Raw genomic sequence first — 922,746 nt, 5'->3', positions numbered from 1 at the left:
CATTCGGCTTATTTTCGAAACCCGTATTATCCAACGGCGCTTCAAAACCACGGTCCTGACCGAAGCCACCACGCTCAAAACCGCGCTCTTGACTCTGACCAAAGCCACCACGCTCAAAACCACGATCTTGACCTTGGCTAAAGCCACCCCGATTAAAACCACTGCGATTGGCAAAGCCACGCTCTTCAAAACCACCGGTACTAACAGGGTTACTACCGCGCTCAAAACCACTGCCTTGATAGCCAACAGGTGCGGCGGTTGGCGTCTGTGTAGTGGTACCTGTCGCTGTGCTACTTCTAGGGTTACGGGCTGGAACTACTGTTGAAATAGCATGTTTATATACCATTTGGCTAACAGTATTTTTCAGCAACACCACATATTGGTCAAATGATTCGATTTGACCTTGCAGTTTAATACCATTGACCAAAAAAATAGAAACCGGGATACGATCTTTGCGCAGCGAATTCAAGAACGGATCTTGTAAAGTTTGTCCTTTTGACATGAAGTCTCTCCTAAATATTATATAATTATTTTTAATGCCAATTATTTTAAGTGTTGCTTTAATTATAATGGCTAAGGGCAGATACAATAATAAGTTTTATTTATGAAACGTATCTGAATAAGCGCTCATTCTTGTTAAATGACTCCGCTTTATTGTGAATACGTTGTTAGTGTAAACAACTAAGTAACTACTTGTTTCAAAAGCAAATATATCAACAAACGTTAACTAAACAGTCAATAAAAAAGCAATTTTATCAATATAATTCACACTAGTTTACTATGGTTTAAATTATAACAGTTATCTGTTTTGTATATTGAAATTAATTGTGACTACTTTACTATTTTCTTCTAACTCTTTATTACCGCCTTGTATTTCTAATACCCTTCAAAAACAAACCATTTAGCTTGTCTTTATTAATAACTTCTATAAGACCTTTATATGGGCGCTATTAGAGAAAATTAGTATAAATAATCTCGTACCTGCTCCATCGTGGTGAATGAGTGTAGTATCATCTTATCAGAAGCAGGATTATTCACATCAATAGATGAGGGCCTTATCGTTGATGGGGTTGCTAAAGTATCGGATAACTGCATAACCTTGCGCAGCCACGTGTACTGACGCTTTGCTAGCTGCCTTGTCGCATATAATGCCTTATTTTGCATTTGCTGACAAGCAAGCGCCTGAGTCTGTGTAGCGTGCTCGGACGATTGGATGGGTAACTCGGCTATTCTCTGTGGCTTTTCTTTTTCATTTATCGAAGTATCTATTTCACCAAAAGCCTCATAAAACTGCGCTTTATCCAAATGCGGCTGTTCGAATATCGAATGGTTGATATGGACCAGGTATTCCAATACTTGCCGATAACCAACACAGCGCATAGATGGCAAGTTCGGCGTTAGGGGATACTGCTCAAGCAATCCTATCACTTCATTCACTAGACCTTCATTCCACATGATGTCCAAACGTTGCTCGATACGCTTATGCAACCATGAGCGATCGGGCATCACCGCCAATGCATGCCACTGCTGGTTAGGGCTATGAGCCAACGCCTTTTTTGGCTTTTTTTGCCAGTCACTTATAGGTATATTGGTTTGTAGATAGACTTCAAGTGCTCGAGTAATACGCTGAGTATCAGTCGCATTAAGACGCTGGTGACTTATCGGATCAATTTTACCCAAATAGTCATAAAGTGAACTAATACCTTCCTCTTGCCGCCACTGCTCAACGCGCGCGCGAACACCATCATCACTATCCGGTACTGGAGATAGTCCGTCAAGTAGCGCCATGTAATACATCATGGTGCCACCTACCAGCAAGGGTATTTTTCCATTCTCGTGACAGCTATCAATCAAACGGGCAACATCATTCACAAATTCAGCAACGCTATAGCTCTGCATGGGGTCAATGATATCGACTAAATGGTGCGGATAGCGTGCCAGCTCAGTAGCTGTTGGCTTCGCTGTACCGATATTCATATCGCGATATATCAGCGCCGAATCAACCGAGATTAACTCATAACGTCCCGTATCGTATAACTCATAAGCCAGAGCAGTTTTTCCACTCGCTGTCGGTGCCATCAGACATACGACGCTATTATCCGCTAACTTGGGATTTAGGCTATAAGATGAGCTATCAGACGAAAGTCGCATAGGGTTGCCTTTATCAATTATGTTGTCATTAGCAAAAACGGAGTTTAGCTATTTAGATTGTTACGTGTGCTTATTATATTTTCTTATATCGTTACTGATGTGCTTACTCAGGTCCAGACGACAGCATCAATACAGCCAATCGACTGCTGTTAATAGATTTGATAGCATGCTTAGTGAGTAAGCCTTCAAGATCTGTCTTAAATGCCAAAACATCTTGTGCAGACATTTGAATGCTTAAAGCCGCAAGTTGTTCGTTAACATCACTAGCATGGACAGGCAAACCATTTTTCTGAGCAGCAGCTTTTTGAGCGCCATTTTGCCTAACCGACTCTGAATCAAACAATAGATTCAGCTGCGACTGCCAAACCTCGGCGCTAATAACCGAAAACTTACTTTCACTATAGAACAGTAACCAAGGTAGTATATTATCACCTATGCTTTTCATCACAGCAGAATCGAGCGCTAAACCATCTAAGTGTTTAATAGCATCTAAACAAATAATATCCAAACAATATGGTAAAGGTGCAACTTGTATTAATCTGTCATTTGGAATATGAGCGGTGTTTGTTAAGGATTGAGTGTCAGACGTACTTTCTGATAATTGATAAGACTGCTTAGCTTCGCGTACCTGTCTATCTGGCTTTCTGTTTTGCAGCAACATAGTACTTTCATAAGGTTTTCCCGCCAAATCTGTATTTAATGCTTGCTCGTTTATAGGCGTATTAATAATAGAATTGGCGTTTATGGCATTATTATTTTCTATAAGTGGTGTAGCGTTTTTAGCCATTCTCTCTTTTGCAGAGATGTTTTTAAGCTTTGACTGAATTGCATGACTCAAGTGCGCCATGATGTTGTTAAGTGAGCTGATTTTAATGCGCTGTTTAGAGGGGTGTACATTGATATTGAGCCACTGGGTAGGCAAATCAAAATAAAGTGCATAACCAATGCCTGCCAAATGAGCGCTTTGAGCGAGTTGGCGTAGCTGATTGCTAATTAACGCCTCTTTTACTAGCCTGCCATTTACATAGATTAACTTTGGTAACGCATTCTGAGAATCAGTGATGGGCCATAACCAACCATTAATGCCTGCCTGATCGTTAAAGCTATTACTAGCATACGCTCTAGGTTGGTGAACTAGACTGGTGAGATCTATTGCTATCTCTAACGCCTTATCTGCTAATGATGACCCAGTTGCTTGTTCAAGACGTGATAACGGCAGACGATTAATATGAGCATGGCGACTTTCATTAGCGTCTACAGAACTATTATTTGCAGATCCATTATTTGAATGTATGGAACTTGAAGACAGTGTTAGCCGCTTTTTATTATCATGAAAGAGCGTCAGCGCCACATCTGCTCGCGCCAAAGCCACTTCGCGGACAATCGTTTCAATATGACCAAACTCCGTCGCAATAGATTTCAAGTTGCCACGACGTGCTGGTACATTAAAATATAAATCCTTAACGGTAATGGTCGTACCACGATGATGCACAACCGGTATCAACTTTGGTACACCATCCAGTATACCAGCAACTTGCAACTGACGGCCTATACCAGTGTCATCATGACTGCTGGTTAAGGTCAAACGCGAAACAGCTGCTGTCGCTGCCAACGCCTCACCGCGAAAGCCTAACGTCGTAATACCGTGCAAATTAGCCACATCCGCGACTTTGCTGGTCGCATGGCGGGTAATCGCCATGACCATATCATCGGGATGGATGCCCATACCATTGTCCACCACTTCAATCATACCCATACCGCCTTGAGTAATATGTATCTCAATATCGGTAGCACCAGCATCAAGCGCATTTTCCAGTAGCTCTTTAACCACTGCTGATGGACGCGTCACCACCTCACCTGCTGCCAATTGATTGATAAGCAGTGGTGATAATTTTTTGATACGAGTATTAGAATGATTGTCGGGCATTTGTGGCATTAAGAGGTATCGTTGTTTTGCGTGTTGATAAGTGATGCGGGCGGATGTTTATAACTGACATCGAGTACAGGTATTGGGTGTAAACTAAATCTTAAGAGAAGATAAATCTAAGCCTTGCGCTTGTCCTGCCTTGGATAGTCGCAGCTCAACTTGACGAGCCTCGGCATTTTTGTCACTGCTCTTGTCTTGCGTCATATCGATAAACATAGCAGGTGGCGGTAAGTAGGTGTCTGCGCGGCTAGCCCATTCGATGATAACCAACGCGTTTGGCTCATCCAGATACTCATCAAATCCGATAAAAGACAGCTCTTCTGGATCTTGCAGACGATATAAATCAGCATGATAAACCGGATTTGTTGACCCATCATTTTGCTCGATGCTATAAGGTTCGACCAAGGTATAAGTTGGACTTTTCACTGCACCACTATGACCCAATGCTTGCAACCAATAGCGAGTCAAGGTGGTTTTACCGGCACCCAAATCACCCGCCAGCCAGACACTACCTGATAATGATAAAGTCGCTAGTTGCTCAGCTAACCGCTTAGTGTCCGCCTCTGTATGCAATGTGAGTCTTTTCGAGTGTGAGTCTGGTTTTATGGGGTCATTATTAGACATCAGTCTGTACCTGCATCGTCACTGAAGGATTAATGAAGCTCTCGCCACGAATCAATTTGGCATATAGTTCAGGATCGTGCCACTCAGCACAAACTTGCTCGCTAAACTCAAATTCATCTAAATTAAGTATACCCATTTGCTCGTTGGCCACATCATCTGCAAAACACTGAGCATATCCCGTTGCAGTTTCATGTGCAATCACCGAGTAAACACTAACGTCTGCCTCACCGTTTTGCATTTGCGTTTGCTGCAAAATCTCTTGCGCCCAAAAGAATATGACACGAGAGAACTGCTCTGCTGATGGCGATACTGGCAAACTTATCCATCGTGCACTGAATTTTTTACAGGCAGCAATATATTCAGGGTCGTCTTTGTTCCAAAAGCAAATCGCATGATCAAAGCTATCGATAATGTCTTTGATAGAGGATTTTAATAAGCCAAAATCATAAACCATCTGCCCATGATCTAAGCGCTTAGCTTCAAGGATCAATTCGATCTGATAGCTATGACCATGGATGGAATGTTTGCAGCGCTCAGAGCTACAATTACGCACGATATGCGCATTTTCAAATTTAAAAAGTTTACGGATACGCATAATAATCAACCCAAACAGTAAGCATCTTAGTGCTAAATATGAATATTATAAAAGTTTGCCGCTACTATTTATCGGCTTGTGGCTCATTATAGCAAATCGTGATGTATCCGTAAGTAAGCACTTATTAATAGCAATATTGACTAAATGAATCCACGGCAGCCAACTTCTACTTATGAAACCTATTTATCAAATACCGTTTTGAAAGGCAGCATTAAAAAAAGGTATGCTTGCATCGAATCGTAGGTGAATTGTGCTTGCGCTATCTATTGCGACCCCTTAAGCCTATACTCATTGCAGTACGCACAATTTGCGTCATCAGTATTAACCTAACCTTTGAGTCTGTTTATTCTGGCTTCAAAGGCATTACGGCTTATCTCAAGAGGAAAATACCATGAGTAAAGGTCAAGACAGTAAAAAGAACGTTAAAAAGAAACCGCTATTAACGGCAAAAGAGAAGAAAGCGGCGAAACAATCCAAAAAAGATGACAATGGCAGTATCTTGGGTAAACATTAATATTAAGTACATCAATAAACTAATTGAAAAAATGCCAATCAAGCCTCACGGTTAGATTGGCATTTTTTATGCTAGGCACTGCCTTTATGCTAAGTACTACGTGGCGCAAACATAATAATCGCCATCCCTAACAGTGCAACAGCCGAACCCAATATATCCCACGTGGTTGGCCTGATACCATTCACCGTCCATAACCATAGAATTGCCATCGATATATAGACACCGCCATAAGCGGCATAAACCCGACCGGCTGCGGTAGGATGTAAAGACAATAACCAAACGAAAGCAAGCAAACTTAAGGCGCCAGGAACAAGCAGCCAAATCGACTTACCTTCTCGCAGCCATAAATAAGGCAGATAGCAACCCGCAATCTCTGCCAATGCGGTGAGCGCAAACAGACCAACGGTTTTTAATTCAGTCAAACCAACGGCTCCTCAACGGTGATAAATCCTGTCATATACTGCACGGCATGACCAGAAATAATGACTCTGTCACCGGCGACCGTACAGTCTAAAACCCCGCCGCGACGTGATGCTTGATAAGCGACCAAGTTATTTTTACCTAGACGCTCAGCCCACAATGGTGCGAGCCCCGTATGAACTGAACCAGTTACTGGATCTTCATCGCCCCCATTGGCTGGCCAAAAATAACGTGAAATAAAATCGTATTTTTTATAATCAGCAGATTTAGCCTGACAAGTCACTACCACATTTAATGGCGCAAGCTGTTTAAGCTGTTCGTTATCACGCTCAACCGTCAATACATCAGACTCCGAATCATAGATTACAAAATACGCTTGGGTATTTTTATAGACCTCGACTGGTACGATAGACAACCCTGCTAGCAAACTGCTAGGGATGTCATCGACTCTCTCAGGCTTAGTATTGGGAAAATCCATTTGTATCTTGCCAGCCTCTGTTTGCACGATGGTTAAAATCCCAACGGCTTCAGCAGAAAATTTGATAAATTCTACATTAGGGTTTTTCTTAAATAAGACAAAGGCAGAGGCCAAAGTCGCATGCCCGCAAAACGCAATCTCAGTGAATGGTGAAAACCAGCGGATATGATAAATGCCGTCATCATCAAGAACAATAAAGGCCGTCTCAGATAAATTGTTTTCAAAAGCGATAGATTGCATCAAGTCATCAGACAACCAATTTTCCGTAATAATAACTGCTGCTGAATTGCCTTTAAAAATGATGTCAGTGAAGGCATCGACGACATTGATTTCTAGTTGCATGTTATATTCTCGTTTCTATTTTTATTTTTTATGGTTTTATGGGCAATATCAATCAACAATAAATAGCTTAGCCCCTATCTTCGTTGACGAACGATGCGCAATCGTATGGTCCGCTACTTGATAAGTCATGCCCGCTGTTAAGGTAAAAGTACGACCATCCTTTAACTCTGTGTTCAGCTCGCCTTCAACACAGAATAAAATATGCCCTTTATCGCACCAGTGATCGGCAAGATAGCCTGCAGAATACTCAACCATATGTACATTGATAGTGTTAAATTCACGAGTCTTCCAATACCCTGTGCCAGTTTCACCTTTGACTTCCACTGCTTCTACTGTGGCCCAATCGGTAATCCCAAAAGGTATATTCTTCATTTCCATAAATCATCTCCCTGATTTTATCGTTAATCAATCTATCATAAACATCTTTACTTACTATACCTCAAATCCAACGGCGCACCTTTTTTAGGTATGCGTGATAATGCTTGCTGAACTTTCGTGCCAGCATCCTCTCTTCTGGCTGGATTTGAAAACGTGTCATATAAAGTATGAAAATAGGTAACAACACAAACGCAAGAAAGTGAGACAAATAGAACGCCCAACCTAATAAAATAAGCACCAATCCCACATACATAGGATTGCGAGTATATTTGTAAATACCGCCGGTCACCAAGCTGGATACTTTCTCAAGTGCTTGCGGGTTGGGTGTGGTCTGCGCTTTTTTAAATTGTGTCACGCCCATGATACCACTGCTCAATCCTACAATACCTAAGCCAATGCCCAGCGCAGTTGAGCCGCCGAGCGAAAACTTCAGAGCAGGAGCAATTTTAGATACACCATACATAGCAGCGGCGGTAATAATGACTTGGGCGACAGGGGGTATTTTTAGCTCTAGAGAATTCATAATTAGACCTTATGGATGGTTAAATAATAAATCTGAACTGTTCACTATCGATTATACCTGCTAACTGTTTTTGTTTTAATTTTTCTACTTTTATCTCTTCACTACTTAAACAGTCACAAAGCTATTATGTTTAATTTTTAGATGGCTTTATCATTTATTTATTATTCTTTACTTTCTAATTATGCCACTGTATTTAGACTGTTAACTGGGATTGTTATTTATCAAAATAACGCCATTTATATAAAACTAAAACATATATAAAAATATAATACCTCATAGAGGATTATGCCTTGATGTTGTCTTTAAATTAGGAAACTAGTGTCATGATGCGTATTGGATTGTTCTTATTAACCAACTTAGCGGTGATTGTGGTATTTAGCATCGTGTTTGGTATTTTATCCAGATTTTTTGGGGTTGGTGGCGTACACACGGTAGGTGGGTTAAATTACACCAGTCTTGCCATTATGTGCGGTATATACGGCATGGTTGGTTCGATGGTATCACTATTCATCTCGAAGTGGATGGCCAAAAGATCAACGGGAACGGTGGTTATTGAAGCGCCAAGCAATGCCACCGAAAAATGGCTTGTAGATACGGTCGCCAAACAGGCGCGAGCGGTGAATATTGGAATGCCAGAAGTGGGAATTTTTAATAACTCTCAGCCAAACGCATTTGCAACGGGCTGGAATAAAAACAAAGCGTTGGTTGGCGTGTCATCTGGCTTACTGCAAAGTATGACACCCGATGAAGTGGAAGCGGTGCTTGCTCATGAGATTGGTCATGTAGCAAATGGCGACATGGTCACACTGGCGCTCATTCAAGGTGTGGTAAACGCTTTTGTGATGTTCTTTGCGCGTATTATTGGTAGCTTCGTTGATCGGACTGTTTTTAAGAATACCAGCGATGGCCCAGGTGTTGGTTACTTTGTAACGAGTATGGTGATGGATATTTTGCTTGGATTTTTGGCGTCTGCCATCGTTATGTGGTTCTCTCGCCTACGTGAATTCCGTGCCGATGAGATGGGTGCCAAGCTTGCCAGCAAAGACAAGATGATTAGTGCGCTTGATGCCTTGCGTCCTTCTGAGCAGCGTCCAGACCAAATGCCAGAGAGCATGAAAGCTTTTGCTATTTCATCAGGACAGTCTACAGGCTTTAGTATAGCTAACTTTTTCCGCTCACATCCGACGCTTGATGACCGTATTGCGGCGTTGAGAAATTATAATCCTAGTGATGCGTAATGTATTGATTAGCTTTCATGAACTGCTACAGGCGTAATTTTTAGATTGAATCGACTATCTATGGATTAGCCCCACTAACTCCTCGTAAAATTAATGTAAAAACCCAAAAATAAAAAAGCCCATCTATAAAAGATGAGCTTTTTTATTGCATAAACTTACTGATTAAATATCAAACTCAAGCGCTCTATCGCCTTCGCTATCTTTGATACGCGTTGGCAAACCAATTTTATTCAATAGATTGATAAACGGTTTGGCATCAAGCTCTTCAACGTTAACCATCTTGCCAGCATCCCACTCACCAGTCGCGACCAGTATCGCAGCGGCAACAGGTGGCACGCCTGCGGTATAAGAGATACCTTGGCTACCAACTTCGTTATAAGCATCTTTATGATCTGAGATATTGTAGATAAATACCTCGCTATCAACGCCGTCGATTTTTCCTTTAACCTTATCACCGATGCAGGTCTTACCCGTATAATCTGGCGCAAGCGAGCTTGGATCTGGTAGTACCGCTTTCACCACTTTTAGCGGAATCACTTCTTGTCCTTCAGCAGTCATCACCGGCTGCTCGGACAATAGACCTAGGTTTTTTAGCACAGTGAAGACATTAATATAATGCTCACCAAAACCCATCCAAAAACGAATATTAGGCACATCTAAATTGGCTGATAAGGAATGAATCTCGTCATGACCACTTAAATAGCTATTTTGCACGCCAACAACAGGTAGATCGTCAGTACGCTTCACTTCAAACATCTTGTTCGATTGCCACTTGCTGTCCTGCCAAGAGTAGACAGTACCGGTGAATTCACGGAAGTTAATCTCAGGATCAAAGTTGGTAGCGAAGTATTTACCGTGGCTGCCCGCATTGATATCAATAATATCGACATCAGTCACCGAGCCTGCATCCATCATGTCATAGCCAAGACGCGCATAGGCGTTGACCATACCGGGATCAAATCCTGCACCCAAAATTGCCGTGACATTATTGTCCGCACAGCGCTGTTTACGCTTCCATTCATAATTGTCATACCATGGCGGCGTTTCACAAATCTTGCGAGGATCTTCATGAATAGCAGTATCGATATATGCCACACCAGTCTCAATACAGGCTTCTAATACGGTCATATTCACAAATGCCGAACCGACATTGATCACGATCTGAATACCCGTGTCTTGGATCAGCTGTATCAGCGCTTGGGTATCCAACGCATCAACTTGATGCGTATGTAATACCGCAGGCTGCTTAAAGCTATTTTTTTCTATTACGCTTTGGGCAATGGCATCGCATTTATCTTGAGTACGGGAGGCAATATGAATCTCGCCAAGTACGTCGTTATGCATCGCACATTTATGCGCGACCACTTGGGCGACACCGCCTGCACCAATGATAAGTACATCTTTTTTGCTTGGTTTAGCTTGTTGGTTTGTGTTCAAAGAACAATCCTCCTTTGTGCCCCTGTCGATACCATTGATATTGGCTATGCAAAACAGAAACGAGTGAATGATATGCGTGAATTAAAAAGGAAGACCGAGGAAAACCCACGCACCCGTTAGACAAACCTTACTGCATTTGCCAATGGCAATTATAACAATCTTTACTTACTTTTCGGCAAAAATTACAACATAACTTAGAAAATTCGAGAACAATCCTCATTTCTAGATAGTTGTTTGGCAGTGTCATTTAATAATCCCGAGCATAATAGTGTTATGACAAGCTTTCTTTGTAATCTTGATAATCGAACTCGCGCTGGATATCGATACTGCCATCTAAACGACGGATAACAATCGCTGGCATATTAACGCCGTTAAACCAGTTTTTCTTCACCATGGTATATCCTGCAGCATTGCCAAAGGTCACGGTGTCACCTATTTTTAGATTATTTGGCAAGATATATTCACCAAAGATATCGCCTGCCAAACAAGAACGACCATAGATAATCGTATTATCAGCTGATTTAGCGTTCTCGCTGATGGGTGCGATATTAGTAGGGTCGATATCAAGAGAGGCAATATTAATTAAATCACTATTAACAGCTACTATCGGCGCTGACTCACGGTAAATTAGCAAATCCAGCATATGCGCTTCAATTGATGAATCTACTACAGCTAGGTTTTTTTCATTGTGCATGGTATCTAATACCGTCGTCACCAATGACCCAGCGCCATGAATGCTCGCCTCACCCGGCTCAAGATAGACTTGTACACCATATTTTTCGCTAAAGCCTTTTAATCTCTCAGCAAGTTTTTCTAACGGATAATCAGGCGCAATAAAGTGAATACCACCGCCCAAACTTACCCACTCAAGTTGCGCTAAAATATCACCGAATCTGTTCTCGATATCCGCCAAGCTTGCGCTAAACGCCTCAAAACTATCGTTTTCACAGTTGTTATGAATCATTACCCCGCTAATGTCATTTAATACCGCGGCAATCTTATCTTTATCATGCTCTCCAAGGCGGCTAAAAGGACGCGCAGGATCAGCAATAATAAAAGATGAATTGCTGGTCTTGGGATTTAAACGTAGCCCTACTGGAATATTCTGAGCAGCAGCCTTATCTTTAAAAGCATACAACTGTGAGATAGAGTTAAAGATAATTTTATCCGCATAGCTTAATACTTCGTCGATTTCATCGACGCTATAAGCAACGCTGTATGCATGGGTTTCTTTTTTATCTTCGTTGTTAGCATTATTATTGCCAAAGGTTTCATAACCTAGACGCACTTCATTTAATGAAGACGAGGTTGTACCATGCAAATAGGGTTCCATGACATCAAATACACCCCAAGTCGCAAAACATTTGAGGGCGAGTAAGGCCTTGGCGCCCGACAATTCACATAGACGAGCGATAATCTGCATATTTGCGACAATCGCCGCTTCATCAAGCAAGTAATAAGGTGTTTTCAGGGCGACAGGAGAGATAGCTTGTGTTGATTTCATAAGAGATAACCTAATAGCTTTAACAATATACGGCGATAATAGCTTAATGCTAACGATAGCTTAATGGCGTACTTTGATACAGTTATGACACGTTATCACACATTGTGACAAGGCCAAATGACAGGGCCAAATAAGTGCGCTATAGTAGACTAAATTCATCATAATTAGAATAGCTTATGTCACTCTCAACCGATTATTCCACCTCAAAAAGCCATGTCAATTCATCGCCCCTCGATCCAAAAAGTATAAATTTAGACCATCTCGATTCGGATGCACGTGCCGTATTGGATTTTTGGTTCAATGAAGACAATGAGCCATATTGGTTTGAAAAAAATGAGGACTTTGATAAACAGATAGATGTTAAATTTGGCAAGATTTGGCAAGCAGCAAAACAAGGGGAATGCGTGACTTGGCGAATCGCAAATGCGCCAGCCGATAGCAACAGCTCTCTCACTTCTTTGGCAGGAAGATTGGCAGAAATTATTGTCTTAGATCAATTTTCACGTAATTTATGTCGTGGTCAAGCGGATGCCTTTGCGCAAGACAGCATGGCCGTAGCATTGGCACAAGAAGCTATTGGGCAGCCGCATTTTGATAAACTACCGACGCAGTGGCGTAAATTTATTATCATGCCTTTTATGCATTCTGAATCAGCGATGATTCATAAACGCTACCTACCTCTGTTTGAACAATTAAATGATGCCAACACGTTAGAATTCGAGCATCGCCATAAGGACATTATTGAAAAATTTGGCCGTTACCCACATCGTAATGACATCTTAGATCGTGAATCCACTGACGAAGAAGAAGCTTTCTTGGAGCAGCCGAACTCGTCTTTTTAAGTATTTCTTCAGCTTTAAGACATTCTTACTATTGAACGATGAAATAAAAACCACCTATTTAAAATAAATAGGTGGTTTTTATATTTAAATGATAGCAAATTTTTACTTAGGCTATTCTACTAAAATTTTAACAACCTACCTCTTGTCCTTTTCGGTATGTGCTACGTTTTCGAGCGCTTTTCTAACGGGTGCAAAACTACGTCTATGCGCGGTTAATACTCCATATTTTACGATAGCCTCCATGTGAGCGCGAGTCGGATAGCCTTTATGCTTGGCAATGCCAAATTCAGGATGCTCAGCATCAAGTGCATACATGGTTTTGTCACGGCTTACTTTTGCTAAGATACTGGCTGCGGCAATACTGGTATGACGTGCATCACCTTTCACCCAAGCTTGACAGTCAATTACTGATTCTTTTACACCAAGTTTAGCAAGGATTGCATAATCTAAATCTGGACAGCGATTGCCATCAATCAACACCTCAAACTGCTTTTCATGCACCATATTAAGGTGCTTGGCAACCATCTTGACTAAAACCTCTGAGCATAAACGCATACCTAGCATCGTTGCTTGCAGGATATTTACTTGATCGATGACCGCTGCGGGTATATCAGCGACGATGTGCCCGACTGCATGCTGCTGTACTAATGGATAAAGAAAGTCGCGTTTTTTTTCACTCAGCTGCTTAGAATCCGTCAATATAGATAACGGCGTGCCTCTGAGTGGATGCGCCTCAATCAGCCCTGACCAAGTTGCAGGTAGTATCGCAGCCGCCACATTGACGCTTCCCAACAGAGGTCCACGCCCTGCTTCATCCACACCAATTTGTATAGGTGCTTTTTCGCTCCCTTCATTTATCAGATATTGCGCCAATAGTTCAGCAATATTTAACTGACCAGATAACTGTATCGGTGCCGTCAGTTGAATATACTGTCCTTTAATATCTACTTGCTCAATAAGAAGGTTGATTGGCGTAAAAGGATTTTCGCTGCAGGATGGGTTACTCATAAAATTGTAATGTCTTATTTATTAATAGATTGAAGTGTTGTTCAAACAATATTGGAGCTACTTTACTGATGCTTAGTGAATTTGGGTTTAGTTTACTTAGGTTTAGTGAGCTTGGGATTGATGAATGTCTTGTAAGAACCACTGCTCAATCACGCTATTAGCAGGGTCATGATTGCTCTGTTGTTGTAATAAATGCTTGGTATCAATGAGCGCTTTTAATTGCTCGGCATACGCGCGTGGCTGCAACAGACGCATCACGGTACGACAGATATTATCGCCACTCGCCTGCTCCTGGATAAGCTCTGGCACAATCGCGCTATCTGCCAAAATATTGGGTAAGCCGACATAAGGAACTTTGACCAAACGCTTGGCAATCTGATAAGTCAGCTGATTTAACTGGTAAATCACCACCATTGGACGCTCAAGCAGCATGGCTTCCAGGGTTGCTGTACCCGATGCTAGCATCACCATGTCTGATGCAGCCATCGCATGCTGACTAAACGCAGGCTGGCTTTCATCATAGACCACCACAATCGCTGCTCGCAGTTGCTCTGAGCGCTTATCAATGACATCTTGTACAATATATTGATGATTTTGATCGACCGTTGGAATGATAAAGCAAAGCTTGGGGTCCAATAAAATCAGCTTTTGAATGCCATCGAGCATCAATGGCAAGATGGCGGTAATTTCACCACGTCTGGAGCCTGGCATGACACAGATAAGCTGACTGACATGATCAAAGCGGTCAATGAAAAACTGCTGTAAGCCGTCATTATGCCAGACCAATTCACTACGGCGCTGATTGACGGGTGTCTCTAGCAACGTCTGATCAATAGTGCGTAATAGCGGATGACCGACACAAATCGCTGGATGATTATGACGCTCATAAACTGGCAGCTCAAACGGAAATAGACACAAGACTAAATTGGTTGCCGCTTTAATATTATGAATACGCGACTCACGCCATGCCCAAATAGAGGGACTGACATATTGTACGCAGAACACCCCTTGCGGCTTTAATTTTTTAGCCACTCTTAAATTGAAATCAGGGGCATCGATACCGATAAACCAATCAATATCAGCGGCTTTAAAGGCACTTAATAACTCACGCCGAGCTTTAAGCAAATCGGGCAATTGCGCCATAACTTCCACCAAACCCATCACCGCCAAACGTGATAACGGGAAAATACTTCGCAGCCCTTGCGCTTGCATTTTTGCGCCGCCTACACCGACCCAAATGATATCATCACGTAGGTTATTCATTTGCTGCATAAAGTCTGCACCCAAACTATCCCCTGACACTTCACCAGCGACGATACCTATTACCAATGGCGCAGCCGTTACGTCAGGCCTTTCATCATAAGCATTATAGGCGTCAAGCGCTGACGTCAAATCAGAAGGTTGGTGAGGCATAGCAGAATCTGTCATGACAAGCTCTCAATATAAGTTAGTGCCGCTAAAGTAGCACAGTTAAAATAGTACAAAGAATACAATATAGATATTATAAAATATAGTATATGAAATCGCTTATAAGATGCCCATCAAAAGCTATCTTAGTAGCATTTATAAGACTTAAGCTCAATTTATAAGCTTTAAATATAAGTCTTACATTTGGCTGTTTACAAGTTCATCATACGTGACGGCGCTACAAATAGCCAAATTAGCCAATATTTGCACAGACAAAATCAGCGCTCACTTTAACGCATATTAGGCTTAGCACATCGCTCAGACTTGGCAATGATAACGAAGTTTTAGCCTCAGCATTCCAGTTAGCAGTCAATTAACTGCGCGACTGCCCTTGTCAACCGGCGCTTTTGTCCGCATAATGAAACTCCCTATAAATCAGCTAGACGATATATAATCATGACAACACCAGTTACCCATAATGCAGATATTGACGACGTGAATATTGAAAAATTCATTCCTTTAATCACTCCCGCTGAGCTAAAGTCTGAGCTACCTTTGTCGAAAGACGCCTATAACACGGTTCTAAACGGTCGCAATACCATCCAAAATATCTTAGATGGTAAAGACAAGCGCCTATTTGTGGTTATTGGCCCTTGCTCTATTCATGACATTAAAGCCGCCCACGAATATGCCGATCGCTTAGCCGTATTGGCCAAAGAGATTGAAGACAGCATCTTTGTTGTGATGCGCGTCTATTTTGAAAAGCCGCGTACCACGGTTGGCTGGAAAGGCATGATTAACGACCCTGACATGAACGACAGCTTTGATATCGAAAAAGGTCTGCGTACTGCCCGTAAGCTACTGCTTGATTTGAATGAAAAAGGTCTGCCGTGTGCGACTGAAGCGTTAGACCCGAATACGCCGCAGTACATGCAGGATTTGATTAGCTGGTCAGCGATTGGCGCGCGTACGACTGAAAGCCAAACTCATCGTGAAATGAGCTCGGGCTTATCGTGCCCAGTTGGTTTCAAAAACGGTACCGATGGTGGTATGACGGTTGCTGTGAATGCCATGCAAGCAGTAAAAGAAGGTCATAGCTTCCTCGGCTTATCAGCAGATGGTAAAGTTTCTATCATCAAATCAAAAGGCAACCCTTATGCACACGTAGTACTACGCGGTGGTGATGGCAAGCCTAACTATGATGAAACGGCTGTTGCGCAAGTTGAAAACGAGCTAGCAAAAGGCAAAACCAATAGTAAGATTATGATTGACTCAAGTCATGCCAACTCGGGTAAAGACCCATATCTGCAACCAATGGTCATCCAAAACGTTGCCGAGCAGATTAAAAACGGTAATAAATCTATCATCGGTCTGATGATAGAGAGCCATCTAAAAGGCGGCAATCAAAAGCTGACCGCTGATTTGAGCCAGCTTGAATATGGTAAATCTATCACCGATGGTTGCTTAGATTGGGATAGTACCGTCACTGCCATGCGCAATCTACGTGATATGGTTAAAGACGTATTGCCGAATCGTTAATAACGATTGGTCATAATGAATCCTTATTGACCACTCAATAAAAAGCCCGTTTGACAGATATTGTCAGACGGGCTTTTTTACTTATAAATTACTGCTCTTACGCACTCTCATTTTCCGTACCTAAAACACTGCTTAAGCTTTCAATTACGTGCTTAGAAGTCGCCTGCTTTTGCAGTTCAATCAACTGCTCATACGCCATTTGACGACGTGGTTCAGCTAGTGTATTCCAACGTGCCAGCACTTGTAATAGGCGCGATGCTAACACCGGATTGGCATCATCCAGCTTTTTAATCACAGCAATATAAATATCTAAGCCTTCCGCTGTCCATAAGACCGTTGGCTGCGAGGTAAAGGCACTGATGACCGAGCGTACGCGATTGGGTGTATTCCAATCAAAGTCTTTATGAGCAAGCAAGGATTTAATAGTATCAGGCGTGACCATATCAGCAGATGCTTGCACACTGAACCATAAATCTATGACCAAATCATCATTTTGGAAGCGATTATAAAAGTCCGTCAAATACTCATCAGCGTTTGCCAGTTGATGATTGACCATTACCTTTAAGGCGCCAAAGCGCTCTGTCATACAGCTGGCATTATCATATTGCTGCTGCGCCCATTCAGCTGCATCGGCAATATTGGCGGTCAGTGCCATATCTAACACCACATTACGTAAGGCACGCGTACCACGAGCAGCAGCACTATCTTCATAAGCCTGCATAGGTAGCTGTGTATAAAGCTCAGACCATTGATCTTTTAGTGCCTCTGCCAGCTGCTGATATAAGCTTTCGCGCTGCGCTTTCACCAACTCTGGATCGTAATCTTTATGAATGGCAGATGCCAACTCTGGCGCTGACGGAATATCCAGCAAACGCACCGCCAACATCGCATCAGTAGCAGCCAATTCAGGTAAAGTTTGCGCTACTGCTTGCAAATACACGTCCGGACAGCTTTTCGCGCCGTGTCCTTGGAGTAAAATACGATTGACCAGCATTTGTGTCACTTGCCAGCGATTAAAACCATTGTCCTCATATTTTAGTAAAAATGCCAAATCTTCATCTTGATAATCATAATTGAGCTGTACTGGCGCACTAAAATCACGTAGCAAAGATACCACGGGCTCACTCGCTACATTCTCGAAGGTAAAGGTTTGGCTTGATTGATCGAGCAGCAGCATACGCTCAGTGACGATAGCGCCAGAATCTTTATCAAATAACGCTGTCGCTACTGGAATCGGCAGTGGTTTTGGCGCATCAAAGCCACTGACATGGCGGGTTTGCTGACTCAAAGTAATCGTTAACGTTTGCGTAGCGCTATCATAATCCTGATGACCAGACACCACTGGTGTACCGGGTTGGCTATACCAATCGATAAAGTCTTCAATCTTGCTATCGGTAATACTAAGCGCTGACAAAAAGTCTTCAACCGTGACCGCTTGGCCATCATAACGACGGAAATACTCATCCGTACCTTTACGGAAGTTATCTGGCCCCAAGGTATTGGCAATCATACGGACGATTTCAGCGCCCTTTTCATAAACAGTCGTGGTATAAAAGTTATTAATCTCCACGAAGCTCTCAGGGCGTACAGGGTGCGCCAGTGGTCCTGCGTCCTCAGCAAACTGATGAGCACGCAAGGTCGCTACATCATCGATACGCTGGACGGCACTGGATTGCTGGTCGGCTGAGAACGATTGGTCACGATAAACCGTAAAGCCTTCTTTTAAACACAGCTGAAACCAATCGCGGCACGTGATGCGATTACCCGTCCAGTTATGAAAATACTCATGGGCAATGATGGATTTGACACTAAAGCTACGAGAATCTGTGGTTGTCTCAGGGCTAGATAAGACACAAGCGGTATTGAAAATATTCAGACCCTTATTTTCCATCGCGCCCATATTAAACTGACTAACGGCCACAATCATATAACGGTCTAAATCATAAGCGCGGCCATAATTGACCTCATCCCATTGCATCGAGTCTTTCAAAGCTTGCATACCGACAGCACATTTATCGATATCTTCAGACTTAGCATATAGCTCAAGCATCACCTCACGCCCTTCACTGGTCGTATAGCTGTCAGTCAATACATCCAAACCAGCGATGACGCAAGCAAACAGATAGCTTGGCTTATTGGTTGGGTCTTGCCAAATAGCATAATGACGCTCAGGCGCATCCACAACTTCACCCGCTTCGAGCAAATTACCATTACTCAATAGCGTTGGAAAACGCTTATCGGCTTCCAAGCGTGTGGTAAATATCGCCAGCACATCAGGACGGTCTGGATAAAATGTAATCTTGCGAAAGCCCTCTGGCTCACACTGGCTGACAAACATCGTATCATCACCACTACCAGCGATATATAAGCCTTCGAGCGCCGTATTGGTATGCGGATGGATGCGTACTTGTAGCTGTAATCTTGTATTTTCTGGAGCATCGGTAATGGTTAATTTGCCCTCAGCTTGTGTATAACGATCACTAGCAAGCGGCTCATCATTAAGCTTAATAGATATCAGCTCAAGCGCTTCGCCATACAGTACCAAGTCGCCATCGGCCTGACGCTGCATCATCAAGGTGCTATCTACAATGGCATGGTCATCAAATAGCTTAATATCCAAATCAACGGTTTCGACATCAAAGCTTGGCGCTCTATAATCTTTTAAATAAATTTTGCTTGGGGCATATGGTGGCACATCTGGCATGTCAGGATTGATAATTTGAGCAGCGGTTTCAGTGGTGGACATATGAATTCCTATTGATTTTTATGAGGATTATATTTATAACGGCATTTATAGAAAAAAGGATAATAAATTAAATAGATAATAACTCTTGGCTACATTAATAGTCTAAGCTACATTGACCTAAAGTATGAAATTTCAAGTGCGATGATGAGTAAAAACGTGCTTATCATTTATGCTAACGTAATGGTCATGGCCGGCATTAACAGTTAGCATTTTTATTTATGAACCACTAGCGCTTTCGTCAATCACAGCAGTTAATGATTGGACCTAGTTAATTATTGGATAATCCGTATCAACATGATTTAATAGACTCATTGATAATCTAACCACCAATTAAACGACCTACTTTATGACGACTTATGCCTCAAACATTACTTTACCATTATTAAGTGCTTATATTGACGCACTACTACCTTCATTAGCCATGCCTACCCGTGACGAAGTAAGCGAGCAACTAACCTCTGTCGATAATCATCAGGGTGGAATATTGTGGGTCGTACCAGATAAAAAGGAACGCTTAAACTTACAAGCCCAACTGGCAGATAGTACCGCTATTATACAAAGCAGCTGCTCTGATAGTTTCGATAGTAGCAATGACAATAATGATGGAAACAATGATGAAATGGCAGCGTTGCCTATAGTAACTTTAACCGAGCTTACCCAACAAACGCTGCCTGAACGCTATAAGTTGGCCTGTTTTTGGTTGCCAACCTTATCAGCAGAATTACTGCAACAGTATGTCCCTCTACTCATGCGCTATCGGGACATCTATGCAGCCCATTTACTTATTGTACTTGATGAGGCAATAGACTTGCGCGCTTACGGATTGACGCCATTTGATATTTTGAGCGAACCATCTTTAGAAGAGGATATTACTCATCGAACTACACCCTCTTTATTAATGACATCACCACCCATATCCGCCACACTTTGGCAGTTTAATTTATACGATTATAAGCAATTGCCAAACTGGCTCAATGCTGACTATTGGGCAAACCCTGAGAGTTGGGGTAAGCACCGTTGGTAAAATATCTGATAAATATAGGTAAATTCTCGAATTATTTACAGTAATACTACTTACATAAAGTAACATTTAGTATATGATAGACAGCAATTGCCTAAGTTTTACCAAAAGCAGTTTACAACAACAAATATCATTAAAATTTTAGGAGCTCGTTATGTCAACTAGTTTTTCAAAAATCGCTGCTCTAGCAGTATTATCAAGCGCTGTGGTACTAGCGTCAGGCTGTGCTAACAAACGTGCAACTTCAGAAGTTGTCGTTGCCCCACTAGGTATCCCAGGTGGTCAGGCCGGTTATAACGGCGCAGTTATCGTCGGTAACTCAAATGCTGTTATTGCTGGTGCTGAGAATCTACAAGCAGTTGTATACTTTGCCTTTGATAGCAGTGAAATCACTTCACAAGCGGCTGGCGTATTAAACCAACATGCCAGTCTATTGAGCTCAAACCCAGCTGCCAGTGTTGTGATTGCTGGTCACACTGATGAGCGCGGTAGCCGTGAATACAACATCGCACTAGGTGAGCGCCGTGCCCAAGCCGCACGTGATTATCTTGCAACCCAAGGTGTTGCGGTAAATAACATCCGCGTCATCAGCTATGGTGAAGAGCGTCCTGCTGCTGCTGGTACGACTGAAGAAGCCTATGCACAAAATCGCCGTGCTGAATTGTCTTACTAATCACTTTTAATAAGACTTTATTAGTAGTAATTCCTTAGTATTAAAAAGCCCAACAATATGATTGCTGGGCTTTTTGCATTCTATTACGCTAAGATGAATTTATAAAAACCGTTTAGGTCATGATAATGTTCGACCGTGACCAATCTGAAAACATAAAGAACCCTATCTCTCGATACCCTTAATCCTCTAGTCGTTACTATATATATATAAATGATGCCAACCTTAAATTTACATAATATCCAATACAGTCAACTTGACCCTATGACATGGTGCGCAACGGCTCAGGTAACTGCGCCGTGCCCGCTAGATTCTTTGGACTTATTCAGCAATTCGCCTTTATTATTTAACGTAAACCTATTGAACATCAAAAACTATGAACTATGCCGTATTACATGGCACTATCATATTCCCAACCCATCTCTATCAGCGCGTAAAACTGCTTATCATCAGCGCAAGCAACAACGTGCTGGCGTGAGACTGTTATTACAATCCCTGCTTAACAAGCTCGATATTACCGATAATTTAGATGACGCGAGCTTCCCCTACCGACTTGTTAACAGCCAATATTTTGTGTGTTTTAGTCATACTGGTGCTAGTAGTCAAAACACCCTTACTCAACATGAAGAAGAAAAAAATTTTGATGGATTAGATAATAAAGTTGCAGTTGTTATCAGCTGTCATCGTTCGGTAGGCATCGACATAGAAACTAATAGCGTTGAATGGCGGGTGGCACAGCGATTTTATCATGCTAATGAACTTACTGTCTTACAAGCTCTAAGCATTATGCAACGTGACACTGTTGCTAAGTTATTATGGCAAATAAAAGAGTGTTTTATCAAGATTCATCAGTATAAACTTGCGCAAGGGTTAGGTATGGATTACTCCCATCTCATGACTTGCTTAATAAACAGCATCAAAGAAAAACTGCCTTTGTTGGTATTTGAGGATGATAAAACCAAGTACCATCTTGCCTACTTACCTGAGCAGCAGACAGTGATTGTTTATTAGAAAATATTTAATCAAAACAAAAGATTCTGGCTTTATTTGAGACAAAAAAAACGACCCTTTGCAGGATCGTTTTTTTTACTACTTATCTTCTAACAACAGTCCTTAGACTGTGATTAGCTTAGAAGCGGTAAGTTGCACCAACTTTAACAATTGGCATCCACTCTAACCAATCTTTATCTTCTAGTTCGCCTTCTGCTTTAGAAGCAACTTTGCCCGCAGTAGTAGTAAGCTTAGTACCGTTTGCGTCTATATAGTTAACTACACTATTAGGATCTGTCGCACGTACGGTTGCATCAGTCTTACCCATATAGGCTGCACCAAGCTCACCAAATAAACCGAAGTTGTTAGTGATATTAGGGCGGAAGCCTATAGTCGCATAAGGTGCTAGCTTGTTACGATGTTCCATCGTACCTTTAAGAGTACCTACCTCAGCAGAATTATATTGCTGACCATCAATCTTAAAGAAGCCACCGTCAGCATTAGCTGTTACATCAATATCGTTATCAGGAACGATGATACCAGCACCCATTGTGAACCAGTTACCAGTAGGACGTAATTGTACGCCTAGGTATGGGTTGCTGAAATCAGAATCAACGTCGTAGTTTACATCACCAGCATCAAAGTCACCGCCTAATAGGTCAGCAACATCGCCACCTGCCCAACCAGCTTGTAGTTCAGTTTTCTCGTTTAGAGACCAACCGATGTTAGCGCCATAACCCAAAGTACCAACTTCAGCACTAACAGATGCTGGGTTGATTACTTTAGTAAAGAAACCTTTAGTACCACCAACAACTGCACCAGTCGTGTTACGTACTACACCAGCGTCAGGATTGTATGCATAAGAAACAGGTTCTGCTTCATATGCAACGGCAACAGGTTCTGCTTGATAAGCAACAGCAACTGGCTCAGCTTCGTATACAACTGCGTCATTACCGTCAACAACGATAACTGGCTCAGCTGCTAATGCAGCACTTGATGCTAAAACAGCAGCAGAGATTGCTGTTAATTTAATAAGTTTCATAAAATACTCTCCTAAAGTGTGAAATAACTCGCCCGTAAAAAAATGATAATTTAGCTTTTTTTAAACAACCATTTTGTTGAGCAGATTAAAACAATTTTGGCTCGAAAAGTCACCCCCAAGGATGCGCTTTTTATTTGCCGTTGTGTAAAGATTGCATAGATATTGTAATAATTGCTACACCAACCCGCAAAACTTCGCTTTCCTGTTACACAAAGCTCTCAAAGCAACTGAACAGTATAAACATGAATATTGAATTGCTTAACGCTCATGTAAAGGTATTACAAAACATGTCAGTATGATGACCTACATCAGCACTTAACTCAATTACATTTCTAGAGTTTATTACTACAGTTTGTTGTCATTTGTGAATGAACGTATCTAATCTTACTTAAACATCAGATATTCTATAAACGGTGTATGGAGCATAAATGTGTTTACATATAATGAGATATAAGCTTGTCTGAGCGCTATAATATGCTAAATTAGACTTAATAATAGATTTGTTTTTAGTCCTTATATTTATCGGCTTTTAACTGACTGATTCCATGTTCGTTTGTTCTCTGTTTTATACTTATTCTTTTTATTGAGCCATTTATATGCCTAAAGTATCGTCGATTACCCGTGTGTTAGAGATCATTGAAGCGGTGTCTTATGCTTCTCAACCCCTCTCTCCACTTGAGCTGTCGCAAAAGCTTGATATCCCAAAGCCAACTATCCATCGATTGATTCAAAATCTGGTTGATGAAGGGTTTGTCACAGTTGATATTGGCGGTGGCATTATTCCTGGCAAGCGGGTACGTAATTTGAGCGTTGAGCTTTGGCAACAGCGTCAGTTCTTCAATGAGCGGCAAATAATTTTGCACAAATTGGTTGATGAGATTCAAGAGACTTGTGGTATTGCTATTCCTTATAAAATGGATATGATATATACCAATCGTGCTAAGACCTCGCTACCCTTACAAATTTATCTCCCCGTAGGCGCAAAATCACCGATGTGGTGTACCGCTACTGGCAAGCTTTATTTAAGCCAATTACCGGCTACTAGCCGCGCTAAAATACTGCAAGGACTACCGTTAGATAGATTTACCAAAAATACGATTACCAATGTTGATGCTTTAAATGCTGAGCTTGATCGTATCGCTGAAACAGGTATTGGCATTGATAATGAAGAATTCATCTCTGAGATGGTAGCGGTAGCGGTACCAATATTGGACAAGAAATCGCGCTATCTAGCGTCTTTATACTTGCATGCACCTACGATACGCGTATCGCTAGATGATCTACTGACACATGTACCGCGCTTGCAAGTAGCGGCGCAGGATATTCAAGCATTGGTTTATGAGCTACAAAACTAGAGGCTATATAATCTCAAGCATAAGAGGCATCAAGCCAAAACATTATTAAGCATAAAAAATTAAGCATAAAAAAAGGTCTGCGCCATAATAAGAGCGTAGACCTTTTTTTATGCTTGTTTATAGTGCTATGGAAATAATCTTCCAACATTTGACTAAAGCACTATCATTCAAAATTAATTAACAATTATTAAGTGCTTAGAACTTTAAGACAGTACCGAGCTATCATGACGCGCAATAATACTAGAGAAGTCCTTATCGCCGTTCTCTACTGCATGAGCTTCATAGAGCTCCGTTGCTTTAGCACCCATTGGCGTCTCAACATTGGTATCCTGAGCCGTTTGCATCGCAAGGTTAAGGTCTTTTTGCATCAGTTTACTCATAAATCCGCCCTTATAGCCATTACTAGAAGGAACGTTTTCCATCACTTGCGGATAAGGGTTATAGACTTCTAGCGTCCAGTTACGACCTGAGCTTTGTAGCATAATATCTGATAGCACTTTAGGGTCTAGACCGTTTTTGACACCCAGATTAATTGCTTCTGCCGTACCCGCCATTAAAATACCTAACAGCATATTGTTACAGATTTTTGCAACTTGTCCGGCACCATGGTCGCCTGCATGAAAGATATTTTTTCCCATAATGGCAAGTATTGGCTCAGCTTTGGCAAATGCGTCGTCGCTACCACCAACGATAAAGGTTAAAGTACCAGCGATGGCACCGCCTGTACCACCGGAGACTGGTGCATCTAAGAAGTCGATGCCAAGCTTACTTGCTGCCTCTGCCACCAATCTTGCATCAGCAGCAGCAATGGTACTGCTATCAATAACCAATGTACCTTTAGGCAATACTGCCAGCAAACCATTAGCGCCGCTGTCACCTAAATAGACAGAATGGACGTGCTTACCAGCCGGCAACATGCTAATGATGACCTGAGCGTTGCTTGCAGCATCTTTAGGACTATCAGCCACACTGGCACCTGCTTGCTGCAAGCGCTGGGTCGCATCCGCAGATAAGTCATAAACAGACAGTGTATAACCTGCTTTTAACAAGTTCTCTGCCATCGGTGCGCCCATATTGCCAAGCCCAATAAAGGCTATATTTGGCTTAGCAGTATTGCTATTGGTCGTAACCGTATTCTTTGTTTCTTTATTACTTAAAACTGAACCCGTTGTACCCATCTCATCACTCCTTGATGATCGCTTATGTAGGTATTGCTACATAAGTTATTGCATGATTTATTTAATTGAAATTGTTTGTATTGCTTTATAGATATTTAAAGACGCTTAGCGCACCAACTGACTGCTTAATGCTTCATCACCCAACCAATTATCTAAGGGATGCTCACCTTTAGCATAAGGATTCACAAAATGCTGATGAATGTATGCTTGCCCTTCTGTACTGAGGCAGTCTGTTAATGAACGTGACCATTGTGGATTACGGTCTTTATCAATCAGTAGCGCACGTACGCCTTCTTTGAAATCCGGATTGGCTGCACAGTGTACCGCCACGTTGGTTTCTAAATACAGAACTTGCTCTAGCGATAAGTCAGTGACTTTATGATAAAGCGCATAGGTCAACGCTGCAGTCACTGGGCAGCCATGTCGATAAGTTGCTACGGCTCGCTGCGTCCAACTGTCATTAGCAAAGTCTTCATCTAACTTTGCGATAGCCTCGTCACTTTGTAGCATTGCATCAATGTCACCCAAGCCACCGCTGTTCATCAGCTGCTGGATAGCACTCCAATGCTGTGCAAGCTTACTAGCAGGCAATTTAGCAACTGGTTGCGCTGCCAGTGCGCGGCTCACGATATTATGGGCGCTATTGTTATGACATTGATCTGGGCTACCAGCTGTGGCTTGCCAATCGCTCTGCTTTAGGCGTTGGATGATGGCATCATAATCATCACTGGCGACGGCATACTCTGCCAGATTGGCCAATAATGCGTCACTGCCATTACACATCGCACCCGTTAATCCCAAGAACAAACCTGTTTTAGCTGGCATACGCTGCAAAAACCAACTGCCAGAGGCATCAGGGAACAGTCCAATGGTAATCTCAGGCATCGCAAAACGGGTGCGCTCAGTGACCAGACGATGACTACAACCAGCCATTAGCCCCATACCGCCACCCATAATAATGCCATCACCCCAGAGGATGAGTGGCTTAGGATAAAAGTGCATCTGTCGATAGAGATTGTACTCACTACCGAAAAACTCTGTCGCATAAGGGTTTGGCAGCGGTGCTGTTTCTGACATACTGTCATAGAGTTTACGGATATCACCGCCAGCACAAAAGGCTTTATCCCCTGCCCCTTTTAGCACCAATGCCACTACCTGATCATCACTTTCCCACTGCTCTAGCTGTTGGGATAATAACTGACACATCTCCACACTTAAAGCATTGAGAGATTTTGGTGTATTCAACGTCATTATCCCAATGAGATGACCACAGTCTGTCGTTTCAGTTTGAAACAATACTGGTGCTTCTTGTGCGATTTTTTCTACGGCTTTCTGATTATTGTCATCCGTCGCTGTCATAGCTGCTGTCATAAAAGTGACCTACAAAGATTAAAAGGGAAAATATTAGAATGAAATCTGATGCAATTTTGCCTATTTATTTTGCCAAGTGGGTTTACGTTTCTCTAAGAAGGCTTGCACGCCTTCACGCTGGTCTTTGGTGTCGAATAACTTAACAAAAGCTTCGCGCTCATGGATAAGGTTTTGTGCAGGCGGGGTGTTTCTTGCCGCTTGGATAAGCTGCTTAGAATAAGTGACGGCAACAGGAGACTGCTTAGCGACTTTTTGCGCCAATGCTTGCGCCGCTAATAAACCACCACCTTTTGCCGTGACTTCTTCGACTAAACCAATGCGTAATGCGGTATCAGCATCGACGCGCTCACCGCATAATATCATGCGCTTTGCCCAGCCTTCGCCAACCAACATAGTCAGGTTTTGTGTGCCACCAGCGCACGGCAATAAGCCAACGCCTGTCTCGGGCAATGCCATCTGTGCATGCGCTTCTGCGATACGGATATCACAGGCCAGCGCGCACTCAAGTCCACCACCCATCGCATAACCGTTGATGACCGCGATGCTAACGCCGCGATAGGCTGATAGCGCTTCAAACGCTTCACCAAAAGCGATAGCCATGCTGATGGCACGACCTTTATCACCATCTACAAAATTATTTAAATCTGCACCAGCTGAAAAGAACTTCTCGCCATCGCCATAAATAATTAAGGCATAAACATCATCATTCGCATTGAGGTCAGAAACCAGCTGCTTGAGCGCTGGTAGACTTTCCATCGTCCATGTATGAGCTGGTGGGTTGTTCAATGTCACGGTAGCAGTATGACCGTCAATCGATAATTGAAGATTGGTATAATCCGTCATAAATAATCCTTTATTTTATTTGAAGTTGATACGGCTTCTTAAAAAGTAAAGTTATTAAACAGCCATAGAAAACCATAGCGAAATATAAACAGTAGCATTATAAAATCAACGCAATTGACTCAATGCCTCATCTTGTAGCAGCTGACGCGAGACAATCACGCGCATGATTTCATTGGTGCCTTCTAAAATTTGATGAACACGCAAATCTCGCACATGGCGCTCAAGTGGATACTCATTTAGATAGCCATAGCCACCATGTAGTTGCAGAGCTTCATTAGCGACATCAAAACAAAGATCTGTAGAAAGACGCTTGGCCATAGCACAGTAGGTGGATGCTTGCCCATCATTGTTATCGACTTTATTAGCTGCTAAATACAGCATTTGCCTTGCAGTAATGGTTTGAGTGAGCATATCGGCCAGTTTAAACTGTACTGATTGTAAGCTGGCAATCGCGCTACCAAATTGGCTGCGTTCTTGCACGTAATTGGTTGCTGTTTCTAGTGCAGACTGCGCGGTACCCACTGCACAGATACCGATATTAATACGACCGCCATCTAAACCTTTCATAGCGATACGAAAACCTTGGCCTTCCTCACCTATCAGATTTTCTGCTGGCACTTTGACATCTTTAAAGCTGATGGTGCGTGTTGGCTGCGCTTTCCAGCCCATTTTATGCTCATTTTTCCCATACTCGATACCGGCGCTATCAGCGTCTACTACAAAAGCTGAAATGCCTTTAGGTCCTGCACCACCTGTGCGAGCCATCACTACTAAGACATCGGTCGAGCCTGCGCCTGAAATAAAGGTTTTTTCCCCATTGAGTACGTAATGGTCGCCTTGCTTGTCAGCTTTGGTACGTAACGATGCAGCATCAGAACCGGCGTTCGGCTCAGTTAAGCAATAGCTGCCAAGCCACTCACCGCTGACCATATTGGGCAAATACTTCTTACACAAAGTATCGCTGCCATACTCACCGATCATCCAACCAGCCATATTATGAATACTCATATAGGCAGCAACCGCCGTATCACCCCATGCCAGTTCCTCAAAGACCATAGCAGAGTCTAAGCGTGGTAATCCCAAACCATCATATTCTGGATTGGTATATAGCCCCAAAAAGCCAAGTTCGCCTGATTTTTTAATCACATCGACTGGGAAATGCGAGGTGCGATCCCATTCAGCCGCATTCGGCCTTAGCTCTTTTTGGGCAAACTGTCTGGCAGTTTGGCGAAAGGCAATTTGATCTTCGGTCAGTGAAAAATCCATAGGGTCATCCTTGTGCTTAAAAAGCAAATATGGTGGAGAGAATTTGGTAAAGTGTCAATTTAATGTCACTTATAATAGCGGCGGCATAACGACAATCAAAAAATCATGCATCAGTGTCTAAAAAACATAGTAAGCAAGATTGACGTTACACCGCTAATATAGTGAATTAATGATTAAATTGAAATAGTGGTATTAACCCCGCGGCTCGCCTCATCATCAAACCAGCGCGCCGTGACAGTCTTGGTTTGAGTATAGAATTGCACAGCCTGCTTACCATAAGGACCGAGATCACCAAGTTTACTGGCACGCGAGCCTGAGAATGAGAACATTGGTAGTGGCACAGGAATCGGCAAATTGATACCGATTTGACCCACCTGAATATCTTGTTGGAACTTATGCGCCGCTGCGCCTGACTGAGTGAATATAGCAGTACCATTACCATGTGGATTGGCATTTAGCAGCTCAATCGCTTCATCAAGGTCGGCTGCACGCATGATACACAGTACAGGTCCAAAGATTTCTTCTTTATAAATTTGCATATCCGCAGTGACGTTATCAAAGATAGTAGGTCCTACAAAGTTGCCCTTCTCATAACCTTCAACCGTAATACCGCGACCATCAAGAATCAAACTAGCCCCTTCTTCTACACCAGTACCAATCAAATGCTCAACACGAGCTTTTGCAGCAGGAGAAATCAGCGGACCTAAATCTTTATCATGCTTACCCGCTGATACAACCAAGCCTTCAGCTTTGGCTTTGATATCATCAATCCACTCACCTGCTGCACCTACTAGTACCACGACTGACAGCGCCATACAACGTTGCCCAGCAGCACCAAAGGCAGCACCCGCTAGCTGATTAAGCGTTTGCTCTTTATTGGCATCTGGCAGGATAACACCGTGATTTTTTGCGCCCATCATACACTGAGCGCGTTTGCCCGATTTACTAGCACGCTCATAGACGTGTTTACCGACATTGGTAGAGCCAACAAATGAAACCGCTTTGATGTCTGGGTGATCACAAATAGCATCAACCGTCGCCTTGCCACCATGAACCACGTTTAGTACGCCTTCAGGCACACCCGCTTCAACGGCTAGCTCAACCAAACGCATAGTGACCATAGGATCTTGTTCAGAAGGCTTAAGGATAAAGGTGTTGCCCGTGGCAATCGCCATTGGGAACATCCATAACGGAATCATCGCTGGAAAGTTAAACGGTGTAATGCCTGCGCAGACGCCAAGTGGCTGCCAAATGCTGTAAGTATCAACGCCTGAGGCGACGTTTTCAACGAAATCACCAATCTGCAAGTTAGCAATACCAGCGGCATGCTCAACCACTTCTAAGCCACGAAATACATCACCGCGCGCATCAGCAATCGTTTTGCCTTGCTCGGCCGTTAAGATTTCTGCCAGCTCGTCCATATGTTCACGTATCAATGCTTGATACCTTAAGAAGATACGGGCGCGGGTGGTGATTGGCGTTTTTCGCCAAGTTTGAAAAGCCGTTTGAGCGGCCGCGACTGCTTGGTTAATCTCATCATCGGTGGTTTGCGGAACTTTAGCGATGACTTCCTGCGTGGCAGGATCGGTAATATCAATCCATTCGCTAGTATTAGAATCAACAAATTGACCATTGATGAGCTGCTGAACGTGGTGCATAAGATTTCCTTATCTTGTTTACCGGACTGCCGTGTGACGGTGTCTTCGTGTGCGTAAAAGATGTTAAAAATAATAAGTTTTTAGCAATCAAATATGATTTTAAAATGATTTGTTTCGTATCGTTATTGACTATAACAATAAAACAATTTTAGGGTCAAGCTCTTTATGTTGCTTTTAGCAAAGTTAATGTTAATGTCAGATTTCTTTATCATTACCGGTAAGTTATTGGCGACAATAAAAAAGCCCATGACCATTCATGAGCTTTTTTAGATAAAGGCTATTTTGAAATATACCTAAAAATGTGCTTAGTAATCTTTCATAGATTGTTTAATGGCCTCAATCGCTGTTGGATTATCCAGTGTAGACATATCACCTGTCTCATTACCCTCTGCTAAAGCGCGAATAGCACGGCGTAAGATTTTACCAGATCGCGTCTTTGGTAATGCTTGCGGGAAATAAATCGCCGCTGGCCTTGCAATACCACCAAGCGATTTGACCACCGCGCCAATGACCTGCTGCTCAATGCGGAAGCGGTTTTCTGTCGTTGCCACTTGCTCATGATCTTTGAGCACACAGAAGGCGATGGGCAATTCGCCTTTTAACTCATCTTGGATACCGACGACCGCACACTCCGCCATTTCTGGATGGGTGCTGATAGCCTCTTCAATCTCTTGCGTCCCAATACGATGACCGGCAACGTTAATCACATCATCGGTACGTCCTAATATATAAAAATAGCCGTCTTTGTCACTCACGGCATAGTCTGAGGTCGAGTATTGCTTGCCGTCAAATAAACCAAAATAACTGCTAATAAAGCGCTCGTCATTACGCCATACTGTGGTTAAACAGCCCGGCGGTAAAGGTGCGCGAATCGCTAGCAGACCTTTTTCACCTGCAGCACAAGGCTCGCCTGTCTCTTCATTAATGACATGCGCATCATAGCCATACATGGGATATCCCGGTGAGCCTTGTTTGTGAGGTTTATGATTAAACTTGGGCGTATTACTTAGAATCGGCCAACCCGATTCTGTCTGCCAGTAATGATCTAAAATTGGCACCCCTAAATGCTTAGTCAGCCAATTGGCCGTTGACTCATCAAGTGGCTCACCTGCTAAAAAGAACGACTTGACGCTTGAAACATCATAGCGCGTCATCCAAGTCTCATCTTGTTTTTTGAGCATACGTACACCGGTCGGTGCGGTGAATAAGATATTCACTTTATTGGCTTCGACAATGCGCCACCAGATACCTGGATTTGGGCGATGCGGTAAGCCTTCATACATGATACTGGTCATGCCAGCGAGCAATGGTGCATAAATGGTATAAGAATGCCCAACGGCCCAGCCGATATCTGATATTGCCCAAAACGTCTCGCCCGCCTTGCCATCGTAGATATAATCCATCGACGTCGTCAGTGCCACTGCATGACCGCCCGTATCGCGTTGCACGCCTTTTGGCGTACCAGTGGTACCTGAGGTATAAAGCAAATAAGAGGGCGTGTTAGATTCTAGCCAAACTGGTTCAACAATGGCATTGGCTTCACAGCTGATGTGGCGCTGGGTTGCATAATCCACATCAATAGCTTGCGGCTCAAATGGTAGTACACCGCGATTGACCACTAGCACATGCTCTGGCTTGACCGTTGCTTGCTCGATACCTTGATTCACAAGGCTCTTATAGTTAACGACCTTACCGCCACGTAGGCCGGCATCAACGGTAATCACCATTTTTGCTTCGGCATCATCCATACGAATAGCCAGATTATGCGCGGCAAAGCCACCAAACACCACTGAATGCACCGCACCAATACGAGCGCAGGCTAACATCGCGTAAGCGGCTTCTAGTATCATCGGCATATAGATAATGACGCGATCGCCTTGCTTAATACCGTGACGCTGTAGCACATCTGCGAAATAATTGACTTCTTTATAAAGATCGTTGTAAGTCAGGCGACGCTTGGTATAGTCAGTATAAAACTCAACGTTATTGCCCAAATCTTTAAACGCATCAACCACAGCGGGGAAGGTTTCTATTAATTCTTGATTAATCTCAGATGAGAGCCAGATAAAAGCATCCTGCTCTGCGCGTTCTTTAAGGTGACGATCGACACAGTTATAGCAGAGATTGGTTTCACCGCCGACGTACCATTTGGCAAACGGCAAATTGCTGTCATCAAGAATTTGCTCAGGCTCTTTATGCCAATAAATACGCTTAGCTTGCTCTGCCCAAAACTGCGCTTTATTTTCAATAGAGGAGCGATAAATATCAGCAAAGGTTTGATTGTTAGTTGGCGCTTGAGAGGTTTGGGTTGAAGTTTGGTTGGTCACTGCAGTGGCGGTTTGCTCGCTCATAATAGCTGTCCTTAGCATAAATGATGGGTGATGCGATATATGTATCCGATAATATCATAATATAAGACTGGCTATCCCGGCCAGAACTAAAAAACCGATACGTTATGTATCGGTTTAAAATGTAGCAGAGCGAACGATAAAGGTCAACTATTAAGCACGTAAGCCATTCGATATTTTGCTAGGCGTAAGTATGTTTAAAAGCCGACCACTCCCTAAACCATTACACCTCAGTCTGATTACCATACATCTCACGCATAACTTTTTTGTCATGTTTACCAACAGAGGTTTTAGGTAGCTCATCGACAAACTTAAACTGACTAGGCACACCATATTTAGGAATAATACCGCGCTCTACTGCCTGCTCAGCAATCGCTTTGATGTCATCAGCGCTGGTATCTTGGCAAGCAGGTTTGAGCACAATCAAAGCTAGCGGACGCTCGCCCCACTGCTTATCACGTACGCCAATCACTGACACATCAGCCACCGCTGGATGCAAGGATAAAATCGTCTCAATTTCTAATGATGATATCCACTCGCCACCTGACTTGATGACATCTTTTAGACGATCGGTGATTTTGATATAACCATCAGGTTGGATGTAGGCGATATCTTGGGTATGCATATAGCCATTTTCCCACAGCTCTTTACCCGCATCGTCATTCTTTAGATAGCTCTGCGTTAGCCAAGGGGCACGCAGCACCAACTCGCCCGTATGATCTTTACCGGTACCAACCGATTCATTGTTGGTATTCCATATTTGAGCATCGACCATCAGCACCGGCTTACCAGTCATACAACGGCGAGCAATATCTTCTTCTTCAGACATCTCAGGCTCATCGAGACTAAATTCTGTCAAGCTAATAAGGGGTGCCGTCTCTGACATACCATAGCCAGTATAAACTTCAATACCTTGCGCCAACGCTGCTTTTGCTAGCCCTTCAGTCAGTTTAGAACCACCGATAATCATTTTTAGACCATTAAAACTGGCCTCGCGATCTTGCGCTTCTTTAAGTACCATTTGCAAAATAGTTGGTACGCAATGGGTGATACTGACCTTTTCATTGATAATCAAATCCATCAACACATCGGGCGCATAGCGACCTGGATAGACCTGCTTTAGCCCTACCATAGTGGCTGTAAAAGGGAAGCCCCATGCATGAACGTGGAACATCGGCGTCATTGGCATATAAACATCGCCGTAACTGACGCCTTGCTTGTTGGGAAGCATACCCAATGTCGCCGCCTCTGTGAGGGTATGTAATACCAATTGGCGATGGCTAAAGAACACACCTTTTGGATCGCCGGTCGTGCCTGAAGTATAAAAAGTAGTAGCAATGGTGTTTTCATCAAAATCTGGGAAATCAAATTCGCTATTGGCCGCCTCTAACAATGCCTCATACTCACCTGTAACGCGGTTTTGGTTACCACCGAAGACGCCTTCGTAAGATACCCCATTGTCATCGAGCCAAATAATATGCTCAATGCTGGAGTTTTCAAACTGATAATCTTTCACCAATGGCGCAAATTCAGAATTGAGTAGTAGTACTTTGGGCTTAGCATGATTGATGGTATACAGGATTTTTTCGGGCGACAGACGGATATTAACAGTTTGCAGGATATACTCAGACATTGGTATGGCGAAGTATGATTCTAAGTAGCGATGACTGTCCCAATCCATGACCGCAATCACATCACCCGCATCAAGATTTAAACCTGCTAAGACATTGGCTAAGCGATTGATACGCTGAAACAACTCTTTATAAGTGAAACGCTTTTTATCTGCATACACAACTTCTTGCTCGAGCGATACCGTTTTGGCACGGTTTAACAGTTGCTTGATGATTAGTGGATAATCGTAGGCTGACGGCGCACTATTATAAATATTTGACATAAATTCGACTTCCTTGTGAATGGTTTTAAGGGGGTTTCAATGGTTCTTGTGGGTCTTAGAGAACCTCATAAAAACAGAGCGTTTTTATCGCCTCGTTCACTGTTATTATCGGTATACACGGAGTTATAGGTTGTTATGATTCTTATCGTCCTTCTTAATAAGATGCTGTTGATAATAAGAAAAAACCTAGGCTATGTAAAGCGTGCTTGCGTAAGTAGTATACGACTACAGGTACATTAATTCGCATTTAAATACTTAAATTATTATGCTATGGAAACAGTGTGCTAAAAGATGCGGTATAAAAATAAAAAGGTGTTGTCTTAAAAATTACGGTATCAAAAACTGCATTAATTTGCACGAGCAGTTGTTTTAACCATGCCGATGCTAGCGACTAATAAAGCAAGCATTTGTACAAACAATAATAACCAAACTGTCAGCGACCATTGCCCACGCGCATAAGCGATGCCACATAGCCACGCGCCCATCGTGCCGCCAGCATAATAGCCCATATAATATAAGCCAGAGGCTAATGAACGTCCTTTTTTAACATTGACCGCGATATAGCTGATGGTAGCAGCTTGGGTAATAAAGACGCCGGTGGACATGACAGCAAGCCCTATCACTATCCCCCAAAGCGGCGTTACCAATGTTAGCAGCACCCCGAGCATCGATATAACCACCGCTACCCGAACCGTACGCGCTGAACCAAATCGGCGCAATAACGTCGTCGACAATGGCGTAATAATAACGCCAATTAAATACACGGCAAAAATATTGGCAAGCGCACCCGTGCTTAATGCATAAGGCGTGTCCGCAAGATGCAGATTGATAAAGGTAAAACAGCCTACCAAAGAAAACAGAACGCAAGCACCGAGCAAGCAGGACGTAACGACGTAACGGTTGATTAAATGCTCGCCGAGCGTCTGCATGGCTGAGCGAAAATTGGGATTGGCGACAAAGTGCCGTGAGGATGGCAGCATTTTACCCACCCATAACGCCCCAACAAGCGTCATACCTGCCATCACATAGTATCCGGCCCGCCAACCAATCAGCTCATGCAAGTGCCCAAGTAAAAAACGCCCCATAAAGCCGCCAAGTACCGAACCTGATACATAAAACGACATCAGCTCAGTGACCGCACGTCCCTCAAACTCTTCACCGATATAAGCAATCGTCACCACCGTAATACCCGGTACAGACAATCCCTGCATAAACCGCCACATCCCCATCCAACCAATATCTGGGCTTTGGGCGATTAACGCAGTGGGTATCGCTAAAAACAATAACGCCCCCACGATAAATAATTTGCGCCCCACGGCATCCGAAAGCATGCCCAAAAATGGCGACATAATCGCAATCGCCAATATGGTAGCACCGACAATCATACCTGCCTGTACCTCAGTTGCCGAAAAATCCACCATCAATACCGGCAAAATAGCCTGAATAGAATACACCTGCAAAAAAGCAAACATCCCAATCAAGCCAATCGTGAGCTTCAATATCCAAGAGGGGGCATAAAATGGCACTGGCTTATTGGGTGCTTGCATACGGCGGCTGATGTCGCTGTTATCTTCGCCATTGCCATTGCCATTAATATTGATGTTGTTATCTATACTGTTATTTATATTATTATTCAAAGTAGCACTGACTATATTGGACGCCTTTTTTAGCTGGGGCTATATAGGGCATGGGTGATAGAAATGAAGCGATAGCAGTTGAAATCGCAATAATAGAGCGCATGGCTTACCGTAAAACTATGCGTGATTGATGATTTTATCACACCAAATACCAGACTCAGGTTTCGGTGTGTTATTCGCAGTGCCTTTTATGAAACCAGTTATTTTTAAAGTACTTATGATTAAAGCGCTTATGACTAAAAAGCTATGCTAGGTTTAAAACTCTAGAGGTAACTGATATTTTTGACAGCCAATAGATTACTGCCTACTATTGTTTTACGTTGACTTATCCAATTTATATTTTCATATTATCAACTGTAAAGCAGAAGCTACAGACCAACTTAAGCTCTAAAACAACATAGCCCATAAAAGAAACCATCATATAACAGACCATTTATCATGTTGAACACCCTTTTTTATTTAAGATTAATTACTGCTACAGGCACGCTGATTTTTTCTATGAATGTGGCAGCGGTCACAACAGAACAAATAGTCCCAATTGAAAAGCTAACAATCAAAGAGCTGTCAACCGTCACCCTATCGACCAAAGAAGCCTCAACCACTACATCAAAATGTATCTCTGATAGTGTCATTACTGCGGCTGAGTTGTCAGATACGCGCGATAACGGTCCTTTTGCTGTGGCAAGTAAAGCCGTGCCTCGGCAGCTGGCAAATGGCTTTGGCGGCGGAACCATTCATTATCCAACCAATGCTGGCGACTGTGGCCTGTTAGGCGGCATCGCAGTAATTCCTGGTTACGTGTCTTATGAAGCGTCTATTAAATGGTGGGGTCCGCGTCTGGCATCCTGGGGGTTTGTGGTTATAACTATTGATACCAACTCTATTTATGATGACCCAGATAGCCGAGCAACGCAGTTAAGTGCCGCTCTCGACCATATTCTTAGCGACAGTACGGTGGGTGCTCAGATAGATAACAAACGTTTGGGGGCGATCGGTTGGTCAATGGGCGGTGGTGGTGCGCTGCAGCTAGCGACCAAGCGCAGTAGCGTTCGCGCAATTATTCCGCAAACGCCCTATCATGATAAAGACTATGGCGACATGAATACACCTGCTTTATTTATTACCTGCCAGAACGACCGTATTGCTTCCAATAAGAAATATAGCAGTCCTTTTTATAATGCTGCTGCTGGGCCAAAAATGAAAATTGAGATAAAAAACGGTAGCCACTTTTGTCCAAGCTATCGCTTTAATGAGAAATTACTGAGCAAACCGGGCATTGCTTGGATGCATCGTTACATTAATGGTGATATGCGCTTCGATAAGTTTTTGTGCAATAACGAAAATTATGGCAGCAGCCCTCGTATATCAGCTTACGATTATAAAAATTGTGTATAGCGACCTTTGTTAAATCGCCCCATATTCAGGGCTATTATCTAATGAATCGTTGCTATATTTACCCATTTAGATTGCTTATATCCATTTCATTACAGACTTTGCGCCCTTAAAAAACCATAATCATAAGTCATGGACTATCTATTGCCATTATTAACGATCAAAATACTCAGAAAATAACAATTAGGGGAAAATATCAATGACCGATAAAATACATGATTTGGGCGCAGGGTTTTGGAATATTCGCGGCACATTCCGCTTAGGTGGCGTCATTAATATAGGCACTCAATGCTCGCTTATAAAGTTAGCATCAGGGCGTTTTATTTTTTTGGACAGCTACGAGCTCACGGGTGACGTACGCGATCAGGTAATGATACTAACCAATAATGGGCAAGATGTCGAAGCAGTGCTCAATGTCCACCCCTTTCATACTGTTCACTGTGCACAAATGGCCAAAGACTTTCCGCAAGCGATTTTTTATGGCAGCAGTCGTCATCATAAAAAAATCCCTGCAATACAATGGGCAGACGATTTGGTCGAAAGCGAGGCGGTCGCTGAGCGTTATCCTGAGCTAAAATTCTCTATGTCTGAAGGCATTCACTATATCGCGCCTAATGAGATGATTCATGCAGGCTCGCTACTGGCGTTCCATCCTGCCAGTAAGAGTTTGCACGTTGACGATACTTTTATGAGTCCGCCAACCAAATTACTAGAAGCGGTATTACCTGAGTTATTGCTGCATCCAACGACCAAAAAAGCGCTGAAAAATGAGCCAAACGCTGGCAAGCAATATTGCGATTGGGCGAGTAATTTGGCGCATGACTGGCGCGAGGTACGTAACTTTTGCGCGGCACATTCTTATTTGGTCACATTTAAAGACGGTGAGTTCGAAAAAGCGCTCTTAAAAGCCATTGCAAAAGCCCGCCCTAAACTTGAAAATGATTAGATGCTTTAGAAATTTATAACAAAAAAGGCTGCCGACACTATTACTAGTGGGGCAGCCTTTTTTTAGTAGCTTTATATATAAAGCTTTTATTTTACAAAGCTATTTCTATAAAATAATAACTCCGCAAGCTCTGCTTCATTACTGATAATATCAGCCAATGTATAACGCTCAAGGACGTTAATAAAAGCGGTCAATGCCTCAAAAAACACCTGTTTTAGCTGACAAACAGGACTGATAACACAGCCTGATTTGACCGCCTCGCTTGCTTGTTCATCAATAAGCGTCAAGGATAAATCTTTGCCGATCGCTTTATCCTCATCACCATTAACAGGATTACTAACAGAGCTGTCAGCACCTCTATGAGCATCAGGCTTAGGATTGATTAGTAAGTCGGTCGAAAAACACTCAACCAAATTAAAATCTGGCTCAATCTGTTTAATCAATACTCCCAAATTAATGTCTTTTGGGGCACGAGCCAAGCGGATACCACCGTTCTTGCCACGCACACTATCGATATAGCCAAGTTGCCCTAATTGGTGAATAATTTTGGTCAGATGACTTTTAGAGATATTATAACTATTGGCGATATCACTAATATTCGCCAATAGGTACGGATCAGGCTTAGTCGCCAAATATATTAATGAACGCAGCGCATAATCACTATAGTTGGTCAGTCGCATTGTAAGCGCTCCGATTATTAATGTGGATGTAAACTTTATGTATAACTTGCATTTCAGCCGTTCTAAAACCTTATTAACCGAATAAACCGTCTGGTCTTTGGCGTGCGAGCATCGGTAAATAACTGATACAGAATAGAGCGAAACACGCTATCCAAGCCCCTTGTGCAACCATGATCCATAATAAATAATGACTCATATCAACCAAGGGTAAAAATACCCGACTCACAAATGCCAACACCATGAGCGCAAATATCGCATTAACGATTTTGGGTGGCTGATGGATACTTCGCCCTGTATGACCAAGTGACACGCGCGCCATCATCGCTACCGTCATCATACCAACACCAGCAATCGATAATCCATGTACCGCAATACTATGATTATAGCCTAGCCATGGTTGCAGTGCGTACAAAACAAAGCTCACACACATACCTAAAAACGCGACAAATAATGACCATAACAGCGGTTTTTGCCAAATGCCGCGATGATACCAACCTACTAAGCGTACAATATTGACCACTGCCACGCCAAGCGCACTAATGGTCAGTAAGTATTTATTAGGATAAAACAGATCAAAGATAAAAAAGGCAAAGAAGAACAATAAGCTTGCGATATCTTGTGCTTTATTATTACGCACCGTCACTACTTCTGTCTCGCCTTTAGCGTTTGGCATACTCAGACCACGCTCAATAAAGAACGGCACGACGCGGCGACCGATGGTCAATACCAAGCCAATAATCAGATAAAAACCTAAATAGACGCCTGTTTTAGTTAAATTCATATTGGCGCTGATAATGCCCCAATAGCACAAAGCATTACCCAGCGTCAGTAGTGCAAGCTTGGCTAAAATACCCATTTGTTTATATTGTTTAACTTGTAGCACAGCACGGAAAATCACAAAAGCCATCGAGCCGACAAACAACAAATCAAATACCGCAGCAGCATATAGTAACGCCGCGCCGCTGCCAGCAACCGTAATACCTAAGCCAAATGCCACCCAGCCCAAACGCGCCAGCAACCAACACATAAAAATACCGAGCAGCTTATAGCCGTGTGGCATCATCACGCCGGTCCAGGTCTTCACTGCGGTCAGCAAAAACCCTGCAACGATGGCCAACGCATAGCCATATACCATTTCATGGCCATGCCAATATAACGGATTCAATGTTTGTGCATCGATATCGGTATGTCCGGTAAACACAAATGCCCACAACGCCATGGTTATAATGGCAAAAATTGCCCCTGCACTAAAAAATATCCTAAAGCTCAAGTTGAGTATGGGATGCGGCGAGCTTGGTGGCTTAGTAGGTAAATTAATCGATTGCATAGCAGACTTCTTATAGTAAAAGTTAGAAGGTATGTCTTAAAGATTCATTTTAGATGAATCTTATGAACTATTCAATGTCTTTAGCTTTTAAGTTCGTTTATAAAGTACCGTTATCATTTTTTTATTTACGCAAAATCAATTACTTTTCTGGGGCTGTGAATAACATATCATCAGCCATACGACCAAGAATGGTCTGCACATAAGCATTATGTTTTCCTGAGTTTTTTATGACTTTTGCTTCCTCCGGTCTATAGCCGATGACACTTTGATCGGTGTGGAAATTCCACATATAACCTAATTTACTTTCTGGTCGATGATATAAAGGTCGCAAAACGGTGGTGTAATATCGAACATCCGCTGCTATAGCGTTTCGATTTTCATACACATATCGCGTCTCATCACAGAAATTGGTCGTCACATTCTCCTTATCATTGCGCCGATTTTTCTCATTATAATTTGGGTCTTGTAAGGGTATTTTGAACCATGGCTCTGTGCTTCTAACATTAGGCGTTGGCGTTAACTGCCCATCTTTCTCTTCAATACCGTGACTGTCGTAGCTAGAAAAACACTCAGGGTTTTTATATGGCGAATCGCCATTCTCAATGGTAATAGAATGAGAAACATACGGCATATAATGTCCAATCGTTCTTTTTTTTGCCAAATCAGAGAGCTTTTGCCCGATTAAACGCGCTTTTGGGAATGCTTTCCCAGTCACCCAATCATCTTTTGAGGTTAAATTTATCCAAAAGGGTCGTTGCAGTGTCAAACCAGAGTTAAGCTCAGGACCAGGCATATTTTGATATATTTTATCAAAGGCGTCAGCCCCTATTGCTGAGTTTAATGTCACTAACAATGAACGACTTCCCAGAGGCCAATCTTTAACTGATTTTGCTTGCGCTAAATCGTCGATAAAAGCTCGTGACAACAGTCGTCCACCAAAAGATTTGCCTATGATAAGCGTGTATCCTAAATGAGGACTCTTTTGCACATTACTTACCAAAGAAATAATATCTGAGCGTACTTCTCCTTTTTTACCAATCGTATCCGCAACTTTTGCTCTATTTTGTACCGATAAAATATTGGCTAGAGCATTCTGATGTTTTTTACCATTCCAGCCAATATACACACCGATAACAGTCATCTCTGGATTCTGGAAATTGCGACGAGCGAGTAGATAAGGAAAACTGACTAAATCTGGGCTTGGCTGATCGCTGCTCGCATTATTATTCCAACTATTCACATAAATAACCAAATAAACTGGTTTGTTTGAAGTTGCTATGGCACGCTTAATAACATCGAGCTGCCTAGTGCCCTCAAATTTCTGACCACTCTCAGCATATTCCAAGTAAAGTAAATTGAAGGAGGTATTAGCAATGGTATCTCCCTGTTTTTTCTCTACCTGATCTTCTCGAAAGACTGATACACCATTGACAATCACCATATTGGTAACCGGCTTGATATTGGCATCTAACTCTGTTTTGGCGCAAGAATCTTCTGTAGCGCAGACAACTTTATGATAAGCCTGATCAGGAATAGTCGAACAAGACAATAAGCTCACGCAGCAAAGAGAAATAAATAAGTATCTCATAACCAAGCTCCTTTACTTCTTCGACTAAGCAAAGACCTGTGCCTGTGCCTGTGCCTGTGCCTGTGCCAATAACATCAATAATAAAAAAGTGCTAAGCATTAAATTAGAATCTATAGCAATATTTACACCATTATTTTGAATAGAGTGATTTTGAGCATAATGGTTTTGAAAATGAAGGTAACCAATAAAAATCTACAGCTGAACTCCTGCAATAATAAGTGCAACCACCACTATTATAGTGACGTACTTTCTTACTCTAAAATACTCATTATTAATAATATGCGCTTGATGTAAACCATAATCAATCATTAACATGCTAATAAAGGCAGCGACCAACAGCCAAATAAAACCAGCACTTGATAAAGTCAGAAATCCTAACCACAGTGCAAGCGCGATAATATTACTAAATATAGGTAGCTTGATTGCCCATCTATTGTCATCAGCTAAACTCAGATGATTACCCCAATGCGCGCCTGCCATAAATGACGCTATCACTAAGCCATAAATAGATAGGATATCTGTAGTTTTTCCCAAGACTGGGATAGTATCAATACCTAAAGTAATAAAAATGGCGCAGACACTGAAGGGAATAGTGCCTGCAAAAGTTAAATAAGGACTAGGTTTTTTCATAGTATTCATTTATCTCGTATTAAGGTATCTAATCTAAGGCTTATTATCGCTATTCACTGATTTTATTCCCTTGCCATTTTTTAATAAAGTCACCGTTGGGGTCATACTGTTGTGTTTGTTTTTTAAGATTAAACTGTCTGCACCCTCGTTGATCAGCGCCTACGCCTGCTAAATACTGCCAATTACCCCAGTTACTAGCGACATCATAATCGATAAGATGCTGCTCAAAATAGCTAGCGCCATAACGCCAATCAAGATTCAGCTCATGAATCAGATAACTTGCAACGATTTGCCTGCCTCGATTAGACATATAGCCTGTTGCTTTTAGCTTATGCATACAGGCATTGACGATAGGATATGGCGTTGTACCCGTTTGCCATTGCTCTAAACGTTCGTTATCAATGCAAGTCGTTGGCGCATGCTGACTAATACCGCGGAACCAAAACAGTTTTTGTTGATGTACCATCGCATACCAGTGGAAATACTCGCGCCATAGCAGCTCAAACCATATCCAATAAGTGGAGTCATTTGCGATAACTTGTGCTTCATAAAGCCGTAAGCGATTCAGCAGTATTTTGACCGATAATGTGCCATTCGCTAGCCACGCTGAAAACTTAGTGGAGTGCGTCCAATCGTCCAGTGCATTACGAGTGGTCTTATAAGTGCTCGGTGATTCGGACTCAAAATAGCTATTTAGATGATTGATAGCGCTTGTTTCACCGCCTTGAAATTCAGATGGTTTTGTTTGCTGTGATGAATCATCAGATTGCTGATTTAGTAAATATTGGTGACCATTCAACATGTTATCGGGCATTGATGGCAATGCTTCTGGTGTCTGACAAATCTCAAAGCCACTTTCTGCGGTTAATAAATCATGATGTGCTTCTACTAGCTTACGAAATTGGGTAAAGCTTTTGGGTAGCTCATCCGTTGGCATAGCAGCAAATAAGGTTGCTGTTGACTGGCTGTGCCAATTAATATGCGGGAATTTATGTTGCAACGCCTTATAAACTTGATTTTGATTATAGTCTGCAGTTTGGCTGATACAAATATCAGTGACCGCGTTTTGCTCGATAAGTTGGCACAGCCGTATAAAGGCATCTAACGCTTGGAATGAACCGTTTTGTAATGAATATTCTTTTTCTAAATACAGCAATCTATTGCCAAGGCGTTGTAGTGATTTATCCAAATCAACCAAGCTCTCAACTAAAAACGTCGTGCGTGCCTGCCCCATATCGGCAAACTGATAAGGTGGTTTACTAGCCTGCTCGGCAAGCAAATCTGCCAAGTCTGAGGCATAAACACACAGCAGCCGTCCGTTATTATCACTGGCTATTTCAGCCGCTTTTAGTAAGGTTGCATTATCATTAATACGTAAATCATTATGGAACAGCATCAACACGACTTTTCTGTCCATCAGTGCTTGTGATAACTTAGCTGCTGGATGATTGCCCATAATTATCCCTAATATTTTAATTAGATTTACTTAATAAGTTACCAATAAATAAATATAATACTTTATAATTAAAAATACTATAGATGCCTTGTTAAACAGCAGCCTGTGATATTTATCATTATTCTAAGTATCATGATTGACTATCATTCAAGCGCCTGCTTAAATAGTTTATACCTAGGAGAATGCCATGACTGAAGAACACGCTTCCACTCAAAAGCATAAAATTATCAATAAATTTTTAATCAAGCTTACCCAAGAACAGCCACAAATGTACTATGCCACAACGTCTGAGATTTCTCGCAGCATTTATACGATGATAAAGGAACATACCAACCGCCTAACGGTTGAAGAACAAGCGCTCGTTAGGCATATGACTATTGAAGAGATACAGGGTTTATTGGGCTTTCATCTTAAATAATTACGTTTGAAATTTTTTAAAAGGCCGCCATATAGCGGTCTTTTCATTTATATTGAGAGCGATAATCTATTATTCCCAAAACTGGCCACAACACATTGAAATCTCCATTACGCTCTAAAAAGTTTGACTTATTTATATTGTTATATAATATATTCATAATAACGAATATATCGGAGTAATGGGATTATGCAAAACTGGGCTAAAACGACCTGGTTCTTAATAACGATATGCGCGATATTATTAATAATAGTAACGCTTTTAAGAGTAAGCCATGTTATCTAATATGACTTTGATTTTTAATAGCCTTAAAAATAGCCTCTAGATATCTTTCGTTATCGTATACAAATAAAAAGACCACCCAAAGGCAGTCTTTTTTTATACTAAAAATTTAATCCAATTATTTAAAATGGCTGTTCCTAGAATAGCTGATTTTAAAAAGGATACTCACGTGGCTCATGCTGCACCGAAATCCAATGCAAAGTGGTAAATTCTTCTAATATCCATTCACCATTAAAGCGTCCGATACCAGAGTTTTTCTCGCCACCAAATGGTGCATTACTTTCATCATTGACCGAGATGTCATTGATATGAGTCATGCCCGCTTTGATACCACGCGCAAAACGCAAACCTTTTGCCATATCTTGGGTAAAGACCGCACTCGATAGACCATACATAGAGTCATTGGCAATCGATAGCGCATCGTCTTCATCTTTGGCACGAATGATACCAACCAAGGGGCCAAACACTTCGTTACGTGACAAATCCATCTCACGCGTCACTTCACTAAAGATATGCGGTGGCACGACTTGACCTTTAATCTCACCACTTAATATCATTTTGGCGCCCTCTTCCTGCGCTTTGGCGATTTTTTCTTGCAGCGATTCGACTTGTTTTTTATTAATAATAGGACCAACCGCGGTATCCGCCTTGCTAGGATCACCCACGTTGAGGGTTTTTACATGCGCTAAGAAACGCTCAACGAAATCATCATAAATCTCATCTTCGACAATGATGCGATTGATAGCAATACAAATCTGACCTTGGTGGAGGAATTTACCAAAGGCAGCCGCCTTCACAGCTTGCTCAACATCGGCATCTTTTAGCACCACAAATGGGCTATTACCACCAAGCTCAAGCGCCACTTGCTTGATATAATCGCCACCATTAGCAAGCTCGCCGATACGTTTACCGACTGCAGTTGAGCCGGTAAATGACACTAAGCTTGGAATATCGTGGATGACAATCGCATCGCCTATCTCGCTGCCCGCACCAACCACCACGCTCAGCAAGCCTTTCGGCAGACCCGCCTCTTCAAATATTTTTGCTAATAGCAGACCGCCGGTAATCGGCGTATCACTGGCAGGCTTGAGTACCACAGCATTACCCAGTGCTAACGCAGGCGCGATAGAACGCTGAGTTAAATGTAGGGGAAAGTTCCATGGGCTAATCACTGCAATCACGCCCATCGGTTCACGATAAATAAAATTCTCTTTACCCGGCGTATTAGAAGGACGAATTTCACCATGCACACGGTTAGGGAAACTGGCAGCTTCAAGCGTAATCGCACGCGCACTGCCGAACTCTACCATCGCCTTAATGCGCGTACTGCCCGACTCTTTAATTAGCCAATCGACGATTTCTTCTTGACGCTCATCAAAGATATTGACGACTTTATATAAGACCGCTGCACGCTGGGCGGGTGTTTGCTTCGCCCACTCTGCCTGTGCGTTGGTTGCTGTCTGAAAAGCTTCATCAAGCTGTTTATCGGTTGCTTGCTGAATCTCTACCAAGGTTTCGCCATTAAAAGGATTGGTATCGGTATTGACGCTATCATCTTGACCTTTTTGCCAAGTACCGGCGATATATTGCAAATGAAAATTGCTATAGGCGCTCTGCTGAGTCTTCTTAGTATCGGTTGACATAATTATCCTTATATATTTTATGGTTGTTTTTAAAAGCTGTTTAATCAAAAACATTTATTTAGTTAAAAATATTTGATTATATAATTTGGTTATATAAATAGTCGGCTTGTCTATTGTGCAATAAACATTTGCTATTAAACGTTGATAAAAGGTTTCTTAACAAACGCTACTTGCTAGACGACTGGTCTAATGCTAACATAGTAATCATAAAAACAAGAATCATTTATCACTACGTATTGTTGAAAAAACGTAACGTTTAAAACTATTATTAAAAATAGCACTTTCTATCTAACTGATTATCATTCTATTAAACAACCAAATACAGATCTAAGGAGAACATCCTCTTCATGTCAGCCATTACAACCACTGCTCCATCAGATACCAGAGCGCACCTATTAGCAATAGGCTATCAGCTCATCGCACAAAAAGGCTTCACTGCTGTCGGCATCAAGCAAATACTCGATACTGCGAGTGTGCCCAAAGGCTCTTTTTATCATTATTTTGCGTCAAAAGAAGCCTTTGGTGAAGCCATCATAGAGCATTATTTTGCTAATTATAAAAAGCGCTTAGAGTCGATTGCGGCTGAGGACATTAGTGCGCAACAAAAGATTTATAACTATTTTCAAAACTGGTATGACACCCAGCAGAACGGCTGCGACCATGAAAAATGTTTGGTGGTAAAGCTCAGTGCCGAAGTGGCTGATATCTCAGAAACCATGCGTAAAGCCTTATACGCAGGTTATCAGCAAACTATCAACTGGATTGCTGAGCAAATAAAAGCAGGTTGGGCAGATGGCTCTATACCTCACCCTGATAATATCGCCGCCGAGAGTATGGCTAAGCGTTGGTACTTTGCTTGGTTGGGTGCCAGTTTGGTCGCTAAGATCAGTCAAACCGATACGCCATTAGCAGAAGTATGGCTGATGACCACCTCTCAGCTTGGGCGCTAAACTTTTATTCAGAGCCTTGATTAGTGAATGCTTAGACAGCTAATCAGTAAATGACAATTTTTAGTTATACGATAGTTTTGTAAAATCACTTAAAAAACTACTAGACGACCGGTCTAATTAATGTACAATGCGCACAGATAGCAATTATGCGATGACTCACATTTAATATAAAAAGTTTTAGACACTCCTTAAAAACTCATATTAGAGATCACCTTAATAAAATCACCTCAAAAACTAGGAACGTTATGAATAACTTTCAATATTACAATCCCGTACGTATCGTCTTTGGCGAAGGTCAAATTAAACAGTTATCAGAGCTAGTGCCGACAGATGCGCGCGTGTTAATCACTTATGGTGGTGGTTCAGCGCAGCGTACGGGCACTTTAGATGAAGTTAAAAATGCGCTATCAGCTAATGGTAATCGTGAAGTATTTGAGTTTGGCGGTATTGAAGCCAATCCAGAATTCACCACCTTGTTAAAAGCCGCTGATATGGTCAATGAACATAATATTGACTTCTTATTAGCTGTTGGTGGCGGTTCAGTCATTGATGGCAGTAAATTCGTCGCCCTTATCTCTTCATTAACTGAAGATGGCAGCACAGATGGCACAGTATCTCGTGAAAAAGCGTGGGATGCATTGACCAGTTATTGTAAAAATATCGATTCAGCGATTGATTTAGGCGCGGTATTGACCATTCCAGCGACAGGTTCTGAGATGAATTCTGGCGGCGTGATTAACTATAGCGAACGTCACGCAAAACTACCATTTGGCAACCCACTTGCCTTCCCTAAATTTTCAATTCTAGACCCTACTAAGACTCTAACTTTACCTGAGCGCCAAGTGATGAACGGTGTTGCTGACGCCTTTGTTCACGTCATGGAGCAGTACCTCACCTATCCAGTTAATGCGAAAGTCCAAGATGCCTTTTCTGAGAGCTTATTAAAAATCCTTATCGAAGAAGGTAAAGCGGTCAAAGCCGATCCAGAAAATTTAGAAACGCGTAAAAACATCATGTGGACGGCCACCATGGCATTGAATGGTCTGATTGGTACAGGTGTGCCACAAGATTGGACGACACATATGATTGGTCATGAGCTGACTTCGTTACATGCGATTGACCATGCTCGTACGCTAACGATTGTATTGCCATCAGTGCTGCGTGAGCTTAAAGACAGCAAGAAAGACAAATTGCTTCAGTATGCGCGTAACGTTTGGAACATTACAGATACAGATCTCGACGATGACACCATCATCGAAACTGCTATTGTGCATACTGAGAACTTCTTCCGTGAGCTTGGATTGCCAGTTAGCTTAGAAGATGCTGAGTTAGATAAGTCAGCCATTGACCCTATCATCAAGCAACTTGAAGCACACAAAATGGTGAAATTGGGCGAACATGGTAAAAATGATTTAGACGTATCACGCCGTATTTTAGAACGCGCTGTTACCAGTAAAGCTTAATCGCTATTAATTTTCAAAATAATTTATGGTTATAAATTTTTATCGTCATAACAATCGGTAGCCATCCATATTGGTGTGGCTACTGACTTCAAGAATTTTAAAACTTTAAGAAAACCAATAACTACAACCAATAACTAAAATAAGGAGCTTTAATATGAGCCTTGATAATAATTTTAATGCACAACAAAACCAAACACAAAATCGTCAAATCAGACTGGCCAGCCGTCCTAATGGCGCACCAACCAGCGATGATTTTGAGCTAACCACCAGCGACATCCCAACTCCTAATGACAATCAAATGCTTCTGCGCACAGTTTATATGTCACTTGACCCCTATATGCGCGGACGTATGAGTGCTTCAAAAAGCTATGCTGACCCGCTAGAAGTCGGCGATGTTATGCTAGGCGGGACGGTCGCACAAGTCGTCGAATCTAATATCGATAAATTTGCCGTCGGTGATTTAGTGGTGTCGAATTCAGGCTGGCAGGATTATAGCGTCAGTGATGGCGAAGGCGTGCTAAAGCTTGATAAGAACATGTCCAACCCTTCTTATGGTCTTGGTGTCCTCGGTATGCCAGGCTTTACCGGTTATATGGGTTTGACCGATATTGGCAAACCAAAAAAAGGCGAAACCTTAGTAGTAGCTGCGGCGACTGGTCCTGTGGGCGCAACGGTTGGACAAGTGGGTAATCATTTAGGCTTACGTACTGTCGGTGTCGCAGGCGGTGCTGAAAAATGTGCCTATGCAGTCGAAGAGTTGGGCTTTGATGTCTGTATTGACCATAAAGCCGACGACTTTGCCGAGCAGCTTAAAAATGCTTGCCCAGATGGTATCGATATCTATTATGAAAACGTCGGTGGCAAGGTACTCGATGGCGTATTGCCATTATTAAATGCCCATGCGCGTATTCCAGTTTGTGGCTTGGTTTCTCAATATAACGCAACTGATCTTCCTGATGGCAAAGACCGCCTAGGTATGTTGATGGGTCTTATCCTTAGTCAACGCCTAACCATCAAAGGCTTCATTATCTTTGAAGAATACGGCGATCATTTCCCAGAATTCTTAAAAACGATGGGTGAATGGGTTGAGTCAGGTAAAGTCAAAACCAAAGAGCATATCGTCGATGGCTTAGCACAAGCACCGCAAGCTTTCTTTGACATGCTAGAGGGCAAAAACTTTGGTAAAACGGTTGTTAAGGTGGCAGATGTTCAGTAGTCAATAGACTGCAGCGAATACTCAATTACCTTCAGATAACCACTTAACAACATAATACGTTAAGACAGCTACTGAAAATAATGCCTAAAACGTCAATACTGTTAGCAGCCAGTTTTTAGCAAAGACCGCTTTATCCTGGTCGTTGCATAGCTTTAACAAAGCTGGCTGCGATACACCTGAACTTGGTATTAAAACTTAGCAATCAATACAAATAATAAATAAGGACAATTATGAATATTTTAATGGTACTAACCTCACACGACAAATTGGGTGATACAGGCAAAAAAACCGGTTTTTGGCTAGAAGAATTTGCCGCCCCTTATTATGCTTTCTTGGATGCTGGCGTCAACATTACCCTAGCCTCTCCTGCTGGTGGTCAACCTCCACTAGATCCTAGTAGTGATACGCCAGATGCGCAAACAAAAGATACCAAACGCTTTAAAGAAGACTCTGAAGCTCAAGAGCGTCTTGCAAATACCAAAAAGCTTGCTGAAGTAAAAGCCGAAGATTTTGACTCCGTTTTTTATCCAGGTGGTCACGGTCCATTATGGGACTTAGCAGTTGATAAAAATTCTATTGAATTAATCGAAACCTTTGTTAAGCAAGACAAGCCTATTGCCTTTGTTTGTCACTCTCCTGCTGTACTTAAAAACGTCAAAATTGACGGTGAGTATTTAATCAAAGGCAAAAAAGTCACCGGTTTTAGTAATACTGAAGAAGAAGGCGTTCAGCTTACTGACGTGGTACCTTTCTTATTGGAAGATGCGTTAAAAAACCATGGCGGTCATTACGAAAAAGGCACGGATTGGGAGTCGTATGTCGTTGAAGATGGTCTATTGATTACCGGTCAAAACCCAGCGTCATCAGAAGAAGCGGCTAAACGTTTACTTGCCAAACTACAAAAGCGTCAAGCTTAATATAAAAATATCGCGAAAAGGCTCACATCATGATTCGCTTACATCATCTCAATCAGTCACGCTCAATCCGTACGTTATGGCTATTAGAAGAGTTGGGACAACCCTATGAGCTTATTAGCCATCAGCGTGATACCAAAACGCATCTAGCACCAGACAGTCTAAAAGCAATTCATCCACTTGGTAAATCTCCAGTTATTGAAATGGATGGCGAGCTTTATACAGAATCAGGGGCGATTACTGAGATGCTGATTGAGCGTTTTGCGCCTGAGCGTTTGCGCCCTGCTACTGATAGCGCAGAGTATGGTCATTACTTGCAGTGGATTCACTTTGCTGAAAGCTCGCTCATGTTGCCGTTATTGCTTGAACTGTTTACCAATAAAGCAGGCGTTGTTGATAGTGAATTCTTGACGGGTTATATCAAGCAAGAAAAGCATAAAGTGCTGAGCTACTTAAATGATGAAGTCAAAGACAAGGCATTTATCATCGGCAACAAACTAAGCGGTGCTGACTTTATGCTAGCGTTTGACTTAATCATGCTTGTTAGTCGTGGAGCGTTAGATGACTATATGCATATCAAACAATATGCGCTACAACTGACGAGTATAGATAGCTATCAGCGTGCTATGCGTTTAGAAGCCAATTATGACGACTCCATTAAACGATAAGCCAGATAGTTTTTATTCTCTAATAAAAGACAGCTCTTAAAGAGCTGTTTTTTTATGCCTGATTTATATCTGAATCATCTACTAGAGCTTTAAATACAAAACTTTTGCTCAAGCCAAATATTCATAAAGACATTATCAGGATCAAACTCACGGCGAATCTCTAAAAAGCGATTGAGCTTGGGATACAAGCTTTGTAGCTCCATATGGTTCAGTTTATTCACTTTACCCCAGTGCGGCCGACCCTGCCATTTTTTCATATATTCATATAACCATTTAAATAAGGGCTCACAGTCCATACCTTTATAAACATGAAATGACAATACCGCGCAATCCTCTCCCTGTGTGGGACTGAGCATACCGGTCTCGCCTTTATGTGTGCGCACTTCGATGGGAAAGTGCGAACCTTTATTGTCTTTTAATAAAATATGATTGACCTCCGAGATACACTCATCAAAATCAGATAATTTAATAAAATATTCAGACTCATTAAACTTGACGCCGCGCGGTGTCGGAAACACCTCATAGCTATAGCCTTCACGTTTGGTATTAGGAATAGAGTTTGCGGAGATTTCACTGACTTTTTTGGTCAACGAAGGCTTCATACGTGCCAGCTCGCACAGCACATAAAAAGCGCCGTTGAGGGTGACAGCACTGTCGAAATGATCTTTGAGCTTTTGTGTCCCCGTCATGGCTTTGGGCATTATCACTGATAGTGTCTTTTGCTGAATTTTATTGGTGCCTGGAAATAAGAACCACTCTAGATGACGATGGCTGTGCGCCGTCTCATGAAAACGCGCTAACCCTTCTTCAAAACCTAGTACCTTATTGGCTTCTTTAAGTCCGTATAGGTCGACTACCTTAAGGGTTAATTTGGTGAAAATACCGAGCATACCAAGGCTGGCATGCAAAGCATTACCCAATTCGTCAGTTTTCGGATCGCCGCGATGATGAGTATGTACTTCTCCTTTGCCATCGACCCACTCCCATGTCACCACTTGATTGGCAATGGAGCCTAAAGTTATGCCTGTGCCATGGGTCGCAGTACTAGCAGCACCCGCAATGGTCTGCGCCTGTACATCTCCCATGTTTTCTAACGCCAAACCATACTCTTTAAGTGCCTTGCCGATTTCATATAAATAGGTACCTGCGTATAAAGTGGCAAGCTTAGCGTCTTTATCAACCGAGATAAGACCGCGCATATTATGCAGGCTGACGGCAATTTCTTCAGGTTTAGCGCAACCACTAAAAGAATGCGCCGCGCCGGTGACTCTAACGCGCTTTTTATTTGCCCGTGCATTTTTAACAATATCTTGTAGTTCTGCAACCGATGAAGGCGTGAGCTTTTGCTCAGGCGTAGCACGTTCATAACCGACCCAATTTTGCCATTCATTGCTTCCTTGCCACAGTCTTAATGAAAACATCTTCCCTCTCCTCGGTAAGTTATCATTGTTTGCTGCTTTTCTTCTTTGTTTGTTTTTTTACTTTTTTTTGCAAGCGTTCCATCGCTTACAAAATCGTCGCTTGCAAAGCCATCTGATGTGGATTGAGTAGACTGTCGATAACAAATAAGCTCATTAAAATGTTCACACAGCTCGCCTGCCTTTGCATGACGGCACCAAACTCCGTCACCGAGCTTAAGAATCGAGCTATTTTCATGTTTTTTGGTTTTAGAGATAGCCATAGGCGTTTGTACTTCGCCAAAACCTTCATCGTTTAATAGTGATAAATATTCGGGATAATGTATCACTGGTGCTTTATCTGCGCCTGTCGCACCCGAGGCTATAAATCCACCACCTTGACAAGTAATGACACCTTTTTCAGGCTGACGTGTGACCGGCAGCACAAACCCAGCGGCTGGCTGAAACTCCTTCATGCTATCCATATAATCAAAATAAGCCGGTTTATAGTAAGCGGAACCCACAGTTATCTCGCTAATCTCAGGCTGGCTTGAGGTGAAATCCATACTTCCACTGCCACCACCGTTGACGAGCTTGAGTGTATATCCTTGTTTTTTAAGGTATTCAACTATTGAACGGCGACGTTGGCTGACTTGTTTCTGTGAACGGCTTTTTAATAAGCGAATGGCAGGCGACAATAAGGCCTTGCCCGGTAAGTGCTCTGGCAAACCGGCAATTTGTGCCTCATAACCCATCGCCGCACTGACGTTGATATGTGCGCATTTTTTGATATGCTTCAGTAGTTTTTTAACGTCTTTGATGCTCATCAATGCGGAGCGCTTGGTACCAAAATATAGCTTTGGTAGCGGCATCGACATATTGATATCGAGGCAAATATCAATGATGACATCATGAGCTTTAGCAACTTCATTGAGCATATCGACATGTTCATAGCGATCAACCATCCAAATCATGGTCGCGCCCTGCTTGGTGTATTTCAAGGCTGCAGCAATGCTTGTCGTATCTAAGGTTGGATAAGCACAGAGAATATTATCGAAGCCATTTTCTAATAAATACAATGACTCGTCAGCGCTATAAGACATCAGACCGATAAAGTGAGGAGATTTGTCTTTGATATAGCGGAGAACATCGAGAGAACGAATAGACTTAGTCGCCAAGCGCAACTTAACGGCTTGGGTTTTTTGGTTAACCAGTTGAATATTATAATCAAGCGCGTCCATATCAAGCCACGCACTCGGAGTTTTTGGTGCAATAATGTGGGAAAAATCCATTTTACTTTCCTTGTAACGACCATCAAACACAGCCCTGTGTCCTTTATTAGTCTGTCATTATGACTCTATAAACAGCCATAAATCAGCATCCTAGTCTGAACCGAGTGCATAGTACAGTCAAGCGTCATTTGCATAAAAGAACGACAATTGTTATGTAAATTAGATTGCTTATTTTAAAGTTAAAAGTACTCAAAAAATAGCGCAATATAAGTGTGAGCCGTTTATATTTGTGAGTATGAAAGTAAGCATGTGAGCCTTCGTCTTTTTAAACTAAAAAAGTACACTCGCTAAATAGCCTTGGATTAAAATCATGATAAAATAATACAAACAGTCATAAGACTGTTTTTTGTTTTTTTATATTTGTTAAATTAGGCACTTATTGCTTAAAGGCGGTTGGTTTAATTATTGCTCATTTAGGAGTCATGCTATGTCACTTTATCTTTCTATTGTTATTGTGTGGCGATAAGCAATGAGCAATGAATACCAATTTAAACCACACGAACAACCCTTTATGGTGGGCTCCCCCGCTACCCCTGACCATCCTACACGTCGCAAAGTATTTTATTTGCTGATTGGTATTTTTATTGGCATCACCGCCAGTTTTCAAAATGGCTTACTGGTAGCAAACCTGACACAGATTCAAGGTGAGATGGGTTTGACGCCAGTCGAAGGCGGCTGGATATCGGTCGCCTATAATATGACCAACGCTTGTATTACGGTGCTGCTATACAAAATTCGGCAGCAATTTGGCATGTCTCTCTTTAGTAAAATCACCCTGTTCTTTTTATTGTCCGCTACCAGCTTACAGTGGCTGGTCAGTAGCCACCTATTGGACACGAGCGCTATTATAATTGAGCCTTATTATCTAGAAATTATCGCGCGCGGCTTAAGCGGTATGGTTGCTAGTGCCATGACCGTATTGGCTATTTTTTATTGCCTGCAAGGCATGCCTACCGCCAAACGGATTAGTGGTCTAATTTTAGGTTTTGGCTTAATACAATTTGGTATACCTCTTTCAAGGATTATCTCGCCCTATCTCGCTGTCGACGGACAGCTTGAAACGCTATTTTTATTTGAATTGGGCTTAACGCTGATTTGTTTTGGACTGATTAATATCTTAGAGCTGCCACCCGGTAATACAGAAAAAGTGTTTGAAAAACTTGATTTTTTAAGCTTTGCTTTTTTTGCCAGCGGGCTTGCAGCGTTAGCGGTATTTTTCGTCCAAGGTCGAATCCAGTGGTGGACGACGCCTTGGCTAAGCTATCCGCTTGTCATCGCGATGGTCACTATTAGCATCGCCTTGTGGATTGAAACGCACCGTAGAAACCCAATGTTACAAGTGCGCTGGATGCGTAGCCGCAACATCATCGCTTTTACCATAACCGGCGCTGTGATGCGTATTTTATTGTCTGAGCAAAATGTCGGCGCAGCAGGATTACTGGCCAATTTGGGTTACGGTAACGATCAGCTGATTACCTTTTATGTGGTGATACTGGCCGCCAGCGTTTTGGCATTGGTCATCAGTATCTTTAGCACCAATGCAATGGATTTACGCCGTCCGGTCATCTTCGCCGTCGCGCTGATTGCTGTTGGTGCATGGCTAGATACGGGGGTTTCTCTAAACTCTGCGCCTTATATGTTTTATGTCAGCCAATTTATAATTGCCTTTGCCGCTGTCTATTTTATGGGTCCCATGGTTTTTGAAGGGATGTTTCGCGCTATCGCTAACGGCCCCGCTTATATTATTAGTTTTTCGGTTATTTTTAGCATCTCACAGACTGTTGGCGGCCTCGCGGGGGCGGCGGCAATTCAAGCGTTTACCACTATTCGCACACAGATGCACTATGCCGATATGGTCAGCTCGCTTAACTTAGGTGATCCAGCCTTGATGGGACAAGTTGCAGGCGCACGTCATATACTATCTACTCAAATCACGGATGCAAATCAAGCAAATGTCGCTGCGATGGGACAAGTACTGCAAGGTATTCAGCGGCAAGCAACTGTCGCCGCCTATGCTGATTTATTTTTTCTCGTGGCAAGTATTGCAACCATCACGACGGTTATTTTATTGATTAACTACCTTTATTATCGCTACCATAAACGCAATCCGCTGGCTAAAGAGTTGGCTGCGATTGCAAAAATGCGGGAAGCAAAATAGCCCAACCAATTAGAGCATTTCCTCACTTTAAGAATGGTGCTTAAAATATTAACTCACGCAAAAAACTTATAATGACTATTCAAACTTTAGGAGTGCGGCATGAGCCAAGAAAAATCGGATGAGCTTAACCAAAACCCTCAGACGCCCTCTGACGCGCTAAACAAAAATATCCGTGCAATCGATACAACAGACGACCTTAATACTATAGATGCTGCAAGCCCTCTAAGTGATAAAAAAGCTACAACAAAACCTGAGACTACCTCTGCTAGCATAACTAAGTCGGATAATAATAGTCTCTCAGATAACGATAGTGTTGTTAATGATAACAACCTTACCGATAACGATGAGCCACCTATGCCGCCAAAGGAGACAATTCCTAGCAGCGATGGTTGGTCGCCAAAAAAGAAATCCTATTTAAACTTAGGAATATTAATTGCCTTGATTGTTATTGGCGTGGCGTTAATTTTGTATGCTTGGAAGCTACCGCCTTTTACACCGACTGTGCAGCAAACCAATAATGCGTTTGTTAAAGGGCAAACCACCGTTATCAGTCCGCAAGTATCTGGTTACGTGACTGAGGTGGCGGTTGAGGATTTTGCCAGTGTTAAAAAAGGCGATTTATTAATCAAAATAGATGATCGTAATTTCCAACAGCAGCTTGAGCAAGCGCAGGCAAACATTGAAGTTGCTGTGGCCAACCGCGCTAGTAATGCACAGGATACAGGAACCAGCCAAGCGCAAATAGAAGCACGCGAAGCGGATCTATATAGCGCCAAAGTTAGCGTCGACAGTGCACGTGAAGATGTGAAACGCTATCAAGGCTTAGATGCCATTGGCGCAGTATCAAAAGCAGAAGTAGCCCATATAAAAGCACAACTTGCAAAGGCACAGGCCAACGTTCAACAAGCGGAAGCGAATTTACAAGTTGCCCGTGAGGCAAGCGAAAAGACCAGTGGCAGTCGATCTTCCTTAGATGCCAATATAAAAAATACCGAAGCAGCCGCCAAGCAAGCACAAATTAATTTAGACAACACCATTATTACAGCGCCGGAATCTGGGCAGTTGAGTCAAATCAGTGTCAAAGAGGGGCAATACGTGAGCGCCGGTACCCAGCTGATGTATATCGTACCAAAAGGTATATGGATAATTGCCAACTTTAAAGAAACGCAAGTGGCCAATATGGGCATCGGCGAGCAAGCCACCATTCATGTCGATGCACTTGGCGGCGCCAAGTTCAGTGGTCGTGTCAGTAATATCTCACCAGCGACGGGCAGCGAATTTAGTGCGGGAGCTACGAACCCTGCGACGGGTAACTATATCAAAATCGCACAGCGTATTCCTGTCAGAATTGATTTAGACCAAAACCAACCTAATCTTACCCAGTTACGTCCAGGTATGTCAGTTTCAGTGGATGTCGATACTAAAGCAAGAAATTGAACTAAAAAGCCCCTCTAAATACCTATAGGATTAGGTTTAAAGGGGCTTTTGCTTTATCTGTAAAACCGTGCGTTATCAATGAACAATTCTTAGGGTAATAAGCGTTTGGTTGTCCAGTTTGCCGTGCCTTCTTCGCTACTGGTATCTAGCGTATAAACAATACGGTCGTGCATACGATTAGCGCGACCTTGCCAAAACTCAATTTCCTCAATCGTAATCTCATAACCACCCCAAAAATCAGGAGTGGGTACTGGACTGTCTGTTGGATAATCGGCTTGTAGCTGTGCAAACGTTTGTTCCATCACGGCGCGATTGGCAACTTCGCCACTTTGCGGCTGGCTAACCCACGCGCCCACTTGACTATCATGCGGACGTTTTTGAAAATAAGCCGCAGATTTATTGGCATCGATTTTGGCAATACTGCCGCTGATACGAATTTGACGCTCAAGCTTATGCCAAAAAAACAGTGCTTCGGCATTGGGGTTTTCAGCGATATCTTGGCCCTTCGCGCTTTCATAGTTGGTATAAAAAACGATACCTTTATTGGTAATCTCGCGCATCAAAACAATACGCACGCTAGGCTTATTATCTACCCCACAAGTCGCTAAGCTCATCGCATACGGTTCTTGCACTTGCTCTTCTATTGCCTCATTCATCCAAGCTTTTAACAACTCAAATGGGGATGCGGGGACTGACTGTTGGTCTAGTTGGCCTTTCTCATAGGATAGGCGCTGATCGGTAAAATCCATACTCATGATTGTTTCTCATTATATTCGTAAATACAAACCATACTCGTGAATACTATTAACCCGAGGCTTTTAACCCAAGACCGTTTTGATTTTGTCCGCCAAATCATTTGCCATAACATCACACTCTATCTCATCATCTGATTCCACCATAACTCGAATCATTGGCTCTGTGCCTGATTGACGGATAAGCAAGCGACCACGACCCTCTAAAGTGGCACGGGCTTTATCAAAAGCAGCGACCAATTCTTCATGCTCAAACGGATCTTGCATTTGAGATAGGCGCACATTGACGAGCTTCTGTGGTAATACCTCAAAACCTTCGGTTAAATCACTAAGCGCTTTACCGCTTGCTTGCATCACCGCGAGCACTTGTAAGCCTGCAATGATGGCATCGCCGGTACGGCTTTTATCCAAGCATAAGATATGACCAGAGGGCTCACCGCCTAATATCCAACCATTCGCTTCAAGCTCTTGCATTACATAACGGTCGCCCACTTTTGCACGGGTAAACTCAATATCAGAATCTTTTAGTGCCAACTCTAAGCCCATGTTGCTCATTAGGGTACCAACGACGCCTTTGGCTTTGATTTGACCTTGGGTAGCAAGCACATACAAAATGCCATCACCATCGACCAACTCACCCGCTTCATCGACCATCACGATACGGTCACCATCACCATCTAAAGCAATACCGACATCTGCTTCATATTCGAGTACGGCTTTTTGCAGGCTTTCAGGATGCGTCGAGCCGCACTGTGCATTAATATTGATGCCGTCAGGCTTATTATTAATCGCAATCACATTGGCCCCAAGCTCACGCATAACACGCGGGGCGACACTGTAGCCTGCACCATTGGCACAGTCGACGACGACGGTCAAATGATCTAAATCGTATTGATAAGGGAAGCTACCTTTGCAAAATTCAATATAGCGCCCTTTGGCATCATTGATACGATTGTTTTTACCCAATTGTGCCGGATCAAGAATAGGCATAAGTACATCATTACTATCAGAGGAAGCCATAATAGCTTTTAATTTATCATTAATGGCATTTTGCATCTCATCGGTCAGTTTTTTGCCGTCACCTGAGAATAGTTTGATGCCATTATCATAGTATGGATTGTGTGAGGCAGAAATCACCACACCTGCATCAGCGTTAAAACTACGCGTCAGATGCGCGATAGCAGGCGTTGGTAGCGGTCCTAGCATGTGTACATCGACACCTGCAGCATTAAAGCCCGCTTGCAGAGCCCCTTCAATCACATAACCTGATAGACGCGTATCTTTACCGATGACCACACTGGGTTTACGAGTAGGATTATTGTTATTTTCTATCAGCACCAACCCCGTCACATAGCCTAACTTTAAAATAAAATCAGGGGTAATGGGTAACTCACCAAATTTTCCGCGAATACCATCAGTGCCAAAGTAGCTCATTACTATTCCTCAATGTTAAAAAGTAAAAACCAAACGTGCGCACAGGCTAAGCCGTAGATACGCTTAATCCAATCTTGTATTTTACAAAAAAAACAGCCAACAATAACAAGGCATTGTTGGCTGTTTGTATCTAGAGCTCTCGACAAGACTACTAAGCCGGAATTCTGTGCTTAGGCAACGCTAAAAACACTATTAGTCGACACGGTAGTTAGGGGCTTCTTTGGTAATCTGCACATCATGGACGTGTGATTCTTTCATACCTGCTGAAGTTACTTTAACAAACTGTGGTTTAGTACGCATCTCTTCAATCGTTGCACAACCGGTATAACCCATTGATGAACGCAGACCACCCACCATTTGGTTGACGATACCAGCCACTGGACCTTTATAAGGTACGCGGCCTTCGATGCCTTCTGGCACCAGTTTTTCCACACCATCTTTGGCATCTTGGAAGTAGCGATCTGATGAGCCGTTTTGACCTGACATCGCACCCAAGCTACCCATGCCGCGGTAAGCTTTATAATAGCGACCTTGGAATAGCTCAACTTCACCTGGTGCTTCTTCAGTACCCGCCATCAGTGAACCGACCATGATACATGACGCGCCAGCAGCGATGGCTTTTGCCATATCACCTGAATAGCGAATACCACCATCAGCAATCAGTGGAATACTGTCTTGTAACGCGTTTGCTACGCTATCAATCGCAGAAATTTGTGGCATACCAACACCAGCAATGATACGCGTGGTACAGATAGATCCTGGGCCGATACCTACTTTTACCGCATCTGCACCAGCATCACGTAACGCTTTAGCGGCATCACCAGTGGCAATATTACCGCCGATAACCTGAACGTTTGGAAAGTTCTTTTTAATCCAAGAAACTTTATCAATCACGCCTTTTGAATGACCATGCGCGGTATCAACAACGATGATATCGACATCAGCGGCAATTAAGGCTTCAACACGTGCTTGCGTATCAGCGCCTGTACCAACAGCCGCACCAACTCGTAAACGACCCTGCTCATCTTTACAAGCATTCGGGTTGTTTTCTGCTTTGGCAAAATCGTTGACCGTAATCAGACCGCGCAAACGAAAATCATCATTAATCACAATCACTTTTTCGATACGGTGCTCATGTAACAGTTTTTTGATATTTTCGTTGCTCTCACCTTCTTTTACGGTGACCAACTGCTCTTTTGGCGTCATGATATGGCTGACAGGTAATGATAAATTGGTCTCAAAACGCCAGTCACGGTGAGTCACAATACCAATGACCTTATCCGTTCCTTTCTCAACCACCGGCACACCCGAGATATTATTATCTTGGGTCAATCTTAGTAGCTCACCAATCGTCATCTCTGGATGAACCGTGATAGGATCAACGACAGTACCTGCTTCGAATTTTTTGACGCGGCGTACTTGCATGGCTTGCTTATCAATATCCATACTCTTATGCAAGATACCCAATCCACCAAGCTGTGCCATCGTAATAGCCATTTCAGACTCAGTGACAGTATCCATAGCAGCAGAAATCAGTGGTAAGTTCAGCGTGATACTTTTTGTTAGGCGGGTCGTTAAATCAGCAGCTTTTGGTAGGATTTCAGAATAAGCTGGTAATAATAAAACGTCATCAAAGGTTAAGGCTTCATCGACAATTCGCAACATACAGACCCCTAGTGGTGGTTATTTTGATGGGTGGAAAATGCAGTATCAAGTCGATAAACGAACGTTTCGTCAAAATCAATAGGCTAAAATATAAATGAAGATAAAGCCATCAGATTGCGACAGAACCATGAGCAACAAATACTAAATACCAACATTCGCTCGGCACGTTATCTATTTATCAGTAGTAATAAAACGATTAGTCAGTAGATTTGCTAATACAGCGCCTCTAAACCTCCTAAAGTCTGATTACACGATGCTTAATAACTGAATTATCCCTTAAAAATAACGCCATATTATAACAAATAAGGCAAGCCTACGCATAACATATTTGTCAGCTTATTTTGCTAAGATAGCGGTGCTATTTTTAACCATTACTGGTTTTAACGATCAAACGCTCTGCAGGTAAATAATCTTTTTGTTCTCTATATAAATAGCTTAGCATCTGTTCACGGACTTCACATTCTAATGTCCAAGCATTGATAGGACTATCAGAGGCTTGGCTACAGCGCAGCTTAATGGTGTTTTCTGATACCGATACGGTAAACATCTCAGGCTCCACTTCGCTGTCCCATAGCGCATTGTCTTTCACTAGCTGGATATATTTCTGCCGAATAGCGTCAATATCTGCGCCATAATCGACATATAAATAAATCACCGAGGTTTGATGCGACTCGGTATGCGACCAGTTTTCCACAATCTCAGTGATAAAATGACGCATAGGTACTATCAAGCGGCGTTCATCCCACGTTTTGAGTACCGCATAGGTGTAACCCAAATCTTCAATCGTACACCATTCTTCCTCCATCATCACCGTATCACCGATACGCACAGGCTGGGTAATCGCGACTTGCATCCCTGCAATGATATTACCCAAAATAGGCTGCGCGGCAATACCTATCACTGCACCCGCAATCCCTGCTGAGGTGAGTAATGTCTTACCCAAACCATCAATATTGGTAAATTCACTCAGCCCTATCCAAATACCACCCAAAATCATGACAAAGATAAAGACACGGCGAAAGATAGACACATAAGTGCGACGGCGGCGACCTTTATCAAACTGCTCTTCGCTCAAATTTTCTATTTGCAAATCTTTATAACGATTGGCAAAGAAATTAATCGCTCGAATGCCAAGCCACATGGCACTAAATACCAAGCCAAGCCAAATAATAGGGCGTGTTGACGAGGCCAGCGCATCCAAATAAGGAAAGCCGCCTGACACCAAAGTGTAGACAGACGAAAAACTGATGGTAAAAGTCAAAGGCACGGTCAGCTTATTGACCAAGTCTTCCACCCCGTTGTGATGAACGGTGCCGAGACGATTGCCCTCTTTATCCAGAACATACCAATTGAGGAGCTTACCGGCCGCTTTACTTAATAACCAGCCGACACCCATAGTAAAAGAAAAAAACATGAGTAACGCTAAAAATTCCCAAACGGCAATACCAAAGACTTTTAATTTGGTCCAGTCTGGCAAATAACGCTCAAACTTAGCGGGGTGATACTGCTCGTATAGCTTATCGATATTAGCCACCGTCTGGGCAGAAAATACCCAAAACGGTGCACTATCATCGATGCGCACACGTTCGAGATGTATCGGTACTCTACGCTCACGGTAGTCGATATAGCCCAATTGAATCGAGCGCCTAGGAATACCTTGGATACTATTCGTGCTACCAAGCGGCGGCTCGATCAAACCATCTGGACGATCGGGCAGCTTATCAAACACATATAGCTTTTTTTCGACCAATAAAAAATCAAGTTGCTTGGCAAGGTCTATTGCTTGACTGCTTTGTAACGTCTCATCAATCAAGTTCATATTGAGCGCATAAGCCGCTAAGTCATACTGCTGCTTCATGACTGCTGATTGAAAAAACTCCAAAGTGGCCAGCGGTGTCGATAAATTCGGCGGCTCAGATAAGGGCGGCAAGCCTACATTTAGCTTATTTAACGCATAATAGCCTTCGTTATAATCGCCAGTTAGACCAGAATCACCCTGTAACACGCCTGCCTGTTGCACGGTCTTTTTCTCAAGCGGACTAATCACTTCTTCAGCAATAGCAGAGACGCTAACCCCTTCTCTTTTCAGCTTATCAATCCTTTGTGCCGCATAATCAACGATATTGTCTGGCGTGGCAGTGACGGGCGCAGTTGCTTCATTTTGATTATTAGTAGCAGAACTGGTAGCTGAGTTTTCAAGCGCAGCATTATCAGTACTGACGGCATAAGCAGGCAGATAGATGATACTTAGGATAATAACGGACATGCTGAGAATAAAGTGATATGTGCTTAAGTGCTTCCTAGACCTATTATTGTTAGCCATCTCCATATTCATAGTCTCAATATTTTCAAAATTTCCCACGCCCTTATCTTGCTCAAAGCGCTCAGGTTTTTTGCAAGTCTTAATACTTTCGCACTCATCAAAGCTGGCCTTATGAGCAGCGCCACTATTTCCAACATTTAGAGTTTGGATGTTTTTAACAATCAAAGAAGGATGAGAGTGTTTCATACGATAAAGCTCTGTTGCGCTAAAGATAAAGTTAAGCTAAGGCACTGGGCAAAAAAAAGCCAGCGCTAAGCTGACTTAATTTATGAGTAAAACCATTAATGGATACCATTAGTTAGATGGACGACATGCTTTAAGCGCGGCGCCAAGTCGTACCCGCACGGCTGTCTTCAAGCTCAATACCAGCATTTTTTAACTGCTCGCGTATCTCGTCAGCACGGGCGAAGTTTTTATTGGTTTTGGCATCCGCACGCTCGATAATTAATCCATCAATAGCTGCATCGGTTAAACCGTCTGCTTGCGCCTCACCGATGACCGCTTGCAAAAACTGCTGAACAGGCTGCTGTAAAATATTTAGCGTTTGCGCCAAGGCTTTTAGCTGCTGCGCCAATTGCCATGCATCTTCTACGTCTTCAGCTTTGACTGCTTTATTGATATCACGCGCTAGCCCAAATAACACACTGATTGCTGTTGAGCTATTAAAGTCATCATTCATGGCTTTGATAAAGTCTTGTCCCGCCGCACTGTTATAAGCAGATTTTATCAGTTCATTATTGATGATAAGCGCCTGACCTTTTTGTTGTTCAGCTGCTTTTAAGGCCTGGTACAATCTACTTAGGCTATTATGTGCTTCATTTAAAGCGCTATCGGAGAAGTTTACTTGGCTGCGATAGTGGCTGGATAATAAGAAAAAGCGCAGCGTTTCAGGATGAAAATGCTTGATGACGTCACGAATGGTTGCAAAGTTACCCAAAGATTTGGACATCTTTTCGCCATCGACATTAATAAAGCCAACGTGCATCCAATTACGCGCGTACTCGCAGCCAGTCGCTGCTTCAGATTGTGCTATCTCATTTTCATGATGCGGAAACTGTAAATCATGACCACCGCCATGAATATCAAAGGTATTGCCAAGGCATTTGGTCGACATCGCCGAGCACTCAATATGCCAGCCTGGACGCCCCTGACCCCATGGCGATGCCCATTGTGGCTCCCCAGGTTTTGCCGCTTTCCATAGAACAAAGTCAAACGGATTGCGCTTGTCATTTTCGACATCAACGCGTGAGCCCGCTTGCATATCATCCAAATTACGCTTGGATAATTTACCATAATCAGGGAAGCTATCGACCGCATAATACACATCGCCATTATCACCAGCATAAGCGTAGTCATTGCTGACCAAATTGCCAATCATCTGCTGCATCTCATCGATATAATCGGTCGCACGCGGCTCGGCATCAGGCGATAAGCAGCCAAGTGCAGAGAAATCTTCGTGCATCGCTGTAATAAAACGCTGCGTTAATGCACCAATCTCTTCTCCATTTTCAGCAGCACGGGTGATGATTTTGTCATCAATATCGGTGATGTTACGCACATAATTGACGTCATAACCCAATTGTTTGAGCCAGCGCACCGCCATATCAAAGGCGACCATCATCCGAGCATGACCAATATGACAATAATCATAGACCGTCATCCCGCACACATACATGCCGACTTTGCCCGCCACAAGCGGCTTGAATGACTGCTTGCGTCCAGTAAGTGAATCGTAGATGGCAAGCTGAGACATAGTGTCTGCAAGAGGTGTGGTCATAGTAGAAAAGCCTTTTGATTAAAAGTATAAGAAATAAATGAGCATATCCATACCGCATCCTATAGTCATAAAACGTCTAGCTATAAAAGCTTTAACGTGATTATTATCCTAATAGAGCACAGCAATATAAAACTTAACCCATTATCTTAGCGAAAATGCTCGTAAAATACTACAATGAGCGCACAAGTAAGACTCGCAATGATAAAAAAACACTGACCGTTAAGGACTCAAATATGGGCAATCGTTTAAGCAAAATATACACACGTACCGGAGATGACGGCACCACGGGCATGGCAGATGGCAGCCGAGTAAGTAAAGCAGACAATCTGTTTAGCGTGATGGGTGATATTGATGAGCTCAACTCGCACATTGGTTTGGTACGCGCGCAGTTGACGCAAACCTCGACTGACGCGAATAAAGAAGCCGACTTTGCTCAAGCGTTAGTGATTATTCAGCACTTGTTATTTAATATCGGTGGCGAGCTTGCCATGCCAGAATATGAAGGCGTAAGCGCCCCGCATATTGACTGGTTAGAGCAACAGATTGATGCGATGAATACTACGTTGCCACCGCTGAAAGATTTTATCTTACCGACAGGTTCAGTGCTTGTTAGTCAACTGCATGTGGCTCGTACTGTCTGCCGCCGTGCTGAGCGCCAAGCGGTGCTATTGCAACAGCAGCGCCCAGAAGCCATTCGTCCGACAGCGGTGAGCTTTATCAATCGCTTGTCTGATTGGCTATTTGTCGCAGCCCGTTTTTGCACTAACCCCGAACAGGTCTCTGAAGTCCTATGGGACAGTCAAGTATTACAAAAATTCGCTGATGATAAATAGCGTAAGCTTTGGTACTGCACTATTACCTAAAGACTGACTCCCACAAGCAACAAGCAAAACGCCCGCAACTTATAATAGTTGCGGGCGTTTTTTATTGAAGATAATAAGCTTACGTAGTAATCATCGTTATTTTAAAATCACTACTGACGCTTTATTACCTAATATGTCGCTTCTTTATCTTCAATAATCACCATGTCGATACTTTCATCTTTAGGTACTGACTTAGGTATGGCTGGGGTCGCAGGTGCTGAGGCATTAGGCGTTGCGGCGGCTTGGTTACTGCTCTGAGTGTCGTTACTCTGATTACTGCTGCTTTGATTATTTTGCTTCACAGTTGGTGGCGTAGCAGGTTCAGTTGGGCGTGCAGGGGTCACTGGCGTTACCTGTCTTGGCTGACGAGGTTGGCTGTCGCTGTTGTTTTGTGCAGCTTGGCGGCGACGTTCAGCTTGCTCTGAGGCGCGCTGAGCACGCTGCTCTTCTAGCGCTGACTGAAAGACCGAGCTTGCCACCACTTCTGATACCACTGTAATCAATGCGGGCTGCCCTGCGATACGCGTACGTACTTGACCACCTTGCGTACCAACGACATAGGTAAATGCATCATCAACGAGCATATTGTTATTGATACGGATATTGTCGTTGGCCAAACGAGATTGCAAGCTTGGCTGATTGTTGGCCGCTTGGAGTTGGCTGGCTTGATATAAGTCTTCACTTGGCAACGTCATGCTGACGCTTGCTTGACAAGTTGTCATACCATTGGCATTGGCTGCTTGTAAAACTGCTGCATTCTGTACGTCTATAACGATACCGTCGGTTTTTGCCGTCACCACGCCACTGTTTAGACCAATTTCAGCATCGTTGGCGTAGCTTGCCGCCAGTGTTTGTCCTTGTTGATTGAGCGTATTTTTTAAAGTTGATTTCAGGCGATCTTGTACCATCGGATCATCACAGCTGACCGCAGTAGCAGCAGCGTTCTCACTAACAGCGGTTTCTTCGGTTAGCTCTGCCGTTTCCGTCGTATCTTCTTTTTCTGAACGGTCGCAGCCAGCCAGCGCTAAACTGCATGCGAAGCCAATACCAGCAACCTTATACCATTTGCTCAAACTCTTATTTACTACGCTCATCTTTATTTTGCTCCAATTTACTGATTCGTACCGCCACTGATGGACATTGTTTAACACTCAAAGCGTCACACTCAAGCCGTCACATTAAAATCGTAACAATTAACAGCGATCGTGCAAGTTTTGAAAACCACATTATTATACGGTGTTTGCGTTAAATGGTCATTAGTGTAGCCTATTGATATACAAATAACGTCTAACATTCGGCCTAAAACCGAGGTTTGGTTGCAAAAACGCAACAAATACATAGGTAAATAATTGTGTAAGTTTTTAAATGCTTCAACTTTTAACTCGCTCAACTTTCACCTCACCCAACTTTTAATGTGCCAAAACCAGTGAGTAAATATTTTATTAGACCGATTTTGGCAGAGACGATATGATGGCGATAAAATATTTGATAGTTATTAATGATGATGAATTTTAAAAATACGCTTTTATTAGGGCATCGCGGCGCACGTGGTGAGGCATTAGAAAATACATTAGCAGGTTTTGAGCTTGCGCAAAATCTACAAACTGCTGGCTTGGCAGGTGTGGAGTTCGATGTGCAGCTGAGTGCGGATGGACACTTAGTGGTCTTTCACGATGACAATTTACAACGTATGTGCGCGCAGCAATCCCGTATTGATCAGTTAAGCCTTGCTGAGATTCAACGCTATGTACAGTCTGGTCACAAGATTACGCCGTTAGCGCATATAGCACCTACCTTAGAAGGCTTTACTTATATTGAGCTTGAGATTAAGACACATGAGCGTACGGATTACCGCAAGCTCATCAGAGCATTAATGACGGATCTAATTGACAGCCCACTTGTCAGCCTACCTATCGTGCTAACTAGCTTTGATGTCGAGCTACATGCAGGGCTACAACGCAACCAGCTATTGCAACATATGCCGCGTGGTCTACTGATTCGTACGCCTGAGACCTTACTAACGGCGACTAATACTGCGCTGCAACTTGGTTGTGTTCAACTGGGTATTCACTACCCGCTTCTCAATCCAGCAGTCATTGAACACTGTCATCGCTATGACTTACCGGTGAGCGCATGGACGGTCAATGATAGCGACACGATTGAACAACTGATAGCGTGGCAAGTCGACGTCATTATCACTGACTATCCAACCTATTTACTCACATGCTAAACGGGCTGTTCATTCTGGAGCAACTTTTAGGCGCCTATATATAGGAGCCTATATATAACCACTATCTAATATAAAAACCGTTTACCTCAATGACCAACCCACTTTAAAACCCTACGTATTTGCCTTTGTACTTACACTTTTACCCAATTACTGATAAGTCAGCCATTATTTACGATAATACATCCCATAACTCATACAAGTTATTGTTATTTAGCAATATTTTTCTAGTGTATAACTGTTCACTTTATTCTTCTTTTGAGTTAATATAGAGGCTGAAATTTATATCATTAGGAATATTACATGATTGCTAAAAAAGTAATAGGCTTACCACTTAAAGGCTTGCGTTTTGCTATGAAGTCTGGTGATACGCTTATACAGCATGCTGGCACTCAAGCGCTGCGCGTAAAGACATGGCTTGATACCAGCAAAAGCAAAACTGATCACCCTGCCGACAAGTTCGCTACTATCAACAATGATAAAGATGCGAATGCAGTGGTCAATTATGAGGGCATTGACCCTCTGGAACTTGAATTTCAAAAGTCGCCAATCAACTTGGTTCCAGCGATTTTTCTGATTGCAACGCCTATTGCTGCTGCTGTCATTACGCCGTGGTATTTACTGACCCATCAGGTTAGTGCGCCGGTTTGGGGCGTATTTGGTGCTTTCATGGTATGGACAGGTATTAGTATTACTGCAGGCTATCATCGCCTACTGTCGCATCGGGCTTATAAAGCGCATCCTTTGGTAAAAAACTTCCTATTACTAGGCTCAACTCTTGCTGTTCAAGGTTCCGCCTTTGACTGGGTGTCAGGCCACCGTACGCATCACCGTCATGTTGATGATCGCATGGAAGACCCTTACTCAGCACAGCGCGGGTTTTTCTTTAGTCATATCGGCTGGATGCTACGTAATTATCCTAGTGGTCGCTTTGACTATAAGAACATTCCTGACTTGACCAAAGATAAAGTGCTACAGATTCAGCATAAATATTATGGTCTATGGGTATTGGCAACCAACGTCGCTATGGTTGCGGCTGTTGGCTGGTTGGTTGGTGATGTTTGGGGTACGTTAGTCTTGGCAGGTCTACTGCGTTTGGTACTGACCCATCACTTTACGTTCTTTATCAACTCGCTATGTCACATGTTTGGCACACGTCCTTATACCGATACCAATAGTGCGCGTGATAACTTCTTCCTCGCCATCTTTACTTGGGGTGAAGGTTATCATAATTATCATCACTTCTTCCAATACGACTATCGTAATGGCGTGAAATGGTGGCAATATGACCCAACTAAATGGTTGATTGTTGGCCTATCTAAACTCGGCCTAACGAGCGAATTGCGTACGGTTGATGACACCACCATCAAGCATGCTGAAGTGCAAATGCAGTTCAAAAAAGCCCAACAGCAGATTGATAATGCCACCGCAAGCGGGCATGATATTCCTCATGCGATGAGAAGCTTCCAAGATCGCATCAAGTTTGAATACGATGCCTTTACGCAAACGGTTGAAGAATGGCAAGCGTTAAAAGCCAAAACCATTGAGCTTAAGAAAACAGAATTTGCTGATCGTTTACATGAGGTGGATGAAAAGTTAAGACAGGATTATGCTAAGATTGAGCAAAAAATACTGGCGCACAACAGCAATCTAAAAACTGCGTTTCGCTCTATTGGCCAAAGCCCTAAAGCGGCTTAAGCAGTCATCGTAGATTAATCATTTAATTCCCTTATTGTACGTCTCTCCTGCCCTCTATCTGTAAAGATAGGGGGATTTTTTTTGTGCGCTAGGAGTAGTCCTTATTACAAGAGATGGACATAGTGAAACGCGGCATTATTAAGGCTATGTTATAGTGAGTTATCGTATTTATCATTTGATTTTATATCTTTATTTTTGCATTTTGTTTCTATATTCACTACACATCTAAATTGGAACGGCACTTATGCGCTATCAGAATACTTATGTCAAATTAGACACCCGCCTCTATCATGAGCAGCAGCCGACACCACTAGACAATCCTCGCGCCGGTCATTTTAATAAGCAAGTAGCGCAGCAATTGGGCTGGCTCGATGATGAAGATTTGATGGCACGATGGGTTGAGATATTGAGTGGTCAATACGTGCCAGCCCAGTTCCAGCCGCTATCGATGGCTTATGCCGGTCATCAGTTTGGACAATGGGCGGGACAATTGGGCGATGGACGCGGTTTACTCATGGCACAAGTGATTGATAATAACGACCAATTACAAGATTTGCATTTAAAGGGCATGGGGCTAACTCCTTATTCACGGATGGGCGATGGGCGTGCGGTGTTACGCAGTACAATCCGCGAATATTTATGTGGTCATGCGTTGACCCAGCTGGGCATCCCCTCTTCGAATGCCTTGGGGTTTGTGGTTTCTGATACCAAAGTTCGCCGCGAACGCATGGAAGCTGGGGCAGCATTGATGCGTGTCGCTGACAGTCATATTCGCTTCGGCCATGTTGAATGGATTGCCAGCTTTGCGCCTGACCTGCTTGGCGAATTTACCGATTATATGATTGATACTTACTACCCAGAATGCCGCAATAGCGAAAAACCTGTCTTAGCTTTTTTACAAGCAGTGGTTGAGCGAACGGCGCGTATGATTGCTGACTGGCAGCTGATTGGCTTTGCGCATGGGGTAATGAATACTGACAACTTATCTATTACTGGCAGCACCTTAGACTTTGGTCCGTTTGGCTTTATGGAACGTTTTAATCCCGCTTGGATTAACAATCACTCCGACCATACCGGACGTTATGCTTATCAAAACCAACCGGCCATCGGCCATTGGAACTTAAATATTTGGCTGCCACACTTTATGCGCTTAGACGGTGTGACGCGCGATACTTTGGCTGATTGTCTGGCGCCATATGAGGCGACCTTTATGCAGCATTATCAGCAAGGACTGTGCCGTAAGCTGGGATTGCCGCACGCCAAAGAAAGTTTAACCCTTGCCTTTGAATGGTTGACGTTACTAGAAGACAATTTACTCGACTATACCAATAGTTTCCGAGCCCTATTGGGTTTGGTCGCGCCAAACGAGTATCCTTATGAGCAGCAGCTGCTTACAATAATGACTACTGAGTTTAATAATGAGGCGCTAAACGTCTGGCAAGATTGGTCAACACGTTATTTGGCAGCGCTACAGTCGTTACCTAGCGAGCACTCTATTGATGAGATGCGTAGCGATAATCCGGTTTATGTGTTACGTAATAGTATAGCGCAGCGCGTTATCACGGCCGCTGAACAAGGGCAATTTGATGAGTTAAATCGAGTCTTTGAATTGCTTGCGACCCCTTATACGGTACAAGACATCGCCACCGAACTCGATACGATGCCACCTGCCCCGCATGCGCCGCAAATGCCGATCAGCTGCTCATCTTAATAACATGCTATTAAAATGCTATTCTGTAATGTTTTGAAACATGATGCAATTAGGGTTGATATTTAGCCCTATTATTTGTCATCATCAATCAGCGAAATAATGAATATCATTTTATTATATTACTCGTACTATTGCGCTCAGCTGACTAGGCAGCTAAATGCCAATGATGCTAGAATAGCTATTTTTGCAGCATTGTTGTTTTTACCCTGATGTCTAGCCGCTAATGAAGACTCTTTTAGTATAAAGCTAGCTTCATTGTCATATTTTATGATTTTTAAGGCTTAAGCATTAGTTTTTATCACCATTTACTTTATTCCAATTATCCCAACCATGGCAATTATTATGAATGACGATATCACTTTGAATACGGATACCCCTATCACGGAAAAAGAGCAGTTCGAACAAGCTGCCTTACATTACCATGAGTTTCCACGCCCAGGTAAAATCTCAGTTACGCCTATCAAGCAACTGGCCAACCAACGTGATCTGGCGCTCGCCTATTCACCAGGGGTTGCCGTACCTTGCCTTGAGATTCAAAGAGATCCAGCATTAGCAGCTAAGTATACCGCTCGCAGCAACTTGGTCGGTGTGATTACCAACGGTACTGCTGTACTTGGTTTAGGGAATATTGGTCCATTGGCATCAAAGCCTGTAATGGAAGGTAAAGGGGTACTATTCAAAAAATTCGCTGGTATCGACGTTTTTGATATTGAAATTGCTCAAAATGATCCAGATAAATTCATCGAAGCTGTTGCGTCTTTAGAGCCTACTTTTGGCGGTATTAACCTAGAAGATATCAAAGCCCCTGAATGTTTCAAAATCGAGCGCGAATTGCGTAAACGTATGAACATTCCAGTATTCCACGATGACCAACATGGTACGTCAATCATTGTTGCCGCAGCGATGCTCAATGCCTTGCTCATCACGGGCAAAAAAATCGAAGAAATTAAAGTGGTCTGTTCAGGCGCTGGCGCAGCGGCTATTTCTTGCTTAGATATTATTTGTGCGCTTGGTGTTGATAAAAACAATATCTTGGTATCAGACTCACGCGGCATCATAACGACCAGCCGTGAAAACCTTGATGAGACTAAGCAGCGTTATGCTCGTGACACCACAGCGTCTACCATCGAAGAAGTGATGGACGATGTCGATATGTTCTTAGGGCTATCAATGCCTGGTACATTGACCGAAGATATGGTTCGACGTATGGCAAAAGACCCTATTATTTTTGCCCTAGCCAACCCAACCCCTGAAATCATGCCAGAATTGGCCCATGCGGTGCGTCCAGACGTCATCATGGCAACAGGTCGCTCAGACTATCCAAACCAAGTGAACAACGCGCTATGCTTCCCTTATATCTTCCGCGGTGCGTTAGACGTTGGCGCAACCACGGTTAACGAAGAGATGAAAATTGCTTGTGTAAAAGCAATCGCGGCAATGGCGCATGTTGAAGCGACGCCAATGAGCAACATCAAAAACGTTGAAAGCACACCAAGCTTTGGACGTGATTACCTGATCCCAGGACCGCTGGAGCCAAACCTAATCATTGAGATCGCTTCTGCCGTTGCTAAAGCGGCGATGGATTCTGGTGTAGCAACACTACCGATCACTGATATGAAAGCCTATCGTCAACGCTTGTCTGAATTTGTTTATAACTCAGCGTTTGTCATGAAGCCTATCTTTGCCCGTGCTAAAGCCGATCCAAAGCGTATCGTGTACTGTGAAGGCGAAGACAGCAACGTATTGCTAGCCGTACAAGTGGTGGTCGACGAGCAGTTGGCGTATCCAATCTTGGTGGGTCGTACTGCAGTCATCGAAAAGAACATTGAAAAGTTGGCGCTACGCCTAAAAAATGGGGAAAACATCACGATTGTTAATCAAGATGATGATCCACGTTATAAAGATTACTGGAAAGGCTATTATGAGAAGAATAAACGTAATGGTGTCAGTATCGAGCTTGCTCGCCGCGATGTCCGTCGCAAGACCTCTTTAATTGGTGCGCTGCTGGTTGAGAATGGTGATGCCGATGGTATGATTTGTGGCACATTCAGCTACTATCATCTCCATCTGAAATATGTCAGCAGGGTCATCGGTAAAAAGGAAGGGGTCAGTGATTTTTATGCGATGAACGCTGTGCTAATGCAAGATCGCAATATATTCATTGCTGATACTTATATCCACGAAGATCCAACGGCTGAGCAATTGGCTGAAATGACGGTATTAGCAGCCGATCAATTACGCCGCTTTAGTATTACACCGCGTGTGGCGTTGGTCTCGCATTCTAACTTTGGTACATCAGACCGTGCCAGCGCTGTGAAGATGCGTAAAGTACATCAACTACTAACAGAAATGAATGTCGACTTTGAATTCGATGGTGAAATGCAAGGTGATGCCGCACTTGATGAACATATTCGCGCAAATGACCTGCCATCGAGCAACCTAAAAGGCTCAGCAAATCTGCTAATTTTGCCAACGCTTGATTCAGCAAACATTGCTTTCAACCTACTAAAAACGGCAACTCGCAGTGCGTCTATCGGTCCTATCTTGCTAGGGGCTAGCAAACCAGTTCATATCCTAACCCCATCAGCAACAGCGCGCCGTGTGGTTAATATGACAGCGCTTGCGGTCACTGAAGCTCAAGACCTAGAAAGTGAACAGCAGCTGTAGTCGTTTATACAGCGTATAAATGCATTATTAAGACGGTCTTCTGTTATTTATTTCTAGAAACCGTCTGCTATACTAAAACCAGCCAATACTCATAATCGAGCGTTGGCTGGTTTTTTTTGAGCAAAATACACTGAATAAAGACACGATAAGTAAGCCAATCAACGCTCATCCACCATTTTATCGCTCATCAATGAATACAAAGAGACTATTATGCAAGTGTATCTCGTCGGCGGTGCCGTCCGTGACCAATTGTTAGGTCGTCCTATCAAAGATAAAGACTTTGTCGTCGTCGGCGCGACTGTCGCAGACATGTTGGGTGCAGGTTTTCAACAAGTAGGCGCAGACTTTCCCGTGTTTTTGCACCCTATCAGCCGTGAAGAGTACGCCCTAGCACGTACTGAGCGTAAGCAAGGTCTAGGCTATCAAGGCTTTAGTGTGCATGCGAGCCCTGATGTGACATTACGTGAAGACCTGCAACGCCGCGATTTAACCGTGAATGCTATGGCCATTGAAGTCAAAAGCTTGACCGATGATACGCCAATCAATGGTAAAGTGGTTGATTACTATGGCGGATTGCAAGACATTGACAATAAAATCCTGCGGCATGTCTCAAGCGCTTTTAGTGAAGACCCATTGAGGGTACTGCGAACCGCACGCTTTTATGGACGTTATTACGATTTGGGCTTTCGCATCGCCGATGAAACCTTGCTATTGATGCGCCAATTGGTAGGCTCAGGAGAGCTTGCGCATTTAAGTAGTGAACGCATTTGGCAAGAATCAAGCCGTGCCATGATGCAAGTATCGCCTCAGGTTTATTGGCAGCAGCTTTTTGAGATTGGTGCGCTGATAGAATATTTTGCCCCGCTACATCAAGCTTGGAGCCATGCTCAATACGGCCAAATAAGAGAGATTGTACAAACGGCGTTATATTTCGCTGGTCAAATGCAGTTAAATTTGTCACAGCGCTGGGCTTTATTAATGGCAAGTCTGAACAGTGATTTATTTGCTTTAGAATCTATAGACTTAAATCCAGATATGATGGCGACTGCCGTTAAAGGTATTAATGAGATAGGTAACAGCGCGAAGGTACCAAAAGCACAGACTCAATTTGCTACTTTGTTTGTGCAGCAAGCAAAGAATCTTAGCATCATAAACCAGCTTAACGCCGCTCAGAAAATTGATCTTATCCAAGCCTGTAGCGCCCATAAAGCACCGGAAAAACTCTCGCAGCTCTTGGTCACTGGCCATGTATTACAACTCGCCATACAGCATCGACAAATGATGTTGGCACTGAGTAGCTTTCGTGCAATCGGCATGGATGATATTGATGAAAATCTCAAAGGTCCAGCGATTGGCGAAGCATTACGACAACGTAGAATTGAGCATTTACAAGCACGACATTTCTCGTAAACAAGCTCTTGCAACCAGCATTTTAGATTATAAAAACACCTTTAATATGAACCAAGAATTTAGCTTAAACCAACCAAAAGACACTAATGCCTCAGCGCCAGTCATGCTAGTAACTGGTGGCGCTAAGCGTATCGGTGCGGCTATTGTTCGTGCCGCCCATGAGCAAGGCTACCGTGTCATTATTCATTGCCATCATAGTAAACAAGAAGCCAATGCGTTAGCTGATGCGCTTAATCAAAACCGTCCTGATAGTGTGGTCGTTGTCCTTGCAGATTTGGCGGTTGTTAATAATAGCGAGACGCTACAGCAATTTACTCGCAATATCATGCAAGCATTTGGGCAACTCGATGTCCTAGTACACAACGCCTCACGCTTTTATCCAAGTCCGCTTGGTCATATCAATCTTGATCAGTGGGATGAATTGTTTTTGACTAACGCCAAAGCGCCTTTATTATTGAGCCAAGCGTTATACCCTTATCTACGGACACAACAAGGCTGTATTATTAGCCTACTTGATATCCATGCGCATAATAAACCTTTTGGTCATTATGCTGTCTACAATATGGCAAAGGCGGCGCATAGGATGATGGTGCAGTCACTGGCGCTTGATATGGCGCCTGATGTACGCGTCAACGGCGTCGCTCCTGGCGTTAACATCTTACCAGATGCGGATAGCGACCAAGCACTTGACCAACAGCAGCAAAAAAGTATTGTCGACTCTATTCCTATGCAGCGAATAGGCAAACCTGCTGAGATTGCGCATAGTGTCCTTTATCTTGCACAAGCCAGTTATGTCACTGGTGAGATAATTACGGTAGATGGAGGCCGAAGCCTGACATTGGCTGGCGGTCATATTTGATAGAAAGTAGCACTGCGTAAATATATCTGTATTAGTTCCTATCTTTTACTTGAAAATCTAAAAAAATCAGGTATCATTGTGCGTCTAACGTTAGGGCCCATAGCTCAGTTGGTTAGAGCAGAGGACTCATAATCCTTTGGTCGTAGGTTCAAGTCCTACTGGGCCCACCATATTCAAACTCCTTTAAATCTTCAGATTTAAAGGAGTTTTTTATTGCTTGAATTTTGTGCAAAGACACTGATGTAATTAATTTTTTGATACTATCTTGATACTTTGACCCTTGTAGTAATTAAAGTATGATGACTACTAACGCTATGGTTATATGCTGCTGCATGGGTGATATATGAAAGTTGGCTTATTAATCACTCCTCCCTTATTGCTAGTCACACTTTTGGCCTTGGTATTTTGGTTGCCAATACTAGGTGGCTAAGTGATTATAGTTAGCTGGGTTATCAAAATTTTGAGTATGCTTTGATTTATAATATTTTGGACGGTTTCTGCCTTGAATGATGAGATGATGAACGGTGTTTCTATATTTATTCGCTCATAAAGATATTCGTATGTATCGTAATGGTAGGATAAAACTGGTTAAATTTTCTTCTGAGTAATCGTAATTATGAGCGGTTACTTATCTACTCAAGCACACCGCCAATACTCTATTTTTCAATTATTCAACGTATCACTCTCAATACGACCATCAACCAAATTAATCGTGCGATCACAAGATGCTGACAAGCGCGGATCATGAGTGACCAGCAATACCGCACAATCACGTTCCTGATTGACTTTGCGAAACAGCTCAAATACTTCGCCAGCCGTAACAGTATCCAGATTACCCGTAGGTTCATCAGCCAATAACAAGGCAGGCTGGGTTATCAATGCTCTTGCAATAGCAACACGCTGTTGCTGACCCCCTGAGAGCTCGTTAGGTCTACTGTCAGCGAAGCGCTCTAGACCAACAGCTGCCAGTAGTTCCTGCGCTTTTTGAATAGCGAATTTATCTGGACGACCCTGTGTTAACGTTAGAGGCATCAAGATATTATCTAAGGCGCTAAAAGCTTGAATCAGATGATGGAACTGAAAAACAAAGCCAATACTACTGCCACGTAAAGCGGTGCGACTGCCATCATTCATAGCGCTGGTTGCTTGACCCAATAGATATAGCTCACCGCTAGTTGGCTGATCAAGTAAACCGAGTACATTTAATAAGGTACTTTTGCCCGAACCTGAAGGACCAATCAGTGCTGCAAAGTCATCATTACCAATAGTTAAATCAATACCATGCAGCACTTCAATCTCATTAGGTTGACCGATGTTATAAGATTTTTTTAGTGCCTCTAGACGCAAGACTTCGTGATATTGACTGGACATAGGGGTTGACGTCTTATTAAAAATATTAGCAAAACGATTGTTAAAAGTGTCGTTGGAATCATTATTAGACATAGCGAATAGCCACCACTGGATCAAGTGACGCTGCTCGCCGCGCTGGGATAGCTGCTGCTATAACACCCGTTAACGTTGCTAACGACATAGTCACTAAAATCAAGTTTATAGATATTGGAATCGTAAATATATTGGGTCCGAAGGTATTAAAAGACCATACCAATACATAGCTGACGCCACTACCGACAATCGAGCCTAGCAAGCCAAATACAGCCCCTTGAAATAAGAATATTCGCAATATTTGCTGACGGGTTGCGCCCATTGCTCGTAGGATGCCAATCTCTCGCGTACGCTGAACCACACTGACCGACAACACACTGGCAATGCCAAAAGCCACCGAGATCGCTACAAAGCCTACAATCATATTGCTAGATAGGCTTTGAGCAGTGAGACCATTTAGCAATTGGGCATTGGTTTTTATCCAGCTTTCTGCTTGCAGTGAGGTCAAGCGTCCAACTTGCGCAGCAATCTCCTCCGCTTCAAAGATGTCTTCAACCGTCAAATCAATGACTGTGATACCACCCGGCAAACCAAGTAAGGACTGCGCTTGTTTTAGGTCTAGATAAACGTAGCGCGCATCTAGCTCTCGTACGCCGAGCTCGAATATACCAGCGATATTGACTACAGCGCTGTTGCTACTGAGGTTATTACTGGGACTACTATCACCATCGTCTTGACCAGTATCTAAGCGCAGTTTACTACCGACTTCTACACCCAAATTTTTGGCCAATTCAATGCCAATCAACACATTATCTGCGCCCACTCGCAGCTCGCCACTGATTAAATACTCACTGAGTGGTATGATCTTTTGATAGCGTTCCAGATCAGTACCCACTAGAATTACTGACTCTAGTGCCTCACCACGCCTGACGAAACCAGGCCCAGATACGTTTGGTGATACTGCTTTTAAGATAGGCAGTTGATCTAAAGTATCCGTAATTTGCTGCCAATTATTGATTGAACGCAGACGTTGTAGACGCTTGTCTTCTTGTATCAGTTGTAGCGTATCATCAGCAGGTGACTCTATTAGGTTGACTTCATCTGGCGATACTAAGCGAATATGTGCCTGACTACCTAGGGTACTGTCAATAAGATTGGTCTGTAATCCTTGAATCAATGCAGTAATAAATATAATAACGGCAACACCTATTGCCACTCCCAGAGTAATCATCAGTGACTGTATTCGCCCCTCGCGTAAGAAACTGATGGCAATGTTGGCGTCAATCCAAAGTCTACCGAAAAAAGCCGTCAATTGATTGTCTCCGCTGCTTGGTTCTTATCCTTTACCGCCCTCATCTTATCAGTATTAGCAAAAGGTGCTGCTTGCAGCTTGGTTCTAACTCGTGCGCCATCAGCTAGTGAGGCAGTGGCATCAACTAAAATCTCATCGCCTGCGCTTAAACCTGAGAGCACCTCTGATGCTGACAACCCACGTAATCCTAACCTCACTTGTTGGCGTTGAACTTCACCATCACGCAATAATAATACTTCGGCGCTGTCTTCTTTAACATTGGCTAGTGCATCATTAGAAATGACTAAGGCTTTTGTGCGTTGATCCGTTTCGATATTCACTGATACCGTCATATCTTGACGCAAAAAATCAGGTACAGGATCGACAGATAATCTCACCTCTACCGTACCGCGTTGCGGATCTATACTTGGTGCAATGAAACTAATACGTACTGGGAACGGTTTATTCGGATAGGCATCGGCAATAGCGACAGCTGGTTGCTGCAAAGCCAATCGAGATAAATTACGTTCATCAAGCGGTACTCTTATTTCAGTTTTACCATCGAGGGCAATAGTAAACAAGCTCTGACCTGGTTGTACCAAATCGCCTACCTCGACATTACGGGTCAGAATAGTGCCTGATACTTTGCTACGTACTTGCGCTTTGTTGAGCTGAGCCTGCAATGCTGCGATACGAGCACGTAATAAATCTTCTTCAACACCACCAGAGGAGAGTGCATTCGCTCTCAGTCGTGCATTTTCAAGGTCATTGCGTGCTTGTGCTTGGGCTTGAATCGCCTGCTCCATTTCCTCATCAGAGATGGCCGAGATAGCAGCCAATTCGCGCCTACGCTCGACATTACGGTCAGCTTGCGCCAACGCTACTTCGGCATTAGTCAAATCCACCACTGCTTGTGGACGAGTGCTACTAATCAACTCCGCCAACTCGGCTTCAGCCTGACGCACTTGGGCTGCAACGTCATCGGAGCTCAATACCAACAATAAATCTCCTGCAGCGACTTGTTCGCCTTCTTGCACCAGCCGCTTTAATACGACACCTGATATCTCGCTACCAATATCAGTATTTGATACGGCGACGACCCGTCCAGTCGCTACTACCGTCTGCACCAAAGGCATCGAAGATATTCTATAGCTTGGTAATAGGGGTCCTTGCCACCAACGAAAGGCAAAAAAGCCCGAAACAATGATGAGCAGTAGTGCGCTAACAATAAGTTTATAAGGAATAGCGCGCAACGAGTTTCTCCAGTCCAGATTAGAGAGCTATCTAAGCGTAGCTCCTGCTAAATTTGATCATTATGAAATGTTACCTGAAAGAGTTTATTAAAGTAATAAGTGTTTTAGAGGTAACTATATTAGTTGCTAGTTTTTAGCGGTACTCCTCTATTACCGTTAATGAGCTTCTACTCTAGAAATTTTAATTCCGCTCTGTCACATTTAATGGATAATATCTATCCAAGAAGTTTTTAACACATCGGTCTTTTAATCCCTGACTTAGATGCCGCTGTAAAATTTTATACTGAAGTGATCGGTTCGTACACTATCATGGAGCCGACTGAGATTATCGAGGATGACAGCCCTATTGGTGCAATGTATACCGAGGTTCAAAGCGAAAAAAGGCAAGCTTATCTGCATTAAGTAGTATGATCCTGAACTCATGGCTATACTAGAAGAGAATAAACGTCTGAAACGTGATCTGAAAGTTGCTCAGGAGGAGCGAAACATTCTAAAAGAGGCCACGGCGTACTTCGCGAAACACAGTTGATGCAGTACGTCTTTATCAAGGATAACCAAAAAATATTTAACATCACCTACATGTGTCACTTATTAGATGTTAAGCCATCAAGCTACTACAACTAGATAAATCGCGTTATCAGCAATCAGCTGATTCATCGAAATCAATGTGAGTCGCTAGTCAGGGTGACTCATGGCGAGACTAAGCAGCGCTATGGCTATGAGCGATTGTATGCTTATCTTAAAGGGCAAGGATATACCATCAGTAAATATATAGTTAGACGTATCAAAGAAGAGTATGGCATCAAATGCCGCCGTCATAAGCGCTTTAAAATCACCACTAACTCAGACGATAACAAGTTTGTCTATCCAAACCTACTCGATCAGAAATTTGATACCAATCGCCCTAATGGGGCTCGGGTCAGTGATATTACTTACATATGGACAAGCGAGAGTTGGTTATACTTGGCAGGCGTTAAAGACCTCTACACTAAAGAACTAGTCGGTTACACCACAGGCAAGCGCATAACCGCTGATTTAGTCTGTAAAGCATTGATTATGGCAATTAAGAATAAAAGGCCAAGCCAAGGGCTGATTTTACATTCTGATAGAGGCAGCCAATACTGTAGATATGCATACCACAAGATCATTAAGCGACATCATTTTAAAGGCTCAATGAGTGGTAAAGGTAATTGCTTTGATAATGCGCCAATAGAGAGTTTCTCGGGTGAGGAGCACTGCTCCGCAAGGAAGCATGAACTTGTATACCATCACGACTATAAAACAAGGCTTGAAGCCATCAACGAAATCACACAATATATCGAGCTGGATTATAATGAGGAGCGATTAGCAAAGTACTGCTTTGCAGCGACGCAAGACAAGAGCTATGCTCGCAGTGGGACTAGGATTCAAAAGAGTTTGGGCTATAGATCGCCAAGACCGGTGTGGTTTGATTCTTATCGTCAGGCTGCGTAATCAAAATCTCCCAAGTTCAACTATACGGATTTGACAGCAGGGGTCATAGAGAGTGGGATGAATTTCATAATAGAGAATACATTTACGATTGAATCTATCCAAAACTTAATTACTGCATCTACCGCAGCGCTAGGTTGTGGACTACTCATTGGTCTAGAAAGAGAGCGTAGCAAACAACGTGAAAATCAACACAGCTTTGCAGGTATTAGATCTTTTGCAATTTGCTCTCTATTAGGGGTAATTTGTTTCTCTTTCGGTTCTCTTATGGGACTCGTAGGGGCATTGATAGTAGGTGGTATAAGTATCATCTCTACTCATAAACAAATTGAGGATCCAGGTGTAACCACTGAACTTGCTTTTATACTCACCTATTTTATAGGTGGACTATGTTTATGGCATATTCCTTATGCAGCTGCACTTACAGTAGTCCTTACCTTCCTTCTAGTGACAAAGCATTCAATGCATGGAGTAGCGGTTAAATGGATTACTGAGCGTGAATTCAGAGATGGTATCTTTTTACTTGCTTTACTTTTAATTGCACTTCCTTTAACCCCCAATAGGGATCTTTGGGGTTCAGTACTAAATCCTTATATTATTTTAAAATTATTGATATTGATTTTAGCCATTCAAGCACTGGCACATATGGCAAAGAGGCTTTTACCATCACGCCACGCTATGTTTTTATCTGCTTTAGCGTCAGGATTTATATCTAGTACAGCCACGGTTGCAAGCCTTGGAATAGAAGTTCGTCATGGTCGTGCAGATGCAAAAGAAAATGCTGGAGCTGCCCTTATATCCTGTGTCGCAACATTAGTACAACTTCTTATTATTGTTGCAGGTGTAAGCTTTAGTTGGCTTAAAATTTTATTATTCCCATCTATTATTGCCATGATAGTTTTAATTATTCCTGGAATATGGTTGATGAGAAAAACTCGATCCGAAGAGAAAGCTAAGCTAACTGATACACCTATGTTTAGTTTAAAAGAGGCAGGTATCATTGTAGTCACACTTACTATTATTCAAGTACTTGTTTATGGTTTAAGTTTATGGATGGGTGACGCGGGTCTTATTGCAGGAACCGTACTTAGTTCTATGTTTGAGGTGCATGCAGCAATGGCTGCCGTAGTCATGCAAGGGAACCCAACTAACCCTATTTTATTACTCGCCTTATTACTAGGTTTAGCGACACATGCAATTTCTAAATCAATTAATGCGGCAATTACTGGTGGTTTTCAATACGCACTTGCTTTTGTTCCAATCCAAATTATTCACATGACTGTTTTAATTATCTTGATATATACTATGACGAATAATTAGAAAATTTCTCTCATTTATTGTTGTAATGGACATTTTTCATGCTAATAAAGGGTCTAATGACATAGGCTTATTTAGGTCAGAGCGTTTCTAAAGGTTTAAGGTAAATTACTTCACACCCTCGACTTAGGGTCGAACCCATCGAAAAACTTTGAGATATCATCAACAAGTACACTGAAAGCAACAATCCACAGTTAATAATGTAAATATCAGCAACTTAGCTATCAAGCATGGTACCTACATAGGGACTTGAACCTTCGCTAAGTACACTAAGACTACCTTATTCATTCAAACCATTGATGCTACTAGCCTAAATATCTAAGCGTCCATTTTGAATGAGAATGAGTGGTCACAAAGGGCAGTATTTTCCAATACCTCACTGTATAGTCCATAAAATCACATAACATTTTAAAAAAACTGGTATAGAATCTGTCGATTAATAGTTCAGGAAAAACAAATGTCTCAATTTAAATACCATTTATTAATAGCGGTTGCCACAGTGATCGCCTTAACTGTTGCCGCTATAAGTATAATTGTTATTAATGTTGGCGAAGTATCTGACCCCTATTTAAATGAGAGAATTATTGATAAAAAGAGCTTTGTAGGTGAATGGCCGTTTACAGTTGAAGAAGGCGTGGTCCGATGTGATGTTGTTGGACAATATAAAGCTGTGTCATTCAATGCCTTGGAGGGGTTAATTTATGCCCTTAATGATGCTGCAGAAGTATATTCAAGTAATGATGACTTAAACTGGCGGTCTATCAAAACTGCAAGTATCAAAAGCACTAATGGCAGTATAGATGATGTTATCAAATCAGGCTTAAGCCTGTGTATCGAGTAGTATTTCAGACAATAAAAAACCTACCCATTGAGTAGGCTCTCGGCGCTCATTCATAAACCATAGTCTAACTACTAACTTTCTTATACTGACTTATCTTACCGTTATTACAGACAAACTTACCATTTTGACAATGCCATACACCGCCCATGCTTTTAGAGCAAGGATAGTTTTGAGCATTCGCCTGCATAACTGGCGCCACCATGAACATAGAGATAAGAGGTGCTGACCACATTTTCATAGGCTGCTGCCTTAATAATCGAATAATATAAATTCGAACCATAGCACCCTAAATCACTCCTCTCAACAACAGTTTAACTTATGTTTACTGATGTTTTGGAGCTTTGCCTCAGTCTGTGTTATTCCAACTATCTTAATGGGTACAGCACACAACCAAGCCATGCCACTTGTACAATAAAACATACCGTCCTCAAAAGACACTATATAGGCCGTAAAGTCATTATTGGCTAGATTACTCATAGCCTCTTGATCACAACTATCATCTACCGCACACCATATCTCTTCGTGACCATTTTCTAACATTGCACGAGTCAACTCACTTCCTGTTATTGCTTCATCCATCTAAATAACCCCTAATCATGCAATATAATTATTAACCCAAATAAGCGAGACCACATAAAAAACTCTTTGAATATCTCTAAGAATCCCACTCTTGTAATCGTTAACCCTTGACAATAGAGTGGACTTTATTCTTATATTCTACACTATATATGTATAAAAACGAATATAAAAGACCGTTATTTATAGCTGAAGTATGTGACTGGATTATTAATTAACTGAGACCGCGCTTATTTATAATTTTACATCGTTCTGAGTCAGCAGAGTTTTTTTAATTGGTACAGCATATTTCCATGTACTCTTCTCTTTGCAGTGGAAGCATCCATCTTCAAAAGAAACGATGTGCATCATGAAGGTGCTATCCATATTTTTAATAGTTTTTATAACGTCCTGTTCACTTTCATTGCTTACAGCGCACCAAACCTGTTCATCGCCACGTTCAAGCATTGCTCGCGTTAAATCACTACCTACTAATTCAAAACTCATGTTTATACCTTGACTTTTAAACGTTGATTTTCATAATTGATGATAGCTCTTCTGAATACGCTTCGACACCCGCTATCGTCTATATGTTTGCATAGAGCCTATCACCTGCAGTAATACAACATGACTCAGTTATTCTGTTCAATATATGTTGCACACAGAACTATACACCTAACCTGCAGAGCTATGCTGAAAAAACTGTAGAACCAAACTTGGTAAACTAAGCGTATTAACAGGTGTTTAATATGACTAAGAAAATCAGAACCTACAATGCATCTTTCAAAGCTGAAGCTGTCAAAAAGATAGCCGACAATAACGGCAATGTTTCAGCGACGGCAAAGCAGCTAGGTATAGCCATGCAGACCCTATCTAACTGACAGAACAAAGCGAATGAAGGCAAGCTTGTCGGCACTAAGCAGTATGACCCTGAACTCATAGCCATTATAGAAGAGAATACACGTCTGAAACGTGATCTCAAGGTTGCTCAGGAGGAGCGAGATATTCTAAATGAGGAGGGATAAAGCGAAGCACTGCTTCGCCCCGACGCAAGATGAGAGCTATGCTTGAATGAGGCCACGGCATACTTTGCGAAACACGGTTGATGCAGTACGTCTTTATCATGGATAACCAGAGAATATTTAGCATCACCTGCATGTGCCACGTATTAGATGTTAAGTCATCAAACTATTACAACTGGAAAAATCGCGTTATCAGCAATCAGCTGATTCATCGAAATCAATGTGAGTTGCTAGTTCGCGTGGCTCATGATGAGACTAAGCAGCGCTATGGCTGTGAGCGATTACATGCTCATCTTGCAGAGCAAGGCCATCATATCAGTCAATACATGGTGAGACGAATCAAAGAAGAATACGGCATTCAATGCCGTCGTCACAAACGCTTTAAAGTCACCACCAACTCCAATCATAATAATCTTATTTATCCAAACCTGCTTGATTAGGAGTTTGATGCCTATTGTCCTAACGAGTCGTTGGTTAGTGACATCACTTATATTTGGACTTGCGAGGATTGGCTATACTTGCCAGGTATCAAAGACGTTTATACTAAAGAGCTTGTTGGCTATGCTATCAATAGGCGTATGACCACTGATTTAGTATGTCGTGTACTCAATATGGAAATCAAGAATAAACGACCCGACCAACGGCTGATTGTGCATTACGACAGAGTCAGTCAGTATTGTAGCAATGAGTATCGCAAGATCATTAAGCAGTATCAGTTTAAAGGTTCAATGTCTAGACGGGATAACTGCTTTGACAATGCTCCTATAGGGAGTTTCTCGGGTGAGGAGCACTGCTCCGCAAGGAAGAATGAGCTGGTATATCATCAAAATTATAAAACAAGATTTGAAGCCATTGACGATATCATCAAATATATTGAGCTGGATTATAATGAGGAGCGATTAGCAAAGTATTGCTTTGCAGCGACGCAAGACAAGAGCTATGCTCGCAGTGGGACTAGGATTCAGAAGGGTCTAGGCTATAAAACGCCAAGACAGATGTGGTTTGACTTTTATCGTCAGGCTGCGTAACTAAAATCTCCCAAGTTAATGTCTACGGGATTGACAGCATAGGTAAGTCTTAGAAGTGATTTAGATTAGGGTTATAAAATATAATTTAATAAAAAAACCCTAATGCTACTTTGAACTATAGCATTAGGCTTTTTTATATCTAACTTACAAAATTAAAAAGAAGTACGACGATAGTTGCGATATTCAGGTAACCAGAAATTCGCTTTTAATCGGCGTTGTAGGTTCTCCGCCGTGATAGGTAATGCTAGATTATCTTGAACCGCCTGCAGTGCCACTTCATAGGCTATTTTTTCACTAATCTCTCTAATGACTTTAATAGGCGGTAGTATGGCACCGGGCGCTTTTTCGTACTCCATTGATATATCTGCAAGCGCTTGGCTTGCCGCCATTAACATATTATCGCTGATACCTGTCGCCCGTGCTGCTAGAACACCGAGACCGATACCAGGAAATATATAGCTGTTATTACATTGAGAGACCTCAAAAGACTGTCCGTTAAAAGTGGTATTAGCAAAAGGGCTACCCGTTGCGATAATGGCGCGACCATGGCTCCAATTCGTCACTTCTTGCGGTGTGGCTTCCACACGAGACGTAGGGTTTGAAAGCGGTAGTACAATTGGGTTTTCAGTATTAACACATAAGGATTCAATCACCTCTTGAGTAAACAGCCCTTTTTGTCCGCTTACACCGAACAATACCGTTATTCTTGCTTGTTTAACCACCTGCGCTAAACCCAGTTTTTGACTCTTATCCCAATGTTCAATAGCCGATTGTTTTTGCACGAGCGGTTCTTGAAATTTTTGTAGTTCTGTCATGTTATCAGTGAGCAAGCCATAACGGTCAACCATAAATACTTGGCTACGAGCCTGCGCCTCAGTCAATCCTTCGCGCTGCATTTGGCGAATGATATGCTCAGCAATACCGCAACCCGCTGATCCTGCACCTAAGAATGCTATTCTTTGTTGACTTAGCTTCTGACCCTTATTTAAGCACGCTGCAATCAAAGCACCGACCGAAACCGCAGCCGTCCCTTGAATGTCATCATTAAAGCAGCATAACTGGTCACGATATCTGTTTAATAACGGAGTGGCGTTACCCTGTGCAAAATCTTCAAATTGTAATAACACCTCTGGCCAACGACGCTTAACGGCTTGAATAAATAAATCGACAAATTCATTATATTCATCGCCAGAGATGCGTGGATTCCTCCAACCCATGTACATAGGATCGTCAAGTAACTGTTGGTTATTGGTACCAACATCCAACAAAATAGGTAGACAATAAGCGGGGCTGATGCCACCACAAGCCGTGTACAAAGCCAATTTACCAATGGGAATGCCCATACCGCCAATACCTTGGTCTCCTAGACCCAATATACGTTCACCGTCAGTGACAACGATCACTTTGACATTTTGTTTGGTGGCATTTTGCAGCATATCATCGATTTTATGGCGCTCAGGATATGAGATAAACAAACCACGTTTACGGCGATAAATTTGAGAGAACTTCTCACAAGCTTGACCAACCGTTGGGGTGTAAATGAGCGGCATGACTTCCTCTATATGCTGCTCAATCAAATGATGAAATAAGGTTTCATTGGTATCTTGTATGTTACGCAAGTAAATGTGCTTATCCATGTCACTAGTAAAGGAACGAAGTTGGTGATAAGCGCGTAATGATTGCTCCTCAATCGTCTCAATGTTGTGAGGTAATAGCCCTGTTAAATTAAAGCTATCACGTTCTTCTGATGAGAAGGCACTACCTTTATTCAGTAAAGGGGTCTCTAATAGAGCTGGTCCAGCAATGGGAATATATAAGGGACGCTTGTTTGGCATAATAAAATCTTCTTATTAAGGACGTATGAGTGAAAACTATGCTAGTGGTGCATTATACATAGCATCAGCCTGTACTTAACAATAGATAACAAATCATTTCGAGTGATAAAGGCTCTAAACCTGATTACTTATGCATTTACCTAAAGATAATGTCATTTTTCCTAGAGGTGAATGAATGAGCTAAGCTTAGCTAAAGAAATCATAGGACCTAAACCCCTACATCTTATTTCCTACATTGCATATAAGGGCTAAGTAATACGTTTTCCTAGGTAAAATTATCAATATCTAGGTTTAAGCATCAATCACATTAATAAATGGCATAGACTTCGCATCATGCTCAATTTCTGAGATTAACTCCTCACAGCCCTGTAAAATTATTTCGTGTATAAAAAGCGACTTGCTATTAATAAAATTTATAAATTTTTTTGGTTATTAGGTTTGAGCCGCCTGTTTTCTAAGTTCATGGCGCAGTATTTTACCGACTGTGGATTTGGGTAACTCATCGATAAACTCAACGTGTCTAGGGCATTTATAGCCTGTTAAATCTTCTTTACAAAACTGGAGGACTTCATCCTTAGTCAAGCTTGGATCTGCTTTAACGACAAACACTTTAACAGACTGTCCTTGCAGCTCATCATCTACACCAACGACAGAGCACTCAGCTACTTTTGGATGCCCTTCGATGACATTTTCTACTTCATTCGGATAAACATTAAATCCACTGACGATGATCAGGTCTTTTTTGCGATCAAAGATTCTTATATAGCCTTTGTCATCCATTGTGCCGATATCACCTGTCTTTAAGTAGCCATCAGCAGTGAAGAAGCCCGCATTGTCGATATTGTGATAACTTAAGATGACATTATCGCCTTTGATACAAATCTCACCGACATCCCCTATCTCCAAGACATTTTCATCCTCATCACGAATATTAATATCTATACCTGGTAGTGGCATCCCGATACTGCCGTTAAAGTCTTTATTGGTAAAAGGATTAGCCGTACCCACGCCGATGGTTTCTGACATGCCCCAGCCTTCCAAGATAGGATGACCCGTTGCTTGAAGCCACTTTTTGGCGGTTTCTGGTGTGGCTGCCATACCACCCGCAATAGAGAGTTTTAACTCAGAAAAATCAATCGTTTTAAATTGTGGGTGTGCCAGTAGCGCTTGATACAAAGTATTAACTGCAGGTAAAAGATGGAAGGGACGCGATTTCAACGTTTTGATAAATCCATCAATATCACGGGGATTGGTAATCAATGTCAAATGCTGACCGACTCTCAACCCTAGCATCGAAACCACAAAAGCAAAGATATGATAAAGCGGCAAAGCGACAATGGTATTCATCTGCTTATCGTTGTCTACCCCATCATAAACAGGCTGAAACCATGCCTCAAACTGTGAGGTGGCAATTTCTATGTTGTGGTGGCTGATAACGATACCTTTGGCCTTGCCTGTCGTCCCGCCCGTATAGTTTAATAAAGCCACATCTTTGGCGGCAGCTTGCGGTCGGGTATAACTCATCCTTCTACCCTTTTTTAACACCGACTTGAAATCATGTACTTTATACTGACTATTCGATTTAAGCGAATGGGCTGGAACCGCTTTTTTGACATATCTTGCTGCCAGATCAACGATTTTACCTTTCACCGTGCCTAGCATATCGCCGATATCACTAGTAATGATGGTGTTGACATTGGTGTCCTTGACGATTTTTTCGAGGACGGCGCAAAACGGAGTCAAGATAAAGATGGTTTTGGCATCAGAATCATTAAGTTGGTGTCTAAGCTCACGAGCGGTGTATAGAGGATTGACCAAGGTAAGCACCATACCTGCGCGCAATGCGCCGATGACGATAGGCATATACTGATTAACATTGGGCATCATAATCGCAATCACTGAGCCTTGTTTCAGACTCAGTCCTTGAATCCAAGCAGCGACAAATTTCGACATCTCATCAATTTGAGCGTAGGTATAAGTCACCCCCATATTGGTGATGAACTCATCTTGAGAAAATTTCGTAAAAGAGCTGTCAAATAGTTCTAGTAGCGAGTGGTTGGTCGCAGAGATTTCAGATACGACACCTTTTGGATAATTTTCTACCCAGATCTTTTCCATATTAAACCTTCCTTGGTTTTTGGCGATTGATTTTAAAATAGCGGCCTCAGTATGTCACTTTACTGCCAGCCTGCTGTCGCCCCATACTCATCTTGGTGTGCAAATAAAGGATGCAAGCGTGCTTCCTCTAACGTCAGGACTGGGGTCACGCAAACATCGGCGGACTCAAAAACCTGCTGCCAGTAGGCAAGATTATGGCTGGCAAATTTATCAGCAATTGCTTGCGCTGCTGCTTGACTGTCTTTGGTATTGGGCATCACCCCCATTTGCCAATGCTTAGTTTTGAGCTCAGGTAATTCTAGTACTTCACAAAGCCCCTGCCAGAACTTAAGCTCAAGCGAGCCGATCGCCATATAGCGGTCATCTGACGTCTTGTATAAACGGTAGCAAGGCAATAGACCCCCTAAGAAGTCATACTGCGGTACTGGTTTTTTGCCAGTCATCTGCTCGATAAGCTTACCGGTAGACTTCGGCATAACCATATGGTGGTATAAGCTGTGCGTCATACTGATATTAATGTGACGGCCTTTGCCAGTGGATTTAGCAGCAATAACCGCTGCCAATAGCGCTATCACTGCGGTATCACTACCCCCTGCCAAATCAGCAAACTGGATATTGGGCATGGCTTGCCCGCCCTTTGCTGTCTTTAACTGATCGAGCGCACCACTCATCGCCATAAAGTTGATGTCGTGGCCCGCTTTTTGGCTCCAGTTATGAGTTACCGACTCGCCATCAGCATGACCATAGCCTGTGATAGACACCATAACCAACTTAGGGTTCAGCGCTTGTAGTTCGCTGAAACTTAGGCCCATAGCCTCTAACACCCCAGGTCGAAAGCTATCGAGCATAACATCCGCTTCTTTTACCTGCTCTTTAATAGCATCGATACCTGCCTCATCACGGAAATCTACTTTTTGAGTATCTTTACCATGGTTTAGAGCGGTAAATAATTCACCAAACGCGCGCGCGGGATCGCCTTGTGGCGGCTCAATCTTAACAATTTGAGCGCCAAGGTCTGCCAGCAGCCTGGTCGCAAAGGGACCAGGCAAATTACGAGATAAATCAACTACCTTAATGCCTTGAAGACAGTCAGCCATTTGATCTAGTAATGCACTACTCATCGCTAAACTCCTGACCTTTTTCAGCCATTTCTACTAGAATATTAGCCGGTTCAAAACGCTCACCGTATTTGCTCGCAAGCTCACGACTACGCTCTACAAATTTATCGACGCCTACTGAGTTGATAAACTGTAAGGTACCACCTTGGTTTGGTGCAAATCCCCAACCGAAGATAGAGCCAACGTTAGCATCGGCGACTGAACGTACCACGTTCTCCTCGAAACATTTGGCGGTTTCATTGGCTTGAACGTACAGTAAACGGTCAACTAGATCTTGTTGTGAAGGTTGCTCCTCTTTGGTTGGATAAAGCTCAGTCAGCTCAGGCCATAAGCGTTTTTCACCATTTTCTGGATAGTCATAGAAACCTTTACCTACCTTCTTACCTTCACGTCCTAGTTCATTCACCATTTTTTCAACTACTGGCATGGCAGGATGTGCGGTAAAGTTTTTACCTTCAACTTCTAAAGCACACTTGGTCTGTTGCATAACATGCAGTGACAAACTTAGCGAAACTTCATCCTGAAGCGCTAGTGGCGGCATTGGCATACCCGCTTTTAGACCCGCAACCTCGATGCTACGTGGGTGGATACCTTCGGCCAACATCGCAATACCTTCTGAGACATAGGTACCAAATACGCGAGAGGTATAGAAGCCGCGACTGTCATTGACTACGATTGGGGTCTTAGCGATTTGACCCACATAATCAAAGCCTTTGGCTAAAGTAGCATCATCTGTTTCTTCGCCAACAATAATTTCAACCAACGGCATCTTATCTACTGGTGAGAAGAAATGTAGACCGATGAACTGGTTAGGACGTTTACTGGCTTTAGCCAATTCAGTGATCGGTAGCGTCGAGGTATTAGAAGCATAAACGGCCGTTTCTGGAATAACCGCTTCCGCATTACGAGTACAGGCCGCTTTAATGTCGACGTCCTCGAACACCGCTTCGATAATTAAGTCACAGCCTTCTAAGTCATCATAAGCCGTGGTGGTCTTAATTTTATTTAATAAAGCTTGTTTCTTGTCAGCTGTTGAACGACCACGGCTTATAGCCTTGTCTAACAACTTAGTAGAATAGTTTTTACCTTTTTCAGCGCCTTCAATAGATGTATCTAAAAGCACGACATCCATACCTGCTTTGGCAGAAACATAAGCAATACCTGCGCCCATCATACCGGCACCAAGAATACCTACTTTGCTAACTTTAGAGCGCTCAAATCCTTCAGGACGTGACTGACCCTTCTTAATGTTATTCAGCTGCGTCCAAAGAGTGTTAATCATGTTTTTAGACACATCTGATAAGGCACAAGCCACAAAATAACGCGACTCAATTTTCAGGCCATTATCGATGTCGGTTAAGCAGCCTTCGAACACACTCGATAGAATGTGAGTGATGGCAGGATAGTTGCCATGCGATTTTTGATTGGCCATTGCTGGGGCAATTGAGAAGACCTGAACCACTTTAGGATGTTTGCTATCGCCACCTGGAATTTTAAAACCTTTTTCATCCCAAGGCTGGCTGGCTTTAGGATTGTTGTTGATCCACTCTTTGGCTTTGCTGATAAGCTCTTCGTTGTTTTTGGCCGTATCATGAATAACCCCAATCTCTAAGGCTTGCTGAGGACGAAGCTCTTTGCCTTGAGTCATTAGCTCAAGTGCTTTTTGAATACCTACTAGACGTGGCAGACGCTGAGTACCGCCACCGCCAGGCAATAGACCCAATTTCACTTCTGGCAGACCCAGTTTGGTCTTTGGTGAATCAATAGCAATGCGGTAATGACAGGCCAAAGCCAGTTCTAAACCACCACCCAAAGCGGTACCGGTAATGGCGGCTACTACTGGTTTGCCTGACGTTTCTAGCTTGCGCAGGCTGGTTTTTAAATCTTCTACTAACTCAAACGCTTGTTCCGCAGTTTCAATAGTGGCCAATTGATCGATATCGGCACCCACTACATAGGTTGATTTTCCGGAGGTTAAGATTAACCCTTTTGCTTCTTCATCATTGATAAAGGCGTCAGTTAAGGTGGCAAATGCTTCATTAAAACCTTCGCCAATGACGTTCATTTTACGATCGCTTTGATCGATCGTAACCGTGATAATGCCGTTGTCAGATTCTGCTGAAAAATTGTTTAATTGGTTAATGGTGTTTACGCTGTTGGTACTCATGTTATATCCTTATTTCTAGGCGTATGTTATGTCCGTATCTAGGCTATAAAGAGGTTTAGCCTATATGATTGATAAGTTAAGGCTTAAACCCGCTCAATAATGGTAGCAATACCCATACCCCCTCCAACACACAGGGTAATCATAGCGGTATTCAAATCACGGCGTTCTAACTCGTCTAATACGGTGGCTACTAGCATAGCGCCTGTGGCACCAAGAGGATGACCCATAGCGATAGCGCCGCCATTAACGTTCACTTTATCCAGCGATATACCAAAATCAGCAGCGGTATTCATCGGCACCGCGGCAAAGGCTTCATTAATTTCCCATAAATCAATATCAGCGGCCGTCATACCCGCTTTGTCCAGTGCTTTCTGACAGGCAGGAGTTGGGCCGGTTAACATAATGGTTGGCTCAGAGCCGATCACTGCGGCCATCGTAATCTTAGCGCGTGGCTTCAGACCGGCTTTCTCGCCAGCGGCCTTACTGCCCACAAGACAAAGCGCAGACCCATCAACGATACCTGATGAATTGCCTGCATGGTGAACATGATCAACGCTCTCAATGGTGGTGTATTTATCTAGGATAACGCCATCGAAGCCCATTTTACCGGGCATAGCAAAGGAAGGATTTAATTTGGCTAAGGTTTCAACTGAGGTGTTGGGGCGAATGGTTTCATCTTTATCTAGTAGCAGCATGCCATTGATATCGGTCACAGGAACCACAGATTTGTCGTAATAGCCGTTGTCCCACGCTGCTGCTGCTCTTCTATGCGATTCAGTCGCGAAAGCATCAACATCCGCACGACTAAAACCGCGTAGTGTGGCAATTGTATCAGCACCCACGCCTTGAGGCACAAACTGAACCGCATCGTTTACACGAGGGTCCATATACCAAGCGCCGCCATCCATACCCATCGGCACACGACTCATAGACTCAACGCCACCGGCAACCACCAAATCTTCCATGCCCGACATAACTTTGGTAGCGGCTAGATTGATGCCTTCTAAGCCAGATGCGCAAAAGCGTGATAACGTTACCCCTGCCACACTCTGATGCCAGTCCGCGTCAATAACAGCAATGCGTGCAATGTCAGAGCCTTGTTCACCCACGGGGGTGACACAGCCTAAGATAACGTCATCTACCAAACTGGTGTCTAAATTATGGCGTTGTCGCATCTCTTTTAATAGGGTGCGAACCAGCCATATTGGCGAGGCTTGATGCAGAGAGCCGTCCTTTTTCCCTTTGCCACGAGGAGTGCGAATGGCATCATAGATATAGGCAACTTCAGTCATAAAAAATCCCTTTATTAGTTCTTAAAATAATTTATTTTCGAACTTTTGGTTTACTTTAAAATAGTCGGTTAACTTTAAGATAATGGTTTTGAGCGTAGCTATTGTGGTGACTTGACTTTGATATCAAGTCACCAACGGTTACCTGAGCTGATGATTTACATAAAGCGTGACGCCAACTCCTTCATAATCTCATTAGTACCGCCGTAGATTTTTTGTACGCGAGCATCAGCGTACATACGAGCGATTGGATATTCGGTCATATAGCCGTAACCACCGAATAACTGTAAGCATTCATCCATGACATTGCACTGTTTTTCAGTAACCCAGTATTTTATTAATGACGCTTGCGGTGCGGTTAATTTACCAGCAATCATGGCTTCCACAGCAGAGTCACACAAAGCTTTTACTGCTAGGTAATCGGCTTGAACTTCAGCGAGCTTAAAGCGCGTATTTTGGAACTTCCAAATGGAACGACCAAAGGCTTCACGCTCTTTAACATATTCAAGAGTCAGATCAAGCGCTAGCTTGATAGCACCGCAACCACTTAGCGCAATAATAAGGCGTTCTTGTGGCAGTTCTTGCATCATTTGGATAAAACCAAGTCCTTCCGTACCGCCCAATACGTTCTTTTGTGGCACGCGTACGTTACTAAAGAATAACTCTGAAGTATCTTGGGCAGATAAACCAGTTTTCTTAAGGTTACGGCCACGCTCAAACCCTTCTAAACCATCTGTTTCAACGACGATTAATGAAACGCCCTGTGCACCCTTCTCACGGTCTGTTTTACAAGCTAAAAGGATAAGATTGGCATGCTGGCCGTTAGTGATGAAGGTTTTTGAACCGTTGATGATGTAGTCGTCGCCCTCTTTAATCGCATAAGTTTTGATTGCCTGTAAGTCAGAACCAGTGGTTGGTTCTGTCATCGCGATAGCGGCAACAGATTCGCCCGTGGCCAGTTTAGGTAGCCATGCTTTTTTCTGCTCCTCAGTACCATGCTTTAAGATATACGGTGCAACAATACCTGAATGAACCATACCCCCAAAACCAGATTGGTTGGCCTGTGCCTGCGCTAGTAAAATAGCGGCTTCGTGACCGAAATCACCACCGCCACCGCCATACTCTTCAGGCATTGACGCACATAAAAAGCCCATATTGCCTGCTTCATTCCAAGCTTCACGGTCAATAATGCCGTTTTCACGCCACTGCTCGTCTTTCTCTTCCCAGCTTTTAAACATCTTCAAAGCACTGTCATACACCATGCTATGTTCTTCGGTCATCCAGTTCGAGGTAAAGGCTTCAATACTCATGTTGTCCATCCTTGGTTTAAATTAAAAATATAATTAAATTGATTGTGCTGGAATTAAAGTTTTATTAAGCGTAGTAATTAATGGTAATTTAAATTACCCTTTGTAAAAAAAATTTAAATCCATATAAATACTAACTCGTGACAGATATACTAGGTTATCAAAATACTTTATTCAATCTGTTTAATTTAAATAGTAATATAAGTTACCATAATTATTTTTTGTCAGCTCAACAAAGAAACTCACTCTCACTCAAGCAAAATATATAGGAGTAAATGATCATGACAAGGGTCAGCCCAAAGGACAGCCTTACGACACCTCAGCAATTGGCACCGTTGGCAGATATGCGACCTGCTACCTTAGATAAGATTGAAAAAGCGGTGCGTAAAGTGTTTGCAGGATTCGAGCCTAGTGAAGTGACGATGGCACAAATTGCTAAGTCTGCCAACGTTTCATTGCAAACCCTCTATAAATACTTTGGCGACAAGCAAACCCTGTTTAATACCATTATGGATATTGTGCTTGGTAGATTAGCGGCACGGATCATGGACCACTTACAAGGGATTGATAGCGTGAAAGATCGATTGCGTAAGACACTCTGGGTATGTTTTGATTTTGTTGATAGCCATCCAGATGCAGTGATGGTGCTATCCTCGATATCGGTATCACGCATTCGCAGTATTGCTATTTATGAGAATAAAGAGCTAATTGGTGCATTTTTAGATGTACTAGAAGATGGGCAGAAACGCGGCGTATTAAACGACAGCGTACCACTATATATTCTATTTGATGTATTTATGGGGTTTATCAGTCGTTTAGGCTTGATGCACATTATGCGTCAGAGCCATACACCGATAAATAAAGAGTTTGATGCGCTTTTTGTCATTTTATGGCGCGCAATATCCAAGCCTGAAACAGACACTTGACATACTCTCGCCACTTTCGACAAGCTCAAGTGTGGGATTCTAAAAGCAAACGCTCTTAGGTGACTTTCTCACGAAGGTCACAAGTTTTCTGCATAGAATTGATAAGAAGAATTTCCATTTTTTTAAAAGATTCTGAGTTTGGATTTAATTATAGTTATCGTCTAATCAGCTTAAAATACTGATACATAATGTCATATTTAATCCTTCTCTACTACAGCCCCAAATCTTATCGTACGATACGAAGTAAAAAATCTTGGTCACTTCTATATTTTAAAATGAATATTACGAAACTTAATCGGTGACATACCGGTAAATTTCTTAAACTGCCGACTAAAAGCACTATGATCACTATAGCCACAAGTTAAAGAGATTTGAGTTACTGTCAGCTTAGGGTCTGCCAACAATCGAATAGCATGCTCTAAACGAATCTTCTGTACAAACTGGATTGGCGACATATTAAGCACTGCTTTAAAAGTACGCTCTAGTTGTGATTGGCTGAGATTCGCTAGCGTCGCTAAGTGCACAATAGTAATTTTCTGATCAAGGTTGTTTCGTACATACTCCTCCACACTTGCTAAGCGAGCGTGCTTACGCAATATTCGCTCATTATCTTCGTCGATATCGACCGATATACCCACCATTGCTACAATACATCGTTCTGTATTATATACCGGTAGCTTTTGCGTGATACACCAGCCTAGCTGTCCAGAAGCATAACTATGTAGCTCAAGTCTATCAACAATCTCCCTGCCCTCTTTCAGCACCTTCATATCCTGACTAAGGTAATCTTTGCCTTGAGGCTCTGAAAACACTTGCTCTGAAGTTAGCCCTAAAAGTTCTTTTTTGTCTTTGAAACCACTGCGTTTAATGAGCGTCTTATTCACTAATTGATAACAGGCTTGGCTGTCTTTCACAAAAAATACCGTGTTCGCCATGGTATCGAGCAAAGGCATTAATAATGATACGTTACCAACAAACTCCTGCAAGTTTTTTGGTCGATAAGCCTGTAGCTGTTTTGACAATCCTTTTATCGGCTCTCTTAACGATAGCATTGGCACATTTTCCATATAGCCTCTCTCGGGCTCTACTACTCAGCCCTAAAAATATTATTTTAGCAAACCTTATTCCTATGTCACTTCTATACATAAATAATTTATTAGAAAAATAAAATTTAAACTTATTTTACCTTGAGCTCCCCTAGAACCTAGTGATGATTCAGAACGTTAAGTTAATAGCATAACCTTTATACCGTTATCTCACATTACAACCTATGCAGAAATGCGCATTTATTCATAGAAAAACAACAAGACCTCTTTTACGAAAGGGGTCATTCTATATATACGCACTATCTAATAATAGGTGCCAGAAACGAACCTTAATTCACGGATGAATCGGGAAGTCAACTATGTCTGCTACGCTTTTTAATTTTAAAATCATTGACTCACACACTGGTGGTGAACCCACTCGCATGGTGTACGAAGGCTTCCCAAATCTTAATGGGCACACCATTCAGGAAAAACTGCAAGACTTCAAACAAAACTTCGATCATTTACGCCAGAGCATCATTCTAGAACCTCGTGGCAATGATGTACTTGTTGGAGCTTTACTGTGTGAGCCTACTGACCCTCGCGCCAAGGCTGGCGTTATTTTCTTCAATAATAGTGGCTATTTGGGTATGTGTGGTCATGGCACTATTGGTGTCATTGCCTCACTTGCTTATCAGAAAAAGATTACTCCGGGTGAGCACTATCTTGAGACAACTGTTGGTTTGGTAAAGGCTACTTTGCATGAAGACGGCAGTTGTAGTGTACAAAATGTACCCTCTTATCGCTACCGAAAACAAGTCGAAGTTCAAGTGCCGACTATCGGACTTATTTATGGAGACATTGCTTGGGGAGGCAATTGGTTCTTTTTAGTGAGTGATCATCATCAAGATATCAAGGCCAGCAATGTCCAGTCGCTCACCCAGTTTAGCTTGCAGATTAAATCTGCACTTCATGAAACTGATATTACCGGCGCTAATAATGGGGAAATAGACCATATAGAGCTGTTTAGTCAAAGCGAGCTTGCCAACGCTAATAGCAAAAGCTTCGTTTTATGTCCAGGTGCCGCTTATGACCGCTCTCCTTGTGGGACCGGCACCAGTGCAAAATTAGCTTGTTTGGCAGCGGATGGTCTACTAGCTCCTGGGCAGACTTGGATTCAACAAAGCGTCATTGGCAGTATTTTTAGCGCCAGCTATCAACCTGCTGCAGAGCTTAGCAAAACTCAGTCCACCTCGCATCCCTATCCTGACAATACCATTATCCCTACGATTCGCGGTTATGCCAATATCTGCGCCGAGACTTCGCTAATCGTCCAAGATAGCGACCCGTTTAAATGGGGCATCTCTCTATAGAAGCCTTTGTTCTTTTACAAACCTCTTCTAATAGAAATTTATAACATCTTTTAAGTAGGCACGAGTAACAGTATTAGATCGACCAGGACGCAGCATATTAATAATCACAAGGAAGTGAGAGCAGCATGGGCAATCAAGTATTTGATTTACATATTATTGGTGGAGGTATCATTGGTTTATGTGCTGCAGTTACTCTGCAAGCTCGTGGAGTGCAAGTCGCTATCCTAGAAGCTGATAAAATCGCCCACGGAGCCTCTTATGGCAATGCCGGTCATATCGCTACTGAGCAAGTCTTTCCCATTGCCGATGCCAATATATTGCAGCATGTTCCAGCCATGTTATTCAACCCTGAAGGCCCCCTACGCATAGACTGGCGCTACCTACCACGCTTAATGCCATGGGCTTTTAAGCTGCTATTGAATATGCGCCCAGAACCTTTTGCGCAGAGCCATCAAGCACTCTTAGCTCTCAATAGTCAAAGTCTACAAGCTTGGCAGGATTTTGCAGATAAATGGCAGTTAACATCCTGGATTAAGGTGCAAGGGTCTTTATTAACGGTCGAAAAGAACACTAGCCTGTACGAATTAAAAGCGCATGGCCATCGTCTCAATGACCTTGGAGTGAATAACGAACTGCTCTCTCAATCGGTTCTCTTAGACCTTGAGCCTGGGTTAAAAGATAACCAGTTGGGCGCTTTATTTTTCCCAGAAACCGGACACATCACCAACCTCGAAGCCATGGCTCAGAAATTAACTGATACATTCAGAGAGCTTGGTGGTCGAATCGTTGAAAACTGCCGTGTTCTAGATGCGAAAGTGACGGCCGATGGCATCATTTTAACGACGCCTGACCAAAAAATTAATGCTAAAAAAGTCATGCTAGCGGCAGGCGCGCACTCTAAATTTTTAGCAAAACAGTTGACGGGCGTCTCAGTCCCTCTCGATACGGAACGTGGTTATCATCTCATGCTGCCTAACGAAGCCACACGCTTAACCCTACCCGTTTCAAGTATGGATCGTCGCTTTATCATGACACCAATGGACACCGGGCTACGCTTAGCGGGCACAGTAGAATATGCGGGGCTTGAGGCCCCAGCCAATATGAAGCGGGCGCAAATGCTGCTAAAGCAAGCACAAGCAATGCTAACCACCTCGGTCGATAGCGAAAATAGCACACAGTGGATGGGTTTTAGACCCTCAACCGCCGACTCGCTGCCCATTATCGACAAGTGCGGCTCCGTTTTTTTAAATTTTGGCCACCAGCACCTGGGATTGACCCAAGCCGTCGTCAGTGCCGAGATGATCACGGCTTTATATTTTGGTGAAACTCCCGCTATAGACCCTACTTCTTATCGTTTAAATCGTTTTAAATAATTAAAATTTTACTTCTATGACGATTCATAGAACCCTCACAGTCGCTATTGGCATGCTGCCTACTAACGACTTTTATCATTAAATAAGGATATTTATATGAACATTCATGGCGTTTTAGTCCCTATCGTTACCCCTTTTGATGCCAATGGCGACATTGACACGCAAACTCTAACCACACTAGTCAATGTCTTTATAGAAAAAGGCGTCACCGGTATCGTAGCCTGCGGTACCACTGGTGAATACTATACCTTTTCCCCTAAAGAGCGTGAGCTAGTGCTGAGTACTATCGCTGATGCTGCCAAGGGGAAAATTACTTTAATCGCTGGGATTAATAGCCTTTCGACCGATCACTCCATTGAGCTGGCACATCAAGCAAAAGCTTTGGGCTACGACGGTTTAATGTTATCAGCCAATCCTTATAGCCTTCCAGATCAAAAAGGCATCATCGCTCATTTCGAAAAGGTCGCTGATGCGACAGACCTACCTATCATTATGTACAACTTTCCAGCGCGCGTAGGTGTGAGCATTGAATTTGAAACGGTCGCTCATCTAGCAAAAAATCCAAATATCGTGGGCATTAAAGAAAGTAGTGGCGATTTTAGCCATGCGCTACGCCTGCTACAAGCCAACTTTGACAATTTCGAAGTAGTTTGTGGTTGTGACGATCAACCCGTTGACTTCTTCTTTTGGGGTGCAAAAAGTTGGATCGCAGGTGCGGCCAACGTTTTCCCTGGTGAGCAGGTTGCGCTATTTAAAGCCACACAACAAAGCGATTGGAATCGTGCTAAAGAGCTGATGACTCACATGTACCCTGCGATCCATTCTATGGAGTCTGACAACTATAATCAAAAAGCTAAAGCGGGCTGCATCAACGGTACCATCGATGTTGGATCTGTACGTATACCATTGACCCCCATGTCAGATGAAGATACCAAGTCATTCTTAACTCTATTGTCATAGTTGTTAAGCTGCCTTCGTATCAACAATACCACTTTATATAAAAGGACAATCCAATGAGTATGACCACAGCGCAAGTCTTCGAACTCTCAAAAAAACAACAGCTTTGGGCAGGCCATCTTATAGCTGCTGAGCCCGTCTCAGATGCGACACTGCCCAACCATAGCCCTATCGACAATAACTGTATCGGTAGCCTTGCTCGTGGCAATCGCCAAGATGTCGACCTTGCGGTAGTTGCAGCTCGCAATGCCTTTGATAATGGGGAGTGGCGACGGATGTCGCCTGCAGAGCGCAAAGTTATAATGCAGCGCTGGTGCCAGTTGATGCATGAAAATATTGATGAGCTAGCTGCGTTAGATTGTGTCGATGCAGGCAAGCCCATTACAGAATGCCTCAACACTGATCTACCCGCTACGATTGAGACCTTTGAGTGGTACGCCGAAACTGCCGATAAAGTTTTTGGCAAGGTCGCACCTACCGGCTCTGAAGCATTGGGACTTATCGTACAAGAGCCAATTGGAGTGGTTGGCGCGGTATTGCCGTGGAATTTTCCTGCGCAAATGTACGCGTGGAAAGTCGCGCCAGCGCTAATAACTGGGAATTCGGTCATTGTTAAGCCTGCTGAACTAACTTCATTATCAGCTTATCGTTTGACGCAATTAGCGTATGAAGCCGGTGTGCCAAAAGCCGCCTTACAGCTGATTTGCGGTCTTGGCGAAGAAGTCGGCGCGGCACTCGGTCAGCACATGGATGTCGATATGATCTCTTTCACCGGCTCTACCGAAGTCGGTCGATTATTTTTGCAATATTCTGCGCAAAGCAATCTAAAAGAAGTGGTCTTAGAATGTGGCGGTAAGAGTCCGCAAGTGGTGTTTGCCGACGCCCTTATCAATGAGCAAACCGTCGAGCATATTTTGTCAGCGGCTTTTTGGAATATGAGCGAAAACTGCAGCTGTGGCTCACGATTGATAGTGCACTCTAGCCAAAAGAAAGCTTTATTGAGCCTACTACAAGAAGGTCTCAAGTCATGGAAAGTAGGTCTTCCCTATGACCCTGAAGTCGCTATTGGCCCTATGATCGAAAGGGCGCATTTCGACAAGGTAGTTTCCTACCTTGATACCGCTAAAGCTGAAGGCGCTACTTTGGTTGCAGGCGGTCGTATCCATGAGGAAGTTGGCAGTGGTTGGTATATCGAGCCGACCATTTTCGATAATGTCAGTGCAGACATGACGTTATTCAAGGAAGAAGTCTTTGGTCCGATTCTCGCTATCACCAGCTTTGAAACTGAGGAAGAAGCCATCACGCTTGCTAATCAAAGTAACTATGGCCTAGCCGCTTCTTTTTATACTCAAAATATCCACCGTGCTTTCCGTGTGGCAGCCGCCATTAAAGCAGGTACCGTCTCGATTAATGGCTTTTCAGAAGGAGATATTACGACACCTTTTGGTGGCTACAAACAATCTGGCTTCGGCGGGCGTGACAATGGCCTTGAGGCACTATCTCAATACACCCAAACCAAAACCATCTGGTTGGTAAATTAAACACAGAGGTCTCCAGCACTAAGTTCAGCGTAGCCAAAAACATTACAAGGAAGTAAAGTTATGGAAAACATCATTAATACCATCGTCGGGTATATTTGGAGCGACGCGCTGGTCTATCTTGCGTTAGGCGTCGGTATCTATTTTACTATCATGACCCGCGCTGTGCAGATTCGCTATTTTAAAGAGATGATCAAGCTGTTATTCGATAAGCAAACCTCATCAGCAGGGGTTAGCTCGTTCCAAGCTTTCTGTATGGCCTTATCCGGGCGTATCGGTGTCGGTAATATTGCTGGGGTCGCAACGGCTATAGCAGCCGGTGGACCTGGGGCGGTATTTTGGATGATCGTCATGGGTGTGTTAGGCGGCGCCAGTGCCTTTATTGAATCCACTTTGGCACAGGTGTATAAGCATAAGGTAGACGACCAATATCGAGGTGGCTCACCGTTCTATATTGAAAAAGGTCTCAAGCTGAAGCCTTTTGCTATCGTCGTTGCTGTCGTAACCTGTCTCTCTTATGGTGTGCTAGTGCCTGGGGTTCAGGCAAATACTATTGCTGATTCCTTTAGTACCGCATTTAATATCCCTCCATTCGTGACTGGTATCCTAATTGTCGTACTGCTAGGCATCATCATATTTGGTGGCGTCAAGCGTATCGCTAGTTTCGCTGGCAAAGTGGTTCCGGTTATGGCCATTGGCTACATTGTTATGATGGTCATTGTGTTGGCCTTTAATGCTCACAACATTCCCTCTATGTTTGCGCTCATCTTCAAAAGTGCCTTTGGTATGGATGCTATATTCGGCGGCATGGTCGGTACTGCTATCTCATGGGGCGTACGTCGCGCTGTATTCTCTAATGTCGCGGGAGCTGGCGAAGCTACCTTTAGCTCGGCTGCCGCAGAAGTCTCTCACCCTGCTAAGCAAGGATTGGTACAGAGCTTTTCTATCTACATTGATACCGTGCTCGTTTGTACCGCTACTGCTTTGATGATTCTCTCAACCGGCATGTATAACGTAAGCAGCCCAGAAGGCATAGCGCTGGTCGAAAACATGCCCGGCATTGAGGCAGGTACTGCATTTACGCAAGCAGCTGTATCCACTGTCTTTACACAGTACGGTAGTGGCTTTGTCGCTATTGCTATTTTCCTATTCGCCTTCACTTGTTTGATTGCCTACTACTATATCGCTGAGACTACTTTGGTCTATTTGGATGACAAGTTGCGTTATCCCATCCTTAAGCACTTGCTAAAACTGATCTTTTTAATTGTTTGCTTTTCAGGCAGTGTGCAATCTGTCGGTATGATGTGGGCGCTAGGTGATATTGGCTTTGGCAGTATGTGTTATCTAAACTTTATCGCCATTTTGCTACTCAGCAAAACTGCCCTAAAAGTGCTCAAAGACTACGATGCGCAGATGAAGTTAGGGGTTAATCCTATCTTTGATCCTAGAAAGGCCGGTGTGGATAATGCAGACTTCTGGATAGGCTATAGTGATGAACATGGTCATAAATAATGATCTTACATATTGTTTTAAAGAATAGACTGAGCTATAAATGAGTCTAGCACTACTACTTTACCCAATAATTTAATGAGAAGGTTAAGGATGACTTTAGATAATGACGTATTACGTGAACGTATCAGCTTATTAGGGTCATTCCTAGGCGAGGCGATTTCTCGCCAGACTGGCGAACAAACGCTTAATACCATTGAAACTCTGCGCAAAGGTTTTATTCAACAACGCCGTGAGCCTAATGAGGCACAGAAACAACAGCTCATTGACTTCATTGCCTCCTTAGACAATCAAACCTTGAAAAATGTCATCCGCAGCTTTTCTATTTATTTCTTCTTAGCAAATCTAAGTGAAGAAAACTACTTACGGGAGCAGCGTCAAGCCTTGCGTAGACAATCCGATCAAAGCTGGGAAGGATCGTTTCGTCGTACTCTACTTGAGTGTCGTGAACGCAATATTGAACCTGGCCAAATGCAAGAGCTCATTGAACAACTAAAATTTATCCCAGTATTTACCGCCCATCCTACTGAAGCGCGCCGCCGTACGACCATGAATCTATTGCAGAGTTTGTTTATTCATAGCGATGCCTTAAACAATCTTACTGAACACAGTTTTGCCTACGAGCAAGCGAAAGAAAAAACGGCGCAGACGATTGATTTATTATGGTCATCTGATGAAGTGCGTACGCGTAAGCCTTTAGTTTATGACGAGATAAATAATGGTCTGCATTATTTTAATGCCAGTTTATTTAATGCCATCCCTAAGGTTTACCGTAATATTAAAGACGCCATTGTTGATATCTATCCAGAGCTAACAGACTACCCATTACCTGCCTTTATGAGTTTTGGCTCTTGGATAGGGGGCGACAGAGATGGTAATCCATTTGTCACTCATGACACTACAGAAATGGCCGTATTGATGCATGCTTATACCGTGCTACGTCATTATCAAGTGCTGTTAAAAAAGCTGCGGCGTGAACTTATTCATAGCGATACGATTATTGATATTGCACCAGACGTTTATGCTCGTATAAAAGAGTACGCCACTCTCGATCAAAAAGTGTTTTATTACAATCCTGACGATTACAACAATGAGCCGTACCGAAGGTTGTTATCGATTATTCTTGCCAAAATAAAAGCGACTAATCGCCATATTCAAAGTAAAGGTACAGACCTCGACGCCGCACATTATGCTTACGTCAACCCACAAGAGCTGTTAGAAGATTTACGCATCATTCGAAAAAGTGTCAATACTCATGACAAAGCACATGGCGAAGGGCTATTACTTGATATGATTCGTCTGGTCAAAACTTGCGGCTTTCATTTAGCTGCGCTCGATATTCGTCAAGAATCTTCTTATCATAGCGAAGTGATAGCTGATATTTTTGCCAATGCCTCCAATTTACCAGACTATCGGTCGCTGGGTGAAACCGAGCGCCAAAAGTGGTTAACGCGCTTGCTTGAAAAGCCTGGTACACCGCTCATTTATACCGATAACTTGACTGATAAAGCACGCGAACAATTGGCCTTGATGCACTCTGTGGCAACATTACGTAAACTGGTCGGACAGGATACTTTCGGTAGTTATGTCATTTCGATGACCAATAACGCCAGTCAATTATTAGAAGTGTTGCTACTGATGCGCTTTGCAGGCTTATGCAAGATCAATGATCAAGGGCAGTTATCCGCTGACTTACCCGTTGCACCCTTGTTTGAAACCATCGAAGACCTTAAAAACATCGATAAGATTTTACCTGCTGTCTTGGATAACCCACTCTATCGAGGACTCCTCCAGCACTCAGATAACACACAAGAAATCATGCTGGGTTATTCAGATTCATCAAAAGATGGCGGCATCATTACTTCTGCATGGCAGCTTTATAGCGCGCAGCAAACCATTAACCGTATTGCTGCTGAATATGGTATTAAAACGCGCCTGTTTCATGGTCGTGGCGGTTCTGTCAGTCGTGGCGGTGGCTCAACGCATAAGGCGATCGCTGCGCAGCCCGCTGGTACACTGCATGGGCAAATTAAAGTCACTGAGCAGGGCGAAGTGCTTTATGCCAAATATGCCAACACCGATACCGCTGTATTTGAGCTCACCATGGGCATCACTGGTACCCTCAAAGCGTGCTCAACAAGATTTGTGGTGCAACCGCCTGAATTGCCAAATTATGAAGCGCTGTTTGCGCGTTTAGCAGATGCGGGTGAACAAAGTTATCGTCAGCTGACTGACCATACCGAAGGGTTTTATCAGTTCTACTCACAAGTGACGCCAGTGCAAGAAATCTCTTTATTAAATATCGGCTCACGCCCCGCGCATCGCAACAAAGGTCTGCCCAGTAAAACGACTTTACGGGCAATTCCTTGGGTATTTGGTTGGTCGTTAGCACGCTTTACTTTACCTGCTTGGTACGGCGTAGGTAGTGCTCTTCATAGCGTCAAAGAAGACGAAGACTTGATGAGGGAAATGAACCGCTGTTGGCCATTTTTTAACGTATTTATTAGCAATATTGAAATGGCGTTTACCAAATCTGAGATGAGCATTGCTCAGGCTTATAGCCAGTTATGTGAAGATGAATCATTACGTGAAAAGATTATGCAAGCAGTAATCGATGAACATGAGCTGACCTATGCAGGCTTAAACTCTTTACTTAACCAGACATCCTTATTGGCTAATCAGCAAAACCTTGCCGCTTCCCTTGAATGGCGAAATGCGTATTTAGATCCAATTAACTATATACAAATCGAGCTATTAAAACGTGCCAGACAAAAAGACGCTGCTGGTAATGACGATGATCTTGCCGTTGAAGATCCGTTGATACGTAGTATCAATGCCTTAGCAGCAGGTCTACGCAATACGGGTTAATATATGTTATAGGTTCAAATACTACTCAACCTGCCACATTTCAATTCAGGCTTGTGCGTAGCCCTACGGCAAGCCTTTTCATGAGGTTTTACGAAGTTGCAGAAGACATAGTCGCATGGTAAACACTATAAAATTAACTCATAGTTCAATTAATGCATTATGGATTCCGAGCATAGCACTTATTAACATAATGTAATTATTACCTGTTTCAATTAAATTCCTGCTTTACCTAAAGGCTTTATTTAAAGCCTTTTTCCTTATGCTATACCAATTCACCCACAACTGGTGAATTGAAGTTATCGAAATCCAACTCTAGTGACACTGAAGAATTGCCTTTTAAGACGTCAACGATGTCATGCTCAATCACCGCTAAAACCTCATTGAATTATAGAGGCTTAAACAGGCGGTAAACCTTTATAAGCTTTCTGTAATAAGCCCTCTAGTTCGTCATAATTGTACTCTCGAGGATTATAATAAGGACTGTCACACATAATCCTTGCCACTTCGGCTGGACCAGATTCGGGTAAACCAATATCTTTTAGTGCCAATTCAATACCTAAAGACTCATTTAGACGATAAATTGCCAAACCAACTTCTTCTCGACTACTGACATCTAAAGCCTCTGCCAATTCATCCATGGCTTCAATATCAGCACTGCAGTTGTACTGTACTGAATACGCAAGTGTAATGGCATGTGCTTGCGCATGCGGTAGGTTGAAAGTGCCACCTAAGGTATGACAGATTTTATGGTGAATAGCCATACCAACCGAACCAAGACAAACGCCAGCAAGCCATGCGCCATAAGTTGCCTTTTGACGTGCTGAGATATTGTTGAGATCTTTGACAATCACAGGCAGGGCAGACTTTAGCGCTTTAATAGCCTCAACCGCCATCAGAGTAACGATTGGGTTTTTGTCCTCGGCATATAGGGCTTCTACAGCGTGTGCCATGGCATTCATACCTGAGCAAGCTGATATTTCTGCCGGCAATGTTACACTCAACTTCGGATCATAAATTACTACCTTAGGTAGCACATGAATATCTTTACCAGTGGCTTTTAAATTGTTCTCTGTCAAACCATAAATGCTCGTCATCTCGCTACCCGCATAGGTGGTCGGTATGGCAACGATGGGTAAATGTGTCTGTAGAGCCATTATTTTGGCAAGACCAATGGTAGAGCCACCACCTAAAGCCAGACAACAGTCAATGTCAGTGCTTTTGACAAATTCTACTGCCTTGTTTGCTACGTCTATGGGAACGTGCCTGACAGCATGCGGGTACACGCCTGCACATATCTCTTGTAGCTCTTTTGCCAGTTTACGGCCCACTTCTTCTTGAGCAGATGTCGTAATCACCAATACTTTATGATAACCATGCTGGAGTAAGATATCTTTGGTTTCGGCTGACTTGCCCACTCCAAAATGAACGTCAATTGGTAGGGCTTTGTAACGAAAGTTTTGCATGAAATCATCCCTGAGCGAGTCAATATTAGGAGACTTAGTAGGTGAAGCGTTTGCTTAAATCTGCTCACGTTTATAATCAAAACCTTCTTCATCATAAATTTGGTAAGTCACCGCCAATAGTGTCTTTAGCAACTCTGATTTGTCAAAATGTCTGACACTCATCACAATCGGTGAGGTTAAATGCCCCTCTTCAAATGGAATATAGGTCACTTCTTGACTGCGCAAATGTTCAAGGGTCTTTGGCACGATAGTCAAGCCCTCACCTGCTGCTACCAATCCTAAAGCAATATGCAGTTCACGGACCTCACTGAAGTAGTTGGCTTTTAAGTTACGCGCCTCAAATAAATCTAAGACATAATCAATAAAACTGGGACGCGGTGCTGTTGGATATAACAGTAAATCCTCGTTAGTTAAATCCATCAGACTGACACTGGTGCGCTTCTCCTTTGATAGATAATGCCCAATAGGAACAGCAACAACCAAGCTCTCTTCTCTTAGTAACAACCGCCGAATAGAAGCATCTTCGAATAATAGCCTGCCAAATCCAACGTCTATTTTACCATCTATCAACCCTTGGGTTTGCTGCCATGAGTTCAGCTCATATAGCTTAATCTCTATATTTGGATAAACTTCTCGAAAGCGCGCAATCACTCTTGGCAATATGCCATACAGTATTGAGGATACAAAACCTATAGATAGCGAGTTGTCAAAGTTGCCCTTACGGATGGTCATAGCACGCAGATCATCCGATTTCTTTAATATCTGAATCGCATGATCATAAAAAAATTCTCCTGCCTCGGTAAGCTTTAGCGGACGGTTCTCCCTATCGATTAACGTGACACCTATCTCCTCTTCTAATTGCTTTATCTGTCGACTAAGCGGCGGCTGTGAGATGTATAGACGAGCAGCAGCCTTATTAAAGCTTTTTTCTTCTGCTACTGCCACAAAATATCGTAAATGCCTCAGTTCCATCTTCTCTCATCCTTGATTAGGCTCTAGGTTGTTTTTATAGCCTCTTTCTTCCTAACCTTTATGGTCAGCTCACAATACTATTCATAGTAACCATCTGTATACCTACAGAACATAACATGGTGTAGACCTTATATCAAAATACCTAAAAGGTATTAGAATAAGACCAAATAGGTCTTAGACATGCCAGTATCTAGCATCTATAGTTCTTATTAAGCATAAGGAAGTCACAGCGATTAACTAAGGATAGATATGATTCGTTCAATTAATACCCTACTGGTACCAATACCAACGATTAGAGAACATAAACTTGCCTGCACAGTAATGAGAGAGCAAGTATTGGTATTAGTACATATCCAAACAGAAGATGGGTTTGAAGGTTGGGGCGAAGCAACAACTATCGGTGGTCTAAGCTATGCTGAAGAAAGCCCTCATAGTATTCAGACGAATATCGACACCTACTTTGCACCTCTCCTATTGAAGGAACAGCCTACCAGCACAGCAAAAGCCATGCAGCTGCTAAATCTCCATATCAATGGCAACCGCTTTGCAAAGTGCGCGATTGAAACTGCCCTACTCGATATCGAAGGCAAACGCCTAAACTTACCAGTGAGTGAACTGATTGGTGGGCGCGTTCGTGATCGTATTGAAGTGGCATGGACACTCGCCAGTGGTAATACTGAGACCGATATCAGTGAGGCCAAGCAAATGGTTGAACAAAAGCGCCATCGCATTTTTAAATTAAAAATCGGTAGCAACCCTATTATTGACGATATCGCCCATGTATTGGCCATCAAACAAGCCTTACCTGACTGCCGTATTACAGTCGATGTCAATCAAGCTTGGACAGAGCTTGAAGCGATGAAAGGTATTGCGCTACTCCAAACTGGCGGTATTGATTTAATAGAGCAACCCGTTTCAATGCGTAATAAAGCCGCTCTAAAACGTTTAAAAGAACACTTTGATGTAGCCATTATGGCGGATGAAGTCGTTCAAGACCCTCAGAATGCCTTTCTTTTAGCAGCGGATCATTGTGCTGATGTTTTTGCCGTAAAAATCAATCAAGCTGGCGGACTAAAAGCGGCCTGCTTGATTGGACAAATGGCCCACCTAGCAGGTATAGAGCTGTATGGCGGCACTATGCTTGAAGGGCCTATCGGCACAGCCGCATCAGCACATGTGTTCTCAACCTATCCTAGCTTGAACTTCGACACTGAACTCTTTGGTCCATTGTTATTGACCGAAGATGTCTTAGTGCAGCCGCTTGATTATCAGAACTTTGGCCTAAACGTTCCCACTGGAGCTGGCCTTGGTATCGAAGTGGATAGCGACAAAGTATATCACTATGCAAAAAAAGCTGTCATATCAGCATCAAGCACTCACCACTCATAAATCAGTCAAAAACTAAAAAGGGGATTAGCATGTTATACCACGTAAGAATGGATGTCTTAATACCAACAGATATGGATGCCGACAAGGTCAATGAGCTTAAAGCCACAGAAAAAGCATTATCACAAAAGCTGCAAGAGCAAGGTAAATGGCGTCATATTTGGCGCATAGCAGGTCAATATTCTAACTTCAGTATCTTTGATGTTGAGAGTAATGAAGAGCTACACGACATCATGATGTCGCTACCGCTCTATCCGTACATGAAGGTTGAAGTGACACCATTGTTACGTCATCCATCTTCTGTTCGTAGTGATGACAGCTAAATTAAGCAAATAAAACCTGAGTAAGAATACTCCCTATAGTTATCCCTTAATAAAACAGTCCTCAACAAGGAGAGAGACATGGAACGCAGCCAAATTGAAGCATTAGCCACTCAATTCATCAAAGGAAAAATCGACTTCCCTGAGCAAGTCAATCCACGCGTACAAGAGATTGTCTTACGTATCGTGACCGACCTTATGCAAGCTATTAATGACTTAAAAATCACCGCCGATGAGTATTGGTCTGGGGTTGAGTTTATCGGTGACTTAGGCAAAGAAGCAGGTTTGTTATCGCCGGGTTTGGGTTTTGATCACTTTATGGACTTAATGATTGAAGAAGACCTAAAAGCAGCTGGTCTTGATGGCGGTACGGTACGTACCATCGAAGGCCCACTCTATGTCGCTGGTGCCCCAGAAGAAAAAGGATTTGCGCGTCTAGATGATGGCACTGACCTTGAAAATGGCACGGTACTATTTATGCAAGGCACTGTTTATGGCGAAGATGGTCAGCCTCTGCCAAACGCCAAGGTTGAAGTATGGCATGCCAACAGCTTAGGTAACTATTCTTTCTTTGATGAATCACAATCTCACTTCAACTTGCGTCGTAGCATCATCACGGATGAAAACGGACAATATGCCTTCCGCAGCATCGTGCCATTAGGTTACTCGGTACCGCCAGAAGGAATGACGCAAAAGGTATTGGGCGCGCTAGGACGTCATGGTCATCGACCAGCCCATATTCACTTCTTTGCCAGTGCCGACGGTTATCGCAAATTAACCACACAAATCAACATCGATGGCGATGAGTACCTGTGGGATGACTTCGCTTTTGCAAGCCGCGAAGGGCTGGTACCAGAAGTGACGATGGTTGAAGATGCGGATAAGTTAAAAGAAAAAGAGCTTGATAAGCCTTACGCAAGTATCGACTTTGACTTTCATTTAGTGAAAGACATTGACCAAGCTGTACAAGGCAGTGAAGTAGAACGCCGCCGTGCGCAAGGTTAATGAGCACTCATATTAAATAGTAATAATTCATAACGAATAGCCAATTACGTTTGATACGCCCTCAGTTGTCGTATCAAACGTTAACTTCTAATCTCATTTTACACCGTCATTATACAAGGAAGGCAGCCATGAGCGAGCGTATCAATCTAGTACCTGAAGGATCAGACATCACTATTGATGATTTTTTAGAAGAAAACAGTGAAAAAGGGATTTACCGCCTGCATCGTAGCGCCTTCACCAACGAAGAGCTGTTCGAGCTTGAGATGAAATACATTTTTGAAAACAATTGGGTGTACTTGGCTCATGAATCTCAAGTTCCTGATAACAACGATTATTACACCTCATACATTGGTCGTCAGCCCGTCATTCTTGCCCGCAATAAAGAAGGCGAGCTGCACTGCATGATTAACTCTTGCTCCCACCGCGGCGCGCAGCTATGCCGTCACAAAAAAGGCAATAAAGCCACTTACACTTGCCCGTTTCATGGTTGGACCTTTAACAACTCAGGTAAGCTGCTTAAAGTTAAAGACCCAAGACATGCAGGCTATCCAGAATGCTTTAACAAAGAAGGGTCGCACGACCTAAAACAAGTGAAGATGGCCAATTATAAAGGCTTTATCTTTGCCAGCCTAAATGATGATGTTCAGCCAATTGAAGACTGGCTTGGTGGCTCGACCAAAATCATTGACATGATTGTGAATCAGTCACCAGAAGGCTTAGAGGTTCTACGCGGCACCTCAACCTATACCTTTGACGGCAACTGGAAGCTGCAAGCTGAAAACGGTGCCGATGGCTATCACGTTTCAGCTGTCCATTGGAACTACGCTGCGACCACTGCACGTCGTAAAGAACAAGAAGCCGTCAAAGAAGACAACATCAAGGCCATGAACGCTGGAAAATGGGGACGTCAAGGCGGCGGTTTCTACTCATTTGAAAACGGACACATGCTGTTATGGACACAGTGGGAAAACCCACAGGATCGTCCAAACTATGCTTATCGCGATGATTATGTCGCTAAATACGGTGAAGCAATGGCGGACTGGATGATTGGACGCTCGCGTAACTTATGCCTATATCCAAACGTCTACATCATGGATCAGTTCGGCTCACAAATTCGTATGCTCCGCCCTATCGCGGTTGACAAAACTGAAGTCAGCATCTGGTGTATCGCACCCAAAGGCGAAAGCGATGAGTCACGTGCACGCCGTATCCGTCAGTATGAAGATTTCTTTAACGTTACTGGTATGGCAACACCTGATGACTTAGAAGAGTTCCGCTCATGCCAAGAAGGTTATAACGGTATCAAACTTGAATGGAACGATATGTGCCGAGGCTCCGAGCACTGGATTCAAGGTGCAGATGAAGGCGCTGTCGCTATTGACCTCAAACCTTTAATGAGTGGTGTTAAGACTGAAGATGAAGGGCTATATACCGTCCAACATCGCTACTGGCATGAAGAAATGAAAAAAGCTCTAGAGCAAGAGCAGAAGCTACACGGTGCTAATAGCGACTAATACATTTTTATTATTAATCTGCTATTTATTGTAGAACTGACAAAAAAATAAGGATATCAATCATGAAGAATGCAACTGTTAACATTGAAGACATTAGACAGTTTCTATACCGTGAAGCGCGTTTATTAGACGAGAAAAAATGGGAAGAATGGCTCACTTATTACGATGAAGACTGCCCTTTTTGGATGCCAAGTTGGGATGATGATGGTCAGCTCATAAGCGACCCACAACGAGAAATCTCACTTATTTATTATCCGGACCGCCGTGGTCTTGAAGATCGTATCTTCCGCATCGAGACTGAGCGCTCATCAGCGACCATTCCTGATACTCGTACCACGCACAATTTATCGAATATTGAATTACTCGAAGACAATGACGGTATCGTGACGGTGCGTTTTAACTGGATAAACAAATCCTTTCGCTATCACGAGACCAATACCTATTGGGGTTATTCTCAGTACAAAATAGACATGACACAAGACCAACCAAAAATTTTAGATAAATATGTGGTCTTAAAAGACGACTATGTTCATCAAATCATGGACGTTTATCACGTCTAATCATTATTCACTTATTATTTAGTCACTAGCTTTTAATTAATACGTGTTGAAAAGGGATATTTCTCATGGAATATAATATTGCTCTACAGTTCGAAGACGGCGTCACAGGCTTTATTAAATGTGAAGCAGACGAAACGGTTGCCGAAGCAGCGTATCGTCAAAAATTTAATATCCCTGTGGATTGTCTTGATGGTGCTTGCGGTACTTGCCGTTGCCATTGTGAATCTGGCAGTTACGACATGCACCCTGATATGTATATCGAAGATGCTCTTACAGAAGCTGAGGCTAATGAAGGCTACGTTTTAACCTGTCAGATGATTCCTGAAAGCGACTGTGTGATCAAAGTACCAACCTCTTCTGAAGCCTGTAAAGTTGGTAAATCTACTTTTAAAGGCAAATTACAACAGCTCAATGTTTTGTCTGAGTCTACAATTCACTTTGGTGTCGAGGTCGAAAACCCAGATGCTTTGGTGTTTCTTCCAGGCCAATACGTCAATATCCGTATTCCTAATACTGATGAAACGCGCTCTTACTCGTTTAGCTCAGTGCCAAGTGCCAAGCAAGCTGAGTTTGTCATCCGTAATATTCCTAACGGCAAAATGAGCACTTTTTTATCTGATGCTGCGATCATAGGTCAAGAGATTGATTTTGAAGGTCCATTTGGCAGCTTTTATTTGCGTCCCCTCGTCCGCCCGACGCTATTTCTAGCAGGTGGTACCGGTATTGCACCTTTTTTATCGATGCTAAAAAGTTTAGAAGTGTCTGGTGCTCATCATCCTGTCAGAATGGTCTACGGTGTCACTAATGACGCCGACTTGATAGAGATTGAAAAACTAGAAGAAGTAAAACAAAACCACTCTTGGTTTGACTATTACACCTGTGTAGCGACTGAAGACAGTAGCCATGAGCGTAAAGGCTATGTCACTAGCCATGTGGAAGATGAATGGTTAAATAACGGGGACGCCGATGTTTACTTGTGTGGTCCGTTAGCTATGGTGGATGCTGTGAGTAATTGGTTAGACAGCAGTAATATAAAACCCAGTAATTTTTACTATGAAAAATTCACTCCTAGCGAACAGTAACAGATTATTAGTCTGCGTTAAAAGTTAGTTCTAAATTTAACACAGATTGGCCATCTATATAACGCTGACGCACGATGTGGTAAACGTAATCTGGTTTTAGGAGATAGCAATGAGTAAACGCTTTGATAGTAAGGTATGTATCGTAACCGGTGCCGCACAAGGTATCGGGCGCGGGGTCGCATTACGTTTAGCAAGTGAGGGTGGCAAAATAGTCATGGTAGACTTTTCTCCATTAGTGGAAGAGGTGTTGGCTGAAATCATCGCCAATGGTGGAGAAGCAGTTACCATTCAAGTTGACCTTGAAACGCATCAGGGCGCTAAAGAGGCTATTAATAAGGCATTCGATACTTATGGGCGAATTGATATTTTGGTCAACAATGTCGGCGGCGCAATATGGATGAAACCTTTTACCAGCTTCTCTGAAGCAGAAATTCAAAAGGAAATTAGTCGGTCATTATTTCCAACATTATGGTGCTGTCATGCGGTATTACCAATCATGGTCAAACAGCAGTCAGGCACTATTGTCAATGTATCCTCTATCGCTACTCGCGGTATCAACCGTATACCCTACTCGACGGCAAAAGGTGGTGTCAATGCCATGACAGCGTCACTTGCCTTTGAGTACGCAAACGATGGTATCCGTGTGAATGCCGTGGCAACGGGCGGTACCGAAGCTCCAACTAGAAAAATTCCTCGTAACGCCAATCCTTTAACTGCTGATGAAAAACGTTGGATGGATGCCGTGGTTGACCAGACCATTGATCGCACCTTTATGAAACGCTACGGCACGATAGATGAGCAAGTGAACGCTATCGCTTTTTTAGCATCTGATGAGTCTTCTTATATCACTGGCAGCACGATTCCTGTCGGTGGCGGCGACGAAGGTTAATAGCAATAAATCTGCCAATAAATAGCATAAACCTTAATTTATCATCCTGTGACGAATGCTAATTTGCAAGGAAGCAATATGGCCTCTGTAATCCAAACCTTAAAAAGCGATTGGTCGCTCTCCGCCTCGGTTGCAGGGTTCTTAGCGGTTCTTATTTCTTACGCTGGACCTTTAATTATTTTTTTTCAGGCGGCACAAGCGGCGCAGGTGTCAGAGACGATGATGGCGTCTTGGATTTGGGGAGTTTCTATAGGTGCGGCCGTATCTGGCATTTATCTCTCTATTAAGTACAAGACGCCTATCATCACTGCTTGGTCAGCACCCGGTACAGCGCTATTGGTAACCGTATTCCCAGACATGAGTATTAATGAGGCAATATCCGCTTATATTATCTCAGCCATTGTGATCTTTTTGGTGGGTGCAACGGGTTCTTTTGACAAGATTTTAAAGTGGATTCCAAGCGGTATTGCAGCTGGCATGATGGCTGGCATTTTGTTTCAGTTTGGCCTGGAGTTATTTGTCGCCACTGACACGATGCCCTTAATCGTCTTTAGCATGCTTGGTTGTTACTTATTCGCCAAACGTTTCTCACCGCGCTATACCATGATTTGGGTACTGCTATGCGGCGTCATTTTAAGTGTTCTATTTGGCAAGATGAACCCTGTTGATATGAACTTAGCGATTACCGTACCCACCGTTATCTGGCCTGAATGGACATGGAACGCCACCTTTAACCTTGCTATTCCCCTTATTCTGGTCAGCTTGACGGGGCAATTTTTGCCTGGTATGGCGATCTTAAAGCTCAGTGGCTACGACACACCAGCCAAGCCTATCGTGAGTGTCGCCAGTCTAGCCTCATTAGCCGTTGCTTGTGTCGGTGGTATTACCATTGTATTGGCAGCCATCACTGCCGCTCTTTGTACCGGCAAAGACGCGCATGAACTGAAAGAAAAACGATATATCGCAGGTGTAGCAAACGGTATTTTTTATCTATTAGGTGGTTTATTTGCCAGTAGCATTGTGATGCTATTTAGCCTACTGCCGAAGGAGTTGGTGGCGGCATTGGCAGGTCTTGCGCTGATCGGTGCTATTTCTGCCAATATCACTATCGCTATGAAAGACGATGGTCAAAGAGATGCGGCGTTAATTACCTTTTTGGCAACAGCATCTGGTATGAGTTTCTTGGGTTTAAGTTCTGTATTTTGGGGCATTCTTATCGGCATGATTGCTCATTATATTTTGACAAAGAAACGCTTATTCTCACTTTCTGCTTGATCGATAAGACTCACTAGTATTTCTAGTGACCTCTTACAGTGACACTCATTACAACCAAATTGCCTTAATGGCTTATTAAACGGTTTATTAACAACAATCACAGGCTAACATTATCTAATATTACATTCTCATAGGATATAAATATGATTAACAAAGCAGATAAAAGTATCACTGACGTACTTAGTCAAATCAAAGATGGCGCTACCATTATGATTGGCGGCTTTGGTACAGCGGGTCAACCGGCCGAGCTCATTGATGGTCTTATCGATTTAGGTATCACAGATCTCGTTATTATTAATAATAACGCTGGTAATGGCGATCACGGCCTTGCCAAACTATTAAAAACGGGCGCCGTTCGTAAAATAATCTGCTCTTTTCCACGTCAGTCCGACTCTTGGGTATTTGATGAGCTGTATCATGCTGGCAAAATCGAGCTTGAATTGGTACCACAAGGTAATCTGGCCTGCCGTATTCAAGCAGCCGGTATGGGGCTTGGTGCAGTATATACACCAACAGGCTTTGGTACCTTGCTCGCTGAAGGCAAAGAGACTCGTAATATAGATGGTAAAGACTATGTCTTGGAATATCCGATCAAGGCTGATTTCGCCTTAATTAAAGCCGATAAAGGCGATCGCTGGGGCAATCTGGTCTATCGTAAGTCTGCCCGTAACTTTGGTCCCATCATGGCAATGGCAGCTGACGTGACTATTGCTCAAGTCTCCGAAAAGGTTGATCTGGGTGAGCTTGATCCTGAGCACATTATTACGCCGGGTATCTTTGTGCAGCATGTGGTGCAAGTCCAACCTGAACCTACTAGCACTGCAACGACAGCCACTGTTTAATACTGCCAATTATAAGGATCGTTATTATGAGCCATACTCTACTAACACGTGATCAAATCGCTGAGCGCGCGGCGCAAGATATCCCAGATGGCGCCTATGTCAATTTAGGCATCGGACTACCAACTAAAATTGCCCAATACTTACCTGCTGATAAAGATGTATTTCTGCATTCAGAAAACGGCCTACTGGCTTTTGGGCCACCACCTGCTAAAGGTGAAGAAGACCCTGAGCTGATTAATGCCGGAAAAGAATACGTCACCATGCTAGAGGGCGGTAGCTTCTTTCATCATGGCGACTCTTTTGCCATGATGCGCGGTGGTCATATCGACATTTGCGTATTGGGCGCGTTTCAGGTGGCTGCCAATGGTGACTTGGCCAACTGGAGTACTGGTGCAGAGGATGCAATACCTGCTGTTGGCGGTGCTATGGACTTAGCCGTCGGTGCCAAAAAAGTCTTTGTGATGACCAATCACACGACCAAAACTGGCGACCCTAAAATCGTCAGCGAGCTTACCTATCCTGTGACTGGCAAAAACTGCGTGGATCGAATTTATACTGACCTATGTGTCATCGACGTTACCGACAACGGTCTAAAAGTCATAGAAAAGGTTAATGGCTTAAGCTTTACTGATTTACAAGCATTGACTGGTGCGACGCTAATTGACGCTACTAAATAAAAATAATAAAAAGGACAAGGATGATGACTGATTCAATCACTAGTTTAAATAACGCTTATATTATCGATGCCATTCGTACCCCTTTTGGTCGCTACGGCGGCGGTCTAGCACCAATACGTGCTGACGATTTAGGTGCTATCCCTATCAAGGCGTTAATAGAACGCAATGCTAATGTCGATTGGGTAAAAGTAGATGACGTCATCTATGGCTGCGCCAATCAAAGCGGCGAAGACAATCGCAACGTCGGACGTATGTCGTCATTGCTAGCAGGCTTACCTTATCAAGTGCCTGCCACGACTGTGAACCGCTTATGTGGCTCATCTATGGATGCTTTAGCAATGGCAGCACGCGCTATTAAAGCAGGTGAGGCCAACCTTATTATTGCAGGCGGTGTTGAGAGCATGAGCCGTGCACCATTTGTGATGGGCAAATCGGAAAAGCCATTTGATCGTACTAATAAACTTGAAGATACCACCATGGGTTGGAGATTTATCAATCCAAAACTTGATGAGTTATATGGCACGGAGACCATGCCGCAAACCGCAGAAAATGTCGCAAAGCAATTCAATGTCAATCGTGCTGACCAAGATGCATTTGCGCTACGTAGCCAACAACGTACCGCAGCGGCGCAAGAGGCAGGATTTTTCAAAGACGAGATTACTCCTGTCATCATCCCACAACGTAAAGGTGAGCCTATCATTGTCGATACCGACGAGCACCCTCGTGCTGATACCACGCTTGAGAAGTTGACCAAACTGCGCCCTATCGTCAGCGCAGATGGTACGGTGACGGCCGGCAACGCTTCTGGAATTAATGATGGGGCGGCCGCTTTTTTAGTAGCGTCAGAGCAAGCCGTTAAAGAATTTAATCTCAAGCCACGTGCACGTATCATAGCCTCGACCACGGTAGGCGTTGAGCCACGTATTATGGGCTTTGCACCAGCACCAGCGATGAAAAAGCTACTGGCGCAAACAGGATTATCTCTCGATGAGATGGATGTTATTGAATTAAACGAAGCCTTTGCCGCTCAAGCTCTCGCCTGTACACGCGATTTAGGATTACCTGATGATAGCGTGCGCGTCAATCCTAATGGCGGCGCTATTGCGCTTGGCCATCCACTTGGTGCATCGGGCGCACGTCTTATTCTAACCGCCCTTAATCAACTTGAGTACACGGGTAAGCGTTATGCAATCTGTTCTATGTGTATTGGCGTTGGACAGGGTATCGCGATGATTGTTGAGCGTGTTGATAACGATTAAGCAGCACTATTAATAAATGTAAATCTAACCAAGCACAATTGCTATTTCACTAACATTGCAATGGTTAAAAGGACAATAATTATGCCTGTATTCGACAGCAAAGACGTAACACTAAACTATGCCACTTTTGGTGATAGCAGCAACCCCTCTCTACTATTCTCCAACTCTTTAGGTACCAGCTATCATATGTGGCAGCCACAAATTGATGCTTTGCAAACTGATTATTTTATTATCTGTTACGACACCCGTGGTCATGGTAAGTCTTCCGCACCAACAGGTCCTTATAATTTGGATCAGCTTGGGCAAGATGTGATTGATTTGCTTGATCACCTAAGTATTGATAAAGCATTCTTTTGTGGCATCTCTATGGGTGGAATGACAGGCCAATGGCTGGCTATTCACTACCCTGACCGCTTCTACCAATTGATGTTATGCAACACCGCCGCGAAGATTGGTAACAAGGCCGCATGGGTAGATCGCGCGCAATTGGTACGCGAGCAAGGGTTGGCGCCGATAGCATCGACCGCAGCATCACGTTGGTTCACACCGGGTTTTATCGATAACTATCCTGATGTGGTCGCCGCCTTGTCCAGCACTCTTGCGGATGGCAGTAGCGAGGGCTATGCCAGCTGCTGTGAGGCGTTGTCTATCGCTGATACTAGCGAGCAGTTAAAAAATATCCGCGTGCCTGTCACAGTGCTTTCAGGCTCTGAAGACCCAGTGACGACGGTCGCCGATGGTCAATATATGGTCGACCACATCCCTAACGCTACGCTCGCTACTATCGATGCCTCGCATATCTCAAATATTGAACAGCCTGAAGCATTCAATAAACTCGTGCGACAATATTTGAAACACTAATACTACTATAGCCTTTGTCCAAATATACCCACTGCTATGTGCGATGCTAGTGGTATCTGCGTAATGCTTAGATTGCTCATATGTCTTTTAGATATATGAGCAATCTTTTTTGCCCATCTTTTGAGGGATATCATCTATTAACAATACGCATATTCTTTCTCAAAAAAGATATAACAGATATTCATGGGCTTATTTGATTATCGCAGTATCCTGTAAAGAAAACCTCTGCTTCTATTATCAAGGCTGTCTATCCACTGTTATATTCCTTTACCTTATATAAATTAAAAAATCATACCTTTTAGGTATGAATTGATACTTAGATAGTTTTTGACTTGCTTGCCATAAAACCATAACTTAATAAGCACTTATAAGGATATTACCCATGGAGAAAAACGAATGGAATCGCCAACCTTAAACATCAATAAAGTTATTGATGAAGCCAAATTTGCCCCTTTTCATTGGAAAGTGCTGTTCTGGTGCTTATTAATTATTATCTTTGATGGCTACGATCTTATTATTTATGGTGTGGCTCTACCTTTACTCATGGAAGAGTGGTCATTAACTGCGGTACAAGCAGGCTTCCTTGCCAGCGCGGCACTTTTTGGGATGATGTTTGGCGCCATGATTTTCGGTACTTTATCTGACAAAATCGGACGCAAAAAGACCATCATGATCTGCGTCGGTTTATTCAGTAGCTTTACCTTTTTTGGCGCTTTTGCTAATGGTCCAATGCAGTTTGCAGCTTTGCGCTTCATTGCTGGTCTTGGTATCGGCGGTGTGATGCCAATCTGTGTGGCACTGACTTCAGAATATGCGCCAAAACGCATCCGCAGTACTTTGGTCGCGATTATGTTCAGTGGTTACGCCATAGGTGGCATGGCATCAGCATTATTGGGATCGTTTTTGGTGATAGATTATGGTTGGGAAATTATGTTTTATATTGCAGGGATACCTACTCTGCTATTGCCAATCATCTGGAAAATGCTGCCTGAATCATTGATGTATTTGGTCAAAGAAAAAAGACATGATGAGGCCAAAAAAATCGTCCGTAGACTTTTACCACAACAGACTGTCACCACCTCTACTACCTTAATATTAGATGAGCCTACTAAAGGGGATGATGCGCCTATCAAGGCATTATTCCTAAAAAATCGCGGCTTTACTACCCTGATGTTTTGGGTAGCCTTCTTTATGTGCTTGTTGATGGTATACGCTTTGGCCAGTTGGTTACCGAAGCTGATGATTCAAGCAGGTTACTCACTAGGCGCTAGTATGTTGTTCTTATTTGCGCTCAATATTGGTGGTATGGTTGGGGCTATTGGTGGCGGAGTATTGGCTGACAAATTCCATCTTAAACCTGTTTTGACCATTATGTTTGCTTTAGGTGCGGTGTCGTTGATACTGCTTGGCTACAATAGCCCTCAGGTGGTGCTATATACTCTTATCGCAATCGCTGGAGCCACCACTATCGGCTCCCAAATACTACTCTATACCTTTGTTGCTCAATACTATCCTACTACCGTACGTACGACGGCGATGGGCTGGGCATCAGGTATCGGTCGTATTGGGGCTATCGTAGGACCCATTCTAACTGGTGCGCTACTTACGCTTGAGCTCAGCCATCAAACCAACTTTTTATTTATCGCCATCCCCGGTGTTATCGCTGCGGTTGCTATTTTCCTTGTCAACTTAAGTGCTGCGGTTGATGGCAAAAAAGTTCAAGAAAGATCAGTGATTTTAGATACTTCGGCCGCCTAAGTCTAATATGAGTTTAAATATTTATTCTTAATCATATCTACTAGTTCACATGCATCATTAATTATATTTTTATCATATAAACGTAGCGCTATTTAAAGTAAGTTCATAGCTTAAATTAATATTAAATGCACCACACTTATTAGACATAAGAGGCTTGCAAGCAATTGGAAGCCTTTTTTGTTGGCTAAAAATTAATGAGTAGGACAATAAATCTTATGCTAAATACTTGTGCTAGCCCTCGCTAAATTCATCACGCAACTTATTAATGCCATACTTCAAATAAGTTATTAAAAGCTCAATGTGATGACATGTCTGGGCAAAATTTGTTACCATGACTTTTAGATGCTACGATTTAGGTAATTTCACTTAGGTAACACAGACATGGCTAAAAACGCCCTACAAGAACAACTCTTAAAAGCTGGATTGGTGGATAGCAAAAAAGCCAAAAAAATCAGCAAACAGTCGCAGCATGCTAAGCGTACTGGCGACTTATCAAATCTTGAAGCTAAAAAAGCCTTGGCAGAAGCCCAAGCCAAAAAAATAGAAAAAGACCAAAAGCTCAATCAGGAAAAACAGCAACTTTTAGAAGAAAAAATGCTAAAAGCCAACGTTATTCAGATGATTAAGCAGCACCAAATCACAGAAACACAGGGTGATGTCACCTATCAGTTTATTGACGATGCTAAGATTAAAAAGATTTATATTACCCAGAAGCTATATGATCAAATAGTGGCAGGTCATGTAGTGATTGCGCGCTTGGAAGACGATTACGCGTTACTCCCTCGTCCATTGGCTGACCGTATCAACTCGAAGCTAGAAGGCTTTATGGTGGTATCGAATGACAAGTCAGAGGTTGAGCTAGCAGAAGATGACCCTTACGCCGCTTACGTGATTCCAGATGATTTGATGTGGTAGGCATTTATTATATGGCTAGGCATTAAACCCGAACCCCTGTATAGAACTAAGTCGTCTATGCAGGGGTCTTTATATGATATAAGCATGGAAATATAAAGTAATTAAGAAGGTAGCAAAACATGCTTGCTTTTTTGATAGGCGGATAAACCATCCCTGCCCAATTCGCGACCGATGCCACTTTGCTTAAACCCGCCCCAGCCCGCCTCAGGTAATACGATTTGCTGCTCATTAATCCAAATATGACCAGCCTCTATTTGTAGTGCCATCTCTAATACCGCTGTTTCATCCGCACTAACAATAGTCGCTGCCAAGGCGTATTTGCTGTCATTGGCTAAACGGATTGCCTCGACATTGTCGCTAAAGGTTGCACTTACCAATACCGGTCCAAATATTTCTTCCATCCACAACTGACTGCTCACTGGCACATCAGTATAAATGGTCGGCGTTGCAAAATACCCTTGGCGCTTTAATATCTCGCCCCCTGTTAGACAGTCAAGGTTTTCAGCAGTAGCGATATCCATATATTTTTTGACTTCAGCGAGTTGTTGTTTACTCACCAACGGACCCATTTGTGTGGCAGTATCGAAGCCATCACCTATGTACAAATCTTCTGTTTTAGCTTTCAATCTTTTAAATAATGACTGAGCAATCTCTTGATGGACAAGCAGCCTTGAAGTCGCTGAGCAGATTTGACCCGCGTTGGTAAATATACCACCAATGATCAAATCACAGGCGTATTCAATATCAGCATCTGCGCACACGACGATGGCGGACTTACCACCAAGCTCTAAGCTAATGTCTTTAATGCCTTTTGCCGCTTGAATCATCACTTTTTCGCCGACCAAATTACTGCCGGTAAAAGATACTTTATCAATCCATGGATGGCTAGTCATAGCGGCACCTACTTCGGCACCACCGGGTAAAATATTGACCACCCCTTTTGGCATCTGGATAGCAGATAAGATATTGCCCAGCATCAATTCAGGTAGTAATGTCACCTCAGAGGGTTTTAACAGTACGGTACAGCCAGCAGCCAATGCAGGGGCTAATTTCCAAGCAGTAGTTACCATCGGGAAATTCCATGGGACGATAAGCGCACAAAGACCAACGGGCGCATAGGTCTTTAGCAAGCGTATGCCTGATTCACTAGAGACCTCAGACCATGTCTCTTGCTCTGTAATCAGATTCGCATAATAACGATAACAAGCAATGGCGTCACTGACGTCTATTTTTGCCTCTTCAATGGGCTTACCGTTATTAAATACTGACAACCCAACCAACTTATCGAACTGCTGCTCCATCTCATCCGCAATGGCATTAAGATAATGAGCACGGGTACTAACACTGGTTTGAGACCAAGCCGGATAGGCTTTAGCAGCAGCATCCACTGCCCTATCTACATGAAATTTTGTACTAAGCCTAGTCGTTGCAATCACCTCTCCTAAATTTGGGTCATATAAAGCATGATCGTCTACTGTATCAGAATCAGACGCTTCAATAGTGATCCATTCACCATCTATGTAAGCAGCATTTAACCTCACATCATTTTGCATCGTCTGTTTGGCGATGTCTCGTCTTAAGTCGTTAGAATTATCCATTATTTTTATTACCTCATATTTTAAACACTGTTCATATAACAGCCTTTGCTGCCCATCTATTGTTAAAGAAACATTTATTGATATCTCTTTTTATAATGTATCTTGATGATTTATTTTGCTAAAAAAATAGTCGATTCAACCTGTAATTAGGCAAAACCGACTGCTAACATAGCATTAATCTATGAGCACATTTTTTAATACAAAAGATGCGCCACGGTCGTAATGACCACCAAACTGATAAGCGTACGAAGAATAAAAATCATAAACAGCTCTAGCACATTCAGCTTGATGTTTGATTTTAAAATCAGCGCCCCTACTTCAGACATATAGATAATTTGGGTGATAGAAGCTGCGCCGACGATAAATCTTGTCATCTCACTCTCGATACTTTTACCCACCAGAGCCGGCAAGTACATATCAGCAAAGCCCATAATCATCGCTGGAGCCGCTTCAGCAGCCTCTGGAATCTGCAGCAATTCAAGCAGCGGTACAAGCGGTGACGATAACCAGTTAAATATTGGCGTGTACTCTGCTAAGCCAAGACCGATAGTACCGATAGCAAAAATTACCGGAATCAAGCCAAAATAGATATCAAATAGATTTTTTAGGCTGTGCTTAAAGACATGACCCAAGCTTGGCATAGAGTGCGCGCGTGTGATTGCACGGTTGACCGCCCATTGATAGGTGGTGTACTGAGCAGGAATCTCCTCATCAAGCATGCTCTTACCTGAATGATAGGTATCAGGCTTCATAGACAATGGTGGTAGGCGCGGCATAATAACGGCAGCAATAAAGCCTGTTAAAGCAATGGTCAGATAAAAATATACGAAGTTATTGTCAACGCCGATGGTTTTGGCAACCACATAGGTAAAGGCGATGGAGGTGACCGAAAAAGTCGTCGCGATAATAGCTGCTTCACGCTGACTGTAGTAACTCTTGTCATACTCTTGCATAGTCACAAGCAAACCAATGGATGCAGCGCCAAACCAAGAAGACATGGCATCGACCGCTGAGCGCCCCGGCAACCTGAACAGTTTGACAAATACCTTGCTTGATAACGTACCCAAAAATTCCATCAAACCAAAATCGGTTAAAAACGGCAATGATAAAATGGCAAAGAAAAATAAAGGAATCAAAATCGGTATCAAATCTTCAAAAATGACGCCTCCAGTATTACGATTAATAATAAACTCAGGACCGATTTGTAGGTAAATCATCCAAACAAATAGCGCGCCTAAAAACCGCGCAGCAAGCCAAAACCAACCGACATCAAACAGCTTGGCGCGCATAGAGTCAGCTGGCAGGTTAGGTCTCAAAACTTTGACCGCCAGCGCTCCTACAAAGGAGACCGTAACAATCGCTAATGCAGCATAAACGACGTAACCTCCGATCAATGCTTGCAAGGTATCGGTCAGCACGCCCAATAAAATAGTGACCTTGCCGTCCCATTGAAACGGAATGATAAATAACGCAATACCCAATGCTGAAAACAGTAAGAACTTCCACATTGCGGCACGCCAATGCGCGCCCTGCGGAGTCTCTGACGCGTTAACATGATTGCCTAATATAGGCTGCTGCGATTGATCAATAACATTTGACATCTGATTCCTCCTTGATAGGCGACGATCGCCAATTTTTCCCTTTGGCGCTCTGACCAATGCCCGGATTGAGCGAATTGGTCGGATCTAGTTTTATTAATTATTTCTAGTACAAGTCAATATTCAGCTAAAACAGCAAAACGTTTTACCCATTTCAGTCAAGAATTCATCAGCCTCATCCACTTCATAGATAACAGGCTGCTTACCTATGATGTCTTCTTTTAATGCTGCGAGCAGCTGCTGTTTCGCAGTGATTCTACGATAGCCCGCCCCAAATCCTGCCGCCAGTGGTTCAAAATTCGGTGTTTTAATATTGACCCCAATTAAAGGTAAGCCGCCCTCTTCCATATAACGGCGAATCTCACCATAACCTTGGTTGTTCCATAACAGCACAATCAATGGCAGTTCAAGCTCGGCAGCGCAGATTAACTCTGCAATGGTAAACTGTATGCCACCATCACCAATTAGACTCACAACCGGCGCTTTTGAGCCAATCATGGCACCAATAGCGGCAGGCAAACCATAACCCAAGGTGCCAAATCCCGTCGATGAATTAAACCATAGACGCGTGGCTAATGCTTCAAAGCCAAGGTTGCCGCTATAGACAGGTTGCGTTGAGTCGCCAACGAAAATAACGCCTTCTACTTCATCTCGAATCAGCTGCAATAGTGCGTTTTGACCAGCAAAGGCTGGTGTCATTTCTTCTATTAATGCCTGTTTTACCGTAGCGACACGTGCGAGCCCTTGATGATTCAGCGGTTGACTCTCTAAGCGCGCACATAAACCACTAATAGCCATTTGCGCATCAGATAAGAGCGCAATATCCGCTCTAAAAGGACGCTGCAATTGCTGAGCATCGCAGTCGATACGAATCAGCGTGCCATTGATTTTGAACCCACCATTAAAGAAGACGTCATAATCAGTCTCGCCAAGCTCAGTACCAATCGCCAATACCAAATCCGCCTCGCTAATGACAGCGCGACCAACAGCCAATGACTGATTGCTGCCCAAACTCAGCGGATGAGCAGGCGGCAACAAACCTTTGGCATTGATGGTCAAAAATGTCGGCGCATCCATAAGTTCTGCCAATTTTTGTGCGTCATGATTAACATCAACGCAGCCACCGCCATAGAGCAATACTGGATTTTTTGCGCTTTTTAGCTGCTCAATAATCAAATCCAATTGCGCAGGATGAGGTAGCGGTCTTGTCACTTGCGGTTGCATCAAAATATGATGAACAGATTGGCCTTTTAAAGAAGCATCTAGCTTATTTAGCTTAGGCGGCTTGGCGACATGACTGGCATCGGCGGTAATCACATTAATGGGTAGCTGGATATGTACTGGTCCCGGACGCGCACCATTAAATAAAGCAAAAGCTTCAGCGATGACTTTCGGTAACGACTCAGGCTGCCAGATGGTTTTGCTCATAAGCGCCACTTTACTGACCATGCCTTGCTGATCATGTAACTCATGCAAGTGCCCTTCACCGCTGCCGGTATGATGTACTTTATTGACACTAGATATCACCAGCATCGGGATAGAATCTGCCAATGCTTGCGCCATCGCCGTCATGATATTGGTCATACCAGGGCCGGTGATGATAAAACAAACCCCTACCTTGCCAGACGCGCGGTAATAACCGTCAGCCATAAATCCAGCGCCTTGCTCGTGACGCGGCGTGACATGGCGAATATCGGTATTGGGCAGGCCACGATATAGCTCGACCGTATGCACACCCGGAATACCAAAGACCGTCTCCACACCATAATATTCTAACCATTGTACGAGCAGCTCACCGCAGGTCAGCGATGAAGTAACTGGAGAGGTCATTGGTGAGGCATTTGTCAATGAAGAAGGCTTTTGTAGAGAGTGCGTCATGAGTCAATCATCCTAAAAAATTCAATCGCAATTAAATAAGTCTTTCAATATCAAACCCAAACTGCCCTTTAATTCCTTATAAAGAGCAGTTTGTTATTATAAATTATGCTTAATAAATCGCTTTGACCTTATCGTCATAGCGCACACCCGGTAAGATACATAGCATCTCAAACAGTAAGTTTGCCGCTAGTACTGAGGTGTTGCCAAACGGGTCATACGGCGGTGACACTTCTACTAAATCGCCACCAACCACATCCAGTCCGCGCATACCACGAATGATTTCAATGGCTTGTGTTGACGTTAATCCACCGATTTCAGCAGTGCCCGTACCCGGTGCAAAGGCAGGATCAATGCCATCGATATCGAAACTTAAATAAACTGGGCCATCACCTAACTTTTCGCGCACTTCTGCCATCAGCGGTGTCAGGGATTTATACCAACATTCTTCAGCAGGCACCACCCGAAAGCCTTGCTCGGTTGACCAATCAAACTCTTCAGCGCTGTAACCTGTACCACGTAAGCCAATCTGCACCACACGGTTGCCATCGATAAGGTTTTCTTCAACTGCTCGGCGGAACGGGGTGCCATGGGCTATTTTTTCACCAAACATCTCATCATTAATATCAGCATGTGCATCGATATGCACCATCCCGACAGGACCATGTTTTTTGGCAAGCGCACGTAAGATAGGCAAAGCAATGGTATGGTCGCCGCCCAACGTCAGTGGAATGGCACCATGTTTAACGATTTTTTCTGAATAGAATTTTTCGATGATATCAATGCTTTTTAGCAGATTAAAGGTATTAATAGGTACGTCGCCGATATCAGCAACTTGCAAAGACTCAAAAGGAGCAGCACGCGTGGCGACATTATAAGGGCGAATCATGCGTGATTCATCACGAATCTGGCGTGGTCCTAGTCTAGCACCACTACGGTTAGAGGCACCGATATCTAAAGGGACGCCAACGAATGCGACATCCAGCCCTTCTGCATCCGCCTGAGTTGGCAAGCGCATCATAGATGCAAAGCCGCCAAATCTTGGCATATCGTTGCCGCTTAATGGTTGATTGAATTCCATCATTCACATCCTTGTTTATTATTGCATTTATCAAAACAGACAAATTCCCTATACCTTGGACAATACCTAAATATAGGGATACAGACCATGGTAAAATTTAGAAGTAAACTTCTGATTTTTCGTAGTAACTGAGACTTATGTATAATTCTTAGAAGTTTAAAATTAAAATAAATCTCATAGGCTTAGTAAATACTGAGGCAGCACTCTACATGCTAGATGAATTGATCAAAATAGACATTAAAACCCTGCGTAGCTTTATGGCGATTGTCGAGTGTCAGGGTGTGACAGCGGCACAGTCGCGCTTAAATATCACCCCCTCTGTCATCAGTGGTCATCTGACCCATTTAGAAGACCGTTTGGGGATGACCCTATGTCATCGTGGTCGCGCAGGCTTCAGTCTAACCGAAGACGGTGCAGCAGTTTATGAGGCTTGTTTGAGTTTTAATGAAGCGGTAGCTAGTTTTCAACACCAGTTGCACTATATACGTCAATTAGATTCGGTTCGCGGCGGTCATATTCGCCTATGTTTAACGGATCAGATGCCCACGTTTTTTTATGATGCTTTGCAGCAGTGCTTGGCTACCAGCTATCGCGATAACCCTCTTATTCATTTTTCTATCGATGTGCAAAGTCCTGAGAGTATGTTAGATAAGTTACTTGGCAACGAAAGTGATATCGGCGTTGGCTACTTTGGCAGCTTCCCACCCCTATTAAATTTCCAGCCAGCATTTATCGAAAAGCAAGTCGTCTGCTGCGGACGGACGCATCCTTTATTTGATAGCTCAGACGATTTAAGCTTTGAGAGTTTAGAACAACATTATCCTTGGATAAAACGGGGCTATGTAGTCGATCATAATATCAATCATATCCGCCCAAAGACGTTGAGCGCCACCACTTATCATATGGATGCGACAGCGCAGTTGATTCTTGCCGGTCATCATGTCGGCTATCTACCCTATGATTTTGCTAAGCGTTATGAAGAAACGGGTCTGATGAAAATTTTATTGCCCGAGACGGCAAGTTATGAGGTCAAACATCATTGGGCATATCGCGAAAACCTACATAAGCATGTCGCTGATTTTTTACATCAAATGACGAACCTTTTATAAATAGCAACGATACACAATAACGGCAAATAGCTATACCGCTTTTGGTAGCTCCTCGCGTTTTAAGCCAATCGTTCTTAGCTTGCCTTTATCATCGACTTCTCTGATGACCAACGACCATTCATCATTAATCGAGACTGTATCACCCGATACTGGCGCCATGTCTAAGCTGTCTTTGACATATTCAGCGACCGTTTGCTCCCACATACTTTTTCCGTGATCTTTAGGTTTGGATTTCAGTTTATCTACCAGAGACTCAGAGGTCATCACACCGGTAAAGAATGGCAAGTCGCCAAGTTTGACATTCGGTGATAGTAGCCAATCACCATAAAAATCATCGATGGCTTTAAGGTCTAAGGTCGTGTCATTAAAAATCTTAGCAATCTGACTGGCATGATTACCTCGCATGGCATACCAGACCCTATCGCCAAATTTGAGCTTGGTATTCTCATCGATACTCACGATCTGCTGCCCACGTACCAAGGCAAAAACACTAATCTCATCAGGACTGATGCGATTAGAAATAGCCATCGGATGGCGACCAATCGCAAACGCGCCTGACTTTACTTGAAACTGATATAAAGTAATACTCGCTTTGTCTGACACCCATACCTCATGCTCTTCTTCTGGGTCTTTGTTATTAGGAATACGCACTTTAAATAAATCTGCCATGAAAGGAATGGTAGTGCCTTGCAAAATTAAAGATAAAACCACCACACCAAAGGCGATATCAAACAGCATAAAGGCGTCATCAATGCCTGCCATCACTGGTAAAATTGCAAGGGTAATAGGAACAGCACCACGCAAGCCAACCCAAGAAATAAAGCCAATTTCTCTGTCTTTAAACTTAAAGGGCTTCACGCTGGTATAGACTGCGATAGGGCGGGCAATCAAAATCATAAAGGCAGCAATCGCGACCGAGTAATACCAAACGTTGAGAACGTTTGATGGCGTGACTAATAAGCCCAGCACAACAAACAATACCGCTTGTGACAACCATGCAAAGCTGTCCATCACCCGCATGACATGCTCGGTCGAGCGTACTTTATGGTTTCCTATCAGCACCCCAGTGAGATAAACCGCTAAAAATCCACTTCCGCCGATCAAATTGGTCGCTGCAAACACCGCCAAGCCAGCAGAGAGTATCAAGATGGCATACATGCCTTCTGCCAAGTGTACCTTGGGTAATAATCTCGCCAATAAGTACCCAAACAGTAAGCCCATCCCGAGACCAAAGCTAAGCTGTTGTAACAGCAAGCCTAAAAAGCCAAACACGGTTTGTCCGGCAGGGTCAACATTTAAAGCAATCAACCCTGTCACCAATAGAATAGCTAACGGGTCGTTGGCGCCTGATTCCAGCTCCAAAGTCGCTTGTACACGGTCGTTAAGTTTGACGCCGCCATTACGCAGCAGTGAAAATACTGCTGCCGCATCAGTAGAACCAACGATTGCTGCCATTAATAGGCCAAAACGCCAATCGACATCAAGCAGCCAGGTGACGAATACACCCAGTATCATGACCGTTGCAAGTACACCCCAAGTGGCAAGCGTGATTGCTGGTTTCAGTCCGACTCGGAAAGATTTAAAAGAGGTGCGCAGTCCACCATCTAGCAAAATACAGGCCAACGCCGCCTGCCCGACGAAGTTAGCAATGCCATATTGAGAAAACTCGATACCCAATATACCTTCTTCGCCGGCGAGCATCCCGACGACTAAAAACAATAGCAAAAGAGGAACGCCCAAACGCGCCGATAGCGTACTTGCCATGATGCTGGCAAAAATTAATACTGCTCCTACGAGATACAGGATATTTAAGGTATCCATCTTTTATTAAGCCCTATTTTTATCAGTGATGAAGAGTTGAGTGGTTACGATAGTATTGATTTTGACTTTATTTTACGGCGGATAGCATGACCACATTTCCTTTAAGAATAACATTGATGACCAAAACTATAGAACCTATATTCCAAAAAATCGTCTTACAGTCCTTTATGAATCCTGCTATCTGCTTTTACCAGCTGCTAAAAAGCCACTTTTGCGCTACTGTTCGAGCTGTGGCAAATACTACCCTTTTTTAACTATAACTAAGCTTGAATGTATTGCCATGCAATCACTAAGATAGCCGCTGCAATTGTCCAAGCGACCACGCCCAATAAAAGTGCTTTATATAAGCTGACGTAACTGATGCTAAAAAATACCACAAGAGTATAAATAAGATGCGGTATGACACCCAGCATACTAAAAATCAACGCCACCCTTAAATCAGCAGGACTACGCTCAGTGCCAACGATAAAGTGGCTGATCAAGGTAAAGGTGGGAAACAGCGGTGCCAATGCTGCCAAATAAAAGAAGCGTGTCTGCGCAAAAAGTTGAATCAATAATACCATCAAAGCGCCAATCAGCATTTTTAGCCAAATCATGATGGCCCGTCTCCTATCATCTATTAAGCGCTTAATTTATCATGATAATGAATGCCTAGAGCAAAATGGTCGATAATAAATCATCAGCCCTATCAAAAACTGCTACGCTGAAAAATAACACCATCAACATAAGAAAAGCCCTACTTAGCATGACACCAAATAGGGCTTCTCTTGTTTATAAGCGCTTAATGAATAATTTTAGTGAAAAACCTTATATCTCACTTAGGCTATTTAGGTTTAAGGGCGGCACTGATATCAGCCAATAATGGTGGAATATCATGCTTATCTGCCATCACCTCTAACATCACCAGCTTATCTTTGGTAGCAGCTGCTTTTTTCAACGCCGCTTTTAATTCGCCAGCAGTTTCCACTTTCATAATTAAGCTATTTTCTCCCGTCGCGCCGAAGGCTTTTGGCATCATTTGCCAATCACACTTGGGAATATCATTATAGCGTTGGTTCTCACCATGAATCGCCCGCTCAACGGTATAGCCATCATTATTAATCAGTACAATCACAGGATTAATGCGCTCTTGAATCATTACAGCAATTTCTTGAATGGTTAATAAAGCAGAACCATCACCAATCAATAAGATACTACGCTTGTGCGGTGAAGCAATGGCAGCGCCCAAACTAGCTGGCAAGGTATAACCAATCGAGCCCCACATCGGCTGACCATAAGACGTCACACCTTCTGGTAGACGCACATCACTGATACCAAAATACGCCGTACCTTGGTCAGAAAATACCAGATTTTTATCATCGAGCGCATCAGCAATAATATGCCATAAATCATCTTGGCGGATAGGCTCATCATCTTTGCCATTTTGCTCATGGGGTTTCATCTCTCTACAGAACTGCTTGGGTACGATATTGATACCCGAGGTCATGACTTCATGCAGTGTTTGTAGGGCATCTTTTAGCGCAATCGGGGCAAAGTTCTGACCGCTGATAGACGCACGCTCATAATGTAAATCGACCACCACTTTTTCATCGATGTCTTGGCTAAAGCCTGCGGTAGTGGTATCGGTATATTGCACGCCGATTTTAATTAAACATTCGCAGTTTTCTACCGCGTCTTTAACCACAGGACGCGATGCCACGCCAGCATAAGTACCTGCCCAACGCTCGCTATTTTCATCAAGTAAGGTTTTACCCCATGATAACGTTGTATAAGGAATGTCGGTATCCGCGATTAAGGCTTTCAGCTGACTCTGTAATCCCAAACGATGCACCATCAAGTCTGCCATCAAAGTCGTGGTTTTATTGGGTAAAAATTCTATCAACGCTTGCTTAAAGTCTGCTAGCGCCGCTTGGCTAGTGATGTCTTCTTCACTATCAACAAGCTTGGTCGTCGGCGGATAAATCGGTGTTTTTGCCACATCTGGTGATAGCAATAAATAACCTGGGCGATGCTTTTTAAGAATCAAGCGGATGACACGATCAATCTCAGAGGCAGCGTTATCAGGTGTAATTTGCGCCCGTGCGACGGTCACTGGTTCTACCATTTTTATAAAGTGGTTAAACACCCCATCACCCAATGTATGGTGAATACGGCGTTTTGAATCTTGCAAAGCGGTACTGGGTGCACCTACCACATGTAATACCGGTGCATACTCAGCAAACGAGCCGGCAGTGGCGTTAATCGCCGACAGCTCGCCGACACCAAAGGTTGTCACCATAGCCGCAAAGCCTCGCTCACGTGCATAGCCGTCAGCTGCGTAACCAGCATTTAACTCATTGGTATTACCAACCCAGCGTAATTTATCAGAAGCGATAACATTGTCTAAAAATGTTAAATTAAAATCACCGGGCACACCAAATATTTCAGTCGCACCAGCTTCAGCGATGCGATCGAACAAATAATCAGCGATGGTATATTGTTGACTCATTTTTTATCCTTAATGCTTACGATTATAAGTATTGATAACTATCAATAAGAAGGGAGTTTTTTATAAAATGCACACCAGCTTATTTCTTCCATACAAAGCTTTTGGAATACATATTATAATAAACTGTTATAACATAAATCTAAGACTGGATGACATGCCTGTTTTGCTAACTTTTACTTTTTTTCGTGATAGGTGTTGACATAGAAATAAAACTGCGTATAATACGCCTTCATCAACTGACGATAGTTAATTGATAATTAGCGGGAATAGCTCAGTGGTAGAGCATAACCTTGCCAAGGTTGGGGTCGAGAGTTCGAATCTCTTTTCCCGCTCCAAATACTTAAAAAGCCTCACTTAACAGTGAGGCTTTTTTTTGTCTAATTTTCGGGGGTTGTAGAGAAGTTCTCGAGATATATTTTTGAATATAGTTAAGCTTATCTACTCAGTCAAAAAGCTCATTTTCGGTGCGGTGCCCATTTGGTGCCCAAACCGTGCCCTGCCCTAAAACTGCGTATACGTACCTGACCACAACCTAGCTATTTTTAGTTCAAAAACCATCATGACACCTAACCTAGTGAATTTGGCACTATGCTGATTTTTGAACCCAACCTCAATCCAGCAAAAAACGTGTTTTTTAGAGGCCTAAATTTTCCGAAGTCTATTTCAGATTTATAACATTCAAAATTAATTGTCGCTTAAACGGTGATGACTACAACCTAATATTTAAAAGTAATTAGACCGAATAAAATATGTATCGGCGCTAAGCTTAATGATTTTCAAGACACTTCGAACAACCATCTTAGTAAGCATTCTAACTTTCTTTTGAACCCTCTTCCTCACAAACTTCATCTTCTTCATAGAGGATAATATCGCCGGGTGTGCAATCTAAAAGCTTACAAAGCTCATTTAATGAATCAAAGTCTATTCTAGTGACTTCATTATTGTACATTCGATACAAAGTAGACCTTCCTAGTTTAGACATCCTGTCAGCATCAGCTACACGGATGCCTCTTTGTGCAAATAAAACAGGTAAATTGAGCTTAATCATATATAAAATCCCTAAAGTGATAAAAAAGTGATTGCAAGTGATAATGTTTATAGATAATATGTACTAACTAGTGATAACTAATCATTCACTAATAGTAAATTTATTTCACATGGAGAACTATTATGTCACAGACTTATCTCACTACTCAAGAACTCGCGGATCGTATCAAATACGACGCACGCACTATTCGCAATCAAATGAAGGACACTGTCCTGATTGAGAATATCCATTACATACGCCCTTTTGGCGGTCGCAAGATTTTATATGTATGGGAGCGTATCGAAGAAGATATGTGTAAGCCAGTGATGAGTGCCATCAACGGTATGGCTTTACAGTAAGTTTTATTTAAACAAGGAGTTTAACAATGGCATCAGTAAGAGCAAGGCGTGGCAAATTATTTATAGATTTCACATTTATGAATATTCGTTGCCGTGAGACAACAATCTTCCTTGATACTCCCGCAAACGTTAAAAAATTGACTTTAGTGGCAAAAGAGATAGAGGCAAAAATAACCCTGGGTATCTTCGACTATGGCGCCTATTTTCCAAAGAGTACGCGTTTAAAAGAGATGATGGCACTGGCTGATAGAGCAGAAGCTTGTATCAGTCGTAATCCAACATTTAGGCAGTTTGTCGATATTTGGTATGAGGAGAAGAAGATTGAATGGCGACCGAGCTATCGGCAAAAGACACAGATTATTTTAAATAAGTACTTGTTACCTGAGTTTGGTGGTAAAGCGGTACATGCGATAAAAAAACCAGACTTGCTGACCTTCCGTAGCTCCCTCGCCAAAGTTCGTTACGGTAAAGATGGTCAGTCAAGCCTGTCAGTAGCACGAATCAATCAGATTATGATACTTCTTCGTATGATACTAGAAGAAGCATCAGATCGCCATGAGTTTGAGATGCCTTATAAAAATATTAAGAATCTCAAACAATCTCGTCCTGATGTCAGTCCTTTTACATTAGATGAGGTATGGCTGATTTTAAAGCATGTCCGTGCTGACTATAAGCCCTACTACACCATCCGCTTTTTTACAGGGATGCGTACCAGTGAGATCGATGGACTTAAGTGGGACTGCATTAACTTTGATCGGCGTGAGATCAGTATTAGAGGCGCGTTAGTCAATGGTGAGATGGGTCCAACGAAGACCTTGGGCTCGCAACGTGATATTGCGATGTCGCAGCTGGTATATGACGCACTTCAAGAGCAGAAGGCACGCACCTTTGGTAAGTCAGAGTTTGTTTTTTGCAACTCACAGGGCAATCCGATGGAGTATCGCAATGTGAACAGACGGGTATGGAAACCCACCCTTGCCCTACTCGGCCTCAAACACCGGCGTGCTTATCAAACTCGACACACGGCAGCGACGCTTTGGTTGGCTGCTGGTGAGAACCCTGAGTGGATAGCTCGGCAGATGGGTCACAGTAGTACGGAGATGCTGTTTCGGGTGTATAGCCGTTATGTACCTGATATTACCCGTCAAGATGGCTCAGCGATGGATAACTTGCTGCTTGCGAGTAAGGAGAAGTTAACAGGTGCTTCTGCTAGTAGTGAGCGTGAAGAATCAATCAAGAATGCACAAGCAGACAAGGATACGTCACAATGAAAATCATTAATTATGAAGATCTGTTCGGTGAGCTTAAACGGGATGGTGCGATCAGTGCAGATGCAAACCTTATTGCTAATGCATTAATGCGTGAGCTGTATGTTTCATCGGGTCATAGCCTCGCTCGCTTCTTGGGAGTAAAGCGCTGCTTTGATAACGATATGGCGATGCGTATATGGGTGCAGAAGCGCTTGGATGCTCAGGATGGGTACTTTGTGGAAGATATGGGTAGTAAGCTTCAGAGCGAGCTTTATGAGCTATTACCGCACTCTGACTATGGCGGCTACTGAGGAGAACGTGATGAGTGTAAAGCTTCAGCCGAATATGACGCAGAATGCACGAGACCTAAGAATCTGTGAGGATTACTGGGCATATGATAACGAAAGTGATTATATCGCACATGTAGAAACCGTCTGTGAGAAGTATGATATTAGCGCACAAGTACTATTCGAGACAATCGGTGAGTGTTTTGCTTATTTAGATGATGTGCGATGCGAATACTGTGGTTATGTGTGCCCTTTACAGATACCAGCAGACATTCCGTATATGCGCTCAAAAGACAGTTGGTGCTGTGAGGTATGTGAACATGCTGTATGGCGGGAACATAATCATAGATAAGTCGTTCACAATATTAAAGTCAGGCAGCTTGGGTTGCCTGGCTTTTTCGTGCGCGGCATTTCTCTTAAATACAGTCTAAATTTAGTGTGCCACTACAAGCGTCACTTTCAGCACTCATAGCGCTAGTTTTATATCCTCTTTCAAAACCTCAAATACTTTATTTTTATGTGCTTTTATGGCTTCATAGTTCCATGGTTTATCTTCTAGTGTTGCAATCATCAACTCTAATTTCAAGCTTAACGGAGCCACTTTATTGCGCTGACTCTCTAATATCTCAGCCTTTTGCTTAGGAGTGTCATTACTTAAAGAGGAGTTCTCACTAGAACTCATTAAACATAAATTTCCAAATCCATGTAAGTCAGTTTCAGATAATATCTCATTAACTCTAGAGGTTTGAGGTGAAAAATGCTCTACAGAACTTTTAAAACTAAACCTAAATTTAGTCTTTGTTTCTTGAAGTAACTCAGTGTCTTTCCATAATAAATAGTCTAGGTAGTTAAACGCAAATACTCTTACTTGGCCGTATCTTAAGAGTTTATTAAAGTGTTCAATATTTACTTCATGACTCTGGTCAGCGATATACATAAAATCAGTATATTCTTGAGGCTTCACAGTCAAATAACGATTAACCATAAAGCTTCTACCGAGATTCTCTAGAAATTTTAAATAATTTTCTGCGGTAAATGAGTTTGTATTCTTATTTTGGTTTAACCAATAAAGCACTGCAGACAACCAGTTTTTGCGAGAGTTAGTCGAATAAGATACATGAAAGGCTGAAAGTAACATCGCACAAGACCAGTTTCCATCAGATTTACCAAAACTATTCACATAGCTTGAGCCATTTTTATCGAACTTATACCGTTTCAACGACCAATCTTCTTTGCCACTTGCGCGCTCACGCTTAACAATATACTGATCAAACAAATAACGTAATTTTAGCAATGAAAAAACAAAGCCCTCTACCTTCTTAATGTCTTTTCCTATAAATTTTTCGAATGCATTAATTAAATCTTTATCATCTAAAACAGGAAGGACTTTATCAGACTGTAATTTTATATAGATACGCAATACTTGCATAAGAAAGTTAGGAAAATCAATAACGCTGGTAAATCGCTCCTCTTTACCTTCATCACTATCATCATCACTACTTGTATTTTTATCACCTTGTTTTTCTCGTAATTCTTTACCGGCTTCGAGTGCACTCTTAAGAGAGAATGAAACATTTTTTGAGCCTGAATTATTGCTTTGCACGGTAACCTTATCAGTTAGATCCCCGAATCTTTCCACTAAAAAACTTGCAGAATCTTCACTAAATATAGCTTTCCGCTCATCTACCGTAAAACCCAATTGCACATAACGACTCATGTCTGCACAGGCAAGCCATACCTTCTGAATAACAGCAGTAGCTTGCGTGTCTTCTTGGACGGCAGATAGCAGGCTTGCTTTGACTACTTCATGTTTCTCTAGCTGCTCACCTCTATTGTTCATCACCTCAAAATAGTGCGTTACATCAGTATTTCGAGGTACACAGACGCGTAGTATTTTTACTTTGTTAAGTAAGTAAGTAGCAAATTCGTTTAGCGACTCAGCTTCCTTATCACCAAAGCTCCTAGTGATTACCCGATCTATAGCCTTAAAACCCTCTAATATTGAAGCATTAGTCTTATTGGTGCTGACTGTGCTTATTAATTCAGACAGCTTGCCCGGCGAATCATATGTGGAGGTTTCACCAGAACAAAAAACTTCAAACAGTTTATTCATTGTAAATTCTGATTTTCTTCGGCTCTCAAAGCCAAGATTTACCTTCTCATACCATTCAAAACTCTCAGGTATACGATAATTTAAATAACAAGCTAATAAACTTAATGTGGTAAAGCGTTGCTGACCATCCAGAATTTCAAAGTAGTTTGTTTTCTCATGTACTACCAAGCTACCAATATAGTAAGAAATTGATTTGTCATCTTTTTCTGCAAAATCTTTGATATCATCAACAAGCTGTTGTATTTGAGGCTCGCCCCAATCAAAGTTCCGCTGATACACTGGTATCTTGTATTGCTCCTCACTAAGTAGTTGTCGAATGTTAAGGCTATTCCGATTGTTATTAGTCATTTATTATCTCCATTGCTTGCTGTGATATATAACCAAGCTGCTCAAAAATAGTTTCGATACCTTTTATGTTCGTTCCATTTATTTCTAATATCATAGGCAGTGGCTTATTTAAAAAATCAACGGGCGATAGTGACTGCTGCAAACGCATAAACAAATTATTATGCCTAATGTGTTTTTCTACACTTTCCAAGTAAACACTTGTATTCCGTAAGCGCAATGAATAAGCCCAAATAAATATGTACTCAATTGCTCGTGCTAAGTCTTGCTCACCAAAGCGGTCGTAATAACAGAGAACAAGAGCGTTAAACATGCGGCGAACATACATGTCACCCTGTCGCCACCAGTGACTATACCCGTAACCATCTTTTCTATTATCTATAGTGTGCACAATAGTCAAAGCAGTAGGTCTAGACACCTTGCCATTCTTTGACTTTTGTAATTTTTCTTGCTGATATAAAATATCTTTTAGCCAATTATTATCTTTTTCTTCAATTTCTTTATTTAGTAGCGGATCTAAAAGCGTTTGATAGCAAGCAACCCAATCAAAAAAGCGCCGTCCATTAATTAAGGTTTGGTTAATCTGAAAAGGATATTCCATTATTTGCTGATCAAAGTTACGATGCGCGTGTTGGTTATAATTATCAACTGTCTTATGAATGAGTTTTAGCCCTTGTTGAAAAGGATATGAGCGTGGATAGTACTCACTATTCAAATTAACCCCTTTAAATACATGAATATCAGATTTTGAAAAATATGAACTAGGCTTGCCAAGACTCCACTGACGGATAGGGTATAGATAATTGGAGAACAACAATCTTAAATCCTTTGTATTTTTCTGCTCCCACTCATTCACAACGGATTCTTTTAAACTATCCTCTGACGTAGCAAACTCGCGTAAGTGAAATGCTTTTAGCAAATCATGAGGGCTTAAATCAAGACCACGTGAATTTTGTGAATCGAAAAACTGGAAAGCTTCAGATAGGTCATGCAAGGTTACTTGAACCACTTCGCAATGATTCAGTAAAAAGTCTAATACCTCTGGCGTAAACTCTGGGCTTCTAACATGACGTTCTATAAACGCAAGATTCTTACTTAGGTTTTTTTGAGTTTCACTACAATCAGGAAGATTTATCTCTATTGGAGTGAAGTCATTAAGCTGCTCTTTAAACCTTTCGGAATCCTCAGCTGCCTTTATAAGCAGCAGCAGTGTCAAAGTACGCTGCTGCCCATCAACTAAAGCAACCTGAGTCTGACTTGCTTCTTCATCAGTGTATTGATGTAAAACCACAGTACCTAAACGGTAAGCATTATCCGGGTTATAAACATCACCTAAGTTATGCCCAAGCCTTTTGCACTGGTAGTACAAGTCTGTTAGCAAGTCGATAATGTTATTTTCTGTCCAACGGTAAGGTCGCTGATAGATAGGTATAACTAGCTGTTTATTTGAATATTCTTTTTCAGATAGAAAACTTGAAATCTTTAAAATATTGTAACCTTTATTAATGCTGTTTTCTTCTACCATGAATTTATACCTATTTGATTTTAGTTGTTGTTAGATAGTAAATAAAATATAACTAAATCTCTTATACTTGGTTGAATTATTTCAAAATCTAATAATTTAATGCGCCTGTTTTAAACTTTTACCTACTCTTCAGCATATATCGCCTTTAACCGAAAAGTACTAAGCTCATCAATCATACTTGAGCAGTAATATATAGACACATCATCATTAGATAATAACGCTTCAACAGTTTCTGATATGTAAGAACAGGTTTCCAATGGTGAACTTTGAATGCCACACATTCCAACAAACAAGGCTTTAATATTATGTACTTTTTCAAGTTTATTAATAAGCTTATGTGCAGCCACTTTTATTAAATCTGATTCATATTCACCTGTGGCACTTGCTTGAACGAACTTGAATGAATTGCAAATATCAAATAAACTTTTGATATCTACAACATCTATGCCAATAATAGTACTTGCGGAGTTTATATCAAGCAGTTTAATGACATCGTTTACTTCATCAGGCTGACATCTAATGATGCCCTCTATCATATCTAAGTGCTCATACTCATGATCATTTGTTTGTAAGCCCACTAAAAACCAAGCCTCCGACTTCTTTTTTAGATCTAGTAGCGCCTGCTCACTCCAATCATCATTGATGACAAAACAACCAATACTAGACTTTGGGTAATGATCCATGGCTCGTCGATATAGAACCGCACTAGGTATATCATCTATATGCGAGGCATCAAGCTGATATTTCATGGTTATGCTCACTGATAATTAAGGGATTTTAAGGTAGTCAAAACTATCAAACTTTGACGATATTTTGCGGCAGTAGCGCGCTTGCACAGTCTCTAAGACATTTATCATCTGGCATAATTCGTTTATTGAAGTTTGATCTTCACTAAGGATTACATCCTCTTTTAGAGTCTCGTTCGGTTTTATTCATTCAGCTTGCTGATCATTGATTTGCTTTAACATTCTGATAGAGTTTATATCGTAACTGCCTTCAAAATACTGATCCAAAAGCTCGTTAAAAACACATTTTTTATTAGAGGATGCTAAAGTAAACAACGTAAGCGAAGAGTGTAATTTCAGCGTATCGATTGATCCGAAAATTTCTAAAGCGCTTTTACCAGGATGCAACAATAATAATTCAGCGCACTCTATTAACCGTGCTCCAAGCACATCGTGCTGCAAATACTCTTCTGCTTGCTCTAGACTTTCTATTGCAAAGCGTCGAGCCATTGTGCTGTGTCCCAAGCCTTTCACCTGTGGAAAAATAAACCACATCCAATGCGTACGCTTGTGCCCTTCGGTTAACTCTTTAATAACCGATGGATAAATAGTATTTTGAGCTTGGATAAAATCTTTGAACAAAACTTCATTCATAGTGCTACTCCTATGTATTCCCTTGGAAGTTTAAATCTCTAATTTGCCTGTGTTTCTCAAATGAAATCAGCTAACCAAAGCTCTATAATCAGACAGTCATTATTAGCCTTATTAAATGATATAAGTAAATCACTTTGCATTCATTAATAACTAAGCCTAATCTTCGTACAACTCTAAGGCACTCTGTAGGCGCTCATGAATAACCGCCTTGAGCCCACTTGGCTCTACTACCACTGCCAGCTGCGACATACTCACTAGCCAATCTTGTAGACGCTTAGTATTGGCCACACTGGCGCTGACTTGATTCCAAATATCATCGATAGCAGTAATCTGCTGATCTTGCGACAATGGACGCTCGAACAAGTGCTGACAGGCATATTTTTGCACCTTTAAAACCAATTTCATCTGGGCATTATCTGTGGGCTCTAACTTACCCAGTTCACACAAATACTTTAATGAGAGGCTGTCTCGCTCTACCCAATCAGGGACGGGCTTAGTTGTGACTATTGCCTCAGTGATACGATTGACTGCAAAGCTGCGATGCGCTTTTAGCAGTATCTCATCATCGATATGGTCATCAGTAGGATTAAAACCTGTGAGATAGACCATATTGTCAATAAAGATAAGCCCTTTAGGATAGACGACTCTCTCAATAGGACTATAATTCCATTTATTTTGATAGCTGATTTGAAGTTGCTTATTTTGTAATAAAGCCTGATGAATACTTGCAATCACATCATTATTAAGCGTCGGCGCTTGTACTATACTCGGTAAGGTAATGAGGTAACCTTGCCATTGCCCTAGCTTACTTTGATGGAAACCATCCTTATTCTGTCGGCCTAATTGGGTGAGCTTATCTGTAATACTTTGCTTAAAAGATACTGGTAAATAGTTTGCAGTATATTTATCAAGCATCTCCCAAAAGAACACTGTTTGCTCATTGATGATATCGATACTGAAGCTCGGCTCAATATAAAATCGTGCTGTCTTGCCACTGATATTCTGGCCCCATGCTGGCACTCGGACTAAGGCTTCACTATAAAAAACATCGCTAAAAATTTGGTTTAAAGCAATCAGATCGTTCTCTAAGTTCTTACGCTCGTTAGCGAGATTATCTGGATTATCACCGTACCCAACCATAAGCTCTGTTAATGACATAGCACCAGCTTCACTGCGAGGCAGACATTGATATAAAGCGAATATGCGTGTCGACTTTTTATAGCTGGCGATAGAATGTGTAGGCATATTTGTTACTCTATTATTTAAAGCTAATTTCATTATTAAAATAGACAGTCAATCAAAACGCACTACCATCGCCGTAACATTATCATAAGCATTGCTATCTGAATCATAGATTCATATTTAAGAGTGATTAACCACTGCTGTAAGTCCGTTTCCGCACTAACATTTTGCCACTCAGGACTCGGCACTCAATCGTGAATACCATCCGTACAAACTAATAGACAGTCGCCGCTATCAATATCAATCTTTCGAGACACGCTTTCTGGTGCTTCACTACCTATATAACTATCATGAGTGGTCAATGCAAAGCATTCAATAATGCTCTATAGCAAATTCACTTTAGAACCGACACAGTTCGACTGGGAATAAATTTGTCATAGCCTCTGTGATAGCAGCAAGCCAGAAAAATTTATACCAGTAGCTCCTAACTATTAACATATCGATATTTTGAACCAACTATATAAGCTTCCTGCCATCCATTCTACACTTATAGTCCGCAAATTCTGCTTGGGGACCTTGCTCCTGCGCCTGCTAGTCGATGAGTTCGTTTAGCGAGTTAATCACTACCATCACACCTAAGTCTTCTTGATATCAGTCATCTAAAAAAAGCATCCTGTTGCAGGTTATTAGTAGCATTACCTTGAAAGGTAATTGCGCAGGCTTGTACTGTATGTGGGTTAGCTTTTGAAGGACTATTATTTAAAAAACAGTCATAACGGTAAGCCTATATTTTTATCATAGTAGCTATTATAACGAGCAACCTAGAAAACAATGTTCTAGGCTGGAATATAAAGTCATTTAATTTGAAATGTAAGGTAAGAATCAAATAATATTTAAACTTTTTTTAATTAAAAAATGGCTTGATTAAAAGTGACACTCCTATAGAAGAGGTAGCTTAATAAATATAGACTAGAGTGCGATTGATTTATGAATAATACTTAATACAAATAAGTACTGGGCAACCCATAATGATCTTATAGATATGTAAAAATTTCCCTGTTATATTAGGCTCATGAGTGCTTGAAGTACTCGCTCGTCTATACAAGGAAGCATAGAATGACAGGGATTGAGTTTTATACCAATGGTCATATCATCAGTGAAGCTGACAGCATGCGTCAAAAGCTCGGTACATTAGCGAAGCAGTATCGTGCGACGTCCGCTATTATCGTTACAGACGCTGGAATCACTCAGCTAGGCTATGTCGATATTGCTCAGCAATCATTAGAGGAAGCTGGTGTTAATGTTGTTGTATTCGATAGTGTCGTAGCTGATCCACCTATTGAAATCGTCAATGACGCTATTAAAATTGCCAGAGACAACAGCTGTGACTTGGTTATCGGCTTAGGCGGTGGCAGCTCTATCGATACTGCAAAAATCGTCGCATTACATCCAAACGAATTTGAATCGGTAAACGACATTTTAGATAAAGATGTTAGTGGCTTTAACAAACTACCTTTGTTTGCCATACCGACCACCGCTGGTACAGGTGCAGAAGCCACCTTTGTCTCAGTCATCACAGCAAAAGATGGTAGCAAAAAAGCCATATACACGCCCAAAATCCTGCCTGATGTCGCCATTTTAGATGCGACACTTACTCTTAAGCTACCTCGACATATCACTGCTGCAACCGCTTTAGATGCCATGGTGCACTGTGTTGAAGCGTACACGAGTCGTACTAAAAAGAATCCTATTTCAGATGCGTTGGCTGTCAAAGGCCTACAGATGCTATGGAATAATTTTGAGAAAGTATTAAACCAAGGCGATGATATCGACGCTCGCTCCAACATGCTATTAGGCTCAGCTTTGGCTGGTATAGCTTTCGTGAATTCTTCGGTAGCTGCAGTACACGGGCTTTCCTATCCACTTAGTATCAACTTTCATATCCCGCATGGACATGCCAATGCACTCGTCATGTGCGGTGTCTTTACCTTTAACTTATCAGCAGCAGCCCCCCTTTATGCAGAGCTAGCTCATGCCGTTATGCCCTCTCAGACCTTAGGTATGACAGACTTAGAGGCAGCAAGCTTGTTTATCAAACAATTAAAAATATTTTTAGAGACGAGTGGTCTTAAATATCGCTTAAACGAATTAGATATAACAGACCAAGACATCCCCGCCTTAGCAGACATTGTTATAAATACTTATGCTAGGCTAATCGCGACTAACCCTAAAGATATGACGTTAAATGAGGTGACAGCAATATATGAAGAGATACTCTAAAAAAGAGACTCGCATTATTTAAAACAGTGTTATTTATCAAGGAAGATATCCACTACTAAAGGGAAATAATTATGTCAGAATACAAATTAAACGTGGTCGTCGATGGCTTTCATTACTTAGAAGGTCCTCGCTGGTATAAAGACGCCTTATGGTTTGTCGACTTTTATACCAAAGGCGTTTACCGTGTGGGTGATCAAGGCGTCGCAGAAAAAATTGTCCATATTGAGCAACAGCCCTCTGGTTTGGGCTGGCTACCTGACGGGCGTATGCTGGTCGTTTCAATGAAAGATCGGAAAATCTTACGTTTAGAAAATGATGGCGAGTTGGTCGTACATGCTGATATCTGGAATCACTGTGATGGACATGCTAATGACATGGTCGTTGCCCCTAAGGGCAATGCTTATGTCGGTAATTTTGGCTTTGATTTGATGGGTGGCGCTGATCATAACCATGCGGCTCTTATATTGGTGAAACCTGATGGCCACTCACAGATTGTGGCAGAAGGCTTAGCTTTTCCAAACGGTATGGTCATTTCTGCTGACCAAAAGACGTTGATCGTTAATGAGCTATTTGGCAATAAAATATCACAGTTCGATATTAAAGAAGATGGGACTTTGGGAGAGAAGCGTGACTTTGCAAGCTTCGGAGAATTAGGGGATGAGCCGAATGTAGGCGCGCGCATAGAAAACGCCAGTATCTTACCTGATGGTCTCGCATTAGATAGCGAGGGCGCTGTTTGGATTGCAGATACCTTGAACCAGCGGGCTGTTCGTATTCAAGAAGGCGGGGAAATTTTAGAAGTTGTAGATACCGCACCTGATGGTATTTTTGCAGTGGCTCTTGGTGGACAAGATGGTAAAACCTTGTTCATGTGTGCAGCACCTGATTGGGATGAAGCATCACGTACCGCTGAGACTAAAGGTCGCATGCTATCTACACAGGTTAAAGTTGGTCATGCTGGTACGCCATAGCTAACTTTTATCTGAAGGTGCTCAAAGATATCTTGATGAGTTAGCAGAACTGGGTTTGGAAGGCAGCGCAGTTTACGAGAAGGCCAAAGCAGCTAGCGTAGCTTGTATGGTCTAAAAAAAGCCCATATATTTTGATAGCTTATATAGTGAATATAAGCTTAAAGATTTGCTTATGGATTGCTATAACTATTATTATATAAATGAAGCATTTTGAAAACAAAAAGACAATAACCTAAATCGGAGTAAATAATGATTACCCATGTACCTGATGTGACTTTCAAAACCCGTGTCCGTGATGACTCTGTCGGAGGAGACAACCCATTCAAGTGGTATGACCTAACCACAGATGAGTTATTTGCCAATAAAAAAGTGGTTGTGTTCTCACTACCAGGTGCCTTTACACCCACTTGTTCGACCAGCCATCTACCGCGTTATGAAGAGCTTTACAATGAGTTTAAGTCGTTAGGTGTAGATGAAATCATTTGCATTTCTGTTAATGATGCCTTCGTCATGTACCAATGGGGCCTAAAGCAAAACCGTGAAAACGTTTTCTTGCTTCCTGATGGCAATGGTGAGTTTACTCGTAAAATGGGCATGCTGGTTGATAAGAGTAATCTTGGCTTTGGTATGCGCTCATGGCGTTATTCAATGTATGTCGACAATAAAGCAATCAAAAAAGTGTTTAAGGAATCTGATTTTGGCGACAACTGCCCAATAGACCCGTTTGAAGTATCAGATGCAGACACCATGTTAGCGTATTTGAAAAGTAATGCTTAATCACAATGCTTAAGCATATTGACGCTTGATTGGTATTTTCAGGCGTCGATAGAGGCTCAAGTACTGATATTCAAAAACTGTTGAACTGCGTAGTACTTAAATATAAGGGCTACGCAGTTTTTTTATGGTTTTTTACAAGAATTTCTATCGCTGAGCGGTGCTATTTTTTTGGGGAGGGAGGGGTGATTATAATTGTTAAAAATTCCAGTAACGCTAACAAATGCATTCTCCCTTTGAAAGCTAAATTCTTCCTTGTAATTTAACTTTATTAATTTCTCTACTGCTTGATGAATCCAATCTGAGTATCCAGACGATTAGATCATTAAGTCTCACTCTACAATTTTTTAGCATAGCTCCGTAAAAACTCAAAAGCATTTGACTAACTACGAAAAAAATTAGCTTTTAAATACTTTGATTGGGGCTTAGCTGAATATATCTATACAAGATCGAAGCATTAAAGAATTGCAGGGATAGATAAAACAGCAACGTAATAACCCATGAATTGACACCCAGTATTGAAGGAAAAGTGTTTTGATAAAAGTCCACCTAACAACCCAAGTGATATAACTGTAAATACCCCTATTAACCCTCCTTCCCATATACTGATTACTAGAATCAGGCCGATGAAGGTAGCGATAATCGCTTCATGGCTAATTTTTTTAACTACAAATAGAGCTGCATTTCTAGCGTAGTTCATGGAAAAGGGGTAGGCAATCATAGCGGCAAGTATTACAGACAATATTCCATAGAAAAGGAAATCCATAGGACTAAGTAAGTGATGCAGGTTATTGCCAGCCATCTCTGCAGTCTCAACATTAAAAACAGGAGGCGCATTGAATAAAGGGGCTGCTGGACCAGCAGCAACTGGACTAAGCGGTAAACCAAAAGCGATTAATGGAATTAGTGCTTCTGCAATATAAGTAGACTCAGTCACACCATTCTTAGAAGAAAGCACGGTAGTCAGTCGATGATATGTATTTTTAATACGCGACCCTACGAACTCTCCCAATATAACAGTCATAGCTACAGGGCTAAATACGAAAGTAGCACTAGATATCAATGAAGTTATCACTGTAAATTTAATCTGCGTCCTATCCAAAATTTTGAACGGATTAGGAAAATAACCCTGCCATAACTTCAAATCAGGTGCAATTTGAATCTCGTTTTCCTTTTCTCTAGATTGCGTTTTTCTTCCTATAGGACTCATAACTGTAAATAAGTCAGCTATTAAAGGACCAATAGCAATGGCTAAAAAGTAGGTGACACCAAGTTTAGTATCGTATTGTCCTGTAAAAGCCTTCAGAGCCAGGATAAAAGTTACAAAGGGGATTAATATAAGTACTGAGGCCCATTTACCTTTAGAGAAATAAGCAATTAATATAGCTGCTATTAAAAATATCCATGGCGCAAATTTAGTAATAATATCGCCAAACGGAGCTAGAATTAATGCAAAACCAACGGCTGCAACAACAGCAATAAAAGCAGATATTATCGAGCTTGAAATCATTTTTTTGAGGGCAATATGTGGTATGCCTAACTTTCTTAAGAGATCGGCTTCTTCCAACATTGGAGTCGCCATTGTGTCTCCAGGGATACCTAAGAGCGCCGTTGGTATTGCATGAGTCATATGTTTAGAAACAGCCCCTGCCATCCAAAAGGTAAAAACCGCAGCTGGTGGCGCACCAATTATTATCACCATTAACGTAAGCGGTACCATTGTTGCTGTTTCGTCTGTTCCAGAGACCATGCCAATTAACGAAAAAATAATAGCTCCAGCTACGCCGTACATAAGAGCCGGCCAAAACTGAATCAAAATTTCATGTAACATTACCTTCTTCCTTGAAGTCTGTATCAGTTATTAGTAATAAATATAAATATGCTTGAACTCTATCTTTAGCTAATTACTAAATTACTCTGACGTAAGTGCTTATCAGAAATAAAATCATTTATTCATCATGATTCTTTCTTCACAATTGCTTCAGCTTCCTGAAACACCGGCATCAGTTTTAATAAATCCAGCTCTTCTTTAACTTCAGAAGGTAGGTCATTTACACTAGTATAATTAGGATCATCTCTTATTAGGCCAACAATAAACTCTTTGATATTTTCGCTGTTATCCTCACTACTTGCTATTACTATTCTCGCAGGTTTAAACATCACTGAGCAAATAAAGCCTGATAGCAAGCAGCCTCCTAAACCAATTAGCATCGCATAACCATTTAGAAGAGTTGGGTCTCCAGATAGCGAAGACATATAAAACCTGGCTAATAAAAAAGTGCCTGTACTAACTACGCTACCTATCACTATAGCGAATAGCATTGACCTAAAATTAACCGTATCACCCCATACTTCTACTAAGTTGCTCTCTGAACTTTCCATATTCATGTTCATCCTTGTCACCATATAAAGTTTAGAGTGACTGTCTAGAAGCAAGCATTTAGCTTCGCACTTAAGTCTAGACTGAACTCTTCTTAATTTTCTACATACTGGTATTGCGTAAGCTTGCTAATATTTCCTCAGCCACGTCTATACGTATCTTACCGCCCTGGACTAGTAATTCAGTTACTTTATCGATTTCATCCGTAGTAGCTCCAGCCATCGCGACTATGTTTTTTGCATGTAGTGACATGTGACCTTTTTGAATACCTGTGGTTACTAATGCTTTCATTGCAGCAAAATTTTGGGCAAGGCCAACAGCACAGGTAATTCTAGCCAGTTCATCTGCAGACTCAATACTAAGAATCTCTAAGTTCTGCTGAGCCGTTGGATGTACTTTAGTAGCACCACCAATTAACCCTACTGCCATGGGTAGCTCTAAACTGCCGCATAAATTACCGTCTTTATCGACACTCCAACTAGATAAACTACGATATTGACCAGTCCTGCAAGCGTAAGCATGAGCACCTGCTTCTATCGCACGTGTATCATTGCCTGTAGCTAAGATAACAGCTGATATCCCATTCATGATGCCTTTGTTATGCGTAGCTGCTCGATATGGATCTGAATCTGCAAACCTAAATGCTGATAACATGGCATCTCTAACTTCCTCCCCTCCTATTTCATCGGTATTCCAAGTGGCTCTTGCCATAGATAAACGTTTATCTGCAAGGTTAGATAAAATCCTCATATTGGCTTTAGTACCTGTCAAGCTCTCTAACACTGGCGATAATGCTTCAACCATAGAGTTCACCGCATTTGCACCCATAGCATCGCAAGTATTTACAAGAATATGGACGATGACATTATACTCATGACCATTATCTAAGACTTTTACTTCCATACCTTTGAATCCACCTCCTAACTTAACTAACAGTGGATCTACTTCATTGCATATATTTTTAATCTTGCTCTCATTTTCAAGTATCACTTGCTTAGTAATCACAGGGTTAAGAACATTAATTAACTGAATCTGACCGATCATTATAGGTTCAGATGCATAAGTATAAAAACCTCCTGTATCTCGACATTGTTTAGCAGCATTACAAACAGCAGCAACAACTGAAGACTCTTCAGTTGCCATAGGAACAAGCTTATCTTTACCATCGACTATCATATTAGTGGCAATGCCCACAGGTATATTCATAGTCCCGATTGCATTCTCAACCATATTGTCGACAACTTTGAAGTTAGTATTGCCTGTATCTAGAAAGTGCTCTTGATTGAATGCACTTTTTCCTAAAAAATCAGATATTTTGTCGAGACGCTGCTTGTGTTGCAGCTTGTGAAAACCCGCAAGTCTTGAAGAAGAGGTTAAATTTTTCATAGGGATACGTCCTGTAAAATAATTCCATGAAGAAGGGTTTGATAGGCATTTGATATGCTTTCTGCACCAGACAAAAATTTAGATACGCACCAAAAATGCCTTGGTATAAATCTACCTAACTAAACCTTCAAGTTTCTCGTGGCAATGCCACTTTAGCTAGTTACTATAGAAATACCATGAGTTTAGTCTTACTCCTAGGGTACAGAAATGTTTTTTCACTCGAAACTGTACCCATTTTTATAGCTAGCTGTCGTCCTTGAGAATGAGAATTACGTTTTTTTCAAAAAAAATCGAATAAGGTTCTGGCTATTAATATTGCCTTAGTAGAATAGTTTTATGATATAAAATTAGACAATTTTGCACTATCGCTGAAGGCTATATTTGACTTTGATTTAGTCAGGAGGGTGATATAGAAAGACCTATTGAAACACAGATTAATTGCTAGAAATCTAGTAACGAAGCACCAATTTTATTCTCTATTAAATACCTCCTTCTCAAGAAATCTAACAGTGGTTTGATCTACATAAAACTTATTAATTCTTAATGCGAAGTAGCCGTTTTCTGCAGGAAAGAAAAGGTTTCCCGGAGCAATAAAAATATTATTACTCCTTGCCTGCTTAAGTACTTTTCTATCGTCCATTGGAATACGGAACCATAAGAAATGGCCTCCAGGGTTGTGAGGATAAAGCTCTAAGTCTTCGACTTTACTTAAGTCCTTTATCGAGTCAGCCGACTTCTCGTATGATAGAGTTTTGAATGTTTGTAAATGATTGTTTAAAGTACCGCTACTTATCAAGTGATTAAGAATATTCTCAATTATTGATGATGTATTAATAATCGTTATCATTTTTAAGCGTGTGAGTGACTTTATCAATTTCGTAGATGCGACTATAAAACCACATCCTAATGAGGCTGAGACTGTTTTCGAAAAGCTACTTAAATAAATTACAGGAGAATCTTCACCAAAAAGATAGCTGGCTGCATTATTCCTAATTAACAGAAACGGGTCATCTTCGACAATAAGGACATTATGCGCCATACATACTGACTTAATAGAGTTGATATTTTCTACTGTTAAATCTGTCCCTGTAGGATTGTGAGCAAAGGGCTGTAAGAAGAAAATCTTAGGATTACTCTTTTTAATGATCGTCTCTAAACTATTAACATCTATACCAAACTTAGTTCTTTTTATAGGAATCACATTAACTGGATTTAACTTAAGTTTACTAAATAAAGGGTAGTATCCAGGAGATTCCACTATTACGCTATCTCCTTCATTTAGAAAGTGCCTAATGATCAAATCTAGACTGTGATTAGTCCCATGCGTCATTAATAAATTCTGTGGCGCAACGCTAAGAGAGTGCTTTTTGAGTATTTCGACAATAAATCCTCGAAGCATGCTGTTCCCGGCTGGGTCACCATAGCCATAGTCAAAATATAATGGTTTTTCTCCATAATTTGGATGTCCTAAATAACTATCTAGATTAAGGTTATCCATATATTCTCTAGGGTATCTTCCTTCACCAGGTCGATGGTTATATTCATTGACTAATTGTTGTTCTAGTAAATCGACTCCATTGTAAAAATTAGTTAAATCTAACATAGTGCTATGAGTTTCTTTACTGGATAAATCTTCACTGACGTAAAACCCAGACTTAGGAAGCGCCTTGATCCAACTTTGTTCCAATAAAATATTATAAGCATTCACTATAGTATTTCTTGAAACCTGATATTTCTTTGACATAGCTCGAATTGAAGGTATTTTATCTCCAACCTTCTTTCTACCAGACTTAATGTCATCAATTACTAATAGACATATTTTTTCGAACTTCTTCAATTTTAAACTCCGTTTTTAATAGAGGGCTAATTAAATATCATAGCAAACCTTTATAAGCATATCGCTTAAACCTCCTAATAAGACCAATTAATCAGTTAATAGGCCACTCAGAATAGACTGCTATAATGGAACTACTTATATTAGACTACTAAGCTCCTCATATTTATCAAGGCCAATTATGAACACATACATACTCGACACTGAAACAACCGGACTTGTTGATCCACATATGACTGAGGCCGCCTACTCTATTGTTGATATCATTAATGGCAAGGTGACTGTATTACAAGCGCCAAGAGCGAAGCGTTTTAATCCGCTTAAAGAAATTAGCTTGGGCTCTATGGCGATATCGCACATCTGTGATGAGGATGTGGCGGATGAACAACCTCATACAGATTTTAGACTACCTAACAGTGTTGAGTACTTGATTGGTCACAATATCGATTTTGATATGGCCGTTCTTAAAAATGCTGGCGTTACTCATAGTCCTAATCTGATATGTACCAACGCAATAGCTAACTATCTTCTTCCTACACTTGAGAGCCATAAGCTAGTATCCCTGCTCTATCATTTCCACCGTGATATAGCACGTGCTCAAGCAAGAGATGCTCATGCTGCCATTGCTGATATTTACTTCACTGAGCTGGTGCTTGGTAGTTTGATTGATTTGGCAAATAGCCAAGGTCATGAGATAAGTGATGTAGAGAGCTTATATGAATTTAGTGAAATGGCGCGCGTACCCACGCATATGAGTTTTGGTAAGCATAAAGGTGAGGCTATTGCAGATTTAGCCACTAGTTCTGAGGGTGCTGGCTATCTGAAGTGGCTGGTTAAACAGGATACGGTTGATCCTTATTTGGCTGAAGCTTGTAAAAATGCTTTAGAGCAGTCTGCTTAAATATGTTTACCATCAAGCTAACGCTTTTATTATTCGTCCATTTTACCGACTTATAAGCTCAGTATAATAAAAGCGAAAACCACCGCATTATTTTGTCTGTTGCATCCCTTCATACAATTGACGCCGACGCTCTTGCGACGCTTGATAACGATGAGCTTTCGCCAGCTCAATTTCTTCATGAGTTTGGAACAGAACAGATGGCATTATAAATCCTTCATCCATATTGATCGTATCGACATACATTGCTTTGCCTGTGAGAATTGAGCGCAATACTTTATTGGCATCACTCTCAGGAATATTTTCAATCACAACAATGCATCTATCAACCTCTGCCAACTGTAGCTTAATCATCATTTGGGCATCGTAATAAGATTTAGAATAACCATTACTCACTGCCAGACACCATAATGCTACTAATACTTCAGGGCTGGCGACAAGTATATCAGCCACACCAAACATCTCTTTAGGTATGAGCTGACTAAATGCAAGACCTTTAGGGGCGCTTTGGAATGAAAGTTCAAGAGGATATTTTTTGGTCTCATCACTATCATCTTTGACAGCAATGATGAGCTGTTGGTAGGCATTCCGTATAAAATCAATCTCATGTTCTTTAAGGACGCTTTCAAGTTTACAGCAGTCACTTTCAAAGATCATGAAATTAATATTAGTGGTCGCACGAGGAGGTGCATACTCTGAATATGCAACTGTGCCAATAATCACATATTGAATGTTTTCTTCTGACAAAACATAGATGAGTTGTTTAAATAAATTTTGGAATTTATTCATTCGGTCATCTGATTCGAACAACCTTAAAATTTTTATTGACTCACTCATATCTACCCGCCAATTTTTATATCAGTTATTGTCAGTTGTTACTCATCGTCTTGCACAACTTTTAGTATGATTATCCTTTTTTCTGATCATCACATTAAACCATGTCTCTTTAAAGTCGGCTCTTTTATCGGCCGATAACCAAATACCATATTCAATCACTTGCAGTAGTTTAGAGAAAATGGTTCTCCAGCGTGCTTCATGTCACAAAAGAAACGCTCCTCATCTACTCGCTCTTTTTCTCAATGTTTAAATGACAAGTACATCACGCCTTCGTCAGTCAAGGTATATAACAAGAGGCTGTCCTAGATAACTAGTTCAGTTCCTGTTTAATCCATTGTTTTAGCTGATGTAATTGACGTTTTGGATCACTGTAGTTAAAACACCACTCGCATTCCTTTAAAAACAGATGGAAATGCTCTTTTGGGATGCCATTATATTTACGCATATGTCGCTTTACTTTCTCTCTTATAATAGGGGTTAAAGTATCGTCTCTAGCATTATGCATGATACAGGCATAGACGCTATCTTTGCGCTTAAGCAGTCTAAAAAACAGTAGCTTTGTTACCAGCACCGCGACCCCGTTTGCCTTTCCGTCTGCCGCCAAAGTAGCTCTCATCAACATATTAGATGAGCCTACTTATTAAAACCTACTTAAAAAACACTGTTTCTTTATCAATAATCAAAAAATTAAGCCAAAAAAAGCACACAGCGAGGTCTCTCGTTGTGTGCTTTTTTTGGCTTAGTATTATAAGTTTTATACACTTTGGGTGAATGCTTGACGCACACCCGTTACTCATCATTCACCTTACAAATCAGAGATGAGGAGGGATAAAGCAAAGCACTGCTTTGCTCCGACGCAAGAGAAAATCTAGAATTTTCTGTTCAGGCTATTGTAGCCAGCTGAACAGAATTTACGAAAATGTAAATTCTCTTGCACTCGGACGAAAAAGTGTTTCGTTATTTCCTCGTTCACCTTACAAATTAGAGAGCTTTTCAGACCCAAGAATGGTAAGGCATACCGTTTAGGTAATAAGTCTTAATCCCTTACAAATCAGGGAGCGTTTTAGACTGCACAATAATTATTATTATCAATTAAATCAATAACTTACAACCAAATATCAACCGACAAAAATTGATTTAAAAGTTGATATCTTTTTGAACAATTTTTCGACTGAAATCGGCTAAATAATAACCAGTTGTACGTCTGAAATTTCAAATAGTGACCATTATCTTCGACAGATAGCGTCTGAAACACCCTGACTTTCAGGGAATAACCGATTAAGGTTATCTGCTATATCGTAGTAGATGTTTTGTACAGGTGCAATATCTATCTGACACTATAGACAAGCTTGTGAATTTAAATGTCTCAGGCTACAGTCCGTATAATCACGCTCAGTCAGTACGGGCTAGATTATATTTATTAGGAGCAGTTATGAGCATATATTTGGTCAGTCGTCATCGAGGCGCGGTAGAGTGGATGCAATATATGGGACATCACTACGATCAGCATCTAACGCATCTTGATAATTATGACAATCTGTGCACAGAAGATATCGTCGTAGGATCATTACCAATCAATATCGTGGCGGACTTAGCTGAGTATGGTGTGAGCTATCGACATCTGAGCTTATATATTCCAGAGCATCTGCGAGGTATTGAGCTGACAGCAAATCAGCTGTCTAGTCTCGATGCGAAGCTTGAAGGATATGAGGTAAGACGCATAATTAAGACGCACTTGTAGTCGCTGCTTTTTGATAGCCACTCTCAAATCAAAAAAGCCACTTATTATATAGGTGGCTTTCTTAATTGAATAAAAACTGAGTTATTCTCTAATTTTTAACGCCTGCGTGAGCATAGCTCTTGCCTTGCGCTTCGGGCAAGTGTCTCCCAGACACTTGCTATTCCTCGCTCATCCTTACGAATCAGAGATGAGGAGGGATTAATTACAGCACTGCTTTGCCCCGACGCAAGAGAAAATCTATGATTTTCTGTTCAGAGCATTGTAGCCAACAGGACAGAATTTACGAAAATGTAAATTTTCTTGCACTCGGACGAAACAGTGTTTCGTTACTTTCTCGTTCACCTTAAGAATCAGGGAGCGTTTCAGACAAAAAGCCAGACGCCTACGGAAACATGTACATGTCTTAATCCCTTACAAATCAGGGAGCAGTTCAGACGTCAACCTACAGGTAGATGAGATTGGTGCAAAGTCTTAATCCCTTACAAATCAGGGAGCAGTTCAGACTCATGGACCTTCAGGCTATCATAGATGACTATGAGTCTTAATCCCTTACAAATCAGGGAGCAGTTCAGACAGATAGCTACGAGTCAGAGCTCATTGAGTTCAGTCTTAATCCCTTACAAATCAGGGAGCAGTTCAGACTGTACGTGCAGACGGCTTTCTTAATATCAAGATGTCTTAATCCCTTACAAATCAGGGAGCAGTTCAGACTTCGACCAATGCTTCATTGAGTTCTTCAGTAAAGTCTTAATCCCTTACAAATCAGGGAGCAGTTCAGACAACCGAACATGCTTTGTTAGAGTTGGCTCGTAGTCTTAATCCCTTACAAATCAGGGAGCAGTTCAGACGTCCACTACTGCCATCTTAGAACCCAAACTGTATAGTCTTAATCCCTTACAAATCAGGGAGCAGTTCAGACTGAAGAGAAAGCGTTTGATGAATCATTCTGGAAGTCTTAATCCCTTACAAATCAGGGAGCAGTTCAGACAGCTTGTCAAGCAGATGAGCATTTCGCTCAAGCGTCTTAATCCCTTACAAATCAGGGAGCAGTTCAGACTAACCGCCTTTAGTAATCCAGCACGCATGAATGTCTTAATCCCTTACAAATCAGGGAGCAGTTCAGACTCACTCAAGCTGAGATTGATCAGTTAAACAAAGAGTCTTAATCCCTTACAAATCAGGGAGCAGTTCAGACCTTGGAAAGATGTGGCACCACGTGCACCGGTGGGTCTTAATCCCTTACAAATCAGGGAGCAGTTCAGACATTCTCTAAACCATTACGCTCACCAGATACCTTAGTCTTAATCCCTTACAAATCAGGGAACAGTTCAGACGTTAGAATATCTGGATAACCTACACAGTGTGGTGTCTTAATCCCTTACAAATCAGGGAGCAGTTCAGACTTTGCACGGCAGCGTCGCTCAGCATGACCAGACCGTCTTAATCCCTTACAAATCAGGGAGCAGTTCAGACTATCACTCAAGCAGATATCAATAAGCTTAATGAGTCTTAATCCCTTACAAATCAGGGAGCAGTTCAGACATTACAATATCTACAACTACAATATGGAGAGTTGTCTTAATCCCTTACAAATCAGGGAGCAGTTCAGACTGTACACCAATATTTATTATCAATAAAAACAACAACTTACATTGAGAATATTGGTCGATAAAAGTTGGCTTAAAAGTTGGTGCTTTTTTGACCAACTTTTTACAGCAAATTGTACACATAATAATCAATTTTGCCTAAACTGTTAAATGAACTTACCAAGATGACACTGAATAAAGTCTGAACCGTACCCTAATTATCTGGGAGTAATCGTTTAAGATTACGTTCTATATGGTAGTAGATGTTGCTTAGCAGTGCAATAGGCTTTTATCTGTCTGGGGCAATTACTATATACATCGCTATAGTTACTATAGCCAAGCTTATTATTTTAGCGGATGTTTAATCATTAGGTTAATATTTCACGATTATAGTTGTCTAATTTTTGCTGTAGATTTGATATAGTCTTAAACCTTTAGTTGTCTTTGACATCTCACTTGTATTTGGATTTATACATGCACTTTTATCCTGCGTCATGGTCAGCCACTCTCAACCACCCTCACCTAAAGACCATTCATCTGACGGTGCGCCAAGATGAGCCACTAAAGATGCCTGAACATCCAGGCTCTATGTTGCGTGGTGCCTTTGGAACAGCATTGCGCTCATTGACTTGTATCACTGATATGCCAGAGTGTAAAAAATGTCCATTAAAACACCAGTGTAAATTCCCGCGTATCTTTGAGATGCCCGCATTGCAGTCATCTAGCGTTCAGGCAGTGAATCCTTATGTTATACATATCCCTATAAGCCAAGTCTCTAACCCTTGTGCCGAGCAGCCTCACTATACCCCTCACTCTCATACGACTCATAAGACGTCGAGACCAACACAGCAAGCCACTACTTATAACAAAGGCGATGTCTGGCAATTTGGAATGACACTCATGGGGGCAGCGATTGCTGAAACTCAGTTGATTATCGATGCTTGGAAGCTGGCTTTAGAAACAGGGCTTGGCACTCACGCGCCTTATCGACGCGCGACCCTCGTACAAGCGAGCTGTGAAGGCGATACGCTCTACTCTTTGCAGCGCCTGCCATCGAACAGCGAAAACAACACAACAATTTTAGATAAAAACCTCTTATCTGGTGCGGTGCATGTTGCAAAAAAAACAAAAGCAACAGATGCAGACTGTCAGCTAACCATGCAGTTTTTGACACCGTTTCGCTATCAGCAGAATAACCGAATCGTCTCCCACCCAGACCATCTAGATAGCATCACCTTTATCGCCTCGCTCTATAATCGTATTCGGTTATGTCAGGACAACCATAATCCTAATCAGGCATGGGACATTGGCTACGATTCTTATCATCATTTTAAAGAAGACATTGAATCATTAACCATAGCAGTAGATGTTGCTGCCAATCATGTGCCCCGTCGCTCTAATCGTCAGCAGCGAAAGATGCAACTATATGGCCTACAAGGAGATATACATCTATCGGGTGATGCTCACACGATAGCTCGTCTGATGCCCGCATTACGACTGGGAGAAAAGCTCCATATCGGCAAAAACACCACGATGGGCTTAGGTCAATATCAGCTTATATTAATGCCAACAGTCAGTTAAATCTATCATACACAAGCTTAATGCATGACAAGCTTGTGCTTTTAAACCTAGTACACCCATCTGATGTCTAATAGCGCCAACACAACGGCCTAGAGGACATTACGATGATAGCTACTACAGCATGCGCTACAAAACTAACCGTAACGTCTTCAAATGACGCAGCCAAGCAACTGAGCCTTATCAGTGCTCAGTTGAGTCAGCATTTTTCTAACGATAGCGCATGCGGCGCCATTGATACTTCTAATAAGTCATCCCTGACCCAACTGGCCAGCCTACTTAGCCAACACTGTCATCTTGCCAGCATGACTAGCCTGCTATCTTCTCTAATACAATCACCAGAGCTCCTTGCAAAAATTGCGGCGCGCTCTTACTGGCATGGCAATGGTTTTTTAAAAGTCGTTCTGCTCGACCAAGGTTATAAGCTGCGTTTGCATATCTGGTTTGCCGGCACCTCATGTGAAGAAAACATCCATAGTCATCGCTGGGGCTTTGCTTCACACGTACTCACAGGCTCACTTAAAAGCGAGCTATGGGCAGATGCTGCAAACGATGATTTATCGGTATCTCACTGTGCTTCAAACACACATTCAACCAATAGCCAAGCTCTAACGTTACAGACTAAAGAGTACATCTATACCGCAAAACACCAAAGCGGTCATACCCCTGTTTCAGCCCATAAAAAATACATTGGTACCACTCGCCTAAAAAAGCTGCAGGACATCACACAAACAGCTGGCGCCAGCTATCTCATGACGCCTGATCAATTACATCGCATCAATCACCCTGGGCAGGAGTTGGTCGCCACTATCATCTGTACAGCCCCAACTCAGGTCTTGACCAATCGCTTATTCCCAACCCTTGCTGATCCTAATCTGCAGCCTGCAAACCTGTCCGCTGAAGATCTAAAGCATGCGTTGACTCGCTATCTAAACCATGGCCGCCTTGCCGCATAACAACAAAATCATAAGAACTCGCTAACCTGCAATCTAATGATTGCCACCAGATATAACCAACCATCATCGATAGATGACTATATTGATTAAACCCTTCTTCATTACTGCAACACTCTAATACCTCAATAACAAAGAGAGAAGTTATGACCGACCTGACTCGCACGATGTCTATAGATAATGCACTAATAAAAGCATTGCATTATACCGATCAAATCAAGCCTGCATCACAGGTTACTTTTGATTTGGCGCAACAAGAGCAAAACCTATATCGCTTACGCCAACGGCTACTCGACACATTAAATACTTTATCTCCAGAGCAAGCTTATTTGACGTTGTACGATTGTCTGTTTCGTCATGTCAGTATCGCTCTGCTTACCCAAGGGTATCAGCTCACTGCGCGACAACCACATCAGACGTTACGCCGTATCGTCAGACAAAGTGCTCCTGATACCCAAGTGCAGCAAATGATTGCTCATCGGCATGCGATCAAAAAAACTGCAGGCTCACTTGATTGTGAAAAATCCATTGCCACCTTGACCAAGCTACTTAACGACTATGACATTCGGGATGCACAAGCTTGCCAAACACTATGCCTGTTACCCATACAAAGTATAGTGCGCTCATCGGTATCCAGTTGATGCAACTAGTAGCCATAAAGCCTTACCAAAAGTAATTTTAAAAATAGCGCATAGGAGCGATATATGACCCAATTGACCACGATTTATATGACAGAAACTGGTTTTGATAACCTAAAGGCATTGCTGGCTCGCAAAAAACAAGAGTATGCGGATGTGCGTGATCATCGACAAGTCGCTTTTGAGATGTCTGGTGACGGCTGGCACGATAATCCTGAGTTTAACCGCCAGCAACAGCTAGAGGCTAACCTAAACCATACTGTAAAAGAGTTAACCGAAAGGTTGCAGCACGCTCGTCCAGTCAATATTGATCCTAGTAATCGTCCTACTAACCACGTTGCCATTGGCTCTTTGGTCAGTATCACACGTTGGAATCTGAATAACGATATCAACGATAAGGGCTTAGTGGAAACTTGGGAAATTGTTGGTTTTGACGAAACTGATATTAAAGCAGCAAAGATTGGCTACAACGCACCCTTGGCAAAGTCAATCATCGGACTGCAGGTAGGAGATGTGTCAGAGCAACTCGTGCTTGGTACTCAAGCTTGGGAGATAGAGGTTACTGCTATCCACTCTGGCTCATAACAGAGCCTATAAGCATAGTTCAGTAAATGACAGTGGCTATCAACTTATTGAAAAATACTAAGGGTGAGCATGTATATTGCAATCGAAGGCATAAAAGGCACTGGTAAAAGCACGTTGCTAAAAACGCTCACGCCCTACCTCAAGACATACTGTAACTCAAACCAACAGTGTCTTGCTATATTGCAGCCCACTAAGCCTATTCCTCAGGGCAGTTATCTAGAACATGGTTTTGCACAGCAGCAGAATAATGATACTTATATTAGGGCGCTATATGCTGAACGCTCTAACTATCATGCTGCACGCACTGACTGGAATTCCGATCTAATTATTAGTGATAGAAGCATACTAACAAGTTTAGCTGTCAGGTGGCATGACGCCATTCAGGACAATCTAAGCCCTAGTGAGCACTACCAGCAAGTGCGTAGCCGAGAGTGTCTAATAGCTATACCAGACATCGTCATTCAACTTGATACCCCAAATGCAACCTTATTAGAGCGCTATGCTCAAAGAAATCGCCAATACGGCCGGCATGAGGAAACCATAGCATCTGTCATAGCCATGAAGAACAATTATATTGGTTTATTCAACTGCCTGAATAGCACTCGGGCAACATACTTACTAGATAAGTCTATACATCTATATAGGTACGACACTGCGGTTGTCAGCGCCCAAACTATCTGTCAAGAGATTATGGCTATGATAGAACAATATTTCGCTGAAAATAGTAGTGAATTTTTGTTAAAAATCAGTATAGTCTAATGCACTAATGAGTCCAACACCATGCTAAGCTATAATCTATAAGACATCCAAAAAATCAAAAGGTGCCTAATTGAAAACATTATTCGTAACCGCCACTGCCCAAACCGAAGCCAACTATTATCTTATCTGGCATTTGTTTAAAGAAAACAACACTGATATCAAGAAGATAGTCATCATTAGTACCGAGTTTACTCGTGCCAAAGGTTACGTAGACAACCTAACCAGTGTTTTGACCGCGCTACAAGTTGGCTCTGAAGTGTCGCCAGTAGCTATAGAGGAGCTACATCTCCAAAGCGGTATTGAAGAAAACAATGTAGAGGCCATAAAGGACGTGCTGCTACAGTGGATTGCTCATAACAAAGCGTCGCAAATTATCTTTAATATCACAGGCGGCACCAAGCTTATGAGTATTGCACAAGACCAAATCGCACAAATCAGTAGCCGTTATGACTGTGTCTATCAAAGTCGAGCCAATAACCAGTTGGTCTGGTATAACCGCCCTCCTAGTAAACAATGTTACGATTTAGTACTACCCGAAAACATTGAAGCTCGCCTCAAAGCGCGGGGTTACCAAGCTGTAAGCGCTGAAACCTCATTTTTAGACCTTCCTGCTCAGCAGTATCATTACATCAATCAAATTTATCAGTACATGAAGGCCGATTTTGATAAAGCGCAAAGCTTAGTGTTATTGCTTAATGCTTTGACTGCAGGCCTGATGAAACAGTCTGAGCATAGCTTCCCTCATACTGTCGCGGTGCAAGATAGCAACCTGCTTAAAAAATGTATTACTTGGATGAAACTATTGGCTCAAGCCCCTCAACCATACTTCAGTTATGACAGTGCAGCAGGCACTATCACTTGGGCAGACAAGCAAGCTGTCGAATTCGTCGGTGGAAAATGGTTCGAAGTGCTCACAGGGCTTTGGATTGTTCAGCACTATATCGCACAGCAGCAACAAGTCGATGTACAGATTGGCTTACAGTTCAAAAAGACCAGCGATGGTAATGAAGTCGATGTCGCCTATATCAATTCAGGATACCTACATCTATTTGAATGTAAGACTGTTAATTGGGATAGACAAGACAACCCTACTACTAAGGTCAATGCTGACTTACGTAAATTTGATTCTGTCGGACAGGTTGGTGGTCTTAATACGCATAAATACTTCATTAGCTTATTCGACATCTCTAATCAGTCACTCGCTGTGGCTGAAGATACCGGTATAAAAGTCATCATGGGTAAACAACTACTAGACTTTGGTCGTTACATCGCTTGATAAGTGTATTGCTAAATCTCACAAGCTTGTGAAAATGCCCCTAATATCATGAACAGAGTAAACTTTAAACCATCGAATTTATAGAGAGAAGCTCATGTCACGCAATATCTTATTTTTAGTTACTGGTATGACTCCACAAATCATTACTGAAACCATTTGGGCGCTTGCCTGTGATGAAAACAGCTCAGAAACGTGGTTGCCCGATGAAGTGCATGTATTAAGCACACAAGATGGACTCAACCAAATACGTAAGCGTTTATTTGAAGATGGCGTATTCGAGCAATTTAAGCGTGATTATCCAATCTTGGAAAAAGTCAAATTTGACCCTACTACGCATCTACATGTGATTACTGATCAAAACGGTAAACCATTGATGGATCTAAAAACGCCTGAAGACAATGAGAGATCAGCCGATATTATTTGCGAAAAGATAAAAGATTTTACGAGTATGGATGACACTAGTGTACATGTCTCTATAGCAGGAGGTCGCAAAACGATGGGCTTCTATGCAGGCTACGCTCTATCGCTATATGGACGTGCGCAAGACTCTCTGTCTCATGTATTAGTACAAGCAGAGTTCGAAAAAGCCGTAAATTTCTTTTACCCAACGCCAGAGGAAAGATTAGTATCTGACCGTGATGCGAAAGTAGTTGGTGACGCAAGGGATGCGCAGGTTTGGCTTGCCAAGATTCCATTTGTGAGAATGCGCGACGCAATTTTACCTAAACATCAGTTACGAAAAGAAGATAGCTTTAGCGAGGTAGTACAAAAAATTAATGAGTCATATGAAGATATTACCCTAGAGCTTAACAGTTTTAGTAGAAAAGCTATCGTCAATGGTAAATTTAACATAGATGACTTACCTCCACGAGAATGGGCACTACTAAACTGGTTTGCAGATAGATGCAAAGCAGGCAAAGGTGGCATTATCGCCCCTACCAAAAACATAAACGACAGAAATATTGATAGCCAGCAATTAGGTCATATCAGTCAACTGACTGAAGAGTACCTAGCTTATTACTCTGATCATAAGAATGAGGAAGATATAGACATCAGTGTTGATAAGAAGTTTTTTCAGGGAGCAAAATCTCGATTACAAACTGCTCTTAAAGAATCCTTAGGTATCGAGCTTGCTGCCAAACTCAATATCGACCAAGGCGCAGGGAAAGGCTCTCCCTTTCAACTTCGTATAGCCCCTGAATCAATCATTATAAATAGCATGTCTTAAAAAAAGCGTTGAATATAGCACAAGCTTGCGGTCTCAGTTTTACAGTATAGAACACGATATATTTAATACCATCAAAACCAAATATTAAATACTTGAGGAGAATACCCCATGGCCTTACCTGCTGTTGTTGTTAGTCATACTGTCGCTGTCGCCGCTTTAAAAGAAGGCCTGAGCTTGTGCCAATCGATCATGCAATACCGCTTGGCAACACAGCAAGTCGAGTTGCAACGAGCCGATATGCATAGCAAGGCTAATGCTGTTATGCAACAGCTTGAAAATGAGTATAACGCTAGTATGACTAAGCTAAATACCATTGCTCATGCACATAAGATCACGCTTAAGAATATAAAAAACTTAAGTGCTAATCATATGCAGATGTTTGAAAAAGGGCGTTTGGAGCTTAATCGTTACTTAGAGGTAGTGACATCACCTAACGTATCAGAAGGCATCAAGCAAAGCATGATGACAATCATCTCTCAGCTGTCACAACAGCAATCTGAGCTGGCCAAGGAATACATTAACAATACACGAGCACCTATAGATGCTTTCGTTGTGTTAACAGATGCGCTAAGAGATAACAGTCAGCCCCGGACTTTTACTGACGTTAGTTAATGTCGTCAGTGTCTCAAGTTTGATTATCTAAAATCTGATATTAGCTATGTAGGAGAAGTCTATGTATTGGGTTCTTGGTATCGCTGCCGCAGTTGGTGTTGTTGCTTGGTTAAGTAACGAAGAGCAAAATGCCTGTGCATCTTACAACTTATCCAGCCGCCGACTGTCTGAAGAAACTGCTCAACGCCAGCAGCAAATTGCAGAGCGCCGCGCGAACTACGAGAAGAATCAAGACTTTTATGAGCATATTGAACTGCATCATGCTTCTCATCTAACGGCAGATGCTTTGTATAAAGAGCTTGAGAACCATAAAAAGATCGTCGCTATATTTCGTGCAAAACAGCAGTCTTTTGGTCAATGTATCGGCGAGCTGAAAAAGCAGCGTGATGCAGCGCCTGGTTCTCAAAATCAGGCTATCAGAGAGCATCTGCAGCAAATGCGAGAGCAGTTTAATGAAGCTAAAGAGCAACTTGTACTATTGGCAGAAACCAAAGAACAAAAGCTCCTTGAGATTCGCCAAATAAACCAGTCAACACGTGAGTACAAGCTGTATATACGTGATAACTGCGGACAAAAAGGTCGAGATTGGTATGAGCGTGGGATCGAGCGCGCAAGACTGCGCGCTGCTTAGTATGCAGCACCCTTGCAGTAAAACTATATTTTGTAGAGATCTGAGCATTATCTCTAAGATTATTAGCAATATAACTAATAGGCATTAAACATCAAATAAAGGAGCAGTCAATGAGTCTTAGAGTACCTAACGAAAGTATTGAGGTGCCATCCCTTACTGCTATAGATCCAGTATTAGAGTGGCATAGCTTAAGCTGTGAGCTAGTTACCCCTATGTATGGTGGCGGCGTTAAGTCAGTGGTAGTCGATGAACAAATGCCGATACGAGCCAGTAGTATTCGTGGGCAATTAAGGTTTTGGTGGCGACTGCTTGCCAAAAATAAATGGCAGCTAGGTAGTGATGAAGAAATTCAAAAGCAAGAATTTACCTTATGGGGCGGCATGGGCTCAGGTGATGACGATGGAACAGCTGGTCAGGTTTTCTTAAGAGTTTTTGATGTACCTTCTCCAAACAAAATACGACAGAGCTTAATAGATTATGATGATAGCAGCTTATCGCAATTAAAATATGTACTGTTCCCAGCTTACAACGAGACAGATCCTGCTTTAAATCCTCATAGATTACTCAAACCAGAAATCAGTTGGAAACTAGGCTTTGCCTTTAGTCCTTTATTAGCAAAAGACACTACGAAAAAAGATCAAGTTATTGAAACATTAAGATGGTGGGCAAGCTTTGGCGGGTTAGGCTTTCGTAGTCGCAAAGGGTTAGGATCTGTGCAAGTTAAAGAATCTACAGACTATCCACAGATCGCAGAAATACCTAGTTTAGATGAAATAGCAGAAGCTAATTGTCATTTAATACAGAGAAACCCTACTTCTAGCGCATTGTCAGCACTGCAATCTGCTATTGCTAAGCTAAGCGAATTTAGACAAGCACCTGGCGTAGGTCGTAACCCTGGTCAGCAGAAAAATCGACCTGGCCGCAGCCGTTGGCCTGAACCTGATGCTTTAAGGCGTATTCAAAACACACATCATGAAAATCATGCTCCAGAGCACTTAGCTGGCAATGTATTTCCTAGAGCAGTGTTTGGAATGCCCATTTTATTTCCTTTTGTCGGTCGTGGCGAACCCAGCGGAGATAACACCGTTAGCCCTGCCGAAGGAGAGCGTCTAGCCAGCCCGCTGATATTGCGAGCAGTCTATGCTGGGGAGGATCAAAAAGGGATAACGCAATGGCGCCCATCAGCCCTAGTACTACCATATCAACACATTTTAGATATGAAGGTGACCGTGGGTAGAAATGAATATCCTGTTTGGAAGATTGATGCAGCTGAACATACTCGCCCGATTAGCGAAAACGGTGGACAGGATCCTATGCAGGCTTTTCTGACTTATTTCGCAAAATAAACGTCTCTACTAAATAATTATCATAATACGGAAATACCATGAATCAATACCTAGTTATGCTATCTATAGGGCCCGTACAAAGCATGATTGCCGCTGCTCGTCGCAGTCGTGATTTGTGGAGCGGCTCATGGCTATTATCAGAGCTTGCAAAATCGTGTGCCAAAAGCCTAAAAGAACAAGATGCCACTCTTATTTTCCCATATGTAGAGAATCATTCATTGTTAGAGATGAATAGTGACTTCTCAGTAGGCAACAAGCTACAAGTCGTCATTGAAGCTAATAGTACTGACGAGCTTAGAAGGATTATCACCCAAGCTAAAAAAGCGACCCAAGACCGATTTTTGTATGAAGTAGATGCTGCTTTAAAGCAATTAGATCATGCGAGAGACGACATCCGACAAGATATTTGGGATACGCAAAAAACCAACTATCTTGAGATACAAGCGGCTTGGGCAAAAATTGATACTTCTGACAGTGATGGTTATAAAAACGCCATTCAAAAAGCATCAAGCGCACTAGCTGCTCGTAAAGCAACCCGAGATTTTCCGCCTGCAGCGACAGACCCATACGATGCTACTCGTATGCTACCCAAGTCATCACTTGACGGAGCATATGAGACGATACTTAACAACTCTCACAATAAACTAAAAACAAAAACCCGCACCAAACTGTCCTTGTCAGATTCTGAGCAACTAGACTGTCTCGGTACCATCAAGCGCTTAGGTTTTGCTGATACTGTCGAACAGTTTACCCCTTTTACTCGCGTAACGGCTCATGCTTGGATACAAGAATCATTAATTCAGCACGAAAATTATGAGCAAGTAAAAGCAATTTACAGCCAGCTGGTCAAGCTAGGTGCAGCAACTCGTGTGCGAGGTAATATAGATAGCAGTACTGCTCGAAGCATATATGCAGATTTTGCTTATGATGCCCAATTACTGTATCCATACCGGTTAGATGCTGCTATACAAGAATGGAAGCAGATAGATGACGCAATAGGTGACCAACTAAAGCTACTAAAGCACCAGCTCTTACCTGTTTGGAAAGAATATGGTGAGCCTTATAGCTATGGCGTTATGCTATTAGCAGACGGTGACCGCATGGGCGAGCTATTGGACAAAGCAACAAGCTTACAAGAACATCAAGAAATCACTAAAGCGCTGTCAGACTTTGCAGAAAGCGTGCCTGATACTATGCGTGCCTATAGTGGCCACTGCATCTACGCAGGCGGTGATGATGTACTAGGCTTTGTACCACTAGACCAAGCTTATGATTGTAGCAAACGACTGAGTGATGACTTCAAAGCCAGATTGCTAGACGTTAGCAAAAGCCTTGGCGTTGATAAGTCACCTACCCTATCTGTTGGTTTGGCAGTTTGCCATATTATGACTCCAATGAGTGTAATACGCGATTTGGCAAATCAAGCAGAAAAACATGCCAAAGGCGATCATATCAAAGATGATATTAGCAAACGTCGTAATGCATTGAGTCTTCTGCTTTCTGTACGTTCAGGTAATGATATTCACGTTAGATACCAGTGGGACGACACTACAAGCTTAGAAGCCTTCCAAAAGTGGATAAAAATGTACGTCAATAAAGACATCCCTAGCCGCGTGGCTTATGACATTAGAGACATCCATCTAAGCACGTATCTGATTGCAAAAGATCAAGATGACCTACGACAAGGTATTCGCTCAGCTGAATTAAAGCGCATGCTAAAACAGGCACGTACAGCCACCGGTAATAACATCGAAGGCGAGACTATAAAACAACTAAAATACCGCGGTGTAGATATAGGTTTAGATAAATTGGCTGATGAGCTCATCGTGGCACGTTGGTTTGCAGCCAAAACACAACAAGAACTGGGGAAAGAATAGTAATGACCTTAATGACTAATTACCTTATTGAACCTCTTGCCCCTTTAGTATTTCGATCAGGCAAACCTTTTGGTTCACAAGCATCAGCAGCAGACGTGGTTTTCCCTATGCCATCAGCAGCGGCAGGGCTGATTAGAGCAACGAGCATCAATCAAAAGCAAGCGCAGATTGATGAACACACCGTTGACAACGTCACCAACCAATCCTATCAGCAGGTACTCGCTATCAAATCTACAGGACCTTATTTAGCCAGATTCGATGAGTCACTGCAGCACGTTGAGATACTAGTGCCAGAGCCAGCTGATGCTCTATATTTTGAAGCCAAATCAGACAATAATGAAGCTGAAGAAACCAATGCAAAGATTCAACTGGTTCGACTGGCGCCAAAAGCATTAGACCCTGATTGTGGTAGCGACCTGCCTGATGGTCTATTGCCAGTACAAATGGAAACTCCGATAAAAGGTAAGCCAAAGCCTGGTGTTGCTTATTGGACGCTTGAACATTTAAAAAGGTGGCAAGCTGAGCTTGAAGCTGACAATAAAAACAAGTCCAAACTCACTTTTGACGAGCTACAAAAAGACGGATTAGCACAACTGCCTATCGACCTACGTACTCATGTAGCGATAGACAGCAAGTCAAAGTCCTCTAAGACAGGACAGCTGTTTCAAACCGCCAGTTTTGATTTTGGTTACGCAATAACGGAAGGCAAAGCTACTAACGGCAGATCAGTATGGAAAGACAATCGACTTGGTTTCATTGTGCAAACCGAGCAAAGCCTAGATGAAGATATGGTTACCTTTGGCGGTGAGCGCAGACTGTCTAAGTTTATATCAGTTAATGGTATTGAAGAGTTGTATGATGACAGTAGCGAGGAGCTATTGCGTAAGATTAATGATGCCAAGGGCTTTAGACTGACATTTTTGACGCCTTGTATCTTTGCCAATGGCTATCTACCGTCTTGGTTAGAGGCTTCTACCAAAAAAGGCAGATTACCCAATACTAATATAACCGTCAACCTTAAGGCCTGCGCCATCGATAAGTGGCAGCCCGTTTCAGGGTGGGATTCAATCCTGTGGAAACCAAAGGCGATGCGTAAGGCTATCAGCAGTGGCTCTGTTTATTGGTTTACATTAGACAGCGGGCTTAGTCTGTCTGATTTGGAGCAGATTCTGTATAACGTTTGGTCTGATGATGATCAAGATAAAAATGATGGCTTTGGTAGTGCCATCATTGCTCCTTGGAAAGCAGACTGATAACGACTCATTTAGTCGCTCATCCATATGTAATGACAACAAACCTTTAATGGACATCTAAATAAAATACTAGGGAAAACTTATGCAAACTCAGATCTTTCATCTACAAAACTTATCCGCTTTACATGTCGGTACAGGTCAAGGCGTGGGGGTAGTTGATTTGCCTATTGCCCGCTCTAAATCAACCAACTTACCTCTTGTTCCTGGCTCTGCTATCAAAGGCGTACTACGAGATGAATTGGCGTCACAAGAGTTTTTGCAGCCAAATGACATAAAGACATTGTTTGGTCCTGATACCTCGCTAGAGGACGCCCATGCTGGTGCCATCGCTTTTGGTGATGCAAACTTACTCCTGCTTCCTATTCGCTCATTTGCAGGGACTGTTGCTTACGCTACTTGTCCTTTTATCTTGCGCCAGTATAAGCGTGACAATACTAGCAAGACAGCTGATTTACAGATACCTCAATTATCAGGTAGTGATGACGACACGGTCAGCGCTCGAGTGACTGCAGGCAGCAGCCTAATTGTCAGAGGAACTGACCGCATTGCGTTAGAGGACTTAGACATTCAGGCTTATGATAACGACAGTACACAAAAATGGGCAGATGCCATCACTGAGTCTTTATACCCAGAGAACTCCAAAGATTATGAGGACTGGCGGACACAAGTGGCCAGTCGCTTTGTCATCTTACCAGATGATATTTTTTCTTTCTTAGCAGACACGGCTACTGAAATACGTACCCGTATTCGCATCGACCGTAAGACGCGTACGGTACAGCAAGGTGCTCTCTGGACAGAAGAAAACTTGCCTGCCGACAGCGTGTTTTGGGGTGTGCTTGGTGTCAGTCAATCTCGTAAAAAATCAGATGATCGCAGTGCTCAGGATTTGGCTGACTTATTACCCAAACAAGAGATTAAGATTCAGATAGGGGGTAAGCACACCGTGGGTCGCGGCTTTTGTCGTTTGCTTTTGAACTCTAATAACACTGAAGAGGCGTAATGATGAAAATAAGAACCCATAAATACGCCGAGCTTGCCTATCCTTTGGTACATAAAGTTCAGGGAGATAGCGTAGAGGCTAAATATCGCACGCTGGCACTCACCTTCCCGTCCATGATTATGCAGTCAGGTTTGGCACAAGCTATTGGATTTTTGATGGCAAAGAACAAAGAAGAACACAAAGTATTATTAGAACACATCGCCATACTGTTAAATAAAAAAGACGCCTCTGTGTTACACCACGCCATCCTAAAATCTAGCGTTACTGAGTATCAATTGCTGAGTAGAGAAGCACTTGATGCCAGTGCTTGGCTCAAGCGTTACACCCAAGCTTTATTAGAAAAGCAATCATAAGGGAGTATTGATATGCAGTTAATGAGAAATCACTTAAAGCAGATTTTTCCAAGAGTCAATGACGCTCATGCTGGCCTACTGATGCAACGTGGCTTGACAGATTGGGAAGAAAGTGAAAAATCCATCAAGGCTCAACTAATCAATACGATTGCCAATGTCACAGCGAGCGATTTGTACTTACTCGCATTCAACCGCTGGCTGGATGCCACTCACGAAGATGGCAATGACAACTTTGCGACCGTTACAGCTAAGGTAGATGGCCGATTATTTACTGGTCTCTCTCTCGGTGGTACGCTTGAAACAGGTGCGACCACTCATCATACCTACGGTATGCCCATGCTGGCAGGCTCTTCCATAAAGGGTGCTGTGAGGTCTTATACTGAGCATTTATTTGCTGAACGCAATGAAGACGGCACATTGAAATTTGAAAAATCTGACAATACCAACAAAATCATTATCCAAGAGCAAAAACAACAGATTTTAGATCTTCTATTTGGCGCTGACAACGGTGATGGTGATGATGACAGTCAGGGAGATGCAGGATATCTGATATGGCATGATGCGTGGTGGATACCTATGGTCAATGACCAAGGCAGCTTATTGACCGGCAATGACTACAAGCCTTTCGTTGGCGATGTAGTAACGGTGCATCATCCGAAATACTACAATCGTGAACTTGATGAAGCTTTGAATATGGAAAACCCGGTGCCCAATCAACAGGTTGCCATACAAGGCTCATTTTATTTTGTGATTGAAGGTGAGCAAAAATGGGTGCATTTCGCCAGAGAGCTGCTCAAAGAAACCATCGCAAACGTTGGTCTCGGGTCCAAAGGCTCATCAGGATATGGTTACTTTACGGTTGACGATGCGCTAAGCAATGATATGGCAAAGCGATATGGCAAAGGAGTGTCCATCGATAAGAATAAAGACCCTCTTGCTCCTATTCGCCAAGTGATAAAGTATTTAGACGAAGCTCAACTTATTGACAGCTTGAGTAGTAAAAAGAATAAGTTTTTTGAGTCATTAGCACTCGATAAGGATAATACTGAAGATATCCAGAGCGTGGCACAAGTAGTACTAGATGAGCACTCTGATTTAGTTGCTTCTTGGGCAAGTATAGATGCCAAAAACACTAAAAAAGCTTATAAATTTATTCAAGATAATATACCTAAATAATCTATATCGATTTCTTAGTTGTAAACTTGAGAATATTAATTTAACATACCGATGTCACTATTTTATATAGTGACCCCTAATTATCAGGGCGTTTCGGACATAATCTGACGAAGACTATAGTGATTATTTAACGTTTCAGACGTAGAATTGGTTATTATTTAGTCAATTTTTACTTAAAAATTGATCAAAAAAACACCAACTTTTAAGCAAACTTTTATCGGTTAGTTTATTGGTTGTAAGTTATTGATTTAATTGACAATAAAATTCGTTGTACACGTCTGAAACGCTCCCTGATTTGTAAGGGATTAAGACTGATCTATAGGCATACCACCTATTTGGTCTACAGTCTGAAACGCTCCCTGATTTGTAAGGGATTAAGACTTTACTTTATCTAGCTCTGCTTTAAGCTGAGCCGTCTGAAACGCTCCCTGATTCGTAAGGGATTAAGACTCTTCAGCCCAGGTGTCCAGGTGGACCTCTCCGTCTAAAACGTTGCTTAATTTGTAAGGCGTTGAATACAAAAAACAGAAAACCACCTATCGGTGGTTTTTTGCTTTTAATGCACTGACTGTCACAAGCTTGTCATTTTAATAGTATTAACGCTCTCTCCTCCATAATTGGCTCATCAACCGCCTAGTGGAGAGAGACCGATGATTGCATATAACCAAGCACAAGAAGCCGTACAGAACGTCGCACAGCAAGTTGCTTATGCTGCTGATCAGCTACAGCTCCATGGCTTTGATCGCTATTATAATGCGATGGTTGGTACTTATGTCTCTACAGTATATAAGAGCTTAAACTATCCAGCCTTTGCACATGCAACTAACCGTGCGCAAACACCGCTGACTTCAATAGAGCAAGCAGTGATGTATACGACCTTATATGGCAAAAGCCACTTTAACCGCTTTAATAGCGTTATTACTCAAATCATGAGTAATAATATACGCACGGAGCCAGTCACTAAAACGATTAATTTCGTCGATTATGGCTGCGGGCAGGCTATTGCCAGTTTGGCGCTACTAAGCTATCTCGAACAGTATGTAAACTGCGAAAATTTTACGCTGAACTTTTATCTCGTTGAGCCTTCCCAAACCACACTAGATTTGGCAGTACTATTGGTGACTAAGATGTCCTCACGTATCGCGGCCAATGTCACTATTCATCCGTATCATAAATATTTGGCTGATTTTTTGGAGCATGACCGTGAGACGCTTGCGCCAGCAGACTATTCGATGCATCTGTTTTCTAACGTATTGGACATAGTAGAAGTACAGCAGCAGATACCCAACCTGTGCAACTACCTCCATAGCATCGAAGGCAAACAGATGGTTATTGCTGCAGGTCCACGCTACTCAAGCAACTATCAGGGCTTGCAACAGCTAAAAAAATCATTGAACAATGTGATTGTGAAACAAGATGTGGCTAACTTCTCTGTTGAGAGTGAAATATACTCAATCAGAAACAACCACTGGATTCATTGCTCATCATATGGCGTGATGATGGGACTGTGCTTTAATAATGCCCAGACTGCGGCCAACAAAACTGAGCTGGCCGCTTAATATCAACGCTGTGTTATGACTACATAATACGATTAAGGTATTATCTAGAAAACGCAGCCGCTCTTTGATCATGTCTGTTTGTTTTAATTTGATTCTAATTTATTCGACCTGCTGTCAGTAATCAGTGGTCACACATGCGGAGCGTTACACATGGACTTATTTGACACCTTGATTGCAGACGAGCCAGCACTGGCATTGGCAGGCTTGATTAATGATGGCAAGTTCATGCAGTCTGAGTATCCTGCACACATACACCAAGATGGCAAAGGCGTGGTAATCGATGTGCCAGATGGTAGGCTCTACTATGCGCCGCAATACTTCGATAGTGCACATAGTGATGAGATTATGCACAGCTTATTAGCATGTAAGGGCGTAGATTATGCTACTCACGACTGGCACCAAGAGAATGATATCAATGCGCTACCATTTGAAAACATCCGTTGGCAGCATGATAGTGTGAGTATGTTTGGCAAAACCCATCCTCTACCGCGACTGTCGGCATGGTATGGCGACAACGATAGACCCTATACCTACTCTGGTATCACTTTACAACCCAATCCTTGGAATACGTTACTCTTGCAGTTACGTGCAGCACTAGTGCCCATCTGCAAAAGAGAATTTAATAGCGTATTGCTCAACTGGTATCGTTCAGGAGACGATCATATCAGCTGGCATACTGATGCCGAACCTGAGCTTGGAGAGAACCCGCTAATCGCGTCGGTGAATTTCGGTGCCAGTCGACGGTTTTTGTTGCGCCGTAGAGACGACCACAGTACCAAGCTTGAGATACCACTACAGCACGGCAGTATTCTGGTCATGGCAGGCGCTTTACAGCATCACTGGCAGCATAGTGTACCCAAACAAAAAAAGGTTAAAGACAGCCGAATCAATTTAACCTTTCGTACGATTCATATTTAATGTTTATCAACTTGGTCACTCAGTATGTATGGGTCAACCAAATGAGTGCCGCTGTTATTAGACACAGAAAGTCTATATAACAGTCAGGCAATATTGGGGCATCAAACCATGAGGCAGCGACTTTATATAGTGGGCTACGACATCAGCGACCCAAAGCGCCAATCACTGCTGCGCTATAATATTAAAAGCTATAGTGCGACAGGTCAGAAGTCCGCTTATGAATGTATGCTCTCACTAGACAGCAAGCAGCAACTGACCGATTTTGCGCTGTCAAAAGTCGATTCAGGAGATGCATTTTTTATCATCGAAATAGTCAAGACCTATTGGTCGCAAGTGACTAAAGGCAACCTATCAAAACCTGAAAACACAGCGACAGGTCATTTTTATATTGGCTAAGGATTTGGTATCTGCTTAGGAGGCTAACATGCACAATTAGGAGGCTAACATGCACAATATAGTCATCGATAAAAAAGGCAGCCAACTCTCATGCCAGCGTAATATACTGCTGATTCAACATCAAAGCTTTGCAAAACCCTTAAGCATTCCCCTCTCACAGATCCAAAGCCTAACGATTACCACTCAAGTGGATTTGAGCAGCAACTTACTGACTCGCCTCTCTGAAAACGCCGTCAGTGTCTGTGTCCTGCCCAGTGCTCGCTCTGGTGAAGCGTGTTTTTTGCTGGGTAGCGCTGGCATGCCGGTACAGAACGCCGTGTGCAGCAATACGACGTCATTCATAATGATGAGTCAAGGAGCTACTGGGCATCCATACTGGTGCGCCTCAAGCTGCATCAGCAAGCGACTACCTTGAGAAAACTACAGCACTGTTTACACAATACCAATCCTACTGACCATAGTCATATCTCACAAATAAAGCTTATCGAGATAGATGACTCTATTCAAAAAATCAAGAGCTTACGCGATAAATTCCGCAAGCATTATGTCGCATCAGCGAAAAATCCAAACCAATCCACTAACATCTATAGTGACTATACGCCTCGTTATCAAATACCCAGCCTGATAGGTACTGAGGGTGTCGGTTCAGCGATTTATTTCAAATGCTATCAACAGTTTTTTGCGGATGAATGGCAGTTTCATTCTCGAAATAGAAGACCACCGAGAGACCCTGTCAATGTGGTTTTGTCCTTATCTTATACCTTACTCCAGCACTTATGCCAGCAAGCGATATACAGTGTCGGTTTCGACCCTTATCATGGTCTATTACACAGTCAAAGCTATGGCAGACAGTCTCTGGCCTGTGACTTTGTAGAGCTACAACGCAGTACTATTGATTTTTGGGTGTGGGAGCTATTTGATCAAGCTGTCTTGGATTCGGCAGATTTTAGGATATCTGATGAAACGAGATATCCTTGTGAGCTATTAAAATCAGGGCGCAGTAAATTCTATAAAGCCTTTGCGGCAATCCGCCCAAACTTAACTAAAACTGCACTCAGTCATGCATGGCTCTGGCAAAATCGACTACAGCGCAATCATTGCCATCAAGACACCTCATCAGTACAGCCATCACTGTCGTTTATCAGTCATCATCCTGAAGCGCCACCGCCACCACTCTAAGCTCACAAGTTGCTGGTGTAACGCAGTATTGGTAAACACGTCTGACTATAGATTTGTCAATAAACGGGATTGGTTATGAGAAAAGTCTGTTTTATCATTGCTTATGACATCAGTGAAAAGAATAGGTTGCAACGTTTGCAGCGCTACATTAGCACTCAATTCCTGCAGTTACAGTACTCTGTCTACTATGGCACCATGACACGTAAGCGCATGGACGCTTTTATCGTTTCGATACAAAAGATAATCCATCCTAGCGATGATGATCTGCGTATCTATGAAGTTGAGCCACTTGAGAAATCATTTGTCATTGGCAAGCGTGATGACGATATTATGCTATTTAGCGACATAGGAGAGCTGACATTATAATAATGCTAATCAGATATCATTATATAACCGTATTATGATATTGCACTTATCTCATACATCTATTACTATAAACGAGTGAGCTTAATCTCTCATATCCTAAGCAATTAGGGATGGTTTCAGACACTATCTGACGAAGATATTGGTCATTATTTAAAACTTCAGACGTATAATTGGTTATTATTTAGTCAATTTTCTTTGAAAAATTGGTCAAAAAAACACCAACTTTTTAGCCGATTTTTATCGACTAATTTATTGGTTGTAAGTTATTGATTTTACTAGTAATAAAAATCGTTGTACAGTCTGAAACGCTCCCTGATTCGTAGGGGATTAAGACTAATGCTATCGATAGGTGTACCATCTGCTATCTGTCTGAAACGCTCCCTGATTCGTAAGGGATTAAGACTCATACACATCTAATCTGATATTAGTTTTAATATGTCTGAAACGCTCCCTGATTCGTAAGGGATTAAGACATATTTAACATAAGGATGATCCTTTGATAGATTAGTCTGAAACGCTCCCTGATTCGTAAGGGATTAAGACCTTTGCAGTCTATTGATAACACAAAAGTTGCTAGTCTGAAACGCTCCCTGATTCGTAAGGGATTAAGACTCATAAGACCCATGATGTCAGAAATCATTTGAGTCTGAAACGCTCCCTGATTCGTAAGGGATTAAGACCGCTTCTGTTCAGCCATACCTTGTTGACTGGCTGTCTGAAACGCTCCCTGATTCGTAAGGGATTAAGACGGCTGACACGCTTGCGCCAGCGCAATGTGCTACCGTCTGAAACGCTCCCTGATTCGTAAGGGATTAAGACGTTCTAGTAATTCCATACTAAGCTCTACTGATTCGTCTGAAACGCTCCCTGATTCGTAAGGGATTAAGACATGTTCTTCTAACTTACCTCGTTTGAAGTAAGCTGTCTGAAACGCTCCCTGATTCGTAAGGGATTAAGATCTTTCACCAAGGTATGCCTCCTCCTGCCCTACGTCTGAAACGCTCCCTGATTCTTAAGGGTGAGAAGCGTATAAAAATTGCATGTCAATTTTAGCTTCGCAAGTAAAAATCCTTTAAATAGGATTTTTTGAAGACTAGCTACAATGGTCTGAACAGAAAATCACAGATTTTCTCTTGCGTTGGGGTAAAGCAGTGCTTTGCTTTATCCCTCCTCATCCCTGATTTTCAGGATATTAAGAAAGAGGTCTATTATGTGGGTTATAAACACTTATTAGTCTGAAAAGCTCCCTGATTCGTAAGGGTGAGCGAGGAAATAACGAAACACTGTTCCGTCCGAGTACAAGAGAATTTGCGTTTTCGTAAATTCTGTCCAACTGGCTACGATAGTCTGAACAGAAAGTCCTAGCTTCTTATCAACATTTACAAAAAAGCCGTCTATCAGTTCACACTGATAGACGGCTTTTTTGTTGTGCTCAATGTATGGATTATTCGCAAGCTTGTCGTTTTATGAGATGTCGTACAAAAGAGCTGATAATCAACTCAACGCATCGAATAACCGCCATAAGGATAAGGACTATGAAGAACCAACTTCAGCTTCAGATTGACAGTGCTAGCGAATCTATGAATGGTGGTTTTGTTGACTACTATAAAAACATGGTGAACTACTTTCATCAAAACCATGCTCATAACCTAAGCTATAGTGATTTTTCTAGTCGCACTAATAGAGCGACAAATGCGCTCATCTCAGAAAAAGAAGCCATATTTTATATTGTCGCTTATGGCTGGCAGCATCACCAAAGCATGCAATATCTATTATCTCAAACAATTAACGTTACCAGTGAGCCACAAGAAAAAATCCGTGTGGTAGATTATGGCTGTGGTCAAGGCGTGGCGACATTGGCATTTATGGATTATCTGAAAAAAAAGGGGGTCGCCCAACAAAGCGCGCTTGAAATACACCTGATTGAACCATCCAAAGTCAGTTTGGATATTGCTAAGCTTTTAATTGAGCGACTGGCAAAAGTCTATGGCATGCAAGTGTCTATCCATTGTCAGCAGCGCACACTTGATACAGCACTCATCTCCTTGAATAGTGAATGTACAGAAACCTTTCATCTATTATCTAATGTGATAGATATTCAAACGGTCCAAGCCACCCTACCAAATCTAGCAAAGCAGATGAAGTCTTGTACAGGCAAGAACTTCTTACTCGCTACTTGCCCAAGATATGCCAATGCACAAACTGGCTTTCGCCTATTGCAGCAAGCCATGGGATTTGCTGACAACCTCTATGATGAGTGCTGGGATATGACTTATGAGATGTACCGTGTCATGCAAGCATGCTGGAGCCAACACACCTCTACACAGCGTATGGCCATGATGTCATGGATTAGTCAATAAACATCATCTATTCAACTGTTTTAAGACTATCTGATATCAACTTCTAATAAGGACAAAGCTATGAGAGGCGTAAACAAAGTAATGATTATTGGTCATTTGGGTACTGAACCAGAAGTTCATCAATTCGCTAATGGCAATCGTGTCACTAATATCTCTGTCGCTACCTCAAACCAGTGGACAGATGCTAGTGGCCAATCAAGAGAATCAACAGAATGGCACAGGATTAAGCTATTCAATCGCTTAGGCGAAGTTGCAGCTGAGTACTTAAATAAAGGTAGTAAGGTATATATAGAAGGTAGTTTAAGTACGCGGAAATGGAAAGATGACAATGACTTAGATCGCTACATCACCGAAATCCACGCGAGTAGCATGCAGATGCTTGGTGATAACAGCAGAGCTGAGGCGCAAAAACCAGAAGTCGTCACGCCCATAATAACTCAGAAGTCTTGGCTACCGAAACCAACTGATGACGAGTTGGATGATGATATTCCATTTTGATATGTTTATTTTGATGCTTTACTTAGGCTATTCGATATATTTTAAGCAAGAAACCTGATGGTAAAATTTAAAATACAGTTTTATTAAAGATAAATCGCGTATAACCTTTTGAACTTTAGTCTCACTGCTAACATACAGACAGCCTTGTATTGATACTAAATTAATCTTTATTATCAATACAAGGCTGTTTCTATTTATGACACATGACACATATTTTGCCTTGACCATAAATATCATCCATATCTAATTCAGGCTCACCATCAGGTCTCAGCGGATTAACTTTAATCCGTTTTTTCATTTTGGCAATTCGCTTTTCATGGTCAGCTTTAATCTCAGCAATACGCTCAGGACGACTAAGCTCTTCTAGGGATTCACGCTCAGACCAAGTAAAGGGAGTTTGGTTAGCTAATGCTTCCTTCTCATAAGCCATAGCCTCTTTAAAAGCTTCAGGATGACGCTCCAATAGTCCTACCCATTCTATCTTGCGCTGGAAAAAACAGAAGGTACATCCACTACGCGTACGCCATTCATAATATGATGGCAGGCCTACTCCAGAGTTTTCTAAAATATCCATAACGCCAGGCTTATCAATTCCGTCTTCTCTGAAAGGCAGTTTAATCACTAGCTTTTCATCACTAGAGTCATAACCCGTACGGTATGGCTCATCTGAACGAATAGCGACATATGAGTGTACCTCATAGCCCTCGTCTAAAAAGCCCTGTACCCAGTCTTGAAACGGTTTTAGCTTCATTTTAATTGTACACCAGCGAGCCTGGGGTGATGGCAAGTAATCATTATGCTGGGTTAACCAAAAATCAAAATCTCTATCAGGATTGATATGTTGTACAGGCTTACCTAAGTACCCTTCTAAATAAGAGAGATACTCATACACTTCATCAAGCTCTTTGCCAGTATCGGTAAAGAAGTACTCAATCTCTAAATCTGGGTAATTATCACGCATATAAATAGCCAATGCTGCGCTATCTTTACCGCCTGATATACCCAGTACGTGTTTTATTTTCGACATTTAAGATTCTTCCTTTTCAGCATCTTCTTCATTTAGAGATTCTAAGAGCTTTGCAATGACAGCAATTCTATCATTCATATCGAATTGACTTTCTTTTAGAGAGTTTACAATTTCTTCTACCTTTTTACTGATAGGCTCGATATTTTTAGAAGTAATGTGCGCTTCTCTTACTCGGCTGGTCGTTGAATTAGGAGACTTCGTAATCACCCCGACTTTTTGTCTGTCCGGGCTAGCGTTCACATCGGCGTTGACCTCTGCTTCTAAAAACTGAAACCCATACGTCGCAATACGCTGTTGCGCCTTAATAATATCTTGGTCGATCCATTTCTTAGAAGGCTTATTACCCGCCAACAAACTGATTAAACTTTCGGCATCGTTCATAGAGCCATCGTATTTAACAAGTCTAGCTATAAACGCATCTAACAAATAATCACCGGACTTGCCAAATAACGCTTCTGAACGTTTATTGATTTCAGTATAAGGGTTAACACTGTCTTCTTTTATTTTAAGATAATTCTGTAGTCCCATATTTATCTCAGACACAAGGTCTGGATAAACTTTATCTAACTCTTGTAGACCTTCAATGATTTTTTCTACTTTTGCATCATCGTCATCTGTTGCGTTAAAAAACTTAGGCAAATCATCAAAAAGCAATTGATTAGGATCATTTGCTTTTTTCAAAATATCACGCAGCTGCTTAGTTTTAGGTGATAAAGTATTAGTACGCTGAATCCATGGATGCAAACCATAGAAAATACTGACTAATGCTTGAGCAATAGGTAATGGTTCATCCTCAATCTGAGTATTCAGACGAGCGCCGAACTCTTCTTGCAATCTGTCTCTTAAAACATGTATCCAAGCTTGGACACCCTCTAAGAAAGATACCTCTCTTACACCTACATCAGCAGGGACTTTAATCAGATACTCAGCCAATAAGTATTGCACCGAAGGTTTGTATTCACCATTGATATAATTAGCTAAGTCATTGTGACGCGATAATATATAGGCAATGTATAGGATTTCATGAAGTCCTGCTTTCACGCCATAAGGAGGCGCCTGCCAAGCTTCGTAGATTTCCTTAGCAGTAACTAGATCTCCTTTAGCTTCAGCAATGATGTTATCGGCACACTTCCAAATGGCCTGTAACTGTATATCATCAGGCTTAGAAAAATAATAATTACCCTCGCCATCCGCTTTATGCAAACCATTTTTGACAATAACGGACTCATATACACCCTTCTCAGGTGGGAACTTATCAATGCCTAAGCTTGCCTCTTCACTACGTTCAATCATACGTTTAAGCAATTCACGGATAGCGCCTTTCGCGCTAGGTGAGGGTTTATTACGATTGACCAGCTCATTATTACAGATGAAGTTTTGGGTAACTTGCTTATCGGCGATGGTTGATGCAAGTGCTGAAAGCTTGAATCGATTCAACTGGGTTTCAGGGCTTGCTAAATGTTTGCTATACCATTTCGATGCATTCAAACTCTTATCAAGTAAGGTATTTAAAGCATCTTCTATCTCAACCAAACGCCCTTCTGTCTCTTGCCTTGCAATCTTATCGTTTAGCAATCTTTCTTCATTTTTTAAAATATTACTAAGTGCGATTTTATCTTTTAACATATCGATAATAATCGTATGACTATCTAAGACCGCTACAACTAAGTTATTGAATTGATCAGAGCTGTCTATTTTTTTGCAAATCTCTGTTGCCAACAATACTTCTTCATCATTTTTTGGGATCAATAGGCAGAAATATCCGACTAATGATGCATTTATACCATCTTGCAGACTCGCAAGTACTTCTTCTAATCCATCGTTGACGGGAAGCAACTTAACTTCCATCCAACGTAGGCTACCAGTGAGTTGGTAATGTTTCTTTGCAACGATAGGCTCAAACTGTTCTAGTTGCTCAAATGGCAGCGATTCAAGATCTTGAATCTGCTCTCTCACCGCATCGTTTAAGTTAAAGTCGCTGCCTTCACTTAGCACATAGGACTGTTTAAATTTACTATAAAATATAATTGAAGCAGATTCTAAAGACTTTATAAGTTCATTTAGCTGCTCTTTATTTATACCTAATAATATCTGTAATAGCTCAGGACTCGCATGCACTCCTGTACCATCAGCGAAAATACTAATGAGAGCAATTATTTTAATTAACTTAACGGCCGCCTCATCATCAAGCCCTTCATAACGGTTAACCGCTGTTTGAGACAGCAGCCATTGTTTACTGTACTCAGAGGCAATAATAGCGCTATTTAAATTACTATCTAGATAATCCCAGAACTTATGCGGCTTAAATAAGGCAAACTCTTCTAACTTAGTATTTTTCAGATAATAGCCAAAACCGTTCGGTTCAGAAGACATTAAGAAAGAAAAGATGCTACGCTGATTTTGCCCAAAGTTCTTTTGAGACAACTTGCATAGCAAAATTGCCACAAGCGGATGTAGAGGAAATACATCACTTAATAGCTGGGTTAAACTCTCAGAGTTGGTTTGGCGGTAATTAGCAATATTAGCCACTAGCGACTGAATTTGGGCAGTAAACTCAGCGCTGTCTTTGTGCTTTTCTAACTGTTCATTAGTTATATTGATGACTTGACCAATCAGATAGATCTGCTCTTCAACTGATAATGTAATGGCAAAATCGACAAACCTACCCTGAATCTTCATCCATTCATTATGCGTCTTAGCAGTCGCTTGGCGCGCGTAAGCTGTAAAAGATTGATGCAACATGCCAATTAGAAGTATTTTTCCACTGGTTCTATTCACAAATTCAGCAAGCTGTTGTAGAAAATAAATATCATCTGGACGATGACTCTTAGCCGCACCATCAAACACCTTACCTAGCTCGTCAATAAAAATAATAAGGCGTTGTTGATCATCGATATAGCTATCTAATGCCTCTAAAACATCCTTCGCATCTGCACTTGAGGGTAATCCGAGTGCATTTCTAAATATCTGCTCTGGCGCTATCGTCTGACCTGTTAGGTTAAGCGTTTTCCATTGTTGGCCTTCCGAGTTAAAGTGTCTAACAATAGCAGTCTTATTTTTTTTGCTTAACTTAGAAGATGCGATTTCAACAATATCTTTATCATCATTTACTAGGCCCTGTAGAAATAAAGCTAAACTAGATTTTCCAGATCCAAAAGGGCCTGTCCAAGTAAACGCTGTCTGTCCACCCTTTATATGACTAATCATATTCATTAGAATTTGTTCATAGGAAGCAGTACAGTAAAAGTTACTGATAGGACCTTTGTCGTTGCTATCAGCATAGATATTGATAGACCGCTGAAAATATTGGTTCCGCTCGATGTGGTCAATAAGGTAGTTGTCTAAATTAGGGCTATTATTCATGACTATTTATAACTCTATAATTAATTTATTAAAAATATGGTAATTAAATATTTTTCAGGATCTATTAGTGGCTATAGTCTTCATTTCGCATGTTTTCTACGCATTGCTCAAAAATGGCATCAAGACTACTACCATCAGTTATTTGAAATTGGCGAATCCCAGCAGACTGAGTCCAAGCCAGCGAATATTTAGAGTCTTGTAATTGCTCTGCATAATCTATAATCGCATCTTCATCTAACATGAATACCCGACCTGGAGAGCATTCATCATAAGTGCACATCTCTAGTGACAAGGTATCAGCTGCCCCATTATGAATCCGCCAACAGTTAATTAATCCATAAATGAAAACATGCAGTGTCAAAGAGTTCTTCTCACCTCTTAGCGCTCTAATGTTTTGCTTATTGACACGGGTCAATAGCCCAAGCTCTACTAGCGGACCTTCTAATACATTTTCAAAATCATCAGTCGCTTTACGAGTTTTCGTTGTGTAATTTTGAATCAAGCATTCAATATCTTTTTTTATTGTTGAATCTGAAGGAGCAGATAAACCATGGTCTTTAAAAAACTCTTTTAATAATCTAGAAAATTCTTCGCGGCTTAACTCTGACTTTGTGTTTATATTAAACAGCCAATAATAAGTCATTAAATTAGGGTTTGTGACAAGGCATAAATGCAATAGCCAAATAGTAGAAGGCGACTCTAGATAAGGGTCCAAACCATGATCAGCAAAAATATTTTCAGAGTTATAGAAAGAATTGAGTTGCTTAGTTGCATCTACAATATCGTTTTTCAAAATTTCATCAATTATCGTAGTAGGCCGTGTATTATAATAAGCGCTGTTATCTCTTATAATCATAGCCGTTTGTGTTGACCAAAATCGCATAGCATTCAACATATTTTTACCAACACCAAAATCAGCAATAGCGGTATCTTGAGAAAAAACGTTGTCGATTTCTTCAGCGTCTGGCTGTAGTGCAATTTGATCATGAACTTTTTTTAACCAGCCATATCTTAATGGGAAGGTATCATGGCCTGAAAGAGTTGGTTTTATATTATCTATCAAAGATGCAAAGTAACGCATAATTTTCAATCAATCCATATAATTTATAATAAACTTGCATAGTTGCTTTCTGCATTGGAACAACTCTCCAATGCAGAAGTATATCATGTTACTATCTTCATGTAATGAGATTCTCCTCTTTTCGTCTTATAGACAACCCCATATAAATAAATAATGAAAACATCATGAAAAACATATATTTAGACTATAATTCACATACCCCATGCGATATATCAGTTATTAAAGCTATGCAAGATATATGGTCTCAGCCTGGAAACCCTCATTCAGACGGACACTCTTTTGGGTGGAACAAACAAACATTAGTCAGTGATAGCCTTACCACATTCGCCAATATATATGGCTGCTTTGAGGAAGAACTGTTGTTTACTTCAGGAGCGACTGAAGCCAATAATTTAGCCATCTATTCAGGCATTCCTATTGCCGAAAGAATGAGTCCGCAAGCAGATACTATCCTAACTAGTCACTTAGAACATAAATCTGTTTTGAACCCATTAGAGATAGCTGCTAGTAAACATGGTCTCAAACTACTTTATGTGGACATCAAATCAGACGGTGTTATCGATTTAAAAGATATGCAGACTAAATTTGAGCAAAATAAAGTGTTATGGGTTTCTTGCACGATGACCAATGGCGTTATAGGAACAAACCAGCCTATCTATCAAGTTGCTGAGCTATGCCGGCGTTATAATGCTATGTTACATGTAGATGCCTCACAAGCAGGTTACCTTGATATCATTTGTCATGACTTAGAAGTAGATTTTCTGACACTATCAGCTCATAAAGTATATGGTCCATCGGGTATTGGTTTGTTTTACTCAAAGCACCTACAGCATCCAGAATTTATGCCTATGATTTCTGGGGGTGGTCAACAAGACGGTCTACGCGCGGGAACACTGCCTGTACCTCTAATTGTTGGATTTGCTGAAGCAGCAAGAGTATTAGATGAGTGTAAAGAATCTGAAGCTTTGAGATTGAGAGAGCTGAGAGACACCTTACTAAATGGTTTGAACCAAGCGCTTACGGTCAGAGTATTTGGTGACTTGGATGAACGCCATCCTGGTAACTTATACTTAGCGATAGAGAACATTGATAGCATGCAACTTTTGAACAATGTGCAACCACATATTGCTTTTTCACTTGGATCTGCTTGTGATGGTTTGAATCGTGAATACTCGCCTATCATGAAAGCGATGAGCGTGCCAAAAGAAGTCGCTGAATGTACATTTAGAATTTGCATCGGACGAATGACTACGGTTCAGGATATTCATAAGGCAGTAGAAATACTAATAGCTGAAGCTAAAAGGCTTAGCTGAATTTCTTCTATATCAACCAATTACTTTAAGTTATAACAGAATCATTCTACTAAAAATATAATTGTAAAAAAGCACACAAAAATGCTGTGTGCTTTCCTATTAGAACTGGAAGCTATACTAAATAACTTAAGTTATCTAGTAAAGCATCTAATTTTTTATCATATACACACAAAAAACGAATCAGATTGCTTATCACTGATATAGCTAGTAAAGCCACGCTCTTCTAGAGCAGTAATATCCAATTTTCTTACGACTTCCTTAAACTGCCCTCTTCCATCGTCAACATAACCTGCAAAGAAACACTGACCTTTTTCAAGACTATTCAGCTGTTCAATCCAGTCACTTTTTCTTAGTTCAGGATGTACTTTAGATAATAAATCAGCAAAACTGCTTATTTCTGTAGTTGCAGGTTTAAAAAATAGCTTTGTAGAAGCTTGAAACAATCTATCCTTTTGTTCATTAGTGAAATTACTAACCGTCTGTGTTGCCAAAACCAAACTGATACCGAATTTTCTACCTTCACGAAGAAGCTTATCAATTGGGGAGTCTGCACTATGGTCAAGGTTTTGCATTTCATCTAAAACAATTGTGATGGGCTTATTCTTGTGACCATGTTTTTGTACATATGCCCATAAATCCCACAAAATAAACTCAGTGATGATCCTTTGTAGGTCTTTAGGAATTTGAGTGAGCTGAATAATTTGTACAGCATGTTTATCACGTACTTCATCTTCATACAAGTTAGTAGGTGCAGTATTATCAAAACAATTCATTTTTACTAAGGTACGAATTTTATTGGCAACACTTTCGCCCCGCGTACCTTCTTCTTCTAAGTCCTCAACAAATCCTTCTAAATTATAATTGGGATTAGCTGTTAGCCCAGCTTCAAGTACCTTATCAATAATTGCGACTTGCTGACTTCCAAAGTCTGTATATACAGAGTTTAGAATATTTTTCACTCTAATCGCTACTTGGAAAGGTCTTTCTACAATAATTTTACCCGGAAATATTTCTGTTGAGTAACTTTTAAATGGATTGATGGGCAATGGATCTTGTATGACAAAATACTCTTGCGGCTTACAAACATCTTGATATATAAACTCTGACTGATGCTTCAAAAATCCATCTGTATAATCAATAATAAAAGAAGAAACACCTGCTAATGCTAATTCAGATAACAAGCACTGAATGGCGTACGTTTTCCCTGACCCCGAAGAGCCAAAAATAAGCAAATGACGGTTGCTTAGCTTTTTGTGATTATATTCCCAATAGATTGGAGTTTGTTTTCTTCCTTCTGTACCGATTACTATTTTTCTATCTGCAACAACATCCACAGTCTCTGAAGTCTCTGAAGTCTCTGAAGTCTCTGAAGTCTCTGAAGTCTCTGAAGTCTCTGAAGTCTCTGAAGTCTCTGAAGTCTCTGAAGTCTCTGAAGTCTCTGAAGTCTCTGAAGTCTCTGAAGTCTCTGCTACTTTAACTTGGGTTGTCGACTGAATTAATGTTGGTTCTGTAACAGACATATTATCTAAATTGGAACCATCTTCACCACTCATATCTATAGCTGGCGTTGTCATAATAGGCTTTACGTCATTGTCGCTACTATAGTTTAGACTTATCGTTTCTGTCTTGGAATTCAACAAACCTTCTGAATAAAGATGGTTTAGAATAGTTCTTTCAAAGCTGACCTCTGAGTACTGTCTAACAAAATATTTCTGTGAAGCCTCTTCTAGATTATTAAACTCATCCGTATAGAATTTTTCTATTACTACAGAATCATTGCTATTATCCTCGGTATGACATATCACTACACTGGATGTCCAATGAATTGTAAAGTCACCCTCACTTAATCGTTCAAGTGCAATATTCAATTCTTCGGCTTCTGACTGATTGATGTGCGAGCGTATTACTAAAGCCCTATGCAGCTGTCCCCACCAATATCTTCTATTATAGCCATTATTACTTTTATTACTGTCTTTTGGTGCAAATAGCTTACTTAGGTAATGTATGCTGGCTTCAATTTGATCTTCAGCTTTTTTTACCAAATCTGGCGAGCCAATTTTAGCTTCGACAACATGAGCACTTAATATAGGCTTATTATCTTGATCTAATGTCAGTGATAACTGCAATAAGTCTGCTCTATTATAACTATCTTGTAATTTGAACCAATGTTGGCATGCATCTAAAGGTATCCACTGGCTAATTAGACAATCCTTTGATGGAGGAATTGCTTTGATAGACAACGCATAGCCATACAAATTTCTTACCGCTTCGTTATTTCCTAAAACCGCTTTAATGTTAGCAACACCTGATAAAGATTCATTCAGACGTAATATCTCATCAACTAACTGTAATAATGTCTCTTTATGAAGATAATGCATGATACCGGAAATATGGTTATATATACTTTCCTTAAGCTTCTGTTGGGCGTTATGTGCAGTTGATAAAGTGACATTTAGCTCGCCATAATGACCATAACCAGAACTAAAGCTGACGACTTTATGATTTTCATTATCACCTTTCTGCAGTAAATTATAATCAAAGTATTCATCAATATTGACTACCCACTGCGATATCTGATGTAGAGTTTCAATAAACTCAATATCAGCTTGCTCATATTCCATTTTAGATACTACAAAATACTGCTCATTTTCACTTCGATTGGATACTTCAAGGTTAGCAGTCAAGTTTGCGTGTTTAGATTGGATGGCAATCTGTCGCTGACTAAGGCGTAGTTCACGTAGGTTGTCTTGTTGTTGGATAATAGGTTTTGGATAGTAGATAATTGGAAATATTAAGCTACGATCCTCATTTGACTGCAAGGATATAGTGGCTGCTGGATCAGTTTTACCATAAGTTCTATTTTGTAAAAAGCTAAAATTAAACACCATGTCAAAGCAACCAAGCCCGGTTGCATCTTGCATTTCAAGTATTGAATCTAAGTTTTTCTTAATATGCCCTACCTCAGAGTTAAAATGGCTAATTTTTAACTCTATAACCTTATCCTTTTTAGCAAACTTGTCGACTAAATCTTCTTGCCAATTCTTTAATGTATTTACTGCAGTTAATTTGGATAAGCCAATGGTATAGACAGAAATATGTAATGAATAATGAATGCGATTTAGGTCTTTGATTAGAGAATCCTGACAATACTTTGTCACCCCAGCTAGCAACGAGGGTAGGTTCGTTACATTTGTTGCCAATATACGTAGGCCATCTTTTGCATGAGAGTAGACCTTTTGATAATCATTGAGCGTGTTATAAACAATGCTTTCTTCAGGAGTAATAGCTTGCACATCCTGAGTATCTTCATCATCATCGCTTTCTTTCAGCAAAGCCTGTACAGATAAGTCGATATTATCATCAAGTGGCTTACCAATATAATGCAGCCAACCAAAAGACTTCGCATGAGTACTAATACCCTGTTTTTGTTTTAGCGCAAGGATTGGTGTTTCAATCTCAGACTGAACAAAAACATCATCAATACCATTTTTATTAAATATATAGTTTGAATCACTATAGATATCAGAAACAGCAAAAGTAATAAAATCTATCTGGGCAGAGACTAATTCAAATACTGCTGGATGATAAGCATTAATTAGTACTCCCTCTATTGCATTAAAGCCACTATGACCTAGATTCTCAGTCATAAAGAAACCATAATAGAATTTTTCTTTAATATCTTGTGCAATATAAGCTTCAGATGTCATTATCTCTTCTAATGCGGAGCTATATGCATCTAAAAGTATTTGAGATTGATGTCTGGCAACATATAATCCTTCATCGATAACGCACTCGAGTAAACGTATATAAGTGCTGCTTAAATTTTGAAGTGATAACTGAATACCTTCAGCTTGTGAAAAATCATAATCTTTGAAAATATCAATAACTTTCATATCACTCAAGCCTAGACTTGTTAAGCGACAAGCCTCTTCTTGATTTGAAGCATGGTAAATTGCTTGATAGATTTGTTTATTCATTACTAATATAGGTAAAAGACAGCCTTTATTAGTCTCTATTTTTTGTAGTATTGTTTTTGCGAGTTGAACATGTAACCGCTCGATCTGAAACTCTGATAGCTTCCATTTAAAGAGATATACTTGAGTACTTTCTCCAGTTATCTTTGTTTCAAAAACCACATGTGGATTTGAGGTGGACGAACGATAGGTAGTATCTTCATTAAGTGGTAAAAACTCTACAACACAATTTTCTATCGCTAAATCTAAGTTCCCGATATAACCCTCTATACCACCCAACACTCCTTTCAATACAGACCTAGCCAGCTCATCTTTATTTATATTATTATTTTGAGCATCTTTACTATTGAAATCGTGCTGAAAATGTTTAACTCTAATAGTAATTAGCGAAATACTACGAGATTGATGCTCATTACTAAATCTTTCTAAAGAAAAATTTAAACCTTTACATACCGCCTCAAAGCTATGACAATTAAAAGAAGGTATGCTTGTATTAGAAGAGGCTTCTTCCTTTTCTTCTTTTATATTTAAAGCTTTTAATACAGGCAATAAGTCTGTTTCGATGAGCTTTGACTTACAATCGTTATCTGCATTAAGGATGAAATTTTCTATGTAAGAAAAATAGAGATCAACATCTATTTTAGTACCTGATATATCAGATACTTTAACTTCAGAATTTTCCAGTAAGTATTTTCTAACTTTATCAAGGTCTTTTGTTTTTCTACTACCTTGATTATATAGGCGATGAGAAATAAATTGATGAGCAGCTTTTAAGTATTGATGACCTTTTTTACTCTTAAACAACTTTATATCATTCTCAACACGTAGATAAGGAATACCTAAGTTAGTTAAGCTTGAGAATAAACTGCATAACAGACCATCGTAGTCTTCACTATACTCGTCATTTGAAGAGTAATTCGCTAACCATTCTTCAAGTAGGTCTGCTTTTTGACTCAATGTCAGAGGTACTAGACTATCTATTAACATTAAATAATCGTTTAACTGATTATAATGTTGTTCTCCAAGCGTTAGACCCTCGTTTTCAGCTGTTTCCTTCAACCATTTATTGTAATTACCTTCTAATGAATCCCAAACTTTGTTACTTGTACAAACAAAGAAATCCGCGAGTCCACCTTTATCAGTTGTATGATCAATACCTACTAGTAGAACCAATAGTCTTTCAACGCCCTCATCAATAGTGGTTCTATTACGATACCAAGTTAGCTTATCCTCTTCATCTAGCCATGAATTGAGTCTTAGTCTAGTGAAAGCTTCCATATCATTACTATTTAGTTTCAAAGATTGCCAATGCTTAACTAAGCCATGAGCAACCCTTAGATATGATCCACAAACACTTGCAGGGTATGATGTTGTTATTTTTTCAAAAATTGATAGTGCTTGATTAGGCATTAAGCTTTGAGTGATAATTCTAGTTTCACCAGCATGGATCAATGAATTATCAATAGTATCCTTTAAATAATCAGTATAAGCAGATAAAAACAATTTACTTGAAAGGGTCATAATTATTTCTTCTTTAATCATTTATTTTTTATTTAATAGCTGAGGCTGAGTAATCAGTGATCTGGATAAACTTTAAGGGTTATTAACTATTGAAATAGCATCTGATAGCTCGATTAACAATCCAGACTGCTTCAGACCTTCCTCTACCCAGCTAACATCTATATTAAGTACTGAGTCATCATTACGCTCTAATTGCCAGGCAATAGCCTCTTGAATCTGTTGACCTTCTATAGCAATACCAAAATGGGTATAAATTCTGCTCAAAAAATCATTAAGTTTAATACGTGTGCCACTTTCAATTAGAGAATATACAAACAATCTTATTAGACTAGGTGTTAATACAAAACGTTGTCCCGAACCTTTCTGTGGAATTACTAATCCTATATTTTTTGACATCCTTCTAAATACATCCGAGCTATGTTTATCAACTTGCCTATAATCGCTTGATTTTAGATTTTTCTCTTTGCCAACTGAGCGCATCACTCTATAAACAATTTCTTCAGACTTACTAAAAGAAGATTCGGCCAGTTTCCTTACATTGTCTTTAGTAGTCGCGCTCGGATTGCATACAATCCACGCGTAATTTCCGTGATAGTTTTCAGTTGTGTGATTATTTTGATCAATCTGGGTAGAACGAGCCATGATAGAGCGTAAAACTTGAAGTACACAAAGCTGCTGCAAGAGCTCGATTTTTTCAAGCTTGCTTATTTTAGAGCTTAGTAAATTGAGCATTTCATTAGCGAATAAAAAGCCTTCGATAATATAGCTCTTCGGAATAGTTGCCAAGGTAGCTGAACGATTATCGTTGTCTTCAATATCGTATTCACTTAAGGTGCTTTCTACAAAGTGGCAGATTTCTTCTAATTGATGAGTTTCATCTTTTAATAGCTGTATTAACGCATTCTCAAGCTTCTGCTTTAAATTTGGCAAATTAAATTCTAAATGTTGATAAGCAGCATTTTGTTCAATTTTCTGTAATGTTGATTTAATAGCCATGTCGTTAGTGAATAAAAACGCTATTTGTAAAAATAATGCCTCTCCACCTCGAGCCATGAAATTATGACGGTCTAATTGGAAATCTTCAGCGCTGTCTGACCAAGTTCCATATTCTTTAGAAGAATGTGGCCAGGTTACTTCTCTTCCAAGAAAACTAGGGGTGATTGGCATAAAGCTATAAGTAGACCACGTTCGGTTATTAGCAATACCAACAAAGCCATATAGCAAATTTTGTAGTGTATTTACCAAATTATTTTTTTCAGCATCAGACAGACCTCGCTGAGTTTTAGCTCCTAACTCATCTAAAGCGTCTAAAAAAGATTGTTGATGAATAGGGTGACGCGTATCCAGCTTTGATTGACTAAAAAAACTAAAGAGTTTAAGAGGAAGTCTAGACTTTGGAAAATAATATCTACTATCTTCACTAACATTAAATGAGTTTTCACTTTGATTCATTTTGAGTTCATCAGTAGTTACCTTCTTTTCACTCTTTTTAGAATGAAAGACTAAAAGAAATTCTGATAAATACTCTATAGGAGTTTGGTCAGCTAAGAATCTTCTACCATAGACTTGAATAGCAATATTGGTTTTACTGTCAGCTTTAAAGCTAGCACTAGGAAATTGAATCGCATTAATATCAGTCATTACTACCCTTCCATTCTAATAATCTTGTGATCACCTGATTGTTCGAAATATATTTCTAATTTATTAACACTCTCATCAGACTTCATTCGGACCAAAGTAATTGCATCATCATCAACGTCTTGAGCATAATCAATAAGGCTTAATTTAAAACGTTCTAACTGAGTCTTATAGATAGGGTTTAATGATTCGGTAACATCTCCAATCACAATATTTTCAATGTAATCTAATAGTGGTAAGCTTAAGTCTAAGCGAACATTTTCTGAATCTTTTGATTTTTTTAAGTGTATAAAAGGCAGCTGTTTTTGATTATCGTAATCAATGCGAAAGGAGTTTTTAGCAATACTACAAACCATTAATTGAGCGATTTGAAATACTGAAGAATCTGAACGCTTTAGCGTGATATTGATATTATCCTTATCATCTGAACCCGAATAAAACAAGTTTAATGCTTTCTCACATAGCCTCTTAACTCTTCGGGATTCATCATTAAAACTCTCAGGATTTATTTGCCAATTATTGAATTTATATATGCTAGTAGAACCTAAAAACAGAGACTTTGTATTTTTATTCTCGTTAATACCATACATAAATAGAATTCTACGTAAGGTCGCTTTCTCGTAATGGGATTCGCTTTTCTTATCGTTATTGATATATTCTATAATAATAGACTTTAAAGGCTCCTTGACTAGCTCAAAGTTGCTCTCATCTGTAATAAAGTTCTCAATTTCTATCCCTGTATATTTGCCAGCATGAATTCGAGAAACTAGGTCTATGGCCTTCAAGTCTTTTGCTTTATGCCAAATCCTATTACCAATGTAGCCGAAAAAAGTATCGCTAAACAACAGAGTTTCAGCATTATTTTTAAATGGCATCTCATCATCTGATATGCTCATACCGGCAGTCAAAGAAACACTTAGATGCGCTAACATCTGCCGCAGAGTCATGCGCTTTTCATAATTTAATAAATACAAGTATGTTAAGCGAATACTTTCTTCAACATCTTGATAGTGATTTTTGATAGTGCAATAATTGATACTAATAGGATGAGTGGGATGCTCTTGTATAATTTGCTCCCATTCTGGATGGTTGATAATATTTTTAAAGATATTCAAGGCTACTTCTATATTATTTAACTTAGCAATATTGACAATATAAAATGCTTTTGAGTTTACGTCATCTAGTCTCAAGTTGCTTATATCTTCAATAGCAATATCTTTATCAAGAAACTCTAGTATTTTAGATTCTATTTGATGAGCCTTAAAACTAGAAGTCCAGTTAGTCTTCCTCAAAGAACTGGCTATTGAAGTTAATAAAGGGCCTGTATTACTTACAATCAACCAATTTCCTGATGAGTTAAATGCTTTGCTTAACCAACTTCTTCTATCCTCTAAACTTAGTTCACTCATATCTTTGATTACATTCAATTCATTTTTTTCGAGATATTCATGCTCTTTGAATTGATAGCCTTGTGGATACTCTTCTTTACCTAGCTCTCTCAGTAACTCGAATGCTATTGTAGATTTGCCATCCCCTGCATGACCGGTGAGAATGATGATAGCATCACGATCTTTGGAAATAATGGATTTTAAAGACTCAACAATGGGAAAAGGATGATATATATCTTTAAAGTAAGATGAGTTGGCTTGAGATTCCGCAAGACTGTTTGTACCTGAAGCATTAAGATTGTGAAGCGAATTGATATAATTTATGAGTTCCATGGTGACTACTTAATATATGGTTTTAGAGTTAATTTATGTGCAACTGCTGTTATTTTTAAGTAATTACTCATACTTCTCTTAAAGTTGTTAAGAAAATTGTGAGCAGATGAATCGAATTATAAACTTTTAACTGCTTTGAGTTATGTTAACAAAAAAGAAAGAATATAAAAAAAACCAAGCATTAGCTTTGTTTTTTATACTTACTAAATCTATTTAACATTAAAGAAATAGGCTTACATATCCTCTTAGTACACAGTAATTTGTAGCTTAATCATTTCAACTAAAAATAAATCTTAAGCAGTGATTACGATTACCGACAGTTGTTATGTTACCACTAAAATTAAGATTATCCGTTCGAAAACACTTTTTTCTATAAAATACTTTTATTGTGCTGGTTAGCTAACATTTTGATAAGTATAACCTAGTCCAAGCTATTGTAGAAAATCTCTAGCCTATAACGTTGTAGAGCTACAACGCAATACTATTGATTTTTGGGTTTGGCAATTATTTCATCAGAATATTTTACACTCAATAGATTTTAGTATGGCCGACGATAATAGCTATCCGTGTGAGCTACTAAAGTCTGGACGCAGTAAATTCTATAAAGCCTTTACTGCGTTACGTCCAACCTTAAGTAAAATAGCCCTCAGTCATGAGTGGCTCTAACAAAATCGACTACATCGTTATCCAGAAACCACATTACTACAGCCATCATTATCTTTTGTCAGTCATCACCCTGAAGCGCCACCGCCACTATTTCAAGCTTATGAAACACTGATATAACGCTATACTCTTTACAAACCGGAATACTAATCTATCAATACACTAGATTGTCTATTAAAAAGACCTATTTCATTATTGCTTATGACATCAGCGAAAATAACAGACTGCAACGTTTACAGCGCTTGATTAGCAATCAGTTCTTGCAGCTAAAGTATTCTGTCTACTATGGCCATATGACGACTAAACGCATGGATAGTTTTATAATTGCAATGCAGAATATTATTCATCCTAACGAGGATGACCTGCGTATATATGAAGTTTAGCCACTTGAGAAATCGTTTGTCATCAGTAAACATAATGATGATATTATACTATTTAGTGATATAGGAGAAATGACACTATAATAATGTGCGCCTAACACCCTGATAACATCGCTCTATCATCTTGCACTTATCTGGCACATCCATTATGATTAACCGGTGAGTTTAAAACCCTCACATCCCTAAGCAATTAGAGATGGTTTCAGACGCTATCTGACGAAGATATTGGTCATTATTTAAAATTTTCAGACGCATAATCGGTTATTATTTATACAATTTTCATTGAAAAGTTGATCAAAAAATTATCAACTTTTGTTTTTTAAATTAATGAATTTAAGTCATTGATTTTATTGATAAAAAAATCTTTGTACAGTCTGAAACGCTCCCTAATTCGTAAGGTATTAAGACCGACACGCCGTCATGGTCACTGATCGATTTGGGTCTGAAACGCTCCCTGATTCATAAGGGATTAAGACGTCTTGGCAGATTTGCCAACGGTGCCAAAGATTGTCTGAAACGTTACCTGATTCGTAAGGGATTAAGACACAATGGTAGTTAGCTGTTTGCTAAATTTCCATGTCTGAAACGTTCCCTGACTCGTAAGGGATTAAGACTCCATACGAACAAAGACACCGCACTGAGTAATGTCTGAAACACTCCCTGATTCATGAGGGATTAAGACTCATCAAGTAGCGTGATATCCATTACTAGTTCGGTCTGAAACGTTCCCTGACTCTTAAGGATTTAATCGTAAAAAATCTTTATCAAAAAGCCGTCTATCACTGATAGACGGCTTTTTTGTGTGGCTGAACCTATACATTGTCCGCAAGCTTGTCGTTTTATGAGATGTCATCAAAAAAAGTTGATAATCAGTACATCAAACAACCGCCATAAGGATAATGACTATGTCAAATCAACTTCAGATCCAAATCGATAAAGCTAGCGAATCTATGGATGGTGGCTTTTCCGATTACTATCAAAATATGGTGAACTACTTTCATCAAAACCCTGATCATAACCTCAGCTATAGTGCTTTTTCTCATCGCACTAATAGAGCAACGAATGCTCTTGTCTCTGAAAAAGAAGCCATATTCTATATTGTCGCTTATGGCTGGCAGCATCATCAAAGTATGCAGTATTTATTGTCTCAAACGATCGACGTTACCAGTGAGCCACAAGAAAATATACGCGTGGTGGATTATGGCTGTGGTCAAGGCGTAGCGACATTAGCATTTATGGATTATTTGTCACAAAAAGGGGTTGCACAACAAAGCTCGCTTGAAGTACATCTCATTGAGCCTTCTAAAGTCAGTTTGGACATCGCTAAGCTCTTAATTGAGCGACTAGCAAAAGCATATGGCATGCAGGTGTTTATACATTGTCAGCAGCGCACACTTGATAATGCGCTAATTCCACTAAATAGTGAATGCAAAGAGACCTTTCATCTATTGTCTAATGTCATAGATATAGAGACAGTGCAGGAGACATTACCGAGTCTAGCGAAGCAAATGATGTCTTGTACAGGCAAAAACTTCCTATTTGCCACCTGCCCAAGATACGCCAACGCACAAACGGGTTTTCGCATACTGCGTCAAGAAATGGACTTTGCTGACAATTTTTATGATGAGTGCTGGGATATGACTTATCAGATGTACCGTGTCACACAAGCCTGTTGGAACCAACATACCTCTACCCAGCGTATGGCCATGATGTCATGGGTTAGTAGCTAAATACTGTCTGCCTGACTGTATTAAAAACAAACTTCATCATCAAATCTTAATAAGGGGACAGCCATGAGAGGCGTCAACAAAGTAATCATTATCGGTCACTTAGGTGCTGAGCCAGAAGTTCATCAATTCGCTAATGGTAATCGTGTCACTACCATCTCTGTCGCTACTTCGAGTCAGTGGACAGATGCAGCTGGTCAATCAAAGGAATCAACAGAATGGCATAAAATCAAGCTGTTCAACCGCCTAGGAGAAGTAGCTGCTGAATACTTGAATAAAGCCAGCAAAGTATATATCGAAGGTAGTCTACGTACTCGAAAATGGACAGATAACAATGGTGTAGACCGCTACATTACCGAAATTTATGCGAGTAGCATGCAGATGCTTGGGCATGCCAGCAGAACTGATACGCAAAAGCCAGAAGTTGTTAAACCTATAGCTCAGCATACTAAGCTACCAAAACCGACTGTGATGCCAGATTACCCTATCGATGATGACATTCCATTTTGATGATGTATTTACTTTGATGTATCACTGCACTTTAACTATTTGATAGACTTGAATAAAGAAACACGATGGTAAATTCCAGTCTACCCTTGACACATCAAGCCATAATGAATGAGCCGTAGAGATGAATTTGGTTTTTGTCAGTGACTCAACCCCTCCACTATCAACATCAAGTGCAACACATACCTCATCAATGCAGAGGAATAGTCCCCACCTTTGTTATTTTGTTGTTTAATCGGGCTGATGACAGACAGTGAATAGCCGTTATAAGTATCAATATCCTTAAGCTCACCATGAAAATTAGGTTTATCTTTTTTAAAGCCCTCAATTTCTTTAGTTTTAGCTTTTTCATCTACGAAAGACTTAACTATCCTCTTCTTCTTATCATCAACATAAGACTCTGACTTAATACAGGTGATATTAACTCGCCAGTGCTTACTCGGTAGTATCAGACACATGACATTTAAATACTTATAAAACAGCTTTTTCTGCTGAAACGTAAAGCGCATCTCACTTTTTGATGTATTTACCTTGTCATAAAATACGTTCAGCATTTCTTTGACTTTACGTCTACTCTCTTTGGTTTTATATAGCTCTTCAAGGTTATCAAAACACAAATTAACTAATGCTTTCTCCTGGTGATAATGAAGAGGCGTTGGCGCAATAAGAATATGCTCAGACCTTTGTTTACGTGTTTTTGGGATAAGCTTATTACTTAAACTCCCATCAATGTTTTGTACTAAGCTCACTGCACGCTCATAAACCATCAGTGCATCATCGTATCTAAAGTTTAAACCACTGGCCTCACCTAATAGTTGCCCCTCCTCGATGTCATACAAAAGCTTTTCAACCATTTCACGATTATAATGTCCAAACACTGCCGAATGATGCTTTATTGGTATCTCATCATTACCCTGATTTAATGGTGCTTTACTTACATTAGGGGTGGTTAAAAGCTCCTCATGTTCAATCTTATTATTGATGTATTTTCTGATTTGATTGAGGTTAACAGTATTCGCTCTAGTATCTAAAGCTTTTTTATTGTGTTGCTTTAGGTCCATACGACTGCCACCAATCAACTTATTTACAACACTCAAAGGCAATGTCAACTTAGCCTCTTGCAATTGGTGACTGGCAATGATATCAGCTGTGTGGATGTATGAGCTAAAAGTAGTATTTAAGTCAGCGTGGCCTGCAAACTCCATCAACGCATCCCAATAGTTTGTCGATATCTTGCGTACCTTACCCAAAAACTGATGCTTAATAGCTTCAATTTGCGCTTCGCTGTAATCTGTAAAATGCATGGCAAGTTCTGGCTTGCATCTAATAATTATAGCCATATTTGATATCGCGTTGTGGCGAAAGCTATGTAGCGTCATATCACTATAAGAGGTACTTGCCAGTATCCTTCTCACAGGCTGTTCGATGCTGTGTCTAGACAGAGCTGCTGACTGATACTCTAAAGTGAATAAATAGCGAGAGGACTGCTCTTTTTTTAGCTTAAAAAACCGTTTAAAAACTTCCAATTCATCTATCAAGAGCAACACTGATAAATGAATGCGCCTAGTGCCATCATCTGACTTTAAATCGCGATGCGCGTTGGAGCGAACAATAATGTTATATTCATTAAAACCCTGGTTATCGTATTCAATATCTTTGACTTGAAGTCCAAGTATTTCACCGATGCGCATTCCTGTGCGATATAGCAGTGTTATCACGACATTAAGCACTTGCTGGTTATAATCGCTTAATTCTTCTTGAGCAGAAACACAACTTTGAATAAGTTGATAGACATGGCTAGGGATCAAGTAGCTTGATACAATTTGTGGATCACCCCCACCCTTCAAGTCAATATCAGATGCTTGATAATGCTTTTTTAGCGAGCTATGGAGGGAACATATAATGGTGGTCGTAAACCCTACTCTATTTTGGTTTTTATTTGCAAGAATGTCATTATAAATATAGTGATAATCATGCTTGCTCCAACCTAAAAACTCTGTATCACGAGTACTTGCAATAAAATCATTACCCACATCAGATAAATATCGCTTCAAAGTATTAATCTTATTTCCACTCACAAACAAGTCAACCATCCATTTAACCAGCCGCTCTTGATTTGGATATAAACCTTGGCTAAGTAAAGTCTCTAACTGTTCTCTAACTTTTTTCCTATCACCACTAAGGATGGCTCGTATTTCTTTAACGGCATCAGACTTAAACCTCTCAGCTTTAAAGGGTTTTGAGGAAGTCTCATTGCTCGCCTCAATGACCAACCTGCTAATATGCTCATCGGTTATTATCACTTTAGGCGTTTTAATCGTTTGAAAGTACTGGAGCAAATGCTCCTCTGATACTGAGGTCTGATTTTGTTGACCCACCAGCACTTCTAATAATTGCATATCTAAACGGACTTCAGGCAAAGTTTGCCAATAAATAGGAACAACTTTTAGATACTTTGATTTATAAGTTGATTTAACTGTGAAATTTTCTTTCGTAAACTCACCCAGTCTTTTTATGACTTGATGGTATTTTGGAAAACCCTCTTGTTGCTGACGCTGGGTTTGTATTTTAAGTAACCATAATCGACTGATATCATCAACAAATATCAGCCGAGTTTGATAAACCTCCTCCTTATCTGCATCTATAAGAATAACTTTATTGCCATAGTGTGGTGACAACACCTTAATAGGGATAATAAGTAGGTCATTAAAAACCTGATATATAGACCTATTTTCATCAAGATACTCATAAATTGCTTTGATGACCTTCTCATTGTTGTAACCTGCAAAACTCACCAGTGAAAAGAGGAACCAGGTCACGCAATCTAGCAAGGAAAAGGTATTTTTTTGCTGCCACTTATCGAATGCTTGAGAGACAATGCTTTGAGCGGTAGGTAAATATGAGAAATTATTGAACTCGTTGATGTTTTTTGGGCGTTGAGCGCGAGAAGCAATCACTGGTTTCGGTAATGGTGGTAAGCCGTCATTTTTACGTGAATGATTAACCTTATCGAAAAAACGCAACCGCTCGAATAAAATCGAAGGGATTAACTTTGCTGGAACCGTTGTCTCAATCTCTTTATATATAGCCTCATACAAATTATAAATTTGCTCATCAGCTATGACACCCAATTGACTTTTAGGAATCTCGTTAGTAAAGGCTGTCCAATGCTCTTGGCATAATTCTTTAGTTTGCTGTAGAGCCTTTTTTCTCTTTTCCTGATTTTCGGCTGTCCTTCTTTCGTACCCATATAAAAGCCCTTTCTGGGATTGCTTTGTCATAGGTTCACCTGTTTAAGAGCTAATTTGATTGCTAATAGTTCGTAATCATCTTGATGTAATATTATGTCACCGATACTTAGCGATGAATTTTTACGCCAAGCTTCCTGCCCCATCATTTCATGACCAAATATAGCGAGAATAACCGCTTCATCCACCCCTTGTTCATGCAAAAAACGTTGTCCAACATGACGTGTCCAGTCAGCTTTAAAACGAAAATTATCGCCCAGCTCTCTATTAATAATTGCAGGTCGTAGAGACTGAAAGACACCTTTCTTATCAATGTAGTTCAATAACGGACGTTCAGAGATAAATACTTTATCGATTTCTAATTTTAGCTTAGGGTTTAATCGCCCAAATTTTTTAACGAATTGCTGCAGATAATCTAAGAATTGCTGAACTGCTGCTACCAAAAATGCACAGACAGGGACTAAGCGCTGACTTTCAGCATTTACTCGCTCCTCTTTATCAGAGATCCAAGCTAAACCTATGCCTAAGTGGATTTGATTGAGTTTACCAGGAGCACCTTCAACAGCCCTTATAGAGGTTAACAGTAAGGAGATATGCCAAAGCCATAAATTATAAAGATTAAATTTTTCTATATAGTTAGTAGTAGTTACTATTTTTTGTCGCAGATGATTTATGAAAAGACTCACTATAGGATAATCCGGGCAATTTTGACTGCCTATTGCATCATCGCTTAATCCAACCTCAAGCAGATGATCATTTACCGTAAGGCTATTATTTTGACAACGATCAGTCATTATTTTGATGGCTTTATAATAGACATCTTTCACATCTTTAAGAGAATGTGAGCTATACCATAAATCCGCTCTTTTCTTATTGTTACGCGAGGTAATAATACTGGCTAACTGAGTGGTACTGACCTCATGCACAATAACGGTATACAGCGACTTCTCGATTCTACCTAGACTCAATAGTGGCAACTCTAGCTCACTTTTTAATCCAGCAATAACTTCATTAATCAATAGAGTGTCAGGATGGCCTTTATAGGTTAAGAATATCCCTAACGATTCAGGTAATGGCAGTTTGAATTGCGTTAATTGATTAGCAATCACAGACTCTATGCCTGTTGTTTTAATGCGCAATGGAGTGATGTCGAGATGAATAATAAAGTCATATCGCTTTTTTCGGGTGCTAATATCAATAATCTTCTTCTCATTGTTATCAATATCTTCAGCCAACCTAGTAACTGAATAACCCGTATATAAAGACAACAATAAATAGGCAATCGCGCGTTTTTTTTCCCTATTAGGCTCTTCATTATCAAAAATATTAAATTCTTGCCACAGTTTAGAGCATATGTTTTGAATAGTACTAAGCGGTAAGTTCCGAATATTATTACTAATAAAACGCTCATTTTTATTAGCGTGAGCAAACTTTGCACGCGTTCTACGATATATCTGATTGCTTGAGTATTTCTCAGTCGCTTTTATTGTATTTTGCTTTATAAAGATAAAATCAGGTACAGGGTCATCCAAACGCTCTCGGTTGATATCAACATCATCTTCGATTCTAGAAAAATGAAAGACATCGACTAATTCATCAGTATCATCATCAATATCACTTTGTGCTATGTATTCTGTTTTTGGCTCATCTAGCTTACTTTTTCTAATCTGCTTCCTACCAGAAGATGAGCGAGTGATCTTTGATTTGTTATTATGTGCATAATCAATCGTTCGATATATTTTAATGAATGCTTTGAGCTTAGGATCATTTTTGCTTTCAAGCTTAAGTCGATGATCTTCAAAATTATGATACATACCTTCTAGCGTCTCAGCTTGTAACTCTAGATAGCAAAACTCCCATAGATTATGATTGTAGTTAGCTGGATCGATCCATTTTCTAGCTTCAGTAGTAGTTTCCCTAATACGTCCGGGCAAATCATTCTGGACAAAGTAAATCTGTAGCTGGCAAAGCTTTGCAACCCAAAGCCACTCTGCACTTGGATTATCCATATCAATAACTGGTAAATAACATGTGCTTGCAATGAAAGCGCGAGTCAAATACTCAGGCTTAGTTAACTTACCTTGATAAGAATCTAGTATTTTATTTAGATGTTGTGAAGTAAGAATGATTGGTTTTTCAACCTCCATAATAATGCTCATGAAGTGACTAGAAACCAGGCTTGCTACTGTTAAGAAGAAGGCCTTAACATCATCAGTATAGACGTCTTTAGTATCAGGTATCAGTATTTGCAGTTCTCGATCTAATGTCATTTTGTGCCTCCTGAATTAGACTAGAGAATGAAGGGATTTCGTGAGCCTTTTGATCACGAAATAATTTGAGCTGATAGTTGTATTGGTGACGCTTGACATTTTTAAGATCTAGAGCACGTTGTATAGTTAACAATCCATTAAATAATGCCCATTGCACTTGAGTCGGCATGCTATTTTTTATTGCTTCAAAAACCACAGGGTTTATAGGCTTTAGATTCTTAAATTCACACATAAGATAAAACCAAGCCCGACGCTCAACTTCAGCCTCTGAAATACTAACTTTTCGAATAACGATAGTAGTTTTATCGTCCTGTAAACTCATCAGCTTAAAGTCTTCGAAGAAGAGATTCTTGCCATTTTGAGAGACTACTTCAAGTAAGTGTTTCTTCCCTATTACTGGTCTGGCGATTGGAATATCTATCTCACTACTAAATAGCTCGCAAAATATTTGGTATGGTCTGATAGCAAACTTATGCACCTCAAACCTTTCTGCTGCCTTAATAGTTCTAGGTACACGACTAACCCTAGATTTTGTGTTTTTATCCATATTCATAACCCTTTAGATACTTCAGAACATTAAGCGTAGGAAACATACTCATTGTTGATTATGCAGATTAATTTATTATACAGACGAGAGAGGAGTAGGTGAAAGTAATTCTTGGTTGGTGTCATAATACAACATGAATATGGTGTCTATAAATATATAAACTTAATAAAAATATGCTGTATAATAAATAATTCACAAGAAATAAAAAAGCTAAAGTCCTTTTTTATAAAGGACTTTAGCTTAATATATATTATAACATTTTTGGTCTACGTCATTGCCAAGGTTGGGGTTAAAAAAATTAAAGACCAAGCCCTTAAAATTATCTAAAGTATAATTTGAAGCAATAGTAGGTACTAAATTCACATCATCATACTACCAAAAGTATTTAATATTCGTTTTAAACTATAATTATTCAGTAAACTAATATAGCTCATAGAACTTTCATTGTTGAAGTCATTGTCGACTTTAAGAATCAACAACGATATCAGTAATAGAATCTTGCTTCAAAAAATTAGCCCATGCAACTACAAACTTTTCAAAAATATTTCTTTTGATAGTTGCTTTAAAGTCGTTATTATCTTCATCATATATAGAACTTAAAATTACATTATCACCGTCCACGACAATTTGCCAAGTTTCAGAACTTATATCGAATAATTTAGTGTTCTTATCTTCTAAACTAGTTAGTATGTTTTCTGAAAACTCAATATCTAACTCTGATAAATAGTAGGAAAGCATTCTCATTTCATTACTATTATCTAAAGGGCGACATGATGGTATTAGCCTATCCCAATCTTCATTTTTAAAATAATAAAAAGCTATACTCATAACACCCTTAAATTTATTTTCTATAGAACATAAAACTGCTTTAGGATTAATAATTTAGTTCTATACTATATTTATAGTTTCTTCATATCCTTCCACTGGCTCTTTTTCTAAAAATAATATCCATGCGTCCATAATTTCTTTTAATTCGAGACGATCTACTTCAACCTCTTCATCTTCGTTGTATAAAAAACATATTTTTACCTTATTACTACATATATCGGCACCATATGAATTACTGCTTATATCTGCTTCGCACGTCAAGGAATTTTCTAGGTATGTTGAACATTCTTTCAAATATTTAATGTGCGATTCTAGCGAAGCTCCTCCGTTATCTACCAGATATGATGCAATCAAATCCCCTTTATTATCTTCTATATTATTAGGGCAAATTGTTGCGTTTAAGCTTTCAGAGTCAGGGAATTTAAAATAACAAAACTTGAAATTCATATTGGTTAATCCTTATTGATTATACACTGGATAAACAGTTGTCTTAGGTTTAGTATAACCTTCAACAGCAACTCCAGATGGTGTAAGCCCATACCACATATCTTTTTTAGCTTTTATTGGATCTGGGTGGACAATTCTATTCTTATATGCTCCATCGACCTCAACTTTAACTCTATCTTTTGTCCAACTATTAGGGAACATTGTAGCTTTACCACTATTATTAGTCTTTGGTAAATACTTACCTGGATTATTAGGATCTGAAATTGCTACTTTAGCTTCATATACACCATTTTTATCAGGAGTCTTCGTAATATTAAGTACTTTAATATTCCCAGTTGCAGTCGAGTGTCCTCCAACAACTCCTCTTCTCTTAATTTCAGCATTGAAAATATGTCCATCGAAATCAATTGGTGAGTTGACTTTACCAACGTTTTTACTTGCTTGTTGATTTAGATAGTCGCCGCTTTGTCTATCATTAATTTTGTCATGTCTAGCCTTATCATAGTTTGGATTATTTCTACCAATATTGTTATCGCTAGAAGCAGCTCCTTTCACAGAACTCTGAGAGGGTTTTAAAAGGGGTTTCCCTATCCCAGCGCCTATAAGAATACCTGCTTCAAAGTTCCGCTTAAACTCTGCTAGGTTTGAGCATGCATTAATGTTGTTGCCTGAAGCACAGCTTGAAAGGTCTTTATTGCGTGTAGCGTAAATCAAAACTTGATTATATGCTTCTTGACTTGTACCAGCCTCTTTTAACAGTCCTTTATAATCAACTTGTGAGAACTTTTTCTGCAAGGCAGGTAAACAGTTATTTGGATTGCCGCTTTTTAGACAATTATCAAGGGCAATAGTATTCTTATACACCTCGTCCGCCATGACAGGAATGATGACATCTTTCATATATCTATAATCATCTTTTCTACCGTTTTTAAGACGGTTTCTTTCAATCAATTTTACGAAAGCATCTACTTGACGTTGAGATAAAGCATTATCCTCAACCGCAACCTTACTAGTTTCAGCGGCATTGGCTGCATTAATAGCACTGCCTGTTGTGAGACCAATTCCAGCACCAAGGGCACTAGTAATGGCGCTAACTGTATCTTTCTGTTCAGCAGTTAGTTTTGAAGGGTCAGTAGTCTGATAAAGAAAATGAGATAGTAGTGGTGCTGTGGCTTCTCCTGCACCTGCTGAAATACCACCCGTCAATGCATCGTTACCTGTCGCATAGCTGACAGCGGCACCTAATATACTTTGAGCCAAGATATGAGCAGGACTATTAGTCTCTAATCGATTACCGCCATCAACTTCATTAAATACTTTATTATCTTTAAAATAATCCCCAATTTGATTCGCTACGAATGGACTGGCAGCTTTTGCAACATAACCTACTGCTCCATTGGTGTTTGGTCCATAGATAGCGCCAGAGATACTATCGAAAAGCAATCCTTGAGTTTGCACTTTATTAGCTGCTACAAGCTTTTCATCTCCCTTTTGATCGTCTCCAATCTTATAAGCCGCTTCTGCCTCGTCTCTTAAACCCTGTTCCTTCTTATTAATCTCAGTCTTAACCTTACGACGCTCTTGATCAAAGGCTTGCGTAATCTCCGTCTGCGCCCCAAGCTTCTCATTGACTCTTGTTGCATCAAACACATTGTCAAGTGCGCCTGCATACTCCACTTGGTTGTCGGTGGTGATACCACTGTTGCCTGCGATGCCCGTAATACCCGCTTTGGTGATGCTACTATCACTATCGCTGTCTGTGCCATAACCTAAACCATTAAGACCGCCTTGTGGTTTTTTCTCAGTCATGCCGAGGCTAACACCAACCTGAATAGCATCACCCTCATAGCTACTGGTGTTCTCAATATCTTGGGTTTCAATACCGCCTTTGCTGACGTATTTATTTAAACCCAATTCTAGGGCTTTGTCGGTCGTGGTGATCGCCCCACCTATCAGCGTGGTTTTACCGTCAACGACCAGATCAAAGCCGCCATCCCCTGTGAAGATGCCAGATTGTTCGCCTACTGCCTTGTAGTCAGCGTTGACGTTAGTCTTGCCACCGTTGAGGGAGAGACTAGAACCTGCGCCTTTTAAGTCAACATCAAGGGTAAAGCCCATGTTCTTCTGATTGCTGTCGTGAGTGGCGGTGTCTTGTAAGGACTCTATGTTGACATTGCCGCCAACACTCCCTTGGACTTTACCCGTGTTAATGACGCCGCCTTTGATGTTGACATCATTGCCGATATCTAAAGTTGTGGTGCCGCCGACGTTAATGTTGCTGTTGGCATAAGTCACTGAATCGCTGTTGGCATAGCCTTTAGCGCGGCTGGCGCTGGCGGTGATGCCAGCACTTGCGCCTTGACCTGCATTGGTCGATGCGTAAGCACCAATCGCGGTGCTTGAGCTTTTGTTATCACTACGGGTATTACTGTTCTGTGCCACACCATTGACGTTGAAGTCATTATCCGCTTGGAACAGGGCGTTGCTCATGACGTTAAGGTTACTGCCATTGATGTTAATGGTGCTATCAGTACCACCGCCCGTTGCGATAAGGGCTAAGTTATTGGTAGTAATATTAGACGCTCGGTTCTGCTCCGTATAGCTGCTACTGTTCGATTGGCTCTTTTGGCTGCCAATAGTGGCTTGAGCCCGAGTGTTGCCAAGGCCTTTAAGGCTTTGTGCATTGACACCGCCAGTAAGTAGTCCTTGTGCGGCTTTGTTAGCTTCTTTAGCAAGGGCTTTGACCTTTAGCGCACCAGCAACACCTGCCATGCCTTTCATGCGTGCGCTCTCGGTATTACCGCCAGCATCAACGAGACTGTCGATTGCTTTGGCACTGTCAATCAAACTGTTAGAAACAGAGACGGTCAGACCGCTTTGCTTAAACTTCTGCTCACTTTGATTGGTGTAGACATCTTTGACACTATCGATGTTGATCTCTTTGGCGCCGACAATAGTGTTGCCACGGCTGCTGTTATTAAGGGCGTCATTGATGTCTTTGTCGCTATCAGCGCCCATTCCAGCGACGATATTACTGCCTGTCTGCTGATAAGTGCCGCCTGCGCTGATGATGACGTTGCCGTCGATGGCAGCGACGTTGCTAGCAGTATTGGTCAGTGCGGTTTGAGCCTTAGTGTCGTCGGTTTGTTGCTTACCGATGGTAAAGCCCATGCCGCCATCGGCACCGAATAGCCCTGATTTCTTGGTTTGGCTAAAGGTGCTTTCACTGGATGTGTTTTGTGCGGCTAGAATGTCGATGTCACCGCCTGCGGTGAGACTGGTGCCTTTATCACTGATGGCGTTAGTACCCTTTAGGCTGATGTCTCGACCCGCTTGAATAGCGACTTGGTTGCCTTCTATGTTGCTGGTGATGGCATTATCGCTTTGTAAGTCAAAGCGCTCTTGAGTGGTCTTTTTACTTAAGAAGCCACGGCTGGTCATTTTATTAGCGGTTGAGAACTCAGAGGTAGCACGGCCCTCTTTAAAGGTGACATCGTTTTCGGCATAGATAGAGGTATTACCACTATCGCTGGTCAGCGTTGCTGCGGTTCCTGAGACATTTTTAGCGGCGATATCAAGATCGCCATAGCTTGAGACACGGCTGCCGATATCTTGGCTTTGAGCGTCTATGTAGTAGTTATTAGCATCGCCAATGGCACGGATTTCATTGCCCTTATTGATAGCGTTAAAGGCCACATTGCCTTCTTTAGAGACGATTTGGGTGTTGCCGCCTTGATTATTTAAAATCCCAGCGTTGAAAGTGACATCATTAGTCGCGTTGATCGCCAAAGTAGTGAGCGCTTTACCATTAGCATCCACTTGACCTCGCAGGCCCTCACCAACACCGATTGAGGCTACTTGATCAATGCCTGTGCGTGTCGCGCTACTAGCGCCAAGCTGGTTGTTAGTAGTAAAGGTGGTGCTCGTATTCTCAACACTCTTGGCTTTTAGACCTAAAGTATTGTCAGCAAAGATGCTACCGCCCACGTTGGTTATTTTATTTTCAGCATTTAATCTAGCGTCAGCCGCACTCAGGCGACCGCCATTAGTATTATTAATATTATCAGCATTGATATTGAGCGTTTTCTGAGCAGAGATCAGTCCTTGGTTATCTAGATCACCAGTCAGTCTGAGGTTGACTCTTTCTGCCGCAATGAAGCTACCATCACCTTTAATTGCACCTTGCTTAGTACGAGTATAGACTTTAGGGGCGAGCACAGTCTGCGTGCTGCCATCAGCTAGAGTGACTTGTTGCTGCTCTAGCCAGACGATATCGCTGGTTAAGTTGGCAACTTGATCGGCTGTCAAAGCGATGCCTGGACGCAGATTTAATCTCTGCGCAGTAGTCACTCCAGCATCCATAAGTCCTTGATACTGTGCATCTTGGTTGCTGTAGTTGCCCAAGTAGTAACGACCCGTTAGCATCATGATCTGGTCACGGATATATTGCTGCTCATAATAGCCATCACCTAGACGTTTTTGGGTAATATTAGGGTCAAGCTTGAGACGCTGTAACATATAGTCTGAGGTGAGCCAATTGCGGTAACCGGTAAAGGCAGGATCACTTTCAATTAAATAGTCGTTTTGCTTGTCTGGATTGATATTGTACAAGCTGTTATTGGGTAAAGTAGTAGCTCTGTTGACGCTTCTTATTTCATCGCCAGATGGTGAAGTGGTCACGTTAATAGCCGTATTATTAGTAGGGACGTCTCCTTTTTGTAAATTAGATAAGGCAGAACCACCATCTTTAATTTGGTTATCAACGTTTGGTGCACCTTGTCCTTGCATAGAGAGATCAGCGTACTGCTGCCACTGCGAAACGGGCAATTTAATAGTGGTCTCTTGAGTATCGGTATAAGCTAACTTATCATCGTAGTCTCTTTGATGATAACGTTTAAAGCCACCTCTCCAGCGCGACTTGGTGTACTGACTGGTCCCGTTTTGCACGACCAAAAGCTTACCGTCGCCGTCGATTTGCTCGAGACTTCCCGAGGTTTCATCAAAGTCTATAAGGCCGCCTGCTAATATCTGGCTCTTGTCATTGACTACGTTATCTATATCTAGCGTCATATCACCGCCAGCGATGATTTGCGCAGGTGATGATTCTATTACCACACTTTTTCTTTGCTTTTCAGCAACTTCTATTTGCGTCCAATTTTTAATCTCAATGCGCCCATAACCTGCATTATAAGCACGGATAACATTTTCTAGGGCTTCATAATTTTCACTATCTTGCTCCTCCCATGCGCCAAGCTCAGCTTTAAAAGCTTGCCAAGCTTGGTCATATTCTTTTTGCTGCTGCTCGTACTGCTCATAGGCAGTATTGTAAGCACTACAAGCAGCGCTGGTTGGATCATTACAGCTTTCTTGACCTGCAGGTTTAGTCGGTTCAGTGATACTCGGGGCTTGAGGTGCTTCAACGGTCGGCGGCGTCAGATCAAAGTAGGCCCAAACCTCAGAGTCGTTATCATAATTTAAGGTACAAACGCTATCAGCACCATTGTCACAGCTAGTAGCACTAGGTATTGGTGCTTGGCCGAGCTGGCCGTTATCAAGTTCGTTGTCAGTATCGCTGGCATACTTATAAAGCCCCGCTCTGCTCCAAGACTTCCATTGCAGTTTGTCTATAGGAATCTTACTGGCTGTGCCTCCAGGAATAATAAAAGTCTTATTAACATCACTATTAGCAACGTCTTGTATCTCTGTCTTAAAAGACGCATTTTTATTTAATAGTTTATCAGCCGTTATCGACATATCATTGAAGGCTTCGATACGACCACTAATATTATTGACAGCCTTTGCATTGGCAGTGATAACGCCTTTGTCATCGATAGCCCCGCCGATGGTTAGGTTGCCATTACTTAATATCCAGGCATTATCTTGCGCTTTGCTATAGGTGACATTGCCACTTTGATTATTAATCGTATCAGCAATTAAGGTCATATCACCACGTGAGGCGATGATAGCGCCTTTGTCACTGGAACGATGACCTTGATTATTGATGGTATTGGCTTTGATTAAAACAGTAGTACCATAAATCTTGGCACTATCATTATCGAGGTACTCTGCTTGCAGGCGTAGATCATTAGCATTGATCAACCCTTTATTATGCAAAGTTTTTGTGGCTTGAATATCGACATCATTGCTAACGATTTGGGCGCCAATATCATTAGTGACATTATTAGCTTGTAGAATTAATTTCTCACCCGCTTTAAGCTCAGACTGATTATCGATATTGCCTAACGTTTGAATAGATAGCTGCTTGTTGACCAGTAAATTGTCGCCTGCTTGATGCAAGTAATCTTGCTTAGCCGTGATTGCAGCATTGCCTTGGCTGGCAATCAATCCTTTAGTGTTAGTAACGCTATCAGCGATAATATTAATGTTTTGCTTGCTTCTTAATTCGCCCTGATTATTATTAAGTTTTAAAGTTTGTTCAGGACTACCAATGTTTAAATCAGTTCCACCGTAGATATAACCTTTGGTGTTTTTTAGATCTTTAGTAATAACTAGGTTACTATTGTCACTACTGATATACCCTTCGGTGTTATCTAGCTTCTGCGCAGCAATAGTGATGTCTTGTGCTTGTACACCACCAGTGAATTTTTTATCAACGAGCTGATTGTTATTGTTCACTTCCAACGCTTTGATATTTATCGTTTTATCAGAGAGTAATAAGGCATCTTTACCCGTGTTATTAACGGTATCAAAGGTGATGTTTAGGGCATCTTTACTTGCTATTTTTCCTGAAGCATTTAAAAGCGTGCCACCTGACTTTGTTTGATTCAAATTAATAATGGAATCGGCATACAGATTACCCGCGGTATTATCTATGTTCGACGCTAGTATATCTATCTGCTTAGCTGATATCTCACCACTATTAAGCCTAGCGTCTTGCGCCGCTCTTAGATCAAGGTTGCCATCGGCGTATACCTTACTGTTTTGTAGATTAACACTATTACCTTTTGCCGTTAATTGAATATCATTTGCTTGTAAGGTGGCGCTATCTAACTTCAAGCCACTACCCACCATGGCTAAATTGCCTGTCGCAATGTTTTGACCTTGGTTGTCTTGAGTGCCTTTAGTGGTGATGGTCAAATCATACTTATCGGTAGATAATGCGCCTTGCTGATCTAATCCAGCAATCGTTTTCGAAGTCACATCTTGAGCAATATTATTTGCTTTAATATCTACATGAGTTCCAGCTGCAATCAGCGAGTTATCTAAGTTTTCCAATCGATCTTTGACTGTAAGATTTAATGCTTTGCCGCTACGAATAAGACCACTATCTTGCGAAATAAGCGATCCAGTAGCGATTTCGACCTCTTGCTTAGCACTTATCGCTCCTTGAGTATTATTAGCTTTACCGTCAATCGTTAAATTAGCAGCGTTCTCGGCATATACTTTACCTTTAGTATTATCTAATTGATCACCTTGTACGGCCACACGCTGAGCTTGTATGACACCTTTTGAATTATTAACATTACCTTGGGTCATTAAGGTGATGTCTTTTTGACTGGCTAGTGTACCCGCTGTGTTATCAATACCTTGCTGACTGTCAATATTGAGATTTTGCTGACTGACAATTTGACCTTTGTTATTACTAAACTGCTCAAGCTTCCAATCTGCACCAGTCATCTGTATACGACTGTTATCGTTATTGAGACGATTACTAGCTTGCTGATTGTTGGTGATGAGTTTATCAACGGCTATGCTTGATTTTGCTGTATTATTAATATCGTTAGCTTGTACTGTCGTGTTGCCATTCGCTGTGATCACTGCATTGCTAGTAGCATTAGTTAGCGTATCTGCGGTAATTGAACCGCTAGCAGTCACCGGAGTTAGCGCGGGAATTGAGGGAGCATCGGGACTGGGCGAAGGGTTTGATGGACTCGTATTATCTACCACTTGGTTTTGTGAACCCGTGTTAGCGGTACTAGGTGCAGAATTGACTGTTGGGGCTGTCGTTGTCGGCTGATTATCATAAAGCGCTTGCCCAATGACTGCTTGATCGTTATTAATCAGCTTTTGGGTTTTTACCTCCAAACTTCCTGACCCTGTTTGCTCAATCAAACCACGGTTGTCTAAATCGATAGTCTTTAACTGTAGCTGCCCACTACTGATGGTTCCGGTATTGGTAATGCGCTGTTGAGTGATCGCCTGGGTCTTATCATAACTACTAATAACCCCACTATTAGCTAAAGTAACACTATCAATATCAATATTTTCACGTGAACTTGCAATCGTTCCTGAATTATCAACGCTGAAACCTTTAGTGGCGATATCAACCTTACCTTGATTGGCAATCAGGCTACCCGAGTTGATCAAATTACCATCATTGTCTAATTGTAAGCCACCAGAGCTTGCAATGATGCTACCCGCATTGGTCACACCCATGCCTTTATCGGTACCGATCAGACGGATTTTTCCTGCATACATCGCCCCAAGTGCCGACACATCAAGCGCCACACCGGTTGTAGTGTTGCTAGCATTACTATTCGCTGAAGTGATGACAGTATCTTGAGCATCAGCCTCATAGCTGACTTTATTGCTACCAGTGATGACATCTAAATTCTTAGCGTAGACAGCAGCATTAATCTCAGAAGTCTTTGCTAATATCTGCGTGTAGTCAGAGCCGCTAGTATCTAAACCATCACCATCTATACGAACCTTACCACCTGTCACATCAAAGCCAGTGAGCTTACCTTGATCCATCAAAACATTACCAGTGGTCAATGTCGTACGCGAAGCGTTAATGAATCCGCAACCGGCACAACTGATACCAGCAGGATTGGCAATCACCAGCTCAGCTCGTCCGCCTGCAATTTCTGTGTAGCCGCTCAAGCGACTTGGATCGCTTGAATTGACCTCATTTAGAATAACGCGGGCTTCACCGCGAGCCAGATACGGATTACCCTCAACCCAACCAGCAAGCTGCGTCTGAGCATTGGTGCGACTGTTATTTAAGATAGCACCATCAGCACCCACATCAAACTGACTAAAAACGTTACGTGAGACGCCAGCCGCGCTTGGGGCTTGAATATTGATCTGTGTTGTGCCGTTTGAAGACTTTAGTATTATTGCTTGCTGATTGGCAGCAGCGTTACGATCAGCGACAATACTAGTGGCATCAGCATAAGCGCTATTACTGATATTGACGCTGCTAGCAACGATGGTGGCAAGCCCTAGCACTAGCAATACATGGGAGCGCAGCGTTATAAGCTGACCGCCTTGATAGGTGCTATTTGTTTGAGCAGCCGTTTGTGAAGCACCTGCAATCTGGCTGATTTCACTACCGCCATTAGCAGGATTGCCAGTTTTACCTTGCGAGCGGGCTGACTCCGACACCACCATAAGCATTCCACGGGCTTTGTTAAAGATAACTCGGTAGCACTGTGCGTTCATGGTAATGTCCTTTGAGATATAGGCGTATAACAAATATTGGATAGTTTTAAAGCTAATGTGTTTTAAGAAACTCTTATTTATAAATAAAACGAGTTAGTGATTTGACTGATAGCAACTAATACTGCCAACCCAAGCTAAAGCCTGTCACCCACTCTTTATCACTAAAATTATCGGGCTGGGCTAACGGATAACCGGCAAATAAATCATAGCTGGTTCTAATCGGTGTGACATAGCCTTTAAACCCAACGACTCCACCAACCAGATGATTACCGAGCAGTAAATCATCTTGCGCAGCATTGTCGAGCTTGACATAACCGGCATCAATACCGGCATAAACCGCATGCGGCTTATCTCCTATATAAGCACTAAGCTCTTGTCTTAATAAAGCACCATGATCGCCACTTAAGCTACGCTCACCATCAAAGCCTCGTACACTATAGCGACCACCGATGCTAAAGCGCTCATTGGGTGTCAATGCCTCTGTCGCATATTGTCCTTTAAACGCTGCGTGATAATTAAGCGCTTTATCAGCAAGCTTGATAGGTTGATTGACATCAATGTTGGTTTTGATGATACCGGCACGCGCACTGCCTTCGTTAAACAAAGCTTCAGGCGGACTGATGGCATTAAAGGCAGCGGTACCACGCTGATAGATCACATCGCCTATCCATTGGGTTTTACCAATGATGGTCTCGTAACCAATACCTGCTTTATACCCTGCAGTGCGACGGCGCTGTACTTCAATTTCAGTATCGTCGATAAAGTTGTTTTGCTGCTTGGCATAACCACCCGCTTTTAGGTAGGTTTTACTGTGATTGTCACGGTGGACCAAGTGGCTGACTAACGCTTCCGTATTATAAGACTCACCGCTGTAGACATAATCTTGATTGGCACCGGCAACCGTCTGATCATAGTTATAGCCGCTGTGAGTGAGTGTCAGTTGGGTATTATCAATGGGCAATACATACCCGACGTTATAGCCCCAACTGCCATCATTCTTGTCATTACCACCATCAAGATCATGGTTATAAGACAGATATAATAAATCGTTATGCCAAGTCGGGTTGTCTAGTGAGAGAGTCACATTACCTTGATAGACGCCAGTGCTCTCTTGACCTGAGTCATCAACAGAGGCAGATAAGCGCCAGCGCTTGTCTTGCTGCCACTTGACTTGGATATCACTATAGCCCAGCGTGCTCATACGGCTACTTGGCGCAATGGAGAAGTCTGCATCGGCCGTAGGCACACGCTTAAAGTTCTCAAGCGCTTGTTCGATATCACGAACGTTTAATAAGTCACCGGAGCTCATTGGCATGGCAGGTGCGAAGTTGGCAGGGTTGCCGCCACTATTGAGGCGGCTATCGACATAAATAGGACGACTGGCTTTAATGTCGACCGCCGTTATCTGATCGATACGTCCAGGAATAAGGGTGAGGAACAGATTGCCAGATTTTAGATTTTGGTTTTGTACTAAGACGCGAGTGGTCACGTAACCTTTTTCAATAATTCGGTTCTGAACGTTGGTGACTAGTCTGTTGATATCATTGACGGATAAACAGCTGCCAAGTAAGGAGGACTTACCCATCGTATAGGGCGTCAGTGCAAAGCTGAATTGCTCGCTCAGCTCACCGGTCATATAGATATGATTGATCTCAAAGCAAGGAAGAGAGTCTGGATCAGCACTCTGAGAAGCAGAAGGTGTGATAGAAGATGAAGGCGCAGGTTTGAAGACGTTGGTATCGATCGTGACATTGGGATTAACGAGCTGTTGTTGCTTTAAAGCTTCGCTACGCTGCTCTTGGTATTGCTCAGGCGTGATAGCCTGAGCAGCCATGCTCATCAAAATACTTGCCATACTAATCGATAAAAACCGGCAGGTGTACCCTGCTCTGTTCTGACCAAAAATACTTGTATACATAAGTCCACCATTTTTATAATGGCAAAATTATGCTATTGATAGCAGCTCATTGCAAGCTTTTTTTGCATTGTCTATTAATATCTACTTCATTGTTTTTAATATACTTTTAAGTGCTTACTTTGTATTAAATGGATACTTCTTTATAGGAATAAGCTTATTTATACAAAGCTTGTTTCGGTATGTAGTTGTACTCTCAATAATATGTTTTAGCTTAAGCTATGATAAAAACTAATAGCATTAGTTGAGAAGTTCAGTGAATGGATGTCAGCGGCGTGTTATCTTGAGGTAGACACACAAAGAACGCTGTTAATATTACTCAAAAAGCGTGTCTGTATAATGGGCGGACTTTATAATACTGGTTAAATAGTTTTGGCACTATATCTGTTATTTTACTGTGCGTTATATTTAGCGGATTCTTTTATTTACCATAACGAACGTTATAAGAATAAATAGATTTGCTAATTCAAGGAAAAAATATGAGCTTACTTGATAGTAATGATTTAAAAGAGAAACAGAAGTTAGATAAAGATATGATGATAGAGGATTTGGTAAACGCGCTATTTAGTGATCAGTATTATTACAACACTGATAAGTGGATAGAGTTGCAAAGTGCATTATTAGGAATGATGGCTCGTAACAAGGATTATAGTGCTGTAGCTACTATGATGGAAAGAGCTTCAAAAAGAGAACACTTTCGGCTTATAGAGTTTATCTGCTCCCATCTCAATGAAAAATGGGGTAGGGATCTGTGGGACAGTGTTAAGCCTTTAATCGCATCCAAAGATCGAGATGCTAGGTATAGAGGGGTCTGGTTACATAGTTTTCTAGCTATAGAACTAAGTGATTACTTAAACATTATTAGGTGCTTAGGTGATGAATACCAAGATGTGAGATTAATCGCTTACCATTGGATGGTAGAAAATAGTGAAATAGTTTTTAATATCATGAAAGAGGAAAGCACAAACAAAGAGTTGTCATACTTCTATCAGGCACATCAAGAAACTATCGATATGGATTTTTCTCAAATCTTGGTTTATACAGATCAAGATTATTCTCGGGAATATAAAAAAGCATTACTGTTCATGGCTATATCTAAAAATCTATCTATAGCTAGAATTAAGGAAATGATTGACGTTTTAGACGATCAAGATACATTTGATTATTTTTATAATTATCTTATCGAATGAATAGCATACCCCAAGAAAATCAGCAAAGTCTAAGGATTCGGTTCCCTAGTGAGGACTTGAGTCTTCGGCTGTAGGCTAATGTTATCAAGGATTTTGGTTACTTTATTCATTGTAGTGTACTTCACAGTCTACATATTGAGATGCTTAATGTGATTTGGTCATCTCACTCTAGAGTAGGTAATTGATTAACCGAAATAGCGGAAGGCTTAAAATATGAAAAAATTTATACCTCATTTAAATGCTGATATTATCCCATTAAAAAGTGCCGCAGGCATTGATATTGGATTAAGCTTTGATGAGTTTCTTAAACATGCACCACATAAGCTGGTTGATAATGAGGAATATAACAAGCCATCAAATACTAAAGGCTTATGGTATGTCATACATCACAAAGGTACTAATAGCTTAGGAAAAGAGTTTGATGCTTATGCCTGTCGCTGGAATAATGATGTTGTTTTACAGTTTGATGGAAAACCTACAAAAATTCTTTACGGAATCATAGTTTCAGGCAATTATCAAGGTTCGCTATTTAATGAATTGAGAATTAATGACAGATTAGACAAATTATCTAGTCAGTACGATTTAGGATTTTATGCGGATGGTCATTTTTTAATAGATAAAGAAGATGCAGATATTTATGTACCAATTGAAATTGGTACAGATTATTTAGCCAGCTATGAAGATGTACCTAATCAAATTATTCGATTATTTTATGTGATAATGCATTTTGAAGAACAGATAAAGCATGGTATTACTTGGGATTAATTACACACCTTAATCGGACGGGCAATTTCAATGCCTAAAACTTTCTGACGATTGAACTGATTTTGTAATAACTATAGTTCGGTGCGCTATACAGGCATCGAACTGCTATTGTTAGATACGGGTTTAGTGTATATGGAATCGACAGTATGAATTATTCTCATTAAAATCTATGATTAGACTTATTCAAGTTTGGCGTACGAATTTAGCAGCAAGGGTAATCTCTTAAAATTTTAAACTCTCACTCTATAATCTCTAGTGATGCCCAGCGTACTTTATTAGATAATAAAAACTCTTCATGTTCATAATTCCAAATATAACTTCCTCCGTGTTGCTCCCAGTTTTTTGCTAGTTTTTTAGACAAAAGCTGAATCTCGATATTACTGTCAATCTCAAAAGAAACTTCAAAATAGTCATTAATTTTCCAATAATCAATAATTTCAAGTAAAGATACTTCACCGAACTCATTAATTTGGTATTGCATTTGATTAGCAGTTTTTTCGGCATTCTCTCTGTTTTCACAAGCGAAATATGTTTTGAAAAAAATAATCATTTGTGTGTGACCCTTATATTTAAAGAGACATTAATATGTAGATAGTGTATCAAAAAATATACTGATTGAAATTTCATCAAACGGTTAATCTTGTAGAAACAAAATTAGAAAATATTAATTACACAGCATGCTGAGATAATACGATAGCCTTCATTCGCTTTATTCTGCCAGTTAGATAAGGTTTTTTGCATGGCTATGCCTAACTGCTTTGCAGTCGCTAAGATATTGCCATTCTTCTCTAGAATTTCTTCAGCATAGCTCAATGTCACTTTTGACAAATGCTAAACAGCTTGTTATGATAAAAAAACATCGTGGGTTTAAGGCTACTTCCAGCGCGATGAAAAACAAAGACTGGTAAAACGCACAACTCCTTTTCGCTCTGTAAGGTGACTGTGTCGTTTCAATTTGGCACAGACAGAGCAACAGGAGATTTCTTTATGACTACTTCTAGTCAATTGATTCCAACTTTTATATTTTTTAATGATTTTCCTCATACTCAGCGACTAAGTCTTATGAGCGCTTTCTGCTATTCCGTTTTTTTAAGCAAGCCCTCCAAACAGCTTCATAAACTTTTAACAGTCTCAGTTACTGATAGATCAAGCTATGTTAAGAATATGGCTTACCTTGATTTTATTACTGTGCCCAACGACTTTTAAGTTTGACTCACAGCGATAAAACCTACTAAATATTTGAATGCATTCACCTCATTTAACGATTATTAAAAGGTAACCTTATGACAGCATATAGCGGTAAAACCAACCAAGATGACAACACTACTCGCAATCAAGAGACGGGCGTTGAAGACTGGATGTTAGAGATATGGGACTGGATGGATAACCATAATATGCATTGTGGCCCTGATAGCATTGTCCCTCGTGAGCCTGAGGCATTACGTCAGTTAGAGCGACTTGATTTGGGATATGGAAAATTGACGAGTTATAGCTATATTGATAATAAATCAGTATTACAAAGCGAAAGTGAGTCCACTAAGCCATTGCCAGGCGCTATCGGCAATTTCAAAAACCTAAAATATCTTAGACTGATAGGTTTTGATGAGCTACCAGAAGAGATTGCTCAATTAGATAGCTTAGAGACGCTGGTTTTTATGAAGTGCGCTTTCACTGAGTTCCCGAAGGTATTGTGTAAATTAAAGAATTTTAAAGCGCTTAATATCTTTTCAAAAAGCTTAGAAAGGTTTCCTGATGAGCTCGGCAACTTGTCATCATTGACACACTTTGATATGAGAGGAACGCAGGTTCAGGAGTTACCAGACTCTATTGGCAAGCTAAGCAAGCTCACAAGTATTCAACTATGTGCTAATAGAGATTTAAAGGCCTTGCCTGATAGTATCGGGAATTTAACAAACCTTATAAAACTAAACGTACGTGGTTCTGATTTCACAACCCTGCCAAGCTCGATAGGCAATCTGAATAAACTTAAAAGTCTGGGACTCTATCAAAATGGCCTACAAAGTCTGCCGGATAGTATTGCCAACCTAAGAGCATTGGAACAACTCGATGTTAGTGAGAATCTTCTTGCGGGTGTATCAGAAGCTGTCAGTCAATTTTTGGGTAGTGTGGGTAATAAGACGACTTGATAAAAGTCATGCGAACTACCCCCTTATAGTCGTATTCTCTTAGAATATTGAGTCTCCGACAATCCGGGGGTGGCTCATATATTCTGATATCTTATTATAGTGAATATCAGCTTAAAGATTTGCTTATGGATTGCTATAACCATTATTATATAAACGCAGCATTTTGAAGACAAAAAGACAATAACCTAAATCGGAGTAAATAATGATTACCCATGTACCTGATGTCACTTTCAAAACCCGTGTTCGTGATGACTCTATCGGAGGAGATAACCCATTCAAGTGGTATGACCTAACCACAGATGAGTTATTTGCCAATAAAAAAGTGGTGGTGTTCTCACTGCCAGGTGCCTTTACGCCCACTTGTTCTACCAGCCATCTACCTCGTTACGAAGAGCTTTACCATGAGTTTCAAGCATTAGGCATAGATGAAATAGTTTGCATTTCTGTCAATGATGCCTTCGTCATGTACCAATGGGGCCTAAAGCAAAACCGTGAAAACGTTTTCTTGCTTCCTGATGGCAATGGTGAGTTCACTCGTAAAATGGGCATGCTTGTTGATAAGAGTAATCTTGGCTTTGGTATGCGCTCATGGCGTTATTCAATGTATGTCGACAATAAAGCTATCAAAAAAGTATTTAAAGAACCTGATTTTGGCGACAACTGCCCAATAGACCCGTTTGAAGTATCAGATGCAGACACCATGTTAGAGTATTTGAAAAGTAATGCTTAATCACAATGCTTAAGCATATTGACGCTTGATTGGTATTTTCAGGCGTCGATAGAGGCTCAAATACTGATATTCAAAAACTGTTGAACTGCGTAGTACTTAAATATAAGGGCTACGCAGTTTTTTTATAGTTTTTTACAAGAATTTCTGTCGCTGAGCGGTGTTATTGTTGAGGGTAGTTACATGGCGTTCTAAATATGGTGGCATGGATGCTGCGCTCATGAGTCGCTTAAAAGAGCTTGACGTTGAGAATGCTCGATTAAAGAAGATGTATGCTGATGAATGTCTTAAATCAGACATATTACAGGATGCCATGTCAAAAAAGTGGTAGCGCCCCCTCAGGCACAAAGCGTTGGCTTGTCACTATGTTAAAGAGCATGGCATCAGCATCAGCAGAGCTTGCCTGCTCTTTAATATCAGCATGACTTGCTACTATCATAATTCTGTCGCCTCTGATGAGAATATTCAGATATCGAACTTCCCGATAGAACTGACCACCCAAGATAAGAACTGGGGTTTTGGTTTATGCTTTTTAAGCCTGAGTAATGTACTGAGGCTGCCATACAACCATAAGCGCGTGTATCGCTTTTACCGTGAGCTTGAACTGAGCCTTAGAATCAAACCTAAGCGTCGCATTAAGCTCTCCAAACCACTATCACTCGCTGTACCTGTAAAACCCCAATCAAAGCTCCAACTCCAACTCTTACGTTCTGTAAAGCACTTTAACCACATGCCAACCAAACTTAGTTTTCACTAAATGCGGGGTGAAGAGTTCACCACTGAAGCAGATTTTATCAAATGCTGGTACCATGTCGCCTTTTTTAAATTCACCTATGCTGCCGCCTTTTTTACCTGATGGGCAGGTTGAGTGTTTCTTAGCCAACACATCAAACTGGGCACCTTTTTTAAGCTTGCCAATAATGTCGTCAGCCAGTTCTTTGTCTTTCACTAAAATGTGTAATGCGCTAGCTGTACGAGCCATAATGTAAACCCTTCATAAAATATCGATTATTGCAGCATTATATCATTACTTACTTTGGTTGCTAAACTAACTTGTATGTTCCACTTTATCAAAAGTCATTCTCCACACAAGCGCTATAATTTGGATGAGAATCGATGCCTTTTGAGTGTCGTTGCCACTACCTATCAGTCTATCGTTTTGAGGACCTTGAAGAACCTCGACCTTTTGCAGGGCGCCTGCCATTAGCAGCAGGTTTGCCCTTGCCTCCAATCTTCTTGCCATCATTAAAAGGACGCCAATCTTTACCTTTAGAACCCGCTGGTTTTCTAGCGCCATCCTTGGAGTGTTTAGCATTCCCCTTCGCTGCGCCCGCTGGTTTTGGAGATGCTTTTGCTTTTGACGAATCATCAGTACGAGGTTTTTTTCGTGGCGTATTACGCGATTTCTTAGCCGAAGTATTGTCTTCCGAAGAAGAGCCTTCTATAGATTTCAGTAAAACGGACAACTCTTTTTGAGTTAAATCTCGCCAGTCTCCAACGGGAAGACCCTTAAGACTCACATTCATAATACGTGTGCGCTCAAGCTTTACGACTTCATAGCCAAAATGCTCACACATACGGCGAATTTGGCGGTTTAAACCCTGTACTAGCGTGATGTTAAACACGTTAGGCGACACCTTAGTAACTGGGCATTTTTTCGTCATCTTCCCCAAAATAGGCACGCCACCAGACAAACCCTCAATAAAACTATCCGTTATCGGCTTATTCACCGTCACCACATAATCTTTCTCGTGATTATTACCAGCACGTAAAACCTTATTAACCAGGTCGCCATTACTGGTCAAAAAGATTAAACCCTGAGAGTCTTTATCCAAACGTCCAATCGGAAAAATACGTACGCTATGTCTGACAAAATCAACAATATTGCTTTTCTCGGAGCTTTCCGTGGTGCTCACAATGCCGACTGGCTTATTCAAAGCAATAAAAACGAAATCATCGGCGTCTTTCGGTTCAATAAGCTGGCCGTTAACTTTCACCGTATCTCCAGCAAGCACTTGCGCGCCTACTTGAGCACGCTTGCCATTGACGTACACATTACCTTGTTCAATAAAGCGGTCAGCATCGCGTCGAGAGCAAATACCGCTTTCGCTGATATATTTATTTAAACGAGTCGAAGAAGCGTTAAACATAAAGCACCGTTTTTACCTAATAAAAAGCCTTTCTTGCTAAGAAAAAGCCTATATTGAATGGATCATCACCACCGAGATGGCTCACATTATATAGGAAATTCAGTGCCCATTTCAGTAGAGATGAGCAGAAACCTAGAAACATATCCAGAATCCAAGCTATATTTGTCTTAAAACTCTAAACCTTTATAGAACCAAATATAATCTGTACTATCATAAAAACCGGATATTACTTCAATATAATAAAATCAAAAAAACTGAGCCGACCTATGAATTTTATTAATGTAGAGCCAACATTGTAGAACTAATGGCGAGCCATTATTTTATTTGGTAAGAATACGACCTCTTATAAATTTGCGTTTCCTAAAAGTTTAATCGAGGTCAGTTTAGAGAGAGACTCCGATCTAATTTCACTCGAAGATTTAGCGTTACCTTATGCCATGCATCTCTGCGAGCATTTAAAACACGGTCCAAAACAAAACAATAGAGGCAGTATTGCAAACGGTAAGCTTATAAATGCTTGCTTAGCATTTAATAACAGTCAGATGAGTTGATAAATATCACCAATAAGGAAGGCTTTAAATATGTTTTAAACGCATTCCATGTGAGCAACGATAAAGCGGTGCAAGAACGCTTTTACGATGGTTATTTATTGATGAACGCTGATTTAATAAAGGCATACGCTTAAACGACAACCTATTTAAATTACTTTATGTATTTGATAACTCTGCTGATAATTTAAATCGAGAAACCGAATCACGTTGGAATTTGGTTGAAAAAGTATGGGAGCTAAATCTCAGTAGAAACCTTATTGCCGTCGAATTTGACCAAGAAACTAAACAGTTATTTATCCAAGACAATCAGCATCGTCGAGTTGGCATTACCAGCTCTCGTGGCGCTTTAAATGGTTATCAAAAAAGCCGATACTTTTACTGCTTTAAAGACATTAACATTGCCACTCAGCACGAGATGCTAGCAGATGTTGACCACTTCTTCCCTCATAGACTAAAACCTGAAGTAGCTTCGGCTGGTTGCTGTTGACCTGTCAAGGTCGATGGCGTCTGGAATTTGGTACTCGCTTGCTCTGACTGTAACCGTGGCACAAATGGTAAATTCGCCAAATTGCTTGATATAAAACTGCTAGAAAGATTGCATACTCGCAATGAGTACTTGATTGGCAGTCATCACCCTCTACGCGAAACCTTAATGCTGCAAACGGGTAAAAAATAATGCGCAACGTAAGAAATTTTTAATGCTGCGTTTGATGTTCATCTCATTAGTAATATCAAAAATATTAGTACCGATGAACAAAAATAAGCTACGATACATAAACTGTTGCATCGTAGCTTTTAGAAAATGAATTAATTTTTTTATTTCAGATTGAGCACCAGTCTAGCTATCAAAATCAACACTCTTCCAACAAATTCTCTGTATTACTCACTTTAAAGTCATGATATAAGTCATAAAACACGATCGGGTCTTCAATATTATCGAGCAACTCTCGTTTATTGAGTGCCACAAACGTCGCCAGTGAATAAGCCGCACAATGAACAGATTTCTTAGGATTAAACTCACGATCAGTAAAAGCTTGATATTGCAGGATCTCTTCGTGCAGTTGAGGATTTTGCTTTAGGGCATTGACATACAGCCAATCATAAAATGCGGTTAATGGCTCTAGGCTCCACTCCATGCCAAAATAACTGTAGCCAATCAGCTCACCTGATGTTGTTAAGCGCTCATCTTTTTTGGCCTGTCTTGGCGGGACTGTTAACAAATCAAGATAAGGTCCACCGTTCTCAAACACCTTACTGGCTTGAAAGGCATTTTCGACACTATACGCTTGACCATCATGCTCATTGGTAAGTTTTAAGCTCAATGGACTGAGCGGAAAGCTCAACTTATTACCAGATTTACTCGATAGCTCTAAGACATGGCTAAAGCCATATTTTTTGCGAATGACTTGATGCATATCATTGATGGATTTTATCTTTTGTCTACTTGCAAACCCCACATGCCGCTCAAACCTTACCATGTCTGTTTTGACCAAATTGTCGCTATTGACTCTCGGCATGAATACCGGTCTGTGTTCTACCGCGTTTTGCGTTTGTTCCATAGTGTTCTGTCTTTGTTGCATAACAATATGCCTTATATCAGTGGTCTTGTATCAGTGGTCTTGTATAAATGTTCTTTTATAACGGGTCTTGTGCAATATATTTTGCAGCACTATAACGTAACTCTTCATCGTCGCAGCCATTATTGAATACTACTCTATATCCTTTAATTACCTCGGCAAATGGAATCTTACCCTGCATGATTTTATGATGTGCAGTTATACGCTCACTAATGATATCGAGCTGCTTTTGACGCGTAAATAGCTTTACTTTACTATCTAATGAAATGCGTTTAAATCTGTCCACCGCCATATATGAATTGAATGATGGTCTGAAGTGTTCATTAAATGTGATATCAGCATAAACAATCGGTGTGATGGCATTTAATAAATGACTGGCATCGTGCTCTAAATCTGTTAAAAGTGGTCGGTAGACGGCGGTATCGCTGCCCAACACCATACATAGTTTTTCAACAAATTCCGAGGAAGCATATTTAAAATCGTACGTTTTATTAGTGAGTCCCAACGCAGAACTGGATAGAACGGTTTGCAGTCGCTTGAGGGTTTCGTCTTGAGTTTTAGGATGATTATGATACCCCATTAGTATCAATATTTCATGATGGGATATATTTTTTTTGCTCGATGTGTCTTAGAATGATGAATTGCAGTGTCATTGTCGATAAACTAGAACTAGGCATATAAGGCTCTCCTGTTACTCTGTCTGTGCCAAAATATTCAGCACAGTCGCTTTAACGTTATAGAAAAAAAGGAGTTGTGCGTTTTACCAGTTATTGTTTTTCATCATGCTGGAAGTAGCCTTAAACCCAATACCTCCTTGAATCTTAGCAATTGTAAAAACCTTTATTTAGATGTACTACAATGTAGGGCGACAATTCATGTCGTGTATAATAGTCAAATTTAAAAACATATCTCGATTGAATTGATCGTACTGCTTAAACTAACAATCGTATTAGGCCGGTAAGCGAAGCGATAGATTTCTAAGCTCGGATGCATAAAAGATGATAGCTAAACCACGACCAATGAATCGAATACCCTCGCCTTTTATAACGCTAATGCTCACTCACTAAGCAAACTATCAACGCAGATATGCATCTGTTATATCAACCTTTTATAGACAATCTACCGCCCATACCAAGAGATAAGGCGCTTTTTGTATTGGGAAAATCAATATCATAAACGATAGCCTATAAATCATGAACGACATGTTATGCAGATATCAGATTATTTGGCACCTCTAATATTGCCACACATAAAAAAGACCTCACCTACAAAGTAAGCGAGGCCAAAATTCTCAAAGTTAATTATAAAAACAATAAACCTAAGCCAATTACAACACCGCTGACAATCAGTACGATGACACAAAAACCCATGATATCTTTGGCTTTTAATCCCGCAATTGCCAATGCTGGCAATGCCCAGAACGGCTGAATCATGTTTGTCCATGCATCACCCCATGCAACCGCCATGGCAACTTTCGCAGGGTCACTGCCTAACATCTCTGCCGCTTCCAACATAATCGGCGCTTGTACGGCCCATTGCCCACCACCTGAAGGAACAAAGAAGTTAACAAGTCCAGCACTTAAGAATGCAAAAAGCGGTAGCGTCTCCGCTGTCGAAACGTTGACAAACGCTTCTGACATTACCCCTGCCAAACCAGATACCGTCATCATTCCCATAATGCCTGCATAAAACGGGAATTGAACAATGATACCGCCCGCACCTTTGACGGCTTCTTGAACGGCAATCAAATACTTACGAGGTGTTCCATGAAATATAATTCCAAGGAACAAAAACATGAAGTTGACCAAATCAAGCGTCAAAGCAAAGCCATTTTGTACAAAGTAATAGACGATAAAAGCAACGCCTAATAGGCCAATGACCATTGATAAAATCCAGCTGTTTTCCAAACGCTCTGCTGGTGTCATGTCCGATTTTGCTGGCAGTGCTTCAGCGATTGGATCAACCAGAAGTCTTGGATCGACAGTAACCGTATCTTCCTTTTTTGGCATCATCAGACGGTTTAATAAAGGAACGATGATCACTAATGCCACAACGATGATTAAGTTATAACTGGCAAAAATCGTTGCACTGGTTGGAATAACACCAATTTTATCAACAAACGGATGGCCTTCTGTCGCAATGGATAACGGAATTGATCCAGAGAAGCCTGCATGCCAAATGATAAAACCAGAATAAGCACTGGCAATCAATAAACGATAATCGACATGTTCGACACGCTTTGCCAATTCTTTGGCAAATAACGCCCCAATCACCAACCCAAATCCCCAGTTGATCCAGCTTGCCGCAAGGGATACTAAAGTCACCAAAATAATCGCACTGCCTGGCGATTTTGCCAAGCTTGCCAGTTTCCCCAACCCTTTTTTAAATATTGGGCTACTTGCTAATACAAAACCTGTGACCAACACCAATACCATTTGCATGGAGAATGCGAGTAACGCCCAAAAGCCTTCACCCCAATACGCCACCATCTGTACCGGTGAAGAGTCGGTTAAACCCAAACCCAGTGCAAAAATAACCAAAGTTAAGATAATAACGAATAAAAATGGATCTGGTAAATACTTCTCCATTAAGCTATTCGAAAAACGTGTGATTCCCTTCATTTTACAATTCCTTTTTTTATATAAATTTTTCTGAATGTCTAATGTGACCTCACCCTTACTGCTATTCCAACTTATTTAATACTTCAGCCGTATTAATTATAAAAAGGCTTCCAGATATTTGAAAGCCTTTTGTATTGGACTTGAGCTCTTTATCAAAACTTGGTTGCGAGACGTTAATAAACGGGTATCAAACCCATGGTTATAGCAAAATTGAAATAACCATTATCTTACAGGTAGTGTACCTTCGGCATTAGAAACCACCGCGTCAATTTGTATCAATGCATCCATAGGGATGGCTGATACGCCAAATACTGTTCTGGCAGGCAGCTCACCATCAAAAAATGGGCTATAAATATCATTGACCGTGTCAATATCGCTAATGTCTTTTAGCTGCATGGTTACTTTAACGATATCATCCATTTTATGATCAATACTCTCGACAATGGCTTTGATGTTTTCTAAGCACTGCTTAGTCTGCGCTTTGATATCACCATCGATGAGCTTACCCGTTGCAGGACTGATAGGTAATTGACCCGAAAAGTGATTATAGTGAGAAAAAGCAACTGTCTGCGTGCTTAAGAGATGCTTTGGCGCTTGCTGAGTATTATTGGCTTTAATTACAATGCCATGTCGATCTTCAACGGCTTGTGGCGGTGTGCCGTCTCCATGTGATACTACGGCTTCAATCTGTACTAAAGCACCCATAGGTAGCCCTGAAACCATGGTCACTGTACGCGCTGGTACATAATTGACGGTTCTGGCAATAGCAGTGTCTGGGAAAAAAGTGCTATAAACGTCATCCACGGCTGCACTATCAGCGAGATTGGTGATAAAAATATTGATTTTGACAATGTCATCAACACCGACAGCGATGCTGGCCAAAATTGCCTTAATATTGGTTAAGCACTGCGCCGTCTGCTCTGCTATACCGCCTGCCACTAATTGTCCTGAAGCAGGATCAATGGGTAATTGTGCTGAGACGTTATTATAATGAGAAAAAGCAACCGTCTGGGTAGATAAAGCATCTATTGGCGCGTTATGAGTGTTTTTCGCCACTTTTACAAGCTCGCAAGGTGCTTGCGGATGAGTACCTTCACCATTTGAAAGTAGTGCATCCATTTGTACTAAAGCACCGTCCATAGGAAATTCTGCGACCATCACTACGCTACGTGTCGGCAAATAGTCGCTAAAGAAGGTACGGTAGACAGCATCTACCGCCGTCATATCTGCAATATCTTTTAAAAATACCGTAATCTTAATCACATCATCCATGAGATGATCGGTACTTTCTACAATCGCCTTGATATTGTCCAAGCACTGTTTGGCTTGTGCTGCGATATCAGCGGCGACTAATTTTCCGGTATTTAGATCAATTGGTAATTGCGCTGAGATATTGTTGTAATGAGAAAAAGCAACGCTCTGAGTTGACGTTGAGCTGATCGGCGCACGGTCCGTGTTTCTAGATAATTTGATGATGGTATCATTCATATCGTGATAGTCCCTATTTAATATATTTACTAATGAAGCAGGCATCTAGCCCGCTGTCGTCGCTTTAAGATCTTTAATAGATGCGAAAAGGAATATGAGAAACGAAAAAAACCGTAGGAAGTCCCTACGGCTTCTTAGCTTAATGCGAAAAGATAGAACTTTTTGATTAATACATATTAGCCAGCAGCTAATACTCCACCAATGATAGCAACCACGCCGCCTAATGCACGGGTAATACGATTGTCGGCTTTGAGCATCATGGTACCTAGACCTCGACCGATAAAGGTAATAGCTAAAGTTGCAACAACGAAACCAGCCATATAAAGCAGCAAGCTTGAACCTTGGGTCATTTCAGTACCATGGGCATAACCATGGGCGACCATAAACAGTGCAACCAAAGTTCCACCAACAGCAGTCGGCAGTTTTGTCAATGTAGCGATCAATACACCAACCAACAGTACTGACATCGCGATGCCAGTTTCTATCCCAGCCAAACTAACACCCGCCCAAGCAAGGCCTGCGCCCGCTATCATGCCCCCTACGACAAATAAAGGCGTGCCACGTTTCATCGTGGTATTTTGGCGAATACTCCAAAAACCAATCGCACCCATAGCCAATAAATGGTCAAGACCCATCATCGGATGCAGTAAACCGCTAAGAAAACCATTGCTCACATGTTCGCCGTGGCCAGGATGAGCAATCGCCAAAGTAGCGGTCATCATTAGCCCTACTGTCAGCAGAAATCTAGTCATTTTATTCATCTTTTTCTCCTATTTTTCTTGTTTTCTATTATCTAACTGATTGATTGGTATAGATAATACTTTGAAATACTGTTAACACTTTTAATTATTAAGTGCGAGCAATTAAGCACCTAAGCATTGGCGCTTAGCTTTCCAGGACGACGCTCAGGTAACATGCCTTGCTTTAAAATAAAGCTAATGATTTCTTCTACACCCACACCGTCATACAAGTTGGTGAAGATAAAAGGACGTTCTCCGCGCATTTTTTTCGAGTCACGTTCCATTACATCTAGCGAAGCATGTACATATTCGGCGATATCAATTTTATTAATAATCAGCAGATCCGACTTAGTAATACCTGGGCCACCTTTACGAGGAATTTTGTCACCAGCAGCGACGTCAATGACATACAAGGTCAAATCCGAGAGCTCTGGGCTAAAGGTCGCGGCCAAATTGTCACCGCCAGACTCTACTAACACCAGCTCCAGGTTAGGATGGCGCGTTTGCAAATCATCAATGGCAGCTAAATTCATCGAGGCATCTTCGCGGATAGCCGTATGCGGACAGCCACCCGTTTCTACACCCAAAATACGATCGGCAGGCAAGGCATCGTGTTTTAATAAAAAATCGGCATCTTCACGCGTATAAATATCATTAGTCACCACCGCGATGTCATAGTGATCTTTTAGCGCACTACATAACTGACGTAACAAAGCTGTTTTTCCAGAACCAACCGGACCACCAACGCCTACTCTTAAACAATGTTTCATGGATATTTTCCTTATCTAAAAACGAAGCCTTTAATTTAGCTTCGAAATAATCGTGAATATTGAGTTTCATGCTGAGCACTACCCAGTGCTAAGCCGGGTAAAATCGGACCCAGCTGCTCGTCAGTTAGCGTTAAAGCTTTATCAACTGCCGCCACCAGTTGCGGACGTAAGATCTCGTTCAAACGTTGTGCAGCGGTATGACCGAGTGGCATGGCTTTACAGGCTACCGCCAGCTGATTTTCCAGCCAACTCCAAGCAAATCCCAATAGAGCTTGACGTACAGGTACCTGCCTTTGATGAGCGGTCCATGCAAAAACGGTGACATAACCCGGATCTTTTGGTAGCTCGGCATGACCTAACACTGTTTGTGGCTGCAACTCTAAGCTGTTGAGTAAGCGCATCAATGCTTGACCCAAACGTGTATCTTCATCGCTAAGCTCCGCCGTTTCCCGATTGGCGTGTAACCAGTCATTCCAAAAAGCCAGACCATCACTATCGTTATTGGCCCAACATCTCTGTAAACGTGCTAAGACAGGCAGCTCACACCGCGTCAAACCATCTCCTAATACACCTTCCAACCATTCACCCAGTTGAGTTTCGTTATTGACCCAACCAAGCTCAAACGCACTTTCCAAACCTTGCGACCAAGCAAAAGCACCAATAGGTAATGCAGGGCTAATCAATTGTATCAAGCCCAATAAGGCCAGATCGCTAACCGCATTTGATGGCTCATTAAGGCGCATGGTTATGGCCGTCGTGCTGAGAGTGGTTATGATGCTGAGTCACACTATGTGAATGGTCGTGGTCATGGTCGTGATGATGAGAATGCGCATGCCCATTTGAATGCGAGTGCTCGCGACCAGCCTGCGCATAAGCACCAGACTCTGGGTCGAACGGTGCTTCATGATGCGTCAAGTCTGCTCCCAATAGCACTGCTAGCTCTTCAAGCACATGATCTGGAGGAAAGCGCACCCAATGGCGCCCATCTTCATCGCTACCAAGGGCAAGCGACACATGACGGTTACCTAAGTGGTAGCAAAGTCTGGCTAGTGGTAGACCGCTTTCGATATAAGCGGTAGCTACTGGCTCATCAGCAGCAAGTACCTGAATCACCTCACCGCTATTAGCTTGTAGCAAATCACCATGACGAAGCACAGGGCCTCGATCAAGAAATAGACCCACGTCACGGTCGTTATCACTAACTGCTTTTAGACGGCCACGAATACGTAACTCATAAGGCAAAGTTAAGGTGTCATAAATATCGACCGACGTATTACCATCCATTCTTTTTATTAATTCAAGCATATTATTATCCTTACCAACGATTTAAAACAAATGGCCTAAAACAAATGATAAAGCTGAGCTAACGGTAATTCAGAGAGCGGCTCGCAAGTTAAGAGCACACCGTCTACATGAACTTCATAAGTTTCTGGATCTACCGTGATGTTCGGGCAGTAATCGTTCAGCTTCATGTCTTTTTTGCGCATGCTACGTACGTTTTTACACGCTACAAATCGGCTTTTTAGTCCCAGTTTTTCTTCAAGACCTGTGTTCATGGCGGCTTGGCTAACAAAGGTAACGCGAGTAGCAGACACGGCACGGCCTAACGCGCCAAACATACGACGATAATGTACCGGCTGCGGGGTCGAGATCGCTGCATTAGGATCGCCCATTGCAGCACCAGCAATCATGCCACCTTTTAAAATAATGGACGGCTTAACACCAAAAAACTTAGGACGCCATAGTACGAGGTCTGCCATTTTTCCAATCTCTATCGAGCCCACTTCATGTGATACGCCATGGGTGATGGCAGGGTTGATGGTATATTTGGCAATATAACGTTTCACTCGGAAATTGTCAGTACCACGCGCTTTATCTTCTGGCAGTAGACCACGCTGCAAGCGCATTTTGTGCGCAGTTTGCCACGTACGGCAGACCACTTCACCAATACGGCCCATGGCTTGAGAATCCGATGAAATCATCGAAATCGCGCCAAGATCGTGCAAAATATCTTCTGCAGCAATGGTCTCACGGCGGATACGCGAATCAGCGAATGCCACATCTTCAGGAATATTTGGATCTAAGTGGTGACACTCCATCAGCATGTCGAGATGCTCGTCAACGGTGTTGATGGTATACGGGCGGGTTGGGTTGGTCGATGAGGGTAAAACGTTTGGCTGACCACAAGCGACAATAATGTCTGGGGCGTGACCACCACCAGCACCTTCGGTATGGTACGAATGAATACAGCGATCTTTAAAGGCCTCTAGCGTATCTTTAACAAAGCCTGACTCATTTAAACTATCAGCATGTAGCGCTATCTGAATGTCATAGCGATCAGCAACATCAAGCGCATTACTAATAGTTGCTGGCGTTGCCGCCCAGTCTTCATGGACTTTTAAGCTCATCACACCTGCTTTGACTTGCTCTTCAAGTGCTTCGGGAGTACTGGCACTGCCTTTACCCAAAAATCCGATATTAATAGGTAGGTCATCTACCGCTTGCATCATTTTGCCGATGTGCCATGGACCAGGGGTGTTGGTTGTAGCTATTGAGCCAGTTGCGGGGCCTGTACCGCCGCCAATCATAGTGGTTAAACCACTCATTAACGCCTCATCTACTTGTTGCGGGCAGATATAGTGAACGTGAGTGTCTACCGCACCTGCGGTCAAGATTTGATTTTCACCAGCAATAATTTCAGTACCTGCGCCAATAATAATATCAACATCCGGTTGCGTATCTGGGTTGCCGGCTTTACCAATAGCCGCAATGCGACCGTCTTTTAAGCCAACATCGGCTTTCACGATGCCCCACCAATCAATAATAATCACGTTGGTAATTACAGTATCCATCACTGAGTCTGAACATAACTGGCTTTGACCCATACCATCACGAATCACTTTACCGCCACCGAATACTACCTCTTCACCATAATGAGTGTGGTCTTTTTCAATCTCGATCCAAAGCTCGGTATCACCCAAACGGAGGCGGTCGCCAACGGTCGGGCCATACATATTGGCATAGGCGTCGCGAGATATTTTCATCGTATGTCTCCTGAATCTGAGTTGTCATCTAGCGCACCCATCACCTCACCTCTAAAGCCAAAGATGCGGCGCAATCCGGCATAAGGCAGTAACGATACCTCACGTTTTTGACCCGGCTCAAAGCGCGTGGCGGTGCCGGCTGGAATAGCTAGGCGATGGCCATACGCTTTTTTGCGATCAAAGCTCAGCGCGCTGTTGGTTTCAGCGAAGTGATAATGAGAGCCGACTTGTATAGGACGATCGCCCGTATTGGCCACCTCAATCACAAAGCTGTCGCGGCCTACGCACAGTTCAATATCACCTTTCTTTAATTGATATTCACCCGGAATCATCATGTTCTCCTTAAGCTTTATGCTCTTGTTAGATAATAGGACTGTGAACAGTCACCAGTTTGGTGCCATCGGGAAAAGTGGCTTCGACCTGAATACTCTCAATCATCTCAGGGACGCCTTCCATCACGTCGTCTCGGGTTAAGATTTCGCGACCAGCACTCATCATGTCTGCTACGGTACGTCCTTCGCGCGCGCCTTCCATAATCTCACAGCTTATTAAAGCAATCGCTTCTGGATAGTTTAACTTCAGCCCTTTTGCCTTACGCCGTTCGGCGAGCAGTCCTGCTGTAAATAACATCAACTTGTCTTTATCTCTAGGGGTTAGCTCCATTGTTTGCTCCGTTTTTTATTGCTATTGTTTTTTAAAGCCTTGTGCCAAGCGTGGCATAAGTGAATTTCAAATTTATTAGGTCAACCAAATGCGCGGTATGACGGCTTTGTGACCCGTTAATCTAGGACGCAAAATATCTCGTGCTTGTTGCAATAGATCCCAAGCTTCATTTCGCTCCATGCCCAAATATCGTAGTAAGAGCACACCGCGACGATAGGTCACCGCCCAATGATGGCTGGCAGGGATTTTGTCGCGGAGTTCGGTAATGGTATCAGTAGGATCGTCCAATCCCACTGCCCATAATGTAGCATGTACCGTAGCGCCGCCTTGTCCCCATTTGCCTAAAAAGCGAGGATGGGTTGGGTCAATGACTTGGCGCTCTAACCATAGCGGTTTACCATTTCGGCTGAGCTGAAAACGCTGCTCAATGATGCCGCTGACATAAGGCAGGTCGCTGGCTGGACGGCCAAGTCCAATAATCTCCCAGCCCAAGCATTTAGCCGTTTCAGCCAAATCGATAATCACCGTTTGCTCACCGCGTGAACCATCAAAAGCCAGCGTTTCTTGAGGCAACCATTCAAGCGTGGCGCCGTCTTCGACTTTAAGATGAGTGTGCTGTGCCCAAGCGACACCATTGCTATCGGCTCGATACAGCTTGTTAGCCGCTGGTGTGGTTAGTAAAGCGTGAGCATTTTCAGAAATCGTAACATCGATGGTTAGAGAGTCACCGCTGGCAATACCACCGGGCGGGTGCAAAAGATACACATGGCAGCAGCCATCACGGCCTTCAGGATAAAAGGCTCGCTGTACACGAAGTGGACCATAATGGCGTGCGACATTCATGCGGGTAATGCGAGTATCTGCTTCAGGATAGGCTGCAAACCCAAGAGTTAAGGAGGCTGGCCAGTGACGGCTGGCATCAAAACGATGCCCAGAATCTATAATTGACTGTTGATGCACTGGCATAGAAGATAGAATCGTCATGCGAATGAAAACCTTTTTTATAGGCCCAACGCGACATACATCGCTGAATCGTCAACAAATTGGCTGACGATAGCAAAATGATAAAATACATTCACGCGCGTGGGTGAGGTTAGAGTGACAGTGGCAGCTTAGTAGCTGTCAGCGAATGTCATGAGTTGGGCAGTGACTGCCTAAAAACCATAAAACGAATACTGCAGATAAATTACGATGTAACATCAGGGTAGTAGACACTGCCCTTGGTATGTGTATGAGCTTAATTGCGTTAAATATTGACACCAAAAAGATACTTATCGGTAAACAACCTTACTATTCATCTCTTATAAACCAAAAGTATATAACTGTCAAACTATTAATTTGCTAATTTTTAAAAAAATGCGGTTAATTATCGCTATTTATAGTTGAGCTGCACAGTCAATCGTGTAGAAATTCAATCAGATAAAAATCTAGAGGATGGGATATCTAAAAAAATGAGGCTAATATTTAAAAGGCTTAGCAATCATCAAAGCCTTTATAGGAAGTTTTGGCGAAAATCACCACCTCATCCTCTTCTTGCCACGGCTGGAACTTAGTCATCGATTGTAAAAATAGCGGATGGGAGAGCCAGTCCTGTAGCCATCGCTGTAGATTCGGATAAGGAAGACTGTAAAAAATATCGCGATCGACATGAGCAAATTGACGGACAAAAGGCACAATTCCAATATCAGCAAGCGTCACGCTTTTCCCTAGCAGATAAGGATTTTTAGTCAGGAGTTCCTCTAAAAGCTGTAAAAAGGCTCCCCCTTTTTGTCGATACTCTGTTTGGGTCATCTCGATATGACGGTCGGCGTATTTGTAGCGATCAAGCCAATATTTAAACTCATTGTCGTTTTTATCAATCAGCGCATTCGCTTCAAGCAAAGTCTCTGCATTAATTAATCCTTGCGAATCTCGCTGCGCAAGCGCCCATATCATTATCTCTCTACTCTCTTCAATCACCGTCCCATCCAAAAGCTGTAAAACAGGCACCGTACCTTTGGGGCTAATCGCTAGCATCTGTGGCGGCTTATTTTTCAGCGTTATCTCGCGCAGCTCCACCTGCAGCTCGGCAAACAGTATGCCAAGTCGGGCACGCATGGCATAAGGGCAACGACGAAAAGAGTAAAGACAAGGATAAGAGGAGATCATGAGTATGGTTCGCAGTTTGATTAAAGTTAATAGCCTTATAGGTAAAAGCTATTATTTATTATGAAGGCACGTTTCGATTTTAAAAATGATTGTATTAGCCCCTTTGCTTGCTCATGATAGCAATGCCAGTAGTTGCCTTCAATGGTAGGTTTGATGCTTAAAAAGATAGTGCGTTAAGATCAGTGATGTTAATTAAGTTCACACCATACAAAAAGCCTCACTATCATAAAAAGTAGTAAGACTTGTGTTTAATCTAAAACATTATAAAGGCGGTTTTTTAGAATTATAAGATTATAAAATTAATATTGCTTAGGCTATTAAACACTTTTAGATTTTGGTAAGTCGTACTCGAATCTCTCGACTTCTTTATCTTGCAGTTCAATAATCAAGCGATAGCCTTTTATAGTGCCATCGTACGGTACATTAGCCCCACGCTCTTGATAATGCGTGCGGATACGCTCTTTAATAATGCTTTTACGCGCAGCTTCCTCTAGTTTAGCAAATCCAATTGGCAAATCTACATGAGTCCAAAGTGAAGCGCCCCAACGAGACAACCAATTTGCGTTACCATCAAAATTAAAATCAACATCGGCGTGTAAACGATATTGAGGTTGCGGCTTAGAACCCTGTGCTATCTCATCCTTAATCTGGGCGATATCTTCTGCAAATGGCTCATAAGGCAAATCGAGCACCAAAAATAGCTTGGCTAAAAACTCATCGGCGGTAAAGTATTTATCTCTATAGCTGCCATCAAGGCCAATATGTTTATTAGACAACACATGACGTAAGCGTTCACAGGCAGGCATGGTATGTTTTAAAGGGTAACCCATGGCTTTGACAATATCTTGCGCACGATATTCTAACGTATCTATTTGAGCGATGACGTATTGTGCGAGAGGATGACACGGCTGATAACGGCGAGTATATTTGGATGGATTGCTAGATTGGCTCATGATAGTGAAGACCTTAGATTCCTATAACTCCGACGAAAAATTATAAAATCAGGCACAAATGAGGATGTCGGAGTACAGGCTCATGCGCTTTACCAGGATTGTTTTATATCGTGCTGGAAGTTGCAAGGTTTGTACGCCGCCACCCATTGCAATTATGATAATTTGCAATAGCGAATGGCAATGACAAAACTGTTAAACCCACGATGAAGGACTCAATGATGATAGCACATCAGCTGATAGAAAATAAATACTGATATGTTTACTTATTCTTTAACAGGGCTTTTTGTTTACCCTTAAATACCTGCTTTTTCAGATTGTCTACTCTTCTAGGTTGAGCACGCGCTTCAGTCTTCACCATGATACGTCGCCTCATCCATCCAAACGATAGGGTCTTCACACAAATGTACCAAGTGATACCAAATATCACTGCTACGGGCGATACGGTGATGACCGCCGTCAAAATAATCGACTTCCCAGCTATCAGGCAGATTGACTAAGGTTCGTTTAGCCACCGCCACATCTAAGCTTTCATCGTCGACTTCCACCATGACTCGTACCATCTCAGAGTTTGAGGTCGGAAAAGACAATTTCATATCCGCCACTGCTGGAATACGATCTGCTAAAACCTCACTTGGATAAATACAAGGCGCAATCAATAGCGCCCGCAAGTTATATTTGTGGGCAAAATGATTGGCAAACCAACCACCAAGCGAGTGCCCTGCCAATACTACGCGTGGATACTCATGCATCTTCTCTTGAATTAAAGCGTCATAAATCTCAAATATTTCTACAAAATCATCTCGATAATTGACCGTTTGACAATATTTTGGCTCACGCGTAATACAAGTATATTTACTAGTCTCGCAACTCGAATCGAGACCATGAAAAAATAGTAAGAATGTGTCTTTATTCTCGATAGGAAACATCATAGCTTTCTCCTTTTATTATTGTTTAGACCTATTTTTATTCATTTGCTTTGTCATTTAAACCGATTTTTTATTGGTTATCTGCGCTTGGTATAAACTCAAAATCTCTGCACAAGCTTGCATTGAGATATTTTTTGCAAAGCCTTTATCAAACCAAAAATCGTAAACGGCTTGGACAATAGCTTTTACCGCCTCAGCATCTTTTGGCTTTTGCTCTTTTAATTTGCGCGCAATGTCTTTTGCCTGAATATCAGACTCATTGTAGGGCGCACTCCAGCCCACACAATAGCGATAGAGTACATCATTAATGGCTAATATAAATATGGCGTCAGCCACGTCATACTGTTCGATAAATTGCTCTAACACCCAACAGCGCTCCTCATAAAGTGAAGGCTCTATCGGCATCTCATCACGCTCAGTCACACACTCGCTACTCACCACATGCGAGGGCTTACTAAAATCCTCCCAAAGTAGTGGATAAGACCCGCCAATACCGCCCTTCTCTACTATGTTAAAACGCCAAATACCATAATGCGTATCAACGCCCTTATAAGGCACACTGATAAACCACTGCATCAGCGCATCGCTATCATAAATGATATGAATACTGCCAATACGCACCCCTTGCTTGGGTAAAACGTCCGCGTATAAACGATCCATATCATCGCTATAAAGTTTTACTTTTTCCACGTTTTCAACATTGACATCATTAAGCTTAGCCCTCGCTTCATCTATGTTCCGGCACAGCCTAAACGGCGCGACAAAACTCAGTGTGTCATCGGTATTATTGACAAAATACACATCATCTTCATAATTATTTATTGAAACCGTCTCAAGATAAAATAATGGGCTTTTACGTACGCGCCCTTTCTCATCACTCGCCAGTGCCGTTATTCCAAACAGTTTTGCGCCATGCGACCACTGCATATTGTCTATCCGTTTTTGCTCAAATTGATACGTTAACTTTGTCATCGTCATATCCTTATTATTTTGATTTTAGTTTGCTCGTTGCAGTATTTTTCGTATTTTTTTTCTTGCTTTCTTATTTTTTGGTTTTTGTTAAGCGCAATTTTAAGCCAGCCGAGTCTATTTGCCATTTGGTTAAATGACATCATTAGCTATAAAGTAGAATAAGTTAATTAGTTTGGTTGCATATAAGTTTTATGCTTAGCTGGTTTTTTAGCCGCAGTTTTGCATTATCGTAAAGCTACTTTTTATCGTTATTACTCTTAAAAAATGAAAATTGAAGAGCATTTTTCTATTCAGTGTTTCTGATTATCAATCAATATATTTTTTGGGGCTTAGGTTTGGATTTTTGCAGGCGAAGCGGTTTGGGAATAAACGAAAATAACATTGTTCAAAGGACATTATTAAAAATGCTTGCTAAAGACAACTCAGTTAAGAAGTGAAGCGTTGCGCTCCGAGGGTTAACGGTTTGTCATGTTATTTTTGCCTGACTCAATAACTATAATATAAAACCTGATGAAAATAAAGAGGCTAAAATAAGCCGCGCGACAACTGCTGTCGCTCAATCATTGATTATTAGATTTATCACTAGATTTCTCATTAAATTCACTATTCATTGAACCAATTTATATAAAAAACCCCAATAAGCTGCACGCAACTTATGGGGTTATCTTTTGCCAAATTGTTAATCAAATATCTAAAATCTAGCAAGCCATATACTGGCGTTTGATGAATGAATTAACGTTCTAAATGGAGATACTGCATATGACATTCGTACTGATGCAAAATATCGACCAGCACTTGCTCTTTGGTATAGCCAACTAAGTCATACTCTTGCGAGCCATCACTTAAAAACACCTCAGCACGGTAATAAAACTCGGCCTGCTTACTTGAAGTATTGAGTGTAAAGTTCGGTCTCTCAGCTTTGATTAGATTGACTTCATAAATAAAGTCATCTTCATCACCATGACCGACGCGCAGTTTTACCCCATCTATCTGACCGTCATCTTCATCCATCCCAGCATCTATATCTTTACCGATACTCGCCAGATTTCGGATATCCAATGCCGTCTGAAGACCACCCGCTTTTAGCTCGCTTTCAACCTCAATCATCGCAGGCTTAACCACCGTCTGTAAAAAGCGTTCGACCTGTTTATGACTGGGGAAGCTAACGATACGTTGCAAGCGCGCTTTCCAACCTTTACCACTATCGAGCACGTTTGCCGTGCCAACGGTACTGGCTTTGCGCTTATTGCCCTCCTCTTTTAATGACTTCCACATAGCCATCATGTAAAGCACTAAAATAAGAGAGAACGGCAAACCTGCAATCACAGAGACGGATTGTAGCGAGGCAAAACCACCCGCAAACAATAGACCCAGAGTAATCAAACCTGTAGCTGCCGCCCAAAATAAACGTAACCAAACAGGTGCGTCGGTATCATTGGTCATACCTCTTGAGCTGAGGTTCGCAAGGACTAAAGCGCCTGAGTCAGCGGACGTCACAAAAAATATCAGTCCAATAATCACGCCTGCTAATGAGAAAATATCGCTATAAGGAAAGTATTCAAACAAGGCAAACATACCCATCGCCGCGTCATTAACGGCGATTTCACCAAGTTCGGTGGCGCCATTGGCGACCAAATCTATCGCTGAATTACCAAAGATAGAAAACCATGCAAAGATAAAACCAAGTGGGATAAACATCACACCAAAGACGAACTCTCGCAGGGTACGGCCACGGCTAATACGCGCGATAAATAATCCTACAAAGGGTGCCCAAGCGACCCACCATGCCCAGAAAAATATCGTCCAACCTGACTTCCATTCGGCACCAGCCGTACCATCATAAGCATAGACATCAAAGGTCTTAAAAATAATGGTTTGAAAGTACTGACCAATATTTTGGGTAAAGGTATTGAGCAAGTAAACGGTATTACCTAGCACTAATATTGCCAATAGTAGCAATATTGATGACAGCATATTAAATTCGGATAAACGGCGTACGCCTTTTTCAACACCCGTCATCGCAGAGATAGCCGCAGCAACAACCACCCCTAAGATAATCAGGCTCTGTACCATTTTGCTAGACTCGATACCGAAAACATGAGTCAAGCCCGCATTGGCCTGCAATACCCCAATACCTAAGCTAGTCGCAATTCCCATCAGCGTACAGACGACACCAAAAGTATCAATACCATCACCAAGCCAGCCCTTTATTAAGCGCTCGCCAAAGATAGGTGTCAGTGGTGAACGTAGTGCCAATGGCATGTTTTTACGATAAGCAAAGTACGCCAATGCCATACCGATTAGTGCATAAATACCCCAACCATGAAGACCCCAGTGTAAAAAGGTTTGCGACAGTGCTTCACGCATCGCTTCTGCACTGGCAGGCTCTAAACCAGTATGCGGCGTCAAATAATGCATCAACGGCTCAGAGGCACCAAAGAATAATAAATCAATCCCGATACCCGCGGAAAATAGCATCGCCGCCCATGCTAAAAATGGAAACTGGGCTTTTTCGTGATCTTGCCCAAGCTTGATATCGCCGTATTTAGAAAAACCAACAAACAAGGCGAAAATACTATAAGCAGCTACTACCAGCATGTAATACCAGCCAAAGCTTTCTGATACCCATGCCATACTAGCGCTTAATAATGTCTGACTATAATCTGGAAATACAATCGTCCAGATGATCAATAAAATAGAAATAATAGCTGAACCTAAAAAAACCGTTTTATTTAGAGTCAGGGGTTTCGTCGCATCTTCTGATGGCGAGCTGTACATAAAAGACCTCAATAGGTAAATTAAACAGGGTCTGATATTGCTTTGTCCGTCATAACTTTATGACTGATAGTCACATAAGATATGTATCACCGCATGACGCACAAAGCAGTACCAATAAATAAGATTTGCTATATATAAACTGTTATTAACATAGCAAAGCAAACGCTAAACAGAGGCCGCCTTAAAGGCTCGACCTGCTTAACATAAGCGCTGATAAAAAAGACCTTTACTGTGAAAGGTCGTCTTCTTGAAATGGTCTTATATTATTTATTGTCCAATAGCTTATACCGTTGTTTAGACACTCATTTAGACAGTCTTTTAAACAACAGATTTATAAACGCGCATCGGCTCGGCTCTGAGCGGTGCACCATTTGCAACGTAATAATCTACCGTCGAGCGTGGTAGCTGTATGCCGCGCATCTTATCGACGATTTTTTCGGCGAGCATAATGGTGGTCGCGTTCAGGTTACCACTGATGATATTTGGCATAATCGATGCATCGACGACGCGCAAGCCATCGATACCGTGTACCAGCCCTTCTCCATCAACTACCGAATCATTGCCTTCGCCCATCGCACAGGTACATGACGGATGATAAGCCGTTTCGCTATGGTTACGGACATACTCGTCTAACTGCGCATCGGTCAACAAGTCATCGGTTGGCGCAATGGCGCGACCACGATAAGGGTCAAGCGCTGGCTGATGCATAATCTCACGGGTGATACGCATGGCGGCGCGGAACTCTTGCCAGTCCTGCTCATGCGACATATAGTTAAATAAGATACTCGGATGCGCGCTTGGGTCTTTCGAGGTCAGTTTGACGCGACCGCGACTTGGCGAGCGCAATGAGCCCACATGTGCTTGGAAGCTATGAGATTTCACCGCACTGCGACCATCGTAACGCACTGCTAACGGTAGAAAATGATACTGAATATTAGGATGGGTAAACTTTTCATCGGTACGAATAAAGCCGCCGCCTTCGAACTGATTTGACGCGCCAAGCCCTGTGCCATTAAATAGCCATTCAGCACCAATCGCCGGCTTATTCCACCATTTATTGGCGGGCGCAATCGAGACCGGCAGCTTACATTCATACTGCATATACAGCTCTAAATGGTCTTGTAGATTATTACCGACACCTGGTAAATCTAGAATCTCATTGACTCCCAAATCTTTAAGCCATTGACCAGGACCAATGCCTGAGCGTTGCAATAATTGCGGCGAGGCAATCGCGCCAGAAGATACAATCACTTCACGAGACGCATAGAATTTTTTGGTTTGACCTTGATGTGCGACTTTAACGCCGACAGCACGTTTGCTATCGAACAAAATCACATCAGTCAATGCAGCCGTTAAAATGGTGATATTGCTACGCGGTTTAGCACGGTCAAGATAACCGCGCGCTGTTGATGCGCGGCGACCATTTGGCGTCACAAAACGATCCATTGGCCCAAAGCCTTCTTGCTGATAGCCGTTTAGGTCATCCGTACGTGGATAGCCAGCTTGCACGCCCGCTTCAATCATCGCTTCAAATAGCGGATTGACACCTGGCTTGGAGGTGGTTATTTCAACCGGACCGCCGACGCCATGATAGTCGTTCTCACCAGCGTCACTATTTTCTAGTTTTTTAAAATACGGTAGGCAGTCTGAATAGGTCCAGTCTTCTAAACCTTTGATTTTGGCCCAATCGTCAAAATCCAACGCATTGCCACGGATATAGCACATCCCATTAATCAGTGATGAGCCGCCCAGTCCTTTGCCGCGACCACAGTCCATAATACGGTTGTTCATATACGGCTCGGGATCGGTTTTATAGCCCCAGTTATAAGTGGTTCCTTGTAACGGCATCGCGAGCGCCGCTGGCATCTGTGTGCGAAAGTCTAAGCGATGGTCCGGACGACCCGCCTCTAACAGCAACACCTTAATGTTGGCATCTTCGGTCAAGCGGGTGGCCAGCACATTTCCTGCTGAACCTGCGCCAACGATGATGTAGTCATATTCAGGTGTGGTTGATGTCATAAAACGCTCCATAATATTAAAAAATCCATCATTTGATATCAGTAATGCGGTGTAAAAGGACAAATTATTCCTAATACGCCAACCTTACTGTTTTAAAACTCTTACCATGCAACTGATTAAAATACCGATTCAAACTTACCCAGCTCTACTTGGATAGATTTAGTCTGCGTATAGTGCTCAAGGGCTTCAATGCCATTTTCGCGGCCAATACCTGAATGTTTATAACCGCCAACTGGCATTTGCGCTGCGGACTCACCCCAGGTATTTAACCAGCAAATACCGGCTTCAATCTGCGCAATCACGCGATGCGCGCGGGTTAGGTCTGTAGTCACGACCCCTGCCGCCAAGCCGTATTCGGTATCATTGGCACGGCGAATGACCTCTTCTTCCGTCTCATACGTCAATATTGACATTACTGGACCAAAGATTTCCTCACGTACGATAGTCATATCATCGCTGCAATCTGTAAACACGGTCGGCGCGACAAATGCACCGTTGGCAAGCTCGCCTGTCGTGATACGTTCACCACCCGTTAATAAACGCGCGCCGCCCTCCTTTCCTTGCTGGATATAGCCAAGCACTCTGTCCATATGCGGGAAGCTAACCAGTGGACCCATATTAATATTTTCATCCATCGGATCGCCAAGCTTGATACGCTTGACACGCGCTAAGATAGCTTCTTCAAACTTGGCTTGTAAGGCTTTCGGGATAAAGACGCGTGTGCCATTGGTACAGACCTGACCTGTGCTATAGAAATTCGCCATCATCGCAATATCAGCGGCGGTATCGATGTCCGCATCATCAAATATAATCAGTGGCGACTTACCACCAAGCTCTAAGGTCACGTCTTTAAGAGACGATGATGCCGCACTCGCCATGACTTTTTTACCCGTTGGTACACCACCGGTAAACGATACTTTAGCGATATCAGGATGCTGGGTTAATGCTTCGCCGACTTTATAATCCCCTTGCACAACGTTAAAAACGCCGTCTGGTAAGCCTGCTTCTGTGAAGATTTCTGCCAATTTTAGTGCCGTTAACGGTGTGACTTCTGATGGTTTGAAAATCATCGCATTCCCAGCGGCTAATGCCGGTGCAGCCTTCCACATCGCAATCTGAATCGGATAATTCCATGCACCAATACCTGCGACCACGCCAAGTGGCTCGCGACGGGTATAAACAAAGCTAGTATCACGTAGCGGAATCTGACGACCTTCAAGCATTGGTGCGAGACCCGCATAATATTCAACGACATCAGCACCGGTGACGATATCGACATATTTGGTTTCAGAGAGCGCTTTACCCGTATCTTTGGTTTCGAGCAATGCCAGCACATCATTACGCTCGCGCAATATGGCAACTGCGTTTAATAAAATGCGACTGCGCTCAACCGCTGTCATTGCCGCCCAAACCTTTTGGCCTTTTTGCGCCGCTTTTACCGCCTCATTAATCTGCTCATTAGTTGTTTGCTGAATGGTTGCTAGCACTTCACCCGTCGCTGGATTAATATCTTCAAAAATCGCTAAGGATTCATCGATAGCCAAATAACGACCGTTGATATAAGCGGTTTGTATTTGCTCTAAATCGATGATGTCTTTTAAGTTGTTCAGCTCTGTTTTTGAATCAATATTTGTAGCTGTCATAGGTTCTCCTATCGACGACTGGTAAAGGCTTTATCAAAAGCCAATACCAAATAATGTCGTCATGGGTTAAGTATTTAAAAAAATTTATATCGTCTATTTCTAAAATATTTTCTTTCAGTGTTTCTTTAAGTATTTCTTTGATAAACGCTTGAAGCGACGCATTTAAAGCATTGTTTTTGAATCAAAGGAAAACTAGCGTTTTACTCATGCTCAGGTTGGGTCATTTTTAGCAAACGCTCACGTAATGATTTTTTATCGGATATATTAATGCCGGAAAAATCAGAGAGCCAAATACCATCAGCGACCAGACGCACCATACATAGCGTTTCAGTATTATCAGTTGGTTTATGCTTATCTAATTGCGCATTTGACCACTCAGCCCACAGCTTGCGCAGCTCACTGTCCGCCAGCATCAATACATATAAGGTTGCTTGATTATCAAACTCTTCCTGCCCTTTTTCGCCCAAGCTAATCGTGGCATTGATGTAGGCACGGGTAAACGAACCGTAAGGCACTGGGTCTTTGGCCATCGCCGTATCGACCTCTGTCTCAAACTTTTTCATCGCGTCATGGAATACTTCCAAAATCAAAGCATTCTTGGTAGTGAAATGATGCATCACCCCACCTTTGGTCACGCCAACTGCATCAGCCACCGCTTGAAAGGTAACTTTAGACAACCCTTGCTCTAGCGTGATGCGTGCTGCCTGATCAAGCAGCGCACGACGTACGATTTCTGGCTGTTTTTTACGTTTATAAGCATTTTCTGTTTTCATTTTTATCTCGATGTTAATGCACCAAAGAGTTTGAGGATAAGTTTGTCGCCACTATTGTCGCTTTCTGTGCTACCGATAATTTTGACAATATTCACAATACTAGTGATGGCAACTACCACCGTATAACCAGTCTTTAGTAAATATCTCGCGCCAAGCATTTAAAAAATGATGACTCTTGCAAGCTCGTCATAAGCTCTCATTAGTGATACTAGTACCCAGCTGTGGAGTTTCAGCTTTACGAAAAATATGGATTATTTATTTATCCTAAGCTCAAAAAGCAGTTTTATAAGGATAAAGTAATCTACCATATAAAAGAAACCACACGGTCGGTATTTTATAGAAATAATACAGCAATGTGAAGGGCTAGTATGTATCTGGGTTTTACAGAACACTATTTTAGATAAAATTGTTTTAGAAAATACTATTTTAGAAGATGCTGATTTAGACCACACTGGCTTAGATAATGCCGCATTGTCTAAATATAAAGAGAAGTGAATTTTGAAGTTTTCAATCAAGTAGACTGATGGGGAGTATTAAGTATCAATCTTAGGCTCTGGCAGTATCAATCAGCTATAGTAGAATTGCTTTAAAATCGATACAGTGCGACTGGGATGAATTTTTCGTAGCCTCTGTGATAACAGCAAGCAAGGAAAATTTATACCAGTCGCACATAGCTATAACGTAGCGCTTTTATTTTGAACTGACTATACTATCAACTCAGGTAAATTTTTAACGCCGATACTTGCTGCATCGATAGCACCCGCAATATAACCGGGGAACTGTTCTGACCACTCGCTACCAATACCGGTCAGACTGTTTTCCCATACGCCAGATAGCGCTTTAGACATAGGTGCAGCGGCATGCTGACCATCACTATTAGCGTCGGTAGCGGTTGCCGTAAATGGCTCTTGCGCCCAATCTTTAAGATACTCAGCCTTAGGCGAGTCTGCTTGCTCCCCAAATAAACGCACCAGTTGCGCACGACAATGCGCCTTCAATACTTCTGCGGAGACACTTTGGCGTGCGGCTGCAGGTACACCTATAAAGCCAAATAATGCCCCGCTGCCATCTGCCACCGATGCATCATGAATCTCAACCATTGGTCCTTGTCCGCTGCGTGCTGAGCCTGACAACCCTTGTTCTTGCCAAAACGGACTGTCATAAACAGCAAGGTACTTAGCGTGCGGCGCCATCCAAGTAGCCGTTCCTCGCCACTGTGTCGTGATATTAGCGGGTAAAGCTGGCTCAAAGGTTATGCTTTTTTCTGCCAATCGAGGCGGCAGCGCGAGTAGTACATGCTGCGCTTGCCACTGCTGTTTCTGAAAAACAGCCACTTGCCCAGACTCATATTCGCTAGTGATTTCAATATACTGCCCAGTATTATGCAACTGATGCACTTTTTGATTGGTCAAAATTCGCGTGGCATCTAAACGCTGATAAAGCGCTTCAATCAATGTCGCCATACCACCCTTAAGCCGCATAGACGGCGGCGCACTTTTATAGCCATGTGTACGCATAGCAGACTCATTAGGCGAGCGCTCAACCAGCATATCGCCCTCCTCGAATTGCGCAAAACTCTCTAATTGCAATTCATCAATCAAACGCGCCAACTGCTGCTGATATTCTGGCCAAAACCATGATGGTCCCAAATCAAAACCATTCATTTTATCCGTTATTTGTGCAGTATTTAAATCCGTTGGCCGCACTGTCACAATACGACCACCCAAGGTTGGACGCGCCTCTAAGAGCACATAATCAACGCCTTTTTTCTCTAATAAATAAGCCGCATATAAGCCACTTAAGCCGCCGCCAATAATCGCTACAGATACTGTTTGCATATTATGCTCCTTCCACATCAGCGCCGATGACATGAGACAAATGACCGGTTTTGAGATAAACCGTAACACCTTGCGCGCCTGCTTTTATTTTGGACAGCGCACCTACTGGTAAGCGTATCCAGCTACCGCGAGTATAGGTTTGAGCATTATCAATTATGTCATCATCTATTAACTCGCCGTCTAGCACTAGTATCTCTGCGCCGCCTCTAACTGTGCCGGTAAATAGCGCCTCATTGGCATTTAAGCGCTTTAAGCTGACCTGTTCGCTGGCGTCTGAAAATAAATGACAAACATCACGATTACCTTGTTTCTGCCAATTTGCCGCATCGTTGGTATCGATGGCGACATAACGTGCCTCTTCTGCTGGCATTTGCCAAAGTTTGACAAAAATGACCGCGCCCTCTTTACTATACGGCTGGTGTCCAGAATTTGGCGGATTGCGTAAGTACCAACCCGCTGGATAATCGATATTATCTGCCGAAAAAGTACCCGACAACACCAAAATCTCTTCGCCGCCCGGGTGCAAGTGATGTGGAAAATTAGAATCAGGGGCATAGCGCACGATACTGGTGGCACGGGCTTTTTCTGCGCCGACACGGTCAAGCATGACCCGTTCAACACCATTTTGCGGTGATGACACCCATTGATAGTTTTCGGACGCTAATAAAGCACGGCGGGTAAAATCTGCATTGATAAGCATAGAATGTTTTCCAAAGATAAGGTTTAATACCGTCAATTATCAACTGATTTACATCGGCTGACAAACGAGATAATATTCACTTATCTAAAAGAAAATATTTGTCGCTATGAAAAAAGTTGTGTATTTAAATGCCCTACGTGCCTTGGAAGCGAGCGCCCGTCATCAAAGTTTTTCTGCGGCAGCAGAGGAACTAAACGTGACTCCTGCTGCCGTTGGACAACTGGTTCGTAGTTTGGAGGATTCGGTAGGACTACCGCTGTTTTATCGCAAAACCAGTGGTAAATCGCGCTTAATCCCCACAAAAACAGTCGAGCTGGCATTGCCTCATATTCGGGCGGGCTTAGATAATTTGGCAAAAGGATTGGCGCAGTTACAAGCAGGATCAAATAGCGGCGTGCTCACGGTGACCGTCAGCCCTGCCTTTGCCGCTAAATGGCTGTTGCCGCGTATCGATCGATTCCAAAGCCTACAACCAGATATCGATGTACGGCTTGATACCAGTGCCAAATCGATAGACTTTGCCGTTCAAGACGTGGATATCGGCGTACGCTATGGTGCTGGTTTTTGGGCAGGATTGCTGAGCGAAAAGCTGATGGAAGAGGAGATTTATCCGGTTTGCTCGCCGCAATTATTACAAGGAAAAAGCGCGCTTTATTTGACCCAAGAAACGCTCATTCATGACCGCTCAGTGGATGGTTATATTGGTTTTCCTTCGTGGGATGATTGGCTTGCACAAGCAAGTTTAACCAATGCAGCGCTCACCAAAGTAGATACCTCGCGAGGGATGCAAATCAATAACTCAGCAGCGGTGCTACAAGCGGTCATCAATGGTCATGGTGTTGCGTTGGCGCGTAGTGTGATGGCACATGATGATGTCGCTGCCGGACGTTTGATGCGATTATTTCCTGAGATTACCTTTAGCTCGCCACTGGCTTATTACGTCGTTTATCAAGCGGAATCTGCCAATATGACAAAGCTTAAAGCCTTTCGCGATTGGCTATTTGCAGAAGTGTTGTCCACTCATGAGAACAAATTTATTTAAGTATAGTCAGCTCAATATAAAAAGGTATAGCCGATTCAATTTAGAGAAAAATACTGCCTAAACCTATTCAGCGGTTTAGGCAAAGTTCAGCATTCTTCTCAGAATAGGGCGTGTTCTTATTCCCTACCCAACTTTCCTACCCAATGATTCTCAAGCATTGACCTGCATGATACAAAGTCAGTCCCAGCTCAGTAAAGCCAGACTTGATACTTCCAAAAGAGACTTTTGCCTCTTCTAAAGTCTTAAATGGTAAGGGGATACTGTCTCTATTACCCGTCATTATATAGTCTGCAAAGCACTTACCCATTAGCGTGCCTGTCGTAATGCCGCGACCGTTATAAGCCGTTGCTGTCAGCAAGCCCTCAGCGGGCTCCATGACTCGAAAAATATGATCTTGCGTAAAGCCAAAGCTACCAGTCCATTCATACTGCCACTTAAATGCTGGCAAATCTGGATAATAGCTTTTTTGCACCGCATTGGCCCATGATTGATAAAAGGATTTTGGTTTAAGCTGTGTACCACCCACCGTTCCCAATAATAGGCGATCATCGTCATCACGGCGAAAGCTAGACAAGGCCAAGCGTGTATCCCATGCCCCTGTTTTGTATGGCAAAATCCGATCTGCCGCCTCTCCGCTGAGCGGCTCAGATGCAATCTGATAATAATAAACCAGATAAAATGTCTTTTTAATTTCTGTCCATTCGCCTTCGGTATAAGCGTTGGTTGCAATAATGACGCGCTCAGATTTCACGCGCGCTTTAGAAGTCCTTGCATACCAATAGCCATCCACCTTTTCTAAGGCTTCAACAGCGGAATGCTCATAGATAGTGACGCCAAGATCTTTTGCTACTTTGGCCAATCCTCTGACATAAGCCAGCGGGTTTATGGTACCAGCACGATGATCGAGTAGTGCCTTATTGATATTCTTGGTACCACAATACTCATGGCATTTACTGCCAGTTAATACCTCAATATTCGCACCGCGACGGCTAAGCTGCTCGTATCTAATATCGACATCGACTTCACCTTTAGCGTTATGTGCCATATGGATATTACCGGCTTGAGTGACTTGGGCGTCGATATTATAACGTTTGATTAAATCAAATACTAAGCTTGGCGCTTGTCCGAGGGCTTCAGTTAAACGCTCACCTGCCGCTTCACCTAGCGCAATATTCAAATCATCAGGGCGCGCCCAAGTACCTGCATTGACGAGCCCTACGCTTTTACCAGAGCCACCACTGCCTATCGTATGGCTCTCTAAGAGGATGACTTTGACGCCTTGTTCAGCCAAATGAATCGCAGCCGATAACCCTGTATAACCGCCGCCTATGATACAGATAGTCGCTTCAGTATCGCTACTCATCTGGCTGTAGGTATCGATAAGGGGTGCGGTCATATTCCACAAACATTGCTCTTGCAACATCTCATATTCCTTCTAAATTAACACATTGTCTACAGTGGGAAGCTCGCTTGTGTCTTTATTAATAGTAGGTTCTTCGCGGGGGATAAATTTGTTCAAGACCACCCATAACAAACCAAATAGAGGCGATAACCAGCAAGCAAAAGCGAATGGCGCGTAAGTGAGTGTCGCAATACCTAAGGTTGCGGCGACGAAACTACCGCCCATGTTCCAAGGAATAAGGGGAGATAACAGGGTGCCAGTATCTTCGATAGAACGGGTAAGCGTCGTGCGCTTGTAGCCCATCTCTTGATACTTGTCTTTGAGTAGGCGACCTGGCAACACCAATGTGGTATAGACGTCACCGATGAGGGTACCCACACCGAGCGTGCTAGCATAAGTGGTAATCACTAAACCGAATCTCGATTTCACCATTTTATTGATTTTTGCCATGATGGCTTTGAGCGTACCGTAATGCTCAATGGCACCGACGAATGCTAAGGCAAATATGGTTAAGGTCACAACCCATGTCATCGACATGACACCGCCTTTAGACAGCAGTTGGTCAACGACAGCAAATCCAGTCTTACTGACAAAGCCATTTTGTAGGACGTTAAAGATATCGTGAACGCCCACACCTTGCATAAAGAAAGCGACTAACCCTGCAACCACCACACCTGATAATACCGTTGGAATGGCTGGCATTTTCATCACCGCCGCAATGACAACGACAACAGCAGGCAATAAAGTAATAATACTAAGGTTATAGTTAGCTGCTAGTGAGGCTTGAATGTCTCTGATTGATGTTAAATCGACATTTTCTGCGCCGTAGCCCATCCCAATCCAAGCATAGATAATTAGGGCAGTCACCATGGCAGGTACCGTGGTGGGCAACATACCGCGAATGTGTTCCCAAAGGTCAACACCGGCAGCGGCTGGTGTTAAGTTGGTGGTGTCAGATAATGGAGACATTTTGTCACCAAAAAAAGCGCCAGAAACAATAGCACCGCCTGTTAGTGACGGCGGAATACCTAGTCCTAAACCAATACCCATCATCGCAAGGCCGACCGTGCCGACCGTGCCCCACGAGGTACCCGTTGCGACAGATATAATGGAACAGATAAGACAAACAGAGACTAGGAATGACGAGGGAGAAAAAATGCTAAAGCCATAATATAAAATCGTGGGAACGGTACCAGCGATAATCCAAGCACCGATGAGCATACCAACGCCCATCAAGATGATCATGGCAGGTAGACCGATTTTCACGACCTTTAAGAAACTCTCTTCCATGCCATGCCAGTCACGGCGCCGCAGCTTCATAAACAAGCCAGTAATTAAAATACCGCAAGCCAAAGGAATGTGAGGGGTAAAATCTTTGAATACAAAAAACTGAACCATCAGAATAATGGCAGTCAACACCAGAGGTGCAATATCTAATAAAAAACTAGAAGACGGACCATAGCCATCTTTAGCTTCGTCATAAGGTTTATTATCCATCATAAGACACCTACCTTCCTTAGTAGTGGAAACTACTGCCATAAAAATAACAGTAGTGGAAACAACCAATCCATGGCTGCCGATAATGCTGAAAAGGGGATAAAAAGCCTGTTTTTGAAATCATGAATATTTATTCATCACTTCCGCAGGCTTTATTAATAAAATAAAAATACTTGATAATTGGTTTGTTAATATAGGCTCTGAGCCTACTTAACAAACATCACAACACGTGATTGATAAAGACTATTAAATGACACTATTTATTAGTGACATACCGTTGTTATTAGCCAAAGTTGATGCCTTGCGCGAGTGGTAGCTCGGTTGAGTAGTTGACCGTATTGGTCTGACGACGCATATAGGCTTTCCATGCGTCTGAACCTGATTCACGACCACCGCCGGTTTCTTTTTCGCCGCCGAATGCGCCGCCAATCTCAGCACCACTGGTGCCGATGTTGACGTTGGCGATACCGCAATCACTGCCGCGGTCGCTGAGGAAAGTTTCAGCTTCACGTAAGTCATTGGTAAAGATACAAGACGATAATCCTTGTGGGACATCGTTTTGCATCGCTAGTGCATCGTCAAACTCTTTATAGGGCATGACATATAAAATCGGTGCAAACGTCTCACTACGTGCCACGTCATTTTGCTCATCAAGCTCAACAATCGCAGGGGTCACATAATAAGCATCTGGGAACTTATCCATCAGAACTCGTTCGCCGCCTGTGACTTTACCGCCAGTCTTACGAGCCTTTTCTAACGCCGCTTGCATGTTATTAAAGCTGTCTTCATCAATCAGTGGACCGACCAAATTGCCTTCAAGCGGATGGCCGATGCTCACCGTCTCGTAAGCAGACTTAACGCGCGGTAAGATATCGTCTTTGACCGACTCATGAACAAACAGACGGCGTAAGGTGGTGCAACGCTGACCTGCCGTTCCTACTGCTGAGAATAGAATGCCACGTAGCGCCAAATCTAAATCGGCAGTGGGTGCCAAAATCATGGCGTTATTACCACCAAGCTCGAGCAAACATTTACCAAAACGCTCAGCCACTTTCGGTCCTACTTCTCGGCCCATGCGTGTACTGCCGGTGGCACTGACTAAAGCGATGTCTTTATTTTCAACCAAGGCATTACCGATATCGGTCTTGCCCAATATGATTTGCGATAAATGTGCTGGTGCCTCACCAAATTTTGCCAACGCTTTTTCAAATAATGCTTGGCACGCTAAGGCGACGAGCGGGGTTTTTTCTGAAGGCTTCCAGATGACAGGGTTGCCACAGACGATGGCCAACGCAGTGTTCCAAGACCAAACGGCGACGGGGAAGTTAAAGGCAGAGATGACGCCGATGACACCAAGTGGATGCCATGTCTCACGCATGTGGTGACCCGGGCGTTCTGAGGCGATGGTTAGACCATAAAGCTGACGCGATACGCCCACGGCAAAGTCACAGATATCAATCATTTCTTGGACTTCGCCAAGGCCTTCTTCTTTGATTTTTCCGGCTTCTAATGATACTAAGATACCTAAATCTTCTTTGTGCTCACGCAGGACTTCACCCAACAGACGAATCAACTCACCACGTTTAGGGGCAGGAACGACACGCCATTCTTGAAAAGCTTGTTTGGCATTTTGGATTTTAGTATCGACGTCGGCGACTGTATCTAATGTGACTTTACCGATGACTGAGCCATCAATTGGGGTGGTGACTTCAAAGTCGCCATTTTGATAGTGTGCTTCTTCTACGCCCATTGCAGACATATATTGCTTAATCATAATCAATCCCTTGCATATTGGTATAATGGTTTACTACGTCCTTGACTGACTTATAAAATTACCCTGCTACCTACTAAGTTGCAAAATAATAAATTTCTTGCAGTCATTCCTTTTTGGAATGACGTGCTAATAAGTCGGCTATACGCTAGACATTTCTAGCATAATTTGTTAGATACTAACACTAGACAGGCACTGCTCAAGACTTTGAGCTTGCATCGCTTCATACAATGCCATCTCATCGTGAATAGCTGCTCCCAAATCACGCTCAAAACTTTGTTGGCTTGAGCGACCGTCATATTGGTTTGGCTGCGCCTGTTGTAGGTTTGATTGAAAGATACCGGCGGCACTGACGGGCAAAAAATCCTCATAAACGATAGGTTCAATGCGAAGCACCTCATCATTAATCAGAGCGCTCAGCTTAGCATTAGGCACTTTATTCAAATCATCATTGGTTAAGGTAGCGGCCAATAATGCTTGACCATCTTCAGAATCTAGGGTGCTATCCGTCAACTGGTAATAAAAATACGCCAGCCCTTCATCGTGTAGAGTTTGATAATTATCAGGAAAAGCGGTAAATACTTCGGCTAAAATTTGATTGTACTGAGCCGCATTATCCTCATTTGGGGTAGCGCCAAGCTGGCGGCGAGCTGCAGCCAATAATTCATCATAAAGCGCGCGACCCTTTTGCGTTAATGCCACACCGCGTTGCTCAATCTCTCCAAAGCGCGCGGTATGATACCCTTGCTCATACTCTTCATGGCTAGCGTCTAAGTTATTAGCAACTTTAAAGCCAACCGCTTCTTGTAGCGCCTTAAAACTGGTTTGCCTTAATAATATAGGACACGCTCTACGCGGTGGCCCTTCGATGATGGCTTTTGAGGGTATGCCGCGGGCTTGCATACCATATTGTACGGCATCAATATCCAAGGTTCGAGGCGTTAAATGATTGATATGCGGGCCCTTAAAGCCGACCACATCAGCGACAAGTGGATGCTGATCTAGTAAGCGCTGATAGAGCGCTTTTGCCACCGGCGTTTTATCATGCCAACGAAATGTCTCTAGCGCTTCTTGGACAAACTGCTGTGCTTGCTCAGTGGTCAAGCCACCTTGCGCCTCGAAAATCTTAATTAGCTCAATAACTTCAGTAGTGAATATCTGACGCTGCGCCAATGTGGCCGTGGCTTCTTGTTGTAAGGTCTCATCGGCAATCAAATCTAAACGCAATAACGAGGTAAATACTCGAAAAGGACTTTTATGCAATGCGTGCGAGTCAAGCGCACGAAAGGCTGTTGAGTGGACTGGCACACCAGCAGGTGCTAAATCGTAGTAGCCAACAGGGTACATACCCATCACCGCAAAGAGACGGCGCATCATGCTCAGCTCTGCTGCGGTACCCAGTCGAATCGCCCCGTGGCGCTCCATGCTCAGACGCTCAATCTCGCCCGTATGTAGCAGTTGTGATTTGACATCGGGATGTGAGGTCAACACCTCTGCATTGACATCACTGACCAAATCAACCAAGTCACCGTATAGCGGCACCTCATTTTGGTACATGGCTGACATGGCCATAGAAAAATGATGACGTATATCATCGCTGCAGATAAAATCCTCATCTAGACTGACGCTATTATTTTTCACAAATAAACATCCTTGTAATAGAGTTAATAAATTTTTAGCTTAATAATAAGTATTTTATTTCGAGCATTTGGTTATAACGATGCGCTATCTGTCCTAAGTACTCTTAAATATTCCTAAACATGCCTAAGCATTAAGCGACAGGTAACCCATCAGGAAGCCCGATGAGCACCTCTTTTAGAATATCCAACCCTTCTTTTAGGGTGTCAGGCTCTATAGTGAGAGGTGGCAATAAGCGGATGATATGGCGATATTGCCCACTTGGCATCAGCAGTAGACCACGTTCGCGTGCTTGCACTAATACTTGCGCCATCACACTCGGATGCACATCATGCTCAGGATGACGCAGCTCGATACCGCGCATCGCACCGATACCCGTAAGACCAAACAACCAAGGCGAGATACCTTCTTGTTGCCATTGGCTGATGGTCGTCTGAATTGTCTCTGCATAATGTTTGGCTGACTGCCAAACGTCATCAGCTTCCATGATATCGAGCGTGGCATTGGCAGCGGCGCAGGCGACTGGATTGCCCGAATAAGTGCCGCCTAAGCTGCCTTTGGGTAGACCATTGACCACACTAGCCTTTCCGATGACCGCACCTAAAGGCAAGCCACCTGCGATGCTTTTGCCAAGTAAAATAAGATCAGGCTCAATCCCTAAATGGGTAAAAGCAAATGGCGTGCCAGTACGTCCATAGCCAGATTGGATTTCGTCCATGATAAGTAACATGCCATGCTTATCGCAAAACTTACGTAGATATTGCGCAAAGGTAGGCGACAACAATTGAAAACCGCCCTCCCCTTGTACAGGTTCGACGATAATGGCACCGATATTATCGATATCGGTTTCTACCATAAATAAACGCTGTAGCGCATCAATCGCTTGCTCGTCGCTGATATTGTTATCAGGACTGGGGAAAGGTATGTGATAAACGCCACCTGCCAAAGGCCCGATCCCGCGCTTATAAGGCGCGACCTTACCATTGAGATTGACGGCAGCCAGCGTGCGCCCATGAAAGCCACCATCAAAGGCAATGACACCTGTGCGCCCTGTCTTTAGACGAGCGATTTTTATGGCATTTTCGGTGGCTTCTGCACCGCAGTTAGTCAGCATGCCTGCCAGTTCGCCGTTGATAGGCACCAGCTCACACAATCGAGGCATAAAGGTTTGGTACGGCTGATGTGCTGCCGCATTGTAGGCATAGTGAATGAGCGACTGGGCTTGATGAATGATGGCGTCAACGATGTGAGGGTGACAATGACCAAAGTTTAAAACACCGATACCGCCGACAAAATCGATATAGCTGCGGTCGTTGTCGTCCCAAACTCTGGCATTTTTGCCTTTGATGAGCGTGAGCGGATGCACCATCGTAAAGGCATCGGTCACGTTATAAAGCTTGTCCATGATGAATCTCTATCTCTTCCTTGAGTTAGACTCATTTCAACAAAACATTATTCCAGCAGCAAACGAATAATAGTTGTGGTGGCATTCCTTTTTGTCATTACCAGTAAATTAACTTCCTAAACAAATCCTTTAAAAACAAAAAAACTGCGTATTAATGCAGTTTTTTTGTTTAGCTTATTAAATGTTTACAGCAAACAATATTACAGGATGGAATTCACAAGACCAGTGCTATAGATAAATACTTTAGATCATAAATAAACGTAAGTGACATTATAAAACCAGACCTAACGCCTTTTCACGCTCATCTGAGATTGCTAAATAAGCTGTAATCCATTCTAAAACTGCTTTGACCTTATGTGATTGTCCTGAAGAGATAGGATAAGTCACATAATAGCTGCCGCGACCCTTTGCCGCATAATCCCACGCCATGACTAAAGCGCCTGATTGTAGCTCAGGCTCAACCAAACGTAACGGCACCAAGGCAATGCCATAGCCAAGTAAGGCGGCAGAAATGCAGGCATGAAAAGTCTCAAAGCGTGGACCTACAAAGGTGCCATCGACGCTAATATCTTGTTGCTTAAAGTACTCATACCACGCACTTAAACGCGAACTTATTTGCAATAACACATAGTCATCCAAACAATCAGTACTCAGCGTCTTATCTTGCAAATACTGCGGCTGACAAACAGCAACGCAATATTCATCGAATAATTTTATGGCCTCCATATTGCTCCACATTCCATCACCATATAAAAAAGCAATATCGACATTTTGGTCTTCAGAAAAAAATGGACCTACTAATTCTTTGATATCTAGGTTGATAAGCGGGTATTCTTGACTAAAGCCACTGAGTGCTGGAATCAACCAACGAGCACAAAATGTCGGATGCGAGACGATTTTTAGCAGCTCAGTATTACTGCTATGTGACATCAAATTGGTGGTCGCCACCTCGATATGTTTTAAAATCTCTAAAACTTCAAGATAATATGCCTTGCCAGCAGGGGTCAACGAAATCCGGTGCGGTGTCCGATAAAATAAAGACAGGTTTAACATCTCCTCTAACTGCGCCACTTGCTTACTAATGGCGCTTTGGGTCATGTGCATCTCTTGCGCGGCATTGGTAAAACTCAAATGACGGGCAGCGGTCTCAAAACATTGCAGCGCCGTCGTTGAAGGGTATCTTCTAAAGGCTAATGGTTTATTGGTGTCGGTTTTCATAGATTGTTTTTCTTTTATCCCATCTTAGTAAAATATTAATAACTATTTAAAATCACGTTATCAGGCATTTCTAGCCTATGGCGTCATCATACCTATATTCAAGCTTAAATAGCGATACCTCACCATAAGCACTATGTAACTGACACTGCTACCATTATCGGTTTTACTTAATCATGAATTTGAAAGTCCACTTAATTATTCAGTCGCCAATTTTAAAGACTCTCGTACAAAAAACACCATCAATTCCTGATAAAATAGTAGGGTCTGATGATAGGCTCTGACATACCGCAACTGATTTGCTATCTTGCCCTCCTCTTTTTCATCATTACGACCTATGCCGCCGTTATTCTTAAACTCATGAATTATTTTTCAGCTAACGTTATCTGTTAGCGCCTTCTTTATTTGTATTGGATCATATGAAACATAACCTTGAGGTGAGCTCAGACGCTCGCCGAACTCAGTATTTTCAAGTATTTTTGATGGGCGTCAGCGCCTTTATTATGAATACCACCGAATTTGTCCCCGTTGCTCTATTAAGTGACATCGCCCAAGATTTTTCCATTACCACGGCTGAGACTGGCTGGATGTTGACGCTGTATGCGTGGATTGTCGCGGCCATGTCGTTACCATTGATGCTGCTCACCAGCCGTTTTGAGCGTAAAAGCTTACTCTTAGGCTTGTTTGTGGTTTTTATTGCCAGCCACGCCTTGTCAGTATTCGCATGGAGCTTTGATGTATTGCTTATCAGCCGAGTGGGCATTGCGCTATCACACGCGATATTTTGGTCCATCACCGCCGCAATTGCTATCCGCGTGGCACCAAAAGGTAAAAAGGCGCTAGCACTTAGCGTGCTCGCGACCGGTACTTCATTGGCGATGGTGCTAGGCGTGCCATTAGGGCGCTTAGTCGGCCAATGGTTTGGCTGGCGGGCAACCTTTGGCGGTATTGGCGTGATTGCTTTTATCGTGTTTATTCTACAAGCAAGGTTGTTGCCAATACTGCCGAGTATGTTTGAAGGCTCGTTTAGAAAAATCCCAGAACTGCTCAAAAACCCGTTATTGGTCTGTCTGTATTTACTTATTTTACTGGTCTTTACCGCCCACTACACCGCTTATTCTTATATCGAACCTTTCATGCGGCAGGTTGGTGCTATCAGTGAAAATGCTGCGACTGTTGTGCTACTCTTGTTTGGGGTGGCAGGGATTGCGGGCAGTGTGGTATTCAGCCGCTGGGGTGATCGTTTTAATACCAGATTGATGCTGATATCGATAATATTAATGCTAATCTCTATGCTGGTGCTATTGTTTGCCGTGACCTCCATCTGGGCACTCAGCTTGATTGCGTTACTTTGGGGCGCGGCGCTTATGCTGCTGATTATCTCCATGCAAGCAAAGGTCATCATGGTAGATGTCACAGCACAAGACATGCTGATGTCGATGTTCTCAGGGATTATTAACTTAGGGATTGGTGCAGGTGCGCTATTCGGTGGTTATGCAGTGACGCATATTTCCATATCAAGCGTGGGCTATGTTGGCGCCGCTATCGCTAGTGTGTCGCTGCTATTGATGTTGTTTATGATAAAGCGATTTCCTGAATTAAGCAGAAGACTTGGCTAGCTAAAAATCTGATAGTAAATAAGTATATGAAAAATGCCAGCCACTTAAAGGGGCTGGCATTTTGCTGTTTGGTTTATTAAACAATACTGAATAAGCTGCTTATTTAAAAATCTACTTTACCGCGTAACACTTTGGTTTTACCGCGCTGAGTCTTTGCATCAACGCGTTTACGCTTGGCATTTCTGCTAGGCTTGGTAGGTTGGCGGGTTTTATTGACATAGGTAGCCTTGGTGATAAAGCTTTGCAACCGCTCAAAGGCATCTATTTTATTGCGCTCTTGCGTACGAAATTGCTGAGCTTTAAGCACAAACACGCCTTCTTTGGTGATTCGGCTGTCTTTACTGTCTAATAAACGCTGTTTAATGACATCGCTTAAGCTCGAAGCATGAATATCAAAGCGCAAATGAATCGCAGAGGACACTTTATTAACGTTTTGCCCACCTGCCCCTTGTGCGCGTATGGCGCTAATTTCAACTTCACTGTCATTAAGACTGATATTACTGCTGATAAAAATCATAAAATACTTTTATAAATCATGGATAGATAAGGTTAATGATAAAGCATTCTAAATTAACTCGCTACTTGCCTGCTTAACGGTTCTCAAAAATCCATATTTCTTAACATCTATAATCTGCAATTTATAAGGTAAACCTCATAAATGTTATCGTTTGACGTCACTATGTCTATCCTCTGTCTGTAAAGCGTAAGCCCGTCCAAAAATTCTTTTTTGCCATGCTAGGATGATTTTAAATTACTAAGACATTTTTTGATTAGCTGTCTATTTAACAAGCAAACTTTTTAATAAACAAATTCTTAGCCCATACTTTTAAAACTAAAACTACGAGCTGATAGGAATAAGTCCTTTATGAGCAACAATAATAATAAAACTAAATCTTCTTTTACCACCAACCAAGTCTCAGCTGATAACAGCATTCAGGTCAGAGGCGCGCGGGTGCATAATCTCAAAAATGTCGATGTTGATTTACCGCGCAATGCGTTGGTTGTTTTTACGGGTATATCAGGCTCGGGCAAATCTTCGCTGGCATTTGGTACTCTCTTTGCAGAGTCACAGCATCGCTATCTTGACTCAGTATCGCCTTATGCGCGGCGCTTGATAGACCAAGTTGGCGAGCCTGATGTCGATTCGATAGAAGGCTTGCCACCAGCCGTCGCCCTACAACAACAACGCGGTACGCCATCGGTACGCTCATCGGTTGGTAGCGTGACCACCATCTCAAATGGTCTGCGTATGCTGTACTCGCGAGCGGGCGAATATCCTGTTGGGCAAGACATGCTGTATGCCGATGCCTTTTCGCCAAATACGCCAGAAGGTGCTTGCCCTACTTGCTCAGGTATTGGTCGCGTGTTTGAGGTCACAGAAGATTTGCTCGTGCCCGACAAGACTAAAACCATTCGAGAACGCGCCATTGCTGCATGGCCACCGGCATGGCAAGGGCAAAACCTAAGTCGGATATTGACGACACTTGGCTACGATATCGATAAACCTTGGAACACGTTACCCAAGGAAACCCGCGATTGGATTTTATTTACCAATGAAACCCCAGAAGTGCCGGTGTACCCAGAATACAATCTCGAGCAAGTACGCGAGGCGATTAAAAAAGGTGAAAAGCCCAATTATAAAGGCACCTTTACCAGTGCAAAAAATTTCGTCTTACATTCTTTTGCCACGACCCAAAGTCCGCGTACCAAAAAACGCGTGGCGCAGTTTATGCAAATTTCAGAATGCCCGAGCTGCTATGGTAAAAAACTCAAAAAAGAATCGCTATTGGTTAAATTTGCGGGGCTTGATATTGGTGAACTGTCACAATTAACCTTAACTGAACTGGCGCTAAAAATTCAAGACGCTGCTAATAAAAAACTCAGCAATGATATGCCCGACCGTGAAAAAGCCATCGTTGCCAAGCGTATTTCCAGTGATATTTTATCGCGTGTGCAAGCCTTAACCAGACTTGGGCTAGGTTACTTATCCCTTGAACGCACTACGCCTACCTTATCGCCCGGCGAGTTACAGCGCCTAAGACTTGGCACCCAAATTCGCTCTAAACTATTTGGCGTGGTTTACGTACTCGATGAACCGTCCGCTGGCCTGCACCCTGCCGATACTCAGGCGCTATTAGGCGCTCTAGATGAACTAGTAGCCGCGGGTAATTCATTATTTATTGTTGAGCATGATGTCAGCGTCATTCGCCATGCCGATTGGATAGTCGATGTCGGACCAAAAGCAGGCAGTCATGGCGGTGAAATCATGTATAGCGGCCCTATCGAAGGCTTGCGAGAGATATCTGATTCCTATACTGGACAATATCTTTTCAATCATGATTCCACAGACCATCAATCGAAAAGCCAGCAATTAACAAGCCAGCAGCCAAGACAACCTAATCATTGGCTAAAGCTTGCTAATATCGAGCACAATAATTTACAAGGGTTAGATATCGCATTCCCTTTAGGAGTATTAACAACGGTAACGGGTGTGTCAGGTTCGGGGAAATCAAGTTTGGTCAGTCAAGCGTTGGTTGAACTGGTCTACAATACGCTAGGGCAAAAAACCGTGATTGAAACGCCCACTGATGAAGCGGCTTTACTTGAGCAAGAACAACAAACGCCAATAGGCGGTGAGATAGTCAGTGGTATGGAGCATATAAAACGCTTAGTCACCGTCGACCAAAAAGCCATCGGGCGCACGCCGCGCTCGAATTTGGCGACTTATACTGGACTGTTCGACCATGTGCGCAAATTATTTGCTGCTACCAAAGAAGCAAAAGCGAGGCACTATGATGCTGGACGTTTTTCATTTAACGTTAAAAAAGGACGTTGCCCAAATTGCGAAGGCGTCGGTTTTGTCAGTGTTGAGCTGCTATTTCTGCCGAGTGTTTACTCGCCTTGCCAAGTTTGCCATGGTCAGCGCTACAACGATGAAACCTTAAAAATTAATTATCAAGGTAAAAACATCGCTGAAGTGCTCGATTTAACGGTTGAAGCCGCTTCTGAATTTTTCGTTGATGACGCCCCGATAATGCGCGCATTAGACGCGCTATTAAAAGTTGGGCTTGGCTATCTAAGACTTGGGCAACCAGCGACCGAACTGTCTGGTGGCGAAGCACAGCGCATCAAACTTGCTACCGAACTGCAGCGTACCCAGCGCGGCGATACGCTGTATGTGCTCGATGAACCGACCACTGGTTTACATCCTTCTGATGTCGCGATGCTGATGGCACAATTAAATGGGCTGGTCGCAACCGGTAATACGGTGATTATGGTTGAGCACGATATGCAAGTTGCTAGCAACAGCGATTGGATTATCGATATGGGCCCGGGTGCTGGCGATGAAGGTGGTCTTATTGTCGCAGAAGGTACGCCTAAAGAGGTGGCGAAATCAACAGAGAGTCGCACTGCGCCTTTTTTATTCACTTAGTATTGATATAAAAGACAGTACACTAACTAAAAAATGGAAATATGTAATAAGAAAAACCGCACGATTTTAATATCATGCGGTTTTTCTATGTTAAGTGCTGTCTTTATTTTTCAAACTACTCATTGATAACTAGGCAAGCATACCGCCATCTACAACCACTGTTGCACCCGTGGTATAACTTGAGGCATCAGACACTAGATACAACACTGTGCCAGCCATTTCATCAGGATGGGCAACACGCCCTAACGGAATTGCATGTAGTGCCATTTTTAAGACTTTATCATTGGTAGTCAATGCTGAGGCAAATTTAGTATCCGTCAGACCAGGCAACAAGGCATTGACGCGAATGTTTAATGGACCGCACTCTTTGGCAAAAGCTTTGGTCATGCTGATGACAGCCGCTTTAGTGATTGAATAGATACCTTGCTTATCACCCGCGACCAAGCCATTGACCGATGCGGTATTTAAAATCACCCCGCCGCCCTGCTCGCGCATCATCTTACCCGCAGCCGTCGACATAAAGAAATAACCGCGAATATTGACTTCAACGGTTTTATCAAAAGCAGCTAAGTCAGTATCTAAAATATGACCGTAATAAGGATTTGCTGCGGCGTTATTGACTAAGATATCGATTTGACCAAACTCACTTTTTATATGCTCAAAAATCGCCTCAATCTGCGCCATAACGCCCACATGACAAGCAAATGCACTGGCTCTATGACCGTCAGCGACGATGCTATCCGCCACTGCTTGGCAAGCATCAATCTTACGGCTAGAGACGATGACATGCGCGCCTCTTGAAGCCAATAGACGGGCGATAGATTCGCCAATACCGCGGCTAGCACCCGTCACCAAAGCAATTTTACCGGTTAAATCAAATAAATCTTTCATAGGTGTTCCTTTTATTTTGAATATATTATTTATACATTTTAAATGTGTAGCAGAGCTGAGCAAGGTCACTATCAGCTCTACAAAATTTATTAAATTTTTTAAGAGATTATCGACATTTCCAAAAATTTGAGTAGCAAGGAAAACGAGTGCCAGTACTACAATTCGTAGGCTAAGCGAGTTTGACACCGCTAATCATATTTTTGGGATTGTCATAAAACTATTAAGCCAACATACCGCCATCAAGAGTAAACGCATGACCATTCATAAAGCTGCTTTCATCGCTCGCCAGCCAAGCAATGGCTCCCGATACTTCATCAACTTCACCCAAACGGCGCATTGGACTGGCTTTGATAGTCGCTTGCTGGGCGCGCTCGTCCATTTTTGCCATGGTATTACGCACCATTGGTGTATCGATAAAGCTTGGGCAAACGGCATTAAAGCGGATATTGACTCGAGCATATTCATGAGCAGCAGATTTAGTCAGCCCCATCACGCCATGTTTAGCAGCGCTGTAAGCTGACAGTAATGCCGCAGAACGCAAACCAGCAATCGAGGCAACATTGATCACATGTCCACCGCCATTAGGTGCCATACATGCAACAGCCGCACGCATACAATGCCAAACACCTTTTAAATTAACGGCGATATTGCGATCAAAATCCTCATCGCTAAGCTCATGCATCGGCGCAGGTTGATGGTCGATACCCGCATTATTTATAACGACATCAAGACCACCCAATGTGTCCATTGCAAAGTCAAACAACGCTCGTACTTCATCGCCACTGGTGACATCCACCTTTTTAAAGACGATACTATTGCCAGCGTCTTGGGCTTGCTTAGCAACGGCTGCACCCATCTCTTCGGCTAAATCGCCAATCACCACTTTCGCACCGCGACTGGCTAACAATAGCGCACTGGCAGCACCTATACCAGACGCGCCGCCGGTGATTAAAATGCGTTTACCAGAGACGTCTGATGCAATTCCATTTGTATTCAATGTCATGATTTATCCCTCTACCTTAAGTACCAGTTTGCCGAAGTTTTCACCTTTAAACAGCATCATCAAGGTATCAGGGAACGTCTCGATACCTTCAACGATATGGTCTTTTACTTTAATGTCGCCCGATTGAATCCAGCCAGCAATGTCTTTCATCGCTGTCGGGTATTCTTTAATATTATCAAAGACGACAATGCCTTCCATACGCGCACGATTAACCAACAGTGACAGATAGTTTGATGGACCTTTGACTTCTGTGGTGTTGTTATATTGGCTAATCGCACCGCAAATCACAATACGCGCGTGCAGATTAATTTGTGTCAGCACATCATTTAAAATATCGCCGCCGACGTTGTCAAAATAGACATCGACGCCTTTTGGACAAGTTTCCTTTAACGCTTTTTTTACATTCTCATTCTTATAGTCGATTGCCGCATCAAAACCCAACTCATCTACTAAGAATTTACATTTTTCAGCACCGCCGGCGATACCGACAACACGGCAGCCTTTGGATTTAGCAATCTGACCAACTAAGCCACCGACCGCACCGGCAGCGCCAGAGACGACGACGGTTTCACCTGTTTTTGGCTGCCCCGTTTTTAATAAGCCAAAGTAGCCCGTCATACCCGGCATGCCAAGCACACCCAAGTAATAAGGCAATGGCGCAAGGCTTGGATCGACTTTATGTAATCCAGTACCATCACTGACTGCATAGGACTGCACGCCGTTATGACCTACGACATAATCGCCGATGGCAAACTTTTCATGCTTACTTTCGATGACTTTGCCCACCGTTCCTGCACGCATCACCTCGCCAATCTGTACTGGCGGTATATAAGATTTAGCATCGTTTAGCCAACCACGCATTGCAGGATCCATTGAGATATACTCAATTTTTATCAACAGTTCACCGTCTGTAATAGTCGGCAGTTCCGTCTCGGTATACTCCCACGTATCGGCGCTTGGTTCGCCAACTGGTCTTGCTTTTAAGCGCCACTGCTTATTGATTGTTGTCATTATTTATTCCTTTAAAATTTTATCCGTTATTAATATCGAATATGGTCCAGAATCGCTTAGAACCACTCTGCTTGCATATCGGTACATACGGCATTGTCGTTATTTAACAAAGCAATATCGCGATTTATTAATGGCAATTCCCAATCAATAAAGTATTTTGCTGCTTGTATTTTACCGTGATAGAAGTTTTGCTTTTCAATATCCTGTGTTGCGCTTAATAATTGCTCCGCTTTACTGGCTTGGCGAATCCAAATCCAACTCACCACGATGGAGGCAAAGATATTCATCAATGCTTGCGCGTTGCCAGTCAGCGTTAGTGCTTTTTCCGTTTGCAAGATTTTGCTTAAATGAACCAACACTTCATGCAGATGACCCATATAAGGCATCAATTTACCAGCAAGTTTGGCAGTCTCGGGCGTACTAATGCTTTCTAAATCTCGCGTGATTTCACGTTTCAGAATTTGAATACCAAGACCCTTGTTTTGCCATAACTTACGAAATGACAAATCTAACGCTTGCACGCCATTTGTGCCTTCATGGATAGGATTCAGCCGATTGTCACGCCAAAATTGCTCGGCCTGATATTCACGTGTATAGCCTGCGCCGCCCAATACTTGAATACCCAAATCATTGGCTTTAGGCCCAAATTCAGACGGCCATGCTTTTAACACTGGGGTTAATAAATCCAGCAATTCTGAAAGCTCATTTTTCAATGTAGCCTCTTCACAAGTATTAATACGGTCAATAAGGTTTGAGCCATATAAGCACAGCGAAATACCACCTTCGGTATAGGCTTTTTGCGCCAGTAGCATACGCTTCACATCACCATGATTAATAATTGCCGTTGCCGCATCTTCAGGCTTATTATTAGGCGCGATTCTGCCTTGCATTCTGTCTTTGGCATAATCTAACGAATACTGATAACCTCGATAACCGATCATCGCTGCGCCAAAGCCAACGGCAATGCGCGCTTCGTTCATCATTTTAAACATGTAGCGCAAACCAAAATGCTCTTCGCCGATAAGATAGCCGTGACATTCACCTGCATCACCAAAGCTTAATGCTGTAGAAGTCGCGCCTCTATAGCCAAGCTTATGAATGAGCCCAGTCAAATGCACATCATTGCGCTCACCTACCGATAAATCATCGTTTAAGCGATATTTCGGTACGGCAAATAGCGAGATACCTTTGACGCCACCAGGACCGCCGGGCACTTTAGCTAGTACCAAATGGACGATATTGTCAGACAGTTCGTGATCGCCCGCTGAGATATAAATCTTACTGCCTTTCACACGGTATGACCCGTCTTCTTGTTTCACTGCGATGGTTTTGATGTCAGCAAGTGATGAACCAGCATGCGGCTCTGTTAACGCCATCGTTCCGGTAAATTCACCGGTTAACATACGCGGCATAAAGGCATTTTTAATGTCGTCACTGGCAAAATGTGAGATGACATTAATCGCCGCAGTGGTCAAAAAAGGATAAGCAGTAGTCGATGGATTGGCCGCCATAAAATAGCCTGCCACCGCTGTCATCACTGTTTCGGGCAATTGCATCCCGCCATCTTCAAAACTATAACGACCTGCGATAAAGCCTGATTCACGAAACGCATCAAAGGCGACTTTCACATCGTCTATCATGGTCACTTTTTTACCGTCAAACTGTGGTTCGTTTTTATCCGCGACATGGTTATGCGGTAAGAATAACTGGGTCGCGATTTTATTAGCGGTATCTAATACTGCATCGAAGGTTTCGCGGCTGTGTTCTGCAAACTTCGGATGCTCGGTTAAATGTTCAGCGTCCAATACATCATATAATTGGAACGGTAATTCAAAATCATTGATAAGCGTATCTGCTGCCATAGTATTCTCATTAGCTTATGAAATTTAGTGATGCATTGATATTAATCTAATTTAGCCTATTGCCGTATTGTCATTTATGACATAATTATGGTCAAATAAGACAAGCGTAATTGCATTTAATTAGAAAAACGTAGTTAGAAAATAATATTTTTAAAACGTTTCTAAAGGAAATTACACAACTATGCCCTACTTTAAACCCTTTAAAGTCATCATCGTAGGTTTCGATGGGGTGCTCGGTAGCGTACTGGCAGGGGCGTTGGACCTATTTTCATTTACTGGCGTCAGTTGGCAACGATTTTTAAATGAGGCAGTAGAGCCGAGGTTTAATGTACAAATCGCCAGCCTAGGTGGTGTTGACATCAGATGCAGCAACCGCTTAATCATGCAAGCGCATTGCGATATTAAGGAAGTGACAGAGTGCGATTTATTATTAATCCCAACGATTGGCGATTCAATCGATAAAGTATTGAGCCAAAATAGCGATTTAATTGCTCATATAAAGCGGCTAGCTAACACCAAGGCGGATATTGCCAGCAACTGTAGCGGTGCTTTCTTTTTGGCAAAGGCAGGATTATTGGACAATAAGATAGCCACGACCCATTGGGGCTATGCGAGTAAATTTAAGGCAGACTTCCCACTGGTTGATTTGCAAGAGAACCAATTTGTCACTCACTCAAAAACCCAGTCAAAAGACCAATCAGGCAATATATTTTGTGCAGCGGGCGGTAGTGCCTTTTATGACTTGGGATTATTATTGATAGAGCGTTATTGTGGGCGCGAGATTTCGACTCAAGTTGCAAAAACTCAGATTATTGATAGTAAACGAGGCAATCAGAACAGCTATACCAATGTGACCTTACATAAGCCGCATTCAGACCCGCAGGTCAAGCAAGTGCAAGAGTTTATCGAGGAAAACTTTAAAAATCCTATTCAAGTGAGCACTTTGGCTGCGATGATTAATATCACCCCGCGCACTTTAAACAGACGCTTTCAGTCGTCTGTCGCTATGCGTCCGATCGAATATATTCAAGCGGTCAGAATTGAACAGGCAAAACGTTTATTAGAGTCAGAGAATGTCACGATAAAATCGCTGGCGGAGCAAGTTGGCTACGATGATATCTCATCATTCACTCGGCTTTTTAAGCGTGCCACTGAGCTGACCCCGAAAGAGTATCAAGATAAGTTTTCGCGCTTAGCGATTTAACTTTATAGCAGATGCCTTTTGAAAGTAATAGGTTGCTGCTGTGATATGTTCTCTGCAGACTCTGAAGTGGCGAAGTTACACATCAAGCAAAGAAAATTTATCACAGCAAAAAACTTTATAGACCTAAATTTTATTGCCACAACCCTTCGACATGAATCGCATCAGTTTTAATTGTTGGATAATCCGTAAATGTTAATTGGTAGCCGCCGATTGCATTGGGGCTAATTTGACACGTTGCCCCCAGTGGAAAGCTGTGTTTTTGTCCAATATGACCAAAGCTCATGCCGCTATAAATAGGCAATCCTGTCAGCTTATGCAATTGACGAACCACCGTGGCGACATCATAACGCTTGTCATAACTGTCCTCACCTGTACTCGATAATGCACCAAATACGATTGCTTGCTGACCTTTAAACGCGCCTCCTAGATACAAATCATACAGCATGCGCTCAATACGATAGGCTTGCTCGCCCACATCTTCTAAGAACACAATACCGCCGTCAATACGTGGTAAATACTCACTACCTGCCAGCGCCGATACCACACTCAGATTGCCACCCCAGATAATGCCGGTTAGTGTTTTAGGCTCGCCATTTGTCAAAATACTCGGTAAATTCTGACTGGTTAAAGACGCATCACGTATGCTGATAGCTAGATTAGGATTGGCTAATGCTTGCACAAACTGTCGGCAACTGACTTGGTCGGGTTTGATTTTGCCAAACTCACTATAAAGCATCGGGGCGGAAAGTGAGCTCATGCCTCCTTTTGCGAGTAGCGCGCACTGAATCGCAGTCACATCACTAAAGCCTGCCAGTATCGTGCCCCGCTCCTTCATAATGCGCCCCAGCGTTGACCAATCAACCATCGGTAATAAACGCATGGCGCCATAACCACCTCGTACGCCCAGCAGCAGCTTTGGCGCTTTGATCGCACCCGTAGCGATATTTTGCAAGTCACTGGCTCGCTGCGAATCCGTACCAGCAAAACGTAAATACTGCCGAGTGGTAATCGCAGGATTGTCGACTTTAAAACCTGCACAAGCCAAACGATCTAATGCCAATTGATTGCGCTCGTCACTACCACCGACATTGGAGCTGGCAAAAAGCCGTGTCTCTATACTTGGTGTGATACAACTCGTTTGCACCTGCATTGTTTCGGGTGCTGCTTGTTTTGATGGCAGGCTCTTATCCATCAAAACCGTTGGCAAATCGTCTTTGGTTAATAACGTATTATCTAGCTCAATAGTATTGGATGCTAATGCTTGACTAATGCTTTGGCTCATCAACAACCCCGCCCCTGCACTGATACCGATTTGACGTAAAAACTGGCGACGATTAAGTCCAGAGATGGCTTCACTCGCTGTATGAGCATTTTTACTTTTATCATCTTTTAACAACTGACTTTTAGAAACCATATCTCGCTGCTACCTTATCTTTTTTATTTTGATTTACTTTTTAACCATCTTTCTTTATCTTGACAATTTTGCAACCTATTTACTTAAACACCACAGCAGCATATTGTAGACGCTTTATTGGCTATAAGAGTTGCCTAACCTTTGCCCGTATTTACTTTCTCGCTACTATATACGCTAAAAAAACAATTCAATTAAACCCATCAATAATACGCAATATTGGCACAGGCCACGACTTTGTTGTAGTATGAGAATACCGATTGCGCTTAAATAAGGATAATAATAATGGCTGACAAAGCGACTGATAAGCAAAAAAAAGATGAAATATTGGATGCCGATTTAGAATATCTCATTAATGAGGAAGAAAAACTGCAAGAAAAGCTAAAAGATAGTAGCCATCTTGAGCGCTTCACCAAAGATTTGATGCTTTTTATGAGTTTGCTTAAAGATTACTACAAAGGCAATTATCGCGACATTCCTTACAAAACCATTTCAGCAGGCGTCGTCGGACTGCTTTATACCTTGAACCCGATTGATATCATTCCAGATTTCATCCCTTTTATCGGTCATATAGACGATGCGCTGGTACTCACCTTTTGCTTAAAACTCATTGAAAAGGATTTGCAAAAATATCAAACGTGGAAGACAAGCCAATCAGCTGTCAAAACTGAAACCAATTTAAAGAAAAATGCTTAACTATTTGCAAGTTATATTACTCAAATGAGCATTCTAAAAAGCCACGACCGATAAGTAAGTTATCAGTCGTGGCTTTTTTATCAATCACGAGCCATTTATCTATACAGGTTAATCTGGAACCTCATAGTTGGCTTTTTCTGGATTCAGACCAAACGAATACACAAACGTAGCGACGAGGCTATTCACAATAATAAAGGGTAAATCAACGGCAATATGACCAAGCAAATAGCGGCCGATGAGCCATGAGACAATCAGCATAATAATAAAAAACCCGCCAAGATACGCTAAAATGGCCGGATGTTTAAGATTATAAGGCTGCTCAGGTTTAGGCTGCTTATCGAGCACATAGGTTCTGATTGCCCAACCCGCCGCATAAGAAAACCCGCCCAACACCACATAACTAAAAAAATTCATATTGCCTGACTCTAATGACTTAACTATTTATGAGAAACGATTATTTATAAAGAGGTTTTATAATGAATAATGGTCACTTAATAACTGTTTGCAATTCACTTTTATTAGACCTTTCAGTCTCTATCAAACTCTTCATTTAGCTGCCCGTACCGACATTATCAATGACAATATTGGCATGAGGATTGGCTAAAATATCCGTATTGACGTCGTCACATTCGACACGGTAAATAGTGTTTGCACCTTTATAGATATAAGATAAGTACTCACTATCAAGTAGCGGATCGATATTAGCGTAAACAGGCTTCACATGCGCAAGTACTAACACTCTATCCGGACGACCGATGACGGCATCGACATTATCAGGATCAATAGAGAAAAACGTTGGTATGTCATTATTTGCAATCATCTCTAACGGCTCAGCATCATCCCAAACACGTTTGGCACTTGCTGGCTCTTTCATTTGCATCACCCACGCGCCGCCTTGTTGGCTGACTTTTATCTGGGCAGGCTCGTCATGGCTGACGGTGTAGCAGCCTTCAAATATGGATAAATCTGCTGCCGTTTCAACCTTTTTAGTATCAGCTTGTGTATCACTATTATTACAAGCGCTCAAAAACAGCGCACTACTCGCCGTCATAGCGACCATCAAGGCCGTCAATCTTTTATAAAACACATTTGGGCGTACGGACATCATAGGGTTATCCTGCATTTGGACATGAAAAGCTTATATTGAGCGCATTATTATTGAACATTATCAAACACTGCCATCGCACTACCATTAAAGCTATTTTAACAGAAAACCATCACGTTACTATTATCATCTTTGCTTTTACGATTTTATGCATGGCAGCTGCCCATAGCTGGGATAGATTTGCTATACTCAAACCTAAATTATATCGTGCTAGCCGCTATAAAATAGCACTACCGAAACCTTCCTGCTCCATGTTTATCATCTATTAGGTAAATACGCTTTTATGTCAGATACTCCTACTTCAGCGCTGTCATTTAACACCAACAACGCCATGAATCCGTTGGCCGCAAAACCCAACACGACGGTTGCTTATACAGACGGTGCTTGTAAAGGTAATCCGGGTGCTGGCGGCTGGGGCGCGCACCTGATATTTAGTGATGGATGCACGCAGGATTTGTATGGTGGTGATAAAGAAACCACCAATAATCGCATGGAGCTGATGGGCGCGATACAAGCACTGACCCATACTCCACACGAGCATAATCTCGAGATTTGGACAGATTCAAGCTATGTCAAAAAAGGCATTACCGAATGGATTGACGGTTGGAAAAAAAGGGGCTGGAAAACGGCGAGTAAAAAACCTGTCGCCAACCAAGATCTTTGGCAGCAACTCGATGAGCTGTGCCAACAGCGCGCTGTTGACTGGCATTGGGTCAAAGGTCATGCGGGACACGCGGGCAATGAAAAAGCGGACGAGCTGGCAAATTTAGGCGTGACCTCAAAAAGTGAGATTGTGGCTACGACCAACTTGCAAGATATCGCTAAAAAAAAAGAGCCCATTGTGACCGATAAAACCCAAAGCGCTAGCGATGATTGGCTAAAATTTGATCCATTAGGGTTTGATATGATGGATGATGAGCTTGATGCAGAGTTAGAAAGCCATACAGCAGAAAACAACGTATTAGAAGACGATAGTAAGTATGACAATGTTATAAATAATAATATTTTCGTCGAAGAAAACCGTCATCAATATCAAAACCGACATCAGTATAATGCTAGCGAACCCATGAGAAATACCGATATGCCAGATATAGATACCAATATGGATACTGAAGTAGAAGCTAAAACGGAAGCTCGCATAGAAACTGATACACCAAAATTCGATGGTGATACCAGTCGCGCCAATCCGTATTTTATACCGCTGCTGCCCAAACCTATCCATCGTCATGAATCTGATCGTCAGCTTATTATGGATACCGAGACCACCGGTCTTGATCCACTAAAAGGCGACCGTATTATCGAAGTTGGTATCGTAGAGATGGTCGGGCGTAAATTTACTGGTGAAAAGCTACACGTCTATATCAATCCACAGCGCGGTATGGATGAAGAAGTGATTCGCATTCATGGTATTTCTGAAGCGTTTTTAACCGACAAACCAACCTTCGATCAAGTGGCTCAGGCGCTTTATGACTTTATGGACGGTGCCGAAATCATCGCTCATAATGCGACGTTTGATATGAACTTCTTAAATATGGAGTTTGCCAAAGTGGGCATGCATGACTTTGCTGAGCGCGTACAGGTAACTGACTCGCTGGTTATGGCAAAGCAGCAATATCCAGGGCAGAAAAATACCCTAGATGCCCTTGTTCGCCGTCTAGATGTCGGTAAACAAGACCGTACTTTCCACGGGGCCTTACTTGACTCAGAGATTTTGGCTGAAGTTTATCTGGCAATGACCGGCGGACAAGTCGCCCTTGCCATTGAGGAAGATACCAAAGCCGACGGCGGACAGACAGCCCATGCAACCTTTGCTGATTTGGCCGAGTTATTACTTGAATCGAGCAGCAATGAGAGTGCCAATCAAAGCTGGTATGCGGCGCTTGCAGACGATTATCCTGAGCTTAAAGCTAAAATGTAACTCTCATGTCATTGTAGCTGTCATTAAAACCGTTCTTTTTATCCAAATAACGTCTTATACTGGCAGTTAAGTACGTTAGTCTTTATTATGACAATACACGTTAAAACCTTATTCATATAATTTTTTAACCTATCCTCTAAACCATTACTATTTTCATCAGTACGTCATGGAAAAAAAACAACTATGAACCATTCTACACAAATGAAATTAACTGCCCCAACCTTGAGTGTGACTGATTTTAATCTACCGTCTTTGCATTTATTGCATGATGAAATTAATGTCATCTTAAAAGACACTGAGATTCATTTGGGCGAATTTAATGATGATAATAGCCAAGCGCCTTTGTTGTTAGACTCTATTATTGTGTTAAAACAGCTGTCTTGTATTTTTGAGCTGATTGCTTTGGCAGGTGCAGAAGCGCTCAATAATGCAATCGTGCATGGCTTACAAAAACTTTATGATAGTGGTGACAATAGTAATACTGCTTTAATTATGGACTTGTCAGAAGCCATTATGACGCTTGATCGCTATGTGGAATTTGTCCTACTGACCGAATCGGTAGAGCCGACATTACTACTGCCTATTATTAATAAGCTCAATGCTCACGGGCAAGAGGCACCGATCGCTGCCGATTATTTTTCCACTTTTGGTAGCAGCAGCGTCATCATTGCCAATCCTGAGAACAATTTTCAACCGCTTCACGAGCTTAACCTTGACAGCGACTTACTGACTTACGCTTATCGTAGTGGACTTGGAGTCGCTTTGTTAAATCAAGACGGCAATGTAAGCCAAGAAGAACAGCAAAAATTGGATGCCATGTCTGCAGCTTGCGCCTTGATAGCAGCAAATTCTAATCGCTTGTTTTGGCAAGCAGCAACCGCTGCCGTTGCAGATATCGCCAGTATCTTACCGCTAAACTTAAGCCAAAAACACACGCTTATTTACTTAGAACAGCAGTTCCAAAGCTATCTGCCAGTAATGGACACGCGTTTTGCAGACTTGGTCAGTTTTGCCTGCCAGCGTAATACTGAAGAAGCCAAAATACTGCGTGAACAATATGCTACCAATCAATTAGAGACACCGCAGCTCGAACAAATGGCACGCTTCTTATTTGGTCCAAACCGTGCTTTAACAGACACGTTAAACACGATTATTCAGGCGCAGATTAATACCATTAAAGAAAATGTCGATAGCTACGCACGCGGCGACTCTATCAATCCTGTTGATATGCAAACCTCTCAAATCACCGAGCAGCTTATCGAACTGCGTTCAGCGTTCCAGTTATTGGGTTTAGCAAATGCAGCAAAAAGCCTGAACGCTGCAGCAGATGCCGTGAGCAAATGGCGCGCGCCTACTCCAGAAGATTTTGATCACTTGTTATTGGCATTGATGCACGCTGAAAATGCCACTATCGCTATGGCAGAGATGCATACTCCAGGGGCAATTTACTTACCTTTGAATAATCCACATATCTCATTGCATCAACTTAATACCGCGTATGACACGTTAATACAAGAAAGCCGTACCGCCATTGCCAGTGCCGAACAAGCCATCAATGACTATTTGGCTGAGCCTGAGCGCGATGTATTGAACATTCAAAACATCCCTGAAATGCTGCGTCAAGTAGCAGGTGCGGTACGCTTTTTACAATTACCAACACCTGCCAGCATGCTCAGCCAATTAGCCAGTTATTTGCAGCAGCGTATTAATGCTGGTAGCCGTATCGATGATGGCACCTTGGCTTATATCGCCGATGTCATTATGGCGGTTGATCATCATTTAGATGGTTTTGAGAATAATCGTCCCGTTAGTAAACAGGCGCTAGACGTTGGGCAACAAAGCTTAAGCCAGCTACTTGCTGCTTAATTGCTGGCTGCCTAAATGTTCAGCTGCTTAGCTATCATTTAATTGCTTATTTTCAACAGGCTCATACCGAAGTAGATATGAGTCTGTCTTTGACTGTTTGGAAGTTTGATTTATGACCCACGCCTTTATACTCCATGACGAAACCGTTTTATGTCGTCAAACACCTAATGGCTGGTCGCCTGTACAGATTCAGTTACCAGATTCGGTTAATGATACAGCGTTAAGCACTCATGACATTCATGACACGCAGCCAGCCTATCAAGTTGGCCGAGTGACGCTCCTTGAAAGTTTGGCACCGACTCATTGGTTACCTAACGACGATAGTAGTAGTAATAGCATTGACAATAAAGATGCCCATAGTTTGGTTGAAGCTGAGGCTGCCAATACTTTTACGGCACAAGCTGCCATTGCGATGACTTATGACTATGCAATAACCCATCATATTGACTTGCCTAGAATTTTAGAAAGTCATGATTTAGAAAGCAACACTCTAAAGAATAACGATTTAACAAATAATAATGTTAAAAACAGCAGTCTAAAAACTGATACTTGCGCTTTTATTGCTTATCGTCTGCTTATCACGCAGCTGCCATTCGCCTTATCTGACCAACTTAGTCAAGCCATACAATTGTTGCGTTGGCAAGCAGATACGCAGTTCTGTAGTCGCTGCGCCGCTCCAGTGATGCATGCCTCACGTGGTGAGCGCGCGATGGTTTGCCAAGTTTGCCGTTTACGCCAGTATCCACGTGTGCAGCCGTGTATCATTACCGCCATTACTCGACCCAATCCGCAAACCGGTGAAATGCAAATTTTGTTGGCGCATCATCATCGTTATGGACAGCAAAAAACATCTTCACAAACGTTACAATATGGTTTGATTGCGGGTTTTGTAGAAGTGGGTGAAAGCTTAGAGCATGCGGTGGTACGCGAAGTGGCAGAGGAGGTGAATATCCGCCTTACAGATATTCGCTATGTCAGCAGTCAACCTTGGCCGTTTCCGTCTAATTTGATGCTTGGTTTTCGGGCGGCGCATGCTGGTGGTGACATCGTCATACAAGAAGATGAGCTGTCACATGCCGATTTTTTTGACCTATCAGATTTGCCAAAGATACCGTCAAAAGGCAGCATTGCTTATGCGCTGATTGCACAAATTGCTCATGAACAAGGCATCTCACTTTAATTGATATTTAATTCATAAGGGCAAGATGTCTTTTTATAAATATAGATGTTCTTAATAAATAGCGCTATTACCCTATTTATTTTAATATCAGCACTTAGCACTAGGGCATGTCCTCATTTTAAAAATGGTGATAAAAATGAGATAAATTGCCGTCAAATAAGAAAAATAGCGCAGATAATATCGAGATATTAGCTAGCTAATTGACGCTGTTTGGCAAAATTTAGCCATTTTTAGCCCATTTAGAGGATTATCGATTGAATTGAAGACACGCCCTAATATAAAGGTTTTAAATTAAATGCAAAGTACCATGAGTAAAAACAGCCGTCATATCCGTCTAATCAATCTGCCTATTTTGTTCGATGACTTGAACATAGAGAGCTTGCCCGCCGCAATCCAAGCAAAGATTGCACGTATTGATGCCTGCTTACCGCAAACCCAATGCGGACTTTGTGACCATGCTGATGGCTGCTTGCCATATGCGGTGGCTATTGTTATCGACAAAGAACCTTATAATAAATGTGTGCCCGGTGGTCAGCCGGTGACTGATGCTATCGCGCAAATTATTAATCAAGATGATATCGATGACCAGACAGCGGATTCAACGAGTATTAATAGTAGCCTAGACAATAATCATTTAAATGATCACGCCAACGTTCATATAGATAAGAATATACAACTACTTAGCGCTGAGCCGTCAAAATGGCCAATAGATACCAGCTCGCAGCGTCCGGTAGAAGTGCGTGCGGTTATTCGGGAAGATGATTGTATCGGCTGTACCAAATGTATCCCTGCATGCCCTGTTGATGCCATCGTCGGTACTGGCAAGCACATGCACACCATCTTTACCGACTTATGTACAGGCTGTGAGCTATGTATCGCGCCCTGCCCAGTTGACTGCATCGACTTAGTCACCGTTGAGCGTACCCTTTCGACAGCTGAGCGCACACTTGAACAAGATGACTTGCGCCAGCGTTATCATACGCATCTGAGACGTGTCAGTGAACAGCTGGCTGATAGCAGCAATAGCAAACCTGTGGTCAGCATGGTAGAGGCAAAACTGAATAATGCCGCCAGTCAATCGTTAAACATCAGCGAAGCACAAGCAAAAAACACCATTGCAGCGGCAAAGCTCCGTAGTAAAGTCAAAAGGCTAGAAAAACAGCTTAGCGTACGTTCAAATGACAGTAAACAAGCAGAGCTTGAAGCATTACAAATAGAATTGAGTCAGCTTTAAGCCCATAATCAGCATTTCATTAAACCATCTACCTTGCATCGCTAGCACGCTAAGTGTGCTCAGATATCTTACATCGATTCATCATTAGCATTAATCACCAATAGCCAAAGTAACCGTTAAAATAACAATCACAACAATAGCCATAAAAACAGTAAAAATGCCATGAGTAAAACCGTTAAACATAAAACTGCCGACACCCCGCCATCGAGGCGTATGCCCAATCGTGATGTACGCCCATTCTTTGAGAAATTGGCAGCGACGATTGATGAGCCGGTTACTGAGCTGAATTATAACAGTAATTTTGAGCTACTTATTGCGGTCATATTGTCGGCACAGGCAACAGATGTCAGCGTCAATATTGCCACCAGTCAGCTCTATTCGGTAGCGAACACGCCTGAGTCCATTTTGGCATTAGGGGAAGAAGGACTTAAAGCGTATATTAAGAATATCGGCTTATTCAATGCCAAAGCCAAAAACGTCATCAAAACGTGCCGTGACTTGATTGAAAAGTTTGATAGCACGGTTCCTGATAACCGTACCGACTTAGAGTCTCTAGCGGGCGTCGGACGTAAGACGGCAAATGTGGTTCTAAATACCGCTTTTGGACAACCGACGATGGCGGTCGATACCCATATCTTTCGCGTCGGCAATCGTACTGGACTTGCAACAGGTAAAAACGTCTTAATCGTTGAAAAGAAGCTGGTCGAACGTATACCCGATGACTTTATCGTTGATGCACACCATTATTTGATTCTACATGGACGCTATACTTGTCAGGCTCGCACCCCGAAATGCGGCGCTTGCCCTGTGTACGAAGAATGTATGTTTAAGGATAAAGCCGATTTTTTAGAGCTTTAAAGGCTTTAGAGATTTAAAGACTTTTAGACATTCCCTTTCTAAACACTTTAACTTAGGGAAGCAGAATGCAGACCCTCACCGCACTCGTATTTGATGACTTTGAAACATTAGATTTATTTGGGCCTATTGAGCTATTCGGTAGCCTGCCTGAATATTTTCATATTCAGTTTGCTTCAATGAAAGGTGGTATCATCCATAACCATCATAGTGTTGCCTTACAAACTATCGCAGTAGCAGAGTTAGACCAGCAAACGAATATATTATTGGTCATCGGTGGTAAAGGGACACGTCTACTCATCAATGATAGTCATTTTTTGCAGACCCTTACCATGCTCTCTGATAACGCCGACTGGGTACTCAGTGTCTGTACTGGTAGTGCTTTATTAGCGAAAGCGGGCATCTTAGACAATAAACGAGCCACATCTAATAAGCGTGCTTGGCAATGGGTAACCGAGCAATCAACTGCAGTGCATTGGGTAAAGCAAGCACGCTGGGTCGTAGACGGCAAGTTTTATACCTCTTCAGGCGTCACCGCTGGCATGGATATGGCGCTCGGTTTTATTGCTGATAGACACGGGCGTGATAGCGCAAAAGAAGTTGCTAACTATACAGAATACCGCTGGCAAGAAGACAGTCACCTCGATGACTTCTATAATTGTTAGCCATCATGGCTGACACTAGAGTTTTACCTCAATTCACGGTAAAATATCATAATTTTTTGATTCACTTTTACCTCCCATTTTCCGTTAACATTTAATAATGACTGAGTTTATATATTACAGTCCCTGCAATTAAGCGATCCCACTATGCGCGAATACAACTTATTTACCTCAGAGTCTGTGAGCGAAGGCCATCCTGATAAAATGGCTGACCAAATTTCAGATGCTATCCTTGATGCTATTTTACGTCAAGACCTACATGCTCGTGTAGCGTGTGAAACGCTGGTTAAGACTGGCGCGGTGATACTGGCAGGCGAAGTCACCACGACTGCCAATATCGACGTTGAACGTATCGTGCGTGATACGGTAAACGGCATTGGTTATCATCACTCAGACTTAGGCTTTGATGGCGAGACCTGTGCCGTTATTAATATGCTGGGTAAGCAGTCTCCTGAAATTGCTCAAGGTGTCGATCGTAGCGACCCTGAAGAACAAGGTGCCGGCGACCAAGGCTTAATGTTTGGTTATGCCAGCAATGAGACCGAAGTATTGATGCCAGCGCCGATCGAATATGCGCACCGCTTGATGGAGCGTCAATCTGAGCTGCGCCGTGGCGGTGAGCTGCCTTGGTTACGTCCAGATGCCAAAGCCCAAGTGACCCTTAAATACGACGGTAATAAACCGGTTGCCATTGACGCCGTGGTTTTATCAACGCAGCATGATCCAAGCATCTCGCAAGCAGACCTGCAAGAAGCGGTAATGGAATCTATCATCAAGCAAGTATTGCCAGCAGATTTATTGCATGCCGGTACACGCTATCATATCAATCCAACTGGAAAATTCGTCATTGGCGGTCCGGTCGGTGATGCTGGTCTTACCGGTCGTAAAATTATCGTTGATACTTACGGCGGTATGGCGCGTCATGGTGGCGGTGCATTTAGCGGCAAAGATCCTTCAAAAGTCGATCGCAGCGCTGCTTATGCGGTGCGTTATGTGGCTAAAAACATCGTCGCTGCGGGTATTGCAGATCGCTGTGAGTTACAAGTGAGCTATGCGATTGGGGTTGCTGAACCGACTTCGATTTCAATTAACACTTTTGGTACTAACAAAATCAGTAATGATGAAATCATTAGCTTGATTCGTAAGCATTTTGACCTACGTCCTTATGGTATTACGCGTATGCTGAACTTATTACAGCCGATGTATCAGCAAACCGCAACCTTTGGTCACTTTGGTCGCCAAGGTTCTGAGACTGCCTTTACCTGGGAAAAAACCGACAAAGCAGAAATCTTAAAAGCCGATGCAGGTTTATAATCTGACGCTAGACTCTTTACTATTTTATCCAGTTTTTAGACTGCCGTGATACATTCAAATTTACCTACTATTATTAGGAGTCGCTGATGTCTCAAGACAACATGCCAGACAATGCTCAAAACGACGCTCAAAGCAATATTCAAAATGACGATATTGACGCCGCTCTTGAAATTACCCCTGAAATGCAAGCCTTTTATCAGCGTGCTGATGCCATTATAGGCGTTGCAAACAGTCAACTAGGTCCTGAAGCGCATTCAGGTCAAGTAGGCGCGTCACTGCTTTATGCAGCGGCACGTTATAGCGCGTCAGTTGCTTCTATTGGCTTTGTCAAAGGTGATGACTTCGCCAAAGAAAAAGATGATATCGTTGAGTTTTATACCAAGCAATATCGCCAAATGCTAAGCGATAACTTGACTGACTACGCACAAAATTTTGATAAATATGTTCAGCTTAATAAAGATGATAAACCTGCGCAGTAAGCTGTATAAAATCTGATTGCAGAATTTTATTAAGAAGTAACATAAAGAACCCAAGCCTTATAAGCTTGGGTTCTTTTATCTGTTTTGCACTAGATGACTGGTTACAAATCCTTTACTATCAAATATCTTAATAACAATTGCCTCGATTATTTGCTTTTTATTTAGCACAAATTTCCGATGCAAAATGAATGATTAAAGGTATGTATACATAAAATATAAGGATATTTATTATGAGCACTCTATCTAAACCATGGCTATCTCTATTAAAGCCTTCTACCCTCGCCCTATCACTAATCATAACTTTTACGCTCGGTTTAGCGGGTTGTAACAATATCAGCCCTATGACTGATAGCACACCTACTAAGCCGCCTGCTTCCAATACCAACCAGCCTCCGCAAGGGATTGTTGCGCAGTGTCCAACCTTTGACCCCGAAAAAACCATGTGTACGGCGCAATACGATCCGGTCTGCGTAAAAACACAAGTGGGTTCAGTGATAAGCTATCAGACGGCTGGCAATGCCTGCTCCGCTTGCAGCACACCTGAGGCAATCAGCTATGTGAAAGGTGAATGTTTATAATGGCTGCGCTTATTTTAAAACGGTATCGTTACACACTCATCATTCATTTAATACCGATAAAATAATAAACACCCATAAAAAATCCCAGCTTAAAACTGGGATTTTTATATGATTAGCTATTGGCGTTTTTCAGAAAACCTCATTTTATAGCTATCTAGATAACTACTCATCAGCCTGTTTTATACTGGGTGGGCCGGTTAATAACTCTTCATCGCGGAATTCATTGGCTGAGTTATGCTCGGCTGATTCTTCGGTAATAAACCGCTGCTGATTACGATAAAGTATCAATCTATCACGGCTCAAACCCCGCAGTAATGAATACATCATAATAACAATGACCACGGCAAATGGAAAGCCTGAGACGATAGAGGCGGCTTGTAGCGCACCCAAACCGCCTGCGGCTAATAGCACCGCCGCGATAACCCCTTCTGTACCCGCCCAGAATAACCGCTGGATTTTCGGTGGGTTGGTGTCACCGCCTGAGGTCAGCATATCAATGACAAAACTGGCAGAATCTGATGAGGTGACAAACCAAAGTACAATCATCACCACAATAAGCCCGTTCAGCGCTGCCGTCATTGGATACGACTCCATCAACTTAAAGATAGCGCTACCTGTATCGGCTTTTACCGCTTCCACCAGTCCAGGGCTTGCTATATTTGGGTCAATGGCCGCCATCAATTCCATATGGACTGCTGACCCACCAAAGGCGGTGAACCATAAGAATAAAATAGTGATAGGGATTAATAACACCCCTAAGATAAACTCGCGAATGGTGCGACCACGAGAAATACGAGCAACAAATACCCCAACGAATGGCGACCAGCTAATCCACCATGCCCAGTAAAATACCGTCCATGATGACTGCCAGTTTGCTTCACCTTCATAAGACTCCGTCCACAGCCCAAGCGGGATAATCTGATGCAGATAATTACCAATATTTTCAAAAAAGCTATTAAAAATAAACTGGGTTGGACCCAAAATAATAACAAAGCTTAATAGCACAATGGTGAAGAAAATATTGATGTCACTTAAGCGCTTAATCCCTTTATCTAGTCCCATCAATAGCGACAACCCTGCCAACATCGTGATAAATGCAATCAAGATAATTTGCACCGTGATGTTATTCGGAATACCAAATAAACTCTCAAGCCCTGAGTTTATTTGGAGTACCCCAAGACCTAAGGTAGTCACCACACCAAACATCGTCCCAAATACCGCCAGCGTATCGACGATATGACCCATAGGCCCGTAGATTTTTTTACCAATTAACGGGTATAAGGTTGAGCGAATAGCCAGTGGCAAACCACGGCGGTAATGAAAATACGCCAAAGATAATGCCACCATGCCATAGATTGCCCAGACATGCAGACCATAATGCAAGAACGAGATATTCATCGCCTGCTTAGCAGAAGCAATGCTTTCAGGCTCACCTAATGGAGGCGCCATAAAATGATATAGCGGCTCAGCCGTACCCCAATAAAGCAAGCCAATACCAATACCTGCTGAAAACAGCATGCCAATCCAAGAGACGATATTGTACTCTGGTGACTCGTTTTGGTGACCCAATCTAATATCACCATAGCGGCTAAATATCAGGTAGATACTCATCACCAACGTTAAGTTGACCACCATGATAAAAAACCAACCAAAGCGAATCGATACAAATGCCTTCGCTTGGCCAAACACTTCGGTTGCCAATTCATTAAAAAAGGCACCGAAGATAATAAACGCGAGGATTAAAATCGCTGAGGTTAAAAAAACAGGTTTACTTACCCGTGGAAAAGGGCCCAATCGGCCAACTTTAACGTGATCCATTCAGTCGTCTCAATTTTTTAGGACGCCAACCTTAACAAGATATCTACAAACTATCAAATCGGGTCAGTCATCTGTTACTGGTAGAAATTAAAAAATCCTAAGATAACGATGCATCTTAGGATTTTAAATGATACTGATTACAGTGTTTTTAAGGAGAATAAATCAAAGATATCTGCCTGATTAATTTCACAAAAACAGCTCGATTACTTCTATATGCAGCCTATCAATCACCCTTAGCAATTTTAGGCGGACCTTTTAATAATTCCTCATCAACAAACTCATTGGCCGAATTATGATCAGCTGACTCGTCAGTAATGTAACGCTGCTGGTTACGATATAAGATAAGACGATCGCGACTCATACCACGTAACAGCGCATACATCATCACAAATATGACCAAAGCAAACGGCAATCCTGCCACAATGGCCGCGGCTTGTAATGCGCCTAAACCACCTGCGGCTAATAAAATCGCCGCAATAACGCCCTGCATAATCGCCCAAAATAAACGCTGAATTTTAGGTGGATTGGTATCACCACCAGCGGTCAACATATCGATGACAAAACTAGCAGAATCTGATGACGTGACAAACCAAAGGACAATCATCACCACAATTAATAAGGTGATTGGTTTGGTAAGTGGATAGTATTCAACCAATTTAAAAATGGCACTACCCGTATCAGCTTGCACCGCGGCAACCAATCCTGGGCTGACCAAATCAGGACTGATGGCTGCTAGCAGCTCCATGTGAATTGCAACGCCGCCGAAAGCTGTAAACCAAAAAAACAAAATCGTCATAGGAATAAGCAGCACGCCAAATACAAACTCACGAATGGTACGACCACGACTGATACGCGCAATAAACACGCCAACAAACGGTGACCAGCTGACCCACCATGCCCAATAAAATATCGTCCAAGCACTTTGCCAATCAGTACCACTATAGGCTTCGCTCCAGGTCGATAACGTGACGATGTTTGCCAGATAGTTGCCAATGTTTTCAATAAAGCTGTCAAAGATAAATAATGTCGGACCCAAAATCACCATAAAGGCCAATAGAATACCGGTCAGTCCCATATTGATATCACTGAGGCGCTTAATGCCTTTATCAAGACCTAACATCAGCGAGCCACAAGCTAATGAAGTCACAAAGGCGATGATAATAAACTGTACGGGCAACGTATTAGGAATGCCAAATAAGCCTTCTAGACCCGAGTTAATCTGCATAACCCCGAGACCTAAGGATGTCACAACCCCAAACATCGTCCCAAATACCGCCAAGATATCAACGGTATGTCCCCATTTACCATAAATCTTTTGCCCAAGAATAGGATACAAAGTTGAGCGAATCGATAACGGTAAACCACGGCGAAAATGAAAATACGCTAATGACAATGCAACGACGGTATAAATCGCCCACGCATGCAGACCCCAATGTAAAAACGAGAGATTCATCGCTTGTTTTGCCGACTCTACAGTCTGTGCTTCACCAAACGGCGGTGCCATAAAATGGTATAAAGGTTCTGCGGTTCCCCAATATACCAATCCAATCCCGATACCCGCCGAAAATAACATCGCAATCCATGAAAACAGGGTATATTGCGGTTGTTCCGTCTGCTTACCTAAACGAATATCACCGTAGCGACTGGCGGCAAGATAAATACAGAAAACCAGCGCCACGTTAAATAAAATGATAAATAACCAACGGAATTTTTCGGCAATAAAATCCTGTAAGAAGCTAAAAAGCGCTGCTGCAGTTTCAGAAAATAGCGAGCCAAAAATAATGAAGCCGACAATTAAGATGCCTGACGTAATAAACACAGGTTTATTTACCCTGGGAAATGGGCCGAGCTTACCTACTTTCACTTCATTCATTCGCTGAAACCTCATATCTAAAAAAGGGTACCTTAACAAAGTAACCTTTAATTATCAATTAACTACAAAACAAACCAATAAAGATATTTTTTGCTAACAAGTGGGTTGGCTATTCTCGTATCCTATGGAGGTATTCTTTTTCAGCTTATTTAGCCAGCTATTTACGCGGATAAATAGCTATCTAGGTAACAATCGCAATAGCCTTCCTTCAGCGCCATCTTCTAATAGCCATACCTTTCCATCTACATTCAATACACTACGAATTCGTTCACCCATATCATAGCGATAGCGTTCCGAAGCACCGTTATTTTCATCAAAACTCACCACAATGAGTGCTTTTGATGATAAGCCACTGATTAGCACATTGCCTTGCCATGCTGGGAAATCATTGTATTTACCCGCTTTATAAATACTTATTGAAGAAGGTGATATGACCGGCGTCCACGATATTTTGGGCGCAGCAAAATCAGGGCGCGTATCGTGATCAGGAATATCAGTCCCTGTATAGTTACGGCCATTCGAGACGACTGGCCAGCCATAATTACTGCCTTTTTCAATGAGATTAAATTCATCACCACCCCGTGGACCCATCTCATGCGCCCAAAGCCTACTTTTTTCATCGAACGCCATACCCAGTACATTGCGATGACCAATTGTCCAAAACTGCTTAGCAATATTATTGGTATTTCCCACAAATGGATTGTCCACTGGGATAGAGCCGTCCGCATTGAGCCTGATTATTTTGCCCAAATTGACACTCATGTCTTGCGCTGGGGTTTTTTCTTGACGTTCGCCTGAGCTTATATATAAATACTGCCCGTCGGGTGAGAAGAGCAAGCGATGACTAAAGTGCCCTTTTCCTTTCATTTTTGGCGTTTGCTCCCAAATGGGCGTAACGGCTTGCAAGCTTAGCGTATCAGTATCCAATCCAGTCAATGTAGCCTTGATTACTTTTGCCCCAAATTTATTATCATCAGTATTTTTACCTGCTTCAACGTAGCTGATATATACAGTATTAGACGTGGCAAAATCTGGCGCAAGGATAATATCACCAAGACCACCCTGCCCGCCGTAAGCCACTTTCGGTACGCCAATCACTGCGGTTTTCGCACCGGTGGTGGTATTGAAAACAAATAGCTCGCCTGTCTTTTGGGTCACCAGCAGTTTGGGCGGCTCATTATTAACGGTAGGCAACGCTGTCATTGCCCAAGGTTCATTAAAGGTAGCGACAGACTTGGTTGTAAAGGCAGGTTTTTCCATGCTTGCTATGGATTCGCTGACAGATGCTTTCCCTTCTTTATATTCAGTCAGATCTGCATTGGTATTAACGGCTGAAGGGTTGGAGCAAGCAGAAGCACTAAACAGTAGTGCTGTGATGATTAACGGTAACATTAATGGTCTGCTTGTCTGTTTCTTATCGGTCATCATCATGATGTTATCTCCCTTAATTTTGCAGTTTTCTTATTCTCGTCTAGGTTATTTATACCACAGCCAAAGTATGGCAACGGTAAAATAATTATAGCGCCCAACGCAAAAACCCCTTACTTGCCTGTATAAACAATAGGCAAATAAGGGGCAGTTTTAAGCTTTCCATTAGCTAGAAAATGAAACTAAGTGTACTCAGCTAATGTAACAAACGCTTGATTTAGCTCATTCTAAGCTTATCAAAGGTCAGTTTATCATCGGCACCGACATCGACTTTGATGATATCGCCTGCGACAAAATCACCTGCCAGTAGTTTCAATGACAATGGATTTTCAATCTCTTGCTGGATAGCGCGTTTTAGTGGACGCGCACCATACACAGGATCATAACCAACTGCCACCAGCTTGTTCATCGCATCGGCTGATAACTCGATATCCAACTCACGCTCATGCAAGCGCTGACGCAAGCGATCCAATTGAATCGCAGCAATGCCTGACATCTGCGACATACCCAGTGGATGGAATACTACGATTTCATCAATACGGTTAACGAATTCAGGGCGAAAATGCTGTCCAACCGATTCCATAACCTCAGCTTTAATACTTTCGTAGCTTTCACCAACCATTTCTTGGATTTTGTGCGAACCCAAGTTACTGGTCATGATGATAACGGTGTTTTTGAAGTCCACCACGCGACCTTGCGAATCTGTTAAGCGACCATCGTCCAATACTTGTAGCAAGATATTGAAAACATCAGGGTGCGCTTTTTCAACCTCATCAAACAAAATTACACTATAAGGCTTACGGCGTACGGCCTCAGTTAATGCACCGCCTTCTTCATAACCAACATAACCTGGAGGCGCACCCACCAAACGACTGACGCTATGCTTCTCCATATACTCACTCATGTCGATACGAACGATCGCATCCTCACTATCGAATAAGAAGTTTGCCAATGATTTGGTTAGCTCTGTTTTACCGACACCCGTTGGTCCTAAGAATAAAAACGAACCTGAAGGGCGATTTGGATCCGATAAGCCCGCACGACTACGGCGTACCGCATTGGCGACCGCCTCGACCGCTTCATCTTGACCGATGACACGCTCATGAAGTTTTTCTTCCATCGCTATCATCTTGTCACGCTCGCCTTGCATCATTTTATTCACTGGAATACCAGTCGCAGCCGCCACGACCTCAGCGATTTCATGATCTGTGACTTTATTGCGCAGCAATTTTACAGTGATTGGCTCGCCAGCTTGCTCTTTTTGCTCTGCCGAATCAATCTCGGCAATTTGTTTTTCAAGCTCAGGTATCACACCATATTGTAATCGAGACATCTCTGCATAATCGCCTTCTCGACTGGCTTTCTCTAACTGAATACGTGCTTTATCCAAGTTTTCTTTATGCTGTTTGCTCCCTTCAACTAAAGCTTTCTCAGCCTGCCAAATCTCATTAAGATCCGCGTATTCCTTCTCTAACTCTTCGATCTGAGCATCTAGTATTTTAAGCTCTGCTTGCGCGCCCGCATCCTCTTCATTTTTGAGCACTTCACGCTGCATTTTCAGCTGAATACGGCGACTATCGAGCTTACCTAATGCTTCAGGTTTACTGTCCATCTCCATGCGCAAACGACTTGCCGCTTCATCAATTAGGTCAATCGCTTTATCTGGCAGTTTGCGATCAGTGATATAACGATGGCTCATTCGCGCTGCCGCTATAATCGCGCTATCTTGAATAACGACACCATGGTGCAGCTCATAACGGTCTTTTAGACCACGCAAAATTGCAATGGTATCCTCAACTGTTGGTTCATCGACCAGCACTTTTTGGAAACGACGCTCAAGCGCGGCATCTTTCTCAATATACTGACGATACTCATCTAGAGTCGTCGCACCGACGCAATGTAACTCACCACGTGCTAGCGCAGGTTTTAACATATTACCAGCGTCCATCGCACCATCCGCTTTACCGGCACCGACTAAGGTATGTAGCTCATCGATAAATAGAATGATATTGCCTTCTTGCTTTGATAAGTCGCTGAGTACCGCTTTGAGGCGCTCTTCGAACTCACCACGGAATTTGGCACCCGCAATCAATGAGCCCAAATCTAACGACAATACTTCTTTATGGCGTAGACCTTCTGGCACATCACCACTGATAATTTTCTGTGCTAAGCCCTCAACAATAGCGGTTTTACCAACGCCTGGCTCACCGATGAGTACTGGGTTGTTTTTGGTACGACGTGACAATACCTGAATGGTACGGCGAATCTCTTCGTCACGACCAATCACGGGGTCAAGCTTACCAAGTTCCGCCTGCTCAGTCAGGTTAATGGTATATTTATTCAGCGCATCACGCTGATCTTCAGCATTTTGATTATTCACAGTTTCATCACCACGTAATTGTTCAATCACTGTTTTTAACTTGCTTGCGGTTACGCCAGCGCTCTCAAATATCTTTTTAGTGTCGCCTTGTTCAGCGAGTGCCAACATTACCCATTCAGTGGCGATAAAATCATCGCCTTCTTTTTGTGCTTGACGATCTGCCAAGTTCAAAATTTTAACTGAATTTGGATTTAGATTAACGTCACCAGTTGGCTCGCTAATCGTTGCTTGATTGTCTAACGCTTTTGCCACGCCATTTTTTAGCGCAGGAATAGACCCGCCCGCTTGTTGGCAGATAGATAAGTTAGACTCGTCTTGCAGCAATACGGCAAGCAAATGCACAGGGTCAATACCTGTGTGGTCGCGTCCTAAGGCCAGACTTTGGGCTTCTTGAATAGCTGATTGCAACTTTTGCGTAAATTTTTCGAATCTCATATTTGTGTCCTCTTATAGTTGGTAGTAGCGGCAGCTTTTTATAAGTATTAAATATCACCGCAAGCTTCTCGTTGTTATCTATATAAGGTTTGTTGAGCAACATTTCAATGTCGTTTTAAATATTGTCAATAGTGTTTAGTGACTTACTGGTATTAGTCTTTGTCAATTATAAAACAACAAAGCATAACCTTCGAAAGATAAACCTTACTCGTAACAATGATATTAATCATACCCCATTAATAGTTATACAGATGAATTATTTCAAGGGAATGTATAAAAGAAATAATAGGAAAGTTAGCTATACCCAAACAGAGATAAAAAGGTAGGTTGATCATATAAAGAGAGCGTTGAAAAACAGTAAGAATATGGTGTTTGAGAAATGGCCTTTTAGAAACAGCCAGTTAATACGTCAGACTGTACGTATAGATAGTCAATTCAATATAGACATGACACAGCACGCTTAGAATAAATTTTTTGCCGTCTCTGTCGGAATACGCACAGTCAGCCAAAAAAATTTATACTCGTCTCGCGTCACAACATAACGGCATTTATTTAGGAGCAACTATAAAAACCTTAGAAAGTTACTCAATCCACAATTTCGATAGGGGTGCCAATTTTTACAGCAGCCATGATTTCATCCATCTCATCATTAGTCACTGCGATACAGCCATCGGTCCAATCGCGTTTTTGGTTAACCCATGCAAGATGACCAAAACCATTTTTCTGACCATGAATCATAATATCGCCGCCAGGACTGACGCCTTGTGATTTTGCACGGGCTTTATCCGTAGCATTGGGATAGCTCACATGAATAGAGCGATAGAATTTAGAGTTTTCATTTTTATAATCTAACGTATAGTTGCCTATGGGTGTACGTTTATCGCCTTGTTGCCGCTTATGACCGACAGGACTGCCACCTAATGCAATAGGGTAAGACTTGATAAGGTTATTACCACTCAGCAACTGCAGGGTGCGAGCGGACTTATCGACAAAGACTTTATCGATCATCGTGCTTTCAGGCATAGATTGTTTATTCTCTGAGTGACTCTTAGCATAAGTGATATTACTGGTACTCATAAAAGCAACTAAGCTAAACCCTATCGCGACAAATAACCAACTTGAGTATTTATGAGAATCTAGACGGAAAAATGACATAGCTTTTGCTTCTTATGATGAGTAAATAAAATTATCATCTATAAGATAGCAAAAAACTATGCCAAGCGTTGTGCGAGTTATAGGAATAAAACTCAAAGCTTCGATATTAAATCTCTAATACCCTATTACACCATACGAATCGCACCATCTAAACGAATCACTTCACCATTCAAGTAGGCATTATCAATGATGTGCACAACCAATTTAGCAAACTCATTAGGATTGCCCAAACGTTTAGGATATGGTACTGCAGCCTCTAGTTGCTCACGCGCCTTCTCAGGCAGACTTTGTATCATAGGTGTTGCAAACACACCCGGCGCAATAGTCATCACTCGGATACCATGACGAGTCAGCTCACGTGCTAGCGGCAACATCATGCCAACGACACCAGCTTTAGATGAGGCATAACTGCCTTGTCCGACTTGCCCATCAAAAGCGGCAATAGAAGCCGTATTGATGATGATTCCGTTGTCAGCATTAACTTCGGCGGTTGTGCTAGCAGCCACACGCTTAGCAATACTGGCCGCGACCAAACGTGCGACGTTAAAAGAGCCCACGAGGTTGATATTAACCCCGCGACTAAAAGCCTCAAGGTCCGCTGGATTATTTTCACGATCTAACAATTTTTGTACGACAGCGATACCTGCACAGTTAATGGAACCTTGCAGACCATCGAATGCCTCTTCAGCCATAGCAACAGCCGCTTGAACGTCATCACCACTGGTGACATCACAGCGCACAAAACGAGTGTTGTCGCCCAACTCATCGACCAGTACTTGTCCTGCTGACTCGTTAAGGTCAGCGATGACAACCTTACCACCTTGAGCCACAATAGCTCGCACTACTGACTCACCCAGACCTGACGCGCCGCCAGTAACCAAAAAGCTGCGTTGCTCAATTTGCATAATTATTCCTTTAAATGGTTATTACTAATATCTGTTTTAATAGTCAATTGACACTTTATTCTTACTTAAGCCACAGATAAACTACGCAGCAAAAAGCGCTGAATTTTACCACTTGGCGTTTTTGGTAATGCTGCAACAAACTCAACTTCGCGGGGATAGGCATGGGTCGAAAGACGCTTACGTACCAAGTCTTGAATCTCTTTGGCAATCTCATCAGTTGCTTCGATGCCATCTTTTAGCACCACATAAGATTTAATCGTATGACCACGCACCTCATCTGGTACACCAACCGCTGCTGACTCTGCAACCGATTCATGCTCAAGCACGGTGTTTTCGACATCGGTCGGACCTACCCGGTAGCCTGCCGTAATAATAATATCATCATCACGCCCTGAAAACCAATAACTGCCGTCGCTATGACGCTCGACCACATCGCCTGTCAGATAATAATCATCAGTGAACGCATCTTTTTCATTCCAGCTATAGCCGCGGAAATAAAACGCGGGCGATTGACTGACCACCACTGCCAGTTGTCCTTGCTCGCCATCAGGCAAGATGTTCATATCATCATCTAACACCACCAGTGTATGTCCCGGTAGCGCCATCCCCATCGAACCGACTGGACATTTATGCTCTAACGCATGGTGCTCGCAACATGTCATGCCTGTTTCTGTCTGCCCATATTGATCACAAACTTTACAGTTTAAGTAGGTTTCAACCCAGTTGACCACTTCGGTATTCAAGGTCTCGCCTGCTGAATTGGCACAGCGTAACGATAGCTTGGCATTGGCGTCGCCGTGAGCACTTTCAAACACACCGCTGGATTTCATCATACGAAAAGCAGTTGGTGATGAAGCCAAATTGCTAATCTTATGGCGTACCATAAAATCGCGAGTATTGGCAGCGTCAAAGCCGCACTCGTTAAAGTAAGTCGTGACGCCCATTAATAAAGGTCCAGTAATCGCGTAATATAGTCCATACGCCCAACCGGGATCGGCCATATTCCAGTAGTTATCATCCGCGCGCAAGTCGATTGCGTAGCGCATATAGAGATAAAAAGCCGAGAGTGCACTTAGTGGCACGCTGACGCCTTTTGATTTGCCCACCGTACCCGAGGTAAACATTTGCAAAAATGGCGCATCGGTATCCAGCAATACTGGTTCTAGCGTTTGCGGCTGCGTTGCCATCATTTGTGCATAGTTATCATCACCCCAGCTTTGCGCATCTACCTTACTACCAACCAACACCATTTTGGTTTGCTTAGCCAAGTCGTCAAACTTGCCACGATTTTCTTGATTGGTAAAAACGACCTTGGTATTAGCTTTATCCATTCGATACTTAATCGAATCATAACCAAAGGCAGTAAACAGCGGTTGATAGACCGCTCCAATCCGCCAAGTGGCTAATACAATAGTGAGTAGTTCAGGGGTACGCGGTAGCATCGTTGCTACTTGGTCACCCGCTTGCACGCCATAAGACAGTAATAAATTGGCAACCTGTGCACTTGCCTTGTCCAGTTCAGCAAAGCTCATACGCGTCACATTACCCGCTGTATCTTCATGCACCAGTGCAATATTATCACCGCGACCATCACGCACATGACGACCGCAACACGCCATATAAGCATTCAAACGGTCGTCTAAATGCTCACCAAATATTTCTGTTAATAAGGCATTCATATCAAAGTTATGATAGTAATCGCTGTAGCTCATTGGTGTATGGGTAATATCTTTAACGGAGCTTACAGATGAATGGTTCGAAGAGGAGGTGTTCATAAGCTAATCCTTTAGCAATAGAGAGTCACTGACGCTATCAGTGCTTTATCAGAAGTAAAACAGTCGTATCGTATTAACTATTTTCTCTTATGGTCCGCACATATCAAAGTGCGTATGCTCTATTAGTAACGCATTTTTATATTTATTTCAATACATAACGTATCATTTTTATAATAAATATGATTTTTTGATAAAATTGAATTTATTATATGGCACTTAAAAATCCTAGCAGCGCTTTCTCTTCACAGCTTTGATATTGCTTGGTACGTCCACGACGCGCTTGTTTATAAGGCTCAAAGAATTTCCCTGCTAAAAACTGCTCGATAATAATAGGATTGATATAAGAAGATCGGCACACCGCTGGTGTATTGCCCAGCTCATCAGCAACACTTTTTAGCATATCCGTCACCAGTTGCTGACGCTCTTTACTATCAGGCTCACTGGCTAAAATCACTTTGCCAGATTTGGTTTGTAGCTCATCATAAAGGTAGCTTGCTGCCAACACACTGGCCATCCATGTACGAAAATCTTTTGCACTATATAAATTGCCGCCATAACTTTCACTGTCACACTTATTACCGCAGGTATAGATGCGCAGATAATCATTGATATCAGCACTATCGACGACTTGCTTATCACCATTTTCATCTAAATACTTAAATACTTGATAACCGGGCAGCTCAGAGCAGGCCTGTACAATTTCAATCAAACGCTCATCTTGCAGCTCTATATGATGCTCCTTGGCACTTTTACCGACGAAATCAAATGCCAGTCCAGTATCCGTTTCACTGACATGCTTGCTGCGTAACGTGCTTAAACCATAGCTTTTATTGAGCTTGGCATAGCGACTATTACCAATACGAATTAAGGTCGTTTCTAATAGTTTCACCACTGCTGCCAAAACATTGTCACGCGATAGTGGCGGCGCTTCTAAATCTTTCTCTACTTGCGCACGCAGGTTAGGCAATGCTTCAGCAAAACCTATCATGGCATTAAACTTGGCTTGATCTCGAACGCGATCCCATTCTGAATGATATAAATACTGCTTACGTGCTTTGTCATCACGTCCTGTCGACTGTAAATGCCCTTTGTCATCATGGCATATCCAAACCTCCGACCACATCGGCGGTATCACTAAGGCATCAAAGCGCTGACGCAAGGCTTTATCTTTAACTGTTTTGCCTGTGGCATCTCGATAAGTAAAGCCACGTCCCGAACGCCGACGCCCGTATCCTGGATCGGTATCGCTGACATATCGCAAGTTCGCGAGGCTCGCCAAGTGCTCATAATCATGGCGTATGTCTTGCGTATTGGTTGGTTGATTTGACTTCGCCATAAAAAATACTCATCTGATAATATCGTTGTTTTAGCATAATCAACTGCCCTTATCTTTGCTGTGTATTTGCCATGGACAATGTGTAATCCTGTGTAAAATAAAGGCGATAAAAGCCTTGTGGATTTTGAGCGTTACGACATAATTTAAGATACATTTACTGAAGGCACCGCCAACATGACAAATTCCACCCTTATGAATTCAATCAATGGCTCTTTAAAAATAGCGTCATTATCTGCCGCTGACTATGAGTCTTGGCTCAGCTTATGGCAAAGCTATCTCACTTTTTATGAGAGCAGCTTGCCATTAGAAACGACGAATGCAACGTGGAATAATGTGCTCGATAGCAACGTACCTATTTATGGGTTTGGGGCTTGGTTAGAGGATAAGTTAGTCGGTATCACTCATGTGGTGCTACACCCTAATACTTGGAATAGCACTGAATGTTGCTACTTAGAGGATTTATACGTGGCTGAATCTGTGCGAGGGCACGGTGTAGGACGAGCATTGATTGAGTATGTCTATGAGTTTGCCCGCCAGCAAAAATGCAACCGCGTTTATTGGGTTACTCAAGAAGAAAATACAGCTGCACGCCGCCTCTATGATACGCTTGCGACCAAAACCGATATGATTCAATACCGCAAGGATTTATGATTGATTGCTTGCAATTTTTGATAAATAAATAGATAGATAGGTAGCTGCTTTTTTACAACCTAGTCAATGTAAAAACAAAAAACGCCAAGTATTGAATACTTGGCGTGTTTATAAGTCATATTAATCTAAGCTAAAAAACTATGCACCATAAGTGCATAGATAAGCCGTTTCCACTGCTACTTTTACTTGAAATTTCTGATTGGCTTCAATAGTAAATTGCTCACCAGCATTGAAGGTTTGCCATTCATCACTATCTGGCAGCTTGACCGTCAAAGCACCGCTAACAACTGTCATCGTTTCAAATTCGCTGGTGCCAAATTCGTATTCACCAATCTCCATCACCCCAACAGTGGCAGGCTTGGTAGCGGTTTGAAAGGCAATAGAAGTCACTTTATTATCAAAATAATTATTAACGCTTGGCATAATTTTCCTTAATTGACTGTTGGTTGATATTTTAAAAATTTCTTTATGGCCTAGCTTTACAATCCAGCCTTAAGACTCGCTTCGATAAATTGATCAAGGTCACCATCGAGCACCGCACCCGTGTTAAAGGTTTCAACGCCCGTACGCAAGTCTTTAATACGTGAGTCATCGAGTACGTAAGAGCGAATTTGACTGCCCCAACCAACATCAGACTTACCATCTTCAACCGCTTGCTGGGATTCCATCCGTTTTTGCATCTCAAGCTCGTAAAGCTTGGCGCGCAGCAACTTCATCGCTGTGGCTTTATTACCATGTTGGCTACGCTCGTTTTGACAAGTGACCACAACGCCAGTCGGTTCGTGAGTAATACGCACCGCTGAATCGGTGGTGTTAACGTGCTGACCACCTGCGCCAGATGAACGATAAGTATCAATACGCAAATCAGCTGGATTGATATCAATCTCAATATTATCATCAATCTCAGGCGATACAAAAACGGCGGCGAATGAGGTATGACGACCGTTATTACTGTCAAATGGTGACTTACGGACTAAGCGATGCACGCCAATTTCAGTCCGTAACCAACCAAAGGCATAATCGCCTTTAATTTCAATGGTTGCCGATTTGATACCAGCGACACCGCCAGCAGACACTTCGATAACGTCCACTTTAAAGCCATGCGCTTCTGCCCACCGTGTATACATACGCAGCAGCATCTCTGCCCAATCTTGTGCCTCTGTACCGCCACTGCCTGACTGGATGTCCAAATAGCAATTATTTGGATCCATCTCACCGCTAAACATCCGGCGGAACTCTAAATCAGCAACGCGCTTCTCCGCATCGTCTAGTTCGGCTTGTACATCCGCCAGCAGTGATTCATCTTCCTCCTCAACTGCTAGCTCTAACATCGCCGTGGCATCTGCCAAAGTAGTCTCAAGCGAAACGACGACGTCGATGACACCATCAAGCTGGCTTTTTTCTTTATTAATCTTAGTCGCACGCTCTGGATCATTCCATAGCTCGGGATTTTCTAATTCCAAATTGACTTCTTCTAAGCGTTCTTGCTTGCCATCGAAGTCAAAGATACCTCCGAAGGTCCTGCCCACGCTCAGATAAATCTTTGATTTGTTCTTGGTAAGGATTAATTTCCATAAAGGTTCCTGTTTTTACGATAAATATCTAACGAATACGGCGCTATTTTAAAGGAGATTGATGATAAATAGTTGGCTAATTATGACTACCTTTACCTTTAAGCGCTTCAAACCGCCTGAATTGACCAGTCTTCAACTGCCCAGCGATGTGCGAGCGCATGCGCATGTAGCGCATCATCGGGCGACACACAGATAGCCACATCCGCCCATTCTAGTAATGGAATATCATTTTTAGAATCTGAATAGGCATAGGTTTTATCAAAGATAACGCCCGCTGATTGCTGCTTATCCAGCCATTTATTTAGATGGTAAATTTTACCTTCCTTAAAGTTTGGCTGATCCGTTAGTTTGCCAGTATAGCGCTCGTTTCTTATCTCGAGAGGGGTCGATAAAACATTAGCATCTTCGATACCAAAACGCTTCGCAATGGCAGACACCACAAAGTTATTGGTCGCAGAAATAATCACCACTGCATGACCCTTCTCAACGTGATGACACAGTACCTCCATCGCTTTTGGGCGAATGTGCGGCTCGATTTCACTTTTAATATAATCTTCTCGCAGCTCATGCAACCTATCCATCGGTAGACTGCTTAAGAATTGCGCGACAAACTCATTGTACTCTGTCGCATCAAGCGTACCTTCTATATAGTCTTGATAAAATTTCTGATTGGCGGTGCGATATTCAGCTTCATCGACGAGATCATGCTTAACGATATACTCGCCCCACAGATAATCGCTATCGACATCGAGTAACGTATGGTCTAAATCAAAGAGTGCCAGCTCTTTTGGAGAGTGCATTGCTTGTGTTGCCTGCATAATGGAGCCTTATAGTTTCTTTATTAAAGGAAATCGTTTTTAATATTATTAATGATTAATATAGTGAGTTCAATATAAAGGAGGTACGTTCAAAATAGCGTTAGGTATAATAATAAAACCTGCTTACTGATTTTTTTAGCACTCTACTGTTCACCAAACAAAATTATGTTACCTTGTTTACTTTAATATCTCTTTAGCTTATCTTTAGCCTGCTGAATAATAACCATAGAGAGCTTTATGAAAGCGCCTGATGATAAAACTGCTTTGCCTAATCAACCACGCCGTCCTGCCCGCTCCATCAGAGAAATCAGGCGACGGCAATTAGGCAAAAGCTATCAATCACCTTTAGAACGTCTGCTTTATGCGCTCTTAAATGGTCTGATGTATGGCGTTGGCGGCTTACTTATTGACCTTTCGATTGTTGTTATTCGCTCAATAGCTGGCATAGGTAATGGCGAGATATTCTGGCTATTTACCCCGTTTATGCTAGTTTTGGGGGCGTTAACGGGCTTTATCGTTGGTAAAAGCGCCGGTGCTGAAAGCATTAATGCCTTAAATATCGACGACACTGGTAGTAATAATTACCTTAGTGACTACTCTATACGCCATGATATCTTTCGCGGACTGATTATTGGTATTATTATTTTTGCCATCATTTGGCTTGTCATGATGCTTATGGCATGACCATCATTTGTATAAAAAGCATCATAATGCAAACAACAATATAAATGACATAACATCCATAAAGAGGATTGGTTACTATAAGATCATCCTCTTTTTTGTTATAAAATCCTGCTTACTTATGACTCAACTAATCTGGCATGGCTATTTCCTTTAAGCCAGTTTTAAATTTTTGACAACGCTCCGCATAGTGCATTGCTGATAACTTCAGCATCGCTGCCTGCTCATCTGTTAGTGTCTTAACAACTTTCGCAGGTGCGCCCATGACGAGCGAATTATCAGGAATCTCTTTACCTTCGGTGACCAATGCTTTGGCACCAATGATACAGTTTTTACCAATTTTGGCATTGTTCAATACCACCGCGCCAATACCAATCAAGCTATTATCACCGACTTCACAGCCATGCAGCATCGCTAAATGTCCAATCGTGACATAGTTGCCGATTTTGACTTCAATCCCTGCATCAGTATGAATGACGCTATTTTCCTGAACGTTACTATAATCACCGATATGAATGCGCTCATTATCGCCTCGAATCACCGCACCAAACCACACACTGGCTTGATGACCGAGGTAGACATCGCCTATCACTCGTGCTGTGTCCGCAACCCAGCCATTAAAAGGTACAGCAAACTCTGGCGCTTTGTCTAAATACTGATAAATCATAACGGCTCCTTGTTATATTCATAATTGCAATAAAATATGTTAATAATGAAAACTGGGTATCTCGACTTGCTGTCCATTGTGGCAAAGCCAAAAGGGAAAATCCAGTGCTATTAACGGCGGATGACTAAAGGCACAACTGCAACCTGAAAATCGGCTGGCTATCTGCGTGTATATTGTATATAATGCGCAAAATCTGTGCCTAAGCGAGCGGACATGATGCAAGTTACCTATTCACTATCTAGTGGGTTTTGTAGTTTCCATCAATAATGTCTTCTCGCTTTTTTGTGGAAAAATTTTGGCTCTGGCTCTTTACTATCCTTATTTAGCAGTAGTTAGATAGAGATAAAAACACAGTTTAGAGCAAGGCTTTTACCATAAAACATCATGGCACTCACCAATAATAGCGGAGGCAACCCTTGAATTCATCGACAGAAATACAAGCAATTTTGGCACTAGCAGACGGTACGATTTTTCGCGGTTTGAGCATCGGTAGTCTCGGTCATCGTGTCGGTGAGGTGGTATTTAATACGGCCATGACAGGGTACCAAGAAATCCTAACTGACCCAAGTTATGCGCGTCAGCTGGTCACGCTTACTTATCCGCACATTGGCAATACTGGTACCAACGCTGAAGATGTCGAGTCTGGTAACGGTCATCAAGTGTGGGCTGACGGTCTTATTATCCGCGATGCAACGATGGTCACTTCAAACTTCCGCAACTCTCAATCATTGAGTGATTATCTACAGAGCCATGATACGGTCGCTATTGCTGATATTGATACCCGCCAATTGACCCGCCTACTACGTGATAAAGGTGCTCAAAACGGCTGTATCATGACCGCTTCTAATGGCGAGACTATCAGCCATGATGACGAGCAGCAAGCAATTAAATTGGCGCAAGAATTTGCTGGTATCGAAGGGATGGACTTGGCAAAAGAATGCTGTACACCGACGACGTTTGAGTGGACAGCCGGTAGCTGGGATTTATCAGATACGCTGCTTAACCGCGATGTACCAGGTAGCCATGATAGCGGTACGGGTGGCTTCTTTAAGCATTTGGGTACGCATGTCGAAGCAAAATATAACGTGGTCGCCTATGACTTCGGTAGCAAAACCAATATCCTACGTATGCTTGTTGACCGCGGCTGCCATGTAACCGTCGTACCAGCGCAAACACCTATCGCAGATGTATTAGCAATGAATCCAGACGGAATTTTCTTATCAAACGGCCCTGGCGACCCTGCGGCTTGTGACTATGCTATCGACGCGGTACGTCATATCATTGAAGAAACTGACATTCCAACTTTTGGCATCTGCCTAGGTCATCAGCTGATTGGTCTTGCCAGCGGTGCAAATACCATCAAAATGAAAACCGGTCATCATGGTGCTAACCATCCCGTACAAGATTTGGCCACGGGTACCGTTATGATTACCAGTCAAAACCATGGTTTCGCGGTTGATGAAGACACACTACCTGCCAACGTCAAACCTACTCATCGCTCATTATTCGATGGTACCAACCAAGGGATTGAGCTGACCAATAAGCCAGTCTTTAGCTTCCAAGGTCACCCAGAAGCCAGCCCTGGGCCGCACGATGCCGCGCCACTATTTGATAAGTTTGCAGAGATGATGGCAGCCGCTAAAGCTTAAGTTATCGCTAATTAACTACAAGCAACATATAAGCATAAAGCTTGAATCACAGACAGTGTTTCAAGCTACTCCAGACCAAACACGATAAGCTCTATTGAAAATACAGATTAATCAAAATATCACCCAAACGAAGGTAGCCTTAACTATGCCAAAACGTACCGACATAAAAAGTATTCTTATCATAGGCGCAGGTCCTATCGTCATCGGTCAAGCGTGTGAGTTTGACTATTCAGGCGCGCAGGCGTGTAAAGCACTAAAAGAAGAAGGCTACCGCGTCATATTGGTCAACTCAAACCCTGCGACCATCATGACTGACCCTGCTATGGCTGATGCGACTTATATCGAGCCAATTACATGGCAAACGGTTGAGCAAATTATTGCTAAAGAACGTCCTGACGCTATCTTGCCAACCATGGGCGGACAAACCGCACTAAACTGTGCCTTAGAGCTAGATAAGCATGGTGTATTGACCAAATACAACTGCGAGCTGATTGGTGCAACCAAAGACTCAATCGAGATGGCAGAAGATCGCAACTTATTTGATAAAGCCATGAAGCGTATTGGCCTTGAATGCCCACGCGCTGAAACGGCGGAGACTATGGAAGAAGCCTTTTCGACTCAAGAAAAAATGGGCTATCCATGTATCATTCGTCCATCATTTACAATGGGCGGCTCAGGCGGCGGTATCGCATACAACCGTGATGAATTTATCGAAATTTGTGAGCGCGGTTTTGACTTATCGCCGAACCATCAATTGCTTATCGATGAGTCATTAATCGGTTGGAAAGAATATGAGATGGAAGTGGTTCGCGATAAAAACGACAACTGCATCATCATCTGTGCGATTGAGAACTTTGACCCAATGGGCGTGCATACTGGCGACTCAATCACGGTTGCACCAGCACAAACACTGACCGATAAAGAATACCAAATCATGCGTAATGCTTCATTGGCCGTACTGCGTGAGATTGGTGTTGAAACGGGCGGCTCAAACGTCCAGTTCGGTATCAATCCTGATACTGGTCGCATGGTCGTCATCGAGATGAACCCACGCGTTTCACGCTCATCAGCATTGGCATCAAAAGCCACTGGCTTCCCGATTGCTAAAATCGCTGCCAAACTAGCGATTGGTTACACGCTTGATGAATTGCAAAATGACATTACAGGTGGCAAAACGCCAGCGAGCTTTGAGCCTGCGCTTGATTATGTCGTGACCAAGATTCCACGTTTTAACTTTGAAAAATTTCCACAAGCGGATAACGTGCTATCGACGCAGATGAAATCGGTTGGTGAAGTGATGGCGATTGGTCGTAACTTTCAAGAATCGATGCAAAAAGCGCTGCGCGGCATGGAAACCGGCAATGATGGTTTTGATGAGCAAATTGACTTATCAAAATTGAGCATTGAAAAGGCACGTAGCGAAATTAATAATCGCTTAACTATTCCAACGCCTGAACGCATTTATTATATTGCAGATGCTTTCCGCATTGGCATGAGCGTCGATGAAGTGTTTAACTTAACCAAAATCGACCCATGGTTTTTGGTACAAATTGAAGATATCATCAAAACCGAAGCGCAAGTTAAAGCCTTAGGTTTTGGTGGTTTAACTGAAAAGAACTTACGCGGCTTTAAGCGTAAAGGCTTATCAGATTTGCGTTTGGCGAAACTGCTTGGCGTGTCACAAAAGCAGCTACGCACCAAACGTTGGGATTTAAACGTTTATCCAGTATATAAGCGTGTCGATACCTGTGCCGCAGAATTTGCCACCAGCACTGCTTATATGTACTCCACGTACGACAGTGAATGTGAAGCCAATCCGACTGATAATAAGAAAATTATGGTTATCGGCGGCGGTCCTAACCGTATCGGCCAAGGTATCGAGTTTGACTATTGCTGTGTCCACGCCGCACTTGCCATGCGTGAAGATGGCTATGAGACCATCATGGTCAACTGTAACCCTGAAACGGTTTCGACCGATTATGATACATCTGACCGCCTCTACTTTGAGCCAATTACGCTTGAAGATGTATTAGAGATTGTCCGTATCGAAAACCCTGATGGTGTGATTGTACAGTTCGGTGGTCAAACACCATTGAAACTGGCCCGCGCCCTTGAAGCTGCTGGCGTCAAAATCATTGGTACCAGTCCTGATGCGATTGACCGCGCTGAAGATCGCGAACGCTTCCAACATATGATTCAGCAATTGAATCTTATTCAACCAACCAATGCTTTAGCGACCAGCTTAGAAGATGGTTTGGTCAAAGCAAAAGACGTTGGTTATCCATTAGTAGTACGCCCATCTTACGTACTTGGTGGTCGCGCGATGGAGATTGTCTATAACGAAGATGAGCTCAGACATTACCTACGTACTGCCGTACAAGCCTCAAACGAAGCGCCAGTATTGCTCGATCGCTTCTTAGATGATGCCATTGAAGTCGATGTTGACTGTGTTAGCGACGGTACAGACGTCGTGATTGGCGGTATCATGCAGCATATCGAACAAGCGGGCGTACACTCTGGTGACTCAGCCTGTTCACTGCCGCCTTACTCATTATCTGATGAGCTGTGTAATGTGATGCGCGCGCAAACGGTTGCGATGGCAAAAGAGCTTGGCGTTATCGGTCTGATGAACGTCCAGTTTGCGGTAAAAGGTGAAACGGTTTATATTTTAGAAGTTAACCCACGTGCTGCGCGTACCGTGCCGTTTGTTTCTAAATGTATTGGTACTTCTTTAGCGCAAATCGCAGCTCGCTGTATGGCTGGCACGTCATTGAAAGACCAAGGCTTTACCACAGAAATTGTACCGTCATTTTTTGCCGTCAAAGAAGCGGTATTCCCATTTGCTAAATTCCCTGGTGTTGATCCAATCTTGAGCCCTGAGATGAAATCAACCGGTGAAGTCATGGGCGTTGGTAAAACCTTTGGCGAAGCATTCTACAAAGCAGTTATCGGTAGTAATGAGCGCTTGCCAGGTCTGCCAACTGAGGGCGAAACCAAAACCGTCTTTATCTCTGTACGTGATAGCGATAAAGAACAAGTTGCCCCTATCGCCCGTCAGCTAATCGACTTTGGCTTTGATATCGTTGCGACTGCTGGTACGCAAAAAGTATTGGCAGACAATGGTATTGAGTGCAAACAAATCAATAAGGTCACTGAAGGTCGTCCGCATATCGTCGATGCCTTGAAAAATGGTAAAATCGACCTTATTATCAATACCACTGAGGGCAAACAGGCACAAGAGGATTCATTCTCTATCCGCCGTAGTGCCCTACAAGGTAAAGTGTTTTATGTGACGACCCTAGGGGCGGCAGATGCGGTTTGTAAATCTTATGCCATTGACTTACCATTTGATGTGTATAAGCTACAAGATTTGCATGAACAAGCAAAGACTATTGCTTAGCTCTATTGACTTAGCAGCATAATTTCAGTAGATTAAGCATAATTGCACCGCTTGTTTAAAAGCTGATGCAAAACGTGTTATCGATTTTCATATAACAGTAGTGCTTTAAAAAACGTATTACTTTAAAAAAATAAAGTTTTAAAAAGACAGACCTAAAAAGCATAGTGGCTAAACTGCGACTATGCTTTTTATTACGTAAGGTTAATGTGCATTATCTGTCAGTGTATCGATGCTCACAGATAAGCGCGCGTTTAGTTGTTACGCAGTCTAAACCTCATTCTTTTTATATCTCATACTCATTGCAACAACACTGACACCATCTCACTATTCACTAGGAGTAGGAGATGGTGTGGTTTTATTGGTTTAAGGAAAAAACATGCAACGTTATCCCATGACTCCGCAAGGACATGCGGCTCTAGAAGCCGAATTAAAACAGTTAAAAAGTGTCGACCGTCCACGTATCACCGCTTCTATCGCTGAAGCCCGTGAACACGGCGATTTAAAAGAAAACGCTGAGTATCATGCCGCTCGCGAACAACAAGGTTTTTGTGAAGCGCGTATCCGTGATATCGAAGCCAAACTTGGCGGCGCGCAAGTGATTGACCCTGCGACATTACCTAAAGAAGGTCGTGTGGTATTCGGTGTGACCGTCGTTATTGAAAACATGGACACCGAAGAAGAAAAACAATACAAAATCGTTGGTGATGACGAAGCTGATTTTAAAGCCGGTAAAATCTCCGTTAACTCACCGATCGCTCGTGGCTTGATTGGCAAATCTGAAGGCGACGAAGCGCGTATTGAAACGCCAAAAGGTGTGGTTGAATACGAAATTATGAAAGTGATTTACGATTAATCTCACCCACTTTACAAATATTTTGCTTGGTGTTTTGATAGTTTTATAAGTAGAAAGCTTTTGATAACCATTGCTTTTTATCGCAAATAAGCATGGCGTTAGCATAGCCACTAAATGTAGAAAATAGTACATATCCCCATTACCTGTAGAGCAGCCGTTACACAACGCTGCTTTTCTAGTCAGTTTGTTTTAGCGCATAATTGTTTGGGTATAGATTGCTGAGCCCTGTACTTAATTATAAGCACTTGATGATAAATGCTTCATTATGAGTGCTAGCAACTGACCGAAATAATGATGGAGAGAGAGCGAACGTTGGCTATTATTCGTACTTTTACCCTCGTTATTTGACATTATTTACATGCTCATTTGACGGGGGTTTTTCTTATCTTAGGTTTATTTATTTAAGCCTTTTTTAAGCTTTGTTTTCTGCTACTACATTAGCGGCTTTATTTACTATTACTTTAAAGGAATCTAGTATGACCATGCCTATCAACATGCCAGCGTTAATGAATATGAATAAGAAAGCGCTGATTCAACAAAGCCTCGTTAAAAAAAGCGCAATAACCACTGCCATTTCAACGGTTTTAGCAGGAACCTTACTGACGGTATCTGCAGCCCATGCCGCCACTGAAGTGACCGTTTTACCAGCTGCTGGCGGTAGCACAGCTGTGGTCGAGCAGTATTCTGACGGTAAAACTGCTGTTATCACTGCTACACCTAACAGCATTGGTATGCAAGATGGTATGCCGTTTGCTGTGACTCAGGTGACCAATGTACCGCGTTATACGGTTCGCCAAATTGCTAGCAATGGTGTTAGCAGTACGGTCGTCACGCAAGGTAGCGCCACGGTTACTAGCGTGCCTGTGACCAACCAGATGACCAATCAAACAAGCAGAGTTGATGTCATAGCAGTGCCCACGACTAGCGTGACAGAAGTCTTGCCTGTGACGACAGCTACGCAATTGCCAGTCATCAATGCGCCAACGACAACCGTCGTGACTAACCAACCTGCAACGACGCAAATCGTATCTACCTCTTTAGACGCTCTGCAACTGACTCCAACCTTTAGTACCCCAGGCGTGGTCAATGCACAAACCAAAGTCATGAAAATATTAAAAAATAAAGATGGTCGTGAGATGGCAGTACCAGCCAATCATATTGCTCCTGGTGACGTCATCGAATATCATACCACTTATACCAATACCACCGCGCAGCCTGTCACTGATATCAATGCGATGGTGTCACTACCAAACGGCGTGCAACTGGTATCATTAAACAGTCCACTGCCAACGCTTGCGACTACTGGCGGCGACAGTTATCAGACTATCCAACAAGTTGGTAATACTGTAGTCGTTACGGAAAACTATTCTGGACTTAAATGGAACTTAGTTGACCTTCCTGCCAATGCCCCGCAAACGGTTATTATACGTGCTAAAGTTCAATAATGATGACCTCGTATAGAAACACCCTTTGCTAAATAATTACTCCAAAAGTCCTGCTCATGCAGGGCTTTTTTGTTTGTAGAGAATATAAACGACTAATCATTTTTTGGTAGTAATCTTTCGCTAGTGACTTGTTGCCCTCAAGCGACACTATCTGTCGCATGCTTTTGTAGTTTCATCTATCAATACAAAGACTTACTGCCAATTTTGTTAAAATAGCCTTTCATTAATTCATTGGTAAATACCGCTCATGGCAACCATCAATTATGAACGGCTACAAGGTAAACTCAATATTTTAGCCGATGCGGCAAAATATGATGTTTCTTGCTCGTCTTCCGCGGGTACGCGAAAAAACCAAGGCGGTGGGCTTGGCAATGCTTCAGCAACTGGTATTTGTCACAGCTATACCGAAGATGGTCGCTGCGTCAGCCTGCTTAAAATTCTGCTTACCAATCACTGTATTTATGATTGCGCTTATTGTACGTCACGCAAAAGTAATGATACGCCGCGCGCGGCTTTTAGTGTCGAAGAAGTCGTCGATTTAACCATGCAATTTTATCGCCGTAACTATATCGAAGGGCTGTTTCTCAGCTCGGGTATTTTTAAGAGTGGCGACTATACGATGGAGAGATTGGTCGAGGTTGCCAAGATATTGCGTACCCGTGAGCGTTTTAATGGTTATATTCATTTAAAAACTATTCCCGGCGCGTCAAAAGAATTGTTATTAGAAGCGGGATTGTACGCCGATCGCTTGAGCGTCAATATTGAGATTCCAACTAAATCAGGCTTGGCATTACTTGCACCTGAAAAATCTCATGATCAATTAAAAGCACCGATGGAAACCGTCAGAGAAGAAATCATCACCATTCGTGAGAGCCGTAAAACGCATAAAAAAGCGCCGAAATTTGTGCCAGCAGGTCAGACCAGTCAAATGATCGTTGGCGCGAGCAACGAAACTGATTTGCAAGTGATTCAGCTATCGAATCATTTTTATAAGCAATATGATCTTAAGCGCGTTTACTACTCTGGTTATGTGCCGATGTTGTCTGATAGTCGCTTGCCAGCTATCGGTACGCCTGTGCCGATGATACGTGAAAACCGTCTGTATCAAGCTGATTGGCTGCTGCGTTTTTATGGCTTTGGCGCACATGAAATCGTTGAACCAGACTCGCCATTTCTAGATTTAGACTGCGATCCAAAATTGGCTTGGGCAATCCGCCATCGCGAGCATTTTCCGGTTAATATCCAAACCGCCACTTACGAGATGATTGTGCGTATTCCCGGTATCGGTACCAAAACCGCTAAAAAGATAGTCAAGGCACGCAAGTTTAATCAGTTGACGCTTTATCATTTGAAGAAAATGGGTGCGGCGGTTAATCGCGCCAAATACTTTATCGCAACGACGGGTAAAAACGAACATCTTGCCCATTTAACGCGTGACAACTTCCGTCAATACGTACTGGCACAAACGCAGACCAAATATAAAGATCAACGCAGTGGGCAGTTGGCGCTGTTTTAGTCAGCATGATTTTGATTAGCATGGTTTTAATTACCGCTATTTTAAGTAGGAACATAAATGTCACAACTGATGCAAAGTCATGACTATATTGTCGGTCAATTAACGCCCAGTATTGTGCTTTATGAGCCCAGTTTTGAAGGTTGGCTGAGTGCGGTATTTTATGTCTATGCTAATAAGTTACAGGACGATGAATCCTTACAGCTAATTGCTCAAGACTGCTATGTACCTTCATTAATCTCACAAGCGACCAGTGTTGCAACTGATGAAGACAAAGCTGAACGCGTACTATCAAAGCTTAATCAACTACTAGGTCGCTCAGGTATGCGCAACATCCTTTGGGGGTTCTTATCAGAAAAAGATAATACTGGTACGACCTTATTTCAAGTAATTAAATATGCTATTGACTATCCAAGTCGCCAGATTATGGATGATTTGGGTAATCTTAATGTCTTAGAGTTGGTGCAAACGGTGAAGTCTGTCGGCCGTGAAAAACACCGCATGGAAGCCTTTGTGCGCTTTGAACATACGAATGAAGACATCTACTTTGCGCGCATTGAGCCTGATTTTAATGTCTTACCCTTAATTGGTGAGCATTTTCGTCAGCGTTATCAAGACCAGCATTGGGCGATTTATGATGTGGCGCGTGGTTATGGTATTTATTATGACAAAAGCAAAAGTACGCCCACGCGCCCTGCTTCCCTGCAAACTATCACTGACCTAAATGATGCGGTATTGCGCAATCCTGCTAGTATTCATAGTAAGGATGAGAAGCGCTATCAAAAGTTTTGGCAAGGCTACTTTACCAACGTCAATATCAAAGAGCGTAAAAACCCACGTCTGCATAAGCAGTACCTACCGCAGCGCTATTGGAAATATTTAAGTGAAAAGCAAGTGCTACCAGATGCTGAGCATTTACAAAAACGTCGCTAGTTTGCTAAGGTTGAACATCGTTAAACGATTATTTTTAACCAAAGAATTATAGTAAATCTAGTTCCATCTTTTTATCTTGGTGGTTGAGTTTTCGGCACTTTTAACTGACAATAGCAGCTTGATATCTCATTCGGTGACCAATGCTATTATGAAAGTTATGCGCTTACTGTCGTCTTTAAAGCATGATGAATCCGAGCGCGGTATTTTTCATCTGGGACGCGCTTTGGTTAAAAACGAGCATACTTCTATCATTATCTCCAGCGCTGATGAAGAAAACGACTTGGTCAAACGCCTAAAACGTGATGGCAATATCTATCATCAGCTATATATGAATAAGAAATCTTGGCTGTCACTGCTACAAGTTGCCCCGCTGCGTCGCTTGATTGAAAAATATGATCCTGACGTCATTCATGTGCATTCACGCACACCAGCATGGGTATTACATTTGGCACTGCGCCGTGCGCGTGTTAAACGCCGACCAAAACTGGTCTCTACTATGTATGGTTTTTATCCCATTAATAAATACTCGCAAGCGCTGCTTGATGTCGATACCATTATCACGGTTTCCGATAGTGTGACCGATTATCTAAAAAAAGGCCTGCGCCGTGAGGAGCTAGAACCCAAGGTCATTAAACGCATCTATCGCGGTGTCGATACCCGTCGTTACCCGTATCGACATAACCCTTCTGTTTATTGGCTGCGCCACACTTTTGCTGAATATCCTGAACTTGAACATAAAAAATGGCTGGTTTTTCCGACCATCATTGGCAATGAGTACGGGCAAGAATGGTTGATTGATATTTTGGGAAATCTTAAAGAACAATTTCCCAATATCCATGTCATTATTATGGATGAAGATTACCGCGAGGGTGATGTGGCGCATGAAGACTTTCGCCAACGTAGCAATACGCTTGGGCTTTCTGAGCATATCACCTATGTCGGTAGCAAACGTAATGACATGCGCGAATGGCTGTCAGCTGCCAATATCGTCATGGCGCTTGCCAACGAACCTGAATCGATCGGTATCAATGCCTTACAAGCCATCCATTTAGGTACGCCTGTGATTGGCTGGGATCAAGCAGCGTTTAGCGAGATTTTACAGCCATTATATCCGCAGGGACTGGTGAAAAAGTACAACGCCAAAGCCCTATGTAAAGCAGTGCGCAATCAATTAGAAAGTGTCACTCGTCCTGAGATGACCACCAAATTCACCATGCGCGAAATGATTGACGAAACCCTCGCGGTGTATCAAGATCTGTACCAAGACTCGCTTGCAGCAGAACAAGCGCAGGCGGATGCTGCAGCAGTTAAAAGAATGAGAAAGAGTCTTAAGCCGACGGTAAAGCCTTTTGATAAACCGTCTGAGCGTTTGGTCACTCAAGAGCCTGCTACCCGCATTAATCTTAAAAAGAGTAAAGCAACTGAGCATAATAACCGCCGTATAAATCCTGAAAAGGAAGCGGTAATAAATACTGCTAATGTAACGCTAAAGGATAACAACCTGGCTAATGATTCTTTAAATAGGGATTCTTTAAATAGGGATTCTTTAAATAGTGACACGCTAGATAGTAATCGTCTGTAAAATAATAGGCTCACGACCTATCTTGAGCGAGCTTATGGATTATTAAATGCATGCTATTTATGCACAAAAAAGCCTAACGTCTGACGCTAGGCTTTTTTATTAATCGTAGAACTCATCTTTTATTTGGGTGGATTGTCCTTTAACCATAGCTGATTAACGATTTTTAATTCGCGTAGTTCTTCTGCCATGATAGATTCACTGATACCCGGATATTTTACGATGGCATAACTATATAGACCGATGCCAAGTGCTGTCCAACCAAAGAATATCCACCATTCAATGGCTGTCAGTGCCGATGGCATACCTGGCATATATAGCATGAGCAAACCAAAGCCTAATACGATGGTAAACATGCCGACAATTTTACCCGCGGGTACTCTAAACGGGCGTACCATATCGGGCTCACGGTAGCGCAAGACTAAGAAAGAAATAGCGACACAGGTATAAGCGATGACAATGCCGAAACCACCAGCATCCACAATCCATACCAACATTTTTCGACCAAACAAAGGCGCGAGCGTAGCAAGACCACCAATTAATAAAATCGCATTCGAAGGTGTTTTATATTTTGGATGCAACTTACCTAAAAAGGCTGGCAACATACGTGCTCTGGACATGGCATACAGTAGACGACTACCGCCAATTAAAAAGGCATTCCAGCTGGATAAGATACCAAGCACACCACCAATCACTAGTAAAATGCCCGCCCATTTACCATGCCAGGCATTGGTCATCGCATCAGCCGTGGCTAAGGTTGAGCCTTGTGCTTGAATCAATGGCAAGGTGCGACCGACGCTCCATGCTACGCCGACATACCATATAACCGCAATAATAATAGAGATAATCAAAAACTTACCAATATTAGGACGAGTTAGGTCAATCTCTTCAGCTGCTTGCGGAATAACGTCAAAACCGACAAACATAAAGGGTACCATGACAATCACTGTCATCATGCCGCCAATACCACCGATAAAGGCAGGCGCTTGTACGGCTGTCGACGTCGCAGGATTATAGAGCACTGCGCCAATAAACAATAACGTACCGACGAATAAAATACCCAATACCGCGGTCTTTTGGAACCAAGCACTGACTTCCATACCGCGGATATTGAGCCAAGTGACAATTACTGAGCCGAGCATCCCCACGCCGACCCACGTAGCGTAAACGTCCCAACCAGCAATCGTCCATAGATAGCCTTGGTTATAATTGGGAATAAAGTATTCAACCACCGTAGGCAATGCCACCGCTTCAAAAGCAACAACAGAGAAGTAACCAAATAAAATACTCCATGAACAAATAAAGGAAACTGTGACACCAAGCGCACGATGGGTATAAGTATGCTCGCCCCCAGTCACCGGCATCGATGAGGCCAGCTCAGCATAGTTGACCCCAATCATAATGACGGCTAAACCACCAATCATAAACGCTAACATAGCGCCCCACGTACCAGCAGATAAAATCCAATCCCCTGCCAGAACGACCCAGCCCCAACCAACCATAGCGCCGAATGCTAAGGCAATAATATCAAACATACCTAGCGATTTTTTTAGCTCAGACATAATCTACTCCTTGTCCGTGTTTAATCCATGTGAATCTTTTGCTCATTACACTTATAGTGACACTGTATTTTAGATAACAGGATTTTATGTAACAGGTCATCGCCCCTCATATTTATCTTTCCATACTTCTCGATTGAGAAGCTTGATAATATTTTGATATATCGATAGCAGAGACAACAACGGCGTCTTGACTTGCAAGGCGCCGTTGTAAAACCGCCGCTCAAAGCAGGACTGTCATAATCCTAACCTTGAACATTCATTATGTTAAATCTTAACGCCTTTAAGCAGTCAAAATACCTTTGATGATATCAAGACCTTCTTGTAGCACTTCATCTTCAACCGTTAGCGGCACCATCACGCGAATGGCGTTACCGAACATGCCACAAGAGGCTAATAACAGACCTTGCTCAAATGCTTTGGCTTTTAGGTTGGTAGTCGCTTCAACATCAGGCTTGCCATCACTGTCGATTAATTCAAACGCTAACATCGCGCCTTTATGACGAATATGACCGATGCTGCTTAAATTCAAATCCTTTAAGAAAGCTTCGATTTTGTCGCCAATCTCAACACTACGCTCAAGCAAGTTTTCTTCTTCGATGACTTCCATCACTGCTAAAGCTGCCACACAAGCCAGTGGGTTACCAGAATAAGTACCGCCCAAACCGCCTACTTGCGGCGCATCCATGATGTCAGCGCGGCCGATAACCGCAGAGATAGGATAACCACCCGCCAAGCTCTTAGCGCTGGTCATCAGATCCGGCTCAACGCCCAACTGCTCAGACGCAAATAACGTACCCGTACGGGCAAAACCACACTGTACTTCGTCAAAAATCAGCACAATGCCATGCTCATCGCAAATCTCGCGCAATGCTTTGGCAAACGATGGTGTGACTTGATGGAAACCACCCTCACCCTGTACTGGCTCGATAATCATCGCCGCCACTTCGCTTGGGTCGATATCCGCTTGGAAAATCATCTCAAGGCTATGCAAGGCTTGTGCTTCAGTAACGTTTAACTCTTCTGCTGGGAATAACGCATGGAATACAGGGCCTGGCATCGGACCAAAATTCTTTTTGTATGGCAATACTTTACCCGTCAGGCTCATGCACATCAGCGTGCGACCATGCCAACCGCCAACGAAGGAGATGACACCCGGACGACCGGTTTTCGCACGAGCAATTTTGATACAGTTTTCAACGGCTTCTGCACCAGTGGTTAAAAAGAAGGCTTTTTTCTCACCGCTGATAGGGGCTTTTTGGCAAAGCTTTTCTGCAAGCTCAACATAGCATTCATAGTTAATCATTTGCGCAGCAGTATGGGTAAACTTGTCTAGCTGCTCATGTACACGCTGAGTGATTTTTGGATGGCTGTGACCAGTATTTAGTACTGAGATGCCGCCAACGAAATCGATATAACGATTGCCTTCAATATCCCATACTTCTGAGTTTTTTGCTTTTTCTGCAAAGATAGGAAAAGCCACACCCAGTCCGGTTGGTAATACAGCTTTACGGCGTGCAAGTAGTGATTGATTGGTAGTCATAAGAATATCCTTTTCTTTCTTTTTTACGTAGATGCCAGTGATGTGATGGCGGTTTATAGAGTAAGGTTTAGCAATCTTGGGAATTCATGGAGCTGAATCCCATTGAACGCTGGGTAAAAATCAAACGGTTAAAACATAAAGTAGCTAACTATTAGCTCCAGCTATTAGCTAATATCAGAACACCAGTACTTGGTCACGACATATTCTTCGATGCCGTATTTTGAACCTTCACGGCCAAAGCCCGATTGCTTAACGCCGCCAAATGGTGCAACTTCGGTAGAAATAAGACCGGTATTATGACCGATGATACCGTACTCCAAACCTTCGGTGACGCGCCATGAGCGTGCATAACTGCCGCTGTAGAAGTAAGCGGCCAACCCATAAATAGTATCGTTAGCTTGACGGATGACGTCGGCTTCATCTTTAAAGGTAAAGATAGTAGCGATAGGACCAAAGATTTCTTCGTGGGCGATATCCATATCACTGTTGATATCGGTAATCACCGTTGGGTTATAAGTCAGCTCTGATGCGCCATTGGTGCTGCCACCGGTGATAAGGGTTGCGCCTTTATCTAAAGCGTCTTTTAGCAGTGCTTGCACTTTTTCCAAGGCTTTTTTATTAATTAGCGGACCGATATCGACGCCTTCTTCCATGCCGTTACCGACATTAAGCTCAGCTACTTTTTTCACAAATACGTCTAGGAATTTGTCTTTGATACTGTCCTGCACATAGACACGGTTGGCGCAAACACAAGTTTGACCAGCGTTACGATATTTAGAGGCGATTAAGCCTTCAGCAGCTTTCTCAAGATCGGCATCATCAAAGACGATAAATGGCGCATTACCGCCCAGCTCTAATGACAGTTTTTTGATGGTTGGCGCGCATTGAGCCATCAAGGTACGCCCGACTTCGGTAGAGCCGGTAAATGACAGCTTATGAATGCGCGCATCGCCGGTTAGGATATCGCCGATGACTGATGATTTGCCCGTTACGACTTGGATAACGCCTGCTGGAATGCCCGCTTGCTCAGCCAATGCCACAAGTGCCAAGGCAGAAAATGGCGTTTCGGTTGCAGGTTTGATAATCATAGTACAGCCTGCTGCTAGTGCAGGTGCAGCTTTACGGGTAATCATCGCTGCTGGGAAATTCCAAGGTGTGATAGCCGCGCAAACACCAATAGGCTGTTTTAGGATGACATGACGCAGCTGTGCTTGATTGGCAGGGATGACATCGCCGTAAACACGCTTGCCTTCTTCAGCAAACCAGCGGATAAAGCTATTGGCATAGCCAACTTCCCCGCGTGACTCGGTTAAAGGCTTGCCTTGCTCAGCGGTCATGATGATAGCCAAATCTTCTTTATTAGCATCGATGAGGTCTGCCCACTTTTGTAGCAGCTCAGCGCGCTCTTTTGGTGTTTTGGTGGCCCAAGTGATTTGAGCGTCATGAGAAGCAGCAACCGCATCGTTGATATCATCGGTTGTCAGGCTTGGTACCGTACCGATAACCTCGCCGTTAAAAGGATTGCTGACGTCAATAGTCGCATCATCACTAGCGGCATGCCAGCCATCTTTAATGAAGCACTGCTGTTTAAGTAGGTCTGGGTTTGATAGCTGTAGCGTGTGTGGCAGTTGTGACATGTTGACACTCCTTGTCAATGTTGTTTTGCAGTAGGGTTTGCAGTTTTATAGCTATAAACCACTAACAATATGTAAAAGGTTATGACTTAAATAATCATTGATAACTTGTTACTTGTTCAATATACTGAACATATATTCTATATATGAGACATCATTATAAGAATGATATACGCATATTTGCAACCCCTATTATCAACTTTGTGATGATTTATCACTTTATTTTGATGTTTTTAATTTTACCGACTTTCATAGGTTCCTTATGAGCACTACTGCCGTTCCTGCTTTGGACAAGACTTTTCAGATTTTAGATTTGATAACCGACAGCGCCCAGCCTTTGACGGCGGCTCATATTGCCAAAGAGCTTAACCTGCCGCGCAGCTCAACCCACAACATTTTGCAGAGTCTTTTGGCTAAGCATGTCATTTATAAAGATACTGACAACCGCTTTCATCTAGGTTCATACTTGATGTACTGGGCGGGCAAGTATGAGCAGCAACAAGGCGTCATCCAGTTATTCAAAGACCTTATTGTCCAGTATCCAATACTCCTTCAACATACGGTTACTTTGTCTAAGCTCGACTTGGGTGAAGTGGTATTTTTAGCCTGTCATGAAGCACCTGCTCCGCTTGGCTTCACCTTCCGCGCTGGTGTTCGTGTACCAGCAGTGTTCTCTGCTACAGGCAAAGCGATACTTTCAACCTTGTCTATGGACAGCATAAAATCCATCTACGCCAGCGGCTTCCCTGCACCCATTACCCAACATGGTGTCGATAACTTTATCGATTTATCTACCGAGCTGACCGCTATTCAAAACAGTCGAATCTCCCTTGATAATGGGCAACTGCGCGAAGGTATGTATTGCCTTGGTACTTATATTCGTAATGCGTCAGGCAATGCGGTTGCGGGTATGGCGGTGAGCTTTTTGCAAGCAGAATATGAGTCCAAGCGTGCCGAAGTCAGTGCCGTGCTGATTGAACTAGCCGAGCAAATTGAACAGCGTTTAGGTTTTAAGGCGTAGCATTGAGCATAACGTTGATATTATTCAATACTTGCTACTCATTATCTATGACTAAAAAACAGGCTTAAACAATTCCATCGGCTTTAAGCTTGGCTACCATCTCACTGTCATAGCCCAAATTAGCAAGCGTGCTATCGGTATGTTCGCTCAAGCGCGGTGGCGGCGTACGATAAGTGACCGGTGATGCAGATAATTTAATCGGACTACCAAGCGCTCTTACCGGACTGCCTTGATCGGCAAAATCAACCACCATCTCACGCGCTAGCGCTTGTGGCATCGCCAATGCCTCAGCGATGTTATTAATAGCTCCGCAAGGAATACCTGCCTGATCTAAAACCTCTAACCAATAGGCTCGAGGTCGCTCGGCAAATTTCTTGGTCAATTCATCGCACAGTAACTCACGATTGGCAACTCGTTGTGGGTTGGTCATAAAGCGGCTGTCGTTATGCCAATCAACGCCCAACACAGTACATAGTTTGGCGAACTGACTGTCATTACCACAAGCTAAAATAAAGTGCGCGGCACCCTGTGCGGCAAACACTTGATAAGGCACAATATTAGGATGCTGATTACCGAGTCTTGGCGGGACTTTGTCGGATGCCAAATAATTCATACCGACGTTAGCCAACATCGCAAGCGCGCTATCAAGCAATGCCACATCGACATGCTGCCCAAGTCCCGTATTTTGACGCGCTAATAGAGCGGCTTGAATACCAATGGTCAGCTGCAATCCTGCAAACAAATCAACCACTGCCACGCCCACCTTGTGCGGTTCACCATCGCTTGGACCAGTAATACTCATCAGTCCCGATAACCCTTGAATAATATAGTCATAACCGGGACGCTTGGCGTCTGGACCTGTTTGACCAAAGCCCGTTAATGACGCATAAATTAGGCGCGGATTGTCTTGTTTTAGACTGTCGTAATCTAAGCCGTATTTTTTAAGACCTCCGACCTTAAAGTTTTCAACGACGATATCGCTATCGGCAACAAGCTGCTTGATAATGGTTTGTCCGGCAGGTTTGGTGATATCAACGGTGAGGGATTTTTTATTGCGGTTAATAGTGGCGTAATAAGCGGAGGTATCATCACTGAATTTTGGAGGCGCCCAATGACGCGTCTCATCGCCAATATGCGGACGCTCAACCTTGATGACTTCAGCGCCCAAATCTGCAAGTACTTGGGTACAAGAAGGACCGGCCAATACTCTCGATAAGTCGAGCACCTTAATACCGTGTAATGCGCCTTTTGCCATATCAGTCATAATCTTCCCTTATTATGTAACTTATTCTTTGATAAAGATTTGATAAAAAATTACTATGTATCATTTAGCTTTTGGTATCTTTTCTTCAATGCTTTAAAAAATAGATACTGTTAAATAAATGATGCATAACAACCATGCATAAAAACGATGTATGAAAATTAGAAACGCACGCTACCGTCTATAACAGCTTATTAAAAAGCCAAACAGTAACGTACGTTAATGGTCTAAAAACTAGCCAGCACTTATTACCTAACAACCATTAATTAATAAAACGCTTGAATCCCTGTCTGCGCGCGACCTAAGATGAGCGCGTGAATATCGTGCGTGCCTTCATAAGTATTGACCGCCTCTAAGTTCATCACATGACGGATAATGTGGAACTCATCAGAGATACCATTGCCGCCGTGCATATCACGAGCAATACGTGCAATATCTAACGCTTTACCGCAGTTATTACGTTTAATAAGTGAGATCATCTCAGGAGCGGCATTGTTTTCATCCATCAGTCGACCAACACGTAGCGCTGCTTGCAGACCCAACGTGATTTCTGTTTGCATATTGGCAAGCTTCAACTGTACCAACTGCGTCGCAGCTAGCGGACGACCAAATTGCTTACGGTCTAGCGTATACTGACGGGCAGCTTTCCAGCAGAATTCAGCCGCCCCCATTGCACCCCATGCGATACCATAACGGGCTTTATTTAAGCAACCAAACGGCCCTTTGAGTCCACGGATATCTGGGAAAGCATTGGCTTCAGGCACAAACACTTTGTCCATCACAATCTCACCCGTGACTGAAGCACGCAGTGAAAACTTACCTTCAATCTTCGGCGCTGACAAACCTTTCATGCCTTTGTCTAAAATAAAACCGCGAATTTCATCGGCATCGTCTTTTGCCCAAACGACAAACACATCAGCGATAGGACTGTTGGTAATCCACATCTTATTACCTGTCAGCTCATAACCGCCATCAACCGCACGCGCACGTGTCGACATTGAGGCTGGATCTGACCCTGAATCTGGTTCTGTCAGGCCAAAACAGCCCACATATTCGCCAGTAGCAAGCTTTGGCAGATATCTCTCTCGTTGCTCTTCAGTACCGTACGCCCAGATAGGATGCATGACCAAGCTTGATTGCACGCTCATCGCTGAACGATAACCTGAGTCAACCGCTTCAACTTCCTTGGCAATCAGACCGTAAGCGACACTAGATAAACCGGCACAGCCATAACCTTCAATCGTGACGCCAAGTAAGCCAATCTCACCCATTTGACGCATGATATTACGGTCAAAATTCTCATTGCGATTGGCTTCAACGATGCCAGGCATGAGCTCTTTTTGAAAAAACTGACGGGCGCTGTCCATCACCATGCGTTCTTCATCAGTCAGCTGGTCGCGTAATAAAAACGGATCTTCCCAATCAAAACTTGGACGAGTAGATGTTGCCATGTAGATCTCCTTGATGTCAGTCATCCTGACCGACGAGTAGTGATTAATGAGTAAATTTACTTCATAAGGTATTGACTTGCTAATTCCGCTGTGCGAAACTTAGTTTCATAATTTAAATCTATTAAAACAAAGTTTTACGGCGCTGTAAACCTTTATCAAAGATAAATGAGTGCAAAATGACAAAAAACGTATCGGCAGCCTTACCACTATTGGCTCGAATCAATACAGTCCTTGAACAAAGTAAGGAAGATAACGATAGACAGTTTGTCACTGCCTTAGGCCGTGGACTGACTTTGTTAGCAGCTTTTGAGCATCATGAGCAGCTCAGTCATCAGCAGTTATGTCAGATGACCATACTGCCAAAAGCGACCATCACTCGTCTGATTCATACCTTGATGACGCTTGGATTTTTGCGCATGACGGAGCATGGAAAGTATCAATTGGGCAGTAGCGCGGTGCGATTAAGTGCTACTGCATGGAGTCGTCACGATATGGTCGCGGCAGCTGAGCCACTGTTACGTCAGTTTGCCAGCAGCAATGAGGTGTCGGTAAACTTAGCCACCGAGGTCGAAGGAGAAATGCGCTATCACGCTTGCTGTCGTAGCCCTGCTCGTCTATCGGTCAATTTGCAAGTTGGCTCAGCGGTACCTGTCGCACGAACGGCTATTGGGCGCGCTTTTTATGCGGCTAGCTCGCCAGCGAGACAGGCTTCAATTCGTAATAATTTACAAGAGCACTTATCTACAGAAGATTATAACCATGCGCAGTCTGCTCTATCTGACGCTGCAGAGCATTATAGATTGCATGGCTATACGGTATCAGATGGTGATTTTTCTACGGATATATTGGCAGTAGCCGTTGGGGTATATGATGTTGCGACTGGACAGTATGCTTATTCGCTTAATGCCAGTGTGCCAAGCGCTAACTGGCAAAGCGACGACTATGCAGCGATGATTGTGCCTAAGTTGCAGGCATTGGCTGAGAGGATTGGAAGCGGTGTTTAGAAAGAAACCACTGTAGCTGATTAGGTTGATTAATCAGCCGAACGTATCAAATCTCAAACCACACTTCCTCAAGGATTTGCGCAGTCTACTTCTGTCATTAGGATGATAATAAATAAAGAGCATACTATGCAACCAACCACTCATAACATCATTCAAGACGGCGGAGCCCCGATCAAACTTTGGACCAAGGGGGTTCCTGTCGGTCCAAAAGCGCACGACCAGCTGATCAAAGCCTCGCAGATGCCGTTCATTTATAAATGGTTGGCAGTCATGCCTGATGTCCATGTCGGGATTGGTGCGACTATCGGTACAGTGTTGCCGACTAAAGAGGCGATTATTCCTGCTGCCGTTGGTGTCGATATCGGCTGTGGCATGATGGCGGTACAAACCACCCTGACCGCTGATGACTTACCCGATAACTTGCGCAGTTTACGTATCGAGCTTGAAAGAGCGATTCCGCATGGTCGTAGCAAATCACGTGGTCGCGGCTCTAACCGTGATGTCGGTGCGTGGTTAAACCCTAATGACACGGTGAAAGAAGGTTGGGCAACACTAGTAGATGATTTTAACTATCTAACCCAAAAGCACCCTAAACTTAAAAGCACCAACAATCTAGACCACTTGGGAACGCTGGGCACAGGCAACCATTTTGTAGAAGTATGTCTTGATGAGACCAATCAGGTTTGGATTATGCTGCACTCAGGCTCTCGTGGTGTGGGTAATGCTATCGGACGCTACTTCATTGAGCTGGCGCGAGAAGATATGCGCAAGTGGTTTATAAATTTGCCCGACAAGGACTTGGCATATTTCTCTGAAGGTACTGAACACTTTGATGATTACTGGTTTGCCGTCGGTTGGGCGCAGCGTTTTGCTTTTAAAAACCGTGAAATCATGATGGAAAATGCAATCAAAGCATTGTGCCAGATTATATCTAAACCTTTTGATGCCAAGATAAAAGCAGTGAACTGTCATCATAATTATGTAGCAAAAGAAGAGCACTACGGTGAGGAAGTATTTGTCACTCGTAAAGGCGCGGTACGTGCTCGCGTTGGTGAATACGGTATCATTCCCGGCTCGATGGGCGCCAAATCTTTTATCGTGCGTGGCAAAGGGAACGCAGAGTCATTCCATTCCTGCTCCCATGGCGCGGGTCGCATCATGTCACGTACTGAAGCCAAAAAAACCTTTACGGTAGCAGATCAAATCGCACAAACTGCAGGCGTAGAATGCCGAAAAGACAAAGAAGTCATTGATGAGATACCAGCCGCCTACAAAAATATTGATGAGGTGATGCAAGCGCAAAGTGACTTGGTAGACGTGGTGCATACCTTGCGACAAGTGGTTTGTGTTAAGGGTTAAGAAGCATTAAAATTTAGCGTAAATATTAATAATAAAAGTATGAGAGTAAATAATGAAACTCGCCGAAGCTCTACTGATCCGTAGCGATATGCAAAAGAAGCTCGCCCAAATTAAAGGTCGTATTCGTAGTAACGTCAAAGTTCAAGAAGGCGATATGCCAAACGAAGATCCTAACGCGCTGATGGTTGATGCCAGTCAAATCATTACTGAGCTAGCGACTTTGATTGAACGCATTCACCGTACCAATGCCATTGCAGAGACCGATAAAGGTCAATCGATGTTAGCGCTATTGGTTGAGCGTGAGACGTTAGAGCTGCGTCATAAGCTATTAATTGAGGCGATTGAAGCCACTGATACGGAAGCGGATCGTTATAGCCATCGTGAAATTAAATGGAATATCATGGTCTCAGTCGCAAGCCTACAAAAGCAAGCTGATGACATCGCCATGAAACTACGCAAAATTAATATTGTCATCCAAGCCAATAACTGGCAAATTGATCTTGTTGAATAATCATCTTTTTTTAAACCATTAGCTTTAGAACTCTCTATCCATTTAGACATAAGTGGATAGACTCCCCCTTTGGAACCGACTGGGCGAGTGTCAGACCCCAAACCGCCACAGCAGGGGGTTGAAAGCATACTGTAGTGGCTGCTACGCGTTGCGGGCAAACGCTTTTTTTACACCTTATGCCCCGTACTCGTCACAGCTTACAAGGTACTCTTTAGACCTTACCACCAGACACTGACAGTCGGCTTCCATTTTATTTTTAATATTGTAGAGGTTCTAGTTTATTGTACCCATGCTAAAAAACGTCATTGAGTAATAGCCTCAAGGCCACCATTTAAAGCAGTTTAAGCTTAAAAGCGGTAATTCTAAGGTCATTATTAGCAAGCCGTTACTCAATTAATATGGAGCCGTGATATTATAGGCGTATGATGTACGCCATCAATTTGAGCCCCTGCCTTTATGGTCGGCGCTTAAGTTGATGGCGCTTTGATTTATTTTAATGAGTATCATCCAATCCTTTTATACTGAATAACGAATAGCGGCAAAGTTACGAAATAACTTTCTGCCGCATTTTTAATTCCAATGTTTTACTGTTGAGTATTGTTATGCCCCAATCTCGTACCAATTTAAATCCAGAGCCTAAAACCAGCTCTCCTTATTTAGTCGGCGTATTTTTGCGCTATAGTACCTTTGCTGCCGCGGTTTTACTGTTTTTAGCCGGACTGTTACTGGCGAATTGGTGGCTCATCATTCTTGGCGGCTTCGGTGTGTGCCTGGGGATTTATGATATCACACAGTTAAAGCACGCTATTTTAAGAAACTATCCGGTTGCAGGCCACATTCGCTATGTGCTCGAAGACTTCCGCCCTGAAATTCGCCAATATTTACTGGAAAATGATAAAGAACAAGTACCTTTTTCGCGTCAGCAGCGTGCGTTGGTCTATCAACGTGCTAAAAATGTCAGTGATACCAATGCCTTTGGTACGCTAGACAATTTATACGCCCATGATAAAGAATGGTTTTTACAATCAGCCGTCAGTCAGCCATTAGAAAATAAAGATTTTCGCATCGTTGTCGGTGGTGAGCGTTGTAAGCAGCCGCATGATATGTCGGTATTTAATATCTCAGCAATGAGCTTTGGTAGTTTATCTGCCAATGCCATTATGGCGCTCAACCAAGGCGCGAAGATGGGCGGCTTTACCCATGATACCGGCGAAGGAGCAATCAGCCCTTATCACCGTAAATTTGGTGGTGATTTGATTTGGGAATTAGGTACCGGTTATTTTGGTTGCCGTGATGAGATAGGTAACTTTGATCCGCAGTCCTTTGCCGAAAAAGCCGTTGACCCGCAAGTAAAAATGATTGAGATTAAACTCTCACAAGGCGCAAAGCCAGGTCAAGGCGGCGTCTTGCCCGCCGAAAAAATTACCCAAGAAATCGCTGATACCCGTGAAGTACCGACTGGTCAAGATTGCGTTTCGCCCTCGTCGCATAGCGCTTTTAGCACGCCACGAGAATTGGTTGCTTTTTGGCAGCAGCTGCGTGATTTATCAGGCGGTAAGCCCGTTGGCTTTAAGCTATGTGTGGGGCAGCCGTGGCAATTTATGGCGATTGTGAAAGCCATGATAGAGATGGACAACTATCCGGACTTTATCGTTATTGATGGCGCAGAAGGCGGTACAGGCGCAGCGCCCGTTGAGTTCATGGACAATGTCGGCATGCCGATGGTTGAAGGGTTTATGTTGGTACACAATACCTTGGTTGGCGCTGGTATCCGCGACAAAATTAAGCTTGGCGTCAGCGGCAAGATCGTCTCAGGCTTTGATATCGCTCGCATGATTGCGCTCGGCGCTGATTGGTGTAACTCAGCGCGTGGCTTTATGTTTGCCGTTGGTTGTATTCAATCGCGCTCGTGTCATACCAATACTTGCCCGACGGGTGTTGCTACTCAAGACCCATATCGTCAAAAAGCGCTCGATGTGCCTAGTAAAGCGGAGCGCGTCGCCAGCTTCCATAAAAACACGCTTAAATCACTGGCCAGCATCGTTGGTGCGGTTGGTCTACAGCATCCGAGCCAATTGCAGCCTTATCATATTGCGCGCCGTTTAGATAACGGGCAAATCAAGCTGTTATCGAAGTTCTTTTACTTTGCTGACCAAGGTGCATTGCTTGAGCAAAACGCCCGTGCCGACGTATTTAACCAAATGTGGGTCATGGCAAATCCTGATAGCTTCCTCGCCAATAATGATGCTCTGATTGCTTATAACAAAGACTCGCGCGATCGAGGCAAAGAAACCAGCGCCCCAACAACGCAACAGCCAGAGGCTTTAATAGATATCGTCGATGGAGGCATGTTAATAGGCAACGTCAACAATACTTTTCGCGACCTTCCTATGACAAATGACTAAGTGAAAATGACTAAGTAAATAAGCGACAAAATATTGTAGAATCCTTACCATAAACAAATTCTGTCCACCGGCCAAAAGGCAAGTCATTGATGCCAAGCTCCATTTTCACCTTACCCCACTCTCTTTTGACAGCAGTGCTGGTTGCATTAAGCATCAGCGCCTGTCAGCCAATAGGCGCTGGTAAGTCTGATAACGTTACGGAAAACTGGTCATGTCAGTCGCAAACTGTACCGTTTGCTTATAGCGCTTGTCGTATTGATGGGCAGGCGTTATCAAACCCACGCTATTCTTTACAGCTGTTTTGGCAACAAGCAGATAACAGTGGTAATAATAACCAGCCATTGCTAACTTTCGACAATTTATTAGTGGCATTACCGCCTGAGCAAACGCTGGATTTTGCCATGAACGCGGGTATGTATAATGAAACTTATGCGCCGATTGGCTATACGGTTATTGAAGGTAAAGAGCTACGAGCGTTGAATCTTAAAGCAGGCGGCGGCAACTTTCATTTATTACCCAATGGGGTGATGTGGTGGGATAAGGCTGGCAAGGTGCAGATTACTGAAAGTAACGCTTTAGATAAGCAGCTTAGAAATGGTAAAGCACAGCCTTGGTATGCCACCCAATCAGGCCCTATGCTAGTCATCAACAATGAGATTCATCCGCAGTTCAATCCTGACAGTACCTCTATCAAACTTCGTAATGGCGTTGGTGTTTGCAGCGATGGTAGCCTACAATTTGTTAATAGCGAAGCACCTGTAAGCTTTTATCAGTTTGCCACGCTTTTTAGGAATGACTTAAACTGTCCAAACGCGTTATTTTTAGATGGTGGAATTGCATCGGCACTGTATGCACCGACTATCGATAAGCATGATAAAAAAGAGATGGGCGTTATGATTGGGCTTATTGAAACGAAAAAGTAGAAAGAGAAAAATAGCCGCTATACTTTATAACGGCTATTTTTATGTGCATTTCAATAAAAAATAAAGCAAATGACTCTTACACTTATCCATTAACGCGCCATATAATTGGTCATGTCTTCTATACCATGTAAGGTCATCGGATACATTTTATGATCGAAGAGTTTTTTAATCTCAACGATGGTTTGAGTATATTGCCAATACGCTGGGTTTTCAGGATTAAGCCAAGCGACTTTATCAAAATGCGCGAGCACCCTTTTTAACCAAACAATACCGGCTTCATTGTTCATATACTCAACGCTGCCGCCGACCGTCATCAGCTCATACGGTGACATCGAGGCATCACCGACAAAGATAACGCGGTACTCCCTACCATACTTATTAAGCAATTCAAAGGTCGGCATCGGTGCACTGTGGCGACGATTATTATCCTTCCAGACGTAGTCATATAAACAGTTATGAAAGTAAAAAAACTCTAAGGTTTTAAATTCATTCTTCGCCGCAGAAAACAGTTTTTCTAATGACTCCACGTGAACATCCATACTGCCGCCCACATCAAACAACATCAATACCTTAACGCGATTGCGGCGCTCAGCCTGCATATGAATATCTAGCACGCCTTTCTTTGCTGTACGCTTGATGGTTTCATGAATGTCTAGCTCATCAGCACTGCCGGTACGCGCAAACTGGCGCAAGTTACGTAGCGCCATTTGAATTTGGCGCGTGCCAAGTTGGCTGTCGTCATCGAGATTGCGATATTTACGCTGCTCCCAGACTTTGGCTGCGCTGCGTTTGCGTGATTCACCGCCTACCCGTACGCCCTCTGGATGATCGCCATACGCACCAAACGGTGACGTACCACCAGTACCAACCCATTTACTACCGCCTTGATGACGCTCTGTTTGCTCTTTAAGACGCTCCTCAAGCGCTTTCATCAGCTCCTCTAGCGAGCCATACTTTTTCAGCAAACGGCGCTGCTCTTCGGTCAGATTTTTTGGGTCTAACTTTAAATCCAGCCATTCTTTAGGAATATCCGTCAACTTGGACAACAACTCATCCATATCGAGACTGTCGACACCTTCAAAATAATCCGCCATGGCCCGATCGAACTTATCGAAATGGCGCTCGTCTTTAACCATACAAAGACGAATCAGACGGTACATATCCTCGCGACTGGCAAAAGTAGATAGCTCTGGATTCTCTGGATGCGGCTGCATCATCAGCCCTTGGTCTAACGCAGCATTTAGGTCGAGCAGCTCACGCGTACTAACAGGCACGCCGTAAGTACGTAAGGTATAGAACAATTTGATAAACATAAGATACGTATCACTTATTGGCTGATATGGTTACGATTTGGGCGCTTACCCGAGCTTTCTTGATGACATCACTACGCAAATATAAGCTTAACGACGCATCATGTTAGCAAAGCGCTGCAGCAAGCTCACATCGGCTTCATTTTTAAGCAGCGCACCATATAATGGTGGGATAGATTTTTCACCGCGCAAGTTTTCTTCTAACTCTGCTTGTGCCATGTCATCTGCCAATAACAATGTCAACCAATCAACCAATTCTGACGTTGATGGTGGTTTTTTAATTCCCTGAACATTGCGTAATTTATAAAAGATATCAAGCGCGTCATTGACCAGCTTTTCTTGAATATTAGGAAAATGCACCTCAATAATTTGGCGCATGGTTTCTTCTTCAGGGAAATCAATATAATGAAAGAAACAACGACGCAAAAACGCATCCGGTAGCTCTTTTTCATTGTTTGAAGTTATAATCACGACTGGACGCTGCTCAGCAGTAATGGTCTCGCCGGTCTCATAGACATAAAACGACATTTTATCAAGCTCATGTAGCAAATCATTGGGGAACTCAATATCGGCTTTATCAATCTCATCAATCAATAACACACTGCGCTCTTTACTGGTGAAGGCATCCCACAACTTACCAGGCTTGATATAGTTGCCAATCTCATACACCTTATCATCACCCAACTGTGAATCACGCAAGCGCGATACCGCATCGTATTCGTACAGCCCTTGCTCAGCTTTGGTGGTTGATTTGATATGCCAAGTAATCAGTGGCATACCCAAACTTTCAGCAACCTCTTCTGCCAGCAAGGTCTTACCGGTACCCGGCTCACCTTTAATTAACAGTGGTTTTTGTAGCATCATCGCCGCATTTACTGCCAGTTGTAAATCATCGGTAGCAATATAGCTTTGCGTACCGGTAAAGGTTTTCTTCGATTTATCGGTCGTGGTCGTCATAATTAGGTCTCAGTTATTGTTATAGATTAGGGGATTGAAAGGCAATTTTTGCATGATAAATAATAAATTAGATTAGCATAACCGTGCTGATTGCCCAAATACTCATGCGTTCGCAGTCACTAACAAATATTCTGCTGCGCTTTAATCCCTTATACCTTTAGCCAGCAGTAACTCCTCTCACATGAGAAATGGTTTCACATAAAAAAAGACACGCACTGGTGTCTTTTAAATTTATAAACATCTTATTAATCTGGTTATCTCTGCGCAGGTGAGGTGATTGTTAGTTTTAGGGATTTAGTTTTAAGCATGTACTTTAAAAAACTTATATCACCTTATTATTTATCAGATTTCTCAATATCAGGCTTGTTAGACGAGCTGCTGTTTTTCTTTAAGCTCACTTCAGCGTCAGACTTAGTGGCTAATGGTAACTTAGTCGACTGCTGATTTACATCAGGCTGCTGAGCCAAAGTGGAATTTTCTGCCAAATAATTACCTGTCGTTAGCTGCCTCGTCGCCTGTACATCTTCTGCCGTCCGGCTACGGGCTTTATCTAAGCTGGACTCAAACGCGCCGCGAATCAGCTGCCACATGAAGCCGACGAATAAGCCAACAACCAAGACCACTAATATAGGCAACATATTGGCAATCGCGCCAGCCGTGTCTTTCATCATAATCGCATAAACCACAGCGATACTAGCGGGGGCAATCACGCTAGGGTCACCAAGCGCCGTACCGGGTGCTAATAAAACGGCAAATAGTATCATCCAGCTCATACCGCCCAACGGGCGCGGCAAGACACGAGCAACCAGTACCCAAAGTATCAATACGATAATGACACCACCAAGATACGCATACATCGGTAAGTCCGCGGCTGGTACGTCTTTTACCAGCTGCCCCCACCAAATGGCAATTTCGCCAAGAATGTCACTGATGGCTTCCAAGGGTAAGCTCTGTAAGATACTTTTAAACCAGTCCATACGTGTTTGATTACCTGCGTTTATCACCGGCGACACGTTATGTGTCTAGCGGTAGAGAGTACGTTCTGTCGTACTAAAAATAAGGCCGATTACATAATCGACACGGGCACCTAATAATGCTGCTAGTTTATCACGACTTCCGAATAAAATGCATGCTGGCCACTGCTTAGTAACGTTTTTTAGCAATTGGCGGTTCGCTACTTACCTGCTTATTACCACTTGCCTATCAGTGTCTTCTATAATCGGACACCGTCTTAAATCACCTTGCTATAAAACTCTCTGCAAAAAATGCCCATTAATCATAAATATTGTCTTGTGCTTCACGAGCGCGTAATTCTGCTTGGCGGCGCATAACATCTTGTGGTGGCATTTGTACAAAATACCCTTGCGAGTTTAACTTTGCCAATACTTCTTCTTTATCGACACGAGCAAGCGTTGGCGTGGTTGCCAAGTCTAAATGCATCACAAACTGACTACGCCCTAAGCTTGCACGGAAGTCTTTAGGTAATACGCCAAGCCAGTCTTTAATCTCATCGGTATCATTAGGATAATCAGGACGGGCAATATAAACGTACATGTCGTCGTGTTTAGGAAATTTATAAATATCGCAATGCATAAAGGCACCTATTGAGCATTAAAGATTAGAAATCATCAATTAAAACAGTGAGCAAATGATTTATGTAAAATAGCTTCTATTAAACAATCTATGGAATAATGGTTGCTAGCCTAGCATAATTTGTCACACTTTCCATAGTGGCTTTGCGTAGCAGGCTTTAAAGAGATGGCTTTTGATTGCCTCTGGCTGGCGCAAAAAATCAGCTTGTTTTATCTATTGATTAACCTTAATGTCTCTAAAAAACAGCATTTTAGTTAAATTATTCATTTTAATCCATTCGGTGGCTTGTAAAAAAACCATTAACCTTTCATAATAAAAGCGTTTTTCAGGAGAGAGTCTTGAGCACGATATCGAGTGCACTCATTTAATGAGTTGCATTGATCATTGCGACAGGACCACCGAAGGCGCATACACCCTGCCAATCGCTCAGGTAAAAGGACTGAAAAACACATGTCATGACTGTTTCGCTGTCTACCGTCAATCGCGTGGCACACCCAAACATAAGGCATAACAAATCTGGAGAGCGGTAAGGACGGACGACGCCTTACCCACCGAAGGGGAGAAAATGCGACATCATTGCTACTGTTTTGCAAGCATCTGCTTAAACAAAAAATGATGGTTCGTGTTGAAAATCTCAGGTTACAGGACAGATAGGGCTTTTGCTTAAACCGACGTTCAGCGTCTGTTTGGCTGATTGCGCTATTTTTTCTGTGCTACCCTTGGTTGCAATGCTTGCACCCTGCAATATTGCTTCTCGTTACTATGATAATGCACATCGCTCATTACTCTACCGAGTACAACTGATGTTCACATAAGGATTTGTCATGACTGACACTCAAAACACCAACACCTCAGCCCCTAAACGCACGCCTCTTTACCAGTCTCACGTTGATAGTGATGGCAAACTGGTGGATTTTTCTGGTTGGGAATTACCAATCCATTATGGTTCACAAATCGAAGAACATGAAGCGGTGCGTACCGATGCCGGTATGTTTGATGTCTCACATATGGTTGTCGCCGATGTTAAAGGTAGCGATACCAAAGCATGGCTACAAAAGTTACTGGCCAATGATGTCGATAAACTAAAGATCGTTGGTAAAGCGCTGTATTCAGGTATGCTCAATGAGCAAGGCGGCATCATCGATGATTTAATCGTCTACCTAATGAATGAAGACGCGACCGAATATCGTATCGTCTCAAACGCTGCCACTCGCGATAAAGACATGGCACAATTTGAAAAAGTCGCTGAAGGTTTCGATATCACCATCACCGAGCGCCCAGAGCTTGCCATGATTGCCGTTCAAGGCCCAAATGCCGTTGAAAAGCTAGCGCAAACCAAACCAAGTTGGGCCGATACCTTGGCTGGTCTTAAACCTTTCGTTGGTGCTGACTTGACAGACATCGAAGGCACGGATTGGTTTGTTGCTCGTACGGGCTACACGGGTGAAGATGGTGTCGAAGTGATTATGCATGGCGACGATGCCCCAGCTTTCTTTGAGCAATTAAAAGCCAATGGCGTTAAACCTGCGGGCCTTGGTGCGCGTGATACCTTACGTATGGAAGCGGGCATGAACCTCTATGGTCATGACATGGACGAAGATATCAGTCCTTATGAGTGCAACATGGGCTGGACACTGGCGTTAAAAGACGAGCGTGATTTTATCGGTCGTGAAGCTTTGGTTAGCAAACGTCAGCAGGCAAAAGACGACAACACGGCCATGAAGCAAGTAGGTCTACTACTGACGACACGCGGTGTATTACGTGAAGGCATGACAGTAACCATCAATCAAGGCACGGACAATGAGCAAACTGGCATCATCACCAGTGGCACCTTCTCCCCTAGCCTAAAAAATTCGATTGCCATTGCCCGTGTACCTGCCAGCTTGTCAGATGAGGACAGTGTTCAGGTCGATTTGCGCGGCAAAGGCAAATTTGTTGATGTACGCGTTCTTAAGCTACCGTTTGTCCGTAACGGCAAGCAGCAGTTTGACTCGTAGTCATTATAAATTCTATTATTAGCTTCCACTATTTTTGTAAACCATCCTCTATCACTTAGGAGAGACACCATGAGCAATATCCCAGCAGAACTAAAATACATCGCCAGCCACGAGTGGCTACGCCTAGAAGACGACGGTACTATCACTGTTGGTATCACTGACCATGCTCAAGACCTATTGGGTGACGTGGTATTCGTTGAATTACCAGACGTGGGTGACATCATCGCCGTTGATGACGAAATCTCAGTGGTTGAGTCAGTAAAAGCTGCCTCTGACGTTTATGCGCCTATCTCAGGTGAAGTGATTGCCATCAACGAAGCGCTAGAAGATGACCCAGAAATCATCAACTCTGATCCATATGGCGAAGGTTGGTTCTTCCGAATGAAGCCTGACAACATCGCTGACTATGAAGCACTAATGACGGCTGATGAGTACGAAAACGAGCTGTAATATCAGTTTAATACTCTCATCTAAAAGCGACATTTCAATTAAATATCGCGATTTATAAAATAAAAACAGAATCTATTATCATAGATATCGGCGTCAGCTGGTATCTATAGGCTCTACTTTAAATCATATTTATCAAATATGCAGTGAGTGTTAAAAGCCACATGTAAAAATACTTTGCTATTCACAATTATCATTCAATTTTATTATTCCAACTGCTAGCCAATTTATTCGTATGCATCACTTGTCAGACGCTATTGAAGAGACCCACTCAATACTGACCCAAGTTGATCATTCACTCCACAGCATGGATTCTCATATGACCTCTGATACTGATAAGCAAGCAAATATTGCCACGCCTGACAATACGCCACAGCTACAAGCGTTTCGTGAAGTGGTCGAGTCACGTCGTTCAGTTCGTCGCTTTACCGATACACCGATACCTGATGACGTATTAGCAGACTGTTTGCGTCTGGCCATGCTAGCGCCAAACTCCAGCAATCTGCAGCCGTGGGAGTTTTATGTGATCGATGATGCTGACAAACGCAAACGTGCGGTAAAAAACTGCATGAATCAAAACGCGGCAAAAACCTCAGCGCGCCTAATCGCTGTCGTTGCGCGTACCGATGTCTGGCAGGACCATGCCAAGCAAATATTGCGTGAATACCCTGATACACCCGTACCAAAAAAGGTCAAAGACTACTATACCAAAGTCGTGACCATGGACTTTTTACGTGGTCCTGCCAACGTAGTATCAGCGGCCAAATGGGGTGCAACTCAAGTAGTGAGACGTATAAAAGGTCCGATTAAATCACCCTACTATACCTTTGAAGATACTAAAAACTGGGCAACCAATAATACCGCTCTTGCGGCCGCAAACCTGATGCTCGCACTACGCGCGCACGGCTTTGATAGCTGTCCGATGGGCGGCTTCGATGAGCCTGCCATGAAGCGGCTGTTAAATCTAAGCGACGATCAACATATTATTATGATGATTGGTGCTGGCGAGCGTGCTGATAATGGCGTCTACAACACTCAGTTCCGCTTTAATCAAGAGCAGTTTGTCCATTACGTGTAAAACCGTAAGCCGTTATTTTATTTTATTTTATTTTATTTAAGTGAAACTCTTTATTACTCCCTTAACCAAGGACTGTTATGACTATCTCTCAAAACCCAACGTTTGATACCTTTCAAGGTTTATTCAACGAAGCTGAATTTGTTTATCGTCATATAGGCTCGAATGAGACTAAGCAAGCTGATCTGCTCAGCGCAGTTGGCTATAAAGATATGGCTAGCTTTATTAATGATACCGTGCCTGAGCCAGTGCGCTTGCATAAAGAGCTAGATTTGCCAGTCGCGATGAGTGAGCATGCTGCCCTAGCTAAATTGCGCGCGATGGCAGACGACATCACGGTTAATAAGAGCTATATCGGTCAAGGCTATTCGCCGGTACGTATGCCAGCGGTGATTCAACGTAACGTCCTTGAAAATCCAGGTTGGTATACGGCTTATACGCCATATCAAGCTGAGATTGCCCAAGGTCGCCTTGAAGCCCTGCTCAACTTCCAACAAGTTTGTATCGATCTGACTGGTCTTGAGCTTGCTGGCGCGTCATTACTTGATGAAGCAACGGCCGCAGCAGAAGCCATGGCAATGTCTAAGCGTGTGAGCAAAAGCAAATCAACGCAGTTTTTCGTTGATGACCGTGTCTATCCACAAACCTTAGACGTCATTAACACCCGTGCCAAGTATTTTGGTTGGGAAGTGGTTGTTGGTGATTTTGAAACTGCTAAATCAGGCGACTATTTTGGGGCATTATTCCAATACGTCGGTGTTGAAGGTGATGTGAAAGACTTAACCGACGTTATCGCTGCCGTTAAGAAAAACAAAACTTATGTGAGCGTCGTCAGTGACATCATGAGCTTGGTGTTACTAAAGTCACCAGCTGACATGGGCGCAGACGTGGCATTGGGTAGCACCCAGCGCTTTGGTATTCCAATGGGCTTTGGTGGTCCACATGCCGCTTATTTTGCGTTCTCTGATAAAGCCAAGCGCTCAGCACCTGGTCGTATTATTGGCGTCTCAAGAGATTCGCAAGGCAATACTGCCTTACGTATGGCACTACAAACTCGTGAGCAGCACATCCGCCGCGAAAAAGCCAACTCAAATATCTGTACGTCACAAGTCTTGCTAGCCAACCTAGCCGGTATGTATGCCGTCTATCATGGTCCAAATGGCGTGAAGCGTATTGCTACTCGTATTCATGCCTTTGCTACTGCCTTTGCTGATGTCATTAAAAATGCTGATGATAGCAACTTAAGCGTGGTACATGATCAATTCTTCGATACCGTTGTTATTGATTGCGGTTCAGAGAAATTAGCGACCCAGATTTTTGAAAATGCGGACAATGTTGGCTATAACTTATGGCGTCTAGGCGACAGTAAATTAGGTGTAGCATTTAGTGAAATCAGCGATCAGCACGACTTCAATGTCTTAACTCAGCTATTTGTTAGTAAATCACACGATTTACCTGAAACAGCTCGCGTATCACTCGATAGCGCCCACTTGCGTACCGATGATATCTTGACCCATCCAGTCTTTAACTCACATCATACTGAACATGAAATGTTGCGCTACTTAAAGTCGCTTGAAGACAAAGATTTGGCGATGAACCGTAGCATGATTTCACTTGGCAGCTGTACCATGAAATTGAACGCCACCAGTGAGATGCTGCCGATTACATGGCCTGAATTTGCCAACGTCCATCCTTTTGCACCGCGCGATCAAGTCACGGGCTACATTGCCATGATTGATAGCTTGCAAGAACAGCTTAAAGCCATCACTGGTTTTGATGAAGTGTCTATGCAGCCAAACTCTGGCGCTTCAGGTGAATATGCTGGTCTATTAGCAATCCGTCGTTACCATGAGTCATTGGGCGAGACTGGCCGTGATGTTTGCTTGATTCCAATGTCAGCGCACGGTACCAACCCTGCGACTGCCATGATGATGGGTATGCAAGTGGTCGTGGTCAAAACCGATGACAATGGTAACGTTGATATCGATGACTTAACCGCTAAATGTGAAGAGCATAGCGCCAACCTAGGTGCGTTGATGATTACGTATCCATCGACGCATGGAGTGTTTGAAGAAGGCATCCGTCATATTTGCGATTTGATTCATAAGCATGGCGGTCAAGTCTATATGGACGGCGCCAATATGAATGCGCAGGTAGGCATGATGCAGCCTGCCGATGTCGGTGCCGATGTATTACACATGAACTTGCATAAAACTTTCTGTATCCCTCATGGTGGCGGCGGTCCAGGTATGGGTCCTATTGGTATGAAGGCACACTTGGCACCATTTATGGCCAACCATACCCTAAGTCCGGTACACAATGCGCAAAACGACTGCTCAGCAGTATCGGCAGCCCCTTATGGTTCAGCAAGCATTTTGCCTATCTCATGGATGTATATTGCCATGATGGGCCGTGATGGTCTGCTAAAAGCAACGGAGCTGGCGCTATTAAATGCCAACTATGTGGCCACTCAGCTTAAAGACCACTACCCTGTGCTTTATACAGGCAAAAATGGCCGCGTTGCTCACGAATGTATCATCGATATTCGTCCATTGAAGGAAGAAACTGGCATCACTGAAAGCGATATTGCTAAGCGCTTGATGGATTATGGTTTCCACTCACCAACGATGAGTTTCCCAGTAGCAGGGACCTTGATGATTGAGCCAACTGAATCTGAATCTAAAGAAGAGTTAGATCGCTTTATCAGCGCGCTTCAATCTATCAAAGCCGAGGCTATGAAAGCTAAAGCTGGCGAAGATGGTTGGACGCTAGAAGACAATCCGTTGGTAAATGCACCGCACACCGCTGCTATGGTGACCACTGGCGAATGGACACATCCATACAGCCGTGATACGGCTGCATTCCCACTGCCTTACATTCGTGCCCATAAGTTCTGGCCGAGTGTGGCACGCGTTGATGACGCTTATGGTGATAAGAACCTGATGTGTTCTTGCCCAAGTATCGAAAACTATATGTAATCGTATTTTTCGATAAATCATAAACAGTTTTTTATAAAAAAAACCTCCAAGTCAGCAGCTGATTTGGAGGTTTTTACTTTTTCTACTCTTAGCCACTAACTTAAAAGGCAATGTCATTGGTACTTAAATTACCATTAAGAGACTTATATAATAAAATATCAGTGAAATCACTTTTTTGGATAATAATATGCAACAAACAAACCGCGTCATTCTTATTCACGGTCTGCATCATGCTCCATTTATCATGCGTCCATTAGCTAAACGCTTGCAAGCAGCAGGATTTGATACCCATCAATATGGCTATCGTAGTATGCGTGATGGCATCAAAACCAATAGCGCACGTCTCAATAGCTGGCTAGAAAAGCATCACCATCTTGACCAGCCCATAGATTTAGTCGGTCACAGTTTGGGTGGGCTGATTATTCGTGATTTTGTCAATCAATATCCGAAATGGCAAATAGGACACTGCGTCACGCTCGGTACACCGCATCTAGGCAGCGTTTGTGCAGACTATATTTGGCGCTTAATCCCCGCTGTGGTAGGGCACTCTTATGTCGATGCACTAGATGGGACAGTCGCCCCATTACCGAAACATATTACCCTTGGAGTGATTGCTGGAAATCGCCCTTATGGTATGGGACAGTTAGTTTTGCATCATCATAACCGTAAGCTGCTTAAAGCAGACCTACCGCCATTGAAGCAGCAACTTGTGCATGATGGCACAGTATATGTCGAAGAAACCAAAGTTGAAGCAGCGGTCGATCATATCGTTATGCCAGTCTCGCATACTGGCATGCTGGTCAATAAAAAAGTCGCCAACCAAGTGATATATTTTTTGCAATACGGAAAGTTCAAGCGCTCATCGCCATTGAATGTCAATCGTGATTAAACGCTAGACATTAATTCCCATACCTTGTTGTAGCTCGATTTTATGCGCTGCAATAACAGGAATCAAGGTTTGTATGACCCATTCGCTGCGCCAACCTTTTAACCCTTCTGGTAACTCGCTTAGTTCTTTATCAAAAGCAATCACTTCATATAATTGCCCTAGCCATTTTTTACGCATCAATACACTAGCAGGCACTCCTGTTATTTGCGCTTGCTCATCTATCGCCTGTTGCACCGCTTTTGATAGCACTTTATTTTTTGAGCGATACGGCGGCAATAGACAGTCTGGGTGCTCAGCAGGATGCAGATTTTTTGCTTCTTTGATGACCTTCAGCAGTTCTTCACCATATAGCCGCAACATACTCCGGTGCATCGTGGTTTTATGAGCGAGCTCCCGCATATTGCTTGGCTTTTCAGTGATAATCTCCCGTACTGCTTGTTTTTTTATCACAAAGGTACGCGGCTGATTGGTCGCACGTGCCAGTTCCTCACGCCACGTCGCAACCGCTTGTAGTATCGCCATTTGCTCCGAAGTATAACGATAATCTGCCATCGTTAGATACATTGCGTCGTCTTCAACATGCTGCGCGTCATATAAATCACGGGCATAAAGTTGGCAGTCAGCCCATACATAATCGTATAAACCTTTCTTTTTTAACTCATACTCAAGGCTCAAATAAAGCGCTGGCAAAAACCGCACATCATCAATCGCATATTGCTCTTGCTCATCTGATAGCGGACGCTGTAGCCAATCTGATTGGCTGTGTTCTTTATCGATATGCATATCTAGCTGATCATCAAGCGCCTGCTGATAACCCATTTGCAGCTGGCCCGTTAAATAAGAGAGCGCAATTTGCGTGTCAAAAATATTGGTCAACGGTGGACAACCAGATAATAGATAAAAAATCCCCAAATCTTCACCGCACGCATGCCAAATCGCGACATCTACTTTACGAAGCGCTTCCCAAAAACCCCCTAATTGCAATTGCGGCGCATCTAATAGATAGACATGATCGCCAATATTCAGCTGCACCAGCGCCAAGCGCGGATAATAAGTATCGCGCTTGATAAACTCGGTATCTAAGGCCACACGCCCGCAAGTCGCTAACGCCTGAATCACTTCGTCTAAACCACTTTGCTGCCGTACCCAAGTAATAGCAACCTCATCAGCGATGTCCAATAGTGCATCGATATCTGGTTCGGGCGGTAAATCGGCTGACTTTATCTCAGTACTGATTGAGGGTTTTGATGATTCGTCATCAATATCAATAGCAGCATTGTCTGTGGTATTTGATTGGGTGGAAGCGGTTGAAGCATGGTTAGACACGGGCAGATACCTGCATAAATAAGAGAAAATAAAACGCTAAATCACGTCTTAATAAAATGAGAAACGAAAACAATAAGGGTTACAACAGTAGTAAAGCAATTATAACAATTTCATGAAATAAAGTGGACAAGACTTGGTTTTATAAAAAAATGATAAAAAGGGTGTAGAAAGTCTATAGAAAGGAGCGATTTTGCATGGCTTGCCCAAGGGTCATACTATCAAGGTATTCAAGCTCACCGCCCATCGGTACACCTTGCGCCAAACGCGTCACTTTATTGACATGACGACTGACCGCTTCACTGATAAAGTGGGCGGTAGTCTGCCCTTCGACAGTGGTGCCAGTAGCCAGTATTAACTCCTCAACTGGCTCTTGTTTGACACGCCAGACCAGCTGCTCAATATTTAAATCATCGGCACTAATGCCATCAATCGGTGATAAGTGACCGCCTAACACAAAGTAGCGCCCACGATAGCCCGCGGTTTGCTCGATAGCCATCACGTCTGCTGCGGTTTCGACCACGCATAATAGCCCATCATCACGCCTAGGATCTTGACATAATGGACAAACTGCCTCGTCGCTAAAGCTATGACAACGCTGGCATTCAACGATATCCCTCATCGCCTCATCAAGTGCTTGTGCTAGCGCCATACCTTGCGGACGTTTCTTGGTAAGCAGATGTAACGCCATACGTTGGGCACTTTTCTGCCCCACGCCCGGCAAAATACGCAGCTGTTTGACCAGCTGATCAAATTTGGCTGTCAGCAAAGTGTCTTCCTTTATTTATAAATCGTAGCTATAAAAATGGGGTCGTATCGTGTCGATAACAACCCCATTTTTATTTTTAAAAAGCAGTTTTTCACGCTTAGAAGCTTAAGAGCCAGTTACTTAGAACAGACCTTGCATACCTGGTGGTAGACCCATACCTGATGTCGCGCCAGCCATGGTTTCTTCATATAGCTCATCTGCTTGACGCACCGCATCATTAATAGCAGCAGCGATTAAGTCTTCGATCATATCAGGCTCATCTTCCAATAAGCTTGGATCAATGGTCAAACGCTTAACCACGTGGCGACCTGTCATAGTGACTTTTACCAGACCACTGCCCGCTTCCGCTTGCACTTCTTTATTGGCCAGCTCTTTTTTAGCATTTTCAACGTTTGCTTCCACTTTCTTTTGCATCGTTTGTGCTTGTTGCATCAATGCTTGAATATTCATAGTTGCCTCTTTGTCTTTTATAGTAATGAGTAGTGATTAATAACTACTGATGATTAATAACGTAAATTTCATCGGTTGACGGTGATTATACCTTTATCTTCATAAACTGTCTAAACCACGCGCCAAATCTTTAATGATATCTTCCACATCTTCCAAACCGACCGACAAACGGATGAGACTATCTTTGACACCTGCTTCTGCACGCGCCTCAGCTGTTAGGCGAAAATGAGTGGTGGTCGCCGGATGAGTAATGGTAGTCTTGGCATCGCCCAAATTATTGGTGATAGAGACCATTTGCGTTGAGTCAATCACATGCCAAGCAGCGGCTTGTGCATCACGGCTATCAGAAGCCTGCACTTCAAAACCCATGATAGCACCATAGCCACCTTTCATATGATGTTGATGGGTAGCAAGTTCATGAGCGGGATGATCGCTCAAACCTGGGAAATGCACGGTACTAACATTAGGATGATTGACCAAAAACTCTGCCACTTGATTGGCATTGTGACAGTGCGCTTGCATACGCAATTTAAGCGTCTCAAGCCCTTTGGTAAAGACCCATGCATTAAATGGACTCATACTGATACCGCCTGAACGCACCACCGTAAATGCTTCTTGCATCAGCTTATCACTACCGACCAACGCGCCGCCCAATACTCGACCCTGACCATCTAAGTATTTAGTCGCAGAGTGAATCACCACATCAGCACCTAGGTCTAATGGCCGCTGCAATGCTGGCGTGGCAAAGCAATTATCGACGACCAATAAGATATCATTGGCTTTACATAGCTGACTTAAATATCCAATATCACAAATCTGTGCCAACGGATTACTGGGGCTTTCGCAATAAATTACCTTGGTATTCGACTGAACCGCATTTGCCCAAGCCTCATTATCAAAGCAATCAACATAACTGACTTCAACGCCGAACTTCGTCATATAATTATTAAACAAGCCAATCGATGAGCCAAATAGTTGATTGGCTGCTAGCAAGTGGTCGCCCGCTTTTAAATAGGCTAAGCACATGGTCAAAATCGCACCCATACCTGAAGCCGTCGCAACGGCGCGCTCACCATTTTCAAGCGCTGCTAAACGACGCTCAAAGGTACGCACACTTGGATTGGTATGACGTGAGTAAACGTTGCCTGTCTTATCTCCATTAAAATGTGCGGCTGCATCTGCCGCCGACTCATACACATAAGAGCTGGTGGTAAAAATAGCTTCTGAGTGTTCGCCCTCATCTGTACGATGTTGACCCGCCCGTACGGCGATAGTCTGCATACCATAATCGAGTTCTAAGTTGAGCGCGTCACTGCGCCAGTTAGGGTCTAACTTATTCAAATTTTTATTATCATGCACTTGCGACTGACTCATAATTCTTCCATTGCACTGGTTATTATTAAACATACGGCTTATTTCGATTATAAACAGCATTTATTCGCGTTATCATAGCATGGCAACTTATTCCAAACAGCTGGTTTCAAAGGCGTGCTAATTATTATTTTTGAATACCCTATATTAGGCACTTAGGATGAAAACGTGCTGATACATTTATAAAGATGAGATGCAAGCGCAGGCGATGACTGTACGATAGGTACATCATAACCAAAAAACTCGCCGTATCTAACAAAAATAACGTATTTATAATAGGCACAGATGATGACAACTGTTAAGCTTACCGGCGCTTTTAATATTGCCTTGAGCGATATCATCATACGCCTCATAATCAGTGCTTTCATCGGTAAAAACAGCAAGCAAATATAAGCCCGTTATTCACAAGCGCTTTATTACATTCAGGCTCATTAAGGTGTCTCATTTATGTCGATGTTTAGTATAGAACCAAGCAACTTATCGCTGAGTTTAACGCTGGGACTAACCTTAAGTCTTAGTGGATGTCAGAGTTTGCCAAAGCAGCCGCACTTGCCTGAAAGTCAAGCTTTATCAGCGCGTGTTGACGCTTTATACCAACAAAGCAATGAACCACAAGACAACACTAGTCAAAGCAATAACACTCAAGACAGCAGCCAAAAAAATAGCCCAAATACAAATCCAAAAAGCAACAGTACGGATTTGGTGGCAGCCATCAGTGAACAAAACGAGATTCACCCTGATTTATCCGGTTACCATCCGATTGTGACTGGTGCCAATGCGTTTGCTGCACGCAGTATTTTGACTGGCATGGCCACGCGTAATATCGATGCACAATATTATATTTGGCACGATGACCAAGCCGGACAGCTGATGCTCAAGGACTTATGGAATGCCGCCGAGCGCGGGGTTGTTGTACGATTATTGCTAGATGATTTTAATAACAATGCCAAGTTTGATCAGCATTTATTACGTTTTGCCAGTCACCCCAATATTGCGGTACGTATTATCAATCCATTGATGCACCGTAAATTTCAAACCTTAAATTACGTCACTGGTCTACCGCGTATCAATCGGCGCATGCACAATAAAAGCATGATTTTTGATAAGCAAATCACCATTATTGGTGGGCGTAATATTGGTGATGAATATCTAAGCAACGATAAAAACAGCCAATTTGCGGATTTAGACGTTTTGCTGATTGGTAAAGTCGTTGCTGACATTGACAATAGCTTTGCCAGTTATTGGTCAGCACCCATCTCCTTTGATATCGAAACCCTAGCCACTTTGAATAAAGGCGAGACCACTGATTTCTTAGACGGCTTAGATAAGCTAAAAGAGGATGAGAAAAACGACAGCAGAAGCAGTTTATCAGTGTATAAAACTGCTATCGAAGACTCTTCTATTGATACCGACTTAATCAATAAGCGCGTGCCCTTTCGCTGGACGGACATGCAGTTTTTGAGTGATGACGTCGGTAAATTGACCAAAACTGTCCCAGCGGATACCAATTTGGTCCATCAATTGCGCACTTTGTTAGGCAGCCCAACCAAGCGTCTTACTATTATCTCATCTTACTTCGTACCGACCAAAGACGGTGTCAATACGCTGGTCAAATTGGCTGAAGCGGGCATTGATATCAAGATTTTGACCAACTCTTTTGATGCCACTGATGTGACCGCCGTACATTCTGGCTACAGTCAATGGCGTCCTAACCTGCTGCGTGCAGGGGTAAAAATCTACGAGCTAAAATCAACGGCTTCTGCAGAAAAACGTGAAAATAAACTCTGGAAGGCGAGCAGTCAATCGTCAACCAGCTTGCATGCCAAAACTTTTGCCGTTGATGACTATCAAGTATTCATTGGCTCATACAATGTCGACCCGCGCTCCGCTAACATCAATACGGAGATGGGCGTGATTATCAATGATAATGAGCTAGCCAAACAGTTACATGATGCGCTCAGCGATGACTTGTTGAGCCAAGCTTATGAAGTAAAGTTATTAGAAAATGGTAATTTACAGTGGCATACCGTGGAACGAGGCAAAAAAGTCATTTATGATTCAGAGCCGCGCGTTGATATCAGTGATCATGTTTGGCTGACCATCATGTCATGGTTACCTATTGATTGGTTATTATAAGCGTCAATCCCCTTACCTTTACTTCCTCATCTTTATTAAGTTACCCATATTTAATCACTTGTATTCATAAACGCTTATTTTACAAATTGTATGATAGTGACAGCGACTTGAACGAGATAGGTTAAGTCGCTAATTTAACGCTGAAGTATTTTTTAGTACAAAACATTATCTTTGCGGCAAATCATTAGCCCGTTATCTTGATTTGTCGTTTTTTATTATGGCCAGTTATCTAGATAGTAACCGGCTTCACAACCTCTCCACTATGTGTATGCGTGATATATTATGCCCTCTCGTTCTCAATATGCCTTGATGTCTTCTAAAGATAGAAATGCGATACTGTTTGTTTGCTTTAACAGCGCCGTTGCGTTTTTTGATTTTTTGATTTATTTATATCTTGCAGATATCATAGCAGCCACCTTTTTACCTGCCAATGCTGACGCTACGGTTGCCACTCTGCAAGGGCTTGGGCTTTTTGCAATTGGGTATTTGGCGCGTCCATTTGGCGGCATCATCTTTGGGCGCTTTGGTGATATTAAAGGACGAAAACCTATACTATTAATCAGCATATTGGTGACTGCCGCAAGCTTATTAGCGATGGCATGCTTACCAACACATGCACAATGGGGTCTGGTTGCGCCCACCTTATTTATTGCCCTACGCCTGATACAAGGGATGGCATTCGGCGTTTTTGTACCGCTTGCTTGGGTTTTTGTCTCGGAACATGTACCACGCCAATATTTATCAGTCGCCTGTAGCTATGTGACCGCCAGCTTTTATGTTGGCGTTCTATTCTCCAACGCCTTTTTCCTTTGGCTGACCAACTCCATGACTACTGAGCAATTGGCTGATTACGGTTGGCGTATACCCTTTTTTGTCGCAGCGTTACTGAGCGTTTTACCCTTGTTGGGATGGCGCTGGATAGATGAGTCACCATTTTTTATTGCCATGAAAGAATCAAAACCACGTGATTATGTTGCCAAGCCCTTTACTTTGCTCTTTAAGCACTGTAAACACTCTATCTTTATCGGGTTGGTTCTCACTGTCATTATCGCTAGTATAACGACCGTCATTGTCCTATTATTACCAGATTTAATTGAATTGCGCTTTACTCTTGATAATGACTTGTTTGGATTTTCACACAGTTTGGGCATTGTGTTTATGATTTTTGGCTGTGTGTTCTATGGCATCATATCTAATCATCAAAATTTTGGTAAAGTGTTGGCCATTGGTTCCATCTTATTGATTGTACAGATGCTTGCTTTCTTTTATCATCTGCAAACCAGTGGCGACTATATTCTTATTATGTATGCGCTTTTAGGTTTTTGTGCTGGTATTGTTGGCATGATACCCGCTATTCTTGTGCAACTATTTCCGACCAATGTACGACTAACAGGTATGGCTCTTTGTTATAATCTTTCCTATGGTCTTGTTGGGGTATTGGTTCCTTTCGCGCTCGGTTACGCCACTTTATATGTGAGTTTCTCGCCCGCCTTATACATCGTATTTATCGGATTTATCGGCATCATTATGGGTATCTACTTTTATAATTTGCCCGAATTTAGACAAATTAATGAGGTTATTTAAGAAGTGGCTATTCAATTTAGCCTTACTTTGCTTTGCCATTGATTTTTCTATCCTTTAACCAATATAACCCTAGTGATAAAAAAAGCGCCATGCATCTATAAGTTATGGCGCCTTGTCTACTCTCATTTTAAATATACTTAAAAACGCAGTTAAAAGTATTCATGCTTAATAACGAGGTTTAACCATAATGGTTGATATGACCAACAAACGACTCTCTGTTGCGCCTATGATTGATTGGACGACGACAGATTATCGCTACTTTGCCCGTCTTTTTAACTCACATGTCTATTTATATACTGAGATGATTAGTACGGGCGCGCTGATACATGGCAATCGCGCGCGGCATCTACGCTTTGATGCCCTTGAGCATCCACTTGTGCTACAGCTGGGCGGAGCAGATATTGTTGAGATGACTAAATGTGCTGAATTTGCGCAGCAGCACGGCTATGATGAGGTCAATATTAACGTTGGCTGTCCCTCTGATCGCGTCCAACATAATAAGATTGGTGCTTGCCTAATGGCAGAACCTCATACGGTTGCAGACTTGGTCAAGCACATGCAAGCGGCGGTCGATATTCCAGTAACCGTCAAGCATCGTATTGGAATTGATGATTTTGACAGTTACGAGTTTATGGTAGATTTTGTAGAAAAAGTAGCGGCAGCAGGTTGTACGCGCTTTATTGTGCATGCGCGTACGGCATGGCTACAGGGCTTGAGCCCGAAGCAAAATCGTGAAATACCGCCATTACGCTATGACGATGTGTATCGTTTAAAACAAGACTTTCCAGCGCTTGATATCGAGATTAATGGTGGTATCGAGACCGTCGCTGATATTAAAGCGCATTTGCAGCATATCGATGGGGTGATGATCGGACGGGCATTTTATCATAACCCTTACTTATTGGCAGAAGCCAATAGCTTATGGGGCGAACCCAGCCCTAAGCGCTCAGATATTTTAGCGCAGCTATATCCCTATCTAGAAGAACAAATCGCTAAAGGCGAAGCGTTGCCAACGATGACGCGGCATTATTTAGGGTTATTCCAAGGTTTGATGGGTGCTCGCAAATGGCGACAGGCTTTGAGCGGTAAACCTCAATTGACGATTGACGATATTAAGTACGCAGCGACTGAAGTCTTAGCATTAAACCCAGATGCTTAAAGACAAGCGCCTTGCCTTCTAAGCCGCAAATCGGAAAGCATAAAATAACGGCTGATATGGTGAAAGCGTTCACTATATCAGTCGTTATGTATGTGCATACATCTTTAAGCAACTTGCGCTAAATACTGTCCCATCGCTACCCCATTATTAATAATATGTAGCAACATCGGCAGCACTAGCGAACCTGACTTGATACGCGCGTAGCAAAATATCAAGGCCAATACCACAATGGTACTGATTTCATAAAGACCATACTGCAAGTGAATTACCGCAAAGATTAAGCTGGTTACTAAACTGGCGACTACTGCACCGCGATGCTCTATATAGTCTGCGGCTGAGAATTGCTCTACAATAGCCGACCATAGTAACCCGCGAAAGATAAGCTCCTCATAGATTGGGGCGACAATCACCATCGCAAATACCAATAGCCATACTGAGCTGACAGACTGATACAAAGGATCGACGAAGACCAACGGCGATTTATCAAGCAGGTAAGTTAATGCCTGACTGCCAATCATAAATATCAACAGCAATCCTAGCATACCGACGCCTACCGCCCATGAGAAGGGTTTCAGTGCCAGATACTGCCTAACATTCCCGCCTCTCACACGAATCAACAATACGCTGATTGCTATCAGTAATAGGCAGCCTATGATGATAGAGAAGCTCACCACTGTGCCATCATTACTGCCAAAAAAGAAAATATCCCCTATGGTTGCATTTTTAGCGGCAGGTAATACCAGTTTGCCGGCGATATACACGCCTATCAATTGACTAATAAAAAATGTCACTACCATTCCTATGACCAGTAGCAACGTACCTAAGCGTGAAAATAGCGGTGCACGCTTAGGTTCTATAGTCATAACAGGTGAAGTGGGCGCATCTTTTATCATAAAATCGTCACTCAAAAAGGTGTACTAGCTGCCCACATTATATTTATGATGAGCATTAGCATAAATGATCAGCTTATTTTGGTAACTGCTGTTTGATAAGCTCAAGCACTTGTAGCGCCACAGACTCTGGGTGCTCAAGTGGGAACATATGACCACCTGCATGGGTTTCGTAATCGATATTAAGGCGTGATTTGATTTGCTGCGGAAATCGGCGTTTAAGAAATATACTGTCTTCACCAATGATGAGTGTTACCGGCGGCTTAGGAGCACGGTTTGGGGTCAGCCAATACCATGATGGATTGGTACGAAAAACCTCAACTTCGCTGGCTTTAGGAATGGCCAGTGTTACCTTTCCATCAGCACGCTCATGTAAACCATGCTCGATATAGCCATCAAAACTACGCTCATCGAAATCTTTAAAAAACCCTTTATGACGCAGCTTATCATAGGCATCTTCGCGGCTATCCCAAACATCACGGCGATGCTTAGACACGCCCGCTGGCGACAGTTTATCCATCAAACGATTATTCATTAGCGGTAATCTATCTGCGGTTTTAGCCAAATGCCATAGCAGGCTAACTTTGCCATAAATCCAAGGTGGATCCATCAGCACCGCTTGCGCAAAGATTTCTGGCGCACGGTATAACGCCTGCATAGTACACATCGCACCAAGCGAATGACCGACACCCACCACCTGACTAACGCCATGCTGCTCACAAGTACGTTCCACACTATCAATAATCTGCTGCGTCAGGCTCTTCCAATGATCATCTACTGGATAATCGGGCGTATTACCCAACATTGGAATATATTCAATGGTAAAAAATTCAGCAAGCGCTGCAAAAAACGGTGCATAAACAGTACTTGGCATACCATTAGCATGGGCAAAATGAATGACCGGTTTTTGGGTTATTTTAGATTTGGGTAATGACGCAAAGGTCTGTAAATTAATGGCACTCATGACAGGCTCTCAATAATTTAAATAGTGATTTAAACAGTTATTTGAAATAGTTATTATAATAATCTAAATTTATATACAATTAAGGCTGAGCATAATCATACGCTCAGCCTCAACAATCATACACATTAAATCTAAAATATAAAGTACTTAGCGCATCTGCGCCTCACCCTCTTCTTGCGGCAATACGTCAAGCTTGATACTTGATCCAAGCCCTGCACCTAATTTAACCGCGAAGCGATCCATAAATAAGCTAAAAGGATCAGTCGGGGTATAGTTGACCACGTTATCAAGTTTAAGCTGTTTCTCCAAACTTGCAATACTGCCCTTTTTGTCAGCTAAGCCAAGCTCAATAGACTGCTCGCCTGTCCAAAATAGCCCTGAAAACAGTTTGTTTTGTTCAGGATTTTTCAGACGATCGCCGCGACCTTCTTTTACCGCATTGATAAAGTGCTTATGGGTATTGTTCAACACTTTTTCGACATGCTGCTCTTCATAAGCGGTGAGCGGACGTGACAAGCTTAAAATGTCTTTATACTCGCCTGCTGTAATAGTACGGTCTTCAACGCCAAATTTATCCATTAAGCCTTTGATGTTATAGCTTGGCATGATAACGCCAATCGAACCCACTAAGCTTGATGGGTTGACATAAATCTCATCCGCCGCTGAAGCAATATAATAAGCGCCTGAAGCACCCATATCACCAATCACCGCGTAGAGCTTTTTATCAGGATATTCTTGACGCAAATCCATCATAGTCTGCCAGATTTCATCAGACTGTACGGGTGAGCCACCAGGCGAGTTAATATCAAGCGCCACCGCTTTTGCATTACGGTTTTTAAAGGCACGCGTCAAGGCTTCATTAACATCATAAGCATTGGCAGCATCACCACTACTAATCGTCCCTTGAATTTCAACCACAGCCAAATGCGGCTTACTGGTATCAACGCCATCTAAACTGGCTGGTGTTTTAGTACTGCAACCGCGGCCAAGTGTTAAAAATATCAATAAGATATAACCAAAGGTCAATAGCTTGAAGAAAATACTCCAACGACGAGCGCGACGCTGCTCAACGACACTGGCTAATAACGTATTTTCAAGCAGTCGCCACTCTTGTCCGCTCGGCTGATTTGACTGCTGCATTGGCGTTGGCTGATTTGCCGAGTTGTCAGGACGTTTGTTAGGGTCTGGTGGCCAATTGGGCATATAACTTCCTAAGTCAGAAACAATGTAAAACGATAAAAGAGAGTCTAAAAAGTTTCATAAGTAAAAACCAATATTCTTACTTATATAAGATCTCTGTATAAAGCGGTAATGAACAAGCTGCTAAGTATGCTGCCATTTTACTCATGGTTCAATAGCAGAACTGTGAAATAGCTTGTTATTATAAGGACGACACGCTATAGGAGCGAGAGTATTTTATAAGAACCCTATTATTGAGATAAAGCCTAAGGTTAATCCTTAATACCAGCCTGAAAAGCTAAGGCGGCATCTAATAGCTTATTATCGTAAGTGATTATCTCATGGATTTGTTGCTCACTTATTACATCTTCAGATATATGCGAGGTGCTGTGTCCAAGCCAGGTTGTGCTATTTATGGCATTGTCTAATATGTTGTTTAAGGTATTATTTTTATCCGTTGGTTGGATTGGACAGAGTAATGACCACATTTGCCAAACGCGCGGATGTGTATCGGCATTCAGAATTAAGCGTGACTGAGTGTTTTTAGCTTGATGAGTTGGCAATTGGCTGCTTGATATGAGCGTTTGTACTTTGGTAGGCAATACTTTTAATGGATCAGCAGAATTATAGTTAATGACTTGAATCGGCAATCCACTGTCAATGGCAAGCGTACAATCCCACACGCTGGCATCGTTTATTTTGCTCCAGCCGGTCATCGCACGCAAGGTTAAATCACCATTTGCGAGTTGCCAGATTTTACCTTGTTCACAACGTTGCACGCTGATGGTTGAATAAGTTTTAGCTTGACCAGACAAACTGGCTAATTGATAAGCTCGTTGAAGCTCAGACCAGCGCTCACTACGTCCTGCTTGCCAATACTGAAGCGTTGGGAATCGATCCTTGAGCTGAACCACTGTCATTGTTAGCAGTTCAGAAGTATTGGGTGGCCATGGATTGTTGTTGATAGGCGCAGTCAATGCAGCGCTACTGCTTTGCACCACAATCCCTTCTAAGCGCTTGATGGATAAGTTGCGTAATTGCTGTTCTAGAGTCGCGGAAAGCTTATCCGCCGTTAGCGTACTTGGCATAGTACGAACGCCATAAGGTCTATGATCGGCTAAAAACAACCAGCTGATACTTTTCTTATCCATACTTTTAATGGCTGGGCGTTTATTATCACCCTTAAGCGCATTTTCATTATTGCTCACAGGATATTGCAGCAAAACCGCACTCAAGTATTGGTCGCCAGTTGGTAAGATATACAGAGTCGGTATCATGGTTAATGATTGCTGATTGGCATATACCGTCATAACCAGCAGCGTTAGTGGCGGCAATACCATCCAACGACTGATGAGCCCGCGAGGCAATAACCATGGCAGCAGCATCAGTACTACCATCAGCAAAATAGCCATATTCACTGGCGTATAAAGCCATGCCCCTGAGAATATAGGTAATGCCATCAGCCACGTGATCAGCTCGTGTAAATAAGCAACGATGGCAATCACCAGCGTCCAAATAGCATCTGCTAACGTGGGCAAGATAAGATAGCAAAGCCCCGCTAGTAGATTCAGCGGTACAATCACCCAGCCAAATAAACCAATGGCAAATAGGTTGACGATAAGCCCTAACAGTGAAGCCTTGCCAAACAATAACAAGGTAATGGGCAACAGCGCAATGAATAGCCAAAACTGTAACTTAAACAGTCTTTTAAACCCAATCACCATGCGTTTAAGCATATGCTTGCTTGTATTATCATCATGACTAAAAACCGTTAGCTGGGTGAATTCTGGTTGACTCGAATGTACTGAGCTATCCTCATATTTTAACAATAGCGCCACCGCTATAAAAGACAGCCAATAACCAGCCTGCCACAACACATACGAGTCGAGCCATGCCATCAATACCGCAAGCGCCAATAATATCCGCATGGTACTAATGGGTAGCAGTGTCAGACGCATCAAACCTATCGCTAATAACATCCATGCCGTACGCGCAGCAGGTACATCAAACCCTGTAAATAAGGCATAAATAAAAGCCGCGCTAATCATGACCCACCAGCGCGCTTGCCAGCGCGGGATATGGCGATAAAGAGATGGACAAAAGCGATTCAGCAGTAGGACAGCCAATCCCGCTAACACAATCGCTAAAAATAAAACATGAGTGCCTGAGATAGCAAGCAAGTGGGAAATACCTGCCAACTGATACAAATCTTTGGTATCACGATTGATTAAACTGCGATCGCCGGTCAGTAAACTTAAAGTCACCGCTTTTGCTTGCTGCTCTGCGTTGCTTTGTGCTGCCCAATCTTGATAAAAGTGCTGGCGCAGCTGCCAACGCCCTTGGTCTATAACGATACGCAAACGTTGTAGATAAGATCCATTAGGTTCAAACAACACCGCTGAGTCATCAAACTTAATAGTCGAGGTACTGGTCGCTAGAATATTAGCGACACCATCGATATGCCGCCCTCGCAACCAGCGATAACTATCAAACCCCGTTGGGTTATTCATCGCTTGCTCAGAGCCAGCAAGCGGTGCTAGCGTCAAGGTCATAAACAACTTGTCACCAGGCTGCAAATGATTTAAGTCTATAATCTGTGCTTGCTTAGATAGTTTTTTAGAGAGCTTCTTACGAGATTGCTTATATGGCTTTTTGGGATACGCGTTAAGTAGTATACGATATTGGACACCTTCCAAACTTTCAGAGTCATCTTCTCTCAAATCATTTTGGCTTAAATCATCATTACTATTGCTTAGGCTATTACTCAGTCCTTCTCTATTGTTTGTTGCATAATTTCGCATGAGCTCATCTAAATCCTGCGCTGTCAATTCAGACAATAACGGCGATATTTGACTGATGTTAGCAACCTGCCGATAACCACTATTGCTCGCAACGTCGTAGACACTATCACTGATTCCCTCGATGCTAACTAGTGCCTGCACACGCAGAGGTTGTTTTATTTTGCTGCTTTCGGCCTGTTGATGACTCATTAGAGCGAGCAGCCCACTGCCAGTAATTAGCGCCAACGCTAATCCTGCCAATATTAAATAGCGAAGACACTTAGAAAGTAACGTTAAGGTAGGCGATAAGGTTTTAGCTAACTTTTGAATAGAAGAGTGTTGAGAAACAGGTTTTTTAGCGTTCAAGGGACTGGCAGATGGAATACGACGTTGACTGACGACTATTAAAACAATAGTCAGAATCGTTAATAATAGCGGCAATGTAGCCGCAGCGCTGAGGTCAGCGAACAACGGACTGACAGGCAGCTGCATACTATCAGCAACGGCCAGAACGCCCATCATAACGACGATTACCAAGCTACCAATTAACCAGTACACTAGCGCTCCTTGCTTGATATTCTGTATGATAAATGAAGACTATTTATACCTTATACTAAGAGTAAAGCTGACGACGCATTCGAAGTATTCACAGCATTGAAAAAATCGCTTACTGTTAGCCGCATAATCATCACTGAGCCGTTAAGCGATGGCATTTATTTTACTATTACCCTATACTGAGCAAAGACATTGCGATGATATTTATTCAAGATTATCCATCTGTTTTTCTGATAACACTCTTACCTGTATTTTTTATTAATAATATCACTGCATACCAGCCTATCAGTATGATTGAGCAGGCTGTAGATAACGAGTAAAGGCGATTCTGTGCCAAACAAACGTCTGAAAGACCTACTTCCTACCCCTGAAAAAATCTTAGCCAGTCGCACATTGAAATTGTTTGCGCCGCAACTTGCCGACCCGCGTTTGTGGCATTTTAATCGCCATAGTTTAAATAAAGCGGTTTATATCGGTGTGCTGAGCGCGTTCTTTCCGCTACCAGGACAGATGTTATTGGCATTAATTGGTGCGCTCATTTTTCGTGCCAATGTTCCAATGGCGCTCGGTTTGACGTGGATTACCAATCCGGTGACCAGCTTACCTGTCTTTTATGCCGGCTACTACATCGGTGCAAAGATCCTTGACGTACCGATGATTAGCTTACGGCTGATTGGTAGGATGATTGCTGATTTTAGCTTATGGGCATTATCAGACGGCGCCAACCCTTTTATAACTTATAAAGGCACGGTCTCCCTGACGGCTTTTTGTTTAGGATTAACCATTCTAGCAATCATTAGCAGCATCGTATGCGGTTTAGCATTTAAAGCTATTTGGCGCTATAAGACCGTCACTAGCTGGCAGAAACGTCAGCAAAACTCCTCTGACAAGACCTCTAAGCATTAATAGCTATTATTTATTAATAACTAATCTGCACGTTATCAGAATAGAAAAACGGCTGAGTTTTTATACAACGTTATAACTCGTCTTCACTTTCTTTATGTTCCTTGATAGCATTCAAAACATTATCAGTTAGAGTGGTATCCATCACAAAGACATCTATCACCTTCTCTTCTTTAAGAAGCGTATAGCGCTTGCCCGTCGCACTATCTTGCGCCTTTAAATCGTAATCCGCACCCGCTAAAGTAATCGAGTCAAAAACGGGCGTCAGCAATTCTATTTGCGCCTGCTTATCAATGCTATCAAACAACGTTGGATCCATATAAGGCTGTAATGGCTCATTGCCTTCTTCGATACTACCGAAAGCTTCAATCGGGTTATCATCTTTATTCATATTATCAATCCTTACTCAATGAATAAGGCTGCCCTATACAGCCTTTGTGTTATCTCATTTTTATAAAAAGTCTGACCGTATCATGCTACTGCTTAGTAACGGCATGCATGCAATTTATTAAAAATAGATTGTTAAAGATAAAGGTTTAGTAATCTTCCCAATGCCCATTACGCAATAACAGCTGACGATCAGCAAGCGCCGCCAAACTGCGGTCATGCGTCACCATTAACAGCGCGGTTTGCATGGTACTTTGTAGCTCTGATAACAATCCAAACACGCTTTGGGCATTGTCATAATCCAAGTTACCGGTTGGCTCATCTGCCAAGATAAGCGAAGGCTTGGTTACTAGGGCGCGGGCAATCGCTACACGCTGACGCTCACCGCCTGATAGCTCACCCGGTCTGTGTGCCAAGCGATGCTCTAGACCAACACTGTTTAAAATATCAACAGCTTGTTGGCGCGCTTCTGTGGTCGACATTTTTGGACGCATCAGTAGCGGCATAGCGACGTTTTCAACCGCAGTAAATTCTGCTAACAGATGGTGAAATTGGTAAATAAACCCTAAGTGCTTGTTACGCATCGCGCCGCGCTCAGTTTCATTCATCGTATTTAGCAGCTGTCCGTGTAGCCATACTTCACCACTGGTTGGCGTATCGAGTCCGCCGAGCAAGTGCAATAAGGTACTTTTTCCTGAGCCACTGGTACCAACAATCGCAATGCGCTCACCGGCATTGACAGTCAAATCTAAGCCCGTCAATACTTGGGTGCTCACCGCCCCTTCATCATATATCTTATTAATATTGGTCGCTTTTAAAATCGCAGACATAGCGCTTCCTTTATTGTATTTATCATGGCATTAACGCCTGTAGATTACTCGTAACGTAGCGTTTGAGCAGGCTGAATTTTAGCCGCTCGGCGTGCTGGATAAATGGTCGCCAAAAAGCTCAATACAAATGACGCACTGGTAATCAGCACCACATCGGTCAAACGCAGCTGCGATGGCAGATAGTTGACGAAGTAAGCATCAAATAAGTTCAGACCAAAGCTATTATTGATAAAGCCCAAAATATCACTGACGGTCAGAGCAAAGATAATACCCAGTATCGTACCTGCAATCGTACCGATAAAGCCGATAACCACACCCTGTACCATAAAGACATGGGTAATCAGACGCGGTGAAGCACCAAATGTTTTTAAAATGGCAATATCAGCTTTTTTGTCAGTGACTAGCATCACCAGACTTGAGACAATATTAAAAGCCGCAACTAAAATAATTAAGAACAACAGCAAGCCAACCATGGCTTTTTCCATTTGAATAGCACCAAACAGATTGCCGTGCGTTTGGGTCCAATCGCTAGGATATAATTGCTCAGGGGCTATAGCAGCAGCTTTTTGGGCGGCCATCGGTGCTTTAAAGATATCATGAAGCTTCATACGGATGCCCTGAGCCCCCTCTGGCAGACGCAGTAATTTTGCTGCATCACCCATTGGAATAAACGCCATCAGACTATCTACTTCTGGACTGATGGTAAAGATACCCGTCAAGGTAAAGCGCTTAAAGCGCGGTATCACACCCGCTGGTGATGGCGAAGCTTCTGGTAGCACTAACGTCACTTTATCGCCTAAGCGCAAGCCCAGAGATTGCACCATCTCTTCGCCAAGCACAATACTGAACTCGCCATTTTGCAGCGTATCAATACTGCCTTCTACCATATGCTCGTTGATGATAGAGACGTTCTTTTCGTATTCAGGATCAACACCGGTGACCATAATCCCAGCTACTTGACCGTTGGAGGTCAGCATACCTTGCAGCTGGATAAAAGGCGCAACGGCGGCAACTTCTGGGTCTTCTTTGATTTTATCTGCCACCTGCTTCCAATCACCGATAATCTCGGTCGAAGTGACAGTCGCTTGCGGCACCATACCCAAAATACGAGTCTTTAGCTCACGATCAAAGCCATTCATGACCGATAGCACCGTAATCAATACCGCCACGCCAAGCGTCAGACCAATCATTGAGATCAGCGATATAAAGGAGATAAAACCATTACTACGCTCTGCTCGGGTGTACCGTAAGCCGATAAATAACGCTAAAGGACGAAACATATTCAAACTCTTTATCTTATCTACGTGCGACTTTATTTATGTTGTAAAACCAGATGTGACAAATGCCCCATACTATTGCACTTGTCCCAAAAACATATCAATCGAACACAAAAACAGGGTTTATGACCAGCAAAATGCCACTGTCAAAAGGGAGCTAGTTTGACACAATTTGACTTATATGTGCCAGTCATTAGCGCAAACTGCCGGTATTTTTTAATAAAAATTCAACTTTTAGCATTATTTTTCATGAGGGGCTTGCTATTGGTTGCGTCTATACCTATATATTGTAGGCTAAGGACAATTGTCATTAACCCCTCATTGTTGTTTGTTGACTCTTTACTGACGACATTGCTGGTTATCATAAACCAATCCGCTAACATATTGGATAATGGTCAGCAATCACAGTTTTAGACCCAAACCTCATGGCTGACTTAAGTTTGAGTATATTCATGACCATTAATTATCAATATAAAAATATCCAATCCCCCACCAAAATCACTATATCTGACGAGCAGTCTGCCGGTCACGCCGATCATTGGCGTATTTTGACCGATGATATGAGTCAAGACGTGCCAGAATGGCTCCAAAAGATGATTGAAAAAGCGGCAATGCCAAAGGGTCTCAATAGTAATGTCAGTTCTGCAAAAGACAGTTGCTTACTCTTATCTGAAGACCAGCCTTGTCATATCAATCAGGTGCTCGCGATGAAAGATGGCAAGCCTGAATGTTTTATCAATGCTTACCCTTGTGTCGATAGCCCGTATGGATTGACTTGCAAAATCGAACGCATGATTGTCAATGACAATACCCATGATGCGGTCTTGCGCTTACGTACCGCTGATGGCAGTATCATCTACGCTTTTGACCAACTATATACTGCTAACCGTCATTTATATCAGCAAGATATGGCTTATTATGTGAATTTTAGTGCGTGGGCGCATGAGATTAAGCTTAGCGAACAAAACGAGGTGATTATGGTCGAAGACCAAGAAGCCATTCGCTACCATCGTGCTTTTAACGACATTGTCGCAGCCAATGATGGAAAAATGCCTGATGATTTACAAGAGCAAATCAAAGCATGGCAACCAGAGACCAAAGAGCAAATGGCACCAGTTGAGATTAATTTGGGTCATATGTGTGCCTACCTGTTTGGTGACACCTTAGGACAGGAAGATGAAGCGTGGTGTCAAGGTCAGGTGCTCGGTAAGCAAGAAACTGTATTTAATGGTCAACCCATTATCTTATTTGATGTGGTGGTACTGCGCGAGCAAGATGCTGACCCGTTTGTGATTCGTATTGGCGCGCCTAAAACCTCAACGACTACGGCTATTCAAGTTCATGACTATGTGCAGGCGAATGTCTGGCTACAAGCGGCCATTTATAAAGAAAATCAAAAATCGCAAGCCAGCGCGCAACAATCCAAAGCCAGCTAAGCGGCGCTCGTTTCAAAATAAACCTTGCTTGTAAAGTTTATTTTAACGCCATGTCTGGTTTCAAAACAAAAAGCCCTTAATATCAATTAAGGGCTTTTTTATGCTAAAAAAAATTTGTATAAAAATGAAGAACGGACAATTAAGCCATTGTAGTCATTGACTTAATACGGCTATAAAGCTCTTTTTGCTCAGCGCTTGGGCGCGCGGTTTGTACCGCCATTAATTGTGACATATCGCCTTCAACACGAATCTTACCACCCATAAAGGCACCCATAATTTCATTGGTATCAAAATCGGTGATGATTGATTGCAAGATGCTACGATCAAGCAATAAAGTGGTTGTCGCTGCGTCATTTAAGCCACGATGTAATAAACCATCAGCAAAACTGGCTTCGATATCTTTCTCAGTATCAGATACCTTTAAGTTTACAATCATATTAGCCAATGCTGGTGGTAAATTTAATTCACCAGCTTCCTGACCCATTTTCTCAACTTGCTCAAACCATTCGTCTGTCAAAAAAACTGCCATATTATTATCCTTAATACTTATTTATGGAAAGCTCATATCATTAAAGGCACGAGTCTGACCGCTATTTAAATAATTAAAATAGTTGTTAACTGAGATATACAAACACTCTGTTCGCAACGCTGCTCAGCGCCATTATAAGATGCGACTTGATAATAAGTAAAACCTATTTATGACAACAGTGACGCTATTGTTACAAAACCTTCTTATAAATTTTTTTTAGCAGCTGAGCAGTATATTTTTTCACCCCTAGAATAGTAGGGAAATTGGGTATAAAATAGGTGTGTAACGCTGCAATAATAAGTTGTTTGCGAATGTTTTTACCAAAGAGTTTGTATTTTGGCGCATAGTTCTGATGATATTTGATTAGGTTTGCGTTACAATACCCTTAAACAGAGTCGGGAGTTTTAGCTAAACGTTACGTAAACATGTGTTTTTGTCAGCCGCCGCTAGCATACATCAATGGTGTATAAGCTTCTTATCACCCGTTGAATATCAGTATCTATCTTCGTTCATACTACTTTTAGCAGTAATAATTAAGATACATACTCAGCCTCAATAGATGTTTGATGCTCAAGGAAGGCGTATTTTCTTATCAAACTTGACCGTTTATTAACAATCCTACTATCGACTAGCTGTGAGCGCAGTGCGTTTTTATCGCCGTCCTCTACTCATCAGCGACAGCTGATCACTAGCGAAGGCTTAGCTTGATAGTTAATAACGTAACGGCGATAAGATCAGTCAAAAAATAGCATGTACCGCAATCATTATCTGTTTATAGACCTCTATAATACAGATGCCGCGGAGAGTTAGTTAATTCTGTTGATAATTCGGGCTGTAAAGGAATCATCCAATGAGTTTACAAAACACAGCAGTCGCCCCAGTTGACCGTGAATATGAAATCACTGTCGTAAGATTCTTTACGATAATGGCCGTGATATGGGGCATCGTCGGCATGAGTATTGGTGTGTTCATTGCTTCACAGTTAGCATGGCCAGCACTAAACTTTGACATTCCATGGCTGACATTCAGTCGTCTAAGACCGCTACATACCAACGCGGTTATTTTCGCGTTTGGCGGTTGTGCCTTGTTCGCGACGTCTTACTATATTGTTCAACGTACGTGTAAAACGAGGCTATTTGCCCCTTATTTAGCTTGGTTTACCTTTTGGGGTTGGCAAGCGGTTATTGTATCAGCAGTTATTACCCTTCCTCTAGGTCTGACTTCGACCAAGGAATATGCTGAGCTTGAGTGGCCCATCGATATTTTGATTGCTTTGGTGTGGATCTCTTACGCCATCGTTTTCTTCGGTACGCTCATCAAACGTAAAACCTCACATATTTATGTGGCTAACTGGTTCTTTGCTGCTTTTATTATTACGATTGCACTACTGCATATCGTAAACAGTATGGCTATCCCTGTTAGTGCGTTTAAATCTTACTCATTATTTGGCGGTGCAACCGATGCGATGGTGCAGTGGTGGTACGGGCATAATGCGGTAGGTTTCTACCTAACGGCCGCTTTCCTTGGGATGATGTATTACTTCGTTCCAGTACAGATTGGCCGTCCTATTTATTCTTACCGTTTGTCTATCGTTCACTTTTGGGCATTGATTGCTTCATATATGTGGGCTGGTGGTCACCATTTGCATTATTCAGCGCTTCCAGATTGGACGCAGTCACTAGCAATGGTCTTCTCAATCATCCTATTTGCACCATCTTGGGGTGGTATGATTAACGGCGTCCTAACGCTATCAGGTAGTTGGGATAAACTGCGTACTGACCCAATCATTCGTTTTATGATTGTGGCATTGTCGTTCTATGCGATGTCGACGTTCGAAGGTCCAATGATGTCTATTAAGACAGTCAACGCGTTATCTCATAACACGGATTGGACAGTAGGTCACGTACACTCAGGTGCGCTTGGCTGGGTTGGTATGATTACCATCGGTTCGCTATATGTACTGTTACCACGTATCTATAACAAACCAAAAATGTACTCGATCAGCTTAATCACGACGCATTTCTGGTTGGCAACAGCGGGTACTATTTTCTATATCGTTTCTATGTGGATTTCAGGTATTGGCCAAGGCATGATGTGGCTTGCAACCAATCCAGACGGTACGTTGGTATATAGCTTCGTTGATACGGTTGAGTTCTCACATTTCCCATATATTGGTCGTGCTTTTGGTGGCCTACTGTATGTATCGGGTATGTTTGTTATGGCATATAACGTTTATAAAACACTTAAAATGCCAGAAGGAAAGCCTGTGGATATCGCAGATCCTACTGATCATGAACCTAGTGTTGATAAACCTTCGGCAGCTAACGTATAAGGAGCGATCATGTCTGGTACACCGCATGAAATTATTGAAAAAAATACCGGCTTGTTGGTTATCGGTATCGTTATTGCGATTAGCTTTGCAACGCTCGTTGAAATCGTACCACTGATATATGATAACAAGGGTCCTGAAGACGGCGGGGTGAACGCTCCCCTTCCCGCTATGGAGCCGTGGACGGCGCTTGAGTTTGAAGGTCGTGATATTTACATCCGCGAAGGTTGTCATGTTTGTCATACCCAAATGATTCGTCCACTACGTGCCGAAGTTGAACGTTATGGACCCTACTCACGTGCTGCTGAATCAACGTGGGATCACCCATTCTTATGGGGTTCGAAACGTACGGGTCCTGACTTGGCACGTGTTGGTGGACGCTATTCTGAAGATTGGCAAAAACAACATCTCATCGCGCCACGTTCATTAGTACCTGAATCAGTTATGCCTGGTTTCCCATGGCTTGCAACCAATGAAGTTAATGGTACTAACGTTCAAACCAAAATGCGTCTATTCCGTGATCGCTTCGGTGTGCCTTATACTGAAGAAGACATCGAAGGTGCGCCAGATGCTGTACTTGGTGCTACTGAGCTTGATGCTTTGGTTGCCTATTTACAGCAGTTAGGTACCTCAATGGAAGGACAGCGCTAATGGGTATTGGTGAATTACAAACAATTGCGACCGTTTCTGCCTTTGTTGCCTTCGTAGGCGTTGCATGGTGGGCGTATTCGCCAAAAAACAAAAAACGCTTCGAAGAAGATGCACAACTTGCGCTTGATGACGAGGATATAGAATCTCTGTCTGAAGAGCAGCGCAATAAGGATGAACGATGACATTTTTTTGGAGTTCTTGGATCACCATACTAAGTATTATGTGTTGGGCGGGTATCCTCGGTGTTTTGCTAATGGTCTTGAAATACAAGCCAGAAGTAGAAGAAGACGGTACCACAGGCCACACCTACGACGGTATTCAGGAATACGATAAGCCACTGCCTAAATGGTGGCTAGTGATATTTTTTGGCTCAATCATTTGGGGTGTCGCCTATTGGGTGTTCTTCCCTGCTATCTTTCCATCAAAATGGGAAGGTATCACAACCGTAGAAGTGGATGGTAAAACCTTACCATGGACTTCTCATAACGAGTTGAACAGCGAGCTTGAAAGTAATAACAAAGTATTTACCGATAACTTTGAGCAAAACATTTTGGCCAAAGCCGATGCGAGTGGTGCAACTAAAACCTTAGCTGCGCTTTCTGAGATGCAGGCAACCATGCGTCGCAGTGAGACACCGCCCGCAAATCTGCAAGCTCAGATTGATGAGAAGATTGCTGAGCTCGCGCCGTATGTAGAAAAGCTTGCTGAAAATCCAAATGCGTTAAAGGTCGGTAGTCGCTTATTCTTGCAGAACTGTGCCGTTTGTCATGGCTCCAACGCTAAAGGTGCGGTAGGCTATCCAAATCTGACCGATAATGACTGGTTATATGGCGGAGAAGCGGCAAATATTTTGACGACACTACATAATGGCCGAGTCGGTGGCATGGCAGCATGGCGTGATCAAATCGGTGAAGATGGTGTGCGTGCAGTGGCGGAATATGTTCTATCAATCTCTGGCAACCAACCAGGTTACGAGCTTGATAAAGCCCAAGTCGCTCAAGGTAAGGCAATCTTCAATGAGCCTACCAACTGTGTACTTTGTCATGGTCCAGATGCGAAAGGTATGACTTCTACTGGCGCGCCAAACTTAACAGATAATATCTGGTTGTATGGCGGCGATCGCGAAACCATTCGTGAAACCTTACGTTATGGCCGTGCTGGTGTTATGCCTGAGTGGGAAACCAAACTGGGTAATGAGCGTATTATGCTACTTGCTGCGTATGTTTACTCATTATCAGACAGAACTGCTCAACCTGCTAAAGCAAAAACAGTCTCTGCCCCTGCTCCTCAGGCAGCGACAACTGCTACAGCTACAGCGGAAACAACAGCAGCTAACTAATCATATTTAGTCAGTCGCTATATCGTAAATAAGTAAGTTTAAAAAAGGGAGGACTGTTATTGCAGTTCTCCCTTTTTAATTATATGAGTCACATTTGTTGTTCATTTGTGAAGTAAAACTATTGATAGTCTGATTAACAATGATGAGGTTTTGCGGTTGCTCATTTCTTATGGTAATCACCTCTGCTAGCTATCATTAATTATAATATAAGTGTTGCTTTTTAACATTCCTACCCCATTTATAGTAGGGAGAATGCTAAAATAGCAATCTATTAGAAACACTATTGAATCATTCATTTAAGCATATTTAAGTCAGTTATTTACAATCGCTCATTTGGTCGCTAAGGCATCCTATTTTGACTGCTTGTATATGTATCGCTACTTACTGACATTGATAACATTGCACTTTCATATACCTGAGTATCAACGGTATTTGTTCATCATGCCAGCAGACTGATTCTTTTTTTAAAGAGGCACGTTTATGTCAGCACAACAATCCAATAAAATCCCTGTCATCGAAGTCGATCTTAACGCCAATAAAAAACGTGTTCATCCCAGGTTTGTCACCGGATTTTATCAAAATATCCGTGTGATCAGTATGTATGCATTTTTGGCATTATTCCTGATTTTACCGTGGCTACGGTATAACGGTAGACAAGCAATCTGGTTTGATGTGCCGTCGCAGCATTATTATATTTTTGGCATGACTTTTTTGACGCAAGATTTTTACTTTATTGCCGCCTTTGCGCTTATTGCCGCCTTTACACTATTTATGGTGACCGTCTACGCCGGACGGGTGTGGTGCGGCTATGCGTGTCCCCAGACCATTTGGACGCATATGTTCCAATATGTTGAAAAACTGGTCATTGGCGATCGTAATAAGCGTATTAAGTTCGACAAAGAGCCCATGAGCCCGAAAAAAGTGTTTAAGCGCTCTTTGGTGTATTTTATCTGGTTTGTGTTTTCGATGATTACCGCCACGACTTTCGTCAGCTATGTGTCTGGTACGGAAGCGTTGTATCAAAATTGGCAGATGATAGGGTTTATCCCCTTCCCTGATTGGTCAACGTGGATATGGGTATCGATATTTATTTTTGCTTTCTCTACCTACGTCAATGCAGGCTATATGCGTGAGCAGATGTGTGTCCAAATCTGTCCTTATGGTCGCTTTCAAAGCGTGATGTTTGATAAAGATACGTTAATTGTCTCTTATGATTATGAGCGCGGTGAGCCTCGTGGTGCGCGTAAAAAAGGCACTAACCCTGAGAACTTGGGCGATTGTATCGAATGTCAGATGTGTGTTCAGGTGTGCCCAACTGGGATTGATATTCGCGACGGTTTACAGGTTGCCTGTATCCAGTGTGCCGCTTGTGTCGATGCTTGTAACGAGGTGATGGATAAAGTTGGCTACCCACGCGGGCTGATTCGTTATACGACAGAGCGTCAATTGGTCGAAAAAGAGCCAAGCAGAGTGTTCCGTCCACGCTTCTTTGCTTACTTAACGTTACTGACTGTGCTATGTGGCGGTGTGGTCTATGCGCTGACAGACCGTGTACCACTAGAGATTGATATTCGCCGTGACCGCAATCAGTTGTCTTCACTGAATCAACAAGGCATGATTGAGAACAGCTATATCGTCAAACTGACTAATAAAACACAAGAGCCCCACACTTATCAGATTACCCTTGAGCCACAAAATGGCTTGAGTTTAGAGTTACGCTTTAACGATGTACCGCTTGAAGCGGGTGAAAGCTTTGACATGCCAGTTAGTATTTATGGTGACCCAGATGTGATTGAATTTGGTCAGACCCCGGTTACCTTAAATGTGAAGAGTGAAGATGGTAAGTACAACGTCAGCAAACAAAATATCTTTACGACTCAAGGTCAGTAAGCCTCAGGATTATCTTGAGCTATTGCGTTATTAAAAGCTTAACTAACATACTGTTATATAATTCACTTGTTGGCAAACAGCCCGCAAGTGAACCATTTATCATTAAACTGGCAGCATTAAGCCGCTAGACTATCCGTTGATACCATTTATAAATATCCAACTAATAACTGGATTTCTATAAATAAGTATCTGTTTAATAGGTATTTTATGTCTACTCCAGCACCGAATTTTAAGCATCAAGACAGCCAGCCATGGTACAAGAACTATATGGTGGTTATCTTTGTGATTGGCATGCCAGCATTTGTTGTGATTGCTTGCATCTGGTTCGTTTATTATTCCTACCAAATACGCGACAGTGTGGTACGTGACGATTGGTATATGGATGGTAAAACCCTTTACCATGACGTTTCGCGTGATAAGCTCACTTACGATTTGGATTTACACGGTAAGATGCAGTTTGCTGATAATGGCGATATCGTGTTTTATTTAAACTATCCAGAGCAAAGCTTGCAGTCAGGTAAATTGTTAAACGGCGAGCCTGTTACGTACCCTGATACCTTGGATCTGTCTATTTCTCATGCCACCGATATCAAAAAAGATCGTGATGTGGTCTTAAAGCATCAAGAAGGCAATAAATATAGCGCCCAAGTAGATATCGACCCTGTCAAAGCCAAATACTACTTACAAGTCAGTAATGACGGCAAGGATGACTGGCGCATGCAAGATGTGGCAAAATTGCCGCGTTCAGAGGTGACTTTCAATCCACTACAAGTTTTTGCTCAAAGCTAGTTCATATATATATTTAACAAGCAATCAACTTGTGAAAACATAAAAAAACCAGCCATTTATTACTAATGTGCTGGTTTTTTATCGCCCTAACTTTATAAGACTAGCTTTATGAAACTCACTTGGTAGTAGTTTACCAACAGCATCTGAAATAATTAGCTAACTAAATAACGGGGTTAATTGTTGGAATTTTCTTTGTCATACGGTTGCTTTTATCAGTCTCAGCCGTTGCTTCTGTGTACTGATGACTGGCAAATTTTGGATTAAAGGCTTGGGTTCTTGGTGATACAGGTAAGCCAATCTCAGCCAGACTATCAGTCTGCCCTGCTTGGATATTATCCCCTTCAAATAAGCGCTCATTGTCATCACGCTCAAGGCTTAATGTCTCAAAATCAAATAACTCACGATCGGCTAATTGCGACGGTGCTACGTTTTGCATCGCTTTAAAGATAGAGGCTAAACGCTGTGGATGGGCATCATCCCATTCGCGTAGCATGTCATTGATAATCGCCCGTTGTAGATTGGTTTGGCTACCGCACAGATTACATGGAATAATCGGGAATTCTTTTAAACGGGCATATTCAACAATGTCCTTTTCTTCAACGTACGCGAGCGGACGAATAAGCAAGTTTTGCTTATCATCGCTGAGCAATTTAGGCGGCATAGATTTAAGCGCGCCACCGTGGAATAAGTTTAAAAAGAAAGTCGCCAACATATCATCGCGATGGTGCCCAAGGGCAATTTTGGTCGCGCCTATTTGCTTAGCAAAGCCATATAGTGAGCCGCGACGTAAGCGCGAACATGCTGAACAATAAGTCTTGCCTTCTGGCACCACGCTTTTAACGATACTATAGGTATCTTTTTCTAAAATATAATGCGCGATACCTTGCTCGTTCAGATAAGCGGGTAAAACATCCTCAGGATAACCGGGCTGCTTTTGATCGAGATTAACCGCGACGATATCAAAGCTAATCGGCGCAATACGCTTTAAGACTAGTAAAATATCTAACAGAGTATAACTGTCTTTGCCACCTGACACACAAACCATGACGACATCGCCATCTTCAATCATATTAAAGTCGCGAATCGCCCATGATACTTGACGGCGTAGCTTTTTCTGTAGCTTGCGAAATTGTGCCGTTTCAGTCGGTAGTTGTTGAGTAGGTGACGATTGCTCTGCCACATCAACATCATTTGTAGCCGCGTCAGCGATATCAGCATCTAAACCATAGCTATCCCAACCAGTATCGGAAGAACCAGTATCCGTAGAGGCAGCATCAAACTGAGGGGTGATTTTTGGCGTAAACAAGGTCGCTACGGTCATAAGTTACTCAATATCTTTACAAGGTTGATTTTGCTATAAAGCAGTCCGCAATATTGCTTAGCACACGGGCTTTAAAAGCAGCGATTATAACAAATTTTGCTAACAGATTGAAAATATGACGTTAATTGATTGGGCTAAATATCAAAGCTGCTTAAAACGCTTATTTAACTTTAAATCACCACCCATCCTTAACTGCCTGTTTTTGACCAATAATACAGTGATGACTGAATGACTCTTTAATCACACCTTAATCATGCTTTAATCCTCTTTTAATAACACCCTCAAGGTTCTGTAATGGTGCTATTTTTGCTAAAATAGACGTTTGCCATAAATCCATATTTTCGTAAACCAATAATAGATGCCACTATGACTTATGTTACTCCGCAGACCTCCTCTCCCCATTCACAAGACGATGCTAACTTGACTTCCCTGCATAAAAGCCAAAATGCCGTAGTGCTACTGTCAGGCGGGCTTGATTCCGTGACTTGTTTGTATTGGGCAAAGGCGCGCTATGCTTCTGTGACAGCAGTCAGTTTTAACTATGGTCAACGTCACAATAGTGAGCTTGTCGCCGCCAAAGCCATCGCTGAGAAGGCAGAAGTCAATCATCGAGTTATCGATATCGATATCGCTCAGCTTGGCGGCTCGTCATTAACTGACCACAGCATGATTATCCCTGATGGCGATACGGATAAATTCCCGAGTAAAAATCGTGATGAGATTGATAATGACACCATTCCAAATACCTATGTGCCTGCGCGTAATACGATATTTTTATCTTATGCCTTGGCAGTCGCTGAAGTGATCGATGCCAATCATATCGTCATTGGGGTGAGCTCAGTCGACTATTCAGGCTACCCTGATTGCCGCCCAGAATATATCGCCGCCTTTGAACACATGGCTAACCTTGCCACCAAAGCTGGCGTTACAGGTCATCATTTATCGATTCAAACACCGCTCCAGCAGTTATCCAAAGCCAAAACCATCGAGCTTGGTTTATCGTTAGGTGTCGATTATGGGCAGACGATTTCTTGTTATCAAGCAGATGCGAATGGTCTTGCCTGCGGCGTCTGTGACAGCTGTGCGCTGCGTCGTCAAGGATTTGCTCAAGCTGGCGTTGCTGACCCTACACATTATCAGTCTTAATGGCATAAATAAAGGCTCTGCAAAATTACTTATAACTCTCTGAAAATGCAAGTATAAATACCTTAACAAAGAAGATGGTTAAATATTTGCGCAACATTCGCTTGCATTAACACAGCACGCTGCCGTTGTATTTTAAGCGATTTAATTGTTATGGTATGGACGACTATGTCAGTGACCAGATATCAGTACTGATAGTTGGGTAAATATAATGAGCGACATCTAGATGAAGAACTGCTTATATATTTACCTATATAAATGACAAGACCCGTGACGAAATAAAACGAACAAGATTTTTATTTGCCTATAAAATATGAAAGATTGACGCGATCTATAGAGGATGTTTATGAAGTTGTTGCCTGTATTACCCCTAGCTCTAGCTGCTCTTTTTGCCTTGCCACAAGCAAACGCTGCTGATATCAAGCAAAACAATATCAATACCTGTGTCAATGGCGCGGTCAAATATAAGGTCGCTGACAAAAATACGGCGACCAAATTATGTAAATGCACCATTGGTGTCCGCAGCAATATGACCATCGGTCAGATGTGGGAAATTGAAAGCTACGCGCAAGATAAAAAAGACCCTTCGACCTTACCTTACGTGAAGAAAATGCAGAATGACTTGCAGCAATGCACGGTTGGTTTGGATCTCAAGCAGCCACAAAAACCTGCTTAAACCACGCAAAAGATATCTGCTGCAAAATAAAAAAGACTGGTCATTGCCAGTCTTTTTTGTTGCGAATGAATAAGTGAAGTGTAAACTGAGTATTTATTGCGATGAATCTGCCTATAATAACAATGCACACCATCATATATGCATCACTAAACCTAATAAGGATTTTATAATGGCAAAGCCGACTACCGAGACTATCGCCCTACCTGATTTTCCCGTCACCATTGTGCGCGAGCTAGATGGTAACTTTATTCATGACGACATCAGTCTAAAAGAGCTGGTCGCTCATACCGATAAAGGACTGATTCTCTATTTTTATCCCAAAGACAATACTCCAGGCTGTACAACCCAAGCGACAGAGTTCACCGCTCAGCTCAATGAGTTTGATGAATTGGGTTACGATATCATTGGTGTCTCGCGTGATAGCGTCGAATCTCACGAAAAATTTATCGCTAAACACAATCTCAATATCGCGCTTATCAGTGATAGTGATGAGAAATTGTGCCAGTATTTTGATGTTATTAAAGAAAAAAATATGTACGGCAACATTGCCTTAGGTCTTGTACGTTCAGCATTTGTCTTTGATAAAAATGGCACGCTAACTCATGCGCAACGCAATTTACGTGCTGCAGGCTATACTGAGCGCTTACTTAATACGTTAACGCCTTAATTTCTTAATGGCCTTTTTCATAGTTTTTTTGTGCAAATCTATCACCTAATATTAAATCCTCCTTACTTGAGAATAATATGAATAAACAGCCTGACAGCGCTGCGGACAACAGCCCTCACAAAAAAGTGACGCGTAAAGTATCTGTTGCGGTCATTGGTGCCGGTACCGCCGGTCAAAACGCCTTTCGCCAAGCCAGAAAACTAAAAGACGATGTGCTGATTATTAATGAGGGGTTTTGGACAACGACCTGCATCGCTGTTGGTTGTATGCCTAGCAAATTATTGATTGCCGCTGCTGACCGCGCGCATGAAGCCAATCATTCTGGCGAGTTCGGTGTGCATGCCAGCGCACAAATAGATGGCAAACAAGTTATGGAGCGGGTCCGCGCTGAGCGCAGTCATTTTGCCAGCTACATTGAAGAGCAAGTGGAAAGCTGGCCTGCAGAGACAAAAATAGCAGGTCGTGCTCATATCAATAAACAAGGTTTAATTGAAATCAATGATGAGCTGATCGCAGCAGATAAAATTATCGTGGCCACGGGTAGCTCAACCTTTATCCCAGAGGGTTGGGCTGACAAGCTTGGCGACACGTTACTTACCTCCGATAGCGTCTTTGAGCTGCCTGATTTACCAAAGTCACTAGCAGTGGTTGGCGCAGGTGCTATCGGCTTAGAGCTTGCTCAAGCCTTTACACGTTTAGGCGTGAACGTTACTTTGTTTAATCGTGTCAAACGCGTGGCGGGTCTAAAAGACGATGATATTAATAATAAAGCCATTGATTGTTTAAATCGTGAGCTGACCATGCATTTGGGTAGTAAAATTATCGAGGTTGGCACTCAAGCAGTTGCAGGCCATGACAGCTCAGCCGCATTTATTGACTATGAAGATAGTGCTGGCGCGGCACAGCAGTGGCAAGGTGAATATATACTGGTTGCCACAGGTCGTCGCAATAATATCGATACATTAGGTGTTGAAAATCTAGGTGTTGAGCTTGATGATAAAAACCGTCCAAAACAGCTTGATAAAAAAACCGGTAAAATCGGTGATTTAGAAGTCTATATCGTTGGTGATGCCAATGCTCATTTGCCTTTATTGCATGTTGCCAGCGATGAAGGTTTTAGTGCTGGCAGTTTAGTATGTGACAATAAGAAAGACGCCTATATTCGCCCTCCTACCACACCTTTCTCTATCGTATTCTGCTCTCCGCAAATCGTTAACGTCGGCATGTCGCTACCCGAAATCCAAGCAGATCCAGAGCTTGAATATGTGATTGGGAAAGTGAGTTTTGACAACCAAGGACGTAGCCGCGTGATGGGTGTCAACTGCGGTCTATTGCATATTTATGGTTGCAAAAAGACCGATAGAATTTTAGGCGCGAGCATGGTCGGTCCTGATACTGAGTATATCGGGCATATATTGGCCATGGCGATTACCAACGATTTGAGTGTTAAAGACATGCTTGATACGCCTTTTTATCATCCGACGATACTAGAAGGTTTGCGTACGGCATTGCATGATGTTCAGCGACTGATGAAGATACCTTATCAGTCGCATGATACCCAGGAAGGCAATTTTTAAGTATCTGCTTTTAAGTGCGTACTTTTAAAAAACTGCTCTTAAGAAACCGTTTTTAAAAGACTTAGCAGCAAGATTATTTAATGGAATTATGCTTCGTTGTTTTAAGTTAGTGCTCAAATGCTCACCCGAAGCACTCGAGGTCATACTTGATTTTCCTGAGCAATTTGAGTTAATTTATAATGAGAATTTTTCAATACCTATTTTATTTAGCCTTAAACCTTGCATGGATAAAACAATGGCAATCGCTAGTATTACTGACTTCTTTCAAGAGATTGTTCGCGACCTACATACTAGCCTATACCTTGCTATCGGCGGCACGATAGAGGAAGACTCCTTAGACTGGTCAGCTAAATCAGTAGAATTGGTAAGTACGGGCATCAAAATCCTAATACTGCTGGCGGTATTGGGGTTTTTTTATTGGCTTGCTATCTACATTGTCAAAAAAAGCAAAGCCAGAATTCGACTCAATGAGCGCCGGTCCAAAATTGTCCGCTCAGTGCTACGCTATATTTGGATCGTAACCAGTTTCATTGCCATTATGAGTCAGCTTAATTTTGAGCCAGAGACGGTCAAAGCCACTGCAAAGGCCAGTACTTGGGCGGGTATCTATTATGTTCTATGGACGTCATCGGGACAAATCATTCATAAGATTTTGCAACATTATGGTCTGAATGCTTCTATCGAGCAGCTACTCAAAAATATTTTGTCCGTGCTGTTATTGGTATTAGGGCTTGCCAGCGTCATGGCACAATTTGGCTTTGATATCGTCTCTTTGGTGGCAGGTTTAGGTATCGCCGGTTTGGCCGTCGGCTTTGCTGCCCAATCAACGCTTGCCAACTTTATCGCTGGCATTACCATTTTGCTTGAGCAATCGTTTCAAGTAGGTGACTGGGTAAATATCAATGACAATGAAGGGCGCGTCGTGGTTATCGCTTTACGGACAACTCATGTTTTAACCCGTGACAATATTACCGTCATTATCCCTAACTCAAACGTTGCCTCCTCTGTGGTCACCAATTTAACCTCGAAAAACTTTATACGCTTTGATATCCGCATGCGCATTGCTTTTGAAGATGATATCGATAAGGCACGCGAGGTTATTTTGCAGGTACTGTCTGATAGTGAAGTGGTACTCAAACGCCCTGAAACCTCAGCGACCGTCGACGAGATTGGCGAATATGGCGTGTTCTTTATCGTGCGTTTTTGGGTCAAGCCTGCGGCAGTTGCGCGTATGCCAAAAATCAAAGAAGGGCTACGAGAGCATATCAAACGTGCCTTTGATGCTGCGAACATCTCAACGCCTTACCCGCATATGCGCCTGCTCATGCCAAAAGATGTCGATTATCCTATCGCTACCAAACCATTTGCCACCACTACCCAATTGGTTACAGAAGAAGTATCGCTGAAAAAAGACGGCAATTAACGGCTTGATGATATTAAAAACAAATGATGAATCATATTTTTAAGCTGACGATAGACAGCAGTGCTTTCTGTAATGTTTTAAAAACACGGCATCTTAAACACAGCCTGTTAAACAATGCCACTTTAAACCATCCATGGTGTAATTATGGTAAAATTGCCCGTTAAACATCTTATTTTATGATGTGCATTATTTATCAATTTAGCCCACAGGTATCCGTATGACCGAAACAACCACGCCCACTTCTCTACCAGCCGCTTCAGCAGAGTTGTCGCTTGACCTTATTATCACCTGTGCCGATGGGCTTGAGGCACCGCTACAAACTGAGCTGACCAGTTTCGGTATTACAAGTGACATCAAAAGTACCGGTCGTTTGGCGGTGACTGGTACCTTGCGTGACCTATACACCATTTGCTTATGGTCGCGCGTTGCGTCGCGGGTATTGATGCTGATTAAACGCAAAAATATCAATACTGAATACGATGTGGCAGAACAGCTTTATGGTTTGGCAAAATCGGTTGATTGGACGGAGCAGTTTAGCTTAGAGCAAACGTTTGCCATTCGTCTATCGGTTGATAAACGTGTCGCCGTCAGTCAGCAGTTTGCCATGCTGCGTATTAAAGATGCGATTGCCGATACCTTTAATGAGGTGTATGACAGCCGTCCTAACGTCGATAGTAAAAACCCAGATTTTTCTGTGTTTGCAACCGTCAATGACAAGCAAGCTGAGCTGTATCTAGATTTATCAGGGACCAGTTTACATCGTCGTGGTTACCGTGTCGCTATGACCGAAGCGCCATTAAAAGAGAACTTAGCAGCGGCATTGCTTTACAGCGCAGGCTGGCATAAGAAAAATGAAGAAGGTAATGCACCTTTATACAATGCTCTGATTGACCCAATGTGTGGTTCTGGCACCTTTATTATCGAAGCATTACTCATGCATTGCGATTATGCCGTGGGTATCGATAAAGCGGCCAATCAATTTGGTTTTTACCAATGGCAGCATCATGACGATGCTCTATGGCAAGAAATGATTGACGATGCACAAACCCGTTTCCGTGAAGCCTTGGCCATTACCAACGAGCAGCCAGATACTTTACCACTAATTTTGGGCTTTGATGCCGATAGCGGCGCGATTTTGGCAACAGAAAAAAACCTTATTGCTGCAGGTTTACAGGACTTATTACCACTACTCGACCTTGAGACTCGCGCCCTTGACCAACTAAGTCGCGTCTTAAAGCCGTTGGTTGATGATGGGCGCTTAAGCAACCCTCTGGTCATTACCAATCCACCTTATGGTGAGCGCTTGGGTGATGAGGAGATGATTAAACCTTTGTATCAAGCGATTGGGATGATTCTACAAGACAGTTTTGCAGGTAGTGGTGTAACACCAATGTTGGGCATATTAGCGTCTAACGTCGAACAGGTCGATATATTGCCAATTAAAGAGCCAAAAACCTTGCGTTGTCATAATGGTGCCATCACGGTTTATTTCCGCTATGGAACATTGATTGCTGGGCAAACAGGTAATCTGGTCAGTCGCTTTGAAAAACGTGAGATTGAAGTAGAAGAGGGACAAGACTTTATCAACCGCTTGCAAAAAAATCTTGCCAAGCTGAAGAAGCTGGCTAAAAAAGACAATGTGAGTAATTTACGCGTTTATAATGCTGATTTGCCCGACTTCAAGGTAGCTGTCGATTTATATGGCGATTATGTGCACGTGCAAGAATACGCGCCACCAAAAACCATTCCACCTGAGACCGCTAAAAAACGCTTTAATTTGGCCTTGATGGGCATTCGTGAAGTCTTTGGTATTAACCGTGAACAGATTTTCATTAAAACTCGTGCCCGTCAATCGGGTAATGACCAATATAGCAAACAGGGCAATACCGAAAAACGTGGCAAGTTTTATGTCGCTCGTGAAGATGGCGCGTATTTCTATGTCAACTTTACCGATTATCTCGATACGGGATTGTTTATTGACCATCGTAATATGCGTGCGCGCATTAAAGACAATAGTCGTGGCAAAGCCGTCCTAAACTTATTTGCTTATACTTGCACAGCAAGTGTCCATGCGGCGCTAGCTGGCGCGAAAAAAGTTACCAGTGTTGATTTATCACAAAACTATCTTGATTGGGGCAAACAAAACTTTGTGCTCAATGGTTTGGATGTCAGTCGAAACAAGTATCAATTCGTTGCCGCCGATATTTTTGAGTGGATTAAAGACAATACTGAGCAATTCGATATTATTTTTATTGATCCACCAACCTTTTCGAACTCGAAAAAGTTCCAAGGTACCTTTGATGTGCAGCGTGATCATACGGCGCTCATTAATCGCGCGATGAATCGCTTGACGGCTGACGGCATTTTGTATTTTTCGAACAACTTTACCCGCTTTGAGCTCGATGAGCAGTTAACTGAGCGCTACGACATTATTGATATTACCCAAAAAACCATTGGTTTTGATTTTGATATTAAAAAGCCGATTCATCAGAGTTTTGAGATTCGTCATCGCCAAAGCTTTTAATTACAAACAGTGATGAAAGATAGTGATTAGAATGGGTGAAATAAAAACGAACATTAGCGGAAAAATGACAGTAAGCTGAACTTTGACCCAAAGTCATAGGCTCAATCTGATATGAAACACAACAATGACCCAATCGGCTTTGATTGGGTCATTTTTTGTTGCTATGATAGAGCGTTCCTAAGTAATAGTTAAGCGATGGTTTTATGTGCATTTCAATCCCGCTATCGCTTGTACTTATATAGTTATAGTCTTTAATTTTATAGTTTTAATATTTATAACGTTAATCTTAAAACCTTTCCTACTCTAATAACAAGGACAATCCCATGGCTTTATCACTTAATAAAGGCGGTAACTTATCGCTAACCAAAACGGATCCAAATTTAACCAAGCTGCTTATCGGTCTTGGTTGGGATGAGCGCGCCACCTCTGGTGCTGAGTTCGATCTTGATGCCAGTGTATTTTTACTCAGCACCGCGGGCAAAGTACGCGGCGACCATGATTTTATCTTTTATAACCAGCTTAAATCTGATAATGGCGCCGTTGAGCATACTGGTGACAACCGTACGGGTGAAGGCGATGGTGATGATGAAGTCGTCAAAGTCAACCTCACCCAAGTTCCTGCTGATGTCGATAAAATCGTCGTCACCGTGACTATCCATGATGCAGCAGCTCGTAGCCAAAACTTTGGTCAAGTGGCCAATGCGTTTATTCGTGTCGTGAATGAAGAAACAGGCACTGAAGTGGTACGTTTTGACTTAGCAGAAGACTATTCTGTTGAGACAGCGATGGTGTTTGGCGAAGTTTATCGCCATAACGGTGAATGGAAATTCCGCGCGGTTGGTCAAGGCTATTCAGGTGGTCTGCAAGCCATGTGTCAACAGTATGGCGTCGATATCTAATACAAATATTAAGGTAATAACTTAATATCTATAGGTATATCGGTATCTTATCCTTACCTTTAGTCAACCTTAATAAAATGATCACGTCCAAAACATAAAGCAGGTCTTAGCTATCTGTGCATAGTCACCATGAGCCGCTATTTTGGCGGTAAAACATGGTTGCAAAATAGTCACAATTATTCATAGCTAAAAGACTGGTAATGCTTTGTGTTTCGTTTAGAATTGTGCAAAAAAGTGGTTAGCGATAACCGCTTTTTTTGCGGTTTGTGTTTATAATAGACCGACCTTAGCTTTATGCAACCAGACAGGATGTGTCATGAGACATTTTTATTTAGACTTTATCTTCACTATTATTGCCCTAGCGGTAGCGGCATGGTGGGGATATTCACACGGCGGTATAGGCGGTATGATAACCACCTTATCTATTACCGCTATTTTGGCCGTCATGGAGATTTCATTATCATTTGATAATGCAGTGGTCAACGCCTCAGTTCTTAAAGGCTGGGACGAATTTTGGAAAAAGATTTTCTTAACCGTCGGTATTTTAGTTGCTGTATTTGGTATGCGCTTGGTATTCCCTATTGTCATCGTTGCAGTGACTGCCGACCTTGGTATTATGCAAGTGGTCGACTTAGCCTTAAACGATCCGAAAGAATATTCAGCAAGACTGTTAGCACACCATGCTGAAATTTCAGCTTTTGGCGGTATCTTCTTATTATTGGTGTTCTTAAACTTTATCTTTGACGATAAAGAAGTGCATTGGTTTGACTGGCTCGAAAGCCGTTTGGCAAAATTGGGTAAAGTCGATGCCATGAGCGTGTTTGTAGCGCTTATTGTCTTGATGATTGCAGTATCATTTGCCAACCCTAATCAATCAGCTGCGGTTCTAATCGCTGGCGTTTGGGGTATCTTGGTATACCTTGGCGTACAGGTTGTTTCTGGTATGCTTGAGGGTGACCTTGAAGAAGATTTAGAAAACGAAGAAAATGGCTCGGGTGCTGCCGCGACCAGTGCGATTATGAAAGGCGGTATTATCGGCTTCTTATACTTAGAAGTCCTTGATGCCTCGTTCAGTTTCGATGGCGTAATTGGCGCATTTGCGATTACCAATGACGTTATCGTGATTATGCTTGGTCTTGCAATCGGTGCGATGTTTGTACGTTCGATGACCATCTTCTTGGTTGATAAAGGCACACTGGATGAGTTTGTCTATCTTGAGCATGGCGCACACTATGCCATCGGCGCTTTAGCAATTATTATGCTATTGTCAGTGAAATTCCATGTGCCAGAGATTATTACTGGTCTTATCGGTATTGCCTTTATTGGTTGGGCTTTCGTTGCGTCACTCAATTATCGCAAGCAACAAGCAAAGTCCATTACTTAATTTTAGTTTGACTTTTTATGTTGACCTAATAAGTAAAAAAAGCTTTAGTAAAGCATCGTAGCAATGACAGGTTATATCAAGCAATTGGTATACCCTGTTTTTTTATGCCTGATTTATTTCCGGTCTTATTGTTAAAGCTGTTAAAGAATCGTTATAATCAACTTTAATTTAATAGTGATATTTTGGTCGCAGTGTATCACTAACCATGAGTTTAGTTTTGATAACAATATCTTAACTATTATTGCTGAGATTGTTAAAAAGTATCAGACCTGCAGCATTCCTTATCGCTTAGTAAACATATCGTAAGCACACAAAATACGCCTTGCTTAGTAAGCAAACGCTTAGTATAGTAAAACGTAATGATAGGCAGGACATAGCTTACAGATAGATAGCAGGTCTGCAACTAAAGTTGTTATTAGTGGGTCTGTTATCGGTGTATCGTTCAGCAGCACTGCCCTATTTTTAGTAAATTTTTTAATAAATTATTTTCTTATTAAATGTTGATTCACCCAATCCATCAATTATTAATCCAAAGGATATTTATATGGCTATTAGCTTAACAAAAGGCGGCAACGTAAACTTATCAAAAGAAGCGCCAGGTTTAACCAATATCACGGTCGGTCTTGGCTGGGATCCACGTGCTACTGACGGTCAAGAGTTTGACTTAGATGCGATTGGCTTTTTGGTCAATGAAGCAGGTAAAGTCCGTAACGACCAAGACTTTATCTTCTTTAATAACTTAAAGTCAGACAACGGTGCGGTTGAGCACACAGGCGATAACCGTACTGGTGAAGGCGACGGCGATGACGAAAAAATCAAAATCAACCTAGCTAGTATCCCAGCTGACGTCAGCAAAGTTGCTATCTGTGCCATCATCTATGAAGGCCAAGCCCGTAACCAAAACTTTGGTCAAGTTGGTGATGCTTATATCCGTGTGGTCAATGACAATGGCGAAGCTGAAATTGCACGTTATGACCTATCAGAAGACGGTAGCACTGAAACGGCAATGATCTTTGGTGAATTATATCGCCATAGCGGTGACTGGAAATTCCGCGCAGTTGGTCAAGGCTTTAGCGGTGGTCTTGGACCATTAGCGGCTTCTTATGGTGTAAACGTTTAACGTTAAAATTAACGTCATGGTTTTATACGATAACTATCCGTAAGACTATTATCGCAATCGACTATTTGATTGCGATAGAGATAAGCCATCAAGTGCGTCTTTTTAAAGCATTTGATGGCTTTAAATGTAATTGGCTGGCTTAAATTAAAAACACCAGTTTTTATAAAAAATTATTTAAAAAAATAAAAACTTAACACCTCAATTCAAGCAATTAGAATAAGGATTTGTACCCTATGGCCGCAACCTTTAGCTTAATCGGCACTATCGAACCTTTTTTGCATTGCAACCTAAAAAAAGGCGATTCAATCTATTGCGAAGCCAATGCTATGGTGATGATGGAATCGAACCTTGAGCTTAAAGGTAAGCTGCAAGGTGGTTTGATGCAGTCACTGATGCGCCGTTTTGCTAATGATGAGTCCTTATTTCAACAGCAAATTGAGGCCGTCAATGGTGAGGGTGATTGTCTGCTAGCCCCTACACTAGATGGTGATATGCAAATACTTGATGTCGGCGCGCAGCAATATACGCTTAGTGACGGTGCATTTGTCGCGGCACAAACGGGTGTCGATATCAAAGCTAAAATTCAGCGTAACTTAGGCGGCGCTATCTTTGGCGACACAGGGGGCTTTATGGTGATGCAAACCCAAGGTCAAGGTCAGGTAGTGGTATCAGGCTTTGGCTCATTGTTTGAGATTGATGTCGAACCTGGCAAAGATGTCATCATTGATAACGGTCATGTGGTCTGCTGGGATTCGCGTTTGGAATACAAGCTATCGGTCGCCACCAGTAAGAAAAAAGGTTTTATGGGCAATATCATCAATTCGGTCACTAGCGGCGAAGGGATGGTTTTAAATTTCTCAGGAACTGGCAAAGTCATTATCTGCTCGCGCAATCGTGACAGCTATCAAGGCTGGCTACAAAGTATCTTAGGTACCAGCTCAGGCGGTCGCGGCGGCAATAGCGGATTACTTGGCAATATTTTATAGCACTTTTTTAAATTACTATTATAAGGATTTTACCATGGCAGTTAGTTTACAAAAGGGTCAAAAAATCTCCCTCAGCAAAGAAGCTGGCGGTGAGCTTACTCAAGTAAAGCTGGGTTTAGGTTGGGATGTTTTCCAAGGCCAACAAGAGAAAAAAGGCGGATTTTTAGGCAAGTTATTTGGCGGCGGCAGCGGCGGCGACTCGATCGATTTAGATGCCTCATGCATTATGTTTGATGCCAACAAACAAGCCGTCGATGCGATTTGGTTCAGCCAGCTAAAATCAAAAGATGGTAGTATCGTGCATACTGGTGATAACCGCACTGGTGATGGAGACGGCGACGACGAAGTCATCAATGTCGATCTCTCGAGAGTTCCAGCGAATGTAGTATCCCTGGTATTTACCGTAAATAGCTTTACTGGCCAGACGTTTGAAACCGTTGAAAACGCATTCTGTCGTATCGTTAATGCCAACAATAACACTGAAGTGGCGCGCTATAACTTATCGTCACAAGGTACTCATACGGCGATGATTATGGCAAAGGTCTATCGCCATAATAATGAGTGGAAAATGCACGCCATTGGCGAAACCGCTTCTGGTCGTACTTTTCATGACTTAATGCCGGCTATCACACCGCATGCTTAATAGCGGTAGGTAGAGCTTTTGAGATGATGTATTGTTTTATGCTGTATAAATACTATGCATAAAAATCAGCCCATCTATGATAGATGGGCTGATTTTTTATCTTGATTCAAGCATATAAATAGAGTCTTTATTTACTGCCACGTTTCCAACTAAAGCCCCAATTAAAGGCTTTATCCATCTCTTGATGGCCTTTAAAGTATTGGTTAATACGTTCAACATTGATACTGCCTTGTTGATTGACCAGACGCGCAATAGCGCACATCGGTAAGTTACCTGTCCCTTCTGTCAAGCGGGTTTCAATCGGTGGTTGGTCTGGTACATGAATGGTCACCACCCCATCTGTTTGCGCCCAATTTGGTGCACCTTCATAGATAAAAGCAAAGATAAAGACTTCCTCAATCTGCGACCAGTGTTGCCCATTAATATCGAGCCATTCACCGCCGCTGACTTGTCCGGTTCTATCATCGGCACGTAATAACACGTAAGGCGCTGACTGCAAGCTACCAAAGCGATTCCCCAAAGCTTGAATAAGGGTCTTTTCACCATTTTTTAGATGAATCATCGCCCCAACATCAAGATCTATTCCAGAAGCTTTATGCTGCTTAAATAGGTCGCCTAGCAAGCCTTTTTTGGGTGCTTGTTTGCTCACATCTGGACGTTGGTTCCAATCTAGGTTGACAGAGATTTTACCAAAATCATCGCGCTTAGTTAGGTTGATGCTAGATTGGTTTTTGGTTAAGGTGATTTTACTTAGGTTGATTGAAGGGCTTGAAGAAATGGGCGGTGGCGTACTGGTTTGAGGGGTACTACCTGATTTTTGGGTATTGATTGGCTTTTGCGTATTGATAGATTGAGATTGGCTTTGAGCAGGCGCATCATCGGCAATTTCAACACCGAAATGCTCAGACAAAGGTTTAAGACCGCCTTCAAAACCTTGCGCAATAAAGCGGAACTTCCAACTGCCCTGACGACGATAGCATTCTGCTAAGATAATGGCTTTTTCATTACGTCCAGCAGCGCTTAATTGGCAAGTCATCAGTACTTGGCTGCCTTGTAAAACCTGAATATCTACATCGCCGACTTGAGCCAACGTGTGCGCGCTAGAAAATGCGAGGGCAATCTTCTCAATACTCACAGGTTGCGCAGGTAAATTGATATCAAAAAACCCATCGCTATCATGACCACGGAAGCTAACGCTACTATCATCGCTACGCGTTTGACCATAAAATATCATGTCACCATCACCACGTACTTTACCTTCAGCTGTCAGGCGATAAGCCGCGCAATCAATGGCGCTTTGGCTTAAAATACGAATGCTAATATTATCCGTTGGCAGCGGCGCATTGGCACCAGCAATCAGTTTTTGAGGTTGAACTTGGCTCATCATTTATCCTTTGCGTTATTTATTATTTGCTAGTATGTGCGATGTTAACTATCGCTATATAGTAGCATGGATAACGGCTGATTTTTAAAGCGCACGGCCGTTCAACAAAGTGTTAACAACCCTGCAAAAATATTTTTACAAATACTTAATGCTATTTTGTCAGCCGCATTTATAACGCTTAGCATTTGTATATAATAAACCCTATTTTAACCGATACTGTATCGCGCCTTACGTTATTGCTATGCTCACTGCTTTCTGAATATCACTTATCACTTAATCGTTTTGTGCAGTCGATATCAATGCTGATACCAAGTTATTTAACTCTATAAATTTATGCTAACGCTGAGAGAATTATGAAAACCCCTGCTAACGATAGTCATCATACAATGTCACCTGCCGCTTGGTTAGCTGAAGGTCAGTCAAGCCAGCGTGATATGTTAGCCAGCTTGCAAACACTAAAAGCCCAATCTGACATACCATTTAGCATTATCGCTTCACACCGCCATAATAGACCTGAGATTTTTGAATTTGCCGATTTTGTTTACCGCGAGCCATCTGCAAGCGCCGCAGATAGCGATGAGCAAGCAATGTTCGCACCTATTGAGCCCTTGATGCCGCGTTGGGAGTTTGTTTTAGAACAAGCCAAAAATAACAACGTTAAAGTATTACTTACTGGACGCAATGGTATTGATTATGAAGCTCATCGCGAAAAATTTGCGTCAGCAGGTATCCGTTTATTAACAGGGGCAACGAGCGTAGCGGCGTTAGAAGCAATAGATGACAAGTTTGCCTTTATGCAGCAATGTCATCAGCACGATATTCCAGTGGCAGAGGCTTGGCGCTTTAATAATGTCACAGAGCTTGATGCATTACTTGCCAAGCACGGTCATCAGCCCTTATGTGTTAAACCAGTGACTGGTATTTTTGCGCAAGGGTTTTGGCGGCTAGATTTAGCCAAAAACAATGGTGAGCAGTACGATAGCTTTGAGCATTTATACTTTACTGAAGAGAAAAAAATTAATACAGCGCAGTTTATAAATGCCTATGCAAACAGTCTAATGGTGCATGAGCGCCCTATTCCCATGTTACTAATGCCTTATTTATCAGGGCAAGAATATTCTATCGATGTCGTCTGTGAATACGGCGAAGTGCTGGCTGCTATAACGCGTTATAAAACGGGTAAAATTCAGCATATTGGCTACGAAAAGTCGGTCATGGATGTCGTTATTCCACTAATTAAAGCCTTTGGCTGCGATGGTATCGTCAGTGTACAAACCAAAGCCGATGATGACGGTCAGCACCGTGTGCTTGAGATTAATAGCCGCCCCTCTGGTGGCATCGGTTACACCATCCATAGCGGCGTCGATTTAACCCAAATTGGTTTTGCCTACTGGTTAGGCTTAACCGATAAACCTAAACTCACTGATATCGCTCAACGAATAATACCCTGCCAAGTACGCTCAATTATGATGAGTGTCAAAATTAAAGAAGATACTGAGGAAGGTATTCTAGAATAGGATAAGCAATAAAAGTAAGTATTGTTTGATATGCAAGACATATCAAAGCGTTATAACTGGTGAACTGTTAGAGCTCATTTTTAGGATTAATAAGTCGCGCCGAATCTACAGAATAGAAAGTCCAAAGGAATATGAATGTTAAATAAGCAACACAGCACGACCATTACCCTGCCACGTGGCACACTTGATCTAATCTATCAAACCAATGTGGCTACAGACAACAATAACGTAGAAAAATATGACAGCTATCAACTAGAAGACTTGCTCGATTTCGCGCAGCGTATCAACCCAAAACGCGCGTTTTTGTTTGTGTCGAAAGTCTTAGGTCGTCATATTCCAGTAGCACCAAGCATCATGCGTGATTCCTTTACTGACTTGGCAAACTTAGTACCTGATGATTTGTCTGAGCCAATTTTGGTCATTGGAATGGCAGAGACGGCAGTTGGCTTATCTGCAGGCGTGCACCAAGCATTACAAACACGCTATCCGCAGGCACTATTATTGAACTCTACCCGTCACGCCCAGCACAATGATGCTAAGGGTAACTCCCATACTTTATTAACCACTTTTAGTGAAGACCACAGTCATGCCAGTCAGCATTTAATTTATCAGAGTGCCGATAAAGTAACCCAAGCGCAGCTGCTAGCGAGCAAGACCCTAATTATGGTCGATGATGAAGCATCAACGGGCAATACTTGCGTCAATGTCGTCACCGCATTGCGTGAAGCAGGACTGACCCAACTAGAGCAAGTGCATCTCACAACCTTGGTTGATTGGTCTTTAAATCAGAATCAAGCCGACGCTAACACTGATGATACGATTGCTACCCGCTTACCAAATATTGATTTTTACCGTCACCATTTGCTGTCTGGTGCTTGGCGTTGGACGGATGCGCCCAATCCTGAGCCTATCATTATGCCATCGGTTGATACGACCGAGGCTGGTAGTCAAGCATTGGGTCATACCGGTAATTGGGGACGTTTCCCCACGTTAAATAGTACGGATGGCTTTGATGATTATTTAGCGAGCTTTAAAAAAACACTGACCATCTTTAATCAGCAAAGCCAGCTTGATCACGCACAATTGCCAACAAGAATTCTGGTATTGGGCAGTAATGAATTTGTATGGTTGCCATTTTTATTGGCGGAATGGCTTGAGCAAAACAGCAATGTCGATAATGCCGATACCGTTATTAATCATCGCACGATTAAGTTTAGTGCATTAACCCGCTCACCGATTGCGCTTGGTGGCGGTATTAGCGCGATGTTAAGCTTTAATGATAATTACGGGCTTGGTATGACCAACTTTGTTTATAACGTTGACCCTCATCAATGGGATTTGATTGTATTGTGCGTGGAAACGTCCGCTGATAGTGTTGATCCACTGTGGCACGGTCTAGATAATGTGTTAATAGTGAGTCCCACATAACCCTTTATTTAACACAAACATAAACATGAATACGAATAGTTACGGCTAATGGATTCATAGCCGTAATAAAAACGTGGTTAGATTGCTTGATATTCTTTCTAAAATAAAGTTTACTTGTATAGAACTTTGATTTTAAGGCAATTAATTCCAGAATCCATAATAAAAAAGATGTCTATAGCATAAAAAAATTCATATTTACGTTGTAGACATCTTGCTTAACCTTATATTTACATATATATTCGGTCTATTAATTTGCTTATTCAGTTCCCAACCGCTCAATTATTAGAAGATTAAAAACTTGAAAGGAACGTTCTCAAGTTACCTTTAAATCTAACACTCTAAATAATTTGTGATGACCTGAAATAATTTAAATTGGTAAATACTTTAAAAGGAATTAAAGGTTTATCGATTAGAGTTCGATATCAACGGTGTCTATCGTCGTTGTCGTACTATTCATCGATAACTATCTGACGGTTTATACAGGATGTAATCATAATGCAAATTCCATTTTTCAAGCTCACCTTATTAGCAGCCTTAACCTTAGGCGTCAGCGCCTGTAGTGGCGACAATAAAACCGCCGACAAAACTGCAGATGCCGGTAGCGATGCCAAAGCCGCGAAGACCTTAATTTATTGCTCAGAAGGTAGCCCAGCTGGTTTTGACCCTGCACAATATACAGCCGGCACTGACTTTGATGCCAGTGCTTATCCTATTTTTAACGGCATCGTACAGTTCAAACGTGGCGAAACCGAAATTGAGCCAGGCTTAGCAGAAAGCTGGGAAATCAGCGAAGACGGCAAGACTTATACCCTCAATTTACGTAAAGGTGTGAAATTCGGCAAGACCGATTACTTCACCCCAACGCGTGACTTCAACGCTGATGACATTATCTTTACTATCGAACGTCTGACCGATACAGGCTTTGCGTTTAATAAAGACTATCCGGCTGAATTCCCGTACTCAGTAGACATGGGCTTACCTGATATTATCGACAAGGTAGAAAAAGTTGATGATTATACGGTTAAAATCACTCTAGCCGAGACTAATGCCCCCTTCCTACAAAATCTAGCGATGCCATTTGCCTATGTGCATTCTGCAGAGTATGCCAAGCAATTACAAGATGCTGGTAAAGCCGCTGACCTAAATACCAAGCCTGTAGGTACCGGACCATTCATCTTTAACTCGTATCAAAAAGATGCGCAGATTCGTTATAGCAAAAACCCTGACTACTGGAATAAAGACGATATTCATATCGATAACCTCGTCTTTGTCATCACTAAAGACTCTGCGGTTCGCGCACAGAAAATACAAGCTGGCGAATGTAATGTCTCAGCTTATGCCAACCCATCTGAGGTGGATTCTGCCAAAAAATCTGGCAAAGCAAATGTTCTAGATGAGGCTGGCTTCAACGTCGGTTACTTAGGCTATAACACGGAAAAACCAGAGCTTAAAGATGTGAATGTTCGCCGAGCTCTTGATATGGCGATTAATAAAGACGCTATCATCAATGCGGTGTATCAAGGTGCTGGTATCAAAGCAACCAACCCAATGCCACCAACGCAGTGGGGCTATAATGATGAAATTAAAGACGCGCCTTACGATATCGAAAAAGCCAAAGCCTTATTGGCTGAAGCGGGGGCTAAAGATTTAGAAATCGACTTATGGTATATGCCCGTTCAACGCCCTTATAACCCCAATGCCAAGCTCATGGCAGAAATGATTCAATCGGATTGGGCTAAAGTTGGGGTTAAAGCCAAGCTTGTGACCTATGAGTGGGGCGAGTATCTAAAGCGTGCCGCTAAAGGCGAGCCTGAAGCTATCCTAGCTGGTTGGACTGGCGATAATGGCGATCCTGATAACTGGTTAGGCGTTCTATTATCTTGTGATGCGGTCGGTGGCAACAACTACTCTCGCTGGTGTAATAAAGACTTTGATAAGTTGGTGATGGATGCACGTACGAATACCAACCAAGATGAGCGTATTGCCAATTACAAGCAAGCTCAGGTTATCTTTAAGGACCAATTACCTTGGACGACAGTTGCTAACTCAGTCGTGACGGTATTAACCACGCCTAATGTAAAAGACTACAAAATTAGCCCACTCGGCTCCATTCGCTTTGATGGCGTTGATATTGAATAAAGCTATTAAATAGCCTTAGCTAATACTAGTGCTGCATGAGGCATTGGTATTAGCTTCAATACCAGTACCTAACAAACCCTAGTGACGCCTTTTACTTGATAGTCATTGCTTTATATACGTTTGCGGCTGGTTCAGAGATTCTGTTCCAGCCCTCTTTGTCTGAGCTTAAGCTATATCTGGTAAAAGCCACTTTTATAAAATCGAGCCGAGCTATGCTACTTTACATTCTACGCCGGATTTTAATCTTAGTTCCTGTCTATATCGGCTTAACCCTATCGACTTTCATTCTCATTCGTCTCGTACCTGGTGATGCGGTTGAGATTATGATGGGAGAACGTATGGTTGATCCTGAACTACATGCACAGGCTTTAGCCCGCCTTGGTCTAGATAAACCCTTACCCGTACAATATTGGGATTATCTTACTGGGATACTACAGGGTAACTTTGGTGAATCTTTTCGTACTCGCACACCGATATTGCAGGACTTTTTTGCGCATTTTGTACCGACATTAGAGTTGGCGCTTTGTGCGATTACGATAGCAAGTGTGGTTGGTATCAGCCTAGGTATTTTTGCTGCATTGCGTCGAGGCACATGGATCGACTACACGTTAATGTCTGGCGCACTTGCCGGCTACTCTATGCCTATCTACTTACTTGGTCCTATTTTAACGGGTATCTTTGCTCATTATTTAGGTCTACTACCTGTCTCTGGTGTCATCTCTGTCGCACAGTTCCTAGACGTCAAACCTTTATATGGTTCTTGGCTCTTAGGCTCTTTAAGCTCTGGTGAGCCCGGCGCCTTTTGGAACGTTGTTAAACATTTCATTTTACCTTCGGTTGCTCTATCTACCATTCCTCTAGCTATGATTGCCCGTATGACGCGCTCGGCGATGCTTGAGGTGTTAGACGAAGATTATGTGCGTACCGCAAGAGCCAAAGGCTTGTCACCGAAACGTGTGATTTTAATTCACGTGATGCGTAATGCGCTCATTACTGTGGTGACCGTAGTGGGATTGCAGATGGCGACGTTACTGGCTGGTGCCATTATTACCGAGACTATCTTTAGTTGGCCGGGCGTTGGCAACTGGTTGTTAGATGGCTTCTTTACCCGTGATTATCCCATTGTACAAAATGGTATTTTATTGGTCGCCACCGCACTGATTTTAGTGAGCTTAATGATCGATATTTTATATGGATTTATAAATCCTAGAATTCGCCATTCTTCATAGTCTATTGTTAGAGTGAAGCCCACTTGATACATTTTTGACGCATTTCTAATAAATCGTGACTGTATCTGCAATAGCTATTGATAGTTTTTAATAATTACCCATAGTGCCCATGATGACCTTGTATCCCTCAGTTTGTATTACTCAGCTTGCCTAAGACAAGCATGCTATAAGTTAGCTCAAGCAATAAGCAATTTAAATGAGCAACTTAGCCCAATAAAGTAAGCAAGCCAGTGGAGTAAAACAAGGTCTGATTCACTAAAGGAATATCCAATGAAGCCTTCTGTAATTCCTTCCGACGTTGCGCAGGTCGCACCCAAACCACCAACGTCTTGGCAGCTGTTTTTATACACCTTTTGCCGAAATAAAGGCGCCGTACTGGGTTTTATCGTTTTAATGCTGATGGTCGTCGTTGCAATCTTAGCCCCTGCTATTGCGCCTTATGACCCTTATGAATTATTTACTGGCAAAGAGCAGCTACCACCATCCTTCTTTAGTGGCGGTGATTCGATGTTCTTTTTGGGCACCGATGATGCGGGTCGTGATACCCTCTCGCGCGTCATGCACGGCGCACGTTATTCATTATTTATCGGAATAAGTGCCACCTCGATAGCGATGATTGTAGGCGTATCGTTAGGACTAAGTGCTGCCTTTTGGCCAAAGGTTTGGGGCAAAGCGGTCATGCTAGTGAATGATATCTTGATGTCTTATCCTAGTCTGCTGCTTGCCATCATCATTGCCGCTATCTTAGGGCCTTCGATGACCAATACCATTATCACGATTGCATTGGTATGTACGCCACCTTTTATTAGGTTGACCCGCGCGACGGCAATGGTTGAGCTGCAACGTGAGTATTTTATTGCCTCACAAGTCATGGGTGCAGGCGTCTTAAGATTGTTGTTCATCACCATACTACCCAACTGTATGGCACCATTAATCGTCCAAGCGACCATGATTTTCTCTACTGCTATTTTGGAAGCTGGCGCGATTGGTTTCTTAGGCTTCGGTGTTCAACCACCTGATGCTGAGTGGGGTGCGATGCTAGGTACTGCGCGTCAATATATCCAGAGCAATGTGTGGTTAGCGATTTGGCCGGGTGTGGCGATTTTCTTGGCCGCATTGTCCATCAATCTAACGGGTGATGGTCTGCGCGATGCCTTAGATCCAAAATTGAAGCAGGTGTCTTAATGAACGATTCTCAAGTAAATAGCTTTGACGTGAATAAACCAGTAGTGAATAACCTTGCCACCGATAATCCATTACTCCTCGATATTGAGCATCTATCCGTTACTTTTGGTGAGGGAGCACGCGCATTTCGTGCGGTCGATGATGTTTCTTTAAAAATAAAACAAGGAGAGGTTGTCGCGGTTGTCGGTGAATCTGGATCTGGTAAATCGGTCACTATGATGGCGCTAATGGGTCTTCTGCCATCTTCTGCCACTGTCGTTGCCGATCGTCTCAACTTTGATGGCAAAGAACTCTTAACTATGCCAGCAAAACAAAAGCGCAAGATCATCGGCAAAGATATTTCGATGATCTTTCAAAACGCCATGTCATGCTTGAATCCAAGCTTCACGGTCGAGATGCAAATGGGCGAAGTATTAACCACTCATCTTGGCTTGCGCGGCGCAGCAGTAAGACAGCGTCTTTTAGAATTATTAGAGCTGGTTGAAATGCCAGATGCTAAGAACCGTCTACGGGTCTATCCGCATCAACTCTCAGGCGGTATGAGTCAGCGAGTGATGATTGCAATGGCGCTAGCTTGCGAGCCGAAACTACTTATCGCTGATGAGCCGACAACCGCTCTCGACGTGACGGTTCAGGCTCAAATCATGGATTTGCTCGGTCGCCTGCAGCGAGAAAAGCAAATGGCAATGGTGCTTATCACTCATGACTTGGGCTTAGTGGCGCAAAACTCTCGCGATGTCGCCGTTATGTATGCCGGTCAAGTGGTCGAGACTAGTACAGTACCAGAAATATTTCAAAAACCTGCTCATCCTTATACCGAGGCTCTACTCCAAGCGATTCCTGAACTTGCGGTTGGACAAGACAGATTAAACAGCTTGCCAGGTGTAGTGCCTAGTCAATATGACCGTCCGACAGGTTGCTTGCTATCCCCGCGCTGCCCCTATAAAGAACCCGCTTGCGAGGTACCGCCACCCATTTTAAAAACCCCAAATGGCGAAGTCCGCTGTATCCACTCTACCCTTCCTGAACATCCTACTCGGACTGCTCAGACCGCTACGTTGGAGTCTGCAACATGAGTAATAAAATTGTTTTAAAGGCAGATAACCTACAGAAACACTATCAAGTGTCTCTAGGCTTAGGAAAAGGTAAAGCGTTCGTCAAAGCATTAAATGGCATCTCATTTGAGCTAGAAGCCGGTAAAACTCTCGCGGTCGTTGGTGAGTCAGGGTGTGGCAAGTCTACTTTAGCACGCCAGCTGACTTTGATAGAGCAGCCGACCAGTGGCGAACTGTTTATTAATAATGAGGCAACTACAAGCTATAACAGAAGCTCGCTTAAAAACTTACGTACTGAGATTCAGATGGTGTTCCAAAATCCCTATGGTAGTCTCAATCCACGCCATACCATTGGTTTTCAGTTGACCGAACCTTTAGACATTCATACGACGCTGAGTAAAGAAGAAAAACGCACCAAAGTCCATGCAATGATGAAAAACGTCGGTCTACGTCCTGAGCATACAGGGCGCTATCCGCATATGTTTTCTGGCGGTCAGCGCCAACGTATCGCCCTCGCCCGTGCTATGATGCTTAACCCTAAGATTGTCGTCGCCGATGAACCAACATCCGCCCTTGACGTCTCTATTCAAGCGCAAGTACTGAATTTATTTATGGACTTGCAAGATGAATATCATACCGCCTATGTTTTTATCTCGCATAACCTTTCTGTGGTACGCCATGTAGCAGATGATGTGATGGTGATGTATTTAGGCAAGGCCGTTGAGCACGGTGCTAAAGACGCTATCTATAATGATCCAAAGCATCCTTATACCATCGCTTTACTCTCGGCAGCGCCCTCGGTAACGGGGCATAAAAAAGAGCTGACCCTACACGGTGAATTACCCAGTCCGCTGAATCCCCCGAGTGGCTGCGCACTACATAAACGCTGTCCCTATGCTAAGCCAATATGTCGCGAAATTGAACCTGAGCTGCGCGAATGGGAAGGACGATTGGTCTCTTGTTTAAGACTAGAAGAGATATATGGATAGCATGCTCAAATATATTTTTCTTCTTCAAGATAATAGTTTAAACATAGGACGGTGATTGTTGCTGAGTCTATAATGAATCTCCTTACTAGCCACGGAACGTCCTATTATCTGGGTAATTACGCCTTTATAAACTCAGAAACTTACTCACTGAATTTTCTGAGTTTATAAAATTTATAGCTATAATCACCTCTAACCCATTTTTATAACGCAGCATTTCATCTTCTGGTCATTCAAATTCATCTGCCCAACCCCAAACTGGTTACATCCAATCCTCTTGCATTAATTTTGCGCTTTTATTACCGATTTATTCTGACCTTTTTTATGATTATCGTTATACTGTCTGCATTTGGCTAAGGCTTGCTAGATGGTTTATTGGCAATGCTAAAAATCAGCGCTTTATATCCATATTTAAGCTGTATCTCAACAGCCTTACCATTATTCTATTTTTGGAAAACCTAATGACCTCCCCATTTTTCCAACCTAGTTCAAACATTATCAAACCTTATACGCTAATGGATTTGGACGATACGCTCTTTCAGACCCAACGTAAAATTGATGCATGGGATTTGCCAACGGCTGAACCTAAAAACTTAGTTTGCGCCACGGTAAATAAACAAGGTGAGCCGTTAAGCTTTATGAGTCAGCGTCAAGCAGCTTTCTTTAATTGGTTACTGGCCAGCACTGAACTGATAGTCGTTACAGCACGGGATCGTCAGGAAATTAAACGCGTTAAGCTGCCTTTTGACAGTTGGCAAGTCTTAACTCATGGTGCGATTATTCTTGATAAAGACGATGCGCTACAAGCACAGTGGCAACAGCGTATGCATAGTAAGCTTGCACCATTGCAAGATAAACTACAGCAGTTAAGCCAATTATTTGCCAATTATAGTAAAAATGACAGCAGCCATCTGGTATTTACACCGCATATCGATAGCTTTAATGATGGTACTGCGAATGAACAGCTAACCATTTATCTGGCTATCAAGCATGCGCAAAAAAACCATCAAGCGTTAGTAGAGCTAGCTAAAAAATTGCCAACGTTAATACGTGGTTTTGAAGAAGATTTTTATGTGCATGTGAATGCAAATAATCTGGCGATATTGCCGCACGCAGTTCATAAGCATCATGCAGTGCAGTTTTTATTAGACCATCATTTAGACATTCAGCGACCAAGCTTCGGTTTTGGTGACAGTCTGGCAGATTTACCGTTTCTGCAACTGCTTGACTGGTACGGTATGCCCAATCATGGTCAGTTGCACGATAGCTTTAGCTCTCAGTGATTCTGAACGTTCAATAACTTTTACTAACTTTTACTAACTTTTACTAACTTTTAATCTTCAATTATTCTCAGCGTTTAATCGCTTTTAAATCTAAATAACTATAATAATAACCACTATTTATAGAAGTAGAAAACATCTTATGACCAATCATATGACGAACCCTAATATTCAAAAACTGGAGACATATGGCTCAGGCAGCTATCTTGCCAGCGATGTGACCGTACTACTCGATATCGTCGATAAAGCGTCAGTTGCCGATGTACCGGTTAGCCAAAAAGAAGCGCTGATTCAAAGCGGTCAGCGTCATTATTCAGACATGTTGACGTTAGAGCAAGCACCAACTGCCATACACGAGCAATTGTATCAGCAAGCATTAGAGCAAGGAACAACCAGAACCGCGACTGATATTGCTAACTTGGCTTATAGGCTGCATCATACTTTTCAGCAAACTGCCAATGACAAGTGCCCATTAGTATTAGTCAGCTTAGTACGAGCTGGTTTACCCGTTGGCGTATTATTGCAGCGTGCTTTAACAGATAAAGATAGCAGCTATGCTGTGCCAAGCGTACATTATGGTATCAGCATCATTCGTGATCGCGGTCTTGATTCGGTTGCTTTGCAAATGATATTGGACGCTTATCCAAATAGCCCCATCATCTTCGTCGATGGCTGGACCGGTAAAGGAGCCATTTATCAAGAGTTGGCTCGCAGCTTAGAAGTCTTTAGCGATCCTAGTCATCCATATTTTGCTAATATTTTTCATCAGGGTAAGGATGTTATTCCCTTATTAACCCTTGCTGATCCCGCGGGCGTTGCTTGGCTGGCAGCGAGTGAGGAAGACTGGTTGATTCCTTCAGGTTTATTGAACAGCACCGTATCGGGACTGATATCACGCAGTTTATATACTGAGCCACAATCGGGGCTACATCGTAGTGTCTTTTACGATAACTTGGTTCAGGTAGATCATAGCTTAGCTTTTATTGATCATATTGATACTGCGCGGCGGGCATTGTCTACGCCTCCCCAATACTTGCAAACGTTTAAGCAACCTCGCTACCAGACCGCTGCTTTAATCAATACACTGGCAGCAGAGTATAATATTAGCAATCGCAACCGTATTAAGCCGACCATTGCAGAGGCGACACGGGCGATATTACGCCGCGATCCTGAGTGCATCTTGCTGGCAACCGCCGAACATCCTGATACGGTACTACTGAGGCATTTATGTGCGCAGCGCAATATTAATATCATGGTATTAGGTGCTAAAATACTCCCCTATCAAGCGATTACGTTGATCAAACAACGTGTAACAGATCGCTCATGATGCATTGCGTTAGCGCCGTTGTTTTTATCATGCGCTCTTACGCTATGAGCTTGTCTCTATAACCATTCATTTATCACTATTTACGATGCCAACTATGTCCGATATGCCCCACAACGAGTCCAACCTTTATAACAACAATCAGTCTTATGCCCACCTGATTACTGAGCGTCATGCGATGCTCAAGCCGCACACCCATCATCCATATCAGTTGGGTGCCAGCCTTTACATGCCTGCGACGCGGCAAGATATTTGGCAAGTCATTACGCGTGATAAATTACCGAAGATTAACAGTATTATTATCTGTTTAGAAGATGCGGTCAGCCATAGCGATGTTGAGCTGGCACTCGATCGCTTGCAAACGCTGCTGTATACATGGGCGACGCACGTCGATAGTATTAATGAGCCGACACAGCAAGCCGAGATACATCCTGAACAGCCAACGCGCCCGCTGGTATTTGTACGCCCGCGCCATCCTGCCATGCTAGAACAGCTATCAAATTTTGCCCATATTGATTTGGTCGATGGTTTTGTTATGCCAAAAGTTGATATGTATAGCTTATCTAATTGGCGCATGGCGTCTCAGAATTTAAGCACTGAGCATTTATTGATGCCAACGCTTGAGACGGCAGCGCTGTTTAACCCTCATCACAATCAAGAATTGGCGATTGGGTTTAAAGAAGCTTTTAGCCAGCCAGTATTTGCCCTGCGTATCGGCGGTAACGATTTATTTGCAGCGCTACGTTTGCGCCGTCCTAAAAATAGCATCGTCTATGACACCCCGATTGGTACGCTCGCCTATCAGCTGCTTGGCTGCTTTGTACCGCATGGTTTTTATCTTACCGCTCCTGTATTTGAATACTTAGAGCAGCCAACGCTGTTTATGAAAGAGCTGATGCGTGATGTAAACTTGGGACTAGTCGGCAAAACGGTCATTCACCCAAGTCAGATTGCTTTGGTACAGCAAGCGTATTGCGTGCCGTTAAGCACGTTAGATGAAGCTCAGGCGATCTTGCATAGCGAGGCAAAAGCGGTATTTAAATATAACGATACCATGCTCGAGCCTGCCACGCACCGTGCATGGGCAACAGAAATCGTCAATCGCGCTGAGGTGTTTGGCACCCTTGATGATATTAATACTGACTATACGACCCGGTTATAAACAAAGACATCAACCTTACTGCTTTAGAATATTTTTTTAAAATTGTCGCTTTAAAGTTAATTTGTTAAATAGTCTCAATAAAAAAGCCGTTATCTTAAATAGGATAACGGCTTTTAGCATGGAAAATCTATTATTTCATTAACTACTATGTCTTATTCAAGACTGCCTCCAGTCTAACTCAAAGTTAGACACAGTTCGCTAAAAAGGTATTAATCACCTTATTTACTTGCTCAGGCTCTTCTACCGTCGCCGTATGCCCAGCGCCTTTGATAACCGCAAGCTTCGAGCCTTTAATCGCAAAATGCATACGCTCCGCCTTTGCATAAGGCGTTGCCGTATCTTCATCACCAACGATAATCAGTGTTGGTGTGGTAATCTCCCCTAGCTGATCATACGTAGCCGAGCGCTCAATGACGCCTGTGGTTGCCTTAACCACTCCGCCCTTACGGTTACTTTGTAGCATCGCTAGCCACTCTCTACGGTCAGCCTTACGCGACTTATCTGTCAAAAAGCTGCTGCCAAACATAATAGGCATAACTTTTTGGCTCACACGCTTCATGCCTAGCCAGCGGATAGCGTTCATCAATTTACGATACTGCGGTACGTTTTTTGGGTCCTCAGGATCTGCTGACGTTTCAAGTAATGTCAGCGATAGCAGTAGCTCCGGACGTCTTAGCGCGATACGCTGAGCGACAAAACCACCCATGGATAACCCTAAAAAATGGCATTTATCAATATCCAGCGCTTCCAATAATGCTAGCGTGTCTTCGGTCAGCGTCTCCATATCATAGCCCGAATTGGTAATCTCAGACTGACCTTGCCCACGAAAATCAAAAGCGATACAACGACAGCCTGCCTTAAAGTATTCTACTTGTTTGTCATACATCCGCGTATTCCACAGCAGCCCATGGGCAAAGACCATCACTGGTTTTTGCTTATCATCAGGCGCGCTGTCTTCATAATAAATATCAACGTTATTCACATTTATCACTGGCATAATTACTTCCTTGTTTGTTGCTTGTTTATTGAATACTTATTTGTTTAGGGCTTATTTATCTGATGCTCATTTTTCAATGAATGAAATCCCTGAAAAACACCTACTTAAAATACTGCCTTAAAAACTGTTGCCTTTTAGCATAATGCAGCGAGCAAATAGTTCATAGCGTTATTTTCACACAATAGACTAATTATATTCAAAAATATAAATATAAAACAAAATAGATAAAACTTAAACCCTTCTAAGCGTGCCTTAATCGCCTACAAAACTCGCTTTTATAATCATAACAAGCTGATATAGTAATCAGCTTGAACGATTTATTACACCCAACAACCATATCCATCATAACGTCCATTGTTATCAGCAATGCTTATCTAAAACTTCTCACTAAGGAAACCAAATATGTCACAACCTCTGGTCGAATATCACAGCGAAAATCATATTGCCACCATTACCATGAATGACCCTAAGACGCTAAATGCGTTTAGCACGCCATTAAAAAACGCGATTATGGAGGCTCTTGATCAAGCAGACCAAGATGCTGACGTCCGCGTGATCGTGCTGCAAGGGTCAAACAATAACTTCTCTAGTGGTGGTCATATCGGCGAGATGTTAGAAAATGGTATGGAACCTGAGGCATTGGTGGCAAAGCTTGATTTTATGCTCAGAGAAGTGGCGGAAGTGAGTTTAAAGTTGCGTAATATCCATAAACCTATTATTGCTAAATTAGAAGGGGCAGTGGCTGGCGCTGGGATGAACTTGGCATTAACATGTGATTTCCGCATTGCCGCTGATAATGCCAAATTCGTGCAAGCCTTCGTCAATATCGGTTTGATTCCGGATGCGGGTGGCATTTATCTATTGAATCAATTGATTGGTGTGGCAAAAACGACTGAACTTGTGATGTTAGGTGATAAGCTCACTGCAGAAGATGTCGCGCGTCTAAACTTAGTGAATAGCGTCGTGAGCAAAGACGAGCTTGATGCCAGCGTATTAGCATTGGCAACGCGCTTAAGCAATTTACCGGGTAAAGCCTTAGCGTCAATGAAGCATATGATTAACGTTCATGCTTTTTCTGGCTTAAATGAAGCGCTCGATATGGAAATTGATCAACAAACCATGATGGCCAAAACCGCTGACTTTGCCGAAGGTATCACCGCCTTTATGGAAAAACGTAAGCCCGTTTATCAAGGTAAATAAAAGATTTCTCATGCTATCTTCTGTACTATCATCAAAAAGGCTGCCTAATGGCAGCCTTTTTTTGGGTAAATAAATTTGAAGTAAAGTCTATATCAATACCTTTAATCTATTTACTCATGAAGAAGCAGAAGCCGTGTCATAATGATGCGGTAAGGTAAATATCTTGTCAAAGCCCAAGGTAAAAATGAAGGTATAAAACAAGAAGAATAGCAGTAATGCCGCTTCCATCATAAAGGCTTTTATCAAGCCAACATCATACCAAATCATATAAAGTGGCAAGCAAATCAATACCAATCCGCCTTCAAATCCCAAGGCATGAGCACTGCGTACCAATAGCGTGCGCTTTGGCACCTGCTTACGACGTTCCCATGCTTCAAAAGCAGTATTATATAAAAAGTTCCAAATGACAGCTACCAATGATACCATCACAGCAACTGGTAAAGACTCTGCTGCGTCGCCACCACTGAGTTTCATCAATACAAAGGTAGAAGAAACAATAGCGATAAGCTCAAAGATGGTCACATAAACAATACGACGTTTGAGTGGGGATAAAGTAATCAACCAAGACTCCAAAGCACTTGAATATAAAAAAAGTGCCTATCAAAGTATCGGTCCGTCCCGAGATAGAAAAAGATAAGTCACATACAGAGCCACGGTTTCCGCCTGCCCTTATATTATACATAAGATAATGAGAGAAACCAGTCAATGCTTATCGCAAAACAAGAGTAATAAAGGGCTTATTTTGCTGGCGGGCCCCACTGATTGGTTTCGAGCTTGGTATCGCTCGCTAGAAATACCAATAATATAATAGATCCTATCAATGGCAAAATGAATATCAAAAACCACCATCCTGAACGGCTGGTATCATGTAATCTGCGAATAGTCACCGCTAACCCAGGCAAAAACAGACCAAGCACTACAACAATATAGAATAGCCCCGTTTCTGAATTAAATATAATGGCATCTAAAATCATCGCTATGATTAACAAACCCATTTGTACCAATACGAAAAACCAATATTCTTTACGTCGAGCACGACCAGAGAAGTTGGTATAATTTCTTAATCCTTTTTTAAACCAATCAATAATGCCATAGTTTGCTTCAACACTATGATTATTAACCATCCTAGTATTCGGTAAAGGTGGTGGCGTTACTTTATCAAGCATATTTTTATTTTCCATAACTTAAGTGATTTTTAGTCTCTAAAAATAAGAGTTAGTAATTAAAGATGAATAAGCGACTTTGATTATAAGCACTCAATAAAAGTTTGCAAATAATTATTGGTATATTTTAAATTTATAAAAAAACCCCGCATCATAATGATACGGGGTTTTTTTATTTTAACGATTAAGGATCTTCTAGATCAAAAGCTAACTTAAAATTAGGTCAACTGAGCAACGTTAATTTTGTCGGCTTCTTCAGTATAAGAATCCATACGGTCGAAGTTCATGTATTGATACACTTCCTCTCCCATGCTATCAAGCATGCCAGCGTACTGCTGGTATTCTTCGTTGGTTGGCAATTTACCAAGTACCGCTGCGACTGCTGCAAGCTCTGCAGAAGCTAGGTAAACGTTAGCGCCTTGACCTAGACGGTTCGGGAAGTTACGGGTAGACGTTGATACCGCAGTAGAGTTCGGTGCGATACGTGCTTGGTTACCCATACATAATGAACAACCTGGCATCTCAGTACGAGCACCGGCTTGCGCATAAATGTTGTAATAGCCTTCTTCCATCAATTGACGCGCATCCATCTTAGTCGGTGGCGCAATCCATAGACGAGTTTTAAGGCTACCTGCTGGTACGTCCTGCAAGAGTTTACCAGCAGCACGGAAATGACCGATGTTGGTCATACATGAACCAATGAACACTTCATCAATGGTATCACCAGCGACGTCAGCTAGCGTTTTAGCATCGTCTGGATCATTCGGGCAGCAAAGAATCGGCTCTTTGATGTCAGACATATTGATGGTCATGTCGATAGCATATTCTGCATCATCATCAGCACGCAATAGGCTTGGATTAGCTAGCCACTCTTGCATTTGCTCAATACGGCGGCTAATCGTACGCGCATCGCCATAGCCTTCTGAAATCATCCACTTAAGCAATGTGATGTTTGAGTTTAGGTACTCAGTCACAGACGCTTCAGATAGAGTGATAGTACAACCAGCAGCACTACGCTCAGCTGAGGCATCAGACAATTCAAACGCTTGCTCAGCGGTTAAGTTCTCTAGACCTTCGATTTCAAGAATACGACCGTTGAACTCGTTAATTTTACCTTTCTTATCAACCGTTAAATAACCTTCTTTAATGGCTTGATAAGGAATCGCATGAACCAAGTCACGTAAGGTAATACCAGGCTGCATTTCGCCAACGAAGCGCACACGGACAGACTCAGGCATATCAAGTGGCATCACACCAGTCGCGGCAGCAAATGCAACCAAACCAGACCCAGCTGGGAACGAGATACCCATTGGGAAACGCGTATGCGAGTCACCACCAGTACCAACGGTATCTGGAAGTAGCATACGGTTCAACCATGAGTGAATAATACCATCACCAGGACGTAAGCTGACGCCGCCACGGTTCATGATAAAATCAGGCAGGGTGTGCTGAGTCTCAACGTCAACTGGCTTTGGATAAGCAGCCGTATGACAGAATGACTGCATCACGAGATCTGCTTGGAAACCCAAACATGCCAAGTCTTTTAGCTCATCACGGGTCATAGGACCAGTGGTATCTTGCGAGCCGACTGTGGTCATTTTAGGCTCACAGTACATACCAGGACGTACGCCTTCTAGGCCACAAGCTTTACCGACCATTTTTTGTGCAAGGGTAAAACCTTTACCAGTATCAGCTGGCTCTTCTGGCTTAGCAAATACGTCTGAATGACCTAGACCCATATATTCACGAGCACGATTGGTCAAACCACGACCCACGATCAATGGAATACGGCCACCAGCACGAACTTCATCAAGTAAAGTTGGTGAGTTTAGCTCAAACGTTGACAATACTTCATCAGAATCATGCTTAGTGATTTTGCCTTCATATGGATAGATATCAAATACATCACCCATGTTTAGGTTATCAACCGCTACTTTTTCGATTGGTAAAGCGCCAGAATCTTCCATGGTATTAAAGAAGATAGGAGCGATATTGTTACCAAGTACTAGACCACCGCCACGTTTGTTCGGTACGTTCGGGATATCATCGCCCATGAGCCAAAGTACTGAGTTGGTTGCAGATTTACGGCTAGAACCGGTACCAACCACGTCGCCAACATAAGCAAGTGGATGACCTTTTTCTTTCAAAGCTTCGATTTGCTTCATTGGACCAACAACGCCCTCTTCGTCAGCAAAGATGCCGTCGCGAGAGTTTTTGTGCATGGCTAATGAATGCAATGGAATGTCTGGACGGCTCCATGCGTCTTGCGCAGGTGACAAGTCATCCGTGTTGGTCTCGCCAGTCACTTTAAAGGTTGTATAAGTGGTTTTCTTTGGAACTTCAGGACGGCTTAAGAACCACTCAGCGTCAGCCCAAGATTGTACGACTTCTTTTGCGATGTCATTGCCAGCTTCAGCTTTTTCGGTGACGTCATTGAAAGCATCAAATACGAGTAATGTCTTTTTCAACGCATCAGCAGCTTCTTGTGCGACTTCGCTGTCGTCTAATGCTGCAACTAATGGCTGAACATTATAACCACCTTGCATAGTGCCTAAAATTTCAACGGCTTTTTTCTTGCTGATAAGTGGTGAAGTCGCTTCGCCTTTAACGATAGCGGCTAAAAATGCAGCTTTAACATAAGCGGCTTGGTCAACACCGGCAGGAATACGGTTTTCTAACAAGTCCATTAAGAACGCATCTTCGCCCGCTGGTGGGTTTTTCAGTAGCTCAACCAATTCTGCTACCTGCTTCTCATTTAGTGGAAGTGGTACAGTCCCTAGCTCAGCACGTTCTGCGACATGTTTACGATAAGCTTCTAACACAATAGTCGTCCTCGTCGGTTGGTGACCAGTACATCACGTGAGTAGTCAGGATGACAGCCTACATCGATGTACTGCATTGAATAATTATCCGTGCAATCATAGCTCAAAACGCTCAAAATGTTAATGGCTGAGCCACGAAAAGGCGCAGAATAAGGCCATATTGGACATTTATTATAAAAATAGTACCATAACTAATATGATTGACGCGCTTAAATAGCAAACCCGTCATCTTACCGCTCATTTTTACTCTTCTCCTTTTCTACATCGGCGGTTAAATAAAAACCGCGTGCCTGCTATACTCTTATTATCTAATAACTTATCAGATGGATTTCATCAGCAAATTTTTGTATATATGACTTTATAAAATAGATTTCTCCAGTAAATATTAAGGACAATAAGATGGACGATAATGCCAATTATAAAAATGGTCTAAAAGTTCGTACTGAAGTGATGGGCGAGGCGCATGTTAAACGCTCGCTTGATTCAGCGACGCCATTTACTCAGCCCTTACAAGATTGGATTATCGAACATGCTTGGGGCAGCACTTGGCAAGATGACGCCGTATTGCCACGCAAATATCGTTCTTTAATTACGATTGCCTTTTTAATTGCACAAAAAAGTCCCGCTGAGCTAAAAGGTCATATCCGTGGGGCGATTAATAATGGCGCTAGCGTCGCTGAAATACGCGAAGTGTTGATGCATAGCCTACCCTATTGCGGCGCACCTGCCACCCAAGAAGCGTTTCGCGCCGCCATAGACGTACTAAATGACATGGATATTGATATCAATAAATAAAACTACGGTAAAGGCACGCTTCGTAGTAGCCTGTTATTCATGGAAGCCTTGTTATTTGTTGTAGCATTCTTAATCATTTTAACAAGATTGCCTAAAAAACCTTGACCAGATATCTGCTATAATAGCTCGATTCATAAAACATTCTAATAATGCCATAAACCCTTATCCTATCAAGGGTTAAGAGAACATTTGATTATGACAAACGCCGTACAAACCCACGTCCCCGCTGCCCGTGCGAAACCCAAAAAAGCCGTCCAAGGTGAAAAGCTACGTGGCTACGACAAGGTAGCGCGCATCCCAATTAAAGTAATTCCGACCGTCGAGGCAAAGAAAAAGCCAGATTGGATTCGGGTTAAAATGTCCTCACCTTCGGAAGTGGCACGTATCAAAGCCACCTTGCGTGAGCAAAAGCTTTATACCGTCTGTGAGGAAGCCGCTTGCCCTAACCTGCCACAGTGCTTTGCCGATGGTACCGCCACCTTTATGATTATGGGTGATATCTGTACCCGTCGCTGCCCGTTTTGCGATGTCGGACACGGTCGCCCAAATGAATTGGACAAAGACGAGCCACGCCATACCGCTGAGACCATTCAAGGCTTGGGTCTTAAATATGCCGTCATCACATCAGTTGACCGTGATGATTTAAAAGATGGCGGCGCCGCTCATTTCGTTGAAGTCTTGAACGAATCTCGCGCGCTAAGCCCAAATTGCTTAATCGAGATTTTGGTGCCAGATTTCCGTGGTCGTATGGAGATTGCTTTAGATTTATTGACCGAAACGCCCCCCGATGTCTTTAACCATAACATCGAAACGGTTCCGCGTTTATATAAAGCGTTCCGCCCAGGCTCTGACTATCAGCATTCGCTCGATTTGCTTAAGCTATATAAAGAGCGGCGCCCTGATATCGCCACCAAATGTGGCTTTATGGTCGGACTTGGCGAGACTGAAGAAGAAATCTATGCATTGCTTGACGATTTAAAGGCGCATAACGTCGACATGATTACCGTTGGTCAGTACTTACAACCCAGTAAAGACCATGCACCTGTCGATCGTTACGTGCATCCAGATGAATTCCAGCGTTATATGGACTATGGCAAAAAGATTGGTTTCTTTAGTATTTGGGCAGGCCCAATGGTGCGCTCAAGCTACTTTGCTGATCGTCAGTACTATGGTGAAGATTGCCCAGCACCCATTCGTAGCAAAAAAGCCTTAGCAGCAGAAGGTAAACTTGGCTGTTAAGTGAGAGTCGTCATTATATTAAAGTAGAATGACGACTCTTAAAATATAAAAAGGGCAAATAGCAGATATCTACTATTTGCCCTTTTTTATGCTTCTACCTTTTCCGTCTCACTTAAAGCAGTAGCGCTTCAATGTTAAACATTTAAAGCGGCTGGCGCCTTACTACCTTTTATATTAAAAGCCGCGATACCGAGTATTATAACACCCCCTATTAAACCTGTAATAAGCCCAGGATAAATCAGTAGTAATGCACCTAACGCCAATATTAAGCGCGTAACGACATTCATATCACCTTTAAAATAACCCTCTAACGCTGCGCTAAGTCCAATTACACCAACGACAGACGTTACAACGGCAATAATAATATCGATAACAGGTGGTAATGGAAATTCTTTAGCCGTGACAGCAAGGTCTGTCGGGTCGATCATCAACATTGCAGGATTATAAATAAACATAAACGGCACGATAAAACCTGCTAAGGCTAACTTTAATGACAAGAATCCTGTTTTCATCGGATCTCCGCCAGAGATACCAGCACCAGCAAAGGCGGCCAGACAAACTGGCGGGGTAATATTGGCAAACACGCCAAAATAGAAGACAAACATATGCGCTGATAAAATAGGAATATCAAACCCTGCCAACGCGGGTGCCGCCATCGTTGCGGTAATGATATAGGCAGGAATAGATGGCAACCCCATCCCTAACACCATTGAAGCCAGCATGGTCAAAATTAAGGTGAGCAATAACGACCCTGCCCCTAAGGTGACAATCGAAGATGTCATCACCGTACCAAAGCTTGTCAAACTAACGACCCCAATAATGATACCCACAACCGCACAAGCCGCCATCACTGCTAATGACTGACGTGCCCCATCTTCTAGAGCACCTAAAATATCCTTGAAGCCCATACGTGTTTCTTTGCGTAGCATACTGACGATGACAGTAAAACCAATGGTATAAGCCGCGGCATACCCTACAGGAACATTCTGTATCAATAAGTAAATCAGAAACACAATCGGCAATAGCATATGACCGCGCGCTTTTAATACTTCTTTTACTTGCGGCAAACTCTCTTTTGCCATCCCTTTTAAGTCTCGGCGACCTGCGCGAAAATGTACCTGAGCGATAACGCCCAAATAATACAAGATAGCAGGTAATAATGCTGCCAAAGCAATAGTGCTATAAGGTAGCCCTGTGGTTTCCGCCATAATAAAAGCACTAGCGCCCATAATCGGTGGTAAGATTTGACCACCAACTGATGCACTTGCCTCTACAGCTCCCGCAAAATCTTTATGATAACCAACCTTTTTCATCAATGGGATAGTAAACGCGCCTGTACTGACTACGTTTGATAAGGCTGAACCATTGATACTACCCATAAAGCCGCTTGAGATGACAGCCACTTTAGCAGGACCGCCTTTTTTATCCCCTGCCAGCGCCAATGCCAAATCATTAAACAGCTGACCCATTCCAGAACGCGCTAGAAATGCACCAAACAAAATGAATAAAAAGATAAAAGTAACTGAGGCACCGATTGCGACTGAATATAAGCCTTCTGTTTTTAAGAATAATTGACCAAAAATATCACCCATATCATAAGGTCTGGTCAGTAACCGATCAGGCATAAAGTCCAGATGACTGACAAAGGGATATAGCAAAAATATAGAGGCCAGTATGGGCAATATCCAGCCAGTGATACGCCGACTGCCCTCAAGGACGCAGATGACGGTGATAATAGAAAATATCACATCGACCGAATTTGCCATGCCGCCTCGACTGGTGACAATATCTTGATACTCGTATATAAGATAAGCCATCCCAGATAAAGACAACACAAACCAAATCCAGTCATACCATGCTACCCGCTTACGACTGCTTTTTTTGCTGGCAGGAAAGATTAAAAAAATCAATGCAAAGCCAACACCCACATGCACGGAGCGCTGCAATAATGATGGCATGGGGTTAAAGGTAATATATAAATGAAAAATGGAGTATAAAATACAGATTGCCGCGATAATATACTTTACTGGACCTTGGGTGATATGACGCGTAATAGATTCTCGATCGTATTTTTCTAATATCGCTTGTGTCACACTAGGATCAACGTCAGCGTAATTTTCAGTATCTTCATGAGCGTTTGGCTGATGTGTCAAATTCGTATCATCGCTAGAAATAGTAGTCCCGCTATTGTGATCCATCACTTGGGAGTTCATGACAAAAATCCTTATTAAATCTATCGATTAGACTATATGCCTTGGGCATGATAGTTACTTCTGAATAATCTGGTACCCATTGATGAATTAAAAAGCGCTCATCCGCATAATCAATCTCACCCTGAGTTAGTCTTGATACCACCCAGTTAAGATGGGGAAATCTTTGGTTGATTTGATAGCCGACATAGCCCTGTTTTTTTATAGGGGCAATATTTTCGGTCGATGGGGTACCGGCACCAAACGCTTGAAAGTAAGTATTGGTTAATAGCAATCCCTCTTTTTCACGAAGATACTGTTCCTCCCACCACTGCTTTTCTACCGAATGAATCCAACGTAATTGAAAGTTGGGTTCGACAAAATAGCAGACTAGGCTATCGCTATCAGCAACACCTGTTACCCGTACTTCAATGACAGATTGACGACTAAAAATCACCCATAGTATTAATAAAACCAGCGCAGCCATCGATGCTGCGCCAGCAATCCACCATATAGGTTTATTTGGCTGCTTTCTCATCATAGTATTTCTTGGCACCAGGATGAATAGGAGCCACCATACCAACTTGAGCGGTCTCTAAACTGATATCTTTAGCCGCTTGGTGAGCGTTCTTTAGACCATCCAAGTTTTCAAATAACGCTTTAGTCAGCTTATAACCATCTTCCTCAGAGATATCAGAGCGCACCAACAAAGCGTTCATGACAGCTGTGGTTGGAATAGCAGCAGCATTACCATAGGTACCGGCAGGAATCTCAAAAGTTTTAAAGTAAGGCTTGGTTTCAATGATTTTTTTGAGCTTATCTTGATTGATGGTGACCATCTGCAACTTAATGCCCTGCTCTAGCTCTAGTAATGAAGAGTTTGGTAAGCCACTACTGAAAAAAGCCGCCTCAATTTTGCCTGCTTTCATCGCATCTGCAGCATCTGCAAAGCCTAGATAGTCAACTTTGACATCATCATAGGTAATACCAAAACCTTCTAACAAGGTTCGAGCATTAACTTCTGTGCCAGAGCCTTGATCGCCAACGGCAATACGCTTGCCTTTTAAATCTTCAATATTTTTGATACCAGACTTCTCTGACGCAACCACTTGGATTACGTTGGGGTACAGGACAGCAATTTGCTGAATATTGGTGATGGGCGCTTTAAAGTCATTTTTACCTTCTATCGCATCAGTGACGACATCACTAAGTGCCAGCACCATATCCACTTTACCTTGTGTCAATAGATTGACGTTTTCTACTGAAGCACCTGTCGTTTGAGTCTTGGCGTTGACCCCAAAAGTTTTGGCATAAATTTCTGCCAAAGACGTTCCAATAATGTTGTAAGGACCTGACGCACCGCCTGTGGCAATGGTGACAAATTTGGTTTCAAGATTATCACTTGCTGTGGCGGCAGTATCTGTAGAAGTGTCGGTAGTAGCAATGTCAGTAGCTGCGTTATCAGCAGGCGCTTTGTCTGAACAAGCGACCAGCGTCATACTGGCTGCAATCATGGCAGCGAGTAGCGGCATTTTATGAATAGAATTCATTATTTTCTTCCTTGATAAAATAAAGCAAAATGGGTTTATAAAAAACATTTGAATGCAAAGGTCTTAAATACAAGTTGTGGTAGTCGTTCATTATTGTTGACTGACAACCTCAGTCTATGACGCTGACCTTCATATAAATTCAGGAATTAAGCGCCCCATAAACTTGGGTCTACTCAATTAAAACATGGTGTGTCATATATTGCCATCATGTTTTAATAGATGCGAGTCAGGTTGCTAAAAAAACAGCCCTCTATATGGTTACTAGCTAATAGCTATATCAAATCATGGCCCGAACTACAATCCGCATCAAAGCTTGAATAACAGGCCAAAACACAGGTATTGTTTCGCTATGCGATACTAAGTTTCATATTATTAATTATTTAAACAAATTTTAAGGGTCTTGTAAACCTTTATCAGCGTCGATACTGATAAACAATAGCGCCAATCTTTGTTCATTGATAGCCACATTAGTATGCTGCTGCCCATGAAACACATTTTATTTATTTATCTAGTTGAGTGATTTCGCTTACATAATCACCTTTTAACAGGATAATGGCACCTAAACTACAAAATATTTTTAGCGACTACTTCATTTTTTAAAAGCGAAATTAACCTCTATTATGCTACAGTGCAAACGCTGTATTCGCTCTAGAGATAAGCAACAGATAGAAAATTAAAAGTTATTGATGCTCAGTTATTACTGGCGTTATGGTTTATTCAATAATAGATATTGAGCCTTAGCGCACTTCTAAAATGAGCATTTTAGAATAGAGCTTCGAGAATACAAGCACCAATAACACTGATAAACACGACAGGAAAACTTATGAAAAAATTACTCGCTTCGACCATTATGCTTGCCACATTTGCGCTAGCTGGCTGCGCCACCACTGATGGCAGCACCAATGCAGGCACGGCAATTGGTACTGCAAACGAGATTGGTATGAATGTTTTTAAATCGGCTATTGATAATCAATGCCGTAGTCAGATTGAGAAACAGAATGCGTGGCGTATTGCTAGTGTGGCTATGACGGATACTCAAGAGGAAGAGGTAAAAGGTAGAGTTTGTGGTTGCGTCAGTGAGCAAGCCCCGCAGCAAGTGACTATCGTAGAGTTGGGCAATGCTGCGATAGACGCCAGCTATCGTACACAACTGGTCGCTAGAGTTGTGGCAAAATCGCTACAGAGTTGCTACGGTAGCATCGTTAAATAAATAGCTACTAAAGCTACCTATCAAAAAACGTCATCTTTACGAAACAGGCTGGGTTAGCGATTGCTAAACCCAGCCTCTTCATATAAATTATTGAATATTATTAACGATAAATGGAATTTATCTTTAACTCATATCAAGGATGACTGATGAAAAGACGTGCATTTATAAAACTAGGTGGTCAGGTAACGGTAGCCGGTACTTTGCTGACTCAGCTAAGCGCTTGTTCGTCAGATGACGATGACATCAAGCCGCCAGATAAGCTTAATGATTTAGATGACTTAGGCTACCAAGGCGCAGCGCCTTTCGTTCATGGTATCGCCAGTGGTGACCCGCTCCATGATCGCGTCATACTATGGACACGGATTACCAACGACGGTAGTATCGAGGCTTCCAGTATCCCTGTGGCTTATACGATTGCAACAGACCCAGCGCTTAAAAACATCGTCGCTCAAGGTCGCGCAAAAGCAACAGCGGAATCTGACTTCACCGTGAAAGTAGACCCTAAAACCCTCCAACCCAATACCACTTACTACTATGGTTTCGAAGCACTGGGCTATCTCTCTCCTATCGGTCGTACACGCACCATACCACACCCAGACTTGCCAGCAAGCGCAGTCGATCGCGTACGCTTAGCAGTGGTTTCATGCTCGAACTATGGTTTTGGCTACTTTAACGGCTATGCCAATATCGCCAAGCAAGCCGACATCTCTGCCGTCATACATTTAGGCGATTATATCTATGAGTACCCAGAAGGCTTTTATCGCGACAACGACTTAAAAGAAGAACGCCCCTTAGAACCCAAAAACGAAATCATCAGTTTGGACGACTATCGTCGCCGCTATGCCTGCTACCGTACCGATATCGACTTACAAGAATGTCATCGCCAGCATCCTTTTATAGCCGTCTGGGATGATCATGAAATAGCCGACAATTCATGGAAGGGTGGCGCCCGTTTCCATAATGATAGTAAAGGTAGTTATCTAGAACGTAAAATGTCTGCCGTACGTGCCTACCATGAGTGGATGCCCATTCGCGACGACAGCAGTAACGAATTAGACAGTCAATTACGCATCTATAGACGTTTTGAGTTTGGCAAATTATTTGACTTGAACATGCTAGATACGCGGATATTTGGGCGTGAAAAACTTGATGCGGCTGCCAGTAATGAGCCTGAGCGCCAATTGCTAGGTCTTGAACAAGAAAACTGGCTGTACTTAAAGATGCTAGAGGGCAAACGCCGTAAAGCAACCTGGCAAATACTCGGTCAGCAAGTCATTTTAGCGCCATTTAAAGGCTCATCTGCAACCAATTCTGGGGATATTTGGAATGGTTATGCCAGTGCGCGTACACGTTTATTAGACTTTATCGAAGACAATAGTATCGATAATACGGTTGTCTTAACCGGCGACTATCATGCGTCGTTTGCTTTTGATGTCTGTCAAAACCCTTTTGATGCCAATAGTTATAATCCAGAGACTGGCGAAGGATCGATTGCGGTCGAATTCGTTTGCCCCGCCCTCACCTCTTTAGCATTTCCCGAAAGTGGCGCAGGAGTAGAGGAAAACCCGCATCAAAAATTTAATAACCAAACTGATCATGGCTATATGTTATTAGACATTAATGAGCAGGCTTTTCAGTGCGAATGGTATTATACCGAGACTTTAAAAAAGCGTGATGACCGCTGTCGTTATGCCAAAGGACTGGTAACTCAAGCAAGCGGCAACCACTTAGTTGAAGGCACTCAGTCTCGCCCTATTACTAAAACGACGGCTTTAGCCAGCAAAGATCAGTCCGTGGCTATGAAAAGGTCAGCCTCGTTAAGCGCGGGTTAAAATAGAGGCTAAATAAATCTGCTATTCAAAAATAGTAATGATTTCTACTAAGAAAAGACCCAATGAATAAGGGCGCGTTATATGTATATAACGCGCCCTCTTCGTGAAAAAATCACTAAATATATTTTGCTCACCCTTTATAAAGCAGCAACGCTAAACAACCGCTCAATCAAAAGGTTTAATCCTCTTTAATGATGGTTGACGTTGGCAGTTGCGGCGTCTTTATAGGTAACACTCTATGATGGAAGTATTTGGACTTGCCGTCTAGAACTTTATTCACCTCTTTAATTAAGTCATGAATGATGTCATCGTATATCCCGTGACTTAACTCCTTTTCAAACGGCGTATAAGGGTGCTTGCGCGTTGCGGAACTGACTTCCGTCACCCCTTGTTTGGTATAAAAAATATCAACGCGACCATCACTATTTAACACACAGTTTAATAGCCCGCCTTCAAGCTCCATCTCTATGCGCTCAGGCATAAATATATAATCATCCACATCGATAAGCTTTTTTTCTACTTCTCTTTTTAGTATCGATTTTATGTCGAACATGTCTATATCCCTAGCTTTTACAGATTTATAGTTTTGATTAATAGTCTTAATCAGCCAACCCAGTTTTTTATTTTTTTCGCATTAAACCCTATACTGAATAGGTCATACTTTATTCACTTAGTTTATAAGAGGTATTACTATTTTTTAAGGTATGATATGTAAAACTGCGTTTGATGTTGGTAAAGTGTCGCGCGCTAGCTACAGCCTATAAAACCCAGTAGAGAAATCAAAAAAGGGAAGCTACAATTTAAGCAGCTTCCCTTTTTGGTGAATCAAATCATACGATTTAGCTTACTCACACCCAGCCTTTCTTCCGAAATAACTGTAATGCGTCAATAACGACCGTCATCTCTTCGGGTGTACCAAGTGTAATACGATTGAAACCTGGGATAGAAGGAAACTCGCGACCGACCGCAATACCATGTTCGCGCATTTTATTGATATAGGTTTGCACATCGCCGTTTACTTCATAAAAAATAAAATTGGTTTGTGAGGGTAAATAACGTAGCCCTAACTCATCCAGCGCCGTCTCCATCATTTGCCTTGCTTGATTAGTAGTTTGCAAACTGTGCGCCAAAAACGCCTCATCTTCGAGCGTTGCGATTGCAGCGACGGCACCTGAGATGTTGATATTATCCGTAGACATTAAAGACCCAATGTCTGCAATAAGCTGCGGATTTGCAATCGCATAGCCCACGCGCAAACCTGCAAGACCAAATAATTTTGAAAAGGTGCGAACGACAATTAGGTTATCTGATAGCTCCTGCTTTATCCACTCAACGCCACTCTCAAAACTTGGGTCTGTGACATATCCGAAGTAGGCTTCATCCAATAAGAAGTAATGGTTCTTTGGGGCATTTTTTATCCAAGCTTTGAGCGTATCCGTCGCAGTAATAATTGCCGTGGGATTGTTAGGGTTGCACAGATAAAACAAGCTAATACCGTCAAACTCAGTGGCAGCTTTTTGTAGATTGTCATAGTCTAAATCATAGTCATCGCGAGTTAATGGTACTTTGACCACTGGTACGCCAAGAGAGATTGCATACAGCTCTGCACAGCCAAAGGTTGGGTCTGGAATGACTAGCTGAAACCCTACTTCTGTCTTCAAGGCTTTGTCATGCAGCATTTGCACAACAGCCCTGATACTCTCAATTGAGCCATTACCCAACAAGACCTGTTTTTCAGGTACGCCATTGAGAGCGGCTACTTTGGTCATTAATTTAGCGCGCTGCTTATCGGGATAACGAGCAGCGCCATCTAAAGCAGTAAGGATAGCTTCTTTGGCAGAAGCTGACATGCCTAAGGAGTTTTCATTGAAGTCTAATCTGAGTAATTCATTGGTATTATTATTGATACTATTATGCATGATAGATAATCCGCCTAAGTCGTCCGTGAGTAATAAAGCGCATGCAGCTGCTTGATATCATATTAAGTGGCATTTTCTATAATTACAAGTTATCTAACGGCAAATTATTAGTTATCAATGCTAATGGGTAAAGCTCTATCTTTTAGTCCTAATATATACCTCTAAAATATAAGACGTAAGTTACAAGACAATACTCTCAATCTATGATCATTCAACCTTTATATTCTCTGCATAGATATCAGGTGCGGCTTGAAATATTAACTAAGTTTTATTAATCTACAATACTTAAAGCGACTATCTTTTCTAGGTAAGGCTATAGCATGGGGTGCCAAAGCTAACTCTTAATTCTGGTCTAGAAGACTTCTATTCAGGTTATTTTTTATCTATGTGAGTTATCATTTTTAAGAGGAGTCCCATTTAGTATAACTACTTCAAGCTGTTCTACAATAAAGTAGATAAAAGCGCACGAGTAATCAGAATATCTTTGTAGCTCTAAGCTAATCTTATCAATTGGTTCATTTAGCATATTTTTAAAATAGTCAAACTCTGACAATTTTGCATCAACTTTGTTTAGATGTTTAATTTTATTATTTAATACACGAAGCTCATTTATGTTTTTGTAAATCTCTAAATTCTCATCAGTGTTAAGAGACAGACTTTGGAACAATTTTAGAGTTTCATCCCATCTAAATGGGATTTTGCTTGAAAGTCCTGATAAATCATAGAAGACTTCCAAAACTTTAGCGATGGTTTGTTCAGTCAAAACCCATAAACCAACTATAAAGTGTTGATCAACCAAAGATTTAATATTGTTCAAATACATTTCTTCAGTGTAAATACTATCTCGTATTCTATACTTAGAAATCTGAAAATCATCTAGCCCACTTAAATCTAAATTAGCTTTTAAAGCAGTCTCTATACTCTCAACTTTTCCATAAAAAGCTTTAGCACGATTATCCAAATCTCTATATTGCTTGACCAACTTAATATAAGATAGTTGATGAGTAGCACAAAGCTCTTCTTGTTTGAAAAGATAAGTAGAAGATACCCTCATATCTAGTTCTGTAAAGCCAATACCAAGAACAGGTTTTAGTGGATTCAAATCGTTCAGAATATAGTCTCGTCTGCTAATAGCTGGTGCTACAGATTTTAAATCTTTTACAGCAATCATTTTTACTTACCTTAACTTTAGTATTCGTATTGAGTAGTAAGTTTTATCCAGTGAATCCTACTTAAAGCATTCAAAAAAAGGCGAGTTAACTAACCGTTAACCCGCCTTACTGTTTTTACATTCTACATATTATTGTCTAAATCAAATGCGCTTTTAACTCTAGCACTTTATCGCGCGTTTTTGCCGCATCTTCAAACTTCAAGTCACGCGACATCTGCTTCATCAGCTTCTCAAGACGATTGATTTCTTTAGCCAATAAATCAGGACTACGCAAGATACTGATATCGACATCGGGAAGATTGCTCTTAATTGGAATCATCTGATTATCATTGGCATCAAGGTCATCACCTGTATCGATTTTATCGGTGATACTACGGCGTGCGCCTTTTGGCGTAATGTTATGCTCAAGATTAAAGGCCACTTGTTTTTCGCGGCGACGATCGGTCTCATCAATCGCTTTTTGCATACTGTTGGTAATACGATCGGCATAGAGAATGGCTTTACCATTAATATGACGCGCAGCACGACCAATAGTCTGAATTAAAGCACGTTCAGAGCGCAAGAAGCCCTCCTTATCAGCATCAAATATCGCGACCAATGATACTTCTGGCATATCAAGACCTTCACGTAGCAAGTTAATACCAACCAGCACATCGTGCACGCCCGTACGCAGCTCATGGATAATCTGCATACGTTCAAGGGTATCAATATCCGAATGTAGATAAGCAACTTTGACGTCGTATTCTTTCAGATAGCTGGTCAAGTCCTCTGACATACGCTTGGTTAAGGTAGTGATTAGCACCCGCTCATCTTTTTCACGGCGTTTAGTAATCTCCGATAGCACATCATCGACTTGCGTTAATACTGGACGAATCTCAATCTCAGGGTCAATCAGACCCGTTGGACGCACGACTTGCTCGACCACTTGCTCGCTATGCTCAAGTTCATACAACGCTGGCGTTGCGCTGACATAAATGGTCTTGGGCTTGATACGCTCCCACTCTTCAAACTTCATTGGGCGGTTATTCATCGCACTTGGTAAACGAAAACCATAATTAACCAAATTTTCTTTACGCGATCTATCACCTTTATACATCGCGCCAATCTGCGATACCGTCACGTGTGATTCATCAATGAATAGCAGCGCATCTTCTGGAATATAATCAAACAAGGTCGGAGGCGCCTCGCCTGACGGACGACCAGACAGATGCTGCGAGTAGTTTTCGATACCATTACAGTAACCTAGCTGTTGAATCATCTCTAGATCATACTGGGTACGCTCTTTAAGACGCTGAGCTTCAACCAACTTATTATTGTCGCGAAAATACTCAAGACGTGGCTCAAGCTCCGCACGAATCGTATGACTGGCCGCCTCTAACTTATTACGCGGCGTCACATAATGCGATTTTGGATAAATAGTAATACGCGGCACCGTACGCACCGTTTTGCCCGTTAAAGGGTCAAACCATGTAATTTTTTCGACTTCATCATCAAACAAATGCACACGTACCGCCAGCTGCTCAGACTCAGCAGGATAAATATCCAACAGCTCACCGCGCAGACGATACGTACCACGCCCAAAGTCGAGCTCGTTACGCATATATTGCATTTCAACCAAGCGCTTAATCGTCGCAGTGCGGTCTATTTTGTCACCAACGACGACATGCAGCAGCATTTTGAGATAACTTTCTGGATCACCCAAGCCATAGATGCACGATACCGACGCGACGATGATCGCATCACGACGCTCTAATAAAGCACGCGTGGCTGAAAGACGCATTTGGTCAATATGATCATTAATGGCACTGTCTTTTTCGATAAAGGTATCGCTCGCTGCGACATATGCTTCCGGCTGATAATAGTCGTAATAACTGACGAAATACTCAACCGCGTTATTGGGAAAGAACGATTTAAACTCTCCATATAACTGCGCGGCAAGCGTCTTATTATGCGCCATGATAATGGTAGGACGTTGAGTCTCAGAGATAACCTTTGCCATGGTATAGGTCTTACCAGAGCCCGTCACACCCAGTAGTAGCTGCTCATCCATGCCAGAATTAATACCGTTAACCAGTTTTTTAATGGCTTGCGGCTGATCGCCTGCGGGCTCAAATTCGGTGACCATCTCAAAGGCGCGACTTGATATTTGCGTACCAGACGCATTGACACCACTAATTTCAGCTTCGCCTTGCAGCTGAGTGGCCAATTGGTTTAACTGACGCGACGAGCGCGGTTCAGGCATTCGCATAATGGCTGTCTTCCTGATTTTTTATAATAGGTTAGGTTTATAACGATGTGGGGTCTAAATAGCCGTTTTTAAAGGGTAATGACTGCGTTTATCCTCTAACGGACATAGTATGTAAAAACCAAAGTAAAGATTAAAGTAAGCCCTAAACGAACAGCTAAATAGCGTCCAAAACAGAAGCTTTAACGCTCTTATTTCTAGGACTCCTACTGCAATATAAGCATTGGTTGTTTATAAAAAGCGCACAGAATGGTGCTTAAACTTACAAAGCTTTTCACGATTAACAAAGTCCTTACACGACCACTTAATAAAGCCTAAAACATAGTGGTTCAATCATTTTCATAAGTTGCTACTATAAATACTGAATTAATCGACAAGTAATATTAATCAGTAAGCCCTAAGTACAGTTAACAAGATGCTGAAAAGTTAATACAAAACCTAATAAAAACTTAAAATAATGGAGTAAAGTATGAGAGAACGTTACGCAAGTGGAATAGATGACTCAACCGCAAAGAAGATGATTGATCTATTAAACGCTAACTTAGCGAATCTGATTGATTTAAGTATGGACAGCAAGCAGTGCCATTGGAACTTGCAAGGTACTGGCTTTATCGGGGTGCATCAGCTATTAGATGACACTTATGGGCGCTTAACGGAGGCTTATGATACCGTTGCTGAACGTATCGTTATCCTTGGTGGTAAAGCCAATGGTATCTCTAAACGTGTCGTTGAGGACTCTATCTTAGAGACTTACCCGACTGACATCACTAAAGTAGATGAGCACGTGCGTGAGCTGACCAATCGCTATAAAACCATTGCAGCCTCATTACGTGAAGGGATCGATACTGCAGGTGATGCGGGTGATGAAGATACCGCTGACCTATTAACGGAAGTCAGCCGTATTGTCGATAAAGATGCTTGGTTTATTGGTGCCAATGCGCCAAAGAAATAGGCATTATATGAAAAAATAAAATACGCATTTATAATATAAGTTATAAAAAGGTCACTTTTATAGTGACCTTTTTTATATTTAAGAGTTTTTTATTTGTGTTTAGAAAATTCGAGTTTAGTCAGTAGCTTGTTAGTCAGTGACTTTAATCATGAGCGTTTAGGTCAGACCTTAAAACAATAGTGTTAAAAAACACCTTTAATTATTTGCTTCATCTGCGGTAGCAGCTCGCCTAGTTGTGCTTCGGTTTCACTGGTATCTTCAGGTAAAGATTGCTGTAAAAAAGCAGCCGTAATTTGCGGCTGTTTTGCGAGAATACTTTGACCCGTTTCCGTATCATAAAATTTGATTTGGGCATCAACTTCCGATTGCGTATAGTAAGTCTTAGCCGCACTGATATAAGCTTTCGTCAAAGTTTGCGCGTCTGTTGCATTGCCTATCCCATTGCTCATAATCTTAGCATACTGGCCTAAGACACTTTGAATTTGCTCCTGCAGCTGACGTTGACGCTTATTTAGTGGCTTATCATTTACTTGCTGACTGGCGTTTTGAGCCTGTTGTTGTGTTTGCATATTGATGGCATCCATAGCCGCCTGTTGGCCATTAACGATAGATTGTATTTGCTCGTCAATATGCATCACCTGCATAAGCTTAATAATAGAAACATCGGCCGGTGCTTGTTTATTATTATTTTGCTGATTGGCGATATTGTTAATAGCATTATTTACTGGCGTCGCGACTTGTTGTTTTTGATTAGACTGACTGGCTTGCTTAGGCTCACTATGGATAATCAATTCTGCATTGGCATGGACTATAGGAGCTGACATAAGCGTTGCCACAACTAAGCTAAGTAATGGACTGATAATGGTCGTACGTTGGTTTGATTTTTTTATAGTAGCGTTATTAGAACGTTTCATATTAGGCTCTCATTATTATAGTTTTCGGTATTATAGTTTTAAGTAGTACGGCTATCAGTTTTCAGTTATGAATGTTCAGTTACTAAATAGACCTTTTAAACAGTATCAGCTATCTGGTGGGCGTAAAATCTCAGCATTAGGAATTGACAGCGTTAGGATGGCTTCTTGAAATAGCGGATTGGCGCGAAACTGATTTTCAATATCTTCAAATTTTTGCGCGATTTGCTGTTCTTTCTGGTTACCAGCGATGTCTACTGCAGCCACCATAAATACTTTTTTGGGTCCGACCCATTCCAAATGTAAATAAGAGACGCTATCAATATCCGGATGATTTAATAACTCAGTTAATATGTAGCAATGCATTTTTTCTGAGACTTTATAGCCCACCAAAAAGTCGCGATTGCGGCTGATTAAAAAGATAGCGACCATACCCAACAGTATACCGACAACAATCGACCCAAGTGCATCCCAAAAAGGTTGCCCGGTATAAGCATGCATGCCCATCGCCGCTGCGGCAATGACCAAGCCAATGACCGCTGCTAAATCCTCAAAGAAGACGCCGCGCAATGTTGGGTTTGAGGTATCAATAACATAACCAAGGGCGCTAAGGTTGATAGCCTCGCCATGTTTTTTACTTTGCAAATAAGCTTGCAATAAGGAAAAGCCTTCAAGGACAAAGGCCACTGCTAAGACAATAAAGCCGATGGTATAGTTGGTGTCAGTTTCGGACGCATTCCATTCGGTAATACCGGTATAAATAGAAACAATGGAGCCCGCCATAAAGACGCCAAAGGCAGCAATCATCGACCACACGTATGATTCTTTACCATAGCCTAATGGATGGCTTTTATCAGCAGGTTTGATCGACTTTTTTTCTGCAACGATTAATAAAGTACCATTACCCGCATCTGCCCAAGAGTGCGCGGATTCCGCTATCATAGAAGCAGAACCGGTCATAAAGGCCGCAATTGTTTTGGCAATGGCAATAATAAGATTTGCCCCAACCGCAATCAGCACAGTGATCAATGATGAAGATTTATGATCATCTTTTTTGTCATTATCATTGGGTGCAGGTTGAGAGGAAGTATTCGTGACATCAAAACGCGTGCTATTACCACCGCGAGTGCGACTGGCCTGCAGTATTGACTGCTCTGTAGAGTAGGATTCTGATAATCCTGAGGGTTTTGAACTCATATGAGTCTCTGTTTTATATAATGGGTTAAGGCAGCCAAATAAAACAGTCGAGCTATCAATGTTAGCCGTTTTACCTGTTTTTTTATCTGCCTTATTTACCATTAAATTTAACCAAAAACCGAGCGCTAGTCAGTAAGGTTTTCGTGAGACTTTGTTTAAGTATTGATAGCTTTAATAGACGCGATAGTTTGAGAGCGCCCTACTTCGCATTGCTACGCTGAGAAAGCTCGCCAACCATGCCTTTATCCGCCTTGTTTTCAGCGTCTAGATTTCCAGCGCCTAAACTTTCACCAATCATTTGATTAATATCACAACTGGGACGATGCGAGCCTTCCATACGTAGGTTTTTACGCGCTAAGCCTGCATCAAAACGGCATTGTTGCATCTCATTTTTAATTTCAAGCTCAGGCACAGGGGTTGGCTTACCATTATCGTCAATTGCTACCATAGTAAAATAGCAGCTATTGGTATGGCGAATCGTACGGGCGCGAACATCTTCGGCTTCAACACGAATTCCCACTTCCATAGACGTTCTGCCGACGTAGTTGATACTGGCTGCAAAGGTAACCAACTCGCCGACATAGATAGGCTCACGGAACATTACCTGATCGACCGATAGCGTCACGACGTAACTACCACTATAGCGACTGGCGCAAGCATAAGCGACTTGATCAAGCATCTTGAGCAAATCACCGCCGTGCACATTGCCTATAAAGTTTGCCATATCTGGCGTCATTAACACCGACATATATAACTCATGGTTTAAAGGTGCACTTTTGGCAGTAGAGCTGGTATTGTATTGCGACATAATATTCCTTACCGTTATCAGAAGCCTATCTATTTTGAATGTCCGTTATACAGCAGCCTCTGATAAATCGCAAATAAATGCCCGCTAAAGTACAGTCTTACGGGTATAAATGCCAAATTTTATGTCATGATAATAAATAGCAATTAACCAAAGTATCTTTGATTAACTCGTAAATGCGCTCACTGAATCGGCTCATTAGCTCAACCAATGAAAACGATACGCAAGCCAAGCGACAATCGCGCTAACCGTGCCTGTTAACAGTCCGCCCCAGACAAAGTCTACCAATGCAGTATCTAAGGTATAGCCTTTATACAGTGCCAAGCTGGTAAAGTCATAAGTACCGTAAGCCATCAACCCTATCAAAGCACCCATTAAAAAAATATGACCGAGCGAAGCCTGTGCTTTGATTTGTGGGTATAAGATAATGATGCACAGCGCCAATAAATAAAACAGATAAAACACGCCCGCTGCAATCATATTGGGCTCATCGGCAAGCAGATGTCCGATGCGCTTTTCATAAAAAAGACCAGTCATCGTCTTTAGCCAGACCGCATCGATGCCTAAAAATATAGCCACAGCAGCAAGATAGATATATACATAACCCATAATAATATCCTTTTATAATAGGGACTAAAAATGCAGCCTATTAATGCCATGCATCAATATTGTTTGGCTTGACCGCGGTGACTTGTACTACTCCAATCGTCCGCTCCAAAAATCCGCCTTCGCAGTAGCAGAAGTAAAACTCCCATAGGCGAATGAACGCTTCATCATAACCGAGCGCTTTAATCTCTTCACGCTGTGCCATAAACGCAGTACGCCAATCGCGCAGTGTGTAAGCATAATCAAAGCCGTAGTCATGCAACTGCTTAATGACCATATCTGTCTTTTCGGTAAATTGCGTAGTTAATTCTTGATTGGATAATAGACAACCACCGGGGAAAATGTGGGTCTGAATAAAATCGACTGACTTTATATAATCTTTATAATGTTGATCATTAAAAGTAATGGCTTGCAATACCATCAAGCCCGTCGGCTTCAGCAGGCTATTGCATTTGGCAAAAAACGTCGGCAGATATTCGTGTCCGACTGCCTCAATCATCTCGATACTGACCAACTTATCATACTGTCCGGTCAGCTCACGATAGTCTTGTTTTAATAGCGTGACCTTATCTGCTAGCCCAGCCGCTGCAACACGGCGCTGCGCCTCTTCATATTGCGCGTCCGATATAGTTGTGGTCGTTATCTGACAGCCATAATGATGCGCGGCATAAATGGCAAAACCGCCCCAACCAGTGCCAATCTCTAGCACAGTATCCTCAGGTTTTAGTTGTAGACGCTCACAAATCAAGGCCAGTTTGTGCTGCTGCGCCTCAGCCAATGTCGTATCTACATTTTTATAAACTGCTGATGAATACATCATCGTATCGTCTAAAAAACGCTGGTACATCTCATTACCCAAATCATAATGCGCTAAGATATTAGATTTCGCGCCAGATTTATCATTGCTGCGCAGCTTATGATTAGCCCGCTCAAACGTTTTATTGATACCTGCAAAACGGCTTTCTAACTGATTAAGCACTGCCAAATTACGTGCCGCCAGTCGAATCAAACCTGTCAAATCATCCGTATCCCATTCGCCATTGATATAGCTGTCCGCTAGCGCAATAGAACCGCCAAATAACAACTGACGATAAACGTTGCTGTCATGAATCATAAGTGTGATGTCTAACGGATGACGACCGATAGCTGAGCTGCTCATGTTGTCAGAAGATGGTTTGCCAAAAAGATGCGGCTTAGCATCTTGTCCAACAAAATCCTCAATAATAGTAATACTGCCAAATTGAATATGAGTGAGAGCACGAAATATGGCTTGTTTTGCTACATAATTCACGCTGCTATTGATAGGTTGTAAAATAGCGCTTTCATTAATCGTTCGGCTCATACGGGCGCTAATTCTTCCTAATTTTGAGGCGGGTGCTCTGTCGGTTGGTCGTGCTGACATTCTGTAATCATCCTTGTTTAAATGCATCATGCTGAATATTAGACTTCTAAAGTCGTGGGGCTTATTTTTGCAGTTTATTTCTCATACCCGGTTTTTTACCCGTCTCCGATTGCTGCTGTTGGCTATCGGCTAACTTTTCATCATAGTTAATATAAGGCACTTTTTTAATGGCATAGAGTTTGAAAGCATGCCAATAGATGCGGGTCAAAGACGTCACATTCATCAATGGGTTTTTGCGCAAACTTTCGAGAATGGTGATTGCTGTCATTGGTGTACCAGACATTTTTATACCTGTTTTTAAAACCTCACCGCGCGAGTCACTGATATTAATAGCAATCCGAACTTGTAAACCGTTTTGCGACTGTTTTTTTGTCTCAGTTTTTACTGTACTTTTTATCGCAACTTGCCAGCAATACTGCTGATCAATGGGATTAAACGGCGACACATGAAAGTCTTTATCATGACAAAACTCTGTATTTGCGCCGTCTAATAGAAACCCATAATAATGGCGTTTGTCCCATGGAGTATTTGACACCTCTGCTAGCAGATGGGTAGGATTTTGCTCGCTATCAAAACCTAGATAGAAATTCACTGGGCTAAAATAAATACCAGCATTGCGGCAAACAAGCATCCCAATCATATCGCCTGTTGGCGCACTACCCGTCTGTTTAGTAAATGCCTGTATTAAACGCTGCTCTAGCGCTTGGTCAGCGCTAAATGCCTTTGCTGTATTTGATTCTGTATTCTTATTTTTACTTAGGCTATTTTCTTCTAAACCTAACCCTGGTAAATAATCATTGGGGTGGAATTGCTGCAAGGCCTTTTTGGTACCAGAGAATAAGAGCAGTTTTTTTAAAATCTTACTTTTGGGAAAAACTGACGTATTAATATTAACTTCTGGGAGTGGTTGCCCTGCCGCTAATGCACTAATATTGACCCCCCAATAACGATAAGGATAAGCAAATTTATGCATACTGGGTAACAAGCGACTGTGCCATGTACTTCCATAAAAAATTTGGTGCGGCAATCTAGTATGAATATCATCTAAGTCTTCATTTGACTTAATATTAGACGGTTGTAACGCAGTATTCATCATGCCCTCCTTGGCTAAGCCAACTAAGTGTTTTTGGCTTTACGACGCGTAAAAAATCCCAGTTTTTTCTTACTGTCTACTTTGGCAGATGGCTCTAGAGTTGCAATATATACCACTAATTCTTGATTGGTCGTGGCAGTGATTATCTGACGTTTTTTAAGTTTACGTAACTGTTTGTCTGCCTTTATTGGCAAGTCTTTATATCGGAACGGCGTATGAGCACTCTCGGTATCAGGCAGATGATTTGGGTCAACGGTATCCTTAATATCGATGTCGCATCCTAATGCCTGACAGACGCGTAGCGCACTTCTTACGCCATCTTCATGAAAGCCATTGAACCAATAAGCACCGCAAAAATGGGTATGCAAATCAACACCAGAAATACGTGACCACTCATCTTGTGCAGCAATCATCTGGTTATTAAACACTGGATGGCTATAGTCTATACGCTTGATAACTTGACTCTCGTCCACCTCATGATTGAGCGTCACTAAGTAATTATGCTGTTTGGTCAAGCGCTGCAAAATATTCATATGATAGGTCAATACAGGCTTTATGGTAGTTTGAAGCGGTTCTTTATCATTCTGAATAGAATTTCTATCACCGATTAAATAATTCCAACTTGCCCAAGCGAGCGACCTCTTTGGTAAGACTGAAGTATCGGTATGTAAAACAGCAGTGTTACTGGTAAAGGTAAAAGGGCTCAATACTTCTTGCTCAGTCGGACTGGCATCTTGTAATATTTTAAGCGCTGTATCTGCATGACAAGCAAAGATAACCTCATCAAAAACCAGTGCTTGCACAGCTACTTTAGCTTCATTATTCATACTACCTTTGTCATTGGCGTCAGTTTTATCAGCAAGCGTCAACGTGACTTTATCATTATGGCGGATGACAGACTGCACGGGACTGTTGACCAAAACGGTACCACCCATTTTTACAAAGCGTGTCACCAGTTTATTGACATACTGTTTAGAACCACCTTTGATAGTGAACCATTGCGGGCGATTGACCACATCAAGCAAACCATGATTGTCAAAAAATTGAGCAAAAAATATTAACGGAAATTCTTGCACGTCATTCAAGCTAGTTGACCAGATAGCAGATACCATCGGCAGTAAATAATTGTCCGTGAATAAGTCACCGTACTTTTTAGTATCTAGATACTCGCCTAGCGTTTGTTTGGTAAAAACACTGATATCCTGCCCTTGTGTACGAGCTGCCTCATAATCTTGGCGCAGCTGGCGCACTTGCTTATTGAACTGCAAAATATCGGTGATAAATGCCCAAAACTTAGGACTAAGAATATTTTTGCGCTGCGATAACAAAGTATTGAGCGTATGACCGTTGTATTCAAAATTGCGCGCGGTATTCTTGACAGAAAAACTCATATCCGTCGATTGAAACGGCACTTGCAGCTCATATAGTAAACGAAAAAAATTGGGATACGTTCGCTCATTAAAAACGATGAAACCAGTATCTATGGCGCTTTTTTCAACCTTATTAGACTTGGATTTTTTACCATCTTGCAGCGCCACATCGATGGTATTGACGTGCCCGCCGATATAGTCATTGGCTTCAAACACTGTGACTTCAAATTGCGCTGCTAGATAATGCGCACATGTCAGTCCTGACACACCCGAGCCAATGATAGCGATACGCTTTTTAGCTTGGGCATTTCGCGTATCCTGTAGATGACGGCTTGTATGATCAATAACGGCTTCTGTGTGCTTAGATTTACGGCGCAAAAATGGCATAGCGTATTCCTTTTCCTTATTATTTTCTTTATAGCTGCTCAAAAGCATCAAAACTGGCTATTTTTTATTGATTTTTTCACTGACATGTTGCCAAACCACATCAGGTAATGTCCCCAATACCTTTAATGGTAAAGTCAATTTTTTAGGAAATTCAATGACGTCATGACCGCTCTCAATACCAGTACGAATCGCTTTGCTTGCCTGTTCAGGCGTTTGTAAAAACGGCATCGAAAAATCGTTTTGCTTGGTCATTGGCGTCTCAACAAAACCAGGTACAACCAAGCTGACCGACACGTCGTACGGTGCAAGGCTGATCTGTAGAGTTTTCATTAAATAGTGGATAGCTACCTTTGAGCTGCCATAAGCTTCTGCGCGAGCAAAAGGCACATAAGCCGATGCCGAGCCAATGCCTACCAAACGACCTTTTGAAGCAATGAGCTTTGGCAACACCCCTTCAATGGCATGCGATAACGTACCCATATTCACTGACATTACTTTCATAAAAACACTGCTATCGAAGTTTGGCATATCTAAGTACTCGCACATGCCCGCACCACAAATTGCCAAATCAATCTGACTGATTTTATCGAAAGCAGCGAGCACTTTATCTCGATCCATCAAATCCAAATCAAGCGTTTCTGCCCCCAACGACTTTAATTCAGCCAATGACTCGTCGTCACGTCCTACTGCATAAACAGTGTGACCTGCTATTAGATAATCTTTTGCTAGCTGATTACCAATGCCAGAGGTCGCACCAGTAATAAGAATATGTTGTTTTTTAGAAGAATTTGTCATGGTAAACATCCTTTTTAGTCGTTTTTTTATCGTCCGTGTATTTTTATTTTGATAACGTTTTAACCCTCTCATTTTTATTGTGACTACGCCCAAGCTATTAGCAATGTTTTTATTAACCAAGCCCTACACTTATTTATCAAATCTAAATAATTATAGTATAAGGTGTCAGCTTGATTTGTTGTTACTTCGCAATCATGCCTATAACAGCTGACCTGCAATAACGCTTATCTACTCAATAAATGCATAATCTTTGCTAAATATGCAAAAAAAGCTTGACGTATTTTTTATCTTTGCTAGAATACGCCCCACTTAGCAAGAACTCGTTAGAGACTTTCTAAGACCGCTGTAAGAAACTAAACCCTTACCGCTTATTCTCCAATAGCTCAGTTGGTAGAGCAACGGACTGTTAATCCGTGTGTCCCTGGTTCGAGCCCAGGTTGGAGAGCCATATTTTAGTAGTAAATCTTTTGAATCTTCTTTGATTCGATTATGGCATTTGCCAAGACCCTCATCACTTTGATGGGGGTTTTTTTATGGCTGCTATTTTATATTATATAAGCTGATAATGCCTAAAGTTGATAATCTTTTATCGATAACCCTTTATAGCTTCATAATATTACTGATTAACTGATTGGTTGTTTGAGAGAATAAAATCCGCAAATAAAATAAGCTTAGGGGTTAGCATTTCATCAAACTTCAATAGAAATTGAAACATCATTTAAAAGAGTTTGAGACTAATCTATTGTGTGCTAACGATAAAATCATAAATAGCATTGACCCCTTAAAGCTTTGTCGTTAAATTGGTGACAGCACTTATATATCTAAAAACAATGTTAAGGATAGCGCCATGACTATAAGCATCATTAAGCCGACGTTACTGAGTATTGGGCTGATGAGTATCATGGGCTGTACTGCCATGCAGACCAGCATAGAACAAGCAAGTAACTCAGCAACTGTTTATTACAATGGCCATATCATCACGATGGAAGGTGAGCAACCGCAGATGGTTGAAGCGCTAGTTACTCAAGCAGGCAAGATTGCCTATGTTGGTGATCTAAATACTGCCCAATCAAAATATAAGAACGCAGCGCAAGTGAATTTAAACAGCAAAACCTTATTACCAGGCTTTATTGATCCGCACAGTCACTTTGACATGGTGTCAAACACCATGGGTCAGGTCAACTTAAACCCGCCCCCAGTCGGCAAAGTCGATAGTATTGAGAAAATACTACAAGCCTTAAAAGCCTATAAAAAAGACAATAATATTGCTGATGGTGAATGGATATATGGTTGGGGTTATGATGAGAGTCAATTAGCGGAGGAGCGTCATCCAACCAAAGAAGACATCGATAAAGTATTACCTAATAACCCAGTATACTTGCAACATACCAGTGGTCATATGGGTGTGGCCAACAGCAAAGGCTTGGCAGCCATGAAAATTACTGCTGACAGTAAAAACCCAGATGGTGGTAATATTGCACGAGTTAAAGGTTCCAATGAGCCGAATGGACTTGTCCAAGAAACCGCTATGTACCCCTTTGTGGGGCGGATGTTAGAGGTGTTAGAGCCCAATCAAGCCAAGTTCTTTGAGCAGACACAAGATTATTATGCCAAAAACGGTTTGACTACCGCGCACAATGGCTCAACGGCTCGTAATACCATTCAGTTTTTCCAAAAACAAGCCGATGCGGGTAAGCTTAAAATAGACTTGGTCGCACTGGCTGGTGTCAGTGATTTAGATGAAAACTTAGCGGACAAAAACTTTGTATGGAAAACCTATCAAAACGGCTTTAAAGTACAAGGGACTAAAATCATTGCCGACGGCTCGCCGCAAGGTAAAACCGCTTACTTTAGTCAGCCTTATTTGACGCCAGTACCAGACTGCGAAAAGGACTGTCGCGGATTACCAAGTGTTAGCCAAGATGAGCTTAATAAGATGTTTGTAAAGGCTTATCAGCGTGATAACCAATTGTTTATTCATAACAATGGTGATGGCACGACAGATATGATTATTAAAGCACACGAATATGCGGTTAAGAAGACCGGACAAGCCGCTGACAAAGATCGCCGTACGGTGCCCATCCACGCCCAGTTTGCACGCCCTGACCAGCTAGAAGCCTTTAAAAAATATAAGATGCTACCGTCGTTTTTCACCAATCATACCTACTTTTGGGGTGATGTGCATGTGCAGAACTTAGGTAAAAAACGCGCTGATTTTTCGAGCCCGATAGCGGCGGCTGATAAAATGGGGTTAAAATATACCAACCATTCTGATGATACCGTGACCCCAGTCGATCCGCTATTTACCGTTTGGTCTGCCGTTAATCGCACCTCGCGCTCAGGCGAGATTATCGGTAAAGAGCAACGCGCTACGCCTTATCAAGCGCTCAAAGCCATTACGACCAATGCCGCTTATGAGTATTATGAAGAAAATAGCAAGGGTACCTTAACTGAGGGTAAGCTGGCTGATTTGGTTATATTAGATGCCAATCCTTTGACGGTAGATGCGAGTAAGCTTAAAGACATTAACGTGGTAACCACTATCAAAGAAGGTAAAATAATCTATCAGCGCCCAGCAAAATAACACTGTGGTGACGGCATACTAATAATGAATGCTTTATAGTCAAATCCATATAGATTTGACTAGGTTCAGTTTCTCTCTATCTTTTATATCAATTTCAGGATTCGCTTATGATTAACACCGAACAAATCACCTCTTCTGATAATATCCATTATCTACACCATAATTTTTTTGAGCCAAGCGATAATACTACGGCGATTAATGCCACTTTACTGATTGTGCATGGTATGGCAGAACACAGCAGACGCTATGCAGAATTTGCGCAGTTTTTAGCGGATCATGGTATTGCGGTTGCCACTTATGATCAGCTTGGTCATGGACAAACCATTAAATCAGCAGATGATTTGGGATTTTTCGCTGAAGAGCATCCGGTACAGTCATTATTAAAAGATGTCATCATCATGGCAGACAGCCTAAAAGCGCGCCACCCTAACGTACCTCACTTTATCATGGGTCACTCGATGGGCTCATTTATCGTACGTAACGTCTTAAAACATCACGCGCGTAACTTTAACGGCGCTATATTAATGGGTACCGCTGATGCCAACCCATTGACCAAAGTACTATTGCCTGTCAATAAAGTACTGGCAAAAGCGGCGCCTAAAAAGAAAAATACCCTGCTTGCTAATACGATGAATAAAGTGCTCAATAGCAAGCTTAACAATCGTACTTCCTCCTCACCGTTTGCATGGTTAAACGAAGATCCCGCGGCTGTCGAAGCCTACGAAGCCGATCCACTAACCGGCTTTGAATTTACCAACAATGGTTTTATGACCTTATTTACCTTAATGGAAGCTGGTCTCAACAAGAACTGGGCAACGACGATTACTAAAAACTTTCCGATGTTATTGGTCAGTGGCGAGAACGATCCTATTGGCGATATGGGAAAAGGTATTCGCAAAATTGCCAGCCGCTTAGAAAAGCAGAACTTTAGCAACATTACCCTTCAGCTCTACCCACACATGCGCCATGAGCCGCTACATGAGCAGAATAAAGAGCAGGTTTACCAAGATATATTAGATTGGATAAATAGTAATACTTCTGCTCATTAATAGCATGGCTGTGACTGGCGCTTAACTTATTTACTAAAACTCGCTAAATTAGCAGCCATAAGACAAGCAATTTTTTTAGTTCAGACGTTATTACTCATTTAATTAAAACCTCTCTTTTGATTACTTTTTATTTATTTACCTTCCATCCATTTTAGGAATATTTATGTCATTACAACAAGTTATCGAACAAGCCTTTGAAAATCGTAACGAATACAGCCCAGCAACCATGCCACAAGACGTACGCGATGCCATTAATGAAGTGCTTGAGCAACTAGACAACGGTAGCTTGCGTGTTGCAGAGAAAAAAGATGGCGCATGGGTGGTCAATCAGTGGGCTAAAAAAGCGGTTTTATTATCATTCCGCCTTAATGACAACTACGTCATGGCAGCTGGCGAACATGTGCAGTTTTATGACAAAGTACCGACTAAATTTGCCGATTGGACGCAAGCGCAGTTTAAAGAAGCTGGCGTACGCGTGGTACCACCAGCGGTTGCCCGTAAAGGTTCATATATCGCAGCTGGTGCCGTATTGATGCCATCGTATGTCAACATTGGTGCCTATGTTGATCAAGGCGCTATGATAGATACGTGGGCGACCGTAGGCTCTTGTGCCCAAATCGGTAAAAACGTCCATCTATCAGGCGGCGTTGGTATCGGCGGTGTCTTAGAGCCATTACAAGCCAACCCAACGATCATCGAAGACAACTGCTTTATCGGCGCACGCTCTGAAATCGTTGAAGGTGTGATTGTCGAAGAAGGCTCAGTAATTTCTATGGGTGTGTTTATCGGTCAATCTACCCGTATTTATGATCGCGAAACGGGTGAGATTCATCGCGGCCGTGTACCGGCTGGTTCAGTCGTCGTCCCAGGTAGCTTACCATCGGAAGACGGCACCCACAGCTTATATGCTGCCATTATCGTAAAAAAAGTCGATGCGCAAACCCGTGCTAAAACATCAGTCAATGAGCTATTACGTTTAGCCTAATACTTTAGTCATTGCGTTTATTACTTTCATAAAAAAAAGATGCTAGGGCTGACTCTAGCATCTTTTCTAATGCTTAATAGCAGCTTAATGTAGGACATTACGTTATAATCCATGTCTTGCTGTAGCCTGAGCTAACCTCTTTTAGAATAGTTTAGTACTAACGCTGACCAGACGATTAAACCCTCTTTTTTATTTGATCAATGCTCAATGGCATTATCAATCTCTAACTGTATTTGAAATATTATGAGTGAGCTATCTTTACGCACCTCGGCGATTCCTGTCACCGATCCCGAAGCAGGGTTACGTTTGACCGAGATTTTTTATTCCTTGCAAGGTGAAGCCTTAACCTCAGGCTTGCCGACGATATTTGTGCGCTTGACCGGCTGTCCGCTGCGCTGCGTCTATTGTGATACTGAATACGCTTTTAGTGGCGGTGAGCGTCAATCGCTTGAGACCATTATGGCGACTATTGCAAGCTTTCCCTGCAAGCGTATTTGCTTGACCGGTGGTGAGCCATTAGCACAGCCAAACGCCATTGAATTAATGACGCGTTTATTGGATGAGGGTTATGAGATATCGCTTGAAACCGCAGGGGCATTAACGGTAGAAAATGTACCACCCGCGGTCAGCAAAGTCATGGACCTTAAAACGCCCAGCTCGGGTGAAGTCGATAAGAATCTTTGGTCAAATCTCGACTATCTGACTCAACATGACCAAATCAAATTTGTCATTATGAACCGTGCGGATTATGAGTGGGCAAAAGAAAAACTGCTTGAGCATCAGCTGGATAAATTGGTTGGTACGGTTTGGTTTTCACCGATGTTTAATGTCGCAGATGATGTTACTGTAGCTGCAAATAAAGAAATGGGCAGCCCAGAGGTACCAGTATTGGCACGCGAGCTTGCCGAATGGATGTTAGCTGACGCCCTACCTGTACGTTTCCAATTGCAATTGCATAAGATTATTTGGGCAGATGCCAAAGGTAAATAACCGCCTAACATCCGTACGATTTAGGCAATCAGCAACCTAAAGATAAAAAATAAATACACTCTAAATAGCCAACGAGCCGACTGCAAGGACGCATGAATGGTCAAACTGATTTTATTGGGCTTATTGGCGGGTGCGTTTTTTAGCTCGACATTTATTTTAAATGAGCTGATGAGTAATGCCGGTGGTCATTGGTTTTGGTCAGCAAGCCTGCGCTATGTCTTTATGTGGTTGATTATTACTGCCATTATTATCCTCCAACACGGCTTTGGTCGTATGAAAGCGCTGATGACCATTTTTTGTCAGCATTGGGGCTTTTGGTGTATTACCGGTACTATTGGCTTTGGATTATTTTATACGGGCATTTGCTATGCTGGTGACCACGTCGCAGGCTGGGTGGTTGCTGCAACCTTTATGTTTACCGTGGTGACCAGCCTTATTGTATTAATGGCATTTGGGCAGCGCTTCGATAAAAAGTTCATTATTTACGCGCTGTTGGTCTTTATAGGGGTAGTATTGGTCAACGTCAGCGAAGGATTAGGCGCTTCTGCCCTAACCGATATTGATAGCACGCCGATGGTAGAAATGCTGCTTTACGGTGCTGTGCCTGCACTAATTTCCGCCTTTAGTTACCCCGTCGGTAATCAGCTGGTTTGGCAAGTTTCTTACAACACTCGCAAACACAGCACTGAGCAGCAACAGGCTCGTGATAATCTTCAGCCAAACGACCCCGACACTCATACCCAGCGCATCATTACCGAAGCCCCTATATTACCTATTGATAGGCAAACTGCGTCACGGCTACAAAACCTCATCGCCCGTATTCCTGCTATCGAGACGACGCTGCTACAAAACGCCTTTAACAAAATCTGGCTAATGACCCTCGGTAGCTTGCCATTTTGGGTAATTTTAGGTGTGCTTGTACATCCTGAACCGCCTGCAACGACACAAGTATTTAATACCTTGCTCGTCGCACTTTTGGCTGGAGTCGCAGCGACGAGCATATTTTTATATGCACGTGAACAAGCGGTGACCTCAAGTGAAGTGGCAGGCGTTGACTCAACCCAAGCCAGCGAGGTAATCTTTGCTTTGATTGGCGGTATATTATTGTTGAACAATACGATACCCTCAGCATTGGGGTTGGTCGGTATCGGGCTGATTATACTGGGGCTGATACTATTTGCAAAGGACGGTTAAGGCTTAAATAAACCATGATAAATAACTTTATTTTCCCCGATATTCTGCTGTATTTATTAGATATGGTTGGCGTCATTGCTTGCGCCATCGCGGGTACCTTGCTCGCGCAACATAAAGGCTTTGATATTGCTGGCTGTATTTTGGTTTCTATGGTCAATGCCATTGGCGGCGGTACATTACGTGACATGGCGCTTGATCGTCATCCGCTGTTTTGGATGACTGACCTCAACTATGTCATCGTCATTACCATTACTTCCCTTATCTTACAAATTTTCTTTCATTTGTATCATAAGATTGATAAAGCACTTAAACTCTTTGATGCGATTGGTTTGGCTGCCTTTAGTGTGATTGGTTTTAAAGTGGCTTTGGCACAAGATATGTCACCCGTGATTGCTGTCATGATGGGGGTATGGACGGCGATTATAGGTGGTTTATTGCGTGATATTATCTGTAATGAGATACCTTTACTGTTGCAGCGTGAGATTTATATCACTGCCAGTATTGCAGGCTCTTTGACTTATTTAGCGCTTGATTACTGGGGCGTTGATGCGGTTATCAATGAATTTATGATGCTGTTTATCATCTTCGCCGTGCGTATGCTGGCGCTTAAGTTCGATTGGCACTTGCCTTCGATTCGTTTGGTCGATTAACTGATTAGCGAAGAAAACATCAGTGTTTTAATATCAGTGCTTTAATGAGAAAAATTCATGCTCGCCATCGCCTTAGATTCTGATCTGATTACTACCTTTGACCCGCGCTCACTGATTTATCTGTTTGATATGATTGGGATTGTCGCTTGTAGTATTTCGGGGACGATATTAGCCAAGCATAAGAATTTTGATGTATTCGGCTGCTTACTGGTATCGATTGTGACTGCCATCGGCGGCGGTACGGTGCGTGATGTGATTTTGGATCGTCATCCCCTGTTTTGGATGGTGGACATGAGCTATCTGACGGTTATTACCTTCTCTTCACTGGTGATGCAGATATTCTTTCACCCCAACTCTAAACGTGTCGATAAATTCCTAAAACTCTCCGATACCATTGGGCTGTCAGCCTTTACCTTAATCGGTATCAAAGTTGCTGATAGTATGGGTGCAAATGTGCCGGTTGCATTACTACTGGGAGTGATCACCATTATTGTCGGCGGCATCATCCGCGATATGATTTGTAATGAAATTCCACTGGTGCTACAGCAAGAGATTTATATCAGTGCCGCTTTAACAGGCGGTATCCTTTACTTTGCGCTGCACAATCTTGGCGTGACCGCTTGGATTGCCGATATCTCGGCAATGGCGACGATTTTTACCTTGCGCATGCTGGCCATTCGTTATGACTGGCAGTTTCCGACCATTGAATGGAAATATTAAAGCCTAGCAACTATTAGCACATACCATTACGGTCAGCACCATTAACCTGCTGGCTTTCTTCTACCGTCTCTTTTACGAGCGCCAAATCTTTGACCATCAACTGCAAACTTTGTTTGCCGTTCCACTCGTTAATGTCTAGCTGAAACAATACATGCACTTTTTCGGCGCGGTAATCCCAAGCACTGCTATCAAAATTGAATTGAATTGCCTCAATCGGGTATTGCACATCGGGATAACGTAACGACAATTTGAGGTGTTTGTCCTTTAATATCTTAAAGCTCAGTACCTCAAACACGCCGTCAAATATCGGCGGCGCAAAGCCATGACCCCAAATACTGGCATTGGCTAAATGCTCCGCAAACCATAAGCTAAAATCGCCCGCTTGTAGTGCTCCATCGGTAAATTTCTGCTCGGCAAAGACTTCATCATCCATCTGCGCCATCACTTCGTTAAACGCGCTCACAAAGCCATCAAAGTTGCGACGTTTAATCGTTAAGCCAGCGGCCATAGCATGACCACCAAAATGGCTGATTAAATCAGGATATCGTTCGGCCACTTGCTCAATCGCATCACGAATATGTACGCCAGCGATAGAGCGTGCCGAGCCCTTGATATCATCGTCGTCCCCCGTACGCTCTGTGTCTGCTGGCGCAAAGACAATACTGGGCAGATAATGACTTTCTTTTAGACGACCAGCGACGATACCGATAACGCCTTGATGCCAATCGTCTTGATATAAAATAATGCTGCGATTTTGATTATTAACAACCTGTTTCTCAGGCTTACGCTGAATAATAGTAGCATCGCTCCCATCAGAACTATTATTAGAATCAGTAGCAGTTAATGCTTGCACAATACTATCCGCTTGTGCGCGCATCTCACTTTCCACATGGCGGCGGGTACGATTCAGCTGTTCAAGCTCTTGTGCCAAACGCTGTGCGGTGCTCCAGTCATCGGTTAGTAAGCACTCGATACCGATGCGCATATTATCCATACGCCCAGCAGCATTGATACGTGGACCTAAGACAAAACCAAAGTCCTGCGCCTGTAATTGCTTAGGGTCACGACCCGCTTGTTCAAGCAGTGCCAATATACCGAGCGAACAGCGACCTTGACGAATGGCGTTCAGTCCATGATGGACTAAAATGCGATTGTTTTTATCAAGTACGCCCACATCAGCAATCGTTCCAAGCGCGACCAAATCCAAATACTGGCTGACTTGCACGCTAGACTTGCCTGCTTCACGGCGTAATTTTGCCAAGCGTCCCAGTACATAAAACGCCACGCCAACCCCTACCAATGCCTTACTGCTAAAGTTACAGTCGAGCTGATTGGGATTGACCACAGCTTCTGCAGGCGGCGTCTCTTTGGTAGTCAGGTGATGGTCAGTAATAATCACCGTAATGCCATCAGCTTGCGCACGCGCCACGCCTTCATGGCTTGAGATACCATTGTCTACCGTGACGATGACTTGCGGTTGATAGGTCTTGATTCCCAAGTCAACAATCTCTGGCGTCAGACCATAGCCGTATTTAAAACGGTCAGGGACTAAAAAATCAACCACTGCCCCCATTTTTGTCAGGGCGCGCATCATAAGCGCCGTACTGGTTGCCCCATCGCAATCAAAATCACCGACAATTAAGATACGCTGCCCTTCATCAATAGCAATATCTAATAGACGCACCGCTTCGGTGACGCCATGCAACGTCTCAGCAGGCAGTAAACCAGATAATCCAGTCTCTATCTCATCAGGCGCAGTGATACCGCGACCGGCATAAAGCCTAGCAAGGGTGAACGATTGGGCGGCAAGTGGTTGCAACGCGGCGGGCAACTCGTCGATGCGAGTGCTGGTATAACGGGGGGTTAAATTTAGCATGTTGGTATTCTACTGGCTTTAGCAGGTGGTCACAATGAGAATTTTTAGCGCTATCGTCTAGGTTTAGCGATTGCTTCGGCGCGTCTCATGGCGTAATTTATATGCCACCTAATGTATGCCGTATAACTCCTCTATATGACTCATTTCTAAACGCCGCATTGCTAATCGGCAACTTATTTACAAAAACGGTGCAGAGTGACTGTAATTTCCTGCATTTTGCTACAAAGCAATGATTGTATGGAGCTTATAAATCCATAAAATGGTAAACATCTGAGAAACTTATAAGATACTTATCATTTTTGCAATTTTTGCTTATTTATTTTACGAATATTTTCTTTTACACATTTTAAGGACGCTTTATGAAAACCACACCCACCGCTGAAAAATTACCTAATACGATAGACCCTAATTTAGATCTTGAGAAAGTTAAAAAAGACTGCGAAAAACTGGTCAAAAAACGCGCTAAGCTCTCAGCTGGCGTAGCTATCGTTCCGGTGCCTTTCTTTGACGTGGCAGTTGATGCCAGTATGCTAACCATGCTATTACCTGAGATTAGCGAACGTTTTGGTCTGATTGAAGGGCGTCAATCTGCCATTGATTTAGAGTCACGCGCCATTCATTGGGCTGCGCTAAAAGACCGCACTGTTGATTTTGCAGGCTTAATGGCGACACGTGGTATCGTAAAGAAGACCGTCCAAGGTTTTGGTGGTCGTATTGCGGCCAAGCAAGTGACCAAGTTTATCCCATTGGGCGGTCAAATGGTTGCGGCAACCATGGGTTATATGATTTTCAAAAAAATCGCCACTGACCATATCAATCAATGCTATAACCTAGCAAAAGACATTCAGCAAAAGCAGCATGGTAAAAATGTCTAAAAGACCTATAATTACGGCTTGAAAGCGTAATCACTGTCTACAAATAAACCCAGCTAAGAGATTTCTTAGCTGGGTTTTATCTTTGTTATTGAACAATCACAAGATATCAATCAATAAATTCTTTTATATACTGTCCTTCTAAGATATTAATCTATTCAGTTTGTTCAATAACAATGAGTATGTGTGGTGTTTTATCCTCTCTATCAACGTGCACGATAGCTTGCCAGCCACTATATAGAGATATTTCCTCAGCAAATTTTAGCGACGAGCGTTTTTCTAACGATTGCAGTGTCTTTAGCTGCTTAGTATGATGCGCCACAGGTATTAGAGTCTTTAGCACCTCTGAAAACACAGGTAAAGACTTTCCTTCTTGTGGCTTAACATAGTATGAAACGCTACTTAAGTCACACCCTGATAAGGTCGCTTGAATATTTAAGCCATTTGTCTGAATGGATTCAGTTATCACCTGAGTATAGTCATGTATATCGATATCTTTCTGACTGGTGCCACCAAGACTAAGGTCTAATAAGCTCTTATCTTTGATACGAGATAGTCGGCAATTATCCCGATAGACACTACTAACAGGACTACCCTTCTCCCAATTTAGCGTAAACTCAAGCGCAGGCTCTAGCAGCTCACCATCCTCATATGCCTCAGGATGTGAGCGAAAGTTAGGCACGGCACTATAATGAATTTGTTTACCTTTTACTTCATAATCAACGATATGCTCGCTAAAGGGCGCATATAGCAATATCTCATGTTCAGTGATAATATTTCTATTCTTATTTAACAGCAGATAATAAATCGAACTATTGGAATAAACGCTCGCTCCCAATGGACCCATAGATTCGACTTCTAAGGCGATATCCTCAAAGCCATCGCGATTAAAATCCTCTTTTATCAGTGGTAATAAGCGTAGACTATAATCCATGCTCTGCTCTTCACCATCTGCGTCTTCATACTTATCCGAACAGTCGTATTCAAGAGAAGGACTCACTTTGGGATTAGGCTTTGGTGAAGAACAGCGTCTTTCTATCAATTCGACAATGAGATTTTTTGGCAGCACAACCTTATTAGTTTTATTGCTAGCAGCCTTAGTACTTGCTTCAGCCAGCGATAGCGGCATTATCGATAGCAAAAGTAAAACGCTTAAATAACGTGACATCGTCATCTCCTTTAACCTTTGAGCGATAAAATTAGCATAGCATGCCTTTATAAAATAAATAATAAATATAGATCATTCTAGCGGCATCGAATGAAGTAAGTGATGTGTATTTCTACGAAAAATAGAACCTTCAACAGACTAAATGATAAAAGATTTTTAATAGAAAAGACTTTTAACCAGTCAATAAAAAGCCCTGAATTCTCAGGGCTTTTTATGGTTACGCTAGCTTATTAATCATTAACTTATTAATCGTTCACTGGATTATCAGGTTGGTAGTTTGAATGTGAGGGTTTTGCAAAGGCAAACTTAACCACCTGCAATGCCACACAAACGGCACCAGTGATTAATACCACGTCGCCAAAGGTACGAATCCAGCGTAGGGTTTGTAAGAAATCTTGCTGTAAGAAGCCTTCACTACGAGCGTACCATAAGCCTTCGGTCATCGAAGCGTGCGCTTGGAAAATACCAATCGGCAATAAGCTAGTGACAATCATCAATACCAAGCCTGCATTTAGCGCCCAAAAGCCCGTTTTAATGAGGTTTTCACTAAACACGTAGTCTGGACGAATATAACGCATGACCAGTAATACAAAGCCAATCGCTAAGAATCCATAGACCCCGAATAAAGCAGCATGCGAGTGAACGGCAGTGGTATTTAACCCTTGTAAATAGAACAGTGACACAGGTGGGTTAATCATAAAGCCAAACACGCCCGCACCCAACATATTCCAGAATGCTACCGCAACGAAACACATGATAGGCCATTTAAGCTTATTCATCCATGGTGCTTGACGCTGCATAGACCAATGCTCATAACCTTCGTAACCTAATACCACTAAGGGTACAACTTCCAAGGCACTAAATGAGGCGCCGATTGCCATGACTGGCGTGGTTGTGCCTGAAAAGTATAAATGGTGGAACGTGCCTGGTACACCGCCGAGCATAAATAGTGCTGCAGAAGCGATGGCTGAACCAGTGGCGATTTTTTTATTGACCAAGCCTAAGTTATAGAAAATGAAAGCCAATGAGACGGTGGCGAATACTTCAAAGAAGCCTTCTACCCATAAATGTACCACCCACCAGCGCCAGTATTCCATGATGGTCAAGTGTGTACGCTCGCCGTAGAACAAGCCTGCACCGTAGAATAATCCCACGCAAACCACCGACGCGAAGAATATTGCTAATAAGTTTTTATCACCTGGTTGTTTAAATGCCGGTAAGCAACCACGGGTCATTAATACCAACCAGAACAACACACCGACCCATTTTAAAATCTGCCAGAAGCGACCAAGGTCAATGAATTCATAGCCTTGATGACCAAACCAAAAGTTATATTTTGCAGGCATAATACCCGCAATCGCAAAGTATTGACTAATAAATGAGCCAACGACCACGATGATTAATGCCACCCAAAGTATATCAACGCCCAATTTTTGGTATTTAGGATCTTTACCACCATTGATAAGCGGCGTTAAGTACAACCCTGCCATCAAGAAAGCGGTGGCAATCCAAAATAACGCTGCCTGAATATGCCACGTACGTACTAACGAGTATGGGAAGTAATCGGCGACGGCAATACCGTAAAACTCTTGTCCTTCAACGGTATAATGCGCAACGAAACCGCCAATAAATACTTGGAAGACGAACAATCCCATGACTAAAACACCGTATTTTGCCAACGCTTTTTGCGACGGCGTTAACGCTATTTTGGTTAATGGATCAGCGTCTGGTGTAATTTCTTTAACGTCTTCTTCTTTACGTAAGAACGACCAGCCCCAAATAAGGAATCCAACCCCAGCAATTAAGAACACCACACTAGCGATAGACCACATAATATTTTCTGACGTTGGTACGTTATCAATCAGCGGCTCATGCGGCCAGTTATTGGTATAAGTGGCATTTGTACCAGGACGTTCGGTAGAGGCAATCCAAGTGGTCCAAAAGAAAAAGTTCGTCAGTTTTTGTCTGTCTTCAAGATCTGCCAAAGTATTGTTTTTCATGGCAAAGTTTTCACGCGACTTTTGCAATGACGGCTCATTACCGTACAAGCCGATATAGTAAGGCGCGACTTCATTGATGGCGGCGATACGCGTATCCGACAACACCACTTGATTTTTATCATTGGTATTGCTACCACGATACTCTTTTTTCAACTGCGCATTAAGCACCGCTTTTTGATCATCTGTTGCGGAGGCAAAATCATGCCCATATAACTCTTGTGCCCTGATGTCTAACCAAGCCACAAGCTCTCTGTGTAACCAATCTGCGGTCCAGTCGGGTGCTTGATAAGCCCCATGCCCGAGCACTGAGCCAAGTTGCTGCCCACCGGTACGCTGCCAAGCAGATTGACCATCTAAAATATCCTCTTCTGTGATTAAAACCTTCCCGTTGCTATCAATATACTGATCAGGGATAGGAGGTGCGGTACGATAAACTTCTACGCCGCCCCAACCTAAAAAGGTAAAGGTAACCACGAGGACAGCGATTAAACCCCACCAATACTTCTTGTACTCGCCCATATCTTGCTCCTGCTGGCTAGATAAATTGAACACTCAAACATTCATTTTCAATGAATGTTTATAAGCGCAATCATGTTTCCAAAAGTGAAAAAAATAATACTGCCCGTTGAGAGTAACCTTTATTAATCCTATCAATATCGCGCTTGCTGCAATCCGATTAGATATTGAAATAGCAGACTCAAATTCAAGGTTATATCACGATCTAACTGATAAAATTTATCATTTCATTACTAAAATTACTTGATGAAAATTTACATCTAGCATCAAATTGGAAACATTTTAACATTCATTTAATATGAATGTTAAGGATTATTTATTTTTATTCTTATTGTTATTATGAACTGCGCCGTTCACTCTCTATAAAACGACCTGTTATAGTGATTATAAATAGCCAAAATCTAGACGAAAACATGAATGCTGATGATGGTTCACGGTAAACGGATAGAAAAAAACCAGACAACGCTAAGTTATCTGGTAGGTATATCATTAATTCACTTTAAAACCGATATCATACTAATTATTTAGCGCTTGATAATACCTGATAACTGCGCTCAATCACCGGCGCATCAACCATATTACCGTCTACTTTAAAAATTGCTTGTCCACTACGCTCGTATTCTGCGACCACACGCTGCGCAAATGATAAATCAGCAGCTGTCGGTTGCAGTGCTTGCTTGACGACATCAACTTGCTTAGGATGAATGCAAAGCATGCCGGACATGCCCATCTGTGACCATAGCTGCACGCGCTTATGCAGCCCTGTACTATCGTTAAAATCCGCATAAATACTATCAATGGGTGCGAGCAGTTGATGGATTTTTGAGGTCAGAATAAGCTGATAACGAATCTGATTGGCAATAATATCCGCTGATGATGTGTCCACTTGCACCTTTAAATCATTGCATAAATCTAAAAAACCATAGCTAAATGCAAGCAGTCCTGAGGCTTTTGCCACCTCATCAATACGGTATAAGCCTACAGCGCTTTCTATCAAGGCAATCACGGGCAGACCTGTCTGTTGGTGGATTTTCTCAATATCTGCTGCCTGTTCAGCTTTTGCTAACAGGACACCTGCCAGCTTAGGCAGCTGCTGGCATAGGGTCAAATCTTTAGCAAATTCCGCACTGTCCGCTTGATTGATACGCAGCCAAATCGGTCGATAGTTTTTAGCCTCATGTTGAGTATCATAATAGTCCTTTAATGCCGCGCGAGCTTGGGCTTTGTCTGTTTGCGCAACCGCATCTTCTAAATCAACAATCACTGCATCCGCACCACTGGCAAAAGCTTTTTCTACCCTATCTATTCGCGTTGCTGGGACAAATAACCATGTCTTGGTATCCGCAAGCGATTTAATCATTGCTCGGTAATTTTGCGAGTCAGTGTGAGTATCGCTGCTCGTGTTTTTATTGGCAGGCTGATTGCTAGAAGCTGACATGCTTAGTTCCCATAGGTAAATAGGTAAATAGGTAAATAGTCATCTTATCAATATTTAGCGCGATTGTGCCATCATAAAAGTGCTTGTAATAGCACAATCACTGTATAGCCACCCTAGATGATTAGGATTTTTCTGGTTTATCAAACAACTTTTCGATAGGTTTACTGTGGATTTTAGAGCTATTAAACAGTGATTTATTACCGCTATCACCTTCTGTCCAAAAGTTGATATTAAATTGAGCATCGTCACTTAACTCTACACGGTGCCAATATTGAGGCGGGCTGACCGCAAACTGTCCGGCATTAATAACCACTGTCTTTTCTGGCTCAGTAGCGGCTTCATCAGCGAAGCCATAAAAAGTTACCGTACCTTGCATGACGCAAATTTGCCCGTATACGCCCTCTGCCGTATTGTGATGGGTCAATAAGGCGTTAGGCACTTTATCTTTGGTGAAGAAGTGTGTTGAACGTTTTATTTTCCAATGGCTTGGAATGACGGGATTGGGATTAGCAGTATTGTTAGTATTCGTAGTGGCATCCATGATAACTCCTTGGCTCATTTGCTGAAATTATATTTTCTTAACTTGGATTTATTACTGTTAATGGTATCTATTCTGCTGATATTTTTTATTACACTGGTATCTTTTTCAATCTTAAAAATTAAGACCTAATTGATAACAATTATCATCTTTATAAACTAACATCTTTCAAAGGGGTTTACCACCCTTGTATGCTTTTGATTATCAGTAAAATGTAACGCGCTAAAACGCCTGCGTACTCCCCATTAAGTAGTATGGAAAGTAGACCCTATACTGCTTTCGCTCAATGGTCATGATTACCCCTTATTGCTATCTTGTGTCCATTACAAGCATCAGAATTTATAATGGGGACATTACCATGCATGCAAAAGAATTACTTGAGGTTGAACGGCGTGAGATAAGGGCGCTTCACTATACGTGGATTGCTTTTTTTCTAACTTTTTACGTCTGGTTTAATATGGCACCGCTCGCAACGTCGATGCTACAGACAGAAAGCTATTTGACCCCTGATCATATCAAATTATTTTTAATTGCCAACGTCGCGTTGACGATTCCGGGGCGCGTCATCGTCGGCATGGCATTGGACCGTTTTGGTCCGCGGCGCGTGTTTTCTATATTAATGGTCGTGATGGCGATACCAACGTGGTTTTTCGCTTTTGGCGACTCCGCCATGCAGTTATTTGTCGCCCGCTTATTTATGTCTATCGTCGGCGCAGGTTTCGTCGTCGGTATTCATATGACGGCATTATGGTTTAAACCAAGAGACATTGGTTTTGCCGAAGGGTTTTATGCAGGCTGGGGGAATTTTGGTTCAGCCGCTGCGGCCATTACCATTCCAACCGTCGCTTTACAATTTTTTGGCGGTGATGATGGCTGGCGCTGGGCAATTGCTTTATCTGGCTTATTAATGGCGTTATACGGCGTGGCATATTGGTTTTTAATCACTGATGGTCCAGCAGTTGGCACGCATAAAAAGGCACGGAAATCAGGTGCTTTAGAGGTATCTACGTGGAAAGACTTATGGTTATATTGCCTGTTTATTGTTCCTTTATATGGGGTATTGGGATTGCTGGTTTATCGTACGCAAGCGATGGGCTTTTTAAGTGCTACGGGTGCCATCGTTTGCTACAGCGCGATTGTATTGATGGTTGTTTATCAGATTTATAAAGCCATCAGTGTCAATGTGCCTATGATTAAAGCTGGTATTCCAGAAGATGATAAATACCCCTTTAAATCGGTGGCAGCGCTGAATGTGAGCTATTTTGCCAACTTTGGCGCAGAGCTTGCGGTGGTTTCCATGCTACCAATGTTCTTTGCAGCGACTTGGAAGCTTGATCCCACTGCCGCCGGCTTGATTGCTTCTACCTTTGCCTTTGTGAACTTATGGGCGCGTCCACTTGGCGGTTATATCTCTGATAAAGTCGGCAATCGTCGCTTGGTGATGCTGATTTATATGTTTGGTATTGGTGTTGGTTTTGCGCTGATGGGTATGCTCAATGCCGAATGGCCGCTATTTATCGCCGTGGTGTTTACCATTCTATGCTCGGTGTTTGTACAAGGGGCAGAAGGCGCAACCTTTGGGATTATTCCTTCAATCAAGCGTCGTTTGACGGGTCAAATATCGGGAATGGCAGGCGCTTATGGTAACGTTGGCGCGGTCTTCTACTTATTTATTTATACCTTTGTAGAGCCGAATCAATTCTTTTATATCATCGCGGTCGGTGCACTAATTGCGTGGATTGTCTGTTATTTCTGGCTGGCAGAACCGGAATATGCCTTTGGTGATGAATATAAAATGTCCTCCGTTGATCGGCAGATTGCGGCAGAAAGTAATTATTAAAGGTAAGTACTAAAAGCTGATATTAACCATTAATATTCATATTAAGAACTAATACATAAAAACCATACTCTGTGATGGTTATATCTAAAACTAAAAACCCACCTAGCATAATGTTAGGTGGGTTCTTTAGTTTTGGATAAATGAGATAAAGGTTTCTATCTTGCTTATCATTATTTTGAGAAATGGTAACTTAGAGAAATGACTACTTAGATAAATGATTCACTGTCCATACTGCCGCTTCTACTCGCGTGCGCAGACCAGTTTTATTGAGGATATGTTTGACGTGTACTTTAACCGTTGATTCGGCGATATCTAGATTATTAGCAATCATCTTATTACTTAGCCCTTCAGCAATCATCTGAATCACTTGTAACTCTCTACTGGTCAGATTACTGGCGATATCTTGGATACTCGGTGTGCGCAGCGTTTGTGCAAGTATCGAAGCTAGGTTGGGACTGATGACCAGCTCGCCGCGGAGTATTTTTCTAATATCAATAATAATTAGCTCAGGCTCCATATCTTTTAACAGGTAGCCATCGACGCCCAGTTTTAGCGCCTCTTGCACGTCTTCACCGCTATCAGAAACCGTAAACAATACGGTCTTGGTATTGATATTTCTGGCTTTGATTTCTCGTAAGGTTTCGATACCGGTGAGCACCGGCATTTTGTGGTCAAGTATCACCAAATCAACGTCGTTATTTTCTAAAAATGTTAATGCTTCTTGACCATTGCTGGCTTCACCAACGACTTTGACATCGTCCTCAAGACTCAATAGTTCAGATATGCCGCGGCGTAGCATCGGGTGGTCGTCGACCAATAACAATCGCGCAGGTGACATGCTGGTATAAACTTTGGTGCTCATAACATACTCACAAATAGAAAAAATGGTACAAGAACTTAATGATTTAAATTTAATACTTCAATAGTACAATGGGTAAAAATTATTAATTAAAAACAATACTTAAAAGCGAAAATTGCTAGAAAAATCAGTCAAAACATACTATAAGAAAGATGAGAAAATACACAGAATAAAAACGTTACAATGACAAATCAACTGCCTGAAACCACCGTTTCATTGGATCATAAATAAGCGTCTTGGTTATTTTCTTCATCAAAAAAGTTGGGCTCAAATCTGACGGTGATGATGGTGCCGCGTGGTTGATTGTCCGTCACGATGAGTTCGCCGCCAATATTATGGGCGCGCTCTTTCATAATCATTAAGCCATGATGCTGGGTTTGATCGACACTCCCTGACATGCCAATGCCATCATCGATGATACTCATGAGGATATGCTTATCACCTTCTTCATACTGCAGATGGATGGCGACGTTTTGCGCTTTTGCATGACGGCTAATATTTGATAGCGCTTCTCTGGCAATTTGAATCAAATCTATTTGTTCATGAGCACTCAAATTGAGTGTCATAATGTCATTGTGTACCGTCATATTAAAGTTACCCTTCACAGCAAATTCACTGGCGGCGTCGTGCAGCGCTTCATCAAAATTGTCGCTATCTATAGTCAGGCGAAAAGTCACTAATAAGTCTCTTAGTTGCTGATAAGCAGAACCCAGTCCCATTTTTATCTGCTCAATATTTTGATATACTGGTGCTTGTACTGGCTCGCTACCAGCATTTTTCAGGTGTCTCTCTAAAACACTGACTTGAATTTTTAAATAAGACAACGACTGTGCTAGAGAATCATGCAACTCTCTGGCAATGGTCGAGCGCTCTTCAAATAAAATCAGCTGATGCTCTTGCTGTCTTTGCTTGCGTAGTGATAAGGCCGTGCTGATCAAATTGGTCAGCGATACGATTAGCTCGTTATTTTGCGCATCTAATTCAGGACTGCTAAACGGGAAAATATTCCCTGCCTCTGTCATGTTTATGCGCTGTTCTGGCGCTATGTTATTACCTGTCTCATTATTATCATTAATACCATCATCAGCGATAAAAGAGCGATTCATCACCAGCGCCGACTTTGGTCGTACGCGCAATTCCCCAAACACTTCTTGTTGATGGACGATGGGATAGGTCTTGGTATGTTCGCCATTTTTAGTGATACAACTGTCACAGCTAAGCTTTTTACACAGCTCTTTCATTTTTTCGCCGTGCAGCACGATGGCGTTTTTATTGGTGATATATTTATTCTGTATACACAAGGTAAATTCTAAATGTGGCAAGGTTTTACTAAAATCTGCAATCAAGGCATCGAGCTGATATAAGCTCACTTGGCTGGTGGTGAGCGATTTTGAGAAGTCATAAAATAGCGACAGTACTCGATTGGCTTTGACGAGATGCTGGGTTTTTATCTGCACCTCACTCTCAAGCGAGCGCTGATAGGTTTCAATCGTACTTGCCATGTCATTAAAAGAGCTGCCAAGCACTTCAAACTCTCGATAGCCTGTGATAGATACTCTGGTGTTAGTCTTGCCTCTTCTAAATTGATTATTGGCTTTAATCAGTTGTTGAATGGGGGTGAGCACCAATTGATGCAATCTGCGCATACCAATGAGGACAATAATGATGATCAGTATTAATGAAAGTATTTGTAGGTTTTGCTGCCATGTCTGTCGCTGCTCGTTCCTGTACTGCAGCTCATTAACCAAGCGGTTCACATCTTCGATATAACTGGTTGAAACGCTATAAAACCCTTGCCTGTCTTGCGCTAATAACGCCGGTTTTAAGTCTCGATACCATTGCTGTTTTATCTCATTGAGCTGCTCGTTGATAAGCACATGTCTATTGGCACTCGTTAGCTGATAGCTCTGTAACTCTTCTAGCCGATTTTCCATATCCTCAATAAGGATAGTTACTTTTTCAGACGTATTCTTATTAGAAAAGTCTAATTTATCTTGTTTAACAGACTGCTTATTCTCTTTGTTGCTTGCGCCGTTTTGGCCGATATTTAAACTTGGGCTAAAAGGATGATCATCCGAAAAATTAGTCGCTATCTGAAAGTTGATACGATAGGTGGCCATGCGTATCGAGCCTGCCGTATTAATGGCTTCAGCATCAGATTTTGCGACCCACGCCAGTGACCCACTCCCTAGCGCCGACATCAAAGATAAGATAGCGATGATGATAATAGCGCCCCAAGCATGAAGGGTTAAGGACTGGCGTCGTTGAATAGACCTCATAAATAGCATTCACCCGTCAAAATTAGCAGAAAAGGAGGTTTAAAAGTTATTGTTAAAAAGGCCAACATTAAAAGTTGTAAATGCTTAAAGCCATAACCTCTAAAAAAAGCACCTACCAGACAATAAAAATCCGAACTTTTAGTAATCTCTCTGCCCGCAATATACCCCTTTTAGCCATCAGTATACCACTATGTATGAATACTCATCACCGTGATAACACGGTATCGTGAGTTATCATTTTCTATAAACACTTATTTTTTATAAAGACAATAAGTGCATGGTAGTACGAGCCGTTAGCGCTAATAAGCCATTGTAGTCGCCTGTTTGTCATCATAACCAAACGACTGTATACGGCAATTTTTATAGCTACTTAGCATTATAAAAATATCCATTATAACTAAGCATAGATGATATTAAGTGAGGAATAGTATGGGCAATGATTACAACTCCAAAGGTGGTAAGCTCATCACTGACTGGCGACCTGAAGTAGAAGAGTTTTGGAAAGGCGGCGGCAAAAAAGTCGCCACTCGAAATTTGTGGATATCCATTCCATCATTGCTACTGGCATTTGCGGTATGGATGGTATGGAGTGCGGTGATCGTACGTTTGCCTGAGATTGGTTTTGATTTTGATGCAGGACAGCTGTTTTGGTTAGCCGCCCTACCCGGGCTTTCAGGGGCGACGCTACGGATTTTTTATTCTTTTATGGTGCCGATTTTTGGTGGGCGACGTTGGACGGCGATATCCACTTTATCTCTGTTAATTCCGGCATTATGGATGGGCTTTGCGGTTCAAAATCCTGATACGCCGTTTATGACATTTGCCATTATTGCACTGCTTTGCGGCTTTGGCGGTGGTAACTTTGCTTCGTCCATGTCCAATATCTCGTTCTTTTATCCAAAGGCGGAACAGGGCACAGCGCTAGGGCTAAACGCTGGTTTGGGTAATCTTGGCGTATCGGTCATGCAGTTCGTTGTACCGATGATTATATTGGTAGCGGCCTTTGGTAGCTTGGGCGGTGACCCACAAGTCTCCGAAAGCGGTAAATTGTTTTATCTACAAAATGCAGGCTTTATTTGGGTACCCTTTATCCTGCTATTCTCAGTACTGGCTTGGTTTGGTATGAACGACATTGCCACCGCCAAGGCTTCTTTTAAAGACCAATCCGTTATCTTTAAACGCAAACATAACTGGATCATGTGTATCCTTTACATGGCGACCTTTGGCTCTTTTATTGGCTTTTCCGCAGCATTTCCAATGTTGATTAAAAACTCATTTCCCGCCATTGATGCGCTTAAATTTGCCTTTTTAGGTCCTCTGGTTGGTGCACTATTTCGTCCACTAGGTGGCTGGATATCTGACAAAACCAGCGGCGCAAAAGTCACTTTTTGGAACTATATTGTAATGGTGTTGGCAGTATTGTCGGTGATGTATTTCCTACCTAGCGAGACCCATGAGGGCAGCTTCGTCGGCTACTTTATCTCCTTTATGGTGCTATTTATCACCACAGGTATCGGTAACGGCTCGACCTTTACCATGATTCCGGTTATTTTTAGAACCTTTCATGACCGCCGTGAGCCTGAAAAAGCAGGAACAGAAGAGTTGTTTATCGAGATACGTAAAGAGTCCGCGGCCGTGGTTGGTTTTACTTCAGCAGTCGCAGCCTATGGTGCGTTCTTTATCCCTAAAATGTTTGGCTCAGGGTTGGGCGTTGACGGTACCTTTATGGCACTCATTGTCTTTTATGTCGTCTGTATCGTGTTGACCTGGTGGTATTACAGCCGTGGCAACGCTGAAATTCCTTGCTAGAGCTAGGCTTTTAAAAACGACCTTTTAAACCACAACTTACGCTATGAATCGTGCTGCTTGCCAAGGTAAGTAGCACTTTTTTTGTTTTAAATTTTTGTTAGCAACTTCTAGCTCATTAATTGGCATCAATTATTAACGCTTAACGGTATTTTTAATCAGTTTTTACCTTTGTCAGCTACTACTAAGGTGGTAGTGCTCTGCTCATGTTAGCTGATAGTAACAGCGTAATGGCTTAACTAAAATGACATCATCGAAAAATATTTACGGCTTATGTGCATAGCAAGATAAAGATAGAAGCATTCTGCACTCAGCTCTAGATACACCATAGGCAATAAAACAGAGGATAGCGAAATGAGCCATTTACTCGACCAATTCCGTTTTTTTAAACGTAAACAGGGCGAATTTTCCGATGGGCATGGCGAGACGCGTGATGAAGCTCGTGATTGGGAAAACGTATATCGTAGCCGTTGGCAGTATGACAAAGTTGTGCGCTCAACGCATGGTGTCAACTGTACCGGTTCTTGCTCGTGGAAGATTTACGTTAAAAACGGCTTGGTGACGTGGGAGACGCAGCAAACCGACTATCCTGAAACCCGTCCAGACCTGCCAAACCACGAACCACGTGGCTGTCCGCGTGGTGCAAGCTATAGCTGGTATATGTACTCAGCCAACCGTGTTAAATATCCTAAAGTTCGTAAACCGCTACTAAAATTATGGCGTGAAGCCAAGGCTCAGTATCCTGATCCAGTCGATGCGTGGGGCAGTATTGTCCAAGACCCTATCAAAGCAGAACAGTACAAATCTAAGCGCGGCTTGGGTGGTTTTATCCGCTCAACGTGGGCGGAAGTCAATGAAATCATCGCTGCCAGTAACGTCTATACCGCCAAAACTTTTGGTCCTGACCGTATTGTTGGTTTCTCTCCGATTCCTGCTATGTCGATGGTCAGTTACGCCTCTGGTAGTCGTTATTTATCGCTGATTGGTGGTGTTTGCTTATCATTCTACGACTGGTATTGCGATTTACCACCAGCATCGCCAATGGTTTGGGGCGAGCAGACTGACGTACCAGAATCAGCCGATTGGTACAACTCTGACTATATTATTGCCTGGGGCTCAAACGTTCCGCAAACGCGTACCCCTGATGCGCATTTCTTTACCGAAGTGCGTTATAAAGGCACCAAAACCGTCTCTATCACCCCTGACTATGCAGAAGTCTCTAAACTTACTGACTTGTGGTTAAATCCAAAACAGGGTACTGATGCGGCAGTCGCGCAAGCATTTTGCCATGTCATTATCAAAGAATTTTATCTTAAGCAGCCAAGCGATTACTTCTTAGATTACGCCAAGCGTTATACCGACTTACCCGTACTGGTCATGATAGAAGGTGAAGAAGGCGCACGCCATGCTGGTCGCTATCTACGCGCTTCTGACTTAATCGATAATTTAGGTCAAGAAAACAACCCAGAATGGAAAACCATCGGTTTAAATAGTGATGGCGAGCTGGTCTCTCCACTCGGTTCTATCGGTTATCGCTGGGGCGAAAAAGGCAAATGGAATCTTGAGCAAAAAAGCGGCACCACAGGCGCAGATATTGACCTAACACTGACGTTAAAAGATAGCAATGAAACTTGCAAAGTCGGCTTTGATTACTTTGGTCATGTATCACACCCACACTTTACCTCGGTACCGGGCGAAGCGATACAGCAAAAAACTGTCCCTTGCAAAACCATTACTCTTGCCGATGGTACCACAGCGATTGTCGCTACTGTGTTTGATTTAACCGTTGCCAACCTTGGTGTTGATAATGGTGTTGGCGGTGAACACGTCACCGATGATTACAATGACGAGACTGTACCGGGTACCCCTGCTTGGCAAGAAGTCATCACGGGTCTTAGCCGTGAGCGCGTTATCCAAGTCGCACGTGAATTTGCTGAAAATGCTCATAAAACCCATGGTAAATCGATGATTATCATCGGCGCGGGTATGAACCATTGGTATCACCTCGATATGAACTATCGCGGCGTGATTAACATGCTGATGCTTTGTGGCTGTATCGGTAAATCTGGCGGCGGCTGGGCGCATTATGTTGGTCAAGAAAAACTACGTCCACAGACCGGCTGGTTGCCATTAGCATTTGCCCTTGATTGGCATCGTCCACCACGTCATATGGCGGGTACGAGTTTCTTCTATACGCACAGCTCACAGTGGCGTCATGAAACCATTTCTGCCCATGAAATACTATCGCCACTTGTCAATAAAAAATTCTTTCCAGAGCATATGCTTGATTACAATATTCAAGCAGAGCGTGCAGGCTGGTTGCCTTCAGCGCCACAATTAAACCGTAACCCATTGACCATCGCGGCCAAAGCCAAAGAAAGCGGCAAAGATATAGAAGAATATGTCGTCGACTCTCTCGAAGATGGCAGCTTACGCTTTGCTTGTGAATCTCCTGATAATCCAGCCAACTTCCCGCGCAACATGTTTATCTGGCGCTCAAACTTATTGGGCTCATCAGGTAAAGGCCATGAATATATGCTCAAGTATTTCTTGGGTACCAAAAACGGTTTGCTCAATGAAGAAAACGCCGAGGGTCATCTGCAACCAAAAGAAGTCGATTGGGTAGAAAAAGGTCCTACCGGTAAATTGGACTTAGTTGTCACTCTAGACTTCCGTATGTCGTCGACCTGCCTGTATTCTGACATCGTGCTACCAACTGCCACATGGTACGAAAAAGATGACATGAATACCTCAGACATGCATCCGTTTATCCACCCACTTACTGCAGCGACCGACCCTGCATGGGAATCTAAAACGGATTGGGAAATTTATAAAGGCATTGCCAAGAGCTTCTCTGAAGTCTCAAAAGGTCATTTAGGGGTTGAGACCGATGTCGTCACCTTGCCAATGCAACATGACACCCCGGGTGAATTAGCACAGCCATTTGGCGGTACTGACTGGAAAACGGCTGGCGAAAAACCAGTACCGGGTAAGAACTGTCCGATGATTATGGTGGTTGAGCGTGATTATCCAAATACTTACAAGAAGTTTACTTCTATGGGTCCTGCCCTAGAAAAACTAGGCAACGGCTCAAAAGGCTTAAATTGGGATATGAAAACCGAAGTCAAACAGCTCGGTGATTTAAACCACCGTGTGACTGAGCCGGGTATTTCTGAAGGCAGACCAAGTCTTAACACCGCTATCAATGCTTCTGAGATGATTTTGATGCTCGCGCCTGAAACCAATGGTCATGTGGCGGTAAAAGGTTGGGCGGCACTCTCTGAGTTCACCGGTCGCGACCATACCCATCTTGCCAAATCTAGCGAACATGAAAAAATCCGCTTTAAAGATATCGTTGCCCAGCCGCGCAAGATTATCTCAAGCCCGACGTGGTCAGGGATTGAGTCGGATCAGGTCAGTTATAACGCCGGTTATACCAACGTTCATGAGCTGATTCCTTGGCGCACCCTGACTGGTCGTCAGCAGTTTTATCAAGACCATCCTTGGATGCAGGCGTTTGGTGAGCAAATGCAACAGTATCGTCCACCGATTGATACCAAGACCACTGAGCTGCTCAAAGACGCCAAACCAAATGGCAATAAAGAGATTGTACTGAACTTCTTAACACCGCACCAAAAATGGGGCATCCACAGTACCTACTCTGAAAACTTGCTGATGTTGACCCTAAGCCGCGGTGGACCTTGTGTTTGGATGTCAGAAGTCGATGCGGCAAAAGCAGGTATCGTCGATAACGATTGGATTGAATTATTCAATGCTAACGGCGCCCTTACCGCTCGTGCCATCGTCAGTCAGCGTGTCAAAGAAGGCATGACCATGATGTATCACGCTCAAGAAAAACTGGTCAATATCCCAGGTTCTGAGCAGACCGGTACGCGTGGCGGTATTCATAACTCAATGACTCGTACTATCTTGAAACCGACACATATGATTGGTAGTTATGCCCAACAATCTTATGGCTTTAACTACTATGGCACCGTGGGTTGTAACCGTGATGAGTTTGTCGTAATTCGTAAAATGTCAAAAATTGATTGGTTAGAAGACAAACCGGATAACGAATTACCGCGTCCATTACCAACCACCATTGAGGATTAAAGCATTTTCTTCTATTGAGAATAGGTCGTTTTAGAATTTATTTTTTAAACAATAGCTTTTGAAACGAAATCTTTTAAAACGACCACAATGAAGAATAAAGGCTGCTTTTTCTACTAATATTTGGAGCACAGATCCATGAAAATTCGTTCGCAAGTCGGCATGGTGCTTAACCTTGATAAATGTATCGGTTGTCACACCTGCTCAGTCACCTGTAAAAACGTCTGGACCAGCCGTGAAGGTATGGAATATGCGTGGTTTAACAACGTTGAGTCAAAGCCCGGTATTGGCTATCCCAAAGAGTGGGAAAACCAAACCAAATGGAAAGGTGGCTGGATACGTAATGCCAATGGCACCATCAATCCGCGCATCGGTGGTAAATTTAGAGTATTGGCAAACATCTTTGCCAACCCGGATTTGCCAGAGATTGATGATTATTACGAACCGTATGATTTCGATTATCAGCATCTGCATACCGCACCGATAAGCAACCATCAGCCTATCGCCCGTCCGCGTTCAGCCATCACTGGCAAGCGTATGCAAAAGATTGAATGGGGTCCTAACTGGGAAGAAATTCTTGGGACGGAGTTTGAAAAACGTCGTAAAGATAAAAACTTCGACAATATTCAAGCGGATATCTACGGAGAGTACGAAAATACTTTTATGATGTATTTGCCGCGTCTGTGTGAGCATTGCTTGAACCCAACTTGCGTAGCGGCTTGTCCTAGTGGTGCGATCTACAAGCGTGAAGAAGACGGTATTGTCCTAATTGATCAGGAAAAATGTCGCGGCTGGCGCATGTGTATCTCAGGCTGCCCGTATAAAAAGATTTACTACAACTGGAAGTCCGGCAAATCTGAAAAATGTATCTTCTGCTATCCACGCATTGAAGCTGGCTTGCCAACGGTTTGTTCGGAAACTTGTGTTGGTCGGATTCGCTACTTAGGCGTCTTACTATATGACGCTGACAAAATCGCTGAAGCGGCTAGTACGCCTAATGAAAAAGACATTTATCCAGCGCAATTGGATTTATTCTTGGATCCTAATGACCCTGTAGTTATTGCTCAAGCATTAAAAGACGGTGTGCCGCAGTCAGTGATTGATTCTGCGCAGCGCTCACCAGTCTATAAGCTTGCCGTAGACTGGAAGCTTGCGCTACCTCTACATCCTGAATACCGCACGCTACCAATGGTTTGGTATGTACCACCATTATCACCGATTCAAAACGCGGCTGAAGCGGGCAAAGTTGGTATGGACGGTCTGATTCCAGATGTCGACAGCCTACGTATTCCGCTACGTTATTTAGCCAACCTCTTGACCGCTGGTGATGAAGAGCCGGTACGTTTGGCGCTAAAACGTCTGCTTGCGATGCGTAGCTACAAACGTATGCAATTGGTCGAAAAACAAGAAGTGCAAAGCATTTTAGATGATGTTGGCTTAACCAAGCTACAAGTTGAAGAGATGTATCGCTACTTGGCCATTGCCAACTACGAAGACCGCTTTGTGATTCCAACGGCGCATCGTGAAGAGGCGTTAAGTGACGCTTTTGCTGAACGTAATGGTTGCGGATTTACCTTTGGCGAGGGCTGTTCAGGACATTCTGACAACAGTATGTTTGGACAACGTAAAGCCAATCGCCGCGATTTCATCGATACTGTCCAAAAGTGGGAGTCATAAGATGCAAACTACTCAAGTTCATACCAGCAGTTCAGTAAATGACATTATTGAGACGCCGATGATTGGCGCTTCAGACTTAAAAATACTCAAAGTCCTAAGCTTACTTATCGATTATCCAAGCAATGAGCTGTTTTTAGGCGATACGTTGGCTGATTGCACAGAGATTGTTGCGAGATCAACCATCATCAGCCCAGAAGTACGTGCGCAAATCATTGACTTGATTGAAGATTTAATCGATACCGGCTCTCTTGAAGCGCAAGCACGCTATGACGGTCTGTTTGAGCGCGGTCGTTCTTTATCGCTGTGGTTGTTTGAACACGTGCATGGCGAGTCGCGCGACCGTGGTCAAGCCATGGTCGATTTGATGGGTCAATATCAAGAAGCTGGCTTTGAAATTAGCGTTAAAGAGCTGCCTGATTATCTGCCTTTATATCTAGAGTTTTTAGCGTATCAAGCGACGGTTATCGACGATGATATTCAGATTCGTATGGATATCGCCGATGTCAGCCATATTATTGCCTTGCTCGCTGCCAGACTTGAGCACCGCGGCAGTATGTATAAAGGCTGCTTTAATGCACTATTGCAGATTGCTGGAAAGCCTTTAGACATAGTCGAAGAGTATCAAGAAAAAATCAGCAAAGAAAAGCCTGATGACAGCTTTGAGGCCTTAGATAAAGAATGGGAAGAGGAAGTGGTGACGTTTTTGGATGCGCAGCAAGAAGAGCGCTGCCCCTCTCAAACGAGCACCCAAAACCTTGCTGCAAAAGCGGGTGTTAGAGCCAATCCAAATGCTGTCGATGCCCCTGTGCACTGGGTAGACTTTAAAACCAACCAGCCGGTTAAACCATAATAGGGAGAAAGGACATGAATATTGCAGATCCTAGTGTACAGTCTTTAGCCAACCTCAGTTGGCTGCAAATTTTCCTTTTTGGCGTTTATCCGTACGTGGCATTAACCATCGCTGTCATTGGTACTTGGGTACGTTTTGATTTATCTCAGTATTCATGGAAATCTGGTTCGACGCAAATGCTCAGAACCAAAAACATGCGCATTGCCAGCAACTTATTTCACGTCGGTATTATCGTGGTATTGCTTGGGCATTTATTTGGCATGTTGACGCCGCATTTTCTTTATGACCGCTTTATCAGTGCCGGCCATAAGCAAATTTTAGCGGTGGTTGTCGGTGGTATCGCGGGGGTATTTTGTTGGTTTGGTTTGGCAATGCTGATATGGCGGCGCTTTACTGATGACCGCATCTCAAACACTTCATCATTCTCGGACAAATTGGTACTGGTACTATTATTTATTCAGCTTAACTTAGGTCTCATTTCCATCTTTACCTCAGTGAAGCATTTAGATGGCTACACCATGATGAATTTGGCAGGCTGGGCACAAGATATCACTATCTTAAGACCTTGGCAGGCAGCGGCGCGTATCGAGCAAACTGACTTGATTTATCAGCTGCATATGGCGCTTGGTATCACCCTGATTGCAATATTCCCATTCACACGCCTTATTCATATTATAAGCGCGCCAGTCTGGTATTTCGGTCGCCGTTATCAGATTGTCAGAGAGAAACGTTCGCAATAGAAACGTTGCCAATAGAAATAAGCACAATAGCGATACAGCATTGATGTTTAGATAAAGTTACGATACCATAAGATTCATTTTTAATGAATCTTATGGCAGTCGCTTAATTATTAGATGATTACAGGCTCAATCCCAGCGCTTTTTATAACGTCTAATAATGGTTGTCAGGTTCTTAAAAAGAACTTCAATCCCTAAACTTATCAATGTGAAATATCACTAAAGGATCTATCATGGCGTCACCACAAACATTAGAAATCGTGAAAGCAACCGTACCTGTGCTCGAAGAACATGGGACAGCGATTACTACCGTATTTTATAAAAACATGTTCAACGAACATCCTGAACTGCTAGACATTTTTAACGAAACCAATCAAAAATTAGGCCGTCAGCAAACTGCACTGGCTATGACCGTTTTGGCAGCAGCCAAGCATTTGGAAAACTTAGCGACACTATTGCCGCAAGTTACCCAAATCAGCCATAAGCATCGTGCTTTGCAAATTTTGCCTGAGCACTATCCTATCGTTGGTCATCATTTATTGGGTGCTATCAAAGAAGTTCTCGGTGAAGCAGCAAACGATGACATCATCGATGCTTGGACAGAAGCTTATGATGAAATTGCCGATGTCTTTATTCAGTTAGAAAAAGGCATGTACGAGCAAGAGATGTGGGAAGGTTTTGCGCCGTTTACGATTACCGAAAAATCAGAAGCAGCGACTGACATTGCAGCCTTTACCGTCGTTCCTGCAAACGATGATATTGATTTAAACAAGCTTAAACTGTCTGCCGGTCAATACATCACCGTTAAAACTGATCCAACAGACAGCGAGCATATTGCTCTACGTCACTATTCTTTATATTCAGCACATAGCGACAAAGGCATTCAGTTTGCCGTTAGACGTGACAACCGCAATGAATATAATGGTTTAGTGTCAAACTACTTACATGATCACTTAGACGTTGGCGATACGATTTTATTATCTGCCCCTGCCGGTGATTTTGAGCTCAACCAAGACTTGGTACAACAAAACGAGATCCCATTGGTATTGGTCAGTGCAGGTGTCGGTGTCACCCCAATTCTATCGATGTTAGAGGCGCAAGTAACTGCCAACCCGCTACGCCCTATCGTTTGGGTTTATGCCTGTCAGAATAAAGAACATCATGCCTTTGACAGCAAAGTTAATGAGTTGCTTGCCACTGCCGAAAATGTAGAAAAGCACATCTTCTACTTTGACTCTGGGCAAATTTTAGATGAGGCGTGGCTTGCCAATTTACCGAAGCCTGCCGATATTTATGTCTGTGGCTCTATGATGTTTATGGAAAGCATCATCGACGGCTTAATGACTCTTGACCATGGCGTTGATAGCGTTCATTACGAACCATTTGGTCCGAAGATGAGCCTAGAGCTGGCTTAATATTATCAGTCTAACTAAGCATTGAGTAAGATAGAAAATGCGCTCAATACTTGGTTAAAGATAGTGTAAAGTCACTTAGCAACAGCCATAGAGCCACCTTTAAATGCTTCATTAGCAGTAACATCATTTAAAGGCGGCTCTATTTTTTTATTTCGCTTTCATACTCTTTATCTTTAATGCAAATAGTTTTTAGTATAAATAATTTGTAACGCAAGTAGCTTTAGCACAAATATTTTTAATCGTCATACTCATATCAACCGTAGTTTAAGATTGACTGTATTTTAAAATTCCTATTACCAGAACCCTTAGTGGAGCAAAAGCCATGACTGTCAGTACCTACAATCCAGCCGACCACACGACGACTAATAGCGTAAATAACCATGTAAATAATAACGTTAGTAGTGACACTCATATTGACCATGCCGCTCATGCCCATACTGGTGCTGATAACACACACAGCGGTCATAATTGTGGCCATGACCACAGCCACGATCATAGCCATGAGCACAACCATAGCCATGGTGATGATATCGTGCATCTGATGCCAACCTTGACGGATTTACAAAAACCACATTCTGATCAAGAGTTTATCGAAAAAGCGATGGCAGAAGAACGCAGCAACCATAAGAACCTGATTGCCTCTAGCCGTGATGAGCTGCCTTCAGTGACGGTTAATGGCGTGATGATAGATAGAACCAATATCGCCCAAGAACTGCAGTATCATCCAGCGGAAAACAAAGAAGATGCAGTATATTTAGCGACACAAGCGCTGGTTGTGCGTGAATTACTTAGATTGGCAGTTTTAGATGAGCCAAGCCTTGGTGAAGCAGCATGGGAAAAAGACGAAGAGCAAGCCATCTCGAGCCTGATAGACAAAAACGTTGAAGCGACGATGCCAGATATGGCAACTTGTGAGCGTTATTATAATCAAAACATCACTGATTTTAAGACCGATCCTATTATGACCGTACACCATATTTTATTGGCATGCCTGCCTGAAGATGGCGATGAGCGCTTAAAGCTTAAAAAGACCGCTTACGAATTAATTGAACAAATCAAAAACAATACTAATCCTGACGCCGAGTTTATTCAATTAGCACGCCAGCATTCAGCTTGCCCTTCAAAAGAGCAAGGTGGCGAGCTGGGCGTTATTAGCAAAGGGCAAACCGTACAAGAATTCGAAGGTGCGTTATTTAAATTAGACGCAGGACTTGCCCCAAGCCCTATCGAGAGCCGTTACGGTTTTCATATCGTTGATGTGCTCAATAAAGAACCTGGCATACAGATGACTTATGAGCAAGTTAGCCCTGCTATCCACAATAAGCTGAGCCAGCAGGCGTTTCACCAGTCATTATGCGACTACTTATTTACTTTAGCGAACGAAGCTGAAATCGAAGGTATCGACATGACGCTTGAGCAAGAGAATATTTTCCGCGGCTAATCAATCCGCTGTCAGTCGCTTAACTCTTATGTTATAAAGTAGCTGCAATAGTATAAAGGTTGTTAGCATATAACCTATCCTTTATACCTATATGCAGTTTCATATTAATAATACAGTTCAATTTTAATAAAATGAGTAAACGTTTATGATTACGGTTGCAGGGCTAATCTTTGAAATACAGCAGCGTATAGAAACTTATAATACCAACGACTATCCGCTCAATAAAAGAGCAGTCGCGTGCTACGACTTATTAGACAGCCGTAATCATATATTGGCAGAAGATATTGTCTCGCCTTTTGCGATACCAAGGCAAAATCTATCGGCGATGGATGGTTATGCGATTGCTAAAGACAGCATACTCTCAGCAGACGGCACGATTGATATCGTCGGTGAATCACAAGCGGGTAGCCCTTATAGTGGCGACATCACAGCAGGACAAGGGGTGCGTATATTTACCGGTGCGGTCGTTCCTGATAGCTGCGATACGGTCATCATGCAAGAGAACACCAATTTTGCCGCCATAAAAGACAGTATTGATAAATCACAGCCTTATGCCATCACCCTCAGTCAAGACGCTAAGCATGATGATAATATCCGTAAGCAAGGCGAAGAAATTGAAACTGGCGAAGCGGTTTTATTAAAAGGTAAACGCTTAAATCCTAGTGATATCAGCCTGCTGGCGAATTTGGGTTTTGATAAAGTAAAGGTATATCAGCCTTTAATCGTTGGGGTACTCGCAACCGGCGATGAATTGGTGGCGATAGGTAATGAGCTGACCAGCTTGGCGCAAATCTATAACTCAAACACCCCCACTTTAAAAAGCTTGCTCTCTGACTTGCCCGTAACTATTCGAGATTATGGCATCATTGCTGATGATTTAGACAAAACTACCGCTGCCGTAACTCAAGCCATGCAAGAGTGTGACGTACTTATCTCTACTGCGGGCGTATCGGTTGGCGACTATGATTTCTTGACCACCGTCATTGAGCAGCTTGGGCAGATTAACCATTATAAAGTCGCGATGAAACCCGGAAAGCCGTTTGTCTTTGGTGAGCTGACTAAAGACCTTACCAAGCCGGTACTATATTTTGGCTTACCCGGTAATCCGCTATCGACCGTGGTTGGCAGCTTGCAATTTGTCATTCCAGCTTTGTGGCAAATGGCAGGGGCTGCGCCACAAGAGCGACCCATGCAGCTCAGCCTAACTGCCACCCTTAAAAACGATATCAAAAAATCAGCGGGACGGATGGATTTTCAAAGAGGAATTTTGTCGCAGAAGAGAGCTGGCGAATTTGAAGTTGAAAGCTTTAGCAAGCAACAATCACACCGTATTAAACAGCTTAGCCACGCCAATTGCTTTATTGTTTTGGCACAAGATTCTGGCAATGTAGCTGCTGGCGAAACAGTAACCGTACAGCCCTTCCCTTGGTTACATTGCTAAATAACAGCTAAATAATTGATTCATTGACAACTGTATAGCTAAAAAGCTGCATGGCTAATCAACGGTATAAAGAGTTACACAGTTAATCATTCTTTATACCATGAATCATGAGAAACTGATGCACTACTATCAAGTGGCAGCTACTACTTTGGTAGTAGTTTTTAGGTCACTTATGGTTAATTGTGATTTGCTTGCAAGCTGTCATAATCATACCTAAATAGAATTTTCCACTCATAACCTGAGGCAACGCCTAAAAGTACACACTATACTTAATATTAATGGTAATCATCTATGAACCATCTTGCCCCCACCGTAGGCAATGCGCAATTGTATTCGCCTGCCGCTGCACCCGCTATTTTTGATGGTGACTCATCATCGAAAGTCGCTGTCTCATCGACGTCTTCACCGACTGCGCTCTCTCAATCATTGACAGATGGTTTCGCACGACGTCTTACTTATTTGCGTCTATCTATTACCGATTTCTGTAATTTTCGCTGCGAGTATTGCCTGCCAAATGGCTATCAAGGAAAACCACCCCAAAATGAGCTGAGTGTCACTGAAATTGCCACGTTAATCCGCGGATTCGCTGAAGTAGGCACCAAAAAAGTACGGATTACCGGCGGTGAACCCTCAATACGCCGTGATGTGGTAGAGATTATTAAAACCATCAAAAATACCGAGGGTATTGAAACGGTTGCCATGACCAGTAATGGTTATAAACTTGGCAAGTACTTAGCAAATTGGCAAACTGCTGGGCTTAATCAGCTCAATATCAGTATGGATAGCTTTAATGCTGCTACTTTTCATAAGATGACTGGCTTCGATATGTTGCCGCAGCTCTTGGCTGATATGGATACCTTACTTGCGACCACAGATATTAAGCTGAAAATAAACAGTATTCTAATGGCAGAAACGGCCTTTGAAAATCTGATGAATGCCATCGAATACATCAAAGACAGAGCCGTTACTTATCGATTCATTGAATTTATGCAGACCAGTGATAACAGTGGCTTATTTTTTGCGCAGCATGCACAGTCCGATATTATTACCAATTACTTATTAAAAAACGGCTGGCAAACTCATATACGTGGCAGCAACGATGGCCCAGCGATAGAATATAGCCATCCAGATTATCAAGGGCGTATCGGTATGATTGCCCCTTATGCCGCTCATTTTTGTGACAGCTGCAATCGTCTGCGGGTTAGCAGTCAAGGCAAGGTGCATTTGTGCTTGTTTGACCAAGGTAACTACGATATTCGTCACTATCTCGAACAAGATGATGTTGCAGGGCTTGTTAATACCCTCCATAGCTTTATGCCAATTAAACCTGAACATCATCATCTTCATGAGTCCAATAGCGGCATGATGAATAATTTATCAATGATTGGTGGTTAGAACTATCAATCTATTAATAATAATTTAAGAAAATAAAGCATGATATTTATTAAGGAACATTCATGAGTAAGCTGCAAGCACCCTTTACCCCGCTTAATATCGCCATCTTAACGGTTTCTGACAGTCGTACTCTTGCAGAAGATACTTCAGGGCAGTATTTGGTCGACCAACTGACCGCAGCAGGTCACCAACTTGCCGATCGCCAGCTGATTATTGATGATATTTATAAAATCAGAGCCGTTATCAGCGGTTGGATTGCCGACCCTAATGTGCACGCTATTATCACCACTGGCGGTACTGGTTTTTATATTCGCGACAGTATGCCAGAGGCGGTCGGCGTATTATTTGATAAATCGATTGATGGTTTTGGTGAGATGTTCCGCTTAATCTCAAAAGACGATATCGGTATGTCTACCATCCAATCTCGCGCCGTGGCTGGCATGGCAAATAGCACCGGTATTTTCTGCTTACCTGGCTCATCAGGTGCTTGCCGCACTGCTTGGGAAGGCATCTTACAAGAGCAGCTCGATAGCCGCACGCGTCCTTGTAATTTTGTGCCGCACTTTATGCGCACCAACCCAGGTCATGATTGATTCATGGTTGAAGTTGCAGATAGCTTAATCGAAGTAGATAGATTGAACCGCTTAGCCGGTATCGTTATCTTGGCAGGCGGCGCATCCAAACGTATGGGAACGCCAAAAGCCGAGCTTATACTGCCCACAGGTGAGCGCTTGCTTGACTATCATGTTAGACAAGCGCTTGAATTAAGCACAGTGATGATGAGTAATATACCTATCATGATTGCGGATAATGGGCGTAACTTTACAGTCAATCACGATTTGATCGAAAAAAACCCGCAGTCATCAATTTTTTATATTACTGATTATCTTTCTAGTAATGATAATAAACAAATTGAAACAGGCGGTGCGTTGGTAGCCATTGAATCAGCGCTGCAGTCATTGAAGATATTAGCAAATGCGCCTGAACTAACCGAAATGCCAGACATACGATCCTCTTGGCTTCTGGTTATTAGCTGTGATAGCTTGATTCCTGTCACTAATTTATGGCAAAAACTGCAACCTTATATGGCTCAAGCTACAGATAAGTCCGTTACTTGCCTGACCGATGACAGTCATTTATATCCATTATTAGCCGTTTATCGTTTAAGTATTGAGCCTGAGTTAAAGCATTATATTGATAATGGACAGCGACAAGTGATGAAGTTTATTAAACCGATTGTGCAGCCTGTACCTTTTGCAAAAGCATGGCAAGATTTAACCAATTTTAATACGCCTAAAGATTTTGCACGTGCTTGTTTAGCTTTGGACGACTTATAAAAACTTTGGTTGAGAGAAACCAGTCATTTAAGAGACATGAAAATGAATAACGACAATAAAAAAAATAATCAATCTGTCCTATCGCATTTAGATAGCGACGGTGATATCACTATGGTCGATGTGAGTGGCAAAATAGCTAGCATCAGAGAAGCCCATGCAGCCGGACAAGTTGTTTTTCCTGAAGACATTTATGAGCAAATCAAAGCCGCTAATGGCATGACCAAAAAAGGCAGCATTACTCAAACTGCTCATATCGCCGGCATCATGGCAGCCAAACGTACCCACGACTTGATTCCACTTTGTCATCCCCTGCCTTTAGATAAAATTGCCTTAACCTTTGTATACGATGACAACCAAAACAGTATCACTGTGACCGCAACTGTCAAAGTAACTCATAAAACTGGGGTAGAAATGGAGGCGTTGACCGCCGTCAGTGTCGCCTGCCTAACTATTTATGATATGACCAAAGCTATCTCGCATGACATTGTGATTGATAATATTCATCTACTGAAAAAAACTGGCGGTAAGTCAGACTATCAGCATGGGTAAATCAGCCTCATTAACGCCATATACAAAAAGCTTAGTAATGAATCAATAATGGAGACTTCTATGAGCACTTTAATCGACGGCAATACTGATGCCACGATGAGTATTAATGTCTTATACTTTGCCAGCTTGGCTGATGAAGCCAATTGCCATGAAGAAAAAATCAAGGTGCCACAGTCAACTTCATTAACTGAACTGTATGCACAGTTGCGCCAAAAACATCGCTTTAGCCGTCCGCAATCAGAGCTGCGGGTGGCAGTAAACGACTATTTCGCTAAGTGGACAGATGAGATTTATGACGGTGATAGTGTGGTTTTTATCACGCCGGTCGCTGGCGGTTAAAACCCTCCAAATATTTATTTATATCACTAATAATCTTAAAATAATAAACAGAGAAAATAGTTATGACAGATACGGTACATGGCCAGTCGATGAGCATTAAGCGCAGCATCGATGAGGCTTATCTAATCGCTGAACGTGATGGTTTTGCACTTTTAGATATCGATATCGATGAAAATCGACTTAGAAAAACTCTTGATAATGATAGCTGCGGGGCATTCGTATGCTTTGAGGGACGTGTTCGCAACCATAATAATAACAGTAGCGTCAATCGCTTAACTTATTACGGTTATGAAGATCTCGCTATTAATCAAGGTCGCGCCATTATTGAAGAAGCCAAGAAACGTTTCGAGATTACCCATGCAATTGCCATCCATCGTATCGGCGCTTTAGAGATTGGTGATGTGGCGGTGTGGGTTGGCGTGGTCTCTGCGCATCGCTATCCTGCCTTTGATGCCTGCCGCTGGATATTAGATACCATTAAAGCCGATATTCCAGTTTGGAAGCAAGAATATTACCAAGATGACTCCTCTAAATGGCTCAGTAATAATGGCTAACATTGGGTTTGATGATTAGCACGAATAACAAGGTTGAATAATAATGATTAAAATAATAACCATGACCTCAGCTTACTTAGCATTAACGCTAACTGCTTGTAGCAAAGAGCAAATGACTCAGCCTGTTCAAGCGGACGCCGACAACACTACTGAGCAGAGTCAAACACTGCGTATCGCTGCTGCTGCTAATTTATCTGATGTCCTGCCTGAGATTATTGCCGGTTATAAAAAGGATAAGAGCTTGCCCGCTCAAGAGATTGAGGTGACGTATGCTTCTTCAGGTAAGCTATATGCGCAGATTACCTCCGGCGCACCTTACGATATATTCTTATCCGCCAATCAAGAATTCCCTGCTAAGCTTGCCAAAGAAAAACTAGGAAAAATAAATTCTGCCGACAAAACAATCCATCAGCCGTTTACTTATACCCAAGGTCAACTGGCGCTGTATAGCACTACTAAATCTTTACAAGGGCTAAATGCTGCTACCTTAAACGAATTATTAATGAATGAGTCTGACAGCAAAATCACCATTGCCAATCCAGAACTCGCCCCTTATGGCAAGTCAGCACAAGTCTATTTACAAACGCAAAATATCTATGACGCTCTCACTGAGCAAAAACGTATTATACAAGCTGAAAATATAGGACAAGCGTTTCAGTATGCGCATACTGGCAATGTCGATTATGGCTTTGTCGCGCAATCACAGCTGACGGCGATGAAAGCCACACCTGAGCAGTTTTATACGTTAGCACCAGAGTCTTATCCGCCTATTTTACAAGATGGGCTGGTACTGAGTAGCACCGCTGCTGCGACAGATTTTTCGGACTATCTGCGCTCACCTGCTGGACAACAGTACTTTTCTGCTGCAGGCTATCTCGCTGTCGATTGATAGACCCTTGCCCTCATCTCACAATACCTAAATAAAGCCATCAAGTAGACGGTGAGATTAAATGAAACGAGTAGCATGGATTAAACCCGTTGATAAGTGACGCTATGATTGCTCAATCTCTGATATCAGACATGCTAAGCCCCGTTTGGGTAAGTATTAAGCTTGCTGGTATCACCACCTTGTGCTTGCTCCTGTTTGCCACTCCTGTGGCATATTGGCTCGCCAAACCCAGTCGTGGGCAAGCTGTGTCTCGTCTTAAAGTGCTGCTGATGGGCATCATTGCCATGCCACTCGTTTTGCCGCCTACCGTCATTGGCTTTTATTTATTGTTACTATTTAGCCCCAGCGTCGGTATTGGTAAATGGCTTATCGAGCATAATATCAGCCCCTTGGTTTTTACCTTTGAAGGACTGGTAATAGGCTCTATTATCTACTCCTTACCCTTCTATATTCAGCCCGTTTACGCGCAGTTTTTACGCATTCCACAAAGTGTCATGGAAGTGGCACACTTATTAGAGCCCAGCCGTCTCAAACGCTTTATAAAAGTCGCACTGCCACAGGCACGCATTGGGATTATTCTGGGCAGTTTAATCAGCTTTGCCCATACGATTGGCGAGTTTGGGGTGGTACTCATGATAGGTGGCAGTATCTCAGGTGAAACGAAGGTGGTCTCTATTGCTATCTATGAGCAAGTGGAGGCGCTAAATTATGAAGCAGCGCACATGATGTCGGGGATTCTCATTATTATGGGCGTCATCATGGTAGCGCTGATTGCTAGTGTCAGTCGGCTCAATCAACGCCCATAAACGTGTAATTCATAACGAATCAAGTCTCTAATTTAAGACATCAAGCTTCTAGATTACTGGTTTTTTTAGCCAGTTCCAAATCATTGGCATAAGCAAATAAGGCCGGCGCACCGCCAGTATGCCAAAACAAAACACTGTCGGTTTCCTTGATTTTCCCCGTGCGAATCATGTCTATTAGCCCACCCATCGCGCGACCGGTATAAACAGGATCTACCAATATCCCTTCCATTTGGGCAGTCATGGCAATGGCTTCATTTTCTAATGCCCCCACCACACCATAGCCTTCGCCAACGTAATCAGAGTTAAGAATTAAATCTGACGCGGTAAATCCATAATCCGTATTGATTAATTTTGCCGTGCTATTAGCAAGCGCCAGTGTATATTGATCAAAAGAGACTTTATCCGTTTCGCCCTTATCAATATTGATGCCCATGATTTGATAAGGGGAGTTAAAAATTTTGTTGCCAAGCATTAAACCTGCTTGTGTGCCGCCAGAGCTCGACGCAAATACAATATGAGTAAAGGATATGCCCATGCTTTGACGCTGCGACTCTAGCTCTTTAAAAGCCTCTACAAAGGCTAACGCACCTCGCTCGCTTGAGCCGCCATATGGCACCACATAGACTTTTTTGCCTTGCCCATTTAATTGCTCAACAATGCTAGGGATATCTTCGCCTTTGCGATTGGCGCCTGCCCAATGGATATGGCAACCGAATAGCTTATCTAGTAACAGATTGCCACTTGCCAATTCAGGCTCTTCCCCACCTAAGACCAAATGACATTCCAGTCCTAAGCTTGCCGCCGCCGCTGCCGTTTGACGACAATGGTTTGACTGTATCGCACCTGCGGTAATAATCGTATCAGCGCCTTTGGCAAGCGCATCACCGATGATGAATTCAAGCTTGCGAGTCTTATTGCCCCCTAATGCCAGTCCCGTATTGTCATCTCTTTTCATATAAATTTTGGGACCGCCAAGGGCTCCACTCAATCTTTTCAGCTCAATTAACGGGGTTGGGAAGAAGCCTAATGGCTCTCTAGGTATGTGGTTATAGTCCATGTTGTTTTTCATTCCTATGATATAAATTATATAAAATTTGCAGGTTAACACAGCTCAAAAGAGAAGGATAAGCGGTTCTATCCGCCACCTTAAAACCAGTATAAAACCTAACATGAAGAATAGGCGATATATTTTGATCCGACGAATGATCAATAGTAGATAGGGCTAACAGAAAAAATGAGCGTGCTTTTAATCAAAGGCGCATAAAAAATAAGCAGACACAAAAAAACCTCAAGCAATCTAATGCTTGAGGCGAAACTTGCTTAAACTCGAAAGTTTATATTCGTGTTAGCTTACTCAAAACAGAATTGCTATTTGATATCAGCATCAGTTAAATTTAGCACCGTTTTAATACTCTCCATTATGGATAAGGTAGCAGAGTTTCGATCTTCTAACTTATTACCAACAACATAAAGAGCTAACTTGAAAGCGTCAACGCGTTTAGGTTTGGTTTTGAGCAAAGTACTAAGTGACTCGATAGATTGTTCTTCAGCAAAACGAACGATAAGTGTCTGAGTATGTATCATAGCCGCTAGATCAGCTTTTGACAGATGAGCAAACGGTTCTTGTTCAGTGAGCACTTCAGTTAAACGCACAAGTTGATCACGGTCTATATTATTATCGGCGATAATATTACTCAAAATCATCATCCGCACAACCGCCTCATTAAAATCACCTTCAGCGACTTTGGCAAGTGCCTCATCTACCTTTGGTAATTCATGCAATGACTCTTTATTCATAAGGCGGCGTGAGCCTACTGGTTCGCCATATTGACGAAGCCAAGGCATTGACCAAATTCCAAAGAATAGGCTCTCTGTATACCTACCTTGTAAATCTCGCCAGAAGTCGAGTGTCATTCTAGTACTATCCATAAACATTTTTTCTATTTGCAAGAAAAGATTGTCTTGCTGCATAGACTCAATGGCTGGTAGCCTGACTCTTGCATAGGCGCCAGAAGCATTATGCGACTCCTGAGCTCTTTGCGCAGGAACGAAGTCTTCACTTTGGTTTTTGTCAATAGTACTAGTGACCACTTGACTTAGATTACTAGCTGCTAAGGCTAGCGGATTTTTGCTACTCCATACACTTCTTTGTAGTCTTAATGGGTGCATAGTACGTAACAATTGAGCAGAAGTCTCATTACTCATCGCTTTAACTAATGGACGCAAATTCTTCTCATAAGCTTGAGTTTGAGCCATAGAATGACGATGTACCGCTTTAAATGACTCTTCGTCATTGCGGTTTTCACCTATCGCTTTGCTCAAATCTGAAAAAGTACGGCGACACAAATCAACTGAGAAAGTTTTTTCTTTTCCATGCCCCTCAAAATGATCAATGCTCATTTCATACAAACCTGGTGGTAACACTTCAATCATATCCATAATCGAAGCGATACCTGTATGCTCATGATTGGCTATTTTTGAGCTTACAAAGATACCCAAATGACCCACTTGTTCATGAATCATATAGATGATGCGTTGACCACATACCTCAACGTCTTTTTCATCACTATAAGCATCCAAAATCCATGATAATGCCTGTTGGGGTGGGGTAATATCATCACCGCGCGAGGCAAAAGCTATAATTGGTGCTTTGACATTACGCAGATCAATATTCACCCCTTGTTCTAGCTGCCCTGTATTACGAGCAAGGCGATTACCAATAAAGATATTTTCTACAATCCATTTGATTTCCGCTTCATTCATTAAGAAGAAACCACCCCACCAGCGCTCAAAATCAAGAAAACGCTTACGGTTAGCCTCTGGGTTTTTATACAAATCGTAATATTTTCCTACATAGTTTCGATAAGGAGTCATTTGCTCAAAGTTGTCTACCAACGCAGCCCCATCGAATACACCATTATTCATATCAGCACTAAGCATGGATAGCCAACTTCCACCGTTAACCCCTGCTTTATAACGCATTGGGTTGATACCAACCTCTCCGCTCCAAGCTGAGATAGGCGCACCATTCAAAACAATAGGACCTTTAATATCTGAGTTGGTTGCCGCTAAAATGAGGGCTGCCCAGCCACCCTGACAGTTACCAACGATTACTGGTGATTCTGCATTTGGGTGTCTTTTCTCTACCTCACGAACGAACTTACCTTCTGCATAAGTAATATCAGCAATGGTTTGTGTTGGCTCTGGTAGGCGCTTAAATGCTACAAAGTAGACGGGGTGACCTTGATTGAGTGCGACACCGACTTGACTTTCATGTTTAAAGCCACCAATCCCAGCACCATGCCCAGCTCTAGGGTCGATAATAATATAAGGGCGATTAGTGTCGTCAGTGATAATTCCTGCAGGTGGTACTATGCTTAGCAAGACATAGTTACAGGGGCGTTCAAACTCGGCTGCATCCATGATTACTTTATAGTCATAATCTAAGACCGGTGGACAACCGGCTCTTTCATGCTCAAGAAAAATATCACCACGTTCCTTAAGAACGTCAACCGTTTGTAACAGGCGTTTGCTACTGTCGGTACTGTAGCTTAACCATTCTTTCCACAGTTTGTCTGGCGTAGAAACCTTTTTCCAACTTTCCATAACAGCATTAGTATCTTCTTTCAGTGTCTGTGCATTTTCTTGGATCTGTTGATGATTTTGTTCTAAATGCCTTGAAGCAACCTCTATTATCAAACCAGTACTATCTGTCCTATAGTGATTTTGCAGGTTATATTCATCTATGATACTTTCATTTTTATGAAACTGATGTTTTAGCATTTCCTGAAAGTTTGGTATCGAATCTGTCGCTCTATAATGCGGGTTATTGCGACTTAACCAAACTTCGGCCTTGTTTGGATTTTCAATATTTTTTTCAATTATAGCTGACATGGTGTGTTCCAAACTTAATTTAAGGGGATTGTTTTTTCATAAATTTTATACATGTGATTATTTTTTAGCCTTCTTGTCTTAATAAGAAGGTATAGTTCTTTAGAACTGCTAACTATCAGTCAAAGCGGATAACACGATCTAGATACTAACCGCACGTAAAGCTTCATCTACTCTGACATGTACATACTCTCCTGGAGCGTCACACAGCACCTGCCATTCTTTGCCGGTGTGATCTATACCAGGTTGTCTGCTATCTATTTTGTCTACAGTATGCGTCTTGATCCATTCTCCCCAATGCAACCACCAGCTCCTATCCTGTTTTTCTGCTTTGGCATACCATTCATCAGGATCCGCAACATACTCGTCATGAGTATAAAAGCCATATTTACCCGTTGGTGGGTTGATGATACCAGCGATGTGTCCTGACTCACCGAGTACAAATGTAACATCACTGCCAAGTACCTGTGTAGACTGGTAGCTCCCTTTCCATTTGGCGATATGATCTTGCAATGTCGCCACGACATAGGTTGGAGTGGTCACTTTTGACAAGTCAATCTTCACACCGGCAAATTCCAGCTTGCCTTTTGCAATCATCTTATTATCTAGGTACAGCTCACGTAGTACAAAGCTGTGCAGTGCAGCGGTTACATTGGTGCAATCAGAGTTCCAATACAAGAGATCAAAAGGTATCGGGCGCTCACCTTTTAGGTAGTTTTGCACATAGTAATTCCAATAAAGGCTGTTTTCACGTAATAGACTAAAGGCAGCGCCCATCATGCGTCCATCAAACACACCTTGACGATTTCCTTCTTGTTCCACAGCACAAACAGTACGTTCATCAATAAATACGCCTAAATCTCCAGGATCACTAAAATCAAATATCGTGGCCCAAAACGTAGCACTGGCAATACGATCTGCCTGCTTGTTTTCAGTTAACCAAGATAGAGTCAAAGATAGCAACATACCACCGATGCAATAACCGATGACATTGGCATCTGGCTCACCAGTAATCTCTTTAACGACATCTAAAGCAGTCAGCAAACCTTCATGCATATAGGTTTCCATACTGACATCTTTATAGGCGCGAGTTGGGTTGACCCATGAGATAACAAATACACTATGCCCTTCGTTTAACGCCCAGCGGATATATGAATTTTCCTCTTTTAAGTCCATGATATAAAACTTATTAATCCATGGCGGTACAATTAATAAAGGACGTTTACTTACTTTAGCTACCGTTGGATGATACTCAATTAACTCAAACATACGATTGCGGAATACTACCTTACCTGGTGTTATAGCAATGTTTTCACCGAGCCGAAAAGCATCATCATCAGTCATACGAATACTCAGCATTTTGGAGCTTTTTTCCATATCTTCTGTTAGCTGCTCAAGTCCCCTTACCAGGTTTTGTCCCCCCGACTCTTTTGTCAGTCGCAATACTTCAGGATTACTCCATAAAAAGTTACTTGGAGCAACTGCATTCAACCACTGACGAGTAAAAAAAGATAAACGCTGGCGGGTTTTTTCATCAATACCATCTGTGGTATCAATGGAGTCCATTATGCCGTCAAACGTTAGTAGATAGCTTTGTTTTAGAAAGTCAAAAATAGGGTTGTCTGACCAGTCTTCATCTGTAAAGCGTTTATCGCCTTTTGCTGGGCTGATGATTGGCTTTGTTTGATTTCCTGCTGCTTTCATTAGAGTGTTTTGATACAGCTGTAATTGTTGTTGCCACAGGTTTAATTGTTGTTCAACTAACACAGTAGGGCTTTTATCTGTCACGCCAGTAGTGAAGTTTTTCCAGCCGTCTACAAGGTTAAGCATGAGAGATTGGCTTATATGGCTATCTTGATTGCCTTGCTTGAAAATTTGGCCGAAAAGCTTTTGGGTCAATTCATTCAAATCACCCATGGCGTTATTAGTGCTCTGGTTAGGTCGGGTTTGCTCAGTGTGTTGGCTGGACTGTTGATTGGGTTGTTGGTTTGATTGAGAGGCAGCAGAATTTTCAGTAACATTTGGCATCATGAAGTGACTAAAATGCTTCATTGAATCTTGCCATAGCTTCATATTTGTTTCGAAAGGATTTGGATTTTGACTAGATTGATTGAAGGAAGATTGGCTTAGTTGCTGAAGTTGGTTCAACTGATTGAGATAATTTTGACCAAAACTTTTAAAGTCGAAAAGGTTATTAGTGTTGTTTTGGCTATTTTTTTTGTTTGGCTCATTGGATGAATCATTTGATTGATCGTCAGATTGCTTATTATCCATACTTGTACCTATGTTTATATCTAATTTATACGAAAGTGAAAGTACACTACAACTGCTAACGTAATAAAAACAAGGTGGGAAAACTCTCGCTAACCCACCTCTTGAGTGTCATAAGTACAGGGTATTGTGCCGATGACGATTTATAACATAACTGAATCAATGAATGATGTTATTGACAGTCATTATAATTACAGCTATCTATTAGTCGATTTCCCAGTACTGCTAGCACCAGCAGTACCAGTTTTTGTATTCGTAGTACCAGTAGTGTTAGTTTCAGTAGTGGTATTACTAGTATTTGTTTTTGTAGCAGCTTTTACGGTTCCTGAAGCTTGCTCAGCCATCTTGCTCATATTTGCTGCATACTCTTGACCTGCTTTTGTTGCTTGATCAGCAGTTTTTTGCATGTTAGCTTGCATTTGCTCAGTGGTTTGACCCTGAACATCGCCCATAACTTTTATAACTTCATCATGCATACTACTGCCAAGCTCTGACATACGTTGAGCGTCTGCTAACATCTGCTGGCTGATGACATTCAGCATTTCTGCTTGCTTGTCGCTAAAGTCTTTCGCAGTTTCTGGAGAGTCTATACCCGCAACTTGGCGCATATTTTCCAGACCCATTTCTGAGTAAGACTTAATAGTATTAAGTGAAAACTCAGTCATCATTTCTGCGTTTTTCAAAAATGCTTGATTTAATTTTGTCCAAGGTTCAAACATTTTTTGCGTATCGCCACTAAATTGGTTGAACTGATTAAGAAAATCTTGAGGATTAGGTTGTGACATACTATTTCTCCATGAGGGGATTGTTAAGAGGACTTGATGATACTACTTAGAAATACAATATATATAACTTATATGACACTTAAGTTAAGACATATATTGACCGCCGTTAACTGATATTGTTTCCCCTGTGACAAATATAGCTTCATCACTAATAAGATACATACAAGCAGCGGCGATTTCGTTTGCATTGGCTAAACGATTCATTGGAATAGTTTCTTTGATTTTATCCATGATCTTTTCAGGCACGCTTTCTACCATGGGTGTATGTGTATATCCAGGAGCGACGACATTGGCGGTAATTAATGAGGCGGCACCTTCATATGCTAGGGCCTTAGTAAATCCAATAATACCTGCCTTAGCGGCACAGTAGTTCGTCTGCCCATACTGACCACGCAAGCCATTTATTGAACTGATATTGACAATGCGGCCTGTTTTTTGTTCTAGCATCTTTAAAAAAACAGGATGAACAATAGTATAAAGAGACGTTAAATTAGTATCAATTACCTCTTTCCATTGCGTAAAGCTCATTTTTTTAAAGCTACTATCACTAGTGATACCCGCTCCATTTATCAAAGCATAAATGCTGTCATACTTATCGATTGTCTGTTGAATGGCTGCCATCGCGGTTTCATGATTACTCAAATCAACGGCAAGAAACTCAAAATTATCCGAGTCAAGTCCATTATCACTGCACCACTTTTTTATACGCTCTGGATCATCTTCACTTAAAGTTGCAATGACATGGTAGTCACTAGCCACTAACTTTTCACAAATAGCAGTACCGATACCTCCAAGTGCACCTGTGACTAAAGCAACTTTTTTATCTGACTTATTTAACTGTGATGTTGTTTTTGACATAGAAGCCATTCCTAGTTGACAACAAAATAATGAGTTTACTATCCTTGTTTACTACTTTCAGTATACTACTGTATACGGATATAAGAATATACTAATTTATCTTATATTGGTAATATAATTCATTAGTATTTGTATGGATTTATTATTGAAATTATGTCGACTTTTATTAATGACATGATAAGAAGAAAAAAACTCTAATCTTGTTCGATTGACATCAAGCTTTACATCCTAATCCCTATTATGTAAAAAGACATGTCTTGAATCCAATATTTCGATGTTCAAAAATAAGCACGCACAAAAAAACCCCAAGTAAATGAATACTTGAGGTTGAAACTTTTGTATTAAAACTAAGTTTTAAATATGGCGCAGCGGACGGGACTCGAACCCGCGACCCCCGGCGTGACAGGCCGGTATTCTAACCAACTGAACTACCGCTGCTTAGGTCGTACTTAGTTTATTTAACCACTTAGCTTATTACTTAAAAGTAACGCTATACTAAATAGTGGTGGGTGATGACGGATTCGAACCGCCGACATTCTGCGTGTAAGGCAGACGCTCTACCAACTGAGCTAATCACCCTTCGAACAATTGCTAGGCAATTTATTCAACATTAACAGAGCTCTAAGTTTGTCACTAAGCTCTGCTGCTGTGGGTGTGTATTATATAGATTTACGCATGGCTGTCAAACACTATTTTTATTTTTGTCGCAGATTTTTGCTTATTTGATTAATTAAATTTATAAGCAACTGTTTCTATTCACTTTATAATTTAAAAAAACCTGTGATATTTTTTGCTTTAATAGCTATTTTGTAGCCAGCGCTTGCTCAATATCGGATTTAAGCGCTTCAGGTTTGGTTGTTGGTGCATAACGATCAATTACCTGCCCTTTACTGTCGATTAAAAACTTAGTGAAATTCCATTTGATGCCATCAGTGAGTAATCCACCCTTTTGATTCTTTAGCCATTCAAAAATCGGATGGGCATCTTTACCATTAACATCAATTTTTGCCATCATCGGAAAGCTCACACCATAGTTCTTTTCACAAAACTCCCCAATTTCACCATTACTAGCAGGATCTTGGTTACCAAATTGATTGCATGGAAAGCCAACAACCATTAAACCTTCATCTTTATATTGCTGATACAGCGCTTCTAAACCCTCAAACTGCGGTGTAAAGCCACACTTGCTTGCGGTATTAACGATTAACAACACTTGACCTTCATAGTCAGAGAAATTTTGTGTCGTTCCGTCGATACGCTCAGCAGTAAAATCATAAATAGTATTCATTATTCATCCTTAAATGAGTTATTTTTTTTGCTATCAAGCATTAGACACTGTGATTAATAGGTTTAATAAGCTTAGGGATATTAATAATAAGTAGGGAGATATCAATACTCCCTACTCTTTTTACTACTACTTCGCTAGCTTACACGCTGCTGTCACTATTCTTCAGACTTATCTAAATCGATAGACACTGAGTTGATGCAATAGCGCATGCCAGTCGTTTCACGTGGCCCATCAGGGAATACGTGACCCAAGTGCGCGCCACAATTGCTGCATGTCACTTCGGTACGGCGCATGCCTAGCGAGTCGTCGATATGCTCATCGATGGCGCTATTATCGATGCCCTGATCGAAGCTTGGCCAGCCGCAACCGGCGTCAAACTTGCTATCAGCATCAAACAATTTCGCACCGCAGCCTTTACAGCGATAGATACCTTTATCATCGACGTCATTATAGACGCCAGTGAATGGGCGCTCTGTGCCCTTCTCACGCATCACATGATATTCTTCAGCACTCAAGCGCTCTTTCCAGTCCGCTTCGGTCAGCTGGCTGATTTCTTCTTTGCTTAATTGATTGTCCTGCATCGTTTATCCTTATTTGAATGATGGGTTATCTTGTTTGCTATGCATCATCTACTAACAAAAATTTATCGTTCGTTCTTATAAAAACGATAGCCTTTATCTGCTGCTGATTGGCTGACTATTCAAGGTATAGATTATAAAAGTGCGCACGCTGTCAGCATCTAGGATGAGATTTTAAGAATTTTATAAAAATGTATAGAAGTAGAATATAGCAAATTACTTTGCTGCCTAAATGAGTAAAGTTGTAATTTTATTGCGTTAGTAAGTCGCCCATTTTCCTATTACTATTACTATTTAACTAATGCTTACTCAACTGCTCAATAAAACAAAAATAATGGTTTAGGAAAATGTCTCAAAGAAAGCCGCTGAACCCATATATGCAAGTTATTCTTGCAATTTATAAATTATTTCTACTGATACTATTTAGATACTTGCATCAGAAGCTATTTTGCAATAATATCTTGCATTGGTATTAAGTTATGGCTAATCATCCTATTGGTCATTTCCTATTACAAACGCATTGGTTGGTTAATAGAAGGTATAAATAATGATGGCTGATAGCAAAGAGTTGCAGGCTAGCAAAAGCACGCAAGCCGAACGATTGGTACAACTTCGCCGCGATAAAGGCATGACGGCCGAGCAATTGGCGCAAGCGATGACCGCAGCAGGTGCAAAGGTCAGTCGCGGGGCTATCTCTAATTGGGAACGTGGGACAAATGGTATTGTGTCATCGAAGCTGCCGACTCTAGCGCGTATCTTAGGTTGTAGCGAAGGCTATCTTTTACGTGGTGAGTGGCAAAGTGATATGAATATTGATACTGACATCGATAGCGACATTGCTAGCAACGCAGATTCAACTCAAAGCGTAAATGCTAATAATAAAAATGAAATGCGTAATACTCAAATTACCGCCGCTCAACCAATGACAAATCAAGCAGTACCAACGCCTGTTTCAACGAAAAAGCATACTAACGCGACAAATTCACAAAACAACCCTATGAGTGGGCACTCTATGAACACAATAAAAAAATCCGATAAATTACAAAACGTTTGCTATGACATTCGTGGCCCTCTTTTACAGATGGCCAATAAAATGGAAGCGGAAGGTAAACGTATTTTAAAGCTGAACGTTGGTAATCCGGCGCCCTTTGGTCTCGAAGCACCGCATGAGATTTTACGTGATGTGGCGATGAACTTGCCAGACGCAACGGGCTATTCAGACTCGCAAGGGATTTTTGCGGCCCGTAAAGCGGTATTGCAATATTATCAATCAAAAGGGCTGCTATCTGCCGTTGATGTCCGTGATGTGTATTTGGGTAATGGAGTTTCTGAGCTCATTGTCATGACCATGCAGGCGTTGATGAATGACGGTGATGAAGTGCTCATTCCAATGCCAGACTATCCACTGTGGACAGCAGCGGCTAACCTATCTGGTGGTACTGCCGTCCATTACCGCTGTAATGAAGACGACAACTGGCACCCTGATATCGAAGACATCAAATCTAAAATCACGCCTAAAACTAAAGGCATCGTGGTTATTAACCCTAATAATCCAACCGGTGCGCTGTATAGTGATGAATTACTGCTGCAAATTATCGAGGTTGCAAAACAGCATGATTTAATTATTATGGCTGATGAAATTTACGATCGTATTCTTTATGATGATATGGAGCATACGCCGATGAGCACCTTGACCGACGATGTGCTTGTATTGTCTTACAATGGTTTATCAAAATCGCATCGTATCGCAGGTTTTCGTGCCGGTTGGATGATGGTTTCTGGTAAAAAACACCATGCTGCTGACTTTATTGAAGGCTTAGATATGCTGGCGTCTATGCGCCTATGCTCCAATGTCCAAGGTCAATATGCGATTCAAACCGCGATGGGCGGTTATCAAAGTATGAAAGATTTGACCTCTAAAAAAGGGCGTTTGTATAAGCAGCGCGAAATGGCAGTCTCACGCCTCAATTCCATTAAAGGTATTTCTTGTACCATGCCGCAAGGCGCGTTTTATTGCTTCCCAAAAATGGATCCTGCAGTCTATCCTATCGAAGACGATATGCAGTTTATGATGGACTTACTGGTGGAAGAAAACGTTTTAATGGTGCAAGGTACGGGCTTTAACTGGGATGCACCTGACCATTTCCGCTTGGTATTTTTGCCCAACCTGCATGACTTAGAGGATGCTATGGATCGCTTAGAGCGCTTCTTTGCCAAAAAACGTAAGCAGTTTGGCACCGATTAGACTTTATTTGATATAAAAAAACGCTTATCGGCATGATGCTAATAAGCGTTTTTTATTACTCTAACCAGTAAGTGAACATTCAAATACTGTATAGCTTAGCTCTAAAATATTTTTGTTAACACGATATAACTGATTGCAGACATCGTAGCTGCCGCAGGAAGGGTGATAATCCATGCCAAGCCGATAGGCTTCATCAGCGCCCAGTTGGTATCTCTATTGACGATACCGATACCAAGTACCGCGCCAACTAAGGTATGCGTACTCGACACTGGTAGACCCATGGTCGAAGCACCCATTACCACAGCAGCAGCAGCCAATTCTGCTGAGAAGCCAGAAGCGGGATGCATTTTTGCCAAGTTAGTACCGACTGTTTGAATGACTTCTTTACCAATAAACCATAAACCAACGATCAACGCCACGCCAAAGGTCAGCATCACCGCAGGTGGTACTGCCGCTTCGGTAGCAATGCTGTTGGTACGGATAACGTCCATAATTGCAGCAAAAGGACCGACGGCGTTAGCAATATCGTTTGAGCCATGACTAAAAGCAAAAGCAGAGGCGGTAAAGACTTGCATCCAACTAAACATAATAAAGGTCGCTTTGGTCAAGTCTTCTTTATGTTTACCACGGATACTCTTGGTATAAATATAGGTCGCAAGCCATACTAGCGCCGCGATCATACCCATGATTAAAAAGCCTTGCAGCGTCGTCATGCCATTATTGACGTTTTTCAGACCCTTAAAGATAACCAAAGAAGCCATGACCGCACCGCCAGCAGCCGCAATGATAGGTACCCATTGCTTTAATGCTTTTAGGGTATCAAGGTTGGTGCGTTCATTTTCAATTTCATACAGCTGTTTGTAATAGTCGGTTTCTAAATCTTCAACGTCACAATCATCATCTTTATAGATTTCTTGATCACGTAACATTGCCGACGTATAAGCCAATTGCTCTGACTCAGTCAGGCCATCCAGATATTCTTTGTGATTTTGCTTTAGCGTTTTTTTATCGCCTTTTAGGGTCGCAATGTGTGCCTCAGTTCTATCATTATATTCAATGATATTTTTCTTAATCTGACCATATAAAAGGTAGGAAAATAAGCCGCCGAGTAGCGGTGATATAACCCAAGAGATAGCAATCGTACCAATCGTTCCCCAATTTACCGTCGATAGCGCCATTTCGGTACCACCTAAGGTGATACCCAATACCACCGAGCTACCAACGACACCGCCGATAATGGCGTGAGTGGTCGAAACGGGCAGACCTTTTTTGGTCGCAAACAACAACCAAAATGCAGCAGCGATAAGCGCTGAAAGCATGACATAAATAAACTGGTTGGGCGATACCGATAGACCATCTAAATCAACGATGCCGCTACGAATGGTATCGGTAACCTCACCACCTGCTAGCACCGCGCCCGATACTTCAAATATGGCCGCAATACCCAAGGCTTGCGGAATCGTCAACGTCCCTGCACCCACTGAGGTACCAAAGGAATTGGCGACGTCATTACCACCGATGTTGAATGCCATAAACACACCAAAAGCCGTCGCTACGATAAATAGCGTCGTCTGCTGATGCATGGTGTAATCTAGACCCCACCACAAAAAGTAAGCGGTCATCGCAATCAGTAAAATGGCAAAAAATAGATTGATTCTCATAGAACCGACTGCTTTGGTTGGTCCTGTAGAACTGCTGCTAATACCCATACGTTGATACGTCCTGCGTAAGCTGATTGAAATTATATGTGATTGATGACATTGCGGCGCTAGGGATGATGTTTTTTTCACCACCCAACATTATGATAGCGTGTACGCAACGTGTTTTTGAAACACTGTTTTTTGAACTTGTTTATTGAAATACTATTTTAAAACACTGGTTTGAATCATTGGCCTGTCATATCTTATTGATATATCACCCATGATAAAAACATGAGGTAAAAAACCCATCACATAAAATGCCATAAAGCCGCAAGTAGTATTGCCAAATCGTCCGATTACAGCAGCTTGCGGCTTAGGTTTTAAAGTGATAGCGTTGGTGATGAATAATTTGTTGCTAATGATTAAGGCGTTTATATAAAAATGCCCTATCCGATGATTCCGCTTTTTCAGTAAAAAGCAGAAGTCATTACGCGCCTATTATATTAAATATAGACACATAATGCATGATGATATTGCGAGATTTGTAACTGTAAATATTTAGCTTAGAAAAGCGATAAATTTAGTGAAAAATTGTTGTTACATTTCATAGATTCTCTGGGTCAAAAAACCACCGTAGCGATTTATTAGTAAGAACAATTGTGCCTACTTTGGTGACAATAGCAATCGACACGCTACTCACTCTTAGATAGTGCGGAAGATAGCTGCTGAATCGCATGGTCCAACACATCCAAACGTGCTTGCTGCTTTCCATTGGTCGCAATAACACACCAAGGGGCGTCCTCTGTATGGGTGCGTGCCAGCATATCAGCCGCCGATTGCACATAATCTGACCATTGATCACGATTGCGCCAATCATCATCAGTCAATTTAAACTGTTTATGCGGGGTCTCTTCACGCGCTTCAAAGCGCTTAAGCTGTTCTTTTTTATCGATTGCGAGCCAGTATTTAATGACTATGTTACCAGCTGCCACCAAATCCGCCTCAAAACGGTTGATTTCATCGTAAGCACGCTGCCATTCTTCATCAGTAGCAAAGCCCTCAATACGTTCGACCAATACACGCCCATACCAAGTACGGTCAAAGATAGCGATACGGCTGATACGATCGGTTTGCTCATCGGGCAGTTTGGTCCAAAAACGCCATAGATAAGGATGCTGCAACTCATACAACATCGGCGCGCCAATATTATAAATTTGGTATTCACGTGGATCGAGCGGCGCGACCAACCTTTTGATAGCGCCACCCTTGCCAGCAGCATCCATGCCCTCAAACGCAAATACCACATGACGACCTTTGCGCGCACGCAGCAATTCAGCAAGACGTGCTTGCTTATCGGCAAGTGCTTCATGATATTCAGATTTATCTATGTCTGTGTCATTGATATCTATCAAGATTTTAGGTATTTTTACTGGGTCGAAATTTATAACTGGGTTAACCTGTTTACTTTCTTCTATCCGACTACTTGCTAGCGCTGTCTGCATCGCACGCAAGACTTCGTGACAAAAAAGCGTGGCTGCTTGTGATTTATCCTTTCCATCGATAATAATCCAATCACCCTGCTGCCGTAACAACGCCGTTGCCACCTCATTAAACTGTGCAACCACCGCTGCATTATGCCAATCAATTTGATATAAAAATTTTGGATCAACTTCGGCGTCATTGAGCCTTGCTTGCAAAGTCTCGATATCGACATGAAACCAACATTTGAGCAGCTTGGTTTGATTAGCAGCGAGGTCTTGTTCGAAGGCTTGTAACTTAGTGAGCTCTTCCTGCAAATAATCCTGCCATTCAGTAATAGGTAGTTTTTTAACGTCTACGCTTTTTTTATTCTTTGATTTTTTATTCTTGTCGCTGCTGTTTTTATTTTTGCCAGCTTCCTTATTTTCACTTTTTAAAGTGGCCATACGCATGACGTTATAAAGCAAATCAGCATACCAGTTGCCAAAATAAACCATCACATCGCCATGACGCGGCATTGACTTGGTATGCACCTGCCAAATCGGCTGATGCTTTAATGGACAATCACCGATGGTTGCCTCAACTTTGAGTAAGCGCGGATCTACCCACTGCCGCAGCTGCGTGACCGCCGTCCCCTTGCCTGCTTGCTCCATACCGTTGACCAACACCAATAGTCCCGTTGGTTTATTGATGGTTGGCGGTGTTTGTTGCCGCGTGGCTCGTAGAGCAAATTGTGCCGTGACCAATGCCAATCTTAGTGTATCTTTGTCCATAGAAAAGGGATTTAACGGATTGGGCGTTAAACGCTGCTCGACAACGTGTTCGCTAAACTGGGCACTGACGGCTTGTGGCGCTAGAGATTCAGTAGTATCATTTTTTTTGCTCATATCCATACTCGCTCTATTATTAGATAATATTCCACACCTTGTTATACTTTTTTTATTGAAGGTTTTTATGAACGCTTGCTTTTTTAAATGACTTAGAATAACCATGTCAGTTAATCATAGCACTGCGCCAATTCAGTAAATAACCCTGCTATGTAACAGTTTGGCGTTTGTATTCTGCTTTATTTTCTTTTAAGGTGAACAAAATCTTGAGAGCATGCTTTAAGAGCTGCCGATAAATATAAAATTTAGTACCATCTCACCCCTTTTATCATCAATTTGTTTGATTGTTATTTTTACTTTTTATAGGATTACCTACCATGTCTGCTTTAGCCAACTTACAACAGCATTTAAACCGTTTTTGGACACTACCACATCATGAAAACGCCGCCTTGAACACTAAGCTTAAAGAAGTGCAATCATGGCAACAAGCGCGTCTTGAGCGTACGCATAGCGACCTATTTGAACAACCAAAAAATCAGTTGATGGCAGATTATTTCTTAACGCAACTTTATGGTGGCGATGAATTCAAAGTATTGGCGGAGCAGTTAGAACGTATCCTTCCTAAAGCCCAAAAACTTGAGCGCCTTGCTAAAGAGTCTTCTTTAGAAGCTGGTAGTATGGGTATTCAAGCAGCTATCTTAGCGGTTGAGCTCGATTTACACTTGGCCGAGTGGTTGCTTGCCCAAGACTTACCCGTTAATGAAGAAAACATGCTTGCCGCCTATCGTGCTGTCGATGAAGCAGACGAGCGCCGCGTACAGATTGGCAACCTTAAAGAGGTCTGCTACCGCACTGACAAGCACTTAAACTCATTTATGCTCAAAAAAGCGTTTACCTTGGCTAAAGGCACCGCGTATCGCTATAACTTTCAGCCACTTTACGACTTTATAGATACGGGTTTTAAAGCCATGAAGCCGCTAAAAAGTGTGAGCAGTTTTATTGAACCATTTTGTGAGCGTGAACTTGAGATTATTGACGAGGTTCATGACACGGATAATGGCGGTAAGCCAACAGCGTTTGGTGTATGATAGGGTCAATAATTCACGTGGCTAACGGCACTGTATAGTGATTCACTAATGCTCAAACAGTGCTTACATATGCCATCATAAAAACGAATAATAGGATAATGCGATGACTGATCATTCAAATAATAATACTGAAACTCATGCTACTTCTCATGCTCATCTGCAAGATAAATTGGTCAAAGACAGTATCACAAATAGTCAAAAAATCACCGCTCAAGTAAAAGCGCGTCAAAACCAAGGCTCTAGTGCGACGCTTAATGCAAACGCCGCAGTCGATAACAATAATAATGACTTTACTCAAGTGCAAGACTTACCAACTGGAACCCCACAAGGTCAACAAACGACTATGCCAAACACGATAAACAACAGCGACAACCCTACTTCTGCGCAAGCACATACTGCCAAGCAAACGCTATTTAACCAGCGTGATGACATCAATAATCCGCATACGCCTGAAACTGATGGGAATGAGCAAACGCATTTTGGTTATAAGACGGTCAATAAAGCTGAAAAGCAAGCACGCGTCGCTGATGTCTTTACCTCAGTCGCCAAAAAATATGACATTATGAATGACTTGATGTCTTTTGGTATTCATCGTTTATGGAAGCGTTATGCCATCAGCTTATCAGGCGTGCGCGCCGGTCAGCATGTGCTTGATATCGCGGGCGGTACGGGTGATTTGGCCAAAGTATTTAGCCGTGAAGTTGGTCGCAACGGTCATGTGGTATTATCAGACATCAATGCGGCGATGCTAGAAGTGGGTCGTGAGCGCCTTATCAATGCCGGCTGTAATAATGTGGATTTTGTACTGGCCAATGCTGAAACATTAGCGCCTTTTGATGACGAAAGCTTTGACTTGGTTACTATTAGCTTTGGTCTGCGTAATGTCACGGACAAAGACGCTGCCCTAAAATCTATGTATCGTGTGCTCAAGCCAGGCGGTCGTTTATTGATTTTAGAGTTCTCAAAACCCGTATTTGAGCCATTATCGAAAGCCTACGATTTATATTCGTTTACTGCCTTACCAATCATGGGCAAGCTGATTGCCAATGATGCAGAAAGTTATCAATACTTGGCGGAATCGATTCGTATGCATCCCGATCAGCAAACGCTCAAACAAATGATGCAACAAGCAGGCTTCGAGAACTGTGATTATCATAACTTGACTGCTGGTATCGTTGCGGTACATCGCGGCTTTAAAGCATAACGATAAAAGTGACGATAAGATAAAAGCAGTCCTAGCAAATATCTGTGCTCGCCATCACAAACCCCGATAAACCTAGCGCTTTTCTAAAGGCGCTCAATTAAATATGCGAGAGCCTTATGCTGACTGTCTTACTCTTGGCCGGTGCCGAAAAGCTGATCAACCTTGCCATTGGCAGTGATGAGATTACTAAAGCAGGTTTAGCGCCACTTGCTGGTAAAGTATTGCGACTGAATATGGCCATGCCTGAGGTGAATTTGGACGTCTTATTTACCGACGAGCGTTTGCGCTTTGAACCAGTCATGACTGAGAGTGTGTTTGAGCCAAGTGGCAGTATGAATGAGCGCCAAAAGGCCAATCTTGATAAAGCGCGAATCGGTCATAGTCGTCCAGACTGCATCATTACCGTTGATAATCCAGCCCAACTGCTCAACCTCATGCGTGGTACAGAAGGCAACTTGCCTATCGCTGGTGATTACAAAGTGCTGATGCAATTAAAACAACTGGTGGCAGGCTTTGATCCTGATGTCGCGGGACAACTTGAGCCGTTTATTGGCAAGACGATGGCCAGTCAGTTACATTTGCTGATATCGCAGCTCAAAGGCAGTTGGCGTCATAGTGCCAAACGCGCTTTTAATGACGTCAGCGATTGGGCCAATGATGTGGCGGGTAATGTTGGTCCTGACCCTATGCAAGCAGCAGAAGTGAATGAGCTTAAACAGCAGTTGTTAAAGCTGCGTGCTGACGTTGAACGAGAAGAAGCTAAGCTCCTAGCGATCAAAGATGAGCAAGCACGTTTAGCCAATAATAAATAATAAGTAGACGTTATGATTGTTTAAGCACGACTTATAAACAATCATAACGTCTACCCTATTTTTGAATTTTTTAGAGTACTTATATCCCATGCTATTATCTCATCGCGCCCGTTTACTTGAACTTTGGCGTATTGCCGCCGCTTATCGCATTGATACACATCTGTCTGTCGAAGAAGCGCCGCAGCTACAACCTTTGGCGCGTTTAATCCGTTTGCATCCAGCCGCGTGGGGTAAAAAACACCAATCAAATGCTATAAAGTATGCGCTTGAGGACATGGGTACGCTGTTCTTAAAGCTTGGACAATTGCTCTCGACGCGCCGTGATTTGGTGCCGCCTGAGATTATCCAGCAATTGGTGCAGCTACAAGATAAGGTCAAACCTTTCGACTCTGATGTTGCCATTGCCCAAATTCAAGACCCCAAGCACGGACTTGGTCAATCTATTGCGACTTTGTTTGCGCGTTTTGACGTCAAACCTTTAGCGGCTGCTTCTATTGCCCAAGTACATACGGCCGCCTTGCATGATGGGCGTGAGGTGGTGGTAAAGGTGGTTCGCCCTGATATTCGCGCCACCATCGTTGCAGACTTTGAACTACTGCGTGAGCTTGCCAATTGGGCATCGGCGCGTATCGAAGCAGCACGTGCCATACATATCGTCGATATTGTCGAAGATTATCGCCAAGTCATGCTCAATGAATTGGATTTGACGTTAGAGGCAGACAATACCACCCAGATGCGCAATAACTTTTTGGGTTCAGCACTGATGTATGTACCTGAAGTCTATGATGCAGCTAAAAACGTGATGGTTATGGAGCGTATCCAAGGCGTTCCTATTTCGCAGGTTGAAGTCTTTGATCAACTGGGTTATGACCGTGCGGCACTGGCAGAAAAAGGCTTAACGATATTTTTTACCCAAGTATTTCGCGATAATTTCTTCCATGCCGATATGCACCCGGGTAATGTCTTTGTAGAGACGCCACCAGTCAAAACCCTCACTGCAGATATGGCAGCGGTTGACCTAGGTCATGAACCACGCTATATCGGGCTTGATTGCGCCATCATGGGTACGTTATCAAAAGACGACCAGCTTATCGTCGCGCGCATGCTGTTGGCGGTGATGAATAACAACTTTACGGCGATGGTTGATATCGTCAGCCGTGCTGGATGGATACCGCCCAATACCGATAAGCATGCCTTGATGCGCGATATGAAACGTACCGTCGGTCCGATGCTGCAAAAATCTATTAACGATATCGACTTTGCTGGTGTCTTAATGCAGATTTTAGATATCGCTCGCCGCCATCATATGAGTATTCCACCGCAATTAATGCTACTACTTAAAACTCTGGTGCATGTGGAAGGACTCGGTCGCGATTTATATCCTGATCTTGATATCTGGTCACTTGCCAAGCCCATCCTAAGCAGCTGGATTAAAGAGCAGCTCGATCCGATGCGTAATTTGCAACATTTGCGTCAGCAGTTGCCAGAGATTCTATTATCAACGACTGATATTCCTAAGCTACTAGATCAGAGTTTACAAAGCCTTGCTTCACAAGGATCGCGCCAAGACAGCCAACTGCGAGAAATACAGCAGATTCGCGCCGATATGCTCAATGACCGTCGCCGTGATTGGCTAGCGCTTTCAGGGTTTGCCGTGTTCATTGCTATCGCTACACAGGTTGGTTGGTTTGCGCCTATCTTTTACCTATTAGCTATTCTTGTCGTTATTTGGCGGGTTCTAGCCTAGATTACTGGTTTTTTAATGGCAATGAATACTCGTTAATAGTTATAAAATTTAAATCTTAATTTAATAAGCTCTCAGTCATTTTAATTGTTGTTAAAGAGCAATCAAAATGACTAAGAGCTTAATTTTTTATCTTATTTGATAGCGTTTACTCAGTTAAAAACACGTTTTATATGGAGAATTCATCTATGTCGACCGTATCAGCTACGTCGCCTGTTCAGCCTCATCATTCCATAAAGCCAGATCATAGTGACGCCATTGCGGCTTTGCAAACACGCTTCGGCAAACAACTCAGTCTTAATCAAACCGTACGTGAGCAGCATGGTCATACGATGACTTGGTTGGCCAATCAGCCACCAGATGCAGTTTTGACAGTACAAAACAAAGATGAGGTCGCTGCTGCCGTTAAAATTTGCAATGAATATGAAACGCCAGTGATTGCCTTTGGTATTGGTTCATCTTTAGAAGGTCAATTAAACGCGCCTTATGGCGGACTGTGTATTGATATGCATGCTATGGATGCCATTTTGCAGGTTAACAATGAAGACCTGACGGTAACCGTACAACCTGGGGTCACGCGTGAACAGCTCAATCACTATTTACGCGATACAGGATTGTTTTTTCCCATAGATCCTGGTGCCAATGCCAGTATCGGCGGTATGGTCGCTACTCGCGCATCAGGTACCAACGCCGTACGCTATGGCACCATGAAAGATGTGGTACTCGCACTTGAAGTCGTCACCGCCAGCGGAGACATTGTCCGCACGGGTACACGTGCCAAAAAATCTGCCGCTGGTTATGATTTGACACGGTTAATGGTAGGCTCAGAGGGTACGCTTGGTATCGTCACCGAGGTCACACTCAAATTATTTGGGATTAGCGAATGTATCGGCAGTGGCATTTGTCATTTTCCGACTATCGAAGATGCCTGTCAGGCAGTGATGCTAACCATTCAAATGTGCTTACCTATCGCGCGTATTGAACTACTTGATGCCATGCAAATTAAAGCTTGTAATCAATATGACAATCTTGATTTGCTTGAGATGCCAACGTTGTTTATCGAGTTTCATGGCACAGAAGCCAGCGTCGCTGAGCAAGCGCAAATCTTTACCGATATCATAGAAGAGTTTGGTGGTCGCGACTTTGCTTGGGACACCAATGAAGCCGAGCGCAAACGTCTGTGGCAAGCACGGCATAACGCTTATCATGCCAGCTCCGCTCTCAGACCTGAAGCCAGTGCTTTATCCACTGATGCCTGCGTGCCCATTTCACGCTTAGCAGAATGCGTCAGTGAGACAGCAAAAGACATCGAAGCTTCTGGTATGATTGGACCTATCGTCGGTCACGTAGGCGATGGTAATTTTCATGTTTTATTATTGGTCGATACCAACAATCCTGAAGAAGTCGCCACAGCTGACGGTATCATCAGCCGCCTTGCCATGCGTGCTATTGAGATGGATGGTACTTGTACGGGTGAACATGGTATTGGACAAGGCAAGCAAAAATATATGCAGCAAGAGCACGGTAATGCTTTGGTGATGATGCAAGCGATTAAATCAGCACTTGATCCAAAAAATATTTTAAATCCAGGGAAAATATGGCCTGAGACTGTATCTAAACATTAACAATGTTCAGCAATAGAAAGCTTTATAGCAATAAAAATGCGCCTACCTTTAACTTTTCAATTAAACGTAGACGCATTTTTTATGTTTGCTATGTTAGTTTTTAACACTATAACATCTGATCAATCGCCATCTGGGTCAATACACGACCACGTGCAGTACGCAGCACATAACCTTGTTGAATCAAGTACGGCTCAATCACGTCCTCAAGCGTACCTCTATCTTCAGCCATCGCTGCCGCTACTGCTTCAACACCTGCAGGACCACCATCAAAACGCTCATGCAATATCTCAATATAACGTCTGTCCAAGTGATCCAGACCACGTCTATCAACTGCCAACATATCTAGCGCACTGCCCGCAATCGCTCCATTGATACTACCATCACCTCTCACTTCAGCATAATCGCGCACACGGCGTAATAAACGATTGGCAATCCTTGGCGTACCACGCGCACGGCGAGCAATTTCCACCGCGCCATCTTCACTCATCGGTACACGCATCAAGCGTGCGGCACGGCTAACAATCGTTGTCAGGTCAGCAATATTATAAAACTCTAGCCGCTGTACGATACCAAAACGATCACGTAATGGCGAAGTCAGCAGCCCTGCTCGCGTGGTTGCCGCAACCAAGGTAAAGGGCGGTAAATCAAGCTTGATAGAACGCGCCGCTGGCCCTTCACCAATCATAATATCGAGCTGAAAATCTTCCATCGCTGGATACAATATCTCTTCAATGACCGAACTCAACCGATGGATTTCATCGATAAAGAGTACATCACCCTCTTCTAGATTGGTCAACATGGCTGCCAAATCACCTGGGCGCTCAAGCACAGGCCCTGAGGTAGAACGCAGGTTACCACCCATCTCACGAGCAATGATATTAGCAAGGGTGGTTTTACCCAAGCCTGGTGGGCCAAAAATCAGCGTATGGTCTAATGCCTCGCCCCGACCGCGTGCTGCACCAATAAAGACTTCCATCTGCTCACGTACCGCTGGCTGACCAATATATTCAGCCAATAATGCCGGTCGAATATTAGAATCAGGCGCATCACCATCGCCTTCGAGCGGATTAATCAAACGATCTTGCATCATAGGTTTTATCATTATATTTAAATCATTATTTTAAAAGATTAAGTAATAAATAGCATAACCAAACGCCACGCATAAGTCATGCGAAACATCATTAAGCACCGCCTAAAACGAAAATAAGCGACATCTAATGTCGCTTATTTTTATTCACTTTTTAATCACTGCTTTGTTATAAAAATACCGTTACTTAAAACTTTGAAACTGCTTCAGGGTAGCTTTTAACAAGCTCTGTGTATCTGCAAACGTATCGCCATTACTCTTAGCAGCTTTAATGGCTTGCTGCGCTTCTCTTTCTTTATAGCCCAAGCTAATCAACGCACCTTCCACCTCAGCGACGATACTGCCTTCGGCAGAAACGGGCGCAGGCTGAATCGCAAATTCTAAATTACTGTTATCAACTTCGATATTTTTCAGCTTGTCTTTTAGCTCAATCAATAAACGCTGCGCCGTTTTTTTACCGATGCCTGGGATACGTGTCAATGCAGTTTCTGACTCTTGCTCGACATGCATCTTTAGCTCAGCAGCTGACATCGCCGATAACATCGCCAGCGCCATTTTTGCGCCAACGCCATTAATCTTAATCAACTGGCGAAAGACATCACGCTCTTTACGATCGATAAAGCCATAAAGCAGCTGCGCATCTTCACGCACATGAAAGTGCGTCCAAATGCTCGCCTGCTCGTTGAGACGCAAATGGCAAAATGACGGTAGCGGTAGCTCTATATCGTAGCCAACACCAGAGGTGGTCATGACACAGGCAGTCGGTGCCATCAAATACTGCACCTGTCCGCTAATCAATCCTATCATCATCCACCACCTTTTATAGAAACTAAATATAAAATATAAATATAGAAACTACTTATAGAACCTGCGATAAAAATAAGCGGCTCTACTATCATTAAATAAGCATATCCTGCCGACAAGCTTATTTATAAAAATCGACCATACCTTCAAGACTGATTGGACGAATCTTGTGTGCTTGACCTGCTGAACCAAAAGCCTCAAAGCGATTGGTACAGATATCTGACATCGCTACCATAGAAGCTTTAAAGTATTTACGTGGATCAAATTCGCTTGGGTTTTCTGTAAGGAATTTACGGATTGCGCCCGTCGATGCCAAACGTAAATCGGTATCGATATTTACCTTACGTACGCCATGCTTAATCGCTTCAACGATTTGCTCAACGGGCACACCATAAGTCTCACCGATGTTACCACCGTTTTCATTGATGACTTTGAGCCATTCTTGCGGCACTGATGATGAGCCATGCATGACCAGATGGGTGTTAGGAATACGAGCATGAATCTCTTTTACGCGCTCAATTGATAAGATATCACCTGTCGGTGGACGCGTGAATTTATAAGCACCATGACTGGTACCGATAGCAATGGCCAACGCATCAACATTGGTATCTTTAACGAACTGCTCAGCTTCATCAGCACTGGTCAATAGCTGCTCGTGGTCTAATACACCCTCTGCGCCAGAACCATCTTCTTCGCCTGCCATACCGGTCTCAAGACTACCCAAACAACCAATCTCGCCTTCTACAGAGACGCCACACGCGTGTGCCATTTTGACCACTTCGCGAGTCACGCTAGCATTATAGTCATAGTCCATGGGCGTTTTACCATCTTCACCGAGCGAGCCGTCCATCATCACTGATGAGAAGCCAAGCTGAATTGAGCGCTGGCAGATAGCAGGTGACATACCATGATCTTGATGCATCACCACTGGAATATGCGGCCACTCTTCGATAGCAGCAATAATCAGATGACGTAAAAACGCGGATCCTGCATAACTACGTGCACCAGCACTGGCTTGAACGATGACAGGTGAGTCACAGGCGTCGGCTGCCATCATGATGGCACGCATCTGCTCTAAGTTATTGACGTTAAAGGCAGGGACACCATAGCTGTGTTCAGCGGCATGATCCAAAAGTTGACGTAAAGATATTAAGGCCATAAGACGCTCTCTGATTAGATTTTAAAATAAATGCTTGTAAATGATAGAGGGTAGCAATTGCCCTATAATCGCTGTCACACTATATTAAGGGTAGTTACGACGTTATAGAACAAGCAATAAAAATGCAGGATTTTTGCTAGTATTCATCACGCGCTGATTATAGCAAATTTTGCCCATGCTTCGTAGCGGTTGCGCGACTATTTCTTGAGCTGATTGATTTAACTGCTTAGGCTTACCGCTTATTCATTTTGCTTTACTTTTTGCCTAGTAAAATAAAAAGTAAAGCTTTTATAACATTTGATAGGACAGAAAAAACAAATCGAAAAGAATGCTATAAATGATGAATTTATAAAACGCAAAAAGCCTTGGTCATCACCAAAGCTTTTTTAGTATTTTGAGGGCTTATAAAATAGCTGTTAATTAAAGCGCTATTAATGCAAGTTATTTATTAAAGTAATATAACTGCTTAGCAATTAATTAGTACTGCTGCTCTGCTTCTACTGCGTTTTCACTGGCTTTATCTTCAACAGCAGATGCGCCATCGGCAACCACTCCAGCAGTATTGGCAACGGCTTCATTTGCGCCTACCACAACCGCTTCACCCGTGTTTTCTAGGGCAGTCGTAGCATTAGCACCGGCTGTTTCAGCATTATCTGCAATGTCAGCACCAACATTTTGTGCAGCGACTTCAGCGTCAGCAGCAGCAGCTTCAGTTTTAGCAGCAGCTTCTTCAGTATTGGCCGCAGTGTCTTCAGCAGCAGAATCAGCAGCAGCAGCCGTTTTATCTTGTGTTTCTTGGCTACATGCCGTGATTGCAAAAGTACCAGCAAGTACGCTAGCAAGTAACAAATGGCGTTTTAACATAATAAACCTCTCGTAAATAAAGCATGTCAAATACATGATTTGCGCTATTTTATAGAGTGCAAATTAGACATGCAATAACAATTTTCAGTATAGAAACAAATAATTACTACTTAATAATAATCAATGACAATTCCTGCTTATCGTACTTAAAACAATAAGATAAGAATAGTAGCCACAATATTATCGTTACAGCCTACCTTAGATATTGGGGCTAGGTTGTACGGCTAATGTTACTCATCTACTAAGTATCGTTAAGGCGTTACTCACTAATCTGTAGAGCAGCGACTGCGGGCAAAACTTTACCTTCTACAAATTCTAAGAACGCCCCGCCACCCGTTGACATGTAGCTGACCCCATCAGCCACTTGATATTTATCAATCGCCGCTAAGGTATCACCGCCGCCAGCAATCGAGAAGCCTTGGCTGTCTTTAACCGCATTTGCCACGATTTGCGTACCTTGACCAAAAGCATCGACTTCAAAAACGCCGACTGGACCATTCCATAAGATGGTCTTTGCATTGATGATGGCATCAGCCAATTTCTTAGCACTCTCTGGGGCGATGTCTAATATCATGTCAGTGTCGCCAATCGCATCGACAGATTTGATAGTCGCAGTGGCTTGCTGTAATGAGCCAGTAAAGTCCGCAAAATCAATATCGTTTTTATCAGCGACAACCACATATTCTGGCAATAAAATCTCAGTTTTACTCATAATATCACGAGCCGTCTCAACCAAGTCTGCTTCATATAAAGAAGCGCCAACGCTATGACCTTGCGCTGCTAAGAAAGTGTTGGCAATACCACCACCAACGATAATTTGTGAACATACTTCAGCCAAGCTATGTAGTACTTCTAGTTTAGTCGATACTTTCGAGCCACCAACGATTGCCAACATCGGCTGTGCTGGGGTTTCTAGCGCTAAACTCAATGCATCAAGCTCAGCCGCCAATAAAGGTCCAGCGCAAGCTGTTTTTCCCGCTTGATGCATGGCTTGAGTAACGCCTTCTGTTGATGCTTGCGCACGGTGGGCGGTGCCAAATGCATCCATCACGAATACATCGCATAAATCAGCGTATTTCTGCGCCAAATCCGCATCGTTTTTCTTTTCGCCTTTATTAAAGCGCACGTTTTCCAGCAATACTACCTCACCTGCCTTGATCGCCACACCTTGAGTAAGATAGTCGTTACTTAGGTTAACGGGCTTTGATAATTGCGCGGCCAATTTATCACTCAGATAGTCAGCGACTGGGGCTAGCGAGTAGATCGACTCAGGGCTACCTTCAGTTGGACGACCAAGGTGTGAGCAAACGATCACCGCCGCGCCTTTTTCTAGCGCCATTTTAATGGTAGGCAAACTGGCTTGCAGGCGAGCATCACTGGTGACTTTACCGTCTTTAATAGGCACATTTAAGTCTTCACGAATCAATACCACTTTATCCGTTAAACTCAGCTCACTCATACGCAAAAAATTCATTACCTGCTCCTATGCATCATCTATGGTTAATCTAACGTGTGGCTTTTTACGAATTGCTGAAAAATATTTATCAAATTGTCTAATCGGTTGTTTTTATGCATGGTTTTATAAAAGTGACCAAGCAAGAATTTGAGGCGGTGTATTCTAGCAGTTTTCTAGCGGCTGCTCATAACGAACCTGCGATAAATTTTGCTGAATAGTTTATTGTTAAAAAAATTTGCTCAATCTCACTAGAGATCAGTAACATTTCGTGGTGGTACTGAGCAATGAGGCGGTTTATGATTAAGTCAGCTTTTATGATGATAAAAATGAATTTGTACCATCAAGCGGCCAGTTATAATAAATAATGCCAACAATAAAAATAACCCATTAGGAGAATACAATGAGTATCGATCTCAACACTGCCAAACAAGAACTCTTAAAACTTAAAGAAGAATATGAAACTCGTATCGATAAAATCAAAGATCATATTCAAAACCCGCAAGACGACCTCAATGAACATTGGGAAGATCAAGCCATCGCTTATCGTCAAAACGACATGCGAACAAACTTAATGGGCGAAGCCCGTCAAAGCTTAATGTACGTCGAAAATGCGCTAAGCCGTATTGAAAACGGCACTTATGGTGAATGTGAAGTATGCGGCGAGCACATTGAAGTGCAACGCTTGCAGGCTTTACCTTACGCCACACTTTGCATGAAACATGCTGAATAATATTGCAGCGTTATTTTAATTTAATACTTTATCAAGCAGGCGCATACCACATGTTTAGCGCCTGCTGCCACTGCTGACAACGAGCGGCAATTTGATGCATAGGCAAGTCCATAATATCACCAACGACTGCCACATAAGCAATTGGCAAACCTGACAATTCAGTAATGTTCTCTGCGCTCAAGCCTCCAATCACACATATATCAATCCCTTGCTCACAGCCTTCAATGAGCTGCTGGCGTGAGATGACATTGGCATTGGGTTTGGTGTTTGACGCAAAAATTGCCCCCATGGCGGCATAACTTGCGCCCTCTTTTTTTGCTTCCTTGACCAGCGCTACCTCACCATGACAGGTACGACCAACAATCTGTTGGGGCGCTAATTGATGTTTAGCCTGATTGATATCCCCATCTTGCTGACCTAAATGCACACCAACACCGAGTTTTTCGGCAAGTTTCATATCATCATTAATGACGACTGGAACCTTATAAGTTTTCGCTAAGCGGACTATTTGCTGCGCTTCATCATGTAGTTTTAATGCACCATCCGCCAATTGTAAGATTTTTTTACGCCGAATTTGTAATAGCGCTATTAATCCTGTTGCTAATGCGGCTTCTAATTTAGGATATAAAACTGCAAACTCATCGTCATTAGTGAGTAAGTATAGCTTTGGAGTTGGTTTGGCAGTCGATGCTTGAATCATATTGTTTTTCCTAAATTCAACACAATAAAAAGGCTGTTATATCGCATAACAGCCTTTTTTATAAATGCTAAAACAGTAAGCTTACACCGTACGGCGAGTCGCCAAACTGTTTAAGATATTTTTGGCATCACCCCAACGCGTCGCTGAACTGTTCGCGCCTAAAATCACAATAATCGCAGGACGATTATTAACGCGGGTTTCCATCACCACGCAATTACCTGCTTCATTAATAAAGCCTGTTTTTGAGATACCGATTGGATAACTACCATCACGCACTAAGCTGCTGGTGTTATTGGCTTTATAAGTACGGTTGCCGCTTGAGAAGTTAGAGACGTAAAAATCATAGCTTTTGGTGGTAGAAAAACGACGAATCACATCGTAGTTACCAGCAGCGCGAACCATTTTCACCAAATCATTTGATGAGGCAACGTTACGCTTATCAAGACCGGTTGGATCACCGAAAAAGGCAGTGGTCATGCCCAAGTCTTGTGCTTTACGGTTCATGGCACGGATAAAGGCGTTATAACCACCTGGATAATTACGCGCTAGACTTTTTGCCGCTGGGTTTTCTGATTTCATTAATGCCATTAACAGCATCTCAGCACGATTAAGACGATCACCTGATTTCAAGTTTGAGCTGGCACGTTTAGGGCCAACGAAATCTTCTGGCTCAAGGGTTATCTCTTCACGCATATCCAAACCTGCATCCAAAACCACCATTGCCGTCATGACTTTGGTGATACTGGCCATTGGTCGGGCAATATCAGCAGCTTTTTCGTAGATAGATTCGCCCGTTTCAGCATCGATGACCGCCACACTACGCGAATCGGTACTGATAGGAATCATGTTGCTATTACCAAAACTGCCACGATAGGTGGTGTTATAGTTGTTGGTATTGTTAAAGCTATTATTACTACTACCAAAACTATTGGTATTGGTGATATTGGTCGTACCGTAACCGCTATCTACTTTTTTAATCGCCGTGCCATTATTACTATTATTGGCTTTGTACATGATGCTACGAGCTTCAGACAAGCTATCGGCACCGCCCCAGCTCATGCGAGCACTAGACTCTGAGCTAGCACTACCATTAATCGTAAGTGCGGCTTGTGCGACACTGCCCAAACTCAATGAAATCATAGCAGCGATTAATTGCTGTTTGGTTAATGGTAGTTGCTTCATTATGCCTCCTGCTGCCGTGATGCTATTAGTGAGTGAATCAGTTACATACTGACTAACAGCAACAACGTACGTAGCGTTTATGGATGTGTTTGTAGATACTCACATAGAGTTTTTGTATTTTTAGTGTATCATGGTTTGCATTTAAGTTTAATCTACTAAATCAATTAGATGTCATTTTTTAGCCACATTCAAACTTTACTACATTTACTTTATATTACAGCAATATTAATTAACATTAGCGCAATATAGCATTACACTTAAGCTTATAAGGGCTTCATTGCAAAGTCAATATTCAAGCATGACGCTTAATATAAGGGTATTTGCTAATGGATACTTTTATGCGAGCTAACTCTTATAGTAAGGCAGTAGAGCGAGATAAAATAAAACATTCTAAGTAGCTTTAGATTAGCAATGCGCCCTTTATTCTGACAGATAGAAAAGAGTATAACTATGATTCGAGTATTAGTAGTAGATGATCATGATTTGGTGCGGATGGGCATTAGTCGTATGCTGGCAGATAGTGCCGATATCGAAGTGGTCGGCGAAGCAGATAGCGGTGACATGGCGATTAAAATGGCAAAACAGCTGCGTCCTGATGTGATATTGCTGGATGTCAATATGCCAAATATTGGTGGTCTTGAAGCCACCAAACGCTTGGTTCAGCTGGATATGGGTATCAAAATATTAGCCGTCAGCAGCATGTCAGCGCAGCCTTACCCTTCGATGCTCATCAAAGCAGGCGTCAATGGTTATATTACCAAAGGCACGCCACTGGATGAGATGATACGCGCGGTCAAAAAAATCTATCAAGGCGGGCGCTATTTCAGTCAAGACGTGGCCGAACAATTGGCGGACGTACTGCTTTCTGATAATGCCAGCTCGCCTTTTGACTTATTAAGTGACCGCGAAAAACAAGTCGCAATGATGGTAGTGAACTGCCAAAGTCCGCAGCAAATTGCTGATCAGTTATTTGTCAGTGTTAAGACCATCAATACCTATCGCTATCGTATTTATGAAAAAGTCGGGGTCGATAGCGATGTGAAGCTGACCCATTTGGCCATTCGTCATGGTCTCATTCAACCGTAAGTCATTAAGCACCTCTCCTTCTATTACGCTCAACTTATAAAGGCTTTAGAGCCCGTGAAAACTTTAAAGCCTATGAAATCTCTAAAGCCTGTGCCATCGTCAAAATCTAAGCAACATGAGCAACATGAGAAATCTACTATTAGCGTTATAACGGCCATTACGGATTATTTACAGCGCGATGATACTTTGCCTTTGCCGCAACTGCGTAGGTTGGGTTTGATCTATAGCAGCTATCGCTTCGTCGTTAGCCTGTTTTCTATGCTGATGGTCTATATCACGGTTCGCTCTAGCGATGGCTCATCATTGCCAAGCTTTTTGCAACAAACCGCACTCAGTTTTTATGTCCTGTTAAGCCTGATTTTGCTTGGTTTGTTTTATGTGGTGACGAAGCATCTACGGCGACAGCTGGCTTTTGGCTTAGGGGTAGATGTCATTATTTTAAGCTTACTGCTCTATACCGCTGGTGCGCCCGACTTGCAGTTGACCATGCTGTATATGGTGGTGGTCGCTGCAAGCTTTATGCTCTTGCACAGCTCTCAAGCGCTTATCATTACCTTGCTTGCGATTATCTTTGTTATCTACCAACAGTTTTTTTATGCCATTGCCAATAGCATGAGTTTGGCAAATTTGGGTGACGCGCTACTGATGTCTGCCAGCTTTTTGGCAGTTGGAGGCTTAAGTTGGTCTATCTCGCAGCGTTTGGTACAAGTTGAAAAAGTAGCGGCGAGCCACGCTAAGGAAGTCGAACGCTTAAACGTCATTAATCAAGAAGTCATTACGCAAATGGTTAATGGCGTCATCGTTATTGACGGTAAACATGTTGTTTTAGCCAACCTTGCGGCTCATCAACTGCTCAGCATTCCAAATCCTTCCCCGCTAGCGGCGACAGAGGCTATTGATACAAGTCATAATAATAAACCCGTGTCTGATTTTCCGCTGCTGCTGCGCGCACAACATCTGCAACTGCTTGACGCCTGTCTGTCGGTGGAGGCTGGACAATCTCGCACTTTTATTTATGAGTTACCAGCCGTTGCCAATGCTTCAGTCGTCGGTAAGCTGCGTGTCGAAATTATCCCTTTAAAAGATGACAGCAAGCTGATTCTGCTAGAGGATTTACGCCGTGAACAAGCCAGTGCCCAGCAATTAAAACTGGCGTCTTTAGGGCAACTGACCGCCAGTATTGCTCATGAAATAAGAAATCCCTTAGCAGCTATTTCCCAAGCCAGCCAGTTATTAATAGAAGATATTGAAGAGAGCCAGACAACAAATAACGATGTAAGCGAAACTGATGCAATGGCGGGCAACCATGAACTTTATAAAATGATCTTTATGCAAACCAAACGCGTCAATCGCATTATTGAAGATGTTTTAAAGCTGTCTCGTCAGCAGACCGCCAATCAGCAAATGATTGTCCTTGCTGATTGGATGCCAGTATTTTTAGACAATTACTTTCAAGGTCATGATGTTTTTTTACGCGTCAATACGCAGCCGACGATCTCGTTTGACATTCATCAGTTAGAGCAGGTTCTTATCAATTTGATTAACAATGGTTTACGTCATAGCAGCTATGCTCACCCTCATGCTATTGTGGAAATCGAGATTTATTGTGCAGATAACGATGTTATAATTGATGTGTTAGATGATGGTACGGGCGTTAGCACTGCGGATTTAACCCATTTGTTTAATCCTTTTTTCACCACTGACAAGGCTGGCACAGGTCTAGGATTATATTTATCACAGGCATTTTGTGAGGCCAATCATGCGCGCCTGCTTTATATTGCTGAACATAAAAAAACCTGCTTTCGCTTGATTGCGCCTGCTATTCAAAATGAAGCTAATCATGGCATAGAGGAAACGTTTTCATCATAATTGAAAACATACAAGCGTTTCATAAACCCTACTATTTATGCTCTATAAACCTTGATACGATTATTTTTTAATATTTTTGCAGTACTTGAAGACAATGAGATGATGTATGACCACAACCGCGCTAGTCGTTGATGACGAAGTAGATCTATGCCGCTTAATGCAAATCACGCTAACCAAGATGGGCATCAAAAGTGATGTGGCCTATACTTTGTCACAAGCCAAATCCTATTGGCAGGAAAATGACTATGATTTTTGTTTAACCGATTTAAAACTACCTGACGGTTCAGGATTGGAGTTGGTTAAGCACATTAGCGCCAGTTCAACGACGCCCATTGCGGTTATCACTGCACACGGCAGTATGGATTTGGCGATTGAAGCGTTAAAGCTAGGCGCTTTTGATTTCGTTAATAAACCGCTTGAGCTGCCGCGTTTGCGTCAATTGGTCGAGAGCGCACTCAAGGTTATTCATCAAGATAACGCCGCAAAATCCACTCCTGAGCGCTCACCTGAGCAGAAAATGCTGGATAGCCGCCTCATTGGCGACTCAGCCGTGATGCACCCGCTAAAGAATACAATTTTAAAGTTGGCTCGTTCACAAGCACCCGTTTTTTTATCAGGGGCCTCAGGCACGGGTAAAGAAGTGGTTGCGCGCTTGATTCATGACTTAAGCCCGCGCCGAGATGGCAGCTTTGTGGCTGTCAACTGCGGAGCAATACCCTCAGAGTTAATGGAGTCAGAGTTCTTTGGTCATAAGAAAGGTAGCTTTACGGGCGCTGTCGCCGATAAACAAGGGCTTTTTCAACAAGCCAATGGTGGCACCCTCTTTTTAGATGAAGTAGCCGACTTGCCATTGGCGATGCAGGTCAAATTACTGCGTGCTATTCAAGAGAAAACCGTGCGCGCAATCGGTGACACTAAAGAGTTACCGGTTGATATTCGTATATTATCGGCGACGCACAAAGACTTGAACCAACTGGTACAAGCGGGAAATTTTCGCCAAGATTTATATTACCGTATTAATGTTATTGAGCTTAAACTGCCGACGCTTAACGCGCGGCGTGATGACATCCCTGTATTAGCCAAGCACTTTTTAGCATTAATTGCCGATGAATGGCAATTGGAGTCGCTGCCTTTGCTGACTGATGATGCTTGCGCTCGCCTGCAACATCATGACTTTGCTGGTAATGTTCGTGAGTTACGCAACGTCCTCGAACGGGCGATAACCTTAGCGGAAACGTCCACTATCGATGCAAGTCATTTAGGTTTGCCTGATTTTGATCGTCACCAAGAAGTGATAACATCTGTAAGCCAAAATATTAGTGACAATAAAGCGACCCTCTCTAACGCTTCTCTTTCAGATAAAAATGAGAAAATAGTACAAGAATCAATAAAAGAAAGCATAGAGGTAAAGGACACAGAACCATCGGAGATTCAAGCTAAAGACGATCCTCAGCCAACTATCCAACAAGCAAAGACTAATTTGCATCCCTACCGCACTACTACTCAGCATTATCCTTCGATGAGCACGCGCTCAGCAGCTAGTACCGTAGAATCAACTGACAACTCAGTAGATAGAGGGGTGTCAGAGCCATTAACCAATCAAGCTGATGAGCAAGAGGCTTTAAGTAAGGCAGTAAATACAGAAGATATTGCCGCTGGTCAATTACCCGCCCAAGGGTTAGAGCATTATCTGCAAGAACAGGAAAGACGGCTTATTATTACAGCTCTTAAGCAAACAGGTTGGAATAAAACTCAAGCTGCTGAATTGTTGGGCACAACTTTTCGTTCTTTGCGCTATCGCATGACCAAGCTAGAGATCGCTGAAGATCAGTTTGAATCGTAATCATAGGTCATGTTAGCGCTCTGCCTAAACTAAAGATAAGCCTAACTTAAAGCTTATCTTTAGCAGTTGGTTTTTCAACAACATGCTTAATGAGCGTATTTTTTTGAGCAACTTTATTTTTAGTAGCTTCATTTTTAGTAGCTTTTTCATCATAATGGGCGTTATTTTCTGCTTGCGCCTTGCGTACAAAGCGAATACCTGAAGGCAGCGCCTGCTGTCTGAGTAAATCAAGTGCCTGGTGTTCCCATGTGCTCTCATTACCCAGCAAAGTCACATCAGGCTCCACCCCAACCCCATCTATCTTTTTACCCAGTGCGGTCATATAGTTGGCAACCGTCAGCTTGACCGCTTGCTCATCATTGAGCGGGATGACGGACTGTACTGAGCCTTTACCATAGCTGACCTCGCCTAAAATAGTAGCGCGCTTTTGCGCTTGCAAACTACTGGCTAATACCTCCGCGGCTGAGGCTGAATAACGATTTTGCAAAACCATTACTGGTAACGCTTCTAATAACGCTGGGCCTTGAGTCGATAGCGTCCTCGAGTCACTTTGGCGACCCTTGACTTGTACCACGTCGGTATCGGTCATAAACAAGCTGGCAACGCTCACAGCCGATGCCAACACGCCGCCCGGATTGTCACGCATGTCCAATAATACTGCGGTGACGGGTGCATCTAAATCAATCAAACTTTGTAGTAATTTCTCACGACTGTTATTTTGAAACGCCGGTAATCTGATAATTGCCATACCATCGACAAGCCGTGTCTCAATAATTTGCGGATGATTGTTATTACGCTGTAAAGTCGTGGTATGTTTACGGCGACCTGCTTTTGACGTCACCACATCCACTTGCGTGCCAGCAATCCCGGTTAAGAGCTGATCAATATCGTTACTTTCTTCTTCTTCACCAAGCTTAAATTCATCCACTTGATGCAAATAATCTCCAACGGCAATGCCTTTTTTATCGGCAGGTGAGCCATCAATCACCTCAGTAATCACCCAATAGCCTTCCTTTGGCTGATACTGCACCTTGATACCGATATCACCGACGTCTCCTTCTGTAAAAGCACGTAGATTTTCATAAGCCTCTGCATCCAAAAATTCGGCATGGCTATCAAGCTTGGTCAACATACCGCTCATAGCATTGTTAAATAATTCTTCATCATTCACCGCATCTACATATTCGCGGCGCACCAAATCAACCACTGCAACAAAGGTCTTCAATGTTTCAGGAGAGATGGCATTTAATGATACCTGCGCAACTTCATCTGGAATATCAGTATCTATGGCATCTGAGCCATTACTTAACGCACTTTCATCGGCCACCGCATCTATTGAGTCATCAACTTGATCCGCAGATTCCAGCATATCCGCGATATCTGACAAATAATCTGCACCATCGTCAAGTGGTACATCATCTGTATTTAGACTGATTAATTGCAAACTTGCGGTAGGGTTCTTGCCCTTATTATTTATTTTCCCATTATTGTTAGTAGCCGCTTGCGCAGACATGTTCACAACGCTTAAACCCAATAAGCCTGTGAGAATAGCTGGCTTTAATAACTGCGAACTCATAAATTTAAAGCTAAGAGAGAATTTAAAGCTAAGAGAGTTAGAACTCATCAATAATGTCGTCATTGGATTGTACAATCTTTTAAACATCAATAAGGATAAGGAGCTAATAGGACGCATAAAGAAAATCACTCAAAAAAAATTGGTTTGGTTATTATTTTTATCACTTTGTTAGAAGTATCACGTTATTATATGGATATTCATGATTATAGGATTATTAATGACAAATGTCTTTCAATAACAATATCTTTTAAAATAACACTAAGCCGCTATTGAAGACTAGGATAGTATTGCAAGTAACTTAGGCGAAATGTATCAAAAACAAGGCACCGAAAAACCGAAAATAGAACCTAAAAAAGGGCAGGATAATCAATATCCTGCCCTTTTGCGTAATGCTCTGCCACACTAATACGCGACTAAAAATCAACTATAGTGAATTCACTTTAAAACCGCTACAGTTAGACTGGGAATGAATTTTTTATAGCCTCTGTGATAGCAGCAAGCCAGAAAAATTTATACTGGTCGCTCCTAACTATTAACATATCGGTTTTATTTTGAACGGGCTATATTATATGACTGGCTTGTGATGCTGGAACCAATAGATTTTCACCAGTCATCTCAGTTGGTTGCTCAATATTCATCAACGCTAAAATAGTTGGGGCAATATCACTGAGCTTACCGCCACTACGCACTTTTACTGATTGCTCGCCAATATAAATCAATGGAACATGTTCCGTGGTGTGCTGCGTATGTACCTGTCCGCTGTCGTAATCTTGCATCTGCTCACAGTTTCCATGGTCAGCTGTAATGAGCATGTCGCCGCCAGCGGCACGTACTGCTGTCTCTACGCGACCAATGCATACATCCAATGCCTCTACCGCTTTAACAGCCGCATCAAAGATACCGGTATGCCCAACCATATCACCATTGGCATAGTTGACCACTAACACATCATATTTACCTGACTCAATGGCAGCCACCAATTCATCCGTCACTTCAGGTGCGCTCATTTCTGGCTTTAAATCATAAGTCGCGACATCGGGAGATGGGATTAAGATACGTGTCTCGCCTTTATACTCTTCCTCACGGCCACCACTAAAGAAAAACGTCACATGCGCATATTTTTCAGTTTCGGCGATACGTAGCTGGGTTTTACCTTTATCCTGCAAATACTCACCAAGGGTATTGGTTAATGAAGTTGGATAATAAGCAATACTGGTTTTTGGATTGTCTGCTAAAACGTCGGAGTACTTAGTCAACATTACAAAGGCCGCAAGCTTTGGCTGTTTATGACGAGCAAAACCCGAAAATTCATGGTCTGGAAGTACAAAGGCTTGCGCAAGCTCACGGGCACGATCGGCACGGAAGTTCATAAAGATAAGCGCATCATTATCATCAACGGTATATGGCACCTCATCGCGACCAATAACGATTGTCGGATTGATAAACTCATCGGTTTCGCGTGCTTTATAAGCAGCTTGTACCGCACCATCTGCACGCGTCGCTAAGCGATCGGCTTTACCTTCGGTGATAAGCTCATAGGCTTTTTGGACGCGATCCCAGCGATTGTCACGATCCATCGCATAGTAGCGCCCGATGATACTGGCAATCTGTACGCGACCACCTTCGTAATGGGCGTTGAGTTTCCCAATATGCTCCCGTAAGCGATTGATATACTTATCAGCAGACTTTGGAGGCGTATCACGGCCGTCTAAGAAGCAATGAACAAAGACGTTTTTGGCACCGTGCACCAATGCTGAATGACACATCGCTTCGATATGGTCTTGATGCGAATGAACGCCGCCATCTGATAATAGCCCCATAATATGAACGTTGCCGCCCAATTTATTGGCAGCTTTTACTGCATTTACCAAGGCTTCGTTTTTATAAAACTCGCGATTGGCCACTTCACTTGAGATACGGGTTGAATCTTGGTAAAGAACGCGACCCGCGCCCAAATTCATATGCCCAACCTCTGAGTTACCAAACTGACCATCCGGCAGACCAACATCTTCTCCTGAAGCAGATATTAACCCATGCGGATATTGTTGATAAATCTTATCCAGGTTTGGCATATTGGCGGCAGCAATCGCATTATCCTTGTCATCTTCACGGTGCCCAAAACCATCTAATATCATTAAGACATGCGGCACTTTTTTATTTTGCTCGCTATTGTGTTTATTATTGAGCTGGGCCTGACTATCGTCGATAAATTCTGATTGTGGCTGGTTATGGGTCATGGATTACCGCTCCTCAAGTGAATGAACGCTTATAATGCTATATTAGGGTGTTTAAAGCCCTCTATATTACCACACATCTCCAAATAGCTGAAAAATCGCCCCTTTAAGCTCGTCATTAAAGGTTTTAAGCACCTTTATCTGATAGAAAGTGCGCTTAAAACTCAACATCAATAATGCTAATAACTACACCTACGTAGTAATCTGTAAATCGTACTTGCAATCATTCAAGCCATTGGTTAAGATAATTATATTCTGAAGTGTTGGCTAGTAGATGTTTATTCCCTGAGCCGATAATGCTTTACCAGGATGTGGTACCTATTGCTTCATTGTGTATGCCTGCACCGCTTGCGGTGTCTCAGGAAACCTGCAGAGGCAGTGACGCATCCGCCCTGAACTTCACGGTTCATGGGTCACCATCTTACGGCGGCACTTCGGTTGTTTCATTCAGTTATTAGCTATTCTGTTTATAAACCTTAACTTTATAAAAATAGTATTTAACGATCAAAAGCCCCTTTTGTCATTGACGAAAGGGGCTTTTCTTATGTTTAATTACCTACTTACTTATCGATAAATCAATTATTCATCATTGGCAGACTTGGTGATTTTTTTCACATCTTTCGGAATGGTCTTTGCGGTACCATCAACGGTGGTATGCTGTTTAAACACATCGCCGAATGGGTTTTGCTGTTGCTGACCAAATGGGTTCTGGTTATTCATACCACCTGCGCCGCCAAATGGGTTTTGACCGCCCATGCCGCCAATACCACCGAAAGGATTTTGTCCGCCGCCCATTTGTCCACCCATCTGCTTAGCCATCATTTCCATCATTTTTTGCTGATTATTCATGACATAATTATTGGCAAAGTCTTTGAGCTTTTTCTGCACTGGCGGCAATATCACCAACAATGCTAATAAATCACTCAATACACCCGGAATGAGCAGCAGGATACCCGCGGCTGCCATGGCGACACTTTTAATCATGGTTGATTCTTGTGGACGCATCGCAGGATTCATCATGCCGCCCGCCTTCATCTGCTGTGCCATTGGATTGAGTGCTGCCATACCTTTACGCATGAGCGATATACCGATAACTGCGGCGATAATAAACCACATAAACACCCACCAACCGCTCATAAATTGAGCAAGCAAATACCACAGTAGCATCTCGATAATAAACCAAACGATGGCAATACCAACTATCTGACCCATAAAGTGTCGTCCTATAAGATAAAATCTAAAAAATTAAGCGCCATGCAAATTAAAATGGCTAACATATGATGTATATGGGGATTGATTGCTATACTATCAAACTTAAGGCTGATTTTTAAGCCATAAAACAAAATGTAAGCAAGACGGAATACTATGGCAATTATTATCGGGATTGATCCGGGTTCGCGCATGACCGGTTATGGCATTGTTCAACAAACGGGTGACAAACTGACGTATATAGACGCAGGTACCATTCGTACGGATACCAAAGAAATGCCTGAGCGCCTAAAACGTATTTTTAATGGCTTAACGCGTATCACGCAGCATCATTTAAAATATGCCGACGAGCCCATTTATACCGCGATTGAACAAGTATTTATGGCAGAAAATCCGGACTCAGCGCTTAAACTTGGGCAAGCACGTGGTGCAGCCATTGCTGCCATGGTCGCCTTGGATTTGGAAGTATCAGAATATACGGCACGCCAAATCAAACAAGCCGTTTGCGGCTATGGTGCAGCGGCAAAAGAGCAAGTGCAAGAAATGGTCTGCCGCATCTTGTCTTTAGATGTCGTGCCACAACAAGACGCCGCTGATGGTCTTGCCTGCGCCATTTGTCACGCGCACTCAAGTCACTCTATGAACAAGATTCTGCTCAATAGCTCAATGCGCGGACGTGGTGGCTCTAAGAAAAAAGGTCGCTGGCGTTTGACAGAAGAAGACTTAGGCAATTTGCGTTAAAGCAGTTAGGCAAGCCACCATAAAAAAACACGCGTCCAAACGGCGCGTGTTTTTTTCAACCCTCTAAGCTATTTATCTATCGCTTCACTATAATAATAACAACGATTAATCAACCTATTCTGCTACGGCACTCTCAATCACCGCATCCAACACATAGGCATACTCTTCGCCTTCTTCTGCTTTCTCTTTGTCATCTAATGGGTAACGCTGTAAACGCAGCACTTCATTATGCATGCCATCATGCTGATAACCATCAATTTCACCTGTAAATGCTGCCCACTTACCTTCACTGCTTTTAATACCTTGGTCATCATAAGTAATCGGTTTTACTTGTAAACACATCTCTAAGCTATTATGAGCACACGCTATTTTCTTAGCGTTTATTGCCCAAAATACGGTTTCCCCTCTACTATTATATTTGGCTTGTGGAGTAAGCTTACCTTCCCAAACTAACGTTGCCGCATCGCTAGTGACTTGGGTCAATATTGGCTTATCACTCTTAGGATTTACATCTTTAGGTCTATCGTTTTTAGAATCGTCATTTTTAGAACTACTATCTGTCACTAACGTTAATTGACTCTCACCTTGCATCAGCTGACTTAAATTATTTTCAGCCTTATCAAGTTCACCGCATGACATTTTAGTACTCATACCGTCTTCAATAGTAAAAGTATGACCTTGCAATTGGTAAGCCGCGCTCATGGTATTGCAGCCAACACTATAGCTTAAGGTATTCTCGCCTTGATATTGGCTAAAAGATAAGCGCACTTGGTCTTTAATATCTAGCAGCATATTTAATGGCTGTGCAGCTTTATCGGTTGCGGATATCAGTGTCCAACGATAACGTGAAAGGTTGTCTATCATCTGTTCTTCAACGCTCATCTTATCTACCTTAGTTGTATCATTTTCTATAGTAGCATCAGACGTACTATCACTATTATTGGCTGCGTTAGTGGTCGTATTAGCCCCCTCTTCTTGTACGCCATTTTCATTCGGCACAGAATTATTTTGACAAGCACTCAAGGCCAAACTTGCTGCTAAGATACTTGGCAATAGCGCAAATCTAGAAAATGAGGTGATGAAAGATAGCGTTGTGAAAGATGATGTCATGACCGTCATACCTTGTGGTTAAACCCTTTTAATAATCCACTTTTGACAAGACAAGGAGTGATTATATCTATTTTCATAAAGTGTTCATAATTTGACCACTATAGCGCCGATGATTGTTATGATTGTAACGAAGTGTTTAATTTTATATATCGATAGTAACTGTTATTGTTAATTTTTCTGATTAAAGCATTGGATTAAAAAAGCCTTGGGTAGCTAAGAATCATATCGGCTACTCAAGGCTATAAGCTGTATTCACTTCTAGATTTGCAAGATTTTAATCACTTTCATGAGCAGGTTTGGCTTTTGCCATATTTTTTATGCTAAAACGTTCGTTCATCATTTGATAAAAACGCGCCAGATTTTCGCCTTGCTCATTCGGGTTAACCTTGAGTATTTTGCCAAAATCCAAGCCAAGATACAGCACAATATCTGCAAAACTTAATTGATCGCCCACTAAGTAATCATGACCTTTTAAGGCATTTTCGAAATAGGGCAATGCTTTAACAGCGCGAGCGATAGATGGCGCCACAAACTCTGGCACTTGTTCAACCCGCTGGGCTTTAGAGGGATGACTGTGCTGAAAAGCGAGCATAAAATTATACAGCACTTCAAACTCAGCAATGCGGCGCATAGAACATACTTGCGCACGTTGAACCACATCATTACCCATGACCGAGCGCTCACCATAGACACGGTCTAGATATTCGCACACGGCTTGTGAGTCATTGAGTACCGTACCATCATCTAATGTTAAAACCGGTACGGTTTGCATAGGATTTATTTTGGTAAACTCATCGGACATCTGCTCATTGGCAGCAAAATCAATATCGATCACATCGAGGTCATCCATATCATCCACATCGATGCCTTTTGAAGCCAATAAAATAAGCGCTTTACGCGGATTGGGGGCAGTACGGGTGACGTATAGTTTTTTCATGGCAAACTCCTTGTAAGGTGATCTCAAAAGCGACTCAGCGCTGATATATTTTATTATGATTCTTGTATAATAGCGTATGGATAAGGTTGTCAATGCGCTATATAACAGTTGTAGCTTACGCTACTTATCATAGCAAAACCTTCTCAAGCTTACTGTTTTGATAAGAAGGGAAAAAGTAAAAACTGAAAAATACAAAGCCCTATAACCTTAAGTTATAGAGCTTTTCATTTTTAATCAATTACAACTACCCTTTATTTATTTGTTAGGCGCAGGTGTAGTACGTAAATAAGGCTTAATTTCTGTGTAACCTTTTGGATATTTGGCAGCGATATCTTCGTTTTTAACGCTTGGTGGAATGATTACATCATCACCATCTTTCCAATCTACTGGCGTTGCGATGTTATATTCATCCGCCAATTGAATAGCGTCAATCACGCGAATGATTTCGTCAAAGTTACGACCACAGCTAGCAGGATAAGTCAATGTTAAGCGGATTTTCTTGCTTGGATCAATAATAAAGACGCTACGTACGGTATGCGTGCTGTCTGCATTTGGATGCATCATGTCATACAGCTCAGCGACTTCTTTATTAGGGTCAGCGATGATTGGGAAGTTTAGCTCAGTACCTTGAGTCTCGCCGATATCTTTTGCCCATGCATGGTGGTCATCGATACCATCAACAGAGATACAAATTGGCTTCACACCGCGCTTTTGGAACTCGCCATTTAGCGCAGCAGCACGACCAAGCTCAGTGGTACATACTGGGGTAAAATCTGCTGGATGTGAGAAGAAAACCACCCAGTTATCGCCCGCCCATTCATGGAAATTGATATCACCTTCAGTAGTGGTTGCGTCGAAATTCGGTGCGGTATCGCCTAAACGTAAATGTGCCATGCTTGATTCCTTATTTATGATTGTGATGAGCGCTACTATCGAATGCTACCGACGCGCTCTATTATTATCAACGACATGCTCAGTGGTCAAAATTCCTACCAAGCATATCAGCAAAAAACTCACTTTATCTTAACAAACTGGTTATGAATGTCTTGTGACGGATTGTAATGCAGTTATTCCATTTTGGGTTAAGAAGACTAAATGCGATGATTAATTAAGCAGTTAGATTATATGATGATTACATTAATAATCTACAGCATAGATTAATACATATACTTTAATCAGCAACTTATATTAGCTCAACTTAAACATGGCTGCACCATCAATTTTTAATCCCACCTTATCCCCTTTCCATGTCAATCTTGGTGTCGCTTCGCTGCCACGTTTGCTCGTCTCTCCTGAATGCTGCAAGGTAATACCATCCTCATCGATAATCGCTATACCAATCACATAGGTATAAACAAAACTGCTTTTGGCTTTGGGAGATGCTTTGATATTAAAGACACATTCTATCACCTGATCCTGATATTTCATGCGCATTTTAGGCTGTAGAGAGGCAATAGAAACGGCGCCGTTTGATACCGCAGAATAGACTGAGAATACCAACGCGACTTTGCCACCGTAGTATTTAGCGATATCAGGATTGACCAAAACCGTCTCTTTGCCAGGCTCATTGAGACTGGCAACCTTTATATCACCCTGATGTTGTATATAAGGCATAGTCGTCAAACTGCCAATCTGCTCTGGCGCATGAATATAGCTCATATCCTTACTGTTCTGCGCGAGTATGCCGACGCGCAAATCCAAATCATCATTACTAGCGCTGGCATCGCCATTATCTATCCATATAGCTTCCACCACTAAATGATCGTTGCTACTTTTAGTAAGATCGATTCGATGTTCACTACCCGGTTTATCAAGCGTTACTTTTTTTAGATTAAAAGGCTGAGATGTTGATGGACTATTTGGATTATGGGCAAAATCATTCTTCGCTTGAGTGGCTTTATTCTCTTCTAACTGCTTGTGTGCTGCCTCATCGTCAGCCACTTCACCACCGAAATGAGTGACCAAAGCACTCAAGCCACCATTAAAACCTTGTCCAATAGCATTAATACGCCAAACATCATTTTTACGATAAACTTGTAACAGCATAATGGCGCGCTCATTATCAAATGCACTGCCATCAAACGTATACTTTGCAAGTATCTGCCCTGCTTGCTCCAACATGACATGACTAGTGCCAAGTTCTCGCATGGTCGATTGACCATCAATAGTCGCCGTCAACACCAAATAATCTACGGAATTTGGTAATTTACTGAGATCAATATCAAAGCGCTGCTGACTCGCGGTTGATTGCCAACTGATAGCGCCACAGGGCGTTTTTGGCTGATTATAAAATGTCATATAATCATCGCTTACCAGTTTCTGCTGTCCATCTAGTCCAAAGCATGTCACATCTATCACGGTAGCGTCCGCTGTTAGCTCTTTAATCAAGGTAAACTGCTGCGTAATGCCAACATCAGTAAACTTGGCTTTTTGACCGGCAATCATATTTAACATTATTATTGTCCTAGTGATGACTTATTATCCATTTATACGGTGATTAAACGACCATTCCTGAATCCCACAGACAAAACTCGCCAAATTTACCGCGCTTACTGGTACCACCTGCGGCACGCCCAGCATCTGTTAATAACAGCTCCCCTTCTTGCTCTTGTAAGTAACCCACTGCCAGTAATTTATCATTTAATTCCTGCGTCTTAAAGCCCAGTTCTTTGGCAAGCTTCGCCGTCGTTAGCTTAGAATAATTAGGCGTTGCTGCATTTGCAGGTTTAGCAGAATTAGTTGCAGTGGAGACTTGAGAAGCAATCTCAGAAGTGAGGTTGTTATCAACACTAATATTAGTTTCAACTATTTTTTCAAGTGACATTCTGACTTCGTCACTAATACGAATAATTCGCTGGGCTTCTTCATAAGTATCGGCATAAAGCTTGGCATCTTCATTACGGTAAATCAGCACGCCCATTTCATTATTATTCACCTGACTAAACTCATAAAGATTCAAACTGGTAATAATGCACTCATTTTCGTTCAAGTAGCATTTCGCATGGAGATTTTTACAAAAGCTGGTACGAATAAAAGTCAGATTTTTGAGCCAGTTGATTTCTTCAGGTTGTAAATCATTCTTACCATAAACGATACGAATATCAATTTTTAAGCGATTCCGATCTTCTAACAGCTCTTTAATACGATCATTTAGTTTGAGATAAGGGCTAATAATAATCAGCCTATCAGACGCATTTTTAATCAGTTCTTCTAAATGATAGGTTGTACCGCTACTGTTCAAAAACTTTGCCATGATTGCACCCTTAAACCTTACGATTAAAATTTATAATTATTCACAAAAAAGCCCATCCCTAGCGTACTAGAAATGGGCAAGCTTGCAAACTACTATTGTTCAGTAACATCTTAAATAAACATTAGCGGTGCTAAACTTTATCAATTAAGCAGGTTTATAGCTGTCACGTAGGCTAACAATTTGGTTAAAGACGGGCTTATCACTGCTATGATCTTCACTATCAGAGATAAAGTAACCTTCACGCTCAAACTGGAAGCGCGTACCCGCATCGCTATTAGCAAGTGACGGCTCAACTACCGCTTGCAGCTCAATCAATGAGTTAGGATTTAGTGCTTGATGGACGTCAGCGACGCTACTTGGGTCTTCAGCACTAAATAACTGCTCATACATACGCACGGTGGCGGGTACGCCTTGGCTGGCTGATACCCAATGAATAACGCCCTTAACCTTGCGACCTTCAGGGTTGTTGCCCAGTGTCGCCGAATCAATCGTCGCTTTTAGCTCAACCACATTACCAGCGTCATCTAAGATATGCTCAGTCACTGCCAATACATAAGTATTACGCAGGCGAATCTCATTCTTTTCTGGTGATAAACGCTTATAACCTGCTGGTGGCTCAATCTCATAATCGCCTTGGTCAATATACAAGGTTTCAGTGAAAGGGATTTCACGCTCACCCATATCGACATTAGGATGGTTAGGCTGCGTCAGCCATAAAGTTTGCGACTCATCATCAAAACGCGCAGTAACGCTATCCGCTTTCTCCGTTTCCCAACTGCTGACCGCTTCGGCAAAGTTGGTAATCGTCACTTTTAATGGCTTTAGCACTGCCATACCACGCGCCGTCGTTGTCTCTAACGACTGACGAATACTAAATTCTAATAAGCGAAAATCGACGACACTATCTACTTTGGTCACGCCCACGCGCTCACAGAAGTCACGTAAACCTTCTGGCGTGTAACCACGGCGACGCATGCCAGCAATCGTCGGCATACGCGGATCATCCCAACCGCTGACGATATTTTCATCCACCAGCTGCTTTAATTTGCGCTTACTGGTCATGGTATGGTCGACATTTAGACGAGAGAACTCATACTGATGTGGCGGTACATCAAAGCCAACTTTTTCTACTGCCCAATCATAGAATGGACGATGGTCTTCAAACTCTAGCGTACATAACGAATGCGTGATGCCCTCAATTGCATCAGAAAGAGGATGCGCAAAGTCATACATGGGATAAATACACCATTTATCGCCGGTTTGATGATGGGCTTGATGCATAACACGGTAGATAACAGGGTCGCGCATGTTCATGTTTGGGCTTGCCATATCAATTTTGGCGCGCAAAACGGCTTTACCTTCCGCAAACTTGCCATTTTTCATATCATCAAAAAGTTGCAGATTTTCTTCGACACTGGCATCACGATGTGGTGACGGCGTGCCTGCTTCGTTAAATGAGCCACGGTTTTCTTTAATCTGCTCAGGCGACTGCAAGTCTACATACGCATTGCCCTGCTCAATCAACTGCACTGCCCAAGCATGAAGCTGGTCAAAGTAGCCTGACGCATAGTGTGCCTCTCCTGCCCACTCAAATCCCAGCCATCTCACATCGTTCTTAATGTTATCGATGTAGTCTTGCTTTTCTGCCGTTGGATTGGTGTCATCAAAGCGCAAATTACAAACACCGCCAAACTCTTCAGCCACGCCAAAGTTTAGGCAGATGGATTTAACATGACCTAAATGCAAGTAGCCGTTTGGCTCAGGTGGAAAGCGTGTCACAATTTGTGGATATTTTTGCGCCTTGACATCGTCACGAATGATATTACGAATAAAATCGTTTTTTTGTTCGTCTTTTTGTGCATTGTTGCTTGAGTGCTCACTCATCGGGCATTGCTCCTAACGCAAATTGTCAGTTCACACGGCGTGACATCACGCAGCATGGAAAATTCAAACCAAACCATTAAAACAGGTTATCAAAAATTATAATAAAAAGGTAAAGTTGCGTTATTCTATCAGCTTTTGCAAAGGCATTAACAGCCTGATACATGACACGGGATAAAAAAGCCGTTAGACTAGCCATAACTTTTTAACCACCAACTTTTTAATCACCACTTAACAGCGTCATTTTAGGCGCTGCAATCAAAAAGGAACATCACATGGTAGACATGCCACCAGTAGTAGAATTAGACACCAATATGGGTGCGATCGTTATCGAACTTAATGAAGAAAAAGCGCCAAAAACGGTAGAAAACTTTTTAAACTATGTAAAATCCGGTCATTATGACGGTACGATTTTCCATCGCATCATTGACGGCTTTATGATTCAAGGCGGCGGAATGGACGCTGAGATGAATGAAAAAGCGACCAATGCGCCAGTTGAAAACGAAGCTGATAACGGCTTAAAGAATGACAAAGGTACGATTGCAATGGCGCGTACGCAAGATCCGCATTCAGCAACCAGCCAGTTTTTCATTAACGTTAAAGACAACGATTTCCTAAACCATTCTGGCAAAAACATGCAAGGTTGGGGCTATACGGTATTTGGTAAAGTAACAAGCGGTATGGACGTCATCGAAAAAATGCGCGGCGTACCAACTGGTCGTTTCGGCATGCATGCTGATGTGCCAAAAGAGCCAGTGGTTATCAATTCAGCAACCATCATCACTAAGTAGTCATTCTTCAATAGCCATTACTCAGTAGCGATGAGTCAGTAAAAGTTATGAGTCGTTACTGTTTAAAGTTACGAGGATAAGGATAAATGCAAAGTTTCAACCACCTAATTACCACCCGTCCTCATGAAGTGCGGCAAGTATTGATTAGCGATTTGCATTTATCGCCTGAAGAGCCTGCCTTAGTGCAGGCTTTTTTGGCGCTGCTTGATGATTGCCTTGCTCTGCCGTCGCTCAAGCGCTTGTTTATCTTAGGCGATTGGTTCGAGGTATGGCTAGGTGATGACGTGTACCTATCGTTATCAGAAGATGAGCGCACAACACATTGGCTAACCCCGCTTATTGTAAAATTAAAAAAGCTGCGTATCGAAGGTTGTGAAATTTTGGTTATGCATGGCAACCGTGATTTTTTGTTGGGTCAGCCATTTTGCAACTTATTCGGTGGTGCGCTAATTTATGAGCCGTATACCTTAACTATTGGACAGCAAAATTATCGCTTAGAACACGGCGATGCATTATGCATTGATGATAAGAAATATCAGTTTTTTCGAAAAATTATGCGTAACCGTTTGACCCAATGCTATTTGCTGAATAAATCGCTAGAAAAACGCTTGGCTATCGCCGATAAAATGCGTAAAAAGAGTCAGCAGAATAATGCCAATAAAGCCGCTTACATCATGGATGTCAATGAAAATGCGGTGATGCAAGCAGTGACAAATAGTGATGCTTTAATACACGGGCATACGCATCGTCCAGATATTCATAAAACCATCCACGACAAAATACGCTACGTACTTGGTGATTGGCGATTGCTAGATAGCGACAAACGCCAGCAAAAAGTCAGTGCGGTGATTGGCGCTGTGACAGTAGATGAAAATGCCGGCAACAATAATGCTGGATTTAGACTATTTGAGTTTAATATATTGGTTTAAAGCATATCATGCTAAATAAAAAAGGGTCTGTTCAAATAACAGACCCTTTCTTTGACCATCTAAAGCATTACGAACTTATAGAATACCTTTAACTCTAAGGCATCAATTTAAAAAAGTGCTGACGATAATGTTTCAGCTCACGAATAGAATCGCGAATATCATCTAACGCTAAATGACTACCGCCTTTTTCAAAATTCTTTAAGATATCAGGACGCCAGCGGAAGCACAGCTCTTTAATCGACGACACATCAAGGTTGCGATAGTGGAAAAAGCGCTCTAACTCAGGCATTTGGCGCGCCATAAAGCGGCGATCTTGGCAAATGGAATTGCCGCACATTGGCGACTTACCACTATCAACCCACTTATTCAAAAACTTAATAGTCTCAGCTTCGGCTTCTGCCAATGTCACGGTACTACGGCGCACACGGTCAACCAATCCTGACTGGCCATGCTGCTTAGTATTCCAGTCATCCATTTTATTTAGCACTTGATCTGATACTTTAATGGCAAATACAGGCCCTTCGGCAAGGACGTTTAAATCTTCATCAGTGACGACGGTGGCTATTTCGATAATCTCATCGTTTAAGGTATCAAGTCCGGTCATTTCTAAATCAATCCATACCAGCCCTTTTTTACCTTGGTTCCTGATTTTAATCTTATTGGGATGGTCATCGGTACTCATATCTTGTCCTATGGTCAATAAAGTTTGGAACAACTTTGGAGCAATGTTAACTAAAGAAATTATATAAAATAGTCATGCTCAAATAATATTTTTTGCGCTTTGCTAGCTATAATGTCTAAAGAAATCTAAAACATTACAAAACCACTATCTGCCAGCGTTGCTTTAGGCTGTATGTTAGCAAATTTTCACGCTACACTGAGCAATATTTTTCTAATAGGTCCCAACCCATGGCATTAATCCGGCAACGCAAACTGACTAAGCAGCAGATTCGTCGCATCGACAAACAACAGCTGGACAGTCAAGACAGCATCGATGACAGTTTGATGGATGGCGTGGTCATGGCGCATTATGGCAAGCAGCTAGAAGTGCAAGTGACCAGCTTGCCTGCAGTGATACCTGAGCAGCCGGAGATTGCGCCCGATGATCCTGAGCCGTTTTGGCAGGCGTTGGCGCTAGGCGATATTTGGCGCTGTCATGTGCGCACCAACTTACCGATGTTAGCTGCTGGCGATCAAGTGCGCTGGAGTGCTGATCCTAATACCGGCTTTGGACGTATCGAGTCGGTCAAGCCACGTACCTCTCTAGTCTCGCGTCCTGATCGTTATCATAAGCTCAAACCTGTCGCCGCCAATGTCGATATTTTGGCGATTGTGTTTGCGCCGCTACCTGCCGCTGCGCCGACTCTCATTGATCGCTATTTGGTCGTCTGTCATCATGCTGGCGTTAAGCCATTATTGGTGCTCAATAAAGCCGATTTACTGGCGCAAGAAAACGGCGTAGATACCAATGAGCTACTCGCACAATATGCAGCGCTTGGTTATGAGAGCGTACTGACCTCAGTTGATTGTCCTGAAAATATCGCTGATAGTGATGAGCAAGAAGGACTGGATGAGTTAAAACGCTACATTGATAAAAAGCTGGTTATTTTTGCTGGTCAATCTGGCGTCGGTAAAAGCAGCCTCATTAATGCTCTACTACCCGAATCGGCACAGAGCGTAAATATTATTTCTGAGAACTCGAAGCTCGGTCAGCATACCACCACGACCAGTCGCCTATTACCATTTAATCCAGACGACTTAACCCAAGGTGGTATCGTCGATACCCCTGGTATTCGCGAGTACGGCATTTGGCATTTAACCCCTGATGACATCATCTCAGGTTTCGTTGAGCTTGCACCACTGGCAGGTGATTGCCAATTCCGTGATTGTCGCCATACTCATAACAGCAAAGGCTGCGCGTTATGGCAAGCAGTGGCGGATGGTGAAGTACTACAGCGCCGTGTTGAAAATCTTGTGACGCTAAGAGAAGAAGCGGATACTAAACCCTATTAATCATTGCCTTATTAACCCGTGTTTTATTAATCACTGCCTTATCAAACGTTAATCACTAGGTTGATCATCACACGTTTACTATGGTTAGTCTAATCGGTATAATAGCGCCTTGTTCATATCGTTAGGCTGTCTTCTCAGTTTAGCCGAACACTTATTTTTTGGAGGTATGGTTTGGATCGTGCGCTGGAATTTGTGGGCAACCACCCGTTTTTATTTGGTATATTAGCCGTACTTGCCGTGCTATTTTTTGCTATTGAAAACAAACGTAGTGGCAGAAAAATATCGCCCAATACACTGGGTATGATGGTTAACTCGCAAAATGCGCAGTTGATCGATATTCGTGCCAAAAAGAAATTTGAGACCGGTTATATCCAAGGCAGCCGCAACATACCTTTCACTGAGCTTAAAGACCGCTTAGAAGAAATTCGTGCGATTGAGCAGCCAGTCATTATCATCTGTGATATGGGCGTGCAAGCAGGCGCAGCCATTCAGATGATTGGTAAAGACAGTGTTTATCGCTTAGAGGGCGGTATTGGCGGCTGGCAAGGCGCTGGTATGCCATTGGTTGGGATAAAAGATGCTAAGCCTAAAAACAAAGGCAAAGCTAAGCCAAGTTTGCATAAGTAAGGCAGTAGATTAAGCGTTAGTTCATACAGCGCTGGTAAACATGCAGGGCCAATCTAAAAGACACCTTTTTAATAGGTGTCTTTTTTATGTGGCAGTTATGATACGCTCAGCGCTTTTCAGTCAACATTGCTTGAATTTAGCAGTGCCATCCCCACTTTATAGTGAGCATAATAGAATATAGGCTTGTGATTTACTTGATTGCAGCCTCTATAAGCAACTTTTATAATACGATTCTCTCACCTATAACGATTGCTCTATAAACTTATAAATAAGGATTTATCATGACTGTATCTGTTAAAGTTTACACCACCCCTATCTGCCCATACTGCTCAAACGCCAAGCAATTGCTAAAGAATAAAGGCGTTGACTACGAAGAAATCGGTATGCATGATATGAGTCGCGAAGAGCGCCAAGCATTGATGCAAACAACCAATAACTATCGTACTGTGCCACAGATTTTCATCGGCGATACCTTTGTCGGCGGTTTTGATGAGCTCAATCAAATGAACCAACAAGGCAAACTTGACGAGCTATTGGCGGGTTAATTTGCTATCTTGTTCTACTGCCCGTTTTTATTTATGTGAAGATAGGCAGTAGCAGAGATAAAGCGACTTGCGAAAAATTATCCTGCTGAAAAACATCGAGATGAAATTTCAAAACTCAGTCTCGATTTATATTACAATGATATTTCATGACAATGACCATTTGCCCCATTATTTGATGAACTTTTAAAGGAATTACCATGGCTGAAGAACAAGCACAACCACAATTGGCACTAGAACGTATTTATGTAAAAGATATGTCACTTGAAGTCCCAGGCGCGGGCGTATTCACCAAAGAGTGGAACCCTGAGCTTGATATCAATTTGTCTAGCAACGCAGAAAAATTGGATGACGATCATTACCAAGTGGTACTGACGGTTAGTGTCAATGCTAAAAACGCGGAAGAAGCGGCATTTATCGCCGAAGTTCATCAAGCGGGTATTTTCTTATTGAAAGATATCCCAGAAGACCAAATCGGTCAAATCCTAGGCGCTTACTGCCCGAACGTGTTGTTCCCGTATGCACGTGAAGTCATCAGCGACATCGTCACACGTGGTAGCTTCCCGCAGTTATTGCTTGCGCCAGTCAACTTTGACCAAGCGTACGCGCAAAGCCAACAGCAAGCACAAGTTGATGCGCAAGGTAACGCGTAAGTCTTAACCTGCTAAAGTATGAGCTTATTAATATCTGAAAGCCGTTTACTTATCCGAGTAAGCGGTTTTTTTATGGACGTTATTTAGAGTTTATTTTTAATAACTTGTATTTTTGCTGATGTTGTTCATTATTCTTTACTCATTAAAAAACCCTGCTACGAAAGCAGGGTTTTTAATATAACCGTCAATAAGCACGCTCTATCAGCAGCTCTAAAAAGCTATTAGCCTTTTAGCGCAGATAGAATTTGCTGTTTAACGTCATCAATGCCTTGAGTTCCATCGAATTTGTCATATTTAGGCGCATCGCCGCCTTCTTTGGCTTTATCTTGATAGAAACCAACCAAGGTTGACGTCTGCTCATGATAGGTCGCGAGACGGTCACGAATGGTAGATTCTTTGTCATCTTCACGCTGAATCAATGGCTCACCGGTCACATCGTCAATACCTTCTTGCTTAGGTGGATTGTGGTCAATATGATAAACACGACCCGAACCCGCATGCTGACGACGACCGGATAAACGCTTAACGATTTCGTCATCAGGCACGCTAATTTCAATCACATGGTCAATCGTCACGTTGGCATCTGCAAGCGCTTGGGCTTGTGGAATGGTACGCGGGAAACCATCTAAAATACAGCCATTGACACAATCAGGCTTAGCGATGCGTTCTTGCACGAGGTTAATGATCAGATCATCAGAAACCAAACCACCAGCGTTCATCACGTCTTTGGCTTGTTTGCCAAGCTCGCTGCCTTCTTTGATTGCTGCACGCAGCATATCGCCCGTTGAGATTTGCGGGATATCATACTCTTTAGAGATGAACTGAGCTTGGGTGCCTTTACCGGCGCCTGGTGGACCTAGCAAAATAATACGCATCATTATACGACTCTCCTTAATGGATAGGATTTTGGGACTAATAAAACTTAGGGATTGGTGGGTTGCAGAGCTTACCTTACCTTGTGGCTTTCAAAAGCTCAAGTATTTTTAGTCTGGATGCGGCAAGTTACGATGACTTATCTGTTCATAGGATAAGATTGCGCGCCGTCAGCAGTCTGGCAGCGCACCCTTATTAAACACTTATATTTTGATATTGGCTCATTAAGGAACTTGTTGATTAATAGCCACATTGACCTGATTTTGGTCAGCGCTAATCACAACAGGATTGCCCGATAAATCGCCTGACTCCGCTGTAGCAGTACCACTATGACTGATACGGGCAATGACAGCGAGCTGAACTTTCTCAGCACGAGCCGAGGCAAGCGTACGTTCAGGCATCATAGCATCCAAGTCACTTAGGCTAATATTAGCTTCACCTTGCTTAATCACGCTGATTGGTAGACGCTTAGCGGCAAATGGTGGGCCACCTTTCACGTCACGAATAGCGACAAACAACACATCATCCGCTTTGACCAATGGCAATAGACTGGCGTTAATAGATACAGTCACCTCAATACCTTCAGAAGCTTGTTGCTGCTGCATGGTGACATTAGCACTCAACTCATCAAGGCTCTTCAGTGCTTGGCTATGGTCGCCTGGTTTGGCGGCAATACTATCACGTAAGCGCTTAATCCAGCCTTGAGCTTGCTCAAAGTTATTACCACGTGCCTCGCCCATTGCCATTAGCATTTGAGCGCCTTCATGCTGTGGATTTTTTGCTAATACGTCCTGCAAGACGCGGCGACTATTGGCATCTAACTGCCCTTTATTGGCAAAAAAGCTGATTTGCGCATAGGTGGTGGCAATCTCTTCATTGTCTGGCGACAAACGATAAGCGCGCGATAATGCTTCCAGTGCCGAATCGGTTGCTTCTAATGATAAAAATAATTCAGACAGACGCATCCAGCGGTCAGGGTCATCAGCATGACGATAGACGTTCGTCTGCATGGCACTAATCAGTTGCGTGCCGTCTTCAATCGCCCAAGCGGGTGGCTGATCAATTTTACCTGTTAACAAGTCGTCCGCTACTTGTGCAACTTTATCTTCCGCTGCCCACAGCTCAAATACAGGCGTCCGGTCGCTGATTAAAAAGTATGCTAGCCCCGCTAATACCGGCACCCATATCATGATAATCAAACGGCTTTTGATACCGGGCGCGACCATTGGCGTTACGTTACGCTGCGCATCCAATAACTGGCGCTCAAGCTCCAGCTTTTGATTCTGGTAATGTACTTCATCGATAGTGCCAGTGTCTTTATCGGTTTGCAGCTCTGCTAGACGCTCACGAAATACCGCAATATTGATATCGAGCAGCTGATTGTCTACCGGTTTTTCTCCTAAGCGTGACGCTCGTAACCATGGCATGATAACGATGACCGCCAGTAACAGTGCAATCAGTAAGCTTAGGGCAATAAATAAGCCAAAAGTAGAAAATAGGGTCATTTTTTGTCCTCTGTACTGGTAATATCATGCTCGTTATTATCATTTTTATTGCTAAGCGATAATAGACGATCAAGTTCCGCTTTTTCTGCAGCAGATAACGCCGCAACGCTATCTATAATGACGCCGCTTTGACCACTGGCTACACGCTGGCTGCGTTTACTTTGCCAAAACCAACCAATAACCAATACAATCAATAATAATGGCGGAAAAAACCAGAGTATCCATGTCGAAGGACGTACTGGCGGCTTATAAGTAATAAAGTCGCCATAACGCTCTTGCATATAAGCCCGTATCTCGGTATCACTACGGCCTTCTTTAATCAGATCATAGGTTTTTTGTTTTAAATCTTGCGCAATAGGCGCATCAGAGCCCGCGAGATTTTGGTTTTGACATTTCGGGCAGCGCAGCTCTTCAATAAGACCACGATACTGTGCTTCTTGTTGTACTGAGTCGAAGTCATAAACTTCAATCGCTGCATGCGCACTAAGACTCATGGTAAAACTGAGCAGACAAGCCATCAGTAAGCCTACTAACGTCATCACGAGATTTTTTATTTGCATAGCTTTTGGGTGCATTGTTTTTAAGTAGAGAGCGGTCATTTGCACATCTCCTTAACCTGAGTAGGATCCGGACTGATATTTTTCTTATCGGCTTCATTGAGCAGCATCAAGCAAGGGGTGATACGGCTTTGCCAATTGCTCTCATTAACCTCACCAACAATGTGCTGACGAATAATACCTTTGCCATCAACCACAAAGGTTTCAGGAGCACCTGTCAAACCTAAATCTAGCGCGAACTGACCGGACAAATCCTGAATAGACATCGAGAAAGGATCGCCGCCGCGGTTCAAATATCCTAGGGCATCACCAATATCATCTTTATAGTTCACCCCAACCAGATTGACGCCGCGTTCCTCTAATTGCATCAAAAAAGGATGCTCAATGATACAAGTAGGACACCAAGAACCCCAAATATTCATCAAAAACGGCTGATCCGGCAGATTGTCATTGGTCATAATGCGACTGGTATCTGACAATAATGGCAACTCAAACTTAGGCACCGGACGCTCAAGCGCAGTATTGGTCACGATATCCGTTGGCTGACCCAAACGCAGGTACAGCATAATCATAAAACCGGCAAAAACAATCAAAGGAATCAAAAACCATATCTTCATTTGGCTTTTTTTCATCGTTTTGGTGGCTTTGTTATTAGCAGCACTTTTATTTTCAGGCGCTTTCTGGGAAGAATTATCTGATTGACTCATTTTATTTCTCCCCCATTTCAGCTTCAGTGATAAAACCTGCTTTATTTGCCACAATTTGAGCCGATGTCTTCATCTTTTTAATACGATAGCGGCTATCGAGCATACTTAGCAGGCCGCCTAATGCCATGATAATCGCGCCAAGCCATATCCAGCGAATCAAAGGCTTAACATAAATACGTACCGCCCACTTGTTACTGTCTTCAGCGATAGGTTCGCCCAATGCTACATAGACATCGCGCATGAGGCTGGCATCAATTGCCGCCTCGGTCATTGGCATCATACTAATCACATAAGTACGTTTTTCAGGATACAAGGTCGTCACTTTGCGACCGTCTTTGGTCACCTCAACCTGTGCTTGCATGCCGTCAAAGTTGCTGCCTCTCACTTCATGAAAGTCTTTGACTTCAAAGTCGTAGCCTTGCACATGAACGGTATCATTTTCGCCCAGTGCCACATCCCGCTCAATACTCAAGGTACTGGTAAAGGCAACACCGATGACGGCTATGATGACACCGATATGAGCGGTCTGTTGACCCCAATAACTCAAACGTAACTGACCTAGACCCTTAAAGAAACTTGGTGCATTTTTGGTTTTGTCTTTGAAGTCAACGACCATCCAAAACAACACCCAAATACTCACGGCTAGCGTCACGCCAATATTAAGCATGTCGGAAGGACTGACAAAATAAGCAATAATCGCCGCCAACACCAGACTGCTGACCGCAATGACCATGCCAGTGCCCAATAGCGGACGACTGTCTTTCTTCCAGCGGATATTAGAACCCATACCCATCGCGACCAACAACAACCACGTTAATGGCACAAATAGCGCATTGAAATACGGAGGACCTACAGAGACCTGACCCAAATTGAAGGCATCAGCGATAATAGGATAAAGCGTACCAAGCAGTACGACTAGGGTTGAAATTAGGATAATAACGTTATTAATCACTAAAAATGATTCACGTGATATCAGTTGATACTGACTCTCAACCGTCAATCGCCAACCACGGATGGCAAACATCAACAATCCACCACCAACGATAATGCCCAAAATCACTAAAATGACAAAACCACGTGTTGGGTCGGCAGCAAACGAATGCACCGAGGTGATGACGCCTGAGCGTACGAGGAAAGTACCTAAGAGGCTTAAGGCAAAAGCAAAGATGGCCAGCATAATGGTCCATGCTTTAAAGACGCCGCGCTTCTCGGTCACTGCCAACGAATGCAGCAATGCCAAACCGGCAAGCCAAGGCATTAATGAAGCGTTTTCTACCGGATCCCAGAACCACCATCCGCCCCAGCCAAGCTCGTAATACGCCCACCATGAACCTAGCGCGATACCAATCGTTAAAAAGCCCCAAGCAGCCAACGCCCATGGACGCGACCAACGGGTCCAAACTGCATCCAAGCGCCCTTCCCATAATGCTGCCATACAAAAAGCAAACGGCACGACCATGCCCACATAGCCCATATACAACATCGGCGGGTGAATAATCAAACCAAAATCTTGTAGCACAGGGTTTAAATCCGCGCCATCGACGGGTAAGTTTGGCAAAGTGCGATCAAACGGTGATGAGGTAAAGATTAACATCGCCAGCATCATCATCTGTACGCCAGCCAGTATCACCAGTACGCGTGCGCGCATCGACAATGGCAAACCACGGCTAAAGTATGACACTAGCGCACACCAAGTTGCCATGATGGTCATCCAAAGCAATAGCGAGCCTTCATGCCCGCCCCAAGTCGCGGAAAGCTTATAATACCAAGGTAACAAGGTATTAGAATGCTGAGTGACGTAGACCAAGCTAAAGTCATTAAAATAAAAGCCTGCCATCAATGCGCCAAATGAGACAATCATGGCGGCAAACTGCGCCCATGCTAAGCTTGGTGCGAGACGCTGCCAAGCAACATGGTTACTCATGACGCCAATAGTTGGTAATACCACCTGCAAAATCGCCAATACAAAAGCGGCCAGCAAGGCAAAATAACCCAATTCTGTGATTAACATACGGTCTAACCTTGTTTACCTTAATACGGTCATTGTTTATTTTAGGGACTGGTGTTTCAGGATATTCGAGAGTATCCAGTATTCTTTACTGCGGGTATTTTCTATTGCCATTATTATCTGCTTAACCTCATCAACCATTGCAGCTTAGGACGTTTACAGCATGGTACATTAGCGTCAACTTGTCACGTTCCTGTATCCTGTCTGTATGCGATGTGTGTAAAGAACATAAAAAGCTTCCTATCACTGCATCGCAGGGAAAAACACCAAGACCAGATGTAACCAACCTGCTAAAAACCCCGTCAAGCCGCCTAGTACAATGAGGGTCATCTCGTCTTCACGGAAAGCGGGACGTAATAGGTTTTGAAACTCATCGGGTGAGAGCGCGCGAATACGGTCGCGAAACAACCCAAATATTTTACTGGCTCGGCTTTCATTGAGCTCAGGGTCACGCAGGGGCACCATGGTAGCGACGATTGATTTGTCAATGATGGTATTTTTTAATTGCCCAAACTCGCGGCGACCCAGTCCCACTTTCAATGTTGTGCTAATCACTGGCGATTCTAACACCTTATACAGGTGTGATTTCATCAGCTCGCGCGTCTCAGCGGCGCGGTCCCCATACATCATCTCATTCATGATATTTTCTAAAGTCACCAAATCTTTGACCACAATCTCAGCAAAAACCTCAGAAACCTCCTCTTGGCGCTTCATAAAGCCCCCTTGAAAGCGGTACTGAGCGATGTGCGGCAGTTGTAACGTAATAAACGGAAAGCGACTTTGTAGCGCAAAAAACTTCACATACGGAATATAATGCGGCTCTACGGGATTAAATACCATCCAAATCGCAATCCAGTTGGTGAGGAAACCCCAAATGGCAGCAAAAAACGGTACCGTCCAATGCTGCGGCACCACCAAAAATATAAACATTTGGATGATACCGAATATCAAACCGATCAAGGCACTGATATGCCAAATAAAATTAATCTCTTTTTGCCCAACTTTTAAGAACATATTGACCATCAAACGACGGTCGCTTTCCATCTTATTAACAATCATCTTACGCATATCGACCAAATCTTCGACGTGATAGGTCAAATCTGTCACCAAAGATTGCATAATATTGGGCAATTCTTGGTGTGCTTGGGCGTACACACGGCGCTTTAATGCGTAAGGGAGATTTCCCCACAGCGCTGGCGAATGGTCAAGCATAATCTCATCAATCAAGACTTCAAGGTTTTCATCGACCGCATTGGTGATGAATACGGCCATCTGATCTGGTTCCATGGCCTGAAAAAACTCATCGAGCGAACCCAGCTTTGAGAGTGTCTGATCAACGATGACGCCAGATATCTTGCCTGCCTTGCGCGGCACGATACCTTGCCAACCTAACCCTGGCAAGCCAAAAAACGGGAAGTTTGGAATCCGAACCCCCCAAAACTTAACCGGATAAAATAGCATCTTGAGTGCCATCCACACATGTATCCAAGTGACAAATGCGGTCACCGGTGGAATGGTCAGCATAGCAAGAAACTCAGGGTGTTCTGCTATCGCCTGCCACAATGAATTTGCATCCATGACTCTAATTATCCTTGAGGTAATGATTGTCGTTGTTAACCAAATATCCTTAGCAGATTAAGAACGCTTAACAAAAACTAGCCGCTCTATCCCCAGTAACCACTTAACTCATAAACAACCCATTAAATAGCTAAAATAAATCGCCTGATTTTAGCATACTTGCTATTCATTAGCACATATCAACCCTAGGCAAGTTGTGACTAGCGATGACACGTTTTACCCGCCCCTCTCAATCCTAAAACCTTTACTATCGTCTACCAGCATTAACCATCAGAATATCGATAACTACAGCGTTAACAATCACAATCATACTCCCATCAAATAAACGACGGCATACTGCGCCAGCGCATTTGTTCTGTTATAATTTATGGTTGAGTGGCGCAGATTGTTAACAGCCGAATGCAGACAAATGAATTGACGGCTTATGGATAAAATGTCCCGCTATGTTATTGAAAGACTTTGCCTTATCCTTTATGCTCACCTCGCTTTGAATGAGCGCATCGCGCTATCTATCTTTCACAGACTCTTACTGATTTATTGACCATCGATTTATCAACGACCGCTTCACTGACCGTCCGGGTACTGACTTTATATGAAAAAACCGCTCACTCCCGATACCGAACAGGTTAATCGTATTTTTACCAGCCGCGTTATTATCCTTGGGCTGTGTATGTTTGTGGGTTTAATGGGTTTGATTGCGCGTTATGGTTATTTACAAGTGTATGCCCACGATAAGTACACCACCCAAGCCGACAACAATCGCATTAAACTGATATCGGCGCCGCCCAGTCGCGGTTATATTTACGACCGCAACGGCGTTATACTCGCTGACAATCAGCCCGTATTTACTGCTATGCTAAGTCCCGATGAAGTTGAAGACCCAGAGCGCACCTTAAAATTACTGGCGCCTATCTTTGATTTGACGGATGAAAATATCACCGATATTTTGGCACGATTAAGCAAAACCAAAAATGATCCCGTGACCATCAAAATTGATTTAACCGAGGCGCAATTGGCGCAGTTTAGTGAACGTCAGCCTTTTTTTCGTGGTGTCAGTATTCAGAGTAAGCTCACACGCTCTTATCCTTATGATGAGCTGTTTGCGCACGTGATTGGTTATGTCGGACGTATTAACGATAAAGAGTCCAAGCAAATAAATAAAGATCGCTATGCGGGCACCGACCTTATTGGCAAGATTGGCATTGAGGATTTTTATGAAGATATCTTGCTCGGACAGCCAGGTTATCAGTCAGTAGAAACCGATGCCCATGGCAATATTCTTCGTCAACTTGACACCAAAGCGCCAATCGCTGGTAATGACATCACCTTAAGCTTAGATTATGGCTTACAGGTCGTGGCTCAGCAGCAGCTTGATGGTCGCCGCGGAGCAATCGTCGCCATCGACCCAAAGAATGGCGATGTGTTGGCGTTCGTCAGTAACCCAAGCTACGATCCCAATCCCTTTATCTCTGGTATTTCCTTTAGAGATTATGGTGACCTGCGTGAGGACCTTGATCAGCCGCTTTATAATCGTGCGCTACAAGGTACCTATCCGCCCGGCTCAACCATTAAACCTTTTGAAGGTTTAGGTGGTATTCATTACGGTTTACGTGATTGGGAAACGACCATTTACGACCCCGGTTACTTTAGCCTGCCTGGCGATTCACACCGTTTTCGCGATTGGAAAAAGGGTGGTCACGGCTCGGTGGATTTGAAGAAATCTATCGTGATGTCGGTCGATACTTATTATTATAAATTGGCTTATGAGATGGGTATTCAGCGCTTGCATGACTGGATGGTGCGCTTTGGTTTTGGTGAACAAACGGGTATTGACTTACCCAATGAAAAACCTGGGGTTATGCCATCACCTAAATGGAAAAAAGACACCTATGATAAGGGTTGGCTACCGGGTGAAACCATCTCTGTCAGTATCGGACAAGGGTATTTCTTAGCCACGCCTCTGCAAATTGCTAATGCCACAGCCATGACTGCCAACAAGGGTTATCACATCACCCCGCATTTATTAAAAAGTAGCGATGGGGCGGCTGCAGTCGACGTCATCACCAAACCGGATGGCAAAATCGAATATAACGGTAAACCTTCTGATTGGACGCGTATGCACGATGCGATGGAGGAAACCGTTAAGGCGGGTACAGGACGTGGCATTTATACACCGCGCTATCGTATTGCTGGTAAGACGGGTACGGCACAGGTAAAATCGATTGCCCAAGGTAAAAGCTATAATAAATCTGCGCTGGATAAGCGCCACTGGGATCATGCTTGGTTCAATGGTTTTGCACCCGTAGAGAACCCCGAGATTGCCCTAGCGGTATTGGTCGAAAATGGCGGCGGCGGTAGTGTTGTTGCGGCTCCTATCGGCCGAGCCTTATTTGACTATTGGATGTTACAGCGTAAAACTGACCCTATTTTACCGCCGACTGCCGATCAACTGAAAATTATTAAACGCCAAAAAGCATTTGATAAAGCAATGCGTGACGCCGTACGTGATAAAGAACAAGCCCTAGCAGAGCAGGCAGAAGCGCAAGCAAAAAGCGCTGAAACAACGACCGCTGCTAGCTCTGAGTAATACCAAAGTCAATCAATAAAAACAGTTCATAAGAGGCTTAATAAAAAGACGCTATGAAAAAAACATCCAGTGCGCGACAGCCTAAAAAAACGCTTAAAGCAAAAACAAAAAACAGTGCTGTCGGTGATGTGCGTATTATTGGTGGACAATTTAAGCGCCGTAGCGTCAGCTTTATCGATGCCGAAGGTTTGCGCCCGACCCCAGACCGCCTGCGTGAGACCTTATTTAATTGGTTAATTGCGGATATTCATGACGCCCAAGTGCTTGATAGCTGTGCTGGTAGCGGTGTTTTAGGGTTTGAAGCCCTATCACGCGGTGCGGCGCACACCACCTTTATCGAAATAAATCCTGCACAAAGTAACATGCTGCAGCAAAGCGCCGAGCAATTACGCTTAAACACCACAACTTATCAAATCATCCAAGGGACAGCGGAGCAAGTACTGACAAAAAACTCAACCCTTCCTCGTCATTTTGATATCGTTTTTATCGATCCGCCTTACGCTCAAGATTTATGGCAGCCGATTTTAACAGCGCTCATTACTCAGTCGTTAATCACGACAGAAACACTTATCTATCTAGAAGCTGATAAAGATTTAACCGCTCAATTAGACCAATTAGCGCAAAACCTTACGGCCACAACAGAGACAACGCAAGGGATAATAGATTTTGAGTGCTTAAAGCAAACTAAAGTTGGACAAGTTGTCGCTGGACTTTATCGGCTATCACCGTCATAATTGTCAGGTTAATAAAAGCCATTAACAAATTTTACCAATGTTTAAAACCGCTAAAAAACTGGCCAACGCTGCAGTTTAATGTATATAAGGCGAAAATAAACCCCAATGCAGCTTGCAAGCGTAGGCGCTACTGCTTATAATGTGCAGTCTGTTTTTTGAGAGCCCCGTTCCCAGCTAAACTCTCAACGAATTCTAATTTTAAGGTTTTATCATGAAAACACTTAGTGCAAAACCAGCTGAAGTGACCCATGACTGGTATGTCGTAGATGCTGACGGCAAAACCCTTGGTCGCTTAGCTACTCAAATCGCTAGTCGCTTACGTGGCAAGCATAAGACTTCTTATACTCCACACGTAGACACTGGTGATTTTATCGTTGTTATCAACGCAGAAAAAATCGCGGTAACGGGTAAAAAAGCGCAAGATAAAAAGTACTATCGTCACAGTGGTTACCCAGGCGGTATTAAAGAAACCAACTTCACTAAGCTGATTGCACATAAGCCTGAAGATGTTCTACACAAAGCGGTTAAGGGTATGCTTCCTAAAGGTCCTCTTGGCTACGCGATGATCAAGAAGCTAAAACTTTATGCGGGCACCGAACATCCACATGAAGCTCAGCAACCTAAAGAACTAGACATCTAAGGATACACTTATGGAACGCAATTACGGAACTGGTCGCCGCAAGACTTCTACTGCTCGTGTCTTTTTAGCGAAAGGTACTGGTAGCATTGTTGTTAACGGTAAACCACTTGATGAGTATTTCAGCCGCGAAACGTCGCGTATGGTTGTTCGTCAGCCTTTAGAACTACTTGACTCACCTACTGCTTATGACCTTTACATCACTGTAAAAGGTGGCGGTATTAGTGGTCAAGCTGGCGCAATCCGTCACGGCATCACGCGTGCATTGATTGAGCTTGACGAAACCAACAAACCTGCTCTAAAAGCAGCTGGTTTTGTTACTCGTGACTCACGTCAAGTTGAACGTAAGAAATTGGGTCTACGTAAAGCACGTAAACGTCCACAATTCTCAAAACGTTAATCAAAGCTATCTCTTATATTTTGGCGACTGTTGTCTTTATCTCAGAGCAACAGCTGTAGCATTAAATATAAGAATAGATTTGCAAAACCTTATAAGCTGGTCACAGCTTGTAAGGTTTTTTTATGGCTGTTTTTTAGTGATGATTTTTAACCAGGGTATTTTAGCGATGGGTTTGAGGTGTGCCAGTTTTTGTGCATAAATCACCTTGCAAAGCCACGCTCACTCCCCCATCATAATCATAACTTTTATTACCTTGTCCTCATTATGAAAGCCCCAGAACAATACGACCCTAGTAAGCCATCGAAAACCGATATGCCAGCACCGACGGCAGGCCAGCATAATAATAAACATAACAAGATGGCTAAGTCACCAGCTATCCCTGTCGGCACGCCAACAATTACGCAAACACACAAGCAAACGGTGCAAGCAGATAAAAAGCCCTTTCAGTGGCAGTTTTTGTTGCCTAAATATTGGGGTATCTGGCTATTATTAGCGATTTTTCTGCCCATGATATATTTGCCGTTACGTTGGCAGTTTTGGTTGGGTCGTAAACTGGGTATTTTAATCTATAAAGTAGCAGGTTCACGCCGGCGTGATACGTTGATTAATCTAAGATTGGCTTTCCCAGAGAAACCTGAAGCCGAGCGTGAGCTCATGGCAAAGCAAGTTTTTGTGAATCAAGGTATTGGTGTGTTCGAAACCTTATGCGCTTGGTTTCGTCCCAATATTTTTACACGTACCGTTTCAATCTCGGGCTTACAACATTTAGTCACGGCAAAAAACGAAGGTCGTCCTGTGATTTTGTTAGGTGCTCACTATACGATGCTTGATTTGGGTGGCTTATTTTGTGCGCAATTTTTTGCCTTAGACTGTATGTATCGCACGCAGAATAACCCCTTACTTGACTGGTTTATTTATAATGGTCGCACCAATATATTCGGAACACAGATTTCTAGCCGAGACATGCGTAGTTTGGTCAATTCTATCAAAGCCGGACATGTTGTCTGGTATTCCCCTGACCAAGATTATGGTCTCAAGCAAGGCGTGATGGCACCATTCTTTGGCGTACCTGCAGCCACCATAACGGCTTCACGGCGCATGGCAAAATTAGGCGACAAACAGCATCCACCCGCATTAATGGCGTTGCATACCTATCGACAAACGCCCGATAACCTACCAAAAGGCAAACGTCCGCATTATCATTTAACGATTACGCCAGAGCTTGATAACTATCCCAGTGATGACGAGGTTGCTGATGCAACGCGCGTTAATGAAGTACTAGAAGGATTGATTCGTATTGATCCAACCCAGTGGATGTGGTTCCATCGTCGCTTTAAAAACGGCCCTGATGGTCGCACTGATATCTATCGGTAGCTTTTTTTCGCAATAAAATCGTGGCGAAATTTGCTATACTTTGCAGCTGATATTTTTATCCTGCATATCACCTATATTTAGTAACTTACTTATACCAGTAACTTACTTATACCAGTAACTCACTTATATCAATAATAACGTGATAAACAAAATAATGGATTTTTCATGAGTAATCAAACTGACGCAGTTATAGACGCACCTGAAAGAGAAAACAAACGTATCCTAACGGGCATCAAACCGACGGGCATTCCGCATTTGGGTAATTACGTTGGTGCTATTCGTCCAGCGATTCAGTCTATTCAAGACAGTGATGATGAAGCGTTTTTCTTTTTGGCAGATTATCATGGCATTATCGGCTGTTATGACCCTGCTATCATTCACGAATCGACCAAGATTATTGCGGCGACGTGGATTGCTTGCGGTCTTGACCCTGAACGTGTGACCTTTTACCGTCAGTCAGATGTGCCAGAGATTCCAGAATTGGCTTGGATTTTAAATTGCTCATGCGCCAAAGGGCTGATGAATCGCGCGCACGCCTATAAGGCTGCCGTTGATATGAATACAGAAAAGGCGGATGTTGATCCAGATCAAGGTATTAATATGGGTCTATTTGGCTATCCAGTGCTGATGGCGGCTGATATCTTGATGTTCAATGCGACTCATGTACCCGTCGGTCGTGACCAAGTACAGCATATTGAGATGGCCCGTGATATCGCTGGTACGTTTAACCATCGTTATAAACCTCTCTTTACGCTACCATCAGCGGTTGTTGATGAAGATATCCCGCTACTGACAGGACTTGATGGTCGAAAAATGAGTAAGAGCTATAGCAATACCATACCTCTATTCGGTGATCCTAATCCACAAGTTAGTCCTGAAAAGCAGATGCATAAAGCCATCATGAAGATTGTAACCAACTCGCAATTGCCAGAAGAACCAAAAGATCCTGAAGATTCTGCTATTTTTGAGATTTACAAAGCTTTTGCCACCCCTGCGGAGATTGCTGATATGCGTACGCAATATGCCGCAGGTATTGGCTGGGGCGATGCTAAGCAAGCGTTATTTGATAAGATCAATGCTGAAATTGCGCCATTCCGCGCGCGTTATGAGGAACTGATGGCCAATCCAAAAGAGCTGGAAGAAATCCTACAAATGGGCGCAGAAAAAGCCCGTCGTCACAGTCGTAAACAGCTAGATAAGACTCGCCGTGCTATTGGTATCCGCCCCCTTGCTAAGCTTAAATAAGCATCTGATTGCTTTGACTGGTCGTAATCTGGACGGATGCTAAGCGTGAAGACTGAGCTAAAAAATGAGCATGCGGCTTTACCAAACGCTGCCTTTTCTGTAGGCGCGCATCAATCTTCTGTATTTTCAGATAGTAATAGCGAACCTGACAGCGCAACTATTAATGATATGTCGCTGCGTATTTATCAGACACCGGTGCAGCATCTGCCAGAAGACCTATACGTGCCGCCGCAAGCGTTTGCCATTTGGTTAGAGCAGTTTGCGGGACCATTAGATTTTTTATTATATCTGGTCAAAAAGAATAACGTTGATCTGACGCAAATGCCGATATTGCCGATTACAGAGCAATATTTGGCTTATATTGGCGAGTTGGATAGCGAGCATTTTGAATTGGCTGGTGATTATCTGCTGATGGCGTCAACTTTGATTGCGATTAAAACTGAGCTGCTGCTACCAAAACCCGAAACTCCAAACGATGAGCGTGATCCAAAGGCAGATCTGATTGAGCGCCTTGAAGAATATGCCCAAATCAAAGTGGCCAGTCAGCGCTTGGACAATCTGGTGCGGCTTGAGCGCGATGTGTTTTTAGCAATGGTCAGTATGCCCAGTCAAGACGTCATGAATGCAGAGTTACCCAATTACTCACCGAATCTTTTGATTGATAGCTTATTTAAAATGCAGCTACAGCCGGACTATCAGATGCATAGCATCAAAGTCGAAGCCGTGCCCCTTTCTGACCGTATTGCCAGTATTAGCCGCCAGTTAAGCACGGCTGGTGCGCATTCTTTTTATGAACTACTGGATAAAACACAGGGTAAGATAGGCGTTGTGGTCAGCTTCGTCGCGGTGTTAGAGTTGATGAAACGGCAATTGGTTGGTGTGCTGAATACTGATTTAGAGCGTCACCATCCTACTGCTGATAATGAGTCTACTGAGGACAGTCACAGAGGACCTCTAACCTTACACTGGTTGGCGTAATGGTTTTTAATAGAGAATATTTGCAATGACAGACACGCAGCATCGACACTTAGAAGAGATGAGTAAGCATATCGAAGCCCTACTACATGCCTCAGAAGCGCCACTCACCACCAATATGTTAAAGAAGCACTTATCACTAAATACTAAGGAGCTAGCGCAAGCGTTAGCGTTGCTACAACAACGTCTAAATACGGGTGTACTTAGCCTACATGAGACGGCCAGTGGTTATCGCCTACAAGTCTCAGATACCTACAGCGCCTTGATACAGCGCGTCTTTCCGCAGCGGCAAGAACGCCTCACCCAAGCCTTGCTTGAAACTTTGAGTGTGATTGCCTATAAGCAACCTGTGACACGTGGTGACATCGAACACGTGCGCGGTGTGACGCTATCGAGTAACATATTGCGCCAGCTGTTTGATAAAGGCTGGATTGAAGAGAAAGGTTACAAAGAGACCTTGGGGCGCCCTGCCTTACTTCATACCACACCTCAATTCTTAGATGCGTTTGGATTGGCCAATCTAGATGAGCTACCTGCATTGCCAGATATGGAAGCCATCAAAGCACTCTCTTAGAGATGTTAAAATGAGACTTGCATATTTTTTCGGCAATAAAAAAGGACACACCATTTTGGTCTGTCCTTTTTTGTACGCCCAATCAATCAAGCTTTTAATCGAACTTTACCGATTGGCTTCTATCAATAAGCTCTAAGTGCTTGATTATTGATTAATGATATCAACACCCTTTGGTGGCGTAAATTTAAACTGACTGCTGCTGATACTTGGGTTCATTTTGATAGCACTAAACTTAATAGTGGTGGTTTGTCCCAAAGTATCATTCAGTACCATCATGACTGGCTGACCACCGCTAAAACTCATCGATAAGCTCTTAAAGCTGGCACTATCCGACTTTGGATACAGCACATAGTAGTTTTTATTGGCGTATGGCTGCGTGATTTTAAAGTTCTTATCGATTTTACTTGGATCACCTGACAACAGTAGCGCTGGTGTATTACCCACTTGGCTATCGACATTCTGCTTGGTCGCTTGCTCTAAATCCTTATCATAAACCCACATTGAGCTGCCATTCGCCACAATCAACTGTTCTGACGGTGACTTGGTTTCCCAGCGGAAGTTATTTGGACGCTGTACGCTCATTGTACCCGTAAAGGTACCGCTATTTGCGCCTTTAGTCGTTTGGCTAAAGTTAGCCGTCATGCTTTTAGTATTGCTTAACAACTTGTTTAAGCGTTTGGCGGCGGTCAAATTATCAGCAGGGGCAGCGGTTGCTGATTGCGTTAAAGCCATCATCGGCGCAGCAACACCAAGTGATGTCATCAATACACCAGTCAAAGCACCGCTCATTACTTTTTGTTTTAAAGTCATTTTTTTCGTTAATAAAGTCATTATAAATCCTCTCGCAAAATGCAAAATAGCATAAAAATAAGATATCTTAATTAAAATTTTTGTTTTCAATAAGTGCTTATCTCACGCCATGCAACTGACGTGATTAAACAATGCAGACAGTGTGCCAGTTTTTTTATTACGCGCCTAGTCATGATTTGCAATCATTACTACCACTGCCATACACGCTTGTAACTATTAGCGTTACATAGCATTCAGCACTATTTATTGTCTGTTTTATGTATAAGTTAGCGTTATTTAAAAGCCGCTTATAACAGATGATTGATAATAACCTATCACCATAAAAAAGCCCTTACTACCAAACGGTAATAAGGGCTTTTTTAGTCATCAAGTTATTTTAGTTTTCGATTAAAATAACCCAGATGGGCAATTATGCGCTTTCAACCATCACATAACGACGGTTAAATTTACCTTTGGTCGCAAACTTTACCACACCGTCATTTAGTGCAAATAAAGTATGGTCACGACCCATGCCAACGCCTTCGCCGGCGTGGAATTCTGTACCACGTTGACGAACGATGATGTTACCAGCGACGATGGCTTGACCGCCAAAGATTTTTACGCCTAGCATTTTTGGGTTTGAATCACGACCGTTACGGCTTGAACCGGCAGCTTTTTTATGTGCCATGAGAAAATCTCCTTGTTAATGTGACTTATCGCTAATGCGACAACTCTTAAGCTTTTAGTGCGTTATTAATTATCAATAAACTGACAATCGTTAATTAAGCATTAATCGCTTTGATTTTTAACAAGGTGTACCATTGGCGGTGACCTTGCTCTTTGTGATAATGCTTACGACGGTTGTGCTTGATGATACGGATTTTTTCGCCGCGACCATGTTCAACCACTTCAACTTCTACGCTAGCGCCTTCAACGATAGGCTGACCGATTTTGACAGTTTCACCGTCAACAACCATCAACACATCTTCAAATTTGATTGTTTCGCCTTTTTCTGCTTTTAGTAGTTCAACTTTAAGCAATTCATCGACGACTACACGGTGCTGTTTACCACCAGTTTTGATTACTGCGTACATTGTATGACTCCGTTTAACCCGTGTGCCGTGGCTGATATCATACCAACGCTTTTACGACGAACACGACAGGGAAAAATTAAAGGCAAGATTTTACGGCTTTTTGCTCATAAAAGCAAGCCGCATCTCTTGTTTTGGTAAGGTGGCAATACCAATAATATTGGCTCGTATATTTATAGATAAAAAGTGATGTGATTGATTAACAAAGGTATTAACCACCGCTGTTAAGACCAACATCTCTATTCAACTATAATACATCGAACCAAAATTGGTTAAAATCCAACAGCAGCTATTATAACTCATATAATCAGTTGCTTACAGTTTTTTGTAAATATAGGCTCATTATTGACCAGTGATGGCGAATAAATCCTCATCTATACGCTGACTGTCGTAATTAAGCATCAAGCCATTTTCTTTTACTTGTATGACCCACGCATTGCAAAACACATCGCTGATTATAAAGATAACCGCGCTTTCTGCTATACTTAAATCAACAATTGACCGAGATAGCTATGCTATTATGCGTGGAACGATAGCCTAGTTATAAATAGATAGCTATTCAAACCCTTTTTATTTTCATTGGTATGACGACTCATTATGACCAGTATTTCTTTATCCAACGCCGCGGCAGCATCGACCACGTCATTAACGCCCCTAGCAAGCACGCCAAGCTATGCTGACATCCAAAGCATCGTTGCTGATGATTTTGAGATTATGGACCAACAAGTTTTTGGCAGTCTGAATTCAAAAGTTCAACTCGTCATGAACGTCTCACAGCATGTGATTAATGCAGGCGGCAAGCGTATGCGCCCGCTGATTACCTTGCTATGTGCACGGATGTTTAATGATCAACCCTCGCAGCAAGCGATGCATTTAGCGGCGATCACTGAGATGTTGCATACCGCAACCTTAGTACATGACGATGTGATTGATGAGTCTGGTCAGCGCCGTGGCAAGCCAACGGCAAACGCCACTTGGGATAATGCGACCGCTGTACTGGTCGGTGATTATTTGATTGCTCGTGCTTTTAATTTATTGGTTGGCTTTCAAAGCTTACCGTTATTGCAAGTGTTCTCTGATGGTACCTGTGATATTGCCGAAGGTGAGGTATTGCAGCTACAGCATCAGCACAATCCTGAAGCCACTGAAGCTGATTATCTAAATATCATCGACGGCAAAACCTCACGGCTATTCATGATGGCAACCCAGGGCGCTGCTATTCTACAAAACAAAACTGAGCACCTGCAGGCATTGGCTGATTTTGGTCAACATTTCGGTAATGCCTTCCAAATCGTCGATGATGTGCTCGATTATAGTGGCGATAGTGAACTGATGGGCAAGAATCTCGGTGATGATTTGGCTGAAGGCAAGCCGACGCTACCCACTATTAAAGCTCTTGAGTTATTAAAAGACAGCGATAAGACAGGCTATGAGCAGTTACGTATCGCCGTACAAACCGGTAAGACACCGAATACTGAGCAGCTTATCGAGCTGGTACGTCATTCAGGCTCGCTTGAATACTGTAAGCAGCGCGCGTTAGAAGAGACCAAACTTGCGCAACAAGCGCTTAGTAGCTTACCAGATAACCGCTACCGCCAAGGGCTATATCAATTGACCGAACTTGCCAGCGCTCGTTTAGTATAAATACGATTTACTTATCTTATATATCGAGCTTTTTATATATTCTTTATATAGCAAGTCTTAAATGTTTCGGGTCTAAACCTATTAGCTTATTAAAGACTAAGTTAAGCTCAAGTTTATAATGACAAGAGATAGACAATGAGGAGAGCCTGGCTGTGATATCAGCAGCCTTCTCATTGTGCATGCCAATAACTTGTTTAACCTCATTCGTTTTGCCTCCATATTTTAGCGTTCATACTTAAATATTGCTAATACACTATTTTTCTGTACATTCTGTTTTTTACTGTATTTTTATACAGATTTCTTGCTAATATCCCCTAACACCATTTAAAAAGACAAAAATTAACAATATTATATCTAAACATTCATTACGAATTTTACAAGGTGTTTTTGACGACACGCTTGTATTATCAATGGTTGTTAGGTATTCACTGAGCTAAAACACATTGACAGGGTGCAAAAATGGTTTTTTGCACCTTGACTGTAGGGTATACCCTATAGTTTATAATCATTCATTACTTTAAATCTGCTTATCCGATTGTTACGCACTTAGCGTTTGATATATTGGCAACGGTAAATGCATATTACTTTTCATATCTACCACGTTAAGATTTACCCCTAAACTTTTAATACTGTAATTATTTATTATATGATATTTATATTGCCGAGGACATTGATGAAGCACTCTACTCTTGCGCTTGTAATAGCATCTGTACTATCTGGAGCTGTACTGGTTGGCTGTGACAAAAACGAGGACGCCGCTGGTGAAGCAGCCGCACAGCAGCAAATGCCACCTGCTGTCGTCAACGTTCAGACTGTCACTCTAGACACCGTACCTCAAGTACAGACCTTTGCTGGACGTACCGCGGCTTATCAAACCGCAGACGTCCGCCCACAGGTTAATGGCATTATTGACGAGGTATTGTTCCGTGAGGGCAGCAACGTCAAAAAAGACCAACCTTTATATCGTATCAATACTGATAACTACGCGACGTCTATCACCAGTGGCCAGGCGGCGATAGCACAAGCAGAAGCCAACTATCAGACAGCTCTGGCGAATAATGCCAATGCCAAAGCTGAGCTGGTCAGTCGCCAAGCATCATTATCACAAGCGCAGAACGACTTACAACGTTTGCAAGGTTTGGTTGCTATTGATGCTATCTCAAAGCAGCAGTATGACCAAGCACAAACCGCTGTGCGTACTGCTCAGGCCGCCGTGCAAAGCGCCAATGCCGCTATCGGACAAACAGAAGCAGGTATTGAGAGTGCGAAAGCTGGTATCCAAACCGCCAAGGCAGGTTTACAAGCAAGCACGTTGGATCTAAACCGTACTATCGTACGTGCGCCGCTCTCAGGTCGCACTGACCGTTCTAGCGCAACGGCTGGTACTTTGGTTAGCGCCGGTCAACCCACTCCTTTAGTGACTATCTCACGCTTAGACCCTATCTATGTCGATATCAGCCAGTCTTCGTCTGAGCTGCTTAAATTACGCCAGCAAATCTCTGCTGGCAAGGCTCAGGCAGGCATGAATTCGGTTGAATTGGTGTTAGAGGATGGTTCAACTTATCCCGTACGTGGTGAGCTTGCTCTATCAGAGGCAAAAGTTGATGAGTCAACAGGTGCGGTGACCTTACGTGCGGTCTTCCCAAATAAAAGCAACATCTTATTACCTGGTATGTATGTCAGTGCACGCTTAACTCAAAGCGTCATTACCAATGCGGCACTCGTCCCACAAAGTGCAGTCATGCGCTCAACCAAGAGTGAGACGCAAGTCTATATCGTTGATGAAAACAATAAAATCCAAGTTCGTCCTGTTACTATTAATGGTACCTATAAAGGACAATGGGTGGTTACAGACGGTCTAAAAGCAGGGGATAAAGTAGTGGTTATCGGCGGTGCAAAAGTGAAACCTGAACAAGAGGTGATTGCCAAGCCACTAGAAAATCCAAACCCTGCGCCTGCTGCAAAAGAGGCTGCTGCCAAAAAACCGCAGCAAGCTGCACAATCAGCCGCCAAATAATTCCATTCAAAGCTAGGAAGACTTAGGGATTTACTATGTCACGTTTTTTTATTGATCGCCCTATTTTTGCATGGGTGATGGCTATTTTAGTCATGCTCATCGGGATAATATCGGTTATCAACCTGCCGATTGAGCAGTATCCGGCGATTGCGCCGCCAACCGTAACAGTCAGTGCCACCTACCCTGGTGCTAACGCTGAAACCGTTGAAAACTCAGTGGTACAGATTATTGAGCAGCGTATGAAAGGGCTTGATGGCTTGATGTATATGAAGTCGTCGAGTTCTTCAAACGGTAGTGCCTCTGTACAGCTTTTCTTTGAGAACGGTACCGACTCTGATACCGCACAGGTTCAGGTACAAAATAAATTACAAGCCGCCATGAGCTCGTTGCCCGAGCAAGTGCAGCGTCAAGGCGTTAACGTCAATAAAGCCTCTGAAGGCTTTTTGGTCGTTATCGGTTTTGTCTCTGAAGATGGCAGTATGGATCGTGCTGATATCGGCGACTATATCAACTCTAATGTTGTCGATCAGCTCAGCCGTGTCGAAGGGGTTGGTCAAGTACAAGCCTTTGGTGCGGCTTACGCCATGCGCATTTGGCTCGATCCTGAGCGTTTACGTGGCTATAACTTGGTGCCAGCAGATGTGGTTAACGCCGTACGAGAGCAAAATGCTCAAGTATCAGCTGGTCAATTAGGTCAAGCGCCCGCTGATGTTGGTGAGCAAGTTATTAATGCGACTGTCACTGTACAAAGCTATCTAAAAACACCTGACGAATTTAAAAACATTCTACTAAAAACCGATACATCAGGTGCGCAAGTACGCTTAGGCGATGTTGCAAAGGTAGAAATCGGTAGTGAAAACTATAGTACTATTTCACTATTTAACGGTAAAGAAGCCGCCGGTCTTGCGGTCTCACTAGCAAGTGGTGCCAATGCTCTTGAAACGCGCGAATTGGTCGCTGATCGAATTGCCGAGCTAGAAGCAACCTTCCCGATTGGCTTAAAAACCGTCATTCCTTATGATACTACGCCCTTTGTAAAACTTTCTATTGAGCAAGTAGTTAAGACGCTCATTGAAGCAATTGTATTGGTCTTTATTGTCATGTTCGTCTTTTTGCAGAACTGGCGCGCAACTATTATTCCAACGCTGGCTGTACCTGTGGTACTACTTGGTACCTTTGCCGTGCTCTACGCAGCAGGATTCAGTATTAACGTATTGACCATGTTTGCGATGGTGCTCTCCATTGGTCTACTGGTCGATGATGCCATTGTCGTGGTAGAAAACGTCGAGCGGCTCTTAGAAGAAAATCAAGATATTTCTATCAAAGACGCCACCATTCAATCTATGGGCGAGATTAGTAAAATCGTCGTAGGTATCGCGCTTATCTTATCAGCGGTATTCGTCCCGATGGCGTTCTTCGGTGGCTCAACTGGGGTTATTTATCGTCAGTTTGCTATCACACTTATTACCAGTATGGTGTTATCAGCACTGGTCGCGCTTATCTTCACCCCTGCCCTATGTGTGACCTTACTAAAACGTAGTAAGAGTCATGAGAAAGGCAATAGCGAAAATCAAAAAGGCTTTTTTGGTTGGTTTAACCGCTCGTTTACCAAAACCAGTAAATCTTATGAAAATTTCGTTGGTAAAAGTTTCCGTCTTAAATGGGTATATCTGATTGTCTATGCAGCTATTATTGGCATTATGGCAGTGGTGTTCTTACGTATTCCTGGCTCCTTCTTACCAGAAGAAGATCAGGGTATTATGTTCACCGCTGTACAGCTGCCTGCTGGTTCGACATTAGACGAGACGCAAGCCGTACTAGATAAAGTCAGCAATTATTATAGTAGTCAAGAGCCCGATAATGTGGCTTCAGCCTTTACTATCGCCGGTTTTAGTTTTGTTGGACAAGGACAAAACGTCGGTATTGCTTTCGTAAAACTCAGCGACTGGGCAGATCGTAAGGGTGAAGAAAATACCGCGCGAGCCGTCTCAGATCGTGCGCAAGGTTACTTCTTTACGCAAATTAATGAAGCGACTGTTTTTAATATCATCCCACCAGCGATTAGTGGGCTTGGTAACTCTAGTGGCTTTGACTTGATGCTACAGGATTCTGGCAACGTAGGGCACGAAGGTCTGCTAGAGGCGCGCAATATGCTACTAGGCATGGCCGCTCAAAATGATAAAGTAGCCGGTGTGCGTCCAAATGGACAAGAAGATGCACCGCAGCTTAAAGTCGATATCAATCAAGAACAAGCTGCTGCTTATGGCTTATCTATGGCAAACATCAATAGCGTGATCTCAACGGCGTGGGGTTCAAGTTATATCAATGACTTCGTTGACCGCGGTCGTGTTAAGCGTGTGTTTGCACAAGGTGAGCCTAGTAGTCGTACCAACCCGTCAGATATCGGTAAATGGTATGTCCGTAATAATAACAATGATATGATTCCGTTTGATGCTTTCTCTAGTAGTAAATGGGAAACCGGTTCACCGGGTCTCACACGCTATAACAGTCTAGCGTCAATGAACATCCAAGGTAGCGCCGCCCCTGGTCTTAGTACTGGTGAAGCGATGGATGCCATGGAAGCAATGGTTGCAGAGCTACCAGACGGCATCAGTTATGAGTGGACAGGTTTATCATTAGAGGAGCAAAAGTCAGGTTCTCAAGCGCCGATGCTATATGCTATCTCAATCTTAGTGGTATTCTTATGTCTTGCTGCCTTGTATGAGAGTTGGTCAATTCCATTCTCAGTACTGTTAGTGATTCCACTTGGAGTACTTGGTGCGGTGGTATTTACTTGGCTACGTGGTTTATCCAATGATATTTACTTGCAAGTTGGTCTACTTACGGTGGTTGGACTCTCCGCCAAGAACGCCATCTTGATTATCGAGTTTGCAAGGGACCACCAAGAGGAAGGCTATACTCTAAAAGAGGCCGTCATGACCGCCGCGCGTCAGCGTTTGCGTCCTATTATCATGACATCGCTTGCCTTTGGTCTTGGTGTTGTGCCATTATTCATCGCCACAGGTGCCGGTTCTGGTAGTCAAAACGCCATTGGTACCAGTGTGGTTGGTGGCGTTGTCACCGCAACTTTCTTAGGTATCTTCTTTATTCCGATGTTCTATATTTGGATACGTAGTATGTTCCCGCACAAATATGAGAACAACAAACCAAACAATAGAGATGATGGCAACGACGGCACACCTAGCCCACAAAACCCAATGCCTTCTGAGAGTTATCAGCCTGCAAGCCTTGGAGACAATACACAATGAGTGCTCAAAAAACCTTTACTTTAAGTTCAGCAGCAGTAGCAAATATTGCTACTGCTGCGCAACCAGCGCTAGCAGTAGTGCTGCGCAAAAATAGCGGTCGTCTAATTGGCTTAACCGTCTTAGCGTTAAGCATGGCTGCTTGTAACACTATCCCAAAAGCGGATATGCGCCCTGTCCTTGCTGAACCTAATGTGCCTATCGAACAAGCCTATGGTGCGTTCGATAAGGAAACGGTCAGCAATGCCGACCAGCCAAGTATTGCCGGTCAACGCTGGCAGAATTTCTATAGCGACGAGCGCCTAAAGGGCCTGATTGCGTTAGGTCTTGAAAACAACAAAGACTTTGAAAGCGCTCGTTTGGCTATTGAGAAAGCACGCGCCCAATATCAAATTACCGATATTAACGACCTACCTAGAATTGATGGTAGTGGGGGTTACACGCGCCAAGCACAAAACAGTCGTGACAAGAACCCTAACAGTTCTTATAACGTCAATCTTGGTCTTGCTAACTACGAGTTAGACTTTTGGGGTAAAATCGCCAGCTTAAAAGACCAAGCGTTACAAAATTTTTTAGCTACCACAGCGGCTAAAGACTCGACCCAAATCAGCCTAATTAGTAATATCGCCCAAAGCTATGCCAACTTAAGCTATAGCTTAGCGCAGTTAAAATTGGCAGAAGCTACGGTCGAAAGTCGTGAAAAGTCACTATTTATTGCCGATAAACGCTTTGAAGCGGGTATTGACCCTAAATTGCCATCTTTGCAAGCCAGTGCGTCATTAGAAAATGCCAAACTTGCCGTCCTACGGGCGCAAAGCAGTATTTTAAAAGCACGTAATGCTCTGCAGTTTTTGGTGGGTGGACCGATTCCAGCCAATCTCATTCCAACACCTGCGGTCAGCAACATCACTAGCCAGCAGATATTTAGTGCCGGCTTACCGAGTGAATTGCTGCGTTATCGCCCAGATGTATTGCAAGCAGAGTATAATCTGAAAGCCGCTGGTGCCAATATCGAAGTCGCGCGTGCGTCTTACTTCCCTTCTATCAGCCTAGCCAGTAGTGTGGGTTTAAGTAGCGGCAGTTTAGACGACTTATTCAAAAGTGGTTCGGTCGGTTGGTCATTTGGTCCAAGCATCAGCGTGCCTATTTTTGATGCGGGGCGCTTGGATGCCAATTACGATGTGGCGAAAATTGAGCGTGAGCAGACACTAGCAGGTTACGAGAAATCTATCCAAACGGCGTTCCGCGAAGTATCAGATGTACTAGCTACACGCGCAACATTGGGCGATCAGCTCGCTGCGCAATACCGTCTGCAAGATAACTTTGAGCAAACGTATCAAATTGCAGATGCACGCTTTAAAGCGGGTATTGCAAACTATCTAGACGTACTTGATGCGCAGCGTTCGTTGTTCTCAACGCAGCAAGGTATCTTAGATTTAGAGCTACAAAAAATCATCAGCCAAGTCGAGCTTTATCAAGTCTTAGGCGGCGGAGCTAACCTTGATGTACCGACGGTTATTCCTGTACCGCATAAAAACTTAGTGCAATTGGTAAATATACCTGCCAATAGTAATAAAGCAAAAGCGGTTGATGCCATTGATGCGGCTAGTTCAGCGCGGGTAGCTTCTGTACAAGAAGCGCAAGCCATTAAGCAAGCGCAACCAACAGAAAAAACAACCTTCAAGCCAACCGCGGTCGTTGATGTCAATAATGATGGCAAAACAGACGCTGCGGTAGGCGTGCTCACCGAAAAAACGAGTGTTAACGAGACCAGCGTTGAGCAAGTGCCGGTCACGCAGATCGTTGAGCCTTAAGCAGTCCTAGATATTGTGAGGCAAATTTTCTCACATTGACAGTCGATACGTACAATCAGCCCTACCGACTTGGTAGGGCTTTTTGCTTTCGATAGTGAGTATTGGTTATAGTAGAGCTGGTTATAGTAGAACATTAGATTAACGCTCCTTTTATTACCTTAACTGTGCCATTTTTATAAAAAACATGCTTTAAAACGGCTTATTTAATAAAGCTGATAAATAACAATGATTAACATCAAATAAGGAAACCTCATGACTTATACTTTTAATCGTCAATTCCCTGAAACTCGCCTGCGTCGCTTGCGTTACAACGACAATGTTCGCGCGATGATTCGTGAAGTGGAGTTGCATCCTAAACACTTTATCGCCCCTGTATTTGTTATAGAAGGCAAAAATAAGCGTGAAGCAGTCGCTAGCATGCCCGGTGTTGAACGCCTATCAACTGATCTGCTGATTAACTATGCCAAAGAATTACTAAGTGAAGGCGTCACCACCATCGACATCTTCCCTGTCATTGATAATTCATTAAAAACGCCTGACGGCAAATCTGCTTATGATGAAAACGGCCTCAGTGCACGTGCGGTTAAAGCGGTTAAAGATGCCGTACCAGAAATGGTAGTGATGACCGATGTGGCGCTAGACCCTTATACCTCACACGGTCAAGATGGGCTGCTTGATGACAGCGGCTATGTGGTGAATGACGAAACCGTTGAAGTGTTGGTCAAGCAAGCCCTCGTCCACGCTCGCGCCGGCGCTGATATCATATCGCCTAGCGACATGATGGATGGCCGTATCAAAGCCATGCGTGACGCCTTTGAAGCCGAAGGCTTTGTGAATACCGCTATCATGGCCTACTCTGCCAAATACGCTTCTGCTTACTACGGTCCGTTCCGTGATGCGGTCGGTAGTGCAGGCAATTTAAAAGGTGGGCATAAAAAGCAATATCAAATGGATTTTGGTAATCGCGCCGAAGCGCTACATGAAGTCGCCATGGATATCAATGAGGGCGCAGATATGGTAATGATTAAACCCGGTCAGCCGTATTTAGACCTTATCCGCGAAGTCAAAAACACCTTTGGCGTACCGACCTTTGCTTATCAAGTTTCTGGTGAATATGCCATGCACATGGCCGCTATCCAAAATGGTTGGCTCACCGATGCTGTGATTTTGGAATCCTTGATTGGTTTCCGCCGTGCGGGCGCTGATGGGATTTTGACTTATTTTGCCCTAGAAGCGGCTCGTCAGTTGAATAATGCTTAATATGCATTAAATTGCTTTGTATATAAAAAAACCGCGCCAGCTATTATTAATCAGCTGACGCGGTTTTTTATTGGCCTTATTTTAAAAGCTCAATAAAACTTATAAATGCGTACGGTCATGCGCTGCATTAAAATCAAGTAGCGGACCTACAGGAATGATACGCGTAGGATTGATATTGGCATGGCTAGTATAATAATGCGCCTTAATATGCTCGATATTTACCGTCTCTGCGATACCGGGCACCTGATATAAATCACACAGATAACCCCAAAGGTTGGGATAATCAACAATGCGGCGAATATTACATTTAAAATGCCCAACATATACGGCATCAAACCGCACCAGCGTGGTAAATAAGCGCCAGTCCGCCTCAGTAATCGTATCACCGAGCAAGTAACGTTGGTCAGCCAAACGTGCTTCTAACGTGTCGAGCGCATCAAATAGCACTACTACTGCTTCTTTATAGGCAGCTTCGGTCGTGGCAAACCCTGCTTTATAAACCCCGTTATTCACCGCTGAATAAACAAACTCATTAACCGCATCGATTTCTGCTAGCAGCTCTTTTGGTAAAAAGTTAAATGCCGTTGCCCCTATCTCATCAAAGGCTGAGTTAAACATACGAATAATTTCAGAAGATTCATTACTGACGATAGTATTGGTTTTTTTATCCCATAAGATTGGCACCGTCACGCGTCCAGTATAATCAGGCTTAGCCGCAACATAAACTTCGTATAGGTAGCCTGCATTGACAATTGGATCAGCAATAACGCCTGCGCCCTCTGCAAACGTCCAACCTTTATCGCCCATAAATGGATGCACTACAGACAGCGAAATCATGTCCTCCAAACCCTTTAGCTTACGATAAATCGTAGTGCGATGCGCCCAAGGACACGCAAGCGACACATATAAATGGTAACGATTGGCTTCGGCTTTAAAGCCGCCGACACCTGATGGACCTGCGCTGCCATCGACCGTGACCCAGTTTCTAAAACCGGCGTCTTCTCGCATAAAACGTCCACCGTTTGCCTCTGTTTCATACCATTTGTCTTGCCATTGACCATCGACTAATAAGCCCATATTCTTCTCCGATTATTTTAGTTTTAAATAAATTTTTATTGATAAATGACTGCTATTAGACAAGCAGCATTAAGTATTGTCATAGTGATGTTCATTCGTTTTTCACACTGATAGTAACATTTCTATGTTACCTATTAAGCTTTGTTTACTTCTCAAACAGCGTATAGCTTAAGCGATAGCATTGTAATAGAACTATTTAAAATATAATGTGTCAACCTATTTTAGGACGTGACAATGCTCAAGTGCCCTCTTCTGTAATGCGGTATTTAGGTATGGATGGTCGCCGTATATTTGCCTATTTATAATGGCAGTTGGAATGGCAATTGGTTTGAGAACACCCCTGCAGAAATACTCAATGGCAAAGCTCGATACACGGTAGAAAATATTGCTTCACTGTTTTCATTATTGCGGTATGATCTTAGCATCACCACCTTACCAAAACTCTTTTTTTTTCTAATAAACCAGAGCTGGCCTGAATAGCATTACTTTACCCTTCTTTGAACAGACAAACTGGTGTTTTTAAACGGGCGAATAAATACATCCCACCGCCGTTTCAAGCTTTTTATGAGCTATGCATTGATTATGGGAAAAATCATTACTTGATATAATTTATGAAATAGGACTTTATAGTGTCCCTTGTTTTAGATCTATTACAAGCCATCCCGAATTGGCACTTAGTAGGCTTGTTTACTGCTGGCATGGTTGCTTTTATCATTTCTACTATATCGGGTGGTGGCGGTGCTATGCTACTGATACCGACCACCTCTTGGATGATAGGACCAGCAGTTGCACCACCTGTGATCAATTTGGCTACCTTCATTAGTAATGCTTCGCGGCTGTATCTATTCTGGAATGATATTGATTGGTCATTAACCAAATACTATGTACCAAGCGCCATCGTAGGCGCGTGGCTAGCAGCATTGGTTTTTAGTCGTTTAGATGCAAACTGGATTCAGTTATTGGTTGGCGTATTTTTAGTGTCTACTATTTTCCAATATAAGTTTGGTAAGGTAAATAAAACGTTTGATATGCCAAAGGCAGGCTTTATCCCTTTGGGCTTTGTCGTTGCGTTTATGAGTACATTGGTGGGTGGTCTCGGTCCTATCCTTAACCCTTTTTATATGAATGCCGGACTAGAAAAAGAAAACCTTATTGCCACTAAAACCGCTAATTCTTTTTTTGTAGGTATTGTACAAATAGCTAGCTACAGTTTTTTTGGCGTAATCACTGCCAAGCTTTGGATATATGGTCTGGTATTAGGGCTAGGTGCCGTTGTTGGCAATGTCATTGGTAAACGCTTTTTGGCGGGAATGAGTATTAGTCAGTTTAGGATAATGCTGCTCATTCTAATGGTCATCAGTGGCATAGTAATGATAATAAGAAACGTCAATGTGTTGTTCTAATACACCATTGATTTGATATAGATACCTAATTAGATACAAAAACCCTGAAAGTACAATAGATATAAATGCTTGCTGAACGTGGAGCTCTACGTATGTATTAAGAATGGCATAGAGTATATAGCCCACGCACTCTAGAAACTTACTTTGTTGGCCGCTACTATGATCTTAGGATTATATTGCTTAGTGCTGACAAGATTGCCTTGCTTGGCCTTATTTTGCCCATAACATAAGGTCTACTTTGCTATACCTAACTGCTTTGCAGTCGCTAAAGTATGACCCTTACTGCCTGCTATCTTATGTCGCTTAGCTTAACCGATGACACGCCGCGAGCATCAAATAATATTAATTTTATAACTGAACTTCTCTGCTAGCCCATAGGATTCTCTATATTCGATAGGATCGCCTTCTAGATTTTTAGCGATACGGCATACCTTAACCAAGCTTTCTTGCTCAGCATTGCCTAAATAAGGGTCGCTGTGATCGGTTATAAAAAACAGTGTCTCTACGGCAGACGACACAAACTGGCCACACTTTTTATAGTAAAACGGATAGAGAAGATTCTCAAAATCTTCAGGGTCTAAGGTTGCAAAGGCTTCGTAACGACTCTTAGGTAACCAAATCCTTTCACTCAACAAGACTTTATCTTCAACCATACGCATACGTTCTATATAAATTAAAGCTTCATTTTTACCTATATTTAGTTTTTCATTAATATCATCAATACCATCTATTACCATGATTTTTTTGACTACGCCTGTCGGTGTGTCATAGCAAGCGTCTTTATCACGGAACTTAAAAAATCTTAATAATGAGCTTTCAAAATCTGGACGCTTTAAAAAAGTACCTTTGCCTTGCTGCTTCATTAAAACGCCCTCTTCTACCAATTTTTCGACAGCTTTACGGACGGTTCCTACCGATACCTCATATTTATCTGCAAACTCCTGTTCCGTAGGTAAAGGCGTACTTTCATCCCATTTACTTTCTGTCAGTAATGTCTGTATGTGCCAGCGCACTTGCTCATAGCGTGGGATTTTGAAATCTTTAAAATTATTTAACATTTTTTTCACCACAATCGAAAGGTTTTTATTAATTGTCTCAATCTCGTCAAGCGTTGCTATTACTGTAAAAATTAGGATATACCGAATCACTTTAATATTAATATTCACCTATGTACTGGTGGTCAATTTTATCTAATTAACGTCATCTTTTTTGCTATCATTCTACTCAATCAGATACACTTTTAAAGCTTAGATAAGCTTCTAATCTAGAAAGCTATCCGTCAATATTAGCGTAATGCTCTTTACTCTGTAAAAACTGCTATGGTTTTTTATAGAATTCATACAGTTCAGGTCAAGGGGTAGTCGTGACTCTTTATATTCTAGCCGCCATCGTAATATGTATCATTTTGGGCTATACCACTAAAATCAATATTGGCCTATTTGCTATTGCCTTTTCATACCTTATCGGTTGTTTTGGTATGGGGCTGAAGTCATATGAAATTATTGAGCTATGGCCTATCAAGATTTTCTTCGTTATTTTTGCCGTGACTCTTTTCTACAATTTTCCTTTAGCTAATGGTGCTTTAGAAAAGCTATCCAATCATTTAATCTATAAGTGCCGTCACTTTCCCGCATTCTTACCGTTAATTATTTTCTTTGTGGCCACGATTATTGCAGGCTTAGGAGCCGGTTATTACACTGTCTTAGCGACGATGGCACCGATGATCCTGCTGTTGTCTAAACGCACTAACTTGAATCTTGTCATTGCTACTTTATCGGTTAACTATGGTGCCTTAGCTGGTGCTAACTTTATCACCTCACAAAGCGGTGTTATCTTTAGAGAGCTCATGCGCGGCGCAGGCGTCGCAAATGATAATACTTTTACTTATGTATTGGGAATCTTCGCTGTTACTTTTTTAATGCCTGTGATTGTATTGGGTGCTTATAGCTTTATCAATGCTAAAAACAGCAAAATCGCGATTCAAACGACCGTACCAGAACCCTTTGATAGTAAGCAAAAACAATCTCTTATACTGATTTTTATTATGATGGCTATTGTACTTATTGTGCCCATTTTAAATCTACTCATGCCACAAGTATCAGCGGTTCAATTTTTGAACGCTCGGATTGACATTGGTTTTATCGCCATTTTTTTTGCTTTAGTGAGCTTATTTTTGAAGCTAGGCGATGAAAAAGCAGTGATTGCTTTAATACCTTGGAATACCCTCATTATGATTTGTGGTGTCGGTATGTTAATCAGCCTCGGAGTGGAAATAGGCGTTATTTATGAGCTGACAGAATGGCTAAGTACCAATGTACCCATCTGGATGATACCGATTTTAGTCTTTGTTATTAGCGCCATTATGTCGATATTTGCCAGTACACTCGGGGTAGTCGCTCCTACCTTATTTCCTATGGTGCTGCCCCTAGCCGTTGCCTCTGGACTAAGCCCTTTATTACTATTTACCTGCATTGTTGTGGGAGCACAAAGCTCATCCCTGTCCCCTTTCTCATCAGGAGGTAGTCTGATGTTAGGCGCCTCTCAAGTCGTTATAGACAAAGACAAGCTTTTTAATGCGCTCTTATTCAGGGCTGTGCCCTTAGATATTGGTATTGGAATACTCGCAATTCTAATTATCCAGTTCATTTTTTGACGGCTCATAAGTAAAATATACCGTGGTTCTTTAATATTTTTTACACCTGCTTGCTATAGCTTGATCCCAAAACATCTATTCTTCCCATTAAATACATAATTACTTAAACCGTTACCTCAGCCTCATGACGATACTAATATCAATGTGATTCTCAGTGTATTTGGATAATTTATACCGCTGGTGCATTTCCATATCTACTTGTTTTCATTAATAAAAACATCTACGTTAATGAAAATTAGGATATTTTATTTTATCTTTCACATTGATAAAAAAAGACCAATAATTAATCTTTGAGTCAATATATTACTATAAAATTCATATATACATACATATGTTTCTTGTCATTTACAAAATATTCTGTTACTTTTACATAGTGACAAAAAAACATATTTTGACGAAGTTTAGTAACCTCGTTAATGAGGTCGTAGCTTGACCTGTAATAACTCTATTTATTTTGATCAGAATCCTCTTGAATTTTTACTGTGAAAATACACACAAGGAGTGTCGTGTGAAAAAATTATCTTATCTGGCTCTTGGCCTGTCTATCCTATCTTTGACCGCTTGTAACAAGCCAAACGAAACTGCCAGTACAGATGCGACTGCCGCAGACGGCTCAAGTGAGCTGACCGCACCTTCACGTCCGGAATGTATTGCACCTGCCAAACCAGGCGGCGGCTTTGACTTGACTTGTAAGCTTGCTCAGGCAGGCTTAAAAGAGACGGGTATCCTAAAAGATCCCATGCGGGTTACCTATATGCCAGGTGGCGTAGGTGCTGTTGCTTATAACAAGATTGTTGCTAATGATCGCGCTAACGGCAATGCCATTATTGCGTTCTCTACTGGCTCTATCCTAAATTTATCGCAGGGTAAATTTGGTAAATTCACTGAAAAAGATGTGAAATGGCTGGCGGGTGTCGGTACTGATTATGGCGCAGTCGCGGTCAATGCCGATTCACCGATCAAAGATCTAGCAGGCTTGGTCGCTGAGCTCAAAAAGAACCCTAAAGCTATCAGCTTTGGCGCTGGCGGTAGTGTCGGTGGTCAAGATTGGATGCAAACCGCTATCTTAGCCAAAGCAGTTGGCGTCAATCCTAGTGATATGACTTATGTCGCGATGGAAGGTGGCGGTGAGGCCATCACAGCGGTAATGGGCAACCATATTACAGCCGTTAGTGCGGGTATTGCTGAGATTATGCCACAAGCCACTGCTGGTAAGCTGCGTGTACTAGCTGTGTTTGCAGATGAAAGGTTGGGTGGCTCCATGGCCGATATTCCTACTGCAAAAGAGCAAGGTTACGATGTAACTTGGCCAGTTGTTCGTGGCTTCTATATGGGACCAGACGTTAGCCCTAGCGCTTATAACTGGTGGAAACAGGCCTTTGATAAAATGCTTGCTGATCCAAAATTCGCCGAAATACGTGAGCAGCAAGAATTGCTACCATTTGCGATGACTGGTGAAGAGCTACAAGCCTACGTTTATAAGCAGACGGGTGAGTTACGCGAATTGTCTGCTGAATATGGTCTTGTTGAAGCTGCAGTGGAAACCAAATAGTTACGTTGAGATTCAATAAGATTATTCATTGAAGAGTAAATATTTTTGGAATTTTCAAAGGCTGGCAGGATATCTATCTGCCAGCCTTTTTCCCCAAGATTTAAGGAGTGCCCCTTATGACAATGGAACGTCTGTTTTCCGGGCTGATGGCGCTAGTGAGTTTATTTCTAATATACTTAGCCATTGGTTATGTTGCCCCTATTGCTTATGATCCGATTGGTCCTCGTCCTTACCCCATTTTAATCTTCTCATTGCTGGCATTTGGTGCTTTAGTAGTCGCTTTTCGTCCGGCACGTTTTACTAAGCATATTGATCTAGGGCTTACCAAACCGATCATCAAAAATCTAGTGCTTTGTGCACTCGCTTTATTAGTCTACGGTCTTATTTTTGAAGACTTAGGCTTTATTCTTTCTACTATCATAATGTCTTTTGCAGTAGGTTTGCTGTTTGCAGGTAATCCGCTCAAAAGTCTTGTCTTCTCAGTTTTAATCAGTATTGGCCTATATGTCTTATTTGACATATTTTTAGATGTCAAATTACCACTCGGATTGTTGTCAGGGATAATAGGATAGCCAATATGGATACTTTTGATTTTTTGATGCATGGCTTTGCTATCGCATCCACCCCAAAGAACTTACTAATTGCACTGATCGGTGCTTTTTTAGGTACGATTGTGGGCATGTTGCCGGGTCTTGGTCCGATCAACGGTGTGGCAATATTGCTGCCTTTCGCCTTTGCACTTGGCTTACCACCAGAGAGCGCGCTCATTCTGCTTGCAGCCGTTTACCTTGGCTGTGAATACGGTGGTCGTATTTCTGCCATTCTCATTAACGTACCCGGTGATGCCGGTGCTATTATGACAACTTTGGATGGTTATCCACTGGCAAAGCAAGGCAAGGCTGGTATTGCCTTGTCTTTATCGGCTGTTAGCTCTTTCATTGGCGCCACTATCGCGACAATCGGTGTGGTACTATTTGCCCCTTTATTAGCCAAGTGGGCAATCTCATTTGGACCCGCTGAATACTTTGTATTGATGGTATTTGCTATTACCTGCCTAAGCGGTTTGGTGGGTGATCAACCTGTTAAAACGGGCATTGCCGCGTTAATTGGTCTTGGTCTGGCAACGGTCGGTGTCGATGCCGTGACCGGTATTTACCGCTTTACCTTTGATTCTGTCAACTTGTCTGATGGTATTCAATTTACCACCATTGTTATTGGTTTCTTTAGTGTGAGTGAGATCTTAATCTTGCTCGAAAAAACCACTACTGGTCACAAGGTCATTGAACAAGGTAAGCGCAGTTTATTAAATTTTAAAGAGTTTACTTTTACACTAGGCGCTATGATACGTAGTGGTCTAATGGGCTTTGTGGTTGGTATTTTACCAGGTGCAGGGGCTACCATTGCCAGTGCCATGACCTATGCCAGTGAACGTAAAATCGCTGGTGATACCGGTACCTTCGGTGACGGTGATCTTCGTGGCGTCGCGTCACCAGAGGCGGCAAATAATGCCTCAGCTTGTGGATCATTTGTGCCAATGCTGACGTTAGGCGTACCAGGTTCTGGTACAACAGCGGTCATGATGGGCGCCCTAACTTTATATAACATTACACCAGGTCCGCAGTTATTTACTGAGCAGCCAGATATCGTTTGGGGTCTTATCGCCTCTTTATTTATCTGTAACGTCATTTTGTTAATTATGAACATACCCTTGGTTGGTTTGTTTGCCAAATTACTTGATGTGCCAAATTATATATTAATACCAGGCATCGCTGCCGTCAGCTTCGTTGGGGTATATTCAATCCATAGCACAACCTTTGACTTGGTATTTATGGTAGCGCTTGGTATCTTCGGTTATTTCTTACGTAAATTAAACTTCCCATTGTCAGCGCTTATTTTGGGCTATGTATTGGGTGAGCTAATGGAGTCTAACTTAAGACGTGCCCTGTCTATTTCTCAAGGGGAGCTGAGTATTCTATGGAGCAGTCCTATTACTGTCGTACTATGGTTATTGGCTATTTTGATGGTCTTTATGCCTGTGATACGCAGTATCTACCGCAGAAAATTTAAGCCTGCTGTTTAGGTTTTAGCTATTCCATTATCAATAATACTTTACCTGCGGTGGTTGTACTCTATGTATGACCGCTGTTTTTTTACATCGATTCAATGTATACCTGTAAATACCTATTCAAAACCACTTTATTGGTCACTGACTCTTTTTTTGAGTCATTCAGAGCTGATTAAAGAATTATGAATATAGAGTGATACGAGCAGAGATTTTCTGCTACAGCCTATATTTTATAGACAAAAAAAGCCCCAATCTTTATGATTGGGGCTTTCTAAATTTGGTAGGCATAAGCAGACTCGAACTGCTGACCTCTACCATGTCAAGGTAGCGCTCTAACCAACTGAGCTATACGCCTATTTAGGTCATGCATTTTAGCAAGTTTTTAAAACTTTGCAAGCCTTTTCTATCACAATATTTACTTATTATGAGAATACTTAATTTTAAGCTTTGTAATGAAGCACTTAAGAAAATCAGGCGTTTCTAAATAGTTGCCACTATCTAAGATATCTCATACCTTGTAGACTTTTAATATCATAAAAACATAACTTCTTAATAGAGGCCATCACATGACTTTACGCATTCATGCCTTATTTCACACAGATTACGAAGACCTCAGTTATATTAAGCACTGGGCAAATAATCATCAGCACACGACTACCTACACCCGCTCTTATAATCAAGATGCCTTGCCTGCGCTCGACAGCTTTGATTGGTTAATCGTGATGGGTGGGCCAATGAGTGTCCATGATGAGGACAGCCAGCCTTGGTTGATAGATGAAAAACGGCTGATTAAACAAAGTGTGGATAGCGGAAAAACTGTGATTGGTGTTTGCTTGGGTGCACAGCTTATTGCGCATTGTTTGGGCGCCAACGTGCAGCCAGCGCGCGTAAAAGAAATCGGCTGGCTACCTATTCAGTTGACTAAAGACGCTCAAGCGCATCCTTTATTACAAGACTTGCCAAAACAGCCCTTTACCGTCTTTCATTGGCATGGCGATGGTTTTGAATATCCACGAGGAGCGATTCCTCTTGCGACATCAGAGGCGTGGCGTAAACAAGGATTCCTTTATCAAACGCCGCGGCATAAAGCGCTGGGTACTTGGGTCATGGCTTGGCAATGTCATTTTGAGGTCACCAAAGAAAGCATCGTTAAGATGGTAGAAAATGGCAACAACGCCATCCAAAAAGGGCTGGTCACCTATCCCAAAACGGTACAATCAGCGGCTGAGATAATTGCGCTTGGCGATAAATATATCACCGATAACAATGCGCGCTTAGCAGCCATGCTCAATCGTATGGCAAAGACTGCTAATATTTAAAGCCAAATACCTGAAACACAAAAAACTTAATTATTCAGATACTTTTTGCGTTTTTCAGCGGCTAACTCGTTTTGCTCAATCTCTAGCGGCGTTAAGCCATCCTTCTTGCCTTTAAGATAACTAAGATACGCGGGGATATGGGTCTTACCCAAGTATTTATCCAAGTAAGGTAGAAACCCCGCATAATTGCCTTTAAATTTGGCATGATGAAAGTCATGATAAACAGGGCCTTCGTACACAGGCAATAAATGCGCGGGATTCCAAGGAATATCGTAGCCAATATGCCCATCTGCTCCTTCGATTTGACGTAAAATCACCCACATCCAGACCACATAGATATGCGTCCCTAGAATGATTGGACCCACTAACCGTCAGCGACGCCGTCAATGAATACTCAACCCAGTGCATATAATTGCCATTGATACCGCAGGTATTGCGAATGCGGTGGTGCACACTGTGAATATTTCTTAGCAGCCACTTATTTTCGTGCATATAACGGTGCATACAGTAATATAAAAAATCATCGAGCAGCACGAAGAAAATCAACTGCGCGATGATAATATACCAAACAGGCATCTCACCATTATGAACGCCTGTCAGCTTTAATAGCGGCCAAGCCAGCACCAATAATGCGGCTAAAATAATATTGTTAATAATGATGCGACCGATAGACGGTAATAGAAACTGTTTCAACTCAAACGGTTTTTGTTGAATCTTATATTTACGCAAGGATACTGGGTCGCGCCAAGCAACTATTGTCCACGGAATAGCGACTGCTAGAAAGGCTGCTGTGCTGATGGCAAGCGTTGCCATGGGGAACTGCCAAAACCAAGGGTCGTTATAAAACCCTTGCCAATACGAAAACACATCCATATGTCACCTATTGAACATTACGTTTGCAGGTAAAAATCTTTGAAAGCAAATGAAGAAATTAAGAGCCTTTATAATTTATTAATAATACCAACATAAGTTAATTAATATATTTATATCTTAGCGCTTATCTGCTACTGATGTCGCCATTTTGACGCCGCCATATGTGACTAAGACGACACCAAATGCTATTAATGATGCGCCTAAAAACAAGCCTTCTGGCGGACTTTCCCCTTGCAAGAAAATGGCAACAGGTACACCAACGACCGCTCCGACCGAACCTAATAAGCTGAGTAGCACTGGGCCGCCGGTTTTTTGTAGTAAGAATAATAGTAAGAACTGACCAGCAAAAACGAATGCTTGCACCACAATCAACCCTAACGGTAATATCTCTGTCGTCGGCACTGCCAGTGAAAAGTGCGGCATGATACTGACTAAGCCCAGCAGCATTGAGGCCGCTATGAGCATACCGGGTGCAAGCGCGCTTGGCGAAAGATTATTGGGCCAATATAAAGTGCGATAAATATTACCAATCGCCAGTAATACCGGGCCAAAAAGCGCAAGACCAATCCAAAACACACTGGCATCAGGCGTGGAAAATTTACGCGCCGCTAGTACCCCTACTCCAGCAAGTGCAGCGACCACGCCAAGTGCGCGCAGCTTAGTAAAGCGCTCTATTTTTAAGATGATGGCTGCCAGATACGTCAGGAGCGGCGGCAGCGAAATAATCAGCGCGACAAAACCTGCGCCAACATGTGGAATAGCGGAGAAGAAGATTAAGTTTGAGCCTGCCACACTGACTAATGCGGCAACCAAATAATAGCGAAGGGTTGCTTTACTTAAAGGCGGCAGCTCATGACGTAGAAATGCATAACTAAATAAAATAAACGCCGCGCCAGTAATGGACCAAAACAGAAATGCTAGCGGCGTTAAACCTACTTCGCCGGCAAACTTTGCTAGATTGGTAGAAATACCGATTAATCCGCCGCCCGCTATGAGACACAGCACAGGAATGAGCCACGCTTTTTTACCTTCAGCCATACCTTGTTGCGCCGACTCACTCATAGGCTACCTTACTCTTAAAATGGCGGTTTTATTCATTATAGTCAGCCTCATTATTTTGGCCTAGCTTGCTAATAATTAGATAGATTCCATGTTACCAACATAGATTAGCGTTCGCGCCAATGCAACCACAAACGGGTATCGAGCTCAAACTGATGATAATCGGGTTCCATATGACAGCATAGCTGATAAAAAGCCTTGTTATGCTCTTGCTCCTTGAAATGTGCCAACTCATGCACCACGATCATACGCAAAAACTCAGGCGGCGCTTCTTTAAATAGACTTGCCACCGTGATGCTATTATGTGATTTCAGCTTACTACCTTGCACGCGTGATTGATAAGTATGTATGCCAAGTGCATGTTTGAGCACGGCAAGTTTACTATTATAGGTCACTTGCGACAGCGGGCTACTTTTACGCATATACTGGTTTTTGATGTCATTAATATAATGATACAGCGCTTTATCGCTTTGTATTTGATGGCGATTAGGATAATTTTTATCCAAATAATCGCCCAATCTGCCACTACTAATAAGCGTCGCCGCTTGGCTTTGAATCTGCTCAGAGTAATGAGCGATATACTTTAATGTGGTCAATATGGTCACCGTTTTTATCTTTGACGTTTTATCTTTTAAATTGTGAGTTATAGATGTTTTTTGCTTTTAAGTCGTGCGCACGCTCTCATATTGTATGATCAATGATTAATGCGTCACCGAATCAGACAACAAGTTCATCACCACGACACCTCCAACAATCATCGCAATACCAACCACGGCAGCGGTATCAAGCGTTTGCTTAAAGAAGAACAGCCCCACCAATGAGGTCAACATGATACCGAGGCCGCCCCATAACGCATAAGCAATACCGATGGGTATGGTTTTTATGGTTTGGGTTAATAAATAGAACGAAATTGCATAAAGCACCGTCATAATAAGCGTGGGAATAAAGCGCGTAAACTGTTCTGACTTGACTAAAAAAGTGGTGCCAATCACTTCACAAACAATAGCAATGGCAAGGTAACCGTAAGCAATCGTGGTTGGACTCATATTGAAGGTACCTATATCAGTTAAAACATTGGTTAAAACGTGTTGCTTGATAGCAAATAAAGTTAAAAAACAGCCAATTAAAGCCAAAATACTAAAGAAACGCTCGGCTGGCTATTTTATAGGTTTATATCAGTGCTTGAAATAGCGTTTTTAAGGTTTAAAGCAATGCAAAAATTTTATTTATTTTCAATGAGATGGTTTAATTGAACCGGCTAAAAGAGTGAAGCTTTACAATCTTTATCACAATTTGATTCTTTATATATTCTAGACGTATTGCATCAGGGTTGTTTATAAAAACATTCAATAAAGCATCTACTTTAAAAGTAATTATGCTCAACTTCCTATAGATTTTAATTATATTTATAATTAATCACGTAATAAGGTTGACAGCTCACAACTACTTGGCTAAAATGTGCCCCACATAACGCAAACAAGACAAGCAATCGCGCTCACCAAAGCCTTTGTAAAACTTGCGATAGTAACCGTTATAAACAACTTATTCTCCAATAGCTCAGTTGGTAGAGCAACGGACTGTTAATCCGTGTGTCCCTGGTTCGAGCCCAGGTTGGAGAGCCATATTATAAAAGACCTTCATCACTTATCTGATGGAGGTTTTTTTATGGTCGTAGCTTTTAGCCACTAATCGCATCGGTCTAAGGCCGCACAATATTAATACGGCCATGGTGTTCTTTTAGCGGCTTTTGTTGTATGGTAAGGTTAGCTGTGACTGAGTCAGTTTTTCCCTGAGTGCTTTACTCCTACTCACTAAAAGTAATGGTTTATTATGATACCTGTGCGCATAAAAAATAAGTTCTCTGATCACCCGCAAAAAATCACGCGTCCGATCAGTATTCGCTTGTCTGAAGAGATGATTAGATTATTAGAGTCTACCTCGTCAGAGTTGGGCTTTAAACGTATTCAAGGACTAATTCGTCTTTATATTCGTCAAGGACTGGATCGCGATCATCAGGATTATACCCTAGCTCATGATGAAGTTTTTATCGAAAGTCTGCGTAAGCGCGGTGTCAGCCAACGTATTATTGATGAGGCGATTGTAGTGACTCATAATAATAACACTACTCACCCGTTGTCTGAATTACAAGATAAATAGTAAGGCTAGTGGTTGGGTAATCATACATACAGAATAAAAAGACTAAGTTTGCTTAATAGCGCTTAGTCTTTTTTTTACCAGTTAATTTGCTATTTAAAATATACCCTCCTCAATGAACCTAATAACGTCAAGTGGCTATTAGCGATAAACAAACATACAAAATTATCATAGGCGCTATATTGGTATAAAAGCTATTAGCATTTATATAGAGTGAGAAGGAGGCATAAGATGATTGGTTCATACAAACCTGCAAGCAATGCACGCCATGTAGGCCATGTGAGAAAGGCCATATTATTAGCACTTACTTTGGTGATACTACCTGCTATCAATGGCTGCTTACAACCGCCAGCGGATCCAACTAAGCAGACTATACCGACCAACTCTGACCAATGGCAAAAGAAGCTGGGCGATACGTTTGAGCGTTTAAATGAGGGCGATCGACAGCTATTGAGTCGCTACATGCTACGTATGAAGCTCAGTGGTGCTTATGAATCGGGAGCAATGCCCCGTATCACCATTAAGCAAGCACTTATCCAACAGCGTGAGTATGAGCGCCTACATCCAAATAATCCAACCGGCAAAAAAAGCCCTATTGTGACCAGTCAGCAAGTGGGTACGGCCAAAGCTCAAAATTATCCTGTTGCCTTACTACCAGTCAAGACCAGTGATAATGATAGCTTAAATCAAGTGAAGCTACCGTTTATGCTCTCAAACCACGGTAAGGTAGCGATTAAAAGCTTTAAAGGTAAGCTGACCATGAAAGAAGAGCATTTGACCAAAAGTAAAAGCTTTAATGTTCCATTGACACAGTTCAAACCGCCAATCGAACCAGAACAATCGGGCAAAATAATCATTGAAAGCAGTATTGAAGACATCAATGTGATGCGTGCGATTAAAAATAACACAGGGATAAGTATTGAGATTAGCAAAGGTAAGCTAGTGTTAGTGGATGGGCAAGAAATTGAGTTTGATGAGCTGCTAACGAAATAAGCCGACGGTTATAAAACCTGCAAAAACATCGCATAAAAAAAGCCCCAATCAATTACTGATTGGGGCTTTTTTTGAATTTGGCGGAGACGGAGAGATTCGAACTCTCGAAGGGCTATGAACCCTTGTCGGTTTTCAAGACCGGTGCATTCAACCGCTCTGCCACGTCTCCATTGGTGCATCATTATATAGATATCATTAGATAATGCAAGCGTATAATATAAAAAAATGCAATTAATTTACAGCTGGTTTTAAATCAATAACTTACCGTTTGCTCGAAACTGTTTATTCAAAGCTATTTACTCGAAGCTAAGTGTAAGCACATATCAAGCAGCCTATTAGCATATCCCCATTCATTATCATACCAAGCAAAGACCTTATACTGGTCACCTACATGCATAAGCTGTTGTCCATCGATAATGAGTGACTCTGTTTGATGGATAAAGTCACTTGAGACCAAGGGCTCATCAGTATAAGCCATGATATCGAGCAAATAACCTTTACTAGCAGCTTTAAGCACCTCACGAATCGCTTCTATACTGACGTCAGCTGTATCAAATACAAAGGTCACATCAATAGCCGCGACATCAATGGTTGGCACTCTAATTGAATGACCGTTTATCTTACCTACCATCGCTGGCAATACGCGCTCGGTCGCAGCGATACTGCTAGAAGTCGTTGGAATGATATTGTGGCCAGACGCACGCGCACGCCTTGGGTCGCGATGTGCTTGATCTAGTACGGTCTGATCCGCAGTCACGGCATGAATCTCAGTCATCATCGCTGACTTGACGCCAAACACTTTATCAAGGCTATCAATCAGCGGCACCAATGCCTGCGTGGTACAAGAAACGCTCGATATAATCGGTAGCGCACGCGTTAGCTCGTCAGTATTGACGCCCATAACGATACAAGCATCGACATCATCAAAGGGCGCTGCACCAATGATGACTTGCTGGGCGCCCGCTGCTATATGCAGCTGAGCTTGCTCATAAGAGCGAAAATGACCCGTACACTCTAGCACTACATCCACACTCAGTTCCTGCCACGGTAGTTTTTTTGGATCTGACTCTGAGAGCATCTTAATGCAATACGTTAAGTTGTTTTTAGTCAGACACAGCTGAGTATCTTTGTTAATAGCGGTATTAACAGTTATATTGCTATGCCCTTTGCCAGCATCGACCTCACTCATCACAATATCAGCACTAACGCCCAGTCGGGTTAAGCGACCGTGGGTACTATCAAACTTTAATAGATGTAATAAAATATCCGCCGGTGCCAAATCATTAATCGCCACCACATGAATAGCACGTCCCAACACCTCAAAACGCTCTAACAAGGCGCGTAACACATTACGCCCTATACGACCAAAACCATTAATAGCGACTCTCAGTGGCCGTGTGTGCTCGCCAGTAGTAGGAAATACTGCTGCTTGGTCAGACGTCAATTGATAAGTGGCGCTAGAAAAATCAGGCATAACATCAGACATAAAAGGGTATCGCCATAAGGAGGATATAAAAATTGAGCGCTGTACGTTCAGCGCTCCAATGAAAAAACCAACAAGCTGCTATGATTTGCTCACTATCATTGGTTTTTTATAATTGATTAACTTTTAACTAAGGCGTGATAAAAATCAATGCCAAACGAATGGTGTTGTAATCGATGCTCTGCTTAAGATAATCAAAGATTGGACGCAGCTTAATACTGCCATCGTCATTAAAGTCATTTGGATTATTAGCGACTTTAATCGCAACATACGCATTGCCCACTGCCGTCATAACCTCAGATTCTGGTCGCAAATGATCACAAGCTAAGCTTGGATCTTGGGATTTCAGCTCGCCAATATGACGCATAATGGTCGCCTGTGAAAGCTGACGCGCTTGAGAAATCTCCGCAATAGATAAGCTTTCTTCTAGTAGTATTCGTGTGGCGAGCAAGGTGCTGTCCGACTTATCAGAGACTTGATTGCCAAGTGTTTGTTTTTTATCTAGCTGCGCTTGCTGTTGCTCACGGCGCTTTTTTTGTAGATTGGCATAGGCGTCAATGACTGATTTGCTAAGGGTTCCACCCGACTTTAGGATAAACTTCTCATGAGACTGCGTCATACTCTCTTCATCAAGCATCGCATAATTGGCATCAGCCTCATCAGACAGCGCTAAAAACCGTTTATCCGCCCCACGTGCTAACGGATCGAGTTGCAGGCTCATATCATTCATGCCCAGTAGTTGCAGACCCGCCAGCGACTTCAGTCGTGACAATGCTACATAACCTTGACCCAACTCAAAGGTACGTGACAAATCAATCTCTGCCGCATCAAGGGTCATACCTTGTGATTTATGAATGGTAATTGCCCAAGCTAAGCATAATGGCACTTGCTCATAGCTTGCCAGTACATCACCCGTTTCATCTTCGATAATCCATTCTTCCGGTTCAGCGATGACTTCACGACCAGTATTAAGCCTAACCACGGGCATTTTTTGTGTCGTTAGCTTTTTGGCTTTTGGTTTGTCTTTCTCTTTTGTGGTCTTTTCATCTTTGCCTTTTATATTCTTATCAGTATCACTTTCAGCACTGTCATCATCTTCAATTAAATCATCACTGTTGTCTTTACTATCATCGATTTTAACCGCGGCAAAGCCTATCAGCTCGCCCATCGTACCGTTAGACACCCCAAGCTCGGTATTGTTTTTGATAAACATCACCTTGGCACCGACTTTTAACACTAAATCATCTTGGGTACGTACCGTTTTCTTTAGGGTCTCAACCAGTTTAGTGTCACCAGTAGAAGTTGCCTGAAAACGCATCATCTCGCCATCTAACGCGGCAAGCTCTTTATCATTGATACTATTGACGTTGAGATTATGGGTATAAAGACGCGTGCGTTTGATATCGACGTTTTGATCAAAGGTGGCTTCTAGGGCGGCAATCGCCTCAAAGGTCACTTCTTGACGACGAATTTGATTGAGAATATCGTCCAAATCAAGTCCGCCATTAGCCGCCTCACTCACCTGCCTGTGTTGCTCGGACAAATAGCAAATATGGAACTTGGCTTCTAGCCAAGCTTCAGACATGAAGGCAAATTTCTCGCGGTTGCTCTCGCCCTTACTACCAATTGGTGGCAGCTGAAAAAAGTCCCCTGCCACGACCACTTGAATACCACCAAAAGCCTTGTCGTTTTTACGCACATGCTTAAGTACTTGGCTGACTAAGTTAAGCTGCTTGGCGTGCAGCATCGATATCTCATCAATAATCAGTACGGCGGTATCTTTTAAACGGTCTGCCAAAAACTGTTTGCGCGATAAGTTGGTCAAGTCACGATCCGTTAGTTCATCTTTGATGCCAATACCTGACCAACTGTGGATGGTGGTGCCGTTCATATGCGTGGCAGCGATACCCGTACTTGCGGTCACAGCAACCGGTACCCGACGCGCACGCAAATAATCGATATATTGGTTAAGGGTATAAGTCTTACCTGAACCTGCTGAGCCAGTCAAAAACACGTTTTGACCTGTTTTTAAAATATTAAGAGCAGAAGATTGACGCATATATCCAAACCAATTAGTGTTAATAAGAAAAGTCGTAAAATAAACATAGAGAGCTGGAATCTGATATCACTCAAATTATTTAACTTTGATTATAACAGTTACATCCCTTTTGCGAACCACTTTAACCACCTCAGATCACATAACCTAAAGTTATACGATACAAAATATATCATTATAAAAAGTCATTATCACTCAGCGCCAAAGCTCAGTAGGATAGAGTCACAGCTTGGTCAGGATGGCCAAATATTTATGCTTAAGTCGTTTGTTCTTAAATAGCCATAATACACAACAAGGAATCGTTCATGTTATACGCCTACCCCAATACTGAAAATAGTCCCGTCCAATTTCGCAAAAAATATGACAACTTCATCAATGGTGAGTGGGTCGCGCCAATCGATGGCGAGTATTTCGACAACTCAAGTCCTATCGACGGTAAAATCTTCTGTCAAGTTGCGCGTTCAAAAGAAGCCGATATTGAAGCGGCGCTGGATGCCGCTCACGCCGCCAAAGACGCATGGGGCAAAACCAGTGTCACTGAACGCTCTAAGATGTTGCTCAAACTTGCCGACGGTATCGAAGCCAATTTAGAGGCTATCGCTATCGCCGAGAGCTACGAAAACGGTAAACCGGTACGTGAAACCCTCGCTGCTGATATTCCAATCGCTATCGACCATTTGCGTTACTTCGCTGGCGTTATCCGCGCACAAGAAGGCGGCATCAGCCAAATTGATGAAGATACCGTCGCCTATCATTTTCATGAGCCACTTGGCGTCGTCGGTCAAATCATTCCTTGGAACTTCCCTATTCTGATGGCGATTTGGAAAATTGCCCCTGCCCTTGCCGCGGGTAACTGTGTCGTCCTCAAGCCTGCCGAGCAAACTCCTGCTTCTGTTCTATACATGCTTGACTTAATAGGCGCGGCAGACATTTTACCAAAAGGCGTACTAAACGTCGTTAACGGCTTTGGTGTTGAAGCCGGTAAGCCAATCGCTTCTAACCCGCGTATCGATAAAGTTTCGTTTACAGGTGAGACCACCACTGGTCGCTTAATTATGCAATACGCCAGTGAAAATATCATTCCGGTAACGCTAGAGCTGGGCGGTAAGAGTCCAAACATCTTCTTTGCCGATATCATGGATGAAGATGATGACTTCTTAGACAAAGCCGTCGAAGGCTTGGTGATGTTTGCGCTGAACCAAGGTGAAGTCTGTACTTGCCCATCACGCGCGCTCGTGCACGAAAGCATTTATGATGAATTTATGAAACGCTGTATTGCTCGCGTTAAAGCCATCAAAATGGGCAACCCACTTGATACCGATACGATGATTGGTGCTCAGGCTAGCTCAGATCAATTAGAAAAAATCCTCTCTTATCTTGATATTGGTAAAAAAGAAGGTGCAAAAGTCCTTGTCGGCGGTGAAATTGCTAAACATGATGGCGATATGGCAAACGGCTATTATGTACAGCCCACCATCTTTGAAGGCACCAATGATATGCGCGTGTTCCAAGAAGAAATCTTTGGTCCTGTACTTGCTGTCACCACTTTTAAAGACGATGAAGAAGCACTGGCTCTTGCCAATGATACGTTGTACGGTCTCGGTGCTGGTGTATGGACACGTAATGGTACTCGCGCTTATCGTTTCGGTCGTGGCATTAAAGCCGGTCGCGTTTGGACAAATTGCTATCATCTATATCCTGCGCATTCAGCGTTTGGTGGCTATAAGCAGTCTGGGATTGGTCGTGAAAACCATCTGATGATGCTTGATCATTATCAGCAAACCAAAAACATGCTCGTATCGTACAGTCCTAAAGCGATGGGCTTCTTTTAAATCTAGAAGCATGTTCTAATTTAGATAAATAAATGCAATCTATCGTAAGGTAGATTGCATTTTTGCTTTAATAAAGCAGCGATAAGAATAAGCTATTCATAAATGATAAGGAAATCATCATGAAGGTCACAGCGACAGAGTCCTGCAAAGCATTAATCGAATTACTAAAATCTAAGCATGGCGAGCTGATGTTTCATCAATCGGGCGGCTGCTGCGATGGTAGCTCACCCATGTGTTATCCATTGGGTGAATTTAAAGTGGGTGGACAAGATGTACTCATCGGCGAGTTGGTTGGCTGTCCCTTCTATATGGGTAAGGCTCAGCACAAGCTCTGGCAACATACGGATCTAACCATTGATGTGGTTGATGGACGTGGGGCGAGTTTTTCGTTAGAAATACCCGAAGGTAAGCGCTTTATCGTACGTTCAGAGATATGTGCAGTGTAAAGTGCTATTGTATCAATAATAAGCCATGAACAGCCTATCAACACATCCTTATGTGTTATTGAGTGTTTGATTTTTTATAACACTGTGAAAAATACCACCTGTTCATTTTTATTGTATTATTTGAGCAAAATAATAGATACTGTAATGCGTACCCTATTTCAATAAGCGCGTTTTAACGAGCACGTTTTAATAAGCATGGATCCTATAAGGAATATAATATGGAAGTTGATCCAAAGTTTGACTACGTCATCGTTGGTGGCGGTTCTGCAGGCTGCGTGCTTGCCAGCCGGCTGACAGAAAATCCAGACATCAGTGTCTGCTTATTAGAATTCGGCGGTGAAGGCAAAGACCTTGCGATTCGCGTGCCAGCTGGACTGATTCTACTAGTACCCGGTAAACCGCTGAAATTGAACAATTGGTGTTTTCACACGACCCCGCAAGCGCATCTCAATAACCGTCGCGGCTTCCAACCACGTGGGCAATGCTTGGGAGGCTCATCAGCGATTAACGCCATGATTTATACTCGTGGTAGTGCGCTTGATTACGAGCGCTGGGTTGAGCAAGGCTGTGAAGGTTGGGGGTTTGACGATGTGTTGCCCTACTTTATAAAATCAGAAAACAATATCCATGGCTCGGATGAGCTGCACGGTGATAGCGGACCTTTGCACGTCAGCGACTTACTGAGTCCGCGTGAGATATCAAAAGCATTTGTAGAAGCTGCCGTTGCCAATGGTTTAGATCAAAATGACGACTTTAATGGCAAAAAACAAGACGGCGCTGGCTTATATCAAGTCACCCATTTTCATGGCGAAAAACAAGGTCAACGTTGCTCTGCGGCGGCCGCCTATCTACATCCCGTACAAAGCCGACCCAATCTGACCGTCATTACCCATGCCCAAGCCAACCGAGTTATTTTTGAAGACAAACAAGCCGTTGGCGTCGCTTATGAAAAAGATGGCGTCGAGCATACGGTGATGGCAAACCATGAAGTGATTTTATCAGGTGGCACCTTTGGCTCACCCAAAGTCCTGATGTTATCGGGTATTGGTCCTGCTGAGCATTTGCAGTCTCATGATATCGATGTCTTAGTCGATGCGCCCGATGTTGGCGGTAACCTACAAGACCATTTAGACGTGGTCTTTGATTACGAGGTCAATACCACCGACGTTATCGGCATTGGCATGGCAAGTATTTCAACCTTAGCCAAAAGCATTCGGCAATGGAGAAAGGATGGCACGGGCCTACTGTCTACCAACTATGCAGAAGCGGGCGCGTTTTTTAGTGTCGGTGACGATCCAAAAGAGTGGCCAAATACTCAGTTGCATTTTGTCATATCGCGCGTGATTGAGCATGGTCGTGATCTTAGACGCGGCTTTGCCGTCTCTTGTCATAGCTGCTATCTGCGCCCTGAAAGCCGCGGCACAGTCAGGCTTGATTCAGCTGACCCATCAGCGGCAGTGTTGATTGATCCAAACTATCTTTCACATCCCAAAGATATAGAGTATATGGTGGCAGGCGCGGAGCGTACGCGCGCCATCATGCAAGAATCGCCTATCGCCAAATATATTACCGAAGACTACCCTGCCCCTTATATCGAAAAGGATGGCATGCTCGGCTATATCCGCAATAAGTCAGATACTATCTATCATCCTATAGGCACTTGCCGTATGGGTTCAGATGATGACTCTGTTGTCGATTTAGAACTAAAAGTACGCGGCGTCAGTGGATTACGAGTTGTTGATGCGTCTGTGATGCCGACCTTGATAAGCGCCAATACCAATGCGCCAACGATTATGATTGCTGAAAGAATCGCAGATCTGATTAAAGCAAATCATGTGCATGGTGAGCCAGTTTCTGCTTAAAGTAGCTGCGTATAATAAATTGAGTTTAAAATACAAAGCATGGTTTTGGGCTCAATTTTTATTCACCACCCCGCGACACTTCGGAAACTGACGACAGCCATAGAAGATTTGACCTTGGCGGGCCCCTTTTTTTACGACGCGCTGAATCATCTGACCATGACATTTTGGGCAAGCGGGAATATTATCGGAAACAATTGGCACATCGACTTGCTCAATAATAAAAGGCTTATTAATCTTCAGTTCAGATTCTAAGACTTCAAACGGTGTGATAAAAACTTCGTCATCATTAAGCTGTCCATTATTAAGTTGTTCATTGCTAGGCTGAGGATCGATAAACGGCGTAACAGGTGTGTCAGCTTGCTCCACTTGCGTTTGACCAGACCAGCGCAGCACTTCGCTACTTTGAAGAATGGTTTTTTTAGGAGGTTCTTTTACTATTGGCTCAGGCGTATTTCTAATAACTGACTTAGCATTCGAGTTATTGCTTGTCGGTTTATTTGACTGGCTATGCTTATCTTTTAGGTAGGCTTTATGCGCTCTATTGGTGCGCCACGATTTGATAAATCTATTGCTTTCAATTTGCTCAACGATAGTTATGACTTCTTCGTCAGTTAATAACGTCTCTTGTTTTTTCTTCACATAAGATGTCATGCCGCTCGTCAATACATGCTCTGGCAGCTCATCACGAGTCTTAAGCTCACATTCCCCAATAAAAGCAATCATTGGATGGAAATAGCTCAACTCCAGCTCTAGTAAATCTGCTAGCGTTTTAATGTGCAGGTAATTCTGGTGTAAGGGGTTTTGGAATTTATACTTGCGACCCATAATGACTTGCGTCCACTGTCTTTGCTTTTCATTACCAAATATCCAGCCTTTATAATTCTTAGTTTCGATGACAAAAATGCCATACACAGAAACGATGATATGATCAATCTGGGTACTGCCACCATTGGCTAATGGCAAAGTGATATTATTCAGACGATGATAGACGTCTTTTTCAAGCTTTAGCCACATGGCCACGTTGATGACGGTCTCGCCGAGTATGCCTTTGAAGGTGGACATTAGGGACATTAGTTTTACTCATATTTGATAAAACAATTAAGATGTTTACATAAAATTAATTAATGACACTAAAACTTATTTAACGATTTATTATGATGACATTCTTAATATTTCATTATAACAAATACGAATAACAGCTAAACAATCTTCTAAAAACCCATTATCAACAAGTATTAGAGTTTCAATTTCTGAAACATCTCCTTCATTTGTAAACACGCCATTTATAGAACTAATCTTAAAGGGTAAATTCTTGTTTTCTAAGAGCTTGTTATAAGATTGTCCCCTACCATGTTTAAGAGCATTAATTGCGTAATAAAACTCTTCAAAACGTAAGATTATTTCATTTTTACCCTTTTCTTTAAGACGTTTCTTTAGCTCTTTAAAGGCAGAACCTTGTTCAACTTTCAATTCATTTTGAATTTCAGCTTCAAACAGTGAAAACATTCCTATAGCAAAAACAGCTCTCTCCCACTGCATCTTTTGTAGCGTTAATACTAATCTAGTCGAGCCTGAATTTTCAAGTTCCGTATAAATTAACTCTTCGATTTTATTAAAATTTTCAATATGTGATTCTGTACTTTCAGATATTATTTGAATAAACCTTTGCATGATTTTCCTTCGCATATTTAATAATAATATATATTTTTCCGTAGGACCAAGCGTACCGACAAGACTAAAATTTGGACTCATTTATCATAAAACTGTAGCATTAATAGGCGGCTTAGCTCTGAGTGCAGAAATAAAGAAGTACCGTATCAACCACAAAAAAAGAGCTGCCAGATTACTCCAGCAGCTCTTTCATAAACTCAAAAACTAAGTCTAAGCTTTGATTGATTAAACCAAACTATTTACCGCATTAACCACCGCTTCCGTAGTAATACCAAACTCTTTATAGAGCTGATCTGCTGGCGCTGATTCACCATAAGTGGTCATACCAATCACTTTACCATCAAGACCAACGAACTTATACCAGTAGTCCACATGCGCAGCTTCTACAGCGACGCGAGCACGGATATTGGCTGGCAATACGTCTTCACGGTAGCTAGCATCTTGCTCCATAAAGATTTCTGCACATGGCATAGAGACCACACGGACGCCAACGCCATTTTCGCTCAACGTTGCATACGCTTCCATGGCTAAACCAACTTCTGAACCCGTGGCGATGATGATTGCTTGTAGCTCGCCTTGCTCTTTGGCTAGGACATAGCCGCCTTTAGTGATGTTAGCGACTTGCTCAGCATCACGTGCTTGATGTGGCAAGCTTTGACGGCTAAAGATAAGCGCAGATGGATTGTGTTCAGACTTAATAGCCTCAACCCAAGCGCTGGCAGATTCAGTCGCATCACAAGGACGCCATGTACGTAGGTTTGGCGTGGTACGTAGGCTGGTCAATTGCTCAACTGGCTGATGCGTTGGACCATCTTCACCCAGACCGATTGAATCATGCGTATAAACATGAATGATACGTTGCTTCATGAGTGCGCCCATACGGACAGCATTACGTGCATATTCCATAAACATCAGGAAGGTTGCTACGTAAGGGATAAAGCCGCCATGGAGTGCGATACCATTGGCAATCGCCGTCATACCGAATTCACGGACGCCATAATAGATATAGTTGCCATCAGCGTCTTTCTCAATGCCTTTCGCGCCTTTAAATAGCGTAAGGTTCGAGCCAGCTAAATCTGCTGAACCGCCTAACAGCTCTGGCAATAATGGCTGCAAAGTATTAATGGCATTTTGACTGGCTTTACGACTGGCAACATCACCGCCCTGCTCTTGCGTTTGCTGAATATAGGCTTGTGCTTGCTTGTCAAAATCCGCTGGCAAGTCGCCATTTAAACGACGTAGTAATTCAGCTGCCAATTCTGGATAAGCCTTTTTATACGCTTCAAAGTCGGCATCCCAGTTCTTTTGTTGTACATCGCCTTTCGCTTTAGCATCCCACGCTTCATAGATTTCGTCATCTAATTCAAATGGTGCATGCTTCCAAGATAGCGCATCGCGGGTTAAGACAATTTCATCATCACCTAATGGTGCACCATGGCTAGCCGCTAAGCCTTGCTTGTTTGGGCTGCCCGCACCGATCGTAGTTTTACAAATAATCAAGCTTGGCTTAGTGGTTTCTTTGATCGCTTGCTCAGTGGCTTGCGTAATCTCATCGGTATCATGACCGTCAACTTTAATCACCTGCCAGCCATAGGCTTCAAAACGCGCTTGCGTGTCGTCAGTAAACCAGCCTTCGACATTACCATCGATTGAGATGCCATTGTCATCATAAAAGAATACCAGCTTGCCAAGACCTAACGTGCCAGCCAAGGAGCAGACTTCATGGCTGATACCTTCCATCAAGCAGCCATCGCCTAGGAATGCATACGTATGGTGGTCGACGATGTTATGACCATCACGGTTAAACTGCGCGGCAAGCGTCTTCTCTGCAATAGCAAAACCAACGGCGTTAGCAATACCTTGACCTAATGGACCAGTCGTTGTCTCAATACCTGGGGTATAGCCAAGCTCAGGATGACCTGGGGTTTTTGAATGTAATTGACGGAAACCTTTTAGGTCATCAACGCTGACATCATAACCCGTTAAATGCAGCAATGAATAAATGAGCATTGAGCCATGGCCGTTTGATAACACAAAGCGGTCACGGTTATGCCATTGTGGATCAGCTGGGTTGTGCTTTAAAAACTTACGCCACAAAACTTCAGCAATATCAGCCATGCCCATCGGCGCGCCTGGATGTCCAGAGTTGGCTTTTTGAACCGCATCAAACGACAACACGCGGATGGCATTGGCTAATTTACGTTCGCTAATTGGAGCTGGCATAGAGTGTCCTAATATTCAAATGAGAAGTATGGATGACAAGCAAAAAATCGACTGAACAATACAATAAGAGCGCGATGAACGCTCTTAAAAACAAGGTGTTTAATTAAGAAGCAATATTAACATATTTGCCATGAGCCAAACTAAAAATGCGCTGACAGAAGCGTTTGTATTTAGCAATCACTCACATCAGTTTTGTTAAACGGCAAACAGTGTTAGATTGCTAATCACAAACTGCGAGTCCGCTTGGAGACTCGCCGCTTATTGTTGAAAATTATGATAGATAACTGACTTATTAAGCGCTAATGGTTTCAATACCACCCATAAATGGACGCAACACTTCTGGAATAGTGATGCTGCCATCAGCATTTTGATGGTTTTCCATCACCGCAAGTAAGGTACGACCAACGGCCAAACCTGAACCATTTAACGTATGAGCCAAACTGGTCTGCTTGCCATCTTTAACGCGCGTGCCCATACGGCGTGCTTGGAAATCGCCACAGTTAGAGCAGCTTGAGATTTCACGATAGGTATCTTGGCTCGGTAACCATACTTCGATATCATAAGTCTTTTGCGCGGCAAAGCCCATATCACCGGTACATAGCTGTACCACGCGGTACGGCAGATTAAGCTGCTGTAAGATATATTCTGCTTGTCCTGTCATCGCCTCAAGCAACTCATCTGATTGCTCAGCGGTAGCGATATTGACCATCTCAACTTTTTCAAATTGATGCTGACGAATCAGACCACGGGTATCACGACCATGTGAGCCCGCTTCACTACGGAAACATGGCGTATGGGCAGTGAACTTTAACGGCAGCTCTTTAATATCTAAGCGCTCACCACGTACCAAGTTGGTCATCGGTACTTCCGCGGTTGGAATCAGATAAAAATCTGTACCTTCATTATTGGTATGATTGGTCAATTTAAACAAATCATCTTCAAACTTCGGCAGTTGACCCGTACCTTTTAAACTCTCAGAGTTCACAATATAAGGAACGTACGTTTCAGTATAACCGTACTTAATGGTATGGGTATTGAGCATAAACTGAATCAAGGCGCGATGCATTTGTGCCAACTGCCCTTTTAACACGTTAAAACGGCTACCGGTCAATTTAGCTGCCGCTTCAAAGTCGAGCATACCGAGCGTCTCACCGAGATGAGTATGATCTTGTATCTCAAAGTCAAACGTGCGCGGCGTACCCCATTTGCGCACTTCGACGTTATCGTCTTCTGACGTACCAACTGGAACATCTGCTGCTGGGATATTTGGGATTTGCATTGCTGCTTGGCTAATACGCTCTTGCAAGGTACGCAGCTCATCTTCGGCTATTTTAATCTCGCCACTGATACTTTGCATCTCAGCCAACAGCTCGCTGGCATCTTCGCCCGATTTCTTTAGCGCACCCACTTGCTTGGCACCCGCATTACGGCGCGATTGCAGCTCTTCAGTTTTGACTTGTAAAGACTTACGTTCGTTTTCAATATTTTGCCAAAACGCCATATCAAGCGCATAACCACGCGTGGCCAGCTGCTGTTGTAAATCCGTTAAATCACCGCGTAAGAGTTTTGGGTCAATCATAATAGTTGCCTGTAGCGCTAAAAGTGAGTAAGAAATTAAAAGAGAAAAATAGTAGCTAAGTATAAGTAGCTATATTAAGTAGCCATGTAATGAGGTAAAACAAAAAATAGCGTGCAAAGCCTTATGATATCGTTATAAAGCTGCGCAATGACGCCATGTCAATCATAAGAATAAATAATAGTCACTATCATACCAAGACCCAGCAGATTTGACCATGTTTTGGCTATATTTCGGCTAAATCTCGCCCGTTTTTTACGACAACTTTGCTAAGTAAAGATGCCATAATATAAGCCGCATAATTCTCTTATTAACCAAGCCCTCTGATTAACCATCCCATAAATAACGATGCTATCTGAGAAATAACCCTGCTATCCGTCAACAGACCCGCTTATATGTTTCATTTAAGAGCAGTTTTCGGTAAGATAAGCGCATATCTTTATTCTACTGCCAGCCAAGCACGGCATCGCAGCTTCGCTTTGGCGCTTTTCATCCCACGCTTTTAATCTAAGTATCTGAGAAACCTTTATGGCCCTGTACCCCTACACGCTACAACCTGTCGCCTTAAACTTAACTGAGGCTGAATTTCACCAAGCACAGTATGAGCTATTTGCCAGTGCCAGCCCCTCTTTTGGCCTGTCGAGCATTAAAATAAAAGAGTGGATTATTATGGCAGTGGCTGTCATTTTAGCCCTTGCTGGTCTGGTTTTTTTGACCGGTTACTCGACCATTATTTTTTGGCTCATGCTAGCGTCTGTGGTTATTTATTTATTGGTTCGTACCCTTGGGTTTAAATGGTATGTCAAAAGAGAGTTTGAAAAACAAGTCGCTGACCAAGAAATGCCTGATGAGATGCGACAGATGAAATTGGGGGTGCAAAAGCACGGTCTAGTGATGGCAATGCCGGTCAATCAGCCTGATATGTTTAATAGCAATCAGATGCGCGGCATGCAAATGCGTCCCGGTAGCACTCAGCAAGCAGTCATTCCTTGGAGTGCCATTAAAAGCTGGGATGAGACTGATGACTATATCTTTATGATGTTTGAGATGAAAGGTCAACAAGGTAGCCAAATCGTTCCGAAACGCTTACAAGAACAGAAGTTTCCCATCGATACGGTACGTCAGCATTTATTAGAAGTTATTCCTGCCAAAGGTTTAAATCCTGAAAACTTGCAACCGCCTGCAAAAGTCTAAAATCGGCTGCTAGCTGGTTAGTATGAAGTATTAACTTTGTAGAATAGATTGGATAGCACGGATTCTATGGTTTATAAAAATCAATTACATAGTTAAATTAATTGAATTTAACTTATCATAATTTCTTTGCTATTATAATAAGCATCAATAGACAACGTGTAGAAGAGATAAAAAAATATAGAAGATAAATAACGAGCATGGCAATGAATGATATGACTTGCTACACTCTTAGTCTTCTATATTTAACTTAGTGCTTTTATACTCATCTGAGTAGGGCGAATATTAAGTCTATAAAAATAAACAATCTATTAAATGAACACTCAAACTATAAGGATAATATTATGAGTAATACTAATAATGCGACTAACCAAATCGGTCTAGAAAAATCAGACATGAGCGAAGTGATTGCTAAGCTAAACAGCCTATTATCAAGCTACCATATGTTTTATATTAACGTGCGTGGCTATCATTGGAACGTAAAAGGTGAGCACTTCTTCACTTTGCATCCAAAATTTGAAGAGCTGTATACGAGCTTACAGGTAGAAATAGACGAAATCGCTGAGCGTATCTTAACGTTAGGTGGCACGCCGCTACATGCGTATAGTGACTTTAGCCAACATACCAGTATTCAAGAAGATAAAAACGTGAAAGACGGCAATGCTTGTGTGAAAGGTGTGGTGACTGGTCTACAAGCGCTGATTGAAGAGCAACGTGAAGTATCAGCGTTAGCACAGAAAGCTGAAGACCAAGGTACAGCCGACTTAGTTGATGAATACGTCCAGCAGCAAGAAAAATTGATTTGGATGTACAACGCTTTTTTAGGCTAATGACTGCTAAAACATGAATCCCTGAAACCTTTCATCATTAAAATAGTAAACAATAAAAAAGCACCTAATCAGGTGCTTTTTTTGTGCTTCTTTTACCAATTTTTACCGATCAGTATTTACTTTTAAATTCACTTTACTTTTGCATCCACTGACGCATTTTTTCACGCTCCGCGGGCGTTGCTTGGAGCCAAATTTGCATAAATTGATCTAAGTTATTGGTAGATGAGGCAGCGCTTGTCGTTTGCTTAACCGTGGTAACTGCGCCTGTATTTACAGTGCTGGCAGTAGGTTGACCTAAAGCAGCAATCGCACGTTGGTTTTGCAGCTCGGCATCATCAGCACCCCCAAACACGCCGCCTAATGCTTTACCCAAACCTGACAACAAACCCCCTTCATTGCCAGCCACGCCCTGCTGACTTGCAACCACCGTGTTGTTTTGTTGCACCGCAAGCGTTGGACGTTTGGCATATTCTTTAGCCGCTGCATATTTTTCTGGCTGATTTGGCATAGTGAGACGATACGTTTGATTATCCGCTAGTTCTGCCGTCACACTTACGTTACCCGAACGCAAATAATCGTGCTCATCACGGGTCAAATTGTATAGGCGGTCATATTTAGCCGTAATCGCATGCTGACCCGGCTCTAGCGTAAAGGATTTCATTAATGGCTGAAACGCACTTTGCTGGATTTCTTGCCCATTAATAGCCGTTACTTTGATATGGTCATCAACGAGCAAAGTCACTGCGCCATGCGACAACATCGACACTGAGCTGGCAGTGATTAACAACGTGCTCATCGTCAGTTTTTTTAGCAAAGAAGCGTTTGTTTTCATAAGTTATTCCATGAATAGTAAAAGTATTTTCTAAAGAAGGTGGCGGTTAGTATTAAAAATCGAGCGGCATGGTATGTTGGTCTTGATTGGCGATATCATTATCGACTTGCGTCTCCTGCGCGATATCAGCAAGCTCTGCGGCAAGCGTCTGCTCATCTATCGTGCGCAGCGCATCACTGATAACGGCTTTGGATATATTACTACGACCAAGGTTGGAGAACATTGGCTGAATATAGTTCAACACCTCCATCATGGCACCGATACGATGCGGCCCTTCGGTCAGTAGATGAGTGATAATACGCTCATCAAACTGCCAACCACGCCGACGTAGAATAGACTGCAATAAAGCTTGGCGGTCAGCCAAATCATGACCGTTAGGCACTTTAAAGCTCGGCGATTGCGCCAAACGGGTGAGCAAATCTGTTAGCTGGAATGGCAATTCTGTAGCAGGTTTGTTAGAGGCAAATAAAAGCTGGCGCTGCCCTTCGCGGCTACGATTAATCAGATGAAATAAAGCTTCTTGCCATTGGCTGCTCTGTTCAAGCACCTCTAAATCATCAATAGCAATCAGGGAAAAGTTCTCTAAAGAGGATAAAACATTAACATCAGTATGAATCAATTCATTCAATGATAGACAAATTGCTGACTTATCCATCTCGATAAAAGACTCACAAACGGCGGATAACAAATGCGACTTGCCAGTCTCAGGGCTGCCAAATAGGTACAGCTGACCAATCAGGCCGACATGTAGCTGCCGCACTGCATCGATAATAGACATCCAACCCGGACCGGCAAAGTCGCTGAGACTCGCATCATGCTTAATATCCAGATTGAGACTTAGCTGTGCTTCTGCCATGAATCATCAACTCGGTTTGCGTAGCACAATCACTAAAAAGGCTAAACGACTGATATTTTTTAAACTGGCTTCGACAAGATTTATCCTTATCAAAGCCAACCTAGTAACGGTCAATACCGTTAATACTGCGCCTATATATAACATATTTGCAAAATGACTGACAAGTCTTTTACCCATTAAGCCCACTCAATTCCCATTTATGCCCTTTATAAGCGACTAGCTACTCCTAGTCGCGCTATAAAATTATTAGGCAATTGACATAGCATGAGTGATAAAACGCTTATTTAATACAGACTTTTTTCTTACCTTACTTTTGAGCCATTTAATTCTTATCAATTTATTTTTTATCAAACAGTGCCAATTGTTTACGGCCTTTATAAAAATCAGTCGATTGGTAATAAGCGTACAAATGACGGAATAAAACGTTGAGGACAGCGGATACTGGCAGCGCAATAAGCATACCGACAAAACCTAGTAAGCTTGCCCCTGCCAATACCGCAAAGATAACCCATAAAGGAGATAAACCAATTTTATCGCCCAATAATAACGGCTGCAAAATATAGCCTTCAGCGGCTTGCCCGACTAAAAACGCGCCAACGATTAATGACAAATGCGTCCAGTCTAAGCCAAACTGGAACAGGCAGGCGATAATTGCGGCAATAAAACCAATCCCAAAGCCTAAATATGGCACAAAGCTGGCAATACCGGCAACCATACCGATAATCAAGCCAAGCTCAAGTCCAATCAATTGTAGCTGTACCGCATAAATTGCGCCCAGTAACACCATTACCAATAATTGACCTTTAATAAATGCCATCAGTGCCCGATCACACTCTTGAGCAATCGCTATCACTTTTTTGCAGTAAGGTGCTGGAATCGCCATCTTCCATGTCTGTAAACGCTGATCCCAATTAAACAAGAAGTAAAAGGTCAAAATCGGTACCAATACAATCAGCCCAGCACTATTGATAAAATTCATGCTTGAGGACAGTATTTGACTCATCATAGTACTGGCATCGGCAAACTTATAATTGGTCTGCATATACTCAACCAATGTTTCAGAAAAGCCTTTTGACTCAAGCTCTGGCAAGCGAATACGGCTATTGTTAACAAACCATCCACGTACCACTTCATTGTACCAAGTTAACACCTTTGGTAAGTAGTCCCACGCCGCTTGCAACTGGTGCCATAAAGTTGGTATTAACCACCAAAGCAGTAGAACCATGCCTAGCGTAATCGTCGAATAAACGATGATAATGGCTATCCAACGCTTGATGTATTTTGATAAGCGCTTGACCAGCGGATTGAATAAATAAGCCAGCACGAAAGCAACGACAAACGGCACAATAACCGGCATCATCAAATATAATAAAAATACCGCCACAACAAGAGCAACGACGATAAATAGGCGTCGGAAAAAGGGGTCTATGGGTTGGTTTATCATGGAGGGTAACCCTACGATTAAGTCAATGTAAAATACTGGCGTACGATGGTCTGTTAACTGAAATAGCTGGTTAATAGCTTTATATTTATAATGATATTTACCCTTGTCGTCGCAGTAAGTTTTGCCAACGACTTTGGCGTTCTATTATCGCAGAGTACAACAAAAAAGCAGTCATTTTTTGTTTCTTAATTTTTTATTGAGCCTTATGGAGTCTTTATTATCAATCTTCTTCAAATATCAGCCAAATATTGCTAAGTTGCTTTGCGAGTGAGGGTCATTTTTGGGTATAATGCGCGCACTATCTGCAAAATTAACACGACCAATCCGCTTTTCTATTGACAGATCTTCATTCCCTATAAAATTTGTGAGATGACCATGAGTAACAAGCCTTCTTTAAGCTACAAAGATGCTGGCGTTGATATTGATGCTGGCGATGCGTTGGTTCAACGTATTAAATCAGTGGCAAAAGCCACCTCTCGTCCTGAGGTTGTGGGCGGACTTGGCGGTTTTGGGGCGCTTTGTCGTATTCCGACTGGTTACACCTCACCGTTATTGGTTTCGGGTACTGATGGTGTCGGCACCAAACTTAAACTGGCGTTACAGCTAAACCGTCACGACACGATCGGTATCGACTTGGTCGCTATGTGTGTCAATGATTTATTGGTTTGCGGTGCTGAGCCATTATTCTTCTTAGATTATTATGCGACAGGCAAGCTTGATGTCGATGTTGCTGCTACTGTTGTCACTGGCATTGGTGAAGGCTGTAAATTATCAAATTGCGCACTTATCGGTGGCGAAACGGCTGAGATGCCTGGCATGTATCAAGATGATGATTATGACCTAGCGGGATTCTGCGTCGGCGTAGTCGAAGAAGCAGAAGTCATTACGGGTGAAAACGTGGCAGAAGGCGATGTATTAATCGCCCTTGCCTCAAGTGGCGCGCATTCAAACGGTTATTCATTGGTACGTAAAGTCATCGAAGTCAGCGGCGTTGATATTACTACTAGCAATGAGCAATTAGACGGCCAGCCTATTCAAGACGCACTAATGGCACCTACTCGCATTTATGTTAAAGCGATTAAAGCATTGCAAGACACTCTTGGTAGCTCATCCTTACATGCCATGTCACATATCACTGGTGGCGGTTTGACCGATAATTTACCACGCGTACTACCGGATAATCTAGCCGCTAGCATTGATACCAACAGCTGGAAGTTCTCAGAACTATTCACTTGGCTACAAACCCAAGGTAATATCGAGCAAAGCGAGATGTACCGTACCTTTAACTGTGGTGTTGGTTTTGTCATCGTTGTCCCTAAAGATAAAGCAGAAGCTGCTATCAAAACGTTAAATGATGCAGGCGAAAACGCTTGGCAAATCGGTGAGATGGTCAAGCGTGAAGCGGATGCGGATGCGGATGCGGTGGTGTACCATTAATGTTAGACAGTCAGACAAAAGTTAATAATAAGCCGTTACGCATTGCCGTTCTGGTATCTGGTAGTGGTAGCAACCTGCAAGTATTGATTAATGCCATGCAAGCTGGGGCGTTACCGATTGAAATAGTAGGTGTCATCAGTAACCGTGAAGACGCTTATGCCATCACACGTGCCAATGACGCATCTATTCCAGTCGCTGTGCTGTCACACGTTGCGAGCGGCAAACGCATGGGCATCAAAACCTTTGAAACCCATGCCAGCGCGCAGCTAAGCGCTTGGCAACCCGACTTGATTGTCTTAGCGGGCTTTATGCGCGTATTAAGTGGCGCATTTATCGATAATGCCCCTGCGCCGATGATTAATCTGCATCCTGCTCTGCTGCCTGCTTATAAGGGTCTTGATACCCATCAGCGTGCCATACAAGCTGGTGAACGCCACCATGGCTGTAGTATCCATGTGGTCACCGCCGAGCTTGATGCCGGTGCTGTTTTGACCCAAGCCCTGCTTGAAGTCAATCAAAAAGACACTGCTGATAGCCTACAAGCACGCGTACAACAGGGTGAGCATCAATTGCTACCATGGACGATATTACTGATTGCTAAAGGTATCATTGATCTGAATAATCCGCATAATGATGCTGAATCATCTTATTTACCCGCTTTACCTTTAAAGCTATGGATAAATAATTAGGCACTAAAGCTTTAAATATAGAGCTATATTTTATAAAAAGCAGAACCATAACTGGTTCTGCTTTTTTTATGTGCTTAAATGATCGGTAATTTATAGCAAAAAAAATACCTCGTTATTTAATAACGAGGCATTTAAAAAAACAAGGCTAAAACATTTTAATAATTAAATAGGTTTTTTACCAACCACGTGCACGGCTTTAATGTTGACAAACTCTTTGATACCAAAGCCGCCATGCTCACGACCATAACCTGAGTCTTTAACACCACCAAATGGCAATCCTGGATTGACTAAGTTATAGCCATTGATGTAAACCATACCGGTGTCAAAATGCTGCTGGGCTAAATGAATCGCTTTTTCTTCGTCTTTTGAGAAGATAGCACCGCCGAGTCCATAACGACTATCATTGGCAATTCGGAAAGCATCGTCTTGGTCTTTGGCACGAATGAGCGCTGCAACCGGACCAAATAACTCATCTTTATAAGCGGGTTGATCTGGTTTGATATTTTCCAAAATCGTTGGTGGATAAAAGGCACCCGGCTTATCAGGTACTTCGCCGCCCAAGGTAATGGTCGCACCTTTGCTGACACTTTCTTGCACTTGTTTATGCAACTCATCACGTTGCTTGCTGCTTGACATCGGCCCTACGTCAGTCGATTCTTCCATTGGATCGCCGACTTTATAGCCTTTAAACTTCTCAATAACCAGATCACGGAATTTATCGTAAACACTATCGACGACAACAAATCGTTTAGCAGCAATACAGGTTTCACCGTTATTGTATAGACGCGCATGCGCACAAGTAGTAGCCGCTAAGTCTAAGTCGGCATCTTCTAGCACGATAAAAGCATCGTTCGAACCAAGCTCCATAACGGTCTTTTTCAACACTTTAGCCGCTTGCTGCGCCACCAATCGACCGGCGACATCACTGCCCGTTAATGTCACACCGCGCACTTTTTCATGCTCAATAACTTGCTCAGACTGATCATGATTAACGATGAGCGTACGGAATAAATCATTTGGCAGATCGGACTCGTGCATGATTTTTTCAATCAACAAACCTGAACCCGTCACGTTTGAAGCGTGTTTAAGCAGGATACTATTACCAGCCATTAGATTGGCAATAGTATAGCGGAATACTTGATAAGCAGGAAAGTTCCATGGCTGAATACCATAGATAATACCGATAGGATTGTAGCTGATTAAACCTTTCTTAATGCCTTCGATATCGCGCTCATCATCGGCTAGCGCAGCAATACCTTCAGCAGCAGTAAAATCACAAATCGCTTTACATAAATCCACTTCACCTAAGCTCGCCTCTAACGTCTTACCGCGCTCTTCTGTCATCAGCTTCGCAAGTTCTTCTTTATGCTTCATCAATGTCTCGCCAATAGAGTTAATCACTTTGGCACGCTCATCGGCACTGACCAAACGCCATTCTGAAAACGCTTTGTGCGAGGCATCGATAATTTTATTGACTTCATCGCTACTCATATAAGTGTAGTTTTCAATATCTTTACCCGTCGCTGGGTTCACAGTAGTAATATCTGCCATGATTATTATCCTTATTGATTTGTTTATTATTTATCGAGTGGAAATTGCAGTTAAGACAGGCGCTATCTGGATTCTTATGAATGACTAACAAACAGCTAGATTGAGGTTTATGCAAATAAGTTAAAAGTATTAAAAACAACATTATTGGTATGTTTAACTTAACAGTGCTTATTTCCGTTATCTTTTTTCTTAACGTTTAATGAGCATAGCAAAACATGCAGTCGATAGTTTTTACAAGTTATGAAGAAGTGTGCGTAAGATGTTAAGAATGTGACACTGCTATAAAGAGCAATTGAACTCACATAAGCCGAATTTATATAAAAAGCCAATAACTCTAGCAGCTCAATAAATAAGAAAGTGAACAAATAAAAAACCAGCACATGAGGCATGGGCTGGTTTTTTAGATTTACTGAATGACAGTCTTATTATCAATACTCTATTAGAATAAATGATTAATAGTTGGTATTTCTTGTGGTGGATTATCTTCTTCATCGACGATTTGACGTGCCACATGCATAATAAGTTGGCGTAACCAACGATGGGCCGGATGATGTTGCAATAAGGGTGACCAAGCCATGGTCAGCTCAAACTCAGGAATAAAGAACGGTGGCTCTTCCATGATGATACTGTCGTTATTGGCCTGCATTTTTGCTACCCGAGTGGGCAAGGTTGCAACCAAATCCTTGTTCGCCGCGAGCATGGCAGGCATTTGATAGTGACGGGTAAAAACACTGATTTGACGTTTTTGACCTAAGCGTTGCAGCGCCTGATCGATAGAGCCAAGTCCGCCAGATTTTTCTGGATTGACCCCAAAGCCAACACCCATACCGGTTTTAGATACCCAAACATGCTGGGCTTTTAGATAATTTTTGAGGTTGAAGCGATGAGCATAAGGACTTTCAGAAGATAGTAAGCAGCTGAAGGTATCACGCCATACCAATACTTGATGGAAGCTTTGTGGAATCTCGTTAAAGCGGTTGATTGCCAAATCTACCCGTCCCTGCTCCATATCTCTGTATGAAACGTCAGATGGCGTCAAGAAATCTAAAATGACATTGGGCGCTTCAGAGCGAAGGGCTTTAACCAGTTTTGGCACCAAAGTCGCCTCAGCGTAGTCTGAAGTCATAATACGGAAAACGCGGGAGGTGCTATAAGGGCGAAACTCGGTACGCGGCTCAAGCACTTGCGTCAAATCTGCCAGTATCTCACGAATGCGTGGTTGCAGCTCAAGCGCACGCTCAGTTGGCGTCATACCCTCTGATGAACGTACCAATAATGGGTCATTAAACAGTTTGCGTAAACGTCGCAAAATATTACTCATCGCAGGCTGGGTAATGCCAAGCTGCTCAGCAGCACGTGTCACATTTTTTTCGCGAAGCAGCACATCTAAATGTACCAATAAATTCAAATCAACCCGCTGCAAATTCATATATTTTTCTCTTTACCTTAGAATAAATACCACAATAAGCTTGAGCAAACTTGGTATTTTTCGCACTGTTATTTTAACTAAACCTACTATAACAGCATAATATAAGTATATTTTTTACTGAATTCTTCTAGAATACCTCTATTATAACCTAGTTTAACCATCATAAGCCATTGTTTTATATACACTATAACCAAATAAAATACCCAAGATAATAATCATAAATTAGATAAATCTTGGTAAGGCAGTTATAGTGATTGCCGTAGACCAAATACAGCCAAGACTGTAAAAACAAGCTTTTAGCATTAAATATAATGAGTCTAAACGCTTAATAATAAAAGTATTTTGAAAATAAGTCGGAATAGCAGATACGATTGAGTGGACAATAAACCATCATAAACTATCTTCTCATCGCCTATTTTATAGATAGACAGCATTGATTATTGTAACACCTCTTATCATTAAATATGACACCGCTGACCCATAAATACTCAAAGCTTTTATAGATGCTTTTTAAGCATAGAACATTTTTAATAAATACCGCTATCAGCCAGCTATGATCACTTGATCGTCAACAACTATTTTTACTCACTCCTTTTAAACTCAACAGTTTTTAACTGACAAGTTCAGCAATCGCCTTGTATTAACAGGCAGTTTTGTTTAGGGTAAGTAAGGTTGGATAGATAACTTTTAATGATATTTAGTTCGCTTTGTCATTCAAGCACTCATATCCTATTTCATACAAGCTTATTACGGCGACGATAAAAATCAGGTTTATGTTTTAGTAAGATACAAAGTTAGTTGCCCCATCTTTAATTGTTTTAACAATTAATTTTTCGTTTTTTTACACCCCACCAAGGAGACTATAGATGTCAACTGCATATAAATCAGCGATCGATTTAGTACGTGAATTAAAGCAAAAGCACGGTAACTGGCAGAACATTAGCGAGACTGATGCGGCACGTATGATGTCACAAAACCGTTTTAAAACCGGTTTGGATATCGCCAAATATACTGCAAAAATCATGCGTCAAGATATGGAAGACTATGACAATGATACGTCTCAGTACACGCAGTCTTTAGGTGCATGGCATGGTTTTGTTGCCCAGCAAACTATGTACGCTAAGAAAAAATACTTTGGTACCACTTCTAAAACTTACATCTACCTATCAGGTTGGATGGTTGCAGCTCTACGTTCTGAGTTTGGTCCTCTTCCTGACCAATCTATGCATGAAAAAACCTCTGTACCTAAGCTAATTGAAGAAATCTACACTTTCTTACGTCAAGCTGATGCTAAGGTACTAAACGATTACTTCCGTGAGCTAAACGCTGCAGAAGAAGCCGGTCAAGACACTTCAGCTATCCTAGAAAAAATCGAAAACTTTGATTCACACGTTGTGCCAATCATTGCTGACATCGATGCCGGTTTCGGTAACGAAGAAGCGACTTACTTGCTAACTAAGCAAATGATTGAAGCTGGTGCTTGTGCTATCCAAGTTGAGAACCAAGTATCTGACGCTAAGCAATGTGGTCACCAAGCGGGTAAAGTAACTGTACCGCATGAAGACTTCATCTCTAAACTAAATGCGATTCGTTATGCATTCTTAGAACTTGGTGTTGAAGACGGTATTATCGTTGCTCGTACTGACTCTGAAGGCGCATCACTCACGCAAAAAATTCCAGTATCAAATGAGCCAGGTGACCTTGCTTCTAAATACATCGACTTCATCGAAATGGAAGAAGTGACTTTAGAAAACGCAAACGAAAACGACAGCTTGCTTAAGCACAACGGCAAACTAGTACGTCCAGTTCGCTTGCCAAACGGTCTATATCAGTTCCGTGAAGAAACGAACATCGACCGCGTTGTACTTGACTGTGTGACCGCTCTAGAAAACGGTGCTGATCTACTATGGATCGAAACACCAACTCCAGACGTAGAACACATCAAAATGATGGTTGACCGTATTAAAGAACAACAGCCTAAAGCCAAGCTTGTATACAACAACAGCCCATCATTCAACTGGACGCTTAACTTCCGTAAGCAAGTTATCGCTCAGTGGGAAGAAGAAGGTAAAGACATCTCTGCATACAATAAAGATGACTTGATGAGTGCTGATTACGATGGTACTGAACTTGATACAGCAGCTGACGAAGCGGCTAGAAACTTCCAACGTGATGCATCACGTGAAGCAGGTGTATTCCATCACTTAATCACGCTACCTACTTACCACACGACTGCTCTTAGCGTTCATGAGCTTGCTAAAGGCTACTTCGGTGCAGATGGTATGCTTGCTTATGCAGCTGGTGTACAACGTAAAGAAATCCGTGAAGGCATCGCTTGTGTTAAGCACCAAGCAATGGCAGGCTCGGACCTTGGCGATGATCATAAAGAGATCTTCTCTGGTGAAAACGCCCTTAAAGCTGGCGGCGGCAAGAACACGATGAACCAGTTCTAATCACCGACCACTTATAAGTACATTTTATAAGAATAATTTATAAAAAAAGCCGTCCTACATTGTAGGGCGGCTTTTTTATGTGCTATAAGTAATGTGACTGTTCAGCACTCATATAGCTTAAGTCAGCCAACCAAAACGAAAGTTTTACTTGTTATTCACCGGTAGCTTTCATACGATGGTAATCACTGACATTTTATTAAAACAATCGGGAGCCATCATGCAAGAGATAGAGCTAAAATTTTTGGTACCAGAGTCGAGACTAAAAGGTTTGCTGCGCCAAGCACAAATCAAATCTTCCGAGGTGACGCAACTGGCTGCCCATTATTACGACACCCCTGACCAACAGCTTGCACAGGCAGGTATTGGCTTACGTATTCGTCAAGAAGGCGATGCTTGGGTACAGACTATCAAAGCAGGCGGCGACGGTATTGCGGCACGTTTAGAACACAATGCAGTACTGGATAATAAGCAGGTACAGGCGATGCTCGAGAGTAATACGCTCATGCCTGATTTAAGCATTTATAAAAACACCTCTGTCGCTCCTGCTCTGGCTAAATTTAAGCTAAAGAAATTGGCCAAAAAACTCATACGGCTATATGTGACCGATGTAGAGCGCACTACCCGATTGCTGGTAGATGATAGTGACGATGAATCGAATAACCATATTGAGATGGCATACGATTATGGAGAAATTATTCACGGTAATGATGAAACCTATCGCACCGCTATTCAAGAAATTGAGTTTGAGCTGATATCAGGCGATATCGATTTCTTATTTACAACCGCCAAAACCTGGTGTAAGCGCTATAAACTCTGCCTATCTACGGTGACCAAAGCTGAGCGCGGTGGTCTGCTAATCACTGAGCGAAATCATAGCCCAGCGGTTGGCGCTGACCTCAACCGACTAACTGTCAACAAAAACAGCAGCATACCTGCTTTTATACGTGCAGCCGTGCATAACTGTCTGTTGCAAATACTACCAAATAGCAGTGCTATCGTGGCTGGCAGCGACGACGATGACCATATCCTACAACTGTATATCGGCACTGCCCGCTTGCAAGCTGCTCTACAAGTATTTGCCAGCTACTCTGACGAGATCAATCCAGACTGGCTACCAATATTAAAACAAACAGCGGCGTTACTGAGTGAGTACCGAGAGCTTACCTATCTCGCCTCGCACATAGAGCCTGACTTACAACAGCAAGGCGCACCTATCGTCGATTGGACAGCAGACATTGATGCGCTAAAGATGACCCCAAAGGATACCGTCAGCGCCAATGATTTTCAGCTGACCTTACTTGAGCTGATTGCTTTTACCATGAGTGACCCAAGCCTTGAACCGCAAGCTGATAAACCCGTCATCGATAAGCTGGCAAAAACGCTATCTAAACAGTATGCGAAGCTTGGCAAAACAGCGCAAATGTTACAGAGTAAAAAGGGTGCTGACTTTGATAGCATCACTATAGAAAATAATGATTTGAAAAATAAAGCTTTGGAAAGTGTTGGTTCAAAAGATATTGACTCAGGAAGCATCAACTCAAAAAACGTTGATGTAGAAAATGACGATATAGAAAACATTGATATAGATGATAACGATGAAGAGCAAGCCATTCATGAGCTTCATCACCAGTTAACAACCTTACTTTATATCAGTGAATTCGCCGCGCCCTTATTAGATAAGAAAAAGTCAAAAAAGAAAACCAAACGCTGGCTAAAACGTGTGGTGAAAGCGCAAACGGCCTTGAATCAATATCGCAATCATCTAACATATCAACAGTGCTATCAGTTGAAATCAGAGACTGATATCAATGCCTTATATGGCGCTGGCTGGTTTGCGGCAATGCTTGCGATAGACTATAAGCATACCGAAAAATGCTTGGCTAAGGTGACAGACAGCTCAATATTTTAGTAAAAATATTCATAGCAGAATGATAAAATTCTTTCATAGAAAAGACAGCTCACTTTATATGGGCTGTCTTTTTTTAAGGTACTTTTTTTAAAGAGCTTTTTTCGCTTGGATGACTAAACTAAGCCATGTTGAAAACTTAACGACTCGACTCAGTCAATCATACATCAAAAATTAGCACGCATTTGCTACGCCCAGTTCTTGTATGAGCTTAGCTCTTTTATAAGCCTAATACTTTCATACGCTCATTGACTGGCTGATAAGTTTTCTTGCCAGCAGGCTCAACAATATTACCAAACGGCATTTGCGCCACCAATTCCCAGCTATCTGGGATAGAAAAAGCCTTAGCCACATCTTCATCAACAAGCGGATTATAGTGCTGTAGGTTGGCGCCAACATTCAAAGTACGTAGCTCTGTCCACATGGCATACTGGTGCATGGCTGAGGTTTGCTGTGCCCAAACTGGGAATTTGTCAGCGTATAGCGCAAACTGTTGTTGCAGTGATTTGGTCACATTTTTATCTTCATAAAATAGCACGGTACCAGCGGCGGCACGGAAGCCATCCAGCTTTTGCTTGCTGCCAGAAAAGTCGCCATCACCGACTGCTTGACGCAGTTTTTCTTCAGCGATATCCCACAATTTCTGGTGCTCTGCACCAAACAAGACGACCAAACGCGAAGATTGTGAATTAAAAGAAGAAGGAGTATGTAATAAAACCCGCTCTGCTATATTTACAATCGCTTGTGGCGCTACTGGTAGCTCGTTGCCCAATGCGTATATTGAACGGCGCTCATCAAAGGCTTGTTGTAAAGTGACTAGGCTTTCTTTAGACATCATCATTGTCCTTGTAATTATAATAGAATGTAGATTAAACGAGCCATGCTTGGCATGACACGTTAATTATGAACAAGGAAGCTATTATATCAATATACTAAATAATATCTATAGTCTATAAAGTTTATTTTATCAATCACGCTATGAAGTAGTTCTGTTTTACTTAAGCTTTTTAGTAAAAATAATTTCATCCGAAACCGTTAATGGATAGTAGTTAATTAGCAATAATCGTCACCGATGTGCCCTCTTGCACGTGCTCAAATAGCTCAACAATATCTTCATTGCGCATACGTATACAGCCATGCGAGAGTGGCACGCCCATCGGCTCAGTATCTGGCGTACCATGAATATAAATATAACGCTGATAGGTATCACAGCCACCTTGGCTATTACTGCCTTTATTACAACCTTCTTCGAGACCACTTAGCCAAAGAATACGGCTCAATATCCAATCGCGCTCAGGGTGTCGCTTACCAAGCTCTGCATCATATATCTCGCCAGTGGGTGTGCGTCCTACAAACACCGTATTCATGGGTTCACCTGCACCTATTTTTTGGGCGATAAAATGTTTGCCAAGTGGCGTGCAGCCGCTATCTTGCTGACTGCCAATACCATTTCTAGCGGTAGACACCGTATATTGAGTCACTTCTTTATTGTGTTGGTAGAGCGTGAGCGTTTGCTGAGCAATATTAATAACCAACTGCACATTAGAACTTTCGTTAAACTCTTCGGTAAGTTTTTCATTATTTGTCATAAATAGATTCCGGCGGTCATTGATCTAATGGATGTCATTGTTGACCGCGTGATGAGTAAGTTGATTGAATTTTTCTATTATTAAGGGATTGTATCAAGGCCTTTGGCACCGTAATATAGGGGCACATTTTTTGATGCTAGCAGATTATGACGACTATTTCACCGACACGTGTGTCGATGTATGATTTTCTCTATCAAGATACTAAGCCGATGGTGTCATTATTGGCAGATGCTGCCAAGCTTTCATTACCACAAGCTCGACTGGCGATGGATGCCAGTTTGCAGGCTATTGTCAGTGCCTTGCTTGCTTATCAGCAGCACAATGATGGGCAAGCCGTGAGCAAAAAGCTGTTTGGTCGCGGCGCTGTCAAAGAGCTACGCCAATATAACTCAATGAATTTTTCGACCATTAATGCGACGTTGTATCATCGCCATGAAGCGGCGGATGCCATATTCTATGATAATGCCCGTGTGATTAAAGCGAGTGATTATATTGCTGAACAGATTGACGCAACGACTCAGCAAGTACAGATACTCCTCACCTCTCTATGCGTGATAGCCTTACGTGAGCTGGCTATTTTAGCCGAATATAGCCAACTTGATAATGACGAGATGGATAAATGGTTCGCCTTACAACCACAGTTTTTATTCGCTGCTCGTTTTGCCGCCAATGATCCAACGTCAGTTTCTGTTGAATTGAATGAGGCTGATGAGGGTCCGACCGCATCGATTGAAGCCGCTTTAAACTCGGCAGAAGAAATAAAAGCAGAAGCTGAAAACACTCCTAACACGGAACGTACCTTATTAAGCACAGCAGAGCTCACTGGTACCCCGCCATCTTTCAATCCTTACTGGCATGAATTAACGACATTCAAGCCTGAAAATCAACAGCCTGTGCAAGATATGCAACTAGCGACGAGTAATTATTTAAAAGTCATCGGGCGCTCCTCTGCAAATGCCCAACAAGGCAAACATAACGATTTGTTGATGTTTGCAGAAATGACCGCTATCAGCTTGCCACACCAACGCTGGCTGCTGCAACTGGCCAAGATTTCAGAAATATACTTACAACGTAACCGACTACGCATCACCTCTGAACCTGCCAGCGCACCGAAACCGCCTTTGGTCAGTTTGGGCTTAATCGGTGGCAATAACGATAATACACCGACCACCACCAGTGAAAAGCCCATTGAATACGACGCATCTATTCCTCTCTGGAAAAATCCCGTTATCCTGATTATTATTGTTGTTCTCGGAATTCTCGGAGGGCTTGCCGCTCTCAAATATCAAAACCAAAAATCTGACGGCGTCTTGTTGGCGACAAAAGAGGTGATAGAACAAGAGCTTATAGAAGATCGTCAACAGCAAGATGTGGCCATTGTTATGTTAGACGATGATGAGGCTGATGCTGAGGCACCAGAGGTGACTCAATGATAAATGGAAACACTTAGTACATAGTTACTTAAGTAGCTAAAATAGTATTGAGAAAAACCTTCAAAAAACCCCACAAAAAAGGCGCTATTAATATAGCGCCTTTTTTTATTCATATTTTACATTTATGCTTTATTTAGCACAAATTGCTTACTTCGATAAATCACGACCACGGCTGGCTTCGATCGCTAAACGTAGACCATTTAAGCGAATGAAACCTTCGGCGTCTTTTTGATCATAAGCACCAGCATCGTCTTCAAAAGTAGCAATTTTTTCGTCAAATAGTGAGTCATCTGACTTACGACCAACGACGCTTACAGAACCTTTGTATAATTTGACGCGTACTGTACCGTTGACATATTCTTGTGATTTGTCAATCAAGGCTTGTAGCATCATACGCTCAGGGCTAAACCAATAGCCGTTGTAGATAATCTTAGCGTAGCGTGGCATCAACTCATCTTTTAGATGCGCCGCTTCACGATCTAGGGTCAATGATTCGATACCGCGGTGCGCTTTTAGCATAATGGTACCCGCTGGCGTCTCGTAACAGCCGCGTGATTTCATACCGACATAACGGTTTTCAACGATATCTAAACGTCCGATACCATGCTTACCGCCAATCTCATTAAGCTTAATCATAACTTCATAAGGCTTAAGCGCTTCACCATCGATAGCAACGATGTCGCCTTGTTTGTATTCTAGCTCTAAGTATTGTGCTTCGTCTGGTGCTTCTTCTGGGCTGACTGACCAACGCCACATATCGTCTTCTGCTTCGGCGTATGGATCCTCTAAGATGCCGCCTTCATAAGAAATATGCAGTAAGTTGGCGTCCATTGAATACGGAGATTTTTTCTTATTGCCGGCATAATCGATAGCAATATTATGTTCTTCAGCATATTTCATCAAGCTTTCACGGCTTGATAAATCCCACTCGCGCCACGGCGCAATGGTTACAACGTCAGGAGATAGTGCAACCGCGCCAAGCTCAAAACGTACTTGGTCGTTACCTTTACCGGTCGCACCATGACTGATGGCATCGGCGTTGTGTTCCTTAGCAATTTCAACCAAACGCTTAGCGATTAGTGGACGCGCGATAGAAGTCCCTAGCAGATACTCGCCTTCATATATGGCATTGGCACGGAACATCGGGAATACGTAGTCACGGGCAAATTCTTCACGTAAGTCTTCGATATGGATATGTTTGATACCCATCGCTTCAGCTTTGGCACGTGCCGGCTCAACTTCTTCGCCTTGACCGATGTCAGCGGTGAAAGTAATCACTTCTGCATCATAGGTTTCTTGTAGCCATCTGGCGATGATTGAGGTGTCAAGACCACCTGAATATGCCAAGACGATTTTATTAATAGTTTTTGGATCAAGCTGAGCCATGAAGAACTCCTAATATAAGAATTTATTGTCGAATACATTTAATGGGACGTAAAATGCGAATGAGGGGATGAAATCAATAAAAGACAGATTGCCTACTCAGTGTACATCATATTTACTAACGGCAAAAGTGGCACGGCTATCAGCTACTAGGTTTTCCCTTATATTTGAGGTTAATTCTAGAAATAGGCTTATTTAAAATATCAGACAACTTAATCAACCATCATTTCTAACCACATTCTAAAAACTCTAGCTAAAGTTAATCGGGCAAAAAATCGCTTATCATTTATGTACAGATATTTCGCCGCATATTTAGTCAAGTAGGCAAATCTGTTATGATAGCGGCACAGCAAGACTTCCTTTTACTCCCGTATATGACGATATAGAGCGCGATGACACCATGACTGATTCGATTAGAGAATTAACCATCCTCCAGCCAGATGATTGGCATATTCATTTGCGCGATGATAAAGCGTTAGCAACCACCGTTCCTCATGCCGCCGAGAGCTTTAACCGCGTCATTTGTATGCCAAACCTTGTGCCACCTGTTAAAAATGTCGATGATGCCCAGGCTTATCGTGCACGTATCATGCAGCAGCTACAAGCAAGTGATTTGAGCACTGAGCGTAAAGCGGCTTTTGACCCACGTATGACCTTGTATCTTACTGATAAAACCACGGCAAACGATATTGAAATGGCTGCAAAATCAGGTATCGTACAAGCGGTCAAGCTCTACCCTGCTGGTGCAACCACCAACTCTGCTGATGGCGTCACCGATATCAATGCCTGCGTCGATGTTTTTGAAGCATTAGAAAAATACAATCTGCCCTTACTACTCCATGGTGAAGTGACTCACGACCATGTCGATATTTTCGACCGTGAAAAACGCTTTTTAGACGAAGTATTGGCACAAATCATCCTCAAATTTCCAACCATGAAAATTGTGATGGAGCATATCACCACCAGTGATGCTGCTGACTTTGTCTTAGCGCAAGGCAATCAAGTTGCTGCTACTATTACGCCGCAGCATCTGATGTTTAACCGCAATCATTTGTTGGTCGGTGGTATCAAACCACATTTTTATTGCTTGCCTATCCTCAAGCGTGAAAGCCATCAAAAAGTATTGTTGGATGTGGCCACCAGTGGCAATCCGAAATTCTTTTTAGGCACGGATTCTGCACCTCATGCGACGGACGCGAAAGAATCTGCTTGCGGCTGTGCTGGTTGTTACAGCGCCGCTACTGCACTACCGCTATATGCCACCGCTTTTGATAGCGTGGGTAAAATAGACAAGTTAGAAGGGTTTGCGAGCCGCTTTGGCGCTCAGTTCTATGGCCTACCTGTTCATGAAAGCACTATTACTTTGATAAATACGCCGATGCAAGTACCAACTAACTACCCTTACTTTGATGGCTCGTCGTTAACGCCATTAATGGCTGGCGAGATGTTACCTTGGTCTATTAAAGCCTAACAGCAACGATGTAAAACCCTCTGCATTTTATCCTATGATAGATAATGCTTTTCTGCTAAAAAGGCAATATCCTTAGCAAGAGCAATACTCGTATCATAGGATGTTTGTTTTTAGTAGTTTTTATTTCAATACTTTAATTCAACTCTTTAATTTTTAATTCAATGCCACAGTACGACTGATAAAAGTGATTTAACTTGATATGACCATTCAAAACGATGCTGCCCTACCTGAAAACAATGTAACCAATACGATCGATGGCAACACAGACCAACAAACACCCATGACCTTAAAAGAGCGGTTTCGTAAGTTTCTACCTGTTGTGGTCGATGTGGAAACTGCGGGCTTTAATGCGCAAACTGACGCCTTATTAGAGATTGCCTGTATTCCTGTGCTACTGAATGAGCAGGGAATATTTTATCCAGGCGAGGCTTTCAATGCTCATATCGAGCCTTTTGAAGGCGCAAATCTCGAGCCAAGCGCCCTTGCCTTCACTGGTATTGATCCTAAAAACCCACTACGTAAAGCCATTGCCGAAGATGAAAAAACAGCGCTGCGCCGTATTTTTAAAGGCTTAAAAGAAGTGCGCCGTGCTGAGGACTGCCGTCAATGCGTCCTAATTGGACACAATGCGCACTTTGACTTGGCGTTTTTAAATGCGGCGGTGCTGCGTACCAATAGCAAAAACCATAACCCGTTTCATAACTTCTCAGTTTTTGATACTGTGACGCTGTCTGCGTTGGCATTTGGGCAGACCGTACTGGCACGCGCCTGTAAAGCGGCAGGGCTTGACTTTGATGGCAAAGACGCTCATTCAGCGCTCTATGATACCCAAAAGACTGCCGAGCTCTTTTGTCATATCCTGAACAGCTACCCTATGCTAGCTAATGCGATGCATGTCGAACAGAGCAATTCGGAGATGCCAGAAGATAGCGCGGCAGACACCGCATTATAAGTAACTGATAGAGATAGAAAATAACATAAAGCACATGTCCTACATTGTTAAACTCAACTAATAGTGCTATTTATAGTTCATAACCTGTTATGGATTATTTGAGCTTAACGAAAGGGAATTTGCTATGGATCCACAGTTTAAGTTATGGGCAACCATCATCGGTTATATGCTCCTCGCTTTAACCATTAGCACTTGTACATCGTTATGGATCCGTTATCATTTAAAGCGTAATGACCTACATCCACGTCGTGCACTCAAGAAAAGATATTTAATTTTAAAAAGACGAAGAAAAAGGCTTGACAGAAAACGTAGACGCTATTAGAATACGCACCACTTCAGCATAAATGGTGAAAGCAGCTGAAGCGTTGTACTAGTCCCCATCGTCTAGAGGCCTAGGACACCGCCCTTTCACGGCGGTAACGGGGGTTCGAATCCCCCTGGGGACGCCACTATTTGGCGTCACTTGTTAGCAAGTTTGCTGTAAAGCATCGATAAGACTAATAAGCGTACCATCAAAAACCCCAATCACATTTTTTGTGATTGGGGTTTTTTTATGCCTGTTCATTTCTTATGGGTTTGTATAAGTAAAGGGTAATCTGCTTATTGTATTTTACGACAGCAAAAAGCCAGCGGTTTATGCTGGCTTTTAAATATATCGTTTTAATTATTTAGAACACTCTACCAAAACTTATCTGCTAGCATCAGCCAAAGTAGCGCCAATACAATCAAGCTGCCTAGTATGGTCTGAATGAGAAAAAAGGCTTGGTGCTGTCCAACTACCTTACCTAAGGTTACCCCTAGCGTGTTATATTTTATCGGCTGTGTATCAAGCTCACCGGTCTTTTCTTGTTCTTCATAATAACCTTGCAAAATATCTAAAAACTCCTGCCATTCATTAGATTTCCAAGTATTGGGCTTAAACGGCATAAAGGTTTTAAGTTTAGGCTCGTTCATCATCCAACGTTCAAGGGTAATAGAACGTAGCGACCAACCAGCAAAACGGCGCTCAGTAATGGCTGAAAAATCCAGTATCTTTAAATCTTTATGTCGATCATCTACCAATAAGCGATTTTTTAGATTGGTTAATGCTTGTTCAGAACCTTCCACACATTGCAAGAAGTACCCATTGCCGTAGCAAAGAATACCCGTAATGTTATCGGCTTTATTATGCTTAATGGCGACTTCTGCGATGTCGTTAAGCGTGCTCGAACTTGCAAGACCAGTCGACGTAATGTGGCTCAGATATACAAGCTGGCAGAGATCTGGCTTTACTGGATTTGTCGAATCATTGACTGTTGACAATCAGCTTCTCCCTATTTTTAGGTAAATGTAGCTAAGACAACCATACTAACTTTAGTATAAAAAATACTGACAAGGCAGTTGAGGATAGCAAACCGACTTTTATATCATTGATTTATAAATGTTTATATTAATTGTATTAAGTTGGTTACATCATAGGCTAATTTCGTGACCAAAGCAATATATGTTTATCGTCAGTCATTAATTATTAATACTAAACTGCGCTTTAGATTTATTTACATATAGAATTCAGTATGCATTTTTGTTGCTGTTTTGGAATAAAGAGAGTGAGAAATCTCTAAAAATACCGGGAAATAATCAGCATGATGCAATACGCTAAAAGGACTCAATTTTAATCTTGAGACCTTTTAACGTTTATAACGCAAATGCTAAGAGTGAAAAATATGGATAAGAAAAATTCAGGTAAGATGATAAAGAGAGCGGTAGAGTTGTTACAATGCTGATTATTGTGTTTGGGCGGTAAGAATCGCTGCGAGCAAAATAGCGTCGTCAGGATAAGTAAGTTTAATATTCTGGCGGCTGCCCGCTACCAGACGAATCGGTAGCTCTAAATATTCAAAAGCGCTCGCTTCATCGGTAATATCTAGCTGATTTTCAGCAACGTAAGATAAAACTCGCTGCAACTGTCCTAGGCGAAATACTTGAGGCGTTTGTGCTTGCCACATATTACTACGATCGATAGTACATTTAGCGTAAGAATGGATGCTGCCGCTATTTGCAAGCTTATCTGTAAAGCTGTCTATAGTCTCAGATTGGGCGGCAGAATGAAAGTAGGACTTTTTCAGCGTATCAGCCACCGGTGTGGCTAAAATAGCGCCATAAGGCTCTAGCATCGCCGCTTCAATAACCTTATTAATATCCTCACTGGATACAGCAGGACGCGCGGCATCATGTATCACTACCAAGTCTGAATCATCAGCACCTGACTGACGAATGGCTTCTACCCCTGCTTGGACTGATTGCCAACGCTCAGCGCCGCCAATGGCATACTGTATAGGAAGCGCAAAATTAAGCGTTTGTGCCATATTATCATCTGCTGCTATGACCAATAAGCAGTTATCAATATAAGCACTACACTCAAGTCGTGCCACGCTATGCTGTAGCAAAGTTTGCCCTTGCAGCTCGGTATATTGTTTGGCGATAGCGGAACCAAAACGACTACCGCGACCAGCAGCGACAATCATGGTATGTATATTAGGAGTGGTGTTCATAAGGCAGGATTCATAATGTCGTACTCATGGTTAAATTCCATGACGATATGATTGGATAGAAATGAAGAATGAAAAAGATAGAGGTTTAAAAAAAGATTTTAAGGTAAACAACATCTCTATTATAGATAATAGAAGACCATCATTTTATAAAACTAAGAGTGATTAATAACGACTGTGCGTCGTAGGCGCGGTTGATACTTGTACAAAGGTCTCATTTGGTTTAATCAAGCCCAAATCTAAACGAGCGTGCTCTTCTACTGCTTCAAGACCGGTCTTTAGGTCATGAACGTCAGTCCGTAGCAAGTTGTTTGCGGCCACTTGATTGTCATTTAGACGCTGCTGCTTTTCGATTTGTGTCAGCAATTTATTATGCTCAAACTGTCCATTTTCACCCAGCCAATACTGATATTGCAGTCCTAACAACACCGCAACGGCTAACGCAAGTAGGATAAATTGGCTAAAGTATTTCATAAATTGATTACGCCAAACGATGAAAGGACAATGAATTAAAGTAAAAACTGGCTAGGCTTAATAACGTTGTTAAGCGATATATCCCCATATTTATGACAATATATCACTTAGTTTTAAGCCCAACTTCTTAGCTTTTTAACCACGTAGACCGATGAACTCTTCACGACCACGATAGCTTGCACGTACTTGCTGCTCAATACGTAATAGCTGATTGTATTTGGCGACGCGGTCTGAGCGGCATAGAGAGCCCGTCTTAATCTGACCAGCAGCCGTACCAACCGCTAAATCTGCAATGGTACTGTCTTCAGTTTCACCTGAACGATGCGAGATAATCGTTGCATAGCCATTTTTCTTCGCCAAATAAATGGCATCTAGGGTTTCTGATAAAGTGCCAATCTGGTTAAACTTAATCAAGATGGCATTGGCAATATGCTTATCAATACCTTCTTGCAAGATGGCAGGATTGGTCACAAACAAATCATCACCGACCAACTGAACTTTATCACCAATCTGCTCAGTCAAGTACTTCCAGCCATCCCAATCTGACTCATCAAGGCCGTCTTCGATAGAAATAATAGGATATTGGCGTGCTAAACCTACTAGATAGTCTGAGAAACCTTGGCTGTCGAAAGCTTTATTGCCCTCACCTGCCAAGACATATTGACCGTCTTTATAAAACTCGCTAGCAGCACAGTCTAGAGCCAAATGGATATCTTCGCCAGCTTTATAGCCGACTTGCTCAATCGCTTGCATGATAACGGTAATGGCTTCTTCGTTGCTACGTAGGTTTGGTGCAAAACCGCCTTCATCACCGACTGCTGTATTCAAGCCTTGCGATTTTAGGACAGATTTTAAGCTATGGAAAATCTCTGTTCCCGCACGCAATGCTTCTGAGAAGCTAGTAAAACCAACAGGCTCAATCATAAACTCTTGGATATCAACCGTGTTATCCGCGTGCTCGCCACCGTTTAGAATATTCATCATCGGTACAGGCATCGTCAGTGACGTCTGATTGCGCAAGTTAGCAATATATTGATGTAGTGGTAGACTTTGTGACTTGGCAGCAGCTTTTGCCGTTGCAAGAGACACAGCTAACATCGCGTTAGCACCAAGACTGTCTTTATTTTCTGTACCATCTAACGCAATCATCGCATCATCGATGGCTTGCTGCTCAGTGACGTCTTTATCCATCAACGCACTGCGAATCTGGCTATTAACATTGGCAACGGCTTTTTTGACACCTTTACCCATGTAGCGATCTTTATCGCCATCACGCAGCTCAAGCGCTTCACGTGAGCCTGTTGACGCGCCACTTGGAGCAGCAGCACGTCCAATCGTACCGTCAGCTAAGATGACATCAGCTTCAATCGTTGGGTTACCGCGTGAGTCTAAAATCTCACGAGCGCGAATGTCTTTAATTGCGGCGACGTTGGTGGTTTCTTCAGCGTACATAATGTCTGTTAATTCCTTTGGTCATGCCAAGTTTGTGGGATAAATAACGGCAACTAGAATACAAAAAAGATAAAGCAAAATATCGTATAGCTACTATACGCAAACCAACTTTGCCTGTTTGTACGATGGGTAAAATCGACTCATTCAGCGCATGATTTTGCGAATAGTTAAAAGTTGGTTTGGCGCTTTAAGCGTCAGCTATAATGCTTGGCATCATAGCATAAATTTTGCCAAACTTCCCTTATCTTACACCAACTTGCGCCCATAAAATTAGATATGGGCAGCAATATCAGACATTAAAGACTCGTTTTAGTCCCTATTTGCTCCTACGATATCGCAAGTGGTTTAATACTTATACTTTTGTTAAATCTTTACTATCAGCATGGGAGTCAGAGACTGTGTTATCCAGCTCAACCTCTGTTTTAAATCGCGTTAAACGTAGGGCGTTCATTAATACCGAAATAGAGCTGAGCGCCATCGCAGCGGCGGCAATCATGGGATTTAAAAAACCAAAAGCTGCAAGCGGAATACCAAGGCAATTATAAATAAAGGCAAAGAATAGATTCTGCTTGATATTACGCACCGTTGCATTGGCAATTTTTTGCGCCGCATCAATATGCATGAGCGACTCACCCATTAAGCGCGCAGAGGCACTATGCTGCGCAACATCAGTGCCTTCAAACATGGCAAAGCTAGCGTCAGCAGTTGCCATTGCTGGTGCATCATTGACGCCGTCCCCAGCCATCGCCACTTTATGACCGGCCGTTTGCAATAGGGCAATTTGACTGGCTTTATCACGTGGGCTCATTTTACCGTAAGCTTGCTCGATACCTAGCTGACCTGCCACATGATCGACGACAGACTGCTTATCACCACTCATCAAAATGACATTGATACCAGAATCCTGTAGTGCGGTAATGGCTTGCGGAGTGTCATCCTTTAAGTCATCAGCAAGGGCAAAAGCGCCTAGCGGCTCATTATTGATACTAATGGCAACCGTACTGGCAATCTGCCATACCTTTGGCATCAGTTTTGGCAGCGTTAAATGAGCAAACTCTGCGGTGCCAACCTTTACCAAACCTAAGCCTTCGATATTTGCTTGTATGCCAGCGCCCTTGATAACACTAATATCAGTCACATTCATCAACGGCAAGTCGCGCTCGGTAGCCGCGTTAATCAATGCGGTCGCTAGCGGGTGACTAGCATGGGCCTCAACACTTGCAGCAATTTGCAAGACATCGTCAACGGCAAGTGACTTATCAACCATGACCTGATCGACGATAGTCGGCTTACCGATGGTTAATGTGCCCGTTTTATCAAGTACGACCGTATCAATATTACCTGCTGCCTCTAAGCTTTGTGCGTCTTTAAACCATACGCCGTGACGCGCGGCGACGCCCATACCAGCCATGATAGCAGCTGGCGTTGCTAAGCCTAAGGCACAGGGACAAGCAATAACCAACACCGACACCGCATGCATTAAGGCGGTATCAACCATACCCGTCAGCCACCACGTCAGCCCGAAAGTGATAAGGGCAATGGCGACTACGACTGGGACGAATACTGCCGTCACTCTATCAGCAAGTCGCGCCAAATTGGCCTTCGAGCCTTGTGCATCGCTGAGCGCTTGTACCATATCGCCAAGCTTAGTATCGCTACCTTTAGCACTGACGCGATAGAGTAAGCTGCCATTCTCAACGAGAGCACCTGCTAGCAGTCCGTCACCTACTTCTTTTTTGAGTGGTACTGATTCACCAGTCAAATGACTTTCTACACACCAACCACTACCACCGATGACCTTACCATCAGTTGCTACGCGACTCCCTTGCTTAGCACGTAAGACATCTCCCACTTGCACGTCTTGTAGGGCAACATTATGAAAGTCGCCATTCGGTTGCTGCTGCTCAACTTCATCAGGGGTTAATGACAATAATAAATCGATACTGTTTAAGCTGTGCTTTTTGGTGCGCTCTTCAAGATATTTACCGGTACGCACAAAAGCAATGACCATCACCCCTGCTTCAAAATACACTGCTGGGCCGTGTCCCCCAGCGTGACCACTTTGCAATAGACTGTTTAAAGTGCCATCGCCATGTGTCAGCCATAAATAAGTAGAATATGCCCAAATGGTTACCGTACCAATGACTACCAACACGTCCATATTGGCCAAACCGCCTTTGATAGATGCCCAAGCACTTTTATAAAAGGGTAACGCCAAGCCAAATTGCACAATCGTCGCTAAGATAAACTGAATCCAAACGGATGGCATCCACGCCATACCCTGCCCAACAAGCATGCCTGCCATACCGACTAAAAACGGCACTAAGCAAACCCACAACCCAATCAATCGCCAAGGGTATTTAGTGACCGTATCCGTTTGTGCAAATAAACTATCGGCTGCTTGCAAATTGGCCACAAAACCCGTTTTATTCACCCATTCTGTCACTTGCTCAGGCGTGGTTTGGGTCGGATCATAATCGACATTGGCAGTTTCACCGGCGAAGTTTACACTCACCTCGTATACTGACGGCTTTTTATTCAGCACCTTCTCAATTCGCGAGGCACAAGCCTGACACGTCATCCCATCAATCGATAGCTGCAGGTGCGCACGCTGTGGCGCAAGCATCGTATCGGATTGAATGTCAGTTTCTACATCGTAGGTGTTATGTTTGTCGGTAGGGGTAGAATCATTCATAAATAAAACTCGGTATGCCGTTTATGCGTTATAGCGTTATAAATTCGTCTGAGCTAGAAAAACAGCTCAGTGGATAGATAAATATCTTAATCAAACAGGCCACTCATACTAAAGAGATACGGTTAGGCTGAATTTCAGCATATTTAAAGGGTATTTCTCTAAACATACTGAGATAAATCTTAAATGGTCATGATTGGTAGCAATTCAAATGTTTCAATCACTTCAGCTTATTCAGCAATATTGAAAAAGAAAAAACTGTATTTAGACTCTACTACCAATAATTTTTGATCATTAAAAAACCAGCCATAATAGCTGGTTTATTTAATTAAATAACAACGCTTACGAGTTAGCGACGGTCGCATCAAAGCCAGCTTCATCGATAGCAGCAGCAATACTCTCTGCACTGGTTTTGCTATCATCAAAGGTGACGGTCGCTTGATTGTCGGCAAGCTCGATACTGATATCATCTAAGCCATCGATATCGGCGGTGGCATTATGGACGCTTGCTACACAGCCGCCACAAGTCATACCGTCAATTTTAATAATACGTGTTTGGTTTGCCATGAAGACTTCCTTATTTTTATAAGTGTATATTTTTATCGCTTCAATAAACTGCTTTCATCGCTGTTTTTTAAAACACCATAAGAACAGCACTCAACTAGCATAAGCCGAATGAGGCTGAACAACAAGTTTGATTGCTTGTATATTTATGAAAGCCTTTTATTAAAGTGCGTTTTATTTAAGTATTTTTAATAAAGGCTTCGTCATAAAAATCATCACCCACAATCCAATGCCTTATTTGCTAATCATGATAACGTGGATTTTGCGGGGCATCGATAGGAAATGGCTGAGTAACGTAATCGACCATACTGATGGCCGCGACAAAAGCATGGATGGTCGTTTGCGTATCATCATAACGGATGAATGCAATACCATTCTCAGGTTCTAGCTCAATTTCAGTAACACCGGTAATGTTTTTTAACGCCGTCATCACGCCCTCTAACCCTTCAGTGTCATCGATATTTTCGATACTCACTTGTGCTATTTTAATCGCCATCGTCCTATCCTCTCGTTGATATCCTTAATGCGTATCCAATACCTCAAAGCCTTTGACCAAATCATCTATCTGCTTCAATTGACGTAAAAACGGCTCTAGTTGACTCATACGCAGTGCACATGGGCCATCACATTTCGCGGTTTCTGGACTTGGATGCGCTTCTAAAAACAGCCCTGCCAATCCGGTTGCCATCCCTGCGCGTGCAAGGGTTGTGATTTGCTCACGGCGTCCGCCTGCGCTATCACTACGTGCACCCGGCTGCTGCAAGCTATGGGTCACATCAAAAAACACAGGTATATCCATCTGCTTCATGGTATCAAAGCCCAGCATATCAACGACCAGATTATTATAACCAAAGGCACTACCACGCTCACAAAGTATGAGCTTGTCGTTACCACCTTCAAGGCATTTATTAACGATGTGACGCATTTCATGCGGTGCTAAAAACTGAGCCTTTTTAATATTAATAATCGCGTCTGTTTTAGCCATTGCATGGACCAAATCTGTCTGACGTGATAAAAACGCAGGAAGCTGAATGATATCAGCAACTTCAGCAACGGGTGCGGCTTGATAGGGCTCATGCACATCAGTAATAATCGGTACTTGAAACTTTTCTTTAATCTGACCTAGCCAGTCGATACCCTGCTCTAGCCCAGGACCTCGATACGAATGCAAGCTTGAACGGTTGGCTTTATCAAAGCTGGCTTTAAATACATAGCCGATACCCAAACTCTGGCATATCTCCACATATTGCTCAGCAATTTCAAACGCCAACTCTTTTGATTCTAAGACATTCATACCACCGAATAATACAAACGGTTGGTCGTTGCCAATATTAATAGTATTGCCATTTGGCGTGTTAAGCTGAATATGCGATTGTGCCGTTAATAAATGTTCCATGAAGCAATTGTCCTCTTTATTGTTATTAGCAGTTATTATTACTCCTCTGTATTGTAACCGATAGCCGGATTAAAAAAAGTATCCAAGCGTAATTAGACATTACCATGAACCACAACTCACCAATAATAAAAACTGCATGTATAAAAACCACCATCAAAAAAAGGCTAAATAAAAAAAGACCAATCCGAAGATCAGTCTTTTTCATCACTATCAAGCTGTCGTAAGATACAGATTATTTGTTATCGCTATAGGTTCTTGCTGCTTTTACAAAGCTATTAAACAGTGGATGACCACCGCGTGGCGAGCTGGTAAATTCAGGATGGAACTGTACCGCGACAAACCATGGGTGGTTAGGAATCTCGACCGACTCGACCAAATGCTGCTTGGCAGAATAACCTGAGATACTCATACCTGCTTGCTCTAATGGCTCGATATAGCGGTTATTCATCTCATAGCGATGGCGATGACGCTCAGTGATATTGGTTGCGCCATAGATTTGGGCAAGCTTGCTACCAGCAACCAGTTCAGCTTGCTGTGCACCCAAACGCATGGTACCACCAAGATCTGAATCATCGCTACGAATCTGCAATTCGCCGCGCTCATCTAACCATTCGGTAATCAGACCAATGATAGGTTCAGCCGCCGTGCGGTGGAACTCAGAAGAGTTGGCATCGATGTGCAGTACATTACGAGCGTACTCAATCACAGCCAACTGCATACCAAGGCAGATACCTAAATAGGGCACGTTATTTTCGCGCGCATAGGTAATGGCTTTCATTTTGCCATTGGTACCGCGTTCACCAAAGCCACCTGGTACTAAAATAGCATCAGCATCGTTAAGACGGGCAAATAAAGCATCATCCGTTTCTAACAACTCAGCATCGATATAGTCGATTTTGACGTCTGCTTTATGGGTGATGCCAGCGTGTAGCAAAGCTTCGTTAATAGACTTATAGGCATCCGGTAATTCAACATATTTACCAACCATCGCTACTGTTACCGTCGCTTCAGGATTCAGCTGCGCTTCGACCACTTTATCCCAATCACTTAAATCCGCTTCCGGCAAATCAAGACCAAAACGCTCACAGATTAAGTCATCAAGATCTTGCTCATGCAGGGTGCGCGGGATTTGATAGATACTTTGCGCATCTTCACACATTATAACCGCACGCTCTTCAACGTTGGTAAACAGCGCAATCTTGCGGCGATTGTCTTGTGAGATATGATGATCAGAGCGGCAAATTAAGATATCAGGCTGCAACCCAATAGAACGCAGCTCTTTTACCGAATGTTGAGTAGGCTTGGTTTTGGTTTCGCCAGCACTAGCGATATAAGGTACCAGCGTTAAATGCATCAGCATGGCGCGATTGCGACCTAGCTCTACTTGCATTTGGCGTACGGCTTCCATAAAAGGTAGTGACTCGATGTCCCCGACCGTACCACCAATCTCGATAATGGCAATATCATAGCCTTCGCCACTGGCAAGGATTTTACTTTTGATTTCATCCGTGATATGCGGAATCACCTGTACCGTACCGCCTAAATATTCACCGCGGCGCTCTTTGTTCAGAACGTTCTGATAGATGCGCCCACTGGTGAAGTTATTGCTCTTACTCATCTTTGAATGGCGTAAAAAACGCTCATAGTAGCCCAAATCTAAATCGGTTTCGGCGCCATCTTCGGTCACGAATACTTCGCCGTGCTGGAACGGGCTCATCGTACCTGGATCGACGTTGATATACGGATCCATTTTGGTCATCGTAACGTTCACGCCACGTGCTTCTAGGACGGCAGCAAGAGAAGCGGCGGTAATACCTTTTCCTAGTGAGGACACTACCCCACCGGTCACAAATATAAACTTGGTCATAGCACTCTGTCGGTAATTGGTAAAGAAGGATTCTACTAAAAATACGCCACAAAATATAGGGCAAAAGCATAAACTATATTAAATTTCGGCGATATTATACGCTTACAGGCTTTTATTATATTCAACTAACTGATATACATTTATTCAGATCGCCTTTAATGAGACTTAGCACTGGCTCTATGTTTAAATACCAGTAGACAGACAATTATAAAACCAAACAATACTGCCGATGCTCCGAATCGGCTCAATGCTAGACCGCCATGATCAATAGGTTTGTCCAAAAAGTCTCCTAGTACTGCACCTAATGGTCTAGTAAGAATGAAAGCTGACCAAAACAGTAGTGTTCTAGATATATTTGTCCAAAAATATGCTCCTGCCAGTACCGCTAATAAGCTGCCAAATATAATAGCGCTCATGGTATAACCCATGCCTTTGCTATCTGCTACCCAATCTCCAAGTGCGGTACCTAATGTTTGAGAAAACATTATTGTCGTCCAATAAAACACTTCGGCTTTGGGTGATACAATACTATCGACACTGATACTGCCCATAGTTTTGCGCCAAACTACTAAGCATACAATTAACATTACAAATAATAGTGATGCGCCACCAGCATAGCCAATCCCTAAAGAACGATCAACGAAATCTGCAATAGTAGTCCCAAGGGTCGTTGTCGCGACGATAGTACCCCAATAGAGCCATTTATTAAACTGTTTTGCTTTGATTTGTGCGGCGACTGCGACGGCAAATATGACAGCAAATATTGCTGTACTTACGATATACCCCAAGTTCAACGACATGGATAATGCGTCGCCCGCTGTTTCGCCTAAAGTGGTGGCTGCTATTTTAATTATCCAAAATAATAACGTGACCTCTGGTACTTTTACTAATGCTTGCTTTACATTAGCTACGTAGTTATCTGACATAGACTTATCCATTTTTATGCCTCTTTCAGTAATTACTTCGGTTTAACCACCTCAATTAATAAGTTCACTTTATAAACAACACTGATATTAGAAAACTAACTCATTAAACATTAACACTAAAGCCGTTAAGAAAGCATTAAGATGCACAAAAAAAGGCCTATCAATTTTGATAGGCCTTTTTTTATATTTTTACTTTATACCAAGAAATTTAGAACTTGTATTCTAGACCAGTACCAACTACGAATACTTCAGCATCGCCTCTTACATTATTGTAGATAAAGTCACCGTAACTATTTTTAACACCACTATTATAGGCATGGTTAACATTATCTGCTTTGTTCATACCAGCATAAGCATGAGCAATGATGTTGTCTTTATAGAAGTATTTGCCACCAACAACGATCTGATTTGTATCAGCGTCATTAAAACCCTCTAGGTTGTCAGTTTTGTTGTACTGAGCATAGACAGCGGCTGGACGAGCAAAGTTAGTTAAACCCATTTCGCCACTGATTACTAAGCCTTTCTCTTTAGAAGAGCCACCATCGTAATCAGCTACTTGATATAGTGCGCCTAGAGTTACTGGAGCTGCCATGTATTTACCTAGATCTACAGTAGCAGTACCACGGATGATATCACCAGCGATGTTTTGATCTTTGTCATACGCTAGACCAGCAGTGAAGCCAGTACCTTGGTCAAATAGTGCTGCAACACCAAAGCCTGCATTATCGTTGCCATTAGCATCATCAGAGCTATACATTGCAGATAACTGTAATGGAAGGCCGTCATACTTTGGTGCAGTCCAAATGATTGAACTTGGAATACGGTTACTATCAGCCATGTTCAGAGCTTGAACAAGGTCATCATCATTGTTAGTCTTACCTAAGTTATCAAAGTAACCTTGGTTCACAACAACGTTGTCAATACGAGCTAGACTTGATTGGTTTTTACCAACACGGAACTCACCAAACTGCTTGTTATTTACACCAAGGAATGTATCACGGTTAGTGAAACCATTTTTATCACCATCGATACGTGTGCCGTATTCTAACTGATAAATTACATCAGTATTAGCAGTCATAGCTTCAGAGCCCTTAAGACCGATACGTGAAGCATGAGAGTTGATTTCAACTGTATCTTCGTTGTACTGCTTTGTACTAGGAGCATATGCATCAAAATCGGCATTAACATAGTCAGCAGCTAAAAAAGCTTTACCGTAAACAGTTGGTGCGGCGTTGGCTGCAGATACAGATAGGGCAGCGATTGCTGTAGCTAAAAGTAGTTTTTTCATGGGGGTATCTCCACTTTACAATTTTAGTAATGAGCGAGCTATTATTAGCCGTTGCCCAAAATGGTATCGTCACAAATCCTCAAAGATATAATGTGTAACTGGCTACCGAGATTAGTCAGAAACAAGTGTGGCGAAGTTCTATTACCGTAAGATGAAAAAAACCATGACTTACATAACTAGGATCAAAATCGTAACTGCCATGTAAACGTTGGTCTTTATCGCTCTGTTGTGTAACATCCGTTACCAAACTTATACTTCGAGTACAAGCATAACAACTTTGACATAATTTGCAACATATTTTTAAGCCTTAAATGACAAAAAATTCTGAAAGCCATGTCCACTATGAGGTTTAACCTTTGTTTAAATAATGAAAAAAAAATACCCCTATTCGCCATAGGCAAATAAGGGTTGCACTGATAAATATCAGTAATAATACTATAAACTATCTTTGACAGGCTCATTAAGACCTAAGCAATAAAGAGCTACTTATGCATTGATAAGTAGCTCTAAAGCAAAGTCTGCTAATAACCAACAACGCTAGCCCTATTATTTAATCAAAAATATGGCTAGATCGATTTAAGAATGAGCTTTTAAGTCAAGGCGTGCTTGATGTAGTAATGGCTCAGTGTAACCATTTGGCTGCTCGCGACCTTTAAACACTAAGTCACAGGCGGCTTTAAAGGCATAAGAGTTATCAAAATCGTTTGCCATTGGCTGATAATCGCTATCGTCAGCATTTTGCTCATCGACGACTTTTGCCATGCGCTTCATAGTATCCATCACTTGCTGCTCACTGATGACACCATGATGTAACCAGTTGGCGATATGCTGGCTTGAGATACGCAGTGTTGCACGGTCTTCCATCAGACCCACATCATTGATGTCAGGGACTTTAGAACAACCCACACCTTGGTTTACCCAGCGTACGACATAGCCTAAGATGCCTTGAGCGTTGTTGTCTAGCTCTTGCTGCTTCTCTTCTGCTGTCCAGTTGGTATTTTTTGCCAATGGGATGGTCAAGATATCATCTAAGCTGGCACGCTGACGTGATTTTAGGTTGTTTTGAACCTCAGTGACATTTACTTGATGATAGTGCATGCTGTGCAAGGTTGCGCCCGTTGGTGATGGGACCCACGCTGTGCTAGCGCCTGCTTTTGGATGAGCGGCTTTGGTTTCCATCATTTCTTTCATTTCATCAGGCTTCGCCCACATACCTTTACCAATTTGGGCGTGACCTTGTAGACCCGTCTCTAGACCGATATCAACGTTCCACTGCTCGTAGGCTGGCTGCCATGCTTCTGACTTCATATCGCCTTTACGTACAAAAGGACCGGCGTTCATGCTGGTATGCATCTCATCACCGGTACGGTCTAAGAAGCCCGTATTAATAAAGATAACACGCTCTTTTGCTTGGCGAATGGCTTCTTTTAGGTTGACCGTCATACGGCGTTCTTCGTCCATAATACCGATTTTAAGGGTATTACGTTCTAAGCCCAATAAGTCCTCTGAGGCATTGAACAAATCATTGGCCATTTTGACTTCTTCAGGACCATGCATTTTTGGTTTAACAATATACATTGAACCTTTGCGCGAGTTTGATAGCTGGTTTTTACCTTTAAGATCGTTTAAAGACAATAGCGGTGTAATCAAACCATCCATTAATCCTTCGAAAATCTCTTCTTGACCGTTACCTAAGTCAACTAAGATGGCTGGATTTTGCATCAAGTGACCAACGTTACGGATCAGCAAGAGCGAACGACCCGGTAGGATAAGTGTGCCGCCATCTGGCGTGGTGTATTCACGGTCTGGATTTTGCTTACGGGTACGGGTTTTGCCACCTTTTTCAAAGGTTTCTTGCAAGTCACCATTCATCAAACCAAACCAGTTGCGATATACTTCAACTTTTTCTTCAGCGTCGACCGCAGCGATTGAATCTTCACAATCTTGAATCGCAGTGATGGCTGATTCTAGTAGTACATCTTTGATATTTGCAGGATCGTCTTTACCGACTGGATGACTGCCATCGATTTGAATCTCAGCGTGCAAGTTATTGTTCTTTAATAAGATACCGGTTGGGCTTGCTGCGTCACCCACAAAACCTACAAACTGCGCTGAATTTTTTAGTTCAGTGCTGCTATCACCTTGTACAACTTCAAGCTTGCCATCGACGACTTTAAAGCCGGTTGCATCGTTGTATGAACCTGAGGCTAGTGCAAAATTTTCGTCTAAGAATTTTTTGGCATACGCCACGACAGCTGCGCCGCGAATTGGGTTATAGCCACCTGTTGCTTCTTGACCATTTTCATCGCTGATCACGTCTGTGCCATACAAGGCATCATACAAGCTACCCCAACGAGCATTGGTCGCATTCAATGCGTAGCGCGCGTTACGTACTGGTACGACTAACTGCGGGCCTGCAATGTGGGCAATCTCGTCATCAACGTTTTGGGTGCTAACCTTGAAATCATCGCCTTCTGGTAACAGGTAACCGATTTCTTGCAAAAATGCTTTATAAGCTGGGTAATCAATATCGCCATTTTCGGTAGGATTGTCGAGATGCCACTGATCAATCTGGGCTTGGATTTTGTCACGAGTCGCCAGCAGCGCTTTATTACGCGGCGTAAATTCCTTAATGACCTTTTCAAAACCTGACCAGTAACTGTCTGAATCCACACCGACTTTCGGCAGCACTTCATTTTCAATAAAATCGAACATCTGCTTATCGATGGCAAGAATGCCCTTTTGAATACGATTGGCGTTAGAAGACTGGCTCATATTGTTATCCTTATCTGTTCGTGAAGTGTGTTAATCCTGGGGTGCTACAAAAAATGTAGCTATCTATATAGCAACGGTATCTTGTCAAAAACTTGATATGACGTCAGCGGGTAAAAATAATATACAGTTAACATTAACAGCTGGTCCAACCCGTTATCATCAAATGTTATTTAAACCAATTTTAAGCAAATAATAGCGATAAACCTTATGTTTTGCGACGGCATTGATAGTTGATATAATACCGAGTATCCAACAATCAACTGACTATTAATCATCAGTTGGTGGTCCAACAAAATGTCCCAAAAGCAGAATCTCATCCTACTATCAAATAATGAAATAAACAAGCGAACACCATTCAGCAAGTAAATACTTAGGCTGTATATAAATGATACCCTATAAGACGTCTACCTTAGACGCTATAGACGCCTTGCTTAAGCGCATTTACCGAAAGCAATAGATAAACGTTAGGTAATCATTACTCTATTGATTTATGCTTAACGGTTATATATTAAGCAAAAGTACGTGACAGTATAAAGTGCGCTAGACTAAATGTAATATCTTTGACAGTAACCTTAAACACCCACTCGCTAATAAAGCCCAATAAAACTATGACTATCAATGCACAAAACCTTTCAACTTTAACGCAAGAAAAATCAGTCGAATCTGATAGAACAGAAGATGTTTTTCAAGAAATCAATACTCAAAAACACAGCACTCAAGAGGATAGCTCTCAAGAGGACAGCGTCGATATTGCACAATTGCGAACGCCTATAAAGGTAGACCTATCTCCTATTTATGAGTTTTTGGGTGCTCGCACCACACAAGCTTGGATAAATGCCGCCATTGCCGACTTACCATTAATCATTCAAGACCATGCCAATTGTGAAAAGAAGGCGGCTGGTACAGCGATGAACCTACTATTTCGCTACGAGTTCTCTTATGATTTACAGCGAAAATTGGCGCAGTTGATACGCGAGGAGATGCTGCATTATGAGCAAGTGCTCGGCATCATGAATGAGCGCGGGCAAGAGTGGGAATATCTAAGTGCCGGGCGTTATGCTAAAGGCATGCTCAAACATAAACGTACTTACGAGCCAGCAGCGATGGTGGACGTATTAATTATCGGGGCTTTTATTGAAGCACGCTCTTGTGAGCGTTTTGCGGCACTGGCTGAAGTTATCAACGATGAGCGTTTGGCGAAGTACTATCGCTATTTACTTAAGTCAGAAAGTCGCCATTTTGAAGATTATCTGGCATTGGCGCAGTCATTGTCTGAGAACAATATCGACGAGCGCGTTGCCTTTTTTAAAGCAGTCGAAGCAGAGCTGATATCGAGCCCCGATACTGAACTGCGTTTTCATAGTGGTACACCCGCTTAGGATTTATAAATTTTATCTGAGCTCTTAACAGCTATAAATAATGATTAAAAAAAGGTGCAGCAATCAGCGATATTCTTATCAACTGATTGCTGCACCTTTTTAGCTTTGACTTAATACCTAAAACCCAAATATTAAGAATCTTTTTCATCAGGATTTAGTACGCGTGTTTGGGCATTATCAACATTTGCATAGCGGTTTAAGTCATTGATACTTGCGCTTTTAGGAGTACTACCCACAATCGTATGCTCATTGATACCTTCGTCAAAAGCATTGCCATCTTGGTCACGTCGATCTGGCTGACGCGCAGGGTTGTCATTGTCATTGACGTGCTCTGAATTTATCACGCCTTCTTTAAAGGTATCCGTCCCTTTATTTTCAGTCGTGCTCTGTTCGAGTTCATCATGAGAACCAATACGAGTGCTATTGGTATCGAGCGTATTAACATCGGACTCTTCAATACGCGTTTTGGTTAACGCTGGATCTTTTGTTTGCATCTTCTCACTTTGCATTATGGTGTCCTTGTCATTTTGAATTGTTGTGATTATCGTTATTATTATCAATCATTCAATTTCTAAAACTACTGGCTTGCAAATTTAACAACAGCTAAACCCTATTCATTGCCTTTTTGGGATAAATCATAAGCATTTAAGTCTGCGACATTCTTACCACCAGCTGGCAAATTCTCTTCCTTACGAGGATCGGAGTATATCTCGTCCGTTTCCTGTGATTTCTGCTGTGGTCCATCGATATCGGGCTCGTGTTTACGACCTTCATAACTGTCTTGGGCATTGTCTGGATGTAAGGCTGCTGGATCATGAACGGGTACCGCTTCTTCATGATTTGGATGAGTATTAGTTGGCATAGCGCTTCCCTCGCTTTTATGGTTTAAATCATTATTTATTTTTATGAATTAATAAAGATGCTAATTGCTACTGATTTCTTTGTAATGAAGCTGATATCACTTATCGGTGCGTAATTCATCATCAATAAATGAAGTCTGTTCTTCTTCACTCAACTCTTCTGGCGCATCGAATGGTTTATTCTCTTGTAAATTTTTCTCAATTTGTTGACTATCTGCTTGCTCTGCTGCTTTTTTAATATCTGAGGTATCGTTATTGGTATTGCTCATGATTCATTTCCTATTTTTTATAATTGATGTATTAGTAACAAGACCTGTGCCAATTATAAGGAGAATTTTCAATCACTAACCAGTGTACTGCAGTATCAATGTGTGAATAAATGTGAGGTTACAAGACAGTTTGTAACGTATGTTTCATCTTTATAGTTATCATCATTCGCAATGGAGATTATTAATACGAAAAAGCCAAGCGTAGATTACATCCACGCTGGGCTTTCATTGAGAATAATTTAACTGGAAATATTAAAATTTAATGCAATTCAGGTTAACTAGAGATATCAGCAAGCACGTCTAATAAAACCAGCTGATTAAAGCCAATACTCTAAACGGGCTCGCCAACGCCGTTAATCACTTTTAATAAATGCTCCTGCGCGATATGCGGCAATTCGCCTACGGCAGGTTCAGTCTGCTGCCAGACACCATTACCGTCAAGCATCCATGCTTGCACATTGTCTTTGAGATAATTTAAGAGCCCGTCTTCATAAATCTGCTTGAACAGTTTTTTATCTTCAATAGGAAATGCCACCTCGACGCGATGGAATAAGTTGCGATCCATCCAGTCAGCACTACCGCAATATAGCCGCTCATCCCCATCGTTATGGAAGTAATAAATACGTGTATGCTCCAAAAAGCGCCCGATGACAGATCGGACAGTAATGTTCTCAGACAGCCCTTTTACTTGTGGACGCAAGCAGCACATGGAGCGCAAAATTAGCTCAATCTTAACCCCTGCTTGCGACGCATCATACAATTTATCTATCAGGCGACGTTCAGTCAGCGCATTGACTTTAACTATGATATGAGCGCGCTTGCCCGCTTTGGCATGGGCAATCTCGTCATCGATAAAGCTCATTAGTTTCTCATGCAAAGTAAAGGGCGCATGCAGGAGCTTTTTCAAGTTGGCTGGTTTGCCCATTCCCGTTAGTTCTTGGAATATTTTATGCACGTCTTCTGAGATATCGGGGTCAGCACTGAATAAGCCATAATCGGTATAAACTTTGGCATTGGCAGCGTGATAATTGCCTGTACCTAGATGCACATAACGGCGAATCTTATCGTCTTCACGGCGCACGATGAGCATCAGCTTGGCGTGGGTCTTATAGCCCACAATTCCATAAACCACGACTGCGCCTGCTTCTTGTAGATAATTGGCAACTGCGATATTAGACGCTTCATCAAAACGCGCACGTAACTCAATAACCGCCGTCACTTCTTTACCATGACGCGCTGCTGCTGCTAGCGCTTTGACAATCTCTGAATTGGTACCTGAACGATATAGAGTTTGTTTAATGGCCAATACTTTTGGGTCGCTTGCCGCCTGCCATAATAAATTAATAATCGGTGAAAACGCATGGAACGGATGATGTGCCAATACATCACCTTTACGCATCGCTGCAAACATACTGGTCGCTTTATCAAGCTTATCGACTTCACGGCGAAAAGGCTTGGGTACGACATGGGTAAACGGCTGATAACGCAGTGCTGGAATATTAAAGTCAAACAGCAGCCGCGTTAAGTTCACCGGTCCATTGACACGATATAATTGATTGTCATGCAGCTCAAACTCATTGAGCAAATAATCACTAATGGGCGTCGGACAGTCAGTGGTGACCTCTAAACGCACCTTGTCGCCAAAGCGGCGGTTTTCAAGCTCGCCTTCTAAGGCCTTGGCAATGTCATCGACATCGTCTGCTAGGTCTAAATCTGCGTTGCGTGTCAATCTAAACTGATGACAGCCAGTGACATTCATGCCAGGGAATAGCTCACCGATATGTTCATGAATCACGGCTGACAGCATCACATGGTGCTCTTTACCACCCGTCAGCTCATCAGGCAGACGAATCACGCGTGGCAAGCTGCGCGGTGCTGGCACAATCGCTAGATTGATATCGCGGCCAAAGGCATCTTTGCCTTCTAAGGTGGCAATAAAGTTTAAGCTCTTATTGACTAAACGTGGAAATGGATGCGCAGGGTCAATGCTAATGGGAGTTAAGACTGGAGATACTTGCTCGGTAAAATATCGCTTCATCCATGCCGATTGCTCGCTATTCAACTCGTCACGTTTTAGATATCGAATGTCTTCTTCGGCAAGCGCTGGCAGGATTTCTTCATTTAAAATACGGTATTGTTCATCGATGGCAGCGTGAGTGATGACGGATATCTCTTCTAATACTTCACTTGGGCGCATACCATGGACACTGGTCGATACATCACCTAGATTGAGCTTTTGCATGATACCGGCAACACGAATCTCAAAGAACTCATCGATATTGGATGAAAAAATAATCAAGAAAAATAAACGTTCTAATAAAGGGTGGCGCGGACTGGCGGCCTGCGCTAACACGCGCAAATGAAACTGTAGTAAAGATAAGTCGCGATTGATATAGCTGCTGGGTGAGTAGCTGCCGTCTTCTGAACGTTGCCACTCAATCTCAGTTAAGCTCTCAGTCAAACCATCGCTCGAACCCTCACCTACGTTAACAAGGCTCGTGCTTATTTCATTGTCAGTTTTTATACTGATATCACTACTGTCATTAACTTCATACTTATTATCCATCTCTGCCATCTTCCTACTCCTATGGCGTTATCGATACGCCATCATCTTTTATTTTTATCACCATTTATAAAATGAGGACGCGCCCTAAAAACTTTTATGCCATTTTTACGCTAATGCTCTTTTTGATTATCTTTAAGCCAATTTCTTTTAGAGTAGCTACCTAGTATCTACACTGTCATCCTATAACATAGCACAACTCAGGCTTACTGCTATTTAATCTAATGAACCATTTAAGCAGCTATAGCAACTGACAAGTTCAACCTCCAGTTTGAGCGAGCAAGTTAAGCCGATTGTGGCAAGACGGCATTCTTCATCCGTTTTTTAATGATACGTTGTTTGTTGCGCAAGCGTTTGTCGCTTTGATGACTTTCATAGTATTTTGGATTGGTCAGCATAGCGATTAGTAAAGCAGATTCGTCGCGGTTTAGATTGGCTGCTGATTTATCAAAATAATGCTGGGCGGCGGCATCGATACCATAAATACCATTGCCAAACTCTGCCACATTCAAATAAGCGGTCAAAATGCGTTGTTTATCCCACAAGGTTTCTATCATCACGGTGATGATTGCTTCCTCGGCTTTACGGGTATAAGAGCGATGTGAGGTTAAAAATAGATTTTTGGCCAATTGCTGGGTGATGGTTGAGCCACCTGCTGAAGTTTTGCCAGTCTCTTCATTCTTTTTCTGTGCTTCCTTAATGCCTTTCATATCAAAGCCGTTATGCTGGCTAAATGTCGAATCTTCACTGACAATCGCCGCTTGTTTGGCAGATTTGGCAATGTCATCATACTCAGCCCATGTCTGCGTGACGGTGCCGCCCGTTAAACGATGGGTCAGCATAAACATACTGTTATTAATCGGCTGGGTTTTCCAAATCAACAGTAGACCTGCGACCAATATATGGAATGCCACGACCAACAACATGAATGCCAATAATAATCGTTTGATAAATTTGCCAAAACTTGTCATGCGTGCGATATCCGAGTGATGAAAAAATAGTCGTATAAAAAACGGCTGTCTATAAATGATGAGCGATAAACGGCTAGCTATCAATAAGACGCTAATAATGAGCAATGATAAATAGCAGGTCATCTTACCTAATCTCACAATCGCTGTCATTATTTACCCTATTTCTTTATCATGTAAATAGTATTAAATAATATCAATGCTTTTACTTAAATTACGTAAAATAAATGCTTAGCGTCAGACATTATTAACGCCAAACATTAGAAACAGACGTTAGCAGCAAATATTATAAAAAGACATTAACCATCAAAAATAGAAATCAGGATAAGAGTGCAAAAATGGATAATGAGAATGGTAATGATAGTACCGTACCAATGTTACGGGCACGTATGATTGCCGCCAACCCCAATCTTGGTACGGCTGAAAATCAGGATAAATGGTGGCTACTCGGGACGACTGGCTGCCATCTTTGTAACATCGCTGAGCAGCTGCTAACCCAATTTCAAGCGGTGCAACCGCTAAGCTATCAGCATGTTGATATTGCCGATTTCGATGAAACGCTCATGATGGAGTTTGCTACTACAATTCCTGTCATATTGACGCCGTCCAGACGTTTAAATTATCCGTTTTCAGTGCTGGATTTGCAGCAGTTATTAGTAGCGTCATAAAACTGTCTTAATAAAACAGCCAGCATAAGAGCGCTGTTATAAAACAATCATAATAATGAGAAATATATGAAAGATTTAAAGAAAGTCACGGAAATCGAAGATTTGCGTCGAGTCGCCGAGCGTAAAGTGCCGCGGATGTTTTATGATTATGTCGATTCAGGCTCATGGACTGAGACCACCTATCGCAATAATGAAACCGACTTTGACCGTATTAAATTGCGCCAGCGGGTATTGGTCAATATGGAAGGGCGTTCGCTTGCCACTGACATGCTGGGCTCAAAAGCCAAAATGCCAGTCGCTATCGCGCCTACTGGCTTTACCGGTATGATGTGGGCAGATGGCGAGATTCACGCCGCGCGGGCAGCGGAGAAATTTGGCGTGCCCTTCTCGCTTTCGACCATGAGCATCTGCTCTATCGAAGATGTGGCGGAAAATACCAGTGCGCCGTTTTGGTTTCAGCTGTATGTGATGCGCGACCAAGAGTTTATGGCAAACCTGATTCGCCGTGCTAAGGCTGCCAATTGTTCAGCGCTTATCTTAACCGCGGATTTACAAGTGCTAGGACAGCGCCATAAAGACATTAAAAATGGTCTATCAGCACCGCCAAAGCCTACCCTTGCCAATATACTGAATCTCATGACCAAGCCGCAATGGTGCATGAATATGCTCGGCACTAAACGGCATAGCTTTGGCAATATCGTCGGCCATGCCAAAAACGTCGAAGATATCTCATCGCTCTCGGCATGGACGGCTGAACAGTTTGACCCTGCTCTGAGTTGGGATGACGTCGCGCGTATTAAAGATATGTGGGGCGGCAAGCTGATTATAAAAGGTATCATGGAGCCTGAAGATGCCATCATGGCTGCCCGTAGCGGTGCCGATGCGCTGGTCGTCTCAAACCATGGCGGACGTCAGCTTGATGGTGCGCTGTCTTCCATTGCGGCGCTCGCTGATATCGTGCAAGCGGTAAGAGCGGAAAATAGCAATATTGAGATTTGGCTCGATAGTGGCATTCGCTCCGGTCAAGATGTGCTCAAAGCGTTGGCGGTGGGCGCCAATGGTACAATGATTGGTCGCGCGTTTTTATATGGACTCGGTGCTTATGGTGAAGACGGCGTGCGCCGTGCGCTAGAGCTTATCTATAACGAGTGTGATATCAGTATGGCGTTTTGTGGTCATACCGATATCAATCAAGTGACGAATGATATTTTGGTCAAAGGCACTTATGAGAATCTTAAAATCAATCCTTATTAACAAACTCGCCTTTATTAAATATTCATAACAGGCTTATAGATGACACGCCCTAACCCTAGCCTTTATACTCTACTTATAATTTTTTATTGATAATTTGCGTTTATGACCATTCAACAATTATTAAAAACAGCGCCTGTCACTACTTTGCTATTAGTCAGTTTTATCGGACTATTTATTATGCAGGTACTGACTGGAGTCGATGCCAATAATCCATCAATTGAAGACTTGTTAAAATGGGGCGCCAATGCCTTGCCTTACACCATGGATAATGAACCATGGCGCTTGGCAAGTAGTGCCTTTTTGCATATTGGTCTGATGCATTTACTGTTTAATAGTTTTGCGATGTATTTTTTTGGACAAATCGCCGAGCCGATGTTTGGCTCAGCGAAGTTTTTGGCATTATTTTTACTGGCGGCAATCGCTGGCAACCTACTGAACAACCATATTACGTGGCAAGGTATATTGGATGGCACTGGACAACCGGGCATATCAGCGGGCGCGTCTGGTGGCATTATGGGTATCGGTGCCGCGCTATTAATAGCTGCCCTATTTAAAATATCAGTCAATGGCATGGTGCTAAATCTTAAAAGCCTGATCATTATTATGGGCATCAACTTGGTGTATGGCTTTGCGGTACCGGGGATTGATAATGCTGGCCATATTGGCGGTGCAATAACTGGCTTAGTGATTGCATTGGCGTTCGCGCTTGCCTATCGTCAGCGGTTGGCTGCTACAGTACAGAATGTGCCTAGACGAGTTGGAGACAGCTATCATACGACGTATATTAACTCTCCAACGAGCAGCGACACTGACTTTTCTACCCACACTCCTCGCTTCGACAATGATGGGAATTTTGATAATAACAGCAGTTTTAATCCCGACTCTGCTGTAAACTTACCTATAAATATGAATGCCAATCACAGAAAATTTAACGAAGAGAGAACACCGCACAAATCCATCTTTATTTGGCAAGTGTTACCGTGGCTCATGATGCTGCTGATCAGTATGGGTTTTATGTGGTGGTGGCAAGATATTCATCAGCAAATATTACAAGTGCTAACCGCCATTGAGTAAAATGCCAGACTTATTTATTATGATAAAATAGCGGACGTGAACCCCCTATTATTCTTAACTGTTTCTACTTACCCATTTTCATTGACTATTCTATTTATCGACTCTATTTTAACCATTTAGCCCACCCACTTATGAGAGCAAATCATGTTTAAATCATCAGCGCTATCTAAACCGTTGACGCGCACTGTGCTTAGCGCATTGACCGCCACCGCCCTATTTAGTGTCGCCAGCTTTTCCAATGCCGCGTTGTTTAAGAACAACTTACCGACTGATCACGATGCCCAACTCAGCGTCGGTGTCAACGTCATGGCAGTCAAATCAGCCTATGATTTGGAAGATAGCACTGAGATAAAAGTATTGCCGGGTGTGTTTTATGATAATAATAGAGTCTATGCACGCGGTGCTCAAGCCGGTGCTTATATCATCAATGATGGTACCAATCAGCTGGCTGCTTACGCGCAGCTTGATGGTAGCGAATTCGACCCTGACGATGCGACTGGTGCCCTTCAAGGTCTGGATAAACGTAAGGCATCAGCCGCTGCGGGTCTATCGTATCTACGTCGTACGCCTGTGGGCGGTTTCCGCCTTCAAATAGCGACTGATGTTTTAGATAATAGTGGTGGCAATACGGCACGCTTGAGTTATCTCGCCAAAATCACTAAAGATAAGCTCACGGTCTATCCAAGCGTTGGCTTTGAGTACCATGATGCTGACTATAATGAATATTATTATGGCGTAACGGATAAAGAATCGGCGAAGACAGGCGTTGCAGCTTACACTTCTAATTCGAGCTTGAATCCGTATATCAATATCAGTGCCAACTATGACTTCAATGAGCGCTGGGCAGGGTTTGCCAATCAAAGCTTAAGCTATCTGCCCAATGAGCAATACGATAGCCCAATGGTTGACTCGCGTACTGATGCAACGACGACGCTTGGGTTACTTTATAAGTTCTAATTGAGCTTAGATTTTAGATAAAAAAAGACCTTGCTGTGATTAACAGCAAGGTCTTTTTAATTTCCCTAAACCTATCAGTCTACTACAAACTAGCCTTTAATCTTTTTGACAGATTGAACATCACAGCCTTTATAAAGAATTTCACTGCTGGCATTTTGAATATTAGCCGATGACTTATGATAATTATTTAAACGCAGTGCACCAGTCATAATACTAAAGTTTTCTTCATCACCAAACACGGTATCAACATCGTCAGAACGACCTAAGTTAATCGGCAAAAATCTTTTTTTGCCATTCAGGTTGGCTTCTGCAAACGTAGGTAGATTTTGCTTATTAAAGCCATAAGTCACGCTGATTTTCTTGTTGTTCTGGCAAGTATAGTTGACTTGTCTGTGTTTAACAGCGGTGTCATAGCTCTCACTTGGTTCCATCACTTTATCCGAGTAAGCCATTGCAGAACCAGAACCCAGCATCGCCATCAAAATACCAGCTGATGATAGAGCGGCAGTTAATTTTTTCATAAAATCACCTCAATTATATAATTAGAATGGTCATAGATAAGAAAATAGATAGATGGACGTTAGCGGCGAACTATTTTTAGTTGGTCTGATCGTTCGCTCTTATTGTCTTTATCATGATTTGAAACTGTCATTTAAGAACTGTTATTCACGAGCTCTTATCTATGCGCTCATTATAATCAAAATTTTTGTTGGCGCTGTTATAAGTATTGGTTTGCTTGTTGTTTGAGCGTAAGACATTGTTTCGCGTGATGTATGTGCTTCAATTGATAGATAAAAAAAAGACCTTGCCACACTATATGACAAGGTCTTTTTACTATTCTAAGAAAGTATTAAATGCCTTACTTAGGGTTTACCATATCAGCAGGAATAACCCACTCATCAAATTGCGCTTCAGTTAACAGCTCTAACTCAACCGCCACTTGCTTCAAGGTTTTGTTTTCTTTATAAGCAGTCTTAGCGATTTTTGCTGCGTTTTCATAACCAACATGACGGTTCAATGCCGTTACTAGCATTAATGAGTTATGCAAAAAGTCATCGATTTTGTCTTTTACTGGCTCAATACCTACCGCACAATTTTCATTAAAGCTATTGCAGGCATCACCAAGTAGCTTGATAGATTGCAATAAGTTAAAGGCGATTACTGGCTTATAGACGTTTAGCTCAAAATTACCTGACGCGCCTGCCATGCTGATCGTTACATCGTTACCCATCACTTGCGCCACAACCATGGTCATTGCTTCTGACTGAGTTGGATTCACTTTACCCGGCATGATAGATGAGCCTGGCTCATTTTCAGGAATCGTTAACTCACCCAAACCACAACGAGGACCTGATGCCAACCAACGTACGTCGTTAGCGATTTTATTTAAGCTACTTGCTAGCGTTTTTAGTGCGCCAGAAGCAAATACTTCAGCATCACGAGCCGCTAGTGCTTCAAACTTGTTCGGTGAGGTGACAAACGGCAAGCCAGTCAATGTCGCTAATTGCTCAGCTGCTTTTACCGCATAGTCAGGGTGGGCGTTTAGACCAGTACCAACCGCTGTGCCGCCTAGTGGCAATTCATACAAGCCTTGTAGCGCGTTATCGATACGCGTTAACGAGTGGTCCAATTGGCTGACATAACCGCTAAACTCTTGACCTAATGTCAAAGGCGTGGCGTCTTGCAAATGGGTACGACCGATTTTAACGATGCTATCAAATTCTTTGGCTTTTGCGTCTAGTGTATCGCGCAATGCTTTTACCGCCGGAATCAATAAGCCATTGATTTCACGAGCAGCAGCCACACGAATCGCAGTTGGAAAGCTGTCGTTGGTAGATTGTGCATGGTTGACATGATCATTTGGGTGAATCGGTGTGTAGCTGCCACGCTCAGAACCAGCGATTTCATTGGCACGATTGGCCAATACTTCGTTCATGTTCATATTTGACTGGGTGCCAGAACCGGTCTGCCATACAACCAATGGAAACTGATCGGTTAAACCACCGTTGATGACTTCGTCAGCGGCTTGGACGATTAAATCGCGCTTATCGCCTTCGATACGCTCAAGGCTCGCATTGGTAATCGCAGCGGCTTTTTTAACCAAAGCCATTGCTTCAATCATTGGACGTGGCAAAGTCTCGCCACCGATTTTAAAGTTTTCACGGCTACGCTGAGTTTGCGCACCCCAATAAGCGTCAGCTGGGACTTCCACGTTGCCCATGGTATCTTTTTCGGTACGAGTTGCCTGATTCTGTGTCGACATAACTACCCTCTTTGATGGTTGGTTTTATAGCTGCTTCGAAAAAAGTGCAACACACGCTGCACATAAAGGAAAATACGTTGTAAAGTGGCGTTATGATAGCATGACTTATCACAAATTTCTCCAAGTCCGTGAGGCTAACTGATGTCTAAAAACACCAGCCAACAACAATCTGCTACTTCGCTATCAAGGCTATGTGAGCTATCCAATGAGGTAGACCCTTCTAAACAAGAGGTCAAAATCTCTGATACTTTAATCAATCCGCCAAGACGCCAATTTACCAGCCAACGTCGTAAGCTTACAGATGGCGAGCGCAGGCAATACGCGCGCATGGCAAGCTTGCACTTAATTAAGTTGCAACAGCGCTTAGCACCGCATGCGCGTATCGGCTTATATTATGATGGCTTTGGTGAGCTGCCCACTCAGCCACTGTTGGACTGGTGTCAACGCTTAGGCTATTTACCTTATTTACCAGTGGTAGGTTCGCTCGGACGCACTAGAAATGGCAACGATGATAAACGTCTGCGCTTTGTACCTATCCATCAGTCGAAACTGTTAAATGTACCAACGCGTATTCACAGCTTAGGTATGAAGCAAAATCATCATCGCCGATTATTGTGGGCAGCTGAATTAGATGTCATTATCTGCCCATTAACAGCGGTTGATAAAAACGGCAATCGTATGGGTATGGGTGGTGGTTTTTATGATATGACCCTTAGTAAAAGCCATCAAGCAGGGTTAAAAAAGCCATTAAAAATTGGTTGGTGTTATGACTTTCAAGTGGTCGAGCAACTAGAGCGTCAGGCTTGGGATGTGCCGTTAGATGGTTTGATTACGCCAAGTGGCTTGAGGTGGTTTTAATGAGTGATAATAAGAGGCCACTGGAAACTAACTCTAGCGCAGAGCATGTCGAAAAACATTTGCAAGAGTTAGAAAAAGCAGATTATGAGCTATTCTATTATAGTCAAGAGCAGTCTTTTAGCGCTGATGAGCTAGCACGGCTTATTAATGAAGAACGCTTAAACGAATTACTGGCGCAGAGTGATGATTTTTTAGCAAGCTTGGGTAGTGAGCTTAAAGATTTTGATGAGTAGTATTGAAAGAGGCGTAAATCACACCATCATAATAGCCATGAAAAAGGCGAGTGAATTTATAATCATTCGCCTTTTTCGTGTCTATTATCAGAGTATGGATTATGAATTAAAGTACCATCGCCGCGATCCAACCAAACACCAATAACGGAATATTGTAATGAATAAAGGTCGGTACCACACTGTCTTTGATATGGTCATGCTGCCCATCAACGTTTAGACCAGAGGTTGGTCCAAGGGTCGAGTCTGACGCTGGAGAACCGGCATCGCCAAGCGCGCCTGCCGTTCCAATAATGGCCACCGTCGCGAGTGGTGAAAACCCTAAAGAGATACAGAGCGGCACATAAATCGCCGCCAAAATTGGAATGGTCGAGAATGAAGAGCCAATGCCCATCGTCACAATCAAACCTATTAATAACATGATGAATGCTGCCATTGCTTTGTTACCCGCAAACAATGACGCCGCGCCATCAACCAATGGCTGAATCTGTTCGGTCGCTTTCATAACTTCTGCAAAGCCCTGTGCGGTAATCATAATAAAGCCAATCATTGCCATCAGCTTGATACCATCATTAAAGACCGTATCGGCATCACGCCATTTGACCACGCCCGTTGCCATAAAGACACCAAAGCCAAACATCGAGCCCAACAATAACGAGTCAGTATAAAGTTGTACCACAAAAGCGGTGACAATAGCGACCAGAGCGACGATAGTCTTCAGCTTGCTTTGCGTTTGTGCATCCGCTGCTGTTTTGCTTAAAGAATCATTTTCTACCACGGCATCATGTGCTTGTTTATCGATTGCCAGCTGCTGATACTGGCGTGGTTTACGATAGCTGATAAACACTGCCACTAGCAAACCAACGACCATACCTAACGCTGGAATCGCCATGGCTTTGGTGACGGAGATATTAGCGACATCGATACCTGCTTCGCTGACGTTTTTGAGCATGATTTGATTAAGGTAAATATCGCCAAAGCCATAGGGAATAAACATATAGGTGGTGACGAGACCAAAAGTAATCAGACACGCAATCAAGCGTCTATCAATCTGCATGCGATTAAAGGCGAGCAATAAAGGCGGTACGAGCAGTGGAATAAAGGCGATATGAATAGGAATTAAATTTTGGCTAAAGCAGCTCATGGTGACAAGACCTGCAAAAAGCATATACTTAATCATGCCACTGGTGCCACCCGCATCAATGCGTTTGATAACAGCCCCTGCTAAGGATTGTGGCAATCCAGAATGCGCAATTGCCACCGCAAACGCACCTAGTAGCGCATAAGACAACGCAATTTGTGCGCCATTTTTAATACCTTCTTGAAAGGCATTCAAGGTATCGGTCATACCCAAACCAGCAATGAGCCCACCTGCCAGCGCACCGATTAATAAACTGAGTACCACGTGCACCCGCGCTAAAGAAAGCCCTAGCATGATAACGACTGCCAGTAGCACCGCATTGATGGTCATATTCTCGCCCCTTACCCTATATTTTTAGCCTGCTATTGACACATTGCCGACCTATTTAGTTCGCCCTTGCGTTTTAACCCACATTTTAATCCATACAGTCGCTATTTGAACGGAGCGGTTAAGACGCGCGTCATTTTACCTGATTTTGCCCATAAAGCCCACGCGCAGAACCTAACAGACACAAGAGAAAATACCAATAAAGGCGTAATATTCTCACTACTGTTCGTGATAGAGCCTTGCAATTTTGTTTAGCAGCACCATTTATCTAAACATGAACCACTAACTTGACTTTACAAGTCTGGTGAACGAGGAAAGAATATATGAGTGAACATAAAATTGCCCAAGACAATATCGACATCGATGTCGACGTTTCATCTGACGTTGCTGATGATAATGCGCTAAATACCTCATCTGACAATACGTCAGAAAACGAGTCAGCGTCTAAAACTGTTAACGACAATGAGAATAACAGCTATTCTGAAGACAACGTTTCTAAAGACAATGCTTCCAAAGATAATGGTGCGGAAAATTATCTGCCACTACTGGCATTGCGCGACGTGGTTGTTTATCCGCATATGCAAATCGCCTTGTTTGTCGGTCGTGCGCCGTCAGTAAAAGCTGTAGAATTGGCGCAAGCTGAGTACGGCAATAAAGTATTGGTGGTTGCGCAAAAAGACTCACTGACTGAAGATATTGATCAAGACAACTTGTATCAATACGGTACTGTGTGCCGTATCGTCAGCACCATGCCACATGATAGCGATGAGAATTGCATTAAAGTATTGATCGAAGGTCAATACCGTGCGCGTGTCAACAACATTGAGAATCATGACGAGCTATTGATGGCAAGCTTTGACCGTGCTGACCTTGATGTCAGTATGGATGAGAGCCAGCAAAAAAACACCATACAAGCGTTAACCACGCTGTTTGAAGGCTATGCTGATGCGCGTCTGCGTAATGCCCGTGAGCTAACGCGTGTGGCGAAACGTATCGATGATCTGCTTGAGCTGGTTTATTTTATCTCGACCCGCGTGTCGATGGATCTTGACGTTAAGCAATCATTCTTAGAACAAGACGATGTCAAAACCCACATCAATACGTTGACTGAATATTTGATTAAGCAAAGTGCTGAACAAAATATCGAGCAGGATATCCAAGATGCGGTGCGTCAGCAAATGGAAGACAACCAGCGCGAATACTTCTTAAATGAGAAGATGAAAGCCATTAAGAATGAGCTGTCAGATATGAATGACGGCGCCTTTGATGGTGAAGATGATGTGGCTGAGCTTGAGCAGCGTCTAGAAGATGCCGACTTGCCAGAAGATGTGCGCAAAAAGGCTGAGCAAGAACTGAAAAAGCTCAAAATGATGCCACCTGCATCAAGCGAATCTTCAGTAGTGCGCAACTACATTGAGTGGATTTTAGATACGCCGTGGAATGCGACGACCAAAGTTTCTATCAATTTGGATAAAGCCAAAACCGTCTTAGACGAAGATCATTACGGCTTACAAGATGTCAAAGACCGCATTTTAGAATACCTCGCCGTACAGTCACGCGTGAAAAAACTTCGCGGTCCTATTCTTTGCTTAGTCGGTCCTCCCGGTGTTGGTAAAACCTCATTGGGTGAGTCGATTGCGCGTGCAACGGGTCGTAAGTTTGTGCGTATGGCGCTTGGCGGCGTACGTGATGAAGCGGAAATTCGTGGTCATCGCCGTACCTATATCGGTGCTATGCCAGGTAAAATCGTTCAGTCACTGGCAAAAGTTGAAGTCAAGAACCCGCTGTTCTTATTAGATGAAATCGATAAGATGGCGCAAGACTTCCGCGGCGATCCAGCGTCAGCATTGCTTGAAGTATTAGATCCGTCACAGAATGATACTTTTAATGACCATTACTTAGATATGGACTTAGATTTATCACAAGTGATGTTTATCTGTACCGCTAACAGTATGGATATTCCAGCAGCGCTGCTTGACCGTATGGAAGTGATTCGTCTACCAGGTTATACCGAAGCCGAAAAAGTGAATATCGCGCAGAAATATCTCGTGCCAAAAGCCATTAAAAATAATGGTCTTAAAGAAGGCGAGATTGAGATTGTTGAAGCGGCGCTGCATAGCATCGTCCGTAGCTATACGCGTGAAGCAGGTGTGCGTAACCTTGAGCGTGAAGTCAATAAAATCTGTCGTAAAGTGGTTCGCGGTTCGGTTGAAACGCATGGCGCCCGCGCTCCGAAAAGAGCAGAACGTCAGCTGGTCGTAGTTGATGATAAAAACATCGATGACTATCTAGGCGTCCATCAATACGACTATGGTCTAGCAGAAGAAGAGCCCGAGATTGGTCGTATCACTGGTCTTGCGTGGACGCAAGTCGGTGGCGAGTTACTCACTATCGAAGCGGTCGCGATGAAAGGTAAAGGCGAGCTTATCTTTACCGGTTCACTCGGCGATGTGATGAAAGAATCTATTCGTGCTGCCATGAGTGTGGTTCGTGCTCGCGGTGACAGCTTAGGTATCGATTACGAGACCTTTAAAACCACTGACGTTCACGTGCATATGCCAGAAGGTGCCACTCCAAAAGATGGTCCCTCTGCTGGTGGCGCACTAACGACAGCACTGGTTTCTGCCTTAACGGGTATTGCGATTCGTCCAGATATTGCGATGACGGGTGAGATTACCTTACGTGGTAAAATCCTACGTATCGGTGGTCTTAAAGAGAAGCTGCTCGCGGCACATCGTGGCGGTATCAAGCATGTGTTGATTCCAGCGACTAATGAGCGTGACTTGGCCGATATCCCTGATAACGTCAAAGAAGGTTTAACCATTCAGCCAGTGGCGACGATTGATGAGATATTAAAAGTGGCATTGGTGAGTATGCCAGTGCCGCTTAAACCTGCCAAAGTAACGGTTGATCAGACCAAAGGCAAAGCGTTGCACAATTAATTAAACCACTGACAGTTCAATATTAAAAAAGCCGCTTACAGCAATGTAGGCGGCTTTTTTTGACAATAATAAAAAAAATCTGGTTAAAACCCTGTGCTATATTTTAGACAAATGTTTATATGGTAATGAAAATGACTTTAAATCGCTTAACTCTATCCTTATTGCTAGCTGCTTCGTTTTCTGTAGCGTTAACAGGCTGTCAGTCCGCACCGATGAAAAGCCCTCAACAAACGAATACAGTAGATAATACAACCTTCAATCCTATCAACCCTACTGACAATGCTGTCATAAGTGAAGCGCAAGTGATGCAGTGGTCAGGTCACTATGACTGGCAATTGGCGCAAGTAATTAATCAAAACGGTAACATAATCGATATCGAAAATTTTGCACCGATTACCTTAGCAATAGAACCCAGTTCAGTCAGATTTTATCAAGGTTGCGAGCAATATATGCTGGATTTCTATGCGATGTCCGCGCCGCCTTATCCCTATTATTCTCATCTTGCCAAAGTTCCTGCGACCTGTAACGATGACAATGCCCTTGATAATAAAACTGTGATTACAGAGGATAATAGTATTCAATCATTATTTGTTAAGTACGCACCTGTTAGGCTTAATTTCGAGTTATTGCCAACTTCGCATTTAACATCAAAATCAGCGCCAGTCGCCATACAAGCCGCCCCTAAACGCTTGGCGCTTAATATCGAAAATGGCAATCGCTTAATCTTTACAGGTTTAGCAAAGCCACTAGTAGCTCCCACTGGATTGCCGATTACTAATGAGTTATTGGAACACTACGATTGGCAGCTGGTCAGCGCCGTCAGCAATACTTTTGATGAAAAAGGTCAATTAATCAGAAAATCTTTGGGTAATTTTTATCATTCTGACCACCCTATTTCAGCAAGCTTTGAGAGTTGGCCTGACAATCAATACGCCTCCTTTAGCTCAGGCTGTAACGGCTCGCGTGCGCCTTATTTTTTACTCAAAGATAATACTTTTAAGGTCGGCACTATTATTAGTACTGTAATGGGTTGCGGTGAAACAGGCAATCGCATTGAGACTGCTCTATTTGATTTAATGCGCAATAGCAGCAGTAAGCTCACGTTAAGTTTGCAAACCAAAAAACCAGAATCAAAAAACCAAACCGAGTTCCCACACTATAACTTATTGCAAACAATGGAAACTGGCGAAACTCTAGTTTGGCAAAACGAAGTAAAGAAAATACCGTAAACAATTGTCAAAGCCATACGATATTTACATTTATTAACCGATTGTTGCGCATTTGATGAATAACTATATCTAATGCTTGGCTATACTGATTGCGGTATTAAGCAATATTTGAATATTTTAACTAAAATTATAGAAATTCATCATAACGATTAAATATAAATGGAGATAATAATGAATAATACGATGCTTGCAAGTGCCCTATTATGTGGTTCAGCATTAGCAATGACGGGTTGCCAAACGGTCGAAGGTCAGATGCAAACTGGCAACCCGCTTAACCAACCTGCGCTAAAGTCTACTATTAATGCAGTCGCTGGTAATAAAAACGAAGTGGGTCAAATATTCCTACGCCCTGTTGATGGCGGCGTACAAGTCTATGGTAAGCTGATGAATCTGCAGCCAGGTAAGACGGTATCTTTACACATCCATGAAACTGGTAGCTGTGCTGATATGGGTAAAGCGGCAGGTGGCCACTTCAATCCAGACAACAAGCCACATTCTAACCCTAATGACATGAATGGCCATGCGGGTGATTTACCTAACTTAACGGCCAACGCCGATGGTGTTGCTACTATTAATTTTGTGAATAAAAAAATCTCTGCGGCAGAAGCAGGTAAATATAGCGTCAATCGCCTAGCCTTTATCGTCCATAGCGGTGTTGATGATTATACCAGTCAGCCAGCTGGTAATGCAGGCGATCGCGTTGCTTGCGGTATCATCGAAAAGAACTAATCGTATTTAGCCAATAACTTTTAAAGCTCAATACTGTTGGTATTATTGAAATTGATAGCATAAAAAAACCTCTTAGATAATCCTAAGAGGTTTTTTTATGATTTAAAGATATGGTTTAGAGATAAGGTGGTTAAAGAGGCTTACTCTTCCACCCACTCGCCGTTACGCCAGTACACACCCCAACGTGTGGCCTTACCGTTTTTCTCAGAGCCGATATACTGCTCTTTTTTCTTACGTGACCAACGTAAAATTGTTGGATTACCGTCAGGATCTTCATCTGGACCTGCAAACAGATACTGGAATTTATCTTCCATCTTATCTTTGATTTCGCGCAGCTCAGCAAGCTTTGGCGGACGTGTCTCCCGTACTTTCGGGAACTTAGACGCTGCCAAGAACATACCAGCCGCCCCTTCACGCAGGATGAAATAATCATCATGCTTGGTTGATCTGAGCTCTGGTAGATGAATGGGATCCATACGCGGCGGTGCTGCTTCGCCTGTTTTGAGCACTTTACGGGTATTGTCACATTTTTGACAAGCAAAGTAAGGGCCAAAACGTCCGGTTTTTAGTTCCATCTGTCCGTCACACTTATTACAGTCAATGGTCGGTGCATCTGAACCCGGTACTTCAAACTTACCTTCTTCTAAGATATAACCGTCGCAATCAGGATTATTACCGCAGATGTGTAGTTTGAGACCACCGTCAACAATATAGCCGTTCATCGCGGTGCCACATTTCGGACAGCGCTTTTTCTCCATTAAATCTCGGACTTCGGCTGCTTCGTCATCACCCTCGGCATCGTCAAGATTTGCAAATGCTTCAACTGGCATTAAGTTCTTGGTGCCTTTACAACGCTCTTTTGGCGGTAAGTTATAACCCGTACAACCTAAGAATACACCCGTTGACCCCGTACGTAGCTGCATCGGACGATCGCAAATATCACAATGCACATCTGGCACATCAGTTGGATCATTAGGACGCATGCCGTCTTTTTCTTTGGCACGATCAAGGGTCTTTTTAAAGTCGCCATAAAAGTTATCGAGGACATCTTTCCAATCGGTATCGCCTTCTGCGACATGGTCAAGCTTGTCTTCTAGCGCAGCGGTAAAGGTATAATCCATCAAGTCTGGGAAACTTGCCGTTAATCTATCAGTGACGATATCACCCATTTTTTCGGCAAATAAACGCTTGTTCTCTAACTTCACATAACCACGATCTTGAATGGTTGAGATGATAGAAGCATAAGTCGATGGACGACCAATACCTTTTTTCTCAAGCTCTTTGACCAAGCTTGCCTCAGTATAGCGCGGAGGCGGCTTGGTAAAGTGTTGGCTTGGATCAAGCTTATCTAGCGTTAATTTATCGCCCTTTTTAACATCCGGTAATAAAGTATCGTCGGTCTTCGCCGGTGGCATGACTTTAGTAAAGCCATCAAACACTAAGGTACGACCACGTGCTTTTAGTTCAACATCATTGGCAGCAACAAACAGATTCACTGACAGATATTTTGCTGGCAGCATCTGACAGGCAACAAACTGACGCCAAATCAGCTCATATAGACGGATGGCATCACGCTCAACACCTTTAAGCTGGGTTGACTTCATATTGACGTTAGACGGACGAATGGCTTCATGCGCCTCTTGTGCGCCTTGCTTATTACCATAGAAGTTTGGCTTTTCTGGCACGTATTTTGCGCCATAGCTGTCTTCAATATAGCCACGTACCGCCGCCAATGCATCACCAGACAAAAAGGTCGAATCGGTACGCATATAAGTAATATGACCGGCTTCGTATAAGCGCTGCGCCAAAATCATAGTCTTTTTAACCGAGAAGCCCAGTCTTGTGCTGGCTGCTTGCTGTAATGTCGAAGTAATAAATGGCGCACTTGGACGTGATTGCGTTGGTTTTTCTTCGCGTTCTTTAACAATAAAGTCGCTTGAGTTAAGCACTTCTAAGACTTTATCGGTCTGCTCTTTATTGACTAGCTTTAGCGTTTTACCGCCTTGCTTGGTTGCCTCTAAGCGAATCGCAATTTGCTCGGCGTCTTTTTTACTATTAGCAACATGAGTATCGGCATGAATCTGCCAATATTCTTCTGGGATAAAAGCGCGAATCTCATGCTCACGCTCAACGACCAAACGCATGGCAACTGACTGGACACGACCTGCAGACAGACCACGAGCCACTTTTTGCCACAACAATGGTGAGACCATAAAGCCAACCACGCGATCCAAAAAGCGCCGCGCTTGTTGCGCATTAACGCGATCGATATCGAGTTTTGAGGGTTGTTTAAAGGCATTTTGAATGGCGGTTTTAGTAATCTCGTTAAAGACCACCCGCTCATACTTGCTGTCAGCGCCACCGATGACTTCTTTGAGATGCCAAGCGATGGCCTCCCCTTCTCTATCCATATCCGTTGCGAGATAGATTTTGTCAGCGTCTTTAGCTAAGGCTTTCAGCTCTTTGATGACTTTGGTTTTATTGGGCAATACTTCATAGACTGCTGCCCAGTTATGTTCTGGGTCGACGCCCATGCGCCGGACCAATGCTTGCTGAGTTTTCTCTTCTTTGCTTAGGCTGTCATCTTTTTTGCTTGCGGCAGGCTTCTTTGCACTTTTGCTCGCACCCACTGGCAAATCACGGACATGACCGATACTTGAGCGCACGATAAAGTCATCACCCAAGTATTTGTTGATGGTTTTTGCCTTAGCAGGTGATTCAACAATCACCAAAGACTTGCCTTTGGGGCGGTCAGCAGCCGGAGCTGGACTCTTTTTGGTTGCGGGTTTTGCCATAAGTGACGACACCATAATAAGTAAATTGAAATAAGGATAAATTCGGCAGCATGGCAATTTATAATAGTTAGTTATAATGGCTCAGCGAATTATTGTAGTAAGGGCTGCCGATAAAAACGGTTATAAAACAAACAATAACCATAACGCATAGATACAGTTATAAAGACGTTACACTGCTAAGCGTTAAGCTGTCAACTTAAAATGACTGAGAGTTTGCCAAAAGGACTTGCATATTGCCTCTTAATGGAGACGAAAAATTCATTTGCTAGCTCATCGCGATTTTTATAGCTGCTTTTACATCTGTAATGCCCATCTCTCAAGGTTTTCTTTCAGTGCCAGCAAGTCAGCTTCAATCAATTTTTGCTGATAAGCAGGGTTGGTCGAGGGACGCACATAGGCAATATCTTCCCAATAAATAATAATGCTATTGGCCTTGGTTAATAGACCTTTGACAAATGGTTCAATACTAACGGGCAAATCGAGTGGCATCTTATCCAGACTAAAATTGGTCTTTTTGACATCCGTTTTGGTATTGTTTTGGCTGGAACGAATGGCACTCGGAATAGTCAGTTTGGTATCTTCTGTGGACGTATCAACAAAACTGCTATCTGGTCGCCATTGTCCATCAATCACTTGATAGCGAGTATGCGGCAGCTGCATATCGTCTAGCACTAGGCAGTATTGTCCTAGCATCCCGCGACCATACTCATTGTCTTTGCCCTTTATCCAATCTGGACAAGTCACCAATTTGGGATTGAGTTGTAAGCGACGCGCAGTCATACGCAGCTTATCCAAACGCTGGTCGATTCCGCTAGGCTTGAGCGCCATCATACTCCCTAATACAAATAGTACAATGGCGATCGCAATCCACATTCCCATGACAGTCTGACCTTTTCGCTGAATTGAAGTAATGCTATCAACTCAAATAGAGCTAATAGCATATAAGTCTGGTTATTTATCTATACAAGCGGCTGTTATCTATATGAATGAGCGCCAACCATTAAAATCAAGCATAATTAATTGATATCATTAATAAGCTGCTAAACGCTGAGCAAACATGACACTTACCAACACATTATTATTTATATTGGCATATCAACTACTTAGTACAGAAAACCATTCATTCGATAACAAGATGCAAGAAGTTGGTCGTATAAAAAAGTGCTATGATAAACCATAATTTTAAACATGCGCAGGTTTATTATGAATTATCCTCTTAAGCGAAACTCATCGACTGCCTCACAAGTGAATAAACGTGTGAGTAAATTCATAAGTAAACCGCGTTTGGCCATTTCGCTAGTAGGCGCTGCCTTGTTTACTTTATCGGGCTGCGCCACGACGCACAGCCTAACACCCGAACAGTGCCAAAGCAGCAATTGGCAAGAAGTCGGCTATGCGGATGGTATCCGTGGGCGCTCAGGCGCTTATTTTGGGCATTATATCAATCAATGCGCAAGCATCGTTGGCGCAACGCCCAATCGCATATTGTGGGAACAAGGGCGTCAGCAAGGACTTAAAAATTACTGTACTGAGCTTAATGCCTACAAGCTAGGTCGTGAAGGCTATGATTGGCAGCCTGTCTGTCCACTCGAAGGCATCGAAAAACTTGAGGAAGCCTACGCGCAAGGGCGCTACTATTATATCCGCCAGCGTGACCTTGATTATCTGAGCTCACCCTATCCATTTGGTTATGGTCCAGGACGTTTAGGGTATGGTTATCGCCCATTTGGTTATGGCTGGTAATTACCATTTAAATTATTCACTCAGGTTAAAGGCTGTCGAAAAAAAAGATAACCTCGCAAGGTTATCCAAGCGAGGCCGGAGAAAAAATTTATTATTTTAATTATTCTTATTATTGTCTTGGTTGTTTTCTTATTGATAAGCCTACTTATTTATCTTGGTAGCTTATTCTTATAGAAGCTGTCGTTATCGCCTATCTACTTTTTAGTGTTACTCGTTGTTAGGTTCTGCTCTTTTAAACCTTACTCGTTAACAAAAGCAACCTTCGTTAACCCCGCTTGACTGGCAGCTGCCAATACTTGCGCCACCGTATCATATTTGCCTTCTTTATCGGCACGCAGCTGTATAGAAGGATCTTTGCCACTCGCCGACTGCGCTTGCAGACGCGCTGCTAACGCCTCCATACTGATAGGCTCATCATCCCAATACAGACCCGCTTCTTTATCGATGCTAATTTGAATAGCTTCTGGCGGCGCTTGGTTTAACTCAGCACTGGTCTTTGGCAAATCTAATGGGACCGTTGGGTTTAGTACCGTCGCCGTCAATAAAAAAATAATCATCAACACCAGCATGATATCGATGAGTGGAATAAGGTTCATCTCACTCATGCTTTGACTGTCATCATCACCCAATTGAAATGCCATAATTATTCTCAATACTGTTAGTTGAAGTCTTTGCCATTCGTGCTTTTAACTGATTTTCACGTTATTCTTTTAAACTACTTTAGCTTATCATTTTTTTATTAAATAATTATGACAGCTGCGATGGCGCTGACTTACGATAAGCTTCAGATGACTGAACGGCTTGTTGCTCTGAGCTCATACTTTTGGTGAATTTCTCTTGGGTGGCGCGCGCTGTGCTGCTTGCTGTTGATTGCTGAGCTGTCAGTTGTTGATTACCGGTAAGATTGGTGGATTGCGCCAATAAATCGTGCGCTCTATCATTGGCGTGGTACATTACACGGCGATTGATACGCACCGCAAGGTTATAAAACACCACGGCTGGAATCGCAACAGCGATACCCAGTCCCGTCATAATAAGGGCTTCACCAACCGGCCCTGCTACTTGCCCTAAGCCCGCTTGTCCACTGACACCGATATTATGCAGTGCATGAAAAATACCCCACACCGTGCCAAACAAACCAATAAATGGCGCAATCGCCGCTGTGGTACCAAGAATAGCCAGCCCGCGCTCACTAGCAAAACGGTAGCGACCAATATGCTTGAGTAAGGTCTGCTCTATCACCAAACGCCGTGTCGCCGCCTCTTTATCAGTTAAACTTGCCTGCTTACTATGAATCTGCTCACTCAAATCATCGGCAACACTAGCCGCCAGTTTGCGACTTTGCAGTATTCGGATGATACCGGTCACCCAAGAAACGATAGATAAAGCAAGGAGCAAGAAGAATAAGGTTCTGGTGACCATATCGCTATATTGCCAGTAAGTTGTAAAGTCCATATCAGACTCCTTAAGTGGGATGTCATTACTTGTTATTTTATGATTTGCAACAGTACACGTTTCAATATCTATTACTTTACATCTTTGCTATATATCTATGGAACCGCATAAGCGACAGGCAACGTGACATTACCGACCACTGGTACGCCGTTTTTGGTAAAGGGTTTGAATTTACCAGAGCGGACCTGACGCTGTGCCTCTTTATCTACTAGTGAGTTGCCTGATGATTGGATAATTCGCACGCTATCGATACCGCCTTGTTTATTAACCCTCAATACTAACACCACATTGAGCGTATCGCCTGAACGGGCTCGCCTAGCCGCGCGCTCGGGAAAGCTAAAGTTAGGGGCAGAAGCCCAGTTAGCAGCGCTGGCAGTAAAATTGACAGGTTCATTACTTGCAGCAGCAGCTTTGGCATCAGCCTCTGCTCGGGCAGCGGCTTCTGCAGCTTGTTTAGCAGCATTTTCGGCTGCCTGCGCTTGGGCCTCAAGAGCGGCTTTTGCATTTGCTTTTTGAATGTCTTCTTGCAGCGCTTTAGCTCGGGCTTGGTCTGCAGCTTGTTGCGCAGCTTTCTCTGCCTGTGCGGTAACGCGGCGGCGTTGCTCGTCAGCGATTGACTGCTCAACGTCAGGTTGTTTCCGTTCTGGCTGCTGGTTTTCTATTTTCTTTACTGGTTTTTTTTCTATGGGCGGTTGCTGTGGTGATTTATCTTTCTGAACCGTCGGTTTTTTATCTCTTACCACTGGCTCTTCTTGCGTAATAGCTTCAGATTTTTGTTTTGGCTTTGGTTCGGACTGTGGTTCAGAATGTGGTTTAGACTTAGGTTCAGTTATCGGCTGTGTCTTACTTGGCGGTGTTTCTGCTACCTCAGCAACCACACTCTCGATAGGCTCATTAGGCAATGAGACCATTTCGATTTCGATCGGCGGCGTTTCTTTTATGAGCTCAGTTTTAGGCTCAGGCGCTTTTATTGCCACCAAGGCAATTGCCGTGAGCACATGTAGACCGACCACTATAATAATAGCGATAAGTATCAGTCTTAGTGGTGGCGCGTCTAAATCCGTTGAACTCATAACACCCAAACATTTAACCGTTATAGAATGGCGTTGATAATAATGCAAACGATAACTATTATCAATAGTAGATTTCTATTATCTTTATCCTTTTGCCTTATATATCAGACAATATTATTTAAAGGATTGATTTGAATATTAAGGTTTTACGCTGGTTTTACACTAGGCAATCAGCACTTTTTTAGCATGATTGCGGTAAAATCCATACTTGTTAATAAAAATCATTATCATTAATATTGATAATAAATCTCAACTACTTTATGATAACTGCTGTTTTGTGATGGTAACAAAAGCAGCTTATCGTAAAAATCCAATCATGAATCCATTATAAAAAGAAACATCGATACATTAAAAGCATCGATACGTTAACGATTTAGCCAAAAGAATAGTTGATTAGCGTTTCGTTTATGCGCGCTAAACAAGCTATTTCATTATTTTGCAGTTTTTATTTGACCATTCTTATAATAATACTGCCCAAACCTTTGATATACCGAGTTATTTATGCCTACTATTTCATATTCTAATCGCCCTAGCACCCCTTTCTTTAAACGTTCACTATTGACTGCCATGATGACAGCGCTGATCGCCAGTATTGGCTTGGCAGGTTGTAGCTCTCCTGACTCCAGTGATACCGAATCAACAGCAACCAAAGCAGAGAATAAAACGGCCGATGCGGCCTCAAATGTTGCCAATAATGACAACGTCTCTGTGTCGACCATCGCTATCGATACGATAAAAGGCAAGGTTGATTTGGCAATAAATCCGTCACCTTTGGTCGTTTATGACATGACCTTGATGCAGGATTTGGCAGCGCTCGACGTGGCGGTCGATGGTATGCCAAGTGGGCTACATCTAAATAACTTACAGTCTAAAGTACATCCTGATCCTAAAGGCGTCGGTACCGTATTTGAGCCAGACCTTGAGGCATTAAATGCGATGCAGCCGCAAGCTATTTTGGTTGGCTCACGTATGGCAGAGAAATACGATGCGTTATCAAGTATCGCGCCAACGCTCGATATGAGTATCGATACCGCAAATATCTACGAATCAAGCAAACAGCGCCTGCATGATTTGGGTGCCTTATTTGGCAAAAGCGATCAAGCGGCGAAATTGCAAGGCAACATTGACACGCTTATCGATGAGACTAAAACCCTAACCAAAGATAAAGGTAAAGGCTTAGTAGTCATGGTCAATGGTAATAAGCTGTCTGCTTATGGTGATAAGTCGCGCTATGGCTTTATTCATACGGTATTAGATATCCCGATGGCCGATGACCAAATCGCTGATGCCCGTCACGGTCAGCCGATCTCATTTGAGTATTTACAAAAGACCAATCCAGATTGGCTATTCGTGGTCGATCGCAGCGCAGCGATTGGTGAAGATGGCGCTGGTGCCAAAGCCGTACTGAACAACCCATTGGTCGCGCAAACCACTGCTTGGAATAAAGACCAAGTGGTTTACCTAAGCCCAGACTCTTACTTAGCATTCGGCGGTTACTATCAGTGGATGCAGGATTTGACCATGATTAAAGATGCGTTTGCTAATGCGAAATAAACGCTATTACTGTTCGAACAATCATTACTGATTGTATTTTAGCCACTCATCTCTAAGCCAGTAAACGCTATGTCGTTATTTTCATCTCGCGCTCATACCAACGTTACAGCCAGTACTTCTTTGCCAGCTGCACCCTCAAGCTGGCAACATGAGACTGCGAATAGTCAGGGTCATAAACATCAACGTACCGCCATACCTCCGTGGTTAATTAACACAGCTAGCCTCATTATTATGGGGCTTTTGGTGTTACTGAGTTTATCAATTGGCGTTGCCGACTTTTCATGGTCAGGTATCTTGCAGAGCATTGTTAACCATAGTGCTAATTCTGACAGCTCGCTGCTATTGGTCAGCCGCATACCGCGTACCATCGCCATTATTTTGACTGGTATCGCCATGGCGGTGGCAGGGATGATTATTCAGGTAGTGCTCAAAAACCGCTTCGTTGAGCCATCGATGGTTGGTGCAACCCAAAGCGCCGCGCTAGGACTGCTAGTAGTCAGCTTACTGTTTCCAGCCAGTTCACTGCTTATTAAAATGGGCGTCGCGACCATCGCTGCGGTATTTGGCATGATGCTATTTATGCTGCTTATCCACCGTATTCCGCCGACGGATTTCTTGATGATTCCGCTGATTGGTATTGTCTTTGGCGGCATTATTGAAGCAGTGACAACCTTTATTGCGTATCAAACTGAATCGCTACAGATGCTCAGCGTTTGGCAATTTGGTGACTTCTCAAGCGTATTATCAGGTCGTTATGAGCTGCTGTGGTTGACTGGTGGACTGTGCGTACTGGCTTATGTCATCGCCGATAAACTGACCATCGTCGGGTTGGGCGATAATATTGCGCTCAATCTAGGTATCAGCAAACGACAAGTGACGTGGCTCGGTGTCGGTATGGTAGCCATGATGAGTGCTGTTGTCGTCGTGACGGTTGGCATGATTCCCTTTATTGGATTGGTCGTACCGAATATCGTCAGTCGTATTATGGGTGATAAGCTCAGACGCAGCTTGCCAGCAGTGGCACTATTGGGTGCATCAGCAGTATTGCTCTGCGATATTATAGGGCGCTCCATTCGTTACCCTTTTGAAGTGCCTGTTGCGACCGTATTTGGTGTGGTCGGCACGGTAATATTTTTATGGCTATTATTACGTGCACCTGCTGAGTCCTAAAAGATCTGTATCGTTTCAGTGATCGTTGTTTTACTTGCTACTCCCTTTTATAAGATTCACGTATGTTTTTACCTTCTGCATCCTCTAGCCCAACAGGCGATTCTATTATTAATAGTGACGTCTCCAGCCTTAACCCATTTGCAAAATTTTGGGCATGGCTGTGGTTAATAATAAGTCAACATCCTAAATTAATTGCCGCTATCATTTTACTAATTTCAGCGATTTTATTTTTAACAGTTAATGTCCATGGGCATTGGGATTTTGCACTGCCATTACGGGGTAAAAAATTACTGGCGTTAATAGTGGTCGGTTATGCGATTGGCGTCTCGACGCTACTGTTTCAAACCCTCACACATAATCCTATTTTGACGCCTTCCTTATTAGGGTTCGATTCGCTTTATGTGTTATTACAAAGCTTACTGGTGTTCTTTTTGGGCGCAATTAGCTTTACCAGTATAAATCCTATTGCCAAATTTACCCTCGAAATAGTCCTCATGTTTGGTGCGTCGTTATTGCTATTTAAATTACTATTTTCCAAGAGCAACCAAGATTTAACGCGGCTAATTTTGGTAGGCGTTATTTTTGGGGTATTGTTTCGCAGCTTATCGGCATTGGTTGCACGACTGATTAACCCTGATGATTTTGTCGTCGTCCAGTCTGCCAGTTATGCGCAGTTTAATACGATTAATCCGCAGTTACTCGGTATTAGCTTCATTATCTGTGTGGTTAGTGGGCTATTTATCTGGCGTTGGCGCTATCAGTGTGATGTGCTCATGTTAGGTAAAGCGCAGGCGATTAATTTAGGCATCAACTATCAACGCTTAGCGTTTGGACTATTAACCGTCATTGCAGTACTGGTCGCTACAGCAACCGCACTGGTAGGCCCAGTGACGTTTTTTGGTCTATTGGTCTGCGCATTAACCAATCGCATGGCGCGCCATATGTATCACAGCGAACGCCTGATATTGGTCAGCTTGGTGGCGATGATTTGCTTGGTACTCGGCCAGACAGTATTCGAGCAAGTACTAGGCATGGCAGGTGTATTATCGGTAGTGATTGAATTGGCGGGTGGCTTGGTATTTTTAGCGTTAATATTTATGAACCAACGCCGCTCGAGTCATTAATCATAAAAATTTATTGAAAATTCAGCTCACAGATACTCAAATTAAGAACAACTATGATAAAAATAACTGGCGTCTCGCATCATATTGGCAAACAGCAGATTTTGCATGACATCGACTTATCGCTGCCACCCTCACAAGTAATTGCTTTAATAGGCCCCAATGGCGCGGGCAAATCTACGTTGTTTTCGGTCATGGCGCGCTTGCAACCGTTACAATCGGGGCAAGTCAGTTTTTCTGTAGATAACGAGGAACGTGATATCGCCAATTGCCATGCGCGGACGCTGTCTAAAACGGTGGCGATGCTTGGACAAGACAATCAAGTGCAAGGACGGCTGCGCGTGCATGAGCTACTGATGTTTGGGCGCTATCCTTATCACCAAGGGCAACCAGCGGCTGATGATCAGCAAAAAGTACAAGATATTATCGAACGCTTTGAGCTTGAGCCGTTAGCTGAGCGCTTCTTATCGACATTATCCGGTGGTCAACGGCAGCGCGTATTGATTGCGATGATTGTTTGCCAAGATACACCTTATTTATTGCTTGATGAGCCGCTGAACAATTTAGATATGTACCATGCGGGACGTCTAATGCGTGAGCTGCGTGAGTTGAGCCATACTGAGCAAAAAACCGTGGTGATCGTCTTACATGATATCAATCAAGCCGCGCAATTTGCCGATACCGTAGTGACCATGAAATCAGGTCAGGTCATGGCGGTGGGTCAACCTACCGATGTCATCACCCAACAGACCATGAAAGATTTATATAACGTCGATGTGACGGTATTAAATCATCAAGGCCGTCCAGTGATTATCGATACGGTTTAATTCTGTTAAGTCTAAATTTAAACTATCTCAGATTTTGCAAATATTTTAACCGTTTCTGGCTCCCTTTCCACCACAAATAAACCCCAGTACCAGACAACACTGCTACTGCCAAACCAATCAACGCTAAGAGAATTTGATATGCCAGATGACCTACGCCGTGACTGATATGTCCCATATGCAATGTCGATAACCATTGGTCAGTTTTATGTCCAAATGAGGCGTTTTGATAACCAAAGTTCACGCGCTCAACATTGCCCGTTGCAGCATCGATAGTAATAGATGAAGTACCTCCTTTTTTGCCAATATCTTTATTGGTCTTAAAGCGCATCTGCCATTGATTGTCCTCTGCGACCCAGCGTATGCCCAATAACTGCTGCACGCTTAGCTCGTTATTTCGCGCGGCAATCTTCGCTTGCTTGCTGACATACTCAATACTATTGGCTTTATTGACCACATCATTAACCTTATCAGCACCTGTTTTATTGTTAACGCTAACTGGCGTCGTATTTGGCAGAATCTGTACACTGCTTTTATCTACTTTTTTCGATTTGCCATCTTTTCCGGCTTTTTCTTCAAGCTCGACTACCACTTGCATCACTGGCTTATAAACCTGCTGCAAATTAAAACCCACACTCGACCACGCAATCACAAACAACATCAGCCACAGCCATAAGCCAAACGCTTGATGCACATCATAATTCAACTTAAAGGTATTGGTGTTGCGGCGGATTTTCCATGCTGGTAGCCAGCATCTTAATAAAGCAGCACGTTTTTTAGCTGGCTTTTGACGGCTATCATGACTCTTTTTAATGGTCCGTGGCAACGTTAAATAAAGACCAATAAAGCAATTAATCGTCCAAACCAACGCGATAACACCTAATATCAGCTTGCCAATATCACCAAGCAATAAATCACGGTGTAACCAAAACACTTTCCACATGGTATTGCGCCATGCCCATTCGTCTTTATCTCGCGTCCCAATGATATCTCCGTTATAAGGGTTTACATAGACCTCTTGGAACGCTGCTTCGGGCTGATTTTTTCTGGTCTGATCTCGGACTTTATCTACCGAAAATACTGCATATTTATTAGTGGCTATCGAAGTTGGCATGGTCGAAAAACCATATTCTGGATAGCTGCTAATCACCTTGTCATGAAGGGTAGCGATAGACAGTAGCGGCGTCTGCGCTTTCTCAACATAGGCCAAACGTTGATTGAACACATCATCTAGCTCGTCATGAAATGCCAATAACGCCCCAGTCAGTCCAGCCATGATTAAAAAGGCTGCCATCACCAGTCCGGTATAACGGTGAATCCATAGGCAAATGAAGATGAAGTCATGAATATAATTCTTTATGAATTTAGAGAGATAGTCGGAGTACAGACAAGAAGTAATTGAGCATAACTTCTAAAAAACGTGTATTAAAAAACCAGCTTTCCTCTAAAGGAAACTGGCTTTTTTACTTACCAATCCGTTATACGTCAATCAGTATAGATTTAAAACTGATACGTCAATGACGCTTTGATATTACGACCTTTTTCAAAGTCAGTAGCAACATCATCAATCGGATTTAGACGAGATGAGTGGCTGGCATAAACTTCATCGAAAAGATTATAAACGCCAAGAGTGGCTTTTAATCCATCAACTTGTCTTGGCGAATAGTTCATAAAGATATCATGAACGTTATAGCTTGGTTTTTTAACATCATTTTCAGCCGTATTCGGCATCACTGAAGCGACATACGTACTGCGCCAGCCAATATCTGTGGTCTCTGTTGGGGCATAAGCCAGATTGACCATATATTTATCACCTGACTCTGAGCTGCTTCCGGTCACTGATGGAATGCTGTAGCCCGTGTTTTCACCTTTGCTGCGCGCGCGCGAATAGCTCAAACCCATACTAAAATCATTCATTTTATAATCAGCGGCGAGCTCAACCCCTTTAATTTTATAATCTTCATATTTATTGATGTCACCTTGACATTCACCACCTGGTTGTCCAGTGACACAGTCTAAGCCAACGCGAGTTCCGCCGGAACGAACAAATTCGATATAGTTTTCAATATCGGTTTCAAAGTATTTACCGCTTAATTGTAGTGCATCACCGGCTACCGTTAGGTCGCGTAGCGTTTTGACGATACCCACTTCAGCGTTAGATCCTTCCTCTGCTTTTAATTCATTATTAACGTACGTTTTATCGCCACTTGAATTGAAGATTGTTTGGCTTAAATCAGGACCATTAAATAACTGCGTGTAGCTAGCAAACACTTGCGTCAATGGTGCAATCTCGTAGCTTGCGGCAAGTGCACCGACGACGTTATCATAGGTTTTGCCACTAGCGATAAAATCAGGAGATTTGTAGCGGTCATAACGCACACCGGGCGTTAAAGTGAGCTTACCATTTCTCCATTGGTCTTCTAGATAAACGGAAGTATTTGTTGCCTCATCTGTCCCTTTTTTGACAAAGTCGCGCTCCATCTCCGACTCTTTTTTATAGTGCTCAATACCAGATATGAGCTTGTGTGTGCCAACATTCGTAGCAATGTTACTGGTGTTTTGGATTTTTGCGCCTGTGGTTTGAACTTGAGCGTTAAAATCAAAACCTGGATCATTAATATAGTCAGAATCACGCAAAATACGGGTTTTGGTCTGATACACATTGGTGTCTATATCAATCAATGGATTGCTAGGATTAAAGTTATAATCGATACCATAAGTATCGCGCTTCACCTGTTGCGGAATTGGTGGCTCAGAGCGACTAGGAAAGTCTGGACGGAATGGGAAAATACCTTTCTTTTCAGTACTACTAAAGTTTGCGCCAATATGATGGTCATCCGCAATATAAGCGCCGGCCTTTAATAAGATGCTTTCAGTTTTACTGTCTTCAAACAGCTCACGACCGTTACCATCTTCGCCAGAATCAGTATCGCGCTTACCATAATAAGCCAGTAAGTCAACATTGTCCGTTGGCGCTGCAAACACCGTGGCTGAGGTCAGCAGTTCATCATTATTACTGGCGTATCCTGCGTGTAATTTGGCACCGATTCTTTGACCCGGTTTTAGCAAGTCAGCCGCATCAACGGTTGTAAAAGCCACCGCACCACCAATGGCATCATTTCCTAGCGTCACTGAGTTATTACCGACCGCGACATCCGCTTGCTTGAGCAAGTCAGGATCAAGGGTCAAATCGCCCATATGATAAAAAAGTTTACCTTCTTGACGGGCACCATCGATAGTGACTTTCAGGTTGCTGTCTTCAAGACCACGAATACGAATACGCTGATTGACTGCTGAGGTACCACCTACGGTAACCCCAGGAACGACATTCAAAAAATCGCTCAAATGGCTGGCTTGCTGCGCTGGAGTGTAGTCTTCGACATAAACCCCATCTTCTTGGACTTTTTCGCGGACTGAGCTATTGGCGGTCACGGTGATGGTTTGTAAGGTGGTACTAGGCAATTCCTCTGCCGCAACCGCTAGCTGTGACCATAAAACGGCTGAGACAGCCATCGATAAGACCGTTAATTGATTAGAAAATGTTGCTGATTTGACTTCACGCATAACACACTCACTTTACTTACTATTAGGATTGAAGGAATGAAGAGCAATTTTTGAGAATTTATTTAAGATTTTTTCATAAAGCTTATTAGAGGTTTTACCCAATTATTCCAAAGCTACGATGAAAAACCTTTATTAATCATGAACTTACAATTCTCGTTACTAAGTAACGCACATACGAGAATGAAATAATTAATGATAATGATAATAATTATCATTTAAATAATGACAGGCATAATAACGAAGTATTAACAATTTGGCAATAAATAATGTGAGAAATTTAATATTTCGATAAGTTTGCTTAAAAACGAGGGAGTTAAGGACGATAAAGGTTGTAAATACTGCGTTAAAAGGAGCTGTTTAAGCGTTAAAGGCAATCCTAATATTACGCTGATGATTAATTGGCAAAAACATTCTTGATATAAACGTTAACAGCAATACCAATCATAAATGTATATTCAGCAGCGATATACTTAGCGCTTGTTTTTCTTGTACTACTGTACTAGAATACTGAAACAAGATAATTATTTATCTCTTTCTTATTAAGATTACATATTATGAGTACTGACCCTTATCAAAGTTTATTACGTCATCTAGCAAGTTGTAATGACAGTGCCGCTATCGAGCTGCTATTCAGTGCGCTATTGACTGAAAAAGAGCAGCAGGAAATAGCCAATCGTATCCGCATTTTTGACTTGTTAGAGCGCGGTGTGACCCAGCGCGAGATATCTGAGCAGTTAGGTGTTGGTATCGCCACCGTTTCGCGCGGTGCTAAAGCCATGCAAGCTCACAATGTTAGCGCCTTACTTGCGACACATAGAAAAAGCACTTGATGCACTAAAAGCGCGACTTTAATCTACATTTTTATGATAAAAAATTGAACCACTTTGGACATTGTTATGACCTCTTCTACCTCCAAGCTCCTTCAACCTGCTGCTATTGATATTCCTAGCAAGCCGCAACGCATCAAGCTCACGCAGGATCTCGATTTTTTTGCGTTATTCAAACGCATAGAAGGGACTTTTGAGACCTGTTATTTGCTCGAATCATTGGGCGAAGACGGCCATATGGCACGCCATCATGCCATTGGTTTTGACCCCGTTATGACCATTGCTGCCATCGACCGTACAACTTTGGCCATTACCGATAATAAAACAGCGCGTACCAGTCATTATCAGACTGACAACCCTTACGAGCTACTACGCAAAATTACCCCGCAGCATGTCATAGCGCGTGACCAGAGCGGTGGACTTGTCGGCTACTTGGGCTATGACAGTGTCAATTTCTTTGAGCCCAGTCTCAATGCTAAGGCGAGCGACGATTTTGAACCCTTTAAATTTGGCGTATATTTAGATGGTCTGACGCTTGATAAGATGACAGGCGAGATTTTCTATTTTTACTATCCAACCGCACAGCAAGACAATCGCATTGAGCAAATCAAAGCCTTGCTTGACGAACCCATTCCAAGCTATGAGCCGCCCACCGTTGAATTTTTGGGTGATGGCATGAGCCAAGAAGAGCATGCCAAGGTCGTCATGCAAGTAAAAGAAGACATCATTTCTGGGCGTATCTTTCAGTGTGAGGTGGGCTTTAAGTCCAAATATCGTATTGCAGGCGATAAGATGCCTATTTATGAAAAGCTGCGTGCGGTCAATCCATCACCGCATATGTATTTTATGAAATTTTCCCAGCAGTGCATCATTGGTGCCTCGCCTGAGCTATTATTTCGCTTACGTCAAGGTGAGATGGAAACCTATCCACTGGCAGGCACCGCCAAGCGCGGCGTCGATGTCAACGAAGACCGTAAGCTTGCCCGTGCCTTACTAAATGATGCTAAAGAGATTGCCGAGCACAATATGCTGGTTGACCTGCATCGTAATGATATTGGCCGCGTCGCACGATTTGGTACGGTAAAAGTGCGTAGCTTGATGGACATCAAACGCTTCTCACATGTACAGCATATATCCTCTGAAATCGTCGGTATCTTGCATCCTAATGAGGATATGTTTAGTGCCCTTGCCAGTAATTTTCCTGCTGGAACGTTGTCAGGCGCACCAAAAGTTGAAGCGATTAAAGTTATCAATGAGCTCGAACCCGATGGTCGCGGTGCTTATGGCGGTGCGCTTGGATCATTTAACTTTAATGGTGACTGTATCTTTGCCATTCCTATTCGTAGCCTATTTATCAATGGCGAATCTGCCTATGCGCAAACTTGTGGCGGTAATGTTTACGACTCCAATCCTGCTGATGAATACTTAGAAATACAACGCAAACTGTCTGCTATGAAAGTCGTGTTAAACAGCTTTATGCCTGCATAAATTACCTATCTTTCATTAAAGAGCTTATGACTTATGAATGTTTTAATTATCGATAACTATGACTCGTTCACTTTCAATCTCTATCAATACATTGGCGAGATTTTGCAAACCATGGACGGTGATAAAGAAGCCAACGTCATCGTAAAGCGCAATAATGAGATAACGTTGGCTGATGTACAGGCGATGAATCTTGACCGTATCATTATCTCACCTGGCCCTGGCGCACCTGACGACCCCGCCTACTTCGGTATTTGCGCCGAAGTCATCGAAGTCATGGGGAAAACGACACCGCTATTGGGTGTTTGCTTAGGGATGCAGGGCATCGCCCATGTATTTGGCGGTGACGTGGTACGTGCCAGCGTGCCGATGCATGGTAAGGTTTCATCCATTCGCCATGATGACGCAGGTGTTTATCAAGGTCTGCCACAAGAGCTAGAAATAATGCGCTATCACTCTTTAATGGTAAAAGCAGATACCCTGCCAGACTGCTTGACCATCACCGCCGTCGTTGCTAATGATGCACATCATGATTTAAGCTTGGTTGAATCAGCGCTGGCAGGAGATGAAATTATGGGATTACAGCATAAAGATTATCCCATTCAAGGTGTACAGTTTCACCCAGAATCATTTGCAACAGAAGGTGCTAAGCGTTTGCTAACCAACTTTTTATTACAAATATAAATCACGAGGCTCAAGCTTGGACAGGTTTGGGGATATCCTACTAAAAGATGATAAGGCAAGGACAAGCGTGTAGTTAACGCCTATGAAATATATTTTATGACCAACTGACTTGTGTTAGCACTCAATTAACGCTTTAATGATAGACTAAGAAATGCAAACAAAAGGCAGCCTTTAATCAGGTTGTCTTTTGTTATTTCCACATAGCATTAAGCCATTAGCTAAAAGGCTTGGACAGCTGATTCTTTGAGTTTGATATCAAATAAAAATAGAGAGCGATATGGCACACACGGATAGCGCAATGTCAGCGCGGCAGTCATGGATAGGCACCATCCAAATTATCACAGCAGCTATCTGCTGGGGAACTTTGGGGATATTCTCGACCTACCTCAACCAAATCGGCTTTAGTGGCTGGCAAACGACCATTTTACGTGTCGTGACCGCTGCTCTTATCATCCTCGTCATGCTACCAAAACTATGGCCACACCTACTTAAGCTACGCCCTAAGCAGTGGCTCGGACTGGCGGTGCAGTCTTTAATTGGCGTACTCGGTATGTCAGTATGCTATTTTTTTGCCGTTATCTATGTCGGTGCTGGTCCTGCCGTCGCCTTACTTTATACCGCACCTGTTTTTAGCTTATTATTTTCAGCATTTTTGCTTGATGAATCCATTACTCGCCAATCGGCATTACTGGCACTCATGGCAGTATTCGGTGTTGGCTTGACGATGTTAGGTGAACAGGCGCAGGCCAATTGGGGTATCTTGTTAGGGTTATTATCAGGCGTCTGTTATTCCCTATACGGAGTACTTGGCAAGCGCGCAATGCATGACGCGCATCCGGCACCTTTGGTATTTTTTACCTCTATCATCATCAGTGCTGGCGTATTGCTATTGCTACCCGAAACCTATAAAACTTATGAGCAATTACTGGTTTTGCCTTTGAGCACCTGGGGCTATGTTTTGGGACTGTCTTTGATTGGAACCGTCGTGCCATTTGCGCTATATATGAAAGCGTTAGAAAAGCTACCTGCTACCCGTGCATCAGTCTTTACTATTTTTGAGCCTTTAACTGCGATTGCGTTGGCAACGCTGTTACTACATCAGTCATTGTCTTGGATTCAATATGTCGGCGTCATACTCATTCTGCTGGCAGCTCTATTTAATGCTGTGCTAAATGCTACTACCACTCGTGTGCCGCGTTGGTTAAGGGGACGGCAAAAGGTTTAGTTATGCTTTTTCATCGTCTTACATAGCCCTACACTCCTTTCTTTTAAACAAAACACCCCTTTTTGTTAAACGAAAAAGCCCCGACTATGCTGACATAGCTGGGGCTTTATTTTCTAGATAATTTTTAAGCTTTCTATCTTTTAAAACACTTCGAACTTTACTTTGAAATACAATATTTACGCTATAGAGATTTGATGTATGACTTGAATTCATCTAACACCATTATTGCTCGATACGCTGTAAAAATGCGCGCGTACGTGGATGCTTGGAGTCTTCAAATAACTGCTTGGCGCTGCCTTCTTCGACCACAAGACCATCTTCAATCAAGACCACATGATCAGCGACATCACGAGCAAATTTAATTTCATGAGTCACCACAACCATCGTCCAACCTTCAGAGGCCAGCTGTTTCATCGTTCCAAGTACGTCTTGTACCAACTCTGGATCAAGCGCAGAAGTTGGCTCATCGAACAACAGTAACGACGGCTCAATGGCGAGCGCACGAGCAATACCAACTCGCTGCTGCTGCCCACCAGAGAGCTGAAACGGGTATAAATCTGCTTTATCTGATAGACCGACTTTTTCGAGTAAGGCTAAAGCCTGCTCGCGCGCTTGCGCTTTACTTTGCCCTTGGACCACCGTAGGTCCGAGCATTAAGTTTTCGATAGCGGTCTTATGCGGAAATAAATTATAAGACTGAAATACCATGCCCGCTTTACGTTGCAATGCGAGTAAAGCTTTTTTCTTAGGCTTGGTGGCAAAGTCAATCGTTAAGCTGCCATCGTCGAACTTAATAACGCCTTGATCAGGAATTTCAAGCGCATTTAAGCAACGCAAAAACGTGGTTTTACCCGACCCTGACGGTCCTAATATGACCACCACCTTGCCTTTTTCGATGGTCAAGTCGATGCCTTTGAGCACTTGATTGCTACCAAAGGCTTTGTGAATATTGCTGACTTGAATCATAAAGATTTCCGCTGACAAATTAAAAAACAATAACGAGAAAATACAAGTTAGAAAAGACAGTGATTTAAAAAACCACACGCTAGCAAATATTAGACAGCTACTTAAAACGCGACATTACTTCGCCACATAGCGATCCAATCTGGTTTCAAGCCTGCCTTGGATAAAGGTCAAAAACAGACAAATACCCCAATAAATAACCGCCGCTTCAGTATAGACCAGCATAAACTCATAGTTACGCGCGGTGATAATCTGCGCTTCTTTAAACAGCTCAGTGACGAGTACCAATGACGCCAAAGAGGTGTCTTTTACCAAACTAATGAAAGTATTGGATAACGGTGGTACTGAAACCCGTAGTGCTTGTGGCAAGATAACGTGGCGAAAAGTTTGTAAGTACGTTAACCCGACCGTTGAGCCTGCTTCCCACTGGCCTTTTGGAATAGACAAAATCGAAGCACGTACCGTCTCCGACGCATAAGCACCGATATTCAGTGAAAAGGCAATAATCGCAGAAGGAAACGGATCAAGCTTAACGCCAACGCTAGGCAGACCGTAAAAGATAATAAACAGCTGTACCAGCATCGGTGTCCCGCGAATGGCAGACACATAAATACGGGCAAGTCTATAGATAATCTCATGAAACCAGCCAGCACGCGGCACGATACGAATCAGTGCCACCGTCAGTGCAATGACCATACCAATCGCAAACGAGATCAATGCCAGCGGTATCGAATAATAGATACCGCCTTTAAGCATTGGCCAAAATGAATTGATAACAATTTGCGCCCGCACAGGGTCCATAAATGGCAATAAGCCCAATAAATCAGTTAGCATTGAGATGATAGAAGCTGGCATTATTTTTGTTGACTTATATCAGCACCAAAGAATTCTTGGCTAAGCTTGGTAAGCGTCCCATCAGCCACTAGTGCTGCCATTGCTTCATCTAATTTTGCGACAACGGCGTCATCACCTTTAAGTAGAACCAATCCCGAACCAGTCTGCTCATTAGCAGGGGCAACCAATTTAATCTCGAGATTCGCGTCTGGGAATTTCTTCAGATAATCTAATACCGCAAGATTGTCGTTCATGGTAAAGTCAGCGCGGTCTTGCTTAACCAATTGAATCGCTTGCGCCATACCGTCAACAGGGACAATTTCTGCGCCATAGCGCTCTGCTAGCTCACCATAGTTACTGCTCAGCGACTGTGCTGAACGTAGACCTTTGAGACCTTCCCACGAGCTATAACGATTATCATCAGTCGGTGCCAACACCACAGCACCTGACCAGCTGTAAGGGGTCGCTTTGTCATATTTTGCTAAACGCTCAGGGGTGGTGAGACTGACTTGATTGGCGACCATATCGAAGCGTTTGGAATCAAGTCCTGCCAGCATCGCATCCCACTGAGTTTCTTTAAATTCAACCTTCACGCCTAGTTTGTCAGCAACGGCACGCGTCACTTCGACATCATAACCAGTAAGCTTACCGCTCTCATCATGATACGTGAACGGCGGGTATGTACCTTCCGTACCGACGTTGATGGTGCCACCATTATTGATACGCTGGAGTAAATCAGAACCCCCACTTGCGGCACTGTCGGTCGCCTTGGTATCGGCGGCGTTATTAGTAGGTGACTGATTACAAGCGGCAAGCAGTACGGTACTGGCGGCAAGGGCTAAAAGAGTACGACGTTTCATAAGACGTCCTTATAAAGTAGGTGAATAATGCAAAAAAGTATCAGACCAACAAATAGGGAGAAAAACGTAGCAAACAGTTTTGACTAAAAAATCGCGCCTATTGACTGTCATGCTTGGCTTTGGCTTCCCGATTTGAGGATGCTAAAGATATTTTTCAATACTGTTTTTATATTATGTTGCATTGGGTGCGCTAAGTGACAGTTAATATTAATAATAATTTTAACCGTCAACGCAGGTTATGCAACAATGACTTGCCCTATACTAACGTAGTTGCGTAAGAATAAACGTACAAAAATAGTGAGCATGCGTAAGACTGCTAGCATTTACTGACTGCTACACTTTTATATCTTATCTTTTCAAATGAAATCAGCAAGACAGAAACTAACAATACGCGTCATCCCACCCAAGTTGCCTAGCTACAAGCAAGGAAATTTTCTATCAGTCGCCCATAAACATTAACCTATCAATTTTATTTTGAACTGACGATAGCCAATTTACTGGGCGATTTTTTAAGAAAAAAAACACCAACCAATATGTTCAGCTGATGTCTTTTTGACGGTTTTTATGCATGTGACGGCTATCTTGTGAATTTATTGGCAAAGGTTTTACCCGTTTTAGCATCTACATTTATACTGATAATTTTATTACCTTTTAAGAGGTCAGCTTTATAATATAAAGGATGATCAGCATAATCACGGTTGTTCTTAAATTCAATTCCTAGGATTTGACCAGCTGTTTGTTTTTCAGCAATATTCATCGCCGTCATAATAGTTGTTTTTGCTTTTTTCTGTACTTGGTAATCATTGATATCATCGCCGTCTAAATGCTCAGAATCAGTTTTTAACACTTTACCAGTGTTAGCATCTACTTTAATTTCGTAATTGACGCTGCCTGTACTGAACTCTAATTCATATACGCCACCATTACCCACCGCATCGCTATCATCGTCATCAAAATCTGCACTGACTAAAATACCCGAAGCTTTTTTACTAGCGATGGTAATGGCTTGCTTTAAGCCAATCTTTGCCGCTTGCGCAGCGCGTACTTCCTCCGAATCACTGGATGCATTAGCGGTTATAGTGATGACACCTGTGGTCAAAGCCAATGTCAGACCAGTAGCCAACGTCGCTAGTTGAAAGCGTTGTAGAACCTTACTCATAAGATTATCTCCTGATTCACGCTGGATGTTTTGTTTAACGCCATAGCTTTTACTTAACGCGATATTGTTCTTTATCATAACCTTGCTTGAATAAGCCTTTGGAACAAAAAGGTATCCTAATGTATCGTCATTGTTGATAGATAAAAAAACCACGCCTACTCATTAAAGTAGGCGTGGTTTTTGCTAAAGCGGTAGGTGTAAAGTAGTGAAAGTATTGTCAGACGCTATTATCTGTAGCAATCTTCAACAATACAACCACACTTAGTTTAAAATACCATAAGCGCACAACGCATCTGCTACGCGTTTAAAGCCAACGATATTGGCACCGGTCATATAGTCAATATAGCCATTATCAGTCTGACCATAACTTTCTGACGCTTCAGCCGCGCAGTCATGAATATTTTTCATAATGCACTTTAAGCGCTCATCGACTTCCTCAAAGGTTTTATATTGGCGTACTGAGTTTTGAGACATCTCAAGACCAGATACAGCGACACCGCCCGCATTAGCCGCTTTACCTGGTGCATAGTGCACGCGGTGCAGACGAACATAGTCAATCGCTTCAGCGGTCAACGGCATGTTAGCGCCTTCGACAATATATTTGATGCCATTCTCAACCATTAATTTGGCATCGTCTTCATCGACTTCGTTTTGGGTGGCTGATGGAATCGCGATATCACCTTTAATATGCCAAGGTTTTTGCTTAGCCAACCACTCACCGCCATATATATCGACATACTCAGCCAATGGCTTGCTTTGTGCTTTTTGCGCTTTTAGCCAATCAATCTTTTCTTGATCCATGCCGTTTTCATCATAAAGCGTCCCCTGCGAGTCAGATACCGTCAGTACCGTCGCACCCAGCATATGGGCTTTTTCGGCGGCGTGCAGTGAGACGTTACCAGCACCTGATATCAATACCTTTTTGCCTTTGATGTTTTCATTTTGCGCGGCAAGCATGTTTTCTAAGAAGTATACCGCACCATAGCCAGTCGCTTCGGTACGCATCAAGCTACCGCCAAAACCCACGCCTTTACCAGTCAAAACACCACCGTGCTCACGAGTCAGGTTCTTATACATCGCAAACATATAGCTCACTTCACGTCCACCCACACCGATATCGCCAGCGGGCACATCAATGTCTTTACTGATGTACGGATGCAGCTCACGCATAAAGGCATAGCAAAAACGACGGATTTCGCTGTCAGACTTGCCTTTAGGATCGAAATCAGCACCACCTTTACCGCCACCCATTGGCAAACCCGTCAAAGCGTTTTTAAAAATTTGTTCAAAACCCAAAAACTTTAGCACCGATTGGTTGACAGTAGGATGAAATCGAACGCCGCCTTTATAAGGACCTAAGGCGTTACTGAACTGTACACGCCAGCCGCGGTTCACCTGTACTTCACCTTTATCGTTTTCCCAGTTGATACGAAAAGCGAAAACACGGTCAGGCTCGACAAGACGCTCAAATATTTTGAGCGTCTCATATTCCGGATGAGCGTCGTATAGCGGGGCAATGGTGATTGCAACTTCTTTTACCGCCTGAATAAACTCAGGTTGGTGGGCGTAACGTGCTTCGACTTTTTCGATTGCCTGACTGATACTCATATAGGTTCCTTAAGGTAAAAATGGTAATCATGCTGATTTACACGGGCGTTTTATCGTTTAACCGCAAACGATGGGATGAAAAACGCGAGTGTGGGATTGAGATTGTTCCCATATGCTGTTAGATATAGGAACTAGTGGGATTAGAAGCCAACTGAATGTGTCTCTAAATCATAAACCCAGAAGCACAAACAATTTTTATCTCATAACTATATATCATTTTTTTGGTGTATAAGTCTAGTAAATATCGCCATCATCAAAAGTTATAGTGGACATTTCTATCATTATAAGCTATTGACAACCTTGCCATGAAAACTTGTTAGCCAAAAAACCCTTACATTTATTCAGATCTGTTAATGTCATTTCATCGTCAAAACATAAGATGATAAAATGAACTTTATTATTTCTATTGAATGCTTTAAACCATTAAAAGAAAACTCAAACTCATCAAACCCCACCATTAGTCAACTTATATTTACTAATGAAGAATACTCTGCGATGGACGGTCATAAAAGGGGACTAAAAGGTTAGAAACACCTCATATTCAGTCTTTAACTGACGGCCATCTATATCAATACTAAAAGCAAGGGTTTATAATATTGCCCGCTCGACAAAGATTATTGAAGATTTTATTAGGCCCTATTGATTTACTTTTATTCATTTAATTATTCGTCACAGAGAAATTGTTATGCGTACAGATTCATTCCAGCAGATCTTAGAAGACCTAAACAGCTCATCCGCGGATGTTGAAGCATCTGCTCTTATTTCTAACGATGGTCTTATGATTGCATCGGCCTTACCAACAGGCGTTGATGAAGACCGCGTTGGCGCTATGTCTGCCGCTTTACTGTCATTAGGCGACCGTGCAGGTCGTGAATTGGCTCGTGGTAGCATTGACCGTATTATGATCCAAGGCGAGAAAGGCTACGTGATTATGACCTCATCAGGTGATGAAGCGGTATTGACCATTATGGCAAAACCAAATGCCAAACTTGGTCTGATATTCTTAGATATTAAACGTGCGTCAGAAGCACTAGCAAAACTTATCTAATTGCTGATTTCAAATATCTGTCGATAAGAGTTAATGCGCCCTCAGCGCTATAAACTATTGAATAAACAATACTTTAAATGAAAACTGACGCCTTGTCTTATAAAAATTATTTAAGGTATTGCACACTGTTTATATTGAATAGGTGATTGGATTTGCTAAACACGGATTTACCGAACACTTAAAAAGCCTAATCACCATGAAATATTTGAAGCATTATTTATCGAGTCTTACTTAACAGCTTTAATAGATGAGTTTTATATTTAAATTTAACCATTCAGTTTCAGACAGCCGCTTAAGCAATTGGTTTTAACGATACGTTTAAGACCATAAACTGAAAATAAATCCGCTTTTTAATAATTATCAAAATAATGATAAATAAAGGAGATTACAATGGGTTCTCCACTCCCTGACGCCATGAAGCCTGACATGCCAGCCACGCAAGTCACCATGACTTATCACGATGGTACCTCGCGCACTGTCTATGACACTGGTATCGAACGCCCCTACCCTGATGGCAAGCTGATTGTGTCACGTACGGATTTAAATGGTGTTTTGACGCACGTTAATGATGCCTTTGTCGAGATTAGCGGCTATGAAGTTGATGAATTAATCGGCAATCAACACTATATTTTGCGCCATCCTGACATGCCAAAAGCCGCCTATAAAGACTTATGGTCGACCGCTGCTGCTGGGCAAAAATGGCATGGCTATGTCAAGAACCTATGCAAAGACGGTAGCCATTATTGGGTTTATGCCACTGTCGTGCCGAACGTGCGCCGCGGCGAAACGGTTGGCTATACTTCGGTACGCCGTAAGCCATCACGCAGCAAAATTGATGCCGCAATCGCTCAATATGCCCAAATGAAACAAGATGAGGAAGCGTAAATCATGACGACACATAATATGTTAATCGCCCCTGATTTTTCGCCTGAGCGTTTTGCAGGCTGGCACATGTTTAACATCTTGATTCAAAAGCGTGCCAATCTCAATATGCACCTAAACATACCCGCCTCGCATGCGGAACAAGAAGCCATTATCAATCAAGGCGATATCCAGGTCATTTATGCCAACCCTTTTGATGCAGCCACGCTTATCCGTGAGCAAGGCTACCGTGCGGTTGCGCGTCCTATCGGTAAATCTGATGAGATGGTCATTGCCGCGGCGGCCAATAGCGATATCAATAGCTTAGAAGATATCAAAGCTGGCGCTACCGTGGCTATGGCTGATAACCGTGATGTAAAACTGATTGGTTTACGGCTGCTGGAAGCGGTCGATATAGAAGAAGCCGATCTCAATTGGACAATCACTGAGACTTATCAAGCAGCAGCACGTCAAGTAATTAAAGGAGAGGCGCAAGCCGCTTTCTTTTTAGCGGAGATTTTTCATAGCTTTTCACGCTTAACCAAAGCGCAGTTATCAGTATTAATCGAGAGTGATTTGGCGGATATTAGCCATGTCTTGCTTATTAAAGACGGCTTTCCTGATACTGACATCTTGATGGATGCGATTCTTAATCTGCATAACGATGACGATGGTAAAGAAGCGTTGGCTGAACTTGGTATGCCGCAAGGTTTTGAAGCCATGGATGAAGAAGACGCTGAATTTATGATTGACTTGATGCAAACCTTACTTGATTAGTAGGGTCATGATTCATAATTTATAATTTATAATTTATAATTTATAATTCATGATTCATTGGCATCTTATTTAAGTCATAGTGTTTGTTTAATAGCGCTCGTTTAACAGCACTTATTGGATAATGGCTATGACTAACAGGGCACTCTTATGTCTGATTTAGATCTCATCAAAGAAAGTGAGATGGCGGCGCGGCGCGTATATCGTCTTTACTCGCGTAAAATATTTATAGCACCAAATAATCGCCACTTTCACGAGCAACGTATCAACGCCGCGCTACTTCTAAATGAAAAAGAACCGCTGCAAGGCGCAGTGGCAGATTTCTTTTATGGCTGCTGGTATGACATTCCCTATGATGTCACCAATATGTTTACCCGCTTGCAAGGGCGACTGCTGCCGCATATCGAACAAGGCTTTCGTGATTGCATCGATAAAAAAAGCTATATTCAAAAAAACAGCATGCTAGCAACGCGTTGGAGCGTACTGGTATCGCCATCTTTAAATGAACAAACCCAGCGGCTGCGAATCAGTAGTGATGACGCCAAAGAAATCGCGAAAGATATCACCAGTGACTTGATGCTCGCGCGTGATAACCAAGACTTTGACACCATAGAGCAAATCGAAAACGAGTTTTTTGCCCATTGTATCGCTCGTCATGACCGTCTAGCGTTCTCCTTAGTTTGGTTTCGCTTGGGTAAAAGTGATTGGCAATTCAATGACCGCTGGAATCATTGTCAGCAAAAACTTGATCAAACCACCAAAGCCTAAATGGGTTATTTTTTAATACCATCACAAACCTTCATCTAACTGGTAGCCGCTATGTCTTCTTATTTAAACGCTGATAAAACCTATCTGACTTTGACCCCGGCCGGTATTTTTGAGGCATTTTCGCAAAGTGAACCGACGGCTGAGCAGTTATCCTTACAAGATTTATTGTCGCACAACGAGACACTGCTAGCGGCTGATTGGCTAGAACGCTATTCTGATCAGTGGTTAGACAGCTTTCTCGAACATGGCTGGATTGAGAAGCTTTCACTGTTTTTGCCCGCCCCAAACTTACCATTAGATCAGTTTTTACCCTATGTCGTTTCAAGCTTGTCTGGTAAACGCCGTGCGGCGATTGGTTCTGATGAAGGTTTTTGTCTGGCACGGATTGGTTATAGCCAAGAAGAAGCGGATATGCTCAGTGTGGCTGCTGCTGATTTTTCAGGCTTTATGCTGCGCCAAAAACAACGCGGCTGGGCGGTAGAAAGCCAAGCCATTTCTTTTTTTCAGCAAGTGGATTTGCTGATTCCTGAAACCAGTTTTGTATTTCTCTGGATTGATGGTTCAGGCTACGTGCTTATCATCGATGGTGAACCTTTAACCAACAATCGCGCCTTTGTTGAGCTGGTATGGGCGTTAAAAACCTCTGGGCTTAGATTTACCAATTAAATCCTTACTTAATTAAGTTAGCAGCTTGATATAAATGCACCCTTTAACCACAAGGGGTGCATTTTTTATGCCCTGCTATCATGCGGTCTCATGATGATGGTTGTATAACTCCTGCCATTATCCTTTCCACGCTTTGCTTCTTGCCATTGCGACTGCTACCTGCATAAACTCATACGGCAATAAGAACACCCTCAAAATTAACAGCAAGTTGTCAAATGTTAGGTCATACTGGCTATGACCATTTAACAGTTATCCTTGATAGACATCTACACATTTTCGAGCTTCAAACCACCTTTTGTAATACATATATTCCCCGAAAGTGGCACCCTTTGCCAAACCTTGCATTTTTGCTTATTTTTTAGGACAGTTTATGACTTCGCTGACTACCGTGCGCGTGCGTTATCAAACGATTGAAATTGGCAGCACCGACATCCACATTTGTACTTTACGTGACAACCAACAATTTAGTGACCCTGATAATGAGGCATCAGACCTCGGTATTTGCTCGGCGTCATGGCCGATGTTTGGCGTGATTTGGCCGTCAAGTTTGGTGCTAGCCAATCATATGCTTGATTATGATATTGCCGGCAAGCGCATCTTAGAAGTTGGCTGCGGTATGGCATTATCCAGTTTATTGCTTAACCATCGTCACGCTGATATCACAGCGACCGATTATCATCCGACGGTTGAGTATTTTTTGGATAGAAACACCAGCCTAAACAATAATAAAGAGATTAGCTTTGAGCGCTTAGACTGGGCAGAAGACAATAGCCATCTTGGTAAGTTTGATATCATTATCGGTAGCGATTTGCTGTATGAAGACCAACATATCGATATATTGGCGGAGTTTATCGAGCGCCATGCTTTGCCAACCTGCGAGGTTATCGTCGTTGACCCTGGGCGTGGGCGCAAAAACAAGCTAACCAATAAAATGGTTGAGTTCGGTTTTAGCAGTCAACATGTTAAGCCCGAAAATACTACCTATCTTGATTTGCCATTTAAAGGTCATATTTTGACTTTTTCACGGGATAATACCGAATAAATCCGGTTCACGGTAATCATAAATAGAGTTAGGTCGTGGCAGTATTTCGCCACTGTTGACGCGTTAGTTTATAGAGCACATGCTCAGCAAGCGGGTGCTCAGAGTCAAGCATAGGGTGATAAAAACCTTCTTGTGTATCGGTCATGCCTATCCGCTGCATGATAAGCTGCGAGTGCTTATTAATGACTGAGGTGGAGGCAACGACCTCGTTAAGCTCTAAAACTTCAACAGCGAATTTCAGCGACGCTCGCGCGGCCTCAGTTGCATAACCTTGTCCCCAATAATCCTTATGTAGTCGCCAACCAATCTCTACACAAGGGGCAAATGGCATATCCGCATGAGCCTCATTCAAGCCAACCATACCGATAAAGTCATCCTGTTCTGAATGGCCTTTTCGGCTGACCGCCCAAAAACCCCAGCCTTTGTCTGTAATGAGCCGCTGGCATTTATTAGCAATGACGTCACTTAGCGCAGGAGATAATAGCTGTGGAAAGTAACGCATCACTTCAGCATCGGCATTCATTTCAGCAAAAACAGCAAAGTCGCTTGCCAGCCACTGCCTGAGAATAAGCCGTTCGGTTTCTAACACATGTATCATAGAATATTCGCTTTCTTTAATACCACTCATCAATCCAGCGTTGTTGCTTGGCATAAACAACCTGCTCAGGCGTGTCAACATCATAGCTGAGACATCAAAGTAGACATGCTGGCTTCTCACTGGCGTGATGATTATTAAATAATCGTGATTCATGTAAGTTAAAAGTAACTTCATTTTCTTCTCATGACTGACAGCAAAGGTTACCTTTGTTCTTACTTTTTAGTGCTTAGAGTATGGTTTTTTATTAAAACTCTACGTTATTAAGGTGTACTCTCATTTTAATAATGCTGACAAAAATGAGATGAACTGTATTTAAACAGTAAAAGTAGCGCGGACAATATCGACAATCTATCTGATACTGCTTGGCAAAATGTAGTCATTTTTAGCCCATTTAACCCATTCAGGCAGAATTCCTCCACCTCTTTAGTGGTGAATAGTTCATACATTTATGCTCATATTACCGATAGACCTTATAGTTATAAATAACTCAAACATAATTCTTAGCTAATATTACTGCGACTAAATGTAAATATTATGCAGAAAGCGACTGCAATACTGTTTGAGTTTGGCGTTCAAGCTCTGTAATGGCTTCTTTGTCTAGAGCATCTGCATGCGGTTGTCCGAACTCTCCTCTGGCGTCACCATGGGCACCATCTTTGATGTCATTATCAAAGTATTTACCGCTATCGTTAGCGAACTCATCCGAGATGGCAAGTTCAGTTAGAATATTTGCCCCTTTATCCGCTGATGACCAATATTCTCCATAAGCCTCATCGACCATTTTTGTATTCAGTAGCGAGCCTGGATTGACAGCGATTACATTGATGTCATCTGCCGCGACTGTATCGGCTAAATCCATACTCCACATCGTAAGTGCCAGCTTACTTTGAGCATAGGCGTCTTTATCATCGAGACGCTCTTGTCCTACGAATGCCTTATAGGATATCGGATCTTGGGCTGCTGAGCTTAGATTTACGATACGAGCTTTGCTAGACTTTTTGAGTAAAGGTAAAAGGGCGTTGGTTAACTCGTGAGGCGCTAAGTAATTAACCACGAAGCGTACGTCCAATCCATCCTTAGTCATTGCCGATGCGGTAGTATTAATCCCTGCGTTATTAATAAGTACATCCAGCTTTGGTAATTTTTTATTTACTTCTGCAGCCATTTTATGTACTGCATTTAAATCTGAAAAATCAGCCACAAACCCATTAATATTATCTACTGCTGCGCCTGTCGCTACCGCTTTGACTTCTGCAATGACACTGGTAAGTTTGTCGGCATTTCTGCCATGCACATACACTTGATGCCCAGCTTCTGCCAATTTTAGAGCTGCAAGTTTACCAATACCATCAGTACTGCCCGTAATTAAAATAGTCTTAGTCATGAGTCGTCCTTACTATTTAAGTTATTATTTAAGTTTTGAATGCGCGTTCTATTTTATCTATCGTAATGCCGTCCATTGTAATGAAAGTGTTGTTATTCCATCAGTGGCTTACGCTTAAAATGCTTTATTCTATAATAAGTAACTTTTTGATAACTGGTGATGCCATGGTTATACCTATAATTGTCACAATACTGCCAAGATTACCTGACAACGCTATAAGGCCAATGTATCATCAAAGTTCATAATAAAGAAAATAAACAAGACTTGCTAACCTCAACCAATAGTGCAATAACAGTCAAATAATCATACTTAATATTATTTTTGAGCAATCGCTCAAATAATTCGTCATTTTAAGAGGTTTAAGCTATACACTTTAATAATGAAATAATAACTAGTTAATAGTTATGCTAAGGATTTTGTATGACCGAATTTACATTACACGACAAGCAAAGCGTATCAGCAGATAGCAAAGCATTGCTTGACGTTTCTATTGATGCCTTTGGAATGGTTCCAAATCTACATGCTGTGATGGCAGAAGCGCCGGGATTGCTTGAAGGCTATCAACGTCTGCATCAGTTGTTTTTAGACAGCAGCTTTGATGACGAAGAAATTACCGTCGTCTAGCAAACCATCAACGTTGAGCACGCTTGTCATTACTGCGTTCCTGCGCATACTGGCATTGCCAAAAGCATGAAAGTGGATGATGCCATTACCGAAGCATTACGTAATGAGACCGCACTACCGACTGATAAGTTAGAAGCGCTACGTCACTTTACCCTCTCTGTCGTCCGTGGTCGTGGTAACGTTGATGATGACGCCGTCCAAGCGTTTTTGGATGCAGGCTTCACCAAACGCCAGGTTCTAGAAGTCGTCCTTGCGGCTGCGCAAAAGGTGATGAGCAACTATACTAACCACTTGGCCAACACGCCAATCGATAAGCCTTTCCAAAAGTTTGAATGGCACAAGGCTGATTAGTGACGTAGGCTAACGAAGCAGATTAATCCTGCAACCAATTTGGGGTTGAAATAATCCCTTTGGTGTTTTTATACTGTTATCTAAAAGAATGTTGTTCGGAAAATGTTCGAGCAGCAGTTTTCTCAGTTAAAATAATACGTATCAATTAGAATAATAAATAATAGCTAACGAGAGGTCATATGGAACAGTCAAAGCAGTTATCATCAGAGCAGCCACTGCGGATAGATATTGTATCTGACGTGGTATGCCCTTGGTGTGTCATCGGCTATCGCCAACTGGCAGCAGCGTTAGAGCAGACCAATACCGACCATGAGATACACTGGCATCCGTTTGAGCTAAACCCTAACATGCCAAACGAAGGTCAAAACATGCGTGAGCATATCATGGAGAAATACGGCTCAAGCAAAGCAGAGTCCGATGCCAGCCGCGCCAGAATAGCAGATGCAGGTTCTGATGTCGGCTTCGAGTTTAACTTCAATGACGACACCCGTATGCACAATACCTTTAATCTACATCAGCTTTTGCATTGGGCTGAGCAGCAAGGGCGTATGCATGAATTAAAACAGGCGTTATTTACCGCGCACTTTACCGATAATAGAAACCTCTCTGATACTAGTGTACTGGCTACCATCGCCACAGATATTGGGTTGGATGGTAAAGAAGCACTGGCGGTTTTAACAGACCAACGTTTTGCTAAAGAGGTACGCGCAGAAGAGCAACACTGGCAGCAGCAAGGTATTCAAAGTGTGCCGGCGATTATTTTTAATGAGCGTCATTTAGTGAGCGGCGCGCAAGGCGTCGATAATTACGTCAATATTTTAGAGCAATTGGCCACTATGCAAGAGTAGTTATCGCCTATAAGAATAGGGGTTTACTACTTACTTTTTTGGATTAACCCTACTCTTTTTGACTAGCGGAACAGCACTGGTTACTTATTATTTAAGATTCAGACATAACTTAAAAATGTGACATGGTTATTGAGCATGTCTATTAGGATACCGGTATATGAGCAAAGACAAACTGATTCCCTTATCAGATGAAGCAGAAGAAATCGTTTTGGACAAGCTGAGAGATTATATGAGCGCAGAATTTGATGTCGATATTGGTAATCTACCCGCCAAGTTTTTATTAGACTTTATTATCGAAACCATAGGTCCCCATTTATATAATCAGGTGGTCGATGATATGGAACCTTGGTTATATGATAGATTTACGGCAGTTCTAGAAGACATGCACAGCTTTAAAAAAGACTAAGAGATAAACCAAAAAAAATGCCGTTCCTTTATAGGAGCGGCACTTTTTTTATCACGCTGTTATTTTATAACGCTAAACTTACTACCAATATCATCTTAGAAATGAATGACCGTACGAATACTCTCACCTTTATGCATCAAATCAAAGGCTTCATTGATGTCTTCTAATGGCATGGTGTGGGTAATGAAATCTTGCAATGGGATGTCACCCGCTAAATAACGCTCAACATAGCCTGGCAATTCTGAACGACCTTTGACACCGCCAAATGCCGAGCCGCGCCAGACGCGACCAGTCACTAACTGGAATGGCCGGGTTGAAATCTCTTGTCCAGCACCGGCAACACCGATGATAACCGACTCGCCCCACCCTTTGTGGCAGCATTCAAGCGCTGAGCGCATCACATCGACGTTACCAATACATTCAAATGAATAATCAACACCGCCATCGGTTAATTCAACGATGACTTCTTGAATGGGCTTGTCATAATCTTTTGGATTGATGCAATCTGTTGCACCCAGTTTTTTGGCTAACTCAAACTTGCTTTCGTTAATATCAATGGCAATGATGCGGCTGGCTTTGGCCATCTCAGCACCGATAACTGCTGACAAACCGATACCGCCTAGACCGAAGATGGCAACCGTCGCGCCCTCTTCTACCTTGGCCGTATTCATCACCGCACCCATACCGGTCGTAACACCGCAACCGAGCAAGCAAACTTCTTCTAGTGGCGCTTCTTTATTTACTTTTGCCAAGGAAATTTCTGGCAACACGGTATATTCAGAAAAAGTTGAGCAGCCCATATAATGATAGATTGGCTCACCGTCTTTATAAAAACGCGTAGTGCCATCTGGCATTAAGCCTTTACCTTGGGTCTCACGTACCGCTGAGCACAGGTTGGTTTTGCCTGATAGGCACATTTTACATTCGCCACATTCTGCGGTGTATAACGGAATAACGTGATCGCCGACTTGAACGCTGGTCACGCCTTCGCCGATTTGCTCAACGATACCGCCGCCTTCATGACCCAAAATCGCTGGGAATACGCCTTCTGGATCTTCACCAGATAGGGTAAAGGCATCGGTATGACAAACCCCACTGGCTACGATTTTTACCAATACTTCGCCTTTACGTGGCAGCATGACATCTACTTCTTCGATAGATAGTGGCTGGTTAGGACCCCAAGCAATGGCGGCTTTTGATTTAATAAATTTATCTGACATAAGAGTCTCTCTTTTTTAATTAATTTTATCGCTTATTGAGCACAGACCTATTCATCTTATCGTGCTGATTTAGTAGACACAAGCCACAGTTTTACCAGCCTATTAAGCTTTATACTGACCATTATAGTCGTTTCTGTAATGATAACAATGTGCTATATTTGCAAATATCTTTTACACAGTGGTAATAATAATGCGCTGGGATGGTATTAGCGAGTTCGTTCATGTGGCGGAATACGAGAGCTTTACGCGCGCCGCAAAAGAATTGGGCATCTCAACCGCACAAGTCAGTCGGCAGATAAGCGCCTTAGAGAAGCGACTTAACATTAAGTTGCTGTATCGCACTACACGTCAGGTATCACTGACAGAAGAAGGCCGCGTGTTTTATCAGCATTGCCGCGGTGTGCTCGATGGCTTGGATGCCGCTGAGCAAGCCGTGAGCAATTTACAGTCAAAGCCCCAAGGCAGAATTAAATTGACCGCCCCTGTCACTTATGGCGAGCAGCAATTGTTGCCACTGGTCAATGACTTCATGGTGCAGTATCGCGATATTGAAGTAACGGCTTTTTTGAGTAATCAAAAAATCGACTTGGTCGAGGGCGGCTATGATTTGGCGATTCGTATTGGCAAGTTAAGCGACTCAACCATGATGGCAAAAAAGCTTAGCAGCCGTACCAACTTCGTCTGTGCCGCGCCCGCTTATCTCGAGAAATATGGCATACCCCATTCTTTGAGCGAGCTGAGTCAACATAACTGCTTGCTTGGCACGCGTGACTATTGGCATTTTATAGATGCTAAAAAAATAGAGACAGAAACTAGAAAAGATGCTGATAAGGAAAAAAACCTGCGGGTCTCTGGTAGCGTGCAATATAACAGTGGTCACAGCCTAGTCGATGCCGCCTTAAAAGGTCTAGGTATCGTCCAGCTGCCTGATTATTACGTGCAGCAATACTTGGCATCAGGTGAGCTGGTCAGCTTACTAGATAACTATAGAGAGCCTGAAGAAAGTATCTGGGCCGTCTATCCGCATAACCGTCATTTATCGCCGAAGATTAGATTATTGGTAGATTATTTGGCAGAGCGCCTAGCGTAAATATTATCCAATACCTTTAATAAATATCCGTAGTATGAGAAGAAAAGTATGTGACACAACCATCAGTCATTAAATAAACAATGATAATAAAAGGATTTTTTATGCTTAAAATCATTTCTATTGCCGCTCTCGCTTTAGCCGTTTCCTCTTGCGCCAGTATCGAAAAAACCTTAAATACACCGGATAAGGTGCCGTCAACGCCAGAAACAATAGCTACTATCCATGCTGCAAAGGGTCTGGTGACGATGCAAAGTCCTCATTCCGTGCAAGATACTGCTGATAAGCTGGCGGCGATCATCGAAAGCAAAGGCATGAAAGTATTTGCGCGAGTCGATCATCAAAAAAATGCACAAGGTGTCAGTCTAGTGTTAAGACCAACACAAGTGATTATGTTTGGTAACCCTAAAGCAGGCACGCCATTGATGCAGTGCGAGCAAAGTATCGCCATCGACTTACCGCAAAAAATTCTCATCAGCGAAGATGACGATAAAAAAGTGTGGTTGTCGTACAACGATCCTGAATATTTAAAAAATCGTCATAATATCAAAGGGTGCGATACCGAGATTGCTAACATCGCAAAAGCCCTTAATGGCATCAGTCAAGCAGCTATCGCGAAGTAAGGCTACAAATGAAAACCTGAACAAATAAAAAGGTGGGAAACGAAATTGCAACCCACCTTTTTTATATCTTTAACAGCTTCACTTATTAGCAATGCTCAGACCGTGCTATTTGCTCATGCAACTCTACTTTTAACTTCTTCGCACATTCGATAATTTTTCTTCTATCGGCAGGGATAGCACCGTTTTCGATAGCAGTTAAGCGCATTTGTACCGTGACATCATAGTGTGGATAACTGGCATTACGATGAAATAAGCGTTTATCCACTTCAATCAGTGCGGCAAAATCATGCAACTCTTGCAGGGTATCGGCCAGCATATGGCAGCACTTATAGCCTTTAAATTCTATTTGCATAAAATCCACATATATTGCCATATAGCCGACCCCTTTATTGTTTCTAACACTTCATAGTGTGTTTATGATCTATCGATGACATCCAGTCCCAATCGCATCCACTTAATCGCCTGTTCTTGACGATCAGCTAAGCTATTCCATAGCGCATCTTCACTGAGTATCGAGTGCACATCTGCGGCGCACTCGAGCCTGACCTCACTGGCATTATCGATGCGCCATTGCTCACTTTGATAGTATTCTTGCAGCTCTGCCATTAGCTCACCTGCTTTTAACCATTGCGCTTGTGCTTCTTCGATTTTTTGATGTAGCGCATGCCAACGCTCATATTTTTCTTGTAATACCTGCGGATCGAATTCTTTCATTTTGATACCTTCTACTTATATACCTACTCAGCCGTACTCTTCTAAGAAAAATTACTAGAACAATTCATGAGCATCTTTTTTTAGCTGTTTGAGCACAGCTTGGTATTCACTATGATTGGTTTCAAGCGTGCTTAGACGACCATAACGTAGCTGACGATAATCTTGTTGCATCTGTTTAATTTTTGCTTGAGCAGCTTTTGGGTCATTCCTATTAATTAATTTACTTATCTCAATATTATTCTGAGTATTTAAATCGCTATCATGGTTATAAACATCCTTAGCCAGTCGCTCAAGCCATGCCAACTGCCCTTCGCTCTCATCACGAGCTAGTGCTTTATTATGCTTGCTAAGACGCTTTGATAATTGAGTAAGCGGCAAATCTGCCTGATGCCAGCGTTTACGGCGCCGTTGCCAGATAACGAATACCAAAATAGCCATGACGATAATGACACTCGCCGCTAACCAGATGATTTGCTGCATGATTGAGCGGATATTAAACCACTTGAGTAATGAGTCAGCTTGCTTGTCCTGATCATAACCGACAACGTCTTTTTGCCAATAGTAGCTGGCTTGGTCTGAAAGGCGGCGTAAGGTTTGCAGCATTTGATATTGCTGATAGCTAATTTGTGCGCCAGCCCCCTCACCAAACATCGCCGCCCCTTGTGACTGTGTCAACGCATCCATTCCTTGCTCGACGCGCTCAGGCGCAACAAAGGCGGTCGGATCGACACGTACCCAGCCTTGTCCCGCAAGCCAAACCTCTGTCCAAGCGTGTGCATCCTTTTGCCGTACTTCCCAAACATTACCAGCGCGGCTCAGCTCGCCACCTTGATAGCCTGCCACGACGCGCGCTGGAATACCCGCGGCCCGCATCATAAAGGTAAAGCTGGAAGAATAATGTTCACAGAATCCTGCCTTAGTCTCAAATAAAAACTCATCAATACGGTTTTTATTCAAACGTGGCGGCGATAGTGTATAGCGAAATTCTGTTTGATTGATCCAGCGCTCAATAGCGGCCATATAGCGTACAGGCTCTGAGCCTGACTGGGAAAAAAGCTGCTGAGCCAATGCTCGTGCTTGCGGGTTACCCTCACTAGGCAGCGCAAGATTCAGACGCCGTGACTCATCAGACAGAACAGGGTCGATACGCATCGGTGCAAACTGCAACACATCGTAGCGCAGCTGTTGGGTAATTGGCTGGTCTTTTAATAGGGTAAAGTCCGAGGTGATACTGACATCTTGCTGCTGTGCAAACGGATAATCAAGTCCAAATAGCCAGTTTTGCTGCGTAGGTTCTAAGATAATCTGGTAGTTATTGGGATTAGCTTTTCCTGCTTCAGGGACAGTAGCAAAAGCATTTTTAATCCAAGTGGGTGCTTGCAGTGCAGGCTGCCATTGTCGTTGCTGAGAGCTAGGACGCCATGTGACCCCATCAAAGTCACTAAATACCAAGCCGCGCCAATAAAGCTCCTGCTGCGCTGGCCTGTTGTCTGCAAATTCCACCCGAAAGGCCAGCTCTGTCGATTGTCCCAAATTAGCAAAATCACCGGGTGACATGCTATCAGAGACGCCTGTGGTCGCTTGCTGCCCTGATAATTGCACTGACCATAGCGGTGGCACGCGTGGAAAGAATAAAAACAATACCACCAATAATGGCAACGCCCCGATACCCAACACGCCCAACGTACGCAAGCGACCGTCACCGCGACTATTGCCATCGTCATTTAACGCAATAAAGGCCAATAATACAATGACCGCGCCGATGATAACTTCCAAAGTGGTGACTAATCCTTGATCCATCAAAAACAGCGCTGCTAATACGAATAATGATAAGTTGAGTACCACGTAAGCATCGCGGCGCTTGTACAACTCCCACAGCTTACTAATAAGACAGAGCACTAAAAAAGCCACACCCATATCCAGTCCAAACGCGGTATTGTAAGTCAGCCATAGACCGGCCAACCCCAATAAGAAGCCGAGCATTTGCATGCCTTGATAGACGCGTTTTAAATGTGATGTTTTTTTAAATCGAGATTTTACATGCGGCAGCTGAGCTATGATGCTGACCACTGCAAAACCCATGAGCCATAATGGCAGGTGCGCGGCATGAGGTAAGATAATGACAACTTGAGCCATTAATACCCAATAGTAGGCTGGCAGAGCAAGTAGCTTGCGATACCACTTAACCTCGCCGATCCGGTCACTATAAGCACTGATATTTTGACCCAAGGCCAAACGCTCAAAGCTGGTAGGATTCGTTGCATTTGTTGCAGAGAAGCCTGTAAATTCACGTTTGGCTTCATTTATAGGAAGTCGCTTAGAGTTGTTCATGGTGCTTTTGCCAATCTTAGCAAGCACGCTTGCGCAAAAGCATCACCTTCACCCATCGGTGCATCAGAGAGTTTATCAGAGACAGCATCGTTGGATAGACGCATATTAAATGGTACACCTAGTTCACCCAATCTCATCGCACCATACGCCAGTTGCGCCAGTTTTTGCTCATGATGTGCCGCTGGCATATCAGCATAATCCAACGTTTGCTCGTGACCGACTGGGTCAGCGAAATGCTTGGTAAACATGCCTTGGCCGCGTGCTACATGACCCCAAGAAACCCGTGCTAGCGACTCACCCTCGATATAATTATCCAGTCGTTCAAAATCATCTTGACCTTGCCGATACTGCCCGCCTACGGGCAAATCTTCCTGACTTGTGATTGTATATTGTGACTGCCAATCAAATACCTCAGGTTTTGGATATACCCACGTCGTACGCGCAAAATAGACATAAGACCACGCCCGCATAATACCTAAGGGATAGACCGTTTTGATTTTTAATCGCGGTAATTCAAGCTGCCCACGAGTATGTGTCTGCACAGGTAAACGAATAATTTGCTCGCCTTGGAGCCGTGTGACAAGTACTGACTGTTGACTATCAGCACTATTTTTTATTTTCTTACTGGCTTTTTTATCCGTCTCTTGATCAAGCTGCTCAAAGCTAAATAATAGCTGACGTCTTGGATGGCGGCTCTCACTACGCAGCTGCAGCGTAACCCAAACAGGTGCACCTGCTTCTGCAATGGTCACCTCTATGAGGTGCACTTTTAGACCTGAGATATGAGCAAAGGTCACATGAAAGCTGATAAGCCAAACGCTGACCAGATAAAAACACAGACCCAGCACCAAGTTATTGCCATAGTTGATGCCAGCGATAAAGGTAATTATCAATAACACCGCAAACAGCATCCCCTCACGGCTAAAAAAGATATAGACATTACGCAAATTGAGCGTAGCGCTATCGCTTTTGGGTGACCGCGCGGCAAACCAACGGCTTAATGCGGAAGTAGCTGGTACGGTTAAGGCTTTTGGCAAAAGGCTCATGACTACCCTATCCTTACCATAAAATTGACACTCTCATCGATAACAAACGAGCAGCTCTGAGAGCGAATGCATTGTGAGCGAACAAGTGGTCAAACAACCACAGCCACATCTGCCAAAATACGCTGTGCAATAGTTTGCATCGCTTGCCCTCCAGTTACATGCGCGGGCAAAAAGCGTTGACCGAGGCGATGGTCAGTAACCGCAGCAAACACGGCTTGAATATCTTCAGGCGTCACTTCCATGTGTCCCGATACATAGGCATAAGCCTGTGCAGCTCGCTGTAGCGACAGCACCCCACGTGGTGATAATCCATGATACTCGTGGCTTGCTCGTGTTTTTGCAACCAATCTTTGCAGGTAATCCAAGACCACATCGGCGACATAAACCTGCTTGACCCCTTGCTGAGCCATCAACACAGCCTCCGTACCAAGTACGGCAGGCAACGCTTTTAATAGCTCGCGGCGATCCTGACCCTTTAACAGCTCACGCTCTGCCTCAGCCGATGGATATCCTAGCGACAAACACAATAAAAACCGATCTAACTGCGATTCAGGAAGCGGATAGACACCTGCTTGTTGCAATGGGTTTTGGGTCGCAATCACAAAAAATGGCTGTGGCAAAGCATAGGTTTGCCCATCTTGCGTCACTTGCCGTTCTTCCATCGCTTCTAATAATGCGCTTTGTGTCTTAGGACTGGAGCGATTAATCTCATCTGCCAATAACAGCTGAGTAAAAATAGGCCCAGAGCGAAACTCAAACTGCTGTTTACTTTGATCAAAGATACTCATGCCCAAAATATCTGCCGGCAGCATATCATTGGTAAACTGCACACGGCTAAAGCTGAGACCGAGTAATTGTGCCAATCCCTGCGCCAATGTTGTCTTGCCCATGCCTGGCAAGTCTTGCAGCAATAGGTGCCCACCAGCCAATATGCCGCTAAGCGCCAACTTAATCGCCTGCGGCTTGTCTAGTACGATTTGATTTAGCTGCATCATAAGCTGGGCAATTTTGTGCTGATTGTGGCGGTAGTCGGTAGCAGTATGGTTCATTATCGATTCTTAGCTCATTTTTTATAGTGATAATCATGTTAAATCGGGTGTTACTTTATCTCATCAGCCGTTGGCACCGGTGCACGAAGCGTTGATAAATAAGCTATCACATCTGTACGCTCCTTAGCATCTGGCATCGGGTCTGACAGCATTTTTGAATCGGGCATGGCTTTTTCAGCGTCAGCGATATAAGCATCAAGCGTCTCAGCATCCCATACCCAACCTGATGTCTTCAGCCCTTCACTATAAGTGTAGTCTTCTAGCTCTGCTGCTTTTGCACCGTAAATATTCATCAACTGTGGACCTTTTTTATTGAGTCCTGGATTTAGCTGATGACACTGACCGCAAGCATCTTGATATATCAGTGCACCATTATCGGCGTCGCCCTCAGTATAGAGTGGCAGCGTGACAGGAGCGCGATAATCAGGGGGCGTTTGCTCACAAGCGGTGAGCAATAAAACAGCAGTAAACATACCGCTTAATTGATATTTTTTGACAATAGACATGTTGTGAAAATCTTTAATTGAGGGGCGTGGGCTATGTATGCGTCTACCTCCACCATAATGCAAGGCAAAGATTGAGCAACATACATAGCGCTGTGAAGAAAATATATGGGTAGTTGCTAAGAATTAAATATGGCTGATTTGGCTAAAATTAATTTCACTAGGCCATACTTACAAACTCAATAGCATTAAAACCTTCATTCAGCCATGAAGCTTGGATTTGTATCTATGCTTAAGTTTAGACGACAACCTACGTCTCGCTTGATACTTTTATAGTATTGCTAGGCGCTTCTAGATAATAACCTTGCAGATAACGCGCGCCCACGCTCCAAGCAACGGACATGGTCGCGGCATCCTCAATATAAGGCATCAAGACGTCAACGCCAATCTCGTTGGTACGGACGATAAGCGATTTGACCGTCTCTAGATTCTCTGGCGCGTCAATCCCTTCTACATAACTGCGGGCTAAACGAACCATATCAGGCTGAACAAAGTTGGCAAGCTCCACAGTCTTAGTAGATGAGCCAAAATTATTGATACATAATTGACAGTTTACTTGATTAAGCGCGGCAAATTGCGATTTTGCGACAGTTAAATGGTCAGCAATATCGTTCTCATGAAACTGTAAAGTTAATGCACCCGCTTTACCGCCCACTGCATTGATCAATTGACTGGCTACACTCGGTAATTTTTTATCTATTAAAGAAGCGCTGGTCAGTTGCACCAGTAAGCGCGCTTCCGGGTGTGATTTACGCACGTCATTGATTTTTTTACAGGCATTGATGAGTATCCAGCGGTCTATTTTTTCAAGTAAGTTATGGGCCTTGGCCACTGCCATAAATTGGTCAGGCGTCAATACCGTATTGTCCGAATCCGCCAATGGTAGGCGCAGGTATACTTCAAAAAAATCACTCCGATCATGGTTAATGTCATATATCGGCTGGAAGGATAACTCAAAGCGATTATTGGCAATCGCATCGACTAAAGATTCAGCAAGTGCATGATCATCCTTATTGGCATGTTCACTGGCATCGTATAAATGGTATTTGCCGCCATTATTGGAGGTTTCAATCATAATTTGATTGATGGCATCCATCGCTCGCTCAAGCAATATCCTTGGTTCAGGGGTGTTTCTTTCTACTTTAACAATAGCAATACTTGCCGTGGTATTTGTCGTCCGCTTATCGACTTCGATAAACATCTCACTGATGGTCGAAACCATTTTTTGCGCCAGTTTTTCTAGGTCTGCGGTGGTGTAATTTTCCACCAAAATAGTGAAGGCCGTATCACTAAAACGGCTCACATGACCGTCTACCACTAGTTCATTTAATGCATAAGCAACTTGCTGAACCGTGGTATCGACACCTTGCAAACCCAAACCACTTCTAATTTTACCGATATTATCGAGCTGAATATAGAACAGTCCTGCCGTCAAAACGCCTTGTCTTGCCTGTTGGTATAACGCCGCCAACTGCTCTTCAAAGCTGCGGCGATTATCAATGCCCGTTAGACTGTCTTTACGCTCAGCCTCAGCCAAGCGCTTCGCAACTTCGGCACTATTACTATTGTTTTGTTGAATAATAATCTGGGTAACGGGTTCACCGTCCAAGGTTGCCGAGGCCAACTGTAATTTTGCCTCAAACGTACTGCCATCCGTGCGTTTACTTTCAAAATTAAACTCAACGTCTTTACGATTACCTTTCTCAAATTGACGTAGAAACTGCTTAAAACCCTTGACACTCTCACCGCCAGAGATTAAGTCAACAACGGGTACGCCTATCGCATCGTTTAACGACTCAAAACCAAACAACTGCAGATAAGGGTCATTGGCAAAAATATGAATACCTTGATCGATATAAGCGACGGCACTTTTTGAGTTTTTAATGAGAACATTTGCGCGTTGCTCCGCCCCAGACAAGACGTGACGCAAGGTGGTAAGCTGTCGACGACTACGTAAGTTGTCGTGCAGCAAGCAAATAGACATGATGACTGCCGTTTCTTGCTCTGCACAAAGTGCCTTAACCATCGTACCATTCACGATAGACGGCAAGCCTTCCTCATTACGAGCATTGGCTACCGTGTCTTTATTTATCAAGCAAACCGATGGCAAATCAATACTTTGCTCTTGGATGATACCAACCACATCGGTAAAATTCATATCGTACGCTTGACCGAAAACCAACACATCCCATGATTGACGTAGCGACTTTAATAGCTCCTCTTTGTCATCTAAAAAACCTAAGTTCACACTATCATAATACGACCCTAACAAGTCTACGAGACGCTCAGCGTAGAGCTGGTCAGCATCGATGACTAATAGGTTTAAGATGGACTGAGTACGCATAGAATGCCTTTTAAATCATAGGAGCAGTTTCGTCATTATAAACAATAATTTAACCGGATGCTGCTTAAGTTACAATCACAATGCCATGTTACGAATCTTTAGATATCATTAAGCTAAAAACTAAATACGCTTAGACGCATGTTAAGGGTTCAGCATGGAAAACTTATCTCATGCTTTGCCAGGTTCACCTTTAAATTTGTACCACTTCATATTGGCTAAACTCATCTGTCGTCAGCAAACGCCGTACTAAACGCAATGTTTTTTGTTTGGTATTGATACGCATCATCACTTTATCACCTGCTTGAAAATATGAGGTCGGCACTATGAGGCTACAGCCAGTTTGGAGCTGCTCATCGTCACCGATGACAAATGCGGGCACAAAATGTCGACTGCGACTGTCTCTATCTTGCAGGCGAATACCACAAGATATTAGCTGATGACCAATTACTTGCCAGTCAACCTCAGAATTTTCGCTGTCCATATCGAGCCAGCGCACGACTCCTATTGACCAATCAGCTGAGGCTAAATTGTCAGAGCGACACAATAAGAAAAGACTCATGATTCGTAACGGCGGTGGTTCGATAGAAACCAGCACGTCATTTTCAGCTATCCTAGCGACATTCTTTACCTTTTTGGCGCGATATTTCTCTGCAGAAACCTTATTTATCTTAATATTTTCTGTTGATGCTGCGGTGCCAATAAAAAGATTCACTTTTTTAATCGCAGTTGACTCAGCTGATTTTGGTAACAATCGCAGGGTACGAAAGTGGGACAAATCATGATTACTATCAAACGTTTCTACCATCAACGTTTTATAAGCAGACTGGTTTTTCGGTAAGGTATCATAGCGAGGCTGGTGCTGGTCGGGCAACTCTTTAGCGGCAATCAAGCTTGATAAGCCTTGCTCATTACTCAGTCGGTAATGAATGTGATTGAACCCAGTAATAAGCTTTACCGCTTGCCTATCACTTTGTTTGATTGGTAGCGTCAATGGCGGCTGGATATAGCGATAGCTTAACGTCATGGCGACAGTGTTCAGTAAATAACACTCAACCCCTTCTCGACCTTCCTCGATGAGCTTGAGAGATCTTGATTTTAAATAGACGATTAGCGGTGCCAGTTCTATAAACACACAATTGTGATGGGCGTCGTAGGGATTAATGACAGAATGCGCGGTCAAGTAAGTAGGAGGATTGTCACTGTGTAAATTAACAAATACTTTTGTCTCAGTCTGCGGCTCTACGGATGTGACGAGATGTTCGCTCCATTCTAATAGCAAACGCTGCACCATTAATACATTGGCTCGACGCATAGCGCGTACATTTAACAAACTGTGCAGGCATAATTGACCATATAATCGATGAATATTATCCGCACAGTGGGTAGTAATATAAGCGCTCACATCAATATCAACAGTTTGCTGTTGGCAAGCCATATAGTAGAGCTGATTTATATTAGACCATAAATATGCGGCTGGCTTCTGATAACAAAGCGCGTCTTCGAACAGCAGCTTCTGATACATCAGTAGCGTCTGATAGCTAGCAATGGCCAAAGTAATGGGTGAGGAGCTGTCATTGGTAAAATAGCGCTGCCAAAGACCATTCGATGATTGCTGCTGCTTACCTTCCAAAAAGGCAGTTTCTCGCTGTATGACCCCGTCATATACCATAATGATTAAATAATACAGCGACTTTACCTGTGCCACATAGCCCAGCTGATAGTCGTTAAAAGCCTCTACCTCATATATATAATGTTGGCGTAACGTCGCAATCAGCTGATTACTTGCATCCATCACAATACTAAGTAATGTTAGGCGTTGCCGATCATCTATATTTGCCAGCCGTAATTCTATGAGCACTTTTTCTAGTTGCTCTATTTGCTGCGTCTCTGTTTGCATGGGCAACAGCGCCGCCCATTTAAGCAAATGCGGCTCATCACTATTAAGCGGCCTCATTAATGTCTGCAATGCGGGCGTGTCAGTACTTAAATATTGTTGCAACGTCGATAAATTTACCATTACTATCCTTAGTAATTACGCAAGCTATCAATAAATGTCTGATGTCTATAGCTGTTTTCAAGATTTAGGTCCACAAGTAACACCACCTTTAGACATGACGACTAACTGACCTATTTACGATTTTTTATTGCTGCGGTTTTGATAACATTTGACGATTTAGCTTTTTTAATCATTTCTTATTAACGGCCTTTCACCAACAACGATTTTAATCGTTATTTGTTCACCAAAATAGTAATCCACCATATTGCCCATTTTAGGCATGATTGTAAATATCAATCGGCACCTTAAAAGGTTTATTTGGCAACTCTCTGACCAATTTTGGCACCAAGTAACCAGGCAATGCCGCGAGTAACGCCCAATAAAGCGTAATGGCCGCGCGCTCATCACGATCAAAATGGGCCGCGCCTGCCACTTTGTCTAATACATGCAGATAATAAGGCAGCACGCCGGCCGCAAACAAGCGTTGATTAAGTGCCGTTTGTACCGCCACGCTATCATTGATATCCTTTAATAGTACCGCTTGGTTTAATAAGGTGACGCCAGCCGCACGCGCACGCTGCAAATATTCGGCGGTCAGTTCATCAATCTCATTGGCATGATTACAATGAATCACCATGACAATTTGGCAGCGGCTCTGCGACAATCTATCCAATAAGGCATCATCTAGGCGCGCTGGAATCACCAATGGTAAGCGGGTATGCAACCTGATGGTGGTCAGCTGTGGAATCGCTTCTAAGGTATCTAGCCAAGCAAATAAGCGCCTGTTGGTGACATTTAATGGGTCGCCGCCGCTCAAAATCACCTCATTGATTTCAGGATGAGCGCTGATATAGTTGATAATGTGTGCTTTGGCATCGGCGGTTGGCATATTGGCGCTATAATCGAAATGCTGGCGAAAGCAGTAACGACAATGAATCGCACAGGCACCCGTAATCGTTAACAATACCCTTGACTGATATTTATGCAATAAACCTTTAACTGGATTTTGCGTATTCTCGCTTAAGGGATCTGCCACGTAACCAGTCACAGCGATTTGCTCTTTTTTATTGGGCAATACTTGTTTGAGCAAAGGATCCTGACTGTCACTGACCGTCATTTTTGCCACAAAAGCGCGCGGTACACGCAGCTCAAAGTGCTCAGGTATATAGACCTCTGAGCGCAGTGAATCCAGCTTTAAAAGCCCAAGCAGCTCATCAATAGAGGTTATCGATTCGGATAATTGCGTTTGCCAGTTTTTTTGTGTGATTAAATGGTTTATCATGACAACCTTATACCTGTGCCCAAAAGCCGATATTATACGCTCTTAGTGCGTCCGCTATCAAAGCGTCCGAACTATTCATACAACACTAAGCATTATAAGCGGTTTTAGCACAGCAAGGCTTAAACCCCACATCCAATTATTGATGACAATACTTACAACCCTTAGGAGTCTTCCGTGGCAAGTTTTTCTACTAACGAATTTAAAGCTGGTCTCAAAGTCATGCTCGATGGCAACCCTTGTGCCATTCTTGAAAACGAGTTCGTCAAACCTGGTAAGGGCCAAGCTTTTAACCGCGTTAAGCTGCGTAACCTTCGTAGCGGCAAGGTATTGGAGCAAACGTTTAAATCGGGCGAGAGCTTGGAAGCGGCGGATGTCATCGATACTGAAATGAACTATCTTTATAACGATGGTGAGTTTTGGCACTTTATGCATCCTGAGAGTTTTGAGCAGTTACAAGCTGACAAAACCGCGATTGGTGATGCGACAAAATGGCTAAAAGACAACAGTAACGCCCTTTGTACTATTACCTTATTTAATGGTGTGCCATTATCTGTAACACCGCCTAACTTTGTTGAATTACAAATCACCGAAACCGATCCTGGTGTCCGCGGTGATACGTCAGGCGGCGGCGGTAAGCCTGCCACGCTAGAGACCGGCGCTGTGGTACGTGTGCCATTATTTGTTCAGCAAGGTGAAGTTGTTCGTGTTGATACGCGTACCGGTGATTACCAAACGCGCGTTAGCTAAGTGTTTTTACACTTTACCTGTTTTATTAAAGATAAAAAAAGCTTAACCACTTATTAGCGGTTAAGCTTTTTTAATGCTGAATATTTTAACGTCTGCTCTTTCTTAGAGTGCACTATCCTTAAACATTATTCTTCCATCGATTGCTTATGCATTAGCCAATATTGCACCAAAGCATTAAGCTGTTCTTGTTTAAAGGGCTTGGTGCAATAATCCTGCATACCGACATCGAGGTATTTCTTGCGCTCGCCATCCATCGCATTGGCGGTCAAGGCAATGATAGGTGGCAGCACTTGCGGATCATAAAGCTCATGCAGCTTAATGGTTGCCTGTACGCCATCCATAATGGGCATATGGTGGTCCATCAAAATGATATCATAGAGCTCAGGATTTAAAGCAAAAATCTCAATCGCTTGTTGCCCATCAGTGACATGAGTGACCGTATGACCGCTATTATTAAGTGCTTTTTTAGCAATCATGGCATTCACGCTGTCATCTTCAACCAATAGAATATGACCGGCAAGCTCATGGCTCGGCGCTGTCATGGTAAAGTCGTTTTCGTCTTGCCATGTCTCGTAACCTACCTCGTCAATAGTCGGCAACGGCAGTAACACGGTAAATGTCGTACCGATACCGACAACGCTATCCACTTCAATATAGCCGCCCATCAGCTCCACCAACGACTTACAAACAGACAAACCAAGTCCCGTACCGCCATAAAGGCGATGCGTATAGGTATTGGCTTGATCATAAGCGTCAAATATCGCTTCCAATGATTCAGGCTTGATGCCGACACCCGTATCTGTGACTTCAATACAAAGCGTCATGTCTTGATGATTAACCAGGCCGCCAGCATAGGTATCGTAATGAAAAGCCTGCTCTACATGACTGTCTAAACAACCTTCTTCATGATACTTAGAGTTGTGCTCACCCTGTTTATCCTCACAAGGGTTATTTTCCATGTGCTTAACGTCAATCGTCACTCGACCGCCTTCGCGGGTAAATTTGATGGCATTATTGACCAGATTGACCATGATTTGCTTCAGCCGTACGGGGTCGCCTTTGACGTAAGGCGATAATGACTCAGTGTAATGGTAGTCTAAAATTAAACCACGCTGGCGAGCTTTGACTGCAAACAAGCTCACCACTTCATTGCAAAGACTCGATAAGTTCATCGGAATAGAATCAATAGTCATTTTGCCCGATTCAACTTTTGATAAGTCTAAAATGCCATTAATAATCGCCAGCAAATGCTCATTTGAGACTTTGATATTATCGACATACTCTTGCTGTTCAGCGCTCAGCTTGGTTTCGCCTAACATCTCCACCATACCAATAATACCATTCATCGGTGTGCGGATCTCGTGGCTCATGTTGGCTAAAAACTCTGATTTCATCTCATTAGCATGCTTAGCTTGACGTTGTTGATCTTGTAGCTGCAAAGCATCGGCGGCCATCATAGCGAACTGCGTTAATATTTTTGCTTGCTCATTACTAAAGTCATGATGCGGTTGCATGTCCATCAAAATCATAGAGCCTAAACGGTAGGTTTTATCTCCTTCATGCATAATGATTGGCGCCCCAGCGTAAAAACGCAGATAAGGTGGCTCTGTAATCAATGGATTTTGGCTAAAACGACTATCTTCTGCTAAATCCGATACCACAAAAACCTCATTTGATAACACGGTATAATTACAAATAGCCACTTTGCGCACCGTCGTACAGACACCACCTAGCCCATGACCCGATTTTAAATATTGGGTTTCTTGGTCCATAAAGGTAATGGCAACTACAGGCATATTAAAAAATAGCTTCGCAAGCTGCGTTAAGCGCGCAAAAGCAGGTTCTTGATTAGTATTTAGCACCTGATATTTTTTAAGCTTATTGATACGCTCAACTTCATCTGTTGCGATGGGATAATCGTTTTTTGGCACGTTGGATGTAGACAAAATGGACTCCATTAATTCGTATCAGACACTTGGCTTAACCGCCGCCTGCTTAAGCAATAATTGTAATGCCTCGCTTACCATCAACATCGCGACTACTGAGGTAACGACTACCGCTGAGCCATAACCGCCGCAGTGCAAACCGCCTGTTTGACAGCTTTTATCAACGCGTGGTGGCTCTGTCGAGTAAACACACTTGATGCCAAACTTTTCTTTTAGCGCACTATTGATGCCTTTTTCATGACGCAATTTATTGCGTAATTTAGCCAATAACGGATCTTGATAACTGTCGCGTAAATCACTTACCTTAATATGGCTTGGATCTATTTTACCGCCCGCCCCGCCAGCACAAACCAACTTTAACTTGTTAAAGCGACAATGTAATGAAATCGCAAGCTTGGCATTCATGTCATCGACACAATCTAAAATCACAATCGGATTGTTTTGTGCCGCTGCTTTTGCTTGCTCGCGACTGGGCAATAATTCAGCGACGTTTTCAGGGGTCAAAAAATCATCAATCAAATGTAGCATGACTTTTGGATTGATCTCACGGATACGTGTCGCCATTGCTGCAATTTTACTTTGCCCAAAAGTGCTGTCTAACGCCGGTAGCTGACGATTGACGTTAGAAGCGACTAACACATCCAAATCAATCAGAGTAATAGTGCCAACTGCTGTGCGAGCGAGCGCTTCTGCTGCCCAAGAACCCACCCCCCCAACACCAATCACATAGACATGCGCTGCGGCAAAGGTATCAACGGCAGATGTACCATATAGAGTCTGAGTGCCTTTAAAACGACGCTCATACTGCTCGGACGAATCGTCAGTCATGTTTGCCTCAGAAGCACGTTGGTGCTCATTAATGGCGATGCTGTCTAGGTTATCTAGAATATTTGGTTGTGTTGTGTTCTGCTGTGATTGCACTTTTTCAGTCATAAAAAATTAAAGCTCTATTAAAAGGTTTTTTTATTATCAATCAATGGCTTCTGCCGTTATTAGGTTGGGTAATACCAATCCGTTTGCAAAGCACTGCAACTGTTGTGCCACAATTTCTGAGCCAGAATAGCAAGGGGCACATCGAGTAATTCACTTAAACTCTGTAATACCCATGGCAGATTGGCAGGAACATTTCTATTATGAGCGGGCGCATCGCCCCACTCATTATCTGGGCTTTGTCCAAGCGCCGACTGACTACTACCCGATTCCTGACACATAATGGGTGTCATATCTGGACAGTCCGTCTCAATCACCAAACAATTAATACCATAACTATCAACAGCCGCTTGAATAGCGCGGCGTAACTTCTTCGCATTTGGATTGGTCACTTGACCCGTCACCCCAAGCTTAAAACCCAATTTAACAAATGCTTTCGCCTCTTGCTCACCACCACTAAAACTATGGGCAATACCACCAAGCTTATGCGCATCATAGTCATGCGCTTTTAATAACGCCAATGCATCAGCGTGCGCTTTGCGGATATGCAGCATCACCGGTAACTTGTGATGAACCGCCATATCTAATTGAGCATTAAAAAAATACTGTTGTTTTGCAAACATTTCAGGCTGCTTCATTTCCTCAGTAAAAGTATCCAAACCAATTTCACCGATAGCCAATGGACGCTTTTTATCCAGCATTTGTGCCATACTTTCTAGATGTGCCTCAGTATGCTGCTCGATATAAAAAGGATGTAAACCTAGGGCAATATGCGCGGTCAAGTATGACTTTTTCTGTGCATCTGACTGTGCTGCAAGAGACGGATACTGCTTGTTGATGAAGCGCTCGGTATCATACATGCGCTCAAAATGTCGCTGTAAATACCCTACCAATACCAGATGACGTACCCCTTGCTGATAAGCTCTTTGTAGTTGCTCATCTCTATCAATATCAAATACTGGTGCATCAAAATGAGTATGAGTATCAATTAAAGGAAAGGTGGTAGGTAATTCTTCATTAGCGTTAAATGATGCGCCAGTCGCAATCATCAATAAACTCCAAGTTTAATAATAGTTAGAGCATTTTTTCAATCGTATTTTTTATCAGTAATGAAGCCATTATTATTAATTGCAACCTCTATTCTAGCGCTGATTCCTCTTTTTTAGTCAGTTTATTATCAACTTTATTTTCAGCGTTATCCGATAGTTTTCTATCCGCCTTTTGACTACTACGGCGCGGGATAAGCAAGAGCGCCATACTAATGGCACCCAAGGTAAGCCATTTCTTTTTATTGTTATTATTAGGATTACTCATTATTTTCACCAGAAAACTTTACACCTTGGTTAAAGACCACCTAAACACTTTAAAGAGCAATGTGCTTAAGCATACCGAATTGATGCATTGTATTTACGTACTGCACTTAGAACAAAAGCTATAAAAATTACTAATAAAAGCAATATGTTATTATATTCAAATGCATTATACGCGCATCAAGAGCATGCTGTGTGTATCTGTGTTATGAATACGCAAGATAATGCACGGCATGACTGTCGTGCCGTACAGTTAAGTATGAGTGTTATAGAATATTAGCTTAAGAATTGCCGCTTAGGGCAGTATCTTAAAACTTGTCAATCATTCGCTTTTAGCGATTTAAAGGATAAGTCGTGATACCGCTGCTGCTAGGGCTCTCTACTTTGGTAAAACCTTGAGAAGTAGTTTTTGGCGTTTGATCACGCTTAGGAACCAACGGGTTAAGCGGCATTAATTCATAGTCTGCACCGACATTGCCATTCCAGCCTTCTGTACCACTGAGCGGTAACTGTTTAATCGTGCCGTTTTTATCGATGACCAGCTGTAGGACGCGCATCTGATTGTATTTGCGCTCGGTCACACTGGCCACTGCACCGCCATCGCGTAAGATAGTCGGTTGTAAAAATATGATTAAGTTACTCTTTTGAGTCGTGTCATTGTCAGAGCGGAAAAGTCGACCAAGCAATGGCACATTCCCCAAACCGGGTACTTTTTGTTGACGGGTAGTGGTGTTATCGCGCATCAAACCACCTAAGGCAATGGTCTGCTGATCATCAGCTAAAATAGTGGTATTAATCAGGCTTTTATTGGTAATAAGTCCGCTGGCATTGCCGGCGCTGCCTGGTACCACCGACGATACTTCTTGCGAAACCTCCAAACGCACAGTGCCATTGTCACCAATATGCGGAATGACATTTAAATTGATGCCAATATCTTTACGTTCAATGGTCTGGAAGGGGTTGGTCGAAGAATCACCGCCCGTGGTATAAGAGCCAGTGACAAAAGGCACATTTTGACCGACTAAAATGCTCGCTTTTTCATTATCCAAAGTCAGAATCGAGGGCATCGACAACAGATTGGCACTGGTCGATGAATCAAGTGCTTGTAAAATAGCACCATAAAACTGAGTATTACCTTGGCTGTCTTTCTTACTATCCCCTATTCCAATCAAAGCACCTGCAATCGACCCTGCGGCCGCACTGATACCTGCACCACCCGACAAAGCTGCTGCAGCAAGCGAAACCGCACTCGCGCCAACGTTATTAAAGTTGACGACGCCATAACCACTATTGGCATTACCTAGCGCCCATTGTACGCCAAGCTGAGTCGCATCATCGCCTGATACCTCAACAATCGCCGCTTGAATCAATACCTGCGCGCGGCGGCTATCCAACTGATTAACGGCATCTTCAATCTCAAACATCAGCTCAGGCGCTGCATTAACAATGACGGCATTTTGGGTTTCATCGGCGATAATACTAAAAGGTCGACCACCAATACCGGTACCTGTGCCACTAGAGCCGGTAGTGGATAAAGCGGCGGCACCGCTATTGCCAGTATTACCATTACTGGCAATAGCGCCACTGTTGAGTGTTGAGCCTGTACTACTGGCATCGTTTAAAGAGGCTGATTCTAAGGTTGAAGTCGCACCAGAGCTATTAATGGATTGACTGGCAAGTAAGCCGCGCAGCATCTCTGCGATATGACCTGCACTGGCATATTTTAAGCGAAAAACGCGCAAACCACTCAAGCGTCTCGTGGGCGTGGTATCGAGCTGATTGACCATTTCTGTGACTTTGGCAATCATCTCAGGACTGCCTTTGACCAATAGTCTATCGCTAGACGTATCGGCGATGACTTTCAACTGATTGCTGCCACCTTGTGCTTGCCCGCTACCCGCGCTTGCTACCAAGGCGCTAATCAGCTCCATCATACGTTCAGCATCGACATGGCGTAGCGGTATCACTTGTAAACTATCATTCACATTACTGTCTAAGTCGCGGATAAGCGCTGTAAGCTGATTTAAACTATCAGCGCGATCAGACAACACCAAAGCATTGACACCTGGCACCGCTGCTGCGTGAGCAGACTGTGGCATCAGCGGTCGAATCACACCGAGTACCTCTGCTGCTTGAGTATTGGTCAAATAAATCACCCGCGTAGCCAATGCCTCACCAACACTATCACCACGCAAATCTACAGCGACACCAGATTGTTTGGCGACGTTATCGGGTACCAGCTTAATCGTCGTACCCGAATCGATAGCGGCAATACCATTGACCTGCATAACACTTAAAAACAGCTGAAAAATCTCGTCACGCGACAATGCCTTGTTGGAGATAACCGTCACATTACCGTTAATGCGCGGATCGAGGACAAAGTTTTGATCGGTAATGGTCGCCACTTCATTAATAAAGGCTTTGATATCGGCATCTTGTAAATTGACTTTCCAGCTTTCCGCACTCACCAGTCCTGTACTTGCTGCCCATAGCGGAACGGCTAAACACAGCGGACGACACAGCCGCATCAAACGCTGCAAAATATGGTGTAAAGGCGTGACCGAAAAATTGTGAAAACTGACCATATTGATAATTACCTACAGTGATGTCGCGGATGTGCTGAGTTTTGTGTGTGCTATATCTCATGGGTGCTGAACGTAATACGAACTCAACTTGATATCTACTTAATATTTTTTAGCGATTTGCCAATCATAATAGCCAGCAAACTTATATCTAAAAAGTTAGCTTTAAATGTAAAGTACTGCCTAAAACTGCTGACGAATGGTAATGACTTGATCGCCACGCTGTACCTCTATTTGTGCTTCACCTGCTTGCTTTACTTGCTGTAAGACGCTGGCATCTTGCCCAGGATTACTGCCGACGCTTTGGCCATTAACAGTCAAAACTCGATCTCCGGGTTCCAGCCCTAACCGATTACGCAGTTTAGCAGGCATGGCGGCTGTGACCTGATAGCTTTCACCTGAGGCCATGACACCCATGCGACTTAAATAACTGGCAGGGTTTGATTGCAATTCTGTAACGGCTTCATCGATTGCTGACTTCGGCTCGCCTTCACTGCCTGTTTCAGCGGTTGGTTGTGTCTCAGGATTGACTTGGTCTGGCACTGGTGTGTTAGGCAATATACTATTATTTGGCAAACGCTGATTACTCACCGCACCTGCCAGCATAGCACTTTGATCAAGTGGCATAGCTTCCGGCATTTTGATGACGATTTCTTTATCATAAGCATCAGCAATAATGACTTCATTCCAAGCGACGGCGACAAGCGTATAGTCACTGTCTTTTAAGGTGTCACCGATACGGTAATTTTTCACTTCGCCATTGACGTCCAACATTGCTGAAGACAGACTTTCTGGTATGGCCATAAGCACACCTTTTAATACGATATTAGGTGGCGGTTGGACTGGAGCAGCGATAGGATCAGGGTCAGCAAAGATGGCAAACAAACCACTATAATCTGTACTGGAGTTCGCCGTATTCTGTAAAGGTGCTAACGGTAACGCGGGTGCTAATGGAGCAGCTAGCAGCAGCCACAGTAATCGTGCTGCTGTCCAGCACAACCAGATAATGGCTAATAACAGCAACCATGCTGAAGAGCGATTTAGGGTGTTAATAATAGGTTTTAAACGGCTGGAGATATCGGCAACATTCATCATCTAGCGCGCCCCCAAGCCAGTGAGCAGCGGCTGCCGGACGCTAACCACAGGCGTATCTTGCGGTGCCTGCCCTTTATACTCTGGCATGTTTTCTAATAGACGCTGCGTTAAGCTCACATCCAACATATTATCGCCATCGATATACAGATCGCCTAAACGCTTATCTTGATTATTTACGAGATTGACATGCAGCAAGTTCTTATTGTTCTTTTGCTCAGCACTGAGCTCGGCACGCAACGCTGGCATCGTAATATAAAAAACCTTACCGCCGCTAGGATAGCCCACTTCACCGCCAACCCAAGTCAGCTGACCGTCCGCCTCACTAAAGCCAGCCGCCTTTGTAGCTGAGCTATTATTTGAACCGCTACCTGAATCGCTTGCTGCCGCATTAGAAGAAAACTGACGTTTTAACGAAACGTTATTAACCTGAATCGGGGTATTGGGCAACTGCCAATCAACCACACTGGTTAAAGTTTCAGGAGCAATTTTACCGCTCATATCCTGAATTTGCCATGAAATGGTGCCTACTTTAACCTGACCATTTAAACGGGTCTGCTCTGAGCTGATATCAACCTCTGCGGCTAACTTGCCCAATAATAAATGCCACGGCTGCCACGACCACTCAGCGGCGCCTGTTAGCGGCGTTGCCGATAAAGGCAGCTGCCAAATCGCGGACCCTTGCCATAAGTTGCCCGACACATGTTGCACATACGGCGTATCTGGTGCGTATTTTTCAAGTACCCATGCCGCCGGCATTTGCAAGACGGCAAATAGCGCAAATAGTATAAACCCAAATAGCCACCAGAGCTTGCGGGGACGCTTATAAGACGACGTGGATGCTTGGGGCACGGTACCTAACTCTTATATAAGACAAAAACGTCATTATCATAGCAAACAATGGCATACAGATGACAGAAAAAAAGCCAGTATCTTTGCACCAAAATACTGGCGATAAAGATACTGACTTTTATCTATCAGCTTGCTTATTAAGCAATCATTATCAATGACTCATTAAAGCAAAATAGAATCAGACATTAATAAAGTTTTTTTTAAATTATTAGATAGCAAAATCTTCAAGTTTACGACCTGCCGCTAGGGCATCTACCAACCAAGTCGGTTTGCGTCCGCGACCTGTCCACGTTTCTTCATTATTATTGGTATTGCGATATTTAATGCTACGTTTCTTCTCAAGTTTCTCACCTGCTTGTAAAATCTCTTCAATGCTAGCATCGCTTTCTTCAGCAATTTTTTCAAACTGCATATAAGCATCATATAAACGCTGGTGTTGTTTTTGGGCAATAAGTTGCTGGGCATTTTCTGTAATGGCGCGTAGCTCATCAACGTTTAGGTTATTTAAATCAATCACGTTATTTTTGTTCATCATAATCTCCACTTTTATATCAAGGTTATAAATCAAATAGCATGATTGCTAATGACTTATTAATAACAAAAATTGTAAGTAGCAGTAATATAAACAAAAATATAATCCATCACAAGTATTGATTGGTAGTCAATGATAAAAAGCTAGCAATCATAAACATCATTAAACAAACAACGATTTCAACTAAAGATTCGCTTTATATGACTATTTATAATAAAACCTTACTGCTTAAACCTTATTATTTTATCCGTCGTTAATATTGTCAGTTATTGATACTTTCAATTGCTCATAATTATAAAAGCCAATGGCATAAAAAAGAGCCTGTATTCACAGGCTCTTTTTTATTCTTCATTTTTTAATCAACAGTCTTTCTTATATGATTTAGAACGGAATATCATCATCTACAGGACCATCTGGCATCGCTGTCGGCTTCGACTGTGCTGGTGCTTGAGCTGGCTTATTAAATTGATTCTGCGCTGGCGCATTTTGATTGTTAAAGCTGTTTTGGTTATTGCCTTGTGACATCCCTTGAGAAGCTGCAGCGCCTCCTTGGTTATAGCCACTTTGCTGGTTATTGGCTGGCTGACCGAAATTACTTTGGTTAGATTGACCTTGATTTTGACCACCAAAGCCGCCTTGATTACCATAGCCACCTTGATTGCTTTGACCACCTTGGTTATTGCTACCAAAACCACCGCCGTCGCCACTACCGCCCGTCGCGCCATCTAGCATTTGCATTTGCTCAGCACGAATCTCGGTAATATAACGGTCTTGGCCATTAGGATCTTGATATTTACGCGTACGCAAGCTGCCTTCGATATAGACCTTACTGCCTTTACGAAGATACTGCGCCGCGATTTCGCCTAAACGATTAAACAATGAGATACGATGCCATTCCGTTGCTTCTCTTTTTTCACCGCTTTGTTTGTCTGTCCACTGCTCTGACGTCGCAACCGAAATATTGGTCACGCTGCCGCCGTTATTGAATTGACGCGCCTCAGGGTCTGCACCGAGGTTACCGATAATGATAACTTTATTAACACCGCGCATAATATCGTCCTTTTACTGATGAATAATTTGATTGCCAGCTTTAATCGAGTCTTTAGTATAAAGTATGAATTCTAGCAGTAATATGGCTTCACTTTAACCATTTTTCTGTTAAATATCTAGGGGGCTTTGGGCTAAATGCGACAGCTCTTGTCGCGACAAATCTGTGAGCTGTGTTTTATCTAATTTCAAATAAGCGACCTGCTCTTTTGCCATGACGACCAACTCATCAACGCCATCTACCGCCAGCATTTGCCGTGACCAATCTTGAATATTGATATCTTTAGGAATGGTCACAGTGGTGCTCGATAAATAAGGCGGCTGCGCAATCGGGATAATCAGCAGCAACGCAGCTGCCATGATGGCGGCCAAGAGGCCCCATGCCAACACATTCGATTGGGTTAATAGCAAACCACCCATCGCCCCACCAACAAAAGCGCCGAAAAACTGGCTGGATGAATTTAGCCCCATTGCCGTCGCTTTATTGGCGACTGGCGCGCGCTTCGATATCCACGAAGGAATCGTCGCTTCAAGTAAATTAAAGCCCATAAAATACAGCAGCAGCCCTAAAATAATACCCACACCGACCTGACTACCAATGGCCAATAACGCTAAAGCGGCAGTCATCAATGCAATCGCGCCCAAGAATACTTGGCGCATTTTACGTTTCTTTTCAGCGATGATAATAAAGGGTAACGCAACTGCAAAGCCTATAAACAATAAAGGCAGATAAACCAGACCTTGCTGGCGCACGGACAAACCCATTACCTCATTAAGCTGATGCGGCAAAATGACAAAGATGGCGGTCATCGTTAAATGCAGGGCAAAGATGCCGATATGCAAACGGTTTAAATCGGCAATTTTTAAGACATCCGATAGCTGCCGACCAATCGACTTATTATCCAAATTGTGCTTAAGCACTCGTAGTGGCGTCGGCACAAACAATAATAATAGCATTGCCAATACTGCAAAGCCTGCAGTTAGCCAAAATAGCCCTGAGATACCGAGTGAGCCGACCAATAAAGGTCCAAAGGCAAACGCCAGCATGATGGAGGTTGCAATGGTCAAACCCATCGTAGCCATCGCTTTGGTACGCATCTCTTCACGAGTCACGTCTGCTAAGAGCGCCATCAATACCGCAGAAACCGCGCCACTACCTGCCAATGCTCGACCGATAATCACCTCATAAATATCGGTGGCATTAGCAGCGATGATACCGCCGAGGGCAAATAATATCAGACCCAAAAAGATAATCGGTTTACGTGGAAACTTATCCGATGCCAAACTCATTGGAATCTGAAATATCGCCTGCCCTAGTCCATAAATACCGACCGCCAAACCAATTAAAAACGGTGTTGCATGGGCATAGTTATCACCATACACAGAAAATACTGGCACAATCATAAACAAGCCGATCATCCGCAAGGCAAATATACCACCGACCCCAAGGATTGCCCGTTTTTCTACGCTATTCATACTTGCCTCACTGGTTCATCTTTGCTGTTTAATCACTGCAGCTCTGCTTGTATTATTACGACGCTATCAAGGCTTTAGCCTACAAATTAAGCCCCCTAGTATAAGACATTCGCCGTTTGGATGCCGAAACTTTTATCTTGCTGCCGCAGTGCCACAGTTGACAATCCTTACAGACCTCTATTTAGTTAATAATTTTGTTACCAAGTGCATCTCATCGGTCATCACACCTTGAATAATGCCGCTGTCATGACAATAAAGTAAGACGTTAACAAGCTGATTGGGCAGCAATTTTCGCTAGAGATTTTTTATCTAATATCTTATTGTTAAGATGCCCTTTAAGCGGTCATGACTTTTAAAACTTCCAAACATGCTTTAAAACAGCCTTACATTTAAAGTATTACTCTTTAAAACCATGTAGTTTCTAATAAGGCTATATCATTTCTGGAAAATGATAGCTTCGTTAAATCTTTAACAAAGCACTCATGTTAGTTAACAAGCTTTTAATTTAGATTACTCTTATCAATTTCAAGTGTGAACCCTAAGTTAAATGTGAATTCTGAAGTTTTATATAGACACGTATTACTATCGCTTTGTGAAAAATCACTTTGCTATAACCTACTTTGTGAGCAAGCCTTATTTTTATAAAGCCATAGCAATTCAATCAGTAGATACAATTTTTAGCAGACCTTTATTCAATCTTTGTATGCTTTTATTTTAGCAAATAGGAAACTTATCACCGATGGCACATGACCATATCGCAATACGCGGCGCACGTACGCACAACCTAAAAAACATCGACTTAGATATTCCACGCGACAAGTTCGTAGTAATTACAGGTTTATCAGGGTCTGGTAAATCCTCATTGGCATTCGATACCTTGTATGCTGAAGGGCAACGTCGTTATGTCGAAAGCTTGTCGGCGTATGCACGTCAGTTCCTCTCACAAATGGAGAAACCAGACGTCGATAGCATCGAAGGGCTGTCCCCTGCGATTGCTATCGAGCAAAAATCGACCAACCACAACCCACGCTCAACGGTTGGTACCATTACCGAAATTTATGACTATTTACGTCTGCTCTATGCGCGTATCGGTACGCCTTATTGCCCAGAGCATGGTGAGCCAATGGTCGCGCAGTCGGTCACGGAGATGGTCGATCAAGTCATGGCATTGCCAGATGACACTAAGATTATGATTCTTGCGCCAGTGATTCGTGAGCGTAAAGGTGAGCATACGGTGTTACTTGAGCAGCTAATTGGGCAAGGTTTCGTGCGCGTACGCGTTGACGGCGATGTCTACGATACCGATGAGCTACCAACGCTCGATAAAAAGAAAAAACATACCATCGAAGTCGTCGTTGACCGCTTTAAAGTGCGTGATGACTTGGGTAACCGCGTTGCTGAAAGTCTGGAAACTGCCCTTCGTTTAGGTCAAGGGCTGGTCACTTTGCACTTTATGGATGGTAATCCAAAAGAAGGTGGTGACGCTAACCAAGTGATGTCAGCTAAGCACTCTTGCCCTGTCTGTGATCGCGCGGTCTCTGAGCTTGAACCACGGATGTTCAGTTTTAACAACCCTTATGGTGCTTGCCCAAGCTGTGATGGTCTCGGTAAACGTCAGTATTTTTCTGCTGAAAAACTGATTACCCATCATGAAAAATCGCTCAATCAAGGCGCGATTAATGGCTGGGATAAACGTCATGCCTATTACTTTGGGCTGCTCTCTACCGTTTGTAATCACTTCAAAATCGATATGGATGCACCGTGGCAAGATCTGCCGAAAGAACAGCAAGACCTCATTATGCAAGGTTCTGGTAAAGAAAAGCTGACGTTTAACTTTACTGATGAGCGCGGACGTAAAACCAATAAGACGGTACCATTTGAAGGCGTATTACCTTATTTAGAGCGCCGTTATGCCAAAACTCAAAGCAACCTTGTACGTGACGAGCTAGCAAAATACTTAGCTGATACCACTTGTAACGTCTGTGATGGTGCGCGTCTCAATGAGATTTCACGCAATGTCCGCGTTGATGATCAAACCATCGCCCAAATCGTTAAGCTATCTATCGGTGATGCGGCTGACTATTATAAAACGCTAAAAATTGGCGGTCATAAAGGTGAAGTCGCAGAAAAAATCTTTAAAGAGATTAATGAGCGTCTAAACTTCCTCGTCAGTGTCGGGCTTGATTATCTATCACTTGCCCGCTCTGCGGAAACGCTATCGGGCGGTGAAGCGCAGCGTATACGTCTTGCCAGTCAAATTGGCGCTGGTCTCATGGGCGTGATGTATGTGCTCGATGAGCCGTCAATTGGTCTACATCAACGTGATAATGATCGCTTACTCAAAACCTTAACGCGCTTGCGTGATTTGGGCAATACTGTATTGGTCGTTGAGCATGATGAAGATGCCATTCGCCAAGCGGATCACGTCATCGATATTGGCGTCGGCGCTGGCGTTCATGGCGGTCACATCATCGCTCAGGGTACGGTCGATGACATCATGGCGAACAAAGAATCGCTGACTGGACAATATATGTCTGGTAAGAAGAGAATCGAGATTCCAGCCATTCGTCATAAAGCCAAAACGATCGATATGGAAGTCAAAGGTAAAGCCAAGCCTAAGCAAGTACCAATGACCATCGAACTCAAAGGTGCATCCGGTAACAACTTACATGATGTTGATTTGACCTTGCCAATCGGCATTATGACTTGTATTACTGGCGTTTCAGGTTCTGGTAAATCGACGCTAATCAACCGTACCTTAATGCCATTAGCCGCGACGCAATTAAATAATGCCTCGACGCTTATCGCCGATAAGCATGACAGCATCAGCGGTCTTGAGCATTTGGACAAAATGGTCGATATCGATCAAAGCCCGATCGGTCGTACCCCGCGCTCAAATCCAGCAACTTATACCGGTGTATTTACGCCAGTACGTGAGATGTTTGCACAAACCCAAGAAGCACGCGCCCGTGGTTATAAAGCCGGTCGCTTTAGCTTTAACGTTAAAGGCGGACGCTGTGAGATGTGTCAAGGTGATGGTCTCATCAAAGTTGAGATGCATTTCTTACCGGATATGTATGTGCCGTGTGATACCTGTGAAGGCAAGCGCTATAACCGCGAAACCTTAGAGATTCACTATAAAGGTAAAAACATCGCTGACGTACTCGATATGACGGTTGAAGATGCGACCGAGTTCTTCTCGGCCATTCCAGCGATTTATCGTCGCCTACAAGCCTTGATGGATGTCGGTCTTAGCTATATCCGTCTTGGTCAGTCTGCACCGACGCTATCAGGCGGTGAAGCGCAACGGGTGAAACTGGCGCGTGAACTTGCCAAACGTGATACCGGACAGACGCTCTATATCTTGGATGAGCCAACCACTGGTTTGCATTTCCATGATATCGATAAGCTGCTGCATATCTTGCATGCCCTACGCGATAAAGGGAATACTATCGTGGTCATCGAGCATAACTTGGATGTCATCAAAACGGCCGATTGGGTGATTGATTTAGGTCCTGAAGGCGGTAAAGGTGGCGGACTCATTATCGCTGAAGGTACGCCAGAGGAAGTGGCTGAAGTCAAAGGCTCGTATACAGGTGAGTTCTTGAAGCCGATGCTTAAGCAAGCGATGAAAGAAGTGAGCTAACAGAAATTCGTTAATTATTAATAAAAGGCTACTCTTTAGGGAGTGGCCTTTTTTATTGGTGGTGATAAATAAAATAGACTTTAAATACTTTATTTTAGCGAATATGAAATCTTGACATTTGTTGCTCAAATATTACTGATAAGTTATAATCCTTATCTTATTTACCAAACATTTAATCAACTTTGTAGTACTTGCCCTTGCAGAAATGTGCTCGGGATATTGCACATAAAGAAGAAAAAGCATGGCTCTAATTAACTGTCCTGAATGTTCTAAAAGTATTAGTGATCAAAGTACTTCTTGCCCTAGTTGCGGTTTCCCTACTGCTAGAACTGTTCCTTCTCCTTTACAACAAGTAGAGGACAATAATTCACGAGCAAGCAGTCGTCAAAGACAAAAAAATAGTGGCTGTTCTGGCGCAATTATCTTCCTACTTCTTATTATAGTTGCTATCAGCTATTGGCTTGTGAATAGTTATGATAACTACACAGAGAAAGCAAGGCAATACAGTGAAGAGCCCTCAGAAACTCATGAAGAACCATTACAGGTCGAGAACTCATTGTTTGATTCTGAATTGACACAGATACCAATGTTGCTTTCTGGTTCAAGTGAAGATGGACGCTATTTCGTTATCTCTCACTTTACATCTTATGAGCTTGAACATATTGAGTATGTACGTAGAGGTAACGAAAGTGACTCTTATGGGCAGATGCAAATTAACTGCGAAAAGCATGAGATAAGAAAAAGCTCATCAGAGAGCTTTAAGGGTTTACCATCAGCAGAGTTGGGGGATTGGCATACGCCAACACCGGATTGGACGGATCAAGATATTATTAATTTTATATGCAAAAAGCAGTCTGTTCCAAAGCAACCTCAACTTAATACAGAAAGAAATGCTGTAGAAGAACCTGTATCAACGTCAGAAACCTTTGTGTCTATACCGATGTCTGATTCATTTGAGAATGGTCGATACTTTCTTACATCACAAACCACAGAAAACGGTATCGAAAATATTGAGTATATACGTGAAGGGAATGACAACACCTCATATGCAAAAATGCAAATCAAATGTCTAGACAATGAGATAAGAAAGTATTCAGCAGATAATTCTAACGCTTTGCAATCAGCAGATATGGGAGACTGGTATACGCCAACCCCAGACTGGACAGATCAAGATATAGTTAACTTTATCTGTAAATAGTAACTTGAATCGTATAGCTTTTAGCTGAAAGTAGAAAAAATATGGCTTTAATCAATTGTCCTGAATGCACACACAAAATTAGCGACCAAAGTGTCTCTTGTACTAACTGTGGGCTCCCAACCTCTAAAATGAGCTTCTTAATTCAATGTCCTGAATGCTCTGAGTTCACCAGTAATCAATGCATCTCCTGTACTAATTGCGGCTTTCCTATTGCTAAACCTGCACCGTTTAAAAACATTCAACCTTCATCCGAGGAACTTAAGGAACTTAAGGAGCTTAAGCTTCTTAAGGAGCTTGAAGCAGTTGGGGAACATGAAGAGTCCGAAGGGATCGAAACGATAGGTGTCATCATCATTATCTGCATTGGCATTTACTTTATGTCTAAGGATGATGACATTAACTATCTTTTACAGCATGTTGTAGGTCTATTTTCAAGGTAAAGCAATTAGCTCTGTATTTCTTAGAGATTGCATATTCATTTAGTTAAAACATTATAGATAACATCTAAAAACTTAAGAAACGGAAAATATATGGCTATTATTGATTGTCCTGAATGCACACACAAAATTAGCGACCAAAGCGTCTCTTGTACTAACTGTGGGATTCCGACTTCTAAAATGAAGTTTTTAATTAAATGCCCTGAATGCTTTGAGTCTATTAGTAATCAAAGCGCTTCTTGTAGTCATTGTGGCTTTCCTATTGCTAAACCTGCACCGTTTAAAGCTGTCCCACCTCCTCTGCCGACTCAAAACCATACTCCTATCGTACGGGTAAACAGTAGTAGAAAAAGCAAAGGCGTTGCAATATTGTTAGCTTTATTCTTAGGAGATTTTGGGATACATAAATTTTATTTAAATCAGGTTTTTTGGGGTATTTTATATTTATTGTTCTGTTGGACATTTATACCAGCGATAATTTCTCTTTTCGAAGTAATCATACTATTATTCATGAATGAATCTGAGTTTAATCGACGTTTTGGGTAATGAGTATTCTGACTAAATTGATTTTTTTAAATCAGCAGATGTAAGGTACATTCCATGCACCGATAATAAATAGACCTATCATCTTTAATACTTTGCATAACTTTTTTGAATATTTCATACAATAATCTAAGTTAATCAAAACTAACCTTATTAAAATGGTGCGTTAGACGCACCCTACGCTACTGGCTATTAGTCACCGCTCTAGTGGGCAACCAAGATATGAGCGGAAAGCGGGATTGGCTCCCTACAAAAGCACCCTTACCTAAATAAACTCCCTCTCAACATCCATCACCCGCGCATCTACCACACGCTCTATCTTCGCCTCTAACTGACTACACTGTGATTCAACATCACGTCTAGACAAACCAACGATCACAAAGGTCCACTCGCTGGCGTCATGCCGATCACGCTCACCGCTCTCACATACCGCGACACTTGGTGTATTGCCAAAGCGTGCATGCAAGCCGCCCATACGTTGGCGCTTTTCTTTTAATGAGCCACAGCCGGGTAAAGCAAAAGTCAGCGTTAAGATAGCGATATGCATTTTATTCTCCTTGCGACAGTGGTTTACGCTTTATAATAGTAGCAAATAAGCACGTCAAGTTATGCTATCGTTACCTTGCCGTATCGATAGCCCATAACCATTCACACTGTTTATAGTTATAACATTCATAAATATCACAATAGCCAATATGCGTATCTAATCAATGACCTCTATCAGCTACGTACAGCAACAGCACATTACTCGATTATGCGTGCGCTGCGGACTACTCCTTATGCAATATGGCGCTGAGTCTGCCGTGGTGGTGGACTTATCCAAACGCTTAGGCCTTGCTTTGGGGATGAACAGCGTAGAATGTTCGCTGAACTTTAACGCCCTTACCTTGACCACTATCTGTGGTGAGCGCTGTATCACCACCACCAGAGACACGATTAATCAAAGTATCAATGTCAATTTATTGGTGCAAATTCAGCAAATTATAAACAGAACCGAAGCCAATACAAATAGCGACAAGCTAGATAACCATAAACTAAATCATGAGTTGACTGAGCGCACCACCCTTGCCTTTGATGAATTAGATAAGACCGTTTATCCAACATGGCTAGTGGGCATATTTGTTGGTGCATCTTGTGCTGCATTTGCTTATCTAAATGGCGGCAGTTGGTCGATTACCGCCGTGACATTTATCGCAGGTATGGTAGCGATGTTCACTCGTATTTATTTGGCCAAACACCATTTTAATCCTTTTATAGCAGTCATCGTGACCGCTTTTATCGCTTCTTTAATCGGCGCGACGACTTATTATTTTGATATTGGTAATAATGCTGATATTGCCGTTGCCTCTAGTGTGCTCTTACTAGTACCAAGCTTTCCTTTGATCAATTCTTTTTCAGATATATTAAAGGGCTATGTCAATATTGGGATTGGGCGTGCCGTTTTTACCTATATGCTAACCTTGTCTGCGTGCGTTGGTATCGTGATGGCGCTGGTTTTACTTAGAATACAGCACTGGGGGTTTTAAGATGTGGTTCATTGAAACCGTTGTGCTGTCATGTATCATTACCCTTGGTTGGACGCTAATGTTCAGCGTACCCAAACGCTATATTCTGCCGTGTTTACTGATGACCGCGTTTGGATTTGGGCTAAAAACAGCGCTGGTCTATCAGCACGTCCATCTCGTGGTTGCCAGCTTTTTTGGGGCGATGCTTGCCAGCTTTTTAGGCGTGTATTTTTCAAAAAAGTATACCCTACCGCCCAAAGCGTTAATCTCGCCAAGTGTCATCTGTATGATGCCAGGTATCGCCGCTTATAAGGCGATGGTCAGTATGGTGCAGATTGGCTATTTTGGCTTTTCCGACGAATTATTTAGCCAAATGATGGTGTATCTATTTGAAGCTCTATTTGTGACCTCAGGATTGGTGCTGGGCTTGTCCATTCCCGGACTGTTATTTTATAGACGTCGTGCCATTGTTTAAATGAGTCTAAGTGGGTTTAATTGGTGGACTATTTTCGCCTAAATGCTTTTATACTCTGATGCTAGTTGGCACATCCTAATAAGCAAAACCTTGTAAGATTAATAATAATACCCATTACAATAGCGTTCATAACAACAGAATTAAAAAACAATCGCGTTCAATATTGCATCAACACGCACCAGTACACATAGACTCAAGAGACCTAACCATGACAAAACATTATGACTATATCGCCATTGGTGGCGGTAGCGGCGGCATCGCTTCAATCAACCGCGCAGCGAGCTACGGCAAAAAGTGCGCCATTATCGAAGCCAACCAATTGGGCGGCACCTGCGTAAACTTGGGCTGCGTACCTAAAAAGGTGATGTGGTATGGCGCACAAGTTGCCGAAGCCATTCATAAATATGCACCGGACTATGGCTTTGATATTGAGGTCAAAGGCTTCGATTTTCAAAAACTGGTGCATAGCCGCCAACAATATATCGAAAATATTCATCGTTCTTACGATAATAATTTGGCAAAAAACGGCGTTGAAGTAATTAAAGGCTTTGCCAAATTTGTCGATACCAATATGGTAGAGGTCAATGGCGAACTTATTACCGCTGACCATATTTTGATTGCGACAGGCGGTCATCCTATTTTCCCAGACATCAAAGGCGCAGAATACGGCATCGATTCTGATGGCTTTTTTGCTTTAAATGAGTTGCCAAAACGTGTTGCTATCGTTGGTGCAGGATATATCGCGGTCGAAATCGCAGGAGTGATGAATAGTTTAGGCGCTGAAGTCCATCAATACGTGCGTCAGCATTCGCCGCTGCGCTCATTTGACCACACTATCGTGGAGACTTTACTGATAGGGATGGAACAAGACGGCATTCAATTGCATACCAATACCACGCTCACCGAAGTCCGTAAAAATGACGACGGTAGCCTGACTTTATGTACCGCAGATGGTAGCCTCGATACGGTAGATTGTTTGATTTGGGCGATTGGTCGCGCGCCTTCTACTGATAATATCAATTTGCAAGTGACGGGCGTAGAGACGACCGAGTTTGGCAAAATTAAAGTGGATAAGTTCCAAAATACCAATATTAAAGGTATTTATGCGGTTGGCGATATTATCGAAAATAGTGTTGATTTAACGCCGGTGGCGATCGCAGCAGGTCGAAGACTTTCGGAGCGATTGTTCAATAACAAACCCGATGAGCATCTGAACTATGAGCTGATACCGACGGTTATCTTCACCCATCCTGCTATCGGCACGATTGGCTTGTCTGAAATCGATGCAGTTGAGCAATATGGTAAAGAAAATATCAAATGTTATAAATCGACCTTTACCTCTATGTATAGCGCCGTCACTCAGCACCGTCAAAAGTGCGTGATGAAGTTAGTGTGCTTAGGTGAGGAGGAAAAAGTGATTGGCTTGCATGGCATTGGCTATGGTGTCGATGAGATGATTCAAGGCTTTGCCGTCGCGATAAAAATGGGCGCGACGAAAGCGGACTTTGATAATACGGTTGCTATTCATCCGACAGGCTCGGAAGAATTTGTGACCATGCGCTAATTTGTCTTAATATATGCTAGTTCGATAGTGTTCATAAATAAAAAGGCTATTCTTCACAGAGTAGCCTTTTTCATTTTTAAAAGTAATCACTAGCGCCGTTTATATATGATTACTCCTGTCTGCTCTATTTAACACTTACATTCTCAAAGCGCCCAAGATTGTTTAAATTTCCACCCACACTACCAACTTTTGCTTTTAAGAGAACGGTCTTATTAGAATTTCTGACCGTAATACCTTTATTATTTATTTCATAAACCACTGGCTTATTGGTGAAGCTCAAGGTTTTTTGCTTAGCGTCATATATGAACTGTCCATCATAATACAACTCAATTTTACCGTCTTTATCAGCAAAGGCATAATACAGATGATCCTCATCATAGCTATCGAGTATCATTTTTTTGCCATTATCTAAATCGAATCCATAAACATAGCGCGATGAATCATCTCCTTCTTCGTACATAGCTAGCTGTTGGTACTGGTTTTCGACCATCTTGCCATTGACTCTTGTTTTCTCAAGGATAGAGAGTAAGCCTTTGTAGTTATATTCTTCCTCTACGATACGCACCGCTACTGGTTTATTATTGATGACTTTATAATCTGAATATTGATGCCATGCCGCGCCACTCTTAGTCATGGTATGTAAAGTTTGCGCATCTTCATCAATATCAAAAAATCCGCAATTACCTTGTGCCAGTTCAGTAAAACCTTCGCTATGCACGAAAGTCCTACCTTGCTTGAGATAAACCTGATAAGAAGGGCCGCCATAACAGCCATAACGCCCATCTTTAATCGCTAAGTCAAACTTATTGTCAAAATTAAAGTCGTCATAAATCAGCACACTACTCTCTCCATAAGGCAGACTGACAATATTGGCGCTGATTTTGTCGCCTAGCTGATGCGCTTCACTGTTATCAAGTTCATAGTCAATATCGATATCAGCAGGCTGACTAATCAAGATTTTCTTAGTCTTGGCGTCTCTTATTTCCACAATGCTATTGGTTTCACTATCTGCATCATTTGTTGATTTAATAATGGCATAGTAATCGTCAGAGAAGTCTTGAATCTGATAGGTTTGAGCTAGGGCTGGATAGGCTAAAAAAGGCAAAACAAACAAACCCAAAAATGCGAATGCCTTCTTGCTTATCTTTTTAGAGAGAAAATAAATATCCATATAAATCCTTAGCAGCTTAAGAAAATAAAAAAGATGCCAATTTACATTAGCATCTTTTTATCAAAAAATATCTATCAATAATCTTTAGATTATTTACTACACTTACCTTTAACACCCAAATTTAGGTCGCTAATAGCCTGTTTTCCTTCTGCTTCAGGCACCAGTTTAAGACCCGCACCACCGACAATTAGACCCGGCTTAATATATTGTTTTACAAAGTAGTTATTACCAGCTTTAGTATCAATCATTAAATCGTTAGGAGAGAATTCAGATTCTGTAGAAACTTTATGCTGCATATTGCCTAGTACTTCGTGATAGAAGAAAGTACCACGTGCCGTTTCGCCAATACACTCATCATCTACCCACACATCTTTCTTTAAAGCGCCACCCACCACACTATTACTACGATAAATATATAGCCCAGCATTGTTGGCACTAGGTGCTTTCACTTGTTTAAGCACATTAGACACTTCTGCTTGTTCCGTAGGAACAGAGGCACAGCCAGCAAATAATACTGACGTCATAGTTAGGAAAACGATCTTTTTAAACATGTTATCTCTCTAAGAATAAAGTTAGTATGACTTGAACATTTTGATGATTTTTTTATAAGTAGTTTATAAAGGCATAGCTCAGTTCTAATCACCCAACACCCACTCATCATTGATTTGATAAACTTTAAAATTGGTCTTATTGGTGCGGCTATTCCCCGCAATCGTCTGGGTGATATCAGCGGTACACATATAAGTATTATCACCCTCAACGCTGTCACAATTGATATTCTCGATACGCTCAAGCTTTGGCATCATGCCTTCCATCATGCCGTTCATGGCTTTTGCCATCTCATCATTGCCAGCATTCGCCATCGCATCATCCATGATGCTATTGGCTTGCTCATATTGCGCTTCTATAAGCCCTTCGACCGTACTTTCAGAAGGCGCGTTTGAGCACGCCGCAAATAAAGGCATTAATAATGCAATGACAGCCATTTTTTTAAAATTACTCATACCAGTCTCAATGTATCTGTAATGTTATTTCACTATACAGAATTACATCTTAGAACCCAACTTAATTTTAGAGGATATGCTCACCCTGATGATAAATAGCTTTTATAAGGCAACGAGATAAAAGGATTAAAGTGCATCTAATGCTTAATACTGACAGTACAATCACGATACTGCTATGATGTGCTTAATAATGACCGTTGCGAGATGCTTGTGTGGCAGATATATTTTTTTATATTACCAATTGGTCTGGGAATCATGACGTTAGTCGCAAGCTTGATGTGCTTGTTTGCCTACTTGATGTCTGACGATAATGCCACGCGCTTGCCCGCTTTTAACTGGTTTAAGCGCTTGATTATGGTGGCATTTCTACTATTGAGTGTCGGGCTGTTTATGACCTATGGAAATTTTTGGGGTTAGTCTAATGGAGGTTGATAAGCCTAATTAGCTGATAACTAGCTTCTCTAATTCTAATAGCTGTAAATCTTGACGCTTAGGTTCGCCATTATTACCATCGACTGGAAACGGCATACTATTACCAGTTAACTGATAACCGCGGCGCTGATAATAAGACAAGAGCTCAGGGCGATGGCTTAAAATAGACATGGTCAGACGAGCGGGGTTTTTATTAGGTGTCTGCGTACCTGACAGTAAATGCCGCTGCGCAAAAGTCTCTGCCGCCTGCAATATCTGATGACCAACGCCAAGCCCTTGCAGCTCAGGCAGTACCGCAAACATACCGATATACGCTTTTTTATTATACGCACTTTCATTACAGCCGTTTGTATCAGAAGTGCCTGTATCTAAGTCAGCCTCGACTTTTATATCAACCGCAATGCAGCCCAATAACTCACCCGTTTCTTCACCATCACGTTCACCTGTCGTAGTTTTTGGATAAATAAAAACGTAATGTTTTGGGTCAGCAATAACTGCTAAAAGCTCATCTTTGGTGGTACGAATACCGCCGATTAAATCGGCCTCATTGGTCCAGCCTTCCGCTTGCCGATAACAACGATTTAGCAATTGTTCAAGCGCGTCGATATCACCCGCTTCAGCTTGACGTAAAAATACGGATTGTCTATTTAACTGCTCTTTATTTATGTGATCTTGATTCATAAAATCGGTTTTCCTTTTCCGTTTAGTTATTATAAAAGGCTATAGTATAAAAGGCTGACCTGAATAATCAAGCCAGCCTTTATAGTAATACTTATTAGTTTTGAGTACTAGCGCGACAACACCTGTGCCTGTTCGATAATATCAAATCCTGCATGGATTTGAGCGCGCGTTGGCGCATGACCACTGCGCAATAATTCAGAGAAAGCAATCAGCTCTTTGTCACGTCCAAGTGAACTTGCCGCACTGGCTCGAGTATCTTCGCCAGTATCGTCAAAATAATATTCGATATAATCAAGGTTATCTGGCGAACCAAATAGAATGCCACTATCAGGCGTGGCAGCGTGTCCGCTGTAGCGTAGGCTTTTGCCGTATTGTGCTGTCCAAAAGAAAGGAATACGTTCTGCTAACGAATCGACATTATCTTCATTTAAGATAGCCGCCGCCGTAACTAAACCATGTTGTAACGCAACGCGCCAATGCTCAATACGCATGCGACCCATTTTGTTGGTTGCTTTAGCAATATCACCCAGCGCATAGACGCCGTCACGCAGTTGTAAATGCTCATCAACTTGCACACCATCTGGTGCGTTTACCTCATTTAACAGCTCAGTGCGTGGGGCGACACCTGTTCCTAAAATCACCATATCAGCGGCAAGCGTACTACCATCTGATAGGCTTACGCCGCTGACTTTACCATTCTCATTACTATTAATTTCATTAACATCCGCACCAAAGGCGAAGGTGACGCCTTTTTTTTTATGCAGTTTGATTAAAGCATTGCTGACGGTTTCAGAGACAATATTAGCCATGACTCGGCGGCTGCGCCCAACGACAGTGATAGAGGCAGCCTTCCCTGCCTCCATTAATGCCGACGCTACTTCCATACCGATAAAACCAGTACCTACGATAACGACATGCTTACTATCACTGGCATTTTTAATATCCTGGGCGTCATCCATGCTACGTAGCGTATAAACACCATTGAGCTCAGTACCTTTAAAAGGTGGTATCTTTGGTGCAGCGCCTGTCGCTACGACTAAAAAATCCGCTGTTTGTTGCTCGCTGTTGCCCTCTTCGTCGGTTATGACAATCCTACGCTCATTGGGTAGTATCTCGCTGACGGTTTGTTGTAAGCGTAAATCAATATTATTGTTACTGGCCCAGTCAGCGCCGCCAAGCATTAAATGTTTTTCGTCCATTTTGCCTGCCAGAAACATTTTGGATAATAAAGGACGATTATAAGGTGCTTTATCATCTTGAGTAATCAAGGTAATCTTGCCGCCATAACCCGTATGTCGCAGCTGATTGGCAGTCATAAACCCTGCACCGCCGCCACCAACAATAATCGTATGGGTATCCGTCATTTTATCATTGGCTACGCGCTTATCTATCTTCGCTGCAGTATTGACGGTCAGACTATCGCCCTCATCGGTCAGCTCGTATTGGGTCAGCCCTCGCATCGCGACCGGCTCTAATAGCGTGCCATCGCTACTATCAAAGCTGCCATGATGCCATGGGCAGATGACGCGATTGCCACAGCGTAATCCTGCTCCCAAATCAGCGCCAGCATGCGGACATTTACCATCAAAGGCGCTAAATTCGTCCTCATCACGCGTGATTAAAATGATACTATCGTCATCCTGTTTATAGGATTTCATGCCGCCACTTGGAATGTCGGCTTTGCTAATGGTGACGGTATGAATCGTTGCGTTGCTCATAAGTTATCCTTAACAATTATTATTGACCGTGATTGGTTCCTGCTAAAAACGTATTGATATCGTGTGATTAAATCACTCATTAGCGATAGAAATACACGATTTAAAAAATCAGATATCTTGATAGTAGCAAGCTGATTTAATAGACGCTGTTTTTTTGTAGGCTTGCTGCGTTGCAAAACGTAATTCTGACTTTTAAATCTGTAATGCCTTTTAAACCTTTAATACATATCTCAACCACTTTACTTTAAAATCTATAATCAAAATAAAAGACGACTCTATGACTTCTCAAGATGACAAATCGAACCTTAGCGCAACTTCTCAAACCGATTTAAATAACGATTTAGCTAATAATAAACTTCTCGATAAAAAAACATTTGATATCTCAAGCATCGATACTATGGACACCTTCGATATTAGCGCCGCTACTAATACGGCCAAATTGCCACAACCGCTGCCGCCGCCTTTAAAACAAGCGACTTATAAAGCCCATGCCACAGATTTTGCGGTAAATGAGATATTACCGCTCGACTTTAGCGGTGAAGGTGAGCATTTATGGCTGCATATTGAGAAGTTAGGCATGAATACCGCTTACCTTGCCAAACTCCTATCCGAATGGGCAGAGATTCCACTGCGAGATGTTGGTTACTCAGGGCTTAAAGATCGCCACGCGTTGACGACACAATGGTTTAGCCTGCGCATACCAAAAAAGCAATTACCAGAATCTGAATTTGCACCCGTAGATATCGGAGCCGACGAATCAGTCACTATCCTTGCGCAGCATTGGCATAATAAAAAGCTCAATCGCGGTACCCATAAGGCCAATCAATTTATCATTACCTTGCGCGATATCCAGTTTGCCGATTTTGATACAGCAGCGCCGATACCTGAGCAGTTATTATCAGCTAAACAAAGTGAAAAGGATGCTGTCGAGCAGCATTTAGCCTATATAAGCACAACGGGCGTACCCAATTATTTTGGCCCGCAGCGCTTTGGCCGTAATGGTAATAATGTGAGAGAAGCATTGGCATTGTTTGCCCGTCCAGCGCCAGAAAGTCGGCCGCAACCCAAAAAGAGCAAACGCAAACATACACCGCGTGAGCAAAATAGCATGGAGTTGTCTGCCGCACGTAGCTTGATATTCAATGAGATATTGGCAGCGCGTGTACGAGATGGCAGCTGGGATACTGGAGTTGAAGGTGAAGTGTTCAACTTAGAGGGGTCAGGCTCTATATTTGCCAGCGAAGCAATCGACGAGACTTTGAAAGCGCGACTTGCCAGCGGTGATATTCATCCGACCGCGGTATTATGGGGCGTGGGTAATGATAAAGTCAGCGGCGTAGCAGCCGCTATCGAAAATGATATTGTGCAAAAAAACCCATTATTAAGTCAGCTAGCAGTAGGGTTAGAGAAACGTGATATCAAAGCACAACGACGAGCACTAAGGTTACCGATTGAGGGACTAAGTTGGGAGTGGCAAGGTGGGGAAAATGGCGGTGAGCAGACACTGGTATTAAACTTTACTTTAACCACAGGCAGTTTTGCAACAAGTGTGCTGGCAAGCTTAGTTCAAGATCTAGACACATCATCAGCAAAGATTTAACAATCAGACTATACGGTTATGTGGTTGATGCCAGACACCATATAAAAAACGACTAGGACATGCCCTAGCTAGTGGCATAAAGGACAGAAATCTTGTCCTTTTCCGCCGCGAGCATATCATTGGCGCTGACCACCTGATTACGACCACGGTCTTTTGCCTCATATAAGGCTTTATCAGCAATACAAATTAAGCGCTGACAAATATCGCTCGGCAGCTGGGCTTTTAAAATTTCTGTGGCAGCGCGTTTTCTTCTTTGCGATATTCTTTTTTGAGCATGGGTTTTTTGCGAGCCTGCTTTGTGGGTGCTTGTTTTGTTACTGTTGGCCTCTTGCCTACGGTTTTTTTGTGGCTCTGCACGCGTCTGCGTACCTTCCTCTAATGCTAATGCCCTATATTCACTCCGAATGCGAGCGCGCTCATCATGTGTCAAGGTATAAACCCCTAAACTGGCCGTGATATTAAAATCTGCACCATCATCACTCTTGATGACATGTTGCGCAATATCTTGGCGTAGCTGCTTTGCAATGGTCATCGCACTATCATGCTGAGTGTCGGGTAACACAATCAAAAACTCTTCACCGCCATGGCGGCTGATAATCGTCTCTTCTGATAAAGACTTTACTAGCGTCTGGGCAACCTCGAACAATACTTGGTCACCAACGTCGTGACCATAATTATCATTGATATTTTTGAACCAATCTAAATCCAGTAAAATCACGCTAAAATCTTGCTTATCGCCCATTGCCAACAGTGCTTGCTGCATTTGCATCAAACCATAGCGGCGACTTTTCAGCTGAGTCAATTCATCTTGATTGGCATACTGCATAATCTCAGCTTTACTGTTATCCAATATCAATAGCAGCGTGCGAAACATGTAGATGATAAAAATTGCTTTTGGCAGCGCCATATAAATATGGGTGGTACGCCAAAAAAATGCATAGGAGAAACGCAATTGATTAAAGCTGTCCCAGCTAAGCGTACCATTTTGAAAAACCGACGCAGAGATGGCATTTTCGATCATTGTCATTTCGTTATAGGTGAGATAGTTATAGCCATCTAAAGGAAAAGAGGCAATCGTCATTTGACGTAGATTGGGTATCGTAAAGCCAAAATAAGGAATCAGAGTAACCAAAAAAATCAGTGTAATATGCCCCAAAAAAGCTTTCCATACATAGCGGCGACGTATGAGCATCATCCCTAGCATCGCACCGCCTACGAGTGAAACCCCTGCAACCAAACTACTATAACCCATGACTAAAATGACCACGGCAATATAAAGGCTATAGAGCGTAACTATGATCGCTTGCCATTTATATAATGAACCCGTATCTTTTCTAATCGGTGATAAACGGCTGACCATCCAAGAAAAGAAAAGGACCATCAGTGTCAGTCCAATCCACAAGGGGTACAGCACGTCCATATCTACATAGCTGCCATATGTATCTTGGCGCCACCAGACAAATAAACACCATAGCCAATGCGATGACACTTCTAGCAAAATAAACAATGCCAGCAGCAACGCCCTATCAGCAGCTTGCCACTCGAAAATTACTCGCGAGAGTTTTCTGTAGCCTAGATGAGATATCGATACAGCCATAATGGGCTACCGCAGATAGTGAAAGTTATTGAGCTAAACCAAATAAGAAAATAAGAAAATAAGAAAATAAAAAGGATGACTTATATTGGACTTAAACTGACGCATTTAGTGTGGCAATTTTTCCTTTGATTATCAATCTGTTTAAGTGATTTATGCGTCAATGTCTGACATCTCATTTTATTTTATTTTTAGCACATGGTCTTAAGATAGGCTTTTGAATAATAGTCTTGACTCCTGCTGTAACCGCTGTTATCCCTGCTACTTTAATAAATACAGGTAACACCTGCCTTTAAAATTATTTAAGAGCATTCAATCATCATTAAAAAAACCTTAGTTTAGCTTACTTATTATTTTGAAGTGATAACCTATTTTGGACTAAGCCAATGCCGCAAACGACTGCCAAATACCTTGCTGTTCAGGGTGAAGATTTGGCACGTCACCCAAGCGTCGCCATGGCATATTACTACCATGAAAGTCGCTGCCTATCGACGCGGCAAGCTGATGTTCAGCAATGCTGCGATCGACCATTCTACGGGTACTAATCGGTTCGCTATTTGACGGCAATTCACAAGCATCACCGCCAAGCTGCGCAAACTCTTCAATCAGCTTACGTACGCGGGTGGCCGAAAGCTGATAACGCGTTGGGTGCGCCAGTACTGCCTTGCCGCCGCAAGCATGAATCAGCTCGATACCATGCTGCATCGTTAATGCCTCAATCGCCACATAGGCCGGCTTATTATCCGCCAAGTATTTATCAAAAGCTTTTTGCACGGTTTTTACCTCACCGCGTTCAAATAATACTTGACCAATATGCGCACGTCCTACTGCTTGTGGGTTGTCGCCTGCTTTATCGAGCACCGCTTGCCATAATTCGTCGTAATCAATCGTTAATAGTTCGCTGAGTTTTTCAGTGATACGTTGACCGCGCGTAGCACGGCTATCTTGTAATTGTTGCAAGGTGGCATGCATTTTATCAAAATCGGTAAAATCCAGTCCAAGCACATGGATGATTTTATTGGTTGATTTGTTTTTACCGTAGCCGCCGCTAAGCGTATGCTCGCAGCTAATCTCAACCCCATTGATTAATTGCATATCGCAGGCCTTAGCCGCTGCTCGTGCCTCATCGATACCCATCAAGGTATCATGATCGGTTAGCGCCAGTACATTAATGCCAGCATTGTGCGCGCGCTGTACCACCTCGGCGGGCGCATAAGTACCATCAGAACAAGTACTGTGGCAATGTAAGTCGATTTTCATAAAGCTGGCCTTAAGATTTTGAATGTGTTGTTCATTTAAATATGCGGTCGATACTAAGTATATTATCAGTAAAACGAGCTAAAAACGGCGAAGACATGGCATATCGATAGCATATCCGACGATTATCAGGTTGATTGCTTTTTTTTGCGGCAGTAGACGTGTAAACTACCCCATACGTTTTTTGTTGGACATCCTATTTGCTATGAAAGCCTTATTAGACTTCATTCCGTTGATCGCTTTTTTTATTGCCGCGCGTTACAGTGGCATTTTAGCGGCGGCAGGCGCATTGCTCGTTGCCACTATTATTATTTATGCCATCCATTTTGTGCGTCAAAAAGGCAAATTTGATAAACAGCAGTGGGTCGTTTTATTATTAACCATCGTCTTTTGCGGTGGTACGCTGCTATTGCGTGACGACATTTACCTGCGTTGGAAGTCGCCTATTATCAACGGTATCTTTGCCTTAACGCTGTTGGTCAGCGCTGCGATTAATAAACCGTTGATGCAATTGGCCATGAAAGAGGTGTTTTCACTCACGCTGAGTGGTTGGAAAAAACTGACCGTCGCTTGGGCTCTGTTTTTTGCCATGATGGGCGTTCTGCATTATATCACGGCATTCACCATGTCTGATGAGGCTTGGATTAACTTCAAAACCTACGGCTGGATTCCGATTATGTTGGTATTCGTGGTCGCCCAATTTGCGCTGTTAAAAAATCACCTCAATCCAGCGTTAACTGACAAAACTAACAAATAAAAGCTGTTGAGTAAAAGCACCTAAATACAGAACCAGCAGCCAAGAAGCTATCAAGCCGTTTTTATTATAAGATAATAAAAACGGCTTCTATTGCTAAATACTCATCGTGACAATTTTTAATCATAGAAGCTGTTTTAATTATAAAAGCTGATTAAAAGTATCATGAGATATATTGCCATTATTTTTTATTATTATTTGTAGCGCTTTATTCATACTATTTAATTGAGGAAGTCCCATGTCCTTATTTGCCATTATCGGTCATGATGTTGCAGGTAGCAGCCCACAGCGTCAGGTGACGCGCGCCGAACACGTCGCCCGCCTGCAAGTATTACAAAGCGAACAGCGACTTATTATCGCAGGTCCAACGCCTATTGAGCATGGTAAAAGTGAGATGTCAGGCAGTCTGATTATCGCTGACTTTGACTCCCTCGATGCCGCGCAAGCATGGGCAAGCGCTGAGCCTTATTTGCGTGATGGCGTCTATAGTCATGTAGATATCAAGCCATTTGTCCAAACATTGCCTGCACCTACTGACTACGCAGTAGATAAGGTAACAGCATCGTGAGTGAGCGGTTATTCTTATTAAATACGGCTACTTCCAACCAGGTTGCTAAGTGCGTTTTTGGCCGTGTCGCTAACGTTAACTTTGCTAGCCTATTATTGCTTGCTAGTCTATCGGTCCAAGCGGCGCCAACCATTACCAATGCTGACCATGCGGCAGGAACGGCTGCACTTGCGCCTAATGCTGTATTAGCGCCTAACAATGTGACTCAAATAACCCCGCCAAATACTGCTTCAAATACCGTAGCAACTACAGCACCGAACCTCGCTGCGAGTGCTCAGCCTGCGACCAATATTAACGATACCTTAGCAGCGCAGCTACAACCTTCGAATAAAGCGCTATCTGAGGCCAATCAAGAATTGCTTAGCCATAATGCCCAGCTTCAGCGCCAAGTCAACGACTTACAGACGCAAGTAAACGTTTTGGTTTATGAAAGCAAAGGTCAATTGTTTTTATATGGTGCATTCACGGTCTTAATTAGCTTATTGGTCGGGATTTTTATTTCATGGTTGGTATTTGTTCGCCGTGAACGCTGGTAGTAAATCCTCTATAAATGTGATGCTTTATGTCTAAGTCTGCTATACCTAAGCCTTCATCTATTGCCACGCATACGCCTCATAGAGCTACCAAACCCCCTAAGATGCCTGCACCGCCAAACGCAATTACCCCTGCTAAGATTGCATGGCAAACCGATGATGCTGGCAATCAAGTGCCAGTATCAGGAGAATTTGGTGATGTGTATTTCTCACACGCTGATGGCTTGGCAGAATCCCGCCATGTGTTCTTAGCTCATAATCAACTACCAGAACGGCTAGCGAACCTTGCAGACAAACAATGCTTTACTGTCGCTGAATTAGGTTTTGGTACTGGCTTAAATTTTTTAGCGACATGGCAGCTTTGGCGTGAGCTTCGTGTTCGACAGCCGCATTTAACAAGCGCACGCTTGCACTTTATCACCACCGAAAAATACCCCATACCGCTTACTGACTTAACGCAGATACTCATTTTATGGGCACAACGCGCGCCCGAGCTTGCTGAGATAGTTGAGCAACTTTTAGCCAGCTATCCACCGCTTATTGCTGGCTGTCATCGCCTAAATTTTATTGACGATAACGTCACACTTGATATTTGGCTAGGCGATGCGGCTCATAGTTTGGCAAGTTTAGGTGCTTTAGATACTTCATATGCTTTATATACCTTAGATACTGAAGCGGCTATTAAGCACCCTTACATTGATGCTTGGTTTTTAGACGGTTTCGCGCCTTCTTGTAACGAAACCTTATGGGCAGATACTATATTTACCCAAATGCAGCGCTTATCACGTGTTGGCACAACTGCTGCTACTTATAGCTGTGCCGGTATTGTTAAACGTGGGTTGCAAACTCATGGCTTTGAGATTAATAAGGTGAAAGGTTTTGGGCGCAAGCGTGAAATGCTGACGGCAGTCATGGCTGGCATTACTGATTTTCTACCAACTGAGTCTTTACCAATCGAGTCTGTGTCTATAAATGACGATAGGAATGCTTCAATTTACCCAAACCTTCCTAGCCACACAGTAGTAATTGGCGCAGGCGTTGCCGGACTGCTCACGGCTTGGACGCTAGCCAATCGCGGCATGGCTGTGACGATGATAGATAAGGTCGCGCCGCTTGCTGGCGCCTCTGGCAATCCGCGCGCCCTCCTCGCGCCAAACATGACGCCCATTCACCACGTTTATGAACACCTACACTCTATTGGTTATCTGTATAGCAGCAGACTATATCGTTATTTTAATCAGCAAGCAGTTCTTCAACAAACGCCGCTGATACTCGAACAGACGGGCACGTTAGACTTGCTAATCAAAACCAATATCGGCCCTGCGCAGATTGCCGCTTATCCCAATGAAATGGCCACCACGATTACTACTAAAGAAGCGCGGCGGTTAAGCGGCTTAAAAACTAAAGACTTAGCAGACAATTTATATTTGCCACAATCTGGTCTGGTCAATCCACAGGCGCTAAAAAAGGTCATCCTTGCGCATCCGAATATCACTTATCAGCAGCTTAGCGTCACCGATATCAAAGAACATAAAGATAAGGTCATGGTGATTGGTGATAAAGACAGTTATAATGGTAATAATAGTCAGAACCTTGTCACTATCTGCGCTGACAATGTGGTGATTTGCGCCGCGTATGAGAGTCACCAACTAGATAAACGTATCGTAGAATGCCGTACCATCCGCGGACAACTATCTTGGTTTACGCCCACTGACGAGCAGGTAGCTGGTCTGCCTAAATTACCGCTCAAATATAGTGGTTATTGCGCGCCCTTTATAGGACAAAGCGGTGATGCTGAGGTAAATATAATCGCCGAGGGTCAGCAGCAGTTTTTACTTGGGGCCAGCTTTGTAGATGCTGACGCCAGTACTGATATCCGTAGTGAAGAAAATCAGCAGAATTATGATAAATTGCTTGAGGATATTCCTGAATTAAGCAATATCTTGCCAGATGATACCAGCACATGGCAAGCGCGCGCCGGTGTGCGCACCCAGACCATTGATTATCATCCCTTAGTAGGACGACTTGCGCAAAGCCGTCGCATTTGGACGCTCTGTGCGATGGGGGCAAAGGGTTATGCACTGGCACCCATCTGCGCTGAGGCATTAGCGGATATGATGTTAGGCTGCTTCGCGCCTTTATCTGCCGTTACCTTAGCGCGACTATCGCCCAATCGTGCGCGCTTACATAAAGCTGGCTAACTTATTATCTAAGTTACTTATCCTATACAGGTTCGGATAGGCTCACACTAGCCAACATAAGCAATCGAACTCACCTTGATAGATACAGTCAAAATTATTCACTGCTATTCTGATCACTACTATCTTTTCGAGATTTAATAGAGCCAAATAATGACTTTCCTGAGTCTGATTTTTGATTCGATATTCTGGCTGCGCTGTCATGACTAAGGGTTGTCGGTGGCGAAATTAATGCACGGATTTGCGCTTCGTCACGGGTATTTTTTTGAATCGTGACGGCAGCAAATAAACTCATGGTAAACGCCATCATATAAAACCCTTTCTCACTCAAGCTTAAACCATTCGCATTCATCAGCCCAATAGCAATAAGTGCAATGGATACTGCAAGCGCCGCCCAGCTTATTAGATAATATAAATTGGTGGTTGGAATACCTTCTGCACGGTCACGCAGAGTTTTTTGTAGGCTGATTGCTGAATACAATCCCAGTGCTAAAATAGCAAAGTAATAGCCCTTTTCGTTAAGTAGCATACTTTGTGCATTCCATAACCCCATTAGATAGGCCAAGACGCCAACCATCATTACTGCCCAAGAGGTGCCTACATAAGCCGTGGTCGGCTTATATGCCGCTAGCTGACTTTTTGTAATTGTGTCATTATCCATTATCGTCCTTAACTGCTTATCCATGAGTATTGATTCATTCATAGTAACACTTACCAACTAGTGTCCTACCTTGAGGTAAAATAGCACAAGTGTGTTATGTTGTGATACACCAATATGCCAAGAAAAACGCACGTTTCTTTATATTCATGGGTTTTTATGACAGAGTCTTAACATGTCTTTTTTTACGCTACTTATTTTGCTCAGCCTTATCATTATCGTGCCCATCTTTTTTGTCATGAAAGAGAAATCTCGTCGGCTGCAAATTGACTCAACCCATAGGCACAAGCAATATTTAGCATCAGCCAGTAGCGCCTTGTCTAAAAATGAACAAGCATTGCCGCAAAGTGACAAAACGGATGGACTGGCTATTATTAAATTTAACGCGCAGCATCCGTTTATCAAATACCTGTACGCTGAGCAAGTTCCTGAGGCATTCCGAGCCATTATGGACGATATCGGTCAACAGTATGAACGCACGCACCATGCGCAAATCACTGAATCACAGCTCTTCATCCTCAATAAACTTATAGAGATACGCATACCCGAGCTGATTGATGATTACCTCAGTCTTGATCCACATTATGCCCGCACTGTCGTTATTGACCGCGATAAATCCGCCACCAGTTATAGTATAGTGCTAGAGCAATTAAACTCTATTTTGGACTTTGGACAAAAGCTAAACACTCAAAGCCAAAGTGGCGTCGTTGATAAGTTGCTTGCCAGTCGTCGCTATTTAGATGATGTTTACCAAGAAAGCGCAGTCAGCAACGACTTATTAAAGTTAAAATAAGAACTAGCCGATACCTTAATCAATGGATAGCTGTTTATTATGAAAACTGATATTTTTACCTTAGCTAAATCAAAACCATCCTTTAAAACGATTTCTATTGCGTTCTTAAGCCTATCACTGCTGAGTGCCTGCCAAAAGACGCCAGAACCTGAAGCAGCCAATAAGACTTCTACTGACACAATGACCCAAACGACGCCAGTGACCTCTACTACTAATAAACCAAAGGTTGCTGAAGAAGATACCAATACTACTAACGCAGAACAAGTGACGAACGTAACTGAACTGCAAAATGACCCACACGCAGTCGACAACTCAGAAAATAGTACTGCTATAGCGCCCAATCCAGAACAAGCCATCAAAGGCGCGCAAATCACTGATGTTAACTATCGCAGTGCCAGCGGTGAGACGCTATTTGTCATCTTTGAGACGTCAGAAAAAGGCGTGCTTAACGCTATCGTCACCTTACCGGGCAAACCAAAAATGACTTTAAGCGCGCCAGAAGGTCAAGGCAATAACCCTACTTATCGCTCAAACGATGGCAATATTCAGCTGGTCAGCCATGGCGGTGGTAGTAGCATAGACCTCATTCAAAATAATAAAATAACTAGCTTTGACGCCATCAGTGTAGAAGCAGAAGTCGTTACCGAGTAACGTTATGAATAAAACTTAGCTTAGAACCATTTAAAGGTAGTAATTTAAGCATTAAAAAGGCGACAAATATTATTAATGCTTGCCGCCTTTTTTGCTTTGGTTTGTCTTTAGCCAAAGCCAGTGGTCTTGCCAAATAGACTAACTAGCCAGCTTATCGCCGCCCATAAGCCCCAACCAATCACTACAATAACGACTAATCCCAACAAATCAGGAATATGCAAATATAGCCAAGCAACGACAGGATTGCGCCAAAAGAAAGCAAAGCGGCTTTGTTGCTGCTTATCTTCCAATGATTGATGCAAAAACGGCCGATCCATATGCATGGTTTCGGTGATACCGTATTCATCGTGTAAATGCTCATGTACGATACTCAATGTCTTACGACTGGGACGAATAAAAATATCGAGCAGTGTGCCAATCCCAGGGACGATACCAACCACCATATCAATCAGTGCCAATCTAACCGCTGGCGTCATTTTATGCGCCGGTACGCCTAACTGACGACCTAATACAAAAGCATAACTGGTCAGAGCCAGTCCTGCCAAATCTCCGGCCAGCGGAATGGTTGAGAGCGCCGCATCGGCACCCATGCCTTGTTTGGTAAAAGGAATCCGCACAAGAGAATCCATGGTATTGGCAAACTTTGCCAATTTACGCTCGGTCGCAATGACTTGCTCGCGAGTTAGCCCATGCTCAGCCATCTTTGCTTGATAATCGATGACTGGCGCATTAATATCCGCACTCCTTTTCACTTTTGACTTTGAGAGCTTCTTAAAGTTATCCATTAAAAGTCGTCCATAGACAAGCGATTGCGATAAGAGCAAAGACGTAACGCCCTACCCATATATTGGCTAAAAATGCCTGAAAGCAGGCCATAGCATGACGACTGGCACAAGCGCTGTTTTGCTTAGCAAACATCATCGCCACTAGCGCCAAACCAAATACGGGTATCACACCTACACTGGTTGGCGCAAAATAATGCCACATGACCGCACCCATAATAAGTAAAAATACGGTTTGTAGCAGTGAGATGATAATCACGTCATAGCGACCAAATAATATCGCCGTTGATTTGACCCCAATCTTTAAATCGTCCTCACGGTCAGCCATGGCATACTGGGTATCATAAGCCACTGTCCAACACATATAAGCAATAAACAACAGCCAACACCAGATATCAGGTGCGCCTTGTATAGCGACATATGCCATTGGTATCGCCCAACCAAAAGCTGCCGCTAAAAACACTTGCGGCAAATGGGTAAAACGTTTCATGAATGGATAAATAAACGCCAATATGACGGCGCCAAGCGACCAGTAGAAGACGACAACAGGTAAAAAGAACAGCAAACCAGCACTGAGTAATACCAATACCAAAAAAGCCGCAATGGCTTCTTTAGCAGACAAGCGTCCGTCTGCCAGTGGGCGTCCTTTGGTGCGGCTGACATGACCATCAACCTTGCGATCAGCAAAGTCATTGATCGCACAGCCCGCCGCCCGCATAAAAATCGCGCCCAACGCAAATATCAGCAATATCTTGAGACTTGGCAGACCTGCACTTGCCGCTTGCTGCTGCGCATGACCCATGGCAGCCAGCATCACGCCCCACAGTGTTGGCCATAGTAATAACTCTATACCTACTGGCTTATCAAAGCGCGTCAGTTGCAGGTAGGCTTGCAGTTTGTCGTTAAATGTCATGGTATTTTAATTATCATTGATAGAATATTTTGGATATCTGTTTACCTGCTTTTTCGGCAGCTATTAGATTGATTGGTTAATAAATTTAATAGCTACTGGATTTGTTGCCACAATTTATTGGCCTCAATGAGCGACAGCTCAGGATATTGTTTACGCAAAGCCTTTATGGCAGGAACTTTATCTTTTTGCGCTGTTTGTTGACGCAAAAAAGCCAATTGCTCTTGCGGATTGCTCAATTCTTTGAGACGCGCTTCCAGTCTTAATATTCGCGTACGTAGAACGATATTGATCAATAATAAACCTGCACCCATCATCCATATTATTAGCGTTGACATTCCCTGCTCCTAAATTCAACAAATCCAAACTTGGCAAACATAAAACTTCTAACTGTGTATTCTAAGCTCAATCACCAAATACATTGCTTATTATAAAAAACGCCTATTAGAATAACAGCCTTCAAACAAAATAACCGTCAAAGCGTACTGCTTCGTTATGCCAGCTCTCACTTGCTGATTGATGAGCAAGTTGCGGCGCAAACTGCGGACGCTTGACGATTACGCGGCCAGACGTTTGGGCACTTTGACTGACGACTGCTTGCGCAGATTGCAGCAGCTGCATCTCTTCTTCTGGCGTTGGTGGACATACTAACTGGTGCAATGCTTGCATATGCTTACCCACTTTAGCGCCTTTACCCGTCTTGCTATCTTGGTAGCTATCCTCTGGAAACATAGGGTCGAGATATACCACATCGATTGCTTTAGGGTCATCTATCGCCTCAGCTTGTAGCATTGCAAAGTAACTGAGCGCATCGGTATTAATAATCTGCAAACGTGACATCAGCTTTTGCCAATTTGGCAGCGCATTCATACGCAGCTGTTCTGCCAGCAATAACAACGCCATCAACGGCTGCTGCTCAAGCATAATGACCTGTGCGCCGGTACTGGCTAATATTAGGCTGTCGTGCCCAAAGCCTGCGGTCGCATCGATGACTGTGCTGCCCGATGTAATTTTGGCAGCTTGTAATAACAGCTCAGACTTGCGTCCCGCACTTACTACACGGCGCTGTAGCTTATCCCATTCTGGTGCAACGCTTAACCCATCACTCAGCCATGATAGCTTGTTTTTTTCATCCAACAGCAAGATAGATTGAGTGGCTGTCTGGCTTAATTGCTGGCGACGTTTTTGACTGAGCTTTTCGGTAAACAACTCAGAATTTAAAATAATGGGCAGTTGATGGGCAGCTATTAGTGCTTGCAGATTTTCAACCTGTGCGTCCTGTGACTCACTCACGTAGACAAGTTGGCAATGCGTAAAGCTACTAGATACTGGTTGCAAACTGCTCATGACTGCCCTCTCTTTGATGACTCACAAAGCCATAAACCATAACGTTCCTAGCCTGCCATTTGATAGCCAAAACCCCAAGCGGCAATTAGTACCAACACCCCAGTGATAATACGTAGCCATGCAAAGATTTTAAAGTCACGACGGCTGACCCAAGCAACCAATAAGCGAATACAGAGTAAAGCGACGATAAATGACACCACAGTGCCAATACCGAGCACTAACCAGTCTTCGCTACTGGTCAAGACATCATGATGCTTGAGTAAATCTAATAACGCCGCGCCTACGATAACTGGAATACCCAAAAAGAAAGAAAACTCCGCAGAAGCCTTGCGTGAAACGCCAAGCCATAGTGCGCCAATAATAGTCGCACCGGAGCGTGACGTTCCTGGTATCAAGGCTAGACATTGCATCAAACCTATCATCAATGCGGTTTTTAGACTGACGTCTTCTGCTTCTTGCGCAATAATCGTTTTAGGGCGATTCTCTACATAGAAGATCAATAGACCACCGATAATCAGCATAATTGCCACGACGATAGGGTTAAATAAATACGCCTTAATTTCATCAGCAAAAGTAAAACCTACAATCATCACCGGAATAGTCGCAACAATTAAGCTAAGCCCAAGCTGTCTTGGATTACTCATTCCTTCCGCTTTACCGGTCAATAGCCCCATGAGCGCTTGCCATAGTCGACCCCAGTAATCATAAATAACCGCTAAGATGGCGCCAAACTGCACCACCACTACAAACAAATCAACTTTTTCTTTGGTCCAAAAACTCATTAAGTCGGCTGATAAAATTAAATACCCCGTACTAGAGATGGGTAAAAACTCTGTGATACCTTCAACGATACCCATGATGACCGCTTGGATTAATAACAGTATATCCACAGTTGCTTCCCTAAAAGACAGCGCTATTGCCTGCCCTATATGATCGTTGCTTTTATAATCGTTTGTGCATAATTGATGCTAGATACTTAGTCGTTAAAAAGAATTTTTAACTTCATAAAGCTTAAACTACCCTTTACCTTGCTCTTTAAGCGTTTTCCATGCTTGATTACGCAAGTATATTGGTAAGGCATTGGCGGCATCGGTACCGCCAGATTTTATGAACTGTGCGATACCCAGTTGTCCGATTACTACCGCATCCGGCCAAACATCCTCATGGCATACTTGTCCGTCATATGCTTTTAATAACACCGCGCCATTACCGACGATAGGCAGATTAAGCGTTGTTTGGCTATCATAATCAAGCAGTTGCTCGGTGCTATCGCTATCATTAGCCAATACAGGCTGCATGATAGCATTGCCTGCTACATCGCCTAAAATTGAGTACTGCCCAAAATAAACTTGCTGCATACGCGCATCAAGAGCGCTATAAACTTGCGTCAAGCCGTAGTTTTTATACGCACATTGGGCAATCGCTTGCAGGCTTGAGACACCCACACAAGGAATATCATGTGCCACAGATAGCGCTTGCACCACCGCCGTATTGATTCGTATACCACTAAATGCACCAGGACCACGGTTGAATATTAATGCTTTTATATCAGCAAGACGCAGATTGGCCTCGGACAATGCAGCATCAATCATCGGCAGGATTTGCTGGGTCTGCTGGCGTTTACCCGTCTCAGTATGACTCGACAGCACCTGACCATTGGCATCTAAAATCGCGATCGAACACTGATCAAACACGGTATCCATTGCTAAAAACATCACAACCTCGGCTTATTCGCTTGGCATTATAAAACAGCGCCTATCATAGCATTTAGGATAAGCAAATTTTATTAATTTCTAAATTTTCATACTTATTCCATCAGAATTTATTTAAGCATGACAGACATAAAAAACCCCAAAGCTATTTTAGCCTTGGGGCTTTCATTAAGAAGTAAATACTATAGCAATCTAAGCAGCTATCAATTAAAAGCGTGTTTTAAACTTCTTTGGCGCTTGATTTTGTAGCTCTTGCATCTGTTTTTGCATCTCTTCAGTGCTTGGCATACCATTTGGATCGAGTCCCATCTGCTTTGCCATTTGCTGTGGATTCACATCTTTGGCACCGCCTTGCTGACCACCGCCGAATAAAGGACCGCCGCCACCTGCTCCAGCGCCGCCACCCATCAATCCTTGCATCGACTTCATCATTTTACTGATGCCTTCAGGCTTAGAAATCATTTTCATCATTTTTGCCATTTGCTTATGCTGTTTGAGCAAACGGTTGACATCTTGAATCTCACGCCCAGAACCGGCAGCAATACGGCGCTTACGGCTTGGGTTAATTTTGTCAGGATTTTTGCGCTCAAATGGCGTCATTGAATTAATCAATGCTTCCATCTCACGTACTTTTTCTTCTGGCTTGGCTTCTTCGACCGCTTTTTGTATATCAGAGCCGCCCATACCTGGCATCTTATCTAAGAAGCCTGCCATGCCGCCCATACTTTTCATTTGCTGGAACTGGGTCAATAGATCTTCAAGGTCGAACTCGCCGCCCTTTTGCATCTTTTTCGCCATCTTTTCGGCTTTATCACGGTCGATTTTTTGCTCAACTTCTTCAACCAAGCTCAGTACATCACCCATTCCAAGGATACGTTGGGCGATACGTTCAGGATGGAACAGCTCTAACGCGTCTAGTTTTTCGCCGCGACCCAAGAATTTAATCGGTTTACCTGTGATAGCGCGTACAGAAAGCGCCGCACCGCCTCGAGCATCACCGTCGGTTTTAGTTAAAATTACACCCGTTAATGGAAGCGCATCGTTAAAGGCTTTGGCAGTATTTGCCGCATCCTGACCGGTCATCGCATCAACGACAAACAAGGTCTCAGAAGGATTGACCGCAGCGGTTAACGCTTTGATTTCATCCATCATGGTTTCATCAATAGCCAAACGACCCGCTGTATCAATAATCAAAATATCTTGATACTGGATTTTAGCTTCTTCGATAGCACGTAGCGCAATATCAATCGGGTTTTCGTCGCTACTTGAGTTAACGAACTTGGCATTTACTTGCCCAGCGACTTGCTCGAGCTGGGCAATTGCTGCTGGACGATAGACGTCAGCAGATACCAGCATGACTTTTTTCTTATGGCGCTCTTGTAAGAACTTTGCCAATTTACCAGCGGTGGTGGTTTTACCCGCACCTTGTAAACCTGCCAGCAGATAGACAACTGGTGGCTTACCCGTCATCTCAAGCTGCTGATTGGCACTGCCCATCATTTCGGTCAGCTCGTCATGGACGATTTTGACGAATGCCTGTCCTGGCGCCAATTCTTTGAGCACCTCAGCACCAAGTGCTTGCTCTTTTACCCGCTTCACAAAATCGCGAGTAACTGGCAATGCCACATCGGCTTCTAACAGCGCCATGCGCACTTCGCGTAAAGTGTCTTTAATATTATCTTCGGTCAGTTGCCCTGTACCTGCGATATTGCGTAGGCTCGACGATAAGCGTTCTGTTAAGGTATCAAACATAAATAACTCTCAGTTAAAATAATTCTTGATTAAACTTAGCTCTGTCTCATATTGAAACTTAGCTCTTAATAGAGATGGGCTTCGCGAGTTAAAGAGCGCATAAATACTATTAGGGTATGCGATGGCAGGTATTCAAGCTCAATTGCCAAGCATTTATCAGGAATACATAAGATGGTGCTCAATTGATTGCCATTTTATGATAAATTGGGTAATTATTCTAATAATACCACTTTAGCATTAAATTAAGCGCGTATTTTACGCGCATTATGAGATGAGGTTTTTTATCTTGCAACTTGCATTTTTAGTCGCTGGCATGGTTTATATTTTGGTCGGCATCTACATTGGTTGGGCGCTGATTCAGGATAGACCTATCCACAAAGGCGTGAGCCTAGGTTTGTTAGTCATCGGTATGCTGGCCCATGCGGCGCTGCTCTATCCGCATGTGGTTACCCTTTACGGACTAAATTTCAATCTGTTTAACATCATTAGCCTGATCAGTTTATTTTTCTTGTTTTTCTACGTTATCTTTAGTTTGTACCGTCCTATCGTCAGTCTTGGTATTTTAGCAGCACCGACGGCGTTGATAGGGATGATTATCGGTTATGTTGGCCGCGCCCCTTATCGTCCCATCATGGATATCAGTGTTGGGCTTGAAGCGCATATACTGCTATCGCTTGCCGCCTATTGTGTGCTGCTGATGGCAGCGGTACAAGCGCTATTTTTACGCCTACAAATACGAGAGCTGAAGCATCAATCGATTCATCGCTTTTGGGTCAATAAGCTGCCTTCTTTGCAAAGCATGGAAAGTCTATTATTCGATATGCTACTGGTCGGCTTTGTCTTGCTCAGTATCGCGCTAGGGATTGGTTTTGTTTATGTAGAAGACTTAATGGCGCAGCACCTTGCCCATAAAACCGTCTTTAGCGTCCTATCTTGGCTACTATTTGGCACGCTATTACTAGGCAACTGGCGTGCTGGTTGGCGTGGCAAACGCGCTGCCAACATGACCATTTATGCGTTTATTTTATTGGCGATTGGCTTTGTCGGTAGTAAGTTTGTGTTAGAGATGCTGTTATAAGACCAATTTTGCAGCAGTAATATGATGAAAAAAGGCCGCGTGTATTAAATGACAATACTCGCGGCCTTTTTTATTGAATATTTTTTATATGCTTTCTTCTCAATGTAAAATCGCTGTAATAAAAAGCTAATTAAAAACCACGGTTTTATTACCCGCCACAATCACGCGATTTTGTACATGCCAATTCACCGCGCGTGCCAAGACATTACGTTCGATATCACGGCCGATAGCACGTAATTCGGTCACACCCTGACGATGAGTAACACGATGGACGTCTTGCTCAATGATAGGCCCTTGATCAAGCTCGGCTGTGACATAATGCGCGGTCGCCCCAATGAGCTTGACGCCTTTATCATAAGCCTGACGATAAGGGTCGGCACCGACAAATGCGGGCAAAAATGAATGGTGAATATTGATAATTTGCATCGGCCAACGCTTAACAAAATCAGACGATAATATCTGCATATAACGCGCCAATACCAGCAAATCATTACCTGCCATCAACGTATGAATCTGCTCTTCCGCCTCGGCTTTATTATCCTTAGTGACTGGAACATAATGGAAGGTAATACCAAAGTTTTCTACCGCTTGGCGCAAATCTTCATGGTTACTGACGACAGACGTAATCTCGCAATCCAATAATCCGCGCTGATGCCGCCATAATAAATCTAATAAGGCATGATCGAACTTTGATACTAAGATGCCAATCTTTGTTTTAATCGCATTGTTATGTAAGCGCCACGCCATATTATGGCGCTTAGCCACCGTATGCCCAAAGCTGGCTTCAAAATTATCCATAATCTCGCTCAAGCCTGCTAAAGCAAACTCTAAACGCATAAAGTATTGGCCACCTTCATGAGCCGTTGAATATTGATCAAGAGTAATAATATTGCCGCCATAACGATGAATAAACTCGGATACGGCTTGTACGATACCGGCTTGATCGCGGCATTTAATCAATAACGTCGCGGTATCAATTGCCATCTGACTAGACGAGTTATTAGATACTTTATGAGAGAGTTTTTTCGGTGAAGTAATCGTTGCAGTGTCTGACATAATACGCCCAATTAAAAAATGAAACTTACTGCTTATCTTGAACATGATTAGCAGCATAGGAAACAGACTATTCTAATCGCTTTTGCAAAACTTTGCTGATTGAGTTGCTTGTATTTAATTATTGAGATTATAAATACGAAACCCCCAACGCAGGGTTGGGGGTTTCGTTTCAATAGAATTCAATAATTAGAGAACAGGAAAGGTCGTAGTTTTTGAAGACGGCGCTGGCGTTGTAACTGTTAGTTTAATCTCATCTCCATTCGCACAACCTGATGTAGATACTCCGTAACGAACAATATCAGTTCCTGCAAAGAAGTTCTGATTGGTAGTACCATTAACTTGACTCAAAGGCATTACACCAGGCAAAGTAAGATTACCATCGAAAATTTCAGGCTCACAAGTCATTTCATTTTTAGTATTGTCTTTAGCTTGCAGACTGAAAGTCGTACCAGAAGGCATAGGGACTGTCTTCATACTGTTCCCATATATTTCAAAAGATATAATTCCTGACTCAGAATTCAGGTCATAATTAGTCATGGTAGGCGTATCGTTGGCAAAACCCATAATAAATTGTTTGCGTATTACTGTGGCTAAAGAATCATTACATTCAGTCTCAATTTTGCTTCCTTTCAAAATGAAGTTTGGCAAATTAGGCTGAGATAAGGTACTAGCCGCACAAGCTGCTGCTTTAACGCTTGCTGGAGACTCTCCTCTTTTATAGACAAACTCACCTGGATTGAATTTTAAATCTTCATTATCATCACGGAAGAAGTAGCCAATGTTGTCTAACAGCTTATCTACGCCTGCTGTATAGACATTATCGCCATCTAGATCAGAATAATCTTTATCCCCTTCGACATAAGCGATCACACTAACCCGCCCGTTTGCAGGTCTTGGATTCTGAGAAGTAAAAGTCACTGAGCAGTTACCACCCACGGTCGAACAGTTTGGACTAATAGTACCACCTTCAGTCACAAAACTTACTACAGTACCGTCAGGCACAAAGTTGCCTTGACGATCCGTTAGGTAAGCAGAAACAGATGTAGAATCAATAAAATTATCTACTAATACGTTTTTACCTATTGCTAAGGTAATTCCACTTTGACTAGGTCTACCGGTAGCAACGGCAATATTTTTTGCAAAAGCAAAAATATTCTTATTGGCAGTTAGTGCTGCACTTATCTCTACTGGTCCAGGTATATTACCTGGATATAGATTTATAGTTACTTTTCCTGAAGCATCACTCTTTACTGTTTGAGTACTACGGTTATTTTGTGATATAAATTTAAAATCACTAGGAGACTTGACTAAACTAAGCTCTACTTGCTGATTTGATGCTGGAACACCATTCGCATAGACAGTAAACTCAATTTCGCCTGATGATGATGAACCACTATTTTTAGCGCCTAATATGACTTCTTTATTTGTCGTATAGACAATAGAGCTTGCTGCAATGGGTCTAATATTTATAATGATACTACGAGACGGAGTGGTACTGTTAGCAGTCGAGGCAGTAATAGTTTGTCTACCTTCACATAAATTACCATTACCATCAATGGCCTTATAAGTTGAGTTAACATTGCCTTGGTTTGATGAAGTGACACTAGCCGTTTCGAACGAGCCACAGGTCGCAGAAAAATTAACTGTTACGTCATTTTGAAATTGATTGTTGCCTGTATCTCTAGTTTGTAGCGTAACAATAGTAGATGCACCTGACTCTAGTGTACTTTCACCAGATGTTAGATTCATTAACGCTATACTAACTGGCTGTAGTGAATAGTTATACTGTGCAGCTGTGGCACTAATATCATTATAATTAGCTGTAGCAGATAAGCTATAGCTTCCTGTATCATCAGCAGATAAAGGCACTAAAGAAGTAGTTGCTACACCATCACCATTAGTGAGGACTGCACCATTAGAAGTGCCGAACTTAACACCTGAGCCAGTAAAGGTTACTAATGCCCCGCTGATTCCATTTCCTTTAGCATCTGTAACTGTCACCTTAGCAGTCGCAGAAGAAGTAGAAACAATACGAGTTGGATTTCCGTTATTATCTAATAAAGTAACAGGTGTAATGTTAACCTCACTTACCGGTATGACTGGTCCCCCATTGCCATTACCACCTACGTTTACACCAATATCAGGCTTTGGTGCAATCGAATCCACTGTGTCTCCATCGCCTCCTCCACAACCTGCCAATGCTAGCGCACAAGTCAAAAAGGTGAGTTGAAATAAATTAGAAGTCAGTGGTAGTGAGCTATATGACATTTTTGAACTCCGCAGCGGTCGCAATTTATTTTAGTAAATATACACAATCATTAGATGGCTTCATATTTGCCTATTAATGATACATAGACTTACAATAATAACAGTTATATTAACAGATTGTATTAAATATATAACGGCAACTTTACTGACTTTTGTTATAACTTACAACTAAAAAATGAATCTTTGCTATTAAATAATCAATCACATAGCCTTCTCATTTCAGGGTATAATAGCTGTCGTTTAAAGCGGTGATTATTATAAAAGTATTTGAGTATTCTTTACTTTTATGGTATAAATGTCGGCTTTAAAATTTTCTGAATTGGTTTGCCTGTTATTTGCCTTTAGATGACAGTAATATCAGCTCAACCTTCATAATAGTTTTGTTTGGTGCAAAGCTGCCGCTTGCTGTGTCCATGCCGCAAAAACGTGCAACTTGCCCAGACTGGTATGAGAATCCCTCATACCTCATAGATTAGGAGTTCGCCATGTCTAGAGTTTGCCAAGTGACTGGAAAGCGCCCTATGGTGGGTAATAATGTTTCGCACGCAAACAACAAAACCCGTCGTCGCTTTCTACCAAACCTTCATAACCATCGTTTTTGGGTAGAGTCTGAAAATCGTTTTGTACGTCTACGTGTGTCTACCAAAGGTATGCGCACTATTGACAAACTTGGTATCGACAAAGTGTTAGCGGATCTACGCGCACAAGGTCAAAAAGTTTAAGTAGAAACTGGCAGCCTACCTTAGCGATGATTGTCGTTATTTAGGCTGTTCTGACGCTAACGACTGATGAGCCGATAAAGCCAACATCGTTAGTGACTTAATACTTTAGACCCATACCCATCGTTTGAAGACCGCTCATTTACAGGAAAGCTATCATGAGAGATAAAATTAAATTAGTATCAACCGCTGGTACTGGGTATTACTATACCACTACCAAAAACAAGCGCACTATGCCTGGTAAAATGGAAATCAAAAAGTTTGATCCAAAAGTACGCCAGCACGTGATCTTTAAAGAAGCTAAAATCAAATAATTGCTATAATTTTATAGAATGTGTTTTTTATAAAATACTTTCCTATAAATTAAGCTATTTGAATAACAAAAAAGGGTTTATCAAATGATAAACCCTTTTTTATTGTCGATTCTTTGACCATCTATTCGTTTTAAACTGCTACTGGTTTAGTGATATATTACTCGCATTTTTACCACGAAAAATGTGCAGACCAATTAGCTATAGTGCGTCGGCTCTTTATCATAGACATGCGCATGCCACTGGCTCATTTGCTTTTGCATGATTACTTGAATAGCGGCATGAATCATATGCTGACCAATCGCTTGGGTATCACTGCCGAGTATCTCTTTGAGCTTTTCAGAAAAATCAATGGTCATCAATGGCGCTTCATCTTGTTCAGCGTCACGTAATAGCAATCTACCATCCTCTGCTTCTACGAGCTCAAGAGTGGCCTCTTTAGCGAATCCTGCAAACTGATCGCTACTGTCACTATCTACTTCTATGTCATTATCAATATCGTATGGCATTCATTTATTCCTTATTATCCCGTTTTACACCTGTAAAAATGCGGTTATCCCATTCATTAAAGCGCTCGTCTTACAGTCATGCGGGCAAAACTATCTTAGTCATACAATGGACGCTTTGAGCCTACAATTCAAGGGCTGACGTATAAGTCTTTTGCACAAATGCACTTTATCCGTGCCTTTATCGGTGCTCATGCGCCAAAAATTGATGATTAACGCCAATAGCGCAATTTTGCCAAAGTAAATAGGAAAGCGACAAACATACCAAGATAATAGGTCAGCTTAAGCTCAAGCGTAGGGTCACGATATTTAAATGGTAAGGCAACGGTAGCAGTAGCGGTCGGAATGATTAGCAGCATAAGTAGCCAGTTTTCAAAGACATGCAGCCAACCCTGCAGCCCTGTACCATGACGCAGGTAAGACAACCCTAACAGCAAACAGGCAATAATCAGGGCGATAAATAAACTGTTTGGTAGGTCTTTTGGAAAGATGATGTCGGTGATTTTCTTTGAAGATATGGCCATACTAGCAAGTGTCCAGTCACGCCGTAAAGCGCGACTTATTAATGAGTAGAGATCAATGAATATAATAAATGCGAGGTTTTAAATCATAAAAAGGTCAGTATGATGAAGCGCTTATATTAACTATTGCATTAACTATAAGTACCCATTAACCAAAGCATCGATATACAAGAGGTTAAATAGCCCAAGCTAATGGCATTCCAGCTTTCTATATGCGTGCCTTTAACCTTGTTAAATATGCGTGAACCTATCCAGAACAACAGCGGAATACCGAGCATAAATGCAGGCACGATGACCGCAGCATGACGTAATACCTCACCGGTATCATCACCTACCATCAGACGAAAGCCATAGCCTGCCAAGCTTAAGACAAGCGCAAACATAGCCAAGCCAATGGTAATGCTTTTAGGTACTAAGCTACGTGGTTCCAAATCTTGGTTTTTATGTTCTGCATTTTGTATATTCATATAGCACCTTTAGCTGACGCTTCGCTTAATATAATCAGTCATACAGCGGCTATCAGTATTATGTAACTCTAATATTTAATAGTATATAACTTACTATATGGGGCGTTACTCCCCATTTGCCAAGGCTAGCTCTGCGCGCATGGCATCGATAGCCGCTTTATAATCTTCTTGGTTAAAGATAGCGGAACCGGCGACAAACATATCCGCACCTGCTTCAGCAATGGCACGGATATTACTGGCTTTGATGCCGCCATCTACTTCCAATCTGATATCACGACCACTGGTAATGATACGTTGACGGACTTGGCGAACCTTGTCTAAAGTGCCCTCAATAAAGGACTGGCCACCATAACCAGGGTTGACACTCATGAGTAAGATTTGATCGACCTTATCCATGACATAGTCCAAATAATGTAGTGGCGTTGCTGGATTTAATACCAACCCGCATTCAGCCCCACCATCTTTAATAAGCTGCAAAGAGCGATCAATATGCGCACTGGCCTCTGGATGAAAAGTAATAATACTCGCACCGGCCTCTAAGAACTGCTCAATCATATTATCGACTGGGCTGACCATGAGGTGTACATCAATAGGTGCCTCAATACCATAGTCGCGTAGCGCCTTACATATCATGCTACCAAAAGTCAGATTGGGCACATAATGGTTGTCCATTACGTCAAAATGGATGACATCAGCACCCGATTCTAAGACACGCTCTACTTCTTCACCCAGTTTGGCAAAATCAGCAGATAAAATAGAAGGAGCGATTAGATACGGTTTAGAGGGACTGATCATAATTGAGCTACCTAATTGAGGTTCGTATAAAAGTTTAATAAAAAATATTTTTGGTAGTTAAATAACTGGCTATTAAATGAATAGTAATAAATAGCTAACTAACGTGGCTTATATTGGGTTTTACAATAAGCGCGACCGATATCAAACGGGCGCTTGGCTTGATGCTTAGTTGCACGATTGGTGACACGCTGACGCCATAAGCGAAAGGATGACGGCTTTAGTTCTTGACGCATCAACTTGATAACGCCAGTTTCATCGAGACCGTAGCTATGCTCTATCGCTTCAAACGGCGTCCTATCTTCCCACGCCATCTCTATCACGCGTGATAGTTGCACAGCATCGAGTTCTTTAGGAGCCGTTGCACAAGATAATTTTACGTTAATAGCCTCTGACTTTAGATTGTTCTTTTGCACAATACTGTCTTTCTGCTTATTCTTTACAGCAGCAGCCATGTCCACTTGCATAGCCATAAGCGATGATTCAGCGGTTTGCAATTTGTTATTTAAACCTGCACTTGCCGATGCTATCCGATTATTCATCATAAAACCTTATGTTTAAAGATACCTAGCATGTACGCAACCAAGCTCTATTTTATACCAATAAATGCGCTTGATTAAACAATCAGCGTAACCGTCTGTCAAGTTATATAACGGGCTGTCCGCTTATCTATCTATCAAGCTGTCTATTTATATAGCCTACTTAGCTCATCTGCGCCATGCGCCAGTGATGTTCAATATGCTCATTAATCACCGTCTGGATAAAATAATAACTGTGGTCGTGACCTGCTTGATAGCGTAACGTCAGTGGCTGCTGCGCCTTATTACAAGCCTCTTGTAGTTTAGCCGTTTGCAACTGCCCTTCTGCTAAGAAGTTATCCGCCGCACCTTGGTCGACCAAAATACTGGCATACTGCTGCCCGACTTCTACAATCATCTGTGAAGCATCTGCTTGTGCCCATTGTGATTTATCATCACCAAAGTATTCTGTATAAGCGGCTTGCCCCCACGCTGACTCACTGGCTGCGCAAATAGGTGCTAAGGCGGAGACACTAACAAACTTACTTGGGAATTTAAAGCCCAATAGTAACGCACCATGACCGCCCATCGAGTGCCCAGTGATACCAATACTGTCAATCGGAAACTCAGAGCGCAGTAAATCGTATAATTCATCAACGATATAGCTTTGCATATTAAAGTTGTCTGCCCAAGGTGCTTGCGTCGCGTCCACATAGTAACTTGCGCCCTGCCCGACAAAATAACGCTCATCATTTGCTACATCGTGACCTTCACTACTTCTAGGAGAGGTATCGGGCGCAATAAAAATCATGCCAAGCTCGCTACATTTTTGTTGAAAATGCGCTTTATGAGTGACGTTATCAGCATTACAGGTCAAGCCTGATAGATACAAAACCGCTGGACAGCGACGACCAGTAAGCGCCTCATCCGGCAGATAAATACTAAAAGTCATCGGCGTTTTGGTCGACGTTGATTGGTGGCTATAGTAATGCTGCTCTCCATCAAAGCAGCGATTGACACTGATCTGGGTAATCTTTGAGTTGATAGATAAGCTGTGTTTATAAGAATTATTCATAAGTAACATCCTTTTTTATCCAAGATAAAATAAGCGTTGAGAGATGATCAATAATTAGTCATAAATAGTCATTAAGACAAATATGCCATTGTTAAAATTTAGAAAGCACTTAGCTTTTAACAATGGGCTTTTAACAATTAGCTTTTAAAGACCGGCTCTTAGCAAATTAATGTTTAATCAATAGGAGCAGCAATAATATTTACCGGCAAGGTTGAATCAATATCAGCGTTGGTGCTATCCGTCATTCTAGCAAGCGACGGTTGTGTTTTATCAAACAACACTTGCTCAAATGCAGGTAAGGCGGTTTCCATTAAGCTACCAATGACCATTTGCGGCTCTGATGGCTCAAAACCCATGTAGAGCTCTCGCTCTTGTACGCGGTAAGCGGCGTCTTTGAAGGCGTCAGAAAAACTGGTGTTTTCACGCAAACTTTCAGCAAAGAAGGCTTGTCCAAAATAGGTCATCTCAGCGGTATTGGTACAGCCAAATGACATCTTATCAGCAGCTGATGCGGTAATCACCACCGTCGTTGGAGACGCCAATTCATCGATAAATGAGCCTGAATAGCAAGCGGATACCACAATCACTCGCCAGCGAATACCGGAAGCATCCAACGCCTCACGCAGCCAAGTTGCGTCCAAATTGTCCATAGATAGTGGTGGATTAGACAGATGGATAAAATTCTGATCACCATGCGACGATAACGTTAGAAACAGCACATCTTCATCGGCACTCATCTGCTGACCGATAGTTTTTAGGCCACGCAATATACTGGTCTTAGTCGCGATCGGCTCGTCCAACCAAGTGTAATTATTATTGATCAATGCCAGTGAGTGCCCGCTTGTACCAAAGCGTACATCAAACAGCTCACGTACTTTATTAATCTCAGAGCGAAAGACGTTTTGATCTGAAAAGCCTGCCACCCCCATAAAGTACCAGTCGCTTTTACCTGGCACACTAGGATCAATACGGTCTAAGGCTTGCTGCAGCAATTTTGGCTGCTCATACAACGCCGCTTCTTCTAATACTGGCTCAACAGGAATTTGCTTAAATATCGGCTGGTCAGCGACATTGCGCTGCCAAATGGTTAATAATGCCACTGCCCCTATTATAACGATAATGCGCTCCCACCAAGGGACGCGCAAGCGACGGGAGAAAATCCATAACAAAGCCAACGTCTGCCATAAAAACAGCACTAAAAACAATATAGGTAATAGTGAATAACTCCAGCTCGGTAGCCAGCCATAGCTGCCAAAAAACTGCACGAGGCTTTGAAGTAGCGCAGATAAGGTATCGGCAACTAACCACAGTATTACAGGCACAAAAACCAGCGCTTGATTACCCGCGCGACGTGCCAAAATGATACCGCCCAACAGAATAATCATCGGCCAAATTAAATAGCTGACCAACCCTTGCTCATTAAAGGCGCTGCCATTTTCTGCCGCCAGCCACGAGAAAAGCACATTGCTACCTAGCGCTAATAAAGCAAAGACCGCGAACTGAATAAAGGTGGGTTTTACCCAAGAAAAAGCACGTGTTGATCCTACTAGCATCCATAAAGTTGCAATAATATTGGCAGCGAAATTGAGCGAAAAGCGCTGAAGTGAGACAGTTTTTAACGACGCAAGTGACAAAGACTTAGACCTCTAGCCAGTCGAGAGAAATAACGCAACTCAATGATAACGTATTTTGCTGTGAGTGCCTTTTAATAGGATGTTTAATATAACCATCCTACATTTTCATAGGTCATATCGACAGCAATTTCATATCTGATTTACGATAAAATAGGTATAAGACGCGAAAAACCCAACAAAATCGTTTGGCTCGCTAATCTATCGCGATTGTAACGGATTGTCGGTCAAGAACATAAGGCTGAATTGTAAAATTCGCCTAAAAAACTCATTAAAAAAAGGAGGCCTTAGACTCAAGACCTCCTTTTATATCAAACACTAAACATTATCTCATTAATAGCTCGTTAACACGTTTGAGATAGGCAGCAGGATCATCTAACTGACCGCCATCTGCTAACAAAGCTTGGTCAAAAATCACTTGAGCTAATTTATCAAAATCCTCAGCAGACTGCTCGCTACTCTCAAGCTTTTTAATCAGTGGATGGTCAGGGTTAACTTCAAGCGTTGGCTTGCTCTCTGGTACGTCCTGCCCCATTTGCTTCAGCATTTGAATCATCTGTGGCGATAGCTCACCCTCATCCACTACTAAACATGCTGGGCTATCAACCAAACGTGTTGAAACCTTGACATCTTTAGCACGCTCGCCTAATGCCGTTTTTAATTTATCAACGACTGGCTTCATGGTTTCTTGTGCTTTTTCAGCTTCAGCCTTTTCAGCTTCATCCTGCAAGTCGCCCAAATCAACCGCACCTTTGGCGATGTTTTGCAGCGGTGTACCATCAAATGAGGTTAAGAAATTCATCGCCCATTCATCGACACGGCTGGTCATCAAGATAACTTCGATGCCTTTTTTCTTAAACAGCTCAAGTTGCGGGCTGTTCTTTGCCGCCGCCAAATTATCAGCCGTTAGATAATAGATGGCTTTTTGACCTTCTTTCATACGACCTTTATAATCTTCAAAGCTGGTCTCGACCTTATCGTTCGTACTAGTGGCATAACGCAGCAATTTGGCAATACGCTCTTGATTGCCCATGTCTTCACCCAGACCTTCTTTGATAACATCACCAAACTCGGCGTAGAACTGCGCAAATTTTTCTTGTTTATCACTGTCTTCGCTATTGGCAAGGCTTGCAAGCAAGGTCAAAATACGACGGGCATTACCATCACGGATAGATTTCACATCACGCGATTCTTGCAAGATTTCGCGGCTGACGTTGAGTGGTAAGTCCGCTGAATCAATAACCCCTTTTACAAAACGTAGGTACATCGGTAGCAACTGTTCAGCCTCATCCATGATAAAGACGCGCTTAACGTATAGCTTAAGACCATGCTGCTGCTCACGTGTGTATAAGTCTACTGGCGCTTTTTTAGGAATATACAATAGCTGCGTATACTGTACACGACCTTCAACACGGTTGTGTGTCCATGTCAGCGGCGCATCCATGTCATAAGTGATGTTTTTATAAAAATCGACATACTCATCATCTTCAATCTCAGACGCTGAGCGTGTCCAAAGCGCACTGGCTTTGTTAATGGTTTCCCATTCATCGGTCAGTACCATTTGTCCATTAGCTGGAGCGTCGTCGCCCTCTTCAACTTCGTCTTCTTGCCAGACTTCTTTACGCATTTGAATCGGTAGACTGATATGGTCTGAGTATTTATTGACCAAACGCTTGATTTTGCCACGGTCTAGATAACTGTCTTCGCCTTCAGAATACTCTTCTTTTAGGTGCAAAGTAATGGCGGTGCCGCGTGTTTCTTTGGTGATAGGCTCAACAGTAAAGCTACCCGTGCCATCTGATACCCAGCGCACGCCTTGATCGGCAGTCTCGCCTGCTTTGCGTGATTCCACACTAATGGTATCAGCAACGATAAAGCCTGAGTAAAAACCAACACCAAACTGTCCGATTAATTGACCATCTTGCTTTTGCGACTCAGACAATTTATCTAGGAAAGCTTTGGTACCTGATTTGGCAATCGTTCCTAAGTTTTCGATAGCATCCGCTTCATTCATGCCAATACCATTATCGATAAAGGTAATAGTTTTGGCATCTTCATCAACATTAATACGGATTTTTAACTCGCCATCATCTTCATATAAACTGTCATCATTGGTTGCTTCAAAGCGCAATTTATCGCAGGCGTCAGAGGCGTTTGAGACCAACTCACGCACAAAGATATCGGCGTTAGAATATAGTGAATGCGTCACTAAATGCAGTAGTTGCGCCACTTCCGCTTCAAAGGTATGTTTTTTTAATTCAGGACTGCTTTCATTCGCAGTACTGTTATTGGCATTGAGGTTATTGGCATTGAGGTTATTAGTATCGGGATTATTAGTATCAAGTTTATCAGCGTTTTTATTGTCCGCTTGGGTCTGTTCACTCATAAAAACTCCTATTATTGTTACCAAAGATGCTGTTGCCAGCAGATTAATCACAAATTTTCAAATACTAGCAGTTTAGCGAATCTGGTTGATGAGACTGCGCTGTAAATACTGTTAGGCTGGTTAATCAGATATGGGCATAGGTAAAAATTTCAAGCTCAAACGAGCCAAAAAAAGTTATTAGCGATAAAAAAACCGCCTTAGCTTCCTAAGGCGGCACCATTATAATAACAATTAACTGATTAACTGATTAACTGCTTATGCATAAAGCTTATCTACTATAAGCAGCTAGGCAGATGACGGGCAGGATCTGAATCACGGGCTGCCATCGCCTCTTCAACGCTTAAACCTAACGCTGTGGCCACGCCTTCCCCATAAGCAGGGTCACACCAGTTGCAGTTACGAATATGGCGGTACTGAATGAAGTCAGGCACACCCGTCAAATTTCTTGCGGTATTTTCAAACAGTACCTGCTTTTGCTCAGCACTCATTAAATTAAAGAGCGCTCGGGGCTGACTGAAATAGTCGCTGTCGTCTTCACGGAAATCATAATGTGCGGCATCACCATTAATCTTTAATGGCGGCTCAGCATAGTCAGGCTGCTCTTGCCACTGGCTAAAGCTATTCGGCTCATAATGCGGGCGACCACCGTAGTTGTCATCGACGCGTCCTAAACCATCACGATGATTGCTCATCACCGGGCAACGTGGCTTATTCACTGGAATCTGCTGATGATTGACGCCAACACGATAGCGCTGAGCATCGGCATAATTTACCAAGCGGTTTTGTAGCATCTTATCGGGTGATACGCTAATACCTGGCACTAAGTTACTCGGAGCAAAAGCCGCTTGCTCAACATCGACAAAGTAGTTATCAGAGTTTTTGTTTAATTCAAACTCACCCACTTCAATCAGCGGATAGTCACCTTTTGGCCACACCTTAGTCAAGTCAAACGGATGATAAGGAACGGTATCCGCTTCAGCTTCTGGCATGATTTGTACATACATTTTCCATTTCGGAAAATCGCCATTTTCGATGGCATTGTACAAATCTTTTTGATGGCTTTCGCGATCCATACCGACCAAATCTGACGCTTCAGCATCGGTTAAGTTTTTGATACCTTGTTGAGTACGGAAATGGAATTTGACCCAAAAACGCTCATTGGCTTCATTCCAAAAGCTGTAGGTATGCGAGCCAAAACCATGCATATGTCTATACGACGCTGGAAGACCGCGATCACTCATCACGATGGTAACCTGATGGAAAGCTTCAGGCAGCAAGGTCCAAAAGTCCCAGTTATTGGTCGCTGAGCGCATATTGGTACGTGGATCACGTTTAACGGCTTTGTTTAAATCCGGAAACTTACGCGGGTCACGTAAGAAGAATACGGGGGTATTGTTGCCCACCATATCCCAGTTGCCTTCTTCGGTATAAAACTTTAGGGCAAAGCCGCGAATATCACGCTCTGCATCGGCCGCGCCGCGCTCGCCTGCCACCGTACTAAAACGTGCAAACATTTCAGTTTGCTTACCGACTTCGCTAAAGATAGCAGCGCGGGTATATTTGGTAATGTCATTGGTGACGGTAAAGGTACCAAATGCGCCAGAACCTTTGGCATGCATGCGGCGTTCTGGAATCACTTCGCGAACGAAATTTCCTAACTTTTCATTGAGCCAAATATCTTGTGCTAATAATGGACCACGCGTACCCGCGGTCAAACTGTTCTGATTGTCAGCAACTGGTGCGCCATTACCCATGGTTAATTGGGTCGGTGCGTAGGGACATTTTTTATCACTCATGGTCATACTCCTTTGAAAATAAGTTAAGTCTGGCAGGCAATATCAAAATCCATCTAGCAGCTTTGAGATACTTTGCCGTCTCGTTGGCTTCCATTACAACTGATTTTCATTTATTTGTATAATAAATTAATCACATACTTTCAATTTGTTTTACATAACAAGCTAATACACTTCCTTAAGCTAGATTTTACTTTAATACGACAACTCGCTTAGGCATCGTACTAAATCTGTTATTGAAATGACGACTATTCAATATATAAAACTAGCGTGGCATCTGACGAATCGTCAAGATTTGCTCGCTACGGCCAAACGGACCATGGATATCATGCAGCACGGCGCTGGTGAGTCCTATGCCATCCGCGCCATATTGCTGTACGGCTTCAATACCTAGCCATTTTCCTGTTGGCGTACGATGCATATGGATTTGCAAATCGGTATTGGGAAACATCCACTCTAACTTTGATAAGCCAAGTCCAAGCCGCGGTACCACGCCATTGGCGGTATCGACCATACCGAGTAGATGCACGAGATCATCAGTGGTTTCTCCCTCTACCATATCGAGATCGTTGGTGATCCATACCATACCGCGACCAGGACGACGGTCTGGGTCAGCCACTAAGCGCACGCTGTCGATAAAACCACCCGGCCAGCCTTTTATATCATCCCAAACCGGTAATTCTTCAGGTTGATGCCGCGCTTTTTGGTCTTCAAGTCCTGCAATCTCACTGGTGTCTTGGGTCATAAGACGCCACGCACGCGCAATAATCGCATCACGACCGCGACTACTCATCACGGCTTCTATTAGCTCAATGGTCTTACCTGGACGGATACAACGGGTGGTAATCGTAAAGTCATCGAGCGGTATCAATCCTAAAATATCGAGGCCGATACGAGCAATGCGCACATTTTCTTGTGGGGCAAAACTTTTTAGCTCAGCTGTGAGTAAACCTGTCGCTGGTGCCATATGCTGCTCATGCTCATTCCAAGCGCCTTGTGCGTGCTTGGTTGGCTGATAATGGGTGACGATGACGCCATCCTGTTGTTGTTCGCGTTTAATAAAATGATAATAAGCTGACATGACTATCCTTAAATTTTGATCCAATCTTTCTCATTTACTCAGTGCTTTTAATTGCGGTAAGTAGTGGGCGTTGTCATCATGAGGGTGTTGTCATCATTATGAGTAGACTTAGCTTACCTTTATTATTTACTGAGTAAGCTCTTGTTTTCTCATCGTTAGCAGCGTGCGACTTTTGGCCATGATAAACAAGAAAAAGGCCATAATAGCAATAAGCGCACCATATAACAGACTATAGTCTCTCATAAATTGCGTGGCGTTAAGAACGAGCATGAATATCAGCATAACAATCACTAACATATTAATTTTCAACTGTTTATTAATCTCATCAACAGTAGCTTCTGCCAAGACGAATTTCTTTTTCTGCTTATTCATGCTATTTACCTACTTGCGTGACCGGAATACGTAAGGCTTTCGGTAAGCTAAAGGTGACATTTTCCTCGATACCTGACAGCTCACTCGGTAAATCACCGCCCCAATCCTGCAGTTGTTGCAGTACTTCTTGAATCAATACTTCAGGCGCTGATGCCCCAGCGGTGACACCAACGCTTTGTACACCATCGAACCATTGACGCTTCATCTCGCTCGCATTATCAATCAAATATGCGTGGCAACTCATACGTTCGGCCAACTCGCGCAGACGATTAGAGTTTGATGAGTTAGGCGAGCCAACGACTAAGACTACCTCACAACGACCGGCTAAGTCTTTTACCGCATCCTGGCGGTTTTGGGTGGCATAGCAGATATCATCTTTTCGCGGGCCTTGAATATTAGGGAATTTTTTGCGTAACGCATCAATGACGCGTGCGGTATCATCCATTGACAAGGTTGTTTGGGTCACAAACGCCAAGTGCTCAGCATTTTGTACGCTCAAAGCCTCGACATCGCTTTCATTTTCGACCAGATGAATCTGCCCGCCATGGCGACGATTAAAACGACCCATGGTGCCTTCCACCTCAGGATGTCCCGCATGGCCAATCAGTACCGCATCCATACCATCTTGGGCAAACTTTGCCACTTCTATATGCACTTTGGTGACCAATGGACAGGTCGCGTCAAATACTGTCAAATCACGACGCTCAGCTTCATTTTCGACTGCTTTTGAGACACCATGAGCAGAGAAAATAACGATTGAGCCATCGGGTACTTCATCGAGTTCTTCGACAAAAACCGCCCCACGATTGGCCAAATCAGACACCACGAATTTATTATGGACGACTTCATGTCGCACATAAATAGGCGGCTCAAAACGTGTTAATGCTTCGTTTACGATTGCAATCGCACGGTCCACACCAGCACAAAATCCACGTGGATTGGCAAGATAAATTTGCATAAGAAGGCCTATCATTAGATAATTTATAGTTAAAGCTGAACATCAAACAGCTTCACATCAAAAACTGGGATAAAATCAATGCTCTACTTTAGCATAATTTGCTTTTACTGCCTTTGAAAATAGCTCTATTTGAAAATACCAATGTTCTTATGACAATGTTGCTCTCAATAATACCAGCGTTTTAACTTTACATTAGCAAAAGCGCCTTTTAATGCAAAAAAACCACATTATAAAAAAGGCTAGCTAATTAAAATCCTGTGCTAATTAAAATAAAAGCACTAAAAGCAGTTTATAATAACGCATCGATGACAAATCAATGACAATCCCTAGCGCCATACCTGATGGCGTTTTTTCTTTTTACCAGTTTCTAGCTGTTACTAAAATAGCTTTTGGTCTTTTATTAGCACACATTTTACTAGGCCACATTCCACTAGGATAAATCTTATGACAGGTTCATTATTTATTATTACCGCCGCCTCGGGTACAGGTAAGACTTCACTGGTAAAGCAGTTATTAGCTACCACCAACGACTTGACGGTTAGCGTGTCGCATACCACACGCGCCCCGCGTCCCGGTGAGATTGATGGTCATCATTATCATTTTACCGATGTTGATAAATTTGTGACGGCTATCGGTGAAGGACAGTTTTTAGAACATGCCGAAGTGTTTGGCAATTATTATGGCACTTCAGAGCAAAGCGTGCGTGCGCAGTTAGAGGCAGGCGTCGATGTCATTTTAGAGATTGATTGGCAAGGGGCGCTGCAAGTTAAAAAAATCTTTACCGACGCGACGATGATTTTTATTCTGCCGCCCAGTATTGCCACTTTACGTCAACGCTTATCAACGCGCGCGCAAGATACGCTAGAAGTCATTGAGCAGCGTTTGGCAGGTGCCGTGACAGAAATGGCGCAATATGTGCACTTTGATTTTGTCATTATTAATGACAATTTCGAAGTGGCTTTAACTGAGCTAAAATCCATTATCGTTGCCGACAGACAGACGCTTAAACGCCAACAGCAGCGTTATCATCGCACTATTAGCAACTTACTCAATACTAAAGTAGAAGAGTAGCCGAAAATAAAGGCAAAGCCTAAAATCGTATTATCTGACTATTGGGCGTATAGATAGCGGCAGATATAAAAAGCAACTACGCGCCTAAGCAAAAAATGCTATAATGCCTAACTATCCCCCTTTTATATTTTTGATATTATTTTTATTGAGCGCCGGGCAAGTTCCGTAACTAATAAAAACAACCGAGGTAGCTATTTATGGCACGAGTGACGATTGAAGATTGTTTGGATAATGTTGATAATCGCTTTGAGCTGGTATTGGTCGCAAGCAAGCGCGCCCGTCAGTTAGCCAAAGGTATCGCTGAACCGTTGGTTGATGTTGATAACGACAAGCCTACCGTATTGGCATTGCGTGAAATTGCCGCTGGCAAAATCACTCGCGACATTCTAAATCAGCCAGAGCATAACTTTGCTACAAGCTCACTAGACTTAGCATTGTCAGGCGATCATGGTTTTTAATATAGTTTTATAAGCCAGCTTTTCGTATTTAATTTGCACGACCACTCTATCAAGTGTTGACACCCTAAATAACAAGAACCACAGCATAGGCTGTGGTTTTTTGGTTATAAGCATATTTATGACACTACTTATTCTGATAATAATCATAATACCAAGCTATAACCCTGAGCAAATACTGAGCAGTTGCTAATTTTAACGACCACTTATAGCGAAAATCCTACCATTGAGTTGGAATTTCTTAATTTTTGCATAGCCTACGCGCTTAGCAGTTGACATTGAATGCGATTTACGATTAATTAGAGGGTGGTCTGCCCGTTTTTTAGCTTTGTTCCATTAAGCTTTTGTAGCGTAGGTCAGCATTCATTCAGTCACCATGTACCCAAACAGTCTTGAATCAACGAACCGCCCTGAGCTGATAAATAGGTATTGGAAAATAGGATCACCACTTTATGAGTCAAACCTTGCCCAAACTCAGTCATCCTTTAGTCGATGATGCTCAATATAATCTACTGCGCTCAGTAGGTTATCTCAATGCGGCTGAACGCAGTGATATTATTGATGCCTGTGAGTTCGGTGATATGGCACATATCAAAGACAAGCGTAAATCAGGGGAGCCTTATATCACCCATCCGATTGCCGTTGCTGAAATTTTGGCAGGCTTTCGCTTGGATCGAGATACCATTATTGCAGCAATCCTCCATGACACAGTCGAAGATACCGAGGTCAGTGCTGAGCAGATTGAGCAGCGTTACGGCAAAATAGTGGCTAGACTGGTTGATGGGGTGACCAAATTAAAATCATCGGCGCATAACAAACAAGAAAACAAGGCCGCCACTTTTCATAAAATCTTGACCGCTACCCTTGCTGATCCGCGTGTACTGATTATCAAACTATCTGACCGCCTGCATAATATGTCGACTTTGGATGCGGTACGTCCTGAAAAACAGCGTACCACGGCACAAGAAACCTTGGATTTTTATGTCCCCTTTGCGCGTTTGATGGGTCTCAATGATATTGCCGACTATATCGAAGTGCTTTGTTATCGTAACCTTGATTCTGAAATGTATAACAAGATTTCTGATAAGCTGCTACAACATGGGCTTGGACGCAATTTTCAAAGAGAAGCCATTCATCGTTATTTAAGTATTGTTCTTAATAATCTTGATCTTAATGGCATGGTTAAAGTCTTAGACAATCGCGTGGTTATCTTCCGGCAGTTTTTCCGCAATCGCGGTGAAATCAATGCGCTATTACGCCATTATGCGTTTGAGATTGTCCTTGATAACATCGAAGCCTGTGACAAGTTGGCTTATTACCTGATTAAAAAGTATCAGATTGATGACACTCATATCGCTGATAATATTCGTCGTCCTCTACCTGGCGGTAATCAGTCGCTCACCCTTATCTATGAGCGCGATAATGACGTGGTCAAAGTGACGATTTTAACTAAGCAAATGCAGAATGCGGCAAGGCTTGGGGTCATTGGCGCAGAACATGCCTCCGATGTCAGTCAATCGGTCATTCAAGCGTCATTACGTAATATGAAAGATCTGGTCGATGAAGATACTTTAAATGAGGACAGCCCTGACTTTTCAGCAGCCGTCTCTACCATCAATGAGCTGATGGACTATCTACACTCGAGCAAAATCATCTGCTACAGTCCACAAGGGCGCGCTTATGAGCTACCACAGGGGGCAACCGCGCTAGACTTTGCTTATGCCGTTGGACCCATGGTCGGCAATGTCGCCGTCGGTGCCAATGTCGATAATAAGCATGCCAAGCTTGGCACGGTGCTTAAAAACGGACAGTTGGTAGAAATTGAAGTCAGCAGCCACTCTGAACCAAAAGCCGAATGGCTTGGCTTTGTGGTCACCAATAAAGCGCGTGTAGAGATTTTACGCTGGTTTAAAGACTTATCTCCTGCGGATAAGCAGCATCACGGCATGCAAGCCTTGGATCGGGCGCTAAAAACTTATCAGAAAAGTCTCGATGACTTAACTGATAGCGATTGGAAAAACCTCACTGAATGGCGCGGTCTCACAGAAAAAAATGCGCTATTTGAGCAAATAAGCTCGGGTACGCTACTGCCGCAACTGGTGGTCACGCGTTTGTTTAGCGATGAGGTCTGTGACCTTCAGTCGCAAGAACATATCGATGATATGACCCAGCCACAGCAGTTGATTGTTAATGCGTCAGGCGTTGAGCTTGATTTTGCCAATTGTTGTCATCCGATTTATGGCGATCCTATCGTTGGACATTTATCCCGTCATGGTTTGGTTGTTCATCGACATAAATGTTTTTCATTGGACGATATCCGTAAAGACAATCCTTATCAGGTTATCCAATTACGTTGGCGCAATGATAAAGCCATCAAGCAAAGTGACTCAGATGAACACGGTAGCAAAATTCGTTTCCCTGCTTACCTAAAACTCTCAATTGCCCTAAGTGATGAGCAAATCAGTGAAGTGATTTATCATCTGCGCCAGTTAAATATGGGGGTCGAAAAGGTCGACGTGCGTAGCAGCGACACCATTATTCATATCGTGGTTCGTAGTCGCAATCATTTAGCGCAAGGTATTCGTGAACTACGCTCATTACTTGGCTTCCCCAATATTATCCGGCTATATCAGCTATAAACTCAGTGAAAATAAATGTTAAAATCCATATCTTTTAAATATTGGGCAGTAGCCTGTATATTTAATATCAAGCTTTCGCCATAGCCTAAAGGTTTTTGCTAAATTTTTAGCCAAACAAATATCAAAAAACACCATAAGGACATAAGATGACTCGTCAAACCATTCAAACTGATAAAGCACCAACCGCCGTTGGCACGTATTCACAAGCGGTAAAAGTAGGCAATACTGTTTATATTTCAGGTCAGTTGGGTTTTGACCCTGATACTATGGAGCTAAAAGAAGGTTTTGAAGCGCAAGCGAAGCAAGTATTTGAAAACATCAAAGCCATCTGCGAAGCGGCTGGCGGCAGCTTAAATGATGTGGTCAAATTTAATGTCTCTTTGACCGACTTAAATGACTTTGCCGCCTTGAACGAAGTATTCGTCGCCAACTTAAGCGAGCCATACCCTGCCCGCGCAGCCGTACAAGTCGCCGCGCTACCTAAAGGCGGTGTGGTTGAAATCGAATCTATTATGTATATTGAATAAGACAGCTATTGAGCTTCATTAAGCCCTACTGTTTTACGTGAAATCATAATAAGCTTAGCATCATGCTAGGCTTATTAGTTTCCATCTGTTTATGTTTTAGCTTTTATTCCTATTCCTTATTCATCTGATAAGACTGTGAAGCCCTTTTATGTTGCTACAAGTTGCGCTACCCGTGCCCCTTTATCGGGTATTTGACTATAGCTTGCCGGCAAATATGAGCCCCTTGCCAAATGGCGCTTCACCTCACATACCGCCTATCGGTAGCCGTGTCGAAGTACCCTTTGGTCGTCAAACTTTAATCGGTATCGTCGTGGCCCATATTGTGGCGGCGGATAGCGGCGTACCCCTCAATAAGCTCAAACCCATTAATAAATGCTTAGATGCTGAGCCAATTTTAGATGCCAGTATGCTAAAGCTGGCGCAGTGGTTGGCACGTTATTATCACTATCCGCTCGGTGACGTCTTAGCGGTCATGTTGCCAACTCTCGTGCGTCAAGGTAAGCCGCTGGATTTACTGATTACCCATTGGCGAGTTTTGCCGCATGCGAGCGACGGCGACTTTCGTGCCAATGCAAAAAAGCAGAAGCAACAATTTGATATACTAAAGCTGCACGGCGAACGCGGTGCTAGTGAAGATATTCTGCTATTAGAAGGTATGCAGCGCAGTTTTTTAAGAGGGTTAGAAGAAAAAGGTCTTATCGAACGCTATATTCAGAACAAACAAGCACCTGCCCCTTTTAAAGTAGCGACCATGCCCCTTGACCTCAATGACGAGCAACAACTCGCCGTGACCGCGATTATTGCTGCTCATGAAGCTAATCGCTATACGGGATTTTTATTAAACGGTATCACCGGTAGTGGCAAGACCGAAGTCTATTTGCAAACCATGCAAGCAGTATTAGAAGCGGGCAAGCAGGTATTGATTTTGGTGCCAGAGATTGGCTTGACACCGCAGACGCGTGCGCGTTTTGCCAGTCGCTTTGCCGCTCATATTGTCTTGCTACATTCCGGTATGAACAATACTCACCGCTTGCAAGGCTGGCAAGATTGCCGTACAGGTCATGCTCAAATCATCATTGGGACGCGCTCAGCAGTGCTATATCCCTTTGCAGATTTAGGCTTAATTGTCGTGGATGAAGCGCATGATGGCTCTTATAAGCAGCAAGATACTTTGCGCTATCATGCTGCTGACGTCGCGCTTTACCGTGGACTACAAGCCAATATCCCTGTCGTACTTGGTACTGCAACCCCTTCGCTTGAGCATCTAAAACTGGTCAATGATGGCAAATTGATAGAGTGCCAACTCTTGACTCGCCCTGGCAATGCGAAACCTGCAACCATGCAGCTTATTGATGCGCGACTGCAAAGTACCCATCAACGGACGACGGACGACGGCGCTCGCTATGATACAGGTCTGACCGATGCCCTCATCGGTGCGATACGGCAAACGCTAGAAGCGGGCGATCAAGTATTAATATTTTTAAATCGTCGCGGCTATGCCCCTGTTTTATTGTGCGAGGCTTGCGGTTGGCAGGCAGATTGTCCACGCTGTGATGCACATTTAACGGTTCATTATAATAGCCAATCACAATACAATTCATATTTGAAATGCCACCATTGTGATTGGCAAGCCTATATTCCGACGACTTGTCCTGATTGTGGCAGTCAAAATTTGGACGCCAAAGGCATAGGCACCACAAGACTGAGCGAAAACCTGCATGCGATTTTTGCCAATCCGCAGACCAGTAAAGAGCTATACCCAATTATCCAAATCGATCGCGATACCACCAGACGTAAAGACAGTTGGGAAAATATCTATCAGCGTATCAATCAAGGTAATCCTGCCATCTTAGTCGGTACGCAAATGGTCGCCAAAGGTCACCATTTCCCGAATGTCACCTTGGTTTGCTTACCTAACGCTGATCGTGGCTTTTTATCAGCAGACTTTCGCTCGCCGGAACATACTGCACAATTGATGATTCAGGTGGCAGGGCGTGCTGGGCGCGGGGATAAGTCTGGCCGCGTACTCATTCAAACCTTGCAACCCGATAATGAGCTGTTATTAAAATTGGTAAAAGATGGTTATTTATCATTCGCACGTGAGCTATTGCAAGAACGTAAAATGATGGGCTTGCCACCGCATAGTTATGCTGCCCTCATACGCTGTGAAGGCAAAACCCTTGCCACCACTACGCAAGCGCTTAAAGACGCGATTGCTATTTTACCAAATGGTCATAATCTAGCGGTTCTGGGTCCTATCGATGCACCCATGAGTAAAAAGAACAGTCGCTACTATGTACAATTGCTGCTGTTAGGCAAAGATAGACAACAATTACATCGTGTATTAAGCCAATGGTGGCAGCCTGTACTTGCCTTGCCAAGTACCAAATATTTGAAGCTGACCTTGGATATTGACCCTATCGGCTGGTAACGTCTGCCTCCTAATCATTGGTCTCCAATTCCCATTATTACTCTATAGTTATCCGTTATTAAAGAATACTCTTCAATATAGGCGATTCATCGTTTACCGCCTAGATACAGCAAGCATTTATTAAATGTGCTAAATTCTTTATATCTGTCTAGTTTTGCACGGTAAGCTCAGCTTCACACACAATCAATATCACCTTCTATCATCCTGAGTGTTGTTATGAATCAAAACCATCAAGAACCTGAAACCAATGATGATTCTCATCAGAATACTGCGGCTGAGAACCATAGACACGGTCAAGAGGATAAGGAAATTCATTATGCTAAAGACAGTTATACCTCTGATAATCAGGATAACCATGACCACGATGAACATCTAGAGCAAACGGTCGCACCGCGTGATACCAAGGGTTATCAGCGTACTTTGCTATTTAGTTTTATCATTATTACTATCTATATGTTTATCGAAGCCATCGGCGGCTGGCTCACCGGTAGTTTGGCGCTATTATCTGATGCCGGTCATATGCTCAGTGACGCCGTAGCCCTTGGCGCTACGTTAATGGCATTTAAGATTGGTGAAAAAGCAGCTACCCATCAAAAGACGTTCGGTTATAAACGCTTTGAGATTTTAGTCGCGACAGTCAATGGTGCCACGTTGGTTATTATTGCCATCATGATTTTTTATGAGGCGATTAAACGCTTTAATTCAACACCTGAAATTGCCACCCAAGGTATGCTTATCGTTGCTACAATCGGTATGTTGGTTAATATTTTGGTCGCTTGGCTAATGCACCGCGGCAGTCGCAGTGGAGATACCCATGGACATAATCATGCTGACAGTAACGAGGACAATCACGGAAAAAATGAGGGCAAAACACCAGTCAATCTTAATATGCAAAGTGCTTACCTTCATGTACTAAGTGACTTGATGGGTTCGGTTGCCGCTATTGTTGCCGCACTTTTGATGATGAGCTTCGGCTGGGTTTGGGCAGATGCAGCAGCCTCAGTGATAGTCGCCATACTGATTTTGTTTAGTGGTTACCGCGTCGTCCGTGATTCGGTACATATCTTAATGGAAGGCACACCAGAGGGAATATCGCTGGTGGAGGTTGAGGACAAACTACTCACCCATCCGCAAGTACGACAAGTCCATGACCTGCATGTTTGGAGCATCACCAGTGGTCTCAACGCCCTATCTTGTCATGTGGTCGTTGATGGCGAAATGAGTATTTATGAATCCAGCATCTTGATTGCTAACCTAGAACAAAGCCTGCTTGAACTTGATATTCACCATGCGACTATTCAGGTTGAAAGCTTATCGCATCCGCAAACCAAGACGCATAGCGATGCCTTAGTTTGTGATATCTCACAGCAAACACCTGATACCACTAGTCATATTGGTCACAACCATTAAGCCTATGACATTAACTATTAGACATTAAGAAGCTAGATACGACATATTAAAACTCCACCCTTGATGTAAGTATCAATTAAAACGTTGCCTATCTAGTTGTTAGTTATGGGCGACGTTTTATCAAATAACTCTTTATAAAGTGATGGCCATAACGCAGCATTATATAAATCATCCAAATTGCTGTTACTAACCAAATACCTAATTCCAACCCTAACAACGTCATGCGAATCCAAAAATTTAACACACCATCCATGATATGTGGCAGATAAGCAGGTCTCATATTGGACGCAAGCAGCAACTAAATTCCAAATAACAGTGCCAATCCTGCACCAAAAATCCTTAAAATTATTTTACTAAAGGTGTTTAATAATCTGCGCCACTCATCATGAGTAGACAAAGGAGATAAATGACTGCGCATAAAAACTGCTCCTCGGAAAGAGACTTAAAAAAGACAAATTAAAAGCCTTTATTTCAAATAAGCTTATATCATGCAGATTTTTATCATTGTAAGAGCATGTTAAAAATAATGGAAAATTTGGCCGCGCCGCCATATTTTTCATATAAATTCTGTATACTTAAGGCTTAAAACCCTTATTCATAACCAATTGATGACCTTCTGCCATGTCGAGACGCTCCGCTCCTTTCGTTGCTCCAAGCTACATTGATGACCCTATTTCAACAGAGGGTAAAAAGCATGCCAAAGCATTGCTATCAACGCTGCAAGAAGATATTGCCAGCTTTCGAGATGAGCAGTTCCCGCCTGATATTTTGCGTCAAATCCGTGATATGCCTATTTATGAAGGCAATTTAGCCGAAGTCCAAGCCTATCAGCAGCGTTGGCATAATCTGCTTGAGCGCGCGATGGCGTTTTATCCTGCTGCCAATCTACCGCCCGATTATCTACCGCTACCAGCCAGCCTTGAGATACCGCAATTTATCTATCATGTGCAAAGGCTACATCTGACCAAAACCCGAGCCAAAGAATCCAAAAGCTTTGGTTCGGTCGGCGCACTTACTGATAAATGTGGCAATTACAGTGCCGATGAAATTGCGCGTATGAGCGCCGTATTTGATAATGATGATGAGGCGCGTTTGGTAGCACATCGTGAATTTATCGATTTGCGCGCGTATGTATTTTGCCGTGATAACAAAGGTGAGATGCTAGAGCCTGAGCGCGTCCGCTTTTATCGCACTGGGCTTATCGTTCATGCCCTGCCCGATTTTAAAATTGTCGATAGCCGCCAGACTCCGCGTAAGCGCCGTAACGATGCTTATACCAATGCGCTGGCAGATAATGGCGTGTGGAAGATTTATCGTAAAAAATAACCTATGCTAAGGTTTTTGCTTGTTGATATACCCCTGTTGTACTGCTTATTTGATCGTTACTGCTAAGGATTCCAGATGTTCGCTGCCGCCACCGGCTCACCAAATTTAATGTTACAAGCTACGATTTTCTTGGGGGCAGCGCTGCTGTTTGTGCCACTTGGCAAGCGCTTCGGTATTGCGACGGTGTTAGGGTATTTGATTACCGGTCTCATATTAGGCCCTAGTGCTTTAGATGTTGCAGGCGACGCGGAAAGCTTATTGCACTTCTCTGAGTTTGGCGTGGTCATGCTGCTGTTTATTATCGGACTTGAGCTGCAACCCTCCCGTTTATGGGCACTACGGCGCTCGATATTTGTCCTCGGTGGATTACAAGTCGGTCTGACCGGCACGCTATTGATGTGGCTATTACATCAGTTTTTTGCGTTACCGCTCGATACTGCTTTTATCGTCGGTTATGGTCTCGCCCTTTCATCGACCGCTTTTGTACTGCAAATACTAACAGAAAAACAGCAGCTTTCTAGTACCCATGGTCGTGAAGCCTTTACGATTTTGTTATTCCAAGATATTGCTGTTATCCCCTTATTAGCAATCATTCCATTCTTGTCAGGGGTACGCGAGCAAAGCTACGACTTGATTTATTTTGGCAAGGTCTTTGCCGTCTTTGCCGGACTCATCTTTGCCAGCCGCTATATCATTCGACCTTTCTTTAAATTTGTAGCATCCAGTGGCGCGTCAGAATTGCTAACCGCCGTCGCCTTATTTATCGTGATGGGTGTGTCTATTTTGATGGGGCAAATTGGTTTATCGATGGCATTGGGGGCGTTTTTAACTGGAGTGCTGCTGGCAGATTCTGAGTATCGCCACGAGTTGGAAGCCAGTATCGAACCTTTTAAAGGGCTGCTACTCGGGCTATTTTTTATGTCGGTCGGTATGCTGACCGATGTCAAACTTATCTTAGCGAAGCCTGTGTTTATCATCGGCTGCGCCATGGCATTGATGGTGATTAAATTCGGTGTCATTACCGCTATTGCAAAAGTATCAGGCAATCGCTGGCCGACCAGCATCCGATTGGGCGTGACGCTTGCGCAAGGTGGTGAATTTGCCTTTGTCTTATTTAGTGTCGCAACGGCGCAAAATGTCTTGCGCCCCGAGCTTGCCAACACCTTAAATCTTATCGTAACCATTTCTATGGCACTCACGCCACTGGCATTCTTGTTATTAGAAAAAATAGGTGAGCCATTATTTGCCAAAAGTAAACCAAGTCGCGAGTACGACACTATTCCTGATCATGAACATCAGGTGATTATTGCCGGTTTTGGGCGCGTCGGTCAGATTATTGGTCGCGTGTTGCGTATGCATAATATCGAATTCACAGCCATTGAGCGCTCGGCAAATCGAGTCGATTTCGTGCGTAAGTTTGGTAACCAAGTCTATTATGGCGACCCGAAAAACCCCGAAATACTACGCGCCGCTGGTATCAAAAAAGCACGGGTCTTTATTCTCGCCATCGATGATTTAGAGCGCTCTATTACCACCGCCCAATACTTGCGTAAAAACTATCCCGACATGATTGTCTTGGCGCGCGCCCGTGACCGCCAGCACTATTACCGTTTACGTGAAGTTGGTGTGCGTCATATTTGGCGGGAGACATATTTATCGTCTTTGGATATGTCGCGTGAATCGCTACAGCTGCTAGGTATTTCGCCAGAAAAAGCTCGCGAAACCGTACAAACCTTCCGTGATTATGATGATGATTTGATTGAACGTCAGCAAGCGATTTATGGTGATGAAGCCAGCATGATTGAATCAGAACAATCTGCGATGGCAGAGCTTGAGAGCTTATTTGATGAAGACATTGATAAAGCCCGTAAAATGGATTTGACCGATTTTTATGACGCCCTAAAAAGCCAAGCAATCCCTGTCGATGATAAAGACGATCTCGCTACTGACTCTAAACACTGAGCGTCACGAAACTCTAATCCTCACTGCAGCTTTTAGGCGCTTGCCTTTTATTGAGCGAGCTCATGCAGTCCCAATTATCGCTATCTGGCAAATGGTAAAAGACCAGCGTCTGCTCATTTAGATAGCGTATCGGAAATTTGACGTTTTGAATGGTAGCAATAACGGCGCAATCCGTTGCTGTCACGCCAGCGGCTTTGGTATCGATATCAATACGTACTTGCTGCGTGCCCATGTCTAGAGGAAGAGTAACAGGACACTGTCCTGTTTGCCGATACGCCAGCGCCACGCGATTTTGCGCTGTTTTAGCCGTATCATAGGCATCAAATAAGACCTCATTTTCTTTGGGCTTGGCAATAATTGGCAAAAACTGTACTTTTATCACCATTAAAGCAAAGGCAAAAAACCCAAAGCCTAAGCTCAAGCCAAATAAGCTCACCCCACCTTCTTTTTGCAAATGCGCTTTCTGCGCCGCCTCATCGCGCGGATAGTCATTGATAGCATCAGCAATCTCGCGGCGCGCCATGCGGTAATAATAAGCATCCGTCCAACGTGCGACCATAAATGACCAAAATAGCCAAATCAGCGCCGCGATAACGATACGTATGGCCATCTGATAAGTATCGGCAATATAAGGCATCGCTACAAACTCAAACGCTACCAATATCAACGCCACATTAAGTTGAATAAATGACCAACCTGCGACGCTATAGACAATCGCATCCATATAGCGTTTACGATAAAGTAGCCAAGGAAAGGTAACAAAGAATGCTGCCCAATGCCATTTTGGTGACAGATAACCCTGCTTATCAAACTCCTCAAAACGCTTAAGATAATAGCGCTGGCTACGCTGGCTAATAAACCACTTATCCAGCTGTTGACGCTTAGCAGGAGTTAATTGCTCTTGATAGAACGGTGGCGGCGAATCGGTCTCGATAAATAACATGATGATAAGCCTTACTTGTTATTAAGCAGAAATTTTAACGCAATGATTCTTCTTATATGATAACGCCAAAAGCCAGCTGTAGAAAACCCATATATAAGAAATCTATATATAAGAAATCTGTATATAAGAAATCTGTATATAGCCTTATATAGGATAGAGAAACACAGGGATACATAGCAAGCTCGCTAAAATTGGATTGTCCGTTCACAGTCGTAACGATTTAACTTATAATGAAGCAACTTTACCCACCTAATTAAGCCTTGTTAATCCTATGAGTCAACATCCTGATATCAATGACAACATCACTGGTACTAATACTACTGATGAACAAAACCCTAATACTACGAATAACATGAGTACCATAAACTCAGCAACTCACACTGCGACTAGCGTTGATGCTGATTCTAACAGCCAGTCTGAGCCTACAACGGACAAGCACATTCGTATCGTCAATACCTTTATGAAACGCCGTACGCATATGAATAAAAATGCTGAACTGGCACTGACTGCGCCAGAGTTTGCGCATTACTTGGTCAATAACAGTTTTGGTGATGGTAATCTTGATGGCATCGATGATTTGCGCGCATTATTCACTGACAGTCCTAATGGCAGTGCAGCACCGCTGACCTTAGAGATTGGTTTTGGACTGGGTGATTCGTTTATTGAGATGGCAGCTGCTGAGCCGACGCGTAATTTCGTTGGCGTCGAAGTCCATGAGCCAGGTATCGGAAAATGCGCTTATATGGCAGGTACGCAAGGTTTAACCAACGTGAAAATTATCAACGGTGATGCTATCCAGTTGCTTAAACAGCTACCGGAAAACCACATCGATCGTATCCAGCTTTACTTTCCTGATCCATGGCAAAAAAAGCGTCATTACAAACGCCGTTTCGTCAGCCCTGAGCGCATGGCAATTGTCACGCGCAGCTTAAAGCAAGGCGGCTGGTTCCATACTGCCACTGACTGGGAGCATTATGCCTTTTGGATGGTTGAAGTTTTAGATGGTTTTACAGGGCTTAGTAATCAAGCAGGCGCAGGTAACTTCACTGCCCGTCCTGACTTTCGTCCAATGACTAAATTTGAGCGCCGCGGTCTAGAGCGCGGACATGGCGTTTGGGATTTAATCTATATTAAAGACTGAGCTCGCTAGCGCTATTACCATATAGCGGCTAAGATACCTACCAAGTACTTAGCCGCTTTTTTATGGCTGAGCTTTTCTCCATCCTTAGTTTATCTGTTGATATATAAGGCTTCGGGTGTCGTATTGACTACTTTAAAGACATCAAAGCGTTTAACTGATTGCTCTATATCCGCAAACTATATGTGAAACATAAGCATTATGCGGCAATTCTGTTGCTAAATTTAAATTTGCAAAAATCAAAATACCCTATATTTGGCTTGCACACGATATTTCATATCTGCGCAAACATTGATAGCGTAAGGGCTTCGTGAGTTCTCCCCATAAGCTGTGGATAACCCTGTGTATAAGTCGCCACTTGACAAGCTTTTCCCTAGATAGCTTAAAGGGTTAGATAAAATCGTTCATTTTTTGTACAATTTGAAAAACATTTATAATCAATAACTTACGTTGTATTTGAAAGTAAAATAATATATTTTTAATATTTTCATATATTAATTTCATTACTAGGGATGTTTCACAAACCCTAAAAAAAACACTTTATTTATTGTGGACAACTCATAAATCTATTGACAAATAAGTCTGTAATCAAGTTCAAAATTGAGAGCTAGCGCAAACCTATTTTATGAATATTTAACTAGAAATCCATACGACACTCACTGTCGTTTAGCCGCTTAGCAACCTCAATATAGGCCTTGGATTTTGTTATAATTACCTTATCTAATTAACAATGATATAAAACCGGATAGCTCAGAAAGTATGTAAAAAGCACGTGTTGAATAAGCTCACGACCATTATTATGCTTATGTACCAGCAATATTTATGAACTTTTTTTTGCTTTTCTCCTTATTGAATTTTACTGTATAGTAGGATGATATATTCGATATCACCGCCTTAAACCTAATATGTCCATCCACTTCAAACTTGCTTAAAAACACTCCTTACTGTCGATTGAAGCCGTAAGCTACCCCATTAAGCAAGCTCTTTACGATGAATGGTTCTAAATAACTAGCATACTTATTATTTCATTATCAATAACTAGGAGTCCTATATGGACGAGAATAAAGCCAAAGCCCTTAAAGCCGCCCTTGGTCAAATCGAAAAGCAGTTTGGAAAAAATACCATCATGCATCTAGGTGATGACTCTGCCATTATGGATGTGGATGTGGTATCGACAGGCTCGTTGGGTCTGGACATTGCACTTGGTATTGGCGGTCTACCAAAAGGCCGTATCGTTGAGATTTATGGCCCAGAAAGCTCAGGTAAAACCACCATGACCTTGCAAGCAATTGCAGAATGCCAAAAGCAAGGCGGTGTATGCGCCTTTATCGATGCTGAGCACGCTCTAGATCCTGTTTATGCGCGTAAGCTTGGGGTGAACACTGATGAGCTGTTACTCTCGCAGCCTGACAACGGCGAGCAAGCTCTTGAGATTACCGATATGTTGGTACGCTCAGGGGCGGTTGATATGATTGTCATTGATTCCGTGGCTGCGTTGACGCCGCGTGCAGAGATTGAAGGCGAGATGGGTGACTCTCATATGGGTCTGCAAGCACGTCTGATGAGCCAAGCGCTACGTAAAATTACCGGTAATGCCAAACGCTCTAACTGTATGGTGGTCTTTATTAACCAAATCCGTATGAAAATCGGTGTGATGTTCGGTAGCCCTGAGACCACCACTGGTGGTAATGCGCTGAAATTCTACGCCTCAGTACGTATGGATATCCGCCGTATCGGCGCGGTTAAAAACGGTGATGAAATCATCGGTAACCAAACCCGTGTTAAAGTGATTAAAAACAAAATGGCACCGCCGTTTCGCCAAGCAGAGTTTGAAATCACTTATGGTGAAGGTACCAACCACTTAGCCGAAGTGATTGACTTGGGTGTTGAGATTGGTGCCGTGGGTAAAGCAGGCTCTTGGTATAGCTATGGCGATGAAAAAATTGGTCAAGGTAAAGCCAATTCTGTATTATTCTTAAAAGAAAATCCTGCCATTGCACAAGAAATTGAAGCTAAAATTCGTGATGAAAAACTTGGGTCAAAAAAAGAAGCTAAAGTAACAGATATCAACGAAGCCAATGAAGAGCTGGCTTCTGAACCTGTACAATAGTGGTTTAATGATGTCCCGTTATCAACAATCATGATTTATTATGAAAATTAAAACCCTAGCTGAAATACTCGTTGAATCGGACGCCGATGCAGCGAGTAATCCTAATGTTAAATCAAAAAGGCTCACTAAATCTCCTAGCCCTTCTCAATACTCTTATAAAAACCAGCCTAAAAAACTGGGTAAAACCTACAAGGGCGCGACCCGTCATGGTAAAGAGCACTCTCTATCCGATGAATCTATAGTTGATATAGAATCGAGTGACGATCCCTCCTCTACTCATCAAAAATCTTCCGAGTTCAAAAAGCACAAAACCCATGGTAAACGTAAAAAGCGTTTTCATCCAGCGGCAAATTTCACCCCTGAGCCTAGTGATGTTCCCGCTTATCAACCTCCAGCAGCACAAAGCATTAAAGAGATACTGGCTGAAGTTAAGCAAGATATCCACGGCGATAAAGACAACGGTAACTCTGATGCTGAGATTAACACGGGGCAAAACCTAGAAAGCTCGGGTCATTCCTGTACGCTAACGGCGACCAATAATGAAGCTGATAGCCAAACCGACAACTTACCGGCTGCACTTAAAGCTTATCTGCGCACCCCTGAACAACGTCAAGCAGATATCGATGCTATCAAAGCAGAAAGCCGCTTGCGCTGGTTGGCCTTTTATTATTTATCGCGTCGTGAGTATGGCAAGGCTGAGCTTAAGCAAAAACTGATTGATAAAGAGCAAGATCCAGAGAAAATCGATGCCCTGCTCGATGAATTTGAAGAGAAAGGCTATCAAAGTGATTACCGCACCACGCTTATGCTTATTCGTGAAAATATCCGTAAGGGTCGGGGACATGGGCGTATTAGGCAGGAGTTTTATCGTAAAAAAATGGCTATGCCCAGTAATATCGATGAGCTAATCGATATGGCCAACGCAGAATCGGAAGAATTTAGCGAATTTATAGAGGATAGCGCGGAGAATCTAGTCGATGGTATTGACTGGCTCAAACTGGCTGTCACCGCACGTACCAAAAAATACGGCGATGACATACCCACTGATCAAAAAGACAAAGCAAAGCAGCTGCGGTTTTTACAATATCGCGGCTTTAATACCGATATCTGCTTTGCGGCACTAAATTATACCTTAGAGACATTAGACGAGCGCTTTTAGCTAATTTGAGTGCTCAGCACTAATCATTAATCATCAACCACAGTCATTAATAATAGCCGAGCAGCTTCCACCAAACCAAACCTGCACCGATCCATACGACTAAATTGACCACACTCATAATGGCCCCAATAATCCACCACTCACCTAACGTTACATAGCCGGAGTTAAAAATGACGGGCGCAGTACCCGTTGCATAGTGGGTAAGCGTCATCATAATATTACCAGCGGCAGCCAAAATAAGCGCATATAGCATCGGCGGTGCGCCTAAGCTTAATCCTACGGCGTAAAAAGCGGCAAACAATGCGGTGATATGCGCGGTGGTACTGGCAAAGAAGTAGTGAATATACAGATACACTAATGTCAAAATAACCACAGCGCCGATCCAGCCGACTCCTATCATCCCAATCATTGATTCGATATTGCCTGAAAACCAACTGATGAGACCGAGTTTGTTAAGGTATGAGGCCATCATAATAAGGGCACCAAACCAAATGATGGTGTCCCATGCCGACTTTTCTTTGAGTACATCATCCCAAGTCAATACACCAGTCAATATCAATGTCGTCAAACCAATAAACGCGGTGGTGGTCGCATCAACACTGAGCTGTTCGCCAAAAATTAGAGCAGGAATATTGGCCCACAATATCAGCATCAGGGCAAAGACGCCCAACATGATTTTTTCTTGCAGGCTTACCTGACCCATCTCCGTTAGATTGTCTTTGGCAAATTCTTTCGCATCCGGCGTTACTTTAACATCGGGCGGATAAATCAGATAAATCACCAGTGGCATTAATAACAAACATAACATTCCTGGTATAAACATCGCGACTGCCCAAGTTGTCCATGACAACTGAATCTCACTACCTGTTGCCTTGTTGACTAAATCTACCACCAATGGGTTGGGCGCAGTGGCGGTAATAAACATGCCCGACGTAATCGGATTTGCATGATAATTGACCATGGCTAAATAACGGCCAATTTTATTTTGGGTATCCTCTTCTGGCGTAGAATGAAAGCTCTGCGCAATCGACTTCATAATTGGGTGAATAATACCGCCGCCACGAGCGGTATTAGACGGCGTAATAGGTGCTATCATCAGCTCTGCGGCGGTCAAAGAATATGCAACGCCAATAGTTTTTTTACCAAAGATAGAAATGAAATAATACGCGATACGCCGACCCAGACCCGTTTTGATCAAGCCGCGTGATATCATCACTGCAATACCAATAAGCCAAATTAGAGGGCTTGAATAACTCGATAAGGCGTCACTGATCGCATCTTTTGGACTCTCATTGGTCACACCGGTAAGCGCCACTAAGGTGACGGCAATAATGGCAATGGCACCAATGGGTAAAACCTTACCAATGATGGCAACAATGGTGGCGATAAATAAAGCCAGCATATGCCACGCTTCTGGTGTGACCCCACTTGGTACAGGGATAACAAACCAAATGATCAAACCAACTAGGATAGCAATTGCTGCTTGGATAGGTTTAAATGGCATGAGTCAGTATCCTTATAAAGTATTTATATCCTTATCACCCTTAACCCTTAGTCACCACTCTTTTTTAGGCTAAAGCATCCTTAAATAAACCTCTTCTATAAAGCAGCACTAAATAAATGATACCGTCATTATAAAACTTTTAAAGCTACTTATTGTTTTGGTTCACGGTTTTTCATAAAAATCTTATAAGCTTAACGAAACGATATGAGAAAAAAAGAGCACATGCACATGTACTCTTTTTTATTAGAACGATTTTCTAAGAATAATGAGACACCACTATTCTACTTCAATGTCCCTAAGCGGCTCGATAACTGATTCATAATCTGATCAATCTCTTCATTGGCTTCAGGTTCGTTATCTAAATTACCGTTAGGCGTCAATTGATTCATCACCTCGGGCAGTAACTCGGCGAGACCTTGACGTACTTCCATCTCATTTGCACCGGTATGCGCGGCGACCTGTTGGATTTCGCTTTCATCGAATAAACGGGTAATCTCATTAGGATCTAAATTATCGTTAGGCTCTTGATTACTCATCCAAGAACGCGCTTGATTTTCATAGCCCATACCCGTGATTTTCGATAAGGCGCCACTTAGACCACCATTACGTTTAATCCAACTGAGCACCATAGGCATAAGCGCTGCAATCAACATGCCTTTACCACCAAAGCCGCCTCTTGTCGTCTGACCACCCAATACGCTGCCTAAAATATCACCAAGGCCGCCAGCACCCATATTGCTACCGCGTTGATTACCCCCTGTTAAACCACCGATTATATCATCTAAGCCAAAACCATTGTCTGAGCGGCGCTCGTGCTGTTGCGGACTATAACCAGCTGACTGATTGCCGCCGCCAAATACACTGCCTAATATGTCACCAAGTCCGCCAGTACGACGTGGGTTGATGCGTTGATTGACAGGATTGCGCTGCGCATCTTCTGGGTCCATCGCGCTGCGTGCCACTTGACTCACTAAACTCCCTAATAAACTCATAATCGCTTCCTTTTTATTATAAAAAATTGATCGTCAAAAGCTTCTATTTACTTTGTTCATGCAAATAATTATTGACCAAAAGTATGGCAAATCCTTATAAACAAGCATTAAGGCAAATAAGCTGCTGATACTTACTTGCAATATAGCAAATCTCTTTCTCACTCTAGATAGGCATTTTGTTATGGCATGTAGTAGATCGTTAGCGATTATAAGGTGACATAGATAAAAGGGATGATAGTCATGCAAATGAGACAGACGTTATTTATGAGGTTTTATGAGAAATGGTATTCACCAAAATCATTAACTCGCGCCAGTGTTCCGTGCTGACTTGATCACGAAACACTGTCACTGATAAATGGCGCTGATAAGGTTCTTTAATAATAAACTGAAAACACATGACCCACTGATAGCTACTGACCGCAGCGAGCTCCGCCTGCCATAAAGTATCGCCGCGACTGGTACGCATGAGTAGTTGCCAATATTGATAAACGCTTTTATCCAATGGCGGTTGGCTTAGATGTAGCAATATAGGTCGCGATAACGCCAAATAACTGACGACGGCAGCGCTAACCACAAATATCAGTACGTACTGCCATAATGCCAATGAGGCAAGCCCTGCCAATATAACCATCACACTTGCTAAAACTATATAAAACAACATGCGTAAATAGCTTGCAGGCTTGATAGGGGCGTCAATACGTAGCGAAGTTAGCGATATCATCATTGAATACCCGAGCATGCTTATATTTATAAATCTTTAAGGCATATAGTTTTAAAGGAAAATTTTAAGCGATTACATCATGCTTTTACTATGGCGCCATGTCTTAATTTTATTGACCAAATCCCATATGGCCTCATTTTCTGGACGGCTTTGGTTGGTAAAGTAATCCAATAAATCAGGGTCTTCATGGGTCAGCATTTCTGCAAAAGTTGCTTGTTCGCTAGGGTCAGCCGTTAAATATAACTCTTTAATATAAGGGTCAATATAAAAATCTAATTCTTTCAATCCACGGCGTGCTTGATAAATAATGCGGCGTTGCTCAAGGGTTGGCTCTGGTTGATTACTTGGTTCTGGCTGAGTGGTATTTGTCATAAAAGTATTCTCATAAGTTTAAATGGCATTCAGATGAATAGACGTTTAAATAAGTATTAAGGTTAAAAAATGATAGGATTTAGCGCTATCTATAAATATGTGTTTTATAAATATGCGGTTTATAAAAAAGACATGTCATAAAAAGGCATTAGCTCTGATTATACATCGCTAATTGCTGCCATAATGCCACAGCTTGCTGCATCATAGCGACATTGTGCGTGCGTATGATACTAGCGCCCTGCTGCAGCGCAAAGAGGCCAGCAGCCGTTCCTACCGCATCACGATCTATCGCTTGGGTAGTGGCAACGGCTTCAACTCCGCTCTTGGTCAGTACTTCCGCTAAAAAGCGCTTACGTGAAATGCCAAACATCATTGGCAATCCAAGTGCCTGCAGCCGTGTCAGCTGGCTTAATAGCGCGCGATGATGATTATAGTCTTTTGCAAAGCCAAAGCCTGGATCAATAATAATCTTTTCACGCTTAACGCCAATACTGGTGACTTCATCGATACGGGCTGCCAGCTCGGCACTGACCTCTTCAATCACATCGTCATATTGTGCAAGGTTATTCATTGTCGTCGGCTCACCGCGCATATGCATCAGCATGACAGGAATATCAAGCTTGGCTGCCATTGCCGCCGCGCCATCACGCTTAAGCGCCCTTACATCATTCCAAATATCTGCGCCTGCCTCAAAAGCTGCCTGCATAACTGTAGGGTCGCTGGTATCGATAGAGAGCCAGATATCATTGCCGAGCTGCTGACGAATCACTTTGATCACGGGAACGACCCGCTGTCTCTCTTCAGTAGGAGCGACAGCGTCCGCATTGGGACGGGTAGATTCACCGCCGATATCGATAATGGTTGCCCCTGCGGCAATCATCTCTTTAGCATGAGCAAGTGCGCTATCGATAGCATTAAACTGACCACCGTCAGAAAAGGAATCTGGTGTGACATTTAAAATACCCATAATATGCGGCTGCGATAAATCTAAAGTTTTATCGCGACTCGTCACCGCATAAGTAGGCAATACTTGAAATAATGACATAACTTATCCATTATCAATTCAATTGATAAAAATCGTTTTAGTGGTAATTATCACTGTCTATGATAGCAGCAAATCTTATACTCTTCTAAAGCCTTCATAAAATAGTGGCAACAAAAAAGCCCTTTGTCAAAAAGAGCTTTTTCTATCGTTAATAAATGGGATATTAATATACTTGAAACTACATCGCTGGTAATGGCGGCGGTGTTGAATTCACTGTTTTAATATCATTTTTTGATAAATTCACTTCATTATGCTGATAGACTCTAGGCGGACGAGGCTCCTCACCTGCTAGGATATCCTGCAATTGATCACGGTCAATGGTTTCCCATTTCATCAAAGCATCTACCATCGCATGTATTTTTTCTTGATTGCCTTCAATCAATTCGCGCGCGATATCATATTGCTCTTCCAGCATACGGCGTACTTCTTCGTCGACTTTTTGCTGCGTCGCTTCTGAGATCGTGCGACCACCGCCACCAAAGTAACCTTGTGAGCTATCATCATCTTCATAGACCATGATACCTAGCGCTTCTGACATACCATATTTGGTCACCATGGCTCGTGCCATTTTGGTTGCACGTTCAAAGTCGTTTGAGGCACCCGTTGACATTTGATTGATAAATACTTCTTCCGCAATACGACCACCAAATAAAATCGCAATATCGCTGAGCATTTTTGATTTGTACATACTGGTTTGGTCGTGCTCAGGCAGCTGCCAAGTAACCCCAAGGGCAAAACCACGTGGCATAATAGTCACTTTATGAACAGGGTCGGTGCCCGGTAACAGCTCAGCGACCAAGGCATGACCAGCCTCATGATACGCTGTTGCACGGCGTTCTTCTTCACGGATGACCATTGATTTACGCTCAGGACCCATATAAAGCTTGTCTTTTGCATCTTCAAAGTCATTCATATCAACGCTGCGCTTGTTACGACGTGCGGCAAATAACGCCGCTTCGTTCACAAGGTTGGCGAGCTGCGCACCACTAAACCCGGGGGTACCACGCGCTAATGCATGAGCATCAACACCGATGGTGTTCGGTAATTTGCGTAAATGTACTTTCAGGATTTGTTCGCGACCTTTAATATCTGGCAAGCCAACTTGTACCTGACGGTCAAAACGACCTGGACGTAATAGTGCTTTATCTAGAACGTCAGCACGGTTAGTCGCAGCAATGACGATAACGCCTTCGTTGCCTTCAAAACCATCCATCTCAACCAACAATTGGTTCAGCGTTTGCTCGCGCTCATCATTACCGCCGCCCATACCAGAGCCACGATGACGACCAACCGCATCAATCTCATCAATAAAGATAATACAAGGCGCACTTTTCTTTGCTTGCTCGAACATATCACGCACACGGGAGGCACCGACACCGACGAACATCTCAACGAAATCAGAACCTGAAATAGAGAAGAACGGTACTTTGGCTTCACCAGCGATGGCTCTTGCTAGTAGCGTCTTACCCGTACCTGGAGGACCGACCATCAAAATACCGCGTGGAATTGTCGCCCCAAGCTTGGTAAATTTATCAGGATCTCGTAAGAACTCAACCACTTCGACGACCTCTTCTTTGGCTTCTTCACAGCCAGCAACGTCATCAAAGTTAACCTTGATTTGGTCTTCAGTCAGCATTTTGGCTTTTGATTTACCAAAGCTCATCGGACCACCGCCTTTACCACCAGCACCGCCTTGCATATTACGCATAAAGAATAGGAACAGACCAATAATTAATAAAATTGGGAAACTGGCTATTAGCAGTTGCATCAAGACACTTTGACGTTTAGGCGCTGTACCTTGCACTTCCACTTGATTCTCGCGCAAGAGCGGCATCAGCTGCTCATCAGCCACAGCTGGTCGAATGGTTTCAAATGATGAACCATTTTTCTTTTCGCCGGTGATTTGCTCGCCATCGATTTCAACACTGGCCACTTGGTTTTCTGACACTGCGGTCACAAACTCAGAGTAGTTAAGGCTATCGGGCTCAGATGATTTATCAAAGCCGCTAAACACCAGCACTAAAACGCCGATTACCACCAGCCACAATAAGGTATTTTTTACCATGTCGCTCACTAGTTATTCCCATCCCTTACTTATTGGTGTGTTTACTCAACACGTGACGTCTATATATAAACGTATGTCTCGCTATTCAAGGGCTATTATCAAATTATCATTTTTAAGAAAAAAAAGATAAATGACACAATAACGATGAATAACCGAGTTTATGAGGCGCTTACGGTCAGACGACTTTGCTAAAAACATAAGTGCTTAAAAAAACCACTTAAACAATCATTTAAAAATAGGTTTCAAACAAAGTTAATATATCATGATATGTGGTGCTAACCTGAATAATTCAAGCTGAACTCGCTATTATTCAGTTAACGATTGTAGCGCTTTTAATTTGATGATTTTAGTCAATATTGTTTAATAACAATTACTTTATGGCAATCCAAAACATCTCTTTTGAACGTGGCCGTGAAGCGCCAGGCTTGATACTACGAATTTTACTAAAATCAGCTTGCATCTGCTTGCGTAATTCTTGCGTACCCTCACCTTGAAACACTTTCATAATAAGCGCGCCACCTTCTGGTAAGGTTGCGAGCGCGAAATCGACTGCTAGCTCACATAAGTACATCATACGCGGCTGATCGATGGCACTATTGCCAGCGGTATTGGGTGCCATATCAGATAGCACCACATCCACCTGTCTATCACCTACTTCTGCCATAATACGGTCAAACACTTCTGCCTCGCGAAAGTCGCCTTGAATAAAGGTGACGTCAGGCAACGTATCCATGGGTAAAATATCCGACGCAATCAACACACCTTTTTCGCCAACCAACTTACCTGCAACTTGCGACCAACTACCTGGCGCACTGCCCAAGTCGACGACGGTCATGCCTTTTTTGATGAGATTGGTCTTCTCATTAATCTCAAGCAATTTATAAGCAGCACGGGCACGGTAGCCATCTATTTGGGCTTTTTTCACATAAGGATCGTCAATGTGCTCTTTCATCCAAGCACTACTGCTTTTTGACAATTTTTTATTCTCAATACGCGTGACCAAAATTAATGCTCCTATTACTTTGCAAAACATCGATAGCGATTTATAAAGTGGTTATCTATGAGGGTTCAATATCCGTCTATTTATAAAAAAGTTGGCTACAACATGGCTATTGCTAGGTACTTAAGTTCTTTAACTAAATTAGCAATAAAGTCTTAAATGCACCTTGTAACCTTTCACGGTCAAATTCTCTTGGTTAAAACACTGCTTTATAAGACCGTAGCGTTTATAATGTAGTCATACTTTCAGTTTAACATTTTCATCATGTAAAATCGTGCAAAATCCTGCTGATCTCATGCAAGATGACCACAGATTATCTATAATGGTCATTATCTGCTCTCAATAGCACCATCTTTTATTTTTATCAACATCTAGGAATTCTATGCAACTCGATAACGCTACCATTAAACGCCTAAAAGGCATTGGTCATGACCTTAAACCTATCGTTATGATTGGCAACAAAGGTATTACCCCAAGCATCACTGAAGAAATCGATCGTGCTTTGTCAGATCATGAGCTTATTAAAGTAAAACTACCGGCTGGCACTAAAGAAGAGCGCGATGTCATCGGCGCTCAGCTTGCCACCGCCGCTAATGCCTCTTTGGTGCATTCAATTGGTCGTATGGCGCTGTTACTACGTAAAAACCCAAACGCCAATCCTAAGCTATCGAACCTTGCTCGTCACGCGCAGTAATTTCTTACGCTTAGTCTAGTTTATGTTTTATTATATCTGACCGATTTATCATACAGATAAAACAGCTCAGATAATCTATATCAGATAAGTTATAAAAGCCGCGACGCATCCTTGCTCGTGGCTTTTATGCTATCTATAGACTATTTTCTTATTCTTTCTTCCTATGTAAGATGTGTTCTTAAAACTATTAAACCGCGGATATTATCAACCTATGAGCCAAACTTTTAACTTATGCTTATCAACTGATACGCTAGCGGCTGATGCCCAACAACTTGGCGTGACGATAGAAGATTTACACAACATTCAGATAGAGGTAGTCGCAACCTTAGCCCAGATAGACCAAACAGATCAGATAGCCCAAAGAACTGAGCAGCCAGAGTGGCAGTTACAGCTCGATTATCGCGTAACGCTGCTACTTGAATCATTAGCGGCACAATTAGAATGGCCAACATGGCAACCGACGCAAGTAGGCTTTGTGGATTATTTATGGGAGCAGACTTGCCTTGAATGCTTTTTAGCAGGCGGTGCAATAAATAGCACTGTTTCGATAAATAACGCTCATGAAATGGGTATTAATTTAGCAGACGGTAATAAAACTAGCCCTTATATTGAAATTAATGCCAATCCTGACGGTCGTTATGCGCTTTATCAGTTTAAAAGCTATCGCAGCCCTGCGACATTGCCGCCAACACCGCTTTTGCAAGCTGATGGGCAAACACGCGCGTTTATTAATTGGACAGCTAGTCATTGCCCTGCGAGTAATGGCACTGCCAACGCAGAGCAAAACTCCTTATCAGAGCAAATAAAACCTGTTATCTGTTCTTCAACACTTAACACCGCCGCTAAAACTTATCACTACGAGCGCAGCTTCAGTTTTCTCTTAAGTCAGATTTATAATAAAGAGGATGTTATCAATGATACTGGCATTGATTATATTCATCCTTGTGTGATTTTGAGTTTTTCAACGACATTTGGTACAACAGCGTTATATTTTGCGCCTAAACACGCTTCCCCGCCGGATTTTCATAATCTGGAATATTGGTCAGTATTTGATAAACAGGCAGCGCTAGCTAAGTAGCTTCTTAAATTAAGTAATTTTTTTAGCCAGAAAGCGCCTTTGAATAACTATCGCATTATGCCAAGCGAAAAAAACCAGTAATGTCATCAAGAGCATTACTGGGTTCGGAGAAAATATTTTATTCTAAAAATAATGATAACTGCTTAATGAATGCCTAATATTAGTCAGCCATTGCAAGGTAGATACCACGGTTAGACGCATCGTCAACATATTGAGAATCGCGCCAGGTTGTATAACTATAAGCGCCGCTGTACGGGCTAATACTGCTTTGACGGAAGTCAGATACCCAAGCATTGCCATCAAAAATCTGGATATGACCATGTGGATGCTTTGAGCTGCGATCATAGACCACGACATCACCAACTTGTGGCTGCATATTGTTGCTGATTTTAGCAAAGCCAGCTTGGGCAAGTGTGCCACGAGAGGCATACTGATAAGCTGAAGGGTTAGGCGTAAATTCATAACCCGCTGATTGTAATGCTTTACGTACATAACGAGCACAGTAACCAGAGCTGCTTGAAAGCGCGACGCGTGCAGCATTGGCTGCGGCAATCGCAGGAGCAGAATAACGATCTGGCACTGAGCTTGCGCGCTGCTGACGCTGCTCATAAGACAAACGATTGGTTAGCGAAGCAAGCTTATACTCTTTTTGCTTTGCATGAGCACTAAGATTATCAATCGCTTGACTGATTTCATCATTGCTAGAGACATAAGCACCGCTATTAGTGCTATAGATATTGCGACTCGAACCGTAGTTCGCAGAAGTAGTGATATTTGTGATGGTATGACTCAAGGTATTATTTGGTTGAAAGGTTGTTTCGACAGCACCACTCGTCTGTGCTATACCCATTCCCAATACTGACAAAATTAATAAAGCTTGTTTCATAAATTTACTACCTATTGTGAATACAGGATTGCTCGTCATCCGTGACAAAGCATCAATTAATTTAGGGAAGATGACCATGAAATAAACATGATAAAATCCTTAGTACAAAAGCTCGCTGTTTATGATGAATATCGATTTTGTCACCTATTAGATGAGTGTTCACGATGTCAAAAAAACAACCTAACCGCCTTGCTAAACTTATCGATCATCAAGCCTTTGCGGGTAGTGCGCTACCTCAAACATTGGCTGACGATATGCGTCTATATCTACAAGCAACAACCGAGATAAAAGAGCTTTTGGTAGATTGTCTACCTGAGGAAATCCTCAATAACTGCTGGGTCGTAGGCTTAACCGCTGAGCAATTAATACTCAGTGTGGGCTCGATGACAGCTGCCAATCATATTCGCTATCTACAGAGCGCTTATTTGCAGGTGTTAACAGAGCAGTCAATTACATTTAACCAACTCAAGCAAATTCGCGTTGTCGTAGCCAAAAATACTGCTAATCACGATTATTCTAAACCATCATCAGCTTTGTCAGCGACTTTATCTAAGCCTCTTAAAGCCCATGAAAATCAGGCTCTTAGCCAAAACACAAAGCGGACTATATCACAGGCTGCAGAGCATGTCACCACTGATGAAAATCTCAAAAAGGCACTTTTGCGCCTGATTAATTCGTAAAAAACTTCGGTTCTCTGTGTAAACTTATGTAAAAAAAACCAGTAATTAACGTGGGTAAAGCTGCGTTTTTGTAATTTCACCAACAAAAAAAATCATCTGTCAGTGTCATTCACAATGTGAACCTCACTGACAGATGACTTTATTATTTCCCACATCTTTTATCTTACCTACTCTGAAGCAGATTATTAGTAAAATGATAAAGAAAATATTTATTTAAACGAATATTATTTAGTCCTACTTATAATCAAATTATGTAATATTGCGTAAATGTTTCGATACTTCGTGTATATTCCTGTATTCATCCTTCAACGGTCAAGCCATTTAAAGGTAAATATTCGATAGGACAGGTTACATTGTCATCAAAAGTTACAATTTCAAAGTTATCAGGGTCTGATAAGATTTCACGTACCAACATATTGTTTAACGCATGACCAGACTTATAGGCATTAAAACGGCCTAAAATAGGATAGCCAATTAGATATAAATCGCCTAAAGCATCGAGAATCTTATGACGCACGAATTCATCATTAAAGCGTAAGCCTTCTTCATTAAGAATACTGGCATCATCAATGACAATCGCATTGTCCATGCTGCCACCTAGCGCTAAGTTATTCTGACGTAAGGTTTCGATATCACGTAAAAAACCAAAAGTACGCGCTGAGCTCAATTGCTCAATGAAGTTTTGGGTTGAAAACTGCAATTGTGCATGCTGAAAGTTTTTATCAATAGCAGGATGGTCAAAATCAATCTCAAAATTCAACTCAAAGCCTGCATACGGACGCAGCTCTGCCCATTTATCGTCAACTTTAACGCGTACTGGACGCACAATCTTAATAAAACGCTTTAAAGCATCTTGTTCACAAAAGCCTGCTTGTAGCAGCAAACCCACAAATGGGGCGGCGCTACCATCCATAATCGGTATCTCTGAGGCTGACACGCGAATTAAGAGGTTATCAACGCCCAGTCCAGCGACTGCACTGAGCAAATGCTCAACGGTGCCCACACGTGTCCCGCCGAATACTAGATTTGATGACATCATGGTATCTTGTACCAAAAAGGCACTAGCAGGAATGGGAGTACTACCGACAATATCGGAACGTTCAAAAACAATGCCCGTATTGATAGGCTGTGGATGAAACTCTAAGTCAACAGGTTGACCACTATGAAGACCAGTACCTGTAACGGCTATAGCTGTTTTTATGGTTCGTTGGTTCATGGCTGTCTTCTCACATATTTTGTTACAATTGACATAGTGTAGCATTACCTGCCCCTAGTTCGCTAGCGCTAAAAAGCGTTAATTTGCTTATCTCTTTGATTGATAACACTTATCGCAATCATCTTAATGGTAGCTTCTATCATGTAAAAATCACTCAAGCGTTGATAAATTGCTATTTAAACCCCTTTATTAACGTTTAGATTTATATAGAATTCATTTCATAATTGAAAAGCTTGTATAGAGAGTCGGCTTTATAAATAACGTCTTTATAAATCGCTAACTTATAAATAGACGAAACTTAAAACTTAGAGGCAAATTTTAGGGACAGGCACAAAAAAGCCAGTATCGAAATACTGGCTCTTTTTTATTCATACTACCTAAAACAATCATTCATTTTAAGGATTATTTATTCTGTTGGCGCTTAAGATAGTCTTGAATACTGTTGGTTTTGGTTTTAGGCTGCTCTTGAGTTGCATTTGAGCGTATCGGACTTTCTTGATATTGAGCCTGAGACTGCTTTTGACTGTTTAGCGCACTGGTATGCAAGTTTGGGTCAACAGGTTGCGTGCTGTTTACTGATGGTACAGGCTGCTCTACCACTTCAGGCTCTTCTCCAGCATTTTCATCCAAAGTCAGACCCGTTGCAATCACAGTCACATGTAAATCGTCACCCATTTTTTCATCGATAACCGAACCGTAGAAAATATGCGCGTCGTCGATATCGGTAATTTCTTCGACGATGACACTGATTTTGCTCATCTCATCCAATGATAAAGACTCAGATGAAATCACGTTAACCAAGAGACCTTTGGCGTTCTCTAGACGCAAATCATCCAATAGTGGCGATCTGATGGCTTTTTCAGTCGCTTGACGCGCACGATCATCGCCGCTAGCGCGACCGATACCCATCATTGCATGACCTTTAGCAGTCATCGCAGTGCGGATATCGTTAAAGTCAATATTAATCATACCTTCGCTAGCGATAGTTTCTGCAATACCTTGCACCGCATGCAACAAGACGTCATCGGCTTTTTTAAAGGCATCTTGCATAGAGATGTTGCCATACACACTCATGAGCTTGTCATTTGGAATGGTAATGATAGAGTCAACGAAATTGGTCAACTGCTCAATACCGGCTTTAGCGGCCTTGATACGTTTACCACCTTCAAACTTAAATGGTGTCGTAACAACCGCTACCGTCAACACTTCCATTTCTTTAGCAATACGCGCAACCACTGGAGCGGCGCCCGTACCTGTACCACCACCCATACCCGCGGTAATAAAGACCATGTCTGAGTGCTCAAGTAAGGCGCGAATCGCTTCTTCATCGCTTTCTGCAGCTTCACGACCCACTTCTGGATTCGCTCCTGCACCTAAACCACGGTTGGTCTTAGCGCCAAGCTGCAATTTATGCGGCGCGGTGAGACGATCGAGCGCTTGTTTATCCGTATTGGCACAGACAAACGTTACACCTCTAATCCCTTGTTGTACCATATGCTCAACCGCATTACCGCCGCCGCCGCCCACACCGAATACAGTGAAGCTTGCCTGGCCGTTATTTTGAAGCTGATTATCATCTGGCATGGTGTATTTTGACATAAAAAGGTTTCTCCAGTTGCAGATAGCGTGATGGGTCGATACGTGGTAACACACTCATATGGCGCGCTATCGACTTACTATATATAAATGTATTTAAATAAAACACGGCAAAGGCTTAAATAGTTGTGCTTAGCCAATATATACCGTTATTGTACAGGGTGTTGCTTTAAATATGCTTACCTATAATACTGCGGCATGCTCTTAACTGCTTAATCTCAGTAAAAGTGCAGCAGGATTATAATATCTTTTTGAGTACACTGGCAAAACGTTGCCCTGCACTTTGAAAAACACCCGTGACACGATTTTTTTGAATCGCTTCCGGCTCACTTTTTTCACTACGGCGAAACTGCTCGCTTTGACTATATAGTAATGTACCAAATGCCGTTTGATAAGCGCGATCATTGACCTGAATATTCAGCTGTTTAAACGATTCATCATTATCAAAATGATTATAAGCACTAATAGCAGGATGGGTGTTGGTCAATACCACAGGCATTTTCAGTAGCTTTTTGGCAAAAGGTATCATGCCCTTAATAGCACTGCCACCGCCTGTGAGTACAATCCCTTTATCAATATAGCCTAATAAATCAGCATCATGTAATTGACGAACCACTTCAGTAAAAATCTGCACATAACGCGCTTCAATGATACGCGCTAAATTATAAGTACCGATGTTAATCTCATCGCCCGACCCTTGCGGTTTAAACAGGAAAAATGAGCTAGGATCTACGCTATTGATATCAACAGTACCGTGTGATTTTTTAAGCCTTTCAGCCTCTATCATAGAGATACCAACATCGGCTGAAATATCCATCGTTACCTCATGACTGCCCGTCGCGATACAATGGGTGAAAATCAGCTTATTTTCTTTATAAACACAAAGACTGGTGGTACTCGCACCGATATCGACTAAGCAAACCCCTTGCTGACGCTCATCACTCATCAAACTATATTCGGCACTGGTGACCGCATCAAAAACGATATGGTCGATGCCTACGTCACAGCTTTGTAATAATTTCTGGATATTTTGACGGCCAGCCACTGGCATCATCATCATGTGATACATCACAGTAATATTGTGCGCAACCATGTCAATGGCATCATCAACCATAAATTCTTGATTGTCGATATAAATACCTTGCTGGCAGCAATGCATCAGATAATAGTCAGGCGACAAGTCTTGTGATTTGGCATTTGACAGCGCTTGTACCATATCTTTGGCACGGACAACTTCATCTTCAACTCTGACATCGCCCGCACTATTCTTACTTAGTAGCTCAGGCGTCGCCATGGTCAACCATACGCTATGCACACGACAATTGGCGGTATCCTCAGCTTCTTGGATGGCTTGTTTAATAGCGCCTTGCAAACGTTCACGATGCTTTATCTGACCTTGATAAAAGTCGCTATTTTTAACTTGCCCCACACCCATAATACGAATGTCTTTTGCAGAGACAACACTGCCAATGACGACGTATACTGCCGTGGCACTTAGATGGACAACAACCAGATTTTCAGTATTTTTCATGGTACCAGACAAATTATCGCTAAACAGGAGACCAAATGACGTCCCCATTAAATCATTAAAAAGCGCTATCAGCACGCAGTGACTATATATGTTAACTTTTTATATCACGAAAACAGATAAATTTAAGATTTTGACTGCTTTCTAGATGTTTTATTCTTTTACGGTGGTGTTTCAGTATTTTTTGGCGGCGCCAGATTCCATGCGATCGTAAATCCATTTTTGTAGCGAAGATCAACTGACTGTATTTCCTCTCGGCGATTACTTAATTGATTGCCAAGCAGCTGACTTAAATTCAACAGTTTTTGCGCCGTGTTTTCATTGTCAACGATAACACGTTGGCCATTATCAAAGCGAATCAGCCACGTCATTCTTGGTGACAAAATAATATCTTCAACTTGCATACCAAGCGGCGCATACCAATCATTGACTTGTTGCATTTGTTGCATAATGACGGGCGCTTGAGTCATATCGCCTTGCAATGTCGCAAAGCGCTCTTGCGTTAACTCTCGACTATCTGCAGGAACAAAAACTGCCCCTTTTGCATCAACCAAACGTTCCGTACCAAAATTTGCTACCGCCTGCTTTGGTAAGGCTTTGACTACGATACCACGTTGCCAATCACGACTAACACTCACTTGGTCAACCCAAGCCAAACTGGTGGTAATATCTCTTAACGCCTGCAAGTCAGAGGTGAAAAAACTGCTGACACTCTGTTGGTTCATGACTTGCTGTAATGCACGATATTGCGCAACCGTCAATCCTTGAGTATCAACATGAATAGCAGCGGGCGGTGCGTCGCGTAATGCCTTACCACCCATAATCAATATCAGTACAAGCAAACCCAACACCAGTACAGTAAAGAAATATCTGACCGAAGTCGGTACTTGAAAGTTAGATGTTGGTCGACGGGTTTTATCACTCATCAAGTCAGCGACGTCATTGACAGTTTGAGCCATAATAAACTTCGTCCCTATTTTTGCTTAAAGCTATTTGCATAACGCCAATAGTGCTTTTTATTAAAGGTAAATCTGCTAAACATTCGCAGGAATCTGTAAAAACAACATATTATCAATTTATTGAGCTAAAACAGCTTATAAAATACGATTATCGTCATTAAAACGTAACATTTTTCTCATTTAATGAATGACTTAAGAGATAGTTGCGTAAATAACCATAAATATCACTAATATAGACCAATATTTACAATATTAACGTATTTTACGTTTAAACAATAGCCTAACCCCTACTACTAACAACGAATTTACACAAGTTTACATGAAGCTGTGCTATAGCAGCGCTAGCGATACATTCGCGTGTATTTAGCGAGGTTACTTATCGCCGTTAAACAATCTTAAAACCAGTTTTAGCTGAGCCAAAATAGGCAACTTTATGCTAAATATTTATCCAATCTAGGCATAAGGGTTTAATTGGCTATTTAATAGCTAATTAAACCTTTATCAAGCAAACATCGTACGTCTATTACTCATACATTCGTTGATGGATATTTATAGTGTTTGCGCCAAAATGTGCCAGCATAAGCTCTCAAAATCCATACCGCGTGCTTTGGCCGCCATGGGCACCAAACTATGACTGGTCATACCTGGTACGGTATTAATCTCAAGTAACCAGAAGTTGCCCGCTTCGTCTTGCATCGCATCGATACGTCCCCAGCCTTTTGCATCAACGGCACGGAATGCTGCCAAGCTCAACTCTTGCAAATGCTTTTCATCAGCAGCACTTAGACCGCAGGGAATGTAATAACTGGTATCGTTACGATTGTATTTGGCTTCAAAATCATAAAAATTGGTAATATCAGCAGGCTCGAGGCGAATCACTGGATAGGCTTCATCATCGATAATAACAATGGTAAATTCGCGACCTGTAATCCAACGCTCAGCCATTACCGCATCACCGCACTGCACAGCTGTTGCATAAGCAGCAGGAAGCTCATCAAGGTTATTGACTTTGGTCATACCAATGCTTGAGCCTTCATGGACTGGTTTGATAATCAGCGGTAGTCCTAGCATATTAACCACTTGTTGCCAGTCAGTATCAGCGGTCAGCAGTGAAAACGGCGCGGTCGATAAACCGCAGCCTTGCCACAGCTGCTTGGTACGCACTTTGTCCATACCGAGTGCTGATGCCAAAATACCTGAACCAGTCTGCGGAATATTAAACCATTGCAGCACGCCTTGTAATAAACCATCTTCGCCGCCACGACCATGTAAGACGTTAAACACCCGATCGTATTCACGAAGCTCAGTAATGTCTTGATGCTTAGGGTCAAAATGAGTGGCATCAACGCCTTGGTTTTGCAGCGCTTGCAAGACGGCAGCGCCACTGTCTAAAGAGACGCTGCGCTCATTGCTACTGCCGCCATATATCACGGCTACTTTACCAAATTGACGGGCGTCTTTGACTTTGCTGTTTGCTGCGTTAGGCACGGCTTCAGAGTGTGGCTGATTGCCCTCAATCTTCTCTTGCTCTGCTTGGGCAGCCGCTGCCAACGCTGGTTCTGGATTGGTAATGGCAGTGTTCGCCTCAGCATCAATACTTTTATCAATGTTGTTTTCATTTTTTTGGTTATTGTTTTTTTGGTTATGAATAGTCATGAGTCTCGTTCCTAAAATTCTTTTGCGGCTTATTTGATATATAAATTATTGGCGGCCAATTCGAGCGCTATTTGTCCAACATTACCCGCACCTTGGGTAATGAGCATGTCACCTGCTTTTAGTAATCGCTGCATTACCGGGGCAATATTGTCTTTATCGATAATCGTCGGCTCAACGGCACCGCGCAAACGAATACTACGTGCCAAGGCTTTGGTGTCCGCACCAGCGATGGGGCTCTCGCCAGCAGAATAAACATCCAACAACAATAACTCATCGACACTTGAGAGGACTTCGACAAAGTCATCAAAGCAGTCACGGGTGCGACTATAACGATGCGGTTGGAACATCATCACTAAGCGGCGCTCAGGGAAGCTTTGACGGGCCGCTTTAATAGTCGCATCGACTTCTCTTGGATGGTGACCATAGTCATCAATCAACAAGACGTTGCCATCATCTATGTCTACGGATGCATGCTGCTCAAAGCGGCGACCGACGCCTTCAAACTTCTGCAAGGCGCGCTTAATCGCTTCGTCATCTACGCCTTCATCGGTTGCCATCGTAATAGCAGCCAGCGCATTATAAACATTGTGTACGCCCGGAATATTCAAGGTCAGACGCAATGGTTCGCGGTCGCGGCGTAAAACGGTAAAGTGGGTTTTTGTGCCTTCGCTGACCAAATCAATGGCTTGTACATCATTAAATGGCTCAAGACCAAAGGTTAATACCGGACGCCCAATATCATCAATCATGGCATACAATTCAGGGTCATCACCGCAAACCACCGCCAAACCATAAAACGGCATGTTTTGTAAAAATTGGATATAAGCGGCTTTTAATTTATCAAAACTATTGCCATAGGTTTCCATATGGTCTTGATCGATATTGGTAACAATCGCCGCCATCGGATGTAAAGATAAGAACGACGCATCCGATTCATCGGCTTCTGCAATTAAGAAACGACTGCTACCAAGCGCGGCGTTTTTACCCGAGGCATTTAATTTACCCCCAATCACATATGTAGGGTCGAGCTGTCCTTCCGCCATCATGGTCGTCAGCAGACTGGTGGTGGTGGTTTTGCCATGTGCACCAGCGACGGCGATACCATGACGATAACGCATCAATTCACCGAGCATATCAGCACGGCGTACTACTGGCAAACGCGCTTCAAGCGCCGCTTTTACTTCAGGGTTACTGCGATCAATAGCAGACGATACGACGATGACATCGGCATTGGCGATGTTTTTAGAGTCATGGCCAATCGCAATAGTGATACCAATCTGCTGTAAGCGCTTAGTGACCAAGCTTTCAGCAATATCAGAACCGCTGACTTTATAGCCTTGGTTATTCATAACCTCAGCGATACCGCACATTCCCGAGCCACCAATACCGATAAAGTGCAAATGCTGAATACGGCGCATTTCTGGTATTTCAATCAAACGCTTAGTTAAAGATTTAGCAGAGGTTGGCATAGGGTTTTCTCTTTATTGTAGACAAACAAATTTGGTTAATAATAGGTAATAAAATTAGATTTTATACAGCTTGCCAGACAATATCGGCTACATATTGGCAGGCATGACGGTTGGCAAGCGCATGTCCTTTTTCTGCCATCTCTAAACAAGCTCGCCTATCTAGCATGGCCAGCTCATTACTCAAGCGTTTTGGAGTCAGCTCGCTTTGTGGCAGCAAAATCCCCGCTTTGTGCAAGGTCAAGGTACGTGCGTTTGCCGTCTGATGGTCATCAACCGCGCTTGGTAGCGGTACAAATATTGCCGCTATACCAACGTTTTGAATTTCAGTAACCGTCAAAGCACCCGCCCGACAAACCACAATATCCGCCCAATTGTATGCTGCTGCCATATCATCAATAAATGGCTGTACGGTAAATTGATGGGCGCTTAAATCTTCACTATCGTACGCTGCTTGTGTGGCAGCCTCATTATTGCGCCCACATTGATGACGTACCTCAAAAGGACGGTCAATTAATGCCAGTGCTTTGGGTAACGTCTCATTTAACACTTGCGCACCAAGTGAGCCGCCAACCACCAGCAATTTAAGCGGCGAGCTGTCATTCATATCGTAACGCATACTGGGTTCGGCAACACCGCTAATGGCATTGCGTACCGGATTGCCCACCGTTTCAATCTTTGCATCTAGCTGGCTATTGGCAAAGGTATTTTCAAATGCTTGCAAGACCTTGGTTGCCATCTTGGCCAAATACCGATTACTCATGCCCGCAATGGCATTTTGTTCATGGATAATGAGCGGCGTCTTGGTCAAACGCGCGGCAATGCCACCTGGCGCGGTGACGTAACCGCCAAAGCCAACGACCACATCTATTTGATTGCCACGAATGACTTTAATCGCCGCCATCGTCGCTGACAATAAAGTAACGGGTAGCTTCAGCAAGCGTCCCAATCCTTTACCGCGCAATCCTTGCATATCAATCGCATGAAAAGGATAGCCAGTTGGTGCAACCAAGCCATTTTCCATACCATTTGGCGTACCAAGCCAATGAATAACAGCGCCGCGCTTGGTCAATTCTTCGCTAACCGCAAGCGCTGGAAATACGTGCCCGCCTGTACCAGCTGCCATCATTAATATATGCGGTGTTTTCATGAACGCCTGCCTATCTTTTCTTTATTTATATGAAAGACTTATTATTTTTTGACTATATTATTTATCGAAACAAAATGACCCTATAAAAGCCCGCATAGTATAGTGTAAATCGTTGTCTGATAGACAGCACTTTATGCAGCGCAAATAATAAAAATCCAAGCCGTGAGCAATCGCGACTTGGCTTTTATATATCCTATTAAAAACTCATATAAATATCGTTTTGTAGTAACGTTCTATTAGTTTTTTTATAAGCTTTTAAGAGACACTCTGTATCGATATATCTTAGCACAATGTTTTTTAAGTATTGTGCATATAGCTTAGTGATAAATCACTGTATCCTTACCGCTTTGCATACATTGTTTTATTTAAGCAGCATTACTTAAACTGACAGCTTCTTCTCGATAGCGATAATAAAATCAGTTGCGATATCCGTACCGCATTGATCATCAATCTCACGTACACACGTTGGACTAGTAACGTTAATCTCCGTGATACGACCACCGATTAAGTCTAAACCAACGAACATCAACCCTTTTTCTTTGACAATCGGTGCGACCACTTGGGCCACTTGGCGTTCGATATCAGTGAGCGGCATAGCAACACCACTACCACCTGCAGCAAGATTACCACGTGTCTCGCCTTTCACTGGAATACGTGCCAAGCTATAATCGACCACTTCCCCATCGACGATTAGCACGCGCTTATCGCCCTGTTTAATCTCTGGCAAATAGCGCTGTGCCATAATTGGTAGCGTCTCAAGCTCGGTTAAAATCTCGAGCGTGACGCCGATATTTGGACTGTCAGCAGTCAAACGAAAAATACCAGTGCCACCCATGCCATCTAGTGGTTTAACGATGACGTCTTGCTGCTCAGTAATAAACTTGCGAATGTGCGTCTGTTTACTGGTCACAATCGTTGGGCTCATATAATTACTAAACCAGGTGGCAAATAGCTTTTCGTTACACTCGCGTATCGCTTGTGGGTCATTAACTACGAGCACGCCTGCGGCTTTGGCATGATCAAGCATGTAGGTTGCATAGATAAAGCGCATATCAAACGGTGGATCTTTACGCATCAAAATCACATCATAGTCGCTGACTGGTGCTGTCGCTTTATCGCCCAATGTATAAAAATCTTCAGGGTCACGCTTGACCGTCACCGGCTGGGTATCAACCATCAACTGCCCACGATCCAACCATAAATCATGAATCTGACAATAGCCAAGGCTGTGACCACGGTCTTGCGCCGACCACATCATCGCAAGGCTGGTGTCTTTTTTATAATTGACCTGCTCGATTGGGTCCATGATGACGAGTATATTTAAAGATTTCTTTTGGTTTTCTTGGCTCATGGTAAGGCTCACTTACGTTATAGTATTAATTATTTAAAATAGTATTAATCGTTCAAACGGACATTAATGACATGCCAACATGACTCAAACTTCACTCAAATATTGCTGGAACATAGCTAAAATACAGTAAAAACTGCGGTAAATTATACGCCGTACTGAGCGCGATAATGCTGCATTTTTGCAAGCTGGGTCGCATCTTTTTCTGGGCTACTTTCTGCTAAGTAGCTGATTAAATCATCGATATCGACAAGGGCACGCACTGGTACTTCTAATGTCGACGCCAACTCTTGAATAGCAGAATACTCCGCTAAACCCTTTTCTTTACGGTCAAGAGCGACAATAATACCCGCAACGCTTGCGCCCGCTTGCTCTAAAATTTCAACCACTTCACGCATCGCCGTACCAGCGGTAATCACATCATCAAGTACCCAGACTGCTTTGCCCTGAACATCAGCGCCCACCAAACTACCACCTTCACCGTGGGTTTTGGCTTCTTTGCGGTTATAACCCCATTTAGCGTTGATACCATGATGCAGCCATAATGCTTGCGCCGTTGCCGCCACAAATGGGATGCCTTTATAAGCGGCACCGAAAATAACCAGCTCTTGCTCAGCTGCGCCAGCGTTTGCCATTGAACCTTGTGCAGCCATCTGCTCAGCCAAGGCATCGGCATAACCACGCGCTAATAACGATAACATCTCACCCGATGCCAGCAAGCCTGCATTAAAAAAATACGGGCTAATACGTCCAGACTTTAAAACAAATTCACCAAACTTTAGAACCTGATTGTCTAAAGCCAATTGGATAAATTGATGCGATGAAAATGACGCGTTGTTAGCAGGTTGGTTATTCGGCGTTGTGGCATTAAGCATAGGGCATTCCTATCAACAAAAAGAAAATGGAAAGTTAAACAATAAAAAGTTGTGAAGCGCATTATAGTCGTGGTGGTTTAACTTGACCAACCATTGATATCATAATCCTGCATATTCGCGTAACGTGTCAATAAGCCACAACGTGATGAGATATTAAAGTAGCATTGACCATCGCTATTGACGTGTATGTCCCAGCCCAAATGATAGGCAGCAACGATAATATGCCCAGTAAATAGACGTACTTGGCGGTACGCATGACGCTGTGCTGGCTCAAAAACAATCTGACTGAGCAGGTAGCTGCGCAGATGCTGACAAATTTGCGCCGCGCTATAGTTATGATTGATGGTCTTACGCGTACTACAGTGCTTTAAAGCGTGGACGGCGACGCTACACGCCATAAGGTCAGTCGCCAAACTACCCTCGCCGCTATCAAATTGCTGCGGCTGCAATATCACTTGCCAGTCATCAGCATAAACACTATTGAGTAGCTCATCAGGATTATAACGTTTGGTCAATACTCGCAAAGATTCTGATGCTAAAGCTTTCTTAATATGATTATTATCAGTAGTATGGTTATTAGCCTGCCCGCTATCAGTATTAATGTTGTCTTCATTTATAATATCAGCAGCTAAAAACCCATAACGCGTCAGTTTTGGATACGTTTGCAGCGCGCGCTGGATATCCGCCATATCAAGCAAAGTCATATCAGTTAATGAAGACAATAACGGCTGCTCGCTATGATTGTGATAAAAACTCTCGGGCAGCTCAACCAGTCTTGCGGCACTGAGCAGTGATAAATGCTCAGCCAATGCTTCTGAAGCCATTAATGCCCATTTCGATAGGCTGCTTGTATTGGGCTGATAAAAACGGGTCGAACTGCCATATAAGCGGCGCAGCTGACTATTTAAGCGCCGTGCAGGCTCTGGAATATCAGTCAATGGCCGTGCAGGGTCCAATGGCAAACGCTTTGGGTCAAAATTAGGATGTACAATTGCAGGCTGCTGGCTGTTTGCTAAAACAGCGGATTGCTTAGCATGACCTTCTGCAAGCTGTTCCTCTTCTGCTATAAAGTTAGCACTGCATAAACGGTCACCAGAAGTAGAAGGCTGGGTCATGAATTTTCCCTAGACTTGCAAATTTAAAAGTCGTAAAAATAAAATCAATCAAATCAAAATGACATTTTACTCTTGATGTTGCTCTTTATCTTGATAGTGCAAAATATCTCGGTAGCCTACTTGCCAATCAGGATAATCTAGCCAAGCTAATGGAATATTACTGTGTAAGCGTTTTCCCGTTACCGCCGTTTTATCGTTATCAATAACAGGAGGTACTTCATTTATCTGCTCACTTAACCAGCTACCTAGCTCAAAAGTGGTGACTGGCGCATAATCCGTGGCGATATAAAGGGGTTTTGGCGTGTCTATAGTCATGACATTAGCGATAATAGTAATCAAATCGCGATCCATAATACGATTGCTCCAATGCGCGGCGGCCACTGGCTCTTTTTGTTTCTCTTTGGCGTTACGCAGACGCATGAGGCGCTCGCGTCCGTAAATACCACTTGGACGAATGATGATGGCTTTATCACCAAAACCTTGTTGAAGTGTTTGTTCCGCTTGCAATATCACTTGCGATGCCTCACGCGCAGGCATCACAGCCGCGGTGTCTTCATCAATCCATTCGCCATTATCTTGCCCATAGACAGCAGTTGATGAAATAAAAACAATGCGCGCAAGGTTGGTCAGTTTATCAGTCAATGTTGCCAAATGCTGGCTGATGGCTAAGTAACTGTCATGATAACCGCTGGTTGAATACTCATCAGGAGTGACGATAATCGCCAACGCCGTAAAGTCTTGCAGCTGCTCTGTAGTTAGCGTTAATGCATCGGCTTGTAAAAAGTTAGCTTTATCATCTAGAGCATAATGATGACGCTCACGACGTGCCAGCCCAGTGACGTTTAAACCGTCCTGCGCCATTTTATTGGTAACCGGCAAGCCAATATCACCTTGACCAATAATCAGTAAATTTTGCGTATTCATTATGCATCCTTTATTTAAAAACTGTTTCTAATGGCTGTCTATGCTAATGACTAGCTAAGAAGGTTTTTTATAATTTAATAGCTAACCCTAAAAATAGCGTCTATACGACAGCTGTATGTCTTCTTTGGCATCGATACGATCTTGCCATTCGTAGTTGGCATTGATACGTAATGCTTGTTTTTTATCGATATCGTATTGCAAACCTAAGCTTGAGATCGGCTGCCAATAATGACCACGAGCATTAGACTCATCGCTGCTGCCATGATACCAATATGGCAGTTGCAATTCAGCCTGCGCACGTAACTGATTGTTAATCTGATAGCGGCAACCGGCATTGATGCCTGCGCCAACGCGAAAGCCTTTATTGATACCGCGCCCTGCTTGCGCCGTTCCTGCCAAAAATGTATAGCACAGCTGCGGCGGCATCTCGCCTGTCCCCGCGCTAGGCGTGCCAAATGCCCATGACCAACCCGTTTCATAGCCTAGACTACCGACTAAATGATCGCTGCCATCCTGCTGCGAGCCGTCGTTCACGCGGTTAGCTTCAATACTTGCGCCCCAGGTTTTGCCTTTTTTGGCAGAATTAACTGGATTAAACGAACGCCCACGCACCAAGTTCACATTTTGCAAAACCACACTTCTTGGCTGATTGGCCTTATCATTATCAGTATCATAGAGGCGTAAAGTCGCAGCCGCGCCTTCTAAATCAAAGAATTGTGGAAATCCTGACGGACGATCAAGAGTATCGTGATAGCCTGCACGCACGCCCAAATCGATATAGTTATTATCACCACGCTCCCCTAGTCCGATAAAACCCATTTGCAGCGGATGCCTGTCTATTGGATTGTTATCCGCCACTGCAATACGGCGTGGTAGTAAGGTTTGTCCGTCGGATGCTATGCTCGACGTTGGATTCAATTGGGCAGATTTAATCTCATTCAACGTCTGCTTGGCGCTGTTATGATAGCCCAATTGCTCGCGCTGCTCTTTGACCTTGTTTAACTGCGCTTGGCGCAAGGTGCTATCAGCGGGTGTATAGTTGGTGCTGGCAAGTAAGTTTTCGCTGTCCAATAATTGCACGACATCTGAGGGAATAACAGCATAAGGCAGACGGCTTAATAAATGCTGCTGCGGGCGTACTACATCAATTAAGCGTAAAATCTCAGACGCGCAGTTATCAGTGGTGAAATAATACGGCAATTTCAAATCTTTGGTTTCCCAGACATGCAACATAATCTGCTGCACTTCTGCTGGGGTTAAATCCAATTGATAGGTCCACGCATCACGCTCATCTTCTTGCAGATACTTTGCCAGCCTTTCGGGATAAGGGTCAATTTCAATGAGATTGTCATAGCCGCCAATCATCGACTTGACGGCGTATACCAAAAAACTATCGGTTGAGTCACCGCCCACCGTATAATTGAGCGCAACAGCATGATGAATTTGGCTTGGATCCGCCACGCTGGCTTTAGAATCGATGCGCAATAACGTATGAGCAAAAGCTGAGATAGGATTGTCTAAATATTCTTGCGCAAACATAATAGACAGCTGCTCGGGTGCCAGCTTTTGCATCCACTCATTCAGCTCTGGACAGTCGACTTGTAAACCACTCTTGTCGATATTGAGTGTATCGGTCAGCCATTGGACGCGCGCGGGAAAACGGCAGAGTACTGAGTTTTGTCCCGAGTTTTTAGTCGCACGATTACTAGCAGTCCTGTTATCTGGAGTCGTAACCATTTCGCCAGCAAGGGCAACAAGCAATGCATCAAGCTCAGCCGCTGAATCTTGCTGTCCATTTTTACTTAAGTAAAATGCAGCATCATCAACGATACTGCTGTCTTTTTTCTTGCCGATTAAATTCTTTTGATCATCAAAAAAATATAATAACCGTCGCCATGTTATATGTTGGGCTAGGTTTCCTGTTTCTGCTTGCTGACGCCATGATGCTAATAGCTGTTGGGTGTTCGCCCCATTATTATTAGTATTGTTGGCACTTTGATTGTTAGATGTCCGAGAAGTGACTGCGGTATTTGAGACACTATCTGGCTTGATGGTATTATTTGATTCGGCAACAACCGTCTCAGCATAAGCCGTTGATATTGGCTCAGCATTTTGTGATTTAGCGTCAGTAGTATCTAGCGCTAACTCCCCCGTCGTCACAAGCGATGCTGGCGTCGGCAAAAATGCCTGTGCCTGTGCGGTCAGCAGCAGTCCAGCTATCGTGAGCGGCAAACGCGCGCGCCTGCCAATGTTTGTTGGCGTACAATCTATCGCTAGAAGATTTGAATATATAGACATGAGTAAGATCTCGCACGGTAGGAGTCATACGCTTATCGCGTTATTAGGTCCATCGAATCGTCAGAGTAATATGATGAATCACTGTTTTGAATGACGGCTTTTTAAGTAACTGCGCCATTCATTTATAAGAAACTGCTCACCACCAGCATGTACTGCACACTTATTAATCACATTATAAAAGAGAATATTATGTCCACAGCATCGTCAATGACTATCAATGCGGGTCGATTATCAGACGCGACTTGGCTTACATCACCAAATTATAATCAACGACCTGAAAACACCACGATTGACGCCATCGTTATTCACAATATTAGCTTGCCACCCAATGAATTCGGGGCTGGCGATACTGATGGTCTACATTACGTAAAAGCGTTGTTTACCAATCAACTAGACTGGGAAGCACATCCCTACTTTCAAACCATTAAAGGCGCAGAAGTCTCAGCGCATTTATTTATAGAGCGTGATGGCGCGATTACCCAGTTTGTCAATTTTAACGAACGCGCGTGGCATGCCGGACGCTCTAGCTATTTGGGTCGCCCTGAATGTAATGATTATAGCATTGGCATTGAGCTTGAAGGTTCAGATTTTGTGTCCTTCACTACTGACCAATATGAAGCGCTTGCCAAAGTTATTGTCGCCATCTATGACGCCTATCCAAAAACCCGTCGGCATCTGACTGGTCATAGTGACATTGCGCCCGGTCGCAAGACTGATCCCGGTGATTATTTTGAATGGAAAAAGTTGCGTGAGATGGTTACAGCTCTATTAAAATAAAAGGTCTACTCAACTTTAATAATGATTAATCATCGATTGGAAACATTATGATTTGGATTGAAGTGGTCGATTCAGCAGTGAAGATAGGTTTGGGCGCATTGATAGCAGGCGTTATTACTTTCCTATCATCTTCCACACAACATCGTAACGAGCTTAAAAAAGCTAAAGTAGAACGCGAGTTTGAGATGTTAAAGGAAGTCGCAGAAAAAGTTGAAATTTTTAATCATAACGCCTTAAGGTATTGGTCTCTCTCTTCTGATTGGCGTCGAAAATTACTGTCAGACAGCTCCATTTCACCATCTAATAACTTGCTAGATTCTCAGAGTAATTTATTTGATGGTTTTAGTGAACTAACTAAGGCAGAGTCTTTATTACTATTATTTGGATATGAGAATGCTCAAATTGCCTTAAGGGAATATGGAGAGTCAGTTGTTTCCTTTAAAAAAAGAGTATCGCCTATAGACATGTCCTTTAATGACGATAATGCAGCTAGCTATAGAGCATCTATGATTAATAAGCGTACCGACTTATTTAGCCTACTAAACGATATTTATAAAACAATTTAAATCTTTAGTAAAATAAGAATAATAAAACTCGCTTTTTTAGTCACCTATATTCCACCTCCAACACATTTATCAGGACGATGAAAGTGCTATAATCTGTCAGTTTTTTTGACTCCCGTAAATCAGCAAGCAACTTAGCAGAATAGGTTCTCATGGCAAAAAGTCGGTTATTTCGTTCAACCATGGTGGTCAGTAGTATGACCATGCTGTCGCGTATTTTAGGTCTGGTACGCGATATCGTATTACTAGGTGTCTTTGGCGCTGGCGGTCTGATGGATGCCTTTTTGGTCGCCTTTAAGATACCGAACTTTCTGCGACGTTTGTTTGCTGAAGGCGCGTTTAGTCAAGCTTTTGTGCCTGTCTTATCGGAATACAAAGAGAAGTACAGCTTACGAGAAGTACAGATATTAGTCAGTCGCACCTCAGGCGCTCTGCTATTGATCCTGTCGATGTTGACCGTGGTGGTTATTTTAATGGCGCCATGGGTCGTGACGTTATTTGCGCCCGGTTTTGCTGATCAGCCCGATAAATTTGCCATCACCGCTGAGCTGTTACGCCTGACCTTTCCTTACTTATTATTTATCTCTATGACCGCCTTTGCCAGCGGCATTTTGCAAAGCTACGGGCGTTTTGCCGCGCCTGCTTTTGCACCCGTATTGCTCAATCTATGTATGATTGGGGGCGCATTGGTTTTTGCACCGATGTTTGAGACGCCCATTATGGCGCTCGGTTACGCGGTCGCTATCGCAGGCTTATTACAGCTTCTAATTCAGTTACCACAATTGTCCCAACAAAAGCTACTGGTGATGCCGAAAATCGACTTCCAGCATGAAGGCGTCAGGCGTATATTAAAATTAATGCTACCGGCTATCTTTGGCGTATCGGTGACTCAGATTAATCTGCTATTAAATACTGTTTTTGCCTCTTTGATGATTGGCGGCTCAGTCTCATGGCTATACGCTGCTGAGCGTATGAGCGAGCTACCACTTGGTTTAATTGGCGTGGCAATTGGTACGGTTATTTTACCCAGCCTATCAAAAAGTGAAGCGCAAAAAGACGATATCAGCTTTAAAAAGACCATTGATTGGGCAGCACGTTTAATCATTTTAGTCGGCGTACCTGCATCGGCAGCGCTATTTATTCTGTCTGATGTGCTGATGCAAGCGCTGTTTTTACGTGGCGAATTTACCTTACGTGATGCGCAAATGAGTTCACTCGCGCTAAAAAGCATGGCGGGTGGCATCTTAGGCTTTATGTTAATTAAAGTCTTTGCCCCTGCTTTCTTCGCTCGTCAAGATATCCGTACCCCAGTCAGAATTGGTATTATTTCCGTTTTTGCTAATATGATTTTTAGTGTCATCTTTATTGGCATATTTTACTTTTTTGACATGCCGTTACATGGTGGACTAGCACTTGCGACGACTGGCGCATCATTTGTGAACGCTGGCTTATTATATTACTTCTTGCATAAGCGTGAGATTTTCCGCTTTGGCAGTCATTGGAAAAAGCTGTTTGCGCAATTTGCAGTTTCTACCACTGCCATGGTCGCTGTACTTTACGTCATGCTACCCTACTTTCCAACCAATGAAGCACAGTGGCAACGTTTGGTCGCGCTACTGATTATGTGTGTGGTCGGTGCGCTGGTTTATGGCATAGTATTATTGGCAACGGGATTCCGTCCTCGCCATCTGAAACATGGTTAAAACAGTAAGCGTTAAACATTAATTATTGAAAACCAAGTGAGGCTTTAATTTACCAAACCAGAACAAGCTTGGTATGAGAATTGACAGTGCATGCCGCTGATAGTTGGCATAATTGCTCTTTAATGAATAAATGAATTTTGAGGATCAATATGACGACTAAACTATCAGCGTTACAATCAAGGTTACCATCAGCTTTCGTACGCTTACCGACCATAGTGACTGCTGGTGTACTGAGCACCGGACTGCTTTTAAGTGGTTGTAGCAATAATGATAAGGGTGAAGCAGAGACAGCAGCTCATCCTACAAGCAGTAATGAAGACACTGCAGCGGTTGCGAAAACCTCTGAGAACGATGGCGCTGGTCAAGCAGTCTTAAAGGACACTGAGGATAAGCAGGTAGCGGTTAACAATAAAGATAAAACCACGATTGCTAACGATAATATGAATCCAGTCACCGCTTCCGCCAAGCAAAAAAGCTTAGTGAGCAATCCGACCCAACACGGTACGCCAGAAGATACGGTTAAAAAAGCACTAGACAGCTTGTACTATGGCGATCCGAAACAAGCCGCTACTTATTATAAAGTAGATATGGCGAACTTCGAGGAAGAGCTTGCCAAGACCCAATCGGCTTTCCAACAAACGGTTGATGGTGTCACTTTCACTGATACCAAATACAGTGATAACAAAACCCGTGCCACCATCACTGGTGAGTTGATGCTAAGGGGACAAAGTGAACCGACATCATTGACTTATGAGCTGCAAAAGATAGACGGAAAATGGAAAATTTTAGGTTAAAAATCGGTCTACTGTTATCTGACTTTTCTTTATGTGGCGCCATTATCTGCCCTCACTGCTTTACCAAGCATCACCACATCCGCGATAAACCCCTGCATATCGCACACCTTTGGCATATAGCCCCATTGCTCAAAGCCAAGCTTACGGAACAATCCTAAGCTTGGTTGATTATGAGCAAAGATAAGCGCCACCACGTTATGAATACCTAAGCTCGGTGCTTGCGTCAGCATCCAACGCGTCAATAAGCTACCCAATCCTTGACCGTGATAATCCTGATGCAAGTAGATACTTATCTCAGTGCTGATATGATAAGCCGGTCGTGCATATAAATCGCTAAAGCTGCCCCAGGCGACGATTGGCGACGCTGTTTGTTCTATCCGTTCATCTACATTTTCAACAACAGCTTTAACAATATAAATAGGTCGCGTGGCATTGTTTAAATGCTCATCAAACCAAAGCTGACGCTCTTCACAACTCACTGGTGCTAAATTAGCAGTCGCTTGTTTGCCCGCGATACTTTGGTTATAAATCGCTAAAATCGCTGGTAAATCCGCCTTATTAACACGCTGTACCGTAAAGTGTTCGTTGAGCTCATGAATTGCCAAAATAGGTGTTATAGAGTGAGAGATATCATGACAAGCAGCGATAGAGACAGCATCAGTCATAGCGTTTCCATGATTATTGATAGTAAAAAGAAATGATGAGTAATAAACAACGGCTGCTTAATGTTAATGATGAACCCTGACACTATTCATCTAACGTACGTCGCAGAAGCCCTTAGCAGAAAACGACCAACGTAAGCCAAATATGAAAACCAGCTTTTGAGGCCATGGCATGGTTGTTAGATTATCAGCAGACTATAGGATGTTAGTGGGGCTATTTTACTTTATAATGACTGGTTTTAGACACCTCTTTTAGACACATCTGATACAGAGAGATATTTTAAAATATTGTTTTTAAGTCGCGATGTGTTTTTTCGTTTTTTATCTGGTCTTATCTATCATAGCTGAAAATTTATGAACACCTATTTTCTTGAGCAACTGATGGCGTCACCACGCGCTTTGTCTGCAAATAATAAACCAGTAGATTTGGCGCCCTGTGTGCTGACTATCGGTAATTTCGATGGCGTACATTTAGGTCATCAAGCGATGCTTGCGCAAGTTCGCGACATTGCCAAGGCGCAAAATATTGGCTCGGCAGTCATGATATTTGAGCCTCAACCCCGTGAGTTTTTTGCCCCAGACACCGCGCCTGCTCGCCTAACCAATCTTGCAGAAAAGCAAGCCTTGCTCAAAGAGTATGGCATTGAAACTTTAATTGTTGCAAGCTTTGATAGCGATTTTCGCTCGCTATCAGCACAAGCATTTGCAGATATTTTGGCACTGCGCCTAAACGTGCAATCCTTGGTATTGGGTGATGACTTTAAATTTGGTCATGATCGTACTGGTGACAGTCAGTTTTTGCGTGATTATGGTCTACATGTAACCAATATGCATACCGTTATCGATGACAAAGGCAAAGGGGCTCGCATTAGCTCTACTCGTATACGTAACCTATTATTGGCGGGTGATCTCGATGCAGCTAACACCTTACTAGGTCGCGATTATGCGATGACAGGCGTCGTCGTTGGTGGTGATAAAATCGGTCGTACCATGGATTTTCCCACAGCGAATGTGGACTTAAAGCGCTTGAAACCAGCGTTACATGGCATCTTTGCCGTTGATGTCGTCAGCCTCGATGATGACGGTAACGTGATACCAAATGGCTTAACCGCAATGACAGATAGCAAGAATACAGGGGTTGCAGGCTTACGCCCCCACAGCTTATTTGGCACCGCCAATCTTGGTATCAGACCTTCGGTAGATAAAGAACATGATTGGCGATTAGAAGTACATTTCCCTAAACTAGAAGCGAATTTATATGGTTTGACCTTACAAGTACGCTTCTTGCATTACTTACATGGCGAGCGCCATTACGAGAGTTTAGAGGCGTTAAAAGCAGGCATTCATAATGATGTCGTAGATTTACTCGAATGGCGTGCACAGCAACCGAGCTAGAATGATAGTTATGACCATATAAAAACTTAACGTATAAAAAAACCCACAGCGTTATTGACGTTTGTGGGTTTTTTACTTGGTTCTAGTAGCTTACTACTTTCTAAGTCTAAGAATCAGGATGCATACGCACGTTTAAATCATCGATAACCTCGACCCATGCGGCATCTTTATTCCATTCTTCTTGCAAAAAGGCACGCTGACTGTCATTCCATACCGTCGATTCGATCAACTTTTCTTCTTTTGCTAATTGGTTTTTTTCGATAAAACTATCAATGGCTTCATCCGAGCTATCAAGTCCTAACTGCGCAAATAACTCATTCATATTATATTCAGGTTCACCCAACATAGTCTTTTTCCTTAATAAAAAATTGATAATGATTTGATTGTATTTATTATTTAAATTAACCACTTTATTGTAGCAAGCTTTATTCTAATAGCTGTTAACCAACGTTTAGCTAACGTTATCAATTGTATTAATAGGCATACAAGGCAAAAAAAAGCCCTCTAATAAGAGGGCTTTTTTAGATCAATATCTATATAACAGCTTTAATAAATTGACAGCTTATGGAAGCAGGTGTGCTACTGCATCACGCTCTTCGCTAAGCTCTTGCTCAGTGGCTGCCATTTTCTCTTTTGAGAAATCTGATGACACGTCAACGCCATCTACGATAGACCAGTCGCCGTTAGCGCAAGTCACTGGGAATGAGTAGATTAAGCCTTTTGCAATGCCGTATTCGCCGTTTGAGTAAACGCCCATAGAGACCCAATCGTTTTCATCAGTACCTAGTGCCCATGTACGCACGTGTGCAATGGCAGCGTTGGCAGCAGAAGCGGCAGATGATGCACCGCGCGCTTTAATGATTGCAGCGCCGCGTTGTTGTACTTCTGGGATATAAGTACCTTCGTACCATTTACGATCGACTAAATCTAGTGCTGGCTTGCCGTTTACAGTTGCAGCCGTTAGGTCTGGATACTGAGTTGATGAATGGTTGCCCCAAATGATCATTTTCTTCACATCATTAACTGTGCTATCAGTCTTGCCAGCTAACTGTGCCATTGCACGGTTATGATCTAGGCGAGTCATAGCAGTAAAGTTACGTGGATCTAAATCTGGTGCATTACGCTGAGCGATAAGAGCGTTGGTGTTCGCAGGGTTACCGACGACCAATACTTTTACATCACGGCTTGCCACGTCGTTCAATGCTTTACCTTGTGCTGAGAAAATTGCAGCGTTGGCTTCTAGCAAATCTTTACGTTCCATACCTGGGCCACGAGGACGTGAACCTACTAGCAGAGCATAGTCAACGTCTTTGAATGCAACGGTCGCATCATCAGTTTGAACGACACCGGCCAATAATGGGAATGCACAGTCTTCTAATTCCATGACCACACCCTTTAGGGCGTCAAGTGCTGGAGCGATTTCAAGCAATTGCAAAATAACTGGCTGATCTTTACCTAGCATCTCACCAGATGCAATACGAAATAACATAGCATAGCTGATATTACCAGCGGCACCAGTGACGGCAACACGTAAAGGCTGTTTCATTGACATTGAATACTCCCTAATTATAGATTAGATAATTCATGATTCTAATGGATGGTTCTGATTGAGAATGATCGTTCTAGATAGCAACTTGCTCACTGAATATAGCAGTCATAAACCGAGAGCTAGTGTAGCACTTCAATCTATTAACCGTCTAGAGAAAGCGGGAACGCTATTTAAGACTATATTGTTACATTTTATACGAGCTCACGTTCTGGCAAGATAAAAAAGGCCATAGAAAATAAAGCATTAGATGGAGACCAGAGAAGATTTAGAAGAACTTTTAGCAGCATTATTCAAACGACGATAAAGTAATTAAATAAATAACTTTGCTGTTAAATAAATAATACTGCTGATTTTGCTTATTAACGACTGCTCACACTGAAAATAGTAAAGAGATATTCTTGGCGAGTTGGTGTTACTTACTATTTCCCGCCTGAAATAATAAATTTACTGCCACAGTTATCAACAACGTTGCTACAGGCACCAAACGCACTGCCTTCATAACACACATGTACATCAGTCAAAACCATTTGACGGCGTGTTCCTACCTGACAAATCAAGTCAACACTGGCAGGCGACATACCTTTATTTAATTGGGTCATCTGCCCTACAAAACGAGATTTTAAGACCGTATAACTGTTACCCGTATTCAATTCATTAGGCAGTTTTAAGTCGCCCGCGTAGTTGGTAATTTGACGAAAATAGTTGCTAGCGCTGAGCGGGCTACAAGCGCCATAGCGCTGCCATGCTTGGGTACGTACGGTAGTATCAGGCATGATACGATTGACAACTTTTAATTGTAGTGGTGTCAGATGTGGCTCACTACCGCGTCCGCAGCGCTCACCATAACCCATGTCCAAACCTGAAACAGTTAATGAATAACCTTCTAGACACTGACGCATGCGAGCACGCGTCGGCTGTAGGCTACACAGCGCTGGCGTCATCTCAATCATTAGTACCCGCTGCCCCGTTTTGGCAGCACTAGCGGCTTGGGCTGGTAACACCATTGCGCCCTGCAACAATAGTAAAGCGGTAATACCAACAGCAGCATTACCTTTACTTTCATACTTTTTGCTTATTAAGCATTTATTAAAATGCTCTATTAGCCTTGTCTTTGACATCGAGCCCACCTTTGTCTGAATACATAACTGACGCTTAGCTTGCGACAATATAGGCAGAGTGAAATATTTTTTAATCATAAGAGGTTAGAGCATTTAGCAATGAAGAAGGTAGCTTCTAGAATTGGTCATATTCAGACTGCAGTTAAGTTGCTTTTAAAAAACCAATACCCTAAGGATCAACCATCAAAAAACGCAGACGGTAATTAGAGTCATGGTAGCAAATTACTTTCTTTAATCTATAGCAAAAACGTAAACATGACATCACAAGCTTATGATTGATTTTAAAAGAGCAATATCAGATTAGCGCAGATAAAAACAGCAGACGTAAAAAAACCACTAGCAGCAAGCTGATAATGGTTTTTAAATGTAAGACAAAAGCATTAGAACGCTGCAGGAATCGTTCCCATACGCTGACTAATAGGCTGACCACGACCTAATAGACTGCTATAGATGGTGGCATTTTCCATCACATGTTTGACGTAATTACGGGTCTCAGGAAAGGCAATCGACTCGACATACTGGTCTGCCGCGAGTGAACCATAAGTTGGCTGCCAGCGTTTGGCATTGTTTGGACCCGCATTGTATCCCGCCGTTGCCAAGACTGGCTGGCTATTTAGCTTACCAAAGATATCACCCATATACCACGTACCATAACGAATATTGGTATCGCCGCTGTTTGCGCGGCTGGCGCTATAAGTCTCACCCAAATTACGGGCAATATATTTTGCCGTGTCAGGCATCACCTGCATCAGACCGCTCGCGCCAACGTTTGAGCGTGCAGAGGCCACAAAACGACTCTCTTGACGCATGATGCCATATGCCCACGCTGGATCGATACCAGCCGACTGACTGTGTCGAACGACTGCTGATTGGTGCGGCATCGGATGCGATATCGCAACGCTGTTTACGTTGTCAGTATTGTCAATTGCATAAATCGCCCGGTCGAGCCAGCCCATATCATACGCTTGGCGAGCCGCGGCAATAATCAAATTCTCATCGCGACTATCACGGGCTTTTTTCACCGCCCAGTTCCACTCACGGTTGGCATAGGCGCGACTGGCATCGGCATTATACAAAGCAAACGCCCTTGCAAAGTGTGGATTTTGCATCACGCGCGCGCGATCAGCGGTACTGACATTGGGTAAATTAATACCACCCAAGCGACTGGCATCAAAACGTTGACCGATTTTGTCTTTCGCCATCAAACCATAATATTCATTACTCTTTGCCAAGTTTTGATACATCTTTTTGGCGGTATTGCGTTTATTGGCATCACTTGATTGCTCATAAGCACGAGCTAGCCAATATTGCCACTGATTGGTTTTTTGTGTTTCGGCATCCATTTTTGAGATGGCTTCGACCACATCATCCCAACGACTAAAACGAATCGCTGCCATGGCGTAATATTCGGCTTCTTCAAAACTAAAGTCATCATCTAAACTATTACGGAACCAGTCGACCGCTTCAACATTAAAGCCATCATCGGTATTGTGATTCATGCGCTGCACGCCAAGTATACGATAAGCATACCGGCGGGTGTCATCATTTAATAACTTCGCTGAGCGTTGATTGTCTTGCTTAATATCAAAGTCTAATTGTAGCGCCGCTTCACGATAGGATTTTTCTGCCACGCGCCCCATCGCATACAAATATAAGTATTGATTGGCTTGGCTGTTTGGTTCACGGGCAAAGCGACTAAAAAACGACGACGGATTCAGCTGAATTTCACTCAATGACGAGTAAGGAATAGGGGTGCCTAAACGTGCAGACAACGCCATAATATCGCCCGTTTTGCCTTTACGTAGCATACGTTTGAGGCGCGACACTCTATCTTGATTGCTAATCAGCGCGTTATTGTTCATTTCTAACGCCAACTGGTCACACAATGCTGGCTGCTTTTTGGTCGTCAGCCAGACATCGGGTTTGGCTGCCATAGCGCGCATGCTATCGCCGCCGTTATTAAAACCAAGGGCAACCGCACAGCGCTCACTGTCGTCAGCATTGGTAATCAGGTTCGCCACTTGTCGTACTGCGGCATAATCGTTAGCGCCCGCTTTGGTTTCAGCAAAATCGGCAGCGAGTTTTTCTGCCATTACCGTATCTGGATATTGACGGACAAACTGCGATACCGCCGCTGGGCTTTGCGAATTTAAGTCTACATTCATGCGCCAATAAGTGGGATACATGGCAAACAAGCCACCACTCATTGCTTGCTCATAATTATAAAGGGCGTTGACATCACCGCGTTCTGCCGCAATCGCCGCCGCTGTAAAAGAGCCCACGCCATTATCTGCTTGGGAGCCAGTATTTGATTGATAGCCGCTGTTTGACTGAGAGCTCTGTAGCTGATAGTTGTCCGGCTGATAGCTTTCTGGTTGGTAGCGTTCTGGTTGGTAGCGTTCTGGCTGATAGGCGCCTTCTTGCGAATAACTACTCTCATTACCCCAAGTGAGTTCGGCACAAGCCACTTGCGACAATCCTAGCGCACTCATCGCCGTGGCTAGACTCAACACGCTGGTTTTCAGCGCCGTTTTCTTGAGGCGGTCGGGCATATTATTTTGGCAATGGGCATTTTTATCCTTGATACCCTGAGCAACTTGCGGCTTTGTCATACGGACTCTCTTTATAATAGGTCTAAATAATTTGGCTAGATAAATTGTTTTAAGATAAGTTTAAAATGATGTTTTTCATCCTGCTTAAAACACTCATTTAAACAATAGTGCGGATATAGTTACCTTCATCATACTATACTCGTTGCACATTCAACCATAAGCTTTACTTTTCGTTAATAAATCGGATAGCCCTGCGTAACACACAGGTGTTACGACGCTTTAAACAGTCATAATCGTCATAAATACCATTAGTTGCTCAATAATAACAGGTAAGCAATTGATACTATTATAAATAATTCAACACAATTATCCCTATAAGCGTACGCTAACTTTTCACATTGGTGCAGGGTTGTGATAAAATACGCCACCGGTTAATCACCTACCCCGCTATATTTTTAGTCAATTATGGACTTCGCTTATGAGTGTTACTGTATTTAATCCCCGCATCGATGACGCTACTGTTGACACAACGGTTACTGCGCCTGCCGTTACGGCACTCAAAGCGCCAAACTCTATCCAAAAACCAATATCCCAAGCGCCAGTGAATGGCGCGCCAAAAAAAGTCTTCGTCACCACACAGGGCTGTCAGATGAATGTCTATGACTCTGGCAAAATGCTTGACGTGCTGGGTGATTCACACGGTATGGAAGTGACGCACGATATCGATGAAGCCGATGTGCTACTAATGAACACCTGCTCCATTCGTGAAAAAGCACAAGAAAAAGTCTTTTCAGAATTGGGACGCTGGCGCAAACTAAAAGAAAAGCGTCCGGACTTAGTGATCGGTGTCGGCGGCTGCGTGGCCTCACAAGAAGGCGATAATATCCAAAAACGTGCGCCTTATGTCGATATGGTGTTTGGCCCGCAAACTTTGCATCGTTTGCCAGAACTTTACGATCAATCAAATGAGCAGCGTGCCCTCTCTCCTAAGAATCGTATCGGTACGGTGGATGTATCCTTCCCCAGTATCGAAAAGTTTGACTTCTTACCTGAGCCACGCGTTGAAGGCTATAAGGCCTTTGTATCCATTATGGAAGGCTGCTCAAAGTATTGCTCATTCTGCGTCGTACCTTATACGCGCGGCGAAGAATTATCGCGCCCACTGGATGATGTATTGGCAGAGATTGATAGCTTGGCTGCGCAAGGTGTGCGTGAAATCAATCTACTCGGTCAAAACGTTAATGGCTATCGCGGTGAAAAAGATGATGGCAGTATTTGCCGTTTCGCTGAGTTATTACACTATGTCTCACATGTCGATGGCGTTGAGCGTATCCGTTATACCACTAGCCATCCATTAGAGTTCACCGATGATATTATCGATGCCTATGCACAATTACCAGAGCTGGTGTCGCATTTGCATCTGCCTGTACAAAGCGGCTCGAATGCTATCTTGGCGGCGATGAAGCGCAACCATACCATTGACGTCTATATCAATCAGATTAATAAGCTTAAAGCCATTCGTCCAGATATTCACTTATCCAGCGACTTTATCATTGGTTTCCCCGGTGAGACGGATCAAGACTTCCAAGATACACTGAATTTGGCAAAAGAATTAAACTTTGATCATTCGTATAGCTTTATTTATTCTAAGCGTCCGGGTACGCCAGCGGCAGAATTGCCTGATGATGTGAGCTTTAAAACTAAAAAAGAGCGCTTGGCTGAATTCCAAAAAGTCATTATTGACTCAACGCTTGCTAAAACCCATGAAATGATCGGTACAACGACTCGTGTATTGGTCGAGCAAGTCGCCAATCGTCATCCTGATTGCTTAATCGGTACGGCGGATAATACCCGTACCGTGATGTTCCCATATGACATTGATACAATGGATGAAATGTTAGGTAAAATCGTGAGTGTACGTATTACTGATTTCGTTAGTCCGCATATGGTGAAAGGCGAGCTTTTGGAAGTATTGGCTTAAATTTTTAGAACATGATTTTGCTTAAGTAAAAAAGCCGCTCACTATCAATAGTGAACGGCTTTTTTGTCAGTAAGTATAATGCTTTATAAATAGTTGCCAAAGAATATTAATTCATAAAACCATTCATTACTTCAGCCAATAAAGCCGCTGCGATTATTATAAATATAACCCCGCAACCGCGATTCAGCCATGCCAAACGGTGACCAACATCGAGCCAGCTTGCCAGCTTTGTACCACCTAAGGTATAAACGATTTGCCAAATCGTTTCGCTCAAAAACAGCCCTATGGTTAATAAAATATATTGTGGCCATAGCGGCGCACTAAAATTGATGAATTTGGGGAAAAACGCGGCAAAGAACAAAATGGCCTTTGGATTAGAGAGCGATACCCAAATACCGGTACGAAATAAGGTCACATTGCTCGGCGATACTTTGACCGCCGCACTAGATAGTGAGCGTGGCTGAGGCGTTTTTTTATCAGTCATAGATGGCCTTGTATCAGGATAGTCAGCCGCAACTTCCTCGCCCATCTCTCGAGCATCGCTCATCAAACTACTATCACCAGCATCGCGCCAAGAACTGATGCCCAGATAGATTAAATAGGCAGCGCCCACAGCTTTGATGATAGTGAGCAACCAAGGTGACTGGCGGCTGATCACATCTAAACCCAGCAATGTCGATAGTAGCAGTAAAAACAAACCAAGGCTTAGTCCTGCCAGCGTCCATAGCGTTCGCTTCACGCCATAATTCATCCCATACTGAAACGCTAATAGCATATTGGGACCAGGGGTCGCTGAGATAAAAAATGTACTTGCAAAAAATACCGCAAACAGATGCCAAGACATCAACCAACCCCTACTTTTTATTGATAGAAAAATTTAAATGCTTAATGGTGAAAAAATAAACACCGCCATAAAGACGGTGTATTTTATGCTCATTCATATCGAAAAAGAACGGCGTGCCGCTTATTGTATCAATTGATGGTAAAGCTGTTTAGCAGCTTTTGTAAAAACTTATCACAGCGCTCAATCTCACTTAGCGCTACATACTCATCAGCTTTATGAGCCTGCTCGATACTACCGGGACCGCAGATAATCGTTGGAATGCCCGCATTGGTAAACTGCCCACCTTCAGTCGCATAAGCGACTTTATGACGTTTATCATCGCCCATCAGTGCGGCTATTAACGCTTGTAGCTCGGCACTATCGCTATCGGTCATTGCAGGTACACTTTCTTCTTGCAGCAGTTCAATACCCGTCTCTGGTGCACGTGCTTGCATTTGTGCGTTTAGCTCTGCCACTTTGGCTTGAATCGGCGCGAGAATATCATCTTGCGTCATATGTGGTAGATTACGATAGTCAAAGGTAAACTCACACAGATTAGGGACAATATTGGTCGCAGTACCACCTTTTATCGTACCCACCGACAGTGTCGAATACGGCACATCAAACATGGCATCGTTATCGCTTCGATAACTAATCTCTTCTGCTAATTCATCAACATACCCAACCAGACGACTGGCATAACTAATAGCGTTCACACCCTGTTTAGTCAATGACGAATGCGCAGACTTACCATGGACGCGGCAACGATAAACGGCGATGCCTTTATGCGCCACCACCATCGCCATATTGGTCGGCTCGCCAACGATACAATAATCAGGTGTAATACCCCGCGCCTTTAAATCGGCCAATATCAATGGCGCACCCAAGCAACCAACCTCTTCATCAAATGACAATGCCAAATGCAATGGGCGACGCAGCTGACCGTTTTTAGATAGCTTTGCAGCTTGTGGCAACAGTGTCAGCGCACAAGCTATAAAGCCTTTCATATCACAAGCACCGCGTCCGTATAGCTTGTCGTCACGAATCGTCGCTGTAAACGGCTGTGATGTCCATTCTTGTCCATCAACTGGCACGACATCGGTATGACCAGATAGCACGAGGCCTTGATTGACTTCATCAGCGTTTGCCCCAGCTGGAACATTGACAAATAAGTTGGCTTTATTTCTGGCGTCATTAAAGGTCAAATCTACCGTAAGACCTAATTGCTCACAATAAGCTTGTACATCTTCAATCAGTGCTAAGTTTGAATGGCGGCTGACTGTATCAAAAGCAATCAGTCGCGTCAGCCAATCAATGCTATTGGTAGGATAATTGGCATGAGCTATGGCTTGATTTTTACTACTATAATGCTTGATTACCGTCATAAGACATCCTTATCGTACTACAAGATAAAAAGACCCTAGCTTTTTTAAGCAGCCGTTTTAATTAGCCTTTTTGAAATGAACGCTGTTGCAGTGCCTTGATTTCTTCATCTAAGCCAGCAATCGGACCTTCAACGGGTACATCAGGCGCAACTTCTGGAATACTCAATGAATTGATGGGTGATGTTGATGTGATACCCATCTCATTCATCCATGTACTGAGCTGTTTTGATGAGCTGATATAAACAATACGACCAAGCCCCGCCCAAGCATGAGCGGCAGAACACATGGCACAATGCTCACCTGAGGTATAAACCACCGCTTTTGCACGCGCTTCAGGGGTCATATTTTGAGCGGCCCATTTTGCGACGGCAATTTCAGGGTGGTAAGTGGCATCGACGGTATTGGTACGATTGCGGTCTTCACGCAATACCTTACCACTATCATCGACCAACACACTACCAAATGGCTTATCGCCCGCCTCTAATGCTTCAGTAGCGAGCTCAACGCAGCGGCGCAAATGATTCATATCATTATCAGTTATCATCAAAACTTCCTTTTTATCAGCTTACAGCTCATAAGCATACTTTAAATCACAACTCCTATGCCACCTAGCATTATAGCGAAGCACTTACGACGGACGATTTTGATTCATGATATCTATCACTGGTGGCATCGGTTTTGGGAGTTTACCTTCTGCTTGTAACTCTTTGGTGGTTTTGGCATCGATAGCCAGTCCAGCAATCAGGGCAATATCTTTAACAGCTTTACGCCTACGGGTAGCAAAGCTCACTGGCACCATGCGCGCAAACTCGTAAATATGCAGATAGGACTCTTCGCCACCTTCAAAATCTTCGTCGTCTTCTAAACGAATGCCACCGATTTTAGCCAAATCCGACAGCATCTCGTTTTCGTCGCTACTCAGACTACAATCGGTAATACCAAAACCAGTCATAAAGCCATTTGCCCACTGTTTCAGCGCCATCACACGCTCGTATAGTTCATGTTCATCGTCTGGCACCAGCGGCGTATACGAATACGCATCGTCTTTATCTTTAAGCTGAAAAACGGTGTCTTCCGCTTCTTCCGTGAGCAAAGTCAATGCTTCATCGGGTAATGGCGCAAAACTAAGCTCCTCAAACACCTTTGCCCATACTGGCTCATCAGGTGCATTACAGGCAGTCATCAGCCCTGTCATCAAGCCATGAACCTCACTGATAGACACATCAGTCCAGTCATCAAATGCTGTCAGCCACGTATTCCAGCCAGAGATATTGTCATTCATAATAGATGTCCTAGTTATTAATTAGTAGTATTAAATATAAACAAACACCGCACGATGTTATTGATAAGGCGGCGGTTAATAGAAGTCACGAAACAAAGCGGTATACAATTACTTTGTTGATATAGATATTATGCGGTCACCTATGGCATTATTAAACGCAGAGAACAAAATTCATTCACGCTTACTTGTTAAGGATAAAAACTGACTATGTATGATCAACTTAGAATATTAGAAAAAATGGTACTTGATATCAAAAAACAGTATCAGCTTGTCAGTGCTGAACTTAGCAGCCTCAAACAACAACCAGCGACTGACCCAAAAGAACTTGCCACGCTAAAAACCAAACTCGATACCAGTTATACAGAGCGTGACGGTGCTAAAAAACAATTGAGCGATCTTGATAAGCGTTATCAAAACCTTGCTGAAGCGCATCATATGATAGGCGAAGAACAAGATAATTTGCAAAAACAGATTCGCCAACTACAACAAAAAAACAATGAGTTACAGCAGCAAAATAATGAATTAAAGCAGCAGTACAGCGATATTAAGCAACAAAATAACGACTTGAGAAAGAAAAACGAGCTGGCCGCTGAGCGTACACAAGTGGTATTAAAGCGCTTAACCCGTATTGATCAAGCAGAAGGTTAAGCACGGATTGCAATGAATCACGCTTAACTTGCTTATTTTTTCTGATTAAGCCTCTAAGTTTATCACCACCATATTTATAGTGGCGATATTCAACAACTCACTTTAATGACATATATTGTAGGATTTATCATGACCGATGACCGCGCCAACCCTGTAGACAATCAATCACAAAAAGCAATGCCAAATAATTCAAACACTCATAGTAGCAATGCAGAAAATAGTAACGCTGCAAGACCTATCGCTAAAGCTGAAAACGCCCCTGCACCACAAATTAAAAAGGTCGATATTGCGATTGCTGGCGTGACCTACCCTATCTACTGCCCAGTACACGAGCAAGAAGAGCTGCTCTCGGCAGTTTCTTATATCAACGACTTTGCTCTAAAGTTAAGAAAAGATGCACCAAATCTTAGCCAAGAAAACTTACTGGTATTATCCTGCTTAAATTTATATGAAAAAATTCAAACTCATGAAAGAAACGAAGAAGATCGCCTACAGAAAAACAAACAGTCTGAAGTCTTGCTAAATAAAATTATGAAAGATGCCCACTCTATTTTATAAGCTTGTACCGATATTAAGTTAATATTGATCTATTGAAAAGATAAGCGCTTAACTCATTGAAGCTAAGCGCTTTTTTTAATGTAAATAACACATTATCGACTGATGTTTTACGACTTATAGTTTACAAGTTAGGCATCTGCTTGATAAGTCTTACCGCCATGAAAATCCGCTTGATGCTCATAGTTGCAAAAGAATAATTCTTTATGACCTTTCATATCACTACCGCTGTCACTTACCGCTAAACCTGCTGCTGAAATTTCTTCCACAGAAACGGGCTTAGTTTCGAGTACACCGCGGTATTCAGCCAAACTGTTTCCGCAAAAATCGCACTGACGCGGTGTGGTCACATCACCTTTTTTTGGCATCATACTTTTAGGTGCACGCGGGTACATAAACTTATAAAAGGCCCACATGACAGCCCAGATAATGAGAATTACAATGATAACGGCCAACACGGCAGTGCTCCTTCAAGTATGGATTAAGACATTATAAACTTAACGCTTTAGAATAAGCGCATAAAAAACTGGCCACATGAAGCCAGTTTTTTATGTCGTTAATAAGTCAATAGTATAGATGCTCAGATGGTCATAAAACTATAACTGCAGCTCACTAATATCAGCAACCGTTAAGAATAAACCACGAACTTGCTTAAGCAATGCTAAACGATTGTTTTTTAACGCCGCATCTTCACTGTTGACCATCACATCAGCAAAGAATTGCGTCAATGGCGCATCTAAACTGACCAGCGTTTGCAATACTTGTGTATAGTCAGCTGTTTCCAGCAGTGGCGTTACAGCCGTTTGTGCTTGCTTAATAGCCTGATATAACTCTTGCTCAGCTGGTTCGGATAATAACGTTTCATCGACCTTGTCAGCGACACTCACTTCTGACTTGGCTAAGATATTGGCAACACGTTTGTTCGAATCAGCCAACTTCTCGGCTTGTGGCAACTCACTAAATGCTTGTACTGCGCGGATACGCTGATCAAAATCGAGCGGCATATGCGGATTAATCGCTTGCACTGCCTGAATGGTATCAACGCTGACGCCTTGCTCGGTGTACATCGCTCGATAACGTGAATTTAAAAATGCCATCACTTGGGTAAAGGTATCACCCATCTTGGTAATTTTGCTACCGTCAGCAGTGCTATAACCTTTAATTGCTTGCTCAACGAGAGCCACTAGATTAATTGGCAGCTGCTTTTCAATGAGAATACGCAGGATACCAATCGCTGAACGACGTAAGCTGAATGGGTCTTTTGAACCCGTTGGTGCTTGGTCAATGGCAAAAATACCCACTAGAGTATCCAAGCGATCCGCCAATGCTAAGCAAATGCCAACGGGTGTTTTTGGTAATACATCGCCGCTGAACTTAGGCAGATACTGCTCTTCCAAACTTGCTGCGACTGCTTCTGGCTCATCATTCAAGCGCGCATAATAAGTACCGGCGATACCTTGCAATTCAGGATATTCCCCAACCAACGAGCTTGCCAAATCTGCTTTGGATAAAATCGCGGCACGTACCGTGTCATCAACATTAATATCGCGACCTTGCTCCTGCATTAATGTTGCTATAAAAGCAGCAAGCTTGGCAATTCGCTCAGATTTTTCCCAAATCGTACCCAGCTTATCTTGGAAGACACGAGTTTTTAGGCTTTCAGTCAAGGCAAATAATGGCTGCTTTTGGTCTTGTAAGAAGAAAAACTCTGCATCAGCCAAACGCGGACGCACAACTTTCTCATTACCTTCGATAATTTGATTAGGATCTTTTGACTCAATATTGGTGATAAAAATAAAATAAGGCTGCAGTTTGCCTGCTTTGTCGGTCAAACAAAAATACTTTTGATCCGCTTGCATGGTAGAGATAAGCGCTTCTTGTGGCACTTGCAAAAAGCGCGGCTCAAAGCTTGCTCGTAGCGCAATCGGGAAATCAACCAACGCCGTTACTTCATCTAACAAACTTTGCGGCACGATAGGATCAGCATTGACTTCATCGGCTAGCGCCTTAACTTGGTTTTTGATGAGCATTTGACGCTTATCAAAATCAGCCACGACTTTTAAACCATCGAGCAGTTGCTCATAATCATTGGCGTGCGCAATAGTATGATAATCAGGGCTGTGGAAGCGATGGCCACGCGTCTGATTACCAGTCTGATGACCTTGGATGGTCGCATCAATAACAGCACCATCTTGCATCAAGACTGCCCACTGCACCGGCCGCACGAACTCATTGCGGCTTGCGCCTGAGCGCATACGCTTAGCAATCGGTAGATTATCAAGCGCGGTCTGAAAAATAGTTGGCAGCAGCTCAGTGGTCGCTTGACCCTGTATCGTTTGCACATAACCGACATAATCACCTTTATCGGTGTTAATAGTGGTCAGCTCACTGGCTTCAATACCTAGACCTTTAGCAAAGCCCATCGCAGCACGGGTAGGATTACCATCGGCATCAAACGCCGCCTTAATCGCAGGACCACGTTTTTCTTCTGTACGATCCGGCTGCTTATCGCTAATGCCGTCAATCTGAATAGCTAGACGACGCGGCGCCGCAAAGGCTTTGATGCTGTCAAAAGTGATATCTGCTTCATTCAACTGCTCAATGACACTTGCTTGTAGCGCGTCACGTAGAGGCTTTAAGCTTTTTGGAGGTAGCTCTTCACACCCCAGTTCAAATAGAATAGTACTCATGGGATGCTCCTATTTATTGTCATCAGTAGATTGGCTGTTACCAGTAGTTTGATTGCTTTCTTTACTCTCAACCGTTTGTTCTTTGGGCAAATACTTATCGAGCGCCGCTTGACGATGCGCCTCATCTGCTAATGGAAAGCCTAGCTTGGCACGCGCTTCGACATAACCAATCGCAACTTTACGCGCCAGTGTACGTACGCGTAGAATAAAGCGCTGACGTTCTGTCACCGAAATCGCACCGCGCGCATCAAGTAAGTTAAAGGCATGCGAGGCTTTTAGCACCATCTCATAGGCTGGTAATGGCAAACCTTCGGCAACTAATTTATCCGCTTGTTGCTCATAAAAATCAAACATCTGACCCATCATCGGCACATCGGCGTGCTCAAAGTTATAGGTAGACTGCTCAACTTCATTTTGATGGAAGACATCGCCATAGGTAACACGGCCAAACTCACCATCTGCCCAGACCAAATCATAAACGCTATCGACGCCTTGCACATACATCGCTAAACGCTCAAGACCGTACGTAATCTCGCCTGTCACTGGGAAACACTCAATACCGCCTACTTGCTGGAAGTAGGTAAACTGCGTCACTTCCATACCATTGAGCCAAATCTCCCAACCAAGTCCCCACGCACCCAGCGTTGGCGACTCCCAGTTATCTTCAACAAAACGTATATCGTGCACCAACGGATCAATACCAATGGCTCTTAATGAATCCAAATATAGCTCTTGGATATTAGGTGGATTGGGCTTGAGCACCACTTGGAACTGATAATAATGTTGCAAACGGTTTGGGTTATCACCGTAGCGACCATCGGTTGGACGACGTGATGGCTGTACATAAGCCGCATTCCAACGCTCAGGACCTAATGAGCGCAAGAATGTCGCCGTGTGAAAAGTACCCGCACCGACCTCCATATCATAAGGCTGCAAAATAACGCAGCCCTTGTCGGCCCAATAATTTTGTAAGGTTAGAATTAAATCTTGAAACGTCATAGGTTGAGGGTCTTTGTCTTCTATCATCGGGGTTGTCACTTGTGATGTCATAGTGTGGATTGTCATAGTTTGGGGCATCGTAATAAAGCCACTGTGGAATTAGTATTATGGAATAAAATATTGATAGCGCTCGTGCAGCCTATTCGGCAACGACTCTATTTGCCTGCTCACCTTACTAAAAATTGACTATTTTATCTATATTTACCGCAATTAAATTTATCTCAAGAGCTTAAATAGTTAGTTATAAGCGTTGTTTATCCTTAAACTGTCCGAATAGGACTGATTAAACGTCCAGATAAAAAAATACCCAAATGCAGAGCATCTGGGCAGGAGGAAAGGTATGTCTTTGGTATCCTGATGATTCAGGCTTTTTGTTTTTTAGTGGGCTGTTATTTTTTTATTGGCCTTATTTTTTAAACCTTGTTTTCTATTATTACTTTACGTACTTTGGACTTTAGAACAATTTTACTGATACGACTGACCACTTGCTTTTGGCATGATTATCCATAAGATAATATAAATTAAAATACCAGGTACTGCTGCGCTCATTGTGGATATAACAACGAACAACAATCTAACCCACGTAGGAGACCAACCGACATATTCGGCAATTCCCCCCATCACACCTGCTATCATGCGATGATTCTGTGAGCGATGTAATTTTGCTAACTTAGCCAAATCAAATACCTCTCTTAATATTAATTATATTTATTGATATCTATTATTTATCGTTATTTTTAAATATTGTTTTTCAAAACTATTCTTAAATTCATATTAGTCTTTTCAACTTACGAATCAGTATAGCAACTATTGACATGTCATCTGTTGAGGATGTAGACGTGCTTTGTGAATTTATGCTACTTAAGCTTACCCTAATCTCTCGTAAACTGTCGTAAACCCCTGATTTTAAATAATTATTTCAAAATGTTTCATAATTAGCTTTGTTACGCCTACCTTACAACCCTTGTTACAAGTTTGGTAATGGTCAATTAATAGCAGCTCAATAGTCCCTATAAATTTGTTGTTATCAAAAACGAAATATCAAATAATTACCAGAAAATGAATGATTTGTTTATGGTTTTATTTATAAGACACCTGCTATGACAACGCCAATTTACAATAACCTACCTGTAAATCTGTTTAAACCTTTATACCATGCTGATAAACAACTAAAAAAACGACTGTCGATTAATTATTTTTAGAGTAGATAAGGATAGCTATGTACGACTCAGGCTTAATGATTGGGCATTTTGAACCATTACATTTAGGACAGATGCGCAGCATATTAGACGCAGCAGGACAAGCAAAAACTCTGCATATCGTGATTATGGTGCATCCAGCACCGCACCCAGACTTTAAAATCACTTTACAAGATAAGGCACGTTGGCTACAGATGGCGTGTGCTGATTTGCCGTTCGTGCATATTCATACGACTGATGAGATTGAGTTACCACTGCATGAGAGCTTTGCTGACGTCGCAATAGATTTGGCTGCTAGCAATGCCAAATTACACCGCTTGATTGACGCGTTAGCGCTGCCAGCAGAGACGGTATTGTTCGTCGCAGAAAATCATCCGTTGGCGCAGACGAACGTTTGTGAGCAGCTAATCATGCCAGTGCTTACCACTCCACTACAGTCTGAGTTTGACTCTTATGCCATTGCACGCAATCCAGTCGCACATTGGTCAGCGCTGCATCCACAGGTGCGTGGCGACTATACCAAAACCGTTGCCATTGTTGGCGGTGAAAGCTCAGGGAAAACCACCTTAGTGCACAAGCTTGCTAATTATTATGGTGCCAGCTTTGCGCTAGAGATGGGACGATTGTATGTCGGTACAGATTTGGGCGGTAGCGAGATTGGACTACAGTACAGTGATTACGGCCCCATTGCGCTCAATCATGCCCAAGCTATCCGTGATGCCGCTGCAGTGGCAACAGCGCCCGTCACGATTATTGATACTGATTTTGTGACCACTCAGGCTTTCTGTGAGGAATATGAAGGTCGTAGCCATCCTTTTGTGGCCGCTTGTATCGATGAGTTTCGCTTAAACCATACGATTATGCTCGACAACAATACGCCATGGATTGATGATGGTATGCGCTCATTGGGTACGCTTGAAGCGCGTGGACGCTTTGAGCAGCGCTTAGTAGATATTTTCACTCGCCATAACATTAAGCCGCACATGATTGATAAGCCCGATTATGATGAGCGCTATAAGCAGGCTTTAGTTCTTATCAATCACTATATTTATGGTAAATAACTGGCTCAAAAAAGAACGAAAGCAAAAATGACGGTGACAAATAGTAGTGATGGCAAAAACAGGCTATTAAACAATAAGAAAAACCCATTATCGTTTTTATACTTTAAGGAAAAAGGCTTTATGCGTATTCAGCTCTTAGACAACATTACCGGAAAATGGGCTATGCAATGGATTGTCACTTGGTTTATTTGCGGCGTTATTGCTCTATCGGCAGGATTTTGGCTAACCACAGAACATACGACCCTTGATTGGTTTTACTTAGCCGTGTCATTTATCGGTTTGATCTGCGTGGTGTCGTTATCGTTTCGCAAAAACATTATGGGTAATGGCTTTGGTATGGCCGCGACCGCAGGGGAATTTGTCGTACAAGCCACCTCTGGTGCTGTGGGTTTGATGCTGGCGCCACTTTTTAACTTTTTCAGTCATCTTTATGGAATTTTTTATTGGTCAAAGCACACCGATGCGGATGGCGATATGGTGCCCAAATCTGCCAGTCGATGGATTTGGCTACTGACCATTGCCTTTATGGTCATCGGTTTGGCGCTATTTCCCACCGTAAATGATTTACTCGCCAGCTATGGTTATGCGGTCGTTGAAGATGACAATAGTAAGTTCCTAGGGCTGATCTCCTTCTTTTGGATTAACGTCATTGCCTTTGTACTTTCTATCACGGCGCAGGCAGCGATGATTTTGCGTTATTCATTTAATTGGTGGTTATGGATTTTATCCAACTTCGTCTGGCTGACCGTTAACTTAATGTCGGGCAATTATATCTTTGCTATCCAAACCATGGTCTATCAGGTGAACTCATTTGTCGGATTGTATGAATGGTATCGCAGCGAGCAAAATTCTGTAGAACTGTCCAAATTAACGCGCTAATCAATAGACTTGGTCCTCTATAAAACACTGAAAAACACTCACATGAGGGTAAAAAATAAGCGAGTTTGACTGTGCGGTTTACCAGATAAAATGGCAGATTGTGTCAATTAGTGCTACAACTGATATTAATCAGTAGGTTTATGCATTTATCTACTTGCTGTTATTGCTTAAACGTTATTCATTTACTAACAGGGAGGTTAGTATGTCTCGTACACGTCAAAATCGAATGTCAAAACGCACACTTGAACAATGGCTGAGTGAGTATTCAGTCAGTCACCAAAACCTAGTCAATAAAAAAATCCATTGGTTATGTGTCCCGACGATTTTTGTCAGTATATTAGGCATGGGCATGTCGCTATCAGTCTGGTTTACTTTGGTGCTTAGCGCCTTAGTTCTACTCTTTTATATGCGTCTATCTACGCCACTATTTATGGCAATGGGAATTTTTATTCTTATTTGTTTGTCAGTAATGACGTTATTACCATGGGGCTTTAAGATTTGGGCGGCTATCTTTGTGCTCGCTTGGATTGGACAGTTTATCGGTCATAAGATTGAAGGTAAAAAGCCTTCTTTCTTTGAGGATTTACAGTTCTTATTAATTGGTCCAGCATGGGTGGCTAATAGCTTAATGGGTCGTAAAAAGAAATAGTATGAGCGATTTAATATAGACTATTATTACCCTTAATTATATTCAAGCAGACAAAAAAGCGCCACCCAACGGATAGTCGGATGGCGCTTTTTTGATTCTACTTATTTTTAGCTTTAGGTATCAAACACGTTCGTTATCAAGCACACGTTTGATCAGCTAATATAACACACGCTATTTGCCAAATACTTGCATACGATCTTCGACGGGCTTGAACGCTTTATCGCCTGCGGGCTGCTTAATCGCACCAAAGACCATTTGCGCATTCAATTCCCAATGCTCATCGATATTCCATTCTTCAGCGACTTTTTTATCAATGATTGGATTGTAATGCTGTAAGCTGGCACCGACATTAATGCTGGCTAATGCTGTCCAGATTGCATACTGGTGCATGGCATTGGTTTGATGCGCCCAAATTGGGAACTTGTCCGCATATAAAGGTGCAGCTGCCTGCATGTCTCTTACGACGCTATGATCTTCAAAGAACATAATGGTACCAGCGCCTGCTTTAAAGCCATCCATCTTTTGCTTGGTCGCAGCAAATTGCTCTTCATTATCAACCATATCACGTAATGTATCTTCGGTAATTTGCCACAGCTTGTTGTGGTCATCGCCAAATAAAACAACGATACGCGTCGATTGTGAATTAAACGATGATGGTGTGTGCAAAACCGCATGCTCAACCAGCTTAATGATTTCATCGTTTGATACTGGCAACTCATTGCTCAATGCATAGATAGAACGACGCTTTTCAGCCAATTGCTGTAAATCTTTTAGGTTTGACATTATTTTCTCCAGTGATTATTTATGAGTTTAAGTGATTAAGAACTAAGTTATAAAGCTAAATGGTAACCAACCTTCAACCTTTAAAACCTTGCGGTAATTCAGGCGCTGGTAAACGTTGCATATCAGAGTCAACATTACCAAAACGCTCATGGCCGTTATTCCAGTCGATGATGGATTGCTCAATCTCTGCTTTATTGTCCGCGACAAAGTTCCACCACAGTAGCACTTGGTTGTTTAATGGCTCACCGCCGATAAACATCACACGCGTGCCTTTTTTGGCAACTAACTTGATACTTTTATTATTGGCAACATCGCTGTCATGGAAGCGAAACAACTGATCTTGCTCACAAATTTTGCCTTCAGACTCGATCTGCCCTTCTGTCACCAAGATACCGTATTCAAAACCGGGCTCTAAATTAAGCGTGACTTCACCGTCCTCTAAGAAATAGACATCGATACCGACCATTTTTGAGTACTGAATAGTCGGTGCTTCATAACGCTTGCCTGACACGCTGTTATAGCTGCCCGTCGTTAGAATCATCTCGACGTTATCTTCCGTCCACGTTGGCAGCTCTGGATAATGATGGAAGTTACGTTCAATTTGTTGATCGGTCGGTAGCGCAATCCACAGCTGTACCATGCTTAGACCACGAGCGGCATCTGCTGAACCGCCCGTATCTGGAAAGACGCTTTGCTCCGTATGACTGATCCCTTGGGTTAGACCCGTGCCCGCTGTCATGACGTTGAGTTGATTTTTGCTGATAACTTGCTTATTACCCAAACTGTCTTTATGCAGTACTTCGCCGTTTAGCATCCAGCTAAAGGTTTGCAGATTGGTGTGCGGATGACGACCGACTTGCATACCGGTTTCATCTTCGCCAAATTCAGCAGGACCGGCGTGATCTAAAAAGCACCAAGCGCCTATTGGCTGTTTGCCTTTATTCGGCAACAGACGGGCAATGGGAATGCCGCCCACATCTGCTAAGCGCGGTTCTAGGGTTTCGATAGTCATGATTCACCTCTTATTATGTGATACGGGATATAATGTGACGTATAGATAAAGCTCATTGTTTAGCATTAAAAACTCATAGGAACTTCCATTAGCAATACTTTAGCATCATCGATCACGTCCATCGTAAAGCTCTTAGTATCCCAAACACCAAGACCATCGCGAGTATCTAAAGTATTGCCGTTGACAACCACTTTACCGCTAATGACAAAGATATAAACACCGTTATTAGGGTTTTTGAGCTCATAAGTTTGGGTGATACCTTTATCAAAATCACTCATGCTAAACCAAGCGTCCTGATGAATCCATACCCCTGCATCATCGCTATTGGGCGACAAGACTTGATTGAACTCATTTGGCTTTAGGATGTCATCCATACGAACTTGCTGATAACGAGGCTCAACGTTCATTTTATTTGGGATGACCCAAATCTGTAGGAACTTCACCGCTTCTTTGTCATCGCCGTTCATTTCACTGTGGGTAATACCAGTGCCCGCTGACATGACTTGAATCTCGCCCGTCTCGATAATACCATTATTACCAATATTATCGCCGTGACCGAGCTTACCTGATAATGGGATGCTGATAATTTCCATATCGCGGTGCGAATGCTTACCGAAGCCTTGACCGCCAATAACGAAGTCATCGTTGATGACCCGTAGCGCGCCAAAACCCATACGTTCTGGATTGTGGTAATTGGCAAAACTGAAGGTATGCTTGCTTTTTAACCAGCCATGGTTGGCATCGCCACGAGAATCTGCTGCATGATAGATCGTTTTCATTATTTATCCTTAGTTATTAGTAAGTTAAACGTTTTTAGAATTTATGATTCATTAACTCGTTTAAACAATGGATTTATTATAATTATTGTCTACTAATAGATAAACAATGATAATCGCAATTAACTATTCTTATTTTTAGAACAATATCGCCATAAAGATAGCGTAATATATGGATAACAGAACTAGTAGCATAAACTGATACTATCGCTCATGTAATGATAGTGAATGTAAATTGGGTCTAGAAGATGTTAATCATACTTACGATATAAGGAAATTTAACCATGTCAGCTACGGCAAAGTCAGATAAAAAAAATAGAGAACCATTAGATTATAAAGTTATCGATAATACCGATAAAAAGCGTTTTGAGATTCATATCGATGGTAAGATTGCTTTGGAAGATTATGAGTTTTTTACCACCAGTCAAGATGAAAAAGGTATTGAATACAAACATACCGAAGTGCCAGAAGAGTTAGGTGGTCGAGGTATTGCAGGTTATCTGGTCAAATATATCTTAGATGATGCGGCTGCAAAAAACTTGCGCGTGAAACCGACTTGTCCTTATGTAAAATCTTATATCGACAAGCATCCAGAGTACCAAGACAACTCAGTATTTCATAACGCTAAGCCTTAAATAGCGTCAGTTCGAAATAAAATTATTACGTTAAATTATTACGTTAATAGCGACGCGAGACTGGTATAAATTTTCCTTGCTTGCTGTTATGACAGAGACTACGAAAAATTCACCCAAGTCGCGCTATATTGATTTTAAATTAACACCAATATACATAAATATAAGCGTTTAACTAAAAACGCCATATCCGTAAAGATATGGCGTTTTTAGTTATTAGCATTTTCTATTGGTAGTGTTCTCTAAGCAATATGCTCTAAAAACTCTTTATCGCGTGCCATTATTGACAGATACAGCACAGGCAGTACAAACAAACCGACTGACCAAAAACTCAGCTGCATATATAACAGTGCACCCACTAATGCCCCTACTAAAAAACTAAAGACCAATACTGAACTGTGTGCCAGTTTTTTGCCATTTTCGGTTGTCCGATTAACCAAGTAATCGGTCAGATTGATACCCAGTTGTGTGGTATTACCCGTCATCAGCACGGTAGGGCTCATGTGTTTAATCACCGTTTTACTAGCAGTATTACGAATCGCTAGCGCAATTAGACCGAGTCCACCCGTTATCGCCACGCTTATATCACCGGCATCGACGAAAGGCTGATAGTAAAGACCAGCTATCATAAAGGAGGTTAAAAAAACGGCTTCCGCTAACAATAAATGGCTCAGTGTTAGCTGCTTATTTTTACTATGATCAATAAATAGCTTGGTGACCATGACTGTCAAAATAAACAACGGCAAGGCGGCAAGCTTAATCCATAGACCGTCCTCACCTTTGACCAAGCCACTACCCGCCATCACCAAGTTACCCGTGACATGTGCAGTAAAGAAACCAAACAAGGTGATAAAACCGATGGTATCAATCGCGCCACCGACGACCGTTAATAGCATTGGCGTTTGATGACGTTGCCAAAAACTTGGCAAATCATCATTGGATGCGCTGTGATTGTTATTTATCATAATAAGGAGCTGTCATAAGTATTAGTGAGCATCAATGTACGCTTAACCATCGTTTTCTCAGTTTTAATTATAGGCAAAATTACCTGTGCGTATTATTATCTATTGAATAAGCGCCTGCGCCATGAGCAAAAATCATCAAGAAACCACCCGCCATCGCGATATTTTTCATAAATGGGTTCATTTGTGATTCATCAATCCAGAACTGGTGGAAAAGTAGCGCTGAAACCACGCTAAAGCCAGCCATCAAAATAGCGACAAAGCGCGCTTTAAAACCTAATAAAATAGCGATACCACCAAGTAACTCCACCCCAATGACCAAAGGCAATAGCATACCAGGTACGCCCATCGATTCCATATAACCTTGAGTGGCAGCATACCCTGTCATTTTAGTAAAGCCTGAAAAAATAAAAATCATTGATAGAAATAGGCGACCAATCGGAGCACTAAGCTGTTGTAATTTGTCCATCGTTACTCTCCAAGAATGTGTTTAAATACGTTTTAATCATAGAATGGCGCCAGTATAATTGTTGAATGTAAAAGGATAAACACCAATAATTACAAATGACAGTTCTTATTTATAGAACAGTCGGGAGAATCTTAAATGGGACAGTTAGAGGATATGGCAATGTTTGTGCGCATTGTCGAAGCTGGTAGTATCACCAAAGCCGCCGAGCAATTAAATATTGCTAAGTCAGCCGTCAGCCGCCGCCTCAAAGAGTTGGAAACACGGTTAGGCAGTCAGTTAATTAGCCGTACAACTCGCCAGTCTCACTTGACGCAAGCAGGTGAGCAGTACTATCAACAAGTAAGCAACATCTTAAGTGAAGTTGATGCGCTCAATGAGCAGACCAGCGGCGCGCCTACACGCATCGAAGGCACATTAAAGATGACCGCACCACTATCATTTGGACTCATGCACCTGAACGAGGTCATTGACGAGTACGCCAACCAGCATCCTAACCTGAACTTTGAATTAGACTTTTCTGATCGACACGTTGACTTGATTGAAGAAGGATATGAGTTGGCAATTCGTATTAGGGAGCTACAAGACTCCAGTTATCAAGCAAAGCGTCTGGCACTGATTCGTTATGCCCTCTGCGCCAGCCCTGAATATTTAGAAAAGATGGGTACGCCTGAGACACTAGAAGAGCTACAAGAACATGAGTTTTTGCAGTATGGTCTTAGTAAAACCAGCAATCTCGAGCTAACTGATGCGCAAGGCAAAAAGCATAACCATACAATAAATGCAAAAATCAAAGCGACTAACGGTGAGTTTTTAGTGGATTTGGCAGTAAAAGGCCACGGTATCGTTTTTATCCCAACTTTTATCGCTTATCAAAGATTGGCCAAAGGTGAGCTGGTGCCTATTCTTAAGCAATATCAATTACCCACACTCCATGCCTATGCCGTTTACCCAAAGAACCGTTTTTTATCACAGCGCTGCCGCTATCTAATTGACTTTATTGCAGAGCGTTTTGGCGATGACCCTTATTGGGATGAATTCTGATACGTTCTAATAGAACTATTTAATATACCTTAGGAACCTACTTGATGAAACTTGGTAAACCTAGCAGTATTCTAAATACTGCTATCAAGACCAAAATAATGTTGCTACTATAATCTGCAGAAATCTATCCATTGGTCATAAGGAGATGCATTATGGATTTATCATCGTTAGGTATAAAAGCCATCCATGAGTTCGATCAGGTTCGCCAAAGTCCATTACCACAAGAGCGCCTAAAAGTAGCTCGCACGCAAGCAAGTGCATTTCGAGAGCGCTTTATGGATGAGCCGCCTGTACAGTTTTATCAGAGCGCCGATATGGTCAGAGTGCCCTATCCAACTTGGTATGCTTATAGCGGCGTCTATACGCAAAGCACTTATAAATTCCCCTATCTTCATATCCTAAACCGCATTTTTATCATTCAATATCATGATTTTTTAGGCGAATTAAAAACCTTGCTATTTTCCCCTTCTGATATCGAAGCGGATCGTGAAACGCCCTTCTTTAAACGCTTAACGGAAAAGATGCCTAACTGGTCGCCGCTTGAAAGCGTGGTTGCTCCCATCATTCGTGATGTCGCAGGCGCACTAGCCGAAGTCGGTTTAGCCCCAGAAGATGTTGATTACATCAGCTACGACCACCTGCATACCCAAGATATACGCCGCTGGCTAGGCACTAAAGATAAAGCTGCCTACTTCCCTAATGCCAAGATTTTGATTCATAAACAAGAATGGCAAAGTACTGGGGCCTTATTGCCCGTTCAAGCAGATTGGTATTGTCCTAACGGTATCGAAGGCGTCGATCCTGATAAAGTGATTCAGTTTACAGGCAGCATTCAGTTAGGCGAAGGCTTAGCACTGGTGCATACCCCAGGTCATACCGAAGGCAATCATTCGCTAGTCGCACGCGTGCCAGATGGTATAAGAGTCACCTCAGAAAATGGCGTTGGTGCAGACGCTTATGCGCCAATGAATTCAAAAGTGAATGCCATCCGCCGCTATGCCAAACAGACAGGCATGGAAGTTATCCTAAACGGCAACACGCTAGAAGGCAGTAACGACCAATATATCTCGATGGTCGTCGAAAAAACCATTGCTGGCCCCTCTCAAAACCCTGATTTTCCTAACTGCGCCTCAAGCAGCGAAGCGACCCCTTACTGGTTGATTCCCGGCCATAAAGTCAGTCATTTAATCGGTGAGGCAAAATTTGGCAGCTTGCAGAAAAAATCAGCAAAAAGTCACTCAGCGCGAGCAGACGTCACGAAAAATAGTGCATTGCAGAAGGAAAGTGCCTAATGAGTTATTTTGCAAATAAGACGGTTTATGTCACTGGCGCGGCCTCTGGCATCGGGTTTGAGACAGCTAAACAACTTATGACTCAAGGAGCAAATTTAGTATTGTTTGACGTGCAACCGCTCGATGAAGCCTTAGCTACTTTACAAGCAATGAATAAATCCAATACCTCAATTACCACTTATCAGCTGGATGTGACCGATGCCGCTGAGACCACTAAGCAAATGGCGACTGCGGCTGACATTCTTTCGCCAGATATCTTAATGCATTTCGTAGGGATTACAGGACCTTGGACCTTTGACGATATGAGTCAAGAGCAGTTTGAGCGAGTGATGAATATCAACCTGTTTGGCACTCGCAACGTACTGGCGGCTGTGCGTCCGTTTTTATCGCGTGGCGATCAAGTCATGGTGACTGCTTCTATGTCATCATTCACAGGCAGTTATGGCTACAGCTCTTATAGTGCGTCGAAGTTTGCCATTTGGGGTATGATGCAGTCGATAAACTATGAATGGAAGCCCCTAGGCATTGATATCACTGTTTTTGCACCGCCTCCGATAGATACGCCGCTTACCCGCTCTGAAGTGGGTGTCATGTCGCAAGCTGGCGTTGGCATGAAAAAGTTAGCAGGCGAGCTTAAAATAGAAAACGCAGTTAAATCTATGCTCAAAGGGGTAGAAAACCGAAAGTTCTTAGTCGTACCTGGCGTAATGGCAAACTTCATTAGATTACAACAGCGTATTTTCCCCGTTAGTTGGGTCAATTGGGTAGGCAGCAAAACGGTGGCTTTTTCGCTTAGAAAATAGCGGTTGTAGAACATATCTTTTTCAGAAAATAATGCCTGCTAAAAAAACGGCTTGTTTGTATTGAACTTTTAGAGACATGTACCCTCAGCCATTAGCTTAAGAATAACCTGTATAAAAAAGCGTCACCCAACTTAATGTCTGGTGACGCTTTTTTATACAGGTGTACTATCAATTTCTACCAAGAGAATCATCTAAATGCTTGCATTAATCCAAGGTTTGCACACCGCCGCCATTCACAAATATGGTTTGACCACTGACCCAAGTCGATATCGGTGCAGCAAAATATAACATAGCACCGGCGATGTCATCGGCTTCACCTAAGCGTTTAATAGGTGTATTTGCGAGCATTTTCTTCTCAATCTCTGGCGTCAACACACTCTCTAACGCCGCAGTGCGCGTAGCACCAGGGCCAACGGCATTAATACGTACTTCAGGTCCAAAGTCATGCGCCAAATTTGCCACCATATGATTGACAGCGGCTTTTGATCCTGCATAGCCGCTCATATTCGGGCTTTTATTGATACTCGACATGGAAGTGGTAAATACAATGGAGCCATAACCTGATTCTTTCATGTATGGTACGCACAGCTGACACAAGCGCCAGCCACTAAAAACGTTTAATTCAAAGTCACGGCGAATGTCATCAACCGATATTTTGGTAGGATTTTCACGACCACCGCCACCACCACCGGCATTATTAATTAAAATGTTAACAGTGCCAAATTCAGCGACAACCTTATCTACCATTGCGACCAAATCATCATCTTTTAAAATATTGCATTCAACCGCTAAAGCTTTTACACCATACGCCTCTATATCTTTGACCGCCGCTTTGGCATCTTCTAGTTTTAAATCAGCAATCGCAATATTAGCGCCAGCTTGTGCAAGACGCAGTGCAGTTGCTTTGCCGATACCGTTTGCGCCGCCAGTCACAATCGCTATTTTGCCAGACAAATCAAACAATTCCTCAAATGCTTTGTGTTGAAAATTTTGCATACTTATTCCTTATAATCGTTATTTATATAATTTTTTATATGGTAGTTAAGAGGTTGGTTATTACTTATATGTGATTAACCTTATAAGTATGCGTGTTTCAACTTTACTTGATGTGACAAATTAACCGTCTTTTGTAACGGTGGTCTTTAATATAGAATTGATTTACTTTAAAGATTATACAGTGCTACTGGAACGAATTTTATGCATAAAAAAAGCCTCACTTCCTATAATAAGAAGTGAGGCTTTAGTGCTTTTGCAAGCCATATTTGGAGCGGGAAAAGAGATTCGAACTCTCGACCCCAACCTTGGCAAGGTTATGCTCTACCACTGAGCTATTCCCGCTGAATATCAAATCGTAATGTTGTTAACAACGACTACGTCTCGATAGGCTGGCTATTTTAGCAAATATTCTGTGCGTGTCAATAGCTTTTTTCAAACTTTTAACTAAAGCTATGCTATTTAATGCTTTCTAGAGATAAAATGGCCTATATCATATTGATTCTAAGTAGTTTTTAATTAGTGTTACGAGAAAGAATTTTTTAAATAAATAACAACTATCTACACTCTCTGCTCGCTTACTCTATTCTTGTAAAGTTAACAACCTATCAAACTATGATTTTTTTAGAGAATTATGGTGTGGTGGGCGCAAAAGACAAAAGCTATTTTGATAATCTCTGTTATTAATAGGATTTACAATCCTACCTCCTATTGTTACTTTTTTTGCCTAGGTTTTAGGTTGTTAACATTATTATACTTATAGCTAATGACAGTTGGGGTAAAATTTTACTGCTTTGGTAGATCGGTAAACGGTAGTCACACTTCAATAATAAGCTACCCTTTCATCTACAGTTTTGATATTGGCATTGTTTCACTTTATTTTTTCCATTTATAGCGAGGACGTTTTTTATGAAAAAACTGCTTACCACGACCGTTATGGCAGCATCATTATCGGCATTGGCGATGACGGGTTGTTCAAGTACCACTAGCACCGGTGCTGTCGGTGTTGACCGCCAGCAACTATTGTTAGTCTCAAACGAGCAAGTATTGCAGTTATCTGCGCAAAGTTATGCCAAGACGCTGCAAGATGCGAAAGCCCGTGGCTTACTTGATACCAATAAAGCCCAGCTAAACCGTCTTAAAAATATCTCGAACCGTTTGGTGGGTCAAGTCGGTGTCTATCGCCCTGATGCGGCAAAATGGCCATGGGAAGTCCATACCATTAAATCTAACGAATTGAATGCTTTTGTCCTGCCAGGTGGTAAAATTATGTTTTACTCAGGCATTATTGATCGCCTCAAGTTAAGTGATGATGAAATCGCTGCCATTATGGGTCATGAGATGTCTCATGCCCTACGTGAGCATTCACGTGAGCGCCTCTCGCGTCAATACGCCACACAAACCGGTATCGGAGTCGCTGCCAGTATCTTTGGTCTCTCACAAGGTCAGGCTGAGCTTGCCAACGTCGCTGGTGATTTGGGTCTGAGCCGTCCGCACAGTCGTACACAAGAAGCAGAAGCTGACCAGATTGGTCTGGAGCTAATGGCACGTGCAGGCTACAATCCGCAAGCTGCTGTTACCTTATGGCAAAAAATGCAAAGCGCCAGCCAAGGTGAGCCACCACAATTTTTAAGCACTCACCCAACCAGCGGTAATCGTATTGCACAAATACAATCTTTGTTGCCAAAGGTGATGCCGTTATATCAAAAAGCACGTCGTTAATTATCTCTAGATACTAATGTCATAGTAACTAATGATTTATGATAAAAGCAGAGTGTAATAGTTATTACACTCTGCTTTTTTATGTTTATTACTCACATCCTCTTCCTACTTTAATAAAAGCCTACGTCATGCATATGGCAGCATAGTTTTCAGCGTCTGCTATAATGGGCATAATCAGCCATTTAGATGGTTAAGCCCCATAAAATAAAGGATGACTATGACTACTAACACATCTACTACTACACCAATCGCCGATGCCCTTAATAATGAGCTACAGGCTTTGCAAGCGCAGCATATTGAACTGGTGAATGAATCAATGAATCATGCCGGTTATTTTGACGGTAAAGAAAGCCACTTTAAACTGACCATTGTCAGCGACGCCTTTGAAGGCAAACGTTTGGTTGCGCGTCATCAGCTCGTATATTGCCTAGCAAACCCGCTACTGACCTCACAAGGAGGTCAAATCCATGCCTTGGCTATCCATGCGTATACGCCGACAGAGTGGCAAGGTCAAAGCCCTGATAGCCCTTTATGTGCAGGACAGAATAAAGGCTAGATAACTGTTTTATGGTTAGCTATTTTTTAAACCCTTGTTATTAGATACTGTTATTAAAAAATAATAAATCAGCTGGCAAACGTCACCTTTAAAGGAAATCCTATCCAATGAAACATCTGCATATGCTCATGGCTGTACTGTTAATTGCGCTGTTTTTATATCAAAGCTATCTCGTATTAAGCACAAACAAACAAATGCCATTTGCGGTCAAAATATCTACCCACATCCTTTATGCTGTCATTATTATCTCAGGGGCTGGCATGTTGGTGCAATTAATGAGCGTCAATGCGCCGGTGCAATGGGTATTTGCAAAAGTTATCCTGCTCGTTGCTGCCCTCAGTGCCAGTATCAAAGCCTTTAATAATACTGCCACACCAAGCCAAAGAAAAACCGGTATTCTGATTGCAGGTGTGGCTTATATCGGCATCGTGGTACTTGCCTTTACCAAACCGGGCAATTTATTTTAGTCGTTGCTAAATGATATATTTTTCAATATCTTAATCGCTTATTTTTTGCTATCTTAAATAAGCACACTGACTAAAATTTTCTGTTTAAAATGTAATGTCAAAACAGCGGTTAATTAAGGGCAGTAGTCCACTATCATGCAATGTAAATATACTCACTTAGCCTTATGGAGCCATTATGAAAACTCTTACTGCAGCAACACTACTGGCAACAGCTGGCGTTTTTGGTCTCTCAGGCTGCGCCTCAACGGGTAATATCACCCCGCAATATGTGCCACCAAGTACTTATCAAAGCTATGATTGCCAAACCCTTAGCCAAGAATATATCCGCGTCAATCGTTATGTCGATGCGGCGCGCAATGAGCAATCAACCTTATCCGCTTCAGGTGTTGGCGTTGGGGTTTCCGCCGGACGTTGGGGTATCTCTCCTAATATCAGTTTTGGCGTTGGTCAAAGTAACAACACTAAAGCACGCGATGCAAAGCTATCACGGCTTTACGGCGAGCGTGATGCCATCATTCAGTCTGCCCGTATCCAACGTTGTAGCTTTGCCAATGGCATTAAGATTTATGGTGAGTAATGCGCGATAGTTCATGCTTAGTAAGTCACAGTTGATAGTTTGCTATTTCGCTCATTTTAAACGCTGTTCACAACAAAAAAGCCAATACGCGACAAGCATATTGGCTTTTTCTATATTTAGTAATCAGCAGTAAAAGCTCAATCAAAGCTTATGAATGCAAGCTTCTCACCCACTGTACAATTTGATCGCTAGGTAACGCACCTGACTGCCGTGCGATTTCTTTGCCATTTTTAAAGGCCACCATCGTCGGCAAGCTACGAATATTATAAGGCGCCGCCGCTTGCTCGTATTTATCGGTTTGTATTTTGGCAAAAACCACTTGCGGCAACTGGCTAGCAGCCTCTTTAAACTGCGGTGCCATCATTAGACACGGCTGACACCAACTCGCCCAAAAATCAACGATGGTCAATACCTCATTTCTTTGTATGACTTTACTAACCGTTTGGGCGTTTAGTTCATGCGGACTGGCCGTTAACAATGGCTGACCGCATTTGCCGCAATTTGGTGCCGCATTCAGCCGTGCTGCAGGTATACGATTGGTTGCCTGACAATGGGGGCAAACCAGATGAGAGTTTTGCTCACTCATTATAGAACTCCTATATCAATAGCATTGGCACTCGTCTTAGCAAAGCACCCATGCTTAATATTTATTTATTATTACGATAAAAACTTAATAAATATTTAGCGCTTACAAGTGTTCATCCCAAGCATTTTATATAACGGACAAAAGCGGAATAAACCGGTTAATAAGAGAATTAAACCGACGACACCCCACCAGCTTTGAAAATAAAGTCCCAAGCCGATAATGACCACACCAATGATAATACGTAGTAAACGTTCAGTACTGCCGACATTTATTTCCATGGCAAAATCCTCACCTATTATGAATCAGTCCTAGTAAAAACCGCCATTCTTTTATCTCACTATACTAACTTATAGTACAGACTAGCATTAGGATGGCTGCTACTCGTATTGTGCGTGCGTAACTTTCTGCTTACTTACCTATTTCTCAGAAGCTATTTTTCGTGTTTTGAGATCTAATCAATGACTAAAGCGCATTAATCGGTACCTTTAGATAGCGCGTCCCATTGTCTTCTGGCTTTGGAAAATGACCGGCATCGATATTGATTTGTACTGACGGGATAATGAGTCGCGGCATCTCAAGATTGGCATCGCGGCGCTCACGCATCTCGACAAACTCCGCTTCATTAATGCCCTCTTTGACATGAATATTACTGAGCTTTTGCGCCGCCACAGTCGTGGTTGGACAATGCTTGCGTCCTTTGCTCGGATAGTCATGGCACAGATACATCATGGTCTGATCAGGCAGTGCCAGCAGTTTCTGGATAGACTGATACAGCGTTTTAGCGTCCCCTCCCGGAAAGTCACAGCGCGCCGTACCCACATCGGGAGCGAACAGAGTATCACCGACAAAGACCACGGTTTTTTCAGCGTCAGTGGCAAGGTAGGCCATATCCGCACGCGTGTGCCCGGGCACATACATGGCAGTGATAGTAATGCCGCCAAGCTCTAAGGTTTCGCCATCGTCGGTCAAGATATCAAACTGACTGGCATCAGTGCGAAAGCTGCTATCAAAATTGAAGATTTGCTTAAATATTTTTTGTACTTCGGTGATATGTTGACCAATGACCAGTTTGCCACCCAATTTCTCTTTGACATGAATAGCTGCCGATATATGATCAGCATGAGCATGGGTTTCTATAATGTAAACCAGCGCCCAACCTTGCTCACGAACGAACGCTATCACTTCGTCGACACTAGCGGTATCAGTGCGTCCTGACTTGGCATCAAAGTCCAAGACGGGATCGATAATCGCGCACAATTGCTGCTGCACGTCAGCGAGTACGTGGGTATAAGTTTCTGTGTCGCTATGTAAGAAAGAATGAACTTGCATGGCTACCTCTTTGCTTTTATATGAGTGTTTTAATTTTTAATAAATTCTTACGTATGATAGGTACATATTTATAATAGTTGGATGTATTCACTATCTATTCCTACCTATCACTATAGCAACCACCTATCATTTTATCAATTTATATAATGTAATTAATGATATATTGCTATAAATGGCGATATCATTGATAATTAACTATATATAACCATATCTTATCTATAAACTCTGCCCTTTCTATCTATATTTTATATAAGGAGCTCGCTCTGACTACTTCAACTTCAGCATTGAGCACATCTGCCAATCACACTGGTAAGCATATATCAGCAAGCGTCGCAGACTTTGCGCCAAAAGACCTTGCTGAGCAAATGCAACAAGCCTCCTTGCAAGCCAGCCAGTTACTAAAGTCGCTTTCGCATCCTGATCGTTTATTACTCCTGTGTCAGCTGACTCAAGGTGAGTACTGCGTCAGTGAGCTTGAACGCTTGGTCGGTGTCGGTCAGCCAAGCTTGTCGCAGCAGCTTGGTATCCTACGTAAAGACGAGCTTGTCACGACCCGCCGTGAGGGTAAGCAAATCTATTATAGTATCGCAAGCGATGATGCATTATCGGTACTACAGTTATTGTATGAACGCTTTTGTGCCAAAACAGACGCATAACTGGTTATTTAGCTCTTAGCTGTTCTTAAATTTCTTTATTGTGATGACATATTGCTATGCCTTCTATCGCTGCTCGCCTGATTCCTGCTTGGTTACGTCAGTACCAGCTATCTGCTCTGCCGACTGACGTCATCGCGGGATTAGTCGTTGGGGTGCTCGTCATTCCGCAAAGCTTAGGCTATGCGGTATTGGCAGGATTGCCGCCTGTCTATGGACTCTATGCGGCTATCGTACCCGTACTGGTGTATGCGTGGATTGGCTCGAGTAATATACAAGCAGTGGGACCCGTCGCCATCACCGCGATTATGACAGCCAGCAGCCTGCATCCTTATGCTACCGAGAGCACGCAACAATATATATTAATGGCCAGTTTATTGTCATTGATGGTTGGAACGATGTTATGGCTGGCGGGTCGGCTTAAACTTGGCTGGATTATGCAATTTATCAGTCGCGGCGTATCTGCAGGTTTCATCAGTGGCGCGGCGGTACTGATTTTTGTCAGTCAGCTGAAGTACCTAACTGCGATTCCTGTTGCAGGCAATGGTTTAATCGGTTATTTATCGAGTATGCACATATATGCTCGCCAGCTGCATCCACTGACCTTGGTTATTGGCTTTATGGCTTTTACGCTGTTGGTTGCCAATCGCTATGGCAGCAAATGGGTCTGGCGGTCTTGGTTGTCAGCCTCTTATGCCAAATGGGCGGAGCGTCTATTTCCGCTCATTCTACTTGGTATTGCCATCGTATTGAGTATCAGCTTGCATTGGGCAACGCATGGCGTGGCAACGATTGGTGATATTCCGCAAGGTCTGCCTACCTTTACTCTACCGTACGTACCAGATTTTCATGAAGCGCTAAACCTATTACCTAGCGCAGGTTTGATGGCATTGATTATCTTTGTTTCAAGCAGCTCCGTCGCAAGCAACTATGCCCGCCTGCGCGGTGAAACCTTTGATGCCAATCGCGAGCTAACCGGACTGGGTCTGGCTAATATGGCGGGCGGCTTTTTTCAAAGCTTTACGGTCGCTGGTGGGTTTTCACGTACCGCGATGAATGCCGACTCAGGCGCTAAAACACCGCTCGCAAGTTTAGTGACGATATTGGTTATGATTGCGGCGTTAATCGCTTTCGGCAATTTGCTCGCGCCTTTGCCCTATGCCTTATTAGGCGCGACAATCATGGTATCGATTATCGGTCTCATTGATATGGCAACATTAAAGTCAGCATGGCAACGCGACCGCTTAGATGCGGCTAGCTTTCTGGCGGCATTTATCGGTGTACTGATATTTGGGTTAAATACGGGCTTAGTCATAGGTTTGATGGTGTCCTTTGCCAGCCTAATTTGGCAGTCGAGTAAACCGCATGTCGCCATTGTTGGTCAATTAGCTGGTACAGGGCACTTTCGCAATATCAATCGTCATGATGTGGTGACGTTTAGCAATTTATTGATGCTGCGTATTGATGAAAGCTTGTTTTTTGGCAATAGTGAATCCGTGCATCGCAGGGTCATACAAGCGACGCAGCAATATCCTGAAGCGCATGAGATTATTCTTATTATGTCAGCGGTCAATCATATTGATTTGACTGGACAAGAAATGCTCATCAGCCTTAACCAAGAGCTGTTGAATCAAAACAAGCACTTAAGTTTTAGCTTTATTAAGGGACCGGTGATGGACATCATTGAGCATACACCCGTCATTACTCATCTATCAGGGCGCGTTTATTTAAGCACCATGGATGCGGTCAATGCGCTTAAGGATGTCTGACAACGCCATACACGTATCCATCCTATGTCACACTATGTCTAATCATTAATGACCGTTATTGTCAGTGACAAAACACAGATATGATAAAAGCTGTGTTATGCTAAATTACTATAAACGCTACAAATTACTTTCTCTAGAAATACGAGAAACCTTAACACCTTTTAATATATGCGACCTAACCTACTTATGACCGATGATTTAACCATTTATAAGCAAATTTACCCAAGCCAATGTGTCAAGATTGCAGAGCTTGGTTACCGCTCCGTGCTCAATATTCGTCCTGACGCTGAAGTTGACTCACAGCCCAATAGTTGTGACTTTACCAGTGCGACGGCGAAAGCCAATTTGACCTATCAGCATTTGCCGTTTGATGATGAGCGTTTGAGCATGGCAACTGTGGAACAATTTGCGGCTTTTTATCGCGCCATGCCCAAACCCATCCTGATGTTTTGTGGCACGGGCGCACGCGCCAAACTGCTTTATCAAAGTGCATTGATGCAAGGTTTGCTATAAAGGTAGCTGTAAAAGCCAGTTATAGAGTAGCTGTGCCGTTTACACACTTCATCTTTAGAAAGCTATCCATTCAGATTAGGCTGTTTAGTTGCCTATCAAATTACTCATTTTAAATATAAAAAATAAAAGGAGCTCTTATGAGCCATCAAGTTAGTATTACCGGACAAATCACCCCTGATCAAGTACCCATGATTGCTGAAAATGGTTTTAAAACCATTATTAACAACCGTCCAGATGGTGAAGAACCAACCCAACCCACTAGCGCCGAGATTGAAGCCGCTGCTAAAAAAGCAGGACTTGCTTATAAAGAAGTGTCTTTTGCTGGTAGTGAGCTCAATCAAAACCATGTCGAAGAATTTGCGGACTTTTTTAACCAAGCTGAGCAGCCCGTACTGATTTTTTGCCGTACTGGTAACCGCTCAACGGGTATCTATGAAGCGGCAAAGCGTATGGATTTATTGGATGACTGATATCACAATCAATAACTTAAAGCAATAAACCAAGAAGCCCATATAAACATATGGGCTTCTATGATATTAAAGGCTATATTTTAGAGGCTATTAAGAAACATAGCGCTACAAGGAATGTGAGCTAATAAGAAAGGCATTCAAGTATGACTTTTCATTTAACAAGGAATGTTTCATGAGTAATAATGCGTTGGCTCTATTGCCGCTAGCACTTGCCTACATTATGTTTACCTTAGGGACAGGGCTAAAACCAACTGACTTTAAGGTTATCTTCAGTCACCCCAAAGCGTTCTTTGTGGGTTTGGTTAACCAAGTTATCTTTGTACCCTTGGTTGCTTTAGCGGTCGTTTTAGTGATGTCACCACCACCTACCATCGCCTTTGGTATTATGCTGATTAGCTTTTGCCCCGGCGGTGTGACCAGCAATATGCTTACCTACTATGCTAAAGGTAATGTGGCGCTGTCAGTGGCGCTCACCGGCGTGGTCAGTTTGTTATCAGTCGTAACACTGCCTATCTTAATTACCTTAGCTTTCAATCATTTTATGAAAGACCAAGCAGGCTCTATCAGCGCGTTAAAAATCGGCGTGGTGATGTTTTTATTGACGACACTGCCTGTGACACTGGGTATGCTTGCCCGTTATAAGTTTACTGACTTCATGATACGTAGAAGTGGCATACTAAATGGTATAGCTAGCCTTTTCTTTGTCTTAATCGTCTTTGCTGCTATTGCTACCAACTGGCAACTACTACAAGAGCAATTGGCGTCTATTGGGCTTGAGCTGGTCTTTATCATTGTCACCTTATTTATAGTGAGCATTTTGACAGCAAAGGCGTTAAAATTAAGCTGGTTTGATACCAAAACCATCGCCATTGAGACTAGTATTCAAAACAGTACCACTGCCATTACCTTAGCACCTATTATTATGGGAACAGCCGTTGGTCTACCTGCTATCGCTCTACCCGCTGCTCTATATGGGGTTCTCATGTATATCATTGCGTTGCCAGTGATTGCTCTGATTCGGAATAAAAACTGATTTAATAAATATAAAAAAACCATCTCGACTATTAGATAGCTGAGACGGTTTTTGATGAAGTATAGTATTTATTAAAAATACATCTTAAAACCTTACTGCATCACCAAATATTCAAACGCTGATAATGCCGCTTTTGAACCTTCACCCATCGCAATATTAATCTGCTTAAAAGGTACGGTAGTAACGTCGCCACAGGCAAAAATACCTTTGCGATCGGTGCGGCAGCGCTCATCAATTTCAATCTCACCAAAGCGGTTTAAATCGACAAAGCCTTTGACAAACTCAGTATTTGGCACCAAACCAATCTGTACAAACACTCCTGAAACATCAAGCTCTTTAGTCTCACTACTGCTACGGTCTTGATAAACGATAGATGTCACTTTACCATCTTGCGCTTTAATCTCTTGGGTTGCAGCACTGGTAATGATATCGATATTTGCTTTTTCTTTGGCTTTATTAATCAATACTTGGTCGGCTTTTAAATCATTGGCAAATTCAAGGACGGTCACATGGTTCACAATACCTGCCAAGTCTAACGCCGCCTCAATACCGGAGTTACCGCCACCAATGACAGAGATGTCTTTACCTTTAAAGAATGGACCATCACAGTGCGCACAGTAAGCAACACCTTTACCGACGTTCTCATCTTCACCTGGGATACCCAGTTTACGCCACTGGGCACCGGTCGCTAAGATAATACTGCGCGTCTCAAACGTCTCACCGGTATTCAGATGAATACGATAGTTTTCATCTTCAGTTTCACTAATTTCTTTGACGCTGACATGTTCTTTGAGCGTAATATCATATTCATGCAAATGCTTTTCAAAGTTCGCCGACAGCTCACTACCCGTCGTCAAAGGTACAGAGATTAAGTTTTCGATATCTTGCGTGTCTTTCACTTGCCCGCCAATGCGATCGGCGACCATAGTGACTTTTAAGCCTTTACGCGCGGTATAAATCGCCGCCGCCACGCCAGCAGGACCCGCACCAATAATCGTCACATCCTGCTGCTCTAACTGTTCAGCATTATCATCAGCTTCTGCTAATAAATCAGGGAATTGCTCTTGTAACTTTTCAATCAATTTAGCCGTGTCAATCAGACCATTAGCAAACGGCTTACCGTTTAAAAACACTGCTGGTACGCCTTGGATGTTATTCGCTTCTACTTGCTCTTGGAATAATGCACCATCGATCATCTCATTGCTGATGTCATCGTTTAACAGCGCGAATTGGTTCAGTGCTTGAACAACTTCTGGGCAACTGTGGCAAGAGAGTGAGACATAGGTTTGAAACTGCAGCGGTTTATTAAAGCGCTTTATCAGCTTTTGAATGCCTTCATCCAGTTTTAACGTATGACCACCGGCTTGCAAGATCGCCAAAATCAGAGACGTAAATTCATGACCACCAGGGATACCACTAAAAACAATACCAGTATCAGTCAATACATCATCGATATGACTGACCACTTTAAAACTAATTGGGCTTGGTAAGCTGTCATCGGTAGCTGTACTATCAAAATGAATTTTATCCGTCGTACCAGCGATTTTAGTCAAAAAATCAATCAGCTCGGCACGCTTGCTATGTTCTCCGCTACCCAATACAAATGTAATTGGACGGGTCATGTTTTCACTGTAGCTTTTGACTGCATCTAATAAACTTTGATCTATCATGTTTGTTCCTCATTATTATTAAATATGTAACGTCAGCTACGATGCTGGACATTTAAATAGGGTTTGGTGATAAGTTAAGTGACTGATTTAAAAGCTATAAATACTTGTCTTATCACCTTTGATACGTCTATTATCAAGGGTTTGGGCGTTTCGAGCAAGCTGATAAACTCAAACCTTACGTTTTGCAAAATATATCATAAACCAATATTATTATTTAAATTTAAAACTACTGATAAATACTCACTAATGATAGTCATAGTATCTGGCAAATTTTTTCGCTACAATCGAGTGAGGCTAATAAGAAAAACTCTTATTTGTCCAATAGCAGATTGGTAGTCATTAACGTGTAATGAAAGCCTTTCCTGCTGCTATTAAATCTGTACACTTTTGAGCTGAATAACAATTTGGCTTAATAACATTCAAGTCTCACAATCATAGCAATTCATCACAGCACTCTTAACTAAAAATGCGCTGATGCTTATTTGTAAGCTTGCGCTTCATAACAAGGATGACAACATGAGAAAGACTGATACATTTCAAGATAACAAAGATATTATTGCTGAGCTTAAGCAAAAAGACAGTCACTTTGCGACTATCTTCGATGAGCATACCCAGCTAGACCAGCAGATCAATCAGCTTGATAAAGATGTGGTCACCCACGCTAGCCGCGAAGAAGAAATCGAGCAAATGAAACGGCGAAAACTACATCTAAAAGATGAGATTTATAAAATAATTGATAAAAATAAATTACAATCTCATGCCTAGCCCTCAGTTAATTCACGAAAGATATTAACAATCGAAAAGCTGAAAATGTGACTGATTGCATAATATAAAAAGACCCCATCAACTTAGGCTGATGGGGTCTTTATTCATAGTACTGATATAACTGAAAGTAAGATATGCAATACTAAAAAGATCTAAATGGTTAAGCGAATTAAGCCACTACTTAGATTTTTCCAACAAGGTCAAGACTTGGTTTAAGAGTTTCTTGACCTTGTTCCCAAGCTGCTGGGCAAACTTCGCCGTCGTTTTCACGAACGTATTGTGCCGCTTTTACTTTACGTAGCATGTCTTTTGCACTACGGCCGATACCGCCAGCATGAATCTCAGCAACTTGAATCAATCCGTCTGGATCTACTAAGAATGTACCACGCTCAGCCAAACCTGCTTCTTCAATCATGACGTTAAAGCCACGAGTGATACGGCCAGTAGGATCGCCAATCATTGGGTAAGTAACTTTGCCGATTGCTTCTGAAGAATCATGCCATGCTTTATGAGTGAAATGCGTATCGGTTGATACTGAGTACACTTCTACGCCTAGGCCTTTTAGCTCTTCGTAATGTGCTGCCATGTCTTCAAGTTCAGTTGGGCAAACAAAGGTAAAATCGGCTGGGTAAAATAGGAAAATCGCCCAGCTACCTTTTACGTCTTCAGAGGTGATGGTTTTGAACTCACCGTTTACAAACGCTTCTGCTGAAAATTCTGGGATTTCTTGATTGATAATAGACGCCATGATTGGCTCCTTTTTTTTGATTGATTGATGGTAAGGTAATTAAAATTTATTTTAGGTTTGTTTCTATTAACCCTTCTAATCTCTGGGCTACCTGACAAACTATACGCGAATTCTATGGTTAATCAAATTAAAAGTTTTTAATTTGATGTTTTGTTTTATTAAACTTGTTAAACTATTCTATCTACTTTTTTATCTGTACATCAGTATTAAATTGATAGTGTACACAAGATAAAAGAGTAAAACAAATCGCATGAAAAACCCATTAATAGAGAGGTTTTATGATTACTTTACGTCAACTCGAGTTTGCCTTAGCCGTCGCTAAACACCGTCACTTTAAACGCGCAGCAGAAGACTGTAATATTTCACAGTCTGCATTGAGCCTTGGTATCGCAGAGTTAGAAAAGCAATTAGATACGCAGATTTTTGAGCGCAATAATAAGCAAGTTTTGATTACCCCGATTGGTGAAGACATCTTGACGCGGGCGCAGCGGGTATTTTCGGAAGTCAATGATTTGACCACGCGCGCGCACAGCCATCAATCGCCCCTTACTTACCCTATGACCGTCGGTATCATTCCAACAATTGCCCCTTACCTACTACCAAAAGTGTTGCCCGCGCTGCGTGAACATTATCCAGAATTTCGTATGACCATCGTTGAGCAGCAAACCGAGCGCTTGCTTGAACAAGTGCGTTACGGTCATATTGATACCGCTATCATTGCACTGCCTTATGCCGTAGATGGCTTGCATACTTTTGAGTTCTGGGCGGAGGATTTCTTTGCCGTCTTTCCAAAAGACGATGTGCATGCCAAGCTCAAAACCATCAACGCTGATGAGCTAGCAACGGCCAATCTGATGCTACTTGGCGAAGGGCATTGCCTGACCGATCAAACCTTATCTGTCTGTCATTTTGATCGGGCGCAGATGAAATCAAGCTTTTCAGATGCCAGCTTAAACACCCTTATTCAAATGGCACTTGCCAATATGGGTACGACGTTGGTGCCCGAAATGGCGCTCGATCAACTGCATTTGCAAAACCAAAACGCCGTTGCAATACCATTGGCGGAAAAAGGTCCTCATCGTCATATCGCCTTCGTCACCCGTTTAAATTATGCCCGCGTCGATGATGTCAATTTGCTTGGTAAGCTATTTAAACAAGCATTTGAAGATAGTGCTAAAAAAGGCTAGACGGCTATAACGATGTGGGTTGACTATGAATGAGGTTTTGCAGCTAAAGAATGAGCTTGGTAAGGGCTTGCAACAGCACTCATCTGCGCTCAATAATACTATCACGCCAGCGGCGTTGGAAGCGCTCTGGCAAGATATTGCCATGCGCTATAACGAAATCCAGCGCGCTTATCATAGCTTGCAGCATATTCGACAGCTGTTTGGGCAGTTCGAACAGGTTAAGCATCATTTGAATGAGCCACATATTATCGCATTGGCACTACTCTTTCATGATTCGGTATATGAGCCAACACGCTCAGACAATGAGCTTAAAAGTGCAGAATATGCTGTAGAGTCGCTAAGTTCTTATCTGAGTGCTGAGCAATGCCAATATATCTACGCGCTGATTATGATGACAGCCAGCCATCAAATTGGCCAGATTGATGAGTTAATAGAGCCTGACAAATATAGCGACGCCGCGTATTTACTAGATATGGACTTAAGTATTTTGGGAGCTTCTTGGTCGGAGTACGAACAATATGCCCAAGCCGTACGCCAAGAGTATGCTCACATCTCAAACGTCGATTACCACGTCGGACGAGTTAAAGTATTAAAAAAATTATTAGGGCATCCAACGCTTTATCTGACTGATTACTATCATTCCCGCCTAGAAGAACAAGCTCGAGAAAACATCAAGCGTGAGATTAAGATTTTACGCGCATCTTAGTAAACAGCTCACTGCCCTGGCGTGCGGGATGCGAGTTATCGCTTTGCTCTATGACTTCAATATCAAAACGCTGCTCAAAACGCTGTTGGTATTCAGCTTTTGTACCGCCAAACGGTGGCTCTTGTCGCCCGAAATCTTTATCAAAGAGTAAACCAACCAGCTTACCATTCGGTTTAAGCAATGCTGCCATTTGCTCTACATATTCATCACGGCGTGATGGATTTATCGCACAAAAAAACGTCTGCTCAAGCACCCAATCAAACTGATATTTGTCAGCCGATAACTCAAAAAAATCGGCGCAGATTAGCTTATCCGCTGGAAAGTTAGGATAACGCTCAGCAAACGCTGCAATCGGTGCAGGGGCAAAATCAACCAAGGTGACATTGGTAAATCCTTGCTCATGTAGATAACCCACCTCGTAAGCATTACCCGCACCCGGCACTAAAATAGCTTGGTCTTTAGCAGATTCAGGCAGTTGGTCAATATAGGCTTTAAGCGGTGGCGATACTTGTCCCATATCCCAACTGATACTGTCTTGCTCATAACGCTGCTGCCAAAACTCCGCTTGATTGACGTTTTCCATATGACATCCCTGTATGTATGGTAGATAAGAATATTACTTAAACGACATAATTCGTATCGTTATCATTTATCATATCAGTCTTATGGCGCTTGTTGATAGTATTTAGATGAAGGATTTAATCTAACTGTCCCGTCTTCCCTGCTAGCATATCGTGCCAATGCTGATACTCAGGCATTGCATTCGCTACTGTTTGCCAAAAGGCGCGGCTATGATTGGCATGGTGTAAATGACACAGCTCATGGACGATGACGTATTCGGTGCACTCAATAGGATAAGCAGGCAGATACACAGATAACCAAATTCGGCGCGCACGCGTGTTACAACTGCCCCAGCGCGTATGCATTTTTTTTAGGCGTATCTCATTGGCTGTCGCACCGACAATCGGTTGCCATTTTGCAAATAATGCAGGCGTTACTGCGGAAAGTTGTTGACGATAATAGGCAAATTTTTCATCGTGGTTTAAGCTGAACGATTGCTCTACACCCCACAATAGCAAAGCGCGGTCATCATTTGGAGATTCTTTTAAAGGAAGTTGTTGACGCTTATATTGTTCTAAGACTTGCGCATGGTTAGCGATCGCCCAAGATACACGCCTCGCCACAGCCTGCGCAGCTTGTGCCGAGCTAATAAATATTGGTACAGAAACCATTAATTTATGCGGTTTTAAGCGGAAATTGATATTTTTAACCCGCTTTTTCGTGATATGGAGTTCGATATCCGCTTGCGCCAAACGTTGTATCGCTTTTTCTAATAAGGGAGATTGATATGCTGGCGGCAAATTCATGCTCACAGCGCTTGCAAGTGATTGTCAAACGACAGCATATGTAATTTGCGGTCTTTAAAAATACGCTCCCTTTTATCTACAGTATCCAATTCTGCCGTTGCCAAGCTATTAACATATAATGCGGTTAACTGACCTTGGCCATCACTGACAATAAACCCTGAGCACTTATCATTATCGTCTTCTTTGTTATTACCCTGATTAAACAACACTGCTGCTCCTGCACAATCTGGCAGGCTAACATCATCAATCAATGTACGAGTGTTTAAATCATAAATTGCCGCACAACCACCAATCGGTGTGGTCACGCATAATAGGTTACGCTCACTGTCGACCGCGACGCTAGCGATATATTGGTGAAAGCGTTGCCATTGGTTATTGGGCATAATAAGCGGTTTAAAATCCATATCACCGCGCTTGTGCGTCAATACTAACGGCACATTGATATGCTTTTCACCTTGAAACTGAATACCAATCATCACCGTTCCATCGTCATACATCGCTAGGTGACGCACGCTCATCTGATTGTGTTCAGGGATAATTTGCTCAAATAAATCGCCATTATGACGGTTTAGGTAAACCAATGATGGACGCATGCTATCTAAATTGAGCTCTTCACGAGAAGCCTGTTCGGTTTTGATGCCACCGTTAGCAATCACTAATATCTCACCATCAGGATGCATAATCAGCTCATGTGGACCGATACCATACGAGTCAAATTCTGCTATTTTTTTGTAATTATCATTAGCATCATAGATACCTATTTTACCGTCTAAACTTATCGTATCGTTTTCGGTCACATAGAGCAATTTACCATCTAAGCTATAGCAAGCATGACCATAAAAGTGGCGATTATTTGATGCTTTAATAGCAAATTTTACTTGTCCACTCGCCGTGTCTAATACCCAAAAACTTTCACTCGGACGACGACCCATGACCACCACATCACGATTTTTTTTATGGTTAGCAGATGTGCTTTTACGGTCAAAAATAGGCTGGACAACAATATCGTGGACACGTTCAGGCATGGTGGTTTGCCAGACGATTTGTCTATCGGCATCGATACCGACCACGCCAAAATCATTTTCATTATGACAGGCATCAGCGCTATCATTATTTGCTAACACGATATTTTTTGGCATGGAGGCTACACCACTAACCCAGCAAACGGGGCGCGGCAATACGGTAGTGGTATGTGCGGCGCTAAAGTCAGTTAAGCTATGATGCTTGGTATTTTGCTTTGCATCTATCGGTAAATGATAAGCCTTTTGCCACGCAGTAGCGGCTTGCTGACAAGCGTAGCGAAACTGCGTTAGCTCGCGTTTAGGTGTTGAGGTTAACGACTGCAACTGCGAGCGCATACCCACTACATAGTCTTGCAAACGCGCATCAAGATGACGCTGCTTACGATAACCATGATGAATACCGACAAACACTGCTGTACCTATGACCGTAGAAAGCATCGTCAATGCCGATGTTGCAAGCAGTTTATCATTAGGCTGCTGCTCTTTTGACTTATTTGCTGTCTTAGTATCGATAAGGTGCATTTTTTAATCGCCATCAGTGCTGTTAAAGCCCACACGGATACCGAGGGTCGGAATCAATTGGCGCTTAATAATGCGCGTAATAGTCGTCAGCTTCTCATACAACTCTTGCTGGGTGGCTTTATCAGCAGTCGCCAAGTCTTCTGGCATTTGCGCCAATAAGGTGGTCGCATCAGCAAGCGCAGTCGATAAATTATCCGCCACTGCGTTTTCATCGTTGCTACCAAGGATAGCGGTTAAAACAGGATCAGTCAGCGCCTCATTTAATGTGGCCAATTTAGCATTGATTATGGCGCGGCTTTGCCCTGCAGTCGCAGCTGGCAGGTGACCTTTTTTCTTACCGGTTAAGCCTAATGGCTGATCGATAGCATTGGACTTCATGGTCTCAATTAATGACAATAAGGAATTAAACCATTGATTCAATCCTTGATCGCTTTTAGCTGTTTTATCAATGGCTAATAAATCAGTGGCATTCTGCTGCCAGTTTTTCTCAATATCTTTTAGGCGCGTGCTCAAGGCGCTACTGGCACTGATCACATAAGCACATTGCCCTGCATCCAAACTGTCATTGGCATAAAGCGCTTCTTCTAATCCTGGCACACCTTGAACGATAGCACTTTCATTAGCAAGTTGCTCAGCCGTAAGCTTGGGATTGGCAGCGATTAGATCGGCAACGCCACTGTGTACCAGACCGCGCTCGTCGGGATAATAATTGATATATAAATTACTCATGCTCGCGGTCGCTGGTCCGAAATTGATCATCTCAGCACCTGCCCACGCTTGCGCCAATACCAGCCACTGGTCGCGCAGCGCTTGCAACTCCTTACCGCTGACTGGCGCTTGCTGACAATGCTTTTTTGCCAAATCGTGCAATAAATCACTTTGCTTGGCTGCATCTGCATATGCTGGGATAACGATATCATTTGCCACATGGGTCAAATAATTTTTTTCAGTATCAGCGCTAATATCAACAGCAGTCATCTTATCTGCATTAACGTCATTATTTTCTACCGTTCCATTATTATTTGTTGTGCCAGTAGCAGTTGCGCTGTCTTGTGCAACTTGACTGTCTACCTCTGACGCTTTGCTCTCATCAGCAGGTTTGACGCAGCTAATGAGGATACCTGCGCTTAATGCTGATAGCGCAATTGCTAAAGCATGGTTTATTTTCATAAGTTTCTCAGTATTTATATAGCTATTGATATGAGTAATAATTTCAATCTTTATGCTGGTGAATGGATAATGGAAAAACCTTATTAACACCAGTTTATTTAGTTATGAACAATTTATTCATTAACAATAGATGAATAACATCGCTTTTATAATGATGTTAAGAACGCATTCAATTCAGTGCGCCCTTGTTTGTCTAACGTTAATACCTTTTGTTTCTGCTTTTCAGCTTCGCCGCCGTGCCAAAGTACCGCTTCCATTAGCGTACGCGCACGCCCATCATGTAAAAACGTCGCTTGCGGATTAACCGTTTGCGCAAGCCCAATACCCCATAATGCAGGCGTACGCCATTCATAAGAATTGGCTAAAAACTCAACTTGTAAATCTTTCGACGGCAGCTTGCCAGCGATGGTACGATCAGCGAGATCATCGCCCATATCATGTAACAATAAATCGGTATAAGGATAAATCACTTGCCCATGCTGCTCAAGATGGTCATCTTCGGTTTTTGGCAACTGATATCTTGGCGTATGGCAGCTTTGACAGCCCATATCATAGAAGCGTTTTTTGCCCGCCAGTACCAGCTTATCGTCAGCATTTCGGCGATGCGGTACGGCTAGATTACGGGTATAAAATTCGACGAATTTAGCCACTTCATCATTGACTTCAACAGCTAGCTTGCCATTACCTTGATCATCAGAACCAGTCACCGCCTTTACACAAGAGGTCTGCGTCGGCATGCAAGATTCATGAGGACGGATATTGGAAGTCAACCCCATATCTTCATTAAAAGCGCTTTGATTTTGGGTAATAAGCTTGGTTTGACCTGCTTTCCAGCCAAAACGTCCTAACGCTACTTTTCCTGTTTGCGGATCCATAACCCAGTTGAATTTGCCGCTAATGTCGCCATTCGCCTTATTCGCTTTTATTGCTTGTTTTTTAATGGCTTCGTCTGGAATTTGCTCGAGTAGTCCAAGCCCAATCATGGGTAAGGCAATACGCGGCGACACCATTAGTTCATCATTAAATGCACCATAACCCGGTTTGGTCAAATTAAAGGTCGGCGACCGTAACGTCTCGACATGGCCATCAGCAAAGGTAATCGGCTTGTCTATCCACTGTACTGCAATTCTTGCTTCCGCAGGTACACCTTGAATACCGCGATCCTGTAATTGACCGCCATAAATAGGGTGCACAACTTTTTCTATTAAGGAATCTTTTAATTTTTGTCGCTGCTCATCTGTAGTTGCAGGCATGGCAAGACGGATGAGCAAACTGTCAGCATCATCTTCGCTGCTCATTGGCGCATGACCGCGACCGTCTTTGATGTGACAGGATTGACACGCAGCAACATTAAATAAAGCCCCAAGACCATCACGACTATCGGTACTGGCTGGCGCAACCACCCATGGCTGCCTAAAAAACGCATTGCCTATAAAGAAAGAGCCTTTACGCGAGGCAGTGATATTTGATGAAGGTTTAGAATAGCTCTCGCTCGTAGTAATACTAATGCCCGTGTCACCACCTTGCTTAATCTCTTGCGCATCAAAGCTGGCAAGCTGCTGCATAGACACGCCAGATAAAGCTTCAATAGTTTGGGCACGCGCAGAAGTGAGTGTTTGAGAATGGCCGTTTTCTTGGGTCTTGCTATCATCAGCAGTATTAGCAATATTGTCACTTGGCTGACAGGCGCTTATTGATAGGGCACATGCTATTCCTAGCGATAGCTTCAATGGTAAATTCTTAACTATCAAAGAGGAATAAAACGCGGTAGATTGTTTAGCGTTTAACACATTACTGCTGCTCATAGGGAACCTTAGTTCTAGTATAGAACCATTAAAAACGCGTGCTATAATTTTTCACTTCTATTCGATAAATAACAACTGCGCACCGACCAATCTGACTACTTTCATACGCTATAAAAAAACACGCTGCCAACGGTCGTCGACAACGTGTGTATTATACCTAAATTATTTTTCTATAAAAATGATTCTCATTCGCTTATATTGACTTATTAGGCATATAAATATAGGCAATTGACTGTATGAAATATGAGTCATCTTAAAACTGTGAGCCTACATCGGCGTCTAGATTGTCAATACCAACTGCTTTTGCAGCGTTTTCAATGCCAGCTGTTAGCTCTTGTAAGCTAGTAATACTGCTTTCAATCCAACCACGGCGTTTATTTTGCTCTTCAGCAGAGATACCCTGTTTGCTGGCTTGTCCTACCGTTGCAATCATTTGATCTACCTTAATACCGTCTTTTTCGCCTTTTTCAACGATCACTTTAAATGCCGCTTCTACTTTGGCAAAGTCAGCCACTAACTTATCAGCCGCTTCTGTGTTACCTGTATCTATAAGATAGTGTTTAACCCCATACCCACCGACTGTTTTGCCAGCAACGGTTTTATAGCTGCCATTAAAGACATTTTGAATACCACGGGCATTATTGGCGTAGCTTAGATGTGTCAAATCACTAAAGCATTCATGCTCATCTTCGGTAGAGCCGGTAACAAAGGCAACTTGTATACGCTCAGAAGCAAGCTCGCCAAGCGCTAAGCTGCCCATTTGATACATGATTTGACGCAGACCATTTTTGTCTTTACGTTCCATCATGTCACTACGTAAGGTGTTTTCGCTATCAGGCTGCCACTGGGCTTCCATCGCGGTTAGATCATCAACCAACAACTGGGTCGCGGCTTTTAGATACTGCCCACGGCGCTCGCAAATACTGACATCAGTATTTATCGTTTCACCGCTGGTACATTTACCGTTTGTTGTTATATAGTCGCTCACTGGACGGTTACCTGCACCTTCACCGACGCCATTGGTATCTTGACCCCATAACATGAACTCAATCGCATGGTAGCCCGTGGTGACATTGGCTTCGCTGCCACCGATCTCATTCATTTCAGCCAATAATTCAGGCGTAATGGTGGTCGTATCTTGCTTTAGGCTACCTACTGTGATGCTGTCGCTATTGATAATATTGTCCTGACTGTTATATTCGCCCTCATAACTGTCACTCACATAATCAATTAATGCCTCATCAAGCGGCCAAGCATTCACCTGCCCTTCCCAACCATCAACGCTGCCAATTGCACGTTTATCATTAGCAGTTACAAAACCTTCATCAAAACGGAATACTTCAGTTTGTGAATAGGGTTGGCGAGCCGCTTTATAAGCCGCTTTAGCGGCATCAAGATTGGCTTGGGTCGGCGTTTCTACATAAGTATTGACCGCTGTTTGTAAAATCTTGGCGGTTTCTAAAGAATCCTTGAAGGCGGCGTGTGCCATATCAGCATAGCTAATCAGCAAGCGATCGATATGCGCTTGGGCAGCAGCTGAGGAAGTTTTAGTCGTCGTCTTTGCCGTGCCTTGCATGTCAACTTGTGCGTCCGTATTTGCGGCCTCATCAGACTGTTTGGTACAACCTGATACCATCAGTATCCCTGCCAGTGCAGCAGCTAAAGTAGTCGGTAAAATTTTACGGTTTATCGCTGGGCTGATATTCATACACGTCCTCGATGAGATACACTACATAAAATAGCAAAATAGAAGTTTAAAAAGTTGAGGGATTAAAATTCAGCATAACAAGTATTTATCAGAGTCCGACTTTTGATTTCAAGATATCGTTTGCTTACATCGATATTAACTATGCTCGATGTCTTTAAAGGCTGACAAAATTTAGTACCTGCGAATTATAATGTTATTGATAACTATTATCAAATATAAATTTAAAAGATTAAACAAATTTTAAGCAAAAAAAGACCAGCTTTGCGCTGGCCTCTTTTTTTAATTATCTATTTTAAAAATAGCAGTGATTAACGAACGCTATTTGGCGCATTAACCGTTAACTCAACACGGCGGTTTTGTTGACGACCATATTCACTGTTGTTATCAGCAACTGGACGCGACTCGCCGTAGGCTACCACGTTGATACGGTTAGAAGCTACACCGCGAGCACTTAAATAGTTCGCTACGGCATAAGCGCGTTTACGTGACAAATCCATGTTATAAGCATCAGCACCTTTACTGTCAGTATGACCAGCAATAGTAATGGTGTTTTGGTTGTACTCATTCATCGTAGATGCAAGCTTATCAAGCGTTGGCTTAAATGAATTATTCAGAGTAGCATCATCAAATGAGAACGTAATGTTACCTGGCATGACCAAGTCAATGTTACCATTTGCATTTGGCGTAACCGTCACGCCAGTACCGGCCATTTGCTGCTGAAGCTGCTTAGCTTGGCGATCCATGTAATAACCAACACCTGCGCCTAATGCAGCACCGATAGCGGCATCACGTCCAGTTTTATCACCACCTGTTGCTTTTGAGATGGTCGCGCCACCAGCTGCACCAGCTAATGCGCCAAGTGCAGATTTATTAAGGGTCTGTTGTCCAGTATATGGATCAGTTGCACAACCGCTTAGAATCAAACCTGATGCTACTGCTGCAATCATTAATGTATTACGCATGATATTTCCTCTTAAGTTAAAAAATCGATAGATAAATTGTGCTTTTTATGAATATTGCGTATAACAACTGTTGATCAGCAATATCGTTTAGATGTTTATCCATCCTTGTTATTATTATGACAATTGCCATCTATTTGTGTGTAATATTTTGTCACATCTATGTATGAGAAGTGCATAACTAGCTATATCTTATTGCTTATCAGCTCCCCTAGTTTGCTACCGCAAGTCACGTTTACAGTCATACACTCTAATTTTTTTCTGCTAAAATCGGCCAGTAAATGGATTGTTAAATAAGCAATGCTAAAATATAAACTCGGATAATAACCAGACTTATATAGGGTCTTGTATATTTTAAAATACTAAAAACTGTATTACTTTAATGAATTGCATTGATTTATTAAGGGTTACGTCACTAGTCAGAAAAGATAACTCAGTGGTATTAATCAGGCATAAATTTTTACTGATAATGATTTAAACTAATGGCAAAGTTAGACAATGATTAGCCTTTATACTGCCCTGCCAATTTGTTGCTAATAAATAACAGTCCAGGTTAAGAACATATTAACCAGATATTTTTAAGTGGTTTAAAAAATTCTAAAAAAAGATGAAGTAGTTAACGAAATGAATAGGAAGGGATTGGACATGCGCTTGAATGCTGCTATGCAGAAAATACATAAACGTGCCCCAAAATTGGGAAAAGTACTGTCGCTGGCGACAGCAACTGGGGTCATCGCTGCCAATAGCTTTGGCGGTAGCATTCCGTTATGGCTCATGGGGGTTGGCAAAATCATCACTGGCGCCCCTATCGCCGATAAGACAGTGATTAAAATCGCTGATCACTGGATTAGTAGCAATAATGCGCTGATAGATACGATTTTGCCCCGTAAAGACTGGCGCATTCATTTACCTGACGATGTCCATATGGATGGTAAATACCTGCTTGTTAGTAACCATCAATCATGGGTGGATACCAGCATCGTGCAATACATCAGTGAAAAACGCTTACCGCTGACCCGTTTTTTTACGAAGTTTGAGCTGATTTATATTCCCATCGTTGGACAAGCGTTTTACTTTTTAGACTTCCCTATGATGCGCCGACACTCTAAAGAAGAGATTGCCAAAAATCCTGCCCTCAAAGGTAAGGATATCGAAGAAGCAAAGCGTGCTTGTGCGTTATTAAAAGACAAGCCCTTTACCTTATTGAACTATTTAGAAGGCACGCGCTTCACCCAAGAAAAACATGATAAGCAAGGCTCACCTTATCAGCACTTATTAAAGCCACGTGCAGGAGGTTTGTCGCTGGCTATTAACGCCTTGGGCGCCGACGTCGATGGTATCTTAGATATGACCATCGTCTATCCTGACGGCGTCCCAACCTATGGTGATTTATGGAAAGGCAATATCAAGCGCTTAGGCGTCGATGTCCGCCATATTGAGATACCTGACGCATTATTTACTGGTATTCAAAACGGGGGTTACGAAAACGATGAAGCCGTTAAAGCGCAAATGTTTGAGTGGGTCGAACAAATTTGGCGACAAAAAGACCAACGTATTACCGAGATGCTTGCTGAATTTGATGACCCAGCAGTTGTTGAAACGCGCAAGGATTAGAATAAAGGCAGCTCGTTATAAAGAACAGCTGCTGATAAAATGTTATAGCGCTTACTCACGCTCAAATTTTTCCGCTATCATAATCCGTTAATACCGTCAGCGTATTTATATATAAAGATTTCTATATAAAAGAATAGTGAGTACATGAATGATGAGTAAAATACCAAATTATAATGGTTGATGGCTTGTTTTTTGGCATGATTCATTGATAATGTGAATAACTGTTAAACTCGTTGCTTATTTGACAGTGATTGGCATAAAGCCACTCTCTACTGATGCCATTTACTACTTAATAAGGTATGACTGTGTCCGCCTCTTCTACTACCAGCACGCCTATAGAATCAATGTCGGCGCGCAATCAGTCCTCAGACTTATCGAATAGCACGCCACCAAGATCAAACCGTCCCAAGCCCAATCGCTTGAAACTGACCTATGATATTGTGATGATTATCGCCATTAGTATTGATTTATTATTAATCGGTATTGATGCTATTTTAATGAGTGGGTTTAGTCGTGATGCTGCCCAGTGGTTCACTCTGAGTGAGGCATTAAACTGGTATCAAAACCATTTCCATGATTCGTTGCGGACAGCCGGTGGCTTCTTTACCCTATTCTTGATTGTAGAGCTGCTATTACGCTGGGTCATTGCTATTAAAGAAAAGGTGTATTACCGCTGGTTCTTTTTCCCTTTTGTACACTGGTATGAAGTGTTAGGCTGTTTCCCGCAGCTGCGCGCGCTCCGTCTATTTCGCGCTGTGGTTATCGGACGCCGATTATATCAGCTAGGTTATCAAGTATTGCCACAACCGTGGATTAATCGCATTAATTTCTATATCGACTTATTATTAGAAGAGCTGTCTGACCGCGTCATCTTAACGACCATTCAGACCTTTCGGCAGCAGCTAACCGATCCTCAAATGCATAAATCTTTTATTGAATCTACCATCGCGCGCAATCGCAATGAGATTGAAGCGGCGGTGTTATCGCTATTGCGTAAAGAGCTGGCACCGAAACTCCAAGCAATGACCGAGTCATCGGGCGGTGGCACTATTATCGCCACTGAAATGGGCAATGCGATTAAAGAGGGCTTGGCCAATACGCCTGAATTACGCCGCTATCTGCGTATGATACCCATTGCTGGTAATTTAATTGAGTCCCAACTCCAGCATGTAGGGCATAATATCGGCGAGAATGTGGTGTATGCGCTTAATAAGCGTCTCCTTGACGCCGAACGTATCGATGCTCTGATGGTGGCTATTGCCAACGGCGTTGCTCAAATCGATACCGATAACAGTGCGCTCGATACGTTAATCTCTAGCATTATCGCTGATAGTTTGGATGAGTTTGAAGCGCAAATAAAAGTCCAGCAGTGGAAACATCAGGACATGCTTAATTTGTAGCCTAGTGAATAATAACTAGATTCTAATAGCCATATGTTTATATAGCCATACTTTAATAATAAAAACGGTACCGTGAACACCGCAATACGACCATTTTGAGGATTTATATTATGACGATTTCAGACATTGACCAACAGGCCCTAGCCTCACCTAACACGCCAGCCTTAGCCTTTTATGGCAAGATGCTAACCTTCTCACGGGTACAGTTTAGCACCGATGATTTTACGGCGATTGCCAGTCAGCTTGAAACCACACTGAGTAACAAGAACAGCAATATCCCAGTATTGATTGACAGTGAGGTTGAGCAGGATTTATCGGCGTTGGTGGAGCTGCTTTGGTCTTGGGGTTTGCAACCTATCGGCGTGGTCACAGGTTTACTTGACGCCCAAGCACGCGAGCTACGCTTGGCGATATTCCCCGCTGATGGCAAGCGTATCGAGCGTATTTTACCAAGTAAAAAAACCACTACTCAGTTAAGCCAAGTAGCAGCCTCTAAAGACAGCGCACAGTCGACACCTGCTAACGACTCTGCGAGCTCTACTGCCGATAATAATGGCTCAACAGTAGACAACCAAGCGGTTGCAGCAAGCGAGATAGCTGAAGTCGCTGAGACCACATTGACCGCAGAAATGCTTATCAGTGCTGAGCATATTACCAGCCTCATCTATGATCAAATGCTACGCTCAGGACAAAGTCTCAATCATGTTGGCGGCGATTTGATTTTAACCAACAGTGTCAACAGTGGCGCCGAAGCCATTACGGACAATAACTTACATGTCTATGGTCGCGCCCAAGGTCGCTTGGTCGCAGGCGCAACAGGCGACAAAGACGCGCGTATTTTCTGCCAAGTATTTAACCCCTCTTTGGTATCAGTCGCCGGTACTTATTGCTTACGCGACAACCTACCCGAGCATGTGATTGATAAATCGGTTGAAGTACGTTATTTAGAAGGTGAAGGATTGGTCTTTACCGTCATGGATAACGTTTAGATTGTGTATAAGACTAACATTGCTCAAAAATCAATTTCAGCAAAACTGACTTAGATAAATAAGGTAATAAACGCTCTATTAGCGTTTAAATGACATAGTTAATACTTTAGTAAGTTTATTTAACAAAACTGCGCTATTATGAATTTTTAGCTCTGCCACTATTTACGCTAGACTATATGTACGGGCTTTGAGCGCAGATACTAGACCGTTTTTTAGCTTTCTAACCTCTGTGCTGATAGCAAGCATAAATGTGATATATCGGCTGTTTCTGTGCTTTAATATAGACTTGCTATAAGTTTTTGTATATTTATGCTAGGCTTACGCTCGCAGATAGCACATATACGCTAGGTGAACACCGAGTAAATATGCTACTTTATATCTATACTGTTTTGTATAATAAATATCCCATCAATTCATAGGAGTGTGCCATTGTGGCGAAGATTGTTGTAATCACTTCGGGTAAAGGCGGTGTGGGAAAAACCACAACCAGTGCTTCTTTTGCCGCCGGTTTAGCATTACGTGGCTATAAGACAGTTGTTATCGATTTTGATGTAGGCTTACGTAATCTAGACTTGATTATGGGCTGCGAAAATCGAATTGTTTATGACTTTGTCGATGTTATCAATGGTAATGCGCGCCTATCCCAAGCGCTGGTTAAAGATAAGCAATTGGAAAATTTATATATCCTCCCTGCCAGTCAAACACGTGATAAAGATGCGTTAACAGACGAAGGTGTAGCAGAAGTCATGGACGAGCTGTCTAAGCAGTTTGACTATATTATCTGTGACTCGCCTGCTGGTATCGAACGCGGTGCGCAACTTGCAATGTATCATGCGGATGAGGCTATCATCGTCACTAATCCTGAGATCTCTTCAGTACGTGACTCGGACCGTATCATTGGTATCTTGCAAAGCCAAACCAAAAAGGTGGCTGAAAACCAAGGGAATGTACGCGAGCATCTCATCATCACACGCTATAATGCAGACCGTGCAGCGGCTAATGAGATGATGGATATCGATACCATCTCTAACGATATTTTAAAGGTACCGTTACTTGGTGTGGTTCCTGAGAGCCATTCAGTGCTTGAAGCCTCTAACCACGGTGAGCCAGTTATTCATTATACCGATTCTGTTGCTGGTCAATGTTACGACGATATCGTTGCTCGTTTCCTAGGGGAAGAGCGCCCATTGCGTCACATTGATGTGAAGAAAAAGAGTCTATTACAGCGCTGGTTTGGGGGTTAATAATGAGTAAGAAAAAAGGATTTTGGAGTAGTCTATTCGGCACCGATGACAGCAGTAATGCTGGCAGTGCCAATATGGCAACTGAGCGCTTAAAGGTTATCGTGGCAAGCGAGAATCGCTTGAACAATCGCTTGACCGCCGACCGTATCGAAAAAATGAAACGTGAAATACTAGAAGTGGTTAATAAGTACGTCAACGGTGTTCAGATTGATGATGTCAATATCAACCATCGTTCTGAAGACAGCCTAGATGTGCTAGAGATGAATATTAATCTACCTGAGCATAAAAAGTAGACTGATTAACTTTATAGTCATGCGTTTTATCATAGATAAGTTCATATCTACCTTGCCATAAGAAAAGCCCTAAGCATTATGCTTAGGGCTTTTTTATACACGTTTTTTCTTATCTATAGCCCGCTATTTCATACGCGCAATCAGATTGTCCTTTTTGATAAACTGATGGTATAAAGCGGCGCCAATATGAATCAAGGTAAAGGCAATAATCATCGGCCACAAAATATTGGTATGCCAGTCATTAAAAAGTCGTGCTAAGCCTCTATCTGGCGTGACAAATACAGGGATTTGAAATAAACCAAAAACATCAACAGCTCTGCCGCCATAGACTGACATCAGTAGCCCTGCTATTGGCATAGCGATCAATAAAGCGTATAAGAAAAAGTGTGATAACTGTGAGAGTAGCATCTGCCATTTTGGCATAATAACTGCTGGCGGTGCTTTGGTGAATATACGATTGATCACTCGTGCAATCATCCAAAACAACAGACTGATCCCAAACGCCTTATGTAATCCGATATAGAGCTTGTCATCGAAATTGCCATATAAAAGTATCATGACCCAGGTGACCAGCAATAAAATAGCGCTAATCCAGTGAAAAATTCGACTAGCCACCGACCACTTTGTCAGACTTGAATTGATGTTATTCATCATTTACTTTATCACCCCTATTACTCATTGGTGGTCATTGACGCTTACTGATACTGATGGACTGATGGACTGATATTGAAAACCGCTATTGGCTAATGCAAAAACATCTCTGATTATCTCAAGGTTAATGGTCAACACCATTATGAGAAGTGTAACCGTGAGTGAATTAGCTGTCTAAATCAACCAATTGGTGCGCGATTTTATCCAAATCAGGGACCAAGTAAAACGTATCTTCAATCATCACTGCTTGAAAAAGATAGGATAGCACAACATCTTCTTGCACACGTTCATAAACCGTATCGATATTGCCATTTGGCTTGATAAAATGCTCAGGAAGCTCAACATCTTTAACATCAGAGATACGTGCCTGTAATTGGCGCAGCTCACCTGCCGTCTGTAGCGCGATACGATGCGCGGTCGTATTCCCTTCTAAGATAATCATTTTTTCTGGTGTTTGATGACGCGGCAACAGATGAAATACAGCAACTTCTTGTTGTTGCCACTCATAATTCCATGTATGTTCGCTACACGCCTCTACACTCAAAATCAAACTACTAGGAATAATCCAGTCAGGTTGATCAACTGCTGGGACAATCGTCACGTCGAGCATCCCATTATTAGTGGTCAGTAAGCTCACTGCCTCAAACGAATGCTTTAAAATCTGTTTCATAGGTCGCTCACAATAAATGAATCTGAAGAGACGCTCACCGCCCTTTCAGTAATATACTCAGTAAGTTTTTCTGCTAATGCTGTGGGACTGCCGACAAACTGACAATATCCTGAATCAATAATCGCTTGCGGCTGACTAGGGCACGCGCTTAATTTTGGATCTTGCGCCCACAGTTGACTGTCATTATCTCGGATTAAATCTAAATACTGCGTACCATCGTTGCCCATCCCTGAGAAGATAATATTGATAAGCTCACTACCATAGACATCACTGGTATTTTTAAGAATTTGACCAATAGCAGGTTTGTAGTCACCTTCCCAAGCCTGATCTAATAAGATGATGCGACCGGTTGAATCACAAACTATTTGTTTATCAATAGGTACAATCAAACATTGGCCGCTACGCAAACGCTGCGAAGACGTAATCAGCTGACAGCGCCATTCATTATGACGATTCAATATACGCGGTAGTGTGCTAAGCATTGTTTGATTAAAATGATGGGCTAATAAAATACTGACAGGTAGTGCAGGCGATAAATGATCTAAAAACTCTTTTACCGCACTAGGACCACCCATAGAAGCCCCTAAGAACACCACATAATGCCAGTCACTAGATTCATTTTCACAGGCAGTATTCTTATAAGGGATATTTTCTATCAGCATGGGTAAAGCCAGCATTTGGGCAAGCTTACGCTTTAGCTTACGCTGCCATTTGGCATACTGCTGTGCCTCATTGAGATACGGCGCTTGACTAAAACCTACTAAAACGGCGGCGGCTTTAGAGGCTGCCGCCATATCACCATCATAATCACCATCTATCAGCCAAATATCGATAGGCGCTGCATAGCTTTTAAATTTGTCTTGCAACTGCGCCCGTGATACGCAGTCAACCAACTGTAAACCACAACTACGCACAGTATCAGAAAAAGCCATGCGCTGCTGATGGTCCTCTGCGACAACCAACACATTGATATCACTTTTATTTTTATCTTTCAGCGCCAAGGTACGCAAATTATCCTTCATTAACTAGGTTAGCCTCTTTACCCAGTAGGGTTTCAATCTTATTAAGAAGCTGATTTTCTTGGAAAGGTTTGCCCATATAGTCATTAACCCCAATCTCAAGCGCGCGCTCACGATGTTTTTCACCCGTACGCGAGGTAATCATAATAATAGGCAGATGCTGCAGACGTCTATTGTGTCTGACTTGCGTCGCGACTTCAAAACCATCCATACGCGGCATCTCGATATCGAGTAGCATTAAGTCGGGTGTCGTTTCTTGTAGAATCTCAAGCGCATCGATACCATCTTTAGCAAGTACCACATTGAAGCCTTGACGCTCCAAGAAACGTGAGGTGACTTTTCGTACTGTAACTGAGTCATCGACGACCAAGATAGTCGCTTTAGACTCTGTACGGCTACGCACAGTGATCGCAGGTTTTACCACCTCCTTCACTAAGGCTGCATTACGCATCAATGCAATCAAATCAAGGATGAGCATTACCGAGCCATCACCCATGATAGTCGCCGCTGAGATGCCCGATAAATTCGAGAACTTTTGCCCCAAAGGTTTTACCACCACTTCGATACGTGAGCCTGCGATTTGATCAACCTGTAGCGCCATATTCTGTCCACTACGGTTTTTGATAATAATAAGTGGGACACTGGTATTGGTATTAACGACCAGCTCATTCAATTTATTACCCGATAAAATCTCATTTAAATAACGAACGCGATAATCGGTATCTTCAAAGTTGAGCGTCGCCTCACCTGATTGATAATAGTCGTAAATTTTTTCTGGATTGATACGGACAACGCGCTCAATCTGAACCAGTGGTATCGCATAATAGCGGTCTGCGGCGCGAACCACCAAAGCATCAGAAACGGCAACGGTAAGCGGCACACGCATGGTAAACTTAGAACCTTTACCCAGCTCTGATACGACTGATACTGACCCGCCTAACTGACGAATCTCACTGATCACGACGTCCATACCGACGCCGCGCCCTGATATTTGTGTCACCTGCTTACTGGTACTTAGACCCGCATTAAAGATGTACTGCATAATATCAAGGTCGCTTAAAGTCGCGTCTTCTGCGTCAAGCAGACCTTGAGATATGGCTTTATTACGTACCGCCTCTACATCAATTCCACGACCATCATCGGTTAATTGGATAACGATTTCACTACCTTCACGCAGTACTTCTAAAGTAATTTTTCCACTACGATCTTTACCCGCGTTTAGGCGTGTCGCAACATCTTCAATCCCGTGATCGACTGCATTACGTAACATGTGCTCAAGCGGTGAGGTAATACGTTCCAGAATGGTTCTATCCATCTCATCATCAGCATTGATAATCTTTAGATCAACCGACTTATTAAGCTCATTGGCCGTCTGGCGCACGATACGCTCGAGCCTTGGCGTTAGACGGGTAAACGGTACCATACGTGAGTTCATCAAGCTATCTTGTAGCTCAGTTTGCGTTCGCGATAGCTGTAACAATAGACTTTCACTATCGCGCGTTTTTTCTAATAAAGTATTATTAATATCCACCAAATCCGATGCCGACTCTGTTAAAGATTTTGACAACTGATTTAACGAAGAATACTGATCCATCTCTAGAGGATCAAAACCTTCATGACTGACCAATTCGTCATCGATTTGCGATAAAATTTGCGCTTCAAGCTCAATTTCCATCCGGCGTAACTGATCTGCCAAACGTTGTACGGTGGTGCCCATCTCTTCAATACTGTTGGTTAAGCTACTCATGCCCATGTCGATACGCGCACGGTTAATCGCTGACTCTCCCGATAGGTTAATCATATGCTCAATCAGACCACCTGAGATACGAATCATCTCATTGTTATTGGTAGTATGATCTTGTTCAGCCGCATTACTCACCATCGGTGGCATCTCACTAATATCTTTTTGGATATAGGTCGATTCTTGCTTTTCTTTCGCAACAAGAATGGCTTCACGCTGCGGTTGCAATGATTCTTTCGGTATTTGCTTTAAGCTGTCTGGATTTTTGCTAAATTGCTGTAATGCCTCAATCAATAAATCAGGGGTTGGTGGATTCACCTGTTGTGAGAGAATAAATACAGCATCTGCAAGCCAATCATGACAAGCCACTAACAGCTCTAAGACTTTTTTGGTAGCAGGACGGCGGCGATCGACAAAATCGGTATAAACCGATTCCATTTCATGCGCCAGATCAGCAATACCGCTTGCGGTCACCATACGCGCGCCACCTTTGAGGGTATGCAAGTCACGCTGTAATGCCTGTAATGCGACCGTATCACCCGCATCACTTAAGAATAATTGTAGATACTCATTACGGTTGGTCAGTGCCTCTGCTTCCTCTAAAAACACCTCCAAGATATCAGGATCAGGCAAGCCGTTCGCCCATGACTGCTTAATTATTCTATCTAAACTTACGCTGTCTGCAGTTTTTTCTATACGATGTGTATATTCGTCTGCCAGTATTTGTGGTTCAGACTCAACATGATTCTTCGGCATCGGTACGATAAGTTGGACGGCTTCTGGCAACACTGTTGCTTTTTCGAACTGCTGTAATTGCTCAATCAGCTCAGTTGCAAGAAATGACTGCTGATAGCGAACAATATGCGCCACTTGTAATGACAGTGTATCTTGCACGACTTGCATAATCTCAAGCCACTGAGAAGTTGGCGTTCTTCTTTGTTCTACAAACGCCTCGTAAATACTCTCCGCTTCATGAGTCAAGTCACCAATACTACGGATACCTGCCATGCGTGCGCCACCCTTAATAGTATGCAGGTGGCGCTGTAAGACTTTTAAGGTATTGATATTGCTAATGTCGGCGCGCCATTTACTAAAGCTATCTACTAACGCATCATCAAGCTCTTGCGCCTCCTCTAAGAATATTTCTAATAGTTCAATATCGGTGTCGATCTTCTCAAGCTCTAGCTCAGGCGCGGCAATGCTATGCACCGAAGCATTGGCAGAAACCTCTGTATCAATATTCATGTCAATGTCTGCATCATCAACAATCATTTCGTCATTACTGCCGTAGCGTTGAGAGATACTTTGTAGCTGCTCCAGAACTTGCCCATTAATTTTTAATGAACTGCTACCTGCCAAGGCATCAAATAAACCAACCAACTGCGCATGTCCTGCCAATAAGATGCTTTGAGTATCAGTATTAATCGATTCTTCAGGATGATGACTCAGATAAGTATAGGCGTTACCCAACTCATTAAGAATGGCAGTAAATTTGGGAAACTCTTGTGCTTTATCACTTAAATATTTTATTTGTGCAATTTGCTGCGCTATATAGGCTTGAACCTGTTCGCTTTCTGGCTGATTAAAGGTAGCTTCTAGCTGCCATTCAGCATCTAGTAATTCATTGATATTATCATCCAACAATTGGTTTATCGTTGGCTTGTTATCAGCTAGGATCTCGCTATCTTGAATCGCGTACTGCTCACCAAGCATCGCTTGCAAAGAGGCAATATCTTGCTGGCTTTGCGTCTCTTCTAATGACACATCTTGTTGCTGAAGGTTTTGTTTATAGTTATCTAAATACCCATTGATAAGCGTAACAGACTGGGCCAGTGCCTTTAAATGCTGAGCATTCATCGGCGTATCCTGCTGCTGTAGCAGCTCTAGACTTTGCTCTATGGTCGCACTAACATCACTGATCGCTGTCAAAGCACTAGAACCAGAAGCTGCCCTTAAGGTATGAAATGCTCGCACAATCTCATCACTCACGGCTACATAAGGCTCGTCTTGATGATGAAGAACAAAATCATTAACGCTCTCTAATAACTCTTCTGCCTCTTCAATGAAAATATCAAAAAAGGCTTGTTCCTCTTCACTTTGAGGGGTCAAAACAATAGGCGCTTCTGCCATTTTTTCATTCACAGAATTAATCGTTTGCAACGTACTATCGATATCATTACTATGATCGACATTTTCATAATCACTGTCGGCAGCATTATTCTTATCAGAAAAACCATCCTGAGCACTTTGCAGGGTACTTGGATCATGCGGCTGCGCCGACCTGCTTAATAGCTGCTGGTATAACGCACGGTAGCTGAATTGATCACCCAACTGCTTGCTATAAGCCTGCGCACAAGCGACCCATAATGGCATCATAGTAGGATAATCTTGGCGATCGTTCTCAAATATGGTCAGTAACTCGGGATATACAGTCAATACATCGCCGATCAGTTGCTGTATGTCCGTTGAAGCCGTAATAGTATTGTCTAAAATACGGTTCAGCATATTTTCTATCGACCACGCCAACTCAGCACTAGTATTGGCACCAACCATCCGACCCGAACCTTTTAAGGTATGGAAACCGCGGCGAATATCTGTCAGTTGGGTTAAGTCATCAGGAGAAAGCTGCCAATGCTCATATAAAGGGACGATTTCCTCCAAGACCTCATTGGCCTCTTCTATAAATATATCTTTAATATCAGGATCGGCATCGTTAGCATCCATCGGTAACGGCTGGATTGCTGACATAAATGGTTGCAATACAGCAGGCATTGCTAAATCTTTTACTGATGCAGAGAGATCTTTTCCCATCTCTTCCACAGAGAGGTTAACGTGATCAGTTGTCTCTAGGTTGTCTGTATACTCAAGGTCTAGGCTTGTCTCGTCTGACAATAGAGTTTCTTCTAGTAAAGGACTATTTTCCTCAACGTCAGCTGTAGAAGAGATAGATTGAGGTACATTTAACCCCGTATTAATAGGTTGCTGGCTCATTAAGTTATAGCTTTGCACAAGTGTAATGGTAGGATCAAAGCTTGGTGATTGCTGTGCTTCAAAATCACTTAACATCGTTGGTAGACGCTCGGTGGTTTCTGTCACTAATGCGACGACATCATCGGTCACTGGCAGTGTTTTGTCTAGCAAACGATTGAGTAGGTTTTCAATGGACCACGCCATCTCACTGATGCTGAAAGCACCAACCATACGCCCCGAACCTTTTAAGGTATGGAAGCCTCTACGCACTTCCGTTAACGGCGTTAGATCTTGTGCATCTTGCTGCCATATCGGTAAAAAATCTTCTAAACCAGCAATGACCTCGGCAACCTCTTCGATAAATATTTCACGAATATCTTCATCGATATCGAAGTTATCAGACTTGAGTTGGCTACGAGCGTTTAATAACGCAGCGCTTTCTGTTTTATCGGCGCTATTAAGGCTATTAGCGTTATTACTAGCAACATCAGCATTTAGACCCAAGCCAGTAGTGGATTCACGGCTGATATCTTCATCAATATTCTGATTAATAAGAGGCGTAATTTCACCACTATCGTCGTAGCGCAGGACATCGCTCGCCGCTGGTTTTTGTGTCAAATAGGTATCGTTAATCGTTTCAGGCGCGTCGATATAGCCACTAAGCAATGCGGCTGCTTTATCAATATAAGTATGTGCTTGATCTAATAATGGTTGATCAAACACTTGCTGAGCCAGATAATCAAGTAACAACTCAATCGAGGTTAAACCCTCTGCCAACGCTTCGATAACGTCCCAGCTGAGTACGTGGATACCATGCGTGCTTAATTGCTCGAATATATCGGCTATTTTATCCGTCGCTCGACCGATTTCTGGTAAGCCCATACTATCAAAGGCGCCGCTAATTTTAGTAAAGTCTGCTGAGTCTGATAATAGTTCTATGTGCTGGCGTTGAATATAGTCACTAAAGCCTTGCTTGAGGTCTTCGACAGCAATACGCAACTCACGTAACTCTTTGTCGCTTGCATTAATATGGCGGCTATCTTCTGCCTGTAAACCATCAAGATCATTATTAACAGCGACTTCAAGTTTAGGCGTAAATGAAGCGGCGTCCCCTATTTTGCTAGCAATAACTTGTTCGGTATTGTAGATAGCACTATATAACTCTTGAAGTTGGCGCTCAATTTGCCACTGTTCTTGCGTCGACCCCGCTTCCGCAGATAAGCTATCCTCTATATTGGTTAGAATCGAGTTAGCTTGTGCGGCAAACAATGTCCAACCGCGACTCTCAAGTTGGTTATTGATTTGTTGTAGGGGTTTTAGGAGGTTATGAGGCTTATCAAGATTAAAAATAAGGGTGTCAATTTGACTGAGTATGCGTGGTAAAAAACGTGATTGAATATCTGGCTGCGACGCGTGATGCAGTATAGATTGAGACTGCCCACTATGATTGACAAGGCTGCTTAACTCAATATAAATACTCGTTATTAAATTATTGATGACACTCGTCAATATCTCGTGTTGATGCGCGCAGGACTCTATCACTGCATCTAACTGACTCAATAATGCGGCATAATGCTTAGGTAGCGGATTCTGATTGTGTGCAAGATCATGTAGCCAAGTTTCAGTCAGATACCAAAGACGCTGTAAATCTATACCTGCGGCGGTTTGCCATACATATTGACTCACCTTTTCTAAGACCGTCAGTATAGAAGAAGTGTTGGCATCAGCTGCTAGTAATGCTTTTACTTGCTGACGCCAAACCAATAACAATTGCTGATACTGCTCGCGGTCTAAATTGGCCGCTGTCGTAACAGCAGGTATTGTAATATCAAGATGTTCGTTATCTCCCAAGCTAACAGAAATGTCACCTTCAGAGGCTAAGAAAGCGTCTGCAAGATGATCTGTCGCTACGCCATAATGCGATAAGAATTGTGTCAGCTCAACCGACGTTTTATTCACTAAAGTACGATGGTAGCTACCCGTACGCGCGTAGTGTGTCAGCTCACGCATAAGTAATCGATGAGCCATCTGACCGATACGGCTTTTATCATCAGAAAAGCCTGCTTCAGAGCTTATTTCAATATCATTTGCAAGAGCATCTTCTAGGTCAACGACATGACCCGCTCCTACTAACCAACTTAGCTTAGTCGCCAAACTTGCCAATGCAGGCAAATTGAGCATGGTCAAGGCACCACCAATTTGATGATAACTTTTTGCCATCTGTTCATAATCAGCGCTTTTTTCGCCTAATTGCCAGCCATCAGCTACCTGTGATAATTGCTGATTAAATAGTGGTAATAACCACTCAAACGTCACCATGTCATTGGGCTGGTTCTTCATAGATTTATCCTAACTCGTCTAGGCGCTAATTTAGGCACTGATTTTTTGCCATGCATTAATCTGTGGGTGCGCAATACGGCGCATATTTGAAGGACGCCAAAATAACGCCTCACCTGGAGCCAATATAATATAACCACCTACCGCACACTGCTCTGATAGCCGCGCTAAAATGTCGCGCTGATCAAACTTACGAAAATAAAGCAACATGTTTTGGCAGACAATCATTTGTTGTAAATGTGGCGTCGGCGGTTCTTTGTCGATAATGTTGTGTAAAGCAAAGCGCACATGCTGTTTTAAGGTTGGCATAACCTGCCAGTGTGCACGGGCGCTATTTTCTATGGTTTTCTTAGTAGCCACAGGAGAAAGACTTAATTTTTCAATGGCGCTTATTGGACACAATGGATGGATAAATTGCTGACAGTGTGGGGGCACTAAGGCTTGCTGCTTTTGCTCATACTGCCCTAAGCGGGCTTTTTTTAAGGCTTGCTCGCTGACGTCAGTACCCAATATAGTGTAATGAGTCAACTGCTTTGAAGCCAAACTCATTGCCAGCGACCAAGTCTCTTGCCCACTAGCACAGCCCACGCTCCAAATACGGAATAACTTGTTAGTCCTAATGTCATCACTATTATTAGCAAGACTAGTGGCATTATTCCCAACACTGTCATCGATTGGCTGTCGTCTTTGATACTGCAAAGCACACTCAGTAACAAACTCTATAGAAGGCTGATGGCGAAAAAAACGGCTTTCATGGATAAGCACTTTATCCAGTAACTGCTGGCGCAGCTCATGATTAATCGGTAACTGCTTCCATAACTGTATGAGGGTTAGCCCATACGATGATGCCGTTTGACTGACTGCATTAACCAACCATTTACGCTGAACATTCGGTAATATAAAACCAATTTCTTGCTCTATATAGCGTTGCCATTGCTCGGTATCAAAAGCAGCATCCTGTCCTAAAGCCTCTGCCGCTAAAGTGTCCGCTTTATAAATGATGGGACTGTCTTTTTGAATATGATTATTCATGTGACCTGCTATTCATAGTATCACTTTAGATAAGATAACGACCCGAGCAACTATTTGGTTAACATTTCAATATAAAAAATCATAAATGAAGCGCTAATGACTCAATGATAGATGGATCTTAAATACTGTCTGAAACTCTTTCATCAATATCTAAATACTCATCTTCAGTCTGTTCTTGTTCCAAATGCTCGTCATCATTAGAAATCTTGAAGCCTGTCACCGACTCTTGCAGTGCCGCCGCCATTTCACTCAGCTCACCAATAGAGCGCGCTGTCGCCATCGAACCCGATGAGGTTTGCGAGGTAATATCTTGAATGATATTCATCGTGTGTGAGATGTGACCTGCAGACTCTGCCTGTTGCATAGCAGCGTTGGAGATGTTTTGAATCAGATCAGCCAAGGTATTAGAAACGGTTTGCACTTCTTCTAGCGCCTCACCCGCATCTTTTGCCAAACGCGCACCACGTACCACTTCAGAGGTCGTTGATTCCATCGACATTACCGCTTCACTGGTATCCGCCTGAATGGTTTTTACCAGCGTTTCAATCTGTTTGGTGGCATTGGCTGAACGCTCAGCGAGACGCTGAACCTCATCGGCAACAACGGCAAACCCTCTACCCGCTTCCCCTGCCATCGATGCCTGAATCGCAGCGTTCAGTGCCAGAACGTTGGTTTGGTCAGCAATATCGTTAATCAGACCAACAATATCACCAATCTCTTGCGAAGATTCGCCTAGGCGTTTGATACGTTTTGAGGTTTCTTGAATCTGGTCACGAATAACGTTCATACCTTCAATCGAGCGTTGTACAACTTCCGCACCGTTATAAGCAATAGCAACTGAACGCTGCGCAACCGTTGCCGATTCTGAAGCGTTATTTGAAACCTGATCAATCGATACGGTCATCTCATTAATAGCCGCTGATACCCCAGCAATTTCTTGCGCTTGATGTTCCGACGCCTCAGCAAGCTCAACCGCGTTCATCTGCGTTTGCTCTGAAGATTGCGAGACGCGATCAGCCGTACTGTTAATGACTAATACCAATTGGCGTAATTGATCAATCGCGAAGTTAACAGAGTCAGCAATCGCGCCGGTAAAATCTTCCGATACAGTCGCATTTACCGTCAAGTCACCGTCTGCTAAATCACCCAACTCATCCAATAGACGCAAAATTGCAATCTGGTTACGCTCGTTTTCTTCTTGAATTTGGCGCGCACGCTCAGATTCTGCTTCCGCTTCTTGGCGACGACGCAAGGTCTCTTTTTCAATAAGCAAACGTTCTGAGCCGCCACGTTGTTTTAGCAACTGGAATAAAGCAAACAAGATGCCAAGCACACCTAAGACAAATACAATCACTGGCAATATGACTGATTGATTAAAATTCGTTAAATACTGACTGACCGATGACAAGGAATTGACCAGCCAAAACAGACAAGCCATACTCACTAAAGCACAAAGCCCTAATAACAGCTTCCATTTACTATTAGCATCTGTCGTTGATTTACTCTTACCAGCTACAGGGTTGTTTATAACATCACTCATCGTGCCTCTTCCTTTCAAACAATCGTCAAAGTCGTATCGTGATTGACTCTGAAATCATATTGTCATCAAAACAACAGTGATTCACAAAGCCTGTATGAATGCTGACATATTACCGAACCATGTCAGCCCTAGTTCTTCTATGCTTGGTCTAATAAAAACCGCTTATTAAAAAACAGTTATGTATTAAAAACCGCTATGCCTATGTTTATATGGCGGCATCGATATACTGCACATCCTGTGCCAGCAAGCTTGGCATGAACACATACCAATCTTGCTCATCTTTAATAAATTTGCCGTGGTTATAAGGTGCAAACGGTGAGCTGGGCTCGAGCGCTTCTGGACGGTATTGATCTTGCGTGAACTGCTCAATACCCAAGACCTGATCGACCAGTAACCCTGAGAACACATTATCATGATCAATAACGATAACTTTACGTTGGCTCATCTGCGACAACTGGCTAGGCACTTGTAAAAACCGAGACAAATCGGTTAAAGGTAACAAGCGCCCACGAATATTGGCGATGCCGAGCATCCAAGGCTTTACTAAAGGCACGCTGGTATATTCTGGCATGGTCAATATCTCTGATACTTGACCCATTGGCGCCACTAAACGCTGACCCCCAATTTCAAATACCACCCCTTGCCAGTCAAACTCTTTTCCCCCGCGGCGACCACTTTTGCGCGCGCGTGCTAAGTCTGCTATCCGTAGCAGTTCAATAAACCCTCTGGATGCCACAAGCTACTCCATTACTTTACGAATAATCTGGACCAGACCACTTTCATCAATTGGCTTAGTAATATACTCTTTGGCGCCTTGACGCTTACCCCATACTCGATCGGTTTCTTGATTTTTGGTACTAATCATAATAATAGGAATATGAGACGTTGTTTTGCCACGTGTAATCTTACGAGTTGCCTGAAAGCCGTTCATTTCAGGCATTACTACATCCATTAAGATGACATCTGGCAGATGATCAATGGCCATCTGACAGCCTTGCTCACCGTTTGTCGCCTCTAATACTTGATAGTTATTTTTAGCAAGCATGTCGCGAAATTTCGCCATCTCAGATGGCGAGTCGTCAATGACTAAAACAGTAGTCATAGGTATTTCCTTTATTTTCGATGATATCCACTAGGATATATTATTGATACAAATCGATTGAAAATAAGTCGCTGTGATTAAGTGGTAGTAGTGTTCTCATCACGTTCAAAATTAAGCGGCAGGCTCTCATTACTAGCCTGCATGGCCAATCTTTATAAACAGCTTTCGTAACGGCAACCTATCTGCTGATTAGCGACTTATACTATTTTTTATAGCGGCTTAAAAAAATATGCCTCTATGAGCGATACTGGTTAATCGCCTCAAAAAGCTCATCTTTACTAAATGGCTTGGTCAAATACTCATCAGAACCGACAATGCGACCACGGGCTTTATCAAACAAACCATCTTTAGATGACAACATAATCACAGGCTTGCTGGCATAATCTGGATTGTTTTTTATCAACGCGCATGTCTGATAACCATCTAAACGTGGCATCATGATGTCCACAAAAATAATATCTGGGTTATGATCAACAATCTTAGCCAGTGCATCAAAACCATCAATGGCGGTTACGACTTCGCAGCCAGCTTTTTGCAATAACGTCTCTGCGGTACGGCGAATGGTCTTTGAGTCATCAATCACCATCACTTTTAAACCATCAAAATTATTTTCCATTATCTCTGTCCTATTAACGACTATTTATTCGTAGTGCTATCTATGAATACAAACTATCACTCTAAACGGTCAATCTAAACTATTAATACAAAAAAAATAAGCGGTTACCTCAATTTATCGGTTGGCTTATCTTGTATAACGATGAACGGCAAATCCTGCCTTATACTCTGTCATCATAGCTAAATTTTCACCACCAGTATTTGCCTATGAACTAGCGCATTAGCATCAGTCACTATACGCACTTTATGGTAAATTATCTTAGCAAATTGCGCAGTATTTTAAGTACTTTAAGCCCTTATGATACCTATGTATCAGTATGGTGCAATCGTACTATGCAGTGTTCGATACATATACTATCTAGCCAAACTGTGAGCCTGTTAGGCAACCTATTATTACATTATCAAAGGGAACTGATTAAAGGCAACGTGCTGTCATTTAAGAGGACTTGGTCTAGATAGAGCTAGATATAATATTTGGTCTTACTATATTTTAGGCATTATATAGAAATAGTGTGCACCTTACCGAATAATTTTACTTTGTCATAAAAATGTATCAATATATTTTATTATGTTTGTTTTAGCACAGTTATAACACCTTTTCCAGCTATTTAGTGAATTTATGTTCAAATAAATTGGTGCAAATTCATCACTCTAGCTAAAACCGCTTTACTTATGGCTTCTATTATTAATAATCCTTATTAGCGTGTTATTCAAATCCACAGATTCAAACCAGAAAAGACTGGCTAATCATTTCGCCGTACTAAAATTCACTATATAATGAAAATTCGTTGATAATGGTAACTGTATGACAAACTCTATGTGCTCAAAACGTTTTGGCGCTACATTCTTAGCTTGTAGCCCTTTAAAAAAGAGTATCTACCTCTTAAGTAGTTTGCTGATTGTCGCCTGTCAACCATCCCCTCCTACTTCAGAGCCTGTGACTGCCGAAAACAGCGAGACCGTTAAGACACCGCTTCTTATTGGTGCTGATAGCATCACAATGACCCCCGACCATATCTTAAGTATCAAGCCAACCCGTTATCAACCCAGCCTTGGATTAGAAGGTCACATTGAACCTATTAAAAAGGTAGATTTTATTGCCGCACAAGCACTGACGGTAGAGAAAGTCTTGGTAAAGAAAAATCAATGGGTAGAAAAAGATACGCCCTTATTCATTGTTCGACGTCAGGTAACGCAAATTCAACAGCCAGCCAATGAAGCAGTAGTGTCTACGCATTCAAAAGACACTGTAGAAGCTACTAATAAGGCTGATGTTAAGTCTGAGCAATCTGTCGTTAAGCAGACTCAAGCATCGGACAATAATAGCGTTATTAATAGTGCCAAGCAGACAGAGCAAGCCGTAAAAAATGAGGCAAAACCAGAGAAATCATACAACTTGATCACGGTGCGAGCCAGTTTTTCGGGCCGTGTAGAAAAGCTATATATTAAAAACGAACAGAAAATAGAAGCATCTCAGCCTTTATTAAACCTCAGTGATGAGACAGAACTACATTTTATCGCAGCCCTTCCTATTGACGCTAAATCACAAATCTCTGTTGGACAAACGGTTAATTTTACCGCTGAAGGTCTAATCGATGAATTTACCGGACAGGTCAGTAAACTAACAGCGGCTGAGCAACCAAAGCAGCTATTGGTGTATGTCAATGTGGTTGATAACGAGGTCAGTCGCCACCAGATACGACCTGATATGAAGGTGACAGGACGTGTTGACTACGGACAAATAGAAGTCGGCACCTTTGTCCCTAAGCGCGCCCTGCATAATGTCGATCTAACCGTGCTGCATAAACCGCCTTATAAGCCGCTGCGTCCGTTGAGCGCCAATGTATGGATTATAAAACAAGACCAACGTTTGACCCGCCAATCTGTCGAGGTCATCGAGTATGACCCGCTGACCAAGCAGTATTTAATCGCTGGCATCAGTAATGACAGCTTGATTTGTTTGGCAAACTTACCCGTTGAATCTGAAGGTAAAAAAGCGGTGGTTTCATAACCTTTGAGGCCAGTAGTTACATTGTGTAGAAACATTAACAAAGCATGTCTTGTTTAATAACATGCTGTATAGGCAATATAGCGTATGCTAGATAGTACAGATGACTCTATTACTAATGAAGCGATTGCACATGTTTTAAGCAACCCTAGTTTGCACAATTGATATTTGAATAATCCCTATTGGCTCATTCAAAAAGATGAGGGCTTAAAACGTTTTCAACGATAATTGTGAGTAATGAGCGCCTGTTAGCAATGATTGAAAGTTAAGGGCGCAGTATTTTTGAATATGCAGATAAAACAAACTATAACAACAACTAGAGGAAAAATTATGAGTAAGCAGATTTTACTAATTGAAGATGATCCAGATTTAGCCGAGTTAATCAGTGATTATCTGACCATGAATTACTACGATGTGCACCATGCAGGATTGGGTCAAGAAGGTCTGGATTTATTAGACACCAAAGAGCGTGATATTGACTTAGTCGTACTGGATTTGATGCTCCCTGATATGGATGGAATGCAAGTTTGCCAAAAAATACGTGGCAACAAAAATAATATGACCAATAAAGTGCCGATTATTATGCTGACGGCAAAAGGCGACACCACCGATCGTGTTTTAGGTTTAGAGATGGGCGCTGATGATTATATTTCCAAACCTTTTGAGCCACGTGAGTTATTGGCGCGTATTCGTGCCGTTATTCGTCGCCACGAGCAGCCGAACCAAGCTGACAGCCAGTCAGACAGCCTCACTTTTGGTCGCTTGAGCGTCTTTCCCGACAGCCATGAAGTCACTATTGATGATCAACCTGTACGTCTAACGACGCATCAGTTTCAATTGCTGCATTATTTTGCCACCCATTCTGGTAAAGTACTCAATCGCGAGCAATTGTGGCAAGCTATGCCAAACGATGACAGCTCAGATAATATTGATCGTGCCATTGACGTGCACATTTCACGCTTGCGCGCGCTTATTGAAGACAATCCGCGTCAACCAAAACGTATTATTACCGTACGTGGTGTGGGTTATCAATTCGCAACGGATCAAGTTTAAATGGTAATGCAGTCAAACGACATTACGTTAAGCAGTAGCTAAAAATAATCGTAACAAGACTAGTAAGACTAGCCTGACTGGTTATGAGCGTGTGACAATAGAGATGATTTAATGCAACCACTGGGTTTTCGTTCCGTATTTGCCAAGCTATTTGCCAGCGTCATGCTGGCACTTATTTTATTTGCGGTAGCGATGGTGTTATTGACGCAGTTGGTTCATGACAAAGATGCGGGCATTCGCTCAGAAATATTGGCCACCCAAATCTTGGCTCAAATAGACCCGTTTTTGCATGAGTTAAACATCGCAGTCAGCAAGGACAATCGATTACAGTCGCGCTTTATGTTGGCGGTGGTCAAAAAAAGTTTTGATATTTTTGATGAATCTTTGCAGGCAAAGATGGGGTTGTATGACAGCGAAGGTCATTTGCTGATGCAAACCGACAACAGCGATTTGCCATTAGAGTTGCCTGCGCCGCCTTCCCTGTTATCACGCGTCTTTCCATCGTTTGCCGAAACTTCCCCGACCAAGCAAGCCCAAGTCTATAGTAGTACGGGCTATACGATATTATATGAATCACGCTTACCACCTAAAAAACCCGTACTCTCCGCGGCATTAAACTTATTTACTGGCACTTTATTGCTGCTGATGATTATGGCAGGCGTACTCTGGTGGATTGCTCGTACAATTACTTGGCGTATCAATCAGATGAGTCAGCAGATGGCGCAACTCGGTGATGGTGATTTTAGCGTGCGTGTCAATGCACGCGGTAATGATGAAATTGCGTCACTCGCCCGCGGATTTAACCAAGCAGCTCAAAAAATTGAACACCTTATCAATGCCAATAATTTACTATTGGCGCATGCCTCACATGAGCTGCGTACCCCTATCACGCGTATCCGTTTACAGATTGAAATGATGGATATGCTGGCAGGGGCAATGCCAGCTGATACCAAGGATAAATTTGATAAGCGTGCCCAAGCCATTAACCGCGATCTGTCGGGACTGAATGATTTGGTCGAGAGCATCTTGCTAGTCAGCCGTTTAGATGCTGGTCATGCATTACAACAAGTTGAGCAATTGGACTTATATGATTTGGTCAATCAGGAACGCCAGCACTATCCTGAAGCGACTTTAATTGGTGAGCATATCGTCATTGACGGTCAATCATCCATGCTCACCCATTTAATTCGTAACCTACTGACCAATGCTATGCTGCATGGTAAGCCGCCGGTCACCGTATTACTTTACGGTGTACAGACATTGGATGAAGCCAATGACATCCCTGACTTCCTGTTACAAACCATACTGTGCAGTAGCTTTGTCGACTATAACAGCTCAGACTTTGATTCTTATGAGGAAGTAGCTCATAACGTCAACCAGCTCGAAAACATGCAAGACAATCAGCTTAGCCATGATGAATCTAGTGATAAAAAATCTGAGTCAACATCAGCAGAAGCAACAGAGGTAGCGTCGTTATTACCTACCCCAGCGATTTATAAAAATGGTGAAAGCGTTACCAATCCTACTGAGGTTATTGCTGAAGCTGATAGCAACGAGAGCGTAGAAACTGATAAATCACAGCCCCCAGAACTGATTACTAAAAGTATTAGTGGACCTTCACTCAAATCTAACTATCAGCGTTTTACAACCGATTTAACGGATAAAATCAAAAAAGTCATTTGGCGCGCGGTTCCTGAAAATCCAGAGATATCCATCCTCAATATCGATGACCATGCTATAAGTAGCAATATAGACAATACAGATAAAGGCACTAACACTGGAAAAGATAACTCGAAGATAGATTCTAATGACAATACCAAAGAAAGTGCTAAAGACAACGGCGATAGATCAAATGGCACGCGTAAAGAAGGTTTGTTTAGTAAGCATCTGAAGAAACCCAAAGCTGAGCCAACTCGCCCACTACCAAAATATGCAGTGATGGCAGTGATTGATGAAGGCGAAGGTATCCCTGAGAACAAACGCGAGGAAGTTTTTAGTCCCTTCGTACGTTTGCAGCAAAAAAATAAAGGCTCAGGACTTGGCTTATCCTTGGTTGCCCAAATTGTCACCGCTCACCAAGGGCGTATCCTCACCGATACCATTAATGGTCACACGCGATTTTTAGTGGTACTACCCGTTAAGCACGACCCTCATTATCACCATGACAGCCGTGATTAATACTGTCATTTAATACCAAAAAACGCAGTCTTAAAAAAACACTCAAAAATACATGCCACTGTCTTACTGCTTCTTTATTTCAAATAAATTCGTTTGAAATGACGATAAATTTACCCGCTACCTATTTATATTGCTTTTTCTCAATAATGAGCAAGCCAAGATTATCCCTCAGTTATGGATGTCCATATCCAAAACACTGCATAATATGCTATATTAGCGCCCCTTATTATGGGGTTATTGAATGTTGTTTTGAACTGTGCTCCTTACTATCTAAGAGCCACCTACAACCGCTTCATAACTATAAAAATATTTATTAAATTTTGAGCCCTCCATGAGTGACATGATTGTCTTAAACGATGTGACCAAAAGCTTTCTAAGCGACCGGTCTATAAAAGATAAAGACGGCAAGCCACATTGGTTTACTGCTGTCGAGCCGACGTCCTTAACTGTGCAGCAAGGCGAAATATTTGGCTTGATGGGCTATTCGGGAGCGGGTAAATCTACCCTCTTACGCCTGATTAATTTGCTTGAGCGTCCAGATTCAGGTCAAGTCATCGTAGATGGTACGGATTTGACCACATTATCTGCTAGTGAGTTACGTATCGCTCGCCATAATATCGGCATGATTTTCCAGCAGTTTAACCTGATGTCCAATCGTACGGTCTTCGATAATGTCGCCTTTAACTTAACGGTGGCAGGCTATCCGAGCGCCGATATTCATAAGCGGGTAATGGACTGCTTAGAAATCGTCGACTTGACCGACCGTGCAGGGCATTATCCAGCGCAGCTATCAGGGGGTCAAAAACAGCGTGTCGGTATCGCTCGCGCGATTGCGCCCAGCCCTAAAGTGTTATTGGCTGATGAGCCAACCAGTGCGCTTGATCCTGCGACGACGCGCAGCCTATTGACTTGCCTACGGGATATTAATGAACAGCTTGGCGTCACCATCGTCATCGTCACGCATGAAATGAGCGTCATTCGTCGGCTATGTGACCGCGCAGCGTTGTTACATCAAGGGCAATTGCTCGAGGTTGCCGATATTCGCGACGGTCTGATTCAGGCCACCACAACGATTGGCAAAGGCTTGGTTCACGAAGACTAAGAGGTAGGAGAATAGACATGTTAACTGGTGCTGAATTATCCGCCTCAATAGACAAACTGCTCGCACTGCGCAAAGAAATTTGGCAGGCGTTTGTAGATACCTTTATTATGCTTGGTATCTCAACGACGGTCGCCATCGTGATCGGCGGTCTGTTTGGGGTATTCTTGTTTTTATCTAGTGATCGGCAGTTTTTGCAAAATAAAACGCTATACGGTGTGCTTGGTGCTATCACCAACTTTATGCGTGCCTTCCCATTTGTGATTCTGATGATTGCAATGAGCCCCTTTACCAAAGCCATCGTTGGCACCGGCATTGGACCGATTGCCGCTTCTTTGGTACTGGCAATTGCGGGTTCCTTTTACTTTGCACGCTTGGTTGAACAAAACCTGCGTGAAGTGCCACGTGGCATTATTGAAGCGACTGAATCGATGGGAGCCCGTCCCTTTACCATTATCAAAGTGCTGCTCAATGAAGCGCGTTCTGGTTTGGTATTATCCGTTACTATTCTGTGTATCAGCCTACTGTCATTTTCGGCAGCTGCCGGTATGATCGGCGGTGGCGGTTTAGGTGATTTGGCGATTCGTTATGGCTATTATCGCTATCAAACTGAGGTGATGGTGTTTATTGTTGTGATGCTATCGATTATGGTTATCGGGATTCAGGCATCGGGTAATTGGATAGCAATGCGTTTGGATAAACGCTAACGCTGACTGATAAATTGACTATAGACAGCGTTAGCCACTGGGTTTTTAGGCACTTACATTGAGCGTTTGATATGAATAATGCTTAAGGTTTAATGCCGATTCGTCCTAAGCAAAGGCTTGACTTTGTAACTGATTCCCTTTAATTTTGATACTATCTTAACAACCGTTAACTTAGCAGCATTACTATTCACAATGTTGCTTTTTTAATGCGGATTTTTAATGTTAACGTTTAATCCCCTATTCCCATCCCTTATTAAGGAAGTTTCATGAAATTAACAGATATCAGCCGTCAAATAGCCACAGCATTTGCGGCAGTTGGCGTATCAGGTCTTGTATTGGTCGGTTGTAACAATTCATCAGCGCCAGAAGCTAACAAAGAGCCTGTCACTGAAGGCGCAACGGAAACGACAACCACAGAGACAGCCACGACCAACGATATCGATCCTGAGCATAGCAAAATTATCATCGGTACAACCGAAGGTGACTTTGCCGATATGGTTCGTAACCAAGTAAAAGGCTCGTTAGAAGCACAAGGTTATGAAGTTGAGCTAGTAACGTTTACCGATTATGTGCGTCCAAATATCGCCTTGGCTGATGGCGATTTAGATATTAATATCTTCCAGCATAAGCCTTATCTTGATACATTCAAAAAAGAAAACAACCTTGATTTGGTTGAAGTCTTTCAAGTACCAACAGCGCCACTGGGCATCTACTCAGGCAAAAAGACCAACATCAAAGACGTATACAAAGGCATGAGCGTTTCTGCGCCTAATGATCCAAGTAACTTTGCGCGTGCGTTAGTGATGATGAATGAGCTAGGTTGGATTACTTTAAAAGACAATATCGACCCATTGACCGCTTCAAAAACTGATATCGCTGATAACAGCAAATACGACATCAAAATCGTTGAACTAGAAGCGGCACAGCTACCACGTGCGCGTGACGAAGTTGACTTTGCTATCATCAATGGCAACTATGCGACCGATGCGGGTATCAAGCTGACTGAGGCACTATTCCAAGAGCCAAGCTTCGCTTATGTGAACTGGTCAGCCATCAAAACTGCTGATAAAGACAAAAAATGGGTTAAAGACGTCACTAACGCCTATAACTCAGAAGCCTTTAAAAAGTATGCTCACGATAGCTTCCCTGGTTATAAATATCCAAAAATCTGGGGTACTGACACTGTTGCGACCACTGCTACTCCTACAACAGATAGCGCTCCAGTCGCAGAAGCTGCTGCTCAGTAATTGCTGACTTCAAACACTTTATTTAAATAAAGTATTTTGAGAGTTTAATAAGTGACATAAAAAAGCCCACTATTTGATAATAATGGGCTTTTTTTCGTCGATATTTTATATTATTGCTATTTACTTCTTACCTTTTTTCGGTAAATCCGGCTATTTTGTTTTTCTAAAAACATCCAGTTCGATATCGTAGCTTGGTTCAGGCTTTTTAAACAGATATTTACCGTTGCGAATAGAGGCAAGTACATCGGCGCGTTGACGGACGGCTTCAAACGGACTATCGGCATCCAACACCAAAAAGTTAGCTGGTTTACCCACGTCTAAGCCGTACTGGTCTTCGATGTTTAATGTTTTAGCGCCATTAAAGGTAATCAAATCCAGGCAGGTATCAAGCTGCGGCATCGACATCGTTTGTGCTAAATGAATACCATTATCCAAGATATTCATCAGGTTACCATTACCAGCCGGATACCAAGGGTCATTGATAGAATCCTGACCAAAACATACGTTGATATCATTTTCCCAAAACTCTTTTACCCGCGTTAAACCACGACGCTTAGGATAAGTATCTTGACGACCTTGTAGATAGGCATTTTCAGTTGGCAAGGCAATAAAATTCATGCCGGACTTTTCAAACAATCCCATCATACGAAAAGCATAGGCATTATCCGCCGAACCAAACGAGCAAGTATGACTGGCAGCTGTGCGACTGCCAATCCCCTCAATCATCACTAAGGCGTTTAGTAGCTCTACAAAACGGCTCATGACATCATCAGTTTCATCACAATGGACGTCGATAAGCTTGTCGTATTTCATTGCCAGCTCAACCGTTTTATGAATGGACTTTTCACCGATCTCACGTGCCCATTCAAAATGAGGGATACTGCCCACACAGTCAGCACCCATTTTTAAGGCTTCCTCTACCATTTCAGCCCCGCCTTTGTAGGCATACATGCCTTCTTGCGGGAACGCCACAATCTGAATGGTGACGTTGTCTTTTAACTCTTCACGAAGCTCGAGCATGGCCTTTAAGCCAGTAAGATTGGGGTCACAGACGTCAATATGAGTACGAATAAATTGCACCCCTTTTGACACTTCTTCTTGAATACCCTTTAATGCCCGTTCCTTGGCATCTTCAAAGGATTGTGTTTTTTTGACATCGTGCCAACGGGCAATTCCTTCAAATAAAGTGCCAGTGTCGTTGGTTGCGCCTGCATTACCAGCTGTATAAACATAGTCTAGGTGCAAATGAGCATCTACATAAGGTGGCACGACCAACCGACCCTTAAGATCAATCTCTTCTTCAGCGGCAGGTAAATTCTTACCAACCTGCTGAATAACACCGTCTTTGACCAAAATCTCGTTAGCAGCGCTATTACGATAAATATTTGCATTGGTAAACTTAATCATTACAAACTCCTATTATTGCTAAAAGTTAGTTATTTAAAATCGTTTATTAAAGCTGAGTTATTAAGTGCTATTAGATTATTAACATCAATTAGACAGTAGGTGCATCCAACGTTTTCTTAGAGATAACTGTAATAATAATGGCAGGAATGAAACAGAGGATAGAAAGATACACAATACCTAAGACGCCTGTTTCTGGTATATGAACCAAAATCAAACCTGCGAGCCATGTCGCAATCATAATTGAGAAATTAAACACACTGGATTGTACAGAGGTCGCGACCGCTTTTGCTTCGGTCACCTGATGGCTAACAGCCGTTTGAAACATGGTTACCAAAGGTCCAAATGCTAAGCCCCACAGTAAAAAGGCCAAATGCGCAAAACCATTCGTTCCCCTGAAGAAGACGAACAACAGCATAGCAATCACGCCGCAAGCCAACATACCAACGATTAAACCACGCAGATGAGTATCGATAATTTTGGCCGATAAGATGACTGAAATGACCGAACCTATCCCAAAAATAAACAACGCTAGACTGATACCGCCCACAAACTTGATGGTTTCGACCAATAGCGTGATATAGGTATAGGTACTGTAATGCGCCACGACTGCTAAGAAGGTTAGGGCTAAGACTATCCAGACCCCAGGGATTTTTAAAACCGCGATTGGCGAGTTACTTTGAGTAAGTTTTTCGCCTTGTACGGAAGGCAAGTATTTAGCCGCCAGCAGCGCAATTACGGCACCCAATGCACCAAGCACCATAAACGAGGTACGCCAGCCCACTTGGGTACCAATATAGGTCATAATCGGTAGACCAAGGCTCACCCCAAAGGTATTACCCGCCATGATGATGGTAATCGCCTTGCCATGCAGGTTTTCTGGCACCAATGCAGTGCCATAAGCGGCAATCATCGGCCACATAATCCCTGCACATATACCGCCAATAATACGCATGGTGACGATGAGCGGATAAGACGAGGTAAGACCGACAACCAGATTAGAGACGGCAAAACCTGTTAATAGCACCAATAAAAGCACCTTGCGATTGACCCACAACGTCATACTAATGAGGGGAATAGCAAAAATCGCCGATGCCAGTGCGTATATGCCGACTAAAAATCCTACTTGAGTCTGCTCAATGCCTAAACCCTCAGTCATTTGCGGCAAGATGCCAGAAGGCATCAGCTCTGAGAGAATACCAATAAAGGTGACACTTGCCATCAAACCAAAGATAAACCACGAAATAGGATTTTGATGTTGACCATTTGCCGTGTTTTCTGAACGGCTGCCTTTTGCAGGACTTGGCTTTGAAAAACTAGACACACCCCCTCCTCATTCAATGAAGTTTCTAGAAGATTCATAACCTTGCTTTATTGATAGACCCATCCATAGAAAACCATATATTCATAAAAATATAGCTTGCTATGAGCGGATATTGAGCAGATATATAGGTTTATCATTTATTTAGGTCTACTGTAGCATCACCTCTGTTTTATAGATACCCACTATAACAGTAAGGTTTTGTAATTTCAGTAATTCCTATTTTTGGCAACGCCCTCGAATAACCTATTAGCTGCTTTAATAACTATAAAATGACGTTACAGCCTGTTTGTTGTTTGTAGGAAAGCGTCACTCGCCCTTTCACTTGCCGCTCCTTTTTTCTATAGTGGGTAAGCTTAATAGGGATTTAGATAATCATATTTCTTATTTAATTTTCTGTCAATAAACACACGAATAACAAGGATAACCATATGCGTGCTAAAACTTATAATATTCGCACCGCTGGACAAGCCAACATTCCAGTACTAGGATTGGGTACTTGGCAATCAACGGGCCAAGACTGTATCGATGTCGTCAGCCAGGGATTAAAAATGGGTTACGAGCATATTGATACTGCCCAAGCTTATGATAATGAAAAAGAGGTGGGAAAAGGCATTAAGCAATCAGGCATCGCTCGTGATAAGTTTTTTTTAACGACAAAAATATTTCCTGATGACATGAAGTTTGAGCCAGAGAAACTCATAGCGGCTGCTAAGCGCTCGTTAGAAAATTTAGATACCGATTATGTTGATTTACTGCTGCTGCACTGGCCTGATGAACGTGTGCCGTTATCTGAGACTATGCCAGCGCTTTGTGAGCTACAAAAACAAGGGCTGACCCGTAATATTGGGGTTTCTAACTTTAATATCGCCAATATCATTGAAGCCAAGCGCTATGCCGATGTACCTATTGCGGTCAATCAAGTGGAGTTTCACCCTTTTATTAAGCAAAAAACGTTGCAGACCTTTTTAAATAACCACCATATTTTATTGGAAGCGTACTCGCCGCTCGCGCGTGGAGATGTCTTCGATAATAAAATCATCAAAGACATCGCTGATAAATACGGTATCACTCCAGCGCAAGTGTCGCTGGCTTGGATTTTATCCGATAAGCATCGTATTGCAATTCCAAAAACAGCTAACCCTGAGCACTTACAAGGCAACTTAGATGCTATCAAGGTAGAGCTCAGTGCGGATGACCTTGAGAAAATCAGCAGCTTAGCGCGTAGTGATGGGCGCAAAATCAAGCATCCAGATTATTCGCCAAAATGGGATGATTAATCGATAACTCATATCTATTTGAGTATTAGATTAAGCACAAAAAAGCCAGTGATAAGATATCGCTGGCTTTTTTATGTCTAGCACTTTTTATGAGTAGCGCTATTTTAATATCAAACTTAAATCTTAATAGCGACTATTTTATGCTAATTACTGCTGCAGAGTCTTGGTTTCATGAATTTTTTCAGCAGGATTATATTGCTCAGAAGAAGGTACCGCGCCGATACGATTATTTTCTTTCATCGATTTCGCCACTTCTGGTGGCATATAGTTTTCATCATGTTTGGCCAATACTTCGCCTGCCACAAAGGTGTCCCCTTGCATTTTACCCGTTGCAACCACCCCTGAGTTTTCGGCGAACAAATCTGGCAAAATACCTTGATAAGTCACGGGTACTGTCGATTCGAAGTCGGTGATCGCAAATTCAACGCTTAATGGGTCATTTGGCGCACGCTGGACACTACCGGCAACCACCATACCACCCGCGCGGATACGCTTGTCTTGTGGCGCTTCACCTTGCGCAATGGCGGTGGCGTCGAAGTAGTAGTCGGTCTGTTGCCCAATGGCATAAATTACCAACACCACGGCGATCGCGGCTCCTGCAAGCGTAAACATAACCCACATCAGTTTTTTGCGACGAACTGCGTTCATACTACTACCTCATTGATGAGTCGCTGTTTTACAAATTTTTCGTTTGCAAGACAGAAAATATTAAAGAAATTCATATCAGACTGACTGGATAACAGGCCTGTCCAACCGTACTTTTCTAATACCTATATGGTAGCATTTTTTACCCAAATCAATAAGCCCTCTGACAACTGATAAGGTCATATATTTGCCCGCGAGTCATTATCATTTTATAAGCTCAGAAGCCAATACTAACAATAATCTTTTAAGAAGATTGTTTGGTCGCAGGGTTAGGTACTTTAGCAGCGCGCTGCGCCTGACGCGCTTGCTGAATCGTTAGCTGCTTAATAAGCGCTTGTCTTTGACGACGACTATAGATAATAAAAACCAGCATCATACCGACCGTAATTGCCCAGCATGACCAGACAAACACACCATGCTCACCCATGGCGATAAACTCAGAGACGCTATAAAAGTAAGGCTGCATTATATTTTCCTAGCCGTTATTTGCTTTGCTCATGGCTGTATGGTTATGAGATTATTTGTTTTGTGCACGAACGTATTCTTTTACCCACGCTTTACCTTGGTCGCGATATAAAATCAGGGTATTGGTACGATAAATGGCCAACGTCGCCACCAATAAATAGCTGCCAATAATCATCAGTAGTAGTGGCATCCACATATCCGCCGACATTTTTGGTGCCGCAGTCAGCGTAAAGGTTGAGCCTTGGTGCAAAGTATTCCACCACTGTACTGAGTACTTGATAATGGGCAAGTTGACTGCACCAACGATGGACAAAATAGCCGCCGCCTTGCCACGATTCGCTGTATGTTCAAAGGCAGCAAACAAGGCCATCACACCGGCATATAAAAACGCCAAAATCAGCATCGAAGTCAGCCGCGCATCCCAAACCCAATAAGTGCCCCACGTAGGCTTTGCCCAAATAGAACCCGTCAGCAGGCTAATAACACAGAGCAAAAACCCTATCGGAGCAAGCGCTTGTGCTACAAGGCTCGCTGTCTTAATTTTCCATACCAGATAAATTACGCCCAGCACGGCTAAAGCAAAATAAATGGAGATAGCCAGACTGGCTGCCGGTACATGGATAAAGATGATGCGATAGCTGTTACCTTGCAGATAATCAGGTGGCGCAAATGCTAAGCCCCAAACGCTACCTACGATCAGACAGAGACTGGCTAATATCGCTAACCACTTGACCCAAGGCGAAAAGATACGAAAGAACTCCTTAGTACCCACTGTGGTCAAAAAGACCTGCCAGATACGTTGCCACAGGCTAGGAGATGAGACATTATTCAGGTTGGGCATGGGAATAAACCTATTGCGCAGCTGGTGGTTATCGAGTAAAACGCATGATTCATACGACTACCCGCTAACTTGCTGGCGTTAAACGCTGGATAGAATCTACACGTGACTGTTTGTTTAATAGCCTATTATAGCAAAGTTGCCAGTTTTCAACATGCTGTTAATATAAAGGGTTTTCATGAGAGAAGGTATATAGTTGATACTAAATAAAATGGATAGACAATGCTATGCCGCGTGACTGGTGCAAATTTTTCTTGCTTGCTGTGCTTACGCCGACAGAGGCGACGAAAAATTTATCCCAGCCCCGCTGCCTCTCTTTGATATTGACCTGAATATAACATGCCAGCATTAATTGTTAATTAAGCCATGCCATTTTTAAGGTCAGGGCAATCACCCATGGCATCACCAACACTGAAATAATACTACCTGCCAATAATAAAGCTAAAATCGGCAAGCCGTTAAGACCAGTGGCAAATAAATCAACTGCTCCAGTGGCAAAGATCAATACGGGCAGCTGCATCGGTAAAGCAATCAAAGGTACCAACACTGCGCCATTTTTTAACGACAGCGTCAGACTACTGGCAACCGCTGACAGCATAAGTAGCATCGGACTGCCAGTGATAATAGATGCCATCAATATCCATGCCTCAAACCAGCTAAGCTGAAACAATGGCACAGCGAGCAAACTTAATCCCGCCACGATACCACTACTAAAAATCCAGTGAATAACCAAACGAATCAGCACCCATAATGGCAGCGACGCATTGGCGACGACCAATTGCGCCAGCGTACCATTATCAAGGGCAGGCTTAAACAAACCATCAACGCCCATTACCAGTGACAACAGAGCTGCAATCCAAACTGCGGACACCCCAAGGCGCTGCAGTAATGCAGGCTCGCTACCAACCGCGAGCGGAAATAAGGTAATAATCACTAAAAACAGTACCAAAGGATATAACCACTGTACTGCCCCTTGCTGCTTGACCTGCCATTCGCGCCGCCATAGCTGCATAAAGCTGATACCGCGCACAGCAGCTGCACTAGCACTTGAAGTGTTAGCATTTGAGCTTGTATTCTCTATTTGTACTGGAGTATCTATGTCTATCATCTATTCGCTCTTCCACTAATGCTTGTCGCACTTATATTGACGCTTGTTGCAGTTAGATTGATTCTTATGGCACTTATATTGATAGTATTTACACCATATAATCGGACAAATCGAGCACTTGATTGGCAACGCCGACGGCCTGATGACTGGTCATTAATATCGCACCGCCAGCCATAGTAAATTCTCGCAATCTGTCTTCCATGCGCGCGACCATATCGACATCAAGCGCGGTAAATGGCTCGTCAAGCAACCATAAAGGGGTAACTTCAGGCGTTAATAAATACAAGCGCGCAAGGGTAATACGGCGCGTTTGCCCTGCAGACAAATGGCTTGAGCTAATGGTCTCAAAACCCTGCAATCCTACCCACGTGAGAGCGTCATCAATATCGGCGCTACTAGGGCTAATGCCATATAAATTGAGCAAAAAGGTGAGATTTTGGGCGACGGTCAAGTTTGGATGAATACCTAACTGGTGCGACACGTATAAAGGCTGCACAGGTAAGCTTGCTATTCCTTGATAAATAACCTCACCGCTCAGCACTGGCAATAACCCAGCTAATTGCATCAGTAGCGTCGTCTTACCCGTACCATTGGCGCCGATTAAGTGACAAATGCTACCAGCAGCCAGATTGAGCGTCACGCCTTCACATAAAGGGATTTCACCGCGCTGAACCGTCAGCTCATCAAGCACAAGTAAAGCTGTATTCAGAGCCGTCATCCAAACCTCTCATTATTTATTAAGCAGCAGGCAATATTCATCACAAACACAGAGGAAGTTCATGGCATAATACTTTATGCCTACCACAACCACACAGTATAACAAATTGTCGATTATTATGACCTCAAAACCTATGCAGACTTCAAAAGATATTCAAAACCCGAATCAAAACTTGGCTCAAAAATCAGACACGCCCATGCTAACTCTAAACAGCTTAATCGAGGCGCAAGTTGCCTTTATGCAGCAATGGCTGCGCTCACAAGCAGGGCCGCTATCAATGCAGGCTTGGCAGTGGTTTAGCGAGCAGCCACTGAGTAAATATATTAGTAGTGATGATTTGCAGCATCTTATTAATGACTGGTTTCTTAAACAGCCGCTAAGCGAGGTGATACGTCGCGATATTCGTGATATTTTGCATACTATTATCTATCATCCCGTTAATGATAATGTGCCTTTATCAGAGTTGGTTGATGATACCCAAGTTGAGATTCTAGCCAGTTATGTCGGCAGTCATGAAGAGCAGCGTCATATCTTGGTACATACGCTGGTCGGCAATGAAACCTTTGCTGATTTATTAACGCAAACGCTGTATCACGCTATCAATGATTTTATGGAAACCACGCTAGATAAAGCAGGGGCAGCCGGTAAACTGATGAAGTTTGGACGTAGCTCGTTTGAAAAAGCAACCAATCGCAATCTTGATGAAAAATTGCAGACCTACCTGCATCGTAATATTAAAGATTTAGCGCATAAAGCAGAAGCCAATGCCCAAGCGCATTTATCCAATGAAGAAGTGGCGCGTTTATTGGTAACGGGTTGGGGCCGTATCAAAGAAAAGCCGATTAGCGAAATCCAAACCTATTTACGTGATGAGCCTAACGATAGCAGTATTGAGCATATTGAAAACAGCATTCAGCAGAGCTATAACCGCCTGCGTCTATCACCTTATTTGCATAGCCTTGTAGCAGCGGGTGTCGATACGTGGTATACAAACCATCAAGACGATAGCATTGCCAATATCGCGGCAAGTTTAAATATCGATGAGCAGGCAATGACGCAATTGAGTACTGCCCTGCTACCTGTCGTCACTGACGCCCTTGAAAGCTCATGGGTTACGGCGCATATAACAGAAATGCTGCAAACGTTTTATGCCCAGCCGAGTATCAAAGCAGGATTGGTATTTAGCACAGACTAATTTTTTTAGCGTACGGTTTATAATTTAGTTTTTAAACTTCCACCCTTTATTAGCTAGCCTACTATCTATGAGCCAATCTTATAAACTCAGCTTATGGCAAAGAATAAAACAGCTGCTCAACATATCAGCTGTGCAGACTGTTATTGATGATATTAAGATGGCTAAAGATTTGGATTCAGAGTTAGACTTAACAGCACAAGATAAAAACAATCTTAACCGCTCACAGGATGAGACAGATATTACCGAAACTTATCCTCAAGACAATGATGGTTATCATGACGATGATGATATAGATATTAGTGGCTCTAACCTTGACTTAAATCATAGCTTTGATAATAACCTTTATAACAGCCTGAATAGCAATCTTGATAGCACGCTAGATAATGACGTTGATACTGACGCTTATTTTGATAATGATATCGAAGGTATGACAAAGCAAGACAGTGCTAATGACACGCCCATCGTCAATTACCTTAAGCAGTATTTTGACGAGCAACAATGGCACTATAACCATTATCGACCCAAAAGCAGTGGCAATAAAAGCCATGATAGCCAGCAGTCACACCACTTATCTCTGAGAATGCGCAATAAAAAGCTTGATTGTGGCTATCTATTTCGCGTGCAAGAAAAAAATAACTTGCTGGCGGTCTATGGTATTTTACCGTTTTTGATACCCGAAAGCCATCAAAGCGCCGCCATGCTACTGATTACCCAAATCAATTACGACATGCTGATTGGTAATCTTGAGATGGACATCAATGATGGTGAGATACGCTACAAAAACGCCATCGATATCGAAGCAGTCGGTATTGATGAAAATACCATTGAGCATTTATTACAAAGCGTCATCGCGATGACCACGGTCGCTTACGAGATATTTAGTGACTTGGTCAACAATCAAAATCCTACTGAAGAATTGCCAGATTTACTGATGGCGCTACATCAACAAGAGGATTCTCGAACCTTTTTCTTACCAACTCAATTCGTTCAGTAATTAACTGAGAAAATAGACATCGGTACGGCAGGTTTTACAATTCCTCACTAATACCTTAATTTCGAAGCCCCGCAAACTATCTAGTCTTAAAAAACTCTCTAAAATAGAAACCACTTAAAATGATGCTAAAAATTGCTTACTCTGACATTTTTCGTTATTCCGTACCTGAAAAACACCGCTTTCCCATGCAAAAATACACCATGATTCCTGAGCGCTTACTAGCGGAAGGTACCATCAATAGCGGTAATTTTTTTGCCCCTGCGCGCTTAAGCGAAGATGAAATTTTAACCACCCATACACCCGAATACTGGTATCAGCTCAAAACCCAGACCTTACCACGTAAAGAAGCGCGAGCCATTGGCTTTGAGATGACGCCAGAGCTGGTAGAGCGTGGTCGTTATATTGCCCATGCCACTTATGAATGTGCGTTATACGCGCAGCAATATGGTGTGGCAATGAATGTCGCGGGTGGCACTCATCATGCTTTTGCCGATCATGGCGAGGGATTTTGTGTTTTTAATGATGTTTGTATCGCCAGCAATTTATTATTAAATCGCGGACAAGCGCAAAGAATATTAATAGTGGATTTAGACGTTCATCAAGGCAATGGCAATGCCAGTATCATGGCAAATGAGCCACGCGTTTTTGTCTTTAGTATGCATGGCGCGAAAAATTATCCATTTCGCAAACAAGTATCAGACTTAGACATCGAGCTAGATAATGATACAGGTGATGTGGAATATTTACAGATATTAGAGGATACGCTGCCGCGCTTAATCCATGAATTCGGGCCAGATATGATATTTTATCAATCCGCTGTCGATGTGCTAGCGACCGATAAATTAGGCAAACTTAGTCTAACGATAGAGGGTTGTAAGGCGCGTGATGAGTATGTCTTGCAACAAGCTAAAGCGGGCAATATTCCCGTCGCTATCGTCATGGGTGGCGGCTATTCAGAAGATATCGAAGAGGTGGTTGAAGCGCACTGCAATACATTTCGCTTGGCGCAACAGCTATTTTTTGCTGAATCAGTTGATTGATTGGCAGTGTATTAAGATGTGAGAAAAAATCAAGAAATAATGTAACGAAGTTAGTGAGACTTTAAATGGCAAAAATATTGATAATTATAGGGGTTTTATTGATTATGATAGGCGTTATTTGGCTGCTGTTTCCAAATGCGTTTTCATGGATAGGTAATATGCCAGGCGATATCAAACACACCTCAGGCAATACACGGGTTTATTTTCCAGTAGTCACTATGATAATAATCAGTATCGTTGCCACCGTACTGTTAAATTTATTCAATCGCTAGATTTATAACAATGCCGTTATTCCCTGCCAGCCGACACGAATACCTAGCACAGTAAGAATCAATAAAATAAGCTGGCGAAAGCGTGCTTGTGGCAAGTAGCGGCGCAAGCGAATGCCAACTAAAAGGGCGGCGATAGACATGACACTAAGTAAGGTAATCAACTGCCATTCACCGCTACTCAACGCCATGATAGGCTCACGCAAGACGATGATTTGGGCGATTTTACCCAAAAAATAGCACATGTTGCCGACTTTAGCGATGGTATGCTTATCGTCACTGGCGGACAATAAATACATCATTAATATGGTCGACATCGCATTGGTCGCACCGCCAATAATGCCTGCACTAAGTCCAACGATAATCAGTACAGGCTTGGTATTAGGCAGACGAATTTGCTTACCGAGTAAGCTACTAATGACATAAAAGCCAATAACCGCTGTCAATACCAACAAGATATAAGCGCTATCCACCCATAGCAATAACTTTGCGCCAAGCATACTACCGAGCAGACTGGTTAACGCCAACAACCAATAGCGTCTGCCGTAATAGATAAAATTTTGCCAAATCGTGCGCTCGCCACCCGCTAGCCAAGTCATGGCATTGAGCAATAAGGATGGAAATATCACCAAAACAATAGCATGCGGCAAAGGGTAAATGCTGGCAAGCGCGGTGGTAGTCACTAACGTCACACCCAGTCCGCTAATACCATGCAGCAATGATGCCAGTGCAAAGATTGCAATCAGTAATAGTGTCTGGGTGCTATCGTCATCCATCATATCTGCAATATTCGTCATAGAAACTTAAGACCTAATCGCCACATTGATGATGACCTGACTAGGCATTATGACGTTGCCAGATGGTTTCACCGATAATAGTAGCCAACTGCTCGGCAATATTATCTTTGCTCGCCTTATCCAGTGTCACGCTATCGTGCTCATAGCGTTCTGAGAAAAATACTTGCATGGCATTATCATCACTCGCAAAACCAATATCTGCTCGTGAGACATCGTTACAAGCAATTAAATCCAAATCTTTAGACACTAATTTACCACGAGCATAGCGCTCGACATATTGCGTTTCTGCCGCAAAACCAACGACAAACAGCTCTGGATGGGCAAGCGAAATCGTCGCTAAAATATCAGGGTTTTTAACCAAGCTTAGCGTCATCGCCTCTTGGGTCTTTTTGATTTTTTGCGGTGCCGCTTCTTCAGTACGATAATCAGCGACAGCCGCGGTGGCGATAAAGATATCGGCGACTTTTACGTTGTCATCAGTAACATTCTCAGCATGCTGATGTTCTTCTCCGCAATCACAGTCGCCATGGTGATGAGCATGTTCATGGCTGTGTTCATGAGAATGGTCGTGCGTATGCTCGTGAGAGTGCTCATGTTCTTCTTCAGGCAGATACTGTAGCGCACTATGCGTACCTTCTACACATTGCTGTGCCACTACCAGCATCTCTTTGGCTGATAGGACATCAATACGCGTGACATTGAGCGGTGTTGGCAGCGCAACTTTGCCACCAGCAATCAAAATAACGTCTGCACCAGCGGCAACACAAGCACGTGCTAAAGCAAAGCCCATTTTGCCAGTAGAATGATTGGACAAATAACGCACAGGATCGATAGCTTCTACCGTCGGACCTGCGGTAATCACGACTCTTTTGCCTGCCAATAACTGCGGTGTGGTTTGCATGGCCGTAAATAATTGTACCTCAGCCAAAAGCTGCTCAGGCTCAGGTAAGCGCCCTGCACCCACATCACCGCATGCCTGCTCGCCGCTGGCTGGTTGGATAATTTGATAGTTCATATCACGCAGGGTTTGTACATTGAGATTCACCGCTGGATGCGCCCACATTTGCTGATTCATCGCTGGCGCAATAATGACCGGCGCTGTCGTTGCCAAGCAGACAGTGGTCAATAAATCATCTGCCATACCCATCGCAAGCCGCGCCAGAGTATTGGCTGAGGCAGGTGCAATCACAATCAAGTCCGCCCATTTGGCAAGCTCGATATGCCCCATTCCCGCTTCTGCTTGCTCATCTAACAAGGAGACATGCACCTCATTGCCAGTCAAAGCTTGCAAGGTAAGTGGCGTGATAAAAGCTTGAGCGCCTGTGGTCATAATGACGCGCACATCAAAGCCCGCCTTGATTAATAAGCGAGCGAATATAGCAGATTTATAAGCGGCAATACCGCCGGTGATAGCAAGCACAATATTAGACATAAGCATGGCATCAGTAAAAAAATGGAAGATAAAAATTGCGCTTATAGTAACAATTATGCGATAAGTTAGGGGAAGTTTTGTGGATTTATCTCACTTATCTGGCAGCTATCCCTTATCAAGGAGTAACAATGGCAATTAAAGACTGGCATGAAGATGATAGACCGCGTGAAAAGCTGCTGAAGTTTGGCGCAGCTCATCTATCTGATGCTGAGATATTAGCGATATTCCTGCGGACGGGCACCCAGTCACAATCGGCAATCGAGTTGGCGCGCCATTTAATCGACAAGTTTGGTAGCCTAGCAGAGCTGTTGGCCGCACCGCAAGAGACTGTTTTAGCTTGTCATGGTATAGGTCCTGCCAAATACGCCCAGATACTGGCATCACTTGAGATGGGCACGCGCTATTTAGACAGCCAGCTTAAAACTGGTCACGCCCTTGGGCGCTCGCAAATGGTCAAAGACTATATTAGTACCCAGCTGCGCGGTGAGCACCGTGAAGTCTTTGCCGTACTGTGTTTGGACAATGCGTTAAATCTAATCAATTTTGAGATATTGTTTACTGGCGGCATTTCTTCTTGCTCGGTTTGTATCAAACACGTCTTGCGTCATGCGTTGAGCCACGCTGCCAGTCAGCTTATCGTCGCCCATAACCACCTCCATACAGATGCGACCCCTTCAACGGCAGACAACTTATTAACCTACGAGCTAAAAAAGGCATGCGACTTAATAGATTTGTCATTGGTTGACCACATTATTGTCGGACGCAATGAAACCCTCTCTTATGCTGAAAGCTGCCTACCACCTTTTGGCTAAAGATCAATAACAGCTGGTTATATCAACAAAGCTTGATACATATTATCGACACAGCGTAGCATTTTGGCTCTTGATACTTATAAACAACTGTTTCATATTAGTAGTTAACTTTATTTTTGCTGTGACAGTTCTTAGTGGGCCTACTATTGACAGATTTATTTAGTAATAGGTTTGCTCTTATTAAACCTATTAGGCTGCCATGTATAGTGTAGAACACGGGCATTTATTTTGTCCTACAAATTAACTTATCGCATAAAACATGTGATGGAAAAACAAAATAACAACTAAAGTTCTTCCCTCATTTTTTATTCATTTAAACTTTACGCTTGTGCATTCAGCGTTATAAAGGAGACAGTCATGGCCATTGGCTTATTTATTCTGGCAGTCATCATTCAATTAGCCATGGTCTTGGCCATCTTTTTGTTGTCGTTATCGCGTGTCACTGGCAGCATCGTTGCCCTCATTACCGTCCTCGTCACTGCCTTTATCAGTCCATGGTCGCTCATCTTAGGCATACCGATAGCATTATTATGCTTAGTATTACTCATTACCCCACTTCGCCAATCATTGATTACTCAGCCTGTGTATAAAGCATTGGGCGGTGCCATGCCTAGCATGAGTGATACCGAACGTGAAGCGCTCGATGCTGGTACCAGTTGGTGGGAAAAAGAGCTGTTTATGGGCGCGCCAGATTGGGATACCTTTGCAAAATATCCTTATCCTGAATTATCAGAAGAAGAGCAAAGCTTTATTGATAATGAAGTAGAAGTACTGTGTGCCATGCTCGATGAATGGCAAATCCATCACGAAGATAAAGAGCTGTCACCAGAGGCGTGGCGCTTCATTAAAGCCAATGGCTTTTTAGGTTTAATCATCCCGAAAGAATATGGCGGTTTAGCATTTAGCTCTTATGCCCAAAGTCGAGTAATGAGTAAAATCGCTTCGCGCTCACCGACGGCTGCCGTTACCTGTATGGTACCGAACTCACTTGGTCCTGGTGAGCTATTGATGCACTATGGCACTGATGAGCAAAAGCAGCGCTGGCTACCGGGTCTGGCTAAAGGTGAGGAAATTCCTTGCTTTGGTTTGACTGGTCCAGAAGCGGGCTCTGATGCTGGTGCCATTCCTGATACCGGCGTGGTCTGTTATGGCATGCATGAAGGCGAGCAAGTTCTCGGCCTGCGTATGAACTTCTCTAAGCGCTGGATTACTCTAGCCCCTATCGCAACCGTCGTTGGTTTAGCCTTTAAAATGCATGACCCAGAAGGGTTGCTTGGCGACCCTGAAAAAACTGATTATGGTATTACCTGTGCCCTCGTTCCTGCCAGTCATGAAGGGGTCGTTACAGGTCCGCGTCACAATCCAATCGGCTCGCCATTTATGAATGGTACGGTCGATGGTAAGGACGTCTTTATACCGCTAGATTATATTATCGGTGGCGTTGAAAATGCGGGTCGTGGTTGGCGGATGCTGATGGAATGCTTAGGCGTTGGACGCGGTATCTCCTTACCAGCGCTATCAACGTCTGCCAGTGAAGTCAGTTATTTGACCGTTGGGGCGTTTGCGAAAGTGCGTGAGCAATTCAAAATCTCTGTCGGCAAGTTTGAAGGGGTGCAAGATGCCACTAGCCGCATTGCTAGTAACACTTATATGTTAGAGGCTTTCCGTCATTTAGTCACCTGTGGACTGAACCAAGGTGGTACGCCATCAGTGATGACGGCAATGGCAAAATACTATGCCACTGAGACCATGCGCGGGATCATTAATGACGGTATGGATGTCGTTGGCGGTCGCGCCGTACAAATGGGGCCACGTAACTTTTTAGCGATTCCTTATCAAGCGATTCCAGTCTCTATCACCGTTGAGGGCGCCAATATATTGACGCGCTCATTGATGATATTTGGTCAAGGGGCGATGCGTTGTCACCCTTATCTATTTGATGAGCTGCAACTGCTACAAAGTGATGATAAAGAAGGCGCGCTCAAGCAGTTTGATAACTTATTCTTTAAACACTTGGGTTATACCTTTAATCGCGGCGCCAAAGCATTTGTTGCAGGTTACGTCGGTGGAAGCAATCATGCGCCAAGCTTTGCCGATAGCTTTACCCGTCCTTATTATAAAGACATCAATCGTTTGAGCGCAGGCTTTGCCCTAACCGCCGATATGTCTTTAGGCTTATTAGCAGGTGATTTAAAACGTAAAGAGATGTTGTCTGGGCGCTTAGCAGATATTCACGCGCATCTATTTATCTGTACAGCAATTTTGCAATTTTATGAATATGGCTCTAAGTCAAAAGCCGAACGCTTGCATGCAGAAGTCGCACTAAAAAATAGCCTTTATACCATTCAAGAAGCCTTTTTATCTTTATTTGCCAACTTCCCAAATCGCATGGCGGCAAGTGTGGTCAGCTTTGTGACTTTCCCAAGTGGTCGTATTTTTGTGCCGGTGAGCGATGAGTTAAAACGCCAATTGGGCGATACCTTTATGGATGACTTTGAAGCCAATCCATTCCGCGATTATCTCAAAACTATGGTGTATTACAATACCGAACCTGATGATGTCACGGGGCGCATGGAGCACGCTTATCAAACGCTGCTTGACGTTGAACCTTTATGGCAGAAGTTTAAAAAGGCTGAGCATAAAGACAACTTTGAAGGTCTGACCTTTGAAGATCACGTGGTCTACGCCAGCCAAAACGGTGATATTACTGAAGAAGAGGCTGAAGTACTTATTCAATATAACGCCATCCGCTATGATTCATTATTGACCGATGTGTTCGATGAGCATCTCTCTAAAGCACAAGAACGTCACAATCCGCACAGTTTAGAAAATGCGGTATATCAGCTGACGGATTATGCGCAATTAAAAAATGATGCTCAAGCAAAAAATGGCATCGCGACTGATAACACTGAGCAAACGGCTCAACCTATCTCTTCGGTAACGGATAATCAAGAAGCAACCGGTGATGCCAATCCTGACCACGGATATGAGAGCGACGGTGATGTAAAAATGGTTAGTGAGCAAAACACGGTCAAGGAAGTTCAGGCGCAAACCGATTTTGCAAAGTCGAACCCGAAAGCAGAAGCCCTTGATCCGCGTCACCGTGATGCAGAAACGCACTTAAGCGAGCGCATGGGCCAAAATCATAGCCTGAACAAAACTGGCCAAATTAGCCCTGCAGCAGAAACCCTCACAGATAGTGAGGTAGGAAAAGCTGGCAATCATCCTGAATGGAAGGACGGCTTACGTCGTGACGAAAACGATAAGGTTTAAGTAGCTACAAACCAACGTTTTTCTAAGACTTACTTTTCGACTTAAGCGAGATTATCTAACAGGGATAGTCTCGCTTTTTCTTGTGTGTGTGCCATGGCTATTACGCACAAGTCTATGCGTAAACTACTGATGTTATTCGATTCAATCTTCTTCAATTTACTCTAAAATTTTTGACTATGACTAAGCACAGAACACAGCAGTGAGACAATGTCACGTTATTTAAGTCATAAAAATTTCTTGCAGTATCCCCAACAATTCTTTTATATTGTCCCCAAAATCTGGCTTGATGGTCAGATAACCAATCTATAGACGTCATAAAAGTCATAGCGAAAGCGATATTGCACTCATATAGAGTGCAATATTTCAGCTATTTCTGTACATGACGGACACCAAGGGTAGAATTTATGTGGAAGAATATGGGTCTAACGGGCAAGATTATTGTTGCCATGGTGCTGGGTATCATTCTAGGCTTGTTTATAAACTATTTTGGCTTAAATGCCGAGGGCAGCTTTGTTAATGAGTATGTGACCAATGGTTTTTTTGCCATCATCGGTAAGCTATTTGTCAACTCGCTAAAAATGCTCGTTGTGCCATTGGTACTAATTTCGCTTATCTGTGGGGTTTGTGGCATTGGTGATATACGCTTGCTGGGTCGTATCGGTACCAAAACTTTTTTCATCTATATGATGACAACGGCGCTTGCCATTGCGACCGCTATTGGACTTGGTGTGCTGTTTGGTATCGGTAAAGGCATGGATATCGGAACGGATGCGGCTTTTGAGGCGCAATCAGCACCTCCACTGCTTGATGTATTCTCCAATATTATCCCATCCAATCCCATCAGTGCGATGGCAAATGGCGATATGCTATCGATTATCTTCTTTGCTATTTTAATCGGCATCAGTATCTTGATGGTTGGTAAGCCGGCCAAAGGCTTGGTACAAAGCTTGGAGCTTATCAATGAAGTCATTTTAAAAATGGTGACCATCATTATGAACCTTGCTCCTTACGGTGTTTTTGCACTTTTAGCCAAAGCGATGGCTGAGCTCGGTTTAGACCTTATTTGGTCATTGCTCGGCTACGTCGCCGTACTGATTGGCTCGCTAGCATTTCATTTCTTTGTGACCATGATGATTATCCTCAAGCTGGCTTCGGGCTTGTCGATTAGAACTTTTTTATCAAAAATGCGTGAAGTACAAATCTTCGCTTTTAGCACCTCAAGCTCGAACGCGACGATTCCAATCACCTTGCGTACGGTCACCAAACGCATGGGGGTCAATAACTCTGTTGCGTCGTTCACGGTACCATTTGGTGCGACCATCAACATGGATGGCACCGCCATCATGCAGGGAACCGCGACCATTTTTATTGCCAATATTTATGGTATTGATTTGGGTGTGACCGACTATCTAGTCGTTATTCTGATGTCCGTGCTCGCCTCTGTCGGTACGGCAGGCGTTCCTGGCGTTGGTTTAATCATGCTATCGATGGTATTTGCACAAGTGGGCTTACCGATTGAAGGCATTGGTCTGATATTAGGGGTTGATCGTATCCTTGATATGTTACGTACTGCCGTCAATGTCGGTGGCGATGCTGCCGTGACTGCTATCGTTGCAAAATCAGAAGGCAAAATGGATATCGCGATTTATAATGACCCTGATGCTGGTTCAAAAGACATTTTCGATGGTCATATCGATGAAAACAGCGAGCGCGAATTTTCTGAAGTCTTTAGCGATGGTATTATGGGCAGTGAATACGACGATATTAAACGGGGCTAAATTAAACGCGGCGTGTCTGTAGTATAAAATAGCCAGTTATAAAATATTGATAACAAAAAAACCTCAGCCAATTGGTCTGAGGTTTTTTATTGCTATCGTGAATGGTATTTTTAACATTAATAGCAAAATTAATTAGCCGAGCACATATTTGGTTAGCATCGCGAGACAAACCAATACAATCATGGGGCGAATAAGCTTGCTACCACCTTTGACTACCATATGTGAGCCGAAATAAGCACCTATCGTCTGCCCTACCATCATTGCCAGCCCCACTTTCCACAACACATTACCGCCCAAGATAAAGAATATTAACGAGCCTATATTAGTGGACAAATTAAGTACCTTTGCAGCGCCTGTCGCTTCGATAATTTTTCGACCGCGCAGCGCCACATTTCCTAAGGCAAAAAACATCCCCGTTCCCGGCCCGATATAACCATCATAGAAACCAATCAAGGGCGCCACTACTTTTTGCCACTTGCTTTCTGAGATGCGCGGTGCGGCTTCCACTTCACCCAACCTTGGGGCAAACAAGGTATAAATACCAATCGCCGCAATCAAAAACGGAATCAGTTTTTCTAATAAATCAGGCGGCGATAACTGGACGGCAATCGTGCCAAGAACAGAACCTATAAAAGCCGCGATAATCGCCGTTTTTATATTCTTGGGTTTGACGACACCTTTTCTAATCATCGTAATGGACGCCGCGAGCGCTCCTGACGCCGCTTGTAATTTATTCGTCCCCAAGGTTAGTACGGGTGGAATATTGGCTAGCAGCATGGCTGGAATGGTTAATAGCCCCCCGCCGCCAGCGATGGCATCGATGAATCCTGCCAATGCGGCAACGGCCGTTAGCATTAAAATAATCTCGATAGAGAGTGATAAGTCCATGACACCGACCTTGAAAATTTATGACACAAAAAAAAAGCGCGTTTGAGAATATCAGGCTAAGCATTTAACAACTGATGAAATCATGACTACTGTCATCACCTTTATCTTAATAACTTGTATATTAAAGACTTTCATTTTAGTAGTTATTTTTTGCTTAACCGCATGTCATCAGCCCTAAAACTGAAAGTAGGATTTGCTTAAAGGCGCTCATTATAGAGATAAAAAAGTAAAAAAAGCCAAAAACCTAGCAAAGTCTGCTAGATTTGTCATATCAGCTTTTTTACCAGTCTCTGTTTTAACCATCATAAAGCCTTCAAGTAAGAAGCATGAAACCGTTAACGTATTTAATTGTCTATATGAATGAGATTATGAGAAACTAGAGCCACCTATTTGTTACATCAAGCTATATCAGTATTGATGATGGACTATCGCTTCACTACGCTCAGTAAACTTAAGCAAATCATACCCAAGCATAATAAAGCTCAGCAGAACGAAGCAAACCCAATAACCAAATAACCATAGGCACTTGAAGTTCTTGAATAATTTAGCACGTTTTATTTAGTCAATGAGGATGATATGGCAATACAAAGAATCAAAGCATTTTTTAACCTCGAGGCGTCAGGCGGCATTGTCTTAGCGCTGGCAGCTATCGCGGCAATGATTATTGCCAACACTCCTCTTAACACTTGGTATGAATCGTTTATTCATGCGCCCGTCGCCATTCAAATCGGCAGCTTTGCGATTGCAAAAGACGCACACCATTGGATCAATGATGGTCTGATGGCGGTGTTCTTTTTTTTAGTCGGTCTCGAGCTTAAGCGTGAAGTGCTTATCGGCGAACTCTCCAACGTCAAGCAAATTATTTTACCGGCTGGCGCGGCATTGGGCGGGATGATTATGCCGGCTATCGTCTATCTGCTTTTTAACTATAATGAGCCTGAATTTTGGAAAGGTTGGGCGATTCCTGCGGCGACCGATATTGCCTTTGCCCTTGGCATTTTAAGCCTACTTGGCAATCGTGTGCCAAATTCATTAAAAGTCTTTTTGGTATCTATTGCTATTTTCGATGATATTGGCGCTATTTTAATCATCGCTTTATTTTATACCAGCGACTTGTCACTTGGATCACTGGCTATCGCCGCTTTGTGCCTGCCATTCTTATATTTGCTCAATCGCCGTAACGTTACGAGTATCACCCCTTACATACTGATTGGGGTCATTATGTGGATTGCCGTGCTCAAATCCGGCATTCATGCGACGTTAGCTGGGGTGGTACTCGCCTTATTTATTCCTTTATTCGATCGTACTGATCCTGAGCATTCCCCACTTGAAGAGCTCGAGCACGACCTACAAAACACCGTCTCTTACGGTATCCTGCCATTATTTGCCTTTGCCAATGCTGGTATATCGCTCAAAGGGGCAGGCTTTGCTGAACTATTTCATTCGGTGCCACTTGGTATTGCCGCTGGACTGTTTATCGGCAAACAAATGGGGGTGATGATAATGTGCTGGTTAATTTTTAAGCTGGGTATTTCTACCATGCCAAAAGGGATGACTTTTAAACAAATCTATGGCGCGGCCTTACTTTGTGGTGTTGGTTTTACCATGAGTTTATTTATCGGTGGCCTTGCATTTGGCGGCGCCACACCATTATTTGATGAGCGTTTGGGCATCATTATGGGTTCAATCGTTTCTGGTATTGCCGGCTATCTGATGCTTAAAGCGACCTTGAAAGACGATGTCAATAATACCTCCGTGGACTTAACCCATCATTCATAATGACTCATTGAGCGACTTATGACTAGGTTGCTCAAATCGTCGCTCAAAGCGCTTAAAACTGGCCAATAAAAACCAATTGCTAAAGAGTGCTTATAAACATGAATTCCATCGATATCTCTAAAAAAATCGCCAAAACCAATGCCGCCAGTGCTCAGAGAGATACTACCCCTCATCAAGCGCCTGACTCTTATCAACGGCATGGGCGTACGACGGCGATTGACGACCATAGTGACCTACAAGTCTTAAAACGCATTAAACGTTATTTATTGCCAAAAGACTTTGTCATCTCGCAAGATTTATTAAACGAGATGGTTGCTGGCTACGATATTGGTGATCCATTAGCAGATGCGTTAGCCGCAGATGGTATTCGTTTTGCAAAGCCTTTACAGCAACTTATCATCAGCGACAATAGTAGTGGCAGCAACATCGACGCTAACCTTACAAATAACCCTGCATTTAACGCCTTAACTGAGCAGTTTAGTAGGCACCCTACTTGGTATGATCCGAAACTTGCACAAATTGGTGCGATCGCTTATCGCCGTTATCCACTGATGCTGATTTGGCTATTGCGTAATGTCGCCTTAATGGCAGGCTATAGTATTCCCGCCTTATCCTTACCGCTCATTCAAACGGGCGCATTGATGCACGATGCCCTACCGCGCCTGATGCGGACTTATGCTTATATCCTAGCCGTCTCTGAACATCCTCAACTGAATATGAAGACAAGTAATAATCGCCAACCTATCGAGCAGGTATTGGCGATTGGCTCTGAAGGTTGGCGGCAATCCATCACGGTGCGGCAAATACATACCTTGGTACGTAGCAACTTGCTCAAAGGAAAAGGCAATAGAGCGGAAGACGTCATAGCCAATGCCGATCAACACCATAACCCAGATGGCAGCTGGAATACGGCCTACTGGGGCCTCCCTATTAATCAAACCGATATGATTGCCACCCATTTGCAGTTTTCATTGTTGATTATGCGCGGGTTACGACTACTAGGTGCACGCATCAGCAGCGAAGAAGCTGAAGGCATCCTACATTTATGGAATCTTGCTAGCTACTGGATGGGCGTTGATTTAGAGCGCTTACCAAAGGATGAAGCCGCCTGTTGGGAGTGGCTTTACACCTATTTATCGATTCAGCAGCTTGATTTTAAAATGGGACAGCCATTAGCCAAAGCCCTGCACGATTTGCCGCGGCAGCTGATGGGCGAAGACAATCGCCGTGGGCGTTTCGTTGAAATGGTTAATGCTAGCGTGACACGTACCTTGGTCGGCGATGATATTGGTGATGGGCTGGATTTGCCAAAATCGAAAATTCGCTTTGGTGTTTTATCTTCAGTCCCAATTCTATTTGCCCTCGACACGGCACGCCAACACAATCAAAGGGTGGCTGAAAAACTAGAAGCCTTCCGTGCCAAACGCCAAGATAATATGAATTGGTGGCTAAAGAAAAACGATGAATACTACAAATAAAGAATGATGAGTGCAAAATAGTAAAAGGAGAAAAACTACTCAACATACCGTCTTTTCATATCAAATGACACTGATAACAAATAAAATCCATCACTAAATCCATACCTAAAAAATATAGATAATGAATATTATTAGTAGTAAATAGAATATGTTAAGCCATTATCAACGACGTCGCCAATAACTATAATAAATCCGCAATAGACGTGCTTGGCTTTGACCAGAGAATGGTTCTGCTTTAAAACTTTCAACCGATAAACGCACCTGCTAAACGTGTTAATTACGCGTATTTTGTATGTGGTAATACCACTCAAGCTGCCGGTCAAAACCTGTTTCTAACAAACTGGCAATGACGCGTCCCGTCAGGCCCCAAACCGTTTCACCATCCACTTTCCAGCTGGGTGTGAGGATGGTCGCAGTCTGATCTGGCATCGCATATTCTATCGCATACTCCACGGTAGGCTGAGTCAGCAAGGTCTCAAAATCTGCCCAAAAAATACGCGAGATTTCGCTAGGCTCAGGAACTAACAATAAATCGGGAGCAATCAGCGCCACAATAGGACGGACACTCATACCACTTTTGGACGTCTGAATCGGCAGTTGACCAATTAGCTGGACTTTATTGGGTGGTAATGCGGTTTCTTCGCAAGCTTCACGCAAGGCAGTGACGACATTATTGCCATCACCTGCGTCATGTTTACCACCTGCACAAGAGACCTCACCAGCATGACTGTTCATATCAGCAGCGCGGCGCGTCAGTAGCAATTTGGGATGGCGTTCATGGGTAATGGCAACCAATATCGAGGCATCGGCAATTGGTGTCTGATACAAGCTATCTAAAATACGAGCACTACGAGAGGTGTTAGAGCCGTCGTACAGCGCAGGACTGCTTACAGCATTTAACGTCTCATGCTGCACCCGTTCAGCCAACTTTCTAATGGTCGGATAACGAATAAAGTCTGGCACAGCGACTGAAAACTCATCAAAACGTAGCGACTGCGAGGGGAGTAACATTATTATTGCCCTATATTTTTATCAGTATTAATGGTTCATTCAATCAAATATAAGTATTGACTACTCAAGTATCAATGTTAAAAATTACATGTTTTTAGGAAATACTCGTGGATAAGATTTTTTCATTAAATAAGATGCAGGGCAAAATTGATGATTGCCCGCAAAGATTGCCATTAGTAATCATTGCCCTTGCTTGGGTTGGTGGCACATTTGCCACTGCCGTACTGGCGCTACTGGGTAATTGGCAAAATGTCGCCATGATTTTAGGCTCATTTGGTGCCAGCTGTTTGCTTATTTTCGCTTATCCCGAGAGCCCCTTTGCGCAGCCCAGAAATATCGTCGGCGGTCATCTCATCACCACTTTTACTGGCCTATCATTTTTGACCCTATTCGGCATCGAATGGTGGAGCTTATCTCTCGCAGTTGGTACAGCTATTGCGCTGATGCTATTGCTGCGCGTACCGCATCCACCCGCTGGCTCTAATCCATTAATCGTGATGCTCGGTGGCGTAAAATGGCATTTTTTAATCACCCCTACTCTGGTCGGTGCGCTGGCCTTGGTGGTGGTTGCCCTCATTTATAATAATATCGGTCGCGGTCGCCATTACCCTCGTTATTGGTAAGCAACCATTTCAATATTTATCGTGAGTCTAGCCTAGCGCAATCTGACCACGACTGCATATACTTTATGTGACTGGACTGGATTGTGCTGCCTTGTCTGTTACGCTTAACAACGCCTTCATAAGCGCAACCGCAGCAGACAGCAATTATGCAGCAATGAGTGGTTTTTATTATCACTGCCAGTGCGATGAGAATTTGTGCTATCTTAGGCTTAAGGGCTACTATCAAATAAAACCTGATAGGCTACGTTCATAAACAAGCATTATTATTCTTAAAATAACAACAACCCTTTTTCTCATTTCTATTTATCATTATATAAGGCAGTTGATATGCGCTATTGTCTACAATGCGGTCATGAAGCAGAACGCAAAATTCCAGCCACCGATAATGTCCCGCGCTTGGTCTGTCCAAATTGTCATTATATTCATTATGAAAACCCGAAAATAATTTGTGGCTCACTGGTCGTACATAAGAACAGAGTGCTACTATGTCGCCGTGCGATTGAGCCACAATATGGCTTATGGACACTGCCCGCTGGCTTTATGGAAAATGGCGAAACCATGGCAGAAGGAGCGGCGCGTGAAAGCTTTGAAGAGGCGGAAGCGGTTGTTACCAACCCGCATTTATATTGCTTATATGATATTCCTAATATCGGGCAAATCTATAGTATCTATATTACTGAGCTAAAAGACGGTGCTTATGGTATTGGTTCTGAAAGTTTGGACTGCGCCTTATTCACAGAAGAAGATATTCCGTGGGATACGCTTGCCTTTGAAGCGGTACGTCGTACTTTAAAAAACTATTTTGTAGACCGCAAGCAATACGATAACCATGAAGACTTTCCTATTCATCAAGATATCATCGGCAAAGACCAAGCCATCAAGCGCTATTAGGCAGTTATTTAATAGCAAAAAGCCAAGCGTGGTGCTTGGCTTTTTTGTGCATAACACTCGATACAATTATAACAACCATGATGGTTGTTATAATCAATAGGACCTCTTTAGCTTTTAATCTTACACACTTTAAAGCCAAGCTCTTTAACCGCTGCTTCTTTATCATAAGGCGCTAATACGGCACGCACGTGTTTTTGACCTTGGAGATATTGCTTGGCAACGCGCTGTAAATCAGCAACTGTCACAGCCAATATTGCCGCACGCATTTTACGCTGCCAGTCGACGCCGCGATGATGCAAATCAGCAAAGCACGCTTTAATCGCCTCCCCTGCTGGAGAACCCGGCTTATCCATGCCTGAGATAATGCCTAAGATAGCTTCTTCTAATTGCTCATCCGTTTGCGGCTCATTCAATAGCCATTCGATACTGGCATCGAAGTGCACAAAGGTCTCAGCGCACTGCGGATCGCGGTAGCTAAAGAACTTAAAGGCGCAAGCGTTGGCATCATAACCCGCACCACCGCCATAAGCACCGCCGCGCTCACGAATGGCACTATGCAAATAGCCGTTGCGCAAGTAAGGCGCTAATACCATCAAAGCTGCGGTATCGGGGTGGTCAGCCGCTGGGACAGTATAAGCACTGGCATTGTGATACACATTGGTCGGTACCAACCATGCCAAGTCTTCAACGGCTACTTCTTCTGTTACAGCCGTATTTTCACCATTTAATGCTGCATCAAGTTGCAACTCAGCAAAATCACTTGGGATATTGTCTTCAATGCCTGCATCAGAGTTGTTTAACTGTTCTGCAATCTTTGGCGCTTGGCTGTCTTTCCAGCTATCCACAATTAAGTTACTTAAGCGTTCGGTTTGCTCCGCCTCACAGATAATAACGGCATGCTTAGGCAAGCTGATTAAACGTTGATGTAAATCCATCAAACTGGTTGCTAATTTATCCCACTGCGCATCATCCGTACTGGCATGGGTTAAAAAGTCTTTTAGCGCATTCAATGCTGGCAGACCGCTACGTACATATTCTAGCTGCGCTTGACGACTCATACCACGACTGGCGGTTTGCATGGCATAGGAATGACCTGAGCCCGCAAGATTTGATTGCCAACCGGCTTGGCGCTGCTGCAAGATTTCTTTGATACGGTCATGTTCGCTAAAGACGCTATGCTCCATGACTTCTTTCAGTAAATCAATCGCTTCAGGCTTGCGATTGAGTGCGCGCGTTGCCACCACAAAGTAGCTGCTAATCGCTTGGCTATCATCGATATTGGTACGCTGGCTGATACGAGCCGTCACCCCAGATGAATGCGCCGCTTGCTTGGCCTGCATTTCATGAGCGCTTAGCGAATCGGTACCTAGCTCAGACAATAAGCTTAAATAGATAGGCAACAACGGATGATTAATCACCTCATTGACTGGTAGCTCGCTTGTATCTTCATTACCAATCGCATCGGTTAATGGCACAATCACTTGATAATAATACAAGCCGTTGGTGCCTGCTTCATATTCAAATAAGATGCTGTCTTGCCCACTCAAATTTACTCGTTTTTGCTTACCTTCTTTAAAGCTGATATCCGTTGGTACATCTTCTAGACCAACTTTTGGTAACAAGCTTAAATCGTCAGGTGCCGCTTGGCGCGCTGCCAAATCTAATGCTTGTTGTTTTAAGATAGCTTTGTCATCAGCAGTCAAATCCATCTCGATGGTGTCGAGACGCGTCTGCTCAGCAGCTGCAAGGCGCGCTGTTTTTTCACTGTCTGGCGTCATTGTGACGCGCACACGGTGCTGATTGTCTAACAAGTGCTGCCTAATTAAATTTGGTAGCCACTGCTCATCTTTTACTTGCTCACGTAGCCATTGTAGATGCTCATCAACTTCCCAGACATCGATAGGGTTGCCATCATGAATCGCAGTACTAAAGCCTTCTAACATTAGATTTAGACCATACGGCATACTATCGCCACCGATATGGCGCTGATCTATCTCGATCTGATGCAAGATAGTTTCAATGGTTTCATCATCAATCGGTTTGCTAGCAACCTCTTTAAGCAAATCAATAATGCCCTGCTCTACCGCTTCGGCATGCTCAGGATTAGAGCCACGTAATCCAGTATAAAACACCATTTCATAATGACTGTCATCAAGTCCCAATAGCGGGCTTGGTGCTTTGCCGAGTGGATGGCTGTCCAAATACGCACGCAGCGGTGAGCCAGCATGCTCAACCAATACCCCTTCTAATAGACGCAAGGCTAAACGCTGCTTTGGATCGGTAATTGACGGCAATAACCACGCAACCACATGATGGGTTTGGTCAGGACCCGCTTCGTCAGCCGTATAAGTATCAACAGCGCTAATCGGCGCAGACAGGCGTTTTTCTGGGCGTGAGACGTGTTTTTTACCTGCTTCAAACTGAATTAAGGCATCGTCATGGATTTTCGCTTGAGTTTCAGCAACAGGAATATTACCAAAGCTCATGATCACGCTGTTCGATGGGTGATAATGGCTTTGATGGAATTCAACCAACTCATGATGGGTCAAGTCAGGAATATCGGCAGGATCGCCGCCTGAATTATAATGATACGTCGTCGTGGGGAATAAATGATGGGCAACCGTATGGTATAGCTGGTCAATCTCGCCACTCATCGCGCCTTTCATCTCATTAAAGACGATACCTTTAAACTGCGGCTTATCATTTTCGTCTAATTCTACGCGGATACCTTCTTGGGCAAAATCGAGCGGATGAATATTGGGGAAAAATGATGCATCAAGATAAACTGCCAACAAGTTAAAATAATCATTTTTATTTTGCGTAGCATACGGATACGCCGTCCAATCGGCAGCGGTCATCGCATTCATAAAAGTATTGAGCGAACGTTTAATCATTGAGAAAAACGGGTCACGGACGGGGAACTTCTCAGAGCCACACAAAGCCACATGCTCTAAAATATGCGCTTCACCTTTTGAATCCATTGGCTGAGTGCGAAAGCCCACCAAAAAAGCATTTTCGTCACTTGGGTGCGCTAAGTGATAATGCATTGCCCCCGTCTTAACATGCTGACTGATCAGCACATCCATCGATAGCGCCTCAATATGGCGATGCTCAATCAGCTCAAACGCTGGATGTAGCGTTAAATCCGCAGTAAATGGCGTGTCAGTCATAGTTATCCTTATTGCTTATAATGTATAGGGTGCCCTGAGTTACAGGGTTAATAAAATGGTGAAATTGTCTTTATAGAAATGATAATCAGAATAATAGATAGCAGCGCTGAGACTGCTGTTAAAGAATTTGCTCTTAACATTCGCTCTAAAGATATCGATTAAGAAAATAGCCTTAAATAATACAGCGGCTTTGCTTGTTTGTTCTTTAAGTTTTAATCAGTAGCTATTGATCAATAAAAATTTCGATAAATAAAAAACAATGTCTCTAGCGCTAATAGATGGGGCTGACCCCTTAATAAGTCAAGCCAGCAATACGGTAATCGCCTATAACCGAATAAAATTTATAGATGAAAGCTTCAAAAGTTGTATGAAGATATACCCATAGTTAAATAATGGATTTAACCCTTAACAAAGGCAGTCCACACTGCTATTATTAAAGACAAATGAGGGACTAACTATAATAGTCAGTACGAGATAAAATTAATACATTGATATGCACATACTGCTGCTATAAATTTCCCTTGCTTGCAAAGGCATCGTCAATTATTGCCGTGAAAAAGAAGCCGATTTACTGATTATCGGATGCTCTGAGTGCCGCAGTATCGCCGCTTGATTGGTTCAGCGAGCCGCTGACAGTATCTTTTCAAACGTGCCTTGCGATCGTCTTGTAGTGCAACTTGATGAGCCAGTACCAAAATAACGAGGTAGGAGGAGCATTTGCTAAAAAGATACTTTTATGCGTAACAAATATCCCTATGATATATAGACAAAGATAGCCTAGCACCACTTAACAGCGCTCGGTAGGAGTGCTATAGTAAATACTATCTGACACGAGGAAGACGCTATGAGTTACGAACATATACTACTGGTCACCGACTTACTTTCTGACGCTGATGTGGTCGCCCAAAAAGCCAAACGCATCGTCGAAAATCGTCCTAACGCCAAACTATCGGTCCTTCATATCGTTAAAGATACTATGGTTGGCTTCGGCTATGAGCTGGTGCCTGCCTCAAGCTTATATGATGAAATTGACGATGAACGCTGCCAAGAAGCGCGCGCCAAGTTGGCACAGTTTTTAGACCGTAACGACTTGCATGCGGTAAATTCTGAAGTGACTACTGCCATCTCTAGCAGTGAAGGTATCGTCAACTACTGCCACAAGCATAAAGTTGACCTACTGGTCATTGGTCGTCATGAACGTCATGGTATTGCAGCTTGGCTCAGCGGTGCGACGGCTGATAATATCCTGCCAAATGTACCTTGCGACAGCTTAGTGGTGAGACTGGATAAGCCGGTTAATAAATAAGTGGCCATCTTTAAATAAAGAATATTTCATTAAAAGACACCTAAGATTAACTGCTTAACTTTAGCCGTTTGTATTACCTACTAGATATAGCATTTTATAAAGCGTCCCATAGACCTTACTATGGGACGCTTTTTATTAGCAAGTTTTGAGCAGCTTTTTTTGCGAAGAAGTGATGGTCAAACTTCAGTTAAAATATCAATAAAGCTTTGCCAAATAGGGCTTTGATGACGGGCTTTATGCCACACCAACCACCAAGTTCGTGACAAATCTATACCTGCCACTTTTACCTGTACCAATTTTCCTGCTGCCAGCTCAGCCTCAATGACATGTTGCGATAAACAACCAAGTCCGATATCTTCACTCACCATATGCTTAATGGCTTCCGACTGCTGAATCGCCATAATTACCTCAGCATGAGGCAGATGCTGCAATAATTGCTCATCGATAATTTGCCGCGTACCAGAGCCTGTTTCTCGTACCAATAGCGGTAGTTTGGACAGCTGTTCCGTGTTCAGCTCATAACAATGATCCTGATCGTTATATACCATGTCTGTCAACCATTTACTGTTGTACTTAGCAAACACCATCAAGGTATCTGTCCGCCAAACACGCTGCTCAATCACCTTCATATCTGTCGGTCGCGGCATGCCTTCTACTAAAGCAATATCAATATTTAATTGTTCAACCTCGCTGACCACTTCTTGGGTATTAGCAATATACATGTCGATATGGGCATCCGGTAGCGCCGCATATAGCTTCGCGAGCAGCGGTGGCAATACATAATTGCCAATGGTGGTGCTGGCACCGATATGAATTTGCCCTACTTGCGATTTATGATAATACTCAAGGGTCAATGCTTGCCCCAAAATCGCTTGTGCTTGCACATAAATAGGATGGGCATTGGGATGCTGATTGAGGCTGCGCCCGACGCGCTCAAACAATGGCATCTGCAACCTTGACTCCAGTTCTGTCAGCGCACTACTGACCGCTGATTGCGACAAATGCAGCGCTTCACTGGCACGGCTAGTGCTGCCTGTTTGATAGATGCTGACAAATACTGCCAGTTGCCGCAGCGTAATCTTCGGTACAGTCTGTACAGCTTTTTTCATGATGATCTTTATCCCATCTGTCCGTATTTAATAAACTTCTCATAACGGCTCAAAACTGTCTTCTGATATTAGGTTTTTACCAACCCCCCAAACCAATTTACTAACCTACAAATCCGATAGCTTCTATCTTATTAATCTATTTTTATTATAAATAACACTGACTTATAATGTCCAGTCATAAGCTTATGCTATTTGTGATTAACGAAAATAGCAGGGTTATAAAGATTAGCAATACCAAAAACAACCCTATTAATAGGAAAGTCGGTCATGAACGCTTTCATGCAGTCAATAAATAGCTATTTTCCACGCAGACGCCATCTCGCAGGGCTTGTCATCGTGCTGATTGGGAGCTTATTTTGTTTATGGCTGAATAGCAGTTTGAACATCTGGACAAACGGGCGCATCGTGGGACTGTCATCGCTCACATTGGCAATTTTAATCGGTATGATACTTGGCAATACGCTCTATACCAATGTCGTTGAGCGCTTGAATGATGGTGTCTGTTTTGCTAAAGGGCAGATTTTAAGACTCGCCATTATGTTTTATGGTTTTAAATTAACCTTAACTCAAGTAGCGAGTGTTGGTCTGCCAGCAGTGATGAGCGATGCATTAGTGCTCACATCGACCTTTCTTCTAACCTATTGGATTGGTACCAAACTATTAAAAGTTGATAAACAGACAACGATATTGATAGGCTCAGGTGCCAGTATTTGCGGAGCAGCAGCTGTCATCGCTGCCGATCCAATTGTTAAAGCAGAAGCGCACAAAGTCACCATCGCGGTCGCAACGGTCGTCGTATTTGGCACCATCGCGATGGTACTGTATCCCTTTCTCTATCATCTTGGTTGGTTACAGCCGTGGCTTAGCGCACAAGATTATGGTGTCTATACTGGCTCAACCATTCATGAAGTGGCACAAGTCGTGGTCGCTGGCAATACTGTCAGTCCAGAAGTTGGCGACACTGCAGTGGTCACCAAAATGATACGGGTCATGATGCTTGCCCCGTTCTTATTGGTACTGTCTTTTGCTTTGACCAAAGGTAATAGCGAAAATGGTGAAACCGCTTCATTTATGAGTCGTATCAAAGAAGTTAAAGTACCATGGTTTGCCTTTGTTTTTATCTTAATCGTCTTGTTACATACTTGGGTACCGATGACTGAGAGCTTCGAGCGTAGCATGGTTTTGTTTGATGATATCCTACTCACCATGGCAATGTTTGCCCTTGGTCTGACCACTCATATTAGCGCCATCAAACAAGCTGGTGTCAAACCCCTCATCCTAGGCGCAATTATGTTTGTTTGGTTAATCGCTGGTGGCGGTCTTATCAATGTCGGCATCAGTTTTCTCTAATCAATCTCTAATCTATTTAATGACCTGACATAATGCTCGTTATATAAAAAAATGCCTACGACTATCACCATAGTACGTAGGCATTTTTATAGACAGTTCAAATCGCAGACGAAAAAAAACGAACCCGAAGGTTCGTTTTTTTTTCATCTTGCTCTAAGTGTCTATAAAGACAAATTAGATAGCAACGATGTTATGAGCTTGTGGACCTTTTTGACCTTGAGTTACAGTGAACTCAACTTCTTGGCCTTCAGCTAAAGTTTTGAAGCCTGAACCAGTGATTTCGCTGTAATGAGCAAAAACGTCTGCGCCAGTTTCTGGAGCGATAAAACCAAAGCCTTTAGCTTCGTTGAACCACTTAACTGTACCTTTTTGAGTATCTGACATAATATAATCCTACTTTTTAATTTATTAATGGTCTAGTGACCGGTAACGCTTGCAAATAGCTACTGAACGATAAATATTAAAACGAAGGATTATAACTAATACTACGAGGTAATGATTTGGTGCAGAACTGCTCTTAAGCTTGGTCGTATTATAAGGGGAACATCCTAGTATCGCAAGCCTTATCTCATCATTCGTGTAACCAAGAGTAAATACTAACGCTTTTTTGGCCTTATTCACCCTATTTTTAAGCATTTGGTAAGCGAAACAAAAATATCGCTACCCCAATGCAGACAACGGCTACCAGCCATGCCACCCACATCATATCGGCGGGAATATTAAAAAACAACATTGTTGTCGATATTGTCATCATTATGGTTGCCAACCACTTCGCATACAGCGGTACAGCGCGGCGATCTTCCCAATCACGAACATATTTACCAAAGTATTTATGATTAATCAGCCAAAAGTGAAAGCGTCGTGAGCTACGCGCCCAGCAACCCGCCGCCAATAAGATAAAAGGCGCGGTCGGCATCACTGGTAACAAAATACCGATGATACCCAATACAAAAAACACCCAACCCAGTATCAAAAACGTCCAACGCACGGTTGGATTGTTATGTTGATTGGTTTTAGGTCGATAATAAAAAGCTTTTTTTGCTTGAGTCATGGGAGTTTTATCAGTCATTGTTAGCTATTAGGTCATTAGGTAGGGACTACCTATATAAGTTATCAAAGATAAAGAAGTTGATAATCTAGTTCAAGACTGATTTTGCACGGTTTTGCTACGGATACGTAGCTTGTTTAGCAGTTAGGTAAATGAAGATAATGAGGTACTTTAGAATTATGATCTTTAGCGTGACAGTTACTATCAATGTTAGAACCAATAAAATCTATATCTCACTATATGTTGAATAGCTACCATCTTGGTCTTAAATCCAATGAATAAGATAAAAAAACCGCTCACAATTTAGATGGTGAGCGGCTCTTATTTACTATACAAAACATTCTCGATAGATAGGTTTTATTTTTAGTTCTAGACCAATATCAATGCCAGTAACGCAAATATCAAAAAATAGCCAAAGACTGACATAATCGCGTACAGTGTTTTGATATCTTTGCCATTGATCTGCATGCTAGCTAAGGTATTGCCAAGTTTCAAAATAGAGATGGTATAGAAATAAAATGCTAGTAAAAGAAGTACCATGCTAATGGTGAATATGGCAATGGAAGATAGCGCACCAAAAAAGACAACGGTTCCAGGGAACAGCGCCTCGCCCTTGATAATTAAAACCAATAGTACGATAGCCACACCTGATGCAGACGCGTGAAAAAATATGATGTCATGCCACGTTGCATCAGCTCTATAAAAACTGGACTCAATATCAAGCCTATCACTACTGAGTGCTTTTGGCATAGCGCCGTTATCACGGATTAACCTATAACCTTTTATATTACTCATCGCAATAAGGAAGGTAAAAAACGACAGGGCGACCCAAAAAATGACATACATATTTATCTTTATCATAGTCATTACCCCTAAACCTGGTGCCAGATTTTTAAAGACACCTTGTGTACTACAAGATTCGATAGAATATTTTCTGTTTATTTCACTTTTTATACTTACCTTCTTATACAGTCCCAAATTTTATAAGTATTAATGCTTGTATATTCATATTAGCAGCCCTATTACTTTTATTTGTAAAAAAATATGCTAATAAACGGATTTATTGTAGCGGCATCGGTCGATGCTGGGTTTGGCGATTAGGTGTTTATGATTAATTTTCGGCATAATAAAAGCCGCTTACGGTTCAGCTCAAGCGGCTTTTATTTATCATATTAGAAGCTGTGCTGTAAATATTGAAGATGATTTGTAGGCGCTTAACCACTCTACCTACTGTGCATCACTACCCCAATATTTTGCAATTACTTTAGGGAAGCAATAGTCTTTTGACATTACGGTGATAGCGATTGGTACTAATATGGATTTAGTCACGCCGCCGATACTTTCGCAAGTGGCATCATTGGGCACATCATAATAAATCACGCGTAAAGTATTTTGCGGACACAGGTCTGAGCACTGGAAGGATTTGACGACTGCGATACCATGGTGATAACCAATCACCCATTGCTGCGCGCCTTCGGTTGGTGCGGATTCTTTTTGCTCAGCGGCTCTAATAAGATCGGCGTCTGTTAAGGTGTCTTCATTGGTCGGTGGTGAGACAAGGACGCAAGCGCTTAAGCTTAACAACAAGGCACTTAAGACGAAAGCTTTGGCGGTTGATGTTTTCATGGTGAACATGGCGGTTACTCCCCATTTATGATGTTATCAATCCAATCTTACAGGCTTCATTCAGCCAGCTTGGGAACTCTTCTAGCATACTCTCATAAAAAGACTTTTCGCTAACATCATTTAAATCATCAAGCTCGAAAAAGCTACAATTATCAATCATTCCACCTGTCATCTCATTTAAATCTTTTAGAGTGGCAGCTTCATTACTGGTACATTAGCCCTGCTCTCATTTACGCCAACCTACCTTTAACTGTATAAATCAAAATAAATCATCGCCACTTTCATTTACTAAAATACTTTCCGGACTCTGCCCATATTTCTTCTCAAACTCTTCTTTAATCCTTTCTTCGTAACATCTTCCTCTCTTTATGTCTTCAATACATTTATTCCACCCAGGAACGTAATACGTGTTCCAACTTTCCTCAGCAACTTGTGTTTTAACCACATTTAATAGAACCCATTCGCACTCAAGATATTCATTTGCTTCAATACTACTGTCTGTCTCATGCAATCTTACAAACCTACTATAGTATGACTCGTCCATAGTAAAACTCCTCTTTCAAATTAAACTTCATTTAACTAATAATATATCAATATGGCTTATAGTAAACTTATTTTTAGAAAAATGAAAAAAGCCACCTAATTAGGTGGCTTCTTCATATCCAATATTAGCTAAAATCTACAACGCCTTCAACTCTTCCATCTGCGCTGTCATCGCTGTTAACTGCCCTTCTAGTTCAGACAGTTTAGCTTTCTCTGCTTCTACTACTTCCGCAGGTGCTTTACTGACAAAGCCTTCATTACCTAGCTTGCGCGCGATACCTTCCGCTTGACCTTTCAACTTATCATATGACTTGCCTAAACGCGCCAGCTCAGCAGTTGGATCAATCAGCCCTTTCATCGGCACAAGTACACGTAGCTGACCGACCATACTTGATGATGATAATGGCACTTCATCACCTTCTTTTAGTATCTCTAGGCTCTCAACTTTGGCAAGCGCCTTAAACTGATTCTTGATACGCGATAGACGCGCATCTTCATCAGCAGAGATATTTTGTAGTAGGACTGGCAAGCGTACCGCATTACCAAGCTTCATCTCACCACGGATATTACGCACGCTCGCGATGAGCTCCTGTAGCCACGCCATATCGGCTTCAGTTTGCTCACTGATTTGCGCAGTATCAGTTTGTGGATAGTCAGCAACGACAATGCTGTCAGTGTTTTTACAACCCAATAGCGGCGCAACCGTCTGCCAGATTTGTTCGGTCAGATACGGCATGATTGGATGGCTAAAGCGTAGCGCGGTTTCAAGTACATGTAGTAATACATAGCGGATTTGCGCTTTACGCTCGCTTGATACCGAGTCATCATTGAGGCTGGCTTTGGCAAGCTCAACATACCAATCACAGTATTCATTCCAGATAAACTCATAGATATCATGACTAACCATATCGAGGCGATACTGGGTAAAATGCTGATGGATATTACTAATCGTCGAGTTTAGACGACTCATGATCCACTTTTCTGGTAATTCCCAAACATCCACGTTGGCCGCTTGGTCAATCGCTTGCGCATTACCTTCTTTATCGACACAGTTCATCAATACAAAGCGACTGGCGTTCCAAATTTTATTACAGAAGTTACGATAGCCTTCGACACGTTTTAGATCAAAGTTGATATCGCGACCGGTACTGGCAAGGGAGGTAAAGGTAAAGCGCAGCGCATCGGTGCCAAAGGCTGGAATACCTTCTGGGAACTCTTTACGGGTTTGCTTTTCAATTTTCGCCGCGTCTTTTGGGTTCATCATATTGCTGGTACGTTTTTCTACCAGCGCTTCAAGATCGATACCATCGATGAGGTCAATAGGATCTAAGACGTTACCTTTAGATTTAGACATCTTCTGACCATTACCATCACGTACCAGACCATGCACATAAACGGTCTTAAACGGTACTTGCGGCGTGCCATCTTCGTTTTTCACGAAGTGCATGGTCATCATAATCATGCGCGCGACCCAAAAGAAGATAATGTCAAAACCGGTGACCAAGACGCTGGTCGGGTGAAAGGTTTCAAGCACGCGTGGGTCAGCATTGACGTCAGCCCAATCAAGGGTACTAAACGTCCAAAGACCCGAGCTAAACCATGTATCAAGGACGTCATCGTCTTGGCGTAATTTTATGTCATCGCTTAGATTGTACTTAGTGCGTACTTCGGCTTCATCACGGGCAACATAAATCTCGCCAGTCGCGTCGTCGTACCATGCAGGGATACGATGTCCCCACCATAGCTGACGGCTGATACACCAATCTTGTAGATCCGTCATCCACGACATATACATGTTTTTATATTGAGCCGGAACGAACTCAATACGACCATCTTCTACCGCTTCAATCGCCGGCTTAGCAAGCTTGTTTACGGCCACATACCATTGATCGGTCAGCCATGGCTCAACAATGGTACCGCCACGCTCAGCGCGCGGAGCTTTTAGCGCGTAGTCTTCGATATCTTCTAGCCAGCCTTGCTCACCTGCTTGCTCAACAAGGAATTTACGCGCCGCAAAACGCTCTAGTCCAGCATATTCACTTGGCGTGGTCTCTAGTGTTGGCTCACGCGTTTGTAGGTCAGGATAAACTTCCATCACAGGTAAGATATTGGCGCGCTCATCAAGGATATTAATCAATGGCAAGTTATGACGACGACCGAGTTCATAATCGTTAAAATCATGGGCTGGCGTGATCTTTACACAGCCAGTACCAAATTCTTTTTCGACATAATCATCGGCAACGATAGGGACCACTCGACCCGTAATTGGCAAGGTAATGGTTTTTCCGACCAAGTGTGCATAACGCTCATCGCTCGGATTGACTGCAACAGCAGTATCACCAAGCAAAGTCTCAGGACGCGTGGTAGCGACGACCAGATAGTTTTTGCCCTCTTGAGTCAGCAGCTCTTTATCAGTGAAATGATAGCGGAAATGCCACAAGCTGCCTTTTTCATCAACGTTTTCAACTTCTAAATCAGAGAGCGCGGTTTGGAATTTAGGATCCCAATTGACTAAGCGCTTACCACGATAAATTAAGCCGTCATCAAACAGACGCACGAACACTTCTTTTACCGCATTAGACAATCCGTCATCCATGGTAAAACGTTCACGCGACCAATCGACCGAGCTGCCCAAACGGCGAATCTGACGGGTAATATTGTCACCCGACTCTTCTTTCCACTCCCACACTTTATCGATAAAGTCTTCACGAGTCATATCGCGGCGCTTGATACCTTCAGCTTCTAGACGACGCTCAACCACCATCTGCGTGGCAATACCCGCATGATCGGTACCCGGTTGCCACAACGTATTGTCACCATCCATACGGTGATAACGCGTTAGCGCATCCATAATGGCATTGTTAAAGCCATGACCCATATGCAGCGAACCAGTGACGTTCGGTGGTGGTAGCGCGATAGAAAACGACTCGTCTTTATCAAAGCTTGGCTTAAAATAACCGCTATCTTCCCAGCCTTGATACATGCCCGCTTCGACTTCGGCAGGGTTGTAGGCGTTCTCTAATTGGCTTAAGGCGGCTTGAATAGATTCGGTCAGGTTGGTCTTGGTATTGTCAGGGGTATTAGGAGTACTCATAATAGAATGGTCTTTTATTAAAAATGAATGTGGTCAAACAAATACGTTGAGAATAAGGAAAATAATTAATAGAGTGATTTTAACGCAGATAGTCATATTTTGTTAGATGCTAAGGTAATTTATCAGGCTTGTAGTGCGTCATTGTCCTGTTAATAACCATCAACACCAATAAACAACCCCGATCGGCTGAATTTCCAACAAAATAAATCCTAGTCGTATTATAAAATATGGATCATGCTATAACATATAATAATCGCATAGCCTATATATGACGTCTTTATCCTAAAATCACTATCTCATAAACAGCGAGCTGACCGTGTCCCAAGATACCGAGCACACCTATAACAATAGCAGCCACTCTGAAGCTGATAAAATAGACGATAAGCACTTGACTGATTATAGCGTTCATCAACAATCTAATGCTGAAGATAAAGACGCTAACGACACTGATATGACAGACGACACTGAGGTGACAGAAAACTTAAAGGACGAAGATTTCTCTGAAGATATTAGCGAAGCAGACAAAGAAACCATCAAAAAAGTCGCCAACGATGACAATTTGAGTCAGGCAAAAAGCTATGCCAGTATACTGGTTGAGCAAGTTATGGATGCCAGAGAAACTTTTGAGCGCTCGCTTGGCTCGCTATTTACCAGTGCTTTTACCGCTGGACTTGAGATTGGCATCAGCTTCTTTATGATTTTATCGGCTTTCGCGCTTTTGAATGGCGTGCTCCCGAGCCATTACGCCGTTGTGCTCGCCTCCCTACTTTATCCGATTGGCTTTATCATCGTCGTCATCGGTCAGTCGCTGTTATTTACCGAACAAACCTCGCTTTTAAGCTTACCTGTCCTCAACAAAATCGAACCGCTCAATAAGCTGCTACGCCTTTGGGGCATCGTCATTGTAGGTAACGTCGTTGGCGGCTGTTTATTTGCGGCGTTAATGATTGGCTTAGGTTTAAATATGCAGCTATTTAGCGTCAGCGATATTGACACTTATGCCGAGCATATCTTAGGGTTTAGATGGTGGGTGATATTTGGCAGTGCCATCTTGGCAGGTTGGATGATGGGTATTACCGCGTGGCTTGTGACCTCAGCACGCGATACCCTTAGCCGCATCGTCTTAGTCACCATCATTACTGGCAGTATTGGCTTTTTAGGTTTGCATCATAGTATCGTGGGCAATATCGAGGTATTTTCAGCCTTGCTCTATGGCAATACTGTCAGCTTGGGGCGTTATTTGCTATTTTTAGCTGTGGTGCTGGTAGGCAATACCGTCGGCGGCGTGGTGTTTGTCGCCGTCCTCAAAAACCGTACTTTCTTATTTCAAATCGAAAAAGTGAAAGAACAAACTGCTAAGGATAAGCTAGAGGCAAAAAATAAAATCCGTGGACCTTACTAGAGATAATTAGCACGGTATTTTTTGAATATAACGCTAAAGCTGCATAACCGACTTTAACTATCTAAAGCGGTTATGCAGCTTTATAACTAAGAAACTATAATTGAGCCATTGTGACTGCACAATTATGATAAACCACATATTTCCACTTACAGCATTCGTGCTGCCAATACACTACTTTCTATTTCAGACTTCCTCAACTTATTATGTCGAGCGCTAAGTATACGCACCAAAATCCCCGCGCTTAAGAACATCACCAAGGTATAAATGGCTGGCATCATCGACATGTCGTAATTAGATAATAGCGTCAATGCCATAAATATTGATAAAGTACTGTTTTGTAGACCGACTTCTAGCGTCACTGAGGTTCTTTGCGCTAAGTTAAGACCGAACCATTTGCTACTGTAATAACCGAGCGCCATGGTTGAGACGTTCAATAATACTGATATCGGACCGGTAGCGATAAAGGCGTCGACAATAATATCTCTTTGAACATAGCCCAAAAACAGTACTAAAAACGTTAAAAAAATCACCCCAAATCTAGACACGAATACTTGTGAGCGATCGGCGACTTTTGGCGCGTAATGCTTAATCAGCATCCCAATACTAATAGGCACAATCGTCAGCATCACTAAAGTAAGCACAGTTTTTAATACTGGTAACTCAAACTCACTACCGCTGCCCATAAAATAAATCAATGAAAAGCTCAGCACAATGGGAATGGTAAATACCGTAATAACGCTGGCAATCGCGGTCATCGTCACCGACAGCGCTACATCGCCTTTAGCCAAATAGGTAAACAAGTTTGACGTGGTGCCACCCGGACACAACACAAGAAGCATAACCCCGACGGCATACTCTGGACGCAATGGCATGATATTGGCTAAGGCAAAACCAATGATTGGCAACAGTATCAACTGATTGGTCAAACCGATACCGACTGCTTTTGGGTATTTTAAAACCCGCTTAAAATCATTGGTAACAAGGGTCAAACCCATGCCCATCATGATTAAAAACAAGCAAAGAGGAATCACAACTGAGTTTACTAAGGTGATTAGAGCCAGACTTTCCATAACTACATCCCTGTAGATAAGACCTAATGCTAGGTCAGTTTATAATGATTCAATGATGTCTAATTAGCAATCCTTGCTAATACGTTGGTTACTACTTGTCAATGGTTATTCATCATTACCAACGCTATGAATAACGGACATTATCCGTTTTAAATAATTCTTTTATAGCGTGATTGATAGCATGTCATTCTTATTTATCGACAATAATCAAGAATTGACAAAGGGAGTATATATGGCAAAAGTTAGGTTTATCTGCTTTATTCCACGACTCATCAGTCAAATACCAGATGTAGGAATTGAGCAGAAATGACAGAGGTCTAAACAAGGCGATTCAACGTGCGGTTTTGGATAATTGACCGTTAAATAATGATGGTTAAATAGCCATTGCGGTGTAAACGCTTATTTTCTGGCAGTATTGATGAAGGTCTTGGTAGGATTATTGCTAGAAGCGTTAATGGGTGCTTTAGTAGGATTTTCAGAACTGAGGACGGCCGTACCGTAAGCAATGGCTTCGACCATGCTGCCCAATTGATTGATATTACTGACCTCGAAACGCAAACCATAGATATAGTTATAGCCTTTCGCCTGCGCTTGGCTGCGCATACGCACCACTGCTTCACGGCGAGCGCGATCGAGCAAGGTTTCATAAGTGGTCAGATTTTTACCAAAGATACTTAAAACGCGAGCAATCACCATTTTAAAATAATCTTGTGCAATCACCACGCTGCCCATGACCAGCTCACCCTCAGTGTTGGCAGCAAGCTTCGGCACATAAAAACGCTCCGTCGATACGATAATATGGCTGAGCTCTTTTTCTGCAATTTTTAAGCGTGCCAAGTGCTGACGCTCATGCCGTGAGCCAAAAAACCAGCCGAGCACAAACAGTACGATAAGCGGCGCGTAGTTCATCAGCATTTGGGTGAGGGAGTTATTCATCGGACGTCTCGTAGCAGCAAAAAGCGTCACCGCGCTTTTTATGGTTCATTAACCAAAAGGGTTGAAACGTGGTAAATCATCATCAGCCTTTGGTGCTTGAGGCGCTGCTTGGCTGTGATCTTGATTATTATTGTGATTCTGATCATGATTATTGAAATCACCATGACCCGAGTGGTTGTTTGGTGGTTGCTGCGATTGAGGAGAAATGGACTGCTGCGGCATCGGTACGGCTTTCACCGCTGTGCCATAAACAAACAGCTCGGCAGCACCTTGCGCAATACTAGAAGTCGAAAAACGTAAGCCTACGACTGCATCTGCGCCCAAGGCTTCTGCCTTAATAACCATACGATCGATTGCTTCTTGGCGTGATTCGTCTAACAGCTCGGTATAAGCGGTCAGCTCACCACCAACGATGTTTTTGAGACCAGCAAACAAGTCTTTACCAACATGCTTTGAGCGCACAGTGCTACCGTACACGACATCTAAGCGCTCAGTAATCTGATAGTTGGGCAAGTGCTCAAGATTGGAGAGTTGCACAGTCATGGTACAGCCTTATCGGTGACTTATAGAGGGTTCAATGAATATTTAGGGGTTCAGCGAATATTAATAAAAGATGCTTATAGACATCATTTATTAATAGACAGCATTTATTAGAATAATGTACCCAAAAACGCTATCTATCTACCTATTTATTATCTGTCTATAAACAATTCTAGTCATTGGTATGGAACAATAAAAACAACTCCGTTAAATTACCTTCAATACTGTTGGCCATTTGTACCATTTTATCTTCGTCGGCACGCATTTGCGCCAGCTCTGGATCTTCATCATCGATGCCACTTAGCACAATCATCGGTAAGGTTAAAACCGCTACATCTTCTGCAGTCTCTTCATCTTCAAACCAATCACTGGCTTCATCGCCATACATCGCATCGACAAAACCAATCGACCAAGCAACGATATCTGAATCGTCTGAAAAATCGACCGCCACTTCTTCGTTACCGGCATCTTCACCAAATGGTAGCTCAATCGGCGTTTCGTTTTTGAGTTCCGCCATGATTGATTCGCGCCAGCGCTGAATACCGTCAAGCACATTGGCAGGAATTTCACTGACATGACCTTCAAACAGCGCCTCTATCCAATTTGGCAATGGACGTCCAATGACAGTTGCGGTCAAAAAACCATGGGTAGCGACACTATCAAGCACAAACGCGCTTTCTTCATTGTCCAAATAGTCTAATAATTCATCGAAACTGAGTGGGTTATTCATAGTGTGGTGGTCCTTGGAGGATAGATTACGTCAGGCGCAATAAATAGATTATGAAATATAAAAGGGCGGGAAATCTAAGGATTAAATTAAAAAAGGTAAAAACTGTTTGAACTCATAAAACCAGCCCCAAACACCTTTATAAAACGCTGTTATCAAATACGTCTATTGAATAGAGCTGATTACAGCGTAATTTTTAATGACCCAATAGCGTTGAGAACAGTATTAAAAACATCTGACAACCAGCTTAGCACAATGCATGCGACATCAGGATGTCATGCTTGCTTATCAGGCTGATTACTTAACAACTTTCGGCTAAAAATCAGTGACAAGCGGTTTTGCTTTGTCATTAAACTGCAAACTGATGAGGGTAATGACGACTTAGAGATCGTCGTCATCCCAGTCATCACCATCTTCATCAAAATTATCGATGTCATCAAGATCGTCTTTTAGCTCTTTAGCCAAACGCTTCTCTTCTAGCAGATTATCGATCAAGCGGCGTTTTTCAAGGCTGCTTAAGCGTGTACGCACACTGGTCTCAGCCTCTTCCACCATCTTTGCATCGTCATCATCAACAAAATCGTCATCAAAATCGTCATCAATATCAGCGTCACTCATGACAAACTCCTATCATTTTTCGGCAAGGGTATTAAAAATACATGAATATATATATGCCTTATAAAGTCTCTATTGAGCGTTGTCAATCCTTTTTATTTCTATGACCTCGTTATGCACAAAATCAAAGCGTGTGCTGACGATTATTGCGCAGGCAATTGTGGAGGCTCATCTGTATCTAACGCTGCGATTTACTCCTGCTCTTCAGTCTCTTCCGCCTCTTCAATCATTAAGACCGCATTACGCACATCTGCTAGGCGTTGTATCATGGCGTCATTACCACCATCGAATATTGCACATTCGCGCTCATAAACGGTTGTTGGACGCATGATGCTTTGTA

At 42.7% G+C, this 922,746-nt stretch carries 761 protein-coding genes, 10 tRNA genes, 1 other RNA gene, 9 pseudogenes, 2 CRISPR repeat arrays and 2 riboswitches (2 of these 785 running past the window's edge); of the genes and pseudogenes, 363 read left to right on the top strand and 418 right to left on the bottom strand.

The annotated features are described in order from the left end of the window. From hfq to FQ084_RS04060, 5 genes are all read right to left on the bottom strand, one after another. Positions 1-502: the 5' portion of an RNA chaperone Hfq gene (gene hfq, locus FQ084_RS04080; RefSeq protein ID WP_149489328.1), read on the bottom strand. 26 nt of this gene lie to the left of the window's left edge; 502 of the gene's 528 nt are visible here — the first part of the coding sequence; it begins with the start codon at positions 500-502; the stop codon falls past the left edge of the window. 458 nt (positions 503-960) lie between these two features. Next, positions 961-2,151 carry a tRNA (adenosine(37)-N6)-dimethylallyltransferase MiaA gene (gene miaA, locus FQ084_RS04075; RefSeq protein ID WP_149489327.1) on the bottom strand — a complete coding sequence of 397 codons (1,191 nt, stop codon included), beginning with the start codon at positions 2,149-2,151 and terminating at the stop codon, positions 961-963. A 103-nt stretch (positions 2,152-2,254) separates the two neighbouring features. After that, on the bottom strand, positions 2,255-4,087 hold the full coding sequence (gene mutL / locus FQ084_RS04070) for a DNA mismatch repair endonuclease MutL (RefSeq protein WP_262880647.1): 1,833 nt from the start codon (positions 4,085-4,087) through the stop codon (positions 2,255-2,257). Between the two features lie 84 nt (positions 4,088-4,171). Next, positions 4,172-4,702: a tRNA (adenosine(37)-N6)-threonylcarbamoyltransferase complex ATPase subunit type 1 TsaE gene (gene tsaE, locus FQ084_RS04065; RefSeq protein WP_149489326.1), complete on the bottom strand. Its 531-nt coding sequence runs from the start codon at positions 4,700-4,702 to the stop codon at positions 4,172-4,174. Further along, positions 4,695-5,297, bottom strand: a complete 603-nt coding sequence (locus FQ084_RS04060) for a 6-pyruvoyl trahydropterin synthase family protein (RefSeq protein WP_149489325.1) — start codon at positions 5,295-5,297, stop codon at positions 4,695-4,697. Before FQ084_RS04060 ends, tsaE begins: the two co-directional genes overlap by 8 nt. Before the next feature lie 391 nt (positions 5,298-5,688). Here FQ084_RS04060 and FQ084_RS13370 point away from each other — a divergent pair, with 391 nt between their 5' ends. Then, positions 5,689-5,811 (top strand): hypothetical protein, encoded by a 123-nt coding sequence (locus tag FQ084_RS13370; protein WP_020443648.1) that lies wholly within the window; start codon positions 5,689-5,691, stop codon positions 5,809-5,811. 89 nt (positions 5,812-5,900) lie between these two features. Here the strand turns inward: FQ084_RS13370 and FQ084_RS04055 are convergent, their stop codons facing one another. The 4 genes from FQ084_RS04055 to FQ084_RS04040 form a co-directional block, all read right to left on the bottom strand. After that, positions 5,901-6,233: a YnfA family protein gene (locus FQ084_RS04055; RefSeq protein WP_149489324.1), complete on the bottom strand. Its 333-nt coding sequence runs from the start codon at positions 6,231-6,233 to the stop codon at positions 5,901-5,903. Continuing rightward, positions 6,230-7,051, bottom strand: a complete 822-nt coding sequence (locus FQ084_RS04050) for a PhzF family phenazine biosynthesis protein (RefSeq protein WP_149489323.1) — start codon at positions 7,049-7,051, stop codon at positions 6,230-6,232. Before FQ084_RS04050 ends, FQ084_RS04055 begins: the two co-directional genes overlap by 4 nt. 48 nt (positions 7,052-7,099) lie before the next feature. Continuing rightward, positions 7,100-7,429 carry a DHCW motif cupin fold protein gene (locus FQ084_RS04045; RefSeq protein ID WP_149489322.1) on the bottom strand — a complete coding sequence of 110 codons (330 nt, stop codon included), beginning with the start codon at positions 7,427-7,429 and terminating at the stop codon, positions 7,100-7,102. 61 nt (positions 7,430-7,490) lie between these two features. Next, a complete protein-coding gene (locus tag FQ084_RS04040) occupies positions 7,491-7,952 on the bottom strand; it encodes a methyltransferase family protein (RefSeq protein ID WP_149489321.1) in 462 nt (153 codons plus the stop codon). Between the two features lie 323 nt (positions 7,953-8,275). On the opposite strand from FQ084_RS04040, the gene htpX reads away from it, so the two are divergent. Beyond that, positions 8,276-9,190 (top strand): protease HtpX, encoded by a 915-nt coding sequence (gene htpX, locus FQ084_RS04035; protein ID WP_149489320.1) that lies wholly within the window; start codon positions 8,276-8,278, stop codon positions 9,188-9,190. Positions 9,191-9,352: 162 nt separating this feature from the next. On the opposite strand, the gene FQ084_RS04030 is transcribed toward htpX, so the two are convergent. Beyond that, on the bottom strand, positions 9,353-10,627 hold the full coding sequence (locus FQ084_RS04030) for a saccharopine dehydrogenase family protein (protein WP_149489319.1): 1,275 nt from the start codon (positions 10,625-10,627) through the stop codon (positions 9,353-9,355). Between the two features lie 271 nt (positions 10,628-10,898). Then, the gene (locus FQ084_RS04025; protein WP_149489318.1) at positions 10,899-12,131 is read right to left on the bottom strand and encodes a carboxynorspermidine decarboxylase; all 1,233 of its coding nucleotides are present in this window, start codon (positions 12,129-12,131) and stop codon (positions 10,899-10,901) included. 176 nt (positions 12,132-12,307) lie between these two features. Between FQ084_RS04025 and FQ084_RS04020 the strand changes: the two genes are divergently transcribed. Continuing rightward, positions 12,308-12,973 (top strand): DUF924 family protein, encoded by a 666-nt coding sequence (locus FQ084_RS04020; RefSeq protein ID WP_149489317.1) that lies wholly within the window; start codon positions 12,308-12,310, stop codon positions 12,971-12,973. Between the two features lie 135 nt (positions 12,974-13,108). Here the strand turns inward: FQ084_RS04020 and FQ084_RS04015 are convergent, their stop codons facing one another. Next, positions 13,109-13,981 carry a ribonuclease HII gene (locus FQ084_RS04015; protein WP_149489316.1) on the bottom strand — a complete coding sequence of 291 codons (873 nt, stop codon included), beginning with the start codon at positions 13,979-13,981 and terminating at the stop codon, positions 13,109-13,111. Between the two features lie 102 nt (positions 13,982-14,083). After that, entirely contained in the window at positions 14,084-15,409 is a 1,326-nt protein-coding gene (lpxB, locus tag FQ084_RS04010) for a lipid-A-disaccharide synthase (RefSeq protein ID WP_149489315.1), read from the bottom strand. 435 nt (positions 15,410-15,844) lie between these two features. On the opposite strand from lpxB, the gene FQ084_RS04005 reads away from it, so the two are divergent. Beyond that, complete coding sequence (locus FQ084_RS04005; protein WP_149489314.1) at positions 15,845-16,927, top strand: 3-deoxy-7-phosphoheptulonate synthase; 1,083 nt, start codon at positions 15,845-15,847, stop codon at positions 16,925-16,927. 97 nt (positions 16,928-17,024) lie between these two features. Here the strand turns inward: FQ084_RS04005 and pepN are convergent, their stop codons facing one another. Further along, positions 17,025-19,631, bottom strand: a complete 2,607-nt coding sequence (gene pepN, locus FQ084_RS04000; RefSeq protein ID WP_262880668.1) for an aminopeptidase N — start codon at positions 19,629-19,631, stop codon at positions 17,025-17,027. A 388-nt stretch (positions 19,632-20,019) separates the two neighbouring features. On the opposite strand from pepN, the gene FQ084_RS03995 reads away from it, so the two are divergent. The 3 genes from FQ084_RS03995 to FQ084_RS03985 all read left to right on the top strand — a co-directional run bounded on the left by FQ084_RS03995 (position 20,020) and on the right by FQ084_RS03985 (position 22,375). Beyond that, the gene (locus FQ084_RS03995; protein ID WP_149489312.1) at positions 20,020-20,697 is read left to right on the top strand and encodes a DUF6231 family protein; all 678 of its coding nucleotides are present in this window, start codon (positions 20,020-20,022) and stop codon (positions 20,695-20,697) included. A gap of 151 nt (positions 20,698-20,848) precedes the next feature. Further along, positions 20,849-21,367 carry a peptidoglycan-associated lipoprotein Pal gene (gene pal / locus FQ084_RS03990; protein ID WP_149489311.1) on the top strand — a complete coding sequence of 173 codons (519 nt, stop codon included), beginning with the start codon at positions 20,849-20,851 and terminating at the stop codon, positions 21,365-21,367. A 357-nt stretch (positions 21,368-21,724) separates the two neighbouring features. Further along, complete coding sequence (locus FQ084_RS03985) at positions 21,725-22,375, top strand: 4'-phosphopantetheinyl transferase family protein (RefSeq protein WP_262880646.1); 651 nt, start codon at positions 21,725-21,727, stop codon at positions 22,373-22,375. Between the two features lie 118 nt (positions 22,376-22,493). Here the strand turns inward: FQ084_RS03985 and FQ084_RS03980 are convergent, their stop codons facing one another. Then, on the bottom strand, positions 22,494-23,396 hold the full coding sequence (locus FQ084_RS03980; protein WP_149489310.1) for a hypothetical protein: 903 nt from the start codon (positions 23,394-23,396) through the stop codon (positions 22,494-22,496). Between the two features lie 596 nt (positions 23,397-23,992). On the opposite strand from FQ084_RS03980, the gene FQ084_RS03975 reads away from it, so the two are divergent. After that, entirely contained in the window at positions 23,993-24,751 is a 759-nt protein-coding gene (locus tag FQ084_RS03975; protein WP_149489309.1) for an IclR family transcriptional regulator, read from the top strand. Between the two features lie 203 nt (positions 24,752-24,954). On the opposite strand, the gene mmsB is transcribed toward FQ084_RS03975, so the two are convergent. The 8 genes from mmsB to FQ084_RS03935 all read right to left on the bottom strand — a co-directional run bounded on the left by mmsB (position 24,955) and on the right by FQ084_RS03935 (position 36,856). Then, positions 24,955-25,929, bottom strand: a complete 975-nt coding sequence (gene mmsB / locus FQ084_RS03970) for a 3-hydroxyisobutyrate dehydrogenase (RefSeq protein ID WP_149489308.1) — start codon at positions 25,927-25,929, stop codon at positions 24,955-24,957. A gap of 105 nt (positions 25,930-26,034) precedes the next feature. Then, positions 26,035-27,288, bottom strand: a complete 1,254-nt coding sequence (locus FQ084_RS03965) for an enoyl-CoA hydratase/isomerase family protein (RefSeq protein WP_149489595.1) — start codon at positions 27,286-27,288, stop codon at positions 26,035-26,037. 72 nt (positions 27,289-27,360) lie between these two features. Continuing rightward, positions 27,361-28,143, bottom strand: coding sequence for an enoyl-CoA hydratase (locus FQ084_RS03960; protein WP_149489307.1), 783 nt, complete (start codon positions 28,141-28,143; stop codon positions 27,361-27,363). A gap of 105 nt (positions 28,144-28,248) precedes the next feature. Next, a complete protein-coding gene (locus FQ084_RS03955) occupies positions 28,249-29,409 on the bottom strand; it encodes an acyl-CoA dehydrogenase family protein (protein ID WP_149489306.1) in 1,161 nt (386 codons plus the stop codon). 173 nt (positions 29,410-29,582) lie between these two features. Further along, the gene (locus tag FQ084_RS03950; RefSeq protein WP_149489305.1) at positions 29,583-31,067 is read right to left on the bottom strand and encodes a CoA-acylating methylmalonate-semialdehyde dehydrogenase; all 1,485 of its coding nucleotides are present in this window, start codon (positions 31,065-31,067) and stop codon (positions 29,583-29,585) included. 305 nt (positions 31,068-31,372) lie between these two features. Beyond that, positions 31,373-33,418 carry a propionate--CoA ligase gene (locus FQ084_RS03945; RefSeq protein ID WP_149489304.1) on the bottom strand — a complete coding sequence of 682 codons (2,046 nt, stop codon included), beginning with the start codon at positions 33,416-33,418 and terminating at the stop codon, positions 31,373-31,375. A gap of 220 nt (positions 33,419-33,638) precedes the next feature. After that, entirely contained in the window at positions 33,639-35,309 is a 1,671-nt protein-coding gene (locus FQ084_RS03940) for a fatty acid--CoA ligase (RefSeq protein ID WP_149489303.1), read from the bottom strand. 347 nt (positions 35,310-35,656) lie between these two features. Then, complete coding sequence (locus FQ084_RS03935; protein ID WP_149489594.1) at positions 35,657-36,856, bottom strand: MFS transporter; 1,200 nt, start codon at positions 36,854-36,856, stop codon at positions 35,657-35,659. Between the two features lie 528 nt (positions 36,857-37,384). On the opposite strand from FQ084_RS03935, the gene FQ084_RS03930 reads away from it, so the two are divergent. Further along, positions 37,385-38,341 carry a dienelactone hydrolase family protein gene (locus FQ084_RS03930; protein WP_149489302.1) on the top strand — a complete coding sequence of 319 codons (957 nt, stop codon included), beginning with the start codon at positions 37,385-37,387 and terminating at the stop codon, positions 38,339-38,341. 196 nt (positions 38,342-38,537) lie between these two features. Next, positions 38,538-39,284, top strand: coding sequence for a hypothetical protein (locus FQ084_RS03925; protein WP_149489301.1), 747 nt, complete (start codon positions 38,538-38,540; stop codon positions 39,282-39,284). Positions 39,285-39,370: 86 nt separating this feature from the next. Here FQ084_RS03925 and FQ084_RS03920 read toward each other — a convergent pair whose 3' ends face one another. From FQ084_RS03920 to FQ084_RS03900, 5 genes are all read right to left on the bottom strand, one after another. Further along, on the bottom strand, positions 39,371-39,964 hold the full coding sequence (locus FQ084_RS03920; RefSeq protein ID WP_149489300.1) for an Rrf2 family transcriptional regulator: 594 nt from the start codon (positions 39,962-39,964) through the stop codon (positions 39,371-39,373). Between the two features lie 73 nt (positions 39,965-40,037). Beyond that, positions 40,038-41,291 (bottom strand): NnrS family protein, encoded by a 1,254-nt coding sequence (locus tag FQ084_RS03915; RefSeq protein WP_149489299.1) that lies wholly within the window; start codon positions 41,289-41,291, stop codon positions 40,038-40,040. A gap of 139 nt (positions 41,292-41,430) precedes the next feature. Continuing rightward, complete coding sequence (locus tag FQ084_RS03910) at positions 41,431-42,879, bottom strand: hypothetical protein (RefSeq protein WP_149489298.1); 1,449 nt, start codon at positions 42,877-42,879, stop codon at positions 41,431-41,433. 192 nt (positions 42,880-43,071) lie between these two features. Then, the gene (locus FQ084_RS03905) at positions 43,072-43,509 is read right to left on the bottom strand and encodes a DUF3429 domain-containing protein (protein WP_188032881.1); all 438 of its coding nucleotides are present in this window, start codon (positions 43,507-43,509) and stop codon (positions 43,072-43,074) included. Between the two features lie 49 nt (positions 43,510-43,558). Next, positions 43,559-44,965 (bottom strand): DASH family cryptochrome, encoded by a 1,407-nt coding sequence (locus FQ084_RS03900; protein WP_149489296.1) that lies wholly within the window; start codon positions 44,963-44,965, stop codon positions 43,559-43,561. A 187-nt stretch (positions 44,966-45,152) separates the two neighbouring features. On the opposite strand from FQ084_RS03900, the gene FQ084_RS03895 reads away from it, so the two are divergent. Further along, a complete protein-coding gene (locus FQ084_RS03895; protein ID WP_149489295.1) occupies positions 45,153-45,383 on the top strand; it encodes a hypothetical protein in 231 nt (76 codons plus the stop codon). A 431-nt stretch (positions 45,384-45,814) separates the two neighbouring features. On the opposite strand, the gene FQ084_RS03890 is transcribed toward FQ084_RS03895, so the two are convergent. Next, the gene (locus FQ084_RS03890; protein ID WP_149489294.1) at positions 45,815-47,305 is read right to left on the bottom strand and encodes an aldehyde dehydrogenase family protein; all 1,491 of its coding nucleotides are present in this window, start codon (positions 47,303-47,305) and stop codon (positions 45,815-45,817) included. A gap of 347 nt (positions 47,306-47,652) precedes the next feature. Between FQ084_RS03890 and FQ084_RS03885 the strand changes: the two genes are divergently transcribed. The 5 genes from FQ084_RS03885 (at position 47,653) to FQ084_RS03865 (ending at position 52,516) form a co-directional block, all read left to right on the top strand. Further along, positions 47,653-48,255, top strand: a complete 603-nt coding sequence (locus tag FQ084_RS03885; RefSeq protein WP_149489293.1) for a TetR/AcrR family transcriptional regulator — start codon at positions 47,653-47,655, stop codon at positions 48,253-48,255. Between the two features lie 245 nt (positions 48,256-48,500). Further along, positions 48,501-49,718, top strand: coding sequence for an iron-containing alcohol dehydrogenase (locus tag FQ084_RS03880; RefSeq protein ID WP_149489292.1), 1,218 nt, complete (start codon positions 48,501-48,503; stop codon positions 49,716-49,718). A 154-nt stretch (positions 49,719-49,872) separates the two neighbouring features. Continuing rightward, positions 49,873-50,934 carry an NADP-dependent oxidoreductase gene (locus tag FQ084_RS03875; RefSeq protein WP_149489291.1) on the top strand — a complete coding sequence of 354 codons (1,062 nt, stop codon included), beginning with the start codon at positions 49,873-49,875 and terminating at the stop codon, positions 50,932-50,934. Positions 50,935-51,164: 230 nt separating this feature from the next. Next, complete coding sequence (locus FQ084_RS03870; RefSeq protein ID WP_149489290.1) at positions 51,165-51,851, top strand: type 1 glutamine amidotransferase domain-containing protein; 687 nt, start codon at positions 51,165-51,167, stop codon at positions 51,849-51,851. Positions 51,852-51,880: 29 nt separating this feature from the next. Further along, positions 51,881-52,516 (top strand): glutathione S-transferase family protein, encoded by a 636-nt coding sequence (locus tag FQ084_RS03865; RefSeq protein ID WP_149489289.1) that lies wholly within the window; start codon positions 51,881-51,883, stop codon positions 52,514-52,516. A gap of 89 nt (positions 52,517-52,605) precedes the next feature. Here FQ084_RS03865 and FQ084_RS03860 read toward each other — a convergent pair whose 3' ends face one another. Then, on the bottom strand, positions 52,606-53,937 hold the full coding sequence (locus tag FQ084_RS03860; protein WP_149489288.1) for a D-arabinono-1,4-lactone oxidase: 1,332 nt from the start codon (positions 53,935-53,937) through the stop codon (positions 52,606-52,608). Further along, complete coding sequence (locus tag FQ084_RS03855; protein ID WP_149489287.1) at positions 53,925-55,205, bottom strand: alanine racemase; 1,281 nt, start codon at positions 55,203-55,205, stop codon at positions 53,925-53,927. Before FQ084_RS03855 ends, FQ084_RS03860 begins: the two co-directional genes overlap by 13 nt. Positions 55,206-55,674: 469 nt before the next feature. Between FQ084_RS03855 and FQ084_RS03850 the strand changes: the two genes are divergently transcribed. Together FQ084_RS03850 and FQ084_RS03845 are read left to right on the top strand one after the other, a co-directional pair. Next, positions 55,675-57,363 (top strand): MFS transporter, encoded by a 1,689-nt coding sequence (locus FQ084_RS03850; RefSeq protein ID WP_149489286.1) that lies wholly within the window; start codon positions 55,675-55,677, stop codon positions 57,361-57,363. Between the two features lie 99 nt (positions 57,364-57,462). Then, on the top strand, positions 57,463-58,800 hold the full coding sequence (locus FQ084_RS03845) for an HlyD family secretion protein (protein WP_149489285.1): 1,338 nt from the start codon (positions 57,463-57,465) through the stop codon (positions 58,798-58,800). A gap of 89 nt (positions 58,801-58,889) precedes the next feature. Here the strand turns inward: FQ084_RS03845 and pdxH are convergent, their stop codons facing one another. The 5 genes from pdxH to cysS all read right to left on the bottom strand — a co-directional run bounded on the left by pdxH (position 58,890) and on the right by cysS (position 66,751). Next, positions 58,890-59,549, bottom strand: coding sequence for a pyridoxamine 5'-phosphate oxidase (gene pdxH / locus FQ084_RS03840; protein WP_188032900.1), 660 nt, complete (start codon positions 59,547-59,549; stop codon positions 58,890-58,892). A gap of 69 nt (positions 59,550-59,618) precedes the next feature. Then, positions 59,619-60,986 (bottom strand): phosphoglucosamine mutase, encoded by a 1,368-nt coding sequence (gene glmM / locus FQ084_RS03835; protein WP_149489283.1) that lies wholly within the window; start codon positions 60,984-60,986, stop codon positions 59,619-59,621. A gap of 192 nt (positions 60,987-61,178) precedes the next feature. Beyond that, positions 61,179-62,651, bottom strand: coding sequence for an IMP dehydrogenase (gene guaB, locus FQ084_RS03830; RefSeq protein WP_149489282.1), 1,473 nt, complete (start codon positions 62,649-62,651; stop codon positions 61,179-61,181). A gap of 364 nt (positions 62,652-63,015) precedes the next feature. Continuing rightward, complete coding sequence (locus FQ084_RS03825; RefSeq protein WP_262880645.1) at positions 63,016-65,160, bottom strand: mechanosensitive ion channel family protein; 2,145 nt, start codon at positions 65,158-65,160, stop codon at positions 63,016-63,018. A 130-nt stretch (positions 65,161-65,290) separates the two neighbouring features. Continuing rightward, positions 65,291-66,751: a cysteine--tRNA ligase gene (gene cysS / locus FQ084_RS03820; RefSeq protein ID WP_149489281.1), complete on the bottom strand. Its 1,461-nt coding sequence runs from the start codon at positions 66,749-66,751 to the stop codon at positions 65,291-65,293. A 233-nt stretch (positions 66,752-66,984) separates the two neighbouring features. Here cysS and FQ084_RS03815 point away from each other — a divergent pair, with 233 nt between their 5' ends. Beyond that, complete coding sequence (locus FQ084_RS03815) at positions 66,985-67,584, top strand: cob(I)yrinic acid a,c-diamide adenosyltransferase (protein WP_149489280.1); 600 nt, start codon at positions 66,985-66,987, stop codon at positions 67,582-67,584. Between the two features lie 158 nt (positions 67,585-67,742). Here the strand turns inward: FQ084_RS03815 and FQ084_RS03810 are convergent, their stop codons facing one another. Then, a complete protein-coding gene (locus FQ084_RS03810; RefSeq protein WP_149489279.1) occupies positions 67,743-68,708 on the bottom strand; it encodes a hypothetical protein in 966 nt (321 codons plus the stop codon). Positions 68,709-69,115: 407 nt separating this feature from the next. On the opposite strand from FQ084_RS03810, the gene FQ084_RS03805 reads away from it, so the two are divergent. From FQ084_RS03805 to FQ084_RS03775, 7 genes are all read left to right on the top strand, one after another. Next, a complete protein-coding gene (locus FQ084_RS03805; protein WP_149489278.1) occupies positions 69,116-69,844 on the top strand; it encodes a glycerophosphodiester phosphodiesterase in 729 nt (242 codons plus the stop codon). Between the two features lie 519 nt (positions 69,845-70,363). Beyond that, positions 70,364-71,539: an acyl-CoA desaturase gene (locus FQ084_RS03800; protein ID WP_410477327.1), complete on the top strand. Its 1,176-nt coding sequence runs from the start codon at positions 70,364-70,366 to the stop codon at positions 71,537-71,539. Between the two features lie 244 nt (positions 71,540-71,783). Next, the gene (locus FQ084_RS03795) at positions 71,784-73,250 is read left to right on the top strand and encodes a protein adenylyltransferase SelO (protein WP_149489276.1); all 1,467 of its coding nucleotides are present in this window, start codon (positions 71,784-71,786) and stop codon (positions 73,248-73,250) included. A gap of 342 nt (positions 73,251-73,592) precedes the next feature. Beyond that, on the top strand, positions 73,593-75,917 hold the full coding sequence (locus FQ084_RS03790; protein ID WP_149489275.1) for an NADP-dependent malic enzyme: 2,325 nt from the start codon (positions 73,593-73,595) through the stop codon (positions 75,915-75,917). Between the two features lie 210 nt (positions 75,918-76,127). Next, complete coding sequence (locus FQ084_RS03785) at positions 76,128-77,327, top strand: tRNA nucleotidyltransferase (RefSeq protein ID WP_149489274.1); 1,200 nt, start codon at positions 76,128-76,130, stop codon at positions 77,325-77,327. Positions 77,328-77,373: 46 nt separating this feature from the next. Next, positions 77,374-78,186 carry a pteridine reductase gene (locus FQ084_RS03780; RefSeq protein WP_149489592.1) on the top strand — a complete coding sequence of 271 codons (813 nt, stop codon included), beginning with the start codon at positions 77,374-77,376 and terminating at the stop codon, positions 78,184-78,186. Positions 78,187-78,279: 93 nt separating this feature from the next. Further along, positions 78,280-78,356, top strand: a tRNA-Ile gene (locus FQ084_RS03775). A gap of 493 nt (positions 78,357-78,849) precedes the next feature. On the opposite strand, the gene FQ084_RS03770 is transcribed toward FQ084_RS03775, so the two are convergent. The 3 genes from FQ084_RS03770 to FQ084_RS03760 all read right to left on the bottom strand — a co-directional run bounded on the left by FQ084_RS03770 (position 78,850) and on the right by FQ084_RS03760 (position 82,113). Next, on the bottom strand, positions 78,850-79,557 hold the full coding sequence (locus FQ084_RS03770; RefSeq protein WP_149489591.1) for an ABC transporter ATP-binding protein: 708 nt from the start codon (positions 79,555-79,557) through the stop codon (positions 78,850-78,852). Positions 79,558-79,621: 64 nt separating this feature from the next. Then, on the bottom strand, positions 79,622-80,881 hold the full coding sequence (locus FQ084_RS03765) for an ABC transporter permease (RefSeq protein WP_262880644.1): 1,260 nt from the start codon (positions 80,879-80,881) through the stop codon (positions 79,622-79,624). After that, on the bottom strand, positions 80,878-82,113 hold the full coding sequence (locus tag FQ084_RS03760) for an efflux RND transporter periplasmic adaptor subunit (protein ID WP_149489272.1): 1,236 nt from the start codon (positions 82,111-82,113) through the stop codon (positions 80,878-80,880). The genes FQ084_RS03765 and FQ084_RS03760 overlap by 4 nt, the downstream gene beginning before the upstream one ends. A gap of 406 nt (positions 82,114-82,519) precedes the next feature. Here FQ084_RS03760 and FQ084_RS03750 point away from each other — a divergent pair. From FQ084_RS03750 to FQ084_RS03740, 3 genes and pseudogenes are all read left to right on the top strand, one after another. Further along, positions 82,520-83,586: pseudogene (locus FQ084_RS03750) on the top strand (IS3 family transposase); the annotation flags it as partial. Between the two features lie 57 nt (positions 83,587-83,643). Continuing rightward, positions 83,644-84,903 carry an MgtC/SapB family protein gene (locus FQ084_RS03745; protein WP_188032880.1) on the top strand — a complete coding sequence of 420 codons (1,260 nt, stop codon included), beginning with the start codon at positions 83,644-83,646 and terminating at the stop codon, positions 84,901-84,903. A gap of 454 nt (positions 84,904-85,357) precedes the next feature. Continuing rightward, entirely contained in the window at positions 85,358-85,741 is a 384-nt protein-coding gene (locus tag FQ084_RS03740; RefSeq protein ID WP_149489271.1) for a hypothetical protein, read from the top strand. A 64-nt stretch (positions 85,742-85,805) separates the two neighbouring features. Here the strand turns inward: FQ084_RS03740 and FQ084_RS13200 are convergent, their stop codons facing one another. From FQ084_RS13200 to FQ084_RS03730, 3 genes are all read right to left on the bottom strand, one after another. Then, complete coding sequence (locus tag FQ084_RS13200) at positions 85,806-85,979, bottom strand: hypothetical protein (protein WP_188032879.1); 174 nt, start codon at positions 85,977-85,979, stop codon at positions 85,806-85,808. 62 nt (positions 85,980-86,041) lie between these two features. Then, complete coding sequence (locus tag FQ084_RS03735) at positions 86,042-86,320, bottom strand: hypothetical protein (protein ID WP_149489270.1); 279 nt, start codon at positions 86,318-86,320, stop codon at positions 86,042-86,044. 231 nt (positions 86,321-86,551) lie between these two features. Then, positions 86,552-86,803: a hypothetical protein gene (locus tag FQ084_RS03730; protein WP_149489269.1), complete on the bottom strand. Its 252-nt coding sequence runs from the start codon at positions 86,801-86,803 to the stop codon at positions 86,552-86,554. Between the two features lie 242 nt (positions 86,804-87,045). Between FQ084_RS03730 and FQ084_RS03725 the strand changes: the two are divergent. Then, positions 87,046-88,346, top strand: a pseudogene (locus tag FQ084_RS03725) (IS3 family transposase). 152 nt (positions 88,347-88,498) lie between these two features. On the opposite strand, the gene FQ084_RS03720 reads toward FQ084_RS03725, so the two are convergent. The 6 genes from FQ084_RS03720 to FQ084_RS03695 all read right to left on the bottom strand — a co-directional run bounded on the left by FQ084_RS03720 (position 88,499) and on the right by FQ084_RS03695 (position 98,183). Next, on the bottom strand, positions 88,499-90,181 hold the full coding sequence (locus FQ084_RS03720) for an NAD-dependent malic enzyme (RefSeq protein WP_149489268.1): 1,683 nt from the start codon (positions 90,179-90,181) through the stop codon (positions 88,499-88,501). 432 nt (positions 90,182-90,613) lie between these two features. Then, entirely contained in the window at positions 90,614-92,299 is a 1,686-nt protein-coding gene (locus FQ084_RS03715; RefSeq protein WP_149489267.1) for an AMP-binding protein, read from the bottom strand. Positions 92,300-92,358: 59 nt separating this feature from the next. Next, positions 92,359-93,420, bottom strand: a complete 1,062-nt coding sequence (locus tag FQ084_RS03710; RefSeq protein WP_149489266.1) for a CaiB/BaiF CoA transferase family protein — start codon at positions 93,418-93,420, stop codon at positions 92,359-92,361. Next, entirely contained in the window at positions 93,413-95,584 is a 2,172-nt protein-coding gene (locus tag FQ084_RS03705; RefSeq protein ID WP_149489265.1) for a 3-hydroxyacyl-CoA dehydrogenase NAD-binding domain-containing protein, read from the bottom strand. The genes FQ084_RS03710 and FQ084_RS03705 overlap by 8 nt, the downstream gene beginning before the upstream one ends. A gap of 83 nt (positions 95,585-95,667) precedes the next feature. After that, positions 95,668-96,876: an acetyl-CoA C-acetyltransferase gene (locus FQ084_RS03700; RefSeq protein ID WP_149489264.1), complete on the bottom strand. Its 1,209-nt coding sequence runs from the start codon at positions 96,874-96,876 to the stop codon at positions 95,668-95,670. 155 nt (positions 96,877-97,031) lie between these two features. Further along, the gene (locus FQ084_RS03695; RefSeq protein WP_149489263.1) at positions 97,032-98,183 is read right to left on the bottom strand and encodes an acyl-CoA dehydrogenase family protein; all 1,152 of its coding nucleotides are present in this window, start codon (positions 98,181-98,183) and stop codon (positions 97,032-97,034) included. A 278-nt stretch (positions 98,184-98,461) separates the two neighbouring features. On the opposite strand from FQ084_RS03695, the gene FQ084_RS03690 reads away from it, so the two are divergent. Beyond that, complete coding sequence (locus tag FQ084_RS03690) at positions 98,462-99,106, top strand: TetR/AcrR family transcriptional regulator (RefSeq protein ID WP_188032878.1); 645 nt, start codon at positions 98,462-98,464, stop codon at positions 99,104-99,106. 263 nt (positions 99,107-99,369) lie between these two features. Here FQ084_RS03690 and FQ084_RS03685 read toward each other — a convergent pair whose 3' ends face one another. Beyond that, positions 99,370-100,173, bottom strand: coding sequence for a helix-turn-helix domain-containing protein (locus FQ084_RS03685; RefSeq protein ID WP_149489261.1), 804 nt, complete (start codon positions 100,171-100,173; stop codon positions 99,370-99,372). 338 nt (positions 100,174-100,511) lie between these two features. On the opposite strand from FQ084_RS03685, the gene FQ084_RS03680 reads away from it, so the two are divergent. The 6 genes from FQ084_RS03680 (at position 100,512) to ppc (ending at position 109,749) form a co-directional block, all read left to right on the top strand. Then, positions 100,512-101,504: a proline racemase family protein gene (locus FQ084_RS03680; protein ID WP_149489260.1), complete on the top strand. Its 993-nt coding sequence runs from the start codon at positions 100,512-100,514 to the stop codon at positions 101,502-101,504. Between the two features lie 125 nt (positions 101,505-101,629). Then, entirely contained in the window at positions 101,630-102,877 is a 1,248-nt protein-coding gene (locus FQ084_RS03675; RefSeq protein WP_149489259.1) for an NAD(P)/FAD-dependent oxidoreductase, read from the top strand. Positions 102,878-102,973: 96 nt separating this feature from the next. Beyond that, positions 102,974-103,837 (top strand): 4-hydroxy-tetrahydrodipicolinate synthase, encoded by an 864-nt coding sequence (dapA, locus tag FQ084_RS03670; RefSeq protein WP_149489258.1) that lies wholly within the window; start codon positions 102,974-102,976, stop codon positions 103,835-103,837. A 53-nt stretch (positions 103,838-103,890) separates the two neighbouring features. Then, entirely contained in the window at positions 103,891-105,375 is a 1,485-nt protein-coding gene (locus FQ084_RS03665; RefSeq protein WP_149489257.1) for an aldehyde dehydrogenase, read from the top strand. A gap of 60 nt (positions 105,376-105,435) precedes the next feature. Then, a complete protein-coding gene (locus tag FQ084_RS03660; RefSeq protein WP_149489256.1) occupies positions 105,436-106,884 on the top strand; it encodes an alanine/glycine:cation symporter family protein in 1,449 nt (482 codons plus the stop codon). A gap of 90 nt (positions 106,885-106,974) precedes the next feature. After that, positions 106,975-109,749, top strand: a complete 2,775-nt coding sequence (ppc, locus tag FQ084_RS03655; RefSeq protein WP_149489255.1) for a phosphoenolpyruvate carboxylase — start codon at positions 106,975-106,977, stop codon at positions 109,747-109,749. 395 nt (positions 109,750-110,144) lie between these two features. Here ppc and FQ084_RS03650 read toward each other — a convergent pair whose 3' ends face one another. After that, on the bottom strand, positions 110,145-111,212 hold the full coding sequence (locus tag FQ084_RS03650; RefSeq protein ID WP_149489254.1) for a maleylacetate reductase: 1,068 nt from the start codon (positions 111,210-111,212) through the stop codon (positions 110,145-110,147). A 54-nt stretch (positions 111,213-111,266) separates the two neighbouring features. Next, on the bottom strand, positions 111,267-112,184 hold the full coding sequence (locus FQ084_RS03645; RefSeq protein WP_149489253.1) for a LysR family transcriptional regulator: 918 nt from the start codon (positions 112,182-112,184) through the stop codon (positions 111,267-111,269). 249 nt (positions 112,185-112,433) lie between these two features. Here FQ084_RS03645 and FQ084_RS03640 point away from each other — a divergent pair, with 249 nt between their 5' ends. The 14 genes from FQ084_RS03640 to FQ084_RS03575 all read left to right on the top strand — a co-directional run bounded on the left by FQ084_RS03640 (position 112,434) and on the right by FQ084_RS03575 (position 126,527). After that, the gene (locus tag FQ084_RS03640; protein ID WP_149489252.1) at positions 112,434-113,573 is read left to right on the top strand and encodes a muconate/chloromuconate family cycloisomerase; all 1,140 of its coding nucleotides are present in this window, start codon (positions 112,434-112,436) and stop codon (positions 113,571-113,573) included. A 29-nt stretch (positions 113,574-113,602) separates the two neighbouring features. Further along, positions 113,603-113,893, top strand: coding sequence for a muconolactone Delta-isomerase (gene catC / locus FQ084_RS03635; protein ID WP_011513602.1), 291 nt, complete (start codon positions 113,603-113,605; stop codon positions 113,891-113,893). Positions 113,894-113,971: 78 nt separating this feature from the next. Beyond that, the gene (gene catA / locus FQ084_RS03630; protein WP_149489251.1) at positions 113,972-114,895 is read left to right on the top strand and encodes a catechol 1,2-dioxygenase; all 924 of its coding nucleotides are present in this window, start codon (positions 113,972-113,974) and stop codon (positions 114,893-114,895) included. Positions 114,896-115,023: 128 nt separating this feature from the next. After that, on the top strand, positions 115,024-116,409 hold the full coding sequence (benA, locus tag FQ084_RS03625) for a benzoate 1,2-dioxygenase large subunit (protein ID WP_149489250.1): 1,386 nt from the start codon (positions 115,024-115,026) through the stop codon (positions 116,407-116,409). Positions 116,410-116,471: 62 nt separating this feature from the next. Then, on the top strand, positions 116,472-116,969 hold the full coding sequence (gene benB, locus FQ084_RS03620; RefSeq protein WP_020443471.1) for a benzoate 1,2-dioxygenase small subunit: 498 nt from the start codon (positions 116,472-116,474) through the stop codon (positions 116,967-116,969). Positions 116,970-117,034: 65 nt separating this feature from the next. After that, entirely contained in the window at positions 117,035-118,051 is a 1,017-nt protein-coding gene (benC, locus tag FQ084_RS03615; RefSeq protein ID WP_149489249.1) for a benzoate 1,2-dioxygenase electron transfer component BenC, read from the top strand. A 109-nt stretch (positions 118,052-118,160) separates the two neighbouring features. Then, positions 118,161-118,940, top strand: coding sequence for a 1,6-dihydroxycyclohexa-2,4-diene-1-carboxylate dehydrogenase (locus FQ084_RS03610; protein WP_149489248.1), 780 nt, complete (start codon positions 118,161-118,163; stop codon positions 118,938-118,940). 78 nt (positions 118,941-119,018) lie between these two features. Then, positions 119,019-120,215 (top strand): benzoate/H(+) symporter BenE, encoded by a 1,197-nt coding sequence (gene benE, locus FQ084_RS03605; RefSeq protein WP_149489247.1) that lies wholly within the window; start codon positions 119,019-119,021, stop codon positions 120,213-120,215. Positions 120,216-120,358: 143 nt separating this feature from the next. Further along, positions 120,359-121,057, top strand: a complete 699-nt coding sequence (locus tag FQ084_RS03600; protein WP_149489246.1) for a 3-oxoacid CoA-transferase subunit A — start codon at positions 120,359-120,361, stop codon at positions 121,055-121,057. A 26-nt stretch (positions 121,058-121,083) separates the two neighbouring features. Continuing rightward, positions 121,084-121,734 (top strand): 3-oxoacid CoA-transferase subunit B, encoded by a 651-nt coding sequence (locus tag FQ084_RS03595; protein ID WP_149489245.1) that lies wholly within the window; start codon positions 121,084-121,086, stop codon positions 121,732-121,734. 23 nt (positions 121,735-121,757) lie between these two features. Continuing rightward, positions 121,758-122,993, top strand: coding sequence for a 3-oxoadipyl-CoA thiolase (gene pcaF, locus FQ084_RS03590; RefSeq protein ID WP_149489589.1), 1,236 nt, complete (start codon positions 121,758-121,760; stop codon positions 122,991-122,993). 81 nt (positions 122,994-123,074) lie between these two features. Beyond that, entirely contained in the window at positions 123,075-123,854 is a 780-nt protein-coding gene (gene pcaD, locus FQ084_RS03585) for a 3-oxoadipate enol-lactonase (protein ID WP_149489244.1), read from the top strand. Positions 123,855-124,250: 396 nt separating this feature from the next. Next, positions 124,251-125,612: an MFS transporter gene (locus tag FQ084_RS03580; RefSeq protein ID WP_149489243.1), complete on the top strand. Its 1,362-nt coding sequence runs from the start codon at positions 124,251-124,253 to the stop codon at positions 125,610-125,612. 381 nt (positions 125,613-125,993) lie between these two features. Next, positions 125,994-126,527 (top strand): DUF2058 domain-containing protein, encoded by a 534-nt coding sequence (locus FQ084_RS03575; protein ID WP_149489242.1) that lies wholly within the window; start codon positions 125,994-125,996, stop codon positions 126,525-126,527. A gap of 101 nt (positions 126,528-126,628) precedes the next feature. Here FQ084_RS03575 and FQ084_RS03570 read toward each other — a convergent pair whose 3' ends face one another. From FQ084_RS03570 to speB, 4 genes are all read right to left on the bottom strand, one after another. Next, positions 126,629-128,125, bottom strand: a complete 1,497-nt coding sequence (locus FQ084_RS03570) for an aldehyde dehydrogenase family protein (RefSeq protein ID WP_262880643.1) — start codon at positions 128,123-128,125, stop codon at positions 126,629-126,631. Positions 128,126-128,319: 194 nt separating this feature from the next. Then, a complete protein-coding gene (locus tag FQ084_RS03565; RefSeq protein ID WP_149489241.1) occupies positions 128,320-129,726 on the bottom strand; it encodes a YjiH family protein in 1,407 nt (468 codons plus the stop codon). A 120-nt stretch (positions 129,727-129,846) separates the two neighbouring features. Next, positions 129,847-131,601, bottom strand: a complete 1,755-nt coding sequence (locus FQ084_RS03560) for a 5-guanidino-2-oxopentanoate decarboxylase (RefSeq protein WP_149489240.1) — start codon at positions 131,599-131,601, stop codon at positions 129,847-129,849. Between the two features lie 109 nt (positions 131,602-131,710). Further along, positions 131,711-132,679, bottom strand: a complete 969-nt coding sequence (gene speB, locus FQ084_RS03555) for an agmatinase (protein ID WP_149489587.1) — start codon at positions 132,677-132,679, stop codon at positions 131,711-131,713. A gap of 209 nt (positions 132,680-132,888) precedes the next feature. On the opposite strand from speB, the gene FQ084_RS03550 reads away from it, so the two are divergent. Further along, on the top strand, positions 132,889-133,788 hold the full coding sequence (locus tag FQ084_RS03550) for a LysR family transcriptional regulator (protein WP_149489239.1): 900 nt from the start codon (positions 132,889-132,891) through the stop codon (positions 133,786-133,788). Positions 133,789-133,818: 30 nt separating this feature from the next. Here the strand turns inward: FQ084_RS03550 and FQ084_RS03545 are convergent, their stop codons facing one another. From FQ084_RS03545 to FQ084_RS03535, 3 genes are all read right to left on the bottom strand, one after another. Further along, positions 133,819-135,609: a potassium/proton antiporter gene (locus FQ084_RS03545; protein ID WP_149489238.1), complete on the bottom strand. Its 1,791-nt coding sequence runs from the start codon at positions 135,607-135,609 to the stop codon at positions 133,819-133,821. 260 nt (positions 135,610-135,869) lie between these two features. After that, complete coding sequence (locus FQ084_RS03540) at positions 135,870-136,205, bottom strand: GlpM family protein (protein WP_149489237.1); 336 nt, start codon at positions 136,203-136,205, stop codon at positions 135,870-135,872. Between the two features lie 227 nt (positions 136,206-136,432). Continuing rightward, positions 136,433-138,097: an alpha-keto acid decarboxylase family protein gene (locus tag FQ084_RS03535; RefSeq protein ID WP_149489236.1), complete on the bottom strand. Its 1,665-nt coding sequence runs from the start codon at positions 138,095-138,097 to the stop codon at positions 136,433-136,435. A 260-nt stretch (positions 138,098-138,357) separates the two neighbouring features. Here FQ084_RS03535 and FQ084_RS03530 point away from each other — a divergent pair. Further along, positions 138,358-138,432: transfer RNA gene (locus FQ084_RS03530), tRNA-Gly, on the top strand. A gap of 476 nt (positions 138,433-138,908) precedes the next feature. Here the strand turns inward: FQ084_RS03530 and FQ084_RS03525 are convergent. Further along, the gene (locus FQ084_RS03525; protein WP_149489235.1) at positions 138,909-139,145 is read right to left on the bottom strand and encodes a helix-turn-helix domain-containing protein; all 237 of its coding nucleotides are present in this window, start codon (positions 139,143-139,145) and stop codon (positions 138,909-138,911) included. 122 nt (positions 139,146-139,267) lie between these two features. Here FQ084_RS03525 and FQ084_RS03520 point away from each other — a divergent pair, with 122 nt between their 5' ends. Genes FQ084_RS03520 through FQ084_RS03505 form a run of 4 tightly spaced genes read left to right on the top strand, consistent with a single transcriptional unit; the run spans position 139,268 to position 141,372 of the window. Continuing rightward, on the top strand, positions 139,268-139,483 hold the full coding sequence (locus tag FQ084_RS03520; RefSeq protein WP_147222245.1) for a hypothetical protein: 216 nt from the start codon (positions 139,268-139,270) through the stop codon (positions 139,481-139,483). Between the two features lie 26 nt (positions 139,484-139,509). Continuing rightward, a complete protein-coding gene (locus FQ084_RS03515; RefSeq protein WP_149489234.1) occupies positions 139,510-140,754 on the top strand; it encodes a site-specific integrase in 1,245 nt (414 codons plus the stop codon). Further along, positions 140,751-141,044 (top strand): hypothetical protein, encoded by a 294-nt coding sequence (locus FQ084_RS03510; RefSeq protein ID WP_149489233.1) that lies wholly within the window; start codon positions 140,751-140,753, stop codon positions 141,042-141,044. Before FQ084_RS03515 ends, FQ084_RS03510 begins: the two co-directional genes overlap by 4 nt. Positions 141,045-141,054: 10 nt before the next feature. Continuing rightward, positions 141,055-141,372, top strand: a complete 318-nt coding sequence (locus tag FQ084_RS03505) for a hypothetical protein (protein ID WP_262880642.1) — start codon at positions 141,055-141,057, stop codon at positions 141,370-141,372. A 114-nt stretch (positions 141,373-141,486) separates the two neighbouring features. On the opposite strand, the gene FQ084_RS03500 is transcribed toward FQ084_RS03505, so the two are convergent. The 5 genes from FQ084_RS03500 to FQ084_RS03480 form a co-directional block, all read right to left on the bottom strand. After that, positions 141,487-143,481, bottom strand: a complete 1,995-nt coding sequence (locus tag FQ084_RS03500; protein ID WP_149489231.1) for a DUF262 domain-containing protein — start codon at positions 143,479-143,481, stop codon at positions 141,487-141,489. Beyond that, positions 143,474-145,003, bottom strand: a complete 1,530-nt coding sequence (locus tag FQ084_RS03495; RefSeq protein ID WP_149489230.1) for a DUF262 domain-containing protein — start codon at positions 145,001-145,003, stop codon at positions 143,474-143,476. Before FQ084_RS03495 ends, FQ084_RS03500 begins: the two co-directional genes overlap by 8 nt. A 122-nt stretch (positions 145,004-145,125) precedes the next feature. Next, a complete protein-coding gene (locus tag FQ084_RS03490; protein WP_149489229.1) occupies positions 145,126-145,752 on the bottom strand; it encodes a hypothetical protein in 627 nt (208 codons plus the stop codon). 183 nt (positions 145,753-145,935) lie between these two features. Beyond that, positions 145,936-146,382, bottom strand: coding sequence for a DUF1810 domain-containing protein (locus FQ084_RS03485; RefSeq protein ID WP_149489228.1), 447 nt, complete (start codon positions 146,380-146,382; stop codon positions 145,936-145,938). 156 nt (positions 146,383-146,538) lie between these two features. Further along, a complete protein-coding gene (locus FQ084_RS03480; RefSeq protein ID WP_149489227.1) occupies positions 146,539-147,627 on the bottom strand; it encodes a helix-turn-helix transcriptional regulator in 1,089 nt (362 codons plus the stop codon). A gap of 1,053 nt (positions 147,628-148,680) precedes the next feature. Between FQ084_RS03480 and FQ084_RS03475 the strand changes: the two genes are divergently transcribed. The 3 genes from FQ084_RS03475 (at position 148,681) to FQ084_RS03465 (ending at position 151,592) form a co-directional block, all read left to right on the top strand. Further along, positions 148,681-149,844, top strand: coding sequence for an iron-containing alcohol dehydrogenase (locus FQ084_RS03475; protein WP_149489226.1), 1,164 nt, complete (start codon positions 148,681-148,683; stop codon positions 149,842-149,844). Positions 149,845-149,915: 71 nt separating this feature from the next. Beyond that, the gene (locus FQ084_RS03470; protein WP_149489225.1) at positions 149,916-150,815 is read left to right on the top strand and encodes an SMP-30/gluconolactonase/LRE family protein; all 900 of its coding nucleotides are present in this window, start codon (positions 149,916-149,918) and stop codon (positions 150,813-150,815) included. Positions 150,816-151,064: 249 nt separating this feature from the next. Beyond that, positions 151,065-151,592: a peroxiredoxin gene (locus tag FQ084_RS03465; protein WP_149489224.1), complete on the top strand. Its 528-nt coding sequence runs from the start codon at positions 151,065-151,067 to the stop codon at positions 151,590-151,592. A 454-nt stretch (positions 151,593-152,046) separates the two neighbouring features. On the opposite strand, the gene FQ084_RS03460 is transcribed toward FQ084_RS03465, so the two are convergent. From FQ084_RS03460 to FQ084_RS03445, 4 genes are all read right to left on the bottom strand, one after another. After that, a complete protein-coding gene (locus tag FQ084_RS03460) occupies positions 152,047-153,420 on the bottom strand; it encodes a tripartite tricarboxylate transporter permease (RefSeq protein ID WP_149489223.1) in 1,374 nt (457 codons plus the stop codon). A gap of 125 nt (positions 153,421-153,545) precedes the next feature. Then, positions 153,546-153,977: a hypothetical protein gene (locus FQ084_RS03455; RefSeq protein ID WP_149489222.1), complete on the bottom strand. Its 432-nt coding sequence runs from the start codon at positions 153,975-153,977 to the stop codon at positions 153,546-153,548. A 94-nt stretch (positions 153,978-154,071) separates the two neighbouring features. Next, positions 154,072-155,355, bottom strand: coding sequence for a hydroxymethylglutaryl-CoA reductase, degradative (locus FQ084_RS03450; RefSeq protein WP_149489221.1), 1,284 nt, complete (start codon positions 155,353-155,355; stop codon positions 154,072-154,074). A 469-nt stretch (positions 155,356-155,824) separates the two neighbouring features. Then, the gene (locus tag FQ084_RS03445) at positions 155,825-157,192 is read right to left on the bottom strand and encodes a PLP-dependent aminotransferase family protein (RefSeq protein WP_149489220.1); all 1,368 of its coding nucleotides are present in this window, start codon (positions 157,190-157,192) and stop codon (positions 155,825-155,827) included. Between the two features lie 178 nt (positions 157,193-157,370). Here FQ084_RS03445 and FQ084_RS03440 point away from each other — a divergent pair, with 178 nt between their 5' ends. Further along, positions 157,371-158,090: a 3'-5' exonuclease gene (locus FQ084_RS03440; RefSeq protein ID WP_149489219.1), complete on the top strand. Its 720-nt coding sequence runs from the start codon at positions 157,371-157,373 to the stop codon at positions 158,088-158,090. Between the two features lie 87 nt (positions 158,091-158,177). Here the strand turns inward: FQ084_RS03440 and FQ084_RS03435 are convergent, their stop codons facing one another. Both FQ084_RS03435 and FQ084_RS03430 read right to left on the bottom strand, forming a co-directional pair. Continuing rightward, positions 158,178-158,924 (bottom strand): hypothetical protein, encoded by a 747-nt coding sequence (locus tag FQ084_RS03435; protein WP_149489218.1) that lies wholly within the window; start codon positions 158,922-158,924, stop codon positions 158,178-158,180. A 310-nt stretch (positions 158,925-159,234) separates the two neighbouring features. Next, positions 159,235-159,544 (bottom strand): annotated as a pseudogene (locus tag FQ084_RS03430) (IS1595 family transposase); the annotation flags it as partial. A gap of 812 nt (positions 159,545-160,356) precedes the next feature. On the opposite strand from FQ084_RS03430, the gene csx16 reads away from it, so the two are divergent. The 24 genes from csx16 to ssb (FQ084_RS03310) all read left to right on the top strand — a co-directional run bounded on the left by csx16 (position 160,357) and on the right by ssb (FQ084_RS03310) (position 184,792). Then, on the top strand, positions 160,357-160,665 hold the full coding sequence (gene csx16 / locus FQ084_RS03425; protein ID WP_149489217.1) for a CRISPR-associated protein Csx16: 309 nt from the start codon (positions 160,357-160,359) through the stop codon (positions 160,663-160,665). A gap of 400 nt (positions 160,666-161,065) precedes the next feature. Then, a CRISPR array of direct repeats spans positions 161,066-162,276; the repeat unit is 36 nt; unit sequence GTCTTAATCCCTTACAAATCAGGGAGCAGTTCAGAC. Positions 162,277-162,725: 449 nt separating this feature from the next. Next, positions 162,726-163,832, top strand: a complete 1,107-nt coding sequence (gene cas6 / locus FQ084_RS03420; RefSeq protein WP_149489216.1) for a CRISPR system precrRNA processing endoribonuclease RAMP protein Cas6 — start codon at positions 162,726-162,728, stop codon at positions 163,830-163,832. Positions 163,833-163,936: 104 nt separating this feature from the next. Beyond that, positions 163,937-164,785 (top strand): hypothetical protein, encoded by an 849-nt coding sequence (locus FQ084_RS03415; RefSeq protein ID WP_149489215.1) that lies wholly within the window; start codon positions 163,937-163,939, stop codon positions 164,783-164,785. A gap of 143 nt (positions 164,786-164,928) precedes the next feature. Next, positions 164,929-165,423 carry a hypothetical protein gene (locus tag FQ084_RS03410; protein ID WP_149489214.1) on the top strand — a complete coding sequence of 165 codons (495 nt, stop codon included), beginning with the start codon at positions 164,929-164,931 and terminating at the stop codon, positions 165,421-165,423. 63 nt (positions 165,424-165,486) lie between these two features. Further along, positions 165,487-166,005 carry a GreA/GreB family elongation factor gene (locus FQ084_RS03405; RefSeq protein WP_149489213.1) on the top strand — a complete coding sequence of 173 codons (519 nt, stop codon included), beginning with the start codon at positions 165,487-165,489 and terminating at the stop codon, positions 166,003-166,005. A gap of 69 nt (positions 166,006-166,074) precedes the next feature. Continuing rightward, the gene (locus FQ084_RS03400; RefSeq protein ID WP_149489212.1) at positions 166,075-166,764 is read left to right on the top strand and encodes a deoxynucleoside kinase; all 690 of its coding nucleotides are present in this window, start codon (positions 166,075-166,077) and stop codon (positions 166,762-166,764) included. A gap of 70 nt (positions 166,765-166,834) precedes the next feature. Continuing rightward, entirely contained in the window at positions 166,835-168,040 is a 1,206-nt protein-coding gene (locus tag FQ084_RS03395) for a Card1-like endonuclease domain-containing protein (protein WP_149489211.1), read from the top strand. Positions 168,041-168,134: 94 nt separating this feature from the next. Then, complete coding sequence (gene csm6, locus FQ084_RS03390) at positions 168,135-169,268, top strand: CRISPR-associated ring nuclease Csm6 (protein WP_149489210.1); 1,134 nt, start codon at positions 168,135-168,137, stop codon at positions 169,266-169,268. 108 nt (positions 169,269-169,376) lie between these two features. Beyond that, on the top strand, positions 169,377-169,880 hold the full coding sequence (locus FQ084_RS03385; RefSeq protein ID WP_149489209.1) for a hypothetical protein: 504 nt from the start codon (positions 169,377-169,379) through the stop codon (positions 169,878-169,880). A gap of 61 nt (positions 169,881-169,941) precedes the next feature. After that, on the top strand, positions 169,942-170,511 hold the full coding sequence (locus FQ084_RS03380) for a hypothetical protein (protein ID WP_149489208.1): 570 nt from the start codon (positions 169,942-169,944) through the stop codon (positions 170,509-170,511). Positions 170,512-170,621: 110 nt separating this feature from the next. Beyond that, on the top strand, positions 170,622-171,857 hold the full coding sequence (gene cmr1 / locus FQ084_RS03375; RefSeq protein ID WP_149489207.1) for a type III-B CRISPR module RAMP protein Cmr1: 1,236 nt from the start codon (positions 170,622-170,624) through the stop codon (positions 171,855-171,857). A gap of 38 nt (positions 171,858-171,895) precedes the next feature. After that, positions 171,896-173,734, top strand: coding sequence for a type III-B CRISPR-associated protein Cas10/Cmr2 (gene cas10, locus FQ084_RS03370; protein ID WP_149489206.1), 1,839 nt, complete (start codon positions 171,896-171,898; stop codon positions 173,732-173,734). Positions 173,735-173,736: 2 nt separating this feature from the next. Then, positions 173,737-174,987 (top strand): type III-B CRISPR module-associated Cmr3 family protein, encoded by a 1,251-nt coding sequence (locus FQ084_RS03365; RefSeq protein ID WP_149489205.1) that lies wholly within the window; start codon positions 173,737-173,739, stop codon positions 174,985-174,987. A gap of 82 nt (positions 174,988-175,069) precedes the next feature. Continuing rightward, positions 175,070-175,987, top strand: a complete 918-nt coding sequence (gene cmr4 / locus FQ084_RS03360) for a type III-B CRISPR module RAMP protein Cmr4 (protein ID WP_149489204.1) — start codon at positions 175,070-175,072, stop codon at positions 175,985-175,987. 2 nt (positions 175,988-175,989) lie between these two features. Beyond that, positions 175,990-176,340, top strand: a complete 351-nt coding sequence (cmr5, locus tag FQ084_RS03355) for a type III-B CRISPR module-associated protein Cmr5 (protein WP_223144840.1) — start codon at positions 175,990-175,992, stop codon at positions 176,338-176,340. A gap of 12 nt (positions 176,341-176,352) precedes the next feature. Continuing rightward, the gene (gene cmr6 / locus FQ084_RS03350) at positions 176,353-177,516 is read left to right on the top strand and encodes a type III-B CRISPR module RAMP protein Cmr6 (RefSeq protein ID WP_149489202.1); all 1,164 of its coding nucleotides are present in this window, start codon (positions 176,353-176,355) and stop codon (positions 177,514-177,516) included. 650 nt (positions 177,517-178,166) lie between these two features. Beyond that, a complete protein-coding gene (locus FQ084_RS03345; RefSeq protein WP_149489201.1) occupies positions 178,167-179,075 on the top strand; it encodes a hypothetical protein in 909 nt (302 codons plus the stop codon). Positions 179,076-179,225: 150 nt separating this feature from the next. Then, a complete protein-coding gene (locus tag FQ084_RS03340) occupies positions 179,226-179,993 on the top strand; it encodes an alpha-ketoglutarate-dependent dioxygenase AlkB family protein (protein WP_149489200.1) in 768 nt (255 codons plus the stop codon). 108 nt (positions 179,994-180,101) lie between these two features. Further along, positions 180,102-180,389: a CRISPR-associated endonuclease Cas2 gene (gene cas2, locus FQ084_RS03335; protein WP_149489199.1), complete on the top strand. Its 288-nt coding sequence runs from the start codon at positions 180,102-180,104 to the stop codon at positions 180,387-180,389. A 49-nt stretch (positions 180,390-180,438) separates the two neighbouring features. Continuing rightward, a complete protein-coding gene (locus FQ084_RS03330) occupies positions 180,439-180,804 on the top strand; it encodes a CRISPR-associated endonuclease Cas1 (protein WP_149489198.1) in 366 nt (121 codons plus the stop codon). Then, a complete protein-coding gene (gene cas1, locus FQ084_RS03325) occupies positions 180,708-181,568 on the top strand; it encodes a CRISPR-associated endonuclease Cas1 (RefSeq protein WP_149489197.1) in 861 nt (286 codons plus the stop codon). The genes FQ084_RS03330 and cas1 overlap by 97 nt, the downstream gene beginning before the upstream one ends. 75 nt (positions 181,569-181,643) lie before the next feature. Next, positions 181,644-181,934: a CRISPR-associated endonuclease Cas2 gene (gene cas2, locus FQ084_RS03320; RefSeq protein WP_149489196.1), complete on the top strand. Its 291-nt coding sequence runs from the start codon at positions 181,644-181,646 to the stop codon at positions 181,932-181,934. Between the two features lie 298 nt (positions 181,935-182,232). Continuing rightward, a CRISPR array of direct repeats spans positions 182,233-182,961; the repeat unit is 36 nt; unit sequence GTCTGAAACGCTCCCTGATTCGTAAGGGATTAAGAC. A 508-nt stretch (positions 182,962-183,469) separates the two neighbouring features. Further along, complete coding sequence (locus tag FQ084_RS03315; protein WP_149489195.1) at positions 183,470-184,294, top strand: class I SAM-dependent methyltransferase; 825 nt, start codon at positions 183,470-183,472, stop codon at positions 184,292-184,294. Positions 184,295-184,354: 60 nt separating this feature from the next. After that, positions 184,355-184,792 (top strand): single-stranded DNA-binding protein, encoded by a 438-nt coding sequence (gene ssb, locus FQ084_RS03310; protein ID WP_149489194.1) that lies wholly within the window; start codon positions 184,355-184,357, stop codon positions 184,790-184,792. Positions 184,793-184,982: 190 nt separating this feature from the next. Here ssb (FQ084_RS03310) and FQ084_RS03305 read toward each other — a convergent pair whose 3' ends face one another. From FQ084_RS03305 to FQ084_RS03295, 3 genes are all read right to left on the bottom strand, one after another. Further along, on the bottom strand, positions 184,983-185,819 hold the full coding sequence (locus FQ084_RS03305; protein ID WP_149489193.1) for a phosphoadenosine phosphosulfate reductase family protein: 837 nt from the start codon (positions 185,817-185,819) through the stop codon (positions 184,983-184,985). Next, complete coding sequence (locus tag FQ084_RS03300) at positions 185,820-189,182, bottom strand: hypothetical protein (RefSeq protein WP_149489192.1); 3,363 nt, start codon at positions 189,180-189,182, stop codon at positions 185,820-185,822. Between the two features lie 64 nt (positions 189,183-189,246). Next, positions 189,247-190,263, bottom strand: coding sequence for a DUF4007 family protein (locus FQ084_RS03295; protein WP_149489191.1), 1,017 nt, complete (start codon positions 190,261-190,263; stop codon positions 189,247-189,249). Between the two features lie 164 nt (positions 190,264-190,427). Between FQ084_RS03295 and FQ084_RS03290 the strand changes: the two genes are divergently transcribed. Beyond that, positions 190,428-191,576 carry a cysteine desulfurase family protein gene (locus tag FQ084_RS03290; protein WP_149489190.1) on the top strand — a complete coding sequence of 383 codons (1,149 nt, stop codon included), beginning with the start codon at positions 190,428-190,430 and terminating at the stop codon, positions 191,574-191,576. Positions 191,577-191,734: 158 nt separating this feature from the next. On the opposite strand, the gene FQ084_RS03285 is transcribed toward FQ084_RS03290, so the two are convergent. The 3 genes from FQ084_RS03285 to FQ084_RS03275 are packed head-to-tail and all read right to left on the bottom strand — an operon-like array spanning position 191,735 to position 200,430. Further along, the gene (locus FQ084_RS03285) at positions 191,735-197,092 is read right to left on the bottom strand and encodes an ATP-binding protein (protein WP_149489189.1); all 5,358 of its coding nucleotides are present in this window, start codon (positions 197,090-197,092) and stop codon (positions 191,735-191,737) included. 51 nt (positions 197,093-197,143) lie between these two features. Further along, positions 197,144-198,712, bottom strand: coding sequence for a hypothetical protein (locus tag FQ084_RS03280; protein ID WP_149489188.1), 1,569 nt, complete (start codon positions 198,710-198,712; stop codon positions 197,144-197,146). Positions 198,713-198,714: 2 nt separating this feature from the next. Further along, complete coding sequence (locus tag FQ084_RS03275; protein WP_149489187.1) at positions 198,715-200,430, bottom strand: hypothetical protein; 1,716 nt, start codon at positions 200,428-200,430, stop codon at positions 198,715-198,717. Positions 200,431-200,868: 438 nt separating this feature from the next. Between FQ084_RS03275 and FQ084_RS13195 the strand changes: the two are divergent. The 4 genes and pseudogenes from FQ084_RS13195 to ssb (FQ084_RS03255) form a co-directional block, all read left to right on the top strand. Beyond that, a pseudogene (locus FQ084_RS13195) lies at positions 200,869-201,096 on the top strand (hypothetical protein); the annotation flags it as partial. A 164-nt stretch (positions 201,097-201,260) separates the two neighbouring features. Further along, on the top strand, positions 201,261-201,476 hold the full coding sequence (gene cas2, locus FQ084_RS13430; protein ID WP_188032877.1) for a CRISPR-associated endonuclease Cas2: 216 nt from the start codon (positions 201,261-201,263) through the stop codon (positions 201,474-201,476). Between the two features lie 902 nt (positions 201,477-202,378). Then, entirely contained in the window at positions 202,379-203,203 is an 825-nt protein-coding gene (locus FQ084_RS03260; protein ID WP_149489185.1) for a hypothetical protein, read from the top strand. A 63-nt stretch (positions 203,204-203,266) separates the two neighbouring features. Next, positions 203,267-203,623, top strand: a pseudogene (gene ssb, locus FQ084_RS03255) (single-stranded DNA-binding protein); the annotation flags it as partial. Positions 203,624-203,847: 224 nt separating this feature from the next. Here the strand turns inward: ssb (FQ084_RS03255) and FQ084_RS03250 are convergent. The 7 genes from FQ084_RS03250 to FQ084_RS03220 all read right to left on the bottom strand — a co-directional run bounded on the left by FQ084_RS03250 (position 203,848) and on the right by FQ084_RS03220 (position 222,370). Next, on the bottom strand, positions 203,848-206,988 hold the full coding sequence (locus tag FQ084_RS03250) for a site-specific integrase (protein WP_149489183.1): 3,141 nt from the start codon (positions 206,986-206,988) through the stop codon (positions 203,848-203,850). Further along, entirely contained in the window at positions 206,985-209,225 is a 2,241-nt protein-coding gene (locus FQ084_RS03245) for a hypothetical protein (protein ID WP_149489182.1), read from the bottom strand. Before FQ084_RS03245 ends, FQ084_RS03250 begins: the two co-directional genes overlap by 4 nt. Next, on the bottom strand, positions 209,188-209,772 hold the full coding sequence (locus FQ084_RS03240) for a hypothetical protein (protein ID WP_149489181.1): 585 nt from the start codon (positions 209,770-209,772) through the stop codon (positions 209,188-209,190). Before FQ084_RS03240 ends, FQ084_RS03245 begins: the two co-directional genes overlap by 38 nt. Positions 209,773-210,237: 465 nt before the next feature. Then, positions 210,238-210,600 carry a DUF5376 family protein gene (locus FQ084_RS03235; protein ID WP_149489180.1) on the bottom strand — a complete coding sequence of 121 codons (363 nt, stop codon included), beginning with the start codon at positions 210,598-210,600 and terminating at the stop codon, positions 210,238-210,240. Between the two features lie 60 nt (positions 210,601-210,660). Continuing rightward, on the bottom strand, positions 210,661-211,047 hold the full coding sequence (locus FQ084_RS03230; protein ID WP_149489179.1) for a DUF5376 family protein: 387 nt from the start codon (positions 211,045-211,047) through the stop codon (positions 210,661-210,663). A 12-nt stretch (positions 211,048-211,059) separates the two neighbouring features. Beyond that, positions 211,060-220,452: a hemagglutinin repeat-containing protein gene (locus FQ084_RS03225; RefSeq protein WP_149489178.1), complete on the bottom strand. Its 9,393-nt coding sequence runs from the start codon at positions 220,450-220,452 to the stop codon at positions 211,060-211,062. A gap of 115 nt (positions 220,453-220,567) precedes the next feature. Then, a complete protein-coding gene (locus FQ084_RS03220; protein WP_149489177.1) occupies positions 220,568-222,370 on the bottom strand; it encodes a ShlB/FhaC/HecB family hemolysin secretion/activation protein in 1,803 nt (600 codons plus the stop codon). Positions 222,371-222,846: 476 nt separating this feature from the next. Between FQ084_RS03220 and FQ084_RS03215 the strand changes: the two genes are divergently transcribed. Together FQ084_RS03215 and FQ084_RS03210 are read left to right on the top strand one after the other, a co-directional pair. Then, complete coding sequence (locus FQ084_RS03215) at positions 222,847-223,557, top strand: hypothetical protein (protein WP_149489176.1); 711 nt, start codon at positions 222,847-222,849, stop codon at positions 223,555-223,557. A gap of 213 nt (positions 223,558-223,770) precedes the next feature. Further along, the gene (locus FQ084_RS03210; protein WP_149489175.1) at positions 223,771-224,322 is read left to right on the top strand and encodes a hypothetical protein; all 552 of its coding nucleotides are present in this window, start codon (positions 223,771-223,773) and stop codon (positions 224,320-224,322) included. Positions 224,323-224,560: 238 nt separating this feature from the next. Here FQ084_RS03210 and FQ084_RS03205 read toward each other — a convergent pair whose 3' ends face one another. Further along, positions 224,561-224,872: a hypothetical protein gene (locus FQ084_RS03205; RefSeq protein WP_149489174.1), complete on the bottom strand. Its 312-nt coding sequence runs from the start codon at positions 224,870-224,872 to the stop codon at positions 224,561-224,563. Between the two features lie 104 nt (positions 224,873-224,976). Next, a complete protein-coding gene (locus tag FQ084_RS03200; protein ID WP_410477328.1) occupies positions 224,977-225,150 on the bottom strand; it encodes a hypothetical protein in 174 nt (57 codons plus the stop codon). A gap of 455 nt (positions 225,151-225,605) precedes the next feature. Here FQ084_RS03200 and FQ084_RS03195 point away from each other — a divergent pair, with 455 nt between their 5' ends. The 3 genes and pseudogenes from FQ084_RS03195 to FQ084_RS03185 all read left to right on the top strand — a co-directional run. After that, positions 225,606-226,469 (top strand): leucine-rich repeat domain-containing protein, encoded by an 864-nt coding sequence (locus FQ084_RS03195; RefSeq protein WP_149489173.1) that lies wholly within the window; start codon positions 225,606-225,608, stop codon positions 226,467-226,469. Positions 226,470-226,671: 202 nt separating this feature from the next. After that, entirely contained in the window at positions 226,672-227,199 is a 528-nt protein-coding gene (locus tag FQ084_RS03190; RefSeq protein WP_149489172.1) for a peroxiredoxin, read from the top strand. Between the two features lie 181 nt (positions 227,200-227,380). Continuing rightward, positions 227,381-227,902: pseudogene (locus tag FQ084_RS03185) on the top strand (IS3 family transposase); the annotation flags it as partial. Here FQ084_RS03185 and ppiC read toward each other — a convergent pair. Then, a complete protein-coding gene (gene ppiC / locus FQ084_RS03180; RefSeq protein WP_149489171.1) occupies positions 227,900-228,178 on the bottom strand; it encodes a peptidylprolyl isomerase PpiC in 279 nt (92 codons plus the stop codon). The pseudogene FQ084_RS03185 and the gene ppiC overlap by 3 nt on opposite strands. Positions 228,179-228,347: 169 nt before the next feature. Next, complete coding sequence (gene rluF, locus FQ084_RS03175; RefSeq protein WP_149489170.1) at positions 228,348-229,346, bottom strand: 23S rRNA pseudouridine(2604) synthase RluF; 999 nt, start codon at positions 229,344-229,346, stop codon at positions 228,348-228,350. 1,065 nt (positions 229,347-230,411) lie between these two features. Here rluF and FQ084_RS13190 point away from each other — a divergent pair. Continuing rightward, positions 230,412-230,573, top strand: coding sequence for a hypothetical protein (locus tag FQ084_RS13190; RefSeq protein ID WP_188032876.1), 162 nt, complete (start codon positions 230,412-230,414; stop codon positions 230,571-230,573). Positions 230,574-230,748: 175 nt separating this feature from the next. Here FQ084_RS13190 and FQ084_RS03170 read toward each other — a convergent pair whose 3' ends face one another. The 22 genes from FQ084_RS03170 to FQ084_RS03065 form a co-directional block, all read right to left on the bottom strand. Next, a complete protein-coding gene (locus tag FQ084_RS03170) occupies positions 230,749-231,456 on the bottom strand; it encodes a DUF6977 family protein (RefSeq protein WP_149489585.1) in 708 nt (235 codons plus the stop codon). Positions 231,457-231,532: 76 nt separating this feature from the next. Continuing rightward, positions 231,533-232,054, bottom strand: a complete 522-nt coding sequence (locus FQ084_RS03165; RefSeq protein ID WP_149489169.1) for a hypothetical protein — start codon at positions 232,052-232,054, stop codon at positions 231,533-231,535. A 721-nt stretch (positions 232,055-232,775) separates the two neighbouring features. Beyond that, positions 232,776-234,095, bottom strand: coding sequence for a short-chain fatty acid transporter (locus FQ084_RS03160; RefSeq protein WP_149489168.1), 1,320 nt, complete (start codon positions 234,093-234,095; stop codon positions 232,776-232,778). A 222-nt stretch (positions 234,096-234,317) separates the two neighbouring features. Further along, on the bottom strand, positions 234,318-235,583 hold the full coding sequence (locus tag FQ084_RS03155; RefSeq protein ID WP_149489167.1) for a RidA family protein: 1,266 nt from the start codon (positions 235,581-235,583) through the stop codon (positions 234,318-234,320). 176 nt (positions 235,584-235,759) lie between these two features. Beyond that, positions 235,760-236,344 (bottom strand): HupE/UreJ family protein, encoded by a 585-nt coding sequence (locus FQ084_RS03150; protein WP_149489166.1) that lies wholly within the window; start codon positions 236,342-236,344, stop codon positions 235,760-235,762. 110 nt (positions 236,345-236,454) lie between these two features. Then, positions 236,455-237,093: an urease accessory protein UreG gene (gene ureG, locus FQ084_RS03145; protein ID WP_149489165.1), complete on the bottom strand. Its 639-nt coding sequence runs from the start codon at positions 237,091-237,093 to the stop codon at positions 236,455-236,457. A 35-nt stretch (positions 237,094-237,128) separates the two neighbouring features. Beyond that, entirely contained in the window at positions 237,129-237,836 is a 708-nt protein-coding gene (locus FQ084_RS03140) for an urease accessory protein UreF (protein WP_149489164.1), read from the bottom strand. Further along, entirely contained in the window at positions 237,826-238,398 is a 573-nt protein-coding gene (gene ureE, locus FQ084_RS03135; RefSeq protein ID WP_149489163.1) for an urease accessory protein UreE, read from the bottom strand. The genes FQ084_RS03140 and ureE overlap by 11 nt, the downstream gene beginning before the upstream one ends. A 35-nt stretch (positions 238,399-238,433) precedes the next feature. After that, on the bottom strand, positions 238,434-240,137 hold the full coding sequence (gene ureC / locus FQ084_RS03130; protein WP_149489162.1) for an urease subunit alpha: 1,704 nt from the start codon (positions 240,135-240,137) through the stop codon (positions 238,434-238,436). Continuing rightward, complete coding sequence (locus FQ084_RS03125; protein WP_149489584.1) at positions 240,134-240,469, bottom strand: urease subunit beta; 336 nt, start codon at positions 240,467-240,469, stop codon at positions 240,134-240,136. The genes ureC and FQ084_RS03125 overlap by 4 nt, the downstream gene beginning before the upstream one ends. 28 nt (positions 240,470-240,497) lie before the next feature. Continuing rightward, on the bottom strand, positions 240,498-240,800 hold the full coding sequence (gene ureA / locus FQ084_RS03120; RefSeq protein WP_149489161.1) for an urease subunit gamma: 303 nt from the start codon (positions 240,798-240,800) through the stop codon (positions 240,498-240,500). Positions 240,801-240,875: 75 nt separating this feature from the next. Further along, positions 240,876-241,784 (bottom strand): urease accessory protein UreD, encoded by a 909-nt coding sequence (locus tag FQ084_RS03115; protein ID WP_149489160.1) that lies wholly within the window; start codon positions 241,782-241,784, stop codon positions 240,876-240,878. A 489-nt stretch (positions 241,785-242,273) separates the two neighbouring features. Then, positions 242,274-242,948, bottom strand: a complete 675-nt coding sequence (locus FQ084_RS03110) for a glutathione S-transferase (protein ID WP_149489159.1) — start codon at positions 242,946-242,948, stop codon at positions 242,274-242,276. Between the two features lie 317 nt (positions 242,949-243,265). Further along, positions 243,266-243,901: a hypothetical protein gene (locus FQ084_RS03105; protein ID WP_149489158.1), complete on the bottom strand. Its 636-nt coding sequence runs from the start codon at positions 243,899-243,901 to the stop codon at positions 243,266-243,268. Between the two features lie 344 nt (positions 243,902-244,245). Then, positions 244,246-244,830 carry an alpha/beta hydrolase family protein gene (locus tag FQ084_RS03100; RefSeq protein WP_149489157.1) on the bottom strand — a complete coding sequence of 195 codons (585 nt, stop codon included), beginning with the start codon at positions 244,828-244,830 and terminating at the stop codon, positions 244,246-244,248. Positions 244,831-244,884: 54 nt separating this feature from the next. Beyond that, a complete protein-coding gene (locus tag FQ084_RS03095; RefSeq protein ID WP_149489156.1) occupies positions 244,885-245,799 on the bottom strand; it encodes a hypothetical protein in 915 nt (304 codons plus the stop codon). Positions 245,800-246,531: 732 nt separating this feature from the next. Continuing rightward, positions 246,532-248,577, bottom strand: coding sequence for a choline BCCT transporter BetT (gene betT / locus FQ084_RS03090; protein WP_149489155.1), 2,046 nt, complete (start codon positions 248,575-248,577; stop codon positions 246,532-246,534). Between the two features lie 318 nt (positions 248,578-248,895). Beyond that, on the bottom strand, positions 248,896-250,596 hold the full coding sequence (gene betA / locus FQ084_RS03085) for a choline dehydrogenase (protein WP_149489154.1): 1,701 nt from the start codon (positions 250,594-250,596) through the stop codon (positions 248,896-248,898). 116 nt (positions 250,597-250,712) lie between these two features. Then, positions 250,713-252,239, bottom strand: coding sequence for a betaine-aldehyde dehydrogenase (gene betB / locus FQ084_RS03080; protein WP_410477321.1), 1,527 nt, complete (start codon positions 252,237-252,239; stop codon positions 250,713-250,715). A 200-nt stretch (positions 252,240-252,439) separates the two neighbouring features. Beyond that, a complete protein-coding gene (locus FQ084_RS03075; protein ID WP_149489153.1) occupies positions 252,440-253,012 on the bottom strand; it encodes a TetR/AcrR family transcriptional regulator in 573 nt (190 codons plus the stop codon). Positions 253,013-253,716: 704 nt separating this feature from the next. Then, a complete protein-coding gene (locus FQ084_RS03070; RefSeq protein WP_149489152.1) occupies positions 253,717-254,850 on the bottom strand; it encodes a flavin monoamine oxidase family protein in 1,134 nt (377 codons plus the stop codon). Between the two features lies 1 nt (position 254,851). Continuing rightward, positions 254,852-255,550 carry a cupin domain-containing protein gene (locus FQ084_RS03065; RefSeq protein ID WP_149489151.1) on the bottom strand — a complete coding sequence of 233 codons (699 nt, stop codon included), beginning with the start codon at positions 255,548-255,550 and terminating at the stop codon, positions 254,852-254,854. Positions 255,551-255,656: 106 nt separating this feature from the next. Between FQ084_RS03065 and FQ084_RS03060 the strand changes: the two genes are divergently transcribed. After that, positions 255,657-256,592: a LysR substrate-binding domain-containing protein gene (locus tag FQ084_RS03060; protein ID WP_149489150.1), complete on the top strand. Its 936-nt coding sequence runs from the start codon at positions 255,657-255,659 to the stop codon at positions 256,590-256,592. Positions 256,593-256,728: 136 nt separating this feature from the next. Here the strand turns inward: FQ084_RS03060 and FQ084_RS03055 are convergent, their stop codons facing one another. From FQ084_RS03055 to FQ084_RS03030, 6 genes are all read right to left on the bottom strand, one after another. Continuing rightward, positions 256,729-258,015: an NAD(P)/FAD-dependent oxidoreductase gene (locus tag FQ084_RS03055; protein ID WP_149489149.1), complete on the bottom strand. Its 1,287-nt coding sequence runs from the start codon at positions 258,013-258,015 to the stop codon at positions 256,729-256,731. 12 nt (positions 258,016-258,027) lie between these two features. Beyond that, positions 258,028-259,494, bottom strand: coding sequence for a Na+/H+ antiporter NhaC (nhaC, locus tag FQ084_RS03050; protein WP_149489148.1), 1,467 nt, complete (start codon positions 259,492-259,494; stop codon positions 258,028-258,030). A gap of 280 nt (positions 259,495-259,774) precedes the next feature. Beyond that, on the bottom strand, positions 259,775-261,265 hold the full coding sequence (locus FQ084_RS03045) for an aldehyde dehydrogenase family protein (RefSeq protein WP_149489147.1): 1,491 nt from the start codon (positions 261,263-261,265) through the stop codon (positions 259,775-259,777). A gap of 168 nt (positions 261,266-261,433) precedes the next feature. Then, on the bottom strand, positions 261,434-262,834 hold the full coding sequence (locus FQ084_RS03040) for a VOC family protein (RefSeq protein WP_410477326.1): 1,401 nt from the start codon (positions 262,832-262,834) through the stop codon (positions 261,434-261,436). Positions 262,835-263,033: 199 nt separating this feature from the next. Further along, entirely contained in the window at positions 263,034-264,305 is a 1,272-nt protein-coding gene (locus FQ084_RS03035; protein ID WP_149489145.1) for an aspartate aminotransferase family protein, read from the bottom strand. Between the two features lie 270 nt (positions 264,306-264,575). Next, on the bottom strand, positions 264,576-265,523 hold the full coding sequence (locus FQ084_RS03030) for a LysR substrate-binding domain-containing protein (protein ID WP_149489144.1): 948 nt from the start codon (positions 265,521-265,523) through the stop codon (positions 264,576-264,578). A gap of 416 nt (positions 265,524-265,939) precedes the next feature. Here FQ084_RS03030 and FQ084_RS03025 point away from each other — a divergent pair, with 416 nt between their 5' ends. Continuing rightward, positions 265,940-267,139 (top strand): sugar transporter, encoded by a 1,200-nt coding sequence (locus tag FQ084_RS03025; RefSeq protein ID WP_149489143.1) that lies wholly within the window; start codon positions 265,940-265,942, stop codon positions 267,137-267,139. A 103-nt stretch (positions 267,140-267,242) separates the two neighbouring features. Here FQ084_RS03025 and arfB read toward each other — a convergent pair whose 3' ends face one another. Further along, the gene (arfB, locus tag FQ084_RS03020) at positions 267,243-267,656 is read right to left on the bottom strand and encodes an alternative ribosome rescue aminoacyl-tRNA hydrolase ArfB (protein ID WP_149489142.1); all 414 of its coding nucleotides are present in this window, start codon (positions 267,654-267,656) and stop codon (positions 267,243-267,245) included. A gap of 348 nt (positions 267,657-268,004) precedes the next feature. On the opposite strand from arfB, the gene uvrA (FQ084_RS03015) reads away from it, so the two are divergent. After that, positions 268,005-270,572, top strand: coding sequence for an excinuclease ABC subunit UvrA (uvrA, locus tag FQ084_RS03015; RefSeq protein ID WP_149489141.1), 2,568 nt, complete (start codon positions 268,005-268,007; stop codon positions 270,570-270,572). 129 nt (positions 270,573-270,701) lie between these two features. On the opposite strand, the gene FQ084_RS03010 is transcribed toward uvrA (FQ084_RS03015), so the two are convergent. The 4 genes from FQ084_RS03010 to FQ084_RS02995 form a co-directional block, all read right to left on the bottom strand. Continuing rightward, the gene (locus FQ084_RS03010; protein ID WP_149489140.1) at positions 270,702-271,463 is read right to left on the bottom strand and encodes an SDR family oxidoreductase; all 762 of its coding nucleotides are present in this window, start codon (positions 271,461-271,463) and stop codon (positions 270,702-270,704) included. Positions 271,464-271,683: 220 nt separating this feature from the next. Beyond that, positions 271,684-272,466 carry an SDR family NAD(P)-dependent oxidoreductase gene (locus FQ084_RS03005; protein ID WP_149489139.1) on the bottom strand — a complete coding sequence of 261 codons (783 nt, stop codon included), beginning with the start codon at positions 272,464-272,466 and terminating at the stop codon, positions 271,684-271,686. Between the two features lie 3 nt (positions 272,467-272,469). Then, positions 272,470-273,477 (bottom strand): NADP-dependent oxidoreductase, encoded by a 1,008-nt coding sequence (locus FQ084_RS03000; protein ID WP_149489138.1) that lies wholly within the window; start codon positions 273,475-273,477, stop codon positions 272,470-272,472. 56 nt (positions 273,478-273,533) lie between these two features. Next, positions 273,534-275,339, bottom strand: coding sequence for an acyl-CoA dehydrogenase (locus tag FQ084_RS02995; RefSeq protein WP_149489137.1), 1,806 nt, complete (start codon positions 275,337-275,339; stop codon positions 273,534-273,536). A gap of 181 nt (positions 275,340-275,520) precedes the next feature. Between FQ084_RS02995 and FQ084_RS02990 the strand changes: the two genes are divergently transcribed. Beyond that, positions 275,521-276,543 carry a GlxA family transcriptional regulator gene (locus FQ084_RS02990; protein ID WP_149489136.1) on the top strand — a complete coding sequence of 341 codons (1,023 nt, stop codon included), beginning with the start codon at positions 275,521-275,523 and terminating at the stop codon, positions 276,541-276,543. A gap of 130 nt (positions 276,544-276,673) precedes the next feature. Here the strand turns inward: FQ084_RS02990 and FQ084_RS02985 are convergent, their stop codons facing one another. After that, positions 276,674-277,957 carry an LD-carboxypeptidase gene (locus tag FQ084_RS02985; protein WP_149489135.1) on the bottom strand — a complete coding sequence of 428 codons (1,284 nt, stop codon included), beginning with the start codon at positions 277,955-277,957 and terminating at the stop codon, positions 276,674-276,676. A 282-nt stretch (positions 277,958-278,239) separates the two neighbouring features. On the opposite strand from FQ084_RS02985, the gene FQ084_RS02980 reads away from it, so the two are divergent. After that, positions 278,240-278,650 carry a YkvA family protein gene (locus FQ084_RS02980; RefSeq protein WP_149489134.1) on the top strand — a complete coding sequence of 137 codons (411 nt, stop codon included), beginning with the start codon at positions 278,240-278,242 and terminating at the stop codon, positions 278,648-278,650. Between the two features lie 108 nt (positions 278,651-278,758). Here the strand turns inward: FQ084_RS02980 and FQ084_RS02975 are convergent, their stop codons facing one another. After that, entirely contained in the window at positions 278,759-279,064 is a 306-nt protein-coding gene (locus tag FQ084_RS02975) for a hypothetical protein (RefSeq protein ID WP_149489133.1), read from the bottom strand. Between the two features lie 136 nt (positions 279,065-279,200). Further along, on the bottom strand, positions 279,201-279,755 hold the full coding sequence (locus FQ084_RS02970) for a hypothetical protein (protein ID WP_149489582.1): 555 nt from the start codon (positions 279,753-279,755) through the stop codon (positions 279,201-279,203). A 283-nt stretch (positions 279,756-280,038) separates the two neighbouring features. On the opposite strand from FQ084_RS02970, the gene dnaQ reads away from it, so the two are divergent. The 9 genes from dnaQ to FQ084_RS02925 all read left to right on the top strand — a co-directional run bounded on the left by dnaQ (position 280,039) and on the right by FQ084_RS02925 (position 289,841). Beyond that, the gene (gene dnaQ, locus FQ084_RS02965) at positions 280,039-281,673 is read left to right on the top strand and encodes a DNA polymerase III subunit epsilon (protein WP_149489132.1); all 1,635 of its coding nucleotides are present in this window, start codon (positions 280,039-280,041) and stop codon (positions 281,671-281,673) included. Positions 281,674-281,856: 183 nt separating this feature from the next. Further along, entirely contained in the window at positions 281,857-283,539 is a 1,683-nt protein-coding gene (locus FQ084_RS02960) for a hypothetical protein (RefSeq protein ID WP_149489131.1), read from the top strand. A 112-nt stretch (positions 283,540-283,651) separates the two neighbouring features. After that, on the top strand, positions 283,652-284,719 hold the full coding sequence (gene nudC, locus FQ084_RS02955) for an NAD(+) diphosphatase (RefSeq protein WP_149489130.1): 1,068 nt from the start codon (positions 283,652-283,654) through the stop codon (positions 284,717-284,719). 295 nt (positions 284,720-285,014) lie between these two features. Beyond that, entirely contained in the window at positions 285,015-285,953 is a 939-nt protein-coding gene (locus FQ084_RS02950; RefSeq protein ID WP_149489129.1) for an RnfABCDGE type electron transport complex subunit B, read from the top strand. Positions 285,954-286,115: 162 nt separating this feature from the next. Beyond that, a complete protein-coding gene (gene nth, locus FQ084_RS02945) occupies positions 286,116-286,811 on the top strand; it encodes an endonuclease III (protein WP_149489128.1) in 696 nt (231 codons plus the stop codon). A gap of 65 nt (positions 286,812-286,876) precedes the next feature. Beyond that, positions 286,877-287,473 (top strand): DJ-1/PfpI family protein, encoded by a 597-nt coding sequence (locus tag FQ084_RS02940; protein ID WP_149489127.1) that lies wholly within the window; start codon positions 286,877-286,879, stop codon positions 287,471-287,473. 144 nt (positions 287,474-287,617) lie between these two features. Beyond that, a complete protein-coding gene (gene metK, locus FQ084_RS02935; protein ID WP_149489126.1) occupies positions 287,618-288,784 on the top strand; it encodes a methionine adenosyltransferase in 1,167 nt (388 codons plus the stop codon). 182 nt (positions 288,785-288,966) lie between these two features. Beyond that, the gene (locus tag FQ084_RS02930) at positions 288,967-289,263 is read left to right on the top strand and encodes a DUF3144 domain-containing protein (RefSeq protein ID WP_149489581.1); all 297 of its coding nucleotides are present in this window, start codon (positions 288,967-288,969) and stop codon (positions 289,261-289,263) included. 230 nt (positions 289,264-289,493) lie between these two features. Then, positions 289,494-289,841 carry a hypothetical protein gene (locus FQ084_RS02925; protein WP_149489125.1) on the top strand — a complete coding sequence of 116 codons (348 nt, stop codon included), beginning with the start codon at positions 289,494-289,496 and terminating at the stop codon, positions 289,839-289,841. A gap of 162 nt (positions 289,842-290,003) precedes the next feature. Here FQ084_RS02925 and FQ084_RS02920 read toward each other — a convergent pair whose 3' ends face one another. The 8 genes from FQ084_RS02920 to FQ084_RS02885 all read right to left on the bottom strand — a co-directional run bounded on the left by FQ084_RS02920 (position 290,004) and on the right by FQ084_RS02885 (position 302,946). Next, positions 290,004-291,659, bottom strand: a complete 1,656-nt coding sequence (locus FQ084_RS02920) for a BCCT family transporter (protein ID WP_149489124.1) — start codon at positions 291,657-291,659, stop codon at positions 290,004-290,006. Positions 291,660-291,882: 223 nt separating this feature from the next. After that, positions 291,883-293,532 (bottom strand): BCCT family transporter, encoded by a 1,650-nt coding sequence (locus FQ084_RS02915; RefSeq protein ID WP_149489123.1) that lies wholly within the window; start codon positions 293,530-293,532, stop codon positions 291,883-291,885. Between the two features lie 177 nt (positions 293,533-293,709). Further along, entirely contained in the window at positions 293,710-294,963 is a 1,254-nt protein-coding gene (locus tag FQ084_RS02910) for a PQQ-dependent sugar dehydrogenase (protein WP_149489122.1), read from the bottom strand. A gap of 214 nt (positions 294,964-295,177) precedes the next feature. Further along, a complete protein-coding gene (gene clpB / locus FQ084_RS02905; protein WP_149489121.1) occupies positions 295,178-297,775 on the bottom strand; it encodes an ATP-dependent chaperone ClpB in 2,598 nt (865 codons plus the stop codon). Between the two features lie 585 nt (positions 297,776-298,360). Further along, positions 298,361-298,930: a murein L,D-transpeptidase family protein gene (locus tag FQ084_RS02900; RefSeq protein ID WP_149489120.1), complete on the bottom strand. Its 570-nt coding sequence runs from the start codon at positions 298,928-298,930 to the stop codon at positions 298,361-298,363. 125 nt (positions 298,931-299,055) lie between these two features. Beyond that, complete coding sequence (locus FQ084_RS02895; protein WP_149489119.1) at positions 299,056-299,835, bottom strand: SDR family NAD(P)-dependent oxidoreductase; 780 nt, start codon at positions 299,833-299,835, stop codon at positions 299,056-299,058. Positions 299,836-299,900: 65 nt separating this feature from the next. Further along, positions 299,901-301,610: an AMP-binding protein gene (locus FQ084_RS02890; RefSeq protein ID WP_149489118.1), complete on the bottom strand. Its 1,710-nt coding sequence runs from the start codon at positions 301,608-301,610 to the stop codon at positions 299,901-299,903. Positions 301,611-301,815: 205 nt separating this feature from the next. Continuing rightward, positions 301,816-302,946 carry a DNA topoisomerase IB gene (locus FQ084_RS02885; protein WP_149489117.1) on the bottom strand — a complete coding sequence of 377 codons (1,131 nt, stop codon included), beginning with the start codon at positions 302,944-302,946 and terminating at the stop codon, positions 301,816-301,818. 174 nt (positions 302,947-303,120) lie between these two features. Between FQ084_RS02885 and FQ084_RS02880 the strand changes: the two genes are divergently transcribed. Next, positions 303,121-303,597, top strand: coding sequence for a GNAT family N-acetyltransferase (locus FQ084_RS02880; protein WP_149489116.1), 477 nt, complete (start codon positions 303,121-303,123; stop codon positions 303,595-303,597). 138 nt (positions 303,598-303,735) lie between these two features. On the opposite strand, the gene FQ084_RS02875 is transcribed toward FQ084_RS02880, so the two are convergent. The 3 genes from FQ084_RS02875 to FQ084_RS02865 form a co-directional block, all read right to left on the bottom strand. After that, complete coding sequence (locus tag FQ084_RS02875) at positions 303,736-304,020, bottom strand: pyrimidine/purine nucleoside phosphorylase (protein ID WP_149489115.1); 285 nt, start codon at positions 304,018-304,020, stop codon at positions 303,736-303,738. 56 nt (positions 304,021-304,076) lie between these two features. Then, positions 304,077-305,172 (bottom strand): peptide chain release factor 2 gene (gene prfB / locus FQ084_RS02870; protein ID WP_149489114.1). Its coding sequence is split into 2 segments (ribosomal slippage): positions 304,077-305,099 and positions 305,101-305,172, totalling 1,095 coding nucleotides; the frame shifts between segments, so codons are not numbered across the junction. Positions 305,173-305,278: 106 nt separating this feature from the next. Continuing rightward, positions 305,279-305,989 carry an HAD family hydrolase gene (locus FQ084_RS02865; RefSeq protein WP_149489113.1) on the bottom strand — a complete coding sequence of 237 codons (711 nt, stop codon included), beginning with the start codon at positions 305,987-305,989 and terminating at the stop codon, positions 305,279-305,281. A gap of 237 nt (positions 305,990-306,226) precedes the next feature. Here FQ084_RS02865 and FQ084_RS02860 point away from each other — a divergent pair, with 237 nt between their 5' ends. Further along, the gene (locus FQ084_RS02860; protein WP_149489112.1) at positions 306,227-306,673 is read left to right on the top strand and encodes a hypothetical protein; all 447 of its coding nucleotides are present in this window, start codon (positions 306,227-306,229) and stop codon (positions 306,671-306,673) included. Positions 306,674-306,800: 127 nt separating this feature from the next. Here FQ084_RS02860 and FQ084_RS02855 read toward each other — a convergent pair whose 3' ends face one another. Next, entirely contained in the window at positions 306,801-307,337 is a 537-nt protein-coding gene (locus tag FQ084_RS02855) for a gamma carbonic anhydrase family protein (RefSeq protein ID WP_149489111.1), read from the bottom strand. 416 nt (positions 307,338-307,753) lie between these two features. Here FQ084_RS02855 and carA point away from each other — a divergent pair, with 416 nt between their 5' ends. From carA to FQ084_RS02820, 7 genes and pseudogenes are all read left to right on the top strand, one after another. Then, on the top strand, positions 307,754-308,986 hold the full coding sequence (carA, locus tag FQ084_RS02850) for a glutamine-hydrolyzing carbamoyl-phosphate synthase small subunit (protein ID WP_149489110.1): 1,233 nt from the start codon (positions 307,754-307,756) through the stop codon (positions 308,984-308,986). 145 nt (positions 308,987-309,131) lie between these two features. Continuing rightward, positions 309,132-312,386 carry a carbamoyl-phosphate synthase large subunit gene (gene carB / locus FQ084_RS02845; protein ID WP_149489109.1) on the top strand — a complete coding sequence of 1,085 codons (3,255 nt, stop codon included), beginning with the start codon at positions 309,132-309,134 and terminating at the stop codon, positions 312,384-312,386. 376 nt (positions 312,387-312,762) lie between these two features. Continuing rightward, positions 312,763-313,239 carry a transcription elongation factor GreA gene (gene greA / locus FQ084_RS02840; RefSeq protein ID WP_149489108.1) on the top strand — a complete coding sequence of 159 codons (477 nt, stop codon included), beginning with the start codon at positions 312,763-312,765 and terminating at the stop codon, positions 313,237-313,239. 476 nt (positions 313,240-313,715) lie between these two features. Beyond that, positions 313,716-314,684 carry a hypothetical protein gene (locus FQ084_RS02835; protein WP_262880638.1) on the top strand — a complete coding sequence of 323 codons (969 nt, stop codon included), beginning with the start codon at positions 313,716-313,718 and terminating at the stop codon, positions 314,682-314,684. A gap of 247 nt (positions 314,685-314,931) precedes the next feature. Further along, positions 314,932-316,200, top strand: a complete 1,269-nt coding sequence (locus tag FQ084_RS02830) for a putative DNA modification/repair radical SAM protein (RefSeq protein ID WP_149489107.1) — start codon at positions 314,932-314,934, stop codon at positions 316,198-316,200. 57 nt (positions 316,201-316,257) lie between these two features. Continuing rightward, positions 316,258-317,130, top strand: a complete 873-nt coding sequence (locus FQ084_RS02825) for a TIGR03915 family putative DNA repair protein (protein WP_149489106.1) — start codon at positions 316,258-316,260, stop codon at positions 317,128-317,130. A 148-nt stretch (positions 317,131-317,278) separates the two neighbouring features. Next, positions 317,279-318,400, top strand: a pseudogene (locus FQ084_RS02820) (glycosyltransferase); the annotation flags it as partial. A 431-nt stretch (positions 318,401-318,831) separates the two neighbouring features. On the opposite strand, the gene FQ084_RS02815 reads toward FQ084_RS02820, so the two are convergent. The 3 genes from FQ084_RS02815 to FQ084_RS02805 all read right to left on the bottom strand — a co-directional run bounded on the left by FQ084_RS02815 (position 318,832) and on the right by FQ084_RS02805 (position 323,448). Next, complete coding sequence (locus tag FQ084_RS02815; protein WP_149489105.1) at positions 318,832-320,271, bottom strand: APC family permease; 1,440 nt, start codon at positions 320,269-320,271, stop codon at positions 318,832-318,834. A 280-nt stretch (positions 320,272-320,551) separates the two neighbouring features. After that, positions 320,552-321,811, bottom strand: coding sequence for a 4-aminobutyrate--2-oxoglutarate transaminase (gene gabT / locus FQ084_RS02810; RefSeq protein WP_149489104.1), 1,260 nt, complete (start codon positions 321,809-321,811; stop codon positions 320,552-320,554). 164 nt (positions 321,812-321,975) lie between these two features. Continuing rightward, complete coding sequence (locus FQ084_RS02805) at positions 321,976-323,448, bottom strand: NAD-dependent succinate-semialdehyde dehydrogenase (RefSeq protein WP_149489103.1); 1,473 nt, start codon at positions 323,446-323,448, stop codon at positions 321,976-321,978. A gap of 259 nt (positions 323,449-323,707) precedes the next feature. Between FQ084_RS02805 and FQ084_RS02800 the strand changes: the two genes are divergently transcribed. Beyond that, positions 323,708-324,466, top strand: coding sequence for an IclR family transcriptional regulator (locus tag FQ084_RS02800; protein ID WP_149489102.1), 759 nt, complete (start codon positions 323,708-323,710; stop codon positions 324,464-324,466). Between the two features lie 64 nt (positions 324,467-324,530). Here FQ084_RS02800 and FQ084_RS02795 read toward each other — a convergent pair whose 3' ends face one another. Both FQ084_RS02795 and FQ084_RS02790 read right to left on the bottom strand, forming a co-directional pair. Further along, complete coding sequence (locus FQ084_RS02795) at positions 324,531-325,730, bottom strand: CaiB/BaiF CoA transferase family protein (protein WP_149489101.1); 1,200 nt, start codon at positions 325,728-325,730, stop codon at positions 324,531-324,533. Between the two features lie 263 nt (positions 325,731-325,993). Continuing rightward, complete coding sequence (locus tag FQ084_RS02790) at positions 325,994-327,178, bottom strand: acyl-CoA dehydrogenase (protein ID WP_149489100.1); 1,185 nt, start codon at positions 327,176-327,178, stop codon at positions 325,994-325,996. A gap of 176 nt (positions 327,179-327,354) precedes the next feature. On the opposite strand from FQ084_RS02790, the gene FQ084_RS02785 reads away from it, so the two are divergent. The 5 genes from FQ084_RS02785 to FQ084_RS02765 all read left to right on the top strand — a co-directional run bounded on the left by FQ084_RS02785 (position 327,355) and on the right by FQ084_RS02765 (position 333,380). Further along, positions 327,355-328,182, top strand: coding sequence for an IclR family transcriptional regulator (locus FQ084_RS02785; RefSeq protein ID WP_149489099.1), 828 nt, complete (start codon positions 327,355-327,357; stop codon positions 328,180-328,182). 126 nt (positions 328,183-328,308) lie between these two features. Next, a complete protein-coding gene (locus FQ084_RS02780; RefSeq protein ID WP_262880636.1) occupies positions 328,309-329,541 on the top strand; it encodes an RtcB family protein in 1,233 nt (410 codons plus the stop codon). A 52-nt stretch (positions 329,542-329,593) separates the two neighbouring features. Further along, positions 329,594-330,052 (top strand): DIP1984 family protein, encoded by a 459-nt coding sequence (locus FQ084_RS02775; RefSeq protein WP_149489097.1) that lies wholly within the window; start codon positions 329,594-329,596, stop codon positions 330,050-330,052. Between the two features lie 602 nt (positions 330,053-330,654). Then, complete coding sequence (locus FQ084_RS02770) at positions 330,655-332,457, top strand: FMN-binding glutamate synthase family protein (protein WP_149489096.1); 1,803 nt, start codon at positions 330,655-330,657, stop codon at positions 332,455-332,457. Between the two features lie 89 nt (positions 332,458-332,546). Next, positions 332,547-333,380: a phosphodiester glycosidase family protein gene (locus FQ084_RS02765; RefSeq protein WP_149489095.1), complete on the top strand. Its 834-nt coding sequence runs from the start codon at positions 332,547-332,549 to the stop codon at positions 333,378-333,380. Between the two features lie 89 nt (positions 333,381-333,469). Here the strand turns inward: FQ084_RS02765 and FQ084_RS02760 are convergent, their stop codons facing one another. From FQ084_RS02760 to FQ084_RS02745, 4 genes are all read right to left on the bottom strand, one after another. Next, positions 333,470-334,693: a vWA domain-containing protein gene (locus FQ084_RS02760; RefSeq protein ID WP_149489094.1), complete on the bottom strand. Its 1,224-nt coding sequence runs from the start codon at positions 334,691-334,693 to the stop codon at positions 333,470-333,472. An 87-nt stretch (positions 334,694-334,780) separates the two neighbouring features. After that, positions 334,781-335,647, bottom strand: coding sequence for an AAA family ATPase (locus FQ084_RS02755; RefSeq protein ID WP_149489093.1), 867 nt, complete (start codon positions 335,645-335,647; stop codon positions 334,781-334,783). Between the two features lie 335 nt (positions 335,648-335,982). Next, positions 335,983-336,651 (bottom strand): hypothetical protein, encoded by a 669-nt coding sequence (locus tag FQ084_RS02750; protein ID WP_262880635.1) that lies wholly within the window; start codon positions 336,649-336,651, stop codon positions 335,983-335,985. Between the two features lie 268 nt (positions 336,652-336,919). Then, positions 336,920-337,240 carry a YcgL domain-containing protein gene (locus FQ084_RS02745; RefSeq protein WP_149489091.1) on the bottom strand — a complete coding sequence of 107 codons (321 nt, stop codon included), beginning with the start codon at positions 337,238-337,240 and terminating at the stop codon, positions 336,920-336,922. Positions 337,241-337,556: 316 nt separating this feature from the next. Further along, positions 337,557-337,692: riboswitch (glycine riboswitch) on the top strand. 54 nt (positions 337,693-337,746) lie between these two features. Next, a riboswitch (glycine riboswitch) is annotated at positions 337,747-337,900 on the top strand. Between the two features lie 164 nt (positions 337,901-338,064). Here FQ084_RS02745 and gcvT point away from each other — a divergent pair. The 5 genes from gcvT (at position 338,065) to FQ084_RS02720 (ending at position 344,626) form a co-directional block, all read left to right on the top strand. Further along, a complete protein-coding gene (gene gcvT, locus FQ084_RS02740) occupies positions 338,065-339,237 on the top strand; it encodes a glycine cleavage system aminomethyltransferase GcvT (RefSeq protein WP_149489090.1) in 1,173 nt (390 codons plus the stop codon). 69 nt (positions 339,238-339,306) lie between these two features. Beyond that, the gene (gene gcvH, locus FQ084_RS02735; protein ID WP_149489089.1) at positions 339,307-339,687 is read left to right on the top strand and encodes a glycine cleavage system protein GcvH; all 381 of its coding nucleotides are present in this window, start codon (positions 339,307-339,309) and stop codon (positions 339,685-339,687) included. Between the two features lie 316 nt (positions 339,688-340,003). Next, positions 340,004-340,762 carry a nitroreductase family protein gene (locus FQ084_RS02730; RefSeq protein WP_188032875.1) on the top strand — a complete coding sequence of 253 codons (759 nt, stop codon included), beginning with the start codon at positions 340,004-340,006 and terminating at the stop codon, positions 340,760-340,762. Between the two features lie 77 nt (positions 340,763-340,839). Continuing rightward, positions 340,840-343,737, top strand: coding sequence for an aminomethyl-transferring glycine dehydrogenase (gcvP, locus tag FQ084_RS02725; RefSeq protein ID WP_149489087.1), 2,898 nt, complete (start codon positions 340,840-340,842; stop codon positions 343,735-343,737). Between the two features lie 187 nt (positions 343,738-343,924). After that, entirely contained in the window at positions 343,925-344,626 is a 702-nt protein-coding gene (locus FQ084_RS02720) for an esterase/lipase family protein (RefSeq protein ID WP_149489086.1), read from the top strand. A gap of 3 nt (positions 344,627-344,629) precedes the next feature. On the opposite strand, the gene FQ084_RS02715 is transcribed toward FQ084_RS02720, so the two are convergent. The 4 genes from FQ084_RS02715 to FQ084_RS02700 form a co-directional block, all read right to left on the bottom strand. Next, a complete protein-coding gene (locus tag FQ084_RS02715; protein WP_149489085.1) occupies positions 344,630-345,952 on the bottom strand; it encodes a ribonuclease D in 1,323 nt (440 codons plus the stop codon). Between the two features lie 172 nt (positions 345,953-346,124). Then, a complete protein-coding gene (recR, locus tag FQ084_RS02710; protein WP_149489084.1) occupies positions 346,125-346,718 on the bottom strand; it encodes a recombination mediator RecR in 594 nt (197 codons plus the stop codon). A gap of 120 nt (positions 346,719-346,838) precedes the next feature. Next, positions 346,839-347,168 carry a YbaB/EbfC family nucleoid-associated protein gene (locus FQ084_RS02705; protein WP_068404078.1) on the bottom strand — a complete coding sequence of 110 codons (330 nt, stop codon included), beginning with the start codon at positions 347,166-347,168 and terminating at the stop codon, positions 346,839-346,841. Positions 347,169-347,267: 99 nt separating this feature from the next. Further along, complete coding sequence (locus FQ084_RS02700; protein ID WP_149489083.1) at positions 347,268-348,542, bottom strand: O-succinylhomoserine sulfhydrylase; 1,275 nt, start codon at positions 348,540-348,542, stop codon at positions 347,268-347,270. 444 nt (positions 348,543-348,986) lie between these two features. Here FQ084_RS02700 and FQ084_RS02695 point away from each other — a divergent pair, with 444 nt between their 5' ends. The 3 genes from FQ084_RS02695 to dusA all read left to right on the top strand — a co-directional run bounded on the left by FQ084_RS02695 (position 348,987) and on the right by dusA (position 353,418). Next, entirely contained in the window at positions 348,987-350,675 is a 1,689-nt protein-coding gene (locus FQ084_RS02695; RefSeq protein ID WP_149489082.1) for a phospholipase D family protein, read from the top strand. A gap of 282 nt (positions 350,676-350,957) precedes the next feature. Further along, positions 350,958-352,259, top strand: a complete 1,302-nt coding sequence (locus tag FQ084_RS02690; RefSeq protein WP_149489081.1) for an MFS transporter — start codon at positions 350,958-350,960, stop codon at positions 352,257-352,259. A gap of 187 nt (positions 352,260-352,446) precedes the next feature. Beyond that, a complete protein-coding gene (gene dusA, locus FQ084_RS02685) occupies positions 352,447-353,418 on the top strand; it encodes a tRNA dihydrouridine(20/20a) synthase DusA (protein ID WP_149489080.1) in 972 nt (323 codons plus the stop codon). Positions 353,419-353,522: 104 nt separating this feature from the next. On the opposite strand, the gene FQ084_RS02680 is transcribed toward dusA, so the two are convergent. From FQ084_RS02680 to FQ084_RS02665, 4 genes are all read right to left on the bottom strand, one after another. Further along, positions 353,523-354,311 carry a CPBP family intramembrane glutamic endopeptidase gene (locus FQ084_RS02680; protein WP_262880634.1) on the bottom strand — a complete coding sequence of 263 codons (789 nt, stop codon included), beginning with the start codon at positions 354,309-354,311 and terminating at the stop codon, positions 353,523-353,525. 73 nt (positions 354,312-354,384) lie between these two features. After that, the gene (locus tag FQ084_RS02675) at positions 354,385-355,272 is read right to left on the bottom strand and encodes an alpha/beta fold hydrolase (protein ID WP_149489079.1); all 888 of its coding nucleotides are present in this window, start codon (positions 355,270-355,272) and stop codon (positions 354,385-354,387) included. A gap of 147 nt (positions 355,273-355,419) precedes the next feature. After that, positions 355,420-356,475 (bottom strand): signal peptide peptidase SppA, encoded by a 1,056-nt coding sequence (gene sppA, locus FQ084_RS02670; RefSeq protein ID WP_149489078.1) that lies wholly within the window; start codon positions 356,473-356,475, stop codon positions 355,420-355,422. A 248-nt stretch (positions 356,476-356,723) separates the two neighbouring features. Further along, positions 356,724-359,789, bottom strand: coding sequence for a ComEC/Rec2 family competence protein (locus FQ084_RS02665; RefSeq protein ID WP_262880633.1), 3,066 nt, complete (start codon positions 359,787-359,789; stop codon positions 356,724-356,726). Between the two features lie 327 nt (positions 359,790-360,116). On the opposite strand from FQ084_RS02665, the gene FQ084_RS02660 reads away from it, so the two are divergent. Continuing rightward, positions 360,117-360,692, top strand: a complete 576-nt coding sequence (locus FQ084_RS02660) for a DUF2062 domain-containing protein (RefSeq protein ID WP_262880632.1) — start codon at positions 360,117-360,119, stop codon at positions 360,690-360,692. 70 nt (positions 360,693-360,762) lie between these two features. Here FQ084_RS02660 and FQ084_RS02655 read toward each other — a convergent pair whose 3' ends face one another. The 3 genes from FQ084_RS02655 to FQ084_RS02645 all read right to left on the bottom strand — a co-directional run bounded on the left by FQ084_RS02655 (position 360,763) and on the right by FQ084_RS02645 (position 363,186). Next, positions 360,763-361,080, bottom strand: coding sequence for a hypothetical protein (locus tag FQ084_RS02655; RefSeq protein ID WP_149489076.1), 318 nt, complete (start codon positions 361,078-361,080; stop codon positions 360,763-360,765). A gap of 145 nt (positions 361,081-361,225) precedes the next feature. Further along, positions 361,226-361,906, bottom strand: coding sequence for a lipoprotein-releasing ABC transporter ATP-binding protein LolD (gene lolD, locus FQ084_RS02650; RefSeq protein ID WP_149489075.1), 681 nt, complete (start codon positions 361,904-361,906; stop codon positions 361,226-361,228). 44 nt (positions 361,907-361,950) lie between these two features. Next, a complete protein-coding gene (locus FQ084_RS02645; protein ID WP_149489074.1) occupies positions 361,951-363,186 on the bottom strand; it encodes a lipoprotein-releasing ABC transporter permease subunit in 1,236 nt (411 codons plus the stop codon). 449 nt (positions 363,187-363,635) lie between these two features. Between FQ084_RS02645 and FQ084_RS02640 the strand changes: the two genes are divergently transcribed. After that, on the top strand, positions 363,636-364,619 hold the full coding sequence (locus FQ084_RS02640; protein ID WP_149489073.1) for a hypothetical protein: 984 nt from the start codon (positions 363,636-363,638) through the stop codon (positions 364,617-364,619). Positions 364,620-364,758: 139 nt separating this feature from the next. Here FQ084_RS02640 and FQ084_RS02635 read toward each other — a convergent pair whose 3' ends face one another. Further along, positions 364,759-365,148 (bottom strand): SCP-2 sterol transfer family protein, encoded by a 390-nt coding sequence (locus tag FQ084_RS02635; protein ID WP_149489072.1) that lies wholly within the window; start codon positions 365,146-365,148, stop codon positions 364,759-364,761. An 850-nt stretch (positions 365,149-365,998) separates the two neighbouring features. Between FQ084_RS02635 and ccoN the strand changes: the two genes are divergently transcribed. From ccoN to FQ084_RS02605, 6 genes are all read left to right on the top strand, one after another. Next, complete coding sequence (gene ccoN, locus FQ084_RS02630) at positions 365,999-367,480, top strand: cytochrome-c oxidase, cbb3-type subunit I (RefSeq protein WP_149489071.1); 1,482 nt, start codon at positions 365,999-366,001, stop codon at positions 367,478-367,480. 9 nt (positions 367,481-367,489) lie between these two features. Next, the gene (gene ccoO, locus FQ084_RS02625; protein ID WP_149489070.1) at positions 367,490-368,128 is read left to right on the top strand and encodes a cytochrome-c oxidase, cbb3-type subunit II; all 639 of its coding nucleotides are present in this window, start codon (positions 367,490-367,492) and stop codon (positions 368,126-368,128) included. Continuing rightward, positions 368,128-368,310: a cbb3-type cytochrome oxidase subunit 3 gene (locus FQ084_RS02620; protein WP_149489069.1), complete on the top strand. Its 183-nt coding sequence runs from the start codon at positions 368,128-368,130 to the stop codon at positions 368,308-368,310. The genes ccoO and FQ084_RS02620 overlap by 1 nt, the downstream gene beginning before the upstream one ends. Further along, positions 368,307-369,467 (top strand): cytochrome-c oxidase, cbb3-type subunit III, encoded by a 1,161-nt coding sequence (ccoP, locus tag FQ084_RS02615; protein ID WP_149489068.1) that lies wholly within the window; start codon positions 368,307-368,309, stop codon positions 369,465-369,467. Before FQ084_RS02620 ends, ccoP begins: the two co-directional genes overlap by 4 nt. A gap of 480 nt (positions 369,468-369,947) precedes the next feature. Further along, positions 369,948-371,357, top strand: a complete 1,410-nt coding sequence (gene ccoG, locus FQ084_RS02610; protein ID WP_149489067.1) for a cytochrome c oxidase accessory protein CcoG — start codon at positions 369,948-369,950, stop codon at positions 371,355-371,357. Between the two features lie 207 nt (positions 371,358-371,564). Further along, positions 371,565-372,146, top strand: a complete 582-nt coding sequence (locus tag FQ084_RS02605) for a FixH family protein (RefSeq protein WP_149489066.1) — start codon at positions 371,565-371,567, stop codon at positions 372,144-372,146. 160 nt (positions 372,147-372,306) lie between these two features. Here FQ084_RS02605 and ttcA read toward each other — a convergent pair whose 3' ends face one another. Further along, positions 372,307-373,467, bottom strand: coding sequence for a tRNA 2-thiocytidine(32) synthetase TtcA (gene ttcA / locus FQ084_RS02600; protein ID WP_149489065.1), 1,161 nt, complete (start codon positions 373,465-373,467; stop codon positions 372,307-372,309). Positions 373,468-373,896: 429 nt separating this feature from the next. Between ttcA and queC the strand changes: the two genes are divergently transcribed. From queC to FQ084_RS02545, 11 genes are all read left to right on the top strand, one after another. Next, a complete protein-coding gene (queC, locus tag FQ084_RS02595; RefSeq protein ID WP_223144852.1) occupies positions 373,897-374,613 on the top strand; it encodes a 7-cyano-7-deazaguanine synthase QueC in 717 nt (238 codons plus the stop codon). Positions 374,614-374,956: 343 nt separating this feature from the next. After that, on the top strand, positions 374,957-375,286 hold the full coding sequence (locus FQ084_RS02590) for a hypothetical protein (RefSeq protein ID WP_149489063.1): 330 nt from the start codon (positions 374,957-374,959) through the stop codon (positions 375,284-375,286). 169 nt (positions 375,287-375,455) lie between these two features. Beyond that, positions 375,456-375,953 carry a peroxiredoxin gene (locus tag FQ084_RS02585; protein ID WP_188032874.1) on the top strand — a complete coding sequence of 166 codons (498 nt, stop codon included), beginning with the start codon at positions 375,456-375,458 and terminating at the stop codon, positions 375,951-375,953. Positions 375,954-376,030: 77 nt separating this feature from the next. Beyond that, on the top strand, positions 376,031-377,530 hold the full coding sequence (locus FQ084_RS02580) for a dihydrolipoyl dehydrogenase (RefSeq protein WP_149489062.1): 1,500 nt from the start codon (positions 376,031-376,033) through the stop codon (positions 377,528-377,530). 235 nt (positions 377,531-377,765) lie between these two features. Next, complete coding sequence (locus tag FQ084_RS02575; protein ID WP_262880631.1) at positions 377,766-378,953, top strand: mechanosensitive ion channel family protein; 1,188 nt, start codon at positions 377,766-377,768, stop codon at positions 378,951-378,953. A gap of 217 nt (positions 378,954-379,170) precedes the next feature. Next, positions 379,171-381,477: a bifunctional 23S rRNA (guanine(2069)-N(7))-methyltransferase RlmK/23S rRNA (guanine(2445)-N(2))-methyltransferase RlmL gene (rlmKL, locus tag FQ084_RS02570; protein ID WP_149489060.1), complete on the top strand. Its 2,307-nt coding sequence runs from the start codon at positions 379,171-379,173 to the stop codon at positions 381,475-381,477. Between the two features lie 323 nt (positions 381,478-381,800). Next, on the top strand, positions 381,801-382,376 hold the full coding sequence (locus FQ084_RS02565; RefSeq protein WP_025650997.1) for a TerD family protein: 576 nt from the start codon (positions 381,801-381,803) through the stop codon (positions 382,374-382,376). A 316-nt stretch (positions 382,377-382,692) separates the two neighbouring features. Continuing rightward, positions 382,693-383,760 carry a DUF475 domain-containing protein gene (locus FQ084_RS02560; RefSeq protein ID WP_149489059.1) on the top strand — a complete coding sequence of 356 codons (1,068 nt, stop codon included), beginning with the start codon at positions 382,693-382,695 and terminating at the stop codon, positions 383,758-383,760. Positions 383,761-384,304: 544 nt separating this feature from the next. Beyond that, positions 384,305-384,880, top strand: coding sequence for a TerD family protein (locus FQ084_RS02555; protein ID WP_149489058.1), 576 nt, complete (start codon positions 384,305-384,307; stop codon positions 384,878-384,880). Positions 384,881-385,113: 233 nt separating this feature from the next. After that, positions 385,114-385,866 (top strand): TIGR00266 family protein, encoded by a 753-nt coding sequence (locus FQ084_RS02550; protein ID WP_149489057.1) that lies wholly within the window; start codon positions 385,114-385,116, stop codon positions 385,864-385,866. Positions 385,867-385,900: 34 nt separating this feature from the next. Beyond that, complete coding sequence (locus FQ084_RS02545) at positions 385,901-386,509, top strand: TerD family protein (RefSeq protein ID WP_149489056.1); 609 nt, start codon at positions 385,901-385,903, stop codon at positions 386,507-386,509. 127 nt (positions 386,510-386,636) lie between these two features. On the opposite strand, the gene FQ084_RS02540 is transcribed toward FQ084_RS02545, so the two are convergent. After that, the gene (locus tag FQ084_RS02540) at positions 386,637-387,893 is read right to left on the bottom strand and encodes a TerD family protein (RefSeq protein ID WP_149489055.1); all 1,257 of its coding nucleotides are present in this window, start codon (positions 387,891-387,893) and stop codon (positions 386,637-386,639) included. Positions 387,894-388,246: 353 nt separating this feature from the next. Between FQ084_RS02540 and FQ084_RS02535 the strand changes: the two genes are divergently transcribed. The 10 genes from FQ084_RS02535 to FQ084_RS02490 all read left to right on the top strand — a co-directional run bounded on the left by FQ084_RS02535 (position 388,247) and on the right by FQ084_RS02490 (position 401,198). After that, entirely contained in the window at positions 388,247-389,410 is a 1,164-nt protein-coding gene (locus FQ084_RS02535; RefSeq protein ID WP_149489054.1) for an ATP-grasp domain-containing protein, read from the top strand. A gap of 135 nt (positions 389,411-389,545) precedes the next feature. Beyond that, entirely contained in the window at positions 389,546-390,838 is a 1,293-nt protein-coding gene (locus FQ084_RS02530) for a phosphoribosyltransferase domain-containing protein (protein WP_149489053.1), read from the top strand. A gap of 495 nt (positions 390,839-391,333) precedes the next feature. Further along, positions 391,334-392,977: an ABC transporter substrate-binding protein gene (locus FQ084_RS02525; protein ID WP_149489052.1), complete on the top strand. Its 1,644-nt coding sequence runs from the start codon at positions 391,334-391,336 to the stop codon at positions 392,975-392,977. A 212-nt stretch (positions 392,978-393,189) separates the two neighbouring features. Then, positions 393,190-394,206, top strand: coding sequence for an ABC transporter permease (locus FQ084_RS02520; protein WP_149489051.1), 1,017 nt, complete (start codon positions 393,190-393,192; stop codon positions 394,204-394,206). A 270-nt stretch (positions 394,207-394,476) separates the two neighbouring features. Further along, the gene (locus FQ084_RS02515) at positions 394,477-395,391 is read left to right on the top strand and encodes an ABC transporter permease (RefSeq protein WP_149489050.1); all 915 of its coding nucleotides are present in this window, start codon (positions 394,477-394,479) and stop codon (positions 395,389-395,391) included. After that, positions 395,391-396,467, top strand: a complete 1,077-nt coding sequence (locus FQ084_RS02510) for an ABC transporter ATP-binding protein (RefSeq protein WP_149489049.1) — start codon at positions 395,391-395,393, stop codon at positions 396,465-396,467. Before FQ084_RS02515 ends, FQ084_RS02510 begins: the two co-directional genes overlap by 1 nt. Continuing rightward, entirely contained in the window at positions 396,464-397,435 is a 972-nt protein-coding gene (locus FQ084_RS02505; protein WP_149489048.1) for a peptide ABC transporter ATP-binding protein, read from the top strand. Before FQ084_RS02510 ends, FQ084_RS02505 begins: the two co-directional genes overlap by 4 nt. A 458-nt stretch (positions 397,436-397,893) precedes the next feature. Further along, positions 397,894-398,715 (top strand): HAD hydrolase family protein, encoded by an 822-nt coding sequence (locus FQ084_RS02500; RefSeq protein ID WP_149489047.1) that lies wholly within the window; start codon positions 397,894-397,896, stop codon positions 398,713-398,715. 151 nt (positions 398,716-398,866) lie between these two features. Continuing rightward, on the top strand, positions 398,867-400,039 hold the full coding sequence (locus tag FQ084_RS02495; RefSeq protein ID WP_149489046.1) for a cysteine protease StiP domain-containing protein: 1,173 nt from the start codon (positions 398,867-398,869) through the stop codon (positions 400,037-400,039). A 94-nt stretch (positions 400,040-400,133) separates the two neighbouring features. Then, positions 400,134-401,198, top strand: coding sequence for an HpcH/HpaI aldolase/citrate lyase family protein (locus FQ084_RS02490; RefSeq protein WP_149489045.1), 1,065 nt, complete (start codon positions 400,134-400,136; stop codon positions 401,196-401,198). 184 nt (positions 401,199-401,382) lie between these two features. Here the strand turns inward: FQ084_RS02490 and FQ084_RS02485 are convergent, their stop codons facing one another. Beyond that, positions 401,383-402,195: an alpha/beta fold hydrolase gene (locus FQ084_RS02485; protein WP_149489044.1), complete on the bottom strand. Its 813-nt coding sequence runs from the start codon at positions 402,193-402,195 to the stop codon at positions 401,383-401,385. Between the two features lie 402 nt (positions 402,196-402,597). Between FQ084_RS02485 and FQ084_RS02480 the strand changes: the two genes are divergently transcribed. Then, positions 402,598-403,395, top strand: a complete 798-nt coding sequence (locus FQ084_RS02480) for an enoyl-CoA hydratase/isomerase family protein (protein ID WP_149489043.1) — start codon at positions 402,598-402,600, stop codon at positions 403,393-403,395. A gap of 114 nt (positions 403,396-403,509) precedes the next feature. Here FQ084_RS02480 and FQ084_RS02475 read toward each other — a convergent pair whose 3' ends face one another. The 3 genes from FQ084_RS02475 to acnB form a co-directional block, all read right to left on the bottom strand. Next, entirely contained in the window at positions 403,510-403,956 is a 447-nt protein-coding gene (locus FQ084_RS02475) for a PACE efflux transporter (protein WP_188032873.1), read from the bottom strand. Between the two features lie 176 nt (positions 403,957-404,132). Then, the gene (locus FQ084_RS02470) at positions 404,133-404,561 is read right to left on the bottom strand and encodes a DUF805 domain-containing protein (RefSeq protein WP_262880630.1); all 429 of its coding nucleotides are present in this window, start codon (positions 404,559-404,561) and stop codon (positions 404,133-404,135) included. Positions 404,562-404,776: 215 nt separating this feature from the next. Next, the gene (gene acnB / locus FQ084_RS02465) at positions 404,777-407,380 is read right to left on the bottom strand and encodes a bifunctional aconitate hydratase 2/2-methylisocitrate dehydratase (RefSeq protein ID WP_149489041.1); all 2,604 of its coding nucleotides are present in this window, start codon (positions 407,378-407,380) and stop codon (positions 404,777-404,779) included. Positions 407,381-407,779: 399 nt separating this feature from the next. On the opposite strand from acnB, the gene FQ084_RS02460 reads away from it, so the two are divergent. Further along, the gene (locus FQ084_RS02460) at positions 407,780-408,175 is read left to right on the top strand and encodes a carboxymuconolactone decarboxylase family protein (RefSeq protein WP_149489040.1); all 396 of its coding nucleotides are present in this window, start codon (positions 407,780-407,782) and stop codon (positions 408,173-408,175) included. A gap of 195 nt (positions 408,176-408,370) precedes the next feature. Then, positions 408,371-409,414, top strand: a complete 1,044-nt coding sequence (gene lipA / locus FQ084_RS02455) for a lipoyl synthase (RefSeq protein ID WP_149489039.1) — start codon at positions 408,371-408,373, stop codon at positions 409,412-409,414. 134 nt (positions 409,415-409,548) lie between these two features. Here the strand turns inward: lipA and FQ084_RS02450 are convergent, their stop codons facing one another. From FQ084_RS02450 to FQ084_RS02440, 3 genes are read right to left on the bottom strand one after another with little or no spacing between them, the layout of a single operon-like run. Then, the gene (locus tag FQ084_RS02450) at positions 409,549-411,627 is read right to left on the bottom strand and encodes a TRAP transporter permease (RefSeq protein ID WP_223144839.1); all 2,079 of its coding nucleotides are present in this window, start codon (positions 411,625-411,627) and stop codon (positions 409,549-409,551) included. After that, positions 411,599-412,144 (bottom strand): DUF1850 domain-containing protein, encoded by a 546-nt coding sequence (locus FQ084_RS02445; RefSeq protein WP_149489038.1) that lies wholly within the window; start codon positions 412,142-412,144, stop codon positions 411,599-411,601. The genes FQ084_RS02450 and FQ084_RS02445 overlap by 29 nt, the downstream gene beginning before the upstream one ends. Continuing rightward, positions 412,122-413,153, bottom strand: coding sequence for a TAXI family TRAP transporter solute-binding subunit (locus FQ084_RS02440; protein ID WP_149489037.1), 1,032 nt, complete (start codon positions 413,151-413,153; stop codon positions 412,122-412,124). Before FQ084_RS02440 ends, FQ084_RS02445 begins: the two co-directional genes overlap by 23 nt. Before the next feature lie 823 nt (positions 413,154-413,976). On the opposite strand from FQ084_RS02440, the gene FQ084_RS02435 reads away from it, so the two are divergent. Then, positions 413,977-414,363, top strand: coding sequence for a hypothetical protein (locus FQ084_RS02435; RefSeq protein ID WP_149489036.1), 387 nt, complete (start codon positions 413,977-413,979; stop codon positions 414,361-414,363). Between the two features lie 146 nt (positions 414,364-414,509). Beyond that, positions 414,510-416,195 (top strand): alkaline phosphatase D family protein, encoded by a 1,686-nt coding sequence (locus tag FQ084_RS02430; RefSeq protein WP_149489035.1) that lies wholly within the window; start codon positions 414,510-414,512, stop codon positions 416,193-416,195. 178 nt (positions 416,196-416,373) lie between these two features. Here the strand turns inward: FQ084_RS02430 and FQ084_RS02425 are convergent, their stop codons facing one another. From FQ084_RS02425 to uvrB, 4 genes are all read right to left on the bottom strand, one after another. Next, complete coding sequence (locus FQ084_RS02425) at positions 416,374-416,748, bottom strand: hypothetical protein (RefSeq protein ID WP_149489034.1); 375 nt, start codon at positions 416,746-416,748, stop codon at positions 416,374-416,376. A gap of 295 nt (positions 416,749-417,043) precedes the next feature. Continuing rightward, entirely contained in the window at positions 417,044-418,114 is a 1,071-nt protein-coding gene (locus tag FQ084_RS02420; protein ID WP_149489033.1) for a pyridoxal phosphate-dependent aminotransferase, read from the bottom strand. 379 nt (positions 418,115-418,493) lie between these two features. Beyond that, entirely contained in the window at positions 418,494-419,285 is a 792-nt protein-coding gene (locus FQ084_RS02415) for a hypothetical protein (protein ID WP_149489032.1), read from the bottom strand. Between the two features lie 136 nt (positions 419,286-419,421). Then, positions 419,422-421,533 (bottom strand): excinuclease ABC subunit UvrB, encoded by a 2,112-nt coding sequence (uvrB, locus tag FQ084_RS02410; RefSeq protein WP_149489031.1) that lies wholly within the window; start codon positions 421,531-421,533, stop codon positions 419,422-419,424. 466 nt (positions 421,534-421,999) lie between these two features. Here uvrB and dps point away from each other — a divergent pair, with 466 nt between their 5' ends. Next, on the top strand, positions 422,000-422,482 hold the full coding sequence (gene dps / locus FQ084_RS02405; RefSeq protein WP_149489030.1) for a DNA starvation/stationary phase protection protein Dps: 483 nt from the start codon (positions 422,000-422,002) through the stop codon (positions 422,480-422,482). 182 nt (positions 422,483-422,664) lie between these two features. Here the strand turns inward: dps and FQ084_RS02400 are convergent, their stop codons facing one another. From FQ084_RS02400 to FQ084_RS02365, 8 genes are all read right to left on the bottom strand, one after another. Continuing rightward, on the bottom strand, positions 422,665-423,396 hold the full coding sequence (locus tag FQ084_RS02400; RefSeq protein ID WP_262880629.1) for a DUF2059 domain-containing protein: 732 nt from the start codon (positions 423,394-423,396) through the stop codon (positions 422,665-422,667). Positions 423,397-423,501: 105 nt separating this feature from the next. Then, positions 423,502-424,590, bottom strand: coding sequence for a cation diffusion facilitator family transporter (locus FQ084_RS02395; RefSeq protein ID WP_149489029.1), 1,089 nt, complete (start codon positions 424,588-424,590; stop codon positions 423,502-423,504). A 199-nt stretch (positions 424,591-424,789) separates the two neighbouring features. After that, a complete protein-coding gene (locus tag FQ084_RS02390) occupies positions 424,790-425,398 on the bottom strand; it encodes an acyl-CoA thioesterase (protein WP_262880628.1) in 609 nt (202 codons plus the stop codon). Between the two features lie 195 nt (positions 425,399-425,593). Next, positions 425,594-426,004 carry a DUF2177 family protein gene (locus FQ084_RS02385; RefSeq protein WP_149489028.1) on the bottom strand — a complete coding sequence of 137 codons (411 nt, stop codon included), beginning with the start codon at positions 426,002-426,004 and terminating at the stop codon, positions 425,594-425,596. Positions 426,005-426,044: 40 nt separating this feature from the next. Continuing rightward, positions 426,045-427,403, bottom strand: a complete 1,359-nt coding sequence (locus tag FQ084_RS02380; RefSeq protein WP_149489027.1) for an SAM-dependent methyltransferase — start codon at positions 427,401-427,403, stop codon at positions 426,045-426,047. Between the two features lie 61 nt (positions 427,404-427,464). Next, entirely contained in the window at positions 427,465-428,496 is a 1,032-nt protein-coding gene (locus tag FQ084_RS02375) for a DUF1365 domain-containing protein (RefSeq protein ID WP_149489026.1), read from the bottom strand. A gap of 23 nt (positions 428,497-428,519) precedes the next feature. Further along, positions 428,520-430,253 (bottom strand): NAD(P)/FAD-dependent oxidoreductase, encoded by a 1,734-nt coding sequence (locus FQ084_RS02370; RefSeq protein WP_149489025.1) that lies wholly within the window; start codon positions 430,251-430,253, stop codon positions 428,520-428,522. A gap of 57 nt (positions 430,254-430,310) precedes the next feature. Next, positions 430,311-431,048, bottom strand: a complete 738-nt coding sequence (locus FQ084_RS02365; RefSeq protein ID WP_149489024.1) for an SDR family NAD(P)-dependent oxidoreductase — start codon at positions 431,046-431,048, stop codon at positions 430,311-430,313. Positions 431,049-431,420: 372 nt separating this feature from the next. On the opposite strand from FQ084_RS02365, the gene FQ084_RS02360 reads away from it, so the two are divergent. The 8 genes from FQ084_RS02360 to FQ084_RS02325 all read left to right on the top strand — a co-directional run bounded on the left by FQ084_RS02360 (position 431,421) and on the right by FQ084_RS02325 (position 439,220). Further along, positions 431,421-431,496: transfer RNA gene (locus tag FQ084_RS02360), tRNA-Asn, on the top strand. 399 nt (positions 431,497-431,895) lie between these two features. Next, positions 431,896-433,632, top strand: a complete 1,737-nt coding sequence (locus FQ084_RS02355) for an amidohydrolase (RefSeq protein ID WP_149489023.1) — start codon at positions 431,896-431,898, stop codon at positions 433,630-433,632. Between the two features lie 107 nt (positions 433,633-433,739). After that, on the top strand, positions 433,740-434,681 hold the full coding sequence (locus tag FQ084_RS02350; RefSeq protein WP_149489022.1) for an alpha/beta fold hydrolase: 942 nt from the start codon (positions 433,740-433,742) through the stop codon (positions 434,679-434,681). Positions 434,682-434,844: 163 nt separating this feature from the next. Beyond that, positions 434,845-435,666 (top strand): 2,3,4,5-tetrahydropyridine-2,6-dicarboxylate N-succinyltransferase, encoded by an 822-nt coding sequence (gene dapD, locus FQ084_RS02345; protein ID WP_149489021.1) that lies wholly within the window; start codon positions 434,845-434,847, stop codon positions 435,664-435,666. Positions 435,667-435,909: 243 nt separating this feature from the next. Next, a complete protein-coding gene (gene queE, locus FQ084_RS02340; protein ID WP_149489020.1) occupies positions 435,910-436,656 on the top strand; it encodes a 7-carboxy-7-deazaguanine synthase QueE in 747 nt (248 codons plus the stop codon). A gap of 96 nt (positions 436,657-436,752) precedes the next feature. Continuing rightward, positions 436,753-437,850 carry a multidrug resistance efflux transporter family protein gene (locus FQ084_RS02335; RefSeq protein ID WP_149489019.1) on the top strand — a complete coding sequence of 366 codons (1,098 nt, stop codon included), beginning with the start codon at positions 436,753-436,755 and terminating at the stop codon, positions 437,848-437,850. A 14-nt stretch (positions 437,851-437,864) separates the two neighbouring features. Next, positions 437,865-438,500, top strand: coding sequence for a trimeric intracellular cation channel family protein (locus FQ084_RS02330; protein WP_149489018.1), 636 nt, complete (start codon positions 437,865-437,867; stop codon positions 438,498-438,500). Positions 438,501-438,557: 57 nt separating this feature from the next. Then, positions 438,558-439,220, top strand: a complete 663-nt coding sequence (locus tag FQ084_RS02325) for a trimeric intracellular cation channel family protein (RefSeq protein ID WP_149489017.1) — start codon at positions 438,558-438,560, stop codon at positions 439,218-439,220. A 13-nt stretch (positions 439,221-439,233) separates the two neighbouring features. On the opposite strand, the gene recJ is transcribed toward FQ084_RS02325, so the two are convergent. Further along, complete coding sequence (gene recJ / locus FQ084_RS02320) at positions 439,234-441,096, bottom strand: single-stranded-DNA-specific exonuclease RecJ (RefSeq protein ID WP_149489016.1); 1,863 nt, start codon at positions 441,094-441,096, stop codon at positions 439,234-439,236. 359 nt (positions 441,097-441,455) lie between these two features. Here recJ and FQ084_RS02315 point away from each other — a divergent pair, with 359 nt between their 5' ends. Then, positions 441,456-441,971, top strand: a complete 516-nt coding sequence (locus tag FQ084_RS02315; RefSeq protein ID WP_149489015.1) for a hypothetical protein — start codon at positions 441,456-441,458, stop codon at positions 441,969-441,971. A gap of 151 nt (positions 441,972-442,122) precedes the next feature. On the opposite strand, the gene FQ084_RS02310 is transcribed toward FQ084_RS02315, so the two are convergent. The 4 genes from FQ084_RS02310 to FQ084_RS02295 all read right to left on the bottom strand — a co-directional run bounded on the left by FQ084_RS02310 (position 442,123) and on the right by FQ084_RS02295 (position 447,631). After that, entirely contained in the window at positions 442,123-443,136 is a 1,014-nt protein-coding gene (locus FQ084_RS02310) for a hypothetical protein (RefSeq protein WP_149489014.1), read from the bottom strand. Positions 443,137-443,381: 245 nt separating this feature from the next. Further along, a complete protein-coding gene (locus tag FQ084_RS02305) occupies positions 443,382-445,655 on the bottom strand; it encodes a nitric-oxide reductase large subunit (protein WP_149489573.1) in 2,274 nt (757 codons plus the stop codon). Between the two features lie 517 nt (positions 445,656-446,172). Further along, positions 446,173-447,090, bottom strand: a complete 918-nt coding sequence (locus FQ084_RS02300; RefSeq protein ID WP_149489013.1) for an HpcH/HpaI aldolase/citrate lyase family protein — start codon at positions 447,088-447,090, stop codon at positions 446,173-446,175. A 121-nt stretch (positions 447,091-447,211) separates the two neighbouring features. After that, on the bottom strand, positions 447,212-447,631 hold the full coding sequence (locus FQ084_RS02295) for a DUF1971 domain-containing protein (RefSeq protein ID WP_149489012.1): 420 nt from the start codon (positions 447,629-447,631) through the stop codon (positions 447,212-447,214). A gap of 355 nt (positions 447,632-447,986) precedes the next feature. Here FQ084_RS02295 and FQ084_RS02290 point away from each other — a divergent pair, with 355 nt between their 5' ends. Continuing rightward, entirely contained in the window at positions 447,987-449,468 is a 1,482-nt protein-coding gene (locus tag FQ084_RS02290) for an MFS transporter (protein WP_149489011.1), read from the top strand. A gap of 202 nt (positions 449,469-449,670) precedes the next feature. Here FQ084_RS02290 and narL read toward each other — a convergent pair whose 3' ends face one another. Further along, positions 449,671-450,330: a two-component system response regulator NarL gene (gene narL, locus FQ084_RS02285; RefSeq protein ID WP_149489010.1), complete on the bottom strand. Its 660-nt coding sequence runs from the start codon at positions 450,328-450,330 to the stop codon at positions 449,671-449,673. A 218-nt stretch (positions 450,331-450,548) separates the two neighbouring features. Beyond that, a complete protein-coding gene (locus tag FQ084_RS02280; protein ID WP_149489009.1) occupies positions 450,549-452,606 on the bottom strand; it encodes a histidine kinase in 2,058 nt (685 codons plus the stop codon). Positions 452,607-453,035: 429 nt separating this feature from the next. Here FQ084_RS02280 and FQ084_RS02275 point away from each other — a divergent pair, with 429 nt between their 5' ends. The 16 genes from FQ084_RS02275 (at position 453,036) to modB (ending at position 471,952) form a co-directional block, all read left to right on the top strand. Continuing rightward, positions 453,036-454,415, top strand: a complete 1,380-nt coding sequence (locus tag FQ084_RS02275) for a NarK family nitrate/nitrite MFS transporter (protein WP_149489008.1) — start codon at positions 453,036-453,038, stop codon at positions 454,413-454,415. A gap of 351 nt (positions 454,416-454,766) precedes the next feature. Beyond that, positions 454,767-458,525, top strand: coding sequence for a nitrate reductase subunit alpha (locus FQ084_RS02270; RefSeq protein ID WP_149489007.1), 3,759 nt, complete (start codon positions 454,767-454,769; stop codon positions 458,523-458,525). A gap of 135 nt (positions 458,526-458,660) precedes the next feature. Next, positions 458,661-460,199 (top strand): nitrate reductase subunit beta, encoded by a 1,539-nt coding sequence (gene narH, locus FQ084_RS02265; protein ID WP_149489006.1) that lies wholly within the window; start codon positions 458,661-458,663, stop codon positions 460,197-460,199. Positions 460,200-460,257: 58 nt separating this feature from the next. Continuing rightward, positions 460,258-461,049, top strand: a complete 792-nt coding sequence (gene narJ / locus FQ084_RS02260; RefSeq protein WP_149489572.1) for a nitrate reductase molybdenum cofactor assembly chaperone — start codon at positions 460,258-460,260, stop codon at positions 461,047-461,049. Positions 461,050-461,063: 14 nt separating this feature from the next. After that, positions 461,064-461,789: a respiratory nitrate reductase subunit gamma gene (gene narI / locus FQ084_RS02255; protein WP_149489005.1), complete on the top strand. Its 726-nt coding sequence runs from the start codon at positions 461,064-461,066 to the stop codon at positions 461,787-461,789. A 230-nt stretch (positions 461,790-462,019) separates the two neighbouring features. Then, positions 462,020-463,201 (top strand): globin domain-containing protein, encoded by a 1,182-nt coding sequence (locus FQ084_RS02250; RefSeq protein ID WP_149489004.1) that lies wholly within the window; start codon positions 462,020-462,022, stop codon positions 463,199-463,201. Between the two features lie 322 nt (positions 463,202-463,523). Beyond that, entirely contained in the window at positions 463,524-464,642 is a 1,119-nt protein-coding gene (locus FQ084_RS02245; protein ID WP_149489003.1) for a peptidylprolyl isomerase, read from the top strand. A gap of 145 nt (positions 464,643-464,787) precedes the next feature. Then, positions 464,788-466,083, top strand: coding sequence for a gephyrin-like molybdotransferase Glp (gene glp, locus FQ084_RS02240; RefSeq protein WP_149489002.1), 1,296 nt, complete (start codon positions 464,788-464,790; stop codon positions 466,081-466,083). A 291-nt stretch (positions 466,084-466,374) separates the two neighbouring features. Beyond that, a complete protein-coding gene (moaA, locus tag FQ084_RS02235; RefSeq protein ID WP_149489001.1) occupies positions 466,375-467,478 on the top strand; it encodes a GTP 3',8-cyclase MoaA in 1,104 nt (367 codons plus the stop codon). 62 nt (positions 467,479-467,540) lie between these two features. Further along, positions 467,541-468,071 carry a molybdenum cofactor biosynthesis protein B gene (gene moaB, locus FQ084_RS02230; RefSeq protein ID WP_149489000.1) on the top strand — a complete coding sequence of 177 codons (531 nt, stop codon included), beginning with the start codon at positions 467,541-467,543 and terminating at the stop codon, positions 468,069-468,071. 3 nt (positions 468,072-468,074) lie between these two features. Continuing rightward, positions 468,075-468,815: a molybdenum cofactor guanylyltransferase gene (locus FQ084_RS02225; protein ID WP_149488999.1), complete on the top strand. Its 741-nt coding sequence runs from the start codon at positions 468,075-468,077 to the stop codon at positions 468,813-468,815. A 42-nt stretch (positions 468,816-468,857) separates the two neighbouring features. Next, positions 468,858-469,364: a cyclic pyranopterin monophosphate synthase MoaC gene (gene moaC, locus FQ084_RS02220; RefSeq protein ID WP_149488998.1), complete on the top strand. Its 507-nt coding sequence runs from the start codon at positions 468,858-468,860 to the stop codon at positions 469,362-469,364. A 60-nt stretch (positions 469,365-469,424) separates the two neighbouring features. Next, the gene (locus FQ084_RS02215) at positions 469,425-469,703 is read left to right on the top strand and encodes a MoaD/ThiS family protein (RefSeq protein ID WP_149488997.1); all 279 of its coding nucleotides are present in this window, start codon (positions 469,425-469,427) and stop codon (positions 469,701-469,703) included. A gap of 62 nt (positions 469,704-469,765) precedes the next feature. Beyond that, positions 469,766-470,257: a molybdenum cofactor biosynthesis protein MoaE gene (locus tag FQ084_RS02210; RefSeq protein WP_149488996.1), complete on the top strand. Its 492-nt coding sequence runs from the start codon at positions 469,766-469,768 to the stop codon at positions 470,255-470,257. Positions 470,258-470,300: 43 nt separating this feature from the next. After that, a complete protein-coding gene (modA, locus tag FQ084_RS02205) occupies positions 470,301-471,146 on the top strand; it encodes a molybdate ABC transporter substrate-binding protein (protein ID WP_149488995.1) in 846 nt (281 codons plus the stop codon). 104 nt (positions 471,147-471,250) lie between these two features. After that, the gene (gene modB / locus FQ084_RS02200; RefSeq protein ID WP_149488994.1) at positions 471,251-471,952 is read left to right on the top strand and encodes a molybdate ABC transporter permease subunit; all 702 of its coding nucleotides are present in this window, start codon (positions 471,251-471,253) and stop codon (positions 471,950-471,952) included. 40 nt (positions 471,953-471,992) lie between these two features. Here modB and FQ084_RS02195 read toward each other — a convergent pair whose 3' ends face one another. The 9 genes from FQ084_RS02195 to msrB all read right to left on the bottom strand — a co-directional run bounded on the left by FQ084_RS02195 (position 471,993) and on the right by msrB (position 481,626). After that, positions 471,993-473,009 carry a D-cysteine desulfhydrase family protein gene (locus tag FQ084_RS02195; protein ID WP_149488993.1) on the bottom strand — a complete coding sequence of 339 codons (1,017 nt, stop codon included), beginning with the start codon at positions 473,007-473,009 and terminating at the stop codon, positions 471,993-471,995. Positions 473,010-473,320: 311 nt separating this feature from the next. Continuing rightward, entirely contained in the window at positions 473,321-475,846 is a 2,526-nt protein-coding gene (locus tag FQ084_RS02190; protein WP_149488992.1) for a DUF3141 domain-containing protein, read from the bottom strand. Positions 475,847-475,984: 138 nt separating this feature from the next. Continuing rightward, complete coding sequence (gene phaC, locus FQ084_RS02185) at positions 475,985-478,117, bottom strand: class I poly(R)-hydroxyalkanoic acid synthase (RefSeq protein WP_149488991.1); 2,133 nt, start codon at positions 478,115-478,117, stop codon at positions 475,985-475,987. 194 nt (positions 478,118-478,311) lie between these two features. Then, positions 478,312-478,899: a phasin family protein gene (locus tag FQ084_RS02180; RefSeq protein ID WP_149488990.1), complete on the bottom strand. Its 588-nt coding sequence runs from the start codon at positions 478,897-478,899 to the stop codon at positions 478,312-478,314. An 84-nt stretch (positions 478,900-478,983) separates the two neighbouring features. Continuing rightward, positions 478,984-479,757: an acetoacetyl-CoA reductase gene (gene phbB / locus FQ084_RS02175; protein WP_149488989.1), complete on the bottom strand. Its 774-nt coding sequence runs from the start codon at positions 479,755-479,757 to the stop codon at positions 478,984-478,986. 361 nt (positions 479,758-480,118) lie between these two features. Next, positions 480,119-480,195: transfer RNA gene (locus FQ084_RS02170), tRNA-Asp, on the bottom strand. 65 nt (positions 480,196-480,260) lie between these two features. After that, a tRNA-Val gene (locus FQ084_RS02165) sits at positions 480,261-480,336 on the bottom strand. Between the two features lie 223 nt (positions 480,337-480,559). Then, positions 480,560-481,045, bottom strand: a complete 486-nt coding sequence (locus FQ084_RS02160) for a glutathione peroxidase (protein ID WP_149488988.1) — start codon at positions 481,043-481,045, stop codon at positions 480,560-480,562. Between the two features lie 155 nt (positions 481,046-481,200). Further along, positions 481,201-481,626 (bottom strand): peptide-methionine (R)-S-oxide reductase MsrB, encoded by a 426-nt coding sequence (gene msrB / locus FQ084_RS02155; protein WP_149488987.1) that lies wholly within the window; start codon positions 481,624-481,626, stop codon positions 481,201-481,203. 544 nt (positions 481,627-482,170) lie between these two features. Here msrB and FQ084_RS02150 point away from each other — a divergent pair. Continuing rightward, a complete protein-coding gene (locus tag FQ084_RS02150; RefSeq protein WP_149488986.1) occupies positions 482,171-483,868 on the top strand; it encodes an aminotransferase class I/II-fold pyridoxal phosphate-dependent enzyme in 1,698 nt (565 codons plus the stop codon). Between the two features lie 101 nt (positions 483,869-483,969). On the opposite strand, the gene FQ084_RS02145 is transcribed toward FQ084_RS02150, so the two are convergent. Then, the gene (locus FQ084_RS02145) at positions 483,970-485,577 is read right to left on the bottom strand and encodes an inorganic phosphate transporter (RefSeq protein WP_149488985.1); all 1,608 of its coding nucleotides are present in this window, start codon (positions 485,575-485,577) and stop codon (positions 483,970-483,972) included. A 623-nt stretch (positions 485,578-486,200) separates the two neighbouring features. Then, positions 486,201-487,874, bottom strand: a complete 1,674-nt coding sequence (locus tag FQ084_RS02140) for an ATPase (RefSeq protein ID WP_149488984.1) — start codon at positions 487,872-487,874, stop codon at positions 486,201-486,203. Positions 487,875-488,191: 317 nt separating this feature from the next. Between FQ084_RS02140 and FQ084_RS02135 the strand changes: the two genes are divergently transcribed. The 5 genes from FQ084_RS02135 (at position 488,192) to FQ084_RS02115 (ending at position 494,287) form a co-directional block, all read left to right on the top strand. Further along, positions 488,192-488,902, top strand: a complete 711-nt coding sequence (locus FQ084_RS02135; protein ID WP_149488983.1) for an FFLEELY motif protein — start codon at positions 488,192-488,194, stop codon at positions 488,900-488,902. Positions 488,903-489,005: 103 nt separating this feature from the next. After that, on the top strand, positions 489,006-490,106 hold the full coding sequence (gene ubiE / locus FQ084_RS02130) for a bifunctional demethylmenaquinone methyltransferase/2-methoxy-6-polyprenyl-1,4-benzoquinol methylase UbiE (protein WP_149488982.1): 1,101 nt from the start codon (positions 489,006-489,008) through the stop codon (positions 490,104-490,106). A gap of 116 nt (positions 490,107-490,222) precedes the next feature. Next, positions 490,223-490,918 (top strand): SCP2 domain-containing protein, encoded by a 696-nt coding sequence (locus FQ084_RS02125; protein ID WP_149488981.1) that lies wholly within the window; start codon positions 490,223-490,225, stop codon positions 490,916-490,918. 88 nt (positions 490,919-491,006) lie between these two features. Continuing rightward, positions 491,007-492,665 (top strand): ABC1 kinase family protein, encoded by a 1,659-nt coding sequence (locus tag FQ084_RS02120; protein WP_149488980.1) that lies wholly within the window; start codon positions 491,007-491,009, stop codon positions 492,663-492,665. Between the two features lie 185 nt (positions 492,666-492,850). Next, positions 492,851-494,287, top strand: coding sequence for an FAD-binding oxidoreductase (locus FQ084_RS02115; RefSeq protein WP_149488979.1), 1,437 nt, complete (start codon positions 492,851-492,853; stop codon positions 494,285-494,287). Between the two features lie 106 nt (positions 494,288-494,393). Here the strand turns inward: FQ084_RS02115 and ruvB are convergent, their stop codons facing one another. From ruvB to FQ084_RS02090, 5 genes are all read right to left on the bottom strand, one after another. Then, on the bottom strand, positions 494,394-495,374 hold the full coding sequence (gene ruvB / locus FQ084_RS02110; protein WP_149489571.1) for a Holliday junction branch migration DNA helicase RuvB: 981 nt from the start codon (positions 495,372-495,374) through the stop codon (positions 494,394-494,396). Positions 495,375-495,557: 183 nt separating this feature from the next. Next, on the bottom strand, positions 495,558-496,181 hold the full coding sequence (ruvA, locus tag FQ084_RS02105) for a Holliday junction branch migration protein RuvA (RefSeq protein WP_149488978.1): 624 nt from the start codon (positions 496,179-496,181) through the stop codon (positions 495,558-495,560). A gap of 118 nt (positions 496,182-496,299) precedes the next feature. Further along, entirely contained in the window at positions 496,300-497,337 is a 1,038-nt protein-coding gene (gene fba, locus FQ084_RS02100; protein ID WP_149488977.1) for a class II fructose-bisphosphate aldolase, read from the bottom strand. Between the two features lie 477 nt (positions 497,338-497,814). Beyond that, positions 497,815-498,201: a hypothetical protein gene (locus FQ084_RS02095; protein WP_149488976.1), complete on the bottom strand. Its 387-nt coding sequence runs from the start codon at positions 498,199-498,201 to the stop codon at positions 497,815-497,817. 259 nt (positions 498,202-498,460) lie between these two features. Beyond that, positions 498,461-499,675, bottom strand: a complete 1,215-nt coding sequence (locus tag FQ084_RS02090) for a phosphoglycerate kinase (protein ID WP_149488975.1) — start codon at positions 499,673-499,675, stop codon at positions 498,461-498,463. Positions 499,676-500,057: 382 nt separating this feature from the next. On the opposite strand from FQ084_RS02090, the gene FQ084_RS02085 reads away from it, so the two are divergent. After that, positions 500,058-500,387, top strand: coding sequence for a TraR/DksA family transcriptional regulator (locus FQ084_RS02085; RefSeq protein WP_149488974.1), 330 nt, complete (start codon positions 500,058-500,060; stop codon positions 500,385-500,387). Between the two features lie 31 nt (positions 500,388-500,418). Here FQ084_RS02085 and FQ084_RS02080 read toward each other — a convergent pair whose 3' ends face one another. Together FQ084_RS02080 and FQ084_RS02075 are read right to left on the bottom strand one after the other, a co-directional pair. After that, complete coding sequence (locus tag FQ084_RS02080; RefSeq protein WP_149488973.1) at positions 500,419-501,087, bottom strand: thiamine phosphate synthase; 669 nt, start codon at positions 501,085-501,087, stop codon at positions 500,419-500,421. Between the two features lie 81 nt (positions 501,088-501,168). Further along, positions 501,169-502,269, bottom strand: a complete 1,101-nt coding sequence (locus FQ084_RS02075) for a serine hydrolase (RefSeq protein ID WP_149488972.1) — start codon at positions 502,267-502,269, stop codon at positions 501,169-501,171. Positions 502,270-502,719: 450 nt separating this feature from the next. Between FQ084_RS02075 and FQ084_RS02070 the strand changes: the two genes are divergently transcribed. The 3 genes from FQ084_RS02070 (at position 502,720) to FQ084_RS13420 (ending at position 507,067) form a co-directional block, all read left to right on the top strand. Next, positions 502,720-503,355, top strand: coding sequence for a response regulator (locus FQ084_RS02070; protein WP_149488971.1), 636 nt, complete (start codon positions 502,720-502,722; stop codon positions 503,353-503,355). A 54-nt stretch (positions 503,356-503,409) separates the two neighbouring features. Then, positions 503,410-505,224 carry a sensor histidine kinase gene (locus FQ084_RS02065; RefSeq protein WP_262880625.1) on the top strand — a complete coding sequence of 605 codons (1,815 nt, stop codon included), beginning with the start codon at positions 503,410-503,412 and terminating at the stop codon, positions 505,222-505,224. A gap of 106 nt (positions 505,225-505,330) precedes the next feature. After that, positions 505,331-507,067: a sigma-54-dependent transcriptional regulator gene (locus FQ084_RS13420; protein ID WP_149488970.1), complete on the top strand. Its 1,737-nt coding sequence runs from the start codon at positions 505,331-505,333 to the stop codon at positions 507,065-507,067. Between the two features lie 46 nt (positions 507,068-507,113). On the opposite strand, the gene FQ084_RS02055 is transcribed toward FQ084_RS13420, so the two are convergent. After that, the gene (locus FQ084_RS02055; protein WP_262880624.1) at positions 507,114-508,643 is read right to left on the bottom strand and encodes a S41 family peptidase; all 1,530 of its coding nucleotides are present in this window, start codon (positions 508,641-508,643) and stop codon (positions 507,114-507,116) included. 560 nt (positions 508,644-509,203) lie between these two features. Further along, positions 509,204-510,880 (bottom strand): 2,3-bisphosphoglycerate-independent phosphoglycerate mutase, encoded by a 1,677-nt coding sequence (gpmI, locus tag FQ084_RS02050; protein WP_149488969.1) that lies wholly within the window; start codon positions 510,878-510,880, stop codon positions 509,204-509,206. Between the two features lie 246 nt (positions 510,881-511,126). Between gpmI and ssrS the strand changes: the two genes are divergently transcribed. Then, positions 511,127-511,322, top strand: a non-coding RNA gene (gene ssrS, locus FQ084_RS02045) — 6S RNA. A 134-nt stretch (positions 511,323-511,456) separates the two neighbouring features. Here ssrS and FQ084_RS02040 read toward each other — a convergent pair. Further along, positions 511,457-512,089 carry an FxsA family protein gene (locus FQ084_RS02040; RefSeq protein ID WP_149488968.1) on the bottom strand — a complete coding sequence of 211 codons (633 nt, stop codon included), beginning with the start codon at positions 512,087-512,089 and terminating at the stop codon, positions 511,457-511,459. 153 nt (positions 512,090-512,242) lie between these two features. On the opposite strand from FQ084_RS02040, the gene ruvC reads away from it, so the two are divergent. After that, positions 512,243-512,827: a crossover junction endodeoxyribonuclease RuvC gene (ruvC, locus tag FQ084_RS02035; protein ID WP_149488967.1), complete on the top strand. Its 585-nt coding sequence runs from the start codon at positions 512,243-512,245 to the stop codon at positions 512,825-512,827. Positions 512,828-512,941: 114 nt separating this feature from the next. Here the strand turns inward: ruvC and FQ084_RS02030 are convergent, their stop codons facing one another. From FQ084_RS02030 to FQ084_RS02005, 6 genes are all read right to left on the bottom strand, one after another. Beyond that, complete coding sequence (locus FQ084_RS02030) at positions 512,942-513,937, bottom strand: META domain-containing protein (RefSeq protein ID WP_149488966.1); 996 nt, start codon at positions 513,935-513,937, stop codon at positions 512,942-512,944. A gap of 274 nt (positions 513,938-514,211) precedes the next feature. Next, positions 514,212-514,874 carry a glutathione S-transferase family protein gene (locus FQ084_RS02025; RefSeq protein ID WP_149488965.1) on the bottom strand — a complete coding sequence of 221 codons (663 nt, stop codon included), beginning with the start codon at positions 514,872-514,874 and terminating at the stop codon, positions 514,212-514,214. A 255-nt stretch (positions 514,875-515,129) separates the two neighbouring features. Next, positions 515,130-515,768, bottom strand: a complete 639-nt coding sequence (locus tag FQ084_RS02020) for a peroxiredoxin (protein ID WP_149488964.1) — start codon at positions 515,766-515,768, stop codon at positions 515,130-515,132. 294 nt (positions 515,769-516,062) lie between these two features. Continuing rightward, on the bottom strand, positions 516,063-517,328 hold the full coding sequence (locus tag FQ084_RS02015; protein WP_149488963.1) for a TerD family protein: 1,266 nt from the start codon (positions 517,326-517,328) through the stop codon (positions 516,063-516,065). Between the two features lie 43 nt (positions 517,329-517,371). After that, positions 517,372-518,127 (bottom strand): phospholipase D family protein, encoded by a 756-nt coding sequence (locus FQ084_RS02010; protein WP_149488962.1) that lies wholly within the window; start codon positions 518,125-518,127, stop codon positions 517,372-517,374. Between the two features lie 144 nt (positions 518,128-518,271). Continuing rightward, on the bottom strand, positions 518,272-520,011 hold the full coding sequence (locus FQ084_RS02005) for a glutamine--tRNA ligase/YqeY domain fusion protein (RefSeq protein ID WP_149488961.1): 1,740 nt from the start codon (positions 520,009-520,011) through the stop codon (positions 518,272-518,274). A 272-nt stretch (positions 520,012-520,283) separates the two neighbouring features. Between FQ084_RS02005 and FQ084_RS02000 the strand changes: the two genes are divergently transcribed. Both FQ084_RS02000 and FQ084_RS01995 read left to right on the top strand, forming a co-directional pair. Further along, a complete protein-coding gene (locus FQ084_RS02000; protein WP_149488960.1) occupies positions 520,284-520,799 on the top strand; it encodes a peptidylprolyl isomerase in 516 nt (171 codons plus the stop codon). A gap of 86 nt (positions 520,800-520,885) precedes the next feature. Then, on the top strand, positions 520,886-521,728 hold the full coding sequence (locus FQ084_RS01995; RefSeq protein WP_149488959.1) for a UDP-2,3-diacylglucosamine diphosphatase: 843 nt from the start codon (positions 520,886-520,888) through the stop codon (positions 521,726-521,728). Positions 521,729-521,822: 94 nt separating this feature from the next. On the opposite strand, the gene orn is transcribed toward FQ084_RS01995, so the two are convergent. Then, entirely contained in the window at positions 521,823-522,410 is a 588-nt protein-coding gene (gene orn, locus FQ084_RS01990; RefSeq protein ID WP_149488958.1) for an oligoribonuclease, read from the bottom strand. 227 nt (positions 522,411-522,637) lie between these two features. Here orn and rsgA point away from each other — a divergent pair, with 227 nt between their 5' ends. From rsgA to secB, 4 genes are all read left to right on the top strand, one after another. Continuing rightward, entirely contained in the window at positions 522,638-523,741 is a 1,104-nt protein-coding gene (rsgA, locus tag FQ084_RS01985; protein ID WP_149488957.1) for a ribosome small subunit-dependent GTPase A, read from the top strand. Between the two features lie 171 nt (positions 523,742-523,912). Beyond that, a complete protein-coding gene (locus FQ084_RS01980; RefSeq protein WP_149488956.1) occupies positions 523,913-524,368 on the top strand; it encodes a rhodanese-like domain-containing protein in 456 nt (151 codons plus the stop codon). A 281-nt stretch (positions 524,369-524,649) separates the two neighbouring features. Beyond that, positions 524,650-524,913 carry a glutaredoxin 3 gene (grxC, locus tag FQ084_RS01975; protein ID WP_149488955.1) on the top strand — a complete coding sequence of 88 codons (264 nt, stop codon included), beginning with the start codon at positions 524,650-524,652 and terminating at the stop codon, positions 524,911-524,913. Between the two features lie 197 nt (positions 524,914-525,110). Then, entirely contained in the window at positions 525,111-525,563 is a 453-nt protein-coding gene (gene secB / locus FQ084_RS01970) for a protein-export chaperone SecB (RefSeq protein WP_149488954.1), read from the top strand. Between the two features lie 221 nt (positions 525,564-525,784). Here secB and adk read toward each other — a convergent pair whose 3' ends face one another. The 6 genes from adk to FQ084_RS01940 form a co-directional block, all read right to left on the bottom strand. Next, complete coding sequence (gene adk, locus FQ084_RS01965; RefSeq protein WP_149488953.1) at positions 525,785-526,441, bottom strand: adenylate kinase; 657 nt, start codon at positions 526,439-526,441, stop codon at positions 525,785-525,787. A 219-nt stretch (positions 526,442-526,660) separates the two neighbouring features. Next, entirely contained in the window at positions 526,661-527,941 is a 1,281-nt protein-coding gene (ccmI, locus tag FQ084_RS01960) for a c-type cytochrome biogenesis protein CcmI (RefSeq protein ID WP_149488952.1), read from the bottom strand. Beyond that, on the bottom strand, positions 527,938-528,480 hold the full coding sequence (locus tag FQ084_RS01955) for a cytochrome c-type biogenesis protein (RefSeq protein WP_262880663.1): 543 nt from the start codon (positions 528,478-528,480) through the stop codon (positions 527,938-527,940). Before FQ084_RS01955 ends, ccmI begins: the two co-directional genes overlap by 4 nt. 56 nt (positions 528,481-528,536) lie before the next feature. Next, positions 528,537-529,205 (bottom strand): DsbE family thiol:disulfide interchange protein, encoded by a 669-nt coding sequence (locus FQ084_RS01950; RefSeq protein WP_149488951.1) that lies wholly within the window; start codon positions 529,203-529,205, stop codon positions 528,537-528,539. A 1-nt stretch (position 529,206) separates the two neighbouring features. After that, on the bottom strand, positions 529,207-531,216 hold the full coding sequence (locus tag FQ084_RS01945) for a heme lyase CcmF/NrfE family subunit (protein ID WP_149488950.1): 2,010 nt from the start codon (positions 531,214-531,216) through the stop codon (positions 529,207-529,209). Positions 531,217-531,456: 240 nt separating this feature from the next. Continuing rightward, complete coding sequence (locus FQ084_RS01940) at positions 531,457-532,791, bottom strand: hypothetical protein (RefSeq protein ID WP_149488949.1); 1,335 nt, start codon at positions 532,789-532,791, stop codon at positions 531,457-531,459. A gap of 592 nt (positions 532,792-533,383) precedes the next feature. Here FQ084_RS01940 and mrdA point away from each other — a divergent pair. The 8 genes from mrdA (at position 533,384) to scpB (ending at position 541,317) form a co-directional block, all read left to right on the top strand. Next, on the top strand, positions 533,384-535,378 hold the full coding sequence (gene mrdA, locus FQ084_RS01935) for a penicillin-binding protein 2 (protein WP_149488948.1): 1,995 nt from the start codon (positions 533,384-533,386) through the stop codon (positions 535,376-535,378). A 53-nt stretch (positions 535,379-535,431) separates the two neighbouring features. Beyond that, positions 535,432-536,112 carry a 16S rRNA (guanine(966)-N(2))-methyltransferase RsmD gene (rsmD, locus tag FQ084_RS01930; RefSeq protein WP_149488947.1) on the top strand — a complete coding sequence of 227 codons (681 nt, stop codon included), beginning with the start codon at positions 535,432-535,434 and terminating at the stop codon, positions 536,110-536,112. 211 nt (positions 536,113-536,323) lie between these two features. Beyond that, on the top strand, positions 536,324-536,752 hold the full coding sequence (gene rplM / locus FQ084_RS01925) for a 50S ribosomal protein L13 (protein ID WP_149488946.1): 429 nt from the start codon (positions 536,324-536,326) through the stop codon (positions 536,750-536,752). Positions 536,753-536,762: 10 nt separating this feature from the next. After that, positions 536,763-537,149 (top strand): 30S ribosomal protein S9, encoded by a 387-nt coding sequence (gene rpsI / locus FQ084_RS01920; RefSeq protein ID WP_149488945.1) that lies wholly within the window; start codon positions 536,763-536,765, stop codon positions 537,147-537,149. Between the two features lie 264 nt (positions 537,150-537,413). Further along, positions 537,414-538,523, top strand: coding sequence for a lipid A biosynthesis acyltransferase (locus FQ084_RS01915; protein ID WP_149488944.1), 1,110 nt, complete (start codon positions 537,414-537,416; stop codon positions 538,521-538,523). A 165-nt stretch (positions 538,524-538,688) separates the two neighbouring features. Beyond that, on the top strand, positions 538,689-539,768 hold the full coding sequence (locus FQ084_RS01910) for a tryptophan--tRNA ligase (RefSeq protein WP_149488943.1): 1,080 nt from the start codon (positions 538,689-538,691) through the stop codon (positions 539,766-539,768). Positions 539,769-539,936: 168 nt separating this feature from the next. Further along, on the top strand, positions 539,937-540,746 hold the full coding sequence (locus FQ084_RS01905) for a segregation and condensation protein A (RefSeq protein WP_262880662.1): 810 nt from the start codon (positions 539,937-539,939) through the stop codon (positions 540,744-540,746). Positions 540,747-540,771: 25 nt separating this feature from the next. Continuing rightward, positions 540,772-541,317, top strand: coding sequence for an SMC-Scp complex subunit ScpB (gene scpB, locus FQ084_RS01900; RefSeq protein WP_149488942.1), 546 nt, complete (start codon positions 540,772-540,774; stop codon positions 541,315-541,317). A gap of 144 nt (positions 541,318-541,461) precedes the next feature. Here the strand turns inward: scpB and lolA are convergent, their stop codons facing one another. From lolA to rplU, 3 genes are all read right to left on the bottom strand, one after another. Then, complete coding sequence (gene lolA / locus FQ084_RS01895; RefSeq protein WP_149488941.1) at positions 541,462-542,148, bottom strand: outer membrane lipoprotein chaperone LolA; 687 nt, start codon at positions 542,146-542,148, stop codon at positions 541,462-541,464. A 388-nt stretch (positions 542,149-542,536) separates the two neighbouring features. Then, positions 542,537-542,794 (bottom strand): 50S ribosomal protein L27, encoded by a 258-nt coding sequence (gene rpmA / locus FQ084_RS01890; RefSeq protein ID WP_010199200.1) that lies wholly within the window; start codon positions 542,792-542,794, stop codon positions 542,537-542,539. A 94-nt stretch (positions 542,795-542,888) separates the two neighbouring features. After that, positions 542,889-543,200, bottom strand: coding sequence for a 50S ribosomal protein L21 (gene rplU / locus FQ084_RS01885; RefSeq protein WP_025652795.1), 312 nt, complete (start codon positions 543,198-543,200; stop codon positions 542,889-542,891). A gap of 711 nt (positions 543,201-543,911) precedes the next feature. Between rplU and FQ084_RS01880 the strand changes: the two genes are divergently transcribed. The 5 genes from FQ084_RS01880 to hemB all read left to right on the top strand — a co-directional run bounded on the left by FQ084_RS01880 (position 543,912) and on the right by hemB (position 553,198). Further along, a complete protein-coding gene (locus tag FQ084_RS01880; RefSeq protein WP_223144851.1) occupies positions 543,912-544,841 on the top strand; it encodes a polyprenyl synthetase family protein in 930 nt (309 codons plus the stop codon). A 673-nt stretch (positions 544,842-545,514) separates the two neighbouring features. Further along, entirely contained in the window at positions 545,515-546,858 is a 1,344-nt protein-coding gene (locus FQ084_RS01875; protein ID WP_149488939.1) for an efflux RND transporter periplasmic adaptor subunit, read from the top strand. 35 nt (positions 546,859-546,893) lie between these two features. Further along, positions 546,894-550,127: an efflux RND transporter permease subunit gene (locus FQ084_RS01870; RefSeq protein ID WP_149488938.1), complete on the top strand. Its 3,234-nt coding sequence runs from the start codon at positions 546,894-546,896 to the stop codon at positions 550,125-550,127. After that, entirely contained in the window at positions 550,124-551,938 is a 1,815-nt protein-coding gene (locus FQ084_RS01865) for an efflux transporter outer membrane subunit (RefSeq protein WP_149488937.1), read from the top strand. The genes FQ084_RS01870 and FQ084_RS01865 overlap by 4 nt, the downstream gene beginning before the upstream one ends. A gap of 252 nt (positions 551,939-552,190) precedes the next feature. Further along, a complete protein-coding gene (hemB, locus tag FQ084_RS01860) occupies positions 552,191-553,198 on the top strand; it encodes a porphobilinogen synthase (protein ID WP_149488936.1) in 1,008 nt (335 codons plus the stop codon). Positions 553,199-553,297: 99 nt separating this feature from the next. On the opposite strand, the gene FQ084_RS01855 is transcribed toward hemB, so the two are convergent. Together FQ084_RS01855 and FQ084_RS13355 are read right to left on the bottom strand one after the other, a co-directional pair. Beyond that, positions 553,298-554,275 carry a glutathione S-transferase family protein gene (locus FQ084_RS01855; protein ID WP_149488935.1) on the bottom strand — a complete coding sequence of 326 codons (978 nt, stop codon included), beginning with the start codon at positions 554,273-554,275 and terminating at the stop codon, positions 553,298-553,300. 299 nt (positions 554,276-554,574) lie between these two features. Next, positions 554,575-554,700 carry a hypothetical protein gene (locus tag FQ084_RS13355; protein ID WP_262880623.1) on the bottom strand — a complete coding sequence of 42 codons (126 nt, stop codon included), beginning with the start codon at positions 554,698-554,700 and terminating at the stop codon, positions 554,575-554,577. A 204-nt stretch (positions 554,701-554,904) separates the two neighbouring features. Here FQ084_RS13355 and FQ084_RS01845 point away from each other — a divergent pair, with 204 nt between their 5' ends. Continuing rightward, entirely contained in the window at positions 554,905-555,678 is a 774-nt protein-coding gene (locus FQ084_RS01845; protein ID WP_227679435.1) for a sulfite exporter TauE/SafE family protein, read from the top strand. Positions 555,679-556,010: 332 nt separating this feature from the next. Here FQ084_RS01845 and FQ084_RS01840 read toward each other — a convergent pair whose 3' ends face one another. Then, positions 556,011-556,736, bottom strand: a complete 726-nt coding sequence (locus tag FQ084_RS01840; RefSeq protein WP_149488934.1) for a GntR family transcriptional regulator — start codon at positions 556,734-556,736, stop codon at positions 556,011-556,013. A gap of 305 nt (positions 556,737-557,041) precedes the next feature. On the opposite strand from FQ084_RS01840, the gene FQ084_RS01835 reads away from it, so the two are divergent. The 4 genes from FQ084_RS01835 (at position 557,042) to FQ084_RS01820 (ending at position 561,963) form a co-directional block, all read left to right on the top strand. Then, a complete protein-coding gene (locus FQ084_RS01835) occupies positions 557,042-558,331 on the top strand; it encodes an SLC13 family permease (protein WP_149488933.1) in 1,290 nt (429 codons plus the stop codon). 508 nt (positions 558,332-558,839) lie between these two features. After that, positions 558,840-559,883, top strand: a complete 1,044-nt coding sequence (locus FQ084_RS01830) for a tripartite tricarboxylate transporter substrate binding protein (protein WP_149488932.1) — start codon at positions 558,840-558,842, stop codon at positions 559,881-559,883. A gap of 116 nt (positions 559,884-559,999) precedes the next feature. After that, on the top strand, positions 560,000-560,455 hold the full coding sequence (locus FQ084_RS01825; RefSeq protein ID WP_149488931.1) for a tripartite tricarboxylate transporter TctB family protein: 456 nt from the start codon (positions 560,000-560,002) through the stop codon (positions 560,453-560,455). A 5-nt stretch (positions 560,456-560,460) separates the two neighbouring features. Continuing rightward, positions 560,461-561,963: a tripartite tricarboxylate transporter permease gene (locus FQ084_RS01820; RefSeq protein WP_149488930.1), complete on the top strand. Its 1,503-nt coding sequence runs from the start codon at positions 560,461-560,463 to the stop codon at positions 561,961-561,963. A gap of 263 nt (positions 561,964-562,226) precedes the next feature. Here the strand turns inward: FQ084_RS01820 and FQ084_RS01815 are convergent. After that, positions 562,227-562,303, bottom strand: a tRNA-Val gene (locus FQ084_RS01815). A gap of 211 nt (positions 562,304-562,514) precedes the next feature. Between FQ084_RS01815 and FQ084_RS01810 the strand changes: the two genes are divergently transcribed. Further along, positions 562,515-563,267, top strand: coding sequence for a type 1 glutamine amidotransferase (locus FQ084_RS01810; protein ID WP_149488929.1), 753 nt, complete (start codon positions 562,515-562,517; stop codon positions 563,265-563,267). Between the two features lie 26 nt (positions 563,268-563,293). On the opposite strand, the gene FQ084_RS01805 is transcribed toward FQ084_RS01810, so the two are convergent. The 5 genes from FQ084_RS01805 to FQ084_RS01785 all read right to left on the bottom strand — a co-directional run bounded on the left by FQ084_RS01805 (position 563,294) and on the right by FQ084_RS01785 (position 566,245). Next, positions 563,294-563,590, bottom strand: a complete 297-nt coding sequence (locus FQ084_RS01805) for a hypothetical protein (RefSeq protein WP_223144837.1) — start codon at positions 563,588-563,590, stop codon at positions 563,294-563,296. Further along, complete coding sequence (locus FQ084_RS01800; protein WP_149488927.1) at positions 563,481-564,140, bottom strand: sterol desaturase family protein; 660 nt, start codon at positions 564,138-564,140, stop codon at positions 563,481-563,483. The genes FQ084_RS01805 and FQ084_RS01800 overlap by 110 nt, the downstream gene beginning before the upstream one ends. Positions 564,141-564,257: 117 nt before the next feature. Further along, positions 564,258-565,202: a DMT family transporter gene (locus FQ084_RS01795; RefSeq protein WP_149488926.1), complete on the bottom strand. Its 945-nt coding sequence runs from the start codon at positions 565,200-565,202 to the stop codon at positions 564,258-564,260. Positions 565,203-565,306: 104 nt separating this feature from the next. Further along, positions 565,307-565,795: a M48 family metallopeptidase gene (locus FQ084_RS01790; RefSeq protein ID WP_149489566.1), complete on the bottom strand. Its 489-nt coding sequence runs from the start codon at positions 565,793-565,795 to the stop codon at positions 565,307-565,309. A gap of 105 nt (positions 565,796-565,900) precedes the next feature. Then, positions 565,901-566,245: a DMT family transporter gene (locus FQ084_RS01785; RefSeq protein WP_149488925.1), complete on the bottom strand. Its 345-nt coding sequence runs from the start codon at positions 566,243-566,245 to the stop codon at positions 565,901-565,903. Between the two features lie 500 nt (positions 566,246-566,745). On the opposite strand from FQ084_RS01785, the gene FQ084_RS01780 reads away from it, so the two are divergent. The 3 genes from FQ084_RS01780 (at position 566,746) to FQ084_RS01770 (ending at position 568,346) form a co-directional block, all read left to right on the top strand. Further along, positions 566,746-566,821, top strand: a tRNA-Asn gene (locus FQ084_RS01780). 208 nt (positions 566,822-567,029) lie between these two features. After that, complete coding sequence (locus tag FQ084_RS01775; RefSeq protein WP_149488924.1) at positions 567,030-567,356, top strand: CopG family transcriptional regulator; 327 nt, start codon at positions 567,030-567,032, stop codon at positions 567,354-567,356. Between the two features lie 228 nt (positions 567,357-567,584). After that, a complete protein-coding gene (locus FQ084_RS01770) occupies positions 567,585-568,346 on the top strand; it encodes a hypothetical protein (RefSeq protein WP_149488923.1) in 762 nt (253 codons plus the stop codon). 78 nt (positions 568,347-568,424) lie between these two features. Here FQ084_RS01770 and FQ084_RS01765 read toward each other — a convergent pair. The 3 genes from FQ084_RS01765 to FQ084_RS01755 all read right to left on the bottom strand — a co-directional run bounded on the left by FQ084_RS01765 (position 568,425) and on the right by FQ084_RS01755 (position 571,888). Further along, a tRNA-Ser gene (locus FQ084_RS01765) sits at positions 568,425-568,515 on the bottom strand. Between the two features lie 123 nt (positions 568,516-568,638). After that, positions 568,639-569,820 (bottom strand): type I glyceraldehyde-3-phosphate dehydrogenase, encoded by a 1,182-nt coding sequence (locus FQ084_RS01760; protein ID WP_149489565.1) that lies wholly within the window; start codon positions 569,818-569,820, stop codon positions 568,639-568,641. 139 nt (positions 569,821-569,959) lie between these two features. Next, positions 569,960-571,888 carry an AAA family ATPase gene (locus FQ084_RS01755; protein WP_149488922.1) on the bottom strand — a complete coding sequence of 643 codons (1,929 nt, stop codon included), beginning with the start codon at positions 571,886-571,888 and terminating at the stop codon, positions 569,960-569,962. Positions 571,889-572,190: 302 nt separating this feature from the next. On the opposite strand from FQ084_RS01755, the gene FQ084_RS01750 reads away from it, so the two are divergent. The 3 genes from FQ084_RS01750 (at position 572,191) to FQ084_RS01740 (ending at position 576,025) form a co-directional block, all read left to right on the top strand. Further along, positions 572,191-573,717, top strand: coding sequence for an aldehyde dehydrogenase family protein (locus FQ084_RS01750; protein ID WP_149488921.1), 1,527 nt, complete (start codon positions 572,191-572,193; stop codon positions 573,715-573,717). A gap of 119 nt (positions 573,718-573,836) precedes the next feature. After that, on the top strand, positions 573,837-574,163 hold the full coding sequence (locus FQ084_RS01745) for a DUF779 domain-containing protein (RefSeq protein WP_149488920.1): 327 nt from the start codon (positions 573,837-573,839) through the stop codon (positions 574,161-574,163). A gap of 218 nt (positions 574,164-574,381) precedes the next feature. Then, a complete protein-coding gene (locus FQ084_RS01740; RefSeq protein ID WP_149488919.1) occupies positions 574,382-576,025 on the top strand; it encodes a GMC family oxidoreductase in 1,644 nt (547 codons plus the stop codon). A 51-nt stretch (positions 576,026-576,076) separates the two neighbouring features. Here the strand turns inward: FQ084_RS01740 and FQ084_RS01735 are convergent, their stop codons facing one another. The 4 genes from FQ084_RS01735 to serS form a co-directional block, all read right to left on the bottom strand. Continuing rightward, positions 576,077-577,096 carry a nuclease-related domain-containing protein gene (locus FQ084_RS01735; RefSeq protein ID WP_149488918.1) on the bottom strand — a complete coding sequence of 340 codons (1,020 nt, stop codon included), beginning with the start codon at positions 577,094-577,096 and terminating at the stop codon, positions 576,077-576,079. An 81-nt stretch (positions 577,097-577,177) separates the two neighbouring features. Continuing rightward, positions 577,178-577,777, bottom strand: coding sequence for a hypothetical protein (locus tag FQ084_RS01730; protein WP_223144836.1), 600 nt, complete (start codon positions 577,775-577,777; stop codon positions 577,178-577,180). Between the two features lie 144 nt (positions 577,778-577,921). After that, positions 577,922-579,919: a transketolase gene (gene tkt / locus FQ084_RS01725; protein WP_149488916.1), complete on the bottom strand. Its 1,998-nt coding sequence runs from the start codon at positions 579,917-579,919 to the stop codon at positions 577,922-577,924. 292 nt (positions 579,920-580,211) lie between these two features. Beyond that, complete coding sequence (serS, locus tag FQ084_RS01720; RefSeq protein ID WP_149488915.1) at positions 580,212-581,498, bottom strand: serine--tRNA ligase; 1,287 nt, start codon at positions 581,496-581,498, stop codon at positions 580,212-580,214. 525 nt (positions 581,499-582,023) lie between these two features. Between serS and FQ084_RS01715 the strand changes: the two genes are divergently transcribed. Together FQ084_RS01715 and FQ084_RS01710 are read left to right on the top strand one after the other, a co-directional pair. Further along, positions 582,024-582,689, top strand: a complete 666-nt coding sequence (locus FQ084_RS01715; protein ID WP_149488914.1) for a YcxB family protein — start codon at positions 582,024-582,026, stop codon at positions 582,687-582,689. A gap of 341 nt (positions 582,690-583,030) precedes the next feature. Then, positions 583,031-583,516 carry a Dps family protein gene (locus tag FQ084_RS01710; RefSeq protein ID WP_149488913.1) on the top strand — a complete coding sequence of 162 codons (486 nt, stop codon included), beginning with the start codon at positions 583,031-583,033 and terminating at the stop codon, positions 583,514-583,516. Between the two features lie 133 nt (positions 583,517-583,649). Here the strand turns inward: FQ084_RS01710 and FQ084_RS01705 are convergent, their stop codons facing one another. The 3 genes from FQ084_RS01705 to FQ084_RS01695 form a co-directional block, all read right to left on the bottom strand. Beyond that, positions 583,650-584,348, bottom strand: coding sequence for a DUF2057 family protein (locus tag FQ084_RS01705; protein WP_149488912.1), 699 nt, complete (start codon positions 584,346-584,348; stop codon positions 583,650-583,652). Between the two features lie 52 nt (positions 584,349-584,400). Then, the gene (gene hda / locus FQ084_RS01700; RefSeq protein ID WP_149488911.1) at positions 584,401-585,204 is read right to left on the bottom strand and encodes a DnaA regulatory inactivator Hda; all 804 of its coding nucleotides are present in this window, start codon (positions 585,202-585,204) and stop codon (positions 584,401-584,403) included. 337 nt (positions 585,205-585,541) lie between these two features. Continuing rightward, positions 585,542-586,648 carry an AI-2E family transporter gene (locus FQ084_RS01695; RefSeq protein ID WP_149488910.1) on the bottom strand — a complete coding sequence of 369 codons (1,107 nt, stop codon included), beginning with the start codon at positions 586,646-586,648 and terminating at the stop codon, positions 585,542-585,544. 375 nt (positions 586,649-587,023) lie between these two features. Between FQ084_RS01695 and purM the strand changes: the two genes are divergently transcribed. Both purM and purN read left to right on the top strand, forming a co-directional pair. Continuing rightward, the gene (purM, locus tag FQ084_RS01690) at positions 587,024-588,085 is read left to right on the top strand and encodes a phosphoribosylformylglycinamidine cyclo-ligase (protein WP_149488909.1); all 1,062 of its coding nucleotides are present in this window, start codon (positions 587,024-587,026) and stop codon (positions 588,083-588,085) included. Next, positions 588,085-588,774: a phosphoribosylglycinamide formyltransferase gene (gene purN / locus FQ084_RS01685; RefSeq protein ID WP_149488908.1), complete on the top strand. Its 690-nt coding sequence runs from the start codon at positions 588,085-588,087 to the stop codon at positions 588,772-588,774. Before purM ends, purN begins: the two co-directional genes overlap by 1 nt. 162 nt (positions 588,775-588,936) lie before the next feature. On the opposite strand, the gene FQ084_RS01680 is transcribed toward purN, so the two are convergent. Both FQ084_RS01680 and FQ084_RS01675 read right to left on the bottom strand, forming a co-directional pair. Continuing rightward, positions 588,937-590,325, bottom strand: coding sequence for an NAD-dependent succinate-semialdehyde dehydrogenase (locus FQ084_RS01680; protein ID WP_149488907.1), 1,389 nt, complete (start codon positions 590,323-590,325; stop codon positions 588,937-588,939). 439 nt (positions 590,326-590,764) lie between these two features. Further along, positions 590,765-591,754: a LysR family transcriptional regulator gene (locus tag FQ084_RS01675; protein ID WP_149488906.1), complete on the bottom strand. Its 990-nt coding sequence runs from the start codon at positions 591,752-591,754 to the stop codon at positions 590,765-590,767. An 866-nt stretch (positions 591,755-592,620) separates the two neighbouring features. Here FQ084_RS01675 and FQ084_RS01670 point away from each other — a divergent pair. Further along, a complete protein-coding gene (locus FQ084_RS01670; RefSeq protein ID WP_149488905.1) occupies positions 592,621-594,207 on the top strand; it encodes an isocitrate lyase in 1,587 nt (528 codons plus the stop codon). A 217-nt stretch (positions 594,208-594,424) separates the two neighbouring features. After that, on the top strand, positions 594,425-596,116 hold the full coding sequence (locus tag FQ084_RS01665) for a CYTH and CHAD domain-containing protein (RefSeq protein WP_149488904.1): 1,692 nt from the start codon (positions 594,425-594,427) through the stop codon (positions 596,114-596,116). A 217-nt stretch (positions 596,117-596,333) separates the two neighbouring features. Here FQ084_RS01665 and FQ084_RS01660 read toward each other — a convergent pair whose 3' ends face one another. Continuing rightward, entirely contained in the window at positions 596,334-596,948 is a 615-nt protein-coding gene (locus FQ084_RS01660) for a nitroreductase family protein (protein WP_410477320.1), read from the bottom strand. 214 nt (positions 596,949-597,162) lie between these two features. Beyond that, on the bottom strand, positions 597,163-597,702 hold the full coding sequence (locus FQ084_RS01655) for a L,D-transpeptidase (RefSeq protein WP_149488902.1): 540 nt from the start codon (positions 597,700-597,702) through the stop codon (positions 597,163-597,165). A 146-nt stretch (positions 597,703-597,848) separates the two neighbouring features. On the opposite strand from FQ084_RS01655, the gene FQ084_RS01650 reads away from it, so the two are divergent. Continuing rightward, positions 597,849-599,135, top strand: coding sequence for a hypothetical protein (locus FQ084_RS01650; RefSeq protein ID WP_149488901.1), 1,287 nt, complete (start codon positions 597,849-597,851; stop codon positions 599,133-599,135). A gap of 147 nt (positions 599,136-599,282) precedes the next feature. Here the strand turns inward: FQ084_RS01650 and FQ084_RS01645 are convergent, their stop codons facing one another. Continuing rightward, positions 599,283-600,521, bottom strand: coding sequence for an argininosuccinate synthase (locus FQ084_RS01645; RefSeq protein WP_149488900.1), 1,239 nt, complete (start codon positions 600,519-600,521; stop codon positions 599,283-599,285). 397 nt (positions 600,522-600,918) lie between these two features. Between FQ084_RS01645 and pyrC the strand changes: the two genes are divergently transcribed. From pyrC to FQ084_RS01630, 3 genes are all read left to right on the top strand, one after another. Next, entirely contained in the window at positions 600,919-601,989 is a 1,071-nt protein-coding gene (pyrC, locus tag FQ084_RS01640) for a dihydroorotase (protein WP_149488899.1), read from the top strand. Between the two features lie 199 nt (positions 601,990-602,188). After that, complete coding sequence (gene rnt / locus FQ084_RS01635) at positions 602,189-602,941, top strand: ribonuclease T (protein WP_149488898.1); 753 nt, start codon at positions 602,189-602,191, stop codon at positions 602,939-602,941. A 373-nt stretch (positions 602,942-603,314) separates the two neighbouring features. After that, a tRNA-Glu gene (locus FQ084_RS01630) sits at positions 603,315-603,390 on the top strand. 229 nt (positions 603,391-603,619) lie between these two features. Here the strand turns inward: FQ084_RS01630 and FQ084_RS01625 are convergent. The 12 genes from FQ084_RS01625 to FQ084_RS01570 form a co-directional block, all read right to left on the bottom strand. Further along, a complete protein-coding gene (locus FQ084_RS01625) occupies positions 603,620-604,243 on the bottom strand; it encodes a BLUF domain-containing protein (protein ID WP_149488897.1) in 624 nt (207 codons plus the stop codon). Between the two features lie 461 nt (positions 604,244-604,704). Further along, complete coding sequence (gene ispD, locus FQ084_RS01620; protein WP_149488896.1) at positions 604,705-605,472, bottom strand: 2-C-methyl-D-erythritol 4-phosphate cytidylyltransferase; 768 nt, start codon at positions 605,470-605,472, stop codon at positions 604,705-604,707. A 162-nt stretch (positions 605,473-605,634) separates the two neighbouring features. Further along, a complete protein-coding gene (locus FQ084_RS01615; protein WP_149488895.1) occupies positions 605,635-605,943 on the bottom strand; it encodes an FtsB family cell division protein in 309 nt (102 codons plus the stop codon). Positions 605,944-606,078: 135 nt separating this feature from the next. Continuing rightward, a complete protein-coding gene (gene eno / locus FQ084_RS01610; protein WP_149488894.1) occupies positions 606,079-607,395 on the bottom strand; it encodes a phosphopyruvate hydratase in 1,317 nt (438 codons plus the stop codon). Positions 607,396-607,747: 352 nt separating this feature from the next. Beyond that, positions 607,748-610,090, bottom strand: coding sequence for a heavy metal translocating P-type ATPase (locus FQ084_RS01605; RefSeq protein ID WP_149488893.1), 2,343 nt, complete (start codon positions 610,088-610,090; stop codon positions 607,748-607,750). A 339-nt stretch (positions 610,091-610,429) separates the two neighbouring features. Continuing rightward, entirely contained in the window at positions 610,430-610,654 is a 225-nt protein-coding gene (locus tag FQ084_RS01600; RefSeq protein ID WP_149488892.1) for a heavy-metal-associated domain-containing protein, read from the bottom strand. 238 nt (positions 610,655-610,892) lie between these two features. Then, entirely contained in the window at positions 610,893-611,147 is a 255-nt protein-coding gene (locus FQ084_RS01595; RefSeq protein ID WP_149488891.1) for a heavy-metal-associated domain-containing protein, read from the bottom strand. Positions 611,148-611,171: 24 nt separating this feature from the next. Beyond that, positions 611,172-612,047, bottom strand: a complete 876-nt coding sequence (gene kdsA, locus FQ084_RS01590; RefSeq protein ID WP_149488890.1) for a 3-deoxy-8-phosphooctulonate synthase — start codon at positions 612,045-612,047, stop codon at positions 611,172-611,174. Between the two features lie 232 nt (positions 612,048-612,279). Then, positions 612,280-613,914, bottom strand: coding sequence for a CTP synthase (locus FQ084_RS01585; RefSeq protein ID WP_149488889.1), 1,635 nt, complete (start codon positions 613,912-613,914; stop codon positions 612,280-612,282). Positions 613,915-614,069: 155 nt separating this feature from the next. Continuing rightward, positions 614,070-614,840 (bottom strand): hypothetical protein, encoded by a 771-nt coding sequence (locus FQ084_RS01580; protein WP_262880621.1) that lies wholly within the window; start codon positions 614,838-614,840, stop codon positions 614,070-614,072. A gap of 208 nt (positions 614,841-615,048) precedes the next feature. Then, positions 615,049-616,128, bottom strand: coding sequence for a porin (locus FQ084_RS01575; protein ID WP_149488887.1), 1,080 nt, complete (start codon positions 616,126-616,128; stop codon positions 615,049-615,051). A 576-nt stretch (positions 616,129-616,704) separates the two neighbouring features. Next, positions 616,705-618,903 (bottom strand): malate synthase G, encoded by a 2,199-nt coding sequence (locus tag FQ084_RS01570; protein ID WP_149488886.1) that lies wholly within the window; start codon positions 618,901-618,903, stop codon positions 616,705-616,707. Between the two features lie 608 nt (positions 618,904-619,511). On the opposite strand from FQ084_RS01570, the gene FQ084_RS01565 reads away from it, so the two are divergent. Continuing rightward, positions 619,512-620,282, top strand: a complete 771-nt coding sequence (locus tag FQ084_RS01565; RefSeq protein WP_149488885.1) for a tRNA-(ms[2]io[6]A)-hydroxylase — start codon at positions 619,512-619,514, stop codon at positions 620,280-620,282. Positions 620,283-620,413: 131 nt separating this feature from the next. Here the strand turns inward: FQ084_RS01565 and FQ084_RS01560 are convergent, their stop codons facing one another. The 5 genes from FQ084_RS01560 to mtgA form a co-directional block, all read right to left on the bottom strand. Continuing rightward, positions 620,414-620,791, bottom strand: coding sequence for a hypothetical protein (locus FQ084_RS01560; protein ID WP_262880620.1), 378 nt, complete (start codon positions 620,789-620,791; stop codon positions 620,414-620,416). Positions 620,792-620,892: 101 nt separating this feature from the next. Next, positions 620,893-621,144 (bottom strand): hypothetical protein, encoded by a 252-nt coding sequence (locus tag FQ084_RS01555; RefSeq protein ID WP_149488884.1) that lies wholly within the window; start codon positions 621,142-621,144, stop codon positions 620,893-620,895. A gap of 96 nt (positions 621,145-621,240) precedes the next feature. Further along, positions 621,241-621,411, bottom strand: a complete 171-nt coding sequence (locus FQ084_RS13185) for a hypothetical protein (RefSeq protein ID WP_188032872.1) — start codon at positions 621,409-621,411, stop codon at positions 621,241-621,243. Between the two features lie 331 nt (positions 621,412-621,742). Further along, positions 621,743-623,986, bottom strand: coding sequence for a polyphosphate kinase 1 (gene ppk1 / locus FQ084_RS01550; protein WP_262880619.1), 2,244 nt, complete (start codon positions 623,984-623,986; stop codon positions 621,743-621,745). A 272-nt stretch (positions 623,987-624,258) separates the two neighbouring features. Continuing rightward, a complete protein-coding gene (gene mtgA, locus FQ084_RS01545; RefSeq protein WP_149488883.1) occupies positions 624,259-624,945 on the bottom strand; it encodes a monofunctional biosynthetic peptidoglycan transglycosylase in 687 nt (228 codons plus the stop codon). A 335-nt stretch (positions 624,946-625,280) separates the two neighbouring features. On the opposite strand from mtgA, the gene FQ084_RS01540 reads away from it, so the two are divergent. The 4 genes from FQ084_RS01540 to FQ084_RS01525 all read left to right on the top strand — a co-directional run bounded on the left by FQ084_RS01540 (position 625,281) and on the right by FQ084_RS01525 (position 628,895). Further along, positions 625,281-625,610 carry a glutaredoxin family protein gene (locus FQ084_RS01540; protein WP_149488882.1) on the top strand — a complete coding sequence of 110 codons (330 nt, stop codon included), beginning with the start codon at positions 625,281-625,283 and terminating at the stop codon, positions 625,608-625,610. A gap of 66 nt (positions 625,611-625,676) precedes the next feature. Beyond that, positions 625,677-626,864, top strand: coding sequence for an alpha-hydroxy acid oxidase (locus FQ084_RS01535; protein ID WP_149488881.1), 1,188 nt, complete (start codon positions 625,677-625,679; stop codon positions 626,862-626,864). A gap of 102 nt (positions 626,865-626,966) precedes the next feature. Beyond that, a complete protein-coding gene (locus tag FQ084_RS01530; protein ID WP_149488880.1) occupies positions 626,967-627,938 on the top strand; it encodes a rhomboid family intramembrane serine protease in 972 nt (323 codons plus the stop codon). A 144-nt stretch (positions 627,939-628,082) separates the two neighbouring features. After that, positions 628,083-628,895, top strand: a complete 813-nt coding sequence (locus FQ084_RS01525; protein WP_149488879.1) for a MipA/OmpV family protein — start codon at positions 628,083-628,085, stop codon at positions 628,893-628,895. Between the two features lie 89 nt (positions 628,896-628,984). Here the strand turns inward: FQ084_RS01525 and FQ084_RS01520 are convergent, their stop codons facing one another. After that, the gene (locus FQ084_RS01520) at positions 628,985-629,416 is read right to left on the bottom strand and encodes an adhesin (RefSeq protein WP_149488878.1); all 432 of its coding nucleotides are present in this window, start codon (positions 629,414-629,416) and stop codon (positions 628,985-628,987) included. A gap of 338 nt (positions 629,417-629,754) precedes the next feature. Continuing rightward, entirely contained in the window at positions 629,755-631,158 is a 1,404-nt protein-coding gene (gene fumC / locus FQ084_RS01515; RefSeq protein WP_149488877.1) for a class II fumarate hydratase, read from the bottom strand. Positions 631,159-631,299: 141 nt separating this feature from the next. Here fumC and FQ084_RS01510 point away from each other — a divergent pair, with 141 nt between their 5' ends. Next, a complete protein-coding gene (locus FQ084_RS01510) occupies positions 631,300-632,016 on the top strand; it encodes a 5-formyltetrahydrofolate cyclo-ligase (RefSeq protein ID WP_149488876.1) in 717 nt (238 codons plus the stop codon). Further along, on the top strand, positions 632,016-632,249 hold the full coding sequence (locus FQ084_RS01505) for a hypothetical protein (RefSeq protein WP_149488875.1): 234 nt from the start codon (positions 632,016-632,018) through the stop codon (positions 632,247-632,249). Before FQ084_RS01510 ends, FQ084_RS01505 begins: the two co-directional genes overlap by 1 nt. Positions 632,250-632,355: 106 nt before the next feature. On the opposite strand, the gene FQ084_RS01500 is transcribed toward FQ084_RS01505, so the two are convergent. Further along, positions 632,356-633,717, bottom strand: a complete 1,362-nt coding sequence (locus FQ084_RS01500) for a Na+/H+ antiporter family protein (RefSeq protein ID WP_149488874.1) — start codon at positions 633,715-633,717, stop codon at positions 632,356-632,358. Between the two features lie 320 nt (positions 633,718-634,037). Here FQ084_RS01500 and lon point away from each other — a divergent pair, with 320 nt between their 5' ends. The 3 genes from lon (at position 634,038) to FQ084_RS01485 (ending at position 638,614) form a co-directional block, all read left to right on the top strand. After that, positions 634,038-636,656: an endopeptidase La gene (lon, locus tag FQ084_RS01495; protein WP_262880618.1), complete on the top strand. Its 2,619-nt coding sequence runs from the start codon at positions 634,038-634,040 to the stop codon at positions 636,654-636,656. A gap of 131 nt (positions 636,657-636,787) precedes the next feature. Then, the gene (locus FQ084_RS01490) at positions 636,788-637,885 is read left to right on the top strand and encodes an META domain-containing protein (protein WP_188032871.1); all 1,098 of its coding nucleotides are present in this window, start codon (positions 636,788-636,790) and stop codon (positions 637,883-637,885) included. A gap of 171 nt (positions 637,886-638,056) precedes the next feature. Further along, positions 638,057-638,614 carry a superoxide dismutase family protein gene (locus tag FQ084_RS01485; RefSeq protein ID WP_149488872.1) on the top strand — a complete coding sequence of 186 codons (558 nt, stop codon included), beginning with the start codon at positions 638,057-638,059 and terminating at the stop codon, positions 638,612-638,614. 140 nt (positions 638,615-638,754) lie between these two features. Here FQ084_RS01485 and topA read toward each other — a convergent pair whose 3' ends face one another. Beyond that, positions 638,755-641,409, bottom strand: a complete 2,655-nt coding sequence (gene topA / locus FQ084_RS01480) for a type I DNA topoisomerase (RefSeq protein WP_149488871.1) — start codon at positions 641,407-641,409, stop codon at positions 638,755-638,757. A gap of 294 nt (positions 641,410-641,703) precedes the next feature. Beyond that, positions 641,704-642,288: a hypothetical protein gene (locus tag FQ084_RS01475; protein WP_149488870.1), complete on the bottom strand. Its 585-nt coding sequence runs from the start codon at positions 642,286-642,288 to the stop codon at positions 641,704-641,706. Positions 642,289-642,612: 324 nt separating this feature from the next. Between FQ084_RS01475 and FQ084_RS01470 the strand changes: the two genes are divergently transcribed. Next, positions 642,613-643,152 carry a DUF2799 domain-containing protein gene (locus FQ084_RS01470; RefSeq protein WP_149488869.1) on the top strand — a complete coding sequence of 180 codons (540 nt, stop codon included), beginning with the start codon at positions 642,613-642,615 and terminating at the stop codon, positions 643,150-643,152. 239 nt (positions 643,153-643,391) lie between these two features. Here the strand turns inward: FQ084_RS01470 and FQ084_RS01465 are convergent, their stop codons facing one another. The 3 genes from FQ084_RS01465 to FQ084_RS01455 all read right to left on the bottom strand — a co-directional run bounded on the left by FQ084_RS01465 (position 643,392) and on the right by FQ084_RS01455 (position 645,680). Then, positions 643,392-643,793: an ExbD/TolR family protein gene (locus tag FQ084_RS01465; RefSeq protein ID WP_149488868.1), complete on the bottom strand. Its 402-nt coding sequence runs from the start codon at positions 643,791-643,793 to the stop codon at positions 643,392-643,394. 106 nt (positions 643,794-643,899) lie between these two features. Next, a complete protein-coding gene (locus FQ084_RS01460) occupies positions 643,900-644,607 on the bottom strand; it encodes a MotA/TolQ/ExbB proton channel family protein (RefSeq protein ID WP_149488867.1) in 708 nt (235 codons plus the stop codon). Positions 644,608-644,702: 95 nt separating this feature from the next. Continuing rightward, complete coding sequence (locus tag FQ084_RS01455) at positions 644,703-645,680, bottom strand: energy transducer TonB (RefSeq protein WP_149488866.1); 978 nt, start codon at positions 645,678-645,680, stop codon at positions 644,703-644,705. Positions 645,681-646,181: 501 nt separating this feature from the next. On the opposite strand from FQ084_RS01455, the gene FQ084_RS01450 reads away from it, so the two are divergent. The 4 genes from FQ084_RS01450 (at position 646,182) to FQ084_RS01435 (ending at position 650,352) form a co-directional block, all read left to right on the top strand. Continuing rightward, positions 646,182-647,234, top strand: a complete 1,053-nt coding sequence (locus tag FQ084_RS01450) for a siderophore ABC transporter substrate-binding protein (protein ID WP_149488865.1) — start codon at positions 646,182-646,184, stop codon at positions 647,232-647,234. Between the two features lie 69 nt (positions 647,235-647,303). Further along, positions 647,304-648,404, top strand: a complete 1,101-nt coding sequence (locus tag FQ084_RS01445; protein ID WP_149488864.1) for an ABC transporter permease — start codon at positions 647,304-647,306, stop codon at positions 648,402-648,404. Between the two features lie 62 nt (positions 648,405-648,466). Further along, positions 648,467-649,528, top strand: a complete 1,062-nt coding sequence (locus tag FQ084_RS01440) for an iron chelate uptake ABC transporter family permease subunit (RefSeq protein WP_149488863.1) — start codon at positions 648,467-648,469, stop codon at positions 649,526-649,528. 53 nt (positions 649,529-649,581) lie between these two features. Further along, positions 649,582-650,352, top strand: a complete 771-nt coding sequence (locus FQ084_RS01435) for an ATP-binding cassette domain-containing protein (protein ID WP_149488862.1) — start codon at positions 649,582-649,584, stop codon at positions 650,350-650,352. A 22-nt stretch (positions 650,353-650,374) separates the two neighbouring features. Here the strand turns inward: FQ084_RS01435 and FQ084_RS01430 are convergent, their stop codons facing one another. Both FQ084_RS01430 and FQ084_RS01425 read right to left on the bottom strand, forming a co-directional pair. Then, the gene (locus FQ084_RS01430; protein WP_149488861.1) at positions 650,375-651,643 is read right to left on the bottom strand and encodes a PepSY-associated TM helix domain-containing protein; all 1,269 of its coding nucleotides are present in this window, start codon (positions 651,641-651,643) and stop codon (positions 650,375-650,377) included. Positions 651,644-651,849: 206 nt separating this feature from the next. After that, positions 651,850-653,913, bottom strand: a complete 2,064-nt coding sequence (locus tag FQ084_RS01425) for a TonB-dependent receptor domain-containing protein (RefSeq protein ID WP_149488860.1) — start codon at positions 653,911-653,913, stop codon at positions 651,850-651,852. Between the two features lie 554 nt (positions 653,914-654,467). Between FQ084_RS01425 and FQ084_RS01420 the strand changes: the two genes are divergently transcribed. The 4 genes from FQ084_RS01420 to FQ084_RS01405 all read left to right on the top strand — a co-directional run bounded on the left by FQ084_RS01420 (position 654,468) and on the right by FQ084_RS01405 (position 658,134). Further along, on the top strand, positions 654,468-654,743 hold the full coding sequence (locus FQ084_RS01420) for a Trp family transcriptional regulator (RefSeq protein ID WP_149488859.1): 276 nt from the start codon (positions 654,468-654,470) through the stop codon (positions 654,741-654,743). 66 nt (positions 654,744-654,809) lie between these two features. Beyond that, complete coding sequence (locus FQ084_RS01415; RefSeq protein WP_149488858.1) at positions 654,810-656,228, top strand: anthranilate synthase component I family protein; 1,419 nt, start codon at positions 654,810-654,812, stop codon at positions 656,226-656,228. Positions 656,229-656,261: 33 nt separating this feature from the next. Then, the gene (locus tag FQ084_RS01410) at positions 656,262-656,909 is read left to right on the top strand and encodes an anthranilate synthase component II (protein ID WP_149488857.1); all 648 of its coding nucleotides are present in this window, start codon (positions 656,262-656,264) and stop codon (positions 656,907-656,909) included. A gap of 277 nt (positions 656,910-657,186) precedes the next feature. Further along, positions 657,187-658,134, top strand: a complete 948-nt coding sequence (locus tag FQ084_RS01405; RefSeq protein ID WP_149488856.1) for a DMT family transporter — start codon at positions 657,187-657,189, stop codon at positions 658,132-658,134. Positions 658,135-658,356: 222 nt separating this feature from the next. Here FQ084_RS01405 and FQ084_RS01400 read toward each other — a convergent pair whose 3' ends face one another. The 5 genes from FQ084_RS01400 to gdhA all read right to left on the bottom strand — a co-directional run bounded on the left by FQ084_RS01400 (position 658,357) and on the right by gdhA (position 663,558). Further along, positions 658,357-659,100: an amino acid ABC transporter ATP-binding protein gene (locus FQ084_RS01400; protein ID WP_149488855.1), complete on the bottom strand. Its 744-nt coding sequence runs from the start codon at positions 659,098-659,100 to the stop codon at positions 658,357-658,359. Positions 659,101-659,214: 114 nt separating this feature from the next. Next, positions 659,215-659,898, bottom strand: a complete 684-nt coding sequence (locus FQ084_RS01395; RefSeq protein WP_223144849.1) for an amino acid ABC transporter permease — start codon at positions 659,896-659,898, stop codon at positions 659,215-659,217. A gap of 53 nt (positions 659,899-659,951) precedes the next feature. Continuing rightward, positions 659,952-660,791: an amino acid ABC transporter substrate-binding protein gene (locus FQ084_RS01390; protein ID WP_149488853.1), complete on the bottom strand. Its 840-nt coding sequence runs from the start codon at positions 660,789-660,791 to the stop codon at positions 659,952-659,954. A 577-nt stretch (positions 660,792-661,368) separates the two neighbouring features. Then, complete coding sequence (locus tag FQ084_RS01385; RefSeq protein WP_223144835.1) at positions 661,369-661,950, bottom strand: PepSY domain-containing protein; 582 nt, start codon at positions 661,948-661,950, stop codon at positions 661,369-661,371. Between the two features lie 261 nt (positions 661,951-662,211). After that, positions 662,212-663,558 (bottom strand): NADP-specific glutamate dehydrogenase, encoded by a 1,347-nt coding sequence (gene gdhA, locus FQ084_RS01380; protein WP_149488851.1) that lies wholly within the window; start codon positions 663,556-663,558, stop codon positions 662,212-662,214. 685 nt (positions 663,559-664,243) lie between these two features. Between gdhA and FQ084_RS01375 the strand changes: the two genes are divergently transcribed. The 6 genes from FQ084_RS01375 (at position 664,244) to FQ084_RS01350 (ending at position 668,717) form a co-directional block, all read left to right on the top strand. Then, positions 664,244-664,606, top strand: a complete 363-nt coding sequence (locus FQ084_RS01375) for a roadblock/LC7 domain-containing protein (RefSeq protein ID WP_010201036.1) — start codon at positions 664,244-664,246, stop codon at positions 664,604-664,606. Positions 664,607-664,996: 390 nt separating this feature from the next. Further along, positions 664,997-665,491, top strand: coding sequence for a PAS domain-containing protein (locus FQ084_RS01370; protein ID WP_149488850.1), 495 nt, complete (start codon positions 664,997-664,999; stop codon positions 665,489-665,491). A gap of 3 nt (positions 665,492-665,494) precedes the next feature. Further along, on the top strand, positions 665,495-666,244 hold the full coding sequence (locus FQ084_RS01365; RefSeq protein ID WP_149488849.1) for a PhnD/SsuA/transferrin family substrate-binding protein: 750 nt from the start codon (positions 665,495-665,497) through the stop codon (positions 666,242-666,244). Between the two features lie 147 nt (positions 666,245-666,391). Next, complete coding sequence (locus FQ084_RS01360) at positions 666,392-667,009, top strand: hypothetical protein (protein WP_149488848.1); 618 nt, start codon at positions 666,392-666,394, stop codon at positions 667,007-667,009. 51 nt (positions 667,010-667,060) lie between these two features. Further along, the gene (locus FQ084_RS01355) at positions 667,061-667,675 is read left to right on the top strand and encodes a hypothetical protein (RefSeq protein ID WP_149488847.1); all 615 of its coding nucleotides are present in this window, start codon (positions 667,061-667,063) and stop codon (positions 667,673-667,675) included. A gap of 370 nt (positions 667,676-668,045) precedes the next feature. Further along, complete coding sequence (locus FQ084_RS01350) at positions 668,046-668,717, top strand: class I SAM-dependent methyltransferase (RefSeq protein WP_149488846.1); 672 nt, start codon at positions 668,046-668,048, stop codon at positions 668,715-668,717. A gap of 28 nt (positions 668,718-668,745) precedes the next feature. On the opposite strand, the gene FQ084_RS01345 is transcribed toward FQ084_RS01350, so the two are convergent. Both FQ084_RS01345 and FQ084_RS01340 read right to left on the bottom strand, forming a co-directional pair. Beyond that, positions 668,746-669,315: a GNAT family N-acetyltransferase gene (locus FQ084_RS01345; protein ID WP_149489561.1), complete on the bottom strand. Its 570-nt coding sequence runs from the start codon at positions 669,313-669,315 to the stop codon at positions 668,746-668,748. Positions 669,316-669,847: 532 nt separating this feature from the next. Next, positions 669,848-670,699, bottom strand: a complete 852-nt coding sequence (locus FQ084_RS01340; protein WP_149488845.1) for an SDR family NAD(P)-dependent oxidoreductase — start codon at positions 670,697-670,699, stop codon at positions 669,848-669,850. Between the two features lie 420 nt (positions 670,700-671,119). On the opposite strand from FQ084_RS01340, the gene FQ084_RS13350 reads away from it, so the two are divergent. The 4 genes from FQ084_RS13350 (at position 671,120) to FQ084_RS01325 (ending at position 672,928) form a co-directional block, all read left to right on the top strand. Continuing rightward, positions 671,120-671,323: a hypothetical protein gene (locus tag FQ084_RS13350; protein WP_262880617.1), complete on the top strand. Its 204-nt coding sequence runs from the start codon at positions 671,120-671,122 to the stop codon at positions 671,321-671,323. 66 nt (positions 671,324-671,389) lie between these two features. Next, entirely contained in the window at positions 671,390-671,674 is a 285-nt protein-coding gene (locus tag FQ084_RS13345) for a carboxymuconolactone decarboxylase family protein (protein WP_262880616.1), read from the top strand. Between the two features lie 179 nt (positions 671,675-671,853). Continuing rightward, positions 671,854-672,522 carry a DsbA family protein gene (locus tag FQ084_RS01330; protein WP_149488844.1) on the top strand — a complete coding sequence of 223 codons (669 nt, stop codon included), beginning with the start codon at positions 671,854-671,856 and terminating at the stop codon, positions 672,520-672,522. 157 nt (positions 672,523-672,679) lie between these two features. Further along, positions 672,680-672,928, top strand: a complete 249-nt coding sequence (locus FQ084_RS01325) for a DUF2164 domain-containing protein (protein WP_149488843.1) — start codon at positions 672,680-672,682, stop codon at positions 672,926-672,928. A 95-nt stretch (positions 672,929-673,023) separates the two neighbouring features. Here the strand turns inward: FQ084_RS01325 and FQ084_RS01320 are convergent, their stop codons facing one another. Continuing rightward, the gene (locus tag FQ084_RS01320) at positions 673,024-674,148 is read right to left on the bottom strand and encodes an S-(hydroxymethyl)glutathione dehydrogenase/class III alcohol dehydrogenase (protein WP_149488842.1); all 1,125 of its coding nucleotides are present in this window, start codon (positions 674,146-674,148) and stop codon (positions 673,024-673,026) included. Positions 674,149-674,338: 190 nt separating this feature from the next. On the opposite strand from FQ084_RS01320, the gene FQ084_RS01315 reads away from it, so the two are divergent. Next, positions 674,339-675,238, top strand: a complete 900-nt coding sequence (locus FQ084_RS01315) for a LysR family transcriptional regulator (protein WP_149488841.1) — start codon at positions 674,339-674,341, stop codon at positions 675,236-675,238. A 101-nt stretch (positions 675,239-675,339) separates the two neighbouring features. After that, on the top strand, positions 675,340-675,858 hold the full coding sequence (locus FQ084_RS01310; protein ID WP_149488840.1) for a DUF302 domain-containing protein: 519 nt from the start codon (positions 675,340-675,342) through the stop codon (positions 675,856-675,858). A gap of 85 nt (positions 675,859-675,943) precedes the next feature. Here FQ084_RS01310 and FQ084_RS01305 read toward each other — a convergent pair whose 3' ends face one another. From FQ084_RS01305 to epmB, 9 genes are all read right to left on the bottom strand, one after another. Further along, the gene (locus FQ084_RS01305) at positions 675,944-676,231 is read right to left on the bottom strand and encodes a DUF4031 domain-containing protein (RefSeq protein WP_149488839.1); all 288 of its coding nucleotides are present in this window, start codon (positions 676,229-676,231) and stop codon (positions 675,944-675,946) included. Positions 676,232-676,272: 41 nt separating this feature from the next. Beyond that, positions 676,273-676,572 (bottom strand): DUF4298 domain-containing protein, encoded by a 300-nt coding sequence (locus tag FQ084_RS01300; RefSeq protein WP_149488838.1) that lies wholly within the window; start codon positions 676,570-676,572, stop codon positions 676,273-676,275. 54 nt (positions 676,573-676,626) lie between these two features. Next, a complete protein-coding gene (locus tag FQ084_RS01295) occupies positions 676,627-678,903 on the bottom strand; it encodes a transglutaminaseTgpA domain-containing protein (protein WP_149488837.1) in 2,277 nt (758 codons plus the stop codon). Then, positions 678,900-679,949, bottom strand: coding sequence for a hypothetical protein (locus tag FQ084_RS01290; protein WP_149488836.1), 1,050 nt, complete (start codon positions 679,947-679,949; stop codon positions 678,900-678,902). Before FQ084_RS01290 ends, FQ084_RS01295 begins: the two co-directional genes overlap by 4 nt. 89 nt (positions 679,950-680,038) lie before the next feature. After that, entirely contained in the window at positions 680,039-680,998 is a 960-nt protein-coding gene (locus FQ084_RS01285) for an AAA family ATPase (RefSeq protein WP_149488835.1), read from the bottom strand. 50 nt (positions 680,999-681,048) lie between these two features. Further along, positions 681,049-681,504 (bottom strand): c-type cytochrome, encoded by a 456-nt coding sequence (locus FQ084_RS01280; protein ID WP_149488834.1) that lies wholly within the window; start codon positions 681,502-681,504, stop codon positions 681,049-681,051. 247 nt (positions 681,505-681,751) lie between these two features. Continuing rightward, positions 681,752-683,845, bottom strand: coding sequence for an EAL domain-containing protein (locus tag FQ084_RS01275; protein ID WP_149488833.1), 2,094 nt, complete (start codon positions 683,843-683,845; stop codon positions 681,752-681,754). A gap of 190 nt (positions 683,846-684,035) precedes the next feature. Continuing rightward, positions 684,036-685,862 carry a hypothetical protein gene (locus FQ084_RS13180; RefSeq protein WP_188032870.1) on the bottom strand — a complete coding sequence of 609 codons (1,827 nt, stop codon included), beginning with the start codon at positions 685,860-685,862 and terminating at the stop codon, positions 684,036-684,038. Positions 685,863-686,115: 253 nt separating this feature from the next. Beyond that, on the bottom strand, positions 686,116-687,123 hold the full coding sequence (gene epmB / locus FQ084_RS01265; protein ID WP_149488832.1) for an EF-P beta-lysylation protein EpmB: 1,008 nt from the start codon (positions 687,121-687,123) through the stop codon (positions 686,116-686,118). A gap of 174 nt (positions 687,124-687,297) precedes the next feature. On the opposite strand from epmB, the gene efp reads away from it, so the two are divergent. Beyond that, the gene (efp, locus tag FQ084_RS01260) at positions 687,298-687,870 is read left to right on the top strand and encodes an elongation factor P (RefSeq protein WP_149488831.1); all 573 of its coding nucleotides are present in this window, start codon (positions 687,298-687,300) and stop codon (positions 687,868-687,870) included. A 125-nt stretch (positions 687,871-687,995) separates the two neighbouring features. On the opposite strand, the gene FQ084_RS01255 is transcribed toward efp, so the two are convergent. The 10 genes from FQ084_RS01255 to FQ084_RS01215 all read right to left on the bottom strand — a co-directional run bounded on the left by FQ084_RS01255 (position 687,996) and on the right by FQ084_RS01215 (position 699,637). Continuing rightward, entirely contained in the window at positions 687,996-689,816 is a 1,821-nt protein-coding gene (locus FQ084_RS01255) for a GAF domain-containing hybrid sensor histidine kinase/response regulator (protein WP_262880615.1), read from the bottom strand. Positions 689,817-689,837: 21 nt separating this feature from the next. Continuing rightward, positions 689,838-690,644 carry a ThiF family adenylyltransferase gene (locus FQ084_RS01250; RefSeq protein ID WP_262880660.1) on the bottom strand — a complete coding sequence of 269 codons (807 nt, stop codon included), beginning with the start codon at positions 690,642-690,644 and terminating at the stop codon, positions 689,838-689,840. Between the two features lie 164 nt (positions 690,645-690,808). After that, a complete protein-coding gene (locus FQ084_RS01245) occupies positions 690,809-691,795 on the bottom strand; it encodes a TatD family hydrolase (RefSeq protein WP_149488828.1) in 987 nt (328 codons plus the stop codon). Between the two features lie 88 nt (positions 691,796-691,883). Beyond that, the gene (locus FQ084_RS13175; protein ID WP_188032869.1) at positions 691,884-692,060 is read right to left on the bottom strand and encodes a hypothetical protein; all 177 of its coding nucleotides are present in this window, start codon (positions 692,058-692,060) and stop codon (positions 691,884-691,886) included. Positions 692,061-692,388: 328 nt separating this feature from the next. Then, entirely contained in the window at positions 692,389-694,641 is a 2,253-nt protein-coding gene (gene gspD, locus FQ084_RS01240; RefSeq protein ID WP_149488827.1) for a type II secretion system secretin GspD, read from the bottom strand. A gap of 180 nt (positions 694,642-694,821) precedes the next feature. Further along, entirely contained in the window at positions 694,822-695,733 is a 912-nt protein-coding gene (locus FQ084_RS01235; protein ID WP_262880614.1) for a type II secretion system protein N, read from the bottom strand. Next, positions 695,734-696,582, bottom strand: a complete 849-nt coding sequence (gspN, locus tag FQ084_RS01230; protein WP_149488826.1) for a type II secretion system protein N — start codon at positions 696,580-696,582, stop codon at positions 695,734-695,736. It lies immediately after the preceding gene. Positions 696,583-696,790: 208 nt separating this feature from the next. Continuing rightward, the gene (locus FQ084_RS01225; RefSeq protein ID WP_262880613.1) at positions 696,791-697,117 is read right to left on the bottom strand and encodes an H-NS histone family protein; all 327 of its coding nucleotides are present in this window, start codon (positions 697,115-697,117) and stop codon (positions 696,791-696,793) included. 378 nt (positions 697,118-697,495) lie between these two features. After that, positions 697,496-698,164, bottom strand: a complete 669-nt coding sequence (gene ssb, locus FQ084_RS01220; protein WP_149488825.1) for a single-stranded DNA-binding protein — start codon at positions 698,162-698,164, stop codon at positions 697,496-697,498. 108 nt (positions 698,165-698,272) lie between these two features. Next, positions 698,273-699,637 (bottom strand): MFS transporter, encoded by a 1,365-nt coding sequence (locus tag FQ084_RS01215; RefSeq protein WP_149488824.1) that lies wholly within the window; start codon positions 699,635-699,637, stop codon positions 698,273-698,275. Positions 699,638-700,376: 739 nt separating this feature from the next. Between FQ084_RS01215 and uvrA (FQ084_RS01210) the strand changes: the two genes are divergently transcribed. From uvrA (FQ084_RS01210) to FQ084_RS01200, 3 genes are all read left to right on the top strand, one after another. Continuing rightward, the gene (gene uvrA / locus FQ084_RS01210) at positions 700,377-703,283 is read left to right on the top strand and encodes an excinuclease ABC subunit UvrA (protein WP_149488823.1); all 2,907 of its coding nucleotides are present in this window, start codon (positions 700,377-700,379) and stop codon (positions 703,281-703,283) included. A 241-nt stretch (positions 703,284-703,524) separates the two neighbouring features. Continuing rightward, a complete protein-coding gene (locus tag FQ084_RS01205; protein WP_149488822.1) occupies positions 703,525-704,481 on the top strand; it encodes a hypothetical protein in 957 nt (318 codons plus the stop codon). Between the two features lie 530 nt (positions 704,482-705,011). Next, positions 705,012-705,464: a TM2 domain-containing protein gene (locus FQ084_RS01200; protein WP_149488821.1), complete on the top strand. Its 453-nt coding sequence runs from the start codon at positions 705,012-705,014 to the stop codon at positions 705,462-705,464. 262 nt (positions 705,465-705,726) lie between these two features. Here the strand turns inward: FQ084_RS01200 and FQ084_RS01195 are convergent, their stop codons facing one another. Then, positions 705,727-706,008 (bottom strand): DUF503 domain-containing protein, encoded by a 282-nt coding sequence (locus FQ084_RS01195; protein WP_149488820.1) that lies wholly within the window; start codon positions 706,006-706,008, stop codon positions 705,727-705,729. A 163-nt stretch (positions 706,009-706,171) separates the two neighbouring features. Between FQ084_RS01195 and FQ084_RS01190 the strand changes: the two genes are divergently transcribed. From FQ084_RS01190 to gorA, 3 genes are all read left to right on the top strand, one after another. Continuing rightward, complete coding sequence (locus FQ084_RS01190) at positions 706,172-706,987, top strand: threonine/serine exporter ThrE family protein (RefSeq protein WP_149488819.1); 816 nt, start codon at positions 706,172-706,174, stop codon at positions 706,985-706,987. A gap of 1 nt (position 706,988) precedes the next feature. Continuing rightward, positions 706,989-707,441 carry a threonine/serine exporter family protein gene (locus FQ084_RS01185; RefSeq protein WP_010201359.1) on the top strand — a complete coding sequence of 151 codons (453 nt, stop codon included), beginning with the start codon at positions 706,989-706,991 and terminating at the stop codon, positions 707,439-707,441. Between the two features lie 208 nt (positions 707,442-707,649). Continuing rightward, a complete protein-coding gene (gene gorA, locus FQ084_RS01180) occupies positions 707,650-709,005 on the top strand; it encodes a glutathione-disulfide reductase (RefSeq protein WP_149488818.1) in 1,356 nt (451 codons plus the stop codon). Positions 709,006-709,129: 124 nt separating this feature from the next. Here the strand turns inward: gorA and FQ084_RS01175 are convergent, their stop codons facing one another. The 3 genes from FQ084_RS01175 to FQ084_RS01165 all read right to left on the bottom strand — a co-directional run bounded on the left by FQ084_RS01175 (position 709,130) and on the right by FQ084_RS01165 (position 711,180). Next, positions 709,130-710,176 carry an XAC2610-related protein gene (locus FQ084_RS01175; protein WP_149488817.1) on the bottom strand — a complete coding sequence of 349 codons (1,047 nt, stop codon included), beginning with the start codon at positions 710,174-710,176 and terminating at the stop codon, positions 709,130-709,132. Positions 710,177-710,265: 89 nt separating this feature from the next. Beyond that, a complete protein-coding gene (locus FQ084_RS01170; RefSeq protein WP_149488816.1) occupies positions 710,266-710,727 on the bottom strand; it encodes a DUF2846 domain-containing protein in 462 nt (153 codons plus the stop codon). Between the two features lie 84 nt (positions 710,728-710,811). Then, complete coding sequence (locus tag FQ084_RS01165) at positions 710,812-711,180, bottom strand: hypothetical protein (protein ID WP_262880612.1); 369 nt, start codon at positions 711,178-711,180, stop codon at positions 710,812-710,814. A gap of 255 nt (positions 711,181-711,435) precedes the next feature. Between FQ084_RS01165 and FQ084_RS01160 the strand changes: the two genes are divergently transcribed. After that, positions 711,436-711,597 carry a hypothetical protein gene (locus tag FQ084_RS01160; RefSeq protein WP_262880611.1) on the top strand — a complete coding sequence of 54 codons (162 nt, stop codon included), beginning with the start codon at positions 711,436-711,438 and terminating at the stop codon, positions 711,595-711,597. A gap of 24 nt (positions 711,598-711,621) precedes the next feature. Here FQ084_RS01160 and FQ084_RS01155 read toward each other — a convergent pair whose 3' ends face one another. Then, positions 711,622-712,293, bottom strand: coding sequence for a GNAT family N-acetyltransferase (locus tag FQ084_RS01155; protein WP_149488814.1), 672 nt, complete (start codon positions 712,291-712,293; stop codon positions 711,622-711,624). Positions 712,294-712,400: 107 nt separating this feature from the next. Next, positions 712,401-714,011, bottom strand: coding sequence for an FAD-dependent oxidoreductase (locus FQ084_RS01150; RefSeq protein WP_149488813.1), 1,611 nt, complete (start codon positions 714,009-714,011; stop codon positions 712,401-712,403). A gap of 397 nt (positions 714,012-714,408) precedes the next feature. Here FQ084_RS01150 and truD point away from each other — a divergent pair, with 397 nt between their 5' ends. Continuing rightward, positions 714,409-715,611 carry a tRNA pseudouridine(13) synthase TruD gene (gene truD / locus FQ084_RS01145; protein ID WP_410477325.1) on the top strand — a complete coding sequence of 401 codons (1,203 nt, stop codon included), beginning with the start codon at positions 714,409-714,411 and terminating at the stop codon, positions 715,609-715,611. 64 nt (positions 715,612-715,675) lie between these two features. On the opposite strand, the gene FQ084_RS01140 is transcribed toward truD, so the two are convergent. Together FQ084_RS01140 and FQ084_RS01135 are read right to left on the bottom strand one after the other, a co-directional pair. Further along, a complete protein-coding gene (locus tag FQ084_RS01140; protein WP_149488811.1) occupies positions 715,676-717,208 on the bottom strand; it encodes a sensor domain-containing diguanylate cyclase in 1,533 nt (510 codons plus the stop codon). 375 nt (positions 717,209-717,583) lie between these two features. Continuing rightward, entirely contained in the window at positions 717,584-718,465 is an 882-nt protein-coding gene (locus FQ084_RS01135) for a PHP domain-containing protein (protein ID WP_149488810.1), read from the bottom strand. Positions 718,466-718,667: 202 nt separating this feature from the next. Here FQ084_RS01135 and ispZ point away from each other — a divergent pair, with 202 nt between their 5' ends. The 4 genes from ispZ to mnmD all read left to right on the top strand — a co-directional run bounded on the left by ispZ (position 718,668) and on the right by mnmD (position 722,518). After that, positions 718,668-719,219 carry a septation protein IspZ gene (gene ispZ, locus FQ084_RS01130; protein ID WP_149488809.1) on the top strand — a complete coding sequence of 184 codons (552 nt, stop codon included), beginning with the start codon at positions 718,668-718,670 and terminating at the stop codon, positions 719,217-719,219. 235 nt (positions 719,220-719,454) lie between these two features. Next, on the top strand, positions 719,455-719,784 hold the full coding sequence (locus FQ084_RS01125; protein WP_149488808.1) for a YciI family protein: 330 nt from the start codon (positions 719,455-719,457) through the stop codon (positions 719,782-719,784). Beyond that, positions 719,781-720,320 (top strand): hypothetical protein, encoded by a 540-nt coding sequence (locus FQ084_RS13340; protein WP_262880610.1) that lies wholly within the window; start codon positions 719,781-719,783, stop codon positions 720,318-720,320. Before FQ084_RS01125 ends, FQ084_RS13340 begins: the two co-directional genes overlap by 4 nt. A gap of 101 nt (positions 720,321-720,421) precedes the next feature. Further along, positions 720,422-722,518 carry a tRNA (5-methylaminomethyl-2-thiouridine)(34)-methyltransferase MnmD gene (gene mnmD, locus FQ084_RS01115; protein ID WP_149489556.1) on the top strand — a complete coding sequence of 699 codons (2,097 nt, stop codon included), beginning with the start codon at positions 720,422-720,424 and terminating at the stop codon, positions 722,516-722,518. A gap of 94 nt (positions 722,519-722,612) precedes the next feature. Here mnmD and yiaA read toward each other — a convergent pair whose 3' ends face one another. Further along, the gene (yiaA, locus tag FQ084_RS01110; protein ID WP_223144834.1) at positions 722,613-723,176 is read right to left on the bottom strand and encodes an inner membrane protein YiaA; all 564 of its coding nucleotides are present in this window, start codon (positions 723,174-723,176) and stop codon (positions 722,613-722,615) included. 172 nt (positions 723,177-723,348) lie between these two features. Here yiaA and FQ084_RS01105 point away from each other — a divergent pair, with 172 nt between their 5' ends. Together FQ084_RS01105 and FQ084_RS01100 are read left to right on the top strand one after the other, a co-directional pair. Continuing rightward, positions 723,349-723,966, top strand: coding sequence for a hypothetical protein (locus FQ084_RS01105; protein ID WP_149488807.1), 618 nt, complete (start codon positions 723,349-723,351; stop codon positions 723,964-723,966). A gap of 39 nt (positions 723,967-724,005) precedes the next feature. After that, the gene (locus FQ084_RS01100) at positions 724,006-724,617 is read left to right on the top strand and encodes a hypothetical protein (protein ID WP_149488806.1); all 612 of its coding nucleotides are present in this window, start codon (positions 724,006-724,008) and stop codon (positions 724,615-724,617) included. A 107-nt stretch (positions 724,618-724,724) separates the two neighbouring features. On the opposite strand, the gene FQ084_RS01095 is transcribed toward FQ084_RS01100, so the two are convergent. From FQ084_RS01095 to ffh, 7 genes are all read right to left on the bottom strand, one after another. After that, positions 724,725-725,318, bottom strand: a complete 594-nt coding sequence (locus FQ084_RS01095) for a DUF4112 domain-containing protein (protein WP_410477324.1) — start codon at positions 725,316-725,318, stop codon at positions 724,725-724,727. A gap of 76 nt (positions 725,319-725,394) precedes the next feature. After that, entirely contained in the window at positions 725,395-726,312 is a 918-nt protein-coding gene (gene ubiA, locus FQ084_RS01090; RefSeq protein WP_149488804.1) for a 4-hydroxybenzoate octaprenyltransferase, read from the bottom strand. A gap of 92 nt (positions 726,313-726,404) precedes the next feature. Next, positions 726,405-726,647: a hypothetical protein gene (locus tag FQ084_RS01085; RefSeq protein WP_149488803.1), complete on the bottom strand. Its 243-nt coding sequence runs from the start codon at positions 726,645-726,647 to the stop codon at positions 726,405-726,407. Positions 726,648-726,768: 121 nt separating this feature from the next. Then, complete coding sequence (locus tag FQ084_RS01080) at positions 726,769-727,656, bottom strand: class I SAM-dependent methyltransferase (protein WP_149488802.1); 888 nt, start codon at positions 727,654-727,656, stop codon at positions 726,769-726,771. Between the two features lie 47 nt (positions 727,657-727,703). Beyond that, positions 727,704-728,546 carry an undecaprenyl-diphosphate phosphatase gene (locus FQ084_RS01075; RefSeq protein WP_149488801.1) on the bottom strand — a complete coding sequence of 281 codons (843 nt, stop codon included), beginning with the start codon at positions 728,544-728,546 and terminating at the stop codon, positions 727,704-727,706. 126 nt (positions 728,547-728,672) lie between these two features. Beyond that, on the bottom strand, positions 728,673-729,371 hold the full coding sequence (tsaB, locus tag FQ084_RS01070) for a tRNA (adenosine(37)-N6)-threonylcarbamoyltransferase complex dimerization subunit type 1 TsaB (protein WP_149489554.1): 699 nt from the start codon (positions 729,369-729,371) through the stop codon (positions 728,673-728,675). Between the two features lie 204 nt (positions 729,372-729,575). Next, on the bottom strand, positions 729,576-731,120 hold the full coding sequence (ffh, locus tag FQ084_RS01065) for a signal recognition particle protein (protein ID WP_149488800.1): 1,545 nt from the start codon (positions 731,118-731,120) through the stop codon (positions 729,576-729,578). A gap of 271 nt (positions 731,121-731,391) precedes the next feature. Here ffh and FQ084_RS01060 point away from each other — a divergent pair, with 271 nt between their 5' ends. Further along, entirely contained in the window at positions 731,392-732,198 is an 807-nt protein-coding gene (locus tag FQ084_RS01060) for an inner membrane protein YpjD (RefSeq protein WP_149488799.1), read from the top strand. 126 nt (positions 732,199-732,324) lie between these two features. Here the strand turns inward: FQ084_RS01060 and purU are convergent, their stop codons facing one another. Further along, a complete protein-coding gene (purU, locus tag FQ084_RS01055; RefSeq protein WP_201609493.1) occupies positions 732,325-733,182 on the bottom strand; it encodes a formyltetrahydrofolate deformylase in 858 nt (285 codons plus the stop codon). Positions 733,183-733,440: 258 nt separating this feature from the next. Further along, positions 733,441-735,522: an Ig-like domain-containing protein gene (locus FQ084_RS01050; RefSeq protein ID WP_149488797.1), complete on the bottom strand. Its 2,082-nt coding sequence runs from the start codon at positions 735,520-735,522 to the stop codon at positions 733,441-733,443. A gap of 485 nt (positions 735,523-736,007) precedes the next feature. On the opposite strand from FQ084_RS01050, the gene rpmB reads away from it, so the two are divergent. Further along, positions 736,008-736,244, top strand: coding sequence for a 50S ribosomal protein L28 (gene rpmB, locus FQ084_RS01045; RefSeq protein WP_149488796.1), 237 nt, complete (start codon positions 736,008-736,010; stop codon positions 736,242-736,244). A gap of 155 nt (positions 736,245-736,399) precedes the next feature. After that, positions 736,400-736,555: a 50S ribosomal protein L33 gene (gene rpmG, locus FQ084_RS01040; protein WP_010201403.1), complete on the top strand. Its 156-nt coding sequence runs from the start codon at positions 736,400-736,402 to the stop codon at positions 736,553-736,555. Positions 736,556-736,749: 194 nt separating this feature from the next. On the opposite strand, the gene FQ084_RS01035 is transcribed toward rpmG, so the two are convergent. The 12 genes from FQ084_RS01035 to ispH all read right to left on the bottom strand — a co-directional run bounded on the left by FQ084_RS01035 (position 736,750) and on the right by ispH (position 748,652). Continuing rightward, entirely contained in the window at positions 736,750-737,061 is a 312-nt protein-coding gene (locus tag FQ084_RS01035) for a hypothetical protein (protein ID WP_149488795.1), read from the bottom strand. Between the two features lie 209 nt (positions 737,062-737,270). Further along, complete coding sequence (locus FQ084_RS01030) at positions 737,271-737,582, bottom strand: hypothetical protein (protein ID WP_149488794.1); 312 nt, start codon at positions 737,580-737,582, stop codon at positions 737,271-737,273. A gap of 128 nt (positions 737,583-737,710) precedes the next feature. Next, positions 737,711-738,046 (bottom strand): hypothetical protein, encoded by a 336-nt coding sequence (locus tag FQ084_RS01025; protein ID WP_149488793.1) that lies wholly within the window; start codon positions 738,044-738,046, stop codon positions 737,711-737,713. Between the two features lie 105 nt (positions 738,047-738,151). Next, positions 738,152-738,841, bottom strand: a complete 690-nt coding sequence (gene rpe / locus FQ084_RS01020; protein ID WP_149488792.1) for a ribulose-phosphate 3-epimerase — start codon at positions 738,839-738,841, stop codon at positions 738,152-738,154. 98 nt (positions 738,842-738,939) lie between these two features. Next, positions 738,940-739,176, bottom strand: a complete 237-nt coding sequence (locus FQ084_RS13415; protein WP_316619935.1) for a TIGR03643 family protein — start codon at positions 739,174-739,176, stop codon at positions 738,940-738,942. 364 nt (positions 739,177-739,540) lie between these two features. Next, positions 739,541-740,431 (bottom strand): S-formylglutathione hydrolase, encoded by an 891-nt coding sequence (gene fghA / locus FQ084_RS01010; RefSeq protein ID WP_149488791.1) that lies wholly within the window; start codon positions 740,429-740,431, stop codon positions 739,541-739,543. Positions 740,432-740,604: 173 nt separating this feature from the next. After that, the gene (locus tag FQ084_RS01005) at positions 740,605-742,065 is read right to left on the bottom strand and encodes a C13 family peptidase (RefSeq protein ID WP_149488790.1); all 1,461 of its coding nucleotides are present in this window, start codon (positions 742,063-742,065) and stop codon (positions 740,605-740,607) included. A gap of 322 nt (positions 742,066-742,387) precedes the next feature. Further along, positions 742,388-744,448, bottom strand: coding sequence for a molecular chaperone HtpG (gene htpG / locus FQ084_RS01000; protein WP_149488789.1), 2,061 nt, complete (start codon positions 744,446-744,448; stop codon positions 742,388-742,390). A gap of 275 nt (positions 744,449-744,723) precedes the next feature. Next, positions 744,724-746,250, bottom strand: a complete 1,527-nt coding sequence (locus FQ084_RS00995) for a catalase (RefSeq protein WP_316619379.1) — start codon at positions 746,248-746,250, stop codon at positions 744,724-744,726. Positions 746,251-746,506: 256 nt separating this feature from the next. Then, on the bottom strand, positions 746,507-747,322 hold the full coding sequence (locus tag FQ084_RS00990) for a thioesterase family protein (protein WP_149488787.1): 816 nt from the start codon (positions 747,320-747,322) through the stop codon (positions 746,507-746,509). 126 nt (positions 747,323-747,448) lie between these two features. After that, positions 747,449-747,694 carry a hypothetical protein gene (locus tag FQ084_RS00985; protein ID WP_149488786.1) on the bottom strand — a complete coding sequence of 82 codons (246 nt, stop codon included), beginning with the start codon at positions 747,692-747,694 and terminating at the stop codon, positions 747,449-747,451. Between the two features lies 1 nt (position 747,695). Further along, positions 747,696-748,652 (bottom strand): 4-hydroxy-3-methylbut-2-enyl diphosphate reductase, encoded by a 957-nt coding sequence (gene ispH / locus FQ084_RS00980; RefSeq protein WP_149488785.1) that lies wholly within the window; start codon positions 748,650-748,652, stop codon positions 747,696-747,698. 444 nt (positions 748,653-749,096) lie between these two features. Between ispH and gmk the strand changes: the two genes are divergently transcribed. The 8 genes from gmk to FQ084_RS00940 all read left to right on the top strand — a co-directional run bounded on the left by gmk (position 749,097) and on the right by FQ084_RS00940 (position 760,473). Continuing rightward, positions 749,097-749,723 (top strand): guanylate kinase, encoded by a 627-nt coding sequence (gene gmk / locus FQ084_RS00975; protein ID WP_149488784.1) that lies wholly within the window; start codon positions 749,097-749,099, stop codon positions 749,721-749,723. A gap of 197 nt (positions 749,724-749,920) precedes the next feature. After that, positions 749,921-750,181, top strand: coding sequence for a DNA-directed RNA polymerase subunit omega (gene rpoZ, locus FQ084_RS00970; protein WP_149488783.1), 261 nt, complete (start codon positions 749,921-749,923; stop codon positions 750,179-750,181). A gap of 449 nt (positions 750,182-750,630) precedes the next feature. Then, complete coding sequence (locus FQ084_RS00965; protein WP_149488782.1) at positions 750,631-752,817, top strand: RelA/SpoT family protein; 2,187 nt, start codon at positions 750,631-750,633, stop codon at positions 752,815-752,817. A gap of 146 nt (positions 752,818-752,963) precedes the next feature. Next, positions 752,964-753,344 (top strand): RidA family protein, encoded by a 381-nt coding sequence (locus FQ084_RS00960; protein WP_149488781.1) that lies wholly within the window; start codon positions 752,964-752,966, stop codon positions 753,342-753,344. 148 nt (positions 753,345-753,492) lie between these two features. Continuing rightward, complete coding sequence (locus FQ084_RS00955) at positions 753,493-755,775, top strand: primosomal protein N' (RefSeq protein WP_149488780.1); 2,283 nt, start codon at positions 753,493-753,495, stop codon at positions 755,773-755,775. Between the two features lie 216 nt (positions 755,776-755,991). After that, entirely contained in the window at positions 755,992-757,185 is a 1,194-nt protein-coding gene (locus tag FQ084_RS00950) for a cation diffusion facilitator family transporter (RefSeq protein WP_149488779.1), read from the top strand. A 621-nt stretch (positions 757,186-757,806) separates the two neighbouring features. Beyond that, positions 757,807-758,511, top strand: a complete 705-nt coding sequence (locus FQ084_RS00945; protein ID WP_149488778.1) for a hypothetical protein — start codon at positions 757,807-757,809, stop codon at positions 758,509-758,511. Between the two features lie 75 nt (positions 758,512-758,586). Then, the gene (locus FQ084_RS00940) at positions 758,587-760,473 is read left to right on the top strand and encodes a monovalent cation:proton antiporter-2 (CPA2) family protein (protein ID WP_149488777.1); all 1,887 of its coding nucleotides are present in this window, start codon (positions 758,587-758,589) and stop codon (positions 760,471-760,473) included. Between the two features lie 13 nt (positions 760,474-760,486). On the opposite strand, the gene FQ084_RS00935 is transcribed toward FQ084_RS00940, so the two are convergent. Further along, positions 760,487-761,416, bottom strand: coding sequence for a DUF2628 domain-containing protein (locus FQ084_RS00935; protein WP_149488776.1), 930 nt, complete (start codon positions 761,414-761,416; stop codon positions 760,487-760,489). A 271-nt stretch (positions 761,417-761,687) separates the two neighbouring features. Here FQ084_RS00935 and trmB point away from each other — a divergent pair, with 271 nt between their 5' ends. The 3 genes from trmB (at position 761,688) to FQ084_RS00920 (ending at position 765,823) form a co-directional block, all read left to right on the top strand. Then, positions 761,688-762,557, top strand: a complete 870-nt coding sequence (trmB, locus tag FQ084_RS00930; protein WP_149488775.1) for a tRNA (guanosine(46)-N7)-methyltransferase TrmB — start codon at positions 761,688-761,690, stop codon at positions 762,555-762,557. Between the two features lie 1,048 nt (positions 762,558-763,605). Further along, positions 763,606-764,664 carry a recombinase RecA gene (gene recA, locus FQ084_RS00925; protein ID WP_149488774.1) on the top strand — a complete coding sequence of 353 codons (1,059 nt, stop codon included), beginning with the start codon at positions 763,606-763,608 and terminating at the stop codon, positions 764,662-764,664. Positions 764,665-764,704: 40 nt separating this feature from the next. Then, the gene (locus FQ084_RS00920; protein WP_149488773.1) at positions 764,705-765,823 is read left to right on the top strand and encodes a regulatory protein RecX; all 1,119 of its coding nucleotides are present in this window, start codon (positions 764,705-764,707) and stop codon (positions 765,821-765,823) included. Positions 765,824-765,869: 46 nt separating this feature from the next. On the opposite strand, the gene FQ084_RS00915 is transcribed toward FQ084_RS00920, so the two are convergent. From FQ084_RS00915 to FQ084_RS00885, 7 genes are all read right to left on the bottom strand, one after another. After that, positions 765,870-767,327, bottom strand: coding sequence for an anion permease (locus FQ084_RS00915; RefSeq protein ID WP_149488772.1), 1,458 nt, complete (start codon positions 767,325-767,327; stop codon positions 765,870-765,872). 281 nt (positions 767,328-767,608) lie between these two features. Continuing rightward, positions 767,609-768,319, bottom strand: coding sequence for a YidB family protein (locus FQ084_RS00910; protein WP_149488771.1), 711 nt, complete (start codon positions 768,317-768,319; stop codon positions 767,609-767,611). Between the two features lie 262 nt (positions 768,320-768,581). Beyond that, positions 768,582-769,040 (bottom strand): hypothetical protein, encoded by a 459-nt coding sequence (locus tag FQ084_RS00905; RefSeq protein WP_149488770.1) that lies wholly within the window; start codon positions 769,038-769,040, stop codon positions 768,582-768,584. 72 nt (positions 769,041-769,112) lie between these two features. Continuing rightward, complete coding sequence (locus FQ084_RS00900; protein WP_149488769.1) at positions 769,113-769,412, bottom strand: succinate dehydrogenase assembly factor 2; 300 nt, start codon at positions 769,410-769,412, stop codon at positions 769,113-769,115. Positions 769,413-769,560: 148 nt separating this feature from the next. Next, positions 769,561-770,457: a dihydropteroate synthase gene (gene folP / locus FQ084_RS00895; protein WP_149488768.1), complete on the bottom strand. Its 897-nt coding sequence runs from the start codon at positions 770,455-770,457 to the stop codon at positions 769,561-769,563. Between the two features lie 178 nt (positions 770,458-770,635). Further along, a complete protein-coding gene (gene ftsH / locus FQ084_RS00890) occupies positions 770,636-772,531 on the bottom strand; it encodes an ATP-dependent zinc metalloprotease FtsH (RefSeq protein ID WP_149488767.1) in 1,896 nt (631 codons plus the stop codon). Positions 772,532-772,892: 361 nt separating this feature from the next. Beyond that, positions 772,893-773,525 (bottom strand): RlmE family RNA methyltransferase, encoded by a 633-nt coding sequence (locus FQ084_RS00885; protein WP_149488766.1) that lies wholly within the window; start codon positions 773,523-773,525, stop codon positions 772,893-772,895. A gap of 379 nt (positions 773,526-773,904) precedes the next feature. On the opposite strand from FQ084_RS00885, the gene FQ084_RS00880 reads away from it, so the two are divergent. Both FQ084_RS00880 and FQ084_RS00875 read left to right on the top strand, forming a co-directional pair. After that, positions 773,905-774,216: a YhbY family RNA-binding protein gene (locus tag FQ084_RS00880; protein ID WP_149488765.1), complete on the top strand. Its 312-nt coding sequence runs from the start codon at positions 773,905-773,907 to the stop codon at positions 774,214-774,216. Between the two features lie 211 nt (positions 774,217-774,427). Further along, entirely contained in the window at positions 774,428-775,294 is an 867-nt protein-coding gene (locus FQ084_RS00875) for a hypothetical protein (RefSeq protein WP_149488764.1), read from the top strand. Positions 775,295-775,454: 160 nt separating this feature from the next. Here the strand turns inward: FQ084_RS00875 and FQ084_RS00870 are convergent, their stop codons facing one another. After that, a complete protein-coding gene (locus FQ084_RS00870; protein ID WP_149488763.1) occupies positions 775,455-776,180 on the bottom strand; it encodes a CHAP domain-containing protein in 726 nt (241 codons plus the stop codon). 164 nt (positions 776,181-776,344) lie between these two features. Between FQ084_RS00870 and FQ084_RS00865 the strand changes: the two genes are divergently transcribed. After that, positions 776,345-776,860: a hypothetical protein gene (locus FQ084_RS00865; RefSeq protein WP_149488762.1), complete on the top strand. Its 516-nt coding sequence runs from the start codon at positions 776,345-776,347 to the stop codon at positions 776,858-776,860. Positions 776,861-777,158: 298 nt separating this feature from the next. Here FQ084_RS00865 and lpxC read toward each other — a convergent pair whose 3' ends face one another. The 12 genes from lpxC to FQ084_RS00805 all read right to left on the bottom strand — a co-directional run bounded on the left by lpxC (position 777,159) and on the right by FQ084_RS00805 (position 792,991). Continuing rightward, positions 777,159-778,076 (bottom strand): UDP-3-O-acyl-N-acetylglucosamine deacetylase, encoded by a 918-nt coding sequence (lpxC, locus tag FQ084_RS00860; RefSeq protein WP_188032868.1) that lies wholly within the window; start codon positions 778,074-778,076, stop codon positions 777,159-777,161. Positions 778,077-778,478: 402 nt separating this feature from the next. Beyond that, on the bottom strand, positions 778,479-779,675 hold the full coding sequence (gene ftsZ, locus FQ084_RS00855; protein WP_149488760.1) for a cell division protein FtsZ: 1,197 nt from the start codon (positions 779,673-779,675) through the stop codon (positions 778,479-778,481). Positions 779,676-779,910: 235 nt separating this feature from the next. Beyond that, entirely contained in the window at positions 779,911-781,203 is a 1,293-nt protein-coding gene (gene ftsA, locus FQ084_RS00850; RefSeq protein WP_223144833.1) for a cell division protein FtsA, read from the bottom strand. Between the two features lie 158 nt (positions 781,204-781,361). Further along, entirely contained in the window at positions 781,362-782,159 is a 798-nt protein-coding gene (locus FQ084_RS00845) for a cell division protein FtsQ/DivIB (RefSeq protein WP_149488758.1), read from the bottom strand. Positions 782,160-782,708: 549 nt separating this feature from the next. Further along, a complete protein-coding gene (locus FQ084_RS00840; RefSeq protein WP_262880608.1) occupies positions 782,709-783,815 on the bottom strand; it encodes a D-alanine--D-alanine ligase in 1,107 nt (368 codons plus the stop codon). Between the two features lie 29 nt (positions 783,816-783,844). Further along, complete coding sequence (murC, locus tag FQ084_RS00835) at positions 783,845-785,284, bottom strand: UDP-N-acetylmuramate--L-alanine ligase (protein WP_149488757.1); 1,440 nt, start codon at positions 785,282-785,284, stop codon at positions 783,845-783,847. 61 nt (positions 785,285-785,345) lie between these two features. Continuing rightward, complete coding sequence (gene murG / locus FQ084_RS00830; protein ID WP_149488756.1) at positions 785,346-786,431, bottom strand: undecaprenyldiphospho-muramoylpentapeptide beta-N-acetylglucosaminyltransferase; 1,086 nt, start codon at positions 786,429-786,431, stop codon at positions 785,346-785,348. A gap of 379 nt (positions 786,432-786,810) precedes the next feature. After that, entirely contained in the window at positions 786,811-787,782 is a 972-nt protein-coding gene (gene gshB / locus FQ084_RS00825) for a glutathione synthase (protein ID WP_149488755.1), read from the bottom strand. A gap of 143 nt (positions 787,783-787,925) precedes the next feature. Continuing rightward, a complete protein-coding gene (gene pyrE, locus FQ084_RS00820) occupies positions 787,926-788,654 on the bottom strand; it encodes an orotate phosphoribosyltransferase (RefSeq protein WP_149488754.1) in 729 nt (242 codons plus the stop codon). A gap of 77 nt (positions 788,655-788,731) precedes the next feature. Beyond that, positions 788,732-789,769 carry a hypothetical protein gene (locus tag FQ084_RS00815; RefSeq protein WP_149488753.1) on the bottom strand — a complete coding sequence of 346 codons (1,038 nt, stop codon included), beginning with the start codon at positions 789,767-789,769 and terminating at the stop codon, positions 788,732-788,734. Between the two features lie 66 nt (positions 789,770-789,835). After that, entirely contained in the window at positions 789,836-790,693 is an 858-nt protein-coding gene (locus tag FQ084_RS00810) for an SDR family oxidoreductase (protein WP_149488752.1), read from the bottom strand. A gap of 87 nt (positions 790,694-790,780) precedes the next feature. Then, positions 790,781-792,991 carry a DUF4105 domain-containing protein gene (locus tag FQ084_RS00805; protein ID WP_149488751.1) on the bottom strand — a complete coding sequence of 737 codons (2,211 nt, stop codon included), beginning with the start codon at positions 792,989-792,991 and terminating at the stop codon, positions 790,781-790,783. A gap of 189 nt (positions 792,992-793,180) precedes the next feature. On the opposite strand from FQ084_RS00805, the gene ampD reads away from it, so the two are divergent. The 4 genes from ampD (at position 793,181) to FQ084_RS00785 (ending at position 796,828) form a co-directional block, all read left to right on the top strand. Continuing rightward, a complete protein-coding gene (gene ampD, locus FQ084_RS00800) occupies positions 793,181-793,768 on the top strand; it encodes a 1,6-anhydro-N-acetylmuramyl-L-alanine amidase AmpD (protein WP_149488750.1) in 588 nt (195 codons plus the stop codon). Between the two features lie 47 nt (positions 793,769-793,815). Then, entirely contained in the window at positions 793,816-794,334 is a 519-nt protein-coding gene (locus FQ084_RS00795; protein WP_149488749.1) for a hypothetical protein, read from the top strand. Between the two features lie 149 nt (positions 794,335-794,483). Beyond that, positions 794,484-796,034: a murein biosynthesis integral membrane protein MurJ gene (gene murJ / locus FQ084_RS00790; protein WP_149488748.1), complete on the top strand. Its 1,551-nt coding sequence runs from the start codon at positions 794,484-794,486 to the stop codon at positions 796,032-796,034. Between the two features lie 149 nt (positions 796,035-796,183). Further along, positions 796,184-796,828 carry a hypothetical protein gene (locus tag FQ084_RS00785; RefSeq protein WP_149488747.1) on the top strand — a complete coding sequence of 215 codons (645 nt, stop codon included), beginning with the start codon at positions 796,184-796,186 and terminating at the stop codon, positions 796,826-796,828. Positions 796,829-796,857: 29 nt separating this feature from the next. On the opposite strand, the gene FQ084_RS00780 is transcribed toward FQ084_RS00785, so the two are convergent. After that, a complete protein-coding gene (locus FQ084_RS00780; RefSeq protein ID WP_149488746.1) occupies positions 796,858-797,493 on the bottom strand; it encodes a GNAT family N-acetyltransferase in 636 nt (211 codons plus the stop codon). A gap of 351 nt (positions 797,494-797,844) precedes the next feature. On the opposite strand from FQ084_RS00780, the gene ribF reads away from it, so the two are divergent. Then, positions 797,845-798,885, top strand: a complete 1,041-nt coding sequence (ribF, locus tag FQ084_RS00775) for a riboflavin biosynthesis protein RibF (RefSeq protein WP_149488745.1) — start codon at positions 797,845-797,847, stop codon at positions 798,883-798,885. A 106-nt stretch (positions 798,886-798,991) separates the two neighbouring features. Here the strand turns inward: ribF and FQ084_RS00770 are convergent, their stop codons facing one another. From FQ084_RS00770 to FQ084_RS00755, 4 genes are all read right to left on the bottom strand, one after another. Beyond that, positions 798,992-799,231, bottom strand: coding sequence for a DUF2789 domain-containing protein (locus FQ084_RS00770; protein WP_149488744.1), 240 nt, complete (start codon positions 799,229-799,231; stop codon positions 798,992-798,994). A 216-nt stretch (positions 799,232-799,447) separates the two neighbouring features. Further along, positions 799,448-800,431, bottom strand: a complete 984-nt coding sequence (locus FQ084_RS00765) for a malate dehydrogenase (RefSeq protein ID WP_149489551.1) — start codon at positions 800,429-800,431, stop codon at positions 799,448-799,450. Between the two features lie 422 nt (positions 800,432-800,853). Further along, the gene (locus FQ084_RS00760; protein ID WP_262880607.1) at positions 800,854-801,552 is read right to left on the bottom strand and encodes a hypothetical protein; all 699 of its coding nucleotides are present in this window, start codon (positions 801,550-801,552) and stop codon (positions 800,854-800,856) included. Between the two features lie 380 nt (positions 801,553-801,932). After that, positions 801,933-804,164 carry a lytic transglycosylase domain-containing protein gene (locus FQ084_RS00755; protein WP_149488743.1) on the bottom strand — a complete coding sequence of 744 codons (2,232 nt, stop codon included), beginning with the start codon at positions 804,162-804,164 and terminating at the stop codon, positions 801,933-801,935. Between the two features lie 418 nt (positions 804,165-804,582). Between FQ084_RS00755 and miaB the strand changes: the two genes are divergently transcribed. Further along, positions 804,583-806,085 (top strand): tRNA (N6-isopentenyl adenosine(37)-C2)-methylthiotransferase MiaB, encoded by a 1,503-nt coding sequence (gene miaB, locus FQ084_RS00750; RefSeq protein WP_149488742.1) that lies wholly within the window; start codon positions 804,583-804,585, stop codon positions 806,083-806,085. 106 nt (positions 806,086-806,191) lie between these two features. Here miaB and FQ084_RS00745 read toward each other — a convergent pair whose 3' ends face one another. The 4 genes from FQ084_RS00745 to FQ084_RS00730 all read right to left on the bottom strand — a co-directional run bounded on the left by FQ084_RS00745 (position 806,192) and on the right by FQ084_RS00730 (position 809,575). Further along, the gene (locus tag FQ084_RS00745) at positions 806,192-806,929 is read right to left on the bottom strand and encodes a LysE family translocator (protein ID WP_149488741.1); all 738 of its coding nucleotides are present in this window, start codon (positions 806,927-806,929) and stop codon (positions 806,192-806,194) included. A gap of 128 nt (positions 806,930-807,057) precedes the next feature. Further along, on the bottom strand, positions 807,058-808,293 hold the full coding sequence (gene argE / locus FQ084_RS00740; protein WP_149488740.1) for an acetylornithine deacetylase: 1,236 nt from the start codon (positions 808,291-808,293) through the stop codon (positions 807,058-807,060). Positions 808,294-808,354: 61 nt separating this feature from the next. After that, entirely contained in the window at positions 808,355-808,837 is a 483-nt protein-coding gene (locus tag FQ084_RS00735) for a nucleoside deaminase (protein WP_149488739.1), read from the bottom strand. Positions 808,838-808,921: 84 nt separating this feature from the next. Further along, entirely contained in the window at positions 808,922-809,575 is a 654-nt protein-coding gene (locus tag FQ084_RS00730; protein WP_149488738.1) for a UPF0149 family protein, read from the bottom strand. A gap of 207 nt (positions 809,576-809,782) precedes the next feature. Here FQ084_RS00730 and FQ084_RS00725 point away from each other — a divergent pair, with 207 nt between their 5' ends. After that, on the top strand, positions 809,783-810,223 hold the full coding sequence (locus FQ084_RS00725; RefSeq protein WP_149488737.1) for a hypothetical protein: 441 nt from the start codon (positions 809,783-809,785) through the stop codon (positions 810,221-810,223). A gap of 129 nt (positions 810,224-810,352) precedes the next feature. Then, positions 810,353-810,781 carry a cell division protein ZapA gene (locus FQ084_RS00720; protein ID WP_149488736.1) on the top strand — a complete coding sequence of 143 codons (429 nt, stop codon included), beginning with the start codon at positions 810,353-810,355 and terminating at the stop codon, positions 810,779-810,781. A gap of 128 nt (positions 810,782-810,909) precedes the next feature. Here the strand turns inward: FQ084_RS00720 and FQ084_RS00715 are convergent, their stop codons facing one another. The 4 genes from FQ084_RS00715 to FQ084_RS00700 all read right to left on the bottom strand — a co-directional run bounded on the left by FQ084_RS00715 (position 810,910) and on the right by FQ084_RS00700 (position 815,145). Beyond that, positions 810,910-811,236: a hypothetical protein gene (locus tag FQ084_RS00715; RefSeq protein ID WP_262880606.1), complete on the bottom strand. Its 327-nt coding sequence runs from the start codon at positions 811,234-811,236 to the stop codon at positions 810,910-810,912. Between the two features lie 138 nt (positions 811,237-811,374). Next, complete coding sequence (gene glyS / locus FQ084_RS00710; protein ID WP_149488735.1) at positions 811,375-813,468, bottom strand: glycine--tRNA ligase subunit beta; 2,094 nt, start codon at positions 813,466-813,468, stop codon at positions 811,375-811,377. A 9-nt stretch (positions 813,469-813,477) separates the two neighbouring features. After that, complete coding sequence (gene glyQ, locus FQ084_RS00705) at positions 813,478-814,467, bottom strand: glycine--tRNA ligase subunit alpha (protein ID WP_149489548.1); 990 nt, start codon at positions 814,465-814,467, stop codon at positions 813,478-813,480. Positions 814,468-814,932: 465 nt separating this feature from the next. Beyond that, a complete protein-coding gene (locus FQ084_RS00700) occupies positions 814,933-815,145 on the bottom strand; it encodes a PspC domain-containing protein (protein ID WP_149488734.1) in 213 nt (70 codons plus the stop codon). A 541-nt stretch (positions 815,146-815,686) separates the two neighbouring features. On the opposite strand from FQ084_RS00700, the gene nadR reads away from it, so the two are divergent. The 3 genes from nadR to FQ084_RS00685 all read left to right on the top strand — a co-directional run bounded on the left by nadR (position 815,687) and on the right by FQ084_RS00685 (position 818,255). After that, positions 815,687-816,727 carry a multifunctional transcriptional regulator/nicotinamide-nucleotide adenylyltransferase/ribosylnicotinamide kinase NadR gene (gene nadR, locus FQ084_RS00695; protein WP_149488733.1) on the top strand — a complete coding sequence of 347 codons (1,041 nt, stop codon included), beginning with the start codon at positions 815,687-815,689 and terminating at the stop codon, positions 816,725-816,727. A gap of 120 nt (positions 816,728-816,847) precedes the next feature. Beyond that, a complete protein-coding gene (pnuC, locus tag FQ084_RS00690) occupies positions 816,848-817,606 on the top strand; it encodes a nicotinamide riboside transporter PnuC (protein WP_149489547.1) in 759 nt (252 codons plus the stop codon). A gap of 202 nt (positions 817,607-817,808) precedes the next feature. Further along, entirely contained in the window at positions 817,809-818,255 is a 447-nt protein-coding gene (locus FQ084_RS00685; RefSeq protein WP_149488732.1) for a DUF962 domain-containing protein, read from the top strand. 171 nt (positions 818,256-818,426) lie between these two features. Here FQ084_RS00685 and FQ084_RS00680 read toward each other — a convergent pair whose 3' ends face one another. From FQ084_RS00680 to FQ084_RS00670, 3 genes are all read right to left on the bottom strand, one after another. Further along, entirely contained in the window at positions 818,427-819,038 is a 612-nt protein-coding gene (locus FQ084_RS00680) for a nitroreductase family protein (protein WP_149488731.1), read from the bottom strand. A gap of 73 nt (positions 819,039-819,111) precedes the next feature. Continuing rightward, positions 819,112-820,050: a pirin family protein gene (locus FQ084_RS00675; protein ID WP_149488730.1), complete on the bottom strand. Its 939-nt coding sequence runs from the start codon at positions 820,048-820,050 to the stop codon at positions 819,112-819,114. Between the two features lie 65 nt (positions 820,051-820,115). After that, on the bottom strand, positions 820,116-820,829 hold the full coding sequence (locus FQ084_RS00670; RefSeq protein WP_149488729.1) for a pirin family protein: 714 nt from the start codon (positions 820,827-820,829) through the stop codon (positions 820,116-820,118). A gap of 281 nt (positions 820,830-821,110) precedes the next feature. On the opposite strand from FQ084_RS00670, the gene FQ084_RS00665 reads away from it, so the two are divergent. Then, complete coding sequence (locus tag FQ084_RS00665; RefSeq protein ID WP_149488728.1) at positions 821,111-821,461, top strand: GNAT family N-acetyltransferase; 351 nt, start codon at positions 821,111-821,113, stop codon at positions 821,459-821,461. A 239-nt stretch (positions 821,462-821,700) separates the two neighbouring features. Here the strand turns inward: FQ084_RS00665 and FQ084_RS00660 are convergent, their stop codons facing one another. After that, positions 821,701-822,423, bottom strand: coding sequence for a YoaK family protein (locus FQ084_RS00660; protein ID WP_149488727.1), 723 nt, complete (start codon positions 822,421-822,423; stop codon positions 821,701-821,703). Between the two features lie 79 nt (positions 822,424-822,502). Beyond that, positions 822,503-822,889, bottom strand: a complete 387-nt coding sequence (locus tag FQ084_RS00655; protein ID WP_149488726.1) for a DoxX family protein — start codon at positions 822,887-822,889, stop codon at positions 822,503-822,505. A 135-nt stretch (positions 822,890-823,024) separates the two neighbouring features. On the opposite strand from FQ084_RS00655, the gene FQ084_RS00650 reads away from it, so the two are divergent. The 3 genes from FQ084_RS00650 to FQ084_RS00640 all read left to right on the top strand — a co-directional run bounded on the left by FQ084_RS00650 (position 823,025) and on the right by FQ084_RS00640 (position 826,025). Then, complete coding sequence (locus FQ084_RS00650) at positions 823,025-823,930, top strand: LysR family transcriptional regulator (protein WP_149488725.1); 906 nt, start codon at positions 823,025-823,027, stop codon at positions 823,928-823,930. A gap of 152 nt (positions 823,931-824,082) precedes the next feature. After that, on the top strand, positions 824,083-825,222 hold the full coding sequence (locus tag FQ084_RS00645; protein WP_223144832.1) for a hypothetical protein: 1,140 nt from the start codon (positions 824,083-824,085) through the stop codon (positions 825,220-825,222). Further along, positions 825,222-826,025, top strand: a complete 804-nt coding sequence (locus FQ084_RS00640; protein WP_149488724.1) for an SDR family NAD(P)-dependent oxidoreductase — start codon at positions 825,222-825,224, stop codon at positions 826,023-826,025. The genes FQ084_RS00645 and FQ084_RS00640 overlap by 1 nt, the downstream gene beginning before the upstream one ends. Before the next feature lie 204 nt (positions 826,026-826,229). Here the strand turns inward: FQ084_RS00640 and FQ084_RS00635 are convergent, their stop codons facing one another. Both FQ084_RS00635 and FQ084_RS00630 read right to left on the bottom strand, forming a co-directional pair. After that, positions 826,230-827,021, bottom strand: coding sequence for a glucose 1-dehydrogenase (locus FQ084_RS00635; protein WP_149488723.1), 792 nt, complete (start codon positions 827,019-827,021; stop codon positions 826,230-826,232). A gap of 267 nt (positions 827,022-827,288) precedes the next feature. Beyond that, positions 827,289-827,363 (bottom strand) — tRNA-Gly (locus FQ084_RS00630). Positions 827,364-827,927: 564 nt separating this feature from the next. On the opposite strand from FQ084_RS00630, the gene FQ084_RS00625 reads away from it, so the two are divergent. The 4 genes from FQ084_RS00625 to FQ084_RS00610 all read left to right on the top strand — a co-directional run bounded on the left by FQ084_RS00625 (position 827,928) and on the right by FQ084_RS00610 (position 830,340). Continuing rightward, on the top strand, positions 827,928-828,740 hold the full coding sequence (locus FQ084_RS00625; RefSeq protein WP_149488722.1) for a M48 family metallopeptidase: 813 nt from the start codon (positions 827,928-827,930) through the stop codon (positions 828,738-828,740). Between the two features lie 211 nt (positions 828,741-828,951). Further along, positions 828,952-829,296 (top strand): BolA family protein, encoded by a 345-nt coding sequence (locus FQ084_RS00620; RefSeq protein ID WP_149488721.1) that lies wholly within the window; start codon positions 828,952-828,954, stop codon positions 829,294-829,296. Between the two features lie 107 nt (positions 829,297-829,403). Further along, positions 829,404-829,763, top strand: a complete 360-nt coding sequence (locus FQ084_RS00615; protein ID WP_149488720.1) for a SirB2 family protein — start codon at positions 829,404-829,406, stop codon at positions 829,761-829,763. A gap of 175 nt (positions 829,764-829,938) precedes the next feature. Further along, entirely contained in the window at positions 829,939-830,340 is a 402-nt protein-coding gene (locus tag FQ084_RS00610) for a hypothetical protein (protein WP_149488719.1), read from the top strand. A 148-nt stretch (positions 830,341-830,488) separates the two neighbouring features. On the opposite strand, the gene trxC is transcribed toward FQ084_RS00610, so the two are convergent. The 3 genes from trxC to FQ084_RS00595 form a co-directional block, all read right to left on the bottom strand. After that, the gene (gene trxC / locus FQ084_RS00605) at positions 830,489-830,926 is read right to left on the bottom strand and encodes a thioredoxin TrxC (RefSeq protein ID WP_149488718.1); all 438 of its coding nucleotides are present in this window, start codon (positions 830,924-830,926) and stop codon (positions 830,489-830,491) included. A 95-nt stretch (positions 830,927-831,021) separates the two neighbouring features. Further along, a complete protein-coding gene (locus FQ084_RS00600) occupies positions 831,022-831,204 on the bottom strand; it encodes a DUF2892 domain-containing protein (RefSeq protein ID WP_149488717.1) in 183 nt (60 codons plus the stop codon). A 184-nt stretch (positions 831,205-831,388) separates the two neighbouring features. Further along, positions 831,389-832,255, bottom strand: coding sequence for an MBL fold metallo-hydrolase (locus tag FQ084_RS00595; protein WP_149488716.1), 867 nt, complete (start codon positions 832,253-832,255; stop codon positions 831,389-831,391). 284 nt (positions 832,256-832,539) lie between these two features. On the opposite strand from FQ084_RS00595, the gene FQ084_RS00590 reads away from it, so the two are divergent. The 5 genes from FQ084_RS00590 to FQ084_RS00570 all read left to right on the top strand — a co-directional run bounded on the left by FQ084_RS00590 (position 832,540) and on the right by FQ084_RS00570 (position 836,693). Further along, positions 832,540-832,911, top strand: coding sequence for an ArsR/SmtB family transcription factor (locus FQ084_RS00590; protein ID WP_410477319.1), 372 nt, complete (start codon positions 832,540-832,542; stop codon positions 832,909-832,911). Between the two features lie 56 nt (positions 832,912-832,967). After that, positions 832,968-834,677 carry a SulP family inorganic anion transporter gene (locus FQ084_RS00585; RefSeq protein ID WP_149488715.1) on the top strand — a complete coding sequence of 570 codons (1,710 nt, stop codon included), beginning with the start codon at positions 832,968-832,970 and terminating at the stop codon, positions 834,675-834,677. Positions 834,678-834,863: 186 nt separating this feature from the next. Continuing rightward, a complete protein-coding gene (locus FQ084_RS00580; RefSeq protein ID WP_149488714.1) occupies positions 834,864-835,190 on the top strand; it encodes a beta-lactamase hydrolase domain-containing protein in 327 nt (108 codons plus the stop codon). Positions 835,191-835,327: 137 nt separating this feature from the next. Beyond that, positions 835,328-835,660, top strand: a complete 333-nt coding sequence (locus FQ084_RS00575) for a TIGR01244 family sulfur transferase (RefSeq protein ID WP_149488713.1) — start codon at positions 835,328-835,330, stop codon at positions 835,658-835,660. 172 nt (positions 835,661-835,832) lie between these two features. Next, positions 835,833-836,693, top strand: coding sequence for a bile acid:sodium symporter family protein (locus tag FQ084_RS00570; RefSeq protein WP_149488712.1), 861 nt, complete (start codon positions 835,833-835,835; stop codon positions 836,691-836,693). 92 nt (positions 836,694-836,785) lie between these two features. On the opposite strand, the gene ahpF is transcribed toward FQ084_RS00570, so the two are convergent. Beyond that, complete coding sequence (ahpF, locus tag FQ084_RS00565) at positions 836,786-838,363, bottom strand: alkyl hydroperoxide reductase subunit F (RefSeq protein ID WP_149488711.1); 1,578 nt, start codon at positions 838,361-838,363, stop codon at positions 836,786-836,788. A 516-nt stretch (positions 838,364-838,879) separates the two neighbouring features. Here ahpF and FQ084_RS00560 point away from each other — a divergent pair. Then, positions 838,880-839,128, top strand: a complete 249-nt coding sequence (locus tag FQ084_RS00560; RefSeq protein ID WP_149488710.1) for a YdcH family protein — start codon at positions 838,880-838,882, stop codon at positions 839,126-839,128. A 181-nt stretch (positions 839,129-839,309) separates the two neighbouring features. On the opposite strand, the gene ahpC is transcribed toward FQ084_RS00560, so the two are convergent. Continuing rightward, positions 839,310-839,876: an alkyl hydroperoxide reductase subunit C gene (gene ahpC / locus FQ084_RS00555; protein ID WP_149488709.1), complete on the bottom strand. Its 567-nt coding sequence runs from the start codon at positions 839,874-839,876 to the stop codon at positions 839,310-839,312. A gap of 278 nt (positions 839,877-840,154) precedes the next feature. Here ahpC and FQ084_RS00550 point away from each other — a divergent pair, with 278 nt between their 5' ends. Further along, positions 840,155-841,063 (top strand): hydrogen peroxide-inducible genes activator, encoded by a 909-nt coding sequence (locus FQ084_RS00550; protein ID WP_149488708.1) that lies wholly within the window; start codon positions 840,155-840,157, stop codon positions 841,061-841,063. A 25-nt stretch (positions 841,064-841,088) separates the two neighbouring features. Then, entirely contained in the window at positions 841,089-841,769 is a 681-nt protein-coding gene (locus FQ084_RS00545; RefSeq protein ID WP_149488707.1) for a hypothetical protein, read from the top strand. On the opposite strand, the gene FQ084_RS00540 is transcribed toward FQ084_RS00545, so the two are convergent. From FQ084_RS00540 to FQ084_RS00510, 7 genes are all read right to left on the bottom strand, one after another. Beyond that, positions 841,747-842,352 (bottom strand): methyltransferase domain-containing protein, encoded by a 606-nt coding sequence (locus FQ084_RS00540; protein WP_149488706.1) that lies wholly within the window; start codon positions 842,350-842,352, stop codon positions 841,747-841,749. The genes FQ084_RS00545 and FQ084_RS00540 overlap by 23 nt on opposite strands. Positions 842,353-842,467: 115 nt before the next feature. Further along, positions 842,468-843,136, bottom strand: coding sequence for a M48 family metallopeptidase (locus FQ084_RS00535; RefSeq protein WP_149488705.1), 669 nt, complete (start codon positions 843,134-843,136; stop codon positions 842,468-842,470). A 2-nt stretch (positions 843,137-843,138) separates the two neighbouring features. Continuing rightward, on the bottom strand, positions 843,139-844,680 hold the full coding sequence (locus FQ084_RS00530; protein WP_149488704.1) for a DUF1513 domain-containing protein: 1,542 nt from the start codon (positions 844,678-844,680) through the stop codon (positions 843,139-843,141). Positions 844,681-844,683: 3 nt separating this feature from the next. Then, on the bottom strand, positions 844,684-845,850 hold the full coding sequence (locus FQ084_RS00525; protein ID WP_149488703.1) for an imelysin family protein: 1,167 nt from the start codon (positions 845,848-845,850) through the stop codon (positions 844,684-844,686). Between the two features lie 146 nt (positions 845,851-845,996). Beyond that, on the bottom strand, positions 845,997-847,655 hold the full coding sequence (locus FQ084_RS00520) for a di-heme oxidoredictase family protein (protein ID WP_149488702.1): 1,659 nt from the start codon (positions 847,653-847,655) through the stop codon (positions 845,997-845,999). Positions 847,656-847,908: 253 nt separating this feature from the next. Beyond that, positions 847,909-849,363, bottom strand: a complete 1,455-nt coding sequence (locus FQ084_RS00515) for an imelysin family protein (protein WP_149488701.1) — start codon at positions 849,361-849,363, stop codon at positions 847,909-847,911. Between the two features lie 308 nt (positions 849,364-849,671). After that, on the bottom strand, positions 849,672-850,325 hold the full coding sequence (locus FQ084_RS00510; protein WP_149488700.1) for an OmpA family protein: 654 nt from the start codon (positions 850,323-850,325) through the stop codon (positions 849,672-849,674). A 642-nt stretch (positions 850,326-850,967) separates the two neighbouring features. Here FQ084_RS00510 and FQ084_RS00505 point away from each other — a divergent pair. From FQ084_RS00505 to minE, 5 genes are all read left to right on the top strand, one after another. After that, positions 850,968-851,936 (top strand): acyltransferase, encoded by a 969-nt coding sequence (locus FQ084_RS00505; protein ID WP_149488699.1) that lies wholly within the window; start codon positions 850,968-850,970, stop codon positions 851,934-851,936. A gap of 305 nt (positions 851,937-852,241) precedes the next feature. Beyond that, positions 852,242-853,336 carry a hypothetical protein gene (locus tag FQ084_RS00500; RefSeq protein ID WP_149488698.1) on the top strand — a complete coding sequence of 365 codons (1,095 nt, stop codon included), beginning with the start codon at positions 852,242-852,244 and terminating at the stop codon, positions 853,334-853,336. A 110-nt stretch (positions 853,337-853,446) separates the two neighbouring features. After that, on the top strand, positions 853,447-854,325 hold the full coding sequence (minC, locus tag FQ084_RS00495; protein ID WP_149488697.1) for a septum site-determining protein MinC: 879 nt from the start codon (positions 853,447-853,449) through the stop codon (positions 854,323-854,325). A gap of 431 nt (positions 854,326-854,756) precedes the next feature. Beyond that, a complete protein-coding gene (minD, locus tag FQ084_RS00490; protein ID WP_149488696.1) occupies positions 854,757-855,569 on the top strand; it encodes a septum site-determining protein MinD in 813 nt (270 codons plus the stop codon). 2 nt (positions 855,570-855,571) lie between these two features. Next, the gene (gene minE, locus FQ084_RS00485) at positions 855,572-855,862 is read left to right on the top strand and encodes a cell division topological specificity factor MinE (protein WP_149488695.1); all 291 of its coding nucleotides are present in this window, start codon (positions 855,572-855,574) and stop codon (positions 855,860-855,862) included. 123 nt (positions 855,863-855,985) lie between these two features. On the opposite strand, the gene FQ084_RS00480 is transcribed toward minE, so the two are convergent. From FQ084_RS00480 to pilG, 9 genes and pseudogenes are all read right to left on the bottom strand, one after another. Continuing rightward, entirely contained in the window at positions 855,986-856,513 is a 528-nt protein-coding gene (locus FQ084_RS00480; protein ID WP_149489545.1) for a cytochrome b, read from the bottom strand. 166 nt (positions 856,514-856,679) lie between these two features. After that, entirely contained in the window at positions 856,680-857,183 is a 504-nt protein-coding gene (locus FQ084_RS00475; protein ID WP_149488694.1) for a hypothetical protein, read from the bottom strand. Further along, positions 857,180-858,205, bottom strand: a complete 1,026-nt coding sequence (locus tag FQ084_RS00470) for a chemotaxis protein CheB (protein ID WP_149488693.1) — start codon at positions 858,203-858,205, stop codon at positions 857,180-857,182. Before FQ084_RS00470 ends, FQ084_RS00475 begins: the two co-directional genes overlap by 4 nt. Next, the gene (locus FQ084_RS00465) at positions 858,195-865,253 is read right to left on the bottom strand and encodes an Hpt domain-containing protein (protein WP_149488692.1); all 7,059 of its coding nucleotides are present in this window, start codon (positions 865,251-865,253) and stop codon (positions 858,195-858,197) included. The genes FQ084_RS00470 and FQ084_RS00465 overlap by 11 nt, the downstream gene beginning before the upstream one ends. Before the next feature lie 30 nt (positions 865,254-865,283). Beyond that, the gene (locus FQ084_RS00460; protein ID WP_149488691.1) at positions 865,284-866,282 is read right to left on the bottom strand and encodes a CheR family methyltransferase; all 999 of its coding nucleotides are present in this window, start codon (positions 866,280-866,282) and stop codon (positions 865,284-865,286) included. 202 nt (positions 866,283-866,484) lie between these two features. Beyond that, positions 866,485-867,489: pseudogene (locus FQ084_RS00455) on the bottom strand (methyl-accepting chemotaxis protein); the annotation flags it as partial. A 538-nt stretch (positions 867,490-868,027) separates the two neighbouring features. Then, positions 868,028-868,558, bottom strand: coding sequence for a chemotaxis protein CheW (locus FQ084_RS00450; RefSeq protein ID WP_149488689.1), 531 nt, complete (start codon positions 868,556-868,558; stop codon positions 868,028-868,030). 3 nt (positions 868,559-868,561) lie between these two features. Continuing rightward, a complete protein-coding gene (locus FQ084_RS00445) occupies positions 868,562-868,924 on the bottom strand; it encodes a PleD family two-component system response regulator (protein WP_149488688.1) in 363 nt (120 codons plus the stop codon). A gap of 235 nt (positions 868,925-869,159) precedes the next feature. Continuing rightward, complete coding sequence (gene pilG, locus FQ084_RS00440; RefSeq protein ID WP_149488687.1) at positions 869,160-869,540, bottom strand: twitching motility response regulator PilG; 381 nt, start codon at positions 869,538-869,540, stop codon at positions 869,160-869,162. Positions 869,541-870,344: 804 nt separating this feature from the next. On the opposite strand from pilG, the gene FQ084_RS00435 reads away from it, so the two are divergent. From FQ084_RS00435 to FQ084_RS00410, 6 genes are all read left to right on the top strand, one after another. After that, positions 870,345-871,550, top strand: a complete 1,206-nt coding sequence (locus tag FQ084_RS00435; RefSeq protein ID WP_149488686.1) for an efflux RND transporter periplasmic adaptor subunit — start codon at positions 870,345-870,347, stop codon at positions 871,548-871,550. A 327-nt stretch (positions 871,551-871,877) separates the two neighbouring features. After that, a complete protein-coding gene (locus FQ084_RS00430) occupies positions 871,878-872,600 on the top strand; it encodes a response regulator transcription factor (protein WP_149488685.1) in 723 nt (240 codons plus the stop codon). 111 nt (positions 872,601-872,711) lie between these two features. After that, positions 872,712-874,778, top strand: a complete 2,067-nt coding sequence (locus FQ084_RS00425; RefSeq protein ID WP_149488684.1) for an ATP-binding protein — start codon at positions 872,712-872,714, stop codon at positions 874,776-874,778. A gap of 331 nt (positions 874,779-875,109) precedes the next feature. Next, the gene (locus FQ084_RS00420) at positions 875,110-875,880 is read left to right on the top strand and encodes a methionine ABC transporter ATP-binding protein (protein WP_188032866.1); all 771 of its coding nucleotides are present in this window, start codon (positions 875,110-875,112) and stop codon (positions 875,878-875,880) included. A gap of 17 nt (positions 875,881-875,897) precedes the next feature. Continuing rightward, positions 875,898-876,584, top strand: a complete 687-nt coding sequence (locus FQ084_RS00415; protein ID WP_149488683.1) for a methionine ABC transporter permease — start codon at positions 875,898-875,900, stop codon at positions 876,582-876,584. Between the two features lie 266 nt (positions 876,585-876,850). Then, positions 876,851-877,831 carry a MetQ/NlpA family ABC transporter substrate-binding protein gene (locus FQ084_RS00410; RefSeq protein ID WP_149488682.1) on the top strand — a complete coding sequence of 327 codons (981 nt, stop codon included), beginning with the start codon at positions 876,851-876,853 and terminating at the stop codon, positions 877,829-877,831. Between the two features lie 150 nt (positions 877,832-877,981). Here FQ084_RS00410 and codA read toward each other — a convergent pair whose 3' ends face one another. Beyond that, positions 877,982-879,238 carry a cytosine deaminase gene (codA, locus tag FQ084_RS00405; RefSeq protein ID WP_149488681.1) on the bottom strand — a complete coding sequence of 419 codons (1,257 nt, stop codon included), beginning with the start codon at positions 879,236-879,238 and terminating at the stop codon, positions 877,982-877,984. Positions 879,239-879,326: 88 nt separating this feature from the next. After that, positions 879,327-880,559 (bottom strand): MFS transporter, encoded by a 1,233-nt coding sequence (locus FQ084_RS00400; protein WP_262880604.1) that lies wholly within the window; start codon positions 880,557-880,559, stop codon positions 879,327-879,329. Positions 880,560-880,987: 428 nt separating this feature from the next. On the opposite strand from FQ084_RS00400, the gene FQ084_RS00395 reads away from it, so the two are divergent. Further along, positions 880,988-881,836 (top strand): aldo/keto reductase, encoded by an 849-nt coding sequence (locus FQ084_RS00395; RefSeq protein WP_149488680.1) that lies wholly within the window; start codon positions 880,988-880,990, stop codon positions 881,834-881,836. Between the two features lie 147 nt (positions 881,837-881,983). Here FQ084_RS00395 and ccmE read toward each other — a convergent pair whose 3' ends face one another. From ccmE to ccmA, 5 genes are all read right to left on the bottom strand, one after another. Then, positions 881,984-882,484 carry a cytochrome c maturation protein CcmE gene (ccmE, locus tag FQ084_RS00390; protein ID WP_149488679.1) on the bottom strand — a complete coding sequence of 167 codons (501 nt, stop codon included), beginning with the start codon at positions 882,482-882,484 and terminating at the stop codon, positions 881,984-881,986. 241 nt (positions 882,485-882,725) lie between these two features. Beyond that, positions 882,726-882,947, bottom strand: a complete 222-nt coding sequence (ccmD, locus tag FQ084_RS00385) for a heme exporter protein CcmD (protein WP_149488678.1) — start codon at positions 882,945-882,947, stop codon at positions 882,726-882,728. A 51-nt stretch (positions 882,948-882,998) separates the two neighbouring features. Continuing rightward, positions 882,999-883,787, bottom strand: a complete 789-nt coding sequence (gene ccmC / locus FQ084_RS00380) for a heme ABC transporter permease CcmC (RefSeq protein WP_149488677.1) — start codon at positions 883,785-883,787, stop codon at positions 882,999-883,001. Between the two features lie 352 nt (positions 883,788-884,139). Then, entirely contained in the window at positions 884,140-884,796 is a 657-nt protein-coding gene (locus FQ084_RS00375; protein ID WP_149489542.1) for a heme exporter protein CcmB, read from the bottom strand. A 184-nt stretch (positions 884,797-884,980) separates the two neighbouring features. After that, positions 884,981-885,610, bottom strand: coding sequence for a heme ABC exporter ATP-binding protein CcmA (gene ccmA / locus FQ084_RS00370; RefSeq protein WP_149488676.1), 630 nt, complete (start codon positions 885,608-885,610; stop codon positions 884,981-884,983). A gap of 76 nt (positions 885,611-885,686) precedes the next feature. Between ccmA and FQ084_RS00365 the strand changes: the two genes are divergently transcribed. From FQ084_RS00365 to FQ084_RS00350, 4 genes are all read left to right on the top strand, one after another. Continuing rightward, positions 885,687-886,805 carry a hypothetical protein gene (locus tag FQ084_RS00365; protein WP_262880603.1) on the top strand — a complete coding sequence of 373 codons (1,119 nt, stop codon included), beginning with the start codon at positions 885,687-885,689 and terminating at the stop codon, positions 886,803-886,805. A gap of 67 nt (positions 886,806-886,872) precedes the next feature. Next, the gene (locus FQ084_RS00360) at positions 886,873-887,799 is read left to right on the top strand and encodes a YbjN domain-containing protein (protein ID WP_149488675.1); all 927 of its coding nucleotides are present in this window, start codon (positions 886,873-886,875) and stop codon (positions 887,797-887,799) included. Positions 887,800-887,921: 122 nt separating this feature from the next. Next, positions 887,922-888,839: a histone deacetylase gene (locus tag FQ084_RS00355; RefSeq protein ID WP_149489540.1), complete on the top strand. Its 918-nt coding sequence runs from the start codon at positions 887,922-887,924 to the stop codon at positions 888,837-888,839. 65 nt (positions 888,840-888,904) lie between these two features. Then, positions 888,905-889,111, top strand: a complete 207-nt coding sequence (locus FQ084_RS00350; protein WP_149488674.1) for a DUF2905 domain-containing protein — start codon at positions 888,905-888,907, stop codon at positions 889,109-889,111. Between the two features lie 2 nt (positions 889,112-889,113). On the opposite strand, the gene FQ084_RS00345 is transcribed toward FQ084_RS00350, so the two are convergent. Then, complete coding sequence (locus FQ084_RS00345; RefSeq protein WP_262880602.1) at positions 889,114-889,905, bottom strand: sulfite exporter TauE/SafE family protein; 792 nt, start codon at positions 889,903-889,905, stop codon at positions 889,114-889,116. Between the two features lie 40 nt (positions 889,906-889,945). Beyond that, positions 889,946-891,337, bottom strand: a complete 1,392-nt coding sequence (gene coaBC, locus FQ084_RS00340; RefSeq protein WP_149488673.1) for a bifunctional phosphopantothenoylcysteine decarboxylase/phosphopantothenate--cysteine ligase CoaBC — start codon at positions 891,335-891,337, stop codon at positions 889,946-889,948. A gap of 128 nt (positions 891,338-891,465) precedes the next feature. Between coaBC and radC the strand changes: the two genes are divergently transcribed. From radC to FQ084_RS00325, 3 genes are all read left to right on the top strand, one after another. Further along, on the top strand, positions 891,466-892,149 hold the full coding sequence (radC, locus tag FQ084_RS00335; RefSeq protein ID WP_149488672.1) for a RadC family protein: 684 nt from the start codon (positions 891,466-891,468) through the stop codon (positions 892,147-892,149). Between the two features lie 357 nt (positions 892,150-892,506). Beyond that, the gene (locus FQ084_RS00330) at positions 892,507-895,422 is read left to right on the top strand and encodes an acyl-CoA dehydrogenase (RefSeq protein WP_149488671.1); all 2,916 of its coding nucleotides are present in this window, start codon (positions 892,507-892,509) and stop codon (positions 895,420-895,422) included. Between the two features lie 404 nt (positions 895,423-895,826). Beyond that, positions 895,827-897,200 (top strand): dicarboxylate/amino acid:cation symporter, encoded by a 1,374-nt coding sequence (locus FQ084_RS00325; protein WP_149488670.1) that lies wholly within the window; start codon positions 895,827-895,829, stop codon positions 897,198-897,200. Between the two features lie 132 nt (positions 897,201-897,332). On the opposite strand, the gene FQ084_RS00320 is transcribed toward FQ084_RS00325, so the two are convergent. Next, positions 897,333-898,088, bottom strand: coding sequence for a TSUP family transporter (locus tag FQ084_RS00320; RefSeq protein ID WP_149488669.1), 756 nt, complete (start codon positions 898,086-898,088; stop codon positions 897,333-897,335). Positions 898,089-898,664: 576 nt separating this feature from the next. On the opposite strand from FQ084_RS00320, the gene nhaA reads away from it, so the two are divergent. Together nhaA and FQ084_RS00310 are read left to right on the top strand one after the other, a co-directional pair. Next, on the top strand, positions 898,665-899,867 hold the full coding sequence (gene nhaA / locus FQ084_RS00315; RefSeq protein WP_149488668.1) for a Na+/H+ antiporter NhaA: 1,203 nt from the start codon (positions 898,665-898,667) through the stop codon (positions 899,865-899,867). 98 nt (positions 899,868-899,965) lie between these two features. Beyond that, positions 899,966-901,345: an oxygenase MpaB family protein gene (locus FQ084_RS00310; RefSeq protein ID WP_149488667.1), complete on the top strand. Its 1,380-nt coding sequence runs from the start codon at positions 899,966-899,968 to the stop codon at positions 901,343-901,345. Between the two features lie 273 nt (positions 901,346-901,618). Here FQ084_RS00310 and FQ084_RS00305 read toward each other — a convergent pair whose 3' ends face one another. Continuing rightward, positions 901,619-902,356: an NUDIX hydrolase gene (locus FQ084_RS00305; RefSeq protein ID WP_149488666.1), complete on the bottom strand. Its 738-nt coding sequence runs from the start codon at positions 902,354-902,356 to the stop codon at positions 901,619-901,621. Between the two features lie 107 nt (positions 902,357-902,463). Here FQ084_RS00305 and FQ084_RS00300 point away from each other — a divergent pair, with 107 nt between their 5' ends. Further along, positions 902,464-902,979, top strand: coding sequence for an HPP family protein (locus FQ084_RS00300; RefSeq protein WP_262880601.1), 516 nt, complete (start codon positions 902,464-902,466; stop codon positions 902,977-902,979). A 327-nt stretch (positions 902,980-903,306) separates the two neighbouring features. Next, entirely contained in the window at positions 903,307-903,870 is a 564-nt protein-coding gene (locus FQ084_RS00295; protein ID WP_149488665.1) for an NUDIX hydrolase, read from the top strand. 107 nt (positions 903,871-903,977) lie between these two features. Here the strand turns inward: FQ084_RS00295 and FQ084_RS00290 are convergent, their stop codons facing one another. Next, a complete protein-coding gene (locus tag FQ084_RS00290) occupies positions 903,978-907,040 on the bottom strand; it encodes an insulinase family protein (RefSeq protein WP_149488664.1) in 3,063 nt (1,020 codons plus the stop codon). An 844-nt stretch (positions 907,041-907,884) separates the two neighbouring features. Between FQ084_RS00290 and FQ084_RS00285 the strand changes: the two genes are divergently transcribed. Then, complete coding sequence (locus tag FQ084_RS00285; protein WP_149488663.1) at positions 907,885-908,346, top strand: universal stress protein; 462 nt, start codon at positions 907,885-907,887, stop codon at positions 908,344-908,346. Between the two features lie 176 nt (positions 908,347-908,522). Here the strand turns inward: FQ084_RS00285 and FQ084_RS00280 are convergent, their stop codons facing one another. Continuing rightward, the gene (locus FQ084_RS00280; protein WP_149488662.1) at positions 908,523-909,455 is read right to left on the bottom strand and encodes a LysR substrate-binding domain-containing protein; all 933 of its coding nucleotides are present in this window, start codon (positions 909,453-909,455) and stop codon (positions 908,523-908,525) included. Between the two features lie 267 nt (positions 909,456-909,722). Here FQ084_RS00280 and FQ084_RS00275 point away from each other — a divergent pair, with 267 nt between their 5' ends. Then, a complete protein-coding gene (locus FQ084_RS00275) occupies positions 909,723-910,805 on the top strand; it encodes a YeiH family protein (protein WP_149488661.1) in 1,083 nt (360 codons plus the stop codon). 174 nt (positions 910,806-910,979) lie between these two features. Here FQ084_RS00275 and FQ084_RS00270 read toward each other — a convergent pair whose 3' ends face one another. From FQ084_RS00270 to FQ084_RS00240, 7 genes and pseudogenes are all read right to left on the bottom strand, one after another. Continuing rightward, a complete protein-coding gene (locus FQ084_RS00270) occupies positions 910,980-911,189 on the bottom strand; it encodes a cold-shock protein (protein ID WP_010201661.1) in 210 nt (69 codons plus the stop codon). A gap of 244 nt (positions 911,190-911,433) precedes the next feature. After that, positions 911,434-911,856, bottom strand: coding sequence for a YbaN family protein (locus tag FQ084_RS00265; RefSeq protein WP_149488660.1), 423 nt, complete (start codon positions 911,854-911,856; stop codon positions 911,434-911,436). A 366-nt stretch (positions 911,857-912,222) separates the two neighbouring features. Beyond that, positions 912,223-912,714 (bottom strand): hypothetical protein, encoded by a 492-nt coding sequence (locus FQ084_RS00260; protein ID WP_149488659.1) that lies wholly within the window; start codon positions 912,712-912,714, stop codon positions 912,223-912,225. A 366-nt stretch (positions 912,715-913,080) separates the two neighbouring features. Next, positions 913,081-913,488: a hypothetical protein gene (locus FQ084_RS00255; protein WP_149488658.1), complete on the bottom strand. Its 408-nt coding sequence runs from the start codon at positions 913,486-913,488 to the stop codon at positions 913,081-913,083. A gap of 16 nt (positions 913,489-913,504) precedes the next feature. Further along, positions 913,505-913,660, bottom strand: a pseudogene (locus tag FQ084_RS00250) (VWA domain-containing protein); the annotation flags it as partial. A gap of 78 nt (positions 913,661-913,738) precedes the next feature. Next, entirely contained in the window at positions 913,739-914,023 is a 285-nt protein-coding gene (locus FQ084_RS00245; protein WP_149488656.1) for a hypothetical protein, read from the bottom strand. A 135-nt stretch (positions 914,024-914,158) separates the two neighbouring features. Continuing rightward, positions 914,159-917,116, bottom strand: a complete 2,958-nt coding sequence (locus tag FQ084_RS00240; protein ID WP_149488655.1) for a valine--tRNA ligase — start codon at positions 917,114-917,116, stop codon at positions 914,159-914,161. Positions 917,117-917,432: 316 nt separating this feature from the next. Here FQ084_RS00240 and FQ084_RS00235 point away from each other — a divergent pair, with 316 nt between their 5' ends. Then, positions 917,433-918,518 carry a formate/nitrite transporter family protein gene (locus FQ084_RS00235; RefSeq protein WP_149488654.1) on the top strand — a complete coding sequence of 362 codons (1,086 nt, stop codon included), beginning with the start codon at positions 917,433-917,435 and terminating at the stop codon, positions 918,516-918,518. Between the two features lie 146 nt (positions 918,519-918,664). On the opposite strand, the gene FQ084_RS00230 is transcribed toward FQ084_RS00235, so the two are convergent. The 6 genes from FQ084_RS00230 to FQ084_RS00205 all read right to left on the bottom strand — a co-directional run. Next, complete coding sequence (locus FQ084_RS00230; protein WP_149488653.1) at positions 918,665-919,588, bottom strand: bile acid:sodium symporter family protein; 924 nt, start codon at positions 919,586-919,588, stop codon at positions 918,665-918,667. Between the two features lie 399 nt (positions 919,589-919,987). Further along, complete coding sequence (locus FQ084_RS00225) at positions 919,988-920,524, bottom strand: YbjQ family protein (RefSeq protein ID WP_149488652.1); 537 nt, start codon at positions 920,522-920,524, stop codon at positions 919,988-919,990. A 48-nt stretch (positions 920,525-920,572) separates the two neighbouring features. Further along, the gene (locus FQ084_RS13335) at positions 920,573-921,067 is read right to left on the bottom strand and encodes a YbjQ family protein (protein WP_262880600.1); all 495 of its coding nucleotides are present in this window, start codon (positions 921,065-921,067) and stop codon (positions 920,573-920,575) included. A 169-nt stretch (positions 921,068-921,236) separates the two neighbouring features. Continuing rightward, entirely contained in the window at positions 921,237-921,794 is a 558-nt protein-coding gene (locus FQ084_RS00215; RefSeq protein ID WP_149488651.1) for a UPF0149 family protein, read from the bottom strand. A gap of 378 nt (positions 921,795-922,172) precedes the next feature. Continuing rightward, positions 922,173-922,409 carry a PA3496 family putative envelope integrity protein gene (locus FQ084_RS00210; protein WP_045443968.1) on the bottom strand — a complete coding sequence of 79 codons (237 nt, stop codon included), beginning with the start codon at positions 922,407-922,409 and terminating at the stop codon, positions 922,173-922,175. A 188-nt stretch (positions 922,410-922,597) separates the two neighbouring features. Further along, a protein-coding gene (locus FQ084_RS00205; protein WP_149488650.1) for a hypothetical protein crosses the window boundary here: on the bottom strand, positions 922,598-922,746 show its final stretch. Its footprint extends 1,396 nt past the window's final position; only the last 149 of its 1,545 coding nucleotides appear in the window; the start codon falls outside the window, past its right edge — the gene reads right to left on this strand; the stop codon is at positions 922,598-922,600.

The organism is Psychrobacter sp. ANT_WB68, from assembly GCF_008369115.1.
In the GTDB taxonomy this organism is placed as follows: Bacteria; Pseudomonadota; Gammaproteobacteria; order Pseudomonadales; family Moraxellaceae; genus Psychrobacter.
Note: the sequence above shows the minus strand (reverse complement) of the source record. Positions and strands in the feature narration are given on the sequence as shown.

Coding starts and splice junctions, on each gene's coding strand:
- ssb (WP_149489194.1), top strand. CDS start 184,355: ATGAGAGGCGTAAACAAAGTAATGATTATTGGTCATTTGGGTACTGAA.
- FQ084_RS01310 (WP_149488840.1), top strand. CDS start 675,340: ATGCTTAAAATCATTTCTATTGCCGCTCTCGCTTTAGCCGTTTCCTCT.
- catA (WP_149489251.1), top strand. CDS start 113,972: ATGGAACGCAGCCAAATTGAAGCATTAGCCACTCAATTCATCAAAGGA.
- FQ084_RS03125 (WP_149489584.1), bottom strand. CDS start 240,469: ATGATTCCGGGTGAATATCAATTAAAGAAAGGTGATATTGAACTGTGC.
- FQ084_RS01670 (WP_149488905.1), top strand. CDS start 592,621: ATGTCAACTGCATATAAATCAGCGATCGATTTAGTACGTGAATTAAAG.
- FQ084_RS03850 (WP_149489286.1), top strand. CDS start 55,675: ATGAGCAATGAATACCAATTTAAACCACACGAACAACCCTTTATGGTG.
- FQ084_RS03410 (WP_149489214.1), top strand. CDS start 164,929: ATGACCGACCTGACTCGCACGATGTCTATAGATAATGCACTAATAAAA.
- FQ084_RS03480 (WP_149489227.1), bottom strand. CDS start 147,627: ATGCCTACACATTCTATCGCCAGCTATAAAAAGTCGACACGCATATTC.
- FQ084_RS03195 (WP_149489173.1), top strand. CDS start 225,606: ATGACAGCATATAGCGGTAAAACCAACCAAGATGACAACACTACTCGC.
- FQ084_RS02705 (WP_068404078.1), bottom strand. CDS start 347,168: ATGAATATTCAAGCATTGATGCAACAAGCACAAACGATGCAAAAGAAA.
- FQ084_RS02005 (WP_149488961.1), bottom strand. CDS start 520,011: ATGAGTGAGCACTCAAGCAACAATGCACAAAAAGACGAACAAAAAAAC.
- FQ084_RS02215 (WP_149488997.1), top strand. CDS start 469,425: ATGAGCACTTTAATCGACGGCAATACTGATGCCACGATGAGTATTAAT.
- FQ084_RS03095 (WP_149489156.1), bottom strand. CDS start 245,799: ATGACAAAGTTAACGTATCAATTTGAGCAAAAACGGATAGACAATATG.
- FQ084_RS01840 (WP_149488934.1), bottom strand. CDS start 556,736: ATGTTAAATAATTTTAAAGATTTCAAAATCCCACGCTATGAGCAAGTG.
- FQ084_RS03075 (WP_149489153.1), bottom strand. CDS start 253,012: ATGAAAACAGAAAATGCTTATAAACGTAAAAAACAGCCAGAAATCGTA.
- rpsI (WP_149488945.1), top strand. CDS start 536,763: ATGGAACGCAATTACGGAACTGGTCGCCGCAAGACTTCTACTGCTCGT.
- benC (WP_149489249.1), top strand. CDS start 117,035: ATGGAATATAATATTGCTCTACAGTTCGAAGACGGCGTCACAGGCTTT.
- FQ084_RS03060 (WP_149489150.1), top strand. CDS start 255,657: ATGAAAAAAGTTGTGTATTTAAATGCCCTACGTGCCTTGGAAGCGAGC.
- nadR (WP_149488733.1), top strand. CDS start 815,687: ATGTACGACTCAGGCTTAATGATTGGGCATTTTGAACCATTACATTTA.
- cmr6 (WP_149489202.1), top strand. CDS start 176,353: ATGCAGTTAATGAGAAATCACTTAAAGCAGATTTTTCCAAGAGTCAAT.
- FQ084_RS00600 (WP_149488717.1), bottom strand. CDS start 831,204: ATGGAAATAAATGTCGGCAGTACTGAACGTTTACTACGTATTATCATT.
- FQ084_RS00725 (WP_149488737.1), top strand. CDS start 809,783: ATGTATGATCAACTTAGAATATTAGAAAAAATGGTACTTGATATCAAA.
- ahpF (WP_149488711.1), bottom strand. CDS start 838,363: ATGATAGATCAAAGTTTATTAGATGCAGTCAAAAGCTACAGTGAAAAC.
- FQ084_RS03885 (WP_149489293.1), top strand. CDS start 47,653: ATGTCAGCCATTACAACCACTGCTCCATCAGATACCAGAGCGCACCTA.
- FQ084_RS02400 (WP_262880629.1), bottom strand. CDS start 423,396: ATGAAACGTTCTAATAACGCTACTATAAAAAAATCAAACCAACGTACG.
- codA (WP_149488681.1), bottom strand. CDS start 879,238: ATGATTAAGTTTACCAATGCAAATATTTATCGTAATAGCGCTGCTAAC.
- FQ084_RS00305 (WP_149488666.1), bottom strand. CDS start 902,356: ATGTTACTCCCCTCGCAGTCGCTACGTTTTGATGAGTTTTCAGTCGCT.
- FQ084_RS00290 (WP_149488664.1), bottom strand. CDS start 907,040: ATGACTGACACGCCATTTACTGCGGATTTAACGCTACATCCAGCGTTT.
- FQ084_RS02055 (WP_262880624.1), bottom strand. CDS start 508,643: ATGAGTTCGCAGTTATTAAAGCCAGCTATTCTCACAGGCTTATTGGGT.
- FQ084_RS00640 (WP_149488724.1), top strand. CDS start 825,222: ATGAGTTATTTTGCAAATAAGACGGTTTATGTCACTGGCGCGGCCTCT.
- FQ084_RS00255 (WP_149488658.1), bottom strand. CDS start 913,488: ATGTTCACCATGAAAACATCAACCGCCAAAGCTTTCGTCTTAAGTGCC.
- FQ084_RS00535 (WP_149488705.1), bottom strand. CDS start 843,136: ATGAATTTGCCGCCAGCATATCAATCTCCCTTATTAGAAAAAGCGATA.
- FQ084_RS00635 (WP_149488723.1), bottom strand. CDS start 827,021: ATGCAAAATTTTCAACACAAAGCATTTGAGGAATTGTTTGATTTGTCT.
- FQ084_RS01825 (WP_149488931.1), top strand. CDS start 560,000: ATGACAATGGAACGTCTGTTTTCCGGGCTGATGGCGCTAGTGAGTTTA.
- FQ084_RS01735 (WP_149488918.1), bottom strand. CDS start 577,096: ATGTCCCTAATGTCCACCTTCAAAGGCATACTCGGCGAGACCGTCATC.
- FQ084_RS01770 (WP_149488923.1), top strand. CDS start 567,585: ATGATTGGTTCATACAAACCTGCAAGCAATGCACGCCATGTAGGCCAT.
- FQ084_RS03500 (WP_149489231.1), bottom strand. CDS start 143,481: ATGACTAATAACAATCGGAATAGCCTTAACATTCGACAACTACTTAGT.
- FQ084_RS00960 (WP_149488781.1), top strand. CDS start 752,964: ATGACTCGTCAAACCATTCAAACTGATAAAGCACCAACCGCCGTTGGC.
- FQ084_RS00350 (WP_149488674.1), top strand. CDS start 888,905: ATGGCAAAAATATTGATAATTATAGGGGTTTTATTGATTATGATAGGC.
- mutL (WP_262880647.1), bottom strand. CDS start 4,087: ATGCCACAAATGCCCGACAATCATTCTAATACTCGTATCAAAAAATTA.
- FQ084_RS02865 (WP_149489113.1), bottom strand. CDS start 305,989: ATGCAGGCAACACAAGCAATGCACTCTCCAAAAGAGCTGGCACTCTTT.
- FQ084_RS01250 (WP_262880660.1), bottom strand. CDS start 690,644: ATGACTGACGATTCGTCCGAGCAGTATGAGCGTCGTTTTAAAGGCACT.
- FQ084_RS00345 (WP_262880602.1), bottom strand. CDS start 889,905: ATGACGAATATTGCAGATATGATGGATGACGATAGCACCCAGACACTA.
- FQ084_RS01745 (WP_149488920.1), top strand. CDS start 573,837: ATGAAGGTCACAGCGACAGAGTCCTGCAAAGCATTAATCGAATTACTA.
- FQ084_RS01760 (WP_149489565.1), bottom strand. CDS start 569,820: ATGCCTGATTTTTCTAGCGCCACTTATCAATTGACGTCTGACCAAGCA.
- FQ084_RS03300 (WP_149489192.1), bottom strand. CDS start 189,182: ATGAATAATAGCCCTAATTTAGACAACTACCTTATTGACCACATCGAG.
- pilG (WP_149488687.1), bottom strand. CDS start 869,540: ATGGAAAATAATTTTGATGGTTTAAAAGTGATGGTGATTGATGACTCA.
- FQ084_RS03645 (WP_149489253.1), bottom strand. CDS start 112,184: ATGGAACTGAGGCATTTACGATATTTTGTGGCAGTAGCAGAAGAAAAA.
- FQ084_RS04040 (WP_149489321.1), bottom strand. CDS start 7,952: ATGAATTCTCTAGAGCTAAAAATACCCCCTGTCGCCCAAGTCATTATT.
- ffh (WP_149488800.1), bottom strand. CDS start 731,120: ATGTTTGATACCTTAACAGAACGCTTATCGTCGAGCCTACGCAATATC.
- gspD (WP_149488827.1), bottom strand. CDS start 694,641: ATGGTCAGTTTTCACAATTTTTCGGTCACGCCTTTACACCATATTTTG.
- FQ084_RS02090 (WP_149488975.1), bottom strand. CDS start 499,675: ATGAATTTTTTGCGTATGAGTGAGCTGAGTTTAACGGATAAAGTGGTA.
- FQ084_RS02635 (WP_149489072.1), bottom strand. CDS start 365,148: ATGGCAGTTTTTTTGACAGACGAATGGTTTGAGCAAGTTGAGAAAATG.
- FQ084_RS00660 (WP_149488727.1), bottom strand. CDS start 822,423: ATGATAAATAACAATCACAGCGCATCCAATGATGATTTGCCAAGTTTT.
- cmr4 (WP_149489204.1), top strand. CDS start 175,070: ATGCAAACTCAGATCTTTCATCTACAAAACTTATCCGCTTTACATGTC.
- FQ084_RS01675 (WP_149488906.1), bottom strand. CDS start 591,754: ATGAATTTGCAGCGGGTTGATTTGAATTTATTGGTACATTTAGATGTG.
- FQ084_RS01660 (WP_410477320.1), bottom strand. CDS start 596,948: ATGTCTAAAGAAAGCCTAGTCACTTTACAACAAGCCTTTGATGAGCGC.
- FQ084_RS00570 (WP_149488712.1), top strand. CDS start 835,833: ATGAGTAATAATGCGTTGGCTCTATTGCCGCTAGCACTTGCCTACATT.
- FQ084_RS03660 (WP_149489256.1), top strand. CDS start 105,436: ATGGAAAACATCATTAATACCATCGTCGGGTATATTTGGAGCGACGCG.
- FQ084_RS01785 (WP_149488925.1), bottom strand. CDS start 566,245: ATGAGTCCAACCACGATTGCTTACGGTTACCTTGCCATTGCTATTGTT.
- FQ084_RS01880 (WP_223144851.1), top strand. CDS start 543,912: ATGGACCAACAAGTTTTTGGCAGTCTGAATTCAAAAGTTCAACTCGTC.
- FQ084_RS01165 (WP_262880612.1), bottom strand. CDS start 711,180: ATGAGTAATTTTAAAAAAATGGCTGTCATTGCATTATTAATGCCTTTA.
- FQ084_RS00430 (WP_149488685.1), top strand. CDS start 871,878: ATGAGTAAGCAGATTTTACTAATTGAAGATGATCCAGATTTAGCCGAG.
- FQ084_RS02225 (WP_149488999.1), top strand. CDS start 468,075: ATGGTTGAAGTTGCAGATAGCTTAATCGAAGTAGATAGATTGAACCGC.
- ccoO (WP_149489070.1), top strand. CDS start 367,490: ATGTCTGGTACACCGCATGAAATTATTGAAAAAAATACCGGCTTGTTG.
- FQ084_RS13185 (WP_188032872.1), bottom strand. CDS start 621,411: ATGAGCAATACCAATAACGATACCTCAGATATTAAAAAAGCAGCAGAG.
- FQ084_RS03435 (WP_149489218.1), bottom strand. CDS start 158,924: ATGAGTGAGTCAATAAAAATTTTAAGGTTGTTCGAATCAGATGACCGA.
- FQ084_RS00880 (WP_149488765.1), top strand. CDS start 773,905: ATGCAACTCGATAACGCTACCATTAAACGCCTAAAAGGCATTGGTCAT.
- dusA (WP_149489080.1), top strand. CDS start 352,447: ATGGTTGATATGACCAACAAACGACTCTCTGTTGCGCCTATGATTGAT.
- phbB (WP_149488989.1), bottom strand. CDS start 479,757: ATGTCAAAAACAACATCACAGTTAAATAAGTCAGATAAAAAAGTTGCT.
- mrdA (WP_149488948.1), top strand. CDS start 533,384: ATGAAAAAACCGCTCACTCCCGATACCGAACAGGTTAATCGTATTTTT.
- FQ084_RS00900 (WP_149488769.1), bottom strand. CDS start 769,412: ATGACAAATACCACTCAGCCAGAACCAAGTAATCAACCAGAGCCAACC.
- FQ084_RS02385 (WP_149489028.1), bottom strand. CDS start 426,004: ATGGGTTATGTATATATCTATCTTGCTGCTGTGGCTATATTTTTAGGC.
- FQ084_RS00870 (WP_149488763.1), bottom strand. CDS start 776,180: ATGAAACAAGCTTTATTAATTTTGTCAGTATTGGGAATGGGTATAGCA.
- tsaB (WP_149489554.1), bottom strand. CDS start 729,371: ATGTTTTTAGCAATGGATACCGTGTTTGATCAGTGTTCGATCGCGATT.
- queE (WP_149489020.1), top strand. CDS start 435,910: ATGAGTGAGCTATCTTTACGCACCTCGGCGATTCCTGTCACCGATCCC.
- FQ084_RS00875 (WP_149488764.1), top strand. CDS start 774,428: ATGAGCCAAACTTTTAACTTATGCTTATCAACTGATACGCTAGCGGCT.
- FQ084_RS01390 (WP_149488853.1), bottom strand. CDS start 660,791: ATGAAACGTCGTACTCTTTTAGCCCTTGCCGCCAGTACCGTACTGCTT.
- pcaF (WP_149489589.1), top strand. CDS start 121,758: ATGACTGATTCAATCACTAGTTTAAATAACGCTTATATTATCGATGCC.
- hemB (WP_149488936.1), top strand. CDS start 552,191: ATGACTTATACTTTTAATCGTCAATTCCCTGAAACTCGCCTGCGTCGC.
- FQ084_RS02755 (WP_149489093.1), bottom strand. CDS start 335,647: ATGACGACCACGACCGATAAATCGAAGAAAACCTTTACCGGTACGCAA.
- FQ084_RS00545 (WP_149488707.1), top strand. CDS start 841,089: ATGAATGAGGTTTTGCAGCTAAAGAATGAGCTTGGTAAGGGCTTGCAA.
- FQ084_RS03580 (WP_149489243.1), top strand. CDS start 124,251: ATGGAATCGCCAACCTTAAACATCAATAAAGTTATTGATGAAGCCAAA.
- FQ084_RS01940 (WP_149488949.1), bottom strand. CDS start 532,791: ATGGATGCAAATTCATTGTGGCAGGCGATAGCAGAACACCCTGAGTTT.
- FQ084_RS03485 (WP_149489228.1), bottom strand. CDS start 146,382: ATGAATGAAGTTTTGTTCAAAGATTTTATCCAAGCTCAAAATACTATT.
- FQ084_RS00945 (WP_149488778.1), top strand. CDS start 757,807: ATGTCGAGACGCTCCGCTCCTTTCGTTGCTCCAAGCTACATTGATGAC.
- nhaA (WP_149488668.1), top strand. CDS start 898,665: ATGGCAATACAAAGAATCAAAGCATTTTTTAACCTCGAGGCGTCAGGC.
- FQ084_RS02785 (WP_149489099.1), top strand. CDS start 327,355: ATGACAAAAAACGTATCGGCAGCCTTACCACTATTGGCTCGAATCAAT.
- FQ084_RS00330 (WP_149488671.1), top strand. CDS start 892,507: ATGGCCATTGGCTTATTTATTCTGGCAGTCATCATTCAATTAGCCATG.
- FQ084_RS03925 (WP_149489301.1), top strand. CDS start 38,538: ATGACCGATAAAATACATGATTTGGGCGCAGGGTTTTGGAATATTCGC.
- FQ084_RS03345 (WP_149489201.1), top strand. CDS start 178,167: ATGATTGCATATAACCAAGCACAAGAAGCCGTACAGAACGTCGCACAG.
- FQ084_RS00525 (WP_149488703.1), bottom strand. CDS start 845,850: ATGAAAATAAACCATGCTTTAGCAATTGCGCTATCAGCATTAAGCGCA.
- FQ084_RS01100 (WP_149488806.1), top strand. CDS start 724,006: ATGAAAACTGATATTTTTACCTTAGCTAAATCAAAACCATCCTTTAAA.
- FQ084_RS03880 (WP_149489292.1), top strand. CDS start 48,501: ATGAATAACTTTCAATATTACAATCCCGTACGTATCGTCTTTGGCGAA.
- FQ084_RS04060 (WP_149489325.1), bottom strand. CDS start 5,297: ATGCGTATCCGTAAACTTTTTAAATTTGAAAATGCGCATATCGTGCGT.
- sppA (WP_149489078.1), bottom strand. CDS start 356,475: ATGCCCAATTGGCCACCAGACCCTAACAAACGTCCTGACAACTCGGCA.
- rsgA (WP_149488957.1), top strand. CDS start 522,638: ATGGCATTAATCCGGCAACGCAAACTGACTAAGCAGCAGATTCGTCGC.
- FQ084_RS00540 (WP_149488706.1), bottom strand. CDS start 842,352: ATGGAAAACGTCAATCAAGCGGAGTTTTGGCAGCAGCGTTATGAGCAA.
- FQ084_RS00580 (WP_149488714.1), top strand. CDS start 834,864: ATGACCGATGATTTAACCATTTATAAGCAAATTTACCCAAGCCAATGT.
- FQ084_RS00720 (WP_149488736.1), top strand. CDS start 810,353: ATGACCGATGACCGCGCCAACCCTGTAGACAATCAATCACAAAAAGCA.
- FQ084_RS03930 (WP_149489302.1), top strand. CDS start 37,385: ATGTTGAACACCCTTTTTTATTTAAGATTAATTACTGCTACAGGCACG.
- FQ084_RS01740 (WP_149488919.1), top strand. CDS start 574,382: ATGGAAGTTGATCCAAAGTTTGACTACGTCATCGTTGGTGGCGGTTCT.
- cmr1 (WP_149489207.1), top strand. CDS start 170,622: ATGAGTCTTAGAGTACCTAACGAAAGTATTGAGGTGCCATCCCTTACT.
- modA (WP_149488995.1), top strand. CDS start 470,301: ATGATTAAAATAATAACCATGACCTCAGCTTACTTAGCATTAACGCTA.
- FQ084_RS03790 (WP_149489275.1), top strand. CDS start 73,593: ATGAATGACGATATCACTTTGAATACGGATACCCCTATCACGGAAAAA.
- FQ084_RS02420 (WP_149489033.1), bottom strand. CDS start 418,114: ATGCATAATAGTATCAATAATAATACCAATGAATTACTCAGATTAGAC.
- ccoG (WP_149489067.1), top strand. CDS start 369,948: ATGTCAGCACAACAATCCAATAAAATCCCTGTCATCGAAGTCGATCTT.
- FQ084_RS00815 (WP_149488753.1), bottom strand. CDS start 789,769: ATGACCCAGCCTTCTACTTCTGGTGACCGTTTATGCAGTGCTAACTTT.
- carB (WP_149489109.1), top strand. CDS start 309,132: ATGCCAAAACGTACCGACATAAAAAGTATTCTTATCATAGGCGCAGGT.
- lpxC (WP_188032868.1), bottom strand. CDS start 778,076: ATGAACCAACGAACCATAAAAACAGCTATAGCCGTTACAGGTACTGGT.
- tkt (WP_149488916.1), bottom strand. CDS start 579,919: ATGCCAGCTCCAATTAGCGAACGTAAATTAGCCAATGCCATCCGCGTG.
- FQ084_RS00240 (WP_149488655.1), bottom strand. CDS start 917,116: ATGAGTACTCCTAATACCCCTGACAATACCAAGACCAACCTGACCGAA.
- FQ084_RS02760 (WP_149489094.1), bottom strand. CDS start 334,693: ATGTTTATCAAATTGTTCTATACCTTACGTACTTACGGCGTGCCTGTT.
- catC (WP_011513602.1), top strand. CDS start 113,603: ATGTTATACCACGTAAGAATGGATGTCTTAATACCAACAGATATGGAT.
- FQ084_RS01705 (WP_149488912.1), bottom strand. CDS start 584,348: ATGAAAACAAACGCTTCTTTGCTAAAAAAACTGACGATGAGCACGTTG.
- FQ084_RS00620 (WP_149488721.1), top strand. CDS start 828,952: ATGACTATGACTACTAACACATCTACTACTACACCAATCGCCGATGCC.
- FQ084_RS01360 (WP_149488848.1), top strand. CDS start 666,392: ATGTCTGATTTAGATCTCATCAAAGAAAGTGAGATGGCGGCGCGGCGC.
- FQ084_RS03680 (WP_149489260.1), top strand. CDS start 100,512: ATGTCTGCTACGCTTTTTAATTTTAAAATCATTGACTCACACACTGGT.
- FQ084_RS02790 (WP_149489100.1), bottom strand. CDS start 327,178: ATGGCAACATCTACTCGTCCAAGTTTTGATTGGGAAGATCCGTTTTTA.
- FQ084_RS03005 (WP_149489139.1), bottom strand. CDS start 272,466: ATGACATTGAATACAAATGGAATTGCATCAGACGTCTCTGGTAAACGC.
- FQ084_RS01525 (WP_149488879.1), top strand. CDS start 628,083: ATGTTTAAATCATCAGCGCTATCTAAACCGTTGACGCGCACTGTGCTT.
- fumC (WP_149488877.1), bottom strand. CDS start 631,158: ATGTCGACACAGAATCAGGCAACTCGTACCGAAAAAGATACCATGGGC.
- FQ084_RS03560 (WP_149489240.1), bottom strand. CDS start 131,601: ATGACGCACTCTCTACAAAAGCCTTCTTCATTGACAAATGCCTCACCA.
- ispH (WP_149488785.1), bottom strand. CDS start 748,652: ATGCAAATTTATCTTGCCAATCCACGTGGATTTTGTGCTGGTGTGGAC.
- FQ084_RS01540 (WP_149488882.1), top strand. CDS start 625,281: ATGGATAATGAGAATGGTAATGATAGTACCGTACCAATGTTACGGGCA.
- htpX (WP_149489320.1), top strand. CDS start 8,276: ATGATGCGTATTGGATTGTTCTTATTAACCAACTTAGCGGTGATTGTG.
- cas2 (WP_149489199.1), top strand. CDS start 180,102: ATGAGGCAGCGACTTTATATAGTGGGCTACGACATCAGCGACCCAAAG.
- hda (WP_149488911.1), bottom strand. CDS start 585,204: ATGGCAGAAGCACAGCTAAGTCTCAATCTGGATATTAAGCATGATGCG.
- FQ084_RS02980 (WP_149489134.1), top strand. CDS start 278,240: ATGGCTGACAAAGCGACTGATAAGCAAAAAAAAGATGAAATATTGGAT.
- FQ084_RS13355 (WP_262880623.1), bottom strand. CDS start 554,700: ATGCTAAGATCATACCGCAATAATGAAAACAGTGAAGCAATATTTTCT.
- FQ084_RS03640 (WP_149489252.1), top strand. CDS start 112,434: ATGATTCGTTCAATTAATACCCTACTGGTACCAATACCAACGATTAGA.
- FQ084_RS01235 (WP_262880614.1), bottom strand. CDS start 695,733: ATGATGAATGTTGCCGATATCTCCAGCCGTTTAAAACCTATTATTAAC.
- FQ084_RS01715 (WP_149488914.1), top strand. CDS start 582,024: ATGGCCCTGTACCCCTACACGCTACAACCTGTCGCCTTAAACTTAACT.
- FQ084_RS00325 (WP_149488670.1), top strand. CDS start 895,827: ATGTGGAAGAATATGGGTCTAACGGGCAAGATTATTGTTGCCATGGTG.
- FQ084_RS01945 (WP_149488950.1), bottom strand. CDS start 531,216: ATGTTAATCACAGAATTGGGTTATTTTGCCTTGCTGGCCGCTTTTGTA.
- purN (WP_149488908.1), top strand. CDS start 588,085: ATGTTAGACAGTCAGACAAAAGTTAATAATAAGCCGTTACGCATTGCC.
- FQ084_RS02310 (WP_149489014.1), bottom strand. CDS start 443,136: ATGTCACGTTATTTAAGCGTTTTACTTTTGCTATCGATAATGCCGCTA.
- FQ084_RS01430 (WP_149488861.1), bottom strand. CDS start 651,643: ATGGCAGCCTTTTTAATCATGGCTGGACTGACTGGGGCGTTATTGGCA.
- FQ084_RS03905 (WP_188032881.1), bottom strand. CDS start 43,509: ATGAAAAAACCTAGTCCTTATTTAACTTTTGCAGGCACTATTCCCTTC.
- FQ084_RS01080 (WP_149488802.1), bottom strand. CDS start 727,656: ATGAGCAGTTTGCAACCAGTATCTAGTAGCTTTACGCATTGCCAACTT.
- FQ084_RS01295 (WP_149488837.1), bottom strand. CDS start 678,903: ATGAACAACTCTAAGCGACTTCCTATAAATGAAGCCAAACGTGAATTT.
- FQ084_RS03040 (WP_410477326.1), bottom strand. CDS start 262,834: ATGGCCATGTCAGCCATGTACCAAAATGAGGTGCCGCTATACGGTGAC.
- FQ084_RS00460 (WP_149488691.1), bottom strand. CDS start 866,282: ATGAATAATCATATTCAAAAAGACAGTCCCATCATTTATAAAGCGGAC.
- ruvC (WP_149488967.1), top strand. CDS start 512,243: ATGGCAATTATTATCGGGATTGATCCGGGTTCGCGCATGACCGGTTAT.
- benB (WP_020443471.1), top strand. CDS start 116,472: ATGAAGAATGCAACTGTTAACATTGAAGACATTAGACAGTTTCTATAC.
- FQ084_RS01415 (WP_149488858.1), top strand. CDS start 654,810: ATGACCTCTTCTACCTCCAAGCTCCTTCAACCTGCTGCTATTGATATT.
- FQ084_RS02765 (WP_149489095.1), top strand. CDS start 332,547: ATGCCAAGCTCCATTTTCACCTTACCCCACTCTCTTTTGACAGCAGTG.
- FQ084_RS01375 (WP_010201036.1), top strand. CDS start 664,244: ATGCGTACAGATTCATTCCAGCAGATCTTAGAAGACCTAAACAGCTCA.
- FQ084_RS03045 (WP_149489147.1), bottom strand. CDS start 261,265: ATGATTAAGCAATATATGTCTGCAATGGGCGTAGAAGAAGCACACTAT.
- FQ084_RS03730 (WP_149489269.1), bottom strand. CDS start 86,803: ATGAGTTTTGAATTAGTAGGTAGTGATTTAACGCGAGCAATGCTTGAA.
- rpoZ (WP_149488783.1), top strand. CDS start 749,921: ATGGCACGAGTGACGATTGAAGATTGTTTGGATAATGTTGATAATCGC.
- FQ084_RS03465 (WP_149489224.1), top strand. CDS start 151,065: ATGATTACCCATGTACCTGATGTGACTTTCAAAACCCGTGTCCGTGAT.
- recA (WP_149488774.1), top strand. CDS start 763,606: ATGGACGAGAATAAAGCCAAAGCCCTTAAAGCCGCCCTTGGTCAAATC.
- FQ084_RS01315 (WP_149488841.1), top strand. CDS start 674,339: ATGCGCTGGGATGGTATTAGCGAGTTCGTTCATGTGGCGGAATACGAG.
- FQ084_RS00530 (WP_149488704.1), bottom strand. CDS start 844,680: ATGCACCTTATCGATACTAAGACAGCAAATAAGTCAAAAGAGCAGCAG.
- FQ084_RS03700 (WP_149489264.1), bottom strand. CDS start 96,876: ATGACTGAAGTTGCCTATATCTATGATGCCATTCGCACTCCTCGTGGC.
- tsaE (WP_149489326.1), bottom strand. CDS start 4,702: ATGTCTAATAATGACCCCATAAAACCAGACTCACACTCGAAAAGACTC.
- FQ084_RS02690 (WP_149489081.1), top strand. CDS start 350,958: ATGCCCTCTCGTTCTCAATATGCCTTGATGTCTTCTAAAGATAGAAAT.
- FQ084_RS01125 (WP_149488808.1), top strand. CDS start 719,455: ATGTCCTTATTTGCCATTATCGGTCATGATGTTGCAGGTAGCAGCCCA.
- FQ084_RS01135 (WP_149488810.1), bottom strand. CDS start 718,465: ATGAAAATCGACTTACATTGCCACAGTACTTGTTCTGATGGTACTTAT.
- FQ084_RS03455 (WP_149489222.1), bottom strand. CDS start 153,977: ATGAATATGGAAAGTTCAGAGAGCAACTTAGTAGAAGTATGGGGTGAT.
- FQ084_RS02145 (WP_149488985.1), bottom strand. CDS start 485,577: ATGGGTATTAGCAGCAGTTCTACAGGACCAACCAAAGCAGTCGGTTCT.
- nudC (WP_149489130.1), top strand. CDS start 283,652: ATGACCCACGCCTTTATACTCCATGACGAAACCGTTTTATGTCGTCAA.
- FQ084_RS03215 (WP_149489176.1), top strand. CDS start 222,847: ATGAGCTTACTTGATAGTAATGATTTAAAAGAGAAACAGAAGTTAGAT.
- csm6 (WP_149489210.1), top strand. CDS start 168,135: ATGTCACGCAATATCTTATTTTTAGTTACTGGTATGACTCCACAAATC.
- FQ084_RS01535 (WP_149488881.1), top strand. CDS start 625,677: ATGAAAGATTTAAAGAAAGTCACGGAAATCGAAGATTTGCGTCGAGTC.
- minE (WP_149488695.1), top strand. CDS start 855,572: ATGAGTAAGAAAAAAGGATTTTGGAGTAGTCTATTCGGCACCGATGAC.
- ribF (WP_149488745.1), top strand. CDS start 797,845: ATGAACACCTATTTTCTTGAGCAACTGATGGCGTCACCACGCGCTTTG.
- FQ084_RS00320 (WP_149488669.1), bottom strand. CDS start 898,088: ATGGACTTATCACTCTCTATCGAGATTATTTTAATGCTAACGGCCGTT.
- FQ084_RS01510 (WP_149488876.1), top strand. CDS start 631,300: ATGTCTAAAAACACCAGCCAACAACAATCTGCTACTTCGCTATCAAGG.
- FQ084_RS01910 (WP_149488943.1), top strand. CDS start 538,689: ATGAGTAATCAAACTGACGCAGTTATAGACGCACCTGAAAGAGAAAAC.
- FQ084_RS01470 (WP_149488869.1), top strand. CDS start 642,613: ATGAATTATCCTCTTAAGCGAAACTCATCGACTGCCTCACAAGTGAAT.
- FQ084_RS00445 (WP_149488688.1), bottom strand. CDS start 868,924: ATGACTACTGTTTTAGTCATTGACGACTCGCCATCTGAGATGGCGAAA.
- FQ084_RS03505 (WP_262880642.1), top strand. CDS start 141,055: ATGAGTGTAAAGCTTCAGCCGAATATGACGCAGAATGCACGAGACCTA.
- FQ084_RS02245 (WP_149489003.1), top strand. CDS start 463,524: ATGACTGTCAGTACCTACAATCCAGCCGACCACACGACGACTAATAGC.
- eno (WP_149488894.1), bottom strand. CDS start 607,395: ATGTACGCTGAAGAAACCACCAACGTCGCCGCAATTAAAGACATTCGC.
- ahpC (WP_149488709.1), bottom strand. CDS start 839,876: ATGGCGTCTATTATCAATCAAGAAATCCCAGAATTTTCAGCAGAAGCG.
- FQ084_RS02335 (WP_149489019.1), top strand. CDS start 436,753: ATGGTCAAACTGATTTTATTGGGCTTATTGGCGGGTGCGTTTTTTAGC.
- FQ084_RS00355 (WP_149489540.1), top strand. CDS start 887,922: ATGCTAAAAATTGCTTACTCTGACATTTTTCGTTATTCCGTACCTGAA.
- rpmG (WP_010201403.1), top strand. CDS start 736,400: ATGAGAGATAAAATTAAATTAGTATCAACCGCTGGTACTGGGTATTAC.
- FQ084_RS03785 (WP_149489274.1), top strand. CDS start 76,128: ATGCAAGTGTATCTCGTCGGCGGTGCCGTCCGTGACCAATTGTTAGGT.
- FQ084_RS03675 (WP_149489259.1), top strand. CDS start 101,630: ATGGGCAATCAAGTATTTGATTTACATATTATTGGTGGAGGTATCATT.
- FQ084_RS03520 (WP_147222245.1), top strand. CDS start 139,268: ATGTCACAGACTTATCTCACTACTCAAGAACTCGCGGATCGTATCAAA.
- FQ084_RS03980 (WP_149489310.1), bottom strand. CDS start 23,396: ATGAAACTTATTAAATTAACAGCAATCTCTGCTGCTGTTTTAGCATCA.
- FQ084_RS01530 (WP_149488880.1), top strand. CDS start 626,967: ATGACCATTCAACAATTATTAAAAACAGCGCCTGTCACTACTTTGCTA.
- ubiA (WP_149488804.1), bottom strand. CDS start 726,312: ATGACATTTAACGACAAACTGCAAGCCTACCTGCAACTGACGCGCTTT.
- FQ084_RS01775 (WP_149488924.1), top strand. CDS start 567,030: ATGATACCTGTGCGCATAAAAAATAAGTTCTCTGATCACCCGCAAAAA.
- FQ084_RS01370 (WP_149488850.1), top strand. CDS start 664,997: ATGGGTTCTCCACTCCCTGACGCCATGAAGCCTGACATGCCAGCCACG.
- FQ084_RS02195 (WP_149488993.1), bottom strand. CDS start 473,009: ATGGACTATAACCACATACCTAGAGAGCCATTAGGCTTCTTCCCAACC.
- lolA (WP_149488941.1), bottom strand. CDS start 542,148: ATGACTTTATTAACGAAAAAAATGACTTTAAAACAAAAAGTAATGAGC.
- ppiC (WP_149489171.1), bottom strand. CDS start 228,178: ATGGCTCGTACAGCTAGCGCATTACACATTTTAGTGAAAGACAAAGAA.
- FQ084_RS03965 (WP_149489595.1), bottom strand. CDS start 27,288: ATGACAGCGACGGATGACAATAATCAGAAAGCCGTAGAAAAAATCGCA.
- FQ084_RS03665 (WP_149489257.1), top strand. CDS start 103,891: ATGAGTATGACCACAGCGCAAGTCTTCGAACTCTCAAAAAAACAACAG.
- rsmD (WP_149488947.1), top strand. CDS start 535,432: ATGAAAAAAACATCCAGTGCGCGACAGCCTAAAAAAACGCTTAAAGCA.
- ubiE (WP_149488982.1), top strand. CDS start 489,006: ATGACTGATCATTCAAATAATAATACTGAAACTCATGCTACTTCTCAT.
- FQ084_RS02120 (WP_149488980.1), top strand. CDS start 491,007: ATGCTATTATCTCATCGCGCCCGTTTACTTGAACTTTGGCGTATTGCC.
- FQ084_RS03365 (WP_149489205.1), top strand. CDS start 173,737: ATGACCTTAATGACTAATTACCTTATTGAACCTCTTGCCCCTTTAGTA.
- FQ084_RS01225 (WP_262880613.1), bottom strand. CDS start 697,117: ATGATGAACAAAAATAACGTGATTGATTTAAATAACCTAAACGTTGAT.
- FQ084_RS03945 (WP_149489304.1), bottom strand. CDS start 33,418: ATGAGCGAGCAAACCGCCACTGCAGTGACCAACCAAACTTCAACCCAA.
- FQ084_RS01855 (WP_149488935.1), bottom strand. CDS start 554,275: ATGGGCTTATTAGTCGATGGTCAATGGCAAGACAAATGGTATGAAACA.
- gorA (WP_149488818.1), top strand. CDS start 707,650: ATGACAAAACATTATGACTATATCGCCATTGGTGGCGGTAGCGGCGGC.
- FQ084_RS02080 (WP_149488973.1), bottom strand. CDS start 501,087: ATGATTCAAGCATCGACTGCCAAACCAACTCCAAAGCTATACTTACTC.
- cas2 (WP_149489196.1), top strand. CDS start 181,644: ATGAGAAAAGTCTGTTTTATCATTGCTTATGACATCAGTGAAAAGAAT.
- FQ084_RS02075 (WP_149488972.1), bottom strand. CDS start 502,269: ATGAAGCAACTACCATTAACCAAACAGCAATTAATCGCTGCTATGATT.
- FQ084_RS01285 (WP_149488835.1), bottom strand. CDS start 680,998: ATGAACCATACTGCTACCGACTACCGCCACAATCAGCACAAAATTGCC.
- rnt (WP_149488898.1), top strand. CDS start 602,189: ATGACCATTCAAAACGATGCTGCCCTACCTGAAAACAATGTAACCAAT.
- FQ084_RS00415 (WP_149488683.1), top strand. CDS start 875,898: ATGTTAACTGGTGCTGAATTATCCGCCTCAATAGACAAACTGCTCGCA.
- FQ084_RS00755 (WP_149488743.1), bottom strand. CDS start 804,164: ATGACAAAGCCGCAAGTTGCTCAGGGTATCAAGGATAAAAATGCCCAT.
- FQ084_RS00760 (WP_262880607.1), bottom strand. CDS start 801,552: ATGTCAAAGACAAGGCTAATAGAGCATTTTAATAAATGCTTAATAAGC.
- FQ084_RS00435 (WP_149488686.1), top strand. CDS start 870,345: ATGACAAACTCTATGTGCTCAAAACGTTTTGGCGCTACATTCTTAGCT.
- FQ084_RS03810 (WP_149489279.1), bottom strand. CDS start 68,708: ATGAGCGTAGTAAATAAGAGTTTGAGCAAATGGTATAAGGTTGCTGGT.
- yiaA (WP_223144834.1), bottom strand. CDS start 723,176: ATGGATAATGACACAATTACAAAAAGTCAGCTAGCGGCATATAAGCCG.
- FQ084_RS00595 (WP_149488716.1), bottom strand. CDS start 832,255: ATGCAAGTTCATTCTTTCTTACATAGCGACACAGAAACTTATACCCAC.
- FQ084_RS02580 (WP_149489062.1), top strand. CDS start 376,031: ATGAATAAACAGCCTGACAGCGCTGCGGACAACAGCCCTCACAAAAAA.
- FQ084_RS01185 (WP_010201359.1), top strand. CDS start 706,989: ATGTGGTTCATTGAAACCGTTGTGCTGTCATGTATCATTACCCTTGGT.
- FQ084_RS03735 (WP_149489270.1), bottom strand. CDS start 86,320: ATGGATGAAGCAATAACAGGAAGTGAGTTGACTCGTGCAATGTTAGAA.
- FQ084_RS03000 (WP_149489138.1), bottom strand. CDS start 273,477: ATGACAACAATCAATAAGCAGTGGCGCTTAAAAGCAAGACCAGTTGGC.
- betB (WP_410477321.1), bottom strand. CDS start 252,239: ATGACAGCTACAAATATTGATTCAAAAACAGAGCTGAACAACTTAAAA.
- FQ084_RS02000 (WP_149488960.1), top strand. CDS start 520,284: ATGGTAGACATGCCACCAGTAGTAGAATTAGACACCAATATGGGTGCG.
- FQ084_RS02510 (WP_149489049.1), top strand. CDS start 395,391: ATGAACGATTCTCAAGTAAATAGCTTTGACGTGAATAAACCAGTAGTG.
- pdxH (WP_188032900.1), bottom strand. CDS start 59,549: ATGGATTTTACCGATCAGCGCCTATCCTATGAGAAAGGCCAACTAGAC.
- FQ084_RS02305 (WP_149489573.1), bottom strand. CDS start 445,655: ATGGGCGAGTACAAGAAGTATTGGTGGGGTTTAATCGCTGTCCTCGTG.
- FQ084_RS00575 (WP_149488713.1), top strand. CDS start 835,328: ATGAGCCATCAAGTTAGTATTACCGGACAAATCACCCCTGATCAAGTA.
- ureC (WP_149489162.1), bottom strand. CDS start 240,137: ATGAAAATATCTCGCGACGCCTATGCCAATATGTATGGCCCGACCGTT.
- FQ084_RS02095 (WP_149488976.1), bottom strand. CDS start 498,201: ATGTTAAAACGCCATTTGTTACTTGCTAGCGTACTTGCTGGTACTTTT.
- FQ084_RS01140 (WP_149488811.1), bottom strand. CDS start 717,208: ATGGCTGTATCGATATCTCATCTAGGCTACAGAAAACTCTCGCGAGTA.
- FQ084_RS03100 (WP_149489157.1), bottom strand. CDS start 244,830: ATGATGTTTCCTATCGAGAATAAAGACACATTCTTACTATTTTTTCAT.
- FQ084_RS00650 (WP_149488725.1), top strand. CDS start 823,025: ATGGGACAGTTAGAGGATATGGCAATGTTTGTGCGCATTGTCGAAGCT.
- FQ084_RS02525 (WP_149489052.1), top strand. CDS start 391,334: ATGCAAATTCCATTTTTCAAGCTCACCTTATTAGCAGCCTTAACCTTA.
- FQ084_RS02485 (WP_149489044.1), bottom strand. CDS start 402,195: ATGCCAGTGATAAATGTGAATAACGTTGATATTTATTATGAAGACAGC.
- murJ (WP_149488748.1), top strand. CDS start 794,484: ATGGCAAAAAGTCGGTTATTTCGTTCAACCATGGTGGTCAGTAGTATG.
- FQ084_RS01615 (WP_149488895.1), bottom strand. CDS start 605,943: ATGAAATACTTTAGCCAATTTATCCTACTTGCGTTAGCCGTTGCGGTG.
- gpmI (WP_149488969.1), bottom strand. CDS start 510,880: ATGACCCATAACCAGCCACAATCAGAATTTATCGACGATAGTCAGGCC.
- FQ084_RS02805 (WP_149489103.1), bottom strand. CDS start 323,448: ATGTCACAACTGCCACACACGCTACAGCTATCAAACCCAGACCTACTT.
- FQ084_RS03260 (WP_149489185.1), top strand. CDS start 202,379: ATGTCAAATCAACTTCAGATCCAAATCGATAAAGCTAGCGAATCTATG.
- FQ084_RS01425 (WP_149488860.1), bottom strand. CDS start 653,913: ATGCGTGAAGTCAAATCAGCAACATTTTCTAATCAATTAACGGTCTTA.
- moaB (WP_149489000.1), top strand. CDS start 467,541: ATGAGTAAGCTGCAAGCACCCTTTACCCCGCTTAATATCGCCATCTTA.
- FQ084_RS02030 (WP_149488966.1), bottom strand. CDS start 513,937: ATGACATCATCTTTCACAACGCTATCTTTCATCACCTCATTTTCTAGA.
- FQ084_RS01565 (WP_149488885.1), top strand. CDS start 619,512: ATGACTATCAATGCACAAAACCTTTCAACTTTAACGCAAGAAAAATCA.
- pal (WP_149489311.1), top strand. CDS start 20,849: ATGTCAACTAGTTTTTCAAAAATCGCTGCTCTAGCAGTATTATCAAGC.
- FQ084_RS02505 (WP_149489048.1), top strand. CDS start 396,464: ATGAGTAATAAAATTGTTTTAAAGGCAGATAACCTACAGAAACACTAT.
- FQ084_RS02880 (WP_149489116.1), top strand. CDS start 303,121: ATGACAAATTCCACCCTTATGAATTCAATCAATGGCTCTTTAAAAATA.
- FQ084_RS00295 (WP_149488665.1), top strand. CDS start 903,307: ATGCGCTATTGTCTACAATGCGGTCATGAAGCAGAACGCAAAATTCCA.
- FQ084_RS01680 (WP_149488907.1), bottom strand. CDS start 590,325: ATGGCAGATATTACTACTGTGAACCCAGCGACGGGTAAAGATATTGAA.
- FQ084_RS02535 (WP_149489054.1), top strand. CDS start 388,247: ATGAAAACCCCTGCTAACGATAGTCATCATACAATGTCACCTGCCGCT.
- FQ084_RS03860 (WP_149489288.1), bottom strand. CDS start 53,937: ATGTTTTCATTAAGACTGTGGCAAGGAAGCAATGAATGGCAAAATTGG.
- moaA (WP_149489001.1), top strand. CDS start 466,375: ATGAACCATCTTGCCCCCACCGTAGGCAATGCGCAATTGTATTCGCCT.
- FQ084_RS03895 (WP_149489295.1), top strand. CDS start 45,153: ATGACTGAAGAACACGCTTCCACTCAAAAGCATAAAATTATCAATAAA.
- FQ084_RS04005 (WP_149489314.1), top strand. CDS start 15,845: ATGACAACACCAGTTACCCATAATGCAGATATTGACGACGTGAATATT.
- FQ084_RS01175 (WP_149488817.1), bottom strand. CDS start 710,176: ATGGATATTTATTTTCTCTCTAAAAAGATAAGCAAGAAGGCATTCGCA.
- FQ084_RS00375 (WP_149489542.1), bottom strand. CDS start 884,796: ATGCAGCTATGGCGGCGCGAATGGCAGGTCAAGCAGCAAGGGGCAGTA.
- FQ084_RS00785 (WP_149488747.1), top strand. CDS start 796,184: ATGACGACTAAACTATCAGCGTTACAATCAAGGTTACCATCAGCTTTC.
- FQ084_RS13420 (WP_149488970.1), top strand. CDS start 505,331: ATGACCACAACCGCGCTAGTCGTTGATGACGAAGTAGATCTATGCCGC.
- secB (WP_149488954.1), top strand. CDS start 525,111: ATGGCTGAAGAACAAGCACAACCACAATTGGCACTAGAACGTATTTAT.
- FQ084_RS01820 (WP_149488930.1), top strand. CDS start 560,461: ATGGATACTTTTGATTTTTTGATGCATGGCTTTGCTATCGCATCCACC.
- rpe (WP_149488792.1), bottom strand. CDS start 738,841: ATGATCAGTCCCTCTAAACCGTATCTAATCGCTCCTTCTATTTTATCT.
- FQ084_RS00990 (WP_149488787.1), bottom strand. CDS start 747,322: ATGTCAGCTTATTATCATTTTATTAAACGCGAACAACAACAGGATGGC.
- clpB (WP_149489121.1), bottom strand. CDS start 297,775: ATGAGATTCGAAAAATTTACGCAAAAGTTGCAATCAGCTATTCAAGAA.
- ampD (WP_149488750.1), top strand. CDS start 793,181: ATGTCCACAGCATCGTCAATGACTATCAATGCGGGTCGATTATCAGAC.
- FQ084_RS13335 (WP_262880600.1), bottom strand. CDS start 921,067: ATGACTGTGCAACTCTCCAATCTTGAGCACTTGCCCAACTATCAGATT.
- cas10 (WP_149489206.1), top strand. CDS start 171,896: ATGAATCAATACCTAGTTATGCTATCTATAGGGCCCGTACAAAGCATG.
- FQ084_RS13175 (WP_188032869.1), bottom strand. CDS start 692,060: ATGAGTAATCCTAATAATAACAATAAAAAGAAATGGCTTACCTTGGGT.
- FQ084_RS02815 (WP_149489105.1), bottom strand. CDS start 320,271: ATGTCTGAGCTAAAAAAATCGCTAGGTATGTTTGATATTATTGCCTTA.
- FQ084_RS02250 (WP_149489004.1), top strand. CDS start 462,020: ATGGCGTCACCACAAACATTAGAAATCGTGAAAGCAACCGTACCTGTG.
- ccmA (WP_149488676.1), bottom strand. CDS start 885,610: ATGACGGCTCTGAATACAGCTTTACTTGTGCTTGATGAGCTGACGGTT.
- FQ084_RS03920 (WP_149489300.1), bottom strand. CDS start 39,964: ATGCGACTGACCAACTATAGTGATTATGCGCTGCGTTCATTAATATAT.
- FQ084_RS02675 (WP_149489079.1), bottom strand. CDS start 355,272: ATGAGTGCCATTAATTTACAGACCTTTGCGTCATTACCCAAATCTAAA.
- FQ084_RS00510 (WP_149488700.1), bottom strand. CDS start 850,325: ATGCGTAATACATTAATGATTGCAGCAGTAGCATCAGGTTTGATTCTA.
- FQ084_RS01095 (WP_410477324.1), bottom strand. CDS start 725,318: ATGGCTGAGCATGGGCTAACTCGCGAGCAAGTCATTGCGACCGAGCGT.
- FQ084_RS01800 (WP_149488927.1), bottom strand. CDS start 564,140: ATGGATGTGTTTTCGTATTGGCAAGGGTTTTATAACGACCCTTGGTTT.
- FQ084_RS02875 (WP_149489115.1), bottom strand. CDS start 304,020: ATGCCAAGCGTTAATAATTATTTTGATAATAAAGTGACTTCTATTGCC.
- FQ084_RS03055 (WP_149489149.1), bottom strand. CDS start 258,015: ATGTTGCAAGAGCAATGTTTGTGGAATATGACCGCACCCCTTATCGAT.
- FQ084_RS02115 (WP_149488979.1), top strand. CDS start 492,851: ATGTCGACCGTATCAGCTACGTCGCCTGTTCAGCCTCATCATTCCATA.
- FQ084_RS03525 (WP_149489235.1), bottom strand. CDS start 139,145: ATGATTAAGCTCAATTTACCTGTTTTATTTGCACAAAGAGGCATCCGT.
- FQ084_RS01580 (WP_262880621.1), bottom strand. CDS start 614,840: ATGTCAGATAACTACGTAGCTAATGTAAAGCAAGCATTAGTAAAAGTA.
- FQ084_RS03960 (WP_149489307.1), bottom strand. CDS start 28,143: ATGACGGATTATACCAATCTTCAATTATCGATTGACGGTCATACTGCT.
- FQ084_RS02415 (WP_149489032.1), bottom strand. CDS start 419,285: ATGATTGCTGTAAAAGATTTAAAATCTGTAGCACCAGCTATTAGCAGA.
- FQ084_RS02365 (WP_149489024.1), bottom strand. CDS start 431,048: ATGACAAATTCTTCTAAAAAACAACATATTCTTATTACTGGTGCGACC.
- ureE (WP_149489163.1), bottom strand. CDS start 238,398: ATGCTTGAATTAATAAAAAGAATGGATGGTAATACGTCGGTCGATATT.
- FQ084_RS01155 (WP_149488814.1), bottom strand. CDS start 712,293: ATGAATCAAGATCACATAAATAAAGAGCAGTTAAATAGACAATCCGTA.
- FQ084_RS00360 (WP_149488675.1), top strand. CDS start 886,873: ATGAGCCAATCTTATAAACTCAGCTTATGGCAAAGAATAAAACAGCTG.
- FQ084_RS01160 (WP_262880611.1), top strand. CDS start 711,436: ATGACGTTAGTCGCAAGCTTGATGTGCTTGTTTGCCTACTTGATGTCT.
- phaC (WP_149488991.1), bottom strand. CDS start 478,117: ATGGATAATAAGCAATCTGACGATCAATCAAATGATTCATCCAATGAG.
- FQ084_RS03220 (WP_149489177.1), bottom strand. CDS start 222,370: ATGTATACAAGTATTTTTGGTCAGAACAGAGCAGGGTACACCTGCCGG.
- FQ084_RS02775 (WP_149489097.1), top strand. CDS start 329,594: ATGAAACTCGCCGAAGCTCTACTGATCCGTAGCGATATGCAAAAGAAG.
- FQ084_RS01200 (WP_149488821.1), top strand. CDS start 705,012: ATGGCTATTATTGATTGTCCTGAATGCACACACAAAATTAGCGACCAA.
- kdsA (WP_149488890.1), bottom strand. CDS start 612,047: ATGGAACATTTATTAACGGCACAATCGCATATTCAGCTTAACACGCCA.
- FQ084_RS03815 (WP_149489280.1), top strand. CDS start 66,985: ATGGGCAATCGTTTAAGCAAAATATACACACGTACCGGAGATGACGGC.
- uvrA (WP_149488823.1), top strand. CDS start 700,377: ATGGCACATGACCATATCGCAATACGCGGCGCACGTACGCACAACCTA.
- FQ084_RS03685 (WP_149489261.1), bottom strand. CDS start 100,173: ATGGAAAATGTGCCAATGCTATCGTTAAGAGAGCCGATAAAAGGATTG.
- topA (WP_149488871.1), bottom strand. CDS start 641,409: ATGGCAAAACCCGCAACCAAAAAGAGTCCAGCTCCGGCTGCTGACCGC.
- FQ084_RS03540 (WP_149489237.1), bottom strand. CDS start 136,205: ATGATTTGGCTAAAAATGCTGATTGGCGCTTTGATGGTATTATTGATT.
- FQ084_RS02150 (WP_149488986.1), top strand. CDS start 482,171: ATGATGGCTGATAGCAAAGAGTTGCAGGCTAGCAAAAGCACGCAAGCC.
- FQ084_RS02720 (WP_149489086.1), top strand. CDS start 343,925: ATGCAACAAACAAACCGCGTCATTCTTATTCACGGTCTGCATCATGCT.
- FQ084_RS02950 (WP_149489129.1), top strand. CDS start 285,015: ATGCAAAGTACCATGAGTAAAAACAGCCGTCATATCCGTCTAATCAAT.
- mtgA (WP_149488883.1), bottom strand. CDS start 624,945: ATGACAAGTTTTGGCAAATTTATCAAACGATTATTATTGGCATTCATG.
- FQ084_RS02700 (WP_149489083.1), bottom strand. CDS start 348,542: ATGAGTCAGTCGCAAGTGCATGATAATAAAAATTTGAATAAGTTAGAC.
- FQ084_RS01330 (WP_149488844.1), top strand. CDS start 671,854: ATGGAACAGTCAAAGCAGTTATCATCAGAGCAGCCACTGCGGATAGAT.
- FQ084_RS02745 (WP_149489091.1), bottom strand. CDS start 337,240: ATGCATTGCGATATTTATAAATTTCCTAAACACGACGACATGTACGTT.
- FQ084_RS00955 (WP_149488780.1), top strand. CDS start 753,493: ATGTTGCTACAAGTTGCGCTACCCGTGCCCCTTTATCGGGTATTTGAC.
- FQ084_RS03010 (WP_149489140.1), bottom strand. CDS start 271,463: ATGAAAGATTTATTTGATTTAACCGGTAAAATTGCTTTGGTGACGGGT.
- FQ084_RS03745 (WP_188032880.1), top strand. CDS start 83,644: ATGAATTTCATAATAGAGAATACATTTACGATTGAATCTATCCAAAAC.
- FQ084_RS03855 (WP_149489287.1), bottom strand. CDS start 55,205: ATGGATTTTTCCCACATTATTGCACCAAAAACTCCGAGTGCGTGGCTT.
- FQ084_RS01505 (WP_149488875.1), top strand. CDS start 632,016: ATGAGTGATAATAAGAGGCCACTGGAAACTAACTCTAGCGCAGAGCAT.
- gshB (WP_149488755.1), bottom strand. CDS start 787,782: ATGAGCCAAGAAAACCAAAAGAAATCTTTAAATATACTCGTCATCATG.
- FQ084_RS03770 (WP_149489591.1), bottom strand. CDS start 79,557: ATGTCCAGTCAATATCACGAAGTCTTGCGTCTAGAGGCACTAAAAAAA.
- FQ084_RS03870 (WP_149489290.1), top strand. CDS start 51,165: ATGAATATTTTAATGGTACTAACCTCACACGACAAATTGGGTGATACA.
- lipA (WP_149489039.1), top strand. CDS start 408,371: ATGACAAACGCCGTACAAACCCACGTCCCCGCTGCCCGTGCGAAACCC.
- FQ084_RS02350 (WP_149489022.1), top strand. CDS start 433,740: ATGATTAACACCGAACAAATCACCTCTTCTGATAATATCCATTATCTA.
- FQ084_RS02695 (WP_149489082.1), top strand. CDS start 348,987: ATGTCGATGTTTAGTATAGAACCAAGCAACTTATCGCTGAGTTTAACG.
- arfB (WP_149489142.1), bottom strand. CDS start 267,656: ATGATTTTTATCAGCAGTAATATCAGTCTTAATGACAGTGAAGTTGAA.
- speB (WP_149489587.1), bottom strand. CDS start 132,679: ATGGAATTCAATCAACCATTAAGCGGCAACGATATGCCAAGATTTGGC.
- FQ084_RS03535 (WP_149489236.1), bottom strand. CDS start 138,097: ATGAGTCAACAATATACCATCGCTGATTATTTGTTCGATCGCATCGCT.
- FQ084_RS00225 (WP_149488652.1), bottom strand. CDS start 920,524: ATGAATAACTCCCTCACCCAAATGCTGATGAACTACGCGCCGCTTATC.
- FQ084_RS02040 (WP_149488968.1), bottom strand. CDS start 512,089: ATGGGTCAGATAGTTGGTATTGCCATCGTTTGGTTTATTATCGAGATG.
- FQ084_RS01950 (WP_149488951.1), bottom strand. CDS start 529,205: ATGAGTCAATCAGATAATTCTTCCCAGAAAGCGCCTGAAAATAAAAGT.
- FQ084_RS00730 (WP_149488738.1), bottom strand. CDS start 809,575: ATGAATGACAATATCTCTGGCTGGAATACGTGGCTGACAGCATTTGAT.
- ruvA (WP_149488978.1), bottom strand. CDS start 496,181: ATGATAGGATTGATTAGCGGACAGGTGCAGTATTTGATGGCACCGACT.
- FQ084_RS04025 (WP_149489318.1), bottom strand. CDS start 12,131: ATGAAATCAACACAAGCTATCTCTCCTGTCGCCCTGAAAACACCTTAT.
- FQ084_RS03460 (WP_149489223.1), bottom strand. CDS start 153,420: ATGTTACATGAAATTTTGATTCAGTTTTGGCCGGCTCTTATGTACGGC.
- FQ084_RS03340 (WP_149489200.1), top strand. CDS start 179,226: ATGGACTTATTTGACACCTTGATTGCAGACGAGCCAGCACTGGCATTG.
- FQ084_RS00280 (WP_149488662.1), bottom strand. CDS start 909,455: ATGAAAAAAGCTGTACAGACTGTACCGAAGATTACGCTGCGGCAACTG.
- metK (WP_149489126.1), top strand. CDS start 287,618: ATGCGCGAATACAACTTATTTACCTCAGAGTCTGTGAGCGAAGGCCAT.
- lon (WP_262880618.1), top strand. CDS start 634,038: ATGAGTGAACATAAAATTGCCCAAGACAATATCGACATCGATGTCGAC.
- rplU (WP_025652795.1), bottom strand. CDS start 543,200: ATGTACGCAGTAATCAAAACTGGTGGTAAACAGCACCGTGTAGTCGTC.
- FQ084_RS00795 (WP_149488749.1), top strand. CDS start 793,816: ATGATTTGGATTGAAGTGGTCGATTCAGCAGTGAAGATAGGTTTGGGC.
- FQ084_RS03805 (WP_149489278.1), top strand. CDS start 69,116: ATGATGAATTTTAAAAATACGCTTTTATTAGGGCATCGCGGCGCACGT.
- FQ084_RS04020 (WP_149489317.1), top strand. CDS start 12,308: ATGTCACTCTCAACCGATTATTCCACCTCAAAAAGCCATGTCAATTCA.
- FQ084_RS02395 (WP_149489029.1), bottom strand. CDS start 424,590: ATGAGTTCAAAACCCTCAGGATTATCAGAATCCTACTCTACAGAGCAG.
- FQ084_RS00215 (WP_149488651.1), bottom strand. CDS start 921,794: ATGAATAACCCACTCAGTTTCGATGAATTATTAGACTATTTGGACAAT.
- FQ084_RS02390 (WP_262880628.1), bottom strand. CDS start 425,398: ATGTCGCAATACAATACCAGCTCTACTGCCAAAAGTGCACCTTTAAAC.
- FQ084_RS02830 (WP_149489107.1), top strand. CDS start 314,932: ATGGCAACCATCAATTATGAACGGCTACAAGGTAAACTCAATATTTTA.
- ppk1 (WP_262880619.1), bottom strand. CDS start 623,986: ATGGCAGAGATGGATAATAAGTATGAAGTTAATGACAGTAGTGATATC.
- ureG (WP_149489165.1), bottom strand. CDS start 237,093: ATGAAACATTGTTTAAGAGTAGGCGTTGGTGGTCCGGTTGGTTCTGGA.
- FQ084_RS02015 (WP_149488963.1), bottom strand. CDS start 517,328: ATGTTAAATATGATTGCCGGTCAAAAAGCCAAGTTTACTGATGTTGGC.
- glyQ (WP_149489548.1), bottom strand. CDS start 814,467: ATGACGTTTCAAGATTTAATTCTAACCTTACAAAATTATTGGGCCGAC.
- FQ084_RS00285 (WP_149488663.1), top strand. CDS start 907,885: ATGAGTTACGAACATATACTACTGGTCACCGACTTACTTTCTGACGCT.
- FQ084_RS02550 (WP_149489057.1), top strand. CDS start 385,114: ATGGCCGCAACCTTTAGCTTAATCGGCACTATCGAACCTTTTTTGCAT.
- FQ084_RS00805 (WP_149488751.1), bottom strand. CDS start 792,991: ATGTCTATATATTCAAATCTTCTAGCGATAGATTGTACGCCAACAAAC.
- FQ084_RS03595 (WP_149489245.1), top strand. CDS start 121,084: ATGAGCCATACTCTACTAACACGTGATCAAATCGCTGAGCGCGCGGCG.
- glp (WP_149489002.1), top strand. CDS start 464,788: ATGATTACGGTTGCAGGGCTAATCTTTGAAATACAGCAGCGTATAGAA.
- FQ084_RS03875 (WP_149489291.1), top strand. CDS start 49,873: ATGAGCCTTGATAATAATTTTAATGCACAACAAAACCAAACACAAAAT.
- FQ084_RS00665 (WP_149488728.1), top strand. CDS start 821,111: ATGTCAGCTACGGCAAAGTCAGATAAAAAAAATAGAGAACCATTAGAT.
- FQ084_RS02910 (WP_149489122.1), bottom strand. CDS start 294,963: ATGATGATGACCGATAAGAAACAGACAAGCAGACCATTAATGTTACCG.
- FQ084_RS02560 (WP_149489059.1), top strand. CDS start 382,693: ATGAGACATTTTTATTTAGACTTTATCTTCACTATTATTGCCCTAGCG.
- FQ084_RS01085 (WP_149488803.1), bottom strand. CDS start 726,647: ATGTCAACGCTAATAATATGGATGATGGGTGCAGGTTTATTATTGATC.
- FQ084_RS00260 (WP_149488659.1), bottom strand. CDS start 912,714: ATGATAAAGATAAATATGTATGTCATTTTTTGGGTCGCCCTGTCGTTT.
- FQ084_RS13345 (WP_262880616.1), top strand. CDS start 671,390: ATGAAAGTGGATGATGCCATTACCGAAGCATTACGTAATGAGACCGCA.
- FQ084_RS01450 (WP_149488865.1), top strand. CDS start 646,182: ATGCCTACTATTTCATATTCTAATCGCCCTAGCACCCCTTTCTTTAAA.
- purU (WP_201609493.1), bottom strand. CDS start 733,182: ATGGCAATTGATACCGCGACGTTATTGATTAAATGCCGCGATCAAGCC.
- fghA (WP_149488791.1), bottom strand. CDS start 740,431: ATGAATAATTCTTATAAACACAGCTTATCTATCAACTCAAAGATTACC.
- FQ084_RS03275 (WP_149489187.1), bottom strand. CDS start 200,430: ATGGAACTCATAAATTATATCAATTCGCTTCACAATCTTAATGCTTCA.
- FQ084_RS03975 (WP_149489309.1), top strand. CDS start 23,993: ATGCCTAAAGTATCGTCGATTACCCGTGTGTTAGAGATCATTGAAGCG.
- uvrB (WP_149489031.1), bottom strand. CDS start 421,533: ATGCGAATGCCTGAACCGCGCTCGTCGCGTCAGTTAAACCAATTGGCC.
- FQ084_RS03550 (WP_149489239.1), top strand. CDS start 132,889: ATGCTAGATGAATTGATCAAAATAGACATTAAAACCCTGCGTAGCTTT.
- gcvH (WP_149489089.1), top strand. CDS start 339,307: ATGAGCAATATCCCAGCAGAACTAAAATACATCGCCAGCCACGAGTGG.
- dapA (WP_149489258.1), top strand. CDS start 102,974: ATGAACATTCATGGCGTTTTAGTCCCTATCGTTACCCCTTTTGATGCC.
- ttcA (WP_149489065.1), bottom strand. CDS start 373,467: ATGACCGTAGCGACCTTGTTTACGCCAAAAATCACCCCTCAGTTTGAT.
- pnuC (WP_149489547.1), top strand. CDS start 816,848: ATGCGTATTCAGCTCTTAGACAACATTACCGGAAAATGGGCTATGCAA.
- benE (WP_149489247.1), top strand. CDS start 119,019: ATGGCCTCTGTAATCCAAACCTTAAAAAGCGATTGGTCGCTCTCCGCC.
- FQ084_RS00610 (WP_149488719.1), top strand. CDS start 829,939: ATGAAAACTCTTACTGCAGCAACACTACTGGCAACAGCTGGCGTTTTT.
- FQ084_RS02070 (WP_149488971.1), top strand. CDS start 502,720: ATGATTCGAGTATTAGTAGTAGATGATCATGATTTGGTGCGGATGGGC.
- gcvT (WP_149489090.1), top strand. CDS start 338,065: ATGACTGACACTCAAAACACCAACACCTCAGCCCCTAAACGCACGCCT.
- miaB (WP_149488742.1), top strand. CDS start 804,583: ATGAGTGTTACTGTATTTAATCCCCGCATCGATGACGCTACTGTTGAC.
- FQ084_RS02795 (WP_149489101.1), bottom strand. CDS start 325,730: ATGACTGATATGGCAAAAGGCGCATTACACGGTATTAAGGTGCTCGAC.
- FQ084_RS01955 (WP_262880663.1), bottom strand. CDS start 528,480: ATGACGTTAGTAGGCTTACTGATGGCTTGTCTGCTCAGTTTTACCATG.
- FQ084_RS01190 (WP_149488819.1), top strand. CDS start 706,172: ATGACCTCTATCAGCTACGTACAGCAACAGCACATTACTCGATTATGC.
- rlmKL (WP_149489060.1), top strand. CDS start 379,171: ATGACCGAAACAACCACGCCCACTTCTCTACCAGCCGCTTCAGCAGAG.
- FQ084_RS02490 (WP_149489045.1), top strand. CDS start 400,134: ATGTCCGATATGCCCCACAACGAGTCCAACCTTTATAACAACAATCAG.
- ftsA (WP_223144833.1), bottom strand. CDS start 781,203: ATGAAAAATACTGAAAATCTGGTTGTTGTCCATCTAAGTGCCACGGCA.
- FQ084_RS00520 (WP_149488702.1), bottom strand. CDS start 847,655: ATGAGCAGCAGTAATGTGTTAAACGCTAAACAATCTACCGCGTTTTAT.
- FQ084_RS01585 (WP_149488889.1), bottom strand. CDS start 613,914: ATGACCAAGTTTATATTTGTGACCGGTGGGGTAGTGTCCTCACTAGGA.
- FQ084_RS02900 (WP_149489120.1), bottom strand. CDS start 298,930: ATGTCATTTTTCCGTCTAGATTCTCATAAATACTCAAGTTGGTTATTT.
- FQ084_RS00265 (WP_149488660.1), bottom strand. CDS start 911,856: ATGACTCAAGCAAAAAAAGCTTTTTATTATCGACCTAAAACCAATCAA.
- FQ084_RS03955 (WP_149489306.1), bottom strand. CDS start 29,409: ATGGATTTTTCACTGACCGAAGATCAAATTGCCTTTCGCCAAACTGCC.
- gdhA (WP_149488851.1), bottom strand. CDS start 663,558: ATGAGTATCAGTCAGGCAATCGAAAAAGTCGAAGCACGTTACGCCCAC.
- FQ084_RS03290 (WP_149489190.1), top strand. CDS start 190,428: ATGAAAAACATATATTTAGACTATAATTCACATACCCCATGCGATATA.
- msrB (WP_149488987.1), bottom strand. CDS start 481,626: ATGCAGGACAATCAATTAAGCAAAGAAGAAATCAGCCAGCTGACCGAA.
- FQ084_RS00965 (WP_149488782.1), top strand. CDS start 750,631: ATGAGTCAAACCTTGCCCAAACTCAGTCATCCTTTAGTCGATGATGCT.
- pyrC (WP_149488899.1), top strand. CDS start 600,919: ATGACTGATTCGATTAGAGAATTAACCATCCTCCAGCCAGATGATTGG.
- FQ084_RS01875 (WP_149488939.1), top strand. CDS start 545,515: ATGAAGCACTCTACTCTTGCGCTTGTAATAGCATCTGTACTATCTGGA.
- FQ084_RS02825 (WP_149489106.1), top strand. CDS start 316,258: ATGTCACAACTGATGCAAAGTCATGACTATATTGTCGGTCAATTAACG.
- FQ084_RS01105 (WP_149488807.1), top strand. CDS start 723,349: ATGTCTTTTTTTACGCTACTTATTTTGCTCAGCCTTATCATTATCGTG.
- FQ084_RS00655 (WP_149488726.1), bottom strand. CDS start 822,889: ATGGACAAATTACAACAGCTTAGTGCTCCGATTGGTCGCCTATTTCTA.
- ccoN (WP_149489071.1), top strand. CDS start 365,999: ATGAGTTTACAAAACACAGCAGTCGCCCCAGTTGACCGTGAATATGAA.
- FQ084_RS02530 (WP_149489053.1), top strand. CDS start 389,546: ATGTTAAATAAGCAACACAGCACGACCATTACCCTGCCACGTGGCACA.
- cas6 (WP_149489216.1), top strand. CDS start 162,726: ATGCACTTTTATCCTGCGTCATGGTCAGCCACTCTCAACCACCCTCAC.
- FQ084_RS02540 (WP_149489055.1), bottom strand. CDS start 387,893: ATGAGCCAAGTTCAACCTCAAAAACTGATTGCTGGTGCCAATGCGCCG.
- FQ084_RS02590 (WP_149489063.1), top strand. CDS start 374,957: ATGAAGTTGTTGCCTGTATTACCCCTAGCTCTAGCTGCTCTTTTTGCC.
- FQ084_RS01305 (WP_149488839.1), bottom strand. CDS start 676,231: ATGGCAATATATGTGGATTTTATGCAAATAGAATTTAAAGGCTATAAG.
- FQ084_RS03070 (WP_149489152.1), bottom strand. CDS start 254,850: ATGCAAACAGTATCTGTAGCGATTATTGGCGGCGGCTTAAGTGGCTTA.
- murG (WP_149488756.1), bottom strand. CDS start 786,431: ATGAAAACACCGCATATATTAATGATGGCAGCTGGTACAGGCGGGCAC.
- FQ084_RS00865 (WP_149488762.1), top strand. CDS start 776,345: ATGTCAAAAAAACAACCTAACCGCCTTGCTAAACTTATCGATCATCAA.
- recJ (WP_149489016.1), bottom strand. CDS start 441,096: ATGCTAAATTTAACCCCCCGTTATACCAGCACTCGCATCGACGAGTTG.
- FQ084_RS03450 (WP_149489221.1), bottom strand. CDS start 155,355: ATGAAAAATTTAACCTCTTCTTCAAGACTTGCGGGTTTTCACAAGCTG.
- FQ084_RS02425 (WP_149489034.1), bottom strand. CDS start 416,748: ATGTTCGACATAAAATCGATACTAAAAAGAGAAGTAGAAAAAAAGCTT.
- lpxB (WP_149489315.1), bottom strand. CDS start 15,409: ATGACAGATTCTGCTATGCCTCACCAACCTTCTGATTTGACGTCAGCG.
- FQ084_RS01245 (WP_149488828.1), bottom strand. CDS start 691,795: ATGATTGCGACTGGCGCATCATTTAACGCTAATGAAGAATTACCTACC.
- FQ084_RS02460 (WP_149489040.1), top strand. CDS start 407,780: ATGGACGATAATGCCAATTATAAAAATGGTCTAAAAGTTCGTACTGAA.
- FQ084_RS00625 (WP_149488722.1), top strand. CDS start 827,928: ATGAAAAAACTGCTTACCACGACCGTTATGGCAGCATCATTATCGGCA.
- FQ084_RS03305 (WP_149489193.1), bottom strand. CDS start 185,819: ATGTCGAAAATAAAACACGTACTGGGTATATCAGGCGGTAAAGATAGC.
- FQ084_RS02190 (WP_149488992.1), bottom strand. CDS start 475,846: ATGTCAGCTATAATTGAAAAAAATATTGAAAATCCAAACAAGGCCGAA.
- mmsB (WP_149489308.1), bottom strand. CDS start 25,929: ATGGGTACAACGGGTTCAGTTTTAAGTAATAAAGAAACAAAGAATACG.
- FQ084_RS00675 (WP_149488730.1), bottom strand. CDS start 820,050: ATGACTATCGAAACCCTAGAACCGCGCTTAGCAGATGTGGGCGGCATT.
- folP (WP_149488768.1), bottom strand. CDS start 770,457: ATGTCATTATTTCAAGTATTGCCTACTTATGCGGTGACGAGTCGCGAT.
- FQ084_RS01750 (WP_149488921.1), top strand. CDS start 572,191: ATGTTATACGCCTACCCCAATACTGAAAATAGTCCCGTCCAATTTCGC.
- FQ084_RS02885 (WP_149489117.1), bottom strand. CDS start 302,946: ATGGCGAAGTCAAATCAACCAACCAATACGCAAGACATACGCCATGAT.
- FQ084_RS03210 (WP_149489175.1), top strand. CDS start 223,771: ATGAAAAAATTTATACCTCATTTAAATGCTGATATTATCCCATTAAAA.
- FQ084_RS02780 (WP_262880636.1), top strand. CDS start 328,309: ATGCAACCAACCACTCATAACATCATTCAAGACGGCGGAGCCCCGATC.
- FQ084_RS00935 (WP_149488776.1), bottom strand. CDS start 761,416: ATGTTATTTATCGAGACCGATTCGCCGCCACCGTTCTATCAAGAGCAA.
- pcaD (WP_149489244.1), top strand. CDS start 123,075: ATGCCTGTATTCGACAGCAAAGACGTAACACTAAACTATGCCACTTTT.
- FQ084_RS01905 (WP_262880662.1), top strand. CDS start 539,937: ATGTCGCTGCGTATTTATCAGACACCGGTGCAGCATCTGCCAGAAGAC.
- FQ084_RS00920 (WP_149488773.1), top strand. CDS start 764,705: ATGAAAATTAAAACCCTAGCTGAAATACTCGTTGAATCGGACGCCGAT.
- truD (WP_410477325.1), top strand. CDS start 714,409: ATGGACACCTTCGATATTAGCGCCGCTACTAATACGGCCAAATTGCCA.
- FQ084_RS01695 (WP_149488910.1), bottom strand. CDS start 586,648: ATGATAAACCAACCCATAGACCCCTTTTTCCGACGCCTATTTATCGTC.
- FQ084_RS03155 (WP_149489167.1), bottom strand. CDS start 235,583: ATGAATGATACCATCATCAAATTATCTAGAAACACGGACCGTGCGCCG.
- fba (WP_149488977.1), bottom strand. CDS start 497,337: ATGGCCTTAATATCTTTACGTCAACTTTTGGATCATGCCGCTGAACAC.
- FQ084_RS02770 (WP_149489096.1), top strand. CDS start 330,655: ATGCCCCAATCTCGTACCAATTTAAATCCAGAGCCTAAAACCAGCTCT.
- FQ084_RS03935 (WP_149489594.1), bottom strand. CDS start 36,856: ATGCAAGCACCCAATAAGCCAGTGCCATTTTATGCCCCCTCTTGGATA.
- gmk (WP_149488784.1), top strand. CDS start 749,097: ATGACAGGTTCATTATTTATTATTACCGCCGCCTCGGGTACAGGTAAG.
- guaB (WP_149489282.1), bottom strand. CDS start 62,651: ATGTTGCGAATTGTCGATGAAGCCTTAACCTTTGATGACGTTTTATTA.
- FQ084_RS02315 (WP_149489015.1), top strand. CDS start 441,456: ATGAAAACCACACCCACCGCTGAAAAATTACCTAATACGATAGACCCT.
- FQ084_RS01410 (WP_149488857.1), top strand. CDS start 656,262: ATGAATGTTTTAATTATCGATAACTATGACTCGTTCACTTTCAATCTC.
- FQ084_RS03545 (WP_149489238.1), bottom strand. CDS start 135,609: ATGGATACCTTAAATATCCTGTATCTCGTAGGAGCAGTATTAATTTTT.
- FQ084_RS02295 (WP_149489012.1), bottom strand. CDS start 447,631: ATGGATGCCACTACGAATACTAACAATACTGCTAATCCCAATCCCGTC.
- narI (WP_149489005.1), top strand. CDS start 461,064: ATGAATATTGCAGATCCTAGTGTACAGTCTTTAGCCAACCTCAGTTGG.
- FQ084_RS01465 (WP_149488868.1), bottom strand. CDS start 643,793: ATGGCATTTCAATTGGGTGATGATGACAGTCAAAGCATGAGTGAGATG.
- FQ084_RS02990 (WP_149489136.1), top strand. CDS start 275,521: ATGCCCTACTTTAAACCCTTTAAAGTCATCATCGTAGGTTTCGATGGG.
- FQ084_RS01205 (WP_149488822.1), top strand. CDS start 703,525: ATGGCTCTAATTAACTGTCCTGAATGTTCTAAAAGTATTAGTGATCAA.
- FQ084_RS02855 (WP_149489111.1), bottom strand. CDS start 307,337: ATGATTTATCAGTATTTAGACAAAGCGCCAGAGTTTGCTGTACCTTTT.
- rplM (WP_149488946.1), top strand. CDS start 536,324: ATGAAAACACTTAGTGCAAAACCAGCTGAAGTGACCCATGACTGGTAT.
- FQ084_RS03720 (WP_149489268.1), bottom strand. CDS start 90,181: ATGCCAAACAAGCGTCCCTTATATATTCCCATTGCTGGACCAGCTCTA.
- FQ084_RS01810 (WP_149488929.1), top strand. CDS start 562,515: ATGACTTTACGCATTCATGCCTTATTTCACACAGATTACGAAGACCTC.
- FQ084_RS04045 (WP_149489322.1), bottom strand. CDS start 7,429: ATGGAAATGAAGAATATACCTTTTGGGATTACCGATTGGGCCACAGTA.
- nth (WP_149489128.1), top strand. CDS start 286,116: ATGAGTAAAACCGTTAAACATAAAACTGCCGACACCCCGCCATCGAGG.
- FQ084_RS00230 (WP_149488653.1), bottom strand. CDS start 919,588: ATGGAAAGTCTGGCTCTAATCACCTTAGTAAACTCAGTTGTGATTCCT.
- FQ084_RS00780 (WP_149488746.1), bottom strand. CDS start 797,493: ATGACTGATGCTGTCTCTATCGCTGCTTGTCATGATATCTCTCACTCT.
- FQ084_RS00425 (WP_149488684.1), top strand. CDS start 872,712: ATGCAACCACTGGGTTTTCGTTCCGTATTTGCCAAGCTATTTGCCAGC.
- FQ084_RS03115 (WP_149489160.1), bottom strand. CDS start 241,784: ATGACGATTCTATCTTCTATGCCAGTGCATCAACAGTCAATTATAGAT.
- uvrA (WP_149489141.1), top strand. CDS start 268,005: ATGAGCAACAATAATAATAAAACTAAATCTTCTTTTACCACCAACCAA.
- FQ084_RS00950 (WP_149488779.1), top strand. CDS start 755,992: ATGAATCAAAACCATCAAGAACCTGAAACCAATGATGATTCTCATCAG.
- FQ084_RS03235 (WP_149489180.1), bottom strand. CDS start 210,600: ATGAGTATAGCTTTTTATTATTTTAAAAATGAAGATTGGGATAGGCTA.
- FQ084_RS01445 (WP_149488864.1), top strand. CDS start 647,304: ATGTCGTTATTTTCATCTCGCGCTCATACCAACGTTACAGCCAGTACT.
- FQ084_RS03230 (WP_149489179.1), bottom strand. CDS start 211,047: ATGAATTTCAAGTTTTGTTATTTTAAATTCCCTGACTCTGAAAGCTTA.
- ispD (WP_149488896.1), bottom strand. CDS start 605,472: ATGAACACCACTCCTAATATACATACCATGATTGTCGCTGCTGGTCGC.
- FQ084_RS02800 (WP_149489102.1), top strand. CDS start 323,708: ATGAGCACTACTGCCGTTCCTGCTTTGGACAAGACTTTTCAGATTTTA.
- FQ084_RS02440 (WP_149489037.1), bottom strand. CDS start 413,153: ATGAATTCTATTCATAAAATGCCGCTACTCGCTGCCATGATTGCAGCC.
- ccmI (WP_149488952.1), bottom strand. CDS start 527,941: ATGACCCTATTTTCTACTTTTGGCTTATTTATTGCCCTAAGCTTACTG.
- FQ084_RS01050 (WP_149488797.1), bottom strand. CDS start 735,522: ATGTCATATAGCTCACTACCACTGACTTCTAATTTATTTCAACTCACC.
- FQ084_RS03035 (WP_149489145.1), bottom strand. CDS start 264,305: ATGGACAAGCTTTATAACGTGACCGATGCCTTTACGATGGTGCATCCG.
- FQ084_RS01805 (WP_223144837.1), bottom strand. CDS start 563,590: ATGTGGGTGATTTTACGTCAAATCGAAGGAGCAGATGGGCATATTGGC.
- FQ084_RS02925 (WP_149489125.1), top strand. CDS start 289,494: ATGAGCACTCTATCTAAACCATGGCTATCTCTATTAAAGCCTTCTACC.
- FQ084_RS01870 (WP_149488938.1), top strand. CDS start 546,894: ATGTCACGTTTTTTTATTGATCGCCCTATTTTTGCATGGGTGATGGCT.
- FQ084_RS00995 (WP_316619379.1), bottom strand. CDS start 746,250: ATGACCATGAGTGATAAAAAATGTCCCTACGCACCGACCCAATTAACC.
- FQ084_RS01490 (WP_188032871.1), top strand. CDS start 636,788: ATGACTTTAAATCGCTTAACTCTATCCTTATTGCTAGCTGCTTCGTTT.
- FQ084_RS02135 (WP_149488983.1), top strand. CDS start 488,192: ATGTCTGCTTTAGCCAACTTACAACAGCATTTAAACCGTTTTTGGACA.
- FQ084_RS02020 (WP_149488964.1), bottom strand. CDS start 515,768: ATGGCACATTTACGTTTAGGCGATACCGCACCGAATTTCGACGCAACC.
- FQ084_RS03600 (WP_149489246.1), top strand. CDS start 120,359: ATGATTAACAAAGCAGATAAAAGTATCACTGACGTACTTAGTCAAATC.
- FQ084_RS03705 (WP_149489265.1), bottom strand. CDS start 95,584: ATGAGTACCAACAGCGTAAACACCATTAACCAATTAAACAATTTTTCA.
- FQ084_RS01460 (WP_149488867.1), bottom strand. CDS start 644,607: ATGGACTTTACAACTTACTGGCAATATAGCGATATGGTCACCAGAACC.
- lolD (WP_149489075.1), bottom strand. CDS start 361,906: ATGTCTGCGATTTTAAAAGCGACCAATATTAATAAGATATATGATGAA.
- FQ084_RS02975 (WP_149489133.1), bottom strand. CDS start 279,064: ATGAATTTTTTTAGTTATGTGGTGTTGGGCGGGTTTTCTTATGCGGCG.
- FQ084_RS03105 (WP_149489158.1), bottom strand. CDS start 243,901: ATGAGCCAATCTAGCAATCCATCCAAATATACTCGCCGTTATCAGCCG.
- FQ084_RS01320 (WP_149488842.1), bottom strand. CDS start 674,148: ATGTCAGATAAATTTATTAAATCAAAAGCCGCCATTGCTTGGGGTCCT.
- nhaC (WP_149489148.1), bottom strand. CDS start 259,494: ATGATGGATAATAAACCTTATGACGAAGCTAAAGATGGCTATGGTCCG.
- FQ084_RS02895 (WP_149489119.1), bottom strand. CDS start 299,835: ATGCAAATTGAGCAACGCAGCTTTTTGGTTACTGGCGGCGCGTCAGGT.
- FQ084_RS02515 (WP_149489050.1), top strand. CDS start 394,477: ATGAAGCCTTCTGTAATTCCTTCCGACGTTGCGCAGGTCGCACCCAAA.
- FQ084_RS03245 (WP_149489182.1), bottom strand. CDS start 209,225: ATGACATTAGATCGAGAACTGCAAATACTGATACCTGATACTAAAGAC.
- ccoP (WP_149489068.1), top strand. CDS start 368,307: ATGACATTTTTTTGGAGTTCTTGGATCACCATACTAAGTATTATGTGT.
- betA (WP_149489154.1), bottom strand. CDS start 250,596: ATGACATCAACCACACCTGAATATGACTACATCATCGTTGGCGCAGGT.
- FQ084_RS03140 (WP_149489164.1), bottom strand. CDS start 237,836: ATGCGCCTTAATGAGCCATCAAATGCGGTTAGCGATCTGGCCTTATTG.
- FQ084_RS01300 (WP_149488838.1), bottom strand. CDS start 676,572: ATGAAAGAATTCGATCCGCAGGTATTACAAGAAAAATATGAGCGTTGG.
- FQ084_RS03295 (WP_149489191.1), bottom strand. CDS start 190,263: ATGCGTTACTTTGCATCTTTGATAGATAATATAAAACCAACTCTTTCA.
- FQ084_RS02930 (WP_149489581.1), top strand. CDS start 288,967: ATGCAAGCCTTTTATCAGCGTGCTGATGCCATTATAGGCGTTGCAAAC.
- ispZ (WP_149488809.1), top strand. CDS start 718,668: ATGAAAGCCTTATTAGACTTCATTCCGTTGATCGCTTTTTTTATTGCC.
- FQ084_RS03900 (WP_149489296.1), bottom strand. CDS start 44,965: ATGGGCAATCATCCAGCAGCTAAGTTATCACAAGCACTGATGGACAGA.
- FQ084_RS03740 (WP_149489271.1), top strand. CDS start 85,358: ATGTCTCAATTTAAATACCATTTATTAATAGCGGTTGCCACAGTGATC.
- purM (WP_149488909.1), top strand. CDS start 587,024: ATGAGTAACAAGCCTTCTTTAAGCTACAAAGATGCTGGCGTTGATATT.
- FQ084_RS02445 (WP_149489038.1), bottom strand. CDS start 412,144: ATGATGAGAAAGCAGCCAAATAAACCTATATGGTGGATTGCTGGCGCA.
- coaBC (WP_149488673.1), bottom strand. CDS start 891,337: ATGTCTAATATTGTGCTTGCTATCACCGGCGGTATTGCCGCTTATAAA.
- FQ084_RS02645 (WP_149489074.1), bottom strand. CDS start 363,186: ATGTTTCGTCCTTTAGCGTTATTTATCGGCTTACGGTACACCCGAGCA.
- FQ084_RS03515 (WP_149489234.1), top strand. CDS start 139,510: ATGGCATCAGTAAGAGCAAGGCGTGGCAAATTATTTATAGATTTCACA.
- FQ084_RS03240 (WP_149489181.1), bottom strand. CDS start 209,772: ATGGATAAAAACACAAAATCTAGGGTTAGTCGTGTACCTAGAACTATT.
- FQ084_RS03495 (WP_149489230.1), bottom strand. CDS start 145,003: ATGGTAGAAGAAAACAGCATTAATAAAGGTTACAATATTTTAAAGATT.
- FQ084_RS02605 (WP_149489066.1), top strand. CDS start 371,565: ATGTCTACTCCAGCACCGAATTTTAAGCATCAAGACAGCCAGCCATGG.
- FQ084_RS01340 (WP_149488845.1), bottom strand. CDS start 670,699: ATGACTAAGACTATTTTAATTACGGGCAGTACTGATGGTATTGGTAAA.
- betT (WP_149489155.1), bottom strand. CDS start 248,577: ATGTACAGCTCGCCATCAGAAGATGCGACGAAACCCCTGACTCTAAAT.
- FQ084_RS01440 (WP_149488863.1), top strand. CDS start 648,467: ATGTTTTTACCTTCTGCATCCTCTAGCCCAACAGGCGATTCTATTATT.
- FQ084_RS02430 (WP_149489035.1), top strand. CDS start 414,510: ATGAAAAGACGTGCATTTATAAAACTAGGTGGTCAGGTAACGGTAGCC.
- grxC (WP_149488955.1), top strand. CDS start 524,650: ATGACTGTATCTGTTAAAGTTTACACCACCCCTATCTGCCCATACTGC.
- FQ084_RS00765 (WP_149489551.1), bottom strand. CDS start 800,431: ATGAAACAGCCTTTACGTGTTGCCGTCACTGGTGCCGCTGGTAATATC.
- FQ084_RS00670 (WP_149488729.1), bottom strand. CDS start 820,829: ATGAAAACGATCTATCATGCAGCAGATTCTCGTGGCGATGCCAACCAT.
- FQ084_RS03780 (WP_149489592.1), top strand. CDS start 77,374: ATGAACCAAGAATTTAGCTTAAACCAACCAAAAGACACTAATGCCTCA.
- FQ084_RS01435 (WP_149488862.1), top strand. CDS start 649,582: ATGATAAAAATAACTGGCGTCTCGCATCATATTGGCAAACAGCAGATT.
- FQ084_RS03695 (WP_149489263.1), bottom strand. CDS start 98,183: ATGAGTATTGAAGCCTTTACCTCGAACTGGATGACCGAAGAACATAGC.
- FQ084_RS01710 (WP_149488913.1), top strand. CDS start 583,031: ATGAGTAATACTAATAATGCGACTAACCAAATCGGTCTAGAAAAATCA.
- modB (WP_149488994.1), top strand. CDS start 471,251: ATGATTGCTCAATCTCTGATATCAGACATGCTAAGCCCCGTTTGGGTA.
- cysS (WP_149489281.1), bottom strand. CDS start 66,751: ATGACCACACCTCTTGCAGACACTATGTCTCAGCTTGCCATCTACGAT.
- FQ084_RS03280 (WP_149489188.1), bottom strand. CDS start 198,712: ATGACTGATATTAATGCGATTCAATTTCCTAGTGCTAGCTTTAAAGCT.
- murC (WP_149488757.1), bottom strand. CDS start 785,284: ATGCCAACCTCTGCTAAATCTTTAACTAAGCGTTTGATTGAAATACCA.
- FQ084_RS01730 (WP_223144836.1), bottom strand. CDS start 577,777: ATGAGTCCAAATTTTAGTCTTGTCGGTACGCTTGGTCCTACGGAAAAA.
- FQ084_RS01060 (WP_149488799.1), top strand. CDS start 731,392: ATGAGGTTTTTTATCTTGCAACTTGCATTTTTAGTCGCTGGCATGGTT.
- FQ084_RS03400 (WP_149489212.1), top strand. CDS start 166,075: ATGTATATTGCAATCGAAGGCATAAAAGGCACTGGTAAAAGCACGTTG.
- FQ084_RS03190 (WP_149489172.1), top strand. CDS start 226,672: ATGATTACCCATGTACCTGATGTCACTTTCAAAACCCGTGTTCGTGAT.
- FQ084_RS02330 (WP_149489018.1), top strand. CDS start 437,865: ATGATAAATAACTTTATTTTCCCCGATATTCTGCTGTATTTATTAGAT.
- FQ084_RS02520 (WP_149489051.1), top strand. CDS start 393,190: ATGCTACTTTACATTCTACGCCGGATTTTAATCTTAGTTCCTGTCTAT.
- minC (WP_149488697.1), top strand. CDS start 853,447: ATGACGATTTCAGACATTGACCAACAGGCCCTAGCCTCACCTAACACG.
- FQ084_RS01275 (WP_149488833.1), bottom strand. CDS start 683,845: ATGCGTACTCAGTCCATCTTAAACCTATTAGTCATCGATGCTGACCAG.
- FQ084_RS03475 (WP_149489226.1), top strand. CDS start 148,681: ATGACAGGGATTGAGTTTTATACCAATGGTCATATCATCAGTGAAGCT.
- FQ084_RS02970 (WP_149489582.1), bottom strand. CDS start 279,755: ATGTCCGTACGCCCAAATGTGTTTTATAAAAGATTGACGGCCTTGATG.
- adk (WP_149488953.1), bottom strand. CDS start 526,441: ATGATGCGTATTATTTTGCTAGGTCCACCAGGCGCCGGTAAAGGCACC.
- cmr5 (WP_223144840.1), top strand. CDS start 175,990: ATGAAAATAAGAACCCATAAATACGCCGAGCTTGCCTATCCTTTGGTA.
- FQ084_RS02565 (WP_025650997.1), top strand. CDS start 381,801: ATGGCTTTATCACTTAATAAAGGCGGTAACTTATCGCTAACCAAAACG.
- FQ084_RS03170 (WP_149489585.1), bottom strand. CDS start 231,456: ATGGAACAAACGCAAAACGCGGTAGAACACAGACCGGTATTCATGCCG.
- FQ084_RS00410 (WP_149488682.1), top strand. CDS start 876,851: ATGAAATTAACAGATATCAGCCGTCAAATAGCCACAGCATTTGCGGCA.
- FQ084_RS02210 (WP_149488996.1), top strand. CDS start 469,766: ATGACAGATACGGTACATGGCCAGTCGATGAGCATTAAGCGCAGCATC.
- FQ084_RS01325 (WP_149488843.1), top strand. CDS start 672,680: ATGAGCAAAGACAAACTGATTCCCTTATCAGATGAAGCAGAAGAAATC.
- FQ084_RS03510 (WP_149489233.1), top strand. CDS start 140,751: ATGAAAATCATTAATTATGAAGATCTGTTCGGTGAGCTTAAACGGGAT.
- FQ084_RS13180 (WP_188032870.1), bottom strand. CDS start 685,862: ATGGTAAATTTATCGACGTTGCAACAATATTTAAGTACTGACACGCCC.
- FQ084_RS00985 (WP_149488786.1), bottom strand. CDS start 747,694: ATGAATAAGCAGAAAAAGAAATTCGTCTTGGCAGAAGCTACTGTTGAT.
- FQ084_RS00915 (WP_149488772.1), bottom strand. CDS start 767,327: ATGCCATTTAAACCTATCCAAGCAGCAATTGCTATCCTAGTTGGTTTG.
- FQ084_RS01345 (WP_149489561.1), bottom strand. CDS start 669,315: ATGATACATGTGTTAGAAACCGAACGGCTTATTCTCAGGCAGTGGCTG.
- FQ084_RS03710 (WP_149489266.1), bottom strand. CDS start 93,420: ATGAGTAGTGCATTACTAGATCAAATGGCTGACTGTCTTCAAGGCATT.
- FQ084_RS13370 (WP_020443648.1), top strand. CDS start 5,689: ATGAGTAAAGGTCAAGACAGTAAAAAGAACGTTAAAAAGAAACCGCTA.
- FQ084_RS00480 (WP_149489545.1), bottom strand. CDS start 856,513: ATGAATAACATCAATTCAAGTCTGACAAAGTGGTCGGTGGCTAGTCGA.
- scpB (WP_149488942.1), top strand. CDS start 540,772: ATGACAGACACGCAGCATCGACACTTAGAAGAGATGAGTAAGCATATC.
- FQ084_RS03795 (WP_149489276.1), top strand. CDS start 71,784: ATGCGCTATCAGAATACTTATGTCAAATTAGACACCCGCCTCTATCAT.
- FQ084_RS03610 (WP_149489248.1), top strand. CDS start 118,161: ATGAGTAAACGCTTTGATAGTAAGGTATGTATCGTAACCGGTGCCGCA.
- FQ084_RS02470 (WP_262880630.1), bottom strand. CDS start 404,561: ATGCTTGATAAAGTAACGCCACCACCTTTACCGAATACTAGGATGGTT.
- FQ084_RS00680 (WP_149488731.1), bottom strand. CDS start 819,038: ATGTCAAACCTAAAAGATTTACAGCAATTGGCTGAAAAGCGTCGTTCT.
- FQ084_RS02890 (WP_149489118.1), bottom strand. CDS start 301,610: ATGAACACCTCCTCTTCGAACCATTCATCTGTAAGCTCCGTTAAAGAT.
- greA (WP_149489108.1), top strand. CDS start 312,763: ATGCAACGTTATCCCATGACTCCGCAAGGACATGCGGCTCTAGAAGCC.
- FQ084_RS03995 (WP_149489312.1), top strand. CDS start 20,020: ATGACGACTTATGCCTCAAACATTACTTTACCATTATTAAGTGCTTAT.
- FQ084_RS01395 (WP_223144849.1), bottom strand. CDS start 659,898: ATGGACCCTGTGCGGGCGCAAATTGTTATCAATTCATTTTGGCCAATG.
- FQ084_RS03650 (WP_149489254.1), bottom strand. CDS start 111,212: ATGCAAAACTTTCGTTACAAAGCCCTACCAATTGACGTTCATTTTGGA.
- FQ084_RS00550 (WP_149488708.1), top strand. CDS start 840,155: ATGATTACTTTACGTCAACTCGAGTTTGCCTTAGCCGTCGCTAAACAC.
- csx16 (WP_149489217.1), top strand. CDS start 160,357: ATGAGCATATATTTGGTCAGTCGTCATCGAGGCGCGGTAGAGTGGATG.
- FQ084_RS03330 (WP_149489198.1), top strand. CDS start 180,439: ATGCACAATATAGTCATCGATAAAAAAGGCAGCCAACTCTCATGCCAG.
- FQ084_RS00505 (WP_149488699.1), top strand. CDS start 850,968: ATGCGCTTGAATGCTGCTATGCAGAAAATACATAAACGTGCCCCAAAA.
- FQ084_RS00420 (WP_188032866.1), top strand. CDS start 875,110: ATGAGTGACATGATTGTCTTAAACGATGTGACCAAAAGCTTTCTAAGC.
- FQ084_RS01030 (WP_149488794.1), bottom strand. CDS start 737,582: ATGGCCATATCTTCAAAGAAAATCACCGACATCATCTTTCCAAAAGAC.
- FQ084_RS03030 (WP_149489144.1), bottom strand. CDS start 265,523: ATGAAAACCGACACCAATAAACCATTAGCCTTTAGAAGATACCCTTCA.
- FQ084_RS02575 (WP_262880631.1), top strand. CDS start 377,766: ATGGCAATCGCTAGTATTACTGACTTCTTTCAAGAGATTGTTCGCGAC.
- FQ084_RS03205 (WP_149489174.1), bottom strand. CDS start 224,872: ATGATTATTTTTTTCAAAACATATTTCGCTTGTGAAAACAGAGAGAAT.
- FQ084_RS03285 (WP_149489189.1), bottom strand. CDS start 197,092: ATGATTAAAGAAGAAATAATTATGACCCTTTCAAGTAAATTGTTTTTA.
- serS (WP_149488915.1), bottom strand. CDS start 581,498: ATGATTGACCCAAAACTCTTACGCGGTGATTTAACGGATTTACAACAG.
- FQ084_RS03690 (WP_188032878.1), top strand. CDS start 98,462: ATGACAAGGGTCAGCCCAAAGGACAGCCTTACGACACCTCAGCAATTG.
- FQ084_RS02025 (WP_149488965.1), bottom strand. CDS start 514,874: ATGAAAAAACTATACGTCACCCGTACTGCCCCCAATCCGCGTAAAGCG.
- gcvP (WP_149489087.1), top strand. CDS start 340,840: ATGACTATCTCTCAAAACCCAACGTTTGATACCTTTCAAGGTTTATTC.
- dps (WP_149489030.1), top strand. CDS start 422,000: ATGAGAGAACGTTACGCAAGTGGAATAGATGACTCAACCGCAAAGAAG.
- FQ084_RS01355 (WP_149488847.1), top strand. CDS start 667,061: ATGTCTTCTTATTTAAACGCTGATAAAACCTATCTGACTTTGACCCCG.
- FQ084_RS00270 (WP_010201661.1), bottom strand. CDS start 911,189: ATGTCAGATACTCAAAAAGGTACAGTTAAGTGGTTCAACGAAGCTAAA.
- ccmD (WP_149488678.1), bottom strand. CDS start 882,947: ATGCAGCCTTACTTTTATAGCGTCTCTGAGTTTATCGCCATGGGTGAG.
- FQ084_RS01280 (WP_149488834.1), bottom strand. CDS start 681,504: ATGTCTATTGTCAAAAAATATCAATTAAGCGGTATGTTTACTGCTGTT.
- ppc (WP_149489255.1), top strand. CDS start 106,975: ATGACTTTAGATAATGACGTATTACGTGAACGTATCAGCTTATTAGGG.
- mnmD (WP_149489556.1), top strand. CDS start 720,422: ATGCCTGCACCGCCAAACGCAATTACCCCTGCTAAGATTGCATGGCAA.
- FQ084_RS02370 (WP_149489025.1), bottom strand. CDS start 430,253: ATGCCATTTTTGCGCCGTAAATCTAAGCACACAGAAGCCGTTATTGAT.
- FQ084_RS03915 (WP_149489299.1), bottom strand. CDS start 41,291: ATGCAATCGATTAATTTACCTACTAAGCCACCAAGCTCGCCGCATCCC.
- FQ084_RS02680 (WP_262880634.1), bottom strand. CDS start 354,311: ATGATAAAAGATGCGCCCACTTCACCTGTTATGACTATAGAACCTAAG.
- pepN (WP_262880668.1), bottom strand. CDS start 19,631: ATGCCAGATGTGCCACCATATGCCCCAAGCAAAATTTATTTAAAAGAT.
- FQ084_RS01650 (WP_149488901.1), top strand. CDS start 597,849: ATGACGACTATTTCACCGACACGTGTGTCGATGTATGATTTTCTCTAT.
- FQ084_RS00770 (WP_149488744.1), bottom strand. CDS start 799,231: ATGTTGGGTGAACCTGAATATAATATGAATGAGTTATTTGCGCAGTTA.
- FQ084_RS01485 (WP_149488872.1), top strand. CDS start 638,057: ATGAATAATACGATGCTTGCAAGTGCCCTATTATGTGGTTCAGCATTA.
- FQ084_RS02160 (WP_149488988.1), bottom strand. CDS start 481,045: ATGAATACTATTTATGATTTTACTGCTGAGCGTATCGACGGAACGACA.
- FQ084_RS00735 (WP_149488739.1), bottom strand. CDS start 808,837: ATGATAACTGATAATGATATGAATCATTTGCGCCGCTGCGTTGAGCTC.
- FQ084_RS01795 (WP_149488926.1), bottom strand. CDS start 565,202: ATGAGTGAGTCGGCGCAACAAGGTATGGCTGAAGGTAAAAAAGCGTGG.
- FQ084_RS03385 (WP_149489209.1), top strand. CDS start 169,377: ATGGCCTTACCTGCTGTTGTTGTTAGTCATACTGTCGCTGTCGCCGCT.
- FQ084_RS02010 (WP_149488962.1), bottom strand. CDS start 518,127: ATGGCAAAGTTTTTGAACAGTAGCGGTACAACCTATCATTTAGAAGAA.
- FQ084_RS03165 (WP_149489169.1), bottom strand. CDS start 232,054: ATGGGGTATCATAATCATCCTAAAACTCAAGACGAAACCCTCAAGCGA.
- FQ084_RS03825 (WP_262880645.1), bottom strand. CDS start 65,160: ATGAAACACTCTCATCCTTCTTTGATTGTTAAAAACATCCAAACTCTA.
- FQ084_RS02620 (WP_149489069.1), top strand. CDS start 368,128: ATGGGTATTGGTGAATTACAAACAATTGCGACCGTTTCTGCCTTTGTT.
- FQ084_RS00910 (WP_149488771.1), bottom strand. CDS start 768,319: ATGAGTTTATTAGGGAGTTTAGTGAGTCAAGTGGCACGCAGCGCGATG.
- FQ084_RS01755 (WP_149488922.1), bottom strand. CDS start 571,888: ATGCGTCAATCTTCTGCTCTTAATATTTTAAAAACAGGTCAAAACGTG.
- miaA (WP_149489327.1), bottom strand. CDS start 2,151: ATGCGACTTTCGTCTGATAGCTCATCTTATAGCCTAAATCCCAAGTTA.
- FQ084_RS02290 (WP_149489011.1), top strand. CDS start 447,987: ATGCATGCAAAAGAATTACTTGAGGTTGAACGGCGTGAGATAAGGGCG.
- FQ084_RS03950 (WP_149489305.1), bottom strand. CDS start 31,067: ATGCACCACGTTCAGCAGCTCATCAATGGTCAATTTGTTGATTCTAAT.
- FQ084_RS02300 (WP_149489013.1), bottom strand. CDS start 447,090: ATGTCAGCTTCTAGCAATCAGCCTGCCAATAAAAACACGAGCAGCGAT.
- rluF (WP_149489170.1), bottom strand. CDS start 229,346: ATGTTTAACGCTTCTTCGACTCGTTTAAATAAATATATCAGCGAAAGC.
- FQ084_RS02545 (WP_149489056.1), top strand. CDS start 385,901: ATGGCAGTTAGTTTACAAAAGGGTCAAAAAATCTCCCTCAGCAAAGAA.
- narJ (WP_149489572.1), top strand. CDS start 460,258: ATGATTGGCGCTTCAGACTTAAAAATACTCAAAGTCCTAAGCTTACTT.
- FQ084_RS02375 (WP_149489026.1), bottom strand. CDS start 428,496: ATGAATACTGCGTTACAACCGTCTAATATTAAGTCAAATGAAGACTTA.
- FQ084_RS02860 (WP_149489112.1), top strand. CDS start 306,227: ATGAAAGCGCCTGATGATAAAACTGCTTTGCCTAATCAACCACGCCGT.
- FQ084_RS03160 (WP_149489168.1), bottom strand. CDS start 234,095: ATGAAGGGAATCACACGTTTTTCGAATAGCTTAATGGAGAAGTATTTA.
- FQ084_RS01035 (WP_149488795.1), bottom strand. CDS start 737,061: ATGCCATACGATATTGATAATGACATAGAAGTAGATAGTGACAGTAGC.
- FQ084_RS03225 (WP_149489178.1), bottom strand. CDS start 220,452: ATGAACGCACAGTGCTACCGAGTTATCTTTAACAAAGCCCGTGGAATG.
- FQ084_RS02985 (WP_149489135.1), bottom strand. CDS start 277,957: ATGGTTTCTAAAAGTCAGTTGTTAAAAGATGATAAAAGTAAAAATGCT.
- FQ084_RS03415 (WP_149489215.1), top strand. CDS start 163,937: ATGATAGCTACTACAGCATGCGCTACAAAACTAACCGTAACGTCTTCA.
- FQ084_RS00310 (WP_149488667.1), top strand. CDS start 899,966: ATGAATTCCATCGATATCTCTAAAAAAATCGCCAAAACCAATGCCGCC.
- glyS (WP_149488735.1), bottom strand. CDS start 813,468: ATGAGTACTATTCTATTTGAACTGGGGTGTGAAGAGCTACCTCCAAAA.
- dapD (WP_149489021.1), top strand. CDS start 434,845: ATGTCATTACAACAAGTTATCGAACAAGCCTTTGAAAATCGTAACGAA.
- FQ084_RS02270 (WP_149489007.1), top strand. CDS start 454,767: ATGAGCCATTTACTCGACCAATTCCGTTTTTTTAAACGTAAACAGGGC.
- gabT (WP_149489104.1), bottom strand. CDS start 321,811: ATGACTACCAATCAATCACTACTTGCACGCCGTAAAGCTGTATTACCA.
- FQ084_RS04050 (WP_149489323.1), bottom strand. CDS start 7,051: ATGCAACTAGAAATCAATGTCGTCGATGCCTTCACTGACATCATTTTT.
- FQ084_RS02500 (WP_149489047.1), top strand. CDS start 397,894: ATGACCTCCCCATTTTTCCAACCTAGTTCAAACATTATCAAACCTTAT.
- FQ084_RS00275 (WP_149488661.1), top strand. CDS start 909,723: ATGAACGCTTTCATGCAGTCAATAAATAGCTATTTTCCACGCAGACGC.
- FQ084_RS04015 (WP_149489316.1), bottom strand. CDS start 13,981: ATGAGTAACCCATCCTGCAGCGAAAATCCTTTTACGCCAATCAACCTT.
- FQ084_RS03575 (WP_149489242.1), top strand. CDS start 125,994: ATGGCTAAAAACGCCCTACAAGAACAACTCTTAAAAGCTGGATTGGTG.
- FQ084_RS01655 (WP_149488902.1), bottom strand. CDS start 597,702: ATGACAAATAATGAAAAACTTACCGAAGAGTTTAACGAAAGTTCTAAT.
- FQ084_RS01150 (WP_149488813.1), bottom strand. CDS start 714,011: ATGAGCAACGCAACGATTCATACCGTCACCATTAGCAAAGCCGACATT.
- FQ084_RS00685 (WP_149488732.1), top strand. CDS start 817,809: ATGTCTCGTACACGTCAAAATCGAATGTCAAAACGCACACTTGAACAA.
- trmB (WP_149488775.1), top strand. CDS start 761,688: ATGAGTCAACATCCTGATATCAATGACAACATCACTGGTACTAATACT.
- ccmE (WP_149488679.1), bottom strand. CDS start 882,484: ATGAACGCAGTTCGTCGCAAAAAACTGATGTGGGTTATGTTTACGCTT.
- FQ084_RS00515 (WP_149488701.1), bottom strand. CDS start 849,363: ATGAATATCAGCCCAGCGATAAACCGTAAAATTTTACCGACTACTTTA.
- FQ084_RS01600 (WP_149488892.1), bottom strand. CDS start 610,654: ATGGCAAACCAAACACGTATTATTAAAATTGACGGTATGACTTGTGGC.
- FQ084_RS02435 (WP_149489036.1), top strand. CDS start 413,977: ATGAAAAAATTACTCGCTTCGACCATTATGCTTGCCACATTTGCGCTA.
- FQ084_RS03570 (WP_262880643.1), bottom strand. CDS start 128,125: ATGGATAATTCTAACGACTTAAGACGAGACATCGCCAAACAGACGATG.
- FQ084_RS01455 (WP_149488866.1), bottom strand. CDS start 645,680: ATGAGTTCAACGGATTTAGACGCGCCACCACTAAGACTGATACTTATC.
- benA (WP_149489250.1), top strand. CDS start 115,024: ATGAGCGAGCGTATCAATCTAGTACCTGAAGGATCAGACATCACTATT.
- FQ084_RS03440 (WP_149489219.1), top strand. CDS start 157,371: ATGAACACATACATACTCGACACTGAAACAACCGGACTTGTTGATCCA.
- FQ084_RS03315 (WP_149489195.1), top strand. CDS start 183,470: ATGAAGAACCAACTTCAGCTTCAGATTGACAGTGCTAGCGAATCTATG.
- FQ084_RS01645 (WP_149488900.1), bottom strand. CDS start 600,521: ATGGCTCAGCTTGATCCAAAAACTATTAATAAAATCGTCTTGGCATAT.
- FQ084_RS02960 (WP_149489131.1), top strand. CDS start 281,857: ATGAACCATTCTACACAAATGAAATTAACTGCCCCAACCTTGAGTGTG.
- FQ084_RS01555 (WP_149488884.1), bottom strand. CDS start 621,144: ATGCCAACTAATACTCATCCAAATCATGAAGAAGCGGTACCCGTTCAT.
- radC (WP_149488672.1), top strand. CDS start 891,466: ATGGCAATTAAAGACTGGCATGAAGATGATAGACCGCGTGAAAAGCTG.
- FQ084_RS13200 (WP_188032879.1), bottom strand. CDS start 85,979: ATGAAAATGTGGTCAGCACCTCTTATCTCTATGTTCATGGTGGCGCCA.
- FQ084_RS01865 (WP_149488937.1), top strand. CDS start 550,124: ATGAGTGCTCAAAAAACCTTTACTTTAAGTTCAGCAGCAGTAGCAAAT.
- FQ084_RS01215 (WP_149488824.1), bottom strand. CDS start 699,637: ATGAATAGCGTAGAAAAACGGGCAATCCTTGGGGTCGGTGGTATATTT.
- FQ084_RS00845 (WP_149488758.1), bottom strand. CDS start 782,159: ATGGCTCAAACTGTCAATGACGTCGCTGACTTGATGAGTGATAAAACC.
- FQ084_RS00645 (WP_223144832.1), top strand. CDS start 824,083: ATGGATTTATCATCGTTAGGTATAAAAGCCATCCATGAGTTCGATCAG.
- ruvB (WP_149489571.1), bottom strand. CDS start 495,374: ATGCAAGATCGTTTGATTAATCCGCTCGAAGGCGATGGTGATGCGCCT.
- FQ084_RS01915 (WP_149488944.1), top strand. CDS start 537,414: ATGAAAGCCCCAGAACAATACGACCCTAGTAAGCCATCGAAAACCGAT.
- ssb (WP_149488825.1), bottom strand. CDS start 698,164: ATGCGCGGTGTTAATAAAGTTATCATTATCGGTAACCTCGGTGCAGAC.
- FQ084_RS00395 (WP_149488680.1), top strand. CDS start 880,988: ATGCGTGCTAAAACTTATAATATTCGCACCGCTGGACAAGCCAACATT.
- FQ084_RS02730 (WP_188032875.1), top strand. CDS start 340,004: ATGACCTCTGATACTGATAAGCAAGCAAATATTGCCACGCCTGACAAT.
- FQ084_RS02325 (WP_149489017.1), top strand. CDS start 438,558: ATGCTCGCCATCGCCTTAGATTCTGATCTGATTACTACCTTTGACCCG.
- FQ084_RS03470 (WP_149489225.1), top strand. CDS start 149,916: ATGTCAGAATACAAATTAAACGTGGTCGTCGATGGCTTTCATTACTTA.
- FQ084_RS00905 (WP_149488770.1), bottom strand. CDS start 769,040: ATGATATCGCTAACTTCGCTACGTATTGACGCCCCTATCAAGCCTGCA.
- FQ084_RS02280 (WP_149489009.1), bottom strand. CDS start 452,606: ATGAGGTCTATTCAACGACGCCAGTCCTTAACCCTTCATGCTTGGGGC.
- FQ084_RS02085 (WP_149488974.1), top strand. CDS start 500,058: ATGAGTATCGATCTCAACACTGCCAAACAAGAACTCTTAAAACTTAAA.
- FQ084_RS03065 (WP_149489151.1), bottom strand. CDS start 255,550: ATGCTTATCAATGCAGATTTTACCCGCCGTGCTTTATTAGCGTCCGAA.
- FQ084_RS00475 (WP_149488694.1), bottom strand. CDS start 857,183: ATGAAACAGATTTTAAAGCATTCGTTTGAGGCAGTGAGCTTACTGACC.
- FQ084_RS00560 (WP_149488710.1), top strand. CDS start 838,880: ATGAGAAAGACTGATACATTTCAAGATAACAAAGATATTATTGCTGAG.
- FQ084_RS00210 (WP_045443968.1), bottom strand. CDS start 922,409: ATGAGTGACGCTGATATTGATGACGATTTTGATGACGATTTTGTTGAT.
- FQ084_RS02655 (WP_149489076.1), bottom strand. CDS start 361,080: ATGAATAAAGATGATAACCCGATTGAAGCTTTCGGTAGTATCGAAGAA.
- FQ084_RS01195 (WP_149488820.1), bottom strand. CDS start 706,008: ATGCATATCGCTATCTTAACGCTGACTTTTGCTTTACCCGGCTGTGGC.
- orn (WP_149488958.1), bottom strand. CDS start 522,410: ATGAGTACCGATGACCATCCCAATAAGATTAAAATCAGGAACCAAGGT.
- dnaQ (WP_149489132.1), top strand. CDS start 280,039: ATGTCAGATACTCCTACTTCAGCGCTGTCATTTAACACCAACAACGCC.
- pyrE (WP_149488754.1), bottom strand. CDS start 788,654: ATGCTTAATGCCACAACGCCGAATAACCAACCTGCTAACAACGCGTCA.
- FQ084_RS03490 (WP_149489229.1), bottom strand. CDS start 145,752: ATGAAATATCAGCTTGATGCCTCGCATATAGATGATATACCTAGTGCG.
- FQ084_RS01500 (WP_149488874.1), bottom strand. CDS start 633,717: ATGACCATCAATGCGGTGCTACTGGCAGTCGTTATCATGCTAGGGCTT.
- FQ084_RS01385 (WP_223144835.1), bottom strand. CDS start 661,950: ATGAGTAAGGTTCTACAACGCTTTCAACTAGCGACGTTGGCTACTGGT.
- FQ084_RS01475 (WP_149488870.1), bottom strand. CDS start 642,288: ATGGGAATGTGGATTGCGATCGCCATTGTACTATTTGTATTAGGGAGT.
- FQ084_RS00940 (WP_149488777.1), top strand. CDS start 758,587: ATGTTCGCTGCCGCCACCGGCTCACCAAATTTAATGTTACAAGCTACG.
- FQ084_RS01350 (WP_149488846.1), top strand. CDS start 668,046: ATGACTTCGCTGACTACCGTGCGCGTGCGTTATCAAACGATTGAAATT.
- trxC (WP_149488718.1), bottom strand. CDS start 830,926: ATGAGTGAGCAAAACTCTCATCTGGTTTGCCCCCATTGTCAGGCAACC.
- FQ084_RS00470 (WP_149488693.1), bottom strand. CDS start 858,205: ATGAAGGATAATTTGCGTACCTTGGCGCTGAAAGATAAAAATAAAAGT.
- FQ084_RS02125 (WP_149488981.1), top strand. CDS start 490,223: ATGCTGACTGTCTTACTCTTGGCCGGTGCCGAAAAGCTGATCAACCTT.
- FQ084_RS02180 (WP_149488990.1), bottom strand. CDS start 478,899: ATGTCACAACCTAATCCTCAAGATTTTCTTAATCAGTTCAACCAATTT.
- FQ084_RS00465 (WP_149488692.1), bottom strand. CDS start 865,253: ATGAAGAACCAGCCCAATGACATGGTGACGTTTGAGTGGTTATTACCA.
- ftsZ (WP_149488760.1), bottom strand. CDS start 779,675: ATGTCAAAATACACCATGCCAGATGATAATCAGCTTCAAAATAACGGC.
- FQ084_RS00810 (WP_149488752.1), bottom strand. CDS start 790,693: ATGAATACGCAAAATTTACTGATTATTGGTCAAGGTGATATTGGCTTG.
- FQ084_RS01595 (WP_149488891.1), bottom strand. CDS start 611,147: ATGGCGATTAAAATAGCACAAGTGAGTATCGAAAATATCGATGACACT.
- FQ084_RS01520 (WP_149488878.1), bottom strand. CDS start 629,416: ATGAAAAAATTAACTGCCGCTCTATCATCAGCTGGTATTTTGATGGCG.
- FQ084_RS02140 (WP_149488984.1), bottom strand. CDS start 487,874: ATGAGCAAAAAAAATGATACTACTGAATCTCTAGCGCCACAAGCCGTC.
- FQ084_RS01995 (WP_149488959.1), top strand. CDS start 520,886: ATGCAAAGTTTCAACCACCTAATTACCACCCGTCCTCATGAAGTGCGG.
- FQ084_RS02355 (WP_149489023.1), top strand. CDS start 431,896: ATGACTATAAGCATCATTAAGCCGACGTTACTGAGTATTGGGCTGATG.
- FQ084_RS01365 (WP_149488849.1), top strand. CDS start 665,495: ATGACGACACATAATATGTTAATCGCCCCTGATTTTTCGCCTGAGCGT.
- rpmA (WP_010199200.1), bottom strand. CDS start 542,794: ATGGCACATAAAAAAGCTGCCGGTTCAAGCCGTAACGGTCGTGATTCA.
- FQ084_RS01665 (WP_149488904.1), top strand. CDS start 594,425: ATGCAAGAGATAGAGCTAAAATTTTTGGTACCAGAGTCGAGACTAAAA.
- FQ084_RS02995 (WP_149489137.1), bottom strand. CDS start 275,339: ATGGCAGCAGATACGCTTATCAATGATTTTGAATTACCGTTCCAATTA.
- FQ084_RS03890 (WP_149489294.1), bottom strand. CDS start 47,305: ATGTCAACCGATACTAAGAAGACTCAGCAGAGCGCCTATAGCAATTTT.
- moaC (WP_149488998.1), top strand. CDS start 468,858: ATGAATAACGACAATAAAAAAAATAATCAATCTGTCCTATCGCATTTA.
- FQ084_RS03940 (WP_149489303.1), bottom strand. CDS start 35,309: ATGTCAAATATTTATAATAGTGCGCCGTCAGCCTACGATTATCCACTA.
- FQ084_RS02640 (WP_149489073.1), top strand. CDS start 363,636: ATGACCATTAATTATCAATATAAAAATATCCAATCCCCCACCAAAATC.
- htpG (WP_149488789.1), bottom strand. CDS start 744,448: ATGAGTGAACAGACCCAAGCGGACAATAAAAACGCTGATAAACTTGAT.
- ureA (WP_149489161.1), bottom strand. CDS start 240,800: ATGGAGCTAACCCCTAGAGATAAAGACAAGTTGATGTTATTTACAGCA.
- FQ084_RS00745 (WP_149488741.1), bottom strand. CDS start 806,929: ATGTCTTGGCATCTGTTTGCGGTATTTTTTGCAAGTACATTTTTTATC.
- FQ084_RS01605 (WP_149488893.1), bottom strand. CDS start 610,090: ATGAATGATTCTACCCCTACCGACAAACATAACACCTACGATGTAGAA.
- FQ084_RS02585 (WP_188032874.1), top strand. CDS start 375,456: ATGGCAAAGCCGACTACCGAGACTATCGCCCTACCTGATTTTCCCGTC.
- FQ084_RS01570 (WP_149488886.1), bottom strand. CDS start 618,903: ATGAGCCAGTCTTCTAACGCCAATCGTATTCAAAAGGGCATTCTTGCC.
- FQ084_RS00615 (WP_149488720.1), top strand. CDS start 829,404: ATGAAACATCTGCATATGCTCATGGCTGTACTGTTAATTGCGCTGTTT.
- FQ084_RS00245 (WP_149488656.1), bottom strand. CDS start 914,023: ATGGACGAGTCATACTATAGTAGGTTTGTAAGATTGCATGAGACAGAC.
- FQ084_RS01420 (WP_149488859.1), top strand. CDS start 654,468: ATGAGTACTGACCCTTATCAAAGTTTATTACGTCATCTAGCAAGTTGT.
- ccmC (WP_149488677.1), bottom strand. CDS start 883,787: ATGCCCAACCTGAATAATGTCTCATCTCCTAGCCTGTGGCAACGTATC.
- FQ084_RS03250 (WP_149489183.1), bottom strand. CDS start 206,988: ATGACAAAGCAATCCCAGAAAGGGCTTTTATATGGGTACGAAAGAAGG.
- FQ084_RS03150 (WP_149489166.1), bottom strand. CDS start 236,344: ATGAATAAAATGACTAGATTTCTGCTGACAGTAGGGCTAATGATGACC.
- FQ084_RS03565 (WP_149489241.1), bottom strand. CDS start 129,726: ATGTCAAATGTTATTGATCAATCGCAGCAGCCTATATTAGGCAATCAT.
- FQ084_RS02835 (WP_262880638.1), top strand. CDS start 313,716: ATGACCATGCCTATCAACATGCCAGCGTTAATGAATATGAATAAGAAA.
- FQ084_RS02275 (WP_149489008.1), top strand. CDS start 453,036: ATGGGCAATGATTACAACTCCAAAGGTGGTAAGCTCATCACTGACTGG.
- FQ084_RS01290 (WP_149488836.1), bottom strand. CDS start 679,949: ATGAGCCTTTTGCCAAAAGCCTTAACCGTACCAGCTACTTCCGCATTA.
- narH (WP_149489006.1), top strand. CDS start 458,661: ATGAAAATTCGTTCGCAAGTCGGCATGGTGCTTAACCTTGATAAATGT.
- FQ084_RS01575 (WP_149488887.1), bottom strand. CDS start 616,128: ATGAAAAAACTACTTTTAGCTACAGCAATCGCTGCCCTATCTGTATCT.
- FQ084_RS01170 (WP_149488816.1), bottom strand. CDS start 710,727: ATGTTTAAAAAGATCGTTTTCCTAACTATGACGTCAGTATTATTTGCT.
- FQ084_RS02495 (WP_149489046.1), top strand. CDS start 398,867: ATGACGAACCCTAATATTCAAAAACTGGAGACATATGGCTCAGGCAGC.
- FQ084_RS02920 (WP_149489124.1), bottom strand. CDS start 291,659: ATGGATCACGTTAAAGTTGGCCGATTGGGCCCTTTTCCACGGGTAAGT.
- FQ084_RS02940 (WP_149489127.1), top strand. CDS start 286,877: ATGCAGACCCTCACCGCACTCGTATTTGATGACTTTGAAACATTAGAT.
- FQ084_RS00585 (WP_149488715.1), top strand. CDS start 832,968: ATGCCTTCTATCGCTGCTCGCCTGATTCCTGCTTGGTTACGTCAGTAC.
- narL (WP_149489010.1), bottom strand. CDS start 450,330: ATGAGCACCAAAGTTTATACCAGCATGTCACCTGCGCGATTGTTATTG.
- rpmB (WP_149488796.1), top strand. CDS start 736,008: ATGTCTAGAGTTTGCCAAGTGACTGGAAAGCGCCCTATGGTGGGTAAT.
- FQ084_RS03380 (WP_149489208.1), top strand. CDS start 169,942: ATGTATTGGGTTCTTGGTATCGCTGCCGCAGTTGGTGTTGTTGCTTGG.
- FQ084_RS00365 (WP_262880603.1), top strand. CDS start 885,687: ATGCCTACCACAACCACACAGTATAACAAATTGTCGATTATTATGACC.
- FQ084_RS03025 (WP_149489143.1), top strand. CDS start 265,940: ATGAAACATAACCTTGAGGTGAGCTCAGACGCTCGCCGAACTCAGTAT.
- FQ084_RS13350 (WP_262880617.1), top strand. CDS start 671,120: ATGACCGAATTTACATTACACGACAAGCAAAGCGTATCAGCAGATAGC.
- FQ084_RS01400 (WP_149488855.1), bottom strand. CDS start 659,100: ATGATTCAAGTCAGCAATATTCACAAAGCCTTTGGTAGCAATCAAGTG.
- FQ084_RS00840 (WP_262880608.1), bottom strand. CDS start 783,815: ATGACTATTCATAACCAAAAAAACAATAACCAAAAAAATGAAAACAAC.
- FQ084_RS02450 (WP_223144839.1), bottom strand. CDS start 411,627: ATGAACTCCCAAGTGATGGATCACAATAGCGGGACTACTATTTCTAGC.
- argE (WP_149488740.1), bottom strand. CDS start 808,293: ATGACGGTAATCAAGCATTATAGTAGTAAAAATCAAGCCATAGCTCAT.
- FQ084_RS03845 (WP_149489285.1), top strand. CDS start 57,463: ATGAGCCAAGAAAAATCGGATGAGCTTAACCAAAACCCTCAGACGCCC.
- FQ084_RS01560 (WP_262880620.1), bottom strand. CDS start 620,791: ATGCAAAGTGAGAAGATGCAAACAAAAGATCCAGCGTTAACCAAAACG.
- epmB (WP_149488832.1), bottom strand. CDS start 687,123: ATGATAAACCATTTAATCACACAAAAAAACTGGCAAACGCAATTATCC.
- FQ084_RS03865 (WP_149489289.1), top strand. CDS start 51,881: ATGATTCGCTTACATCATCTCAATCAGTCACGCTCAATCCGTACGTTA.
- FQ084_RS03715 (WP_149489267.1), bottom strand. CDS start 92,299: ATGGAAAAGATCTGGGTAGAAAATTATCCAAAAGGTGTCGTATCTGAA.
- FQ084_RS01025 (WP_149488793.1), bottom strand. CDS start 738,046: ATGAATATACAAAATGCAGAACATAAAAACCAAGATTTGGAACCACGT.
- FQ084_RS03110 (WP_149489159.1), bottom strand. CDS start 242,948: ATGATCTCCTCTTATCCTTGTCTTTACTCTTTTCGTCGTTGCCCTTAT.
- FQ084_RS02380 (WP_149489027.1), bottom strand. CDS start 427,403: ATGTCAGCACGACCAACCGACAGAGCACCCGCCTCAAAATTAGGAAGA.
- FQ084_RS02480 (WP_149489043.1), top strand. CDS start 402,598: ATGTCACAACCTCTGGTCGAATATCACAGCGAAAATCATATTGCCACC.
- glmM (WP_149489283.1), bottom strand. CDS start 60,986: ATGAGCTACTTTGGCACTGATGGTATTCGCGGAAAATTTGGTGAGTTA.
- FQ084_RS01405 (WP_149488856.1), top strand. CDS start 657,187: ATGGCACACACGGATAGCGCAATGTCAGCGCGGCAGTCATGGATAGGC.
- FQ084_RS03910 (WP_149489298.1), bottom strand. CDS start 42,879: ATGAGATACTTATTTATTTCTCTTTGCTGCGTGAGCTTATTGTCTTGT.
- FQ084_RS02915 (WP_149489123.1), bottom strand. CDS start 293,532: ATGAATGAAGTGAAAGTAGGTAAGCTCGGCCCATTTCCCAGGGTAAAT.
- FQ084_RS03405 (WP_149489213.1), top strand. CDS start 165,487: ATGACCCAATTGACCACGATTTATATGACAGAAACTGGTTTTGATAAC.
- FQ084_RS02555 (WP_149489058.1), top strand. CDS start 384,305: ATGGCTATTAGCTTAACAAAAGGCGGCAACGTAAACTTATCAAAAGAA.